The sequence below is a fragment of the Planktomarina temperata RCA23 genome, assembly GCF_000738435.1.
GTDB classification, from domain to species: Bacteria; Pseudomonadota; Alphaproteobacteria; order Rhodobacterales; family Rhodobacteraceae; genus Planktomarina; species Planktomarina temperata.
Genome location: NZ_CP003984.1, coordinates 1263484 through 2179750, shown reverse-complemented (window position 1 = coordinate 2179750; position 916267 = coordinate 1263484). Strand labels below are relative to the sequence as shown.

The following is a 916267-nucleotide window of genomic DNA, read 5'->3' as shown; positions in this document are numbered from 1 at the left end:
TTGACAAAAAGATGCGCGAACAAATGCAGTCGGAATTGCGGCGGCTGCAACGGGCCGTTGGCATCACCTTTGTTCTCGTGACCCATGATCAAGAAGAGGCGCTCACCATGTCCGATCGCATTGCGGTCATGTTTGACGGCAAGATCGCCCAGGTGGCCACGCCGCAGATGCTCTATGGTAAGCCCAGCTCGCGGCGGGTCGGCAATTTTATCGGCATGATGAACTTTTTGGAGGCCGAGGTGCGCGCTACGTCGGGTGAGACGGTCGAGGTGGACGTGCAATCTTTGGGCAGATTGACCTTGCCCCTGTCTCAAGCCCCCGCAGGGGTCGACGGCTGCCAATCCGTTGGCATTCGCCCGGAAATGTTGACCATTTTAGCGGAGGGGCAAACCGCTGAGCGTGAAATTGAAGCTGTGGTGTCTGAGGTCTTCTACTACGGGGATATGACCTTTTATGACGTGACACTGCCGCAAAAGGATGCGCCGGTGACCGTGACGATGCGCAACACCGCGGGCCGCAAGGTGCTGGCAGCGGGCGATACGGCCCGGGTGGGATGGAGCCCGGTTTCGCTGCTGCTGTTGCGGTAACAGAAAAAGACCACTGCATAGGCCATTTCAACACGAAATGAGGGCAGCGCCTGCCTGGGCGGGCGCATGTGTGCGGTGGTGAAATCACCGGAATGCTGGAGCAATAACCATACATACCCGTATATTGAGATGGTGAATGCGCCTGCCGGGGGGCAGGCAGGCGCAGCCCGGTGTTGCCACCGGGCCAAGTCTTTTAGAAGCCTGCTTTGATCTTCTCGAATTCAGCGATCATTTTTTCACGCAATGCTTGGTTCATTGGCACCTGCGCCAGGACTGGGACCTCCACTGGGCCAAGGCCGGCCTCGGCCAGACCTTCGGGGCCAATGGCCGCCATGGCTGTTTGGTTGCCATGGCCATAGCCCCATTCCGAAACGATATATTCCGCCGAGCCGGGGTCCATCCATGCGTTGAAGAAGTCATACATTTTGTCTTCTGGGTTGGGTCCATTTGCCAAATTCACATAGCCGCAGAACCAGCTCGAAGAGCCTTCCTTTGTGGAGCGGTTGGCTTCAACCGGCAGGCCCTCGCCGGCCATGGTTGCAGGCGTTTCGCTCCAGGCCCAAGAGACAACAACCTCACCGCTGCCCATCAGCTGCGCCAACTCCGCGCCATCGGCCCAATAGGCCCGTACATTTTGATGCGCTTGGCGCAGCCACGTAGAGGCCGCTTCAAAATCGGCATCGGTGGCTTTGGTCCAATCGGTGACGCCATTGGCCAAATAGCCCAAGGCGTAGATATCATCGACATTGTCCGGCAAAGCAATCCGGCCTGCGTAGGCGGGATCAAGGAAAACAGCCAGGCTGTCCATTTTCGCCATATCGACCATATCCGTACGATAGGTCAAAGCGGTTGTGCCCCAATCCATCGGCAAAAGGTAATATGCGCCATCAAATTTGAAGGCTTCTTTCATCTCCGCGTTCACATCATCCCAAAGGTCAATCCGTGAAGTATCAAGCGGCTCAAGTAGGCCGGCTTCTAACCATTTTGATACAGATTGGCTGCACGGGTGTGAGACATCCGCTCTGAAACCCGCACGCAGTTTCTGGAAAGCTTCCTCTTCCTCACCAAAGAAGGAGTAGGTTGGCGCATCGCCATGCTGTGCGATATATTTCTGGAAGAATCCTTCGTCTTCATAGCCAGACCAATCGAGAACAACCAGGCCGTCATCGGCCGCCATAGCGGCGCCACTGACAAGCGTTGCGGCCGTTGTGGCCAGCAGAATTTTCTTCAGGTTCATAATTTATCTCCTTGTCGGCAAACCGCCGTGACAGAAACGTTAAACTAGCTTTTTGTTTGCTTCAAGAATTCTATTCGATATGACTTGTGGCGGGGCGTTTACGAAGGGCGGTCTTGCGGCTTTTGGCCCTGACAGTTTGGCTCCGATCAGAATGAAGGTACAAACCATGGCTCATGTTGTGATTGCCGGCGCCGGTATCGTTGGCGTTTCTTCGGCTATTTGGCTGCAACGGGCGGGCCATGAGGTCACGCTTGTCGATCGCATGGATGGCGCGCTGCGCACCAGTTACGGCAATGCCGGCGTTTTGGCGGCGGGCGCGATTCTGCCGGTGCCTGTGCCTGGATTGGCGCGCAAACTGCCAAAAATGTTGCTCAGCCGCGACGAACCCCTCTTTTTGCAATGGCGCTATCTGCCACGTCTGTTGCCTTTCTTGTTGAAATATCTCAGCTTTGCGCGCGCAGATCATGTCGCACATTCTGCTCGGGCCCTGTCTTATCTTTTGTCCGATAGCCATGCCCAGCATCAATCGCTGGCCAAGGGGACCGGAGCCGAGCGGTTTATCAGCGATGAGGATTTTTGTTTTGGCTATGCCACAGAGGCCAGCTATCTGGCAGACGCTCCGGGCCGGACCCTGCGCCGGGCGCATGGCTATGAGATCGAGGCGCTTGATGGGGCGGCCTATGGCGCAAGAGATCCGCTCTACAGCACTCAATTCGCCAAAGTGGTCTGTTATAAGAATAGTGGCCGAATTTCAGACCCGGGGGCTTATCTGGCCGCGCTTTTGGCCCATTTTCAAGCAGAAGGCGGCACGGTGCTTGCGGCGCAAATTGACGATATCGAGGTGCAGGATGGCATTTATAAGGCCTTGATCACAGATCAGGGCCCGGTGGCTGGCGATCATATTGTTTTGGCCATGGGGGCTTGGTCGGGCAAGATGGCAAAAAAGCTTGGGATCAAGCGCTTGGCTTTGGAAAGCGAGCGCGGCTATCACATTGAGCTGCACAATCCCAGCGCCATGCCCAAAGCGCCGATGATGGTTGCGGCCGGCAAATTTGTTGTGACCCCAATGGAAGGGCGCATCCGATGTGCGGGGGTGGTGGAATTTGCCAGCACCGAGGCGCCGGCGCAGGCGGGGCCACTGGAGTTTATCAAACGCCAGATTGCGGCGCTGTTTCCCGAATTGAGCTATGATCACATGAGCGAATGGATGGGGCGCAGGCCGGCCACCACGGACAGCCTTCCGCTCATTGGGCCAACCCGTGCGATTGGCAATGGCCATGTGGCTTTCGGCCATCAGCATGTCGGGCTGACGGCTGGACCGAAAACAGGGCGGTTGATTGCCGATATGGTCAGCAATCATCCCAACAATGCCGATTTATCCGCCTTTGACCCGGCCCGCTATCAGGCCTCTTCATAGGCCTCCAAAGGCGGGCAGGTGCAGATCAGGTGGCGATCACCATGCACATTGTCCACACGGTTCACGGGCACCCAATATTTGTCGCCCCGCATCGCGCCCGCGGGATAGCAAGCTTGCTCACGGCTGTAGGGCCGGTCCCAGGTTTCGATCAAATCCGTCACCGTATGCGGCGCATTTTTCAGTGGGTTATTGATGCGATCCATTGTGCCATCAATAATCTCCTGCGCTTCTGCTCTGATCGAGAGCATGGCATCACAGAAGCGATCCAACTCGGCTTTGGGCTCGGATTCTGTGGGCTCGACCATTAACGTGCCGGCGACAGGCCAGCTCATGGTGGGTGCATGAAAACCGCTATCCATTAGGCGTTTGGCACAGTCATCCACGGTGACATCTGCCGCCTCATTGAGCGGTCTTGTGTCGATGATACATTCATGCGCCACGCGCCCTGTTTTGGAGGTGTAGAGAATGTCAAAGGCGCCTTCCAGACGCGCAGCAATGTAATTGGCGTTTAAAATCGCCACTTTCGTTGCCTGGGTGAGGCCTGCGCCGCCCATCAGCAGGATATAGGCCCAGCTGACCGGCAGAATGGAGGGAGAGCCAAAAGGCGCAGCCGATACGGGCCCAACGTCGCTGCCATATTCCGGGTGCCCGGGCAAATGCTCGGCCAAATGGGCTTTTACACCGATTGGGCCCATGCCCGGCCCGCCGCCGCCATGGGGAATGCAGAAGGTCTTGTGCAGATTGAGGTGTGAGACATCGCCGCCAATGTCGCCCGGACGCGAGAGGCCGACCATGGCGTTCATATTGGCCCCATCGATATAGACCTGACCGCCGTGATCATGGGTGATTTTGCACACCTCTTGCACAGTTTCCTCAAAGACCCCATGGGTTGAGGGATAGGTAATCATACAGGCAGCCAGGGCATCGCTGTGCAGCTCGGCCTTGGCGCGGAAATCAGCGACATCGATATTGCCATCGGCATCCGATCCAACCACCACAACCTTGTAGCCAACCATTTGCGCAGAGGCTGGGTTGGTTCCATGGGCGGATGTGGGGATCAAACAGACATTGCGATGCCCTTGCCCATTGGCCGCGTGGTATTTGCGGATGGTCAACAGGCCGGCATATTCACCCTGCGCGCCGGAATTGGGCTGCTGGCTGATGGCGTCATAGCCGGTGATGTCGCAAAGCTTGGCATTCAGATCCTCAAACATCTCATGATAGCCGCGCGCTTGATCGACAGGCACGAAAGGGTGCAAATTGGCAAATTCTGGCCAAGTCACCGGGATCATCTCAATGGTGGCATTGAGCTTCATCGTACAGCTGCCCAGCGGAATCATGGCGCGATCCAGCGCCAAATCGCGGTCTGCTAAGCGGCGCATATAGCGGGTGATTTCCGCTTCAGCGCGGTTGAGGTGGAAAATGGGATGGGTGAGATAGGCGCTTTCGCGCAGCATGGAATCGGGCAGGCGATAGGCGCGATTGGCCTTGCTGTCATCTTTCATGTCGCCGCCAAAGGCGCGCCATACCGCCTCAATGGTTTCTGGGCGGGTTTGCTCATCCAGGCTGATGCCGACACGGTCCGCGCCGATCTTGCGCAGGTTGATGCCATTGGCCACTGCCGCCTGTAGGATCACCCCTTGCAGATTGCCAACTTTTACGGTGATCGTGTCGAAGAAAACCTCAGGTTGCACGTCAAAGCCCATGGCCTCGAGCCCTTTGGCCAGACGGCTGGTTTTGCGGTGGACCGATTGGGCAATGGCTTTGATGCCGTCCGGCCCATGATAGACCGCATACATGGAGGCAATCACCGCCAGGAGCGCTTGCGCGGTGCAGACATTGGAATTGGCTTTCTCGCGCCGAATGTGCTGCTCGCGGGTTTGCAGCGCCAGGCGCAGCGCCTTGTTGCCACGGCTGTCCACTGAGACGCCAATGATCCGGCCGGGCATCGAGCGTTTAAAGGCGTCCCGCGTGGCCATATAGGCCGCATGTGGCCCGCCATAGCCCATGGGCACGCCAAAGCGTTGGGTCGAGCCAATGGCGATATCTGCGCCCATCTCGCCGGGGCTTTTGAGCAGCGCCAAAGACAGAGGATCGGCCGCCACAATGGCCAAGGCTTTGTGCTCATGCAGGGCTGTAATTTGCGATGTGAAGTCGCGCACATGGCCATAGGTGCCGGGATATTGGAAGATGGCGCCAAAGACGGCGCTGGCGTCCAAGTCATCTGGGCACCCCACGACAATCTCGATCCCCAAAGGCTCCGCCCGGGTTTGAATCACAGCGATATTTTGCGGATGGCAGTTTTCATCCACAAAGAAGGTTTGTGATTTTGACTTGGCAGAGCGCATCGCCATGGTCATCGCCTCGGCGGCGGCGGTGCTCTCATCGAGCAAAGAGGCGTTGGCAATGTCCAGCCCGGTCAGATCGCTGACCATAGTTTGGTAATTGAGCAAAGCCTCAAGCCGACCTTGCGAAATTTCTGGCTGATAGGGCGTGTAGGCCGTGTACCAGGCGGGATTTTCCAAGATATTGCGCAGGATTGGCGCCGGGGTGGTGGTGCCATGATAGCCTTGACCAATCAACGAGGTCAGGACTTGGTTTTTACTGGCCACTTCTTTCATATGATGCAGCGCATCACGCTCAGACATCGCCGGACCAAAATCAAGCGGTGCCTTTTGGCGGATGGCCTTTGGCACGGTCGCATCAATCAATGCATCAAGGCTGTCAAAGCCAATGGTGCGCAGCATCTCTTCCATCTCAGACGGCGATGGGCCGATGTGTCGACGGTTGGCGAAATCATAGGCTTCATAAGTGGTCAGTTCAAAAGGCATGCGCGTAGCTCCGCTTTTAAGTCTGTGGGTCAGCGATTAAGTCTGTGGTTAGGAGATGAAGGTCTTGTAACCGGCCAAATCCATTAGCCCTTCGAGCTGGGACGGATCGGAGAGTTTTACTTTGTAAATCCAAGCATCAGCTTCAGGGTTTTCGTTCAAGGCGGCTGGGTTGCTTTGCAAAAGCTCGTTGGCCTCAATGATTTCCCCATCTACAGGGGCGAAAATTTCGGAGGCAGCTTTCACCGATTCAATCACACCGATTTCATCGCCGCTTTCAAATTCATCGCCTTCCTCTTTTTGATCTACAAAGACGATATCGCCCAATTGCTCAGCGGCATGGGCCGTGATGCCGATGGTGGCGATGTCGCCCTCAACTGTGATCCATTCGTGTTCTTCGGAATAATAAGTGGTCATTGGGATCTCCCGTTTAGCGTTTGTAGTTTTGTGAAACGAAGGGCAGGGTGCAGACCGTGGCGGGCTGCGGTTTGCCGCGAATGATCAGGTGCAGCTCTTGGCCCGGTGCGCTGTGATCGGCGTGAACGTAGCCCATCGCAACCGGAGCTTGGACGGTTGGGCCGAAACCGCCCGAAGTGATTTGGCCAATAGCATTGCCGTCTTGGTCGTGAATCTCGACCCCCGCACGGGCTGGGGCGCGGCCCTGCGGCAGGATGCCGACCAATTTGCGCGCCGTGCCATGTTCCAGCTCTGCCATGATGCGTGCCGCACCTGGAAAGCCGCCTTCTTCGCGGCGGCGTTTTTGAATGGCCCAGCTCAGACCGGCTTCAATGGGGGATGTGTCAGGGGTTATGTCATTGCAGTAAAGGCACAATCCCGCTTCGAGACGCAGACTGTCGCGGGCCCCAAGCCCGGCTGGGGCGCAGTCTGGATGATCCAGCATCAACCGAGTAATCCGTTCTGCCTCAGCCTGAGGGATCGATATTTCATAGCCATCTTCGCCGGTGTAGCCCAAGCGCGAAATCCGGCAAAGCGTGCCATCGATCAATGCCTCACAGGTCTGCATAAAGCTCAATTGTGCTGCCTGCGGACAATGGCTGGCCACCACGTCCTGCGCCGAGGGGCCTTGCACGGCAATAAGGGCACGGTCGAAAATTTCTGTGACCTCAACGTCCTTAAGATGCGCTTTCATATGCGGTATGTCTTGGGCACGCATAGAAGCATTGACCACCAAGAACAAATGATCGCCCGCATTGGCGACGATCAAATCGTCCATAATGCCGCCAGAGTCATTGGTAAAGAATGTGTAGCGCGCTTTGCCTTCGGGCAATTTGCTCAAAGCGGCTGGCACTAAGGCTTCCAATTTTTCGGCGGCATTGGCACCATGCAGCAGCACTTGCCCCATGTGGCTCACATCAAATAGGGCGGCTTTGCTGCGACAGTGTTGGTGCTCGCCCATGATTCCCATGGGATATTGCACGGGCATTTCCCACCCTGCGAAATCAACCATTTTGCCGCCCAAGGCACAGTGAAGATCATATAACGCGGTGCGTTTGGGTTTATCGCTCATGATATTTTCCCGTTTTTGAACATTTTTCCACTATCGGAAACTTTTTTCGTTTATACGATTTTTTTATCGCATTTCAAGACATATAATGACATCGATTTTTATGGGGTTAAGATCACAAAACGACCCGCCCATAGGTCCCGTGAACGGAGCACGATCACGGTGTCAGATCAAATTTTTCACACACAGTTTCAATGGCCTGCCCAAGAATGTCAAATAAATCATTCACCTGAGTTCTGCTGATGACCAGCGGCGGCGAAAACACGCACATGTTGATCAATGGCCGAACGATCAGCCCGCGGTCATGGCAGGCCTGGTCAATCATGGCGCCGATCTTGCGTTCATCCTCAAGCCGCGAGCCATCTTTGCTCAACCGCGCTTCAATGCAACCGATCAACCCAGCGCCGCGCGCGTCGCCAATAATGGGGTAGCGCGTCAAGCGCGCGAGTCGCTCTTGGAAATAGGGGGCGATGTCGCGCACATGCGCCAAAACATTATCGCGTTCTAAAATTTCTATATTCTTTAGCGCGGCCGCGCAACTCACCGGGTGACCCGAATAGGTATAGCCGTTGGAAAACAAGACTTCACCGCGATGGGTCATGCGCTCCATCATGCGATCCGAAATGATACAGGCCCCCAAGGGTAGGTAGCCAGAGGTCAAGCCTTTGGCGCAGGTTATGATGTCGGGTTCGATGTCGAATACGGCTTGCGAGGAAAACCAATGGCCCAGCCGTCCAAAGCCCGTGACCACCTCGTCAGAGATATACAGAATATCATGGGCGCGGCAGATATCGAAGGTGCGTTTGTGATAGCCCTCTGGCGGCACAATCACGCCGCCTGAGCTCAAAATGGGTTCGGCAATGAAAGCGCCGATATTTTCGGCCCCAAGCTGCGCAATGGCCTCCTCAAGATCCTGCACTTTGGCATCGCACCATTGCGCGACACTCATTTCATCGGGGCGCAGATAGGGATTCACATTGGGTAGAAAATGCACCAAGCGGCTTTCCATATCGAATTTGGTCACATCGCGCTCTTTGCCGCTCACGGATGCTGCCAGATAGGTCGAGCCGTGATAGCCTTTCTCCCGCGCTAGGATCATCTTCTTTTCGGGCCGCCCAAGGCTGTTGTTCATAAACTGCATGGCCCGCAAAGCGGTGTCGACCGCTGTCGAGCCGCCTGTGGTGAAGAAGACATTGTTCAAATCCCCCGGTGCGAAATCGGCCAATTTCTTGGCCAGTATCGCGCCAGGTTGGGTGACATTGGTAAAGGGCGAGGCATAGGGCATTTTCAGGACTTGGGCCGCGATTGCCTCTGCCATCTCTGCCTGACCATAACCGATTTGCACGCACCACATGCCGCCAGGACCGTCTATAAATTTTCTGCCGGTTTCATCATAAAGGTAGATGCCCTGCGCCGCCTCCACCAACATATTATCATAGCCACGCCAAGCATTCATATCGTGCCAAGGGTGCAAGAAATGCTCCCGATCAAAGGCGTGTAACTCTTCTGGCGATGGTGAATTTTGCATGAAACCTCTTTTTATTCCAGCTGCGCGGGCTCTATTTTTGGGGCAAAGCCTCAACGGGGCCGTCGGCTTTGACCCACGCCGTAAAGCCGCCGGCGATATGGGCCACGGGCGCCAGGCCCATATCTTGCGCCACTTTCGCACTTAAGGCCGAACGCCAAGCGCTGGCGCAATAGAACACATAGGTCTTATCTTGGTTGAAAATCTCTTTGTGATAGGGGCTGGCCGGATCAATCCAAAACTCCAGCATCCCGCGCGGGCAGGAAAAAGCGCCGGGGATCTTTCCCGTGCGTTGCAGCTCGCGGATGTCGCGCAGATCCACAAGGATGTGATCGGGGCTGTCAATGAGCGTGCGGGCCTGTTCGACAGTGAGGGTGGTCACCTCCGCATTGGCGGCCGCGACCAAGTCTTTGACGGATGTTGTAATCACCTGGGTCATAGTTTGCTCCTTAGGATATTGGTAGCCTATAGGGCGCAGATTGCAATGACCTGCTCGCAGCGCTGATATCTGCGCAAAACAGCGGGATTTTGACATGGTTTCGTCGTTAATGGCGTTTCGGTGATGGGGCGGATTTGCCTAGAATAGGGTGGACGACCAAACCGGAGTAGATATGGCGCGACGAAAATCAACGATCGGGGCTCGGGCTCGGCAAGCGGGTGAGGACGGGATTGGCACCGCGCCGCCCAGCCCCTATTTGCAAAGGCGCTTGGCGTTTTTCGACCCTTTAGATGACGCCACTATGGCGCAGCTTGAGGCTCAGGTTGATTGGTTGATGCAAGACATTGGCATTGCGTTTCGCGATGATCCCAAGGCGCTTGAGGTTTGGCGCAAGGCCGGCGCGCGGATTGACGGCGACCGGGTGCGCATGGAGGCGGCTCAGGTTCGCGCTTTGTGCAAGACCGCGCCGCGGCAATTCACCCAGATTGCCCGCAACAGAACCCGTGATGTGGTGATTGGCGGTCAAAATCAAGTCTTTGCACCGATCTATGGCGCGCCATTCGTGCGCGATTTGCAAAAGGGTCGGCGCTATGGGGATCTCGACAGTCTCGAGAAATTGATCAAGCTCACCTATATGCACCCCAATTTACATCACGGCGGCTTGGTTATTTGTGAACCCTGCGATGTGCCGGTGAGCAAGCGTCATTTGGATATGCTCTATCTGCATATGACCTGTTCGGACAAACCGCATCTGGGCGCGATTACCGAACAAAGCCGGGCGCAGGACAGCGTTGACATGGTTGAGATTGTTTTTGGTCGGGAGGTGATGGATCAACAGTGTGTGATCATGGGCAATGTGAACACAAATTCACCGCTTTTGGTCGACAAGGTGGTCACCCAAGCGATTGAGACCTATTGCAGCCGTGGGCAGGGGATCGTGGTGGTGCCCTTTATCTTATCGGGGGCTATGGGACCGGTCAGCACAGCGGCTTCGGTCACGCAAGCCATGGCCGAGGCGCTGATGTGCTGCGCCTTTTCGCAATTGATCCGCCCTGGCGCGCCGTTTGTCTTGGGCAATTTTCTGAGCTCCATGAGCCTGAAATCTGGCGCACCAACCTTTGGCATGCCGGAACCCATCTTGTCGAACTATGCCATTGGTCAAATGGCGCGGGCTGCGGGCCTGCCGCTGCGCTGTGGTGGATCGCTGACCGCAAGCAAAATTGAAGATGCGCAGGCGGCCTATGAAAGTGCCGATTCCATGCATTCGACTATGCTGGCTGGGGCAAATTTTGTTCTTCATGCGGCCGGTTGGATGGAAGGTGGGCTCTGCACTGGATTTGAAAAACTGGTGATGGATGCGGACCGTTTGGGGGGCTATCAGAAACTGGGTGCGGGGCTTGACAGCAGCCCTGAGGCGCTGGCGGGTGATGCCTATGGTGAGGTTGAACCGGCCGGGCATTTCTTGGGCTCGGCCCATACGATGCGCAATTACCAAACCGCCTTCTATGAGCCCGCGTTGAGTGACAGCGAAAATGTCGAAAGCTGGGAGGAAGGCGGGGCGAAAGACATGCGGCAGCGGGCCTATGAGCGCTGGACAAGCCTGTTGCGTGCCTATGAACCTCCGCCGATCAACGCAGGTGTGAAGGAAGAATTGCAAGCCTATGTGGACCGCAGAAAATCGGAAATTCCGGACGCTTGGTATTGAGAGAATGGCCATGCTAGGCTTGGAAAATGTAACTTAAAAGACGGGTAGACTGATATGCCAGAGATTCAAAAATCGGAAAACGGAGGTGGAGCTAAGGCCCTACCGAGCCATGCGAAAGTTGTGATTATCGGCGGCGGGGTCGTGGGCTGTTCGATCTTGTTCCACCTGGCGAAATTTGGCTGGAAAGATGCGGTCTTGCTGGAGCGCGACGAGTTGACCTCGGGATCAAGTTGGCACGCGGCTGGGCAAATTCACACGATTTCAAGCGATCCGAACATCAGCCGCCTGCAAGGCTATACCATTGACCTATATAAAGAGATTGAAGAGCTTTCGGGCCATTCGGTCGGGCTGCATATGACCGGCGGATTTTATCTGGCCTCGAATAAAACCTGGTATGATTATCTCAAACGCGAGCGGTCCAAGGCGCGCTACATGGGCCTTAGTCAAGAGTTCATCAGCCCCCAGGAAGTGGCCGATCGCCATCCGTTGATTGATCCCAAACATTACATTGCCGCGCTGTGGGATGATCAAGATGGAGATTTGGACCCCTCTGGGGCGACCTATGCCTTTGCCAAAGCGGCCAAGGTGCATGGGGCACAATATTTCACCCATACGCCAGCGACAAAAACCATCCAGCGGGCGGATGGCAGCTGGGACGTGCACACGCCGCGCGGGACCATCAACGCCGAGCATATCGTCAATTGCGGCGGGCTTTGGGCGCGTGAAGTGGGACATATGCAGGGGCTTAACATTCCGGTGCAGCCGATGGAGCATCACTATCTGCTGACGGAAAAGATCCAAGCCATTGCCGATGCGCCAAACCGTCTGCCCTGCGGAATTGATTATGAGGCCAATATCTATTTTCGCCAGGAGCGCGACGGGCTGCTTTTGGGCACCTATGAGCAGCGCGGAACCCCTTGGAAAGTCGGCGGCACTCCGTGGGACTTTGGCCATGAGTTGTTGCAGCCAAATTTGGAGCAAATCGCCGATCGTTTGGAGTTTGCCTTTGAGCGTATTCCTGTTCTGGGAGAGGTGGGCATTCGGCAAGCGATCAACGGCCCCTTCACCTTTGGCCCGGACGGAAATCCAATGATTGGCCCCGTGCCTGGGATGACGAACTATTGGTGCGCGGTCGGGGTTATGGCGGGCTTTTGCCAAGGTGGCGGCGTTGGGCTGACCATGGCGGAATGGATGATTGATGGGGAGCCTTCCATTGATGTCTGGGCCATGGATGTGGCGCGCTTCGGCGATTGGGCGACGCCGGATTGGGGCACGGTGAAATCGACTGAAAACTATGAACGCCGGTTCGTAATGACCTTCCCCAATGAAACGCTGCCGAAGGGGCGGTTGCAGAAAACCACCGCGATTTACGATCATCTGGTGGCCAAGGGCGCGCGCATGGATCAAAGTTTTGGTTTGGAACATGCGCTTTGGTTTGCCAATGGGCCCGACGACGCCCATGAGGCGCCCAGTTTTGAACGCAACCGCAGCCATGACTATGTGGCGCGTGAGGTGGCCTCGGTGCGCGCAGATGTTGGGGTGATTGAAGTGGCCAATTTCGCCAAACATGAATTTAAGGGCCCGGGGGCCCGTGCCTATCTTGACCGGATCTTGGCCGGTTTCATACCAAAACCGGGCCGCGTGACGTTGACTCCGATGTTGACGGAAAAGGGCAAGCTCTATGGCGATTTGACCGTGGCCTGTTATGGGGCGGAACATTTCATGCTCTTTGGCTCGGGCACCATGCAAGAAGCCCATCGCCGTTGGTTCGAACGCGATTTGCCGGCCGATGTGCACTATCGCAATGTGAGTGAGGATTGGCACGGGCTGGCGCTCAGCGGTCCAAAATCCCGTGCGGTCTTGGCCGAACTGACCCGCGAGGATGTCAGCGCCGCGGGCTTTGCCTTTCGCGACACCAAAATGACCTATGTGGCGGGCGTCCCTGTGATCCTGACGCGGATCAGTTTCTCGGGCGAATTGGGCTATGAAATTTACTGCAAGCCGCAATATCTGCGCCGCTTGACCGAAGCGGTGGAGCTGGCGGGGGCAGATCAGGGCCTGCGCTGGTATGGCGCGCGGGCTTTGATGTCGATGCGCCTTGAGAAAGGCTGGGGCGCATGGGGCCTGGATTTCCGCCCCGATTTTACCGCCGCCGAAGCTGGCCTTGATGGGTTCATCAATTGGAACAAAGAGTTTGTCGGTAAAACTGCTGCCCAAGCCGTGAGACAGCCGGCCAAGCGGTTGGTGAACCTGACCCTTGAGGTTGAGGGGATCGACGTGTCCAACGATGAGGCGATCCTGCATAACGGTGCGGCCGTGGGCTACATCTCGTCCGGCGGCTATGCCCATCATGTCGGTCGCTCCATGGCCATGGGCTATGTTCCCACCCGGCTGAGCGCCGGTGGACAAAGGCTTGAGGTGGAAATCTTAGGTCACATGTACAGCGCCGAGGTCCAATCCGCACCGCTTTACGACCCCGAAGGCTTGAAAATGCGCAGCTAATGCGCTGAGCCATGGAGCCTGCGCCCCATGGCCAGAGGCTTTAATCTAGGGGTTTTGGCGGCGCGCCTCCAAGGAACAGATTGCCATTTTGGTAATCACACGGTGCCTCTTGCATCTGCAAATGCAGGTGCTGCCCGTCATCTTCATAGGGATGGGCGCGTGCGAGGTCTTCGTCAAACTCAATGCCAAGACCCGGGGCGCTGGGCGCTGTGATGAACCCATTTTCAACCTGGATCGAGTTTTTGATCAAAGCAGCATGGAAGGGGGTTTCAATGGTCTCGGCGATCAATGTGTTGGGGATCGATACCGAGAGGTGAATATTGGCAGCCCATTCCACAGGTCCAGCATAGAGATGCGGAGCCATTTGCGCATTATAGACCTCCGCAATGGCGGCGATTTTCTTGGTTTCCCAAATGCCGCCCGACCGGCCCAAAGCGGGCTGCAAGATCGTGGCGGCCCCTTGGCGCAAGACTTCGGCAAATTCAGCCTTGGTGGTCAAGCGCTCCCCTGTGGCGATTGGCGTGGTGACAGCGCGGGCCACCCTGGCCATTTCAGCAATATTATCGGGTGGGATGGGTTCTTCAAACCAAAGCGGTGAAAACCGCTCCAGCGCAGTGCCCAGCCGAATGGCCCCGGCGGTTGAAAACTGACCGTGGGTGCCAAACAATAAATCGGCCTTATCGCCCACGGCTTCACGAATGGCACTGCAAAAGGCAATCGATTGGGTGATGTCAGACATGGCCGGCATATGGCCGCCGCGCAACGTATAGGGGCCAGCGGGGTCGAATTTCACCGCCGTGTACCCTTTGGCCAGGGCCGCAGTTGCAGACTCCGCCGTTTGGTCGGCATTGCCCCAAAATGTATTCACGTCATGGTGCTCGAGTGGGTATAGGTAAGAATAGGCCCGAATGCGCTCATTCATTTTTCCGCCCAAAAGCGCCCAGACCGGACGGTCGCGATCCTTGCCCAGAATATCCCAACAGGCGATCTCCAGTCCCGAAAATGCCCCCATCACGGTTAGATCAGGTCTTTGGGTAAAGCCGCTGGAATAGGCGCGGCGAAACATCAGCTCAATATCTTCTGGGCTTTGCCCCTGCATATGCCGTTCAAAAACATCGTGGATCACATGGACCATTGTGGACGGCCCAAGGCTGCTGGCATAGCATTCCCCGATGCCGGTCACCCCAGTGTCCGTGGTGACTTTGACAAAGATCCAATAGCGCCCCCCCCAGCCGGGTGCAGGCGGGGCGGTGATGATCACTTCAAGATCTTGCAGTTTCATATCAATCTCCCAATATCTGCGCCGCCCTGCGGCGGGTTTTAGGCCTGTGCCCGACTACTTAAACACGATCACATTGCGCTTTGCAGATCCAGTTTTCGTATCCGCGATCGCCTCATTGATTTGCTCAAGGCTCCAATGGGCTGAGATTAACTCGTCCAGCTTTAGGCGACCTTGGCGGTAAAGATCCACGATCCATGGGATGTCGCGTTGGATCACCACATCCCCCATTTTGGAGCCGATCATGGCCTGAGAGGCCGCCGCAAGATTGCCGGCCTCATAGGAGGAAGCGGCGCCTGTCGCGGGCATGCCCACCATGATGACCTTGCCGCCACTGGCGAGGTAATTGGGGGCGGCGGTATAGGCGCCCGCGGCACCCACAGTGACAAAAACCGCATCCGCGCCGCGGCCCAGAGCCTGTTGCGCCTCAACCCAAGGGGCATCACCCGTGGCAAGCACCCCGTGGGTTGCGCCAAATTCCATGGCAATCTCGAGCTTTTCGGGCAGCATATCCACCGCGACAATGCGCCGAGCGCCCGCGATCCGTGCGCCCTGGATGGCGTTGAGACCAACCCCGCCCGCGCCGATGACGACCGCATCTTGGCCGGGGCGCATTTGAGCGGCATTGACCACCGCGCCCACACCGGTGATCACACCGCAGGCGATGAGAGAGGCCACATCCATCGGGATATCATCGCCAATTTTCACGACCTGAGTTTGCGCGACAACAACGCGCTGGGCAAAGGCCCCGCTGGCCATGGCTTGATGCAATTTGCTGCCGTCCGGCATGGAGAGCGGGCCTTTGTCCCCGTCATAGGCGGCCTCACAGCCTGTGGGCCGGCCTGTGCAGCAGGAGGGGCAGGTGCCGCAAGAGCGAATCAATGTCACCACGACCGCATCACCGGGCTTCAGCCCCGTGACCCCATCGCCAAGTGCAGAAATGCGTCCCGCCGCCTCATGGCCATAGACCGCAGGCAGCGAGCCACCCCAACCGCCGTCCAGATAGGTGATGTCTGAGTGGCAAATGGCGCAGGCCTCGAGAGTGACTTCAACTTCCCCAGAGTTGGGGCGCGCCAATTCAACCTCTTCGATGGAAAGAGGCTGGCCAAAGGCATGGGCGACGGCGGCTTTGATACGGGTCATTTCGGCTCCATTAGATAACTGCCCCGAGGCTAAAGCCTGTTGCAAAACCTGCAAGAGGTTTTGCGACATTTAACGGGTGGAATTTTGCCCGGAGATGCTGCCCCTTGGCCGGGTGGTAAAGAGGGTCAGCGTGATCGCCACCACGGCCGCGGCCAGAAGAAACGGCGCACCCGGCAAAAAGACCGGCCCGCCGGGACGCGTGGCGAGATAGAACACATAGGTCAGCACCAACGGGGCAAAAATGACCGCCAGAGATTGGGTTGAGGCGATGATACCTTGGACTTCCCCCTGCTGATTGGCTGCCGCTTTATTGGCCATGATGCCGCGCATGGCGGGCACCACAACCGAGCCAAGCGCGGAAAAGGGCGCGATGATAAGTGCCCAAAACCCAGAGGTGAGAAAGCCCAAAGCGGTAAACATGGCGATATTGAACATAAAGCCAATGACGATGGTGCGCCGCTCACCAAGCCAGGGCAAGATCCTGCGGATCAACAGACCTTCGACGACGGCCACTGATATGCCGAAGGAGGCCAAAGAGAGGCCGACCATGCCGGGTTCCCAATGGAACTGTGCTTTGGCGTAATACACCCAAATCGCCGGATAGGAGTAAAAGGCAAATTCATAGAGAAAAAATACCAGTAAAAATCGCGCCAGGCCGGGGATTTTACGGATTTGCACCAGCGCGCCCAAAGGATTGGCCCGGGCCGGATCAAACGGGCGGCGCAGCTCTTTGCTCACCGTTTCGGGCAATACAAAATATCCCAACAGGAGGTTGAGGCTGGCCAGCCCGGCGGCCGCAAAAAACGGGACGCGGAAGCCATATTCGCCCAAAAGACCACCGATCAGCGGGCCCAGTACAAAGCCAACCCCAAAGGAGGCGCCCAGAATGCCGAAATTGGCGGAGCGGTTCTCTGCGGTCGAGATGTCCGAGATGAAGGCTGCAGCGGTGGCTTGGGTCGCGGCGGCGATGCCGCCAATGACGCGGGTCAGAACCAGCAGCCAGATCGAATGGGCCAGCCCCATGACGACATAATCCACGGCGATGACCAGCAAAGAGACCAGCAGCACCGGCCTGCGCCCGTATCGGTCACTTAGCGAGCCGATGGTGGGACCAAAAAGAAATTGCATTAAGGCGAAGACCATGGAGAGAATCCCGCCCCAAATGGCCGCATGGCCGAGATCTCCGCCTTCAATGTCCTGCAACAGATCGGGCATCACAGGAATGATCAGGCCAATGCCCATGGCATCAATTGTCAGGGTGACAATGATGAAGGTAAAGGCCAGAGGTTTGTTCATGCCAGGGATCCTAAATTGCTTAGATATGTCCGGTTGCACGCAAAAAATCACCCAACAGTTTGGCAAATTGCGCCGGTCGTTCAACGCAGGGCAAATGGCCCGCGCCGCGGATGATGTGAAAGCTGCTGCCGGGGATAAGCTCCAGGGTTTCGCGCACCAAATCCGGTGGGGTAGAACTGTCGTGATCACCGGCGATGCCCATGACCGGCAAGCGCAGGGCCGAAGTTGGGGTTATAAAATCTGTACCAGAGATCGCATGGGCGCAGCCAATATAACCCTCCTCGCGGGTGGCCACCAACATATTAGCCCAAGGGGCCATCGCCGGCGTGCCGTGCATTTCAGGGCTAAACCACCGCTGCATCGTGGCGCCGGCCACCGGGCCAATGCCGTCTCTTCGGATGCTGTCTATCCGGTCTTGCCAAATATCTTTGGTGGCAATCTTAGCGGCTGTGTTTGATAGGACCATGGCTCGGATCAAATCCAACCTTTTGCTGGCCAGCCCCTGGGCAACCATACCGCCGATGGACAGGCCAACAAAGAGGCAGGACGTAATTTGCAAATGATCAAGCAGAGCTTCAGCATCAGAAATCAGGGCACCCATAGAATAGGGCGCCTCTGGACAATCGCTCAGACCGTGCCCCCGCATGTCATAACGAATGATACGCAGACCGGCGGGCAGCAAGGGCATAATCTGATCCCACAGCCGCATATCCGTGCCCAATGAGTTGGAAAAGACCAACGGAGCGCCCTGCGGGTCGCCCTCATCGCGATAATGAATATGCATTCCAGATTTGTCGAAGACGTGCATGTCTCTTCCCCTTTCGCCGATTGTCGCTATCGTTGGCCTCATCTTATGGAGGATTCTATGGCTATCACAACCTGCGTCTTTGACGCCTATGGGACTTTGTTCGATGTGGCCTCGGCCGCCCGCCAAGCTGCCAGTCGCCCGGAGAATTCCGAAATTGCTGAAAATTGGGCTAAATTGGCTGGAGACTGGCGCCTGAAACAGCTGCAATACAGTTGGTTGCGGGCTGTGATGGGCGCACATACTGATTTTTGGCAAGTGACCCAAGATGGGCTGGATTGGGCGATGGAGGCCAATGGGGTCTCGGGGGCGCGCCTGCGCAAAGACTTGCTGGATCTCTATTGGAGTCTTGCAGCCTATGAGGAAGTGCCAGCGATGCTCGCGGCCCTCAAGGCGGCGGGGCTCAACACGGCTATTTTGTCCAATGGCTCGCCTGATATGTTGGAGGGTGCCGTTGTCTCTGCCGGGCTTTCAGATCGGCTCGATGCGGTTTTGTCTGTTGAATCTGTTGGAATTTTCAAGCCAGACCGCCGGGTCTATGACCTGGTCGGAAGCCATTTCGGATGTGGGGCAGGGGAGGTGCTTTTTGTCTCCTCCAATGGTTGGGATGCGGCGGCGGCGGCGGAATATGGCTTCGCAACCGCTTGGGTGAATCGCAGCGGTGAGCCGGTTGATCGCCTGCCATGGACACCGCACTATCAATTGCGAGATTTAACCGGGATTCCTCAAATAGCAGGGGTATGAAAGATGAATATAGAGATGATACGGGCCGCGGCGCAGCGGCTGGAAGGCCAGGCGCGGCGCACCCCGCTGCTCAATTCTGCCTTTGTCGATGAGATCGCCGGGCGGCGGGTCTGGGTCAAGGCGGAGGCTTTGCAACATACTGGATCATTTAAGTTTCGTGGCGGTTGGTCTGCGGTCTCGGCCCTCGCAGCTGAGGTGCGCTCGGCGGGCGTCATTGCCTATTCGTCGGGCAATCATGCGCAGGGCGTGGCGCTGGCCGCCCGTCTGCATGGGGTGCCGGCGGTTATTGTGATGCCGAAAGATGCCCCCCGATTGAAGGTTGAGAACACCCGCGCGCTGGGGGCTGAGGTGATTTTATATGACCGAGACCACGAGGACCGTGAGGCCATCGGCGCGGCCCTGGCTGAGGCGCGTGGTTTGAGCCTGATCAAACCCTATGATGCGCCTGAGGTCATTGCCGGGCAGGGCACCTGCGGGCTGGAAATAGCCGCGCAAGCAGCGGAGGTTGGAATTGCCAAGGCTGATGTCTTGGTCTGTTGCGGCGGCGGCGGTTTGACCTCTGGGGTCGCATTGGCGCTGGAGCAGGAGGCGCCTGATATGCGCGTGCGGCCTGTGGAGCCCGTGGATTTCGATGACGTGACCCGTTCGCTACAAAGCGGTCGCCGGGAAAGCAATACCCGCAGCGGCGGCAGCATTTGCGATGCCATTGTCACCCGCAGCCCTGGGGAAATGACCTTTCCGCTCATGCACGAGCTTTGCGGGCCGGGCATCGTTGTGCCGGAAGAAGATTGCCTGCGGGCCATCTCTGTGGCCTTTAGCCGGTTTAAACTTGTGCTCGAACCCGGTGGAGCCATTGCTCTGGCCGCTGCACTCTATCATGGGGAGCAGCTGAGCGGTGAGCATGTGATCTGCATCGCCTCGGGTGGCAATATAGATGCACAGATGTTCACCCGCGCGCTAGAGACCTATCCCAGCCCCTAGGCAAGCCGGGCGATGTCTTTTGAAACAGTATCTAAGACCCCGGAGGTCTTAGAAATTCTCGGGCTGTGGCAGGCCCAGGATATGAAGACCGCCATCCACCATAATGGTCTCGCCGGTGGTGCATTCGCCATAATCTGATGCCAAATAGACAGCGGTGCCGCCGATAGAGGCTTTGGTGGCATTGGCGCGCAGGGGCGTGTTGGCTTCGGTGAAGCGGAAGGTCTTGCGCGCGCCGCCAATGGCCGCGCCAGAGAGGGTTTTCATCGGGCCGGGAGAAATCGCATTCACACGAATTTTTTGCGGGCCCAAATCATTGGCCAGATAGACCACTGCCGATTCCAGCGCCGCTTTCGCCACGCCCATGACGTTATACCAAGGGGTGGCCTTGCGGCTGCCCTGATAGGTCAACGTGATCAAAGTGCCGCCATCTTTCATCAATGGCTCAGCTTTCTTGGCCATGTCGATGAAGGAATAGGCCGAGATTTCTAGAGAGCTTTTGAAGTTTTCGCGGCTGGTATTGATGAACCGTCCGGTCAATTCGCTCTTGTCGGAATAGGCGATGGCATGCACAGCGAAATCCAGCCCGCCCCATTTATCGGCCAATGTGTCAAAGGCCGCTTGCGTGCTGGCATCGTCTTGCACGTTATAATCCAGCACAAGATCCACACCCATATTGGCCGCCAAAGGTTTGACTTTCTCACCAAAGACATCCATTTGCACGCCAAAGGCCAATTCTGCACCCTCGGCCTTCATAGCCTCCGCGATGCCCCAAGCAATGGAGCGATCATTTGCAATTCCGGTGATCAGACCGCGTTTTCCTTTAAGAAGTTCTGCCATGATTTTATCCGTTAAATTTGCTCATGATTAAGGTCGCATTTGTGCCACCAAAGCCAAAGCTGTTGGAAAGAATTGTATCAAGCTCGACATCGTCTTGCCGTGTGGTGACAATCTCTGAGGCATCCAGCGCCGGATCGAGCTCTTGCACGTTTGCAGAGGCTGAAATGAAGCTATTTTGCATCATCGAGAGCGAGTAGATCGCTTCGTGAACCGAGGTTGCGCCCAAAGAATGCCCTGTCAAGGATTTGGTCGAGGAGATCGGCGGAGTTGATCCTTGACCAAAAATATTACGCACGGCCTGCACTTCGGTCACATCGCCAGCTGGTGTCGAGGTGCCATGGGCGTTGATGTAGCTCACCTTTCGGTCGGGATCCAACATGGCTAGAGCTTGACGCATGGAGCGCTCGCCACCTTCACCGGAGGGGGCCACCATGTCGGCCCCGTCAGAGGTGGCGCCATAGCCGGTCAGCTCCGCGTAGATTTTTGCGCCGCGTGCTTTGGCATGTTCCAATTCTTCGAGCACCAAGACACCGCCGCCGCCGGCGATCACAAACCCATCGCGGTTGGCATCATAGGGGCGTGAGGCCGTCTCAGGCGTATCGTTGTACTTCGATGACATCGCGTTCATCGCATCAAACAGGCAGGAGAGGGACCAATGCACCTCTTCGCCACCGCCCGCAAAGACCACATCTTGTTTGCCGAGCTGAATTTGCTCCATCGCATTGCCGATGCAATGGGCCGAAGTGGCGCAGGCGGAGGTGATGGAGTAGTTCAAGCCTTTGATCCTAAAAGGCGTGGCCAGAGTCGCAGAATGGGCAGAGCTCATGCAGCGCGTCACCATGAAGGGGCCCATGCGTTTTGGTCCACCGCGGTTTTTCACCACATCAAAGGCCGCGTGAAAATTCGCGGTCGAAGGGCCACCAGAGCCCATGATCAACCCGGTGCGGACATTTGAGACTTCATTTTCCTCAAGGCCGGAATCGGCAATTGCCTGCTCCATGGCCAGATAGTTGTAGCCTGCACCCGTGCCCATAAAGCGCATGTGGCGCTTATCTATATGATCAGCAGGGTTGATTTTAGGAATGCCTGCAACCCGGCTGCGAAAGCCGTTCTCTGCATATTCTGGTTCAAAAGCAATCCCAGACCGACCCGCCTTCAGCGCATCGGTCACTTCGTCGAAATTATTGCCAATGGGTGAGACAATACCCAGGCCTGTGATGACTACACGGCGCATGTGATCCCCTTAGTTTAATCGGTGAACAAGCCAACTTTCATGTTGGCTGTTGTATAAATTTCTTTGCCATCTGCAAACATGCGGCCGTCCGCCATGCCCAGTTTCAGCTTGCGATCGATAACACGCGTGAAGTCAACATGATAGGTGATCATTTTGACTTCTGGGGTGACCATATCCGTGAATTTCACCTCGCCAACACCCAAGGCCCGTCCGCGCCCCGGCATGCCGCGCCAGCCTAAGTTAAATCCGGTCAACTGCCACAGCGCATCCAGCCCCAGACAGCCGGGCATAACCGGGTCGCCCGGGAAGTGGCACTTAAAAAACCAAAGCTCAGGATGAATGTCGAATTCGGCAATGACATGCCCCTTGCCGTGCAGACCACCATCGCTGCTGATCTCCGTCACGCGGTCCATCATCAACATTGGCGGTTCGGGCAATTGCGCATTGCCCTGGCCGAAGAGCTCACCACGGGCGCATTTCAAAAGACCGTCTTTGTCGAAAGAGGTCGGAAAATCTGATGGCATATTGGGCTCCTGCTTTAGTGTAACGGTTTTGCTTACAGCTCTATATACGTCTGAGGGCATGAGGCAAGGCCGCCTGGGCCTTATGATTTCACTATGCTGGCTGATATTTTGAACTTTTGCCATTGAAAATTAGTCCCAAGGCGTCATATTGGGCCCATGGATCACACAAACGCTCAGGTTGAAACTTATCGGCTCGTCGACCAATGGTTGGCCAAGGGCGGGTTGCGTCCAACGCGGCAGCGGGTGATTTTGGCGCGGCGCTTGATCGGAGATGGCAAAAATCGGCATGTAACCGCCGAAAGCCTGTTTGCCGCGAGCAATGATCACGCAGATAAGGTCTCTTTGGCTACGGTCTATAATACTCTGCGGGCCTTTTGTGATGCGGGTTTGATGCGTGAAATTACTGTGGATGGCGCGAAAAGCTATTTCGACACCAATATGACGGATCATCCACATTTTTATTGGGAAGACAGCGCCGAGTTGGTGGACGCCCCGGCAGACCAATTAAAAATCTTGGCACTGCCTGACGCACCAGAGGGGGCGGAAATTGCTAAAGTCGATGTGGTTATTCGGCTGCGCCGCAAGTCTTAGCACTTGGCTTAAAACCACTGCCCCGGTTCCATAAAACCCAGATCCATCAATTGCTGTGAATGCCATTTAAACTGTTCCGATCCCGGCCAGCGAAAACTGGAAATGGCATGGCGGCTGCCGGGATTATGACGCAACGCTTTGGCGGCCCGAAACGAGCAAACTGAGGCGGTCAGGTTGTGGTGCCAAGGGCAGGAAATTGTGTTGAACTCTGGTAGGTTGAAGGTGAAATCAGGCTGGAATTTTAACCCACGCAGGCTTTGAAAAAGAGCCACGCGATCAATGCGCCTTTTGTGCCATGGAACATGCTCCTCAAAGCGCCACCGCAAGCCGCCGTAGATATTGAGTTGCTGCTCAAGCGGCCTGTGTTCGGCATCCCGCCGGGTTTCTGCGTAATACCCAAGCCGATCGAAATAGGCGTTTGTGACATCCACCCCATGCGGGCTGTGTCCCAAATGCCCCGCATAGAGGTCCACCACAGTCGTGGCGATCGTTTTGCGGCGCTCTTCGGTGTTGAAGGCGATGATCTCCCCAATGCTGCGGGATTCGCAAAATGGATAAAATAAATATTCGCCATTGTAGCCGCAATAAATCCATTGTTGGGGCAGGGCGGAGATGATGGCATTCATCTCTTGGCTGATATCGGAGGAGGATTTTGCAGCCCGCGCAATGAAGGTCACTTCAGCCGGCAGATCTGCGGGGCGGGTAAATGGAACATCGGCCAGCACCACCGTCTGACGGAACCCTAATTTGATATGATGGGCGACTGTATGGGTCAGCTCGATATCGTCTTGTGCAAATATAAAAGCAAAAGGGCCTTTGGGCGCATGGGCTTTGGCCCAGTTTAAATACGTCTTCAGCGTTGGGAACTGCATGAAATTGCCTAAATAAAATTTTGCGATAAAATCCCTTAAATTCACACGCATTGCAAGGGAGGAATTCACGCGGTATCAGCGCCGCACGCATGCCCTGCCGAAAAAGGATTTGACCATGGCCGATACCAAAAAGCTGTTTATCAAGACATATGGCTGTCAAATGAATGTCTATGACAGCGAGCGGATGGCCGAAACCCTTGGCGCCCAGGGCTATGTGCAGACAGATACAGCCGATGATGCCGATATGATCTTGCTCAATACCTGCCATATTCGCGAGAAGGCCGCCGAGAAGATCTATTCGGAATTGGGCAAGTTTCGTGGATTGAAAACCGCAAAGCCGGGGTTGAAAATTGGCGTCGCTGGCTGCGTGGCACAGGCGGAAGGGGCGGAAATTATTCGCCGGCAGCCGATGGTTGATTTGGTGGTGGGCCCGCAATCCTATCATAAATTGCCGCAGATGGAGGCGCGGGTGCAAAGCGGCAAGCGCGCTTTGGATACGGAGTTTCCCGAGGAAGATAAGTTTGACCATCTCGCCAGCCGGCCCAAGGCCAAACGCGGCCCCACCGCGTTTTTGACGGTGCAAGAAGGCTGTGATAAATTTTGCGCCTTTTGCGTTGTGCCCTACACGCGCGGCGCCGAGGTGAGCCGCCCAGCAGAGCGCGTCATGGCCGAGGCCGCCGATTTGGTGGCGCGCGGCGTGCGCGAAATCACACTGCTCGGCCAGAATGTGAATGCCTATCACGGTCATGCGGGCGGTTTGGCCGGCTTGATTTGGCAATTGTCAGAAATTGACCAGCTGGAACGTATTCGCTTTACCACCAGCCATCCCAATGACATGGATGATGCACTGATTGAGGCTCATGGCACATGTGACAAGCTGATGCCTTATCTGCATCTTCCGGTGCAATCTGGCAGTGATCGCATTTTGAAGGCCATGAACCGCAAACATACGCGCGAAAGCTATTTTGCATTGGTCGACCGTATCCGCAGCGCCCGCCCTGATTTGCTCTTGTCGGGGGATTTCATTGTTGGCTTCCCTGGCGAAACGGACCAAGACTTTCAAGATACGTTGGATCTCGTGCGTCGAGTGGGCTACGGGCAGGCCTATTCCTTCAAATATTCCGCCCGCCCCGGAACGCCCGCGGCAGAACGCGCCGAAGTGCCGCCCGAAGTGGCCTCGGCCCGTCTGCAAGAGCTGCAAGCGCTCTTGACCGAACAGCAACGCGCCGCCCAGGCCGATATGGTGGGGCGCGAGGTGAAGGTTCTGTTTGAAAAGAAAGGCCGCCGCGAGGGGCAGTTGATCGGCAAATCCGAGTATCTCCACGCGGTTCATGCCGTGGCGCCCGATGACATGATTGGGCAAGTCATTACAGTGCAGATCCTCAAGGATATGACAAACTCGCTGAAAGGGCAGGTTTTGAGCGCGCCCGCGCGCCCGCGCGCATGATCTCTTCTTTTGTGTATTTTGTTTGCGCTGGGCCTTTCTCTTGCGAGAATCGCGCTATAGTCTGAGACAAACGCAAAACCTATTTAGGGGACCTCATTGGCAGAAGACGCCGTAACAGCCATCGCTGCACAAAACGAATCCCGGATTGAATTTCCCAATAACCGTCTTTTGGCGGAGCTCTGCGGGGAATTTGATCGCAATCTCACCACAATAGAGACGCATCACGCCATCCAAATTGTGCGTCGGGGCAATCTGTTGCTTTTGGTTGGCGATGCGGATGGGGCGGCGCAGGCATCCGCGATTTTGCAATCGCTCTATACTCGGCTGGAACAGGGGCGGCCTGTGACGCCCGCGGATGTGACCGCCGAACTTAGGATGAACATGGTCGGGGGAGACGCAGGCCGCGCCGATCAGCAGATGGAAATGTTCCGTAGCGGTGCGGTGGAAATTAAAACTCGAAAGAAATTGGTTGAACCACGCACAGAGGCGCAAAAGGCCTATGTTGAGGCTTTGTTCAAAAACGAGCTGTCGTTTGGTATTGGGCCGGCCGGGACCGGAAAGACCTATCTGGCCGTCGCCGTGGGCGTGTCGATGTTTATCACAGGGCGCGTGGATAAGATTATCCTGTCACGCCCTGCGGTGGAAGCCGGGGAGCGTTTGGGGTTTTTACCGGGTGATATGAAGGAAAAAGTCGATCCTTATATGCAGCCGCTCTATGATGCGTTGAATGACTTTTTACCGGCCAAACAAATGGCGAAATTGATGGAAGATAAGGCCATTGAGATTGCCCCTCTGGCCTTCATGCGCGGCCGAACCTTGGCGAATGCCTTTGTGGTGCTGGACGAAGCGCAAAACGCCACCTCAATGCAGATGAAGATGTTCCTGACCCGTCTGGGGGAGGGAAGCCGCATGGTGATCACAGGCGACCGCACGCAGATTGATTTGCCGCGTGGTGTTCAGTCGGGGCTGGCCGATGCGGAACGTTTGCTGTCGGATATTCCGAAAATCAGCTTCAATTATTTCACCTCAAAAGACGTGGTGCGTCATCCGTTGGTGGCGGCGATTATTGAGGCCTATGACGCGGATGGCGCATGAGCCTGAGCTTTGAGTTCATTTTGGAAGATGCCCGCTGGCAGGCGCAAGAATTGGCGACGATTGGCACGAAACTGGGCGCGGTCATACCGCAATATCTAGCGCTACCAGCGCAGAGCAGCGCGGTGGTGATGGCCTGTGATGATGCGCAGATTGCCCAGCTGAACCAAGATTTCCGTGGCAAGCCGCAGCCAACAAATGTGCTGTCTTGGCCCTCGGCCGATTTGTCGGGGCACAAGCCGGGAGGCCAGCCCAAACCGGCGACGGACCCTGAATTGGGTGATATCGCCATCGCCTATGAGACCTGTTTGCGCGAATCGCAGCAGGCTGGGCTTGCAATTCTCGATCACCTGACCCATCTTTTACTACATGGGACATTGCATCTTCTGGGTTATGATCACATAGACGATGCAGATGCTGATGTGATGGAAGGCCTTGAAATCAAAATGCTTGCAAGCCTTGGCATTTCCAACCCTTATGAAGTGAATGACGCAACCCAATGATTGGTGATATGCCACACAGTGATGACACGACCGGCGGCTCTGAGACCGCCGAAGACCCCTCGAGTAGACAGACACAGGCGCTGGGCTTTTGGGATCGCTTAAAATGGGCCTTCTTTGGTGGTTCTCTGCCACAGATGGACAGCTCTGAATTTTCCCGGCCCGAGGGGGAGGAAATTATCCCCGGCATCTGGAACCTGCGGCAATTGCGGGTGGAAGATGTGATGGTGCCCAAGGCGGATATTAAATCTGTTCCTGTGACCATCACCAAAGAAGATTTGGTCCATGTGTTTAGAGACACCGGCTTAACACGTTTGCCCGTGTACAATCGAACCCTGGATACACCCCTTGGCTTTGTGCATTTGAAAGATCTGGCTCTCAAACACGGGTTTAACGGCGCTGGCGGGCGTTTGGCGCTTAAGTCCATGCTGCGGCCCTTGCTGTTTGTGCCGCCCTCTATGCCGATTGGCATATTGCTCACCAAAATGCAGGCCGACCGAATTCACATGGCCCTGGTGATTGATGAATATGGTGGCACGGATGGGCTGGTGACCATTGAAGATTTGATCGAACAGGTGATTGGCGAGATTGAGGATGAGCATGATCCTGCTGAGGGTGCCTTTTGGGTTGTTGAAAAACCAGGCAGTTACCTGGCGCAGGCCAAAACACCTTTGGACGAGTTTCAGCAGGAAATTGGTCGAGATCTGTCTGAGGTCGCAGAAGTGGATCCCGAAGAGGTCGACACGCTGGGCGGGTTGGTCTTTATGCTATTGGGCCGCGTGCCCGCGCGGGGCGAGGTCATCGAACACCCGGCTGGCGTGGAGTTTGAAATCGTCGATGCAGACCCGCGGCGGATCAAAAGGCTGAGAGCCCATGTTCGAGCCATCAGCACCTCATAGGCTTTGGGCGCAAGCGCCGGCATGGGGGCAATGGGCCTTGATTGTTGTGGCCGGCGGGCTTGCGGGCCTGGGGCAGGCCCCTGTGGATCAACCGGCGCTCACGCTCGTCGGGCTGGCCTTTGGATTTTGGATCATCCGCCCGGAGACCTCGCTGCCTTATTTCCTGCGCGGGTGGAGCCTCGGGTTTGGCTATTTTTTGGTGTCCTTGGCCTGGATTTTGGAGCCCTTCTTGGTAGAAGGCCGGGGCACCGCATGGATGGCCCCCTTTGCCTTGCTGGCCATGGCGGGCGGCTTGGCGCTGTTTTGGGGGGGTGCTTTTGCTCTGGCGCGCGGGCGCGTGGGGCTTTGGATCTGTCTTGCGCTATTGTCCGCTGAACTTGCGCGCGCCTACCTATTCACCGGGTTTCCTTGGGCCTTGCTGGGCTATGTGTGGATTGACACGCCCGCCTATCAATTGGCTGCTATGATTGGGCCCCATGGCATGAGTCTTTTGACCCTGGTCTTGGCGGCGCTGATCGCCTGGGGGGGGGCGACGGCGCGATGGGTTGTTTTGATCGCGACTGTCTCTTTGCCCTTTGTGCCTGGGCTGGAGATGGGCAAAAGCCCTGATGATGAGGGCCGGCCGGTGGTGCGTTTGATACATCCCAATGTGGCACAGGAAAACAAATGGAACCCCGAAAACACGGAAGAAATCTATCAAAGGCATTTATCGCTCACGCAGGCGGGGCCATCGGTTGATCTAATCATCTGGCCCGAAACCTCGGTCTATAAGCCGATAGACTGGGCCCGGTCAGATATTGCCGCCGCGGCGCAGGGGGCGCATGTTGTGGTTGGCTATCAAAGCCACAATCCGGCGGGCCAGTATTTCAACACCCTGGGCGTGGTAAGCCCGCAAGGGGAGGTGAAGAGTGAATATCACAAGAGCCGTTTGGTGCCCTTCGGGGAATATATACCCCTTGGACATTTGGCTCGGGTCTTTGGCTATGATTTTCCGGAATTTTCCGCCGGCAGTGGCCCGGCGCATATTGATATTGAAGGGATCGGCCGGCTCCAGCCGCTGATCTGCTATGAGGGGATTTTTCCGCAATTTGTGGGACGCGGGGCGGCGCGCCCCGATCTTTTGGTGTTGATTACCAATGATGGATGGTTTGGCCAGGGGCAGGGCCCGGCGCAGCATTTTGCCCAGGCGCGCGCCCGCGCCATCGAGTTGGGTCTGCCGATGCTGCGTGTGGCCAATCGTGGTGTCACCGCTGTGATTGATCCTTGGGGGCGCTCTGAGGCGCGGTTGGATCTCCATGAGCGCGGGGCGCTGGATGCACCTATCCCCAAGCCCCGCACTGCGACTTTTTATGCGAAAAATCCTTGGCTTGGGGTGTTGATCCTTGTCGGAATGTTGGTGCTGGTGGCTTTTTTACGTAGGCGGGTTAAATTATCATTGACGCCTGGAGGCGGGACTTCTAGGAAGTCCTAGCTGCAACGGCTTCCTGGCGCAGCTTACATTTTATTGGAGCACTCCCCATGGCACGATCAAATTATATTTTCACCTCAGAATCCGTTTCTGAAGGTCATCCTGATAAACTATGCGACCGAATTTCCGACGCTGTACTTGACGCTTTTTTAACCGAAGAACCAGAGGCGCGGGTGGCCGCTGAAACATTTGCCACCACAAATCGCATTGTTATTGGCGGCGAAGTGGGCTTGAGTGACAAAGCAAAACTCTCGCACCACATGGGGCAGATCGAGCAAATCGCGCGAGATTGCATCAAAGACATCGGCTATGAGCAAGACAAATTTCATTGGAAAACGGTTGAAGTCACCAACCTTTTGCATGAGCAATCGGCCCATATTGCCCAAGGTGTGGATGCCGGCGCTGATAAGGATGAGGGGGCCGGTGATCAAGGGATCATGTTTGGCTATGCCACCACAGAGACCCCAGAGCTCATGCCCGCGCCCATTCAATATTCCCATGCGATTCTGCGGCGGTTGGCCGAGGTGCGTAAAGACGGCAGCGCGCCAGATCTTGGGCCAGATGCCAAGTCACAATTGTCTTTGCGCTATGAGAACGGGAAACCTGTTGAGATCATGTCGATTGTCTTGTCGACGCAACACCGCTCAGAAGATCAAGACAGCGCCTATATTCGTGGCATTGTTGAGCCCTATATCCGCGAGGTCGTGCCGGCCGAATGGCTCACAGCGAACACCGAATGGTGGGTCAACCCAACGGGGACCTTTGTGATTGGTGGCCCTGACGGCGATGCAGGTTTGACGGGACGCAAGATTATTGTGGATACCTATGGCGGTGCCGCGCCCCATGGCGGCGGCGCCTTCTCTGGCAAGGATCCCACCAAGGTGGACCGTTCGGCGGCCTATGCGGCGCGCTATTTGGCCAAAAATATCGTGGCAGCCGGCATGGCCGAACGCTGTAGCCTGCAACTGTCCTATGCCATCGGCGTGTCTAAACCTTTGTCGATCTACGTGGACACCTACGGCACTGGACAATTGGCTGAGGAGGCGATCGAACGGGCGGTTGCGCAATCTATGGACCTCACGCCGCGCGGCATTCGCGAGCATTTGGGCCTGAATAAGCCGATATATCAGCGAACGGCAGCCTATGGGCACTTTGGCCGGGCGCCTGAGGCCGATGGCGGCTTTAGCTGGGAGAAAACTGACCTGGTTGAAGCGCTGAAAAAAGCCGTGTAGGCGCAGGGGCGCGCAAGCGGGCCCTGATCACTGACGAATTGGGTGTGCTTGGGCGCACCCTTTTTTGTGAAAGACTGGCCATGGAACATCGAAATTTTTATGGGCGCATCAAAGGCAAAGCGCTCAATGCTGCGCAAGAGCGTTACCTGCAAGAAGACTTGCCCAAGCTCAGCGTCGCCGGGATCTCCCGCGCAGATAATCCCGAGCGGCACCTGCTCGACATGCAGCAGGTCGCGGCAGGCAAGCCACTGTGGCTGGAGATCGGGTTTGGTGGCGGCGAGCATCTGGTGCATCAAGCCTTGGCCAATCCCGAGGTTCAATTTCTTGGGGTGGAACCCTATGTCAACGGTGTGGCCATGTTGCTCGGAAAAATGCGCAAGGCTGGCGTTCGGAATATCAAATTGCACATGGGCGACGCCCGCGATCTGATGGATGTTTTACCCGACGGAAGCGTGAGTAAGGCCTTTTTGCTCTATCCCGACCCTTGGCCCAAACTGCGCCACCATCGTCGGCGCTTTGTCACGCCAGAGCATCTCGAGCCCCTGAGCCGCTGCCTGATGGCGGGTGCTGAGTTTCGCGTGGCCACGGATATTGAGGATTATGTGCGCCAAACTTTGCAAGAAGTGCCAAAGGCGGGCTTTGACTGGCTGGCAGAAGGACCAGAGGATTGGCGCATGCCTTGGCACGATTGGATCTCAACGCGTTATGAGCAAAAGGCCCTGCGCGAAGCCCGCCGGCCGCATTACCTAACGTTCCAAAAATCCTAAATAGACCCGCGCTCAGCAGTGGACCTCGCTTGGCTAGGGCGCTATCACTTTGTCAACTTATGAGGGGACGAATATGTCAGGCCATGGCGCAGCACTTCCAATGACATCGCATAAATCTGGCCCGTTGCGGGGCCAAGCGGATGTGCCGGGGGACAAATCGATCTCACATCGCTCGCTGATCCTAGGGGCGCTGAGCCTTGGGGAGACACGCATTCAAGGGTTGCTTGAAGGTGATGATGTGCTCGACACCGGCAAGGCCATGCAGGCCTTTGGCGCTGAGGTCATCAACCACGGTGGCGGCGCCTGGTCGGTGCATGGGGTGGGTGTGGGCGGTTTTGCCGAGCCCGATCATGTGATTGACTGCGGCAACTCCGGCACCGGGGTGCGTCTGATCATGGGGGCTATGGCTACCTCTCCAATCGCTGCCACCTTTACGGGTGATGGCAGTTTGAACAAACGCCCAATGGGCCGGGTGACGGATCCTTTGGCACTCTTTGGCGCGCAGTCCTATGGCCGCTCTGAGGGGCGCTTGCCGCTCACACTTATCGGGGCCGCACAGGCTTTGCCGGTGCGATATGAGGTGCCGATGCCCTCTGCGCAGGTGAAATCGGCGGTGCTTTTGGCGGGTTTGAATGCGCCGGGCCAAACGGTTGTCATTGAAAAAGAGGCCACGCGCGACCACACCGAACGGATGCTGGTGGGGTTTGGCGCCGAGTTGACGGTGGAGCAGACCGATGCGGGCCGGGTGATCACCCTCACGGGCCAGCCGGAATTGCGCCCGCAGGATATCATTGTGCCGCGTGATCCTTCGTCGGCGGCCTTCCCGGTCTGTGCCGCTTTGATCGTAGAAGGTTCTGACGTCTTAGTGCCCAATATTGGCCTCAATCCCACCCGAGCCGGTCTGTTCTACACTTTGCAAGAGATGGGTGCCGATCTGACATTTGAGAATATGCGCGAGGAAGGTGGCGAGCCTGTGGCCGATCTGCGTGCGAAATATTCTCCCGATATGCAGGGGATCGCGGTGCCGCCGGAGCGGGCTGCCTCTATGATTGACGAATATCCAATTTTGTCAGTGGTGGCGAGTTTTGCCCATGGCGTGACCCGGATGCACGGTGTCAAAGAGCTGCGCGTCAAAGAAAGTGACCGGATCGAAGCTATGGCGACCGGGCTGCGTGCGGCGGGGGTCACGGTGCAAGACGGTCCCGATTGGTGGCATGTGCATGGGCTGGGCGGCGCGGTCAAAGGCGGCGCTCTGGCCGCAACGCATCTCGATCACCGCATTGCGATGTCGTTTTTGATCCTGGGCATGGGTGCGCGTGAGGGCATGTCGATTGATGATGGCGGTCCGGTGGCCACGTCATTTCCGATTTTTGAGCCATTGATGGCAGCATTGGGTGCTTCTATCGCGCGGACCTCCGAATGAGCGCAGAGCAGGCCAAGTCAACTCCGCGCAAGCCATCGTGCGCAAGCGCCGCCTTCACCATCGCCATTGATGGGCCGGCTGCCGCTGGAAAAGGCTCGATCAGCCGTGCGATTGCGGCGCATTTTGACTTGGCGCATTTGGACACGGGGCTTTTGTACCGGGCCGTTGGGGCGCAGGTGTTGACCGGCTCCGATCCTTTGCGCGCGGCGCAAAACCTCACGGCGGATGATTTGCAAGGCGACAGTCTGCGCAGCGCAGAGGTGGCAAGGGCGGCCTCTGATGTGGCCGTGATGCCCGAGGTGCGGGCGGAATTGCTGGAGTTTCAGCGCCGCTTTGCCCGCCGGGAGGGCGGCGCAGTTTTGGACGGGCGCGACATTGGGACCGTGATTGTGCCGCAAGCTGAGGTCAAGCTTTTTGTCACCGCCGCTGCTGAAGTGCGCGCCGAGCGGCGCTTCAAAGAGCTTCTGGCCAGCGGTGCCGAGACCACATTTGAGCAGGTTTTACAGGATGTCATCGCGCGCGATGCCCGCGACAGCTCCCGTGCCACGGCCCCGATGGTGGCCGCACAGGATGCGGTGCTGATTGATACGTCTGATCTGACTCTCAGCGCCGCGATTGCGCAGGCCATTGCGGCCATTGAAAAGGATTTCCCGAATGAAAAACCGTAGCTTTCCCCACAGTGGCGCCACGACCTCACGGCTGGGCATCGGCGCCATGTCGTTTTCCAACTTCTACGGTGAGGTGAGCCGCGAAGAGGTATTTGCCATCCTAGATGCCGCGCGAGATCAGGGCGTGAGCCATATCGACACGGCCAGCGTTTATGGCATGGGCGGTTCAGAGCGTCATATCGGTGCCTATTTGGCAGAAAACCCGCAAGCACGATCGTTTTTTCACATCGCCAGCAAGGGCGGAATAACAGATCGCAAAGATCCAAACCGCTTGTTCAACAATGAAGCGGCCTATCTGACAGAGCAATTGGACAATAGCCTTGAGCGTCTTGGGGTGGAGTGCATTGATCTGTATTATATCCACCGCCGCGATCCGTCTGTGCCCATTGAAGAGGTCACTGAAACCCTCGCAGGCTTCATAAAATTAGGCAAAATCGGTGGTTTTGGCTATTCAGAAATTTCTCCCACCTCCCTCAGAGCGGCCCATGCCGTGCATCCCGTGGCGGCGCTTCAGTCGGAATATTCCCTCTCGACGCGCACGCCGGAATTGGGAATCTTGCAGACCTGCGCCGATCTGGGCACGACCTTTGTGGCCTTTTCCCCGGTTGGGCGAAGCCTCTTGACCGATGCACCGCATGGGCGCGAGGCGGTGCAATCCATGCCGTTTTTGGCCAATAACCCCCGCTTTATGGAGCCAAACCTGAGCATGAACATCAAAGCGGCCGCAGGTTTTCGCGCCCTAGCCGCACAGATGGGTTTGACGGCGGCGGGTCTGGCGATTGCCTGGTGTTTGGCCAAAGGGGACCATATCCTGCCCATCCCGGGCACGCGCAACCTAGACCATTTCAAGGCCCTTGTGGCGGGCGCAAATTATGGCTTGAGCGCAGAGGAGCTGGCCGCGGTCGAAGCGGCGCTCCCCATGGGTTGGATCAATGGGGACCGCTATTCCGAGGCACAATGGGCCGGGCCTGAGCGCTATGCCTAAAGCCCTTTAGGCCTGTTTGCGCCTATAGAGCGCCGTCAGCGCGGCGTTAAAGTCTTGGACGGCCATCTGATTGGCTAGGGCCCGGCGGCACAGCGCGGCTGGGGTTTCTGGAGCTAGGCCGCCGATGGGCGGATCGGTGTCGAGATTGGTGGGAAACGAATACCCCTCCGCACAGGCGGAAATTGCCGCATCGACCTGCGGCTCTGAGAGACCATGATCCCCGCGTGCCAACACCTCATAAAGTTGAAGGGTCATGCTCTGGCGGTCGAGATTTTCTAAAGAGCGTCCATAGGCCGAAGAGACCTGCAGCAGATTGGCCATGCGCTGAATATCTGCGCTCACATTCGCGCCGCCTGCGTGATAGAGTGCTGGATTGAAAAACAGAACATCCCCCTTTTTGAGCGGCACTTGTACGAAGTTTTCCTCAAAGAAGTCGCGAAATTCTGGCATGGTGAAGGCCAGATAGCCGTGGCGATAGAGTTGACTGAACGGCAACAATTTGGTCGGCCCGCTTTCAATTGGCATGTCCACATGTGCCACCGCCCCTTGCAGCGTCAGAACAGGCGAGAGGTCATGCACATGAGCCGGATAGCGCGCGGCGACCTCGCGCGGTTGAAATCCAAGGTGATAATCTCGGTGCGGACTTTGCGCCGCACCGCTCGGGCGCACCAGATTGACCTGCGCGGTCATTTGGTAATTTGGCCCAAGCCAAGCCTCGCAGGCCGCATCAATCGCCAGATTCCCAAAATATTGCGCAAAGACCTTGGGATCATAGTGGCAAAGTTTTTGCGCCGAATTCCAGATCCGATCATTGGCGCCGGAGGCTGCAAAGTGATCGGCCTTCGCGCCTTGGGCGGCTTTCTCATCGGCGATGATGCGCTCATAAATCACGCTGGCCGCGTCAATGCAGCCGGTGTCTTGAAAGGCATTTTTGAGCAGCAACACCCCAGAGGATTTGAGAAACACATGCGCCCATTCGGCTTTCAAGGCACGGGTGTCTCCGGTGAGATCCAACTGTGTGACATCATAGATCGGAATGTTGTTTTGAATGTCATGAGCCTGCGGCACCTCTTGCGGGGTAAGGCTGCGGGTCACTTGCTGGGTGAACTCTTCCAAATTGCAGTCATCTGGGGAAAGATAGGCTTGCATCACGCGCTCCTGTTTGAGGTTGCACGGAGCATAGCCGGAAATGGCTTGAGAAACTCCTCAAAATACCTCAAAAACGCCTCAATGAAACATCCTTTTGCCCTCAAAGAGATTGCGCTGCAATCGGGCCTGAGTTTGGCCACGGTCGATCGCGCCTTGCATGGGCGTGCCCATGTCAGTGCGCAGACTGCCCGGCGTGTGCAGGCGGCGATTGTGGAGTTGACAGGGCAAGAGGGGCAATTGGCCGCGCGGGGGCGGCGGATGTTCATAGATATCGTGGTCGAAGCACCCCGGAGGTTTTCCGATGAGCTGCGCCGGGCTGCAACTCAAGTTCTGCCGAAGTTCGCGCCCGCGGTCGTTCGGCCAAGGTTTCATTTTGCAGAGGATAGCGGGCCGGCGAAAACCGTGGCGACCCTGTCCAAGATTGCCAAGCAGGGCAGTCAGGGCATTGTGCTTAAGGCACAAAATGTCGCGCCAATTCGCGCTGAGATTGACCGGCTGACCGATTTGAAAATCCCCGTGGTGACAGTCTTCACCGATTGCCCGGACTGTGCGCGTTTGGCCTATGTCGGGTTGAACAATGCAAATGCGGGACGCACCGCAGCCTATCTCTTTGCCCAATGGCTGCAAGGTCGCAGCGGCGCAGTATTGACCACAACATCGCGCCGGCAGTTTCAGGGGGAAGAGGCGCGGGCACGGGCCTTTGCGGCTGAAATGGCGCGTTTGTGCCCGCAGGTGAGCCTGCGCGAGGCAAGCGGCGGGGCAGGGCTGGCGCTTGGAACAGCGGCGCAGATCCGCCAAGCGGTGCGTGGATTGGATCGCCTCCTCGGTGTCTATTCGATGGGCGGGGCCAATGCGGCCATTTTATCGACGCTGGCACAGGTGCAGCTCGAACCGGAATTGTTTATTGCCCATGATTTGGACCGCGAGAACCGCAGTTTGCTGCGCCAGGGCCGGTTGGCATTCGTCCTGCATCACGATCTTCGCGCAGATCTTGACCAGGCGTTCCAACATATCACCGCCTATCACAAGCTGCGCCCACCGGTCTTGGAGGGTGGCCCGGCCGACGTGCAAATCATCACCCCCGCAAACTGTCCGCGCCAATAGACGACATCGCGTTACCCCACGTCGTGCCGGTCGGTTAGGTACATGGCATCGGAATATGTGATGGCCAGGGAGATATAGCAGCTTTGGGTCAAGTGGTGTTTGACCGCGGCTGCGATTGCATCACGCAGGGTACGCGTAAAAGCCTCATCTCGATGCGGCTTGGTCAGCATTGAGATCTCAATCAGCAGATGGGTGTGATTGCTGGCCTCGGCCGGATAGCTGCGGCATTTGCAATCGCCGGAACCGGAATCATGGGCTAGAATGGTCTGTTCAATGGCTGTGAACATGGCTTGCGGGTCGAATGAAAGATCTGGAGAATACTTGAGGTCGGCATGTGGCATAGGGTGCTCCTTTTAGAGAGCATTGCACCGGTGATCGGCCCTTGCAAGATTGGAATTTTGCCCCTATACGCGGCCCTGTCCAAACGGCGGCAACAGTCGTGGATTATGAGTATCGCAGCAGGGTCGGCTAGCACCGGCCCTTCTTGGTGTTCGCAATCCGCTTTGCTCAATAGGACCAATGCAACTCAAGACCGGCGGAGACAACCGCACGGCCAGAAACATAAACGTAAGGAATTAACGCCACATGGCAAGCGTAACAATGGAAGAATTCGAAGCCCTTTTGCAAGAAAGCTTCGAGGTTGACACGCCCGAAGAGGGCACAGTGGTCAAAGGCAAAGTCATCGCAATCGAAGCGGGACAGGCCATCATCGACGTCGGCTACAAAATGGAAGGCCGCGTAGATATTAAAGAATTTGCAGATCCCGGCGAAGCTCCCGTCATCTCTGTTGGGGATACGGTCGAAGTTTTCTTGCGTGCCGCAGAAAACGCCAAGGGCGAGGCTGTCATCAGCCGTGAAATGGCCCGTCGTGAGGAAGCCTGGGATCGTCTTGAAAAAGCCTATGCAGACGAAGAGCGTGTTGATGGCGCAATCTTTGGCCGTGTCAAAGGTGGTTTCACTGTTGATCTTGGTGGCGCTGTGGCCTTCTTGCCAGGCAGCCAAGTTGACGTGCGCCCTGTGCGGGATGCGGGCCCATTGATGGGTCTGAAACAGCCGTTCCAGATTTTGAAAATGGACCGTCGCCGGGGCAATATCGTTGTGTCGCGCCGTGCGATCTTGGAAGAATCACGTGCCGAACAGCGCGCTGAAGTGATCGGCAAACTGGCCGAAGGTGACAGTGTCGACGGTGTGGTGAAAAATATCACAGAATACGGTGCCTTTGTGGATCTTGGCGGTGTTGACGGTCTGTTGCACGTCACCGATATGGCCTGGCGCCGCGTCAACCACCCATCAGAAATCCTGACAATTGGTGAGACTTTGAAAGTCCAAGTTGTCAAAATCAACAAAGAAACCCATCGCATCAGCCTGGGCATGAAACAGTTGATGGATGATCCATGGGATATCGTTAGCGTTAAATACCCGCTGGAGTCACAGCACAAAGGCCGCGTGACCAATATCACCGATTACGGTGCCTTTGTGGAGCTGGAAGCGGGCGTTGAAGGTTTGGTGCACGTGTCTGAGATGTCTTGGACAAAGAAAAACGTACATCCGGGTAAAATTGTATCAACATCGCAAGAAGTTGATGTGATGGTTCTGGAAATTGATGGCGTGAAGCGTCGCGTGTCCTTGGGTCTGAAGCAAACACAGCGCAACCCGTGGGAAGTCTTTGCAGAGCAGCATCCTGAAGGCAGCCAAGTGGAAGGTGAAGTCAAAAACATCACTGAATTTGGGTTGTTCATCGGTCTTGAAGGCGACATCGATGGCATGGTTCACCTGTCGGATCTGACATGGGAAGGCCGCGGCGAAGATGTGATTGGCGATTATCGCAAAGGTGACATGGTTCAGGCCGTTGTCTCTGAAGTGGACGTCGAAAAAGAGCGCATCAGCCTGTCTGTCAAAGCCCTGGGTGGCGACAAATTCGCAGATGCGGTCGGCGGCGTGAAACGCGGCTCGATCATCACTGTTGAAGTCACAGCGATCGAAGACGGTGGCATTGAAGTCGAATATGAGGGCATGAAGTCCTTCATTCGTCGGTCTGACCTGTCACGCGATCGTGCTGAGCAGCGTCCAGATCGTTTTGGCATGGGTGACAAAGTGGACGTTCGCGTCACAAATATCGATGCGAAAACACGTCGTCTTGGCCTGTCCATCAAAGCGCGTGAGATTGCGGAAGAGAAAGAAGCCGTTGAGCAATATGGGTCATCCGACTCAGGTGCGTCTTTGGGCGATATCTTGGGCGCCGCGCTTAAATCTGACGAATAACCGAAACGGTTATTGAACAAAAATCTGAAAAATCCCGCTTCGGCGGGATTTTTTTTGGCCTCAAGGTCTTGATTTGCATTAAAAAGAGATCCAAAATTACCGAAAAGATGATATTTTTAATAATTTCACACCTGAAATGCTAAATTTTCAGTTTTTTTCACTTATGGACAAAACAATAGGTTCACATTCGGGTTGGTTTTCCTGTAGCCTATCACTAGGGCTTGGGTGGCTCATGACTTTTACAGTTTCGAGGGGGATACTATGATTCGTTCAGAATTGGTTCAAAAATTGGTGGATGAAAATCCACATCTTCATCAGCGTGATGTTGAGAAAATCGTGAGCACTATCTTTGAAGAAATTATAAACACGATGGCAGAAGGCGATCGCGTTGAGCTGCGTGGCTTTGGGGCCTTTTCCGTGAAAAAGCGCGATCCGCGTATTGGCCGCAACCCACGGACCGGCGAGTCTGTTGCTGTTGAAGAAAAGCATGTTCCTTTCTTCAAAACAGGCAAGCTTTTGAGAGACCGTCTAAACGGGAAGTAAAATGCGCTATCTGCGGTACATGGTTTTGGGCTTTATTGCGATCAGCTTGATTGTCGTGGCCCTGGCCAACCGCGGGGCTGTGACCCTGTCGCTCTTGCCAGAAGCGCTTGGCGCGCTGGTCGGTTTGAACGTGCAAATGCAAGTCCCGCTCTTCGTGGTGATTTTCCTTGGCGTGACCTTGGGCCTACTGATTGGCTTCGTTTGGGAGTGGCTGCGGGAGATGAAACACCGCAGCGCCGCACGAAGCGAACATATGCAGGTCGTGCGCTTAGAGCGTGAGGTGAGCAAATTGAAAGCGACGTCTACCGATACAGACAAAGATGAAATCCTGGCGCTTTTGGACGAGGTGTCATGAAGGTGCGCGTCAAGCTTTGCGGCTTGACCACACAGGGCGATATAGATGCCGCTGCAACCGCAGGGGCGGCCTATATAGGCTTGGTTTTTTTCGATAAATCGCCTCGTAATGTTTCAATTGAGACGGCGCGCAGCATGGCTTTGCATGCGCCCATAGGCCTGGCCAAAGTCGCCTTGGTGGTGAATGCCGATGATGCGACCCTTGATCGCATCACCGCCTCTATTCCGCTCGACATGCTGCAACTTCACGGCTCTGAAACTCCGGACCGCGTGGCGGCGGTGAAAGCGCGCTATGGTTTGCCGGTGATGAAGGCCCTGGGAATAGCATCGCGCGCCGATGTCGCCAGTGCGCAGCTCTATTCGGGGGTGGCCGATCAATTGCTTTTGGATGCCAAACCGGCCGAGGGTGAGACCTTGCCGGGGGGCAATGGTCTATCTTTCGACTGGCGCCTGCTTGAGGGCGAAAGCTGGTCCGTGCCATGGATGCTGGCCGGTGGTCTTACGCCTGACAATGTGGCCGAGGCGGTGCGCTGCTCCGGCGCGCAGCAGGTTGATGTCAGTTCCGGCATTGAAACGGCGCCCGGCCAGAAGAGCGCCGCGTTGATGGCAAAATTTGTCACTGAAGCCAACAGCTAAAGCACCGGAAAATTGCGACCAGGTCTTTACCTTGGAGGGGCAGGGCGCTACCTCTATGCGCAGATGCGCAAGGGAGAAAACAATGGCCGACGATCTGCTCAACAGCTTTACCACAGGACCGGATGAACAGGGTCGTTTTGGCGATTTTGGCGGGCGGTTTGTCTCAGAAACCCTGATGCCGCTGATCTTGGATCTTGAAGCGCAATATGAATATGCCAAGACCGATGACAGCTTTTGGGCAGAGATGAATGATCTTTGGACCAATTACGTCGGACGTCCGAGCCCATTGTATTATGCCGAGCGTTTGACCGAGCATTTGGGCGGCGCGAAAGTCTATCTCAAGCGTGACGAGCTCAACCACACAGGCGCGCATAAAATTAACAATGTCTTGGGTCAAATTATCTTGGCCCGCCGCATGGGAAAAAACCGGATCATTGCCGAAACCGGCGCCGGTCAACATGGGGTGGCCACCGCGACTGTCTGTGCGAAATTTGGTTTGAAATGCGTGGTTTATATGGGCGCGCATGATGTTGAGCGCCAAGCGCCGAATGTGTTTCGCATGAAGCTTCTGGGTGCAGAGGTTGTGCCAGTCACCTCAGGTCGCGGGACATTAAAAGACGCAATGAATGACGCATTGCGCGATTGGGTGACCAATGTGGAGGATACATTCTACTGCATCGGCACAGTCGCGGGCCCTCATCCTTATCCGGCGATGGTACGGGACTTTCAAGCCATCATCGGCAAGGAAGCGCGCGCGCAGATGCTGGAAAAGGAAGGGCGTCTGCCCGACACATTGATTGCGGCCATAGGCGGCGGCTCGAATGCTATGGGTCTATTCTTTCCCTTCCTCGATGACAAAGACGTGGGAATTATCGGTGTCGAGGCCGGAGGCAAAGGCGTGAATGCCAAGATGGAGCATTGCGCCTCTCTCACCGGTGGGCGTCCGGGTGTGCTGCATGGCAATCGCACGTACCTACTGCAGGACGATGATGGGCAAATTCTCGAAGGCTTCTCAATTTCCGCCGGGCTCGATTACCCTGGTATTGGCCCAGAACATGCGTGGCTGCACGACATTGGCCGGGCGCAATATGTCTCGATAACCGATGTGGAAGCGCTGGAAGCCTTTCAGCTGTGCTGTGAACTTGAAGGCATTATTCCGGCTCTAGAGCCGAGCCATGCTTTGGCCCATGTGATGAAAATCGCGCCTGAATTGCCCGCCGATCACTTGATTTGCATGAATATGTGCGGACGTGGTGACAAGGATATCTTCACCGTTGCAGCCGCTTTGGGAATTGAGATGAACACGGGGGCCTAACCCCGGGGTCTCATCACGGCCTCGATCAGGGCGTTGCATAGAGCCGCAGAATTTCAATCGGAACAATGTCCAAAGCCTTTTGATGGGTCGATGTGAGTTGCACCTGAGGCGCGCAGCCCTCTTCGTGGGCCTGCAAAAACCGTCCGGCGCACAGACACCAGCGATCCCCGGCCTTGAGCCCCGCAAAGCCAAACTCTGGCCGCGGGGTGCTGAGGTCATTGCCGAGGTATTTTGAAAACGCGAGAAATTCAGCGGTCATCACCGCGCAGACCGTGTGACTGCCGGTATCTTGGGCGCAGGTGTTGCAGGAGCCATCGCGGAAAAAACCCGTCAAAGGCTCCTGAGAGCAAGGCGCGAGGGGCAGGCCAACGACATTGATTTCGATGTCTTTTTGCATGTTATTCCCTCGGCTTTGGAGCCGTCCAAGTGATCCAACGGCCATGAAAATCCATTCGCCCCAACTCTATCCGCTTTTGCTCAGGCCACAAGTCCAACCGCATGCCGGCGCCTGGCGATTTCCCGTCTGCCTCGATCCGTAGCCACGCGAGGGGTGCCTGTGACTCTGCGCCGCGTGTTGTTATCAACTCTGTAATTTGGCTCTTTTCTTCTTTTGAGAAATACTGCCAAGCGACCGTTGAATAGATCAAATGGCAGCGGGACCAAGGGGCGGCGAGGCGTTGGCGCAAAAACTCAATGGCGCTGGATTTTTTCGGCAGCGGTGGATTGAGAGAGATGGCCGCATCGGTGCGGGCGCGCCTTTCGGGTTGATCGGCCCATATATAGGCGTGCAGTCGCAGAAGGTCTTGCTTCTGTCGCAGATCCAGAGGGGCGAGATCACAGCCCTGAGCATCGCGCAGGAGATAGGGGGCCGCTGGCGGCAGCGACCCTTGCCATTTTGGCGTGAGCTGTACTGGGCTATCGGGTGGCCCATAGCCCTGTCCTACAGCCAGGTGGAATCGATCAAATACGAGATTGAGACCGGCGCTGGCGCCCAGTTCAGAGGCGATGAGATCACATCCGGTGTAGGCTTTGAGCCAATGGGCCGCGGCAACGAGCCCGGCAGCCCGTCGCACTTCATTGGTTTGTGGTGCATTTGCAATGAAAGCTGTCAGTTCAGCGTCGTGACGCTGAAGCACGGACCGCAGGACCGCTGGCAGCTCCGCATCGGCCATTGCGCCACTGCGATAGATGGGGGCCAGGTCACGGGCTTTTGCCGATAATAGCAAGGCATGCAGGCCTCCGGCCAGCCTCAGAGGAAGGTTGTCTGCCTCTGGTGCTGGATCACCGGGCCAATTCGTGATGCGCTGACCGAGGGCGCTGTTGGGGGAAATGCAATCGGGCAGCTGACGCAACAGTCGGGCTGTGAGATCTGCGCCAAAGGCTGAACAATAGGTCGCTTGACGTTCGAAATGGCGTTTCATTTAAATTTCTCGAGGAGCCTTTGTAAAGGAGAGGGCGCAGGCGCGCCTTTGTCAGGCGCCGCTGCGGTCTGCACGGGTTTTTGCGCTGCGGTTTTGGTGGTTTTTGAAGAGCGCGGCGGGGCGGTTTGCAAGGCCACAGCATTCATGAATTTTGCCCCATCCCCTGCGGCCAAATGCACCGCGCCATTGCTTAGTCCGGTCAATAGGGCCGCCAGCCAATTTTGATCTGCCTTGGCAAAGTCTCGGAGCACAAAACCGGCCACGGCATCCTTATGGCCCGGATGGCCAATCCCGAGCCGCACGCGGCCGTAGTCTGCCCCCAAATGAGCGTGGATGGAGCGCAGCCCATTGTGCCCCGCATGACCGCCGCCCTGTTTCAGCCGCAATTTCCCAGGGGCGAGATCCAATTCGTCGTGAAAAACGGTGACTTGATCTAGAGCGACCTTGTGAAACCTTACAGCCTCACCCACCGATTGGCCTGAGAGGTTCATGAAGGTTGTGGGTTTGAGCAGCAGCACCTTGTGTCCAGCCAATGTGCCGTCACAAATTTGCCCCTGAAACTTTGAGCGCCAGGGGGTGAATTGATGATCTTCGGCGATTCTATCTAGGGCCATAAAGCCGATATTATGCCGATTATGCGCATATTTTGCGCCAGGATTTCCAAGGCCTACGAAAAGTTTCATGGGATGAGTTTAACGTGCGGACCGGTGGGTTGAAAGAGATTTGCGCGCATTTGGGGCGGTAAATGCAAAAACCCCACCATCTCTGGTGGGGTTTCATTTGTCTTACAGTGGCCCGAAGGTCGAGGTTTATGCCTCGGCTTCGCCGTCAACCTCTTCCGCATCGTCCTCAGCTTCATTGTCCGCTGAGCGCAGACCCGATGGCGCTGCGATATTTGCGATCACAAAGTCACGGTCGATGGTTGTTTTGGAGCCTTTGGGCAGTTCGACTGCGGAGATTGTAATCACATCACCCACTTCGAGACCGGCCAGATCGACTGTGATCTTCTCAGGGATATCCCCTGCGGTCACCACCAGTTCAACCTCAGGGCGCACCAAGCTCAGCACGCCACCTTTTTTCAGGCCTGGGCATGTGTCTTCGTTCAAGAACTCAACCGGGATAAACAGGTTGATTTTTGATGTCCGGCGCAGGCGCATGAAGTCGACATGCGTTGGCAAATCTTTCACGGTGTGACGTTGCACATCGCGGCAGATGACGCGTACGTCGTCATGACCTTCAACTTTGAGGTTGAACAAAGTTGACTTAAACCGTCCTGCTTTCAATAGGGAAAACAGTTTGTTGAACGGGATATTGATGGGAAGCGGGTCTGCCTCACCACCGAAAACGATGCCTGGTACGTTGCCTTCGCGGCGAGATTGACGAGCGGCCCCCTTGCCTGTCCCCGTCCGTACCGAAGCGATTAGATCTGGGATCTGTCCTGCCATGGGTCTATTCCTTAAAATGGGGGGGCATCCTCCAAGGGTGTATGCCCCGTTGAAGTGCGCCGTATAGGGCCATATGAGGTAAATGAAAAGCCCTTGTTTGCTTTGTTTCTTGCAAGAGGCCTGCGGCTATGAAAAAGCAAGCTATGCAAGTTTTTCACGCCCTATATTTGTCCCGCCGTCCTGCGATTGCATTTGTGATCGTGGGCCTGTTTTGGGGTTGTTTTGCGGCCTATGTGCCACAGATCAAAGCACGTTTGGATGTTAGCGATGCCACTTTTGGGCTATTGCTGTTGTGCAATGCGCTTGGGCTGGTCAGCTCTATGATGTTGGCGCCGCGGCTGGACCGTGTGTTGGGTGCACGCGGCTTGCAGATTGCCAGCGTTGTATTTGCCTTGAGCTTTCTTTTGCCGGGCTTGGCCACTGATGCGGTGAGCTTTGGCGTGGCAATGGTGATTGTTGGCGCGGCCTCGGGCCTGACCGATGTGTTGATGAATGCGCGGGTGAGCGAGTTGGAACAGCTGCATCGTCAGCCGTTGATGAATGCAAACCACGGCATGTTTTCCGTGGGTTACGCATGTGCTGCGATTGTGAGCGGCGTGGCCCGCGAGGCGCAGATCGCGCCGGGACCGGCCTTCGCGGCTGTGGCGGCGATTATTTTGATCCTCTCCGTCTTTCTCTACATGCCCCCGCGGGAGGTTGCAAAGGACGCCAGCGCGGGTGGCCGCTATCCGTTGAAGCCCATTATTCTTTGTGGGCTGATTGTTTTGGTTGCCTTTATGACCGAAGCCACCGTTGAGACCTGGTCGGCTTTGCACATTGAGCGCAGCCTGCAGGGCCGTGCGGCCGAAGGGGCGATGGGGCCGGCGATGTTGGGGTTGACCATGGCGCTGGGGCGGTTTTCAGGCCAAGCCGTGTCGCAAATTTTTTCTGAGACAAAAGTCATCATATTGGCCACATTCGTGGCCGCTGCTGGTGGGGTTTTGGCGGCTTTGGCCTCAGCGCCGCTTTGGGCCTATGTCGGATTTGGTATTTTAGGCCTCGGCATCTCGGTGATTGGTCCTTTGGGCTTGGCATTGGTTGGGCAAAAGGTGCCGGATCATCTGCGCACGGAGGCGATTTCGCGGGTGGCTGTTCTGGGATTTGCTGGATTCTTTCTGGCGCCATCTCTAATGGGGCTCGTGTCTGAATTTTATGGGTTGCGCATCGCGTTCCTCGTCGCTGCGGGCCTCAGTCTTACAGCCATTCCGCTGACTTTGCTGTTGCGGCGCACGTAAACTATGACAAACAAAAGCTTGCGAAAAAAATAACGCTCTGGCAGGCTTTGCCGTATTAAGCGGTGTTCTTTGTATATGTTTATTTTCCACTCAGACATTTCAACGGATCAAAGCCATGACATCACTCCAAATATTTGGCTATACGCCTGTGAGACATCTGGTGCGATATGTATTTTGCAATGTCTGCACAGAAGAGGCACGGACACAAAAGTCTACAATATTTGAATAATAATAAGGCGATCAGCGGAGCCATATGCTCGCATTTTGAAGCGTTTTGATTGCGCAGCATCGCCACATTGAATGAAAAGGAGGACAGATATGTCAACAAAACCCCCATTTACAGCGGTTGAGGTCCGACGGGCCACTTCCGGTTTTTATGAAGGCCACAGCGTTGAAATCGCGCTGTTGAGCAAGGGCATTATGGTTGCGCTTGTGATCTGGGCCTTGGTTTGGCCGGCCAATGCCAATAGCAATTTAAGCAGCCTGAATTGGTCGCTTTTGGAAGGCTTCAACGCATTTTATATCATCATTGTGGGGCTTTTTGCCTTTTTTCTGGCTGTGGTCGCTATTTTGCCGCAAACTGACAAGCGCAAGATGGGCCGGGCGGATGAGGAGCCGGAGTTTTCAAATTGTTCATGGTTTTCCATGATGTTTGGCGCAGGCTTGGGTGTGGGGCTGATGGTCTTTGCCACGGCTGAGCCTTTGGGTCTTTGGGGCTCAAACCCTGAGACAGTCAGCGGGGCGGTGGCACCAAACAGCCAAGAGGCTTTGACCTCGGCCTATCGCTATACGTTTTTGCATTATGGGTTTCACGCTTGGGCGATCTATGTCGTCACCGGCCTGAGCCTGGCCTATTACGCCTATACCCGCGATATGCCCCTGACCATCCGTTCCGCGCTGACCCCACTATTGGGCCGCTATGTGAACGGGTTTATCGGGCATCTGGTGGATGTGTTGGGCGTTGTGGCCACGATTTTGGGCGTATCGGTCACCATCGGCTTTGGTGTGAGCCAGTTTATCGATGGGGTCTATGCGATCACCGGCGCCAATTGGTTGATGGATATGACCGGCGACGTGCCAAAGCCAGGCACTGTGGGCTTGATTGCGGGGCTGCTCTGCATCATGGGTCTGTCGATTATCTCAGCCGTGTCCGGGGTGGGCCGCGGGGTGAAATACCTGTCCAACCTCAATTTGGTATTATCGCTGATTTTGTTGTTCACCTTTGTGCTGTTCGGCTCATTTGTTTTCGCAATGACGACCTACGCAACGGCCTTTGTCGATTATATCTTGCACTTCGTATCGCTCAGCTTTGGAGCCTATGGCCCGCAATCTTCAGATGCCTTTGCCATGGCACTTCCGGAGACGGCCAAACCTTTGGCCGAAGAGTTGATCGGCGGTGCCACCAATGCCTGGGGCAGCTATGATGGCTTTAAATCAGGACTAGAGGGCGCGGCCGCCGCTTTAGATGAGGCGACCTTGAGTGCGGTCTATGCGGCCGGTGAGCAGGGGCGTCAATTTGGCTGGCAGGCAGGCTGGACCACCTTCTATTGGGCGTGGTGGATTGCCTTCTCGCCTTTTGTGGGTTTGTTCTTGGCGCGGATTTCGCGCGGACGCACGGTGCGAGAGTTTATCTTGGGCTGCGTATTTGCGCCTGCGATGGTGTGTTTTGCCTGGATGACCATCCTCGGAGCCACGGCCATTGACATGGAGCTGACCGGCGGCGCCAATGGTGCGATTGTTGGGGCATCAAACACCAACAAACTTTTCGTCACGCTTGGGCAAATGATTGACGGTGGCATGTTGTCTGCTTTGACCGTGATGTGTGTCGTCTTGATCATGACCTTCTTGGTGACTTCGGCGGACTCAGGCATCTTGGTGATGAACACCATCATGTCGGGTGGTGATCAAGACATCGGCAACAAGCACAAAATTGTCTGGGGTCTGATCTTAACTGCCGTTATCGGCACCTTGTTGGTGGCGGGCAAGAGTAATCCGGGCGCCGATCCGATGGAAGCTTTGAAAAGCGCCATGATTATCGGGGCGCTGCCATTCACGATGGTGATGGGGCTGATGATGCTCTCGCTCACAAAAGCGCTCTATCGTGACAGCGCACGCAGCAAGGGACCAGAGGACTCTAGCACGGCTGCTGAGTAATCCTAAAACCTGAGATGGGGCGTGCTTCTCTGCGCCCCATCTCTTTTGTTGCGTTTTCGCAAGCCCCCAGGGCCGGCTATGGCGCTGACCTAGGCCCAACGCCCCTCAAAATCCTCTGGAATGTAGAGAATATCTCGGGTCACATCGTTGATGTCGCGATGTCCGCAGAGTGCCATTGTGGTCTCCAATTCTTTGTGCATCACTTCCAGCGCTTTTGTCACACCGGCCTGACCCATCGCGCCAAGACCGTAGATATAGGACCGGCCAATCATTGTTCCGGTCGCGCCAAGAGCTTTGGCTTTGAGGATATCTTGCCCGCTGCGGATGCCGCCATCCATCCAAACCTCACATTTACCATTCACCGCCTCGACGATTTTCGGCAACATGCGGATTGAGGAGAGCGCACCATCAAGCTGCCGCCCGCCGTGATTGGACACGATGATCGCATCAACCCCGAGTTTCGCCGCCATTTTTGCGTCTTCGGGATCCAAGATGCCCTTCAAAATCACCTTACCGCCCCATTTCTTCATTAAGACCTCGACTTTTTTCCAATCGAGCGCTTGGTCAAATTGCTCGGCGGTCCAGGCGCTGAGGGAGGTGGTGTCAGAGATGCCGCTGACATGCCCCACGATATTTCCGAAGCCACGGCGCTTTGTGCCCAGCATCTCAAGGCCCCAGCTCCATTTTGTGGCCAAATTGGCGATGGTCTTGGCGGTCAGTTTTGGCGGGGCGGAGAGCCCGTTTTTCAAATCCTTATGGCGCTGTCCTAGGATCTGTAGGTCCAAAGTGATCACGAGTGCGGAGCAATTGGCGTCTTTCACCCTTTGGATCAGGCGATCTGAGTAGTCCTCATCGGTCAAAGTGTAGAGCTGAAACCAAAAGGGGGCGTCTGTGGCCGCGGCGACATCTTCGATGGAACAGATTGACATGGTTGACAGCGTATAGGGAACACCGAAAGCGGCTGCAGCCCGGGCGGCTTTGATTTCGCCATCGGCGCATTGCATGCCGGTCATCCCCACCGGGGCCAGGGCCACGGGCATGGAGACGTCTTGGCCAATCATTTTGGATGCGGTGCTGCGGTTGGTCATATCAACCGCGACGCGTTGGCGTAGGCGCAGTTTGGCAAAATCAGAAATATTGTCGCCAAAGGTCTGCTCGGTCCAGCTACCGCTTTCGCAGTAATCATAAAACATTCGCGGCACGCGGCGCTTATAAATCTCTTTGAGGTCTTGAATGGTTGTGATTACGGGCATAGCCTAGCCTTTACTGCAAATTGGTCAGTTTACATTACCAATATGTGAGGTGGAGGTAAAGATCAGCCCGATGGTTTCCGTTTGCCGCTGGGGGTGATGCAAGAGGATCGCAATCTGCAGATCGCGGGGCGGTGTTTGGGAGTAAGTCAATGCAGATCGTAACCTTGCAAGAAGCGCAATCCGCGCCAGTTTGGCGCCGACCGATATTTTTGCTCTTTGTCATGGCCGCAGCTATGCCCATCGCCTTTGCTACTTGGAGTGCTTTGCTCAACAATTTTGTGATCGAAGTGGCCAATTTTGATGGGGCGGACATCGGGCTGTTGCATTCGGTGCGAGAAATTCCTGGATTTCTTGCGGTCGGGGTGATTGCCATCATCATTTTTTTGCGCGAGCAGGTCTTGGGTCTTTTGTCCTTGGTGCTCTTGGGGGTGGCCACGGCGGTGACCGCTTGGTTTCCGCAAATGGGCGGGATTTTAACGCTGACACTGCTCTCCTCTATTGGCTTTCATTATTATGAAACGGTCAACCAATCGCTGCAATTGCAATGGATTTCCAAAGCGCAGGCGCCGCAGGTTCTGGGCTGGCTATTGGCGATGGGATCGGCGGCCTCGCTGGTGGCTTTTGGCGTCATTGTCGTCACCTGGGAATGGCTCGCGTTGAGCTTTAATACGGCCTATATGATTTCGGGCGGCATAACCGCGGCCATCGCCTTGGCCTGTATGGTGCTTTACCCGCAATTCCAATCGCCCACGCCGCAGCATAAAACCATGGTCCTGCGCAAACGCTATTGGCTCTATTATGCGCTGCAGTTCATGGCCGGTGCCCGGCGGCAGATCTTCATGGTGTTTGCGGGCTTTATGATGGTGGAGCGTTTCGGCTTTGACGTGCATGAATTGACCTCTCTGTATTTAATCAACCTCGTGATGAATATGTTTATTGGTCCGGTGTTTGGCCGCGTTGTGGCGCGCTATGGGGAACGCAATACATTGATTTTTGAATACGCAGGTCTGGCCCTGGTGTTTTTGACCTATGGCGGCATTTACATGTTTGGTTGGGGTGTGATGCTGGCGGGGGCGTTATTTGTCGTAGATCACCTGTTTTTCTCACTGGCCTTTGCCCTGAAAACCTATTTCCAAAAGATTGCAGATCCGGCCGATATAGCCCCCACGGCCGCAGTGGCCTTTACCATCAACCATATCGCGGCAGTCGGATTGCCGGTGTTTCTGGGACTTCTGTGGCTGTTTTCACCCAGTTTGGTGTTTATACTGGCCGCGGGCATGGCGCTGACGTCGCTGGGGCTGGCTTTGTTAATTCCAAGGCGTCCTGAACCGGGCTATGAGACGATTTTGAGCCTTTAACGGGCGTGTTTTGGCGCAGTGCGGCCTCTGTGCTGGATATCTGCCCGATCACCATTATATCTTAGAGAAAGCTTAAGGGGAGCCAGAGATGTTTTTTATGTCGCAAGAAAAGTCACAGATGGTTCAAAGGGACCAAGCCTTGCCGGGGCGTGTCACCCCAATTGCCACCGCCCCCACGCATTTTCTGACCGGCCGTCCCTTGCAAGGACCGCTGGATGCGGGGCTGCAGGAGGCGATGTTCGGAATGGGATGCTTTTGGGGTGTGGAACGGATGTTTTGGAGGATTGAGGGGGTCTGGGTGACTATGGTGGGCTATGCGGCTGGCTATACGCCCAATCCGACTTATGAAGAGGTCTGCACCGGCAAAACTGGGCATAATGAGGTGGTGCGGGTGATATTTGACCCGGCGATTGTGACTTATGAGGCCTTGCTGAAGGTCTTTTGGGAGGGTCATGATCCGACTCAAGGCATGCGCCAGGGCAATGATCGCGGCACGCAATATCGCTCTGGCATCTATACCTATGGTGCGGGGCAGGCCCAGGCTGCTGCGGCGAGCCTCACGGTCTTTGCAGAGCAGCTTGCGGCGGCTGGATTTGGCGCAATTACCAGTGAAATTTTGCCAGCTCCCCAGTTTTACTATGCCGAAGATTATCATCAGCAATATCTGGCGAAAAATCCTAATGGCTATTGCGGCATAGGGGGAACTGGGGTGAGCTGTCCTATCGGATTGGCTGTGACCTAGTGGAGCCGCGTGCCGCGGCCTTGCCTTTGAGTTTGCGGCGGGCGTGCCCTTCGCAAACGGCGCGGGTGGCCAGCAATTGCGATGACCGGCCAGACAGGATATGGGCTCACCAAATCATTGGAGCTGACCCATGCTAACCTATACCGCCCTGACCACTTTACCCGGCAAATCTCAAGCGGAAGCGCTGGGGGAGGCGCTGGAAGCGCTGGAGCCGGCGCCAACTGGGGTTGGCGTGTTTGAAGTTGAAGACGGCAAGGGCATTTGGGAAGTGGGGGGATATTTCCTGGACGCGCCGGATGATATTGATCTGGCTTTGCTATCGGCCGCTTTTGGGGCTGGGCCCTTTGTCGTATCCGAAGTGCCGGATCAAGATTGGGTCGCCAAGGTGCGCCGCGAATTGCCGCCCGTCGAGGCGGGACGGTTTTTCGTGTATGGCAGCCATGATGCTGCGCTTTTGCCTGAGGGACGCATTGGCCTGTTGATCGAAGCGGCCATGGCTTTTGGCACCGGGCATCACGGAACAACGCTTGGGTGTTTGCGCGCTTATGACCGGCTGTTGGACGATGGGCAGCGGTTCGACAATGTTTTGGATCTTGGTTGCGGCACGGCCGTTTTGGCGATGTCTGCCGCCCGCATGGGGGCGGCGCATGTTCTGGCCAGTGATATTGATCCTGTGGCCGTCGAGGTGGCGCTTGCCAATGTGAAGGCCAATGGGTTGGTGGGCCGGGTGTCTTGCGTCGAATCCATTGGGTTCGACTCGCCTGTCTTGCGGGCCGGCGCGCCATTTGATCTCATTTTTGCCAATATCTTGAAAGGTCCGCTGATTGAGCTGGCGCCTGATATGGCGGCGCATTTGGCGCCTGGTGGGCGGGCCATTCTCTCGGGGCTTTTGGTTGAGCAAGCCGATGAGATTGTTGAGGTCTATCAGGGGCAGGGCTTGGCCTTGGAGACGCGCGAAGATCTTGGTGAGTGGAGCGCTTTGACCCTGCGCCGGTTGTCCTAGCAGGACGGCCCAAACGAAAACGCCGCACTGAGATCAGCGCGACGTCTTTAAGGCTGGCTATATTTCCCGATGGCGGGGCGTGCCTTAGCGGCGTGCGATGCGCTCGATATCACCGGGGACCAAACCAATATCGTTGAGTTCACGCAATGACAGTTGTGACAAGGCGTTACGGGTGACGCGTGCATCGTTCCAGCGTACAAAGGCTGTGAAGACTGTCGCGGCAAAATTGGCGATGACTGTGCGAGATGTGGAAATTGCCGCGCTGCGGGATGTTTCGAGATATGCCATTTGGGATGTCCTTTCCGAAAATGATGTCAGGAGTATTTGTCTTTATGCTGGGCATTTAGGCGCGCTGTAGGGTCTTGGCTACTGGGAAAAACAACATAACCGATATGCAATTCTTGCATGACTGACTTGGGGTATAGAGGTTTGTTTTTTCTGGAAGCTTTACGATGACGCACGTTCATTTGACATGAAAATTGCGCCGCAACTGAAATGACTGCTTTTCAGATGTTCGCGTTTCGTGCTACTTAACCTGTAAGACGACCATACGAGGGGATTTCCATGCGGGTACTGGGCATTGATCCGGGTTTGCGCTCCACAGGCTGGGGGCTTGTGGATGTGCACGGCAGCAAACTGCGGCATGTGGCCAATGGTCAGTGCCAAACGCAGCCTGGACCCTTGGCCGGTCGCTTGCTGGCGCTGTTTGAGGGGTTGTCTGAGGTGATTGAGAACTACGCCCCCAGTCATGCGGCCGTGGAGCAAACTTTTGTGAACCGTGATGGGGCGGGGACGTTGAAATTGGGCCAGGCGCGTGGGATTGCCATGCTGGTGCCAGCGAAGTTTCGCCTCGAGGTTGGAGAATATGCCCCTAATGCGGTGAAAAAAGCGGTGGTGGGCGTGGGGCACGCGGACAAGCGGCAGGTTGAGCATATGGTGTCCTTGCAGCTACCGGGTGTGAAACTGGCCGGGCCTGATGCAACAGATGCGCTTGCGATTGCCATTTGTCACGCGCATCATATCCAAGCGGGCAGTCATTTTCAGGCCGCATTGCAAAGGGCGAGTGGATGATTGGGAAACTGTCAGGTCGGGTTGACTATAAAGCCAGCGATCATGTGATGTTAGATGTGCGCGGGGTGGGGTATATGGTCTATTGCTCCGACCGTACGCTGGCGGTTTTGCCGCCGGCAGGCGAGGCTGTTGCGCTCTACACGGATTTGTTGGTGCGCGAAGATCTCATGCAATTGTTTGGCTTTACCTCGCTGGTTGAGAAGGAATGGCACCGATTGCTGATGTCGGTGCAAGGGATTGGGGCGAAGGCCTCATTGGCGATTCTCGGGGCCTTGGGGCCTGATGGGGTGAGCCGATCCATCGCGATGGGAGACTGGACAGCTTTGAAGGCGGCAAAGGGTGTCGGACCGAAAACCGCGCAACGGGTGGTGATCGAGCTCAAAGACAAAGCGCCGACTGTCATGGCTATGATGGATGGGGCGGTGCAGATCCACCCGGATGATGTGCAGGAGGCCGCTGTGATCGAGAGCGCAAGTCCCGCCGTTCCCACAAGGCCCGCGCCAGCCGCGACCCCCTCAGCGCAGGCCGATGCCCTGTCGGCTTTGAGCAATCTGGGGTATGCACCAGGAGAGGCGGCGGCGGTGGTGGCGCAGTTGAGCGGTGAAATGTCTGGGGCGGATTCTGCAAGCTTGATCCGTGCTGCGCTCAAAAAAATGGCGCCTAAGACATGAGTGCGGAGTGGGACAATAGCTCAGCCGAGCCGGATCCAACCCTGCGGCCGGAGCGGCTGGCGGAGGATGGCGACAAGGCGTTACGGCCCAAGGGTCTTAACGAGTTTATCGGGCAAGAGGCGGCGCGCGCCAATTTGAGTGTCTTTATTCAATCGGCAAGGCAGCGTGGGGAGGCCATGGACCATGCGCTTTTTCATGGCCCGCCCGGTCTTGGCAAAACCACTTTGGCGCAAATCATGGCGCGTGAATTGGGTGTGAATTTCCGCATGACCAGCGGGCCTGTTCTGGCCAAAGCTGGGGATTTGGCCGCGATCTTGACGAACCTCGAAGCGCGCGATGTCTTATTTATTGATGAAATTCATCGCCTCAATCCTGTGGTGGAAGAGATTCTTTATCCGGCATTGGAGGATTTTGAACTGGACCTTGTCATTGGCGAGGGGCCTGCGGCGCGCACGGTGCGCATTGAGTTGCAGCCTTTCACGCTGGTCGGGGCCACAACTCGTTTGGGTCTGCTCACGACCCCCCTGCGTGACCGCTTTGGCATTCCGACGCGATTGGAATTTTACACCGATGGAGAGCTGCACCAGATTGTCACGCGCAATGCCAAACTGCTGGGCGTACCGGCGGATGATGCGGGCGCGCGGGAAATTGCGAAACGCGCGCGGGGCACGCCGCGCATCGCTGGGCGCTTGCTGCGCCGGGTTTTGGATTTCGCAGTTGTGGAAGGCGATGGGCGTATCACGCAAGCCATCGCCGATCATGCGCTGACGCGCCTGGGTGTGGATCATCTAGGCTTGGATGGCGCAGATCGGCGCTATTTGCGCTTGATTGCGGAGAATTACATTGGTGGCCCGGTGGGCATTGAGACCCTATCTGCCGCCCTGTCAGAGAGTCGTGATGCTTTGGAAGAGGTGATTGAGCCATATCTGTTGCAAAAAGGCTTGATACAGCGGACGCCCCGCGGCCGTATGCTGGCTCAAAAAGCTTGGACGCATCTGGGTATGGCGCCGCCGCAGCCTGCCGCGCAGGCGCAGCTGTTTGAATAGCCGCACCGCGCTTGGCGGCCCCTAGCCAAACGCTTGATAGAGCGCTACGAGGGGCGCGCGTTTTGCGGTAATAGAAGGATTGGCCAGTGTTAACGGCAAGCGAGATTGAACGCATGTTCACCCGAACCGATGGCAGCTATGTCTTCGCCCGATGGGGCCGCCCGATTTGCCCTGTGGTTTTTGGTGTGCAGGACGAGACTTTGGTCATCATGAAATCGGCAATTGAGGCCGTGTGTATCGCTTCTGGACATTCTACTGATGAATTGGATCCGGAGTTGGGCAGCAATCTGATGATGTTCTTCTTTTCCGATTGGGAAGAATTGCGCGCTGTGCCTGATCTCGATCAGATGATCCCGCAACTGGACAGTGTTGTGGATCGGCTCGTTGCCGCGCAGGCCAATCAATATCGCGCCTTTCGCTTTGATGAGCAGGGCGCCATTCAGGCCTGTTTTGTCTTTCTGCGCGTCGATGAGGCCCTGCAACAATTGGGGGCCGATAGCCTGGCTCTGTCGCAGGCGGTGCAGGCGATGTTTCTTTGGTCGCAAGAGGCGTTTCAAAGCCGCTCGCCACTGGCCGTTCTGGACAATGGCACCACGGTGATGCGGCCTGAGGTGGCCGCTTTGCTGCGCGCGGGCTATGATCGGGTGATGCCTGTGCGGGCCGATGACGCCAGCCATGCGCTGCGATTGGCTGCGCGAATTGAGGGGGCTTTATGAGTCATAGATTCGAATTAACTGTCTATTACGAAGACACGGATATGGGCGGCATTGTCTATTATGCCAATTATTTAAAGTTCATCGAACGGGCGCGCTCGACCTGGGTGGCGCAATTGGGCGTGGATCAATTGGCGCTTCAGGCTTCCGGAATGGTCTTCGCCGTGCGCTCCATTCAAGCAGAGTATTTGGCCCCTGCAAGGCTGGGAGATCAGCTCGAGGTGGTGAGCCAGCGAAGGTCATCCACTCCGGCACGGTGGATCTTGCACCAGGAGGTGCAGCGCAGAGGGCAGGTGCTTTTTAGCGCCGAAGTGACGATTGTGGCTCTGACTGAGACGGGCAAGCCAACCCGTCTTCCGGCAGAACTTCGCCGAAATTCCAACGCTTAAAAACTATTGCTTCGAATGCTTGGCTTTTTGTAAGGTTTTTCGCTACACTCGCGCAAAACTCGGTCAAAGAGCCACAAACAGAGGCATTCACATGGAAGCAGCAATCGATTTTTCGATTTGGGCCCTATTTTCACGCGCGACACTGCCAGTACAGGCGGTGATTGTGTTGCTGATTGGCCTGTCAATTTGGTCTTGGACCATCGCGATTAACAAGCGCATTGCTTTGAACCTGGCGCGTCGGCGCTCGGCGAAGTTTGACAAGGCCTTCTGGTCTGGTGAGCCGCTGGATGGGCTTTTTGACAAAATTGGTGCCGCGCCAAAAGGGGGCAGCGAGCTGATCTTTACGGCCGGTATGACCGAATGGCGGCGCTCGCATCGCAGCGATGGGGTGTTGATTGCCGGGGCACAATCGCGGATTGAACGCTCCATGGATGTGGCCTTGGCTAAGCAATCGAATGATCTGCAAAGTGGTTTGGCAATTTTGGCCTCTATCGGGTCGGTTGCGCCCTTCATTGGATTGTTTGGGACGGTCTGGGGCATCATGAATGCCTTTATTGAGATTGCAGCACAGCAAAATACCAATTTGGCGGTGGTGGCGCCGGGGATTGCGGAAGCGCTTTTGGCCACGGGACTTGGGCTTTTGGCCGCGATCCCGGCGGTGGTGTTTTACAACCATCTTAGCGTTGGCTGTGACCGCGTCATTGCCGGTTATGAGGCCTTTGCCGATGAGTTTTCAACCATCCTATCGCGCCAATTGGGGGGCTGAGGCTTGGCTATGAAGCTGGACATGGCGGAGGAGCGCTCTGGAGGCCGGCGCCGGCGCCGGCGCAGCCGGCCTGTGGCTGAAATTAACGTCACACCCTTTGTGGATGTGATGTTGGTTTTGCTGATCGTATTCATGGTGGCCGCGCCTTTGCTGACGGTCGGGGTGGATGTTGATTTGCCCAAAACTGCCGCCGGCGCTTTGCCAAGTGAAACGGAGGAGCCTTTGACCGTCACGCTCACCGCCGAGGGCGCCATTGTGATTCAGACGACCGAAACGCCAGAGACGGAATTCTTGACCCGTCTGCGCGGCATCGCCCAGGAACGCGCAGATGATAAGGTCTTCCTGCGGGCCGATGGCGCCATTCCCTATGCGCGGGTGATGCAGGTCATGGGGGCGATGAACGCTGCGGGCTTCGGCAATATCGGCTTGGTCACAGATTTGGGTGGTCCAACATTTGACGGCTCTGGCGGATAGGGTCCTATGTCGCCGGGCAGCTATATTTCCTTCGCCCTCCATCTCGGGTTTGTGGGCTGGCTGGTGCTTAACGGGGATTTTTCCCGTAAGCCCTCTGAGATGGCGGTTGCAGATGTGTCTGTTGTCTCATCAGAGGTGTTTGACGTTATGATTAATAACATCAGCCCAGAGATTTCCGCAGAAATTCCAAGCGCTGAGGCGATCCCGGTTGAGGAGGCCGCCGAAGGGCCAAGCGCGCCAGAAGTGGATGCCGCCCCCGCGCAATTGGCGCAAAGCTTGAGCCAAATTTCATCAGGCGATGCTCTGCCTTCGCGGCGGCTAGAACTTGTTGTGCCTGTGCAAGACGTGGTGATTTTGCCGCCTGTGGAGCTACAGACGCCTCTTTTGGATGACAGCGCGCAAACGCCAGTGCAGACCAGCCTGCCGCCAAAGCCGCGCCCGGCGCAAAGGATAGTGCCAGCCGCCATCAATGCGCCTGATATGGAGATGGATCTCGGCGCCCAGAGCCGTGAGGCCGCCGCTCCGCAAGAGGCTCCGGCGGAGGTCGCGCAGGAGCAGGAGGCGCAAGCCCCCGAGGCTGCGGCCCCGGAAATTGTCACAGAAGCGGAAAAACCCTCTGCGTCCCCCGAGGTCACGACCAATGCGCCAGAACGGTCGGTGCGTCCACGCAGCCGGCCGGCCCCGCGCGCCGTTCCAGCGCCTGCGCCAGAGACACCCGACCCCGAGCCGGAAGAGCCACAGATCGATCCGGTGACAGCTGCGTTGAATGCCGCATTGATGGCAGGCGACGAAGCCCCTGCGGGGCCAGAGGCCGCAGCGGCACCTTTGGCAGAACAATTCATTCGTGGTATGCAACTGGCAATTGCAGAGTGTTGGAACCTTGGCGCCTTGTCATCGGCGGCCTTGTCGACGATTGTGGTGGTGGAGATGGAGCTGACACGTGATGGAAAACCCGTGGCCAATAGCATCAAGATGCTTGGTTTTGAGGGGGGAGATGAGATCAGTGCAGAGCGGGCTTTTGAAACCGCACTGCGTGCGATACAAGGATGCGGCGCACAGGGATTTGAACTGCCGAAAGACCAATTTGCAACTTGGCGGCGTGTGGAATTAACATTTAACCCAGAGAAAATGAGAGTGCGATGAAGCGATTGATCTATTTTGGTGTTTTGGCGTTTGGCCTTTGGACAGGTGCGGGCATGGCGCAAAATGGACCTCTGCGTATTGAAATCACCGATGGGGTGATTGAGCCTCTGACCTTTGCGGTTCCGATGTTTGAAGCGGAAAATATTGAGGCGGTGACGATTGCCACAGAAATGTCGCGCATTGTGGCCACCGATTTATCCAGCAGTGGCCTGTTCCGCGAAGTGCCGCCAAGCCGCTTTATCGCGCAGCGCAGCAGCTTTGCCGAGCCCGTGCGCTATCCTGATTGGCGCGCCATCAATACGCAGGCCTTGGTCACCGCCGCGGTCAAAACCACCAGCTTTGGCCGGCTGACCGTCAAGTTCCGCATTTTCGATATTTATTCTGGAGTGCAGTTGGGCAGTGGCATGCAGCTCAGCGGAAGCACCAAAGCTGTGCGCCGCATGGCCCATAAGGTGGCCGATCAGGTCTATGCGCGGATCACCGGTGAGGGGCCCTATTTTGACAGTAAGATCGTCTTCGTTTCCGAGTCTGGTCCGAAAGACCAACGGCTCAAGCGTTTGGCCATCATGGATTATGACGGCGAAAATTTGCAGTTCTTGACCGGCAATGAGAATACCGTTCTCGCGCCGCGTGTCTCCAGTGATGGCAAGCAGGTGCTCTACACCAGCTGGGAGACGGGTTTTCCGCAGATCTATCAGCTCAACGTGCGCAGCGCCGCGCGCAAGCGGTTGCCGACACCGGATAATGGAATGGCCTTCTCACCGCGGTTTTCGCCCGATGCCAAACGCGTGGTTTATTCCTTTGAGCAGGGCGGCAATACCGATATTTATATGATGGAATTGTCCAGCGCACGTTCGGCACGGATGACGTCGAGCCCCTCCATTGATACGGCCCCAAGCTTTAGCCCCGATGGGCGCTCAATTGTTTTTGAAAGCGACCGCAGCGGCACGCAGCAACTCTATCTTATGTCAGTGGCGGGCGGCACGCCAAAGCGAATATCCTTTGGCAATGGGCGCTATGGTACGCCGGTCTGGAGCCCGCGTGGCGATTTGATCGCCTTTACCAAACAAAGCAACGGGCGTTTTGGAATTGGTGTCATGCGCACCGATGGCAGTGAAGAACGGCTCTTATCGGCCTCTTTCTTGGATGAGGGGCCCAGCTGGTCGCCCAATGGGCGGGTGATTATGTTTACCCGCGAAACCCAAGGACCAAAGGGCGCGCCGAGCCTGTATTCGGTCGATATTTCTGGCAGGAACCTGCGCGCCTTGAACCTGCGCAGCCCTGCGTCTGATCCGTCTTGGGGCCCTGTTTTACCTTAGGCTAGGGGGCCTGATGATGCTATGTTTCTGTGAAAGGAGACCAACATGAGAACGATGTATCTGGCCCTCGCGGCTATGGTGACCCTCGCGGCCTGCTCCGATAGCAATGGGGGATACAACACCGCAGGGCTCGATGGTGGGTCCGGTTGGAACGACAATGAAATCAGCTCTGAGGATTTGAATGATCCGACCTCTGTGGCTTATTTCCAAAATTCCGTCGGCGATACGGTGTTGTTTGATGTGGATGAATTCACATTGAACACCGCCTCCAAAGCCGCTTTGGATATCCAAGCGGAATGGCTTCTGGGCAACCCAGGCTATGTCATCATTCTCGAAGGCCATGCGGATGAGCGTGGCACGCGCGAATACAACCTCGCGCTGGGCTTCCGGCGGGCGCAGTCGGTGCAAGAATACCTTGTCGCGCGCGGCGTTTCGGGCCTGCGGCTCAAGACCCGCAGCTACGGCAAGGAGCGGCCTGTTGAAATTTGCAGCTCTGAGCGATGCTATGAGAAAAACCGCCGGACAGTGACCATTTTGACCCAGAGCTTGAGCTGATGCATCTGGGCCGCGCATTGATTTTGATCGCGGGGCTATCTGGTCCCGCCTCTGCCGACAGTTTGGCAGATATGCGTCAAGATCTTGCGGGTCTATTGTATGAAACCAAACGCCTGCGCCTGGAGTTGACCACCGCGCAAAAGGGCGGCTTTACCAATGATGGGGCGCTGTTGGATCGCACGGCAGCCATTGAAAACGAATTGCAGCGTTTGACCGGCCAGACCGAAGAGCTGGCCTACCGCATTTCTGCGATTGTCCGGGATGCGACCCAGAGAATTGCCATGCTTGAGGCGCGCATCTGCGCCATGGAACCGGGCTGTGTGGTGACGCAATTGGGCGCCACGCTCCCCCTTGGATCTGATTCGGGCTCAGGCTTGGATCTGGTTCTGCCCGGTGAGATATTAACGATATCAGAGCAAGCAGAGTTTGATGCCGCCAATGACATGCTGCTGTCTGGCGACACCGGCAGTGCTGCACAAATGTTCGAAGAATTCGTTAAGGCCTTTCCCATTGGCCCGCTGACGCAGCGGGCGCATTTGCTGCTTGGACATGCCTATATGGACAGTGCCGAGTTTCGTCTGGCGGCGCGGGCCTATCTAGAGGCCTATTCTATGGATGAGTCCAATGAGGTCGCGCCCTCGGCACTCTATCACCTGGCTTTGTCGTTTCACCGCATGGGCAATGCGCAAGAGGGGTGTTTGACCCTGAGTGAAGTTCAATTTCGCTATGCGCAAACAGAGGTTGCAGACGATGCCAAGCTGGCCGAGGCCGAGCTGTCCTGCCCATGAGCCTCGAGCCGCCACAGGACATCTCATCGCATCTCGCTGAGGTCTTTGCGCCGCTGCCAAAAGACGCGGTGATTGGGGTTGCAGTGTCGGGTGGATCTGATTCTGTCGCGCTGCTTCTGGCCTTGCGTGCCGCCATGCCTCAGGCGCATTTGTGCGCCGCCACGGTCGACCATGGGCTGCGGGCTGAAGCGAAGGAAGAAGCGCTTTGGGTCAACGCGCTTTGCGGCAAGCTGGGCGTCGCCCATACTACCCTAACGATAAGCGATCTGCCCAAGGGCCCCAATCTTCAAGCCCGCGCCCGCAGCGCGCGTTATGAGGCTCTGGCGGCCTGGGGGCGGGATATGGCGTGCCGCTGTATTTGTTTGGGGCACAGTCAGACCGATGTGGCGGAAAACTTTCTGATCCGCTTGGCCCGCGGCTCTGGCGCGGATGGTCTTAGCGAAATGCGCGGGCGTTGGACAGATCGCGACATGGACTGGCAGCGCCCCTTGCTCGCGTTCTGCAGGGAGGATTTGCAGGGTTTCTTGCATGCGCAGGGGCAGGGCTGGTGCAATGATCCAAGCAACGAAGATCCGGCTTTCATGCGTGTGCGGATGCGTCAGGCGGCGCCCGAGTTAGAGGCGCTTGGATTAACGGGCCCTAGGCTGGCCGCAACCGCCACACGCATGCGCCACGTTCAAGAGGCTCTCGAATTTTCGACGCGAGGGCTTTGGCCGCAGGTGGCGCAAATTGATGTCACCGATGTGCTTTTCGATCGGGTGGCCTTGAGCCGCCTGCCGCGCGAATATATCGAGCGCATGGTGTCGGCTGCCCTCAATTGGATCAGCGGTCAGCCCTATAGGCCCCGAAATTCTGCACTGCTTAGAGCGCTTGCGGCAAAAAAAACAGTGACCCTGCATGGATGTGTCCTAATACCGCAGTCCAAGACAGTGCTGCGGATTTCTCGGGAATTTTCTGTGGTGGAAAGGCAGGTGGCGCAAGCTGGCGCGCCCTGGGATGGCCGGATCTCCATGGTGAATGCTGAAAAATCATATGAAATTCGGGCGCTTGGCCCCTCTGGCCTTGGGCAATGCCCGGGGTGGCGGGACAGTGGCCGCCCGCGTTTGGCGCTTTTGGCCAGCCCATCTTTGTGGCAAGGGCAAAGGCTTTTGGCCGCACCAATGGCGCAATTTGGCCCAAAAGATATGCTTAAGGTGGTTTCACCGCCCTGGGAATGGTAGTACCCCGTTGAATAAAGCGGTGTGATGTCTATCTTAGGTCAAAGCCCGACGCTATCTCGTGTCGACACATTGCGGTTCTAATAGGAGTTTCCCTTGGGTAATCTACGCAACCTCGCCTTTTGGTTTGTATTGTTCATCTTGCTTTTGATGCTGTTTCGTTTGTTCTCTGGGGATGCAAGCACAGCCTCGAGCCGCACCACAACCTATTCTGACTTTGTACAGGCGGTTGAAAATGGCCAGGTCAGCCGCGCCACGCTGGACGGCGAGACGGTCACTTACACTGGGCCCAATGGCACGGAATATGTCACAATCGTTCCAGGTGATGCGCAGATCAGCGATCTTTTGGTGTCTAAAGGCGTGAGCGTTGCGGCCACGTCACAAGAAACCTCAATGTTCCAATCGATCCTCTTGTCGCTCCTGCCGATCATGCTTCTCGTTGGGGTGTGGATCTATTTCATGAACCGGATGCAGGGCGGCGGTAAGGGCGGCGCTATGGGCTTTGGCAAGAGCCGCGCGAAGATGCTGACCGAAAAGCAAGGCAATGTCACCTTTGACGATGTGGCGGGTATTGACGAAGCCAAGGAAGAGCTGGAAGAAATCGTCGATTTTTTGAAGAATCCACAAAAATTTAGCCGCTTGGGCGGTAAAATTCCGAAAGGCGCATTGCTGGAAGGTGCCCCGGGCACGGGTAAGACCCTCCTGGCGCGGGCGATTGCGGGTGAGGCGGGCGTGCCCTTCTTCTCGATTTCCGGTTCGGATTTTGTTGAAATGTTTGTGGGCGTCGGTGCGAGCCGCGTGCGCGATATGTTTGAGCAGGCGAAAAAGAATGCGCCATGCATATTGTTTATCGATGAAATCGATGCGGTGGGCCGGGCGCGTGGTGCTGGCTACGGGGGCGGCAATGACGAGCGCGAGCAAACCCTCAACCAGCTTTTGGTTGAAATGGACGGTTTTGAGGCCAATGAGGGCATTATTATCGTCGCGGCGACCAACCGCAAAGATGTGCTTGATCCCGCGCTGCTGCGCCCGGGTCGTTTTGATCGGCAGGTGACCGTTCCAAGCCCGGATCTGAGAGGGCGTGAGAAAATATTGGGCGTGCATGCGCGCAAATTGCCAACGGGCCCCGATGTGGACTTGCGGATCATTGCCCGGGGCACGCCTGGTTTCTCGGGTGCGGATTTGGCCAATTTGGTCAATGAGTCGGCCCTGGCGGCTGCGCGTATTGGACGCCGTTTGGTGACAATGGAAGATTTTGAGAAGGCCAAGGATAAGATCCTTATGGGCGCAGAGAGGCGCTCCATGGTGCGCACCAAGGAGCAGTTGGAGAAGACAGCCTACCATGAAGCAGGCCACGCTTTGGTCGGTTCACTTTTGCCAAAATGCCAACCGGTTTACAAAGCCACAATCATCGCTCGTGGCGGCGCCGGCGGTATGGTGATGAGCCTGCCGGAAATGGATCGTCTCAACTTCCACCGTGATGAGTGCCACGATGAATTGGCGATGACCATGGCCGGCAAGGCGGCTGAGATCTTCAAATATGGTGAAGATCAGGTGTCGAATGGCCCGTCAGGCGATATTCAACAGGCCTCAAGTCTGGCGCGCGCCATGGTGATGCGCTGGGGCATGTCCGATAAAGTTGGCAATATTGACTATTCCGAAGCGGCGGAAGGGTATTCTGGCCGGACATCAGGCCTGTCAACCTCTGCGGCCACCAAGGAATTGATCGAAACTGAGGTGCGCAGCTTTGTGCAAAATGGTTATGACTTGGCCATGAAGACCATCGTTGACAATAAAGAGCGCTTTGAGAATCTGGCGCAGGGCCTTTTGGAATATGAAACCCTGACTGGGGCGGAAATCAAAAAGGTGATGGAGGGCGAGAGCCTTGACCGTGATGGCGATGAAGATGATAGCGCGACATCGGGCGGCACACCATCGGTGACGGCGGTTCCCAAAACCAAGCCGAAGCCGAGCAGCAGCAGCGGCGGCGGGATGGAACCCGAGCCCACGGCCTAGGGTCTTTGAGCCCCTGCCTTATACCAAAGGCGGGGGCTTTTTTTGGGGAGGTGCGGCGATGCCTGCATTGGAAGCAACAGATGTTTACCTCACCATCACTTGGCTGGGCGTGGTCACGCATCGGCGCGAAATTGAAATCGAGACAGAGCCGCGCAAACGGCTGCAATTGGATTGGGATGGGGTTGTGGGGGCGGCGCATCGAGGCCGGACACGCGCCTCAGACAGCCGTGTGTTGCAACAGCATCCGCGTGGCACGGACATCATCAATGTGCGGCAGCTGAGCATCGTTAGCCAGGAAGAAATAGACCAGATTGCGCGCGATATGGGGCTGGCGCAGTTCAATCCCCAATGGCTTGGGGCGACGATGGTGGTGTCGGGATGCCGAGATTTTTCCCATATCCCGCCGTCTTCACGGCTTCAGGCACAGCAAGGCACGACTTTGGTGGTGGATATGCAAAACCACCCTTGCCATCAGGTCGGCATGACCATTGAGCGGGATCTGCCCGGGCAAGGGAAGTCCTTTAAAGCCCATGCCAAGGGCAAGCGCGGCGTGACCGCCTGGGTCGAGCGACATGGCGACTTGGCCTTGGGCGATGTGCTGCGCCTGCACTGCCCTGTGCAACGCGCTTGGCAGGCGGATGGGCAAGCCCGCCTTCTATAGGCCTTGCCGCCCGTTTTGGCCTAGGTGATCCAAAGAATAAGATATGCGGCACCAATCAGCATAGCTATGTGCACAATGAAAATGAATCGCTGCAATGACGTCTCCACTATTTATCCCACAATGTTAGCAAATAAGTTTCAAAGTTGAAGCAGGGGTTTCCAATGAACCCCATCGAGGTCAATCGGCTGCCGCACACGCGAGTGCAAATGTCGGATTTACTCTGCTACTTTGTCGCAGATGGCGGTACATGCAACGGTATACTTTGATCAAGCGGTCACATTGGAGACTTAAAGTGAGCTACAAATCGGATATTGAAATTGCACGCGGTGCTTCAAAAGCCCTAATTCAGGACATTGGCGCTAAGATTGGAATCGAGAGCAAAGACCTTCTGCCCTACGGCCATGATAAGGCCAAAGTGAGCCAGTCTTTCATCAATTCTGTTCAAGACCGTAAGAATGGCAAGTTGATCCTGGTCACTGCCATCAACCCAACGCCAGCGGGTGAAGGCAAGACCACGACCACTGTTGGTCTGGGCGATGGATTGAACCGCATCGGCAAGAAGGCAATGGTCTGTATTCGTGAAGCCTCTTTAGGCCCTAATTTTGGGATGAAGGGTGGCGCTGCCGGGGGCGGCTATGCGCAAATCGTGCCGATGGAAGACATGAACCTGCATTTCACAGGCGATTTTCACGCAATTACCTCGGCGCACAGTCTTTTGTCCGCGATGATCGACAACCATATCTATTGGGGCAATGAGCTCGACATCGACACACGCCGCGTGGTGTGGCGCCGGGTTGTTGATATGAATGACCGCGCGTTGCGGCAGATCACAACTTCTTTGGGCGGAGTGTCCAATGGCTTCCCACGCGAAGCGGGTTTTGACATCACCGTTGCCTCGGAGGTTATGGCGATTCTCTGTTTGGCCAAAGATCTGACCGATTTGCAAAAACGCCTTGGTGATATGATCGTGGCCTATCGCCGCGACCGCAGCCCAGTTTTTGCACGCGATATTAAGGCAGATGGCGCGATGACCGTCTTGCTGAAAGATGCGATGCAGCCCAACCTGGTGCAGACTTTGGAAAACAACCCGGCCTTTGTGCATGGTGGTCCATTTGCCAATATTGCCCACGGGTGTAACTCGGTGATCGCCACCACAACTGCGTTGAAACTCTGTGATTATGTGGTGACTGAGGCTGGATTTGGTGCCGACTTGGGCGCAGAGAAATTCCTCAACATCAAGTGCCGCAAAGCGGGCCTGGCGCCCTCTGCTGTGGTGCTGGTGGCCACGGTTCGGGCGATGAAAATGAATGGCGGTGTCGCGAAGGCAGATCTTGGTGCAGAGAATGTTGACGCGGTGAAAGCCGGCTGCCCGAATTTGGGACGCCACATCGAAAACCTGAAGAGCTTTGGCGTGCCTGTGGTTGTCGCGATCAACCATTTTGTCACCGACACTGAGGCTGAAGTGCAAGCGGTGAAAGACTTTGTCGCCGGGCAGGGCTCTGAAGCGATCGTTTCGCAGCATTGGGAATTTGGCGGTAAGGGCGCTGAGGCTTTGGCCACTCGTGTGGCGGAGATCGCCGATGCCGATATGGCCAATTTCGCGCCGATCTACGCAGATGAGATGCCCTTGGCAGAAAAGATCCAAACCATTTGCAAACGGATCTACCGCGCCGATCAGGCCTTGATGGATCAAAAGATCCGCAATCAGTTGAAGGATTGGGAAGCGCAGGGCTATGGGCATTTGCCCGTTTGTATGGCCAAGACGCAATACAGCTTCAGCACGGATCCCAATCTGCGCGGCGCGCCTGTGGGCCACTCTGTGCCGGTGCGCGAAGTGCGCTTGTCCGCTGGCGCTGGCTTTGTTGTGGCGGTCTGTGGTGAAATCATGACCATGCCGGGATTGCCGCGCAAACCGGCTGCCGAAACAATTATGCTCAATGATGCAGGCGAAATCGAAGGCCTGTTCTAAGAACACCCCCCTCGCCTCTGGGCGGGGGGAGCCGTTTTCGGGTGTCTGACTTGAAGGCAGAACTCATGGGTTTGGGAGATGGAAGATGACTGCACAGTTGATTGATGGCAAGGCCTTTGCGGCGCGGGTGCGCGGGCAGGTGGCGGAACATGTGGCGCGCTTGAAGCAAGACCATGGCATTGTGCCGGGTCTTGCGGTGGTTTTGGTGGGCGAAGATCCAGCCAGCCAAGTCTATGTGCGCTCCAAGGGCAAGCAGACGGTCGAAGTTGGTATGACCTCTTTTGAGCATAAGCTTGACGCCTCTGTCAGCGAAGAAGAGTTGATTGCAGTCATCGATCAGTTGAATGCCGATCCCGCGGTGCATGGAATTTTGGTGCAATTGCCTTTGCCCAAGCATTTAAACGAGGATTTGGTGATTGGCCGCATTGATCCGGCCAAGGATGTTGATGGGTTCCATATCTCAAACGTCGGCCTATTGGGTACAGGGCAAAAATCTATGGTGCCCTGCACACCCTTGGGGTGTTTGATGATGCTTCGGGATCATTTCGGCTCACTGTCAGGCTGTGAAGCTGTGGTGATCGGCCGCTCAAACATCGTTGGCAAGCCCATGGCGCAGCTCTTGCTGGGTGACAGCTGTACTGTGACAATTGCACATTCTCGCACTCGGGATCTGCCAGAGGTTGTTCGCCGGGCCGATATCGTGGTGGCGGCAGTGGGCCGTCCGGAAATGGTTCCAGGCGATTGGATCAAACCTGGTGCTGTGGTGATTGACGTGGGCATCAACCGGATTGCTGCGCCGGAAAAAGGCGCGGGCAAGATGAAATTGGTGGGGGATGTGGATTTTTCCAGCTGCGCCGAAGTCGCCGGGGCAATCACCCCCGTGCCGGGTGGCGTGGGTCCCATGACCATTGCTTGCCTATTGGCCAATACTTTGACTGCGACATGCCGGGCCAATGATTTGCCCGAGCCGGAAGGTTTGACCGCTTAAAGGTGTTTTCATGGCGCGGGGGCAAGGCTATATTGGCGCATGTCTGATGTTTTGCCTGCCGCCCTCACTGACTGGTTCACCCAAAAAGGCTGGCAACCCCATGCGCATCAATTGCAAGTCATGGAGGCGCGCGACAATCCGGTTTGCCTGCTGATCGCTCCGACCGGCTGCGGCAAAACCTTGGCGGGGTTCTTGCCGAGCCTTGCAGATTTGGCGCAGGCCCCCCATGCCGGCCTGCACACGCTCTATGTCTCTCCTCTCAAAGCTCTGGCGGCAGATATCAAACGCAATCTGCGCGTGCCGGCGGAGGAGATGGGCCTGGATATTCGCATCGAGGATCGTACCGGCGACAGCAGCGCCACGCAAAAGCGACGCCAGCGCGCGGACCCGCCGCAGATCTTGCTGACCACGCCAGAAAGCCTGGCGCTTTTGACCAGCTATAGCGACGCGGAGCGCATTTTTTCTGGGCTCAAACGGGTGGTGATTGACGAGGTGCATGCGCTCAGCGAGTCGAAGCGCGGTGATCAGCTGATGCTGTCACTGGCGGCTTTGCAGCGGATGTGCCCAGATCTGCAGCGGATTGGCTTATCGGCCACGGTGCAAGATCCTGAGGAGATTGCGGGCTTTATGGCCTGCCATCCGGCACCCTGTCATATTATTCAAGCGCCGCCCGGCCCTTTGCCCGATATCGCCATGTTGCAGATTGACGCGCCTGCACCTTGGTCTGGCGGCGGGGCCGGCTATGCGATCCCACAGGTATTGCGCGAGGTGGCGCAGCACAACACGGTCTTAATTTTTCACAACACGCGGGCGCAGGCGGAGATATTCTTTCATAAGCTATGGCAGCTCAATGAGGAGAACCTGCCAATCGCCATTCACCATGGCTCATTGTCTCGGGCGCAGCGCGAAAGGGTCGAAGCGGCTATGGTCGCTGGCGCTTTGCGTGCGATTGTTTGCACAGGATCGCTGGACCTGGGATTGGATTGGGGCAATGTAGATTTGGTGATCCAAGTGGGGGCGCCAAAGAACGTCAAACGACTGGTGCAACGCATTGGTCGGGCCAATCATCGCTACAATAGCCCATCAAAAGCCCGTCTGGTGCCAGCCAATCGGTTTGAGGTGGTGGAATGTGTCGCCGCTTTGCAGGCGGTGCGCGCAGATGATCTGGACGGCGAGCCGATGGGGCCGGGACCACGCGATGTATTGTGCCAACATATTTTGATTGCCGCTTGCGCCGGGCCATTTTGCGCCGATGATCTCTATGGGCAGATCACAACAGCGGGCCGTTATGCGCAGCTCACGCGCGCAGAGTTTGACGCCTGCCTCGAGTTTTGCGCCACCGGTGGCTACGCGCTCAAAGCCTACGACCGGTGGCGGCGTTTGCTGCAAACTGCGGACGGCAAGTGGCAATTGCGCGACCCGCGCGCCGCCCAACGCATTCGCATGAACATTGGCACCATCCAAGACAGTGATCGTCTCAAGGTTCGATTGCGGGGCCGCGGTGGGCGTGCTTTGGGCGAGGTGGAGGAGGCCTTTGCCGCAACTCTTGTGCCTGGGGATAGTTTCTTGATTGGTGGGCAGGTGGTGCGCTATGAGGGCCTGCGCGATCTGACCGTTGAGGTGACGAAACAGCCGGGCAAAAAACCCAAGATCGCCACGTTCAGCGGGACGAAATTTGCCACATCCACCCAGTTGAGCCAGCGGATACTGGCGGGGTTTCAGCAAAAGGACTGGCCAGAGATGCCCGGCTATATGCGCGACTGGATTGCCTTGCAGCGCCATGTCAGCCTCCTGCCGCGTGCAGATCGCCTTTTGGTCGAGAGCTTCCCGCATGAAGGGCGCTTTGCAACGGTGGTCTACGGATTTGCTGGGCGCAATGCGCTGCAAACGCTTGGGCTTTTGCTCTCAAAGCGGATGGAGGAGGCCCGATTGGCCCCGCTGAGTTTCGTGGCCACGGATTATGCTGTGATGTTGCTCTCTCTTGAGCCGCTCGGCGATGCGGCCGAGCTTTTGGCACCCGCAGGGCTCAGGGACGGGCTTGAGACGTGGCTGGCGGGCAATGCGGTGATGAAGCGAAGCTTTCGCGGCTGTGCGGTTATTGCCGGTCTCATAGAGCGCAACACGCCAGGGCAGAGAAAATCATGCCGGCAGGCGACGTTCTCGTCGGATATTCTCTATGATACTTTGCTCAAATATGACCCCGAGCATGTCTTAATGCAAATCACCCGCGAAGAAGCCCGTAGGGGGTTGGTGGATTTTGACCGGATTGAAGAGATGCTGGCCCGCTGTGCAGGGCGGCTGGATCATAAAGAGCTGGACCGTCTATCGCCCTTTGCCGCTCCGCTGTTTCTTGAAATGGGCCGTGTTCCGGTGCAAGGCGAAGCCCAAGAGCGACTTTTGGCCCAGGAAACAGCCCGGTTGATGGAGGCCTCAGGTCTGAACAAGATCGTCATGGCGCCCGTGCAATAAAACTTGCCATCCCCCCGCATAATGCGCGATGCAGGGGCATGAGTGATGGGCATGTATTTTCCTTGTATGGGGCTGAGCTGACCGCGCGGGCTTCGGGTGTCTTGTGGTGGGCACATCGGCGTATTCTTTGCGTGTCAGATTTACATTTGGGAAAATCAGATCGCATGGCGCGCCGCTCAGGCGTTATGGCGCCGCCCTATGACACCGCAGACACTCTTTATAGATTGCAAAGAGAAATCGAGGCTTTGACCCCTCAAATTGTGATTTGTCTGGGGGATAGTTTTGATGATTTGCAGGCCTCGGGCAGCCTTGATTCTGCACAAAGCGCTTGTCTTTATCGCATGCAGGCCGGGCGGCAGTGGATTTGGATTGAGGGGAATCACGATCCGGGTCCCGTTGAGTTTTCGGGTGCGCATCTGGCAGAGTATCGCGATGGACCCTTGGTGTTCCGTCATATCGCTGAGGCGGAGGCCGAGGTCTGTGGTCACTACCATCCAAAAGCCGCCGTGTCATTGGGCCGGCGCCATGTCACGCGCCCCTGTTTTTTATACGATCAGCACAGGGTAATTTTGCCAGCATTTGGCACCTTCACCGGAGGGCTGCGCAGTGATGCGGCGGTTTTGCGGGATTTGATGCAGCCGGGGGCTGTCGCGGTTTTAACCGGTGAGACCTGTCATGTCTTGCCAATGCCAAGGGGATAGAGATGGAACGGGTCACAAAGAGCTTTGAACGGCAGAGCATTATGCAAACTTTTGGGGCGCAGATGACTGTCGTTGAGCCGGGGCATGTGGAAATCACAGCGCCAATCCTGCCGGGCAGTCAGCAGCAGCATGGCTATGCCCATGCCGGTTTGATCTTTGCGCTCGGTGACAGCGCAGCGGGATATGCGGCCTTGACGCTGATGGCGGAGGGCTGTGAGGTTTTGACCGCAGAAATGAAAATCAACCTTCTGGCACCGGGGCGCAACGGTCCTTTACGGGCGGTGGGCCATGTGGAGAAATCTGGTGCACGTTTGGTGATCGTGCGGGCTGATGTGTTTGATGGGGATGTAAAAGTTGCGTTGATGCAGGGAACGATGGTGCCTGTACAGGTTTAAAGTCGTGCAAAATACATTAAGTTTACACATTTAGCAATTGTTATAATGATATTATTTAAATTGCATCTGTGTTAAATGCGCCGGTGCTAGATCAGTCGTCCGATCGAAAGAACGGAATCAAAAAGACCAAACAGGCCACCAAAAAGAACACAGAGCCCACCATGGACCAAAAACTACCGATGGAGGCGATGATGAAGCCAATCGCTGACAGGATAAAAAGTATCCAGCCGATGAAATTAATCTGCTTGTTGCTCATGGCTACTCCGAATTTCCAAGCGCGTGACGATTTGCAGACTAATGGTTTATTTTGGTAACACAACGCCGCTGTGATGGCGCGCTTGAACGGCGATTGGGGATTTAGAGCCGCGGTGTTCGATGACAAGCCGCTGCGCGAAAGACCAGGCCCTCTGCGTTGAAATAGAATGTTTCAGTCGCGCAGATATTGTTTTGATTGCTGTAGCTCAAGACAATCATCTCATGGCCTCGGAAAACGTCTTGGACTTGAAATTTGAGGTCAGGCTGACGCTTTAGGGCTTCGGCCCAATAGCCGCGCAATTCGTCATGGCCGGTGAGTTCCCCCTTCCCAACCAAGGCTTGCGCTTTGGCCGATCTAAACACCACCTCTTCGTGATAATGTGCCATGATCCGGTCCAAATCGTGACTGTTCCAGCCGTCTTGCCAATCCTGGGCAAATTGCCACGGATCAAGTGTGTGAGTGATTGTCATGGACTGTTTCTCGCGCTGATTATTAACCAATTTATATTGGTGCATTCTAAAATATCTCTCGACCCTGAGAGAAGAGTTCTGGTTGCAAAAAGTCAATGTGAATGGCGTTCTTATGATGCAATAATATTTTAAAGACCTCTGTATAACGCCAGTTCAGCACGAAATGAGGGCAGCGCCGGCCTGGGCGGGCGCATATGGCGGGTGGTGAAATCACTGCAGAATTTGAGCCATAACCATATATACCAGTATACCCTGATGGTGAATGCGCCTGCCGGGGGGCAGGCAGGCGCAGCCCGGTGTTGCCACCGGGCAAGTGTCTCGCTTTGTGGTTGGGTTGTGCATAGGTCTTTCCTATTAAGTATAAATAAAATGATTGATAAAGGCCCAAGTCGCATCCTGCAGATCCGGCTTTTGGCGGTCATGCGATATGAATGCGCCTTGTGAGCAAGAGCGGGCCAATGATAGGGATGCTCTGTAGGTCATAATCTTATAGCAGAGAGGCGCCGCGCGTGATGACAAAACCGAGCCGTGTTTTTTGGGCGATTGGCCTGTTGGGCCTGATTTGGAACGCCCTTGGTTGTTTCAATTTTATTCTACAAATGGATCCCGACGCCCTGGCTGATTTCCCGCCCGCCTATAGGGCGGTGATTGCCCACCGTCCCGGCTGGGTGACAGCCGCCTTTTCGGTTGCGGTTTTTGGGGGGGCATTGGGCTGTGTTTTGATGCTGCTGCGCCGGGCCACAGCGCGGCCGGCTTTGTTTGTTTCGCTTCTTGGCGTGCTGCTGACAATGGGTCACGCGCTCTGGGTCGGGGCTGCGGCGCCCGGTGGGATGTCTCTTGTAATGTCGAGTGGCATGTCCTTGGTGGTGGCGGCCGCTTTGGTTTGGTACACGCACCGCAAGGCGGGGCTTGACCTGCTGCGTTAATATCTAGCGATCAGCCGTTTTGCGGCGCGCTGACGATGGACAGATAACGGAGGGGAAGATCTCTTGGAGCCTCCGGCCCATGGGGGCTATCGGCATCAAATTGCAAGCTGTCCCCGGCGGTAAGATTGTAGAGCTTGTCGCCATGTCGGTAGTCCATTTCTCCCTCCAGCATATAGATGGTCTGGGTGCCGCCCTGTTGGAGGCTTGGCAATACATCTGTCTTGGAGGTCAGCGTCACCAAATATGGCTTTACGATAACCCCGCTGGACGGGGCGTTGATATGTCCCAAAAGACGTGTTTCAGGACCCGTCAGACTGCCAGTCTCCTCGGTCGCGATCCCTTCACCACTTTTTGTGTGAATCACTTCTCGGCGCGCCTCAAACTGGCTGAAAAAAGCACTGATCGGCATGGACAGCGCCGTTGCAAGGGCCCTCAATGTCTTGAGAGAGGGAGAGGTATTGCCATTTTCAATCTTGGACAGCATTCCAATGGAAAGTCCCGTGCGGCTGGCAAGTTCGGCGACCGTGACCTCCTGGCGCCGCCGAAATCCCCGCAACGCGCGTCCAATGGCCACTTCGAGAGTTTTTTCAGGCCCATCGCGCGCCCTGGGTGGGTCTTGCGTCAGTTCGGCGGCCTTTGCCGGGGTGGCTTTCTCAACAGTCATATATCAACCTCAATCGTGGCGTTTGACCTCTTGATCTCTGGGCCAGTTTTCCTTTTAGTATCATATTTATGAATGATGTGAAAACCCAGTCCGTTGGTTTCTTGATTTTTGAAGGCTTTCCGATGGCCTGCCTCACCTCAATGATCGAACCTCTGCGCGCGGCAAATGAGATATCGGGGCAGGAGGCGTTTTCTTGGTCACTGGTTGCAGAGACGATGGCAAAGCGGCGCTCCAGCGCAGGGATCAGCTTTGAGCCTGATTTGGCTTTATCCGATCTGACGCGACCCGATTATCTGTTCCTGCTCAGCCCGCCCCGCGCGCAGTTTGCCAATGCCAAAGCCGGTTTTGGGGCGCTGCGTGCATTGGCCCGTCACGGCGCGGTGCTGGGCGGTGTCAGCGGTGGGGTGTTTCCGTTGGTCCGCTCCGGGGTCATGGCCGGTCATGTGGTTTCGGTACATTGGTGCTATGATGCCGCCTTCCGTTCAGAATTTCCGGAGGTTCAGGCCTCTGATCGGGTGATTGAAGTCGCGAGCCGCCGCTATACGGCTTCAGGGGCGGCCGCGGCCTTTGATCTGTCACTGCGTTTGATCGAAACCCGCCTGGGGGCAGATGTGGCGACGGAAGTGGCCTGCTGGTTTCAGCATCCGTTGATGCGGGGCGAGGGGGTGCAGCAGAGTATTCCAACCTATCGGAGCGCCACCACCGACGCGACCTTACCGCCCGTGGTGGCCAAAGCGGTGACCATTTTTGCAGCCCATCTCGAGTCTCCAATTTCTGTGGCAGAGGTGGCGGATGGCGTGGGCGTCTCTCCCCGGCAGATTGAGCGCAGTTTCAAAAAGGCAACGGGGCAGAGCCCGTCTCATTACTACCGTGCATTGCGGATGAAAGCCGCCAAGCAATTGGTGATGTATTCCAAAGACAGTATGGCACAAATTGCTCTGCAGGTGGGCTATGGCTCGACCACGCCCATGGTGCGTCACTATCGTGAGGCCTTTGGACTCTCTCCCCAAGAGGATCGCCGGCGCATCAATCTCTATCGCGTCTTGGACAACAGTCCCGTGCCCTCGGTCTAGGGTCGCGGGCGTCAGATCACATGATGGCCGCCTTAAAAGGCGGCCCGAATTGCGGTCAGCAGGCTGTGGTGCAAAGATGCAGCCGAAGACCGAGGCCCGAGGATCGAGATGTGGTCCTCCGCGCGGCAGAGCACAAAGCAACCGAGGTGATCAATGCTGGTTCGTGTGGCGTTGCCTGCGATGAATTTGGCCATATTGATCGGGCAAAACCGCTCCATAATGGCCGCAAGATTTGGACCGCGCAGATCAAAGCGACACCAAGCCCCGGTTTGTTCGGTGACGGAGGCCTTGCCTTTGGTTTCCTGGATCGCCCGCTCAAATAAAAATTCTTCACTGTCATAGGGTGCTTCAAGCATCCATTGATCGGGGCCCGTCCAAAACGCGATGATCCGTGCGCCGGCCCAATGCCCCGCCTTGGGCGCTGTCGGCCCGATCATGCGGCGAATGGCCAAGGTCGTTGTGCGCTCTCCCCCGCGGCGTGCTGCGACAGAGGCAAGTGCGATGCCTGGCTGTTCGGTCAAGGTGACGGGACCATGGTGGTCGACAGCTGGGGCGCTTGTGCCCAAAGCTGTGGTGGCGATCAGATCATGCACGCAGACGCTCCCCCTCAGGATCAATGAAATGGGCACTGACCACTTCAACCTCGTGATCAAAGCCGGTCAATGGGCTGACAAGCCTTAGGATTTCGCCCATGCGGCTATCGCCAGACTTGACATAGGCCAGCGCTATGGAATGGCCCAGATTTGGCGAGAAGCAGGCGGAGGTGACATAGCCTTGGTCATGGGCGGCATCCACTGGATCGCCTTTGCACATCAAATGGCTGCCGGCGGGTACTGGATCGGACAGGTTCACGGGCCGCAATCCAACCAGTTTCAGCGCCTCCGCATGGTTCAGCCCGCTGCGTTCCGATAGGGTGGAGCCGATGCTGTCCTTTGCCTTGGACACCATGCGCCCCATACCAAGATTTAGGGCCGTGGTGGTGCCATTGAGTTCATTACCAGCCGCATGACCTTTTTCAATGCGCATAACACCTAAGGCTTCTGTGCCATAGGGCATCGCGTCAAATTCCTCTCCGGCCTGCATAAGACGCCGGATCATCGCATCGCCGTAGCGCGTCGGCACTGCGATTTCATAGGCCAGCTCTCCGGAGAAAGAGATCCGAAACAGCCGGGCGCGCAGCCCACCGCAAACGGTGATATTGGCGCAGGCCATAAAGGGGAAAGCCTCATTGGACAGGTCAAATTCTGGATCAACAATCTTTTGTAGCAACCGCCGCGCATTTGGCCCCGCCACCGCATATTGTGCCCAGGCCTCGGAGGTTGAAATCAGCTGCACATCGAGATCTGGCCAGAGGCATTGGCGGGCAAATTCCATGTGGCGAAAGACTGAGACAGCATTTGCCGTGGTGGTTGTGACCACAAAGTGATCTTCCGCCAGCCGGGCGGCGGTGCCATCATCCATGGCGATCCCGTCTTCGCGCAGCATCAATCCATAACGGGTCTTGCCGACGGCCAATTTGGCGAAACCGTTGCAATAAACCTTGTTTAGAAAGGTCGCGGCATCTGTGCCTTGCACGTCGATTTTTCCGAGGGTTGTGACATCGCAAATACCGACAGATTTGCGCGTGGCCAGCACTTCCCGGTCGACAGATTGCCGCCAATGGGTTTCGCCGTCTTTTGGGAACCATTGGGCCCTCAGCCACATGCCCACTTCCACAAAGACCGCGCCTTGTTCTTCGGCCCAAGCATGGCTTGGGGTCTTGCGGGTGGGGCGGAAGTGTGTCCCGCGATCACGCCCTGCAAAGGCCCCAATGGCCGTTGCAGTATAGGGCGGCCGGAAAATGGTTGTGCCGACCTCTGGAATGGCTTTGCCAGTCAGCTCCGCCATAATTGCGAGCCCGCCCATATTGGACGTCTTGCCCTGATCTGTGGCCATGCCCAGCGTGGTGTAGCGTTTGAGATGTTCAACGCTGACGAAATTTTCCTGATGGGCCAATTTGACGTCTTTAACCGTCACGTCATTTTGTTGATCGAGCCAAGCGCGGTTGCAGCCTTTGACAGCCCAAAAGGGCGTGATGGAGATGGGCGCGCCTTCGGCCTCTGGCAGCTCAAGCCTCGACGCTCTAAATCCGTTCTCGCGAAGCCAGCTGGCGGCTTCATCTGCGCCGCCGCGCAGGGCGCCAGCGGTGGATAGATCCCCCTTGGCCGCGCCGGCCACGCGCAGCGCTTTTGGTCCCTCGGCAGCTGGGCCAAAGGCAGCGATCTGTGGCAGCCACTCAGGCCGGCCGCGGTGGTGGCTGGTCAGATGCACATTGGGGTTCCAACCGCCCGCCACACCAAGAGCCCCGCAAGACAACTGGCGCTTTCCGCCGCCGGGCAGGGCGACCTCAATGGATTTGAGCCCCAAACGTCCGCGGCTGTTGATCACCTGACCGCCTGCGATGACCTCATAGTCGCCACTGAGCGGCGCATCGGGCCGCACATCGATCACGGCGGCAATGGCAACGCCTTTTGCGTGAAGATCGGCCGCGGTTCGGTGCCCGTCGTCATTGTTGGTAAAGACCGCCACCCTCTGCGCTGGGGTCACGGCCCATCGGTTGGCATAGCTGCGCATCGCCCCGGCCAGCATGATCCCGGGCCGATCATTGTTTTCGAAGGCGATGGGGCGCTCGGTTGCGCCCGCGCACAGAAGGCTGCCCTTGGTATAGATCCGCCAGAGCACTTGCCTGGGTTTGCCTGGGGCTGGCTGGGGCAGGTGGTCCGAGACCCGCTCCAAAGCGCCAAAAATGCCATGATCAAAGGCGCCGAGCACTGTGGTGCGCGCCATGATGCCGACATTGGGTAGACTGGCCAGCTCTGCTACGGTTTGTGCCGCCCAATCTGCGCCGTTCTGATCGCCAAGGGTGAGGCGTTCAGAATTGAGCCTGCCGCCGAGGGTGAAGTCCTCATCGGCCAAGATCACCTGCGCGCCGGCACGCCCCGCGGTCAGCGCGGCGGCAAGCCCGGCAGGGCCCGCACCGATGATCAGCAGATCACAGTGCAAAAAGCCGCGATCATAGGCGTCGGGATCCTCTTGCAAGCTTATACTTCCCAGCCCGGCGGCTTTGCGAATAATCGGCTCGTAGAGTTTTTCCCAAAAGGTGGCGGGCCACATGAAAGTTTTGTAATAAAATCCTGCGGTTAGAAAATTTGCGAAGCGGTCATTTATGGCCATAAGATCAAAGCGCAGCGAGCCGATCTTATTTTGTGAGTTTGCGCTCAGGCCGCCAAACAGCTCGGCCGTGGTGGCGCGGGTGTTGGGCTCCTTGCGCGCGCCCTCTCGGAGCTCGACCAGGGCGTTGGGCTCTTCAGATCCGGCGGTTAAAACGCCGCGCGGGCGGTGATATTTGAACGAGCGCCCCATGAGGCGCACGCCATTGGCCAAAAGCGCGCTGGCCAGCGTGTCGCCCGCATGACCTTGGTAGGCCTTGCCATCGAAGGTGAAGTCCAAACTCTGGCTGCGGTCAATTTGCCCGCCCGGAAGGCGATTGATTTGGCTCATCGGCTTCGCCCCCGGCTGCGGGCCACATCGCGGGCCAGTTCCACGGCGGAAATTTCATGGGTGGTTGTGTCGCGGGTGACGACAAGGAAGGAGCGATCGCCCTGCTCGTGATACCAAAGCTCACGATGCGCCCCGGCAGGATTGTCGCGCATATAGCCATAGTCAATAAATTTCGCCAAAGCCTCCGGGTCTTGCCAATCGGGGCGTTCTATCAGCTTGGCATCTCCCATATAGGTAAACTCTGCACTGTCGCGTGGACCAAGAAGCGGGTGGTTGATAATCATATCTCATGCGCTCCTAATGCAGCTGTGGGTTGTTACCCATGCCTTTTTCATCAATCATCTGCCCCTTTTCGAACCGGTCAAAGCGGTAGGCCTTGGCAAATTCATGCGGGGTATCCGTGGCCAAGAGATGGGCATAGCACCAGCCAGAGGCCGGCGTGGCCTTGAAGCCGCCATAGCACCAACCTCCGTTGAAATAGAGCCCGTCAATATGGGTGCGGTCTATGATTGGCGAGCCATCCATCGACATATCCATAATACCGCCCCACATGCGCAGAAGACGCACGCGGCCGAGCATGGGGAATATGGCCATGGCCCCTTCGCAGACATCTTCGACAACGGGCAGGTTTCCGCGCTGGGCGTAGGAATTATAGCCGTCTATATCGCCGCCAAAGACCAATCCGCCCTTGTCCGATTGGCTGCAATAAAAATGTCCCGCCCCAAAGGTGATGACCCCGGGAAGCACTGGTTTCAGCCCCTCGGAGACAAAGGCTTGCAGCACATGGCTTTCGATGGGCAGGCGCATACCGGCCTTTGACATCAAACGGCCCGAGGATCCGGCGACACAGGCGGCAATTTTGCCGCCCGCGATATAGCCGCGGCTGGTATCCACGCCAAGGCAGGCACCGCCTTCAATGCGAAAGCCGGTGACTTCGCAGTTTTGGATGATATCCACCCCCAATTGATCGGCCGCGCGGGCATAACCCCATGCCACTGCATCATGGCGCACGGTGCCTCCGCGATGCTGGGCCAGACCGCCTTTGATGGGGAAGCGGGCGTTGTCCACATTGAGGAAAGGGTAGCGTTTTTGGATGGTTTTTGTGGAGAGTAAATCCGCATCCGCCCCGTTGAGAATCATAGCATTGCCGCGCCGCGTGAAGGCGTCGCGCTGTGCGTCAGAGTGGATGAGATTGAGAATGCCGCGCTGGCTGACCATCGCGTTGTAATTCAGATCCTGCTCCAGCCCCTCCCAGAGCTTGAGCGAATGCTCGTAAAACGGCTCATTGCCGTCCAGGAGATAGTTGGAACGGATGATCGTGGTGTTTCGCCCGACATTCCCGCCGCCAATCCATCCTTTCTCCAAGACCGCCACCCTCTTGGCCCCATGGTTGCGCGCCAGGTAATAGGCGGTCGCCAAACCATGCCCGCCGCCACCGATGACGATGTAATCATAATGCGCTTGCGGCGCCACGTCCCGCCAAGCGGGCGTCCAGCCTTTGTGGCCAGTGAGAGCTTCTTTAATCACTCGTAGGGCTGAATAGCGCATAGATCTGACTCCTTGCTGCAACTGTGGCCAATCCACCGCGTGAATTCAGGTTGAAATCGGACAAACTACAGGTGTTTTCCGACCAAGAGTGTCTTTGTAATTTCTGGACCTGTGTTTGAAGCTGAGCGCGTTATAGAAGGGCTTTTTCTTTGCGCGGTTTCGCGCTAGGAATTGATCTGTCTTGAAAGGATATCCCATGGGCGACGCGCAAAAATATTATTTCCCGACTGGAGGCCTGCCGGGCCAGAAGGAGGTTATGACTCAACGCGCGGTCTTTACCGAGGCCTATGCGGTCATCCCCAAGGGCACGATGCGCGATATCGTCACCAGCTTTCTGCCCCATTGGGACAAAACACGCGCCTGGGTTCTCGCACGGCCCTTGAGCGGTTTTGCTGAGACGTTTTCGCAATATATCATGGAAGTCTCCCCCGGTGGTGGCAGCCGTCAGCCGGATGCAGACGTCCGGGCGCAATCGGTGCTTTTTGTCACCCAGGGTGCGGGCGTGCTGCATTTGGACGGGCAGGCGCATGCTTTGCGGGCGGGCAGCTACGCCTATATTCCCGGCGGATTGCAATGGCGGCTGGAGGCACCTGAGGAGTGCCTGCGGTTTCATTGGATCCGTAAACTCTATGTGCCGGTTGAGGGGATCGCGAGACCTGAGGCCTTTGTCACCCATGAGGCCGATCATGAGCTGCATTTGATGCCAGATACCGATGGGGCATGGGGCACCACGCGCTTTGTGGAACCCAACGATCTGCGCCATGACATGCATGTCAATATCGTGACGTTTCAACCGGGCGGTGTGATCCCCTTTGAAGAGACCCATGTTATGGAGCATGGGCTTTATGTGCTCGAGGGCAAGGCTGTGTATAAGCTCAACCAAGATTGGGTCGAAGTGGAGGCGGGCGATTTCATGTGGCTACGCGCCTTTTGCCCGCAAGCCTGCTATGCGGGCGGTCCGGGACCGTTCCGCTATTTGCTTTATAAAGACGTCAACCGGCATATGCCGCTGGGCCTGTAGCCCTCTGACCTGCGCAAGGCAGGTCAAAATTTGAAAGACCTCTGTATAAAGCCATTTCAGCCCGGTGTTGCCACCGGGCAAACTGCTTTTGACTTGGCGGCTGGGTTATGGCCGGGCTCTTCCTGAGGCTTCAACGCGGCAGGAGATCGCGAAGGCGGAACTCTGCTATGCGTTCCACTTGGAGGCAGGCTTCTGCAAATTCGGTCTCACGATCATGGGTGATGCGTCTTTCAAAGGCGGCAAGGATGCTGGCTTTGCTGTGATCTCGCACTGCGATGATAAAGGGAAATCCGTGTTTTTGCACATAGGCGTCGTTGAGCGCTGTAAAGCGCGTGCGTTCGTCGTCGGTCAGCGCGTCAAGCCCGGCGCTGGCCTGCTCTGCGGTGCTTTCCGCCGTTAGGCGCTTTGCGGCCGCCAATTTGCCAGCCAAATCTGGATGCGCGGTGAGCACGCCCAAGCGCAGCTCTGGGCTGGCCGAGCGGAAGGCACGGCATAGGGCGTTGTGTAATCCGGTCGCAGTGTCGTGCATGGGGCCAAGTTCCAGCCGGTGCGCGCGCTCTGCGACCCAGGCGGAATGCTCAAATATTCCGCCATAGGCGGCTGTGAACGCCTCTCGGGACAGGCCACTGGGGCGATTTTGGCGCTGATGGGGGTGGGTTTGGGTCCAATGATCAGCGATTGCCTCGCGGGTGGCGAACCAGACGCCATTATGGCCCTGCGCATATTCAATGAAACGCTGCAGCGCGGCGGCGCGGCCTGGCCGGCCGATAAGGCGGCAGTGCAGGCCGATGGACATCATGCGCCCGCCTTCTGCGTAGAGCGTGTCGAAACTATCCTTGAGGTAGCTGAAAAATTGATCGCCCGCGTTGAACCCCTGCGGGGTTGCAAAGCGCATGTCATTGGCGTCGAGCGTATAGGGCACTATCAACTGATCGCGCGCCTCAAATTCCATCCAATAGGGCAGATCATCAGCATAGCTGTCGGCGACATAGGCAAATTGCCCGGTTTCTGCGGCCAAGCGGACTGTGTTTTCCGAGCACCGCCCCGTGTACCAGCCGCGCGGCGGTGTGCCCACGACCTCTGTGTGCAGACGGATGGTCTCCGCCATATCTGCGGCCTCATCTTCGGGGCTGGCATCTTTATATTCGATCCATTTGAGCCCATGGCTGGCAATCTCCCATCCGGCAGATTTCATCGCTGCCAGTTGCTCTGGCGCGCGAGCCAAGGCGGTGGCCACGCCATAAACGGTGATGGGCAGGTCTTTGAGCATGCGATGCAGCCGCCAAAATCCTGCGCGCGCGCCGTATTCATAGATGCTTTCCATGTTCCAATGGCGCTGGCCGGGCCAGGCGGCGGCGCCGACGATCTCGGACAGAAAGGCTTCAGAGGCCGCATCCCCATGCAATATGTTGTTTTCGCCGCCTTCTTCATAGTTCAGCACCAGTTGAACCGCAATTTTGGCGCCTCCGGGCCACTGCGCTGCGGGAGGGGTTGGGCCATATCCGGACATATCGCGTGGGTAACGTTTCATAATTTTCTCCATCTTGGGCTTTCCCTTTGCTTATTTTTTGCGCAGAGATTAGGGAAGCAAAAAAGGAATAGATCATGAATGGGTTTTTGACCACACATGTTTTAGACACGGCCAAAGGTTGCCCGGCTGCTGGGATCCACATCGAGCTGTTTCGCTACGACAACGGCCAGGCGATCAAGCTGGGGGAAGCGGTGACCAATGCCGACGGGCGCACCGACAGCCCAATCCTGTCGAAAGAGGATTTTGCCCTCGGGCAGTATGAGCTGGTGTTCCACGCGGGCGACTATCTGCGCAGCACAGGACAGGCGGCACAGGCGCCATTGTTCTTAGATGTGGTGCCCATTCGGTTTGGCATGTCGCAAGATGATCATTACCATGTGCCCTTGCTGTTGTCCGCCCATGGGTTTTCCACCTACAGAGGTAGCTAAGGGATCAGATCATGTATGATGCTGCAATATTTTGGGACTGGATCAGCTTTGCCGTGCGTTGGCTCCATGTCATCACCGCCATGGCTTGGATTGGCTCATCGTTTTATTTTATCGCGCTGGATTTGGGGTTGAACCGCAACATTGACGGGCCCGCCGATGGTGAGGAGTGGCAGGTGCATGGGGGGGGATTTTATCACATCCAGAAATACCTCATTGCTCCGGAGGCCATGCCAGAGCATCTGACCTGGTTCAAATGGGAGAGCTACACCACCTGGCTGTCCGGCGTTGCCATGTTGATGGTGGTCTATTGGGCCGGCTCGGAGCTCTATTTGATTGATCCGGCGAAGATGGATCTTACCACATGGCAAGCGATTGCCATTTCAGCGGGATCTCTGGCGATTGGCTGGGTGATCTATGACGTGCTGTGCAAATCGCCTTTGGGAGAGCGCCCAACGCTCCTGATGCTCTTGCTCTTTGCGGTCTTGGTGGCGATGTCTTGGGGCTATAATCAAATTTTCACCGGCCGCGCGGCGCTTTTGCATCTGGGAGCTTTTACGGCCACGATCATGACGGCCAATGTGGCGATGATCATCATGCCCAATCAGAGAATCGTGGTGGCGGATTTGAAAGCGGGGCGGGAGCCCGCGGCCAAATATGGCAAAATTGCCAAATTGCGCTCGACCCATAATAATTATCTCACCTTGCCCGTGATCTTTTTGATGCTGTCGAACCATTATCCTTTGTCCTTTGGCACGCCCAATGCTTGGATCATAGCCTGTTTGGTTTTTCTGATCGGCGTGACGATTCGTCATTATTTCAATTCCATGCATGCGCGTAAGGGCCGGCCGAATTGGACGTGGGCGGTCACTGTGATCTTGTTTATTGCCATTGCCTGGCTGTCCTCGGCACGCGGTTTTGACGGAGATGTGGAGCAGGCCGAAGCCGTGCCTTTGACCCGTTACGAGATGCGATTTACTCAGGCAGAGGGTTTTGAGCAGGCGCATGAAATTGTGCAGGGCCGCTGCGCCATGTGCCATGCGCGCGCGCCGGCTTGGGATGGGCTGCGCTGGGCACCTAAAGGTGTCTTGCTCGAAACCCGCGCGGATGTGGCGCGCAATGCCCGCGCGATCTATTTGCAAGCGGGGGTGAGCCACGCCATGCCGCCCGCCAATATCACGGATATTCCACAAGAGGATCGCGCGCTTTTGACGGCCTGGTATCGCGCGGGGCAATAGGGGCGACTTCCACTCTTGCAACCGGTTGCAAAAATAGTATCCTAACCCCCGAACGGCTTGCCAAGATGGGGCAGGGTCTTTGCATTTAAATCGGAGTATTTTCTGTGGACACAGCAGATAAAACCATTCGCCTGACCACCGCACAGGCCATCATTCGCTATTTGGCGGCGCAGTATATTGACATTGACGGAGAGAAAACCCGCGTATGTGGCGGGGGTTTTGGCATTTTTGGCCATGGCAATGTGCCTTGTTTGGGCGAGGCCCTATACGACCACCGCGATGTGCTGCCGCTGTATCGCGGACAAAATGAGCAAGGCATGGGGTTCGCGGCGGCGGCCTACGCCAAATATCACCTACGCCAAAAATTCATGTTTTGTACGGCCTCAGCAGGGCCCGGCACGGCCAATCTATTGACCGCTGCGGCCTTGTGCCATGCCAACCGCCTGCCGATGCTGATGCTTTGCGGAGATACGTTTTTGACCCGACTGCCCGATCCAGTGCTGCAACAGCTGGAGCATTTTGGCAATCCGGCGCTTGGGCTCAATGACAGTTTTCAAGCGGTTTGTCGCTATTGGGACCGGATCACCCATCCGGCGCAGGTGATCCAAACCCTGCCGGCGGCTTTGGCGACTTTGCTTGATCCGGCCGATTGCGGCCCGGCGTTTATCGCTCTGCCACAGGATGTGCAGGGTTGGACCTATGATTACCCTCTGTCTTTCTTTGAACCCAAAGTGCACCGCATTCGTCAGCAAATGCCCGATGCGCGCGAGCTTGAGGATGCGATGGCTGCCTTGAAAGTGGCCAAGCGCCCGGCGATCATCGCCGGTGGCGGGGTGCAATATGCCAAGGCCGTGGCCGAGCTGACCCAATTTGCCGAAGCTTGCGGCATTCCTGTGATTGAGACCATTGCGGGCCGCGCCAATCTCTTGGCCGATCATCCCCTGAACATGGGGCCGGTCGGGGTGACGGGATCTGACAGCGGCAATTGGCTGGCAGAACGGGCGGATGTGATCCTATCGGTCGGCAGTCGCTTGCAAGATTTCACCACAGGATCATGGACGGCCTTTGCGCAAGATGCGCAATTTATCTCGCTCAACACCGCGCGCCATGATGCGGGCAAGCATCGCGCCCTGCCGTTGGTGGGTGACGCCAAGCTGGGACTTCGGGCGCTCACCGAGCAAATGGGGGGCTATCGCGCCCCCGGCGCTTGGTTGGACGAAGCGCAAGCCGAGCGCCGCAAATGGGACGCCTATGTGGCGCAGAATGTGAAGCCGGGCAATCGGCCCAATTCCTACGCCCAAGCGATTGGTGTGGTCAACGCGCTCTGCGATCCGCGTGACCGGGTTGTTGCCGCGGCAGGCGGTTTGCCCGCGGAGGTGACGGCGAATTGGCGGACCTTGGATATTGGCACTGTGGATGTGGAATTTGGATTCAGCTGTATGGGTTATGAAATCGCAGGTGGCTGGGGGGCACGCATCGCGCAAAGTGAGCTTGAACCTGCGCAAGACACCATCGTCTTTACCGGTGATGGCAGCTATATGTTGATGAATTCAGACATTTACTCATCCGTGCTGACGGGCAAGAAATTGATTGTTTTGGTGCTCGACAATGGCGGGTTTGCGGTGATCAACAAGCTGCAAAATAACACCGGAAATGAGAGCTTTAACAATCTCATCGCCGATTGCCCAACGATCGACGCCCCCTTTTCCGTTGATTTCACTGCCCATGCGGCGGCCATGGGCGCGATTGCGGAGCGGGTGGCCAACCCTGCTGAATTGGCAGAGGCGTTTAAGCGGGCCAAGGCGGCAGATAAAACCAGCGTGATCGTCATGGATGTGGATGCCTATGAAGGCTGGACGACCGAAGGGCACAGCTGGTGGGAAGTCGGCACGCCCCAGGTCAGTGCCCATTCTTCCGTCCGCAACGCCCATGAAGATTGGGAACGCGGCCGCAAGAAACAGCGGCGCGGGGTGTAGCTATGCAAAACCTCTTGGCGGGTATCGCTCAGAATAATTTTGTTGTCATTGGTCGCGCGGGAATGGATTTCTTTCCAGATCCCCCCGGAACGAAGACGGAGGAGGCGGAGGTCTTCACCGCCGGTTTGGGAGGGTCCTCGGCCAATATTGCGGCGGGGCTTGCAAAACTTGGCGGCAAGTCGGCTTTGGTGACCTCTGTCAGCGATGACAGCGTTGGGCGCTACTGTGTCAATCAGCTGAAAAATTATGGCGTGGATTGCAGCCATGTCAAAGCGGTTGGTGGCGAGTTTCGCAACTCCCTGGCCGTCTATGAAACGCGCGTCAAAGAGCATCAAAGCGTGATCTATCGCAATGGCGCGGCTGATTTTCAGTTTACTGCAGCCGACGCCGAGGCCGTCAATTATGGTGATTTCGGCGCTCTTGTGACAGCGGGAACGGTGTTTGCGGCCGAGCCAAGCCGTTCTGCGGCCTTCCACGCCTTCGATCTGGCCCGCGCGGCCGGGCTGCCGATCATCTTTGATGTGGATTATCGCCCCTACAGCTGGCCATCGCCGCAGGTGGCCGAAGAGGTCTTGTCTCGTGCCGGTGCGCTGTCGGACGTGATTGTGGGCAATGACGAAGAATTTGGCTTCATGGCCGGTGGACTTGACAAAGGTCTGGCCAAGGCGCGCGCTCTGGCGCAGAGCACTGCGAAGATTGTGATCTACAAAATGGGTGAGAAAGGCGCGATTACCTTTGCGGGGGATCAAGAATTGCGCACGGGTATTTACCCGGTCACTGCATTGAAACCGACAGGGGCAGGGGATAGTTTTATGGCGGGTTTTCTGGCCTCTCTGGCGCAGGGCTTGCCGCTTAAAGATGCGGTTCTGCGCGGCTCTGCCTGTGCGGCTATCGTTGTGGGCAAGCCTGGCTGCGCGCCGGCCATGCCCTTTCCGGCCGATTTAGAAACATTTTTGGCCGCGCACGCCGGTCCCACAGAGGTGAAAGATTAAACCATGCATATAGCCCCTTATGACAATAAAAATTCCCCCATTGTGGATGTGGATGATACCACGGTTCCGCTGAATTATTTCAACATCGTGAAACTGACCAAGGGTCAGGCCTTTGCTTATCAGGTGCCGGGCTATGAGACCTGCATTGTTCCGGCCACGGGCACCATTGATGTCGATGTCGAAGGGTTCAAAACCGCCGGATTGGGCGGGCGTGTTGAAGATGTGTGGGGCGGCGAGCCTGAGGGCGTTTATGTGCCGTCTGGGGCAAAAGTGGAGATGGTGTGTCTGTCGGAGACCGCAGAGGTGTTCATTGCTGGCGCAAAATATGATGAGGTCCTGGATCCTTTTGCGGTGCGCGCCGATGAGATTGACCTGGTGCAATATGGCTCGGATGACACAAAAACCCATCGCAAAATCAAACATATACTTGGTCAAAAGCAGCATGGAAAAGTGGGCCGCCTGCTGGTCAGTGAGCTGTTCACGGTCGGTGCCGGCGGATGGTCGGGCTTTCCAAGCCATAAGCATGACACGGACCATCTGCCCACAGAGACACGTCATGATGAAACCTATAATTTTCGCTTCAAACCCAATTGGGGCTCGGGCGTGCAGATGCTACAGCGCGAGGACAATAAGCCAGGGGATGCCTATCATATCGTGGATGGCTCAACCATTTGTCTCGACAATGGCTATCACCCCTGCTGCGTTCTGCCGGGGTATGAGATGTATTATTTCACCATCCTGGGCGGGTTGAGCCAACGTTCGCTCGTGCAATATTTTCAGCCAACCCACGCCTATCAAATCGAAACCATTCCGGGCATCAAAGACATGATCGCGAAATTCAAATGACCCTCGCAACGCTTGCTGAGGTGCTGCAACCGGCCCTAAAGCAGGGCTATGCGGTGGGGGGATTGGTGACCCTAGGTTGGGAAGATATGCGCGCCTATGTGGCGGCGGCTGAGGCGGAGAATTGCCCGGTTATCCTGCAGGCCGGGCCATCGTGCCGGGCGCATACGCCGCTGCCGGTTTTGGGCAAAATGTTTCGGCATTTGGCGGAGGCGGCCTCGGTGCCTGTGGTGGCCCATCTGGATCATGGCTATACCTTTGAAGACTGCAGACTTGCCTTGGACAGCGGTTTTACATCGGTGATGTTCGATGGCTCGCGCAAACCTTTGCAGCAAAATATTGATGAAACCGCCGCAATTGCCGAGATGGCCCATGCGGCAGGCATCTCTTGTGAAGGCGAAATTGGGTTTGTTGGATATTCTGGCGGGGAAAGCTCTAATGGAACCGATCCTGAAGAGGCCGCAAAATTTGCCCGCGAGAGCGGGGCGGATGCCATTGCGATCAGCGTTGGCAATGTGCATTTACAACAAGATAAGGAAGGCGGTCTGGATTTGGAGCGCATTGCTCAGATTGAGGCGCTAACGTCGGTGCCTTTGGTCATTCATGGCGGCTCTGGTGTTCCGGTAGAGCAGCGCCGACATCTGGCGGCAAAGACGTCGATTTGCAAATTCAATATCGGAACCGAATTGCGGATGGCCTTTGGGTCGGCCCTACGCGCGGCGGTTGAGGCTGATCCGGCGCGGTTTGATCGGGTGCAAATCCTATCGGATACGCTTGACCCGGTCCAACGTGCCGCGCAGGAGGTTCTGCGCGCCTTTGGGGCACCGCCGCAGCGTTAAAGCCAGGCGTTAATCCTTTTTTGCAGGCGCTTTTTTAGCCGCAGCGGATTTTTTGGTGGTTGGCTTTTTGGCGGTTGTTTTTTTGGCGGTAGGTTTTTTCTTGGCCGCCGCTTTCTTCTTTTTGGCAGGCGCTTTTTGCGCAATCAGATCCACTGCGAGTTCCATGGTGACCTGGGCCGGCTCAATCTCTTTTGGAATGGTGGCATTCACTTTGCCCCATTTCACATAAGGACCATAGCGCCCATCCATGACATTGACCGGGCCGCCTTCGCTGGGGTGTTCACCCAACTCATGCAGCGGCTTGGCGGCCGCGCCCCGTCCACTCCGCGCAGCCTTTTTGGCCAATTCTTCCACGGCCCGGTTCATGCCGATGCTCCACACTTCGTCGATATCGCCGATATTGGCGTAGAGCGTGCCGTGTTTCACATAGGGGCCGAAGCGCCCGATTGAAGATTCGATCATCACCCCATCTTCCGGATGCGGGCCAATTTCGCGGGGTAGGGATAAAAGCTGCACGGCCTTTTCAAAGGTCAACTCATCCAAGGACCAGCTTTTCGGAATGGACATCCGCGGTGGCTTGGGGTTTTCCTCCGTGACAGTGCCGCGCTGCACATAGGGGCCGTAGCGCCCATCGCGCAGGCTTATGGGATCCGCGCCAACATGCCCGAGCAGCTGGCCATCGGGACCGATGGCGCTGCTTTCGGTGCCGGGCGGTCCGAATGGGCGGGTAAAGCGGCATTCTGGGTAGTTGGAACAGCCGATAAATGCGCCACCAGATCGGGCTGTGCGCATGGACAAACGCCCATTGCCACAGCTTTTGCAGACGCGTGGATCAACCCCGGGCTCTTCCATGGGAAAAAGATGCGGCTCAAGGACATCGTTAATTTTTTCAAGAACTTCAGTGATGGATTGATCCATCGCCTCGTCAATCGCGACCTTGAAGTCCTTCCAGAAACGACTCAAAACCGTGCGGTATTCGCGATCACCGGCCGAAACGTCATCCAATTCATTTTCCAAATTGGCCGTGAACTCATAGCCGACGTATTGGCGGAAGAAACTGCTGAGGAAAACAGTCACCAAACGCCCCTTATCCTCAGGAATCAGACGGTTCTTCTCTTTGCGCACATAGTCGCGATCTTGGATTGTGGTGACGACCGAGGCATAGGTGGAGGGGCGGCCAATGCCCAGCTCTTCCATACGCTTGACCAAGCTGGCCTCGGTGTAGCGCGGTGGTGGCTGGGTATGATGCTGCTCAGGGGTGACAGATTTTTTAGCCAGGGGATCGGCGGCGCTGATTTGTGGCAAACGCTTGTCATCTTCGTCAACAACCGTGTCGTCACGCCCTTCCTCATAGACCCGCATGAAGCCATCAAAGAGCATCACTTGCCCGGTGGCGCGCAGACCGACCTGCCCATCGCTTGATTCAATTTCAACCGTGGTGCGCTCCAAACGGGCCGCTGCCATTTGGCTTGCGACCGTACGTTTCCAGATCAGATCATAGAGTTTCTTTTGGTCAGCGTCGGATATCGATAGGCTGTCAGGGGCTTGGCCCATTTCGGTGGGGCGAATACATTCATGCGCCTCTTGGGCGTTTTTTGCCTTATTTTTATACAGCCGCGGTTGCTCCGGCACATATTGCGCCCCATAGCGTTCACAGATCACGGCGCGGGCGGCTTGCACCGCTTCTGGCGCCATATCGATCCCATCGGTCCGCATGTAGGTGATCAAGCCAGCCTCATAAAGGCGCTGTGCGGCCGACATGGTTTGCCGGGCGCCCATGCCGAATTTGCGGCTTGCCTCTTGCTGCAGGGTCGAGGTCATGAAGGGGGCCGAGGGGTTGCGATTTGCGGGTTTGGCTTCCACCGACGTGACGGTCAGATCCCGGCTCCGCACCGCCTGAACCGCCAATTCCGCCTCGGTTTCATTCGCCAGATCAAACTTATCGAGACGCTTGCCGCCCAGACTGGTCAGCCGCGCGTCAAATTGCTGGCCGCGCGGGGTGCTCAGACTGGCACCGACGGTCCAATATTCACGCGGATTGAATGCCTCAATTTCCATTTCGCGGTCAACGATGAGCCGCAGGCAGACCGATTGCACCCGCCCAGCCGATTTCGCCCCCGGCAAGCGACGCCAGAGCACGGGGGAGAGCTTGAAGCCCACAAGGTAATCCAGGGCGCGGCGGGCCAAATAGGCTTCAACCAATTCCATATCCACTTGACGCGGATTCTTCATGGCTTCGGTGACGGCGATCTTGGTGATGGCGTTGAACACCACACGGGATACCGGCGTGTCTTTTTTGATCGCGCGGCGCTTGGTGAGCGTCTCTTGCAAATGCCAGCTGATCGCTTCGCCCTCGCGGTCAGGGTCGGTCGCTAGGATCAGCTCATTGTCGTCTTTGAGGGCATCGGCAATGGCCTTGACGTGTTTTTTGCTGGCCGCGCCAACCTCCCAAAGCATCTCAAATTCATTCTCGGGATCCACCGAGCCATCTTTGGGCGGCAAATCACGCACGTGACCGTAAGAGGCAAGAACAGTGAAGCCTGGTCCAAGATATTTGTTTATTGTCTTTGCCTTAGCAGGAGATTCTACAACAACAACAGCCATGGGTGTACCCTGCGAGTTAAGAAAAATACTTGCGTCAAAAAGGGGGTGCAAGAGCAATTTGTCAATGGAGGTTGCACAAAAAAACGAATTTAGTGGTTGTGGATGCGCGCCAAAAGCCCGCCGGGGTGCCGCTCCAGACGACCAGAGAGCTCCAGTTCGGTGATGGCCGGGGCGACATGGGCGGCGGGTTTTTTGAGATCGCGGATCAGCTGATCTTCGGCCAGCGGCGCGGCGCTGAGACGATCTAAAATTTGTTTGTGCAATGTTTGAACCAGATCCTTGCGTCGGGTTTGATAGGGCTGTGTTTTGCCATGTGGAAGGGGCAAGGTCGCCTGGATTGTTTGGGGCCGCTTTTGTGCGGCCATTGGCGATAGCGGTAGCGGTTGTTGTGTCGCCGGATAGATGGCTTGCAATATGTCATCGACACTGCGCACCAAACAGGCGCCATCGCGGATCAGTACATTGCACCCGGCGGCGCGCGCATCCATGGGATGGCCAGGCACAGCCAGAACCTCGCGCCCTTGCTCGAGCGCTTGCCTTGCGGTGATAAATGTGCCGGATTTCGCCGCCGCCTCCACAATCACAACCGCCTGGCAGAGGCCGGAGATAAGGCGATTGCGTTTGGGAAAGAAACGCGCTGTGGGGTGAAATCCAATGGGCTGTTCAGAAATGCGTGCGCCTTTTTGTAAAATGGACTTGGCAAGCTCGGAATTTTCGGCCGGGTAGATCACATCTAAGCCGCCCGCATGCACGCCAATGGTCCCATGGGGCAGGCTGGCGGCATGGGCGGCAGCATCAATGCCACGGGCCAGACCAGACACGACGATCAAGCCGGCTTCTGCAAGACCTGCGGCCAGACGGTGGGCCATGCGCGTGCCCAATGAGGAGGCATTGCGCGCGCCCACAACGGCCACGCAGGGACGCGTGAGCTGCTCGTGTTGTCCCAAAACCCAAAGGAAGGGCGGGGCGTCGGAGATTTCAGCCAAGAGGCGCGGGTAGCCGGCTTCATGCTCAAAAATGAGATCCGCGCCAAGTTTCTTGCCGGTGAAATATTCGCGCTGCGCCATATGCTCGCTGCACAGCTGATAAGATTTGACGCCCTTGCTGCGGGCCAAGTCGGGCAGGGCTCTCAGGGCTTCGGCAGCCGTTCCATGGGCGGCCATTAGCCGCCTGTAGGTGGCCGGCCCGACGCGCGGGGAGCGCAACAATTGCAGCCGCGCGATGCGATCATCTTCGCTCATGCGGGGCTGGGGTGAGGTTTGGGCGCCACTGGGAGGTTGGGTCATGTCTTATCTCGCTTTTGTCACGGTCAAAAGCTAGGCAGGGCATGGTTAATGTTCGGTGAAAGCGCGCAAAGCGCGGGTGCGATGCGCTTTAAGTCGCCGATCCCCCCACGGTCAATCCACCGATCAGCAAGGATGGCTGCCCCACGCCCACGGGCACCCATTGGCCTTGCTTGCCGCAATTGCCCATGCCGTCGTCGAGCCGCATGTCATTGCCGATGGCGCGAATCTGTTGCAGGGCTGTGGCCCCATCGCCAATCAGCGTGGCGCCTTTGACTGGGGCGCCAACCTTGCCGTTTTTGACCTGATAGGCCTCGGTGCAGGAAAAGACGAATTTCCCGTTGGTGATATCGACTTGACCGCCGCCGAAGCCTACGGCGTAAATGCCGTCTTTCATATCGCAAAGCATATCCTTGGGATCCACATCCCCGCCCAACATATAGGTGTTGGTCATGCGCGGCATGGGCGCATGGGCAAAGCTCTGGCGGCGGCCGTTGCCTGTTGGGGCATTGCCGCTGAGCCGCGCGTTTTGTCGGTCCTGCATATAGCCGATCAATATTCCGTCTTCGATCAAGGTATTTTTGCCGCTTGGTGTGCCCTCATCGTCAATGCTGATCGATCCGCGGCGGTCTGGTATTGTGCCATCATCCAGGACCGTGACACCTGGGGCCGCGATCCTTTGGCCCATGAGACCCGCGAAGGCAGAGGTGCCTTTGCGGTTGAAATCACCTTCCAGCCCATGGCCAACCGCTTCATGCAATAAGATGCCGGGCCATCCTGCACCCAGGGCCACATCCATGACCCCCGCAGGTGCGGGAATAGCGGCGAGGTTGACCACAGCGATGCGCAGAGCTTCGCGCACCAAAGGTTGCCAATGGCTTGGTTCAAGCATGCCACCCAGCCCATAGCGCCCACCGCCGCCGACATAGCCGGTTTGGCGTTGCCCGTCTTGCTCCACAATAACTGAGACATTCATGCGCACCATTGGGCGGCTGTCGGAAACATCAGGCCCCTCTGCGCGCAAGATGACCACCTCTTGATGGGAGGCTGCGATCGTGGCTGAGACTTGGACCACGCGGCGGTCCAAACCGCGGGCATAAGCATCAATCTCGCGCAGAATATCGATCTTGGCCGGAAAGCTCGAATCGCTGAGGGGGTTGTGATCGCTGTAGAGACGGCGATTGGTGGCGGGCGGCGCGGCGCATAATGGCCCGCCACCTGCCTGAACGGCCAAGCGTACGGTGCCTGCTGCGCGGCGCATGGCCTGTTCGGAAATTTCGGTTGCATGCGCGTAGCCGACCCGCTCGCCCTGGACTGCGCGCAGACCGAAGCCTTCAGAGGCATCAAAACTCGACGTGCGCAGCCGCCCGTCGTCAAAAGACAACACTTCGGACCTAGAGCGCTCTAAAAACAGCTCCCCATCTTCCGCTCCAATCAGGGTTGATTTAAGAATTTCACGGGCCGACTCCCGATCGAGATGGGTCTCAAACGGGCGAAATAGAGAATCAGTCATGAAATTCCTTGCGATATTTTGGCGAAAAGTGGTTTTCGCGGGTGAATTTTGCCACTGGCGTCCCTTTGACGCGGATCAACCAATTGCGTGTGAGGCAATGTTATGATTGATGCTGCATAAAATACAATCACGCGTCACACATTCGTGTGGCGGAAAAGCGCGAAGGCGCGAAAGACATAGGGTAGAACATGCGAATTCTTACGTCTCTGTTAAGCGCGGCACTGGTCACTTTGGCTGGCGTTGCTCAAGCACAAGAAAATTTCCAAGGATTGGAAACCATCGGCAAGCCGGAGCCCAAGGGCATGGGCTTTCAATTTCCGGCGACGGAATTGATGCGCGATCTTGTTTGGCTCGACAATTTCTTGTTGGTCATCATCACAGTGATTTCTGTCTTTGTGACCTGTTTGCTGGCCTATGCTGCGTTCAAGTTCCACCGCAGCCGCAACGACACGCCAGGCACTTTTACCCACCATTCGGTTCTCGAAGTGGCTTGGACGGTCGTTCCGGTTGGTATTTTGGTTGTGATTGGTGCGTTCTCGCTGCCAATTTTGTTTAAGCAGCAAGAAATCCCAGAAGCCGACATCACCATCAAAGTCACCGGGTACCAGTGGTATTGGGGCTATGAATATGTCGATCATGACTTTGGTTTTGACAGCGTGATGCTGCAAAAAGATGAACTGGCCGATTATGGCTATGCGCCCGATGAATATTTGCTGGCCACCGATACAGCCGTTGTTGTGCCCGTTGGCGCGACCGTTGTGATGCAGCTGACCGGCGCTGATGTGATTCACTCTTGGACCATTCCTGCCTTTGGCGTGAAACAAGATGCGGTTCCCGGACGTTTGGCTGAGCTGTGGTTTGCGGCAGAGAAAGAGGGCGTTTACTTCGGTCAGTGCTCTGAGCTCTGCGGCCAGGCCCATGCCTATATGCCAATCACTGTAAAAGTGGTGAGCCAAGAGCAATATGACGCATGGCTTTCCAGCACGATAGAAGAACTCGCTGGCGTGCCACAATCGGTTCAAGTGGCATCAAACTAAACGCGTGTTGAGCAAAAGGTAGATGGTGACGGTGGCAGATCATAACGCAGAGTACGATCCGGTGTTTGGCGACTATGTGGCCTTACTCAAGCCGCGTGTCATGTCGTTGGTGGTGTTCACAGCCTTCGTTGGGTTGATGGCCGCGCCTGTGAGCTTGCACCCGGTTGAGGCCTTTTGTGCGATCTTATTCATCGCCATTGGCGGCGGCGCATCGGGCTCTTTGAATATGTGGTGGGATGCGGATATTGACGCGATTATGCGTCGCACAAAATCCCGCCCCATTCCATCGGGGCGTATCTCGCTCGATGCGGCATTGGGGCTGGGGGTGGCTTTGTCTGGTCTCTCCGTTCTCATGCTGGGGCTTGCGGCCAATTGGCATGCGGCCGCATGGCTCGCCTTTACCATCTTCTTTTATGCGGTGATTTACACCATATGGCTCAAGCGCGTGACGCCACAAAATATTGTGATCGGTGGTGCGGCTGGAGCCTTCCCGCCGCTGATTGGGTGGGTTTCAGCCACGGGCTCTGTCTCCGTCGAGGCGGTCTTGATGTTTGCTTTGATCTTCATGTGGACCCCACCGCATTTCTGGGCGCTCGCCCTTTTCATGCGCTCCGATTACGATGATGCCGATGTGCCCATGCTCACGGTTACCCACGGGCGTCCGGCAACCCGGCGTCACATTCTCGCCTATGCGGTGCTGCAAGCGGCCCTGGCAATTGGCTTGGCCTTCACCTCGATTGGGGGCGTGATATATCTGATTGTGGCGTTGATCTGCAATGTGATCGTGCTGAAAGATGCTGTCCACATTTGGCGGCGTGATGAGCTGGCGTCCGAGGCGGATAATTTCAAGGTAGAGCGGGCCTTCTTTAAGTTTTCGCTGCTCTATCTCTTCGTGCATTTCCTTGCGATTTTGGCAGAGGCGCTTTTGGCGCCCTATGGGTTGGGAGGCTGGTCATGAGTTTTCGTGTTGAAACAGATATGCATAGGCGCCGACGCAGTCAAAACCTTGGCGTGGCGATTTGTTTGGTGCTGTTTATCGGCTTGGTCACGGTGCTGAGCTTGGTGAAGATCACCAATACGGGTCCGGTCGAGGGATATGACCACGCACCGCGTGCATCGGTGACCGAGGAGGCGAGCCAGTGACGCCAAAGACCAAAACCCTCACCCAAACTTTGTCTGTTGTGGTGCTGATGGGGAGCCTGGCTTGGGCCAGTGTGCCCTTTTATGACTGGTTTTGCCGGGTTACAGGCTTTGGCGGTGTGACAGGCACGGCCGATTTGGGCAGCGAGACGATCTTGGATGAAACCATCAAGATTCGCTTTGACGCCTCTGTCGACAAAGACATGAAATGGCGCTTCAAACCCGTTGAACGCACGATGGAATTGAAAATCGGTGAAACCGGTCTGGCCTTTTATGAGGCCTATAATCCCACCGACCGGCCCATTGCCGGATCGGCCAGCTATAATGTCACCCCCTACCAAGCGGGCGGCTTTTTCACCAAAATCGATTGTTTTTGCTTCGAAGAGCAGCTGTTGATGCCTCGTGAGCGGGTCCAGATGCCCGTGACTTTCTATGTTGATCCTGAAATTGTGGATGACACAGAAGGTAAGTATATCCATACGATTACTTTATCGTATACGTTCCACGAAATTGATTTGCCTGAGGCGCAGGCTGCGTTGCAGATCGATACACCCATAAAACGAAACTAAGTTCGACGAGGCCCAACTATGGCACATGAAAAGAACCACGATTATCACATCCTTCCCCCTTCGGTGAACCCGCTTCTGGGCTCATTGTCGGCTTTGGTGATGCTGACAGGGGCGATCCTCTGGATGCATGACAACGGACCCTACATCTTCTTGGCCGGCTTTGTTGGCGTGCTCTACATCATGTACGCATGGTGGAGCGAAGTTGTGGCTGAAAGCCATGTGGGCGATCACACGCCCGTTGTGCAAATTGGCCTGCGCTATGGGTTCATCTTGTTCATTATGTCTGAAATCATGTTCTTCTCGGCTTGGTTCTGGAGCTTCTTTAAGCATCAGCTGTATCCGATGTATGAATATGTCGGCACGGAATATGTGAAGCCCGAGTTTCACCAAATCAACGCCTTCGAATTGCCCTTGATCAACACGCTTCTGCTTTTGATCTCAGGATGTGCCGCCACCTGGGCCCACCACGCTTTGGTGCATGACAACAACCGCAAAGACCTGCGCATGGGGTTGATCCTGGCGATTGCTTTTGGCGCTGTTTTCACAGCATTTCAGGTCTATGAGTACCATGAATTGCTGGTTGTTGATGGCTGGACGTTCTCTGGTGAGATCACCTTCGCCAACTTCTTTATGGCCACAGGCTTCCACGGCATGCATGTTCTGATTGGGACAATCTTCCTGCTGGTCTGTTTGATCCGCGCCAACAAGGGTCATTTCACACCGCAAAGCCATGTGGGTTTTGAGGCTGCAGCCTGGTATTGGCACTTCGTGGATGTGGTTTGGCTCTTTTTGTTCGCAGCCGTCTATCTTTGGGCTGGCTAAATCGGCCTTGCCGGCGCTTCGGCGCGGTGATCACTTTATGAGAAGGGCGGCGTGCAGCTGCCCTTTTTGCACTTTGAAGGGGATGAAATGCGGTATTGGGGCATGATCTTATTGGGCGCAGTGGGCACGGCTGTCTTATTGGGGCTGGGCGTCTGGCAATTGCAGCGCTTGGCCTGGAAAACCGAAATTCTGGCGCAGATTGAGCGCAAGATTTTGGCGCCCGCCATTGATATTCCCGCCCAGGTCGCGCCTGCCACCCATGATCTTCTGCCCGTGCGTGGCACAGGGCAATATATCGGAGATCACACGGTCCGTGTCCTCGTGTCGCAAAAAATATATGGTGCAGGCTATAGATTGATCAATGCCTTTGAGCTGAGTGATGGCCGTAAGATCATAGTGGATCGTGGGTTTGCATCGGTGCGCGCCGATATGCCTGCGATACCTGAGGGATCTGGCCAAGTGACGGGCAACCTGCAGTGGCCACAGGAAATTGACAGCTTTACCCCTGACAATGATCTTGCAGCGAACATATGGTTTGCCCGAGATGTGCGCGCATTATCCGCGTATTTGCAGACTGAGCCAATCTTATTGGTGCTGCGGAGCAGCAGCTTTGCCGGTGACGCGGCCACACCCTTGCCGAAAATGAGTGCCAATATCCCAAATGACCATCTCAATTATGCGCTGACCTGGTTTTCTTTGGCATTAATCTGGCTTGGAATGTCTGGATATTTCCTTTACCGATCCCGTAACATCAAAACTTAGGGCCAAGGCAATGAAATACATCTCAACCCGCGGGAATGCGCCTGTTTTATCATTCGAAGAGGCCATGTTGAGTGGACTGGCGCGGGACGGCGGGCTTTACGTGCCGCAAAACATCCCGCAGATGAGTGCCAACGATATTGCGGCGCTGGCCGGCCAACCCTATGAGGAGATCGCTTTTCGCGTGATGAAGCCCTTTGTGGGCGATTGTTTCAGCGATTCCGAGTTGATGGATGCGATTACAACGGCCTATGCGAGTTTTGGCCATGCCGCACGTGCGCCATTGGTGCAATTGGGTCCAAACCATCATCTGCTTGAGCTGTTCCATGGCCCAACGCTGGCCTTTAAGGATTTTGCCATGCAGCTGATTGGTCAGCTGTTTCAAAAGGCACTCGCCCGGCGCGGCGAGCAGGTGACCATCGTCGGAGCCACCTCTGGCGACACCGGGTCGGCTGCGATTGAGGCTTTTCGCGGCTTGGATGCCGCCAATGTATTTATTCTCTTTCCCAATGGCCGGGTCTCAGAGGTGCAGCGCCGCCAAATGACCACACCGGTCGAGGCCAATGTCCACGCCATTGCAATGGAGGGCACATTTGACACCTGCCAAGCCATGCTCAAAGATATGTTCAACGACTTTGAATTCCGCGATGGGGTGAAACTGGCTGGGGTCAACTCAATCAACTGGGCCCGGGTTTTGGCGCAAGTGGTATATTATTTTAGCGCCGCAACCAGCCTAGGCGCCCCGCACCGTAAGATCTCCTTCACCGTCCCCACGGGTAACTTTGGAGATATTTTTGCCGGCTATATCGCCAAGCGCATGGGGCTGCCGATTGACCGTTTGGTGATTGCCACCAACCGAAATGACATCTTGCACCGCGCCATAAACACCGGACGCTATGACACCGATCAAGTCTTTCCGACCATTACCCCCTCCATGGATATCGAAGTGTCCTCGAATTTTGAGCGGGCGCTCTTTGATGCCTATGACCGAGATGGCGCTGCTGTGGCGCAGCTGATGGGAGAGATGAAGCAGGGCGGTTTCGGCATCAGCCAGGGGGCCTTACAAGCCTTGCGCGCGCATTTTGACAGTGGCCGCAGCTCCGATGAGCAAACCAGCGCCACCATCCAAAGCTTCTTTGCCGCCACCGGCGAAGTGCTCTGTCCGCATTCCGCCGTCGGGGTGAAAGTGGCCGAGGAACATTTGGGAAGCTCTCCGATGGTCACGCTGGCAACGGCACATCCGGCAAAATTTCCGGACGCTGTGGAAGCGGCCATGGGCCTGCGGCCCGCGTTGCCACGTTGGTTGGCTGATTTGTTTGACCGCGATGAGCGCGTGACCGAAATGCCCAATGATTTGCAACTTATGAAATCTCTAGTTCGCGAGCGTATAGCCCTTTGACCGTCCAAACCCATCGCCTGAAAAATGGCTTTCGCATCGTCACCGAGCATATGCCGGGGCTGAAATCTGCCTCTGTCGGCATATGGGTCAACGCCGGCGGCCGCCATGAGCGCATTGAACAAAATGGCATTGCGCATTTTCTTGAGCATATGGCTTTTAAGGGGACAGCGCGGCGCAGTTCGGTGCAAATTGCTGAGGCGATTGAGGATGTGGGCGGGTATATCAATGCCTATACCAGCCGCGAGATGACCGCCTATTATGCCCGGGTATTGCAGGGCGATGTGCCTTTGGCCCTGGATGTGATTTCAGATATTGTGCTCAATTCGGTTTTTGATCCGGCGGAGATTGAAGTTGAGCGTGGGGTCATCCTCTCTGAGATCGGCCAAGCGCTGGATACTCCAGATGATATCATCTTTGATTGGCTGCAAGAGGTCTCTTATCCCGGTCAGGCCATTGGGAGATCAATTCTAGGGCCAGAGGAGCGGGTGGCTCACTTTCAAAAAACGGACCTGTCGCAATTTGTCCGTGAGCATTATAGCCCCGATCAAATGGTTCTGGCGGCGGCCGGAGCGGTGGATCATGCGGAAATTTTGCGTCAATGTGAGGATATTTTTGGCGATTTGACCGCGCGGGCGCAGGCACAGGTGACGCCGGCGCAATTTCAGGGTGGGGAAATGCGCCGTGTGAAAGATCTTGAGCAGGCGCATTTTGCTTTGTCCTTTGAAAGCCCGAATTACAAAGATCCCGATATCTACACGGCACAGATTTTTTCGTCAGCTTTCGGCGGTGGCATGTCGTCCCGGCTGTTTCAAGAGGTGCGCGAAAAGCGTGGCCTGTGCTATTCTATTTTTGCCAGCGCTGGCGCCTATTGCGACACGGGCACAATGACACTCTATGCTGGGACCTCTGGCGATAAGCTGGCGGATTTGGCGCATATCACCGTAGATGAGCTGAAACGTGCGGCGGAAGATATGAGCGAAGTTGAAGTTGCCCGGGCACGGGCTCAGATGAAGGCGGGCATGTTGATGGGGCTGGAAAGCCCCTCTGCGCGGGCGGAGCGTCTGGCACGGATGATCTCGATTTGGGATCGTATCCCTGTTTTGGACGAGGTTGTGGCGCAAATTGATGCGGTCAGCGTGGAGGCCGTGCGCGGCTATGCGGGAGCGATGTCAGGCGGTGCGCCCGCGGCTATGGCGCTTTACGGACCGGTGAGCGATGCGCCCGACATTGCGGCACTGCAGGCCAGATTGGTGGCGTGAGTGATGTTTGCCCGTAATTCCAAGCCTGTGTGCGAGACGGACCGGCTGATCCTGCGGTTGCCTCAACACAATGACTTCCGCGCTTGGGTGGATCTGCGCAGCGACAGTCGCGATTTCCTGTCTCCTTGGGACCCGGTTTGGTCAGAGGAGCATTTGACCCGGCGAAACTTTACGGCGCGTGTGTATTGGGCACAGCGCGCGGTCAAAAATGGTTCGGGTTGCCCTTTGTTTTTGGTTCGCAAGACCGATCAGGCGCTGGTCGGGGCGGTCACATTGGACAATATCCGCAGAGGCCCGGCTCAGGCGGGCACTTTGGGATATTGGACCGGCGAGAGATTCGCGCGTCAGGGCTATATGCGCGAGGCGGTCACCGGGCTGGTGGCCCATGCGTTTCGCAAGCTGGATCTTAGCCGAATTGAAGCGGCCTGCTTGCCGGAAAACCAAGCCTCACGCGGTTTGCTGGAGAGCTGCGGCTTTAAATATGAAGGCGTGGCGCAGAGTTATTTGCAAATCGCGGGGCGCTGGCGCACCCATGTGCTTTATGCCGCGATCCGCTTTGACCGACGCGGAAAAACAGAGGCGGGCTAAACGCCCTCGTAAGAGCAGAGGCAATGGACCGGCATGTCTAGACCCTCCAGAACACGTCGGCCGCCAAGATCTGGCAGATCAATAACAAACGCGCATCCGATGACATCGGCGCCGAGACGCTCCAAGAGCTTTAGGCCCGCCACCGCGGTGCCGCCCGTGGCCAAAAGATCATCAACCACCAAAACCTTTTCACCCGCTTCAATCGCGTCTTCATGGATTTCCATCACCGCTTCGCCATATTCCAATGTGTAGGCCTGTGACAGGGTTTTGCCGGGCAGCTTGCCCTGCTTGCGGATTGGGACAAAACCTTTTCCCAGTTGGTGGGCAATCGCACCGCCAAGAATGAAACCGCGGGCCTCAAGGCCGACGATTTTATCCACCTGGACACCTGCATAGGGGTGCAGCAGCTGATCAATCGCCAAACGCAGGCCGCGCGGGTCGGCAAAAAGTGTGGTGACATCGCGGAACATGATCCCCTCATGGGGGAAATCAGGGATGGTACGGATATAGTCTTTCACGGTCTTCATGGTACATTCCTCATGTGGCGCGCCCGTCATAGCAGCTCTGGCGACAGAAACGAGCCCCAATTTGCGATGCCTTGCAGGATGGCGCTTTAGCGCAAAACCCGCCCGGCCACCGCATCGAGCTTGCCGACCAAAACAGGGTCACGGGCGTCTGGGGCGGTGAGTATGGCACATTCCAGCGCCCTATCGCAGCCATGCGGGCAGGCGTCGCGGGTTTCACCCAATAGCTGCGGCAGGCGCGCCACCATCCCCTTGGCCTGCGCTGAATTGCCCATGAGGGTTTTGATGATATCCGTCACATCGACCTCCCCATGGTCTGGGTGCCAGCTGTCATAGTCAGTGATCATGGCCACAGAGGCATAGCATAACTCGGCTTCGCGCGCGAGTTTTGCCTCTGGCATATTGGTCATCCCGATCACATCCGCCCCCCAGCTTTCACGGTACATGCGGCTTTCAGCCAGGGTCGAAAATTGCGGCCCTTCCATTGCGAGATATGTGCCACCCTCATGCACGGTGATCCCCTCCGCCCTTGCCGCCTCAGCGCAGGCCGCCGATAGCCGCGGGCAGGTGGGATGGGCGAGGCTGACATGACCCACGCAACCGCTGGAGAAGAAGGAGCTGGCGCGCTGCCGCGTGCGATCAATAAATTGATCCACAATCACAAAATGCCCCGGTGCCATCGCATCGCGAAACGAGCCGCAGGCGCTCACAGAGATGACATCTGTGACCCCAAGCCGTTTTAGAGCGTCAATATTGGCGCGATAGGGCACATCACTGGGGGCGTGGACATGGCCGCGCCCGTGTCGCGGCAAAAACACCATTTCGACACCGTCCAACTCTCCGGTGAGCAGCTCATCGGAAGCTGTGCCCCAAGGGCTCTCGACCTGTTGCCATTTGGGGTTTTGCAACCCGTCAATTTCGTAAATCCCGGAGCCACCAATCACGCCAATTTTTGTTTTGCTCATCGCTTGCGTCCTTAAAAATGCCAAAGAGTCCTCATTTTGTTACATGTTTTTATGCGCCGCGCCAGTCGCAGACCGCGCCATTGTGTTCAAAATTTCCCAGCAGGTTAAGAATTCCGTGACCTCCGCGATATATATGATATGAGGCGGCAAGGTTTCGACTGTTCGACAAAAAGGTTTCCATTATGTCTCGTGTTTCATTGGCTGCATCAGCGGTCAAATCTTCTTTTGCCAGTTTTAACTTGAGCGCCGGGGAGCCGTTGACCCCGGGCCGGATCCGGATCGAGCTGTTGGCCGGTCTCACTGTGGCTTTGGCGCTGGTGCCTGAGGCGGTGGCCTTTGCCTTTGTCGCTGGGGTGCACCCTTTGGTTGGGCTTTATGCCGCCTTCATCGTTGGCCTTATCACCGCCCTGATCGGTGGTCGCCCTGGTATGATTTCCGGTGCAACGGGCGCTCTGGCGGTGGTTATGGTGGCGCTTGTGGCGCAGCACGGGGTCGAATATCTTTTTGCAACCGTGGTGCTTATGGGGCTTATTCAAATTTTTGTTGGCATCATGAAATGGGGCAAATTCATTCGGCTTGTGCCGCATCCAGTGATGCTGGGTTTCGTGAATGGCTTGGCCATCGTCATTTTCCTCGCGCAGATGACCCAGTTCAAAGTGCCGGGATCTGTGGTCAACACCGGGCAGGGCATGTCGAGCGGGGAGTGGCTTTCGGGCCTGCCTATGTTGGTTATGCTGGGGCTGGTCGCGCTGACCATGGTGATCGTCTGGGGCATGCCCAAGCTGACCAAAGCCGTTCCGGCCCCTTTGGCTGGCATTGGCATCGTGGCGGTGATTGTGATTGCCTTTGGCATTGACGTACCGCGCGTTGGCGATTTGGCCAGTATTGAGGGCGGTTTGCCGCAGTTTCATATCCCCAGCGTACCTGTGACGTTGGAAACTTTTTGGATTATCCTGCCCTATGCGGGCATTCTGGCTGCCATTGGGCTTATTGAAAGCCTGCTGACGCTCAATCTTGTGGGGGACATCACCAATAAGCGGGGCGGTGCGAGCCAAGAGAGCATCGCGCAGGGCATTGCGAACACTGTCACCGGGTTTTTTGGGGGCATGGGGGGCTGCGCTATGATCGGTCAATCGATGATCAATGTGAAATCTGGTGGCCGCACGCGGATTGCGGGCATCGCGGCGGCGCTGTTCCTCTTGGCTTTTATCGTTGTCGCCTCGCCCTTAATCGAACAAATTCCGCTGGCAGCCTTGGTCGGCGTGATGTTCATGGTTGTGATCGGAACATTTGCTTGGAACAGTTTGATGATCATGCGCAAAGTGCCGTTGACGGATGCTTTTGTGATCATTCTGGTGACGGCCGTGACGGTGATGACTGACCTTGCCATCGCGGTTGTGGTTGGGGTTATTGTCTCAGCGCTGGCCTATGCTTGGCAAAACGCCACCCGCATCCATGCGAACCGCGCGATTGAGAGTGATGGCACCAAGGTTTACAAAATCCGCGGCCCGCTGTTCTTTGGCTCGTCGGAGGGGTTTTCAGAGCTGTTTACCCCATATGAGGATCCGCAGACCGTCATCGTCGATTTTGCCGACAGCCGGGTTGCCGATCAATCGGCGCTGCAGGCGATTGAGGCCTTGGCGCTGAAATATGAAGAGGCGGGCAAGCGCATCCAACTGCGTCACCTAAGCAAAGATTGCCATTACCTGCTAAGCAAGGCCGGGCATCTGATCGTCGACAGTGACGATGACCCCGATTATCAAATCGCCGTGGATTACGGCGTGCGCACGGGCATTTTGGCCGCCGGGCATTAGACCCCAAAGCACCTTTGCGGCCCGCCCCGATCAATCGTCCGGGCGGCTCAGGGAAAACGTATCGTCCACAACGGTGTAATCTTTATAGCCTAAACGCGCCAATGGCTTGAACTTTTTCACATCAAACAGGCCATCCACCAGACAATCGTCGCGCATATGCACGCCGGTCACCTCCCCGAAGACGGCAAAATTTGCCGGCCCGGCCAGGGTGATGATCTGCGTCACCTTACACTCGAGGCTGGCAGGCGCGCCGCCAACACGAAACCCCTTGATGGTTTCACAGGCCACGGCCTCAAGCCCTGCATGGGCAAACTCATCCTCTTGCTTGCCAAGGCTTGCCGAGGAGGTATTCATTGCGTCCAGCATGGCAAATTCAACAATATTGACGCAAAACACCCCCGTTTCGCGGATGTTGCTGACGCTGTCTTTCGTGCCATCCTGATCGGGTTTTGCGCCGGTGGATGCAAACATCACTTGCGGCGGCACATAGGCCACGGCGTTGAAAAACGAATAGGGCGCCAGGTTGCGCCCGCCCGCGGCGTCCTGCGTTGAGATCCAACCGATGGGCCGGGGGGTCACGATGGCATTAAACGGGTTATGCGGCAGGCCGTGACCCTCTTCGGGACGATAAAACATATGCTCTCCTCTGGGTTTACGCCGAGCGTAACCGCGTGTTAGGCCAGTTGCAAAAGGAAAGAGGACCGGGCGGTGTTTCATTTAAACCGCGAGACAGACGCAGATTGGTGGGAAGTCGAAGCGCTGTATGATTTGTGCTTTGCTCCGGGCCGGGAGGCTTTGTCTTCCTATCGTTTACGCGATGGAACGCTGCCGATTGCCGCGCTGTCACAGGTGGCGCGGGATCGGGATGGTATTCTGGCCGGCGCCATTCGCTATTGGCCGGTGTGTGTCGGGGAGCGTCCTGCGCTCTTGCTTGGGCCCATTGCCGTCCACCCAACCCGGCAGGGCGAGGGGCTGGGGGGCTATTTGATTCGCGAAAGCCTGGCCCTGGCGCCCGGTCTTGGGTGGAACCGGGTGCTGCTGGTGGGGGATGCACCCTATTACCAAAGATTTGGATTTCGCCCGCTCAGCGGCGTTGAAATGCCACCACCCACCAACCCCAAACGCATTCTGGGCATGTCCTTGGCTCCGGGGGCTTGGGATGGGGTGCAGGGCAAGGTCACGCGCGCCCCGTCGCAGGCCGAGCCATAGGCCTCCATAGGACCCCGCGGCCTGCCCAGCCCGGTGTTGCCACCGGGCAAAGTGTTTTGGCTTGGTGGTTGGGTTGTGCAGAGGTCTTTTGAAGATTTCTTAATAGGATTTCGCGGCATGACGCGGCCGCCTTGGTCACTGCGCGCCGTTCTTCAGCCATTCGGTCACAGGGCCACGCACCGACTGATGGCCCGCTGCGCGGGCCGCATCAATGACGGTCTTTAACTCTTTGAGATTGATCCGCCGGATCAGGTGTTTGACCGGTGCGACAGAGGCCGGGCGCATGGAGAGGGTGCCAATGCCCAGAGCGGCAAAACAAGCCGCCTCCAGCGGTCTGCCTGCATCCTCGCCGCAAAAGGACAGATGGGTCTGACTGCTGCGCGCGCGGGTGACGATCTGCTCCAGAAAGTTCAGAAAGCTGGTGTTCAGCGTGTCATAGCGCCGGCGTACCCGCTCATTTTCTCGGTCGGCTGCAAAGAAAAATTGTTTCAGGTCATTGCCGCCGATGGAGAGAAAATCGACCTCTTTGAAAAACTGGTCTGGTGCAAAGGCCAAAGAGGGGGTTTCAAGCATGGCGCCCACATGAATCTGTTTCGGCAGGACGTGGCCCAGTTTGATCTCACGGGCCTTGGCCCGGTCCAGCTCCGCCAAGGCGCCGTGAAATTCATCAAATTGTGCGATAAAGGGGAACATGACCCAAAGATCGCGCCCCGCCGTGGCCCGCAGCAGCGCTTGCAGCTGCATGCGCAGAATGCCGGGCTTATCCAGCCCCACCCGGATGGCGCGCCAGCCCATGGCCGGGTTTGGCTCATCTTGCGGCACCATATAGGGCAGCACCTTGTCAGAGCCGATATCTAGCGTCCGAAACACCACTTTGCGCCCTTCGGCGGCGTCAACCACCCGCGTGTATTGCGAGACCAACTCGGCGCGTTTTGGCATCTGGTTTTGCGCCAAAAACTGCAATTCTGTGCGAAACAGCCCCACACCCTCGGCGCCAGAACTGGGCAGGGAGGGCAGATCGGCCATGAGGCCGGCATTCATGAGCAATTGTACGACAGTGCCGCATTTGGCCTTTGCGGGCTTATCGCGTAGCTCGACATAGCGATCCGCCTGTTGGCGCATCATCGCGATTTTATCGCGCATGGCCTTTTGCACGCCTTCATCCGGGCGCAGGTGCACATAGCCCTGATCGCCATCAATCATGATTGCGTCGCCGTTGAGCGCCTCGGTCACAATGCCCTTGGCGCGAATGAGCAGCGGAATGGCCAGCGCTCTGGCGACAATGGCCGCATGGGAGCCGACAGATCCCTCCTCCAGCACAATCCCGCGCAGGCTGCGGCCATAGTCGAGCAATTCACCCGGGCCAATATTGCGGGCCACGAGGATCGGGTTGGGCGGCACCTCAGCGCCCGTATCGCTGCCCTGCCCAGTGAGGAGCCGCAACAGACGGTTGGAGAGGTCGTCCAAGTCATGCAGGCGCTCGCGCAGATAGGCATCTTTCGACTGCCCCATGCGGCTGCGGGCGGCGGATTGTTCTTTTTCGACAGCGGCCTCTGCCGAGAGGCCCCGTTGGATGTCTTCTTCCATACGCCGCCGCCATCCTTTGGAATTGGCAAAGAGGCGGTAGGCTTCGAGGACTTCCAATTGCTCGGCATCACCGCTGCGCGCATTGGTGAGCATTTGGTCGACGGAAATGCGCAGCCGGTCGAGTGCATCCTCGAGCCGCTGCGTTTCAATCTCGGGATCATCGGCAATGGGATTGGTGACAACGACCCGCGGTTCATGCAGATAGACCAGACCTTCGGCCACACCATCCTGCGCGCTTTTGGCGTGAAACATCACAGGTTTTTGGTGACGGGCAGAGAGCGCATCGCCGTCGCCGACAAAGGCGCCCAGTTCGGTCATCTCTGCCAAGACCATAGCCACAACTTCCAGCGCGTAAATTTCATCGGCGGAAAATTCGCGGGCCTCTTTTGATTGCACGACCAAGACCCCAAGCGAGTCGCCCAAGCGCTGAATGGGAACGCCAAGAAAGGAAGAATAGATTTCCTCACCCGTTTCCGCCATGAAGCGAAAGCCCTTGGCTGAGGGGGCGTCTGCGGTATTGATGATTTGATTATAGCGCGCCACACGGCCCACCAGCCCTTCGCCGATGCGCATGCGGGTCTTGTGAACCGCCGCGGCGTTCAAGCCCTCCGTGGCGCAAAGCTCCAATGTGTCTTGATCGCGAAAGAGGTAGATTGAGCAAACCTGTGAGCGCATCGAGCTGGCGGTCAGCTGCACGATCTTATCAAGCCGCGCTTGACCGGCCGAGTCTTCGGCCATGGCGTCGCGCAGAGCGCCAAGAAGTTTGCGGCTTTCACTCTCTGAGGTTTGGACCATCTAGACCGGTGCCCCTAGGCTGCTTTTTCCAATTCAAAAGCATCATGCAGGGTCTGAACGGCCAATTCCATATATTTCCGCTCTATGAGGACAGAAATTTTTATCTCTGAGGTTGTGATCACCTTAATGTTGATCCCCTCACGGTGAAGAGCCCGGAACATTTGGGCGGCCACACCGGCATGGCTGCGCATGCCGATGCCCACAACGGAGACCTTTGCCACAGCCTCATCGGCCACCAGGTCATGATAGTTGATGGTTCCTTCATCCTTGGCGGTTTGCATCGCTTTTTCTGCGCGCAGTACCTGATCGGTGGGGCAAGAGAAGGTCATATCCGTGCGGCCGTCTTCGGAGATGTTCTGAACGATCATATCGACATTCACCCCGGCCTCTGACAGCGGGCCAAAAATCGCAGCGGCGATTCCTGGGCGGTCGGCGACGGAAATAAGGGTCATTTTTGCTTCATCCCGACTATAGGCAACGCCGGCTACGACATTTGATTCCATGATTTCCTCCTCGGCACATACCAATGTGCCTGCTGTATCTGATGGGTCTTCGAATGAGCTCAGCACCCGGAGGCGCACATTGAACCGCATGGCCAATTCGACAGAGCGGGTTTGCAGAACTTTTGCGCCCAAAGAGGCCAGCTCTAGCATCTCTTCAAAAGCGATCTTATCGAGTTTGCGTGCCTTGCTCGATATGCGCGGGTCGGTGGTATAGACCCCATCGACATCGGTATAAATGTCACAGCGCTCTGCATCAAAGGCCGCAGCAAAGGCCACGGCCGTGGTGTCAGACCCGCCGCGCCCAAGTGTAGTGATCCGGCCCTCTGGGCTGACGCCCTGGAACCCGGCGACCACAGCCACGCGCATGCCTTGGGCAAATTTTTCGTCTAAATTTGCTGACGGAATGGCTTCAATGCGTGCATTGGCATGTGCGCTTGTGGTCTGCACCGGCACTTGCCAACCTTGCCAGCTGCGCGCAGGGATGTCCATTTCTTGCAATGTCAGAGCCATGAGGCCGGCAGTGACATTCTCACCAGAGGAGACCACAGCATCATATTCGCGTGCGTCATAGAACGCCGAGGTCTCATTGACCCAGCCCACCAACTCATTGGTTTTACCGGACATGGCAGAGACAATCACAATGACATCATAACCCTTGGCAACTTCCAACCGAACGCGCTCGGCAGCATTGCGAATACGATCAAGATTGGCCACTGATGTGCCGCCAAATTTCATTACCAAACGAGGCATTTATTATCCAACTTTGCGAAGTTTCGGCGGCGTGTTAGGCTGTTGTGCGCCTAAGGGCAAGGGCAGCAGGCCCGGTTTCTCATTCTAATTTGTGTGCCGCTTGGGCATAAAGGGCAGCGGGGCGACGGGGATTCCCTCCTCAATGAGCGCTTTGGCCTCCTCGGCCTTGGCCTCTCCATAGATAGATCGGGCGGGGCTTTCCCCAATATGCATGGCGCGGGCCTCATGGGCGAAATTCATACCGACATAATCGGAATTGGCTTCAATTTCTTGCTTTATCTTGGCCAAATTACGCTCGGCCTCAGTCATCGGCGGGCTCAAGGCCTGGTCTTCCGCTGGGCTTTGGGTCGAGATTTTCGGGGCCATGAGCGATTTTTCAACCGCGCGATCGCCGCATTCCGCACAGGTCAGCATCCCCGCTTTTGCCAATTTTTCATAGGCATCTGAGGATTGAAACCAGCTGTCAAAGCTATGGTTCTGACTGCATTTAAGCGAAAAGCGGATCACGGGGGATGCTCCTAAAAGGTTAACCTTTACTTGAGTGATTGCGCCGCTCAAATCAAGAGGCGAGATCGTCCAACCTTTATGGCACAAAGGCCTTAATCAATCGTGCCAGTTCCGGCTCGGCCACAAGGCCTGCGGCCTCCTCGCCGCTAAACCATTGGCGCTGGCGTTCGGCTTGTTCGGGGTAGCTGTCGCTTTGTTTCTTCACTTTGAGCGCATAAAGCGTCACGATGCAGGGGAGGGTATCTGCATTTTCCACATGTTTTTCATAGCTGTAAACACCGATGGGGCGTTGTTTGACTTTGCCAGTGACGCCCGCCTCTTCGCGCGCTTCATTGGCGGCGCTTTGGGCCGGGGTTAAGCCGTCTTCTGGCCATCCCTTCGGTACAATCCAGCGCTTTGTGCGCCGGGAGGTGATGAGTAATATCTGCACCGCCCCCTCTTCGACGCGATAACACAGGGCACCAAATTGCGCCCGCGCCATGCGTTTTTGTGTGGGGTTGATCGAAAGTGGCAGAGTTTTAGGCTTTGAGGGGCTCATAGTGCGCAGTTGTTTTCATTGTTGCTGAGTGTTTATAACACAGGCGAGATGAATATACAAAAGCGCGGCCCCTTGCAAAATCTTTTCGGTATTATGGCCCAGATCCGGCGCATTGCGCGGGTCGGGGGAGCCTGCGCTGTGGTATTTGGCGCGAGTTTTTGCGCGGCGCAACCGATTGATGTATTTGCCGCCGCCAGTATGAAGCCCGCGCTTGATGCTATCGCCGGGCAATACGCAGAGGAAACCGGTCAGGTGCTGCGCCTGTCCTATGCTGCCTCCAGCGTTTTGGCTCGGCAAATCGATCAGGGTGCTCCGGCAGATGTTTTTGTCTCCGCCAGCTCTGATTGGATGCGTTATGTTGACGATGCGGGGCTTTTGAGCCAACCGGCCCGCTTGATCGCCTCAAACCGTTTGGTGCTGGCCTCGGCAAACCCGGCCGCTGTGGCTTTGGACTTGAACGATATTATGGCGCGCTTGGATGGTGGACGTTTGGCGGTGCCGCTGATCTCTTCCGTGCCCTTGGGGATTTACGCCGCTCAGGCCCTGTCGACCTTGGGGCTATTGCAGGGTTTACGGCCGCATTTGGCGCAACAGGACAATGCCCGCGCCAGTTTAATCTCTGTTTTGCGGCAAGAAAGCCCTTTGGGCCTGCTCTATGCCTCCGATGTCCGCAGCGCGCCGGGCGTCTTTGTTGTGGCCGATATTGCGCCAGACAGCCATGATCCCGTGCGCTATCTCGCCGCCGCGGTGACCGCAGGCGGTGAGGCGGTTGTGGCCTATCTGGCCGGGCCAAAGGGCCGTGCGGTCTTCTCAGCCTATGGGTTTTTGGCGCCATGAGCTGGTTGACCATCGGCCTGGTTGAGCTCGATGCGCTGCGCCTGTCGCTTTGGGTGGCTGTGGTGGCCGTGGCGCTCAGCCTGCCTGTGGCGGTGGCTGTGGCTTATGCGCTTGCCCGGTGCAGGTTTTGGGGGCACGGGCTGCTCAATGCGCTGGTGCATTTGCCATTGGTTCTGCCGCCGGTTGTCACGGGTTATCCTTTGTTGGTGGTGTTTGGCCGTAAAGGCACCTTTGGCCCTGTGCTGGAGGCACTGGGGATTCAATTGGCTTTTACCTCGGCCGGGGCCGCGCTGGCGGCGGCGGTCATGGCTTTTCCGCTGATTGTGCGGGCCATTCGTCTTGCCTTAGAGGCGGTGGACCCGCGGCTTGAAGAGGCCGCCGGCACGCTGGGCGCATCGCCGATCAAGGTCTTTGCCTTTGTCACCTTGCCGCTGATTTTGCCGGGTCTCGTTGCTGGGGCCGTTGTGGGATTTGCCAAGGCTTTGGGAGAATTCGGGGCAACTATTACCTTCGTCTCCAACATCCCCGGCGAAACGCAAACGCTGGCCTCGGCCATTTACGCTGTGTTGCAAGTGCCGGGTCAAGAGGCGGCGGTGGGGCGGATGATTGCCCTGTCGCTGATTTTGTCCTTTGGGGCGCTGTTGCTGTCGGAAGTATTGGCCAGAAAAATGGTACGCCGATGAGTTTGGATCTCGACATTCACTTGAAGCGGGGGCGTTTCACACTTGAGATCCAGGCCACAGCTCCCGCGGGGGTGACAGTGTTTTTTGGCCCCTCGGGCTCCGGCAAGACGACATTGCTGCGGGCGGTGGCTGGGTTGGAGGCGGTGGATCGCGGGCAAATTGTGATTGGGGGCTCGGATATGACTGAGCGGCCGGCCCATAGGCGCGCCGTTGGGTATCTCTTTCAAGAGCCACGATTGCTGCCACATTTAAGCGTCCTTGGAAATTTGAAATTTGCGCAAAAAATGGGCCGAAAGGTGGCGCCGCAGAGCTTTGATGAGGTCATAGCCCTTTTGGAGCTTGGCGATCTTTTGGAGCGGACGCCTTTTGCCCTGTCTGGCGGGGAAGCGCAGCGGGTGGCGCTTGGGCGCGCCTTGCTAAGCGCGCCCAAATGCCTATGTTTGGATGAGCCGCTCTCTGCTTTGGATCAAGGGTTGAAGCATCGGATCCTGCCCTATCTCGAGCGGCTGCGCGATCGCACGGATATTCCCATTCTCTATGTCACCCATGATGCCGCTGAAATGGCGCGATTGGCCGATCATATCGTGTTGATGCAGGCCGGGCGCAGTGTCCTATCTGGACCGGCTGAGGCGATCCTATCGGATCCGGCCGCGGTGCCCTATCTTGGCGTGCGCGCGGCTGGCACGGTGATTTCGGGGCAGGTTATGGCCCGCGATCCCACCACCGGGCTTGCGGTCATGGGCTTTGACGGCGGCCAGTTGATTTTGCCGGAATTAAGCCAAACGAAAGGCCGCAGCATTCGCATTCGCATCCCGGCGCAGGATATTGTTTTGGCGCGTGAGAAGCCCAAGGGCCTTTCTGCGCTTAACGTGTTCGAAGGGACAATCACCCAGCTTCACGCGGGTCAGGGTCCGGGCGTGATGGTGCAATTTAAAACTGGCGAAACGCTGTTTTTGGCCCGTGTGACGCAATATTCTTCCCAAAACATGGGGTTGGCAGTGGGGCAGACAATTTTCGCCATCGTCAAAGCCACCGCTTTTGATCCGGCTGGCATTGGCACCTAAGGGGCCGCTTTGCCCTAAGCGTTGCGGCTTGGGCCACGAGACTTGCGCGGCAAGACCTTGGGTTTGTTCGACCACCCCAGTTGATCGGCCAGCACCCGGCGTTTGACCTCTTCCACCTCGCCGGGCTTCAAGTCGCGCAGCTGAAACGGACCGTAAGAAATCCGGATGAGACGGTTGACCGTAAAGCCCAAAAACTCCATCGCCCGGCGAATTTCGCGATTTTTGCCTTCCTTTAGGCCGATGGTTAGCCAAAAGTTTGCGCCGGTTTGCCGATCCATTTGAATGGTCATGGGCTGAAAACGCTCGCCCTCCACGGTGATGCCTTGGGTCAAAGGCTCAAAGGCCCCTTCACGCGGATAGCCTTTGATACGGACGCGGTAGCGTCGGGTCCAGCCGGTGCTGGGCAGCTCAAGCGTGCGCTTTAATCCGCCATCATTGGTCAGCAGCAACAGACCTTCGGAGTTCATATCCAACCGCCCAACAGAAACCACACGCGGCAGCCCTTCGGGCAATTTGTCGAAGACGGTCTCGCGGCCTTTCTCGTCGCGGGCGCTGGTCACGAGGCCGATGGGTTTGTGATAGAGCCAAAGCCGGGGCTCTTCGGGTGGCTCAATCGGTTCGCCGTCGAATTCGATCTTATCGTTGGCTTGCACGTTCAGCGCGGGGCTGAATATCTTTTTGCCGTTCACTTTGATGCGGCCCGCTTCAACCAGTTTTTCACTGTCGCGCCGTGAGGCCACGCCTGCGCGGGCCAAAACTTTGGCGATCCGATCGCCCTTTGGTGTTTCATCTGCCATAGGCTCGGCTTAGACTGTGTTGAAAGCAAAGCCAAGCGGGGATGAATGGGTTTTAACAGTCATATGGATTTGGCCCTAATCGAGGCGCGGCAGGCGGCCGAGGCCGGCGAGGTGCCGGTGGGGGCGGTATTGGTCGATGCGCGTGGCCAAATTGTGGCAAAGGCCGGCAACCGGACGCGGCGCGATTGCGACCCGACGGCCCATGCGGAAATCTTGGCGATACGCGCCGCTGCGGCGGCTTTGGGGCAAGAGCGCTTGGCCGGATATACGCTCTATGTCACACTTGAGCCCTGCGCCATGTGTGCCGGAGCTTTGGCCCATGCGCGCATAGCGCGGGTGATCTACGGGGCCGCGGATCCGAAATCTGGCGGCACAGACCATGGCGCGCGCGTGTTCTCCCATCCGCAAAGCCATCACAGGCCAGAGGTGATTGGCGGTATTTCCGAAGAGGACTGTGCCGCGCTCTTGCAAAGTTTTTTCGCGCAAAAACGCGCGTGACGGGTGGGCAGCCGCCAGGGCCCTTGGCAAGGTCCCAATCCCAAGTTAGTAAGCGAAGAAGCAACTGAAATAGTGAAGGATCACCCATGTCGATCGACACAAAAACCGCCGGACGCGTGGCCAAGCTCGCTCGGATCAAGGTGGAAGAGGCAGATTTGCCCGCCTTGGCTCAGGAGTTCACCAATATTTTAGGCTTTATTGAACAGTTGAACGAAGTGGATGTGGAAGGGGTTGAGCCGATGACCTCTGTCACGCCGCAACGGCTTTACCGTCGGGACGATACTGTGACCGACGGCGATCAGCAAGCGGCTGTGCTTGCCAATGCGCCCGATGCGCGTGAGGGATTTTTTGCTGTGCCGATGGTGGTGGAATAATGTCTGATTTGATGAAACTTACGCTGGCCGGTGCCCGCGATGCTCTGCGGGCTGGCGAAACCACGGCCGTTGAGCTGACAGAGGCCTCGCTTGCGGCGGTTGCCGCGTCCAAGCCTTTGAATGCCTTCGTGCATGACACCTCAGAGATTGCCCGAAGCCAAGCCAAGGCTGCAGATGCGCGCATTCAGGCCGGTGATGCGCCCGATATGTGCGGTTTGCCGATTGGCATGAAAGATCTGTTTTGCACCAAGGGCGTCGCGACCCAAGCGGCGAGCGCAATTTTGGATGGATTTAAACCGGAATACGAATCCACCGTGTCGCAAAAGCTGTTTGATGCTGGCGCAGTTATGGTGGGCAAGTTGAATATGGATGAATTTGCCATGGGCTCATCCAATGAAACCTCCGTCTATGGCAATGCGGTGAACCCTTGGAAAGTTGATGAGCACGATTTGACACCGGGCGGCTCGTCAGGCGGCTCGGCGGCGGCTGTGGCGGCAGAAACCTGTCTGGCGGCGACCGGTACCGATACGGGCGGCTCCATTCGCCAGCCCGCGGCATTCACCGGCATCACGGGGATCAAACCCACCTATGGGCGCTGCTCACGCTGGGGCATTGTGGCCTTTGCCTCCTCGCTCGACCAAGCCGGTCCAATCACCAAAGATGTGCGCGATGCGGCGATCATGCTTGAGGCGATGTGCGGCTTTGATGCCAAAGACAGCACCTCGATGAACCTGCCTGTGCCCAATTTTGAAGCTGCTTTGACTGGGGATATTCGCGGGAAAACCATTGGAATTCCGAAAGAATACCGGGTGGAGGGCATGCCTGAGGCGTTGGAGACCCTGTGGTCTGAAGGCCGCCAAATGCTGCGCGATGCTGGGGCGATTGTCAAAGATATCAGCCTGCCGCATACGAAATATGCGCTGCCTGCCTATTATGTGATTGCGCCGGCAGAGGCATCCTCAAATCTGGCCCGCTATGATGGGGTGCGTTTTGGTCATCGGGCAAAGTTGGAGGCCGGGGATGGCATCACAGAAATGTATGAAAAAACCCGTGCCGAAGGGTTCGGCGCCGAGGTGCAGCGCCGCGTGATGGTGGGCACCTATGTGCTCTCGGCTGGGTTTTATGATGCCTATTACAACCGGGCGCGCCGGGTGCGCGCTTTGATCAAAAAAGACTTTGATGATGTCTTCGCCACAGGGGTAGACGCTATTTTGACCCCCTCAACCCCCTCTGCCGCATTTGGCTTGGGCGAAATGGCCGATGCAGACCCGGTCCAGATGTATTTGTTTGATGTGTTTACGGTGACGGTAAACTTGGCCGGTCTGCCGGGCATTTCTGTGCCAGCGGGGCTGGATTCAAAAGGCCTGCCGTTGGGGCTGCAATTGATCGGCCGGCCTTGGGAAGAGGGGGATCTGCTCAATACGGCCTTTGCCCTAGAAAACGCGCTGGGATTCAATGCCAAGCCGAACCAATGGTGGCGATAGAGACATGTGGCCAGTTCTGAGCTGGCCGAGCCGATAGGAGATGCGGATGAAGTATGGTGTGATAATCGCTCTGGCCTTGGCAATAAGCGGCTGCCAACGCGCGGTTCCGACCGATGTGATCCGCTCAGGCAATCAGATGGCGACGGAGACTGCTCCGGGTGCGACGCAAGAGGCTCCGCCTGTCAATCAAATCTCAAATGAACAAGATTTTGAAGTCGTCGCCACTGCGCAGACCGTGGAAAGCGATGCAGAGCGGATTGCCGCCAATCGGGCAAAATATATTGTGATGGACGTGCAAGCCCTGCCGCGGCGCCCGGGCCGCCGGCCTAATGTGGTGGATTATGCCCTTCGGACCAATAACCCCATCGGGGTGCAGCTCTACAATCGGTTCGGCACCGGGCTCAAGGTCATCAGCTTTGGCGGCTGTGATCGCTATCGCTCCAAGGATGAGGCGCAGCAGGACTTTTTGGCCAAGGGCGGGCCGGAGCGCGATGCCTATGGTCTGGATCCTGATGGCGATGGCTTTGCCTGTGGTTGGGATCCGCGGCCCTTTCGCTTGGCGGTGGCAAACTGAGCCTGCTGCCCATAGAGCGGCGCTCGTCGTCGAACTTTGGGCCGCGCAAGGGCGGTGTGACCCCGTCCTTGATTGTTGTCCATTATACCGCGATGCCAAATGCGCAGGCCGCCCTTGAGCGGTTGAGTGATCCGGCCCATGAGGTTTCAGCCCATTATTTTCTAGATCAATCCGGCGGGGCCGTGCAGCTTGTGCCAGAGGCCCAGCGGGCTTGGCATGCGGGCGCAGGCGCTTGGGGCGGCTGCACAGATGTGAACTCTGCCTCCATCGGTATTGAGCTATGCAACGCGGGCGATCACGCCTTTTCAAGCGCGCAGATGCAAGCGCTCAAATCCTTGCTCAAGGAGGTGATGCAGCGCTGGGGCATCGCAGCGCAGGGGGTGATTGGCCACTCCGATATGGCCCCTGGACGCAAACAAGACCCTGGGCGCTGGTTTGATTGGCAGGAGTTGGCCAAGGAGGGCCTCGCGGTATACCGTGGCGCGCCCCATAGCCACCTGCTGCCCTTCGCGGAGGCGGCCGAGCGGTTCGGCTACCGCAGGCCCGAATGGGCCGCTGCTGAACACTGCCTGCTCGAAGCCTTCCGCCAACGTTTCCGCCCCAAGGCTACAGGCCCACTCAGCGAAAAGGACCTGCAAATCCTATCCGATCTCGCGCAAAGCTACCCCGCGACGGTCTCGGGAGCCTAGGGTGATTTTCTGTCATCGCCTTTGAGGAGAAATCATTAACAGATCGGCGCAATTGAACTGTGCCCGGTGGCAACACCGGGCAGCGCCTGACTGCCCCCCGGCAGGCGCTGCCCTCATTTCGTGTTGAAATGGCGTTATGAAGAGGGTTTTGCGGAGGGGTCAGCTTGAAGAATGTCGCGGACATTTTGGGTTTTATGGCGGGCCGTACCTAGTTTAGTTGGCTTGACCCGATGCAGTAAGCCTCGTAACACGGCCGGGCGCGGGGGGCTGGGCAATCGCGGGGGGCAACCTTCGAGGAAAGTCCGGACTCCGTGAAACAACGGTGCCGGGTAACGCCCGGCGGGGGTAACCCTAGGGATAGCGCCACAGAGAAGAGACAGCCTTGCATGCAAGGTAATGGTGAAACGGTGGGGTAAAGCCCACCGCGCGGCTGGCAACAGTCGTGGCACGGCAAGCCCCACCGGGAGCAATGCCAAATAGGAACCGCATATGGGTCGTTTCAACCCCGCAGGTTCGGGTTGGCAGCTAGAGGGGCCTGGTAACAGGCCGCCGAGATGAATGATTGCCCAAGATTGCGCTGGCAACGGCGTGGATCTGGACAAAATCCGGCTTACAGGCTCCCCGCGCATATTTGACTGGCTTTGAGCACGTGAATCGGTTGACAGCACCGCTGGGGGCGTTAAAAGCCGACAGATCAGGATTAATGCGGCCATGAGGCTGCGCCCGTAGGAGAATTACCATGGCGAAGCCAACCACAATCAAGATCCGCCTGAATTCCAGCGCGGGCACTGGCCACTTTTATGTGACCAAGAAAAACGCACGCACCATGACCGAGAAAATGGTTGCCCGGAAATATGACCCGGTTGCGCGCAAGCATGTTGAATACAAAGAAGGCAAAATTAAGTAGGCGAAAGCCCCCTTCAATTTTCAAAAGGTCGTGCAATCAATTGCGCGGCCTTTTTTTATGCGTGTATGGCAGTCAGCCGAGGGTTTTGTTTCAGCTTGGACATAAAAAAACACCCCGCCATGTCTGGCGAGGTGTGCGTTGTGTCGACCAAAGGGGCCGGTTTATTCGTTATTGCCCATGAACATCAGCAGGAACTGGAACATGTTCAAGAAATCAAGATAGAGGTTCAATGCGCCAAAGATGGCGGATTTGGCGAGCCACTCTTGATCGCCATGATGGGCGTGGGCCAGATACTCATTCTTGATATTCTGCGTGTCATAGGCGGTGAGACCGGCAAATACCAAAACACCAATTGCTGAGATCGCAAACAAGAGCGCAGGCGATTGCAGGAAAATGTTGACGATCATCGCAACCACAAGACCAATGACGCCCATGATTAGAAAGCTGCCCCAACCGGAGATGTCTTTCTTGGTTGTGTAACCATAGAGGGACAAGCCCGCAAAAGCGATGGCGGTCACGAGGAAGGTTTGCGTGATCGAATGGCCTGTATAGCGGATGAAGATTGAGCTGAGGGACAAGCCGATCAAAGTGGCGAAGATAAAGAAGAACAGTTGCGCCCCGGCTGCACTGGCCCTGCGCATCACTGTGCCCATGCCCAAGAACAGCACCGCAAGCGGAGCCAGCATAATGACATATTTCAACCAAGTGGTGTAGATCACCAAACCAAAGCTGGTGAGCAATTTGCCATTTGGCAATTGCGCTGCGGCCATGTTGGCATCTGTCGTCGTGGCCAGGCCGGCAATGGCCCAAGCGGCAACGGCGGTGATCACCATGCCAATGGACATTGTGCCATAGACTTTGTTCATATGTGCCCGCAGGCCGGCATCAATCGCGGCGCTGCGACTGCCTGCATTTGCGGAAATCGTATTAAAATCTGCCATGTTGCTCTCCAAAAATGACGCTTTCGGCGCGCGAAGCACCGTTGGGTTAAATATCGGGCTTATGGGGTGAAATTTCAAGGGAAACCGCAAGAATTGCAGCTTAAATTCTGCAATTTCTGCCGAATGCCTTAAAAATGGCGGCCGATAGGTTAAACCGGGCCCCGCACCACAAGCTTACCGATGGATTTTCGCGCTTTAAGATCGGCCAATGCCTCTAACGCTTGGTCAAAGTCATAGCTGCCGCCGATATGGGGATTGAGCTGCCCCTTTGAGATCATTGCAAAGACATCCCTAAGGCTATGGAGCAAAACCTGTGGGGCAAACCCCATATATCCACCCCAATAAAAGCCCAAAACATCCACATTTTTGACCAGGAGATGATTGGCTTTGATTTGCGGAACATCACCGCTGGCAAAGCCGATGACCAGATAGCGCGCCTCGGGCCGGCAACATTTGAGGGCAGCGACAAAGGGATCCCCACCAACCGGGTCATAAACCACATTGACGCCGCCCAGAGATTTGACTTTGGCCACGACATCTTCCTCTGCGCTGTCAATGGTGATGGTCGCGCCTCGGTCTTTGCACACTTGTAATTTTTCTGGCCCGCGCGCCACAGCGATGACCCTTGCGCCAAGGGCTGCGCCGATTTCCACCGCGGTCAACCCCACACCGCCACCCGCGCCGAGCACCAATAGAGTGTCGGCGGAGGTGAGTTTTGCGCGATGGGTCAGGGCCAGATGCGACGTTCCATAGCTGATCAATGCGGAGGCGGCTGTGTCAAAGCTCATGCCATCGGTGAGCTTTAAGCAGCGCGTGGCCTCGAGCGGGCAATATTCGGCCAAACCGCCAGAGCCGGCAAATCCTGCAACGCGATCGCCGATCTCAAAGCCAGTCACCTCAGCGCCGAGACCTGCGACCTCGCCCGCCACTTCCATGCCAAGGGTGAAGGGGAGGGCAGGGGTCTCCTGATAAGTGCCGCGAATCATCAACAGATCTGCGAAATTCAAAGCACAGGCTGCTGTGCGAATGAGAATTTGATTCGCAGCGAGCGTGGGAATGGACCTGTCTAAAAAGACAGGTTTCTCGCTGTGGTCTTGGACTTGAAGGGCGCGCATGGGCTGAAATCACCTTGTTTGTTAACCATTTTACCTTTTATAGGCGCCCTCTGTTGGAAGTTCCAGCCGCGAAACCACGCCGTCACCCAGGTGAATATTTGCCAATAAAATAGGTGATATTTTTGAAAAAATGGCAATTCAGATATCATTTCGCGCGTGAGAGTCGCGAGGTCACAGAACGCGAAATTACAATTTATTAATAAATCGTTAATTTTCTGGTTTATTTTTGAAATAGTTTCTGTGCTATACAAAAGTATGTCAGACCAGCCACATATATTGATATTTTTCTGCGGCTTGGACAACATTAGGAGACGAGAATGAAACATCCTGTCGATCTACACGTCGGACAACGTGTGCGACAAAGGCGGTGGCTGTTCGGAATGACCCAACAGCAATTGGCCGAAAAAGTAGGTATTAAATTTCAACAGATTCAAAAATATGAAACCGGCACCAACCGGATCAGCGCATCTCGGCTTTGGGATATTTCAGAAGCCATGGATGTGCCGGTGACTTTTTTCTTTGAAGGTCTGGGCGAGATCGACGATGACAAAGCCCAGAAGAAAAATATTTTAGAAGATAAAGAAGCTTTAGATTTGGTACGGTGCTATTATGCGATCCCTGAGCATCAGCGTAAACGCTTGTTCGATTTGGCGCGGGTATTGAGCGACGCGGCTTAAGTGCCTGTTGCGACGTTACTGATGCCGGTTGCTTCGGCGGTGGCTTGGGCTGTTGGGTCAGATTACTTGACCAACTGGGGCAGCTCCCCCTAGATAGGCCGACTTATGAAAGAAGGCCGTATGACCGATCAAACGCCAAGCCCTGATGAGATCTTATCCCTTGCCTCTCAATTGGCTGATGTGGCGGCCGAACAGACTTTGAAGTGGTTTCGCGCCCCAGCCTTGTTGACGCACAACAAATGGTCGGAGGGGTTTGATCCGGTCACCGAGGCCGATAAGGCGGCGGAGGCGGCAATGCGTGCGCTGTTGAAAGCACAGCGGCCCGAGGACTCTGTCATTGGCGAAGAGGCTCAAAATACCGTCGGCACATCTGGCCTATCCTGGGTGCTTGATCCGATTGATGGCACCCGAGGTTATGTCAGCGGGACACCCACCTGGGGCACTTTGATTGCCTTGAATGACGGCCACGAGCCGATTTTTGGAATGATCGATCAGCCCTATACGGGGGAGCGGTTTGTCGGCGGCTTTGGCATGGCCTTTATGGAGCGCCATGGGGTCAAAACCCCGCTGGCCACGCGCAGAAAGCGGCATTTGTCAGAGGCGACAATCTTCACCACCTTCCCGGAGGTCGGCAGCCCGCTTGAGGCTGAGGCCTTCCACGCCGTGGCCGGGCAGTGTCAGTTGACCCGCTACGGCATGGATTGCTACGCCTATGCGCTTTTGGCTGCGGGGCAGATTGATTTGGTGATTGAGGCCGGCCTGCAAGCCTATGACATTCAAGCCCCTATGGCGCTTGTGCAGGCAGCAGGTGGGGTGGTCAGTGACTGGCGCGGGGGCAATCCGATGAACGGGGGCAGATGCATCTGCGCGGCGACGCCGGAGCTGCATGCGGCTGCTTTGGAGATCTTACGCGAGGTGCCACTTGGCTGACACGCTAATTCAAAACGCCGATTTGGTGCTGACGATGGATGACATGCGGCGGGCCGTGCCGTCGGGGGATGTTTTGATGCGCGATGGGCGTATCGTGGCGGTGGGCCCTGATTTGCCAGCGACGGGCTGCACAGTCGTAAATGCGGCGGGCTGTTTGGTCACGCCGGGATTGGTCAACACCCATCACCACCTGTATCAAACCATGACGCGCGCAGTGCCCGCGGGGCAGGACGCAGCCCTCTTTGGCTGGCTGCAAGCGCTCTATCCAATTTGGTCGGCCATGCGCCCGGATGACTTTTTTGTCTCGGCTCAGGTGGGGATGGCGGAACTTCTTTTGTCGGGTTGCACAACCACATCAGATCACCTGTATCTCTATCCCAATGGCGCGCGGCTGGAAGATACGATACACGCCGCGCAAGAGATCGGTATGCGATTTCACCCCACACGGGGGGCTATGAGCATAGGTGAAAGCGCCGGAGGCCTGCCGCCAGATGGTTTGGTCGAGCGGGAGGCCGATATTCTCGAGGACATGATCCGTGTCATCTATGGCTTTCACGATCCGCGCCCCGGCTCGATGTGCCGGGTTGGGGTGGCGCCCTGCTCGCCTTTTTCTGTCAGCCGCGAATTGATGCGCGATACCGCGCTCTTGGCCCGTGACAAAGGGGTGATGATGCACACCCATTTGGCGGAAAATGACGAAGATATTGCCTATAGTTTGGAAAAATTTGGGATGCGGCCCGGGCAATATGCCGAAGATTTGGGCTGGACCGGGCCGGATGTTTGGCATGCGCATTGCGTCAAGCTCGATGCGGAGGAAATCTCGCTGTTTGCGCGGACGCAAACCGGGGTTGCCCATTGTCCTTGTTCCAACTGCCGTTTGGCCTCGGGCATTGCGCCGGTACGGGCGATGCGAGATGCGCGCGTGCCGGTTGGGCTTGGGGTCGACGGATCGGCTTCGAATGATGCAGGCAACCTGATGGCCGAAGCGCGCCAGACGCTGTTGCTGCAACGGCTGGCCTATGGCGCCGGCGCGATGTCACCGGGTGAGGCGCTTGAGATCGCCACTTTGGGTGGGGCTCAGGTTTTGGGCCGCGAGGATTGCGGCGCATTGGCACCCGGAAAATGTGCGGATGTGGTGATTTGGGATATGGGTGATGTAAATGCTGCCGGAAATTGGGACCCCGCAGCCATCCTTTTGGCCGGGCCAACTTTGGCACGCGATGTTTTTGTCAACGGCCAGCAGGTGGTCGCAGAGGGGCGTATTACCACGCTGGATCAACGCGCCTTGGCCCGCCGGCAAAATCTACAGATGCGTGCGCTGCAAGAGCGCGCCTAGCCCGGTGTTGTCACCGGGCAAAGTGTTTTGGCTTGGCGGTTGGATTGATATGCCGAGGTCTTCCTAGACCGGAACGCCCGCGACCCAGACTTGCCGAATGGCCCGGTCATCGCCCATCATGACCGTGGGAAACAAGCTCTCCCAAAAATCATTGGCATGTTCATAGCGCTGGGCGATTGCGGTTGTTGAGCTTAGGTTGAGAATACAAAGGTCTGCTTCGGCTCCTGCGCCCAGATGACCGATAGTGCCAGACAGGTGCAGCGCTTTCGCCGACCCTTCAGAGGCCAGCCACATAAGCTGCGCTGGATGCAGCGCTTGACCGCGCAATTGCGCCACCTCATAGGCCGCCGCCATGGTGCGCAGCATGGAAAAATTGGACCCCCCCCCGATATCGGTGGCCAGTCCCATGCTCACCCCTGCCTGCGCCAGGCCCATAAGGTCAAAAAGACCCGATCCGATAAAGGTGTTGGAGGTTGGGCAATGCACCACAGAGGCGCCGACGTCGGCCAATTGGTCGATCTCGCGCGGCTCAAGATGGATGGCATGACCATAAAGGCCGCGCGCGCCCAGCAGGCCGAATTGCGCATAGGTCTCGAGATAGTCGCGCGCCTCTGGAAACAGGCTGCGCACCCAGGCGATTTCTTCAGTTTGCTCGGACAGGTGAGTTTGCATCAAGCAGTCCGGACGTTCTTGCCACAGCCCGCCCAAGGCGGCGAGCTGCTCTGGGGTTGATGTCGGTGAAAACCGGGGGGTGATGGCATAGCTCAAGCGGCCGCGCCCATGCCATGTATCGATCAAATCTTTGCTGTCATCATAAGCCGATTGCGCCGTGTCGATCAGGCCGTCTGGCGCATTGCGATCCATACAGGTCTTGCCGCCCACCACGCGCATTCCGCGCGCCTGGGCTGCCTCAAAATAGGCGGTGACAGAAGCAGGGGCGGAGGTGCAATAGCTGGCCATGGTCGTCGTACCATGACTGAGGGCAATGTCGAGGTAACGCCCAGCAATCTTGGCGGCGTAATCGGGATCTGCCAGACGCATTTCCTCGGGAAATGTATAGCTGTTCAGCCAGTCGATGAGCCGCTTGCCCCAGCTGGCGATGATGGCGGTTTGCGGATAGTGCACATGCGCATCGACAAAGCCCGGAACGATTAAATCCGCGCCATAATCGACAATTTTGGCCCCAGGATGGGCTTGGCAGAGCGCTGCACGCGCGCCCACCTCAGCAATTTGTCCACCCCGCAGCAATACAGCACCATCTCGCCTATGCGTGGTGACCTCCTGCCAGGGCGCCTGGAAGGGATCACCGCTGAAACAAAGGGTTTGTCCGAGGAGAAGTGTGTCGGTCATGAAAAGCAGTCCAAAAATTCTTTTATCTGGCTATATCTTGTCATATGAAATGAGACTTCGTAAAGGCAGGTATGACAGATCTTTATGAAACCTCCGTCGAGCCAAGCGATGTTTTGGATGCCCAAAGGGTCTCTGATGTGCGTGGGGCGGTGGAGCATGAAGATGCGCAGCGGCTCCACACGCTGCTCGACCCTTTGCATCCGGCTGATATTGCTGACCTTTTAGAGCAGGTGAGCGACTCCGTGCGAGCGGGAATCTTGCGCCTGTGGAAAGACGGCATTGATGGCGATGTTTTGTCGGAGCTGGACGATAGCATCCGCGAAGATATCATCGATGGGCTGGACGCGGCCGAGTTGGCCGTTGCGGTGCGCGATTTGGACTCCGACGATGTGGTGGATCTGCTCGAAGATCTCGACGAGCCGCAACAAGAGGCCATCCTCGGCGCATTGGATGATGCGGAACGGGTTGTTGTCGAGCAATCCCTGTCTTTCCCAGAGGAATCGGCCGGCCGTTTGATGCAACGCGAAGTGGTCATGGCGCCAGAGCATTGGAACGTGGGCCAAGCGATTGATTACCTGCGCCGGCAAGAAGATTTGCCCGAACAGTTTTACCATATGATCCTCATCGACCCGCGTCTGCGTCCCACGGGCTATGTCACACTTGGCAAGCTTTTGGGCACCAAGCGCGCCACGCCGATGCTTGAGATTGCCGAAGACAGTTTTCGCACCATTCCGGTCGATCAGCCGGAAAAAGATGTGGCCTATGCCTTCAATCAATATCATCTCATCTCTGCCCCGGTTGTGGACGCCGATGATCGACTTGTCGGCGTGATCACCATTGATGACGCGATGATCGTGCTCGATGAGGAATATGAAGAGGATATGATGCGTCTGGCGGGGGTCGGGGAAGGCTCGCTGTCGGACAGTGTCTTGGACACCACACGCGGTCGTTTGCCCTGGTTGGCGGTGAACTTGGCAACGGCGATTATCGCGTCTTTGGTCATTTCTATGTTCGAAGCCACGATTGCGCAATTTGTGGCGCTGGCGGTTTTGATGCCGATTGTCGCATCGATGGGTGGCAATGCCGGCACGCAGTCGCTCACCGTGGCCGTGCGGGCCATTGCGACTAAGGATTTGACGACCTCCAATGTCTGGCGGGTTATCCGCCGGGAAGTCCTGGTGGGGCTTCTCAATGGCATGATCTTTGCGCTGGTTTTGGGTTTCGTCGGATATTTCTGGTTTGGCTCTTCGATCATCGGGTGGGTCTTGGCGCTGGCCATGGTGCTCAATATGGTCGTGGCAGGGCTGGCCGGCACGGTGATCCCGGTGGCGCTCGAGAAAATTGGCATCGACCCGGCTTTGGCTTCGGGTGCCTTTGTGACCACTGTGACCGATGTGGTCGGCTTTTTTGCCTTTCTGGGGCTTGCTGCCTGGATGTTGTTGTGAGTCTAGAGGCGCAAAAGACGGAGGCACGGCGCGCGGCTTTTGCCCGTCGCAAACAGGCCCATGCGGCGCAAAGCGGGGCAAGCGCTGGTGTATTGTCGGATGTTTTGGCCGGTTATCGCGGCGCGCCCGTGGCAGGCTTCATGCCCATCGGTACGGAAATTGACCCGTCCCCGGCTTTGGCAGAGGCCTCAGCCCATGGACCGGTCGGCCTGCCGGTGATTCAAGCGGCTGGGGCGCCTTTGCGTTTTGCGCTCTATACACCCGGCATGCAAATGGTGGAGGGGGCGTTTAAGGCGCTGATTCCGGTTGAACTCACATGGATGGTGCCAGAAATTGTGATCGTGCCGCTTGTGGCTTGGGATGCGCAGGGTGGGCGTCTGGGCTATGGTGGCGGGTTTTATGACCGCACGCTGGAGGGGCTGCGGGCCCGTGGGCCGGTATTGGCCATTGGCTTTGCGTTCAACGCGCAACAGGCGGAGGCGTTGCCCTTAGAGCCCACAGATCAACCGCTTGACATGATTGTGACGGAAGACCGGATCGTGCAATTTTCCAGCTAATCCAAGGCTTGGATCGGGTTTTGGCTCGGCGGCTGAGTTTTGCAGAAGTCTTCAGGGAAAAATGCTGTTTTTTGGCGTGGGTGGCCTGCTGGGTTGCGGGCGGCTGCAAATTTCGTATGCTCTAAAAAACTGAGGGTCTTGGCAAGAGCTGACCCAAGCCCGGCGACAGATCGGGCTGGACAGCATTTGCAGCCCCTCTGGTTCAACGTTCTTTGGGAGGAGATCTGATCATGACGGGCAACGCGTCGCATTGGTTTGTGGATCGGCACATCGCAGAGGGGCGCGGCGCGAAAACCGCATTTGAGGAAGCCTGGGAGGGCGGGCGGCAGCTGACCTATGGGGCGCTGGCCGAGGGCGCGGGCCAAGTCGCCGATGCCTTAACGCGCTCCGGCATTTCACGAGAAGCGCGCGCGGCGATGTTTGTGCTTGATCAAATCGAGTTTCCGCAGATTTTCTGGGGTGCTCTGAAGGCGGGTGTTGTGCCCGTTGCACTCAACACATTATTGTCCACGGACGTCTATGGCGCCATTCTGCGAGACAGCCGGGCTGCGATTGCCTTTGTCTCGCAAGAGCTTTGGGATGTGGTTGCGCCTGCGGTGCAAGCCTCACCGCACCTGCGCCACATTGTTGTGATCGGCCCCGAGGCCCCGGAGGGAACCCAGTCTTGGGAGGCGTTTGTGGCCGGAACCACGCCCGCAGAGACGCTGGAGTGCTCGGCAGATGAAATCGCATTTTGGCTCTATTCGTCCGGTTCAACGGGTGCGCCGAAGGGCGTGCGGCATGTGCATTCCGCATTGCGCCAAACCTGTGACACATTCGCCCGGCAGGTTTTGGATATTCAGGAGACTGACAAGGTGTTTTCCGCTGCCAAATTGTTTTTTGCCTATGGGCTGGGCAATGGCATGTCATTTCCCATGTCGGTTGGGGCCACCAGCGTGTTGTTTAATGGCCGGCCGACACCAGACACTGTGAGCCATATTTTGGAGGCCCATCAGCCCACAGTTTACTACGGTGTCCCGACGCTCTATGCCGCGCTGCTGCACAAGTGGGAGACGGATGGGGCGGCGCCTCAGGTGCCGCTGCGTTGCTGCACCTCAGCCGGAGAGGCGTTGCCGGCGGAAATTGGCCGCAAGTGGCGTGATCTTATGGGCATCGATATTATCGACGGGGTCGGATCAACGGAAATGCTGCATATTTTCCTCTCCAACCGGCCTGGTGACGTGCAGTATGGCACATCGGGCACGGCGGTTCCGGGCTATGAGGTTCGGCTGGTCGATGAGGATGGCGCCGAGGTTGACACTGGCGTTGTGGGGGAGCTTTTGGTACGCGGCGGATCTGCCGCCGCCGATTATTGGAACCAACGCGATAAAACCCGCCGAACCTTCGAAGGAGAATGGACCCGCACGGGTGATAAATATGAACGCACTGCGGCGGGCCGCTTTATCTATTGTGGGCGCACAGATGATATGTTCAAGGTCTCTGGCATCTGGGTCAGCCCATTTGAGATTGAGCAGGCCCTGGTCGCGTTTCCAGCCGTATTGGAGGCCGCTGTTGTGGCCCATCGCGATGAGGATGATTTGGAAAAACCCAAAGCCTTTGTGGTGCTGAAGCCGGGGCATGGACCGGAGGCGGTGGCGGGCATTCGCGCGTTTATCAAAGACAAAATCGGCAAGTGGAAATATCCCAGATGGATCGAGATCATTGACGACTTGCCGAAAACCTCTACCGGCAAAATCCAACGCTTCAAACTGCGCGGCCGGTCGTGAGCGCCCGATGGGCAGATGTGGGATCGTTGAAGGCGGGGGGGAAGTGGCTGGAATATGGCCGCCTGGGGCCAGCGCCAGCTGAGGCGCCAACTGTGGTCTTGCTGCATGAGGGGTTAGGGTCTCGCGATCTTTGGCGCGATTTTCCAGAGCGGCTGAGTGCCGCGACAGGCTGGGGGGTCTGCGCCTATTCGCGGGCGGGCTATGGCGGCTCTGACCCGGCCGCTCTGCCGCGCCCGCTCGATTACATGACCCGTGAGGCGCGCCTGGTTCTGCCCGAGGTTCTGAATGCCATCGGGTTTGAACGCGGCCTTTTGATGGGCCATAGTGATGGGGCTACGATTGCGGCGATCTATGCGGGAACGGTGCCAGATCCGCGGCTGTGCGGCCTTGTCACCATTGCGCCACATTTTTTCACCGAGGAGATTGGTCTGCGCGAAATCGTGCGGGCGAAACAGGCGTTTGACAGTGGATATTTGCGGTCGCGATTGTCGCGGCACCACCATGATCCCGACAATTGCTTTCGTGGCTGGAATGACGCCTGGCTGCATCCTGGGTTTAAAGATTGGACTGTTTCAGATGCGCTTGACGGTATCGGCGTGCCGGTCTTGGCCATTCAAGGCGCAGAGGACCAATATGGCACATTGGCGCAAATCGATGAGATTGAACGCCGTTGCCCGACGCCGGTGGAGCGGGTTGTTCTGCCCGGTTGCGGCCATGATCCCTGCTATGAGCGATCAGAGTGGGTTTTGCGCGAGCTCTCGCGCTTTTGCGCAGATTTGGACCACGCGCCGGCCAGGCCCGGTGTCGCATCTTGACGGGCGCGGCGCGAGACGTTCCGGAACATGCCTATGTTCCAGGACAGACCGCACGCCATGCGGAGGGGCGGTTTGTGCCCATATGCGCCACAGCACAGCTGGGCATGAGCCCCGCGCAATTGGCGCAAAGTGAGGCCTTTTGCACGGGATTGTTTTATCTGCAGCGCGGATATTTTTGGGAGGCTCACGAGCTGTTTGAGCCTGTCTGGATGGCTCTCGAGGAGGGCAGTGAGGAACGCCGTCTGCTACAGGCCTTGATCCAGCTCGCCAATGCGCAGCTCAAGCTCAGGATGCAGCGTCCAAAGGCGGCGAGTCGTCTGTGCATTATGGTGCGCGGATTGTTGGAGAAGCTGACCGGGGCGCGGGTTATGGGGCAAGACATCTCTCAGATTATGGCGCGCCTGGAGGCGGTGGAGGCCCGTGCCTATGGTGAATTATAGTGCATAAAATGCCAGCAATTTGGTTTTATAATTCCAACTAATTGAAAAATAGTAAGTAAATTTATGTTCTATTATGCACGAAATCGTTTACTTCCTCCGATCTCTTCTCTAGCCTGATGCCAAACCACAAAAGGGCTTCCTGCATGACCCAAGTCATAGATTTTCGGACCGATCCGGCTAAATATCGCCATTGGCGTGTCACCTATCATGGGGATGTGGCCAATTTGATTATGGATGTAGATGAGACCGCCGGATTGTTTGAAGGCTATGAGCTGAAATTGAATTCCTATGATCTCGGGGTGGATATTGAGCTGAACGATATCGTCCAGCGAATGCGGTTTGAACATCCCGAGGTTAAGGTTGTGGTCATGCAATCGGGCAAGGAGAAAGTCTTTTGCGCCGGGGCAAATATCCGCATGCTGGGCGGCGCGGCCCATAGCCACAAGGTGAATTTTTGCAAGTTCACCAATGAAACCCGCAACACCTATGAGGCGGCGGAGGCCGATAGTGGCCAAAAATATATTGCGGCCATCAAAGGGGCCTGCGCCGGCGGGGGCTATGAGCTGGCCTTGGCGTGCAACTATATTATGCTGACGGATGACAGCAGCTCGGCCGTGGGATTGCCCGAAGTGCCACTTCTGGCGGTTCTGCCCGGCACGGGTGGTCTAACCCGCATCACCGATAAGCGCAAAATGCGCCGCGATTTGGCTGATATCTTTTGCTCAATCGAAGAGGGTGTGAAGGGCAAACGGGCCAAAGACTGGCGCTTGGTCGATGAGGTCATTGCCAATTCCAAATTTGATCAAACCGTTCAGGACCGCGCTTTAGAATTTGCAGCCGCCTCGGACAAAGCCGTTGCCTCTCCGGGAATTTTGCTTGGCCCGCTTGAGCGGCAGATGACTGACTCTGGCATGGTTTACGAGCATATTGATGTGACTTTGGACCCTGCACACCGCCGGGCAGAAATTACACTCAAAGGTCCGACCGCCCCAGCTCCGGCCGATATCGCAGAGCTGCAAGCGCAGGGTGATCAAGCCTATATTCTGAAGCTTTGCCGAGAGCTTGAAGATGCGATTTTGCATCTGCGGTTTAACGAAATGGATCTTGGGCTTTGGGTGTTTAAATCCCAAGGGGATGGCGCGGCCTTTTTGGCCCATGAGGCTGTGATTGCCACGAGCGATCACTGGCTGGCGGCCGAAATCCGTCATTACTGGAAACGCACGCTCAAGCGGATCGATGTGACCTCGCGCTCTTTGGCGGCTTTTGTGGAAAACGGTTCTTGTTTTGCCGGGCTATTGTCAGAAATACTCTTTGCGGTGGATCGGACCTATATGATGGAGGGGGAGTTCGAAGATGATGAACGACCCGAGGCTGAAATTTGCCTGTCGGCTGCGAATTTCGGTCCAGTCCCCATGGGCAATGATTTGACCCGATTGCAAACGCGGTTTCTGGGCGAGCCTGAGCGTGTCGAACAGGCGCAGGACATGATCGGCGTGCCACTCGCGGCAGAGCAGGCCGATGCCTTGGGCCTGGTGACAATGATCCTTGATGATATTGATTGGGATGATGAGCTGCGTATTTTCATGGAAGAACGCGCCAGCTTTTCCCCCGATGCGATGACGGGGATGGAGGCCAATTTGCGGTTTGCCGGTCCAGAGACGATGGAAACGCGTATCTTTGGTCGTCTGACCGCTTGGCAAAATTGGATTTTCAACCGTCCAAATGCGGTGGGCCAAGAGGGTGCTTTGCAGCGCTATGGCACGGGCCTGCGCGGAAATTTCGATATGGAACGGGTGTAGACGCCCATGGATGCTCACCAACGGGCCATGTGCCACTGCTGGGTTTGATCAACAGGAGATAGAAATGCTGGATCTAATTAACGTCAATTATGACACGATGATTCCCAATAACGTGGGCCTATCGGAGGACCGTAAGGTTCTCAAAGCGCTGGAGAAATGGCATCCGGGCTATATCAATTGGTGGAATGATCTGATCCCGCAGAATTTTCAAGACAGCATGGTGTATCTGCGCACAGCGGTCAGCGTGGATCCAAAGGGTTGGGCCAAGTTTGATTATGTAAAAATGCCAGAATACCGCTGGGGTGTCCTCTTGGCGCCGCAAGTGGAAGACCGCGTGATCCCGATGGGGGAGCATGCCGGGCAGCCTGCCTGGCAAGAGGTGCCCGGTGAGTATCGCAATATGCTCAAGCGCTTGATCGTAATCCAAGGAGATACAGAGCCGGGATCTGTGGAACAACAGCGATTTCTCGGCCTCACGGCGCCATCACTTTATGACATGCGCAACCTGTTTCAGGTGAATGTGGAGGAGGGGCGTCACCTCTGGGCGATGGTCTATCTGTTGCAAAAATATTTTGGCAAAGACGGGCGGGAAGAGGCGGATGACTTGCTGCGCCGTTCGTCAGGTTCGGAGGAAGCGCCGCGCATGCTGGGGGCCTTCAATGAGGAGACACCAGATTGGCTGTCGTTTTTCATGTTCACCTATTTCACCGACCGCGATGGCAAGATGCAGCTGGAAAGCCTGGCGCAATCAGGTTTTGATCCGCTCAGCCGCACCTGCCGCTTTATGCTCACCGAGGAAGCCCATCACATGTTCGTTGGCGAGACCGGCGTGGGCCGTGTGGTGCAGGCCACCTGCGAGGCGATGAATAAAGCCGGGATCACAGATCCCTATGACATCGGTAAGGTGCGGGATTTGGGCGTGATTGATCTGCCGACCATCCAGAAAAAGCTCAATCTGCATTATTCCTTGTCGCTGGATCTGTTTGGTCAAGAAGTCTCGACCAATGCGGCCAATGCCTTCAATTCCGGCATCAAAGGCCGCTATATGGAGCAGCGTATTCAAGACGACCACCAGCTCAAACATGACAGCTACACCGTGCGTAGCGTCGTCGATGGCCAGATTGTTGCCCAAGAGGTTCCGGCGCTGACCGCTATAAATATGCGCCTGCGGGATGATTATATCCGCGATGCCTCGGGCGGAATTGGTCGGTGGAACAAGCTCATCGCCAAAACCGGAATTGAGTTTGAACTGGCTTTGCCGCATGAGGCCTTCCATCGTCAAATAGGCGTCTTTGCTGCGATCAAAGCCAACCCGGCGGGGGATGTGATTTCCCAAGCAGAGTGGGAGGCGCAGGCGGGAAAATGGCTGCCGACCAAGGAGGACGGCGCCTATATTCAATCGCTGATGGTGCCTTGTTTTGAGCCTGGCAAATTCGCACCTTGGATCGCAGCGCCCAAGGTGGGCATCGACAACAAGCCCGGTGACTTTGAATATGTCAAATTGCACATGGCCTAAGACCTGGTTGCGACCGGCACGGAAGGAACCGATATGAACACGCCGCTCAAACAACATCTGATCGATCCAGAGATCTGCATCCGCTGTTACACCTGCGAGATGACCTGTCCGCTTGGGGCGATTGAACATGATGATAACAATGTGGTGGTCAATGCGGATCTGTGTAATTTTTGCATGGATTGCATTCCCGTTTGCCCCACAGGCTCCATTGACGAATGGCGGGTGGTTGAAACGCCCTACACGCTTGAGGCGCAATATGAGTGGGAGGAGCTGCCTGAACAGGAAGAGCTGGCCGCCCCAGTGGATCCTGCGGACGGAGCGGAGGGAGAGCAAGACCCGATCGCCGCGCTTCTGGCCGAGGCGCAAAAAGGCGCGGGTGGTCGGGCGGTGGCGCCCGTCTCTGCGGCAAAACCAACCGTGAATCTTTACAATCTTAGCCATCCCGTTGAGGCGGTGGTGCAGGGCAATTATCCGTTGACCCAAGATCCAGAGCACGATGTCCGCCATATCATCCTAGACTTCCAAGGCCGGCCCTTTCCTGTGCTTGAGGGCCAATCTTTGGGCATTCTTGCCCCTGGCGAGGATTGCGAAGGCAAGGCGCATTTGCCCCGGCTCTATTCTGTGTCAAGCCCGCAGGACGGCGAGCGGCCAGGGTATCACAATGTGTCTTTGACCGTGAAGCGCGAGGCACAGGGCGTGTGCTCCAACTACATCTGTGATTTGCAGCCCGGTGACCGGGTGAATGTCACCGGGCCTTTTGGCGCCACCTTCTTGATGCCTGCAGATCAAGAGGCGCGCTTGTTGATGATTTGCACAGGCACGGGTTCGGCGCCGATGCGGGCTTTCACAATGGCCCGGCAACGCCGCGTGGGCCCGAAAGATGGGGGTATGGTCATGTTCTTTGGCGCGCGGACGCCCGAAAGCCTGCCCTATTTCGGCCCGCTCAACAAATTGCCCGAGTCTCTTTTGCAAAAGCACCTCAGCTATAGCCGCGTTGCGGGTGGACCGCGGGAATATGTGCAAGATTGTATGCGACAGGCGCGGGATCTGGTGGCCGGGATGCTACAAGATGGCCAGACCCATATTTACATTTGTGGCTTGAAGGAAATGGAAGCGGGCGTGGAGGCGGCCTTTGAGGAGATTGCCCAAAGCTTCGGAGGCAACTGGCCTGATCTGCGCGACACCCTGCGTGAAGCTGGACGCTATCATGTCGAAACCTACTGAGATGGACCCGCGCCCCCTTGGCGCATTTTGTCATAAAATCAATGTGACATGGGGCGATTGTGATCCTGCGCGCATCGTCTATACGGGCCGTCTGCCATGGTTTGCATTGGACGCAATTAATGGCTGGTGGGAAGCGCAGCTGGGCGGTGATGGCTGGTTCCAGTTGGAAGTTGACCGCAATTTGGGAACGCCTTTTGTGCGGCTGGAAATGGATTTTGCCCGCCCGGTCACGCCCCGTCATCCCCTATTGTGCTATGTTTGGCCCGAGCATTTGGGCGAGACATCCATCACCTTCCGCGTCGATGGTGAGCAAGAGGGGCAGCGGTGTTTTTCCAGCCGGTCGGTCAATGTTTTTGTCACCGCGAATGCGTTTAAGAAATGCCCCCCACCGGTGGATCTGCGTGAGATTGTCCTAAGCGCCATGGCGGAGTCGGCCCGATGAGTTTTGAGCGCAACGATCACTTGAATGTTCAAAAGAGCGCGGCTCTTGACCCGCCAAGCGCTGCGCTTTTGCGCAGTTTGGGCACGCGCCTACGGCAGATGCGAAAATCCCAAGGGTTAAGCCGTCGCAGCCTGTCCGAGCGCTCGGGCGTTTCACCGCGGTATTTGGCCAAAGTTGAGGCTGGAGATGGCAATATCTCCATTGGCCTCTTGATCAAACTCGCTGCGGCCTTGGAGCAGCCGTTGGAGCATTTCTTGATGGCGGATGCGATGTTTCATTCGGACTTACCGCATATCGCACAGCTTTATGCGCGCGCCGATGCCGCTGTGCGCGCGCGGGTCTTGCAGGTGCTAGATCCCGAGCGTATGGGGCGGCAAAAAGCGCAGCGCCTGTGTCTGGTGGGTCTGCGGGGGGCCGGGAAATCAACCCTGGGCGCACGGGTGGCGAAGGTGTTTGACGCGCCATTTATTGAGCTGAACCGCGAGATTGAAAAAAATGCAGGCATGGCGCTTCGCGAGATCATCGCGCTCTACGGGCAAGAGGGCTATCGCCAGCTTGAGGCCGATACTTTGACGGGCATTATTGAGGGGCACAGCCGCGCTGTTGTCGCCGTGGCAGGCGGAATCGTGTCGGAGGAGGGTAGTTTTTACCATGTGTTGTCGCGCTTCCACACGGTGTGGCTAAAAGCCTCTGCTTCGGAGCATATGGAGCGCGTGCGTGCGCAAGGCGACGTGCGACCGATGCAGGACAATCCGCAGGCGATGATCCAATTGCGCCAAATTTTGAGATCGCGCGAGGCTCTCTACACGCAGTCCGATCATGTTTTGGACACCAGTGGCAAATCGGTGAACCAAAGCCAGATCGAATTGTCCCAGCTCATTGAGAGCTGTCAAATTCTAAATGCGCGGGCGGTGTAACATCCGCGCCGCTTTTTCATATTCTCAAGGAGGGGTCCGATGCAGGTGACCATGCGCAGTGAAAATCATGTTGGCTATGTAACCTTGAGCAATCCACCGGTGAACGCCATTGGCCAAGCCCTCCGCCAAGGTCTGCTTGAGGCGGTGCGCTGGGCGGAGCGGGACAGGTTGGACCGGGTCATTGTCTTTGGTGCCGGGGGCGTTTTCGCAGCGGGCGCAGACGCAAAGGAATTTGACAGCCCACCGCAAGTGCCGCATCTGCCGGAGGTTTTGAATGCGATTGATGAAAGCTTCGTGCCGTGGATTGCCGCAATTGAGGGCGTGGCCTTGGGGGGCGGCGCTGAAATTGCCATGGCCTGCCGCATGCGCATTATGGCGCCTGATGCGCGCATTGGCCTGCCGGAGGTGACGTTGGGGGTTATCCCTGGAGCCGGTGGCACCGCGCGCCTGCCGCGTCTGGTCGGGCTGCAAAAAGCCGTTGAGATGATCACCATGGGCAAGCCCATTGGGGCGCAAGAGGCCCGCTCGGCGGGATTGGTCCATGCGGTGGAGGACGATCCCATTGAGGCTGCCTTCATGGTCAACAGCGAAGAGCTGGGCTGCATTGTGCCCACATGGGAATTTCATGCCCCCGCGCATGACCCGGATCTGTTCCACATGGCGCGTGAAAATCTAAAAGCAAAAATGGCTGGGCAAGAGGCGCCTTTGCGGGCGCTTGAGGTGATCGAGGCAGGGCTGTCTTTGCCATTTCACCAGGCTTTGACGCAGGAACGCCAGGTGTTTTTGGAGCTGAAGACCGGGCCACAAGCCAAGGCGTTGAGACATATTTTCTTTGCGCAGCGCGCCGCGAAAGCACCAGCGCATTTAAGAGGCGTGGCGTTGGAGGTGCGGCACGCGGTGGTGGTTGGTGGCGGCACGATGGGCGCCGGGATTGCCTATGCGCTTTTGGCAGCGGGCCTGCAGGTCACGGTATTGGAGGCAGATGCCGCCGGGCTGCAACGGGCTGAAGACACGATCGGCAAACTTACCGAGGCCAGCTTAAGACGGGGTATCATAGATGCCGCTCAGGCCGCCGATCAGCGCCGCCGGATGACGCTGAGCACGCAATATAGCGAAGCGGCCTCTGCGCAATTGGCTATTGAGGCGGTGTTTGAAGATATGGCGGTGAAACACGAAATTTTAGCCAAATTGGAAGCTGTGATGCCAGCGGATGCCGTGCTGGCCACCAATACGTCTTATCTGGATGTGAATGAGATGGCCGCGCGGCTTATGGATCCCACGCGTGTCATCGGCCTGCATTTCTTCGCACCGGCCCATATCATGAAATTGTTGGAAATTGTTCAAGGGGCACAGAGCAGCGATCGTGCGATTTCCACGGGGTATGCTTTGGCAAAACGCCTGGGCAAGGTTCCGGTTTTGGCCGGGGTCTGTGATGGGTTTATCGGCAATCGCATTTTAGCGCGCTATCGTGAGGCGGCCGATACGGTGTTCATGGATGGTTCAACCCCTTGGGACGTGGATGAGGCCATGGTAGATTTTGGCTATGCCATGGGACCCTATGAAGCCCAGGATCTCTCGGGCTTGGATATCGCCCATGCCAATCGGCAACGTCAGGCGCCGACTCGCGATCCAAACAGGCGCTATATCCCCATTGCCGATCGCATGATTGAGCTGGGGAAATTGGGCCGCAAGACAGGTGCAGGTTGGTATCGCTACCCCGGGGGTGGGGGCAAGGTGGAGGATCCAATCGTGGCGGATCTGGCCATAGAGGAGGCGCATTTTGCCGGAATGTCTCGCACGGATTATTCTGGGCCAGAGATCTGCCGAAGGCTTTTACTGGCCATGATCAATGAGGCAGCTGATATTTTGGACGCGGGCATTGCGCAATCGGCCAGTGACATCGATCTGGTAACGGTTTTTGGCTACGGCTTCCCGCGCTGGCGCGGCGGGCTGATGGATTATGCAGACAGTCTTGGGGTGAAGGCAATCGTGGCGCAGCTTGAGATTTTGGCGCGGGAGGATCCTGTGGCTTGGAAGGTCTCACCGCTGCTCCGCCGCTGCGCAGAGGCCGGGCAATCCTTGGCAGAAGCCCGGCCGAAGCTGTGAGCGGTGGTTATGAAAGACCTCCGAATAACCGAGCCGCCAAGCCAAAACACTTTGCCCGGTGACAACACCCGGCTGCGCCTGCCCAGGCCGGCACTGCCCTCTTTGCGCGTCGAAATTGCGTTGTGCAGAGGGGTTTGTGATGCAAAATTTATACTTGCCAGGGCGCTCAACTGCGCATTTAATACGATTTAAAACATAAGTTTAGGAGCTATACCTGCCGTGCATGATTTCACATCACATATTCGTTGGACAGGCAATCGCGGCGATGGCAATGCACGTTACGAGGGCTATGATCGGCGCTGGCAGCTGTGCAGCCCGGGAAAACCGGTCCTAGACTGCTCCAATGATCCGCTATTGGGTGGGGATCCTCCGCTGTATAATCCCGAAGACTTGCTGATCACCGCGCTGAGCTCTTGTCATATGATGTGGTTTTTACATTTGTCTTTCAATGCTGGGATTGTTGTGATGGGCTATGAAGATCACCCTATCGGCCATGGTGAGAGCGCGCCTTCTGGGGCGGGGCGCTTTGTTGCGGCAACGCTGCGGCCGCAGATCACATTGGCGCCCGGAATGGACGCGCAGGCGGCCGATGCGGTGCATGACCAGATCCATGATGTCTGCTTCATCGCCAGATCCGTCAACTTCCCCGTTCGCATCGCCGCGCAATACGACTTTGCAGAAATCTAAAGCCAAGCGCCCGTCTTGCTTTAGCGCCAACTGAGGCCTAAGGGGGTGCCATGAAAATTCTATATCTTGGTGATGTGATGGGCCGCTCCGGGCGGCAGGCAATTTCAAATGAGCTGCCCGATTTGCGGGCGCGTTTGAAGGCGGATTTTGTTGTGGTCAACGGCGAGAATGCCACCGGTGGCATGGGGCTGTCCGGCAACCATGCTCAGGAAATTCTAAAGGCGGGCGCCGATTGCATCACGCTTGGCGATCATGCCTTTGATCAAAAGGATATGCTGCAATTCATCGAAACCGAACCCCGCATCATCCGCCCGCTCAACTTTTCCAAATCAGCACCGGGGCGCGGGGCGGCGATTTTCACGGCCACGCGTGGACGAAAGGTTTTGGTGGCGCAAGTTCTGGGGCAGGTCTTTATGAAGCGGCCCTTCGACGATCCGTTTTCCGCTGTGGACGCCATATTGTCGCGCCATCCTTTGGGCGGGCAGGTTGCGGCGAGCTTGGTGGACATCCATTGTGAGGCCACCTCTGAAAAAATGGCGATGGGGCATTTTTGCGATGGCAAGGCCAGTGTGGTTGTGGGCTCGCACACCCATGTGCCCACGGCCGATGCGCAGATTTTGGAACGCGGCACGGGCTTTCAAAGCGATGCCGGCATGTGCGGTGATTACAACTCCGTTATCGGTATGCAAAAGGCCGAGCCGCTGCGCCGTTTTATCACTGGCATGCCCAAGGCGCGGTTTGAGCCGGCTCTGGGACCGGCGACTCTCTGCGGTCTTTTGGTTGAAACGGAGGAGTCCACTGGCAAGGCCAAATCCATCCAGATGATCCGCCATGGCGGGGTCTTGAGCCAATCAGATGGGGCGTCATCTGAATGAGGCGTCTTATCCCCTATGGTTGGCTTTTGTTTATCGGCATCAGCTGGGGGGCAACTCAGCCATTGGCGAAAATCGCTGTGTCCAGCGGCTATCAACCGCTGGGGCTGATTTTTTGGCAGATGTCCATAAGCGCTGTGGTTTTGGGACTGGTCAATATGATCCGCCGTCGACCTTTGCCGATCAATCGGCGGGTGCTTCCATTCTATCTGGCGATTGCCTTGATCGGGACGGTTATCCCAAATGCAGCCTCCTACAAAGCCTATACGGTTCTGCCGGCGGGGATCATGTCCTTGCTTTTATCCCTCATTCCCATGATCGCATTTCCAATTGCTTTGATGCTGGGCCTCGATCGGTTCAGTTTCAAACGCATGGCCGGTCTGTCTTTGGGGCTATTTGCGGTTTTGTTGATTGTTGGCGTGCCTGAGGCCCTGCCAAATGCAGCCATGCTGGCTTTTATTCCTCTGGGGTTGGTGCCGAGCCTTATGTATGCGTTTGAGGGCAATTTCGTGGCACGTTTTGGCACGGGGGGTGCGGGGCCATTGCAGCTGCTCTTGGGCGCTTCGATCATCGGGGTGGGGATCACCGGGCCGCTGGCCGTCTACAGCGGACAATGGATCAACCCGCTGCATGTCTGGGGCATTGCGGATGTGGCTGTGGTCACCTCGGCCTTGATCCACTCCATAGTTTATACTTTATATGTGATGATTGTGCGCCAGTTCGGTCCAGTTTTTTCGGTGCAGGTGAGCTATGTTGTGACCGCCGCGGGGCTGGGCTGGGCCATGTTGATTTTAGGCGAACGCTACGCCGGACCTATATGGCTGGCTTTGGCTTTGATGTTCATGGGCATTTATTTGGTCAGCCCGAATTTAAGGGACACTCAAAATGGAAAACCTCACTTTGAATGATCACAGCCAAGCGCTTTTTGCGCTTGGGGTGGTCGCCGTGATGTTTTTGTTATTTCTGCGCGAAAGCTTCCCAACGGAGGTCGTCGCGATTTTTGGGGTGGCTGTTTTGTTGATCAGCGGGGTGCTGCCCTATGATGTGGCGCTTGCGGTTTTGTCCAATCCTGCCCCTTGGACCATCGCGGCCATGTTTTTAGTCATGGGCGCATTGGTGCGCACAGGCAGTCTTATCGGATTTACCAAACTGGCCCATCGCCTGACCCAAAGGAGCCCGGCCTTGGGGTTGGGATTTTTGTTTGGATTTGTGGTTCTGGCCTCTGCGGTGGTGAGCAATACGCCTGTGGTGGTGGTGATGATCCCTGTGTTTGTGCAATTGGCCAAAACCCTGGACACATCGGCCAGCAAGCTCTTGATCCCCCTGTCCTATGCGGCGATTTTGGGCGGGACTTTAACCCTGATTGGCACCTCGACCAATCTTTTGGTCGATGGGGTTGCGCGGGCCAATGGGCTGGCGGGGTTTTCGATCTTCGAAGTCACACCCTTGGGCGCTATTTTGGTGCTCTGGGGCATGTTCTATCTGCGGTTTATCGCCCCGAGATTGCTGCCGACCCGTGCCAGTTTGGCCAATCTCTTATCTGATCGCCCAAAGATGAAATTTTTTACCGAAGCGGTGATCCCGCCGGAGTCGAATTTGATTGGCCGGGCGGTGGCGGGCGTGCAATTGTTCAAACGCCCGGGCGTGCGGCTGGTTGACGTGCTGCGCGGTGACCGCTCTTTGCGGCGCAGTTTGCAAGATGTGCAGTTGCAATTGGGGGACCGCGTGGTGCTGCGCACCGAAATGACCGAGCTTTTGTCGCTCCAAAGCAACAAGAGCCTGCGGCGGGTGGATCAAATTTCCGCGGTTCAGACCTCTACTGTGGAAGTTTTGGTCTCACCGGGCTGCCGTATGATTGGCCGGAGTTTGGGAGATCTGCGCCTGCGGCGGCGCTACGGGGTGTACACATTGGCGCTGCACCGCCGTGATCAGAACATCAAAGGCACGCTGGATGATGTGGTGGTCAGAATTGGCGACACACTTTTGTTGGAAGGGGCGGCTGAGGATATCGCACGATTGGCCGCGGATATGGATGTGCTGGAGGTGAATGCACCGTCCGAGAGGGCCTTTCGCAGGTCGCATAGCCCCATCGCGCTGTTGGCATTGTTGGGGCTTGTGGGGTTGGCGGCCTTTCAAGTGGCACCGATCTTTCTGCTGGCGATTGTCGCTGTGGCTGTGGTGTTGGTCACCCGCTGCATTGACGCAGAGGAGGCATTCGGATTCGTTGATGGGCGGCTTTTGGTGTTGATTTTTGCCATGCTGGCCATTGGCGCCGCGCTGGAGCATTCGGGCGCAGTCGTGCTTATTGCCGGTGGTTTGGCGCCTTACTTGGCGATTTTACCGGGGTTTTTGATCGTCTGGGCAATCTACCTTTTAACCTCGGTGCTGACGGAAATGGTTTCGAACAATGCGGTGGCTGTGGTGATCACGCCTTTGGCAATCAGCATTGCAGCCCAGCTTGGCATGGATCCTCGTCCATTAGTGGTCGCGGTAATGGTGGCGGCGAGCGCCAGTTTTGCCACGCCGATTGGCTATCAAACCAATATGCTGGTCTATGGGCCGGGTGGCTATAAGTTCACGGATTTTTTGAAGGTGGGTATTCCGCTTAACCTGTCAATTGGCGTGCTGGCCTCCCTGTGCATCCCATGGTTTTGGCCGCTCTATCCAGCAGGATGACGGCGGTCAGAAAAGCCAAGGCGTGGGACGAGAGACGCGGGAAATTTTGGTGGGGCGCGGTGATCGCATTTTCAGATATCGGCAAAACACCAATATCCCGCCGCGCTGGGCGCTTTCACGAGATTGGTATGAATTGCACCTAAAGATGGGTTGAATTGCCCCGCCGCCCCGCCTAAAAACGGTCGAAATCTTTAAACTTAGGGGGCTGTCATGGCAGGCCATTCCAAATGGGCAAATATCCAGCACCGCAAAGGGCGGCAGGATGCGGCGCGGTCAAAATTATTTTCTAAATTGGCCAAGGAGATCACCGTTGCAGCCAAAATGGGCGATCCGGATCCCGATAAAAACCCGCGGCTGCGTTTGGCGGTGAAAGAGGCGAAATCGCAATCTGTTCCGAAAGATGTGATTGATCGGGCGATTAAAAAATCCCAGGGCGGCGATGCCGAGAGCTATGATGAAATCCGCTACGAGGGCTATGGGCCTGGCGGGGTCGCGGTGATCGTGGAAGCAATGACCGATAACCGCAATCGCACAGCCTCAACCGTCCGCAGCACATTTACCAAATGCGGTGGAAATTTGGGCGAAACAGGCTCGGTGTCTTTTATGTTCGATCGCAAAGGTCAGGTGCTTTATCCGTTGGAGGTGGGCGACGAGGACACAGTGATGATGGCCGCGCTGGAAGCTGGGGCGGAAGATGTGGAGTCCACCGAAGACGGCCATGCGATTTTCTGTGCTGATACAGACCTCAATGAGGTCTCTAACGCTTTGGAGGCGCAATTGGGCGAATCTGAGAGCGCCAAGCTGATCTGGAAGCCGCAAACGACCACCGAGTTGGATCTGGAGGGTATGGAAAAGCTGATGAAGCTGATTGATACCTTGGAAGACGACGATGACGTCCAGCGTGTCACAGCCAATTTTGAGGTCAGCGACGAGGTCATGGCCGCTTTGTAACCGGTTCGACATAAGGCACTAAACGGGGGCCTTGCGGCCCCTTTTTACTTGGAACACCTGGCGCATGGCTTGTGAGGTTAGATGCAATACAACGGTGTAAGTTATTTAATATAATTACTCATATCCGAAAATCTGGCGTCAACTTGGTAGAATATGCTTCAATTTGACTTTTCAAATGTATAAATTCCGCAGCCGTATTTTATGTTTCTATCGACCTCTGTCACCGAGGTGTCCAGGTGCAAATCACCTCTATCATCGACATAATCAAATCGTTGTAACGTCATGTGCTTCTGAATAGATGGGTGATCGAAGATGGAGCTGACATGAAACACCCTATGGGCGTTAAAATGGACCTCGTCTGCCTGTCCAATTGGGAAGCTAAGGTACAATCGGCAGCCGTCAGACACCATCCCCACAAGGTTCTTTATGCCCTTGATATGACCATTTACGTCGATTGAATCCGTGTAGCGCCCCAGGCCAAAATGCTCAATTGCATGCAGACAAGATAGAGAATCTGTTTGACCCAAATCCTGTGGGTTCATCAAATCGGCCTGGCGGAATTTGATGTTTTCATGTTCAGATTTCGGCAAGGGGCGCACGTCAACCACTTCGATCTCGCGAAATGAAGCCACATGCGCGACAAATCCATCAATGCGAGAGGCAATATCTATATGGCGTTTGGGATTGTGGTCGTGGATCAGTCTTGCAATCAGTAAATCTTGATGGAAATAATGGCCTTTAACGGTTCCGGCACTGTCGGAGTAATCTGACAGGACTCGAAACACGCGCGTTATTTTTCCGCCTTGATCCAACCACTGTTTCTTATCTTTGTAGAATTTCCACAGATATCGAAAGTGTTTTGGCTTCATAGTAACTGTCTAATCTGGATCGGCAATAATCATCTTAAGGCCAAATATCCGCCTTAGTCGAGTTGTAGGCTGTTGAGCGGCCTCCGTCAATGCGGCGGAACATGCGCGCGTCCCGCGCTGGGGGCTAAGAGGCCCCTTCGGGGCGCACAATGTGAAAGCTGCCGTCCATATAGGCCAAGGGGGGGGTGGCGGCATTGGTGATGGCTGTCACATTTCCAATACAGATGTCATGGCTGCCATGGGTGATGATTTGATCCACGGTACATTCGAAGGCTGTGGCGCCGCTGAGCACGGGCCCGCTGCGGGAGTGGCGGCAGTCGATGGCGCCAAAACGATCGGGCTCTTCGGCGTCAAATCGACCCGCAAAGCGGCCAGCCAGCGCGCTTGCCCCTTCAGGCAGAACATTAACGCAAAATACCCGATTGCGCCCCACCGCCAGACCGATCCGGCTGTCGGATCTCAAACAGACCAAAACGGAGGGCGGGTCGGCCGAGAGAGAGGAAAAAGCGCTGACGGTTGCGCCCGTGCATCCGTCAGCGCCCTGAGTGGTGACGACCGTGACAGATTGCGCCACATGGCGCATCGCCTCAATGAATAAGCTGCGGTCAACCATGGTTTTTCCTGTCCCTGTCACGAAAATTTCTCGAACCAGACATATCTTCTTTGCGGCACAATTCAATGGCGTGATCTGTCTTTTCTTTCGTAATCTGAATGGTGCCAGTGACAGGGGCGACTTTTGCGGTGGCTGATTCTGTTTGCACCTGACCCGTAAAGTTGCCTTGACAAGTTTCTTCAAAAAAAACGGATCATTCCGAGGTTTTTTTGCAAGGTAATGCAGCCCGAAGCGGGTGCCGCGAAAAAAATTGGGTCAAATTGCCGATATTTTCAAGTTTCCGGTTGCGTCACGCTAATGTTTGTTTGTTAATCACCGACACAATAATACCAATCCACCGAGATTGGAAAACACGGGGATCAAGGTTTGGCTGAGGCACAGACGAAAGCATTTGTTGAATTTCAACGCGTGCAAAAGAGTTACGACGGCGAAGTTTTAGTGGTCAAAGACCTGAATTTAGCTATTCCACGGGGTGAGTTCTTAACCATGTTGGGCCCATCGGGTTCCGGCAAAACCACCTGCCTGATGATGTTGGCCGGATTTGAGACCGCCACGCACGGAGAAATTTTGCTTGATGGAAAGCCCATCAACAATATCCCACCTCACAAACGTGGCATTGGTATGGTGTTCCAAAACTATGCCTTGTTCCCGCATATGACTGTCGGGGAGAACCTGTCGTTCCCCTTGGAGGTGCGCAAGTTCGGAAAATCTGAGCGTGAGGCTAAGGCGAAGCGCGCGCTGGATATGGTTGAGATGGGAGATTTTATAACGCGCCGTCCGGCCCAGCTGTCAGGTGGGCAGCAGCAGCGCATCGCATTGGCGCGGGCTTTGGTCTTTGAGCCGGAACTGGTGTTGATGGATGAGCCTTTGGGAGCCCTCGACAAACAACTGCGGGAAAAGATGCAGTTTGAGATCACAGATTTGGCCCATAAACTTGGGATCACAGTGGTCTATGTGACCCACGACCAAACTGAAGCCCTGACAATGTCGGATCGGGTTGCAGTGTTCAACGATGGGGTCATCCAGCAAATCGCCCCGCCCGACGAGCTTTATGAAAGCCCCGAAAATAGCTTTGTGGCGCAGTTTATCGGCGAGAATAACACCCTTGAAGGTGTGGTCAAAGAGATCAAAAACGGTGTGGCTTTGGTTGAGCTCGACAGTGGCGATTTGATCGATTGTAAACCGGTTAATGTAACCAAGCCGGGTGAGCGCACGCGTGTGTCCATTCGCCCGGAGCGAGTCGAATATAACAAGGATCGTTTGCAAAAAGGTGTGCACACGCTTCAAGCAGAGGTTCTTGAGTTCATCTATATGGGCGATATTTTCCGCACGCGGTTGCGCGTGGCGGGCAATGATGAGTTCATTATCAAAACGCGCAACGCGCCAGATCAAGTGCGTCTGAAACCAGGCACGCAAATTGAGATTGGCTGGATGCCCGAAGATTGCCGCGCTTTGGACGCTTAAGCAGCCTCCAAGTCGGACAACGACCCCCGGCGTAGATCGGGGCCAATAACTAAGTTTTAACTGGGAGACTATGATTATGAAAAAGACAACTCTACTTTTGACCGGAACCGCTCTGGCGCTTGGCGCCACCAGCGCGTTTGCCGGTAGCCACACAGGCAGTATCACAGCGGTATCTTGGGGTGGCGCTTACACCAAATCACAAATCGAAGCCTATCATAAGCCTTGGACTGCGGCGACCGGTAACACCGTTGTATCAGAAGACTATTCTGGCGGTATTGCAGAGGTGAAAGCACAGGTTGAAGCGGGCAATGTGACCTGGGACATCATCGATGTTGAAAAGTCCGATGCGGTGCGTGGCTGTGATGAAGGCCTGTTCATGGAAATTGACCCGGCCTCTTTGCCAGCGGGCGCGGACGGAACGCCTGCTGAGGAAGACTTTGTCGATGGCTCTTTCACCGATTGTGCTGTGGCAAACATCGTTTGGTCCACTATTTTCGCCTATGACAAATCTGCCATGCCAAACGGCCCGAAAACAATCGCAGATTTCTTCGACACATCTAAATTCCCAGGCAAACGTGGCCTGCGCAAATCTCCAAAAGCAACGCTTGAAATGGCATTGGCTGCGGATGGTGTGGCTCCTGAAGACGTCTATGAAGTTTTGGGCACAGATGCAGGCGTAGACCGTGCATTTGCAAAACTCGACACCATCAAGAATGATGTTGTTTGGTGGGAAGCGGGCGCACAGCCACCACAATTGCTGGCAGATGGCGAAGTTGCGATGACCACAGCCTATAACGGCCGTATTTTCAATGCTGTTGCCTCCGAAAACAAGCCGTTTGAGATTGTCTGGGACGCGCAGGTGTTTGACTTCGACATGTGGGCGATTGTGAAAGGTGCTCCAAATGCAGATCTTGCGATGGACTTCTTGAAGTTCTCCACTGAGACTGCGCAATTGGCAGCACAAGCGTCCTACATCTCCTATGGTCCTGCACGTAAATCATCGGCACCGCTGGTGAGCACATACCATAGCAATCCAGATCTGGATATGGGTCCGCAAATGCCAACGGCGCCTGCGAACTTTGCAACAGCTATTCCGAATGACTTTGAATTCTGGGCTGACAATGCAGATGAGCTCAACGAGCGTTTCAACGCTTGGTTGATCAACTAATTTGATTTTGGTGGGGCGCTCTTGGGCGCCCCATTCTCTTTTTATTTTGGGATCTTGAACCTATGACGGACTCCTCTGAACCGCTTCTTGCGGTAGATGGTACCCCCCTAAAGCGGAAATTGGCGCAATCGATGTTTCGAAGCCGAGCGCGGGCCTTTGGTCTGGCTCTTCCGCTTTTGGCGTTTATCATTGTGGTTTTTGTCTACCCTATTTTGGATTTCTTGCGCCAATCAGTCTATGATGCGCGGTTCGCGACGCTGATGCCTGCGACCTCCGAGGCCATGGCCGATTGGGATGGCAGCACGGCGCCGACCGAACAGATGGCCGCCGCCTTGGTGGCCGATTTGGTGGTGGCAAAAAAAGAAAAAACCATCGGGAAAGTGGCCACGCGGGTCAACCGCGAGCTGAGCGGCACCCGGAGCCTTTTTACCAAGACCGCCCGCAACGCCAAGAAAATGAAGCCGCCCTATATGGAGGCTTTGATCAAGAAAGACAAAGATTGGGCCGATATTGAAACCTGGCATGCGATGAAAACCGCCAGCCGGATCTTTACGCCCGCCTATATCGCGGCGGCTTTGGACCGCAAAATGCTGGCCGACGGGTCCATCATACAGCAAAGTGAAGAACGCCGCATTCACGTGCAGCTCTTTGCGCGGACAATGGAAATTTCCTTTTTGGTCACGATATTTTGCTTGATCCTCGGCTATCCCATTGCCTTTCTGATGGCCTCCCTGCCGCTGCGCACCTCGAACTTGCTGTTGATCTTAGTGCTTTTGCCATTTTGGACGTCGCTGCTGGTGCGCACCACCGCTTGGATCGCCATGCTTCAAGCTCAAGGGGTGATGAATGACCTCTTTGTGGTCTTTGGTCTGGCGACGGATGAGGATCGCTTCAGTTTGATCTACAACAAAACCGGCACATTGATTGCCATGACCCATATTTTGCTGCCCTTCATGATCTTGCCGTTGTTTTCTGTCATGAAAACCATTCCACCCAGCTATGTGCGGGCGGCCAAGTCGATGGGCGCAACGGATTGGACGGCCTTTTGGCGCGTCTATTTCCCGCAATCCGTGCCGGGCATTGGGGCAGGGGCTTTGTTGGTCTTCATTTTGGCCATTGGCTATTACATCACCCCGGCGCTGGTTGGCGGGCAAGATGGGCAGATGGTGTCAAACATCATCGATTTCCACATGCGAAAATCACTGAACTGGAACCTTGCGGCGGCCCTGGGGCTGGTGATGCTGGTGTTCGTGATGTTCCTCTTCTGGGTCTATGACCGCGTGGTGGGCATCGACAATATGAAACTGGGATAAGACCAATGACAGGTGACTATCGTTATATTCCACCCAAACCTCCTCTGGGGTTCACTGTGGGAATTTTGGCAGGCTTTGGCGGCTTGGCTGGTTTGATGACTGCCCAGGGCGATACAGGGCTCATGCTGCCCTTTTTGGCCATTGGCGCGGCGCTCTTTGCGGCCTTTTCTTTTGCGGTGACCCGGCTTGGGGATCGTGGACGCCTGGCCGCATGGCTGGGTGTGATCGCCTTCTTCGCTGTTGGGACTGGATTGGTTGGCTTTGCCTACGGCGTGTTGATGGCCATTGTGGGCTATATTGCCGGTGGCATGACCTGTTGGCTGGCTTCGGGCCGCTATCGATTGAACCTGCCGCCCTATGCCACGGCGCGGCAAGTGCTCTGGTTCTACAGTTTTCGCATGATTTGCGGCATGATCTTTGTCTTTTTGATTATGCCGATTTTCGTGCTGATCCCTTTGAGCTTTAACCAAGAGCCCTATTTCAGTTTCACCCCCGGAATGCTGCGCTTTGATCCACTGGCCTATTCGATGCGCTGGTATATCGACATATTGCAAAATGGCATGGTGGATCCGGAGGCGGTTGTCGGTTGGTGGAGTGATATGTGGTCGAATGCGCAATGGATTCGCTCCATTCGCAACTCCTTTTTCATTGGCTTCTGGGCCACGATGATCTCGACAGCTCTGGGCACTCTGGCCGCAGTTGGCCTGTCCTCCAGCGATATGCCCTGGCGCCGCCCAATCATGGCCTTGTTGATTTCACCGATGATTGTGCCCTTGGTGATCACCGCCTCGGGTCTGTTTTTCTTTTTCTCGAGTGTCGGCTTGGCGAAGACCTATCTTGGCATCATTCTGGCTCATGCGGCTTTGGGCACACCATTTGTGATCATCACGGTGACGGCCACCTTGTCGGGCTTTGATCAATCCCTGACCCGGGCCAGCGCGAATATGGGGGCGGGGCCGATCCGTACCTTCTTTAAGGTGCAAATGCCATTGATTCTGCCTGGGGTCATTTCCGGGGCGCTTTTTGCCTTTATCACGAGCTTTGACGAGGTCGTGGCGGTGTTGCAACTGGCGGATGTGCGCCAGCGTACGATCCCGCGGCAGATGTTCAGCGGCATTCGTGAGCAGATTTCGCCCACTATCTTGGCTGTCGCAACGATCTTGGTCATCATCTCGATCTTGCTTTTGACTACGGTGGAATTGCTGCGCCGCAGATCGGAGCGTCTGCGCGGTGTCAGCCCCTCCTAAGGCAAAATTTATCACCTGGCGTCGGTTTTCGTGAGGACAAGCGACGCAATTTTCCTTTTTTGCTATGAAACTCTGCTAGTCTTGCAGGGAAAAAGCAGGGGAGGGGCATATGGCTGAACTTGAAACATTGCAGATGCTGATTGATGGCCAGTGGTGCGCGGCCTCGGATGGGGCGGCCTTTGACTGCATTGATCCCTCCACCGGCCTGGCTTGGGCCCGCATCCCAGAGGCCACCTATGCGGATGTGAACCGGGCTGTGGAAGCCGCAGCGGCGGCCTTGGACGGTCCCTGGGGGGCTATGACCCCCACCCAGCGCGGCAAGCATTTGGCCCGTCTGGCAGATCTCTTGGCGGCCCATTCCGAAGAGATCGGGCGCATCGAGACCCGCGACACCGGTAAAATGTTCAAGGAAACCGCTTGGCAGGCCACCTATATCGCCGAATATTTGCATTTTTTTGCGGGTGCCGCCGATAAGATCAGCGGTGATACATTGCCGATTGATAAGCCTGAAATGTTTGTGTTTACGAACCGAGAGCCCTTGGGGGTCATCGCGGCGGTGATCCCTTGGAACAGCCAAATGTTCCTCACCGCGACCAAGCTGGGCCCGGCGCTGGCCGCAGGCAATACGATGGTGCTAAAGGCCTCCGAACATGCCAGTGCGCCCCTCTTGGCCTTTGGGAAGTTGGTGGCTGAGGCTGGTATCCCGCCCGGTGTGGTCAATATCATTACCGGGCATGGCGCGGTTTGCGGTCGGGAATTAACCCGTCATCCGAAAGTGGCGCGCGTCGCGTTCACGGGCGGGCCGGCGGCTGCGGCACAGGTGATCAAGAATTCTGCGGAAAATTTTGCAGAAGTGAGTTTGGAGTTGGGCGGCAAATCCCCGATTATTGTTTTCGACGATGCCAATATCGAGAGCGCTGTGAATGGTGCGATTGCTGGGATATTCGCGGCCAGCGGTCAATCCTGCGTGGCGGGCTCACGGCTCTATTTGCATGACGACATAGCGGATGACTTTTTGGCGCGTATGCTCAACATCGCCCGCGGCATTGTCATTGGCGATCCTCAGGCCGATGCGACGGAAATGGGCCCCCTATGCACGCTTGGGCAAATTGAACATATCGAGCGGCAAGTGGCCCTGGCCATTGAGGAGGGGGGCACGCTTCTTTGCGGCGGGCGCCGCCTTGCGGGGCCGGGTTTGTTCTTTGAACCCACCATCATCGAATGCCCGCGCCAAGATATGACCATTGTCGACACGGAGCTTTTTGGCCCGGTGCTGGCCGTCCAGCGGTTTCGCACGGAATCGGAGGTTTTGGCCCTGGCCAATGACACCAAGCATGGGCTGGCCGCGGGGCTGTTTACCCGCGATGGCGCCCGGCAACTGCGTTTGGCCAAAGCATTGAAATCCGGAATGGTTTGGGTCAATACCTACCGAATGATTTCGCCGATTGCTGAATTTGGAGGCGTGAAAACCTCCGGCCATGGGCGGGAGGCTGGGCTGCAAGCCATGTATGATTACACCCGGGCCAAAACCATCTGGGTCAACCTGTCGGATGATCCTATCGCCAACCCCTTTCAACCAAGGTGATCAGATGAAGTTTCACATTGCGATAAATTTAGAACGTATGGATGCGCAGACAGATATGCGCGCGGTGCGCGATCATGTCCTCGAAATGGTTCAAATGGCTGACCGAGCTGGCTTTGAAATTGCTTGGGCGGCGGAGCATCACGCGCTGGAAATGACTATTGCGCCCAATCCGTTTCAAATTATGACGTGGTGGGCGGATCACACCGAAAACATCCGCTTGGGATGCGGCGTGGCCAATGCGGCCTATTGGCATCCGATCAATCTGGCGGGTGAAGCGGCCATGGTTGATCTCCTATCCGACGGGCGGTTGGATTTGGGCCTGGGTTCGGGGGCCTATCAACGTGAGTTTGACCGTATGAAGCCCGGATTGGCCCAAAGTGACAGCTGGCGCTATATGCAAGAAATGCTGCCTTTGGTGCGCAAGCTTTGGCAGGGGGATGTGACACATGACGGAACATATTGGCAGTTCCCTGCGGCCACATCCTGCCCCAAGCCGCTGCAAGGCGAGGTGCCAATGTGGGTTGCGGCCCGCTCGCCCATCACCTTTGACTATGCGGTGGCCAATCACTGCAACATTATGTCTTGGCCGTTTTCCATGCCCTTTGCGGAGGCGGAAAAATATAAAGCGCAGCTCGATGAGGCCATTGAGACAGCGGGCAATGGCTGGGATGGCACATTCGCCATGATGCGCCACACGGCGGTTTACGAGACAAAAGAAGATCGCGCCGCAGCCATGGACGCCATTCGCAGCGTTTTGGGAAGATTTGGCAATCTGATGACCAAAACTGGAGCGGTGCACAATGGCTTTCCCGATGAGGTCTCTGCGGAGGACTTAGAGGGCAATGTCCGTGTAGATCCAGAAATGCTTGAGGAAAATCTGATGTTTGGATCGCCCGACCAGGTGATTGCAAAACTGCGCCGTTATGAGGCTTTGGGCGTTGATGCTTTTATTTATTATGCGTCAATGGGATTGGGGATGGCAGAGCAGAAACGCTCCCTCCAAAGTTTCATTGACCATGTTATGCCAGAATTTACCTGAAGGATGTCGCCATGAGTATTGAAATTCGCCGCACGTTGACGCTGGTGCAAACCACCTATGAGGAGGGGGGCAAGGCTGTGCCGGTGCCAACCAAATTGGTGAGCGCCATGGCGATTGTCAAAAACCCTTGGTTTGGTCGCGGGTGGGTTGAGAATCTCCGGCCAGAAATTCAAGAGCATGGGCCGGTGCTGGGTAAGCTCTTGACCGATCTGTTGCTTGAGATTTGTGGGGATAAGATTGAGGGCTGCGGCAAAGCCAGTATTGTCGGCATGGGCGGCGAGGTCGAGCACGCGCAAGCGATGACGCATACGCTGCATTTCGGCAATCAGTTTCGTGAGGCGGTCAATGCCAAGTCCTATCTCGCTTTTACCAATACGCGCGGCGGCGCGGGCACATCCTTGATGATCCCGTTGATGCATAAGGATGATGGCGGTATGCGAAGCCATTACCAAACCATTCACACCACCGTGCCGGATGCGCCTGCCGAGGATGAGATTTTGATTGCGCTTGGCGCCTCCATTGGTGGCCATCCTTTGCACCGGATTGGCAACCGCTATGATGATCTGCGCGATATGGGCCGCGATGTGGACAATCCCGCTGGTGTTTAGAGCAGCCGATGACACGGCCTATAGGCTCGACGGGCCCGAAGATGGGCCGCCATTGGTGCTGATCCATGGATTGGGGCTGAGCTCATCGCTGTGGCAGGCCCATTTGCCAGCGCTCTGCGGCCGGTATCGCGTTTTGAGTTATGACCTTTATGGCCATGGGCAGAGTGCTCCGGCAGAGCGCCCGCTCAACCTGTCGGTCTTCGCCGATCAAATTGCCCGACTGCTGGAGGAAACCGCATTGGGCCCTGCACATCTGGTTGGATTTTCCATTGGCGGGATGATCAATCGACGTGTCGCCATGGACCACCCGCATTTGGTGCGGTCATTGGTTATTTTGAATTCGCCCCATGACCGTGGTGCGCAGATGCAGCAAGAGGTGGAGACGCGGGCAGGCAAGGCGCTGGATCGGGGCGCTGAGGCGACGCTGCAGGCCGCATTGGAGCGGTGGTTCACGCCGGAATTTCTGGCCTCGAATGCAGAAATCCCGCAGCAGGTCGCGGCTTGGCGCCTGCAGGCGGATCGCACGAGCTATGGGCAGTCCGCCTGGGTTTTGGCCCATGGGGTCAGAGAGTTAATTCGCCCAGTTCCAGCCTTAAACGTGCCAAGTTTGGTGATGACTTGCGCGGAAGATGTGGGTTCAACGCCGCAGATGAGCCGGGACATCGCCGCTGAAATCGCAGGGGCAGAGTGCCAAATTATACCGAAGTTCAAGCATTTGGGGCTGCTCGAAGCGCCAGAGGCCTTTACCCAGCCCGTTTTTGACTTTCTGCAGCGGGTTTAAGTCTCGCCGCGGTCCTGTCACTCGGCGGCCTGGGCGGCAAAGAGCCGGCCAGGACCTTGCAACGCCTTTGGATCACCAGACAGCTGCGCGAGATGCCACGCGAGCACAAGGTTGCTGGACAGCACAGGCAGGCCCAGCTCAGCTTCCATGGGGGCAATCAAATCCATGGTGCGCAGGTTGGTGCAGCTGAGGAAAATGCCGTCAAGCCCGCCCTCTGCGAGCAGATGACGGGCCGCGCTTTGAACCGATGCGCCAGAAATGCGCACAACTTTTGTTTCTTCGGCCTCGCCGAAAGTGCCAAACACTGGGGTTTCAACGCCGTTCTGCTGCAACACCGTCCGCAGATTGGCGCTGACCTCCTCGAGGTAGGGGGACAAAAACGCAATACGTTTGAGCTTGAGATGCTGGCAAGCTGCCACCAATGCGGAGACGGGCTGGCTGACCGCCTGGGTTTTTGTGCCAGATTTCACCAGCCGCTCAATCTCCTGCACGCCAATTTGAGCCGTGCCGGACGTGCAGCCATAGCCCACGGCGTTCAAGCGCAGGGTCTGCGGAAAGAGCGCCGCTGAAGCCTCAATATGCCCCGCCATAGATTGCAGCGTTTCAGCTGTGACCTCTTGCCCGCTGGGCACGCGGCTAAAGAAAAGATCTGCGGTGCCGCGCATCTGCATCATATCGCGCTCGATGGTTTCATCTGATTGCAAAACCACAAGCCCAATTCGAGTTGGTTCAATTGAAACAATGTCATATGGCAGTAAGCTCATGTTAAACCCTAATCATTTCGGCGCCATAAGGTTGGCTCAGCCACTCGGCTCCATTCTCGCGAATGACGATATTTTCCTCATGAACCAAGGCGCGACCTTGCGCCAATTCGATGCCGGGCTCCAAGGTGAGGACCATGCCCTCTACCAGCGGCGTGTGATCGGTTGGGATCAGGCTTGGCCATTCGGTGAGGTTCATGCCCAGCCCATGGCCATAGCGGCCCGCCTCGGAGCCGCCGGCGCCGCCGGTGACAATCTTATCCATAACGTGAAACAGCTCCGCCGCGGTCGCACCAGGTCGTGCGGCTTCAAATGCGGCATATGTGGCTTCAATCAGACGGCTGTGTCCGGCGGCAACATCCGGCGATGGGCTGCCCACGGAAAAGTTGCGATCGAAATCGCAAAAATAGCCATCATGCACCAAGCCTGTGTCCAGCATCAAGACATCTCCCGCCTCGAGCGGGCGGTCGTCCGCTGGAGAGATGACATCGCCATAGCCGCCGGGCGCCGCAGCACCGGCAAGATAGGGCACCCAATCGGCGCCTTCATCCAGACAGAGGCGCTGAAAATCTCGAAACACCGGTGCCAAAGGCTGGCCGATGCGGGCAATCTCCGGCACGCGGTCAAAGGCGCGGGTGGCAATCTGGCACGCGGTTTTGATCTTCTCAATCTCAGCCTCAGATTTCACCAAGCGCAGGCTGCGCAGAATGTCAGCATCCGCGCCAATCGGCTGGGGCAGAGCGGCATTGAGCCGGGCAAAATCGCCCAGCGGCATGCGCAGATGTGACTGCAACCCGCTGGGTGTGCCAATACGAGGGCCTAAATCCCGCAGTGTCTCGGCCAAAAGGCTAATGCCATCATCTTCGAGATCTGGCGCACGCCATGTGCGAATATCTGTGATCCATGTGCGGGCCATGAGCGCGGCGCCAATTGAGGGGATGACAGCAATGGGATCGCCAGAGCGGGGCAGGACCAAGAACCAAGGCCGGCACGGGCTTTCCCAAAATCTTGTGAGATAGCCGGTGAAATAGCGAATATCTGGCTCTGTGGTCAGTAAAATAGCGTCGAGATCCGCCGCATTCATGCGGCTTTGTGCGCCTGTCAGGCGCGCTTTGAATTCTGTGGTTTCAAAACCTTGGGGCATTATTCTGGACCTTCTGAAAGTATGACAAGCACATGGGAGTTTGCGTCAAGCTTGAGCGCTGCACGATGGGCCGGTGAGGCCAAGAGCGCCGCCAGACCCGCGGCCCCGGAGGCTGTGCTCTCCATCTGATGGGCTGCGGCATAATCGGCGCCGGCTTGGCCTTCCTCTTCGCTGATGAGCGCAAAAACATCGGCATCCTTGGCCAGCCCCTTCAGGGCAATCAAAGAGGCCTCCAGGCAATCCAGCCGCCCCATGGCGCTTCCTGGACCTTTGGCAGCGACGAAATCACCGGCTTGAATGCAGCCGTGCAGCGCGGGGGCGTGCTGTGGTTCAACCACCACGATCACCGGTGCATCGCCCCAAAGTTTGCGGGCCATCGCGGCTGCAGCTCCGGCCAACCCGCCAACGCCAGCTTGCAAGAAGATATGGGTCGGCGCAGAAATTTGCCGCTCGGCTTCGGCCATAAAGACGGTATAGCCCTCCATCAAACGATGGCTCAAATCGCTATAGCCTGGCCAAGAGCTGTCCGACAGCAGGGTCCAGCCATTGGCTTCGGCCGCCGCTTGCGCCGCGCTCATGCTCTGCTCATAGGTTTCGCCGGCGCGCTCAACTGTTGCGCCTTGAGCGATCAAGCGTTCGGCAAAGGCTTCGGGCACGCTCTGGCTCAGAAAGATCACGGAGGCGGCGCCAAAGGCGTTTGCGCCAGCCGCCACGCTGAGCCCGTGATTTCCAGCGCTGGCGGTGACATAGGTTTTCGCGCTCTGTGCTTCGCCTTTGACGATGGCGCTATGGGCGATGACATAGGCCGCGCCAAGTGCTTTGAAACTGCCCAGGCCCATGCGGCCGCGCTCATCTTTCACGCTGAGCCGCGCGATCTTGAGATCTTGCGCCATGCTGGGCGCTTGTAGCATGTCCGTTTCGGCGGCGTCGGGACAACGGGCCAGAAGGGCTTGCACTGAGGCCGCATCGGTCGAGGGGGCGGGGATGTCGCGCAGGATGTCGACGGTCAAGCCCGTGGAGCGGTGGGGGTTTTGCAATATATCCATGGCGCAAATGGAGCCCATCGCGCCCGTAAGAGCAAGCCCATATGCGACCTGTCACAGCGCGGAATTGTCAATTTCACCGCGCGCCATTAACATGCGCCTACCGACATAGAGAGGCCGCATGAAACATCAACATCCCACGCACCCAGAACCCACAGATGCGCAGGCGCGGCGGGCGCGTCCGGTGGTTGTGTGCTATCCCACCGAGACCCTGCCGCAGCTCGATCTGGCGGCCTCAGCCGCGCGGCGCGAGGGCGCAGAATTGCTGCAACGCCTTTCTGTACCGCCCCGCTCGGCCGCCTGCATTGACGTGCCAGCCGGGCATTTCGCGCGGATTGTATCTGTGGAGGGGCCGCAGGTGGGGGATTTGAATATTTGGAACAGCCACAACATCGCCGAGCGATTCTACAGCGGCAAAACACGCGCTCTGCACGGCACCCATGTCGGCACGGGTGACAGCCTCTGGTCGAGCTTTCCCTTCATGCGGCCCTTGGCGCATATCACCTGTGACACGCTGGACTGGTATGGCTATGACGCCGATGGCGGCTCGGTGCATGATGTGATTGGCACCCGCTGTGATCCCTATACGGGCCGGCTGCTCAGCGGCTCAGATTATCACTATTGCTGCCATTCCAATCTGACGCGCGCTGTGGCCGAGCACTTTGATCTGCCGCCGGAAGAGGCGGAGCGGCATGTGCATGATGTGCTCAATGTCTTCATGCTCACGGGGTTTACCCGCGACACGCATCAATATTTCATGAAGGCCAGCCCCGTGCGCCCGGGCGATTTTCTTGAGCTGGAGGCGCAGATTGATATCACCCTCGGCCTCTCTGCCTGCCCGGGCGGCGACTGCGGCGCAGAACATTCCAGCGACACGGCGCAATGCCATCCGCTGGTGATTGAGATCTATGCGCCCAAAACGCTGACCGGCTTCACCCCCGCGCCGCCCAACCCCTATGGGCGATAAGCGCGCCGGGGGCGGATTGCCGCTCGCGCAACGCCGGAAGCGAGGGGGTTTTTGTTTTAGGGAGTTGTAATATATAGGCTTTACAGGGGCCGCGGATGGGGCGATACTCCCCTGAACTCATGACATTTTTAATTGATACCCAAACGCTTTGAATGGACAAACACCCGCAAAATTGGTTTTACTGGCTTAATCGCAATGCCCCTGCAACGGGGATCATCGTGACAGTCGTCATTGCATTAAGTAGCGCGGGATGGGCCCTCCATACATGGCAAAAATCGAACGCTTCGCTTGATATCAGCGGACAGGTGTCCATCGGTGGTGATGTGACCCAAGTGGGCGGTGATCTGATTATAACGGGTGACCCAGTGGATCAAAAAACCATAGGGCATTTGAACAACCTGCTGGATCGCTACCGCGCAGAGCTGGACCAGCGCGACATTGAGCTTGCAGATAAAGAGGCGTTGATTGCCCAGCTGAAGACCACGCTTGAACTCGCACAGAAAATCGCGGCGGGCGGTGACGATAAGCTGGCATCCCGCGCGCGGGCGCTTTTGGCAGATTTGGGGCAGGGCAGCCTTGGGGCGGCCCTTCTTCCCGATTTGCGGGCTTTGATTCAAGATTATGAGCAGGGACCGATCAAGGATTTGGTTCAGCTCCATATGGGGGAGGGCGCCTTAACCTTTTACGGGGATCCGCAGGCCTCCCTCGCCGCCTATCGCCGGGCCCATGCCCTCGACCCGGAAAATATAGCGGCAATCGAATCTATTGGCCAATTGGAGCTTATTTTCGGGAATCTGAAGGCCGCTGAAGATGCCCTTCGCCAGGTTTTGGACCTTGGCCGGACCCAGGAAGACCAACGCGCCATTGCTGTCGGTTATGCCAACCTCGGCGTAATTGCCATGGCGCGGGGTGACTGGGAGGTGGCGGTTGACTATTTCACTCAAGCCCTTGCCTTAGATGAGGAGTTGGGGCGCAAGGAGGGGATGGCAATGCAGAATGGCAACCTTGGTGTCGTAGCCGCCGCGCGGGATGACTTTGATGCCGCGGTTGATTATTTTAACCAAGCTCTTGCCCGATATGAGGAGTTGGGGCGCAAGGAGGGGATGGCTCAGATTTATGCAAATCTCGGCGCTGTCGCCTTCAAGCGGGGTGACCTGCTGGAGGCGCGGCAGTATTGGGTGCACGCGCGGGGGCTTTATGCCGAAATGGGAGTGCAGCCGAAGGTGGCGCAAATCGATGAATGGCTGGCCGATCTTGAACCGCCGGCGGGGCCATAGGGCCGGGGTGGCTGCGGCTTGCGTCAGCCGCGCCCGGGCGGCGCGTCAAAAGCGATGCGAAATCCCATATGGCTGGTGGTGCTCTCAGGGGAATTGCCCGTGCGCGCGGCGATCCGGTAGCGCGTGCAATAGGAGGCATGGCATAGAAAGCTGCCGCCCTTGATGACGCGATATCCCCGCATGGCCGCCGCATGGGCCTTGCCGGCTTTGGACAGGGATTTGAGGCGAAACAGATCGGCGGTCCAATCCCAGACATTGCCGGCCATGCCATAGAGCCCGTAGCCATTGGGGGCAAAAGAGCGCGCCGGGCTGGTGAAAGCATAGCCATCGGCGGCGGTGTTCAGACTGGGAAAATTGCCGTGCCAGATATTGCAGGGCAGATGCGCGCGATCATCGGGCGGCGCATCGCCCCAAGGATAGGTCACATCCCCCAAACCGCCACGGGCGGCATGCTCCCATTCCACTTCACTTGGAAGACGTCCCCCCGCCCAAGCGCAATAGGCCTGCGCATCCGTCCACGACAGATGAACCGCAGGGTGATCGGGCAGGCTTTCGGCGCCCAAAGGGCCTGCGGGATATCGCCAATCGGCGCCATCGACCCGCCGCCACCATTGCGCGCCAGCCGCGCCTTGCACCGTGGTTTGGGCCGCGGGAACTTGGAGGTGAAAGACAAAAGACCAGCCGAAAACCTCAGCCTCTGTGACATAGCCCGTCTGTTCTGCGAAATGGGAAAACTCCGCATTGCTCACCGGGGTTTGCCCCAGCAGGAAGGGTTTCAGTTTGACCCGGCGCTGCGGGGCCTCGCCGTCCAGCTTGATGACCGGCCGGTTGGTTCCCATCAAGCCCGCCCCGCCCGGTATGAGGCAGAGCGCGCCCCGATGCGCCCCGCTGCCCATGGATTGCGGGGCAGGCCGCGAGCTGGCGCCCTCCGGTCTGGATGGGGCGCAGCAGTTGGGAGAGGTCGGATCCGCCGTCATCGGTGGATTATATCTCTTTTTTGTCTTGCACGATATTCATGCTGGCCGTGCCGGAAAATCCAATCTCCACCGAAGCGAAGGGCCCGCCTTGGCACATTTGCCCGGGATCATGCGGATCTGCCGGATCGGCGGCAGCCAAGACCTCTTCTGCACATTGCTCGGCATTGTCTTTCGGGCGATATCCCAAGAAGGCCGCCTTGTGATTGTCGACCGTGACCCGGTCATTATTGGACACGCCATAGATCACGCAAAAGCCCGTGATCGGTGTGGTGATGGCCTGCTGAACCAAATGGATCAGATCGTCATAGGACAGCCAGGAGCCAAGCGCGCGCGGATTGTTGACCTGTGCGGCCGATAGGATGCGCAGATGCACACTCTCAATGCCCTTTTTGTCCCAATAGAGGCTGCCAAGATCCTCTGCGAAACATTTTGCCAAACCATAGTAGGTGTCTGGGCGGTGCGGCACTTCTGTGTCGATCCTTTGGGTTTTGGGATACATGCCCACCGCATGAATGGAGCTGGCATAGACCACGCGGCGCAGCCCCTTGCGCGCGGCTGCTTCCCACACATTATAGGCGCCAATGATATTGGAATGTAGGATTTTGTCCCAGGCGGCCTCATCGCCAATTGCCCCAAAATGGACCACCATATCCGCACCATCAAGCACCGCCTCCATGGCCTCCAGATCGCCTAGGTCTGCTTTGACATAGGTCTCACTGGGATAAAGCTTGCCGATGTCCTCGGTCCAATCGGTGGAGACCAGGCGGTCACACATCTGGCTGAGCGGTTCGCGCAGATAGGAGCCCAGCCGTCCCGCGGCACCGGTTAACACGAGTTTTTTCATCAAATTACTGCCTTTTCTAAAAAGGGTTTGCCCTCTTCGATACGTTTGTATGCGAAGGGCGAAAGGTCAATGCTGCGATAGGCGCCATAGGTGATAAATTCGGCCAATCCGCGCCCGATGGCCATAGATTGTTGCAAGCCGTGGCCCGAAAACCCATTGGCAAAGAGCAAGTTCTCGACCTGATGATGCGGGCCGATGATCGCGTTTTGATCGAAGGTGTTATAGGCGTAATGTCCCGCCCAGCTGTTGATCAGCTTGATCGTTTCGAATTGCGGCACACGGGCGGCGATGATGGGCCAGACCTTCTCTTGCCAGATGCTATGGTCTTGGGTGAAATCGTCATAGGCTACGGGCGCATCATCATCGGGCGGACAGCCGGCAAGATAATAGCGCCCCTCCGAACGCATATGCACGCCAGAGGGGTCGATGGTGAGGGGAAGGTCGCGCGCCAGCGGCTGCTCGGCATCAAAGACGAAGCTGTAGCGTTTGCGCGGCTCAACTGGCAAGTCTAGCCCGGCCATACGCGCAGTTTGCGCGGCGCGCGGGCCTGTGCAATTGACCACGAGCCCGCAGCTGAGCCTCTCGCCCGAGGCCAGGGTCACGCTGTGGATGCGGTCTGCGTGCCGGTCCATCGCCACAACCTCATTTTGCACATATTCAGCGCCTTTTTCTTGGGCCACGCGCTTGCACCAATCAAAAATCGTGCCGCCGTCAAAATAGCCTTCGTTGACGGTGTTATGATTGCCTGCGGTAATGTCGCCCACATGATAAAACGGATATTCGGCCTGAATTTCAGAGGCTGTCATATGCCGCGTGCCAGCGCCCATTTGTGCCTGCAGCGCTTGACTGTGCCGCAGGCTTTCGGCCCCGGCGGCGGTATTGGCCAAATACATATAGCCAAAAGATTGGATATGGATTTTCGGAACACGCGGGTCGTGATCAAAATAGCTTTGAAAATTGTTGATAAACTCCGCGCCAAATTGGCTGACTTGGATATTGGTTGGGTTTGAAAACTGTTGACGGATGCAAGAATTGGTGTGGCTTGTGGACGCGCATTCAAAACTGAGATCCCGCTCCACCACAAGAATCGAGCCGTCAAACCCCGGATCGCGGCTGAGCCACCAGGCGATGGAGCTGCCATACATAGCTCCGCCAATAAGGATTATATCATAGCTATGCGCTTTTGGGGTTTGCTGCGCCAGTGCCATTTAGAACGCCTCACCGTTTTTGGCCCGCTCCAGAACATCGGCGATCTGTTGAGGCGCCAGACCGTAAAGCTCTTCGGCCGCCTGCGCGGTGATATAGCCGCCAGCCAGATCTTTGAGGGTTTCTGCGGTGCTGCGTTCGCAGACAGGTCCGTAGCCTGCGCCACCTGGGAAAGCCATCATGACCTTTTTGCCATGGGGCACAAATTGCTTGCCTTTCCCGCGCATGGGCGCGCCATCGTCAAGCGCGATCGTGGTGGCGCCGCCTTTGGATCCGCCTTGGCGACCATTTGCTGGGTGATTGACGCGATCGAACATGGCTTGGATGTCAAATTCGTAACCCTCTTGGGCTCCAACCTCCATATATTGACCCAATCCACCGCGATGTCGGCCGGCGCCGCCGCTGTCGGCACGCAGCTCTTTGCGCCAGATCAATACCGGGCCGACCTGCTCGGTGGCTTCGACGGGCATGGTCATCACTCCGCTGGGAAAAGCGGTGGCGTTCATTCCATCCAAACCGGGTCGAGCGCCAGATCCGCCGGAGTTGAAGGTCAAAACCTCTGCGCGCCGGGCATGAGGCGGGGCGGGCGCATCGCTGCGGGGGCGCAGCGAGACTTGGAAATTGCACAGGCACCCCGCGCCCTCCGCAGGCACCCGCCCGGGCAAAAATTGATCCAAAGCCGCATAGACCGCGTCGGGCACCATATGGCCAATGATATGGCGCAGCGCCACAGGGGCGGGATGCAGGGCATTCACGATGGTGTTGTCCGGCGCCGTGATTTCAAAGGGCGCCAGACTGGCCGCGTTATTGGGAATCTCTGGGGCTATGGCGCATTTGAGCGCGTAGCAGGCATAGGCTTTGGTGTAGACCAATGGGCAGTTGATGCCCTTCTTATCCAGGCCAGAAGTGCCGGCAAAATCGCATAAAATACGGTCTTTTTCGATGGTGAGCTGCACTTTGAGATCAACCGGCTGCGCATAGCCGTCGGTGCGCATTTCCCCTCGGGCCATGCCAGGCGTCAGCGCGTTGATCCGCTCAAGTGTCGCGCGGCGGGAGTTGGACAGAATAAACTCAGAAATCCCAGACAGATCCGCAAGCTCAAATTCCTTCATCATATCAATCAAGCGGCGGTGGCCAATTTCGTTGCAGCTGGCCAGCGCATAGATGTCTCCCACCAGCTGATCAGGCTCGCGCACATTGCCGCGGATGATCCGCATCAAGGTCTGATCCACCACGCCGCGATCGGCCAATTTCATAATGGGTATGTAGAGACCTTCCTCATAAACACTATTGGCATCCGCTCCAAACCCTCGGCCCCCGATATCAACGATATGCGCGGTGCAGGCAAAGAAGCCCACAAAGGTTTCGTTGTAGTAACTGGGGGTTACAATGGTAATGTCATGTAAGTGGCCGGTGCCCTCCCAGGGGTCATTGGTGATGTAAATATCGCCGGGGGCGAAATTTTCGCGGCCAATCCGGCGTATGAAATGGGCCACCGCGTCGGCCATGGCATTGACATGGCCTGGGGTGCCGGTGACCGCTTGGGCCAGCATGTGCCCTTGCGCATCATAGACCCCGGCAGAAAGATCCCCGGCCTCGCGCACTGAGGTTGAGAAGGCCGTTCGCACCAGCGCTTGCGCCTGCTCTTCCACCACAGAGATCAGGCGGTTCCACATGACTTGATACTGCACCTCAGAGGTGGTGCGGGGGGGCGTGGATGCGATCATTGCACAGCTCCTTTGTCTACTGGCCGCGCGGTCAGTTCAATACAGCCATCACTCATCGCCCGCGCGCGGCGGGATTTGGGCACGATGATGGTGGTTTCCTCTTCTTCAATCACCGCAGGCCCGTCCAGCTCCGCGCCTATGGCCATATCCGCCCGGCGCCATTGGGCCGCCTGTGTCATTTGCGCCGATGCCGCATCAAATAGGCTGCGGTAATGGGTGGCCGTCAAGTGCTGGCCAGCTGGCTGGGGCGCCAGGGCTGTGGCCGGGGCGGCGGCGGTTGTGGCATTGACCGACCAAACTGTGATCTCAATGTCCATACCGGCGACGCTGCGGCCAAAAAGGGTTTTGTATTCGCGCTCAAACAGCGCTTCAAACTTTGCTGCATCGGGAGATTGGGCCAGGGCGGCATCAAAGGCTACGGGAATTTCCCATCCCTGTCCCGAATAGCGCATATAGACTTTGTATTGCGCGTCGATCTCGGCCTTCGCGTCACAGCTGCGCACAAAGGCAGTGGCTTCCTGAGTCAATTCCGCCAGCAAGCCGGTCGCCAGGTCCGATCTGAAATCAGCCAAACGCATGAAGTGGCTGCGGGTGGCTTCAAAGCTGAATGGCGCGCGCAGAAAGCCAATTGCAGACCCGACCCCTGCGCCACTGGGCACGAGGAGGCGGGTAATGCCCAATTTCTCGCACAATCTCCCCGCGTGCAAAGGCGCTGCGCCGCCAAAGGCAATCATCGTGTAATCGCTGAGATCTTCACCGTTTTCCACCGCATGCACCCGCGCGGCATTGGCCATATTTTCATCCACAACCTCGGAGAGGCCGAAAGCGGCAGTTTGGCTGTCCATACCGAGCGTATCGCCCAAATGCGCGGCAAGCGCGGCTGCGCTCGCTGCCGGCTTCAGCGTGATGCGCCCGCCTGCAAACTTGTCCGGATCCAGCCGTCCCAGGACCAAATCAGCATCGGTCACCGATGGGCGGGTGCCACCTCGGCCATAACAGGCCGGACCCGGCTCGGAACCGGCGCTTTCTGGCCCAACCCTGATTTGCCGCAGGCTGTCGACATGGGCCAAAGAGCCACCACCGGCGCCGATCTCAACCATATCAATTACGGGAATTGAAATGGGCATGCCCGAGCCTTTTTTGAACCGATAGCTGCGCGCAACCTCGAAGACACGGGCGGTTTTTGGAGTTTGATCTTTGATGAGGCAAATCTTCGCCGTGGTGCCGCCCATATCGAAAGAGAGCACCTTATCAATCTGGTGACGCGCGGCGATATGGGCGGCAAAAACCGCCCCGCCGGCCGGGCCGGATTCGACCAGGCGAACGGGAAATTCAGCGGCATTTTCCAGGCTGATAATGCCGCCGCCGGAGTGCATCAAAAAGATTGGACATCGTGCGCCCTCACTGTTCAAACGCCCTTTAAGACGGCCCAAATAAGTTTTCATCAAGGGTTTGATATAGGCATTGGCGATGGTGGTATTGAAACGCTCATATTCGCGCATCTGCGGGCTGACCTCGCAAGACAGCGACAGCATGGCGTCGGGCATTTTCTCAGATACAACCTCAGCCACAAGGCGCTCATGGGCGTCATTAACGTAGGAATGCAGAAACCCCACAGCGATGCTCTCAAAGCCCGCCTGCTTAATCTCCCCGACCAGGGCTTCGATCTCAGCGCGGTTGATCGGCCTAAGCACTTGGCCGTCGGCCTGCATTCGCTCTGTGATTGTGTAGCGAAAATTGCGGGGCAGGAGCGGCGGGGGCAGGGTGAGGTTGAGGTCATATTGTTCAAAGCGGCTTTCGGTGCGCATCTCAATGACATCGCGGAAGCCCTCGGTCGTGATCAAAGCCGTCTTAGCACCGCGGCGTTCGATCAAAGCATTTGTTGCAAGAGTGGTGCCGTGGATGATTTGGGTGATCTCTCCGGGGTTGACTTGGGCTTGCGCGCAGACGCGGGCCATGCCCTCGACAATGGCTTCTTCTGGGGCGCGATAGGTGGTTAAGACTTTGGTGGAAAAGAGGGCGCCGCCGCGCTCCAAAACGACATCCGTAAAGGTGCCGCCAATATCCACGCCTAGGCGCACAGCTTGCTTTTGCATTCGATCCTCCAACTTGCACTCAGGATAACAGAATGCGGCGGCAGGGGAAGGTATTTGGCGCCATTATTGTGACAACAACGCTGATCGATCCAACGGCTCTTGGACCTGCTTGGGAGGTGTGATTCTGTGCGATTTTCCCGCATCTCAGTGCGCAGATTAATTTTCTGGTAAAATTGATGACGCAAGGTCATATCCCAGGCGCAATTCAGGGGATTGCCAGACGGGGCTTGCCTGCACTAAAGCGCGATTCAGCGTCAGATTAGGAGCTCAAAATGTTTCAGGTTCATGCCACAGCGCGTTTGCGTCCGTCGCCCTTCTTCAATTCGGTGGTTGCCGAGGGCTGTACCAATGCCTCGATCTACAATCGGATGATTTTGCCGGCGAGCTTTGGCGATAAGGATAAGGAATATTGGGACCTGTTGAATGGGGTCGTCATGTGGGATGTGGGTGCCGAGCGGCAGGTGCAACTCGAGGGGCCCGATGCTGCCAAATTGGCGCAGATCCTGAGCCCGCGCGACTTGTCAAAATGCAAAATCGGGCAGGGCAAATATGTGCCGCTTTGCAATCACGACGGTATTTTGATCAATGATCCGATCTTGCTCAAACTGCGTGAAGATTTGTTTTGGTTCTCGATTGCGGACAGTGATATTTGGTTCTGGGCCCGCGCGATTGCGGCAGAGCGTGGTTTGGATGTCAAAATTTCTGAACCGGATGTCTCGCCCTTGGCGGTGCAGGGGCCAAAAGCCGGCGCGGTTGTGTCGTCAATCTTTGGCGACTGGGTGCATGATCTGAAGTATTTTTGGTTCGCAGAGAGTGAAATCAACGGAATTCCTGTTGCCGTGCAGCGTTCGGGCTGGTCCAAACAGGGCGGGTTTGAGATTTACCTGCGCGATGGAACGCGCGGCGATGAGCTATGGAACATCGTCAAAGAGGCCGGCGCGCCTTTTGGCATTGGCAACGGTGGGCCAACCTCCCCTGAGCGGACGGAAAGCGGACTGGTGAGCTGTGGCTCTGACAGCGATGACACCACCAATCCCTATGAGGTGCGTTTGGGCAATTATATTGACCTGGATGTTCCCGATGATGTCATCGGTATTCAAGCGCTGCGCCGCATCCATGCGGAAGGTCCCAAACGTCATCAGCTGGGGTTGATCTTAGAGGGCGACACGCCCGATCCTTTGAGCTTCCACTGGGAAGATATCACCGTAGATGGGCAGAAGGTCGGCGATATGACCAATTGTGTTTGGTCCCCGCGTCTGAGCAAAAACATCGGCTACGCCTTGATCTCACGCAGCTGCACGATCGGCGACACAGTGACCTTGTCCCGCTCTGGCGGTCGCAAGGTCGTGGCAACGCTGGTGGATATGCCATTTTTGTGACGACAGCCCCCAAGACAGGCGCTGCGAGCTGGGGGCAAGATCATTGCCTCCGGCTTTGCGAGTCGCGCCCTAGGGTTTGGTTCAATTTTTTGGCGCTGGGAAACATAAATAAATAATTGAAAAAATTATACAAAAAGGCATGGTTAACAAAACTGCAGGCAGGCCTGCGGCGAGCGGATCGTATGCCAAAAACACATTTAAAACAGTAGGTGCCATCACGATCGGATAGACCGTAGATGCCTTCTCCAAAACCGGTGAAAATGCGGATCGAAAGAGCAACACGGCCGCCGGCATAAAGAAAATGATGGAGGTATTGAAGCTGCCGACCAATTCTGGGAATAGCGAGTCAAAGAATGCAAAACCTTTGCTGATACGGAAGGAATGAAAGACGGAGTGCACGAAGAAGCACAGGCTGAACGCTGCGCCAGTGAGGCCGGAAATTTTTGCTAATTTCATAATGACATGTCCAAAGGTTTGTTTAGTTTGAATGAGTTTTACACTACTAAGCTCCGAGTTTGATCTCAAATGAAATCTGCTGACTAAGACCTCTGCATACCCCAACCGCCACGCCAAAACACTTTGCCCGGTGGCAACACCGGGCTGCGCCTGCCTGCCCCCCGGCAAGCGCTGCCCTCATTTTGTGTTGAAATGGCGTTATGCAGGGGTCTTGGATGTGTAGGGCGGACCACACCGAAATACTCAGCCATTTCCATCTCCACCCGCAGATATGCCAGGTCATTTCATGAGCGGCGTGTTTCAGTCCGGTCACCAATGATCGAAGCTGGCGCGGCTCTTGCGACATATCGCAACAAGACAGGGCGCAGGTGTTTGGCGGTGGATTTTACGCAAAACAGCTGCGAAGTCTTGACCCATAGTTTATTCGGTGGTCTTTGAGGTCAATGGAATGAAGAGGACGGTCTGCTCATGAAAAAACTATATGGATCCGCCAGCGAGGCTCTCGAAGGGCTGTTGTTTGACGGGATGTTTATTGCCGCCGGGGGCTTTGGTCTGTGTGGTTTGCCGGAAAATCTATTGGCCGCAATAAGAGACGCTGGCACCAAGGATTTGACCTTTGCGTCGAACAATGCCGGTGTGGATGATTTTGGCATTGGCATCTTGCTTCAAACGCGGCAGGTGAAAAAGATGATCTCCTCCTATGTGGGCGAGAATGATACATTTATGAAGCAATATCTCTCTGGTGAGCTGGAGCTTGAATTCAACCCTCAGGGCACTTTGGCAGAACGGATGCGCGCCGCAGGTTGTGGGATTCCGGGGTTTTATACAAAAACCGGAGTGGGCACCGTGATTGCCGAGGGCAAGGAGCATAAAGAGTTTAATGGAGAGACCTATATTCTCGAAACCGGGCTCTTTGCAGATGTGTCGATCGTCAAAGCCTGGAAGGCCGATGAGACGGGCAATTTGATTTTCCGCAAGACGGCGCGGAACTTTAACCCGCCGGCGGCCATGTGTGGTAAGGTCTGCATTGCGGAGGTGGAGGAGATTGTCCCCACGGGCAGCTTGGATCCCGATCACATTCATCTGCCGGGCATCTATGTGCACCGGCTCATTCAAGGCAGCCATGAAAAACGGATCGAACAACGTACAGTGAGGGCATCATAATGGCCACAGAGACAAAAGGCTGGGACCGCAACCAAATGGCCGCGCGGGCCGCGCAAGAGCTGGAAGATGGCACCTATGTTAATCTGGGCATTGGGATTCCAACGCTTGTGTCCAACTATATCCCCGAGGGGGTTGAGGTGACCTTGCAGTCGGAAAACGGCATGCTCGGCATGGGACCGTTTCCAACCGAAGATGAGGTGGATCCTGATCTGATCAACGCGGGCAAGCAAACGATTACCGAATTGCCGCAAACCGCTTATTTTGACAGCGCAACCTCCTTTGGAATGATTCGCGGCGGCAAGATTGCCATGGCGATCCTCGGTGCGATGGAAGTGGCGGAAAATGGCGATTTGGCCAATTGGATGATCCCCGGCAAGTTGGTCAAAGGTATGGGCGGCGCCATGGATCTGGTGGCCGGTGTCGGCCGGGTTGTCGTGGTCATGGATCACACCAACAAGAGGGGCGAAAGCAAAGTTCTGCCTGCCTGTAGCCTGCCACTCACGGGCGCTGGCGTTGTGGATCGTATCATCACCAATCTTGGGGTGTTGGATGTGGTTGAGGGCGGATTGGCAATCGTGGAGACGGCGGAGGGCGTCAGCGAGGCAGATCTTCGCGCCGCGACGCTGGCGACGATCGTCTCCTAACGCGCTTTGCGACCGGCTTGAGTGCTACAAAACAGCTTAAACAGCTGCATAGCGTCGCCCCCGCGCAGAGATGACAGCAGCGCTTGTCTGGGGCGATGATCAATTTTGGGGATTCACGGCGGCAGCGGTTTGTGAGGGATTTCTGCTTCACAGAGCAGCCAAGCCCAAAGCACTTTGCCCGGTGGCAACACCGGGCTGCGCCGGCCTGACCCCCGGTTTATCTGTCGGAGCTCTCCCATCTTGGATTGATCCAGGGGGCTCTGTTGTCTTTGGGCAGCGGTTGCTTGCCCAGGATGTGATCGGCGCCTTTTTCGCCCACCATAATAGATGGCCCGTTCAGGTTTCCATTGGGGATGCGTGGGAAGATAGAGCTGTCGACCACGCGCAGCGCGTCCACCCCAATCACCCGGCATTCGGAATCCACCACGGCCATAGGATCCTCTGTGCGACCCATTTTGCAGGTGCCGCAGGGATGGTAGGCGCTTTCCACATGCTCACGGATGAACCCGTCCAGCTCGGCGTCGCTTTGCACCGATGCGCCCGGTTGAATTTCCTTGCCGCGAAATGGGTCAAAGGCCGATTGGCCAAAAATTTTGCGGGTCAAGCGGATGCAATGGCGAAAATCGCTCCAATCCTGCGGATCGGACATATAGTTGAATAGGATCTTTGGATCGTCGTTTGGATCACGAGAGCGCAGGGTTACGGATCCACGCGAGGCAGAGCGCATGGGGCCAACATGGGCTTGGAACCCGTGGCCTTCGGAGGCGGCGCGCCCATCATAGCGCACCGCGATCGGTAGGAAATGATATTGAATATCAGGGTAGCGCACCCCCGGTTTTGAGCGCAAAAAGGCACAGGATTCAAAGGCATTTGACGCGCCGGGGCCGGATTTATTGATGAGCCATTCCAAACCTACGCGGAGTTTTCCAAAGAAATTCCAATATTTGTAGAGCGTAATGGGCTGCAGGCAGGCCTGCTGAATGTAAAGCTCCAGATGATCTTGCAGGTTTTGCCCCACGCCGGGCCGATCAGCCTGCACCTCAATCCCCAGTTGCGTCAACTGCGCGGCGGGGCCTATGCCGGAAAGCAGCAGGAGTTTGGGAGAGTTAATCGCGGAGGCGGCAACAATCACCTCGCGGCGGGCGCGGATCACTGAGATATTTTGCCCTTTTGACACTTCCACCCCAATGGCGCGGCCGTCTTTCAGGACAATGCGGCGTGCCAGGCATTTGTGCAGCGTCAGATTGGGGCGCTTTAGGGCTGGCTTGAGATAGGCATTGGCCGCCGACCAGCGCCGGCCGCGCCAGACGGTCTGCTCCATTGCGCAAAACCCCTCCTGCTGCGCGCCGTTGTAGTCTTTGGTGACTTCGAACCCCGCCTGGCGGCCGGCCTCCACAAAGGCTTGATGCAGCGGGATGTCGCGCTTGCCGCGGGTGATATGCAGCGGTCCGCTTTTGCCGCGCCAATCGGGATCGCCGCCCTGGCCGCTCTCGTGCCAATTCTCCATGCGCAGAAAATAGGGCAGCACATCGGCGTAGGACCACCCTTCCGCCCCGCTTTGGACCCAATGGTCGTAATCGCCTGCATGGCCACGCACATAGACCATGCCATTGATCGAGGAGGAGCCACCGATCACCTTGCCGCGGGGGCAGGCCAATTGCCGCCCGCCCAAATGCGGCTCTGGTTCAGAGCGATACCCCCAATCATAGAGGGGCATATTCATCGGATAGGAGAGTGCGCCGGGCATTTGAATAAAAGGCCCCGAATCGCTGCCCCCATATTCGAGCACGATCACGGAATATTGACCATCTTCAGACAGCCGGGCCGCCATGGCTGAACCCGCCGAACCCGATCCGATTATGACAAAATCCGCTTCCATATATCCTCCAGTTTGCGCCAGCTTGGCATAAACTACCGCCAGAGCAAGGGGGCAGCGGTCGCGCTGATAAAAAATACCCGCTCTGTGATTAAATTTTGCCAAAATATGCGCAAACCTCGTGGTTTTAGAAAGTTATTTTATGCGTATTCTTGCGGTCACCACCCTGCGAAACGAAGCCCCTTATATCGTTGAATGGGTGGCTCATATGCGCGCGATCGGTGTGACGGATCTGTTGGTCTATACCAATGATTGCGATGATGGCACTGATGCCCTGCTTGCGGTATTGGCCAAACAGGGGGTGCTACATCATATCGTGCAGCAGGTGCCAAAGGGGACAAGCCCGCAATGGCAGGCGCTCAAAGCGGCTTGGAAGCATCCTTTGCGCAAGAGCTGCGATTGGGCCGTGGCCTGTGATGTGGATGAATTTATAAATGTGCATCTGGGCGAGGGCAGCTTGCATGATCTCATCGCGGCTGTGCCAGATCAGACCGACGCGATTGCGATGCCGTGGCGTCTATTCGGCAATGCTGGGATTGATCGGTTCGAAGATCGTCCCATTACGGAGCAATTTCAACAGGCGATCCCAGCCGATGCCATGTTCCCAATTGCCGCAACATTTTTCAAAACAGTTTTCAAACCTGCCGGCCCGTTCAACGGGTTTGGTGTGCACCGTCCGAAGCAAAAAGATGCAGCGAAGCATCCGCGGCCCTATTGGATTGCCTATGATATGGAGCAAAACGCTACATTGCTTGGGCAAATGCCGCAACGTATGTCTTTGATCGGCATGGCGCGGGGCGTGCGGTCCGTCGAATGCAATCACTATTCTTTGCGGTCGGCTCAGAGTTTTTTGATGAAACACGCGCGGGGCTTGCCAAACCGATCCAGCAAACCGATTGATTTGGCCTATTGGGTGCAGCGCAACTTTAATACAGAACATAACCCGTCAATAGACCGAAGCAGGCGCGCGCGGATCGCAGAAATGCAACGCCTTCTGGCGCTCAAGGATGTTGCACAGGCCCATCAAGCAGGTGTGGAGCATCATCAAAATCGCATTGCACATATTCTCGGGCAACCCGAAGGTTACGAGTTATACTGCGATATTTTAATGGCCGCAGAGGGGCGTATCTTACCGGATCACAAAGCCAGGGAGATGTTTCAGCTTTACCAAAAATTGAAACACAGAGAATAATACTCAAAAGGGGGCAATTTTTGGAAAATCACCTGTGCTCTTCACCAGATATAAATAATTTGATGCAATAACTGCACTATTGGAAGCAACCTGCGGGGGCAAAAATGCAAATATTGGTGACGGGTGGCGCTGGATTCATTGGATCGGTTGTGGTGCGCCGTGCCGTGAATGCGGGCCACTTCGTGACCAATTATGACGCCCTGACGGCAGCCGCAAGTCTTGGGGATATTTGGGATCTTGAGGAAGCTGACAATTACCAATTGGTGTTGGGCGACATTAGCGATCGCAATAAACTCAAAAAACTGATCCAGGTCGCCCGACCCCAATTGGTGTTCCACTGCGCTGTTGAAACGCTCCGGGCCTGGCCCTTGGGCGGTGAGGAACGGTGCCTCGCGACAAATATGACCGGCACGGCCATCTTGCTGGAGCTCCTACAAGAGTTTTGGACGGCCAATAATATGCGCGACGAGGCAAGATTTGTGCAGCTTTGTGCCGCCCGAGCAGATTTGCCCAAGGACCTATCTTCTGTTCAAGACACTGTGTTGATTGCACAGGATATGGTTGCCAATTGGGGCCAAGAGACAGGCATCTCGGTCACGCAATTCCATGCGGGCCAGATCTTTGGCCCTGGGCAAAGGTTCTGCAATGAGATTGAACGCCTTTGGCAGGATTTGGATGCCGGTCACGAGTCGCATGGGCTTGAAGCCAAAAATTGGGTGAGCGTGTCGGATCTAGCTTATACGATGCTGGCGCAGGGCGTAAGCGCCGCGGCGCCATCCCGGATGAATATAGGAACGCCGCATTGGCTCACGGATCGGGAAATGCAAGATATTATTGGCCAGGTGGCGCGCGGTTCTGACACCAAACGCGCGCCCAATACGCCCGCGGGTATGATGACAGCATTTGATCAAGTGCTGGATGTGCCGCTCGAAGATCGCGTGTCACAAACCTTGTCCTGGCTAGCAGATTGGCGCGGATGGCCTCCGGTGGATAGGGGCGCCGCGCGCCGCCGCGCGCAGAGTTAATTGCATCTGAACAGAGCGAATAGCGTCAGGATCCTAGACTGGCGCTTGCGCCGCAGCCCATGGAAAATCTAACCCACATTTGGCTTATATTCCGCTGGTCGTTAGGCGCAAATCTGCATAAACTGCCTATAGATTATCAAGAGGATGCAGACGCATGGTGCTGATGTCGGGCGGGCAAGCCGTTGTTCAAACATTAATATCTCTGGGCGCGCGCTCTGGTTTTGGGGTCCCAGGTGAGAGCTATCTGACCGTATTGGATGCTTTTTGCGACGCACCCGGTTTTCGCTTCATTGGCTGCCGAAATGAAGGCGGTGCGGCTTTTATGGCGGAGGCCTGGGCGAAGTTAACCGGAGAGGTGGGCCTGTGTTTCGTCACCCGCGGTCCTGGCGCCACCAACGCCAGCATCGGGGTGCATACGGCGATGCAAGCCTCAACGCCGATGCTGCTCTTCGTTGGTCAGGTTGGGCTCGAACATCAAGGTCGCGAAGCGTTTCAAGAGCTGGATTACCGCCAAGTCTTCGGTCCCATTGCAAAATATGCCACCGAAATTACCGATGTGTCGCGCACCCCGGAAATCATCCGCCGGGCGTGGTCTATGGCCATCTCAGGCCGTCCTGGTCCGGTGGTGGTCGCACTGCCGGAGGATGTCTTAACACAATCTGCCGAGATTGAGATCCCAACCACTGAGATCCTGGCCCCAAAATCGGCAGCGGTTGCAGCGGATCTGGAGCAGTTGGCGGTCAAGCTACAAAGCGCTGAGCGCCCCGTGATCTTGGCCGGTGGCGGCCGATGGGACGCTCAGGATCGCAGCGCATTGCAGGCCTGTGCGCATAAGTTGAACATTCCGGTGGTCACGGGTTTTCGCTATCACGATCTTTTTGACAATACAGATCCGCTTTTTGTCGGTGAGGCGGGCGTTGGCATGACCGCCAATACCAAACGCGTCCTCACGGAGGCGGATGCGGTCCTGGCCGTCAACCTGCGCTTTGGCGAGATGACGACCGATGCTTTCACCCTCTTTGGCGCCAATCGCGGCGCACAATGGATTGCGCAATCGCATCGTTCAGGTGATGAGTTTCACAAATATGTTGCGCCTAATTTGAGCATGATTTCCGATCCCGCCCCGCTGCTGCAAGGGCTGATGGCGCGGCTAGAGGCCGCCGCCATGCGTCAAGATCCGGCTTGGGCCAAATCAGCGCGTGCAGGATTTGAGGCCGCGCAAACCGCCAAGGCCCAACCGAGCCCGGTTGATATGGGCGTGGTCACACGCACTGTCCAGGCAATGTTGCCCGCAGATGCCATCGTCTCCAATGGCGCAGGAAATTTCGCCATTTGGCCCAATAAATTTATGCAGTTTTCTCAGCACCAGCGGCTGCTTGCGCCGCAGTCGGGCGCCATGGGCTATGGCCTGCCAGCGGCAATTGCCGCGAAGGTTGAGTATCCAGAGCGCTGCGTGGTCTGTTTTGCTGGCGATGGTGATTTCCAAATGAACTGCCAAGAGCTTGGGGCCGCGTTGCAAGCCCAGGCTCGGCCCATCGTGCTGATCGTCAACAATGGCAGCTATGGCACCATACGCATGCACCAAGAGCGACATTTTCCGCGGCGTGTCAGCGGCACCGAAATGATCAACCCGGATTTTACAACTCTGGCGCGGGCCTATGGTTTTCACGGCGAGCGGGTCGCGCGCACGGAGGAATTCGCCGATGCCTTTTCCCGCGCCCTGGCCAGCCCGACCGGTGCCGTTCTCGACCTTAATGTGGCATCCGAGGCGATCACGCCCGCAATGACGATCAAAGATCTACAGGCGCTTTCAGAGCATTAGAGCGCCAGCGCCAGCCGGGTACCTTGGTCAATCGCGCGGCGTGCGTCCAATTCCGCCGCCACGTCGGCGCCGCCAATTAAATGCGCCTGTGGCAAATCCACAGCTAGGCTGCGCTCCGGTTCTTGTCCGGCGCAAAGAACGATGCTGTCCACCTGCAACAGGCGCGCAGTGCCGGCCTGGATGATATGCAGCCCAGCATCGTCGATCTTTTCATAACTCACCCCAGCCATCATCTGCACCCCGCGTTTGGCCAGATTTGTGCGGTGAATCCAACCGGTGGTCTTGCCCAGGCCCGCGCCCACTTTCTTGGACTTGCGTTGCAACAAAAAGACCTCACGGGCGGCAGGGGAGATCTGTGGCACCATGCCTTCGACGCCGCCACGGGCTTGAAAGCTCATATCAATGCCCCATTCCTTCATGAAGGTCTCGATATCTTGACTGGCCGAGGGACCGCTATGGATCAAATATTCGCTGATATCAAAGCCGATGCCACCGGCGCCAATCACCGCAACGCGCGGACCGACGGGCGCGCCTGATATCACATCGAGGTAACCCAAAACCTTGGGATGATCGATGCCGGGAATATCCGGTCGGCGCGGAATGACGCCGGTGGCCAAGATCACCTCATCGAATGCGGCCAGCGTTGCTGCCGCGACCCGATGGTTCAATTTCAATGTGACTCCGCTGAGCTCAATTTCCTTGTTGAAATAGCGTAAAGTTTCATAAAATTCCTCTTTTCCAGGTATTTGCTTGGCAATGTTAAACTGCCCTCCAATCTGGTTTGCGGAGTCAAACAGGGTCACTTTATGACCACGCCGGGCGGCTGTTGTCGCTGCTGCGAGCCCGGCCGGCCCCGCGCCAACCACGGCGATCTGTTTGATCGTTTGGGCTGGCCTGAGGTGCATATGCGTTTCATTACAGGCGAAAGGGTTGACCAAGCAGGAGGTGATTTGGCCGCTGAAAATAGCATCCAAACAGGCCTGGTTACAGCCGATACAGGTATTGATTTCGTCGGATTTGCCCGCCGCGGACTTGGCGACGAATTTGGCATCTGCCAAAAATGGGCGTGCCATGGAGACCATATCCGCATCACCGCGGGCAATCACCACCTCGGCCACCTCGGGTGTGTTGATCCGATTAGATGTGATGACCGGGATCGGCATTTCGGCCCTTAGGCGCGCACTGACCCAGGTGAAGGCGGCGCGGGGCACTGAGGTGGCGATGGTTGGAATTCGCGCTTCATGCCAGCCGATACCTGTGTTGAAAATTGTGGCCCCAGCCGCTGCGATTTCATGGCCCAATGTGACCACTTCTTCGATTGAAGAGCCGCCTTCAACCAGATCAATCATCGACAAGCGAAAGATGATGATGAACTCAAGGCCGACCGCTTGTCGCACCTGCCGGACAATCTCAACGGCCAAACGGATACGGTTTTCATAGCTTCCGCCCCACTGATCGGTGCGGTGATTTGTGCGCAGGGCAATGAACTGGTTGAGTAGATACCCCTCGGAGCCCATAATCTCCACCCCGTCATATCCAGCCGATTGGGCCAGTTGCGCCGCGCGCACGAAATCGGCGATTTGCTGTTCAATCCCGGCTTGATCTAATTCTTTGGGTTTGACCGGATTGATCGGAGCCTGCAGCGGTGAGGGGGCCACCGCATTGGGGTTATAGGCGTAGCGCCCGGTGTGTAGGATTTGCATGGCGATTTTGCCGCCGGCGGCATGAACTGCATCGGTGACAATGCGGTGCTCTGCGGCCTCCTCCGGGGTGGTCATGACGGCGGCGCCAAGCCCAACGCCGCCTTCCGCATTCGGGCCAATCCCCCCGGTGACGATCAAAGCCGCACCACCGGCTGCGCGTTCGGCATAAAAGGCGGCCATACGTTCGAACCCATGCTCCGCTTCCTCAAGGCCCAAATGCATGGAGCCCATGACCACTCGGTTTTTCAGCTTCGTGAAACCCAAATCAAGGGGTTGAAAAAGATGCGGATAATGGGGGTTGGACATAGGGACCTCAAGATGTGTGATGCGAACAGATCATGGGGTTTATCCTATGATTGCAAGCGTTCCGTCACGGAAGACTGGGATCAGAGCTGGCCGGCCTCCGTCAAAACCTTTCGCGCGGCGCGGAAACATTCCAAGGCCTGCGGCACGCCGCAATAGATGCCGATCACGTGAATAATCGCGCGGATCTCTTCAACGGTGACCCCATTGTTCAGCGCTCCTTTGCAATGCAATTCCCATTCATGCATTTTCCCCAAGGCGCCAATCATCGACAGGTTCATCATTGAGCGCGTTTTGGCGTCAATCACATCATCGCCCCAGCCAAAGCCCCAACACCAGGCGGTCATCGCCTCTTGGAAAGGCCGGGTAAATTCATCGGCCGCGGCAAGATTTTGGGTGACATATTCCGCGCCCAGCGTGGCTTTGCGCTGCTCTAAACCTTTGAGAAACAGATCTTCGTCGAAAGTGCTCATGTGGTGTCCTTTCCATAGTTTTGTGGCAGTCTGCATTATTTTTCGGCAGGTGACAGGTGTTTTTGGCGGCGGCAGTGTTTTTCTTTCCGGCGATTTGCCTGCGCAAGATATGTTCTTTCGGCCCGCAAGGATTTAAGGTGCCTTCAAAGGAAGTGGCCGTTATGATTCATCCCTATTATACACAGGCGTCGGCGGCGTTTCACGCGGGCGTTGCCGCCGCAGATCCCGCGGAGGCGGTGCGCCGGTCATTGCCGGAATTTGACATGCCGCCTACCGTGATTGCTGTGGGAAAAGCGGCTCTGAGTATGGCCGGCATGGCGCGATCCCTTCTGGGGCCATTGCCGGCACTTGTCGTTGCCACGAACCCCGAAAATGCCGCGCGGACCGATGGGCTGCCCCCGATGCCGGAGGCGCGGATCTTTGCCGCGGCCCATCCCATTCCAGACCAAATTGGCCTTGATGCGGCGCAAGCGGTAAAAGCGGCGCTTGTTGCGGCCAGCCGGGCTGGCCGTCCGGTATTGTGCTTGATTTCCGGCGGTGGTTCGGCGCTCTTGCCTGCTCCGGTTGTGGGCGTGTCGCTTCAAGATAAAATGGCGGTGAATGCGCAGCTCTTGGCAAGCGGGGCGGATATTGAGGTGATGAACCTAATTCGCCAGCAACTGTCCGAGTTGAAGGGCGGGGGGATGCTGCGTTATGCGACGCCAAGCCCGGTGACAGCGCTGATTTTGTCGGATGTGATTGGGGATGATTTGCGGGCTGTGGCCAGCGGTCCCACGGTCTCTCCAATCGGGACAAAAGCTGAAGCACGGGATATTTTGCACCAACTTGATATATGGGAGGCCTTGCCTGAGACCGTGCGGCGGGTTCTGCTCAGCGCGGATGTGCCTCAAGACTTGCCAGATGCGCGCAATCTGTTGATCGGCTCTAATGGGCAAAGCCTTGCGGCCATGGGCGCGGCCTATCCGGCGGCAAGGTTGCATCCGCAGCCTCTCATCGGAGATGTGACTGAGGCGGTGCGAAGGGTTGCAGACATGGGGCGGGGGGCGCATGTCTTTGGCGGCGAGACAACCGTCAAGCTGACCGGCACTGGCCGTGGTGGGCGCAATCAAGATTTGGCTCTGCGGCTGGCGCTTTTGGCTGAAGCGGAGGCTTGGCAAGGCCCTTGGCTTTACCTGCAAGCGGGCACAGATGGCAGAGATGGCCCCACGGATGCGGCGGGCGGGGTGGTCTGTGAGACCACATTGGCTCAAATTCGCGCCTCTGGGCTGGATCCGGCAGGCCTGCTGGACAATAACGACGCCTATCGCGCGCTTGCGGCGGCGGGTGGTTTGCATATCACCGGTGCAACTGGCACCAATGTGGCAGATCTTGGCATCTTAATTCGCAGCTGACCTTTGCCACCTGCTGCAACCCTCAACCCATGACTTGGAGATTTTCATGCGTATTTACCTTTCTGGCGAAATTCACACCGATTGGCGAGATCAAATCATTGCGGCTTGCGGGGACCTCAACCTCGCTTTTGATGGGCCGGTGACAGATCATGCCGCCAGCGATGATTGTGGTGTTGAGATTTTGGGGGCGGAGCCGAATAAGTTTTGGCATGACCGCAAAGGCGCGCAGCTCAACGCCATTCGCACCCGCACCGGTATCGAACAAGCCGATGTCGTTGTTGTGCGGTTTGGTGAGAAATACAAACAATGGAACGCCGCTTTTGATGCCGGCTATGCGGCGGCGCTGGGCAAACCTCTTATTGTTATGCATCAAGATGAGCATCAGCACGCCCTGAAAGAAGTGGATGCCGCAGCTCTGGTGGTGGCGCAAACCCCGCAACAAGTGGCCGCAGCGCTGCGGTATGTGATGACAGGGGCTTTGCTCAAGTAAAGATCTCTGCATACCCCAGCTGCCAAGCCAAAACACTTTGCCCGGTGGCAACACCGGGCAGGCGCCGCGCTCATTTCATGTTGAAATGGCGTTATGCAGAGGTCTTAAGTAACGGAACACGGGCCGCACCGGCACCGCACCGCGAGGCCCTCTGAGATTTTGGGCCGTCAGATGTTCAGCGGTGGCACGGGCGCGCCATAGAGCCAATCACTGCGCCTATGCACCAGCGACGGGGTCAGCTGTCCGGCCAGCCAAATCGGCGCATAGGCCATCAGCTGCGCCAATCGGCTTGATTTGTGAAATAGCTGTAGGTTTTGCGCCGACACCCGCTGGACCCTGCTGCTGCGGTCAATACGCTGGGCATAGTGCCGGGCGCAGGCGGCGACAATATCAGGCCCCACCGCCGCGCCAAGCACGCGCGCCAGGTGATAGCCATCCTCGAGCGATTGCACCGCACCCTGTGCCATAGAGGGCAGCATTGGATGGGCCGCATCGCCCAGAAGCATCACATGGCCGTCCTGCCATTTTGGCAATGGGGCCCTGTCAAAGAGTGCCCATTTGTGCAGCACCTCTGCCTGTTCGAGTATCGCCAAGAGGGGCGGGGCCCAGCCGTTGAAATCCGCCAGGGCCTCTTGCCGATCGCCCGTGCGGCTCCAGCTTTCCTCGCGCCAAGTCCTTTGCTCGACAATACCCACAAAATTGACCAAAGCCCCGCCGCGCACATAGGTGGTGACCGCGTGTTTTTTGGGCCCGGCCCAGATGCAGCCGGAAGGCGGCGGGGCCAGAGCGCCGAGCTGTGCCGCTGGCACCAATGCGCGCCAGGCGTAATTTCCGGTAAATCGAGGCGCGTCTGTGCCAAGCATTTGGTGACGGATCCTCGAGTGAATGCCATCCGCACCGATCACCAAATCCGCCTGAATGCGCCGGCCATTTGCCAAAATCACCTCGGCACCGTCTTTGCAGGGCGCATAGCCGCGCACAGGGCAACCGGTTTGCATAGCGCCGGGTTGCAGCGCGTCCAGCCGCGCGCTTAAAGCGGTGATAAGATCGGCGCGATGCACCTGGAGGTAGCGCGCGCCCCAGCGCTGGGCGGCAACGCCCTTCATGGGCAGATAAAGGATTGGGCGCCCTGAGACACCCATTCGAATTTCGATTGCTTCGGGTTCGAAAACCGCGGGCTCAAGGCGTTCCATCACGCCGATATGTTCGAGAATTTTAACCCCATTGGGGCTGATTTGCAGCCCAGCGCCAATTTCGGTGATCTCAGGGGCCTGTTCAAACACTTGAACGTCCCAGCCGGTCAAGCGCAGGCAGATGGCGGCGCATAACCCGCCGATGCCGCCTCCGACGATCAGGGCCTGCCGGTGCATGGTCGTCTTCCTTCCCTGTGTGGGCTGTGATTGCGGGCCGCGCGGTATTGGTTTGATCCAAATTGCCACGCGTGTTGCATCAGCTCATCCACTGGCCACCGTCCACATTATAGGTCTGTGATACAATGTAATCCGCTTCGGCGGAAGCTAAGAAAACCGCCATGCCACTCAGATCGGCCGGAACCGCAAAACGGCCGGCTGGTAAGCCCGCGGCGACCTCTGTTTTCTTTTGCCCCAGCGCCTTGCCCTCCAATTTGGCAAACATAGCATCCACATGTTCCCAATGCGCCCCATCCACGACCCCGGGGGCGATGGCATTCACATTGATACCATATTTGATCAAGTTCAGCCCAGCCGATTGCGTCATGGAAATCACGGCCGCCTTGGTGGAACAGTAGACCAAAACCAGGCTTTCGCCGCGCCGTCCGGCTTGCGATGCCATATTGATGATCTTGCCGCCATGGCCCTGTGCAATCATCTGGCGAGCCGCGGCCTGCATGGTAAAGAGTGTCCCGGCCACATTGACCGCATAGAGCCGCTCATAGCTTTCGCGGGTGATATCGACGGTTTCAGCCGCATCAAAGAGGGCGGCATTGTTCAGAAGAATGTCGATTTTTCCGGTCTTGGCCACGACTTGAGCCAGTGCTGCATCAATGCTGGTTTGATCGGTCACATCCAGCGGCACCGCATAGGCCCCTTTGCCCAGCTGAGCTGCCGTAGTCTCTGCGGCGTCGAGATTGATATCTGCGATGGCGACGGTTGCGCCTTCTTCGAGATATTTTTCCGCAAAGCCGCGCCCAATGCCGCGCGCGGCGCCGGTGATGAGGGCGGATTTTCCGTTCAACCTGGTCATGTCTTTGTCCTTTGTGATCTACTTATCCTCCGGCTTATCCGTGTTCTATGCGCTTTTCCAATTTTAGCTGACATTTTCAGCGCCGCTAGCACCGAAGGCCCGCACTGCCGCGATTTTGGGAGGTGTCATTCTTGCTTGCCAGATTGCGCAATCTGCCCCCTGGGGGGATTGGGCAGAGGCTTTTGCGTCAGAGCGATGACCGCACCCAAAAGCAGCAGTCCTGATGCGCCCAGAAGGCTGATGCCGATGTCGCCGGCCAAGTCTCCCAATAGCCCGGCAGCATAGGGCCCAAGGGTCTGCGCAACGGCAAAGACGACCGTGAAAAGGCTGATGGCCGCCCCCCAGCTGTGCGCCGGCAGGTTTTGACGGGCAAAATTGGTCACGGCACTGGGGGCCATAAATACCGAAAGGCCAAAAATAACCGCAGCAATCAACAAAGATATGTTTCCAGGAAACAGCACCGGCAGCGCCGATCCCAAAGCGATGCAGGTTAAAATCATGGCCAATGGCAGGCCTGAGGCGTGGCGCGCAAGGATAGCTCGCCACACCAAGGGGGAAATACATATGCTCAACCCCAAGAGTATCCAAACAGCCGCGATGAAGCTGGCGCTGGCGGCCTGCTGTGTCATCCAGGCGGATAAAAATGTCAAAAACACGATATAGCCCAATCCAAAGCCAGCATATCCGGCCAATTGTGCCCAGATTTGAGAGATTGGCAGGGGCGCTCGGGCTTTTGCTTGCGGCGGCGCTGGACGCTTGAGCTTTGCGGCTGACCACAGGCACAGTGGTAAAAATAGCAAGCAGATTGCAGCGATTATGACCCAGGCTAAGGGCCAGTGATCCGCGCCGTAATGATCTAAAAACAGCGGCAGGCTCGCGCCTGATAAAACAATTGCCAAGCCGCCACCGGTTCCAAATAAGATGGCAATGGCCAGGGCATTGCGGCGCGGATCATTTGGAAACAGCCCAGCGGCCAAAACGCCGGCAGTGGAGAAAGACATGGCCCCAAAAAAGCCGACCAAAACGCGCCACAGAGTTTGCCACCAAAGCTCCGCGATCAACCCGGTCGCCAGCAGCGCCAGGTTGGTGGTGATCAATCCAAAGGAGAATAGAGATGTCGCCGAATAGCGCCCGATCATGAGCATCGTCACCACAGCGCCCGCGATATAGCCCAGCGCATTGGCCGTATTGAGCCACCCGGCTTGGGCATAGTTCCACCCCAAATCCGACTGCATTGCCGGCAATATCAACCCATAGGCAAATCGGGCAAAGCCATTGGTCACCGTCACCCCCAGCGCCAGCCCTGCCAGCACCAACCACGGCCGTTTGTGTAGCTCTGTCACCTCGGTGTGTTCCTATGTCTGGTTACGTGATGGGCCTTAAGTGGGCGCAAGGCTTTGCCTTTGTTCGGTGAGGCTAGGCGATTGAGCCAGCCGGGTCCAGCGGCACTTGCACAGAAACAAATTGCCAAAGCCTGGGCCGCGCCCTAGGTTTTGGCTCAAATGCCGGAAGGCGCGATAATTGGGAGAGTGATATGCCGCAAACTGCAGATACCAACCGCCGAGTGGTTCTCTCCGAGCGGCCAAATGGCCTGCCGGATGCCAAGACTTTGCAGTTGGAGCATAGCGAGGTGCCCACACCCGGTGCGGACCAGGTGCTGTTGCGCACGCGTTACCTGTCGCTTGATCCTTACATGCGCGGGCGCATGAATGACGCCAAGTCCTATGCGGAGCCTGTCAAATTAGGTGAGGTCATGACCGGGCAGGTGGTGGCAGAAGTCATGCAAAGCAATTGCGAGGGCTACGCGCCTGGCGATCATGTTCTGGCCGGAAGCGGCTGGCAAGACTATGCGCTCAGCGATGGCACTGATCTGCGAAATCTTGGTCAAACGCCCCAAAATCCCTCTTGGTATTTGGGTATTTTGGGGATGCCAGCCTATACAGCCTATGCGGGTTTGCTTGAAATTGGCGCGCCGCAGCCGGGAGAAACCGTTGTGGTGGCGGCGGCCTCTGGACCGGTGGGCGCAACTGTGGGGCAAATCGCCAAGATCAAAGGCTGCCGCGTGGTCGGGATCGCTGGCGGCCCGGAAAAATGTGCCCATGTGGTTGAGAATTTGGGATTTGACGCCTGTTTGGATCACAAGTCTGAAACCTTCGCGGCTGATCTGAAAGCTGCCTGCCCGCAGGGCGTGGATATTTACTTCGAAAATGTGGGCGGCAAGGTGCTTTATGCGGTGCTGCCGCTGTTGAATGCCTTTGCCCGCATGCCCGTTTGCGGTGTGGTGTCGTGGTATAATCTCTCTGGTTTGCCGGATGGGCCTGACTTTGGACCGGCCATCATGGGTACGATCTTGCGGATGAAGGTGAAAGTGCAAGGCTTCATCATCTATGACAGCTTTCCGCCCAGTCTGTTCAAGGACTTCATTCGCGACATGACCGGATGGCTGGAAAGCGGGGAGGTCACATACAAAGAGCAAGTGATCGACGGCCTGGAACACGCCCCCGCAGCGCTCAATGACCTGCTTTTGGGCAATAGTTTCGGTAAAATGGTGGTCAAGGTGGGCTAGGTGCCGATTGTGGCGCGTTTTTGGCACCCTATGCCCGGGCTCGAAAATTCGGAACCGCACCGGCGGGCTGCGATCCTCTGCCCTTAAGCTCTATTGTTGTTCACGCAGAGTTCAGATATCTTACCGCCCGGTAACCCGTTCAAGGCGAAGTGAAATAAGTGACTGAAAACAAGCAAGATATCCTAACATCTTCCGCCCGCCTATCGGTGGCCCCGATGATGGCTTGGACGAGTTCTTTTTTAAATTCAAACACTTGAAATGCAGCGTGTGCACCATCTGTGCAACATGAGATAGCCTTCTGCCGCGCCATATCGGGCGTTTGGCGGGTGCGCGGATTTGGTCAAATTGAAACGCATTGGAGCCAGAACGACTTAAGGCTCCAGCAATCCTGCAACTGGAATCCGTCATTTCTCTGGCACTGCGCCGATCAAGGATTTTGCACGGTGATGGGCTGCGTGCCGGTGCAATTGTTGCCTTCGATCTTTGTCCCCAAGTCTTGGCGCTGGATCAACATTCTTGGAGTGCTGACTGGTTTCACCCTCAAATCACGCATGCTGATCGTTCAGCAACGGTCCCAAAGGTGGTAACAGGTGACGCAGTAGCGAGCGCCCCTGGCAGCCGTCACGACCTTTCGCCACGTCGCTTTCGCTCTGCTTCGTCCCAAGCGATCAAAGGTTGATAATCTGGCACAAAGCCAAGGCCTTTTTGCGCATCAGACGACACCGCATCCTGAGAGGTGATGACGTCGATGACTGCGGGAGCGTTCTTCAGGCCGCGCTGGATCGCACCTTCGAGATCGCCAGGGTTTTCGACCCTTTCGCCATGCGCCCCAAGCGCGCGGGCCATGGCGGCATAGTCGGAATGCCTGAGAGTGGTGCCCACGATCCGGCCCCCATAGTTGACCTCCTGATCGTAGCGCTCGATGTTCCAGGCTGCATTGTTTGAGACGATGAAAACTGCCTTCGCACCGTGTCGTACGGCCGTGTCGATTTCCATCGCGTTGAACCCAAAGGCGGGCATTGTCGGCGTCATCACGCCGTGGAACCTTCCGCTGAACCAAGCCGCCCGTGCCATTGCGCCTGCGCTTGTGGCTGGCAACGTCATCGTCGCAAAACCATCCGAGATCACCTCGCAAACCACTATCGAGATGGCACGACTGGCAACCGAAGTCGGGTTTCCGAACGGGGTCATCAACATCGTGCTCGGCACCGGCAAGGAGGTGGGCGAGGCTATCGTTCGCAACCCCGATGTGCGCAAGGTTGCCTTTACCGGGTCCGTCGGGGTAGGGCGCGCCATCGGCCACATTGCTGCCGATCGGATCATCCCGCTGACGCTGGAACTTGGCGGTAAGTCCGCCAACATTGTTTTTGACGACGCGGACATCGATACTGCCGCAACCGAAGCCGTCAAGGGCTTTACCCTCAATGCCGGTCAGGTTTGCTCGGCCGGGACGCGTGTCCTGGTGCAGCGTTCGGTCTACGATGTGTTCCTGGAAAAGATGAAGTCTGCGGTCCAGGCCATTGTTCCTGGTGAAAACCTTGGCCCGATCATCACGCCGGCTCAATTCCAGCGCGTGCAAAGCTTCTTCAAGGTTGCCGAAGGGGACGGTGCGCGGCTCGTGCACGGTGGTGCGGCGGCAGAGGGGGATGGATTTTACATCCAGCCCACGGTCTATGCCGATGTCTCGAACGACATGCGCATCGCACAGGAAGAGATCTTTGGCCCCGTCGGAGTCGTCATTCCCTTTGACACCGAAGAAGACGCAATCCGCATCGCCAATGACAGCGATTACGGCCTCATCGGCACGGTCTGGAGCCAGAACATCAGTCGTGCGCTGCGGGTGGCCGACCGGATCGATGCCGGGCAGATCTTTGTCAATGTCTGGAATACGATGTCGGTGCAGACCCCGTTTGGTGGCTACAAGAACTCAGGCTATGGTCGCGAAAAGGGGATCGAGGCGATTCATCATTATTCTCATCTCAAGACGGTGACGGTAAAGATCTGAGCCTGCGATAAAGCCAGAAAAGAGAAGCCGCCGATGACGCCGCAACATGTTCCGGACGCAGTGTTTCACACTCGTGTTCGCAATGACGCCCTTGGCGGAGACAACCCCTATGAGTGGAAGCGGTTGACGACCGCCGATGTCTTTGCGGGCAAACGGGTGGTCCTGTTTGGGCTGCCTGGTGCGTTCACGCCGGCCTGTTCGGACAGCCACCTGCCGGGATATGAGCGTCTGCATGCGGATTTCGTGAAAGAAGGCATCGACAAGGTGGTGTGTCTTTCGGTCAACGACGCCTTTGTCATGTTCCAATGGGCCAAATCGCGAGACATCCAGAATGTTTTTATGCTTCCCGATGGCAACGCGGATTTCACCCGAAAGATGGGCATGCTCGTTGATCGGAGTGATCACGGCATGGGGCTGCGAAGCTGGCGGTATTCGATGCTGGTCGAGGACGAGAGCATCGCCCAGGTCTTCGCCGAGCCTGGTTTGAGGGACAATCCTGATGGGGTGCCCCTCGATGTCGCAAGCGCGGAAACCATGCTGGATCACCTTCGGCACGGGTAGCGGATTGAGAGCCAAGTTTATCAAGGATCTGGAACTCAAACGTGACTATTCCAAATTTGCCGAAACCCCGTCTGATTGTAATCCACCCAAACACCGCCGTTTGCTTGTCTTCGCCCTAAGGGGGCTAGACTCCCCAGATTGCTGTGCAGTAAGTGTGCACCATGGTCCCGAAAACCGGATCGCGGACCATAGGAGAGTTGAGAATGCCCAACAACGCAGCCACCGCGGCAGCGCGCCTATCTGTCGCTCCCATGATGGCTTGGACTGATCGTCATTGTCGCGTGTTTCATCGGATGATCTCGCGGGAGGTTTTGCTCTATACAGAGATGGTGACGGCCCCGGCTTTGGTTCTGGGCGGGGCGCTTAGGCTGTTGGATTTCAGCCCCGAAGAGCAACCGGTGGCTTTGCAGCTTGGGGGTTCGGACCCCGAGCATTTGGCAAAGGCAACGGCTCTCGGGGCGGCCCATGGTTACGGGGAGATCAACCTCAATCTCGGATGCCCTTCGGATCGCGTGCAATCGGGGCGCTTTGGCGCTGTGCTGATGACGGAGCCGGACGTTGTGCGCGCCTGCCTTGAGCGGATGCAGGAGGCCAGCGCAGCCGAGGTGACAGTGAAATGTCGCATCGGCGTGGATGACCAGGTTGTTGAAGACAGCCTGCCGGCATTTTTATCCATGATTGAGCGCACCGGCGTGACGCGGGTGATCATCCATGCGCGTAAGGCCTGGCTGCAGGGGCTCAGTCCGAAAGAAAACCGTGACATCCCGCCGCTGGACTATGATCTGGTTCTTCGGATGAAACAGATGTTCCCCGGCTTGCACCTTACCTTGAATGGCGGGGTGGCGCATCTGCCGGATGCCTGCGCCCATCTTGAGGCCGGGCTTGATGGGGTGATGATCGGTCGAGCGGCCTATCATACGCCCTATGAGATTTTATCACGCGCCGATTGCGACATCTTTCGTAGCAGCAAGACCCCGGCGCCTGAGGCACAACGTATTGCAGAACAGATGATCCCCTATATGGAAGCCCATTTGCAGCAAGGTGGGCGGCTGCATCAGATCACGCGCCATATGTTTGGCCTGTTTTCAGGACAGCCCGGCGCGCGGCATTGGCGACGACGCCTGTCAGAGCTGGGTGCGCAACACAATGCGCAGATCGCCGATTATCGGCTATTACTAGAGGAACGCGCCGCGCTGTCGCAGCGTCAAGAAGAATTGGATCTCAATTGATGGATATACCCACCCTATTGCCTGTGCTTGCGAGTTTGATCGTGATCGGCGGGTTTGCAGGATTTTTGGCCGGTTTGCTGGGCGTAGGCGGCGGTATTGTCGTGGTGCCGGCATTTTTCTATGCCTTTCAATCTTTAGGATATGACGGCCCCCAGCTCATGCAGGTCTGTTTGGCGACCTCTCTGGCCACCATCATCGTGACTTCCATCCGCTCAACGCAAAGTCACCATAAGAAAGGCGCAGTGGATTGGCAGATCTTGCGCCAATGGGCGCCCGGTATCGCCGTTGGCGCCATATTGGGCGTGGCTTTGGCTGCCAATTTGCAATCGCAAATGTTGCAACTGATCTTTGGGGGTTTGGGCGCGACTATTGGGATGTATTTGGCTTTTGGCCGGCAATCTTGGAGCATTGGCGAGGCCCTGCCGACCGGCCTTTGGCGCATCGTGATTGCGCCGCTTTTGGGCGGGCTTTCGGTATTGCTTGGTATCGGGGGCGGCTCGCTCGGCGTGCCGTTCATGACCTTGCACCGTGTCCCTATTCACAGGGCGGTCGCAACGGCGGCGGGCTTTGGGCTGGCCATTGCTGTGCCCTCGGCACTGGCCTGGCTCTTTGTTTCGGTTGATGCGCCGCGCCTGCCTTGGACGTTGGGGGCGGTGAACCTTCCGGCCTTCTTCGTGATCATTCCGATGACTTTCATTTTTGCGCCTATCGGCGCCAATGTGGCGCACCGTATGGATGCGCGGCCACTCAAGCGCTTGTTTGGAGCGTTTTTGTTGCTGGTTGCGGCCAATATGGTGCGCAGTGCTCTGTGGGGGTAGCGGCCCAGATAGAGGCACTCGGGACGGCGGGCTGGGCCAAGTTTTCCGCCGATGCTCATCTTGAGGCCTGGGCGGCGCATGTGGCACCCATTGCCGCAGCGCTCTCGCAAAATCCAGAGCATAGGGCCGATTGGCTCCGACATGGGGGCACTTGGTTTGCAGGGGTTAATATTTTGGCCAATGATGCGCAGGGCCGTGTAGAGCAGGGGCCTGCGCTTGGCGGGGCGGTTGTGGACTGTCTGACTGCGTTGCATGGGCCAATGTCCCTCGACCGCGGTCAAATTTCGGTCACCTATCCGGGCTATCCGGCTTTCGATGGGCAAGAAAGCGCCGCGGCACATCGCTACCGCGTCAATCGCGCAGCCGCTCATGTGGATGGTCTTTTGGCCATCGGGCCAGAGCGCCGCCGTTTTGTGCATGAGCCGCATCAATATGTGCTGGGAATTCCCTTGGGCAAAAGCAACGCGGAGGCCAGCCCTCTGGTGATTTGGGAAGGCAGTCACAGCCTCATCCGCGCGGCTTTTAAATCCGTATTGGACAGTCTGCCGGTGGCGCAATGGGGTTCAGTCGATCTGACAGAGGTCTATCACAAAGCCCGCAAAGACTGTTTTGACCGCTGCCGCCGAAAGAGCATTCTTGCCCAGCCGGGGGAGTGCTATGTGCTACACCGTTTGGCTTTGCATGGGATTGCGCCCTGGGGGACGGGGGCACAGGCACCACCAGAGGGGCGCATCGTGGCGTATTTTCGGCCTCAAACACAGGGCAATCTGAATGATTGGCTCAATGGTGAGTATTAGCGTGCCTTGCATAGGCGAAGGTCGCTTTTAAATCTCTGTTGGATTAAATCCGGTTCTTTGGAAGAATTCACCCAAGATTGGGCAGGCGGCTGGCGCGTCCGCCGCGGCGTTTTTGTACGCGGGGTGCACGTTGGGGCAGCTCAGCCATGATCTCGCGCCGTTGCTCGGGGCTCAATTGCGACCAGCTGCCAATCTCCTCAATCGAGCGGTAACAGCCGATGCAGATCCGCTCGACCGGGTGAATGGAGCACAGCTTGATGCAGGGGCTGTCAATCTCATCTCTTTTCCAAAGATCGTCGATATTTTGCGCTTTCATGTCACCGTCCGAATATGTCGCGCACGATCTAGAGCGCCTTGTAAGATATAACCTGCCGCGACGTGATCTATGACTTCGGCGCGACGTTTGCGAGACGTATCCGCCTCCAGCAAGGCCCGCTCGGCGGCCACAGTGGATAGGCGTTCATCCCAATAGCCAATCGGCAGATCGGTCAAGCGCGCGAGATTGCGGACAAAGGCCCGGGTGGATTGGCAGCGCGGGCCTTCTGATCCGTCCATATTGCGCGGCAGGCCCAAGATGATCGCACCGATTTCTCGGTCCGAAATAATCTGCAGCAAAGCTTCGGCATCCTTGGAAAACTTTACCCGCCGTATCGTGTGCAAAGGGGTTGCAGAGCTCAGGAGACGATCAGAGACCGCCACGCCAATCGTTTTTGTGCCAAGATCCAGACCCATCCAAGAGCTGCCAGCGCGCGCCTGGGTCATAAGATCGCCGATGTCCTCACAGATCATGGCCAGATGCCAGCCGATTGCGCTGCGCCTTGCAGGATTTCGAGATCACCGGGGCGGGATGCAAAGACTTGCACGGCCTCGTCAAAGATCTCGCGCGCGCTCGTCGTCTCGCCCAAGACCCCATAGGCGACGATAAGTTGCGCCCAATCGGGGGCGGGTCCACCCTCAGTGGCGAGGCGATCAGCGAGGCCTGTCACCATGGAGGCAATCATCGCGCTGCGGTCTTCTGCACTCATTTCAGCGGCAGATTGCATATCTTCCGCGCTTGGGCCTTTGACGGCCGGCGGGTCATAATTAACCCCAGCGATTTGTGCCAAATCTGTGATGGTGCGCCGGATCAGCGGGATGTAGGGGGCAGTTTCTGGTCCGGCCTCCAGCAATTTGCGCCAAATGCCAAAGGTGCGATCGGGCCGGCCAATAGCGTCGAAATACATGCCCATGCGAAACAGCGCCAGCTTGTGGTTGGGATCACGCCGCAGGGCCTCGCGCAGGGCAGTTTCGGCCTCACGAGAGATATAGGTATCAGCCGCCATGATCAGCAATTCCGCGTAGGCATACCATTCATCTGCGGTGGCCTCAGCGCCCTTGAGCTCCAAAACCCGCGCTTGCGCTTGATGCGCACTGGTAAAATTGCCCAATCGCGATTCGGCTTTTGCCAAGAGTTCATGGCCCTGGATATCCCCTGGCCGCGCCTCCAAAGCCGCGCGCAGTTCAGTGACCAATTGCACATAGTCCGGGTCCGTGGCGGTGTCATTGGCAGGCGTGCGCGCCTCCGCTGTCTCTTGAGCTAATCTATTTGCTTTTAGGGTCTCAGACTGCGCATAGCGTTCCGCGATAGGGCTATCGGGCACAGAGGGCGCGCCGATTTGGCTATAAAGGCCCGCGCCCAACAGACAGGCCAGAATACTGCCGCCCGCAAAAGCCCATAACCCACGGTCTTGTGCGCTCGGATTGGGCTGATGGCCCGATGCGCGGGCCGCTGAAATCATGCGGCGGCCAATTTCCGCGCGCATGGCCGCAAATTCCTCATCGCGCAACACGCCTTTGGCCAAGTCGCGCTCCAATCCGCGCAATTGTTCGGCATAGACATCGACATCGCGCATAACAGGCACGGCTGCGCGCTGGGCCTGCAACAGCATCACCCCGCCGATCAATAGAACCGCCAAAACAAATAGTGCAGCAGAAAAGATCATAAATCACTCCAATAAGTATCGATCGCCTTCCGCCCGATGACAGCGGTTGCTATCGCTCTATATTGGATCGATCAATGTCGCAATAATTTCACACAAGGACGCAGGTGAGGTGCTGTGTCGCGGCATTTTAAGAGATAAGACGCGCAAGCACCCAAGGGGGATTCTAATATGAAGCGAAATTCAGTCTTTGCTGTCGCGCGTGAGGCGATGCGTCAACACAGCGGTTGGGGCCGCACCTGGGGCAATCCCGAGGCCAAAAAGGCCTATGACGTGGTCATTATTGGCGCGGGGGGCCATGGTCTCGCCACGGCTTATTATCTGGGCAAGAATTTCGGCATCACCAATGTGGCTGTGATCGAAAAAGGCTGGCTGGGCGGTGGCAACACAGGGCGCAACACGACTATTATTCGCTCAAACTACCTGCAAGACCCTTCGGCGGCGATCTATGAAAAGGCGCGCTCTTTGTATGAAACGATGAGCCAAGATCTCAACTATAATGTGATGTTCAGCCCCCGCGGCGTGATGATGCTGGCGCAAACACATCATGAGGTGCGCGGATATCAACGCACAGCCCATGCCAATTCGCTGCAAGGTGTGAAGACGGAATTCATCTCACCTGCTCGGGTCAAAGAGCTTTGTCCGATCATGAATATCGACGGGCCGCGTTATCCGGTTTTAGGGGCGTTATGGCAAGCGCGCGGCGGCTCGGCGCGCCATGACGCGGTCGCCTGGGGTTATGCGCGCGCTTGTACCGATATGGGCATGCATATTTTGCAAAAAACCGAAGTGACCGGCATCACCCAATCTGGCGGTAATGTGACCGGTGTTGACACCAGCCGTGGTCATATCGCCTGTAAAAAGCTCGGCATGGTTGTGGCGGGACACGCCTCTGTGGTGGCCAATATGGCCGGCTTTCAATTGCCTATTGAATCTGTTCCGCTGCAGGCTTTGGTCAGCGAGCCGATCAAACCCTGCATGGATGTGGTTGTCATGGCCAATACGGTTCATGGCTATATGAGCCAATCGGACAAGGGCGAGATGGTGATTGGCGGTGGCACAGATGCTTATAATGCCTATACACAACGCGGCTCATTTCATCATCTAGAAGAGACTGTCCGGGCGTTGATTGAAACCTTCCCCATGGTGTCGCGCTTGAAGATGCTGCGGCATTGGGGCGGTATTGTCGATGTTACAGGGGACCGCTCACCCATTTTGAGCAAAACCCCGTTGGGCAACACCTTTATCAACTGCGGTTGGGGCACAGGCGGGTTCAAAGCTATTCCGGGATCTGGCTGGGGCTTTGCGGAGCTTATGGCCAAGGGGGAAAGCCCGCTTACGGAACAATTTGGTCTCGATCGCTTTCGCGCTGGGCGGTTTATTGATGAAAGCGTTGCGGCAGGGGTGGCGCACTGATGGCCTGTCACACAGATATCCTCCCCCGCGCTATCGTTCTTAACTCGACAAAGGGAGCCTTGCCATGCTCATCCTAAATTGCCCCTATTGCGGCTGCGACAAAGATGAAACGGAACTGTCTGCTGGCGGCGAGGCGCATTTGAAGCGCTTTGGACCTGGCGCCTCTGACGCAGAGTTTGAGGGCTATTTATTTGGCCGGGTAAACCCCAAAGGGGTGCATTTCGAGCGCTGGCGCTGTGCCTCTGGCTGCGGAAAATGGTTTCACGCCGCCCGCTGCACGGCAACGCTAGAGGTTTTTGGCACCTATAAGGCCCAGACCCTTGAGCCGCCTCAAGCCATTAAAGATGCGATCAGTGCCAAACGGCCCGGTTGGACTTGGAGGGATTTCTCATGATGGGTGTCTCTTCACTCTATACGCCTGCGAGAAGCCGGCATAATTTCCGCAAAAATGGAGCTGCCCAATGAGCACCCGTCTTGCCAGCCATGGCCGGTTAATCAACCGCGCCAAAGCGCTTTCCTTCACCTTCAATGGCAAGGTTATGTCCGGCTTTGAGGGCGATACTTTGGCGGCCTCTCTTTTGGCCAATGATCAAATGCTGATGGGCCGATCGTTCAAATATCACCGTCCGCGCGGCGTTTTGGCGTCAGGTGGCGAAGAGCCCAATGCCTTGATCAACCTGGGCGTTGAAAGCGGATTTGAACCCAATGCGCGCGCCACAACCACTGAGACATTTTCAGGTTTGACAGCCGCGTCACAAAATCATTTTCCCTCGTTGGAATTTGACGTGGGTGCAATCAATTCGAAGCTGTCGCGTTTCCTGCCGGCTGGCTTTTATTACAAGATGTTCATTCACCCGCGCTCCTTTTGGAAACATATTTATGAGCCGATCATTCGTCATTCCGCAGGTCTGGGCAAAGCGCCTAAAGCGCGTGATCAGGACAGCTATGAGCATTACTATCATCATTGCGAGGTGATGGTGGTGGGCGGCGGAATTGCCGGGCTGCAAGCGGCGCGTTCGGCGGCTGCAACCGGTGTTCGGGTTTTGCTGGTCGAGCAAACCGCGCATTGGGGCGGACGCGCGCCGGTGGATGGGGTGACCATTGATGGTCTGGCGGCGGAAGATTGGGTGGCGCAAACTTTGGCAGAGCTGGCCGCTTGCGACAATGTTGTGATCCGCAATCGCACCCAAGGCTCTGGGGTTTATGACCACGGATATGCTTTGGCCTATGAGCGCATCGCCGATCACACACCCGGGGACGGGCGGCCGCGCCACCGGTTGTGGCGGGTGCGCTGCAAACAGATTGTCACCGCCACAGGCGCTATCGAACGGCCGCTCTCTTTTGCGGGCAATGATATTCCCGGCGTCATGCTGGCCTCTGCTGTGCGCGACTATGTTGTAAATTTCGCGGTGTCGCCGGGAGATCGCACGGTGATTGTCACCAACAATGATGACGCTTATCGAACTGCGCTTTGCCTGTTAGAGGCAGGCCTTGAGGTGCCGCTGATCGTCGATGCACGGCCCGAAGGGGGCGGGGCCTTGATGGAGGCTGTGCAGGCTGCTGGCATTCGCGTGGCCCTCGGCCGTGGCATTGCGAAAGTTAAAGGCGGCAAGCGGGTCACCGGGGTGCAGATTTGCGCGCAAGCCGGTGAAGGCTCCGTGCTCGAAGAGGTCGCTTGTGATGTGGTGGCCATGTCTGGTGGCTGGTCGCCCGTGGTGCATCTGTGGTCCCATTGCGGTGGCAAGCTGATTTGGGACGCCGATCAAGCCATGTTCCGCCCCGATCCTGATCAACCGCCCTTGGGGGCAGATGGGGCCGGTTTTGTCAAAGTGGCAGGTCTGGCCAATGGGCATTTGCGCAGCGCGCCGGTGCTTGAGGATGCCGCCGAACAGGGCCGGGCGGCCGGGCGCGCCGCTGCTGGCAAGGCCCAAAAAGCGGCTGTGCCTGCGGCTGAGGATGCTGAAGAGGTGGCGCTTTCGCCGGTCTGGCTGATGCCGCAAGGAGCCAGCTATGCACTCCGCTCGAAGGCTTGGCTTGATTTCCAAAACGATGTGAAGGTCAGCGATGTGCAATTGGCCGCCCAAGAAGGGTTTGAAAGCGTTGAACATGCCAAACGATACACCACGCTTGGCATGGCGACAGATCAGGGAAAATTAAGCAATATTAATGGCCTTGCGATCCTGTCTAGATCGCTCAACGCGCCAATTCCAGATGTGGGTACCACCACCTTTCGCCCCCCTTACACGCCAATTTCTATGGCCTCGCTTGCGGGCGAAGCGCGGGGTGAGTTGTTTCAGCCGGTGCGCAAAACGCCGATGCATGCTTGGCATGACAGCCATGGGGCGGATTGGGAACCTGTGGGCGGCTGGCGCCGGCCCTATGCCTATCTGCGGGGCTCTGAAACTGTCGCACAGGCGGTTCAGCGAGAAGTGATCAATACCCGTGAGAAACTGGGACTTTTGGATGCCTCTACCCTTGGCAAAATCATTGTCAAAGGCCCGGATGCGGGAAAATTCCTCGACATGATGTATACAAATATGATGTCGAACCTAAAGCCGGGGCGCTGCCGCTATGGGCTCATGTGTTCGGAAAACGGCTTTTTGTCCGATGATGGTGTGGTGGCACGGATTGATGAGCAAACCTGGCTGTGCCACACCACCTCGGGCGGCGCAGATCGCATTCACGCCCATATGGAAGAATGGCTGCAAACCGAATGGTGGGACTGGAAGGTTTGGGTCGTCAATGTGACCGAGCAATTGGCTCAGGTTGCAGTTGTCGGCCCCAATGCTCGGAAACTTTTGGAAAAACTGGGCGGCATGGATGTTTCGGCGGAGCGCTTGCCCTTTATGGCCTGGGCCGACGGCACGATTGGCGGGATCGACTGCCGCGCTTATCGCATCTCTTTCTCGGGCGAGCTGTCCTATGAAATTGCGGTGCCGGCCAATCAAGGCATGGCGTTCTGGGAAATGCTCATGGAGGCGGGTGCCGAGTTTGGCGCAATGCCCTATGGCACGGAATGTTTGCACATCATGCGGGCTGAGAAGGGCTTTATCATGATTGGCGATGAAACCGACGGCACTGTGATCCCACAAGACTTGGGGCTGAGCTGGGCGATTTCCAAGAAGAAAGATGATTTCCTCGGCAAACGCGCGCAACAGCGCAGTTTCATGGACAATCCAGATCGTTGGCAATTGGTCGGTTTGGAGACTTTGGACGGCTCGGTGCTCGAAGATGGCGCCTACGCAATTGCACAGGGCAGCAATGCGAATGGGCAAGGCAATACCCAAGGCCGTGTCACCTCAACCTATTATTCCCCAACCCTCGGCAAGGGCATTGCCATGGGGCTGGTTCACAAAGGGCCGGAGCGGATGGGAGAGGTGATTTCCTTTACAAAAATTGGCGCCAGCCCCGTGCAGGCAAAAATAGTAAGCCCAGTGTTTTATGACCCAGAAGGGGAGAAAGCCAATGTCTGAGCGTGAATTTCAAGGCTATGTCACCATTCGCCAGCAGAGCGATCACAGCATGTTCACCCTGCGGGCCAGTCTGGCCTCTAGCAAGGTGAAGGCAGTATTGAAAACCTGCCTGAATGTTGCGGTCCCAAAACGCGGAACCTATGCACAGACCGGTGAGACGCTTCTGGCCTGGATGTCGCCCGATGAGCTGCTGATCATGGTGCCAAAAGATGCGGGCGGCGCGGCGTTTGCCGCTTTGGAGCAGGCTTTGGACGGGCTGCATTATCTGCTCGCGGATGTCTCCGATGCCCGGTCGCGCTTCACCATCGAAGGCGGTTCGGCCCGCGAAGTGGTGGCCAAATTGGCGCCCATGGATGTCTCAGCGGCGCAGTTTGGCGTGGGCAGTTTTGCCCGCACCCGCTTTGCCCAAGTCACTGGTGCGATTTTCGTGGAGCAAGAGGACCGTTTGAGCCTAATTTGTTTCCGATCTGTGCAAGATTATGTGTTCGCGCTTTTGTGCGGCGCTGCCAAGCCAGGGTCGGAAGTGAGCGCACAGAGCTAAGCCTATTTTTGCCAATCTGGCTCAAATAGCATTTTGTTCTGCACAAATTGCTTATATAGCCTGTGGCAGCACAGACCAATTCATCATTGAAAGGATCGCTGATATGGCTTTCACACTACCTGATCTTCCCTATGCACACGACGCTTTGGCTTCTAAAGGCATGTCCGCTGAGACATTGGAATTCCACCATGACCTGCACCACAACGCCTATGTCACGAATGGCAACGCCGCCATCGCTGGCACTGAGTGGGAGGGCAAGTCGCTCGAAGAGATCATCGTCGGCACATATGATGCCTCCTCTGTGGCTCAAAACGGCATTTTCAACAACATCAGCCAATTGTGGAATCACAACCAGTTTTGGGAAATGATGGGCCCGGGCGAAAGCAAAATGCCCGGCGAATTGGAGTCTGCGTTGGTCGAAAACTTCGGCTCTGTGGCAGATTTCAAATCCGCCTTCTCAGCGGCTGGTGCCGGTCAATTCGGCTCAGGCTGGTGCTGGCTCGTGAAAAACGCCGATGGGTCTTTGGCGGTAACGAAGACGGAAAACGGCGTGAACCCATTGTGCTTTGGTCAAACTGCGCTGCTCGGATGTGATGTGTGGGAGCATTCCTATTACATTGATTTCCGCAACAAACGCCCAGGTTATCTGTCAAACTTCCTCGACAATTTGGTCAACTGGGAAAATGTCGCAGGCCGTATGTAAGACCCCGGCGACAGTATGAATGAGAATGGCCTGCTGAAGTTTCTAAAGCAGGCCATTTTTTTTGCGAGGCGGATGACATCCGCACATAGGGGTAGGGCGGCATGACACAATTCGCAAAAGGCACGCTTGCGATGGTTGTGGCCTGTCTCGCCTGGGGCCTGTCACCGCTATATTACGCGCTGTTCCAAGCCATCGATCCTGCGGAGATCTTGGCCCATCGCACGCTGTGGTCGGTTGTGACCTTTGTCACATTGCTTGTTCTGTCGGGACGAACCAGGCAGGCTTTGCATGTTGTCAGGCAGCCCAGAACCATGGGCCTTATTCTCTTGGCCGGCGTGATGATTGCCATCAATTGGTATGTGTTCATCTTTTCTGTCAGCGTGGGGCGGGTCACGGAATCTTCTTTGGGCTATTACATCTTTCCGCTCGTCATGGTCTTGTTGGGATTTGTGGCCTTTCGTGAAACCCTATCGGCGTTGCAATGGGTCGCGATTGCTTTGGCCTGCGTGGCTGTGCTGGTTTTGACCATTGGCCTGGGTGCGGCGCCCTGGTTGGCTTTGATGATCTCTTTTAGCTTCGGAATTTATGGCCTGCTCAAACGGATCATTAAAGTGGATTCGGTGGTCTCGGTCACGCTCGAGGTGGTGTTATTGCTGCCGTTTTCTTTGGGGTATTTGTATTGGTTTTCTGATCTTCCAGACCCGAAAACGCTTTTCGCGCTCATGTTTTCGGGGCTGATTACCGCCGGACCTCTTGTGCTCATGACCTATGCAACGCAGCGGGTTCCGATGGCGACTGTCGGATTGGTGCAATATCTCAATCCGATCTTGCAATACTTCTGCGCGATTGTGATTTTGGGTGAGCTGATCACGGGCTGGCATGTCATTGCCATTGCCCTGATCTGGATAGCTTTGGTCTTTTATTGGCTGGCTGTGTTTAGGGCCGAGCGCAAAACGGCCTCGATCTCATCCACGGTTTGAGTCACACAAAATAAGCTCCGCAAACTGGCATCGGCGAAGCCCGAGGCAATCACGTGATCCACCATATCAAGCATGGGTTGCCAATAGCCCTCGATATTGGCAACGATGATCGGCCTGCTGTGCAAGCCCAATTGCGCCCAGGTCAGGACTTCAAAAAATTCATCCAATGAGCCCGCCCCACCCGGTAGCAGCACCACTGCATCGCTGTTGATGAACATCAATTTTTTGCGGCTGTGCATATCGTCCGTGATAATGAAACGATCCACATCGCGCTTGCCAATTTCCGTTTGCATCAGGTGCTCTGGCATTACGCCAAAAGTGGCAGCGCCAGCGGCCTGCGCGCCATTGGCCACTGCACCCATTAAGCCGATATCGCCTGCACCATAGACGAGGCGCCAGGTATTTTTTGCCAAGACGTTACCTAAATCTCTTGCCGCCTGCTCAAAAGCAGGATTATTTCCCATGCGCGCACCACAAAAAACACAAATTGATTTCGACATATTAAGGAATTCCTTAGTTCTTGCTGGACAGGTTAGTTGTGACTGATAGCATAGGATAGTGACTGGGGGAATGCAGGTAAATGAGTTCGATCGATAAGAAAAACGTGACCGCAAAATCGCGCAATACTGCGGCACTTGTGGCTGGGGTGATAGGTCTGATTTGTCTGTGGTGGTTTTATCCACAAATTCGCGCCGCTCTGGATCCTGTGCGCGAGGTTCCTTCCGCCCAAGACCCAGCGGCGCCCGCGCCCGCGCAGAGCGATGCTGAGCCAGAGGCCGCGGCCGATGGAGAGACAGATACTGCAAAACCGCCCGCGCAGGACACGGCCGCCGCGCCGGACGCTGCCACCGCTGAGGCCGCGCCCGAAGAGACGGCAAGTGAAAGTTCAAGCGCGGAGGCCGCCACTGATACGCCCGCTGAACCGTTGAGCAGTCAGCTGTCGGCTCCAAGGTTTGACGTTGTACGCATTGAGGATGACGGCTCCGCGCTCATTGCGGGCCAAGCAGACGGTCGCGGTCATGTGATTTTAAGCGTGGATGGGGTTGAACAGGCTGAGGCGCGCGCAGATTTGAGCGGCACCGGGCAATTTGTCATTTTCGCCTTTCTCCCGTCTACAGGTGATCAGCAGAGCCTGAAGCTACATCTTTATGCGGAGGATGGATCCGGTCCCGTTGTCTCCGCTCAAACCGTTTTCGTCGCCCCTGCGACAGCTGCCGCCGCTGCTACAGACAGCACTGCTGCGCTTGTCCAGGAGGAGGTCACTGTCTCGGAGAGCCCTGAAACCGCGGCTGAAACTGACACGGAAACTGAAACTGATACGGAAACTGAAACTGGAACTGAAACCGCTTCCACGGATGTGGCAACACCAGAGGCTAAAGCGGATAAAGCTCCAGCAACGGTCATTCTCGCTGATGAAGATGGCGTACGGGTGTTGCAAGATGGCGCGCCCAGTGCGGCCAAACCTGCGGTCACAATCGACACAATTTCCTATAGCTCAAACGGGGACGTGATATTAGGCGGGCGTGGTCAAGCCGGCAATTTCGTTCGAATTTATCTGGACAATCAATTTCTTGCCACAAGTAAAATTGCCGCCGATGGCTATTGGGCTTTGGAGCTTAGCGATATTGAACCTGGTATTTACACGCTTCGGGTTGATGAGTTGAACGCAGCTGGCGATGTGGTGTCGCGCGCTGAAACGCCGTTCAAACGTGAGGCTGCTGAAGAATTGGCCGAGTTGATGGCGGCGGGCACCGAGACCGAGGAACCGAGCGCCGAGGGGCCGTCAGAGAGTGCAGCCGAAACCCAAGTGGTGGATGCGGAGGCGCTGGCCTCTGTGGAGCCCGAAGCTGCCGATGACCCGCAACCCGAAGAGGTTGTGACACAAGAAGAGGTTAATGTTCAGGCTGAAGTGGCTGAGCTGAATCCACAGGGTGAGCAAAGCTCAGATGGGGGAAGTCTGGCGGTCGAGGGACAGCCTGCCGATACCGCATCAGTCTTGCGCACACCATCCAAGAAATTCCGGGTGCGAACCGTGCAACCAGGATCCACGCTCTGGGCCATTGCCAAAGAAAGCTACGGTGCAGGTATTGAGTATTTCAAGGTCTTTGAGGCCAATAAAGAACGTATCCGTGACCCGGATTTGATTTATCCCGGCCAGGTGTTCGAAATTCCAGACTAAGAGCAATCGAAGCGCTGAAATTCAAGAGTAAGGAATTGTAATCTTGTGAAAAGTCTTGGCACCTCAGAGGAAGCCCAGGGGCGCCGGGTAGAGATTGGCGTTGTGAGGCGGGTGCTGCCCTATCTTTGGCCGAAAGGGCAGGCATGGGTTAAATGGCGCGTTGTGATCGCTGTGGCCAGTTTGATCCTGGCCAAGCTTGTGGCTGTGGCCACGCCTATGATTCTGGGAGCTGCGGTCGATCGCTTGTCGGGGGAGGATGCCGGACAGTCTTTGTTTGTGCTCGGCGCCGGCGGCCTGACCATCGCTTACGGGCTGTCACGTGTCCTGGACAGCGGCTTTCAACAGCTACGGGATGTGGTCTTCGCCAAAGTGGGGCAGCGCGCTTTGCGGCGCGTCGGGCTTGAGACCTTTCAGCATATTCACAATATGTCTCTGCGCTATCACCTCAGTCGTAAAACGGGGGGGCTGAGCCGGGTGATGGAGCGCGGGGTCAAAGGCGTTGCGTTTTTGCTGCGTTTTTTATTGTTTTCGATTGGTCCCTTGGTCTTGCAATTGGTGCTGATTTCCGGCGCCTTGGCCGCTTTTTTCGATCTGCGTTATTTGATTGTGATTGCTGTGGCGATTGTCACCTATGTGTGGTTCACGGCCGTTGTCACCGAATGGCGGGTCAAAATTCGCAAACAGATGAATGATCAAGACAATGACGCCAATCAAAAGGCGATTGATTCTCTTCTGAATTTCGAGACAGTGAAATATTTCGGCGCAGAATCCCGAGAGGCGGCGCGTTACGATGCTGCGATGCAGGGCTATGAAACAGCGGCGTTGAAGACCTCCTATTCGCTTGGGGTGATCAACATCGGGCAAGCTCTGATCATCAACACCGCCATGGTGATCGTTATGCTGATGTCTGTGCAAGGGGTTGCGGCGGGCACGATCAGTGTTGGCGGCTTTGTCGCGGTGAATGCCTATATCATGCAGGTGATGATGCCGCTGAATTTCTTGGGGTTTGTTTACCGGGAAATTCGACAAGCGCTGGTGGATATGTCAGAAATGTTCGGCCTGTTGGAGCAACCGCCCGAGGTGCAAGACAAGCCAGAAGCCCCGCCTTTGCGTGTGGATGGCGGACGGATTGAGTTTCGTGATGTGCATTTCTCCTATGATCCTGAACGGGCCATTCTCAAGGGCGTCGACCTTACCGTGGAGCCGGGGCAAACGCTGGCCATTGTGGGGCCATCGGGTTCGGGAAAATCTACCATTGGCCGCTTGCTATTCCGCTTTTATGACGCCAGCTTTGGCGCGGTTTTGATCGACGGGCAAGATATCCGGGATGTGACCCAAGGCAGCCTTCACAAGGCCATTGGTGTTGTTCCGCAGGACACGGTCTTGTTTAACGATACCATCTATTACAACATCGCATATGGCCGCGATGAGGCGACGCGCGCTCAGATTGAGCAGGCCGCAAAAGCGGCGCAAATTCATGACTTCGTGCAAAGCCTGCCCAAAGGTTACGACACGACGGTCGGCGAACGGGGGCTCAAGCTCTCTGGTGGTGAAAAGCAACGGGTGGGCATTGCCCGCAGCCTGTTGAAAAATCCGCCTATTTTGCTTTTGGATGAGGCGACGTCAGCGCTGGACACGCAGACCGAGCATGAAATCCAGGAAAGTTTGATCCAAATGGGGCAGGGGCGGACGGTGATGATCATCGCTCATCGCCTGTCCACCGTCGTCCATGCCGATTGCATCGTCGTGCTCGAGCAGGGGCAAATCGTGGAATCAGGCAACCATGAGGCGCTGTTGGCGCAAGAGGGGCGCTATGCCCATCTGTGGCACCTGCAGCTGTCAGAGGAGGGGGCGTGAGTCCCAATGGCGGTCTACTACGGCGCGCTGCTGTCGGTCAGATCGGCATCTTCCCAAGCAATTTCGCGCCCGCGAAGTTTTCTGGCTGAGCGGTTCAATCGGAAATCCTCCCGAATGCGCCGTCCCTCGGCCGTCCATCCGCCTGCCCGGAGCGCCATCGCCGCCCCATAAGCCCCCGAGACCATCCAGATCCGCAGCGCCAGCATTGCCGGGGTGAAGACCAAGGTCAGCAAGGTCGCAATCCCTAGCCCAAAGACAACAGCTGTGGCCAGTTGTTTCCACCACAGAGCCGTGGGCGCATCGATGGTATAACCGCCGCCGATGAAATCGAGGCTGAGGCCAAACATCATAGGCGTGAGGCCAGCCATCGTGGTGATGGTGGTCAGCAAAACCGGACGAATACGCGCCTCTGCCGTGCGTGTGATCGCCTCCAGTCGCGGCATATAGGCGCTATATTCTTGATAGGTATCAATCAAGACAATGTTGTTGTTCACCACAATCCCCGCCAAAGCGACAATACCGGTACCGGTCATGATGATTGAGAAGGCTTGATCCATGACAAGCATTCCGATCAGCACCCCCGTGGTAGATAAGACCACCGCCAGCAAAACCAGGACCGAGTTATAGATGGAATTAAATTGTGCCAGCAGGATGATAAACATCAGCCCCAAAGCGCCCAAAAAGGCATTTTTCAGAAAGGCACCACTTTCGGCCTCATCTTCCTGATCACCGGTCCATTCCCATTCTATACCAGCCGGCAACGGCGCGCTGTCGAGCCACGCGGTAATCTCTTCGATCCGTTCTGCTGGGGTCATTTTGACCTCGCGGGTCGCGCCGTCCTCATTTGTCACCGTCTTCATAGCATCGCTGCGCACACCGGCCTTCACATCGAAATAGCGCTGTTGATCCACGCGGGTGATTTGCCCCAATTTGGCAACAGGTTTGCGGGAAATAAAGTTGGACAGCGGGATTAACCCATTGGGTGTCCGGACTTTCAGCGTATCAAGTGTGGACAGAACTCGGTCAACTTCGGGCAAACGCACGCGGATGTCGATTTCTTCATCGGAGCTCTCAACCCGCATTGTGTCGAGCAAAATGCCGCGCGTGACCAATTGCACCATGGCGCCGACCGTCGCCACATCGGCACCATAGCGTCCGGCCTCCTGCACATCTACGTCAATTTGCCAGTCGATGCCCGGCAGGGGCAGGGTGTCTTCGACGGCAATCAATCCCTCTGTTTGCTCAAATTTTTTCCGCGCCAGGGCTGTGGCCTGTAAAAGCGTGTCCCAATCATCACCCTTTAGGCGTAGATGCACGGGTTTGGCCGATGCGGGACCCATGGCGAGGTTGATGATCTGACTGCGCACGCCGGCTATGCCATTGAGTTGCTCTTGCAAATTGTTCAGTACCAAATTTCCACCATATCCTTCCTCCATCTCGGAGGAGGTCCAGGGGATGAAACCGAAAATCCTGCTGTTTATTTGCTTTGAGGGGCGATCTTCCCAGGGGATCAATTCGATCTGCGCTTGCCCGATGGTGTCCAGCGGTGCACCCGCCCCGCCCGTATTTGCGTTCAGCCCGCCTTCACCGGCAAAGGCGAAAGTGCTTTGCACGCCGGGCGTGTTGATGATGATGGCTTCCGCCTGTTTCAGCAGAGCATCTTTTTCCTGCACCGATAGATTGCCGCGCGCCTGAATGTAAACAATGGCTTGCTCCGGCTCTGTGGCGACAAAAAACTCGACGCCTTTGTTATTTTCACCAAAATATTGGAAAGTTGTGATGACAAAGAAAACGACTGCAACCAAAGAGACGACGGGCATGACCGGATTGCCGGTGATGAATTTGATGAAGTAGCCAAAGGCTGTGCGCTGATGCCCGCCTTTAATCCGTGCTTGGTTTTTTCGAAATTCAACAGCGCCCATGATGATAGAAGCCACAACGGCTCCAACTAAAAACAATAGGATACCCAGTGCTGTCCCGCCAATACCTTCTGGCGCTTGCCCGCCAAAGAGGTAGCCCGGGTTGAGCAGCTGCATCGCGCCGACAAACAACCCATAGAGGGCGATGGGCACCATAACCGCCCGAACCACAAGGGGCAGGCGGCGCAGAGTGTTAGAGGCCGCGCCGAATTTCTGGCTCAAGGCGCCTGAGACGCCGCCCAAAACTGGCAGGTAAATCAGAGCGACTACCAGCGAGGCAGACAGTACGAAGATCAATGTGACGGGCAGCATGCCCATAAACTGCCCTGGCACGCCCGGCCAAAAGAGCATGGGCAGGAAGGCGCAGAGGGTTGTGGCCGTGGAGGAGACAATGGGCCAGAACATGCGTTTGGCCGCATCGCCATAGGCTTGCATCGGCCCTGCGCCCTCAGAAATGCGCTTATCTGCATATTCCACCACCACAATGGCCCCATCGACCAACATGCCAACGGCCAAAATTAGCCCAAACATGACGATGTTTGAAATCGAAATGCCCATGACTGCGAGAAACGCAAAGCAGAGCAAAAATGATGTGGGAATGGCAAACCCGACCAAAAAGGCAGGGCGCGATCCCAGCGCCGCCAGAACCACAATCATCACCAAAGCGATGGCGGTGAGGACTGAGCCTTCCAACTGTTTGACCATACTGTCCACATTTCGCGATTGATCGTTGGAGGTGTTTACTTCAATGGCATTTTGCAGCTCAACGGGCCAAAGTGCGGTTTGTTTTGCCACTTCCTCGCGCACCAAATTGGTCGTGTCGATCAAGTTGAACCCTTTGCGTTTAACAACCTGAATGGCGACGGTGGTTTCACCATTAAAGCGGGCCGTACCGGTGCGATCTGCGAAGGTCAGGCGAATATCGGCGATATCGCCGAGGGTCACAACCCGGTCGCCATTGGTTTTGACCGGCAGATTGAAAACGTCGACAGGCGCATTAAAGGAGGAGGGGATCTTGACCGAAAAGTTGGAATTTTCCGTGTCAACAGAGCCCGCTGGGATCAGTTGGTTGTTGTTGACCACGACACCGATCAACTCGCCGGCCGTCACATTATAAGATTCCAGCTTCAACGGATCGATGAGCACTTCCAACATCTCTTCGCGGTGCCCGGTCAATCCGGCGCTCAAAACCGGTTCGAGACCTTCAATCCGATCCTGAAGATCCTGCGCAACCTTCAATAGCGTGCGCTCTGGCACGGACCCAGACAGGGAAATGATGATGATCGGAAATTCAGAGAAGTTGAACTCGCTGATCGAATACGTGTCGCCGCCCTTGGGAAATTTTGTTTGCGCATTGCCCATGCGATCGCGTACATCGGCAATGATTTTGGTCTTATCCCAACCAAATTCAAACTCTAAAACCACATTGGCATAGCCATCCACGGCTGTTGCGGTCAGCTTTTTGAGCCCGTCCAAATCCGACAGTTCCGTTTCCATTGGCTTGATGAGAAGCTTTTCACTGTCTTCAGCTGAAATACCTTGGAATGGCATGGAAATGATAATGGCCGGGATTTCAATATCCGGCTCGCCCTCTTTGGGTAGAACCGCATAGGCAAATGTACCCACGGCCAAAGACAGTATAATAAAGGCCAAAACCATTCGAGCTCGGGCTAAGGCCCAATCGACCAAACCGGTCATTGTGCCGCCTCCGTATAGGTCGGATTGACGATCACCCCATCTGTCACAAATTCTTGCCCGACAACAATCACATCTGCCTCCCGCGGCAGTCCGGCCACCCAAACCCCTTTTACCGTGTCGCGGATCAAGGTTACCGGGACGAAGCGCACGGTATTCTCAGCGCCCAATACCCGCAGTCCCAAAGTGCCACTGTCATTTAGGGTCAACGCGGATCCCGGCAAAAGATGCGCAAGTGTGCCTTGGGCGGAAATTGTGATATCAGCCGTTTGCCCGGCGCTGATGCTTAGGTCTTCATTGGGGACGGTGACTTCGATTTGGAAGGTGCGGGTGACCTTATCGGCGGAGCGTGAAATGAAGCTCACCTCGCCAAGAATTCGGCGACCATCCACCAATCGCGCCTCGGCAGCGGCGCCGAATTTGACATGCTGCACCGCCATCTCCGGCACGAATCCCACAAGCTTAATGGGATCCAATTGCAAAACGGTGGCGCAAAGACCGCCAGGCTGCAAAAGACTACCCAATTCGGCGGTGTCGGTTTCTAAGATGCCATCGAAAGATGCATGTATGATCAGCCGGGAAATCTCTTTTTCGGCCAAAGCGACCGCTGCTTCGGCCGATTGAATGCCGGCAAGCGTCGACTGCAAGCCTGATTGCGCGGCAGCGACGCCGGCGCGGGCGGTTTGCGTGGCCGCTGTGGTGCTCGCCACGCGGGCCTCAGAGGCAAAGCCATCCCGCGACAGCTTCTCTGCTGCGCGATCATTGATCAATGCCTCGTCCAAACGGGCTTTTGCCTCGATCACACGCGCCTCTGCTTCGGGCACGCGCGCGCGCGATTCGGCCAAGCGCGCTTCGGCTTCTGCCAAAGACATGCCGCGGGTTCCGGGGTCAATTTCACACATAGGTTGATCGGCCCGCACGGTGGCCCCCTTGCGCAGAGGTTGAGAAATCACGCGGCCATTGGTTTCCGCCCGCAAATCAACTTGACGCGTCGCGCGCGTTTCTCCGCGCACGGTGACAGCGCTGTCCACATTCTGCGCTGTCGAAGGAAGGACCGCGACAGAAACCATGGGCGCGCTGTTTTGATCAGGTGCCGCCGCGGGCGCAGGTTGGGCGGCCATTTGGGGCATCTCGCTTTCATCTGTGCCAAAGCTCAACAGAACATCTCTTTGAAAAACGAACAAATAGATGACAGCGGCTACCAGAATGGCTGTCAAAATTGGAAAAATGCGCATAGGTGCCTCTCATGCCGGAAATCCAAAAGTGGATCCATTCAACGCGGATATCTATTCCTATTTTACTGAGGCACAAGGGAGCCGGCGTGAAATATACGGCGAAAATCAGCGAAATGGCGGGCATATAGTTGAATTTTTCTCATGTTTAACATTTCTTAGCCTTCAAAAGGCTTGTGGGATATGAATGATTTTGCCTATACACCTTGAGAAATATATAGAGGCTGGCAGATGTCCGATACCGACAGTTTTATTGATGAAGTCACAGAGGAAGTGCGCCGGGATCGCCTGTTCGGCTATTTTCGTCGCTACGGCTGGATTCCCGCGGTCATTATTTTCGCCCTTGTTGGCGGCACGGCCTATAATGAGTGGTCCAAAGCGCAGGTGGCGCAAGTGGCACAGGCGCGCGGCGATGCCTTGCTGGACGCTTTGGAGCTTGAAGATGAGGCCGAGCAAGCGGCCGCTTTGAGCGCAATTGCCCGGGAAGACGAGGATGCGCTTGTGGCCAAATTGCTGGCGGCTGGCGTTGAGGCGGATCAGGCGGCCGATCTTCTTAGATCTGTTGCCGCTGATGACACCCAGCCCAAGTATATCCGTGATCTCGCGCGGTTGAAAATGGCCAGCACGGCTGGTGTACTCACGTTAGATGAGGCCGCCGCAATCCTCGCGGAGCTGTCGGAGCCCGGTGGGGTTTATCGCAATGTGGCGACCGAACTTTTGGTGGCGATGCATCTGCAACGCGGAGAGACACAGGCCGCGCTTGAGCTTTTGCAGGCCCATATTAAAGACGCTGAAGCCAGCTCGGAGCAAATTCAGCGGATGGGAGAATTAATCGTGGCATTAGGGGCGAGTCCGGAGTTGGCAAATTAAACTTATTCTGTTAATTTAAAATAATTAAAAAGCAGAATTAGGCAAATACAGAGCAGGAGGCACGCATGGGACTAAAAGCGGTGCTCTATATCGGACTTTTGGGTTTGGGCGTAGGGTGTTCCAATAGCGATCCGCGTTTGCAAGGGGAGCGTGAATTGCTTGATGGCACGGTTTTTGTGGAAACCGACGCGCGCTTTTTGGCGGAAGATTTGCCCGATCTGCGATTGCCGAGCCCACAGCCTGTGCCGGCTTGGACCCATCAAGGCGGCAACGCCCAGCACATCGCCGCACATGCAGAGCTTCCCTCAGAGTTGACATTGAGCTGGTCGCGCCGGATTGGTGCGGGAGACGGCAAAAGACATCAAATTTCCGCCGCGCCCGTCGCGCAGGGCGGTCAAGTTTACACACTTGACAGCCAATCTATGGTCACAGCGATTGATGAGACCGGCACTATTTTGTGGCAGAGCGAACTTGGAAAATTATCTGATGCCTTAAAAGATGCCTCCGGTGGCGGGCTGGCCGTAGGCGGCACGCAGCTGTTTGTGACCACAGGCTTTGGGACGGTTGTGGCTTTAGACACCGCCTCCGGTGCTGAGCTTTGGACGCAGGATCTGGCAAGCTATGGCGGCGCCTCTCCGACGGTCTATGATGATTTACTTTATATAGCGGCCCGCGATGGCGCGGCCTGGGCCATTGACACCTCCAATGGTCGAATAAAATGGCAAGTCGCCGGTCCCACGGTTGCGGCCAGTCACACCGGCGGGCCTGGACCAGCCGTGTCTGACAAATATGCGGTTTTTCCCTTCGGCACGGGCGATGTATTGGCCTCCTTCCGAAAGGGCGGTTTGCGGTCCTGGAGCTCGGGTCTTTCGGGCGCGCGCTTGGGCCTGGCCTCAACTCAGGTGCGCGATCTGACAGGACAGCCGGTCATTGAGGGTTCATCTGTCTATCTGGCCAGTTCCGCGGGCCGTATGGCGGCGGTCGATTTGAACACTGGCATGCGGATTTGGACGGCCAAGCAGGGGAGCCAAGGGCATATCCTCGTTGCTGGCGGCGCTGTTTTTGCGGTTAGCGATGCCGGCAATTTGATCCGCCTGTCCAAAGATGATGGTGCGTTGATCTGGTCGACACCCTTGCCAAAGTTCACGAAGAAGAGCGTTAAATCTCGTGCGAAAATCCATGCTCATTACGGCCCAATCTTGGCCGGGGGGCGGTTGATCTTAGCATCATCTGATGGGCTGATCCGGCAGTTCAACCCGGCAGATGGCACGTTAATCACGACTGTTGACTTGCCGAGCGGTGCGGCCAGTGCTCCAATTGTGGTGAATGGCACGCTCTACGTTTTGAGCACCAAAGGTGATCTACTGGCTTTCCGTTAAGCAAAACTTGGTGTAACGGTCGCCTCTAATCAACCGAAAGTGGGCCCCTATGTCCTTTACTCTGGCTATTGTTGGCCGTCCAAATGTTGGAAAATCCACGCTGTTCAACCGCTTGGTGGGGCGAAAGCTCGCTTTGGTGGATGATCAGCCAGGGGTGACTCGCGATCTGCGCGAAGGCGAAGCGCGTTTGGGGCATTTGAAATTCACTGTAATTGATACAGCCGGATTGGAAGAGGCCACAGATGAAAGCCTGCAAGGGCGCATGCGCCGTTTGACAGAGCGGGCAGTTGGCATGGCCGATGCGTGCTTGTTTATGATTGATGCCCGCGCCGGTGTCACGGCCACCGATGAGGTATTTGCCGATATTCTGCGCAAGAAAAATGCGCATGTCTTTCTCGCGGCCAATAAGGGCGAGGGACGCGCGGCAGATGGCGGGGTTATCGAGGCCTATTCTTTGGGACTGGGCGAGCCTTTACGCTTGTCGGCAGAGCATGGCGAAGGCATGGGTGAGCTGGCGATGATGCTGGCCCCGCTGATTGATGCGGCCGAGGAGAAGGCCAAGGAAGAGGCTCCAGAGGTTGATATTGACCTGCCTGAGGGCGATGAGCAGGAGGCCTACCGCCTGCCCACCGTGCAAAAACCGTTGCAAGTCGCGGTCATTGGTCGGCCGAATGCCGGAAAATCCACTCTGATTAATAAGATATTAGGCGAAGATCGCCTGCTGACCGGACCTGAGGCGGGGATCACACGGGATGCGATTTCCTTGACTTTGGATTGGGGCGGCGTGCCGACGCGGATTTTTGACACCGCCGGAATGCGCAAAAAAGCCAAGGTGCAGGCCAAATTAGAGAAATTATCGGTCAGTGACGGGCTGCGCGCGGTGAAATTTGCCGAGGTTGTGGTGGTTTTGCTCGATGCGGATATTCCTTTTGAGCAGCAAGATCTTCGGATTTCGGATCTGGCCGAACGCGAGGGGCGTGCGGTGGTTTTGGCTGTCAACAAATGGGATCTTGAACCTGAAAAACAGGCCAAACTTCGGACATTGCGCGAATCTTTTGAGCGGCTTTTGCCGCAATTGCGGGGCGCGCCTTTGGTGACGGTCTCTGCTAAGACTGGCAAAGGGCTTGACCGGCTACAACAGGCGGTGATACGGGCTCATGAGGTGTGGAACCGCCGTATTCCCACAAGCCATCTCAACCGCTGGTTGGCCGGTATGGTTGAGGCGCATCCCCCCCCCGCACCTGGCGGGCGGCGGATCAAGCTGCGGTATATGACCCAAGCAAAGACCCGGCCACCGGGCTTTGTGGTGATGTGTTCTTATCCCGATAAAATCGCAGAAAGCTATTCGCGCTATCTCGTGAACGGGCTGCGTGAAGATTTCGACATGCCGGGCACGCCAATCCGGTTGTGGATGCGCGGGCAGGGGGATCAGAACCCCTATAAGAACAAAAAGAAATCCACCCCATCGCGCCTGCGAAAGCATTTGGACAAAAAGCCCTATAAGTAGAGCTTTTTGCCAGATCTTACCGGATCGACCGATATTTATAAGCGTGCTGCCTATTATTTAGAAGCATCAAGAACGAATTCGCGAATTCTTTGTAAATGTTTTGGATCCACTAACATTATTGAATGACCTAAAATATCGGGATGCCATCCGGCCTCTTCAACGATCGCTCCTTAGTCTTCCAACAAGCCGATCTCCTGTGAATTCAATCCACCGACCTGCTCATCTCTTGCTGAATATAGATAAAGCATGTTTGATAAATCCGTGTTTTCCAAAAGCTTCGAATATCTGGGCAGGCCAACTGCAGCAAGTAAGGTGCTTTCTGCATTCGGACTGTAAGCAGTCCGTAGATACGGACTAAACTTGTGCACCCCTCGTACTTCCCTAGTTTCTTCGTACCTGCTGACATCGCCCACGTGATCAAAAATGAAATTTTGACCAATCGCAAAACGACGCACGAAATCAAGTGGCAGGTCCACACGCCCAGCCATCACCACAACCTTGTCAAAGTTATTTCCATACTCAGCCAAATACCCCAATGAGAGGAAAGCGCCCATCGAATGCCCCGCAAGCACGATGCGCTTTTCAGGAAATTGGGCCCGTATCGCGGTATATGCCGTATGGATGAGACGTAAATTTTCCTGCTGTTCCAGCCGCGCGTCTTCGACAGTCATGTCAGAGGCTTTTACTATTCCCATCTTAGCCACATTGGTCTGAAGCACATAGGCTACGAGCGCATCTTCCTCTAAAAATTGGACATAATCATCCGAGACACTGTCATCTGGCCCCCCTTGCAAAAATATTACAACAGTTTCTGCGTTCAGATATCCTTCTAACTTGAATGAAGCCAAATCACTTGTAAGCGCCAGTGGACTATAGCCTGGATAGGACGTGGCAATGTCACATTGATCTTCAAAACACCCCATGAGCGGTCGTTTAAAAGCAACAATTGGCACACATTTTCCGCTTTGCGCGTCTGCGATTTCGTCTGGAGCTGCGCATGCTGAATAAAGTTGGTCCAAGTAAACATTGCAGCTTATTTCTTTCTGCGTTCCGTCAGGCATTTGACAGCTTTGTGCGTAAACGGCCGAACTTTGCGAAAAGACCATGAATAAACCAAGCAATATAGTTTGAATAATAAATTTTTTCATTTTAAATCAACCTCCATATACCTATTTACGTACAAATTACATCTTCACCGGTCAACACCCAAAGGACTCGCGCCGCAGATTGAGCTTATGAGGCAGCAGCGCCATAGCTTTCTGTTAAATCAAATGATTTTGTATTTTAGCGCGCGCGCCAAGGGCAGGGCCGAGTGGTTCACCGGACGCATCGAGGGTGTCCTGCAAGGGCACCCGTTGAAATCAGGCGAAGATCTCAAACAGACACTCACGCGTCATCTATGGCTTTACAACCAACAGCTGCCACAACCAGTTTTGGGCGGCAAAACGCCCTTACTGGCCGTGAAAGACTGATACAAACTCAAACCAGAGCTGCTCAAGAAAAATTCTTACCAGATCTTACCGGATCGACTTGAGTGTTTAGATCTTCACTAGGCGAGGCTTCCGTCTGCGGAGATCTTACTGGCATTGCCCATATAGGGGCGTAACACTTTTGGGATCTCGACTGAGCCATCGGCCTGCTGGCCATTTTCGAGCACAGCAATCAAACACCGGCCCACCGCAAGGCCTGAGCCGTTCAATGTATGGACAAACTCTGGCTTTCCGCCGCCTGCGGGGCGGAACCGCGCGTTCATACGGCGGGCTTGGAAGTCGCCACAAACAGAGCAAGAGCTGATTTCGCGATAAGCATTCTGCCCGGGCAACCAGACTTCGATGTCATGGGTGCGACGGGCGCCAAACCCCATATCCCCGACACAAAGCGCCACGGTGCGATAGGGCAACTCCAAACGCTCCAAAATTCCCTCGGCACATTTGGTCATGCGGTCAAGCTCGGTGCGGGAGTGATCGGGATGGGTGACAGAGACCATCTCCACCTTTTCAAACTGATGCTGGCGCAGCATCCCGGCGGTGTCGCGCCCCGCGCTGCCCGCTTCCGAACGAAAACACAGGGAATGGGCCGTGTAGCGACGTGGCAACTGGGTTTCGTCCAGGGTGAGGCCGGAGACGATATTGGTCAAAGTCACCTCAGAGGTTGGGATCAGCCACCAGCCATTGGTGGTTTGATAGCTATCCTCGGCAAATTTCGGCAATTGCCCCGTGCCGCGCATGGCCTCGTCGCGCACCAAGACGGGGGTGTTGGTTTCGGTCAAACCATTTTCATTCACATGGGTGTCGAGCATGAACTGCGCCAATGCTCTGTGCATACGGGCGATGGCGCCTGAGAGGATTACAAAGCGGCTGCCGGAAATTTTGCCGGCGGTTTCAAAGTCTAACCCGTCTTGCGTGGCGGGTAGCTCAAAGTGTTCTTTCGGCGCAAACTCAAAGGTCGCCGGTGTGCCCCAGCGGCGAATTTCGACGTTATCGGCCTCATCAGCCCCATGGGGCGTGTCGTCATAGGGCAGGTTGTCGATGCCCATCAACACATCGGTCAGCGCCTCATCCTTGACTTTGGCTTGCTCGGTCAGATTGGCCACCTGTGCCTTTTTCTCACTGACCAAGCCGCGCAGACGCTCAAATTCGGCCTCATCACCTTTGGCCTTGGCCGCGCCAACCTGTTTGCTGGCGCTGTTGATGTCTGCTTGAGCGGCTTCTGCCTCTTGGATGCAGGCCCGGCGCTCTGAATCTAGAGCTAAGATCTGAGACGAGACCGGCGCTTTGCCACGGCGCGCAAGGGCGGCATCAAAGGCAGCGGGGTTTTCGCGGATCGCACGGATGTCATGCATCTCTTATCTCCTAGATCAAGAATCACTGGCCCGTTTATGCCGAAACCTGAGCGGAGGGTCACGGGGCAATTTTCAGAGCCCATTGCTGGATGGATTGGCGCTGCAACACCAGTTGAACCCGCTCTGGCAAAAAAACGGTAAACTTCCGAGTAGGAGGCCTGCAATCCCTTGCAAAGCGGCCCCCTAAACCATAGGTTCTGCCAGAACTTGCGGCGCGGTGCCGTGTGACGAAATTTATGGGGTCATTATGGACACTTTAAGCACATTCATGTTTCCGATGCTCATCATCGGTATTTTCTATTTGTTGGTTTTTCGCCCACAGCAGAAAAAGATGAAAGAACATCAAAGTATGGTGAACAACCTGGCCAAAGGCGATGAGGTCGTGACAGCCGGCGGCTTGATTGGCAAAGTGACCAAAGTCAAAGCCGACAGCAATGAAATTGAAGTTGAACTGGCCAAAGATATTCGGGTCAATGTGGTGCAAGCCACCATCGCCGACGTGCGCAGCAAGCCCAAGCCTGCCAGCTAAACCCTTCAGCGTGTTAAGACAGGCCTGAGGCCGGGAGCAAAAAGATGTTGCATATCGAAGGTTGGAAGCGGGTCGTGATTTGGGCGACCTGCGCGCTTGGGCTGCTTTTTGCCCTGCCCAATGGCTTCTATGGCCAAGTTGAATCCTATAATGACGCCCAAGAGGCGGGGCAGGAGGCCACAGGCTGGCCATCCTTCCTTCCGTCGGGGTTGGTCAATCTTGGACTTGATTTGCGTGGTGGTGCGCATTTGCTTGGCGAGGTGAAGCTCGAGGAAGTCTATACCACTCGGCTCGAAGGCTTCTGGCCAGAAGTGCGCAATGCCCTGCGCGACGAGCGTGCGACGATCGGTGCGATCCGCCAGCAGGAAGGCGGTGCCGGCGAACTTGTCGTGCGTATTGGCAACCCTGAGCAAATGGATCGCGCTATAGAAGTGGTGCAAACCCTGGCGCGCCCTTTGGCTTCGCTGACCGGTGGGATGACCGACGATATTGTCGTTTCGGCGCTTGGCAATAATTTGATTGTCACCCTATCAGAGGCTGAGCAACTGGCGACTGATGATCGAACCATGGCACAATCCCTAGAGATTATTCGTCGCCGGGTGGATGAGGCGGGCACGCGAGAGCCGACCATCCAGCGCCAAGGCAAAGACCGGATCTTGATCCAGGTGCCCGGCCTTGGCTCGGCGCAAGAGCTCAAGGATCTGATTGGGGTTCCTGCGCTTTTGACGTTTCAAACTGTCGTTGGCAGGTCCAGCAATCCAAATGGAGCAACTGGTGTCGGCAATGAGCTATTGCCCGCAGCCGATAATCCAGACTTATATTATATTTTAGAGCGAACCCCTGTGGTTACGGGTGAAGAGCTCACCGATGCTCAGCCGTCTTTTGATCGAAATGGCCGCCCGGCGGTGAACTTCCGCTTCAACACCTCGGGCGCGCGAAAATTCGGACAATATACAACTGACCATGTGGGCGAGCCATTTGCGATTGTGCTTGATGATCAGGTGATCTCAGCACCGGTGATTGAGGTGCCAATCACGGGGGGCTCTGGTATCATTACGGGCAATTTTGATGTAGCAGAAAGCACGCGGCTGGCCACATTATTGCGGGCGGGCTCACTGCCGGCGAGCTTGGAGTTTCTCGAAGAGCGCACTGTGGGGCCAGAATTGGGGCAAGACAGTATTGATGCGGGAAAAATCGCCTGTCTTGTTGGGTTTGCCGCCGTGTTGATCTTTATGTTTCTCTCCTATGGCACCTTCGGGATCTTCGCCAATATTGCGCTGTTGATCAACGTAGGGTTGATGTTTGGGCTTTTGTCGATGATCGGCGCTACGTTGACCCTGCCGGGGATTGCGGGGATTGTGCTGACCATTGGGATGGCGGTGGATGCCAATGTGCTGGTGTTTGAACGCATTCGCGAGGAATTGAAAACCGCCAAAGGCCCGGCGCGGGCTATTGAGCTGGGCTATGAAAAAGCGCTCTCAGCTATTGTTGATGCCAATATTACGACATTTTTGACCGCCGCCATCCTTTTCATTATGGGGGCCGGCCCGGTCAAAGGTTTTGCCGTCACGCTGGGTCTGGGGATCATCACCTCGGTTTTCACAGCGATCTTTGTGACAAGGGCCATGGTTGTGATCTGGTTTGAACGGCGCAAGCCAAAAACACTGGAGGTGTAGGGGATGCGTTTAAGATTGGTAAAACAGCAAACAGCATTCGATTTCTTTGAAAAATGGAAATTGTGGCTGGGTGTGTCGGCGTTGCTCGTGGTGCTGTCCATTGCGTCAACCGTGACCCAAGGGCTGAATTTTGGCATTGATTTCAAAGGCGGCACGACCATCCGCGCCGAGAGCAGCACGCCGATTGATGTGGCCGCATACCGCCAAGCCATCGAGCCGCTGGCCCTGGGCGATGTGTCGATTGCTGAAGTGTTTGACCCCAGCTTCCGTGACGATCAGCATGTGGCGCAAATCCGCATCCAAGCGCAAGACGGGCAGGAGGCCGTGGCCTCAGACGTGGTGGCGCAGCTTGAAAGCTCCTTGCGCAATATTGCACCAGATATTCGTTTTCCTTCCGTGGAGTCGGTGGGGCCGAAGGTCTCTGGCGAGTTGATCAAATCCGCGGTCTTAGCTGTGGTGATCGCCATTGCCGTTGTGCTGATCTACATTTGGCTGCGCTTTGAATGGCAATTTGCGCTCGGCGCCGTGGGGGCTTTGGTGCATGACGTGATTTTGACCATCGGAATTTTCTCAGCCCTGCAAATCAAATTTGATCTGGCGATTATCGCGGCCTTGCTGACCATCGTCGGCTATTCGTTGAATGATACGGTGGTGGTGTTTGACCGGGTGCGGGAAAACCTGCGGCGCTATAAGAAGAAAGATTTGAGCGACGTGCTCAACCTGTCGATCAATGAGACCCTTAGCCGGACCGTGATGACCTCGGTGACGACCCTATTGGCGCTGATATCCCTTTTTGTGCTGGGTGGCGACGTGATCCGCGGGTTCGTCTTTGCGATGATTTGGGGTGTGATGGTTGGGACATATTCTTCGGTCTTTGTTGCCAGCTCCACGCTGCTGCGCTTGGGCGTGAAACGCGATTGGTCCAAGCCCAGCAATACGGATGGCAATCAATTTGCCAATATTGATGCGTAATGCAGCTCTCTGAGATCACCTTTGAGACTGGCCGCCCGGTGGACGGCTATGGCCCGAATTTCTTTCGCGTTGCCGGTGAGGTCTTTGAGGGAAAATTGGCCATTCTGCCGGGGTCTTGCGGCCCTTGGGCTGGGTTTGATGATCCAAGCCCCTTTGTCGATGCGGCCAAGGACTTGGATGTGGTTTTCGTGGGAACGGGAGCGCAGATTGCCCATATTCCACCGAATTTTCGCGCCACACTTGAGGGGGCCGGAATAGGGGTGGAGATCATGAATTCGCCCACAGCCTGCCGCACCTATAATATTTTATTGTCTGAGGGCCGCCGCATTGGCTTGGCCCTGATCCCGGTCTAAACGATGCTGCAAGTCTCAAACCTAAGCGTGGCGCGGGGGGGGATGACATTGCTCTGCGGGGTTGATTTTTCGCTCAGTGCTGGACAGATTTTGGTGCTGCGAGGGGCCAATGGGCTTGGCAAAACCAGTCTGTTGCGGTGTATTGCCGGGCTGCAAGACCCGGTGGAGGGGCAGATCACCGCGCCTGAGACAGTGGCCTATTCGGGCCATGCAGACGGTCTAAAGGGCCAAATGACCGTGCTGGAAAATCTTGCGTTTTGGGCATCCATTTATCATGGGCCAAGCCCGGATGTGGCGCTAGATTCCTATGATCTGCGCGCATTGGCCGATCGGCCGGCCGCCAATCTCTCTGCTGGACAAAAACGCCGCCTCGGTTTGGCGCGTATGCAGGTCAGTGGCTGCGCGCTTTGGGTGATGGATGAGCCGACGGTGTCGCTGGACGCGCATAACGTGGCATTGTTTCGCGCGGTGCTTGATCGGCATGTGCACAGCGGCGGTGCCGCCGTGATCACCACCCATATTGACCTAGAGATTGCGTCAGCGCAGCTGTTGGATCTAACCCGCTTTAAGGCGCGCGGGCTATCTGGCAGTTCGGCCTTTGAGGAGGCCTTGGAATGATCCAATTGTTTTTGCGCGATGTTGGCTTGTCTGTGAGGTCTGGGGGCGGATTCGGCCTGGCCTTGATTTTCTATTTGATTGTAGTGACCTTGATCCCCTTCGCGCTTGGCCCAGATCAGGCAGGGCTGGCGATCATTGCACCGGGCGTTTTGTGGCTCGGGGCGCTTTTGGCCTGTCTGCTCTCATTGGATCGTATTTTTGGCCTCGATTATGAGGATGGCACGCTCGATCTCCTCGCGACGTCGCCCTTGCCGCCTGAGGCTGTCTATATCGCCAAGGCTGCAGCGCATTGGTTGACCACAGGCCTGCCCTTGTCTCTGGCCGCACCAGTCTTGGGCGTGTTGTTGAATCTCGACTTTGAAACCGGTAAAGTCCTGTGTCTGTCGCTCGTGTTGGGCACTCCGGCCTTGAGCTTGATTGGTGCCTTTTGCGCGAGTCTGACCCTCGGCGTCAAACGCGGAGGGCTGTTGCTCTCGCTTTTGGTTCTGCCGCTTTATGTGCCCAGTCTGATTTTTGGCGCGCAGGCGGTGCGATTGGCGGGGCAGGGGTTGGCCTATGATGTGGCTTTGGTGCTTTTATCGGCCATTTCGCTTGGGGCTGCGGCGATATTGCCCTTTGCATCTGGAGCCGCTTTGCGGATCAACTTAAGATGAGGGGCGCGTGACAGTAATGGGGTTAAATCGATGAACAACAGACCAATTGCGCCGAGATTTTGGGACAGGTTTTGGCGTTTGGCCAATCCGAAAGTCTTTATGGGCTGGTCTGGTCGTCTCCTGCCCTGGATTGCGGCCGCGGCTGCGTTATCTCTGTGTTCTGGATTGATTTGGGGTTATTTTTTGACGCCAGATGATATGCGGCAGGGCTCGACTGTGAAGATCATCTATCTGCATGTGCCGGCCGCTTTGATGGCGATCAACGGGTATCTGCTCATGTTTGTGGGGGCGCTGGTCTGGTTGATCCGCCGGCAGCATGTCTCTGTTCTCGCGGCCAAGGCGGCAGCTCCCGTGGGCATGGTGATGACACTGATCGCCCTGACCACCGGGGCTATTTGGGGGCAGCCGATGTGGGGCACCTATTGGGTTTGGGATCCCCGGTTGACCAGTTTTTTGATCCTCTTTTTATTCTATGTGGGCTATATCGCCCTGTGGGCGGCGATTGAGGATGAAGACTCGGCGGCAGATTTAACCTCGGTCTTGGCGATTGTGGGAGCGGTTTTTGCCATGTTGAGCCGATACGCGGTGCTGTTTTGGAATCAAGGGCTACACCAAGGCACAACCGTAACCGTGGCCGATGGGGCGAAACAGGAAAATATTTCTAATGTCTTTTTCCAGCCGCTGCTCCTATCGATGGCCGGGTTTGGGCTGTTGTTTTTGACATTGTTGTTGGTTGGCACGCGCACGGAGGTACGGTCGCGTCGGCTGAAGGTATTGCAAGCACGGGAGCGGATGGAATGATGCCAGATCTGGGAAAATATGCCTTAGAAGTCAACAGTTCCTATGCGCTGAGCCTCTTGGCTCTCGCGGCAATCACTGGGCTCTATCTGCGGCGCAGCCGTGCAGTAAAGCGCGCTTTGGCAGCGCAGGAGGCGGCTCAGGATGCGTAAACTGCTGTTGGCATTGCCGGTTGTGATCTTTGCAGTATTTGCTGGGCTGGCCTTTGTTGGGATGCAGCGAGAGGATCCAGAGGGCCTGCCAAGCGCCATCGCAGGCCAGCAGGCACCGAAAGTCCAGCTCGATCCCCTGGAGGGGCATGTGCCCTTTGCACAGGCGGATTTGACCAGCGGCGGGGTGAAATTGGTTAATTTCTGGGCCAGCTGGTGCGCACCCTGCCGGGCTGAGCATCCAACACTGATGGATTTTTCCGATCGCGGCATTCCGGTGTATGGCGTGAACTATAAAGACAACCCTGCCAAAGCACGCGCTTTTTTGGCGGAACTGGGCAATCCTTATGCTTTGGCCGGAGCGGATCCTCAGGCGAGGATGGCGCTGGATTGGGGGGTTTATGGCTTGCCGGAGACCTTTGTTCTGGCACCCGATGGAACTGTGATCATGCGTGTGACTGGCCCGCTGACGGCGCGCAATTTGCAAACGCGTGTGATGCCGGCGCTGGCAGAGGCAGGGTTGGAATTCTAAGGAAAATCAAACGTGCAGACAGGTCTTGCGGTCTTGAATGCACAAAAGGCCTCTGGCTAACGCCAGTTCAACACGAAATGAGGGCAGCGCCTGCCGTGGGGCAGGCAGGCGCTGCCCGGTGTTCCCACCGGGCCTAATGTTTTGACGGGGCGGTAGGGTTATTCAGACGCTGTTCCAACCCTATGCGGCTTTGGCCAGGTTGCGCAGCACATAGTGCAGCACGCCGCCATTTTCGATGTAATCAATCTCAACTTCCGTATCGATCCGGCACTTTAGGGTGATGGATTTAACAGAGCCGTCTGACATGGTGATTTCTGCGGGCACCTCTTGCAGAGGTTTGACCCCTTCGAGGCCGTGGATTGAGACGGTTTCATCGCCCTTGAGGCCAAGGCTCTTACGGGTATCCCCGCCTGTGAGCTCAAAAGGAATAACACCCATGCCCACCAGGTTTGAGCGGTGAATACGCTCAAAGCTTTCCGCAATCACGGCTTTAACCCCCAAAAGCGCAGTGCCTTTTGCCGCCCAATCGCGGCTGGAGCCGGCACCATATTGTTCGCCGCCAAAGATGACCAATGGGGTGCCTTGCTCCTGATAGGCCATTGCCGCGTCAAAGATCGCCATTTGGCTTCCGTCTGGACCGAGTGTGTAGCCGCCCTCGACCCCATCGAGCATCTCATTCTTGATGCGGATATTGGCGAAGGTGCCGCGCATCATCACCTCGTGATTGCCGCGACGCGAGCCATAGGAGTTGAACTCTCGCGGGCTGACTTGGCGCTCGGTGAGATATTTACCAGCTGGGGTTGTGTCTTTGAAAGAGCCGGCGGGCGAGATATGATCCGTGGTGATCATATCACCCAAAATTGCCATAACCTTGGCGTCCTCAAGATCGGTGATCTTGTGAGTTTCCATCGTAATGCCTTGGAAATAGGGTGGATTTTGCACATAGGTCGAGGCGGCGGGCCAATCGTAGGTTTTTTGATTGGTCACATCCACGGCCTGCCATTTCTCATCGCCCTTAAACACATCGGCATATTTCGACAAGAAGGCCTCACGGGTCACCGTCGCTTCCACCATTTCGGCAACCTCTTGCGTGGTGGGCCAGATGTCTTTGAGGTAGACGTCATTGCCGTCGCGGTCTTGGCCAATCACATCTGTGGCCAAGTTAATGTCCAAAGTGCCAGCCAAAGCATAGGCCACCACCAGGGGGGGCGAGGCCAGATAATTGGCGCGGACATCTGGGGAGATGCGCCCTTCAAAGTTTCTGTTGCCGGACAGCACCGCAGTGGCGACGAGATCGCCCTCTGAAATGGCCGCAGAAATTTCTGGTTGCAGCGGGCCGGAGTTGCCGATGCAGGTGGTGCACCCATAGCCAACAAGGTTGAAGCCGACCGCATCAAGATCTTTTTGCAGATCAGCAGCTTCCAGATAGGCGGAGACCACTTGCGAGCCAGGGGCCAGGGAGGTTTTCACCCAAGGTTTGCTGTCCATCCCCAAAGCCGCTGCCTTGCGCGCAACCAAACCGGCGCCAATCATCACATAGGGATTGGAGGTATTGGTGCAGGAGGTGATGGACGCAATCACAACTTTGCCCGATTCCATCGTGTACTCTTCGCCAGCGACTGCAATTTTCTTGCCCATGGGGCGTTTGAAAGTCTCTTCCATTTCGCGGCGGAAGGCATTTTGGCCCTCGGTCAATGCGACAAAATCCTGAGGACGTTTGGGGCCGGAAATTGCAGGCACGATCGTGCCCATGTCCAGATGCAATGTGTCGGTATAGATCGGCGCATAAGTCTCATCGCGCCAGAAGCCATTTTCTTTTGCATAGGCTTCCACCAAGGCCACACGATCTTCATCGCGGCCGGTGGCATGTAGATAGCGGATGGTTTCGTCGTCGATCGGGAAAAACCCGCAGGTGGCGCCGTATTCGGGAGCCATATTGGCGATGGTTGCGCGATCTGCGAGGGGCAAATTGTCGAGGCCCGTGCCGTAGAATTCTACGAATTTACCCACAACACCGCGTGCGCGCAGCATTTCGACCACTTTGAGCACCAAATCCGTGCCGGTGGTGCCTTCCATCATGGCCCCTGTCAGCTCAAAGCCAACAACTTCTGGGATCAGCATTGAAATAGGTTGACCCAGCATGGCCGCTTCAGCCTCAATACCGCCAACACCCCAGCCCAAGACCGCCGCGCCATTGACCATAGTCGTGTGGCTGTCGGTGCCGACCAAAGTATCAGGATAGGCAACCTCTTGACCGTTCTGGTCTTGGTCGGTCCACACTGTTTGGGATAAGTATTCGAGATTAACCTGGTGGCAGATGCCAGTGCCGGGCGGGACAACGCGGAAGTTGTTAAAGGCCGATTGACCCCATTTTAGGAAGGTATAGCGCTCCATATTGCGCTCATATTCCCGATCAACATTCATTTGAAAGGCGCGGGGGGTGCCAAATTCATCGATCATGACCGAATGGTCAATCACCAGATCCACCGGGTTTAGCGGGTTGATCTTTTCAGGATCCCCCCCAAGAGCGACAATCCCATCGCGCATCGCGGCAAGATCAACCACGGCTGGCACGCCGGTAAAATCCTGCATCAAAACGCGGGCCGGGCGATAGGCAATTTCGCGCGGGTTTTTCCCACCTTTTGCGCCCCATTCGGCAAAGGCCTTAATATCGTCAACAGATACGGTCTTTCCGTCCTCGAACCGCAGCATATTTTCCAACACCACTTTTAGGGCGGCGGGAAGACGTGAGAAGTCACCCAATCCTGCGGCCTGAGCTGCGGGAATTGAATAATAAGCGATGCTTTTGCTGCCCACAGTCAAAGTGCGGCGTGTTTTAGCAGTGTCCTGCCCAACAACTACGGTCATGAAAATCTCCAGGATTGAAAGGATGTTGAGGCCTCTTATCAGCTGTGGCACTTGAGGATCAAGAGGTTTCGCATACATTTGTATACCAAAAAGGGATTTTTGTAACATCTGCGCACGATTGATTGATTGGCCAGTTACATTTGGATGTTCTATGATCTTAGATAATGATTCAGGAACCGACCCTTATGCGCCTCATTGCTGCACAATTTCTTTGCCTCCTCACGCTTATCGTCCCCAATTTTAGCTATGGGCAGAATGCGCCGGTGGTGGTTGAGCTGTTCTCCTCCCAAGGCTGCTCTTCCTGCCCACCGGCGGATGAATATTTGGTAGAGCTCGCCCAGAAAAGAGATATTATCGCTCTGGGATGGCATGTGGATTATTGGGATTATATCGGCTGGGAAGATATCTTTGCCCATCCCGCCTTTACAGAGCGCCAAAAAGCCTATGCGCGGGCGTTGAACGAGCGGATGATTTACACACCGCAATTTATCGTCAACGGGACCGAAAGCTCTGTTGCAGGCCAACGCGCGGAGGTCGCAGCTCTTATCCAAAAATATGAGCAATTGGCACCGGGGGCAGATCTATCCATCCGGCGGATGGGGACGTCCTATGAAATAACTTTGCAAAACGCTTATTATTCGGGTCCCTATGATGTCCATCTTGTGAGTGTTTCACCCTTGGAGACTGTCGAGATTTACCGGGGGGAGAATGCGGGGCGGCGCATAGATTATGCCAATATTGTGACCGAATGGCACAATCTAGGCCGCTGGGACGGCCTGTGGCCCACCACGTTTGAGACAGGGGTATTGGGGCCAGGGCGTTATGCTGTTTTGGTGCAATATGAAGATAATGGTGAGATTATCATCGCCGATTGGGTGAATTAGCGGCTGGGGTAAATTTGGCGAGCAGGCTGCCAGCGCCCCTTTGAGCCTTACTCTGAAGGCGGGCGATATTTCCAGCGCCGATGGATCCAAAACCAATTTCCCGGATCGGCATGCACCCGTTCTTCTAGGGATTTTGTCGCTTCTCGTGTCATTGTCTCGGCATCGCTGTGCTCAATCGGCGCGCCGATCTCAACGCTAAAACTGTCCCCATCCCGATTTCGCATTGAGAAATAGGGCACAAACAGGGCTTTTGCTTTCAGTGCGAAATTTGCCGCTGTCACCGAGCAATAAACCCGGCGCCCCATGAAATGCACCGTAATGCCGTGGCCGACAGCCAGGTCGAGCAATAAGACAAGCGCCGCGCCGGTTTTCAAGGATTTCAACATGGCCAACGTGCCGTATCTGTCGGCCTCAAAGACTGGGCCACCGCGCCCATTGATGTCGAGCATACGCTTATATTGCACATCAAAATAGGGATTGGCCATGCGCCGAACCATGCCCCCAACCTTGATCCCATGTTTGAAAAGCGCGGCACGGAAGGCTTCATGATTCCCAAAATGCCCGGAATAAAACATGATCGGACGGCCGTCCTTATGGGCCTTTAGCACAGCCTCAAGCCCCGCGCCGTGCAGCTTGATTTCGGGATTTTGTGCGTGAAACTGCGCTGGGAACATATTTTCCGTAAAGGTGCGTCCAGCATTGTCGAGTACCTGATCGGCAATCTTCAATTTTTGGTCCTGTGGCATATCGGGATAAATTAGGTCCAGATTGTCCATAACCCGCTTGCGATACCCAAGCAGGCGGCCCAATACACCGCGGAGACAGGCGCCAACCCAGCGATTACGCAGCCGGTAAGGCACCAGCCACATTCCGCAAAAAAAAGCCATGATCGCCGCATGTCCGAGCTTTTGGCGCAGTGTTCCGCGCGGTTTGCCAGTTTTAGCCATTGTCGTCCTGAGCTTGGATGAGCCTCTCACGATACCACACATATATTCCAGCAGTTACAATAACAACCGCGCCAAGGAGTGTGAAGCCATCTGGTGTCTCGCCAAAGAGCACAAGTCCGAAGATCACAGCAAAAAGCAGCCCGGCGTAGCCATAGGGCGCGATATCGCCGGCAGGGGCCGCCGCAAAGGCGCGGATCATCAACAAATGTCCCAAAATGCCAAAGCCGATTAGCGCTGCCACAATCGGGATCTCGGCGAGGGAAATGGGCTGCCAAAAGAAGGGCACCATCACAGAGGAGAATATCGTGCCAAAGACGCCTTGCAAGAATAACGCGGTCCAAGGGCCATCGCTGCGCACAAAACGCGTGGCCAGGGCATAGACCGTGAAACCAATCGCCCCAAGCAGTGGAAATGCGGAGGCCGGTGACATAACTGACGATCCCGGCCGGATGATCAGCATCGCCCCAAGAAAGGCGGCGGCTATGCCAAGAATGCGGCGGCGGCCGATGGTTTCGCCCAAGACCAGCACCGCACCCAGCGTCACCATCACAGGGCCAAGTTGAATCAAGGCTGTAGCATCTGCCAGCGGCAAATAGATAATACCCAGAAAAAACATATAGCTGCTGAATGTTGTGGCCAATCCGCGCAGCATATGCAGTTTGGTATGCGCGCTGGTGAACAGCGCGCGCCGGGCAATTAACAATCCGGCGCCAACAACCAGAGCCTGTGAGACAAAGCGCAGCCAGACAATCTGCGCCACCGGAATGCTATGGCCTAGGTTTTTGGCCATGACATCCATTGAGGCCATGCAGAACACCCCTGCAACCATGAGCGCAGCACCTTTTTGCGCGGCGGTTAGGGTCATTGTGGCGCTTGCGGCAGACCCATGCCGATCATACTGTCGCGCGTGACCCAGGCGGCTAGCTCCTCTTCGGTCAGGCCAAGACTTGCCTCCGGTTGGGCTGGCAGCACAATGTAGCGCATATCGGCGGTGCTGTCGTGCACCCGCACTTGCATCTGCTCGGGGAGCTCTAGGCCGAATTCAGACAGGACTTTGCGCGGTTCAATCACGGTTCGAGATCGATAGGCGCGCGATTTGTACCAGTCGGGCGGCAGGCCCAGCAGATTGCGCGGGTAGCAAGAGCAGAGTGTACATACCACAACGTTATGCACCTCTTTGGTGTTTTCCAGAGCAATCAAATGCATCGGGCCAATGTCAAATCCCATCGCCCGGCTGGCCGCGCCCGCATCGGCGAGCAGCGCTGCTTTGAATTCAGGATCCACCCAGGCCCGGGCCACAACGCGCGCGCCATTGGCCGGGCTGCGGCTGTCCATCGCGTTGATCTGTGCATGAATTTGCGCGGCGGTCAGATACCCTTTTTCGATAAGCAATTCGCGCAGGGCAATCTCCATCGCCTGCCAATAGCTCAAGTTGGTGTCGTTATCAGCGCGATAGGGATGGCCCGAGGGGGACAGGCCGTCATGGCTGTGGTCATGCTCGTGGTCGTGGTGATCATGGGGCATTAGACAGGCTCCAACCAATGGGCATAGATTTCCGCTTCGATCACATCCTCACCGCGCTCGGCACGCGCCCCCCAAATATCGGCCATACGAAAGCGAACGCGGACCAGCTCTCGCTGTGGACCTGTTTGGCGATAAGCGGTTTCTTCGGGGTTGTTAAATAGCCCAATGCGCCGTTCAATTTGCCCTATTTTGCCGCGTAGATAGGCCGGCGTGCGGATATGGCCGGGCGGCCAATGGGATTTGATGCGCACTTTCATGAGGCCGCGCCATAGGTTGCCCCTCGGGCGCGCACTTCGGCCATTTTTGCCCCCAATTCTTCAGTGGTGACAGCACCGGCTTCCACCATGTTTTGCGCGATGGAGGCGATCCAGCGCTCATAATATGTCATGGTTTCATAAGCATCTGCCCCCATATCTTCCAATACGCGGCGCAGGCTGTCGGTGGTCATCAATCCGGCGGCAGAGGTGAGCACCATCAGCGCATCCACTCTTTTTTCCCAAAGGGCGAAATCATGTTCTTCTGGAGTGATAGGCCCGGCAGGATCTCCGCCCATATCATGCCAGCGTTTTCCAAAAAATTCTGTCATGCCGAGAAACTAGGCGCGTGGTCAAACTTTGTCCAGCACCCGATGTGCCCCCCACGTCCAAATTGGCGCAGGGAGCAGAAGGCTCAAGCGCCGAAGACGCGGGCGAAAATCGTGTCCACATGTTTGGTGTGATAGCCAAGATCGAATTTGTCTTCGATTTCTTCTATGGACATGGCGGCCGTCACTTCCGGATCAGCTTTCAATTCCGTCAAGAAATCTGCTCCTTGCTCCCAGACCCGCATCGCATTGCGTTGCACGAGGCGGTAGCTGTCTTCACGGCTTACGCCTTTTTGCGTCAGCGCCAGCAAGACCCGCTGGGAATGCACCAAGCCACGAAATTTGTTCATATTTGCGATCATATTGTCTGGATAGATCACCAATTTATCAATCACACCGGTCAGCCGGGCGAGGGCGAAATCAAGAGTGATGGTCGCATCGGGGCCGATGGCCCGCTCGACGGAGCTGTGAGAGATGTCCCGCTCATGCCATAGGGCCACGTTTTCCATCGCTGGCACCACTGCCATCCGCACAATCCGGGCCAAACCGGTGAGGTTTTCGGTCAGAACCGGGTTGCGCTTATGTGGCATGGCGGAGCTGCCCTTTTGCCCTTTGGAGAAAAACTCTTCGGCTTCCAACACTTCGGTGCGCTGCATATGGCGAATTTCAATGGCGATATTCTCAATGGAGCTGGCCACAACGCCGAGCGTGGCGAAGAAGGCTGCGTGTCGATCGCGCGGGATGACTTGCGTGCTGATGGGTTCTGGTTTCAGCCCCAATTGCGCGCAAACATGCTCTTCAACGGCAGGGTCGATATTGGCAAAGGTGCCAACCGCGCCGGAAATCGCGCCCGTGGCAATCTCATCACGGGCCGTGCGCATGCGCGCCAGGTTGCGATCCATTTCCGCATAGAACCGCGCAAAGGTTAGTCCCATGGTCACAGGCTCGGCATGGATGCCATGGCTGCGGCCGATGCGAACGGTGTCTTTATGCTCCAGCGCGCGGCGCTTTAAAGCGGCCAGAAGGGCTTCGATATCAGCAATTAGGATATCTGCGGCCCGGGTGAGCTGTACGTTCAAAGTGGTGTCCAAGACGTCGGAGCTGGTCATGCCTTGATGGACAAAGCGCGCCACATCCCCGCCGATAATATCGGAAAGATGGGTTAAAAAGGCGATGACGTCGTGTTTTGTGACCGCTTCGATGGCATCAATTTTTGCCACATCGAACTCGACATCTTTCGCGGTCCACACTGCATCCGCATTGGCCTGCGGAATCACGCCCAATTTGGCCTGCGCATCACAGGCATGTGCTTCGATTTCATACCAGATGCGAAATTTCGTTTTGGGTGACCAGATATCAACCATTTCAGGGCGGGAGTAACGTTCGATCATAGGATCATGGCCTTTTGAGTTGGGAGCGGATGGCTGCCTCTTAGACTGCCGGGCGCGTGGGTTCAAGCGCAGCCACCGGGTTTGATTGCCGGGCAGGAGGTGGTAGAGAAGGCTATGACACCTAAGAGCGCCGCACCCCTGCCACAGCTGCCACTCGGCCTTGATGATTTCATGGGCCATAGCTGGGATATCACCCGGCAGATCTGCGACCACCACCAAGATCAAACCGTGCAATTCAAGGGTCAGTGCTACTTTGACAGCGGCTGGTATCATGAGGACGGGCAGCTGATTTTGGCGCATAGCCCACCTCTTGCTAGCAGCCGGCGCTATCGCTGGCGCCCGGGCGCGGGGGGCGGGATTGATGTCTACTTTGAAGACGACAGATTTTTTCACCACATTGATCTGACGCAGAGCCCCCCTACGGCGCATCATCATTGCCAGCCGGATGACTATCATGTGGCCTATGATTTTGCGCGTTGGCCTGATTGGACGGCGCATTGGCAGGTGAGCGGGCCGCGCAAGCGCTATGATATGCACTCTTGTTATCGCAAACGCACAGATGAGCCCTTGCGAAGCGCCAATGACAAAGGCTAAGTCTGAACCACGAAACAAAAGGAAATTTCACATGACCACACAGACCCCATCTTTGACACTGGCAGAGGCCTTTTTTCCGCAAACCGGCCTGGCGCTGCGGGTGAAGCAATTGGTTTTGGTCGTCGCCGGCATCGCCGCTTTGGCACTTGCTGCGAAAATCAAGATCCCGATGTTCCCTGTCCCCATGACTATGGGCACTTTTGCGGTTTTGAGCATTGGTGCGGCCTATGGCGCGCGCTTGGGTCTGGCAACGGTTTTGGGCTATATGCTGATTGGTGCATTGGGATTTGACGTTTTCGCCGGATCCAGCGCAGAAATCTCGGGTGTGCCCTATATGATGGGCGGCACGGGGGGTTATTTGGTTGGCTATGTTCTCGCCGTCTTGGCTTTGGGCGCTTTGGCGCGCAAGGGCTGGGACCGGGCGCGGGGCAAAATGGCCTTGGCTATGCTGCTTGGCAATGTGCTGATCTACGTGCCTGGCTTAATCTGGTTGACCGTGCTTTACGGAGTCGATGCGCCGATTTTAGCTTGGGGCTTAAAGCCGTTTTTGCTGGGCGATGTGGTGAAACTGGCCCTCGCGGCGCTCTTGCTGCCGGCGCTTTGGACCCTGGTGGGTCGCGCGCGCAAGTAAGGGGATTTGGCGTTCAACCCTTCAAGGGCGCGGCTGCGGCGGCGCCCTTTTTCTTTGGCACGCGCGGTTTGGTTTAGGCGCCATACCCCATTAACGCCGGATCAAACGGGTAACTGGTCAGGTTTTCAAAGCCATCTTCGGTAATCAAAACTTGATCTTCCAGTTTGATGGAGAAGTCTCCACCCTCGGGGGAGACCAATGCCTCGACACATAGGACCATGCCCGCTTCCAACTCATATTCAAAGGCACCATCCACCAAATGGTCGGGATAGGCTATCAAGGGCCATTCATCGCACAGGCCGACCCCATGCATCAAACAGCCGTATTTCTGCGCTTGATATTGGTCGTCAAGCCGGTGACATTTCTCCGACAGGCTGCGCATCGAAACGCCCGGGGCCAGCATGTTCATATTGCTCTGAATATGCTCCTGGGCATGTTGCATGGCGGCAATCATATCGGGGCGGGGGGCTTGATCGCCAATCCACCAGCTGCGGGAGATATCCACACAAATACCATAGCTGCCAATGAGATCAGTATCAAAGCTGACAATCTCGTTGTTTTGCACCAGCCGCGGCCCGCATTCTTGAAACCAAGGATTGGTGCGCGGACCGGAGGCGAGAAGGCGTGTTTCAATCCACTCCCCGCCGCGGCGAATATTTTCAGCATGTAGCACAGCCCAGATGTCATCTTCGCTCATCTGACCGCCAGGCACCCCAGAACGAGCGGCCTCTTCCATGGCGCGCACGGCGGTCTCGCAGGCATGGCTGGCGCATCGCATCGCTTTGATCTCATCGGGCCCCTTGATCACGCGGGCCTTTTCGGTCAGCTCCTCACCTTCAAAAACTTCAAACCCCTTGGCTTCCAGCGCTCTGAGGCCGACCATCATGATTTTATCCACTGCCAGTCGCATGTTTCCGCCGCCATGGGCACGGACCAAATCATAGACTTCACCGGCAAAGGCCTCTGCTGCCAAATGCGCCATATCTCCGCGGTCAAAATAGAAGAAGTCCGCCCCGGAGCGCTGTTCGCGCACCAGCGGATTGAACTCCGACAGAAACGGAGAATTTTTATAATCCCACATCACCATATAGCCATCGGCGCAGACGATCAGCGCGCGAAATGGGTTATGGGTGTTCCACAGCTGCATATTTGTGCTGTCACTGGCGTAGCGGATATTCAGCGGGTCAAAAACCACCAAAGCGCCATAGTCGCGCCCATTGACCCCCTGCACCAACCGATTGTGACGAAAGAGGCGCATTTGCTGCAAATCAGGCAGCTCCAGCCCAGCGGCCGCCCATTCGTCAAATGCCAGTTTTGTCGGGCCGATCTCGACGCGATCCATGTCATTGGGGGTATTGTCGCCGGTCAATGCCCCGCGGCTGGGGTCAATCTTGCGGTTTTCACGGAATGGTTCGGTCATAAAAACGCTCCCTTTACGCGTCAGATTGCGTTTGCAGCGCGGCTGTGTCAGGTTTGTTTGCGACATCTGTTTTCACATTTCCCGCGAGCGAGTCGGATTTCATGCCAGAAATTTTGCAAAGTAAGATCCCCTATAATGTGTCGGAACATAAAAAATTACCGGGGATGTTGCCGCTTGCCGAGGATGGCTGGCTGATTGAGGATGAGGCCTATGCGGCGCAACTGGCCGAGCGCGACCGGCTTTTGCAGGATACACCAGACAAGGTCTTTGCCGATGCCGGAGCCTCCGTTGAGGCAAAACGCGAGGTCTTGGATGAAATCTTAGCGCAATTGCGCCGCCGCCCGTCCTATCGCGTTGAGGAAAATATGGTACAGCGCCCGGATGGGGTGCGCGTGCCTCTGTCTGGCGATCCGCTGTGCGTTGCGGCGCGTTTGGTGCAAGAAGACCTTTGTTTGCATGAAAAGCGCGGCCAGGAGCATGTCTTGACCGCGGCCGTGATGTGTTTCCCGGCCAGCTGGACCTTGCACGAGAAAATAGGTCGCCCGCTCAGTGCCGTGCATCGACCAGTGGCGGAATATGATGTGGATGTGGCCAAACGGGTGCAGCGCTTGTTTGATGGTATAAAACCGGGACGCCCCATGTGGCGGTTCAATGTGCTGGAATATGTGCGGCCGGATTTGTTTCAACCACGCAGTGAAACGGACCCGCGAAGCGGTGATGAGGATTACGGCCATGGCGCATATATTCGCTCGGAGCATCAAGCCCTGGTACGCCTGCCGCGCTCTGGCGCGGTGTTATTTGCAATTCATACGTATTTGATCAAAAAGCCGGCCTAATCGGGCCTCGCCGCCGAGCGGGCAAAAAAAAGGCGCCCAAATGTGGACGCCTTCTTTATTTTCAGTCTATGAGCCGCGATTAGCAGCTGTAATACATGCCAAACTCAACGGGGTGAGGTGTGTGCTCATAGTGCAGAACCTCTTCCATTTTCAGGTCAATATACCCGGCGATTTGATCCTCTGTGAACACACCACCGGCGGTCAAGAAGCCCATATCCGCTTTCAACTCGTCCAGCGCTTCGCGCAGCGAGCCGCAAACAGTTGGGATATCGGCCAGCTCTTCTGGCGGCAGATCATAGAGATCTTTGTCAGAGGCTTCACCTGGGTGAATTTTGTTTTTGATGCCATCAAGACCGGCCATCAGCAAAGCTGCAAAACATAGGTAAGGGTTCGCGGCTGGATCAGGGAAACGCGCTTCAACGCGCTTGGCTTTTGGCGACTCGGCCCATGGGATCCGAACGCAGCCAGACCGGTTGCGTGCAGAATAGGCGCGCAGAACTGGGGCTTCAAAGCCGGGGATCAAGCGCTTGTAGCTGTTGGTTGATGGGTTGGTGAAGGCGTTCAAGGCTTTTGCGTGCTGCAAGATGCCGCCGATGAAATAAAGCGCTTCATCGGAAAGATCGGCGTATTTGTCGCCCGCAAACAGCGGCTTGCCATCTTTCCAGATGGACATATTCACATGCATGCCTGTGCCGTTGTCGCCTGCGATGGGCTTGGGCATGAAAGTCGCGGATTTGCCGTAGGCATGGGCGACGTTGTGAATGACGTATTTATATTTTTGCAACTCATCGGCTTGATGGGTCAAGGATCCGAAGATCAGGCCCAGCTCGTGTTGACAGCTCGCCACCTCGTGGTGATGTTTGTCGACCTTCATGCCCATCCGCTTCATGGTGGAGAGCATTTCGCTGCGGATGTCTTGCGCGTCATCAATGGGGTTCACGGGGAAGTAGCCGCCTTTGACACCGGGGCGGTGGCCCATGTTGCCGACTTCGTAGTCACTATCGGTATTCCATGAGGCATCAACTGCATCAACTTCATAGGATACTTTGTTGATTTTGTTCTCAAAACGAACGTCGTCGAATAGGAAGAATTCTGCCTCTGGCCCCATATAGGCCACATCGCCGATCCCGGAAGAGATAAGATAGGCTTCCGCGCGCTGCGCACATCCGCGCGGGTCGCGCGCATAGCTTTCGCCGGTGTCCGGCTCAACCACAGTGCAGTGAATGCAGATAGTTTTTTCCGCATAGAAGGGGTCGACATAGGCGGAGTCAACGTCCGGCATCAATTTCATGTCGGATTCTTCAATGGATTTCCAACCGGCAATCGACGAGCCGTCGAACATGAAGCCTTCGTCAAGGAAGTCCTGATCGACCTGGTCGGCGCATACGGTCACGTGCTGCAGTTTTCCGCGAGGATCTGTGAAGCGGATGTCCACATATTCGATGCCTTCATCGGCGATCTTAGATAAAAGAGCTTGGCTCATAGATAGTCTCTCCTTTAGAGGCGTTATTAGATAGCGTCGTCGCCGGTCTCACCGGTGCGAATACGGATGGCTTGTTCAACTGTCGACACGAAAATCTTCCCATCGCCAATTTTGTCGGTTTTCGCCGCGGTACAAATGGCCTCGATCGCGCTGTCGAGCATATCGTCGGCCAAAACGACCTCGATTTTTACTTTCGGCAGAAAGTCGACGACATATTCAGCGCCACGGTAGAGTTCCGTGTGGCCTTTCTGACGCCCGAATCCTTTGACCTCTACAACAGAGAGGCCCTGCACGCCGATGTCCTGAAGCGCTTCTTTTACTTCGTCGAGTTTAAAAGGCTTGATGATGGCTTCGATCTTTTTCATTTTGATACCCGCTGGTTTGATTGCAGGATGGGAATTTCACTTTTTAACCGGCCCGGCAATTCCTCTTCGGTGGGAACGAGGTGGAATGCCGCAGGTATCCCCAAATTTGCCTAAAAAATAATCACAACGCACATTTATTAAACATGAATGAATCTTGGCCCGTGAAAGAGCCGGCCATAGGGATAGCAAGCCGCGCCGGCGCCGCGAACCGGCACTTCGTAAAGAACGAATTCTGCTCCCGTTAAAATTCGTCCAGAAACTGTCATTTTCCACTCGCATCCTGGGGCGAGCTTTGTTAGAGAGCTCCGGAATATGGCGGCTCTTCGGGGCTGCCACATAGTTTGCGGGTATGGCGAAATTGGTAGACGCACTAGATTTAGGTTCTAGCGCCGCAAGGCGTGGGGGTTCAAGTCCCTCTACCCGCACCATGGTTTGAAAAGGGATTTACTATGCAGGTCACTGAGACCCTGAACGAAGGCTTGAAGCGCGGTTACAACATTGTTGTGACAGCAGATGAGTTGGCCGCAAAGGTTGACGAAAAACTGGTTGAAGCGCGGCCCGAAATTGAAATGAAGGGCTTTCGGAAGGGCAAAGTCCCCATGGCATTGCTGAAAAAGCAATATGGTCAGCGTCTGATGGGTGAAGCGATGCAAGAGAGCATTGATGGCGCCATGTCCAAACATTTTGAGGACAGCGGCGATCGTCCTGCAATGCAGCCTGCGGTTAAAATGACCAATGATGATTGGAAAGAGGGCGACGACATCCATGTTGAGATGTCCTACGAAGCTTTGCCGACCATCCCTGAGGTTGATCTCAAGAAAATCAAGCTGGACAAAATGATTGCCAAGGCCGACGAGGCGTCTGTGGACGAAGCCCTCGCGAATTTGGCGGAAACCGCGCAGGATTTCGCGGATCGTAAAAAAGGTACAAAGTCGAAAGATGGCGACCAGGTGACCATCGATTTTCTTGGTAAGGTTGACGGTGAAGCCTTTGAGGGCGGCGCTGCGGAAGATTACCCGCTGGTTTTGGGGTCCAACTCTTTCATTCCGGGCTTTGAAGCACAATTGGTCGGCGTAAAGGTCGGCGAAGAGGTTGAGGTGAATGTCACATTCCCTGCGGAATATGGCGCCGAAAACCTGGCGGGCAAGGACGCTGTTTTTGAATGCAAAATTAAAGCAGTCAAAGCGCCGAAGGCCGCTGAGATCAATGATGAACTGGCTACGAAATTCGGCGCAGAAGATTTAGCCGCGCTGAAAGGCCAAATTTCAGAGCGTTTGGAAGCCGAATATGCTGGGGCGGCGCGCGCCGTTCAAAAGCGTCACTTGCTGGATGCTTTGGATAAAATGGTGAAATTCGAGCTGCCGCCGTCACTGGTGGAAGCGGAAGCAGGGCAAATCGCTCATCAACTTTGGCATGACGAAAACCCTGACGTGCAGGGCCACGATCATCCTGAAATTGAGCCGACAGATGAGCACAATACGTTGGCCGAGCGCCGCGTGCGCCTGGGTCTTCTCTTGGCCGAATTGGGTCAAAAAGCTGAGATCCAAGTGACGGATGCGGAGATGACACAGGCAATGATGAATCAAGCCCGTCAATATCCAGGTCAAGAGCGTGAATTCTTTGAATTTGTGCAAAAAAATCCACAGATGCAGCAGCAAATGCGGGCGCCTTTATTCGAAGATAAAGTTGTCGATTATGTCTTTGAACTGGCAACTGTGACCGACAAAGAAGTCTCCAAAGACCAGCTTCAAAAAGCTGTGGAAGCCATGGACGACGAATAATCCTATCTCGCCCGCATCTGCTTTTTGAAGCATGAAGCGGGCGAGGTTTTTCGATCGGTCACTTCGATCATATCGTGAAGTTTGGTTGATCATGCCACCCTTGCCGAAAGGGTGGCTTTTTTTATGGGTTAAGCGCTGTGGGCCCAGCCAAACAAAAACGCCGCCCTGAAACAGAGCGGCGTTTAAATGTCTGGAATGGGGAGAGGGTTTAGGCCTCTTCGTCATCCGCGGAAGCCTTTGGCGCATCATCATCGCCAAAGTCATCCATGCCGGCAGCGCCGATATCGTCAAACAGTTCCTGAATTTCAAATTCAGCGGCTGCTTCTTCTTCTGCTGCGAGATCTTGGATTGATTTTCCTGCCGCTTGAAGCTCCGCTTCTTCAACGGATCGAGCCACGTTCAGCTCGATTTTCGCCTCAACTTCAGGGTGCAAGCGCACAGAGAGATTGTGGATGCCCAGATCTTTGATTGGGGCCATCAACGCAACCTGCTTTTTGTCGAGGCTGAAGCCGGCTTCAGAGGCCGCTTCTGCCGCATCGCGGGTTGTGACCGAACCGTAAAGCGACCCAGCGTCAGAGGCTGACCGAATCACAATAAATTGCTGACCGTCAAGCTTGGCAGCCAAGGCTTCCGCCTCCGCTTTGGTTTCCAGGTTGCGCGCTTCGAGCTGTGCTTTTTGCGCGTCAAAGGCTGCGATATTGGCAGCAGAGGCACGCATGGCTTTGCCTGTTGGGATCAGGAAGTTGCGGGCAAAGCCCTGCTTCACATTCACAACATCGCCCATTTGGCCCAATTTGGCCACTCGTTCCATAAGGATAACTTGCATGTGCTTGGCTCCTTATTTCACAGCATAGGGCAGCAAGGCCAAGAAACGTGCACGTTTGATGGCGCGGGCCAGCTCACGTTGTTTCTTTGCAGAGACTGCGGTGATACGGGACGGCACGATTTTGCCACGCTCAGAGATGTAGCGCTGCAAAAGACGTGTGTCTTTGTAATCGATTTTCGGGGCATTATCACCGGAGAAAGGGCAGACCTTCCGGCGGCGAAAAAATGGTTTTGTTCCCATAACTTAGCGCTCCTTAAGACCGGCGTTCGCGACGTTCACCGCGATCGGCGCGGTCGTCACGTTTTTGCATTTGAACGGAGGGGCCTTCTTCGTGGCCTTTCACGCGGATGGTCAACGTGCGCATGACATCTTCATGCAATGCCATCAGGCGTTCCATTTCGGCAACAGCGGCCGAAGGCGCATCTGTCTTCAAAAAGGCATAGTGGCCCTTGCGGTTTTTGTTGACTTTATACGCCATGGTTTTGACGCCCCAATATTCCTGCTCCACAACGGACCCGCCGTTTGCGCTCAAGACATTGGAAAATTCTTCGATCAATGCTTCGGCCTGTGTGTTCGACAGGTCCTGACGCATAATGAAGACATGCTCATAAAATGACATGTGCTTTCCTGTTTTTTAGGTGCGCTTCAAAGATCAGAGTTGAGACCGCAGTCTGATCACGAGAGGCCGCACGGGAGAAGGTTTGTCTGCGGATGGCTGCCTTTGCCACAGCTGGGGGAAAGGTGCAAGGTTTATGCTGTCCGTGCCCGCATTTGAGACGCATTTTTCTGTGCGGTAGAGCCAGCCCGCGCGCGGGGCAGTTGCCGTATAGGTGCTGTAAACCGTTGCGGTGCGGCGTGACAGGGGATATGCCAAGAAAAACCGAAGTTTCGAAAGAGGATCAAAATGCGGGCATTTGTTTTTCCGGGTCAAGGGGCTCAGACCATCGGCATGGGCCAAGATCTTGCGGCCAGCTACCCGGCGGCGAAAGCTGTATTTGAGGAAGTCGATGACGCATTGGGCCAAGACCTATCTGGGCTGATTTGGAATGGGGATATTGAAACATTGACCCTCACAGCCAATGCGCAGCCTGCATTGATGGCGACGTCTTTGGCTGCTTTGCGGGCCTTGGAGTCGGAAGGGCTGGGACTTAACACGGCCTCTTTTGTCGCCGGGCATTCCTTGGGTGAGTATTCCGCTCTGGCGGCAGCCGGGGCGATGACCATTGCCGATACTGCCCGTTTGCTGCGCATTCGTGGCACCGCTATGCAGGAGGCTGTGCCTGTGGGTATCGGAGCTATGGCGGCGATCTTGGGTTTGGATTTTGCAGCGGTCAGTGCCGTGGCAGAGGCCGCAGCGCAGGGCGAGGTGTGCCAGGCGGCCAATGACAATGATCCGGGACAGGTTGTGGTCTCAGGTCATAAAGCGGCCGTCGAACGGGCCTTGGATCTGGCCAAGGAGGCCGGTGCGAAACGCGCTGTGCTTTTGCCTGTCAGCGCGCCCTTCCATTGCGCCTTGATGCAGCCGGCCGCGGAACGCATGGCGCAGGCTTTAGCACAGGTGGAGATCAGCACGCCATCGGTGCCCCTGGTGGCCAATGTGCGTGCCAGCGCCCTCTCGGATCCAGAGCTGATACGCGCGCTCTTGGTCGAGCAGGTCACAGGCGCGGTGCGCTGGCGAGAATCTATGTCCTATTTGGCCGCGGAAGGTGTGACGGAAATTTGGGAAATTGGCGCGGGCAAAGCTTTGTCCGGTATGATCCGCCGCATCGAGCGGGCCATTGCCTGCCAAGCCGTTGGCAACCCCGAAGATATCGCCAAGCTGCACGGGGAGTAGGGGTCACATTTTGGTCTCTGGGCCGGTTGGAAATAAAGACGAATTTAGGAGAATCACATGTTTCGTTTGGATGGAAAAAACGCTTTGATCACGGGAGCCTCTGGTGGCATCGGCGGGGAAATTGCCAAGGCGCTGCATGGGGCAGGGGCGTGCGTGGCGCTCTCGGGAACCCGGGTAGAGCCGCTACAGGCTTTGGCAGATGAGCTGGGATCTCGCGCCCACGTCTTACCGTGCAACCTTTCGGATGCTGAGGCGGTGATGGCTTTGCCCAAACAGGCCGCCGAGGCTATGGGCAGCGTTGATATTTTGGTCAATAACGCCGGCGTGACACGCGACAACCTCTTTATGCGCATGTCGGATGACGAATGGACATCGGTTCTCGATATCAATCTGACCAGCACGATGCGCCTGTGCAAAGGCGTAATGCGCGGCATGATGAAAGCCCGCTGGGGCCGGATCATCAATGTGTCTTCAATCGTTGGCGCAACTGGCAATCCAGGGCAGGCCAATTATGCCGCCTCTAAAGCCGGTGTTGTGGCCATGTCGAAATCATTGGCCTATGAAGTGGCCACGCGGGGCATCACGGTTAATTGCATTGCGCCCGGGTTCATCACCACCGCGATGACAGATAAATTGACAGAAGATCAAAAAACGGGAATTTTGACCCAAGTGCCGGCTGGGCGCATGGGCACCTCGGGCGAAATTGCGGCCGCAGCGCTCTATCTGGCAAGTGATGAAGCGGGCTATACGACCGGGGCCACTTTGCATGTGAACGGCGGCATGGCCATGCTCTAGGGGTTTTTTGCCTATTTGGAATTGCCGGTGACAAAACATTTGCCCCCCGGCCATCCTGTGCTATAGGCGGCTCAACGACGTGATTTGCACCTTCTCGTGCTCACATCGGCCCCCTGTGGCAAACGGGGATCCACCGCTTCGATGTTGAAGCACATCAAGACCGCAAGTTGTGCGGAGAACCACGGGCGCAAGCCCCGGAACGAATAAGGACCTGAGATATGAGCGATGTAGCTGACCGCGTTAAGAAAATTGTTGTAGAGCACCTGGGTGTAGAGGAAGATAAAGTTGTAGAGAATGCATCTTTCATCGATGACCTTGGCGCAGATAGCCTGGACACAGTTGAACTGGTTATGGCTTTCGAAGAAGAGTTCGGAATTGAAATTCCTGACGATGCAGCTGAAACGATTCAAACCTTCGGCGACGCTGTAAAGCATATCTCTGAAGCCGTTTAATTTCAGCACCTTGAATTTCGATTGCGGCATCCTCTTTGGGTGCCGTTTTCGTTTATACCCCCGGTAATTATTTCAAAATTGGGGGCTGACCTATCGATTGGTTTAGATCATAATTGACTAGAGATCAAAATTGGAGATCAAGATGCGTCGTGTCGTGGTAACTGGGCTTGGAATGGTGTCCCCCTTGGCGGATGGGGTTGAGGCGACTTGGGAGCGTTTGCTCGCCGGAGACTCCGGCGCAGGGATGATTGAGAAATTCGACACCAGCAATGTGGTTACGAAATACGCCTGCGAAGTGCCCCTGGGCGATGGCACGAATGGCACCTTTAATGGTGATGCCTATTTAGAGCCAAAAGAGCAGCGCAAAATCGACGATTTCATTCTCTTCGGAATGGCCGCCGCTCAGCAAGCTGTGCAGGACAGTGGATGGATGCCGCAGGCAGATGCGGATCGCGAGCGTACCGGTGTCATGATCGGGTCGGGTATTGGTGGGTTGCAAACCATTGCCGAGACGGCCGTGTTGATCGATAAAAGAGGTCCACGGCGGGTCTCGCCATTCTTTATTCCGGGCGCCTTGATTAATTTGGTCTCAGGGCAGGTGAGCATCAAATATGGCTTTAAGGGTCCGAACCATGCGGTTGTTACAGCCTGCTCGACTGGGGCGCATGCGATTGGCGATGCCAGCCGTTTGATCATGTTTGGCGATGCGGATGTTATGGTGGCCGGGGGCGCTGAAAGCTCAATCTGTGAGATTGGTATTGCTGGATTTAATGCCTGCAAAGCCCTGTCGACCAAGTCAGAATCGGACCCAACCAAGGCCAGCCGCCCCTATGATGCTGACCGAGACGGCTTTGTGATGGGAGAGGGGGCCGGTGTTGTTGTCCTCGAAGAGCTGGAGCATGCTAAAGCCCGCGGCGCGAAAATTTACGCTGAGGTTTTGGGCTATGGTATGTCTGGCGATGCCTATCATATCACCGCCCCATCCGAAACCGGAGAGGGCGGGGAGCGGTCTATGCGGGCCGCCCTCAAGAATGCGGGGCTGGAGCCCTCGGCGATTGACTACATTAACGCTCATGGGACGTCGACCATGGCCGATACGATTGAGTTGAGCGCGGTGGAGCGTCTATTGGGCGATGCGGCCTCTGGGGTGACCATGTCATCCACCAAATCATCCACCGGGCATTTGTTGGGCGCGGCCGGCGCGATTGAGGCGATTTTCAGCATTCTGGCCATTCGTGATCAAGTCGCCCCGCCGACCATCAATCTGGACAATCCCGCGGTGGACACACCGATTGATCTGGCGCCAAATGCCAAGGTTGAGCGGCAGATCAATGTTGCCCTGTCAAATTCATTTGGCTTTGGCGGCACGAATGCCAGCGTCGTTTTCGGGAAATTTGCATAACATGTGGCGAAACATTGCGTCCAATGCAATGACCTTGATTGTCGTCTTTCTCTTCCTGATTGGTGGGGTCATGACGCTTCTCAAAGCGCAGTATTACAAACCCGGTCCCTTGACAGAGGCGATCTGCCTCAAGGTCGAGCCCGGCAGTTCCATGCCGAAAGTTGCGGTTAAACTGAGGGATGAGGGTGCGGTTCGAAGCAAAGAATTGTTCAATATCGGCGCCGATTACACCGAGAAATCTGCGCGCCTGAAAGCGGGCAGTTTCTTGATCCCGGCGGGGGCCTCTATGGCGGACATTGCCGATCAAATCACCACCAGCGGGCGCAATACCTGTGGCACTGAGGTGGTTTATCGCGTCGGGGTGACGCGCAGCACCGTTTTGGTGCGTGAATTGGATCCGGTGTCCAACAGCTATGCGGAAGTTGCGCGTTTTACACCCGCTGAGGAGGCAGAACCGGCAGCCTATCGGCGGGTGATTGGGCAAGGCGATACGCGCATTCGGCTGGCCATCGCAGAGGGCACGACCAGTTGGCAGGTGGTTGAGGCCCTTAAAACCATCGACTTTTTGACCGGTGATATAGCACAGGTCCCAGCAGAGGGTTTGTTGGCCCCGGACAGTTATGAAATCAAAGCAGGCGATCTGCGCCAAGATCTGCTCGAGCGGATGCTGCAAGCGCAAGAGCGCCGCCTTGACGAAGTTTGGGCACAGCGCAGCGACATCACCCCAGTTAAGACAATGGAAGAGCTGCTGATCCTTGCCTCCATTATTGAGAAAGAGACAGGTGTGGCCGATGAGCGGTTCACCGTGGCCTCAGTTTTTGCCAATCGTTTGCAAAAGGGCATGCCGCTGCAAACGGATCCAACTGTTATTTACGGGGTGACAGGGGGCAAGGCACCGTTGGGACGGGGTCTGCGCAAAAGTGAACTGCGCAAAGATACCCCGTGGAACACCTATGTAAACCGCGGTCTGCCCCCAACGCCTATTGCCAACCCAGGCCTGGCCAGCTTGCAGGCGGCGCTGAAACCCGCAGCCACGGACTTCATATTCTTTGTGGCTGACGGCACAGGCGGCCATGCCTTTGCGGTGACACTCAAAGACCATAATCGCAATGTCGCGGCATGGCGCAAGATTGAAGCGACCCGGCAGCCGTAAGGCTTTGTCAATGTGACCGCTCGCCTGGGTTCCAAAGGTTTTACACCTTTGGGTCAAACTCCTCACATACCACTTTAGAACACGGATGCCGCGATGCGGTGCCCGTCGTGCCGAGCGCAAGAGAGGCAGACATATGACAAAATCAACTCCCGTCCCAATCGACGGGCGTGACGTGATTTTGCGAGATAAATATCGGGCGATTGTTGCGGAATACTCCAGTGAAATCGTCGAGATATTACAGGCCGTCAAATACGACACAGAGGCCGACACCGCAAGATTGGTGAAATGCGTCAGAGACTTAGACAATGCCCGCCAGCAATTGCTGAACATTGAGGTCAAATTATCTTATGAAGAGTCCAAATCAAAAGAAACCCGTGGCGAAACTGACATCGACTTCGACGCCATGCGGCAGTCAATTGGGCGCCGCTTGGATCGCCTCCGCCGCGCCCAGGGTCCAAAAAGACTTCCTAAAGGAGCTGACCGAGGATGAGCTGCGCGCTCTGCCTTGGATGTTCGAATTTTGGGCCATGGAGCATCAATTGCCACCGGAAGGTGATTGGCGCACCTGGGTGATCTTGGGGGGGCGCGGCGCGGGCAAAACCCGGGCCGGATCGGAATGGATCCGTCAGATGGTCGAGGGCAGCCGGCCCAAAATGCCGGGCCGCTGCGCGCGGGTGGCGCTGGTCGGCGAGACTTTGGATCAAGCCCGTGAGGTGATGGTCTTTGGCGAGAGCGGCATTCTGGCTTGTGCCCCGCCAGACCGCCGGCCGCATTGGTCGGCCACGCGCCGGCAATTGACTTGGCCCAATGGGGCTGTGGCGCAAATCTATTCGGCCTCCGATCCGGAAAGCCTGCGCGGACCGCAGTTTGATTGCGCTTGGGTGGATGAATTGGCCAAGTGGAAAAAACCGCAAGAGGCCTGGGACATGCTGCAATTTTCTTTGCGTTTGGGCGATAATCCGCAGCAATTGGTGACAACCACCCCGCGCAATGTCGCGACGCTTAAAGAGATCCTTGCGCGCGACAATACCCGCAGCACCCACGCCAGCACCGATGCCAATCGCGCCAATTTGCCAAATCTTTCTTGCAAGACGTGCGTGCAAAATATGCCGGCACCCGGCTCGCCCGACAGGAGTTGGATGGGGTCTTGCTGGATCAGGAGGAGGGCGCGCTTTGGTCACATGCGCATTTCACCCGCTCTGCTGAGGTGGATCTCAATAGCTTTGATCGTATTGTCGTGGCGGTGGATCCTCCGGTGACCCATTCCAAATCCTCCGATGAATGCGGGATCGTGGTGGTGGGCGCGCGCACCCAGGGGCCTGCGCAGTCTTGGCGTGCCACTGTCTTGGCTGATCTGTCATTTAAGCCAAAATCTCCCAATGATTGGGCGCGCAGAGCGATTGCGGCCATGCAGGAGTTTCACGCGGATCGCTTGGTGGCTGAGGTCAACCAAGGCGGCGATATGGTCAAGACGATCATTGCGACCCTGGACCCGCTTATTCCCTTTACCGGGGTACATGCGGCGCGCGGCAAAGCCGTGCGGGCCGAACCTGTGGCCGCTCTCTATGAGCAGGGGCGGGTGACACATGCTGCGGGTCTACAGGCTCTCGAAGATCAAATGTGCCGGATGACCCATCAAGGATATCGCGGATCGGGTAGCCCGGATCGGGTGGATGCTTTGGTTTGGGCGATTTTTGAGCTTATGCTGGCGCCCGCGCAGCCCATTTTTGATCCGCAAATCAGGAGCCTGTGACGGTTAACTAAAAATTAAGAGTGGCGCACGCCCTGTTCGCCGCTTTGTAAATAATTTGCCTCAAATTGATTTCAAATCGGCGAACGCGCCATAGTATGAGGAGCCGCCCTATGGTTTTGAATCTGTTCAAATCCGCCACAAAACCCGCGACTGAATCCAAGGCGTCTGCCGCAGGACCGGTAATCGCCTATCATTCGTCGGGCCGTGTCGTGTGGTCCGCGCGAGACGCTGTCTCGATCACACGCAGTGGATTTCAAGGCAATCCAGTCGGCTTTCGTGCTGTCAAATTGATCTCAGAGGCGGCCTCTGCGGTGCCTTTGCTTTTGCAATCGGCCGAGCAAAGGTTTGATACCCATCCGACCGCGCGTCTTTCGCCCTTCCGCCATCCTTGGGGCATTTGGGGGCCGGGGATGTGGTCAAACTGGCAGAGCCGGGCGGTCTGGCCTCCTACCGGATCGATCAATTCGAGCAAGGGGATCAGGGATTGGCACAGGCGGTGCGGGTCGATGAAACCCTCTATGAGGGGTCGAGCTTGGCACAAAACCCGCTGGAACTGCCAGCCGCAACACCCATTACGCCAGTGTTCCCACTGTTCCTGGATTTGCCGCTCATCACAGGCGATGAGCTGCCACATGCGCCATATATCGCCGCAACCGCGGAGCCTTGGCCCGGGCCTGTCGCAGTTTACAGCTCGCGCTATGATGCGGATTATACGCTCAACACTTTGGTAAAATCTCCGGCGGTCTTGGGCGTTACACTGGCGCCTTTGGCCGCTGCAACGCCGGGAATTTTGGATCACGGCGCGCCGCTTGTGGTGGAGCTGACACGCGGCAGCCTGTCGGGTGTGACCTCTGAGGCGCTCTTGGCCGGGGCGAATTTGGCTGCGATTGGCGACGGCAGCCAAGACAATTGGGAGATCTTCCAGTTTCAATCGGCCGATCTTGTGGCCCCGGGCCGCTACGAACTGTCGGGCCGCTTGCGCGGTCAATTGGGCAGTGACGCTTTGATGCCGGCGCAATGGCCTGCAGGGTCCTATTTTGTATTGCTTGATGGCACGCCGGAACAGATCGAATTGGCAGCTTCCGGGCGCAATACCCTGCAGTATTTCCAAATCGGTCCCGCGGCACGGCCCTATTCTGATTACAGCTATCGCAAGCTCAGCGCAGCCTTTGCTGGCAACGGGCTGCGCCCCTATGCACCGGTGCATTTGGCGCAAAAATGGGATGGCGCAGATTTAGAATTTTCCTGGATCAGGCGCGCGCGCTTGGATGGGGCATCTTGGGATTTGGCAGAGATCCCCCTGTCCGAAACGCAGGAACGCTATCAGGTAAAAATATTCTCGGGTGCCCAGCTGCTACGCCTCGAAGAGGTCCATCAAGCGCAATGGCGCTATAGCGCCGCGATGCAGGCGCTTGATGGGGCGCAGGGTCTGCTTGAGCTGCAAGTGGCGCAGCTCTCTGAAAGTTTTGGTCCTGGCCTGCGCCGCAAGTTTCGTTTCACGATTTGACGCGTCAAGACGATTGCGTTGATCGGCTGCACATAGGTTGATAAGTTTGATAATCCGCTTATGTAGGAAAAGAACGCGTCAACCAGAGGATGAACCCATGGCACAGACAGCAGCGCATTTGAAATCCATCGACCCGGTTTGGGATGAAATGGTGCGGCAGGCGCAAAGCGCATTGGAGCAAGAGCCGCTTTTGGGCGCTATGATCCACTCCAGCATTTTACATCACAGCAGCTTGGAGCAGGCTCTGTCGTACCGCATTGCGCTCAAGCTGGCCTCAGCAGAAATGCCCGAGCAAATGCTGCGCGAAATTGCCGATCATACCATCCGGTCGGAGGAGCTCGGTGCCTATTCGCGCGCGGATCTCATGGCGGTGCGTGAGCGCGACCCAGCCTGCCATAACCTTACGCAACCTTTGTTATTCTTCAAAGGCTTCCAGGCCATTCAAGCCTATCGCGTGGGCCATGCCCTCTGGCGCGATGGGCGCAAAGATCTGGCCTATTTTTTCCAATCGCGAATTTCTGAAGTCTTTGGCATTGATATTCACCCCGCAGCCGTTATCGGACGCGGGCTGATGATTGATCACGCCCATTCTATTGTGATTGGTGAGACGGCCGTGGTGGGCGACAATGTTTCGATGCTGCATTCGGTGACCTTGGGGGGAACGGGCAAACAAGATGATGAACGCCACCCTAAGATCGGCGATGGTGTTTTGATTGGAGCCGGCGCCAAGGTTCTGGGCAATATCAAAGTGGGCCATTGCAGCCGCATTGCCGCAGGCTCCGTGGTGCTTCATGAGGTGCCGCCCTGTAAAACCGTAGCCGGAGTTCCTGCCAAAATCGTTGGAGAAGCCGGCTGTGAACAGCCATCGATCACGATGGACCAACTCTTAGGGTGAGTGGCCGATAGCCACGAGATCAGGTACAAAAAACCCGGCTGCAGCATAGGCTGAGCCGGGTTTTTCACATATTGGTGGTCTGCTACGCCAGCATGGACAGGGGATGTTCGAGATTGTTGACAATCGCATCGAGCAATTCGGCGCCCAAAGCCCCGTCAATCACCCGGTGATCCACTGACATGGTGACGGACATGACCGTCGCCACGCTCAGCGTGCCATCGTCGCTCACAACGGGGCGTTTCTTGCCAGCTCCGACCGCGAGAATAGCCCCTTGTGGGGGGTTAATCACCGCATCAAAGTTATCAATGCCCATCATGCCGAGATTCGAGATTGAGAAGCTGCCGCCTTGATATTCATGGGGTGCCAATTTGCGACTGCGGGCACGGGCGGCAAGATCTTTCATCTCAACGGCCAATTTTGACAAAGATTTGCTGTCAGCGTCTTGCAGGACGGGGGTGAATAATCCGCCTTCAATGGCGACGGCGACAGAGATATCGGAAGCCTCCATCTGCAAAACGCGATCTCCGGCCCAAACCGCATTGGCGGCCGGTACGCTTTGCAACGCCATGGCGCAGGCTTTGATGATAAAGTCATTCACCGAGAGTTTCACACCTCGGGCTTCGAGACCCGCGTTCACCTCACTGCGCAGCTTGAGCAGAGTATCGAGCTGAATGTCGCGGCGTAGATAGAAATGTGGGATGGTTTGCTTGGCTTCGGTCAACCGGTCGGCAATGACCCGGCGCATCCCATCCAAAGGCACCGTTTTATAGCTGCGCCCCTGATAGAGCGCTTCCACGCTTGCGGAGCTGGGCAAGCTGGCGGCGGGGGCGGCGGCCATTGGCGGGGGCGCGGAAACGGAGGCAGGGGCGGGGGCGCCACTCACATCGGCTTTCACAATCCGCCCTTTGGGGCCAGATCCGGTAATCTTGACCAGATCTAAGCCTTGATCGGCTGCAATGCGACGCGCCAGAGGCGAGGCAAAAATGCGCGTGCCGTCATTTGAGATTGCGGCGGCGGGCGCCGCTGTGGCGGCTGGCGCATCTACGGCGTTGGCCTCATGGGTCAAAGGGGCAGCGGCAGCGGCGCTTTGAGCAGGCGAGACGGTCGCATCCGCCGCATCACCCTCTTCAAGCAAGATAGCAATGGCCGAGTTGACCTTCACATTCGCCGTGCCCTCGGCCACCAGGAGCTTGCCAATGACGCCTTCGTCCACCGCCTCAAACTCCATTGTGGCTTTGTCGGTTTCAATCTCAGCCAACAGATCGCCAGATTGAACCCGATCACCTTCAGCAACCAACCATTTGGCCAGGGTGCCCTCTTCCATGGTGGGCGATAGGGCCGGCATAAGAATTTCAAGTGCCATGGGGCGCTCCTTAACGGTAGAGGACAGATTTGGCCGCCGTCATCACCTCAGCGGTGGTGACCAGGGCAAGTTTCTCAAGATTGGCCGCATAGGGCATGGGAACATCCTTGCCTGTGCAGGTCATAACGGGGGCGTCGAGGTAGTCAAAAGCCTCCTGCATGAGAACTGAGGAGATATGGCTGCCGATGGAGCAGACTGGAAATCCCTCTTCGATTGTGACGCAGCGATTGGTCTTTTTTACAGAATTCACGACCGTCTCTGTGTCCAAGGGACGCAAACAGCGCAGGTCGATGACTTCCGCACTCACGCCCATCTCGGCCAGTTGATCTGCCGCTTCCAGCGCATATTTCATGCCGATGCCGAAGCTGACCAATGTGATGTCATTGCCTTCGCGCCAGATGCGCGCTTTGCCAAGAGGTACGGTGTAATCGGGCAAATCTGGGACTTGGAAGCTCTGGCCATAGAGAATTTCATTCTCCAAAAAGATCACCGGGTTTGGATCACGAATGGCTGATTTGAGCAGGCCTTTGGCGTCATCTGCCGAATAGGGCATCACAACTTTGAGCCCGGGAATATGGGCATACCAGGCCGCATAGTCCTGGCTGTGCTGCGCGCCAACGCGGGCGGCGGCCCCATTGGGGCCACGAAACACCATGGGCGCGCCCATTTGACCACCAGACATATAGAGGGTCTTGGCTGCCGAGTTGATGATATGATCCATCGCCTGCATGGCGAAGTTAAACGTCATGAATTCGACCACGGGCTTGAGCCCGCCAAAAGCGGCACCAACCGCAATACCGGCAAACCCATGTTCGGTAATTGGCGTATCAATCACCCGCTTTGGGCCAAACTCATCAAGCATACCCTGCGAGATCTTATAGGCGCCTTGGTATTCGGCCACCTCTTCCCCCATGAGAAAGACCGTTTCATCAGAGCGCATCTCTTCGGACATGGCCTCGCGAATGGCCTCACGCACGGTGAGACTTTTAAATGTCGTGCCAGCCGGCAAATCAGGCTCAACGACTTGCACGGCAACCGGGGCTTGTGCAGATGCAGCGGGCGCTGAGGCCGCCGGCTGAGCCGCGCTGGCCGCTGGGGCCGCTGCTGGGGCAGGAGAGGCTGCATCGGACAGGCTCTCGCCCTCGTCCAGCAAAACGGCAATGGCAGAGTTTACAGTCACATTGGCCGTCCCTTCCGCGATCAACAGTTTGCCAATGACCCCCTCATCGACCGCCTCAAATTCCATTGTGGCTTTGTCGGTTTCAATTTCGGCCAGAATATCGCCGGAGCTGACTTTATCACCTTCGGCAACCAGCCATTTGGCCAAGGTGCCTTCTTCCATGGTGGGAGACAGTGCGGGCATCAAGATTTCAATCGCCATGGGTTAAGCCTCCGCCTGTGCGTAAATATCTGTCCAAAGTTCATCCAAAGCCGGTTCTGGGCTTTGTTTTGCAAATTCCGCGCTTTCGTTGACCACGGCTTTGATGTCTTTATCGATCGCCTTGAGATCTTCTTCGCTGCAATGTTTGCCGGTCAGAAGCAGATCGCGCACATGTTCAATGGCGTCTTTTTCCTCGCGGATTTTCTGCACCTCTTCGCGGGTCCGGTATTTGGCGGGATCGGACATAGAGTGGCCACGGTAGCGGTAGGTTTTGATTTCGAGAATGTAGGGGCCTTTGCCCGCGCGGCAATGGGCAACGGCGGTCTCGCCAGCGGCTTTCACCGCCAAAACATCCATGCCATCAACGGCTTCGCCCGGAATACCAAAGGCACGGCCGCGCTCGTAAATTTCTGCCGATGAGGTGGAGCGCTGCTGTGATGTACCCATGGCGTATTGATTGTTTTCAATGACAAAAACAACTGGAAGATCCCAGAGAGCCGCCATGTTGAAGGTTTCATAAACCTGCCCTTGATTGGCCGCGCCATCGCCAAAATAGGCAAATGTCACCCGGCCATTGCCGAGGTATTTGTCAGCAAATGCGAGGCCAGCACCGATGGGCACCTGCGCGCCAACAATGCCGTGACCGCCGTAGAAATGTTTCTCTTTCGAGAACATATGCATCGAGCCGCCTTTGCCTTTGGAATAACCGCCGCTGCGACCTGTCAGCTCAGCCATAACGCCGTTGGCTTCCATGCCGCAGGCCAGCATATGGCCGTGATCGCGGTAGGAGGTCACGCGCTTGTCGCCTTCTTCTGCGGCCGCTTCGAGGCCAACCACAACGGCTTCCTGACCGATGTAGAGATGACAAAAGCCACCAATCAAACCCATGCCATAGAGTTGGCCTGCTTTTTCTTCGAATCGCCGGATCAGCAGCATCTCGCGGTAGTAATGCAGCAAATCGTCTTTTGAGACATTTGCTTTGCTTGTTTTTTTAGCCGCCATCGGGACCTCGTAAAAATAGTTTAGCGTTAAACTATTCTTTATCACAGGTTGATTGCAAATGTGAACAATTTATTTTCTATGGTGTTTTATGTTTTGGATATAGATATTTAGATTGATTTACTGAATGACGATTTCATCAGGACGGATGAATCCCAGTACGTCACGCGCCTGTTGATCCAACAGATCAAGATCTAAATAGTGATCGGAAAGGCGCAGGGTTTTGTTTTCCAGCTGGGCAATTGAATTTTGCAATGTGCTCAATTTGCGCTGCAACCCATCGGCTTCTGCTTGATAGGCTGCCCGACGTAAAATGCCATAATCGCCTTGAATGGCGGAGAATATGAAATAGGCGGCCAGGGTCAACGACACAAATGTCACGGCCAGGGGGCCAATTGGAGGGATGCTGCGCTGTCTCATCTACTGCCTTGTGCCTCTTATGGGCTTTTAAGCATTATGGCACGCTCGGTGTCCCTTGTGAATCCCCTGATTCGTTTTTCTGTTAGATTTTAACCGGCGATGGAGGCGCGGTAGATTTCGTCGATGGTTTGGCTCAAGGTTTGATTGAATTGTGCATCGGATTGCTGTGCAGATAGCCCTTCGGTGAGGGCGCGGGAGAAGCTGGCAATCATCTTGCTGTTTTGGGACAGGCGCGCATTGGCCTCGGCGCGGCTATAGCCGCCTGAGAGCGCCACAACTGATAGAACACGCGGGTGCTGGCACAGCCGGCTGTAAAGATTGGCGGTTTCGGGCAGGGTGAGCTTGAGCATAACCGTTTGATCCGCGGGCAAAGCGTCGAGATGGTTTAAGATTGCATCACAAAGCAAATTTTCCGCCTCTGCCTTATCCGAAATCGTGATGGAAACTTCTGGCTCAAGAATGGGAATAAGGCCCTGAGCGATGATCTGCGCGCCAATCTCAAATTGCTGCGCGACAATTTGATAGATGCCGGTGGGGTTAGCGCCATGAATCACGGAGCGCATCTTGGTTCCAAAAACGCCCAATGCTGCGGCGCGCTGCAAAAGCGCGTCGAGATCCGGCATAGGTTTGAGCAATTGCACGTCGTCGGCGGTGTCTTGCAGGCCCTTGTCGACCTTCAAAAAGGGCACAACGCCGCGTTGCTGCCACAAATATTGCGGCGCCGATTGCCCGACAAATTCCCGGTCCATCGTGTCTTCAAATAGAATCGCGCCCACCACTTTAGCCCCTGTGAAGTCAGGCGCATGCACAATGCGGCTGCGCATGGCGTGAATCATATCAAACATTTCGGCATCAGAGGAGAAAGCTGCAGCGTCAACGCCATAGGCGGCAAGTGCTTTTGGAGTGGAGCCACCGCTTTGATCCAAGGCGGCAATAAAGCCTTGGCCGGCGTGAATTAAGTCTCGTTGATCTTGATATGACATGCGGGCGACCTACTCAAAGTTGAACCTATAGCAGGGGTTTAGGCGGCTTGGCGCAAAGCTTCAATATTGGTGGCGCTAACGGTTTGAAATTAGGCGCGCTTAACGATTTATGCGGTCAGCGCCGCGACGCCGGGCAAATCTTTGCCTTCCATCCATTCCAAGAATGCGCCGCCGGCGGTGGAGATATAGCTAAAGCCATCGGCCGCGCCGGCTTGATTGAGCGCGGCCACCGTATCGCCGCCTCCGGCGACAGAAATGAGCTTGCCCATTTTGGTCAGGGTTGCAGCCGATTGCGCAGCGGTATTGGTGGCCCGGTCAAAGGGCTGCATCTCAAAAGCGCCGAGCGGCCCGTTCCAAATCAAGGTGCGCGCACGGGCAAAACATGCGCCAATGCGCGCCACGGTTTCAGGCCCGGCGTCTAGGATCATCGCGTCATCGGGGCAGGCCTCTGCGGCGACGGTTTCATGGGGCGCATGGGCGGCAAACTCTCGGGCGACGACAATGTCAGACGGCAAAATAATCTCACAGCCAGCGGCTTGCGCCTGTTCCAAAATGCGCCGTGCCGTATCGGCCAGGTCATGTTCACAGAGGCTTTTGCCCACTGCATGCCCCTGGGCTGCGAGAAATGTATTGGCCATGCCACCACCGATGACCAGGTGATCCACTTGCCCCACCAAATTGCTCAAGAGATCCAATTTCGAAGAGACCTTGGCCCCGCCGACGACCGCCACCACAGGGCGCTCGGGCTTGCCCAATGCCGCCTCAAGCGTTGAGAGCTCTTCGGCCATCAATCTTCCCGCACAGGCTGGCCGCAACCGGGCAAGCGCTTCGGTTGACGCATGGGCGCGATGGGCTGCGGAAAAGGCATCATTGCAATAAATATCTCCCAAATCCGCCAAACGTTGGGCCAATTGCGGATCATTGCGCTCTTCGCCGGGTTCGAATCGAATATTTTCAATCAAAACCACTTGGTTTTTGGCAAAAGCGATGGTTTCGCGGGCGCTATCCAGGCTGGTGAATTTCACTGGAACCCCGAGCGCCGCCTCCAGGGCCGGCACCGTGACTTTTAAAGAGAGTGCATCCACGATCTGCCCCTTAGGACGCCCAAAATGGGCGATGAGGATGGGCGTGCCGCCGGATTTCAAAATATGCTGCACCGTGGGCACGATCCGATCAATCCGCGTGGTATCGGTGACGCGGCCATTTTCGACCGGCACGTTGATGTCGACACGGGTGAGCACGCGCTTGCCCATGAGTTGCATCTGATCCAAAGTTTTCCAGCTCATGTTCGTCTCCCTAAATGTTGCTCTGTTAACACCCGATATCGGGCCAAGGTCAACCGGTTGGGCCTTTTCCTTTGCTGGAAATTTTATTAGGTTGCCGAGCAAATCAAAAGGAGCGCCCTAATGGCCGATACACAAACCAAAGATCTCGAAAATACAATCTTGATGGAATTGAAAGATGGGACCGTCACCATCGAGCTTTTGCCAGATGTGGCGCCGTTGCACTGTGAGCGGATGAAAGATTTGGTGCGGACTGGCCAATATGACAACGTCGCTTTTCACCGCGTGATTGATGGCTTTATGGCACAGACGGGCGATGTGGAGCATGGCAATATGGAGGATAACTTCAACCTGCGCGCGGCTGGCACAGGTGGATCAAAGCTGCCTAATCTGCGGGCTGAGTTTTCCAAACTGCCCCATGACCGCGGCACCATCGGTGCGGCCCGGTCGCAAAACCCAGATTCGGCCAACAGCCAATTTTTCATCAACTTTTCCGACAATCACTTTCTCAATGGTCAGTACACGGTCTATGGCCGCGTCACATCTGGCATGGAGCATGTGGATGCCATTACCCGCGGTGAGCCCGCGCCGAATCCAGACCGTATGATTTCCATGAAGGTCGCAGCAGATGCGTAGGCTTGCAGCTTTTCTTGCGTGTTTGGCCGGGCCTGCTTTGGCCGGGGGTCTTGAGATTGAGGTCGTTGGCGAGACTGTAAGCGGCACTGTTCAAATTGATCTGCTTGAGGATGTGGCGCCGCTACATGCCGCGCAGATTACGGCACTTGCAGAGCGGGGCGCCTATGACGGTGTGGTGTTTCACCGGGTCATAGAGGGTTTTATGGCCCAAACCGGCGACGTCCGCTTTGGCAAAAATCCCGAGGATATGTCGCGTGCCGGCATGGGGGGCTCCGATTTGGGCAATATCCCAGCCGAGTTTTCAGATGTGCCCTTTGATCGCGGCGTGGTGGGCATGGCCCGCTCGCAAAATCCAAACAGTGCCAACAGTCAGTTTTTCATCATGTTCGAGCCGGGCTATTTCCTCAACGGGCAATATACGGTTGTCGGACGGGTGACCGCGGGGATGGATGTGGTGGATGCGCTGAAGCGCGGGCATCCGCAATCAGGTGCAATCACAGGCCAGCCCGATGTCATGCAGAGGGTAACAGCGGTGGAATAAACAAGGGTGGTTTCAAATTTTTTGGCCATAATAGGCGAAAGGCGCGGTGCACATGTCCCGCGCCTTTTTCATGTTCAGCCATCAAAATCAGCCAATTCGGTGAGCAGCAGCGCCTCTGAGCGGAGCTCGGCAATCGTGCTGAGATTGACCGGGTCGGCCTCAAAGCTGCCCCAGCTTTGCACCAAAGGATCGGCCTGGGTGCCAGGGGCAATCGGGTATTCGTAATTGTCAGATGCGTAAACCTCTTGGGCAGCTGGCGCGGCAAGATAGGCCATAAGGGCCAGGGCCTCAGCCCGATTGGGCGCAAATTTGGTCATCGCCATGCCCGACACATTCACATGCGTGCCCGCCCCCTCAAACACGGGAAATTCAATTGAGACGCTGCTGGCCCAGTCTTGCTGCTCGGGATCAGCCAGCATTTGGCCCATATAGTAAGTGTTTCCAAGGGAAATATCACATTCACCCGCCCAAATCGCTTTGACCTGCGCCCGGTCGTTGCCTTGCGGTTTGCGCGCCAGATTGGCTTTCACCGCTTTGAGCCAATTCAATGTGTTTGCTTCACCATGGTGATGCAAATAGGCGGCGGTGAGGGCAAGCATATAAGAATGCGTGCCGGAGCGGGTGCAGATACGCCCCTGCCATTTGGGATCTGCGAGATCTTCGTAGCTGGTCACTCCCCCCTTTTTGACCCGTGCTTTTGAGGCATAGATAACGCGGGCGCGGACGGTTAGGCCAAACCAATGATTGCCGGGATCGCGATAGGCCGCGGGGATGTTGTCCGTGAGCTTGGCTTCTGTCACCGGTTGGGTCAGCCCGGCTGAGACCACGCTGTGAAGCCGTGAAATATCTGTGGTGAATACCAAATCCGCAGGCGAGCGCCTGCCCTCGGCCCGCAAACGCTCAATCATGCCCTTGTTGAGAAAGGCGACATTGACCGCAATTCCGGTCTGTTCGGTGAACCCATCCATCAAAGGCTGGATCAAGGCCGGCTCGCGATAGGAATAGACGTTGACCTCCTGGGCGGCCACGGGGACGGCAAGGGCAAAGGCGCATAGGGCGAGAGCGATGGGGCGAAAATAGGGCATGAGTGTCTCCGGTGTGATGGCGAGATTATATCCGAGTCTTTTTGTCAGATCAATACCTGATTGTTTTACTCAGATATTGTCTCCTCCCGTTTGACCTCATCCCAAAGCGCGTCCATTTCGGCGAGGTTTGACTGAGAAGGCGTCCGGCCATCTTGTTGAAGTTTCGCCTCAACAGAATTGAAACGTCGTGTGAATTTTCCATTTGCGTCCCGTAAAGCCTGCTCGGGATCAAGGCCCATATGCCGGGCCAAATTTGCCATGACGAACATCAAGTCGCCAAATTCCTCGTGACGATGCGCGGCGCTCTTAGCCTCTTTCAGCTCATCAATTTCCTCGCGCAGCTTGTCGAGCACTTGCTCGACATCTGGCCAATCAAAGCCAACCCGCGCCGCACGCTTTTGTAATTTGACCGCCCGTGTCAGCGCCGGCAAGCCCAAAGCAACCCCGTCTAAAGCGCGGGTTTGATCGGCCTGTGCGCGTTCTGCGGCCTTAATAGTTTCCCAGTCAATGGTTTGCTGGGCTGCGGTTTTATCCCGCGATTGATCGCCGAACACATGCGGATGACGGGCCACCATTTTATCGCTGATCGCATCGGCGACACTGTGGAAGGTGAAAAGCCCTTCCTCCTCTCCGATTGCTGTATGGTAGACGGTTTGCAGCAGAAGATCGCCCAGTTCTCCCTTCAAATCGGCCATATCGCCGCGCGCAATGGCATCGGCCACCTCATAGGCTTCTTCGATCGTATAGGGGGCAATGGAGCTGAAACTTTGCTCAATGTCCCAAGGGCAGCCCGTGTCAGGATCACGCAGGCGGCGCATGATATAAAGCAACCGTTCAATGCCCCCATCTTTTGCATGTAGCAGATCATCATTCTCCATTGCTTTGCTCCCTCAATTCCGCTTTTCTTGGCCCATAAGGAGCCAGCCCATGCCAATCGTCAACCGTATCGCTGAATTTGCCGAGGATATGAAAGCCTGGCGCCGTCATTTGCATCAAAATCCAGAGCTTGGGTTCGAGTGCCATGAAACTGCCGCTTTTGTGATGGAGCGTTTGCAAGAGTTTGGCATCAGTGAAATTCACAGCGGCATCGCGCAATCGGGGCTGGTGGCTTTGATACATGGCCGTGCGCCCGGTCCGGTGATTGGTCTGCGCGCCGATATGGACGCGCTGCCAATTGAGGAGGCCACCGGGGCCGCCTATGCCAGTCAAGTTCCAGGTAAGATGCACGCCTGTGGCCATGATGGCCATACCACAATGTTGCTCGGGGCCGCGCGCTATTTGGCGGAAACGCGTAATTTTGCCGGCACTGTGGCCTTAATCTTTCAGCCTGCCGAGGAGAATGGTGGCGGGGGTGAGGTTATGGTGCAAGAGGGGATTATTGAGCGTTTTGGAATAGAAACTGTCTATGCGCTGCACTGCGAGCCGGGCGCGCCAGCCGGGCAGTTGAGCACAACGCCAGGTCCGATCATGGCCGCGGTGGACACATTTGAAGTGCATATCACCGGGCAGGGGGGGCATGGGGCCATGCCGCATTTGGCAGTGGATGCCATTCCCGCTGCTGTGTCGATCACCCAGGCCTTTCAAACCATCGTCAGCCGCAATCATAATGCGGTCGAGGATTTGGTGGTGAGCGTGACGCAAATTCACGCCGGCACCATCGACAATGTGATCAATGACAGCGCCTTTGTCGGGGGCACGGTGCGCAGTTTTGCCCGTCCGGTGCAGGATATGGTGGAGCGGCGGATGGGAGAGATTTGTGCCGGGCATGCGGCGGCCTTTGGGGTGGATGTGACATGCACCTATACCCGCGGCTATCCCGCCACGATCAATTCTCCTGACCAATCTGCCTTTGCCAGCCAGGTGGCCGAGGAGGTCTGCGGGACGTCATTGCTAGAGACAGACCGGACCCGCGAGATGGGAGCGGAAGATTTTTCCTACCTTCTGGAGAAACGGCCCGGCTGCTATTTGTTTTTAGGGCAGGGCGAGGGGGCCGCTTGGCACAATGCAGCGTTTGATTTTAATGACGAGGTGTCCCCGGTTGGGGCCTCATTTTTTGCGCGTTTGGTAGAGCACGCGCAACCTTTGGAGCAGTAAATGGCCTTGAAAGATGCAGCAAATGACGTGGATAATGCCATCACGCGCGTGGGCTATAAAGGCATGTCCTTTGAAAATGCTTTCGGCGGCGCTTTGTCTTTCATGCGTCGTCGCTATTCAAAAGATCTGGAGGGCGTGGATCTTGCGGTCACGGGTGTTCCGTTTGATCAGGCGGTGACCAATCGGCCAGGCACAAGGCTGGGCCCGCGCGCCATCCGTGAAGCGAGCACCCTGCAACCCTGTGATCCGCCCTATGGCTGGGACATCAATCCTTTGGCGGATTTCAATATATGTGACTATGGAGATTTGGCCTTTGACTACGCCAATATCCCTGCCTTTCCCGCAGCTCTTCAGGCGCATATTTCTGGTATTCTGGCTCAGGGGCCAGGGGTTTTGACCCTTGGCGGAGATCATTACATCACCTTCCCAATTTTGCGGGCCTATGCGGAGAAATTTGGCCCCCTAGCCCTGATCCAATTTGACGCCCATTCCGACACTTGGCCGGATGATGATCTGGCGCGTGTGGATCATGGCACTATGTTTTACAAGGCTGTGAAAGAGGGGATCGTGGATGTAAAACGCTCTGTTCAGGTCGGCATTCGCACCCAGAATGATTATGACGCCGGTGTGCATGTCATCGATGCGCCCCGCGTGCATGAACAAGGCTGGGCGACCACCGTGGAACAGATCAAAGAGATTGTGGGCGATCACCCAACTTATCTGACGTTTGATATTGATTGCCTTGATCCGGCTTTCGCACCGGGCACTGGCACGCCGGTTTGGGGCGGCCTGTCGTCGGCGCAAGCGGCTGCCATTTTACGTGGGTTGCGCGGGATCAATATGAAAGGCGGCGATGTGGTTGAAGTCTCACCGCCCTTTGACACCACCGGCGCTACGGCGATTGCGGGGGCGCATGTGGGTATGGAGTTGATGTGCCTATACTGCTGGAACCTGCGCGCAAGCCGGGCTTAAGCTGTCGGCATTGGCGATACAGGGTCGCCTTTGGCTGATCAATGGTTGGCAGGCACGACCTCTGTGGCCAGACCGGTGGCCAGCATCTCTTGCGGGGTCATTAGGTAAATATCCTCGGCAGGTGCTTTTTCGATGGTGAAAAAGTAAAAGGCCTCCGCCTGCGCGCGCGTCCAGCCAATGCCTTCGTAAAAACCAATATAGCGTTCATGGGCAGGGTCATCGCGGGGAAGATCGCGGGCTGTGACCCCTGTCACATCGGCCCAAGAATGCACGCCCACCTCTGCGCCTTCTTCCACCACACGCCTCTTGCCGACAAGAAAGAAATACGTCGCGCCAGAGGCAATGCTGCCCTCTTGTGGCAGGTATGTCTTAACCCCGCGCGCCGCCACCCAAGCCGCCCCGGCCAAATTGGCTTCATCATCAATGGATCCGGGCATCTGACCCAGAACGATTGTATCAATTTGGGGATGTGCGCCGAAGATATCTTTGAGCTGCTCTGGCGTGTAAGAGTTGATCAACCCGCTCATATGCAACTTGTTTCCATCCACGCGAAACTCCGTTGTATAAACGTTATTTTTGTAGATTGCGAAAAAGAACATAGGGAAGGCCCAATACAGACAGCCAAATCCTGCGGTCACGACGGCGAGTGTGGTCAATAGTTTTTTCAAATGCTTCAAGCGCCTGTAATGTATCGATTTTGGCGAAAAGCACTGCTGAAATCAAGATAAAATCGCTGGCCTGACCTGCACAGAGGGCAAAAAGAGCATGTGATGCGCTTGGCAAAACCCCATGCGCGTGGCTTAAGTTTTCCATTGCCACAGAGCGGCATCGCCCGCAAACTCGGCGCAAAGACAAAGGATATGCGAATGCCCAACCAACCAATTTCCGGCAATGATCTGGCCCGTTTTGCTGGGCCGCAAACCTTCATGCGCCTGCCTGAGGCTCAAGGCCCCGCGGGCTTGGATGTGGTGATCATGGGCATCCCCATGGATATCGGCACCTCTTGGCGGTCCGGCACGCGGTTTGGTCCAAAGCAGATTCGCCAAGAAAGCGCGATGATCCGGCCGTATAATTTGCAAACTGGGGCTGCGCCTTTTGACAGCCTGCAGGTGGCTGATATGGGCGATGTTGCCATCAACACCTTCAGCCTTGCGGAGAGTTTGCGCATTATTGAATCGGCCTACGACGGTTTGCACGACTACCCTGTGGTGCCGGCGACGCTCGGCGGGGATCATTCTTTAACCCTGCCAATCTTGCGCTCCATTGCGAAAAAGCACGGGCCTGTGGCCTTGGTGCATGTCGATGCGCATGCGGATGTGAACGATGAGATGTTTGGAGAGCGTGAAACCCATGGGACGGTGTTCCGCCGCGCCTATGAGGAAGGGCTGCTTGTGCCCGATTTGGTGTATCAAATCGGCCTGCGCGGCACGGGATACACCGCAGAAGACTTTTCTGAGGCGGCCGGTTGGGGCTTTAACATGATCACGGCGCCAGAGATTTGGCATAAATCGCTGACCCCACTGGGTCAGGAGATTCGCCAAGCCATCGGGGATCACCCCTGCTATCTGACCTATGATATCGACAGCCTAGATCCCGCCTATGCCCCCGGCACCGGTACGCCAGAGATCGGCGGGTTGACCACGCCGCAGGCCATGGAGCTGATCCGCGCTTTACGCGGATTGAATATCGTGGGGTTTGATATGGTTGAAGTGAGCCCTATGTATGACACCTCGGGCAATACCGCCCTAACAGCGGCGAATTTGATGTTCGAAATCTTGAGCATCCTGCCCGGTGTTGCTTATCGTTGAGGGTCTAACCTGTGATTAAAATTCTTGTCGTGGCGCTGGCGCTTTTTGCGGGCCTGCAACTGGTGGCGCGCTTCTGGCCGCTTGTATATGCGGACTGGCCGGGCGGGCCTATGGCGCCCGGACACGCCACGCAAACGCATCTCAGTGGCTATTATATCCGCCGGGATGATCTGCCCTTTACGCAGATCAGGGCAGCTATCTTGGCAGATCCACGCCACGAAATCGTGATGCAAGACGCGCGGCTTAAAGTGCTCCTGAGATCGCGCTTTTGGGGTTTTAAAGATATCATCGAGCTGTGGCGAGATGAGAGCGGCACCCATCTGCGCGGCCATTCAAGTGTTGGTGGCTCCGATTGGGGCAGCAATAAAAAACGGATTGAGGCTTGGATTGCTGATTAAAATCGCGTCCAAAGCCCTGGCCCCTCTTGACCCCGCAGGCGACATAGGCGAGCTGAAGGCATGATAGCAGAAGATACATTACAGCAGATCATCCAAAGATTTGAGTTCATCGAGGCTCAAATGTCTGAGGGCGCGGGCGATATTGCCAAATTGGCTAAGGAATATTCTGACCTGCGGCCGGTGGTCGAAGAAGTGCGGGCCTATCAGACCCTGCTTCGCGATATTTCTGATGCTGAAGCGATGATGGATGATCCGGATATGCGTGAGCTTGCGGCCGAAGAGCTGCCTGTGCTCCGCGCCGCATTGCCCAAGGCCGAACATGATCTGCAGCTCACGCTTTTGCCGAAAGATGAGGCGGATGCGCGCCCTGCCATTTTGGAAATTCGCCCCGGAACGGGCGGCGATGAGGCTGCGCTTTTTGCCGCCGATTTGATCCGCATGTATCAGCGCTATGTGGAGGCGCAGGGCTGGGGCTTTGATGTCATCGAAAATCAAACCACCGAACTTGGCGGCGTTAAGGAATTTGTCGCCCATATCAAAGGCGAGGGAGTTTTTGCCAAGCTGAAGTATGAAAGCGGTGTGCATAGGGTGCAGCGCGTGCCCAGTACGGAAAGCGGCGGGCGCATTCACACCTCAGCGGCCACTGTGGCGGTCTTGCCCGAGGCGGAGGATGTGGATATTCACATTGATCCAAGCGACATTCGCATTGATACAATGCGGGCCAGCGGGGCCGGTGGTCAGCATGTGAACACCACCGATTCAGCGGTGCGCATCACCCATTTACCCACCGGGCTGATCGTGGTCAGCGCGGAAAAATCGCAGCACCGCAACCGTGAGATTGCCATGCAGGTGCTCAAAACCCGGCTGTATGATCTGGAACGGGCGCGGGTGGATGGGGAGCGATCTGCCGACCGCAAATCACAGGTGGGCTCTGGCGACCGCTCAGAACGAATCCGCACCTATAACTACCCGCAAGGCCGAATGACCGATCATCGCATCGGTCTCACGCTTTACCGGCTTGAGCAAATCTTACAGGGTGATTTGGACGAAATCATTGATGCTTTGACCTCAGAGGCGCAAGCGGCCTTGCTGGCGGAAATGAACGGATGAGCCAAACTCTCCAGACGGCCTTGACCCATGCTGGGCAAAGGCTTTCGGGCGCCGGTATAGAAGATTCTCGGCGTGAGGCGCGGATTTTATTGGCCTTTGTTTTGGGCATAGACGCGCTGCAAGTGTCTTTGCGGCTCGAGGAGACGTTAACTGCGGAACACTCTGCGGCGTTTGAAGCCACTCTAAAGTCGCGGATGGCGTATGTGCCGATGTCGCATATTTTGGGCTACCGCGAGTTTTATGAACACCGCTTTATCGTCACCCCCGATGTATTGGATCCGCGGCCTGAAACCGAAGAGCTGGTGGCGCGCGCCCTATCGGCCCCGTTTCAAAATGTCTTGGATCTTGGGGTCGGGTCGGGCTGTATTATTCTATCGCTTTTGGCTGTAAATTCATCGGCGTGCGGAGTTGCGGTGGACTGTTCGGCCAAGGCGCTGGAGGTGGCACGGCGCAATGCCGCAAAATTGCAATTAACGGATCGCGTGCGATTTTGCCGATCTGACTGGTGTGCAGAGATTCCATCCGAGCGCTTTGACCTTATTGTCTCCAATCCCCCCTATATCCACCCAGCCGTATGGAAGGGCTTGTCGCCCGAAGTGCACCATGAGCCAAAATTGGCGCTGACAGACGGTAAAGATGGGTTGAGCCATTACGCGACCATCGCGCATCAAGCGCATGGGTTTTTGGCGGCAGAGGGCCGGTTGTTGTTTGAAATTGGCTATGACCAAGGGGCAGCAGTGGCAGAGATACTGCGCAAAGAGGGCTACCGCGACATCGCCATTTTGGAAGATTTAGACCATCGGCCGCGGGTCGTCTCCTGCCGGGCACGGGCGGAGAAAGCGGAATAGTCCGGACAAATAACGATTTTTTGCTTGCTGATTTGACCCAAACATGGTTTGTACAGGGCGTCGAGACCATGCGCAGGCATGTACGACATGAAACCCAATCATTACCCATTGCAGTTAGTACTTAATCGGTCCGTCGCCAAATAGGCTTTTTCAAAACATGAGATCTTCAAAAACGCGCCCTCGCTCGAAGAATAACCGTAATAATAACAATCGCTCCGGCGCGAACATCATGAACCGCGTGTTCGATAGTTCAGGGCCTGAGGGCAAGGTGCGTGGCACGCCTCAGCAAATTATTGAAAAATACCAACAGCTCACCCGTGATGCGCAATTGTCAGGTGACCGCGTGGCGGCCGAAAACTTCCAGCAGCACGCTGAACATTACATGCGGCTTTTGGCAGAAGCGCAACGTGAAATCGAAGCCCGCCGTGAGCAGCAAGATCGCGAGAATCGTGAGAAACAAGCCCAGCGGGATCAGGAACGGGGCGAACGCAATGATCGTTCAGAACCGCGGCGAGATCGCGGCGATGTTGAACAGGTCAAAATGCCCTCCGCCTTGGATGTCGCCGATTTTTCTGATGCTCCGCAACCAGATTTGGCACCTTTGAACCCGGCTGATTTGGCGCAAACGCAGCCCATTGAGCCCAGCAAAAAAGCGGAGCCGGCCAAACCGCGCGTGCGTCGCCGGCCTGCAAAACCGGTTGGTGAGCCGGCGCCTGCAGCTGATGAAGCCGCCAAGCCTGCGCCTGTTCCAGAGGATTAATCGGCCCCTTTGGGCTTTTAAGACCTCCGCATAACCTTGCCGTCAAGCCAAAACATTATGCCTGGTGGCCACACCGGGCTGCGCCTGCCCAGGCCGGCGCTGCCCTCATTTCATGTTGAACTGGCGTTATGCAGAGGTCTTTTTACCACATCTCGCTCCTGCGCGCGCGAAGCGCGGCTGGGTTGTGGTTGGGCAAGTCTAAATGAGAATTCCAAAATCCTCCGTCATGAGGCGAAGGCCGCGTGTGCTAGATTTTATTTAGCCAATCGGCGGGCCAAGGCACAGAATCCCTCTAGCGAAATTTCTTCGGCCCGCGCAGTGGGTTCGAGGCCCGCATCCCGCAGCGCAGTTTCAATGTCAGGTGCCGCAGATTTCAGGCTTGAGCGGAGCATTTTGCGGCGTTGATTGAACGCCATTGCAACGGTGGAAGATAACAGCCCCGCCGGCGCTGGAAAGCGTGGCTGTGCCAAGGCTTCCAGATGGACCACGGCAGAATGGACTTTCGGCGGCGGCGTAAAGGCTTCGGGCGGCAGTTCCATGACCACGGAGGGGGTACTTTTCCATTGGGCTAAAATACCAAGGCGCCCATAGGCCTTTGTTCCCGGCTTGGCGATGATCCGCTCGGCCACTTCTTTTTGGAACATTAAAGTTAAACTGCTCCAAAATGGGGGCCAGTCTTTTGGTGTAAGCCAGCGCACCAAAAGCTCGGTGCCCACATTATAGGGCAGGTTGGCCACCACGCGCACAGGCCCGGTGAGTTGGCCGCGCATGTCAAACTCCAAAGCATCGGCGTTGAACACATCCAAACGGCCGGGATAGGCGGCTGAAATCTCAGACAGCGCAGCCATGCACCGAGGATCTTTTTCCAAGGCCACGACCCGCCGCGCGCCGGCAGCCAAAAGTCCGCGCGTCAAACCGCCCGGACCGGGGCCAACTTCTAAGACGTCATGGCCGCTGATATCTCCGGCCAGCCTGGCAATTTTTGATGTGAGGTTGAGATCCAGTAGGAAGTTTTGCCCCAAAGATTTTTTTGCATCTAATCCATGGGTGGCGATCACGTCGCGCAGCGGGGGAAGGTCGTCAATTTGCATTCTGGCGCGCCTTTATCATGCGATCTGCATAGACTATGGCTTGAACCATTGAGGATGCATCCGCAAGGCCTTGACCGGCAATATCAAAGGCCGTGCCATGGTCGGGCGATGTGCGCACGATGGGCAGGCCCAAGGTGACATTCACGCCACCAGAAAAATCCAAAGTCTTAATCGGGATCAGGGCCTGATCATGGTACATGCACAGGGCCGCATCATAGCGGGTGCGCGCCTGTGCGTGAAACATCGCATCTGCGGACTGCGGCCCGGTTATGGACACTCCGGCGCTTTGCAGCTCGGCAACCCAGGGGGTAATCTGGTCTATGTCCTCCCGGCCAATCTTACCGCCTTCGCTGGCATGGGGATTGAGCCCGGCAACGCTGATGCGCGGTTCTTCTATGCCAAAGTCACGGCGCAAAGCATCATTTAGGATGTGCGCGGTAGTGTGAAACAACTCCCGGGTGATCGCCTTTGGCACATCGCTGATGGGAATATGAATGGTGAGCGGGACCACAGAGAGGGCCGGGCAGGTCAGCATCATCACAACCTGCTGCACGCCGCAGAGATGCGCCAGAAACTCCGTATGCCCTGGAAACTGAAACCCGGCGCCGTCTTGCAAAATCGCCTTGTGAATAGGCGCGGTGCATAGACCGGCCATCTGTCCGGCCTGGGTGAGCCGCACCGCCTGCTCAATGGCAGAAATCACCCCGGCCGCGTTGCGCCGATCAGGTTGGCCAGGATGCGCAGGCTGGGCGAAGTCGATCTGATGCAGCCAAATGTGATCTGGCGGCGGGGGCGCCGTATCGGGTTGAAACAGCGTGACCGGAACACCCTGCGGAAGATGCCGCCGATCGGCAAAAAGAACCATAGGGATGTCACCGCCAATTTCTTTCTGCGCGGCTATAAATATTTCCATCCCGATGCCCGCAGGATCACCGCAGGTGACGGCAAGGGGCGCCTGTGTGGTCTTATTTGTCATCAACAAAGCACCTGTACCAAAAATCAAATTTCAAAGCGCCAGGTGCCAAGACTTCTGGGTTTGAAATTTTGGAAACCACCACCGCAATCGGCGTTAATGATAGACGATATCTGCACTGGCGCGCAGCTCGGCGAGAAACCCGTCGGCCAGACTCGTGATCCGTGCCGAGCGCAGATTATTTGCAACTTGTCCGCGTGAGACATCTTCTAGGGCCGCATAGACCCGCGCGCAGAGCATGACAATTTCAGCCTGCTCCCCCTCCGCGGTCGGCATGTTATCAAATTCATTTTTATCGAGGCCCATCAGCCGCAGAGATAAAGCTTGGGGAATTTGATCGGGGCTTTCGGAATGAATTGTGAAAGTGAGCGATGGATCCGCTTTGACCGCGCCGTAAAAATCATCGCAGGTATCGGCCATGCGCGTGGCGGATGTCACAGCATCGGCCGGTCCACTCACCCGCGCGTATTCAATGGCCGATATCTCTGGTGATTGTGCCGTGGTCTCTGCCACATCACGCAGTTGAAACAAGACAATGGCATTCGTCACCTCAAGGGGCGTGGTGATCTGACCTGGACGCAAACCGGAAATGATGGGACGCAGACCATCGGGCAGGTCGCTCAGATTGGCCCATTCCAGCCGGCCACCATTCACCCGCGATTGTGCCACTGAAAGCCGGCGCGCTTGTTCAGAGAAATCGGCGGCTGACGTGATGCGCCCCAAGCGTTCCGCCGTCTGACGCGCGCTGTCCAGTTCTTCAGCAGATCCGGCTGGTAGTACAATTTCAGTCAAAAGCACTTTGACCCCGCCCTGAGCTCCCGCTGAGGCGAGCGCGCGGTCAATTTCCGCCTCAGACGGCGCGCTGCGGGCTGCGAAGCGGGCCCGGATAACTTCGCGCCAGGTCACCCCAGCTTTGATGAAATCGCGATAGGTTTGCTCATCAACGCCGTTTTGGGCCAAAGTTTCCAGCAATTGATCGAGATCAAGATTGGCGTTGGCGGCAAACTCTTCCATGGCTTCAACCACCTGCGCGTCGCTCAAATTAATGCCGGCACGGTCAGCGGCTGCCATTTTCAAGCGATCTTCAATCAAGGTGTCGCGCGCGCGCTGCGCCATACCGGAGGAGCGCTGCAAAATTTCCAAAAACCGCTCGCGTTGCTCCAGCTCATAGGCTGTGATTGCGGCCCTGTTCACGGAAATCACCGGATCAAACGGCCCCTGCGCCTGAACTGCGCTGTGGAGCGCGCCGATCAAACCAAGAGCTGCGAGACCTAAGCGCAGGGTGATCTTGAGCATTTCAAACCTCGTTTATGATGCGCCGCATTGACGGCTTTTCTTTATGTTTCTGACGCCTGTAGAAAATCCAGCCAGTGCTACACTCAGACCAAATTCAGTTTTGTCTGTCAATGTAGCGGATGTTGCGAAGCGACGCGAGGCTGAAAAATCCAAAATAACGCATTCATTTGCATATTCTAACCCAAACTCGAATTTGGACGCCTCACCGATGGAGGTGTCAAATTGAAATTCTGAAGTGGAGCGCCAATCGGGCAAAAACTGATAGTTCCATTTTAATGCAAGCGAGCTCAACGGCACGTCACGATTTTCCGCCTCATCGGCGGCTAGCCCAACATAGGTTGCATCCAGCTGATGTTTGCTTGTGTGCCAGCTGGCGCGGAGCTCGGATTTTTTGAGCAAACCGACATTCTGAAGAAGGCTGCGTGCGACCAATTCTATGCCCAAAGGGGTTTGCACATGGGCGGCGAGGAGCCAATCGCTCACATGGCCTTGGAGACCCGAGGTCTTAGTGAAGCTATTGGCGTTATCAGTTCGATAAATTCGGCCAATCTCCCATCCAATTTTAGTTTGATTTGGATAATCAATACCGCCGGCCAGCCCGATATTCAGCCGCATACCAGTTTCGATGAGATCAAATCCTGGCGCGCGATTGAAGCGGAACAGATTGCCCTCGTCAAACTCGACCTGGGTACTGTCTTGATTCGGAATGGTGTCTGAATTCGCCATCACCCCAGCCAATTGGATGCGCGGTTCGAGCCGCTGCACGGCTCCTCCGGCAAGCCGCCGGGCGAGGGGCCAGCGCAGACCAAGGCCGCCGCCGCCGGTGATCCGGGTGATGACAGGCGCGATATCTTGGTGCTGGCGCACAATGTAATGGGACGCTTCCAGCTCTGTGGCAAAATCTACAACGACTCCTTTGGGCAGCACCCAGTCGCGGTGATATTTGGCCAGCGAAGAGAGGCGCAGCGTGTCATAGCCGTCAACCTCATCACCGCTGTCGGGTCCGTCGACGGGCGACGTGGAGGAGCGGTAGCTGGTCAATAGGCTTGCTTCCAGATCGAAAACGCCGCCCAAACCCTTGGGATAGCTGCGCTGTTGTCCAATGGCTTCGGTGACCAGGGTTGGCTGGGTGGCGTTGTTCTCGCTGTCGCGCAAGGAATGATAATTGGAGAACCGCAGCTCAAGATTGCGGTTTCTTCGGCTGCGCTCAAGGGTGATTTTGTTTTCCAGCCTATCAATTTCTTTGACATCATATTCAAACAAATAGGCCGGATCGCTGGTGCTTTGCAGCTGACCGCGAAGCGCGTAGCCACTGTCTAAGGCAAAATCGGCTGTGCCAAAGAGATAGCCGCGATCTTGGCCGGCAAGAAGCGTGTCGCGGGAATAGGCGCCTTCAAGCTCAATGGTGCCGGTGTGATAGGCATGGCGATATCTCAGGCCAAGGGTCTTGGTGCGTGACGAGACCATCGGCGACAGGGTGATATCGTGATGATCACTTAGTTTTATGAAATAGGGCGTGCGAATCGCGGTTCCTAATGTCGTTGAGGTGGTCAGCTCGGGAACCAAAAACCCTGTGGCGCGTTTCAAGCTGGGATCGGGCAGCCGCAAATAGGGAAAGAAAAACACGGGCACATCCATGACACGCAGCTGTGCTTGTTCAAAATAAATTTGCTTTTCGCCGCTGTCATGCACGATCCGTTTGGCCCGGATTTGCCAAAGCGGTGTCTGACCTGTGCAGATAAAACAGGAGGTGGCCGAGACATTTGAGGCCTGGCTATAGGTTGCATTCACGCGGGAAATTTGGGCTGCTGCAATTTGCACTTGCTGGCTCAAAATGATCCGCGCACTTGTGATGATCCCGGCTGAAAGATCGGGTGACAGATCGGCTTGATCTGCCAAAATGACTGTGCCGCTGGCGTCTTGCAGCTTGATGGGCCCGGTCAGCGACAATTGCCCGTCGCCGCTGGCATAGGTGATGTCTTGGGCGGTGATCCGAACGCCGCTATGCCAGACCACCACGGAACCGCTGGCCCGCAGGGTGCCATTGGGCAAAATTTCAATACGGTCGGCAATCAAATGGGCCGCGTCCTGTGCCCAAAGCGCCTGGGCCCCGGTCACCCATAGGAGCGTGAGAAGGAGCAGTCTCATCTAGCCGTCCTCTGTGTGCAAAAGAAACGCCAGTGAGAGGCCAATGGCTGCGACGGGCGGGATCCATGCTGCCCAAATTTCTGGTAATTGGCCATTTTCACCGAGTATTTGGGCAAAATTGCGCAGAAAATAAAGGCCGAAGCCAAATAATAAGGTCATGAGCACGCGCAGACCTGTTCGATTTTGCCGACCATGTCGCATCGTGAATCCCGCACCGATCATGACGACAGAGGCCAGAAATAAGGGCAGTGCCAACTCCATATGAAACCAAACCCGATGGCGCCTTGCGGAAAAGCCGGCTTTTTCCAACTGGCTGATAAAGGCGGGCAATTGCCAGATTGGAATGGAGGACGGGCTGCCAAAGCTGTCGTGAATATGATCTTTGGTCAATTCGGTTGGAATTTTATACTGCCTTTTCGTATCGGCCTCGGCTTCCGGATTGCCGCCGATTTCCAACTGCCATTCCTTCGCATTGATAAGATGCCAAAAGCCGTCCTCTAACGTCGCTGTTGTGGCCGCAATGCGCCGGGTGGCCTTGCCGCTGAGATCGAATTCGTAAAGCGCCACGTCAAACAAGCGCGTCCCATCCAAATTGCTCCGCTTGGCATGTATCACCGTTTGCGCCTGGTCATCGCCTTGGCGCAACCAAAGCCCTGTGCTTGAAACAGAGACGGTGCTGACCCGTGATGTGAAAAAACTCGACGAAAGCAGCTCATGTTTTTTCTGCGTGCCCGCCACGATTGGGTTGACGATGGTGACCGCCAAAAGTCCGATCACCAGTGAGGTGAGGATCGGCCCATAGAGGGCGCGCAGAGCTGAGCGGCCAGCGGCCCGGGTCACGACCAATTCACTGCTGCGCGCCAGGCTCAAAAACAACATGATTGAGCAGAGCACTGTGATCAACGGGAGCAGCTGGTAGAGTGCGCTTGGTACATAGAGCGCCACCAAATGCGCTTTCTGGCTGAGCGTGACATCCAAGCCTCGAAACCGGCGCATTTGCTCGATGAAATCCAACAAGACGAACAAAATCAAGAACCCGCCCAAAACATAGGTAAAAGCCAGGGCAAAACGTCGGGCAAAATACAAATGCAAAATCATATGCCAGCCGCCTTATCCGAGTTCCAGATTTGATCGGCCGTGAAGATGATGCCGTAAGACAGCACAGCGCCGCATAGGAGGGGCAGGTAGAGAACCCAAAGCGCATCATGATTTTGGCGGCTGTAATCCATGCATAGGCCTTCGATAAATTTAACCAAAATCAGACAAATTACCGCCACCAGGATTGGGCGCCATAGGCCGAAACGGCTGTATCGGGCCGTGACCATCACGGCAAAGCCAATCAGCACCAGACACATGGACAATAATGGTCCCGCCAGTCGCTGATGCAGCGTATAGAGCATGTCAAAACGGGCGCTTTCACGCATATCTGGCACGCTTATGAGTTGCGCGATCAGCTGTAGGCTGGTGAAATGTTCTGAGCGCTTGGCTGCGGTGCCGCCTGGGCTGACAATCTGACCAATATTTATGACGAAATCATTGAACCGCGTGACGGCCAGTTTATCGGTGGTCAGATCGAGGTTTTGAATGACACCATCAATCAAAACCAAGCGTGGCCCAACCTCTGAACGCACCAAAAAGGCCTTGGCTGCTGAATAGGTGATATTTTTACCCGGGTCTGAAGCATCATTGAGAAAAACGCCTTCGAGCTGACCCTCGGCGGTGATATGGCGCAAATAAAAGGTGATGGTATCGCTCGGGGTTAAGAACTTGCCTTCGGTGAGCAGCCTTGCGGTCAGGTTTTCCGCAACTTCCATCTGCCTTTGATGTAATTGCGCTTGGCTAATTGGCACTAAGATGCTGCTGAGCACCAAGGTTAAGACAGCCAGGCTGATGGCAAAGCCCCAAACGGGCTTGGCAATCTGAGCCACCGACAGGCCCGCGCTTTGCACAACCACCAACTCTCGGTCTGTCGCGAGACGATGGATCACATAGATGACCGCGGCAAATCCGGCGATTGGGGCGATTACAAAAATCATCCAGGGAAGGGTCAAAGAGGTGAACTCCAAGAAAACCAATGCCGATTGACCATCGGCAATCAGCCGATCAAACAGCCTCACCGCGCGGTTGATCCAATAGATCAACACCAATACCAATGCAAAAAACCCAAACATTTTGAGCAATTGCTTCAGAATATATGTGTTGATCCGCCCCATATGGCCCCCGCAGTGATCTTGTGTGTACTGCTAAAGGAAATTGCACAGAACAGAAACATGAATCTGGTCAAAATCAATGCGACAGGCTAGGCTTTGCCCATATTTTTGAAAAGGAACACCCATGACACCGCTGCCAAAGTTTACCATCTCTGAGTTGGAATTAGATCGCTTGCAGGACTATGAGGGGCAAATCGTGCTTTTGGTGCAAGAGGATGGCCGCATGGATGTGGTGGGGCGTCGGATCAACAAGGCAACCAAGGGGGCCCTGGCCAGATTTTTGGCCTCCAAAGGCTTTGAAGATTTGGAGGCCGGTAAAGTCATGACCCTCTCTTATCCCACCGGCTTGATGGCCCGTGCGGTGAGCCTGGCGAAAATTGACCGCAATTGTACGCAAGGCGCGGCGCGCAGCTGTGGCGTAGAGATCGCCAAAGCCAGCGTCAGTGAGCGCTTCGTCATTGCGTGCAGTAAATTCAAGCGGATCAGCGATTTAATCGAAGGCATGGCGCTGCGCAATTATGAGTATTTGGATCAAAAAAGCGACGCTGCACCAAAACCCTTTGATGTGGAGGTGATGGGGCCAGATGCGCTGGAACAGCAGGCGGAGATTGAGACGAAATTGGCCGTATTGGACGGGGTGTTTTTCACCCGAGATCTGACCAATGCGCCGGCCAATGTGCTGACAACAAGCCATTTCGCCGAGCAGCTTGTGGCTTTGAGCGATTTGGGGCTCGAGGTCGAAGTTCTCGAAGAGGCGGAGCTGGAGAAACTCGGTATGCGCACCTTGCTTTGCGTCGGCCAGGGCTCTGACAGCCCCTCGAAGGTTGTTGTCATGCGCTGGACCGGCGGCGGCGAGGAGGCGCCATTCGCTCTGGTCGGCAAAGGGGTTGTCTTTGACACGGGCGGCATTTCCTTGAAACCGGCTGGTGGCATGGAAGATATGACCATGGATATGGGCGGCGCAGGTGTTGTCGCCGGGGTGATGAAAGCCTTGGCGCAGCGCGATGCCAAGGCCAATGTGGTCGGCGTCGTGGGACTGGTGGAAAATATGCCCTCCGGCAATGCCGTGCGCCCTGGAGACGTCATCAAATCCATGAAAGGCGATACGGTCGAAGTCATCAACACGGATGCCGAGGGCCGTTTGGTTTTGGCGGATATTCTTTGGTACACGCAAGAACGTTTCGCACCCAGCGGCATGATCAATCTGGCGACTTTGACCGGAGCCATCATCATCGGGCTGGGCCATGAAATGGCCGGTGTGTTTTCCAATGACGACAAATTGTCAAAGGATTTCATCACGGCGGCCTCGGCCGAAGGCGAAGGCGCTTGGCGTATGCCCTTGGCGCCGGCCTATGACAAAATGCTCAAATCGCGCATTGCTGATATGAAAAATGTGGGCACGCGGGCGGCGGGCTCGATCACGGCTGGGCAGTTTCTGCAGCGGTTTGTGAAAGATGATATGCCTTGGGCGCATTTGGATATCGCTGGCGTGGCCTCCATTGCCTCGGAAAGCGCCTTTGCGCCAAAAGGCGCCACCGGATGGGGCGTGCGGGCCTTGAACCGTCTGATTGCAGATCATTACGAGGCAAAGGGCGAGGATGCGCCGGGTGAGTGAGGTCTATTTTTACCACCTGACGCGCCAGAGGGTGGATCAGGCCCTGCGCCCACTTTTGAGCAAATGCCTGGCCAATGGCTGGAGGGTGGTGATCCGAGGCCGTGAGGCGGCGGAAATACAGCAGCTCGATGATGACTTGTGGCAGGGACCGGCCGAAGAGTTCCTGCCCCATGGTCTTGCCGGCGCAGCTCAGGAGGCCGATCAGCCTGTATTGCTGGCGCTCGAGGGTCATGAGGCGCCGCATGATTGTTTGATGTGCATCGGCGGCAGCGCCGTCACCGCCGATGAGGTCCTATCCAGCAAGCGCGTGTGCATCCTATTTCAAGATGACAATGGCCAGCATATGCAAAACGCGCGGGCGCAATGGAAATCTCTGACAGAGGCGGGGATTGCGGCGAAATATTGGAGCCAGGCCCAAGGCAATTGGGCCCTTCAGGCTGAGAAAGAAGCCAGCAATGCCTAGGTCTACGCCCTAAAGGCCCATAGGTTTTCAAACGGGTTCAGCGCCGCAGGATCAGTTGATCTTGGGCAATTTCAATCCGCCCAAAACGCCCGAGGTAGCTCATACCCAACAGGCTCTTGTCCATCTCACCGCCATTGATTGAAACGGAGATACCTTGGTCCAAATAGGGGCCAAGGCGAATGGTTTTGAGGCGGCTATAGGCAATGGGCACAACGCCATTCGCAGTGCGCGCGCTGCCCAAAAACGCCAGTTCGTCTAAGTCAAAGCCAATGCGCGCGGCATCTTTTCGCGACAAAACGATATCACTGGCCCCGGTGTCGACCAGAAAATCAATTTCGGTGCCATTCACCTCAGCTGTCACATAGTAATGCCCGTCGGGCGCGCGGGGCAGGGCAATTGCGCCGTCCTGCCGGGTGATGGGCAAGCTTTTGCGGCCATAATCGCGACTGATATCGCCCCAGAGGCCATAAATGGCCATGCAGCCCATGAAGATCATGCCCCAGACCAGAGCCATTTGCAGCGATTTGCCAACCGATTGGCGATGGCTCGCCAAATAGGCGCCGCCCAAAGCCAAGAGCAGCAGGGCCAAATAACCAAGACTTGCAAGTAAGTCGCCGCTCATGTCAGCCTTCCTAATGTGCGCGAGAGAGCCGCTTTAGCCCAGAGTCGCGCTAAAGCCCAGCAATCCGTTTAAGATGAATTGCACCGCTAAGGCCGCCAATAGCATGCCCAAGACCCGGCTGACCACCAAAATTCCGGTTTGCCCCAAGGCGCGCTCCATGACTCCCGCGAGCATGAATAGAATAAAGGCTGCGAGAACCACCGCGCCCATCACCACAATCACACTGATTTGCTGTAATAGATTGCCCTGAGCCTCATTGGTCAACAAAATGACCGTCGCAATCGCCCCGGGTCCGGCAATCAGGGGGGTGGCCAGTGGGAAGACGGATGGATCGTTGTCATCATCCTCAACGTCATCGCCCTTGGTGCTGCGCCGTTTGGCGCGCAGCTCAAATAGCATTTCTAGGGCGGTTAAGAATAATAAAACCCCACCGGCAATTTGAAAGGCCGGCATCGAGATTCCCGCAAACCCTAAAACAGACTCGCCGAAGAATCCAAAGAGCGCCAGAATAACAAAGGCGATCATACAGGCGCGCATCCCAATGGCCTTGCGCTTTTTGGGCTCGATTCCCTGGGTCAAAGCCACAAAAATCGGCGCCAGACCGATCGGATCAATCACCACGAATAAGGTCGCAAAAGCCCAAATCAGCGGCAGCGTATCAATCAACTCAGACATTTTCCAATTTCTCTACAGTTTCACTGGCGTTGAGCCATAGCTTTTCGGCCCGCAACAGGGCGGTCTCCACTTCATGAAACTTTTTTTGCCAGACCGCAAGGTCGGCGGCATTATGATCCTCATAGAGCTTTGGATCCGCGAGCTTTTCTTGCAATTTTTCATGCATCACGGTGATTTTTTCGATACGCTCTTCTGCGCGTTTCAGCTCGCTGCGGGCCGCAATCCGCAACTCGCGTCCGGGCTTTTTGATCTTGGGCTTTTCAGAGGATTTCTTGGGCGCGGCGCCGCCGAGAAGAAAATCGCGATAGGCCGCGAGATCTTGGTCAAACGGTGTGACCCGCCCGCCCGAGACCAACCACAAACGGTCGGCCACGAGCGATAAAAGATGCATGTCATGGCTCACCAAAATCACCGCGCCAGAATAGGTTGTCAGCGCTTGCACCAAGGCCTCGCGGCTTTCGATATCCAGGTGGTTTGTCGGCTCATCCAAAATCAGCATATGCGGCGCATCCAACGTGGCCAGCAAGAGCGATAGCCGCGCCTTTTGCCCGCCTGAGAGACGCGCAACCACTGTATCGACCTGATCGGGCCCCAGACCAAAGCCCGAGAGCATGGCGCGCAGGCGGGCCGGGCTGTGATCGGGGCGTTCGGACTGCAGATGTTGCAGCGGTGTTTCGTCGAGGTTCAGCTCATCGACCTGATGCTGGGCAAAATAGCCAATGCGCAATTTGTTATGGGTCACAAGCCGCCCGGCAGAGGTTTTGAGTCGGCCAGAGATCAACTTCGACAGGGTTGATTTTCCTTCACCGTTCTTGCCCAGAAGCGCAATGCGGTCGTCCTGATCAATCCGCAACTCCAGCTGAGATAGGATATCCGGCCCGCCATAGCCGACGGCGCCGTTTTCAATCGCAACAATGGGCGGGGACAGCTCTTCGGGCTGCGGGAAGGTAAAGACCCGCTTTGCCACCTCCTCCGGCGGGGTGATCAGCTCCATGCGCTCCAGCGCCTTGACGCGCGATTGCGCTTGTTTGGCCTTGGAGGCCTTGGCCTTGAAGCGATCGACAAAACTTTGCAAATGCTCGCGCTGCGCTGATTGCTTTTTCGCCGCGGCCGCTTGCACCGCGCGTTTTGCGGCGCGGGTTTTGGCGAATGTATCGTAATTGCCTTGGTAGAAGGTCAATTGCTTGTTCTCAAGATGCAAGATCCCGCCCACGGCGCGGTTGAGCAAGTCGCGGTCGTGGCTGATCACCACCACCGTATGCGGATAGCGCGCCAAAAAGGCTTCGAGCCAGATGGTGCCCTCAAGATCGAGATAGTTGGTCGGCTCATCCAGCAGCAAAAGATCTGGCGCGGAAAACAACACCGCCGCCAAGGCCACCCGCATCCGCCAGCCGCCTGAGAAATCCGAGCAGGGGCGCTTTTGCGCCGCCTCGTCAAAGCCCAGACCTTTGAGAATGGCAGAGGCGCGCCCTTCGGCGGACCAGGCATCAATATCGGCCAGACGGGTTTGCACCTCGGCGATTCTGTTGGGATCTTCGCTGGTATCGGCCAAGAGCGCCGCCCGCTCGACATCTGCGGCCAAAACCGTGTCGAGCAGCGACAGATCATTGGCCGGGGCCTCCTGCGCCACGCCGCCAATCTTGGCCCGACGGGGCAGTTCGATCGCGCCGCTTTCCAGCGCCAATTCCCCGCGTATAATGCGAAAAAGCGTGGTCTTTCCCGTGCCATTGGGGCCGACAAAGCCCACTTTATGGCCGGTGGGAATGGTTGCACTGGCGCTCTCAAACAAGCGGCGGCCATCGATGGCATAGGTAATATCTTGGATTTTCAGCATGGCTCTCCCATGACGCGAAGCGCAGGAAAGGTCAATCCCGCCGACCGATCAACCCGGTGACCACCGCCGCGCCGATGGCTGTAATCACCCAGCCGGCCATTTGCACAAGCCAGCGCAGCCGGTGGCCCCATTCGCCCCACCAGCCCCGTTCGGCTGAGGGCGCCCAATTTTTTTCCTGCCCCAAAGCATCCAGCGGGATAAATAAATCGAGCGCATAGAGAAAGGCGCTAAAGCTTGTATAGTCGCGCCCGGATGTGGTCTGCGCCCAAGCGTCCATCTGCGCGCGCCAGAGCGGCGAGTCGGGGTGGAGGGGCTCCGTTGGGAAACTGTCCAGCCAGTCCTGCGAGGTCAAGACCACCGAGGAGGTCGGCGCAAACTGCCCGTGGATGTGGATTTGCTGGGCAAAACAGATGGTGATCGCCAAGATAACGGCGATCCAAAACAACACCCGCGAGGGCTGGTGCCCATATCCGAACATCAGGCCAAATAGACAACCCGCAAGGTATTTTAGCACATTCAGGACATATTTTCCATCTGCCCAAACGGAGGCGGCTGCCGGGCGCAGATCACCGTTCAAATGGTCGCGTGATCGTTTATGCGCGGCTTGGCCATCCAGATATTCTTGAAGCCGCTGCTTGTCTTCACGCCGCACCAAGACCCGCGCGGCATCCCCGGCAAACCCCTGTCGGCGCAAGACATTGGCCAGTTGCACATAGGGTTGCGGGGAGAAACGTCGGGCAGTAGCGTCATGTTTGGCCAGCCAGTCCAAGCGTTCCTGCACATCGATGTCGCTTTCGATCCGGTCATAGCGAAAGGAGGACAGGCGCAATTTTTTTACAGATTGCCAAGAGCCGGGACTATCGTACAGGGTGCCAACATGGGCGTCTCTCAAATCAACCGTGATCCCGTCGCCCTTTACATTCCGCCAGAAAAACCCGGCCCGCACCCGCATTCCTTGAGCAACTAAACCCTTGGTGAGGGTGGCGCCGGATATCCACAAATTTCTGGCAATCACCGCCCCGTTCAGATCTATCCAGCCCCGGGCCTCAAATCCGCCGCTCAAAAATACATCCGCCCCGACTGTTATGGCATTGCAGTTCAGCGCCTTACGCTCTGCCAAAAACTTGCCGCCGTTGCAGGACAGCTGCCCGTCAATCTTCGCGCCGACCAGACTGACCTTTCCTTTGACCTCAAATCCGGTCCGCAAAAACACATCCGCCCCAACTGTTATAGCATTACAGTTCAGCGCCATACGCTCCGCCAAAAACTTGCCGCCGGTACAGGCCAGTTGCCCGTCAATCTTCGCGCCGCCCAGATTGACCTCGCCTTGGGCCGCAAATCCGCCGCTCAAAAATACATCCGCCCCGACTGATATGCCAGTGCAGTTCAGCGCCATATCCTCTGCCAAAAACTTGCCGCCGGCGCAGGCCAGCTGCCCGCCAATCTCAGCGCCGCTGAGATCGACCAGACCGGTTGCTTGAAATCCATCCCGCAGGTACAGCGGCCCTTTACAGTGCAGGCGGAAGGCATTCAGTTTGGCCAAATGAGTGCCTAACATGTCGAGCGCGGGAAGGGTGCAGTCCATCAGCAGGACATCCTCTTCAAGGGTGCAATGGATCAGCCCCAGCGGCACCAGCAGGGCCTCGCCCTCAAGATCCAGCTTGCCTGTGATCCATGCACCTTCAATCCGCAGCCCGCGGGCCGTGGGATTGCAATCGCCGGTGCCGAGCAAGAGCGCCCGGATCAGCCCGGCGCGGATGGTGTTGTCGGCACTGCCCTCTTCGGGCCGTTCCATACTGAATATTGTATCGTCCCCCTTGCGGCAGGCTTGGATCAATCTCAGTTCAGCGGGTTTATTATATTTTTCTATCTGCATGGAAATCATTTTGTCCGAATATGGCGCAGGTTAGCCTATTGCGCCGGCCCGCGCAATCTGGCCCGCCGCCGCCGCGCCCGCTGCAATCAAGGCTTTCCAATCCGCGCGCCGCATGCTAACGCGCCGGACAATATCAATCCGCAATAGAAAGGCCCTTGAACATGGCTCTGGAACGCACATTCTCAATCATCAAACCTGATGCAACCCGCCGCAACCTGACCGGCAAGATCAATGCCAAATTTGAAGAGGCTGGCCTGCGCATCGTGGCGCAAAAACGCATTCATTTGACCATGGCTCAGGCCGGTGAATTCTATGCGGTGCATAAAGAGCGCCCGTTTTACGGTGAGCTGTGCGAATTCATGGCCTCTGCTCCCATTGTGGCGCAGGTTTTGGAAGGCGAAGGCGCCATTGCCAAGAACCGTGAAGTCATGGGCGCAACCAATCCCGCAGATGCCGCCGCCGGCACCATCCGCGCAGAATTTGCCGAATCCGTCGGTGAAAACTCCGTGCATGGCTCAGATGCGCCCGAGACTGCCGCACAAGAGATTGCCTATTTCTTTTCCGGTCTCGAACTGGTTGGCTAAATAAAACCCATCGGGTTTTTGGGCTGCACCCTTCGGGGTGTGGCCTTTTTTATCGCCGCAGGCCTGTGCCGATGCAATCTAGGATTTTTTCAATGCCATGATCGTTGAGCCCCCGGTGCTCGGCGACCAGCGCGTCGAAATCCCCGCGCAGGGCCGCTTTCTCCGCGCCTTTGCAATCGTTCCATGGGCGGCCTTGCAGCGCCATGTGCAGTACATAATAGGCGATGAAATGCGGCCGCGCGCCGGAGCGAAGCAATCGGCGGTAGGCCTCATCTGCGCCGCAGGCCCGCAAGGCCTCCGCGGTCGGGATGCCGGCCGCATTTAACTCGGCTTCCATGGCCGGTCCAAGATTGCGTATGGTGGAAATGGCAGTCATGCGAGGGCAGAGGGGTCACATTTGGATCTCCCCACCCATGAGCGGCCTCACAGGTGGGGCGTGCCTTGTTGGTTATGCGTCTTGGCGCACGGTTTGGCGCTGCTTGCCCAGGCCAGAGATTTCAAGCTCCATCACATCGCCGGGCTTGAGGTAGACCGGCTCCGGTTTCATGCCCATCCCCACGCCCGGAGGGGTTCCGGTGGTGATGACATCTCCGGGGTGGAGCGTCATGAGCTGGGACAGATGGCTGATAATTTGCGCGACCGTGAAGATCATGGTCGCCGTATTGCCGGTTTGCATGCGTTTGCCGTTCACATCCAATGACATGTCGAGAGCCTGCGGATCGGCAATTTCATCGCGCGTGACGAGATAGGGGCCGGTGGGGCCGAAGGTGTCACAGCTTTTGCCCTTGGTCCATTGCCCGGTCAGCTGCGTTTGAAAGTGCCGCTCTGACACATCGTTGACGATGCAATAGCCGGCCACATGGTTCAAAGCCTCGTCTTCGCTGACATATTTTGCCGCTGTGCCAATCACTACGCCAAGTTCCACTTCCCAATCGGTATGGGTCGAGCCGCGCGGCATTACCACATCATCATTGGCGCCCACGATGGCGGAATTGGCTTTGAAAAACAAAATGGGATGTTCAGGGATGGCGGCTCCGGTTTCTGCGGCGTGGTCGGAATAATTCAAACCGATGCAGAGAAACTTGCCGATATCGCCCACAACTGGGCCTAGGCGCGGTGACCCGTTGACCGCAGGCAAGGCGCTTGGGTCCAGCGCCCGCAGGCGGGCCAAGGCCGCATCGCCGAGCACGCTTGCGTTGATATCTGTCACATGATCCGAAAGGTCGCGCAGCACACCTTCGGGATCGATCAAACCGGGGCGCTCTGCGCCAGTGTCGCCATAGCGGACTAATTTCATAAAAAAACTCCTAGTGGTTGTCACGCGGCATATGTTTGCGCGCGATGTCTTGATATTCATGCGCCCCGTCTAGAGTCATGCCTTCTGAGAAGGGTCTGACTTTTTCGCGGAACAATTCTTGCCAAGGGGTTTGGCTGTCAGGGGTGAAGGGACGCGTGCCAAGAGCGGCCCTGCGGCGCTCAAGCTCGGCCGGTTCAACCAGCATATCGGCAGTGCAGGCATTCAGATCAATCCGGATGATATCGCCAGTTTGCACCAGACCCAAGCCGCCACCATCTGCCGCTTCCGGTGAGGCGTTTAGGATTGAAGGTGATCCAGAGGTGCCCGATTGCCGCCCATCGCCCAAACAGGGCAGGGAGGTGATGCCCTTGGTCAAAAGATAGGACGGCGGGCGCATATTTACGACCTCCGCCCCGCCGGGATAGCCAATTGGTCCGGCGCCGCGCATGATTAGGACGCAGTTCTCATCGATGTTCAGACTTGGATCATCAATGCCGCGGTGGAAGTGTTCCGGCCCGTCGAAGACGATGGCGCGCCCTTCAAAGCAATTTGGGTTGGCCGGATCAGACAGGTAGCGCCTGCGAAACTCTTGTGAGATCACCGAAGTTTTCATGATCGCGCTGTCGAACAGATTGCCTTTCAAGTTGATAAAGCCGGCAGCATCAACCAGTGGCGCTGTGACTTGCTTGATCACATCGGTATTGGTGCTGCGGCAATCTTGGCAATTCTCAGCAATGGTTTTGCCATTGGCAGTTAGGACATCCGGATGCGGCAGCAGCCCTGCGGCGAGCAATTCGCCGATCACCGCCGGCACGCCACCGGCCCGGTGGTAATCCTCGCCAAGATATTCGCCCGCCGGTTGCAGGTTGACCAAAAGCGGCACCCTATGGCCGAGTTTTTGCCAATCATCATTGTTCAAGGCCACGCCGAGATGTTTGGCGATGCCGTTCAGGTGAATTGGCGCATTGGTCGAGCCGCCGATGGCTGAATTGATGACAATGGCGTTCTCAAAGGCTTCGCGGGTCATGATTCGGTCAGGTCGCAAATCCTCATGCACCATATCGACAATCCGCAGCCCGGTTTCATAGCTGATCTGCCCGCGCTCGCGATAGGGTGCTGGGATGGCGGCGGAGCCGGGCAATTGCATACCAAGCCCCTCGGCCAGAGAGTTCATCGTCGTGGCGGTGCCCATGGAGTTGCAGTAGCCAACAGAAGGCGTTGAGGAGGCCACCATATCCATAAAGCCGTCATCATCGATTTCACCTGCGGCCTGCATCTCGCGGGCCTTCCAAACGATCGTGCCAGAGCCCGTGCGCTTGCCGCCGAACCACCCGTTGAGCATTGGGCCAACGGATAGGGCAATGGCAGGGATATTGACGGTCGCGGCCGCCATCAACAAAGCCGGCGTGGTTTTGTCACAGCCGATATTCAGCACAACCCCATCAATCGGATAGCCAAATAGGGTTTCCACCAAAGACAGATAGGCCAGGTTTCTGTCCAACATGGCCGTTGGGCGTTTGCCGGTTTCCTGAATGGGATGCACCGGAATTTCAATCACCGTGCCGCCGGCGGCAATGACCCCATCACGCACCCGTTTGGACAGTTCAATATGGTGGCGATTGCAGGGGCTAAGGTCGCTGCCGGTCTGGGCAATGCCAATGATAGGCTTGCCCGATTGTAGCTCGTGGCGTGTCAGGCCGTAGTTGAGATAGCGTTCGAGATAGAGCGCTGTCATCTCTTGATTGTCGGGATTGTTGAACCACTGTTGGGATCGCAATTTCGGTTTGATATCTGACACGCGGATCGTCCTCGTTAAGTTAAAATTTTGGTCGCCAGTGATTAGTTTGACCAGCCGCCATCAATAACCTGTGTTGTGGCGGTTGTGAAGGCACTTTCATCCGAACCTAGGTAAACTGCAAGGGCTGCTATTTCTTCGGCTGTGCCAATGCGGCCCATGGGTTGGCGGGCAACAAAGTCTTTCATGGCTTGCACCTCATCTCCAGTGGCCCGCAGACGGTCATGTAGAGAGGGGCTTTCAACAGTGCCGGGACAAATTGCATTACAGCGAATCCCCTGTTTGATGTAATCCATGGCCACGGATTTGGTCAGGCCGATCACGGCCGCTTTGGTTGTGCCGTAGATAAAGCGATTGGGAGCGCCAATAATAGAGGAACAGGCGGAGGACATATTGATAATCGAGCCGCCCCCACGTTCCAGCATACCCGGTAGCGCGGCTTGGATGGTGCGCATCATCGAGCGGACATTGAGGTTGAATGCAAAATCCCATTCATCTTCCGTGGCATCGATTATGGTCCCGTGATGCACAAAGCCCGCGCCATTAAACAAAATATCTGGCTGCGCGCGGTCGATGCCCTCACGGGTTGAGGTCGCGTCAAGCACGTCGAGCACATAGGTTTCCATTTGCCCCGTGCAGGCACTTTGCACCTCAGCCAAAGTCTCAGGATTAATGTCTGTGGCAAAGACTTTGGCGCCTTCAGCGGCCATGGCCAAAGCGGTGGCTCTGCCAATGCCTTGTCCTGCGGCGGTTACCAAAGCGCGTTTTCCTGAAAGTCGTCCCATCTGGACCTCCTGTCTTGTATTTTGAGATGGTGAATGTGCATGGCTCTTTACCATTAGGCAATAAGGTTTTGGAACAAATCTGTAATTTTATAGCCATGGCGCTTCGGTGCCATAGGCTGGGCGCCATGGGGGGCGGTCAGAACCTCTAAAAGACATCTGCATAACACCATCTCAACACGAAATGAGGGCAGTGCCTGCCTGGGCGGGCGCATATGTTTGGTGGCGAAGTCACTGCAAAATTTGTGCAATAAAAATATATATCAGTATACCCAGATGGTGAATGCGCCTACCGGGGGGCAGGCAGGCGCAGCCCGGTGTTGCCACCGGGCAAAGTGTTTGGCTTGGCGGTTGGGTTATACAGAGGTCCTTGTTAGGTGACTTAAGCTGTTGCAATTTGCCAAACCCAGCCGCACAAATGCGCCAAGGGCGGCAGGCCCGCGTTGCTTACAAAGGGTCAAGTTATGTCAAACCATCAGAAGATCGCAGTCTTGGGAACAGGGCTTATGGGTGCGCCTATGGCGCGGAACTTGTGCCAAGCAGGGTTTTCAACACGGGTCTGGAACCGTACGGCTGCAAAGGCTATGGCCTTGAGCGCCTTTGGGGCTGTTGTGGCGGAGCATGCGGCCGCGGCGGTCGCTGAGGCAGATATCGTCATCTCCATGCTGTCGGATGGGCCGACTGGGGTGTTGGTGCAATCTGACCCGGCGCTGCGCGCCGCCGTGCGGCCTGGCACGGTCTGGGTAGAGATGGGATCCATCAAACCTGAAGAGGCCCGGGCCGCAGCTGAAGATTTGGCGCAGCTGGGTGTGTCTTATGTGGATGCGCCAGTGTCCGGCGGGACCAAGGGCGCCGAGGAGGCCAGCCTGGCGATTATGGCCGGTGGCGCGCCAGAGGATTTCGAGACTGTTGCGCCCGCGCTGAGCGCCATGGGGCGACCGGTGCATGTTGGGCCGATTGGCGCGGGGCAATTGGCAAAATTGGCCAATCAAGCCATCGTCGGCATCACCATTGGGGCTGTGGCGGAAGCGATGTTGATGCTGCAAAAAGGCGGCGCTGATCCTGCAGCTGTGCGCGCGGCTTTGAAAGGTGGATTTGCTGACAGCACGATTTTGCAATTGCACGGTGCACGTATGACGACAATGGATTTCACCCCCGGCGGTCTGTGCACATTGCAGCTCAAAGACCTCAACAATGCCTTGGCCGAAGCGGAGAGTTTCGGGCTGCGCTTGCCCAGTTTGCAAAATACCCGTGACCGTTTTGATCATTTGGTGCACGAGATGGATGGCGCAGGCTTGGATCATGCGGCGCTTTATCTTGAGCTTTTGGCCCGCAATGGCTTAGCTGCAGAGTGATGCGCTGGGCAAGACCGCAGAAGATGTGAGGCGCCGCTGGACAGGTCGCTGCGATTGCTCGTAGTCTGCCTTGGCAGCTTATGTGGTATTTGGAAAACAATGGGGCCGTTGAAATGGCAGTCGCAGAAGAGATGACAGCAATGGCCTTGCGGCTGCACCGGCAGGGGCAGCCTGTGGCGCTGGCGACGGTTATGGCCACATGGGGATCTGCGCCTCGGCCCGTTGGCGCTCAGATGTTGATTTGCGCAGATGGCAGCTTTCACGGGTCTGTCTCAGGCGGCTGCGTTGAAGGCGCGGTGGTCTTGGAGGCGCTGGAGGCATTGGAGGCGGGGCAGTGCCGACGCCTGCGCTACGGGGTTGCCGATGCGGATGCTTTCGCTGTCGGGCTGGCCTGTGGCGGTGAGATTGAACTGGTGGTCGAGCCCGTGGGGCAGGGTCAGGGTGTGGATCCGGCCATGCTGGAGCGTCTTGTTGAAGCGCAATCAGCCCGACAGCCTATTGCAGTGAGGTTGGACTTGTCCAGCTGGCAGCGCGAATTGATTTTGGCGCAAACTGACCTTGCCGTTTTTGAGGCCGGTGTCGGGCTTGCGGGGGATGTCTTCACCTATGTGCAAACCGTGCCCCTGCGCTTGGTGATCATGGGCGCGGTGCATATTGCGCAATATTTGGCCCCAATGGCGCAGATGGCGGGCTATCTCGTGACCATCATTGATCCGCGCGACAGTTTCGCAAGCCCGGCCCGTTTTGATGGGCATGAGGTGATTGTCGACTGGCCAGAGGAGGCTTTGGCCAGACTGGCGCTCGATGGGCGCACAGCCTTTGTGACTCTGACGCATGATCCCAAAATGGACACGCCCGCGTTGCAACACGCAGTTGCAAGCGATGTATTCTATATCGGGGCATTGGGATCCACCCGCACCCATGCCAAGCGTCGCCAGTCCATGCTGGAGCTGGGGGTGAGCGCGGCGCAGTTTGCCCGAATTCAAGGGCCGGTGGGGCTCGACATCGGCAGCCGCACACCGGCAGAGATTGCCCTGTCCATTTTGGCGGCAATGACAGCAAAACTCAGAGGACGCGCCCATGGCTAAGCTGTTTTCAGATCGCAATCGCCCGGTGCATATGGGGCGCTTTCCTACGGAAATTTTGAAACGTAGCGGGCATATGCCCGATCTTGATGGGCTTGCCCCATGGCCGGATCTGTCCTTTCAGCGGCCCGCAGGCAGTGCCAGCTTGGTGCCGGCGATGGCGGAATTTCAAGCCATGATGGATGCGGTGCGCGATGGCCCGCAAAATCAAGCGCCCTCGGAAATTCCAGAGGACCGTCTCGAGCGCTCCCGTCACCTCAAATCCTTCGCCTATTTTAATGATATCTCCATGGTTGGCATAGCGCCTTTGGGCCAGGCGGACAGGTTGGCAGCTGCGCGGCGCAACCCGCAAATTGACCGCTTGTCCCATGCTCTGCAAACCCGCCAAACCAAGACTTTGGCCGCTGGCATTGATGTGATCATGGCGGATTTGAGAGAAAGCATGACGGCCAAGCCCCAGCCAATGGAGCATCATACATATGCTTTGGTCTTTTTGGTGGCCTATCGGCGGGATCCGAGACCTGGCGAGAACGGCTGCGATTGGGTGCAAGACGCGCAGGCCGAACGCGCGGCCGTTCTGGGGACAGAAACCGCCACGGTTTTGGCCAATTATATTCGAATTTTGGGGTACAGTGCGCGGGCGCATTCGGCCACCACCTGTGATGTGGATTTGGCCCGCTTGGCGGTGAAGGCTGGCTTGGCGCAGGTGGCGGGTGATGAAATCACCCATCCTTGGTTGGGTCAAAGATTTGGTTTGGCCGCCGTCACCACCGATATGGCGCTGGCACCCGATTTGCCTTTGGCCGCCGATCAACCGCAATCCGCCCTTATGGGCTTGGATTGGACTTTGGGCCGCCATGGCGGCGCGAGCCGCCGCTCTCATGATCCCTATGCGCGGCGAGAATACGCCCAGGGTGCCCATCCGTTTGAAACCCTAAAGCGCGTTGAGACCCCCACGACCTATATTGATGAGCCGAATGTGGCCCGTGTGCCCAAACGCACGGATATGTTCGCTCGCGCGCAATTTGGCGATATGGGACCGGCGCTGCAAAAGGGCGCCACGGCGGGTCACTACGCGCGCAAGGCTGCGCCCAGCTCTGCGCAACGCCGGCTGCTCGGTGCCTTTGTGCTTTTGCAGGACGGGGAGCCGGCCGCCCATGCGCAACAGATTGCGCCCGAGGTGGCAGCCGATAACATCAAAGGGGCCAGTTATTTTCTGGGCATTGATGCCACCGGCCTGTCGCGCTGCCCTGAATGGTCGTGGTATTCCCATGACGCCCGCGGCGCGCCCATCCTGTCGCCCCATGATCAGGCCATCAGCATGATTGTTGATCAAGGGTTTGAAACGATGGAAGGCGCTTCTGGTGACGATTGGATCTCCGTGGCGCAATCCATGCGGGCCTATCTGCGGTTTTCCCTTCTGGGCGGCATCATTGCGCAACATATCCGAAACTTGGGCTATATGGCCAAGGCGCATACGGTGATGGATGGTGAGGTGTTGCAACCGCCCTTGCTTTTGCTCTCCGGTTTGGGGGAGGTCAGCCGTATCGGCGAGGTGATCCTTAACCCCTTTCTGGGTCCACGTTTGAAATCTGGTGTGGTGACCACGAGCCTGCCGCTGTCCCATGATAAGCCAATAGATTTTGGCCTGCAGCGCTTTTGCCAAAGCTGCAATAAATGCGCGCGCGAATGCCCCTCAGGGGCAATCACGGCTGGGCCAAAATTGATGTTCAACGGCTATGAAATTTGGAAATCTGACAGTCAAAAATGTGCCAGCTATCGTATCAGCACCCCGGGCGGCGCTATGTGTGGACGCTGCATGAAAACCTGCCCTTGGAACCTTGAGGGGTTGTTTGCCGAAGCGCCTTTCCGCTGGGCGGCAATGAACGTGCCACAGATGGCGCCAGTTTTGGCAAAAATGGATGATATGGCCGGTCATGGTGAGCTGAACCCGGTCAAAAAATGGTGGTGGGATTTGGAATTGACCGAGGCGGGGGGATATCGCCCCACAGCCCATCCGATCAATGCTCGATCCTTGCAAAAAGATTTGGATTTGAAGTACGACGACCAGACTTTGGCGGTGTATCCCGCGCCCTTGGCGCCCCATCCCTTCCCATATCCGGCCCCGATGGACCGCGAAGCTGGAATTGAGGCCTATCAAGCCATGATCACAGCAGAGGTCTATCAAGAAAAATCTGCCACAGGTGCGCGAGATCACTTGCATCTTTACCAAAACGATCACGAAGCGCCGGTCATTCAAATGTCGGTCGCTGAGGTGGAAGATTGGCCGGGTGCGGTCAAGAAATACAGGCTTGTGGCGGTGGATGGCGCGGATTTGCCTCGATGGACGGCGGGGGCGCATTTGGACATTGTTGTCGCGCCTGAATTTTTGCGGCAATATTCCATGTGCGGCGATCCTGCCGATCGCAGCTGTTATGAAATCGCAGTGCTGCAGGAGCCCGAGGGGCGGGGGGGCTCGCAATTGATGCACCGAATTTTTGAGCCCGGCCGGCGCGTTTTTGTCTCCAAACCTATCAATCATTTTGAATTGGAACCTTCGGCCAAGCTGTCCTTACTCTTTGGCGGCGGTATCGGTGTGACGCCGATGCTGGCCTTTGCCCATGAGCTTCATCGCAAAGGGGGAGCGTTTCGCCTGATGTATTCAGCCAGTCAAAAGTCAAAGGCTGCCTTTGATGGCGCATTTGACGGCTTGTCTTGGGCCGATCGGGTCAGCCGGTATTACTCCGATCAGGGCACGCGCCTTGATATTGCTCGAGAAGTGCCGCCCTATGAAGCCGGGACGCATATTTATGTATGTGGGCCAGATGCTTATATGAGCGCCATTTTAGACCATGCCCGCTCTATTGGTTACCCGGATGCGGCGCTGCATGCTGAGTTCTTTACCGTGCCGGAGCTGCCGGAATGGGAAAACCATCCCTTTGAGATTGAGCGGGCGACTGGGCAAAAAATTCCAGTCACGGCCACGCAATCGGCCAGTGATGCGCTGATCGCCGCAGGGATACCGGTGGATGTGAAATGTGCTGATGGGCTCTGCGGTGTGTGCAAATGCACGGTGCTATCTGGTGAGGTGGAGCACCGTGACTTTGTGCTCTCGGCGGCGCAGCGCGAAACCACTGTCATCCTGTGCCAAAGCCGAGCAGCCGAGGCGGGCGGGGTGCTGAAGCTGGATATTTGACCGAAATTACTGCCTTAAATACTCCGCAAAACCTCCAGGCCGGAGATGTCGCGGCAGTCAGCCAGCAGGCAGATTCGTTTGAGCTCTGCCATGAGCCTTTCCATGCGTGCGGGGGTAAATTTTACATCAGCTTCAGGCCAAAACCCTATAATGTCAATGACATTTTTCTTTCTATTGGCCTTGATCTCTATGCGGGAAATAAGGGCGCTGCCTTCTAATATTGGAAAGACATAATACCCATATTGGCGTTGCGCAGCTGGAACGAAAACCTCGATGCGATAGGAAAAGCCAAAAAACTCTTCCGCGCGTGCACGATTGCGCAGCGCCGGATCGAATGGGCTGAGAATGCGCAGGCGGTTGGAGGTGGCCAAAGGCTCTTGTAGGCTGGGCCAGTCTTGCGTGAACACCACCCGGTCGCGCAGTTGGCCGTTGGCGGCTTCGGTTCTAATGTCGCGCAGCGCGCCCGATTTAAGCCCGCTCGTGATCCAGGCCCGGGCCTCGGCAACGGTCACAAAGTCATAAAATTCACTCACTTCTTTCGCAGTGGCAAATCCCAGGGCGCGCAGTGCCCCTCGGCAGGCCCAATCTCGGCTTTCATTAAGCGAGGGATGGGCGTTGCGTATGTCTTGTGGAATGACATTTTCCGTCAAATCATAGAGTTTGCGAAACCCCTCGCGCCGGCTCACGGTGATGCGGCCCGTGCGCCACAGATATTCGAGGGCGGTTTTCGAGGGGTGCCAATCCCACCAACCGCCGGTCCCGCGCTGTTCATTCGCGCCGACTTCCCCCGATCCTAAGGGTCCATGCCGGGCGATCTGTTCCAAGACTGTTTCGGTCTGCGCCAAAAAATCCCCACGGTGCCAGGCCTTCCACCGCTTTTGAACCTGTTCTGCGTCGCGGATGAATTTGTGGCGCCAATGGGGAAAGGCGGAAATCGGCAAGATCGAGGCATCATGAGTCCAAGCTTCAAACGCCTCCCGGCTATGATCAACCATCTTGCGCAATGCGGGCGGGCGATAGCTTTGCTGCCGCGACCAAAGAATTAAGTCATGTGCCCGGGCAAGGGTGTTGATGCTGTCGACCTGCACAAAATTCAGCGCACGCAGGGTCTGATCCAGCCGCGTGCCGAGCGGTGGTTTTCGCAGCTGGTGACGGTCTAAGAAGTGCTGGCGGACCTGGGCGTTTGGAAGAATGTCAGAGCTTGTCATGCCCGTGATGTTGCAGATGTGCAATGCATCCGACAAGGGGCGCGTGATCGTCTTGCACCAAATGTACGGAGAATTGGTCCATAAATTCCGCAAATCTTCCCTTGGCGACAAAGGCGCGGTGAAATGCGCTGTCGTGATAATAGTCTGCCAAGACCTGGGCCATGCCGCCGACAAGGTAAATGCCGCCAAAGGGCAAATGTGTCAGGGCAAGGTTGCCACAGACGCAGCCCAAAACCTCCAGCATGATATCAACCGATTTGCGCGCATGAGGATCGCTGCGCAAATTCGACATGATATGGTGGGAGCTGGGGAAGGGTTGGCGCGGATCAAGCCCGGCAAGAAAGCCGTAAATATGCCCAAGCCCGCGGCCGGAGAGCACTTCTTCGGCCGAGGCGAACCCGAAGCGTTCGGTCAGGAATTGATGCAGCTCATAGATCTTAGGGCTGGGCACGGGTAAATTGACATGACCTGTTTCACTGCCCGGGACGGTGAGTTTTGGCCCTTCGCCCAAGACCACCGCCGAATTGAACCCGGTGCCAATATTGACAACCATGCGGTTGCCACTCTGGGCTGTGCCTTTCAAAATGCTGTGAAAGGCGGTGCTGGGTAGATGCGACAAGGCCATGCCTTGGGCCTGCATATCGTTCAGGATGGCGCCAAATGTCGCGCCTGTGGCGGCGCAGAGCTCAGCGCTGGTGACCGTCCAATCGAGATTGGTCAATTGACCCTCGTCAGTGCCGACAGGCCCGGCCACATCAATACAGACGGCATCAGGCCGCGCCTCTGGGGCCTGCTCCGCAAGATATTTTTGCAAAATTTCGACAACGCCGGATTGGTCCGTGTTGCGGTAGCGGTGAATTGTTTGGGTTTGCAGCTTTCCATCATTGGCCAGAGCTACGCGGGTATTGGTGCCGCCCACGTCTGCGACCAAATAATGCTGTCCCATGTTCTTTTTCCAACTTCCATACCACTCAGGCAGCTGCATACTTTATTTCGCCCAATCCGTGCAAGGGCGTTGGGCCCGATAGTTGGCGAAGCGAGCCAAAATCAGGGGGAGCGGATTTTGCCCGCATAACAACTCAGCGCTTGCTTTTCGCGGCAATCGTAGAGATGCTTTTAACTCTGTAATTAAAGGATCAGATCATGCCCGCACCCAAAAACAAATTGAAAGCCGCCCTCGCGCGCCGAGAGTTGCAAATTGGCATTTGGCTAGGCCTGTGCAATCCGGCGGTGGCGGAGATGGCCGGGGCAGCCGGCTATGATTGGTGTTTGATTGACGGGGAACACGGGCCGAATGACTTGCCGTTGATGGCGGCGCAACTGCGCGCATTGGACGGGCGCGGGGCCAGTGCTGTGGTGCGTGTGCCGCAGGGCGAAGATTGGATTTTGAAACAGGTTTTGGACATCGGGGCGCAAAGCGTTTTGGTGCCTATGGTGGAAACCGCAGAGCAAGCGCAGCAAGTGGTGGAGGCCTGTAAATATGCACCCGAGGGGCGGCGCGGGGTGGGCTATGCCCTGGCGCGGGCCAGTGGCTACAATGCCATTCCAGATTACGCCAAAACAGCCAATGATCAGATTTGCGTCATGGTGCAGGTCGAAACGCGCGCCGCTATGGCCAATATTGCGCAAATCGCCCAAGTGCCAGGCATTGACTGCATCTTTATTGGCCCGGCGGATTTGAGCGCGGATATGGGGCATTTGGGTGACTTGAACCACCCGGAGGTCTTGGAGGTTATTGCGCAGGGGATGAAGGATATCAAAGCGGCAGGGCTCTGCGCTGGCACGATTTGTTTCGATCCAGAAGATCAGCAGCGCTTTATCGCACAGGGCGGGTGTTTTCTTGGGGTTGCCGCTGATGTGGTGACGTTGCAATCGGCGCTGGCGCAAAATGTCGCCCAAGCGCGCCAGCTTTAAGGGGCGCTGCCCGGCCAAAGGCCGGGCAGGGATGTTGCAGCCTTAACCCCGACGGCGCTTGCGGCCACCGCGGCCACCCGCATCACTGCCAGGAATTTTGTTGAAATTGATCCAAGCGGCCCCGCTTGGGTCGCAATCCATCAAGAAATTGGCGGCCCGGATGGCTTCCATTTCTTTGCCGGGTTTGCTCGACATGGACCCCATGCCAAAGAGGGTGACGAAAGTTTCATCATCCATACCATCTGGCAAGATGATGCCCGCCGCGGCAATCGCGGCTTTCTTTTCGGCAATCTTGGTTTGATTGACCGGCAAGGCGACCGGGTTCATGATGGCTGAGGTCATGCCCGCGGCCATGGCCATCGGCAGGAAGGCATTGTTGATGCCATGACGATTGGGCAGGCCGAAGGAGATATTCGATGCACCACAGGTGGTGTTCACACCCAATTCCTCACGCAAACGCCGGACCAGAGTGAAGACTTGCAAGCCAGCAGATCCCATTGCGCCAACGGGCATCACCAGCGGGTCAACAACGATGTCATGGGCCGGAATGCCAAAGTCAGCGGCGCGCTCAACGATCTTTTTTGCAACGGCAAAGCGCACGTCAGGGTCCTCGGAGATGCCGGTGTCATCATTGGAAATGGCCACCACAGGCACATTGTATTTTTTCACCAATGGCAGCACCATTTCGAGGCGCTCTTCCTCCCCTGTTACGGAGTTGAGAAGTGGGCGGCCTTCGGCGGCGGCCAGGCCATTTTCCAAAGCGCCTGGCACCGAGCTGTCGATGCACAGGGGTGTGTCAACCACAGCTTGCACCCGTTCGATCAAGGCGCGCATCAAGGTTGGCTCGACAAAGTTATTATCCGCATAGCGCGGATCTTCGGCCATTTTGTTTGAAAAGACAGCTCCAGAGTTGATGTCCAAGATCGTGGCTCCCGCGGCCGTTTGGGCAATGGCATCGGCTTCCACACGAGAGTAATCTCCCGCTTCCAGCTCTGCATTTAAGATCTTGCGGCCTGTTGGATTAATGCGCTCACCAATCACGCAGAAGGGCTCATCAAAGCCGATGATGGCTGTCTTGGTTTTTGACTCTACAACAGTGCGTGTCATATTTGGAAATCCTTAGGATTGAGAAGCTGGAGCGGCGGAGGTGCCGCCGTTTTCGATGGCCCAATTGGCATTGGTTTTTATCCCGCCAAGCGGAAAGAAATGGACATGTGAAATGCCAAAATCCGGATTAGCGACTTTATGGGCCGCAAGATCGCTCAAGAACTCATTGGGGGTGAAGGGCAAAAGCAATTTGGTGAGATCTTTAGCGCGGCGTTGGAGCACCCGCAGAGAGGCGCCCACACCACAGGCAATCGAAAATTTGATCAAGGTTTGCAGTTTTGCCGGGCCGGCCACACCGATATGTATCGGCAGGGTGATGCCATTGGCCGCAAGATCATTGGCCCAGTCGATCACCGGGGCCGCTTCAAAACAAAACTGCGTTGCAATGGCCATATCTGCGTCGGATGTGTCTGAAAATGCCTGCTTCCAGCGCAGGGCCGCGTCCACATTGGTCATGGAGCCATCGGGATCAATATCTTTGTTGCCCTCAGGATGCCCCGCCACATGCAAACGCTTGAAACCCGCGTCGCCAAAGGCACCGCTTTCAAGCAATTGCATGGAGCTGTCGTAATCGCCGTGGGGCTGCGTCACACCGCCCGCGAGGAGCAAGGCTTGTTCAACGCCCGCTTCGTCCTGATACATGGCGATCCAATTGCGCAATGTGGCCTCATCTTTGATGATCCTTGCGGGGAAATGCGGCATAACGGCAAAACCTTCGCCCGCGATGCGCTTGGCAGTGGCCACCATATCTTCAATGGGTGTGCCCTCAATATGCGCGATGTACACGCGCGTTGCGGCCGGGAGAATCTCGCGGAAATCTTCAATTTTCTCCGCCGTGCGTGGCATGACCTCAATGGAGTAATCTTTTAGAAAGCTTTCGACCTGCGGGTTGATCTCGACACCTGCCGTGTCTTTGGATCCAAAATTGAGTAGGGCCATGGGCCGCTCCTTCTTTTCAACTGGTAACTTGAGGGATCTAGGCCTGTATGGCCCAGCCATCATTGGCTATGAGCTGCTTGATTTTTTCTTGATCATATTCTGCGTCGAGACGGGCGGCTTCTGAATGGGCCACTTCGGCCTGGTCGCCATCAACCACATAGGGCTCGGCCTTGCGCCATTCGGCCAGGTAGGCATCCGTATCTTCGGCGCCGATCTTCATGGCTGCGCGGTCAATGGCCTGCTCAAAACGCTCTGGCAGTTGCACTTTTGACGCTTTGCGCCCCTTGCCGACAATGACTTGGGCCGGGATGTCACGCCAATACACTACAATTACATCTGCCATAATGATTCCTCACAACTGTGTCACGGATTACTAGGTGCAACTGATCTCAAAACAGGGTCGAATTTCGACAATTGAGCCGGTGGGAGCGACTTTCCTGTCATGCCAAAACCGATGCGCCATGAAAAGGCGGTTAATTCGGAAAAATTGGCAATAAGTTTATGAGTGATTGCAAGGCACCATCGAAGCGCTTAGGTTAGAGGTAACTCGAAACTCGAAAGGCGTATAAGTATGACGCCACAGCGTCCTCGGTCTGCGGATGCGATTCCCAAAGCGGTTGAGTCAACCGCAGGCCTCAAGGCCCAGGTTCATCCGCTTTATGCGGCCTTGGATCTCGGTACAAATTCGTGCCGCATGTTGATTGCGCAACCCGATGGGGCGCAATTCAAAATTGTGGACAGCTTTTCAAAATCGGTCCAGCTGGGGCAGGGTTTGGAAGAAACGGGGCGGCTCAGCCGTGTCTCCATGGATCGCACCTTGCAGGCTTTGCGGGTGTGCAGCCAAAAATTGCGGCAATATCGCGTGAAAAAAATGCGTTTGGTGGCCACAGAGGCCTGCCGGCGCGCGGCCAATGGCGCCGAGCTCATGCGGCAGGTCCGCAAAGAAACTGGCCTGAAATTGGAAATTATCAAGGCGGAGGAGGAAGCGCAGTTGGCGGTTCTGTCCTGTGCCCCTTTGGTGACCCGCGACACAGATCAGCTATTGGTTGTCGATATCGGTGGGGGGTCCACCGAACTGGTTTGGATTGATCTGGTGGATGTACAACCCAAATTGCGCAGCCGCGCGATCATGCATATGCACCGTGGGTTTCGGTCGGGTGAGCGTCCGAATAAATACGGGGCCAAGGTGGTGGATTGGATCTCAGTGCCTTTAGGTGTCGCGACCCTGCGCGATTTGTTCAATGATGTGGATGACGACGCGGGACGCTTTGCTTTGATGAGCCTGTTGTTTGAGGAAAAGTTGGAAAGCTTTATTCCTTATGACCGCGCGTATAAAATGGAGCATTTCCAGATCATTGGCACAAGCGGCACGGTGACGACCGTTGCAGCCAGCCACTTGGGGTTGCAGCGTTATGATCGCAATAAAGTGGATGGGCTGGCGATGTCTTCGATTGAAATTGACAAGGTGATCCACGATTATCTGCGGCTTGGCCCGGTCGGACGGCAAAATGATCCGCGGATCGGCAAGGATCGCCAAGCGCTGATCATGTCTGGGGCGGCAATTTTACAAGCCTTGCTGCGCTGCTGGCCCACCCATAAACTGTCTGTGGCCGATCGAGGCCTGCGCGAGGGTTTACTCTATGCACAAATGAGCGCAGACGGTGTTTTGCGCGAACAAAAGAGCTGAGGCGATATGGCAAAAATTCCAGGCAATAACAGTGGTCGCGGTCAGCGGGATCTGCGCGTTAAGGTGAAAACGGCGCGGGGTCGGAAACTTTCCTCGACGCTGTGGCTGGAGCGGCAGCTGAATGATCCCTATGTCAAGCGTGCCCAAGCGGATGGGTATCGTGGACGTGCGGCCTATAAAATCCTTGAACTTGATGATAAATTTCGCTTTTTGGTGCCCGGAGCGCGGGTTGTGGATTTGGGCTGTGCGCCGGGCGGATGGTGCCAAGTGGCGGTCAAACGCATCAACGCATTGGGCACGCGGCAGGGCAAGAAGATCGGCACGATTTTGGGTGTGGATCTGCAAGAAGTGGAAAGCATCCCGGGCGCGGAAATTCATGTGCTGGATTTCATGGAAGATGATGCGGATGCTAAGGTGAAAGCCTGGCTTGATGGGCCTGCTGATGTGGTGATGTCGGATATGGCCGCGGCCTCGTCGGGACATAAGCAAACGGACCATCTGCGCATTATTGCACTGTGCGAAGCGGCCGCCTATTTTGCCTTTGACGTGCTGACACCTGGTGGCACTTTTGTGGCCAAGGTTTTGGCCGGCGGCGCAGAAGGGGAGCTGCAAGCGCTGCTCAAGCAAAAATTTACCAAAGTCATGAATATGAAGCCGCCTGCATCACGCTCGAATTCCTCAGAGAAATTCGTCGTGGCCACTGGATTTCGCGGTTAAATTCCCTTTACATCCCCCCTGTAGTCGCGGCACATTTTGAATTCGAAATGTCCTTAACCGGCGGGAGTTTTCATGACCTATATTCTGGCTATCGACCAAGGCACCACGTCGAGCCGTGCCATTCTTTTTGATAAAGACATGCGCCCGGTCCAGTCCTGCCAGCAAGAATTTCCACAATATTTCCCGCAATCGGGATGGGTGGAACATGATGCACAGGAGATTTGGGCCTCTGTGCAAGCGGTTGTTGGCGGTGTGATGGCGCAAGCGGGCTGCACGGCCAAAGATATCGCCGCCATCGGCATTACCAATCAACGCGAAACGACCCTTGTATGGGACCGCAACACCGGTGCCCCAATCCATAAGGCGATTGTTTGGCAAGATCGGCGCACATCTGCATTTTGCGATCGTCTGCGCGCCGAGGGACATGAGGCAGAAATCACGCAAAAGACCGGCCTTTTGCTTGATCCTTATTTTTCCGCCACAAAGCTGCATTGGCTTTTGACGCATGTAGAGGGGACAGCCGAGCGTGCGGCCCGGGGCGAGTTGCTCTTTGGGACGATGGACAGCTATTTGATCTGGAAACTGACTGAAGGGCGCGCCCATGTGACAGATGCAACCAATGCGGCCCGCACCATGCTCTATGACATTCGTCAAGGTTGCTGGGACGCGCAAATCTGCGCGCTGATGCAGGTGCCGCCGGCGATGCTGCCCGACGTGCGCGACTGCGCCTCAGAGTTTGGGACAACCACCTTATTTGGCGCAGATATACCAATTCTTGGTGTGGCGGGGGATCAACAGGCCGCGACCATCGGACAGGCGTGCTTTGAGCCGGGGATGTTGAAATCGACCTACGGCACGGGCTGTTTTGCACTTCTGAACACCGGCGATACTTTGGTGACATCGAAAAATCGGATGCTTGGCACAATTGCCTATCAGTTGGGCGGCAAGCCGACCTATGCCTTGGAAGGCTCAATCTTTATCGCCGGGGCGGTGGTGCAATGGCTGCGCGACGGGCTCGGGCTTATTTCTGCGGCGCATGAAACTGCTGACATGGCCGCCGCCGCCGACCCCACCCAATCGCTGTATCTTGTGCCGGCGTTTACCGGGCTCGGCGCGCCCTATTGGAACGCCGACTGTCGCGGCGCGATCTTCGGTTTGACCCGCAATTCTGGCCCCAAGGAATTTGCCAAAGCGGCGCTGCAAAGCGTAGGCTATCAAACCCGCGATCTACTTCTGGCGATGCAAGATGACATGGGAAGGCCAGGGGAGGCTGTGTTGCGCGTCGATGGGGGCATGACAGCCTCCGATTGGACCATGCAATTTCTCTCAGATATTCTCGGCGCGCCTGTGGATCGCCCTAAGGTTCTGGAGACCACAGCTTTGGGGGCAGCTTGGCTGGCCGGCTCACGCGCTGGAATTTACCCAGACCAACAAGGGTTCGCAGACAGCTGGGCCTGCGATCGCCGCTTTGAGCCGCAAATGGACGCGCCGCGCCGCGATAGGCTCTATTCGGGATGGCAAGACGCTGTAAGCCGAACTCTGGTCTAAACACTCTGGGCGCGGAGCGCATCTTCTATGGTGCAATAGGACAGCAGGTTGTGGGGGGCTTCCCTATGAATTGGCTGCTAGGAATTGGCTGCATGGTCCGACTGACCTGGCCAGTAGTCTCCGCTTGAGCGCAAAGCAGGGCAGATGTCCGCAAACCCATGCGCTTCCGGTTGAAAGTAAACAAAAGGTGATCGCGATGGTGCCACCGTTTTTCAAGCGGAACTGGAGCAAGAGGGAATTGGGGGCACCAAGCGCACATCAGTAAAGCTCTCGTTTCAGCATCAGTTCTAGAGCGAAACATATGAACTAGGCAGGCGTCCCGGAGGCTGAAAAGCCCTGGGACGCCTTTGAGGTTTTAGAGAAAGTGGTTTAGGGACATGTTATTACTTGCACTTTGTCACCTTGCCCCAAACCGGGTCGTCTTGGTTAATCATTATTGCAGAGTTAGGCTTTGGGTGGTTTGTTTTGGTAGGATATATAACAGACATCTACACAATATAGTTGCCAAGCCAAAACACTTTGCTCGGTTGCAACACCGGCCTGCGGCGGCCTGCCTCCCAGTAGCCCAGTAGCCCAGTAGCCCCTTAGGCGCATTCAGCGCCTCAACTTACTGATATATGTATCGTTCAAATATTGCAGCGGTTCCACCACCGCATATATGTGCCCACCCAAGCCGGCGTTGCCCTCTTTTTCAATGTTGAAAGGGCGTTATGCAGAGGGCTTTATAATGACACAGTAGCAGCCGTTGCCTTTGCGCTCAAAGACGCTACCTCATAAAAATGAAACGGTTCGCAATAGTTCTTTCGTTTGCATTCATCGGGACCACCATTTTGGCCGATGTACGGTATAGCTGTGTTGAACTTGATCGCATTTCGCTGTCGGCAGACGGGCGCATGAGCCCCGCATTTCCAGGACGGATTTTAAATTTTTTACAAGAAGGACAAAATCTTACTGGCGACGGTGTGTTTTATCACGACATCTATCACGTCACGCTTGATGGCGCCTCTGGATTTCGTGCCCGTGCGCAATCTGAGGAGCGTGACGATTTGTATTGGCTCGACGCGGGGATATTGTTTCACACTGCGATCATAAAATATCGATCAGAGCCAGTTATACAGTCGCAAGCCTTTGCCTGCACGGTCGTTGAATAGGACTTGGGTTTCGAAAATCGCGTGGTGACGTGAGCAAGTTATCAGACTCGCACTGGTTTGATCGACGCACCTCAGCTGTGCGGCGCGATGGGGTGCAGGGGATCCGCCAAACGGTTCGGCACTTAGACGTGGAGCCGAGAGAAGTTGCTCGTTTGCACTGAGCAGAAAGGTCGATTCGGAGGGTCTTACACTTTGAAAGACGCTATCTGGAATGAGCCTCAATCATTTTAACAAATTATTTTGGTAAAATTTTCTAACCAAATGACCCGAAATATGATGCTATGATTTCATCGAAAATATCATTTCAATATTTTCAATATAGACTGAATTATCCCGATTTTTTTAAATTAAATAGGTAATTATTCGAGGAATGCCTCATTTTCTCCAAATATGGGTTGCCGATGTTAGCGCCTATAATTTGGAACTTTCCATCTTTGGAGCGGCAATCTGTCCAATAAAATGCATAGGAATTGCTTGTCTTCGGCGATCTATTCGTCAACTGTTGGTTGAGGAGCTGGTGCTGTGAGGGCTTGGGTGTGAGGATCGGTGATCTTTAGAGGCCAAGTTAGGTGCGAGAACCCTAAAATAAAGTCTGGCGGCGCATTGCGTATCGTCAAACTCGAGAAATCCTTGGGAGGAAACATGACTGACACTCTGAATCGTAGAAAATTCCTGCGCGGCTCTGCCGTTGTAGGTGCCGCAGCATTGGCGACGCCAGCGATTGCCGCAAACCACACAACCACATTGAAAATGCAAGCAGCCTGGGGCGGCGGCATATTCTTAGAGAATGCGCAATCCTATGTGGATCGTGTTCACGCCATGGCTGGCAGCTCGCTGAAAATTGACCTTCTGGCCGTCGACTCGGTTGTCAAAACCAGCCAGATGCAAGACGCGGTGCACCGCGGCGTTCTGGACGCCGCACATTACGTGCCCGCTTATTGGTATTCCAAATCCAAAGCTGCGTCCTTGTTTGGCACCGGCCCATGTTTTGGTTGGTCGTCACAAGAAGTTTTGGGTTGGGTCAACTATGGCGGCGGCCAAGAGCTGTTCGACGAGCTCATGGGCACTTTGGGCCTGAATGTTGTATCCTTCTTCAACTCACCTATGCCAGCGCAGCCGCTGGGGTGGTTTAAAGAAGAGATCAAAAACGTATCGCAAATGGATGGTCTGAAATACCGTACGGTTGGTTTGGCCGCAGATGTATTGCTCGAAATGGGCATGTCTGTTGTTCAATTGCCAGGCGGGGAAATCCAGCCAGCGATGAAATCTGGCCTGATTGACGCGGCTGAGTTCAACAACCCGACGTCTGACCGCGATTTCGGGATGCAGGACGTCTCTAAAGACTATCACCTGGCGTCATTCCACCAGTCGCAAGAATTCTTCGAAGTCACGTTCAACAAGCGTAAGTTCGAAGCACTGCCCGAAGAGCTGCAGTCGATCTTGAAATATGCCTCCGAAGCTGAAAACTCCAACTTCTATTGGCATAACACCAAGCGCTATGCAGACGATTTGCAAACTTTGCAAAACGAACAGGGCGTGAATGTGCACCGGACTCCAGATGACGTTATGGCTGCACAATTGGCAGCTTGGGATGTGGTTGTTGACCGGATCTCGGCCGAAGATGCGTTCTTTGCGAAAGTCATCGAAAGCCAGAAAGCCTACGCCAAAAACGTCATGGGCTACCTGAACCTCAACCAGCCGGATTATAAGCTGGCCTATAACCACTATTTCGGTTGATCTGAACACACATGAGGTCCGGGGGCTTGTCTATGAGCCTCCGGATTTCGTATATCTTGAAGGGGCAAAGTGGTGATAAAATTAGTTCATGCAATCGAAGGTCTGAATATATGGGTCGGGCGCGCCTTTGGGTGGTGCATTCTGATCCTGACGCTGTCAGTCTCTTATGAGGTTTTCATGCGATACGTGCTCAACGCACCGACAGTTTGGGCTTTCGACATGATGGTGCAAATGTATGGGGCACTGTTTTTAATGGCCGGTCCCTACGCTTTGGCGCAGGATACGCATGTGCGCGGCGATGTGGTGTACCGCCTTTTCTCTGTGCGTTGGCAAGCCCGGGTCGACTTTTTGCTGTACCTTTTGTTTTTCTTCCCAGGCATTTTGGCACTGTTTTGGTACGGTTGGGAAATTGCATCTGACAGCTGGCGTTATAAAGAGGTGAGCTGGAACAGCCCGGCGCGGATTCAGATTTATTTCTTCAAAACACTCATCCCTCTGGCCGGTGCGTTGCTCTTGGTGCAAGGGGTTGCTGAGCTCATCCGCTGCTGGACGGCCATGAAAACGGGTCAATGGATGGAACGTCTGAGCGATGTGCGCGAGACTGAAGACATGCTGATGGATAGCGACGACCTGACAATCCCATCCCCTTTGAGCGGCGGTGAGCCAAGCTCGCGCGGTTCTCACTAAGCCTATGGCACTTTTTGAAAGATAAAATGATGACAAACCCTGAAGTCGCCATCCTAATGCTTTGCCTGTTTATCGTGCTGGTATTACTTGGATTTCCAATTGCTTTTACTTTGATCGCCATGGGCGTTGGCTTTGGCTATTACGCCTATTATCAAGGTCCTCCGGAAATGTTCTCGGATATTTTCAATAACAACATCTTCTACTTGCTGAACCAAAACACCTATTCGGTCATGGAGAACGACACGCTGGTCGCCATTCCTTTGTTTTTGTTCATGGGCTATGTGGTGGAACGGGCCAATATTGTGAACAGGCTGTTCTTTTCGCTCTATATGGCTGCGCGTAACTTGCCGGGCTCTTTGGCGATTGCCGCCTTGCTGACCTGTGCGGTGTTTTCCACGGCCTCGGGCATTGTGGGCGCGGTTGTGACATTGATGGGCTTGTTGGCCTATCCGGCCATGGCCAACGCCAATTATAACCGAAGCTTTGCCTCTGGTGTGATCTGTGCTGGCGGTACTTTGGGGATCTTGATCCCACCGTCAATCATGTTGATTGTCTATGCCGCCATCGGCAACCTGTCGCCTCTGCGCCTCTATGCAGCGGCCGTTTTTCCGGGCCTTTTGCTCGCGGGTCTCTACATTGTATATGTGATCGTCCGTGTTTGGATAAACCCAAAACTGGCGCCAAAGCCAAATCTGGATGACGTGCCGCCGCCTTCGAAAATCTACTGGGACCTTTTGGTGTCCTTTGTTCCGCTGACGGTGCTCATTGCTTTGGTTTTGGGCTCTATTCTGGGCGGCCTCGCAACGCCGGCAGAAGCGGCGGCTATGGGGGCATTGGGAGGTATCATCCTAGCGGTGATCTACCGCTCAATGACTTGGGATAAGCTCAAGGAAAGCGTCTTTCTCACCGCAAAAGCGACGGCGATGGTGTGCTGGCTCTTTGTTGGGTCTTGGACATTTGCATCGGTGTTTTCCTACCTCGGGGGGCATGATTTGATCAGCGATTGGGTCATCGGCATGAACTTGACCACGATCCAATTTTTGATCATGGCGCAGTTGATCATCTTCGTTCTAGGCTGGCCTTTGGAGTGGTCAGAAATTCTGATCATCTTCGTTCCGATCTTCTTGCCGCTTCTTGAGCCCTTTGGCGTGAACCCTTACTTTTTCGCGATGCTCGTGGCCTTGAATCTGCAGACATCGTTTTTAACGCCGCCCATGGCCATGTCGGCCTATTACCTTAAGGGTGTGCTGAAAAATCAGATCGAGCTGATTGAGATTTTCAAGGGGATTATGCCATATTTGGGCATTGTGATTTTCACAATGGTCTTGATGTATATTTTCCCTGGGATTGCCCTATGGTTCCCTGACTATCTGTTTGGTGTCTACGTCCCGTGAAGATAGCCCCCTACACATTAACAGCAACTGAGGCGGTGCAAGCCATCGCCTCAGGTCGCCTCTCCTCCGTGGACCTGGTGAAATCCTGCCTTGCGCAGATTGCAGATACGGATGCATCAATCAACGCTTGGGCCTATTTGGACCCGGAGAGCGCCTTGGCGCAGGCGGCAGAATGCGACCGCATTCGCAAAGCAGGGCTGGGCACCGGGCCTTTGCATGGTTTGCCCGTTGGTTTGAAAGATGTCATCGATACCCGCGATATGCCAACCCAGCGCGGGACTGATATTTTCAAAGATCGTCAGCCAGATAAAGATGCGCGCTTGGTCGAGCGTCTGCGTGAATCTGGGGCCGTGATTATGGGCAAAACGGTGACAACCGAATTGGCCTTTGTTCACGCCAATGACACCCGAAATCCGCACAATCCAGAGCACAGCCCTGGCGGCTCTTCCAGCGGCTCTGCCGCGGCCGTCGCGGCCTGCCACGTGCCTTTGGCAATTGGAACGCAAACCAACGGGTCTGTGATCCGGCCAGCATCCTTCTGCGGCACCTTTGGTTTTAAACCCACCCGGGGCGTGATCAGCCGGGCAGGGGTGTTGAAAACCTCCGATAGTCTCGATCAAGTTGGCTGTTTTGGCCGCTCGTTGGAAGATGTGGCATTGCTGACCGATGCCTTGGCAGGCTATGATCAGGCCGACAGCTGCAGCTTTGCCAGACCGCGCCCTCAAATGCGCGCCGGCGCGCAAGCTGAAGCGCCTGTTGCGCCAGATTTGGTCTGGTTCAACCTGCCATTTTATGACCGGCTTTCCCCCGACGCTCACGAAGGGATGGAGGCTGTTCTGGATGTGCTCGGTCCGCGGATCACGCGCATGGCGGCGGCCGATACTTTGGCCAACCTTGTAGCGGTACAGGCACGCATTCACGAATATGAAATTTGCCAACATCAAGCCGCAGTCTTTGATGCGAATTTCGAAGATCTGAGCCGCGAACTGCAGCTCATTGTGGCACGGGGTCGGAAAATTAGTGAAGCTGAGTACACAGATGCGCTTGCGGTGAAGGCCTCGGCCCAAACCTTCTTTGATGAGCTGTTTGTCGAATTTGATGCGATCATTGCCCCCTGCGCAACCGGGGAAGCCCCCAAATTTGGGTCAGGCACGGGCGATCCGATATTTTGCACCCTATGGACCCTGGCCGGTCTGCCCTGCGTCAGCCTGCCCCTTTTGGTGGGTGACAATAACCTCCCAATTGGCGTACAGCTCATCGGGCCAATTGAAAAAGATGACCGTCTTTTGCGCACCGCGCGATGGTTGCAACTCCACCTGGCGCAAGCCACCTAACGAAGGACAATCGCATGTCAAGAACTGTCAAACTCATCGGGGGGCTTGTGGGCACGGCTCTTTTCCTCATATTCATCGCGGGCCTGTCACATAGTATTTCGACCGGTTTTGCAGGGTTTTCGGGCGGTCTGCCCTTCATGCTGATTGCGCTGCTGGTCTGCGTGGCGGCGGTGTATAATTTCTGGGAAGAATGTGTTTCCAAAAAATGAGCAAGCCACGAATTTGGGTCACCCGGCGTTTGTCTGACGCGACGCTTGAGCGGGCGGCACGGGACTATGAGGTGGTCATCAACTATGAAGATAGACCAGGAACCGCCGAGGAAATTATTGCGGCCAGCGCTGCCTTCGATGGCATCATCCCTTGTCATTCTGAGCATTTTTCAGCTGAGGTTGTCGCGCAGTTTTCAGATCGGTTGAAAATTGTGGCCAATCATTCAGTCGGCGTGGATCATTGTGATTTGCCGGCACTGAAAAGCCGCGGCATCGTGGTGACAAACACACCTGATGTCTTGTCCGATGCCACCGCTGAACTTGCCATGCTTTTAATGCTCGGTGCTGCGCGTCATGCGGTGGCGGGAGACCGGATCGTGCGCTCAGGCGCCTGGGACAGCTGGTCACCGGCTTTTATGGTTGGCAAACAGGTCACAGGCGCGCGGCTTGGGATCATTGGCATGGGCCGTGTGGGACGGGCTTTTGCTGCGAAGGCCCGCGGCTTTGATATGGAGCTGCATTACTTCAACCGCAGCCCGCTTGCCGAAGAGCTCACCCAGGGGGCCGTCTATCATGACACGGTTGAAAGCCTGCTGGGGGTCAGCGATTTTCTGTCGCTTCACTGCCCGGCGACGCCTGAAACCAACGGTTTGATGAGCGCAGAGCGCTTCGCTCTCATGCCGGCCGGTGCGGTGTTTGTGAACACGGCGCGTGGAGCTTTGGTAGATGAGGCCGCCTTGATCGGGGCCCTAGACAGCGGGCAGCTTTCCGCTGCGGGTTTGGATTGTTTTCAAGTCGAGCCGGGTGGAAATCCCGCGTTCAGCCGTTTTGATAATATTTTCATGCTGCCCCATATTGGCAGTGCGACCGGCCAGACGCGGGACGCTATGGGCTTTCGTGCCCTCGACAATTTGGATGCATTTTTCGCGGGTAAGGCGCCCGGCGATCAGCTTTAACTGAGATGGATAAGACAATGACAAAAATTACGTTCTTAGGCTTAGGTGTCATGGGCTACCCAATGGCGGGACATCTAGCGCGTGCGGGCCATGAGGTCACAGTATACAATCGGACGGCTGCAAAAGCCGGCGCTTGGGCCTCTGAGCATGGCGGTGCAACTGGCGCAACCCCGGCTGAAGCCTCAAAGGGAGCTGAGATGGTCATGGCCTGCGTCGGCAATGATAACGATCTGCGGTCGATCTGTTTGGGACCAGACGGCGCCTTTGCGTCTATGGCCGAGGGCAGTATTTTCGTAGATCACACCACGGTCTCTGCCGCGGTCACGCGTGAGCTGTATGAGGCCGCGCGCATCAAAGGCATCGCATTTGTGGATGCGCCTGTTTCTGGTGGCCAGGCGGGCGCTGAGAATGGCCAATTGTCGATCATGTGCGGTGGTGATCAGGCCGATTTTGACCGCGCTGAGCCTGCTATGGCGGTCTATTCAAAGCTCTGCCGTCGCATTGGCGAGAGCGGTGCGGGACAAATGACCAAGATGTGCAACCAGATCGCCATTGCCGGTCTGGTGCAAGGCCTTTCAGAGGCGATGCATTTTGCCTCAAAAGCTGGGCTGGATGGTGCCTCTGTGGTTGAGGTCATTAGCCAAGGCGCTGCCGGCAGCTGGCAAATGTCCAATCGCTTCGAGACGATGCTGGACGATCACTTTGAGCATGGCTTCGCTGTGGATTGGATGCGCAAGGATCTGGGAATTTGTTTGGCGACGGCCGATGAGAATGGCGCGAGCCTGCCTGTTACGGCCTTGGTCGATCAATTCTATAAAGACGTGCAGAAGATGGGCGGTGGTCGCTGGGATACTTCGTCATTGTTCAAACGGTTGCAGGCGCTGTAACGATAAGAAGCTCAAGGGCAGATCACCCGCCCTTGAGCGCTCAATCTTCTAATGCGCGCCAATAGCTGCGCTATTTTTTTCTGACAACAACGCCTGCATGGCCCATCCGCCGAGAGCGATTGAGGCCAGTGCAAGGAGTGCGGCGATGCTGAGGCTTGCAATGCCCGCCAGACCCGCACCAACGGTACAGCCACCTGCCAATACCCCGCCCACACCCATGAGCGCCGCGCCCAAGAAATAACGGCCGGTTTGTTTGGCTGTGTCGAAAGATTGCCAGTGAAATTCACCTTTGCTGAGGGAGGCCGCCGCGGCTCCGAGCACCACGCCGAGGATCAACCCAACTCCGAATCCGGCCGGAATGGCGGAGGAGGCCACTGTCCAAAAGATTAAATCTGCAGCAGGGGCGGTAAAGGACAGAGATTGCATCACGATGGGGTCAAATTCATCTTGTAAGACAAAGCCTGTGCCAAGCCATCCCGCGGGGACCAAGAGGCCCAGCAGCCCGGCCCAGAGCGCTTTACTCCAAGCGACACCAGAGCGGGCGGCGAGGGCAAAGCAGATCAAAGCCAACAGAACCGCCCAAACGGCAGCGCCGCCGGGAAGTCCCGCAAGCGAGCTGACCTCGCCCATGGGCAGGGTGACAGAGCCAAGCCAGACGCGCAGAGGGGCTAGAATGCCTTTAAGCGTCGCATGGGCAAGAATTGCGAAGACTACAAGCACGGTGAGGGCCCGCAGATTGCCCGAGCCGGTCAGCACAGAGAGGCGCGAGATACACCCACGGGTGAGCACCATGCCAATGCCAAACATGACACCTCCGACAAGGATTGCTGCAACTGGAAGATCGCTTGCCAGCAAACGGTGATCGTCAAACGAGATATATCCCGTCACAGTCAAAAGCTGCGTGCCGAGCAAGGCTGTTCCCAAGGTGATAAACCAGATGCCGCGCGCTGTTTGAGCGCTGTTTCCTGTGCCCACAACAGCGCTTCTGAAGCAAAACTTGAGATGCTGGGCAATCGCGCCGAACAGCAGGCCAAGGATCAATGCTAAGATCAGCGACGCCTGTGTCGGGTTCAGGTTTTCGAAACCGAGTTGTTCAAACATATCAAACACCTTTTATTGTTTGATCCTCACTTGCCCCTTAAAACTACAGGATGCAAATGCGCTTGGGGTGACGAAATTCTACTGTGAGCGGGATAGAAGGAATAGGGTTCTGCAGGGCGTTGAAAGATCAGAACCTTATTGGAGGCGCTGAATTGAGGTGCAGAAATTTGGTCCTAAATGCGGTGGTGGTCAAAAATTTTGCCAGTGCCGCAGGGCTCAATCGATTTGATGAAACCCTTGGATCAATTGGCGGAGCCCGATTGCGGCACCAATCATGATGCAGATGAGCGTTACAGGGGCGCCATAGGCGAGGGTGGAGAAGGCCGATAGTCCCTGTCCAACGCTGCATCCCAGCGCCAAGACGGATCCGACGCCCATAAGCGCCGCCCCAAAAATTTGCCGGCGTAACTCGCGCGCATCGTCACAGGCCTCCCAGCGGAAGTGCCCTTTGAATATGGAGCCGAGAAAAGCACCAATCAAGACGCCTAAGACAGATCCTGTGGCAAAGCTCACAGAATTGCCGCTGGCGCTCATCAGGTAGATGAGGCTTTCACCGATCGGGGCAGAGAAGGTGTGGGTGACAACGGGCAGCTCTTCGAAGCCATGGGTGGCAATCCATTGTGTGCCAATCCAGCCAGATACAATCGCCCCGGCCACCAGCCCGCCCCAAAACATTGTTTTGAGATGTTGCCAAAACGGGCGACGGACAGCGGCGAGGGCAAAGATGCAAAACCCTAGGCCCATACCGACCCAAGTAAGGGAGAGCCCGAGTTGATCCGACAGCGCAAATGCGATGCTTGGCGGGGTAGGGGCTGCACTGCCGCCCTCGAAGATCCAAATGCGCATATAGGCCAAGGGGCCTGCAATCGTCATATAGGCGAATATACCCATGACCAGAACAATGATGAAGGCGCGAATATCTCCGCCGCCCAGTCGGGCCAATGCGCCATAGCCGCAATTTCCTGCGAGTGCCATGCCATAGCCAAAGGTGAGGCCGCCTGCGACGCTCGCCCATGGGTTCCAAGCCGCTGAGAGGTAGATTGAGTTAGTCAGATCGATCCAGCCGAGCGCCTGGGCGGCGAAACTGCCGGCAATCGACAAACCAATCGCAATGCCCCACATGCGCACGCGCTCAGAGCTGTCGCCGTAAAAAAGATCTTCCAGAGCGCCAAGCGTACAAAATCGGCCAATGCGGGCCGCGAGCCCAAGAACCACGCCGCCCGCCAAGCCGATCCATGCGACAATTGCGGGTTCTGACAGTGTGTCTAGCATGTGACCGCCCTAGGTGCCCCGGCAAAAAAGATCATAGACGACCTCCATGATTTGCGTAGAGCGTTTGTCGGTCAAACTGTAATAAATCACCTTGCCTTCGCGGCGTGGGGTGACAAGCCCCTCCATCCGTAGGCGCGACAATTGCTGCGATACAGCCGCTTGGCGGGCCGAGAGCAGCTCTTCAAGATCCGTCACGGATTTCTCACCAGAGGCGAGATAGCACAGAATCATGAGGCCCCCCTCATGGCTGATCGCCTTGAGAAAGTTTGCGGCTCGAACCGCGTTACCTGCCATTTTGTCCATATCTTCGGGACAAATATTTTTGTCAAAAACCGGCAAAGCCATGGTTTTGTTCTGCCTCATGTGCACGCTGTCTAGTATATGTGACATATTAGGCCCTCATGGGTCAATAACACGAATTTCATTGGCTCACGGGAACAGCGGCCGCGATCAGCATCTGCCCAAGCAGGCCCCAAAAGAAATCTTCCCCCGGGTAGCCTTCAATTCTGGAGGCCTCAACCCCATCCACCATAAGCACAAAGGTTGGCGTGAAATGCAGGCTGCGGTCGAATTGCAACTCGGCTGGCAGAGGATCATGCACATCCAAACGCTGGAGCGGCGCGGCGCGGCCTTCGGGTGTTTTTGGATAAATCGGGCCAATCTCTTCATTCCAGCGGGCACACCACATGCAGCCCTCTTCCTCCGCCATAATCAAGCGTGTCTCTGACATGGCTGGAAGGGCGAGCATCGCAAGGGTGAGGCTCAGTGCTTTAGTCCACATTTGGAAATTGACCTTTCGTATTCATAAATTGTAATATGAATTTATCAAATTGCAATATAGGTGACGCCTCATGTTCGACATTTCCATTGTTTCAGCATTTTTGGCGGGGCTGTTATCTTTCGTTTCTCCCTGTATTTTGCCAATTGTGCCGTTTTATCTGAGTTATCTGGCTGGGGTTGGCATGAACCAAATCAGCAGCGACTCAGAGATTGATAGCGCCACGCGACGCCGTGCAGTGCTTGCGGCCATGTTTTTTGCGGCCGGTGTGATCACTATTTTCATGGGGCTTGGCGCTGCGGCGACCAGCTTTGGACAGGTTGTGCGCGAATATTTCGATATTCTGCGCTGGGCGGCGGCTGCCATTATCATCACCATGGGTTTACATTTCCTAGGGGTGATCAAGATCGCTCTGCTCTATCGGCAGATGAGTTTTGATACCGGTAAAATGTCGAACCTCAGCCTGATCGGCTCCTATGTGGTTGGTCTGGCCTTTGCCTTTGGCTGGACCCCTTGTGTCGGTCCGGTTCTGGCGGCGATTTTGTTTACCGCAGCTGGTGCGGAAACGGCTTGGAATGGGGCCTTGCTGCTCTTGGCCTATGGGCTGGGAATGACATTGCCCTTCATCATTGCGGCTTTCTTCATTGCCCCATTCATGCGCTGGATGGCGCGGTTTCGGCGGCACTTGGGGCTGGTTGAAAAAGCAATGGGTGTGTTTTTGATTGTTTTTGGATTGCTCATCGCGACAAATTCTATGAACTATATCGCGCAATGGATGTTAGAACTTGTGCCCAGTTTTGGGCGTATCGGATAGGAAGGGACTGCAATGACACGTTTATTATTGGCCGCCGCCGTTGTTTTCATGAGTGCAACCATGGGGTTCGCCGAAATGGGTGACGATGGTTTGCATAAGGCGCCGTGGATGCGAGACACGTTCAAAGATCTGTCAGAGGATCTGGCTGACGCAAATGCCGAAGGCAAACGGCTCATGGTGATCATTGAGCAGCGCGGCTGTATCTATTGTAAGAAAATGCATGAAGAAGTTTTTCCTGTGGCCAAGATCGCCGATTATATCGACGAAAACTTCTTCGTTGTGCAGATAAATATGTTTGGAGACGTCGAAGTGACGGACTTTGACGGGACTGTGTTGCCGGAAAAAGAGATGGTTCGCCGTTGGGGCGCGCTGTTTACTCCGTCACTCCTGTTTTTCCCTGAAGAGGTGGCAGACGATGTCACCGCCAGCCAGGCTGCTGTGGCCAATATGCCCGGAGCCTTTGATAAACACACGACATTCAATATGTTGAGCTGGGTTGTTGAACATGGTTATGACGGCGAAGAGAGTTTTCAAAAGTACCATGCCCGCAAGTTTGCCGAGCAAAGTTAGGGCTTTTTAAAGCAAGTCGGGCAATAATAAATTCATTAAAGTGAATTTGTGGTTGATTGATGCCCCGTTAGTCGACTACGGTACACACAAACAAAAAAAGTGTTTCGGGAGGACGCATGAGAAATATTTTTACAATTGCCGCAGTGTCGGTGCTGAGTGTGACAACTGCTGTCGCGGAGACTGCGCCAAGTGATGTCGCGTTTCAGGATGGCTCTGTGATGGCCTCTTTGACCGGAACGGCTGGAGATGCCTCCGCGGGTCGTAAGACCTTTATGAATCGCAAATTGGGAAACTGCCTCGCCTGCCATACGAATGATGACATGCCAGAGCAGCAGTTTCACGGGGAAGTCGGCCCGCCACTGACCGGCGTTGGTGATCGCTGGGAAGCGGCTGAATTGCGCGGGATCGTGGTCAACGCCAAGATGATGTTCGATGGTACGATTATGCCAGCTTTCTACATCGATAGCGGATATGAGCGCCCGCTCAAAAAATTCGATGGCAAATCGCTTCTGACAGCCCAACAAGTTGAAGATGTGGTGGCATATCTTTTGACCCTTAAAGACTAAAGATCTGACTAAGATCAGGGAGACATAACATGGAATTTACGAGACGAAACATTCTGGCCCTCGGATCCGGCGCATTTGCCGCTGCGAGTTTATCAGGGATGCCCGCCTTTGCATCGAAAACCGATGATGCAATTGCGGCCTTTACTGGCGGCGCCAGCGTTGCAGAGGGCGGCATTGAGCTGACAGCCCCTGAGATCGCCGAAAACGGCAACACTGTGCCCGTATCGGTCACAGCGCCCGGCGCCGTGTCCATCATGCTGTTGGCAACGGGCAACCCGACGCCAGCCGTCGCCACATTTAATTTCGGTCCAATGGCTGGCGCGCGGTCCGGCGCAACTCGGATTCGTTTGGCAAAGACCCAAGACGTGGTTGCTGTGGCGAAAATGGAAGATGGCTCATTCCGCCAAGCGGGTGCCACTGTAAAAGTAACAATCGGCGGCTGCGGCGGCTAAACTCAGAATTTAAGGAGAAGTACTGATGGCGAAAGGTGTAAAACCGCGCGTTAAGGTTCCAAAATCGGCCGCAGCAGGTGATGTGATCACGATCAAGACTTTGATCAGCCATAAAATGGAATCCGGTGTGCGCAAAGATGGCGACGGAAACATCATCCCGCGCTCAATTATCAATCGGTTTGTAGCCGACTTTAATGGTCAAAATATCATCGATGTGACTTTGGAACCTGCGATTTCAACGAATCCATATTTCCAATTTGATGCCATGGTGTCTGAAGCCGGTGAGTTCAAATTCACTTGGTATGACGACGATGGTTCTGTCTATGAGACCTCAAAGAAAATAAAAATAGCCTAATATCTTGTGGTCTAGGGAGGACTGAAAATGGAATTCAAGACTTTACTAACGAGTGCAGCCATTGTCGCTTTGTCCGCTGGTTTTGCGTCTGCACAAGATGACGCGACATTGTCGGTAGACGGGGAAGTTATTAAGACCCGGGCCGATGCGCCGGCCTTTGCTGAAAACCTCGATACGGTCTATTCTGGTTGGCACTTTAGAACGGGTGAAACCCAGGTTCTGCAAATGGATGATTTCGAGAATCCGGCCTTCGTTTTCGTCGATCAAGGCGTTGATTTGTTTGATAAGGTTGAAGGGTCCGAAGGCAAGGCCTGTGCAAGCTGTCACGAAGATGTAGCCGATTTTGCGGGCCTGCGTCCAACTCTGCCACGGGTGGAGAATGGCGAATTGGTCACTATGGAAGATCTGGTCAATGAATGCCGCACTGACCGTATGGGTGCGGAGCCTTGGAAGTATTCCGGTGGTCAAATGACCGCTGTGACCGCTTTGATCGGGCTGCAATCGCGCGGCATGTCGATTAATGTTGCGGTTGATGGTGATGCGGCGTCGTTCTTTGAGCGGGGTAAGGACCTCTATTACCAGCGTGTTGGTCAATTGGATATGGCCTGCTCAAATTGTCATGAAGACAATTACGGCGTGATGATCCGGGCCGATCACCTGAGCCAAGGTCAAATCAACGGCTTTCCAGCATACCGTTTGAAGAATGCTAAGCTGAACTCTGCGCATGGGCGTTTCAAAGGCTGTATGGAAAATATTCGCGCGACACCCTTTAAGGTGGGTGGCGATGAATTTAAGGCTCTTGAGCTCTATCTCGCAGCGCGTGGCAATGGTCTATCTGTAGAGACCCCATCGGTCCGCAACTAATATAAACCTTGAGAACCCATGTCCTATGAGGGGCCATGGGTTCTTTTACAGTTAAACGAATTCAATATCGTGCATATGTGGCGCGGATGTGAGGACCGAAATGATATCTCGTCGTGATTTTTTGCAAACCACTATGGCCGCGGCCGCGCTTTACGGTGGATCTGGCTTTGGCAACTGGGGCCGGCTGGCAGCACAGCAATCCTTGACCCAAAGTAAGTTGCTCGAATTTGATACCTTCGGCAATGTCTCTTTGATCCATGTGACAGATATTCACGCTCAGATGAAACCCATCTTCTTCCGTGAACCTGAGATCAATATTGGTGTCGGTGGCAATCGCGGACAGGTGCCGCATGTCACCGGGGCAGATTTCCGCAAGCTCTATGGCATTAATGATGGCAGCGCCTCGGCCTATGCGCTGACGTATGATGATTTTTCCTCTCTGGCCAAGGGCTATGGGCGCGTTGGTGGATTGGATCGTGTCGCCACTGTCATCAATCACATCCGCGCCGAGCGTCCCGATGCTTTGCTGCTGGATGGGGGGGATACTTGGCATGGCTCTTACACCTGCCACAAAACTGCCGGGCAGGATATGGTCAATGTTATGAATGCTTTGCGGCCTGATGCGATGACCTTCCATTGGGAGTTCACCCTGGGCAGCGAGCGGGTCAATGAGATTGTTGAAGGGCTGCCTTTCGCGGCTTTGGGCCAGAATATTTTTGACAGCGAATGGGATGAGCCGACCGACATGTTCCCGCCCTATAAGTTCTTTGAAACCGGTGGGGTGAAAGTTGCCGTGATTGGTCAGGCCTTCCCCTATATGCCCATCGCCAATCCCGGCTGGATGTTCCCCGAGTATGCCTTCGGTATCCGCGATGAGAATATGCAAGCGATGGTGGATGAGGTCCGCGCCAATGGGGCCGATCTGGTGGTCTGTCTCAGCCACAATGGCTTTGATGTGGACAAACAAATGGCTGGCATTGTGACAGGGATTGATGTGATCCTTTCTGGCCATACCCATGACGCCTTGCCCGAACCTGTATTGGTGGAAAAAACCATCATCGTGGCGTCCGGCTCTAACGGAAAATTCGTCAGCCGCGTGGATCTGGACGTGCGCAACGGCCAGATGATGGGTTTCCGGCACAAGCTGATCCCAATCTTCTCAGATGTGATTGAGCCAGATGCGGAAGTTGCAAAAGTCATTGACGCGCAGCGCGCTCCTTATGAGACGGAGCTGCGCGAAGTCATTGGCCGCACAGCAGAGGATCAAACGCTTTATCGCCGCGGCAATTTCAATGGCACATGGGATGATCTCATTTGTAACGCATTGATTGAAGAGCGGGATGCGGACATTGCCTTGTCGCCCGGCGTGCGCTGGGGTCCATCGATTCTCCCCGGCCAAGATATTACCCGCGAAGATATTTGGAACGTAACTTCAATGTCTTACGGCGAGGTTTATCGAACCGAGATGACCGGTGAATTCCTGCATGTGGTCTTGGAAGATGTGGCCGACAACCTGTTCAACCCGGATCCTTACTATCAGCAAGGCGGGGATATGGTGCGGGTTGGCGGCCTTGGTTATCGCATCGATATCAACAAACCCCAGGGTCAACGGATCACCGATATGACTTTATTGAAAACGGGTGAGAAGATCGAATCTGCGAAAAGCTACACAATTGCCGGTTGGGCCAGTGTGAACGAAGGCACTGAGGGGCCGCAAATTTGGGATGTGGTGGAAAATCATATCCGCAAGCAAGGGACGATCTCATTGGATCCGAACAACTCTGTTGAGGTTATCGGGGCCTAAGGCGGCTCTGTGTGATTGAAGGAAAATACTATGTCGACATATGACGTCAAAAAACCATCCCGCCGGGCGTTTTTAAGTGGCGCCGCGGCAGTTGGGGCAGGGGTTGTGACCTCTTCCGCAGCGCGGGCGCAAACTGCAGATCCCTTAATTGTCGAGTCCCAAGACTGGGCACAAAGCTTCGGCGATGGTGTGGATGCCACGCCTTATGGTTTGCCGATTGAATATGAGGGGGACGTTATCCGCCGCAATGTGGAGTGGTTGACTGCCGATACGGTCAGTTCGATCAATTTCACACCGATCCATGCACTCGATGGCACGATCACACCGCAGGGCTGCGCTTTTGAGCGTCATCACTCTGGCGCGATTGACCTTAAGAAAAGTGATTACCGTTTGATGATCAATGGGTTGGTTGATACGCCTTTGGTATTTACCTATGAAGATTTGGAGCGCTTTCCACGGGAAAACCATGTGTATTTCTGCGAATGCGCGGCCAATACGGGCATGGAATGGGCCGGCGCGCAGCTCAATGGCGCGCAGTTTACCCATGGTATGATCCACAATATGGAATATACCGGTGTGCCGCTGCGCCTGCTTTTGCAAGAAGCCGGCTATGACACAGCGGGCAAATGGGTCTTTGTCGAAGGGGCCGATGCCTCATCGAACGGGCGCTCTATTCCTATGGAAAAGGCTTTGGACGATGTTCTGGTGGCCTTCAAGGCCAATGGCGAAGCTCTGCGCAAAGAGCATGGCTATCCGGTGCGTTTGGTTGTGCCCGGTTGGGAAGGCAATATGTGGGTCAAATGGATCCGCCGTATTGAGGTGACCAATGAGCCGGTAGAATCCCGCGAGGAAACGTCAAAATATACCGACACGCTTGAGGACGGCACCAGCCGGAAATGGACATGGGCCATGGATGCGAAATCTGTTGTGACCTCTCCAAGCCCACAAGCCCCCATCACCCATGGCAAAGGGCCTTTGGTGATCACCGGGCTGGCTTGGTCTGGAAATGGTGCCATCACCCGCGTGGATGTGTCCAGAGACGGGGGCAAGACCTGGGAAACCGCCCGCTTGGCCAAGCCTGGCGAGAAAATGGCGCTCACCCGCTTTTATCTGGATGTGGATTGGGATGGCTCTGAAATGCTTCTGCAATCGCGGGCCATGGATGAGACGGGCTATGTGCAGCCGACCAAAGCACAGCTCCGCGAGGTGCGCGGTCTCAACTCAATCTATCACAATAATTGCATTCAAACTTGGTGGGTGCGTGAAAACGGGGAGGCAGAAAATGTCGAAGTATCTTAAATCCTTAACCATCGCTTTGACCGCCTCCTGCCTGGCCGCTCCTGTTATGGCCGAAAAACTTGGCCTGGGCCGGGCCGCTTTGCCCGCTGAAATTGCCGCTTGGGATTGGGACATCAATGCTAAGGGAGATGGTCTGCCTGTCGGGTCGGGAGACGCGCTAGATGGCGAAGAGATTTTCGCTGAGAAATGTGCGGCCTGTCATGGGGATTTCGCCGAAGGCATCGACAATTGGCCAAAATTGGCGGGGGGCGCTGATACGCTGGATCATGAGGATCCGTTGAAAACCGTAGGATCTTACTGGCCGCATTTGACCACTGCCTATGATTACATTAGACGCTCCATGCCCTACGGCAACGCCGGCACATTGAGCGATGACGAAGTCTATGCAATCGTGGCTTATATTCTTTATTCCAATGACTTGATCGAGGATGACTATGTATTATCCGATGAGAATTTCATGGATTTCGAAATGCCAAATGCGGATGGTTTCATCGTAGATGACCGCGCAGAGGCAGAATATGCGATTTGGTCAGGCGAGCCTTGCATGACAGATTGTAAAGATAGCGTTGAGATCACTATGCGCGCATTGGTCTTGGATGTGACGCCTGAGCTGGACACAAATGCGGGCGCCACTGAGGCCAGTGCCTCCGCCGCGCCAGAAGCGGCCCCTGAGCCAGAGGCCCCTGCAATTGATATGGAGCTGGCGGCTGCCGGTGAGAAAGTGTTCAAGAAATGCAAATCTTGCCATCAGGTCGGTGAAAAAGCGAAAAACCGCTCTGGCCCGGTTCTCAACAGTGTTGTGGGCGCGGCTGCGGGATCTGTGGAGGGTTTCAAATACTCCAACGCGCTGCGCGATGCAGCTCAGGATGGATTAATTTGGTCTGAAGCGGAATTGACAGCCTTTTTGGCGAAACCAAAGGCCTACCTTAAGGGCACAAAAATGTCCTTTGCGGGGCTTCGCAAGGCGGCGGATCAAGCCGCCGTTATCGAATACTTGAAAACCTTCGAGTAAGACTGCACGATGATATCACCGGTTTGAGGCGGGCTGGCCTGCCTCAAACCCCTTTTGTTCAGGGAGATCTACGATGCGACTTGTTATGAAACTCTCAGCTTTCTTGCTGTCCTGTGTGATTGGGGCAGCTGCTATGGCCCAGGATGGGCTGGCCGATCACAAGCTGGCGCTGCAAATCAGCGACAATAACCCGCAGAAAATGAATACAGTGTTGAATGTCGCTGCCAATGTGGTGCGCCATTATGAAGGTCTCGGCGAGACCATTGAAGTGCGCGTCGTGGCTTTCAATGCTGGGCTGCACATGCTGCGCGAAGACACTTCGCCCGTTCTGGAACGCCTGCAGAGCTTTGGTGCCTCGATGCCAAATGTGACCTTTGCGGCGTGCTCCAATACAATCGCTGGCATGACGAAAAAAGAAGGCAAAGCGCCGCCGATTGTGGCCATGGCGGAAACAGTTCCAGCCGGTGTTGTGGATCTGATGACGCTTGACGAAAACGGTTGGACCTTGGTGCGTCCATAAGGACACCCCCCAGAACAAGGCAGGGATAGATGATGCGCAAGACATGTTTAGGGTTTGGACTCTCTCTCATTCTGTCTCTCACTTTGTCCTTGCCCGTTTTGGCGCAAAATCCTGCCATAACCTATGCTTTTGATGGCACGTTCGAGGACGCGACCTTCAGCGTTGAAAGTGCGATTTTAGACGCGGGTTTGGTGATCGATTACGTCAGCCACACAGGTGAGATGCTGGAGCGGACGGGTCAAGATCTTGGCAGCGACGTTAGGATTTTTGATGCGGCGGATATCTTTTTGTTTTGCTCTGCGGTTGTCTCGCGCCGGGTGATGGAAGCCGATCCGATGAATGTGGCCCATTGCCCCTATTCGATTTTCGTCGCCGACCGAGCGGGTGAAGTGATGATCGGATATCGCAGATACCCCGATGGTATCATGCAGCAGGTTCAAGCTTTGCTCGACTCTTTGGTACAAGACGCGCTTGGAGATTGACATGAATTATGACGCGTTTTTCAAAGCCTCTTTAGACAAGCTGCGCACAAGCGGTGACTATCGTGTGTTCGCCAATCTAGAGCGCCACAATGGCAATTTTCCCCATGCGACGGCGCGAGCAGAACATGCGCAGAAGGTCACGATTTGGTGCTCCAACGATTACCTCGGCATGGGGCAGAATCCGACTGTCTTGAACGCCATGCATGACGCGATTGACGCCTGTGGCGCGGGGGCGGGTGGAACGCGTAACATCTCTGGCACCACCCAATATCACGTGCAGCTTGAAGAGGAATTGGCCGATCTACACGGCAAACCCGCCGCGCTGTTATTCACCTCTGGCTATCTGTCAAACTGGGCTGCCCTTGGCACTTTGGCGGCGCGCATTCCGGACTGTTTGGTGCTCTCTGATGCTTTGAACCATGCGTCGATGATTGAAGGTATTCGCCACTCAAAAGCCGAACGGCAAATTTGGAAGCACAATGATTTGGCCGATCTTGAGGCCAAATTGGCACAGCAGCCTTTGGATCGTCCGAAGCTGATTGCTTTTGAAAGCGTCTATTCCATGGATGGTGACATTGCTCCCATTGCTGAAATCTGCGACCTGGCGGAGAAATACAACGCAATGACCTATCTTGATGAGGTGCATGCGGTAGGGCTCTATGGTCCGCGCGGCGGAGGCATTGCCGAACAAGAGGGCCTCATGCATCGCGTGACCGTCATTGAAGGCACATTGGGCAAGGCCTTTGGTGTGGTTGGTGGCTATGTCGCAGCCTCCGCAGAGCTCTGTGATTTTCTGCGCAGTTTCGCCAGTGGTTTCATTTTTACAACGGCGCTGCCGCCCGCCGTTGTGGCGGGTGCCACCGCCTCGGTGCGACATTTAAAAGCCAGCCAAAAGGAGCGTCAGGCCCATGCTGAGCGGGTGGCCGAAGTGCGGGCGCGCTTTGATGCGCTCGGCATTCCTCATGTGGAAAACCCTGGCCATATCATCCCCGTGATTGTAGGGGATGCCATGAAATGTAAGTTCATATCCGATATCTTGATGAAGGATTATGGCATTTACATTCAGCCCATCAACTATCCCACAGTGCCGCGCGGTACGGAGCGATTGCGTATCACCCCGTCGCCGGTGCATTCGCCAGCTGATATCGACGCTTTGGTTGCGGCCCTAAGTGATCTTTGGACACAATGCGAATTGGCACGCAAACCCATGGCTGCGCAGTAGGCGAGGGCCTAGACCTATTCGAATTCCATTTGCTCAAAGACTCGGCCTGCGTTTTTCGTGGCGAGTTCTTCAAATGTGTCGAGATGGGTGTAAGGGCTCTGGTCGACATAATAGGCGCCAGCCAAATCGCCGCCGGCATCAAGATGTTCTCCCACTTTTTCGCGCAGATAGACCAGATAGTCACGGGTGTATCGGCGCACTTGGTCCATATTTGTGGGATGCCCATGGCCAGGAATGACATAGGTGGCGTTGAGTTTCTCAAACTCTTCTTCCCAAGTCTCCAACCAATCGATGGTGATGGTCTCCTCGAAAATGGGCAACATGCGCTCGTGAAATGCGATGTCACCTGCAATCACCAGGCTTTGCTCTGGCATCCAAACCACGATGTCACCCGGGCTATGCGAGGGACCAAGATGCAGCGCTTGGATCTCCATATCGCCAAATGGCACGCGGTAGACCTCTTCGAAGGTTTCATCGGGCACCACCACCCGGCTGCCCTTCGCGCGCTCTTGCAAGCGGTTTTCAGCCCCCGCAAGGCTTTGCGCGCCGCGATCTTCAAACTCATGGGCTGCATCGATATGGGCGACAATTTTAACACCTTGATCGGCCCAATAGGAATTGCCGAGCATGGCATGGCCCTGGCCGTTTTCGTTGATCACAAGACGCACGGGCTGATCTGTGAAGGTTTTGATTTCCTCATGCAGCGCTTGGGCCAAAAGATAAGAGCCGCCGCCATTGATCACCACGACCCCATCGCCTGTGAGGATGAAGCTCAAATTGTTGTTGTGTCCAGCATTCTCATAGGTCGAGGGGGCCGTTGCGCCGATGGCGGAAAAGACATGGGGGATCACCTCCACAGGTTTTGAATAGAGCAAGGAGGCGGGGTATTGATCGGGGATATCTTCGCTGGCCAGCACCGGGCTGGCCAGAAGGCAGCATAGAATAACTTTTTTCAGCATAATTTAGGTCTCCGCAATAAAACGATAGCCTTCGGAGGCTTTCTCAACTCTGCCAATGCCGCCTTGATTGATGTGAAACCCGATGAGAGGCATCTGCTCTGTTGCAATTTGGTCAAGCAAGCTGAGCCGCGTGGCCGCGCCGGTCTCCCCATCCTGATCTGATCCTGAGATCCAAGCGGGCCGGGCCAGCGCCACATGATCATTGCCAATGGCATCGCCGACAACCATAGCGGCTTGACTGCCGGAGCGAATTTCAAATGCCATATGTCCAGGCGTATGACCAAAACTGGCGCGGGCGGCCACACCGGGCAAGATCTCTTCGCCATCGTTGAAAAACTCAATATTATCTTCAATGGCCTCTAGGCGTCTTTTGGCGCCCACAGCGAAGGGCACGCGGTCGCTGGAAATGCTGTCAACGGTCTTGGGATCAATCCAATAATCCCACTCGGTTTTGCCCATGAGATAGGAGGCTTCGGTAAATAAAGGGTCATCGAAGTCATCCAATAGGCCCCAAAGATGATCTGGATGCCCATGGGTAAAGACCACATCGGTGATGTCTTCTGGGGCCAAGCCAAGCGCGTCGAGCGAGTCGAGGAGCAGCCCCGCTGTCGGCGCGAAATCTGGCCCCGAGCCCACATCAAATAGGATATTGCGATCGCCGCTGCGCAGAAGCGTGACGTTACACGGTGGGGTGAGCAGCTCTGGTGATTGATCATAGGCTGCTAAAACTGGTCCCAATTCGTCCTGTGGCATTGGTCCAAAACTAAAACTGCCGGGTAGGCGCAGGCTGCCATCGCTGAGTACATCGAGGCGCATATCCCCGAAAGTAAGCTGCGCATGCGCCACCTGTGGCGTCCAAAGCGCACCGCTGGCTGCCAATGCGGCTCCGCCGCTGGATTTAAGGAAATAACGTCTTGAGATTGGCACAGCTTGGGTCCTCCACTTATTCCATAGTTTGAATGTGATGCATGGTTCGTGTTTTGACAAGCCCTCATGTCATTTTGAAACTGCTGGGACGGCCAAGCGTTGATCTGCCGCGCCCGCGAGGGCGGGGCAGCTATCCGTTGCCTCTGCCGGCGAAATTTGCGGCATCAGCTGCAGCTGTCCACACGGCCTTGGCCTTATTCACCGTCTCTTGATATTCCGCCTCCGGGTCGCTGTCATAGACAACGCCGCCGCCGGCCTGTGAATAGAGCTTACCATCCTTGAGCACAGCTGTGCGCAGTGCAATGCAGATGTCCATGTCGCCACCGGCGGAAAAATACCCGCAGCCACCACCGTAAACGCCGCGTTTTTCTGGCTCCAACTCATCAATGATTTGCATGGCTCGAACTTTGGGCGCGCCAGAGAGTGTGCCGGCGGGCAGGCCGGCCAAGAGCGCCGCCACGGCATCATGTGCCGGATCCAACTCACCCACGACATTCGAGACGATATGCATGACATGGCTATAGCGCTCAACAGAGAATTTTTCCGTTGGGCGTACGGTGCCGATTTTGGCAACCCGGCCCACGTCGTTCCGTCCCAGATCCAACAGCATGAGATGCTCGGCCAGCTCTTTGGGATCGGACAAAAGATCAGCCTCCAGGGCTTTATCGTCTTCAGCATTGGCGCCGCGCTTGCGCGTGCCGGCAATGGGGCGAATAGTGACCTCATTGTCCATTAATCGCACCAATATCTCCGGGCTCGCGCCGATGATTTGGAAATCGCCGTAATTAAAAAAGAACATGAAGGGCGAGGGGTTCACACGCCGCAGCGCCCGATACATGGCAAAGGGCGGGAGCGTGAAGTCCTGCGCCCAGCGTTGGGCCGGTACGACCTGAAAGATATCCCCGGCCTTTATGTAATCCTTGGCCTTTTCCACCGCTGCGAGGTAGCCCTCTTTGGTGAAATTTGACACGGGCGCCCCCACATGGGCCGCGCCGCTGAGTTCTCTATGGGTTGAGCTCACGGGGCGTTCGAGATCACGCAAGGCATCCATGACCCGTTCGGCAGCCTGCGCATAGGCGGCGCGGGCGGAGAGGCCGGAGTTGACCCATGCCGGAGAGACAAGCGTCACCTCACCTTTGACGCCATCCAATACGGCCACAACGGTAGGGCGGATCATGACCGCATCTGGCACGCCAATGGGATCTGGGTTGATATCGGGTAAATGCTCAACCAGGCGGATCATGTCATAGCCGAGATAGCCAAAAAGCCCCGCCGCCGCAGAGGGCAAATCGGCGGGCATATCTATGCGGCATTCCGCAATTAAAGCGCGCAGCCCGTCCAGCGGATTGCCATCCTGTGGTGCAAAACTGTTGCGATCAAACCGGGCCTCGCGGTTGATCTCACTGGCTGTGCCCCGGCATCGCCAAATCAAATCAGGCTTCAGGCCAATAATGGAATAGCGGCCTCTAATCTCTCCGCCGGTCACACTTTCCAGGATGAAACTATCCTTCTGTGCGTCAGACAATTTGAGCATGACCGATACGGGCGTGTCGAGATCGGCCGCGAGACGTGAATAAACCAGCTGATTTTCGCCCGCCTCATATTTGGCGGCAAATTCTTCGTAGGACGGTGTGAGTTGCATTTGGGTTATCCACCGCCCAGGAGGTTGTTGTTGATGGAGCGCAGCGTTGTTTGATTGATGTTAACATCCACCGCCCCGCGTGCGGCGTTGCTAAAGGCTTCGAAGACATCGCGCGCCAGTGTCGTGTCGATGCGATTGCCCAGGATACTTTGGAGCGATTGCACTTGGGGATCTTCGAAATCCGCAGCATGAATGGCGCGGGGCACGAGGATGATCACGCCCTCGGCCGCGTCCAGCACAGCGGCTTTGCCCAGCTCTGTTTCAAATGCGGTCATCACCAAAGCCGGCGGCGTTCCATCCACGCTGTCATTGCGGTTCATATCGTCTTGGAGATTTTCCGTCAGGCCGAAGCTGGCCAGAGGCGCATCGAGCGAGACCTGCGGGGCAATGCCATCGGCCAGGTCGCGCAACTGCTGTTTAATCTGTTTCTCTGTCCAGCTTTTGGCGACTGCGTCGCGGACGCTCTCCAAGGGCTGCAGCTCGGCGGGCAATTCTCCATCAAGGCGCAGGGCAAAGATACCATTGTCGCTCAATGTTCCCAGTGCCGGAAAATCTTCGGCTGTGACAGCGGCCGCAGCGGTTTGAAATTCTTCATAGTCCGATATGCCGCCTTCTGATTGCACATGCCAATCCAGAGTGGCCAGTTGCAGATCTGTCTCACTGGCCACGTCTTCCAAGGTCGCGCCCCCGGCCAAGAGATCATCGACCTGTTCAGCGACGTCTGCGATTTGGAGCTTCGCCACATCCAGAGCAACATCAAGGTTCAATTGGTCGCGCACGGAGTCAAATTCTTGCACATTGCCGTCCAAAATTGCGTTGACGCGGAATAATGCCGGGCCCAAGTCCGTCTCTGCTGGCCCAATCACGCCAGGCTCTTGCAAAGAGAATACCAAGGGACCGGCTGCGCCCAGTTCTGCCTCTGTGACATCTCCAAGATCGACATCTTGCAGCGTCAAACCGCGGTTTTCGACCACCTCTTCAAATGTAGCCGCCTCTTCAGTGATTGCCTCCATCGCGTTTTCAGCCATTTCTTGCGAGGGGAAAATTATCCGTTCGACCAGGCGGCTGGGCAATTGAATAAATTCATCACTTCGGGAGTCATAGGCCGCGCGCAATTCACGCTCGTCGATTTCGATGCCATCCGCCAGCATGGATGGGGTCAGCCAAATATAGCTGATAGATTTGGCGGCCAAAGTTGTGAACTCGGCTGGGTTTTCGCTGTGATAGGTGATCAGATCCTCGTCGCTGGGCTTGGGCGCCGGGCTGACCAATATGTCCTGGGTCAGGCGCGCCCAAGAAAAATCCCGTGTTTCGGCCAAATAGGCGACCATGGCTTTACCATAGGCCTCCGGTGCGGTGACGCCCGTGAGAACTGCCTCTTGCAAGATACGGCGCGCGGCGTCCTCGCGCAGGGAGGTTTCAAAATCGGCCTCTTTGAGATTGTTGCGCTGCAAGACCTCTGCATAGGCTTCGCGATCAAATTCGCCATCAAGCCCTTGGAAGGCAGAGATTTCCACCACCTGTTCGCGCACGCGTTCATCCCCCGCGGACAGGCCGAGGTCGGTGACCAATTGATCCAAAGCGCGCGTGCTGATCACCCGGTTTAAAGCCCGTTGATCGAGGCCAATGGCTTGCATTTCTTGCGGGGTAATGTCGCGGCCAATTTGCTCTTGAAATTCCGCCATCTCGTTTTGCAAAGCAGTGCTGTAGGAGGAGATCGACACGGTCTTGTCTCCCACTTTGCCAAGGCTGCGTTGCGTACCATTGAAACCGGCGGCCCCAAATCCGATCATGCCAAACATTAATAGCCCAACGATAATCCAAACCGCGAGTTTGCTTGCACCAGATTTTTTCTTCGTAGCCATTGGGGTGATCCCTTTAATTTAGTTCCAAAATGCTTATGCCATCAGCAACACAGCAGCAAGCCAGTTACTGGCTTACCTGTGCCATTCTGTCAAATAAAACAACGATCATTTCTGCGCTGATATTTGCAAATGCGATACGCATGTGACTTCGGCCGTTGTGATCTCCTGCTGGAACGAACATAGATCCAGGCAGGGCGAGGACGGCGGCCTCCTCGACGAGCTTTTGCGCAAGATCTGTTGCATCAACGTCAAACGGGTGTTCCAGATAGGCAAAATAGGCGCCAAGCCCCAAGAGACGCCAACCTTTCGCGGCCAGGGTGGGGAAGCGATCGATGATGGCCTGCCGGCGGGCCAAGATCTCATGCCGCTCCTGGGCCAACCAGTCGCCTAAGTTTTGCAACCCCCAGAGGGCTGCTTTTTGACCCAATTGACTGGGGCAGATGGTGACCGTGTCGAGAAATTTCTCAATCTCCGCCAGCCGCGTCTTGCAGGCTGTAACCGCCCCAACCCTGTGACCGGTCAGCCGATAGGCTTTGGAGAAGGAATAGAGCTGAATAAGCGTGTCTTGCCAATCGTCCTGCTCAAACAGGTGATGAGGCGGGCCAGGTTGCGCATGAAAATCGCGATAGGTTTCATCAATGATTAAGGCAAGCCCGCGGGATTTGGCGAGATCATAGAAGGCCTGAATGACCTCGGCTGGATATTCCACCCCACAGGGATTGTTGGGGGTGACCAGCACAATGGCCTTGGTGCGGGCGGTGATCAGCTGGGCTGCCTCAGCAGGATCGGGGATCATATCCCCGTGGCAGGGCAAAGAGCAGCAGCGCACACCGCTCATATCCAGCCACATTTTGTGATTGAAATAGAAGGGGGTGGGAAGAATGATCTCATCGTCATCGCGGCAGAGCGTGGCTATCGCTGCGCTGAACGCTTGATTGCATCCTGATGTGATGGCCACCTGCGCCGCTGTGATTTTGCCACGATAGAGCGCGCTGCTGTGACGGGCCAATTCTTCCCGTAACGCCGGAAGCCCGAGAACGGCGCCATAAAGATGGGTGTCTTCCTCCTCAATGACCTTGGCCATATGCGCCCGCAAAGGCGCAGGGGGCGGGGCCAGGGGCGCGGCTTGGCTGACGTTAATCAAAGCGCGCTGCGAAAAGTCCTTGCCCTCCAGCCAGCTATAGGCCTCGACCACCGGAGGGGCGAAGGTATGAGCGGTGCGGCCCGTCATCCCAGCTGAACCAAAGCGTGTTTCTTTTTGCCCTTTGATAATTTGATCGGCGCTGCAAGATCGCGCGCGTGTAGCACCAGGCTGGCGTCGCTGAGCGGGGCGTCATTTAACTTTGCCCCATCCTCGGAGATCAAGCGTTTCGCCTCTTTACCACTGCCGGCCAAACCCGATTTCACCAAAAGTTGAACGATGGAGATGCCATCTGCGATATCGGACGGCGTGAGGGTCAAAGTGGGCAAATCATCACCGACGCCGCCTTTTTCGAAGACGTCGCGGGCTGTAGCCTCTGCGGTCTTTGCAGCATCCGGTCCATGCAGCAAACTTGTGACCTCATTGGCCAAAATGATTTTTGCGCTGTTAATCTCGGAGCCCTGCAAGGCGCCAAGACGATCACATTCCTCAATGGGCAACTCTGTGTAGAGTTTCAAAAACCGCCCCGTGTCCGCATCGGTGGTGTTGCGCCAGAATTGCCAAAACTCATAGGGCGAGAGCATATCGGCATTGAGCCAGACAGCGCCATTTTGGGATTTTCCCATCTTCTTGCCGTCGGATGTGGTCATCAACTGTGAGGTGAGGCCATAGATCTCATGGTTCAAAACCCGGCGGGTGAGGTCAATCCCATTGACGATATTGCCCCATTGATCAGATCCCCCCATTTGAAACAGACAGCCATATCGGCGGTTCAGCTCAAGGAAGTCATAGGCCTGTAAAATCATGTAGTTGAACTCAAGAAAGCTCAATGATTGCTCACGGTCGATCCGCGATTTCACCGATTCAAAACTCAACATGCGATTGACCGAAAAATGCCGGCCGATGTCGCGTAGGAAATCCAAGTAATTGAGACTGTCGAGCCATTCGGCATTGTTGAGCATCAAAGCGCCGGTTGGGCCGTCATCATAGCTGATATAGCTTTCGAAGACTTTTTTGATTCCGGCGATATTGCTGTCGATTTGCGCCTCTGTCAGCAAGGGGCGTTCATCGGCGCGAAATGAGGGATCGCCCACCTTGGTCGTGCCCCCGCCCATGAGGGTGATCGGCTTATGCCCGGTTTTTTGCACCCAGCGCAGCATCATAATCTGGATCAGACTGCCCACATGCAGCGATTTTGCCGTCGCATCAAAACCAATATAGGCCGGTGTCACCCCGCGGCTCAAAGCGTCATCGAGGCCTTGGTAATCGGTGCAATCGGCCAGAAATCCGCGTTGCATCATGACGGCCATGAATTCTGATTTAGGGTGATATGTCATTGATCTCTTGTTCCTCGAAAGCCTTCGGGCCAGTGTATAGTCAAAGCGATTACATAGGGAAAGAGCATGGGCAGCAATAAGCCAATTTGGGTGACGGGTTTTATGTCTGGCACCTCGCTGGATGGGGTGGATGCGGCCTGCCTTTTGACAGATGGCGTCGATATTTCGAAGTTCGGCCCCAGCGCCTATCGTCCCTATAGCGCTGCCGAGCGTCAGCTGTTGCAAAGCGTGCTGGGCCGGTGGCCCGGTGAGCCGGGATTGGAGCCGGCGGCGGGTTTGATTTTGAGGGCGCATCTGGAGGCATGGGCGCAATTGCCGGCCGCAGAGTTGATTGGGTTTCATGGTCAAACGCTGAGCCATGATCCGCAAAACTTGCGCACGCATCAGCTGGGCAGTGGCGCGGAGCTGGCGCGGCAGGCCGGTGTGGCCGTCGCTTGGGATTTTCGTTCCGAGGATGTGGCGCGCGGCGGGCAGGGTGCACCTTTGGCACCAATATTTCATTGGGCGCTGGCGCGCTACAAACAGATGCAAGAGCCTGTGGCGATTGTGAATCTGGGGGGTGTCGGCAATCTCACTTGGGTGGATGCCCGCTTGCCACCCGAGCAAGGGTTGCTGGCCTTTGATACAGGCCCGGCCAATGCGCCCCTGAATGATTTCATGCTGAAAACCACAGGGCAACCCTATGATGCGGGCGGCACTTTGGCCGCGTCGGGTCGTATAGATCGGAAGATCGTGGCCAGCTTTCTTCAGCAGCCCTATTTTTCGCGTCCCGCGCCAAAATCTTTGGATCGCGACAGCTTCGGCGATATGGCCCGGCTTGTCGCCCAGCTGGACCCAGCGGATGCAGCCGCGACACTGACCGCTATATGCGTGGCGGCCGTGGCTGCGGGTGTCGTGCTCATGCCGGCGCCTCCCAAGCAGGTTTGGATCAGTGGCGGTGGCCGAAAAAACAGTGAGGTCATGCGTCAATTGGCAGGGAATTTGCCGATGGAGGTTTTTGATATTGACGATATCGGGTTTGATGGCGACATGCTCGAAGCGCAGGCCTTTGCCTATCTCGCAGCCCGCGTGGCGCGCGGCTTGCCGACCTCATTTCCCGCAACCACCGCGACCAAAGCGCCGCTTTGTGGTGGAAAAATCAGCTTGCCTTAGGTTTGCGTCCGATTGGCCGGGGGATTTGCCTAGAGATTGCAAAAATCCCCCGTTCAAAAGACCTCTGTATACCGCCATTTCAAGACGAAATGAGGGCAGCGCCGGCCTGGGCAGGCAGGCGCTGCCCGGTGTTGCCACCGGGCAAAATGTTGTGGCTTGGCGGTTGGGTTATGCAGAGGTCTTTTGAATGTTTGTGCCTCAGGATTTGAGGATCGAGCGGCCCGCATAGATCGCGGTGTCGCCCAATTCTTCCTCAATACGGATCAACTGGTTGTATTTGGCAAGCCGGTCAGACCGCGCCAATGAGCCGGTTTTGATCTGCCCGCAGTTGGTGGCGACGGCCAGATCGGCAATGGTCGCATCTTCGGTCTCGCCAGAGCGGTGGCTCATCACATTGGTAAAGCCCGCACGATGCGCCATTTCTACCGCGCGCATGGTCTCGGTTAGGGAGCCGATTTGGTTGACTTTCACCAGCATAGAGTTGGCCGACCCGCGCTCAATGCCCATGGCCAAGCGTTCGGGGTTGGTGACAAAAAGATCGTCGCCGACCAATTGGCAACGATCCCCAAGTGTCTCGGTCAAAAGTTTCCACCCGTCCCAATCATCCTCATCACAGCCATCCTCAATGCTGACAATGGGGTAATCGTCAACCAACGCGGCCAGATAGGCGACATTCTGAGCAGAGCTGAGCGATTTGCCTTCGCCCTTCATCTCATAGGTGCCATTTTTGCAATATTCGCTCGCGGCGCAATCTAAGGCGAGGTAAATGTCTTCGCCGGGCTTATAGCCGGCTTTCTCAATCGCCTGCATGATGAAGTCCAAAGCCGCGCGTGAGGAGGAGATATTAGGGGCAAAACCGCCTTCATCACCAATGCCCGTTGAGAGGCCTGCGGCAATGAGATCACCTTTGAGCGTATGGAACACTTCCGCACCCATGCGCACCGCATCGCGGATATTTTCAGCTGCAACCGGCATGATCATGAATTCTTGGATATCAATCGGGTTATCCGCATGCTCACCGCCATTGAGGATATTCATCATCGGCACAGGCAACACCCGGGCTGAGGTGCCGCCGATGTAGCGATAAAGCGGCTGGCCACAGTAATCTGCGGCAGCTTTGGCGACGGCCAAGGAGACCCCCAAAATCGCATTGGCACCGAGGCGAGATTTGTTGGGCGTGCCGTCCATTTCGATCATGGCCTGATCAATCGCAACCTGTTCATCGGCTTCAAAGCCAATCAGCGCATCGGCAATTTCTCCGTTCACATTTTCAATCGCAGTCAACACGCCCTTGCCCATATACCGGCTTTTATCGCCATCGCGCAGCTCAACGGCCTCATATGCGCCGGTTGAGGCCCCCGAGGGCACGGCCGCGCGGCCGAGCGTTCCATCTTCTAAGATCACATCAACCTCCACAGTGGGGTTGCCCCGGCTGTCAAGAATTTCGCGGGCGTGAATATCGATAATAGTGGACATGGATGTGGCTCCGGTAAGGTTCTGTTGCGCGCGGTTTAACAAGAGGGGGCTGCGGGCGAAAGAGCGATTTGACGCAAATCTACCGCAGTTGCGATTCGCGCCACAGCGCGTAGAGACCGGACAGGACGACAATGGCCGAGCCAATGAGTGTCCACTGGTCCAGCACTTCGCCAAAATACCAAACGCCAATGGCCACACCGAATACCAATCGCGAATAGCGGAAGGGCACAACAGCGGAGACCTCGCCGATGCGCATGGCGGCGATAATGCAATAATAGCCCCCAATGGCGATCAAAATACTGACCGCAATCAGCAGGGCGTCGGAGGATGCAGGCCAAACAAAGCGAGGATCAAAGATCAATAGGATCAATCCTGCTGGTATGGTGGCGCCAAACCCCAATGTTGCGAGCGCCAAGCTGGGTGTGGATTTGACGATGCGCCGGGTCGCCACGTCGCGTGCAGACAGGCCAATCACGCCCATAAGAGCCAAAAGTGCAGAGGCCTCAAAGGCCGCAGACCAAGGCCTTAGGATCACCGCAACGCCAAAGAGCCCCACAAGAATTGCCGACCAGCGCCGAATTCCCACTTTTTCGCGCAAAACGACAGCCGCGCCCAGGGTCACCAGCAGCGGGCTGACCTGAATAATCGCTGAGACGGTGGTAATGGGCACCAAGGCTAGGGAGAGCACGAAAAACGCCGTTCCGACCAGCTCGGACAGGGTGCGGCCAATGACCCAGGGGTTGCGGATCATCTCCGCAGTCACACCTTCGCCCTTATGGCGGCTCCAGAGATAAAAGCCCAAGGTGCCGCCGACGCCGATCATCAAGAGGATTTGACCCGAAGACAGGCGGGTTGAGAGAAGTTTGATGAGCGAATCTTCCACCGCAAAGGCAGCCATCGCCAGGGTGATGAAACCGATGCCAAGCAGATTTTCGCGTTTTATGCTGTCAGTCATTGTCGCCGCGCTTAATCGGCACGCCGTACAGTTCTAAACGATGTCCCTTAAGCCTGTATCCCAGACGCTCAGCAATTTTTTCTTGCAAGGCTTCAATATCAGGGTCAATAAATTCAATCACTTCACCGCTGTTCATATCGATCAAGTGATCGTGATGGTCACGCTCTGCATCTTCATAGCGCGCCCGGCCATCGCCAAATTCCAACTTCTCAAGAATGCCTGATTCCTCGAACAATTTGACCGAACGATAGACTGTCGCGATGGAGATCCGAGGGTCGAGTTTTAGCGCCCGCGCATAGAGCTCTTCTACATCGGGATGATCTTGTGAGGCTTCCAGGACTTGAGCAACGGTGCGACGTTGATCGGTCATGCGCAGCCCATTTTGCGCGCATCTTTGAATAATATCTTTTGCCATATCGTCACCCACGCCCCAACTGCCCGGCCTAGCTTAGCGCGGATCAGGATTATCGCTCACCCGTCGGGCCATTGGCGCAACAGTGAGACCTTGTACGATGATAGAGAACAAAACCACAATATAGGTTACGGTTAATATAAGCGGTTTGAATTCAGATTCCGGCAAAGACAGCGCCAAAGCCACAGAAATTCCGCCCTTAAGGCCGCCCCAGGTCATGATCGGCACAATGCCCTGGGAGAAGTCGCGAAAGGGGCGCAGAACCATGATGGGCACAATGACCGCGCACCAACGGGCCAAAAGCGACAGGCCGATTGCAAGCAGGCCTGCGGTGATTGCGCCGATGGAGAAGGCGATGGCAAAGACCTCTAAGCCGATCATGAGAAAGAGGATCGCATTCAAAATTTCATCGAGCAATTTCCAAAACGCATCCACATAGTCCCGAGTTTTTTGCATCATGGCATGGGCCGTCATCTCATCGCCGATCAAAAGCCCGGCGCAGACGGCCATGATCGGGGCTGAGACATGCAGCCAAAGCGCCAATTGATAGCCGCCAAAGGCGAGCGCAAGCGTCAGCAGGACTTCGACAGAATAGTCATTAATCTCACACATCACCCGATAGGTGCCCCAACCGAGAGCAAGACCCAAAACAGCCCCGCCAAAGGCTTCGCGGAAAAACAAGAGGGCGGCATCGCCAAAGCTGGCACCATGGGCACCCGCGGCCGGAAAGGCCAGGCCCACTAAAACCAAAAACACCACATAGCCAACGCCGTCATTAAACAGGCTCTCGCCGGCAATCTTGGTCTCAAGCGACTTGGGCAGCTTCGCCGCCCGCAAGACTCCCAAGACAGCCACAGGATCGGTTGGAGAAATCAGCGCGCCGAAGACCAGAGCGATCAGCAGCGGAGCGCCGGTGATCCAGCTAAATCCAACCCCCGCAACCAGTGTCGACAGGCAAACCCCCATGGTCGCCATGAGCATAACAATACCCCAATGGGCCTTGAGATCGGAAAATTTCACATGCAGGGCACCGGCAAACAAAAGCAGGCCCAGCATCCCTTCAAGTAAAGCATCTGAAAAATCAAACGCGACGACCATCCGTTGAAGCTCTGCGGTCAGGTGCAAACCGGGCCAGAGTGCATCAAGGCCGAGGAGCCCAAGAGAGGCCAGGAGCGAGACGATTAAGATACCAATTGCTGAGGGCAGGCGGAAAAAAATGGCATTGATCGCGGCAAATGTGCCGGCCAGAACAATAAGGGCGGAGGTGATTTGCAAAAAGGTCATATCTGCTTATGGCATAGAGGGCGATAATTTTCTACACTGCGCCGCGTTAGGTGCCGCAAAAAGTTTGTGTTACAGCCTCTTGTGGGCTCGGGGCGGCGATGAACCTTGCAGTGTCACAGGGCGCATATGGCGTCTTAAGGGCCGTATGCAGCGCGTGAAACAGCTGCATGTCACCGGCAACCGCATTAGCGATCATGGCTTCCACCAGATGATTGCGTGGGATGATGGCCGGGTTAACCTGCGCCAACGCAGCCTGCGCCGGTCCAGCCGCCTGCCAACGGGCGTGCCAATCGGTAAAATCAGGATGTGCGCCCAAATGCGCATGAGCGTCCCCCAGGGCCAAAGATCGGAAACTCAGCGTCAAATCTGCGCCGATATCGGCCATGATTTTGAGCAAACCATCAATCAGCGCACCCGTCTCTTGGTTTGGTGTCAAACCGATCTTACGGGCAAAAACTGCTGCATATTCAGTGTCGAATATGTCGCCAAAGCCCTGCACAATTTCGGTAAAGCGGGTGACGGCGGCGTCGCGATCCTCTGTGAGGGGCAGCAAAGCCGTCGCCAATTGAGCCATATTCCAAGCGGCCAAATTTGGCTGATTGCCATAGGCATAGCGGCCCTGCCGATCAATGGAGCTGAAGGTCTTCATCGGCACAAAATCATCCATGAACGCACAGGGGCCATAATCAATTGTAATCCCTCCCACATGGCTGTTGTCTGTGTTCATCACGCCGTGAATAAAGCCCACGCCCATCCATTGCGCGATGAGGCGCGCTTGCGCGGCCACGGCGGCGCTCAAAAATTGCTCGACCGTTTGTGACGCGCCATAGTGGCGCGCCCGGGCTTGCTGTAAGAGCGCTTCCAGCGCCTGGGTATCATTGCGGGCGGCGAAATATTGAAATGTACCGACCCGAATATGGCTTGAGGCCGTTCTGCATATGATTGCGCCGGGCAGGGGGCCTTGCTCGCGCAGAATGGTCTCGCCGGTGGCCACGGCCGCCAGGGCGCGGGTGGTGGGAATGCCGAGTGCATGCATAGCTTCTGAGATCAAATATTCACGCAAGACCGGCCCATACCAGGCCCGCCCATCGCCATTGCGCGACCAGGCGGTGCGTCCGGCGCCTTTGAGTTGAATATCAAAGCGCCCTTGCGGCCCGATCACCTCGCCGAGCAGAACCGCGCGCCCATCGCCAAGCTGAGGGTTCCAATGGCCAAATTGATGGCCGGCATAGGCCTGCGCTATCGGGTCTGCGCCCTGAGGAATTTGATTGCCCGCCATAAACGCTGGCCAATCCTCATCAAAATTGATGCCAAGTTCTTCGGCGTGTTCGGTATTGAGCATCAAACCCTGAGGGTCCGCAACCGGCACAGGCGCTTGCCGGGTGAACATTTGCGGCAGCAGGGCTGCGTAGCTATTGTCCCAATTGGCCCGCATCACAAACGCGCCAAGCGCTGAGTGATGAGATCAAAATAGCCTGTCGCATCAATATTGCCTAAAAACAGCGCATTGGCCGGGCGATCCGTGACGCGCCACCAATCGGCAACTGTCATGCCACGGGTCAACTCGGATTGGGTTTCAATTTCCACATTGATCCTCCGCCCTGAGAAGAGCTCGGGCGCGATCAAATAGGCAATGACGCATGGGTCGTGCAGCGGCGCGCCTTCGGAGCCATATTTCTCGGAATCAAACCGCTCAAAGAACTCTGTCCAGCCGGCCACCACGTCGCAGACTGGATGGTTTTTGGCCCGCAATGCGGCGCTCCAGGCTGGCGTGGTCAGAGCTTTATGCGTCACATCCAGAGGCGCTGCGACCAAATCCACACCGGATCGAAACACCAGCTGCGCCGCTTCGGGGTCAACATAGATGTTAAATTCAGCCGCGGGCGTGATATTGCCAACCTCAAAATAAGCCCCGCCCATCAAGACAACCTGTGCGATGCGCTCGGCGATATCAGGCGCCCGTTGCAGGGCGGTGGCGATATTGGTCAGCGGGCCAAGGGGGCAGAGTGTGATGGTCTTTGGCGGCGCTGTGCGCAGGGCGCTGATGATAAAATCTACCGCGTGGGTGCTTTGCAATTCCATCACCGGCGCGGGGAGCGGCGCCCCATCCAATCCGCTGTCGCCATGGACATGTTCTGCCGTGACCAAACCGCGACCCATCGGGCGGTCACAGCCGGCAAACACTGGCACATCGGCGCGACCTGCCAATTCGCAGACCTGCCGCGCGTTGTAGCTGGTGCGCTCCAAAGGGACATTGCCCGCAACGCAGGTCAGTCCCAGAACGTTAAGTTCCTCAGACGCCAAGGCCAGCAAGATTGCCACCGCATCATCTTGGCCGGGATCCGTGTCAATAATGATGTCGCGGCGCATCGGCTGACCTCTCTGTACAGTTATGGAGCCCCTCTTGAGCCTTGGTGGTCAATCGGTGCCACGATAAGGTTGGACATATTGCAACGCCATATCCCAAGGAAAGAAGATCCAAGTGTCTTGGCTGACTTCGGTAATGAATGTATCCACCATAGGACGGCCTTGCGGTTTGGCATAGACCGTGGCGAAATGGGCCTTAGGATATTTTGAGCGCACCAGCTCCAGAGTTTTCCCACTGTCAACCAAATCATCAATGACCAAAATACCCGTGCCATCGCCCATTAAATGTGCATCTGGGGCCTTGAGGATCACGGCATCGGCGCGTTCTTGATGGTGATAGCTTTTCACGCTGACCGTATCGACATTGCGCACGTCCAATTCCCGCGCCACAATCATCGCAGGGGCCATGCCGCCGCGTGTAATCGCCACAATCGCACGCCATCCGCCATCTTCGGGGCCTTTGCCATCGAGACGCCAGGCCAATGCCCGCGAATCTCGGTGCATTTGATCCCAGCTGACATGGAAGCCTTTTTCATGTGGTAGACGATCTGACATGATGTTTCCTTACCTTAAAAATCGCTTTACCTGCTATTCAGGCAGCTCGAGACCCTTCATTCCGATGACATGATAGCCGGCATCCACATGTAGGATTTCCCCCGTCACCCCAGATCCGAGGTCTGACAGCAGATAAAGAGCCGATTTTCCGACTTCCGCCTGGGTCACTGTGCGGCGCAACGGGCTGTTGGTTTCATTCCATTTCATAATCTCGCGAAAATCGCCGATGCCGGAGGCGGCTAGGGTTTTGATGGTTCCCGCTGAGATCGCGTTGACGCGGATATTGTAGCGCCCCAAGTCCTCGGCCAAATAGCGCACCGAGGCTTCCAAAGCTGCCTTTGCCACGCCCATAACATTGTAATTGGGCATAACTTTTTCCGCGCCGTAATAGGTCATGGTCAGGCAGGATGCGCCGGGCGCCAATAGCTCTTGGGCCGCTTGCAAAATGGCGGTGAAGGAATAGGCGGAAATATCCATCGTCATTAGGAAATTGTCCCGCGATGTATTGATATATTGCCCGCGCAACTCGGATTTATCTGAAAAACCAATGGCGTGCACGATAAAGTCTATCTGGCCCCATGCCTCTTTTGCTTGCTTCATCAAAGCGGCGATAGAGGCCGGGTCCCCGGCGTCACATTCTGCGACGATGGTCGCGTTGAGCTGTTCGGCCAGTGGCAAAACGCGCTTTTTCATCGCGTCCCCGACATAGGTCACACCGATCTGCGCACCCTCGGCCTGCAAAGCCTCAGCGATGCCCCAGGCAATCGATTTATCATTGGCCAGGCCCATGATCAGGCCACGTTTTCCGGTCATCAGCCCCATTGGACTTTCCCCCATCGAAAATTATATTATGAATGGTCTAAGCGAACACCCCCTGTGCATCAACCCAAAGGCTACTTCTGACATGGAAAAAAGAACTGGAATTTTCGAAGGCAACGATCCCTTTGCATTGGCGCGCGATTGGATGAGCGCCGCAGAGGCCGGGGAGTTGAATGATCCCAACGCTATGGCACTGTCGACAGTTGACAGGAACGGCATGCCCAATGCGCGGATTGTATTGCTCAAATCTATCGAAGATGGCGGTTTTGTCTTTTATACCAATTACGAGAGCACAAAGGCCCAAGAGGCCTTTGAAGCCGGCCGTGCGGCCTTTGTCATCCACTGGAAATCTCTGCGCCGACAAATCCGGTGTCGCGGCTTTGTGGAGCGGGAAGATGGCCCGCTGGCGGATGATTATTTCATGAGCCGGTCGCCTCTATCACGGATCGGCGCTGTGGCCTCGGTCCAGTCGCAACCGCTCGAGTCGCGGCAAGTTTTGATGGACCGCGTGGAAGCGGTGCGCGCAGAGCAGGGCGATTCTGTCACGCGGCCAAGTTTTTGGGGCGGGATTCGCATCACGCCTGTTGAGTTAGAATTTTGGGCCGATGGGGAGGCGCGTTTACATGACCGCTTCCGATGGACACGATCAACGCCAGAGGCGGCATGGGACGTGCAACGTCTTTACCCTTAGGCCGTATTGATGTGTGGGCGGCATAAGATGGCGATCATCGCGTGTTGCCCATAAGACCAGAAGCGCCAGTTCAAGCGCATATAGGGTATTTGCGCGCGAAATTTTGCGCTGCTGCAGTGCATATGTGGTTGAGCGCGGCTCTAAATTAATTTACGATAGAATGCGTTAAGTATTAGATATTTGAAATTGTTTAATTTAATTACTGAAAGATAAACATGTCCCGAGACACTGTTGATGGCGGTTTGACGCTTACCGGAACAATTAAGTGGTTTGATCCCGTAAAAGGCTTTGGTTTCATCGTTTCCGATGAAATAGATATGGATATTTTGTTGCATGCCAATGTGCTGCGCAATTTTGGGCAAAGTTCGATTGCCGACGGCGTTGAGATCAAAGTCATTGCCCATCGCTCCGATCGCGGCATCCAAGCTTCTGAGGTCTTATCCGTTGCCTCTCCCAGGTCATTTAACACGTTTGGCTATGGAGAAATGGACGCGCTGGATGACGTGGCCCTGTCAGAGATTGAGCTGCAGCCGGGGCGGATCAAATGGTTTGATAAGGCCAAGGGCTTCGGGTTTGCCAATGTCTTCGGAAAGTCGGCCGACATATTTGTGCATATAGATGTCTTGCGCCGCTGTGGCCTTTCGGGTTTGGTTGCAGGTGAAGGGGTGGCCCTGAGAGTTGTTGAGGGTGAGCGGGGCCTGATGGCCGTGGCGATCCTAAGCTGGGAGGCGGCGAAGGTAGAATGATCCGATACAGTGCAATTCTCGCTGCGTTTGTCTGTTTCATGGGCAGCATCGGCGCCGCGGATTGCAACGAAGGTCACGTCCACCTGTCAGGCCCTTGGGGCAGCGTTAAATTTCAAGTTGAAGTGATGGATGATGAGGCTGAGCGGGCGCGCGGCTTGATGAACAGGCCGCAGCTTGCCAAGTTTTCCGCCATGCTGTTTGTCTATGAGCGCGAACGCATCCTGTCTTTTTGGATGAAAAACACGCTGATCGGCTTGGATATATTATTTTTTGATTCCGCCGGTCGCCTGGTCAATATTCGAGCAGATGCGATTCCCGGAGATGAGACACCATTGCGCAGCACCGGGCCGGCGCAATATGTTTTGGAGATCAACGCTGGGCTGGCCTCAGCTCTGAAAATGGGTCCGGATACGGTTTTGAGCCATGCGAGATTGGCCGGAGACGAAAAAACCCCCGGCTGTGTGTGAAAACCCCTTTTCTTTCTCAATCCAATTGCCTAAAGAAGCCGCAGTGTCGGGGCGTGGCGCAGTCTGGTAGCGCACCTGTTTTGGGTACAGGGGGTCGTGAGTTCGAATCTCGCCGCCCCGACCACTCTCCCTAAGATCTCTGCAAAACACCATTTCACCATGAAATGAGGGCAGCGCCTGCCTGGGCGGGCGCATATGTTTGGTGGCGAAGTCACTGCAAAATTTGAGCAATAACCATATATCCAGTATACCCAGATGGTGAATGCGCCTGCCGGGGGGCAGGCAGGCGCAGCCCGGTGTTGCCACCGGGCAAAATGTTTTGGCTTGGCGGCTGGGTTATGCAGAGGTCTCGGAGAGCAATTTCCAAATTCCCGCGGGGGCTTTGAAAGATGCGCGCCACCAAACGAGGCGCGACATATCCATATGGCCTAGCCATAGGGGTAGAAAAATAGTCGTTTTCTGCGTCAAGCATTTTTTCCTTTAAAAAATGTTAAAAAATCGTTGACCTGCCCTTAGAAACTGGATCAGTTAGTAGTGGCAGCGAAGAAATACACCAAATGTAGTGTTTCGAACTAGGCGGTGAGGCCCCTGGACCAAGACAGGTTTCAGAGAAGTGAGTGCTGGTTAATTATGTAGAGAGCCGTATTTAATCGGCAAAATGAGGCAGAGACATGAAGATTGAACGGCGATTTACCAGCCCCAATGAAGACGCATATAGCTCAATTGAGTTCACAAAGACCACCAGCGAGATTCGCAATCCCGATGGCACAGTGGTGTTTCATCTGGCCGATCTAGAGGTTCCGGCATCATGGTCGCAGGTTGCGTCAGATGTTCTGGCGCAGAAGTATTTCCGCAAGGCTGGTGTGCCTTCTGAAACGAAAGCCGTTAAAGAATCAGGCATGCCGAGCTTTTTGCGTCGCCGCGTGGCGGCAGAGAATGCAATATTTGGCGGGGAATCCTCCGCCAAGCAAGTCTTTGATCGTTTGGCCGGCGCATGGGCCTATTGGGGCTGGAAGGGTGGTTATTTTACCACGGAAGAGGACGCCAGCGCTTATTTTGACGAGATGCGCTATATGTTGGCAACCCAAAGAGCCGCTCCGAACTCGCCGCAATGGTTTAACACTGGGCTGCATTGGTCCTATGGGATTGATGGCCCGGCGCAGGGGCATCATTACGTCGATTACAAAACTGGCAAGCTGACCAAATCGGACAGCAGCTATGAGCATCCGCAGCCGCATGCTTGCTTCATTCAATCCGTCTCCGATGATCTGGTGAATGACGGCGGGATCATGGATCTTTGGGTCCGTGAGGCGCGTTTGTTTAAATATGGTTCGGGTACAGGCACCAACTTCTCGTCCTTACGCGGCGCCGGTGAACATCTCTCGGGCGGCGGCAAATCTTCTGGCCTGATGGGCTTTTTGAAAATCGGTGATCGGGCCGCTGGAGCGATCAAATCCGGTGGCACCACCCGCCGGGCCGCGAAAATGGTGATCTGTGATGCAGATCACCCCGATATCGAAGATTTCATCAACTGGAAGGTGATCGAGGAGCAGAAAGTGGCCTCCATCGTGGCCGGCTCCAAAATGCACGAAGAAAAGCTCAACTTGATTTTTGCCGCGATTAAATCTTGGGATGGGGCCGCAACAGACGCCTATGATCCTAAAGTGAACCCGGCTTTGAAAGAGGCGGTGAAAGCGGCGAAGAAAGTCTCCATCCCAGAGACCTATGTCAAACGCGTGCTGGATTACGCCAAACAGGGCCACACCAGCATCGAGTTCCCAACCTATGACACAGATTGGGATTCGGAGGCCTATAATTCTGTCTCTGGTCAAAATTCCAACAACTCCATCCGTGTCACCGACGCGTTTCTCTACGCGGTTCAAAAGGATGCGGATTGGCAATTGTTGAACCGGACCGATGGCTCTGTTTCCAAGACCATAAAAGCGCGTGATCTTTGGGAGCAGGTGGGGCATGCTGCATGGGCCTGCGCCGATCCGGGCATTCAGTATCATGATACGGTCAACGCGTGGCACACTTGCCCTGCGGACGGGGAAATCCGTGGGTCTAATCCGTGTTCTGAATATATGTTCTTGGATGACACGGCCTGTAACCTGGCCTCGATGAACCTGCTGACCTTCTATGAAAATGGTGAGTTCCAGGCGGATGACTATGTGCATGCCACACGTCTTTGGACTGTGACCCTTGAGATTAGCGTCCTGATGGCGCAGTTTCCTTCCAAGGAGATCGCGCAACGCTCCTATGAGTTCCGTACACTTGGCCTGGGCTATGCCAATATTGGCGGCCTATTGATGAATATGGGCTTGGGCTATGACAGTGATGAGGGCCGTGCGCTTTGCGGCGCACTCACAGCTGTGATGACCGGTGTGGCCTATGCCACATCAGCCGAAATGGCTGGTGAGCTGGGGCCGTTCCCCGGGTATAAGAAAAATTCCGACAGCATGCTGCGTGTGATGCGCAATCACCGCAATGCGGCCTATGGCGAAAGCGACGGCTATGAAGATCTTGCGATCAAACCGGTGCCGCTCGATCATGCAAATTGCCCAGATCAAACTCTGGTTGCCTTGTCAAAACAGAGCTGGGATACAGCCATCGCGTTGGGGGAAAAACACGGGTATCGCAACGCCCAATCCACTGTGATTGCCCCAACTGGCACCATTGGCCTGGTCATGGATTGCGACACAACCGGCATTGAGCCAGATTTTGCCTTGGTGAAATTCAAAAAACTCGCAGGTGGTGGATATTTCAAGATTATCAACCAATCGGTGCCGGCCGCATTGGCCAAACAGGGCTATCGCAGCAATGAAATAGAAGAGATCGTCAGCTACGCTGTGGGTCATGGGTCTTTGGGCAATGCGCCTGGGATCAATCACACGGCTTTGATTGGTCATGGCTTTGGCCAGGCTGAAATTGATAAGATTGAGACGGCCTTGCCCTCAGCCTTTGATATCCGCTTTGTGTTCAACCAATGGACCTTAGGGGCAGATTTCTGCACCGGTGTTCTGGGTATTCCAGAGGCCAAACTTATGGATCCAAGCTTCGATCTGCTCACGCATCTGGGCTTTAGCCGTGCGGAGATTGACGCGGCCAATGACCATGTCTGCGGCACAATGACTTTGGAGGGTGCACCGCATCTGAAACAAGAGCATTACAGCATCTTCGATTGCGCCAATCCTTGTGGCAAAAAAGGCAAGCGGTATCTAAGTGTGAACAGCCATATCTATATGATGGCCGCAGCACAGTCCTTTATCTCTGGTGCGATTTCCAAGACCATCAATATGCCCAATGACGCGACCATTGAGGAGTGTCAGGCGGCCTATGAATTGAGCTGGTCTTTGGGGATCAAGGCCAATGCTTTGTATCGCGATGGCTCCAAACTTTCGCAACCTCTGGCCGCTTCGCTTGTCGAAGATGATGAGGAAGCCGAAGAGATTCTGGCCACCGGCTCTGCCCAAGAAAAAGCCGCGGTTTTGGCAGAGAAAATCGTCGAAAAAGTGGTGATCAAAGAGGTGATCCGCTCGAACCGTGAGAAAATGCCTCAACGTCGTCGGGGCTATACGCAAAAGGCAATTGTTGGCGGACATAAGGTCTATCTGCGCACCGGTGAGTATGAGGACGGCCAATTGGGCGAAATCTTCATCGATATGCACAAAGAGGGCGCGGGCTTCCGGGCGATGATGAATAATTTCGCCATCGCAGTCTCCGTCGGCCTTCAATATGGTGTGCCGCTCGATGAATTTGTCGACGCGTTTACCTTCACCAAATTTGAGCCCGCCGGCATGGTTCAAGGCAACGATAGCATCAAAAATGCAACCTCGATCTTGGATTATATCTTCCGGGAATTGGCGGTTTCCTATCTCGACCGCGAAGATCTGGCCCATGTCAAACCTGAGGGCGCATCATTTGATGACATCGGCCGCGGGGAAGAGGAGGGGGCATCCAACCTCCGCGCTGTCGAAGAGAGCAAAGCGGCCAAGGGAATCGAAGTTCTCAAGCAAATGGTGTCCACGGGCTATCACCGCAATCGAGTACCGCAAGAATTTGTGGTCTATCAGGGCGGCCAAATGCTGGGCGCGGTCTCAGCAGAGGCAATGCCAATGGATGCAGCGCTGGATACGGCTGTTGCCATGGCAACACGCGGCTCCGAAGTCTCGACGGCCGCGGTTATGGACGATCGGACCAAAGCCAAAATGCAGGGCTATGAAGGTGACCCATGTGGGGAATGCGGTAATTACACCTTGGTGCGCAACGGCACCTGTATGAAATGCAACACCTGCGGTGGAACATCTGGCTGTAGCTAAGGTGCTATGATTGTAAACACTTGGGGCTGGCTTCGGCTGGCCCCTTTTTTGTGGCCCGTAGATCTCTGACGCGCGGCAGAGTGTCTTGGGGGCAGGCATTTTGAGTGACCCATGGTAAAAATCACTCTTGGCGGTTATCCTATGGATTGATAAGCTTAAAAAAAATCTAACTGGAAATCATGCGTCATACCGTTCCCATAGCTTCGCAATTTTACGTCACAGCGCCCCAACCCTGTCCCTATCTTGAGGACCGGATGGAGCGAAAGCTTTTCACCTCTTTGCAGGGGGCGGATGCGGGAATTTTGAACAATAGCTTGTCAAAACAAGGGTTCAGGCGGTCTCAAAATGTTCTGTATCGCCCGGCCTGCGCCTCTTGCTCGGCCTGCCTTTCGGCGCGGATCGATGTCGCCAAGTTTCAACCGAGCAAGTCGCAAAAGCGGATCTTGAAGCGCAACGCCGCGCTGCAACGCCGGCGCATCGCCCCTTGGGCCACTGAACAGCAATATGATCTGTTTCGCAGCTATCTTGATGCGCGCCATGCACAAGGCGGTATGGCGGATATGGATATTTTCGAGTTCGCCGCAATGATAGAGGAAACCCCTGTGACCAGCCGGGTGATGGAATATTCGCAATCGGATGGAGAGCTGAAGGCGGTGTGTCTGACAGATATTTTCGATGATGGCCTATCATTGGTCTATAGCTTCTTTGATACCTCGCAGCCACAAAACTCCATCGGCACCTATATGATCCTCGATCACATCGACATGGCGCGTGAAGCTGGTTTGCCCTATGTCTATCTCGGCTATTGGGTGCCTGGCAGTCCAAAAATGGACTATAAAGCGCGGTTCAAAGGTGTTGAAATTTTTCGAGATGGTCGCTGGCGGCAGCTTGATCTTGAGGATGACTTTAGCCGCGACAAAAATCTATGTGAGATCAAATCGATCTCCGAGCAGGTCGCTCATATCGCCATGCCTGAGATGACCCATAGCCATGAGACATAGGCGTACCACGCAAAAAAGGGCGCCGAATTGAGCGCCCTTTTTCGTTGAGAGGTCATGAATTTACCCGGCCAAGAGGTTGGGGATGATGGTGACGACCCACGGGAACCAGAACAAGAGCAACAGCCCTAGAACTTGGATCAAAACAAAGGGGATCACACCGCGGTAGATATGCCCGGTTGTCACTTCTTTTGGTGCAACGCCGCGGAGGTAAAACAGCGCAAAGCCAAAGGGTGGGGTCAAGAATGAGGTCTGCAAGTTCACCGCAATCATGATGGTCACCCATTTGGGATCCATTGTTCCGCCATAGATCACTGGCCCCACAATGGGGATCACGATGTATATGATTTCGAGAAAATCGAGCACAAAGCCAAGGACAAATAGAACGAGCATCACAATCAAGAAGACAGTGAATTCACTGTCAAAACTCTTGAGGAAGTCTTGGATATAATGTTCGCCGCCAAAGCTAATCACCACAAGGTTGAGCAATTGTGACCCGATCAAAATGGTGAAGACCATAGAGGTTACCTTTGCCGTCTCGCGCACCACCGGGCTTAGGACGCCCGAGCGGAACAACGTCCAGCAGGCATAGAGCAGCCCGAAGAGCGCATAGAGATAGGCCGCCTGAGCGACAAAGAAGGCAACCCAGCTTTCCAAGGACACCGCATCTTGCCGCACGCGCAGATCAAAGTTCATCCCGACCAAGAGCATGATCACCAATGCGAAGGCCGAACCGATGATGATCTTGGGAGATTTATTCTCATCTTTCAACTTGCGGAAGGCCGCCAGCATGATCGCTCCGCCCGCACCAAGCGCCGCGGCGGGCGTTGGGTTGGTGATGCCCCCAAGTATGGAGCCCAGCACGGCGACGATGAGAATAAGCGGTGGGAAGACCACTCGGATCAACTCATTTTCCGCCAAACGCGCCACCGCAGTGCGCAGCCCGTAGAATATGAGCGCCATAGGCAGCACCATAAGGATAAAGGTGACGCCTGCCGATGTGCGTGGTGTGACGAAAACGATATCCATAACCAGGCCCAAAGCCACCCCGGCAAAGCCGATGGCCAGCGGTCTGAAGTCCTGCCGTGGCGCCACACCCCGTGCCGTGGTGAGAACCAGCGTCATCAGGATCAATCCAATTGCAATCCCGAGCCCGATGGGCGCAGCATTTGCGACGCGCTGCGAAATATTATCTTCAATCTCCTGGTCAGTGAGGGCACGGCTTTCCACCGTACCGCCCGCGTCTGCGATCGCTTGCTGTTCTGAAATCGCCAGATCCCAGGCCTCTTGCCCGTGCAGCTCAATCATCGCCGCCTGGCAGTCGGGCCCGACGTTGGTTCGAAGCGAAGCGCCTTCTGAGAGTTCAGACCGTGATGAGACTGAAATGTCCTGCGAGCCAATCATATTGGCCTGGCCCAGAAGGATGGCCCCCCCGATTAAGGCGATGGGGGCGGCTAAGAACCATTGTAGCGCGTGAGTCCGGCCAATAGACTCCCCAGATCCGCCACCCATTTGCACCGCGGGCGCCTTGGACGGGTTGATCAGCGCATAGACAAAAGCATAACCGGCATAGAGACCCGCCAGCAAAATGCCAGGCAAAAGGGCCGCTTGGAACAATGTGCCGACCGAGACCACCGCAGGCTCACCCAGATAGGTCAAGGCATCGGTACAACCCATGGATTGCGCCCGCACCTCCTGGGCCCGCGAGTAAAGATCACCGGCAAGCGTGCCCAACAACACAATCACAATAGAGGGCGGAATGATCTGCCCCAAGGTGCCAGAGGCCGCGATCACGCCGGTTGAGAGCTCGGGTGAATAGCCATTGCGCAACATGGTGGGCAAGCTGAGCAGCCCCATGGTGACAACCGTCGCGCCAACAATGCCGGTTGAGGCAGCCAGAAAAGCGCCCACGACGACCACAGAGACGGCGAGACCACCGGGCAGGGGGCCAAAGACCCGCGCCATGGTGGTCAATAGATCATTGGCAATTTTGGACCGTTCCAGAGTGATGCCCATCAAAACAAACATCAAAACCGCTAAAAGTGTCTCGATAGATTGTCCCGCCAAGACCCGCTCGTTGATCCGGTTGACAATGAAAGACACATTCCGATCCAGCGCCACTTCCCAGCCATTGGCGAAGACAGGCACCTCAATGCGTGGCAATTCGGGGTATCGGAAGACGCTTACCGTATCCGCCTTAATACCTTGGACCATCAGCGCGCCAAACTCAGCAGAGGATTTGTCAATTGCTTGGTGGATCAACAGCCCACCGCTGTCCAAAGCCGCAATGATGCCAAAAGAGATGACAGCGGCGCCACCAATGGCAAAGGCCACCGGAAAGCCTGAGAGAATCCCGCCAAATAGGCAGAGAAAGACGATCAATAGGCCAATTTCGACGCCATCTAATCCAAAAATCATAGCTCTAGCCCCTAATGAATGTCTGCGGCCAATTCGGCCTCTTCGTCGCCAAGTTGATCTCGATCGAGGTATTTGCCGTCAGAGGCTTCGCCCTCTTTCATTTCCAAATATGACCGGTAGAAAAACGCAATCGCTTGCAAAATGATCATGGCACAGAAAAGCACCAGCAAAATTTTAAACAGAAAATATGCATTAAACCCATTGGGGGAAAACCCAATTGTTTCCACATTCCACTTAAACGCGCGTGATTTTCCGTCAACCAACCGTTGCAGCGTGTCACTGGCCGATACTTTTGGCGTGACCAGGTGCCGCCAGAGGAAATACCATGAGTACATCCAAGTGAGCACCGCAGCTGGCACCATGAAAAACAGGCTGCCCAGCATATCAATGATCCGTTTGGCGCGATAGCTGACGACCGAATAAATCAAATCCACCCGCACATGCCCGCCTTGAACAAAGGTATAGGCGGCGCAAAGGCATACGATCATCGCGTTGTAGAACTTAAGCTCTTCTGCGTACCAGCTGATGTCCTTGCTCAAACCAACACCAAATCCGAAGGTGATTTGTGCCTCCAGGAAAATCCGTTGAATGAAGACAATTACAATTTGCTGCAACACCATCAATAGGCCAGCCCAAGCTGCAAAGCGGCCAACGGTATTGGCAAATCCTTCCAGGACCCGGACAGCGCCCCATAGGATGGCGTTGCGCCACAGGCCCAGAGCCGTGAGGGTGAGAAATAGGGCTAGAACTGCAAAAAATAGCTCTTGTGAGGCCCCATAATAGATGAACCGCATGACGGCTTTGCCTTCGGTCCAATCCAGCCATAGGGCGGGATGTGTGATCGCATAGCCAATATTGTAGAAAGCCATTACGAGGCTTTGAAAAAACCAGATGACCCAGTCCAACACCTATCCCCCCAAATCTTTGCATCCTGAGCCCGAATGCCGGGCATGAAAAAGGGCCCTGAACTCCCAGGGCCCTCTCTAAAGATTTAGCCGTTGGCCAAAACGCGGTTGCGCTGAGACACAAATTCACCGTCAGATTTCAAGATCCAATCGGAGGATTTGGCCAAAGATGCGTCGAAAGAATTGCGGATACGTGCGAAGAGATCATCGCCCATATTTTCGTCCAGAACCTCTTTCGAAGCGGCGCCAAATGCATCCCAAACATCATCGGAGAACTGCAGTGTTTGCACACCTTGAGCCTGCAAGCGGGCCAGGGCGGCGCCGTTGTTGGCCAAAGTCTGAGACAGTTGATAATGCGTTGTGGCTTTCGTTGCATTGTCGATGATGGCTTTGTGCTGATCTGACAAATCGTTCCAAACGTCCAAGTTCATACCGCAAGCAAGGCCGGAGCCTGGCTCGTGGAAGCCGGCTGTGTAGTAGACTTTTGCAACTTCTTGGAAGCCTGCGCGTTCATCGGCAAATGGTCCAACCCACTCAAGACCATCCAAAGCGCCAGAGGAGAGCGCTTGATAAAGCTCGCCGCCTGGGATGTTTTGCACAGAAACGCCCAATTTGCCTAGAACCTGGCCGCCAAGGCCCGGCATACGGAAGCGCAAGCCGGCCAAGTCTTGGGCCGATTTGATTTCTTTGCGGAACCACCCGCCGGACTGTGAGCCGGAGTTGCCACATAGGAAAGACTTCAGACCAAAGATGCTGCCCAATTCGTCGTGCAGGTCTTGACCGCCGTCGTGATAGTACCAATTGGTCAGCTCTTGCGCCGTTGCACCGAAGGGAACGGCTGTGTAGAACGCGTAACCGGGGTGCTGGCCTAGGAAATAGTAATCGGCAGAGTGATACATATCGGCCTGACCGGAGGTCACGGCGTCAAACACTTCGAATGCGCCCACCAATTCACCGGGTGCTTTTTTCTCAATGATCAATTCGCCGCCGGACATGGCGTTCACCGCTTCATTGAAATAGGTCGCAGCATCGTCAAGAACCGCAAAGCCGCGGGGCCAGGATGTAACCATTGTGAGCGTGCGTGCATGGCCGCCCGCGATTGCCGGAGCTGCCAGTGAGGACACTGCAGCCGCGCCGCCGCCAAGAGCAGAGGCCTTTAGAAAAGAACGACGATCCATATATTTTCCTCCCATAGAAATGTCGGGCGGCGTAGAACACGCCTCCGACTGATCGTTAATAGAATTTAAAGATAGCAGCAAAAATCCAACAAACAACAGGTTATTCCTGCACCGGTTATTTTTCGGGGAGGTTTCAGAGTGAAAGACCGTGTCGAATACCATATAGCACTCAGGCTGTCACAAAGTCGCCCAGCACAAGGCAATGGCCTATGGGAATGGACGACGGGAGCTTGGCGGGCAACCAAATGGGCATGGATCGAAGCTGCGGTCGCCGATGGGCCAGCTGTCACAGCTAAGGGCTGCGACGGAGGTATTGCATGGTGTCATTACGCATGACTTTGGCGCATGGCCCCGGTTCTAAGCTATTGCAAATATGTCATATGTTTTGCGTTTTGACCTAGATCAATCCCTAGGGGATTGATCTAGGGTTTGGGAGTTACCGAACAAATGCGATGCGGTAGGCTTTGGTTTGTGTATCAGCAATCGCCCGTTCCGCATTGGGAGCATCACCGAAGGACCAGTTTAAGGTTAAGGAAATATCAGTGTCTGATGCGCCGCTCTTACGGTGTTGACCTATGACCGCGGCCAAGGAGGTCTGGTCTGTCACATCGTAGGATGCGCCAAAGCCAAAAGCCAGGAGCGTTGCGCTATTGTCATGGCCCCGTCGACCAAATCCAGCCAGAAAATGCACGTTTTCAAACTGATAGTCTCCAGATAGGGCGTACTCCCAACTATGATCGTCGTCGGTTTCGCGGGAGGTTGCGAAATATAGGCCGCTTGTTTGTGTTTCATATCTAGCGACGATATCGTAGGAGGTGTCGGTTTTTGTTGGCGTTCTGCTTTGGTAGCGAATTACTCCGCTGAACAGCCCGGGCAAGGTTTCGAAGGTGGAGTAAATTCTGGTATTCGCCTCTTCATCATCCCATGTACGGTAAAAAGCGCCAAGCCGGCCAAGTGATGTTTGATATTCTGTTCGAAACCCATAGCCGCGGTTGTCATAGGTGTCGCCTTTCTCGGAGGATACCATGCCTTCGACGAACAATCTGTTAGTCAAATGCGATCCAAAAGAGATGTTCGCTTCCTGCGTGCTTGGGTTGTTCGCAGAGTTGCGGTGAATGTAGCGCAGCCCATATTGGTTCCCGCCAGCCTCAAATCCAAGGTTCAGATTTGCACGCCTTGCGATATTGCTGTTTGATTCCTGATTTTGATAATTCAACCGGCTTTCCGAATAGGTCAATCCCGATGCTGACGCGCTGATCGGAATTAAGGATATTATCGCCAGTGTTATGCATGTCTGTTTCATTTTTATCTCCTGCTTTTGCGCGCAGACCAAAGCGCTCAGCCCATAGTGATAACCCGGAGCCAGCTGTTCCGCGTCTCGCGCCCATGCCTCTGTTGGCTTCATAACATTGCAGTGATGAAAGAATTGCTAATAGCAGACGAAAAAATTCATCCCAATCGGAGCGATTTCTTTTGAATTTTGCAACCGGATGAATTTCAATTCTTTCCAAAATGCGGATCATTACGAAATAAAAAACCCCAAATTGGTCTTTTTTCGTCAGAAAATTTACAAAACCCGGTTGACGCTCTCAGTAGTGGGCCATAAGTTAACGTCAGAATAGGAAACCAAGGCATGATCGACATGAACAAAATCGTCGTCCTGCGGCAAGAGGGCCGCTGCTGATACCAGACCCATGGTATTCGCCTTGCCCATGCCCCCTGAAAACGGGGGTTTTTTTATGCCAAGAATGAAAGTGAATTAAGATGACCCAAACAATGTCCGGCGCAAAAATGGTGGTACAGGCCCTGATTGATCAAGGGGTTGATACGGTGTTTGGATACCCCGGCGGAGCTGTCTTGCCGATTTATGATGAAATTTTTCTACAAAATAGCATCAAGCATTTTCTGGTTCGCCATGAGCAAGGCGCGGTGCATGCCGCCGAAGCCTATGCGCGCTCGACCGGCAAGCCTGGCGTTGTTCTTGTCACTTCGGGCCCCGGCGCAACCAATGCGGTGACGGGTCTCACTGATGCGCTTATGGACAGCATTCCTTTGGTTGTGCTGACAGGGCAGGTGCCGACCTTCATGATTGGCTCTGATGCATTTCAAGAGGCCGATACCGTTGGCATCACGCGCCCATGCACCAAACACAATTGGTTGGTCAAAGACACTGACGCTTTGGCGCATACGCTCCATAGTGCCTTTCACGTGGCCTGTTCTGGTCGGCCTGGCCCGGTTTTGGTGGACATCCCCAAGGATGTGCAATTTGCCAATGGCACCTATGAGGGGCCAGCCAAGATGAAATCGCATTACCAACCCCAGCTCAAAGGTGATCTTGATGCGATCACAGCCTTGGTTGCGGCGATGGAGACTGCCGAGAAACCTGTTTTCTACACCGGCGGCGGCGTTATTAATTCTGGCCCTATTGCCAGCCAATTGCTGCGTGAATTGGTTGAAGCCACAAATTTCCCGATCACGTCAACCCTTATGGGGCTCGGCAGTTATCCAGGTAACGGCGAAAATTGGTTGGGCATGTTGGGCATGCACGGTCTGTATGAAGCGAATATGGCGATGCATGATTGCGATCTGATGATCAATATTGGCGCAAGATTTGATGACCGGATCACTGGCCGGCTTGATGCCTTTAGCCCCGGGTCGACAAAAGCGCATATTGATATTGATGCCTCCTCGATCAACAAGGTGATCCATGTCGACATCCCGATCCTTGGGGATGTGGCGCATGTTTTGGAGGATATGCTCAAAGTTTGGAAGGCGCGCGGGCGCAAAACAAATTCCAAAGCCCTGAAAACCTGGTGGGCGGAAATTGATGGATGGCGCAAAATTCGCTGCCTTGATTATGCCGCAGATAGCAAGGTGATCAAACCGCAATATGCGCTGGAACGGCTTGAAGCGCTGACGAAAGATCATGATCGCTATATTACAACGGAAGTTGGCCAGCATCAGATGTGGGCAGCGCAATATATGACATTTAATGAGCCCAATCGTTGGATGACCTCTGGCGGGCTTGGCACGATGGGCTATGGGGTTCCCGCCTCCATTGGGGCGCAAGTGGCCCATCCGGGCAGCCTGGTGATCAACGTGGCCGGTGAGGCCAGCTGGTTGATGAATATGCAAGAAATGGGGACGGCCATGCAATATGGCTTGCCAGTGAAGCAATTTATTTTGAACAATGAACGTCTTGGCATGGTGCGCCAGTGGCAAGAGCTGCTGCATGGCGAACGCTATTCGCAAAGCTGGTCCGAATCCTTGCCCGACTTCGTGAAATTGGCGGAGGCCTTTGGTGCCAAAGGCATCCTATGTTCAGATCCGGCTGATCTCGATGAGGCTATTATGGAGATGCTGGCCTATGATGGCCCCGTGATCTTTGACTGTTTGGTGGAAAAACATGAAAATTGTTTCCCGATGATCCCATCAGGCAAAGCGCATAATGAAATGCTTTTGGGCGACGCTGCCATGAAAGGCGCCATCGACGCCTCTGGCTCGGTTTTGGTTTAAGGAGAGATCACATGAACGCATTGAACATTACCAAAGGCACGTCGTCGAAATCCGCCTATAACCTGCGCTCTGGTCATGCTGATCTCAACGAGCGTCACACTCTGGCTGTGCTCGTGGCCAATGAACCGGGCGTCTTGGCGCGCGTCATCGGCCTTTTTTCGGGACGGGGTTATAATATTGAGAGCCTGACTGTTGCGGAAGTGGATCATGAGGGGCACACCAGCCGAATTACCATTGTCACCAGCGGCACACCACAAATCATCGAGCAGATCAAAGCGCAGTTGGGGCGGATCATCCCAGTATATGACGTGCATGACCTGACCGTTGAGGGCCCCTCTGTGGAGCGTGAATTGTCTTTGTTCAAAGTCAGCGGCAAGGGTGAAAAACGTGTAGAGGCCCTCCGCCTTGCTGATGTTTTCCGCGCCAATGTGGTGGACAGCACCTTAGACAGCTTCACCTTTGAAGTTGTTGGAAGCCCAGAGAAAATTGATGCTTTTGCGGATCTCATGCGCCCCCTTGGATTGTCAGAAATGGCCCGCACGGGCGTGGCGGCGCTCTCGCGCGGCTAAAACTGCCGGCGGTCTGTCTGGTCAGTTGCGTTTGGCCGGTCAACTGTGGTTGGCCGGTCAACGATTGTCAAAAATCGACATCAAAACGTCGCAGAGGCGGGGTTTTGGTCGCGCCGGGAAAAGTTTCCCGCAGATTATCGGCGTAGCTCAAAGGTAAATGGAGATCGCTATGGCCAAAGATTACATACAAACCGATATCACCTCAGTTCAGCAATCGGTGGAGCAGGCGAACGGCTTGGCCAATGCCCATTATATCGATCCAGCTGTGTTTGCCGAAGAAAGCGAAGCGGTGCTCAAAGCCACCTGGGCCGGGCTTGCGGTTGGTGCGGATGTGCCAAATCCGGGTGATGCAAAACCGATCCAATTTCTCGGCATGCCCCTACTGCTCATTCGCGACAAGGACGGCGATTTGCGGGTGTTTGAAAATATCTGCCGCCACCGGGGCATGCAATTGGTGCATGAGGCGAAAACCATCGAAGGGGCAATCCGCTGCCCCTATCATTCTTGGTGTTATTCCACCAAGGGTAAGCTGGTCTCCACCCCGCATGTGGGCGGTGCGGGCCATAATACCCACCCAAGCATCGTCAAAGACAATCTCGGTCTGAATGAGGTGCGCAGCTATGTCTGGCGGGATGTGGTCTTCATCAACATCTCAGGCGATGCGCCTGACTTCACCGAGGTGCATGCCGATCTCATCGCGCGTTGGTCTGAATTTGACTGCACGCTGTACCACGGCGGCGCAGACAGCCGCTTTGAGCTGGAAATTACAGCCAATTACAAACTTGCGGTGGAAAACTATTGCGAAAGCTATCATCTGCCCTGGGTCCATCCTGGGCTCAACAGCTACTCGCGACTAGAGGATCACTACAACATCGTTGAATATGGGAAATTCTCTGGCCAGGGAACGCTCGTTTACCGGCAATTCAAGGCGGAAGATGGCTCTGCGGCCTTTCCGGATTTCCCAAATCTATCCGAGAAATGGAACGAGGGCGCGGAATATATTACCGTTTACCCCAATGTGCTTTTGGGGGTGCAGCGTGATCACGCCTTTGCCATCGTACTTGAACCGAAAGCCCATGATAAAACTGTTGAACATATCCATCTGTACTATGCGTCCGAAGAGACTAAGGCGGCAAACCGCGCGGTGAATACCCGGCAATGGAAAGAGGTCTTTGAAGAAGATATTTTCGTTGTTGAAGGCATGCAATCGGGCCGGCACGCGCCGACCTTTGACGGCGGACGTTTTAGCCCGGTCATGGATGAGCCGACCCATTGCTATCACGATTGGGTGGCGGGCAAAATCGCTTCCCATCGTGGCTGAGAGAGATGCCACGCTGGATGCTTTGATCCTCAAAGCCCATGCCCGAGATGATCGCGCCGCGCTCGTGACGCTTTATACGCAGGCGGCGGATCTGGCTAAGGATGTGGATGCGGAATGCTTCTTTTTAACTTATGCGCATATCTTTGCCCTAGAGCTTGACCATGCAAGCCAAGCCCAGCTTCGCGCCCGGCTTGTGGCCTACGGGCGGGAGTGAGTGGGCCGCCGAGTGGGCGGTGCAATTTGGTCGTGTCGTTCCGAAATGGCCTGAAGCCTAGTTTGACGCCCGGCGCGCCGCACGATTAACGACCACCGTGGCCAAAATGAGATCCACCAAACCCTGTTTGCTGGAGGTGATGAGCATTAAGATCACCGAAACGATTTGCAAGCTGGTGGCATAGGCGATCATTGTGCCCGCGGTATGCAGCAGCGCATAAAGCCCATCGAGGGGGCGATCGTGGCGTTGACGAAATTCGATGCCAGTTATCCGCATGCCCATGGTTGACGAATGAATAGTCAGGCCAAGGAAGCGATAGAAAAATCCGACAATGAGTCAGAGACCCGCAAAAACGAAAAAGCCAATGCCCAGGGTCAAGAGGCTGATGAGGAAGGTGATGAAAGTAATGGCCACCCCATCAATAAACCAGGCGATCAGACGCTTGAGGTTCACATCATGGTAATAGGCGGCCTGGTCAATAGGGTCAGGTAAGTCGGTCATAATCAATCAATCTTTCGAAAAGGCGCTCCACCCGGGAGGGGCGGAGCGTTGTCGTGGGTTAGGCCTCAGCCTGTGCAGGGCCGTCTTCTGTCTTGCGGTTCCGGTCTTTCATAAATTCGTCAAATTCTGATTGGTCCTTTGCCGCACGTAGACGGTCCATGAAGGCTTCAAATTGCTGTTGCTCTTCCTCAAGCCGGCGCAGCGTGTCAGCCTTATAGGCATCAAATGCCGCATTGCCGCTCGAGGCATCGCGTCGGTAAAATGATTTTGAGCGTGAACAAGAGTGAGATTTTGAAAACATGCGATCGCTCCAGATCATATAAAACAGAAGGGCGAGACCCAGGGGCCAAAAGAAGATGAACCCAAGGATCATAGCGGCGATCCAGGCGCCTTTGCCTCTGCGGTCCATCCAGTTTTCACAAGCCGAAAACCATCCGTCTTTTGACGAGGGGTGCGTGGCTTCTGGGGCGAGGGTGGTCATTGTGGTCTCCTTTGTTGATGTAAATAATGTTTACATTTGCAATGTGGGAAAGGTTTTATTGTTTTGCAAGAGGGTATGTAAATCTTTTTTACATTTTTTGGCTAAAGGCGGAAATCCGCCCCTGACACAGTCTGGCCATCTGCTGGGGGGCGCAGCCAAACACATGGATGGGCGTGCCCGCGGCCGCATAGATTATTTGATAGGTGAGCAGCGTTTCATCAAAAAATGTTGATATCTCGGTTAGATGCCCGACAGGGCTCACCCCGCCGATGGCAAATCCGGTCGTGGCGCGGATTCGCACAGCATCAGCCTTGCCCAATGGCTCACCGGCCAAAAGCGCCGCCCGTTCCAGATCTACGCGCCGCGTTCCGGCCGTTACAAACAGATAAAGCTGGCCGCTCACCGTTCCTTCAAAGAGGATAGATTTCGCAATCTGATCCACCGCACAGCCCAGGCTCTCTGCGGCGGCTTTGGCGGTGGTGGCCTGACCTGTTTCGATAACCTCTAGGGTCGGATCGGCGGTAAAGAGTGCAGATTTTACCCGTTTCAGGCTTTTACTCATAGTGACCCCATTGACCTTGTCTCACTTGCTCAGCAGTTTGACGTTATGACACTTATCGAGTCAATCCAGCGCAGTCCCATGGCATTCGAAACGGCCCGCGGCCAAGCTCTTGCGGCCGACTGGGGCGCAAGTGGTGCCTTGGCGGAGGTTTTGACGGGTATCGGCGGGTGTAGCCCTTACCTTTGCGACCTGCTGCGCCAAGAGCAAGACTGGCTGGCTGAGGCCGTGACATTGGCGGCACCGCTCCAAAATGTTTTGCCCGCAGACATCACAAGCCATATCGGCCCAGAGCTGCGGCGGGCCAAGCGGCGGGTCGCGGGCTTCTTGGCCATGGCGGAAGTCACTGGCGCCTACTCATTGGCGCAATCGACCCAGGCCCTGACGGAGTTTGCCGACCAGGCCGTGGCCTTGGCCTTTGAGGCGGCTCTGGCGCCCTATCAAGCCTCGGGCAAGCTGCTGGAAGAAACCGGCTTATTTGTTATTGCTATGGGCAAAATGGGGGCGGGAGAGCTCAATTATTCTTCAGATATTGATCTCGTGGTGATGTTTGATGACCGCGAAATGGATCATTTTGAAGCCGCAACGCGGCGCCAAGTTTTGGTGCGGGTCACCCGCGCGGCAACCAAACTGCTCAATGACATTACCGAGCATGGCTATGTTTTTCGCACCGATCTCCGCCTGAGACCTGATCCATCAGTGACGCCGATTTGCGTCGCAATGAGCTCGGCGCTGGACTATTATGAGAGTCTGGGCCGCACATGGGAGCGGGCGGCTTTTATTAAAGCACGGGTCTGTGCTGGTGACCGCGAGGCTGGCGCGGCGTTCCTGGATCAGATGGTGCCCTTTGTATGGCGCCGCTATCTTGATTTCGCCGCGATTGAGGAAGCCCATGCGCTGCGCTTGAAAATTCGCACCAAGACCGGCGCAAGAGGTGCAATCAGCGTGCCCGGCCATGACGTGAAACTGGGCCGGGGCGGCATTCGTGAGATCGAATTTTTCACCCAAACACGACAGCTCATATCAGGTGGTCGCGACGCGGATTTGCGATCATGCCAAACTGTGGCGGCATTGGATCAACTGGCGGCCAAAGACTGGATCTCCGAGGCGATCAGGAACCAGTTGCAGCGCAGTTATAGGGTTTTGCGGCATACCGAGCACGCCATCCAAATGATCCGCGACGCGCAAACGCAAAGCGTGCCCACATCAGATGAGGGGATTGGACGTGTCGCAGGGTTGTTGGGCTTGTCTGCATCTGAGTTTCTCACCCAAACAGGGGCCCATTTGAATGCGGTCCATGCGATAACGGAGTCGTTCTTTGCGCCAGCGCCGGCCACTGCGCCCGAGGTTGCCTTAGAGGACCACCATGAGATCACCCAGCATTGGCCGAGCTATGCGGCCATGCGCTCGGAGCGGGCGACCGCATTATTTGATATGCTGCGCCCTGAGATCCTGGCACGATTGCAAAAGGCCCCAGATCCCAAGGAAGCCTTGATCCATTTTGATAATTTTTTGCGGGGCTTGCCGGCAGGTATTCAAGTGTTTTCGCTCTTTGCAGCCAATCCAAAACTGGTTGAGCTTTTGACGGATATAGTGGTGAGTGCCCCGGCTCTGGCGCAATATTTGGGTCGCAATTCTGGGGTGTTGGATGCGGTGCTCAGCGGTGAGTTTTTTGCGCCTTGGCCGGGGACCGAGGCTCTGGCGGCGCAGCTGACTGAGAAGCTGGCGGTGGCAACAGATTATGAAGCCGGTCTGGATTTGGCCCGCATTTGGACCAAAGAGTGGCATTTCCGCATTGGCGTGCATTTGCTGGAGGGTCTCATCGCCCCCCGAGACGCTGCAAGCCATTATGCGCAGTTGGCGGAGGCGGTTTTGACGGCGGTCTTTGACTTTGTGCATCAAAATTTTGCACTTAAATATGGCCATATTCCTGACTCCGATTGTGCCATCCTGGCCATGGGCTCGCTTGGCGCCGGGCAGTTGAATTCTCAATCGGATCTCGACATGATTTTGATTTTCGATGCGGATGTGAATGCGCAGTCAGACGGCGCGAAACCTCTGTCCTGCCGCCAATATTTTTCGCGATTGACCCAAGCGCTCATCACTGCTCTGACGGCTCCAACGGCGCATGGGCGGCTCTATGAGGTGGACATGCGCCTGCGCCCTTCGGGCCGCGCCGGGCCTGTGGCGACCTCGCTTGCAGGGTTTGAGAGCTACCAGCGGGCGGAGGCTTGGACCTGGGAGCATTTGGCACTCACCCGCGGCCGCGTCATCACCGGCAGCGCCGTATTTCGTGAGGCTGTTGAGCGATTGCGTCAGCAAATCTTAGATGAAAAGGCGGATTGGGCCCGTATTTTAACGGGGCTACGGGATATGCGCGCCCGCCTGGCCGAGGGAAAGCCGCAATCGGGGTTTTGGGATCTCAAGCGCGGGTCTGGTGGGTTGCAAGACATCGAGTTGGTGGCTCAGGGCATGGCTTTGATGCAAAGCTGTCGAGAGGGGGCGACCGCGGCACAATTGCACTTTGCGCAACGCGGGCAGGCCCCTGTGGCGGCCGATTTTGCCTGTTTGGCGCGATCACACGATTGGCTGTCGGAATTACGCCTTCTGCATCATCTGATCTGTGGCACCGATGTGCAATCCGAGGCCTTTGCCGAAGGTGGCCTTGCCCGGTTGCGCCGGATCATGAAGATGGGACCTGAGGTGGATTTAAAACAGATGATCACCGAACACCGCGGGCAATGTGCAGAGGTGATCGACCAGATATTGGGACAGAGTGAAGGGCAGGGGAATGAAAGTTGAAGATGTGGATCCCAAAGGCTTGATCCGGGAAAGCTACCGGATTGAGGGAATAACACCGCCGGAGTGTAAGACCATCTTCTTTGATTGGGCGATCCAAGTGCCTGTAACGGCTGATCCCGCCACCCATATTGCTTTTTGTATAGCGCATTACGGCGCAGGGCAGCCCGATCATCCGATGACCGCTGTCCTACAGGCTGCATTGGCCCCGGCGCCTGAGAAAGTCAGGCGCGGGGGACGTGCAGGTCGCATCACGCCAGAAGGTCAGCGGCGCGACGGGCAATCTGTGTAATTTGATCCCAATCTCCTGCGTCGATCAGCGCTTTCGGCGCAATCCAGCTGCCCCCCACACAGCGCGTATTGGGCAGGGCGAGATAGGTTTTTGCATTTTCCGGTGTCACTCCGCCTGTGGGGCAAAAGGTGATTTGCGGCAAAGGTCCGACCATGGATCCAAGGGCCGGTGCGCCGCCAGCGGCTTCGGCGGGGAAGAACTTCTGAAAAACAAAACCTTGCTCCAAGAGCCGCATGGCTTCCGTTGCGGTGGCCGCTCCGGGCAAAAGCGGCAAGTCATACTCTCGCGCAGCTTCAATCAGACTATGCGTCGCGCCGGGCGAGACGCCAAAGGTGGCCCCAGCGGATTTTGCATCCCGGATTTGCGCGGCGGTAAGCAGGGTGCCGACCCCGGCCATGGCGCCCTCAACTTCGGAAACGGCGGCAATAGCCTCCATCGCCGCCGCCGTGCGCAGCGTGATTTCCAAAGCAGGTAGACCTCCCGCCACAAGGGCGCGGGCCAGGGGCTGGGCATCTTCGACCCGGTCAATGGTCAAAACCGGAATAACTGGGGCGGCGGTGCAAACTTTTGCGATCATATCTGTATGTGTCATATTTCTTTTCCTAAATTACAACGCCGGCGCCTTGCGACGCTGCGCCGGCTGTGCGCCGGAAGACAGAGAACAATTCGCGTCCCATGCCAATTTCATTGTCGCAGAGGTCTGGTTTGGCCGGGATGCGCTCCTGCCAATTCTCAGCCAATGTCTCCAGTCGCCCCGCAACAGCGTCCAAGCGCAGCATATCGCCATCTTCAATCTGGGCAATCGGTCCGCCATCGGCAGCCTCCGGCGACAGGTGAATGGCCGCAGGAACCTTGCCCGAAGCACCCGACATGCGCCCATCTGTGATCAAGGCGACCTGATGTCCCCGGTCTTGCAAGATGGCCAGGAAGGGCGTGAGATTGTGCAGTTCTGGCATGCCATTGGCTGAGGGGCCTTGGTAGCGGACAACGACAATAACATCGCGGTTCAAGGCTCCAGATTGGAACGCTTTTTTCACAGCATCTTGACTATGGAAGACCGCAGCTGGCGCTTCGATAAAGCGCCGCTCTTCGGCCACAGCCGAGATTTTCACCACGGCGCTGCCAAGATTTCCCGTTAGGTTTTGCAAGCCGCCACTGGCTTGGAACGGATCGCTGACGGGCCGCAATATTTTGTCGTTGAGACTCTGTTTTGGTGCTGGGGCATAGCCCACTGTGCCCTCGGTCAGAACTGCTTGGCGGGTAAAATTATGCAGGCCTGGACCCATGATGGTCATGACATCTTCATGCAACAGTCCAGCGTTTAACAGCTGATCGATTAAATAGGGCAGGCCCCCGGCTGCATGGAAGTGGTTCACATCCGCAAGCCCATTGGGATAGACCTTGGCCAAGAGCGGCACGATCTGCGAAATTTCGGCGAAATCCTGTGGCTCTAAGATCACCCCAGCGGCGCGGGCCATGGCAGGGATATGCAGCACGAGATTGGTCGAGCCCCCCGTGGCCATCAGGCCAACAATGCCGTTAACCCAAGCTGTTTCGTCCAGAATTTCTGCGGTTGGGATGAAGTTGCCGCCAAGGGCGGTGTTGGCCAAGACCTGCGCCGTGCCCTGCGCGGTGAGCGCGCCGCGCAGATCACTTGCAGGGGGAACGAAGCTGGCGCCGGGCAGGTGCAGCCCCATAAATTCCATCAGCATTTGATTTGAATTGGCCGTGCCGTAGAAGGTACAGGTGCCCGGCCCGTGATAGCTGGCCATTTCTGCGGCCATGAGCTCATCTCGCTCGCACAGCCCGTCGGCAAAACGTTTGCGCACTTCAGTCTTCTCGTCGTTGCTAATGCCCGATGGCATGGGGCCTGCTGGCAGAAAGACGGAGGGCAGATGCCCAAAGGTGGCCGCCGCGATCACCAAGCCAGGAACGATCTTATCACAAACGCCCAAGAAAACCGCCGCGTCAAAAGTATTGTGCGACAGGCCAATGGCGGCGGCCAGTGCAATTGTATCGCGTGAAAACAGGCTGAGCTCCATGCCAGGTTGCCCCTGTGTGACCCCATCACACATGGCCGGCACCCCGGCGGCCACCTGCGCGGTGGCACCAAGCGCGCGGGCCGCCTCTTTGATTTGCTCGGGATAGGTCTCAAAGGGCTGATGTGCGGACAGCATGTCGTTATAGGCGGTGATGATCCCGATATTTGGCGCACGCTCTTGTAGAAGCGTTGTTTTATCATCGCCCATTGCCGCATAGGCATGGGCTTGGTTGCCACAGCTGAGATGTGCACGGCGGGGCCCGTCTTTGGCGGCACGCGCTATTTTGGCCAGATAGGCGGCGCGGCTGTCTTTCGAGCGATCAACAATCTTTTGCGTAACGTCTGCCAGTTTCGGATGCAGGGGCATAGCTCTCTCCAATAATCATGTTAGCGCTATCATCACACTTCACGCCAGAAATCAATACACATATGCCCTTGTTGTTAAAGTTTCCCTGAATTAGGCCATGTCCAACCATAAAGGGGGCAGAGATGCACAGTGACCATCCGGTGATCCGATTAAAGCCTAAAACCAACGCTCAACGTCTGCGGCATGGGTTTCCGTGGGTCTATGACAATGAGTTGGTCACCGACCGCCGCACCAAGGCCATCGCGCCGGGCAGTCTGGCAATCCTACAAGATCATGGGCAAAACACACTTGGGCTGTTTGCGGTCAATCCAAATTCTAAAATTTTCGCCCGCAAAATCTCCGATGATTTGGACTGCGCGGTGGATCAGCCATGGTTTGCTCAGAAGATCGCGAAAGCCCTCGCGCTGCGCGAGGCGCTGTATAGCCAGCCCTATTATCGTTTGATACACGCAGAGGCCGATCAGCTGCCCGGGCTGATCATTGACCGTTTTTCTGATCTTTTGGTTATCCAACCGAATGCCGCTTGGGTTGACCAGCGCCTGCCGGCCTTGGTCGCAGCTTTGAGCGATATATTGAAACCGAGTTCCATTGTCGTGAATGGCGCGGGTCGGGCGCGAGTGCTGGAAGGCTTGGATGATGCACGCTATATGGCCTTGGGCGAGATGCCCTCTGACGCGATAGAAGTGGCCATGAATGGCGCGGTGTATTTTGCTGATGTGGCAGAGGGTCAGAAAACCGGGATTTTCTATGACCAGCGACCGAACCACAAATTTGTGCAGGATTTAGCCCAGGGCAAATCTGTTTTGGACGTCTTTTCCCATGTGGGTGGTTTTGGTTTGGCGGCCATGGCCAATGGTGCGGCCAATGTCACTTGTGTGGATGGCTCGCAACCGGCTTTAACTTTGGCCAGCCGTGGTGCTTTGGCCACGCGGGCTGAAACACCCTTTGAAGCGATCAAGGGCGATGCGTTTGATGTGATGGGGGCGCTGGCGGGACAGGGCAAAACCTATGAGCTTGTGATTTGTGACCCTCCGGCCTTCGCCCCGCAAAAAGCCGCGCGTGAGGCAGGTTTGCGGGCCTATGAGCGCGTGGCGCGTCTGGCCAGTGCTTTGGTGGCAGAGGGCGGCTATTTGACCCTATGCTCTTGCTCAAATGCGGCGGATATCGAACGTTTTCGTGCCGCCTCCATCCGTGGGATTGGCCGGGCTGGGCGGCAGGCGCAGTTGATTTATACCGGCGGCGCGGGTCCCGATCATCCCCATCACATGGCGCTGGCCGAATCGAGCTATCTTAAAACGCTCGTGTTTCGTATGCAGTGATGCGGGTTGTATTTGATACCTGCGTTTTGGTCCCCAGCTTTTTGCGGGCGGTATTGCTGAGCTGCGCGCGTGCGGGATATATTGAGCCGCTGGCGACACCGCGTATTTTAGAGGAATGGCGCCGGGCGGCCAAAACACCGCTCCAAAGACTTGAAGCTGAAAATGCGGTCCGGCAATTTTTGGATGATTTTCCAGAGGCCATACGCCCAGATCCTGTGGATCTTCGGCCTTTTTGGCTGCCAGATCCCGGAGATGTGCATATTTTGGCCCTGGCGGCCGTGCATCACGCGGATACGATTATCACCCATAACAAAAAAGACTTCCCGCAAGCGGAGTTGAACACCTACGGCATTACCCAGATTGATCCCGATGCCCAGCTCTTGCAGCTCTATAAGCTTCATGGGACCGCATTGATGGATCAGTTGCGCCCAGTCCTCGCTGAGGTTCAGTCCGCCCATCCGCAGATACCGGCGCTGGAGCTCTGGCGCAAAGCCTGGTTGCCGCAATTTGGCCGCAAATTCGATCGGCTATGAGGCCGTTCCAGTCCAGCGTTTTTCGTTGGCTTCAATGGCTTTGATGCGATCTTTGGTTTTGGGATGGCTTAAAAACCAAGCCGGCGTCGCACCACCATTGCCTGTCAATTGATCCAGCTTCGCGAACAGGCTTTTTTGAGGAGCCGCTCCAAGCCCCGCTTTGATCATCAAGGCAGTGGCATAGGCATCGGCCTCAAACTCATCTTTGCGCGACATCCCAGCGGCAATCATGTTCACGGCCATATTCGCGATCCAAGGGCCAACAAAGGGAATAAAGCGGTTGAGGGTCACCGCAAGCGCCGTGCGCACGGCATTTTGTCCCGAAAAATCAATCATGCGCCGCTTGGTATGGCCAAGGGCCACATGGCCCAGCTCATGGGCAATCACGGAGCTGATTTCTGCGGCCGTCACTTCGCCAGATAGAAATTTTTTCAAAAAACCTCGGGTGATGTAGATTTGCCCATCGGGGGCGGCCAATCCGTTGATTGGATCGATTTCATAGACGTTCACATGCAAGCGTTTGAGGTCCAGCGCATGGGCAAGCTTTGCGAAATGTGCTTCGAGCGCCGGATTGCGCAGGGGGTTGGACTGGGCGGCCAATGTGCGTTTGGTTTGGCTTGCCGACATGAGGTAGGTGAATAGACCCACAACCACGGCCAGACCTATGGGGATCAAGACTGACATGCTCTTTATATGGCGTAGAGGCGGTGGTCTTTCAATGCCACGCTGGGCGTGCGCGAAACCTGTGTCCCAAAAACTCGTAAAAACGTCTGGCAACCATAAATAAAACAATAATTTACGTTATTAACTTCATCCCGGCTGATATCCCATCGAGGGTCATGGGGGCCATGCGATTGTCGAAAATGCGTTGTATCATGCCGATGGATTGTGTGTAGGGCCAATATTTTTCCGGCACCGGGTTGAGCCAAACAGAATTGGGCCATTGCTCGCGTGTGCGGCGCAGCCAATCCTCTCCTGAAATGGCGTTCCAATGTTCATTTGCACCGCCTGCATAAGCGATTTCATAGGGAGACATTGAGGCATCCCCAACAAAAATGCACTTGTAATCAGGCCCATAGGTTCGGAAGAGCTCTTCGGTGGGGATTTGGGCGTCCCAGCGGCGGGCGTTGTCGCGCCAGACCCCTTCATAAAGGCAATTGTGAAAGTAATAGCTTTCGAGATGTTTGAATTCGGAACGGGCCGCGGAAAACAGCTCCTCCACCATTTTGACATGTGGATCCATTGAGCCGCCAATATCAAGAAACAAAAGGACCTTTACCGCATTGCGGCGCTCAGGTCTGGTTTGGACATCAATATAGCCGTTTTCGGCAGTTTTGCGGATGGTGGTGTCGAGATCCAATTCCTCTTGCGCCCCATCGCGGGCCCATTTGCGCAGCCGCTTCAAAGCAACTTTGATGTTGCGCGTGCCCAATTCCACATCGCCATCAAGGTTTTTAAAATTGCGTTTGTCCCAAACCTTGACTGTTCGTTGGTGGCGGCTTTCGGCTTGCCCAATTCTCACGCCTTCTGGATTGTACCCATAGGCGCCAAAAGGCGACGTGCCGGCTGTGCCCACCCATTTGCTGCCGCCCTGGTGGCGCCCTTTTTGCTCCTCCAACCGCTTGCGGAGCGTCTCCATGAGCTTGTCAAACCCGCCCAAAGCTTCAATCTCTGCTTTATCGGCTTCGGAGAGGGTTTTTTCAGCCAATTTGCGCAGCCACTCTTCTGGCAAATCCACTTGGTTCAGCATCTCTTGCGGGCTTATGTGCTCAACGCCTTCAAAGCTGGCTGCAAAAGCGCGGTCGTATTTGTCGAGATTGCGTTCATCCTTGACCAAGATGGACCGTCCCAGCAAATAGAAATGCTCCATATCATAGGTTGCCATCCCCGCTTTCACCGCCTCCAAAAAACTCAAAAATTCCCGCAGGGACACGGGAAGTTTATGGGCTCTAAGGTGATCGAAGAAGGGCAAAAACATCGGCTAGCCCATGCGCAGGATAACGATATTGGCAATCAACGCCAAAAGCCCGCCGATAATGCCACATGCGGCGCCATATTGCAGCATATCCAACAATTTACCCTTGCGTTTTGCTGCAAGCGCAGCCCCAAACATGGCCCCAAGGGCCAAGCCAAAATATGTCATCTGTCGTTCCATTCTTCAAAATAAGGCGGGGCCATAGGTCCCTGCGGGTGGGGGTTATCTTTGCGCACGCGCCATAAACGCCAAACGCTCGAAAAGATGTACGTCTTGCTCGTTTTTAAGCAATGCGCCATGCAGCCGGGGCAGGGCGTTGACCCCATCTCGGCGCAGGTCTTCGGCCGTTAGATCTTCGGCCAATAGCAGCTTGAGCCAGTCCAGCACTTCGCTTGTCGAGGGTTTTTTCTTCAACCCGGGCGTCTCGCGCACTTCGAAAAACTGTGTGAGAGCGGTTTCCAAAAGTTGCGGTTTCAGCCCGGGATGGTGCACTTCGATGATCTGGCGCAATGTGCTCGGATCTGGAAAGCTGATGTAGTGAAAAAAACATCGCCGAAGGAAGGCATCGGGCAGCTCTTTTTCATTGTTTGAGGTGATGATCACAACCGGGCGATGGCGCGCTTCAACGGTCTCGCCTGTTTCATAAACATGAAACGCCATACGGTCGAGTTCTTGCAACAGGTCGTTGGGAAATTCGATGTCAGCTTTGTCAATCTCGTCAATGAGCAAAACGACTTTTTTGTCGCTCTCAAAGGCCTGCCAAATTTTGCCTTTTTTGATATAATTTGAGACATTGCGCACCCGTTCATCGCCCAGCTGGCTGTCCCGCAACCGGCTGACCGCATCATATTCATAAAGCCCCTGTTGGGCGCGGGTGGTGGATTTGATGTTCCACTCTATCATGTCTAGGCCAAGGGCGGATGCCACCTGCCGGGCCAATTCGGTTTTACCCGTCCCAGGTTCTCCCTTGACCAAAAGGGGCCGTTCTAAGGTCACGGCGGCATTCACAGCGACCGCTAGATCATCCGCGGCGATATAGGTATCGGTGGAGGTAAATTTCACAGCACGACTCTCTACTTGTTTTTTTCGAACCTAACATGCTCTGGACGCTGTTCCAATCGCGGTTTTCTGCGTGACAAATGTATTAACGTTGGATACATCCCGCTCAAAGGTTGCATTGTGATGCGCCGCTTCGTTGAGAATAAGAGGTTTGCTATATGAAAGCCGAGGTTATTGTGCCCGATGATTATCGCCCTGCTGACGATGAGCCGTTTATGAACGACACGCAGCTTGCGTATTTCCGCCGCAAGTTACTGGACTGGAAAAGCGAATTGATGTCCGACAGCAAAGAGACAATTGAGACGCTGCAAGACAACACCCGCGCCATACCGGATATCTCAGATCGGGCGAGCGAGGAGACCGACCGGGCGCTTGAATTGCGCACGCGCGACAGGCAGCGCAAACTGGTGTCGAAAATAGATGCGGCCCTGCGCCGTATTGAAGAAGGGGAATACGGCTATTGCGAAGAGACGGGCGATCCCATCTCTCTGCGTCGCTTAGATGCCCGTCCTATCGCCACCATGAGCCTTGAGGCGCAAGAGCGTCATGAGCGGCGCGAAAAGGTCCACCGCGACGACTGAGGCGGCTTTCGGGCGTTTTCGCGACACGGTCATATTTTGGTAAATTATTGAGTGTATTCGTAATGAAGCGGGTCCAGAGTTGTCTGTGCTCCAATGCTGCGAAAGGGCTCGAAAGTGAACACAACGGACGTAGGGCAAAGCTATTCGGCCACCGGCAAATTGCTACATTGGGGCTTTATAGGTGTGTTTGCCTATGGGATTTTCAAACAAGTTGACGATTTAAACCAATTGGAAGACCCCGGTTTTCTGCGGTTTGAGTTTATCTTTGCCTGTGCTTTTCTTTTGATTTTAGCGCTGCGGCTTTGGGTCATGCGCGGGCAGGGCTCCGCGTTGCCTCAATCTGCCCCAGATTGGCAACGGGTTGCAGCAAAGCTCGTGCATTATGGCATGTATGTGGCTTTGATGATGATTGCCGTCACCGGGCTGGCCATCGGAGTGGTCTTCACGCTTGGACTGCGCGACGGGGCGCTCATGGGCTTTTGCATCGCGGCGCATGAGGCCAGCATCACGGCAAGCTACGCTCTTATCACGCTTCATGTTGCTGCGGCTGTTTATCATCGTTTTTTGCGTGATGGGGTATGGTCTGCGATGGTGCCGCTCTTCAAAGAACGGAGCAGGGACCAGGTCAAGGCAACGGATCAGGGTTGAAACGTCACCATAGAGTAGGCTTAGGCGTCGAGTGTGATCCACACCGGCACATGGTCTGATGGTTTGTCTCTCCCGCGAATGGCCGAATCTATTTCACAGGCCTGCAATAAATCAGCGCAGCTGGGTGTCAGCAAAAAATGGTCAATTCTGATCCCATTATTGCGTTGCCAGCTTCCCGCTTGATAGTCCCAAAAAGAATAATGGCCCGGCGCGGGATGCAGGCTTCGGAAGGCTTCAGTGAACCCCAGATTGACCACATCGCGAAACGCCGCGCGTGATTGCGGCAAAAACAGCGCGTCTTGAGTCCAGGCCTCGGGCTTTGCGGCATCTTCGAGCTGGGGAATGATATTGTAATCTCCCGCCATCAAAGCGGGCTCTTCAGCCGCCATCAAGGCTTCAGCGCGGGTTTTTAACCGCCGCATCCAATCAAGTTTATAGTCATATTTTGGGCCGGGCGCCGGATTTCCATTTGGCAGATACAGCCCGCAAACCCGAATGGGCCGTTTGCCGATCACTGTAGCTTCGATCCAGCGGGCCTGTTCATCACTGTCATCGCCCGGCAACCCACGGCTGATATCCTCCAAAGGCAATTTCGACAAGATTGCCACGCCGTTGAAGCTTTTCTGACCGTGAGTTTCCACCTGATAGCCCATATCCTCAAAATGCGCGCGCGGGAAATTCTCATCAACGGATTTGATCTCTTGTAGCAGCGCCACATCGGGTTGCGCTTCATTCAGCCAATCGGTCAAGGCTTGAATGCGGGCTTTGATCCCATTGATATTGAATGTCGCTATTTTCATGAGATCCATCGCAGTCTTTGAGGTTTGAGCGGGCAAAAAGCAATCGCGGTGCGATTACATCGAAAAAGAGACACCGCAGCCGCAGCTTGAAGAGGCGTTGGGATTGTCGATGACAAAGCGCGCGCCAATCAATTCTTCGCTAAAATCAATGGTCGCAGAGGCTAGAAATGGCAAGGAGACCGCGTCAATCACAACGGTTTCACCATGACCTGACAAGACCAAATCATCAGGCTTTGGCGCATCCAGCGCGATCTCATATTGAAAGCCAGAACAGCCGCCGCCCTCGACCGCGACGCGCAAGGATTTTCCCTGCGCCTGGGCGCCAATTTCGGCAAGCCGCTCAAAGGCGCGGTCGGTCACTTTGGGAGGCAGGGTCAACATTGGTAAAAAGCTCACATGACATTAACGGGTAACTCTCATATAAGCGCTGCAAGAGCAGGCGACAAGGTGGGCAATCATGACAGCAAGTTTCGCATCCAACCCGCAAGACAGCCGTGGCCGCTTGTTTGACGAGCAAGAAAGTGCCTTTCGGTCTTGTTTCCAAAGAGATAGGGACCGGATCATCCATTCCAGCGCCTTTCGGCGGCTCAAACATAAAACCCAAGTCTTTGTCGAACATGAGGGGGATTATTTTCGAACGCGTCTCACCCACTCCATCGAAGTGGCGCAAGTGGCACGGACAATCGCCGGGGCTTTGGGTCTCAACCAAGAATTGGTCGAAGCGGTATCTTTGGCGCATGACCTTGGACATACGCCCTTTGGCCACACGGGCGAGGATGCGCTGGACGCGGAAATGAAAGCCTATGGCGGCTTTGATCACAATGCCCAGGCTATACGCATCGTCACCGCATTGGAGCAGCATTATGCGCAATTTGACGGGCTGAACCTCACCTGGGAGTGCCTTGAAGGGATTGCAAAGCACAACGGCCCCGTAGCTTTGCCCCATCCGCCTGCCTTGCTCGATTATAATTTGCGGCATGATCTGGAGCTGCACAGCTATGCCAGCGCAGAGGCGCAGGTTGCGGCATTGGCCGATGATGTGGCCTATAACAACCATGATCTTCACGACGGTTTGAGGGCCGGCGTGTTTACCGACGCTCAGGCAGAGCAACTGCCCATCGTGGGTCCTGCCTATGCGGAGGTCGATCGGCTCTACGGCGGATTGGATGCCCACCGACGGCGCCATGAGGCTCTGCGCCGGGTCTTCGGGGTGATGGTCGAAGATGTCATGCGGACCAGCGCGGCGCTTTTGGCACAATCGGGGGCGACCACGGCTCAAGATATTCGTGATCTGGGTTATGCGGTTGTGCAATTTTCCCCAGAGCTGTGGCGCGACCTTAAAGTCATCCGCGGATTTTTGTTTCAAAACATGTACCGCGCGCCCCGTGTGGTTGTGCAAAGAGAACATGCAGCGCAGGTGGTGCGGGATTTGTTCGAGGTCTTCATGAGCACTCCCAAGGAAATGCCGGGGGATTGGGGCGTGCAGAGTTCGAATTTGCCCGATACAAAGGCCTGCGCGCGACTGGTGGCCGATTACATTGCTGGCATGACGGACCGTTTTGCACAACAAGAGCATGACCGGCTGTTTGCTGTGCGTTGACCTTGCGGTGAAATTTGCTAAACGTCAGCTTCACTTTGGGATGATGATATGAACCTTTTTGCCGAAATCCGTAGCCTTGTAATTGACAGCCTGCAGCAGATGCAGGCGCAAGGTGACCTGCCTGATGGGCTGAGCTTTGATGCGGTCACCGTCGAGCCGCCGCGCGATGCCGCCCATGGCGATATGGCAACCAATGCCGCAATGGTCTTGGCCAAACCCTCGAGCTGCAAGCCGCGCGACATTGCACAAAGATTGGCAACGCTGCTCTCTGCAGGCCCGCGTTTGGCGTCAGTAGAGGTGGCGGGGCCGGGGTTTTTGAACCTGCGTCTCGCTTCAACGCTTTGGGCCGATGTCTTGCGCGCAATTTTGGCCGATCCCGCGGGCTATGGCCGGGCCACAGTTGGCGCCGGCATCAAGGTGAATGTTGAATATGTCTCCGCCAACCCCACCGGTCCTTTGCATGTGGGTCACACCCGTGGGGCGGTGTTCGGCGATGCTTTGGCCTCGATGCTGGATTTTGCCGGCTATGACGTTACGCGCGAATATTATATCAATGATGGCGGCGCGCAGGTTGATGTCTTGGCACGCTCTGTCTACCTTCGCTACCTTGAGGCCCATGGCCAAGAGGTCGCCTTTGAAGATGGCACCTATCCGGGCGATTATTTGATTGCCGTGGGGCAGGCGCTGAAAGAAAAGGTCGGGGATAGCTATCTTGGGAAGGGCGAGCAATTCTGGCTTGAAGATGTGCGGGAGTTTTCGACCCTCGCAATGATGGAATTGATCCGCGAAGATCTCCTAGCCCTTGGCGTCAAAATGGATGTGTTTTACTCCGAAAAATCGCTCTACGGCACGGGCCTCATTGAGGCTGCAATTGAAGATTTGAAGTCCAAAGGATTGATTTATCAAGGGGTCTTGGAGCCGCCAAAGGGCAAGAAACCGGAAGATTGGGAGCCGCGTGAGCAAACTTTGTTTCGCTCGACCGATCACGGCGATGATGTGGACCGGCCGGTGCAGAAATCTGATGGCAGTTGGACCTATTTCGCCCCCGATATAGCCTATCACTATGACAAGGTGCAGCGCGGTTTTGACCAATTGATTGATGTCTTCGGGGCCGATCACGGGGGCTATGTCAAACGGATGAAGGCGGCGGTCTCCGCATTGTCATATGACAAAACCTCACTTGATATCAAGCTGACGCAATTGGTGAAACTGTTCAAAAACGGCGCGCCGTTCAAAATGTCGAAACGCGCAGGGACATTTGTCACTCTGCGGGATTTGGTCGATCAAGTCGGCGCTGATGCCACGCGTTTTGTCATGCTCACCCGCAAAAATGACGCGCCGTTAGATTTCGATTTCGATAAGGTGATGGAGCAGACCAAAGAGAACCCTGTGTTCTATGTGCAATATGCCCATGCTCGGATTTGCTCTGTGATGCGCAAAGCGCAGCTGGCAGGGGTTGCGGTGGAAGACGCCGTATTACAGGCGGCCGATCTTGCAGGGCTCACGGACGCCGCCGAGCTGACTTTGGCCGCGAAATTGGCCGAGTTTCCGCGACTGATTGAAATTGCCGCCCGGTCGAATGAGCCACATCGCATCGCGTTTTATCTCTATGATTTAGCTTCAGAATTCCATGCTTTGTGGAATAAAGGCAATGAACAGCCTGAACTGCGCTTTCTTCAAGAGGGCAATCTGGCCACAAGCCAAGCAAAAATTGCGCTGATTCGTGCCACTGCGGTTGTTATTTCCAACGGTTTGGGTATCTTGGGCGTGCAACCCGCGCAAGAAATGCGATAAAATGCGTCGACGCGGGTGTGAATGAGGCAGTGTCAGAAGATCTGGGCCACGACCCGGGCAGTGAGGCAACATGGCAAACGCGACCTATGAGGCGCAGGGGGACTCCGAGCGGTTCAATCCTGCAGCCTATGCGAATATAGTTGGAGCCGTTATTTCCTTAGCGGTCTTTGTTGGAATTGTCACCTGGGGGGCGCAAACTGTTCTGCGGGACAGTTCCGGTGTTCCTGTGGTGCGCGCTTTGGAAGGTCCGGCGCGGATAGCTCCTGAAGATCCCGGTGGACTTTTGGTGGCACATCAAGGTCTTACCGTAAATGAAGTGGCCGGAAGTCAAGTCATCGGTTCGGCAAATGATCCGCTGCAATTGGCCCCGCGGCCGATCAATCTGCAAGCTGAAGATCAGCCTATCCAATCGCTCTTGACCCGTGACACTGCGGCCGCTGAGGCACCTGCCTCTGCGGTGCTGCCAGAACCGATTATGGATCCTGCGGAGGCTCTTATCATTGACGAGACGGCGGAGAGCTTGGCCGCTATGCTGGCGGCTGGCACGGTCAACGGAGCTGTGACAGAGGCTCCGGCTGCCGTCATTCCGGCGTCAGCGGGCTCCGGCCTGACCCAATCGTTGCGCCCGCGGTTGCGCCCCTTTGCGGTGGTCTCCCGCCCGGCACCACGGGCCGAACCGCCAAATATCCCGGCCGGCGAGATTGTTCGCGGTGCGCCGATGGCGCAATTGGGAGCCTTTGGCAGTGCCGCCATCGCGCAGCAAGCTTGGGCCGATCTCTCCGAGCGCCATGGGGACTATTTAGTGGGTAAACCCCATGTGATTTTGCAGGCAGAGGTCGGCGGAGGCACCATTTACCGCCTGCGGGTTCATGGCTTTGCAGATCAAGAGGAGGCGCGGCGCCTGTGCACCGCGCTCAATCGGCAGAATGCAGAATGCTATTCTGTGACGATGAACTAGGGCAGGGTCTGTTATGGCCCTGTCCCCATTCATTTTTGGCTGCCGAGGCCCTTCTCTTGGGGTGCAAGAGCGCCGGTTTTTTGCAAAAGTCCAACCCTTTGGCTTTATCCTCTTTTCACGCAACCTTGAAACCCCAGCGCAAATTCGCCAACTCTGCGAAGATTTGCGCGCGGCCGTGGGCTGGCATGCGCCGGTAATGATAGATCAAGAAGGGGGGCGGGTGTCGCGTCTTGGCGCGCCGCATTGGTTCGAATTTCCGCCGGCGCTGGATCAGGCCGCCGCGCCCCAGTCTGAACGGCTGTTTTGGTTGCGGGGCCGATTGATCGCGGAGAACCTGCGCAGCTGCGGGATTGATAGCAATTGCGCCCCTCTCGGAGATATTGCCCAAGCCGACACCCATGCCGTGCTCAAAAACCGCTGCTATGGAAGCGCGCTCTCTGCGGTTGTCACCCATGCGCGCGCGCTGCATCAAGGTTTGCGGCACGGGGGCGTATCGGGCGTTTTGAAACATATTCCAGGCCATGGGCGCGCCACTTTGGACTCGCATTTGGATCTGCCACGCGTTTCTGAAGATCGTAGCCGCCTGGAGCGCCATGATTTCGAAGCCTTTCGCCAGCTCAATAGGATTGAGATGGGCATGACGGCGCATTTGGTGTTCGAAGATATAGATCCCGACCATCCGGTCACGCAGTCGGCGGCGATGATTGACATCATCCGCAAAGACATCGGATTTTCTGGTCTGTTGATGACGGATGATATTTCAATGGAAGCCTTGTCCGGTCCCTTGGATCTGCGGGGGCAAAAGGCGCTGGCGGCGGGGTGTGATATTGTTTTGCATTGTAACGGGCAGATGGATCAGATGCAGCTCTTGGCGGACAGCACCGAGGAGTTGACCGGGCCCAGTCAGATACGGGTGGCGCAGGTCTTGGCGCAACGGCCCGACGTGCAGCCTGTTGACATTCAGCAAGTGAAAGCCGAATTTGACGCACTGTTGGGTGAGTTCCGGTGATGCAAGAAGAATTATTTGACCATCAATCTGTCGCGGAACGCGTGGCGGCTGAGACACTCATCGTTGATGTCGATGGGTTCGAAGGGCCATTGGATTTGCTTTTGTCACTGTCGCGTATGCAAAAAGTGGATTTGCGCAAAATTTCTGTTTTAGATCTTGCGGTTCAATATCTTAACTTTATTGAAAAAGCGCGTGAGCTGCGCATCGAATTGGCCGCCGATTACCTCGTTATGGCCGCTTGGCTGGCTTTCTTGAAATCGCGGCTGCTCCTGCCCCCGGATCCGACTATGGCCGGCCCGACGGGGGACGAGTTGGCGGCGCATCTGGCGTTTCAACTTGAGCGGCTGCAGGCGATGCGCGATGCTGCGGCGAAATTGATGGCGCGGGACCGTTTGGGGCGTGATCGCTTTGTGCGCGGGGTGACGGAAGATGTGACACGCCGGAAGACTATGCATTACACGGCCAATCTCTTGGATTTGATGCAGGGCTATGCGCGCATCCGCACGCGCGACGATTTTCGCCCCTTTGTGATGGACCGCGACTCTGTGTTTACTATGGAACAAGCTTTGCAGCGCATGCGGGGTCTGATTGGGTTTTCGGGTCATTGGACCGATATTCTCTCCTATCTGCCCGATGGCTGGACCGATGATCCCAAAAAACGACGATCCGCCACCGCGTCAACTTTCGCGGCCTCTTTAGAGCTGGCCAAAGAAGGAAAAATCGTCATACGGCAGGATGAAATTTTCTCACCTATTCAGATCAAAAGGGCGGATCGCGATGGATGACACCCAAGAAGAAAGCCTGTTCGAGGCGCCGCCCATCGCGGAGCAAGAGCGCATGGTGGAGGCTATTTTATTTGCCTCGGCAGAGCCGGTTTCACTGCGGGAAATGGCAGGGCGGATGCCGCATGGATGCGAACCTCTGCTTGCGGTGCAGAATATACAAAAGCGCTACGAGGGCCGCGGTGTCTCTGTGGTCAAGGTTCAGGATGCCTGGGCCATCCGAACCGCGCCTGATCTGGGGTTTTTGATGCAGCGGGAGACTGTGGAAACTCGAAAACTATCGCGCGCAGCGATCGAGACTTTGGCTATTGTTGCCTATCATCAGCCCGTGACCCGCGCAGAAATTGAAGAGATCCGGGGTGTTGCTGTCAGCCGCGGCACGGTGGATCAGCTGCTCGAATTGGACTGGATCAAAATTGGTCGTCGGCGCCAGACGCCCGGTCGACCGGTCACATTTGTGGTCACTGAATCTTTTCTCGATCATTTTGGATTGGAAAGCGCCCGCGATTTGCCGGGTCTTAAAGAGCTGCGGGCCGCTGGCTTGCTTGAGAACCGCCCCGCACCAGGCGCAGAGGCTTTACCTGAGCCGCAAACGGATGCAGAATTACAAGAAAATTTATTTGATGACGCAATTGAGGAACCCGAGGATGGACCGTTATATTAATATGTTCATAAACATTGTCATTCGTCGTTTGATGACGCTTGGTATCAACAAAGGTATTGATGCTGCCACGAAAGGGCGCAAAAAGCCCGAGGATAAAGATCTCTCTGCCGACCAGAAAAAGCGCTTGAGAGACAGTGCGAATACCGCCAAACGCATGCGGCGCTTTTGAATACGCTCTGAGGGGGCAAGACCCCGCGGCTGGCTACTTAAAATGTTTCGACAGTTTTAGCCCTTGCCCTTGATAGTTTGAGGCGATCTCGCGCCCGTAAAGCTGGCTGGGTGTTTCAAGCATCGCCTCATAGACCAATCGTCCAACAACTTGCCCGTGTTCCAAGACAAAGGGCGCCTCATGGCAGCGGACTTCCAAAACCCCTCTGCTGCCCTGCCCATTGGCGGCGGCATGGCCGAATCCAGGGTCAAAAAAACCTGCGTAATGCACGCGAAACTCGCCGACCATGGCCAAATAGGGGGCCATTTCAGCGGCATATTCAGGCGGTATCGTCACGGCCTCTTGGCTCACCAATATGTAGAACGCCCCCGGGTCCAGTATAATCTGCTGATCCTCCGTGCGAATTTCTTCCCAAAAATCAGCTGGATCATAGGCGCCAATTTTGCCAAGATCGATCACGCCGGTATGCGGTTTGGCGCGATAGCCTACGAGGCCATTGCGACTGGCGCTGAGGTCCACAGAGAACCCAAGCCCATCTTGGATGACAGCCTCGCCCGAGACCAAAGGCGTTTGCGCATGCAGTTCTGTGAGCGCATCATCACTGAGCACCGCATGACCCAGGCGAAAGCGAATCTGATTGAGGCGCATGCCTGGCCGCACCAAAACTGAAAAGGAGCGGGGGCAAATTTCAGCATAGAGCGGTCCGCTATAGCCTTTGACAATTCGGTCAAACTCCTTGCCGTGATCGGTGATGGTTCGTGTCAAAAGATCCAATCGCCCGGTCGAGGATTTTGCATTGGCCACGGCCTCTATGTCTGGCGGCAGGTCGAGCCCTTCCATAAGTGGCACGAGGTAAACACATCCTTTTTCCAAGACGGCGCCTTCGGACAGGTCAATTCTATGCATTTCAAATTCGCGCAACCGCTCTGCGACTGTGGCAGCCTGTCCCGCAAGAAAGGACGCTCTGACGCGGTAGGCAGTATGTCCCAAACGCAGATCGAGCGAGGCGGGCTGCACCTGATCGTCTTGCAGCGGTTCAGAAATCGAAATCTGGCCCTGAGCAACCATAGTTTCAATCATGTGACTTGGGATGACACCTTGGCGCATTGAGGACCTCTTAAGTTCAAAAAACCGCCCATGCCATGGGGCAGGGCGGTTGTTTATTGGTCGGGCTAGCAGGACTCGAACCTGCGACCTTCCGTCCCCCAGACGGACGCGCTACCAGGCTGCGCCATAGCCCGAACATGAGGCCGTATATCAATCCCGGCGACGGGAGCAAGCCTATTATGTGTTCGAATTTCACTTATGCGCTCATCTTTGCCTGCAAGGCGCGCAATTCATCAATAATCTTTGGTGACGACCGCAAGCGGGTGTCAGTGGGCAGTTGCAGGGCCTGTGTTATCAGCCCGGCTGTGCGTGGGAAACTGGTGAGCTCTGGATCCTTGGTCGGCAAATCTGCGCCCAAACCCTTGACCGGGGCAGGATCGGGACGCATCGGCGCGACTTTTGTATCTACCGGCGGCGCCTCATCTGCCAATTCTGGAAACAACAGCAGCTGAGTGTCATCCTCAGCCCGCTCTTCGCGTGCGCCCAATACAACAGATTGGCTCAGTTTTATCGGATCAAATTGCAGATCAACCACATTTTCTGTCGGCGTGGCTGCTGTTTCTTGAGCGGCCTTGGGGGGTGGATCTGCGTGTTGTGCCGCGCTCTCAATGGCAGGCGAGAAGCTCTGCACATGTGCCACCCCCTCGACTTTCAGGAGATTTTGCACGGCTTTGATGGTCATACCCTGTTTATGAAGGAGGAATTTTATTCCCCCAAGCAAGAGCATATCTTCCAAGCGATAATATCGCCGCCCCCCTGTGCGCTGCACGGGGGCGACGGCGTCAAATTTGCTTTCCCAAAATCGCAGTACATGCGCCTGTGTTCCAAGCCATGTCGCAACTTCGCTTATGGTTCTGAAAGCATCCGGCGATTTAGCCACGTTGATTACCCTTTGTTGCCTTTGGCAACCCGGTCTTTCATCAAATGCGAGGGGCGGAAGGTCAAAACCCTACGCGGAGTGATAGGGGCCTCTTCACCCGTTTTGGGGTTGCGGCCGATACGCGCGGATTTATCGCGAATGCCGAAGGTGCCAAAGGATGAAATTTTTACAGATTCGCCAGCGACCAATGCGTCTGAAATATGCTTCAAAACAGATTCCACCAAATCGGCAGATTCATTGCGAGACAGTCCGACTTCGCGGAAAACCGCTTCACTGAGATCCATCCGTGTGAGTGTGTTCGACGCCATTTACGTTCCCCCTTGTTACTACACTGTAATTATAGAGGGATAAAAAACCTTGGCAACTAAAAGTCCTGATTTGGGGTCATTTACCAGCGAATAACCGCGGTTCCCCAGGCCAGACCGCCGCCAATGGCGCCTGTGACCACAATATCGCCTTGTTTGATGCGTTTGTCCTGGGCGGCCACTGCCATCGCAAGAGGAATAGAGGCCGCAGAGGTGTTGCCATGGTTGTTTACGGTCATAACGACTCGGTCCATAGGGACTTTGAGGCGTTTGGACATTCCTTCCAAAATGCGTTTGTTGGCCTGATGTGGTACGATCCAATCCACATCGTCCGTGGTCAGACCGGCCGCTTCAATTGCCTCAAGCGCCGTGTTTGAGAGTTTCTCGACCGCATGACGAAAAACTTCTTTGCCCTGCATCCGCAGATGCCCAGTGGTTTGCATGGATACGCCACCATCGACGTAAAGAATGTCTTTGTAGCGCCCATCCGAGCGCAATGTGGTGGCCAGAATTCCGCGGTCAGAGGTTTCATCCTCCTGCGCGGCAATTAACATGGCGCCAGCGCCATCGCCAAACAACACGCAGGTCCCGCGATCGGTCCAATCCATCAGTTTTGAAAATGTCTCCGCACCGATGACCAATATGCGACTGGCCTGGCCGCTGGCAATCATGGAATTTGCGGTGTTCAAGGCAAACAAAAATCCTGCACAGACCGCTTGAACGTCAAAGGCGAACCCGTGGTTCATACCAAGCCCATGCTGTACCATTGTGGCGGCGGAGGGGAAGGTGAGGTCGGCGGTTGAGGTTGCCAGAATAATGGCATCGACGTCCTCGACGCTGCATCCGGCATTGGCCAAAGCTGCTTGAGCGGCTTTGATGCCCATATCAGAGGTTGTTTCCCCTTCAGCGGCGAAATGGCGACGTTCGATGCCGGTGCGGCTGCGGATCCAGGCGTCATTGGTGTCCAGCGTTGCTTCAAATTCGGAGTTTTCCACCACGCGTTCGGGCAGGTAGTGGCCAATGGATTCAACAACTGCTCTGCGCATCGTTAGTTCCCGTCTTCTTCGCGGTCCTCTGCGAACCCATTGACCGAAGCTACACGCGCGGCGAGCTTGGTGCTAAACTTTGCTGAACCTAAACGATAGGCCAGGCCAACCGCCGCCGCAACTCCTGTTGCGTCAGCCGCGCCATGGGATTTTACCACCGTGCCATTGAGCCCCAAGAACACGCCGCCGTTGACCCGGCGCGGGTCTGTGGTGCGCTTGAGGCGGCTTAGCGGACCATAGGCTAAGATCGCAGAGAGTTTGGCGAGCAAATTATGTTTAAAAGATTGACGCAGGGCTGTGCCGATAAAGCTCGCGGTGCCTTCGGCGGTTTTCAGCGCAACATTGCCTGTAAATCCGTCGGTTACGATAACATCGACCCGGTCTGATGGGATATCCCCACCCTCGACAAAGCCTACGAATTCAAATTGTCCGCTCTCCGCTGACTCTTTGATGAGATCATGTGCAGCCTTCAGCTCGGCGCGGCCTTTATGCTCTTCGGTGCCAACGTTGAGAAGTCCAACTCGCGGCCGTTTCACGGCAAAACCATTGCGCGAGTAAGACGCGCCCATCAGGGCAAATTGTAACAAATCACTTTCATCTGCACGCACATCTGCGCCCACATCAAGCATTACATTGGATCCGTTTGGTCCAAAAGACGGCCAGAGAATCGCAATCGCAGGCCGGTTGATTCCTGCCAATTTACGCAGGCGCACCATTGAAATGGCCATCAAAGCGCCGGTATTGCCGCAAGAAACACAGGCATCGGCCTCTTTTTGTTTGACCGAAGTCACGGCTGACCACATTGAGGTGCCCTTGCCATGGCGCATCACTTGGCTTGGCTTGTCATCCATGGAAACGGTGCGCTCAGCATGCACAATGGTGCAAAACTCTTCGAGATTGTGCTTGTCAATCAGAGGCGCCAACACCGCTTGAGGGCCATGCACCAGAAACCGGATATTAGAATGTGTGTGCACCGCACGCAAAAGCCCGGCGATAATCACACCGGGCCCTTTGTCTCCCCCCATGGCATCGACGGATACGACAACATTCGAGTTGGTTCCGTCAGCGATGGTTTGGGTGTCCGTCATTGAGATGTATTCCCTTTGAATACGGGCGCTTATGCCGCGTCTTCGTCGAGATCTACTTCCTCAGTCGTCGCAATCACTTCGCGATCATCATAGTGACCGCAAGATGCGCAAACGTGATGCGGACGCTTCAGCTCACCGCAGTTTGTGCATTCATTAGGGTTTGCCGCAACAAGTGCGTCATGTGAGCGTCGCATGCCACGACGGCTCCGTGTAATCTTACTTTTTGGGACAGCCATGTCACAACCTCGAGCTAGGGGCGTTACGCCCTGTTAATACCGAATTTGGCGCGTCGTCGCCAAACAAAAGCACTGAGCCCAGCTCGGCACCTTAAGTGGCGCTTAATTACTTGGATTGAGTATTATTTCAAGCCCCAAACGGCGCAGATCCTATATATTTCCTACGATTTTTCAAAAAAATTCTACAAACCTCTGTTTCATCATGCAGTTACTGGAGCTTATCCTTCAAGCCTGCCAGCACGGAAAAGGGTCTGGCCGCCTCATCGGTGAGCGGCGTCACTCCGGGCGGGGCAAATTCGGCAGTTTTGAGCTCGGCCCCTTCGGCGCGGGGATAATCGGGCAAGGCAAGTGATAGAGCTTCTGAAAACACCCGTGCAAGGTCAATGACATCTTCCAATTGTTCTTCACTGTCATCCTCTGGAATTTCATGCTCGGGGCCCGAATGGCTCAAGGTGATCGGAGACTTACGGAAATTGCGGACAACTGGCGTGTCGATACGGCTGCGCACCGGGGCGAGGGTCAGGCTGCAGGCCTGCTCCACCGTCGCGCCCAATTCGCCCGACAGCCCCCAATCGCCCTTTCCGATGGGCAGAATTACTCCAGAAAACTTAATTTTTCGTAGGCTAAGCAGATCCAATTGCTCGACAATCTCGGAAATCTCCGCCTCTGAAAGGGTCAGATCGAAGTTAACGCCTCTGTTTTGCACCAGGTGTTTCAACTCGAGGCGTGGGTGAGCATGGTTTGGCCGCATCTGCGCTCCATTCTTGAATTCATATTTAGGCTTCGATAGCATAGTCATAATTGGCGAGGGCTATTCTCGCAAGACAACAGGGACACTCATGCTAAATAAAACAAAGACCACTGTGGTTGGGTTCTGTCTTTTCGCGGCCATATCTTGTACGCCGGTCTATCGCAACCATGGCTACACGCCGTCCGAAGCGCAGCTGGCGAATCTAGTGGTGGGCGTGGATACGCGCGCAACGGCAGAGGAAACTCTGGGCGTGCCCACGATTTCTGACACAGAAACAGGCCGGCTCTATTATATTTCAAGCCGCTGGCGGCATTATGGCATGAACCCGCCCGAGCCTATTTCCCGTGATATAGTGGCCGTCGCGTTGGATTCGGCCGAGGTTGTGACAAACGTCAGCCGTTACAGCCTTGAGGATGGCGAGATTGTGGCTCTGACGCGGCGCGTGACCGACGGCGGCACGGAAGAAATTTCCTTCCTGCAGCAATTGCTTGGTAACATCGGACGCTTCGATGCCAGCGACATTTTGAGCGAGCCTTAATCTGCTGCATCCCTGTGGAACGTGAGCGCAACGCCGTTCATACAATACCTCAAGCCAGTCGGCGCCGGCCCATCGGGAAAGACATGGCCCAAATGCGCAGAGCAGGTTGCGCAATGCACCTCTGTGCGTGTGGAGAACCACGAATTATCAATGCTTTCGCCAATTGGAGCACCCGCCATGGGTTGGGTAAAGGAGGGCCATCCCGTACCGCTGTCAAATTTATCATCTTGTGAAAACAAGGTTGCGCCGCAGCAAACGCAGGCATAATATCCCGCCTCTTTTGGAAAGTTGTCGTGGCTGAAAGCCCGCTCTGTGCCATGCTTGCGCGTGACCTTATAGGCCAGTGGAGACAGCATTTCCTGCCACTCGCGATCCGTTTTTTCGATATCAGCCATAGAACCTCCAAACAGTTTTGCCCCATGATACGCATTTATCGGTAGTGCACCAGCCGATTGCGCAATATAATACTGTCATTATTTACAAATGGATAGTCATGGATCATGGGGCGCCCAGAGCTTCAATTCCAAAATTTCACCCGCGGTGGTCTTAAGGTCGAGCTGTGCCAAACGGCTCGGAGCCTTGGGCAGCTGTGGCAATTCCGCAATGCGATTTTTAGCAGGGGGATGACCGTGATATTTGGGATGAGACTTACTTAAATTTTTGCATTAAAAACATTGATAAAAATGAAATTTTAGGTTGCTTTCGGCTTGGAATTTTTCCAAGCGGCACAGCCGCAGTGCACGGATATTCAGCGCAGTTTTTCGATCTGTCACCGCTGCGCGTATTTGACAGGCCCGTGCTGGAATTGGGGCGTTTTGCCATTGATCCACAGAGGGGGAATTCGGATATTTTTCGCCTGGCCTGGGGCGTTGTCACGCAGCTGGTCGATCAAAACAATGTGTCATTTCTCTTTGGGTGCAGCTCATTTGCAGGCACGCAGCCCCAAACACACAGCGCGGGTTTTCGCTATCTTTGTCGTAACGACCATATTGCACCGCACAGCTGGCGCCCTGTCTTTCATGGCGGTTATCGATTGGCGCAGGCATTGGAGGATCACAAGGACGGTGGTGCGCCCAATTTGCCGCCGCTTTTGCAGGCCTATTTGGGACTTGGTGGAAAAGTGAGCGATCACGCGGTCATTGACCCGGATTTGGGGACCACATTGCTCTTTACTGGTTTGAATGTGGCACAAGTTCCACAAAAAAGAGCGCAGCGTTTGCGCGCAATCTTCGCCGCGCATTGACGCCGCGGCCGTGAGCGCCTAGCTGCTGCCTATGGCACGTGCACCTTTGATCCAACTTTCCGATATATCGCTGACCTTTGGCGGTCACCCGATCTTTTCCGATCTCGGCTTCGTCGTTCAGACGGGCGATCGTCTCTCGTTGGTGGGACGAAATGGATCAGGTAAATCTACTTTGATGAAGGTCATGGCCGGGTTGGTTGAGGCCGATACTGGACATCGGGTGATCCCGCCCGGCGTCAGCGTCGGCTATATGGAGCAGGACCCCGATTTGTCACAGTTTGAGACGCTGGGAGATTTTGCCCTTTCGGCGCTTGATGTCTCTGAGCATTATAAGGTTGAGATTGCCGCGGAAGGGTTGAAGTTCGATCCAGATCGTCCGGTGAAAACCGCCTCCGGCGGTGAGCTGCGGCGGGCGGCTTTGGCCAAGCTCATGGCGGAAGATCCCGAGTTGATGCTTCTGGACGAGCCGACCAACCATCTTGATATTGAAGCAATTTCCTGGTTAGAAACCACTTTGCGCGAAAGCCGAAATAGTTTTGTTGTGATCTCCCACGACCGGGCCTTTTTAACCGCTCTAACCCGCGCGACCCTGTGGATCGACCGGGGCGCGGTGCGCCGCCTTGAGCAAGGGTTTGGAAGTTTTGAAGCCTGGCGCGACAAAACCTGGGAAGAAGAAGATCAACAAAGGCACAAGCTCAATCGCAAGATCAAAGCGGAGGCCCGTTGGGCGGTGGAGGGCATCTCTGCCCGGCGTAAACGCAACCAAGGGCGCGTGCGGGCCTTGGGCGAGCTGCGGGCCGAGCGGGCGGCGCAAATCAACCGGCAATCCACGGCCGCTATGGCGTTTGATTCGGGTCAAAAATCTGGGGCAAAGGTGATTGAGGCCAAAAACCTGGATCTGGCCTTTGGTGAATTGGAGATTTTGAAAGATTTTTCACTGACGGTTCAGCGCAAAGATCGCGTGGCGCTCGTTGGCCCGAATGGGGTTGGCAAGACCACTTTGATCAAAACGCTTTTGGGGGAACAGGCCCCTGACCGGGGCAGCGTGAAGCTGGGCACAAACCTGCAAATTGCGGTATTTGACCAAGGTCGTACCAAGCTGGATCCTGATCTCAGCCTTTGGGAAGCGCTGACCAGCGATCCGACCATGGCGGTCTCAGGCCGGTCCGATCAAATTATGGTGCGGGGCACTCCGAAACATGTGGTCGGCTATCTTAAAGATTTTCTATTTGCCGAAGAGCAAATGCGCGCGCCAGTTCGGGCGCTGTCAGGGGGAGAAAAAGCGCGGCTCTTGCTGGCCCGCCTGATGGCACAGGAAAGTAACTTATTGATTCTCGATGAGCCGACTAATGATCTTGACATTGAAACTCTAGATCTGCTGCAAGATGTTCTGGGCGATTATGACGGCACGGTCTTGCTGGTCAGCCATGACCGTGATTTTCTCGACCGCGTCGCCACCACAACCATCGCGTTAGAGCCCGGTGGCAAGGCCACTGTCTATGCAGGCGGCTGGAGCGATTATCAGGCACAAAAACCCAGCGCCGCGGGCCGCAAAACGGCCAAACACGCGGCGAAACAAAGCACGATAAAGACTAAGATGGAGACGGCGGAGGTGAAAACGGCCCTGTCTTTTACAGAAAAACATCGTTTGGAGGCTTTGCCAGCTGAAATTGCCCACATTGAAGCTGAGATTGGTAAATTAGAAGAGTTCCTAGGTCAGCCAAATCTCTTTACCGAGCAGCCGGTAAAATTCAACAAAGCCACCGCGCTTTTGCTCGAGCGGCAGGAGGCTTTGGCGGCAGCTGAAGCGCAGTGGCTTGAGCTGGAGGAAAAAGCGGGCGGATAAATAAACCGCCCGCAAGAGACCGTTTAATTCAGATGAATTTTGAAGCGCTGGCGAATCTGCGCGTCCACCTCCTGCGGCAGTGCGGCCGGTGTTGGAGCCGCAATCAAAGCCTCTTTTCGCGCCACCGCCTGTTCGATGAGGTCCGGCCGATCTTTCTCCTGCCATTCTTTGGGGGAACTGCGATCTGCCAAAACCGGGTAGATATACTCAGTTTGCATCAAGGATAGGGTTTGATCAGAGCCCAGATAATGACCCGGCCCGCCCAAACAGGTCGCGCGCATGGTCTCGAGACCCACCGTGTCTTCACTGACCTCAATGCCGCGCACGCAGCGCATCGCCTGTCCCAGCAAATCATCGCCTAAGATAAGGGATTCATGGCAAAATCCTAGAAGGGAGGCATGCATACCTGCCGCTTCATAGACCATATTCAATCCGGTCAGTCCGGCCATGACATTTGACATGGCCTGCTCCCATCCCGCTTGCATATCGGGCAGTTTGGCATCGGCAATGCCGGCCGCCGCGCCGCCGGGCAGGCCATAGTAATGGTGCATTTGCGCACAGCCGGCCGTGAGCAGGGCCTGCTCGCCAGATCCGCCGGACATAGCCCCCGTGCGCAGATCCGAGACAAAGGGCCAGGTTCCAAATATGGCCGGATGACCGGGTTTGATCGCATTGACATAGACCAGCCCCGCCAAACATTCGGCAACCGCTTGCACAATCGCGCCGGCGATTGGCGCCGGGGCGGTGGCGCCTGCTTGCCCGGCACTGAGCAGCAAAATAGGCATGCCGCCTGCAATACATTTCTCCATAACCTGGCAGCTTTCGGTCGCGAATTTCATCGGTGGCACGACGAAGCAATTGGAATTGGACACAAAGGGGCGCTCGCGCCATTTGTCCTCACCGCCAGCAATCATATGCAGCATTTCAAAGGCATCATCGACAAAATCAGGCTCTGTAAAGGAGGTGCCAATGTGTTTTTCCGTACCGGTGGCGCAGGCGTATATCGTGTTGAGGTCCATCTCTCGATTGTCGAGAATATCGCGGCAGACCATGGGTCTTTGCACGAAATGGATATTGTCCAAATGTTCCACAATTCGCGCGGCATTGTGCAAATCGCGGACGGTGGATTCGCGGTAGCTGCGGGTTTGTACGTCGACCATATGCACCGCAGCCCCTGCGGTGCCGTAATGGACCTTCTTTTCGCTAAGGTGCAGATCATGTTTCGGATTGCGCGCGCTAAGCGTGATCTCGCGATTGGCTTTGGCCAGCATATCTTCGATCAAGGCACGGGGGTAGCGCAAGCGGCCATCCTCCCCAAGAATAGCGCCGGCGCCGACCATAATATCAATGCCCGACTGCGGCGCATCGGCCAGACCAATCTCTTCAAGGGCGGTGAGTGCCGCCTCATTGATGCGCTCCATATCCAATTGCGTGAGTGGTTTATAAGTGCCGCCTTGCATGCCGGGGCGGACGGGACGCATCGCATCGGAGAGGGGCGCAGCTCTGGCCGCTTTACGCGCAGCCCGGCCACCAGCGCGGCGGTTTTGGGTATCTGTCATGGGGAAATCCTAAGAGTGGTGTTGAGAGTAACTAAGCAGGCCCGTTTAGAGCCCTGGCCGCCCGCGCGCCGCACGTCCTCGGCTCGCCCCAATCGTGCGCACCGTAAGGGTGAAGACCCAGCTCACTGTCTTAAATCTCGAAATCATGCTTTAGAGTGAAAAACTCCAAACCGACAATCTTTTCCATTTGCGACTTATGGTTCAAAAACGTCTTTTGTTTTCGCAAATTTCAGCGGCAAAGGACAATAAAACCGCGAGTGCTTCGGAAAATTGATCATCGGCAACGGTCATGGCCACGCGGATGTGACCGGCGGCGGCTTGTCCAAAGCTCTCGCCGGGCATGACGGCAATTTGATGTGCATCGAGCAAAGCATGGGCGAAGGCCTCACCGCTCAGCCCGGTGGCACGCATGTCCAGCATCAGATACATCGCCCCCGAGCAAGGCACAGCGCGCACAAGATTTTGCTGCGTGAGCAGATCAAGCGCGATGCGCCGTCGCCGCCGAAAGGGCGCGGCCACCTCATCCTCTAACTCTTGGCCCTGGGAGAGTGCAAATTCTGCCGCATCTTGAATGAAGCCCGGCACCCCATAGGTGGTGTGGGTGGCGAAATTGGTCAGATACTCGATCACAGGCACCGGCCCACAGATCCAGCCAATCCGGCTTCCGGTCATGGCGTGGCTCTTTGACATCGAACCAATCACCAAAGTGCGCTCTTGCATGTCAGGCAGACTTCGCGGGCTTATATGTTTGCCCTGCCAGACTTGGGTGTCGTAAACCTCGTCAGAGATGAGCCAAAGATCATGGGTGATACAGGTTTTTGCGATGGCCTGCCAAGTGGCGCGGTCATAAACCACCCCGGTTGGATTGTTGGGTGAATTGACCAGCAAAGACCGCGCGCCCTTGGCTGCGGCCTCAAGATAGGTCGCGCGCGGTTGGAAATCATGCGCCGGATCGCAGGGGATTGCACGATCCACGGCGCCAGTTCCGCGGAGCGTACCGGGGTAGGTGGCATAATAGGGATCGCAATAGAGCGCGACATCACCGGGGTTCAGCACAGCCATATGGGCGGCAAAAAGTGCCGATTGCCCGCCGGGCGTGATCAAAATATTGTCCTCAGTTGTGCGAACGCCGCTCTGCGCCTCAATGCGGCGGGCCACGGCCGCGCGTAGACCCTCGGTGCCCGGCACAGCAGCATAGCCCGTGTGACCGCCCCTTGCGGACCGGCCCATTGCGGCCAAAATATCCATATGGGTGCGAATGTCATGCTCCCCGATGGTCAATTCAATGATCGGATGGCCTTGTTTTTTCAAAGCGCGCGCCTTGTAAAAAACATCCCAGCCATCGGATCCATCGCCGGTTAGGGCGGTCATGCGGTGTGCGAGTTCCATCCCGAGACTTGGCCTGAAGCCGATAGATTCGTCAAATTGGTTTTGAGCAATTGAAACACGGGGTTCACGGCGATATAGAGGCCCCATGATTTGGCGTTGTTGAAATAATATGACTGCCGCGGCGACGCGCGCCTTTTTGGGTGGCCCGCCACTTTCTTTCCGTGCCTTCCGTAACTTTAGGACATGCCCGATGATGCAAATCAAGCTGCACAATAGCAAAACCCGCCGCAAAGAGCCTTTGATGCCCCTAGATCCGAAGAATATACGCATGTATGTCTGCGGGCCAACGGTCTATGATCGCGCACATTTGGGCAACGCCCGTGCGGTTGTCGTGTTTGACAGCCTGTTTCGCTTGCTGCGTGAGGTTTATGGCGCCGAGCATGTCACCTATGCGCGCAATTTCACCGATATTGACGATAAAATAAACGCAAAATCGGCCGAAACAGGGCGTGATATAGGGCAGATCACTGAAGAAACCATTGGTTGGTATTTGGCAGATATGGGCGCCTTGGCGGCGCTTGAGCCCACGGCAATGCCGCGCGCCACCGATTATATTGCGCAGATGATTTCTATGTCAGAAGATCTTATTGCCAAAGGACATGCCTATGCGGCCGAGGGGCATGTGCTGTTTGATGTGAACAGCTGCCCCGATTATGGCGCGCTATCGGGCCGGAGTGTGGATGACATGATTGCGGGTGCACGGGTCGAAGTGGCCCCCTATAAGCGCGACCCTATGGATTTTGTCCTGTGGAAACCCTCTGATGCGCAAACGCCGGGCTGGCCAAGCCCCTGGGGACGTGGACGCCCGGGCTGGCATATCGAATGCTCGGCGATGTCTTATGAGCTTTTTGGCCATAGTTTTGATATTCATGGCGGCGGCAATGATCTGCTGTTTCCACATCATGAGAATGAGATCGCGCAAAGCTGCTGTGCGCATCCCGAGGGCAGTTTTGCACAGATCTGGATGCACAACGAAATGTTGCAGGTCGAGGGTAAGAAAATGTCCAAATCCTTGGACAATTTCTTCACCGTGCGCGATTTGCTGGACCGGGATATTCCGGGCGAGGTGATCCGCTTTGTTCTTCTGTCGACTCATTATGGCAAGCCAATGGATTGGACGGAAAAGAAGGCGCAGGAGGCGGCGAGCACGTTGCACAAATGGCATGAGCTGGTGCAAGGGGTCGAGCCTGCCGTTTTGGATGACACTGTTCTTGCCCATGTGGCCAATGATTTGAACACACCGGGGGCTTTGGCAAGGCTGCATGAATTGGCCAAAGCTGGTGATGCTGCGGCGCTTTTGGCGGCAGGTCAATTTTTGGGCCTGTTGGGCGCAGATGAGACTTGGTGGCGTCCCAAGGAGGCCCGTGGCGATGCGGCCCTGCGGGTGGAGGCGCTGATCGAAGCGCGCAGGCAAGCCAAGGCGGCACGCAATTTTGCTGCGGCGGACGCAATACGCGCGCAGCTCAGCGCTGCGGGTGTTGAGGTTGTCGATAAGCCCGGCGGCCTGTCAGAGGCGGTGATCACCGATGCCTTAAACCCGGATTTGCTCGGATGAGCCTACAGGCTTGCGCCAACCTGGTCGCGCGTGCGGATCCCGAGCGTTTCGCGGCAACTATGGCGGCGCCGCTTGCCGCGCGTGCGGTGCTTTTGCCGATTTATGCCGCCTCTGTAGAGGTGGCGCGGGCCCCATGGATGACGCAAGAGCCGATGATTGCAGAAATGCGCCTGCAATGGTGGCGTGATGTGTTTGAAGAGATAGAGACCGGCACGCCGCGCAAACATGAGGTGGTCGAGGCTTTGGCGCCCATCTTGGGGCCCAAGGGGGCCGAGGCTTTAGATGCGATGGTTTTGGCACGCCGTTGGGACATCTATAAAGAAGGGTTTACCACAGGGGAGGAACTTTTGTCCCATGTGCAAACGATCACCCTGGGGCCCATGCTTGCGGCACTTGAAGCCCTAGATCATCTGCCCAAAGATCTTTCTGCCCTGAAAGCCCATGCAACGCAGCTGGGGCTGGCGCGGTTTCTACGCGGAGTTCCCGCATTGATCGCGCGCAAAACACCGGTTTGGGCGGAAGATCAAAAGCTTCATATTTACCGAGATCTTTGTATCCAGGCGCTGGATATGACCGGGGATGTGATCCGCTCACCGGCGCTCATCGAAACGGCCCATTGCCGCCGGGTATTGCGGTTCGTTGTGAAACATCCCGGCGCCGTGGAAATCGGCGCGATTCCACAGTTTCGCATTGGCGCAACCCTTGCGCGGGGCTGGCTGGCTTGGCGTTGTGGCTAAATTCCACCCTAGGCCGCGCGTTTGTTTGTCATGATGAGCCAAAGCAAGGCTGTTCCGGCCAGCAATAGAAACGGCACCATTGCGTAATTGACCGCGGCCCATCCCTGCACCACAGAGCCACCGCTGCAATTCATCAACCCACCCGAAGCGATCGAGGCGATGGTGACGCAGCCAAAGACAATGGCGTCATTCATCCCTTGTACCCAGCCTCTTTCATGCGGGGCATGGGCGCGGGTCAGCAGCGTGGTGGCGCCAATGAAGCCGAAATTCCAGCCAACGCCGAGTAAAATGAGCGCGGCATAGAAATTCCCAAGCTCCATACCGCTCAGGGCCACAAGCCCAGCAGAGCCAAGAATCAGCAGGCCAATGCCCATGATTTTTTCCACGCCAAACCGGTTGATGAGATGGCCGGTAAAGAAAGATGGTAGGAACATGGCGATCACATGGGCCGAGACAATATCATTGGCGTTGTTCTTGGTTAAACCACAGCCAACAACCGCAAGAGGCGTTGAGGTCATGACCAAATTCATCAAAGAATAGGCCACCATGCCGCAGGCAATGGCGACCAAAATCGATGGGTCACGCAAGAGCTGCATACGGCTGCGCGGCGCGAGGGTTGCGGGCGCGCTTGGCTCGTTGGCGGTGCCTTTGGGCAGGCGCAGCAGCAAAAATAAGAACATGCCCACCAGGTTCAGCGCGATGATGGCCATGTAACTGCCGAGAAATGGAACCACAGAAGCATCCTGCACCAATTTATTAAGCTGCGGCCCGAATATGGCTGAGATCAAACCGCCAGCCATCACAAAGGAAATGGCTTTAGGGCGGAAACTGTCCGAGGCAGTGTCGGTTGCGGCAAATCGGTAAAACCCCTGCGCGGACATATAAATGCCCGATATATAGGAGCCAAGAAGGAATATCGCAAAGGACGCAACATAGAGCCCATAGGCCGAGACCGCAGCCCCCAAGGCCCCGGCAATAGCGCCGATAAAAAACCCGGTTTTTCGGCCGTATTTCTGCATCAAGGGCGACAACCAGGGGGCCGTGGTCATCGACCCAAAGACGATCAAAGAAATCGGCAAGGTGGCGAAACAAGGATTGCCTGTTAACATACCGCCCGCCAATCCGCCCACGACAAACATCATTGGCATCTGTCCGCCTAAAATAGCTTGCGCTGCGACGAGAACCGTCACATTGCGTTTGGCCAGACGGTCGTCGGGGAGGGCTTGTGTCATGATAGGATCCTTTGGGCGTTAATGCCCTGCAATGATATGGGCGAAGGAACCGCAAGTGCGCCCGATGTGCAACCCCATTTCGCCCAAATCTGCGTGATCTGCATCTTGCGCTGCGAAGAGTGCGGGGCCCGCAGCTTTTAACGTGCTGGCGTAGTGAAACTCATGGGCCATCAACGGCGCGCTGAAATGCGGGCTCAAGGGTGTCAATTGCCGATAACCCAGATGCAATTTGCGCTGTTGAAAACTGGTTTCTAGCGGCAAAAGCCCAAGCATTTCATGCCGCCGCCCCTGTGCATCGACCAAGCCATTGCCAAGGACCATATAGCCGCCACATTCGCCATAAATGGGCGTGCCAAGCGACGCATGATGCGCAAGAGAGGCTTTGAACTGTGCGGCCGCGGCCAATTGTCCGGCGTGGAGTTCCGGATAGCCGCCGGGCAGGAAAATATACTGCGCAGCTTTGGGCGCTGGCTCATCGGCCAGTGGCGAGAAGAAAGACAGCTGCGCCCCGGCGTCTCGCCAGCCTTTCATTTGATGCGTATAGCGAAACGCAAAAGCGCGGTCCGCGGCAATGGCGATATGCTGTGCCGGTGGCCCGGGCAGGGTGGTTTGGGCCGCCAGGGTCGGTCCGCTGAGCTCTCTAAGCGCCGCGAAATCTAAGCTGGGGTGCAGCGCTGTGGCAATGTGATCGATCCAAGGTTCCAACTGATCAATTTCATCGGCTTGAACCAAGCCTAAATGACGTTCGGGCAGGGCAAAGGCCTCGGATCGCATCAAATGTCCGAATATTTTGATATTTCGCCCGTTCAAAGCCTGCGTCAGCATGTCGAGGTGGCGCGCGCTGCCGACACGATTGAGAAACACACCGGCCAATGTGACCTGTGGATCATAATCTCTGAAGCCTGTTACCAGCGCGGCGATGGAATGGGCCGTTTTGGCGGCATCCACCACCAAGATGACCGGGATATCTAAAATCTTCGCCAAATCCGCAGCGGAGCCTCTCCCGGCCTTGCCGGCGCCATCAAACAACCCCATAGCCGCCTCAACCACCAAGCCGCTCGACCCGGCCAGGGTGCCGATTAGATCTGCGGGCATGGCCCAGGCGTCTAGGTTCACCGAAGGGGTGCCAGCGGCGACGGAATGAAAACCCGGATCTATATAATCAGGGCCTGATTTCGCCGGTTGAAACTCTATCTTTGCGCGCTGCAAAAGCCGCATAAGGGCGAGCGTGACGGTGGTTTTGCCGGCGCCCGAACTTGGCGCGGCAATCATAAAGCGGCTCATGCGCTTTCCGCAGGGCGTCCACGATCCAAAGGATCCAGATTGCGCGGTGCGGCGCCGGCCTCGAGAGATTGCCAATCCAACACCTGCCGCATGAGCACGGAGCGTCCGATACAGATGATCGCGGGCGGCTCAACGCCAGCGGCCTTGGCATCATCTACGGCTGTGCCGAGCGTGCTTTCGACGACATTTTGGTGCTCTAAGGTGGCGGAGGTGACAAAGGCCACAGGTTCAGACGGGCTGCGGCCAGCCTCCATCAATCTTTGAGTGATCTGAGCGATATGTTTCATGCCCATATAGATCACGATGACTTGGCTGCCCTGCGCGATGGCGCTCCAGTCGAGGGATCCGGGCGTGTCGCCGGTTTGATCATGGCCGGTCACAAATGTGACCGATTGGTTGACGTCTCGGTGTGTCACGGGAATTCCCGCATAGGCCAGCCCGCCGATACCGGCTGAAATGCCTGGAATAATACGAATGGGCACCCCATGCTGCACCAAGGTTTGTGCTTCCTCGCCGCCACGACCAAAGACGAAGGGATCGCCCCCCTTGAGTCGCAGCACGCGTTTTCCCGCGCGGGCCAGCTCCACCAAATGCAACGAGATATCGCGCTGTTTGGCCGAAGGCTTGCCGCCCCGTTTGCCGGCATAGATCAACTCGGCATCGCCCGCCCAAGATAAAATATCTTCACCAACCAAAGCATCATAGACGACAACATCAGCTTGGCGCAAAGCGTTGAGCCCATGCAGGGTGAGAAGGCCGGGATCGCCAGGTCCTGCACCGCATAGCCATACCCAGCCTGCGCGCAGCTCGGGCCATGCCTTTTGGGGAAGGGGAAGTGAATCGCTCATAGCTCTCTTTATGGCGAAAATTCATCGGAGGGAATAGAGTGCAAGCGACACGCGCTTTGTGATTGGCGGCATGAATTGCCCTGCTATAGTGGCGCAATGGAGACCCGTGAATCCCCCCCTATGCGTCGCGGTTGGACGACCGGCGCTTGTGCCACCGCTGCTGTGCGTGCTGGGCTATGCGCCCTATGGGGCGGCGCGCAATTGGACGAGGTGCAGATCACCCTGCCCAAAGGAGAAAGGCCGGTCTTCAAAATCGCGCATCGCGAGGTGACGGCAGATTGGGTGGAAATTGGCATTACCAAGGATGCCGGCGATGATCCTGACGTCACCCATGGCGCTTTAATCATTGCGCGGGTGGCGCGCTCCTTGGGCGGTGTGCGCTTTCATGCAGGCGACGGCGTCGGCACGATCACAAAGGCAGGGTTGCCAATCGCTGTGGGCGAGCCCGCGATCAATCCGGTGCCGCGACAAATGATGCAGGCTGAGGTGGAGGAGTTGGCGGTCCATTATGGTCAAGCGCCCGATATCGACATCACCATTCGCATCCCAGGGGGCAGAGCTCTGGCCTTGAAAACCTGGAACCCAAGGCTGGGCATTGTCGATGGCCTGTCGGTGTTGGGCACGACGGGGATCGTGCGCCCATTTTCTTGCGCGGCCTGGATCGCCTCCATTCACCGCGGCATTGATGTGGCGCGCGCTTGCGGGGCGCCGCATGTGGCCGGCTGCACTGGGGCCACCTCGGAGCGCGCGGTCCAAGCGCTGCATGGCTTGCCCGACACCTCTATGCTGGATATGGGAGATTTTGCTGGCGGGTTGATGAAATATTTGCGGCGCCATCCGGTGGCGCGGCTGACCATCGGCGGCGGCATTGGCAAGATGACCAAATTGGCGCAGGGCGCACGCGATCTGCATTCCGCCCGCTCTCAGGTGGATTTCACCGCCCTGGCGCAGGTTCTCGACCAACCGGGTCTGGCCAAAGCCAATACTGCGCTTGAGGCCTATACGCTGGCTGGCCCGGATATGGCCCAATGGGTGGCGCACTCTGCCTTGGCCAATTGCCAATCCATCTTGCAAAGCGCCGATATCACAGTGGATTGCGTGGTCATAGATCGCACAGGTCGAATATTGGCGCAGTCATGACGGTCTTGATCCTCGCAGGTACGGGAGATGCCCGGCATTTGGCTCAATTCTGCGCCGATCACAATATTGCCGCCTGCGCCAGTTTAGCTGGGGCGACGCGCCAGCCGAAACAATTGGCCGTGCCCACCTACCATGGTGGTTTTGGCGGCGGTGACGGTTTTCGCGCTTTTTTGAAACGCCATGAGATTCGTGCTGTGTTGGATGCCACCCATCCCTTCGCCCATCAAATCACCCGGCGCAGCCATGACATCGCCCGCGAGATGGGTCTGCCCTATATGCGTTTTGAACGGCCGGCCTGGCAACCTGGACCGGGCGATCATTGGATCTCTTTACACGATGAGTCAGAGGCTGCGGCGCATATCGCCCTGGATGCGGTGGTGTTTCTGGCCACGGGGCGGCAAAGCCTGCCAAAGTTTGCCAATCTTGGACATGCGCAGTTGATCTGCCGGCAAATTGATCCTCCCGAGGGTGCGTTTCCCTGGCCCAATGGCGCGTATCTGATCGGACGACCGCCATTTTCCATGGCCGATGAGGAGGCATTGTTTCGCCGTCTTTCCGTCGATGTGCTTGTGGTTAAAAATGCCGGCGGTGCGGCCAGCCGTACAAAATTGGATGCGGCGCGCGCTTTGGGGCTAAAAGTATTGATGATTGAACGCCCGCCTTGCACGGCCCGGCCATGCCTATCGGAACGATCACTGGCGGAGGCTTGGTTGGCGCAATGGACATAATAACGATCTCCAGTCCGGCTGATATTGATCACGCTGTCGCCCAGCTCAACATTCCGCAATTCAATGTCATTTATGAAAAATGCAGCCCCATTCCCCTGAGGTGCAAACCGCCCGGTTTTGCCAGCTTGCTGCAGGCTATCATCGGTCAACAAGTCTTGGTCGCCTCTGCGGCTGCGATTTGGGAGCGTATTCAGGCGGCCGGCCTGTGTCGTGCGGCCGCAATGGCGCAGGCCAGCACGGAAGACCTGGCGCGCTTGGGCCTGTCTCGCCCCAAAATCCGCTATGCGAAGGCCTTGGCGCTGAGCGGGCTTGATTATGAGGGTTTGGCGGCTTTGTCCGATGCGGAGGTGCTGTCCCGCCTGACCGCTATCACAGGCATCGGGCGGTGGACCGCGGAGGTTTACGCATTGCAAGCCCTGGGCCGGGCGGATGTGTTTCCACATGGGGACTTGGCCCTCCAAGAGGCGGCACGGCAGGTGTTTCATCTGCCGAAGCGCCCCAGCGAGGCTGATATGCGCGCCTTGGCTGAAAATTGGGCACCGTTCAGAGCCGTTGCAGCGCGTCTGTTATGGGCCTATTACAAAGATCACAAATCGCGAGAGGGGATAGGATGACACGGGTTTTGAAATCGATGAGCCAGTTGCCACAGGATCAAGATGGCGCTGTCACCTCAGCGGTCATCTTTTTACATGGCTACGGGGCTAATGGTGCGGATCTGATGGGGCTGGCGGAGGTGCTTGCGGACCATATGCCGGGCACATTATTTCTTGCGCCCGATGCACCAGAGACGACCGTTATGGCGCCCATGGGGCTGCAATGGTTTCCCATCCCTTGGATTGATGGATCGTCAGAAGAAGATGCTGCCAATGGTCTGCAAGCGGCGTCAGAGGACCTAAATGCCTATCTTGATGGGGTGATGGTGGACTATGATCTGCTGCCGGAACAAGTGGTCATTTTTGGATTTTCGCAAGGCACGATGATGGCGCTGCATGTGGCGCCGCGGCGCGAGGATCCGGTGGCCGGGGTCGTGGCTTTTTCGGGTCGGTTGCTGCAGGCGGAGGCATTGCAAGATGATGTGCAATCCAAAATGCCGATCCTTCTGGTGCATGGGGATGAAGACGAGGTAGTGCCAATTGATGCATTGCCCCATGCGGCCGAGACTTTGGAGGCCGCGGGCTTCAAAGAGGTTTATGCCCATATCATGAAAGGCACGGGCCATGGCATTGGTCCCGATGGGCTGCAGGTGGCTTTGGCCTTTATGCGCAAACAGCTGGGTATGGAGTGATAAGCACACACCAGATACAGGGGTTGCCTGTTTTATTTCCCCAGATATAGTGGCCCCATGTAGCGAACGGGGCGCCATCTATGACTGGAGACTTTAGAACGCAATTTGTGAAAGAAGCGGCCTCGCCGGCGCAGCGGCCGGCCTTGGTGCTTAACGCAGATTATCGCCCTTTATCCTATTACCCGCTGTCTCTGTGGAGTTGGCAAGATGCGGTGAAGGCGGCCTGGCTTGACCGGGTGCAAATTGTTGCCGAATATGATGATATTGTGCGCTCACCCACAACCGAAATCCGTATCCCGTCGGTCGTTGTGCTGCGCGATTATGTCAAACCGCAAAGCACTGTCGCCTTTACGCGCTTCAATCTATTTCTGCGCGATGAGTTTTCTTGCCAATATTGCGGTTCGCGCGGCGATTTGACCTTTGATCATGTGGTGCCGCGCACGCGCGGCGGGCGCACCAGTTGGGAAAATGTGGTTGCGGCCTGCTCCAAATGTAACTTGAAAAAAGGGTCCCGCAGTCTGAAACAATCGGGCCTGCATCTGCGCAAACCGATCCGCAAACCGCAGGCCGAAGAGTTGCGCAATCTCGGGCGAAAGTTTCCACCGGGCCATCTGCATGAAAGCTGGGTCGATTTTCTATATTGGGATGCAGAGCTTGAGGCCTAGGCCGAGCAGCTGGCACCACCGAGCACACAGAATTTTGCACAATGAGGATGGTTGAGCGCGACGTCTTGTTCTGCCTCTTGCAAAGTGGTTCCCAATTCGAATTCCGGCGCATAGGCCAAAAGCGTGCAGGCCAAAACCGCTGGGCGCGCGGCGCCCTTGCGTTTGACTACCATGCGTGAGGAGGCGCACATCAAACTGTTGGGATCCTTGTCCAAAATTCCCCAGCAGGCTGTGGTGATCTCTGGCACTTTGGCACGTTCGTCCAGCTCTGGAAACAGTACGGTGACGCCGGGATTGAAGGCGTCAATATCATATCCGTTCTGTGTAAAAAGCGCGCTATAGCCGGCGCGGCTGCTCGCCTCGCTGTCGCCCCAGACGGTGCGGCCGGCGACATGCATTCGGATGCCGACATCGCGCAGCCAGTTCATGCCCTGGAGTGTCTTGTCAAACGCTCCCTTACCGCGCTCAGTGTCATGGTTGGCGCGGTCAAAGTGGTCGAGCGAAATCCGCAGGGTAAGCTTGCCGGGGTAGGCGGCATTGAGCCCCAAAAGCCCTTGTTTGACCCGTTTGCGCATCATCGGCAGCATGGCATTGGTTAAGATGAGGACCTCATAGCCGGCAACGAGGCTGCATTCAGCGATGTCAATCATTTCTGGGTTCATGAAAGGTTCACCACCGGTGAAGGCAATCTCGCGCACGGGCCAGTTTCGGCTGAGCAATTGTTGCAGATAGTCTTTTACCTCATCGGCAGTGATATAGACCAATGCATCATTGGTCGGGCTGCTGTCGATATAGCAATTGACGCATTCAATATTGCAAAGCGTACCGGTGTTGAACCACAGCGTCTCAGGATGGGTCAGGGCCACCCGCGCGCGCGCCTCACCTTTGGCGGTCACGTTGGGGTCGGAAAATTTATCGAGATGGGCCATAGGTTGTCGCTCCCTGAAATATAGCGGTGCCGCTTGATCCCTCCATAATACGGCATGGAGCGAAAAAAAACAGTGATGAAACATACTGACAGAGAATTGATCGCGGCCTATAAGGTGGACAGGGGCCGCGCGCCGTTGTAAGGCACCGTTAGCGCAAACATTTCAGAGGATCCGCCCATGGTCTCCCGTGTCATTCCCGTTGAGCCTTTCGATCTTGTCATCTTTGGTGGCACGGGTGATTTGGCACGCCGAAAAATACTGCCAGGGTTGTTTCGTAGGTTTTGCGCCGGCCAAATGCCCGCTGGCGCGCGCATCATAGGGGCTGCGCGCGGGGATATCGGCCAGCAAGGCTATCAAGACATGATCCGCGGGGCTATCAATGAATTTGGTGCGCCCTCCGCTGAGAGCCTGGTGCATCTCGACGCCTTCATTGCACAGCTGCATTATGTTGCGATCGATATTTGCGGCGACGGCGGCTGGGGTGAATTGGCAAAATTGATCCGCAAAGATTTGGTGAATGCCTATTATTTCTCTGTTGCTCCAAGTCTCTTTGGCGATATCGCGGCGCGCTTGAATTCATGGGACATAGCCACCCCAGAGGCGCGCATCGTCGTTGAAAAACCTTTTGGCCGCGACCTGCAAAGTGCCAAAGCGCTCAACAAAGTTCTGTCACAGCAATTTGATGAAAGCCAAATCTACCGGATTGACCATTATTTGGGCAAGGAAACTGTCCAAAATCTCATGGCCGTGCGCTTTGGAAATCTGTTGTTTGAACCTTTGTGGAACGCGCAATATATCGATCATATCCAGATCACTGTGGCGGAGACTGTGGGCGTTGGTGGGCGCGGGGCCTATTATGACAAATCGGGCGCAATGCGCGATATGGTGCAAAACCATTTGATGCAGCTGTTATGCTTGATTGCGATGGAGCCACCGTCACATTTTGATCCCGATGCGGTGCGCGACGAAAAGCTAAAAGTCATCCGAAGCTTGGCGCCCGTGGCCGCACATCACGTTGTGCGCGGCCAATATGATGCCACCGCTACAACGGCCAGCTATCGCACGGATGCAGAAAACCCGCGTAGCTTCACAGAAAGCTATGTCGCCATTAAGGCGCATATTGAGAATTGGCGTTGGGCCGGGGTTCCGTTTTATCTTCGGACCGGCAAGAAGCTCAAAGCACGCACCTCGGAAATCGCAATTGTCTTTAAGAAATTGCCCCATTCTATTTTCGAAAAATCAGCAGATGAAAAGCAAAATGTGCTGGCAATTCAACTGCAACCCAATGAGGGAATGACGCTGGATGTCACCATTAAAGAGCCTGGTCCCGGGGGGATGCGTTTGGTGCATGTGCCGCTAGATATGACTTTTGCCGATGCCCTTGGAGATCACTCAGAGGACACACCAGATGCCTATGAGCGGTTGATCATGGACGTGATACGGGGCGACCAAACGCTGTTTATGCGCGGCGATGAGGTGGAGGCGGCCTGGAAATGGACCGATCCCATTATTGAAGCCTGGGAGGCGCGCAATGATGTGCCCAAGCTTTACGACGTCGGTTCGGCTGGACCTGAAGATGCCATGGCGCTCATCCACCGTGACGGTCGGCGCTGGCGCGAGGTGAAGTGATGCAGCTGACATCTTATGAAACCGCATCTGAGATGATGCAAAGCCTCTCGGCTCAAATTGCGTCAGAGCTGTCTGCGGCGATTGCGCTGCGCGGGCGCGCTTGTTTGGCCGTACCCGGTGGCAGCACGCCGGGCCCACTGTTTGATTTGCTTAGTCAAGCGGCGTTAAATTGGGCCAATGTGACCGTGATGTTGACCGATGAGCGCTGGGTTCCCACGGACAGCCCGCGATCAAATACGGGTTTGATAAAAAACCGTCTGTTGGTCAATTCCGCCAGCGCAGCGCGCTATATCGCGCTTTATGCGCCGGGCTTAGATCACGTCGGCGGCGCGCGTGCCCTGTCGCAACAAGTTGCGCCGAATTTGCCGATCGATGTGGTGGTTCTGGGGATGGGGGCGGATATGCACACAGCATCGCTTTTTCCCGGAGCGCCCGAGCTGTCACTCGCGCAAGATGCGCGGGCCGATGCGGTTATGCCGATGGTGCCTGTGGGATCTGACCTCGAGCCGCGCGTGACGTTGAGCGCCCAGGCCCTTGAAACTGCGCGTCAGACTCATGTTTTGATCATTGGAGATGATAAAAAGACGGCCCTTGCTCAAGCGCAAAGTCTGTCGCCCATTGATGCGCCGATTGCACAATTTTTACCCAATGCCACTGTGCATTGGAGCCCGGTTTAGGACGTAAAGATGTTCACAGATTTAAAAGAAAAATATACTGCCGTGCGCGGCCGTCAGATTATCAGCTTATTTGATGACCAAAGAGCCGGAGAATTTTCGGTTCAGGCCGATGGTCTGTTTTTCGACTATTCCAAGACAAACATTGATCATGAAACCCGGGATATGCTTTTGGCGCTTCTGGGTAAGGTTGATTTACCTGAAAAGCGCGCAGCGATGTTTTCGGGTGAAAAGATCAATATCACCGAAGATCGCGCGGTGTTGCACACCGCTCTGCGGCGCACCTCCGGTCCGGTTTTTGTCGAGGGCTGCGATGTCATGGAGCAGGTTTTGACCACACGCGACCGGATGTTAGACTTTGCCGAGGCCGTGCGCTCTGGGGCGGTGCAGGGGCAGGGTGGGGCCTATACGGATGTGGTGAATATCGGCATTGGCGGCTCCGATTTGGGACCGGCTATGGCCTGTTTGGCACTCAAACCCTACGCGCGGGGGCCTCGATGCCATTTTGTCAGCAATGTCGATGGCGCGCATGTGACCGATGTTTTGGCGAATTTGGATCCGCGCACCACATTGGTGATCGTGGCGTCGAAAACTTTTACCACGATTGAAACCCTCACCAATGCACAGACGGCCCTGAGCTGGATGGCTGATACCGTGGAGCGGCCGGCGGATCAATTTGTGGCCCTGAGCACTGCGGAGGATAAAACCTCGGCCTTTGGGATTGCCGCAGATCGCGTCTTTGGCTTCGAAGATTGGGTTGGTGGACGCTATTCAGTTTGGGGGCCGATTGGTCTGAGCCTCGCCATCGCCATTGGCGCGGAGCATTTCCGGGCGTTTTTAGGCGGCGCAGAGGCGATGGACCGGCATTTCCAAACCGCCGCCGCACAAGACAATTTGCCCATCATGCTGGCCTTGGTGGGGGTGTGGCACGCCCAGGCGGCCCGATATGCCACCCGGGCTGTCTTGCCTTATGAACAGCGCCTGTCGCGCTTTCCCGCCTACCTACAGCAGCTTGAAATGGAGTCCAACGGCAAGGGTGTGGGCATTGACGGTCATGACCTCACCGATCCGTCTGGGCCGATCGTTTGGGGTGAGCCCGGCACAAATGGTCAGCACGCTTTTTATCAATTGATCCACCAGGGCCGCCACATCATTCCTTGCGAATTCATGCTGGCCAAAGAGAGCCATGAGCCGCATTTGACCCATCAACACCATTTGCTTCAGGCCAATTGTCTGGCGCAATCACAGGCATTGATGCTTGGGCGCGACCTGCCCGCAGCGCGGAAGATCGCAGAGGCCAAAGGGTTTGAGGGCGCGGAATTGGAGCGTCAGGCCCGCCACCGTGTGTTCACAGGCAACCGCCCATCCACGACATTAATCTATCCCAAACTCACGCCGTTTTGCCTTGGACAGCTGATCGCACTCTATGAGCACCGGGTCTTTGTGGAAGGGGTGATCCTTGGGATCAACTCTTTCGATCAATGGGGTGTTGAGCTGGGCAAAGAATTGGCCACGGCTTTGGAACCTGTTTTGAAAGGCGACAGTGCCGGGGGGCAGAATGATCCCTCAACAGTGAACCTGGTGGCGCAGCTGCGCGTTTAAAGCTCCACCACCCGGTTTTCCAGCGCCGAAACTTGGGCCGCCTGACCCATGCGCACGGCCCAAATCCCATCGGTGAGGCTGACCTCTGGCGCCGCGCCCTGCAAGACAACCTGTTGAAATTTTTGATGTTGATAAAAGGTTGAGCCATTGTGGTCACCGGCGGCGAGGAGCGCTTTGGGCACTGGGGTGTCGATCCGGCGTGGGCCCATCGGACTGCGCGGGCTGATCACAACATGAGGGACCGGCGGGGATGGCATATGAGTCGGCCAAAAACGCGCCGGGCCGGGCACATTGCAGGCAATCTTTCCTTTGGGCCCGACGGCGTGAATTTCTTCCTGATATTCTGAGCCTTCAGCGAACATGCTCAACTCTAACATGGCGCGGGCACCGCTGGCGAAGTCAACGATGACATAGCCGCAGTCCCAGATGTCTGAGCGATGTCCCGCATAGACCTCATCGAGGTGATTCACTTCCTGACCCGCGCTGGCCATCACCCGTATTGGGTCAGATTTTAAAATCAGCCGCATGAGATCAAAGAAATGGCAGCATTTTTCAACCAATGTTCCGCCGGAATTATGATTGAAGCGGTTCCAATCTCCAACTTTTGGCAGAAACGGAAAGCGATGCTCGCGTATGGTGAGCATTTTAATCCCGCCGGTGACCTCCTCGGCTTGCTCAATCAACGCCGCAACAGGCGGCATATAGCGATATTCCATCGCAACCCAAACCGGGGCGGGGTAAGATTGGGCGAAGGCCGTAGCCTGCGCCAAATCGGCAGGATCTGTGAAGAGCGGCTTTTCGCAGAGGATCGGCAAGGCCCGCAGGGCCGCGATCTGTTGAAGCTGTGCCATATGGCAGTGATTGGGGCTGACAATGACCAAGCAATCTAGAGCTTCGAAGGCTAAGAGCGCGTCCAGACTGTCAACCATTGTGGCATTCGGCAAAGCCTTCGCGGCCTGTGCGCGCATCTGGGCGTCTGGTTCAAAGACAACGGTGATCTGCGTGTCGTCTAACAGCTCAATATTGCGAATATGCTCCTGGCCCATCATGCCGCAGCCAATTAATCCATAGCGTAGTGTCATTATCTGTCCTTACTTGATACGTGCGACATAGCGTGAAACGGAAGGATCATACCAGTTTCGTGAAAACTCGAGGGGCGCGCCTGTATTGGCCCATGCGATTCTTTCGACATAACCGGCTGTCTCGCCAGGGCGCAGACCAAATTGATCTACGCTCCAAGGTGGTGTTGGAGCAAAAGTGACGTGATCCTCGGCCCTTACAATCCACAGTCCAAAACGGGTTTGATAGGTATGATAGAGCGACTCTGAAATCTCTTCAGCGGCGATATGATCGGCCACTGAACCGTCGAGCCATATCTCTTCAAGGGCGGCGGGTTGGTGATCGAGAAACCGCAAGCGGCGGAAGCGAAAAGCGGCTGAATCTGGGCCAAAATATGGCGCATCCATAGGTTTTGGAATCCGGTCAACCGACAAAAGCTCCGCGGTCGGAAGGCCGGCCCCAGTGAGAGATTCCAGCCTAAAGAATGAATAAATATTAGCGGCTTGCGGCGTTATATTTATGTAATTCCCTGATCCGTGTTTGCTGCGAATGAGCTGTTGGCCTTGCAGGCGGCTTAAGGCCTTGCGCAGAGTGCCCACAGCCACGCCAAATTCTGCCGCCATGGTCCGTTCCGGTGGCAAGCGCTCGCCGTCAAGCCATTGCCCTGCAGTGATGCGGCGCGCGATGGCTTCGCTGATCTGCACATAGGTGGGCAAAGCGCCGGGTGAGGGGGTTGGATTGGCCATGGGGTTTGCAAATTGATCCACTATTGATTTACATCTTGATGTGAGGTTTAAACGTGGAATGCAAGCCTATTTTTCGAGACCGCAATGACCGTCGTTCCAATTACCTCCGCTGATTTGAAAGCGGCCGAAGTCTCTTGGTTTTCGGCCCTCTGCTCGGATGACTACCAATACCTTGGCGTGCCCGATGGCGCATTGCGCTCCTCTTGGGCGCATTGCAGCAAAATTGTGCAGCAATCAGAGGTCAATGGCTTTCGCAATATCCTATGCCCTTCCTCCTATCAGGTCGGGCAAGACACTTTGTCTTTCGTTGCCGGATGCGCCCCGTTGACCGAGAAAATCAATATGCTGGCTGCCATTCGCTGCGGTGAGATGCAGCCGATCATGTTGGCGCGAACGGTCTCGACATTGGATCACATGCTCAAAGGGCGTTTGACCTTGAATGTGATTTCATCCGATTTTCCAGGCCAAAAAGAGCCGAGCCCCTATCGCTATCAAAGATCGCGTGAAGTGGTGCAGATCCTCAAGCAAGCCTGGACGGCCGATGAGATAAATTTTTCAGGAGAGATTTATAACTTCCAAGGGGTTAGTACGGAGCCGGCCCGTCCCTATCAACAAAACGGTGGCCCGCTGCTTTATTTTGGCGGCTATTCTCCCGATGCGGTCGAGCTTTGCGCCGAACATTGTGATGTCTATCTCATGTGGCCGGAGACCAAGGAAGATTTGAGCCAAAGGATGCAGGCGGTACATGCACGGGCGGCCACCTATGGTCGCACTTTGGATTATGGGCTGCGTGTGCATATGATTGTGCGCGATACGGAGCAAGAAGCGCGCGAGTTTGCGCAAGAATTGGTCTCGAAGCTCGATGATGAAACCGGCAGCGCGATCCGCGACCGGGCCCTGGATAGCGGATCTTATGGGGTTTCGCGGCAAGCGCGGAATCGTGATTTGGCTGATATGGATGGGTTTATCGAGCCGCATCTGTGGACCGGGGTGGGCCGCGCCCGCTCTGGCTGTGGCGCGGCCCTTGTGGGATCTGCCGATCAAATTTTGTCAGAGCTTGAGGCCTACCAAAAGATGGGCATGCGCTCATTTATTTTTTCTGGCTATCCGCATTTGGAAGAATGTGACTACGTAGGCAAGCTGGTCTTGCCGCATATGGCAACATGTTCTTTGCCGCATGAGTATGGGCGCGTGCCCCATGAGACCCCTGCAACCCCACTTGGAAATGGACCCCGCGTGTAATGGAACGAATTTCACTGACTGAGACTGTGGCCCTGAGCCGTTTGATTTATGGCATGTGGCGCCTGGCAGATGACAGCGACACCAGCCCGCGCCATGTGCAGGCGAAAATCGAGGCCTGTTTGGCACAGGGCATCACGACGATGGATCAAGCGGATATCTATGGCGGCTATGAGGCCGAAGAGGTGTTCGGCAACGCTCTGCGCGCCGCGCCGCATCTGCGCGATCAAATCGAAATCGTGACCAAATGCGATATTCTTGTTGGGGCCGGGCGCTATTCCAGCACGCGGGTGAAACATTATGATACGTCAGCGGCGCATATTGCCGCCTCGATTGATCACTCCTTGCGCCTTATGGGGACAGAAAAGATTGATCTTTTGTTGGTCCACCGGCCTGACCCGATGATGGATCATCACGAGACAGGGGCGGCTCTGGACGCGGCGGTGGCCTCTGGAAAGGTGGCTTGCGTTGGCGTGTCCAACTTTAAGCGCCATGACTGGACCTTACTACAATCAGCGATGAAAACGCCTTTGGTCACCAATCAGATTGAAATGAGCGTTTTGGAAAATAGCGCATTTACCAATGGCGATTTGGCCTTTTTACAGGAATTTGGCGTGCCGCCCATGGCTTGGTCGCCGCTGGCAGGCGGAGCATTGTTCCAGGGCCAGAACCCTAAGCTTTTGACCCTGCTGCAAGAGATCGGCGCCGGTGATGTGGCCGCGGCCGCAGTGGCCTGGTTGCTGGCGCATCCCGCGCGCATCCTGCCGGTGTTTGGCACCAATAACCTCGCGCGCATCGCCAAATTAGACGCCGCCCGTGCCATTACATTTGACCGTGAGCTTTGGTTTGAGGTGTTTGAAGCGGCCAATGGCCAAGAGGTGCCATAGCTTTTGCTACCGCCTGCGCGGTGGTTTTGTCGAGGAGCCGAGAATTAACTCAGCATCCAGCAAGATACCTTCGGGGTCTCGACCGGGGTCAGCAATGGCTTTCAGCAAGAGATCCGCGCTGAGACGACCGGCTTCACGCACCGAAGAGCGGGTCGCGGTATAGACCGGCACCGCAGCGGCATCACGAAAATATGACAAGTCATCATCATGGGTGATCACTGAAACATCACGTCCGAGTTTCAACTCCCGGTCGTCGAGCGCGCGCCGGATACCATTTGCCATAATGATCGATGAGGTGACGAAGGCCGTCGGGGGGGTGGGCAAATCTAGGAGCGCAAGGGCGTTTTTGTGGCCATTTGGCTCGGTCATTTCGCCATGTGTTAGATAGGCGTCGGCCAGTTCGATGTTGTTTTCTTTGAGCGCACGCCGATAGCCCTGTGCCCGGCGCATGGCAAAATCCATATCTGCCAAGCCGTTGATCAATCCGATGGTGGTATGGCCCAATTCTATCAACAATTGCGTCGCGCGAAAAAAGGATCGCTCATTGTTGACGTCCACCCAATTGTATTTCTCAACTGTATTGCTTGAGCGCCCATGCACAACAAAGGGCAGATTGAGATTGTTGAGCTGGGCGATGCGCTTCTCGTCGACGCGCGGCGCATGAACCACCACGCCATCCACCGCCGAGCGCGCGGCCAATTCCTTGTAGCTGGTAAATTCATCTTCATCTGGCACCAGTGACAGCAGCAAATCATAGCCGCTTTGCGCATAGCGTGCGCTGGCACCGGCGATGAAATCGGCAAAGATCGGGTTGACCATTTCATGTTCTTTGGAAACGGAGACCAAATGCCCGATTGTCATCGATTTCCCCGTCGCCAAGCGCCGGGCCCGGACGTTGGGTTTGTAATTACGTTTTGCCGCGGCCTTAAGGACCAGTTGGCGGGTTTTTTCGCTGACCTCGGGGAAGCCATTTAGCGCGCGACTCACCGTGGTCTGCGACATGCCAAGCTCTTGGGACAGAGATTTGAGATTTGTAGAATTCGTCAAAGCGCTTCCATTATTTTGCAGGTGTTCTTAGCACGGTCTCAAAAAAACTATTTTTTGAGCGTTTTGCCTATTTTATATTATTCCTGCCTCATTGTTTCGCAATAATAAAGGTCTTTTTTGCATTCGAGAGATTTTAAATGAATTGACAGCGGGCGGAGTGCAGAATAGTCAAAGAAAATCCAAAGCGCTTTGAGAGCTTGAGAGCGTAAAAACTGCTTGCATTTTGGACTCGAAATCTATGTTGTATTTTGGGAACCATGCTGGTTTTTAAGGTGCCGTTTTGAGAGGCGTTGCGAACTGTTCGAGGCGCGTTTTGAAAGGGTGGAGACTGTGAAAAGAACTGTGAAAAGAATAGACTTTAGGGAGGAATAAATGTCTTTTTCGAATAAATTTTTGAGCGGGGCTGCTGTGGCGGCTTTGTCCATGTCTTTCGCCGGAATGGCGCAAGCGGATGCCTGTGATACGCCCTCTAAACTCGGCGATCTTGGCAATTTTGCGGGTGAGGTTATCACCATTGCTGGCTCTATGGAGGGCAAAGACGAAGAAATGCTGCTGAACACCGTGAGCTGCTTTGAAAAAGCAACTGGCGCTGTCGTGCAATACTCCGGTTCACGTGATTTTGCCGCTTTGGTGGTTGCAGATTTGCGCTCCAACAACGCGCCAAATATTGCGATTTTCCCGCAGCCTGGTCTGGCCGCGGATATGGCCAAAGAAGGCCACTTGGTGCCACTTGGTGACGAATTGGCCAGCTGGATGTCTGACAACTACGGTGCGGGGTCTTCATGGGTTGATCTGGGCACATATGCCGATGCCAATGGCAAAGAAGACTTCTACGGTTTCGCCTTCAAAATGGATCTGAAATCCTTGGTTTGGTATTCTCCAGAGCAGTTTGAAGACAATGGCTATGAAATCCCATCCACAATGGAAGAGCTGATTGCTCTGTCCGATCAAATGGTGGCCGATGGCAATACGCCTTGGTGTATTGGTGTGGAATCGGGCAATGCGACGGGCTGGACGGCGACCGATTGGATGGAAGATCTGATGCTGCGCACAACCTCGCCAGAAAACTATGACCGCTGGGTCTCCAATGATCTGCCGTTTAACAGCCCTGAAGTGCTGAATGCGATGGAAGTTTATGGCCAGTTCTCACGCAATGACGATTATGTTGCCGGTGGGGCCTCCTCAGTTGCGACAACCTTCTTCGGTGACGCGCCAAAAGGTCTGTTCTCCTCGCCTGCCAGCTGCTTGATGCACCGTCAGGCATCTTTCATCCCAGCCTTCTTCCCGAAGAAAGGCGAAGAAGTGGCGAATGGCGAAGCAGATTTCTTCTACTTCCCACCCTACGCTTCAGCAAATCTTGGCAACCCAGTTTTGGGCGCCGGTACGCTTTGGACCATGGCAAAAGACTCCCCCGCGACACGGGCGTTCTTCCAATACATGACCGAAGCATCCGCACATGAAGCTTGGATGTCACAAGGTACATTTTTGACCGCGCATAAAGGTGCAAATTTGGATGCCTATGCGACACCTGCTTTGCGCAAACAGGGTGAGATCCTTTCCAACGCCACGACATTCCGGTTCGACGCTTCGGACCTGATGCCAGGGGCGATTGGCGCAGGTGCCTTCTGGTCAGAGATGACCGCTTTTGCAAACGGCCAGGATGCTAAAACCACAGGTGACAACATCCAAGCCGCATGGGACGCCATCAAATAAGATGCGCCTGATGTGATAAATTTGAGGAGCGCAAAGAGTATTTGCGCTCCTCTTTTTCTAAGCTCCCCTGTTATCAGATATGATTTAAGGATCATGCGATGCGCGCCCTCAGCCCTATTATAGCCAGCAATGGTTTTGCGATATTTCTGACAATTGTCTTTCTTTTGCCCATAACGGCAATTTTTGCTTTCGTCGTGACCACGCCATTAGACGATGCAATGGCAAACTTGGGTCTTTGGATGCATGCGCAATGGCAGTGGTCTTTTCCCGAATTTGACACGCAAGAGCGGTTTGCAAAAATGGGATTTGCCTTGAGATCCGTTGTGATTGCGGTGGGGATTTCTTTCTTTTATTTCGGGATCACCAATTGGCTGAACGCCAGTTTGGCGCGGGTGCGCTGCAAAAACTCTCTTGGCCGCCAATCCAATATCGTTGAAGCGATACAGCCTTGGATTTTCGTGGGCCCGACTTTGGTCTTGCTGCTCTTGTTCTTGCTGGTGCCGGCTTTGTCCACACTGTCATTGTCGTTTCAAGAGTATGACGGCACGCCCTCGGTGCGCAACTATGCCTTCCTTTGGGATCCTGACTCCTTGGGCTATTTGCAATTTCGTCTGGCGATGCGCAACAGTCTAATGTGGCTTATTCTTGTTCCCTCAACCTGCATCATCTTCGGGCTTTTGATCGCTGTTTTGGCCGATTCTGTTTCTTGGGGCGTGGTGGCGAAAACCTTTATCTTTGTGCCTTTGGCGATTTCCTTTGTTGGGGCCGCGGTGATCTGGCGCAATATATTTGCCGGTGGCGGGATCGAGCCGTTGGAGACACTCAACGGCATGACGCCCTCCTATCAAATCGGACTGCTTAAATCCTTACTCGGCCATACAGCAGAATATAACGAGCCGCTTTACAGTCTGAAATTTTGGGGCAATTTCTTTTTGATGTGGATCTTGGTTTGGGTTCAAACCGGCTTTGCTATGGTGATTTTCTCGGCGGCGCTGCGCGGCGTTCCAGAGGACACGATTGAAGCGGCGAAGATTGATGGGGCCAATCCCTTTCAGATGTTCTTTCGCGTGAAGCTGCCGCAAATCTATTCCACTGTTTTGGTGGTTTGGACGACATTGGTGGTGTTGGTGCTCAAAGTCTTCGATATCCCTTATGCGCTGTCCGCCAATGATGACGATAAATTGCTGCTGGCAACCATGATGGAAAACGCCCGTAACAACTGGTCGATTGGAGGTGACAATGTGGACAATCTTTATGCCTCTATCGCGGTGATGCTGATGCTGACAGTTGTACCTAATATGGTTTTCAATGGCTGGCGCATTCGGCGCGAACAAAAAGAGCTTGGGAATTAAGGTATAGATAGATGACAAAAACTCTCAGCCATATTGTCCTCGCCCTGATCGTATTTATTTGGGTCGTGCCCTTTGTGGCCCTCGTCTCGACGTCGATGCGCTCTGAGGTGGCCGCGAAAACCTCCGGGTTTTGGACCTCATTTACACCGACGGAATTGGGGCATCGGTTTGCAACCCATGAGCGGGGCGTGATGGAGCCTGCTGTGATCATGCGTGGTAACATCCTGGAGCGGATCAACGCCGAGGCCTCTGGCTATGCGGTCTCGGGCGATGTGAAATCGATTTTGATCAAGACCCGTATCGCCGATCCTGAAAACCCGGGAAAAACCAAGTTGGTCCGCAAATTGGTGCCAGCCGGAGAGGTGATGGATGTCCGGGGCGGCGCCTTTGTTTTCGAAACCAAAATGGTGACTTCACCTGGACCTTCGATCAGGCCACGGCGCCCAAGCCCAAAAACCTTGATGTCTTTATCAATCAAGATCCGGCCTTCGGGGCAGATGCCTATATTGAAGTCTTATTTGACAATAAGAACGTCCCCAATGCTTTGATCTCCTCATTCATTGTCACCATTCCCGCAACGATCATTCCAATCACCATTGCCGCTTTCGCCGCCTATGCGTTTGCTTGGATGCAGTTTCCGGGCCGGGATTGGTTGTTTGTGATTGTGGTCTCACTGATGGTTGTGCCAACGCAATTGGCCTTCCTGCCTATCTTGCAAGGGTTCAGTGGAATTGCCTCTTGGGCCACAGCCTTAAACCAATGGTTGACCGATTGTGAGCTGACCGACAGCTGCCAAGTGGCGTCCAAGTCCTTTGCCAGCCTTTGGATCACCCACACGGCCTTTGGCTTGCCGCTGGCGATTTACCTGCTGCGCAATTACATTGTCGGCCTGCCCAAAGAGCTTTTGCAAAGCGCGCGAATTGATGGCGCGAGCCATTTGCAAATTTTCACGCGGATCATCGTACCGCTTTCTGTGCCGGCTTTGGCCTCTTTCAGCATCTTCCAATTTCTTTGGGTATGGAATGACTTGATCGTGGCTTTGTATATCGGGCCGAACAATTCGTCGGATTTGGTCTTCCCCATTCGGCTGCAAAAACAATTGGGAACCTTCAAAGATCAACTGCATTTGCTAAACGCATCTGCGGTGATTTCCATGATCGTGCCAGTTGTCGTCTTCCTGTCGATGCAGCGGTATTTCATTCGTGGGCTGCTGGCTGGCTCCGTAAAAGGTGGTTGATTATGACTGAACTTAAATGGTGGGAAACCGCCGTTATTTACCAAATCTATCCACGATCTTTTCAGGATTCCAATTCTGACGGGATTGGCGATTTGCCGGGGATTACCACGCGGCTTGAGTATATCGCCAATCTCGGGGTTGATGCGATTTGGATCAGCCCATTCTACCCCTCACCGCAGAAGGATTTCGGCTATGACGTCTCCGATTACTGCGATATCAATCCTGAATACGGCAATTTGGCGGATTTTGATGCCTTGATTGCCAAGGCGCATGGGCTTGGCCTTAAGGTGATGATTGATATCGTGCCGGGTCATTGTTCCGATCGACATATTTGGTTTGAAGAAAGCCGGCAGTCGCGCGACAATCCGAAAGCGGATTGGTTTCACTGGGCCGATCCATTGGCGGACGGCTCGGCACCGACCAATTGGCTGTCCTTCTTTGGCGGTCGGGCGTGGACATGGGAGCCGCGGCGCCAGCAGTATTATTTACATAATTTTCTGCCAAGCCAGCCCAATCTCAATCACGCCAATCCGAACGTCATTGAAGCCTTTCGACAGATTGCCCGTTTTTGGTTCGATCGCGGTGTCGATGGGTTTCGAATGGATGCGGTGCATACGGTCAATGCCGATACTGCGCCTTATCGTGACAACCTGCCGAAACCAAATTTTAAGCTGGGCAGCCTGCCGCAAGAGCAGCAACCCTTCTTCCGGCAATTGCATGACAGTGCGCAGCTCAATCAACCTGCCATTCAAAACTTCATTGAAGCCTTTCGCAAAGTTGCGGATGAATATGATGGAGATCGCTTCTTAATGGGTGAATTGCACGGCGATGATCCGGTTTTGGCCAGTGAGACTTTCACAGCACCCGGGCGTCTGCATGCGACCTATAACTTTAACCTCCTCGAATGGGCCGGGCTTGATGTGGCTGGGCTGGAGAAGGCGATTTCAACGGCGATTGAGGCGTTTAATGGGACCGGGCGTCTCACTTTCGCCTTTTCCAATCACGACGTGCCGCGCTCCGCCACGCGCCAATTGGCGCCTTTGGGTCTTGGGGAAGAGCAGCAAGAGGCGTTGCAGTTGCTCTTGCTGAAATTGGAAACCAGTCTGATTGGCTCGGCCTGTGTCTACCAAGGTGAGGAATTGGCCCTCAGCGATGTGCAAGACATTCCACTCGATCAAATGCAAGATCCTTGGGGGATTGAATTTGCGCCCGTCTTCCTCGGTCGTGACACCTGCCGCACACCCATGGTTTGGCGCAGGTCTGACAATCAATGGGGTGGGTTTTCGGATGCGGCCAGCACTTGGTTGCCCGTAGCAGAGCCCCATCTGGCGCGCGCCGGCCTCGATGAGGCGGAGCGCCCCGGCTCAGTCTATTGCCAATTTTCCGAGTTTTTGGCTTGGCGCAAGAAACAGCCCGCCATGATGCGTGCCAATAATATGACGTTAGTGGCCAGCGGGCCGAAAGAACTTGTCTTTGATCGCATGTCAGAGACGCAAAATCTAAGATGTCGCTTTGATTTTGAAACATTAACAGCATCCATCGCGGAGATTTAAATGGCTCAAGTAGAATTACAGGGTGTGAATAAGGCATTCGGCAAAACGGAAGTCATTCGCAACGTTGGGTTGGAAATTGAAAAAGGCGAATTTGTGGTCTTTGTTGGCCCCTCGGGCTGTGGCAAGTCGACCCTGCTGCGGCTGATCGCCGGGCTTGAGACGCTCACCAGCGGCGATATCTGCATTGCCGATAAGACGGTCACGGATTTGCCGCCGTCGAAACGCGGCATTGCCATGGTGTTCCAATCTTATGCACTCTACCCGCATATGACAGTCTATAATAACATGGCTTTCTCGCTTGATCTGCAAGGTGTGCCCAAAAAAGAGATCCGGGAGCGGGTTGAGGCGGCGGCGAAGATCTTGCAGATGGAGACGTTGCTGGACCGCCGCCCGGCAGCTCTGTCAGGTGGGCAGCGCCAAAGGGTGGCGATTGGTCGGGCGATTGTCCGCAATCCCGATGTGTTTTTGTTTGATGAACCGCTCTCCAATCTCGATGCGGCCCTGCGGCATGACACAAGGGTGGAAATTGCGCGGCTCCATGCGCAACTGGGAGCAACAACCATCTATGTCACCCATGATCAAGTCGAAGCGATGACCCTGGCGGATAAGATTGTCGTGCTCAAAGCAGGTGAGGTGATGCAAGTGGGCGCGCCGATGGAGCTTTTCAATAAGCCAGCCAATGAGTTCGTTGCTGGATTTCTGGGCTCGCCCACAATGAATTTCTTTCACGGCACGTTAACTGGGAAGTCTGAAACACCAGAGCAGGGGCGGTTTTCTGGTGGCGGCATTGAAACGGGTGATGTGCGCTTGGTGTCCACGGAAAAATCCATTGGCGATTCGGTAAAACTCGGCATTCGTCCGCAGCATTTGATTATGGATGACAAAGGCCCACTTGAGGGTGCTGTGTCCTTGGTGGAGCGTCTGGGCACGGACACAATCATCGAGTTAATGGCCGCTGACAACACGCTGTTCCGCTTCGCCACGGCAGAGGCTATAAATGTGACGGCAGGAGATGTTGTGCGTTTTGGCTTTGACCCTGAAAAGGTGCATATCTTTTGATACAGCGCAGCGATTTTCCAGAAGGGTTTCTATTTGGAACGGCCACATCGGCCTACCAAATTGAAGGGCATGCCAAGGGTGGGGCCGGGCTCACCCATTGGGATAGTTTTGCCGCCACCCCTGGAAATGTCGTGCGCGCTGAGCATGGGCAATTGGCCTGTGACCACTATCACCGCTTTGAGCAAGATTTGGACCTTGTGGCTGCGGCGGGGTTTGACACCTATAGATTTTCCACCAGCTGGGCCCGGGTGATGCCCGAGGGCAGGGGGCCGGTCAACCAAGAGGGCTTGGATTTTTATGATCGCCTCACGGATGCGATGTTGGAGCGCGGATTGAAACCCGCGGCCACGTTGTACCATTGGGAAATGCCCTCTGCTCTTGAGGATCAGGGCGGCTGGCGCAATCGTGATATTGCCCATTGGTTTGGCGATTTTACCGATGTCATCATGGGGCGGATTGGCGATCGGATGTTTTCGGTCGCTCCTATCAATGAGCCTTGGTGCGTCGGCTGGTTGTCACATTTTGAAGGGGCACATGCGCCCGGTCTGCGTGATATTCGCGCGACGGCACGCGCAATGCACCACGTGCTTTGCGCCCATGGTACCGCGATTGCCCGGATGCGGTCCTTGGGTATGACGAACCTTGGGGCTGTGTGCAATTTCGAATTTGCCAATCCCGCAGATGATAGCGCAGAGTCCGCCGCGGCTGCAGGGCGCTATGACGCAATTTACAATCGTTTCTTCATGGGCGGTATATTCCACAAGTCCTATCCAGATTTGGTGCTGGAAGGGCTTGAGCCGCATTTGCCCAAGGGTTGGGACAGTGATTTTGATTTGATTGGGGCACCGGTTGATTGGTGCGGCATTAATTATTACACCCGTTCAAATATTGCAGCCAAAGACGGCGCCTGGCCAAATGTGCAAGCGGTTGAAGGGCCTTTGGAGAAAACCCAAATGGGGTGGGAGATTTATCCAGATGGGCTTTATGAGTTCATCATGCGCACCCACCGCGAGTACACCAAGGGCCTACCGATCTATGTCACCGAAAATGGCATGGCCAATGACGATCCGATTGTGTCAGGCTGCATCACCGACGATGCCCGCATTGCCTATATTGAGGCGCATCTGCAAGCGGCCATGCGCGCGATCAAGGACGGCGCGCCTTTGATGGGATATTATATCTGGTCGCTCCTGGACAATTACGAATGGGCCCTGGGTTATGAGAAACGCTTCGGCCTGGTGCATGTGGATTTCGACACCCTGGAGCGCCGACCCAAAAAGAGCTTTGAAACCCTCAAAGGCTGGATTGAGCGGTAGGGCGCAGGCGCGTCAGATTGTTTGGATCGCGGCAATTTGAATTGTTGGTTGGTATTTTGCAACCGGTTGCAAAAAAAGCGAATCAGATTATAGTCCTGTTATGTTTCGAGCCGCGCGGTGGGCGCTGTCTTTTTTGGTGGCTGCTCTTTGGGAGGTTTGGGACCGCGTTTTTAACGGTTTCCGTCAAGATATCCTTGCAAAGAGGAAGAGTTGGCGGGCAGCAAACGCTCACAATATTTTGGGCAACCCGGAAAACTTCATTGTGCGCCGGGCACATTTTGGGAGAGAACTATGAAAAAACTACTATTGGCGACTGGCCTGACAGCCTTGATGGGCACCACAGCTGCGGCGCAAGAGATTGGCGCGACATTTTCGCGGTTTGATGATAACTGGTTGACTGTTCTGCGCACCGGCATGGTTGAATATGCCGGGACAATCGATGGGTTATCCTACCAGCAAGAAGATGCCTCTGATGATTTGGCCAAGCAAATTGACCAGGTGCGTAACTTCGTGGCCTCTGGTGTAGACGCCATTATTGTCAATATCGTGGACACCTCGGCGGGTGCTGCTGTCTCTGCTGCTGCTGGGGACACGCCGCTGGTTTATGTAAACCGTGAGCCTGACAACGTGGATGTATTGCCTGCGACACAGGCCTTTGTGGCCTCCAATGAGATTGAATCTGGCACATTGTCCGCATTTGAAATCTGTAAAAACCTGCGTGCTGACGGCAAGGCCGGTGGTGCGCGTGGCTATCTGATGAATGGACAACTGTCCAACCAGGCCGCTGTACAGCGTTCGAAAGATGTGCATGACGTGATTGGCATGGATATGTGTAACTTCATGACCATCATTGATGAGCAGACTGCAAATTGGTCTCGCGACGAAGCGCAAGATTTGATGACAAACTGGATGTCTTCGGGCGAACCATTTGACTTTGTTTTGGCCAATAATGATGAAATGGCGATTGGCGCGATTCAGGCAATGAAAGCGGCCGGTATGGACATGGCTGATGTGCAGGTTGGTGGCGTTGATGCCTCACAAGACGCGCTTTTGGCAATGGCTGCTGGCGACTATGATGTCACAGTTTTCCAAGACTCTGTTGGCCAAGGCACAGGGTCCATCGACACAGCTCTGCGCCTGATCGCCGGCGAGAAAGTTGACAAAAAAGTCTACATCCCATTCGTTCTGGTGACACCAGACAATATGGGTGATTTCCTCGACAAAAACTAAGGTCTTTTGAGACGATAAAAACCGGAGGCGGCGCGATCACAATTTGCGCCGTCTTCGCCATATTTGACCGTACAACATGGGGCTTATTTATGTCAGATACCAGTCACGGCACCGGCGGACTTACATTCGACAAGACAAAGCGATCTTGGCCAAGTGAATTAAACGTCCTGTTGGCATTGATCATTATCATCGTCATTTTTGAGATTTTGGGTCAGGTTCTGCCCTATATGAATGACCAAAGTTTTTTGTTCGACACCCGAGATCGATTTGACTCTATATTCAACGAAGCGCGTCTAAAGATCATCATCTTACAAGTTGCGATTATTGGCATTATTGCCCTGGGTGTCTCGCAGGTGATTATTACCGGAGGTATTGATCTGAGCTCTGGACCCTTAGTGGCTGCAACAGCGATGATTGCGATGAGTTTTGGACAGACCGAATTGGTCAACGGATTTGCCAATCCTAAAGCTCTGTTCGGTCCCTGGGCCATGGATCTTCCGGTGCTTGTCCCGATTGTGATTGGCTTGTTTTTCGGCGCCCTTATCGGCGCGATCAATGGCACCTTCGTGGCCTATTTCAAGATCCCCCCCTTTATCGCAACCTTAGGCATGTTTTTGATCTGCCGGGGCATTGCGCTTTGGTGGTCCTCGGGCAATCCGATTTCTTTCCCAACGGCGCAGTTTCACGCGATCGGTGGCGGCATGATGCCAGTCGTTTGGTTTCTGTCTCTGGCCGTGATTTTTCATCTCATTATGCGCTACACTGTTTATGGCAAACATACCTACGCAATCGGGTCCAATGAAGAGGCCGCGCGGATGTCAGGGATCAATGTAAAGCGCCATAAAATCATGGTTTATATGATTGCGGCTATCCTGGCGGCCTTTGCGGGGATTGTTTTGAGTGCGAAAGCCTCAACCGCGCAGGCGGGTATGGGCGAATTTTATGAACTCTTCGCAATTGCGATGGCGGTGATCGGTGGCATTAGCCTCTCTGGTGGACGTGGATCCATTATTGGAACCGTGCTTGGGGCCATGGTCTTGGGCGTCATTCGCTCTGGCTTTACCTATATCAAATTGGACGGATCCTATCAGTTGATGGCCATGGGCGGCATCATCATCGCCGCGGTGATTTTGGATCAATATCGCCAACGCAACAAAGCTTAGTCAGGAGATTACAACATGAGCGAAGAATTTGTTCTAAAGACGGTAGACCTGACCAAACACTACGGCGGGGTCCATGCTCTGGAAGGCGCGAATTTTGAACTGCGCAAAGGCGAACATGTCGCCATCATGGGGGACAACGGGGCTGGGAAATCCACCTTCGTTCGTCAGATCACCGGGGTGGAGCAGCGCACACGCGGCACCGTTATCTTTGATGGCAAAGAAGTGTCTTTTGCCGGCCCGATTGAAGCGCGGGAATTTGGAATTGAAACCGTGTTCCAAACCCTGGCTTTGGCCGATCATCTGGATGTGCCCGACAATCTCTTTTTGGGGCGAGAGAAAACAAAATGGGATTGGCTCGGTCCGTTCCGGCTTCTCGACTATAAGGCGATGCGGCAAGACACCTTAGCGGCCCTGGAAAAAACCGGGGTGAAAATTCCGAATATTCACAACACCATTGAGAAAATGTCCGGCGGGCAAAGACAATGTGTGGCGATTGCCCGCACGGCCTCCTTTCATTCCAAACTGACGATTATGGACGAGCCCACCGCTGCGCTTGGGGTGCAAGAAACCGAGCAGGTGGAGAACATAATCCGTCAGTTGAAAGCGCAGGGTGAACCTTTGATCCTGGTCAGCCATAATATGCGGCAGGTCTTTGATTTGGCCGACCGCATCGTGGTGTTCCGTCGGGGCCGGATTTGCGCCAATCTGGATATCAAAAGTGGCGATTATACCGGTGAGGATGTGGTATCTTATATTACAGGAGCGAAAACAGGCGCCGAATATGAGGGTGCCGCTTGAAAAAGTTTTTCAATCTCGACGATCCCTTCTTCGCACCGCTCTGGATTCGCGCTACGATTGTGGTGCTACTCGGCTTTTGGACGATGATTGAGCTTGTCGCCGGTGCGCAGGGCTGGGCCGTGTTCTTTGCCGCCTTGGCCGTATTTTCAGCTTGGCGCTTTGCCGTAATCGATTATACGAACGAGGATGGTGGAGAATAAGGGCAGTGGGTGAATGGCCGTAACTTTAAAAGATGTCGCGGAAATGGCCGGCGTGTCCCGTTCGGCCGTATCGCGCACATTTACAGAAGGCGCCTCTGTCTCTGCGAAGGTTCGTCAAAAGGTGATGGAGGCCTCTCAGGCCCTGGGATACAGCCCCAATGCTTTGGCCTCATCGCTCACCACCGGCCGCACGAAGCTCATTGGGGTGATCTCCGATAATTTTCACAATCCTGTGTTTCTGGAAGTCTTTGACCTGGTGACCAAGGGCTTGCAGGATCGTGGTCTGCGCCCTTTGCTGGTCAACCTGTCTGATGAGGTGGATCCGGCCAATTCTGTCCGTATGCTCAGGCAATATTCGGTCGATGGTGTGATCGTGGCCTCGTCAACCTTGCCCGTGAGCTTTGCCGAGGCCTTTAACAGCGCTGGCGTGCCGGTGGTGCATTGTTTTGGTCGCCACTCTGAAAACCCGCGCGTCAATACGCTTGGCATCAATAATTTTGCCGCCGGGCAGCTGGCTGCTGAAACGCTGTTGGCGCGGGGGTACGCGAAAATTGCCTTCATGGGCGGGCCAAAATCGGCGACATCGACCCAAGATCGCTGTGACGGCTTTATGGCGGCATTGCAGGCGCATAGCGCTGTGATCCATTCTATTTCCTATGCCAGCGCCTATTCCTTTGAGGCAGGGCGCAGGGAGATGCTCCGCTTGATCGAGGCAGGGCCGGCGCAGGCGTATTTTTGCGGCGATGATGTCTTGTCAATTGGAGCGCTTTCGGCGGCGCAAACTTATGGGCTATCGGTGCCAGAGGATATTGGGTTTTTGGGTCTCAATGATATGGAAATGGCGCAATGGTCGAACATTAATCTCACGACGATTCACAATCCCATCGCGGAAGTCGTGGCAAAATCTGTGGATCTTGTGGTGCGCATATTGGCCGATCCCAGTCAACCGCCGGAAGCTGTGCTATTCCCCGGTCATATTGTGGAGCGGGGCAGTTTGCGGCCCATCCTCAGCTAAGACTGGGCCGCAAATCTTTGTTTATCTAAACATCGGCGGGCGCGCGTCACACCAGAGGCCATCTTCCTTGCCTGATTGCGCAACAGCGAAAACCGCGGCCATTGAGCGGAGCCCATCTTCGGCCCGGGGATAGAGATCTGCTGCCGGATCAATGCTGCGGTTCTCTTTGCGGGCTCGAATAGCTTCGGCGAGGTCGGCATAGATATTGGCAAAGGCCAGCGGCATGCCCTCCGCATGTCCAATGGTCACGCGGCTGGTGCGGTCGGCTTCGGGTGAGAGATTGGCCTCGCCGCGCTCAATAATCTGCAACCTTTCACCCAACGGCATATAGTAAAGCTGATTGGGGTGTTCTTGCGACCAACGCAATCCGCCCTTTTCACCAAAAACTTGAATGCCCAGACCATGCTGGCGCCCAATTGCGATGGAGGAGGTCCAAAGACGCCCCACTGCGCCGCCATCCATGCGAAAATTGACCATCGCGTCATCTTCCAAGACGCGGACATCTATACAAGAGACCGTATCGGCACTTAATTTGGTGACATCCTGACCTGTGACGAAAGAGGCCATATGCAGCGCATGGATGCCGCAGTCGGCAAATTGCGCCGAGACACCCGCCTGCGCCGGATCGTAGCGCCAGCGCACCCGCGGATTCTCCGCATCAGCGGCATCTGCGTGGTGACCATGGGCAAATTCAGCATTGACCAGACGAATTTTCCCCAGATCGCCGCGGGCAATCATCGCTTTCATGTGGCGCACGAGCGAATAGCCCGAATAGCCATAATTCACCGCGCAGATCTTCCCTGTCGTCCGCGCGATTTTGACAATCTCTTCGCCTTCTTCGACGGTCATCGTCATGGGTTTCTCGCAAAGGACGTGAAACCCGCCCTCGAGAAAGGCTTTGGTGATCTCAAAATGCGTAGAGTTGGGAGTGGCGACAGTGACAAGATCAATCGGGTTGTCCTGTGCTTTTTCGCCGGCCAGCATATCTTGCCAACTGCCATAGGCGCGATCGCCCAGTCCAAGGCTGCGGCCATAGCCGATACCTTCTTCGGGCCTATGATCCAAGGCACCTGCCGTGAATTCAAACAACCCGTCGAGCCCCGCACCCAAACGATGAGCTGGCCCGATTTGGCTGCCTTCACCGCCGCCAATCATGCCCCATTGTAGTTTTCTCATAACAGCTGCCCTTAAAAACCGATAGATTGTAAATAAGCGCGATTGAGCCGCGCGTCGTCGATCGGGGAGGTATCACCGGCGGGATCACAATCTTGCTCCACAGTGCACCACCCATCAAAAGCGGAGTCGAGCAAAAGCTGACGTACCGCTGGAAAATCCACATCGCCATCCCCCAGATTGCAGAAAATTCCCTGACCACAAGCGTCATAAAAGCCGGTGCGATTGGCGATGACATCTGCTTTAACTTTTGGGTCAATGTCTTTGAAGTGCAAATAATTAATGCGTGACATATGTTTTTTAATAAAGGCCACTGGATCAAATCCCGCATAGGAGTGGTGGCCTGTATCAAAACAAATGCCGAGGATTTTTTCGTCGACCTCATCTAGCAATCGCTCGAGCTCAGGTTCGAAATCCATAAAGCCAGCCGCATGGGCGTGAATGCCGACGGTCAGACCGTAGTCTTCCGTGCCCATCTTGGCGATTTGGGCAATCCGGTCACGATAGGCAGCCCATTCGGCCTTATCCATCTGTTCAGCCTCATCGGCACGACCGGCAGTGGGGGCGCGGCGCGGCGAGATGCTGTCGATGATGACCAACCGTGTCGCACCATGGGCCGCAAGCGCTTTGCAGGTGCGGATTGAGCCATCCATGACATCCTCCCAAGCGTCCGGATCATGAAAAGCACGGAAAATCACGCCGCCGATCAACTCTTGGTTATATTCTGCCAAGGCCTCGGTCAAAACGGCGGGATCTTCGGGCATATAGCCGACAGGGCCAAGCTCAATGCCGGTAAAGCCCGCCTCAGCGTTCTCTTTGAGCACGCGGCGCCAATCGGGATTGCGTGGGTCATCGGCGAATTCCACACCCCATGAGCAGGGCGCATTACCTATTTTGATCATTAGATTGCCTCTTAACTTAATAATCCGCCACGTTCACCCAGGCCTGTTTGGCGCTGGAGGAGAGGGCGGCGGTGACGATGCGATTGACTTCCATACCCTCTTCGAAGGTTGGCCATATCGAGCGGTTCCCTGCGATTGCGGTCAGAAAATCCTTGGCCTCAATGATGATTTGGTCCTGGTAGCCCGTGCCATGGCCAGGCCCCTGGCAGAAGGGCAGATAGTCTGGATGGGCCGGACCGGTTAGGATTTTGCGAAAGCCGCGCTCTTCTTCGGGGCCTTCGGTGGTATAGAGCCAAAAGGCGTTTTGATCTTCTTGATCAAAGCGAATATGGCCTTTTGTGCCATGAATTTCATAGGCATAGCCCATTTTTCGCCCAGTCGCGACACGGCTGAAATACAAATGCCCCTGCGCACCACTGGCAAATTGGCACATCATTTGCGCGTGATCGTCATTAGTGACCGGCGTGCCGGCGCGGATCTTGTGGACGGTCTCCACCGAGGCGCACAAGCGCTCAATGGGCCCCATTAAGGCGCGCGCTGCATTGATCATATGTGGGGCCAAATCGCCCATCGTGCCATTGGCGTCCCCCTGGGCGCGCCAACCGCCAATCTCGGGATCTGCAAAGAAATCTTCGGTCATCTCGCCGCGAAACCAGGTGATCTGGCCAATGCGACCCTCAGCCACAAACTTGCGGATTTGCTGGCTGGCCGGGGTTCGGATGTAGTTGAACCCCACCATATTGACCACGCCGGCCGCCGCGGCGGCCGCCACCATGGCGCGGCTTTGCTCCAAAGACACACCCAATGGCTTTTCACATAAAACCGGCTTTCCCAAAGCGAAGGCCGCAATGGCAATGTCATGATGGGTCGCTTGTGGTGAGGCGATGACAACAGCTTCAACGGCGGGATCGGCCACCAATTCGCGCCAGTCATGGGTGGCCTTTTCAAAACCATAGGCCTTGCGATAGCGCTCTGCGCTTTCGGGGCTGCTGGCACAGATTGAGATAAGCTCTGGGCGTAAGGCCGTGTCAAAGACACTTGCAACTGCTGCAAAGGCAACGGAATGGGCTTTTCCCATATATCCGCCACCGATAACTCCGATGCCTATTTTACCCATATTCCGACCTTTCAAATGGTTTTGCAACCGGTTGCAAATCCCTGTTATCGCGGAGCCCTAGGCATCGTCAATAGGGCATATTTTGGCAAAGCAACGGCTGTGCTCTGGCCCGCTCAAGACAGCAGGCCAGAGGGGGCGGTTTTACCGCGTATTTTCTGTCAACCGGCGTTTGACATAGGTCTGCACTGTTTCGATCATTGGGTCCATATGGGGATCTTCAAAGAAATGCCCAGCGCCCTCGACTTGCTCATGTGTAATGGTGATCCCTTTTTGCTCATGCAGTTTGCTGACCAAGGAGACTGTATCGGCCGGCGGGGCGACGCGATCGGCCAGGCCATTGATCATCAAGCCGGATGAGGGGCAGGGGGCGAGGAAACTGAAGTCATACATATTGGCCGGCGGGCTTACGCTGATAAAACCGGTTATTTCTGGGCGGCGCATCAACAACTGCATCCCGATCCAGGCGCCAAAGCTGAACCCGGCGACCCAGCAATGTTTCGCATTGGTGTTCATCGACTGCAAATAATCCAATGCAGAGGCCGCATCGCTTAGCTCGCCGACACCAAGATCATATTCGCCTTGTGATCGACCGACACCCCGGAAGTTGAACCGCAAGACTGTAAAGCCCATGTTGTAAAATGCATAATGCAGATTATAGACCACTTTATTGTTCATAGTGCCGCCAAATTGCGGATGCGGGTGCAACACAATGGCGATGGGGGCGTCTTTGGATTTTTGCGGGTGGTAACGGCCTTCGAGGCGGCCTTCTGGGCCTGGAAATATCACTTCGGGCATATCGTTCCTTTGGTGTGTTTTGGCTCTACTCTGGCTTGACCTGCGGTCAGTCTAAGATTAGAACAATTCTAAATCAAATGCGGCGCGCCGCTGTATGACGTGGGTTACGCAACCGAGCGGCCTAGGTCAATTAATTTGAGCGAAATGGGCATGACAAGCCCCATGAAAGTGTGATTTGACATGAAACTTTCGACAAAAGGGCGGTATGGGATGGTGGCCTTGGCGGATTTGGCTTTTTTGGAGGCCGGCGAGCTGGCGTCATTGGCCGATATATCGCGTCGGCAAAATATTTCACTGCCGTATCTTGAGCAGCTCTTTGTCAAATTGCGCCGGGGGAACTTGGTTGTCTCTGTGCGCGGTCCAAACGGGGGATACCGTTTAGCGCGTCCGGCCCATGATATTCGGGTGGTTGAAATTCTTGAAGCGGTAGATGAAACGGTGGATGCCCTGCAAACCGGGGCTGGTGCGTCTGGCGGTGTGTCCGGCAGCCGCGCGCAGAGCGTGACCAATCGCCTTTGGGAGGGATTAAGCGCGCAGGTTTATGTCTATCTGCACCAGACGCGTCTGTCCGATGTGGTCGCCAACACGCTGTCACCATGCCCGGCTGTGCCGAACCTTTTTGAAGTGGTTGATGAGTGATGCAGCGGGTCTATCTTGATCACAACGCCACAAGCCCACTGCGTCCTGAGGCACGGGCGGCGATGATTGCTGCGATGGATGCCCTGGGCAACCCCTCGTCTGTCCATTCCGAGGGGCGCGCGGCCAAAGCCATTGTGGAAAAAGCCCGTGGACAAATTTCTGAGGCCTTTGGCGTCGGCGCCCATGACATTGTGTTTACCGGCAGCGCGACTGAGGCTGCCGCTTTGGCCCTGAAGGATCGCGGCTTTCATGCGGGCGACATAGAACATGATGCCGTCGCCGCTTGGGTGCAGGCCGATTTGCCGCTAAAGACCGGTCAGGTCTGTGTTGCGCAACCCACAGGGACCGCGCTCCAACTGGCCAATTCGGAAACAGGCATTGTGCAAACCCTGCCAGAGGGATTGGGGTTTTGCGATATGACCCAGGGCTTTGGCAAGCTCCCCTTAGCATTTTCTTGGAGTGGGGCTGACATGGCCTGTGCCTCGGCCCATAAGCTGGGCGGGCCAAAAGGTGTTGGGTGCTTATTGTTAAAACCCGGGGTGGAGGTGGCCGCGCAGGTCCTGGGCGGTGGTCAGGAAATGGGCCGGCGCGCTGGCACGGAAAATATCATCGGTATTGCCGGTTTTGGCGCCGCAGCAGAGGCCAGTGCCCGCGATTTAAGTGCCGGAAAATGGGCGACAATCGAGAAACTTAGAAATATTCTAGAAAAGACACTGGAAGCCAGCGGAAAACCCCTTATTTTAGTAGGGACTGACTCGCCACGCCTGCCCAACACCGCCTGCTTTGCAGCCCCCGGATGGAAAGGCGAGACGCAGGTCATGCAAATGGACCTTGCGGGATTTGCAGTATCGGCCGGCTCGGCTTGCTCGTCAGGCAAGGTCAAGGCCAGCCGCGTTCTGCGGGCGATGGGATATGATGAAGACGTAGCCAGTTCAGCGATCCGCGTATCGCTTGGACTTGAGACCACAGAAGATGAAGTTCAGCAGTTCGCCAAGGTTTGGCTGGCTGCATATGAGCGGCTTTTGGCACGCAAGGCGGCCAGATAGGGAATATGATGGCGATGGATGATGTTCAGGTCAAAGACGGTGTGGATGCCGAAACAGTTGAGGCGGTCAAAGCTCTCTCTGGCACCTATAAATATGGGTGGAATACAGAAATCGAGATGGAATATGCGCCCAAGGGTCTTTCCGAGGATATCGTTCGCTTGATCTCATCCAAAAACGACGAACCGGAATGGATGCTGGATTGGCGCTTGGCGGCCTACCGCCGGTGGCTGGAACTGAAAGAGCCAGATTGGGCCATGGTCGATTATCCGACAATCGACTTTCAAGACCAATATTACTATGCCCGGCCCAAAAGCATGGAAGAAAAACCAAAATCCTTGGATGACGTCGATCCTAAACTTTTGGAAACTTATAAAAAGCTGGGAATTCCGCTGAAAGAGCAGGCTCTTCTGGCGGGTGTCGAGGCTCCCGAAGGGGAACGCCGGGTTGCTGTTGATGCGGTCTTTGACAGCGTATCGGTCGGCACAACCTTTCAAGCTGAGCTGCGCAAGGCGGGGGTGATCTTCTGTTCTATCTCTGAAGCCATTCGTGAGCATCCAGAGCTCGTGCGTCAGTATCTCGGCTCTGTCGTGCCCGTCTCGGACAATTACTATGCAACGCTCAATTCAGCCGTCTTTTCCGATGGGTCTTTCGTCTATATACCGCCGGGGGTGCGCTGCCCTATGGAATTGTCGACCTATTTTCGCATTAATGCGGAAAATACAGGGCAATTTGAGCGCACTTTGATCATCGCCGACAAAGAGTCTTACGTCAGCTACCTCGAAGGCTGCACAGCACCGCAGCGCGATGTGGCACAGTTGCACGCGGCCGTGGTGGAATTGGTGCTGCTCGATGACGCAGAAATCAAATATTCTACAGTGCAAAACTGGTTTCCCGGCGATGAGAACGGCAAGGGCGGGATTTATAATTTCGTAACCAAACGCGCCGATTGCCGCGGCCATCGCTCAAAGGTGATGTGGACCCAAGTGGAAACCGGTTCTGCAGTGACATGGAAATATCCCTCTTGCGTATTGCGCGGCGATGACAGCCAGGGGGAATTTTATTCCATCGCCATTGCCAACAATATGCAACAAGCCGATACCGGCACGAAAATGGTGCATTTGGGCAAAAATACCAAGTCTCGGATTGTCTCAAAAGGCATCAGCGCGGGCAGGGCGCAAAATACCTACCGTGGCTTGGTCTCTATGCATCCGAAGGCCAAAAATAGCCGCAACTATACCCAATGCGACAGCCTTTTGATTGGGGATAAATGCGGTGCGCATACGGTGCCCTATATCGAGGTGAAAAATAACTCCTCTCGGGTTGAGCATGAGGCGACCACTTCAAAAGTTGATGATGACCAGCTCTTTTATTGCCGCTCACGCGGTATGGATGAAGAGGAGGCCGTGGCGCTCGTGGTCAATGGGTTTTGCAAGGAAGTGCTGCAAGCTCTGCCCATGGAATTTGCCATGGAAGCACAGGCGCTGGTGGCGATTTCGCTTGAAGGGTCAGTCGGATAATAACATCGGCGCGATCTGCGTCTAAACTCATGAGGGCCGCAAAGGCTCGCGGGAATATAAAATGCTAAATATCAAAAATCTACACGTTAAACTTGAAGAAGAAGATAAGCAGATCTTGAAGGGTGTGAACCTGTCCTTGGAGCCTGGCAAAGTGCATGCGATCATGGGCCCGAATGGATCTGGCAAATCGACCCTCTCCTACGTGCTGTCCGGCAAAGACGGCTATGAAGTCACTGACGGCTCTGCACAGCTGGAGGGTGTGGATATTTTGGATATGGAGGCCGAAGAACGCGCGGCAGCCGGTCTATTCCTGGCCTTCCAATATCCTGTTGAGATCCCCGGCGTGGGGAATATGACTTTTTTGCGCACCGCTGTGAATGCCCAGCGCAAATTGCGTGGTGAAGAGGAAATGAGCGCAGGCGAATTCTTGAAAGTGGTGCGGGCCAAGGCCAAGGATCTGAAAATTGACGCTGACATGCTCAAACGTCCCGTAAATGTGGGATTTTCCGGTGGCGAAAAGAAACGTAACGAAATATTGCAAATGGCAATGCTTGAGCCCAAAATGTGTATTTTGGATGAAACAGACAGCGGCCTTGATGTAGATGCGATGAAACTTGTGGCCCAGGGCGTGAACGCTTTGCGCGATGGTAAGCGCACCTTCCTTGTTATCACCCATTATCAAAGGCTTTTGGACCATATCAAACCAGATGCGGTGCATATCATGGCCAATGGCCGCATCATCAAAACAGGCGGGCCTGAGCTGGCGTTGGAAGTTGAAAACAATGGCTATGCGGACCTTTTGGAGGAGATCGCCTAATGGCCGCATCTTCACAACAGACCTTGCCCACCCGCGCACTGCGCGATGCGGATCTCATTGACGGCTCAGGCGCTTGGGCCAAAGAGGCGCGGTTGACGGCCTCTGATCGGGCGCAGGCGGCCGGGTTGCCGCAACGGCGGGATGAATATTGGAAGTACACCCGCCCGGATGCCTTTGTTCAAGCTGATGTCACGCTGCAAGCGTCTCTGCGCAGCAGTTTGGGTCTTTTCGATAAGCGAAACACCATTTCAGTGACGTTTGAAGATGGAAAAATTCAAGCGGCAGCGCTGCCAAACGCGGCGCAGTGCACGCTCGAGAGCTTGGCTTCTGCCTCCATTCTAGATCTGCATTGGGCGCGCGATGTTTACGGGCGCTTGGAAGAGGCAGGACAAAATCCGGTCAAACGGAGTTTGGCCGCTGTGAACACCGCTGTTGCGCGCGATGGGCTGCTGGTCAATGTCACCGGTGCCGTCGAGGCACCCATCCATATCCATGCCACCTCATCGGGCCAAAGTGATGCGATTATTCACCATGTGATCAAAGTGGCCGCTGGCGCAGAGGTCACCCTGATTGAAACCGGGCAATATGGTGCGCGCTCCAATATTGTGTTGGAAGTTGATGTGGCTGATGGAGGCCGCTTCCATCATATTCGTGTGCAAGACGGCAATGAGCGCCACATGCTGACGCACATCTTCGCCAGGATTGGCGCAAAGGCAAGTTTTAAATCCTTTACCCTCACGGCAGGTGGTCAATTAACTCGCAACGAATGCGTCTTGCAGCTGTTGGGCGATGACGCTTCTGTATCTGTGGCCGGGGCCTGTTTGGGGGATGGCGATTTTCATCACGATGACACGGTGTTCATCACCCATGATGCGGTGAATTGTGAAAGCCGCCAGGTGTTCAAGAAGGTCTTGCGCAATGGTGCCGTAGGGGTGTTCCAAGGTAAAATCTTGGTCAAAGCCGGTGCACAAAAAACCGATGGCTATCAGATCAGCCAATCGTTGTTGTTGGATGATGACAGCCAGTTTTTGGCCAAACCAGAGCTTGAAATCTATGCCGATGACGTGGCCTGCTCGCACGGGTCCACCTCCGGGGCGATTGACGCGCAAGCTTTGTTCTATCTGCGCTCGCGCGGCGTGCCGGAGGCCAAAGCCGTGGATCTTTTGACCCTATCTTTTGTGGCCGAAGCGATTGAAGAAATTGAGGATGAAGACTTGGCGCAGGACATTCTCGACCATTTGACAGAAACCCTGTCGGCCCGGTAGCGCGCATGGCTGTGACGCGGGATATTGTGGAGGCGCACCGGCGCCCAAGGCGCGTTATGGCGCGGCTCATGGCTATGGGCGTGCGTGAGGATCGGGCTTTGGCGATGCTCATGGGCTCTTGTCTTTTGTTGTTTATGTCGCAATGGCCCTACCGCGCCCGGCAGGCGCATGAGACCGGCGGAACGCTGACCGATACGATCCAGCATGATGCGGTGGGTTTGATCTTTGTCCTGCCGCTGCTGGCCTATGGTTTGGCGGCGCTCCTGCGTCTGGTGACCCGTGCCTTCGGGGCGGAGGCGGATTTCTATTCCGCTCGATTGGCGCTGTCTTGGTCTCTGTTGGCCAGCAGCCCTGCGGTGGTATTGGCTGGGATGGTCAAGGGCTTCATCGGTCCGGGGCCGGCCAATACGGCCGTGGGCGTGCTGTGGCTGATGATTTTCCTGCGGATCTTAATCAACTCCCTTATTGAGGCAGAACAATGAACCTGATCCTTGTGCTTTTGAGGCTAAGTCTGACCAACCCAACGGAAGCGGGGCAGGTATTGGTTGATCTGCGCCTCAATCTCAGCGCGGCCTTTAGCGCTTTTGCGCTTGTTATCATCGGCGCGGTGCTCTTGATGTTCACCCTGTCCGGCTTTCAGGGCGTGACGGTCCTGCCGGGCGTTGCGCCGCTTTCTCCATGGTCTTTGACTGCGATCATGGGGGGCGGCACCCTGGGGCTCGTGTGCTGTATTTGGCTGATCTCTCGAGCTTTCAGTCAAACTGGGCGGTTTGCCGATGGGATATTGGTATTTGCCTGGATCCAGGTGCTGCAAATATTGCTGCACATTGTGCAAACGGCTTTGATGGTGATTTCTGGGACCATCGCCGGGACTGTTGGCCTATTCGCGACAGTTTTGATGTTTTGGATCCTATTTGGTTTGATCAATGCTTGGCTTGACTTGGGGTCCATGTTTAAAGCCGCCCTCTGCTTTGTTCTCGGTTTGGTTGCGCTGTCTCTGGGCGGTGCATTTCTTTTGGTATTCCTCGGATTTGCTCCGGGACAGGTGGCGCTATGAGTTTTGATCTATCCCGTATTCGTGCTGATTTTCCGATCCTGTCGCGACAGGTGAACAATAAGCCATTGGTTTATCTCGACAATGGCGCCTCGGCGCAAAAACCCCAAGTGGTGATCGATGCTGTCACCCAGGCTTACAGCTCTGAATATGCCAATGTGCATAGAGGGCTGCACTATCTGTCCAACTTGGCAACGGACAAATATGAAGCCGTCCGCGGTAAGCTGGCGCGGTTTCTAAATGCAGCGTCAGAAGAGCATATCGTGCTCAATTCAGGCACCACCGAAGGCATCAATCTGGTGGCCTATGGCTGGGCCATGCCGCGCTTCGAGGCCGGAGATGAGATTGTGCTGTCCATTATGGAGCATCACGCCAATATTATCCCATGGCATTTTCTGCGTGAGCGGATGGGTGTGAAACTGACTTGGGTCGATGTGGATATCAACGGTGATTTGGATCCCGAGGCCGTTATTGCCGCCATTGGACCCAAGACAAAGCTCGTGGCCATTACCCAAATGTCAAATGTATTGGGCACGGTGGTGGATGTGAAAACCATTACCCAAGCGGCCCAAGCGCGCGGGGTTGCGGTCTTGGTGGATGGATCACAAGCGGCGGTCCATATGGCGGTCGACGTGCAGGATATCGCCTGTGATTTCTATGCCATCACAGGCCACAAGCTTTATGGCCCAAGCGGCTCTGGGGCCATCTACATCAAACCCGAACGCATGGCTGAAATGCGGCCCTTCATGGGCGGTGGTGATATGATCCGAGACGTCGGCCGCGAAGAGGTCACCTATAATACCCCTCCGATGATGTTTGAGGCCGGAACACCCGGCATTGTCCAGCAAATCGGGCTTGGTGTGGCGGTGGACTATATGATGGGGATCGGGATGCAACAGATCGCCGCCCATGAAGCCTCAATCTGCGCCTATGCGCGTCAAAGGCTCGATGGGCTCAACTGGTTGAACGTCCAAGGGCATTCCGCCAGCAAAGGTGCAATTTTCTCCTTCACCCTCGATGGTGCCGCCCATGCCCATGATATTTCAACAGTTTTGGACAAGAAGGGCATCGCGGTGCGGGCAGGGCATCACTGCGCGCAACCGCTCATGGATCACCTCGCCGTCAGCGCCACCTGTCGTGCCAGCTTCGCCATGTATAACACAAAGGCGGAGGTGGATGCATTGGTTGAGGGCTTGGAGTTCTGCCACGAGCTCTTTGGCTAGGTGAATGCTGCGCGTATAACGGAACATGCTATAGTTTTGCCGAGATTTGGAGCGGGTAACGGGAATTGAACCCGTAACTTAAGCTTGGGAAGCTCGCGTGATACCTTTTCACCATACCCGCGCTGCGCCGATGCCTAGCGGCTTCATGACAAGGGGTCAAGCCGCGATTGACGCCCTTAGCGCCTTCTGCGCCGCCGCCCGCTTGAGGCACTATCCCCGCCACCTGTGTTGAAATTTACATCCGGCAAAGGCACCGCAGATTTCAGCGTTGTGAATGGATCATCGGAATTGGGAATTGCCGAGGCATTGACAAAATGCTCCTGAAACCGTGGCTCAATCGCGGTTTCAATTTTCTCAATTTGGCGCACAATTTGCTCTATTTCAGCCCGCTGCGCTGTGTCAATCAAAGCAATCCGCGCCCCGGATCCCGCAGCATTGCCCGCAGAGGTCACACGGTCAAAGGGGACATCGGGGATCATTCCCAAAACTAGCGCGTGTTTGGGGGAAATATGAGCCCCAAAAGCACCGGCGAGCACAACGCGATCCACTTTATCCACGCCAAATTTATCCATCAAGAGCCGCGCGCCGGAATAGAGAGCAGCTTTGGCCATTTGAATGGCGCGGATATCGGGATTTGTGACGGTGATTGTTGGCCCGCCTTCGGCGCTGCCGTCATACATCACATAGCTGTGGGTGCGGCCGTCTAACACGCAGCGCTCTGTGCCCGTTTGTTCCGCCGACCCGATGAGCCCGGAGGGGTCCAAAATTCCAGCCATACGCATTTCGGCAATGGCTTCGATGATGCCTGAGCCGCAAATGCCTGTGATGCCACTGCTTTTAATGGCCTCCCAAAAACCCTCCTCATCAGACCAAAGCTCGCATCCGATCACGCGGAAGCGGGGATCTTTGCTCACCGGATCAATTTCAACCTTTTCAATGGCCCCTGGTGCCGCGCGCTGCCCCGAGCTGATCTGCGCCCCTTCGAAGGCCGGGCCAGTGGGGGAGGAGCAGGCCAGCACCTTGTCCCGGTTTCCGAGTAAAATTTCCGCATTCGTTCCAACATCCACAACCAGCACTAAATCTTCAGAGCGATTTGGCGCTTCTGAAAGAGCAACCGCGGCGGCATCGGCTCCAACATGGCCGGCAATGCAGGGCAGGATATAGGCGCGGGCGCTGGGGTGGATGTTGATGTCTAACTGATGGGCAAATAAGCGCAGGGCGTTGGACGTGGCCAAAGCGAAGGGCGCTTGCCCAAGCTCAAAAGGGTCTATTCCCAGGAAAAGATGGTGCATCACGGGATTGCAAACAAAGACGGCATCCATGATCAAGCTCTTGTCAATCTCCGCTTCAGCCGAAATTTGGGTGAACAATGCGTCCATACCGTCGCGCACAGCCCGGGTCATTTCCTGATCACCACCCGGGTTCATCATCGCATAGCTGACCCGGCTCATCAGATCCTCGCCAAACCTGATTTGCGGGTTCATCAATCCAGAGGAGGCGACAACTTCACCGGTGCGCAGATCGCACAGATGCGCGGCGATTGTGGTTGATCCAAGATCCACAGCCATGCCGTAGATTGTGCCCTCATAGAGCCCCGGCCACAGATGGATGATCTGCGGGTCGCTGCCGGCATCCGCATGGTGAACCGCGCAGGTCACTGTCCAACCGCCCTTGCGAAGAATTGGCTGCATCTGCGGCAGAATGCTGAAATCTGCCTGCACGTTACGCAGTTGCCACTGGCTTTCCAGGGCCGCAACCAAGCGCTCTAAATCTCCCGATGGGTTGTGCATATCGGGTTCTTCCACCTCGACATAGTAGATCCGTGTCGAAGGGTTCAGCGTAATGTCGAGCACCTCTGCGCGTTTGCGAACCACTTGTTTGTGCACTTGGCTTTCAGGCGGCACGTCAATCACGATATCGCCCTGAACCGTGGCTTGACAGCCAAGGCGGCGACCATCGATCAAGCCGCGTTTGTCTTTGTAGCGCTGCTCAACCGAATTCCATTCGGACAGCGCGCCTTCGGCGACTGTGACCCCGTGTTTTGAAAATTCTCCATAGCCCGGTGTGATCTGGCATTTGGAACAAATGCCGCGACCGCCGCAAACCGAGTCGAGATCCACGCCCAATTGCCGGGCTGCGGTGAGGATCGGTGTGCCGGTTTCGAAACGTCCACGTTTGCCTGAGGGGGTGAACAGCACCAGATGCTCTTGTGTCATGGGGAACCTTTAAAGAAAAACTTGCGCTTAACTTACTGCGCTTCAGCGAAGGGTAAAGAGCGGGAACGGCTGAAAATGGTCAATCCGCGGCAGATCGGGTTAATTCACGAGCCGGGCATCGGCATTTAGCCGACAAAAAGCCCGGAGGCTGTGCCATGATGACCCGAATGAGCATTAATCTACCCAACCCCCTTTCGGTTTACGTCAACCCATGCGATAGGAAAGCGCCAAGTGATACCTGCTCTAGGAGGACTCCCATGGAGATTCGCGAGGCTTTAACTTTTGACGATGTTTTGTTGGTACCGGCTCAGTCTTCGGTCTTGCCCTCCACGGCAGATACCCGCACGCAGGTCACAAAATCCATCCGATTGAACATTCCGCTGCTGTCATCGGCCATGGACACGGTGACAGAAGCGCGCATGGCGATTGCCATGGCGCAATCGGGCGGCATGGGGGTTATCCATCGCAATCTCGATCTGGACGAGCAAGCGCGGCAAGTCCGGCGGGTCAAACGATTTGAAAGTGGGATCGTCTATAACCCCGTCACTCTGACGCCGGAGCAAACCCTTGCTGATGCGAAAACTTTGCAAGAACGTTACCGCGTGACCGGTTTCCCAGTGGTGCAGGATGGCCGCGTTGTCGGCATTGTGACCAACCGCGATATGCGCTTCGCCACAGATCCCAAAACACCGGTTTCCGCTATGATGTCGACTGAAAACCTTGCAATCTTGCAAGAACCAGCCGATCCGCGTGAAGCCAAGCAATTGATGGCGGCGCGGCGGATTGAAAAACTGCTTGTGACAGACAGTGCAGGCAAATTGACCGGACTGTTGACGTTAAAAGATCTTGAGCAAGCCGTCTTGAACCCAAGTGCCTGTAAGGACGACTTAGGGCGCCTACGCGTGGCTGCGGCCAGTACCGTTGGGGATGCGGGTTTTGAGCGCACGATGGCGCTGATCGAAGCGGGCGCAGATATGGTTGTGATCGACACGGCGCATGGGCACTCCGAAGGGGTGGCTTTGGCGGTGGCGCGGGCGAAGGAAGTGGCTGGAAAGACCCAAATCATCGCCGGTAATGTTGCCACGGCGGCGGCGACCACCACTTTGATTGAGGCGGGCGCAGATGCGATTAAAGTTGGTATTGGTCCAGGCTCAATCTGCACAACGCGGATGGTTGCAGGCGTGGGTGTGCCGCAATTGACGGCGATTATGGACTGCGCAAGCGCCGCCCTTCCGCATGATATTCCGGTCATTGCGGATGGCGGCATTAAGTTTTCCGGCGATTTTGCCAAAGCCATTGCGGCAGGGGCCTCTTGTGCCATGGTTGGGTCTATGATTGCCGGCACCGATGAAAGCCCCGGCGAGGTCATCCTTTACCAAGGTCGTAGCTTTAAATCCTATCGCGGCATGGGCTCTCTGGGCGCAATGGCGCGCGGCTCTGCGGATCGATATTTCCAAAAAGATGCCGCCAGCGATAAGTTGGTTCCCGAGGGAATTGAAGGGCAAGTGCCCTATAAGGGCGCGGCAGGAACGGTATTGCACCAATTGGTTGGCGGTCTGCGCGCGGCCATGGGGTATACGGGATGCGCGAGCGTGGATCAGATGCGCAAAAATTGTAGCTTTGTGAAAATCACCGGCGCAGGATTGAAGGAAAGTCATGTGCATGACGTTCAAATCACCCGCGAAAGTCCGAACTATCGGGTCGGCTGATGACACCCGGCGCCCGCGTTGCGGCACAGATTGATATACTAGAGGCTATTCTATCTGGGGTGCCGGCAGAAAAGGCTCTGACCAATTGGGCGCGGGGCAATCGTTTCGCAGGGTCAAAAGATCGGGCTGCATTGCGCGATTTGGTCTTTCAAGCGCTGCGCTGCCGCCGATCAGCTGGCGCCTGGCCGGCGCCGCAATCTGCGCGGGCCTGGGCCATTGGGACGCTGCGCGCCCATGGCGAAGATCCAAATGAATTTTTTACCGGAATAGCGCATGCGCCAGCGGCATTGTGTGCTGACGATGTCACGCCGGCTCCCTCAGACCGCGATCGTTTGGATCTGCAAGATTGGGTGATCGACCTGTTAACCCAGCAATATGGAGCCGAGCAAACTGCAAAGATTGGCGCGGTCCTGCGACATCGCGCACCAATTACGCTGAGGGTAAACTTACAAAAGACGACGCGGGCCCAGCTCCAGGCGGAATTGGCCAAGGCCGAGATTGAAACAACCCCCAATTTGGCCTCTGATACGGCGCTGACCATCGTAAGCAATCCGCGCCGCGCCGTGCTTCAACCTTGTTTTGAACAGGGTTGGTTTGAGCTGCAGGACGCGGCGTCTCAGGCCGTGGCGGATGCTATTGCACTCAATGGACGGGTTTTGGATTACTGTGCCGGGGGCGGTGGCAAGTCCTTGGCCCTGGCAGCGCGCAGCGGCTCGAAGATCTTTGCTCATGATATTTCAACCGCGCGTATGGCAGAAATAGCACCGCGGGCGGCGCGTGGTGGGCATGACATTGAGGTCATAGCGCCGCAAGATTTGGCAAAATCGGCAAAATTTGAGACTGTGGTGTGTGATTTACCCTGTTCGGGCAGCGGGGCGTGGCGCCGATCTCCGGAAGGTAAATGGAGCCTTACACCAAAGGACCTGGAGGCATTTGTGCGGCTTCAACGGGATATCATTGCCAAATCCATAACATATTTGGCGCCAAATGGATGTCTCGCTTTGATCACTTGCTCGATTTTTGAGGCCGAAAATCAAGGGCAGCGGCAGTTTGTCAGCGAAAATTTCCCGGATTTAACCTTTTGCAGCACAGAGCAATATTTACCCAGTGCAACGCAGGATGGGCTCTATTTGGTTATCTTTAAGAAAGGTATTTGAGCGCGGGCTTTGCTGTGGTAATTAATAATCAATTAACCAATTTTTTGTATGTGTCGCATTGGAATTTTTATCAACAAGCGCACGATTTAAATGAAAAATATTTTACGAATATTTGACGCCTGGCACCATTCTTTCGCCCTTGTTAGTTTCTGTGTTTCCGTTGCTTTTTTAATTGTTTTAACTGGGTTTCTGCGCACAGGGCATTGGCTTTTGGTTCTCGCACTCTCGATCGTGATATGCGCGGCTGGCTTGGCTTGTTTTTGGGTGGTGCGCTGTCTTGCAGATTTGCGGCGCTCAGCAATATTGGCGCAAACCTATGAAAATTGTGACTATGGCGTGGTGATCAGCGGGCTGGACGGCGGGGTGACACAGGTGAACCGCGCGGCAAAAGAGCAAGGGTTTTCCATTGAGCCCGGTTCCATCGATCGCGTGTTGCCAAAAGCTTATGGGGATCTCGCGCCAAAACTGGAAAGTTTGATGCGCCGGGCTGTCACGAAAGGTTGGGCACAAGATTGTGTGACCATCGGCGGTCAGGGCCTTACGCTTGATCTGTGCCGATCTGCCGGGCAATTGGTTTGGAGTTTCAAACCCATTGTTCCACGGGGGGCGCGCGAGGGCATTGCACAACCCTCTGTTGCAATGGCCCGAATGAACGGAGATCGCATTGTCACAGATGTCAATGCGGCTTTCCGAGCCCTGTTCGGTGAAACGCCCCGTTGGATTGATGTTTTGGCCAATGGCAACCGCGTGCTGCGCAATCAAGTGCAACAACTCAAAACCTTGGACGGCGAGCGCAATTTTCATGTGTTGGATCATTGGCCCAGTGATGAAACGGAAGAGTTGTATTTCTTTCCTGTAACCGATGAACAGCAGGTCTCGACCCAAAGTTATTGGGACCTGTTTGAGCATCTCTCTGTCCCTTTGATAAAACTCTCAACCAAAGGGGTATCAAAAGCGTAAATGCCGCGGCGCGCAGTTTGTTTGGCAAGAAAATCAATATTGGCCATGACATCACCGAAGTTTTTATTAGCAATCAGCAATCGCTCCTGGGATGGATTTCAGACGTATCTGAGGGAAAAATTTGGAATAAATCCATTGTTTTACAAATCCCAGGCACCAAATCGGGGACAGTGTTTCAGGCCGCATTAAGCCGGGTGTTTGATGGGCAAGAGCATGTCTTAATCGCGGCGTTTTCCGACGTCACGGCTTTAAAGTCTCTTGAGCGGCAATTTGTGCAAAGCCAGAAGATGCAAGCAATTGGCCAGCTTGCCGGAGGTGTGGCGCATGACTTCAACAATTTGTTAACTGCGATTTCCGGTCACTGTGATCTACTTCTATTGCGCCATGATAAAAATGATCCTGATTTCAGTGATCTGATGCAAATCCATCAGAATGCCAATCGGGCCGCAGCGTTGATTGGGCAATTGCTGGCTTTCTCACGCAAGCAGAACCTACAGGTGAAACTGCTCAATATTCGTGAAATTATCTCTGACTTGGCGCATTTGTTGGATCGTTTGGTGGGCGAGAAAGTAAATCTCTTGCTGTACCATGGCACGAAACTTCCCATGGTGCGGGCGGACAAGCGGCAATTGGAACAGGTGTTAATGAACCTTGTGGTGAATGCGCGCGATGCAATGGTCGAGGGGGGCGATGTTGTCATCCGCACGCAATCTGAAACCTTTGACAAGGCGCAAGAGCGCGACAGTGCGGTGATCCCAGCGGGAGAGTATGTGAAGATTCAAGTGGAAGATTTTGGCTCGGGCATACCCCCCGAACACCGCCAGAAAATATTTGAACCGTTTTTCACCACGAAACGCACGGGCGAGGGGACCGGTTTGGGGCTATCGACGGTCTATGGAATTGTTAAACAGTCCAATGGGTTTATCTTTGCAGAAAGCGAGATCGGCAAGGGCACGGTTTTTGATGTGCTGATCCCGGCAGTTGATCGGCGCGCCAAACAGAAGGAACAAAAATTGATAGCAGAGGTCGTGTCACAGCCAACACAAGGCGAACAAGTTGTGCTTCTGGTGGAGGATGAGGCACCCGTGCGCGCCTTTGCTTCGCGGGCGCTGCGGATCAAGGGTCTCACCGTTTATGAAGCCGATTGCGCCGAAGCCGCGTTGAAAATTCTCGAAGATAAGTCATTGAAAATCGATGTATTCGTGACCGATGTGGTGATGCCGGGGCTGGATGGCCCAACCTGGGTGCGGCTTGCGCTCATGGGCCGGCCCGGGACGCGTGTCGTCTTTGTCTCGGGATATGCTGAGGATGCGTTTGACAAACAACAATCTGAAATTGAGGGCTCCGTGTTCTTGCCGAAACCTTTTTCACTTAACGATCTGACCCAAGCCGTTCTGGATGTCGTGGTGCCAGCATCATAGGGCGAGCGCTAGATAGAAGCGTCTTGCCAGAGTTGAAATTCGCCCGCATGGATCTTCCGGTATTGTGCCTCCAAGTCTGGGTCCAACGGTGCCGGGCCGATGGCCGCTTGATTGAGCCACGGCAGATCCAGTTCCAATTCCAAACGGTTCTCGAGGAATTTGCAGGCCAAATCCATTTGCTCATATTGAAACAGATGCGTGATCGGCCCGCCGCTGCCTCCAGGTGACAAAAAACGCGTTTGGCAACCGACTTGGGCAAAGGGCGGGGGATCGTCTGACATCGCCTCACGCACAAATTGGTCAAAACTGATATGACAGGTCGAGGTGGGCAATAGGGCCATAGAATTGCGGGCCCTATACCGATACCAACTGCGCAGCCAGCTAATCGGCTCACGGATCAGCGCAAAGGTTTCTGGATCCTGCCCAGTGGTGAGCTGCAACAAAGGTCGCACGAAGCGATTATACCGGTAGAGCGGTAAATGCTTCATTTCTGGCGGATTGCCGAATCTACCATCGGCCTCTTGTCCCAAAGCCACTTCTAAAGCCGTTGATCCCGTTTTAGGCACGGCCAGGAGAACAAGGTTATAGCGCGAAAATATCAGCATTAATCTTTTAAATTCATATGTGTTTCACCAATTATTAAAGATTATTGCTAAGAATAAAAGATAAATTTGTAGAAAAATCTTGATTTGTTCTCCTTTTGGTCCGATAAAAAGAACAAGAAGCGAACATTACATCATTGTCCCCCCGTCTCGGGTGTGGAATAAGGAGCGTGAAACAATGGCAACGGCAGATTTACTCACAATGGCACCAAAAACAGGCGACCGTCAAAAGGCGCTAGACAGCGCTTTGGCACAAATCGAACGTCAGTTCGGCAAAGGTTCAATCATGACATTGGGCGAGGGCGCAGTCATCCCCGGGATTGAGTCGACCTCCACCGGCTCCATCGGCCTAGATATTGCTCTTGGCATCGGCGGTCTGCCCAAGGGGCGGATCATTGAGATCTACGGCCCAGAGTCCTCGGGCAAAACAACTTTGACCCTGCATTGCGTGGCGGAAGAACAGAAAAAGGGCGGCGTCTGCGCATTTGTCGATGCAGAACACGCGCTTGATCCACTCTATGCGCGTAAACTTGGCGTAAATCTGGAAGAGCTGCTGATCTCGCAGCCTGACACAGGCGAGCAGGCATTGGAAATCACAGACACTTTGGTACGCTCAGGCGCGGTTTCCATGGTGGTGGTTGATTCTGTCGCTGCTTTGACCCCGAAATCGGAGTTGGAAGGCGATATGGGCGATGCACAGGTCGGCGCACAGGCCCGGTTGATGAGCCAAGCCATGCGCAAACTGACCGGCAGCATCAGCAAATCAAACTGTATGGTTATTTTTATCAACCAAATTCGGATGAAGATTGGCGTTATGTTTGGCAGCCCGGAAACCACAACCGGCGGCAATGCCTTGAAGTTCTACTCATCGGTGCGATTGGATATTCGCCGGATTGGTGCTTTGAAGGATCGCGACGAGGTCGTGGGCAATGCCACCCGCGTCAAAGTCGTGAAAAACAAAGTCGCCCCGCCCTTTAAACAGGTTGAATTTGACATCATGTATGGTGAGGGCATCTCCAAAATGGGCGAGCTGATTGATCTTGGTGTCAAAGGCGGCTTTGTCGAGAAATCCGGCAGCTGGTATAGCTATGGTGATGAGCGTATCGGCCAAGGCCGTGAGAATGCAAAAGTTTTCTTGAGTGAAAACAAAGCTATGGCCTATGATATTGAAGCTAAAATCCGTGAATCTCACGGGTTGAAGTTTGAACGGCCTACCGATGTAGAGGGGCCAAGCTCAAAAGATGAGGACAATGTGATCGACCTCTAGGGTGGCCCGCGCCCTCAGTTAATAGACAAAGTTAGATAAAACACCCCGGCGCAGGAAGCTCCGGGGTGTTTTGCTTTGCCGTGGACACTTGTGGAAAGGAAAGGTAAGTCTTCGGGCAACCCCAATTTACAAGGTTTTTGCGAAGAAATGCCCACGCTCAATGATATCCGCTCCACGTTTTTGAACTATTTTGACCGCCAGGGTCATCGTGTTTTGCCATCTAGCCCCTTGGTGCCGCGCAATGATCCCACACTGATGTTTGCCAACTCAGGTATGGTGCAATTCAAAAACCTTTTCACGGGCGTTGAAACGCGCGATTACACGCGGGCCACCACCGCACAAAAATGCGTGCGCGCCGGCGGCAAACATAATGATCTGGACAATGTGGGCTACACCGCCCGCCATCACACCTTCTTTGAGATGATGGGCAATTTCAGCTTTGGGGATTATTTCAAGGAAGAGGCCATTCTCTTTGCTTGGGAGGTCATCACAAAAGAGCTATGTATTCCCAAGGAAAAACTGGTTGTCACCGTCTATCATGATGATGATGAGGCCGTGGCCCTTTGGAAGAAAATTGGCGGATTTAGTGATGATAAAATCATCCGCATCGCCACGGATGATAATTTTTGGATGATGGGGCCGACCGGTCCTTGTGGCCCCAGCTCAGAGATTTTCTACGATCACGGGGATCACATCTGGGGCGGCCCTCCCGGCAGCCCGGATGAAGATGGTGACCGATTTGTCGAAATCTGGAACCTGGTCTTTATGCAATATGAGCAGTTTGAAGACGGCACGCGCAAAGCCTTGGCCGCACAGTCCATCGACACCGGCATGGGCATTGAGCGGGTTGCGGCATTGTTGCAAGGCACGAATGACAATTACGCCACGGATTTGGTGCGCAATCTGATTGAGGCCTCAGCGCAGGCGACCTCTTCGGATCCGGACGGCCCGCATAAGACCCACCACCGGGTGATTGCAGATCACCTGCGCTCAACATCCTTTCTGATTGCCGACGGGGTTTTACCCTCCAAGGATGGGCGTGGCTATGTGCTGCGGCGGATCATGCGCCGTGCAATGCGTCATGCGCATTTGATCGGCGCGGCGGATCCTTTGATGCATCGTTTGGTGCCTGCTTTGGTGCAGCAAATGGGGGCGGCCTATCCTGAATTGGTTCAGGCCCAATCGATGATTGAAGAAACTTTGTTGCAGGAAGAAACCCGTTTCCGCACCACTTTGGACCGGGGTTTGCGCCTGTTGGAAGATGAGGTTGGCGATCTGCCGCAGGGCGGCGCCTTGCCTGGCGCCACCGCCTTTAAGCTCTATGACACTTTCGGCTTCCCACTTGACCTGACGCAAGATGCTCTGCGTGAGAAAGGCCTCTCGGTCGATACGGATGGCTTTGACATCGCGATGGCCGCTCAAAAAGCCAAAGCCCGTGCTGCTTGGGCAGGCTCGGGTGAAATGGCCGATGATACGATTTGGTTTGACGTGCTGGACAACCATGGCGCGACAGATTTTCTGGGCTATGACACCGAACAAGCTGAAGGTCAGATCGTGGCGCTCGTGCAGGATGGCGGGCAAGTGGACCGTGCTGACGCGGGCGCTGTTGTGCAAATTGTACTCAACCAAACGCCTTTCTATGCGGAAAGCGGCGGTCAAATCGGTGACCGTGGAGAGATTGTGACAGAGAGTGGCATTCTTGAGGTCACCGATTGCCGCAAAACTGCGGATCTGTTCATTCACATGGCCAAAGTCACGAAAGGCTTTGTTGGAATGGGGCAGGCCGCTGAGCTCATAGTCGCGTCGGAACGCCGTGCGCGTATTCGTGCAAATCATTCCGCAACCCATCTGTTGCATGAAGCTCTGCGCCGGGCACTGGGTGATCATGTGGCGCAACGCGGGTCACTGAACGCAGATGACCGCCTGCGGTTTGACTTCAGCCATGGGCAAGCGCTTACGGCCGCGCAGTTGCAACAGGTGCAAAGCGAAGTAAACGCCTTCATCCGGCAAAACAGCACGGTTGAGACTCGTATTATGACACCTGACGATGCGCGCGCCCTGGGGGCCCAAGCGCTCTTTGGCGAAAAATATGGCGATGAGGTTCGGGTGGTTTCTATGGGGCATTTGCCCGGCTCTGGCAAAGGATCGGGGCAAGACACCTACAGCTTGGAGCTTTGCGGCGGCACCCATGTGCGCCAAACTGGAGATATCGGCGGATTCGTCTTGCTGAGCGATGGGGCCTCCTCGGCCGGGGTGCGGCGCATTGAGGCGCTGACCGGAGTGGGCGCAGAACATCACATTCAACAACAAATGGCTGCAATGGCCGCGGCTGCGAATGTTTTGAAAGTCCAGCCGACAGAGATCGCCGACCGCGCGCAACAGCTTCTCGAGGAGCGCAAAGCTTTGCAGAACGAAGTGGCCAACCTGCGCCGCGAGCTTGCATTGTCTGGTGGCACAGAGGCCGCAGCCGCAGATCCGATTTCCATCGGTGGAAAGGCCTTCCTTGCACAGGTTTTGCAAGGGGTAACGGGCCGCGATTTGCCTGCTTTGGTGGATGCGCATAAAGCAAAGATGGGCTCCGGTGTGGTCTTGCTGATCGCGGATACGGATGGCAAGGCCGCGGTGGCCGCGGGCGTCACGGGTGATTTGACCGAGCACATCTCTGCGGTGGATATCGTTAAAACTGTTGTTGCAACCCTTGGCGGCAAGGGAGGCGGCGGCCGGGCTGATATGGCCCAGGGCGGCGCAAAATCGACCCAAGACTCAGACGCCGCAATTTTAGCCGTCAAAACACTCTTAGAGGAGTAAGAAAAGATGCCAAAAGCTCTCTGGATTGCCCATGTCAACGTTTTGGACGCGGAAAAACTTGCCGCCTACGCCAGCGCCGCCACGCCCGTCATTGCCTCATACGGCGGAGTGTTTTTGGCCCGCGGTGGTGCCTATGAGCAATTGGAAGGCCCGGATCATACGCGCAATGTCGTGGCGCAGTTCCCCAGCCTACAGGCCGCGCATGATTGCTACCACTCCGAGGGTTATCAAGCGGCAATTAAATTGGGAGAGGGCGGGTTTCAGCGCTCATTGATGATTGTGGAAACCATCGACTGATCGCGGATTGAACCGGGTATAGGCTTAAGAATAAAAAGGGATGCAGATGAAACTCTGCATCCCTTTTTGCTGTTTATGCGCTGCGTGAGGCGCGTTTGCGCTCATGTGGATCAAGGTGGATCTTACGCAAACGAATGGCATTTGGCGTGACTTCTACCAGCTCGTCATTGTCGATATAGGCGATGGCCTCTTCCAGAGACATTTTGATTGGCGTGGTCAAGCGCACCGCTTCATCGGTTCCGCTGGCGCGCACGTTCGTCAATTTCTTGCCCTTGAGCGGGTTCACCTCAAGATCATTCTCGCGGTTGTGCTCGCCGATAATCATGCCTTGGTAGACATCCTCTTGGCTGCCGATGAAGAATTTACCGCGGTCTTCAAGGTTAAAGATCGCATAGGGCACAGAGACCCCATTCTCCATGGAGATCAATACGCCAGCGCGACGGCCTGGGATTGCGCCTTTGTGCGGCGCCCAGGTGTGAAATACGCGGTTCAAAACGCCCGTGCCGCGGGTGTCGGTCATGAATTCGCCTTGATAGCCGATCAGGCCGCGCGACGGCACATGCGCGATGATGCGCGTCTTGCCGGCCCCTGCGGATTTCATCTCTGCCAAGTCACCCTTACGAAAGCCGGTCAGCTTTTCAATCACAACACCAGAATATTCTTCATCCACATCGACGGTCACTTCTTCGATGGGCTCTAGGCGCTGGCCATCCTCTTCTTTGAACAAAACCCGCGGGCGGCTGATAGACAGCTCAAAACCTTCACGGCGCATGTTCTCGATCAGTACACCCATTTGCAACTCGCCGCGGCCGGCGACCTCAAAGGCCTCGCCGCTCGGCGTATCTGTCACACGGATCGCCACATTGGTTTCCGCTTCTTCCATCAAACGCTTGCGGATCACCCGGCTTTGCACTTTTTTACCGTCACGGCCGGCCAGGGGGCTGTCATTGATCCCAAAGGTCACCGATATGGTGGGGGGATCAATCGGCAAGGAGGGCAGGGCCTCGTTGATTTCAGGTGCGCAGATGGTGTCTGCAACGGTGGCTTTGGTCATGCCAGCCAGCGACACGATATCGCCCGCCACGGCCTCATCAATCGCGGTCTGCGATAGGCCGCGGAATGCGAGAATTTTTGTGCAGCGGAACTGCTCAATCTTGCTGCCATCCCGAGATAGGGCCTTCACGGAGTCCCCAGCTTTGAGGCGGCCCGTTTCGACCCGCCCGGTCAGAATGCGGCCAATGAATGGATCCGCTCCAAGCGTCGTCGCCAGCATGGAAAAGGGCTCATGGGCTTTTTCTGCCTGTTTGGGGGATTTCACGTGGCGCACGATCAACTCGAACAAAGCGGAAAGATCCTTACGCGGCCCGTCCAGCTCCTCATCTGCCCAGCCAGCTCGACCAGAGGCATAGAGAACCGGGAAGTCCAATTGCTGCTCATTGGCATCCAGTGACGCAAAGAGATCAAAACACTCATCTAGGGCGCGGTCAGGTTCACCATCGGGCTTGTCCACTTTATTGACCACCACAATCGGGTTCAGGCCAAGCGCCAGCGCTTTGGAGGTGACAAATTTGGTCTGAGGCATTGGGCCTTCTGCCGCGTCCACCAACAAGACGACGCCGTCCACCATAGACAGGATGCGTTCCACCTCGCCGCCGAAATCCGCGTGACCTGGCGTGTCAACGATATTGATCCGCGTGCCCTGCCATTCGACCGAAGTCGCCTTGGCCAGGATGGTGATGCCCCGCTCTCGTTCCAAGTCATTGCTGTCCATGGCCCGTTCGGTCGTGGCTTGATTTTCCCGGTAGGTGCCGGATTGCTTTAACAGCTCATCCACCAAAGTGGTTTTGCCGTGGTCAACGTGTGCGATGATCGCGATATTACGAAGGTCCATTGGGTGCCTCTTCCTTGCTCACCGCGCCGCCTATACTGCGGCGCGGCGAAAGGAAAGAGCTACTTTTCAGGGATCAAGCCTTTCGGCGCAAATCTGAGTACCAAGATCAATATTAACCCCATGGTCAAAAGGCGCATATGGGCCACTGAGTCCAGCAAATGCAGCCGCAAAACATTGTCTTCCGCCATGCCCGAGGTCAGGATCTGCATCAAGATCGCCCCCATTGGTTCGACTTGGACCCAAAGGAAAAAGATCAAAAATCCCCCTAAGACTGACCCGAAATTATTGCCTGAACCGCCTACAATGACCATCACCCACACCAAAAAGGTGAAGCGCAGCGGCTGGTAGGAGGATGGGGTCAACTGGCTGTCGAGCGTGGTCATCATGGCGCCGGCCACGCCGCAAATGGCCGAGCCAAGGATGAAAATTTGCAAATGCCGCGCTGTGACATTTTTTCCCATCGCTTCAGCGGCTTCCTCATTGTCTCTAATCGCCCGCATCATGCGGCCCCATGGGCTGGCGAGGGCCAGTTGTGCCAAAATGAGGACAATGACCAAAACAATCGAAAACAAACCGGCGTATCCCAGCTTTACAACAATCGAAGAGGAGGTGACCGGATCAAGCCCAAGCGCAGTGGTGTGTTCAATAAACCCGGCACTTTCTTGCAGCTCAATTTCATAGGGCACCGGGCGGGGCAGGCCGATCACGTTCTTCACACCGCGCGACAGCCAATCTTCGTTTTTCATCACTGCAATGATGATTTCTGAAATCCCAAGCGTGGCAATGGCGAGATAATCGGAACGCAGACCCAGAGCGGTTTTGCCAATGAGCCAGGCGACACCAGCCGCCAAAAGCCCACCTACGGGCCAGGAGATCAATGTCATAAAGCCCCAGTCTTTGTAGCTAGCGCCGCCAAAGTTCAATCCACCGAGATAGCCGGTGCCGGCTGCATCAACGGCTTCCACAGCCGCCACGCCGCCATCAAAGACCGCGCGATAGAGAAAGAATCCACCGATTAAAATGGCTATGGTGGTAAGGGTTCTTGCCGGGCCTGCGGCCATGCGCAGTTGCACTAGGATTGCAGTGGTCACCGTGGCGGCGCCCAGGACTATGCCCAGAATGACTCGAAGCCCGCCCGCGGCCCAGGCCTCAGTTGTTGGGGGCATCGAGATTAAAACAGCTGCGAGGCCGCCCAGCGCCACAAATCCCATAATGCCGACGTTAAACAAACCGGCAAACCCCCATTGTAGGTTGACCCCCAGCGCCATGATCGCTGAAACCAATCCCATATTGAGGATGAAAAGCGCTGTGTTCCAGCTTTGAACAAAGCCCGTGCCCAAAATGAGGCAGGCCACCAGAAAAAACAGACCGATGTTCTTGTAATTAATGGTCATACGGATTTCCCCTTAAACAATCCGGTCGGGCGGAACAGCAATACGATAATCAGTATCGTGAAACTCACAGCGAATTTATAATCCGTCGAAAGGAGCTGGACCAATGTATCGGGCTCGAAACGATCCGGCAGAAGGTAGCCGAGAACCTTTTTGAGCGGGTAGGTGATGAGAACCTCTGAGAACGCAATAACAAAGCCCCCGGCAATGGCTCCCAACGGATTTCCCAAGCCGCCCACCACCGCCGCGGCAAAGATGGGCAATAGAAGTTGCAGGTAAATGAATGGCTTGAAGGATTTATCTAATCCATATAGCGCCCCGGCGGTTGCGGCCAGACCCGCAACGATGAGCCAAGTTACCATCACCACCCGGTCGGGGTTGATGCCCGAGAGCAGCGCCAGATCCTCATTGTCCGAAAACGCGCGCATGGATTTCCCCGTGCGGGTGCGGTTGAGAAACCAAAACAATGCGACGACCACAATTACGGCTGTGACAATGGTAATGCCCTGGGTGGTCTTAAAAGCCAAACCCTCTGAAAGCCCTGTGAGTTTTTTGAACTCCCGCGCAGATATGATGAATCTCTCACCATCGGAAAACCTTTGATCATTTGGCCCAATGATAAAGCGCACCAAGCCGTTCATTACAAACATCACCCCCATGGAAACGATGACCAATATGACCGGCGCGGCTTTTTGTTGCCGGTAAAACCGATAGACCAGCCGGTCAGTGGTCAGCAATAGGGCGGCCGTGGCGGCAATACCAAAGGGAATGGCCAAAAGCGCCGTCGGCAGCGGGCCAAGCGAGATGCCCCAGCCTTGAAACAGCCAGGTCACCAGAATGGTCACCATAGCGCCAAAGGCCATCGTGTCCCCATGGGCAAAGTTGGAAAACCGCAAGATGCCATAAATCAACGTCACACCAAGCGCGCCAAGGGCCAATTGGCTCCCATAGGCGAGGGCAGGGATCAGGACATAATTGGACAGCACGACCACTGCATTCAAAAGATCAATCATCGCCTAACCCCCCAAGAAAGATTTGCGCACATCTGCATTGGCCAAAAGCGCCGCGCCTGTGTCGGTGAATCGATTTGCGCCTTGCACCAGCACATAGCCGCGATCGGCGATCTCCAACGCTTGCCGGGCGTTTTGCTCAACCATTAAGATCGAGATGCCCGTGCGGGCAACCTCGATGATCCGGTCAAAGAGCTCATCCATCACAATAGGCGAAACGCCAGCCGTGGGCTCATCAAGCATCAAAACCTTAGGCTGCGTCATCAAGGCCCGGCCAACTGCCACCTGCTGGCGTTGCCCGCCGGACAGCTCGCCGGCCGCCTGTTTGCGTTTGTCGCGCAGAATGGGAAAGAGATCAAAAATCTGCTCCATCGTCACGCGGATATCATAGCGGCGCAGGAAGGCGCCCATTTCTAGATTTTCTTCAACGGTCAGGGAGGTGAAGATATTTGAGGTTTGCGGCACAAAGGCCATGCCTTTGGCCACGCGGTCCTGCGGCGAAAGATGGGTGATGTCCTCACCATCCAAGCGCACAGAGCCCTTGTGAATGTTGAGCATGCCGAAAACGGCCTTCATCGCAGTGGATTTGCCGGCGCCATTGGGGCCGACGATCACGGCAATCTCACCGGGGTTCACCGCGATGGTGCAGTCGTGCAAAATATCGGCGCCCCGGCCATAGCCGCCGGTCATCGACTCGCCGATCAAGAAGGGTTCGGTCATTCTGCTGCGCCTTTATTTTTTAGTCCGGTGCCAAGATAGGCTTCAATCACCTGTTCATTGGCCTTAATTTCGTCAATTGTGCCCTCTGCCAGCACCTTGCCCTCAGCCATGACAATCACCGGATCGCAGAGGCGGCCGATGAATTCCATGTCATGCTCAATCATGCAAAACGTATAGCCCCGCTCTTTGTTGAGCCGAACGATCGCATCACCGATGGTATTGAGGAGCGTGCGGTTGACCCCCGCGCCGACTTCATCAAGAAACACGATCCGCGCGTCCACCATCATCGTGCGGCCCAGTTCAAGCAATTTTTTCTGTCCACCGGAGAGGTTGCCAGCTTTCTCATCACGCAGATGATCGACGGTTAAAAATTCCAAAACCTCATCGGCTTTGGCTTGCAGCGCGCGCTCTTCATCTGCGATGCGTTTTCGTCCAAACCACGTGTTCCAAAGGGTTTCCCCCGATTGGCTGCCGGGCACCATCATCAGGTTCTCGCGCACGGTCATTGAGCTGAATTCATGGGCAATTTGGAAGGTGCGCAGCAGCCCTTTGTGAAACAATTCATGCGGAGACATGCCGGTGATATCGTCTCCCGCCATCGTGACCCGGCCAGAGGTGGGCGGCAAAACGCCTGCGATCACGTTAAATAGGGTGGTTTTGCCAGCACCATTCGGGCCGACCAAACCAGTGATAGAGCCCTCACGTATTTCCAACGATGCTCCATCTACGGCGTGAAATCCGCCAAAATGGCGATGCAAGTTTTCAACCTTGATCATGCCAAGTCTCCAATAGTCATTTCATGCAAACAGCCCCGCTATAAAACGGGGCTGTTGTTACTCATAGGGCCGTGTTTAGCGGTATTTAACCGTAATTTCAGCGCCGCCCTCATAGCCAACCTGGCGATAGTTGCCGGCCGATTCGCCGCCACCGATCAGCTCAACGGCTGTTGCGCCTTCGTAATCAATGTCGATTCCGGCCGCAACGGCCTGTAGCGCCAAGCCAAGCTGGCCAGGTTCGATTTTCAAACCAGGCGCATTCGCCACTTCCATGACTTTTTCTTTATAGGCGGCTGGATCTGAAGATCCGGCCGCTTGCATGGCCAAGACAATCAAAGCGGTCGCGTCATAGGATTCAGCGGCAAATGGGGAAGTGCCATCAAAGTCATCACCGGCCATGGCTGCAAAGATGCCAGCGCCTGCACTGTCTGTGCCGGGCACCTGACCGCTGGAGCCATCGAGGTCTGATCCGAAATTCTCAACCAATTTCGCGGAAATCATGCCGTCTGGGAAATGGAATGTGTCAAAGGCACCCGAATCCAAAGCGGCGCGGACGATGCCGGAGCCGCCTTGATCAACGTAACCTGCCACAACCAAACGGTCACCGCCCGCCGCCGCCAGAGCGCCGATCTCAGCAGAATAATCCGCCTTGCCGTCTTCATGGGCCGCATTGATGGTGACTGTGCCGCCAGCGGCTTCGAAGGCCGCTTGGAAACTATCGGCCAAACCTTTGCCATAGTCATTGTTGGTATAGGTGACCGCGACGGTGTCGATGCCTTCTTCCAGCAAGACGTCTGTCATCACCACACCTTGGCGCGCATCAGAGGGCGCCGTGCGGAAGAACAGACCGTTGTCTTCCGCAGTGGACAGGGCAGGGGATGTGGCAGAAGGTGAAATCATCACGATGCCATTGGCCAATGCCACGTTCGACAAGATCGCACCTGTCACGCCAGAACAATCGGCGCCCATGATGCCTTTAACACCATCAGAGGTGATCAAACGCTCGGCAACAGCCGTCGCGGCGCCCGCATCAATACAGGTGGAATCGCCGCGCACAGAGGTCACAGTCGAGCCGCCAAGAAGTGCGCCGCTGGCGTTCACTTCCGCCATGGCCATTTCTGCCGCCGCGCCCATCTGCGGGGTCAGCGATTCAATGGGGCCGGTGAACCCCAAAATAACACCAATTTTAATGTCTTCCGCAGCGACAGCACCCGCGGACAATGCAACAGCCGTTGTGGCCAGCAGCAGTTTTCTCATAACTTTCTCCCGTTTTGTTATTTGAACTCTGCCCAACGATAGAAGGGCTATTGTCAAAAAGGAAGCGATTCTTGCTATATTTCAACTGTTCTGCCCATGACGGGACAAAGTCCGCGTTGCGAAATGTCGCCTTATTGGGCCAGGCGCGACGATTGCGCGCCCCGTTCCCGGTAAGGGGTGGTATCATAATGAGCTCGGTAGCATTTCGAAAAATGCGAGGGCGAGGCAAAGCCACAGGCCAAAGCCACATTGATCACTGACATATCTGTTTGCATCAACAAATTGCGGGCTTTTTGCAAACGCAGCTCCATATAATAACGCTTTGGCGAGCGGTTAAGATAGCGGCGAAACAAGCGCTCTAGCTGCCGGGTCGACATATTAACATCTCGGGCCAAAATCGACGGGCTGATTGGCTCTTCAATATTTTGTTCCATTTTTTGGATCACTTGGCTCAATTTCGGATGGCGCACCCCAATGCGCGTGGGGATAGAAAGGCGCTGGGTATCTTGATCGGTCCGAATGGAGGAGTAAATGAGCTGATCGGCCACCGCATTGGCCAAATCCTCTCCATGATCCTGCGCGATCAGTTTCAGCATGAGATCAATCGATAAGGTGCCGCCGGCGGTGGTAATACGGTTGCCGTCCACGACAAAGACCGATTTTGTCAGCTCGACCTCCTCAAACTCCTCAATAAAACTGTCCTGATTTTCCCAATGGATCGTGGCGCGTTTTCCGTCGAGCAGCCCAGCTTTCGCCAGCGTATAGCCCGCCGTGCAAAGCCCCGCCATCAATGGCCCACGGCGCGACTCGCGGCGCAGCCAGTTGACAATTTTCTTAGAGGAGGCGGTTTTGATGTTTACGCCGCCGCAGATCATAACTGTGTCGTCGCGCGACACATCAATCAACTCATGCTGGACAACAAATTCAATCCCTGCCGAGCAGCGCACAGGTGCGCCACTTTCGGACATCAAAACCCATGTATAAAGATCACGCCCCGACATGCGGTTCGCGATCCGCAAAGATTCGACCGCTGCCGAAAAGCACAGCATTGTGAACTCTTCAAGCAGGACAAACACGAAGCGCCGAGGCTTGGCGGGGGCTTCAATCGTTCCGACGAGTTGATCAAATATATCCATAAGGATCATCCTTCACCGTGCCCTGATCTGGGCAACATGGCCCCCTTTGGCCTTGATGAGAAACTAGGTCAAGGCTCTATTGCTATGAGGCACATTTTACGGTGGTTTATCAATGAAAATCACGATAAACTGGTGAGAGATAACGCTAACACAATACCGGAGCACATACTTATGACCAGCTGGCAAAAATCTGATTGGCGCAATAAGCCGAGAGTTCAGATGCCCGACTATACGGACCAAGCGGCCTTGGCCGCGGCTGAACAGCAGTTGCGGCAATATCCACCGCTCGTTTTTGCTGGCGAAGCGCGGGCCTTGCGTCAGCAATTGGCCGCCGTCAGTCGCGGCGAGGCCTTTCTATTGCAGGGCGGCGATTGTGCTGAAAGCTTTAAAGAGTTTTCCGCCGACAACATCCGCGACACGTTCAAAGTGATGCTGCAAATGGCCATGGTTTTGACTTATGGCGCAAAAGTGCCTGTGGTCAAAGTGGGCCGCATGGCTGGGCAGTTTGCCAAACCCCGCTCTGCTCCGACGGAAACCCAGAATGGTGTCGAACTGCCGAGCTATCGCGGTGACATTATCAATGAGCTCGATTTCACCCCCGAGGCCCGCATTCCAAACCCGCAGAAGATGTTGCAAGCCTATACCCAAGCGGCGGCCACTCTGAACCTCTTGCGCGCGTTTTCCAAAGGCGGGTTTGCGGATATTCATCAGGTGCATTCTTGGACTTTGGGATTCACCGAATCGCAAAAGGCTTCGGCCTATCGTGAAATGGCAAACCGAATTTCGGATGCCTTAGATTTCATGGAGGCGGCTGGGCTGACCTCTGAGAAAAATGCTGAGCTAAGTTCCGTTGATTTTTATACCTCCCATGAGGCGCTGCTGCTGGAGTATGAAGAGGCCTTGTGCCGATTGGACAGCACAAGCGGGACCTATGTGGCGGGATCGGGACATATGGTGTGGATTGGCGATCGGACCCGCCAACCCGATGGCGCCCATGTCGAGTTCTGTCGCGGTGTGCAAAACCCAATTGGCCTGAAATGTGGCCCGACAACGACAGCGGAAGACCTTAAGGTATTGATGGAAAAACTGAACCCTAACAATGAAGCGGGGCGTTTGACGCTCATCGCACGCTTTGGCGCTGGCGCTGTCGGCGATCACCTGCCGCGTTTGATCAAAACGGTCAACGAGGAAGGTGCGAATGTGGTTTGGACCTGTGATGCGATGCATGGCAACACCATCAAGGCGTCCTCTGGGTATAAAACCCGGCCGTTTGAAAGCGTATTGCGCGAGGTGCAAGAATTCTTCGCCATCCACAGGTCGGAAAATACCGTGCCGGGTGGCGTGCATTTTGAGATGACCGGCCAAGACGTCACCGAATGCACCGGCGGCGTGCGGGCTGTGACCGATGAGAATCTGTCAGATCGCTATCACACGGCCTGTGATCCGCGTTTGAACGCATCACAATCTTTGGAACTGGCCTTTTTGGTCGCTGAAGAGTTGAGTCAAACCAACAAAACCCGCGCGGCGCGGTTGGCCGTTTAGGATCTTTGAATATTTAGGATCAACTGACCAATTTAAGATAGGGGCGCGCAGGGATCTGTGCGCCCTTTTTGCGTCCCATGCAAAGCACAAGCGCGTCAGTCTCTTGCGGGCTGTGGCCAGGGCGCGCCGCATAATATACAGGCCCCAGCGCCGAAAATGGCGCTGCCTTCTGTTGCGCCTCGCAGCGATATTGACCGCGGACGAGATCCACCGTCGCCAGTGCCCGGCGACACTGCCTCTGCCGGTCCAAAAGCGGCAGCATTGTAAGCACAGACTCCCGGTCAAAGGCCCGCGATCGCAAGGTGACGCTCATCGGGGATTGCCTGTTAAAAACCTGCGATACCAGATGTTCAAATTGTGGCTGGATTGCTGGGGCGCAAAGACTGTCCAGCGCTTGGCCACGACTGTCCTGCCCCAGCAGCTGGTTTACTTGCGTGCTGGCGATGCGAATGACACTTCGGTTCGACGCGGTCAGGCCGATGACACAGGCGGCAGATAGGTAGGGGCCAAGCGCCTGGCAGGAGAGAGACTGCCACAAGGGAATTTGACCATCTCGGCACCGCGCTTGCCAAAGGCTATAGAGCGCGCGCTGTAGCCGGTGTTGGGTGAACTCTGGCTGAATGACTGTATCAATCGGTAGCTGCATGTGTCCTCATTGTCCGCGGTTGTATCGGCGAGATTTTGGTTAAGGTTCTGATAACCATGTTTTCAGCAGTTTGGTAAAAAGAGTGTTAATAATTTCAGTCAAATTTAACATTTTATTGAACAAAAATTTAACGTAGACAGATAATGGCAGGCTTGGGGAGGGTGGCATGTTAACATCAATGACGGGCATGGCTGCGATGAGTGGCGCGTCGGGCCCCTATGATTGGTCCATGGAACTGCGCGCTGTGAACAACAAAGGGTTGGACATTGGCACACGGGTGCCTGAATGGCTGGTTGGCTTCGATCAAGCCGCGCGCAAGGCGATTTCATCCCAGGTTGCCCGTGGATCGCTGCAGTTTTCACTCAAGATTTCCCATGTTGCAGGACAGGGCCAGCGGCAGATTGATCCGGATAAATTAGAGCATATATTGACCAACGCTGCGGTTTTGGCAGAACATGCGGCGCAAAAAGGCCTATCTGTTGCGCCGCTAAGCCTGTCTGATATCGTGGCGCAAAATGGGTTTTTAGATGTCGATGCTGATACAGAGGCGCAGCAGGCCGTGATCACTGTTTTGACAAAGGATCTGCCAAGGCTGATCGCCCAATTTCAAGCCTCCCGAAAAGCCGAAGGCGCGGCGCTGCACCGCATACTTGCCGAGAACCTGAAACAGATGGAAGCGCTTATCACCCAAGCTCTCGCCACCTTAAAAACCCGCGCTGACGGCTTTGAGGAAAATTTCAGGGCCGCCTTGGCACGTCTGATACAAGACATTGATCCCGAGCGTTTGGCGCAAGAAATGGCGATTTTAGCGGTGAAAAGTGATGTCACTGAGGAAATTGACCGCTTGCAGGCCCATATCGCAGCGGCGCAGACATTGCTGACGTCCGACGAGCCGTCGGGGCGCAAATTTGATTTTCTGATGCAGGAATTCAACCGTGAGGCCAATACCCTGTGTTCCAAGTCAGGGTCAAAGGCCTTAACGGCCATTGGACTTGAAATGAAGGTCTTGATAGATCAAATGCGCGAGCAAGTGCAAAATGTGGAGTGAGACCATGCGGCGTGGCCTATTAATTATTCTGTCGTCCCCCTCCGGGGCGGGCAAGTCCACGCTCGCGCGGCGCCTGATGCGCTGGGATCCCTCGCTGGCATTTTCAGTCTCCGCAACCACCCGCGCGATGCGCAAGGGAGAGGTGGACGGGCAGGATTATTTTTTCGTTGATGAGGCTGATTTTAAACGCCAAGTCCGCGATGGGGAGATGCTTGAACATGCGCATGTTTTTGGCAAATTTTATGGATCGCCAAAAGGGCCCGTAGAGGCGGCCATCGGCAAGGGGCAGGATGTCTTGTTTGACATTGACTGGCAAGGCGCACAGCAGATTGCCAACTCGGCATTGCAAGAGCATGTGCTCTCAATCTTCATCCTCCCACCATCCATCACCGAACTGCAGCGCCGGCTTGAGGGCAGGGGGCAAGACACTGCAGAGACTATTGCCAAGCGTATGCAAAAAAGCTGGGATGAGATAAGCCATTGGTCGGGTTATGATTATGTCCTGATCAACGATGATCTCGATGCCACGGAAGAAAAGCTAAAAACCATCGTCACAACAGAGCGCCTGCGCCGGAGCCAACAGCCCGGTCTGGTCGAACATGTCCGAGCGCTGCAAACTGAATTTGAGATGAACAATGATTTATAAGCTCAATGAAAATAAACCAAAATTTCCTGAAGATGGCGATTTTTGGGTGGCGCCAGATGCCAATGTGATCGGCAAAGTGCGCCTTGGCGCTGGCGCTTCGGTCTGGTTTGGCGCGACTTTGCGCGGGGATAATGAGTGGATCGACATAGGAGCCGGCTCAAATGTGCAGGAAAACTCCGTCTTGCATACCGATATTGGCTTTCCTCTAACCATAGGCCGCAATTGCACCATCGGACATAAGGCGATCCTGCACGGCTGCACCATTGGCGATCAAAGCCTGATTGGCATGGGCGCTATTGTTTTGAACGGCGCTCAGATTGGCCGCAACTGTTTGATCGGCGCCGGCGCCTTGATCACCGAAGGCAAAATCATTCCCGACAATTCCCTTGTCGTCGGCGCACCGGGCAAAGTGGTGCGCAGCTTAACCGAGGCGGAAATCGAAGGGCTGCTGACATCGGCCATTGGCTATCAAACCAATATGCGGCGTTTTGCCAAAGGATTAGAGGCAATCTCTGAAGCGTAATCGTTACATGTTATTGGGGTTTCTGCCTGAGTATTAATTTAACATAATATAGATTATGGACCGTTTTTGCTTGCCAAAATCTAAAACAAATATAGCTTGTCCCCAGAAGCAACAACGTATATTTATTTTCTCATTTAAATTACAACAGATTTGGGAATGCGTTAATATTTATAGTATTTAGTCACTTGCACGGCAGCTAATGATCTGCTCGATGAAATAGACAGAATTGCGTAGCGTGAAAAACTCTAGAAACGAATGCACATTAAATCACGAATGAATATTAAATAAGGTGAGCCAACTATGACAAAAGTAACGCTTTTACAAACTGAAGACCCAATCACTCTGGTAACTCCGCCAAATATTTCAGAGTTCCTGAAAGCCCAGTTGAATGATGGAAAACCAGGCGCAGCCTTAGTTAAAGATGTAGAAGCGCAGATTGAACAGGCTGCTTCGGATGCTTTTGGCAAAGAGTACGTTTTTAGAGCGACCATCGACGACAATGGGTCAGTTCGAATTTTTCAAATCTTGGACGTTGTCGAAACAGTCACAGATGAGTATCGGCAAGTATCGCTACACAATGCGCGCAAAATAAAATCAGGGGTCGAGCTAGGGGCAAAAATCGCCAATACGTTGGAGTATGATGAGTTGGTAACACCCTTTGGTGTGCTGACCACTGCGAACATGAAGATTAAGAACATAGCAGTGGCGAAGGCCGATGTCTGATGCCACTGTGTCTCTGCGCCCACTTGTGATGCGTGACGTGCCGCGTCTGGTTGAAATCTGCAATCAAATGCAAGTGGCCAGATATCTGGCACATATGCCTCACCCGTTTAAGCGGTCCCATGCCAAAAGGTTTGTAACTTTTGGCATGGAGAATCCGGGGCTGGTGTTTGGAATAGCATTTGATCGGCTGCTGGTTGGTGCGCTGCAAATGCGCGATCAGCTGGAGTATTTTTTGGACCCAAAGTATTGGGGGAGAGGTATTGCAACATGTGCTGTCAGGCAAGCGCTTGATCGGCTTTTTTCCACTACGCTGCAGCAACAAGTTAAATCTGGATATTTTATTCAGAATAAAGCCAGCGGGCGAGTGTTAGAAAAGCTGGGTTTTGTGAAAAGCATCCAACAGACGACGACAACCCGCCATCTGTCGATGGCGCTACATCAATCCATGATATTGCAGCGCGTGCGGTGGTTAACGAAGCCGGCGCTCAAAAAGGAGAAATAAATGAAGAACTTACTAACTAACGGAAGTTTTGAAGGTCCTCATACGACATGGACAGCCATTGCAAGCGGGGATGCCGCAGGCTGGTTTGCCGTTACGAACACCCCAGACTTGAACCGTAATTTATTGGGGGCAGGTTCCGCAACAGATGGGGATGATTGGATCTGGTTTGGGGAAAATGAGTCTTTGGGGCAAACCTTGACCACACCATTGACAGTCGGAACACCCTATTCTTTGTCGGTTGATTTGGACCCTGTGACAGCTGCACCAACAACTCCTGTACTTCGTGTCCTTGATCAGGCCAATAATGTCATTGGGAGCGTAATAGTTACGACTCCTGGCGGATATGCAACTTTTACGCTAGCGATCACCCCAGTGATTACCGTCACAGAAATCCGACTGGAAGCATTTGGTAACGGTTTCATGTCGATGGATAATGCCAACCTCCAAATTGCCTGCTTCACTCGTGGTTCACAGATCAAAACCCAATCCGGCGAGGTTGCCATTGAAGACCTCGCTGTGGGTGATCGCGTTGAAACGCTAGATCACGGGCTTCAACCGATCCGCTGGATTGGCTCTAGCAAATGCCAAGCGACCGGCAATATGGCCCCCATCCTGATCCGCAAGGGCGCGCTTGGCAACACGCGCGATCTCCGCGTTAGCCCGCAGCACCGCATGCTGCTATCCGGCTGGCACGCGGAGGTGCTCTTTGGCGAGCGCGAAGTGCTGGCCACGGCCAAATCACTGGTGAATGACCATTCTATTCTGCGCGAGGAAGGTGGCGAGGTGGAATATTTCCACATGCTCTTTGACAGCCACGAGATCGTCTATGCCGAAGGCGCCCCATCTGAAAGCTTCCACCCCGGTGCGGAGGGTTGGAAAGCCTTGGACGAGCCGACACGCAATGAAATCCTTGAGCTGTTCCCGCAGCTGGCGAATGGTAATTTCGACAGCTACGGCCCATCGGCCCGCGCGAGCCTCAAGTATAAAGAGGGGTCTCTTCTCAGCCACTCAATGATCAGTCAAACCCAGCACTGACCCGCTGGGATCCGGCGCGCCCCCTCCCTTGGCGCGCCCTGCCCGGTTGTAGCGTACAAAAAAAGGCATCCCAAGGGACGCCTTTTTAATTTCGGTCTGGGCTGGGTTAACCCTTCATTGTTTTCGCAACTTCGGCGGCGAAATCTTCAACCACTTTTTCGATGCCTTCACCCACTTCAAGGCGCACAAATCCTGTGACCTCAACGCCAGCTTCTTTGGCCGCCGCTTCAACCGTCAGATCGGGATTGACCACAAAAGCTTGCCCCATCAAGGTCGAGTCCGCCATGAATTTCTTCATCCGGCCCACGATCATTTTTTCGATCACAGCTTCAGGCTTGCCGCTTTCGCGAGCAATATCCATCTGAATTTGCTTTTCCTTTTCAACAACCGCAGGATCCAAGGAGGCTTCATTCAAGGCTGCAGGATTGGCCGCAGCGATATGCATCGCCACCTGCTTGCCAAAGGCTTCATTGTCACCAGACAGGCCGACCAACACGCCGATCTTGCCCATACCCTCGGCCGCGGCATTGTGCACATAGGACACAACCGTATCTGCCGAAACCGTCGCCATACGGCGCAAAGACATATTTTCGCCAATGGTGGCAATCGCATCTGTGATCAGATCAGCCACAGGCTTGCCGTCCACAACAGTCGCAGCCAAGCCTTCTGTGCTGTCTGCGGACAAGCCAGCTGTTGCGATTTTCGCAACCATCGCTTGGAAATCTGCGTTTTTGCCGACGAAATCAGTTTCTGAGTTCACCTCAACCGCAACACCCTTGCCCGCTTGAACGGCCACAGCCACAAGCCCCTCAGCCGCAGTCCGACCGGATTTTTTTGCAGCTTTGGCCAGACCTTTGGTGCGCAGCCAATCCATTGCCGCTTCCATATCGCCATCGTTTTCGGTCAATGCTTTTTTGGCATCCATCATGCCTGCGCCGGATTTTTCGCGCATTTCTTTCACCATTGCAGCAGTAATCGCCATAATCGTGTTCCTTTTCCTATAAGAGAATCTCGGCTGCGGTTTCCCGCAACCGATGTAAACTTCCAATCTGGGCTTAAGCCTCAGCGGCTGGAGCGTCTTCTGCGGCGGCTTCAACAAGAGCCTCTTCCGCGACAGCCTCTTCCATAGAGCCGAGATCAACGCCAGCGGCGCCAAGCTGTGCGGACATGCCTTCCAAGGCTGCGCGCGCGGCGAGATCGCAGTAAAGTGCAATCGCACGTGCCGCGTCGTCATTGCCGGGAATGACGTAGTCAATGCCATCGGGTGGGCAGTTTGTATCCACAACAGCCACCACTGGAATGCCCAGCTTTTTCGCTTCTGCAATGGCCAGATCTTCTTTGTTCACGTCGATGACGAACAACAGATCAGGAACGCCGCCCATTTCACGAATGCCGCCCAAAGAGGCTTGCAATTTAGCTTGGTCACGTTCCATGCCCAAACGCTCTTTTTTGGTCAAACCGGCAAAACCCGTTTCCATTTTCTCATCAATGTCTTTCAGACGGCTGATGGATTTGGATACGGTCTGCCAGTTGGTCAGCGTGCCACCAAGCCAACGGTGATTCATGTAGTATTGCGCACATTTCTCAGCGGCTTCTGCAACTGGGTTTTGTGCTTGACGCTTTGTGCCAACAAACAAGATACGGCCGCCTTTTGCGACGGTGTCTTGAATGGCTTTCAAAGCTGCATCGAGCATTGGAACGGTCTGTGTCAGATCCATGATGTGGATGCCGTTACGCTCCCCATAGATGAATTGACCCATACGTGGGTTCCAGCGTTGTGTTTGGTGCCCAAAGTGCACGCCAGCTTCCAAGAGCTGACGCATTGTGAAATCTGCGGCCATTGCCATTTCCTTTCCGGTTTATGCCTCGGCGGGGATGTCAGAGATTGCTCTCAACCGGCGGACTTTTGAGGATTTCTCCCTCAAAGGCCCAAACCCCACCTGCGAAGTAGGGCTGCTTTAATCGCCCCCCTGCCCCTTGGCAAGCGAAAAGCGGCGTAAATTAAGCATATTCAGCCGTGTTTCGCGCGATTTGTGGCCTTTGAGGGTAAAAAAGCAAAAAGGGCGCGCCATTTGCGGCACGCCCTTAATAAATTTCAAAGATATCGGCTCCCAATCGGAGGCCGGCCCTTAAGCCAAAGCGATGTTTGTCGCGCTTTCGCGGCCGTCACGGCCAGGTTCGATATCGAATGTTACTTTTTGGTCATCATTCAAGCCAGTCAAGCCTGCACGCTCAACAGCAGAGATGTGTACAAATACATCTTTAGAGCCGCCATCGGGAGCGATAAAGCCGAAGCCTTTTGAAGTGTTAAACCATTTGACGGTGCCAGTAGCCATCGTCGTTCTCCTTGTTTGATCTGCCCGCGGAATGCAGCAGTGTGGCTAAGTCAGTGCTAGATCGAAAGACTGAGCCGTAAGGAGCAGTTATGCCGATAGATGTAACGTCGCATGGGTTCTCTAGGATATTTTTAACAAAATAGCAAGCTCTTACTCACGCCCCTGCTTGGCGCCTTTGTTAAACCACGAAAAGCGAGGCCTGCTGCGCCCGAATGCGCAAAAGAACTTGTCTCTCATAGATGAGTTTGCCACAAACCCATATGACGCAGAGTCCAGATATATTGTGCATCGGTTCGGTGCTGTGGGATGTCATTGGCCGCTCAACCCGTGCCATGCAAGCCGGGTCTGATGTGCCGGGCCGCATCACGCGGTTGCCGGGCGGCGTCGCCATGAATATTGCGATGACTTTAAAGCGATTTGATCTGCATCCGGCACTTTTGTCCGTGGTTGGACAAGACCTTGATGGGCAGGAATTGATTGCGGCCGCAGAAGTTCTGGGGCTGAATACCGCGTATCTCTACCGCTCCCAAGACCTACCGACCGACCGCTATATGGCCATTGAAGGCAGCAACGGCCTCATTGCGGCGATTGCGGATGCCCATTCTCTTGAAGCGGCGGGAGACAAGATATTGCGGCCGCTGGCTGACGGACGTCTGGGACGGGCTGAGCAGCCATTTCATGGTTTGATTGCACTTGATGGCAATCTGACCGTGGGGCTTTTGGCGCAGATCGCCGCCTCCCCGCTGTTTGCCCGAGCTGATTTGCGGATCGCGCCGGCCTCTCCGGGCAAGGCGGAGCGATTGTTGCCGCTGCTTGGGCACCCGGGCGCAACGCTTTATGTCAATGTTGAAGAAGCAGAGTTGATTTTGGGGCGTGACTTCAGCGACGCGGCCGAAGCGGCCTCGGCATTGGTGGCGCGTGGCGCCAATCGCGCAGTTGTGACCCATGGCCCGAAAGCCGCCGCTAAGGCCGATGGCGACGGCTGCGTTCTGGCCCTGCCGCCTGCTGTTTTGGCCAGCCGGGTCACAGGTGCAGGCGACACATTTATGGCCGCACATATCGCCGCAGAGCTGCGCGGTGCAGGTGCACTGCAGGCGCTGCAAGCCGCCTCAAATGCAGCCGCAGCCTATGTTTCAGGAAAATCAGAGGGATAGACTATGCAACTGACCTATAGCGCCGAGATTGAGGCTATCCGGACCGATGCTGGATTTTCCAAGCCGGTGGTGGCGCTGGAGAGCACGATCATCACCCATGGCATGCCCTATCCGCAAAATTTGGATGTGGCACGGGCGGTTGAGCAAGAGGTGCGAGACGCAGGCGCCGTTCCGGCAACCATCGCAATCCTGAACGGTTCGCTGCATATCGGGCTGGATCCGGGGCAATTGACGGATTTGGCACAGGCGCGCGATGTCGCAAAAGTATCGCGCGCAGATATGGCCTTTGTTATGGCACAGGGCAAAAGCGGCGCCACCACGGTGGCCGCCACGATGATTGCAGCGCAGGCGGCTGGCATTGAGGTGTTCGCCACAGGAGGCATTGGCGGGGTGCACCGCGGCGCAGAGCTCACCTTTGATATTTCGGCAGATCTGCGCGAATTGGCACTCACCGATACGATCGTCGTGGCCGCCGGGGCCAAGGCCATTTTAGACATCCCCAAAACCATGGAAGTCCTCGAAACCTATGGGGTTCCGGTGATTGCTTATGGTCAAGACGAGATGCCTGCGTTTTGGTCGCAGAAAAGTGACATCCCTGCCCCCCTGCGTTGCGATACGCCTCAGCAGATTGTAGCCGGATTGCGCGCGCGCCAAGCCCTGGGCCTAAGCGGCGGGCAATTGATCGCCAATCCCGTGCCAAAGGCCGATGAGATTAGCGCCGAAGAGATCGGCCCAATGATAGAGCTGGCCCTGCATGAGGCCCACAGGCAAGGGATCAACGCCAAAGCTGTCACCCCGTTTTTACTGGGCCGCATTTTTGAGCTGACCGAGGGCAAATCGCTGCAAACCAATATTGCCTTGGTGAAAAATAATGCGCGGTTGGCCGCTCAGATCGCCAAATCCTGCTGGGAATTGCCGAAATCATGAAGATGGATAGAAAAAATCTTGTAAGGCAAGAGTGTGCTGGCTAAACCACGGGTGACAGGGACATAGGACACTCCATGGAAACGCCACCAGATCAAAACCACCGACGTCAAGGTTGGATGGGCGCAATGCGCTCAAACTTCTTTACCGGCTTGGTGATTATCGCGCCAATCGGGCTGACGGCTTGGTTGATTTGGTCGGTCGTGGGGTGGATTGATGCGCGGGTCTGGGCGATTGTCCCCGACAGCTATCAGCCTGATCGCTATATCCAAACTCTTTTCGATATTCAGCTGAGCGACCAATATGATATCCGCGGATTTGGCCTCATTGTCTTTTTGGTGTTCACCTTTGTTGTGGGCTGGCTCGGAAAAGGTTTTGTGGGGCGGTCTTTGCTGCGCTGGGCTGAAGGTTTGGTGCGCCGCATGCCCGTGGTGCGCACGATCTATAGCGGCGTCAAGCAAATCGCGGAAACGGTCTTTAATCAAAAAAATAACAGCTTTGACCGGGCCTGTTTGATTGAGTATCCGCGCAAGGGAATCTGGGTGATCGGCTTTGTTGCCACCACCGCCCGAGGTGAGGTTGCCGCCCATGCGCCTGATGACGATAAATTGGTCTCGGTTTTCGTGCCGACAACGCCCAACCCGACCTCTGGCTTTTTGTTGTTTGTGCCGGGTCAGGACATCAAAGAGCTGCAAATGTCTGTTGAGGATGCTGCAAAGCTCATCATATCGGCTGGTCTGGTCTATCCCGAAGATAAAGCGCCAAGCAGCGCGTGACACAGGCGTTTTTCACCGGTTTCGTCACTCTCATGTCGCTGATCCTGGCGGTGGGCGCGCAAAATGTGTTCATCCTGCGCCAGGGCATTCTACGCCGCCATGTCTTGCCTCTATGCCTCTTTGCCGCTGCAAGCGATGCGCTTCTGATTTGGACAGGGGTGATTGGCTTTGGAGTTTTGGCGCAGATGGCTCCGGGGATCGCCCGCCTGATGACCTGGGGCGGCGCAGTGTTCTTATGCACCTATGGCGCCCTACGTTTTCGCGCGGCCTATCGGGGGGACTATCGTTTGGAGCTTGGCGAGGGACGAGAAAGTCTCAAAAAGACCCTCCTGACTCTCGCCGGTTTCACCTTTTTAAATCCGCATGTCTATCTCGACACAATCGGCCTCATCGGCGCAGTATCGGCACAATATGATGCAGACAGCCTACGCTATGCCTTCGCGACAGGTGCCAGTTTAGGGTCTTTGGTGTTTTTCTGCGCCCTTGGATTCGGTGCTCGATTATTGGCGCCGCTTATGGGATCGAGCAAGGCTTGGCGGGTGCTGGATATTTTGGTTGGCATGACCATGTGGGCCATTGCCGCTTTGTTGGTGTGCTCTTGAGTGCGCCGTTCGTATCATCGGGAGCAAAAAAAACGCCAGCACGAAGCTGGCGTTAAGTTATTGAGGCAGGTTTCATACAGGCAAGAAACCTATCGAGCAGTAACAATACTATAAACAAACTGTTTAGCGGGTCCAAGCTAAAAGTTTGAAAATGTAATATTCCCACGCTAGCCTGTGGCCACAGCCCGGCAAAAACAAAAGGATCTACCCCAGATGACATATGGACAAGGGATCAATTCCAAACTTATTGGCGCGGTTTTCGCCGCCGCTTTGCTGGCGGCCAATTTGGGCATGGCAGAGCCAACGCATGGCATAGCTATGTATGGTGACCCCGCATTACCACATGATTTTGTGTCCCTACCCTATGCAAACCCAAACGCCCCGAAAGGGGGAACCATCGTTTCCGCAGAAGGAGGCACCTTCACCTCACTCAATCCGCACGTTCGCAAAGGCTCTGTGCCTTGGCAGCTTCGGTTCCTGGCCTATGAAAGCCTGATGGGCCGTTCTTATGACGAGCCTTTCACCCTTTACACGCTGCTGGCCGAATCGATTGAAACCGATGAGAGCCGCCGCTGGGTTGAATTTTCGCTTCATCCAGAGGCGCGATTCTCTGATGGCAGCCCGGTGACGGTGGAGGATGTGATCTGGTCATATGAAACTTTGGGCACCATTGGTCATCCGCGCTACCACGGGCTTTGGAAGAAAATTGAAACGGTCAGCCAGACCGGACCGCGTAAGGTGAAATTCACCTTTGCCGATCAGGACCGCGAGTTGGCGCTCTTGGTGGGTCTCAGACCAGTTTTGAAAAAGGCACAATGGGAGAGCGCAGATTTCGAAAATTCCGGCCTTGATGTAATCCCCATTTCCAGTGCCCCCTATGTCATCCGCGATTTTGATCCGGGAAACTATGTTCGTCTCATGCGCAACCCAGAGTATTGGGGCAAAGACATTGGATTTCGTCGCGGCACAAACAACTTTGATGAGGTTAGATTGGATTTCTATGCGGATGGATCGGTGCAGTTCGAGGCATTTAAAGCGGGCGAATCCTCCTCATTCAGAGAGTTGAACGCCGAACGCTGGGAAAACTCTTACGATTTTGACGCCGTCCAAACGGGGAAGATCGTCAAATCCATCATACCCCACCAGCGCCCCAGCGGCATCACAGGCTTTGTGATGAACACGCGCAAGCCCAAGTTCGCAGATTGGCGTGTGCGCGAGGCTTTGATTGCGGCGTTTAACTTCGAGTTCATCAATCAGGCGAACACCGGTGGGCGCCAGGAGCGTATCACCTCCTATTTCTCAAATTCGGTGCTCTCAATGGAGGCGGGACCAGCGAAAGGTCGGGTGCTTGAGTTGTTGGAGCCCTATGCGGACACCCTGCTGCCCGGCACGATTGAAGGCTACCGCCTGCCGCAATCTGACGGCAGCGCGCGCAATCGTAAGAATATTCGTGCAGCCGATGCTTTGCTGACACAAGCGGGTTGGACAGTTCAAGACGGGTTGCGCCGAAACGCGCAGGGCACGCCGTTTGAAATCACCGTCACCTTGAAGCAGGGCGACACGGAAAGCCAATCGATGATGGATATTTACCAACAAGCCCTTGAACGTCTGGGGATTCGCCTCACGACCGAAGTGCTCGATGCGGCGCAATATAAAGAGCGCACGCAGATCTATGATTTTGATATGGCCTATTATCGGCGCGGCCTGTCGCTGAGCCCCGGCAATGAACAGATGCTCTATTGGGGCGGCTATGGGGTGGATCAACCCGGCACCCGCAATTGGATGGGGATGAACTCTCCCGCTGCCGAATCTATGATTGCAAAACTGGTGAGCTCGACCAGCCGAGAGGACTTTCTCGCGGCCGTGAAGGCGCTGGACCGGATTTTAACCGCCGGACGTTACGTTATTCCAATTCACACGAGTTCTTTCAGCAGATTGGCCCATGTCAAAGAAATCAAATATCCCGAACGCCTACCGATGTATGGCGATTGGATTGGATTTCTGCCGGATGTTTGGTGGTATGAAGCGCAATAGGCGCTGGGGTAAATATTGGAGTAGATCAACAATGAAAAATGCAGTTCTTGCGGAGTTTTTGGGGACAGGTTTTCTATTAGTTTCAGTGGTTGGCAGCGGAATCATGGCTGAGACTCTGGCTGGTGGAAATATTGCTTTGGCGCTATTGGCCAATGCCATTGCAACGGGCTGTATGCTCTATTGCATCATCACCCTATTTGGTGCGGTCTCTGGCGCGCATTTCAACCCCATTGTCTCCCTGGCCTTTGTGCTGCGCGGCGAGATGCCAATCACGCGGGCCTGCGCCTTCATATCAGCGCAGATTTTTGGCGCAATAACGGGAGTGATCTTGACCCATGCAATGTTTGACCAAAGCTTGTTTCAGCTGTCGCAAACCCCGCGGAGCGGTGGGCCGCTTTGGGTGTCCGAAATTTTTGCAAGTTTCGGGCTGCTGCTGATCGTTTTCGGCGGTTTGGCACAAAACTCCAAAGCCATTGCCACAATGGTCGCGCTTTATATCACAGGAGCCTATTGGTTCACCGCCTCCACCAGCTTTGCCAACCCTGCGGTCTCCATCGCGCGGGCGCTATCAGATACCTTTGCAGGGATTGATCCGGCCCATGTGCCAATGTTTATCCTATGCCAATTGATCGGAATGGCCCTGGCGCTTTGGGCTGTAAGGGCCGTCTTTAACACCGAAACAAGCGGTTAACCGAGCGAGGTGACCCATAAAATGGTCGCATCTTCCGCGCTTTGCGTCACCACATTATGCCCCATAGAGGCGTCGTAGTAGGCGCTATCGCCCCGGCGCATCTCAATCGGTTCGTAGAACTCCGTATATAGCTTAACCACCCCGGTCAGCACATAGAGGAATTCCTCACCATCATGACGCACCCAGCCATCGAATTCTTCCATCGACCGGGCGTGTACCACGGCGCGATAGGGCAACATGCGTTTTTTTGACAGGGAATTGGCCAAAAGCTCATGCTCATATGTGGCGGTGACATGGCTTTGCCCCTCGCCCGCTTTGGTATGGGCCAAACGGCCGTTGATTTGATTGTTGACCGGTGGGGTAAAGAGCTGTGGCACGGAAATTTCCAAGCCAATGGCAAGCTTTTTTAACGCATCATAGGTCGGAGACATTTGCCCATTTTCGATTTTTGATAGGGTGCTGCGGGCCAGACCTGCTTGGCTCGCGGCTTGCTCTAACGTCCAATTGCGCGCTTTGCGCAATTCGCGCACGCGCAACCCAAGGTTGAGAGGCAATCCATCTTCAGAATTGCCATTGTCACGGGCGATTTGGATAATCGAACTGGGATCATTTTTTGTCATAGGCCCGTCATAAACTGCCCGCACAAGGCTTGCAACCTGGGGTGACGCGCGCTAGCCGAAGCCTATGGATGCTTTGTTTGACCTTTCTCCTGCGCCACCCTGCCCCCAGAACTTCAATCTGGCGGCCTATGTCCTGGCTGCCGCAAATAATACGCCGGGCAAGGTTGCTTTGACCGTCTATGAGGCGGGTGTTGCGCGCAAATACAGCTATGCGCAACTGGCGCGGGCAGTATTTGGCGTGGCCACAGGTCTGCGCCGGGCGGGGATTGCCGCCGGAGACCGTGTTTTGCTGCGCATCGGCAATACTGTCGATTTTCCCGTCTGCTTTTTGGCCCTTGCTGCGTTAGATGCTGTTGCGATGCCATGTTCAATCGCGTTAACGGACCGCGAGGTGCAAGTGCTGCTGGGCAAAACCCAGCCCAAAGCCATGATTTGTGACCCAAGCCATGGCTTGGCGGGGTTTGACGGGCTGACATTGCAGACCCCGCAGCTGCAGGCATTTCAAAATCTTCCCCCGGCCCGGCCGATCCTGGGTGATCCCAATCGCCCCGGCTATATTATCTTCACCTCCGGCACATCCGGCCAGCCGCGCGCCGTTCTGCATGCTCATCGCGCAGTTTGGGCGCGCAGGATGATGTGGACTGGCTGGTATGAGCTGACGCCGCAAGATGTCATGATGCACGCCGGTGCCTTTAATTGGACCTATACATTGGGAACGGGATTGATGGACCCTTGGGCAATTGGAGCCAGTGCTGTCATCCCCAACACGCAAGAGCCCGCCGAATTGTGGCAGATTATGCAGGCGGAAGAGGCGACCATCTTTGCCGCTGCCCCTGGAATTTACCGCCGGTTGCTGCAACAGTCTTTTGTGCAGCCGCCGCTCTTACGCCACGGTTTGAGCGCCGGTGATGTGCTGCCGCGGTCGGTGCGCCAAAGCTGGCAAGACCGCACCCAAACCCCGATTTGCGAGGCCTTTGGCATGACCGAATGCTCTACGTTTCTATCGGCGACGCCATCTGCGCCCGAGCATCTTGCCGTGCAACCCGGCCGCAAGATTGCCATCTTTGACGGTGATGACCTGGCCGAGCGTGGACAGATCGGGACCATCTCAGTCGATGGGCGGGATCCGGGCTTGATGCTTGGTTATATTGAGGATGCGACGATCAACTTGCCCCTGAAAAACGGCTGGTATCATACGGCCGATCAAGGGCAGATGTATGCGGATGGTCGGATTGGCTTTGCCGGGCGCAGCGGGGATATTCTCAATGCCGGTGGTTACCGCGTCGCGCCTCGAGAAATTGAGCAAGTGTTAGAGGCCTGCCCCGGTGTGCAAGAGGTTGGTGTCACCGAAGTTGAAGTGCGCCCGGATGTTTTTGTCATCGCCGCTTTCGTTGTAGTCGAGGACCCCTTTGATCTTGCGCAGATCGACGCACTGGCCGCGCGGGATTTAGCACGCTACAAACAACCTCGCATCGTGCAAAAAGTGCCTGCCTTGCCGCGCAACCCAAATGGGAAATTAATCCGGGCCGCCCTGCCCCAATTGTGGAACTCTGAGTTATGATTAAGCTTGATATCATGTCTGATCCGATTTGCCCCTGGTGCTATATCGGCAAAACTCATCTTGAAAAGGCGCTGGCTGAACACCCAGATCACCCCTTCACGGTGGAATGGCATCCTTTCCAGCTCAATCCAGATATGCCGGCTGAGGGTATGGACCGCCGCGTCTATTTAGAGCGCAAATTTGGCGGCAAAGAGGCCGCGATCAAAGTTTATTCTCAAATTGAGCAAACCGCGGAAGCGCTGGGGCTGCCCATCGATTTTGCCGCCATGAAGCGCACCCCCAATACCATAGATGCCCATCGCCTTATTCATTGGGCCGGGTTGGAGCAAAAGCAAAATGCGGTGGTGGATGCGCTGTTTCAAGCCTATTTCTGCATGGGTATCGACATCGGCAACCGCGAGGCGTTGTGCGACATTGCCGAGGTGATTGGCCTGGAACGAGATGTCATCGCCCGGCTTTTGTCGAGCGATGCCGACCGCGCGGTGATCCAAGAGCGTGACGCCCATAGTCGAAAAATGGGCATCACGGCTGTGCCGACATTCATTATTGCCAATCAACATGCTGTGCCTGGCGCGCAACCGCCAGAGGTCTGGACGTCCATCATTTCTGAGCTTCAGGGGCAATTGGCCGAAACCTAGGCTTTGCGTTTCGCTTCTGCGGCCACAAGCGTGGCAAGATCCTTGGCAATGGCGAAGGCGCCTTTGATTTTGTCGGATGTACGGGCCCAATCTCGGCGTACAACAACCTTGTTGTCACGGATTTTTGCAAGACCGCGTTGATCTTCCAAGAAAGCCACCAAACCGCCGGGCGAGGCAAATTTATCATTGTGAAACTGGATGGTCGCCCCTTTTGGCCCGCCGTCCAGTTTGGCGATCCCGGCTTTGCGGCACATGGCTTTTATGCGCACGATGAGCATCAACGTATTGACCTCTTTGGGCAGAGGCCCAAACCGGTCGATCAGCTCGGCTGCGAAGCCTTCCAGCTCAACTTTTGTCGCAAGAGACGACAACCGACGATACAAGCCCAAGCGCACATCCAGATCCGGCACATAGGCCGCAGGGATCAGGACGGACACCCCAAGGTTTATTTGCGGCGCCCATTGGTCATTATCCAAATTGGCTTCGGTCTCGCCCGACCTGATCTTGGCAATCGCGTCTTCCAGCATTTGCTGATAGAGTTCATAGCCCACGTCCCGCATTTGACCTGATTGCTCTTCGCCTAAAAGATTGCCGGCGCCGCGAATGTCCAAATCTTGGCTGGCAAGAGTGAACCCCGCCCCCAAAGAATCCAGTGAGCCCAAGACTCGCAGGCGTTTTTCCGCGGTGGGCGTGAGTTTGGCACGCGGTTTGGTGGTCATATAGGCAAAGGCGCGTGTTTTGGAGCGCCCGACCCGGCCACGGATTTGATAGAGCTGCGACAGGCCAAACATATCCGCACGGTAAATAATCATCGTATTGGCCGTGGGAATATCGAGACCAGATTCCACGATGGTTGTGGCCAAAAGCACATCATATTTGCCGTCGTAAAATGCATTCATCTTATCATCTAATTCGCCCGCCGGCATCTGCCCATGACCCACAACGACTGAAACTTCCGGCACATGCTCGCGCAAAAATGCCTCCATGTCGGGGATATCTTGAATGCGCGGCACCACAAAAAAGCTTTGCCCGCCGCGATAATGCTCGCGCAAGAGCGCCTCTCTCAGGGTGATGGTGTCAAACTCGCTGACATAGGTTCGAATGGCCAGACGATCGATGGGCGGTGTGCCAATGATGGATAGGTCTCGAACACCGGTCAAAGACAATTGCAAGGTCCTTGGGATAGGTGTGGCCGTCAGAGTGAGCACATGCACGTCAGAGCGCAATTGTTTGAGCTTTTCCTTATGCCCCACGCCGAAGCGTTGTTCCTCGTCAATGACCAAGAGCCCAAGGTTTTTGAAACGAACCTGATCTGCGAGCACCGCATGGGTTCCGATCACAATATCGACCGTGCCGCGGGCCAGCCCGTCTCGGGTTTCATTGGCCGCTTTGGCCGAGACAAAACGCGACAGTTGCCGGATCTCGAGCGGAAAGCCGCGAAACCTCTCAGCAAAGCTTTTCGCGTGTTGACGCGCAAGAAGCGTCGTCGGTGCGACCACGGCCACTTGCAAACCACTACAGGCCGCCACAAATGCCGCCCGCATCGCAACTTCAGTTTTGCCAAACCCAACATCGCCACAGATTAACCGATCCATCGGGCGGCCGGTGCCGAGATCTTCTATCACATCAGAAATGGCGCTCAATTGATCGTCGGTTTCTTGATACGGAAAACGTGCACAAAAACTGTCCCACATGCCCAAAGGTGGATCGACCAGCGGCGCTTTGCGCAACGCACGTTCCGCTGCCACACGAATGAGCTTTTCTGCCATTTCACGGATGCGTTCTTTGAGGCGCGCTTTCTTTGCTTGCCACGCGCCGCCGCCCAAACGATCCAAAAGGCCTTCGTCATGGCCATAGCGTGACAAAAGCTCTATGTTTTCCACCGGCAAATAGAGTTTGGAGTTTTCGGCATATTCGAGCAGCAGGCATTCATGATCGGCACCCGCTGCACTGATAATCTCCAGAGCTTTGAACCGTCCCACCCCGTGATCCACATGCACCACCAAATCGCCCGGGCTCAAACTTTGAGTTTCGGTGAGGAAATTATCGGCCCGTTTGCGCCTTTTCGTGCTGCGCACCAAACGATCACCCAAAATATCCTGCTCGGAGATCACCAGGAGATCATCGGTTTCAAAGCCATGTTCCAGCGGGGAGACCGCCAGATATGTGCCTGCGCCGCGCAGGCCTGTTATATTGCTGATCTCAATCAGCTCCCCATGCCCCTCATCTTGCAACAGGCCCGACAGGCGCTCTCTGGCGCCCGTCGAGTAGGAGGTAATCACCACAGGCTTGGCGGCGCGCTTGTTCTTAATATGGTCAGAGACCGCACCAAAGAGGCTCAGGGCCTCGTTCTGACGCTCAGGCGCAAAATTGCGGCCAAGCCGCGCGCCCGCATCCAGGACATTCAACCCCGTCGGTTGTGGCAAAACCGATAGGGCAACCTGCCGCCGCCCTGCCAAGGCCTCCTGCCAGGCGGCATCATTGAGATAGAGCAATTCTGGTGGCGCGGGTTTGTAGACCGTATCTAAACGCCCCTTTTGCGTGAATGCGGTTTTGCGCGCGTCATATTGATCAGCAATGGCGTCCCAGCGGGCCAAGCGCGCTGGGGTCGATTGATCATCCACAATAACCGTCGCATCGGGCAAGTAGTCAAACAGCGTGTCCATTTCTTCGTGAAAGAACGGCAGCCAATGCTCCACCCCTTGATGTTTTCGTCCTGCGGATATGGCCTCATAGAGCGGATCATCTGTGCCTGCGGCCCCAAACTCAATGCGGTAGTTTTGTCGAAATCGCCGGATCGAGGCCTCGTCTAGGATCACTTCGGACACGGGGGACAATTCAACCTTCTCAAGCGATTTCACTGTGCGCTGCGTTGCCGGATCAAATTGGCGAATGCCGTCAAGCGTATCGCCGAAAAAATCCAGACGGATTGGCTCGGAAAGGCCAGGCGGGAAAATGTCGATAATGCCCCCCCGAATTGAATAATCGCCCGGCTCCATAACTGTTGGCGTTTGCGTGAATCCCATGCGCACCAGAAAAGCCCGCAAGGCTTGTTCATCCACGCGGCTCTGAACCGAGGCGCGAAAGACGGCGGATCCAACAGTCGCGCGCGCCGGCACGCGCTGGCTGGCAGCCGAAAGCGTGGTTAAGACAACATAGGATTTTGGCATCTGCGCGAGAAAACTGGCCAGGCTCGACATGCGCTGGGCACTGATATCCGCATTCGGCGATACGCGGTCAAAGGGCAGACAGTCCCAAGCGGGAAAATGAAAGACGGGCAGCTCAGGGGCAAAAAATTCCAAAGCCGCCCGCATCGCCTGTAGACGATTTGCATCGCGCGCGACATGGATCACCCCGCCCTGCTGCGCTTCTTTGTTCACAATGGTCGCGTCAAAGCCCTCCGGGGCGCCGCTCATCAAGATGTGGTTGGATGTCATATCAGCCCGTCAAACCTTTTGTCTTATCATTGTGTCAAGACCTCGAACCCGTAGCCAAATACCCCGGCGCAGAAAATAGCCGCGGCGCCTGTGGCATAGATCTTTAGATGCAGTTTTTTCAAATCTTTGATCACTGGCTCAAACTCCTGATGATCGGCGCATATGGTCTGCGCCGTGCGATAACCCAATCGGAAAATCACCAATTCTGGGAGGATCAAAAGACTGGCGGCGGCACAGAGTTCGATCTGGTAGATAAACCCCAATATGAAGAGCACCGATACCAAAAACGACAGGGCGACCACAACAGCGAGCGGCGCTTGATGGGCTGTATCAACCCTGCGTTGGGCGCGCCACTTTACGATGGTAAAAAGCTGCCCCCTGTCTTTGGATTGAAGGCAATCAACAGGCACTCCGAGGACTTGAGCGCCATGCCAAAACCATTGCAACACAATAAGAGACCAAAACCATCCGCTGCCAAAGGCATCCCATGAAAGAAGATCAATGAGGCTCATTAAGGGTCACTTGAATTTGGAATTTGCATTTTTTCTCTGCTACACCTAAGCCGATCAGAAGAAAACCCAAACTATCTATGTAAATGAGGTTCCAGTCATGGCGCGTTTTCAAACCCAAGCCCCCTTTCCTGCCCTGCGTCCTCGGCGGCTGCGGGCCTATCCTGCACTGCGGGCGATGGTGCGCGAAACACATCTCAGCCCCGCTGATCTGATTTGGCCCATCTTTGTCATGGCGGGAGAGGATAGCCACGAACCCGTGAGCTCAATGCCGGGTGTCAGTCGCCACACGGTTGATCGGTTGCCCGCTTTGGCGGCGACGGCCCATAAGCTCGGCATTCCTGCAATCTGCATTTTTCCATATACCGACCCGGCATTAAAAACCGAAGATTGCAAAGAGGCTTGGAATCCTGACAACCTGTCCAATCGGGCCATTCGAGCGATCAAAGATGCCGTTCCTGACGTCATGGTCATGACAGATATTGCGCTAGATCCTTATAACATCAACGGCCACGATGGCATCGTGCGGGACGGTGAGATCATTAACGACGAAACCGTGGCCGCTCTGGTCAAAATGGGCCAGGCACAGGCTCAATCGGGAGCCGATATTCTTGGACCGTCTGATATGATGGATGGGCGCATTGGTGCTTTGCGGACCATGTTGGAGCAAAACTCCTTCCACAACGTCAGCATATTGAGCTATTCTGCCAAGTTTTCTTCCGCATTTTATGGGCCATTCCGCGATGCCGTTGGGGCCACGGGTGCGCTCACCGGCGACAAAAATACCTATCAAATAGATCCGGCAAACAGCGACGAAGCCCTGCGGATGATCGCGCGGGATTTGTCTGAAGGGGCAGATATGGTCATGGTCAAACCCGGCATGCCCTATTTGGACATTTGCCATCGGGCGAAGAGCGAATTTGGCGTGCCAACATTCGCCTATCAGGTGTCTGGAGAGTATGCGATGCTGCAAGCGGCGGCGCAAAATGGCTGGCTTGACGGGCGCCGGGTCATGCTCGAGAGCCTCATGGCCTTTAAGCGGGCCGGATGTGACGGGGTTTTGAGCTATTTTGCGCCAGAGGTCGCCGAAATCTTAAACGGCGCGCATTGAACCTGGGCGCGCTAGTGACAGGCATCAGGAAATGATATAAAATTTATCGAAGATCCGATAAATCGGACAGAAAAAGGCGGAGCATCTATGACACAGACAACACGACGAAATTTTTCACTTGGCCTTCTCGCCCTTGGCGGCACAGCGGCCTGTTCAAATGCGATTGGTTCTAATAAGGCACCGCAAATTGATGCGGCTGTTGAGTCAACGTTACAGGTCATGTTTGACAGTTACCCCGGCACCCAACAATTGGCCGAGAACGCCAGCGGCATGTTGGTCATGCCTTTGATTACCGAAGCAGGTTTCGGCCTGGGCGGCAGTTTTGGGCGTGGCGCGCTGCGGGTTGGTGATTCCAATGTCGATTACTATTCCGCGGCCGGGGCGAGCGCCGGGTTGCAACTTGGTGCGCAGCAATATTCACATGTGCTATTTTTCATGACCGATGACGCATTGGCCGGGTTTAGAGCTTCACCGGGCTGGGTGGCTGGCGCAAATGTTGAATATGCTTATCGCGATCACGGCGACTCCTTCGCCGCCGACACCACCACCACGCTTAATCCGGTCATTGCCGTGGTCTTCGCACAGGCCGGCCTGCGCCTCGGCGCCACGGTTGAAGGAATAAAGTACACAAGGATTATCCCGTAAGAAACTGATTATAATTAAATAAAAGCCAAAATGCAGGGCAATTTTCCGCGCTGCCAGTGAAAGTACCCTATGGATCGCATTTTTGTATGGCTCATGCGTCTCATTCTCAGCCTGGCTGTCATTGGCGCCCTGTTTTTTGCTTTCAGCTGGTATGTTCTGTCCCGCTCCCTGCCGGACTACACAAAGACCGTACAATTTGAGCAGCTGATAGCTCCGGTGGAAATTGTTCGCGATACAGCCAATGTGCCGCATATTTTCGGCAAAAATGATCACGATACACTGTTTGCCCTCGGCTATGCCCATGCCCAGGATCGTCTGTGGCAAATGACAATGCTGCGTCGTACGGCGCAGGGGCGGCTCTCGGAGCTTTTTGGCGAGGCCACCCTGCCTATTGATATGACGGTGCGCCGCTTGGCGATCTATAGTGCCGCCCGGCAATCGCTGTCGGCCCTTCGCCCCGACACGCTTGCCAAACTGGATGCCTATGCGCTTGGGGTGAATGCCCGGCTCCTTGAGATAAACAACGGTGCACTCGGGCGGGGCGCGCCGGAGTTTTTCCTATTTTCCAACGCGATATCCCCGTGGACCGCCGCCGACAGCCTGGCGATCATCAAACTTATGGGGATTCAGCTCTCCAGTCATTTACAACAAGAAGTGCTGCGCGCGCGGGCGTCTCTCATTCTAGATGATGATCGGATCAAGGATTTACTGCCCGATATGCCGGGCAATAACCAAGCGGAAATCATCGATTTCACGCGCCTATTCCCAGAGATCCCACCCAATAGAGCCACAGCTGAAGCGCCGCGCTCAGCCCTCTCCCCGTTCAAATCTATAGCCCTTTCGGGGGCTTCGAATGCATGGGCCGCCTTGCCCGGGCGCAGTGCCACCCGCGGCACGCTTCTGGCCAATGATCCGCATCTCGAACTCACCGCCCCCTCAATTTGGTATCTGGCGCGTCTCGAGCTCTCCACCGGCGGCGTCATTGGTGGCACCATTCCCGGCCTTCCGCTGGTTTTGGTGGGACGCTCTGCAAAGCTTGGCTGGGGCTTAACCAGCTCAAACCTCGATGATACAGATATTTACATCGAAAAGCTAAATCCACTGGAGTCAAGCGAATATCAAACACCGGAGGGCTACAAACCCTTTATCAAAAAGCAAAGCATTGTTCGGATCAAAGACAAATCACCCGTGACGTTGGAGATGTTTTGGACGGATAACGGCCCGGTTTTGCCCGGCAGCCATGCGAACCTAGGCGCTGTGACCCCGGCCGGTCATGTCACGTCGGTGGCTTGGACGCTTCTATCGAGCCAGGACACATCCGTTGAGGCCGGTTTTGATCTGATGGCCGCGCAGTCGGTGCAGGAAGGCTTGCAGGCCTCCCGCAGTTTCGTGGCGCCCAGTCAGATACTCACGCTAGCCGATTCCAAACAGATTGCCATGCGCACCATCGGCGCCCTACCCAAACGCGATCCGCGCCACCAATCCAAAGGGCGCCTGCCAAGCGCCGGCTGGCTGGCACAAAACCGGTGGCAAGGCGTTCTTGATCCCTCGGTAAATCCGGTTTTTCTAAACCCCGCCAGTGGTATTTTGGGACACACTAACAATAAATACACCGATCGCAGCTTTCCCGAACATATCAGCTATGATTGGGGCGACAGTCAGAGGGTTCAACGGATGACGCGCCTGCTCCAAACCCGAGAGGCCCACACCCGCGACAGTTTTATCGAAGCGCAATTGGACAGCGTGTCGCCTGCCGCGCGCACAATTTTGCCGCTGATCGGCGCAGAGCTTTGGTTTCAATCAGAAGCCGTGGCCGAAGACAGCACGGCCGGAAGACGCCAAACAGCCTTGGATCTTTTGGCCAATTGGAATGGTGAGATGAATGAACACCTGCCAGAGCCATTGATCTATGCGGCCTGGCTCAGAGCCTTGCAGAAGCGTCTCATAGTGGATGAGCTTGGACCGTTGCATGAGGCCTTCACCCATGTCGAGCCGCTCTTCATTGAGCGGGTGTTTCGCGATGTGTCAGGCGCCAGCATTTGGTGTGACGTGGTGCAGTCGCGCAGAATGGAGAGCTGCTCTGAGATGTCTCGTTTGGCTCTGGATGATGCCCTCGCCGAACTGGTCGAAACCTATGGCAGCGAAATCACCGCTCTGCGCTGGGGAGAGGCGCATCAAGCCACCCATGATCATCCGGTTTTGGGCGATATTCCGATCTTGAGGTGGTTCGTAAACATTCGGCAATCCACCTCCGGAGGAGACCATACGCTCCAACGCGGCAAGACCATCGGCACAGGGCCGAACCCCTATCTAAACGCCCATGCAGGCGCCTATCGTGGGGTCTATGATTTTGCCGATCCTGACAGTTCTGTTTTTATCATTTCGACCGGGCAAAGTGGGCATCCCTTGTCGCGGCATTACGACAATCTCAGCAAATTATGGCGCCGGGGCGAATATGTGCCCATGACATTGGATGAAACTTTGGCCCGAGCGGGTGCAACTGGCCTTACGACCCTGACACCAGTTTTGGACCAAACTGATCGCTAAAGGCTTTCTTTTGGCGTGCTGTCCAAGAGACTGATAGGGAAAACCCCTCTTGCGTTTGTTGCTCGTCGCGCACCAAACCTTGCTCAAACAACCAGGCGCGCGCGCGCCCTTCGTCAAAGCCAAGCACAAGCTCTGATTGGGTTTTGTCAGGCGTCAGCCGCCTTGACACGGCATCTAAAAACTCAGGCACGCCTGCGCCGGTGAGCGCCGAAGTGATGAAGACATCATCCGACCGCTCAGCCGCGTTTTGCAGCGCCTCCAAGGCGCTTGGGTCCAAGATATCGCTTTTATTCCACATCTCAATGCGTGGCACATCGCGATCCAAGCCTAACGTTTCGAGAATCGTGTTCACGTCCTGCGCCTGCTCTGCAGTTTCGGGATGGGCGATGTCGCGTACATGAACAACCAGCTGCGCTGCCGTTACCTCTTCCAAAGTCGCGCGGAAGGAGGCGACAAGCTCGGTTGGCAGATCAGAGATAAAACCCACAGTATCTGACAAGATCACATCCATGCCACTGGGCAGTTTCACCGCGCGCATCGTCGGATCAAGAGTGGCGAAAAGCATGTCTTTGGCCAAGACCTTGGCCCCGGTCATATAGTTGAACAATGTCGACTTGCCCGCATTGGTATAGCCCACAAGAGCCACGATTGGATAAGGCACTTTTGCCCGTGCCGACCGGTGTAGCTCGCGCGTTTTCACCACCTTGTCGAGTTGTTTTTGCAACCGCACCAATTGGATATCAATGGCCCGTCGATCGGACTCAATTTGCGTCTCGCCCGGCCCCCCCACAAAACCAAGACCGCCCCGTTGACGCTCCAAATGGGTCCAAGCGCGCACAAGCCGTGTACGTTGATAGCTCAAAGCGGCCATTTCCACCTGCAAAACCCCCTCACGGGTGCGCGCACGATCAGAGAAAATTTCGAGGATTAAGCCGGTGCGATCAAGGATTTTGACGCCCCAATCTTTCTCCAAGTTACGCTGTTGCACCGGCGAGACATGCCCATCTATGAGCACAAGTTCCACTTCGGCAGCTTTAAACAACTCAGCAAGTTCAGCGATTTTTCCCTTGCCAAAGAGCTTGCCCGGATGAGCCCGGGGCAAACGCACAATGGTTTCTCCCATCACTTCGAGCCCGGGAAGCGCATGAGCCAAAGACACCGCCTCAGCCAAAGCATCCGTCGCAGCGCGCGCGGAATAATCGGTTTTTATATCGGGATGTAAAACCCAAGCGTGGGTCTCATGCGCATCTGGCGTATTGCCCATAATGCCTATTCTTCACCGTCATAAAGAGAAATTGGCTGCGCTGGCATAATGGTTGAAATCGCATGTTTATAAACCAATTGCGATGCCCCATCGCGGCGCAAGAGCACGCAGAAATTGTCAAACCATGTGACAACGCCTTGCAGCTTCACGCCATTGATCAAAAAGATGGTGACAGGAACCTTGGTTTTGCGCACTTGATTGAGAAATGCGTCTTGTAAGTTTTGTTTATCGGAAGCCATTCTTTAAGCCCTTTTTCTTGCGGGGACACACAAAATTACACCCCGGAGTGGTTAGTATGTAGTGGTTTTTCAGCAATTTCTAGTAGCAAATCGGCATAAATTTCTGCGTCAGCGATAAATATCAGGATTTAACAAGGCCAAGAGCGCCAACACCTCAAGCCGACCCAGAACCATTGCCGCAGCCAAGATCATCTTGGCCTGGGTTGGAAGTGCCATCACCAGCGTCTGGGTGCCGTCGCCTGTTGGCAAAAGTGGTCCTGTATTGGTGACAGTGGCCAATGTAAGGTACAATGCTTCTTTCACCGGGCTGCCTGTGAGCGTCAACGCCAGGGTGGTGACCCCCAGAACCAAAATGAACAGCACCAAAAACACACAAGCCAACATCGCACTGTGATGATCATGCGAGCGGCTTTCTATCTGCCCCGATATCACCTGTGATGGTGCTGTAAGGCGATTGACCTCGGCTTGGCTATGACCGGCCAGGATAAAAACCCGCAAGAGTTTTATGCCCCCAGCCGTTGTCGCCACGCCGCCGCCAATCATGGCCAGCGCAACAAGTATGATTTCCACCGGATCCAAGGTCACAAGTCCCGAAGGCAGAAATTCGGAAGCCAGCCCCGTAGTGGTCAGGAATGACAGGCTGGTAAAAAACGCGCCCCAGATCAGCTCAAGACCCGCGCCAAGACCCTCAACATATCGCGCCCCTTGTCCGATGAGAACAAGCGCTGCCACAAGAACCAAGCCAGCGGCCACGCGAAGTTCTGGATCTTCGGTCATGCGCCATTTACGGGCTCGGGCAAAGACTGTTGAGAACGTAGAACGTGACAGGGCAAACAGCATCACAAATGCCAAAATCACCTCTCCAGACACACCACCGACACCGGCATGTCCAGGAATTTCAATCCCAAATGTCGCAATCGTTGCCATGGCGCGCAAGATTGCATAGGTCGGGTCGCCACTGACGATCAAAAGTGCAAGAGCCGCTACCAGCGTGATCCACAGATAGACCGGCCCAAGGCGATGGGCTTCGCGCCAGAATTTCTCTGCCGGCAGTCGACCTGCGGTTTGCCGCGCGCTTTGTGATCGGGTCATCGCCTCTCCCCGGGCCCCCAGATGCTCAAATCCGCCCAGATTGAGCGGTGCGAAAATCGACCAGGCGAAAACCCAAATCAAAAACCCACTGGCCCAGCCCAGACTGACCCGCCAAATGACCAATGTTTCGCTCAAGCTGCCAGGGGCGAAGACCGGAAGACCAGTTGTTGTCACGGTGCTTACGATATCAAGATAAGCGTCAATAAACCCACCTGCTCCGCTGACTTCATAAAGTGGTATGGCCAAAAGGATCGGAAAACCGAGAAAGAAGGAGATCAGCGACCAGAGTCGCGCATGACGATGCATAGGAAAAACAGTGCCTTGTAGAGAAAACCCCAAAAAACTCAAACCAAAGAGCCCCATGAGCACGGCATAAAAGAAGCTACGCCCCTCGTGGGAATCTCCGGATATGAATCCGTGCACCGACGGGATCGTCATCATCACAATTAGAAGAGTTGGGATTGAGATTGCCAGCGGCAATTTCTGAAAACGCACCCACATGACTAGAAGAAATCTATCGTAACTTGTAGCAAACGTTCCACTTCGGCCACATCTGCTGAGAGGGAGAAAAGAACCACATGATCCCCCTCTTCAATACGCAGGGAGCCAGAAGGCTTTAGGATCTTATCCCCCTTTCGCACCGCGCCGACCAGCACGCCCTCGGGAAACTCAATATCGCGAATATTCTGACCCGCTATGGAGGAGGTCGACAAAACCTGTGCTTCAATCACTTCCGCTTCCGCGTCACCAATGGAATAGACGCCCCGCACACGCCCATGACGGATATGGCGCAAAATCGAGGACACGGTCGTCGCCCGAGGGTTTACATGCGCATCAATTCCCATGGCGCGCAGCAGGGGCTCCATCGAGGGATCGTTGATCAAACATATCGCCAGCGGACAGCCCATGGATTTGGCTCGAATGGCCGCAAGAAGATTGGTTTTGTCGTCATCGGTCACCGCCAAGATCGCATCGCTGCGTTCAATATTGGCCTCCGATAGCATATCTGCATCCAATCCATCCCCATGAAGAACGATGGTTTTTTCCAACAATTCAGCCGCTTGCTCTGCAGTGAACCGGTCTTTCTCGATCACCTTAGCCCGAATGCGGCTGCTGCGGTTCTCGAGGTTCTTGGCCACAGCAAACCCGACATTGCCGCCGCCAACGATGACGATGCGATCTTGCACATGAGCGGTTTTACCAAAGACCTCCAGCGCCCGCTGCACATCATGTTTTTGCACAAATATGTAACAAGAATCCCCGGCAAAGAGTTGGTCACCGGAGCTCGGGACAAACAGCGTGCCATCGCGCCGAATGGCCACCACCACGGCGGAAAGTGTTGAGAAAAGGTCAGACAATTGGCGCAACGGTGTGTTAAGAACCGGGCATTTATCGTCCAAAGTAATCCCAAGCAATTGGACATCACCGTTGAAGAAAAATTCCGTTTCGAATGCGGCAGGCGTTTGCAGCCGGCGTAAAGCGGCCTCGGAGACTTCTTTCTCTGGGCTAATGACCACATCGATTGGCAGGTGATCGCGGCGATAGAGATCAGCATAAATTGCATCCAAATAGCTTTGCGACCGCAAGCGCGCAATTTTACGCGGGATGTTAAACACAGAATGCGCCACCTGACAGGTCACCATATTGACCTCATCGGAATGGGTGGCCGCGATGACCATATCGGCATCCTGCGCACCGGCGCGCGCCAAAATATCCGGATAGCTGGCAAAGCCAACGATGCCTTGAACATCCAAAGTGTCTGTCGCCCGGCGTACCAGATCAGAATTGCGATCAACGACTGTCACGTCGTTTTTTTCATTGGCGAGATGGCGTGCAATTTGCCAGCCAACCTGACCTGCTCCGCATATGATCACTTTCATGGGTTTTGCCCCCTTGAAATCAGATGAACTCTGCGAGCGGGTGTGTCAGACCACATGCAGAAGGTCAATTCTTTCATTCACTCCGGTTCAAGCTGTGCGTGCAGCCCACGGCTGCGATTTGAGGTCACCACCCCGAGCGATTTTAGTTTACGGTGCAGCGCTGAGCGCTCCATACCAACAAAACTGGCGGTGCGGCTGATGTTGCCGCCAAAGCGGTTGATTTGCGTTAAAAGATATTCCCGCTCAAAAAGCTCGCGGGCTTCGCGCAAAGAATAAGTGGCGACACTGCCTGAAATCACGATCTGCCCGTCCCGGCTGTCGCCTACACCTGTTTCATTGGGCAGCTCTTCGGGCTCAATATCCCCCGAGGTTGGACCCATGATCAACACCCGCTCCATGAGGTTTTTAAGCTGGCGAATGTTTCCGGGCCAAATCATACTTTCCAAAGTCGTGGCCGCATCTTCGCTCAAGCGGCGATTGGGCAGGCCAAGCTTGTCATGAAACTCACCCAAAAAATGCTCCGCAAGAACTGAGATGTCCTCGCGACGTTCCTCAAGGCTGGGCACTGCAATCGGCACCACATTGAGGCGGTGGAACAATTCTTCACGGAACGCTCCGCGCTCAATCTTTTGCGTCAAATCTTTCGCCGTGGCTGAAATCACGCGGATATCTACCTTCTGTGCGGCGGTTCCATCCACCCGCGTGAAGCTTTGATCTACCAAAACCCGCAAAAGCCGAGCTTGTACGGCCAGCGGTAAATCTGCAATTTCGTCAAAAAATAAAATACCGTTATGCGCCGACTCTAATAGGCCCATTTGATGCAGCCTGCCGTTGAGCTCGACGCCAAATAGCTTTGCATCTGCCGTCTCAGCATCCAGAGAGGCGCAGTTGACCACCACAAGCGGTGTATTGAACCTGATTGAATTAATGTGAATGTAGCGCGCAGCCGTTTCCTTGCCAACGCCAGATGGGCCCGTTAACAAAACGCGCCCATTCGATTTCGTGACCTTATCGAGACTGCTCTTCAAGGCTTTGAAAACAGCACTTTGTCCAATGAGTTCCAAGGGTTGTTGGTACTGGCTGCGCAGAGCGATGTTCTCACTGCGCAGGTTGGCCACTTCCATAGCCCGGCGAATAACCACCAGCAATTGATCTATATTGAAAGGTTTCTCGATGAAATCGAACGCGCCTTGCTTGATCGCCGCAACAGCAATCTCGATGTTACCATGACCGGAAATAATCACCACCGGCACATCCGGGTAATTGGATTTCACGGACTTCAAAATATCAATGCCATCCATCGCACTGTCTTTGAGCCAGATGTCTAGGATCAGCATAGCCGGGCGCTCATCGGCAATCTGGCGCATGGCTGCATCAGACGTGCCCGCGAGCCGTGTTTTGTAGCCTTCATCGATCAATATTTCAGAGATCAATTCACGGATATCGCGCTCGTCATCAATAATCAAAATATCTGTCATGCTGGTATTCCTAGATCAATTTTCTGTGCGATGCTATCGGCCAGACGTGGCAGCCAAATGACTGCCTTTGCCCCTGGCCTGTCGCCTTCTTGGAAGGCTTCCGCATCCGTCAGTGCAAAGGTGCCTCCATGTTCTTCGATGGTTTTCACTACAATTGACAGGCCAAGGCCCGTTCCCGATAGGCGATTGGTCACATAGGGTTCGAGCAGACGTGCGCGATCTTCGGGCAGCCCTGCGCCGTTGTCCGATATCTCCACAACCACCGACCGATCTGTTTGGGCCGCTGCAATGCGAATTTCGCCCATATGATCGGGCTGATGCGCTTTTCTATCGTCGATGGATTCGCCGGCGTTCTTTAACAAATTGGTCACAGCACGGCCAATCATCGCAGCATCTGCATCAATCCAAAGCGCTTCTTTCGGCAGATCCAATGTGAATTTCACATCTGGCTGTCCACTTTCTTGCAACAAGATCGTCTCCTTGAGAAAGTCAGCAAAATTCGTGTGGCGACAATCTGGCTCCGGCATACGCGCGAATTGCGAAAATTCGTCGACAATGCGGCTGAGCTCATTGGTTTGGCGCACAATGACATCCGTCATACGTTCCAGCTGCTCTGACTCCTCGCCAACCTGTGGTGAAAATTTGCGTTTAATACGTTCCGCAGACAGTCGAATAGGTGTCAATGGGTTCTTAATCTCATGAGCAATCCGCCGGGCGACATCGCCCCAAGCGGCCATGCGCTGTGCGCTGACGAGATCCGTGACATCTTCCAGCGCAATCACATAGCCCTCTGCATCAGACAGCTCACCCGAGCGGCGCGCAATGCGTACCAAAAGGCTCTCTAACTTCCCACGGCGCACCACCCGCACTTCGCGTTGCGCCACATCAGACAGGCTTGAACAGAAATCTGTGAACATACTGGCCAACTCAGGCACCGCCTCCGAGAGCGCGCGCGGCTCAGCGGACTCTGGTAAATCCAAAACCCGCTGGGCGGATTTGTTTAAAAACATAATATTGCCCGCTTGATCGAGTCCAATCACGCCGGAGGTCACAGAGGCCAGAACGGAATCAAACAATCTTCTTCGGCGTTCCGCTTGATCTGCACTCTTAAGTAAGGTGTCGCGTTGACCTTTCAATCTATGGGTCATTTGGTTGAAGTAACGCGCCAGCATCGCGATCTCATCATCGCCTTTGATATTTTCGATCTGCGCGTCCAAGTCCCCTGCCCCAACCTTTTGCGCCGCCGCCGCCATGCGCCCCACGGGACTGGCCAATCTTTCAGCAAACCAAAGCCCAAGCCAGGTCGCGGTCAAAATCAAAATCACCGCAAAGGCCAGATACAAAAGCCCAAAATCAAACAAGAGCCGCCCGCGTTCCGATTCAAGCTGATTATAGTAGCGCGCGGTTTCGGTGGTTTCTTCGAGCAAGGCCAAAAGAGATCCCTCAACACTGCGCGTTAGGTAAAGATAGTGGTTGGTGTAAGTTTGCAATCGGATCAGGGCCCGCATCTCATTGCTGGGCCAATCTGTCATAATCACCGGCTCCAGCCCATCTGCGGCCATAATTTGCGCGTCGGTTGGTTGTTCGTAATCAAACAAATAGGACGACGGTCCGCGCAGTCGCAACTCTCCCAGATTGTTGATGATGTAGATCTCTTTAAAGCCGCGTTCAAACTGGGTCTGAAGACGGGTGAGCGCCGGGCTGAGTTGGCTGTCCATATCTATGCTGCGGGAGAAAAACGCATTTTGGTTCAGATCATTAAGGCGTTGCGCAAAAATTTTAGTATCCGATATGACCCCGTTGCGAGTCTGCGCCTCATAGGCCTGCGCGGCACTCAAAGAGGCCCCGACCGCATTGCGCACCCTTTCAGAAAACCACCCCTCCAGCGCCTGATTGACCGAAAGCACAGCAAATATGGCGACCAAAATCGTTGGGAACAGCGCAATCACCCCGAAGGCCGTCGTGAGGCGGAAATGCAACCGCGAGCCTGCCGATTGCGCCCGGCGGGCGGCCGCCAGCTGGACAATTCGGCGAATCAGCAATGTTGTGATAAACAAAATATAAACAAAATCAGCGGTCAAAATAAACCGTAGCGATGCCCGCCCGCCTTTGATCGGCTGCATGGCATAGAACGTCAGGAACACCAGCAAAGGCCCCGTAACCACCAAAACAAAGGTAAAGTTCGAGTTGACCTGCGGGTTCGCACGCAGATCGGCCATTTTGTCTAATAAAGAACTGACAAGCCCTTGGCGCATTTCTGCTGACCCTTTTGATGACCGCGATTCCTGCGCATTGTGGAAAAGTGCCAAAATGCCACGCTTGTTGCGCTTTTACATCATTTTGCGTCGGCGTGTCACGACAATTTCAAGGTCGTTGATTTTTTTGCGCAGGGTATTGCGATTAATGCCGAGCAAATCGGCACATTTGGCTTGGTTGCCGGAGGTGGCCGCAAGTGAAATCTCAATCAAAGGAACTTCAATTTCGCGCAAAATTCTTTGATACACCCCGTCTGGAGGCAGGTTCGCACCGTGAAGATCAAAATACCGCTGCACATGCAGCCCAACGGATTCGGCCAGACTTTCAGAGGGTAACAACGCACTGATCGCGTTGCTCGGCCCAGCTTTTTTCAAAACCTCCTTCACAGCATTGCCATCAAGCAATGTGTTGGGGGACTCCATCATCAATTGGCCGATGACGTTCTGCAATTGGCGCACATTGCCCGGCCAATTGAAATCGCGCAGGGCCGCAGCGCCGGCCTGGCTGAGCTCAAACTTTATTTCCGCTTGCAACGTCGCAATGAAATGCTGGGCCAAGACTGAAATATCCTCAACCCGCTCACGCAAGGCCGGAACGGTCAGCTGTAGGCTAGACAGGCGAAAAAACAGATCATTCCTGAAATTTCCATTTTGAACATCTGCCAGAATATTTGGCGCAGCGGTTGAGACCAAACGCAGGTTTTGGTCGCCCGGCTCCCCCAATATATGCAGCAATCGCAGTTGCGCCGCTGGGCTCAAGTCGCTCACCCCATCCAAGATCAATGTGCCAGACACGCAGCGCATGAGCGCATCACGAATGGTAGATTGGCTTTCCATCATCTCTGGATGCAAAACCACCATCGGTTGATCGGCACGTTTCGAAAACTTGTGCAGACTGGAAGCGATCAAGGACTTTCCCGTGCCAGCCTCGCCCAACACCAGCACAGGCGCCGGCGCGTTCATAGCGCGTGCGATTAACCGATAAAGCGTTTGCATCGCCGTCGATTGCCCAACCAACGGGATTTCAGCATCCTGCACCTCGGCCACATCCCCGGACACTTGCGGCGGATGACGGCGCTCCAAGGCTTTGGCCGCGCGATGCATTAACTCGGGCAAGTCGAAGGGTTTGGGCAGGTAGTCAAAAGCTTTGGCCTCATTGGCGCGAATGGCCGTCACGATTGTGTTTTGAGCAGAGATAATAATGACCGGAAGATTGGGGCGCAGTTTGGTGATTTGTGGCAAATTCTCAAGGCCGTTGCCATCGGGCATAACCACATCCGACACCACCAAATCCCCTTTGCCATCCTCGACCCAGCGCATCAAAGTGACCAGCGATGACGTCGCGTGGACTTTACATCCCGCCCGGGTGAAGGCCTGAGTTAGGACCGTTCGAATCGTTCGGTCGTCATCTGCGATTAGAACCGTTCCATCCATAGCGTTAACTCCTACTCTCGTTATGTACCGACAATGATACTCTGAAAATCGTATGACCTGGCTGTGAGGCGACGCTGATCCACGCGCGATGCTGGGCAATTATTTTGGACACCAAGGCCAATCCGAGCCCCTTGCCATTGTTTTTTGTGGTCACAAAGGGCTCAAAAACATGATTGGCCAACGCCTTCGGCAAACCCGGGCCGTTGTCGATGATCTCCACATGCAAAGGCAGGCGGCGCCCTGTTCCATCCGGCAGAGGCAGGCGCAAGCTTGGGTCATAGAAGGTGCGAATAGTCACTTTTCCCTCTGGACCCAAAGCCTCACAGGCGTTTTTGACCAAATTCAGAAAGACCTGCACCATTTGATCCGCATCTGCCCAGACTTCCGGTAGGGAGGGGTCATAGGTCTTGTGAATCTGGATGTCGCCAGCAAATCCAAACACGGCCGAGCGTGCGGCCCGATCGAGCACATCATGAATATTGACGAAAGCACAACTTGGCGGCGTGACATCGCCGAATTGTTCCACCTGATCGAGCAGGCTGACAATGCGTTTGCTTTCTTCGACGATCAGATCCGTCATTTCAAGATCTTCAGCCGGCAGAGACAATGACAAAAACTGCGCCGCGCCCGTGATCCCGGCCAGGGGATTTTTGATCTCATGGGCCAGCATTTCGGCCATGCCAATGGCAGAATGCGCGGCCGAGAGCGGCGCGGTTTCTCCAAAACGACCGCCGAGCGTTTCATGTGCAATGAGCAAAATCATGATCTGCCCCTCTGCCCCTGTCATCGGACAAAGATGGACTGCACAGGTCTGGGGTGCCGTTGTGCGACCGTGGGTTGTGATCTGCGAAATAACGATGGGCCGTGAGGTCGCGCGTGCCCGCTCTAGGCCTGCTGGCAAAAGCTCCTCCCCCCTCAGGTAGTTCCAAATGGGTTGACCTAGGATAACCTTGGCAGAAATTCCGAGAAATTGTTCGGCGGCCAGGTTCAGCTCTTGCACGGTATCATCGCCCGTCACCAGCAAGGCGGGGATTGGAAGCTGTGACCAAAGTTCTCGATACAGGCTCACGCGGCCACACCTGCGGAAGGCATCTCGACGGCGCACCAGATCAGCTCGCGAATTTCAGCCAGATCAAAGGATCTCAATACCGACTGGCGCAGCTCAGGAGCCACATTCAAGCCATCTAAATACCAACCCAAATGCTTGCGGGCGTTTTTCAGCCCAAGCGTGCCCCCATAGAAGTCCACGATTGCCTGATGATGCTGTAAAATTACCTGTGCCAGGTCTGAACCGCGGGGGATCTTTGGCGCCGGCGTGCCATAGAGCGCTGACGCGATTTGCGCCAATCGCCAAGGCGCGCCCTGCGCCCCGCGCCCCACCATGACCCCATCGGCGCCCGATTGCTGCAAAGCTTGGCGCGCAGAGGTCACATCCACAATATCGCCATTGGCAATGACGGGAATGGACACAGCCCGCTTCACCCGGCCAATGGCCTGCCAATCAGCTGCGCCTTTGTAAAACTGGCAGCGCGTCCGCCCATGCACTGTGATCATTTTCACACCCGCAGCCTCAGCCCTTTTGGCGATCTCTGGGGCGTTGAGGCTGTTATCATCCCACCCCAGGCGCATTTTCAAAGTGACGTCCAGCGATGTGGCTTGCACAACCGCCTCGACCAGCTCCAAGGCAAAATCTGGTGTGCGCATGAGCGCCGAGCCTGACTGGCCGCTGGTGACCTTTTTGGCAGGACAGCCCATGTTAATGTCGATTATTTTTGCGCCATTGGCCTCAATCATCCGGGCCGCTTCGGCCATCAAATAGGCGTCACATCCGGCAATTTGCACCGAGGTGCTTTCGATCCCAAAACCAAGCTCCGCTCTTTCGCGCACACCTGGCTTTTTTTGCACCATCTCGTGGCTGGCCACCATTTCGGACACTACAAGACCAGCCCCAAAGGACTGAACCAAATTGCGAAAAGGCACATCTGTGATGCCGGCCAGAGGGGCCAACAGAACAGGAGGAAAAACTGGTTGATTTCCTAATACGAAGGTCAAGATTTCATCTCCAAACGCTCAACAAACTCACACGATCTGACCCGCGGGCGACAAGCCCTTCGTTACGTTACATCCGCATTTTTATACATTTGCACAAAAATTAAGCAAAACTCCAGCCAAAACCAAGGATTGCATGCAGAAAATCAAAAGATATAAGCACAACCTATGACAGATGCACCCAAAACTATCGCGATCGTACTGGCGGCCGGCCGTGGCACGCGCGCTGGCGGCACAGTGCCGAAACAATGGCGAATGCTCCTGGGCAGGCCACTGATAGCTTGGTCTATCGATGCGTTTATGTCTCACGCGGACATCGATGCGGTCGTGGTGGTGCATCACCCGGACGATCAAGATCGGATCGCGCAGCTGCCGGCAGCGGTGCGCGCCCTGCACGGCGGCGCAAACCGCGACGATTCTGTGCGTTGCGCCCTTGAGGCTCTCAAAGATCAGGCCCCAGATTATGTTTTGATCCACGATGCCGCGCGCCCATGTGTGACCCACTCTGTGATCTCTCGTTGCGTTGAGACCATGCGCGCCCAGGGCGCAGCGGCGCCCGCAGTCGCGGTGCAAGATACCTTGTGGCGCGGCGGTGATACAGTGACGGCGCAAGTAGATCGCAGTGATCTATGGCGGGCCCAAACGCCCCAGTGCTTTTCTTATCCGGTGATTTATGCGGCACATGCGGCCGCGACAGACCCGGCGACGGATGATGTGCAAGTTGTTCGCGCCGCGGGACACCCGGTTGCCATTGTCCCCGGAGAGGCCGATAATCTGAAAGTAACAGTGCCCGGTGACTTTGCCCGGGCGGAACGAATTTTGCGAGGCCGCATGCAACTACGTTTGGGCAACGGGTTTGACGTTCATAAATTTGGACCGGGTACAGAGATCACGCTTTGCGGTGTCACCCTGCCCCATAAGGCCGGTCTGCTGGGCCATTCGGATGCAGATGTTGGGATGCATGCGGTGACCGATGCCATTTATGGCGCATTGGCACGCGGCGATATTGGTCAACATTTTCCACCCTCCGATCCCCAATGGAAGGGCGCCCCTTCGGATATTTTCCTAAAACACGCGGTGCAGCTGGCCAAAGACCTTGGCTTTCACATTGAAAACGTGGATTGCACCTTGATTTGCGAATTTCCAAAAATCGGCCCCCATGCACAAGCGATGCAGGCGCGGATGGCACAGATCATGGGTCTGGAGTGCGATCAAGTCTCCATCAAAGCCACCACGTCAGAAACCCTTGGGTTTACGGGGCGCGAAGAGGGCATTGCAGCCATCGCCACCGCGGCCTTGGTGAGCCAATGAGCCATATAATTGCCACCTTTTTTTACATCGGGCATTTGCGCCCGGCTCCGGGCAGCTGGGGCAGCTTGGCCGCGTTGATCAGTGGCGCCGCTGTGATAAATGGCGCGGGGCTCATTGGGCTTTGCATTGGAATTTTCCTGGCTTGCCTGCTGGGCTATTGGGCCACAGCGCGCGAAACAGCTGGAAAAAGCGACCATGATCCTTCGGAAATAATCATTGACGAGGTGGCCGGGCAATGGATTGCCTTGCTGCCGCTGGCGATTTGGCCCCTACCCTTTGACAGCGCCGCTTTCTATTATGTGTTCGGTTTTGTCGCCTTTCGCCTGTTTGATATCACAAAACCAGGTTTGGTCGGATGGGCCGATCGTCTTGTTGGCCCTCTTGGCGTTATGCTCGATGATATCATTGCCGGGGTGATGGTAGCCTTGGCCATGGCGCTTGTGATGGTGGCCTTATGAACCCTATCGCCGAAGAAATCTTGCGCAGGGCCCAGGCTTTGGGCTTGAAAATCACCTGTGCCGAAAGCTGCACGGGCGGGTTGATTAGCGCCGCTTTGACAGATATTGCCGGCAGTTCAGCCATATTTGAACAGGGCTTTGTCACCTATTCCAATGGGGCAAAGCAGAAGATGCTTGGGGTGCGCCACAAGACCCTTGCCGATTACGGCGCGGTCTCGGAACCCGTGGCGCGCGAAATGGCTGAAGGCGCATTGCGCCAGTCGCAGGCCGATATTGCAATCTCAGTCAGCGGCATTGCGGGGCCGGGCGGCTCTGAATTTAAGCCCGAGGGCCGCGTATGTTTTGCCCTGGCCAGCGCTCACGGCACCCAAAGCGAAACCCAGGAGTTTGGCGCGCTCGGCCGGGCCGCCGTGCGCCAGGCTGCTTTAGATCATGCCTTAAACTTAATCCATGTGCATCTCAACTTAGCCCATTGATTAAACCCGGCGCGTTATTTTCGCCCAAAATTTATGCAAACTTTGAATAAGCCCTGAAAAACATCAGCGCGCTCGGCATGACGCTTTCCATCACCTGCGCTTATGGTCGAGAAGGCCGGCACGTGATTTAGGAGGTTACTATGAACGCTGCTGATACAGCTTGGATTATTGTTGCCACGGCATTGGTGCTATTCATGACACTGCCTGGGCTGGCTCTGTTTTACGGGGGGCTGGTGCGCGCGCGGAATGTTCTGAGCGTATTTATGCAATGTTTCGGCATTGCTTGTCTCATGAGTGTGCTTTGGTTGGCCTTCGGCTATTCCATCGCCTTCGGGTCTGGCACCTCCGGCTATTGGGGCGGTCTGAGCCATGTGTTCCTGAACGGTGTTGACGCCAGTACGGTCCGCGATGGCACCACCCTGCCAGAAGTTCTGTTCTTTGCCTTTCAAATGACCTTCGCCATCATCACCCCCGCCTTGATCGTTGGCGCCTATGTCGAGCGGATTGGCTTTGGGTTTGTGATGACATTTTCCGGGCTTTGGATGCTGCTTTGCTATGCGCCTGTTGTCCATTGGGTCTGGGGCGGCGGCTTCCTGGCCGATGGCGGCCTGTTTGGCGCGACGGGATTAAAGGATTTCGCGGGCGGTGTTGTGGTGCATGAAACAGCGGGGCTGGCGGCATTGGTCATTGCTGTGATGCTTGGCGCGCGGCGCAATACAACCACCCCGCCGCATAACCCTGGCTTTGTCATGCTCGGGGCTGCGATGCTTTGGGTTGGTTGGTTCGGCTTTAACGGCGGATCGCAATTGGCGGCCGATGGCGGTGCAGCTATGGCTTTGACAGCTACGCATATTTCTGCCGCAGCGGCCTCGCTCACCTGGGCGCTCTGGGAGCGGATCAAATACGGCAAAGCCTCACTCGTGGGTATGGTCACCGGCACGATTGCAGGGCTGGCCTCGATCACACCAGCTTCTGGCTTCGTTGGTCCAATTGAGGCACTCCTCATCGGTTCAGTCGCAGGCATCCTGTGCCAGGAAGCGGTAAATCTGGTGCGCAACAGCCTGAAAATAGACGATACATTGGACGTCTTCGCCGTCCACGGTGTCGGCGGGATCTTTGGAACCATCATGATCGCAGTCTTTGGAGCAGGCGCATGGGTCGCGCAAATTGGCAGCCTTGTCATTGTCGGCATCTTCACGGTGGTTGTCACCGTGGTGCTGGTCAAGCTCGTGTCTCTCGTGACCCCTCTGCGGGTCAGTGAAGAAGACGAATACACCGGGCTTGATCTGGCCGCCCATGGCGAGCGCGCCTATGATCACACGTCGTAAAACCTAAGGTAAATACGCGAAAAAGGCTCCCATTTGGGGGCCTTTTTTATGGCCGGGCTTGCCCATAGAGCGCATCCGCTCGGGTCTCAAACGCTCGCACGATCCGCAGCATGGCCTCATTAAAGACCAGACCAATCACACCTTGTAAAATGGCGTTCTTGAACTCGAAATCAACAAAGAATGTAACAGCGCAGCCTTCGGCTGTGTCCTCAAACTTCCAGGTCGATTTCATATATTTGAATGGTCCATCGAGATATTGCGTGTCGATGAACTTATCCTTGGGATGCAAGATCACCTGACTGCCAAAGCGTTCGCGAAATACTTTAAAAGAGATCACAAGATCCGCCGCCATGATTTGCCGCGATCCCTCATCGGTCACCGATTTCACGCGCGCGGCGGCACACCAAGGCAAAAATTCCGGGTATGAGGCCACATCTGCGACCAAATCATACATGCCCTGCGCAGAATATGGCAAAATTTTTGTTTCATTATGCGTAGGCATTGTGTTTCCCGCTGACTTTGAGCGCAAGATGTCCTAGAAAGCTGGGGAAAATTCAAGAGGGTACTATGTCGCAAAAACCTTATGTCATCGACAATATGATTTCTGCCAAGTCTATCGCGGCCAGAATAGAGCAATTGGCCGCAGAAATTGAGCAAGAATTTGCAGATACGGATAAACTCGTTGTGGTCGGACTTTTGCGCGGCTCATTTGTTTTCATTGCTGATTTGGTGCGCGAGATTAATTTGCCGATTGAGGTCGATTTCCTGGAGGTCAGCAGCTATGGCGACGCCATGGAAAGCTCGCGCGAAGTGCGTATACTGAAGGATCTGCGCGGCACCATCGAGAATCGTGACGTCCTTATTGTCGAGGACATCGTCGACACCGGCCACACGATGAAAAATGTCACCGAGCATATTTTGCGCCGTCAACCCAAACGCATGCGCACCATCGCCCTGCTGGACAAGCCCTCACGACGCGAGGTTGACATCAAGACGGACTTCTTAGGCTTTGAAATTCCAGATGAGTTTGTGGTAGGCTATGGTATTGATTTCGCCCAACGCAACCGCAACCTGCCCTTTATTGGAAAAGTTCGTTTTACATGAATCCAAGATTTTTTCTAAAAATGGCGCGGATTGCGCGCCATCCACCCTCGAGAAAAACCATCCTCTTGTGGATTGCCGTTGTGGGGATCGCTTTGGTCCTCTTTGGCATCGAGCGATTGATCGGCTGGCCAGATTGGTTGACGGTGAATTCGCATCGCGGCGGCATAGGGTTTTAACGCAGCCTTTGTCCCTAACCCTGCGCCGCCTGCCGTGCCTTTTGCATTTTCGCAAAATCGTCACCCGCGTGATAGGAACTGCGGGTTAAGGGGGTGGCTGAGACCATCAAGAAACCCTTCCCTTTGGCCGCTTTCTCATAGCTGGCAAATTCCTCTGGCGTGACAAATCGGTCAACCCGGTGATGTTTGAGCGTCGGTTGGAGATATTGGCCGATCGTGATAAAATCTACATTGGCCGCGCGCATATCATCCATGACCTGATGCACCGCTTGGCGATCCTCGCCCAAACCAACCATGATGCCCGATTTGGTAAACATCGTGGGATCGAGCTCCTTGACCCTTTGCAGCAAACGCAGTGAGTGAAAATACCGCGCGCCGGGGCGCACTTCAGGATAGAGACCCGGGACGGTTTCTAGATTGTGGTTAAACACATCGGGTTTCGCTGCCACAACCTCTTCCAAGGCTTCAGGGGCGCAACGAATAAAATCAGGTGTCAGGATCTCAATCGTTGTGCTGGGCGATTGCTTGCGAATTGCGCGAATGGTTTGGGCGAAATGCGCCGCACCGCCATCTTCGATATCGTCGCGATCCACTGAGGTGACCACAACGTGGTTGAGCCCTAATTTTTTTACGGCATCGGCCACCCGGCCCGGCTCGAACACATCTAAATCTTCTGGCGGTTTTCCGGTGGCAATATTGCAGAAGGTACAGGCCCTTGTGCAGACCTCCCCCATGATCATCATTGTGGCATGGCCTTGATTCCAGCATTCCCCCACATTGGGGCAGCCGGCCTCTTCACAGACAGTCACAAGCTTATTGTCACGCATGATTTTGCGTGTCTCTTGATAGCCTTGCCCCACGGGGGCTTTCACACGAATCCAAGCCGGCTTTTTCGGCTGCGGATTGTCCGGCCGTTTGGCTTTTTCAGGATGGCGTTGCTCGGGAATTTTTAAATCACGCATGTCAGTCGTCCTCAGTTGCTTTAAACTAACACAACCCGCGTAAACAGCCACCCCCAAGGTTGGGAATATCCGTTATGCACTGAGGCGTTAACCGACCAAGGCTTCAGCCGCCTGCGTGTCTTCGTAATGGCGCGCCAGCCTTTGCAGAGCAATGCGCAACACGATTTTGCCAGAGCGCGCTGACCAACCCATGGTCTGCTCCACGGCCTCAAGCCCCTCGAGCCGGCAACAACAGCGCAGCGCCACATCGCCAAGACCTGGTCCCAAATCTGCCAAAGCGGAGCGCGCGCGATAAAGCGCTGAGGCCGCGGGCGCCTGAGACTTCCGGCTCAAACCGGAGCGAATGGCCCCGAGCCAATCGATGGGCGCGTTGCTTTCGAGCAGCGCCAATTCATAATCCTCCCGTAACCGCTCGGCCTGTTTCACAAGGCTGCGTGAAATATATGGCTCGCCATCTTTGTTGCGACGGCGCGCCAAAGAGTGCACCGGGCTGATCGCCTGGCCGTAGCGCAATCGCCCACGGCTGACGGGATCGGAGGGCCCGCCCTCTCGGCCGTCTGTGTCATTCGTGTCGGCCTCCTCCAGTCTTGCCAGCAGTTTTAAACCGACATCTGTAAGGTGAAAGCGCATGATCCGCGCTTGCGGATCGTCACATTTGAGCCAATCTTGCATGGTCATGGCCATGACCTGCGCCCGATCAAGCGTGCCCAATTTCTCAACCTGTCCCTGAACCGCCTCACGGACAATAACCGCCAATTCAAGCCCCTGCGCCAAAGCCAAGACGGTATTTTTTCGTGCCAAATACCGCAAGGCGGTGATGCTCGGCGCATCCAGAGAGGCCGGGTAGCACAGGGGATTGGGGTCAGGGTTGTGAAAGCTCATGGGTTTATCCTCCAAGCGCCGGGGCGCTGATTCCAAGCAGTATTTGCTCAATTCTTGGACCGCGCGATCGATAAGAGGATCGTCACGCAATGTCTCAATCTTGCGGACAGAGCGCGACACCGTTGACGGGTGAACACCAGAATACCGGGCCAAACTGCGAATAGAATGTCCATGCTCTGTATGGGCCAGATACAGCTTGACCGCATGAGGCATCCAGACAGGCATTTTCGAATGTGGCTCGCCGCCTCGACCGTTCGAAAAGTCAAATTGTGAGATACGCACTCCAGACACCAATCTTTTCACAGGTTGCATTAGTATTATGGTATTAATTATTACGCCTTGGTTAATTCGCTCTAAGCCTCCAAGAATGATGGATAAAATTAGCCGATCTATGAATTGACCGAACGCCAAACGCCGCGAGACGCAACACCCTCGGCACCTGTGCCAGCCTAAGGGTTGATTCTCAAAATGGAGGTGCGTGATGCGGCACATTGAACTCAGATTGAACACTCTCAAACGCCCCAAGCTCATGTTAGAGGCGGCGCGTAATGGGCTGGCCAGTTATGATCCCAGCCGCCATCTTCCGGTGCTCTTAGGAGGGTCGCTTCATCGCAGCAAAACAGGCCAACTCGATTGCTTGTTGGACATTGAAGAAACCTACAACCGATTGCGCAAAGAAAAGCGCGCTGAGTATTCCCCAGCGCGCCACATCCGATATCTTATTGCCATATTGGCAGAATACAGCAGTCTTAAAAAGACCTAAGGACCAAAGGCCAATGCCCTAGACAAAAGCGTCGGGCATCGCCGCTTTTTTGTCAGCCACATATTTCTCAAGCGCCGCCAAAATTTCAGGATCGAGCGGCGGTTTCTGATAGTTGGCCAATTGAGAGGCCACGCGCTCTGCGGCCAAACTATAGGTGTCGCGCGCGCCCTCTTCGTACCAGGTCTCAAAGGGCTTGTAGTCAAACAAATTCGACCGCCAAAACGCAGATTTGAAGTTCTTTTGCGTGTGGTCACATCCGAGGTAATGGCCGCTTGGCCCAACCTCGCGGATGGCATCCATGGCTTGGCCGTTTTCATCAGCTGAGACCCCAAGTCCCATTTTCTGCAGAGTGCCGAGGTGGTCGGCATCCATAACGAATTTCTCAAAGGACGCCACAAGCCCACCTTCCAGCCAGCCGCAGGAGTGAAGCATAAAGTTGACCCCGCCCAAAAGCGCGGCGTTGAGCGTATTGGCGGTCTCATAAGCCGCCTGCGCGTCGGGTAATTTCGAGCCGCAAAGCCCGCCGCCTGAGCGAAACGGCAAGTTCATCCGGCGGGCCAACTGCCCGGCTCCGTAAAGAATTTGGCTGGCCTCTGGCGTGCCGAAGGTCGGTGCGCCGGAGTTCATGTCGATGGAGGTGACAAATGTGCCAAAGATCACGGGAGCCCCGGGCTTGATGATTTGACTATAGGCGATACCCGCCAAAACTTCAGCTAAAACCTGGGTCAATGTGCCCACGACCGACACCGGCGCCATCGCCCCACCTACGATGAAGGGCGAGATAATGCTGGCCTGATTGTTGGAGGCAAAAACCTCCAAGGCGCCCATCATAATGCTGTCAAAGGTGAGCGGGCTGTTAATATTGATCAACGATGTCATCACGGTGTTGTTTTGTACAAACTCTTTGCCAAACAAAATTTCGCACATCTCGACGGAGTCCTGTGCGCGGCTTGGCTCGGTCACAGACCCCATGAACGGCTTATCGCTATACACCATATGCGTCAAAAGCATATCCAGATGGCGCTTGTTAACCGGCACATCGGTGGGTTCGCAAACGGTCCCGCCGGAATGGTGCAGATATTTTGACATATAGCCCAATTTCACAAACTTTTGAAAATCAGCCAAAGTTGCATACCGGCGGCCACCATCGCGGTCGCGCACGAAGGGCGGGCCATAGACGGGCGCCGTCACCAAAGTTTTGCCGCCAATTTCCACGTTCCGCTTAGGGTTGCGCGCATGTTGCACAAATTTCGACGGCGCCGTTTTGCACAGCTCGCGCGCAAGACCGCGCGGGATCCGAACACGCTCGCCCTCAATGGTCGCCCCAACTGAGCGCCAACGCTCTAGGGCTTCCGGGCTGTCCACAAAGTTCACCCCGATTTCTTCAAGCACGGTTTCCGCATTGTATTCGATGATTTCAAGTGTTGCTTCGTCCAAGAACTCATACAGCGGGATATTGCGCTCAATATAGCGTTCTGTTTCGACGCTCACCGCTGTGCGTTCGGCTCGGCGGGCGGCGCCACCGCCGCTGCGTGATCTGCGCGCTCGTGTCTCGGACATTTTGAAACCCCTAATTGATTGTTACGTTGCTTCTAGGCATTTCTTCAACCAAGCGACGTTAATTTCCGCCACTTCGGACGGGAAAACGACATAAGTTGTAAAATCTTCTCTTTCCTTGGGTTGAACCTTTTTAAAGGTCAGAATATCGGGGGCTATGGAACATATGCATCAAAAATTACTCATCATCGACTTTGGCAGTCAAGTTACGCAACTTATCGCGCGGCGTTTGCGCGAGCTTAATGTATATTGCGAAATACACCCGTTTCAGAATGTAACGCAGGAGTTTTTGCAGCAGTTTGCGCCCAAAGCTGTGATCCTTTCGGGCGGGCCTGCCTCCGTGATTGATGAAGGCTCCCCACGCCCTCCAATGGCTGTGTTTGAGATGAATATTCCGGTTTTAGGAATTTGTTATGGCCAACAGGTGATGATGCACTGTCTGGGCGGTAAAGTGGAACGCGGGCATGGAACAGCGGAATTTGGCCGCGCCTATGTGAGCCCAAAGGCCCCCCTAAGCCTTCTGGAAGGCTGGTTTGAAGAGGGCGACGAGCAGGTCTGGATGAGCCATGGCGATCATGTCAGCGCCATTGCGCCGGGGTTCGAGGTCTATGGCACCTCTCCCAATGCACCTTTTGCAGTGACGGCTGACCCGGCCCGCGAATTTTACGCCGTGCAGTTTCATCCAGAGGTGCATCACACCCCCAAAGGGGCAAAACTCTATGAGAATTTCATTCGCCGTGCAGGATTTACCGGCGATTGGACCATGGGGGCTTACCGCGAGCAGGCCCTACAGGCTATTCGCGATCAAGTGGGAGATCAAAAGGTGATCTGCGGCCTTTCGGGCGGCGTTGACAGCTCTGTTGCTGCGGTTCTGATCCATGAGGCGATTGGTGACCAGCTGACATGTGTTTTTGTCGACCACGGCTTGTTGCGCCAAGGCGAGGCCGAAGAGGTCATCGGTATGTTCCGCGATCACTACAATATGCCCTTCATCCATGCCGATGAGAAGGAGCTTTTTCTCAGCGCATTGGATGGTCAATCTGATCCGGAAACCAAGCGGAAGATCATCGGGAAGTTGTTTATCGATGTGTTTCAAAAACATGCATCAGATGTCGGGGGTGCCAAATTCCTAGCTCAGGGCACTTTGTACCCCGATGTCATTGAAAGCGTCAGCTTTTCGGGCGGACCATCGGTGACCATCAAGTCGCATCACAATGTCGGTGGATTGCCGGAAAAAATGGGCTTGAGCTTGGTGGAGCCTTTGCGTGAGCTGTTCAAAGATGAAGTGCGCGCCTTGGGCCGCGAGTTGGGCCTGCCTGCCTCTTTCATAGGCCGCCACCCCTTCCCTGGCCCCGGCCTAGCCATCCGCTGCCCAGGGGAAATTACCCGCGAGAAGCTGGAGATTTTGCGGCGTGCCGATGCCATCTACATTGATCAAATCCGCAAGCACGGTCTGTATGACGAAATCTGGCAAGCCTTTGTCGCGATCCTACCGGTGCGCACCGTGGGCGTTATGGGCGACAGCCGAACCTATGATTTCGCCTGCGCCCTGCGGGCCGTGACATCCGTTGACGGTATGACCGCGGACTACTACCCGTTTTCCCATGAATTCCTCGGCGAAACAGCCACGCGTATCATCAACGAAGTGCAAGGCATCAACCGGGTGACCTATGACATTACCTCCAAGCCACCAGGGACGATTGAGTGGGAATGACAGAATTATGTTAAGTCATTGTTTTTAATTAATAAATATACTGACCTGCAAACTTTCATACAAAGTGGTGAAACTATCGCGTTTCATAGTTTAGCGCTGAGTTTAAGACTAAAGGACACTTATAAAATGTTGACTAAAATCAAGTCCGTTGATGTTGTTAAATGGTTAGCCACAGTAATCCAACTTATTGGGTATGGTATGACTGGATTGAACTTAATCCCCTATAATATATACATATTTTTTGTAGGGATATTTTTATGGTTTGCCGTAGGTTTTATGTGGAAAGATAAAGCAATTATGGTTGTACATGTTGGTGCTTTCATCTCATTGCTAATTGGATACTTGAATGCGTAACCACGTGTTGAGTTCAGTGCTACTTTTTGTTTCCTTCAACGTTAGCAATACTTACAAAGAGAAAATAAAGAACAATAAAATCAATTATCTATCCAATTCTCACTATTGAGTGGGAATGAATATAAATTACATTAAATCAATGATAAATGGGAATTTCTTAACCTAGAAGTAACACTGGCAAAAATGGAAATTTTGAAATGTCACTGTGGCTCTGTAGAGTTAGAATTAACCTTACCAAATGGGTTTGAGACTCTGCGAAAATGTAACTGTTCAATTTGTAGCAGAAGAAACGCAGTGGTCGCCTCTGTCAGAACACATCTGAACTACTACATTTTACCTGTCTGAGATGCCCCCTGTTTCCTAGACACCTACCTCTTCCAGTTTGAGCTGTCTTTCTTCTAAGTCAACGGACGACAGCATGCCGTTGTTCGTGTGCTTGCGTTTTGGGTTGTAGAACAGCTCTATGTATTCGAACACATCGCGTCTTGCTTGAAACTCAGGAGAGTGATTTTTACGTTTCGACATGTCTGATCTCCTCCTCGTCGAAAAATCAGCAGACAACAAATCGTAGCTTACGTCAGGGTCCGACTTTCGGGGGGTAGCTCAATTGATCCGTGAGGCTCACTTGTGGTAACGTCAAATTTTATTAGGATATCGACACCTCATGGAGGAACATTGTGCAAGATGACCAGATTATAGAGACCTACATACCGCCACCCCATCCGAGGGGCATTGAGCTTTCAGGCCAATGGGTTCGTCTGGAACCGCTGGATATTAGCAGACACTCTAAAGATCTGTTTCAAGCAAATACTATGGATCGTGACGGATCAAATTGGGCGTATCTGCCCTATGGGCCGTTTGCGACTTTAGAAGCCTATGAAGCCTGGTTAAGTGAGGCGGCCCTCACGCCAGATCCGAATTTTTTTGCGATCATTAAACGTGCCGACAACAAGGCGGCGGGGCTGGCAAGCTATCTGCGCATTAACCCTCAAGATGGATCAATTGAAGTTGGGCATATCAACTATTCTCCGTTGCTGCAAAAAACACGCGAAGGCACGGAGGCGATGTATCTCATGATGAAATGGGCATTTGAGAGCGGCTACCGGCGCTACGAATGGAAATGCAACGCTTTGAACACCAAGAGCCGCTATGCGGCCCAAAGGCTTGGCTTGTCTTACGAGGGGGTGTTTCGGCAAATGTCGATCAGCAAGGGACGCAATCGCAATACCGCTTGGTTTGCGGCCATTGATAAAGAATGGCCAGCGCTCAAGGCCAGTTTTGAAACCTATCTTTCGGACGATAATTTCGCCGCTGACGGGCGGCCTAAAAAGGCGCTCTCTGGGTTAACAAAGCCGCTATTGTATAAGCGCGACACATTTGAATTTGGATCTGAATAATTTTAGTGCCCCCAATTTGCACCGACATGCCCAAAACCGATCGTCACTCAATTGCGGTCTATAAATCCATATTCCGGCACGAGTTTTTCGTTTTCAAGATAAATACATCAACGTAAAAAGCTATTTGACCGATCAAAAAAAGTTTACAATGAATATTATAGAATTATTTACAGATAAGATATTTCATATTATGAGTAGGTTACACTTTATTTTAAGGAGCGTATTTTATGAAAACTTATAGTGAGTTGAAATCTGAGATGGACAATTTGGAAGCTCAGATGGAGGAAGCGAAGAAACGCGAACGCGCGGAAGCGCTCAAAAAGGTCAAACTACTGTGTAAGGAATTTGGCTTCACCGCCGGCATGTTGCAAGGCGTATTGGCCAAGGGCCGCAATCGCACGCCAAAAACCTAAGGCGTTTTAATAGGGCGGGGATTTTCTCCGCCCTATGCTGGTTGAAGCTACAGAACGATGATGTTTCGTTTTGTGGCTTGCGTAGGGCGAAATTATATCATTGGGTTGGCCCAGACTGTAAGAGGCTTGCAAAATGAACAACCGCCGTGCCGCGCTTTGGATGATTGGTGCTATTTTTTCGTTCACATCAATGGCCATTGCTGGTCGCGCAATATCCGGCCAACTCGATACGTTCGAGATCATGTTCTATCGTTCCATTATGGGCTTTTTGATTGTCCTCGCCGTGGCGAAAACTGTTGGCACGTTGGGCGAAATAGACCTTAAACATTTCCGCCTTCACCTTCTGCGCAACATCTTTCACTTTACCGGCCAAAACCTTTGGTTCTTCGCTCTGCCATTAATTCCACTGGCACAATTATTCGCGCTAGAGTTCACCTCACCCATCTGGGTGTTACTCTTGGCCCCAATCTTTTTAGGCGAAGGGTTAACCCTCCGCAAATTGGCGATTGCGGCCTTGGGCTTCATCGGCGTTTTGATCGTAGCCCGGCCCGAAATTGGTGCGGTAAACATCGGCATTTTGGCCGCGGCCTGTGCGGCCATTGGATTTGCAGGCGCGGCGATTTTGACCCGTAAGCTGACGGTGCAAAACTCATTGACCAAAATATTATTCTTTCTCACAGGGCTACAAATTCTTTTTGGATTGCTTTGCGCCGGCTATGATGGGGACATCGCCCTGCCCTCTGTTGCCACGGCTCCTTGGCTCATACTGATTGGGGCCGCTGGGCTGGCCGCCCATTTTTGCATGACCAAATCTCTCTCTTTAGCGCCCGCCAGTCTGGTGATGCCCGTGGACTTTGCCCGACTGCCATTAATTGCGGTTATTGGCGTTGTTTTCTATGGTGAGAGCTTGGATCTTTATCTGGTTCTTGGAGCTGTATTGATTTTACTCGCCAATTACCTAAATCTAAAGCGCCAAGCCTAGTGCAAGGTCTTTTCCAACCGACCGTATTGGCTTATGACAGAGCAGAAGCTAGGGAATAAGAGCCATGATCTATGAAGACGGCGCAAAATGGACCGAAGCCAAACAGAAAAAAGCCCTTCTGTTTGCCATGTCGGGCCTCGGAAAAACTTACATTTCTTCCATGCTGCGCCATCGGGGGAATTGGTTTCATTACTCCATAGATTATCGCATTGGCACGCGCTACATGGGCGAGCACATTGTAGATAATTTTAAGAAAGCCGCTATGGCTGTGCCTTTTTTGGCTGAGTTATTGCGGTCAGATTCTATTTCTATGTCCTCGAATATTACCTTTGAGAACCTTGCGCCGCTGTCCACATATTTGGGAAAACCGGGCGATGTATCAAAGGGCGGCATTCCATTTGATGATTATTGCAACCGCCAAGCGCAACATCACGCTGCCGAGCGCGCCGCGCTTTTGGATACGCCTCACTTCATTGAGCGGGCCAGTGATCTTTATGGGTATGACAACTTTATCTGCGACAGTGGCGGCTCTATTTGTGAAGTTGTCGATCCTTGGGATGCGGCGGATCCGATTTTAACCGCCCTATCGGAAAACCTGCTGATGATCTGGATTGCCGGCAGCGAGGATCACACGGCCGAATTGGTGCGGCGCTTTGATTTGGCGCCAAAACCGATGTGCTATCAGCCGGAATTTCTCATGACATGTTGGTCGGACTATCAGCGTGAAACAGGCGTTCAGCCCGATAAGGTGAACCCCGATGATTTCATCCGCTGGACCTATGCGCGCGCCATGGCACACCGTCAGCCACGGTATGCGCAAATGGCCAAATGGGGCATTACGCTCCAAGCCAATGATGTGCAAAATTTAAAGACGCCGCAGGATTTCGAAGCTCTGGTGGCCGAGACCCTAGACCACCGCGCCGCAGCACCGCGATCCAATGGCGGCGAGGACTGAACCTTATGCCAATTAAGATTCCCGCAAATCTGCCCGCCCACGCTGTTCTGAGCGCCGAAGGCGTGATGGTCATGGACCCCAGCCAGGCGGATCGCCAAGACATCCGTCCGCTCCGCATCGCATTGCTCAACCTCATGCCGCTCAAAATTCAGACGGAAAATCAATTTGGCCGCCTCATCGGGGCCACCCCGTTGCAGATTGAACTCACCCTCTTGCGGATGACGAGCCACCAAACAAAAAACACCTCCTCCGATCATATGGAGCAATTTTATAAACCCTTCAGCGCGGTTCGGAATGAAAAATTTGATGGACTGATCATCACCGGCGCGCCGATTGAGCATTTGGATTTTCAAGACGTCACCTATTGGCCCGAAATGGTCGAGGTGATGGAATGGACGCAAAGCCATGTGCATGCCACTTTGGGGGTCTGCTGGGGCGGCATGGCGATGATCAATCACCTGCATGGGGTGAAAAAACATGATTTGCCGCAAAAGGCTTTTGGCTGTTTTCGACATCAAAACCTGGACCCCTCCTCGCCTTATTTGCGTGGGTTTTCGGATGATTTCGTGGTACCGGTCAGCCGCTGGACAGAGATGAAACAGGATGAAATTGCCGCTGTGCCGGGTCTCAAAACCCTGCTTGGGTCGAGCGAGACAGGTCCTTGTTTGGTCGAGGATCCCGCCCATCATGCACTCTATCTGTTCAATCATTTTGAATATGATAGCAATACGCTGAAACAGGAATATGATCGCGACATCGCCAATGGCACCCCAATCAACATTCCAGGTCATTATTATCCAGGCGATGATCCAAGCCAAACGCCGCTGAACCGCTGGCGCTCGCATGCGCATCTTCTTTATGGCAACTGGATCAATGAAATCTACCAGACAACGCCCTTTGATCGCAATGCGATAGGCCGCTAGAGTCTGAATACTGCAACCCTGCCCAATTGGGCGAAGGTGGATCGGATCAATGATGCAAAAACGCAGATATCATCACGGCAACCTGCGTCAAGCTTTGGTGGATGCTGCGCTGGTGCTCATTGAAACAAAGGGCCCAACCGGCTTTACCCTTTCGGAGGCGGCCAAAAATGCCGGCGTCACACCCGCCGCCGTCTATCGCCATTTCGAGGGCCGCGAGGACCTGATTGCTGAGGTGGCGTTGCAAGGCTTTGGCATTTTTGCCGAGCGCATGGAAACGGCCTATAATGACGGGCAACCCAACGCGCTTCGTGCCTTTGAGGCGGCGGGCCGGGCTTATTTGGATTTTGCCCGCGCGTACCGCGGCCATTACGTCGCTATGTTTGAAAGTGGCCTGCCGCTTCAGCGCAGCCCTGAGCTCAACCAGGCCGCAATGGAGGCGCAAAAGGTTTTGCAAGCTGCGGCAGTGGAGCTGAGCAAGAATATCCCAGCCGAGAAACGCCCGCCACCACAGATGTTTGCCGCCCATATCTGGGCGCTGAGCCATGGGGTGGTCGAGCTGTTTGCCCGCGGCGCACCGGGTGGGCGCAGCCCCTTTCCACCTGAACAACTGCTGGAAAGCGGCATGGGTATTTATCTGCGTGGTTTGGGCCTTATTGCCCCAGATTGATAGATCCCACTAGAGCGCCACGACCAGCAGACTCACTGAAATATTGATTAAAGCCAAAAGCGTCAGCACCATACCGCCAAACCGTAGCGGCATGTTAAACTCGAGAAACCCAAAGCAAATCCCGTGCATGACACGCCCCAGCAAAAGCATTGTCCCTGTGATGTGAAGCCGCAGCGCTGAGAGCTCTGCGACCTCTGCGAAATACATCATCAGCAAAACCATTGGGACATATTCAATAAAGTTGCCATGCGCCCGCACGGAACGCTCGAGCGCTTGCGCTCCAAAATTGTTGAAGGCCAGCCATTTCAAAGGTGTAACGCCCCGTAACGCCAAAACCCGAAGCGTCAAAACGGTGAAAAACAGGCCCAAGAGAGCAGCGTAGAATGCGGTAATCATGCCGAAATTTCCTCATGTAAGTTGCCAGTGGCTAACCTGTTATAGGGTGTCGAGCAACTGCTTTTCGGACGGGCTGCAAAATGAACGATTGGCCCGCGGGAAGGGATTGCATATCGGGCGGCAAGAAGACATGTTCACCCCAGACCAAGACAGGAAAGAGCCCCAAATGCGCGAAAAATTTGCCAATTACCCCAGCCTGAGCGGCAAAACTGTGTTTGTAACCGGCGGCGCATCGGGCATCGGTGCTGAGATCGTCACTGCCTTTGCCAAGCAGGGCGCCAAGGTTGGTTTTGTTGATATGGATGTTGCAGGATCAGAGGCGCTTTTGGCCAAGCTGGAGGGCACGCATGGCTTTGCACCCTGTGATCTGCGCGATATTGAAGCGCTGAAAGCCGCCTTTGCCCAATTGGTGGAAGCCCTTGGACCAGCGGAGATCTTGGTCAACAATGCTGCGCGCGATGACCGACATGATTGGCGCGAGGTGACACCTGAATATTGGGATGAGCGGCAAAATAATAATCTGCGCCATATGTTTTTCGCCATTCAGGCCGTCGCCGATGGGATGATCGCGGCCGGCGGTGGCTCGATTATCAACATGGGATCAAATTCTTGGTGGGAAGCCGGTGGCGGCTTTCCGGCCTATACCACCGCCAAAGCGGCCGTGCATGGGCTGACCCGTACCATGGCCCGCGATCTGGGCGATCATCGCATTCGGGTCAATACAGTGGTGCCGGGTTGGATTATGACCGAGCGACAAAAACAGCTTTGGGTCACTCCCGAAGCCCTCGCCAAGCAAATCGACCGCCAATGCCTGCCCGATCCCATCGATCCTGTATATGTCGCCCGAATGGTGCTTTTTCTCGCCTCAGACGATTCTGCGGCCTGTTCGGCGCAAAACTTTATGGTCGAAGGCGGTTCAATCTAGAGCTAGGCCCGCAATTTTTCCCCCTTCGGATCAAAGGGGGCTTCGGGCAGAACAATCGCATGATGCGGTTTTCCCAAGATCATAACATCCAGCTCATCACCCGCTGTCACATTTTTCAGGTAACACAGCGCCAGGGACTTATTCACCCCATAGCCATAGGTGCCGGATGTCACCCGTCCAACACCCGCTCCAGCCTTGTCAAAAATGGGTTCACCGCCCGTGGCATCGGCATGATCTGGCGCCAGGATCTCAACGATGCAAAGCCGCTCGCGCGGGTCTTTATCTTTGATGGCAAGATAGGCCTCTTTATGCAGAAAATCCTTGTCTAGCTTGATCAAGCCCGCCAGACCAACCTCCTGCGGCCAATATTCCGGGCTATATTCCCGCGACCAAGAGCCGTAGCCTTTTTCCACGCGAAGGCTCATTAATGCACGGGCCCCGACAGGGCCTGCGTCAAAGTCTTTCGCGCAGTCCAGCAGGGCCTCATAGAGCCGCAACTGGTCTTCTGTGTTGCAATGCAGCTCCCAGCCCAAATCCCCGGTGAAAGAGACCCGCAGCGCGACGCAGTCCACGCCGGCCAGCTCAATACGCTTGGATCGCATGAAGGGGAAATCCTCGGTGGCCAGCGACGTATTCGTCAGACGCTGCAGCAATGCGCGAGATTTTGGCCCCGCGACATTAAAGCCGCAAAGCGCTTCGGTCAGGCTTTCAAAGCTCACACCTGCAGGCATCGGAACCATCTTCCAGAACCGCTGATGATAGCGTTCGGCCATGCCCGAGCCGATGATCATAAATTCATCTTCGGCCAAGCGCGTTACTGTGAAATCCCCAGCAATCCCCCCGCGCACACCGATCAAAGGCGTCAGGCAAGAGCGGCCCACCGCCTTGGGCATCTTATTGGCGAAGACGGCGTTGAGCCACGCCTCCGCCTGCCCGCCACAGACGCGATATTTGGCGAAATTCGAAATATCTATGATCCCAGCCGTATTGCGCAGCATGCGGCATTCGCGGCCCACGGGCTCGAACCAATTTTGCCGGGTGAAGCCATTTGTGTCCTTGGCGCCGGGGTGATCGGCAAACCACTGCACATGCTCCCAGCCGTAGTTCAGCCCAAACACGCCGCCAAGGGTCGTTTGCAAAGCATGGGCCGGGCGGGTGCGGACAGGCCGGCCAGCATCGCGCTCTTCATTGGGAAAATGGATCGCAAAACGCTTGGCATATTGATCGCCCACCCGCGCCTTGGTAAAGGCCTTATCGGCCCAGTCGCCAAAACGCGCGACATCCCAAGCGAACATATCATATTGGCTTTCGCCCTCCACCATCCATTGCGCCGACATCAAACCCATACCGCCCGATTGGCTAAAACCAGGGATGATCCCATTACAGCAGAAATAGTTTGTCAAATCGGGATGCGGGCCAAACAATACATTGCTGTCGGGTGACCAGATCATCGGCCCATTAATCACGCGTTTGATCCCAGCTGTGCCGACGGCAGGCACGCGATCAATGGCACGCATCATATTGTCTTCGATCCGGTCTAAGTCATCGGCAAAAAGTTCATGGGCGAAATCAAGCGGCGTGCCTTCTTCGGCCCAAAACCGCATATCCTTTTCATAGGCGCCAATCAAAAGCCCCTGCCCCTCTTGGCGCAGATAATATTCGCCATCACGATCCGCAACCGACGGCAGGCGCTGGCTCATCGCGGCCACCTCTGGAATGCTTTCGGTCACGAAATATTGATGCTCTGTTGGCTGAAGCGGCAAGGTAATGCCGGCCATCGCGGCCACCTCGCGCCCCCAGAGACCGGCGGCATTGACCACCCATTGCGTGTGAATATCGCCCTTCGGGGTGCGCACAATCCAGCTGCCATCGGCCTGGGCCTCTGTCCCCATCACCGGGGTGAAGCGATGAATTTCCGCACCCCGCGCCCGCGCGCCGGCCGCATAGGCATGGGTGACACCTGAGGGATCAACATTGCCGCCATCAGGTTCAAACATGATGCAGCGCACCCCGTCATAATTGACCAAAGGATGCAGCCGCTCCGCCTCCTCGCGGCTGACCTCGTGAAAGTTCATGCCGTAGAATTTGGCCTTAGCCGCCTGAAGACGCAGTTGATGTTCCCGGTTTTCTGTTTGGGCCAGATAGAGGCTTCCGGGCTGAAACACGCCGCAGCTTTGTCCGGTCTCGGCTTCCAGCTCAGTGTAAAGGTTCATCGTGTAGTGTTGGATACGGCTGATATTGGTGCTGTCATGCAGCCCGTGAATATTCGCCGCCGCATGCCATGTCGAACCGGACGTCAGCTCGTCGCGTTCCAACAGAACCACATCACTCCAGCCCAATTTGGTCAGATGATAAAGTATAGAACAACCAATGACACCGCCACCGATTACAACTGCTTGAGCATGGGTCCGCATTTTCGGCACTTTCTTTAAATTCTCTCGCATAGAGTATCGGCAATGCCTCGGGATGACCATTGCCCCAAGGCGACATCCTATGTCTGATTTGAACCATCTGATCACTTCTCGGACAATTCAAACTGAGCTCCATAGCCGCCTCCGAAAATTTTGGCCGTTTTATGTCGGGAACTGCTATTCTTTTACCCCTATCCCCGCCATAATCTGCCCAACACAGCAGCAGGAGACCTATCATGAAAACCACCACCCGAGTCGCAATTATCGGCGGAGGCGTCGTCGGATGTTCGGTTTTGTACCATCTGACCAAACTTGGCTGGTCTGATGTGATGCTGCTCGAACGCTCTGAGTTGACCTCGGGGTCCACATGGCATGCGGCCGGCGGATTTCATACGCTCAATGGTGACACCAATATGGCGGCGCTACAGGGCTATACCATCAAGCTTTACAGGGAACTCGAAGCAATCACTGGCATGTCTTGTGGTCTGCATCATGTGGGCGGCGTGACGCTGGCAGACAATCAAGACCGGTTTGATATGCTGGTCGCAGAGCGTGCCAAACACCGCTATATGGGACTAGAGACAGAGATCATCGGCCCTGACGAGATCGTAAAAATAGCCCCGGTGACCAATATTGAGGGGATCATCGGCGGGCTGTATGATCCGCTTGATGGGCATCTCGACCCATCGGGCACAACCCATGCCTATGCTAAGGCCGCTAGAATGGGCGGGGCGCATATTGAGACCCATTGCAAAGTCCTCTCCACCACGCAGCGCGCCGATGGCACTTGGGATCTGGTGACAGATAAAGGCACTGTGCACGCAGAGCATATTGTGAATGCCGCCGGCCTTTGGGCGCGTGAGGTGGGCGCCATGGCGGGCGTCTATTTCCCACTTTTACCGATGGAGCATCAATATCTTGTCACTGAAGAGGTTCCCCAGATTGCAGATATGATTGACGCAGGCGGCGAGCATCCCCATGTGATGGATCCCGCAGGAGAAAGCTATCTGCGCCAAGAAGGTCGCGGCCTTTGCATCGGATTTTACGAACAGCCCTGCCGTCCTTGGGCTGTAAACGGCACGCCTTGGGACTTTGGCCACGAGCTCTTGGCCAATGACTTTGACAAGATCGAAGACAGCATCGCCTTTGCCTATCGGCGGTTCCCAGCGCTTGAAAAGGCCGGGGTGAAATCCGTGATCCACGGCCCCTTCACCTTCGCCCCCGACGGCAACCCTCTGGTGGGGCCAGTGCCCGGGATGCGCAATTATTGGTCCGCCTGTGCTGTCATGGCGGGCTTCAGCCAAGGCGGCGGCGTTGGCCTGACGCTGGCGCAATGGATGGTGGAAGGCGAGCCGGAGCGCGATGTCTTCGCCATGGATTGCGCCCGCTTTGGCGCATGGATAACGCCGGGCTATACGGTGCCAAAGGTCGTTGAGAATTATCAACGGCGTTTCTCTGTCAGCTACCCCAATGAAGAGCTGCCCGCCGCCCGCGGCCTGCGCCGCACCCCGATGTATGACCATTTCAGCGCCATGGGCGCTGTCTGGGGCGCGCAATTTGGGCTCGAAGTGCCGAATTATTTTGCCCAAAATGGCGAGCCTGATTTTGAGACCCCTTCCTTCCGCAGGTCGAACGCTTGGGATGCGGTGAAACGCGAGGTCAAGGCCGTGCGCCGCAGCGTTGGCATCAATGAAGTGCATAATTTCTCAAAATTCTTGGTCAGTGGCGCCCATGCGCGCGCCTGGCTCGACCGGATCATGGCGGGGCGAATTCCGCAAGCCGGCCGCCTCTCGCTCACGCCCATGCTTTCGCCAAAGGGTAAGCTTATCGGTGATTTCACCGTTTCTTGTATCCGCGAAGGCCTGTTCCAACTGACCGCCAGCTACGGCAGTCAGGCCTATCACCAGCGCTGGTTCGAACAGAATATGGAGCCTGGCGTCACGCTGCAAAACATCTCCGATCAACGCACTGGCTTTCAAATTGCCGGGCCGAAGGCGGCAGAGGTGCTGCAGGCCTGCACCACGGCCAATGTGGCCGATATTAAGTTCCTTGATGTCAAAGAGCTGGTGGTCGGCGCCACAGCTTGTCTTGTGCAACAGGTGAGCTATACGGGCGATCATGGCTTTGAGCTCTATTGTGACCCCATGGCCCAAAGGGCGCTCTGGGACAGACTATGGGAAGCCGGGAAGCCGCATGGCATGACCCCTTTCGGCATGCGCGCGATGATGTCCCTGCGCTTGGATCGTTTCTTCGGCTCTTGGCTTTCGGAATTTTCACCCGATTACACCGCCGCTGAAACCGGTCTTGATCGGTTCATAGCCTTCCGCAAAAATGTGGATTTCATCGGACGTAGCGCTGCGGAAGCCGAACGTCTCACCCCGCCAGAGCGTCAATTGGTGATCTTCGAAGTGGACGCGCATGATGCGGACGCCGTGGCCTATGAGCCGGTGTTTATCAACGGAACGGTTCAGGGATTTTGCACCTCCGGCGGCTATTCGCATCATGCCGAAAAATCCATCGCCTTTGCCTTGGTGCCCCGCGCTGAGGTGACGGATGACTTGCAGGCTGAAATTGAAATTCTAGGCCAATTGCGTCCTGCCAAACGTCTGTTGGAGCCCTTGTTATAACTATTGATGCCACCAGTTTCGCGCCGCAGATCTTGATCTGTGCCGCTGGCGCCTCGCGGCGTATGGCGCCCGATGACAAGCTCATGTTGCCCCTGCAAGGCCGCCCACTTTTGCGCCATATGGCCAAGCGTGTGCTAGAGATCTCTGTGCCCACGCTTGTGGCTCTGCCGCCAGAGCCGCACCCAAGATGGCACGCCGTGAAAGACTTGCCTTTGCGCAAGATAAGCTACCCAGAGAGCGCCGAAGGACTGTCCGGCACCCTGCGCGCGGCCGTGGCAGATCTCCCCCCGACGGTCACACATCTCTGCGTGGTTCTGGCAGATTTACCGGAGCTTGCCCCGGTAGATTTTGCGCAGCTCTTTGAACACAGACGGCAGTATTCTGACTGCTTGATCTGGCGCTCACTAAGCCCAAACGGAAAACCAGCGCATCCAACATTGTTTCACCGGGACACGTTTCCCGCTTTTGCACAGATCTCCGGGGACGTTGGCGCACAGCCGGTGATCGCCAAGTTCAAATCAGCTTTACACGAATTTACCAGCTCTCGCCGAGCTGGATCTTATGATATTGATACGCCGCAGGACTATAAAACCTATCTGAAAAGCCAGGTATAGGCGCATCACCTAGGCCGACGGCGGTGCAATTTTGCGCAAAATACCCGACGCAAGAAATACCCCCACCGCCACGAGGATCACCCCAAAAACCTTTAAAGGTGTGACGGTTTCCCCCAAAAACCACACACCTCCCATAAGTGCCATCAAAGGGGTCAAGGCCCCAAAGGCAGAGGATTGCGCCGCGCCAAGCAGTTTCACCGCATAGCTAAATAAAACCATCGCCAATATTCCAATGATGAAACTTTGAATGATGATCATGATCCAAATATCCGGCCAAGGCACGCTGGAAAAACTGACGTTTCCGCTCAGAAATAGCACCGGTACCGCGGCCAAAGTGCCCCAAAACAGCCCGATCACCAAACCCTGCATCGGGCTCAGACCACTTTGGCGAAACACCACGGAATATATCGCCCAAAGGCCAGAGCCGCTCAGAAACATAAAATGCCCGCGCCAAGCGCCATCGCTGCCACCTTTGAGGATGGGCCAAAGACTGACGAGCAGCGCCCCCAGCAGGATCATCGCCAGGCCGGCCCGACGGCGCGGCCCCGGCACTTCGCCAGCCAAGGCATAGGCGGCCACAGCGGCCCAAAATGGCAACATCCCCGGCGCCAATGCCCCGCCGTCAGAGGCCGGCGCGAAGGCAAGGCCTTTGGAGACCACATAGGGAAAAACAGCACTGGCGCCGACCATCAGCATTGCCGCGCGGGGCCAAGCCATCTTTGGGGGCATGACGCCCAGCTTCCACATCCATGGTAGCATGACAATGGCGCCGGGCAACAGCCGCAACACCAAGAGCTCTTCTATCGTGAAGTCGCTTTGCACCGCAAATCGGGTGATGAGCATAAATCCCGCCCAAATCGTGACCGTAGCCATGGCCGCGATCAGGCCAAACGCCCGTGTTTCCAAAATTGCCATCACCACCTGCCCTTATCGTATCAAAGCCACGGCACGGTCATCGCCGCCAAGGCGATGTACCGACCACCCTTTGCCAGTGTTACCAAGGCCACAAACGGCCAAAAACTTTCCCGCAGCGTGCCTGCCACCACCGTAATCGGATCGCCGACGATCGGCAGCCAGCTCGCCAGTAAAGACCACCTACCGTAGCGCAGATACCACCTCTGCGCGCGTTGCATTTGCTCTTGAGAAGCTGGAAACCAGGACCGCCCTTCAAAGCGGCGAACTGCGCGTCCCAAACCCCAATTTATCACCGCCCCCAGTACATTGCCCAATGTGGCGATAATGAGCAGATAGGCAACAGGTTTCTGACCGGCAACCAAAAATCCGACCAAGACTGCCTCCGATTGCATCGGCAAAATAGTTGCGGCCATTAATGCCGAAATGAACAATACCGCGTAAGAGGTCATCACAGGGCCCTAAGGACGGGCATTGAATACAAACAGCGCTTCACCGCCGATTTCATAACCGTTGATGATCCTTTCGGCGCGCGGTGAGACCAACCAATTTTCCAAGGCCTGAGCCGCTTGCGCTTTGACATGCGCATGGCGTTCTGGGTTAACCGGCAGGTAAGAATATTGATTGAACAAGGCAGGATCACCGGCAAAGAGCAGGCTAAGATCGCCTTTGTTGCCAAAGTTCAACCAACTGGCCCGATCTGCCAAAATATAGGCATTCATGGCCGAGGCGCTGTTCAGACTGGCCCCCATCCCCGCACCGACCTCCCTATACCATGCGGCAAAATCTGCTGGCTCGTGATCTGCCGCAGCCCAGAGCGCCATCTCTTTTCGATGCGTGCCGCTGTCATCTCCGCGGCTGACAAAGGTCGCTTGAGCCGATGCAATGCTCTGCAGGGCCTCGATTGCCGATGTGGCCGCGCGCACCTGCGCGGGATCGCCCGATGGGCCAATCACAACAAAGTCGTTATACATGATTTCACGCCTGTGGCTGCCGTAACCCGCAGCCACAAAGGCCAGCTCGGCAGATTTGGAATGTACGAGAATAGCATCCACATCGCCGGACTGCCCAAGCCAGATGGCCTGCCCGGTCCCCACCACCAAAAGCTGCACGTCCAGACCAGTATCCTGTGCAATGGCCGGCAAAAGCACGTCCGATAGGCCGGAATTGTTGAAACTTGTCGTGGCGGCAAGCCGCAAAGTCTCGGCAGAAGCCGCCGTTCCCGCAATGGTGAGAGCGATCAATATGGCGCGGATCATTCTATGATATCCCCATTCAAAAAGGCGATAGCGCCGGGTGATTTGGGCGCAGCGAAAAAGCGATCAGCCGGCCCCCGCTCTTCCACCAGCCCCTTATTAAGAAACAGAACCCGATCCGCAAGGCGGCGGGCTTGGCCAAGGTCGTGGGTGCTCATGATGATCCGCGCGCCGGCCGCGCTTGCGTCGCATAAGATATCTTCAATCTCACGGGTCGAGCGCCCATCCAGATTGGAGCAGGGTTCATCGAGGAACACTGTATCTGGCCCGCGGATCAAGGCGCGTGCAAGGGCAAGTTTTTGTTGCTCGCCGCCGGACAAGCGCGGCGCCGGAACATCGAGCTCTGCGCTGAGCCCAATCCGCGCTGCCCAATGCGCCACACGCGCGGAAATTTCCGCTTTCGGCAAGCCCAACAATTGCAAGGGATAGGCCAAATTCGCTCGAACCGAGCGCCGCAGCATAATTGGGCGTTGAAAGACATAGGCTTGACCTTGCCGCACCGTTTTGGCCGGTACAGTCCAGCTGACAGAGCCGCTGGTGAGCCGATCAACCCCATGCAAGACCTTGAGCAACGTGGTCTTTCCCGCGCCATTCGGTCCCAGGACAATCGTGAAACCGCCGCCGAGCAGATCAAGATCAAGCGGCCCCAGAACAGCCTTGCCGCGGCGCTTCACCACCACGCCATTCAATTGAGCGTAAAGGTCTTGGCTCACCATCGGCCCTCCCGTTCTGTGCGCGACAGAGTATGAATGGCCAGATTGACACATAGGCTCAAAGCGATGAGCACGAAGCCCAGCCCGAGGGCCAGTGCGAAATCCCCCTTGCCCGTTTCCAAAGCAATGGCCGTGGTTAGGACCCGTGTGACGTGATCGATATTGCCGCCCACAATCATAATGGCGCCCACTTCCCCAATGGCCCGGCCAAACCCGGCCAAGGCGGCGGTCATCAAGGCGCGCCGCCCATCCCAAATGAGCGTTGCAATTCTTTGGCCATGCGTGGTGTTTAGGGAAATTAACAGATCATGATAGTCCGACCAAAGCTCGCGCATGGCTTGGTGAGTAATGGAGGCAATCAGAGGCGTGATGATAATCACCTGTGCGATGATCATGGCGGCGGGTGTAAACAGCAGTCCCAACACACCAAATGGGCCCGTGCGCGACAAGAGCAAATAGACAATTAACCCCACCACGACAGGCGGCAGGCCCATCAATGCATTCATAGTGGCAATAACCAAACGGCGGTGGCGGAACCGGCGAATGGCCAACCAAGTCCCCAAAGGCAAAGCCAACGCGGAGGCGATCACCAATGCGCTCAAACTCACTTGCAAAGATCTTAGCGTGATATCGATAAGGTCCGCGTCGAGGGACCATATCAGCAGAAATGCCTCCACCATTCCGGCCCATATTTCACTCATGTCAAAGCCGTCCCGGTCATTACGCCACACTCATAGATCGGGCCAAGACACGGTGTCGAACGCGCGGGTTTGGCATATGATCCCGGCTCGACTTAAAACCAGCTTGGCAACGACCGCAATGGGGCGCGCGGCAAATTGGCTGCAAAATGAGATTTCAAGCCGCAATAACCTTCCCCGACCTAGGCCGCCCACCGTCTTTGCACGATCAATTGCATTTTTCGGCTGCGTGCTTGAAGGTGCACCGCATGGGCGGCGCGCAGGCGCCGCTGCCAGCCAACGGGGATAAGATCCATGTCAGAGACATCCGCCACTTTCGATTACGTCATCATTGGTGGCGGCACCGCCGGCTGCTTGCTGGCCAACCGCCTAAGCGCGGAGCCAAACCATCGGGTCTTATTGCTCGAAGCGGGCAAAACCGACAGTTACCCATGGATTCACATCCCTGTCGGTTATCTGTATTGCATTGGCAATCCGCGCACAGATTGGATGTATCACACAGAGCCCGATGCGGGCCTTAACAATCGTGTGCAACGCTATCCGCGCGGCAGGGTCTTGGGCGGCTGCTCCTCGATCAACGGCATGATCTATATGCGCGGCCAAGCGCGGGATTATGACGCTTGGGCGAAAATCACCGGCGATGACAGCTGGTCTTGGCAAAACGCGCTTGCGGATTTCAAAGCCCATGAAAATCATTACCGCCTTGATCAAGGCGCCGATCCGATCACTGGGAACAACAGCCGGTTTTCAGATATGCACGGATCGGGCGGTGAGTGGCGCGTAGAAAAACAACGGCTGAGCTGGGATGTGCTGGACAGTTTTGCCGATGCCGCCGAACAGGCCGGAATTGAGAAAATCGACGATTTCAACGGGGGTGATAATGCCGGTGTCGGTTATTTTGATGTCAATCAACGCTCCGGTTGGCGTTGGAGCAGCTCCAAGGCCTTTCTGCGCCCGGCGCGGGGACGGTCAAATTTGACGATCTGGACCGGATCGCAAGCTCAAAAACTTTCCTGGAGCACTGCGGACAATGGCCAGCCGCGGTGCACGGGCCTCAGCCTGTCTCGTGCGGGGCAAACTGTCCAGGTCACAGCCAACCGCGAGGTGATCTTATCTGCCGGCGCAATCAATTCACCGCAAATCCTACAGCTCTCCGGTATCGGCCCGGCAGATTTGCTGCGATCCCACGGCATTGAGGTGATCCGCGACGCGCCGGTCGGGGAAAACTTCCAGGACCATCTGCAAATCCGCGCAGTGTTCAAGGTCAATGGGACACAGACACTCAACACGCTTGCCAATAGCCTGTTCGGGCGGTTGAAAATCGGTGCCGAATATTTGCTCAACCGCTCGGGTCCAATGAGCATGTCGCCCAGTCAATTGGGCGCCTTCACCCGCTCTGATCCCGCCCGCCCCCATGCCAATCTCGAATACCATGTGCAACCTTTGAGCCTGGAGGCCTTTGGCGAAGATCTCCATGACTTTCCCGCGATTACCGTCAGCGTCTGCAATCTCAACCCAACCAGCCGAGGCCAGGTGCAAATCAGCTCGGCCAATTTTCAAGATCCGCCCAAGATTATGCCCAATTACCTCAGCACCGCCGAAGATCGGCAAGTTGCGGCCGATAGCCTGCGCCAAGCGCGGAAAATTATGGCACAACCTGCGATGCAGGTCTACGCGCCAGAAGAATTGAAGCCGGGGGTGCAGCACCAAAGCGATGAAGAATTGGCGCGGCTCGCGGGTGATATTGCCAATACGATTTTCCACCCGGTCGGCACGGTTAAAATGGGCCAGATGGACGATCCCTCAGCGGTTCTAGATCCACATCTGCGTGTTAAAGGCGTGCAAGGGCTGCGTGTGGTCGATGCCAGCGTCATGCCAACCATCACCAGCGGCAACACCAACGCCCCCACCCTGATGATCGCCGAAAAGGCCGCCGCCTGGATAAAAGAGGGCCTGTGAGCCGCGTCGAAAATTTACCGCCGCAACCCAGTGGACAAACTCTAAATTCTTGATTACTTGGCATCTCGACAGTCTAAACTGCAGGGTTTGGAGAGGTGCCGGAGTGGTCGAACGGGACGGATTCGAAATCCGTTGTACCTGCAAGGGTACCCAGGGTTCGAATCCCTGTCTCTCTGCCACATATACTAATTAAGTAGCTGATTTAATTTCTATTTAATAATATTATAAATCTTTACCCACCATCCTACCCACCATAAAGCTTTAGATAGAAAACTGAATTTGGATAATCATAGTTCCTTTAGGAGATTTAGTAGAATTTATCATCTATCTATGTTTTCCTGCACCAGAAGAATCCTTCGTTATGAAACAAAAAATATAGCCCCAATTTTCATTATTCTGTGAAAAATCATATCCTGTGGGTTTATAAATTTTTGATCAAAAACTCTATTTTATAATCCCGTATATTTGAGCTGCGTCTTTATTCACTGTCCAACCATCGCGGTCGCTGCACTTGCTAAGTGTTTTCGTGTACAGACGATCACCGGCATTTTGTCCTAACATCCTAACGTAATAATTCTGCAAATCGGGAGCAGACTTTACACAATTTATTCCACCAATTCTTTTATAATACGGTGCATGAAACATAAGTTCTGCATTACCTACCATCTTCTTCATACTGCCCCCCAAAAAAGCTACGGCGCAAGATGAAGCGCATTCTGCATTGGGCAATTTTCTTACTCTGTAGAACCCTTTTCACAAAAGTATTTAGCCACCCTTTGTATGCAAAGATACAATCTCGTTAAACGCACTTTCACTTAACTTGCCGTTCTTAAATGCTTCAAATGCTGTATCCAACAAACTACCCTCTACAACTTTAATATCATCTTTCTTCACACGCTTTGGCATTTGCGTAATTTGAGATTTACGTTGTGCAGATAGTAAATGCGAATAATGTTTTTCAATTTGCACAACACGTGTACCCATATTCAAACTTAAATCGTATATACTTACACCTCTATTCAAACGGAAAGATGCATAAACGTGACGTAGGCTGTACAAACTTCTACGCTTACCATCTGCGTCATTTAGCAAACCATCTTCCCTATCATTGTAAGGAATTTTCTTTAATATTGTTTTGAATGTTTTGTTTAAGTCAGTAAATTGCTTTTGCTCATCAGTGCTTCCACTAAAAAAAACAAAGTTCTTTTGCTTCTTGAAAGGAGAAATTTGTCTCCATCTTTGTAAGGAAGTATTTGCAGAAGGTTGTGTTTGTACGTTACGTACTTTCTTTGTTTTAGTATTCTGACTTACACGTATTTCTGCAATTAATTCATCATTACCATTATCAATATCAAACTTACAATCTTGCCAAGTAAGTTCCCTTACCTCCCCTACCCTTAAGCCACTATTCGCAATAAACAGTATAAGGTAATACATTTGCTGACGTTGAAGCATATGCATTTTATGCACGTTAGTACCCTTAAAGATACCAACGTTGTCTCTGTAACTACGCAAGTAGCGTGTAAGTACGTTGTACTCTTCTTCAGTAAAACTTGCACGTTGACTGTCTTTATTACCTACACTTGGTGCTTTTAATTTGAATACTTGCTGTATTCTTCCGTTTTCAAACGCATCATAAATTATTTGATTTAATGCACTTTGTTCCATCTTAAGTGTCTTATTGGCAGGCACTTTTGACGTATTAAGAGTTGCAGTATTTTTTGTATTTCTACGTTTAGGGTTATACTTTTTAAGTGCTTTGCCTTTTTCAGTATCCCAATAATTTATTCGCCATTGCCAATAACCGTTAGCAACTGAACCATTAATTTCATTTAGAAGTAAACTTTTATTGTTACGTGTGAAATACTCACTAAAATATCTTTTGAAGTAATTGTACTGCCAACGCTGTCTACTTTCAGTCCAAACACCCTCTTTAATTTTACGTTCAAACCACTCATTCCAATGTTGTTCAAACGTATACTCGTCTATTGTATGTCCTAAACGAATTGCAGAGTGTAAACGCAAGTACTCTTCTTTTGCATATTCATACGCATCTTCAAACTCAGTTAGTTTAGTACTGCGTACAAGTGCCCTACCCTTCATTCCCTTAATTTTAACACGCATATACCATTTTGGTTTATTATGTGTTTTAGCAATTGGATTACTTACCTCTAAATCACGCTGATAAAGTATCAACCCTCCATTAAAATATTCTCTTTTGTCATGTAATATGCCATTGATGTTACGTCTTTGAGTTGTGCTAACTGTTACGCTTATGTTACATCCACAATCTTCTGCGTCAATGATTTCAATTGGATGTTACGCTTGTGTTACGCATAATATCCATAAAAAAAGGGCTCGCAAAACTGCAAGCCCTTGTAATTGTTTTATTATCTGTAAGTCAGACTTTAACGTTTCGAGAACTGGAAGCTCCGACGGGCTTTGCGCTTACCGAATTTTTTGCGTTCCACGACCCGGCTGTCGCGCGTCAGGAAGCCGGCGGCTTTCAGGGCGCCGCGCAGGCTGGGTTCATAGAGTTGCAAGGCTTTCGAGATGCCGTGTTTCACAGCGCCCGCTTGGCCTGTCAAACCGCCGCCTTTGACTGTGGCAACCACGTCAAATTCGCCTTCAACACCGGCCACCTGCATCGGTTGACGCAAGATCAGCTGCAGAACAGGGCGCGCAAAGTAAGCGTCTTGATCTTTGCCGTTCACAGTCACTTTGCCGGAACCTGGTTTGATCCAGACACGGGCAACCGCGTCTTTACGTTTGCCAGTGGCGTAGCTGCGGCCCAAGTCATCGCGAACAGGTTCCCGAGGCGCTGCGATTTCAACCACAGCAGAGGTGCCTTCGGCGACCGCTGCCAGGTCTTCGAGAGATGTAATTTGATCTGACATCGCTTATACCCGTGTGTTTTTCTTGTTCATGACTTTTACATCCAATACGTCTGGGGCTTGCGCCTCATGTGGATGCTCGGCGCCTGCATAGACACGCAGATTGGTCATAATCTGACGCGACAGACGGTTACCTGGCAACATGCGCTTCACAGCTTGTGTCAAAACGCGCTCAGGATACTTGCCCTCCAGGATCGTGCCCGTGGTGCGGGATTTGATCCCACCTGGGTACCCGGTGTGCCAGTAGTTTTCTTTGTTGCGCTTGTTACCCGTCAGCTGAACTTTTTCAGCATTGATCACAATCACATTGTCGCCCATGTCCATGTGCGGTGTGAAGGTGGCTTTGTGTTTGCCACGCAGGCGCATTGCGATAATCGAAGCCAAACGGCCCAAAACAACGCCTTCGGCGTCGATCAGAATCCATTTTTTGTCGATATCTGCAGGTGTTGCAGAGAAGGTTTTCATTTTTTATACCCATCGAGGTTGGTGATGAGCGGGTTATAGAGATTGCCGAGATGCAGTCAACATCGAAATGCCATAAAAAACCGTTTAAAATCATTATCCTAAAAATAAGGTATTATTTTACCCCAACGCCCAGCCTGCCCCCCCTCACCCATCACGCGGAATGGCATAGGTCAAATTGGCGCGGGCCACCGGCTGGGTTTGGTCCGCTGAATAGATCATACTCTGACATACAGCCAAGGACCGGCCAAGTTTGACCACCTCATTTTTGCACAGTAAATCCGCGCCTGCGCTGGGTTTGCGCATGAAATCAATCCCGCAATTTGTGGTCACCGCTAAGGCTTTTGGGCCGATCAGCGCAAGAATATGCAAATAGGCCGCCACATCAGCCAAAGCGAACATTGACGGCCCCGAGACGGTGCCACCCGGACGCAGATGCTTGTCCTGCACATGAAGTGCCACGTCCAGCCGCTCCGTGCTCAGGTCTGTAATTTCGAATTCATCCGCCACTTGCGGAAATTCGCGCAGCAAAAAAGCCTTCAGTTCCGCAGCGTTCATTTTAAGTGCCATTGTCGCGCTCCTCAGCTTTTGGTTATGGTGACGAGGAAGTTAATGGAGAGCAAGATGGCAATTTTGACACGCCGCGACGAAAACGCCGTCGCCTACCTTACAATGAATGCACCTGAGCGGCTCAATGCGCTCTCGGACGAGATGCTTGCCGCGCTTCAAAACACATTGAACGCATTGAAATCAGATAAAACGATCCGGGCGGTGGTGCTGGCTGGAACTGGAAAAGCCTTCTGCGCGGGTCATGATCTCAAGCAAATGACTGCGGCACGGCAAAATGCCGATGGCGGCGCTGCGGCCTTTAAGGATCTCTTTGATCGCTGTGCAACCTTCATGCAAACTGTGCAAGAAATCCCCCAACCTGTGATTGCCCAGGTTCATGGGATCGCGACCGCCGCAGGTTGTCAGCTGGTGGCCAGTTGTGATCTGGCCGTTGCAGCGGAAGGCACGAGGTTCGGAGTGAATGGCGTCAATATCGGCCTGTTTTGCTCAACGCCCATGGTGGCGCTCTCGCGCAACATTGCCCGCAAACGCGCATTCGAAATGTTGGTCACTGGCGAATTTATGACGGCCGATGAGGCCAAACACGCCGGCCTGATCAATCGCGTGGTGCCGGAAATTGAGCTTGCCCCCAGCGCCCGCGCCTTGGCAGAGCTCATCGCATCCAAACTCGGCTCTGCGGTCAAGACCGGCAAAACCGCCTTCTACCAGCAAATTCAGATGCCACTAGACCAAGCCTATGCCTACACCGGCAACGTCATGGTGGAGAATATGCTGAACCGGGACACTGAGGAAGGGATTGCCGCCTTTATTGAGAAACGCGATCCCAATTGGTCGCAAGACTGAGCTCTTCCCTTCTGCCGCGCATGCCATTACATCGCCTGCCATGACACAAAGATTAAACATCATCGGCGGCGGCATGGCCGGTTGCGAAGCGGCATGGCAAGCAGCACAGCTTGGCGTGCCGGTGACGATTTACGAAATGCGCCCAAAGGTGGAGACCTTTGCCCATCAAACCGGTGATTTGGGTGAGATGGTATGCTCCAACTCCTTCCGTTCGGATGATGACGAGCAAAACGCCGTGGGTTTGGTGCATTGGGAGATGCGGGCCGCGGGCAGCCTCATTTTGGCCACGGCTGATAAGCATCGCATACCCGCAGGCGGTGCTTTGGCGGTGGATCGCGAACCCTATGCCAAAAGCATCACGGCGGCGATCCATGCGCATCCTTTAATTAACGTCACCTATGACGAAATCACCCATCTGCCCGATGAGGGGCAGTGGATTGTAGCCACGGGACCGTTGACCTCTGGCGCATTGGCCGAGGCGATACAGGCGGAGACGGGGTCAGAGGCCCTGGCCTTTTTCGATGCAATTGCACCGATCATCTATGCCGACAGCATCGACATGAGCCGCGCTTGGATGCAGTCGCGCTATGACAAGGGCGAAACCGAAGAAGAGCGCACAGCCTATCTCAACTGCCCGATGAGCAAAGCGCAATATGAGGCCTTCATCGATGCGCTGCTCAAGGCCGAGAAAACCGAGTTCAAACCAGGTGAAACAGCCGGGTATTTTGACGGCTGCCTTCCGATTGAGGTCATGGCCGAACGTGGCCGCGAAACCCTGCGCTTTGGCCCGATGAAGCCGGTTGGGCTGTGCAACGCCCATGATCCAGAGAATAAGCCCTACGCGGTGGTGCAACTGCGCCGGGACAACGCTTTGGGCACGCTGTTTAATATTGTCGGGTTTCAAACCAAGATGAAATATGGCGCGCAAACCCGCGTATTGCGTATGATCCCAGGCCTGGAAGAGGCGGAATTTGCAAGATTGGGCGGGATTCACCGCAATTCCTTCATCAACTCCCCCACCCTGCTCACGCCGCAAATGCAGCTAAAAAGCAAGCCCAATATCCGTTTTGCTGGGCAAATTACGGGCGTTGAGGGCTATGTCGAAAGCGCGGCCATGGGCATGGTGGCGGGCCGTATGGCGGCCGCGGAACTCTCAGGTCACACTCTGCCGCCGCCGGGACCCGATACCGGTTGTGGCGCATTGATCACCCACATCACGGGCGGCGCTGTGGCTAAGACCTTCCAACCGATGAATGTAAACTTCGGGCTTTTTCCACCAATTGATACGGTCAAGGGCGGACGCAAGCGGCGCAAGGAGCGCTACAAAGCCTATACGGACCGTGCCAAAGAGACGTTTTCAGCCTGGCTGGAGCGATAATCTCTTGCCAAAACAGCACCAAACTCTAGGCTATCGCCATGACGCAGGATCGCAATTTACCCACTAAATTCCCTCTCTGGGTGCCACGCCCGGTAGAAGAAACTTTGGAAATCTATGCCGATTGGGCCTCTCATTATGATGAAGATTTGGCCGAAGCCGGCTATGACACCCCGCGCCGCATTGCCGCGGCTTTAAAACCCTATGTGCAGCTGAATGACCGTATTTTGGATTTCGGCTGCGGCACCGGTCTGTCTGGCCTCGCGCTGCAAAATGCCGGATTTACAAATATTGATGGATTGGACATCTCAGCGCCCATGCTTGAAAAAGCCAGGGCGCGAGCGCTCTACACCAACCTTTGGCAAGGGCGCCCTGGTGAGATCACCGGTGTGACGGAAGGGCAATATTCGGTGATCATCGCTGCGGGCGTTGTTTCCCTCGGCGCCGCGCCGCCCGAAACTTTGAGCCTGATCATTGATCACCTAAAGCCCGGCGGGGTCATCGGCCTGTCCTTTAATGACCCCACTGTCGCCCATGGCAGCTATGATGCTGTTTTGACGACTGAGATTAACCAAGGTCGCGTCGAGCTGATGTATCGAGAAAATGGCTTGCACCTGCGAGAGCCCCCAATGGGCTCGGATGTTCTGATCTTGAGGCGCCTGTGATCCGCACACGCTTTGCCCCCTCTCCCACGGGCCCGCTGCATCTTGGACATGCCTATTCCGCCATCACGGCTCATGATTTCGCCCGCCGCCAGGGCGGCATGTTTTTGCTTAGGATTGAAGATCTTGATCAAAGCCGCGCGCGGCCTGAATGGGAGGCGCAGATCTTTGATGACTTGGCCTGGCTCGGCCTGACCTGGGACGGGCCTGTATTGCGCCAAGCCACACGCAGCGCGGCCTATGAGGCGGCTCTCACAGCACTTTTAGGGCGCGGGCTGATCTATGGATGTAAATGCAGCCGCCGCGATATTGCACAGGCTGCGTCAGCACCCCAAGAAGGTACACCGCCCAATTGGGGACCCGATGGGCTGGTCTATCCTGGGACCTGTCGTCCACATATAGCCGGCCATCTCCTTGCTGGGCAGGCGCGGCGGCTGGATATGGCGGCTGCGCTGGCGGGCTGCTCTAAGATCGCGTTTCAAGAGCTTTCAGATGACCTCATAACACCAATTGATCACATTAATAATGTCGATCATTTTATTGATAATATTGGAGATGCTGTATTGGCCCGCAGTGATGGTGCCGCAGCATATCATCTTGCGGTCGTGGTGGATGATGCGGCGCAAGACATCACCCATGTGGTGCGGGGTGCCGATCTGCTGAGCGCCACACCCATTCATGCCTTATTGCAACACCTCCTGGGCTACGCAAAGCCGATCTACCATCACCACGCCCTCATTCGAGATTCCAACGGTAAGCGCCTCGCCAAGCGAGATGACGCCAAAGCCATTGCAAAATTCCGAAGCGAAGGGGCGAGTCCTGACGATATCCGCGCGATGGTCGGGCTGCCGACACGCTCCAATTCATGATCTTATTGTAATATATTTCAGACAATTGGCTGACTTAATTCACGCGTATCACCCATGATAACCGACGTATAAAAGCAGCTGCGGCGATTGGTGTGGCAGGCCGGTCCTTCCTGCATCACGATCGCCAAAAGGCAATCTTGATCGCAATCGTACCGCAGATCGACCAATGTCTGCCGGTGTCCGCTGGTTGCCCCTTTCACCCAAAAACTCTGCCGTGACCGGGACCAATAGGTCACGCTGCGGCTGCGCAAGGTTTCGGTCACCGCTTCCGCATTCATCCAAGCCAACATTAAAACTTCATGCGTCTCAGCGCATTGAGCAATCACCGGCAACAGTCCGTTGGCATCATATTTTAACGTTTGCGGGTCGAACATGTCAGACCTCCTCTTGCATTTCACTTCTGCGGCTTATCTATTGGGTGCAACGGGGAATGTCCAAACAATGACTGAACAAATTGAGTTGATCAAACTTTATTCCACACGCATTCTCGCCCTCGCAGCGCAGATGCCGCATGTGGGCAGTCTGGACAATCCAGACGCCAGCGCCATGAAACGCTCGCCGCTTTGTGGATCGAAGGTGACGGTTGATGTCATTATGCAAAATGGCAAAATTACTGAATTTGCGCAAAATGTGAAAGCCTGCGCCCTTGGCCAAGCGGCGGCAAGTGTAGCGGCGCAAAACATCATTGGCCGCTCCGCTGAAGAGGTGGTGCGCGCGCGCGATGAGCTGGCTGCGATGCTTAAATCCGGAGGGCCACCGCCCGGCCCACCGTTTGACGGTTTTGAGGTGCTCGCGCCCGCTTCTGAGTATAAGAACCGACACGCAAGCATTCTTTTATCGCTCGACGCCACAGCCGAGGCTTGCGCCAGCATCGCTGCACAAAATTCAGCATAATCCGATATATTGTTAACGCAGAATTAACCAGTTGAAGACACATTGACTGCAAATTTAATCAATTTTTTGATTAATTATCTTTATAACATAAAGCGCAGTCATAATGCCTGATCATACTCTGCACGCAATCGATGGCACTGCACCCAATGTTTTGGGGGGTGGATTCACTTGGGGAAACACAGGATCGTTCACCTATGACGAGGCCAATACGCAAATCGAAACCCTCGTGTTTACCGATAGTGATGCACAGCTGACAATTACGGATACCAGCTTAGAGCTGCTAAAATCGCTGAATGGTATCATCCACAATAGCAACGCAAGAGTAGGTGGGTCTTGGACGGTCACTGGCTCGGACGGAACGAGCTTCAAGGTTTGGCGCATGCTCGCGTCGTCTCAAGTGGAGGGCTACTTGCTTTTCACGCAAGATCTAACGGATGGGGTGACCTACAGCCTTTCGAACTTCTCTTTGGGCGATCCTATGCCCTATGCGCAGATCGCGCAGCAAACTACGCCCTGTTTTACTGCGGGAACTTGGATTGACACCCCGGCCGGTGCAAGGCGCGTAGAAACGCTCTGTGTGGGCGATCTTGTGCGCACCCGGCACCACGGTCCACAAACCATCCGTTGGATCGGGAGAAGATCGGTAAAACTCGCACCCTATTTCCCCAAAGACAGATTTAGACCCATCGAAATTTCCATCGGTGCCTTAGGCCAGGGTCTGCCTCGTGAGCCCCTACGCCTTTCCCGCCAACATCGGGTTTTGGTGTCATCGCCCATCAATCAGCGCATGTTTGGCACGCAGGACAGCTTGATTGCCGCGGTAAAGCTCACAGATTTGCCGGGAATTCATATCGACACAGATTGCACCGAAGTGACATATATCCACCTCTTATTTGATCAACATGAGGTGATATTTGCCAATGGTGCGCCCTGCGAGAGCCTGCATACCGGCCCGGAGGCCCTGAAATCCATCTCCTCAGCCGCCCGCGCCGAGCTGTTTGCTATATTTCCAGAACTGATGACCGCACCAAGCCAGCACCGCTTGGCCGCGCTTTGCCCCGAAAATCGCCAGCAGCGGCAGCTGATCGCGCGTCACAAGAAGAACAAAAAACCTCTGCTCTGCCTTTAACACGTCACGCTTCCACCTTATTCAAGAGGCGCATTGCATCTGTGCCCTCGGCTAGAGGCTCGGGATAAACAGACCGATATAAAGCATCGCGATGATTGCGAATGCACCAATCGCATCCTTGATCGCCTCTTTGGTTTCCAAGCGGCGCGCTTCCTCGGCATTTGATTTACGGGCGTTTGAGAAAAAGTTGTCCATATTCTGCTCCCATTTATTTATTGTTGCCACTTTGTTCTCACAGGACTGCATGCATGTAAAGAACTTTTACGGAACATTTGCGAACATAATATTTAACCTACTGATATTAAATGAACGGCCTGATCCTGTTCCATCAGCCAAAGCAGGATACGCGCCGCTTTGCCGCGACTGCTCGTAAGGGCCGGATCGCTTTGCAGCAGCATTCGCGCGTCTTGATGTGCTGTGGCCATCAATGCGCTCTGGTGTTCCAAATTGGCGACCTTAAATCGCGGCAGGCCCGATTGTGCGGTGCCAATCACATCCCCAGCCCCGCGCATCTTCAGATCTTCCTCAGCAATACGGAACCCGTCCTCGGTATCTCGCATAATGCCCAGCCGCCGCTCGGCAGATTTGCTCAACGGAGCTTGATACATCAACAAACAGGTCGAGGCGGCCTCACCGCGCCCCACGCGTCCGCGCAATTGATGCAGCTGTGCCAGTCCAAAATTTTCCGCACGCTCGATGACCATGATCGTCGCATTGGGCACATCGACCCCCACCTCAATCACCGTGGTGGCGACCAATACCTTTGTCTTCCCCGCCACGAAATCCGCCATTGCGGCATCCTTCTCTGAGGGTGGCAATTGACCGTGCACCAAGCCGACAGCCCCATCACCCAGGGCCGCGCGCAGGGTTTTGAACCGCTCTTCTGCGGCGGTTAAATCAATGGTTTCACTCTCTTCGACCAATGGGCACACCCAATAGGCTTGGCGGCCCGAAGCAATGGCGGCCTTTAATTTAGAAATCACATCGGCCAAACGCGACAGCGGAACCGCGGCCGTGGTGATGGGTTTGCGCCCGGGCGGCTTTTCATAAAGTGTCGAGACATCCATATCGCCATATTGCGCGAGCTCCAAAGATCGGGGGATTGGCGTGGCACTCATCACGAGCACATCTACCTTAGTTCCCTTCGCGCCCAATGCCAGGCGTTGCTGCACCCCAAAGCGGTGCTGCTCATCAATGATCGACAAGCGAAGATCTTTGAAGGCAACCTGCTCTTGAAACACGGCATGCGTGCCGACAAGGATATCAATTGCGCCACTGGTCAAATCCTCGAGCTTTTGACGACGTGCGCTGCTTTTGTCCCGCCCGGTGAGCATATCAACCCGCACCCCAGCACGATCAGCCAAAGGACGTAACCCTTCTAAGTGTTGGCGGGCCAAAATCTCTGTCGGCGCCATCAAGACCCCCTGCCCGCCGCTTTCCACCGCCTGCAACAAAGCGATGAATCCCACCAAGGTTTTCCCGGCCCCGACGTCACCTTGTAGCAGCCGGTTCATGCGCCGGGGGCTGGCCATATCCGCCCCAATCTCAGAAATTGCTTGGCGCTGCGCTCCTGTGGGGGCATAGGGCAGTTGCTCCAAAACCTTGCTCTGCAATTGACCCGTACCGGCGGTGATCCGCCCGGTCTTAACACGCGCTTGCGCCCGCGCAATCGCCTTGGTCAGCTGATGGGCCAAAAATTCGTCATAGGCCAAGCGCGCCCGTGCCGGGCTATGGGCGGCCACATCCGCTGCGCCTTTGGGCGCATGAGCTTCGCGCACGGCGGTCGTAAGATCGGGCCAGCCATTGTCACGCAGAACAGACGGCTCGATCCATTCGGGCAAATCCGGCAGCTTGTCCATGGCCGAACGCACAGCTTTGGCCATGAGTTTGCCCGACACCCCGGCGGTGAGCGGATAGACTGGCTCGAATTGGGGCAGCTCGTCTTGTGCCTCAGGTGTCAGAATATAATCGGGATGCACCATTTGGGCGCGGTGATCAAACACCTCGAGCTTGCCAGAAATCAATCGCTCCTCACCCAGAGGCAAGATAAGCTCGAGATAGTCCCCTCGCGCGTGGAAAAAGATCAACTCAATCGTGCTTTGCGCATCCTCAACGATGATCCGATAAGGCTTGCCACGGACCCGGGCCGGAATATGTTTAACCACCCGCACGAGCACACTCAGCGTTTGAGGCGCCGCCAAACCTTGCACGCTTTGCACCACCCGCCGATCAACCACCGAATGAGGCAGGGTAAAAATCACATCGCGTGGCTTGGTGATTTTCAGTCCAGAAAAGGCCTTGGCGCTTTTCTCGCCCACACCAGCCAATGTGCTGAGCTCCGCAAAAAGCGGGAAAAGAATTTCGGGGCGCGTGCTCATAGCCCTTCAATCAATGCGATCCAGCCCTCTTCATCAAGGGTCTCAATTCCCAATTCTGCCGCCTTTTTCGCCTTTGATCCAGCGCCGGGGCCAGCCACTAGAATATCTGTCTTGGCACTGACAGAGCCGGAGACTTTCGCACCAAGCGTTTCCGCACGGGCCTTTGCCTCTGCTCGGGTCATCTGTGTCAAGGTGCCTGTAAAAACAACTGTCTTGCCTGCAACTGGGCTGCTTGAGCTGTCAATCTGCGGCGCCGGAATGACCTCGAGTTGCTCAAGCAACACCTGCAAGGCGGCAAAACGCGCGGGATTTTGAAACGGTTCAACCACTGATTGGGCCATAACCGCGCCCACCCCATCGATATCCACCAAGGCTTCCGCCGCTGCACTGCCGGCCACGGCGTTCCGCATGGCTTCGCTGAAGGCCTCCCAAGTGACGAAACGATTGGCCAAAAGCTTGGCCGCACCTTCGCCCACATGCCGTATCCCAAGGGCGAAAATCAAACGGTGCAGCTCAATGCGGCGCTTCGCGTCAATGCCCTCAAAGAGTTTTTGCGCGGATTTTTCGCCCCATCCATCGAGCTTGCTGACCTGCTGTAATTGTCCCGGCCCGAAACGGGCCTTGAGGGTGAAAATATCCACCGGCGTTCGAATCCAGCCCCGATGGTAAAATTGTTCAATCTGTTTCGCCCCGAGACCTTCAATGTCAAAAGCCTGCCTCGAGACAAAATGCTTCAACGCTTCAATGGCCAAATCCGCGAGGGGTTCTGCGCCAGAGTACCGCCAGACGGCATCGCCCGGCGCGCGCCGACCCTCGATGCCCTCCTGTCTAAGCTTATCTGCGAAATCAAATGGCTGGCTATCGGCCGGTCGGCGCGACAGATCCACATCAGCGATTTTCGGAATGACATCGCCGGCGCGGTAAATTTGCACCCAATCGCCGACACGAATATCCTTGCCGCCACGGATGCCTTGGCCTTTGCTGTCACGTCCGGCGATATAATCTTCGTTGTGCAATGTGGCATTGGAGACCACCACACCGCCAACGGTCACCGGATTGAGACGGGCCACAGGGCTTAAAGCCCCTGTGCGGCCAACTTGAATGTCAATGCTGAGCAATTCAGTCCAGGCCAATTCCGCAGGGAATTTATGGGCTATGGCCCAGCGGGGGGTGGTGGCTCTGAACCCAAGCCGCGCTTGCAGCGCCAGATCATCCACCTTGTAGACCATGCCGTCGATATCATACCCCAGTTCAGAACGGGCCAATTCAACCGCTCGATAATGGTTGATCAACTCTTCGGAGGTATCACAGGTCTTGAAAAGGGGGTTGGTGGAAAACCCCAAGGCATGCAGGCGGGCCACCGCCGCCGATTGGCTCGGTGCTAAGGGCTCGGATAGATCGCCCCAAGCATAGGCGAAAAATAACAAGGGACGTGCCTGGGTGATCTGAGCGTCCAATTGACGCAAAGAGCCTGCGGCGGCATTGCGTGGGTTCGAAAAGGGCTTTTGCCCGGCCTGCTCTTGTGCGGCGTTGAGAGCTGCAAAATCTGCATGGGTCATATAGACTTCGCCGCGCACCTCTAGAACATCTGGCGCCCCGCTCAAACTCTTGGGAATATCGGCAATGGTAAGCGCATTGGCTGTGACGTCTTCGCCGGTTTCGCCATCCCCGCGCGTCACTGCGTGAACCAGCTGCCCTTTCTCATAACGCACCGCCAGTGACAGCCCGTCGATTTTGGGTTCGGCCGTCATGCGCATGTGGGATTGGGGGGGAAGATTTAAGAATTTTTTAAGCCGGGCGACGAAGTCCTCCACATCTTCCGCATCAAAGGCATTTGACAAGGATAACATCGGCTTGCGATGACGGATTTTGCCAAAGCCTTCCTTTGGTTTTGCCCCGACTTGATCGCTTGGACTATCTGTGCGCTTGAGATGCGGGAACTTTTGTTCAATCTGCGCGTTGCGCAGCTTGAGCCAATCGTAGGTGGCATCATCTATCGACGGGTGGTCATCGCGATGATAGGCGCGATTAGCCTGTGCCAAAGTCAGTGCCAAGCGCTGCAATTCAAGGGCTGCTTGGTCCTCTGTCATGTCTGATACTGGTAGATTTTGCGCCATACCGCCCCCCGTATTCTTCGGGGTAAACTAAGGATTGGATCCGATCCCGTCCAGAGGCCTTATGCTGTGAATTATGTACGGCTTTGGCCGATGCAGGGGCTGGATTCTGTCATGCCATACGGTGATTTGCGTTCATACATCGTAAAGCGACGTCAATGTCACAGGGTTTCTGACACCATCCACATTTGTCATCTTGCCGAAGTGTGAGGCCCAGAAAGTTGACCGTCACGGCAAGCCATGCCTGACCATCTTAGGCCGAAATTGCCATATCTTGCGCCGCATCATCGGGCTTTGGGTCACGCAACACATATCCGCGCCCCCAGACGGTTTCGATGTGATTTTCGCGCCCAGTGGCTTCGCTTAATTTCTTTCTCAATTTACATATGAATACATCAATGATTTTTAGCTCAGGCTCATCCATGCCACCGTAGAGATGGTTTAAGAACATTTCCTTAGTAAGTGTCGTGCCTTTGCGCAGACTCAACAGCTCCAGCATTTGATATTCCTTACCGGTCAGATGCACGGTATTCCCGCGCACTTCGACGGTTTTTCCGTCCAAATTCACCTCTATATCGCCGGTCTTGATGATCGATTGCGAATGCCCTTTTGAGCGTCGAATGATCGCGTGAATCCGTGCGATCAATTCCTCCCGGTGAAACGGTTTGGTCAGATAATCATCCGCCCCAGAGCCAAACCCGCGCATTTTATTCTCAGTATCGGTCTCGCCAGACAGGATCAGAATCGGGGTATCAATCCGAGCAACACGCAACTGGCGCAACACATCATGCCCATTAATATCAGGCAAAACCAAGTCGAGCAAAATCAGGTCGTAATCATAGAGTTTGGCCAAATCAATGCCCTCTTCCCCCAGATCCGTCGTGTAGACGTTGAAATTCGCATGCCCCAGCATGAGTTCAATACTTTTCGACGTGGCAGGATCATCTTCAATCAAAAGTATTCGCATAAAAATCCCCAATAACAGCTAAATACATCCTGAAATAAACTGGTTAATTTAATGTTACCCATAAACACTATTTCTGTAAACTATTGATCAAATTGGCGATACTTTTTCAACGCCGTAGCGCGCAGCGCTGACTCCCCGTGCCGGGCCACAGCAGTTTGCCAGCTGCTGTATTCATCTCGGGTCAAGTCGTAGAGATTACAGGCTTCCTCCAATGAAATCAGTCCAAAACGCACGGCTTTCACAACAGTCGCCTTGCGCGAGGCGACCCAGCGTTTTGTTGTGGGGGGCGGCAGGTCACCACGGCTCAAATATCCGCCATCGGGCAATTGAACCGTGCGTGGACCGCGAACCTTGCGAATATGCATGTGCAGGCTCCTTTCTCGCGGCCAATGGACCGCAAAGCACTTAAAGTGTTGTGAAGCGTGCGATTTTTGTTATTATAATTTAGCTAAATTCTGCAGGACTGAGCACCTCCCATGAGCCATAAAACCCCTTTAAATTCCCTTGGTTTTGCCAAGGCGCCCGAAGACACCCGGGTGGTTGTTGCCATGTCAGGCGGGGTTGATAGCTCGGTTGTTGCGGCCGAATTGGCGGCGCAAGGCTATGATGTTGTTGGCATTACGCTCCAACTTTATGACCATGGAGCAGCACTCGCTAAAAAGGGTGCATGTTGCGCTGGCCGCGACATTCACGACGCGCGCCGCGTGGCGGAAGAGCTCAATTTTCCGCATTACGTTTTGGACTATGAGAATAAATTTCGCGAAGCGGTTATCGACGATTTTGCCGAAAGCTACCTGGCTGGGGCGACACCCGTGCCCTGTATTCGCTGCAATGAGCGTGTGAAATTCAAAGATTTGTTGCAAACGGCCAAAGATCTTGACGCAGATTGCATGGCCACGGGCCATTACATCCAACGCAAAACCGGCCCAACGGGTGCGCAATTGCATATGGCCGCAGATCACAATCGCGATCAAAGTTACTTTCTATTTTCAACCACGACCGAGCAGCTCGAATATCTGAGATTCCCGCTGGGGCATTTGACCTCCAAGGCTGAAACGCGCGCTCTGGCGAGCAAATACGGCCTTGGTGTGGCCGATAAACCTGACAGCCAAGATATTTGCTTTGTACCAGATGGTAACTACGCGGCGGTCATTGAAAAGTTGCATCCAGGTTCGGCACAACCGGGTGACATTGTCGATCAGAGCGGCAAAGTTCTGGGGACCCATGAGGGCATTATTCATTATACCATTGGCCAAAGACGCGGTCTTGGCATCGGTGGATTGACTGATCCCATCTATGTGGTCCGTTTGGATATCGAAAACCGGCATGTGGTGGTTGGACCGAAAGAGATGCTGGCGACACGGCACGTGCGCCTTAAGGAAGTCAATTGGCTTGGCGACAAGCCTTTGACTGATCAAGCCGAGTGGAGCATCGCCGCAAAAGTCCGCTCCACCCGCCCGCCACGCGACGCGGTTCTGCGCCCGTTGTCGGAAACCGAAGCGGTGGTAGAGCTGATGATGGCCGAAGAGGGTGTGGCGCCGGGGCAGGCTTGCGTTTTCTATGATCCCGATGGCAGCCGGGTTTTGGGCGGTGGTTGGATCACCCGGGATTGAGACTATTGGAGCCCTTTGAGGACCGCGCGCGCCGAACGATAGGGCAACTCTGGATCTCCACGGCCAAGGCGCGTCATCGTCTCCTCTATGGCTTGCGCTTGCGCTGCGGGAGCGCTCAGAATTTGCCGCAAAGCGGGTGCGATTTGTGCGGCTTTACAGTCTCTACCGACAAATTCTGGAACAGCCCGGGTCTCTGATACAAGGTTGACCAAGGTCACCGTGTCAATTTGGAGCATAGCACCGATGATCAACCGCGAGATGAGACCCATGTCATAGGCAATCACCATCGGCGTGCCGGCCGCTGCCAGCTCAAGCGATACGGTGCCAGAGGCCGCCAAAGCCGCTTTTGCGGCGCCATAGGCAACCAGCCGCTCTTCGGCAGCAGCCGCCGCGCTGAGCCCGGAGCCTGTGACCAACACTGTCTCCTGCGGCAAGCCCTTAAGCGCTTCGCGCAAGAGCGGCTCCAGATGCGGCAATGTCGGAAAAATCAGCTGGAAATCTGCGAAAAATGGCTCTGATAGGACCTGGCAGAACACGGGCAACAGGCGCTTGATTTCTGAGGGTCGAGATCCCGGCAGAATCATTAAAGACTCACGCGCTGGATCTAAGGCGTAGTCGGCTTGAAACTTAGCAATCTGTTTAGAGGTGATCGGGGCTTGCGCCGCGACCGGATGACCCACAAAATCGCAAGCCATGCCTTCGGCCTCCATATAGGGCGGCTCGAAGGGCAATAGCGCCAGCACATGATCAATAAAGCCCGCCATTTTCTTTGCGCGCCCCGCTCGCCAAGCCCAAACTGACGGCGCAACATAGTGGCAGGTTCTGATCTTCGGGTCCGCCGCCCGCACCGCCCGCGCCACCCTTAAGGAGAAATCAGGACTGTCGATGGTGATCAAAATATCTGGCTTCCAGGCCAGCACCTCCGCCACGGTCTGATCCAAGCGGCGCTTTAGGGCGAAATATTTTGGCAAGACTTCCGCCAACCCCATGACGGACAGCTCGGACATGTCAAACAGGCTGTCCAAACCTTCACTTTGCATCTCAGGCCCGGCGATCCCTCGAAAGGTTACATCCGGTGTAAGGTGACGCAACCCGCGCATCAGATCCGCCCCAAGCCGATCGCCGGAGGCCTCACCTGCCAAAAGGAACAGCTTCACAGCTTCGCCTCACACACCCATAGAAACAGCCCCAAACGATCCGCCTCAGCAATGACATCTGGTAAATCCAAGGCAACCACGCCGCCCTGCACTATGGCGACCCCCGCCAGCCCTGCCTGCGCCGCCTGCGCCATGGTCTCAGGGCCAATGGCCGGCAGGTCTATTCGCCGCTCTTGGCCGGCCTTCGGAGCTTTATAGAGCACCCCCCCTTCGGGCCAATCAGCGGGTCGAACGGCCGGGAGGCGCGATAACATCCACCGGGTGCCGCCAAAAGCTTCAACGGCCAAGATATGGCCAGACGCCACAACGCAGCCCTGCCCCATGTCCAAAGCTGAGAGCCCCTCAACCACCGTTTGAGCCCGCGCCACATCTTTGTGATCCTGAGCGTCAGCTGCGCGTTGGCTCAACACCCCGCCCGGCGGCAAAAGCTCAGGTACAAGCTGCGTAAAACCAACCACTTCAAAACCGGCCTGTTCGAAAATATTAATAACGATGCGTAGGGCGGCATCATCGCCGTCAGAAAGCGCTCGGGCAATCTGGCTCACAAGTGGCTGTGTGGCCGCGTCAATTTGTGCGGGATCGACTTTTGGCCGCCTAATCGCGCCGGCGAAACAAACCTGCTTAACCCCGCGGAGTTTCAAGTCATTCAAGAAAGTGCCGAGGGTTTCCAGGCGAAACGTCAAATCAACGGCAAGACCCTCGGGCCTAAATTGCTCCAGAGCCGCAATCAAAGGCACATGGGAGATGTTTCGAACGATCAGACCCGGCAAAGCACCCTGCCCGCATATCAGCGCCAGCATCCGTTTACCCCGGTGTCAAAAAGGAGCGACCGCTGTCGCCCAGAATAAAATCGACAATTTCCTGAACATAGGCACTGTCGGTTTCCTCCCCAAGTCGTTTCGCACGATCTTGAAACGCCCCTTCGCCCTGCGCCAGCATCTGAAAGGCGGCGCGCAGAGCCGTGATGTCTTGGCGATCCACCCCACGGCGCTTTAAGCCAACAAGGTTGAGACCGTCCAACTGTCCCCGTGACGCCTGCACCAGACCATAGGGAATCACATCATTGGTCACCATAGTAACCGCGCCAATAATAGCGCCCTTTCCAAGGCGCACGAATTGATGCACGCCGCAAAGCCCGCCGACAATCACGTCATCCTCAATGACCACATGGCCCGCAATGGCTGCAGAATTGACAATAATGACCCGATTTCCCAAACGCGCGTCATGGGCGATATGGCAGCCCGCCATCAGCAAACAGTCATCGCCAATCGAGGTGACGCCGCCGCCGCCTTGGGTGCCAAGATTGATGGTCACATGCTCGCGGATGGTGTTGCGCTGGCCAATCTCCAGCTGGGACACTTCGCCTTTAAACTTCAAATCCTGCGGAATTTCACCAATTACGGCAAATGAGAAAATGCGCGTGTCTGAACCGACTTTGGTCTGCCCACGAATAACCACATGCGATGTGCAAACAACATTTTGGGCAAGCTCCACATGGGCCCCTATCCAACAAAACGGCCCAATCTCACAGCCCGCCCCGATGCGGGCCCCCGGCTCGATGACCGCTGACGGATGAATCTGTGCGGTGCTGTCGACGCTCACTTGGCGGTCTCCGGCAAATCCATCATGGCGGTGAATTCGGCCTCTGCCGCCATTTCGCCATTGACCAAACCACGGCCTTTAAATTTCCAGATTTTGGATCCGCCGCGCAGGGTCTCCACATGCAACTCCAGAACATCGCCGGGCACGACTTTGCGGCGGAATTTGCATTTATCGATCGACATAAAGTAGATCAACATATTGGTATCTGCCAAGTTATGGGTCACCCCCACCATAACAGCGGCCGTTTGCGCCAGAGCCTCAATAATCGTTACCCCCGGCATAATGGGCGTGCCCGGGAAATGGCCCTGAAAATGGGGTTCATTCATCGTGACGTTTTTGATACCCCGCGCCGATTTCACCCCGTCGATATCTTCGACACGATCTACCAGAAGAAAGGGGTAACGATGCGGAAGAATGGCTTGAATCAGTTGGATGTCAGCGCTTGCAAGTTCGGTCATGTATTTTATCCTTAATTTTAGTAAAGGTACCAAAGCCTGACGCGCCGTGCAACATTTGCCCGAACAGCCATTCTGGCGCCTGTTCGGAGCCAAGGCGCAAACCGAGGTCTAATTTTCAGCGGCCGGCTCGGTGGCAGAAATACTGGCCAGAAAGGCATCATCCACCCGCTCGACCAGAAGATCTGTGATATCGATGCCCTCGATGCTGCGTAAAACCGAGCGTTTCTCCAAGATCACAGTTGCATTGAACTCCCGCATAACCAGGTCAAAAAAGGGCTCAATTCGGCTAAAAAACAATGGCTTCAGATTCTTAAACTGCTCATCCACTTGCCTAATTTTTTCAAGCCGTGCGCTGCGGATTTCCTGGACTTTCGCATCAAATGCGGCGGCGGCGGCGGCGAATTCTTCGGCAGACAGCGTCGCACGATCCTCTGTCAGCTGCAGCTCTTCATCTTTCAAGGCATTCAATAGGAGCGTATTTTCAGCTGCTACGTCTTGATTGTCTTCGCGAAACTGCGCGCGCATAGATTTGCCAAACAAAGAGGTTTCATAGGCCCGATCAAGATCGACCACCAATATTGAGGCCTCCTGCGCCGCCAAGGGCGCCGCCAGAAGCGCCCATAGCAAGCTAAGCCACAGTAAAGAGAATCGGAGCAACCTGGCGCAAGCGCCCATCAGAAAGACGCCGAAATAGTGAGATCAAAATTCTGCTCAACATCATACTCTGCAGTTTTAACCGCATCGGTGAAGTTGAAACGCAGTGGACCAATCGGCGTATTCCAAAAGATGGACACGCCAGCCACCGCGCGCAGGGTGAACTCATCGTAAAGGATCGTATTGGCCGGTGCTTGGTTCGCACCCGACCCCACATGGGCCGAATCCAAGCCCCAAACAGAGCCCGCATCAAAGAAAGCGCCGAACTCAATGCCATATTCTTCAGGCAGGCCGATTGGAAATTGCGTCTCAAACCGCGCAACCGCGTAGTATTCACCGCCAAGCGCGTCATTAATCGAGTTGCTCGTGTCGACTTCGCGAGGACCCAGACCGCCGGGTGCAAAACCGCGAAACAAGCCAGACCCAAGGAAAAAACGATCCGTAACCCGGCTTGAACTGCCACCGGCATAACTCAGCGCGCCGCCCTCCAAAATCGCTGTGACTTTGAAGTCTTCATTGCGCACATAGGTTTCACCACCCAATTTTACATTCGTGCGGACAAAACGCGCGTCACCGGCTAGGCCAAAATCTTGCGACAGCCGCAAAAACATCCCGGATTTGGGATTGAGGCCCGTGCGGCGGTTGTCGAAAGAATAAGTATAGCCCAGGCCAAGCGTTTTGCGGTCACCCTCCGCAGCTTCGCCGGTGATAACTGCTGAACTTGTCGTCACATCCGTCAGCTCTTCAGTTTCATAGAAGAGCTTGGGGGTAAAAAATCCAGATTCGCTGACAGGAAAGCCCAAGGCTGCATCAATTTCAAACGAACCGGTATTATACCGGGCGTTGTTCTTACTGGTGCCACGGTAATCTACCCCAAAACTCAAGCTCAAATCTCGGTTGAATAGCGATGGCTCTTTGAACCCAAAATTAAACCCGCGCGTGCTTGTCGTGGTATTGATTCCAAAACTGGTGGCTTGCCCCCGCCCCAAGAAATTTTCTTCGCGGAAACTGGCCACCAATCCGACCCCATTGGCCGAATTATAATTGGCCCCGAATTTCAAGTTGCCGGTCGGCTTCTCAGTCACCGAAACTTCGACGATCCTTTGATTGGGTGCAGACCCCTCGCGGGTGGTTACATTAGAGCTTGCAAAGAAACCCAGCGCGCGAATCCGTTCAGCGCTGGCGCGAATTTCACGGGGGTTTAACGCATCTCCCTCAACGACTTTGAACTGCCGGCGGATCACCCGATCAAGCGTGGTCGTATTGCCTGCAATATCAATCCGCTCAACAAAAACGCGCGGACCGCGAGACAGGTTGAAATCAATATCCAAGGCCAGGCCTTCATTGTTGCGGGTCACACGCGGCTCAACACGCACGAAATCAAGCCCCAGTTCTAGAGCTTGGCGCTCCATCCGGGTGATGGTATTTTCAACCAGGGCCGGAGAGTAGATATCCCCCTGCTCAATTTTAATAGCGTTTTCAAAATCACCCGGATCCACGTCTTCAAGGTCTGACGTTGTGGTGATCTTGCCAAAAGAGAATTGCTGCCCTTCTTGAACGCGGAAGGTGAGAAAGAAGGAATCTTTGGTTTTCGACAGCTCTGAGGTCACAGCTTGCACTTGAAAATCAATATAGCCACGCGAGTTATAAAAATCAGTCAGAACTTGCTTGTCGAATTCTACCCGATCCTCAACATAGGTGTCGCGCTGTACGAATATCCGCAGCAGACCGGCTTGTTTGGTGTTCAAAACACGGCGCAGCCGCCGATCGGAGAACGTCCGATTGCCCACGAAGGACAGACGTTCAATCTCCACAACACCGCCCTCCGCAATCTCAAAAATCACATCAACCCGGTTGTCCGATCGCCGAATGATCCGCGGTTCGACAGAGGCGGCTATGCGGCCTTGATTGGCATAGGCCTCAGCGATGGCATTGGCATCATCACGCACTTGGCTGACCGAATAGATCCGCCGAGATTGCGAGCGCACCAAAGCGCTCAGTTGTTTTTCGCCAAGCCGTTCATTGCCTTCAAACACAACTTCATTGACCGTCGGAAATTCAACGACAGTGACCTTGAGCTTGTTGCCTTGGACCTCTGCCGTCACAGTTTCAAACAGGTTTGAATCGCGCACGCGCTGCACCGCGTCATTAACCTCACCAATCGCCAAAACGGCCGGGGTCTCGATCTCTGTGTAGCTGCGGATGGTTTCTGTCTCGATCCGCCGATTACCGTCGACTATAATTTCAGTAATTTTAAAATCATTTGCCTGCGCCGCCTGCACCATCCAGACGCAAGAGATCATCATGACACCAAACGCGCGGATCAAAACGGTTGCCCGTGCCGCATGAGCTCCAAAAAGTTTCATCACAAATGTCCCTGTTGTGGCTTGGTTAATATTTCGTGAACTTATCGCCTCGCCGGCACTGTGTCAAAAAAAACTGCGTGCCAATCACCGCATTTTCCGGGCTTTTCCGCCACATTGTCAGGTTACGGGCACATGAAATTCATGACCACAGCGAAGGCTGTCAGCGACAAAACCAAAAACAGCCCGATGGTCATCGAAATCTGCAGAGCAGAATCACTTGGCTTGCGCCCCGTGATCGCTTCATAAGCGCAAAATAGCAAATGCCCGCCATCCAAGACCGGGATGGGAAAGAGGTTCATCAAGCCAACCGCGGTCGACAATCCTGCGATCAAAGCAACAAAGGGCATCGCCCCCTGACGCGCCATCTGCCCAGCCGTCTCGGCAATCGCCACCGGACCGGAAATATTGCAGGCGCTGATCGAGCCGAGAACCATTTGCTTCAAACCTGCAAGAGACAGGGTAATGATCGACCAGGTGCGCTCAGCGGCCGCGCGGATCGCCACGCCAAAGGGCAATGGATCCGTACCCGGCTTAAAGAACGTCCCACCAGACATGCCCACCAATCTCCGGTTTACAAATTCACCATTAGCGCTTGGAATCGCAACCGATTTTGCAGTGAGGCGCACATCAAACTCTGTGCCGGCGCGCCACACTGAAAATCCCATTTCATCTCCATCGGCCTCGGCCACGGTCTGTTGCAGTTGAGAAAACCCGTTAATGGCCCTTCCATCGATCCGCAAAATCACGTCACCGGCTTGCAACCCCGCCTCAATCGCCGCAGAGCGCGGCTGGACCTGCGCCACCAATGCCGGGAAAGGTACGGGCCCCAGCACAGAGCTGCGCCGCCCGTCCCGCATCACCGTGTAGCGCACGGGGGGCACGAGTGCCTGACCGATCGTCGCAAATTCTTCGTAACTGCGCACGTCTTGCCCCTCAACGGACAAGATTTCATCTCCGATCTGCAGGCCCATTTCCCCCGGAACCGGGGTTAATTGCGCGATCTTCAAACTGCCATCATACTGGCCATGCCACATGAACAACCCACAATAGAGCGCGATTGATAGGATAAAATTGAACACAGGCCCGGCCGCTGAGGTCGCCGCGCGCGCCCAAATGGGCGCCCCATGCATGGTTTTGCGCCGTTCTTCAGCACTCAGCTTTGGCAAAAGCGCAGCATCTGGTGCGCTGGCGGCACTGGCATCTCCCTTGAAGCGGACAAATCCGCCAAACGGCAGCGCTGCAAATTGCCACCGCGTTCCATGCCGGTCCACACGCGAAAGGAGCACGGCGCCAAATCCCACCGAGAAGACCTCCGCATGGATACCGCACCAACGTCCGACGATGTAATGGCCATATTCATGCACCGCGACGATGACCGATAGAGCGATGACAAAAAAGAAGATCATCCAAATAAATCCGCCAAAAGAGGCAGAGAGTGCCGCGATATCAAACATTTATTGTCCGGACCCTTTCGCGCGTGGCTTGATCGGCCTGCAACACATCCGTTAAATCACGAGGCGCGCCGCGCAGCAGCTCCGCGCGATCCATCGCGTGCAACGCCTTTTCAACCAGTATCGCCATATCTAAAAATCCAATATCCCCTTCAATAAAACGATCTAAGGCCACTTCCTTAGCCGCATTGAACGCAGCGCCCCACAGATTGCCCCGCCGCATCACCTCGCGCGCCAAACTTAGAGCCGGATAGCGCCCCTCATCGGCAGCATAGAAGCGAAACTGGCCGATCTGCGTAAGATCCAAGCGTGCGACATCCAGGGGGCGGCGCTCGGGATAGTGAAGCGCAAAGCCGATGGCGTGGCGCATATCAGGCGGCCCCACATGGGCCATCATCCCGCCGTCTTGAAATCCGACCATCGCATGGATCAGGCTTTCGGGATGAATAATCGTCTCGATCTGCGTCTCATGAACCCCAAAAAATTCTTTGGTCTCAATCAATTCCATGGCCTTGTTAAACATAGAGGCACTGTCAATGGTGATCCTTTGCCCCATGGACCAATTGGGATGCGTTTGCGCCTGCGCCGGGGTGGCCTTGGCGAGATCCGCCTGGGGCCAATCGCGAAAGGCCCCGCCGCTGGCGGTAATGATGATGCGCTCAACGGTCGAAATATCTTCACCTATTAAGGCTTGAAACACCGCAGAATGCTCACTGTCCACCGGCAAAATGGTCGCCCCATGACGCCGGGCCTCTGCCATCAAAATAGGACCTGCGGCCACAAGGGATTCTTTATTGGCCAGGGCCAAGGTCGTGCCTTGCTTCACCGCCTGTAAACTGGGCGTTAGCCCCGCCACGCCCACAATACATGACATGATCCAATCGGCCGGGCGCTCAGCCGCTCTGGCGATCGCCTCAGCGCCCGCCTCGACCGCCACGCCAGATCCCGCCATAGCCGCCTGCAGCTCTGGTAAAAGATCGGCAAAGGCTGTGACAACCACTTCAGGGGAAAACTCAAGCGCGTCCTTGGCCAGCTGTGCAATGTTGCGGCCACCGCTCAAGGCCACCACCTGATAGGCCGTTGGATCGCGCCGCAAGAGATCCAACGTATTTTGGCCAATGGAGCCGGTGGCACCAAAGATTGAAACCCTGCGCATCACGATAAAAACAACGCTGTAATCAGGCCGAAAGCGGCGGCCCCACCGATAAATCCATCAAGGCGATCTAAAAAACCACCATGCCCAGGAATGAGTTGTGAGCTGTCTTTGACGCCCATGCGGCGTTTCACCCAGCTTTCTGCAATGTCACCCATCTGCGCACCAAAGGCCACGGCGATCGCAGCCGGAACGGACCACCAAGCCCCTGTATGCTGCATGAGATACAGCCCAAAAAGACCAGCCAGCGCCCATCCTGCCACTGTGCCGCTCCAGGTTTTTTTCGGGCTGATCGCGGGCCAGAACTTGGGCCCACCCATCAAGCGCCCAGCGATATAACCGCCAATATCCGATAGTATGACCACGGCTGCTAAGATCGCAATGCCAATGGCACCAAAGGTTAATGCCAAAAACCAAAAAGACAGCATCCCAAGCGTCAAGAGCGCGCCATAGCCGATATAAACCATCCGATTATGCGCGATAAACGCCGCTGCAAGCAGGATCGGAAGCAATCCTGCCGCGGCTGCTAGAGGCAAACTCTGCGTCAAAATCATGGGCTGGACCGCCATAGGCAACCATCCCACGGCGGCCACAACGGTCACCGCCAACAGGCGGCGGCCGCTGAGGCCAAACATGCGCGCCAATTCCCATTGCATGGCCACCACCGCAACCAGGCCAAGCGCTAAAACCCCTAGGCGTTCCACATAGAGGGACGCAGAAAAAACAAGAAGCAATACAATCGCCGAGGCCAAGCGCAAAGGCAGATCTGCCCACCGGTCCTGTGTCATGCGGGAATTGCTCCGAAGCGGCGCTCGCGCGATCCAAAATTGACCAGCAATTTTGTAAATTCGCCAGCACTAAAATCAGGCCAAAGCGTGTCGATAAACTCATATTCCGCATAGGCGGACTGCCACAGAAGGAAATTGGAAATGCGCGCTTCGCCGCTGGTGCGGATCACCAAATCGGGATCAGGCAGTGAATGCGTATCCAAATACCGCGCCAAGACCTCCGCCGTCACCTCTTTTGCGGCCAGCTTGCCGCGCTCCACATCCCCCGCCATGCGCTGCGCCGCGCGCGTCACCTCATCGCGGCCCCCATAGTTGAGCGCGATGGTCAGGTGCACTTTGGCGTTCTGAGCCGTCAATGCCTCAAGCTCGTCCATCAGTCTGATCAGCGTTTTATCGAGCCGCAAGCGATCCCCGATGAAGCGAACCCGCACGCCCTCATTCACCAAATCCTGGGCCTCACGCAATATGTAACGCTTGAACAGGCGCATTAAGCCGCCAACTTCAACCTGGGTGCGCTTCCAGTTTTCTGTTGAAAAGGCAAATATTGTCAGATGCTTCACACCAACACTGGGACAGGCTTGGACGATTTCACGAATTCTTTTGGCCCCCTCGTGGTGGCCGGCCAACCGCGGCAGGCCGCGTTGCTGCGCCCAACGGCCATTTCCATCCATGATAATCGCAACATGTTCCGCGGATTGTCCCATCAATAAAGCCCACTCTAAACCATCATGATTTCGGCTTGTTTGGTCTCCAATGCGGCATCGACCAATTTGATCTGCGCATCGGTCAGGGCCTGCACCTCTGTTTCCCAAAGTTTTTGGTCATCTTCGGACATGCCAGCGGCCTTGGCCTTTTTGATCTGATCCATGCCGTCCCGGCGGATATTGCGCACAGACACACGGCAGTTCTCCGCGTAGCCCGCGGCCACTTTTGTCAACTCCCGGCGCCGTTCTTCGTTGAGTTCGGGGATGGGCAGCATGATGATGGTGCCATTGGTTTGAGGGTTGATTCCCAGACCGCTTTCACGAATGGCTTTCTCGACTTTGCCCACCAGTGTTTTGTCCCAGACATTGACCGTCACCATACGCGATTCCGGTACATTCACTGTGCCGACTTGGTTGATGGGAGTCATCTGCCCGTAAGCGTCCACCATCACCGGATCCAGAATAGATCCGCTGGCCCGCCCCGTGCGCAAAGAGGCAAATTCGGTTTTCAAAGAGACCATGGCCCCGTCCATGCGACGTTGCAGGTCATCAATATCAATATCTAATGGGTCATCCGACATGATTTTTCTTTCTTAAGTTGGTTAACCGTGGACCTTGGTATATGTTCCGTTGCCCGACAAAATCCCCCTGAACCCGCCGGGCTCATCTAGGGAGAATACAATGATCGGTAAATTATTGTCACGCGCCAAAGCGATCGCTGACGCATCCATGACCTTCAGGCGCTTTTGCAACACCTCATCATAGGTCACCGCGTCATAACGCACCGCATCACTGTGTTGCTTGGGATCCTTATCATATATGCCATCGACCTGCGTGCCTTTGAAAATCGCCTCGCAGGCCATTTCACTGGCCCGCAACGTGGCCGCGGTATCTGTGGTGAAATAGGGATTGCCGGTGCCGGCTGCGAAAATCACCACCCTCTTTTTCTCCAAATGACGTACGGCGCGGCGGCGGATATAGGGTTCACAGACCTGATCCATTGGTATGGCTGAGACAACTCGGGTATGAACGCCCTGCTCTTCCAGAGAGCTTTGCATCGCCAGCGCGTTCATAACGGTGGCCAGCATGCCCATGTAATCGGCGGTGGTGCGCTCCATGCCCTGGGCAGAGCCCTGCAGACCTCGAAAGATATTACCGCCACCGATGACCATGCAAATCTCGGCCCCGAGATCGTGAACCGTTTTGACCTCAGCGGCGATCCGCTCCACAGTTGGGGGATGAAGACCGTAGCCTTGGTCTCCCATCAGGGCTTCTCCAGAAATTTTTAATAGAACACGTTTGAATTGACCTTGGGAACCGGAAGTTTGGTGCATTGTGCCCTCATGCTATTTTGGCCTAAGATGTCGCAAAAATCGACCAAGAGCAACGGCGTGTGACAGAGCAAATGCAAAAAAGCGGAAAAATGCAATAAATGGTGAATAAATCTTTGCTCTCAACGCTGGGCGAAACCCGCCCCGTTCTGATTGCCGGGGCAACTGCAAGTGGAAAATCCGCCCTCGCGCTCCAAATCGCAGAACAATTGGGCGGCGTTATCGTCAATGCGGATGCTTTGCAGGTCTACAGCGGTTGGCGCATTCTCACCGCGCGCCCTTCGGCCAAGGAAGAAAGCCGCGCACCGCACGCTTTATATGGGCATGTGGCCAATCACGAAAGCTATTCTGTGGGCGATTGGTTGCGCGACATCGGCCCGATCTTGAGTCCAGGCAAACGCCCGATCATTGTGGGCGGCACGGGGCTATACTTTCGCGCGCTGACAGAAGGGCTGGCAGATATCCCCCCCATTCCGGCCAATATTCGCGCTCAATCGGCGGGCCTTCTGTCTCAGGGCGGATTGCAGCCGATGCTGGAGGATTTAGATGATGAAACGCGCGCGCAGATTGATGTGCAAAACCCGATGCGGGTTGCGCGGGCTTGGGAGGTTTTGCAGGCCACCGGTCAGTCTATTCGGAGCTGGCAGGCACGGACCCCGCCGCCGCTGCTGCCTCTGGAGGCCTGTCATGCGCTGCATTTAACCAGCCCGGTGGATTGGCTCAACGACAGGCTGAAGCGACGCTTCGATATTATGATCGCAGAGGGTGCATTGGAAGAAGCGCGCCGCAATTTTGAACTTTGGGACTCCAAATGGCAATCCTCACAGTCCATTGGCGCCCCTGAGTTGATCGCTCACCTGCAGGGGCAGTTCACTTTGGATGAAGCCAAGAGCCGCGCTGTGACCGCCTCAAGCCAATTCGCCAAACGCCAAAGAACATGGTTTCGCAAGCGCATGGTCGCATGGCAAACCGTCGCGGCCGAGCAGCTGTAACGCGCAATGTCGCAAATAGACCATTGCGACGAAGCTGACACACCAAAATCGCAGCACTTCCCAATCCTTTCAGCCATCAAAACAGGAAACCTAGCCGGCAAAAAGCCATGTCTCCTCGTATTTAACAGCGCATTGCGAAAAAATTAGCCCCTGAAGTTTCGCCGAATGTCAAGGCAAAGGTCGCGGTTAAAACGAAGTTAAAACGTCGGTTTTGCGCTATTTTCCGCAATATTTTACATTGACCTATGGCCCAATATGCGCATGAATAGGCGACAGTCAGTTTGCGTTGAAAAGGTCGCACCAGCGGCCCAGAGCACAATCTGTTATGACGTACGGTGTCACAGGGAGAAACACATGACCCAAAAAAACAATTTCATGCATCCAGCCGCAAAGATGTACGCGCAAGAAGTGAAAGACGGCAAGCTTGACCGTCGTGAATTCTTGTCGCGCGCAACGGCCTTGGGTGTAACAACCGTTGCAGCTTACGGCTTGCTGGGCCTCGACACCCCGGCCCAAGCTGGCGGCCACGCGAAAAAAGGCGGTACGATCCGCATGCAAATGGATGTGAAAGCATTCAAAGATCCGCGTACCCATGACTGGACGCAGATCTCGATCATCTCAGCCGGTTGGCTTGAGTATCTTGTTGAGTACAACAGCGACGGTTCCTTTGAGCCAATGCTCCTGACCAGCTGGGAAGCCAATGCGAACGCCACACAGTACACTTTAAAAGTGCGTGAAGGCGTGAAATGGAACAATGGCGATGATTTCACCGCAGTGGACGTTGCACGCAACATCATCGGCTGGTGTGACAAGAGCCTCGAAGGCAACTCCATGGCGGGCCGGATGGCGTCCTTAGTGGATGCAGACACTGGTAAAGCCCGTGACGGCGCTGTTGTGGTCGTAGACCAAAACACCGTTCAGCTGAATCTCTTGCAGCCCGACATCACCATTGTGCCCGGCATGGCCGATTACCCCGCACAAATCGTTCACAAATCCTTCACCGTTGAAACAGCCCTGTCCAACCCAGTTGGAACCGGCTTCATGCTTCCTGATGAATGGGAAGTTGGCGTGAAAGCTTCTATTGTCCGCAATGAGGGCTTTGAGTGGTGGGGCTATGGCGCGGGTAAAGGCGGTCACGTTGATCGTATTGAATTCATTGACTATGGCTCCGATCCAGCAACTCATATGGCCGGTTTTGAATCCGAAGAATTTGACCTGAACTGGGAAACCACAGGTGAATTCGTTGATCTCTATGACGCTCTGGGCCTTGTGAAATCACAAGTGGCCTCCGGTGCCACAATCGTTGTACGTCCAAACCAAGATCACGCGCCATATGACAATAAGATGGTGCGTCAGGCTCTGGCGATGGCTGTGGACAACGAAGTGATCAACGAGCTGGGCAATGCTGGCCTTGGGGTTGCGGCGGACAATTGCCACGTGGGTCCAATTCACCCAGAGCATGACCCATCGGTCACACGCATGCCCTACGATCCGGCGAAAGCTAAAGAGCTTATGGACGCATCGGGACATAGCGATTTTGAGCATGAGCTGCGCTCACTCGACACAGGTTTCTGGAAAGACACTTGTGACGCGGTCGCCGCACAGCTGCGCGACGCTGGGATCAAGGTCAAACGGACTTTGATGCCAGGCAGCACCTTCTGGAACGATTGGGCGAAATTCCCCTACTCAGCCACAAACTGGAACCACCGCCCCTTGGGCACTCAGGTTCTGGGTCTGGCCTATCGCTCCGGCGAGGCTTGGAATGAGTTTGCATGGAGCAACGCCGAGTTCGATGCGTTGCTCGCAGAAGCCAACTCTTTGGCCAATGCCGATGAGCGCCGGGTTGTCATGGGCAAAATTCAAGCCCTGATCATCGAGGAAGGCGTGACCTGTCAGCCGTATTGGCGCTATGTGCAGCGTCACCATGTTGAAGGTTTGGTGGGCTGCGATATGCATATCGCTTATCTGCCTCAAATCTATAAGTGGGGCTGGGCAGCCTAACCCCCACTAAATCAGAAGGCCGTCCCCAAGATTTGGGGGCGGCCTTTTTCTACCGATAAAGCTATTATAGACTAATCAACGGGAATCCACACCATGGGGATGTTTATCCTACGCAGAACAGGTGTTATGCTGCTAACCGCTCTCTGCCTGACATTCATTGTATTTATCCTAACGACACTTTACCCAAACTTGGAAAAATTAGCCAAGAACCAAGGTAATTTCAGAATGTCGGATGCTGAAGTGGCCAGCTATTTGGGCAACCGTGGCTATACACAGGGCAAATTGCAAAACTATGGTGAATGGCTGGGTGTTTTGCCGGGCTATGTCATTGAAGGTGTGGATGGGAAAACCCGCGGCCGCTGTTCAAACCACGGCGTGGTTGAGCCGGATGCACCGAAGTTTTGCGGCGTTTTGCAAGGCAATTGGGGATTTTCCAGCGTGTTTAAGGAACCCGTCAGTGATGTGGTCAAAACCCGTCTGGCGCTTACAGGTAAATTGATGTTTTGGGTGATGATCGTGATGATCCCCGGTGCGCTGATCATCGGCGTTTTCGCCGGTATGCGCGAGGGCTCGCGGCTGGACCGCTCACTCTCAACCGGAGCGATTGTCACCACGGCCACGCCCGAATATGTCTCTGGTGTTATTTTCATCGCGATTTTCACGTCCTCTGCCGTGGGATTGAAGTGGTTTAAGGGCTCGGCCACCTCTGCCATGGACAATGCCACATTGGAAAATTTTCTTCTGCCCGTGCTGACCATTGCGCTTTATGGTATGGGCTATATTGCCCGCATGACCCGCGCCTCCATGACAGAAGTCATGACCGCCCAATATATCCGCACCGCCCGGCTCAAAGGGGTTAGCTTTGCCAATATCGTGCTGAAGCATGCGCTGCGTAATGCATTGATTGCACCCTTCACCGTCATCATGCTGCAAATTCCCTGGCTCCTGAATGGCGTGGTGATTGTGGAAACCCTTTTCAACTTCAAAGGCTTTGGATGGGTGCTGGTGCAAGCCGCCAGCAACAATGACATTGATCTGCTTTTGGCGGTGGCGGTTGTTGGGGTGATTGTCGTGCTTTTGACACAGCTGATTTCTGATATCGGTTACGTCTTCTTAAACCCTCGTATTCGCATTTCTTAAGGAGACCAGTTCCATGCAACATCTATCCTGGACCGGCACCTTGGGTGCGTATCTTAATCCCCTATTTTTGACAGCCCTCGTCTGTTTTCTGACCTTGGCCGTTGCTGCCATCGCGCGCGGCTTTTCCCCACGCGCGGACGGGCCGCATTTGATCAACCCCACCCCTCCCTCAGTCTCCTTGATGGGACCGAGTTTGGTGATTGGGCTGGCGCTTTGGCTGTTAAGCCTGTCGGGCGTCGCCCTGCTCGCCCCTCTGGCCTTGGGGAATATATGGCTCTCATTGATCCTATGCCTTATTCTGGGCGCTGCGGCGGGCTTTGCTTTGTTTCAAATTTCTGCAGAGATGATCTTCAAATTGGTCTGGTTGGCCTTTTACGTCACCCTGCTGTTGTTTGGCCTTTATTTGGTCATCGGTCTGTTCGTAAAGCCCGAAACCATGGGCATTGTTGGGGCAATCTCTCAACGCCTCATTCCCACCTGGATCGCTCTTGCGGTAACCTTTGCCCTGTCGATCCTCTTCAAGCGCAAGCTGGGCCTATATGGCAAACTCTTTGACAGCCCAATCGGGATGATTGGATTGGGGCTGGTTTTGTTTTGGATTTTCACAGCGATATTCGGCGCGGGCTTCGATTGGATTGCGACCCATGATCCTTTGGCGCAAGTCTCTGGCATGAAGAACAAGCACCCCGGAATTCCGCTGCAGGGCGCAACCGAGGCGGATTACCCCTATTATCTGCTCGGCGGTGACACTTTGGCGCGCGACGTGTTTAGCCGCGCCATCTTTGGCAGCGGCATCGTGATCGTCATCGCGCCTGCCGCCACCATCTTTGCCTTTATGGTCGGCATTACACTCGGCCTGCCTGCCGGCTACTTTGGCGGGCGTTTGGACACCGTGTTGAGCTTCCTGTCCAACCTGGTTTTGGCCTTCCCTGTGATCTTGCTATTCTTCTTGCTGGTCACGCCCGAGATCGTTCAAACCGGCCTGCCCAATTACCTGGCGGTGATCCTCTTCGTCTTTCCTGTGGTGTTCATCGCCGTGGCGCAATATTCGAAGAACCAGCTCAAGCCGGGATTTTTGAGCCTGCAATTCCCAATCCTGCTGATCATTGGCGTTTGGCTCTACCTCAGCTTAGTGTCTGAAACCGGCAAGCCCGTTGACGTTCTGCCGCCCATGTTGGATTTATTTGATGTGCCCGCCGAAATCCTGCTGGTCTTTGTTTCCGTGGTCTTTGTGAATTCCCCCACAGCCTTCCGGATTGTGCGCGGTTTGACCTTGGACGTGAAAACCCGCGACTATGTGGCCGCAGCTCAAACCCGCGGTGAAGGCCCTTGGTACATTATGCTGTGGGAAATTCTTCCCAATGTGCGCGGTCCGCTGATCGTCGACTTCTGCCTGCGCATTGGATATGCGACCATCCTGCTCGGCACTTTGGGATTCTTCGGCCTTGGGCTGGAATCGGAAAGCCCTGACTGGGGAACGACGATCAACGCCGGGCGTAAATTGCTCTCGGTCTATCTGGCCCCGCCCCTGGTTCCAGCCTTTTCGCTTATGAGCTTGGTTTTAGGTTTGAACCTTCTGGCCGATGGCCTGCGTGAAGAAAGCTTGAGGGATTAATTCAATGGAAAAGCAAGACTACAACGGCCCAATCCTTGAAATTGATCAACTCTCGATTTCATTTTTCACCCGGCTGAATGAAATTCCAGCGGTCATGGATTTCAGCTGCACGATCCAACCCGGCGAAGCGATGGGATTGGTGGGCGAATCTGGATGCGGGAAATCCACAGTGGCCCTTGGGGTCATGCAAGACCTCGGGGTCAACGGCCGCATTGTCGGCGGATCCATCAAATTTAAAGGGCGCGACCTTAATCTCATGTCCGACGAGGAGCTGCGGGATATTCGCGGCTCCGAAATTGCGATGATCTACCAAGAACCCATGGCGTCGCTCAATCCGGCCATGAAAATTGGTAAGCAATTGATGGAAGTGCCGATGATCCATGAGGGGATCAGCAAAGAGGCCGCCTATGCGCGGGCTTTGGAAGTGGTTACGGATGTGAAATTGCCAGATCCCGAGCGCATCTTGAAATCCTTCCCCCACCAATTGTCCGGTGGCCAACAGCAGCGCATCGTTATTGCGATGGCGCTTATGTCCAAGCCGAGCCTTTTGATCCTAGATGAGCCGACCACAGCTTTGGATGTGACCGTGGAGGCCGCCGTTGTGGAATTGGTGAAGGATTTGGGAAAAAAATACGGCACTTCGATGCTGTTCATTTCGCACAATCTTGGCTTGGTTTTGGAAACCTGCGACCGGATCTGCGTGATGTATTCCGGCGAGGCGGTTGAGACCGGCCGTATTGAAGATGTGTTCGACAAAATGCAGCACCCCTATACGCAGGCCTTGTTCCGTTCGATCCCACTGCCAGGCGCAGATAAGAACGATCGCCCGCTGATTGCCATTCCCGGCAATTTTCCACTGCCGCATGAGCGGCCGAATGGCTGTAACTTTGGGCCCCGCTGCGATTATTTTGAGGCGGGCCGCTGTGACCAGGGCCATATCTCAATGGACACGGTGCCCCATGGGGAGCGGCACGGATCTCGCTGCCTGCGCTGGAGCGAGATTGATTGGGACGCCCCGCTTGAGTTGGCGGAAACCAAAACCAAAGCTGAGCCGGGCCGAGTGGTTCTCAAAATTGAAGAACTCAAAAAATATTATGAGGTGGCGGCCAATGCCCTCTTTGGAGGTGGCAACAAAAAGGTTGTGAAAGCCAATGAGACCTTAAGTTTCGAGGCCCGCGAATCCGAAACACTCGCCATTGTTGGCGAATCGGGCTGTGGCAAGTCGACCTTTGCCAAAGTTCTGATGGGCCTAGAGACGGCGACGGAGGGACATATCCTTCTGGAAGGCAAGAACATCGAAGGTATCGCCATTGAAGATCGCGACACAAAGACGGTGTCCGATGTCCAGATGGTCTTTCAAAACCCCTTTGATACATTGAACCCTTCTATGACGGTTGGCAGCCAAATTGTCCGCGCCTTGGAATTGTTCAAAATTGGTGAGAATGCGGCCGATCGCCAAGACCGGATGCTGGAGCTTCTGGATTTGGTCAAACTGCCCCGCGAATTTGCTGACCGCATGCCGCGGCAACTTTCAGGCGGGCAAAAGCAACGGGTGGGCATTGCCCGCGCCTTTGCGGGCGATGCGAAGATCGTTGTGGCCGATGAGCCCGTGTCAGCGCTTGACGTCTCTGTGCAAGCGGCAGTGACCGATTTGCTCATGGATATCCAACGCGAGCAAAAGACGACCTTGCTGTTTATCAGCCATGATCTGTCCATCGTGCGCTATCTGTCGGATCGGGTTTTGGTCATGTATCTTGGGCATGTGGTTGAAATGGGTACAACGGAGCAAGTGTTCCAACCGCCCTATCACCCCTATACCGAAGCGCTGCTCAGCGCGGTGCCAATCGCCGATACCTCAATTGAGAAAAAGCATATCGTGCTTGAGGGCGACATTCCATCAGCGATGAACCCTCCATCAGGCTGTCCGTTCCAAACCCGTTGCGGGTGGAAATCGGAAGTTCTTGGTGGTCTATGTGAAACCGAGGTGCCCAGCATCCGAAAATTGGCCGGGGGCCATCAGATCAAATGCCATCTGGCCGATGATATTTTGGCAAAAATGGACGCGGTCATCAAAATCGCAGCCGAATAGCCGTTCAAGCACGCGCATAGCCTGCATCAGCGGGGCTATGCGCTTCATTTTGGGTGCCGCCACGCAAAGAAAACTCATCCTCATCCCTTTCGATGGTTGCACCGCAGGGCAGTTCCAGAGATATATAGCGCAACGGAGCCGTGTCAGGCAGGCAGGGCTTACTTGATTAAACTTAACTCAAATTTAGCATAAATGCTGGATTGATAGAGAAACAACCTGGGGGCAATGGCTATGGCCGGATCAGTAAATAAAGTGATTATCATCGGAAACTTGGGACAAGATCCTGAAGTGCGCAGCTTTCCAAGCGGCGGAAAAGTTTGTAACTTTTCGGTAGCGACCTCCGAAAATTGGAAAGATCGCAACACTGGTGAGCGCCGTGAAAAAACCGAATGGCATCGTGTCTCCATCACCTCAGAACCTTTGGTGCGCGTGGCAGAACAATATTTGCGCAAGGGATCAAAAGTTTACCTTGAGGGACAGTTGGAAACCCGCAAATGGCAAGATCAATCCGGTCAGGACCGCTACACAACTGAAGTGGTGCTGCGCCCCTACCGTTCAGAATTGACCATGCTCGACAGCCGCGGTGAAGGCGGCGGTGGCGGCCAAGGTGGTGGGTATGTCTCCAATCAAGACGGCGGTGGCCAGGGCGGTTACATGGCCGATCCGAACCAGGGCGGCAATCAAGCGGGCGGCTATAGCAGCCCCGCGCCCTCAGCCGATCTCGACGACGAAATCCCATTTTAAACCATACCCCAGCGCAGAAGGCTCTCTGCGCTGGGGTCTTTTTCCACAATCGTTTTAAAGCGGATTTATGTCGCCCGCGGGCCCATCGAGGCCTCCAGCACAGATAATACGACCTCCTCAGAAACATCCGAGGTGACAAACGCCCGCCCGATGGCGCGCGCCATGATAAAATTCAATTGGCCCGCAATCACCTTTTTGTCCTGCCCCATGAGCGCAAACAGAGCCGCAGGCGTGGGCATTAAACCCTCGATATCGGAAATATCGGTTTTCATCCCCATGGCCTTTAAATGCGCCCGCACCCGTGACGGTGCCTCTTGGGCACACAGCCCCAAACGGGCGGAGGTCTCAAAAGCCAAAGCGCAGCCAATGGCCACGCCTTCCCCATGCAGCAGGCGATCAGAATACCCCGTGGCCGCTTCCAGCGCGTGGCAAAACGTATGCCCAAGATTGAGCAAGGCGCGATCCCCCTGCTCTGTCTCATCGCGCACCACAATCTGCGCTTTCATCTGGCAAGACACCCGTACCGCCTCACTGCGCGCCGCGTGATCACCAGCGGCCAGAGCGGCTCCGTTCTGCTCCAGCCACTCAAAAAATGGCTCATTACCGAGCAACCCGTATTTCACAACCTCACCATAACCGGCCAAAAAATCCCGAGGGGTCAACGTGTCTAGAACATCTATATCGGCCAAAACGAGACTGGGCTGATGAAAGGCCCCGATGAGGTTTTTACCCTGAGTGGCATTTATCCCAGTCTTTCCACCGACCGAGCTGTCCACCTGCGCGAGCAGGCTGGTTGGAATTTGAACAAAACGCACACCGCGGCGTAAAATGGCAGCGGCAAAACCCACCAAATCTCCTATCACACCGCCCCCCAGGGCGACGACAACGTCCCGCCGCTCCACTTTCTCATTCAAAAAGAAATCGATCGTCTGGCTCAAATATGGCCAGCTTTTCGTCGCCTCGCCTGCGGGCAGAACCAGGGCCTCATGCGCAATGCCCGCGCCCTGCAAGGCCTCCGTCAACCGGCGCAAATGCAGTGGGGCGACGTTGCTGTCTGTAACAATAGCCACTTTGGCCCGCTGCAAAATAGGCCCAATCAGGCTGCCCGCTTGATCCAAAAGACCGCGGCCAATTTGAATATCATAGGCCCGATCTCCCAAAGGGACGTGAACCACCTGCGTCATGACTTCTCTCCTGATGGGCTGAATACTCCAGGCTGCGCGCGCAATGCGGCAATCACCTGCTCCGTCGTTTGGGCTATAGAGTAACTGGGATGGGATTGGACGGTGACATCGGCCAGCGCATATTGATCTTTGCGACCTTCAAATATGCGGGTCAATGTCGCCTTGGGATCTGCGGTTTTGAGCAAGGGGCGGGTATCCTTGCTGCGAACCCGCTCCCAGAGCAAGTCCAAATCAGCGCTCAGAAATACCGATATGCCAAGTTTCGAAATCAACGCGCGATTGTTGCCAAACATGAATGCGCCACCGCCCGTCGACAAGACGCAAGGAGGGCCTTGCAGCAGCCGCTCCAACACTTTCGATTCGACCGAACGAAAAAAAGGCTCGCCATCTCGCTCAAAAATTTCCGCAATGGAGCGATTGGCGGCCAGAGATATCTCCTGATCCGAATCTTTGAATGCAACATGCAGCTCCGCCGCCAGTGCTTTTCCTACGGCAGTTTTCCCAGATCCCATCATCCCGACCAGAACGACTGTTTTGTTGAGCGACATCTGTCTTATTCCATGACTTGAGATTAACTTGCCTTGCGTCTTCAATGGCGCGATTGTTACAAAAAGACCATAAGCAAAACCGCGCCAAAGGAAAACTCTTCAAAATGCTCAGATTGCTCAAATATATTTTCTACTTGTTCATAGTGGCTGCAATCGCATTCGTGGGTTTTGCCTATCTCGGGCCTTTTTTTGGTGTGGATTTTTCCGCTCATATGCAAACTATTGAATTACCACTGACTTTGGATATCAACTGATATGAAGATTGCGCACGTCTGTTTTGTCGGCCTGCTCATGGCGCCGCCGCTTTGGGCTCAAACCGATGCTCCAATATCAGCAATTGATTGGCTGTCGCAGCCCGGGCTTGCGCCGCTCAGCGAAGAACCTTTGGTGGTTGGCGATCCAACGCGTGGGGCGGAACTGGCTGAGATTGATGTCATTGAACTGGATGCCCCTGTTGAGAAGACCTATGGGCTGATCCCGAGCAAAATTTCTGGCATCCCTGAAAATTTTTGGACGGATCTTGACCCCCGAATGCTGCGGCAGATCCTTAATTCGGTGCCCCTGTCCGGGCTTCCCGCGGCTGACGATCTGTTGCTGCGCGCGCTCTTGGCTGAAACCTTGGGCGATGAGACGGTTTTGAACACGCGCGTTCAAGCGCTGATCGAGCGCGGCGCGGTGCAGGCCGCCTATAGCCTTTTAGGACAGGCTCAGATCCAGTCGCAGGAAGGTTTTGCACTCTTTGCAGAGACGGCTCTTTTGACGGGCAATGTGGAACGGATGTGCCGCCAGCTCAACCTGTCGCGGCATCTGTCAGACAACGAGGCCTTGAAAGTCTATTGTCAGGCCCGTGTCGGCTCATGGAGCACGGCGGAATTAAATTTCTTCACCCTCGACACACTCGGCGCCTTCCCGCCAACCCTCTCATCGCTCCTGGCCGTTGATTTAGATCCAGAGCTCGCTGACAGTTTGGGATTGCCGAATGTGGAGCCGAACCAGTTGACCGCCTTAGAGTTCCAACTGCGCGCGGGCGCCGGCCAGCCGGTTCCAACTCAGGGCCTGCCTTTGAAATTTGTGCCCTCAGATTTGAGCCCCTCCAGCGGCTGGAAGACTCAGATTGAAGCCGCCGAACGTTTGGGCGCAGTCGGCAGCCTGCCCGCGGCGCAATTGCTTGAGCGTTATAAATCTGGCCAGCCATCGGCCTCGGGCGGTGTGTGGGATCGGGTGAATGCGGTTCAAAACCTAGATCTAACCCTGGCCGATCCGATCATTGACCCAAGCGACGAGCTGCTCGCATTTTGGACACTGATGCGGGCCCGCGGCCTTGCCGCCCCTTTGGCGCATGCTTGGTCACCGATGTTGATGAAATTTGATGCCTCTGGCGATGGAGATGATATCCTCTTCCAAATGCAGGTCCTCAGCCGCTCAAATGCTTTCGACTTTGAACCAACAATGGCCCGTTTACAGCGTATTAATCCGCATATATTGTCAGAAAATTATGATCGGCTTATGGCAGAGTTCAATCAAGAAATCCCGGCCAGCCTGCCCTTCCGCTCGGCCAATATGCTGCGCGCAACCGGATTGATCACGGATGGATTGGAGGGAAATGAGCTGGCTTTGATTGAGGCGGTGGCCCTTTTCCGTGCCATGGGGCTGACGCCACTGGCGCAACAATTGGCCTTGGAGTTCATGATCTTGGCCGATATGCGATGAGCCTGTCATGGATTTCCCTTTTCCTTGAAGCGCAAGTGGCGGATTTCGGTGCCGCGCGCAATACGCAAGAGGCCTATGGCCGCGACCTGAAAGATTTTCTGGCCTATCTTGAGGCGCGTGGCGCGGAATTTGCGACAGCCACACGCCCAATGGTCGAGGACTATCTGGTGCACTGCGAGGCCGCCGGTCTTGCAACCGCCACCAAAGCCCGGCGGCTCTCGGCAATCAAACAGCTCTACCGTTTCGCCTTTGAAGAGGAGCTGCGCAAAGACAACCCCGCCATTCAAGTCAGAGGACCAGGCAAGGACAAACATCTGCCAAAATCTCTGGGTCATGATGAGGTCGACCAGCTGCTGCTGCAGGCAAGGAAGATGCCAGAAAAACGCCATGACAAGCTGCGGTTAACCTGTTTGATGGAACTTCTTTATGCAACGGGCATGCGGGTGACAGAATTGGTCAGCCTGCCAGCCGAGGCGGTTCGCGGCAATCCGCAGATGATTTTGGTGCGCGGCAAAGGCGGCAAAGAGCGTATGGTGCCACTTTCCCCGGCAGCCCGCGAGGCGACACAAGTTTGGCTTACGCTGCGGGACTCCGACCCTGTGACGGAAAAATCCACCTTTCTCTTTCCCTCACGCGGGAAATTAGGCCATTTGACCCGCATTTGGTTTTTTCAGCAGATCAAGAAATTGGCGATTTGTGCTGGTATTGATCCGATCAACGTCACGCCGCATACTCTGAGACATGCGTTTGCCACCCATTTACTGGCTGGTGGCGCTGATTTAAGAGCTATTCAAACGCTTTTAGGCCATGCGGATATTGCGACAACAGAGATTTACACGCATATCCAAGAAGAACGGTTGCGCGAGCTGGTGTTGGAGCATCATCCCTTGGCACACCCCTTGAAAACAGGTCTGTGATGGAAAATTTTGACTTTGACTCTGGCTTTTGGATGACCTTTGGGGCGATTTTCGTCCTGCTGATCCTATCGGGGTTTTTCTCCGGCTCAGAGACCGCCTTGACCGCAGCCTCGCGCAGCAAGCTGCAAGCGCAGGCTGACAAAGGCTCACTTGGCGCCGCAAGGGCCTTAAAAGTGACCAATGACAATGAGCGTTTGATCGGTTCGGTTCTTTTGGGCAATAACTTGGTCAATATACTGGCAACCTCTTTGATCACCGCGCTTTTCACACAGATGGTGGGCGAGAATGGCATTGTTTTGGCCACATTGGTCATGACATTTTTGGTTTTGGTCTTTGCCGAGGTGCTGCCCAAGACCTATGCGATTACCAATGCGGAAAGCGCCGCCATAAGGGTCTCGCGCCCCATATCCTTGGTTGTCTTCATCTTCGCCCCAGTGGTCAGCTTCGTGCGCCTTTTGGTGCGCGGCGTTTTATGGGTTTTCGGCGTCGCCACGGACCCTGATACAAATATTTTAGCCGTACGCGAAGAAATCGCCGGGGCACTCACGTTGGGCCATCAAGAGGGTTTGGTTGAAAAAGAGGACCGGGACCGTATCCTGGGCGCATTGGATCTCTCAGAACGCACGGTCGAGGAAATCATGCTGCATAGATCAGGCATTGAGATGATTGACGTCTCCTTGCCGGCCGAAGAGATTCTCTCTCAATGCCTGGAAAGCGCGCATACGCGTCTCCCCCTCTATCGCGGAAATCCTGAAAACATCGTTGGGGTGATTCACGCGAAGGATTTGGCGCGCGCAATGGTTAAGCTCACACGCGACAGCGCAGCCCGCAGCGAAGATTTGGCCAAGTTTCAGGTGCTAGATGTGGCGATGGAGCCCTATTTTGTTCCAGAAACAACCCCTCTGGATGATCAAATGCGGCAGTTTTTAAAGAGGCACACGCATTTCGCCTTGGTGGTGGATGAGTATGGCGCGTTGCAGGGGCTGATCACTTTGGAAGATATTTTGGAAGAAATCGTTGGCGAAATCACCGACGAGTTTGACACCAGTGACCAAGGGGTCACTGCGGCTCAGGACGGTCATGTGGTAGTTGATGGGTCTATGACCATTCGCGATTTGAACAGGGCGCAGGATTGGAGCCTGCCGGATGAAGAGGCCAACACGCTCGCCGGCTTGGTTATTCACGAGGCGCAGATGATACCCGCCGAGGGTCAAGTCTTCGTATTCCACGGATTTCGCTTTGAGGTCGCTGCCCGCAAAGAAAACCGCATCACACAGCTCAAGATATACAAGCTGTAAGCCTAGCGCAAAATGAGGGCAAATACCGCACCCTGTGCGAACTAAATGTTAAGGAACTGAGGTTATAAGCAAGGTGTGATAGAAGTTTTCTTCATGTCATACCTCCCTGTACTAAACCGCGCCTTCGGGCGCGGTTTTTTTGGAAAATGGTATAAAATTCTCATTGACGACCAAATCATAATTTGTTTTTCTCTGCCCATAGTCGGCAAGCCCGACAGGGAGAAAAATAAAGGCAGAGGTTTTTGGAAACAAATCCTCTGCTTTAATTTTTTCAGGTTGCGCTCCCAGAGGCTGGCTGGCACATCAGAATAAATTTTAAGACAATTATGACAAGACCACTGTTCATACTGCGTGCGATAGAAAGGACCATTTGGTGTTTAAAGTAACAAACTATATTGGCGCGATCCTATACCTTCTGTTGTCCCACACTGCGCTTCAGGCGCAAACGGCTCAAATGCCGGCGGCAGAGGACTTCTCAACCGGTGAAGTTGTCGAAAGCACTCCGGCGATCGGCGACTACTATGCCAAAGGCAGCTTTGGGGATTGGACGCTGCGCTGTCTGAAAACAGAGCAAACGCAAGACCCCTGTCAGCTATTTCAATTGATGCATACCCCCGATGGCTCGCCCGTGGCAGAATATAACTTAAACCCCGTCCAATCGGATGGGCTCGTTATTGCCGGAGCCAATGTCATTACACCTTTGGAAACCCTATTAACCCAACAATTGACCATCCAAGTGGATGATGAAAATGCCAAAATATATCCCTTCGCATTCTGTGTGCAAATGGGCTGCGTGGCGCGCATCGGTCTCACGGAAGAAGATCTCGACAGCTACCGCTCCGGCGCGCAGGCCATCATCACCATGTTTCCCGCCGCGGCCCCAACGAAGCCCGAACGCCTTACATTATCTTTGACAGGATTTACCGCAGGGCATGAGGCCTTGATGGGCACAATAGGTAATTAATTGCGCATAGGCCCTAAATCGCTTTCAACGCCAGAACCGCATTCATGCCGCCAAAGGCGAAGGCGTTGGACAAAGTCGCCGTGACCTTTGCTTGACGGGCCACATTTGGCACCACATCAAGCGCGCAATTGGGGTCTGGCTGTTCATAGCCAATGGTGGGCGCAATTACCCCGTCCCGCAGCGCCATGAGGCATGCAAGTAACTCCACAGCGCCCGTCCCGCCTATCAAATGTCCATGCATGGATTTGGTCGATGACATCATCAAGGCCGGCGCATGGGCGCCGAAAGCCTCCGTCACCGCCGCACATTCGGTCTTGTCATTGGCCGCAGTTCCCGTGCCGTGAGCGTTGATATAGCCAATATCTTGTGGATCTAGACACGCATCGCGGAGCGCTCCGCGGATGGCACGCACTGCCCCCTGCTGGTTTGGCATCACGATATCACCAGCATCTGAGGTCATAGAAAAGCCGATGAGTTCCGCGAGTATTTCAGCACCGCGCGCCTTGGCGCCTTCATAGGTCTCAAGCACGAAGACCCCTGCCCCCTCTCCTTGAACCATACCCGATCTATTGGCGGAAAAGGGCCGGCAAGCGGTTTTGGACATCACACGCAGCCCTTCCCAGGCCTTTATGCCGCCAAAGGTCAGCATCGCATCGCCGCCGCCGGCCAGCATCACCTGTGCCATGCCGCTGCGGACCATATGAAACGCCAATCCAATCGCGTGATTTGAGCTGGCGCAGGCGGTTGAGACAGTCAAGGAGGGACCTTTGATATTATGGGCCATCGACAGATGGCTGGCGGCTGCATTGGTCATGAGTTTCGGCACCACGAAAGGGTGCACCCTATTTTTGCCCTCTTCATAGACAGACCGAAAATTATCATCCCAGGTGTTCATCCCACCTGCAGCGGTTCCAAGAACCACACCCGTCGTTTCCGACAGCTCCTCCGTGATCTCCAAGCCAGACTGCGCCATCGCCTCGCGACTGGCCAAAAGCACCAGTTGAGTCACCCGATCATAGAGTGCCAGTTTTTGCCGATCAAAATGCGCTTCAGGATCAAAATCCTTGATTTGCCCACCGATTTTTACAGATAACCTGTCCAGGTCACGCATCTGCAAAGGCCCAATCCCAAGCTGTCCTTCGCGCATGGCTTGCAAAGTTTCCGACACCGATCCACCCAAAGCATTAATGGTCCCAGCCCCTGTAATCACCACGCGGATCATGGGCTAGGTCTGCTCCGCAACAAGGGTTTCAACCGCAGAAATAATGGTCGCCACAGAGGATATATCAAATTCACTTTCCTGCGGGGCATTGGCATTAAACGGCACTTCGATGTCGAATTCTTCTTCGATCGCGAAAATACTTTCCACCACGCCAAGGCTGTCAATGCCCAGCTCCTCTAGCGTGGCCGTTAGGCTCACATCAGCCACATCCAGCAGACCTTGCTCAGCAATGATTTGAATGACCTTGTCTTTTACACTCATAGGAACGCCTTTTTGCCCATTAAGGACTGTTGTCAGAGTCGGGCAGTGACTTTTTAAGCCGCGCTAGGTCTTTTAACATCCGCGGCAGGCGCCGCAAGTTTTTGTAGACCTCAAGCTGCGCCTCCATTTTCATCGCGGGATAACCCAACATCACGCGCCCCGCGGGGATATTGCTCAGCACTTTCGTCGCGCCGCCCGTTATGGCGTTATCGCCGATAAACAGATTGTCACTCACCCCAGTTTGCCCGCCGAGAACCACATTGTTTCCCAGCACGGAGGAACCGGCAATCCCGACCTGTGCACAAATCATACAATTGTTACCAATTTTTACATTATGGCCAATCTGGGCCAAATTATCAAATTTGCAGCCATCGCCAATCTGCGTGTCGCGGATTGTGCCGCGATCAATACAGCTGTTGGCGCCCAGCTCCACATCATCGCCAATCACCACCGACCCAAGAGAATGAATGCGGGCAAAGGCTTGCGGTTTGGCGCCTTTGCTGTCTCCCAGAGTCTCGCGCACATTCTCAATCGCAGAGCGCTCCGGTGTCACAAAAGAAAATCCATCCCCGCCGATCACCGCCCCCGGGTGTGCGATGAACCTTGCGCCGATACGCACCTCCGCGCCAATCCGCACGCCGGCCATCAATGTGGCCTCCGGGCCAATGGTGCAGCCTTCTCCAAGGGTCACATGGCTGCCGAGCCAGGCATTCTCGCCCAGCACCGCCCCCGCCGCGATATGGCAAAACGCGCCGATCCGCGCGCCGGGGCCAATCTCAGCCCCTGGTTCCACACAGGCCTGCGGATGAATGCTCGGCGGCCCCGGCCGCCACCTATGATCAAAAGCTTGCGAGAGACCCACCATGGCAAAACGGGGCCGCGGAACAAGGATTGCGCCCAAAAGGTTGAGACTGTGCCAGTCGGTACCCTCGGCCAATAAGGCAATGCGGGCTTGGCCAAGCGGCAAGCGCTCCACATAGGATTGACTTGTCGCGATCGCCAAGAGGCTCCCTGCCGCATCTTGCGGCTCACAGGCGCCCGTGACTTGCAACGCGACATCCCCTACGGCTTGTCCGTTCAGCGCCTTCGCCAAGTCTTGTAAATTACATACGCTCATGAACGGTCGCCCTTTGCTTCACGCCCCGTTTATCCTGTGATCTCACCCATAACCACCCCTTGGCTTTGCAAAGCCTGCCAAATCTTTGCGTCACGGCCATAGACATCAGGGCGGAACTCCAATCCGCCTTCCGGCCGCGCCAGCGCCGTGCGGTAAAAGATATGCACGGGTATGCGGCGCACTAAATCGATCTGCACCTCTTCGCCTGTATCCAGGGCCTCCTGAAAGAGAGCCTTCGGCGCGTCACTTTGCGCTGCAAGGAGCGCATAGGCAAAATCAAACGGATCGGCCAAACGAATACAGCCGTGGCTGAAGGCACGCACTTCGCGCCCAAATAGGTTTTTGGCTGGGGTGTCGTGAAGATAAATATTATGCCGATTGGGGAACATGAACTTTACCAGGCCCAGAGCATTGCCAGGGCTGGGCGGTTGGCGCATGCCGAAGGGGAAGGTGTCCTCATTGAAACTTGTGAAATCCAGCCCCTCACGCCGCACAACATTGCCCAAATCATCGCGCAGCTCGAGATACTCCACCGACGCCGCATCCTCTTGTAGCATCGGCAAATATTCACCGACAACGATAGACCGCGGAACATACCAGCTCGGGTTGACGATCATATATTCCATAGTGTCGGAAAATTCGGGACTGCGCCGATCATCATCCACTGCTCCGACAACGGAATTGGTTTCAAAGGTCACCTTGCCGAAATCGACGATCTTCGCCTTGAAATCCGTCAAATTCACGGAGATATGCCGCTCACCCAAAGGTTGATTGAACCAACGCTCCCGCTCCAATGCCACCAAAACCGATGCCAAGCGATCAGAGGCCCCAACATTGACCTGCTCAAGGGTCAGCTTGTTGGCCGTGCCGGTCACGGCAAGCCCATGATCGGCCTGAAAGCGCGCCACCGCGGCGGCAAGCGGGTCGTCATATGTGGTGGAATAGCTTCTGCTCAGATAGCCCATGGCGACTAAGCGATCACGCAGAAGCACCACTTGCGCCCCCTGCTCCTCTGGCTTTAGACGCTTGGCACTCACAGGTTGACCCCAGCCCCCCGCCGTCACCTGCCGCTCCAAACGCAGTCTTTCTTTGACAAGTCCGACGTATTGGCGGCTTTGCGGTGGCAAGGATTTGAGAAAAACCTGCGGATCGCTGGCCTCCAAACCTGCCAATAGGTCAAGCGGTTTGCTGTAGCGCACTTTACGGACAATTTCCTCATCAACCTCTGAGGGGATCAACAGACCTGACTGCACGGCGCGCGCATAGTCCAGAAACGCCGTTGTGAGCTCCGCGTCGAGCTGACCCAAAGCACTTTGACTATTGGCCGCCCGCAGTTTGGAGAGCACAGTTTCAGCATTGAACCGCGCTTTCGGCAGACCGTGCATCTCCGCATCAGCAAAGGCCGTGATGAGCGCCTCCAATCGCGCGCGCTCCTGCTCTGTTGGGCCCGTCCAAAACGAGCCATAATCCCGCGCACGATAAAATCCAGAAATACTGCGGTCAGAACTTATATATTGGGCCAAAGATTGCTTAAATCCAAAAGCTTGAGCTGCCAGCTCCGTGCTAAACAACACAGCCAAGACACTCGCCAAGACCTTGGCTATACGGAAATCAATTCGACCCATCATGTCGCGGCGCGCCCTCAGTTAGAATACGGTGACAATAAATGCGCATTTTAGGAGCAAAAGTCTAATGTCTTTTGCCCATTGAGCCAGTAGATTTTGCAGATTGTAACTCTGAAAGCACAAAGCCCAGATAGGGCACCGGATCGCAAGGCCAGCGGATAGAGGCGCGCCCGTCAGAGCCAACCATGCGATAATCCGCCGAATTTGGAATAGTTCGAATTGAAACTATATTGGGCTTTGCAAAAATGGAGGAAATATGTCATATGAGCCTTGCACCTGGGGATAAGCGGCTGTGTTCTGCATGGATCGCGGTGCACAAGTGGGACAAAGAATGACAGACCAACCGAGCGTAATTTCACGACGTGGATTGCTGGGCGCTTTTGCGGCCACAGCTTTGATCGCGGCGCCAACCTATTCAAATGCCGCCGGTTTCTTACGTGGTGCAGGCGATATTCGTCGGTTGAAAATGTATTCACGGCGGACGGGCGAATCCTTAGATGTGATCTATTGGATTGAAGGTGACTATATCAAAGATGCCTTGACTGAGGTGAATTGGTTCATGCGTGACTGGCGGAGGGATAGGTCCCGCGCCATCGACACACGCACCGTTGACATCATCGCAGCCACGCAACAGCTGCTCGACACCCCCACCCCCTTCCTCATGCTGTCCGGCTACCGGACAGCTGAAACCAACGCGCTGCTGCGCAAACGCTCGCGCGGTGTGGCTAAAAATTCCCTGCATATGAAGGGGCAAGCAGCGGATCTGCGCATGCAGGGCAAATCTGTCCGTCAGGTGGCCCGAGCTGCCGCCTCCTGCGCTGCCGGCGGGGTTGGCCGCTATTCTCGCTCCAACTTCGTCCATATTGATTGCGGCGAAAAGCGCCTTTGGGGCCGCTAGTTTCACACGACAATTCTTGGCACCTTGCAGGCCTGTCGCCAGCCCCCGAGCGCTGCTGTGCGCCGTAACGGCGTAGAGGGTGGCCCCAATCAACGTATTTTTGGGGCCGTCCGTCGTGCAATGCGGGAATTCCGCGGAAAATGGGTTGTAAGGCGCAAGCGGCTTGATGTAAGAGAGCCGCAGCAGGCCTGAAAGGGCTTGTGTAGAGGCGCCGAGCGCTGCTTTGTCTCCGCCTGAAAAGACAAATGGTCCCGTAGCTCAGCTGGATAGAGTACTCGCCTCCGAAGCGAGGGGTCACAGGTTCAAATCCTGTCGGGACCACCATTTTCGAAAAACACGCCATGAAAATACCAAGCCACCCTCGCAATTGTCCGGCGCGCGCGCTAGCCTTGAGCGCGTAACAAGGAGTCTGCGTTCATGGTTCAGGAAGTCCAGCACGATCCGATTGATGCGGTCATTACATGGGTTGATGGATTGGACCCGGCGCACCTGCAAAAACGCCAGAATTTCATGGGCTCAGCGCCACATCTTTTCCATGAAAATGCCACAAACCCGCATCGCTGGGCCTGTAATGGCGAAATTTATCTCTGCCTTTCGTCCCTTGAGCACAACGCCCCGTGGCTGCGCAAAATATGGATTGTTGTCGATGATCAATCACCAGATCTGTCGCGCCTGAGCGTCGCTCTGCAGGCCAAAATTCACTTGGTGGATCACACAGAGATATTCGCCAATCATGGCGCGAGCCTGCCAACTTTCAACTCCCTGGCCATAGAGACCTTTCTTTGGAACATTCCGGGGCTGTCCGACCGATTTATCTATTTCAATGATGATGTTTTTCTGACAGCACCCTGTCAGCAAGCCGATTTTTTCACGAAACGCGGCCCAATTTTACGCGGCGCTTGGGCTGATTTCAGCGCGTTGCAAGACGATCCCGTGCAGATGGCTGATCCGGCTAAGTTCAATCACTACATGCAACTCAACGCGGCAGGCCTATGCGGTATGCCGCCCGAGCGCCTCTTTCGCGCGGCACATGTGGCACATCCCTGCTCGCGCCGCACCATGGCCCAACTTCACACCCGGTTCAACGCTGCATTTCGCGACAATGCGCGCTATCAAATGCGTGATATTCGCCAATTTTCGCCGCAGAGCTTGCACAATTATGCCTGTATTTTGCACAAGACCGCCAAGCTACATCCGATCAAAGATCACCATCATATCTACAGCGGACAAGGGGTTGGTGCAGCAGATGGGACAATCCCCGCGCTCTTGCAAAACCTTCGAGACGCCCCGGACCTCAAGATGCTCTGCGTCAACGACCTGCCACAACTCGAGGCGCTCTACCCCGACATTCGAAGCTGGCTGGCGCAACTCCTAACCGGCGCGCCTTAGAGCATGGGGCGTCACAAATGCACTAGCGGGTGAGCACAGCCGAGAGCGGCGCGATGACGCTATCGCCGTAGTTGGAATGGCGCAGCCAAAAGCGCAAAACTTGCCAAATTTCCGCAACCGGATCCAGCGCCACGACCGCTTGCCCCGTCTGCGCAGCTGTGTCTGCCGCAAAGTCCAGGGCGCTCAACACATCCGAGGCGCGGCGCATGTCATCAGAAATTGTCACATCGACCTTTGGCAACAAGCCTAGGTTTTCTTTCGCCAAATGGTCTTGCAACAGACGCAATTGCGCAGGAGATCGCGGGCCATGGTCATAATCTGAAGGCCAGAGCCCTGTGGCTATAGGCACGGCCTGCACTGAGGCATCCGTGATCAGCGCCACATTCACAGCAGTTAGGGTCTCGGGCAATTGCATATTGGTAAAAATTTCAAAACCCGCGGCGCGATAAAGCAGCATTTTACCCCGCGCATCCGCCGCTGTCCCATCAATTGCCACGGTGAACGGCACGCCAAGATCCAACAGCCCATCGGGGGGGGCCATTAACGGCCTGTCCATCAACACAATGCTTATAAGCCCCTTACCCGCCACCCGCTCGAACTCCAGAGCATAGCGCAGATAGGTCACCTCTGGCAGAGGCTCGGTTTGCACCAATCGCGGCGCGCTCACCTGCATAGCGCTCCGGTCATCGAGAGCGGTGACACTGGGGCGGCGCATCCCAGCCAAGCGGGTCGGAGATTGCGGCGAGAGGAGGGCAGAATCTCCTGGGTAGACCTGTGGCATATTTGCGGAGGGACGCAGTTTTTGAACCATCGGCAAAGTGGCCAATGTCTCAGTCTCACCGGTCAATACAGGTTTTTGCGCAGAAAGAGTCAAGCCGCGGCCAAGGCTGGCGGCGGTGGGGCCTTGCGACAAGATGGAGCGCGGCGCTGATAATTCCGAGGGGGGATCCAGATCAATCACCGGCACCTGCGCGGTCATAGCCGTATCAGGGCTTTGCGAGATCGGCAGAACCGTCACCTCGGGGTTTAGACCTTTGAGGTTCAAAACATCGTGGGACAGCGAAAGGACCACCAGCCCAGCCCCCCCAATGAGCGTACCCCAAATCAGACCATTGAAGAACGGTAGTTGCATCTATCACCTTTCAATCACCAAAAACGCCCTGTCACTCTTGACGATAGCATCGTTCCCTGAGCATCTATACCGCGACCAATCTGTCAATTGCGAGACCCATTGTTCCGAAAGAGCGCCGGTGGGGCAAAAAAAACATAAAGGACGACCCATGTTACTGCTGATCGATAATTATGACAGCTTCACTTATAATTTGGTGCATTATCTTGGGGAGTTGGGCGCAACGGTTGTGGTCAAACGCAACGATGCCTTGGACGTGCAAGAGGCAATGTCCCTCGGGGCCTCAGCGATTCTCCTGTCCCCGGGACCTTGTGACCCGGCGCAGGCTGGGATCTGTCTTGCCCTGACAGAGGCCGCCGCTGCCGCCCGCGTCCCGCTCATGGGGGTCTGCTTGGGGCATCAAACCATTGGTCAGGCCTTTGGCGGCTCGGTCGTGCGCTGTCATGAGATTGTGCATGGCAAAATGGGCAAAATGTATCACACGGGAAAAGGTCTCTTCGCGGACCTGCCGACACCTTTCGAGGCGACACGCTATCATTCATTGATTGTAGAACGCGCCACACTGCCCAACTGTTTAGAGGTGACTGCGGAATTGGAAGATGGCACGATCATGGGGCTTCAGCATAAAACCCTGCCCATTCATGGCGTACAATTTCATCCCGAGAGCATCGCCTCCGAACATGGGCATCATCTCATGCGCAATTTTCTTAACATGGCAAAGGAACTGGCATGACATCTGCTTTGCAACACTTGATTGGGACAGCCGCCGACCGTCCCTTGACCCGCGCTGAAGCAGAGCTGGCCTTTGAGGCGCTGTTCAATGGAGAGGCCACCCCAAGCCAAATTGGCGGTTTTTTGATGGCGCTGCGTACACGCGGTGAGACTGTCGATGAATATGCCGCCGCCGCCGCCGTCATGCGGGCCAAATGCAACGCCGTGCGCGCGCCCATGGGCGCCATGGACATCGTCGGTACCGGCGGTGATGGCAAGGGCACATTGAATATTTCGACCGCAACCGCCTTTGTGGTGGCCGGGGCCGGCGTGCCTGTGGCCAAACATGGCAACCGCAATCTCAGCTCCAAATCCGGCGCCGCCGATGCTTTGGGCCAGATGGGCATCAATGTGATGGTGGGAGTCGATGTCGTGGAACGCGCCTTGGAAGAGATCGGCATCGCCTTTATGATGGCCCCTATGCATCACCCGGCCATCGCCCATGTGATGCCCACCCGCGCTGAGCTTGCCACGCGCACGATCTTTAATATCCTGGGTCCGCTGACCAATCCCGCCGGGGTCAAACGGCAATTAACAGGTGTGTTTTCAGCAGATTTGATCCGCCCCATGGCCGAAACCCTTCGGGCGCTTGGCAGCGAGTCGGCTTGGCTGGTGCATGGCAGTGCCGATGGCACCGATGAGCTCACCATCACCGGCAGCAGCGCTGTGGCCGCGCTTGAAAATGGCCAGGTGGTCGAGTTTGAAATTCATCCCGAAGACGCAGGCTTGCCAGTGCATCCGTTTGAGGCAATTCTCGGCGGTAGCCCCGAAGACAATGGCAAAGCCTTCGCCGCGCTTTTAGATGGCGCAGCCTCCGCTTACCGCGATTCGGTCTTGCTTAATTCTGCGGCCGCGCTGAAAATTGCAGGCAAAGCCAGCTCGCTGAGCGAAGGGGCCGAATTGGCCGCGGGCGCGATCGACAGCGGCGCGGCAAAAAGCAAAGTCACCGCCTTAGCCGCGCTCACCAGCGCCGCATGACAATTGGACTGAATATATGACAGACACTATTCTTGATAAGATCAAAGCCTATAAGCTTGAAGAGATTGCAGCACGCAAGGCGGCCGTCTCTTTGGCCGAGGTTGAAGCAGCCGCCCGCGCGGCGCCCCCCCTGCGCGGCTTTGCCAGCCGCCTCAAAGAAGCCGCTCAGACCGGTTATGCTTTGATCGCAGAGGTGAAGAAAGCCTCGCCCTCGAAAGGCCTCATTCGTGCAGATTTCGATCCGCCCGCACTGGCCCGTGCCTATGAGCAAGGCGGTGCGACCTGCCTGTCTATTCTGACAGATGGGCCGTCCTTTCAGGGGGATGACAGCTATCTCACCGCCGCCCGCGCCGCCACAACCCTACCGGCGCTGCGCAAAGATTTCATGTACGACACCTATCAGGTCGCAGAAGCCCGCGCCTTGGGTGCCGATTGTATCTTGATTATCATGGCCTCCGTCTCGGACAGCCAAGCGGCAGAATTGGAAGCGGCCGCCACGGCCTGGGGCATGGATGCCTTGATTGAAGTGCATGACGCCGCTGAATTGGACCGCGGCCTTGCGCTCAAATCCTCCTTGATTGGCATCAACAACCGCAATCTCAACACCTTTGATGTCACGCTGGACACCACCCGCAGTCTCGCGCAGCGCGTGCCAGCGGACAAAACCATAGTTGCCGAAAGCGGGATTTACACAGCCGAAGATCTGGCCGATCTGGCCGGCCATGGTGCCCGAACCTTCCTCATTGGCGAAAGCCTGATGCGTCAGAACGATGTGGCGCAGGCCACGCGAACTCTTTTGGCCAATCCGCGGATGCCAGATAGGATTTAAATGTCAAAACTGACCCATCTTGATGAGGCCGGACACGCCCATATGGTCGATGTCTCTGGAAAATCCGACACAGATCGTATGGCCACTGCCACGGCCATCGTGCAGCTCACACAAGCGGCCATGGATGTCCTGCTGGAGGGGAATTTGAAAAAGGGCGATGCGCTGGCTGTGGCCCGAATAGCGGGGATTATGGCCGCAAAAAAAACCTCTGAGCTGATCCCCCTGTGCCATCCGTTGCCGATCACTAAGGTCACGGTCGATCTTGAGCCTGATCGGGCAACTCACCGAGTCCTGATCACCGCCACCGTGAAAACACGCGGGCAAACCGGAGTTGAGATGGAAGCCCTCACCGCCGCCAGCACAGCGGCCCTCACGGTCTATGACATGATGAAAGCCGTCGATAAAGGCATCACCATTGCGTCTATTCAGCTCGAAGAAAAGCAAGGCGGCAAGTCCGGCACCTGGCGGCGTTCGGCGCTATGATTTCGGTTAGAGAGGCGCTTGACCATATTTTGGCACTCAGCGACGCGCTGCCAAGCGAAGACATTGCCCTGCAATACGCACAGGGGCGGGTTTTGGCCCAAACCGTCACAGCCAACCGCGATCAACCGCCCTTCGCCGCCGCGGCCATGGATGGCTACGCAATCCGCGCCACCGATCTCGCAGCCGGCGCGCAAACATGGCAAGTGATTGGCGAATCTGCGGCCGGGCATCCTTTTTCAAGTCCCGTTGCCGCCGGCCAGGCCACGCGGATATTCACCGGCGCACCCCTGCCCCAAGGCACTGACCATGTCCTTATTCAAGAGAATGTCTGCGCCAAAGATGGACAAATCACGCTGATTGACGGTCCAAATGATGGGGCCCATCGGCGCCCTGCTGGCGGTGATTTCACCAAAGGTCATCAGCTGCGCGCCCCGCGCCGCCTGTCTGCGCAAGACATCGCGCTTTTGGCCGCAATGAATGTCCCGCGCCCGAATGTGACCCGCAGGCCGAAGGTTGCCCTTATCGCCACAGGCGATGAATTGGTACAGCCCGGCGATGCCCCCCGCGACGATCAAATCATCGCGTCAAACAGCTATGGGCTCGCCGCTATGCTGCAAAAAGCTGGCGCAGAGGCGCGAATATTACCGATTGCCCGCGATCGGTTGGGCTCCTTGGCGGAGGTCTTTGCCCTGACCCGTGATGCTGATCTGGTCCTGACCATTGGTGGCGTCTCTGTGGGCGATTATGACTTGGTGGCGCAGGCCGCGGCCGAGTTCGGGCTGGAGCAATCTTTTTACAAAGTTGCAATGCGCCCCGGGAAACCCCTGATGGCCGGGCATATGGGCGGGCGGGCGATGATCGGACTTCCGGGCAACCCAGTGTCCGCCATGGTCTGCGGCGAGATTTTCGTGGTGCCCTTGATCGAAAAGATGCTCGGTCTGCCGGCCCGTCAGCGCGCGCAGCAAACCGCGCCACTGGCCCATGATCTTCCCGCCAATGGCGCCCGAGAACACTATATGCGCGCCACTTTGATAGATGGCGCTCTGCATGTGGCCACACGGCAAGACAGCTCTTTGCTAAGCATCTTGAGCGGCGCAAACGCACTCGCGATTGCTCCAATCCAGGCCCCCGCCATGCCCAAAGGCAGCGAGATGCGTTATATTCCTTTGTAAGTCATGCAAAACAGCTTGACACAAAAGGGGAACGTGAGTAGAACATTACCCAAACACGGCGAATTGACTCAACCTTGGGAGATGATGTCATGCTAACCAAAAAGCAATTGCAACTGCTTGAGTTTATCCACGCGCGCATGCAGGTCGATGGCGTCTCCCCATCCTTTGACGAAATGAAAGAGGCGCTCGATCTCAAATCAAAATCCGGTATCCACCGCTTGATTACGGCCCTCGAGGAACGCGGATTCATTCGCCGCCTGGCGCATCGGGCGCGGGCCATTGAAATTCTGCGGATGCCCGAACAGATGCAACCCGCGACACGCGGGTTTGCACCGCGGCTGATTGCTGGGGATCGTCCTGACCGGCCACGTGATGCCATTGATCTGGATTCGGCAGACGTGAGATCATTGCCGATGATGGGTCGCATCGCAGCTGGCGTGCCTATTTCTGCAATTCAAGACTACGCGCGTGATGTGGCTGTGCCGGGCGACATGATCTCAAACGCCGGTCAGCATTACGCGCTGGAGGTGAAGGGCGACTCGATGATCGAGGTTGGAATCAATGACGGTGACGTGGTGGTGATCCGAGAAACCAGCACAGCCCAGAATGGCGATATCGTCGTCGCCTTGGTCGAAGATCACGAGGCCACTTTGAAACGGTTCCGCCGCAATGGCAGCGCCATCGCGCTTGAAGCGGCCAATCCTGCCTATGAAACCCGCGTATTCCGCGACGATCAAGTCAAAGTACAGGGCAAATTGGTGGGCCTGATCCGCACCTATTAACGCGCTTTAAGGCCTGCTGGATCGTGGCCTTTCGCATCCCGCAACTCTGCGCTGTTCCAAAGCCTGTGTCCGATAGCCTGTCTGACCGTGATCCATTGCAGCCTGCCGGAGCTATCGAAGCGTCCTGCCACGCCCCCCGCAGTTGCCAGCGCCTCCAAATCAAAGCCACCGCAGGCCGGCTCAGACCGCCAATCTTGCACAACCACCAGTGCGGCTTGACAGGGGCGCATCGGGTGAGATCCTTTGTCCACAATCTCGAGCCAAGATGGCATAGCCCCATAGGCAGATTTTTGAGAGATGGGGTTCCCGTCATTCTCAAGCCAGCTGCGCGCCACAAAGCCCGAACCTTTTGCGACATTCAGAACCCTTGTACCCTGCACCATCACACCAACCAAACGCCCATCACCGCTGATCAATACATCCGGACGAGGAGACATAACCCAGCAAATCAAAGTGGCACAGGCGGGAATAACAGCAAGATATCGCAATCGACCCTGCCACAAAATTCCAAACAGCACAGATGCCGCCAGTAGACCCAATATCCCTGGCGGTGGTGCTTTGATATGGCTGACCGACTGGGGAAGATCTGCAACATGGCTCGCAACATCCAAAATTGCTCCTAACCCCAAGGTCATGCCCCAAAACCCCAACGCCTCTCCCCCAAAGGGGGCCAGCGCTGCGGCCAAAATCGCACTGGGCTTGACCACAAACCCCATAATCGGAACCGCGACAACATTTGCCAAGACCCCGTAATGCGGCAGTATTTTGAAATGCGCCGCTGCGATCGGGGCAGTGGCAAGGCCAGCCACCACTGCCGAGACCACAGATCCCATCAAATACCGCGTGCCCGACGGCCAGCGCGCCGTCCATGTCCACTGGCTCATCGCGTTAAACACAATGATCAAAAGGCCAGTGGCTGCAAATGACATTTGAAAGCCCGGACCCAGCAGGGCCTCCGGCCGGAGCAGCAAAACCAAAATTGCAGCAATCGCCAGCGCGTGCAAGGTGATCGCACGCCGTTCGAGCAGCACAGCTGCGAAGATGGTAAAGGCCATAATATACGCCCGCTCGGTCGCAACACTGGCACCGGACAGCATCAAATACCCCGCCCCAACCCCTATGCTCATCAGCGCGGCTATTTTCTTGATCGGCCAGTTTAAAATAAGATAGGGCAGACAGGACAAAAGGGCCCGCGTTAAAAAGAACACCAGACTGGTGAGCAGGCCCATATGCAGGCCAGAAATCGCCAAAAGATGCGAAAGATTTGCCGCGCGCAAGGTTTGCTGCACCTCTCGATCAAGATACATTCGGTCACCAACCGTGATGGCCACCGCCACCCCTGCGGTGCGGGCTGGCATATGAGCCGCCATATGCGCGCCGATCTTCTGACGCCATTTTTGAACGATGAGCCCGCCCTGATCGGCCGGTGCCGCGCGCCAGATCATCACGGGGCTGCGTGTATATCCCACCGTACCCAATTGCGCAAACCAAGCCTGTCGTTGAAAATCATAGCCATAGGGTTCAGCCGGCCCGGGCGGCGGCGACACATGCGCTGCGAGCAGGACGATGTCGCCGATCTGTGGCATATTCTCTTGTGCCCTCCCATGCAGCGCCACGCGCAAACGGTTTGGCGTGACGCGCTGCGGCAATGAGCCTAACACCAAGTGATCCAAAGTTAGGCGCGGCTTTTCAGACAGGCTGCGATCAATGCCGACAACCCGCCCCTGCACCGCACCATAAAACCGCTCTGACAGAACAGGGCCAGAGACCGCATGGGCCCGATATTGACTCCAGGCAAACCCACCCGCCAGAGCGGCGATCACGATTAGCAACCGCGCTATGCCAGTGCGAAATCGGATCGCAAGCCCCACACATAGACCCGCAGAGAGGCTGGCGGCTAGGAAGACCAATGGTCCTGGCTCGCGCGGCACTCCAAAATAGGCCGCAATTCCCAAGCCAAAACCAAAAGCGGTCCAATGCATCAGGTTTTGCGCCTGCGCCTGCAGCGCAGACTCCACCGCTGCCCAAATCCAAGACCAATGCTGCACTTGTCCTCTCTATGGATGCGCCTTAGGTACAGTCTGCGCCCTTTTCCTTTGCGAAAGATGAACATCATGTCTGACACCCCCGTAGTCACCCGTTTTGCCCCCTCCCCGACCGGAACATTGCACATTGGCTCGGCGCGCACGGCCCTGTTCAACTGGCTCTTCGCTCGGCGCCACGGCGGGCAATTTTTGCTGCGGGTGGAAGATACAGATAAGGAGCGCTCAACCGAGGCCTCAACCCAGGCCATCTACCGGGGGTTGGCTTGGCTTGGCTTGGACTTTGATGGCACGCCGGTCAGTCAAGCGGCCAATGCGGCGCGTCACGCGGACGTGGCCGCGCAAATGCTGGCAGCGGGCCATGCCTATAAATGCTTTGCGACGCAAGAGGAAATCGCCGCCTTTCGAGAGGCGGCGCAAGCGGAAAAACGCTCGACGCTGTTTCGCTCCCCCTGGCGTGATGTCGAAGAGGGGGATCATCCCGACGCGCCCTATGTGGTGCGGCTCAAAGCCCCGCGCGAGGGGCAAACGCTCATCAAGGATCAGGTGCAAGGGGATGTTGTTATCCGCAATGATCAGCTTGATGACATGGTTCTGCTCCGATCAGATGGCAGCCCCGTTTATATGCTCGCTGTTGTGGTCGATGACCATCATATGGGCGTCACCCATGTTATTCGCGGCGACGATCACCTGAACAATGCGGCGCGGCAAATTCAGATTTACCTGGCCATGGGCTGGGATCTGCCAACCTATGCGCATATCCCGCTCATTCATGGGCCGGACGGCAAGAAAATGTCCAAGCGCCACGGCGCGACAGGGGTTGAGGAGTATCAAGCGCTTGGCTACTCGGCCGCCGGAATGCGCAATTATCTGGCGCGTTTGGGCTGGAGCCATGGGGATGACGAGTTCTTCACCGATGCCCAAGCGCAATCCTGGTTTGACCTTGAGCACATTGGCAAATCACCCGCGCGGTTTGACTTCAAAAAATTGGCCAATATTTCCGGCCAACACATCGCGCAGACCGATGATGCTGCATTGCTGCATGAACTGGAGGGATATCTAGCGGCAACCCAGGCTGACCCTTTGAGTGATGCACAAAAATCTCTCTTCCTGTCCGGCGCTTATTGCGTCAAGGAACGCGCGAAAACCATGCCGGAACTCATTGATAAATCATCATTTATACTCCAGCCTCGCCCTTTGAATCTGGAAGAGAAAGCGCTCCTAGCGCTTGATTCAGTATCCATTAGTATACTGAAGGAATTGACGCCGCAGTTGCAAAATGCTATCTGGACGCGAGAAGAACTGGAAGGTTTGGTTGAACGCCTTGCACTGTCCCATGAGACAAAAATGGGCAAGTTGGCAGCCCCACTAAGGGCCGCACTTTCAGGACGCGTTACCTCGCCGAGTGTATTTGACATGATGTTAGTGTTGGGCCGGGATGAAACCATTGCACGGCTAAACGATATAAGTTGAGCAGGCCCTTTGAGACCATGCTGAACTGGGAAGATGAGAATAATATGACCGATGACGTACAAAACATTGCCAAACTGACCCTGAACGGGACCACCTATGACCTTCCGGTGATGTCGCCGACAGCGGGACCGGATGTGGTAGATATTCGAAAGCTCTATGCACAGGCCAATGTCTTCACCTATGACCCGGGCTTCACCTCAACCGCCGCCTGCGATTCGACCATCACCTTCATCGATGGAGAGGCCGGCGTATTGCTGCATCGAGGCTATCCCATTGATCAGCTGGCCTCGCAAAGCCACTATTTGGAAGTGTGCTTTTTGTTGCTCAACGGTCACTTGCCAAATGCAACTGAGCTCGAAGAGTTTGAAAGCCTGGTGACAAATCACACCATGCTGCACGAACAGATGGTCAATTTCTTCCGCGGCTTCCGCCGTGATGCCCATCCGATGGCCATTATGACCGGTGTTGTTGGAGCCATGTCGGCATTCTATCACGATTCAACCGATATTACCGACCAGCACCAGCGCGAGGTCGCGTCCATTCGTTTGATCGCGAAAATGCCAACAATTGCAGCCATGGCCTATAAATACACGGTTGGACAGCCCTTTGTTTATCCACGCAATGATGTGGATTATGCCTCAAACTTCCTGCGCATGTGCTTTGCGGTGCCTGCCGAAGACTATGAGGTGAACCCTATCTTGTCGCGCGCGATGGACCGGATATTCACCCTTCATGCAGATCATGAGCAAAATGCTTCGACCTCTACGGTTCGTCTGGCGTCCTCCTCTGGGGCCAATCCATTTGCCTGCATTGCAGCTGGAATTGCCTGTCTTTGGGGTCCGGCACATGGCGGCGCAAACCAAGCTTGCCTGGAAATGCTCAATGAAATCGGCACGGTCGACCGCATTCCAGAGTTTATCGCCCGCGCCAAAGACAAAGACGATCCCTTCCGTCTGATGGGCTTTGGGCACCGGGTTTACAAAAACATCGACCCGCGCGCGACGGTTCTTAAAGAATCGGCAGATGAAGTTCTGGAGCTTTTGGGCGTTGAGAATAACCCCATCTTGCAGGTGGCCAAAGAGTTGGAAAAAGCTGCCCTGGCCGATCCATATTTTGCCGAGAAGAAACTCTTCCCAAATGTTGATTTCTACTCGGGTATTATCTTGGAGGCCCTGGGCTTTCCAACTTCGATGTTCACACCGATCTTCGCCCTGTCTCGGACGGTCGGTTGGATTTCGCAATGGAAAGAGATGATCTCAGATCCAACCATGAAGATTGGCCGCCCCCGCCAGTTGTATTGCGGCGAGACCACGCGAGACTATGTGGATATCGAGAAACGCTAGAACAAAGACCCTAACCCCCATTTCCGCTCTGTGGTGTTCTTGCACCCGGGAATGGGGGATTTAATCAAAGGCTCCTGAATCTAGGTGCATTTATTACGAATCTGGTTGATCGCTTTACGCGAACCTTGGAGAGACCAGCGCTCAATCGCCTCCCGAGCATCGGGATCACCAAGGAAAACCGCCTGACCTGCGGCCATTTCATCCACAAGTATTTTCGTAGAGGCCGCCGGCTCATCACGACGGTCCACGCCCACGAAAATCGAGGTTGACGCATCAATCTCATCGACAAATCCAGCAACAAGGCGCTCAGGCCTATCATCGATCTGAAATAGCTCGACTGTATCATCAACCGGCTCAAGCGCTGCAGGAAAGATCACTTCCAAATGTATTTTCTTTTCAAAGCACACAAGCCGCAAAAACGCCCCAGCTTCTCCCGCCTGCTCGGCAATTGTAAAGACACGCCCGTCATCTTCCCTCTCTTGAAAAACCTCCCATGCCTGTGCTTTCATTGGTCCCAAAGCCGCGATCAAAAACATAATTCTAAAATTCATGTAAAAATCCTTTTTTATTTCATCCGCTTGCCGCCTCTATTCGGCACGACTTGCAGGCCACAAATTGACCACTACATCTCTAAGATCTCTGCATAATCCAACAGCCAAGCCAAAACAATACGCCCGGTGGCAACACCAGGCTGCCCCCCCCGGCAGGCGCTGCCCTCATTTCATGTTGAAATGGCGTTATACAGAGGTTTTTTTTAGAAGCATTGCGGTTCCGGTCAAGCGTCGTAATGCACACCCCGTCGCCTGAGGATAGGTTAAATCGACCCTCCCTCAACACTCATCTATGTTACGTCACTTCATTACCGAACCCACGTCACCGACCTTCAAACTTGGCAGTGCGCTTGTCCAGAAAGGCTGTCACCCCCTCTTTGAAATCACGGGTGCGGCCACAGGCGCCTTGCAAGCGCGCTTCCAGCTCAAGCTGGTCTTCTTCGGAATTGGAAAGACTCTGGCGAATGGCCGTTTTTACATGGCCGTATGTTTCTGTCGGACCCGAGGCCAAATGCGCGGCTCGGGCCTGCCATTGGGTCTCAAATTTCTCATCAGCGACGCTCTCCCAGATCATGCCCATCTCACTGGCCTGCCGCGCATAAATTTTATCAGCAAAAAGCGCCGCACCCATGGCCTTAGCCAGACCTATTTGCCGCGGCAAAAGATAGGTGCCGCCCGCGTCGGGTATAAGACCAATACGGGTGAAGGCCTGCACAAAATAAGCAGATTCAGCTGCAATCACCACGTCCGCTGCGAGCGCCAAATTCGCCCCAGCCCCCGCGGCTGGACCATTGACGGCAGAAATGGTCGGCACCGGACATTCTGTAATGGCTTTGAGCATTGGCACATATTCATCTTTCAACGTGCGCTCGAGATCGATATCCGCAAAATTTCCCTCCGCGCCCAAGTCCTGCCCCGAACAAAACGCCCGGCCTGAGCCGGTTAGCACCACCACCCGCGCCGCCTGACCGGCCTGGTGCATTGCATCCGTGATCTCAGCGCGCATCTGCGTGTTGAGCGCATTCATCACCGTGGGGCGATTAAGCGTGATCACGGCAACATTGTGGTCTACAGCGTAGGTGAGTGTCTCATAAATCATAATAAAATCCTGTGCTTGCGGCGTTCCGCGCCCTGTCCCACTCAAGATGAGAGGAGTTTTTCAATTTCTCTTTCTTCGTCTTCGGTCAACTGGTCTATGGAGTCTTTGCGTTTGCTGCGCCGCTGCACGGCAATCAGCCCCGCAAGTGAGACCAAAAACAACGCCGGCCCCGCCAACCACAGCACCAAATTTATACCCAATCCATTGGGCCGTAGCAAAACATATTCCCCATATCGTGCAACAACATAATCCATGACCTCTGTGTCGCTGTCACCTTCGAGCAGGCGGTCTCGAACCAATAACCTGAGGTCTCGGGCAATACCGGCGTTAGATTCATCGATGCTCTCATTGCGGCATTGCAAACAGCGCAGCCCTTGAGAAATCAGCCGAGCTCGATTTTCCAAAACCGGATCAGATAGAACTTCATCGGGCTCCACGGCCGAGGCGATTCCAGCCCAGAGAAGAAGGGATAATAGGACAAAAACCTGCCTCATTGTGCCGCCTCCGGGCCCGGTTCACGCGCAGCGCCGGGCGCCATCCGGTAACGCCGATCAAATAGGCTCAGAAAGCCTCCCAAAGCCATAATGATCGCCCCGCTCCAGATCCAATTGGCTAAGGGTTTGATGAAACTCCGCACCGCATAGCCGCCCTCGGGTTGCGCATCCCCCACAACCACATAAATATCCCGCCACAGCCCGCTATCAATGCCCGCTTCTGTCGTTGGCATCTCTGCCACTGGATAATAGCGCCGCTCCGGATGCAGCATTGCGATCGGCTGGCCTTGCCGCGACAAGGCCACATCCGCCATTGTGGTGAGGTAATTCGGTCCCCGTCGATCCTCTACGGCCTCCAAGGTGATGGTAAAGCCCGCAAGCTCAGCAGATTGGCCAATTTCAAGAACGCGAATGTCTTCCACCTGCCATGCGGTGATACCAGCCACGCCAAAGATGGTGATGCCTAGCCCGGCATGGGCAACTGCCTTGCCCCAATCGGCCAAAGGCAGCCGCAGCAAACGGCGCATTTTCCCCGCGCCACGTCCGCAGCGTTGATAAAGCTCAATCACCACGCCCATGACCAGCCAAACACCAAGGCCAAGCCCAACCGGACCAATCAATGATCGCCCCGTTTGCATGGCCCAAGCCAGTCCAACAACCGCCAAACACAAAAGTGCCACCGGCCAAAGCCGGGTGATATGCGCCCTCCGCGCGCGCTTCCATGGCAGAGTCGAGCCGATCGGCAATATCACCGCCAAAGCCACCATAAAGGGGGTAAAGGCGAGATCAAAAAATGGCGGGCCAACCGAGAGTTTACGATCCATCAATAATTCGGCCACCAAAGGCCAGACCGTGCCAACAAAAACCACAAAGCAGCTTATGGCCAGCAGCAAGTTATTGGCAATCAAAGCGCTTTCACGGCTGACAGGCGCAAAGACCCCCTTGCTGTCCATAGCTTTGGCACGCAGGGCAAAGAGCAATAATGCGCCACCGAAAAACACGGCCAAAATCATCAAGATGAACACACCGCGCTCAGGATCGTTGGCAAAGGCATGTACGGAGGTCAGAACGCCCGAGCGCACGATAAAGGTGCCGATCAGTGAAAAGCCAAAGGCCAAGATTGCCAATAAGATCGTCCATGCTTTCAGCGCGTCGCGTTTCTCAACCACAATGGCCGAATGAAGCAAGGCTGCTGAAATCAACCACGGCATGAAACTTGCGTTTTCGACAGGATCCCAAAACCAGAACCCGCCCCAACCAAGCTCATAATAGGCCCACCAGCTGCCCAGGCCGATTCCGATTGTCAGAAAAATCCAAGCCGCCAAAGTCCAAGGCCGCACCCAGCGTCCCCAAGCCGAATCCACTTTGCCTTCCAGCAAGGCGGCGATGGCAAAAGAGAAGGTGATCGATAGGCCGACATAGCCAAGATACAAAAACGGCGGGTGAAAGGCCAAGCCGGGATCTTGCAGCAAGGGATTGAGCCCCTGCCCATTAAAGGGCGGAAATGCCACGCGTGTGAAGGGATTAGATGTTAGCAAAACAAAGGCCAGAAAGGCTGTGGTAATGGCGCTTTGCACCCCCAAAACCCGCGCCAAAAGGCTTTGCGGCAGTCGCCGACCGAATAGAGCGGCGCAGGCGGCGAAAAAGGTTAGGATCAAAACCCAAAGCAGCAATGAGCCTTCATGATTGCCCCAAACCCCAGCGATTTTATAGATCATCGGCTTGAGTGTATGGGAGTTGAGCACCACCAAACGCAAAGAGAAATCCGATGTCACAAAGGCGAGCGTGAGCACTCCAAAGGTAAAAGCGACCAGTAAAAATTGCAATAGGGCGAAAACGGACGCCAGCTGCATCCAGCTGCTGCGGCGCAATGTGGCCCCCAGAAGCGGAATGATTGTCCCAAGCACCGCAAAACCAAGCGCGATGTTCAGACTAAAATGAGCGAGTTCATTAAGCATAGGTTTGGTATAATGGCTCAAACGCGCTTGGCAAGAAACTCCGCTCCGATTTGCCGGTGCAAATGGTCACAACCCCAGGCGCCAAGCGCCCGCAGCCGGCTTTGGGTCAGGAGCCTTCCGCGCCTTGATAGACGCCCTGCTCTTTGAGCGCGTCGATCACTTCTTTGGGCATATAGGTTTCATCGTGTTTGGCCAAAATTTCAGTGGCTTCAAATAGCCCATCTGAAAAACGCCCCGTCGCGATGGTGCCCTGCCCCTCCTCAAAGAGATCAGGCGGCAGGTCGGTGCCGACATATTTCACCGCCACAGTATTGGCGCCATCAGTGATGTCGAAATAAAAATGCACGCCCTCACCTTGGCGAATGCTGCCTTGCGCGACCAAACCGCCCAGACGGAACACTTCCCCAGGCGCTGGGGCGGTCTCGACCACCTGTGTCGGAGAGCGAAAAAGGTTGATCCCATCACGCAGGGCAAATCCGATCAAACCTGTCGCGCCAATCAAACAGACCAGCGCCAATGCAATCACCTGAATGCGGCGTTGTTTTTTGAGCCCGCGCATTATGGAAACACCGGTGGCATCATCAGGGCGGTTGTCTCGTCACAGCCGAGCATGAGATTGGCATTTTGCACCGCTTGCCCAGAGGAGCCTTTTGTTAAATTGTCCAAGGCTGCCAAGACGATCACCCGGCCAGGGATCCGATCCTCAACGACGCCAATATGGCAAAAGTTAGATCCCCGGATATGGCGCGTGCTGGGATGGGTGCCCATCGGCAGTAGCTGCACAAAAGGCTCGCCTGCATAGGCCGCCTCCAAGGCGTTATAGATCGCATCCGCTGCGCCTTGGACATAGACTGTCGCCAAAATACCCCGGTTGGCTGGCATCAAATGCGGAGTGAATTGGACCGTCACCGGCCGGCCGGCCAATGCGGAAAATTCCTGATCAAACTCTGCCAGATGCCGATGCTGCCCCCCGACCGCATAGGCATGAAACCCTTCGGAAAGCTCCGCATGCAGCAGATTTTCCTTGGCCGAGCGCCCGGCGCCCGACACCCCCGTTTTCAAGTCGATAATAATCTGATCGAGATCAATCACACCGGCAGAGATCAATGGGCGCAATGCAAACTGCCCCGTTGCGGCATTACATCCCGTACCCGCCACCAAGCGCGCTTTAGAAATTTCGGCGCGATAAAATTCTGTGAGCCCGTAAACCGCGATCTTTTGCAAATCAGGCGCATCATGGGGCTTGCCATACCATTTGCTGTAAACTTCAGGGTCATTGATGCGAAAATCAGCCGAAAGATCCACGACTTTTACATGATCAGGCAATTTATGGATCACAGCCTGTGACGTGGCATGTGGAAGAGCACAAAACACCAAATCCGCATCTGCCAAGTCAATATCATCGATTTTTTTCAGGACCGGCAAAGACAAATGCGACAAATGTGGAAAGACGTCGCGCATCTCAAGCCCGGCCTTCCGGTCCGCCGAGAGCGCCACAATCTCCATCTGAGGATGCAATGCAATCAATCGAACAAGCTCCGCACCGGTATAACCGCTCGCGCCAAGAATAATAATCCGATGTGCCATTGCAAAATCCTCCGTTCCCCATCGGATATGGAACGAATACGGGCGTTTTTCAACCCACCTTTGCGCCGCACCTAGGCCGCTTCAAACTGCATCGGGCGTTTGAGAAACTGTGTGGCGCGTTGGGACACTTTAACCGGGTCCCCAGTTGTCAAAAATTTGCGGTCGGTTGCGGCGCCCAATTTATCTGGATGGCGCTGCAAATAATCTTCTAGGCTTTGCGCCACCAAATCCGCCTGTGAGAAAATCTTAACCTCAGGCCCAAGCGCTTTTTGAAACGCATCATGCATCAATGGGTAATGGGTGCATCCTAAAATAGCCGCCTGCGGGTGCGGCATCTTCCGGTGCAGCGCGTCCACATGGCTTTGCACCAAAGCCTCTGCCAGAATGAAATCCCCATCTTCAATTGCATCCACCACACCGCCACAGGCCTGTGCTTCCACATCAACACCTATGGCGCGAAAGGCCAGTTCGCGCTGAAAGGCGCGGCTCGACACAGTGGCCGGCGTGGCAAAAAGCGCCACATGCTCCACGGCCACCTGGCGGGGCGGAGAATTGTCACCCCATTGCCGCTCGGTCAGTGCTTCAATCATCGGCACGAAGACACCCAGAACCCGTTTGTCCTCCGTCAACCAATGCTCCTGAATCCGGCGCAATGCAGCGGCCGAGGCCGTGTTGCACGCCAAAATCACCAAGTCACATCCCTGATCAAAGAGAATTTGCACCGATTGGGTGGTGCAGCGGTAAATATCATCCACGTCGCGCACCCCATAGGGCGCGTGCTTATGATCGCCAAGATAGACTGTATCCAAATCAGGCATCTGTTTGCGGATCGCGTCATAAACCGTCAACCCACCCAGACCGCTGTCAAAAATTCCGATTGCCATGCTTAAATTCCCGTGTCTCACACACTGCCCTGCCCCGATCATAGCTGAGGGCATCTGCCTTGACCATTCCTGTGCCGAAAAACGCAAGCTTAGGCGGCGGAGCGCTCAGTGTCCGGGCGCGATGTCAGCTGAGCCAGCAACTCCGCCCGGCGCTTCTGCATGGCCTGCGCATTGGCCAGTTTGACCGGACCAAAGCCGCGGATATTGAGCGGCAAACTCAAAAGCTCGCGCCACAGTCCGAGCTGCGCCGGTTCATACGCGTGCAGCATCCGCGCCACCAAGCTCTCGAAATCCTTAATCAATTGCCGCTCCATGCGTCGCTCTGCGCTATATCCGAAAGGATCTAATGGGGTTTCGCGCAAAAATCTCAGACGCGCCAACCCTTGACTTACAAAGTCAAACCAAGCCCCAAAGCTGCGCTTTTGCGGCCGACCATCCGGGCCTTTTTTTGCCAAAAGCGGTGGCGCGAGGTGATATGAAATTTCATAATCGCCCTCAAACCGCTCTGCAACCTGTGTCTTGGTCGCCTGAAGCAGGCGCGCAACTTCATATTCATCCTTGTAGCACAGAAGCTTGTGATAGGACTGCAGGGCTGTCTCGCGCAAGTCTGGCTCCATCCCCTGTAGTGTGCTTCGCATGGCCTCATAGCGCGCCAAGCGACCTGAACCATAAGCGCGCAATCCCGCGACACGGGCCGCTTCGGGATCCTGAACCGGGGCTTCTATGCGCTCAAATTTGCTGTCCAAATCCGCATCGACCATGGCCCAACGTCCCAGAGCAAAGGCCTGCTGATTCTGCGTCACTTTCGCCCCATTCAACGCAATGGCCTCAAGCAAGGCCTCTTGGGTGAGTGGCAGCAATCCTTGCTGATAGGCGGCGCCAAGCAAGATCATATTGGCATAGACCGTGTCTCCCAAAGCCGTTTCGGCCAAGCGGGTTGCATTGAGCAGCCGCGCGCGCTCCTGCAACTTTGCGGTAAGTGCCAGGTGCAAATCAGCGCCCGGGATTGCGAAAGCGGTGTCGCGGGTGAATTCCCCAGTTATGATTTCGTGACGATTGACCACAGCGCCGCCTGTGGGCGCCATGAGACCCAAAGTGCTGCCCTGGGCCGAGACCACAAGGTCACCGCCAATCAGCGCATCGCATTCGCCCAAAGCCACACGAATGGCGGAAATATCTTCTGGCGTCTCACCGATGCGGCAATGAATATGCACCGCGCCGCCCTTTTGGGCCAGACCGGCCATTTCCATGACCCCTGCAGCCTTACCATCTAAATGCGCCGCCATGGCCAGAAGCGCCCCAATGGTCACCACCCCGGTTCCCCCCACGCCCGTGACCACAACGTTATGTGTTCCTTGCAGCGTGCAGGGCGGCGGGGCGGGCAACTCCGGAATGGACAGCTGCTGCGCTGCCGGACGCCGCAGCTGCCCGCCGCGCACAGTGGCAAAAGAGGGGCAAAACCCGTTTACACAGCTGAAATCTTTATTGCAGCTGGACTGATCAATTTGCCTTTTGCGCCCCAAAGGCGTCTCGAGCGGCAGCAAAGAGACGCAGTTGGATTGCACCCCGCAATCGCCGCAGCCTTCGCAGACATCTGGATTGATAAATAGGCGCTGATCTGGATCGGGGAAGGCCCCTCTTTTACGGCGGCGGCGTTTTTCCGCCGCGCAGGTCTGCACATAGACAATGACAGAGACGCCCGGCAATTGCCGAAATGCCTCTTGCACCGTATTGAGCTGGGCGCGCGGGTGCATCGGAGTGCCAGCCGGAAAATCAGCCGCAGAGATGTCTTCCTTTTCATCATAAACCACGGCAAGATGTTTCACCCCGATCCCGCGCATCTCTTGCACGATCCGCGCAGCATCCAGCCCCCCATCATTGTTTTGCCCGCCTGTCATCGCCACGGCATCATTAAACAGAATTTTATAGGTCATGGTCGTGCCAGCGGCGAGCGCCGCGCGAATGGCTTGGATGCCAGAGTGATTATAGGTGCCATCGCCTATGTTTTGGAACACATGCGCGCGGGTGGAGAACAACGACTCGCCAATCCAATTGGCCCCCTCACCGCCCATTTGCGTGAACCCCAAGGTCTCCCGATCCATCCATTGCACCATGTAATGACAGCCAATGCCAGAATAGGCGCGGCTGCCCTCGGGAATTTTCGTGGAGCTGCTGTGGGGGCAGCCAGAGCAGAAATACGGCACGCGGCTGGCCAATGTGGGCGCATTGTTTGCGGTTTGCGCCGCATCAATTCTCTCCAACGCGCCTGTAAGCCGTGCCGATCCGCAGCCCTCAGCCATCAAAATTTGACCGAGTTTTTGCGCAATCACCATTGGATCGAGCGCATAGCTATCGGCAAAGAGCAATGCGCCTTGGGCATCTTTGGACCCAAAAACCCGCCAGCTGCCTTTTTGATTGAAAAGAGCTTCTTTGATTTGTCCCTCAATCAGTTTGCGTTTCTCTTCGACAACAACGATGCAGTCCAAACCTTCGGCCCATTCGGCAAAAGACTGCATATCAAGTGGCCACGTCATGGCGACTTTGTAGGTTGTCACCCCATGGCGCACCGCCGCCCCCTGATCCATGCCGAGCACCTGCATGGCATGGGCCAAATCCAGCCAATTTTTGCCCGCCGCGACAAAGCCAATTTTTGCGCCAGCCTGTCCCAAAACGCGCTTATCCATCCGATTGGCGCGTGCAAAGGCCTGCACGGCTCTGCGCTTGTGATCAATGACCCGCGCCTCTTGGGCCTGCGGCGTGTCGATGAGGCGGATATTCAAGCCCCCTTCGGGCATGTCGAACTCTGGGGTGACAAAGTCCAACCGCAGAGGATCGCCGTTCACCACAGAGGTCACTTCTATCGTGTCTTTGATGCATTTCAGCCCGGCCCAAACCCCAGCAAAGCGCGACAGGGCAAAGCCGAAGAGCCCGTAATCCATAACCTCTTGGACGCCGGCAGGAGACAGCACCGGCATGAAGCTGTCGATCATCGTCCATTCCGATTGATGCAATGTGGTCGAGCTCTCGCCGGTGTGATCATCCCCAAGCGCCGCCACAACACCGCCCAGGGGCGAGGTGCCAGCCATATTCGCATGACGAAAGACATCGCCGGAGCGATCCACGCCCGGCCCTTTGCCATACCAAAGCCCAAACACGCCCTCAAATTTTCCCTCACCGCGCAGCTCGGCCTGCTGGCTGCCCCAAAGCGCCGTTGCGGCCAAATCCTCATTCAGCCCTTCTTGAAACCGCACCTGCGCATTTTCAAGCTCTGCCGCCGCGCGGGTCATCTGAAAATCCACCGCGCCCAGTGGAGATCCGCGATAGCCCGTGACATAGCCAGCTGTCCTATGGCCCGCCGCTCGGTCGCGCGCCGATTGCATCAACATCATCCGCACTAAGGCCTGCGTGCCGTTTAACAAAACCTGTTTTTTCGACAAATCATATCTATCAGCGAGTGAAACATCTTGCTGCATGGTCTGCGGCCTCCCGGTATGCACGAATAATTGTTAGGTCAAAAACTATGACCTAACAATGAAAAACTCCGTGACCCAGTCTCAAGTTGCGTGTTATGAGTCTCAGGAACGGACAATGAGGTAAGCCGGTGGACTGGGATAAATTACGAATCTTCCATGCGGTTGCCGATGCCGGATCACTGACCCATGCGGGGGAGACACTGCATCTGTCGCAATCGGCCGTATCGCGGCAGGTCCGCGCATTGGAGGACTCCCTCGATGCGACATTGTTTCATAGACACGCGCGTGGGTTGATACTCACGGAGCAAGGCGAGCTGTTATTTGAAGCCACCCGCGCAATGACCAAACGCCTTGATGCCGCGTCAGCACGCATTCGAGACAGTGAAGATGAAGTCTTCGGTGAGCTGCGCGTTACCACAACCACCGGTTTTGGCACGCTCTGGCTGGCGCCCCGCTTGCCACAGCTTTATGAAAAATACCCCGACTTGAATGTAGAGCTGATGCTTGAGGAGCGGGTCTTGGATCTGCCGATGCGTGAGGCCGATGTTGCCATCCGCATGAAAGAGCCGAGCCAAGCAGATTTGATTCGAAAGCGCCTTATGAGCGTCGAAATGCGCCTCTATGCCAGCGCAGACTATCTGAAATCCCGCGGCACGCCGCAAACTTTAGAAGATATCGCAAATCATCGTTTGATTTGCCAAAATCCCAACGCACCTCAAGTGGCCGTCAGTGCAGCCTTGGTGCAAAATCTGATGGGATATAGTCCAAAATCCACTTTAACCGTCAACAACTATTTCGGCGTGTTGCAAGGCGTCATCAACAACCTTGGGATCGGAATTTTACCCGATTACGTCACCCATGATTTTCCTGATCTCGTGCGTGTCCTGCCCGAGCTTGAGAACACGGAAGTCCCGGTGTTTCTTGCCTATCCAGAAGAGCTGCGCCACTCGCGCCGTATCGCGGCCTTTCGCGATTTTGTGCAAGATGAAATTATCGCCCGCCGTCGCGCAGAGCGAAGCCTTGAGGTCCAAAAGTAGCTATGCTCTGAGCGCATAGCGGCTTTGCGCCCAGAGGGCTTGCAGGGATGCATTGGCGCTCCTAAATACGCCTCATGAGGACGACAGCCAGTGGTAGCCCCTCATAACCTCCCTGTTGGACTTACGCCGGGCCCTGTGCCCGGCATTTTTTTTGCCCGCGCGCCCATGCGGTTGAGCTTGATATTTGCCAATTCCACCAGTCTTTCGGGCAAATGTGGCATTTAATAGCTATTCCAACCTTCCCTCTGCCCGTTAACTTTCGTATCAGGGTGCAAATTTGCACCGTAAGGGATGACAACTTGCAAGATCCAGTGATAACGCCCGACCTTATTGCCGCCCATGGGCTGAGCCCAGACGAGTACGATCGCATTCTCGAAATCATAGGCCGGGACCCTAGCTTTACGGAAATGGGCATCTTCTCTGCCATGTGGAATGAGCATTGCTCCTATAAATCCTCGAAAAAATGGCTCCGCACCCTGCCCACCGAAGGGCCACAGGTGATTTGCGGCCCCGGTGAGAATGCCGGTGTTGTTGATATTGGCGACGGGCAGGCTGTGATTTTCAAAATGGAAAGCCACAATCACCCCAGCTATATCGAACCCTATCAGGGCGCGGCCACGGGCGTTGGCGGCATTTTGCGTGATGTGTTTACGATGGGCGCGCGGCCTATTGCGGCGATGAACTCTTTGTCCTTTGGCAGTCCCGATCATCCCAAAACCAAGTCATTGGTTTCCGGCGTGGTGGCGGGCGTTGGGGGCTATGGAAATTGCTTTGGCGTCCCCACAATTGGCGGCGAAGTGCGCTTTGATCCGGCCTATAACGGCAATTGCCTAGTGAACGCCTTTGCTGCCGGTCTCGCAGATACCGATAAGATCTTTTATTCCGCCGCTTCGGGCGTCGGCATGCCGGTGGTTTACTTGGGCGCCAAAACTGGACGCGATGGGGTTGGCGGCGCGACAATGGCCAGCGCTGAATTTGACGACACCATCGAAGATAAGCGCCCAACAGTGCAGGTTGGCGACCCTTTCACCGAAAAACGCCTCATGGAAGCCACATTAGAGCTTATGGCCACAGGCGCTGTGATTTCCATTCAAGACATGGGCGCCGCGGGCCTGACCTGCTCTGCGGTCGAAATGGGAGACAAGGGCAATTTAGGTGTGCGCTTGGATCTTGAAAAAGTACCAACCCGCGAGCTGAATATGACCGCCTATGAGATGATGCTGTCGGAATCGCAAGAACGCATGCTCATGGTGCTAAAACCCGAACTGGAAGAGCAAGCGAAGGCTGTCTTTGATAAATGGGATCTGGATTTCGCCATTGTGGGCGAAACGATTGCCGAAGACCGCTTCTTGATCGTGATGAACGGCGAGGTCAAAGCCGATCTGCCGCTCAAGGCGCTCTCGGGTACGGCGCCGGAATATGACCGCCCTTGGGTTGAGACACCGGCAGCGGAGCCGCTGGGTGATGTGCCGCATATCGATCCAATTGACGGGCTAAAAATGCTAATCTCCAGCCCGAATTACGCGGCCAAACAATGGGTATATGAACAATATGACAGCCAAGTGATGGCCGATAGCCTGCGCACGCCAAGCATGGGCTCGGGCATCGTGCGGGTGCATGGCACGCAAAAGGCGCTGGCCTTTACCTCTGACGTGACGCCGCGCTACGTGGCGGCTAATCCGTTTGAAGGAGGCAAGCAAGCGGTGGCAGAGGCCTATCGCAACCTCACAGCGGTGGGCGCCCTCCCCCTGGCCACAACCGATAATTTGAACTTTGGAAATCCAGAAAAACCAGCAATCATGGGTCAATTTGTGGGCGCTATCAAAGGCATCGGTGCCGCTGTGGCCGCCCTCGATATGCCGATCGTCTCTGGCAATGTGTCGCTCTATAATGAGACGGACGGCTCGGGCATTCTGCCGACACCGACCATTGGCGCTGTCGGCCTCATTGCCGATGCGGATGACGCCATCACAGGGTTGGCGCGCGAGGGTCATATGGCGATTTTGATTGGCGAAACCAACGGGCACCTTGGGCAATCTGCCCTCTTGGCGGAAGTCTTTAACCGCGTGGAAGGCGATGCACCGCCTGTGGATCTTGAAGCTGAAAAGAAACATGGAGAATTTATCCGCACCAATAGCGCCTGGATTACGGCCTGTAGCGATCTGTCCGATGGTGGATTGGCCTTGGCTGCTTTTGAAATGGCCGAAGCTGCAAATGTCGGCGTTAGCCTCGATACAGAAGGCACCGCAGAGCTGTTCGGTGAGGATCAAGCCCGCTATCTGGTGGCCTGCAACTTTGATCAAGCCGAAGCGCTTCTGGCTGCGGCCGGCAATCTCGGGGTTCCGGCCACCTGTGTCGGGCGCTTTGGCGGCACGCAGGTCAGCTTTGGCGCGCAACAGGCCGAGCTGTCCGAGCTTAGTAGTATTTTCCGCAACAGTTTCGCCGATGCGGTCACTTGAAAACAACAGCGCTCGGCTCTACCTTCGAGTTATACCAAGCGAGGAAACGCCCAATGGCCATGGCCGCACAAGATATTGAAGCTCTGATCCGGGAGTCTTTTCCCGAGGCGCAGATCACGATCACGGATCTGGCTGGGGATGGCAATCATTACGCCGCTGAGGTGACCGATGCCAGCTTTGCAGGCAAAAACCGGGTGCAACAGCATCGCGCAGTTTATGCCGCATTGAAAGGCAAAATGGACGGAGCTCATGGGGAGCTGCACGCGCTTGCGCTGACCACCAAGGCGCCGAGCTGATATGTTTGACTTGGGTCTCATTGCATATTTTTCTCTTGCAATATTGATCTTATTGTTTCTCCGGGCCCTTTGGGTCATCCGGCACGAAAAAGACCAAGGCCGCGGCTCCTTGCCCGGTCAGGGCGATCACGAGGTTCGAGCGGACTATTTTTCCGGCGGTGCCGGAGGTGGACATTCGGGCAGTTTTCGGGTTCCAAAGGACCCACAGAAATACGCACAGCAATTTGTGCCCAAAGACAGAAAGCCAAAAGATGAGCGCTGAAGATAAAATCCGCGAAACAGTGACATCGAATGATGTTGTCCTGTTCATGAAAGGCACCGCCTCCATGCCGCAATGCGGCTTCTCAAGCCAAATCGCCGGTATATTGAACTATATGGGTGTGGAGTATCACGACGTGAATGTTCTGGCCGATGATGCCATTCGCCAGGGAATCAAAGACTACTCCGATTGGCCCACTATTCCGCAGCTCTATGTGAAAGGTGAATTCATCGGCGGCTGCGATATTGTCCGGGACATGACCCTATCGGGGGAATTGGATGGGCTCCTGGCTGAAAATGAGGTCAGTTACAACCAAGATGCCGCGGATGAAATTCGCAAGGCAAACTCAGACGGCTAACGCATCCAGGCCGCTCTGAGATTACGAACCGGGGGACGACACCGCCCGATGATCCCTTTTCGCTACCCAGCGGATTGGGCTATTCTCTCTTCCAGATCATCTGCCGCAGCTTCCGCGCGCGCGGCCAATTCTGCGAGGCTCTCCAATAAGGCGGGCGGCACAACGGGCACTTCAACTTCTGTGACCACTGTTTTGATTTCTGGCGAAATATCATGGGCCGCCGTCTTTGCCTGCGCCAGAGCGGCCTCTGCCGCCTTTAATTTTTCCTCCAATGCCAATGTGCGATCTGCAAGCATCAGACCGGACATCAACAACATCTGAGCTTCTGGCACGCGGCCCGCGTGAGCCAGAAGGGTGCTGGCCTCGGCATCCAACGCGGCCCGGGCCATTTGCAGCTGGGGCTCCTCACCTGCTGGGCAGTTGACTGTATAGGGGCGTTGGCCAATTTTGATGGTGACTTCAGGCATCGCGCGGCTCCTCATCGGTTTGGGTCAAAGCCGTCAGTAACAGCTCAAGCTGCGCAGCCTCTGCGGCCCGTTCTGCGGTCAATGCATCAATCTGAGCCTGCATCCCTGCATTAATCAGACTTGCATCCCCCAGGCCTTCGGCATTGGCCGCACGCAGTGCTTGATTTGACGCCCGCAGTTGCGCGTTGGATTGCATCACTTGTGACAATTGCGCGTCAAGAGCTGTCAGAGCGTCACTATGAACATTTTCAGGCGCCGCAGGCTCAACTGGCGCTGGCGCCGATGCGGCACGGTTGAGAGGCACGGCCTCCGTCGCCGCAGATATGCGCCGTATAGCCACTGTAATTCTTTGTTCTAAAATAGAAACATCACTCATTGCTCATCTCACACCCCTGCTCAAACGCCACCATCAGCTGTCTCGAATCGCATAGACCACCCCTAAGGTAGGTTAAATTAACCTTAACGTCCAAGAGCCGGCGCTTGAAACATTTTTTAAGAAATGGGTCAGGTTACTTGATATTCCCTCTTCACTTGATAGGAAGCATCAACGTTTGCCCTTACAGAAAGTTAGCTCCGTGGATCTCAAAGCACTCGCCGCCAAGAACCCTGAACATTGGAAAAAAGCCGCCGCTATTCGTGCTTTGACGCTGGATGCGGTTGCGGCCGCAAATTCGGGTCATTCAGGGATGGCGATGGGCATGGCCGATGTGGCCACCGTTCTGTTCGAAAAGCACATGAAATTTGACGCCGCCGCGCCCAATTGGCCAGATCGCGATCGCTTCATTCTTTCGGCGGGGCATGGATCGATGCTGCTCTACGCCCTGCTCCACCTGACCGGATATGCGGATATGACGCTCGATGAGATCAAAAACTTCCGCCAATGGGGTGCAAAAACCGCCGGGCATCCAGAATATGGCCACGCGTCTGGCATTGAAACCACGACTGGCCCACTGGGACAGGGGATTGCCAATTCGGTTGGCTTCGCCATCGCCGAAGAAATATTGCGTGCCACCTACGGCAAAAAAATTCAGAACCATAACACCTATGTCATCGCCGGGGACGGTTGCTTGATGGAAGGGATCAGCCAAGAGGCCATCGGACTTGCTGGCCGCCATGAGCTGGGACAGCTAATCGTGCTATGGGATGACAATAACATCACCATCGACGGCACGGTTGAGCTGTCAGATCGGACAGATCAGCTGCAGCGTTTCAAAGCCTCTGGCTGGCATGTGCAAGCCATTGATGGCCATGACCCGATTGCCATTGATGAGGCCTTAACGGCCGCGCGTAAATCTAAGAAACCCTCTATGATTGCCTGTAAAACCCATATCGCGCTGGGGCACGCGGCACAGGACACATCAAAGGGGCATGGTGCGCTGACGGATGCGGCGCAACTGGCCGATGCCAAAGCCGCCTATGGCTGGCCCTATGGCGCATTTGAAATTCCAGCCGATGTCAAAGCCGCTTGGGAGGCCATTGGCGCCCGCGGCAGCGCGGAACGCGCCGAATGGGACAGCCGGTTTTCTGGTCTTTCCGCCTCAAAGCAAGCGCAATTCAACCGCGCCTTTGCAGCAGAAGCCCCCAAGAAACTGGCCGCGGCGATCCGCAAGATCAAGAAAGATGCCGCAGAGACTAAACCAAAACTGGCCACGCGATCGGCCTCGGAAAAAACCTTGCAGGCGGTCAATCCTGTGATGCCTGAAACCGTCGGCGGCTCAGCTGATTTGACCGGGTCTAACAATACAAAAACCGCGGATATGGGGATTTTTGATCCCGAAAATCGCGCCGGTCGCTACATTTACTACGGGATCCGCGAGCATGGCATGGCCGCTGCAATGAACGGTATGGCGCTGCATGGCGGGATACGCCCCTACGGCGGCACGTTTATGTGCTTCACCGATTACGCCCGCGGCGCCATGCGCCTCTCGGCTTTGATGGGCGTTCCAACTGTCTATGTGATGACGCATGATTCTATTGGCCTGGGCGAAGATGGTCCCACACATCAACCGGTCGAGCATTTGGCCATTTCCCGCGCCACGCCCAACACTTTGGTTTTCCGCCCAGCCGATATCACAGAGACAGCGGAAGCCTGGGAAGTGGCGTTGAGCCAACCAAGCACACCAACCGTCATGGCGCTTTCACGTCAGGGCGTGCCAGCGGTACGTCATGAGTATAAGTCGGCAAACCTCAGCGCGCGCGGCGCCTATGTTTTGGCTGAGGCCGAGGGCAAGCGCCAAGCGATTTTGATGGCAACCGGCACGGAGGTCTCGCTGGCCCTAGAGGCCCGCGACTTGCTGCAAGCCGAAGGTATTGGCACCCGCGTCGTTTCCATGCCCTGCATGGAGCTCTTTGCCCAACAAGATGACGCCTATCGCAAACGTATTTTACCAGGCGGCGCAGTGCGCGTGGCCGTGGAAGCGGCCGTGCGCATGGGGTGGGATCAATGGCTTTTGGGGGAACGCGGACGTGAGTCCAAGGCTGGTTTTGTCGGCATGACGGGCTTTGGGGCCTCGGCCCCGGCCGATCGGCTCTATGAAGAGTTTGGCATCACTGCAGAGGCGGTTGTGCGCAAAGTCAAATCCCTGCTATAAAACAGCCAAAGGCTGCGGGTGGCACCGCAGCCTTTTTGCCTGGCAGATCTCGTTACAAACCGTGTTACCGCAAGCGGTTATCGCTAACACAAATGTTTTCGCTAACAAGTTGAAAATCCTTTTGCTTTGAACTTTAAATGCCCCTCTGACCTTGCTAGTTCACCGGCAAGAATTGGCAAAAGGTGAGAGCTGTGACAGTAAGAATTGGCATCAATGGATTTGGCCGCATCGGTCGCTGCGTGTTGGCACATATCGTGTCCTCTGGCCGCAAAGATGTGGAAGTGGTTAAGATCAACGCCACAGGCCCGCTGGAAACCAGCGCACATTTGATGCGCTATGACAGCGTACATGGACGGTTCGACGGAGAAATTACCGTTGGCGATGGTACGCTGGATCTCGGGCTTGGACCGATTGAAATGTTCTCCTCCTATGACCCCAATACGCTCGACTGGAGCGGCGTGGATGTTGTTTTGGAATGCACTGGCAATTTCAACGACGGCGATAAAGCCAAGGTCCATCTCGCGCGGGGGGCCAAAAAGGTCCTGATTTCAGCCCCGGCGGTCAATGTGGATCGCACCATCGTTTTGGGGGCCAATGAGGCCGCGCTCTTGCCCAATGATGTGATGATCTCAAATGGATCTTGTACGACCAATTGCCTTGCCCCGCTGGCCAAAGCGCTCAACGACGCGATTGGCATCGAACGAGGGATCATGACCACGATCCACAGCTATACCGGCGACCAACCGACCCTAGATCGCCGTCACAGTGATCTCTATCGCGCTCGGGCAGCGGCCATGGCTTTGATTCCCACATCGACCGGGGCGGCCGAGGCGCTTGGCGAGGTTCTGCCGGAAATGGCAGGGCGGCTGGACGGCACGGCCATTCGCGTCCCTACTCCCAATGTCTCTTGCGTTGATCTCACTTTTGAGGCTGCGCGCGCGGTCACAAAAGAGGAAGTCAACGCGGCGGTCGAGCGGGCCGCCAAGGGCGAAATGGCAGGCATTTTGGGGTATGACCCTGCGCCTAAAGTTTCGATTGATTTCAATCACACGCCCGAGTCTTCGATTTTTGCCCCCGATCAAACCAAAGTGGTTGGCGGGACAACGGTCCGCGTATTATCATGGTATGATAATGAATGGGGCTTTTCCGTGCGCATGGCTGATTTGGCCGCTAAGATGGGGCAGCTCCAATAATTCTTGGAGAGAGTATGACCACGCGCCTGGCCCTATATGTTGCACTTGCCGCCGTTGCGGCCATTGCGGTTGACTTATTTTTGACGCAAGGCGCGGCAATATTATACCTCGCACGCTCATTTCTGGACTTAATCGACACAATTGCCTTCTGGCGGTAGCCGCGCCGGTTGACTTTTTCCGCGACCTGTGATGTTAGCGCTATCAACAGAAAGTGGGACTTGGATATGACATTAAAAGTTGCAATCAACGGGTTTGGTCGTATTGGCCGCAATGTACTGCGCGCGATTGTTGAATCAGGGCGTACAGATCTACAGGTCATCGCAATCAATGATCTCGGTCCGGTGCAAACCAATGCGCATATGTTGAAATACGATTCCGTACACGGGCGGTTCGCGGCCTCTGTGACCCATGGGGAAGACTTTATTGATGTCGGGCAAGGGCCCATACGCGTGACGGCCATACGCAATCCAGCGGATCTGCCCTGGTCGGATGTCGATGTCGTGATGGAATGCACGGGTATTTTCACCTCCAAAGCCGATTGCCAAGCCTATCTCGACAATGGCTCCTCCCGCGTGTTGATCTCGGCCCCTGGTAAAGATGCCGATAAAACCATTGTTTATGGCGTCAATCACCAGGCATTAACCGCGGATGACTTGATTGTTTCAAATGCGTCCTGCACCACCAACTGCTTGGCGCCCATTGCCAAAGTCCTCCACGAATCTATCGGCATCAAACGCGGGCTGATGACAACGATTCACAGCTATACGGGCGACCAGCCAACATTGGATCGCACGCATAAAGACCTTTACCGAGGGCGCGCCGCTGCCCTGTCGATGATCCCAACCACCACGGGCGCGGCCAAAGCTGTTGGCTTGGTTCTGCCAGAACTGAACGGCAAATTGGACGGCGTCGCCATCCGGGTGCCGACCCCAAATGTCTCAGCGGTGGATCTCACCTTCGAAGCCGGACGCAGCACGGATGCGGCCGAAATTTTGGCTCTGATGCAGAAGGCGGCCGCGGGTCCACTAAAAGGGGTGCTTGATGTCGTGGATGCGCCATTGGTCTCGTCTGATTTCAACCACGATCCGCATTCGTCTATTTTTCATGCAGATCAAACCCTGATTATGGGCGGTGATATGGTGCGCGTGCTGTCTTGGTACGACAACGAATGGGCGTTTTCCAACCGTATGGCCGATACAGCTGTGGCCATGGGCAAATTAATCTAGCCTCAGACAGCCCATGCAAATTATGAGCGGTGCAGGCGGCGCCTTAAGGCCGCCTCGACCGCCGGGGTGACGAATTTCGACACATCCCCATCCAAGCGACAGATCTCTTTGACCAGTTTTGACGCAATGGCCTGATGCTGGGCCTCGGCCATCAAAAAGACAGTTTCAACCGATGAATCCAGCTGCCTATTCATGCCAACCATTTGATATTCATATTCAAAGTCTGAAACTGCGCGCAATCCGCGCAAAATAACCCCGGCGCCGACGTCGCGGGCGCAGTCAATCAACAGGTTTTCAAACGGGTGCACATGAATTTCAGTTCCGGTCTGCTCCGTAAGACGCGCCGCCTCAACTTCAATCATCGATACGCGCTCATCGAGATCAAAGAGCGGCCCTTTATCACGATTGATCGCCACCCCGATGACCAAGCGGTCCACCAATGCGCAGCCACGTCGGATGATATCAATATGTCCCAGAGTAATCGGATCAAAGGTTCCGGGGTAAAGGCCTATGCGCATTTTAACTTCTCCGACTGATATAGGTAACAAGCCATAAATTGAGCGAATTGCAAGCCAGCGCGGTGCAAAAAACCGGTGCAGTCGTTTAAAATTTACCGCCCGGCGCTTCGGCCAGAGCCTCAAGCCTCTGAATTTCCACCCGCAACCCGCTCACCAATACCTGTGCGAATTGGTTGAGCCGCCGATTGTGGCGATCATCGGTGGACCGGATCAAAAAGAAACTGCGCGTCAGGCTCAAGTGATCCACTAAAATGCGGCGTAATTCCGGGGCAAAAGGCAGGGCGAAATCATGCACAATGCCAAGCCCCGCACCCTGGCGCAACAGGTTCATTTGGACGGAAATGGAATTGGACGCGAGCTGCACCCGCCGCAGTCCGAGCGGTTCAAGGTAATCAAGCTCCTTGTCAAAGATCATATCCTGCACATAGCCAACAGTCGGCACGTCTTTGAGATCGCTCAGGCGCTCGGGCCTTTTGTGGATTTGCCAAAGCGCCGTTGAGGCCGCGAGATGCAACCGATAGTCAGCGATTTTTTGCACCATAAGCCGACCGGCCGTGGGTTGGCTCACCCCAATCGCCATATCAGCCTCGCGCCGCGTCAGGTTGAAAACCCTTGGCAAAGCCACGATTTGAATATCTAAATCTGGATAGGTTTTTGTGATATGTCCGCAGACCTGCGGCAAAAGGAAATTGGCGCATCCATCCGGCGCACCGATGCGAATCTGGCCTCTAAGCCCCTCCCCGTCTCCGCGCAGCGCCCCAAGCCCCGCATTTAAGGAGGCTTGGGCGGCATCCACATGCGCCATGAGCCCATGCCCCGCTTCCGTCAGATCGTAGCCTTTCGGCGATTTTGAAAAGAGCGGCGTTGCATGGGTCTGCTCCAACCGAGCAATCCTACGGCTGACCGTTGCCGGGTCAATTTTCAACACCTGCGCCGCAACCGTCAGGCTGCCCGATTGCGCCACGGCCAGAAAGATGCGTAGATCATCCCAGTTTTCCATTACAAGCCTACAATTTTGCAAAATGATTTTGGATTATTCTCGCTTTTAATTACATTATTGCAAGACTAAAAGCAAAACAAACAAGGAGACCCCCATGCAAGAGTTAACCCACTATATCAATGGCGCCCATGTCAAAGGCACCTCTGGACGTTTTGCCGATGTCTACAACCCGGCCACCGGCGAGGTTCAAGCCAAAGTCCCACTGGCCAATGGCGCCGAATTAGATCAAGCCGTGGCCCATGCCGCCGCCGCACAACCCGCTTGGGCTGCCGTCAATCCACAGCGCCGCGCGCGGGTTTTGATGAAATTTGTGGACCTTTTAAATCGCGATATGGACAAATTGGCCGAAGCTTTGAGCCGCGAGCACGGCAAAACCTTGCCAGATGCCAAAGGCGATGTGATCCGCGGCTTGGAAGTTGTGGAATATTGCATCGGTGCACCGCAATTGTTGAAAGGTGAATTTACCGATAGCGCCGGTCCTGGCATTGATATGTACTCTATGCGTCAGGCGCTCGGCGTCACAGCCGGCATCACCCCATTCAATTTCCCAGCCATGATCCCGATGTGGATGTTTGCACCTGCCATTGCCTGCGGCAACGCCTTTATCCTCAAACCCTCTGAGCGCGACCCCTCCGTGCCGTTGATGTTGGCAGAATTGCTCGAAGAAGCCGGGCTGCCCAAGGGCATTTTACAAGTTGTGAACGGTGATAAAGAAGCGGTTGACGCGATCCTGCATCACGATGTGGTTCAATCCATAGGTTTTGTGGGCTCCACCCCAATCGCCGAATATATCTATGCGACAGGCTGCGCCAACGGCAAACGGGTGCAGTGTTTTGGTGGTGCGAAAAACCATATGATCATCATGCCCGATGCGGATATGGATCAAGCCGCTGATGCGCTTATGGGCGCAGGGTATGGCGCCGCCGGTGAACGCTGCATGGCTATTTCTGTCGCAGTTCCCGTAGGGGAAGACACAGCAGATCGCCTGATGGAAAAATTGATCCCCCGGGTTGAAGCTCTGAAAGTGGGTCCCTACACGGCGGGCAATGACGTGGACTACGGACCGGTTGTCACCGCGGCTGCCAAAGCAAATATTGAGCGTTTGGTGCAAACCGGCATCGATCAAGGCGCAAAACTCGTGGTGGATGGTCGTGATTTCAACCTTCAAGGCTATGAGGATGGCTTTTTTGTGGGCGCGCATTTGTTCGACAATGTGACCAAGGATATGGACATCTACAAATACGAAATCTTCGGCCCCGTTCTGTCCACCGTTCGCGCAGAGACCTATGAGGAGGCGCTCGGGCTGGCCATGGATCATGAATATGGCAATGGCACAGCGATCTTTACCCGTGACGGCGATACCGCGCGCGACTTTGCCAATCGGGTCAATGTCGGCATGGTGGGAATCAATGTGCCGATCCCGGTGCCATTGGCCTATCACACCTTTGGGGGGTGGAAAAAATCGGTCTTCGGCGATTTGAACCAGCACGGACCGGATGCGTTTAAATTCTACACACGCACCAAAACCGTGACCTCTCGCTGGCCGTCAGGCACCAAAGAAGGCGGCGAGTTCTCTATTCCCGTCATGGAATAAATCACGCGCAGCGCCGGTGGCAAGCGGTCCCCGGCGCATGCAACACTCAGCAGGCTCGGCCTTCAAAATAGAAGCTGGATTCCTGGCTTGGGATTTGCTTCACTTGCCGCAACGCAATGACAGGAGCTGTCTCATGGATTTTGCCCTTTCCGAAGAACAAACCGCGATTTTCGACATGGCCCGCGATTTTGGGGCCAGCCACATCGCGCCTTTCGCACGGGAGTGGGAAGCGGCAGGCGAAATTCCAAAGAGCCTCTGGCCCCAATTGGCGGAATTGGGCTTTGGCGGGCTCTATGTACGCGAAGAAAGCGGCGGATCGGGCCTAAGCCGGCTGGATGCCACTTTGGTGTTTGAAGCGCTCTCTATGGCCTGCCCGACGGTGGCCTCCTTTCTATCAATCCACAATATGTGCGCGGCAATGATCGATAAATTCGGCTCGCCGGCGCTGCGCGACAAATATCTTCCGCGCGCCTTGAGTATGGAGACCTTCTTTTCCTACTGCCTCACCGAGCCCGGCTCAGGATCTGATGCGGCGGCATTGAAGACAAGAGCTCTTAAGAGCAACACAGATTTCACCCTGACTGGCACCAAGGCCTTTATCTCTGGTGGAGGCTATTCTGATGCCTATATTATCATGGCCCGGACAGGCGATGACAGCCCAAAGGGCATCACGGCTTTGATCGTGGAAGATGGCGCAGAGGGGCTGTCCTTTGGCGGGCTGGAAGACAAAATGGGCTGGCGCGCGCAACCGACCCGGCAGGTGCAGCTGGATGACTGCAAGACACCCATCGAAAACCTTCTGGGCGCCGAAGGCCTCGGGTTTTCCTACGCCATGGCTGGGCTGGACGGCGGGCGGCTGAATATCGCGGCCTGTTCGCTGGGGGCGGCGCAACAAGCCTTTGACACAACGCGGGCCTATATGGCCGAGCGCAAAGCCTTTGGAAAATCGATCGATCAGTTTCAGGCCCTGCAATTTCGTCTTGCCGACATGGAGATTGAACTGCAATCGGGCCGCATATTTCTGCGTCAAGCCGCTTGGAAGCTGGACAATGGCGCGCCAGATGCGACTCATTTTTGCGCCATGGCCAAAAAGCTGGTGACCGATATGGGCAGCAAAGTGGCCAATGATTGCCTGCAACTGCATGGTGGGTATGGCTATTTGGCCGATTACGGCATTGAAAAAACCGTACGCGATCTCAGGGTTCATCAAATCTTAGAAGGCACCAATGAAATCATGCGGATGATCGTGGCCAGGGGCTTGCGCGCATGAGCGATCTTATCGCGCGCAAAGACGGCAAAGCCGGGCGTTTCACGCTCAACCGCCCCGGCGCCTTGAACGCTTTGACCTATGAAATGTGCCTGCAAATTGAGAGCTATCTGGGCAAATGGGAGGCCGATCCGGACGTTGAAGTGATCCTTTTTGAAGGAGCGGGTGAGCGGGCATTTTGCGCCGGCGGCGATATAACCGCCATGTATAAAACAGCCGTTGCCGGAGACTATGATTATGGCCGGCAATTTTGGACAGATGAATACCGCCTCAACGCCAAACTCGCGACCAGCCCTAAGCCGATCATCAGCTTTCTGCACGGTTTCACAATGGGCGGTGGCGTGGGGCTGGGCTGCCACCTGCCGCACCGAATTGTCTGCGAATCCAGTCAGATTGCCATGCCCGAATGCGGCATTGGTCTGGTGCCAGATGTGGGCGGCTCCTTGCTTTTGGCCCGTGCACCCGGGCGCTTCGGTGAATATCTCGGCACAACGGCCAGCCGTATGGGGCCGGCAGATGCCATTTTTGCCGGCTTTGCCGATCACTTCATCCCGCAAGAGGATTGGCCCAGATTGATCGAAACCCTCTGTGACACAGGCGATGTTTCAGCGATTGCCAAGGCTGCCCGCCCTGCGGGCCCTGCCCCGCTGTTGCAGATTGAAGCGCAAGTGAATGAGTTTTTCCGAGGCGACTATTTTGGCGATATCGTCAACAATCTCAATCACACGGGCGGCGATTTTGCCGAGGCCTGCATCAAAAAGCTGTCGCGCTCTAGCCCCCTGGCCATGGCCGCAACCATTGAGTTGATCCACCGCGTGCGTGGGCTGGACGATATCGTTTTGGCCTTGGGCATGGAATATCGTTTCACCTACCGAGCCGCAGAACAGGGTGATTTCATCGAAGGCATCCGAGCTATGGTAATCGACAAAGACAAATCCCCAAAATGGCGGCACGCGATGACGGACCCGCTGCTGCCAGCGGCCAGCGCCATGCTGCGCCCTTTGGGACCCCATTCCCTTGATCTCACGGAGAGTTAAAATGAACATCGGATTTATTGGACTTGGAAATATGGGCTTGCCTATGGCCAAAAATCTGGCCGCTGCGGGCCATCAGGTCTCGGGATATGACCCAGCGGGCACCACAGCAGAGGGCGTGGCCGTAGCCGCCAGTGCACAGGCGGCCGCAACAGGCGCCGATGTGGTGATTACCATGCTCCCCAATGGGAAAATCGCCCAATCGGTGGCCGATCAAGCGCTGCCTGTCATGGAAAAAGGCACCGTCTTACTCGATTGTTCAACCATCGACGTGGCCGCAGCCCGCAGCATTGCGCGCCGCGCCGAGGACCGGGGGATCAGCTTCCTAGATGCCCCCGTGTCTGGCGGCGTGGGCGGAGCGGAGGCTGGCACTTTGACCTTCATGGTGGGCGGAGCGGCCGAGAGCTTTGCAGCGCTATCGCCGCTGTTTGATATCATGGGACGCACGGCGGTGCATTGCGGCGGCGCCGGAAATGGGCAGGCGGCAAAAATTTGCAACAACATGATTCTTGGGATCACTATGATCGGCACCTGTGAAGCCTTTGCTCTGGCCGATAAACTTGGGCTGGACCGACAAGCTATGTTTGACGTGGTCAGCACCTCTTCCGGCTACAGCTGGACGATGAATGCCTATTGTCCAGCCCCCGGCATCGGCCCACAAAGCCCGGCTGATAATGGCTACGCACCCGGCTTTGCCGCCGATCTCATGCTCAAAGATCTACGCCTGTCACAACAGGCTGCTCAAGATGTGGATGCCGACACGCCCATGGGCGCGGCTGCGACAGAACTTTACAAAATCTTTGTCGAACAGGAAGATGGTAGCGGACGAGATTTTTCCGCCATGCTGCCGCGATTCGAGGGCCGCAGTCGCTCCTAGGAGATAGATATGTTGATGCAAGACTTTGCCGCCAGCCTATCCTATAAGGCCCTGCCTGAGGATGTGCTGAAAGTCTTGCGGCGTTCGCTGCTCGACAGCCTCGGGGTTGCGGCCATTGGATCGCAAACTGAGATGGCAAGGATTGGCACAAAGACCGCAAGAATGATGTTTGGCGCCACCTCCGCATCTGCCGCGCGCTGCCTTTTTGATGGAAATGTGGCAAGCTTCGCCGGCGCTGCGATGGCCGGCGCAATGACCATCGACAGCATCGACGCCCATGATGGCACCTCCCCTTGCAAAGGTCATGCAGGATCTGCGATCTTTCCAGCGCTTTTGGCTCTGGCCGATGAACGCAGTATGACAGGGCAAGATTTCGCGACCTATTTGGCATTGGCCTATGAGATCTCCTATCGGGCCGGGCTGACACAGCATGACATCTGCGCCGATTACCACACATCGGGGGCCTGGACTGCGGTTGGGGTTGCGGCAATGACCGCGCGGGTGATTGGCTGCAACCCCATGCAGATCCATGAGGCCGCAGGGATCGGCGAATACCATGGCCCGCGCAGCCAAATGATGCGCTGCATCGATCATCCCACGATGGTGCGTGACGGGGTTGGCTGGGGTGCACCCACGGGCATCACGGCTGGATTTTTGGCCCTCAACGGATTCACCGGCGCACCGGCGCTCACCTGCCAGGGGCCACATTGGCAAGGCTTGGGCGAGACTTGGAAATTGGTGAGCGACACCCATTACAAGCCCTACCCCTGTTGCCGGTGGGCCCATCCAAGCATCGATGCCGCCGCCGATCTCATGTCCAAGCATAAAATTACACATCACCAGGTCAGCTCTGTGGAGATCAAAACCTTTCACAATGCCACGCGCTTGGCCGGGCATCACCCCAAAACGGCCGATGAATTTGCCTATTCAATTGCCTTTCCTGTGGCTTGCATGATTGTGCGCGGGCAAATCGGTCCGGCGGAATTGGCGGCTGAGACGCTGAGAGATCCCGAAATATTGCGCATAAGTAACGCGACGCAATTGATTGATGACCCGCATTTAACCCAGATCAGCGAGGGAAAACGCTGGGCACAGGTGAGCCTGCGCCTGCGCGATGGTCGCATTTGCGAAAGCCCCCCGCGAAGCCCCCGCGGCGATGTTGATATGCCCCTAACAGATGCAGAGATTTCCCAGAAATTCCACCTATTTGCCGATCCAATATTGGGGGTCAAAAATGCAGAAATTCTCGAAACCCTCTGCACGGATTTCGATCAACTGGATGCGCCGGACCTTCAATCACTGCTTGAATTGGTCCTGAGCAAACCCCAGATTTAACGCGATTTTTGCGCCGCGAGCATCTCCTTGAGATAGCGCCCAGTGTGGCTTTGTGGGACTTTTGCGACCACCTCCGGTGTGCCTTTGGCCACCACCTGCCCTCCGCCATCGCCGCCCTCGGGGCCAATGTCAATAATGTGATCTGCGGTTTTCACCACATCCAAATTGTGTTCGATCACGATGACAGAATTGCCCTGATCCACCAGCTCATGCAGCACTTCGAGCAGTTTACGCACATCTTCAAAATGCAGGCCCGTTGTCGGTTCATCCAGAATATATAGGGTTCGGCCCGTGCTGCGCTTGGACAGCTCTTTTGACAGTTTCACCCGTTGCGCCTCACCGCCTGACAGCGTAGTCGCTTGCTGGCCCACTTTGATATAGCCCAGCCCAACCCGCATAAGCGCATCCATCTTTTCACGGATCGAGGGCACCGCCTTAAAGAAATCTTGCGCCACCTCCACGGTCATATCCAACACATCCGCAATGGATTGCCCTTTGAATTTTACCTCTAAGGTTTCACGATTGTAGCGCGCACCCTTGCAGGTCTCACATTCGACATAGACATCCGGCAGGAAGTGCATTTCAATTTTGATCACCCCATCACCCTGGCAGGCCTCGCAGCGCCCACCTTTGACATTAAAGGAAAAACGTCCCGGTTTATACCCGCGCGCCTTGGCCTCGGGCAGGCCAGCGAACCAATCGCGGATCGGAGTGAATGCGCCCGTATAAGTGGCCGGATTGGATCGCGGCGTGCGACCAATGGGGCGTTGGTCAATATCGATGACCTTGTCGAGATGCTCCAGACCTTTCACCGTCTCACATGGCGCCGGTGTTTGCCGCGCACCATTCAGGTTCATTGAGGCGGTTTTAAACAGGGTCTCAATGGTCAGGGTCGACTTACCCCCACCCGAAACGCCCGTCACACAAACAAACTGGCCTAAGGGAAAATCAACCGTGATATTTTGTAGATTATTCCCCGTCGCCTTGCGTACGGTGACTTTCTTTTTGTTGCCCACCCGGCGCGTGGTTGGAATTTCAATGCGCCGGCGCCCAGAGAGATAATCCCCGGTGACAGAGGCCGCATTGGCTATGATCTCTTCCGGCGTGCCTTTGGCCACCACCTGCCCCCCGTGCACACCTGCGCCGGGGCCAATGTCGAACACATAATCGGCCTCGCGGATGGCCTCTTCGTCATGCTCAACCACAATGACCGTATTGCCTTGATCACGCAGGTTTTTAAGCGTGGTCAAAAGTCGGTCATTGTCCCGTTGATGCAGGCCAATGCTTGGCTCATCAAGCACATAGAGCACGCCCTGCAGCCCAGAACCGATCTGACTTGCAAGGCGAATCCGTTGGCTTTCTCCACCCGAAAGTGTGCCAGAATTGCGCGCCAAAGTGAGATATTCGAGCCCGACATTGTTCAGGAACCCAAGCCTTTCGCGAATTTCCTTTAAGATGGGCCCGGCGATGGCCAGCTTTTGTTTGCTCAGCTGGTCTGGCACGGATTTGCACCATTCAAAGGCCTCTTTGATGGACATTTGCACCACTTGGCCAGCATGCAGCCCGGCAATTTTGACGGCCAGGGCCTCTGCCCGCAGACGATACCCGCCGCAAGTGCCGCAGGAGCGGTTGTTTTGATAGCGCTCGAACTCTTCACGGATCCAATTGCTGTCGGTCTCGCGGTAGCGGCGCTCCATATTGGGGATGACACCTTCAAAGCTGCGCGTCACCTGATACACCCGCCCGGCCTCGTCATAGCGAAACAGGATTTCTTCCTTACCCGATCCGTAAAGAAAAACCTGTTGCACTTTTTCCGGCAGGTCCTTCCATTTGGCAGAGGGTTTGAACGCGTAATGTTTGGCGATGGATTCTATAGTTTGAAGAAAATAAGGCGACTTGCCTTTGCGCCAGGGCGCCAGGGCACCGTCGGAAATTTTCAGGGTTTGATCGGGCACCACGAGACGCTCATCAAAGAACAATTCAACCCCCAGGCCATCGCATTGCGGACAGGCACCAAAGGGCGCGTTAAAGGAAAAAAGGCGCGGCTCAATTTCAGGGATGGTAAAACCCGACACGGGACAGGCGAATTTTTCGCTGAAGGTATGGCGCTCTGGATCGCCTTCACTGGGGGCGGTTTCAAGAATGGTAATACCATCGGCCAAATCTAAGGCCGTGCGGAAACTATCGGCCAAACGGGTTTCGACCCCTTCGCGCACCACAATCCGGTCGACGACCACATCAATGTCGTGGCGAAATTTTTTGTCGAGCGTGGGCGGCTCGTCCAAATCATAAAACGCACCATCGACTTTGATACGTTGAAAGCCTTGTTTGCGCAGCTCGGCGAATTCTTTGCGATATTCCCCCTTTCGGTCGCGCACGATGGGCGCCAGCAAATAGCCGCGCGTGCCCTCCTCCATGGCCATGACCCGGTCGACCATATCTTGCACTTGCTGGGCTTCAATCGGCAGACCCGTTTCAGGAGAAAATGGCGTGCCAACCCGCGCGAACAAAAGCCGCATATAGTCATAAATTTCTGTCACCGTGCCCACTGTCGAGCGGGGATTTTTAGAGGTGGTTTTTTGCTCAATGGAGATGGCAGGACTCAAACCGCTGATGTGATCAACATCAGGTTTTTCCATCATATCCAGAAACTGCCGCGCATAGGCAGACAGGCTTTCAACGTAGCGCCGCTGCCCCTCTGCATAGATCGTGTCAAAGGCCAAAGACGATTTTCCCGAACCTGACAGCCCGGTTATCACCACCAGCTTATCGCGGGGAATATCAACATCTATATTCTTAAGATTATGCTCACGCGCGCCGCGGACTTCAATATTTTTTAGCTCAACCATTTTGGACCCCAGATCTTTGAACACAACATAGTGTTAAGTCGCTTCAGGGCCAATCAAAAAATGAGAACTTTTAGAGAACGCGGAGATTTATTCCGCCAAGAAGACCTCTGCATAACGCCATGTCAACACGAAACGAGGGCAGCGCCGACCTGGGCGGGCGCATATGGCGGGTGGTGAAATCACTGCAGAATTTGAGCAATAACCATAAATACCAGTATACCCAGATGGTGAATGCGCCTGCCGGGGGGCAGGCAGGCGCAGCCCGGTGTTGCCACCGGGCAAAGTGCTTTGGCTTTGCGGCTCGGTTATGCAGAGGTCTTCCAAAAGGCCCGTGCACGTATCTCCCGAGCCGAGAACACCGCAAGACGCCGGTGCCTCGGCCATAGCCCATTGAAGTTTAGATGTGGATTGCGCGATCCCAAGCGTCCAAAACGCTTTCATGCATCATTTCCGACAGGGTGGGATGTGGGAAGACGGTTTGCATCAAATCTTCTTCCGTGGTTTCCAGCTGCCGCCCAACCACATAGCCTTGGATCAGCTCTGTGACTTCCGCGCCGATCATATGCGCGCCCAACAGCTCACCTGTTTTGGCATCAAACACAGTTTTGACCATGCCTTCCGCCTCGCCCAGAGCAATTGCCTTGCCATTGCCTATAAAAGGGAAGCGTCCAACGCGCACGTCATAGCCGGCTTCTTTCGCCTGTGCTTCGGTATGTCCGACGCTGGCCACTTGCGGCGTGCAATAGGTACAACCGGCAATGCTCTCCGGTTTGACCGGATGCGGCGTTCCGCCTGCGATCATTTCAGCGACCATAACCCCTTCATGGCTGGCCTTATGCGCAAGCCATGGTGCACCAGCCACATCGCCGATGGCATAGACACCGGCCACAGCTGTGCGGCAATAGGCATCCGTCGTAATATGGGTGCGGTCGACTTCAACGCCAAGCGCCTCAAGCCCGAGATTCTCCACATTGCCGACGATCCCAACCGCCGAGATCACCGTGTCAAACACCTCCGTGGTGACTTTGCCGTTCTGTTCGATATGCGCTGTCACAGAGCCCTGGCCGCGATCGAGTTGTTTCACCATAGTTTTTGTGCGAACTTTCATACCTTGCTTTTCAAAAGCCTTTTGAGCGAAGGCCGAAATCTCCGCGTCTTCGACCGGCATAACCCGATCCATCACCTCAACCACCGTCGTATCCACACCAAGCGTGTTATAGAAATTGGCAAATTCGATACCAATCGCGCCGGAGCCGATCACTAACAGCTTTTTCGGCATACGCGGCGGGGTCAGAGCGGTTTTATAGGTCCAAACCAAATCCCCATCCCCCTCCAGCCCGGGCAATTCGCGCGCCCGCGCCCCGGTCGCAATGATGATATGCTCGGCCGATAGGGTCTCGTCACCCTTGGCAGTTTTAACCAAGACCTGTCCGGGAGCCGTGATTGTCGCCGCCCCCATCAGGGCGGTCACTTTGTTCTTTTTCAGCAGATGGCTCACGCCGCCGTTCAACTGTTTTGCAATCGCCCGAGACCGTGCCACAACGGCATCAAGATCATAGTCGATGCCCTGGGCAGACAAACCAAACTCCTTGGCCCGCTGCATCAAATGATACACTTCAGAGGAGCGCAGCATCGCCTTTGTGGGAATACAACCCCAGTTGAGACATATGCCCCCCATGTGCTCGCGTTCGACCACAATGGTTTTCAACCCCAATTGCGCCGCACGAATTGCCGCAACGTAGCCCCCAGGCCCCGCCCCAATAACGATCACATCATATGCATTGTCAGCCATCACAGGACTCCGTTTTTGAATTAGTTTAATATTAAACTATAGTTCAAACCGGTGCAAATCGAAAATTTTGCAGCGCGCGCGGCGAGAGCCATTGCAGCCGCACCAAAGCTTTAGGAGCTGGCCGCAAGGCTTTTGAGTGTGAAATCATATCCGCCCGCTTGGGTGTAAATCACCTCCGGCGCCGTTGCACGCCGGTTCAACGCATCGTTGCGCGCTGGAAAGCGGCCAAACTTGCGGATGATATCCCGATGCGCCTGGGCATGGGGCAATTGCAATCTCCTGCCCTGCGGCAGGCGAGACATGATCAACCGCACCGCACGATCTTGATCTGTGAGACTCTCAGAATGCATCAAAGGCATATAGAAAAATTGCCGCGCCGGCTCGTCGATCTTCAGATCCCAGCCATTATGCAATGCCGCTTTGGCCGCCGCGAGAGCGTGCCGATCCGATCCGAATGACCGCGCTGTCCCGCGAAACATATTGCGGGGCATTTGATCCATCAATATCAGATAGGCAAGCGTGCCGGAGGCATAAGTCAACCAAAGCCCATTGGCTCCGTTGAGCGTGTCCCACCAGAGCTGTTCGAACCGCCTGCGGACCTCATGGTCCAGCGCCTCATCGGCTGCATACCATCTGTCCGCTCCAACTTCGTCCAGCCAAAAATCAACAACTTCGTTTACAGTTGTCATATGTCCGCTCCGGTGAGTCTGCCTATCTTCAATCTCTACGCATCTAAATCAAAAGTGCAAAGAAAAAGGTAACTCTATGTTTCATTCGTTTCATCTTCCAAAGCGGTCTCGATATAATATTCCGAAGCCACCTCCACCGCGACCGGGCTGGCCGAGGGCAGAACCGGCGCATAGGCACCATCCTCGATGCCCGCCCGCGACCGCTGTGTCATCCGGTAGACCGCGTAACCCGCGAGGATGAGCATCAAGAGCGCAATCATGCCAAAGAATGCCTGGGCACCAAAACTGTCCATCATCCAGCCGGTCACCAAAGGCCCAGCAATCGCGCCCATACCGTTGATAAATATCAACCCTCCTGAGGCCGCGGCCATATCGTCGGGATCGAGATAGTCGTTTGTATAGGCGATCAGCAATGAATACAGCGGATTGGATGTGCCGCCGATCACGAAAGCGGCGACGAGCAGCGCGCCAAAATAATAGTCGAAAAACAGCGCTAGAAGCGAGAAAATCCCGCCCACTGCGGCTACGATCATAATCACAACCCGCCGGTCCATGCGGTCCGAAAACCAGCCAATCGGATATTGCATCAATAGGGCACCCACATAGATGCTTGAAACAAAAATTGAGATCTGCGTAATCGTTAGACCGGCCGCCACGCCATAGACTGCGGACATGCCAAATTGCGCCGAGAAAACGCCGCCCAAAAGAAACATGCCGAAACAGCCCAAAGGAGATGTCTCAAGCAATGTCTTGAGAGGCATAGGTTTTGCGGTTTCAAATGCAGGCGTTGGAGAAATGGACAGCAAAATCGGAGCAAAAGAAATCGAAACCAAAACGGAGGACAAAATAAACAAGGCGTAGCCACTTGCGTCCCCCATAGCCAGAAGCGCTTGCGCGCTGACAATTCCAAACATCTGTACGATCATATAGACCGAGAGCGCCTTGCCCCGATTGGCGTTGTCAGAAGAATTGTTCAGCCAGCTTTCTGCGGTGACATACACCCCAGAGAAACAAAATCCGATCACAACGCGCCCCAAGGCCCAAGCCACGGGATGGGCAAAGGCCGGATAGAGAATCAATATGGCAGAGATGAATGAGGCCAAAGCCGCAAAGACCCGCACATGTCCCACCCGGCGGATCATTTCAGGCGCCAGGCGTGAACCGCCAAGAAACCCCGCAAAATATGCTGACATCACGATGGACATTTCGAAGGTTGAAAACCCTTCAATTCCGCCCCGCACGCCGAGCAATGTGCCCTGCAACCCATTGCCAACCATCAACAACATCATGCCGATAAGCAGCGCCCAAGACCGCGACAAAACCTGAAACATTGCACTTCCTCAAAATGAAACCGGGACAAAATGAACCGTGACACACGCGCTCTTTTTCTACCCAAACGATATTATGACGCAAAAAGCAATGATGCATCGCCGTAACTAAAAAAACGATAATTCTGAGCCACCGCATGGGCATAAACCGCATCCAAATGTGGCTTGCCAATCAGAGCGGCCACCAGCATCAGCAGGGTCGATTTCGGCAGGTGGAAATTGGTCATCAACCCATCGGTGATCTGAAACTCAAACCCCGGGTAAATGAAAATATCTGTCTCCCCTTCAAAAGGCCGAAGGGTGCCGCCACGCGCCGCCGTCTCAATCAGGCGCAAAGCGGTCGTGCCCACGGGGATAATCCGGCCGCCGGCGGCGCGGGTTTGCTCTATCTCTGCCACGGCCTGCGGACTTACACAGCCCCATTCTGCGTGCATTGTATGGGTGCGGATCTCTTCCACCTTGACCGGCAAAAAGGTGCCGGCCCCAACGTGTAGGGTGACATAGCTGATCGTCACCCCATGGCCCTGCAAAGCGTCCAATGCTGCTGCATCCAGATGCAAAGAGGCCGTCGGCGCCGCCACCGCTCCTCGATGTTTGGCCCAAACGGTTTGATAGTCGCTCTTATCCTGCGCATCGGCGGCGCGTTTGGACGCAATATAGGGCGGCAAAGGCATCTGACCGCTGACATCCAATGCCGCATCCAGCTCTGCGCCTTGGGCCGAAAAATCGAGCAAAGCTTCGCCATCGGTTTTCTCAATGCACCGCGCCGACAGGCCGGCTGCAAACTGGATCTCTTCGCCGACAGCCAATTTGCGCAGGGGCTTTATCAAAGCTTTCCATCGCCCGCTGGCCTGCGGCTCTAGAAGCGTGACTTCAATCTTTGCCTCAACCCTGCCCTGCGCCGATTGCCGCGCCCGTGTCCCAAACAGACGCGCCGGGATCACCTTGGTATCGTTCAAAACCAAGCGGTCTCCTGGCCGAAAATAGCTGCAGAGATCACGCACATGCGCATCTTCGATCTGCCCGGCTTGGCTCACCAAGAGTTTGGCGTCGCCGCGGGGTGACATCGGACGAATCGCGATCCGCTCGGGTGGCAAGTCAAAATCAAAGTCTGAGAGTTTCATAGCACGCCCCTTGAGAAGCGCTCCCATTAGCGACAATCAAATCATTTGGCAAATCCGAAACCTGCGTCTGCTACTCTTGTTTCGGCGGTCGCCGGCGAAAGATTTCGCGAAACATTCCGGGCGTGAACAAGGACAAGGGATTGACCGAGGCTTGCGGATTTTCCAACGCGCCCCGCAGCGTGAAGTTAAAGCCAATCAACCCCTCCCCACGCCGGGTGAGAATTGAGCCCAAGCCATTGAGCAGATAAAAGGGGGATAGGACACCTTGAAGATCGAGCTGCTTGCGCTTGGTGTCGATATACCCGTCCATGGACATGCCAAGAGACGGGCCGACCGCACTGGAGCGGTAGATCGTGAACAACTCATTGTTGATATTGAATTCGCCTTCAATTGTCGAAAAGAAAATGCCCTTCCCGTCCAATTGATCGGGCAGGCCTATGATTGATGCAGCGCTGAGCAATTGTGCAATCGCCGGCGCATCATTGACGCGCACAGAGGTGATATTCATTGAGCCGTTCCACCCATCCGCATGGGGTGCAAGATCCAGCATCATCTCACCGCCGCTGGCCTGTCGCAAAAGTCCGGCATCGCGCAAAACGCCACCTGCGTCTTGAGATGTGACGGACAGGCGCAGCCCCCTGCCCTGGCCGGACATCTGACCAGTGATGCCGACACCGCCATTGACGCGACCGCCAAAGGCGCCTCCGGCCGCAAGACCTTGGTCAAAATCAGCCCGCACGTCACTGAGGAACAGAGTGTTCGACAACTGCAGCCGGCCAAGCTTGAGCGACATCGGCATTGGCGCGGTCGTATCCGCGCGCGCAGCTTCACCGCCCGCCAATTTTCCGTAACTCCGCAGATCCAGATCTCCAGACAAGAGCAGGCGCATGGGTACGCCCGACCCTTGATGAATAAATGTCGCCGCCCCATCGAGCCAATCGCCAACCTCCAAGCGCGACAGCACAACCCGGTCGAGACCACCGGCGTCAAACTGAACCGTGCCCTCAAGCGACAACCCCTGCGCCTCAAGCGCCAGAAGCTCCACTTGCAATGGCTTGCCGAAAACCCCTTGTACCCGCAATTGCGCCGCTTGCGCCGTGGGTTTTGACCAGTTTAGTGCCGCCGATTGTAAACGCGTACCCGTCAGATCGGACGTCAACTCGAAAGCCACTGGCTTATTTTTCGCAATCTCTAAACGCAAGGCGCCCTCTGCCCCCCCGCTCAAGCTGCCCTCGGGCAAGCCAATATTGAGCGCTTGGAGGCTCTTCGGTGTCAGCTCAATTTTTGCAGTCACTTGGCTTGTCAAATTGGGTGCACCCAGAGGTTGCGACCACCTGCCTTCAAATGGAATATCAGAGACGCGCCCTGCACCTGAAATTTCGATTAAATCTGGCGTGCCGGTCAATTGCAGCAGCTCAGCGGTGAAGATTTGCCCGGGCACCAACAGCTCACTGCGCAGATCACGCAGCCTGCCCGTCAAAGCGTAGGACATGTCACTTGATGTGAGCTCATCTTTCAGATGGGTTTCAATCTGAACGGCCAGCTGCGCCTGTCCAGAGACATCATCAATGCCAAGCTTGGTTTTTGTGGATATCTGAAACGGTTTGTTGTCCATAAGGGACATAAGGGTCGGAACGGACCCCCTGCCTTTCAGATCAAATATCACTGGCGGATCGGGCACACGTGCATTGGGCACGCGCATGGTCGAGCCGTCCATGTCCAAGCGTCCGCCTTCCGCCGCTTGGACATAGCCCGCCTCTAAGGCCAAAATAAATTCATCGCGCTCCAAAACACCGTATCCTAATCCCTCAGAGATCACCGGCATATTCGGCATGAATTTCACTTCCGCCTCTTCAAATTGAAAGCTGCTGGCCAAAACCGCCGCTGTTCGCGCGGCTTGACGCAGATCAAAGCTCAGGTTTTTAAGTGTTCCCTTGCGCACGTTTTGCCCAAACCAGCGCCGGCTTTTGGCGCTCAACATTTCTGGCCAGAGGGTCAGGACCGTTTGGGTGTCCACAGATGGCACCCGCCCCTGCCCGTTATAGGACCAACCCAAAGGCGTGAGCGCAGCGCTGCCAGACAGGCTCAGATCGGTCCCATTCACCTCAGCCTGCAACAGGCCCAAGTCAAGTGTAAGGGGATCATAATTGAGCTTCACCTGCCCACTGGCTGCAGTCACCCGCAGCGGCTCAGGCCACCAGGGTGTTTTGTCAAAAACTGCGCTGTCAACATCAAGGTGCAAGACCATCCCGCTCGAGCTGCGCTCCGACGCCCCGCCCTGCTGCAACAATGCATAGCCCTCTGCAGATAAAGCCCCCCAATCGCTCTTGATTGATGCACGAGAGATATCAAGGCGCGCGCGTTTGGGATCATATGTGAAATAAGTTTTCGCTTCACTATAAGAAACCGGATAACTTTCTGGACCAGCGCTCAACGTGCCCGCGCCAAAATCGAGCAGCGCATTCAACTTGCCAACTTTGCCTTCAGCGCGCGTGCTGCGAAAACTCCCCGAGAGGTTACCATCCACGAAATTGAGCCAAGTGAGGGCTTTAGATTGCACCGCAAGATCCTGCGCCGGCAGATTGTCAAACTCCGCTCCCAAGGTTCCTGCGCCCGGTCCTGTGGCATTGTAAAACAAGCCCAAGGTGGCCAATTCACCCCCTCCGGCCAGAAGCGCCAAATCCCCCCGCAGGGTCATCAATCGATTCGCGCGCCGCGCAGAGAGGCGTCCGCCGTCTAAGGTCCAGGCCCGCTTGGTGACGCGGTCGGTATAATTAACAGTCAATTGATCCAATCGCGCCTCAGTGAGGTGTCTGAAATCCTCGCGGTCAAAGAAGTCTTCCGTGGCGTCCAATATCTCATCCAACGAGCCGACCCCGGTGGAATTCGCAGAGATAACAAAGCCAAGATCGAAGCTTCCATCGAGCCTGCGTCTGAGATCGACAAAGGCATCCGATAAGGTGAGGGATCGAGGTACGATCTGCCCAAATAGCAGCGCCGGACCATGGATCACCACATCCAAAGCGCCAAACTGAACACCTGCGCCAGTTTGCCCATCAGAAAATTGCACGCCATGCAGCACCAATTGGGGGTGAAACAACTCTGTCAATCCCAACTCCGCACGGCTAAACCGCACGATTGGCAATGTACGATCGGCGTTCAGGACTTGCGTTAATTTCTCACGCAAAGGTTCAGGCACGGGCAGCATACGATCTTGCATAATCGCAACCAACAACCCGAAACAGAGCAAGACAGACCAGCACAGCGTATAGATCACCACAGCCAGCCGTGACATCGGCCGGCGCCGTGGCGGCGCTTTGTCCTCTTGATCTTGCTCAGCAGATTGCGCCATTGTGCAACTCACCCCTTTCAATTTATATATCTTGGCCTAAAACCAAAGGTGCAACAATGGCTCTCAGATATACCGAGGATATGATGATCTCAATCGGCGATAATGCACCGCAATTCACCCTGTCAACCAACGGTGGTGGCCAATTTTCCTTGGCAGATGCTGCCGGCAAGTATTTGATCTTGTATTTTTACCCGAAAGACGACACCCCGGGCTGCACCAAAGAAGCCATTGGATTTTCCGAAGAGCGCGCCGCCTTTGAGGCGCAAAATGCGATGGTCGTCGGTGTGTCGCGCGATACAGTGAAAAAACATGATAAATTCATCAGCAAATATGATTTGCGCATCCCTTTGATTGCCGACGAGGACGGCAGCCTCTGCGAAGCCTTTGGCACATGGGTGGAAAAGCAGATGTATGGCAAAACCTATATGGGCATCGAGCGCGTCACGTTTTTGATTTCACCAGAAGGAAAATTGCTACAGATTTGGCGCAAGGTCAAAGTCCCTGGCCATGTCGACGAGGTTTTGGCACAGTTGCAGTCATTCAATTCATGATGACTTTGACACAGATGGCCTGCGCGGTGCTCAACACCGCAGACGGGCGAGAAAAAACCGCTCTGTCACGGGGCTTTGCCGCGCAATGGAGCACCGCGCGCGCCGCCGGGGACGATGTTGAAATTGGCACCTGTTCCCCGCCAGATATGCCCGCCCGCCCCAAAACGCCGGAGCTGCGTGCCCCGCGGGACGTACCAAGACGCAAGACAGGTTCAATCGAAGGGCGCAACGCTCTTTTACATGCGGTGGCCCATATAGAATTGAATGCCGTGGATCTGCATTGGGATTTGATCGCCCGATTCTCGCACATACCGATGCCTTTGGGATTTTATGATGATTGGGTGAAGGCGGCAGATGAAGAAAGCAAACATTTCAATCTGATGTGCGACTGTCTTGAAGCTCATGGCAGTTTTTACGGCGCAATGCCCGCCCACGCCGGCATGTGGCGGGCAGCCCAGGACACGCAGTCTGATTTTCTTGGCCGATTGGCGGTGGTGCCCATGGTGCTGGAAGCGCGCGGGCTGGACGTCACCCCTGGCATGATCCGCATTTTCGAAAATGCAGAAGATACACAGGTCGTCGCTGCGCTCAATGTCATCTATGCCGAAGAAGTCGCCCATGTGGCCTATGGCTCAAAATGGTTTCATTTTCTGTGCGGTCGGGACGATTTAGACCCCAAACCCCTTTTTCATAGCCTCGTGCGCCAGTATTTCCATGGCCCTCTCAAACCACCTTTCAACGAAGAAAAACGTGCCGAGGCAGGGATCGCACCCGATTTTTACTGGCCCCTCGCCGATGAAATGCCACCGCCACCGGCCATGCGATAGAGTTTGTGAGCAGAAACAAGCCGATTTAAGCGAATATAAAGGATTTGCCTCTATCAAATTCGTTGCGGCAGATTGGTCATTTGGGTATTCAGTCCGCAAAGATACCTCGCTCGGCGGCCCCTTGTAGATTGGAATTGAGATTTGGTCACTGCACTTCGGTTAAGGTCACAACAATTCCTGGAACGACTCATGCCGGAAAAACGGCTGTTTTTGCGCAGTGGAACTGGCACGCGCTTTATTCGCCTCACGCCGCTGTCACAAATTTTCGCTCTGGTCACGTCAGCCGCTTTCATCGGATGGGCGATTGTTGCAACAGCCATCGTGCTGCTCGACACCATTGGTACCGGAAATTTCCGTGATCAAGCCCGGCGCGATCAAGCCATTTATGAGGATCGATTGAATGCCCTCGCCAATGAGCGCGACACCCGCGCCCAGGAGGCTTTGACAGCGCAGGAGCGTTTCAACACGGCCCTCGCGCAGGTGTCCGAAATGCAATCTGAGCTTCTGACATCAGAGGATCAACGGCGCGAGTTGGACCGCGCGATGGAAGTGATGCAAGCCACACTGCGGCGGGTCATGGGCCAAAGGGAGCTTTTACAGCGCGACTTGGATCAACTGGGCGCGCAGCTTGACCACGACACGGGCAAACCTGTCGACGATAGCTCCTCAGAATCCGTGGCCAGCACAATGGATTACGTCACCGATACGCTGGAAGACGTGGCTGTGGAACGCGATCACGCCCGCCGGCGCGCCTTCCAAGCACATGAAGAAATGGCCAATTTGGAATTGGAAATTCAATTTCTCGAAGAAAAAGGCGACCGAATTTTTCGTCAGCTGGAAGAGGCGATGAGCATTTCGGTGAAGCCACTCGACAAAATGTTTCGCAACGCTGGGTTGAATACTGACCGCTTGCTCGAGCAAGTGCGGCGCGGTTATTCGGGACAGGGTGGCGCCCTCTCCCCGATCACCTATGCCCCCGATGCTCTCAACACAGTTGATCCCACCGTTGACCGGGCCAATAACATTTTGGCTCAACTCGACAAACTCAATATCTATCGTATTGCAGCTGAAAAAGCGCCCTTTGATATGCCGGTGAAATCTACCCATCGTTACACCAGCGGCTTCGGTCCGCGCTGGGGGCAGATGCACAATGGCTCTGATTTTGCTGCAAATCGCGGAACCCCCATTTATGCCACCGCCGACGGGGTGGTTACACGCGCGGAATGGGGGAGCGGTTACGGCCGCGTTGTCTATGTCAAACACGCATTTGGCATAGAAACTCGCTATGCCCATTTGGCAAAAATTCGCGTAAAAAAAGGCCAACGCGTTTCCCGTGGACAAAGGATCGGTGATATGGGAAACTCAGGCAGATCAACCGGCACCCATCTTCACTATGAAGTCCGCGTGAATGGTAAAGCCGTAAACCCAATGACATTTATTAAGGCAGGAAGAGATGTTTTCTAAAAGCAAAATCAACGACCCATCCGCGAAACCCGACGCCGCCGCAGCCGAAAAACCCGCCGCGCCGATCAACAAACCAGCAGCAGAATTCAAACCTGCAGCACCGAAGGCAAAACCGCCCGCATCGGTCCTGTCGTCTGATCTTCACGTCACTGGCAATCTGAAAACCACCGGTGACATTCAAGTTGAAGGCCGCGTGGACGGCGACATCCGCGCCCATCTCTTAACCATCGGGGAAGGTGCGACCGTTAAAGGCGAAATCATTGCTGATGATGTTGTGGTAAATGGCCATGTGATTGGCCGGGTGCGTGGCCTAAAGGTGCGGCTGACCTCGACGGCACAGGTTGAGGGCGACATCATCCACAAAACCATCGCCATCGAAAGCGGCGCCCATTTTGAGGGCTCCGTCCAGCGCCAAGACGATCCTCTCAATCCAGGTGCGGCCAAGAAACCAGCCGCAGCCCCCGCTGCAAAAGAATAAATCAATACCTTTTCGGGTTCAAAAGGCGTGGCTTTGGCCGCGCCTTTTTTGTCAGCGGCATTCTACTCGCCCTGAGCATCCGCCCGCGATTTTCCAGAGGCATTCATCGCCAAAGTCGCGGCCATCAAGCCATCGAGATCCCCATCCAACACCCCTTTGGTGTCTGAGGTTTCATAGGAGGTGCGCAAGTCTTTGACCATCTGATAGGGTTGCAGCACATAGCTTCGGATCTGATTGCCCCAACCGGCGTCGCCTTTGTTGTCATGCGCCTCATTGATCGCAGCATTGCGCCGATCCAGCTCCATTTGGTACAGGCGAGACTTCAAAGCCTTCATCGCAATATCGCGGTTCTGATGCTGTGATTTTTCCGAACTGGTCACGACGATCCCAGTGGGATGGTGCGTAATACGCACGGCAGAATCTGTCGTGTTCACATGCTGGCCACCGGCCCCGGAACTGCGATAGGTATCGATGCGAATATCGGATGGGTTGACCTCAATCTCGATATTGTCATCCACAACAGGGTAGACCCACACCGAGCAAAAAGACGTGTGCCGTTTGGCGGCGGCGTCAAATGGGCTGATCCTGACCAAGCGATGCACGCCCGACTCTGACTTCAACCAGCCATAGGCGTTATGCCCCGATATCTTATAGGCCGCAGACTTAATGCCCGCCTCCTCGCCCGCCGTTTCCGATTGCAGCTCGACCGTGTACCCTTTTTTCTCCGCCCAACGCACGTACATGCGCGATAGCATCAAGGCCCAGTCGCAACTCTCCGTCCCACCAGCGCCAGAATTGATCTCAAGGAAGGTATCATTGCTGTCCGCCTCCCCGTCCAGCAGCGCGTCGAGCTCCTTTTCCGCGGCCGTGGTGCGCAGTGCTTTGAGAGCCTCTTCAGCATCTTTGACGACCTCTCCGTCATCCTCCGCAGCGCCCAGCTCGATCATTTCCAGATTGTCTGACAGATCTTGTCGGATTCCCTCATAGGTCGCGATGGCATCGACTAAGATCTGGCGATCCCGCATCAACTTTTGCGCCCGCTCTTGATCGTCCCAAAGACTGGGGTCTTCAATCATGGCGTTAAATTCTTCCAACCGATAGGGCGCGGTGTCGTAGTCCAGACGCTTGGCCAAAAGTCCCAAAGACTTTTCGATGGCTGCCACAACATTGACCATTTCCGCGCGCATATCAAACCTACCAGATTATGAAGTTCAGTTGGGATCGGTCTACCCAAGCCAGGAGCGATTGCCAAGCGCCACAACCGATTTTCGTCAGTAAAGCCCACCGGACGACAAAGAGCCAAAGGAGGCCTGGGGCGCCACAGTGATTGTCTTGCCGGTGGAGGTGATGACCTGTTGCATCTCTTCGGTCTCCCCTTCCGCAAACATGGGCATATTGCTGCTGACCTGAAAGCCCCCGTCAAAAGCCACACCAAAAATCGGCTCGCTTCCATCGCGGAAAAATTCAGCGACCACATGATCTCCCTCGGCGTCCTCCTGCAAACGCGCGCCCGTAAAGCGGTTGATGTTGATAAAGGTACCATTGTCCGGCACGGTGAATTCGCCGGCACCATAGCGCTCAATCGCCACCTCCATAAAGCGATTGAACACAGGTCCACACATGCCGCCACCGCCAGCGCCGCGGCCCAAAGGCTGTGGCTGGTCCATACCCATATAACAGCCCGCCGAGATATTGCTGGTGAAGCCCACGAACCAGACATCCTTGGCCTCATTGGTGGTTCCGGTCTTTCCTGCCACGGGCACGGGAAGATTGACCGACCGGCTGGCTGTGCCACGCTCAACGACCCCTTCCATCATCGCGGTTAATTGATAGGCGGTGACCGGATCCATCACCCGCTCGCGGTTTGACGTGATCTTGGGCAAGCGGCCGGCCATCAGATCGGGGGTTCGGCAATCGTCACAGCTGCGTTGATCATGCAAAAACACGGTTTTGCCGTTCCGATCTTGCACCCGATCAACCAAGGTGGGCTGCACCCGCTCGCCACCATTGGCGAACATGGCATAGGCCGACACCATTTTGTAAAGCGTCGTCTCTTCAGACCCCAGTGAGGCCGAAAGGTAGGGCTTCATGTTATCGTAAACCCCGAATTTCTCCGCATATAGCGCAATCGTCGGCATGCCCAATTCCTGAGCCAATCGCACGGTCATGAGATTTCTTGATTGCTCGATACCCGTGCGCACCGGCGTCGGGCCATAGAATTTATCTGAGTAATTCTTGGGGCGCCACAAGCCTTGTGGCGTGTCGACCTCAATCGGCGCGTCAATCACAATGGTCGCTGGGCTATAGCCGCTGTCGAGGGCGGCAGCATAGACAAAAGGCTTGAAAGAAGAGCCGGGCTGACGTTTGGCCTGCGTGGCGCGGTTGAACACGGAGTGTTGATAGGCAAATCCGCCCTGCATCGCCAGGACCCGGCCCGTATGCACATCCATGGCGACAAACCCGCCTTGGATCTTTGGCACCTGGCGCAGTGACCAATTCACAAAGACCCCATCTTCTGGGTTAACAACCGGCGACACCAAAATCACGTCACCGACGGAGAGCAAGTCTTTGACCCGCTTGGCTGCTGATTTGCTGATGCTGCCATCGCTATTTTGCTTTTTCGCCCATGTCACATCGCTGGCCGGTAGGATATGAGCGTCGCCCTCTATCCCTTCAATACCCAAGCGCGCATCGCTTTTCATCAGCTCCAACACAACCGCTGGACGCCAAAGCTGATTGATCACAATATCGCGCGGCACGTCGAGCTTGCTCAACGCGGCGCGCCAATCGCCCAGCTGCTCAGCGGCAATCACCTGACCTGTGCCATGATACACGCCTTGCGCCCGGTCATAATCTTCAAGCCCGAGCCGCAGGCTTTGCGCCGCCACCTGTTGCAATGTCGGATCAATCGTCGCCCGAACGGAATAGCCGCCAGTGAAAAATTCAGCCGTGCCAAAGTCGCGGGTCAATTGCCGGCGTATCTCATCTGTGGGGTAATCCCGCCTGGGCAGATTGCTGCGAAAGCTGGCAAAATCGCCACTTTGAACGGTCTTGAGAGGTTTCTTACGGGCCATCTCATACTCAATATCTGACAAGAACCCATTTTCATTCATCTCACGCAATACAAAATTGCGCCGCGCTATGGCCCGCTCACGCTGGCGCACAGGATGGTACTTTGATGGCGCCTTGGGCAAGGTGGCCAAATAGGCGACCTCCTCGGGTAAAAGATCGTCGAGAGATTTGTTGAAATAGGTCTGTGCCGCCGCCGCGACCCCAAAGGAATTTTGCCCCAAAAAAATCTCATTAAGATAAAGCTCTAGGATACCTTCTTTATCCAAAGTGCCTTCAATTCGCGTGGCCAATATCAGCTCTTTAATTTTACGTTCTGCCGAGCGTGACCCATCGAGCAGGAAGTTTTTCATCACCTGTTGCGTGATGGTCGAGGCACCGCGCAAATTGGCCCCGCGCGAGACAATCGCGTCGCGCAGAGCTGCGGCCATCCCGGCTGGATCATAGCCCGCGTGGCTATAGAAATTCTTATCCTCAGCGGAAATAAACGCCGCCTTCACCAAATCCGGTATCTCATCGGCCGATGCAAAGAGGCGCCGTTCGGTCGCAAATTCATCGATGATATGCCCCTCACCCGAGTAAATCCGGCTGATTGTTTTCGGCTGATAGCTGGCCAATTCATCATGACTGGGCAACCCTTGCCCATAGATCAGGAAAATCGCACCTAAGACCACCGCGCCAAACACCGCAGCCAAAGTCAGCGATGAAAAAATTGCCCCCAAAATGCGCAAGCACAGCATCGCGAGGCGCGCGCAGGATCTGGTGACTAATTTTCCGAGGGCGCTCAGGCTGGGCATAGGGGGTTTGGCTCCGTCTTTTCGTCTCTATATGCGGTGCGCCGGCTCAGGTCAAAACACGAATGCGCCAAATATAAGCGCAGAGCGGCTCAAATTGTTCAAAGCCCGTCTTGCAGGCCAAATCTTGCTGAAATTTCACACATATCGATTGTGCATAAACTGCTTCAAACGCCGCAGGCCCTCAATAATTTCTCCAGTCGCTTGTGCATAGGACAGCCGAATTGTGTGCCCCCCCCGGATCGGGTCGAAATCCAGTCCAGGCGTAAGAGCCACCCCCGCCTCTTGTAAGACTTCCGCAGCAAAGGTCCGACTGTCGACGCCAAACTCAGAGATATCTGCATAAATATAAAAAGCCCCATCTGGCGGCGCGATCTGCGTCAAACCCGCCTCAGGCAGGCCTTGCAGCATCAGGCGGCGGTTCTCGCGATAGACGGCCAGGTTTTCTTGCATTTCATCGTGGCTTTGCAGGGCCGCCAGAGCCGCTAGCTGACTGACATGCGGCGGGCAAATAAACATATTTTGCGCCAAACGCTCGACACTGCGCAGATGATTTTCCGGCACCACCAGCCAGCCAATCCGCCAACCAGTCATCGAGAAATACTTCGAAAAAGAATTGATCACATAGGCCCGATCTGTGACCTCAAGCGCCGTGACGGCTTTTTTGTCATATTCAATTCCGTGGTAAATTTCATCGGATATGAAGCCTATGTCTCGAGATTGCGCAAAATCGGCCAGAGCGGCCAAACTTGGCTTATCAATCATCGTGCCTGTGGGATTGCCGGGCGAGGCCACCAGCAACCCATCGAGTTGCTGATGTTGCAAATCAGCGACCCGCAATTGATGGCCTTGGCTGGCATGGGTGGGAATATCCACTGGGGTGAGAGCCAGGGCCTTTAAAATTTGCCGGTAAGACGGATAGCCGGGCGCGGCCACCGCGACGCGCGCGCCGGGATCGAACAATCCTGTGAAAGCGAGGAGAAACCCTGCCGATGAGCCAGAGGTGACAACAACCCGCGCCGGGTCCAAATCCACATCATACCAACGTTTATAAAGCGCTGCGATTCCCGCGCGCAACTCCGGCAACCCAAGGGCCACCGTATAGCCCATCGCATCATGCGGCAGCGCTGCGGCCACAGCTTGCCGGGCCTTAAGAGGCGCAGCTGTGCTCGGTTGCCCCACTTCCATATGCACAATTCGGCGACCTTCCGCCTCAGCGGCACGCGCCGCTTCCATTACGTCCATAACAATGAAAGGATCAACTTGACTTCGTTTCGACAATGGCATGCCTTTTCCTTTCGCAAACGCTCTATTACATGGCCCAAGGACCGATACATGTTCAAGACATATTTGAAAGCAATTTCTCTCTCCATTTTTTGCGCCCTCAACGCCTCTGCCGCCCATAGTGTCAGCCTGCTGCGCGATCCAGATATCGAATATGGGTTGCAGCAGCTGGCCGAGCCGATCCTGCGCGCTGCAAATCTCAATAGTGACAATGTGAAGGTTTGGATCATCAATGACATGGGCTTGAATGCCTTTGTCATTGATCACACGCATATCTTTTTACATGCCGGACTTGTGCTTCAACTGAAGAGTGCCGCGCAGCTGCAATCGGTGATCGCACATGAGGCGGCGCATATCAGCAATGGGCATATTTCGCGGCGCCTTGCCAATGCCAAGCGGGCCAAACTCGCCACCTCCTTTGGCGTATTGGTTGCCGCCGCCGCGGTTGCAGCTGGGCATACAGATGCGGGTCTCGGACTGGCCCTTGGTGCAACTGGATCGGTAAATCGTGTCTTACTAGCCCATACCCGCATTGAGGAATCCGCGGCAGATCAGTCGGCCTTGCGGTTCATGAATGCGGCCAAGGTTGACCCCGCCGCCATGGTCGAAGTGTTCAAGCTCTTCATCGGTCAGTCGAATCTGAGCGAAGACTATCAAGATCCCTATACACGCAGCCATCCCCTCAACCGCGACCGCATTCGCACCATTAACGCCTATGCCGCAACAGCGCCCTCACATCGGCCAGATGTCAAACAAGCCTATTGGTTTTCACGCATTCAAGGCAAGTTGTCAGGATTTCTGCGGGCGCCCCAATGGACCTTGCCACGCGCGACGGGCAGTTCAGACGTTGATTTGATGCGCAGAGCTATCGCCGAGCACCGCAGTGGCCGCAGCAGCACTGCGAAAAAAAACATGGCCCAGCTGGTCGAGGCCCATCCCAACGATGCATTTTACCGGGAGTTGCAGGGACAAATTCTATTGGAAAGCCGCGCATTTTCGGCTGCAACAAAAGCCTATGCCAGCGCGGCCCAGCTGGCGCCTAACAATGCGCTTATCTTGGGGGGCTATGGCCGATCGCTCCTGGCACAAAACACCAAAAGTTCAAACGCACAAGCTCTGAAAATTTTGCAAAAGGCCCGTAACCGCGACAGTCGAGATGCGCGAATTTTACGCGATATCGGCACAGCCTTTGCCCGCAGTGGCCAGCAAGGACAGGCTGTTCTGGCGATTGCAGAGCGCTATGCATTGCAAGGCAATATGCAAAATGCCGCCATACAGGCCAAACGGGCCGAAGACCTCCTGCCGCGCGGCTCGGCGGCATGGCAAAGGGCGCAGGATATTTTGGACGCGGCGAAAACGCCTTAGTTGGCTGAATTCTCCACCGCAGCCGCTTCCAGGTCGAGCTGTGCCGCGCGGGTTTCCACTTGGCTGACAATATGCTCCACCATCTCGTCATTTGACAATTTATGGCTTTGCTGCCCCGCCAAATAGACCATACCCGCGCCATTCCCACCACCGGTGAAGCCCACATCGGTCATTAAGGCCTCACCCGGACCATTGACCACGCAGCCGATGATCGAAAGCGACATGGGCGTTTTGATATGCTCAAGCCGGCGCTCCAAAGCCTCAACGGTTTTGATCACGTCAAAGCCCTGCCGCGCACAGCTTGGGCAGGAAATGATATTCACCCCGCGATGACGCAGGCCCAATGATTTGAGGATGTCATAGCCAACCTTCACCTCTTCCACAGGATCGGCCGAGAGGCTGACGCGGATCGTATCGCCAATGCCCATCCAGAGCAGATTTCCCAAACCAATGGCGGATTTGATCGTGCCGGACATCAGGCCACCAGCTTCCGTGATCCCAAGGTGAATCGGCGCATCAGTGGCCTCCGCCAAGGCTTGATAGGCCGCGGCGGCCATGAAAACATCACTGGCCTTGACGCTTATTTTAAAGTCATGGAAATCATTGTCTTGCAGGATTTTAATATGCTCAAGCCCGCTTTCCACCATCGCATCCGGGCAAGGCTCACCGTATTTGTCGAGCAAATGTTTCTCAAGCGAGCCGGCATTCACGCCGATCCGCATCGAACAGCCATAATCGCGGGCCGCTTTGATCACCTCGCGCACGCGCTCTTGGCTGCCAATATTGCCCGGGTTGATCCGCAGGCAGGCCGCGCCAGCCTCCGCGGCCTCTATGCCGCGCTTATAGTGAAAATGGATGTCTGCCACGATCGGGACCGGGCTTTCACGCACAATCTCTTTGAGCGCCTTGGAGGAGGCCTCGTCGGGCACAGAGACCCGGACAATATCCGCGCCGGCATCCGCACAGGCCTGAATCTGTGAAACGGTTGCAGCTACATCCGTGGTCAACGTATTGGTCATTGTCTGGACCGTAATGGGCGCGTCCCCACCCACCGGAACCGAGCCAACCATGATCTGCCGACTTTTGCGGCGGTAAATGTTACGCCACGGGCGAATATGATTGAGAGACATGCGACACTTTCACGAGTTAAGGTTGTTGCCTTATGACTAGGGTTTGACGCGGTCAGTTTCAAGCTCAAGCAGTAAACTATAAAGCGGCGACTGATCCTGCGGCGCGTAACGCTCATAGCTTTGCGTCAGTTTCTCCGCTGAGAGTTCAATATTTTTAGCCACACGCCCGCTGCCCCCGGCCGGACCATAGAGCGCGCCATTCACCAAAAAGAACAACGCGCTTGCATTGCCCGCCCGCTCGATCACCGCCGGGGGATCGTTGAGCGGCACCTCATAGGGCGTATGCGCATCCATGATACGCTCGAAAATGATCGACCCATCGGCATCTTTGACCCTTAGCCAAACACCTTGAGACGAGACAAGCTGCACCGGCGCGGGAAAACTCTCGACCAGCTGTAGTGCCGCTTCAGCTTCCAGCTCTGGCGCGGGGCTGACGATATCGGCCAGAATATCTTCAATGCTCTCATCCGCCAAAGCCGTGACCATGGGCGGCTCTTGCGCCGCAAACGCGCCGCGTTGGTCTGGATCAATATTGGCGATCGGTCCATCCCGCGGCACCACAACGGGGACGTCTAAGGCCTGCGGTTGGTAGATACGGCTATAAATATCGTCGCTTTGCGCGTTTTGAACGGAAGACCCAAGAGAGGCCGCCTCGCGTGGCCGCAGAGGATCCAGATCAGAGGCCACCAATGGGGCCTGTTCAACCGGGACCATTTGCACACGTTGGATTTTTTGCACCACCGAATAGGCCCCATAGCCCAGCCCGCTGAGCAAAAGCATCAGCACCACCGAAGACACAAAAGCCCGCACATCGACCCGGTTAAAAAAACTTTCGTTCGGCGGCAAAAATGGCGTGGTGCTGGCGATGACACCGGCGGGCCGGCGGGTAATGGACGCGGCCAAGCGCTCCTCGCGGCTCAGCCGCGTGGGCAGCGCACGCTCCGACATGCCATGGATAGATTCAAATCCGCTTTCTTTACAGAACATTTCAAAGGCGGCGTCCGGATCCATACCAAGATATTTCGCATAGGAACGCACATAGCCGGCAATAAATCCCGGCGTATCAAACACGGAGGGGTCGCAATCTTCCACTCCGGCGATATATGTGGCCTTGATTCTAAGGTCATGTTGCACGTCCATGAGAGACTTGCCGCGCGTCGCACGCTCCCCGCGCATCACATCCCCAAGAGTCACCTCAAAATCGTCAAAGCCTTTCAGCTTTAACGGTTTTTTAATGTTCTTTAGGCGTGTTGACTTACGGCCAATCATGGAGCTGCCCTGCACATTTTACCCCCGGGCGCCCCCAACGGCCTCCGGACGGATAAAACATTAATATCATATCGGCGAAAAAAATATAGAGCTTCTGCCTATAATTTGGTTCAATAAGCGAGGTTTAGCCACCTTTTTCCTTCAGAAATAGACATTTTCAGCATGTAACAGCTTTGATATCACCCTAAACCATTCCGAAATGCCCCGTATTTTTGTTTGACTAACCGCGCCAATACCCAACCAATAGGCGGGAGATTCGATTTATTAAACTGTTTGGAGGCCCCATGTCCGCAGCTATGCTCGACCCCGTTTTGGCTCACATCGACGCGCACATCGACCAGACAACTGAGCATCTTTTCAGCTTGCTTCGCATTCCAAGCATCTCAACGGACCCGGCCTATGGTCAAGACTGTGACAAAGCCGCGGATTGGTTGGTCGAGGATCTTAAATCCATTGGCTTTGACGCCAGCAAGCGCGCCACACCGGGTCACCCTATGGTCATTGCCCATGCCGGCTCGGAAGGGCCGCATGTTTTATTTTATGGCCATTACGACGTACAGCCCGTGGATCCGCTTGACCTATGGGATCGGTCTCCTTTTGAACCGACTTTGGAACAGGGCGATCTCGGGCCGGTGATCCGTGCCCGCGGCGCGTCAGATGATAAGGGCCAGCTGATGACCTTCATCGAGGCCTGCCGCGCTTGGAAGGCGGTCCATGGTACCCTGCCCGGCAAAATCAGCCTCTTTTTTGAAGGTGAAGAAGAATCCGGCTCCCCCTCATTGGTGCCCTTCATGCGTGAGAATGCAAAAGAGTTAACCGCAGATGTTGCGATGATCTGTGACACCGGACTTTTTGGCGATGACACCCCTGGAATTGTCAGCCGCCTGAGGGGGCTTTTGGGCGAGGAGTTGACCATCACAGGCCCGTCCAAGGATCTGCACTCCGGCATGTACGGCGGACCGGCGATGAACCCGGCTCGGGTTTTGGCAAAAATTATCGCGGCTCTGCATGACGACCAAGGCCGCATCACTGTCCCCGGGTTTTACGACGGCGTGCCAGAGCTGCCGCCTGAGATTGCCGCGCAATGGGAGGGGCTTAACTTTGACCAAGAGGGATTTTTGGGACAGGTGGATCTGTCCGATCTGGCCGGCGAGCAAGGGCGTAGCGCCCTGGAAATGATCTGGTCACGCCCCACCTGCGAGGTGAATGGTATCTGGAGCGGTTACACAGGTGCAGGATTTAAAACTGTTTTGCCAAGCCAGGCCCATGCGAAAATCTCTTTCCGCTTGGTTGGCCAGCAAGACCCCCATGTAATCCGCGAGAATTTCCGCGCTATGGTACGCGCCCTGCTGCCGGCCGATTGCAGCGCGGCGTTCAAATCCCATGGCGCCTCCGCCGGATCTGAAATGTCCATCGACAACCCGGCCTTTGACGCCGCACGCGCGGCGCTCTCTGACGAATGGCCCAATCCGGCCGCCTTTGTTGGATGCGGCGGGTCGATCCCCATCGCCGGGCATTTCAAGTCGATTCTCGGGATGGATGCGATGTTGATTGGCTTTGCCCGCGATAATGACGCGATTCACAGTCCGAATGAAAAATACGACCTGCGGAGCTTTCATAAAGGCATTCGCAGCTGGGCAAGGATCTTGCACAGGCTGTATGGGTAGCCACCACCACGCCTTTGGCCAGCGATATGATCTAGTTTCATGATCTTGAAATATTGGACGAAAATGGCGCGGTTGACGGGGCTCGAACCCGCGACCCCCGGCGTGACAGGCCGGTACTCTAACCAGCTGAGCTACAACCGCGCATCCGTCTTTACAATCTCACAGTGGCGCGGTTGACGGGGCTCGAACCCGCGACCCCCGGCGTGACAGGCCGGTACTCTAACCAACTGAGCTACAACCGCCAACTGTGTGTCTTGAAGGACTGAGGGTTCTCTAAGCAAGCCGCCCGGCAGCGTCAAGCGGCACGAAGAGCTTTTGGCCATTATTTTGCATTTCTTTCCCCCGCCGCCGTATTTGGCGAAATACGCGCGCTCACCTCAATGCCGCGATCCCTACGGATCAAGGCTCAATCCGCCGCCAGATTTCAACTCCTCCATGCTCAAAAGCGCTGTCACGTTGAACACCCGCACCTCTGAGATAAGTGCTTGGTAAAATTTGTCATATGCCCGCGCATTTGGCACAATCACTTTCAAAATATAGTCAATCTCGCCTGCCAATCGATGCGCTTCGAGCACTTCTGGCCGGTTTTGCAACGCGGTCAGAAAACGATCTTGCCAATCGGCCTCATGTTCGGAGGTGCGGATCAACACAAAAAAGCAGGCTTCAAAGCCAAGCGCCTCGGCATCCAGCTCAACCGTGGTGCGTTTGATCACCCCCGCTTCGCGCAGTTTTTTGATTCTGTTCCAAACCGGCGTTTTGGATGCTCCAATTGTCTTGGCAATGTCATCCAAGGACCGGCTGGCATCCTTTTGCAGCTCAGATAAAATTTTACGATCCACCGTATCCAGACGAACAGTCATCCGATTTCCTCCTTCCAATGAGAACAAGCGCGCGCATCCCGCGCCGCTGCGAAGATTTCATCCTTATTACCGCAGGTATCTGGTCAAATACCAGAACAATTTTCTAATATTGCCGCACTGGAGGCAGAGTTATGAAATATTTTCCCGTTTTTCTGGATGTGGCACAAAGGCCGGTCGCCTTGGTGGGGGGCGGCGCTGCGGCGGTTGCCAAATTGCGACTTTTGCTCAAAACCGAAGCTGACATTACAGTTTATGACCCGGCTCCAGCGGCACAAATACGCGCTTGGGCACAAGCGGACCTGTTGAAAATTTCAAAAGCTCCCCTCACCCTTGACCAGGCACGCCAAGCGCAGCTGATCTATGCGGCCAGCGAAGATGACAGCTGCGATGCGCGGACCCAAAAGATCGCGCAATCCGCCGGAACATGGTTCAACTGGGTTGATAATTTAGAACAGTCGCAATTTATCACCCCAGCGATTATTGACCGTGACCCCGTAACCGTGGCCATTGGCACCGAAGGCACCGCTCCGGTGGTTGCACGAGCCATTAAACGCGACATTGAGGAGCGTTTGCCGCAAAACCTTGGCGCCTTGGCCAGCATTGGTCAAACCTTCCGATCATTGGCAGAGGCGCTGCCCTTTGGCCGTATCCGCCGCGATTTTTGGAGTCGCTTTTATTTTTCCAAAGGCCCCGCCGCCTATGACGCTGAAGGTGTTGCGGGCGCAAAGCGGGTTTTGCATGAATTGCTTGCGGAGTTTAAAAGCGCCAGTCCCAAGCCAGGCCATGTGGATTTTGTCGGTGCGGGCCCGGGTGACCCCGCCCTTCTGACCCACAAGGCCCGTGTTTTGCTGCATGAAGCCGATGTAATCCTTCATGATCGATTGGTGGATCGGCGCATCCTAGAGCTGGCGCGTCGTGAGGCCACCGTGATTGAGGTCGGCAAAACGGGATTCGGCCCGGCCATGGCGCAGGATGATATTCATCACTTGATTGTCGAACATGTGGCGCGGGGGGCGCAGGTTCTGCGCTTAAAGTCGGGCGATCCCACGGTCTTTGGTCGGTTAGATGAGGAACTAGAGGCGATTGCCGCCCAGGACATCTCCTACAGCATTGTGCCGGGCATCACCGCGGCCTCAGCGGCCGCCGCTGCATTGGGGCGCAGCTTGACCCGACGCGGGCGCAACAGTCAACTTAGGGTGATCACAGGCCACGACATGGCCGGATACGCAGAGCACGATTGGCGCGACTTGGCCAAACCGGACGCGGTCGCGGCGATTTATATGGGCAAGACAGCCGCACGCTTCATCCAAGGGCGCTTGCTGATGCATGGCGCCGATCCTCTCACGCCTGTGAGCATCATTGAAAACTGCTCACGCCCCGACCAGGTCATACGGTCGGCCCCACTTAATGCGCTGACGGAGGCGCTGCACAACTTGGCCGGACCGGTGGTGCTGCTGTACGGGATTTCGCCCCGGACGGCTGTGTCCCATGTCTTTCAACCACAGGAGGCTGATCTATGCCTGTAACACCCATCTCAAAAGTCGTCACCGCCAATGATTTGAAGTCGGGAGAAGTCATTTACCTGCGCTTTCCACACAGCTGGACCCCAGATTTAACGAAGGCTTCCGTGATCACAGATCGTGATTTGGCCAAGGCAAGCCTGGTCTTTGCCCAAGGGCAAGCCAATGTCGTGGTCGGCGCCTATCTAAGCGATGTCATAAAAGACGCTGACGGCCCAAAGGCCAGCCATTTTCGCGAAAAGTTCCGCAGCACAGGCCCGTCCAATTATCGCCACGGCAAACAGGAGATTTAGAATGTATCACTATTCAAATTTTGATCACAAATTCGTCGCCGAGCGCGTGGCGCAATTTCGCGCCCAGGTCACCCGGCGTTTAGATGGCAGTCTCAGCGAAGACGAGTTCAAGCCCCTGCGCCTCATGAATGGGCTATACTTGCAGCTGCACGCTTATATGCTGCGGGTCGCCATTCCTTATGGCACCCTCAACAGCCGCCAAATGCGCCAACTTGCGATGATCGCGGAGCGTTGGGACAAAGGCTATGGCCATTTCACCACACGGCAAAATATTCAATTTAACTGGCCAAAACTCGAGGACGTGCCCGACATCTTGCAGGCTTTGGCGGACGTGGAGATGCATGCCATTCAAACCAGTGGCAACACCATCCGAAATGTCACAGCAGATCATTTCGCAGGGGCCGCGGCCGATGAGATTGCCGATCCGCGCCCCATAGCTGAGCTGATCCGCCAATGGTCAACCGATCATCCAGAGTTCCAATTTTTGCCTCGCAAATTCAAGATTGCTGTCACAGGCAGCCCCCATGACCGCGCCGTCACTCAGGCGCATGACATTGGTCTGCGCATGACCTTGCAAGATGGGCTGCGCGGGTTTGAAGTGATCGTCGGTGGAGGTTTGGGGCGCACGCCCATGATTGGCAAGACCCTGTCGCCCTTTGTCCCTTTGGAAGATATCTTGCCCTATTTGGAAGCCGTTGTCAGCACCTACAACCTGCTTGGTCGGCGCGATAATAAATATAAAGCGCGCATAAAGATCACCACCCATGAGCATGGAATAGACGATATCAAACAGAGGATTGAGGCGCAGTTTTCCAAGATCAACCCTTTGTTTACGGGGGAGGATATGCATATTTTAAAAGAGATTGAGCGGCATTTCGAACCCCCAAATTTCAAACCGGCAAACCCGCCAGTTGAGGCACTCAGCACCACGTCACACACCCCCGCGTTTCGCGCTTGGTTGGACACGAACATCACCCCTCATAAGGTGCCCGGCTATGCTATTGTCTCTGTGAGTTTGAAAAAACCCGGTACGACGCCGGGGGACGCCAGCGCGGCGCAAATGCGCGCTTTGGCGGACATCGCGCGCGATTTCGGCCATGAAGAACTGCGCATTTCTCACGAGCAAAACGTGATATTGCCCCATGTGCATCGCGCGGATCTCCCCCAAGTCTATCACGCGCTGCGTCAGGCGGATTTGGCGACCGCCAATATTGGGTTGATCTCGGATCTCATCGCCTGCCCCGGCATGGATTACTGCGCCTTGGCGACCGCGCGCTCCATTCCGGTGGCCCAGCAGATCGCAACCCGCTTTCACGCGCTAAAGCTGGAACATGACATTGGGCCGTTGAAACTCAAGATCTCAGGCTGCATCAATGCTTGCGGCCATCACCATATTGGGCACATCGGGATTTTGGGCCTCGAGAAAGCCGGTGTTGAAAGCTATCAAATCACTCTTGGCGGCGATGCGGGTGCTGACGCTGAAATTGGCACCCGTGCGGGCCCCGGTTTCGGCGCCGATGAGATAGTCCCGGCAATTGAGCGCTTGCTGCTGGGGTATCTGCAGCTGCGCATAGATCGGAGTGAAAGCTTTCTGGCAGCCTATCGCCGGCTCGGATTGGCGCCCTTCAAAGCCCTTCTGTACCCGCAAGCGAGAAAGGCCGCATGAGCCGTGCCCTACCTCAATGACATTCCGCTAGAGGCCCGGCTCGCCATGCTCAACCGCCGCGATGCAGACAGGCAGCTCCAAGATATTTTAAAGCCTGCGCTTGCCCTTTTGGATCAAAAAATTGCTTTGGTCGGCTCTTTTGGCGCAGAGCCAGCGGTCTTGCTTCATATGGCGGCGCAAATTGCGTCCAAACCAACCCTTCGCGCGGGCCATTGGCCTGGGCAATCCAAAACCGAATAATGCATGAGGATCCCATGACTGTTATCGTGAATGACCATGGCTTTGCGCCCGAAGATACCGGCGCAATCGCGGCGGATTTACAATCAGACTTTGACCCGAAGGGAATCACGGCTGAGCTGCTAAAGCAACGCTCCATTCGCATCACCTTAGACAGCTTCGCCAATGGGCGCGGCTTTACCCTGGCGACAAGGTTGCGGCAAAACGGCTATCGCGGGCACCTCAGGCTCGCGGGCCATGTGCTGGCCGATCAATACACTATGGCGCGGCGTTCTGGGTTTGATGATGTCGAAATTCCGCAAGACTTGGCCGCGCGGCAGCCAGAATCCCAATGGCTGGCCCGCGCCGACTGGCGCGCCCATGATTACCAATCACGCCTGCGCCGCCCCAACGGGCGCATCGCAACATAATGTCGAAAAGCCGCAATTGAACTTCTGCCTTTGAAAGACTAGACCTAAAAGGATCCTAAATGACCGAGCAAAGCACCGTGACACTGACGACAGCAACACCCGTGACCCTGCCTGACGCCCAAACCGTCACAGAGGTTGAACATTACACCGACAGCCTGTTTCGCTTCCGCGTCACCCGGCCAGCCTCATTGCGATTCCGCTCTGGTGAGTTCGTGATGATTGGTTTGATGAGCGACCTTGATCCTGTGACGGGCAAGCAAAAGCCGCTGCTGCGCGCCTATTCCATTGCCTCACCGGCCTGGGATGACACTTTGCAATTCTATTCCATCAAGGTCAAAGACGGTCCTCTGACCAGCAAGTTGCAGCACATCAAACCAGGCGATCAAGTGATCTTGCGGCCCAAACCGGTCGGCACATTGGTGCATGACGCCCTCACCCCGGCCAAACGCATCTGGTTCTTTTCGACCGGCACCGGAATCGCCCCCTTTGCCTCGCTCCTGCGCGAGCCGGAAACCTATGAGCGTTTTGAACAGGTGATTTTAACCCACAGCTGCCGAGATCTGGCGGAGCTCAAATTCGGGCAAGAGCTGGTTGAGGAGACGAAAAACGATATTTTGGTCGGCGAAGAGGCACAATCCAAGCTGATCTATTACCCCACCACCACGCGCGAGCCCTCTGCCAAGATGGGCCGTATCACCACCGTGTTGGAAGATGGCACGCTCTTCGCTGATCTGAAAATAGCAGATTTCAACGCGGAAAATGACCGCGCGATGGTCTGCGGCTCCATGGGGTTGAACACGGATATGAAACGCATTCTTGAGGCCTATGGCCTTCGCGAGGGGGCCAATTCCGATCCGGGCGACTATGTGATCGAGAAAGCCTTCGTCGGATAGGCACTCGCCCGCCCATGAAGATACGCCTTGAAACTATGTGGCCACGCGGCTAGATAGGCGACGTTAATTTATCCACAAAAGGACGATAGCTATAGCCCGCAGACCTCACAACGCGCCTCCGCAGCGCGAAACCGGCCCTCGCATCAACGAACGCATTCGTGGGAGCGAACTTCGCTTGATTGACGAAAATGGCGAAAACATTGGCGTGGTCACGCCAGAACGCGCTTTAATCATGGCAGAAGACGCCGGATTGGACTTGGTGGAAATTTCGCCAAATGCCAATCCACCTGTTTGCAAGATTATGGATTTTGGGAAATTCAAATATGAATCCCAAAAGAAAGAAGCCGAAGCGCGCAAAAAACAAAAGATCATTGAAATTAAAGAGGTCAAGTTCCGACCGAACACAGATAAGCATGACTATGAAGTCAAAATGCGCAATGTGTTTAAGTTTTTGGAAAATGGCGACAAGGTTAAAATAACCCTGCGCTTTAAGGGCCGCGAGATGGCACACCAAGAATTGGGTCGCGATTTATTGCTGCGCGTTGCTGAAGATACCAAAGAAATCGGCCGGGTTGAAAATATGCCAAAAATGGAAGGTCGCCAGATGATCATGCTGGTTGGCCCCCTGCCAAAATAGTCTCAAACACTTAGAGCATTGAAAACCCGGAGCGCAGGCTTCGGGTTTTTTTGTGTCTACCATTTGCCGCAGGCCCTTTGCCTCATGAGGGGTTGTACTCCCGCGGCCGTTGGATCAAATTTGCGCAAACCTATTAGGAGCATTCACCATGGCGGACCTCAAACCACAATTGGCAGATTTTAATTGGCCCGACCCGTTTTTACTGGACACTCAGCTGACCGAAGATGATCGCATGCTGCGCGATGCGGCGGCACAGTTTGCCCAAAATGAGTTGCAACCTTTGATTATTGATGCTTACCGCGAGGCTACAGTCAATCCTGGCCTATTCCCCAAAATGGGCGAAGCCGGGCTGCTCGGGGCCACTATTCCTGAGGAATACGGCGGCCTTGGCGCCTCATATACGGCCTATGGTTTGATCGCGCGGGAGGTCGAGCGGGTCGACAGCGGCTATCGCTCGATGATGTCCGTGCAATCCTCTTTGGTCATCTACCCCATCCACGCCTACGGCAGTGAAGCGCAACGGCAAAAGTTCTTGCCTGGGCTATGCTCTGGCGCTTTGATCGGCTGCTTTGGTTTGACCGAGCCGGATGCTGGATCAGATCCGGCCGGGATGAAAACCCGCGCTGAGAAAACCGCAACGGGATATAAGCTGACCGGATCCAAGATGTGGATTTCCAATGCGCCGATTGCGGATGTCTTTGTGGTTTGGGCCAAATCAGAAGAACATGGTGGAAAAATCCGCGGGTTCATACTGGAAAAAGGTATGAGCGGGTTATCGGCGCCAAAAATTGGCGGCAAGCTCTCCCTGCGCGCCTCGGTCACTGGGGAAATCGTTATGGATGGTGTCGAGGTGGGCGAAGACGCGCTTTTGCCGAATGTGGAAGGACTAAAAGGGCCCTTTGGCTGTCTCAACCGAGCCCGCTATGGCATTGCCTGGGGTGTTATGGGCGCAGCAGAGTTTTGTTGGCACGCCGCATTGCAATATGGTCTGGACCGGAAGCAATTCAACAAGCCTCTGGCGCAAACCCAACTGTTCCAGAAAAAGCTGGCCGATATGCAAACCGAAATTTCTCTGGGTCTGCAATCTGCCTTCCGATTGGGTCAAATGATGGACGACGGGACGGCCAGCCCAGAGCTCATTAGCCTGATGAAACGCAACAATTGCGGCAAAGCTCTGGACATCGCCCGGGTTAGCCGAGACATGCATGGGGGCAATGGCATTGCTGAGGGTTTCCAGATCATGCGCCATGCGGCCAATCTTGAAACGGTCAACACATATGAGGGGACGCATGACGTGCATGCTTTGATCCTTGGGCGGGCGCAAACGGGCTTGCAGGCCTTCTTTTAGCCATCAAAGCGCTGCGCCACCCCGTTGATTTGGCGCATAAACCGGGTTTGACCTCCTTTTTGTGATCACAGATTTTTTTTCTGTGATCACAAATGTACGAAAAACAGCTTTTCTGAAAAAATTTACTATATCGCCACGACTTATGTGTTTTACATGCGATAAGGAATAAATTGCAGGATCAGCTCTATGAATATTCATGAATATCAAGCCAAAGCCCTTTTGCGCAGCTACGGCGCACCCGTCAGCGACGGGCGCATAGTCCTCAGCGCCAATGCCGCCAAAGCGGCAGCGTCCGAAATGGATGGTCCCTTGTGGGTTGTGAAAGCTCAAATCCACGCTGGTGGGCGCGGAAAAGGCAGCTTTATCGAAGCTGACGCCGGCGCTGCCGGTGGTGTGCGCCTTGCGCGGTCGGTCGATGAAGCGGAAAAAGAAGCCAAAGCCATGCTGGGCCGGACACTTGTGACCAAGCAAACTGGCCCTGCGGGAAAATTGGTCAACCGAATTTATATCGAAGATGGCTCCGGCATTGAAAAAGAATTTTATCTCGCGATCCTAGTGGACCGTCAGACTAGCCGCATCTCCTTTGTGGCCTCCACCGAGGGCGGGATGGACATTGAAGAGGTGGCAGAGGCGACACCGGAAAAAATTCTCTCCTTCTCCGTTGATCCCGCCACTGGCTATCAAGGCTTTCATGGCCGCCGCATCGCCTTTTCTCTGGGCCTCAAAGGCGCGCAGATCAAGCAATGCGTTAAACTCATGGGCCAGCTCTACAAAGCCTTTGTCGAAAAAGATATGGAGATGCTGGAAATCAACCCTTTGATCATCACCGACGGTGGGGATTTGAAGGTCTTGGATGCTAAAATTGGCTTCGATGGCAATGCGGTGTACCGCCATGCAGATATCGCTGAGCTGCGCGACACCACCGAGGAGGATGCCCGTGAACTGGAAGCGTCGAAATATGACCTGAACTATATCGCCTTGGATGGCGAAATCGGTTGCATGGTCAACGGTGCGGGTCTGGCCATGGCCACGATGGACATTATCAAACTCTATGGTGCTGAACCGGCGAACTTCTTGGATGTCGGCGGCGGCGCCACAAAGGAAAAAGTGACCGAAGCCTTCAAGATCATCACCTCCGATCCGCAGGTCAAAGGTATTTTGGTCAATATCTTCGGCGGGATCATGCGCTGTGACGTGATCGCTGATGGGGTGGTATCTGCGGTGAAAGAAGTAGGGCTTTCCGTGCCGTTGGTCGTTCGTTTGGAAGGCACCAATGTCGATGAAGGCAAGCGGATCATCACCGAAAGTGGCCTCAATGTGATCGCGGCCGACAATCTTCGCGATGGCGCCGAGAAAATCGTTGCTGCTGTAAAGGCGCTGTAACGCGGCCCTGCGACCGCTGAATTGGAATTTTGCAGCCGGCCCAAGGTGCCGCTGCCAACATACGAACGAGGAGCGCCGAATGGCCGTACTTATCGACGAAAACACCAAAGTCATCTGCCAGGGATTCACCGGCAGCCAGGGCACATTTCACTCAGAACAAGCCATTGCCTATGGCACGAAAATGGTCGGTGGGGTCACCCCCGGCAAGGGCGGGCAAACCCATTTAAATCTGCCGGTTTTTAACTCTGTGCATGAGGCCAAATCGGTCACTGAAGCCAATGCCTCTGTCATCTATGTCCCGCCCCCCTTTGCCGCGGACTCCATTCTCGAAGCGATTGATGCGCAAATGGAAGTCATCGTCTGCATCACAGAAGGCATTCCGGTCTTGGACATGATGCGCGTCAAGCGGGCGCTTGAAGGCTCCTCAAGCCGGTTAATCGGACCCAATTGCCCTGGGGTGATCACACCCGACGCTTGCAAAATCGGTATTATGCCCGGCCATATTCACCGCCGCGGCTCTGTCGGCGTGGTCTCCCGCTCAGGCACTTTGACCTATGAAGCTGTCAAGCAAACCACGGATGTCGGTTTGGGCCAATCCACATGCGTCGGCATCGGCGGCGATCCCATCAAAGGCACAGAGCATATCGATGTGCTCGAGTGGTTCCTCGCAGATGACGAAACCCAATCCATCATCATGATCGGCGAAATTGGCGGCTCAGCTGAAGAGGAAGCCGCGCAATTCCTGGCTGATGAAAAGAAAAAAGGCCGCTGGAAACCCGTCGCAGGCTTCATCGCTGGCCGTACAGCTCCCGCAGGCCGCAGAATGGGCCACGCGGGCGCGATTGTCGCCGGCGGCAAAGGCGGCGCAGAAGATAAGATCGAAGCCATGAAAATGGCAGGTATTGTCGTCGCAGAGAGCCCCGCCAGCCTTGGCGAAGCTGTTTTGGCCGCGATCGACGCGTAATATGGGAGCGGCGGGTATGACGCTTAAACTCAAATTTGATGTTAGACGATCACGCCCCGCGCTTGAGCTCACCCACGGCGGCAAGGAAAGGCCCAGGGCCCTCCTTGCCGCGACACGTTCAAACCCTGTTTTTGTTCCTTACCAAGGTGTCATCCTATGACCGATCAGTCTGCAAACGATCAATTCCATGCCTCAAGCTTCATGCAGGGCCATAACGCGGAATATCTCGAGCAAATGCACGCCCGCTACAGCGCCGATCCGGTGTCAGTTGACGCGCAATGGGCTGATTTCTTTGCGGCAATGGGCGATGAAGACAGGGATGTGCGCGCCAAAGCCTCAGGCCCCTCTTGGGCACGCAGCGATTGGCCGCCCATGCCAATGGATGATCTCACATCCGCCTTTACCGGCGAATACCCAGCGGCAGCCGAGGCGCGCGATGCGGGCAAGAAAATCAGCAACAAGGCCGCTGAAACGGGCGTGTCATTAAATGAGGAGCAACTCAAACGCGCAGTGCTCGACGGTCTGCGCGCCCTGATGCTGATCCGTGCCTACCGTATTCGCGGCCATTTGGCGGCGGATTTGGATCCTTTGGGCATGCGCGAAGATAACCCCCGCCCCGAATTGGATCCAGCCAGCTATGGTTTCACCGAGGCCGATATGGACCGGCCGATCTTTCTCGACAATGTTTTGGGGCTGCAATTCGCCTCTATGCGTGAGATCTTGGAAATTGTTCGCCGTACCTATTGTGGCACTTTCGCCCTGCAATATATGCATATTTCTGACCCCGAAGAATCCTCCTGGCTCAAAGAGCGCATTGAAGGTTATGGCAAAGAAATCAGCTTCACCCGCGAGGGTCGCAAGGCGATTCTCAACAAATTGGTGGAGGCGGAGGGCTTCGAAAAATTCCTCCATGTCAAATACATGGGCACCAAACGCTTTGGGCTTGATGGCGGCGAAAGCCTCATTCCAGCGATGGAGCAAATCATCAAACGTGGCGGCGCCCTTGGCGTAAGAGACATCATCATTGGCATGCCCCACCGGGGCCGCCTGTCGGTGCTGGCCAATGTCATGGCCAAACCCTACCGGGCGATCTTTAACGAATTCCAAGGCGGCTCGTTCAAGCCTGAGGATGTGGATGGATCGGGCGATGTGAAATACCACCTCGGCGCCTCCTCTGATCGTGAATTTGATGGCAATTCTGTGCATTTGTCGCTCACCGCCAACCCCAGCCACCTTGAGGCCGTCAATCCGGTGGTCTTGGGCAAAGCGCGTGCGAAACAAGATCAAAATCACGACACAGAGCGTACCAGCGTTCTGCCGATCCTGCTGCATGGGGATGCCGCCTTTGCCGGTCAGGGTGTTGTGGCCGAAGGCTTTGGACTGTCGGGCCTGAAAGGGCATAAAACCGGCGGCACCATGCACATCGTGGTGAACAACCAAATCGGGTTCACCACCGCGCCGCATTTCAGCCGCTCCTCTCCCTATCCCACTGACATTGCTCTGATGGTCGAAGCCCCTATTTTCCACGTCAATGGCGATGATCCAGAGGCCGTGGTCCATGCCGCCCGCGTCGCCACGGAATTCCGTCAAAAATTCAAAAAAGACGTGGTTGTCGATATTATTTGCTATCGCCGCTTTGGTCATAACGAAGGCGATGAGCCGATGTTCACCAATCCGCTGATGTACAAAAAGATCAAAACGCAGAAAACCACCCTCACCCTCTACACCGAGCGGCTTGTGCGTGATGGCTTGATCCCAGAGGGCGAAATCGAAGATATGAAGGCCAGCTTTCAATCATTTTTGAATGCGGAATTTGAAGCGGGTAAGGACTATAAGCCCAATAAGGCCGATTGGCTCGATGGGCGCTGGTCGAAAATGAACCGCCACGGTGAAGAATACCAACGCGGCGCCACAGCCATGTCCGAAGAGACTTTTGACGACGTGTCCCGCACTCTTTGCCAGGTGCCCGAAGGCTTTCCAATCCATAAAACCGTGCAGCGTATGCTGGATGCTAAATCCAAAGCGCTGAGCAGCGGCGAAGGGATCGATTGGGCCACAGGCGAGGCTTTGGCCTTTGGCTCCTTGCTGACAGAGGGCCATCCAGTGCGGCTCGCCGGGCAAGACAGTACACGCGGCACCTTTAGCCACCGCCATTCTGGCCTGGTCAATCAGGATACCGAGGAGCGCTACTACCCGCTCAACAATATCCGTGAAGGACAGGGCCAGTATGAGGTCATCGATTCGATGCTTTCCGAATATGCGGTCTTGGGCTTTGAATATGGTTACAGCTTGGCCGAGCCCAATGCTTTGGTCATGTGGGAAGCGCAATTTGGCGATTTTGCCAATGGCGCGCAGATCATGTTTGATCAATTCATCTCCAGCGGGGAAAGCAAGTGGCTGCGCATGTCCGGTCTCACGATGCTGCTGCCCCATGGGTTTGAAGGCCAAGGCCCAGAGCACAGCTCCGCCCGCCTAGAGCGCTTTTTGCAAATGTGCGGCCATGACAATTGGATCGTCGCCAATTGCACCACCCCGGCCAATTATTTCCATATCTTGCGCCGGCAAATTCACCGCACCTTCCGAAAACCCTTGGTTCTCATGACGCCAAAATCTCTGTTGCGTCACAAGATGGCAGTGTCAAAGCGCGCAGAATTCACCACCGGATCCAGCTTTCACCGGGTGCTGTGGGATGATGCACAATATGGCAATTCCGAGACAAAGTTGGTTGCGGATAAAAAGATCAAACGTGTGGTGATCTGTTCGGGCAAAGTCTATTACGATCTGCTCGAAGAACGCGACGCGCGTGGCATAGAGGATATCTATCTGCTGCGGGTCGAGCAATTCTACCCTTTCCCCGCGATCTCAATGGTCAACGAATTGGAACGCTTCAAACAGGCAGAAATCGTCTGGTGCCAGGAAGAGCCGAAAAACCAGGGTGCCTGGACCTTTATTGAGCCAAATATTGAATGGGTCCTCACGCGCATTGGTGCCAAATACAGCCGCCCGGCCTATGTCGGACGGGCCACCTCGGCCTCCCCTGCAACCGGGCTTGCCTCTATACACAAATCACAACAAGCCGCGCTCGTCGATGAAGCGCTTACGTTGAAAGGATAAAATCATGGCCACCGAAGTTCGTGTTCCCACTTTGGGCGAATCTGTGACCGAGGCCACTGTCGCGACCTGGTTCAAAAAACCTGGCGATCAAGTTGCCGTGGACGATATGCTCTGTGAGCTGGAAACTGACAAGGTCACCGTTGAAGTGCCCAGCCCCGTGGCGGGCACATTGGCGGAAATCGTTGCCGCGGAAGGCGCGACCGTCAGCACCGAAGCGCTATTGGCACAAATCAACGAGGGTGCCGCAGCCTCTGGACCCGCCACAGCCGCAGCCACGGCGACAGCCGCCAAGAGTGCACCTGCGCCAGCGGCGCAAACCGTCGCAGTGATGGTACCGGTCTTGGGCGAATCTGTCACGGAGGCCACAGTCTCGACCTGGTACAAAAAGCCAGGCGATACGGTGGCGCAGGATGAAATGCTCTGTGAATTGGAAACCGATAAGGTGAGTGTGGAAGTGCCCGCACCGGCCGCCGGTGTTTTGGGGCAAATCCTTGCCGCCGAAGGCAGCACCGTGCAAGCGGGCGGACAATTGGCTGTGATTGGCGGGGACATCTCCAGCAAGCCAGCCCCAGCGGAGGCCGCCGCCACCGCCGCTGCAAAAAGCCATGATGTCGAAGATGCCCCATCAGCGAAAAAGCTCATGTCCGAGGCCGGCCTCAACCGAAATGATGTGACCGCAACAGGCAAAGATAACCGTGTGATGAAACAAGACGTTCAAAAAGCCCTCGCCGCAGCCGCGCCCCAGGCCGCTCCGATCCCGCCAGCCACGCCCATTCGCGCGGCGGTTCCTGCAGATGATGCCGCGCGCGAAGAGCGCGTGAAGATGACACGCCTGCGCCAAACCATTGCGCGGCGTCTCAAGGACAGCCAGAACACTGCGGCCATGTTGACCACTTACAATGAAGTCGACATGACAGAGGTCATGGCCCTGCGTAATGAATATAAAGATCTGTTTTTAAAGAAACATGGCGTAAAACTGGGCTTTATGTCTTTTTTCACAGTGGCCTGCTGCCATGCGCTGCGCGAGGTGCCAGAGGTCAACTCGGAAATTGATGGCACAGATATCGTGTATAAAAATTTCGTCCACATGGGCATCGCCGCGGGCACGCCAACAGGATTGGTGGTTCCGGTGATCCGTGATGCGGATTCCTTGTCCTTTGCCGAGATCGAAAAAGCCATTGCAGAAAAAGGCGCCCGCGCGCGTGATGGTAAATTGTCCATGGCGGAAATGCAGGGCGGCACCTTCACCATCTCCAACGGAGGTGTCTACGGCTCGCTGATGTCTTCGCCTATTCTCAATCCGCCGCAATCGGGCATATTGGGCATGCATAAGATCCAAGACCGTCCGATGGCGATCAACGGTGAGGTGGTTATTCGCCCCATGATGTATCTGGCTTTGAGCTATGATCACCGGGTCGTGGACGGCAAGGGCGCCGTCACCTTCCTCGTGCGCGTCAAAGAAGCCTTAGAAGACCCGCGCCGCCTGTTGATGGATCTCTAATCCGGAAGAGATCCAACGTCACCGGCGGTGGCCATAGTGTTCATTTTGGACATTTGTCCGTTATGATCTTTGCCCGGCCTCACTTAGGTTGAGGTTGGGACAGAAATACAACCATGGGCTCCCGGGCCCGCCCTGAAAATAAAGGACCTTTCTTATGGCTTCTTATGATGTAATTGTGATTGGCTCCGGCCCCGGTGGCTATGTCAGCGCTATTCGCTGCGCCCAGCTCGGTCTCAAAACCGCCTGTGTCGAGGGGCGTGACACGCTTGGGGGGACCTGCCTGAATGTCGGCTGTATCCCCTCCAAAGCCCTGCTACATGCCAGCCACCAATTGCATGAAGCGCAACATAATTTTGCCAAAATGGGTTTGATTGCCGAAGATCCCAAGGTCGATTGGGCGAAGATGCAGGGGTATAAAACCGAGGTGATTGACGGCAATACCAAGGGCATTGAGTTTCTATTCAAGAAAAACAAAATTGACTGGCTGAAAGGCTGGGGCAGCATTCCTGCGGCCGGTCAGGTCAAAGTTGGTGATGACATCCATCAGGCCAAACACATCATCATCGCTTCTGGCTCCGAACCCTCCAGCCTGCCCGGAATTGAAATTGATGAGAAAACCGTCGTGACATCAACAGGTGCCCTGGCGTTGGACAAAATTCCGAGCAAAATGGTGGTGATCGGCGCTGGTGTTATTGGATTGGAATTGGGATCTGTCTATGCGCGCCTGGGCACCGAGGTTGAGGTGATAGAATTTCTGGACGACATCACCCCCGGTATGGACGGTGAGGTGCAAAAAACCTTCCTCAGGATTCTCAAGAAACAAGGCCTCAAGTTCACCATGGGCGCAGCCGTGCAATCCGTTGCAGTGAAAAAAGGCAAAGCCACTGTGAGCTATGTCAAACGCAAAAAAGACACCACGCATGAGCTGGAGGCGGATGTGGTGCTTGTCGCCACGGGCCGGCGTCCCTACGTCGACGGCCTCGGATTGGACGCGCTTGGCGTCACCCTCACCGCGCGCGGTCAAATCCAAACCGATGCCCATTATGCAACCTCTGTTCCCGGCATTTATGCCATTGGCGACGCCATAACGGGCCCCATGCTGGCCCATAAGGCCGAAGATGAAGGCATGGCCGTGGCGGAAATCTTGGCAGGGCAAGCAGGCCATGTGAACTATGATGTAATCCCCGGTGTGATCTACACCCATCCAGAGGTCGCCACCGTTGGCCAAACCGAAGAGCAATTGAAAGAGGCAGGCCGAGCCTACAAGGCCGGCAAGTTTTCCTTCATGGGCAATGGCCGCGCAAAAGCAAATTTTGCGGCTGATGGCTTTGTGAAAATCCTAGCAGACGCAACAACCGATCGCATTCTTGGCGCGCATATCATCGGCCCAATGGCGGGAGATCTGATCCATGAGGTCTGCGTGGCAATGGAATTTGGCGCCGCCGCTGAAGATTTGGCGCGTACCTGCCACGCCCATCCCACCTATTCCGAAGCCGTGCGCGAGGCGGCTTTGGCCTGTGGCGATGGGGCAATTCACAGCTAAGCCAGGCCGCCGCCGTCACGCAATCTATCGTATTTTCAGGCCTGCGCCCATGGGTGCAGATCTTTGCCAAGACCTCTGAATAACGCCCTTGCAATATGAAATGAGGGCAGCGCCGGCCTGGGCGGGCGCATATGTCTGGTGGTGAAATGACTGCAAACTTTGAGCAATAACCATACGTTCCAGCATACCCACATGGTGAATGCGCCTGCCGGGGGGCAGGCAGGCGCTGCCCGGTGTGGCCACCGGGCACAGTGTTTTAGCTTGGCAGTTGAGTTATGCAGAGGTCTCAGCGCGCCAACATGCGCAGCCCCTGGGTGACATCCGCCCGCACAGCCACCCGAAGGCCCGGTTCATCGCCAGCTTTCAAAGCCGCAAGAATCAGGCGGTGATGCATTGGCGGATCCTTACGTTGCAACCGGCCATAGAGCGCCCGCATCGTTGGGCCCATTTGCAGCCACACTGTCTCGACCGTTGCCAGCATCGCCGGAGCCTGGGCCCGCAAGTAGAGCGTGCGGTGAAACTCGAGATTTGTTCGTATGTAAGTGACAGCATCCGCCTTCGCCACAGCCACAGAAATGGCGTTATTTATCGTTTGTAACCGCTCAACCAGAGCCATATGCGCCCGCGGCAAGGCCCGTGTGGCCAATTCCACCTCGATCAACGCCCGCAGAGCAGCAAGCTCCTCAATCCGGTCATTGGTCAGAGCCGGGGTTTGGAACCGCCCGCTCACCGAAATGCTCAGAGCCCCCTCTGCCGCCAGCCGCTTCAACGCCTCGCGCACCGGGGTCACAGAGACTCCGAATTCCTCGGCCACGCCCCGCAGGGTTATCGCCTGCCCCGGGCGCATTTCGCCGTACATGATCCGCATGCGCAATGTGCGGTAAAGCTGGTCATGTGCGGCCAGATAGCTGTCTTGCAATTTTTCTGCCATATGCATTTGTGATCACATTTGCCGCGCCTGTCAAACACCAATGGGCATGGCCAGCCCGCGCCGCGCCATAAGCACCATTTAGAACTGATAACGATGCAGATCTTCACCGTGGTGCTTAAGCCAGTCACGCTGCGCCTGATGGCCCGGAAAGAGGCGCTCAACCAGCGCCCAAAAGGCGGCGGAGTGATTCATCTGTTTCAAATGCGCCACCTCATGGGCCGCCACATAGCGCAACACCTCAGGTGGGGCCATGATCAAGCGCCATGAGAAGTTCAAATTTCCCTGCGTTGAACAAGACCCCCATCTCGAGGTCGTGTCCCGCAGTGTCAGGCGCCCATAGGGCCGCCCGAGACGTTCGGAATAGTGATCAACCGCCTCTTGCAGCGCCAAGCGCGCTTGCAGCTTTAAAAAGGCTTTCACGCGCGCAGGCACCAAAGACTCGCGGCCAGGCACCAACAGTCGATCCCCGCTCAGCTCAACCTGCCGCCCCGCGCCCGGGGCTATGGTTAATAGGCGACCGGCAAAGGGCAGCTGACGGTCAAAACCCGCCTGGGCCACCCGGGGCAAATCGGCCAAATGCGCACGGATCCAAGATTCTTTTTCCAGAACAAAATTTTTCGCCTGCACCATCGGACAGGACAAAGGCAGACTGAGTGTCACCTGCCCTTTGAGCCGCGAGATCCGCAGCGACAGGCGGCTTGCCCGGCGCGATGGGCGCAAAAGCACCGTAATTTCAGGCCGGCCGGGCAGTATAATCTGCCGATCGGCCGTATTTGAGGGCAGATTCATCCACGACATCCACGAATTAATAGATTTCACCTTTGACACCGCCTCTTGTGTATGGCACTCGGCACAGATTGTCACCGATTGCGAGAGGGGAAAACCCATGCCGAACGAAGAATGGGGTACCAAACGTATTTGCCCCACCACAGGCAAGCGTTTTTACGACTTGAATAAAGATCCGATCATCAGCCCCTACACGGGCGAAACTGTTACGCTTGACGCAAATAAAGGTCGCACAATGGTGGCCGATGCGGAAGATGCACAAACAACAAAGATGAATGAAGCCGACACAGATGCCGATGAAGTGGTATTGGACGATGATGACGTCGATGTAGATTTGGGCGATGATGTGCTTGATGACGACGACGATGATACGGTTTCACTCGATGAAATCGCAGATGTCGCCACAGACGACGACGACAGCTAAATTTCTTTGCTTGGCGCGCTGATTTCCTCTTGATCCCGCGCCAAGCCTTGCCTAGACAGCAAGATATCAAAGGGCCCTTAGCTCAGCTGGGAGAGCGCCTGCATGGCATGCAGGAGGTCAGCGGTTCGATCCCGCTAGGGTCCACCATTTCCCCAAAAATTTAAGATGACCAATCGCGACCCAGCGATCATTCAGCCCGTTCAACCTCTAGGTTGAGCAAGGGTTTGTCGCCGATCACGCTCGAAAGAAAGACTATTATCCATTAGAGTGGATACAGAGTCTCAAGTACCATTTGCGGCGTCAATATTTGATGGATATATTTGTGCCCCCACTAAAGCCGGCACCTGAAACCTTAATGGTCGCTTTTCATGGCTTTCCACGCCCGAACCTCGTCGCGGATAAAACCAGCCGCTGGGCTAGGTTTCCGCGCTGTGGACTGCACAGACCAAAGTGGCTAACCGAATATTGGGATAAATACAAAGACAGGTGATGTTGGACGTCAACATTGCCGCGCTTAGGAAGCTGCCCGGGGCAGTTGCAGGGTTACGCAACATCTAAGCCAAAATTCTTTTGATCAGAGCTGATAGCAAAAGCCAGAAAACAAATGCGGTTCCCACCAATAAAATTGATATGCTCCCAAATAGAGGCTCGGTTAACATGGTGGTCATCAATGAGTCCTGGAAATAAAAGTGCCAAGGAGCCATGCCGGCAAAAATCCACTCGTGAAGAGCATAAAAAACTCTTTGCGGGCCAACTGCTGTGACGATAGCAAAACAAAGTAACAACACTGCTAACATGCTTATGAATGACTTTCCTACCGTGAAAGGTCTCCATATATTTGTGTTTTTCCGGACTTTTAATGTCCAACAAAACGTCACAAGACAAAACAGAAAGGCCGTTAGGTATAATAGTGTTTTGTTTAGATAACCAATTAATCGAGCCACATCATTCAGATGATCGATTTCTGGCTGCGTAAGAAAACTGTCAATTACTTCGCCACTGGGAGCCCGGTAAACAATTTTTTCTAGACCAATACCACTATTATTTACAGCCTCAACTATCTCTCCGAATATTATACCCCTCTCCGCCTTCGTTGTAGTTTCAAAACCAACTCGGTTCCTATTCTGAGGCCCATATTTGGCAATTTGCGCATCAATTCCATTGATCTCATAAAGCTGAGGAAAAAGGAAATTTGCCTCCGACAATGCGCGCCATGAAAACATCAAGCAAACAGCCAGTACAACCAGTGATAAAAAAGAGTTAATTAGAATTCTTACCATCACACTAAACTCCGAAATCTCCCCGTGTGTCGGATTTTATTGGATTTTGTATCTGGATTCAAGTTCATGACTCAACTCATGTGACTCTCTGGGTTTCTGGAGGGTCTATTTTGGCGACAGGGAAAATATCGTTCAATAACGATAACCCTCGTTTATCAGCCCTGTCCTTTACTCAATTCGGCTGCGCCCAGATGCAGTATACGCAAATAAATTATCGCTTGCCATGCCGTAAATCCTAAACATGCCTGTGTGTGACCTTCTGCAAAGACGCGATCCAGCGCTTTTCTACCGCATTTAAAACCATCTTAACCTATCACTTGCGCCCCCGCGTGAAGAGCATTGAATGACCCTTTCACTGGGTAGAATACCCGCAGTGCGGCATAGGCTTGCAACATCCGTAGCTCCATGAAGATGACCTTAAATCTCACGTAGTCATCTTAATGCCTCTTCTTCAATGTGTCTCTTCCGCCACCGAGCTCACCACCACCGCGCAAAACCTTGGACATACTGACATTCTCACCGCCCTGCGCGGCTACGGCCAAATCAGCCGCGAGGACCAACGCTGATTGATCACCGGCCTTGTGGATGAGGCATAAAAGCCAGATTTCGAACGAGCACCAAAGGTGGGAACAGGTGTGTGAATGGAAAATTAAAATGGAATTCTTCTATATTACAAACAAGTAGATAAAAGAATTGGGTGGCGGAGACGAAGGGATACTACGCCAATTGACCTAAAATCACTTATTTTGATATTTATATGGCTATTATTACCCATACGTAGGTGGTAAACGTAGGTGGTAATGACATTGAGGTCTACGATGCCAAAATTCCTATTGAAGCAACGGCAAGGTTGGTATGCAGTCCTTGAAATACCAAAGGCACTCAGAAAACACTTTGGCAAAGTGCGGTTCAAACAATCACTCGAAACGGACTCGCTCAGCATCGCCAACAGTCGTGTGCTTCCTGTTATAGCGGAATGGAAACGACAAGTTGCTATCGCTAAGGGCTTAGAAATTGGGAGCAATGATGAACTTCTCACCACATTAGCATTAGTTCGACAAGACACCCAACGACACAGGTCTAAAGGCGTCCCAGACTACGAGATACGGATGGCGCAAGAGGAGGTCGCACTTTCGGAATACCTCGGAGACAAGAATGAGGGAGACGGTCCCACAACGCTGTATGATGCCATCAGTGTAGCACATGGTAATGAAGTGCTGCTTCGAGAACATGTCGATGAGTTTTTTGCATTGAGAGATGTCGCCCCAAAAACAGCCGATATGCAGCGACGAGACCTGATGCTTTTCGTCAAACAATTTCCGTATGCCTCGGACGCTACAAGGGTCAAAGTCAGAGACTGGGTGAATGTAACACTTGGAACTGAACAAGGCTTATCTCTGGCTACAAGAAGGCGAATGATTTCACCTGTCAGCGTCTATTGGGATTACCTTGCAAATAACAAAGGTCTTACCCTCCCCTCCCCTTTCGTAAAGATTTTCCCTCCGAAGCAAAAGAAACGCACCAAGGCCACCATACAAGCCCAGCGTAAGTCGTTCAGGGTTCAGGACTATCAAAAGCTGCTTGTTGCTTGCGAGGATGACACTCTCAGAGATTTAATCACACTGGGGGCATATAGTGGCTGTCGTATTGAGGAGTTATGCTCCCTTAAGCTGGGCAATGTTTATAGCGACAAGATTGACATTGTAGATGCGAAGACGGAGGCTGGTTGGCGTACAATACCTATTCATCCCCACATCACCCAAACTGTCGCAAGGCTGGTTGATACCAGCACAGATGGTTACTTGTTGTCTGGTCTCACCTTCAATCAATACGGCGACAGGTCAAACGCCATCGGCAAGAGGTTTGGACGGCTAAAATCCTCACTGGGGTATGGGAAAGACTATGTGTTCCACTCACTGAGGAAGGGCTTTGCTACTCAGCTAGAAAACGCAACAATACGGGTGACTGTAGTCGCCAGACTAATGGGCCATGAAATCGAAGGACAGACCTTTGGCAATTACTCTGATGGCCTTGCCCTCAAGGGGCTTCGAGAGGCAATCAACCACCTAGACTGGTCGTCAAGCGATAGATAGCACTGAGGCTCGCATAGAGGCCCTTACAGGCCCAACTAAACGATCTGATACGTGTTGTTACCCTTCACGCCGCAGTTATGGCATCTGGCTCTCTGACGTACCTCATGGGCAGTGGTGTCGATGGGGCAAAAACCACTCCCGAATTTGATATAGATTTTCACTAAAAGTTGCCTCACGATAATCACATCAATAGAAAGTTTGGAGAACAGTAATGTCAAAATCCTTAGCAAGTAAGTCATTCACCAATCCCGATGTTTTGAAAGAGCCGGACAAAACACATTCAGCTTCGGTTGACTTAGGTGTGGCGACGGCCACCAAATTAGTGCTGCAACCGGGCTGGAAATGGTCAGAGTGCGTCAAACCTTTGGTGGGTGGTCATAGCTGTCAAGCAGCGCATGTTGGCGTTGTAATTCAAGGTTCAATGACTGTTGCACACGATGACGGGTCTGAAATAACCGTACATGCGGGTGATGCATACACCTTCGCTCCGGGCCATGATGGCTGGGTTAATGGAGATATTGAGTTTATTGGCTATGAAGTCACCGTATCCGCCAAGAATTTTGGAGCGTGGAGTACCGCTAACACGTGAGCCATGGCGACAACTACTGCGTGGCCCATCTTTGAATTATTCTTGCATGGGCCATGCTTGACGCTAACTCTCCAGCCCCTCAGTTTGATCTGATACGTGTTGTTACCCTTCACGCCACAGTTATGGCATCTGGCCCTCTGACGTACCTCGTGGGCTGTGGTGTCGCCTCCAACGACAGCTATAAGGTTTTCTACTTCTAGCATGGTATGGTGCTTACAGAGGCCGCAGGTGATGCTCAGGGTGTGATCTGGGATGGTCCTGAGTTTGGTCATAGACCCGAGTTTTCTGTTAGAAAGACTCGTCTGCATATCTTGTTGTTTAATGCAATATTTGGAGCATTTTCTAAAAGTAGTTTACAATCACTTTTAATAGCTGACATCTTTTCTGTGATCGATTTAACTAAACCGTCACTATCCACTTTTACTATCTCAACACCAAATGCTGCGGACAGACACTTTTTCATTTTGAACGCCAGCACTTTATCCGAGTGCAACGGCTCGTTTTTGATCTGAGTAGCAATATTTTTAATCGTACCAGGATCGTTATTGGATTGAGCAGTCTCACAAATGGATAAAAGTGTTTTGAGGTGCGATTCTCGCATTTGCGCATTGGCGTTTGTCGATAATAACACAATAAGAATTACATAAATTGATCGCATTTCCTGCCCTCCACGATGTTGTCAAACATAATACGACTGTGGTCTGCTGCAATGTCCACAAAGCACCTTTACGCTGTGCAGTCTCAAAAACCTAGGGAGGGCCTATTGCGACTCTCAATCGTCTGCATCCTTTTCATTATTTTTGGATAGATCAGCGACTAGTTCCGCTATCTTATTTATCTCTTGCTCCAATAAGCGTATTTTGTACTGGGTTTCATCGTTTCGCTTTACTGCTACGACTAAAGCTATGACCCCAATAATTATTGCTATAATTTCCACTTTGAAACGTCTCCTCCATCTAACCGCTTTTTTTTGCCAAAGAACCAACCCATCCGCAAACCAAATTTTTACCTTGGATTCCCACCAGCAAAACAGGCCAACCCAATTCGTTTGGTTGTGAATCTAAGGGTTCCCTACAGGCTCACACAGAGGCTCTTACACGCATGATGACGTAGGTTCATTCAAATGCATCAGCCCCAAGGTTAAGCGGCTGTATGTGGTTCAACCATTTCGTGCTTCTCGCTCCCACTTTAGCATTGCTTCATCCCAACTAGGCACGGCGTCACTTTCGTAGCTCAGCAATCTGCCAATGGCTATTGATGGAAAAGCTCTCATGGCTTTCATGTGTTTTGGCGATCTGAGGTATGCCAGCATGTGTGCCTTTGTTTTCCAAACAGTAAGCGTATGTTGATAGCCATTCCTGCTTTTGTTCTCACACAGCAATATACCTTCCGCCTTTTGTGCCTCTCTAAATGCAGGGATTGTAAGAAGCCAAAACTTCATAGAGGAGTATAGGTTGTTAGTTTTAAGGCCGGTAACTGATACGTGCATCCTCACTCTCTCTTATATCCAACAGCCAAGTTATGATCTGTATCACACGTATCCCCTGAGCAGCACTCAAAGATGTTAGACTTACAGATGACACACTGCTCATGCCCATGCACAACAACGGTGTTCAGAGGTGACTGGCATCTAGGGCAACGCTGCTGATGTGCGTTGGCTGGGTTCATGAGGTTATCCAATCAGTAAAACTCCAAACTCTTCACCGATACATCAGCAGTATAATCCTTACCGTATGCGACAATACCTATAGTTTTAATCTTGCTTTGGTTGAGTGTAGTTCTCAAAAGGGATGACGACTTTACAAAAGCCTCAAACGGAAGCCTTACCTCATTCCATGAGCCGTTTGTTTGAAAACTTTGCTGATAATAGTGCCAAGGTAAGCGAGTGTTGGTACTCCTGATGTGTAAATAATAAAGATCACCGTTACCTTTAACCATCAGTTTGATACCTGTTTTTCCCTTCGCTGCCTCCCATACCACTGGTGACCGAACCTGAATAAAACCACCATTATTGGCTGTAGAAACTTCACCGCTCAGCCGAATGACTTGTGATGTTCCTTGATCTTCAAACTGTGCAGTTCCCTCAGAAATACCACCCATAACTGTGTCTGCCAAATAAGCCCATTGTCCTGTTTTGATGAGGTTATCAGCCATTGCGCTACCATTTGTGAGGAGCAGTAAAAGAGTAAACAAAGATGCCGTAATAGTCTTCATAGCTTTCTCCTTTTGCTCGTATTGACGACATATTGTGAGTTGCCCGTGAATTAAGACTTACTTAGTAAGCCGTCCCGTAATATGATCCTAATAGTCGCTCTTCTTCTTGAACATATCTATCATCATCATAATTCTCATCACGAAGCCTTTGAAGGATTGTTTAGCGAACTCAGGCTTATTTGCATCAGGCATATCATATTTCCGATCTTCTCAGTTTAATAGATGTTCCTGAAAGCCTAACTCCGCACGCTGTAACAAGTAAATCTTTACCTAGGATTCCTGTCCACAAAACGGGCCGACCCAATTCGTTTGGTTGTGAATCTAAGGGTTCCCCACAGCCTCACGGAGAGCCTCGTACAAGCACGATAGCGTTGGTTTATGAAGTTGTGTCCGTCAATCCACTTGGTTGCTCCAACGTGCTTTCATGCGCTGTACGGTTGTCGCTTGCCATACCGTAGAACGTCCAGAAGGCGTCTGTACCTCGCGTTCAGTCAGGAACCTAGCTAGAGCCTTGGGTGGTGCGTCTGGTGACATACCGCAGTACTTGGCTGACAAACTCAGCTACCTGCTAACATCGCGCCTTATCCTGTCGTTATTCTGAGTATGACAGATCATGAGCGCATAATTATCACATCAGTCTGGAACGACATGGGCCTTCGCATGAAGCTAGAGGATGATCCTTACAGCTTAACCCAAGATGAGCTTATGGCCTTGCAGAATAATGATCGTCTCAACGACAAACTTAAGCGTTTATTGAAAGATGCTTTGATCCAGAAGGCGTTGGTTCAAGCTCGTAATTAGCAAGCTCAGGTATCCAATCTCATTACCCATTCAAGCATCTATAGTAAGACGCCTTGCTAATCCCAAGCTGCTCCTGAACCTGCACACGCTGCACACCAGCTTCAACCAATGCCTTAACCTTGTCGGCCTGTCGCATAGCTGTCGGAACTCGCCCTTTGTACTTACCCTCAGCCTTAGCTCTCTTGATGCCTTCGACCTGACGTTCTTTCATCATCTCACGTTCAAACTGTGCGACAGATACCATCATATTAAGGATCAGCTTGCCTGTGGCTGTCGTAGTATCAACAGTTTCACTGCCTAGGGACAAAATAACTAGTCCAGCACCCTTGGCTTCTATCTGCTGTAGTAGCTCACCCATGTGCATCACATTACGAGCCAGACGATCAAGTTTAGTGACGACCAGCTTGTCACCCTTTCCGAGCATATCAATAGCTCTGTCGAGTTCACCCCTTGAGGCTACGGCTGATACCTGCTCTTTGAACGTACGTTCACAGCCGTACGCTTCTAACTCGACTAGCTGTGCATCAAACCCTGCTTGTTGGTCTGTGGTACTCGTTCTGGCATATCCGATAAGCATCTTGCACTCCTGTGGACTCATACGATTCTATATACCTAGTGAGACTACCACTGTCTCAGAACTGAGGCAAGCTATTGAGACGGATTGATGCTAAAAGAGGGTTTTAAATGGTCTCAAACGGGTGACGCATTTGAGCCTGACCTAGTGAGACTAGGTTATACTTAGGTCGTAACGTTAGTTGGCGAGAATATATGCATAGTTCAATGCTGTGGCGAAGCTAACCCACGCCCAATAAGGCAAAAACAAATAGCTTGATACCCTATCGATCCGAAAGCTGATCACGATATACGCAGTAATTGTAAGCCATAATAATACGATTATGGCAAACGCACCCTTCAAGTCAAAAGCTCCAAAGAATACTGGCGTCCAAAGAGTGTTTAGACACATCTGCAAAGCCCACAACCCCAGTGCTATACTCTTTGAGTCACAGTTCTTTCTGTAGCTTAGTCTATAAGCACTGGAAGCGATTAGTAGGTAAAGTGTTGTCCAGACTGGCCCAAATAACCACGCAGGAGGCGCAAAACTCGGTGCGATCCATTTGTTGGCATTTAAGTCTCTGACAAACCATATTGCCCCACCGGCAGCCACAAGTGTGCAAGCGTAGAACATAACCCAGATGATGACACGACTTCTCATTGAAAACTCCTCTCGATGATCTCTAGGCATTGAGCCACGCAAGGTAATTGCCAAAAATTCACGACAGCAACAGCTAACACTGCTAAAGTTTACTGTATACTAATAATTAATAGCAGGTTTTGCAGTGATACAAATTCCAGTCCTTTATAACGATACTTACGACATAAATGTGCCAGAGGGTCATCGTTTTAATGGGACAAAGTTCTCTAAGTTAGTAAGCCAACTAAAACAGAGTGATTTTAACCAAAGGTTACATTTCTACCATTCTTCACCAGTTCGCTATCGAGATGTTTTACGAACCCATGCCACTGATTACGTTCAACGTGTTGTACAACAAACTTTGTCAAAGGAGGAAGTACGGCATATCAACCTGCCGATAGACAGCCAACTGGTCAAACGCAGCTTTTTGGCTTTGAACGGCACTTTAACCACAGCACTAAAGGCTCTAGAAGAAGGCGTTGGCTGTCATGCCGCAGGGGGAACGCATCATGCACATTATTCTAATGGATTAGGCTTTTGTGTTTTCAATGACTTGGCTTTTACTGCTTTGAATTTGATAGAACATGGTTTAGTAGAAAAGGTCTTGATCTTAGACTTAGACGTACATCAAGGTGATGGAACCATTGACATATGCGATGGTAAGAAGGGCATATATACTTGTTCGCTGCATTGTGAGCAAAACTTTCCATTCCAAAAGCGTAAAGGCACCCTCGATGTAGCACTCAATAGCCACTTGGAAGACACCGCCTATCTAGATAAGTTGCACAGTACTTTAAAATACATCTCCAAAGATTTTACGCCTGACATTGTTTTGTACGATGCTGGTGTAGACGTATTTTTCGGTGACCAACTCGGGAATTTGGATTTAACGCTAGAGGGCATCTTGAAACGGGACTGTGCTGTTTTAGAGTACTTTAAGAACCGTAACACACCAATAGCCACAGTAATCGGAGGTGGCTATAGCCCATATGACACCGACATTGCGCGGCGACACCTCTCGATTTTTCAAGCAGCTACAGACGTATTTTAATCAAATCAGGGTTCATGAAAGTACCCCCTCAGTGGAAATTAAAGCCAACGAAGAAGCCAAGTGCTAAACCCCTGATAATGCTTCGCAAGCTAATGGGTCACATAATTGGCTCTACCCTCTCGATAGAACGACAATGATAGCATTGGGGTTGTTAACTATTGTTATTCAATGGGATGGGTGGATAAAGCCGTGGAGGTGGGTACGAAAACGACCCTGTTGAGTAGCCCTGTGCTTAATGCATAACGGGAATACCACATTGTATGATGTGAAAGTTAATAACCTTGGATAGACGCTCTTATGAAACCAAGGAGATTAAAATGCTTACTAAAATCTACAGAGCGATCATGTTAGCCCAAGCCTCAAGTGCCGCAAACCGTACAGCCGCTTACCTTTCTGACCATCAGTTGAATGACTGGGGATACACTCGTGGTTCCTTCACAGCAGCTATGGTTGCACAAGTTAAAGCTGATTTTGATGCAGCAGATAAAGCACAAGCCGCTAGTGCTGCGTTCCAACCAGTGACCTTTAGTCAGCTTCCAGCTTAAGCCGCCCATTGTTGCTCACAAGCGCACCATACAGAAAAACCCTGCCGTATTCATGGCAGGGCTAGTGTCTGTCGGGGGAAATATGAAACGTCGTACATATATCAACGACTACCCTCGCAGAAACTTTAATTAATTACCAATAGTGGTATTTCTTTATTGATTTAAAACTGGCTACATAACTTATGTCTTAATAACTACTGGTTCTATTACTTGAGAGTAGCGAGGGCGTATAGCAAGCCTTTTCACTAACGCTTGTAAAATGGTGATCTCTCTCCGCTGTGCGATGCCACAGCCAATCAGGGGCAGAACCATTATTAGGCAAACTATCAGTCTCATCTAATTTCCTCGCTTTACCGATCACTTAATTATCATTCAGTTAAGTCACGGAGTTTGATAAACAAGCGAAATCATTTAAACCAAACTCTATCATTGAATACTCAGTTAAATTACATATTTGCTAACCAGTTGACCCAATTAAAGGCCCTATCATGATAAAAACCGCAATGCTTATGGCTGCTATGACTGCCTTGTTCGGCTTTGCAGGTATTATGCTCGGCGGCTTTGAGGGTCTCCTAATAGCTATCATACTGGCCATAATGATGAATCTGTTCGCTTGGTACAATTCAGACAAGATGGTTCTTCGGATGTACGGAGCTAAGAAGGTTCCCCAGGAGCATCCTCTATATGAAATGGTAGCCAATCTATCGCTCAATGCGCAGCTACCAATGCCGAAGGTTTACGAGATACAAAGTGACCAGCCTAATGCGTTTGCAACTGGCCGTAACCCTGAAAACGCCGCAGTCGCTGCAACTACAGGACTTTTAAAAAGGCTAAATCAGAACGAAATAGCAGCAGTAATGGCCCATGAACTAGCCCATATTAAGAACAGAGATACCACCATCATGGTTGTTGCAGCAACTTTTGCCGGTGCCATTTCGATGTTGGCTAACTTTGCAATGTTCTTTGGTGGGCGCAGGAACAATAAGATGGGATTCATTGGTTTAATAGCGATGATGATCCTAGCTCCTTTGGCTGCTTCGTTGATCCAAATGGCTATAAGCCGTAGCAGGGAATATGTCGCTGACAGAGTTGGCGCTGAGATTTGTGGAAATCCTTTATGGTTAGCATCCGCACTCAAGTCCATTCAGGGTTTCGCTTCCAAAATCGACAATCATGGGGCCGAGAGAAACCCGTCAACAGCGCATATGTTTATCATTAACCCACTCCACGCTCACGCGCACGATAAGCTATTCTCAACCCACCCTAGTACCGCAAACCGAGTAGCCGCTTTAGAAGCCATGATTGGAAAAGTGGAACCTATTCAATCCACCCGCCAGTCTTCTTTGCCAAAGACCAGACGCAGGGGCCGCCTAAAGCAACCTTGGGGTTAATGGTAAACTATCGTTAATTTCAGTGGCTGCATCAGAGGCTTTATCTTGGGTCAGAAAGCTATCAGTTGCTGGCTTACCAGTAGCTAATAAACGACCCTCGACATTTGCCCCAAAATCTATTCGTATTTTCTCTGCAACCACTTCACCTCTGACAACCGCTGTTGAACCAAGCGCCACTTCCACAGCAGCTATAGTGCCGTTCAAATAGCCTTCTACTGTGACAGACCTTGCTCGCACGTTACCATCCACATTGCCTGTACCTGTCACTACGAGTACATCTACAGTTAAATCGCCTGTAATCCTCCCGCCAAACTCTACTGTACCGTCACTTTGCCAATCGCCTTGGATAGCTATGCCATCATGTAATAGTGATCGACGTTGTCTAGGTTCCTTGGAGAAACTGCTTGCAGGTGTAAGGCCTTCGGTTGTTGGTTTGGAAAGCATATTTGATACCATGTGCCATTTGAGCGTTTTATCTGAGTATTCTAACAAAGATATTCCTGACAACACCCTATCACAAATAAAAAGAAAACATAGCAGATACACTAGAAGCTACCACCTAAATAACTATCCTCCCATCTCTCAGGGGAATAGAGATTTGTAGTACCCACACTAGCACCCTACCCACGATCACGCCGCAAACACAGAGGAGTTATCCCAAACAAGCAAGGGTATTAGACTTAGGGCGCTGGGCTGGCTGACGCGTTCATATGATAAAGCGATTTAACTACATTTGTCGCATCAAGACCGTGTGGGTGGTCTGCGTAGGTGGTAAACGTAGGTGGTAATAAATTCTACGTCACGCAATAAAAACCTTATTTATATGGAAATTACAGCATAGCGGGGGTGGTGGCGGAGACGAAGGGATTCGAACCCTCGAGACCCTTCCGGGCCTACTCCCTTAGCAGGGGAGCGCCTTCGTCCACTCGGCCACGTCTCCGTTGACCCGTTTAGCGGGGAGTTGGGCTGGGGACAAGGAGGATTTAGCTAAGTTTCGCCACATTCTTGAAAAAATTTTGCTTCACCGCCTCGGCTTGTACATCCGTGCAGACATTCACCGCTTGGGCAGTCGAATTGGCCACTGTGATCATTTCGCCGGAGCGGTCTCCGCTCAAGGTTACGCGCAAAGCATGTGGCTCGGTGGTGAACAACTCGGGCGCGATGCAGGCCACCAGCGCCGATGGATCATGCATGCCGCATCCGGCAAATTTGCCAACGGTCTCGTAAAAATCGATGTAAAACTCGGCCATATCGTGCAAAAGCCCGCCCATCTTCGGACTTTCGGACGCCAAGCGCACAAAGAAGCTGCGCGGGCAGATCACACGGTTGGTCACATCCAGACCCACCAGTGTCATATTGCACCCATAACGCAGCACGAAATCGGCCGCATGGGGGTCATGATAGAAATTGGCCTCGGCCGCTGGGGTGATATTCCCCCCTGCCCGCAGACTGCCACCCATGACAACCATGCCTTTGAGATTCGAGCAAAAAGACGGATCGAGCTCCATGGCCGCGGCAATATTTGTCAAAGGACCAATGGGACAGAGCAACAGCTCCCCTTGATGCGCCCGTGCCATCCGCACCAGATACTCAGGCGCAGTCTCAACCAGCGCGCGGCGCTGGGGCGTGGGCACGGCGAGCGTTCCAAAGCCCTCCGCCCCATGCACCGCAGAGGTTGGCGGAAAGGGAGGAAGTATACGAGGGCGGTGCAGCCCTTCGGCCACAGGGATCTCGATCCCCGCCTGTTCCAGCAAATACAGCGCATTGCGCGTGGCTTTGGGGGTGGTCACATTGCCAAACACCGTCGTCAGACCCAGAAGATCAATCTCCGGGGCGGCGATGGCATAAAGGATCGCCATGGCATCATCAATGCCGGGGTCTGTATCAATGATGAGTTTGAGCGCCATTGCGCCTCCTCCCCAGCCAAACGGCTGAACCGTTTCGCCGACCCTAGGTGTTGAACAGGAAATGCAACACGTCACCGTCTTGCACCACATAGGATTTCCCCTCTGCACGCATTTTCCCGGCCTCTTTCGCAGCGGCCTCTCCGCCTAGGGCTGCAAAATCATCGTAGGCGATGGTCTCAGCACGAATGAACCCCCGCTCAAAATCACCATGAATAACGCCCGCGGCCTGGGGTGCAGTTGTGCCCTGTTTGATGGTCCAAGCGCGCGCCTCTTTGGGACCAACTGTGAAATAAGTCTCCAGCGCCAAAAGCGCGTAGCCCGCGCGAATCAAGCGATCAAGTCCAGCTTCCTCAAGCCCCATTTCGCTCAGGAACATCTCAGCCTCTTCATCGTCCAGCTGGCTAATTTCCTCCTCGATCTGCGCAGAGATGATGACATGGCTGTTGCCCTGCTCTGCGGCCATCTTCGCCACAGCGTCTGAATAGCTGTTGCCAGAGGCCGCATCAGACTCGCCCACGTTGCAGACATAGAGGATCGGCTTTGTGCTGAGCAGTTGTAGCATTTTCCATTGCTTGGCATCTTCTGGGTCGACCTCAACCGTGCGGGCGGGCTTACCTTGTTCCAAGGCGGCCAAAGCGGCCCGCAGCAAGCGCTCTTGCTGCACCGCTTCCTTGTCGCCACCGCGCACTTTGCGCACAATGTTTTGCAGTCTCTTCTCGACGCTTTCCATATCCGCCAGCATAAGCTCTGTGTCGATGGTATCGGCATCTGCAATGGGATCCACATGATCCGAGACATGCACCACATCACCATCTTCAAAGCAACGTACCACATGGGCAATTGCATCCGTCTCACGGATATTGGCCAGAAATTGATTGCCGAGCCCCTCACCTTGGCTTGCGCCTTTAACGAGGCCTGCGATGTCTACGAAGGTCATACGGGCCGGAATGATGTTCGCTGAATTTGCAATCTGTGCCAGATTGGCCAGGCGCGCGTCTGGCACGTTAACCTCGCCCACATTGGGCTCGATGGTACAAAATGGAAAATTCGCCGCCTGCGCTGAGGCGGTTTTGGTCAGCGCGTTAAACAAGGTGGATTTGCCAACATTTGGCAAGCCAACGATACCCATTCGAAAACCCATGATGCACTCCTTCATTTTTCAAACCGCTCATATCTGCGCGGCTCAATCAGAGCAAGCAGAACTGCGCTTTGAGCAGGGCGCGGCAAATGTCACAGAATGAGCGGCGCTGGGTCAAAGCATATTGAACTTGACCCGCCTTTGCGGCATGTCAGAACATAAGCAATATGAAGGGCCAGATATGACACGGATCGACGCAAAATTTGCAGACCTCAAAGCCGCCGGAAAAAAGGCTTTTGTGACCTATGTTATGGCTGGAGATCCGAGCTATGACAGCGCTTTGGAAGTGGTGAAGGGCCTGCCGGCTGCTGGGGTTGATATCATTGAATTGGGCCTGCCCTTTACCGATCCAATGGCCGATGGCCCCACCATTCAATTGGCCGGGCAGCGCGCACTTGAAGCCGGAATGACCTTGGACAAGACCCTGCAAATGGTCAGAGACTTTCGCGAAACCGATGACACGACGCCGATCGTGTTGATGGGCTATTACAACCCGATCTATTCACGCGGGGTGACGCGTTTTCTAGCCGAGGCCAAAGAGGCCGGGATCGATGGGATGATTGTGGTCGATCTGCCGCCTGAAGAGGACAGCGAGTTGTGCATTCCCGCTCAAAAGGCCGGCTTGAATTTTATTCGCCTGGCCACACCGACCACAGATGACAAGCGCTTGCCCAAAGTCCTCACCAACACCTCCGGCTTTGTCTACTATGTCTCAATCAATGGCATCACGGGCGCGGCGGCCGCGCAGGCCAGCAATGTGGGACCGGAAGTCGCGCGCATCAAAGCGGCCACGGATTTACCGATCATTGTTGGCTTTGGCATTCGCACCCCGCAAAATGCGCGAGACATCGCATCGGTGGCCGATGGCGCTGTTGTGGGCTCTGCCATTGTTGATGAAATTGGCGCAGGGAAATCCCCTGCGGAAGTCTTGGCCTTTGTCAAATCCCTCGCCGACGGGGCACATTCCGCTTAACGTCAAAGGAGCTCGCATATGTCGCTGAAAATTCGCCCTCTTGTGGCTGAGGACCGGGCCGATTGGGGGCAGATGTGGGGCGATTACCTGTCGTTTTATGACACAGATGTTGCGCCGGAGATCTATGAGACGACCTTCGCACGGCTGATCAATCCGGCCAATCGGGTGCAAAATGCGCTTGTCGCCGAGCGAGACGGTGAGGCCGTGGGCATTGTCCATTACATTTATCACGCACATAATTGGCGCGCGGAAGATGTCTGTTATCTGCAAGATCTTTACGCCAAAGAGGCCGTGCGTGGGCAGGGTATTGGCCGGGCTTTGATCGAGGCGGTCTACGCCGCCGCAGATGCCAATGGCACGCCAAGCGTTTATTGGATGACCCAAGATTTCAACGAAAATGCGCGTTTGCTCTATGACCGGATCGGCACGCTAACACCCTTTATTAAATATTCGAGGTGATATCATGACCATTCATATTGGTGCGCAACCCGGCGAAATTGCGGAAACTGTACTCTTGCCGGGGGATCCTCTGCGCGCAAAATGGGCGGCGGAGACGTTTTTGGACGATGCGAAATGCGTCAACCAAGTGCGCGGTATGTTGGGTTTCACGGGGTTTTGGCGCGGCAACCCTGTCACCATTCAGGGATCTGGCATGGGCATGCCGAGCCTGTCTATCTACGTCAATGAGCTGATCAAAGACTATGATGCCAAAACTTTGATCCGTATCGGCTCGGCCGGTGGCATGAGCCCTAAGGTCAAACTGCGCGATGTGGTGATTGCCATGACCGCCTCCACCCTCTCCACCCCATCCCTTGGCATGTTCAAAGAGATCAACTTTGCACCCTGCGCCGATTATGGCCTGCTGGAGGCGGCTGTCGCTTCTGCGCGCGGGCGCGGCATCGATGCCCATGTGGGCGGAATTTATTCGTCAGATGTGTTTTATGATGAACGCCCAGATCTCAGCGAGCAAATGACCCGCCACGGGATTCTGGCTGTCGAGATGGAAACTGCGGAGCTGTACAATCTGGCGGCGCGCCACAATCGTCGCGCTTTGGCCGTATGCACCATCTCAGATCACCTGCTCACCCATGAGGCCCTGCCCTCCGAAGATCGGGAACGCAGCTTCGGCGACATGGTAGAGATTGCCCTAGAGGCGGCATTTGCCTAACGGCACTGACCTGCGCGGAAGCAAAGGCCATGCCGGACAATTTGACAGTTCACACTTCAAAGTTCACCCAGGCATGCCCAGCCTAGACCCGGCGTTCGACCATCATTTCTTTGATTGAGGCGATGGATTTGGCTGGATTGAGCCCTTTGGGACAGGTCTTGGTGCAATTCATAATCGTGTGGCAGCGGTAGAGTTTGAACGGGTCTTCCAGATTGTCCAAACGCTCGCCCGTGGCCTCATCGCGGCTGTCAATAATCCAGCGATAGGCGTGCAACAAAGCCGCCGGGCCGAGATAGCGATCCCCATTCCACCAATAGGACGGGCAAGAGGTCGAGCAGCAGGCGCACATCACACATTCATACAGCCCATCAAGCTTTTTGCGATCCTCGATCGACTGCAACCATTCTTTGGCAGGCCGGTTGGTTTTAGTCTCAAGCCAGGGCATGATCGAGGCATGCTGGGCATAGAAATGCGTCAAGTCTGGGATCAGATCCTTTACAACCGGCATATGCGGCAGCGGATAGATCTTCACATCCCCCTTGATCTCATCCATGCCATAGATACAGGCCAGCGTATTCACCCCGTCAACATTCATTGCACAGGAGCCACAAATCCCCTCACGGCAGGACCGGCGAAAGGTCAAGGTCGGATCAATTTCACTCTTGATCTTGATCAAAGCATCCAAAACCATAGGGCCGCATGTGTCCATATCTACGAAATAGGTATCCACCTGCGGGGTTTTGCCATCATCCGGGTTCCAGCGATAAATCTTGAAAACCCGCAGGTTTTTCGCCCCTTCCGGTTTCGGCCAGACCTTACCGCGGGTGATGCGGGAATTTTTCGGGAGTGTCAGTTGTACCATATTATTTCTCCACAGAGCAGACGCAAACAGCGCCGTGCAGCCTATCAACAAGCGACGTCAACTGTCTCATCGGGTGATATGCCAAAACCCGCATCCCCTAAGACAGCTTTTCAGTCAAACAGCTCAGCACCGCCGGGCGCTGGATAATTTCATTGGCCAGGTCAATAATGACCGGGCTGGGCGCCATGCCAGCAAAAGCGGCGATGCGGGATACTTCCTCCGCCTCGGCGGCTAAAACCATACATTCCGCAAGCGCCTGCCCGTTCTTTCGATCCAACTGTTCTTGCGCCAATGGGGATAGAACCGACAGAGCCGCAAGTTGGGATTGGGACAGCTCAGCCAGAGCGCCCCCGCCCATCAAGGCCACAGCCACCGCCGCACAACACCCCAGCGGCCGCATCAGAAAGTTCTCACTTTCGGTGCAATCTGCGCCAGCGAGATGCCGCCTTCTTCTTCGGTGGTCAGCCTTTCGGTGATCACCGGCCGGTGGCTCAAATCAACCTTTGATCCATCCACCCGAGCGATGGTATGCACGCGCCAATTGTCATCGTCACGCTCGGTGAAATCCTCATGCGCATGCGCACCGCGGCTTTCTTTGCGCGCTTCTGCCCCCACAATGGTCGCCATGGCGTTGGGCATCAAATTGGTGAGCTCCAGGGTTTCCATAAGATCAGAATTCCACACCAGGCTGCGATCCGTGACTTTGATATCGCTCATTTTATCGGCCACAGTAGTCATCTTATCGACCCCCTCTGCCAAGGTCTTCGAGGTCCGGAACACCGCCGCATCCGCCTGCATGGTTTTTTGCATTTCTAACCGCAGCTCTGCGGTGGGCAAATGTCCCGCCGCATGGCGCAGCCCATCAAAGCGGTCAAAGGCTTTGTCCACCGAAGCCATGTTCATCGCCGCCGCTGGCGCGGCCGCATCGACGGTTTTGCCGGCACGGATCGCGGCAGCGCGGCCGAAGACCACCAGATCTATCAGCGAGTTTGAGCCCAAACGGTTGGCCCCATGTACGGAGGCACAGCCCGCCTCGCCCACGGCCATAAGACCGGGCACAGTGGCATTGGGATCTTTGGCCGTTGGGTTCAACACTTCGCCCCAGAAATTCGTTGGAATACCGCCCATATTGTAGTGCACCGTCGGAAGAACAGGGATGGGCTCTTTGGTCACGTCAACACCTGCAAAAATCTTGGCAGATTCTGAAATCCCCGGCAGGCGCTCCGCCAGGGCTTCGGGCTGCAGATGACTGAGGTTGAGGTAGATGTGATCCCCCTCCGGCCCCACACCACGCCCTTCGCGAATTTCCATCGTCATACAGCGCGAGACATAATCGCGCGGCGCCAAATCCTTATAGTTCGGCGCATAGCGCTCCATGAAACGCTCATCTTGCGAATTGCTCAGAAATCCGCCCTCGCCGCGCGCGCCTTCGGTGATCAAACAGCCCGAGCCATATATGCCGGTTGGATGGAACTGTACGAACTCCATATCTTGAAGCGGCAAACCCGCCCGCGCGACCATGCCGCCGCCATCTCCGGTGCAGGTATGCGCAGAAGTGGCGCTGAAATAGGCACGCCCATAGCCGCCTGTGGCCAATACGACCGTTTTGGCGTTGAACACATGCATTGTGCCATCGTCAAGCTTCCAGCACACCACCCCTTGGCAAACACCGTCGTCTGACATCACCAAGTCAATGGCGAAATATTCGATGTAGAATTCCGCGTTATTTTTCAGAGACTGGCCGTAAAGCGTATGCAAAATCGCATGACCTGTCCGGTCGGCCGCGGCACAGGTGCGCTGCACTGGCGGGCCTTCGCCAAATTCTGTTGTATGGCCACCAAAGGGGCGTTGATAGATTTTTCCAGCCTCAGTGCGCGAAAAAGGCACGCCGTAATGTTCCAGCTCATAGACCGCCTTGGGGGCTTCTCTGGCGAGGTACTCCATGGCATCTGTATCGCCAAGCCAGTCCGAGCCTTTGACCGTGTCATACATATGCCACTGCCAACTGTCGGGGCCCATGTTGCCCAGACTTGCCGCAATACCTCCCTGAGCGGCCACTGTATGGGACCGGGTCGGGAAAACTTTGGTGACACAGGCCGTGCGCAATCCCTGTTCGGCCATGCCGAGTGTGGCGCGCAATCCAGCGCCTCCCGCCCCAACCACCACAACATCAAAATCATGGATTTCATATTCATAAGCAGCCATAGTTATGGTCTCCGAAACTTAAAGGGCGAGGCGCGCGATGGCGAAAATAGCCGCAGCAATGGCCGCGTAGGACACACATGTCATGATAATAATCCAGACCTTGCGGGCAAGGCCATGCACATAGTCCTCAATCAAAACGGTCACCCCGTTTTTGAAATGCAGCAATGCCACCACAAAGGTCAATAGCGCCACCAATGCGGGGAATGGGCGGGCAAAATAGGCTGTGACCGCCTCATAATCTTGCCCAATCATGGGCCCCACGGTGAAGACAAAAAGCGGCACGAGGATGAGCAGTGCCGCCGAGGAAATGGTCATACCCCAAAAATGCTCTGTGCCGGTTTTTGCGGCGCCAAGGCCGCTTGCACGTTTTCTATCAGTCAAAAAAGCCATGCTGCGCGCTCCTTATAGCCATATTACTGTGAAAGCTGTGAGCAGAAGCGACCCGATGATCATCATCCAGCCCATACGCTCGGCGGTTTTCAACTCCAACCCGCGGCCGGTGTCCCAAATCAAATGGCGCAACCCGCCAAGCATGTGGTACCAAAGCGCCCAGAGGGACAGAAGAAACACCAGATCGCCAAACCAACTTGTGATCACGCACTGCACCCATTCAAAGGCCGCCGCGCTGGTGGATGCCGCCAAGAGCCAAGCGATCAATAATAGCGTCGCGGCCAAAAGCGCGTTGCCAGTGATCCGCACAAATATCGAAGAAATCGAAGTCATTTGAGGACGGTAGATCGTCAGATGAGGAGATAACGGGCGATTGCCGCGATTTACATCAGCCATAATATGTCCTTCTCAGCCTGTCTAAATCATGAGTTAGCCCGTTCATGCCATGATCAAGCCCCGAAGGCCACAGTTTTGACGGGCAAATTACCGCAGTCTGGGCGTTAACAGTCGATTTTTTGGCTTTTGTGATCACGAAAAATTTTTGTGGTCACAAAACAGGATCCTCCAAAACGCTTACCGCGGGATAAAGGCCCAATAGTCGAGATCCAGCAACACATTGCTATGATACTTTCCGTCATCCCCGCGCAGATGGGGCGTCGAACCCTTCTGCGCCACCAACCGCAAACGCAACGCACCAACGGAGGGATCACGAGTTTCCGCCTTGTCCAGCACCTCACTCCAAGCGCGCAGCGTGTCCCCCGCAAAACATGGATTGGCATGGGCTCCCCCATTGATCGCCGCCAGCATTTGCACATTGCCCAGGCCATTGAAGGACAATGCCCGCGCCATGGAGATCACATGCCCGCCGTAAATCAACCGTGCACCATCCGGCCGGGCGGTGGCATCGAAATGGACTTTCGCCGTATTTTGCCACAAGCGCGTGGCCATCATATGCTCGGCTTCCGACAGGGTGACCCCATCAACGTGGTCGATCACCTCGCCAATATTATAGTCGCTATAGAGATAGGAACTTCCTGCTAAACCAGTATCATATCCGGCAAAGCTCAACCCATCGGGCACGATCAACTCCGATGCTAACACAGCCTTCTCAAGCTCCGGCACAACGGTTTGTGGTGCAGGGGCCGCTTCGTCCCTCTTGCGCACCATGACCCAACGCACGAAAGATATCACCATCTCATCTGCCTGGTTGAACCCTTCACTGCGCACCCAAACCACGCCGGTTTTGCCGCTTGAGTTTTGCTTCAAACCAATCACGGTAGAGCGCGCGCGCAGCGTATCGCCGGGATAAACAGGCCGCAGCCAGCGCGCCTCCGCATAGCCCAAATTGGCCACGGCGTTTAATGAGATATCCGGCACCGTTTTGCCAAAAACCACATGAAACGCGATGAGATCATCCAGCGGGCTTTGAGGCAGGCCGCAGCTTTGCGCAAAACTATCGGAGGAATAGAGCGCGTGGCGCGCCGGATAAAGCGCATGATAGAGCGCGCGTTCACCGCCCCCCACCGTCCGCGGGACTGCATGATCTATGACCTGTCCGACACAATAATCCTCAAAAAACAACCCTGCATTGGTCTTCATTATTGCGCTCCCAGTTTCATCTCAGGGCTATACGCCCCTTCAATCTCCTTCACGACCGCCTGGCCGCAGCGCATGACTCCAACGGTTGCATCATGGGCATAGGTCGGATCGCCATAAAGCTCCCATCCTTTGGACAGGGCTTCGGTCACTTTATGGCAAAACTGAGACGAATCGTCGTCGGTCAAAAATCTGTAAATCTTCACGCCTGGCCCTCCAGTGTTGCAATCATTGCAGCCTTGGCCAAAGTGGCCCGGGCCGTTTCAATATGCAAATTCTCCACTATCTTACCATCCACAACCGCAACGCCGAGCCCCTCCGCTGTGGCCACCTCAAAGGCTGCGATTTGTCGCTCAGACAGATCAATCTCCTCATCCATGGGCGCAAAGACCCGATTGGCAATGGCCACCTGTGCCGGGTGGATCAAGGTTTTGCCGTCAAATCCCATATCACGCCCTTGAGAGGCCTCAACTTGCAGACCTGCCTCATCCTTAAAGGCATTATAGACCCCGTCCACAATGACAATTCCAGCCGCTTTTGCAGCCAAGACACAGTGGCCTAAAGCGGCAAGCAAAGGCGCGCGCGCCGGATCAAATCTCGTGTTGAGATCCTTGGCCAGATCATTGGTGCCCATCACCATGCCCCCCATCCGCGGCGCATCGGCAATCTCGGCCGCATTCAAGATGCCGCGCGGAGTTTCCATCATTGCCCAGATTTGGGTGTTCTCAAAGCCTTCATGCCGGTCCATCACCGCGCCCAGCTCGGCAATCATCTGGGCATTATCAACCTTGGGCAATAACACCGCCTCGGGTCGGACTTCGGCAATCGCCGCGATGTCCTCGGCAGCCCAGGGGGTATCGAGCCCATTAATGCGAATGATTTGGCTGCGGGACCCATAGCCCCCTTCCAAAAGATGCGCCACCAAAACTGCCCGAGCGGAGGCTTTTTCTTCCAGCGCCACGGCGTCTTCCAAGTCGAAAATTATCGAATCCACAGGCATGGTTCGCGCTTTGTCGAGCGCACGCGCCCGGCTGCCGGGGATATAGAGAACAGAACGATAGGGACGTAGAGTCATTTTTGGCCTCGCAACAATGTTGCGCATAACTGCCACCAATCGCAGTTAAAATTCAAGTGCATTTTGCCGCATTGCAGCAAAAATGCCCGATCGCCCGAAAGCGAACCCTCGCCACCCTGCAAGTTTGCGACGATGTTCCCTTGGCACGCCGCCCATTTGGGTGTAACCGATCTTGCAAATTCACATTTGAGGAAGATACCCATGGCACGACCCAAAATTGCTCTCATTGGCTCCGGTATGATCGGTGGCACATTGGCTCATTTGGCCGCCCTAAAAGAACTGGGCGACATTGTGTTGTTCGATATTGCCGAAGGCATGCCCGAGGGCAAAGCCTTGGATATCGCACAATCTGGCCCGTCCGAAGGCTTTGATGCGGCCATGTCAGGCACGCAATCCTATGCCGATATTGCCGGCGCCGATGTCTGTATTGTAACGGCTGGTGTGCCGCGCAAACCTGGTATGAGCCGCGATGACCTTCTCGGAATCAACCTCAAAGTGATGAAATCCGTGGGGGAAGGCATCCGCGATCATGCGCCCAATGCCTTTGTAATCTGCATCACCAACCCGCTCGACGCGATGGTCTGGGCGCTGCGCGAATTCTCTGGCCTGCCGCATAATATGGTCTGCGGCATGGCGGGCGTGCTCGACAGCGCGCGGTTCCGGCACTTCTTGAGCCTTGAGTTCAATGTCTCCATGCGCGACGTCACGGCCTTTGTGCTGGGCGGTCATGGCGACACGATGGTGCCTTTGGCCCGCTACTCCACCGTCGGCGGCATCCCCCTGCCCGACCTCGTGCGCATGGGCTGGACCACGCAAGACAAGCTCGACGCAATCATCCAGCGCACCCGTGATGGCGGCGCGGAAATCGTCGGATTGCTCAAAACCGGGTCGGCCTATTACGCACCGGCCACATCAGCCATTGAAATGGCCGAAGCCTATCTGCGCGATCAAAAGCGTGTCCTGCCCTGCGCGGCCTATGTGGATGGCGCCTTGGGCCTAAAGGGCATGTATGTGGGCGTGCCGACCGTCATCGGCGGCGGCGGTGTTGAGCGCATCATCGACATTCAAATGAACAAAGATGAGCAGGCGATGTTCGACAAATCCGTCGACGCAGTCAAAGGCTTGGTGGCCGCGTGCAAAGCAATCGACGCAAGCCTGACTTAAGAGCTATCGCCACCGCAAAGGCGGCGCGCACAAACTTGAAAACTCCTCGCCCCGGCGGGGAGTTTTTGCTTTTCCCCTGACAGCAGCTGCAAACCACCCTCGGCAAGGCTGCGGGTCGATGATTTTTTTCGCCATTAAAGACCTCTGCATACCCGAGCCGCCAAGCCAAATGACTTTGCCCGGTGGCCACACCGGGCTGCGCCTGCCTGCACCCCGGCAGGCGCATTCACCATCGCAATATAACAGCACTCACCATTATGGCAGATATATCAACAATCTAGCTTGCAAAATACGTCTAGATTTCTAAACATCCGCATATTGCCCATTTTTGATCTTGGTTATTATGACGGATTTTTTTGCCCAAAGCCTGCAAGCCTTTCAAGAGCGGATGCGCACCCCTTGGATCGGCAGCATCTTAATTGCCTTCCTGCTGTGGAATTGGCAGCCGCTTCTTTTTCTCGTCGCAAGCGACACCGCGCTTGTCACGCGATTTACCTATTTCGAGAGCCACACGGGTTGGTGCAGCCTCTTTGTCGGTCCCGTCATTGCGGGTTTCTTGTTTGCCGCAGCAAAGCCATGGATTTCCCTAGTCATGGACTGGCTCGGGGCGCAGGCGATACATCAGAGTAGATTACATGCCGACAGACTCGCGGAAGACCGAAGCTCCAAACGATTGGATTTTAGGGCAGAATTGTTGCAAAAGAAGGCTGAAATCGAAAACGAGATTGTCGATCATGCTATTGAAAGAAAAACGAAAATTGAAGAAGCGCAGCTGAACGAAGACGAAAAAGAACAGGTGCAACAGGACCTGGACGCGCTACAATCCACACGCGAAGAGGAAGATGTCGACCCAATTGACGAAGACCTATTAAGAACGGCCATTTTCCATCAGCTCAGTTATATGGACAAAGCGATCCTGGGTGCGCTTGCGCAACTCGACGACGGAATTGGAATAGTAACTTTATTCAAAGATGATCCAGCTTATTCAAGCTTACAAATTATTGATCCACAATCACGCGACGCCATTTGTAATCTAGCTTTTAACCCAAAAAGTGATCTCGCCAGTTTAGAACAGCATAAACTTGTGACGATTCGTCACCCTAATGTGTACAAAATAACAGATTTTGGTCGCAAAGTTGCAAGCCTATCAGAAGCGGAATGACCAGCTGAGGGGCAAGGGCTGAGGCACGGAGTCTTAGATGTAATAGGCGTCGCGGTAGACGTGGCGCACGATGTCTTGACGGGTCAACCCGCGTTGGGCCAACTCTTCATCCGACAGGGCGCAGAGAAATTCAATCTGACGCACCCGCGATTGCGCTGTGCTGATCGACACCAGAAAGTTGAGAAAGCCGCTCAACACACGGTTCAAACCCGCGGCGATGCGGTTGCCTTGTGGGACGTCTACGATAATTGCCATTTGAAAAACTCCTGTGTTTCGTTGACCTGTAGATAGGGACGATCCAAAGGGTTGTGCACTGCGAAAAACCACAATCCCGCTATGCAGCGATTGCATAGATCGGCTGGCGCCTAGCGATCCTGGGCATCTCTTTCGGCGCCGTCGATCAAAGATTTGATCGCTTTGAACAGGCGCACCCCGAAAAGCCCCAAGAGCCCGCCGAATAAGACCGTGAACGCCGAGACCATAACGCCCGAAGAAATCGCCGCGATGGCGACGCCGAGCAGCAGCAATACAAAGGTAATCGTGCGGTATTCGCCCTCATGCACCGGAAATTCATCCAAACGCGGCTGGATCAATTTGGTCAAAAATGGCTCAACAAAAGGGGTGGCGAAGCCTGCAATCACAGACAGGACAAAGGTCAACATCGGCGCATCTCCTATTTTCGTGACGAGTTTCCAAACCGTTAACATGTGTCGTGCCGCCGCGCTATACAAGAGGCGGGCGCTGGATTGAAAACGCCTGCCCTATGAGGCAAATTTGCACTGGCAGCGCCCCGCCGGCCCGGTTAAACAGCAGCCATGACAGATCGTTTGACTCTTACCCGCCCCGATGATTGGCATGTGCACCTGCGCGATGGCGATATGCTGGCAGCCGTGGCGCCAGAAACTGCGCGCGATTTTGGACGCGCCATTATCATGCCGAATCTGGTTCCGCCGGTGGTGACGGCCGCCCAAGCCGCGGCCTATCTCAGCCGCATTCTGGGCGCCCTGCCCGCTGGCTCAAATTTCCAGCCGCTGATGACGCTCTATTTGACCGAGCAAACCGACCCCGAGGACCTGGCCGCGGCCCATGCTTCTGGACTGGTGACGGCGGCCAAACTCTATCCTGCCGGGGCGACAACAAATTCCGCCAGCGGCGTGACAGATTTTGACAAGGTGCAACCGGTGCTGGAAAAGATGGCCGAGATTGGCATGCCCATGTGCGTGCATGGCGAGGTCACCGATGCAGATATCGATATTTTTGACCGCGAGGCCGTGTTCATTGACCGGGTTCTAGATCCCCTGCGCCGCCGGGTGCCGGGTCTTAAAGTGGTCATGGAGCATATCACAACTGCGGAGGCTGCGGCCTATGCCAAATCTGATCCGGGCCAGCTGGCCGCCACGATTACTACCCATCACCTGATCATCAACCGCAATCATATTCTCGCCGGTGGGATCAGGCCGCATTATTATTGCCTGCCCGTGGCCAAACGTGAAACCCATCGCCTGGCCCTACTTGAGGCCGCCACAAGTGGCAATCCGTGCTATTTTCTCGGCACCGACAGCGCCCCGCACACCGATGACGCAAAGCAAAGCGCCTGCGGATGCGCGGGTGTGTTTTCGGCCACCAATACCATGTCGTGTTTGGCGGAGGTTTTTGAGGCTGCCGCTGCGCTGGATCGGCTCGAAGGCTTCACCGCGCTGTTTGGTCCGCAGTTTTACGGCCTGGCGCCAAATGCCGATACGATCACCCTAACCAAGGGCGATCCGGTACAATTTGCCACCCATATCGACACGGGCGCCGGTCCGGTCACTCTCTTTAATCCTGGCTTTGATCTTCACTGGACCGTGACGAGCTGAGCGCATAGCAACAAAGGGCCCTGCTCATGATACCAACAAGCTATCCCGACCAACGCGAAATCGCGCGGTTGACCGCCAGAATGCTGCTGGAAATTAAAGCTGTGCATTTCAATGCAGATGAGCCCTTTGTTTTGGCCTCCGGCAAGCCCTCTCCAACCTATATTGATTGCCGCAAACTGATTTCCTTCCCGCGTATTCGCAGCACTTTGATGGATTTTCTGACCGTTACTGTTATGCGCAACGCCGGGTTTGAAGCGTTTGACAATGTGGCAGGCGGTGAGACCGCCGGCATCCCATTTGGCGCCTGGGTGGCCGAGCGCATGGCGCTCCCGATGACCTATGTGCGCAAGAAACCCAAAGGCTACGGCCGAAATGCCCGCATCGAAGGGGCCATGTCCGAAGGGCAACGGGTTTTGCTGGTCGAGGATTTGACCACCGATGGTGGATCCAAAATCTCCTTTGTCGATGCCATTCGTGAGACGGGCGCAACCTGCGCTCATACGGCCGTGATTTTCTATTACGGGATTTTCCCTCAGACTGAAAAAACCTTGGGCGATCATGGGGTGACATTGCATCATCTGTGCACCTGGTGGGATGTGCTGGCGGAAGCCCGTGCACAGGGCACATTTGACAGCAAGACCCTGCGCGAGGTGGAAATCTTTCTGAAATCTCCAGAAGAGTGGCAAGAGGCACGCGCCAAATAAGCATTTTCCGGTATAAACCTGTGGGCAAAATGTGGACAAGCTGACGGCCGATGGCGGATTTGATATGGCGCAGAGTATATCGGTGATTTCGCACCACTATATCTAGCGCAGAACCGTGAAATATGGCCATATGAGCGCGCAATCTGAGGTTTATCCACAGGTTGTGCACCGATCTGTTCTACATAGCCAAACATCCTGACTTGCAGTAAGCGTGAGGCATTGAGGAGTCGGATATGAATGAGATTGCGAATCTGCAGCCCCCAGCAAATGAGGTGGCCCCTCTTGGCGTGCCGCATTCCATTGAGGCCGAGCAACAATTGCTTGGCGCCATCCTCACAAACAACGATCTATTCGACCGCGTCGCGCAGATTTTGCGGGCAGAGCATTTTTATGACCCGGTCCATGCGCGGATATTTGAGACCGCCGCAGCGCGTATTGCCAAAAACAATCTGGCAAGCCCCGTCACTTTGAAGGCCTTTTTGGAAGATGATGCCGGGCTGGCAGAATTAGGCGGGCCCGCCTATTTGATGCGACTCGCGGGCGCGGCAATATCCTCCTTTGCCGTGCGCGATTATGCCGAAATGATCTACGATCTGGCCATCCGCCGCGAGTTGATCGAGGTGGGCAATGATATCGCGGCGAAGGCGGCCCGTGTGGATGTGCAAAGCGAACCTAAAGAGCAAATCGTTGAAGCCGAACAAAAGCTCTATGCTTTGGCCGAGCAGGGCCAGACTGAGCAAGGCTTTCAATCCTTTCTGACCGCCGTCACCGATGCGGTCAAAGTCGCCAATGCCGCCTATCAACGCGAAGGCGGTCTTGCGGGCGTGTCGACCGGGCTGATTGATATGGACAAAAAACTGGGCGGGCTGCATCGGTCAGATCTTTTGATCTTGGCTGGCCGCCCCTCAATGGGCAAAACCTCACTGGCCACCAATATCGCCTTCAACATCGCACGGGCCTATAAAAAGGGCATCACCACCTCTGGCGAAGAGGGTGCGGTCGACGGCGGGGTTGTTGGCTTTTTCAGCCTAGAAATGTCAGCCGAACAGCTTGCATCGCGTATTTTATCCGAGGTGGCAGAAATCCCCTCAAATCAAATTCGCCGGGGCGACTTTACCGAAAGCGAGTTTCGCCGAATTGTCGATGCGGCCAAAGAGCTGGAGGCGGCGCCTTTGTTCATTGATGATACCCCGGCCCTGCCGATCAGCCAGCTGGCCGCCCGCGCACGCCGTTTGAAGCGAACCCATGGGCTGGACGCATTATTTGTGGATTATCTTCAACTGGTCCGCGGCACTGGACGGTCAGAAAACCGGGTGAATGAGATTTCCGAGATCACTATGGGCCTCAAAGCCATCGCCAAAGAGCTTGATATTCCAGTGGTTGCCCTTTCACAGCTCTCGCGTCAGGTGGAAAACCGTGAAGACAAGCGGCCACAATTGTCCGATCTGCGCGAATCTGGCTCGATTGAGCAAGATGCGGATGTGGTGATGTTTGTGTTCCGCGAGGAATATTACAAAGAGCGCGAAAAACCGGGTGATCATGAGCTGGACAAAATGGGCCAATGGCAAGAAGAGATGGAGCGCCTACATGGCAAGGCCGAGGTGGTCATCGGAAAGCAACGGCATGGGCCAATTGGCACAGTCGAGTTGAGTTTTGAAGGGCAGTTCACCCGCTTTGGCAATCTCGTCAAACCATGGCAACAATCGCTTGAGGATGAATTCTAGAGCATCAGTCGATTGACCCTCTGCCCAATTCGGCGCATAAAATCCCCGTGAAATCTATAAATAGCAGGACCGAAGCGCCCCATGAGCACAGGAAATTTAACGATTAATCTGAAGGGGATCACCAACAATTGGTCCACTTTGGATCGCATGTCTGCCGAAAATGTTGAAACGGCCGCTGTGGTCAAAGCCGATGGCTATGGTCTGGATTCCGGGCGGGTTGCACGCACGCTCTATCCTGCGGGGGTGCGACATTTCTTTGTGGCCGCCGCAGAAGAGGCCTCGGCAATTCGCCGTGAATTGGGCGATAATGTGACTATTTATGTATTCTCTGGGCACATGCGGGGCGATACGGACATGATCCATGATCTGCATCTCGTGCCCTTGCTTAACTCTTTCGACCAGCTGACGCGCCATTTGGAAGCCCTTCCCGGCCATGCCTTTGGCGTCCAACTTGACACCGGCATGAACCGCTTGGGCATGGAGGCCTCGGAATGGGAGGCGGTACGGGATTTGGTGGTTGGATTAAACCCAAGTTTGGTCATGAGTCACCTGGCCTGTGCCGATGAACCCGATCATCCGATGAACCGGCAACAATTGGCGCAATTTTGCGCAATGACCGATGGCTTGGGCTTGAAACGCTCGCTGGCCGCGACGGGCGGGATACTACTGGGACCGGAGTATCATTTTGACATGACCCGCCCGGGTATCGGCCTTTATGGCGGCGCGCCCTATGCTCACGCCGAATCTGTGGTGCATTTGTCTTTGCCGGTGATTCAAATCCGCGATGTCGCGGAAGGGGAAACCGTGGGCTATGGCAACAGTTGGAGCGCCAGTGCCCCTGCCCGGATCGCAACTGTCGCCGCCGGCTATGCCGATGGGCTGCTGCGCGCCCTGTCCAATAACGCGTCACTGTGGCACGAGGGCCAGGCCTGCCCCATCGTCGGACGGGTCTCAATGGATATGATTGGCGTGGATGTCACAGCCTTGCCACAATTGCCCGAGACTTTGGATATCCTGTGTCCCTATCAATCGGTGGATGAATTGGCAGATAAAGCCGGGACGATCGGTTATGAAATTCTCACATCGCTGGGCGCTCGCTATGCGCGGCGTTATGTGAATCAGTGAGCGCGCAGATGATCTTGATTGTCCGTGCGCTGGGGCGCTTATGCATCGATGCGATTTCCGCTTTGGGCCGTTTGGTGCTCTTTGCGCTGGCCACCCTGTCCCATGTCTTTCGCCCGCCATTTTATCTGCGCGAATTTTTCACCGCGCTGTTGAATGTTGGCTACCTGTCCCTGCCCGTCGTCGGCCTGACCGCCCTGTTCACGGGGGCGGCTTTGGCTTTGCAAATTTACTCCGGCGGGTCGCGCTTCAACGCTCCTGAGGTTGTGCCGCAAATTGTTGCCATTGGCATGGTGCGCGAATTGGGACCGGTTTTGGTGGGGTTGATGATTGCTGCGCGTGTCACAAGTTCCATCGCCGCTGAAATGGCCACGATGAAAGTCACGGAACAAATTGATGCGCTTGTCACCCTGTCCACCGCCCCAATGAAATATTTGGTGATGCCGCGGGTCTTGGCTGGGCTCATGGCGGGGCCCGTCTTGGTCGCCGTGGCCGATAGCATCGGCATTTTTGGCGGTTTTATCGTCGCCACACAAACCCTAGGCTTTAACCCCGCCACCTATATTTTAAACACGATGAACTTCCTAACCTCTGCCGATATCCTCTCCTCAATGGCCAAGGGCATGGCCTTTGGATTTATCGCCACATTGATGGGATGCTATTATGGGCTGAACTCGGGCCGCGGCGCGCAGGGCGTGGGCGCGGCAACCAAAGCTTCCGTGCAAGCGGCAGCGGTTTTGATTTTGGCGGCAAATTTCCTGCTCACAGCGGTATTCTTTACAGCATGATAACCTTTGAAAACATACATAAATCCTTTGGCTCCAATCATGTGCTGCGTGGGGTGAATTTAACCGTCGAGCGCGGCGAAAGCATGGTGATCATCGGTGGTTCGGGCACCGGAAAATCTGTTTTGATCAAAACGGTTTTGGGCCTAGTCGAACCCGATAGCGGACGCATTTTGGTTGATGGCCAAGATGTCACCCAAGTCAAACGAGACGCCTTTCTGAGCCGCTTTGGCATGCTGTTTCAAGGCGGTGCGCTGTTCGATTCGATGCCGGTCTGGCAAAATGTGGCCTTTCGGCTTCAGCGCGGCGCGCTCAAACGACCCCTGGCAGAGGCCCGCGAAATTGCCATCGAAAAATTGCGCCGCGTGGGTCTGGCGCCGGACGTGGCAGATCGTTTTCCGGCCGAGCTCTCAGGCGGCATGCAAAAACGTGTCAGCCTTGCGAGAGCCATTGCCGCCGAACCAGAAATTATTTTCTTTGATGAACCCACCACCGGGCTCGACCCCATTATGTCCGATGTCATCAACGAATTGATCCGCGAAATCGTCGTGGAGATGGGCGTGACGGCCATGACCATAACGCATGACATGACCTCTGTGCACACCATCGCCGATAAAGTGGCCATGCTGCATCGCGGGACCATTCAATGGAGCGGTCGTCAGACAGATATGGCGCAAAGCGGCGATCCCTATGTGGAGCAATTTGTGAATGGTCGCGCCGAAGGTCCAATTGAGACCCTGCGTTAATCCGTAACTTTCAACATTTTCAGGCTTACTTTATCGGCAGCACCCTATATCTCAAGGCCAGATGAAAAGGACACCACATGGCCAAAGCGACATTCACCTGCAGCAAATGCGGCGCGTCTCATAGCAAATGGGCCGGTCAATGCGACAGCTGCATGGAGTGGAACACTCTGGTGGACCAAGGTCCGCTCTCGGCCGGTCCAGGCAAAACCCTTGGCGGCAAACGGGGCCGGACCATCACGCTGACCGATCTGGCCACGGTGGAAGAACCGCCCGCGCGCACCATGGCTGGCGTGGCAGAATTGGACCGGGTTTTGGGAGGCGGATTGGTCAAGGCCAGCGCGCTCTTGGTCGGTGGGGATCCTGGGATCGGCAAATCCACTCTGTTGCTGCAGGCCGCCGCACGTTTCGCCCGCAATGGTTTGAAGGTCATTTACATCTCTGGCGAGGAAGCCACGGCGCAGGTGCGCATGCGCGCCCAACGCCTTGGTCTTAGCGAAAGCCCTGTGATCCTCGCCGCTGAGACCAATCTGCGCGATATTCTGACCACCTTGGATGCTGAAAAGCCCGATTTGGTCATCATCGATTCCATTCAAACCATGTGGGCCGATCACATCGAAGCGGCCCCCGGCTCGGTTAGCCAAGTAAGATCCTCTGCCCATGAGCTGACCAGCTATGCCAAACGCAAGGGCGTGGCGGTGATTATGGTCGGGCATGTCACCAAAGACGGGCAAATCGCCGGGCCACGGGTAGTGGAGCATATGGTCGATACGGTTTTATATTTCGAAGGCGAGCGCAATCATCAGTTTCGCCTGCTGCGCGCCGTGAAAAACCGCTTCGGGCCGGCCGATGAAATTGGTGTTTTTGAGATGACCGGCAAGGGTTTGGTCGAAGTCAAAAACCCCTCTGCTCTCTTTTTGTCCGAACGCGGTAAGACAACAGCAGGCTCCGCGGTCTTTGCCGGGATAGAGGGCACGCGCCCAGTCCTCTGCGAGTTTCAAGCCCTTGTCGCCCCCTCGCCGCACGGGCAGGCGCGACGCTCCGTTGTTGGCTGGGATGGGCAAAGGCTGGCGATGATTCTTGCCGTATTGGAAGCCCGCTGCGGCATCCCCTTCACCGGTCTAGATGTCTACTTAAATGTGGCCGGAGGTATGCGTGTCACAGAACCGGCGGCTGACCTGGCCGTGGCCGCAGCCTTAATTTCCGCCCGTGAAGACGCAGCTTTGCCAAGAGATGCCGTTATTTTTGGAGAAATTTCGCTCTCAGGCGCGTTAAGACCCGTCTCACAGGCAGAAAATAGGTTGAAAGAAGCGCAGAAACTTGGTTTCTGTCAGGCGCTGGCGCCGGCCGCCAAAAAACTTGAAGATATTGCGGGAATTACATTGCGGCCAATTGATGATTTGGCTCAATTTGTTGAAGACCTGTTCGGAAGCCGCTAAACAGCGCAGAGTGGAGAAGCACAGTGGACGGTTTTACAATAGTCGACGGCGGTGTTGCGATAGCGATCGTGATGTCAGCCTTGCTGGCCTATTCTCGCGGCCTCGTGCGTGAGATTATGGCCATTGCCGGCTGGATCGCGGCGGCATTCATTGCATTTGTTTTTGCCGACATGGCGCAACCATTGGTGCGACAAATTCCTTATCTGGGCGATATGTTGGGTGACAGCTGCGAATTGTTGATTGTTGCCAGCTTTGCCATCGTATTTGCGCTGTCCTTGCTCTTGGTCTCCCTCTTCACACCGCTGTTTTCGGCCATTGTGCAACGCTCCATCTTTGGGGGCTTTGACCAAATGCTGGGCTTTTTCTTCGGGGTGGTCCGCGGTGTTGTCTTGGTGGCCGTCGGGTTTTTCATCTACTTCACCGTGATGCCGAACCAAGATATTGTGGCGCTAGAGACATCACGCTCAGCCGCAGTCTTTGAGCGCTATGTGGACGATGTTCAGGATCAAAACCCGGAAGCCGCATTGGGTTGGTTAAGAACTCAATACGATCAACTGGTTGGCGAGTGCAGCGCATAAATTCCCTTTAAAAGTCGGTAATTTTAACCGATCGCTCCAGAACGCAGGCCGTGTTTTTTTTCATTTTTATGAGAAAAACAGCGTGTTTTTCTCATTGTCAAAGTGACATGCCTGCTGTGATGGCGTAAGGCATGGGGTGTAACGTCATATACCGGAGCCTATCGCGTGACCCAACCGTTGGACCAGATGCACACAAATCCCTTTGACGACGATAAACTGCGCGAAGAATGCGGCGTATTTGGGGTGATTGGGACAGCGGATGCGGCGAATTTCACCGCCCTTGGCTTACATGCTTTGCAACATCGCGGCCAAGAGGCTGGCGGCATTGTCACCCATGATGAAACCCTCGGCTTCAATTCTGTGCGTCGCTTTGGCTATGTGCGCGACAATTTCACCAGTGCAAAAATCATGGAGCAGCTGCCGGGCGATCTGTCGATCGGACATGTGCGCTATTCGACCGCCGGATCCAAGGGCAACACGGCGATGCGCGATGTGCAGCCTTTTTTCGGTGAGTTTTCCATGGGCGGCGCGGCGATTGCGCATAATGGCAATATTACCAATGCCAATTCTCTGCGCAAAGAATTGATTGGACGCGGGTCGATTTTCCAATCCTCCTCGGACAGCGAATGCATTATTCACCTTATGGCCCGCAGCCTCCAGCAGAACATCCCGCAACGGATGGAAGATGCGTTGCGCCGCGTTGAAGGGGCGTTTTCCATCGTTGCCATGACACAAACCCAGCTGATTGGCGTGCGCGATCCATTGGGCGTGCGGCCTTTGGTCTTGGGTCAATTGGGCGATGGTTGGGTACTCAGCTCCGAAACCTGCGCTTTAGATATCACTGGCGCCGAGTTTGTGCGCGAAATTCACCCCGGCGAGATGGTGGTTATCACCGCCAATGGCGTCGAAAGCAGTTATCCTTTTCGCCCGGCGCGGCCGCGGTTTTGTGTCTTCGAGCACATCTATTTCAGCCGCCCCGACAGCATCCTTGGCGGCCGAAGCGTTTATGAAACCCGCGAGGCCATCGGCCGCGAATTGGCCAAAGAAGCGCCGGTAGAAGCCGACCTCGTTTGCCCTGTGCCCGACAGCGGCACGCCTGCGGCGATTGGATTTTCGCTTGAATCGGGCATTCCCTATGCCATGGGCATCATTCGCAATCAGTATATGGGCCGGACCTTCATTGAGCCCAGCGAGCAAATTCGCAACATGGGCGTGCGTTTGAAGCTGAATGTGAACCGGGCTTTGATCCGCGGCAAGCGGGTGATTTTGGTGGATGACAGCGTGGTGCGCGGAACCACATCGCGCAAAATTAAAGAGATGATCCTAGACGCTGGCGCCGCTGAAGTGCATTTCCGCATCGCCAGTCCGCCAACGGCTTGGCCCTGCTTTTATGGAGTAGATACGCCAGATCGCGAAAAACTATTGGCGGCGACCATGTCCGAAGAGGAGATGCGCCAACATTTGGCCGTCGACAGTTTGAAATTTATCTCGCTCAATGGGCTTTACCGCGCGGTTGGCGGCACCGACCGCGACAGCGCACAGCCGCAATATTGCGACGCGTGTTTCAGCGGCGACTATCCCGTGATCCCCTCAGATCAAATCTCCAGCGGGTTTCAAATGAAGGCCGCTGAGTAGCGCCGGGCCCTTGACCTGCTGCGCATTTGCCCCCATGACGCGCCCCATGACATATCCCATTCTCATCACTGGCGCCTCGCGTGGGCTTGGCGCAGCTTTGGCGCTTCAGCTTGCGCAGAAATTTCACATTGTCGCTGTGGCAAAGACCACGGGTGGGCTTGAAGACTTGGATGACCGCATCCAAGCCTGCGGTGGCCAAGCAACCCTCGCGCCCATTGATGTCACAGACGTGAATGCCGTGCGCCATCTGTGCCGATCGATCCATGATCGCTGGGGCGGGCTGCACCTATGGGCCCATTGCGCAATACATGCCGCCCCCCTGGCGCCGGCCAATTGCATAGATGCCCGCGATTGGGACAAATCAATCAAGCTCAACGTCACCACCACCGGCATGTTGATCCCCAATATCGCGCCCTTATTGCATCAGAGCGGAACGGCTGTTTTCTTTGACGACCCCTGCGGCGGGGAAAAATTCTTTGGCAGCTATGGCGCCACAAAATCGGCGCAGATCGCCTTGGCCAAAAGCTGGCAGGCCGAGACCGCTAAAACCGGCCCCAAAGTCGAAATCCTCACCCCCGCCCCCATGCCCACGGCCACGCGCGCGCGCTTCTATCCCGGTGAAGATCGCAGTGCCTTGAGCAGTTGCGACAGCGAAGCGGCCCGGATAATTACAGCCCTAGACCTGTTTGCCGCCGCGTAACTGCGGATATTTTTACCTTGATGGAGAAAATGCCTGGGCTGCGGGTCGATCAGGCTTGCCCGCCGCGGCACAACCTTTTAACCAAGGTCTATGCGTATACTTATCACAAATGACGACGGAATTATGGCGCCCGGCCTGCAGGTGCTGCATGATCTCGCAATCCAGCTGGCCGGCCCCGAGGGTGAGGTTTGGACAGTGGCGCCACAATCTGAGCAATCGGGTGTTGGCCATTGTATTTCTTACACGAAACCCGTGCTTGTGCATCAATATGCGGCGCGAAAGTTTGCAGTAGAAGGCTCTCCGGCCGATTGCATCCTGGCTGGGCTCAACGATCTATTGCCCCAGCGCCCGGATTTGGTTTTATCCGGCGTTAACAAAGGCAATAACTCTGCGGAAAATACCGTCTATTCCGGCACCATTGGTGCGGCGATGGAAGCGGCGCTTGCCGGGGTTCCCTCTATTGCCCTTTCGCAGTTTTACGGACCGCAAAACACGGATTTGGACAATAGTTTTGAGGCCAGTGCCGGTCACGGTGTTGCGGCCATTCAAGCTTGTCTGGATGCGGGCTTTGCGCGCGCTGAAGATTATGCATTGTTTTACAACATTAATTTTCCACCTGTTCCGTCCGCCGCAGTCTTGGGGATGAAGGCTGTTAAACAAGGGTATCGTGGTGACGGGGCCTTTGGTGCACATGCCACCAATGCGCCAAATGGCCGAAAATTCTTATTCATGCACGGCCGGCCGCAGCAAGCGCCAACACAGGATGGCACAGACGCCGCGGCGAATTTGGACGGCTATATCTCTCTCACACCCATGCGAGCAGATTTGACCGCGCATGACCAACTGGCAAACCTGGCCAGAATTTTGGGCTAAGAGATGGACCCAGCCGCCGAACGTAAAATGCAATTTTTATTCTCCCTGCGCTCGCATGGTGTGACCAACAAGCGTGTGCTCACGGCTATGGAGAAAGTCGATCGTGGCAAATATATTCGCGGAACCTTTGAAGATCGCGCCTATGAAGACACGCCGCTGCCCATTGCCTGTGGTCAGACCATCTCCCAGCCGTCCATTGTCGCTTTAATGACCGAAGCGCTGGACGTGCAACCGCGCAGTAAGGTTTTGGAAATTGGCACGGGGTCAGGTTATCAGGCGGCCATATTGAGCCAATTGGCCCGGCGGGTTTATACCGTGGATCGACACAGCCGTCTTGTCAAAGCCGCGCGCCAGGTGTTTGAGGCCGAAGACATCTCCAATATCATCGCCTTTACCGCCGATGGCAGCCGCGGGCTGCCAGAGCAAGCGCCCTTTGATCGCATCCTTTTGACCGCAGCAAGCGAAGATCCGCCCGGCCCCCTGTTGGCACAATTGCGTATAGGCGGTATCATGGTCTTGCCCGTTGGACAGTCAGATGCCGTGCAGACCTTGGTAAAGGTGACCAAAACTGAAGAGGGTTTGGACTATCAAGAGTTAAGAGCCGTGCGCTTTGTGCCGCTTCTCGAAGGTCTGGGCAAAGAAAATACCTAAGAGATCTCACAATAAGAGGTCCAGGTGAGGAGAGTATAATGGCACTTAAATTTGGTTCTAAATTTATATTATCGCTGTGTGCGGTCACGGCACTTGCAGGCTGCACAAATAGTTTTGGCTTGGATGTGCGCGATCAATTCGGCGGCATTCTCGACACAACAAATGCGGCCGAAAATGCGGTGGAGGAGCGCCCTGAGCCTGATGCACGCGGGGTCATCACATTCCCAAGCTATCAAGTTGTCCTGGCCAGAACAGGTGACCGAATTGGCGATGTCGCCGCACGCATTGGCGTCGATGCAGATCGGTTGGGCCGATTTAATGGCATCCCGCAGGAGGCGATCTTGCGCTATGGCGAAGTGATTGCCCTGCCCTCAAATATGACAGCTGTGGCAGCAGATGGCGCCCCGCTCACCCCAACCGTGGTGGACATTAGTGAATTGTCAGATGATCCAAGCGCCGGACCAAAGCCCGCAGAGCCCAAGCGCCACCGGGTCGTTGATGGTGAAACGGTCTATACAATTTCTCGACTCTATTCGGTCTCTGCCGAGGATCTCGCGAAATGGAACAGTCTTAGCCTGACCACGGCGCTGCGCCCTGGGCAGTATCTGCTGATCCCTATCACTCAAAACCGACCCACTCCAGTCAGCGCGCCGGGCGAAGGCTCGATCACCCCCACACCGCCCAGCAGCACCCGCCCACAACCGCGCGGCGAACTGCCCTCAGCTGAGGCGATGACAACGCCAGCGACCGCCGACGCCACGGCGCCTGTGACCGTGCCTGTGCCTGTGGCCAATACCGGCCCCGTAACCCAAGCCTCGCAAAGCGACGCCCGTTTCATGCGGCCAGTCAGCGGTACGATTATTCGCAGCTATAAGAAAGGGTCAAATGAGGGCGTTGATATTGGGGCCCCAGAGGGCGCGGCGGTATCTGCCGCCGATGTCGGCACCGTCGCGGCCATCACCGAAGACACAAAGGGCGTTGCTATTGTTGTCATCAAACACGCCGACAGATTGCTGACAGTCTACACAAATGTCGACAACCTATTGGTGAAGAAAGGAGATGCGGTCACGCGCGGCCAAGAGATCGCCAAGGTCCGCGCGGGAACGCCTTCATTTTTGCACTTTGAAGTGCGCAAAGGCCTCGAATCCGTCGATCCCGATGACTATATTTAGAACGCAAGACGTGGCGACCTAGACCACCACCCCATGGCGGCCGGCCAAATCTACGAAGAATTGCCAGGCCACGCGGCCCGAACGAGAGCCGCGTGTCGCCTGCCATTCGATCGCCTCTGCACGCAGCACTTCAGGGTCTACCGCGACCCCATGAGCCGCGCAGTAGCCCTCAATCATACTCAGGTACTGATCTTGATCACAAGGGTGAAAGCCTAGCCACAGCCCGAAACGGTCCGACAGGCTGACCTTTTCTTCGACGGCCTCGCCCGGATTGATGGCGCTTGATCGCTCGTTTTCGATCATATCGCGGGGCATGAGATGCCGGCGGTTTGAGGTGGCATAAAAAATCACATTGTCCGGACGCCCCGCGATGCCCCCATCCAAAACAGCTTTGAGAGACTTATAATGCTGGTCATCATGGGAAAAGGATAGATCATCACAGAACAGTAAAAAGCGATAGGGCGCGCCGCGCAGCAAGGCCAGAAGGCGCGTGACCGAGGGCAAATCTTCGCGTTGCAGCTCGACCACTTTCAACGGCAGGCCTTGCGCATTGATCTGCGCATGCACCGCTTTGACCAGAGAGGATTTTCCCATCCCTCGTGCGCCCCACAACAGCGCATTATTCGCCGACATGCCGCGCGCAAAGCGCAGGGTGTTTTCAAGCAAAACGTCCCGCGACCGGTCGATGCCGACGAGCAGATCAAGATCAACCCGAGACACTTTGGCAATCGGTTCCAACTGATCGGGGCTTGTGTGCCACAAAAACGCCTCCGCCTCGGCAAAGTCGGGAGCCTCAAGCGGGGCGGGCGACATACGCTCTAGCGCAATGGCAATTCGGATTAAAGCCGCATCACTCATGCTTGCCCCCCGGTGCCATCGTCATCCTCATCCGCAAACAAATCTTCGTCAGAGACGCCCTGCTCTTTCAAGAACGCGTTGCGTTTACGCTCCACATAGACAACCAACCAAATCGATATTTCGTAAAGCCCATAAACCACCACGAAAAGAATAATTTGAGTCACCACATCCGGTGGCGTGACGATCCCAGCGAGGATCAAAATACCAACAATAGCATATTTGCGCACAGCCCGCAGGCCCACCGCAGAGACCAAGCCCGCTTTGCCCATCAAGGTCAGCAAAACTGGCAATTGGAAGCATATGCCGAAGGCCATGATGAATTTTAAAACAATATCCAAAGTCTCGCGGACTGACCCGAGAAACCGCGTCTTCAAGGCAGTATCAGCCACTTGCACCTCAGTTCCCGTCAATAAGGCGGTCACCGTCGGCATGATATCGGCATATCCAATAAAGAAGCTGAGAGCCAGCGGACTGACAACATAATGGGCAAAAGCTGCCCCCATCAGGAAAAGAACAGGCGAGGCGATGATAAAGGGCAAAAAGGCATTTTTTTCGGCCTTATATAGGCCCGGCGCGACAAAGCGCCAAAGTTGATAGCCGATCACAGGCGAGGAGACCCCGAGGCCAAAAATCACCGATATGCGGATCAAAACAAAGAATTTTTCTTGGGGCGCCGTGAAAATCAACTGTGCGAGTTCACCGCGGCGGCGTAAAATTTCGGCAATGGGTTCAGCCAGGAAATTCAAGATATATTCCGCCACGAAGAAACAGGCGAACAGACCAACGATAAAGGCAAGCGCAGCCCGGATTAGGCATGTGCGCAGCTCTGTCAAATGTTCGATCAGAGGGGCAGAAGAATCGTCTAGGCTTTCGTCTTCGCGGCTCATGTCTCTTTACCAGGTTTTGGAGCAGCCTTTTTAGCCGCAGGTTTCTTGGGCATCGCCGACTTTTTTGCAGGCGCCGATTTTTTCGCAGCCGCCGATTTTTTCGCAGCCGCTGGTTTCTTGGCTGCCGCAGGTTTCTTAGCCGGCGCGGTTTTTTTTGCTGCCGCAGGTTTCTGGGTCTCCTGGGCCGCCGCGGCCTTTGTCACTTTTTCCGCGTCAAGGCGCTGCTGCGCTCGTTCAGCCATGGCATCATGCATTTTCTTGGCTTTTTCAGCCCGCTCTTCTGACAGTTTTCCAATTTCAGATCCCGGTACGAAATCTTTCCACTTGGTGGTCGGATCCGAGACGCTGCGCACCCCATCTTTGAGAGAGTTGACCGAGTCCATCGCGTCTTTCACGCCCGCATCATCAGCAGCGTCGTTCATCGCCCGGCTGAAATCACGGGCCATGGCCTTGGCTTTACCGACAAATTGACCAATTTTGCGAAACACGCCGGGCAATTCTTTAGGACCGATGACAATCAGCCCCACGACAGCCGCGACCAGTATCTCAGCCCATCCCAATCCAAACATCGAGACCCTTCCTTATGTCAAAGAGGTAATAGTGATTAGGATTTGTCTTTTTCCGTGTCAGGCGTCACATCTTTTGCGCCTTCGGATGCGGCTTCCTCAATCTCTTGCTGGCCATCATTGACGCCTTTTTTGAAGGCGGTGATGCCTTTGCCCATTTCGCCCATCATGGCAGAGATTTTTCCGCGGCCAAATAGAACCAAGACGACAAGGGCTATGATCAAATAGCCCATCGGAGGGATGTTTGTGAGAAATGCAGGGGTCATATCGTGTATCCTTAGATGAAGTGTTGGCTGTTTCTAAGCCAGTTGAGCCGGAGCAGAAAGCAGGTTCGCAACATTTTGCCGTTGTGTGGACACTCAACTGCCATTATTATGTCAGTATGGCACGCAAAGACCGTCTTTTTTCCCTGATTCAAATCCTACGCGATGGAAATCTCTACCGGGCTTGCGATTTGGCAGAGCTTGTTGGCGTGTCGCTCCGCACGCTTTATCGCGACATGGACACTTTGGCAGCTTCTGGCGTGCCCATTCGCGGTGAGCGCGGCCTCGGATATCAAATCACCGCCGCCTATACGCTGCCGGCGCTCAATTTGACGAAAACTGAGCTGGAGGCGCTGCATTTGGGATTGGCGGCCGTGGGGGAAAGTGAAGATGCCGAGCTTTCGGCCGCCGCAAAAGCCCTGTCGCGGCGCATTGACGGGGTTTTGCCCGAAGATAGCGCTGCGGCCTCGGGTTGGTCCTTTGCCACCTACCCTTTCGCCGATGCCGCCCGCGGCTTTCAGCATATGCCAAAACTCAGACAGGCCATTCGTTCGAAACAGTTGATGCAGATTACGATTGGCTCCCAAATACTGCGATTGCGACCTTTGGCGCTGGATTATTGGGGGCGGCTGTGGACCCTAGCCGCTTGGTGTGAAAGCACGCAGGGGTTTGTCACCCTCCGGGTGGATGAATTCACGCGGCTTGACGCCATGCCAGCCGTATTTGTTGAGGAGCCCGGCAAATCCTTGGTCGATTATTTGGCGTGGAGCAAACATCCCGACCGCACACGCCATCGGTCATAACCGCGCTTGGGCGTCATTCAGAGCGGGGAAAGACGTAGCAATTCTTGCGTGGCGCCAGCAACCAAAACAGCGTGTCCGGCTTTGGCAAAAACACTGAGGGCACCGAAGCGGTCAGCGCCGCGCCCTGCTCAAGCTTAAAATCGACCAATGAATTCTGCCCCAAAAAACGCGACCGCAGCACTTTGGCGCGCGCCGCATGGCCCATGGCATCGGTCGGGCTGGGGCCTTGGCCGGCACGGTCAAAATCAATGCGAATGTGTTGCGGGCGGATGACGATGTCCAATATCGTGCCATCTGCATGACCGGGCGCGAAGAATTCGCCGAAGGGCGTTTTGGCCAGGGCGCCTTCAACTTTTCCTACCATGACATTGATATCACTAAAAAATGATGCAGCATCTTTATCGATCGGCGAATTATAGATTGTATAGGGCGCGCCTTTTTGCACAATTTTGCCGTCTCGCATCAGGGCAATCTCATCGGCCATTTTCATCGCCTCGCCAGGATCATGCGTCACCATTAAAACTGCCGTGCCCGCTTCGCGCAGAACCTCGAGCGTCTCATCACGGATTCCATCGCGCAAGCGATCATCTAGGCCAGAAAATGGCTCATCAAGAAGCATGATTCTGGGTCCCGGCGCCACCGCGCGGGCCAATGCCACCCGCTGCTGCTCCCCGCCGGATAATTCATGGGGCATCTGAGCGCCATAGCCGGCCAGATCGACCCGCTCCAAAAGCTCTTCGGCCCGCGCACGGCGGATAGATTTTGCGCCTTTCAGGCCAAAAGCAACATTTTCCCAAACAGATAGATGTGGAAAAAGTGCAAAATCTTGGAACATCATGCCGATGTTGCGCAGCTCAGGCGGTTGCGAGCGCGTGCCATCACAGACCAATGCTCCGTCAATCAACACCTCGCCGCTATCTTGCCGCTCAACCCCTGCCACAATGCGCAACGTGGTCGATTTCCCGCATCCCGAGGGGCCCAGCAGGCACGTCACCTGCCCCGGTTCAAGCCGCAGGCTGACATCATCCACCGCGAATTGACCGGCAAAGCGGCGCGACAAGTTTCGGATTTCAAGTCTCGGATTCGACAACAGAAGCGCCTAACTGACAAAAACACTCAGGCTTATGTATGTGGCATGCGGTGATTTAGCAACAGCTGGCCTCTGCGGCATCAGCTTCAAAAGGAGACGCAGCGCCGCAGCCTTCGAAAATGCCATAGTGCGTATCAAATGAGCCGATGAACTCGAAATGCGCCGCAAATCGCGTTTGCGCCAGCATATTCCAAGTATTCCCACAGACCTTGAAGACCTTCCCCGTTTCGATCCAATGATGCCCATCCAGCGGCAGACCATGAGGGCAATTTTCAATTGTCCCTTTGTAGATCACCGCCTGCCCGTAGTCCTCGCAATCACTTTCCAAATTCGCCAATTTCCATAGGCGATAGGTGGCGGAGGTAAATTTTAGCGGCGCTACCGCGGCTTCCAGCACCGGGTTTTCAATGGTGATGGGGCGATGGGTGACCAAACGCGGATCTGTGAAGCCTGCCACTTTCGCATGGTTAAGAAAATCATTCCAATACAGAGCTCCAGACAGGCATTCGCCGTAGAGCACCTCATCGCGCGCCATAGCCTCTGGCACGCGGCGATCGGCATAGACATCCGAAAAATACATCTCGCCACCAGGTTTGAGCAGCTCATAAGCCCCCCGCAACACCGCTTGCTTATCGGTCGCGAGATTGACCACGCAATTGGAGACAATCACGTCGAAAGAGTCCGGATCCAGCGGTAAATCTCCGAGCGATTCAATATAACCTTTGTGAAACGCAACATTTGATGCACGATATCCAAATGCCTCCCGATGATAGTCTTGAAAGCTTCGGGCGACATCGAGCTGCGCGTCGGTCATATCCACACCGACCACAAAGCCCTCTTCGCCCACCATTTGCGACAGCGCATAAACATCCCGGCCCGCGCCGCAGCCAAGATCTAATACCCGCGCGCCCTTGAGGGCTTCGGGCACAATCAAACCGCAGCCATAATAGCGCATCAGCACCTCATCATGCAGCTGGGCTAGGATTTTCTTCAACCAGCTGGGCATTTCGGCCGGCTCGCAGCAGGCATTGGTTTGAAGATCAGCGGAAGACTGCAAGGTTTTGCCATAATATTCTTGCACGTTTTCATGTTTCATCAATAAAGCCCTTCAATACGTTTCATTTCAAAATCCGCCGCGCATTGCTTACCGCGCATGCCCAGTCATACCTTTGGACATTCGCTTGAAAAAGGAAAGCTCGATGCGGCGTGATCCGGTTAAATTGTGGCGTTTGTCGCGCCGCCATCAAGCAAAATATTCTGCCCCACCATAAATCCCGCATGTTGCGAGCATAAAAACGCACAGGCCGCTCCGAATTCTTCAGCAGTGCCATAGCGGCGCGCAGGAATCGTAGCCTGTCGCTGGCTTTGTGCTTGCGACATTGTGATACCTTGGGCCTTTACGATGCCACTGTCGAGTGAGACCGCCCGGTCCGTGGCATGGATGCCGGGCAAAAGATTGTTAATCGTAACGCCATGTTCGGCCACTTGTCGTGCCGTTCCTGCAACATATCCGGTCAACCCCGTGCGGGCGGCATTGGACAGGCCAAGAACCCCAATAGGCGCTTTGACCGACTGGCTGGTGATATTCACCACCCGGCCCCAACCGCGGGCCATCATTGCCGGCAGGCAGGCTTTCATCAAAGCAATCGGGGTTAACATATTGGCGTCAAGAGCTGCGATAAAATCAGCGCGATCCCAGTCGGACCACAGCCCTGGCGGCGGCCCTCCGGCGTTGGTCACCAAAATATCGACATCCCCGGCTGCGCTCAGCAACATCTCCTGCCCCTCGGGCGTGGTGACATCGCAGGCCACCTCTGTGACAGATACCCCATAGCTAGAGCGAATCTCAGAGGCCGTGGCGGCCAACACATCACCATTCCGCCCATTGATCACCAGATGAACCCCTTCACCGGCCAAAGCCTCAGCACAGCCCCGTCCAAGACCTTTTGAAGAGGCACACACTAAAGCTTTCTTGCCAGAAATTCCCATATCCATTGTCTGTTTCCTTGTTAAGAATTTCCCAAGCCTAGCATTGGAGAAGGGCGCATGACACTAGCTATCGACAAGAAATATGAACAGCTTTACCGAAAAAGTTACCAAAATGTAAATTTGAGTTTGCATATATAAAATTTTTCTCACATATATGAGATCAATTATACTTTGGTAGATTTTTAACACCTAAATATTTTCAAATGATGGCACACGTGCAAGACTTCACAATTTATACAAGCGCGCAACTTTCGGTGGTGCAAGGCGTAAACTATGGCGGTCCGTTGTCGGTCAATGGCGAGCTTTATCTCGATGACGTCTATCGGCTCAAGACAAATGCCCAACCCACCCGATTGACATTGCAAGAAGAAGCCTCCGGTCGGTGGCATCGTGTTGCGGCCCATAGTGCCATTGGCGCCATTGGCGCTGCTGTCCATCTGGACAGTCAAGTCACCTTGATGTCCGAGGCGGGGCAAACCTTCGACGCTCTGATCTTTGTTGAGGTTGAGCTGGGTGAGATTAAACAAGTCTATCTATCTGCATTCTCTGCGTTGCAGCCCGATACAGACTATCGCCTGATTGGAATAGATTGCCACGTTAATCCACACAAATTGGCCGAGCTAAGCGATCCAATTTTCTATCCTGGTACGCAAATCACCCTGGCTGACGGACGCCAATGCGCTGCCGAAGATCTCAAACCAGGGCAAGAGGTTCTCACCCATGACTTCGCGCAGCAGAAAGTTACATGCGTTGAGATCGAAACCCAACGTGCGCAGGGCAAGAACCGTCCAATAAGGATTTCAAAATCCCATTTTGGCACAGATCATGATCTCATCCTCAGCGCAGAACACCGCATTTTATATCCCCAAACCAATGGCAGCTATGGCGGACGGTTCATTAAAGCCGAGGAATTACGCAATGGCACAACCATCGACTGGGTTGAGGCCGGTTTTGTGGAATGCGTTAAAATACGTTTTGCCACCGAGCATTTGATTTTTGCCAATGGCATCGCAGTGCAATCTCACTTGCGCGGCGAAGATCGGGACAGCGAAGCTGTCGAAAGATTGCCCCGGGCGGTGCAATCGTCATGGCACCCGGCAAAACCCAGCCGGCGTGCATTGTATTTGCCCAGTCGCCTGCCCTATAAAAACATCGACTAGCGCTCCTAAGTAAAACGCGCCGATGACTCCTGTATGACACAGGATTTCTTGCCAATGGTATCATCCCAACCTATACGCGGCTCATGTTAGACAACCGCCCCACACTTCCGCCAGAAATTGCGCGCCGGCGCACCTTTGCCATCATCAGCCACCCTGATGCAGGTAAGACCACTTTGACTGAGAAATTTCTTCTATATGGCGGCGCTATCCAAATGGCCGGGCAAGTGCGCGCCAAGGGCGAGGCCCGACGAACACGCTCAGATTTCATGAAAATGGAACAAGATCGGGGCATCTCTGTCTCGGCCTCCGCCATGTCATTTGACTTCAAGACCTTTCGGTTCAATTTGGTCGATACGCCAGGTCACTCAGATTTCTCTGAAGACACCTACCGCACCCTCACAGCCGTTGACGCGGCGGTTATGGTTGTCGACGGCGCTAAGGGTGTTGAGAGCCAAACTCAGAAGCTCTTCGAAGTTTGCCGCATGCGCGATTTGCCGATTTTGACATTTTGTAACAAAATGGACCGCGAAAGCCGTGATACATTTGATATCATTGATGAGATACAACAAAACCTTGCGATTGATGTCACGCCCGCCTCTTGGCCGATTGGACGCGGCCGGGACTTCATTGGCACCTATGATCTCTTGCGCGATCAATTGGAACTTATGGACAGGGCAGATCGCAACAAGGTCTCTGGATCGATCAAAATCAATGGATTGGATGACCCTGCCTTGGCGGAACATGTGCCTGCGGAACTTCTGGAGGTGTTTCTCGAAGAAATTGAAATGGCCAAAGAACTATTGCCGAAAATGGACCATCAGGCGCTGCTCGATGGCACCATGACTCCGATTTGGTTCGGTTCGGCCATCAATTCCTTTGGTGTGCAGGAATTGATGCAGGGCATCGCTGATTTTGGCCCGGAGCCACAGCCGCAAAGGGCAGAACCGCGTTTTCTCGCCCCGGAAGAGCTCAAAGTGGCGGGATTTGTGTTCAAAGTGCAGGCCAATATGGACCCCAAACACCGCGATCGCGTGGCCTTTGTGCGCTTGGCCTCCGGGCATTTCAAACGGGGAATGAAATTGACGCATGTGCGCAGCAAGAAGCAAATGGCGATTTCCAATCCGGTCCTCTTTCTTGCCGCCGACCGCGAGTTGGCAGAGGAGGCTTGGGCCGGCGATATCATTGGCATTCCAAACCATGGGCAGTTGCGCATTGGCGACACGCTGACCGAAGGCGAAACACTGCGGGTGACAGGCATTCCAAGTTTTGCACCAGAATTGCTGCAATCTGTCCGCGCTGGTGATCCCCTAAAAGCCAAACACTTGGAAAAAGCCCTTATGCAATTTGCCGAAGAAGGTGCGGCCAAAGTGTTCAAACCGATGATTGGGTCAGGCTTCATTGTCGGGGTGGTTGGCGCCCTACAATTTGAAGTGTTGGCCAGCCGCATTGAGCTCGAATACGGGCTTCCGGTGCGTATGGAGCCCAGTCAATTCACCTCAGCGCGCTGGGTCTCGGGGCCACAGGCCAAGGTCGATGCCTTCGCACAGGCCAATAAACAGCATATGGCGCGCGACAATGACGACGACATTGTGTTTTTGACCCGGCTGCAATGGGACATTGACCGCGTGGCGCGCGATTACCCAGATGTGGCCTTAACCGCGACGAAAGAAATGATGGTTTAAGGGCCAAATCTAGGCGGCGGCCATGCCAGTATGCGGGTTTGACCTATGGCAGATTACCGCCTATACGGACGGAGTTGGCATGGGGCCAACCCTGCGATGGACGCGAATGACCTGCGTCCAACCCCCGTTGTGCAAATCTCTTGCCACGACATATCTTGATGGACGTACATGATAAAATTCACTGACCTAAACTTGGACGCCAAAGTCCTTAAAGCCATTGCCGAAGCTGGCTATGACACCCCCACCCCTATTCAAGCCGGGGCCATCCCTCCAGCGCTCGAAGGCAAAGATGTCTTAGGCATCGCGCAGACCGGAACCGGCAAGACTGCCAGTTTCACCCTGCCCATGATCACCTTGCTGGGGCGCGGCCGTGCCCGCGCGCGCATGCCGCGCAGCTTGGTGCTTTGCCCGACCCGCGAATTGGCCGCACAGGTGGCCGAAAACTTCGACACCTACACAAAATACAGCAAACTGACCAAGGCCCTGCTGATTGGTGGTGTAAGCTTCAAGGAGCAAGACAAGCTGATTGACCGAGGTGTAGATGTCTTGATTGCAACTCCTGGGCGGCTGCTCGATCACGTTGAACGCGGCAAATTACTTTTGACCGGCGTACAGATCATGGTGGTGGATGAGGCAGATCGGATGCTTGACATGGGTTTCATTCCAGATATTGAGCGGATCTTCAAACTCACACCCTTCACCCGTCAAACTCTATTTTTCAGCGCGACAATGGCGCCGGAAATTGAGCGGATCACCAACACGTTTCTTTCAGCGCCCGCCAAAATAGAAGTCGCCCGCGCTGCAACCACCTCTGATACAATCACCCAATCGGTCGTGATGTTCAAAGCCAGCCGCAAAGATCGCGAAGGCACCGAAAAACGCGCGCTCTTACGCGGTATGATTGAGAGCGAAGCGGAAAATTGCACCAATGCCATCATCTTTTGCAATCGCAAAATGGATGTCGATGTGGTGGCCAAGTCCATGCAAAAATACGGCCTTGATGCCGCGCCAATTCATGGCGATCTGGATCAATCCAAACGTACAGAAACTTTGGATAATTTTCGATCTGGCACCCTGCGTTTTCTTGTGGCCTCTGATGTGGCGGCGCGTGGGCTGGATGTCCCAAATGTGAGCCATGTCTTCAACTATGACGTGCCCAGCCATGCGGAAGACTATGTGCACCGGATCGGTCGCACAGGCCGGGCCGGCAAGTCTGGCACTGCCATGATGATCTATAGCCCCCGAGATGAAAAGAACTTTGCCGCCATCGAGGGGCTGGTGAAAATGGAAATTCCCCGGATGGAACACGCGATGTCCGGCAAGACCGCTGAGCCCGAAACTCTCTCAGAAGAAAATGCAGAAAAGAAACCCGCAAGACGCAGCCGCGCAGGAAGATCAAAGAAATCAACAGCCGAGCAGCCTGCCGACGCGCAGGCATTGCCCGATGCCATCGATACGGCAGCGGCGCCAACAGATTTAGCACCCGCAATCGTCGCCACAGCCGAGGATAACACGCAACCGACCGCCCCCGAGCGCGAAGAAAACTCAAACCGGCCCAATGGCCGTGGACGAGGCCGTGGTCGCAGCCGCGATGCAGAGCCCCGCAACAACGCGCGTGGTGGGGCAACTCTGGACGCCTCCATGCCCAATTTTATTGCGCAGAGTTTTACAGAACGTTTGAAGGCCGAAGGCAGAGATCCATCAGCGGCCAATGATACGCCCGAGGACACGCCCCAGGGCGATGAATTGCCCAGCATTGCAGGTGACGCCGAAGATCTCAGCACGACCGAGGCACCAGAGGACGGCAACGCTTCTCAGGACGAGCACGCATAAAGCGCGGCTACGGACAAAGCAGGCCCGCCCGGCGCTCACGCTGGGCGGAGGTCTTACCCCGTGTAAGACCTCTGCATAACGCCATTTCAACATGAAATAAGAGAAGCGCCTGCCGGGCGGCAGGCAGGCCCAGCCCGGTGATGACACCGGGCTAAGTGTTTTGGCTTGGCGGCTGGGTTATGCAGAGGTCTTCGCCTGGTTACGACAAACGGCTGATCACAACCGTGACTTCTGGCTTTTTGCCGATCTCAGACTGCGCTGACTGCCGTGCAATACGGCGCAGCTCGTCTTCGAGTTTCTTATCATCACCCAATGTTTTGCGACCCGCACGCATCATGAATTGGTTCAAGTCTTCTTCCAGAACTTCGGCCAGGCCAGCGCGGCTGCTGCCTATTTCTGGGAGGCCCTTGATTTCACACCAAGGTTCACCCAATGGACCGTCATCATCCAAAATCACACTCACCATCACATGACCATTGAGCGACATGCGAATACGGTCACGCACCACGCCATCCAAAGCGCCGATTTGCACAGATCCATCAATATAGGTGCGACCCGTCTCAACAAATTCCTCAACTTTCGGTGCATTGCCTGACAGGTTGATCACCATACCATTGACCGCCACAACCGATTGTATCCCCTTCGCCTTGGCCAAATTCGCATGTGCGCGCAGATGGCGGTGTTCGCCATGCATTGGCACCAAGATCTGCGGCTGCATCAACGCATGCATTGCCTCAAGATCCGGGCGGTTGGCATGGCCCGATACGTGATAAGCGCCAGTGGAATCATCCACGACATCCACGCCGATTTCAGACAGTTGGTTGATGATCTTGATCACACCACGCTCGTTGCCCGGAATGGTTTTTGACGAAAAGAGGAATAAATCCCCTTCTTTCAGCTTGTGCCCCCGATATTTGCCATTGGCCAATTGCGCTGAGGCTGCACGCCGCTCGCCTTGGCTGCCCGTGACCAAGAACATCAGATTGCCACGCGGCACATCCAAAGCTTCCTCTGGGCTAATCACCGGGGGAAAATCTGATAAAACGCCCGTTTCAAGCGCCGCCTCGACCATTTTGTTCATCGCCCGCCCCATCAGACAGACCGAACGCCCGGCACGGCGGGCCGCCTCTGCCAAGGTTTTGACCCTTGCGACATTGCTGGCAAAGGTGGTGGCCACCACCAATTGATCGGCCGATGCCACCAATTGTGTGATATTGTCGCCCAAAGTTGCCTCAGACCGTCCCGGCGCCAAAGAGAACACATTGGTACTATCACAGATCAAAGCCTTGACGCCTGGTTTGGCAATCTCGCCCCAAAGGACAGGATCCCAACCTTCACCAACCAAAGGTGTCTCGTCCAATTTGAAATCGCCCGTATGCACAACGCGCCCCTCTGGCGTGTCGATCACCAGACCCGAACTTTCAGGAATAGAATGGCTAATCGGCAGGAACCCCACCTTAAACGGCCCCAATGCCACTTGATCTGGCCAAGCGCTCATGACTGTCACCGCATTGGCGGCAACCCCATGCTCTTCCAGCTTGCGCCTGGCAATATTGGCGGTGAATGCGCGGGTGTAGATGGGCGCACCCAGACGCGCATAGGTATGGCCAACAGCGCCCACATGGTCTTCATGTGCATGGGTGATAAACACGCCATCAATGCGGTCTTTGCGCGCCTCAAGCCAGGCAATATCCGGAATGATCAAATCAACCCCGGGTGAGTTGTCCATATCTGGAAACGTCACACCGAGATCAACGACAATCAGGCGCTCTTTATCGCGCGGTCCGTACCCGTAGACATAACAATTCATTCCCACCTCTCCGGCGCCGCCGAGAGGGAGATACATTAAACGTTTTTGGCTCATCAAATTTCCTTATTGAATTGATGGATCACGGTGAGACCGTGCATTGTAAGCTCATCTTCGAACGCGTCGAACAAATGAACTGATTGTTGGAACAGTGGCGCAAGGCCACCGGTAGAGATGACTTTCATCGGCCTGCCATGTTCAGCTTTGATCTGATCACAGATTTCCCGCACAAGACCAACATAGCCCCAGAACACGCCCGATTGCATGCAGGCCACCGTATTGGTGCCAATCACCGATGAAGGCCTTGAAATATCCACATGTGGCAAAGCGGCCGCCGCTTGGTGCAATGCTTCAAGGCTGAGGTTCACCCCCGGCGCAATAGAGCCGCCGATATAGGCGCCATCGCTGTCGACCACATCAAAGGTGGTGGCTGTGCCAAAATCTACGATGATGAGATCCCCACCAAACAGATCATGTCCCGCGACGGAATTGACCAACCGATCCGGCCCGACCGCCGTGCCGGCATCGACACGCACATCAATCGGAAGCTGGCAATCCGTGCGCCCCACCACCAGCGGCCGCGTGCCAAAATATTTATCCGCCAGAACCCTGAGGTTAAACACCACCCGCGGCACTGTCGACGAAATCACCATCTCATCGATGTCGCTGGCTATGCCATCTAGGGTCATCAAGGTATTGAGCCAGACAAAATACTGGTCCGCTGTGCGTTTATGAGAGGTGGCAATCCGCCAGTTGGCGATAAACTGCGTGCCATCCCAAATAGAGAACACTGTATTGGTATTTCCGCAGTCAATCGCGAGTAGCATCTGGATAGGCCCTAAAAATAGATATCAGCGGCTGGTATGACCCTCTTGCCGCCTGCCGTCAACAGCAGCAAATTGCCCTGCACATCCAGCCCCTCAAAGCGGCCGATGATCTCCTCTCGCCCTGTGCGTGCGGTGATTTCTTCACCCAAACGGGCCGCGTGCGCGGTCCATTCGGCGCGAATCTCAGCAAAGCCTTGCTGCTGCAAAACCGCCTCGACCGCTGCAAATTCTGCCGCAAGGATTGCAAGAAAGGCTTCGGGCGCAAGGCTTTCGCCGGTCACATCCGCCACGCCGATTGGCGGGAAACTGGCTTGTGCAACATCTTGAGGTGCAGGCCCGAGGTTCACACCGATCCCAATGGTCAAACGGTCCACCAGCTGGCCAGACCCAGAGGATTCAAGCAAGATCCCAGCCACTTTCCCACCATTGAGCAAAACATCATTTGGCCATTTCTGAGCCAAGGCCCCCGCGCCCACCAGGCTGGACAAGGCACGCCGCAAGGCGCAGGCAGCCACGAAGGAGCGTTGCGCGGCCTCTGCGGGGGTGCAACGGGGCTGCATGACCAAACTGGCCGCAAAGGCCCCAGCGGGACATAACCAACTGCGTCCCTGCCGTCCCCGGGCTTTGCTCTGTGTGCCAGCCAAAATCCAATGCGGAAAACCCTGCGCCCCATCATAACTGCGGGCCAAATCCATTGTGGATCCAGCCCGCGCATGAAAACTGGCGCTGACGCCAGAGGGCAACTTAATTTGCAAGAGACTCCGCCGCCAATTGCGCCAATGGCTCAATGCCAAACAGGCTAAAGGCCGCACCGACAGTGATCACAGCGGTGGAGGCCACCAAAATCACAGTCAGCCTACGCGGCGTTTGCGTATCAAGTGGCTCACTTTCCGCGCCAAAATACATGAAATACACGATGCGGATGTAGTAATAGGCGCCAATCACAGAGGCCACGACCCCGGCTATCGCGAGCCAGGCCATATTGGCCTCATAGGCGGCGCGCAGCACATAGAATTTGCCAAAGAACCCAACCATCGGGGGAACCCCAGCCATAGAGAACATGATGAATACGACACAGAGCGCTCTTAAAGGTTGGTATTTTGACAGCATGCTGAGGGAGGCAATATCACTCACAGGCCGGCCGTCACGCTCCATAGAGAGGATGAGGGCGAACATGCCGATGTTCATGGAGATATAAATCGCCATATAGATTAGCATGGCTTGTACGCCGAACACGGTGCCCGCGGCCAACCCCATCAAAGCAAACCCCATATGCGCGATTGAGGAATAGGCCATCAGACGTTTGATGTCTTTTTGCCCAATCGCCGCCACAGCACCAAGGAACATAGAAAACAGCGACAGAACCGCCACAACCTGTTGCCAATCTGCAGTTACGCCGCCGAATGCATCATTCACGACACGGGCAAATAGCCCCATGGCCGCCATCTTTGGCGCCGTGGCAAAAAAGGCGGTGACAGGGGTTGGCGCCCCTTCATAGACATCTGGCGCCCACATGTGAAATGGTGCGGCGGAAACCTTAAAGCCCATGCCAGCGATCACAAAGACCAGGCCCAGGAGCAAGCCGATGGACAGATCCCCACCGCTTGTTGCGGCCATAATCCCAGAAAATTCAACCGTTCCGGCAAACCCATAGACCAAAGAGGTACCATAGAGCAGGAGACCAGAGGACAAAGCCCCCAGCACAAAATATTTCAACCCGGCTTCGGTGGATTTGGCACTGTCTCGTCGGAAGGCCGCGATCACATAGAGGGCCAAAGACTGCAGCTCTAACCCCATATAGAGGGTCAAAAGGCTGCCAGCGGAGACCATCACCATCATGCCCACAACCGAAAGCGCCACCAAAAGGGGATATTCGAACTTCAACATATCATGCTTGGCCGCGTAATCTTGGCCCATCACCAGAACCAAAGCCGCGGACAGTAAGATCACAATCTTGCAAAATCGTGCAAAACTGTCATCCATGAACATCCCGCCAAAGGAGGCCGTGCCGGTTGGCGTGCCCATCGCCAAGATCAGCGCCAGAAACAAAAACGCACCGCTGGTCAACCAAATCGAGAGCACGGCATGGCGATCCTTGCCCGTATAAACGAAAACAACCAAAGCCAGCATCGCATAGAGCGACAGAAGAACCTCAGGTAGAACAGTCGTGAAATCTGAAGCGATCATGTTCCAAAATTCCCCTTTAATGGGACGCAGTGGATGCGGCCGAACTCACAATGCCGTGAGCGGCCACATTGCTGTGATAGGTTTCAACCAAAGCCGCAACCGACGGCCCAATGATGTCAAGGATGAGCGCGGGATAAACGCCCAGGATCAGCGTCATCGCCACGAGCGGGGCAAAGATCATCTTCTCACGCGGTGCCATATCGGTAATGGATTTCAAGCTTTCCTTGATCAAATCCCCCAAAACCACGCGGCGATACAGCCACAAAGCATAGGCGGCCGATAGGATCACACCAGAGGCCGCGAAGAGCGCCACCCAAGTATTGACTTGAAAGATCCCCATCAAGGTGAGGAATTCACCGACAAATCCCGATGTGCCCGGCAAGCCAACATTGGCCATGGTGAAGAACATGAAGATCAATGCATAGCTCGGCATCCGATTTACGAGGCCGCCATAGGCGTCAATGTCGCGGGTGTGCATCCGGTCATAAATCACCCCAACACAGAGAAACAAAGCGCCAGAGATAAACCCATGACTCAGCATCTGGAATATCGCGCCATCAATCCCTTGCTGATTGGCCGCAAATATTCCCATGGTGACATATCCCATATGCGCCACCGAGGAATAGGCGATCAGCTTTTTCATATCCTGCTGCGCCAGGGCGACCAATGACGTGTAGACAATCGCAATCGCCGACATCCAAAACACCAAAGGCGCCAGCAGGTCAGAGGCCACAGGGAACATCGGCAAAGAGAACCGCAGAAACCCATAGCCGCCCATTTTTAGCAAAATTGCCGCGAGCACCACAGAGCCGGCCGTCGGCGCTTGCACATGGGCATCTGGCAACCAAGTGTGCACCGGCCACATCGGCATTTTCACCGCGAATGAGGCAAAGAAGGCCAACCACATCAGCGTCTGCGCCCCGCCAATAATGTGAAACCCTGCCACAGTCAGCGTGTCTGATCCAAAATTATGGCTCAAAAGCACCACCATATCCGTGGTCCCGGCATCAGCAAACATGGCCACCATGGCCACCAGCATTAAAACCGAGCCCAAAAACGTGTAGAGAAAGAACTTGAACGACGCATAGATCCGCTCTTTGCCACCCCAAATCCCAATGATCAAAAACATTGGGATCAAACAGGCTTCAAAGAACATGTAAAACAGCACCAGATCTAAGGCGCAGAACACCCCGATCATCAAGCTTTCAAGCACCAAAAAGGCGATCATATACTCTTTGAGACGATGTGTGACATTCCATGAGGCTGCAACGACCAGGGGCATTGTGAATGTCGTCAGCAAAACGAACAACAGGCTTATCCCATCAACCCCCATCTTATACTGCATGCCCAAAAGCCAGCTGCGCTCTTCAACAAATTGAAAGCCTGTATCATTTGGCTCAAAACCCGACAGCAGCATGAGGGAGGCCAGAAAGGTGAACCCTGTCGCGGCCAGCGCCAGATATTTCACATTTCTTTGCGAGGCCTCACCATCCCCACGGGCCAAAAGCGCCAAAATGACCGCTGCGACCAAAGGAATGAATGTAATTAGGCTAAGAAGGTTGCTCATTATTTACCTCCCGCGATGGTCACCCAGGTGACCAAGGCTGCGATTCCGATCACCATGCCAAAAGCATAGGTGAAGATATAACCCGACTGCATGCGGCCGGCCCATTTGGTGAAGAAGGGGATGATCCCCATGGCCAGACCGTTGATGCCACCATCAATGATTTTTCCATCTCCAACCTTCCAAAGGGTCCGCCCCAGCCATTGCGCCGGGCGCAGGAAGATCACATCGTAGATTTCATCAAAATACCATTTATTCAGTAGGAAGCGATAGAGCACCGGATTGCTCTCAGCCACCCGACGCGGCAGGTCCAGCTTGGTCATGTAAAATGCCCAAGCCCCTGCAAAGCCCAGGACCATAGCGATAAATGGGGACAATTTGACCAACCAATGGACGTGATGCGCATCGTCCAGCACAGTGTTACTGGGCGCCATATAGATCGCCCCCCGACCCGGCTTGTCCTCAGCGCCATCATCCCCTGCGCCATGACCGGCCGCATCATCGGTCTCTGCGCTGGCTGTGGCGGCATGGGCGGGCGCAATCAGGTTAGATCCACCCTGAGCATGATCCTCATCATGGCCAGCATTTGCCTCAACAATGCCAAAGAAAACTTCCACTTTATGGTGGTCCCCAAAAAACGGCTTGTAAAAGACCATGCCTGAGAAAATCGCTCCAACCGCCAGCACCGCAAGCGGCACCAGCATGACCTTTGGGCTTTCATGGGCGTGCTCATGGGTGTGTTTGTCGCCCCGCGCCGCGCCGAAGAAGGTCAAGAACATCAAGCGCCAGCTGTAAAAACTGGTGAACATCGCCGCGATAACCAACATCCAGAAGGCATAACCTCCCATTGTCCCCGCATAGGCACTCTCAATCACCGCATCCTTCGACAGGAAGCCGGCAAAGCCGTAGTGCGTGAGGGGGATACCAACACCCGTAATCGCCAGCGTGCCGATCATCATAGCCCAGAAAGTATAGGGCAGTTTTTTGCGCAAACCGCCGTAATTGCGCATATCTTGCTCGTGATGCATCCCGTGAATAACCGAGCCTGCACCCAAAAATAGCATCGCCTTAAAGAAGGCGTGGGTCAAAAGATGGAACATTGCCACGGAATAGACCCCAAGCCCGGCCGCCACGAACATATATCCCAGCTGCGAGCAGGTTGAATAAGCAATCACCCGTTTAATGTCATTTTGCACAAGTCCAACGGTCGCCGCAAAGAAGGCCGTCGAAGCGCCCAGGAAGACGATGAAATTCATCGTATCAGGTGCAAATTCCATAATCGGAGACATGCGGCACACCAAAAAGACACCCGCAGTGACCATAGTGGCTGCATGGATCAAGGCGGACACAGGGGTCGGGCCTTCCATCGCGTCCGGCAACCAAGTGTGCAAGATCAACTGCGCCGATTTGCCCATCGCGCCGACGAACAGCAAGAAGGCAATCAAATTCGCCGCATTCCAATCGCGCCAAAGAAAGTGCAACTCCATCGTGGCCAGTTGTGGACCGATCAAAAAGATATCCTCAAACTTGATGCTATCGGCTACGAGATACAGGCCAAAGATACCCAGCAAAAATCCGAAATCGCCAACCCGGTTAACCACAAAGGCTTTGATTGCCGCCGCCCCTGCGCTTTGTTTGCGGATGTAGAACCCAATCAGCAAATAAGAGGCCACGCCCACCCCTTCCCAGCCAAAGAACAGCTGCAACAGGTTGTCAGAGGTCACCAGCATCAACATGGCAAATGTGAAAAACGATAGATAGGCAAAGAACCTTGGACGATAGCTTTCACCGTCCCGGAAATGATCATCATGGGCCATATAGCCCATGGAATAAAGATGCACCAAGGCCGAGACGGTGGTGATCACAATCAACATAATCGTCGTCAGCCGGTCCATGCGAATGGCCCAATCGGTCGACAAGGTGCCGCTCTCAATCCAGCGCAGAATATGGATACTTTCGGTCTGCCCATCAAAGCTGAGAAACAGCACCCAAGACAAAAGCGCCGAGAGAAACAACAGCGCGGTGGTCAAGACCTGCGCCGCCTTATCGCCAATAACCCCGTGACCGAAGCCTGCAATCAGAGCCCCCACCAATGGGGCAAAAAGGAGTATAGTTTCCATAACGCCTTACCCTTTCATTACGTTGACGTCTTCAACGTCAATCGAGCCTTTGTTACGGAAGAAACACACCAAAATCGCCAAGCCGATTGCAGCTTCGGCCGCTGCCACGGTCAATACAAAGAGCGTGAAAATCTGCCCAACATAGTCGCCAAGAAAGGCCGAAAAGGCGACGAAGTTGATATTCACGCTCAGCAGCATCAATTCGATACTCATCAACAAAATAATGATATTTTTGCGATTCAGAAACAGTCCAAAGATGCCAATCACAAACAGGGCCGCCGCAACGGCCAGATAATGTTCAAGTCCGATCATAGTCCCTGCCCCGGTTTTACATCTTTCAATTCCATAGCTTTGGCTGGATCACGCATCATCTGCGCAATCACGTCCTGACGCTTGACGTCCACCCGGTGGCGCAGAGTGAGCACAATCGCCCCAATCATGGCCACCAAGAGCACCAAGCCGGCCAGTTGGAAAATTAAAATATAGTCATCATAAAGAATGGCACCCAGCTCGCCGGTGTTGGTGCCGGCGCCGAATTCAGCGGCCAAGCGTCCCTCGTATCCGGCCGAATAGTCCCAAACCCCGAAGGCGAACATCAACTGCATGAGGACAATCACGCCAATCACCAACCCAAGAGGCAGATATTTTGCCATCTCTGCTTTCAGTTCAGCAAAATCCACATCAAGCATCATCACAACAAAGAGGAATAAGACCGCCACGGCGCCGACATAGACGATGATCAGCAGCATGGCCACAAACTCGGCACCCAACAGGACAAAAAGGCCCGCCGCCGAGAGAAAAGCCAAAATCAGCCACAAAACCGAATGCACCGGGTTGCGCGCCACGACTGTGAAAATGCCCCCGATCAAAGTGGACATTGAAAATGCGTAAAACGCGAGTTCCGCGATACCCATCGTAATTCCTTCCCTTGGCCGCTTAGCGATATGGCGCGTCGAGTTCGAGATTGCGGGCAATCTCAGCTTCCCAACGGTCGCCATTTTCTAGCAGTTTGGATTTGTCGTAAAATAACTCTTCACGCGTCTCAGTTGAAAATTCGAAATTCGGCCCTTCAACAATCGCATCCACCGGGCAGGCCTCTTGGCAAAAGCCACAGTAGATGCATTTGGTCATATCGATATCATAACGGGTGGTGCGGCGGCTGCCGTCATCGCGCGGCTCGGCGTCAATGGTGATGGCCTGCGCCGGGCAAATCGCTTCGCAAAGCTTACAGGCAATACAGCGTTCTTCCCCATTCGGGTAGCGGCGCAAAGCATGTTCACCGCGGAACCTTGGGCTCAAGGGTCCTTTTTCATGCGGGTAGTTCAAAGTCGCCTTAGGCCGGAAAAAATATTTCATACCCAATTTGAACGCAGCCCAAAAATCTTGCAGTAAGAAATATTTGACCCGACGTGTATAATCAATATTTGCCATTGGTTTAGCCTCCCACTGTCCAGCGGGCATAGACGCCCCAGAACCAACCGAATTTCGCTGCAAAGGCCACAAAGACCACCCAGACCAAGGAGAAGGGCAGAAATACTTTCCAGCCCAAACGCATCAGCTGATCGTAGCGATACCGCGGTACCAAGGCTTTGACCATGGCAATCAGGAAAAAGAAGATTGCCATTTTCCCGACCATCCAGACCGGACCATCGGCAATGAAAGGCACAGGCGAGGCCCACCCCCCGAAGAACAACAGGGTGATCAAAGCACACATCAAGAATATCGCGATATATTCACCGGCCATGAAGAGCAAAAAAGGCGTTGACGAATATTCAACCTGATACCCCGCCACAAGCTCCGACTCTGCCTCAGGCAAATCGAAGGGCGGGCGATTGGTTTCTGCCAAGGCGCTGATGAAAAACAAAAACACCATGGGGAAATGCGGGATGAAATACCAATTGAAAAAGCCCAAATCGCCATTTTGCGCTGCAACAATTGCGCCAAAATTCATCGATCCGGTCGAAATAATCACTCCAATGATGATCAACCCCATCGAGACTTCATAGGAAATCATCTGCGCTGCAGAGCGCAGGGAGCCGAGAAAGGGATATTTCGAGTTGGAGGCCCAACCGCCCATAATCACCCCATAAACTTCGAGCGAAGACACTGCGAAAACAAAGAGCAAGGCCACGTTGATATCGGCCAAAACCCAGGTCGCGTTGAAGGGGATAACGGCCCAAGCCAACATCGCCAAAACAAAGGACACAAGCGGCGCCAATATAAAGACAGGACGATCTGCGCCCGCAGGAATCACAATTTCCTTAACCACATATTTCAAGGCATCGGCCACGGTCTGCAGCAGGCCAAAAAAACCCACCACATTTGGCCCACGCCGCATCTGAACCGCAGCCCAAATTTTCCGGTCGCCATAGACCAAAAACAGCAAGCTGATCATCACAAAACCAACCACCGCAAGGGTTTGGCCCAAAAGGATCACTGCGACCCCGAGGTTTGTGGAAAAGAATTCGTTCATACCTTTGGTATCCCTCGTTCCTTGCGTTCAGCTGTGCTGATTTTCGCCTGAATATCGGCCGAGATGTCAGCCGGGTCATATGTTGGGCTGTAAACCGTATCTTGGGTAAAAATACCAGCCTTCGCTGCATGGTTTTTCGATGAAATCACCGCTCTGTACGCCGCAATCCCGCTGCAGCGCCCGTGACCTTGCAAAGTCCCGCCAAACTCCGGTGCGCGACAGCTGTCCAAACGATCCATCAAAGCCAAACCCATCAAATTATTCCGCCGCAAGAGACGCAGAATTGCGCGCTTTGGCATTGGCAGATAGTTCCGCCATCAAGGCACTGGCCCGGGCGATCGGATTGCTGAGGTAATAATCGCTTATCGCCTGTCCAAACGCACCCTTGCCCATTTTTCCGCCCGACACCGCCTGCCATTCATTTTCTGGCACCCCATCAATCACCGCCAAATGGGGGACCGCTGCAATCATGTCATTGCGCAGCTGTGCCAAAGTATCAAAGGGCAAGGTCGCGCCCAATTCAGCAGAAAGCGCCCGCAGAATGGCCCAGTTTTCCTTGGCTTCACCCGGTGCAAAGCCAGCGCGCTGCGCCAATTGTGGCCGCCCTTCAGTGTTGACAAAAATACCATTTTCTTCCGTGTAGGCCGCGCCCGGCAGGATCACATCGGCCCGATGCGCCCCTCTATCGCCATGACTGCCTTGATAAATCACAAAGGCCCCGGGCGCGATGTCCATTTCATCCTCCCCCAGATTATAGATGACCTCAGCGCCTTCAACGGCGGCGGCAAGACCCCCTTCGGTGGTGCATCCCAAATCCATCGCACCAACGCGTGCCGCTGCTGTGTGCAGGATCAGCAATTTGCTGTCAGTTTTTTCGCAAAGCTCCATCGTGGCCGCCAGAACCGCCGCGCCATCCTCGGCTTGCAAAGCCGCCTGCCCCAGAACCACCACGGAGGGCTGCTCCAGAACAGCTTTATAATCTTTCTTAAGCAAGGCCTGCAGATCCGCACGCCCCGTGCCAACATGCACATAGTCATAGGTCAGATCGACTGGCTCACCAATCAAACCAATTGTGGCGCCACGGCTCCAAGCCTTGCGGATACGGGCATTCAGAACCGGCGCTTCCATCTTCGGGTTGGTGCCAATCAACTGGATCATCTGCGCAGTTTCGAGATCCTCGATGCGTGCAGTGCCGACATAGCCGCTCCGATTGCCCATCGGTAATTGCGCCCCATCTGTCCGGCACTCAATTTTTCCACCGAGCCCAGCTATGACCTGCTGAAGCGCATAGGCTGCCTCTGTCGAGACCAGATCGCCAACCAAAGCGGTCACCTTTTTGCCAGCCATAGCCGCGGCCGCAGCTCCAAGCGCTTCCGGCCAGGTCGCGGGCCGCAGTTTGCCCGCCTCTCGAATATAGGGACGGTCCAAGCGCTGACGGCGCAAGCCATCCCAAACAAAACGCGACTTATCGGCCAGCCATTCCTCATTCACACCGTCATGGTTGCGCGGCAAAAACCGCATCACTTCACGGCCCTTTGTGTCCACGCGGATATTGGAGCCAAGTGCATCCATCACATCAATGGAGTCGGTTTTGCTCAACTCCCAAGGACGAGCGGCAAACGCATAGGGTTTGGACACCAAAGCACCAACCGGACACAGGTCAATGATATTGCCCTGCAAATTGCTGTCGAGCGTTTGCCCCAAATAGCTGGTAATTTCAGCATCTTCACCGCGCCCAGTTTGGCCCATCTGGGTGAGACCGGCCACTTCGGAGGTGAAGCGCACGCAGCGGGTGCAAGAAATACAACGGGTCATATGGGTCTCGACCAAGGGTCCCAAGTCCAAATCCTCTGTCGCCCTTTTGGGCTCACGGAATCGGCTGAAATCCACGCCATAGGCCATGGCTTGATCTTGCAGATCGCACTCTCCGCCCTGATCACAGATTGGACAATCCAGCGGGTGGTTGATGAGCAAAAATTCCATCACCCCTTCGCGGGCTTTTTTCACCATCGGAGAATTGGTTTTGACAACTGGCAATTGCCCTTCTGGGCCGGGGCGCAGATCGCGGACCTGCATCGCGCAAGAGGCGGCAGGCTTCGGCGGACCACCCACAACTTCCACCAGACACATCCGGCAATTGCCAGCGATGGTCAGACGCTCATGATAACAAAACCGCGGCACCTCAACCCCGACCTGCTCACAGGCTTGGATCAACGTCATCGCGCCGTCTACTTCGATTTCTTGATCGTCGATGATGATTTTACGCAGGTCAGACATATCTAATTCGCTTTCAGCAATTTTCCGATCGCAGAGCCTGCTTGAATTTCAGCAAGCCCAAAGGTGCAATAGGTCGCGGGTTGGTCAGGGATAACCCCATGATCTGCAAGTCGCTTTTGAGCAATGCTCAGAACACGACTTTTTTCCACAGGATCTTTAACAAAGGCACTCACCTCTTGCGGCGAATAGCCGAGCGATCGAGCCTCTGCCTCAAGTGATGTAATGTAAAACCAAGCCCTCAGCAGCCGTGCAGAGATACTAGGACAGGTTTCACGGACCACATTGGCCATAGAAATCGCAATCAGCCCTTCGTTGATCTCGACCTCATGCGCCAAACCCTTCGCGGCAATAGCCGGCGCCGGCACACAGCACAGCGCAAAGGCAACGGCCTTCAGCGTGATGCGCATGTCAGCAGGATATGAAGCGATCAGGGTCATCGGTTATTCAGCCGCCAAACCACGCAAGGGACGGCGTTTATGGGCGATGCGCTGCTCTATATCGTCGCGGAAATGCCGGATGAGCCCCTGAATAGGCCAGGCGGCCGCATCCCCAAGGGCACAAATTGTATGGCCTTCGACTTGTTTGGTCACATCCAGCAACATATCAATTTCCTCTGGTCCCGCATCACCGGTCACCAGCCGCTCCATCACCCGCATCATCCAGCCTGTGCCCTCGCGGCACGGGGTGCATTGGCCACAGCTTTCATGCTTGTAGAACTTTGCCAAACGCCAAACAGCTTTGACCACATCCGTCGATTGATCCATCACAATGATGGCCGCTGTGCCGAGACCTGAACGCTGTTCGCGCAGCCAGTCAAAATCCATTATCGCATCTTGTCGCATGACTGAGCCGGGCAACATCGGCACGGAAGATCCACCCGGGATAACCGCTTTGAGATTGTCCCACCCCCCACGGATCCCGCCGCAATGCTTATCAATCAGCTCATCGAATGAGATCGACATCGCCTCTTCCACCACACAGGGTGTATTCACGTGACCAGAAATTGCAAAAAGTTTCGTGCCCGTATTGTTGGGACGGCCAAACCCTGAGAACCACGCACCACCGCGGCGTAAAATCGTTGGCACAACCGCAATGGATTCCACATTGTTCACCGTGGTCGGACATCCATAAAGCCCCGCCCCTGCAGGAAAGGGAGGTTTCATCCGCGGCATGCCCTTCTTGCCCTCAAGACTCTCTAAAAGCGCGGTTTCTTCACCGCAAATATAGGCTCCCGCCCCGTGGTGCAGGTAAATGTCGAAATCCCAACCCGATTTGGCGGCATTCTTGCCAACCAACCCAGCGTCATAGGCCTCATCAATCGCCGCCTGTAGCGCTTCGCGCTCGCGAATATACTCGCCGCGAATGTAGATATAGCATGCATTGGCATTCATCGCGAAAGAGGCAATCAAGCAGCCTTCAATCAGCGTATGCGGATCATGACGCATAATTTCACGGTCCTTGCAGGTGCCCGGCTCGGATTCATCGGCATTCACGACCAAATAGGACGGGCGGCCATCGCTTTCTTTTGGCATAAAGGACCACTTCAACCCCGTTGGGAAGCCTGCCCCTCCGCGGCCGCGCAGCCCGGAGGCTTTCATCTCATCAATGATCCAATCACGGCCCTTTTTGATCAAAGCGGCCGTGCCATCCCAATGGCCCCGCGCTTTGGCGCCTTTCAATGTGCGCTCATGCATCCCATAGAGATTGGTGAAAATACGATCTTGATCTTTCAGCATTTCATTTAGCCTTTATCTGCATCGCGGCGCGCACGCCAAATTTGAAAAGTGACAATAAGTGACCAAACCATCGCAGCCATAACGGCCAAATCCAGCAACAGCATGTAACGGCTGGAAATATCAAGCTGCACAGCGGCCCATTGCATGGCAAGCCAAATCAGTATCGCACCGGCGATGACCAGACTAGCTGTCCGGCCTTTCTTGGCTTGGATATGATCTTTTTCGCTGTGCATGTTGTGTTCGGTCTTTCAACGCATTGTCTTTGCCAGGAGGCGATCGGTTACTTTGTCTCTTTCGCCTTGGCAGCTTTCGCCTTGGCGGTTTTGGGCTTTGGTGCGGCCTTTGCTTTGGCCTTCGGGGCAGCTTTCGGTTTTACAGCCTTGCCCAACCATGGGGTCAGGAGCGGCACTTCACTGCCGTCAATCCGTTTGACCGTATCCCCCAAGTCCACAGCCAATTGCACAGAAGCGTTAAACGCCGCCTTGCCCGGCTCACGGTCTTTCAAAGAGGTCAACCCCGTGGCTGGCTCCGCGGCATAGCGGCCCGATTGCGAACCGGGGGTTGGCAGCTGGCCTGCGGCCAATTGATCAATCAGATCCGCGAATTTCTCAGCGGTGAGATCTTCATAGTAATCTTTGCCAATCTGAACCATCGGCGCATTTGCGCAGGCCCCCAAACATTCCACCTCTTCCCAGCTGAACTTGCCATCTTCGGAAATAACATGGGGCTTGCTGGCAATTTTTTCTTTGCACACGGAGACCAGATCTTCTGCACCGCAAATCATGCAAGTGGTGGTGCCACAAATTTGGAAATGCGCCACCTGGCCAACGGGCTGAAGCTGGAACATGAAATAGAAGGTCGCAACCTCTAAAACCCGAATATAGGCCATGCCCAAAAGATCAGCCACCGCCTCAATCGCGGGCCGCGTCAGCCAACCTTCTTGCTCCTGGGCGCGCCACAGCAATGGGATCACCGCGCTGGCCTGCCGGCCCTCGGGGAATTTGGTCATCTGCGCCTCTGCCCAAGCCTGGTTGGCAGGCGTGAAAGCAAAGGAGCTGGGTTGATCTGCGTGTAGACGACGAAGCATGTAAGGCCCTGTAATTTAAGCGTTCAAAGACGCGACATAGATTTCAAAAGGAACGGCGTGGCATCTCATCGGTCAATCTCTCCAAAGACCACATCCATCGTGCCAATGATTGCCGCCACATCTGCCAGCTGGTGCCCTTTGCACAGGTGATCCATCGCTTGCAGGTGCAAAAAGCCCGGTGCCCTTATCTTGCTGCGATAGGGTTTATTCGTGCCATCTGCGACCAGATACACCCCAAACTCACCCTTTGGCGCTTCAACAGCCGCATAGACTTCGCCCTCGGGAACATGGAAACCCTCGGTGTAAAGTTTGAAGTGGTGGATCAAAGCTTCCATCGACTGTTTCATCTCACCGCGTTTTGGCGGGGTCATTTTTCCGCGCGCCATGACATCTCCGGGCTCCTCGCGCAATTTACCAATGGCCTGTTTGATGATCGACACGGATTGACGCATTTCCTCCATGCGGCACAAATAGCGATCATAACAATCTCCATTCTTGCCAACAGGAATGTCGAATTTAAACTCGTCATAGCATTCATAGGGCTGCGCCCGGCGCAAATCCCAGGCAAAGCCAGAACCGCGCACCATAACGCCACTAAAACCATATTTCTGAATGTCGTCTTCTGTCACAACGCCAATATCTGCGTTACGCTGCTTGAAAATCCGATTTTCTGTCAACATCGTATCGATGTCTTGCAAAACCGCTGGGAAGCTCTGGGCCCATTCTTCGATGTCATTGATCAGAGCATCAGGCAGATCTTGATGCACCCCGCCTGGGCGGAAATAGGCCGCATGGAGACGCGCACCGCAGGCCCGCTCATAAAAGATCATCAGCTTTTCGCGCTCTTCAAATCCCCAGGTCAAAGGCGTCATCGCCCCCACATCCATCGCCTGGGTCGTGACATTGAGCAAATGGTTGAGCACGCGGCCAATTTCACAATAGAGCACCCGGATCAGGCTGGCGCGGCGCGGCACTACAGTGCCGGTGAGTTTTTCAATCGCCAAACACCATGCGTGCTCCTGGTTCATTGGCGCCACATAATCAAGCCGGTCAAAATAGGGCAAGTTTTGCAGATAGGTCCGGCTTTCCATCAGCTTTTCCGTGCCACGGTGCAACAGTCCAATATGCGGATCGCAGCGCTCGACAATCTCGCCGTCCAATTCCAGCACCAAACGCAACACACCATGCGCCGCCGGGTGCTGTGGACCGAAGTTGATATTGAAATTGCGAATCTTTTGCTCGCCGGTCAAAGCGTCGTCAAATTTGGAGCCGTCCATTATGCACCTCCTTCTTGGCCAAAGTTTTGGCCGATGATGATCTGTAGTATCACGCCAGCAACTCCCGATTTTTCCGCCAATTCTCCGGCAGTTCCGCGAAATTATCAGCAACAAAGTCGTATTGCGCCTTTAAAAACTCCAAAGTGTCCCGACGCAGGCCTTCAGGAAAAGGCGCCGCAAGGCCCACATGCGCGCGCTTGATCTGGCTGGGGCTTATCGCTTCGATCCCCCAATAGGAACACATGGCGTCAAACTTGGGGCCGTCCTGCAAATTTTCCGAAAAGCCGATCTGAAACTGCGAGTGATCGAAGACGGAGGCAAAGCGCGAGATATTCGACTTATAATCGCCCCGTATCACGATATGCGCCTCTTCTTGTTTGTATAAAACGCGCTGTAAGATATCTTGGCAGGTGAGCAAGAAATCCTGCCCCTCTTTCATACTGCGTTTGGCCACCATGCGCACATGCGACAACAGACGCTCCAGCGGATCGCGCATCAGATATTGCAGCTTTACGCGAATAGGCAGCGCTGAAATACGGGCAATCTCTGTGGGCTCAAGCAAAGCATAGGCCGGCGTGACGTCAAGCAAGACCGTCTCATCCATACGCCCAGCCTGCAGATACTCCAAATAGGCGGAATCGTCACTGCGCTCTGCCGAAAGCGCCATGATCAGCGCTTTGGTATCATCAATCCGGCGGCTCAAGCTGAGAATGCGGATGATATCATCCGCAGCTTCAACCTCAATCAGACGCGCCTCATATTGCACCACAAGACGGTCCAAAACCTTCAGCTGGCGCATTAATTTCTTAGGATTAAATTTTGAAAAATAATGACATTCCTTAACAGACCGCACATGACACGCCGCATGATCATGCAAATAGCGATACATCCAAGACGTTCCCGCCTTCGTCGCTCCCACGCAGATCAAAAGTGTCGGATCCGCCATAGCTTACCCCTTGGCCCCATCAGTTTTCTCGTCACCCGGCAGCACATATTTTGCCCCCTCCCAAGGAGACATAAAGTCGAATTGACGGTATTCTTGCACCAAGGACACGGGCTCATAGACCACACGCTTTTCAGCCTCGTCATAGCGCAGTTCCGTATAGCCGCTGGTTGGAAAATCTTTGCGCAGCGGATGGCCGCGAAAGCCGTAATCGGTCAGCAATCTGCGCAGATCCGGGTGGCCAGAAAAGAGGATGCCAAACATATCGAATATTTCACGCTCGAACCAATTTGCCGAAGGGTGCACCTCTACGATCGAGGCCACCATGTCATCGGCCCGCACAGAGGCCCGCAAGCGCACCCGGTGGTTCTGATACATGCTGAGCAAATGATACACGACGTCAAAGCGTTTCTCGCGGCCCGGATAATCCACCGCTGTGATATCCACCAAAGTCGAAAAGCGGCAGTTGCGGTTGGACTTCAGAAAATCAACCAACCCAACGATATTGGACGGCGCGACTTCAATGGTCAGCTCGTCAAAACTTACATCATAGGACAGCACGCAATCGGGCCGTTTTGATGCAATCAACGCACCCAATTCTTGTAACGCCTGTGTCATTTCACAACTTTCTTTGCAGGAGAGGCGACGCCGGCTTTCGGCGGATCCTGAGGCTGCAATGCTGCCAACGCGAACCATTCGCGTTGGACTGCCAAATCAACAAACCACGCGCAGCGCGCATCCGCATGTTCACCCAATTCTTCCACAGTCATCAACGGACCACCACTCTTTAGATATACAACCGAACCAAGCTCAACTTTCATGACTTTACCTCACGATTGTTCCTGTTCTGCGAATTTTTCTTTGAAGCTGCAAAATACCGTAAAGCAGCGCCTCTGCGGTGGGTGGGCAGCCGGGCACGTAGACGTCTACAGGCACAATCCGGTCGCAGCCCCGCACAACAGAGTAGCTGTAATGATAATAACCGCCACCATTGGCACAAGAGCCCATCGAGATCACATATCGCGGCTCGGGCATTTGGTCGTAAACCTTGCGCAGGGCCGGCGCCATTTTGTTCGTCAATGTCCCAGCAACAATCATCAAATCGGATTGACGTGGACTGGCCCGCGGCGCAGTACCAAAACGTTCCAGATCATACCGCGGCGTGGACGCATGCATCATCTCGACAGCGCAGCACGCCAGGCCAAAGGTCATCCAATGCAGGCTGCCCGTGCGGGCCCAATTGATAATGTCTTCGGTTGATGTGACCAAAAAGCCTTTGTCCTGAAGCTCACTGTTGAGCTCTCTCGTGGCGACATCACGGTCAAATCCAGCGGTATTCGCCCCTGCCATCACTCCCATTCCAAGGCTCCCTTCTTCCACTCATAAGCAAATCCGATGGTGAGAACCGCCAAAAATGCCATCATCGACCAAAAGGCCAGCATGCTGATATCCTTAAAGGCCACCGCCCAAGGGAAGAGAAACGCGATCTCAAGATCGAAGATAATGAACAAGATCGCCACCAAATAAAAGCGCACGTCAAACTTCATCCGCGCATCATCAAAGGCGTTAAACCCGCATTCATAGGCGGAGACTTTTTCCGGGTCTGGATTGCGCACCGCGACCACAGCTGCAGCCAATAACAAAACAATGCCCAATCCTATCGCCACTGCCAGCAGCATCAATATCGGGAGGTAATCCTGTGCAATATTTTCCACGTTGGCTCCTTACATGCGCCGCTAGTGGCACAACATGCCGCCTGTACTACGCTTCGGGCTCAAAAGGGTCAACGCCCGGATTGCGCAATCCCAGCCGGTCTTATAAAAAATTTATCCAAAACCGATCAACGGGCCTGCCAGCTTGGCGCAGATTTTTGGAAGAAGGCGGCAATTCCCTCCTCCGCCTCTGGGCTTTCCCATTGCGCAATCAAAGCTGTGACCGTCATTTCAATGGTCTGCGCGTCAATGACCGGACCCAGGGCGCGCGCCAATTTTTTCGCCGCGGCCACGGCCCCCGGAGCACAGCTTAAATAAGGTGTCACCTCTGCCGTCACCGCCCGGTCAAGCGCGTCTTCGGCAACGGTCTTGGCCAAGAGCCCCAAGCTCTGCGCTTCTTGCGCAGAAAACTTGCGTGCAGACATGAACACACGCCGCGCCGCCGCCTCGCCCATGCGCGCAATCACATAGGGACCGATGGTTGCCGGAATCAGCCCAAGCTTGGTTTCAGTGAGCCCCATCCAAGCATTCTCAACCCCAATGGCCACGTCACAGATAGAGGCCAGCCCGACCCCGCCGCCAAAGGCATTGCCGTGAAGACGTCCGATCACCGGCTGCGGCAGTGTGTTCCAAGACTGCAGCATCCCCGCAAGACGTCGCGCGCCTTCTTGCCGGGTCGCACGATCCGCCTGCATCTGCGCTTGCATCCATTGCAAATCTCCACCGGCGCAAAAGCTCTTGCCGCGCGCGGCCAAAACCACGACCCGCGCCGAACTGTGGCGCAAATTTGCGGCCATTTCGGTCATCTCGTCGATCATCTGAGCAGATAAGGCGTTGTGTTTCTCGGGCCTGTTCAACCAAACCGTACAGACCCCTTGTGCATCTGTTGCGCTGTCTATCGTATCAAATTGCATCTATTGCGCCTTCTGTGCGTCCCAGAATTTTTCGTGCCAAACGCGCGGCCTGCGCCAATCCGGCGCGATCTGGCGCACCAGAGATGTCATATCCGCGGGCGATAAGATGGGCATAGACCAATTCCGTATCCACATTGCCCTTCGCTCCAGGCGCATAGGGACAGCCGCCCAAGCCAGCAATGGAGGCATCAAAAATCCGCAATCCATAGTCGAGGGACACATCAATATTTGCCAAGGCCCGTCCCGCAGTATCATGATAATGACCGGCCAATGCTTCGGCCGGCACGACCCGCACCACAGCCTCCAACATGCGCGCCACCTGCTCAGGATAGGCCGTGCCTATGGTGTCGCCGAGGGAAATTTCGTCACAGCCCGCGCCATGCAGCAGCTCAGCAAGCCGGGCCACTTCGGAGGGGGCGACGGGCCCATCATAGGGGCATTCAGTGACGCAGGAAATATAACCGCGCAGCCGCACCCCCTCCGGCGCCTCAGCCCTGAATGTCGCAATGACGTCTTGCACGCGCTCCACAGCCCCGGCGAGCGAAATATTCGTATTGGCGCGGCTAAAACCTTCGGTTGCCGCGATGAACACACAAAGCCCCCCGACCGGGGTCGCCAAAGCCGCCTGCAAACCCCGATTATTGGGGGCCAGAGCATAGAGCTGCGCCGCGCCGGGTGTCACCCCCTCAACCACCTGCGCCGCATCTGCCATTTGCGGCACCCATTTGGGGCTGACAAAACTGGCGCATTCGATCCGCCGAAGGCCCGCGCCCGCCAAAGCCTGCGTCAGGGCGATTTTATCCTCCGAGGAGATAAAGGCCGGTTCATTTTGAAGCCCGTCACGCGGGCCAACCTCAAAAATCTCCACCGCCTTACTCATCACGCGTCCTCCTGTGCGGCTTCAATCACAGCCAAAACCACACCCGCATCCACTTGTTGATCTTGCCGCGCCGTTAAGTTTTCAACGCGGCCCGCGTGATCGGCGCAAAGCGTATGCTGCATTTTCATCGCTTCGAGCACGACAATCGGGTCTCCAGCGGCAACCTCTTGCCCCGCGCGCACGAAAACCTGTTTGACCAAGCCAGGCATCGGCGCTGTGATCGCCCCATCGCTTTGAACCGTCGCGGTACGCTCCAAGGGATCAATCACATCAAACACCAGAGTTTGCTCACCAAAGAGATAGGCTTTGCCAGCGGCCAAGACCGCAGGCCGCTGCGATAGCGTGCGCGGACCCAGCTCAAAAATTTCCCCGGCCACATCAACCACGGTCTGCCCCCCAGGGCGTAGGCTCACATGCACAGTTTGCAGCTCATCTTGATAGCGCAAAGCCAGGCTTTGGCGCAGCGGTGTGAACAGCGTGAAACCCGCATCACCCTGCCGATCTCGGCCAGTATCCAACAGCCCCATGGCGCAAAGCGCCGCTCTTGCCCAATCTTCCGGAGCCGGTACCGGCGCGCGGGTCAACCCCTCCATATCACGCGCGATCAACCCTGTATCAAAGCTGCCGGCCACAAAATCCTCGTGCTGCAGAAGCGCAATTAAAAAATCACGATTGGTCTTGAGACCCGCGATTTGAGTCAATTTCAAGCCCCGCAGCAGCAGCCGGAGCGCGCTGGCACGATCTGGGCCTGTGGCGATAAGCTTTGCGATCATCGGATCATAATAGGGCGTGACCTGCCCACCCTGCGCCACGCCTGTCTCCACACGCAATCCAGGTCCAAAGTTCAGATGATGCAACTGGCCAATCGAAGGCAGAAAACCCTGCGCGGAATCTTCGGCATAGAGCCGCGCCTCAATGGAGTGACCCTGCGCATGGATTTCATCTTGCTTCAGCGGCAAAAGCCCCCCCGCCGCAACTTGCAGCTGCCAGGCCACCAAGTCTATGCCTAAAATCTCTTCGGTGACGGGGTGCTCCACCTGTAATCGCGTGTTCATCTCCATGAAATAAAAGCTGTCTTCGTTCAGAGCGTCGCTGCCATCCACAATAAACTCAACCGTGCCTGCGCTGGCGTAACCAATGGCCTGAGCGGCGCGCACCGCCGCCCGCCCCATCGCGTCGCGAACCGCATTTGGCATATGCGGCGCAGGCGCCTCCTCAATCACCTTTTGATGACGGCGTTGCAAAGAACAATCCCGCTCATAGAGGTGCACAGCTTTCTGCCCATCACCGAACACTTGGATTTCAATATGGCGTGGGTTGGCAATGAATTTTTCAATCAACACCCGCGCATTGCCAAAGGCGCCTTGCGCCTCTGACTGTGCCGAGGCCAGATGAGCCGCAAACTCCTCAGGCCGGTCGACACGGCGCATGCCTTTGCCGCCACCGCCCGCCACCGCCTTGATGAGCACGGGATAGCCAATCTCTGCGGCGGCTTGTTGCAGCCGCTCCAAAGACTGCGTCTCGCCGTGATATCCCGGCACAATCGGAACTCCGGCCTTTTGCATCAAAGCCTTTGCGGCATCCTTGAGCCCCATGGCCCGAATGGCCGCAGCGGGCGGGCCGACCCAGATCAGGCCGGCCTCTTGCACCGCTTGGGCAAAGTCGGGATCTTCTGACAGAAACCCATAACCCGGATGGATGGCATCTGCGCCATGCTCTTGGGCCGCCGCGATAATCGCATCACTGCGCAAATAGCTCTCAGCTGGGCTGTGACCGCCCAGATACACCGCCTCATCACAAGACTGCACATGCAGCGCCTCTTCATCCGCCTCCGAGGCAATGGCCAGGGTGGCAATTCCCATCTCCCGGGCAGAGCGGGCAATGCGGCAAGCAATTTCGCCGCGGTTGGCAATCAGCAGTTTTTGAATCATTTCTGCAAGCTTTCAGCGTGATAACTGCGGTAGCGCCGCCGGAAAATAAAGTTGGGACGATCCCCTTCAAAGAGATAGAAACATCCCCCCACAACCACCAAAGCGTTGCACAGATCGTAGTATTGCGCAGGTCCGCTCAACAGCCCCCCATAGCCCGAGGCCCCACTGAAAAAGCGGATCAGAAAAATCATCGGCACAAATAGGGCCGCCAGATAGGCCAACCTATTGCGCAGCACGAGGCCAGCACCCGTCAAAAACAGCACGGCTCCGAAGACCAGGCGCGGCAGAGAGGCGCTGCTGCCCAGGACAATCTCAAGGCCTCCAACAGCAACAAACCAAAGGCAGATCAGCCAGATGGCCAGACCAAAACGCCCTTTGGCATGGCCGCGCACCTGCGCCTCGGTGACATAGACCCAATGGCGGCCAAAGCTGTCCGGCTGGGTCGTCACTGTCGTTTCATCTCGCATATCATTACATCCTAAAGACGCCAAATTTTGTTTCATCGATTGGGGCATTGAGAGCCGCGCGCAGGGAGAGAGCCAAGACCTTGCGGCTGTCCCTCGGATCAATCACCCCATCATCCCACAATCGCGCGCTGGCGTAGAGCGGATCGGATTGCGTCTCAAACATCTCAAGCGTCGGCTGTTTGAATGCGGCTTCTTGCGCGGCGCTCCAGCTGCCTCCCGCCCGCTCAATCGCATCACGTTTGACCGTGGCCAATACGCCGGCCGCTTGCGCCCCCCCCATGACGGCTGTGCGCGATGTCGGCCAGCTCCATAAAAACCGCGGTTGAAAGGCGCGGCCTGCCATACCGTAGTTGCCTGCCCCATAGCTGCCCCCGACAATCATGGTAATTTTCGGCACAGAGGTACAGGCGACCGCCGTGACCATTTTAGCCCCATGGCGCGCAATGCCTTCGTTCTCATATTTTTGTCCCACCATAAATCCCGTAATATTTTGTAGGAAAATCAGTGGTGTTTTGCGTTGAGAGCAGAGTTCAACAAAATGCGCACCCTTTTGCGCCGCCTCGGAAAACAGCACACCATTATTGGCAACAATGCCGACCGGCATGCCCTCAATATGTGCAAACCCCGTGACCAAGGTGGTGCCAAACCGCGCTTTAAATTCATCGAACGCCCCGCCATCGGTCAACCGGCAGATCACATCGCGAATGTCATAGGGCGTGGTTAAATCACTCGGGATCACATCAAAAATGTCATCCATACCAGTCTCTTGCGCGTCGCCCGCCGGCGCAAAGGCGGGTTGGGGCGGAGCGGCTGGCAGGTGGCGCACCGCCTCACGCGCCAGAGCCAGAGCATGGGTGTCATCTTCCGCCAAGTAATCGGCGACCCCCGACAGGCGCGTGTGCACATCTCCGCCGCCCAAGTCTTCCGCAGACACCACCTCGCCTATGGCCGCTTTGACCAATGGCGGCCCCGCGAGAAAAATCGTCCCCTGCTCTTTGACGATAATCGACACATCCGCCATGGCCGGCACATAGGCGCCCCCGGCCGTGCAAGACCCCATCACCACGGCAATCTGCGCCAAGCCTTTGGCAGACATCTGAGCTTGATTATAAAAAATGCGGCCAAAATGATCCCTGTCTGGGAAAACCTCATCTTGGTTGGGCAAATTCGCCCCGCCGCTATCGACCAAAGACACCACGGGCAGATGGCACTCTTGGGCAATTTCTTGGGCACGCAGATGTTTTTTCACGGTCATCGGATAATAGGTGCCGCCTTTCACCGTAGCATCATTGCAAATCACCATAACTTGGCGTCCATGCACTGTGCCGACACCTGTGATGAGCCCAGCGCAGGGTGCCGCGCCCTCGTACATACCATGGGCAGCGGTGGCCCCAACTTCTAAAAATGCGCTGCCGGGGTCCAAGAGATTGGCAACCCGGTCCCGCGGCAACATTTTTCCGCGCGCCAGATGGCGGGCTCGCGCCGCGTCACCGCCGCCTTGCGCAGCCTTCGCTGCGGCCTGCTCTACCCGCGCCAAAGCCTGCAGATGCAGCTGTTTGGCGATTGAAGCTTCCATCTGTGTCACCGCGCGCCGCCTCTACTCTTTCAAAACACAATAGTCTGCGGTGGAGCGCCCTTCGAGACAGGCCGCATATTCACCGCTCAAACCGACGAGCTCTGTGATTTGGCAGCCAAGCTGCTTGGCCGCCAAACGTGGCTTGCCCTCAGGATCGCCTTCGGCCTGGCATTTTTGCGAGACATAGTTGATCCAACCGCTCAAAATACCTGCCAAATCTTCGGCAGATTTTACCGTGATGGCCTCGGTCACATCCTCCTGCAAAAGCCGCATAGTCGCGGTCCAGCCTTCGCGTTCGCTTTGCAGACAGGCCAAATGCGCGTCTGAGGCGACCTCCAAGCTGACGCAGGGCTCAAAGATCAAGCCCAGACATTGGCCCCAGCTGGTGTTTTGCCCCATGTTCTCTAAACACGCCATCGAATTCACATGCGCTTGCGACAATTTCGTCTCCGCCTGTGCCCCCATGGCCAATACCGCCAATCCTAGGCTCAATAAAAAATTTTTCATAACATTTTTCCCATCAATTCTCGGCCAACCAACATGCGACGAATTTCGCTCGTCCCGGCACCGATTTCCATCAATTTTGCATCCCGAAACAGCCGCGCCACGGGTGCATCGTTCAAAAATCCTGCCCCGCCCAGCGCTTGCACGGCTTGGTGAGCCTGTTTCATAGCCTCTTCACTGGCAAAGAGGCAGCAGGCCGCCGCGTCTTGGCGTGTCACCTCACCCCGATCACAGGCTTTGGCCACCTCATAGACATAGGCCCGCGCCGAGTTCATCGCTGTATACATATCGGCGATTTTACCCTGCATGAGTTGAAAACTGCCAATCGGTTGGCCGAATTGCTTGCGTTCTGCCACATAGGGCATGACCTCATCCAAACAGGCCGCCATGATACCCAAGCCAATACCGGCCAGGACCACGCGCTCATAGTCCAGGCCAGACATAAGGACCTTCGCTCCGGCACCCTCCTGTTGCAGCACGTTCTCAAAGGGGACTTCCACATTGTCAAAGATCAGCTCCGCCGTATTCGACCCGCGCATGCCCAGCTTGTCGAAATGACCGCTGGTGGAAAACCCCACCATATCGCGTTCAATCAAAAAAGCGGTCAAACCGCGCGATCCGGCCTCGGGATCTGTTTTGGCATAAACCACCAAGACATCGGCATCTGGTCCATTGGTGATCCAGAATTTATTGCCATTGAGCCGATAGTATCCATTGCGCTTTTCAGCCCTTAGGCTCATCGAGATCACATCCGAGCCCGCGCCCGCCTCACTCATCGCCAATGCGCCAACGTGATCGCCAGAGATAAGTTTGGGCAGATATTTTCGTTTTTGCTCTGGGGTTCCATTAAGGTTGATCTGATTGACGCAAAGATTCGAATGCGCCCCGTAGGACAGGCTGACACTGGCCGAGGCTCGGGCGATTTCTTCAATCACCACCGTATGGGCCAAATAGCCCAGGCCGCCGCCGCCAAAGTCTTCATCTACGGTGACCCCAAGGACCCCAAGATCCCCCAATTGCTTCCACAGCTGCGCAGGAAATTGATTGTCGCGATCCACATCGGCAGCCAAGGGTTTAATCTGTTCCTGCGCAAAACGATGCACCAATGTCTGAAGAGCGTGGATATCCTCTCCTAGATCGAAACGCATACTGGCTGTAAACATAGAACCCCCATTTATTGAACGCTTGTTCAATTTAAGCAAAGTTTCACCGGCCTGTCCAGCCTAAGCACCCGGCCGGTGGCAAATAAACCCGAAAAGACCGGGCAGAGGTCTCACGCCCCCTTTGCCTCTTGAGCCACTTCCTCGGCGATAATACGCGCCACAATGGCGCAATCATCCAAAGAGAAGGTCAAAGGCAGCCTCATATCAATCACACCGTGCAAAATACGATCACTCTTGGGCATGGCACTGCTGGGCGCATAGGTCCAACTGTCATAACGGCTGGTGAACCCGACCGGATCTGGGGCCCCAAACCATTTAAGCTCCACCCCGCGGGCCAAACAGCGCGCCAGAACAGAACGGATCGCCGCCGATGACCAATCGAGCAATAGGAACTGATAGGAGGAGGCAACAAATTTTTCTTGCTGCGGCCGCTTGATACGCGTGAGGCCTGCAACCTGGGCAAGCCCCTGGTCCACGACATGATAGCGATCATTCCAAGCTGCGCATTGTGCCTCGAGCTGGCGCAGCTGTGGGCGCAAAATGGCGGCGCGCAGATTGTCCATCCGCCCTGAAATATTGGGGGTGACCAGCCGCACCGCCTCAAAAGCCTCGATCGGGGGCCCTGCACGGTGCTTGCCATAGAGCATATAGCTGCCTGACAGCATAATGGCCCGCGCCATGATCTCATCATCCTCACAGATCAGGAGGCCGCCCTCGCCAGAATTCACATGCTTATAGGTCTGGCAAGAGTAACAGCCGATGATCCCAGCACGTCCGGACCAAGTATCGCCCCATTTTGCGCCCATCGTATGGGCACAGTCTTCAATCACCTTGAGATTATGCACCTGCGCCAGATCCATCAACGCATTTATATCCACGATATGTCCACGCATATGCGACAGCATCAAAACATCGGCTTGATCGGCCTTAGCTGCCAAATCGTCAAGATCAATAACCAACCCTTCAGTCACACCCACAAACACCGGCACAGCACCGACCGAGGCAATGGCCCCAGGCACCGGCGCGAGAGTGAAAGCATTGGTCAACACCCGATCACCGGGCTTCACGCCCAGAGCACGCAGAGCTGTGGCCAGCGCATAGCCGCCAGAGGCCACAGCGAGGCAATAACGCGCGCCCATTTGCGCGGCAAATTCCTGCTCCAAGAGCGCGGTTTCGGACACCTCGCCCGCCGCCTCATTGTAGCGATGCAGCCGCCCATGCTGCATGACCGCCACGGCCGCCGCGATGGATTCGTCCAAAATGGGTTCTTGCTGGGTGAAATTGCCCATGAAAATCTCTGTCATGCGGCAGGTTTTGGTCTTGCTGCGGGCAAAGTCAATCCACTTTTGCCCGCCATGTCGCAAACAGATCAGAATTTGCGCGCTTGCGGCGCAGGCTTGAGACCATGGGAGGAGCCGATATGACGACACCAGAGGGGATTTTAGACTTCATCGCCGAGCTCACCTGGGACGACCTGCCACCGCAGGTGCGCAGGCAAAGCAAATTGTGCCTTCTGGATCTCATCGGCGTTGGAGCCGGTGGCGCTGGCACAAAATTGTCGCGCATTATTCGCGACTATAGCGCCTTGGATATGGGCGGCGCGCTGCCCATGATGTTCGACGGGCGCGGAGCCTCCGTCTCTGGCGTGGCGCTTGCCGGCGGGATGACCATTGATGCGCTTGATGGCCATGATGGGTTTAACCCGGCCAAAGGGCACGCGGGCTGCGGCGTGCTGCCGGCGCTTTATGGGCTGGCGCAAGAGTTGGGCGACGTCTCGGGTCAGGAATTTTTGCTCTGCCTCACGCTTGGCTATGAGCTGGCCTGCCGCACCGCTATGGCACAGCATGCCAGCGTTCCAGATTATCACACCTCTGGGGCTTGGGTGGCCGTGGCGGTTGCCGGCCTGGCCGCACGCCTGATGGGGCTGGACCGCGCGCAGACCGCACATGCCATGGGGATTGCAGAATATCACGGCCCCCGGAGCCAAATGATGCGCTGTATCGATCACCCAACAATGCTCAAGGATGGCTCCGGTTGGGGGGCAATGTGCGGGGTCTCTGCGGCACGTTTGGCCGCGCGCGGCTTCACCGGCGCCCCTGCGCTCACACTCAGCACTGACCATTGGCGAGATTTGGGAGACACTTGGCTGATCTGTCAACAATATTTCAAGCCCTACCCCGTCTGCCGTTGGGCACAAGCACCGATTGCGGCGGTGCTGGACCTGCAAAAACGCCATGGCTTTGACAGCCGAGCCATCACCGCGCTGCATATCGTATCCTTTCACGAATCCGTGCGATTGGGCACAAAACAGGTCACAACGACCGAAGAGGCGCAGTATTCAACCTCCTTCCCATGCGCTCTCGCCTTGGTGCATGGCACCGTCTTGCCCGAACATGTCGCTGAGGCAGCACTGGACCACCCGGAGGTTCAGCGTCTGTCTTCGATACTAACGATGGGCGAGGATGCGGCAGCGAATAAAGCCTTTCCCAACCGGCGCATGGCGCGCGCTGAGATTACCTTGGCGGCCGGAGACCGCCTGCAATCGGACTGGTTCGAACCGGAATGGGACCCGACCGACCCGCCAAGCAAAGAAGATTTGGAAGCAAAATTTTTTAACTATGCCGGCCCGGTTCTCGGCCAGGCGCGCAGTCAAGCGATCCACCGCGCCATTGAGACGCTGGGCCACACCGCCAGCGCACAGCCCTTGCTTGATCTTTTGGCTCAACCGATCAGCTGAGCGACCACATCGGGCAGATCATCAAAGTGATGCAGTAAAGCTGCGGGCGCCAAGGCCTCCATATCGCCCCCGCCCGGCCCAAAGGTCACCAGCACCGATGGGATGTCAGCATTTGCGGCGGTTGAACGGTCCGTGACCGTATCCCCAATCAAACAGACCCGCGCGCGATCCCCACCGGCGCGCTCCACCGCCTCCCACAGGGGCGCCGGGTCCGGTTTGCGCTGCGCCAGCGTATCTGCGCCCACCAAAGCGTCAAAATAGGCGCTGGCGTTTAAAGCCTGCATCAACTGCACCGCCAGAGCTTCAGGCTTATTGGTGCAAATCGCCACCGCATATCCAGAGGCACGCAGCCGGGCCACTGCGTTCAGAGCACCGGGGTAAAAGACCGTCAGCTCCGAGATATCGGCACCATAGGCCTGCAATAAAATTGGATATTGCCGATCTATTTCAGACATATCCGCCCAGCCGGCCCGCTCGAACCCAGCGCTGAGCATCGCCCGCCCGCCGCGCAAGGCAATGCCGCTGTCCTGTGGCGCCTGCAGCAGATCACCCAGCCCAAGGCCGCGAAAACAGCTGTTGGCCGCTTTGAGCAAATCTCCACTTGTATCGGCAAGCGTGCCATCCAGGTCAAAGACCACGCAGGGTTTGAGCATATTCTTGCCTCTTTGGTTACGCCGATTGCAAAAAGCGGAGTTTGTGCAAAACAGCTTGTCGATTTCCCTTATACCCTTAAAAGGGCTCCACTGATTTATAAAGGACTTAGATCCGCAAATGAATATCGCACTCATCATTCTTGCCGCGGGAAAAGGCACCCGAATGCAATCTGAGCTGCCAAAAGTTTTGCACGAGGTGGCCGGTGCCCCCATGTTGGTCCACGCTATGCGCGCCGGGCGGGCCTTGGACCCTAAACGGACGATTATTATCGCTGGCCATGGCTTTGAGGCGGTGAGCGCTGCTGCGTGCGCCGAAGATCCAGAGGTGGAAGTTGTGCGGCAAGAAGCCCAATTGGGCACCGGTCACGCCGTCGATCAAGCCCGCGCCGCATTGAGTGATTTTGATGGAACCGTCATTGTTCTTTACGGTGATTGCCCCCTTATTCAATCGCGCACCCTCGAGGAATTAAGCGCCACGCTCAGCGACTCGGCCGTCTCAGTGCTTGGATTTGAGGCGAAAGATCCGGCGCGATATGGCCGGTTGATCACAGATGGTGACAAATTGAAGCGAATTGTTGAATTCAAAGACGCCAGCCCCGCCGAAAGAGCGGTGAGCCTTTGCAACAGCGGCGTCATGGCCGCCTCCGCGGGCCTCCTCTTCGATTTATTGTCAGAAATTGATGCGAACAACGCCTCCGGGGAGCTCTATTTAACCGATGTCATTGGCAAGGCCGTGGCGCGCGGCTTGCCATGCACGGCAGTTCGTTGCGCAGAGCGCGAAACGCTTGGCGTCAACAGCCGGGTTGAATTGATGCAGGCCGAAAAAGAGTTCCAAAATCTGCGCCGCACGGAGGCTTTAGAGGATGGCGTGACTATGCCGGCCCCCGAAACCGTGCATTTTTCCTATGATACCGTCATTGGTCGCGATACAATCATTGAGCAAAACGTGGTTTTCGGCCCGGGTGTCACGGTCGAAAGCGGCGCTCAGATCCGCGCGTTTTCACATTTGGAAGGCGCGCATGTCTCGCGCGGTTGCATCATTGGCCCATATGCCCGCCTACGCCCCGGCGCGGAACTGGCCGAGGATGTCAAAATTGGCAATTTTGTGGAAATCAAAGCCAGCGCTCTCGAAGAAGGCGCTAAGGTCAACCACCTGTCCTATATTGGCGATGCGCACATCGGCGCCAGGGCCAATATCGGCGCCGGTACGGTCACCTGCAACTATGATGGGGTGATGAAGCATCACACAAGTATAGGCGAAGAGGCCTTTATCGGCTCAAACACAATGCTGGTTGCACCGGTCACCGTCGGGCAAGAAGCTATGACCGCCAGCGGATCGGTGATCACGCAGGATGTGCCCGCCGGAAGTCTGGCCATTGCCCGCGCCAAACAAGACAATAAACCTGGATTGGCTTTGAAATTAATGAAAAAATTGCGCGCGCTTAAGGCCGCAAGACGAAATAAGACGAAGGATTGAACCCATGTGCGGAATTGTTGGCGTATTAGGAAATCACCAAGTCGCTCCAATCTTGGTCGAAGCGCTCAAACGCCTGGAATACCGCGGCTATGACAGCGCCGGCATCGCCACGGTCAACGCAGGCCATCTCGAACGCCGCCGGGCAGTTGGCAAGCTGGTAAACCTGTCGGACCGTTTGGTTGAAGAACCCTTGTCGGGCAAAGCGGGCATAGGCCATACCCGCTGGGCAACCCATGGCGCCCCCACCACCTTAAACGCCCATCCCCATAAAGCTGGGCCTGTGGCTGTGGTGCACAATGGCATTGTTGAAAATTTTAAGGAATTACGCACAGAATTAAACGCTCTCGGACTGACCCATGAGACCGACACAGACACGGAAACCGTGGCGCTTTTAACCCAATATTACATGTCGCAAGGCCACAGCCCCCAAGAGGCCGCGCAAAAAACCATAGCCCGCCTAGAGGGGGCCTTCGCCCTCGCGTTTCTCTTTCAAGGCGAAGATGACTTGATGATTGCTGCGCGCAAAGGCTCTCCATTGGCCATCGGGCACGGCGATGGTGAAGCCTATGTGGGCTCGGATGCCATCGCATTGGCCCCTCTGACAGATAAAATCACCTATCTCGAAGAGGGTGATTTTGCCGTGATCACCCGATCATCTATTGAAATTTATGACGAAAATGGCACTCTGGCCAATCGCGAGATGCGCACAATCGCCATCGATGCCGCACGCGTCGACAAAGGTGGCTATAAGCACTTCATGGCCAAAGAGATTGCCGAGCAACCGTCGGTGCTCAAAAACACGCTGAGCCATTACCAAAACGCGGATGCCTCAGAGGTTGAGCTGCCAGACCATAATATTGATCTGGCCCATATTGACCGGCTGACCATGGTGGCCTGCGGTACGGCCTTTTATGCGGCTCTGACGGCGAAATATTGGTTTGAAAAGATTGCGCGCGTGCCAGTCGATGTCGATGTTGCCTCCGAGTTTCGCTACCGTGAGCCCCCGGTCAGCCCTGGAACCTGCGCCCTCTTTGTCAGCCAATCGGGTGAGACCGCCGACACGCTGGCCGCGCTGCGCTATATGGCCTCACAAAACGCAACCATCCTATCGGTGGTGAACGTGCCCGAAAGCTCCATTGCGCGGGAAAGTGATCTTGTTTTGCCGCTGCATGCGGGGGTCGAAATTGGTGTGGCCTCGACCAAAGCCTTCACCGCGCAGCTGGCAGTTTTGGCCCTGCTGGCAATCAAAATTGCCTATGCCCGGGGCGCAATTGATGCCGCACAATATCGCACCCATATCGCAGAGCTGAACCGCCTGCCCGGTCTGATCAGCCAAGCGCTCGGCATTGACGGCGCTGTGCAAGACATTGCCAAAAAATTAGCAACAGCGCAGGATATCATCTTCTTGGGGCGCGGTGCGCTCTACCCTCTGGCCATGGAGGGCGCTCTTAAATTAAAAGAAATCAGCTACATACACGCCGAAGGTTATCCTTCGGGTGAGCTGAAACACGGGCCCATCGCTCTGATCGACAAGTCTGTGCCCGTGGTGGTCATGGCCCCCATGGATCCTCTTTTCGACAAATCAGTCTCCAATATGCAAGAGGTCATGGCCCGATCTGGCCAAGTGCTGTTGATCTCCTGCAAGCAAGGGCTAAAGACAGCGGCGGAGGGCACCTGGGCACAAATCACGATGCCCACAACCCCCGATCTTCTGGCCCCCATCATCTACGCCATCCCCGCGCAACTGCTCGCCTATCATACGGCACTGGCCAAGGGCACTGATGCCGATCAACCCCGCAACCTGGCCAAGTCTGTCACAGTGGAATAACTGAAAACATGCAGGCCTCGGGTATAGGGTATTGGCCTGTCCCGGTGAAAGTGACTGCATCTCACTGTTGGTATCCACATGGCTGTGATGACAAAAAAACAAGGCCCGAAAAGGATATGAGTTCAAAATCACGCGTGTTCTTTCCATTTTGAAAAGGACGAAGCTGCGAGATAAAAGATCGAACATCAATCATGACCAAAACTTGAGGTTTTCAGAATGAACCCAACAAACGTACCGGTCACACGCTCGGACAGGATAAGCATCAGACTTGCTCAAGGCACAGACTTGGCATCTATCCAATCGGTTATTGAAGCTGCGTTTGCGGCTGAAGAGAATAAGCTTATTCGTGATTTATCTGCTGATCTTTTCAAAGAGACCACGCGCCCCCCGATCAAGTCATTGGTTGCTGAGCTCGGCGGCAAACTGATTGGCTATGTGTGCTATAGCCCCGTATTTTTGAAATCAACATCTGACGTCTCTGGATATATTCTTTCTCCACTTGCAGTATCTCCAGAATATCAAAGCCAAGGTATCGGCTCCGCTCTCATTAACTTTGGAATGGACATGCTCACAAAGGATGGTGTTGGCGTTTTACTGGTCTATGGTGACCCTGGTTACTATCAAAGGTTCGGTTTTAAGGAAGAAATTGGACGTTTATTCGTTCCACCATACCCATTGACGTATCCTGTCGGTTGGACGGGAATGACGTTGAATGCAATCACAACTTCCGACACACCGACTAAGTTTGACTGTGTGTCTGCTCTGTCTAAACCTGCCTTATGGTGATGATGAGGTTAAAAGAGAAATATTATCCAAGCGGATAAAATGAGCGCGATCACTGGACCTCTTGGGGTGAATGGGCCATGAGCTGTCGGGTCACAGCACAGAATCTGTTGCGATTGAACACGCACCTGAGGGCCCAGAATATGTTGATCGAAGATGCCATTGCCATGCTGCAGCTGCATGAAGTCCCCGGCAAGGCGGCAAAAATGCGGGCCTATTACAAGGTTGAGCGTGTGTATTGGGGTTTAACCACCCCGGTGCTGGACGATCAGGCCCGCCAATGGCGCCAGGACCTGTCGCTGGCAGATCGCCTGCAATTGGCCGCTGAACTGTGGGCGAGCAACGCCCATGAGGGCCGCATTTGCGCCGCAAAATTGCTGACGCAGGCCCGCATCCGTCCCGATGACAACGCCGCTTGGCAATTGCTGCAAACCTGGCTGGCGGAAGTCGATTGCGCGGCCATTTGCGATCATCTCTGCCTGGCTGGGCACCGGCGCTTGAGCGCGGATGTGACGCGCATGGATGAGATGGCCGCCTGGCCGCAAAGCCCGCATTTATGGACCCGCAGAGCTGCATTGGCCATGACATTGCCCTGGGCCAAAATGCGCAATCCGAACGCGGCGAATTTGGCGATCCGCGAGCGCGCACTGGGGTGGGCCGCTGGGCTTGCCGAGGATCCGTCCAAAATCATACAACAGGCCGTGGCCGAGTGGGTCTATGAGCTGTCACGAAAGTCACCCGAGCGGGCACAGGGCTTTTTGGATGCGCATGGCCATAAACTCCGCAACGCTGCCCGCAGGGATGCCAGCCGCAAATTGCCCAGACCCGCATAATTGGATCAAATCCCACGTGGCCGCAGATTCAGCCAAATTCCACTTTGCGCGCGCACCGTCAGATGCGCGACAGGCTGCGGGACCTGCTCTGCTATGGGTGTAAGTTCATAAGCCGCACACAACCGCGCGAGCAGCAATACCCCCTCAAGCATCGCAAAACCGGCCCCGGTGCAGACCCGCGGACCCGCAGAAAACGGAATATAGGCGGCGCGCTGGCAGTGTTTTCCGTTCTCACTGTGCCAACGCTCAGGATCAAACCCATCGGGATTGTCCCACAGCCGCATGTGACGATGCAGATGCCAAGGACTCAGTACCACCTGACTGCCAGACGCGACATCACGTCCGCGAAATCTTTCGGCCTGGGCCGCCTCTCGAACCATCATCGGCACGGGTGGGTACAGACGTAGAGTTTCGCGAAACACGTCCCGGGTGACACGCAGCGCACGCAGGTCCTCAAATCGCGCCTGCGGCCCCAAAGCGGCCCCTTCCCGGGCCACTTTCTCTTGATAGTCTGGATGCGTCGCCATTAGGTAAAGCGCCCATGACAGGGCAGAGGCACTGGTCTCATGCCCGGCCAAAAAGAAAATAGCGACCTGATCCACCATTTCGGACGCGGAAAACAGCTGCCCTGTAATTGGGTCTTTTGTGGTCATGATTTTTGTCGCGAGATCATTGGGCGCTGTGCCAGCCGCCAGCGCCTCTGCGCGCTTATCGGTCAACTCAGTGATCAATCGGCGTATCACCTCCGCGCTGCGCCGGGTTCTGCGGGAAAAGGGCCGTGGAACCCAGCTGGGCAAGCTAAAGAATGCGGCAAGATTGACCACCGGTTGGCTGCGTTGATAGGTCTTGAACTCCTCAAACACCTGCCGCGCCATGCGATCCTCAATTGGAATAGAGAATAAAGTGCGAAAGATCACATCCGCAGCGGCAAAGCTGGTCTCCGCCTCTATCTCCACAGGACCGCCTCCGGCCTTAGGCGCAAGACGCGCCACGGCTGCCTCGGCAGCGGCTGATATTGCAGGATAGGCCTCGCGCAGACGCCACCCCTCAAATGCAGGATCAATAATCCGGCGCTGCCGCTCCCATTCGGCGCCATTGGTCAAAAACACGCTATTTCCCAAAAGCGGTCGCAAGCCTTCGCTGACCCGGTTTGACTTCAGAAAATCTCGCGGTCGGCGCTTGAGCACCAAATCCACAAGCTCGGGCTGATTGACCAGATAGCTGCGAAAGAAGGGCGTTTTGAACTCCGCCATCCAAGCGCGGTAAAGTTTGGCCGGTTGCGCCGAGAGCAAATCGCGCCGGAACAGTTTGACATAGCGCCACAAGGACACCCGCCCCGGCCGCGCGGGCGGTTTTGGCGGCAGGAGGGGCGGGCTCATGGGCAGGTCTGCCTGTATTTTGACACCGCACGGGTGACTTTTCCAGGAGAGGGCGCACGATCTTTATAGCGCGCGCCAAGCGTCAAAGGGCCAGCAGTTATTTGGAAATAGTCATAATCTGCGGGACGATCAAATGCGCAGATATATTGAAAATGCAGCCGGAAAAACCGCCGTTTCAACGCCCGCCATTTTTCAGCAGATAAGGTCTGGCTAAAAGCTGCCGACAGCACGAGAGGCCATTTTTGATCCGGCGGGGCCACACCAGTGACAGCCACCGGATCACAAAGCGCGAAGGTACAGCCATCACCCGGCGCGGTGACATCAACCCAGGTCATTTGCCTCTGCCCGCTCATATGCCTCAAATCACGACGCAAGCGGTGGGCGTTAGGCAGAAAAGACACCATCGGCACCACCTGCCCCAGGCTCAAAAAAGACAGGGCCGGGCCGCCGGTTTGATGCGCGCCACTGCGCTCGATATCCGCCAAGAGCGAGATGGCCAAATGCGCCCCGGAGGAATGGCCGACCAGCAACACCTCGTCCACATCGCTGCGCAGCGCCGCCACCACGCGCGTTGCAAATTGCGCCAATCGAGCCTCCAATTCGGACGGATTGGCCCCGCGGGCCGCGGCCGAATAGGCGTAATCATGCATCAAATAATAGGCAAAAAACCGATTGTCATAGCGGCGAAACCCCATCAGGACCCAAGGGATCACCACGAGCCCAAGCCAGAAAAGGCCGGGATGCCACAGGCTCAACGCCGCCCCCGCCGCATAGGCCAGAGCCACAGCCACAGCCGCCTGCCCGATCAACATCACCACTGGATAGAGGGCAGCGATCACCGGCCCTTTGCGCAGCTGCATAAGTCGCCACAGCGCGCCGCTCATGATATAGATATAAGCGGTGCGCACCATCTGCCAATAGGTCGCCAGAATGCCACTGTTCATGGAGGCACGAACAAGATCGGACCAAAGCATGACTTCGAATTCCGCGCGTGTTGATCTGCCGTCAATCTCACTGTCCACAAACCAGCCATAGCCCCCCGGGCCAGTTTTTGCGCTGAGATGGATGTCATAGCCGCTGATGGCAGCCTGTGCCGCAGCCTCTCTCCTATAAAGCTCACGATACCTTCGGGGATGAATTGGATCATACCCGGGAATATAAAATACTTTCCGTTTAAAACTCTGTCCCATGGGGAGACCTCAAAATATAAAGGTCTCCTAACCTATGCCGATCAAGAATTAAATCTCTTTATACAGTCAAAGCATCACAGCCCGGCACAGCCGGTCCCAGCTCATTCATCACCCCAAGGTTGAAAGGGCGGGAAATTGCTCCAAAATCCACCAGCTGAACTGGGTAAACTGCCCCGTGACCATGATCAATCCAACGGTCCAGAGCAGCAAACCCATGATCCGTTCGATCCGCATCATATGGCGTTTCATCCAAGCCATTAGACCTTTGAGAGACGGGAAGAACACCGCCACCAGCACAAAGGGCATCCCAAGGCCCGCCGCATAGGTGGCGAGCAGGATGACCCCTTTGGCGGGATTGGCCGTATCGGCGGCAAGTGCGAGGATTGTGCCCAGAATAGGACCCAAACAAGGCGTCCAGCCAAAGGCGAAGGCCAGCCCCAAAATATAGGCACCAAAGGCCGAACCACCGCGGTCCCCCCCCTCAATCCGCGCTTCGCGGTCCAAAATTCCGATGCGGATCACGCCCAGGAAATGCGCGCCGAACACCATCACCAAAATGCCAGCGCCGCTGACAAACCAATCTTGATTGGACAAAAACAGGCGGCCAAAACTTGAGGCGGTAAACCCCAGTAGGATGAACACAGTGGACAGGCCCAAAACAAAAAACAGGGCGGCCAAAACCACACGCCGACGGGCCTGTGCGGTAGCGCTCATATCATCCATGCTCACCCCGCCCATATAGGCCAAATAGGGCGGAACGATGGGCAAAACACAGGGGCTGGCAAAGCTGATCAACCCGCCGAGCAGCGCCACAAACATGGCCGGCATCAGCCCGGCATCCCATAGATCAATTCCCAACATTACAGCGGCCTTTCCTGTCTTAAACTGTCATAGGCTATCTCAGCGCTGGCGTCATCTGTAAGTTTGTCACATCAAGCTACCCGCGCCGCGCGTCGCACCATGCCCTGCAACCGATGAAATCGCATCTCTGCCTCTGGCGCGCGCGAAAATTTTACGGCATGGAGTGGGCTTAAGAGTGCAATGATCGACAATAGGGCGCTGCGATGACTTGGGACGAAGAATTGGATGCCATTGGGCTATTATGCCCCTTACCGGTGCTCAAAGCCCGCAAACGCTTGATGGCAATGCCTGAGGGCGCTGTTTTACTCATGCGGGCCGATGACCCGGCCGCCATCGTTGATGTGCCGCATTTCTGCGCTGAGGCGGGGCACAGACTGATATCGCAAGATAGCGAAGGCGCAGAACTGCGATTTTTCATACGAAAAAGCGGCGGATAGGCTTGAATTTCACCCTTTGAACGCAAAAGAGCCCCGCAATTGCGGAGCCCCTTTGTCGTTGTAAGATCTTTAGCCGCGTGACCACCAACCGCGTTTTTTGGGCGCGGCCGGTTTCTCTGGCTCAGGTTCGGCGGCCAATGGCGCCGGGTCTGCCTGCGCAACAGGCGCTGCGACCGCTTCGGGGACCGGAGACGGTTCAACAGCTTCTGGCGCTGGCGCATCCGCCGGGGTCTCCTCGACGGCCACCGCCTTTTTAGCTGCCGGCTTGCGCACGCGCTTGGGTTTGGCTGCAGGTTTTTCAACCGCAACCTCTGGCGCCGCCTCTTCTGCCACAACCGCCTCTTCAACCGCAGCTATAGGGGCTGTGGTTTGCGCGGCCGCGGCCTCTTCAGCCTCACGCTGGGCTTTGGTCTTACGCGGTTTGCGCACGCGTTTGGGTTTCTCGGCGGGCGCCGCCTCAGCCACAACCGCAACATCCTGAGCATCCGCAACAGGCTCCGGCGGGGCTGCAACAGCGACCTCGCCCGCCTCAGAAAGCTCTTCCGAACGATCCTGCGGGTTTTCCTCTACCGGCTTGGCTTTCGCCCCGCCGCGCGTACGGCGACGGCGTTTTGGCTTGTCCCCTTCGCCGTCACTTTCAACAGCAGGCGCGTCGGGCGAGGCCTCATCTTGCGATCCGTCCTCTTGGCTCTGATCACCGGATAAGGCATCGCTGCCGCCCCGCCGCCGCCGACGACGACGCCGCCGCTTCTTCGGAGCATCCCCGTCCTCTGGGGTCTCAACAGCCTCAATCACATCAGCCTGATCATCCTCTTGACCTTGCTCATCAATTTCTTCCATCAAGGCAAAATCAACCGAGCTCACGGTCGTGGAGTTCGCTGGAACAATGCGCGTGGCCGTTTTGAATTTCTCAATCGTATAATCTGGGCTGATCAAGAAAGGATCAGCTTCAATACGCACGGCCATCCCATGGCGTTGCTCAATCTGACTGATATGCTCGCGCTTTTGGTTGATCAAGAAATTGGCAATGCTGATCGGCGCTTTGATCAACACTTCTTTGGAGCGGGCACGCCCACCCTCTTCTTCCAGCTCACGCAGAATGGTCAGACCCAGACTGTCCTGCGAGCGGATCAAGCCGGTGCCGTGGCAATGGGCGCAGGGCTGCGTGCTGGCTTCCAACATGCCCGGACGCAAACGCTGGCGGCTCATTTCCATCAATCCAAAGCCGCTGATCCGGCCCACCTGAATGCGCGCACGATCAGATTGCAGCTTATCTTTCATGCGTTTTTCAACGGCGATATTGTTGCGGCGTTCATCCATGTCGATGAAATCAATCACGATCAACCCGGCCAAATCGCGCAAGCGCAATTGGCGCGCCACCTCTTCGGCAGCCTCCAGATTGGTGTTCAAAGCGGTCTGCTCAATGCTGCCTTCTTTGGTCGCACGGCCGGAGTTGACATCAATGGCCACCAAAGCTTCAGTGATGCCGATGACCAGATAGCCGCCAGATTTCAGCTGAACCGTGGGGTTAAACATCCCATCCATAAAGGTTTCGACCTGAAAACGCGCAAAAAGTGGCATTGAATCCATGTAATGCTTCACGTTTTTGGCATGGGACGGCATGATCATTTTCATGGTGTCTTTGGCGTTGCGATAGCCCGCCGCACCTTCCACCAACACCTCGTCAATATCGCGGTTGTAAAGGTCGCGAATCGAGCGTTTGATCAGGTCGCCCTCTTCATAAATCGCCGACGGAGCGGAAGACTTCAGGGTAAGCTCACGAATTTGTTCCCACATACGTTGCAGATATTCATAATCGCGTTTGATTTCCGTCTTCGTGCGTTTCGCACCAGCGGTCCGCACAATCAGACCGGCCCCTTCGGGCACAACGATTGTGGTGGCGATTTCTTTCAACTTCTTGCGGTCAGCTGCATTGGTAATTTTGCGGCTTATTCCGCCGCCGCGCGCAGTATTTGGCATCAAAACGCAATAGCGCCCCGCGAGCGACAGATATGTCGTCAAAGCGGCGCCTTTGTTGCCGCGCTCTTCTTTGACCACTTGGATCAACATGATTTGGCGCACTTTGATCACTTCTTGGATCTTATAACGCCTTGGACGCGGCTTGCGCACCGGGCGCACATCTTCGCTGTCATCTTCTTGGGCGACAGATTCGATCCCGTCATCGGCCTGATCTTCATCTTCTTGATCGGGATCCTCCGCAGTGTCCAGCGCCGCCTCTGGCTCAACCACCTCTTCAGAGCCCGCAGATGCAGGCTCAGACTCTGGTGCAACTTCTGCTGTTTCATTGGCGTCTTCGGCATCTGGGGCAGCCTCAGACAGATTGTCCTCGAGCAAAGGAGCGGCAGCCTGCCCCTCTTCATCCGCAGACAGATCAATGGTCTCCATCCCATCAACCACCCCATCAACCGCGGCCACATCCCGCGTTTCAATGGGGTCCGCGCTGTGCTGCGCGGCGGGTTTTGCCCGGCGTTTTCGCGTGCGTTTGGGTTTTTGCGCTTCCTGCTCAGCTTCCGCCGCCATGGCTTCCGCATAGGCTTTTTCTTCCGCCATGAGCGCTTCACGATCCGCAACTGGGATCTGATAGTAATCCGGATGGATTTCAGAGAAGGCCAAAAAGCCGTGGCGATTTCCGCCATAGTCAACAAAGGCGGCCTGCAACGAGGGTTCAACCCGCGTTACTTTTGCCAAATATATGTTGCCAGCTATTTGTCGTTTGTTTTGTGATTCAAAGTCAAATTCCTCAACTTTGTTTCCGTCGACCACGACAACACGGGTTTCTTCCGCGTGCGTGGCATCGATAAGCATCTTTTTTGCCATTATATCCACTTGCATCACTCAGCAGGCCCCCTGAAAGGAAGCCAAAACCGAAGGGATGTCTATTAAGGGCGATGCACGCAACATGGGGGCGGCTCAAAGGCCTGCCTTCATCCAATGTTATAGCCTGCGCCTGTGTCATCGCGTTGCTTTCTGTGACAGAATTTCTCCTGCCTGTTAACTGCCCTTGTCTTCGATCAAATCTGAAAACTTGGGTCATCTCTCGTGGCTCGTCAGAGCCATTTTCCGTCGCACCCCCGCGCATTTTATAACGCGCAACAGACTGCGAAAAAAACCATTCGCCCAGGGTATCTTACAACCGTAGAGCTAAGTGGAGTGTAAAGGGCAAGCGGGGGGGAAGACAATGGCTAAATGCACTTGCCGGCGCAATCTCTTGCAAGCAGCGGCGCTTTGCAGATTGGACCGGCGGGACAATTCGCTGATTTCCTCACAAAACAGCGCCCAACGCCCTGCCCGGTCCGCCGCGCGGATTTTAGCCGATATAATCCGCGCGGGTGAGGCCATATTTGGCCATTTTTTCATTCAAAGTCCGGCGCGGCAGACAGAGCTCTTCCATCACACTCGCGATAGAGCCCCGATGCCGGCGCATGGTATTGTCAATCAACATACGTTCAAACGCCTCGACATATTCCTTGAGCGGCTTGCCTTCTGTGGTCATCACGGGCCGATCATCATCGCCCTCTGCCATCAAGAGCGAGGCAATGGTGCCATTGCCTCTGCGGCTTTGCAGCACTGCCCGCTCGGCCACATTGATCAACTGACGCACATTGCCGGGCCACGGAGCCTGAAGCAATTGCGCCGCCTCCTGCGCTGTCACGCTGGGGCTGTCGCATCCGTATTCCTCCGCAAATTGATCGACATAGCGCGTAAAGAGCGTTAGTATATCCTCACCGCGCGTTCGGAGAGGTGGCAATTCAATGCGCAAACTCGCCAAGCGATAATATAGATCAGGGCGCAGCACATCTTCGCAGGTCTTGCCCTGCTCTTGCAGATTGCAAATTGCGATAATGCGGGTTTCAGAGGGGTCCCCTTGGGCATTAATCGCTTTGAGCAAGCGCGATTGCACCTGATGGCTCAACGCCTCAATATCCTCCAAAACAAGGGTTCCGCCCCTTGCGGCCTCTAAGACCGGCAGGCGATCCTCTTCGCCCGCAGGGCCAAATAGGCGCCGCATGATCGTCTCCTCCTCCTCGCCCGCGCAAGAGAAGAGAATAAATTTCTTGCGGGCCCTTGCGGACACCGCATGCAGCGCATGGGCCACCAAAGTTTTGCCAGTGCCGGTTTCCCCCTCAATCAGCACATGACCATCCGCTTGCCCCAGATCTAAAATATCCTCGCGCAACCGCTCCATGACTCCGTTGGCGCCAACGAGCTTCTCCATAATGGAGCTGCCCGAAGAAAGCTCACGGCGCAATTGCCGATTGTCCAACACCAAACGCCGCGCCCGTGTCGCCTTCTTGGCCAAATCGGTCATTGTGTCGGGATTAAAGGGTTTTTCCAAGAAATCGAAAGCGCCGATGCGCATGGCCTCTACAGCCATGGGCACATCCCCATGCCCCGTGATCATAATCACCGGAAGGTTGCTGTCTATGCCCTTGACCTTCCTAAGAAATTGCATGCCGTCCATGCCGGGCATTTTGATATCTGTCACGATAATGCCTGGATAATCTGCGCTCAATCCTTTAAGCGCATCACCTGCTGAGGCGAAGGTCTCAGTCTCAAAACCAGAGAGCGCCAACCATTGGCTGATGGATTGCCGCATATCCTGCTCATCATCTATGATTGCAATTTTCATCGCCTGGGCCATGTTCAATCCTCGTCGTTGTAGTTATCAATAATCGGCAGCGTCACCTCGAAGACCGCGCCCGATTGGTCACTGTTACGCGCCACCAAACGCCCCCCAAGATCGGAAATAATCCCCGAGGAGATTGCCAAACCAAGCCCGACCCCATCGCCGGGCTTCTTGGTGGTAAAAAACGGCTCAAACAGGTCATCGAGATCTGAAATTCCTTCCCCATTATCCCGCACAGTCAAGGTCGCTGTCTCACCGCCGATCAGCAAAAGCTCGATCTCGGGCGTGTCGATCATCGAAGTGGCATCAAGCGCATTGCGCAGCAAATTAACCACGACCTGCTCCAAACGCAGTTGGTCACCTAAAATCATAACAGGCGTGCTTGGCACTGATGTAGATAGGGAGACTTGCCGCGATTTCAATTGCGGCTCCATAATTTCCAGAGCCCCATTGAGAGCCGCGCGCACGTCCACAGGCACCAAATCATCGCCGCCCTTACGCGCATAGGATTTAAGTTGCCGGGTGATGGCACTCATGCGGCCAATAAGATCGTCAATCCGTTGAAAAGAGCTTAAAGCCTCGTCCATACGTTTGCGCTGAAGCAACAGCTTGGCCCCCGCAAGATAGGTTTTCATGGCGGCCAAAGGCTGATTTAGCTCATGGCTGACCGCTGCGGACATCTCCCCCAGAGCCGCCAATTTCGAAGACTGCGCCAGGGTTTGCTCGGCCACTTGCAGGTTCTTCTCGACCTTTTGGCGCTCTGAAATCTCTCGCTGCAAACGCAGGTTGAGTTGCCGCAGGTCATCAGATTCTTGTTGGAAAAACAGCGCGCGCGTTAAGGTTTGCCGCGACAGTTGATAAAAGGCCAAGGTAAACAGGATTGAAAACCCCATGATCTCCAGGGCCAATACCGCATTCACCCTCTGGCGAATTCCGCCATAGGTGGTGAATAAAACCATGGTCCAACCCCGAAACGGCACCCGCAATTCGCGCCGCATAACCGCCCGCCCTTGCACATAGGCATCCGCCGGCAGGGCTGTCCAATCTTGCGTGGCCCGAATGGCGCGCTCAATCGCACTGGGCGCGGACCGCAGCGCAAGCGCCTCCTCTTCGGGCAGGCCAATCCAAGTTTTTTCCGTGGCCAAAACAATCGGACCATTGGGGAGCGACACAATCACCGCGTCAGATATCCCCGCCCAAGCCGATTGAAACTTTCGCAAATCCACCTCAACCACGATCACGCCAAGGGTTTTGTTATTGGCCACCACGCGGCGTGAATAGGCAAAATCATACCCGCCAACATCCATCTGATGGGTGGTAAACACCGTTTCGCTGGCCCGAGCCGCCTCTACGAAATGTGGCAGATTGCGCTGTATTTCACCCAAGCGATTGCGATCTGTCGCCGCCACAACGCGGCCATCCAAATCCAACAGCAAAATCGCCGCCGCGCCGATCTCGTCCACAAATGACAGCAAGCGCTGCGAGGTCCGCTGATAATCTCGAGAGCTCAACGCCCCCACCAGCTCCGCATCACTGCTGAGGAGTCTGGGCACAATCGAGTTGCGTTGCAGCTCGCTGACCATATTGCCCGAGTAAAGCGCAAGCCGCAGCTGCGCCCTTTGCAGGGTGGATTGCGTAAACCTTGCGGTGAGCAATTGGTTGGTAAAATAGACTGTGCCGACCGCGATCAAGAAAATTGTCAACAAAGCGATCCGCACGCGCCAAGACAGGTTAGCGACACGCGGTGCGAGTGTTTCAGAATTTTCTGTAACGGAAGACATGCACTAGCGTTACGGTGCTCGGCGCCGCCATTCAAGCGGCCAAGCCTAGGCCTGAGTGGTTTGCCCCACCAACGCGCGGAAAAGCGCCTGCCCATCGGCGGATCCCATCTGCGCATCCATCGCACGCTCGGGATGGGGCATCATGCCCAAAACCCGGCGGTTGGCTGATAAGACCCCCGCAATGGACGACATCGACCCATTGGGATTGTCGCTATAGCGAAACGCCACCCGGTCTTCACCGTCCAGGGCTTTCAGTTCATCTTCCGTCGCATAGTAATTGCCGTCATGATGCGCAATTGGCACTTGTATTTCAGAGCCTTGGCTATAGGCCGCGGTAAAAGCGCTGTCCTGTGTTTCAACGGTCAATCCGACGGTTTTGCACAGAAATTTCAACCCAGAATTGCGCATTAACGCACCGGGAACCAGACCGGTTTCACTCAAGACTTGAAAGCCATTGCAGACCCCCAAGACATAGCCGCCACGATGGGCATGATCGACCACCGCCCGGCAAATGGGAGATTGCGCCGCAATCGCACCGCACCGCAGGTAATCGCCAAAGGAAAACCCACCGGGAATCGCGACAAGATCCAGTCCCTGCGGCAGGTCGGCGTCCTTGTGCCAAACCTTGGCCACATCGGCGCCCGATTGGCGCAGCGCCTCAACCATGTCACGATCACAATTCGAGCCGGGAAATACAACAACCGCGGCGCGCATTATGCGATGTCCAGCTGATAGCTTTCAATCACCGCATTCACCAAAAGGCGATTGCACATCTCATCGATCTGCGCCGGATCTGTACCCTCGGCCAAGTCCAGCTCGATCACCTTGCCCTGACGCACGGAATTCACCCCGGAAAAGCCAAGGCCTCCAAGCGCCGATTTAACGGCCTCGCCTTGCGGATCGAGCACACCATTCTTGAGCATCACTGTGACGATAGCTTTCATTGTCTTGTCCTTCAGGTCAGTTGATCAAAGTGGGCTTGCTGATGGGCGCTGGATTTTCCGGCAATACGCCCAAGCGGCGCGCCACCTCAGCATAGGCATCTGTTAAACTGCCCAAATCACGGCGGAACACATCTTTGTCGAGTTTTTCACCGGTTTTGAGATCCCAAAGCCGGCAGCTGTCGGGGCTGATTTCATCTGCGATGATCAGACGTTGATAATCGCCCTCATAGACGCGGCCGATTTCAATTTTGAAATCCGCAACGCGAATGCCAACCCCATACATGACGCCGGAAAGAAAATCATTCACGCGCAACGCCAGCGCCAACATATCGTCCAAATCTTGTTGGCTGGCCCAGTTGAACGCGATGATATGTTCTTCTGACACCAATGGATCGCCCAGAGAATCATCTTTCAAACAAAATTCGACGATCGGACGCGGCAGGGCCGTGCCCTCCTCAATGCCCAAACGCTTGGACATCGTGCCAGCGGCATAATTGCGCACGATAACTTCCAATGGCACGATCTCAACCGCCCGGATCAACTGCTCGCGCATATTGAGGCTTTTGATGAAATGGGTCGGAATGCCCAAAGTATTGAGACCGGTCATAAAAAATTCGGACAAGCGGTTATTCAACACCCCTTTACCTTCAATGATATCTTTCTTCTCTGCATTGAATGCAGTGGCATCATCTTTGAAATATTGAACCAAAGTGCCTGGCTCTGGACCCTCATAGAGGATCTTTGCCTTGCCTTCATAAACCAACTTGCGACGTGCCATGTGACTCTCCGTGCTTTGCTCGCCTCTTATGGCAATGTGCGACGGGCGGCAAGTCGGCACGGGCGCTCTCACCCTCGGAATACGGCAAGTTTTTTGCCCAGGGCTAAAAAACATATGCGGAGAGATCCAAACGGGATGGCCTTTTGGAACCGGTATTATTTGGGGGTGGCGGGCCCGGCCCCGATCGCCAAATTTTCATAATCTTCATGATAAAAATCAATTTCACTCATGTTTGACTTTCGGGCATTATAGAAGCTCTGAATTATCAAAAAGGTCATGACATGTCAGCAATCTCGCAAAGCCCGTTACAACGCGTGCTGGCAAAGCGTGATTGGATATTGGCCGATGGCGCCACGGGCACCAATTTGTTCAACATGGGGCTGTCTTCGGGTGATGCGCCGGAGCTGTGGAATGACACCGCACCCGATAAAATCAAAGCGCTCTACAAAGGCAGCGTGGATGCTGGATCCGATTTATTCCTGACCAATTCTTTTGGCGGCAATAGGTCCCGGCTAAAACTTCATGGCGCTGAAGCACGCGCGGCAGAGCTGTCGCGCATCTCGGCGCAAATTGGTCGTGAAGTGGCCGATGCCTCTGGTCGTGAGGTCATCGTCGCAGGCTCCGTCGGGCCTACCGGCGAAATCATGGAGCCCATGGGCCCGCTCTCCTATGCTGTGGCCGTGGAAATTTTCCACGAACAGGCCGAGGGTTTGAAAGCCGGTGGCGCAGATGTGGCTTGGGTCGAAACCATCTCTTTCGGTGACGAGTATCGCGCGGCAGCTGAGGCCTTTGCCCTGGCAGATATGCCCTGGGTCGGCACGATGAGTTTTGATACGGCTGGGCGCACAATGATGGGCATCACAGCACCGGATATGGTGAAACTGCTGGACAAAATTCCGAACAAACCGCTCGCCTTTGGGGCCAATTGTGGCGTGGGAGCGTCGGATCTGCTGCGGACGATCTTGGGATTTTCCGCCACGGGCACGCAAACGCCCATCGTTGCAAAAGGCAATGCGGGCATCCCAAAATATCACGACGGCCATATCCATTATGACGGCACGCCAGAGCTGATGGCCCATTATGCCACCTTGGCCCGCGACTGCGGCGCAACCATCATTGGCGGCTGTTGCGGCACCACACCGGAACATCTGCGCGCCATGCGCACAGCATTGGAAACACATGTGCCACAAGACCGCCCCAGCTTACAGGACATCGAGTCCGCTCTGGGCGGCTTCTCCTCAGGCAGCGACGGCACGGATGGCACGGGCCCCACCCGCTTGCGGCAAAACCGCAGGCGGCGCAGCAGCTAAGACGCACGAACCGCCACAAACAGAGGGCATTGTGCAAAAGGTCGGTAGCGGCAGCCTTGTTGTCGCAATCGGTGAAGACCAAATCGATCCACCGACCGCATACGGGGGAAGAGATATTCCATAAGAAGGCGCTGGCCAATGTCTGACCAAGAAGACGATATCATCCTATCCGAATTGAATGACGAAGATCTCGTCGCTCAAATGTTTGACGATCTCTATGACGGCTTGAAAGAGGAGATCGAAGAAGGCGTTAACATATTGCTCGAACGCAAATGGGAGCCTTACCGCATTTTGACCGAAGCTTTGGTCGGCGGCATGACCATCGTGGGCAATGACTTCCGGGACGGCATTTTGTTTGTGCCTGAAGTTCTGCTTGCAGCCAATGCAATGAAAGGTGGCATGGCCATCTTGAAACCCTTGCTGATTGAAACCGGTGCACCGCGCGTCGGAAAAATGGTGATTGGTACGGTCAAAGGGGACATCCATGACATCGGCAAAAACTTGGTCGGCATGATGATGGAAGGCGCCGGATTTGAGGTTGTGGATCTGGGCATCAACAACTCGGTTGAATCCTATCTTGAAGCCATTGAAGCCGAAACGCCCGATATCCTGGGCATGTCTGCACTTTTGACCACCACAATGCCCTACATGAAAGTTGTGATCGACACGATGGTCGAAAAAGGCATGCGCGATGATTACACAGTTTTGGTGGGTGGCGCGCCGTTGAATGAGGAATTTGGCAAGGCCATTGGTGCCGATGCCTATTGCCGCGATGCCGCGGTTGCTGTGGAAACGGCAAAGGAATTCATGGCCCGCAAACACAACATTCTGGCCGCCAACGCGTAAAAACAAAACGCAGCAAAGCGCTTATGCGGCCCGACCTGTCTCAGGTGGGGCCGTTTTCGTGACAATAGCGCAGGAGACGTGCGATGGGACACCCCGTTTCAGACGACCAGCTCGCGACCGAAGGCATGCAGCTGCGCAATCAAGGCCGGGTGCTGCTGATTGCTTGCGGGGCTTTGGCGCGGGAAATCCTGGCTTTAATAAAGGCAAATGAGTGGCAGCATATGGATTTGCAATGCCTGCCCGCCATCTATCACAACACCCCAGAGAAAATCACGCCAGCGGTCAAAGGCTATATCGAAAAACACCGGGGTGATTATTCCGACATTTTCGTCGTCTATGCGGATTGCGGCACCGGGGGGCAGCTGCAAACCCTCTGCGATGAGATGGGCGTGTCAATGATTGCCGGGCCGCATTGTTACAGTTTCTTTGAGGGCAATGCCGCCTTTGAAGCCCGCGAGGAGCTGACGTGCTTTTACCTCACCGATTTTTTGGTGCGCCAGTTTGATGCCTTTTTCTGGCGACCAATGGGCTTGGACAAACACCCGCAATTGCGCGATATGTATTTTGGCAATTACACCACCCTAGTCTATCAAGCACAGCTCAAAGATGCTGCACTTGAGGCCAAAGCAAAGGATTGCGCGCGCCGCATGGGGCTTGCCTATGAGTATCGCTATACCGGATACGGAGATTTGGCGCCGGCTTTGGCCGCGCTGTCCTCACCCTCTTAAGCGGCCGCTGCCGCCGTCTGCACCACACGCGCCACCATGGCCCTCAAGCCGTTGGACCGCTGCGAGGACAGATGCTCATTGAGACCCAACCGCGCCAGCTCCCCAGCCACATCGACCTTGCCGATCTCCTCAATCGCAAGACCGGAATAGAGTGTGATCAGAACCGCAATGAGCCCCCGCACAATGATCGCATCACTGTCGCCAATGAAGGTCAAAGTGCCCTTTTCAATAGTCATATGCAGCCAGACCTGCGACGCACAGCCCTCAACCTTGGTGGCCGGAACTTTGAGCGCCTCTGGCATGTCCGGCAAAGCCTTGCCCAGCTCAATCACATGACGATAGCGTTCTTCCCAATCATCGAGAAATTCAAATGTTTCAACTAGATCTTCAAACCCGGCTTGCGCCATGGAGCTCTCCTATTTCGTTTGCTTCTGGACCTGCGTCACAGCTCAAACAGTTTCACTTTATTGCCCTTCACGGCCAAGCCAACCTTGCCTTCGCAAAGCCGCAAAGCATCCGAACCAAAGACATCCATGCGCCAGCCCTTTAAAGACGGCACATCTCGTTGCCCGGCGGCCAAAGCATCCAGCTCTGCCGTGCTGGCGATCATCTTTTGCGCCACATCGGAGCGTTCAGATTTGGCTTTCAATAACACCCTAAGAAGATCGGCCAACGCCGGATTGACCTGGAGCTTGTCATTCACCTTCGGCAACCTTGGATAGCTGTCCGCATCCATGGCATTCACCGTTTTGATCGCGTTCAAAATTCCCTCAGCGATGTCACCCTTGCGCGCTTCGCGCAGCAGCAGGCGCGATTTGCTCAAATCTTCCTGTGTGGTGGGTTTGGTGGAGGCCAATTCGACCATCGCATCATCTTTAAACACCCGATTGCGCGGAATATTTCGCGTCTTCGCATAAGATTCCCGAAAGGCGGCCAATTCGCGAAGATAGGCAAGAAATTTATTTGAGTTGGTCCGTGTTTTCACCCGGCGCCATGCCTCAGAGGGCACGACATCATAAATGGCAGGATCCGTCAAAGATTGCGTTTCCTCAACCACCCAAGCCGTGCGCCCGCTGCGCTCCAACTCCGCTTTTAAAAACTCATAGACCCCCCGCAAATGGGTCACATCCGCCAGCGCATAGATCTTTTGGGCCTCGGTCAGCGGGCGGCGCGACCAATCGGTGAAGCGCGAAGATTTGTCCACCTGTTGTTTGACAATTTTGCGCACCAAAGTCTCATAGCCCACCTGCTCCCCAAAGCCGCAAACCATCGCCGCGATTTGCGTATCAAACAGGGGGGTCGGAAAAATTTCAGCATCATTCCAAAAAATTTCAAGATCTTGACGGGCCGCATGGAAGACTTTCACAACAGAGGTGTCACGAAACAGGCGGTAGAGCGGCTCAAGCGACATCTCAGAAGACAAAGGATCGACCAAAACAGCATCCGCCTCATTCTCCCCCGGAACCGCCATTTGCAGTAAACAGAGCTTAGAATAATAGGTGCGCTCTCTGAGAAATTCAGTGTCGATGGTCACATAGGGATAGCCCTGCGCCCTTGTGCAAAAGGCTTCAAGCTCGGCTTGTGTGGTCAATGTTTGCATAGGCTGTCCGGCTGTTTGAGAGATATTCGGGGCACAATATGGCGAAACCCCGCGAAAAGAAAGCGGCCATAGCCCAGGCTAGCTGGGCGGCTCGAAATGGGTCAAGAAAGTCCGCAAGACCTTTGGATAGAGAAGGTGCTCTTGCTCCAAAACACGATCTGCAAGATCTTGCGCCGTATCACCGGGCAAGATGGGCACCTCACTTTGCCCCAGAACCGGGCCAGCATCCAATTGTGGCACAACCTCATGCACAGAGCATCCCGCAAGCGCGTCACCGGCCGCCAAGGCGCGTTGATGGGTGTGGAGCCCCTGATACTTTGGCAAAAGCGAAGGATGAATATTGAGCATCCGCCCCCGCCAAGCGCTGACAAACTCCGCGCCCAAAATTCGCATGAACCCTGCCAAGCATATCACATCAATCTCATAGGCCATGAGGATCTTGTGCAGCTCGGTTTCAAAACTGGCTCGGTCTTCACCGAAAGTCCGATGATCCAATACCTCTGTCGCAACGCCCATTGCCTGAGCCCTAACCAGCCCGCCAGCCTCGGGCCGGTTGGACAGCACCAAACGCGCGTGCCCCGGATGCGGCCGGGCCATATCCTCCAGCAACCGCAGCATATTGCTGCCGCCACCGGAAATCAGAATCGCAACGTTCAAAATGGCAGTTGCCCCATGTAGCTGACGCCCTGACCAGGGATCACTTCACCCAAGCGGACCGGGCTCATCCCCTGCGCGCTCAAAGCGGCCGTAACCGCCGTGACCTGCGCCGGCTCTACCGCCAGGATCATGCCAATGCCACAATTAAAGGTCTTGAGCATTTCTGCCTCAGAAATTCCGCCAGCCTGCGCCAGCCAGGCCATGATCGGCAAAGCTGGGATGCGCTGCAAATCAATCGTGGCACCCAGATCATCGGGCAAAACCCGCGGCAAGTTTTCGGTCAGCCCGCCGCCGGTGATATGCGCCATGGCATGAACCCCGCCTGTTTTGAGGGCCGCCAAACAGGCTTTTACATAAAGGGCCGTTGGGGTCAAAAGCGCCGCGCCGAGCGTGCCGGTGCCGAATGGTGCCGGGCTGTCCCAGGTGAGCCCCTGGTCAGCCACAATTCTGCGCACCAGGGAAAACCCGTTCGAATGCACACCGCTGGACGGCAGACCGATGAGCACATCGCCCAAAGCCACAGCTTGCGGCAAATGCGTGCCGCGCTCCATCGCACCGACAGCAAAGCCAGCCAAATCAAAATCGTCCTTGGCATACATCCCAGGCATCTCGGCTGTCTCCCCGCCGATCAAGGCGCAGCAAGACAGGCGGCAGCCCTCAGCAATGCCCTCGATGACCTTGGTGGCTTGATCCACATGCAGCTTGCCGGTGGCGAAATAATCTAGGAAAAACAGTGGCTCTGCACCCTGACAGATCAGGTCGTTGACGCACATGGCCACAAGATCAATGCCAACCGTTGACACATCACCCGTATCAATTGCCAAACGCAGCTTGGTGCCGACCCCATCGGTTGCACCGACAAGAATCGGATCGTCATAGCCCGCTGCTTTGGGATCAAACATCGCGCCAAATCCGCCCAGGCCTGACATAGACCCAGACCGTTGTGTAGATTTGCTGGCCGGTTTGATCCGCTCCACCAATTCATTGCCCGCATCAATATCAACGCCGGCCTGCGCATATGTTAAACCTTGGGTCATTTGAGCACCATTTATTGCAAATTCGCCGCTCCGATAACAGGCTCGGCGACACATGTCCATCAAGCCCGCTTGACCCTTGAGATTTCTCTGCTAGTCAGGGGCTACGGGGGCCTGTAGCTCAGCTGGTTAGAGCAGTCCGCTCATAACGGATTGGTCGCAGGTTCAAGTCCTGCCGGGCCTACCATTTTTTGCATTTCTGCGGTGTCTTGCCCGCCAGCGAAATGGGTCAACCCCTTAGCAATCATGGCGCTTGTGCAAAGATCACCGGCCGGCCACCGGTGATCCAAATACCTCATGGCTCTAGATATTATGTGTAAATGATGTCACCCATCGTGAACATTATATAAAGGTGAAAAACCAACAATATGGCTGGCACGATATAGCCCTCTGCTGTCGCCTTTACACCTTCAACTTGCGCCCATTTGCCCTTAACCGTCGTATAACCAAACACAAGGAATAAGGCCGCTTGGATCGTCCCAAAGGCAAAGACGGACCAAGCCCCAACTGGAGAGGTCAACAACAGTATGAAATAAATAAGTGATTGCGTGAAAGTGTAAGTGCCACTCAGCTTGACCATAAACTCAGAACCCGCACCAAGCCCGTATTGATCGATAAACCCATCGCTTAAAAACAGGCAGCGATACCCATAAAACCCGCCCATGAAGGCAGGAATTAAAATCGCAATAAAGTTGGCCAGTCCACCACTTGCTTCAATCATGTCGTCATCTCCTTTGTTACTTCAAACGCAATACCTAAAGAACGATCTTACGTTGTTCGGCATCAAGTCACCCCTGCGCGCCAAACGCAATTTAAGTCACCGCCTATTGAGCGCGTGCAAATCCCGATAGGAAAGCAATATGTGACGTTACAGATCCTTTTGCCGCGCTCATACCTTTAGCCCGTTGTCGATTTATAAGTCCCAAGCAATTTTCCCGAGTCCTGCATCGCAGAGAGCATGCTATCGGTGTCAATCAGCTCGACCATGGATCCGCCCGAGAAGGTTCCCGACGACATCACGACCATCATAAGCCGCGCGTTTTTTTCCGCATCAGACTCAACGATCATGATGGCTTCGGCAGTTGAGGGTGAAAAATAAATACATTCAGTTGTGATCCCAAGTGCAGCTGTAATTCCTTTAATCGCTTCACCCCGATCTGACGGATTGGACACCATGCCTTTGAAGCCGCTGTCATTATAGCCGGCGCGCACCAAATATTTTGCCATTTCTTACACCTTTCATCTTCAGTTTCAGTTTCAGTTTCAGTTTCATACTTAACTGTACTGAATGCGACTCCATAATTTTGGCTTAAAACTCAGTTTATCTTCGGAATTAAATCCAAATTTAAAGTGCATTCCTCTGTCAAGATCGTCACCACTACAGTCCTTTCACGTTTTGAGTTTGGGATGAGATTGAGCGGTGATCTAGTTCGAATGTTGAACCAGTTATACTGGCGACCCGTGCAGGTCGGTGTTCAACCCGTCCGGGTCAGGACAGATCCAGCGTAAGGCTTTAAAACTTTCATCATGAAGTAGGAAATGTTGGTACCCAAGGCCGGTATTGTTTCCCTTCATATGCACCACGTACAATCTGATGCAAACAATAACAGTAGCTTACGTATTTGCAGTTCATAATCAAGCATCGCTTTTATGATACCCATTTGGATACCACAGCTATCTGCAGTCACTGTACGTACAGATAGACGGTCTAATCCTTATCGTTACTAGTACAGGGGGTGTGATGGTGGTGATAGTGATACACTGTACGTGATGTACACCTAAAGTGACCCTACCCTGAAGTGTCCAACATTGGACAGTTACCTATTGCATGGGGGTATACAGGGGCCATGGGGGTATGCGGGTATATGTATATGGGCTGTTACACAGATCAGGGTTTGTGGAGAGGGCTATTCGAATTATCGATCTATAAGCATAAAAAACTACCCGCCCACGCAAGATATGGATTATGCGAGCTGCAAATTTGATTGTTTTAGTGGAAGACATGTTTTGCGTTCTTATTGTGATTGTGGAAAGCTGGACTCTGGTGCAGTTATAAAATTATATGTGTTTTGAAAAACATGCAATTTTATGATTGCACTGGTTCGATTAGAATATGAGGAACATTCCATGTATCAAAAAATTATAATTCTTATGGCCTCTATTTTCATATTCTCTGGCTGCATGGACAAAACAAAACTCAATAATGGTGCTGATGCTGGTTCGATAGAAGAAAAGAAAGAGAACCAATCCCCTAAGGGCGTCACGTTCAAGAAGAACGCTGATGGTAAACACATTTTGTACGAAGGATCGTTTTTTAAGCTCGGAAAAAAAGAGGCTGACCAAGTTGGCCTTCCCGATGGCAGTGATCGGGTAGCAACCGATGAAAACACTAAAAAGACTGGATTTGCCGATGTGTTTGCGAACCTATGGCCAAAGAACAAAAAGGACGATGAATTGAACGATCAAAATTTTGAGCCGTCTCAAGTCGATGTAAGCTCCTCAGAAATTGAAGCAGTTCCCGACAAAAGAAAATCGATGTTAGAGCAGTTTACTACAATTACCTGGCCATGGGAAAAGAAATAAGAACTGAGCACTCCAGCATTAGAAATAATGTTGTGTTTAGGTTGTGTGTTTTATCGGCCATCTCACAAAAGAATGTTTGTTTAATGTAGTAGCTTGATGACGGATAAGTGAAATAATCCCCGTGGCTGCTTGTCGAAAACTTTAGTCAAAAAAATATAATACATTGATTTTTATGTTATTTTATGTTATAACTGTACATATTGGTAAGCAGTGTATTTGCCTTTAACGGCCATAATTTACAGCGCACCCTTACCAAAAATCTGCTTTAAAATAGAGGAGCTTTATTATGAGCTATTCCTTGGATTCTGACATCCAAGAAGACCTTCGTACGTTTCCAATGTACCAACGTCTTCGCAAAATTAATCCATATGCATATTACTCTCTGAATACACAGAAACAGATGCAATTGGACCTACGAACATCAGGTTCACCAAATTTTTTCATGGTTGATCCCGATACAATATCAGAAACTGACGAGCCCACCGGCACAACTACTTTACCTGAAGCTTTGGCAAAAGCTGAACTTCTGATTGATACTGGTTCATCAGGCTTCAACGAAAAGACGGAAACCATTCTTAGTATATTGTATGCTACGGATACCGTTCCAATCAGACGGTCTGCATTGCATGGAGACAAGCACAAAATATTTGCAGCGTTGATTGCTTATATGGAGACTGAAAATCTTGAACTTGAGGTAGACGAATACAATACATCAGAGCTTCGCACTTTTGGTCACAGCATGAGCTTCATGCAGTTTTTGGCAAAAGCTGAGGCACGATATGTACTGAACGTGGTTCTTAGGACCCAGCACAAAGCAATCTATTGGATCGGTGAGGGAGTAGTGGAATCATTGAAAAATGGCGATAAGTAACCCCCACTTACATTGGTTCAATTTGAAATGTCCTTACCCGCAGAACAGCACAACATACAAAGCCGCTAAGGCCAGATTGCATAACGCAACATACGCAGACCTTGAACGTCTACGTGCTGAGTTTGACATGTACCAAGACGGTTCAATTCCCGTCACTCATTACAACATCTACGATGAGTGGTTTGCCTCAATTGGTGGCGTCAAAACCCATCAGGTGAATATGAAGGGCATTCAGCGGCATGGGGCAAAGTACAGAGTGCAGAAAAGAGTTAATGGGCAACTAAGGCGATGGACCTGCAATACTTTGGATGATGCCATCAAAAAACGGGATGCTATCTTTAGTAAAGTAGACGCTGAATAGGTCTTGAAAGGCTCTGTAAGGCCCTTGGGTGGGTCTAGTGCCCAAGTCGAGTGTCACCCTACATAAACCCCAAAAGTGCCCAAGATCATTGAGTTGGTCTTGGGCTATTTGTTTTGCGTAAACCAATACTCGGCATTATTGGGTGGACCTCATTAATCTTAAATTAAAATATTGTAATAAATTAATAATATGTATTTGTGCTATATGCATAGAAAGGAGAACAACACACACACTCAAACACGAGTAAGTACATATATCAACATAGCTACATCCCCTAATATGTAAAAGACATTATTTAATCTGACATTGTTATCATCCAGCGTGTGTCATTTCGTACATGCTGTCAGATTGGTTTGTGATAGGGATAGTCTTTTCGCCTACCAAATGTCGAGCTTCACGGAATGTTTGCATGGGCGTTTTTCCGTAGCAATGTTTTCCCGAATGGGGTCGCTGTTCGTTGTATTTTGCCAACCAATGATCAACGTCTGTTTGCAGCTCTTCCAGCGATCCGTAGATTTTCTTGCGGAACGCTATGTCATAGAACTCATTTTTCATGGTGCGATGAAAGCGTTCACAGATCCCGTTTGTTTGGGGATGGTTGGCTTTTGTCTTGCTGTGATCAATATCTTCCATGGCCAGATACAGTTGATAGCTGTGACGCTCAACGGTGCCGCAATATTCCGTGCCCCGATCTGTTAAGATGCGCAGCAGGGGCACCTCTTGTTCGTCAAAGAAGGGTACGACTTGGTCATTCAACATATCGGCGGCAGTGATCGCCGTTTTCTCAATGTACAGTTTTGCCATTGCCACGCGGCTATATGTATCGACGAAGGTTTGTTGGTAAATCCGTCCAACCCCCTTCATTGTGCCGACAAAATAGGTATCCTGGCTGCCAAGATAGCCGGGATGGTAGGTCTCAATCTCACCAGCCGCTTCACGTTGTGACTTGGCTTTTTCCAGCGCCACAATCTGCGCTTCGGTCAGAACAAACCCTTCTTGCGCGGACCGCGTTTCCAAGGCTTTCAGGCGTTTTTTCATGGTTTCCAGGTCGTTGCGCAACCAAATCGACCGCACCCCACCACTGGAGACCACGATGCCCCGCTGCAACAATTCTTGGGCGACACGCAGCTGGCCCAAGGCAGGATTTTCAATCGCAAGCTCAATCACCGCGCGTTCGACATGTTCCGGTACACGGTTGCGGATGATCGGCTTCTTACGGCTGATCTCGCGCAAGGCTTCTTCGCCACCGTTCTCATAAAGCTTCTTGAAGCGGTAAAAACTGTCACGCGAATAGCCCATGGTTTTGCAAGCCGCGCTGACGCTGCCAAGCTGCTTTGCCAATTCCAAAACGCCAAGCTTGGGCTTGATTAGTTTACTTTCGATGTTCGTCATCTCTCTGACTCCTTTTGTTCAAATATACAAAATTGTCAGATTAAATCTCGTTCTTTACACCTAATAGTACCTACCAGCATACTTCTTCTTAATGCCATTTAACTGCTCTACACCTAAAGCCACGCTTGTTCTCAAGGTTGGTAAGTTATTCAACTTCTGATGTTTCAGTACGTATTCCTCAATAACATTTCTGTACGTATCAATTGTCTCATGCACTGCTGTCTGTTTGGCGATTATGCAGTCGTGAACCCCATAGGCAACAATGCCTTTGCGTTTTAGCGACAGAAGGCTTTGTGTAAGGACATTGGCTTCATGAAACGATAAAAATCCACTGAAGTTTAGATAATCTCCATTTAACATGTGCAACGCAGGAAATACCTCAAGTACAGCAATTCTAATTTCTTTGTACTGATCAATGGATTCTGCAGTCTTATTGAATAGGCTATCTGTCAATGATGCTGGTCTGTTACGATTAGCGTTTCCACTGCCTATCATTTCGACAACGACCTGCTTCACCTTATCACGGAGCAGAGATGGGTCCTGTTGGGTTCGTAACTGCTCTACAACAGAAGCATAGGCATCTTCCCAAGTTTCGCCTACATTCATTGGTATGCCCATTAGTGCGCTGAACAGAGAAGCCTGTGATGCGTTTAGGTCCACCTCACAGATGGGTTCGTCATCTATACGCAAATGCAAACGTTCTTCTGATCTAAGATTGCACCACCCACCATACCAACGACCACCACTCTCCATGCTTCCATTATGATATATTCGCTTGGCGGATGCGTAGTATTTTGCTGGCATATGACTTTGTGACGGTAACATCAGAGGATGTTGTAACCAGAATGCATTCATTTCTCTCACGTGCCGCATCGATGCAGAGTATTTTGCGCCAAATACTTTCTTCGTCTCTGTAATCGCCATCTTTGGAGAACGGATGTGCTGCCCTTTGCGTTCAAGTCTGGCACTATGTGTTTCTTCCTCATTCACGAGAACATACGGTTGCAGCGCATCAACAAATGAAGCGGAGTAGAAGCGATCATCTTTTTGCAGGCGTTCGGAATCAACTTTGTAGGTGGTGGCTGGCTTCTTCATGCCGGAACTCATGCCCATTAGATCCTGTGCATCAGCATTACTAAGGCCAACTAAACCTGATGATTGATTACCCCAGTCGTATTCTTCGACATATCCTGCACTAATTAGGGAACGTCGGACATTGTGAATGGTTGGCAAACCAGCTGCTGGATAAAGCGAATAAATTCGCTGGGATTTACTTTCGTTCCCGGTGGGCCATTGTAAAAGATGGTCACTGCCTAAGTGCTGGGCGCAGAATATGAATGACGATAGCAATACCGTATGTTTCTTGCCTGCTTTGCCAGATACCGAAATGCCAAGTTCTTTAGCCAGAGCTAACACCAAGCCTGATGCAGCTTCGTTCAGTGGTAAATATATAGGCCGAAAGAACATACTGATAGTTTAGACGAGACTTACCATGCTCTCATAGTAATATTTGTGTAGTAACGCTGAGACTTTCCTTCATGCATTGCATTTTCTCAAGTTACCCAGTGATACGTGTTGTTACCCTTCACGCCACAGTTATGGCATCTGGCTCTCTGACGTACCTCGTGGGCCGCACGACCTTAATGTCTTTTGGAATTATACGGTAGGCCTCAATAAATGCGCATATCTTTTGGCTACGTTGCATTTAGATATTTCTTTTCGTAGCGTAATGATTGACATGCAGCGCCAATTTAACACTAATTAAACTCTTTAGAATTGGAGAACAGGATGTCATTTTACACGATTTCGCATTGGGAAGCCGATGAGTGGACAGATGAAATGGAAGCTATCGCTAAAGATAAATTTGGACCACTGATTATGTCCGTTGGTGCAAGTTCTGTGGATTTTGTCCAAACTGGAGACAAAACAATGTGTGTTGTAACCAAATACAAAGATGAAGCTACTGGAACGGCTGCTTTAGCAAAGATTGCTGAAATTCGTGGCCAAGCCGCATCAACTCTGCCCATCAGGATGGTTTCTGACGTAAAAGGTTCAGCATTCGTCAGTATGTAATTTAATGAGTGGGCTGAGCGATTAGCCCCTCAATTCCTAGTGCTTTGAAAGTTACTCTAGTCTAACCCTAAACCCTTGCGCCAATCCGCTAATTGTTCATAGTTCATGGGCTGTGGTGTCACCTCCGACGACAGCTATAAGGTTTGTTACTTCTAGCATCGTATGGTACTTACAGCGGCTACAGGTGATGCTGAGTTGGTGCTGCGGCATAAATCCTACGATAGTGGCAGCCACCCTAAATGTCTGCAGCCTTTTCGCATTGTGTAATTAATCGCACTTTTCGTACTGGCTTGATAGGCAAGTCGTTGCCTTGGCTTCTATTCCCTTAAGCTCCTCTTCGCTCATTAAATGTGCAGCGCCATTATACAGTGGTTCAATAGCAGTATTTCCGTTTGCCATACTGACCGAATACCAAATGACAGCTAGTTCGCTACTTTTAGGCAGGCCACCGTGTCCAAAATGATAAAGTTGCCCTAACAGTCCCTGCGAGTTAGCGTTGCCTTTTATAGCTTCTGCCCTTGCAAGTTTTGCAGCCGCTTCCCAAGCTCTTGCGTCAAAAGCATCCTGTGCAGTTTCATAAGATTGTGCTGAAACGCTTGAGCCAAAAAGTGCAAGCACGCATAAAGTCATAAGTTGTTTCATTTAATTCTCTAAATAACTATCCAATGACCGATTAGAAAAGCCTAGCACGAACGGCACCTAATACCACACCATATTTTAAAGCGGTTTTATGATGCTGTTTGGATTGCTAACACCGCCTATTTTTGAGGTTTATACGAAATTTTATCCGACCTAACCCCAGCCCCATCCATCGCAACGTCAGAATTACCCGTGTAAACGATCTGATACGTGTTGTTACCCTTCACGCCGCAGTTGTTACATCTGGCTCTCTGACGTACCTCGTGGGCTGTGGTGTAAAAAGGAATGACCACTTCCAAATTAAAACTAGACATCATCATTGTTTTACAAGACGCTACGGTAACTCTGTCCAAACAACCGAAGGAAATGACAATGAAAGTATTCTTTTTAGGAGCATATAGTGACAAAGGTCGTGAAGGAATGATGTCAAGTAGTTACGATGCTCGGGTCAAAGCTGTGAGTGCCATGGTTGAAAAAGCTGGAGCAAAACTCGGGTCCGTTGATTACCTACAAGGTCCATTCGATGTCATTGCTGACGCTGAGGTGGATTCATATGAAACTGCTTCTGGGCTTCAAGCTATAATGATGGCCTCTGGCGGCTGGGACGAACTTTTACTCCTACCTACCATGGATATCGACAAAGCTTTAAATGTCGCAAGGACAGTTGGCGGTTACCCAATGCCAGGCAACGAGTAGCCTGGGTATTAAATTACATTAAAATTTCCTATCAAGGAATACATCATCGTCTGTGGTGCCTCCACCTCGATAGCATTAAGGTTTGCTACCTCTAGAAGCGTGTGGTGCTTACAAGGTCGCAGGTAATGCTGAGTTGGCGCTGTGGGACACTCAAATTCTGGTAAATTTGGCGGGATTGTGAATTACTAGAGTACAGTATGCTTAGTCATTCAAACACACGACTATCCGACCGCCCCCGCTTCTCGCCTGTTTTAGTTAGATTATGGGCGTGGGCAGCAAAATCCACTTTTAGAGGTTGGCATGATTTATGCTAGAGTTGTTGTACGCATGTTTATTTTTGGTGATGGAAATGGAGAATAAAACAGTAACAGAGCAAACACTAGTAACGACTGCAGATTTCGTTAAGTGTCACTTGTTAGATCGGGTTCGTCATTTAGCAAAAAGTGAACCTAGTTTGGTCAAGCCGCTTTCTACAGTCGATAATGGTGGTGTTGTTAATAAATTGACTACTTCAGATAAAGTAAAATATAATTAATAATAATCTTAGAGACTTATATTTATAACATTATTATAATGCCTTAGAGGTGATAAGGATATAGTTTGAACATCTATCCTCATCAGTCAGCACCACGTATTTAACTTGCGGTCATAAGAACTCTGGTACGAGTGATCGCATGACCAACACGTTAAATAGCTCTATTTTTCGGCGTTGAACCAAGTAAATCTTTACCTTGGATTCCCACCTGTAAAACGGGCCAACGCAAAAATTTTCAGTATTGTTGCGCATGTGAGCAGTATCATCGCTTGACAGATAGATACCTTTAACCTCTCCACAAACCCTGATCTGTGTAACAGCCCATATACATATACCCGCATACCCCCATGGCCCCTGTATACCCCCATGCAATAGGTAACTGTCCAATGTTGGACACTTCAGGGTAGGGTCACTTTAGGTGTACATCACGTACAGTGTATCACTATCACCACCATCACACCCCCTGTACTAGTAACGATAAGGATTAGACCGTCTATCTGTACGTACAGTGACTGCAGATAGCTGTGGTATCCAAATGGGTATCATAAAAGCGATGCTTGATTATGAACTGCAAATACGTAAGCTACTGTTATTGTTTGCATCAGATTGTACGTGGTGCATATGAAGGGAAACAATACCGGCCTTGGGTACCAAATCTACTTCATATGTATGACGTATCACACTGAACTGTAAGCAATGTTTTGTTTCAGATGATGTGATTACAACACTATACGCTCCATCGCAGTATGCTTTTGCGTCAACGTATGACCATCTCCATAGCCTTGACCCACTGATGACAATGCCCACCCACCTAATTGATCTGTAAGCTCTGTATTCACCTCAGCGGCACGTAGCCTATCCCTGAAACTATGCCTGAATGAATGGACCACTCCGTGCTCTGTGTACGCCTTCAACCATTTGTTCAAAGCCGCTGAAGCTGAGTTGCCATTGCAACGTTCAGCATTTGTATACGATGGGAACAGAAACTGGGTGTTAACCCCCTGCTGATGCATAAGTTTTATCGCCGTTAAAGCTACTCCAACGAGTGGAACAAGTCGTTTACTCCCAGAGGTCTTTAGTGGCCGCCACAGATGCGGAACAAGATTGATATGCGGATGCACATGCTCAAGATCAACATCGCCCCACACAAGCCCCAGAGCCTCTGACAGACGCATCCCAGTGTCCGATATTAGAGCGAGCAATAGTCTGCGCTCATCGGAAATTTCCAAACACGTTTTTTGGATCAATATGATCTCATCGATAGGCAATGGTTTGCGTTTTCCCTCTACATTCTTAGGTAGGTAGATATTTGCAAATGCATTTGAACAGTCTAAGCCAAGCTCTTGGATAGTGAGATTTACCACTGCTTTAACCGTTCCAAAGATACGGGCTACGGATGACACATTGAGGCCTCGTTCTAACAACCGATCCCTAAATGATGAAGCATCAGCTGAGCTGTAGGTATCAATTGGGCGATCTCCAAGGTGATCGATCACATAACCAACATTTCGCTTTCCTGCTTTGAAGAAGAGTGCTGCACGGTCCTGCCCCTTTAAAGAACAATACTTCGATAAAGCTTCACTCAATTTAGGAGCATACGAAGTAAATGCTTCCTTCGGTTTTCCCTTGATCAACAAGTGAGATGCAGGGACATCCAAATCAGCAAGACGCATTTTAAACCAAAAATCATCCAGCTTGCTGGCGATTGATTTACTGGCCCTCAATGCTGAAGGTTTGCTCTTGGTCTTCAAGCAAATGACGATACTTGATCGCTCATAATGCTTCTGCACGTCCACTGGTACATGCCTACGAAAGTAAAAGACTTCATTCTTCTTCCACAAATACTCACTGCTTTTGGATACCACAGTGTATACCTCCACATCATCTGAAACAAAACATTGCTTACAGTTCAGTGTGATACGTCATACATATGAAGTAGATTTGGTACCCAAGGCCGGACTCGAACCGGCACGCCTCGCGGCGGGGGATTTTGAATCCCCTGCGTCTACCATTCCGCCACTTGGGCCAATTGATTTCGTTGAATTTTCTACGTTCTTGCTTTCATAATCCTTACTGTTAAGCTGGTTTTACGTCTACTAAACGTCTACCAACTTTCGCAGGGGATCATTTGTGCCAGAACATTTAACACAACGAACCTTAGCCAGACTCGAACCCGAAGGAACTGGTAAGCGATACTTCGTATACGGCTCGAATCCTGTGGGATTAGGTATTGAAGTTTCTGCTAAAGGTAAAGCCAGTTATTTTGTGGAAATACGAATAAGAGGTAGGAGAAGTGCGACACGTAAAAAGATAGGTTCGGTTGACCTAATTTCTCTATCAGATGCACAGGCCGAAGCGAAGGCAATGCTTGGCGATGCAGCGAAGGGCATTGATTTTAGGTATTCTGCGCAGGAAGAAGAAATTAAACCAGAAACAGTCGGTTTTGCCCTAGAACAGCATTTAACCGAAAAACGCCACTCTCTCAGGGACAGTACTATCAGGGACTACCAAAAGACATTTAACAACTGCTTTTCGGATTGGCGCAGCCTGCCCTTACAGCAACTTACGAAGAAACGTGTTACAGACCGTTATTTAGAATTAAGAGACACTGGAAAGAGTTCAGACTACGTCAACAAAGCCTTTAGAAATCTGAGTTCTACCCTAAGCTATTATGACGTGGAGCCTAATCCAATACGGGTATTGAAACAAAAAGGGTTGAGACAATCTGGTAAAGCTAGAGAAAGGTTCCTCAGCCAAGACGAAATCGTTCAAATAATGCAGCATCACCTAATCGGATCGAAGCGGGATGCTACAGGTACAAAAGTTCCCAAGATAACAAGAATATTTATGTTCTTTATGCTAACAGGTCTTCGTGCAAATGAAGTGATTGGGCTAAAGTGGAAAGACGTACAAGATGGTTATTTTATAATAACGGGCGACGTGGCAAAAAATAAGAAGCCACACAAGATGCCTCTTGTTGGGAGCTTAAAGAGCATAGTTGGCCAACGTAAAAAAGATGATGATCCAGTATTTGGCTACACTCAGTCAGGTTACAGGACAGCTAAAGACAAATTCCTTGAAGCAACAAAGATGGTACATTTTACCACACATGACTTTAGGAGGACATTTTCTGAGCATCTTAATTTATGTGGGTATTCCGAGCTAGATATTGCCGTTGCAAACAATCAAAGCTCCACAAATGTAACGAAGAAACATTACCTAGGTGGAGAATTGGCTAAAGCGTCTTTGCAAGTCAAAATGCTGACGGATTTACAAAACCAATTTGAATTTTACCTTCATGGCGATAGCAAAAGTAATAACCCGCAAAAAGCCCCGGAAAGATGGGAAGAAACGGTTTTTGTTGAGCCTGATATGTCCAATGACGATTTTCAAGAATATCTTAAATAGCGTGTAGGCTCACAAATGAACCAAACGAAGCTCCTCAGTAGCAACCCCGACAGACTTGACCACCTGTTTACGTCTGTACAGTTTTCAGAGGTTCTATCGCCTGTCGTACAACCACAAGCCATCATTGACGAAGAACAGATTGATCACCTGCTAATTCAAATCGGCTGTCACTCAAACAGACCTGTCTCGCTGCGCAAATTACACACACTAATGTCCAGTTTCCTTCTTCAAGCCCAGCGCCTTGCCAACAGAGTGCAACGAAAAGGTGGGCAGATGGTTATCGGTTGGCCACATGACGAGGCTTATTGGCGTACACGCTCAAATGTTGGTTACCCAATAGTAAAAAAGTTAAGGCAAGCTCTCCTTGATAACGGCTGGATTACCCATCACAAACAACCGACAAAAAATCTTTATCATGGTGAAGGTAATTGTAATGGGTATTTGATCGCTGGTTTTGTGCCTGAATTAGCAGACGGCATTGCGTTCCAATCCTCTGAACTAACCTGCGCAACTAAATCATCAGCCAAAGAGGCGAAGGGTAAGAAAGTCACCAATGAAGCCTTGGACAAACGTACCATTGCACTTTGGGAACTTTGGAAAAGTGAACCATTAACCCTTGGTGACCTTAAGATGTGGCGAGCCACACGCTCGTTCAGCAATAAAGAGCTAACGAGAGGCGGAAGGTTCTTCGGCCCATGGACAAGCATGAACAAGGAAAGGGAACGCCTTAAGTGTACCATCGGGGGAAGTACTGTAGCTGAGGTGGACGTAAGTGGTATGTACCCTACCCTCCTCTGCGCAATTACGGGACATGTTCCATTTAAGACTAGATTTAAAGACCCATATTTCATCGAAGGCATTGAACGAGAGGAAGTCAAAACGGTTATAACGTCAGCCATCGGTGGAGGAACAGCCAATCAAAGAACACTCACTGACCTTATGAGAAAGTCTGGGCTTACTCAGGAGAGGTTAACGGAAATACGAAGGGTAATCCTACCAAAGTTTGAGTGTCTGGGGTCTCTCAAGAAAGGTGTCCTTGATAGCGAAACACTGGCATACCATGAGACCGAAATCTTGATGCGGGTGGTAGAGCGCCCGACCAGACCAATATTCATTCTGCATGATTGCCTGATCTGTAAAGCAGATGAAGCATTGGAAGTTGGCAAAGAGGTGCAGAAAGAGTTCGTTCAGTATTGTATTGAAATGGACTGGCGACCTATTTCTCCGGCTTTCACGATAGAACGAGACGGCAAGGACAAGCTACAAGTGAGTGGCGAAAGATCACCATTTTACAAGCAACAGGATGCAAAATGAGGGTTTTGAACGAAGCCAACCTGTTTTCTGTGAGAAGACTATTTACCTTCGATGGTAGGTAATATTAGTTCAGCTGTAAAAGACATTATTTAATCTGACATTGTTATCATCCAGCGTGTGTCATTTCGTACATGCTGTCAGATTGGTTTGTGATAGGGATAGTCTTTTCGCCTACCAAATGTCGAGCTTCACGGAATGTTTGCATGGGCGTTTTTCCGTAGCAATGTTTTCCCGAATGGGGTCGCTGTTCGTTGTATTTTGCCAACCAATGATCAACGTCTGTTTGCAGCTCTTCCAGCGATCCGTAGATTTTCTTGCGGAACGCTATGTCATAGAACTCATTTTTCATGGTGCGATGAAAGCGTTCACAGATCCCGTTTGTTTGGGGATGGTTGGCTTTTGTCTTGCTGTGATCAATATCTTCCATGGCCAGATACAGTTGATAGCTGTGACGCTCAACGGTGCCGCAATATTCCGTGCCCCGATCTGTTAAGATGCGCAGCAGGGGCACCTCTTGTTCGTCAAAGAAGGGTACGACTTGGTCATTCAACATATCGGCGGCAGTGATCGCCGTTTTCTCAATGTACAGTTTTGCCATTGCCACGCGGCTATATGTATCGACGAAGGTTTGTTGGTAAATCCGTCCAACCCCCTTCATTGTGCCGACAAAATAGGTATCCTGGCTGCCAAGATAGCCGGGATGGTAGGTCTCAATCTCACCAGCCGCTTCACGTTGTGACTTGGCTTTTTCCAGCGCCACAATCTGCGCTTCGGTCAGAACAAACCCTTCTTGCGCGGACCGCGTTTCCAAGGCTTTCAGGCGTTTTTTCATGGTTTCCAGCTCGTTGCGCAACCAAATCGACCGCACCCCACCACTGGAGACCACGATGCCCCGCTGCAACAATTCTTGGGCGACACGCAGCTGGCCCAAGGCAGGATTTTCAATCGCAAGCTCAATCACCGCGCGTTCGACATGTTCCGGTACACGGTTGCGGATGATCGGCTTCTTACGGCTGATCTCGCGCAAGGCTTCTTCGCCACCGTTCTCATAAAGCTTCTTGAAGCGGTAAAAACTGTCACGCGAATAGCCCATGGTTTTGCAAGCCGCGCTGACGCTGCCAAGCTGCTTTGCCAATTCCAAAACGCCAAGCTTGGGCTTGATTAGTTTACTTTCGATGTTGCTCATCTCTCTGACTCCTTTTGTTCAAATATACAAAATTGTCAGATTAAATCTCGTTCTTTACAGTTCAGCTACAAGGTGACCTGATTGTGATAGCCTGTTCGTGCTATCGAAAAACTGCATTTCACGCCCGTAGTCCATGGCTGCGCTCAGCGACCTGTCTGATACTCGAGTTTCGCAATGGGCAAGAACCGCTTCAAACTTTAAAAACTCTTGATGAATAGTCATGTAAAGTTCCTCCTAACCTACATACGGGGAGGAATTAAGATTGGATCATTTCCACCGGTTCAGATGTGAAACCAACCTGAGGTGGTGACCTTTTAGTTTTTATAGAAAGATTATTCGCTAAATATGCAGAATAATCAGCCCTCTTTTTCAGCTTTTTTACGGGCGAGTTTACGCTGACGGCTGAGTCCTTCTTTCGCCTGACGCGCCTTTTTCTCAGATGGTTTCTCGAAATGTTGCTTGAGCTTCATTTCACGATACACGCCTTCGCGCTGTAGCTTTTTTTTCAAAGCCCGAAGAGCCTGATCGACGTTATTATCACGAACACTTACTTGCATTTACTGTCTGCCATATTTGAACAACTGATATGAGCGTTTTGGCATTAATTTTTTGCCAAATCAAATTAAATAATCCCATTAGTACGACCAACCGCGTGCGCAGGCTTCTGTGAGTTCAACCTGTAGAGATAGGGGCGGATGACTAACACGCTGCGTTCACCCACAGTTGATAGCTATCCAACGATGTGCGTTTCTCGCTAGACAAACGCCAATCTCCCCCGGAGAAGAAAATAGCTATGAGCCATTTCCGAGTAAGATGGTGGTTCGACTTTTGGTGATTTCAAGTATCCAAAGAAACGCCAGCCACTCATACTGAGAAAGCTGGCAGTTTGAACTCCGAGTGGCCTTGGGAGGTACTACGGAGACAGGAAATATCGAAGGATACCCTTTGAACCTATCATTAGGTTTCATTTTGAGACAACGATTCTTTAAATTAGAGAAACTACAGAAGAATTTGGTTACAAAAATCTTAGGGGGTATACGTATATGGCCCGAGCGTACCCCCCGATAGGCCGAAACTGGCTGGATAAAAGAAGCTCCATCAAATGAAGAAGCTATTGAGTACGTTACCATGAAACAAGTGGAACGTGGTCACTGGAGTAATGAAGCGAAGGAGTATTACTACGCAAAACGTGCTGCTGCTTTGGGTGTTAGAACCAAGGCAGAAAACCAGCATGTAACAAATGTTACAAGCTCTCCGTCACAGGAAGAACACGCTGATACCCTTGGGGTCAGTCGTCCAACAATCGCAAGATGGGAGAAAGACATTAAGGATATCATGTCTGACCCTGAGTTAGCAGAGAAAGCTTCAACACCAGAGGGCTACAAAGAAGCTAAGAAGGTCGTTAGAGACACACATGAAACAGTCGAGAGAAAAGGCTTGCTATACGCCCTCGCTCCTCTCAAGTAGTAAAACCACTAGTTATTAAGACATAAGTTATGTAGCCAGTTTTAAATCAATAAAGAAATACCACTATTGGTAACTATACTGCGAGTCCTTAAGGACCCGAAGAAGTTGTTGATGTTCGAGCGTAAATGGATTCTTGTTTCCGTATGATCCGTTCCAATTTTCCTTCCCGTGAAGACCGCTGCGAGCTTTTGAGCTGTGTAAAACGCCAACGCGAGGATCATGGCGTTGCGCGGCGAGCGAATGCACTTTTGCTGCTGGATGATGGGAAGTCCTGTGTCGAGATTGCGCAGGTTCTTTACCTTGATGACGACACGGTGCGTGGCTGGCATAAGCAATATCTGTCTGAGGGCTGGGATGCGGTGGCTTATGACGGTTGGAAAGGCGGGCAATCGCGGCTGTCTGTCGCGCAGAAAGCCGCTCTTTGCGCGTGGCTTGAGGAACGTTTCTGCCGATCTACAGTGGAAATCCGCAGCTATATCACGGCGCAATTCGATCTGCGCTATTCTCATTCAGGCTGTGTTAAGCTTTTGGCGCGACAAGGCTTTGAGTATCGCAAACCCAAGGCTCTGCCGCGGGTGGCCGATGTAGCCAAACAGGCTGAGTTCATCGCAATGTATGAAAACATGCTGAATTCTCTGGCCGATGATGAGGCGGTATACTTTGCAGATGCCGTACATCCAGAATATCAAAGCAAGCCTGCCTTTGGTTGGGTGAAGAAGGGCACAAACCCCACGCTCAAAACGACTTCAGGCCGGGCGCGCGTCAACATTCACGGCGCACTGAACCTTGAAACCTTTGATACGCCTTTCGTCGCGCCGATTACAGTGGACGGCGTGAGTGCCGTGCAATTGCTGGCCAAGATTGAGGCCCGCAATCACGATAAACGCATCATCCACGTGGTCTGGGACAACGCTGCTTACCACAAAGGGCCGGATGTCAGGGCTTTTCTCTCGCGCAAAAACTGCCGCATCCACCTGATCCAGCTGCCGCCCTATTGCCCGCACCTGAATCCAATTGAAAGGCTCTGGGCCGTGATGCACCAACACGTCACCCACAATCGCGCCCATCCCACGCAAAAGCTATTTACCGAAGCCATTCTGAAGTTCTTTCGGAAAATTATCCCAGAGCAATGGCACAACTTCCGAAATCAGGTCACTGATAATTTCCGCATCATATCAGAACAAAATCTTCGGGTTTTGGAGTGAGCGGTGTATAATTAAAGTTTCTGCGAGGGTAGTCGTTGATATATGTACGACGTTTCATATTTCCCCCGACAGACACTAGCCCTGCCATGAATACGGCAGGGTTTTTCTGTTTGGTGCGCTTGTGAGCAACAATGGGCGGCTTAAGCTGGAAGCTGACTAAAGGTCACTGGTTGGAACCCAGCACTAGCAGCTTGTGCTTTATCTGCTGCATCAAAATCAGCTTTAACTTGTGCAACCATAGCTGCTGCGAAGGAACCACGAGTGTATCCCCAGTCATTCAACTGATGGTCTGAAAGGTAAGCGGCTGTACGGTTTGCGGCACTTGAGGCTTGGGCCAACATGATCGCTCTGTAGATTTTAGTAAGCATTTTAATCTCCTTGGTTTCATAAGAGCGTCTATCCAAGGTTATGACCTTTCACATCATACAATGTGGTATTCCCGTTATGCATCAAGCACAGGGCTACTCAACAGGGTCGTTTTCGTACCCACCTCCACGTCTGTATCCACCCATCCCATTGAATAACAATAGTTAACAACCCCAATGCTATGATTGTCGTTGTGGCGAAGGGATAATGCCCGTGGTGTGACCTACTGGGTTACGAAGCATTATCAAGAGTTTAGCCCTTGGCTTCTTCGTGGGCTTTAATTTCCACTGAGGGGGTAAGTCATTTTAGTCGTGTCCATTTTTGACCTCTGCACAAAATAACTGCCACGCATCCGCTAACGGTCAGTACATCTTCATCAAGTGTCATATGTGATCTATAGGTTTTATCTGTATCGGGCGCCCAGATCGTACCACCATTGTATTTACCATTACCTTTAATCTTCATATCATTGATTATATTACGGCCAATTATCGAACGATTGTCATTACCAACGACTTCTGTGATTATTCCGCATAAATTATTTTCACACGGCATGATTTCCACATGGATGTAACCACCCGTTTCTCCCGGTTCCGACTTCCAAACACCAAGAGCGGGTTCTGTCGATGCCGGCGTAGCCCATATCAGGCAAATTGCAGTCAAAATTGTTGAAGGATGTCGCATCACTATACCCCCGTGAAACTTGGTTACATGAATATGGTAGCTAAATTGACATTAAATACAACTACCACATTGAAGTGCGTCTCACTAGGTCAGGCCCAAGTGCGTCGCCCGTTTGAGACAGTTTACAACCCTCTTTTAGCATCAATCCGTCTCATTAGCTTGCCTCAGTTCTGAGACAGTGGTAGTCTCACTAGGTATATAGAATCGTATGAGTCCACAGGAGTGCAAGATGCTTATCGGATATGCCAGAACGAGTACCACAGACCAACAAGCAGGGTTTGATGCACAGTTAGTCGAATTAGAGACTTACGGTTGTAAACGTACATTCAAAGAGCAGGTATCAGCCGTGGCCTCAAGGGGTGAACTCGACAGAGCTATTGATATGCTCCGAAAGGGTGACAAGCTGGTCGTCACTAAACTTGATCGTCTGGCTCGTAATGTGATGCACATGGGTGAGCTACTACATCAGATAGAAGCCAAGGGTGCTGGACTAGTTATTTTGTCCCTAGGCAGTGAAACTGTTGATACTACGACAGCCACAGGCAAGCTGATCCTTAATATGATGGTATCTGTCGCACAGTTTGAACGTGAGATGATGAAAGAGCGTCAGGTAGAGGGCATCAAGAGGGCGAAAGCTGAGGGGAAGTACAAAGGGCGAGTTCCAACAGCTATGCGACAAGCAGACAAGGTCAAAGCATTGGTTGAAGCTGGTGCGCAGCGTGTGCAGGTTCAGGAGCAGCTTGGGATTAGCAAGGCGTCTTACTATAGATGCTTGAATGGGTAATGAGATTGGATACCTGAGCTTGCTAATTACGAGCTTGAACCAACGCCTTCTGGATCAAAGCATCTTTCAATAAACGCTTAAGTTTGTCGTTGAGACGATCATTATTCTGCAAGGCCATAAGCTCATCTTGGGTTAAGCTGTAAGGATCATCCTCTAGCTTCATGCGAAGGCCCATGTCGTTCCAGACTGATGTGATAATTATGCGCTCATGATCTGTCATACTCAGAATAACGACAGGATAAGGCGCGATGTTAGCAGGTAGCTGAGTTTGTCAGCCAAGTACTGCAGTATGTCACCAGACGCACCACCCAAGGCTCTAGCTAGGTTCCTGACTGAACGCGAGGTACAGACGCCTTCTGGACGTTCTACGGTATGGCAAGCGACAACCGTACAGCGCATGAAAGCACGTTGGAGCAACCAAGTGGATTGACGGACACAACTTCATAAACCAACGCTATCGTGCTTGTACGAGGCTCTCCGTGAGGCTGTGGGGAACCCTTAGATTCACAACCAAACGAATTGGGTCGGCCCGTTTTGTGGACAGGAATCCTAGGTAAAGATTTAGTTTGCGGATGGATTTACTCTTTAGCGTTATCGTGTTCAAAAAATAAATTTTTTTACCATATTTAGTTTGTAAATTGAATGATAATACCATAGGTACACGCATCGTGCTAGTTTACAGGGCCAATGTAGGTAATGATAAGTAATCTGGAATTGAGTAAATTATTTTGGGTATCATTGGCATTTGTTTATGTGTAAAAGACATTATTTAATCTGACATTGTTATCATCCAGCGTGTGTCATTTCGTACATGCTGTCAGATTGGTTTGTGATAGGGATAGTCTTTTCGCCTACCAAATGTCGAGCTTCACGGAATGTTTGCATGGGCGTTTTTCCGTAGCAATGTTTTCCCGAATGGGGTCGCTGTTCGTTGTATTTTGCCAACCAATGATCAACGTCTGTTTGCAGCTCTTCCAGCGATCCGTAGATTTTCTTGCGGAACGCTATGTCATAGAACTCATTTTTCATGGTGCGATGAAAGCGTTCACAGATCCCGTTTGTTTGGGGATGGTTGGCTTTTGTCTTGCTGTGATCAATATCTTCCATGGCCAGATACAGTTGATAGCTGTGACGCTCAACGGTGCCGCAATATTCCGTGCCCCGATCTGTTAAGATGCGCAGCAGGGGCACCTCTTGTTCGTCAAAGAAGGGTACGACTTGGTCATTCAACATATCGGCGGCAGTGATCGCCGTTTTCTCAATGTACAGTTTTGCCATTGCCACGCGGCTATATGTATCGACGAAGGTTTGTTGGTAAATCCGTCCAACCCCCTTCATTGTGCCGACAAAATAGGTATCCTGGCTGCCAAGATAGCCGGGATGGTAGGTCTCAATCTCACCAGCCGCTTCACGTTGTGACTTGGCTTTTTCCAGCGCCACAATCTGCGCTTCGGTCAGAACAAACCCTTCTTGCGCGGACCGCGTTTCCAAGGCTTTCAGGCGTTTTTTCATGGTTTCCAGCTCGTTGCGCAACCAAATCGACCGCACCCCACCACTGGAGACCACGATGCCCCGCTGCAACAATTCTTGGGCGACACGCAGCTGGCCCAAGGCAGGATTTTCAATCGCAAGCTCAATCACCGCGCGTTCGACATGTTCCGGTACACGGTTGCGGATGATCGGCTTCTTACGGCTGATCTCGCGCAAGGCTTCTTCGCCACCGTTCTCATAAAGCTTCTTGAAGCGGTAAAAACTGTCACGCGAATAGCCCATGGTTTTGCAAGCCGCGCTGACGCTGCCAAGCTGCTTTGCCAATTCCAAAACGCCAAGCTTGGGCTTGATTAGTTTACTTTCGATGTTCGTCATCTCTCTGACTCCTTTTGTTCAAATATACAAAATTGTCAGATTAAATCTCGTTCTTTACAGTTTATGTCTTTGTGATACTTGCAGTCTATTCAATCGTAACTCTCCCCGAAAATACATTCAGTGCCGACAGTTCAGAACAAGTTATGGCTGCTGTAAAACTTACGTATGTGAGGTTGTCACTCGCTGTTGTTAGTTCGGTGGTCTATCCAATCCTGCTATTTAGCTCTCTAAAATATACCAAGTATGTTACAATCGCATTAACTGCTTGGGCTGTCGCTATCTACATCGACGATTATTTAGTTCTGTACAGAATTATAGAATATCCTGAACGGGGTATTGTTGTGTTCATACAAACAATTCGCCCAATTTTCTTGGCTAGCTTGTTATGGATGAGCTTTGAACTCACTTTTACTAGGTCGAAAGTGCGTTAGCGGCATGGCAGATAAAAAGTTAAACGATATAGAAATTGGCGCTATTCTAGAAGCTTTTGTTGAAAGCAGGGATGTTACAGTTGCTTCAATAAATCAAAGCAGGACATTTAAGTTTCTCATCGTATTTATTAATTTTTATGTCTTGGGATTTATTATAATTTATTATTTCTTAAGGTACAATTTGCTACAAGCGGTTGATAATGGCTTAATGACCGAGGAGTTCTTCATTGTCTTCGACGGACGGGCTCAAATAATGTTTTGGTCTTTAGTTTTTATAAATATGGGGGCCTATTTCAATATTGGATTTCGGATCATTTCATTAATAGCAATAGTTTACCTTTCAAATACTACAGTTGATAATGCAGTTATCTTTTCAGGCCTAGTTAGTTTTGCTGACCGCCCATATTTTTCGGCGTTTATAGTCTCTCGACCGATAATAATTATTGCTATCGCTTGGATGGGGTTGTCTTATAAAAATAGGCTTGAGGTTGATTAAGAACGAGCTTCTCAATGACCAAACTCAGCACCATCCCACAGCACCAACTAAGCATCACCTGCGGCCTTTGTAAGCACCATACGATGCTAGAGGTAGCAAACCTGATAGCTGTCGTTGGAGGCGATACCTCAGCCCACGAGGTACGTCAGAGAGCCAAATGCCATAACTGCGGCGTGAAGGGTAACAACACGTATCAGATAGCTTATACGGTTCATTCCGATGGTAGGGTAGATTATTAGGAATTGAATCAACAACCCTGAGCAGACGAGCGCTGCACAAGGTTCTTTTTAACTTATTGGCAGTTAGTTAGCCTTGTTGAGAAGCAAGCATAGCCTTTACTAACTTCCGAGCTGTGTCGTCTTCCACAACTGGAGTCACTGTTGGAAAAGTGCATTGCCCTGACCAACCCATAATCCAAGTAGTTAACGCTTCTTGATCATTGGCTTCCACAACTATCCAGCCATTACCATTTGGAACATCATGCCATCGACCAATTTGCGTGACCCCATCGGGATGTTCTCCTGCAATTTGCTCTTCGGTCATGTTCGCAAAAAAGGCCTGAGTATCCGCCTGTTTGTCCCGATCGATCTGATAAGTACACATAAAAATCATATTACTCTCCATTGATAAAGTTGTTTAAGTTTTATGCGGAGGTTGAGCTAGGGTAAGCTAGCAATCACTCCCTTACTTTTATATTGGCTACCTCTTGGATCTAATTTGATCTGTATGCTTATTACTAGTCTAAATATAGAAGTAGTCGGCCTTCTGCACCACAGCCCACGAGGTACGTCAGAGAGCCAGATGCCATAACTGCGGCGTGAAGGGTAACAACACGTATCAGATCGTTTGATAAATAAGAGCTTACAATGACAACCCCCTCAGCGCGCGTATTGGCTCCGTACAAGCGTGATAGCCTTTGGTTCGCCACAGGAGGATGCAGTGGATAAACACCCTGTACGGGCCTCTGTGTGAGCCTCAAGGGAACCCTTAGATTCATAATAGATCGGCTGTTCAGAAAGAGGAAAGGGATAAAAACTGAACTACTCAGCGCCCTCGATAATCATCAGGTCGGTATCTGAACATGTTTCACGCACAGCTTTTGCAGCTTGATATTCGTCACTAAAATAGAATGTTTCGGCAGCTTGCTTACTTTCAAACTCAATCATCATAACTGTACCAGTGAGTTTACCTTCGTGCCTATCAGCCAAAGGGCCTCTAGCTAGAACTTTACCACCATATTTTTTGATAGCTGGTGCTGCCATTCCTGCAAATGCTTGGAATTTCTCAGCATCAGTGACCCTAATGTTGGCCACTAAGTATCCTTTTGGCATATTTATAATCTCCCTAGTTTCAGCTAAATCCTAACACAAAATACCTTTTCAGCTAAACATTTCTGGATCAACAGCACAACGCTCATAGATACTATCTTAGGTGTGATCTGACTGCGGATTGTTTGTTGAAGGCTTTGTGTAAACCTCTCCATAAATCTCTAGGGACCCCCTAGACTCACAACCAAACGAATTGGGTTGGCCCGTTTTGCAGGTGGGAATCCAAGGTAACGATTTAGTTTGCGGTTGGGTTTGTGATTTGGCAGTTTAAGGTTCATGCTTATGGAGAGAACTGAATTTATTAATAAATCATTTTAACACGGTACTTAAGAAGGTTTGTAGGTCAGCAATGAATAGTGGTGCTCAGTTCAGTGAAATCCGCTCTTAACAATGCGCTGGTTCGTGATAGCATGAATTGTAATACCTTCAGGCTTAAACAATGGTGGAGAATAATTATGACAGCAGAAGAAATTGTAATGGGCGGCTACGCTGCGTTTGGTTCTGGCGACATGGAAGCATTAGGCAAGATATACCATCCAGAATGTAAAACTACCTTCCATGGGAGCCATGCACTGGGAGGAGAATATGTCGGTTTTCAAGATTTGCTGACTAATATGCTTGCAAGGCTAAATGATGCATGGCCTGGTTTTAATCTTAGCGTCGACAAAGTTGTTTCTGATGATACAAACGTCTGCGTATTTTGCACCTTCACCGCAGATGGCGGTCTAAGTGGAAAAGGGGTACACAGTTTTGTGGTAGAAAACGGATTAGAGGTTAGCTTTGACCTTTATTGGGACAGTGCTTACTGGGCTGAGCATTGTAAAATTTAAATTGGTTGGTGCCGTAAGCGGGTGATAGATATCATTAGCAGTGCCGATTAACCAAAATAAGACGGTCCCATACACACCATAGTAGTAGCATTGTATGTGACGCATTCCTATCCAGGCGTGTGTTGAAAATTATGTCTATCCGCCAAGTTATGTACTGTTCTACCGAAAAAATGAGTGACCAAGCTCTCAACCATCCCACAGCACCAACTCAGCATCACTTGTGGCCTCTGTAAGCATCATACGATGCTAGAGGTATCAAACCTCATTGCTGTCGTCGGAGGCGATACCACAGCCCATGAGGTAAGCCAGAGAGCCAGATGCCATAACTGTGGCGTGAAGGGTAACAACACGTATCAGATCGTTTACACGGGTAATTCTGACATGGCGATGGATGGTGCTGAGGTTGGATCAGATTAGAGAATAAATCTTTTCCAAATACGTCTACCATACGTCTACTAAAACTGATTCTATTTTTTTATATATTTAATTTTAAATAATATATTTTTGTAATTTAGGGTCTTTTGAATCTCCTGCGTCTACCATTCCGCCACTTGGGCCCATCGGTTGCTGTGGGCTGCGCCCCCCCCGTACATGCGGCTTTTTGCACCAGAACAGGTTTTACAACGACCTTAAGCCAGTTTCGTGCCAAAGGGCTATGGTAAGTAGACTTCCGTAAGCTGCACGAATCTTGAAGCTTGAGGTAGTCAAGTTTCCGTCAAAGGTAAAGCCAGATATTTCAGCTCTGAGGGAATAATTGCCGCAAAACCTCGCCTGACGGGGTTTGCCGAACAAGCTCAATGGCCGCTCAAAGGCGCCGGGCAGAATGCAGGCGACCGTTTTGGTTTGCAAAGAGTACTATTTGCTGGCAGTTGGGGGCGAATTTTGAGGAGAGTTTGGAATGCGAAAAACCTTAATCATCGGAGCGCTGGCCTTCGTTTTGGGCGGTGGAGCAGTGTTTATCTACCTCAAACATAGCGCCCACTCCAATTCCTATGCCACCATGCATGAAATGCACCATGGGAAGTCTGGCGGGGCCTCCCAAGGTATGATGCAGGGGCATATGCATGATGAGATGACCATGCCCGGCCTGCAGGGCAAAGACACCACCGAAACTGAAGTCGCCGATCTGAGAAAAATTTTCCAACAGCACATGGAAATTGAGCGCCGAGTCACCAATCTCCCAGATGGTATCTCAACCTTTACCGCCTCCGAAAACCCTGAGGTGCGGGCGGCGATTGTCTCGCATGTGTCCATGATGGTGACCCGATTGGCGGAGGGCAAAAACCCAGAGGTGATCATCCAGTCCCCTACTCTAGATGCGCTTTTTGACGTGCATGAGGATATTGAAACCGAGATCGAAGTCACCGACACCGGCGTGACCGTCATCCAAACCTCCAGCAATCCCGAGGTTGTAAAACTGTTGCAAACCCATGCCGCCGAAGTGAGCGATATGTCCGAAAGAGGCATGGCCGCGGTGCATGAGCGGATGTCTCAATGACCCGGCGAAACTGCTCTTATCACCTGCCCCTCTTGCCGATTCTGATGGTCGGTCTTGTTGTGGAGCCCGTGTTAATGCAGCGCAAACCGTTTCTTGCGCGGCCGCTGTTGCGCCAGAATCCGAGAGCGGTGCTTGGCCCGTCGGCGTAAAGGCGCCTGTGCCGCGGGGGCGTGAAAAGCCCCTACCCATCCCGGCCCATCCATGGCAAAAACCGGGAAATAATCTTTGGGGTCACATGATACACCGCCTTTATACTTGGACCTTGTCGTTGGCTGAGCATCCGCGGGCGCTTTGGGCTTTGGCCATTGTCGCCTTCATAGAAAGCTCTTTCTTTCCGATCCCGCCGGATATCATGCTCATCCCGATGATCCTGGCGGCGCGGAGCCAGGCGTTTCGCATTGCTTTGGTGGCGGTTGTGGCCTCAGTTGCGGGCGGGCTTTTTGGCTATGCCATCGGGGCTTTCGCCTTTGAAAGCATCGGCCAGCCCATCTTAGCCTCATTGGGCAAGGAGAGCAGCATGGCCGCCTTTAATGATAAATTCAACGCCTATGGGACCTGGGCCGTGCTGATTGCCGGGGTCACGCCCTTCCCGTTCAAAGTGATCACGATCATGTCGGGTTGGACCGGAATGGCCTTGGTTCCCTTTGTGCTCAGCGCCTTGGTCGCGCGAGCCTTGCGGTTTTTTGCGGTCGCCCTTCTGCTGTATTACTTCGGCCCACCTATCCGCCGCTTTATAGAAAGACATTTGGGCTTGGTCTTTACCGCTTTTGTACTCATATTGGGTGCAGGATTTTTTGCGGTCAGATATCTATGAAAAAGAATACTCTGTTGTCACACTCATCTCGCCAATTGGCGCTTTTTGCAGCGGCAGGGTCGGGCATGCTCCTGGCAGGGGCTTACCTGTTTCAGGCACTCGGCTACGCGCCGTGCCAGATGTGTTTTTGGCAAAGATACCCCCATATGCTGGCCATCGCGATCGGCGCGCTGATTTGGTTTTGGCCCAGCCGCCTTCTGGCCGGGCTTGGTGCGCTGGCCGCACTGACGACCGCCGGCATCGGCGCTTTCCACGCCGGGGTCGAGCAAAAATGGTGGGATGGCCCCAGTTCCTGTACCGGTGCCGGAGCCGAGTTGAGCGGGCTGTCGGGGCAGGATCTTTTAGCAACAGATACCTTCGAAAAACTTGTCATGTGCGACGAGGTTTCCTGGGCCTTTGCCGGCCTGTCCATGCCCGCTTGGAATGCGGTTCTTTCGGCTCTGCTCTGCGCACTCTGGATCCTGGCCCTGCGGGGCCGATAGCGCAGCGATACCCGCCCCAGCCGATTCCCCAAACCGCCGGGCACAGCACCATTTTCAGAGGTTTTTCAGCCGAATTTACGCGCAAATCCTCTGAGTTCTCAAGACCTCTGCATAACGCCATCTCAACACGAAATGAGGGCAGCGCCGGCCTGGGCGGGCGCATATGTCCGGTGGTGAAATCACTGCAAAATTTGAGCAATGACCATGTATATCAGTATATTGAGACGGTGAATGCGCCTGCCGGGGGGCAGGCAGGCGCAGCCCGGTGTTGCCACCGGGCAAAATGTTTTGGCTTGACGGCTGGGTTATGCAGAGATCTTTTCCCATAATTTTCACCGCAATGTCTTATTCATCCAGCCGCAGGGGCTCTAAGCGTTTGCATCGCATATGTTTGGACAGTAATGTATCAGACAACTAAATATGGGAATATCCCAGACAGGCGGCCAAAATGACAGATGAAACACTCCCCCCCGAGAGCAGCGAAACACCAGCTCCCACATCCTCCGCCTATGACGGCCCGGCGATCAGCATTACGCAGGAGATGAAAACCTCCTATCTTGACTATGCCATGAGCGTGATTGTCAGCCGTGCAATCCCGGATCTGCGCGATGGTCTCAAGCCCGTGCACCGCCGGATTCTCTATGCGATGCATGAAACCAATAACACCCATGACAAGCCCTACCGAAAATCCTCGCGGCCGGTCGCGGAAGCGATGGGGAAATACCACCCCCATGGGGACGGCGCAATCTATGATGCTTTGGTGCGCATGGCGCAGGACTTCTCAATGTCCTTGGTGCTGTTGGACGGGCAAGGCAATTTTGGCTCCATGGATGGCGACAAGGCTGCGGCCTATCGCTACACAGAAGTGCGTATGGAAAAATCGGCGCAAGCGCTCTTGGCCGATATCGACAAAGATACAGTTGATTTTCAGCTCAATTATGATGGCAAAGATACGGAGCCCACAGTTCTGCCGGCCCGCTATCCCAATATGCTGGTCAACGGCGCTGGCGGGATTGCCGTGGGCATGGCCACCAATATCCCCCCCCACAACCTGGGCGAAGTGGTTGATGCGACATTGGCCTTGATTGAAGATCCGGATCTGACCTCAGAGCAGCTGATCGACTATATCCCCGGGCCGGATTTTCCCACAGGCGGCGTGATGCTGGGCCGCTCAGGCGCCCGCAAGGCCTATCTCGAAGGTCGCGGCAGCGTGATCAACCGGGCCAAAACCCGCTTTGAAGAGCTGCGCAAAGATCGTTGGGCCATCATCATTGAAGAGATCCCCTATCAGGTCAACAAAGCGGCAATGATCGAGAAAATTGCAGCCGAAGTGCGTGATAAACGCATTGAAGGCGTGGCCCATGTGCAAGATGAATCAGATCGTAATGGCGTGCGTGTGGTGGTTGAGCTGAAACGCGATGCCACGGCGGAAGTGGTGTTGAACCAATTGTTCCGCTACACGCCGATGCAGACCTCCTTTGGCTGTAATATGCTGGCCCTGAATGGCGGGCGGCCCGAACAGCTCACACTGCGGCGCTTTTTAACCTGCTTTATCGATTTCCGCGAGGAAGTCGTGGCACGCCGGATGGCCTTTGAGCTGCGCAAGGCGCGCGAGAGGAGCCATGTGCTTTGCGGGCTTGCGGTGGCGGTGAGCAATGTGGATGAAATTGTTGCCACCATCCGCGCCTCAAGCGATGCCGCAGAGGCACGTCTGAAATTAATGGAGCGGCGCTGGCCGGCGGCGGAAATTTCCGATTATATCCGCCTGATTGATGATCCAACCCATACGATGAACGACGATGGCACCTACAATCTGTCAGAGACGCAGGCGCGGGCTATTTTGGAGCTGCGTTTGCAGCGGTTGACACAAATCGGCGTCAAAGAGGTCACCGACGAGCTGGCTGTTCTGGCCGCGAAGATCAAAGAGTATCTTGAAATTCTGTCTTCTCGCGAGCGGATCATGGGGATCATTTCCGATGAGCTGCGCGAGGTTAAAGACAATTTCGCCGTTCCGCGCCGCACCGAGATCATTGAATGGTCCGGTGATATGATGGACGAAGATTTGATTGAGCGCGAGGAAATGGTCGTCACAGTCACCGCCGGCGGCTATATCAAACGCACGGCCTTGGCCGATTTCCGGGCGCAAAAGCGCGGCGGCAAGGGGCTTCAGGGTATGTCGACCAAAGATGAAGATGTGGTCACCACACTCTTTGTGGCCAATACCCATACCCAGCTGTTGTTTTTCACAACCGATGGTATGGCCTATAAGATGAAGACCTGGCGGCTGCCGCTCGGAGGGCGCACGGCCAAGGGCAAGGCGATTGTCAATATCTTGCCTATTCCGACCGGCGTCTCTGTGGCTGCGATCATGCCCGTTGACCGTGATGAAGCCGAATGGGGCGATTTGCAAATCGTCTTTGCAACCACACAAGGCGATGTACGCCGCAACCGCCTGTCTGACTTCACCAATGTGCGCTCAAATGGCAAGATCGCCATGAAACTGCCCGAAGGGGTGGAGTTGGTCAACGCGCGGATCTGCAGCGAAGATGATGATGTTATGCTCACCACCAACAGTGGCCGAGCCATTCGCTTTGCCTCGACCGATCTGCGGGTGATGAACTCTCGCGCCTCAACCGGTGTGCGCGGTATTCGTCTCACTGGCGACGATATGGTCGTCTCCATGTCCGTTATTCGCCATTTTGAAGCCACACCCGAAGAGCGCGCCGCCTATCTGAAGATGCGCCGCGCTCTGGCGGGCGTGACAGATGAGGAGGCCGGTGAGGACGATGTTCCAGCCGATCCGAACTTCTCGCAAGAACGCTATGAGGAAATGGCGGCGGTTGAAAATCTGATCCTGACCATTACCCGTGGCGGCTCTGGCAAGCTGTCGTCCAGCCATGATTACCCGGTGCGCGGGCGCGGCGGGATGGGCGTGGCCGCGATGGATAAGGCGATGCGCGGCGGTCCAGTGGTCGCCAGCTTCCCGGTAGAGCTTGTCGATCAAATCATGCTGGTGACAAGCACAGGTCAATCAATCCGCTGCCCCATTGACGGCATTTCCTTCCGCTCCCGCAATGCTGGCGGTGTGCGGGTGTTCAATACAAGCCGCGATGAGCAAGTGGTCAGCGTCGCCTATATCCCAGATCAAGGCGACGGCGAAGATACGCCCGAGGAAAGCACTTCCGAGGCCGCCTCTTAAACGACATATGTGACCGTGCAGGCAATTCTGCGCGGTCACATCGGCATTTTACGAAACTCATATATAAAAACTTTTTTATATACATAGGTGTATATATACCTATACGGCAAAACCACCCGCATAGCCCTACTCGGACTCGCACTCTTCTTCCGATTGCGTTAACGTAAAGTTAATAAATGTCGCGCGCCTCGGATCTAATGAGTGTTTAGCACCAAGTCGCAAGTAACGAGTTCATTGTGGCACCAAAGTGCTTCAATTCGGCCCTTCGACGTAGCTGATTGATTATAAATTATAAAGTTATGTGCAGCTGCGGCGATTGTGGTGTTTGGAGGCTTCTCCAAGCATAATACGAGTGAGGGGATGCAACGGCGGCATCATGTTTGATCTGCCTTAGCATTGCATAAAGCACGGTCTCTTGGGTGAGGGACCGTGCTTTTTAATTTGCCGCATTACAAGCTAAGGTCGTAAAGATCTGAAAATTTATCCTGCAGATAGGCCAGTAAAGGCGCTTCACTCGGCACCGCGCCACAGGCCTGCGTGATGGTCTCACGCGGCAAGTTCAACGCTCCATGACGCTGCAAGCTCTCCTTCAGCCAGGCCGTCGCCTTACTCAAATCTCCAACCCGAAGCTGATCGTCCAAATCAGGATTAAGCGCCGTCATCCGCTCAAAAAGGCAGCCTGCGTAGACATTGCCAAGCGAATAGGTTGGGAAATATCCAAACAACCCCACAGACCAATGGACATCTTGCAAACACCCCTGCGAGGCACGCGGCACCTCATATCCAAAATCAGCCGCAAAGCGATCATTCCAAGCGCTCTGCAAATCTTGCACTTGCAAATCGCCCGCAATCATCGCGCGCTCCAGATCAAAGCGCAGCAACACATGCAAATTATATTGCACCTCATCGGCCTCAGTGCGGATGAAACCATTGCGCACCGAATTTACCGCTTTGTAAAATTCATCCGCGCTTTCAATGCCAAAATCACCAAAGCCCGCGCGCATTTTTGCAAAGAGAAACTCGGTAAAGGCGCGGCTGCGGCCCAATTGGTTTTCATAGATCCGCGACTGGCTTTCATGAACGCCCATGGAGGCACCCTGCCCTATGGCCGTCAGCGTATACTCTGGATCAACATTTTGCTCGTAACAGCCATGCCCCACCTCATGAATGGTGGAATAAAAGCAATTGAACGGATCGCTGGGGTCCGTGCGCGTGGTGATCCGAACATCCTGCCCTGATCCGGAGGAGAAGGGATGCACCGCCTTATCAATCCGCCCACAGTTCAAATCATAGCCAAAACACTGCGCCAATTCACTGGCGATCTGCAATTGCACAGTCTCATCAAAAAACCCTTGCAGTGATTTCGCCGGGGGTTTTTCTAATATCTCACCACGCAGAGCCACCAATCCGGGGCGCAGTGCCCCAAACATCTGGTCGAGCTCAGAGGCTGTCGTGCCCGGCTCATAATCGGCCAACATGGCATCATAGACGTCCCCGCCGGCCGCCAGCGCCTGCCCTTCTTCGCGTTTGAGCGCCAAAACCTCCTGCAAAACAGGAGCGAAAGCTGCAAAATCATCCTCCGCGCGTGCCGCTGCCCATTTGCCCTGCGCCATTGAGGTTGTGCTGGCGATGGCCTCTGCCAAATCGCCCGGCACTTTCACCGCGCGCTCATAAGCGGTTTTAATCTCACGCAGCTGCGCCTGGGTCACCCGGTCAAAGGCTTGCCCGTCACAAGCCGCCAACCAATCGCCTACGCGCGGATCTGACCTGCGCGCATGCAGCACCCCTTCGAGCGCGGCCATCTCTTCGCCGCGTTGCGCAGATGACCCGCTGGGCATCATCGTTTCTTGATCCCATCCCAAACGACCTGAAACCTGACCCAATGCCTGTGTTTGGCGATCAAAATGTAGAAGTTCCGTTAAAGCCGTCATGAGGTCCCCCGAACAGAAGTGGCAATCGGATAGCCGGCCAAAAATCGCCCTCGAAGCACCGCAAGCCACAGAAGCACTGCGGTAAACTGGTGCAAAATAGCCAGATTCCAAGGAGATGAATGCATCACCGTTACGATACCTAAGATCATCTGAACCGTCAAAACAAGCCCCACAGTGCCAAAGGCGGCGCGGGTCACCTTATGGGCAGAGGCCTTGGCCCGCAAAGCCACCACAATGGCGAAGGCAAATAAGAGATAGGCGCTCATCCGATGAATAAACTGCACCAAGCCATCGTCCTCAAAGAAATTCCGCCACCAAGGCGACAGGCTGAACATATCGGGAGGTAAAAACCCACCAGCCATCAGTGGCCAATCGGTGTAATTGCGCCCAGCATCAATCCCAGCAACCAAGGCGCCCAGCAGCACTTGCAGCGCCACGAAATGCATCAAGCCGGTGGACATGCCAAACAGCTTGCGCTCCCGCGCGCGGCGTGCCTGCAGCAACTCCGCCTCAGAGCGGGAAAATATCTGCAAACTCCAGTAAATATATCCCAAAAGCGCAAAAGCCGCCCCGAGATGCGCCATAAGCCAATAGGAGGCCACATCAAGCCGCACACCATCCAGACCCGAATGAACCATCAGCCAGCCGATGAACCCTTGCAGGCCGATAAAAGGTCCAATGGCAAAGAGAGACAGGCGCCGGGCCTTGGGCAATTTGCCCGTGAAAAACAACAGCGCGAACCCAAGTGCCCAGGTCAGACCAATGAAACGCCCAAGCTGCCGGTGGCCCCATTCCCACCAAAAGATAACTTTGAATTCCGCCAAGCTCATAGCAGCATTTTGCACAGCAAATTCAGCGGTGGTTTGATAGGCGGCAAAGGCGGCCTGCCAGGCAGCGGCGCTCAAAGGCGGGATGGCACCCATAACCGGGTCCCATTCGGTGATCGACAGGCCACTGTCCGTCAGGCGTGTTAATCCGCCCACGGTGATCATCACAATGATCAAACCGACCAAGCTCCACAACCAAAGGCGCACCCAATGCCGATCTCCACTCCCGGCGCGCGCGATGGCACCCGCACTGGCGCTTGTGATCTTTGTATCGCTGCCAACCTCTTCAAAGATATTTCGCTTATTCGCCATGTTTAAGCCTTTCGTTTCATCTCAAGTTAGGGCTGAAAAATCCGCGTTCAACCACGCTCTTTCCAACGGGCCATTTGGCGCATGGTGCCATGCAGCATTTGCACATCGGCTTTGGTCAGCGGCATACGCGACCACAGGTTGCGCAGATGAACTTTCATACTGGCAGCCTTGGTTTCTGGAAAGAAAAAACCTGCTGTATCAAGTCGTTGCTCAAAATGTTCGGCCAATTTCTCGACTTCAAGCCCGCTGGCCCATTCTGATTTTGTCACCTGAGCCGCAGGTTGCCCCACCTCGCCCAGCTGCCTTTGCCACTCATAGCTGAGGAGCAATACACATTGCGCCAGATTGAGCGACGGGAAGTCAGGGTTCACGGGGACCGAGATAATCGCATTGGCGCGGATGATGTCATCATTTTCAAGACCCGCGCGCTCAGGGCCAAACATCACCGCCACCTTCTGTCCCGTCCCAATCCGCCGGGCCGCTTCCGCCATCGCAAATTCAGGACTGTACACAGGTTTGGTCAAATCACGCGGCCGCGCGGTTGTGGCCATCACGAAGGTGGTATCGGCCAATGCCTCGGCGGTTGTGTCAAACAATCGCGCCTCATCGAGCAAACGCCCGGCTCCACTGGCCATCGCCACGGCCTTTTGGCTTGGCCAGCCGTCACGCGGGTCCACGATGCGCATATGATCGAGCCCAAAATTCCACATAGCCCGAGCGGCAGCGCCAATGTTTTCACCCATTTGCGGGCGAATGAGGATGATTGCGGGTTGTTGCAGAGAATGACGTGTCATAGGGTCTCTTAGCGTTCACAGAGGCGCGCGACAAGCGGTGGTCAAAGCCAATTTGTCACGCTATAGCCCGTAGCAACACCCATGCAATTTGGAGCCAATGCGATGAGCACTGAAGATTTGCCGCAGATCTACCTCGTCACCCCCAGTGTGATTGACCTGGAGCACTACCCCGATCAGCTGGCGCGTGTCTTAGATTCGGTCGAGGTCGCCTGCCTGCGTTTGGGCCTGGCCAGCAGTGACGAAGATCACATAGCGCGCACCGCAGATGCTCTGCGCGATGTCGCCCATGCGCGGGACATCATGCTGGTGATTGAACGCCATGCGTTGTTGGTGGACCGTTTGGGGTTGGACGGGGTGCATCTGATGGACGGCGGGCGCAATCTAAGGCAATTGCGCAAGGATCTCGGCGAAGACGCAATCCTTGGCGCTTATTGCAACACCTCCCGCCATGATGGGCTGACCGCAGGGGAAGCTGGCGCCGATTATGTCAGCTTTGGCCCGGTGGCGGCCTCCGCTCTGGGTGATGGGGCGCAGGTGGATCCAGAGTTGTTGACTTGGTGGAGTGAAATGATTGAGGTGCCTGTGGTCGCAGAGGGTGGCCTGACGGTGGATTTAATCCGCAGCCTCTCCGATAAGGTAGATTTCTTTGCCATTGGCGCTGAAATTTGGACCCAGGACGATCCTTTGGCACAGCTTCACATGCTCGCCGCTGCCCGAAACAGCTAGGCCGCCCTGCAATCTACCAGCCGAGACCAGATTGACGCTTTGCCCTTAAGAGGTCGCATCTGCCCAAGGCAGGGCTGCGGCGACCTGCGCCTGTAAGTGCCGCGCCAAGGATTTGCGATCGGCAAAATCGATGGCCGCAACGGGTTCATGGTAGATCACCTGCACGGAGCCATGCCGCTTATAGGCCAAAGACTGCAGCAAATGGCGCGCCAAGTCACTGTCCCCCCACCATCCATAGAACCGCGGATCCTCGCCTTCAGGGGCATGGAAGGCCAAAGTAATGGCCTGGATGCTCAAATCATCCGGCACATCTGGCGTCAAAAAGGACTGAAACAGCGTCGGTTTAAACGGCAACACCCGCCGCCCGTCTGTCGAAGTTCCCTCTGGAAAAAACAGCAACCGATGATCATGGCGCAATCGATGTTGCAACAGCTGCAAATGAAGCTGCGCTTGCTTGCGGTCACGGGTGATAAATTGCGTACCTGTCGCCCGCGCCAACCAGCCAATCATCGGCCAATTTGCCACCTCTGACTTGGCCACAAAATAAATATCATCAAAGGCGTTCAGCGCGAAAATATCCAGCCAACTTGTGTGATTGGCAACTGCAACCGCGCTGCCCCGCATCGGCGTGCCGATCACCTCAAGGCGCATGCCCAGAACCCAAAATGCAAAACGGCAGACCGATTGCGTGATCTTTGGGGTCCAGGGCCGGGCCATGCCATAGACTGGCTTTTCCACCAAGCGCACCAGCAACAAAACGGCCAAACCGCCAAATGTGTAACCGCCCATCAATAGGCCGCGCCAAGCCACCCGCATCCAACCCGCCGCAGAAATCGGCACGGGATCGGGTTCGGTTTCAGACATCCAAGTTGGGGACTTCGTCATCCTGACCCTTTCAGGTAGATCGTTTTTTGCCGCGGGTTCATCGCCGGCACATCCAGCACCATGCAGACATCCACCGTATTGAACGCCGCATCCACATAGGCGCCCTCACCGACACAGCCTCCCAAGCGCAGATAAGCCTTAATCAAAGCTGGCATTGCGCGCAGCGCCGCCAGACGATCAATTTCAAAATCCCCAGAAGCGCCCAGCGGCACGGCGCCCGCGCCAATCGCTTTCGGGCGCAATGCAGCCTGCGCCAGATGCTCCCGGCCGAGCAAGGACAGTGGCGCGGTGAGCGCACAGAAATCAGTACCGGCAAAACTGGCTGTGCCAAAGAGGATTTCCGCCCCCTGGTCCGTCACATGCTGGGCCAAAGCTTGCCACAGATAAAACATCGCCGCCCCTCCCCGGTAGGGCTGGCGCAGACAAGACCGGCCAAGCTCCATCATGGGCCGGCCGGTTTGCATCAGCGGCGCAAGATCGAATTCTGATGCGGTGTAAAACCCACCTGCGGCCCCTGCGCCAGCTTGGGTCATCATGCGGTAAACGCCTACAAGCTGCTCGGCCAAATCCGCGCCGCGGGCCCGGTCCAGCACCATCAAATGCTCTGAGTGGGCATCAAAAGCATCGGCTTCAATCTCGAGATCATGATTGACCGCCGGCCCGCTGGCGCCCAACTCCCGCACAAAAACATCATAGCGCAAACGCTGCACCGCCCAAAGATCCTCCGCGTCCTTGGCCAGCCGCACTTCGAATTCCGAAGGCATCAGCATCGCGGCGCACCCGCTTGGGACCGCTTGACAATGATGATTATTTTAGCATTATGTCTCAACATGTTATATTAATTAGTGTACTAAGATTAAAACAATACGAGACCCATCAATGACAACCTTTCCAGCTTCTGGAAAATTCACAGTGATGTGATTGTTGATGTTGGACTGCACCTGACCTATGCCCCAATCGAGCTGATTGGGGTGTTGCACGCGCTGACCGGGCTCTAAAAATGAATTTAAATTTTCCATGGACCCTCTTTTTCGAAGCCATCATATGACAGAAAAACCCAATATAACAGCCCTTGTCGCTGCCCGCATGTGCCATGATTTGGCCAGTCCTATTGGTGCCATTGGCAATGGCGTTGAGCTTGTGGAGTTGACAGGCAAAACCCTCGGCCAGGAGGGAGAATTGGTCAAAGCCAGCGTCAACGCCGCCGTCGCAAAGCTCAAACTCTTCCGCATCGCGTTTGGTCAATTTAATGCGGATGAAATTTTAAATGCCGCCGAGATTTCAGCCGTGCAAACATCTTGGAACGTCACCGGCCGTATTCACGTCGATTTTATCCCCAAGCAATTACGGAAGACGGATGTGAAAACCTGTCTTTTAATATTGCAATCTATCCAAGTCGCCATGCCGCAGGGGGCCAAAGTGGTGGTTAAAATTGCAGAGGGGCGTCGGATCATCCATGCCATCGGTCCCAAGGTCACTTTTGATGAAGCGCTATGGTCCACCCTCACGCATAAGCAGATCGCGCCCGACATCCCCCCCAAACATGTGCAATTTGCAATCTTACAGGCACTTGATTTGCCGCTGCAACTCCATCACAGCGCAACAGAAATGACTGTCAGTTTTTGACGGCGTCTTCGCTGCCGCGCTTGGGTGCATAAAGATTTAAGCGCGCACCGCGCCGTCCCCACGCACCAAATATTTGAAACTTGTGAGCTGGGCGGCGCCGACGGGGCCGCGTGCATGCATTTTTCCGGTCGCAATGCCAATTTCAGCGCCCATGCCAAACTCTCCCCCATCGGCAAATTGCGTTGAGGCATTATGCATCAAAATTGCGCTGTCCAACCGTTCAAAGAAACGGTCCACGGCGCGGCCATCTTCGGCCATGATACAATCTGTGTGATTGGAGCCATATTGGCGGATATGAGCAATCGCCTCATCGACATTGGCCACGGTTTTCGCCGCAATTTCCATGTCCAAGAATTCTTTGCCCCAGTGGTCGGCCGCAGCCGGTTGGGTACCGGCAATCGCTTGTAGGGTTGTGTCCGCGTCAACCACAACTCCTTTGTCCATCAAAGCCTGGATCACCTCCGGGCCCCAGCTGGCGGCGATATCGTCATGCATCAGCAAACATTCAGCCGCGCCGCAAATTCCCGTGCGGCGGGTCTTGGCATTGAGCACCACATCCAGGGTTTTTTGCCGATCCGCTGACGCATCTATATAGATATGCACAATACCTTCCAAATGCGAAAAGACCGGCACCCGGGCCTCACGCTGCACCAATCCCACAAGCCCCTTGCCCCCGCGCGGCACAATCACATCTATCGTATCGACCATAGTGAGCATTTCGCTCACCGCAGCCCGATCACGGGTCGGCACCAATTGAATGGTCGCCTCGGGCAAACCTGCGGCAACCACCCCTTTGACCAGGGCCTTATGGATGGCCGTGGAGGAATGAAAACCCTCCGATCCCCCGCGCAGAATAACAGCATTGCCAGCCTTAAGGCAGAGGGCGCCGGCATCCGCAGTGACATTGGGGCGGCTTTCATAGATCACACCGATGACCCCCAAGGGCGTCCGCACGCGTTTAATATGCAGCCCATTGGGGCGCTCCCACTCTTCAAGCACCTGCCCCACAGGATCTTCCTGCTCAGCCACCGCCCGCAGCCCATCGACCATGTTGCGAATGCGGTCTTCATCGAGCATCAAGCGGTCCAGCATGGCCGCCGAAAGACCTTTTTCGCGGCCGTAATCCATATCAAGCGCGTTGGCCTCTATGATATCGCCCCTTGAGGCCCAAACATATTCAGCCGCCCCAATCAGGGCCGCATGTTTGCGCTCAGCGGTGGCAAATCCAAGTTCTGCCGCGGCGGCTTTTGCGGCGTTCCCAATCTGTTTAAGAGTTGCCTTCACATCCATCATCGTCTCCCAACAGTCTTACAGGACCATGTCATCGCGGTGAATAAGCGCCCCGCGGCTGGCGTAGCCCAATTTTTCTTCAATTTCGCTCGTGCGACAACCCAGAATTTTTTGCGCTTCCGCGCTGTCAAACCCCACCAAGCCACATCCCAAATCTCGCCCATCCTCGGCCAATATCCGTACCAGCTCACCGCGGGCGAAATCTCCGGAGATCTCTGTCACCCCAGCCGGCAATAGGCTTTTGCCTGCCATGAGCGCCTTTAAAGCGCCTGCATCCACATGCAGCGCACCTTGGGGCTTGAGTGATGAAATCCATTTCTTGCGCGCAGTCTTTGGATCCACCGAGGGCAGAAACCATGTTGAATTTCCACCAGTTTCAAGATATTTCAGTGGATTATGAGGTGAACCTAAAGTTATAGCCATTGCGCATCCCGCGCCCATAGCCATCTTGGCCGCCATCAGTTTGGTCTTCATCCCGCCTTTCGACAGGCCGGACCCTGCGTCCCCAGCCATACGCTCAATCTCTGGGGTCACCTCGGTTATGGTGTCAAACCGAATGGCCGTTGCGTCCTCATTGGGATTGGCCGAATAAAAACCATCCACGTCAGACAGCAGCACCAGATGATCTGCCCCGACCGTCACCGCGATTTGTGCCGCCAAGCGATCATTGTCGCCATAGCGAATTTCATCTGTCGCCACGGTGTCATTCTCATTGACAATTGGCACCACGCCGTAGCGCAACAACTGCGCCAAAGTGGCGCGTGAATTCAGATAGCGGCGGCGATCGGCGCTGTCTTCCAAAGTCACCAAAACCTGCGCTGCGATCACCCCATGCGGAGCCAAATGCTGCTCATAGGCCCGCGCCAGTTGAATTTGCCCGACGGCTGCGGCCGCCTGGCTTTGCTCCAATGTTAACTCTGCCGCACCAAGCCCGAGAACCGAGCGGCCCAGAGCAATGGAACCAGAGGAGACAATCACAACATCCACACCTTTTGCGCGAAAGCCAGCCACATCTTCAGCCAAAGAGGCCAGCCAATCTTGCCGCAAGGCGCCGCTGCTGCGCTCCACCAAAAGCGCCGAGCCGATCTTAACTACGATACGGTTGGCCTCAGTTAGGGCTGCCATTTCGGCGCCTCCCGATCCTGCGCGTGGACAAGCTCAATCTGCTTCACCAGGCTGCGCAAAACATCCGCTGTCCCCTCGCCCGTGCCCCCAGACATGGCCAAAACCAGCTGGCCGCCCGTGGCACTGCGCAGCGCCCCAAGCGCAAAGCTCAGATCATCTTCATCCAATTCATCAATCTTGTTGAGCACGGTCACGCGCGGCTTGTCCACCAAACCGCCGCCATAGGCTTCAAGTTCCTGCATCACCGTGTGGTAATCCTGGCCAATGCTTTCCGAGGTGCCATCAATGATGTGCAACAAAACCGAACAACGTTCGATATGACCCAAGAACCTATCGCCAATGCCCCGCCCCTCATGCGCGCCTTCAATCAGACCCGGAATATCCGCAATGACGAATTGGTCATCATCCACCTGCGCCACCCCGAGGCTCGGGTAGAGTGTGGTAAATGCATAATCGGCAATTTTAGGAGACGCATTCGTCGTCTCACCCAAAAAGGTCGATTTCCCGGCATTTGGAAGACCCAAAAGCCCCACATCGGCAATCAGCTTGAGATTTAACCAGATTTCCCGCTCGACCCCAGCAAGCCCAGCATTGGCGCGGCGCGGGGCTTGGTTTGTGGATGATTTAAAATAGAGATTGCCAAAACCTCCATTGCCACCCTTGGCGATCACCACTTTTTGCCCCACCTCCGTCAAATCAAACAAAATGGTTTCACCATCTTCATCCATGATCTGAGTGCCAACGGGCACTTTCAGGGTGATGTCATCACCATCTTTGCCCGTGCGCTGCCGCCCCATACCGTGCTGGCCATTCTTGGCAAAGAAATGCTGCTGGTAGCGAAAATCAATCAACGTGTTCAGACCGGCCACGGCCTCAACAATCACATCGCCACCGCGTCCACCATTGCCGCCATCGGGACCGCCAAATTCAACGTATTTCTCCCGGCGGAATGACACAGCCCCGCCGCCGCCGCTGCCGGACCTGATGGTAACCTTCGCCAAATCGAGAAATTTCATAACACCGCCTTTAAATCATCTAACCTTAGCCGATAGAGGGTTACGGGCGCAGGCTCAAGCCTTGCCTGCGATTTCCCCGCCCCCTTACCAATTTCTTGAAACCCCAGCTTGCGCAAAACGGCGCCGCTGGCCGGATTGTCGTCAAAATGATCCGCCTCAACCTGACAAAGATCGAATTTTCGCATAAAATAGTCCAAAAACGCGCCCATAGCCTCAGAAGCATATCCCAAGCCCCAGTGCCGCGGATCAATGAAATAGGCGCAATTGCACAGGGTGTGCTCCGAGTTTGGACCAAGCCCTGCCACACCGATCACACCCAGCGAAGCCATCACAATCGCCGCACAAAAGCCCGGCGTGCCGCGATACCTCCGCTCGGTGATCCAAGCCTGCACTGCCGCCTTAGGCCAGGGCGTGCGGGTCGAGGCCAGCATCGGCGCCACCGATGGATGCCCGCCAATCCGCTGAACGGCAGGCCAATCTTCCAGAACCAAAGGGCGTAGACGTAAGCGTTTGGTCCTCAATTCGAAATGCTCTTCGCCCACCATATCTCACTCCATCGACCTAAGATATGTCCAGGTGGCAACGGTGGTTTTACGGGCCACACAAAAGGATTCCGCATCGCCAAGATAGGAAAATCCCATATCCGTCAGCACCCGCGCGGAGCGCGCATTGTCTTGAAAAACTTCTGCAAATAGGGTTTTGCTCCCCTGCGGATTGGCTTGGATTAGTGTCTCCACCGCTTCACGCGCCAGTCCAATGCTCCAAAAAGCTGGGGCCAACCAATAGCCCAGCTCGCCCTGCCGGCGATCAAGCCGTTTGAGCCCAATAACCCCCACAACCTCCGCCAAATCAGATTTACTGCCATCAAGAACCCAAACATCCTCGACACGCGCGGGATTCTGCGCTTGCTCTATAAAGGCATCAATGGCGCCGGGCGGTAGGGGATGAGGAATGGAGCGCGTGGGGCCCGACACGCGAATATCGCCCGCGTATAGTCCAATTAGCCCCGCATCAGATTTGCGGATTGGGCGCAGGGAGAGGCGCGCGCTTTCAAAGCTATGCTGAGTCCGGATCGGCGATATCATGACGCAATTCCGCCACCAAACAGGGCATAAAATACCGTGGCTACGGTCAAAAATGACAGCAGAAGAAACACAAACCGCTCTGCGCGGGTGCCTTGTATCGTGGCGGCAATCAGCTGCCCTGCCCCGGCCCAAATGGGATGGAGAAGCGTCTGGCACGCCAGCAACACCGCCGCGATGCTCACTGTCGCGGTAAATGCCGTGGCGCCAGCGGTTACAAAACTGGTAAAGGCCGCCGTAATCATGCCCCAGGCTTTCGGATTAAGAGGATGCACGATCAAACCGGCCAAAAACCCTGGCGGTGGCCCATCTGTCTGATCAGCTTTGAGCCGCATATTGGCCACGCGCCAGGCCAAATAAACAATATAGGCCGCCGAGAGATATTTCATCGCCAAAAATACCCCAGGTGCCGATTGCGCCAGTTGCATTAAGCCAAAGCCCAAAGGCCAGATGATCAGCTGTTTTCCCACAACGACACCCGCCACAAAAGGCAAAGCCCGCCGCAACCCATATCCAGCCCCAGTCGCCAAAAGCGCCATATTCGCGGGTCCCGGCGTGCCAATTTGCGACAGGGCAAACAGGGTTAATGCAATGAGTTCAACAGGCATTGTCAGGCTCCAAACTTGGCCATGCAGCACAACGCGCAAAGCACTTTAGGGAAAACGAAAAAGGGACCGGCCTTTCAGCCGATCCCTTGAATAGATAAACCTGAAAGGTTCGGCTTATTCAGCGGCCTCCGCGGTTGGCACAACTGAGATAAATTGACGGCTTTTGAGACCTTTGTGGAATTTCACATTGCCCTCAACAGTTGCAAAGATGGTGTGATCTTTGCCCATGCCAACACCTTCACCCGGCCAGAACTTCGTGCCGCGCTGGCGCACAATGATGTTGCCTGGAATTGCGTCCTGGCCACCATAGAGTTTTACACCCAAGCGACGTCCCGCTGAATCGCGACCGTTACGGGATGAACCACCTGCTTTTTTATGTGCCATTTGTGATTACTCCTTATCAGCTGCTGGTTTTTTCGCCGCTGGCTTCTTAGCCGCTGGCTTTTTCGCAGCTGCTGTTTTCGCTGCTGGCTTTTCAGCAGACGCTTTCGCGGCCGCTGGCTTTTTTGCGGTTGCTGGCTTTTTCGCAGCGGCAGGTTTTGCCGCAGCTGCCGGTTTCTTCGCAGCGGCAGGTTTTGCTGCGGCTTTTTTGGCTGCTGGCTTTTTCTCTGCTGGAGCGGCTTCAACCACCGGGGTCGCCACATAGGGCACTGAGCCCGCGCCTATGGCGGCTTTCACGCCGGATTTGTCAGCGCCTTTTTCCAAAATGTCTTTGATCCGCACCAAAGTCAGCTTCTGGCGGTGGCCTTTTGTGCGCTTGGAAGAGTGCTTCCGACGGCGCTTTACGAAGTTGATTGTTTTTGGGCCTTTGATTTGGTCGATGACTTCGGCTTGAACGCCTGCGCCCGCGATCATCGGTGCACCGACTGTGCTGCCAACCATCAAAACTTCGTTGAATTGAATCATCTCGCCAGCATCAGCTGCCAGCTTTTCGACGCGAAGCACATCACCGGATTGTACCCGATATTGCTTGCCGCCGGTTTTCATTACCGCAAACATTTGCGTTTCCTTTGTTTTTTCCGCGCCTTTCGGTCCCCACTTGGGTGTTTTGGCCAAGGCCACCTCAGACAGCGCGCCTGAATGTACAGACGTATTACACTAAAACGCAGCCCACTCTGGACCGCATTGCGCGCTTATTCATGGGTTTGGCTGTGAAGTCAAGCCTCTTCACAGCTCTTGCGTTGGCGTTAAGTTCACCATCTCGAGAGCCATGCGTTCAAAACGATCTGCCATAATGGTGAAGTGAATTGCGTTCATCAACTCATAGACTTCCATCATCTGTGGCATCGCCAGAGCATCACGATAAATTTCCATCTCCCGGTCTGTGAAATCACGGTAGGTAAAGGCATTGGCGACAATCAAATTGTCTGTCATCGCCTGGCGCACCTCGTCGTCTTGCTGGGCCAACATGGCTCTAAGGTCGACCTCATCAAACCGTTGGTCAATCAGGCCGGCCAAGGAGGCGGCCATCAAGAATCGCACCTGCACCTCCCGATAGGCTTTTATGGTCGCGCCCACATATCCAATGCTCTCGGCCATATCGAGAAAATACTGCGGCTGCGGCGATCCACGCGCGGCCAGAGCCTGCGCCAAGCGCGCGCCCTCAACCTCGCGATCTTCGAACTCCAGCCCATGGCTTTCGTTTTCAGCAGTCACAAGTTTCTGCCCAAGGTCTGAGCCGTAAAATCCCGTGGCATGAGCCAAAACATCCTCTGTCAGGGCCTTGTCCAAAATCTCCAACGCATCGCTTTTCAAAGCCTCCGGCTCAAACATGCGATCCGCAAGCCGTGACCAGCTGAGGCCAAAGTCATCCGCATCAAGGCCCAACATCGTCGGCGCATCCCGCGCAGACAGGCGCATGGATTCAAGCGCCACATCAAAACCAGTCACCGCCATGAATTGCGCAATCTGTGCACGATCTGCCGATTTCACAGGCATCACCGTGCAAAACAGCAGCGACATCGCAAGTAATATTTTACGCATGACCATCATAATTTTGCCCCTGTAATTTAATATATAATCTATGGCTCGGCGTTAAAATTTCAACTCCAGATCAGAATATCACAGCGGCAGACGGATTTGCGCCGATAATCCGCCCAGTTTCGCACTCTCACCCAACACCAGCTGCCCACCATGCGACCGCGCCACATCCGCCGCGATGGCGAGTCCCAATCCAACACCGCTGCCCTGATTTTGACCGCGCGCCGCTTCAAGCCGTACAAAGGGTTTAACGGCCGCCTCACGCTCTGCCTCGGGGATGCCCGGACCATCGTCATGCACGGTTATGTGCAGGCCTGTGTCCGCGAAATGAAGAGCCAAAATACTCTGGGTGCCGTAGCGGCCTGCATTGACCAAAAGATTCTCAATGGCCCGGCCAATCGGCACCGGCCGCAGAGCGCAGAGCCGCGGCGCGCCGACCAGCTCGAAATGAGCCGGCGGCGTCATCCGCGCAGCCAGCTCTGAAGCCAGCGCAACAAGGTCCACATTCTCAACCGGGTCTGCCGCCAAATCGCGTGCGTAGTTTAAAAAGGAATCCACCATCATCTGCATCGACGAGACATCTTTTTTCAGATCCTCAACCTCTGGCCCCTCCATGAGCTCCAGAGCCAATTGCAAGCGCGTAATGGGGGTGCGCAAATCATGGCTCACGCCGCTGAGCATCATAATACGCTGTTCAATTTGCCGTTCAATCCGGTCCCGCATATCCAAGAATGCCTGCCCAGCAGCCCGCACTTCCAGCGCACCAGACGGGCTGAGCGCCACCCGCTGGCCCCGCCCAAAAGCCGCCGAAGCCACAGAGAGCCGCTTAATGGGCCGCAATTGATTGCGCAAAAATATATAGGCAATCAAAGTCATAAAAATGCCCGTAAAGACCATCAGAACAAGCACTTGATGCGGATTAGACGCAGAGACACGATCGCGGCTTAAGATCAGCTGAATGGGTCCTTTTGCGGTCATAAGCCCAAGCACCACAAAATCCAAATCGGACAGATCAATTTCGCGAAGCCCTTCGAGCCGGCTGCGCATGAGTGGAATAATGGTGCGCCCAGAGATATCATAAAACATCAAGCGATTATCACGCGGCACCCCATCCCAAGACTGCAGATCAATGTTAAGCTCTGCCGCAAGGCCCTGCGACACCTCATCAACAGGGTGCCGCTCAAGCGCGCGCAGCACCAACTCAACCTCCAGCAAAAGGTTATTCGTCATTTGTTCCGTGACATCTTCAAAATGCCGTTGCACAAAGACAGCAGCGACGGCCAATTGTAACGTCAGCATCGGCAAGAGCAAAATCGCCGCAGCACGGCCATAGAGTGTTCGAGGTGCAAATTGTTTTAAAAAGCGGCCTATCATGGGCGCAGCTTATCAACTTGAGAGAGCAGAAGGAATGGCAGAAACACAGGCCCCCCAAATCCGCCGTCTTGTGGCGCCAAACCCGTCTCCCATGACCTATACCGGCACAAATACCTATTTTCTGGGCCTGCGCGACATCGCCGTCATCGACCCGGGCCCAGATAATGACGCGCATTTTGCTGCCATAGTTTCGGCCATTGCCCCCGATCAAAAGATCACAAAAATTTTGGTGACCCATGCCCATCTTGACCACGCCCCCTTAGCGCGGCGCCTCAGCGCCCATTACGGCGCGCCGATCTATGCCTATGGGGACAGCGGCGCAGGACGCAGCGCGCAGATGATCGCCCTAAGCGCGGCTGGCAAGATCGGAGGCGGCGAAGGTGTCGATTATGACTTCCAGCCCGATATAACCCTAAAAGATGGCGCCGTTTTGGACCATGAGGGACAAGAGCTTATCGCCATTTGGACGCCTGGGCATTTCGGCAATCATATGGCCTTCTCCTGGAACGGAGCACTCTTCAGCGGAGATCACGTTATGGCTTGGGCCAGTACGATGATATCGCCGCCTGATGGGGACCTTGGCGCCTTCCGCCGCAGCTGTGCGCAGCTGCAACAGCGCCGCGAAAGGCTCTACCTGCCCGGCCATGGCGATGCGATAGAAGATGGCCCTGCCCGGCTGCATTGGCTTTTGGCCCATAGGCAGGAGCGGGAATCGCAAATCATCTCCCATTTGCAAGGTCAGCCCAAAAGCGCACAAGGCTTGGCCGAAGCGATCTACACCGACATCGATCCCCGCCTCATTCACGCCGCGACACGCAATGTTTTGGCGCATTTGATCGACCTATGTGAGCGCAATTTAGCCACCTGTCAGGGACCAATTGACCTTCAGGCAAAATATTCTGTGATCTGAGGCGATTTTCGAATTTTTGGGCTAGACCTCCCAAACCCGCACCGCTATATCCGCTCCCAGTGGTCCGGCGTAGCTCAGCGGTAGAGCAGTTGACTGTTAATCAATTGGTCGTAGGTTCGATCCCTACCGCCGGAGCCATTTAAGTTATAGGTGTCAATGACTTACGTCACTGGCGCCTTTATTTTTGTTTATCACAAAAAGTTATAAACAGTTATAAACACTTTTAGGTCAATAATTTGGTATAATCATACTATAGTTCAAGAAATAAATCTTAGTCTTATCCATCAGAAAATCATCAAAATCTAATGTGTCAGCAAGCAGTGATGAGTTACTGCGTAGCAATAAGCACTCTAATGCTCTTTGATCCAGGTCAAAGCAGCTAATTGAAGCCAAACAGAAAAAACAGATAGTCAAACTTTTAACAGATTACCAATATAATCAATTTCGATCTCTTCTTTTTCACTCAACTGACCATCCGCTTCTGATATCTGACGCAGTAAGCTCATTAAAGAATTCTTGATTTCATCAGCATCACAATCGACGTTTGAATTTATAAATTCGCCAAAAGATTTAATAATGGTGTTATAGCTGTCTATCTCATTCTGATCCTTGTATTGCGAAATCATTTTAACAACAAAAGGCAGTGAGACAGTAACCGTGCACAATCTCAATCGAGCATTTAACGCATCGCTGGATGGGTTGGATTTGAAAACTGGTGCTGATGGCAGAACACGCACACTTTACAGTTTGAGGCATTTTTACGCCACGCTGAACGTAGAACGTGGAGTGACGACACACGCACTGAGCAGACAACTAGGTAATAGCACTGAGATGATAGACGGGCACTATAGCGAGTATAGTCCCTTGTTGAACGCTGAGTTGCACAGTGGGCGGAAGCGGTAAGCTATTTACACTGCAAATAAAATACGCACTAATATTTAAACTTTCTTACAGGAGGAAACTAATGTTTCAGTTTATGAAAAAACAAAAATATCTTGCGTATTTAACGCAAGTTATTGAAAATATTGAGCAAAATTTGAAGCTTCAAGCTGACTTAATGGATGCGAAAAATTCATACCTGATTACTGATATGAACCTTAAAAATGCATTGCGTGACTGTAAGACGATAGCAAAAGGTTGGGAGGCTGCCGATAATGAACTCAGAATAAAAGGAGCCTCAGTCATGAACATGAAACTTATGACAGCAATTGACTATGCCAGTGAAGTTCAGCTGAAAAACATTGAGTTAGTTGAGCATATGATTTTATTACAAAGTAATAACGATTTGATTCAACGCATAGAGAGTGTAGGAAAATCTTTAGCAGGAACAGATAATTCTGACGAAATCGCTGCCATTGAAAGAGACTATGGGATAATGTTGAAAGGCTTTTCCAAGCAAGAGTATTATTTAAAAGCCTCACATGAAATATTCAGTGATATTAACAGGCATCCCAAATTTTAACGAAGTAATCAGCTGTGTTTTTGAGCCGTCAAACAGACAATCTCACTTAGTTGGGTTACATTCCAAAAATTTTAGAATACGTTTCAAAAATATGGAAAAACATTCATATCCTAAACGACAAATTACTCTTTATCGACGTATGTCCAATACACAGCTGGATGACACAAACCGTCGTGCCGTTTGGTCGGTAACTGGCGATGGAAATTTCAAAACAGTTGAACATGCAGCAATGGATTACTTTAGTTCTGATGGGCGATTCACCAGTCATGATGTTTCAGAGTTAATGGAAATATTGTTAACTCTACAGGTCATAGCAGCCAATAAGTTATCAAAAGCAGATACAAAAAGGATACTAAAAAACCCCAGAATCAGTCAAAATATTTCAGAAACAATACCGTTCAATCTTCCTAGTAGTTTTGAACGTTTTCCAGAGATAGACGTTAGATTTTATTTGAGTAAAGACACACGTCTTCGAAACCAAATCTTTCAAAAATTCCCTTCTCTAAATGAGAATTTTAGCGAACGGGATTTAACAAAGGCTATCATTGAAGGTGTTGGCAACAATTTTCTAGACTTCAGTAGTTATAAAGACGCAGTGAATTCATACATCCGCAGTTTAAACTTCCAACTCTCTTCTAATGTTCCTTGGCATACACTGCATATAGACTTAAGTCTGTTGACATATTTTCACTATAGTCATCGTACAGACAAAGATGTTCGACTTGGGCAAAGACGTTATGCATCAAGACCTTCTGGGCGGGAGGATATGCAACTGCTTTTTGAAAATACACATTTTGCAACGATTGCTGATATTGAAAAACTATTGCCTACCGCACTACCTATTTTCTTTAAAAATTGGCAAGATGAAAAAATAAATGGTGTAGGTTATGGTAGCAAGAAGTATCATGGACGTGTCTCGGAAATTAGAAAACTAGATGAACTTTCAGAAATCAAATTTTGGGGTTACCTCGTGCATAATGCCAGATCATTTCAAGAAGTTGTGAGTGCAATAGTCGAATTATATCAATCTGTTTCACCCAAAATGTGGTTGAACCTCGCTGAAAAGCACTGGTCTAGGACTGGGGATTTTATTTACACGACTGGTGTTCCTGATCTAATTGTCTGGGGACGCAATGAGTTTGAATTAGTGGAAATAAAGTCACCATCCGATAGCTTGCAGAAATCCCAAATTGACTACTTCGAAACGGTTTTGGACCCTTTAAACTTAAATTATTCAGTTGCCCATATAAATGTGAAGTAAAAGTGTACGTTTGCTGTCTAGCCCCCAATTTCAGTGCCACTAATTTTGGATTTCTCTAATAAGGTTTCTGGCATGGGAGGTCGCATTCCGAGTGCATGATGGGGCCTGATGTGATTGTATTCTTTGAGCCAAATATTGATTGCGACCTGAGCCTGTTTGATGCTGTGGAACCATTCAGCGTTTAGGACTTCTTGGCGAAGAATACCGTTGAACCGTTCATTGTAACCGTTTTCCCAAGGACTGCCTGGGTAGATTTGGATTGGTTTGACGCCAACCTTTCTGAGCCATTTTTGAAGGTGTTCAGCTACGAACTCCCCGCCATTGTCAGATCGAATGCATTCAGGCTTTCCGTATTTCATCAGCAAACGATGCATGACACGCAAAACATCATCTGAGTTCATCTTGTCTTGCACCTCAACGCAAAGAGCTTGGCGGGTAAACTCATCCAAGACGGTCAGCATCTTGTAGCTGCGCCCATATTAGCCCCGTACAAGCGTGAAAGACTTTGGGTCGTCACACGGCGATGCAGTGGATAAACACGCTGTACGAGCCTCTGTGTGAGCCTGTAGGGAACCCTTAGATTCACAACCAACCGACCAGCCTGATGCTTCGTCTTTAAAATTACTTTTTGTTTTATCGCCCAAAGTCATCCGATAATGAAAAGGACACTTTTTAAGTTTTAATTGTGCCTTTTATTTTCTACGTAAAATTTTTAGCTATATGCAGGGACCAAATATCTGAATAAAAATCAACCGGATCCATGTTTGAGAACCCCATATAGTCTGAAAGATCTGCATATGCTTTACTGGCATCGTCAAGACTGCACCGAGAGTTTTCAGTCGAATAGTCAATTAAAAAATCTGCTACCATATCATTTAGCTTCTGACCCTGATCATATTTGATCATACTCATAAGTGTATCTCCAGTTCGTGGTAACTGGGCCAATATATATTCAACCATATCGCCAAATGAATGCAGCTCAAGTCCTGGATCTGTAACAACATGCGACATTGCGAATATTTTTTGCTCACCATCATCCAAATATAGGGAACGTTTATTGCCTTGAATTGTAATAAGCACAAATTGCTCTTGACCAGTTATCTGATAGCCAGTGAATTTATTTTCCCCAATATGTAATTGGATCTCTTCAGGCAGATTTATCATAACAATTTTGATAATTTTTTTTAAGCATTATGTCTATCCACAAATCTAAAACTTGAAATTAATCTCGGGTTACACTGACTAACACAAATCATAAGAATTAGTAGTTATTCATATCTTTCAATTTTACCTACTATTGATTTGACTTCTTCAAATGACATTTCATCAGTTGCTTCGTCTGATACAGATTTTAATACTTTTCTGAAAAATCGCCTATCTTGTATTAGTTCAGGTAGATACGATACTCCTTTTTCATTATCAAAATGATCGCCTTCTTCTATACTTAATGTGATTGATGCAATTTCCCGTGTCATTTCATTTATGCAAAGTTGTTTATGGCTAGGCTCCAAACCAGTAGTCATACACCTTCCACACTTCCACGGAATTTTACCTCCAGGATCAGTTTTATAACCGGTTCCATTACAATTTGTGCATTTCATAACTAAATGCGTCCCCATATTTAAATTATCTTGATATTAATTTACTTTATTTGCCTACTTTTGAAAGTTGTTTCTATTGAGAGTTTTTACACCCTGAGTTTTATAACTTTTTTTGAAATACTACTACTGGCGGAACTAATAACTACGTCAGAACCGGAAGCTGCTATTAAAAAAGACGATCTGAAGTCAAGGCTCAAAAAATTAGGAAAACTCGCAAAAAGCTTGACCTATAATTAGCAATTACTATTGAAATTCACCTCACGACGCTGCAGTGAGTTAAGGCAATTTGGAGTGTCTTTTGTGAGCAAAAAGTAGGATACCTTTTCAACTAAGATTTCATAAGTTGTAGGGCTATCGAAGTAACACTTTCGGCAAGAAAACCTTTGCAAGGTTCACTCATACAAACAGCAAAATGTGCTCTCTGCCCTATGCGTGACTGCAAGTATTCTAATGTTTTTTGATGATGTACAGCCAAGTGGTCACGTTGCTTGAATGAATGAAGATCAGTATTTTCACCATCGCTGCCTATTACCCTGACCCATATTTTATCATTAGCTGTCCACGCATCTTCTACATACGCATCAGCCATTGAGTACTGATATTTCACCCTCTCTTTGAGGCTCAATCGCTTAAAGTTTGGACCAGCCTCAAGTTCAACTCCCTCTATTGGGAAACTGTCTATTGTCGCCTTAATTTCATCTGCTGACGAAAGAATAAGTTCATCAGCCTTCGAAAGAACTAGAACTGGTGCCTCAGGTTTACTATTTATGCTTGAGGCTACAATCTCTTCAACATCATTAGAATCTTTTATTTTATCAGCAATATAAGCTGGATGTAGAAGATGGATGATATCATCAGAAGTAATTTTACCTCGCTTTACCATCCCTGAAATGTGTTTAGTTACAGTCATGTCGCCTCGAGATCCGTCACGCAACAAAGTGATAATCGGCGGGGACTGATGGTCCAATTTAGGCACACCGAGTACGACTCGGCACTTGAAAGAAGCCGGGGCATTATTTTTGTCCAAGTCAGGTATTAAAAGTTCTCCGCTATAATGCTCGTTTCCACGTTCAATTTCGTCTTGCCGTTGCCGTTTAGTACCTTCTTGATCCTTAATTGCATTTTGAAGGATACAAAACTGCTGATGATGTTCTTTAATCTTAATGCCAAATCGAAGTGGAAGGGATTCATTGTTTGTGTGCCCATTTAATCCTAAAAATACCTTCATGCGACATTCCCCATCTTCTGGACAAACAACTTAGGTTTGGATGACAGATTATTCTATTGAACCAGCCACTTCCAACAATCGCACGCACTATCATAAAATGCTAAAGAAATTTTTCCACCATTTGGCTTTTTGTTCGTCTTCAAGCTCGCAATCTTTGGTGCGGTACCGGGATCTCCTCCACATACAACGTCATGTATTTCTCGCAATTCCCATTCCACTAATTCGTTACTTTGGATTTCAAATTCAAAACTGACACAGGCCTCGTTCAGTCGTGTAATTTGTGAAAGATTTTGCTTTATTAGCCCATACGGCGCAAGGAGAGATGACAGGAGGTGAGCTGGAGCCTCGCAAACCAGTTGATCCGAAACAGTGATGGCTTTGTTGCAGTCGAAGCTAGCAGCTTTACCCACACCTCCAAAACTCACTGAAAGCAGCAGGGCTAAACTGAATGATTTGAAATACTAAAACATATTTTAGTAAACCTATCTGTTCTTGGATATAAGTTCATCTTGATACACGAAGGGGGCGCAAGCAAGTACGCAGTCGTCTCAGCCACCGGATCATACCAAATCCACGATCTTCCGCCTCGCCTCTCTGTCTCTGTCGATATATCGCTGAGTGACTACCAATGATGAATGATCTGCCGAGGGCGATGCCTCGAAATACTTACGTAAAGACAAAGGCGACCTCAAACGACTGCGTCAGGAGCTTTTGATCGCATGGAAGCTGCGTAAAGCTGGCACTCATGAGGTGAAACCACATGCCTTTGGCAGGACAAATATTTTCCCGACCTACAAACTAAAGGCAAAAGAAATGTCGGAAATTCTCAGCGACGAGATAGGCGTTCCATGTACGAAAACCGATGTCGACAATGCAGCCAAGAAAACAGTCTTTACACCCCAACGGGTGCCAAACACACAAGAGGTGCGGATGAAACTTGCACGACTGAGACTGGACCTGTTCCCAAGGCTAGAGGTCACAGATTTTATTTCAGGAGGGGCTGAATTTTTACTGATTGAAGACAGATAATAAGCGACGGTTACCAGCATAAATTTGGTCTATACTCTTATTCCCCTTCTCGCAGTCACCTTGGAAATAGTGATGATTAACAGAAAGTAACGAGTGACCAGCCAACATTTATGTATACCTAATTGAGTTAACACCAGTTTTGCTTGCATTTGGAATTTACGGCGGCCAAACTGTTTTCATGAAATCGGTAATAGATGATCCAAAATCTAAAACTTTAAAAGAAATTATGAATTGCTATGAGCTTTTCAAACTAGAACGATTTCGAAAAAACGCAGTCAGAGGAAATGATCTAAAGTTAGCTGACTTCATTGATCAAAGAATGAGAGACCTTTGGGCTTTGAACCTAGACACCGAAGATGAGCTATCTGAAAACTTCGATAAACTTATCGATGGTTATGAAACAGTACTTTCTATGCATAATGTCAAAACCACCTACGCAACCTATTCTCGACGTAAAATTGGGGAGGTTGGAATAATCCAATTTTTAAAAGACCTCTTAGCTAGAAATGATAAAACATATGGCCTTGAACTTTTACGTAAATATGATTGCCTCGATGTTGCGTATGAGAACCTTGTTTTAGACAAGAGGTTTCAAAAGTATTTCACAGAGAAAGAAATATTCGAGGCAGAATTACGTTTGGCAAGAGCTAGAGCAAGTTAACGACCTTCTTCTGGCTCTCACTATCGCTCTCAATGTATCTTTGTGTGGTTTGTAGAGATGAATGACCAACCATCATCTGAATATCTCTCAAAGAACCACCGACGGTTGAGATCTTCTTGGATGTTTCACTGTACCCAAAATTCCTCTCAACATTTTGATTTAAGTGTTGAACAGCTTTACATTGAGATAAAACTGGAGACGCCAAGTGGATAGCGATTTAATCAATCAATTTAATCCTGAAAGTTTTAATGAACTAGTCGACACAATCTACAATGTGCTTTGCCAAGTGGAGCTGGCTAGGTTTCCCAAAGGGTTTGCTATGGGCCAAGAAAATAGTGGTGGTAAAATCGATTGGCACCTCTCAAGAGAACGTGTCTATTTTGTGGTCTCATTAATCCAATTTTTGAAAAAACACTCAATACAATTTCCATTTCAACGACAGTCGCAAGCAGGCGAAGAAACAATCATCGACGCAATATTGCTAGCAATAAACCGTTTCAACTGTTTCAAAAATTACAGCCACGATGAGCTATTAGGTATTTATCACCATCGAGTTTCAAGAGGCTTTCCAATTATAAATATTTGGGGGGAGGATATGTATCTCCAATATGGAATATTGGTTAAGAAGCCTAAAATAAAGTAGCCGGGGGTAGTAACCGAAGAGTGTTAAAAATATTATACAAATCAGTACTGGCAACTAGTAGAATTCCAATCGTGGTAATCTCAATGTTATAGTCAATAATACGTGAACCAGGTCACTTCATCGGCTTCAACCTCTCAAGCAAAACAGTATCTGACGAACCGGCAAAAACACTTAATCTATTAATGTATGAGTTTAGCTTATTCTGTTGAATTAATACTGCATTATTCGAGAGTAACTAGCAGGAAGATTTGCAACGCAAATATAATATCAAAATTTAAACCGCCTTCAATTAAAAATGAACCGAAAAGAAATTGCGGATGCAGTTTTTACGCACGGAGGTTCAATTCAGGTATCAAGTTAGAGCCTGAATAGAGTAAAATTTGCAGTAGAGTTTTAGTCATAAACAAATGTCTTATCGTCAACTATCTCCAAAGGAACAACTTCATCTCGCTCAAACATTTTGATAACCGAATTCTTTACGAAATCTTTGTCGCCCTTAGAAGTCGCTTCTGATCCGAGTAACTCCTGCAGTTTTTGCATGTCGGCCTCTGTGTCACCCATTGGCCAAAGAGCAGAACTAGCCAATTTTCTCTTCCAAGTCATTAGGCTGTGAAGTAGCAAATCGAAGGATTTTTCTTCGTATTCTGGATGCACTGATAACGGCACGTGAACTGTTACAGGTTTTGTCTGTCCAATGCGATGAACCCGATCATTGCATTGTTCTTCAACGGCGGGATTCCACCATCTCGATAAATGTATGACATGAGTAGCGGCAGTTAACGTCAAACCGGTTCCTGCAGCCTTTGGACCTAGCACTAAAACATCAAAACCACGATCATTTTTCAAATGACTTTGAAACCGGTTAACTATTTTTTGGCGTTGTTTAATCGGTGTTTTTCCATTTATTAGGTCTATGTTTTCTAAATCGTACCTAGCCTTTAATAGCTCAATGAACCGATACTGCATTTGTATATGTTCTATAAAAACCAAAGCTCTCTCGTTTTTTGAATGAATACGATCAAGAATTTCAAAGGTAGACTTTAGCCGAGCAGACAAGCTTATATATTCATCAGCGATAAGTTCTGAGGAGATATTGGGATGTACCGATACAGATCTAATATGATGCAGCATTTTAAGGGCTGCGCCTTTCTTTCCAGTTACTAATTTGCCCCTCGCTTCTTCATATGAAGTGGCTTGGTGTTCTGACATCGCCTCAGCGTGCAAAATTCTTTTCTTTTTAGGAAGTTCTGTTGCAACGTCATCCTTTAATCGACGAATTGCCATAGGCGGCAAACCATCAACATCTTCAAAAATTAGTTCATACAACATTTGCATCTTGTCTTGATTTGGTGCTGAAAACTCTTGTCTAAACTTACTGAGTGGAATTAATCGACCAGGGGATATCTGATCTAGTATCGCCCAAAGATCACTTGTGGAATTTTCAATTGGCGTTCCCGTCAATCCAATTCGGAAATCCGCTTGCATAGCTGTACCTGCAAAAGCCCGCAACGATCCTGGGTTTTTCATGGCCTGGATTTCGTCAAAAACCGCTACAGAGAAAGGGATACGACCTAATGAATGTTGGTAGTTTGTCAGTGTCGTGTAAGTCGTTAGAACCCAAAATGTATGGCCTTGTCCCTGTTTGGTGGCTTCAATCAAGAAATCAAGATCTAATAAATCTTCACCAGTTTTAGTATCTAAACCATTAGCACCAATACGTTTTCTCGCACTCGTTGCGGTGCCATAGAGTCTCACCAACTGGCCAAGACCTCCACTGCTCATATGGTTTTCTACTTCTTGTTCCCAATTTACTAGAAGCGAGGTTGGAGCAACAATCAAAACCGGACCTTTTGCCTTGGCTTCTTTATCACTACTTAATTGCGCTCTCATCCAGGCCAGAAATGAAAGTGTTTGCAGAGTCTTTCCCAGTCCCTGCTCATCTGCATTTAAAACTCCCGGCAAACCGGCTTCCCAAGCATTTATCTGCCAATCCAAACTATCTTCCTGATGCGGTCTCAGCTGCGTTGTAATATTTTTTGGTGCAGCCATCGGAATTGTAACCGATCTGGGACTAATCTCTGCTCTCCATTTCAACTGCTCAAAATTATTTTCAACATCTAAGATTATGGGCCCATCTGCTGTATCTCCACCTGGAACTTCTGAAGGCTCAGCGGGATGAGTCTCTGTATCTTCCTTTGAGGCCAAAAGCGCATTTATTGCTTCAATGCTTGCTTCAGATGCTGGTATTTCGTTACCTCGAAAAACAATAATATCTTTTCCTAAATCGACCGCTGTCTTTAATTTTGACTTAACCTCCTCTAGATCATTGATTGGTAGATCTTTTAAAAAGTCTCGTTGAGGTTCATCAAAAATCTCCGGTAGCCAAGTTGTTGCAGATCCATCACCTCCAGGTAGTGAATTCCCCATATAAACTGTCTTACCAGTGACACGTTCAGAATATTCTGCCGTCTCAATAAAAACGGGAAATGAGGCCTGCTCAATTGTTTCTTCTTTTTGGGCATCCGACAATCCGTCTAACTTACCGTTCTTACTTAGATAACTTTCAATTGCTTCATTAATTTTTAAGCGGGGGTTTTTGATAAACTCCCGTCTTTCTTCAATAGAAGCCGATTGCATATTCGCCATAACATCAAGTGCTGGCTTAGAAGATGGCTCTACCACCATGTAGCTTCCATCACCAATCTTATAAGCGCTCAAAGAACCTTTGCGCTCAAACCGATCTTGAAAGTTTTGCAGTTCATCTTGATCGAGCTCACTCATGGCAACAGTTACTGTTGTTTCCGAGCTGATTAACTGATCGTCAATATGTTGGTTTGAAAATGGAATAACTTCAAAGCTTCCAGTGGTTTCATCCTGATCTGGCAGTATCGAGAAACCATCTGAAATCTTCACCTTAAGATTTGATAAAAATTGACTCATTTCGACCGAACTAGTCGAGCTGTGTGCTGTATCAAAATCCGGCTCAAGTGCTTTTCGAAACTTAGCCATTTGGTGCCAATGATGCTCTAAAGACTTCTGCGCTAACTCTGTTTCAGCTAAATCTATTGCTTGAAGCAACCAAAATGGAATCCGCCTCAAGCCTTCAGAGGTTTGCAGTATAGCACCTATTCTTTTTGGGTTCTGCTTTTGACCATTTAATGACCAGTTATATTTTAATTGAAAACTATCATGACCAGGAATTGAAACAACGTCAGTTTCTAAGGTGAGGTGACTGATAGGTGGCAGGCCTAATTTTTTTGCAGTTTGAGACGATATTGACGCAGCTACCTCGTGCGAAAATTGAAGCCTATCCTCGCTTATATCCAACTGAGATTGAATGTTATCGGCGCAAAACTTTAGATCCGCTATCGCTAAAGCAAGGTTTTGATCTTCTTTACTTAACTGTGACAGGCTAGTTTTAATAGTGCTACTGAGAAAAAACTTGAGAAATCCTTTACGGATCCCCAAAAAATTAATGATTACGCCTTCGTTGGAGTAATTGAACTCTATTTGCATGAATTGTGCTCACTTATAAGAATTGATCTATACTCACCTTATTTGCCCGCAAGTTTTGTAAGAAATTCTCAAAAGCGTTAATATCTGTTCGGGTCAAATTCTGCTCACCTTCTTTGATTTTACCAAGCGCAGTTTTCGCATTTGGGGATATCGATATCCTATTTTGATTGGCTGCGTTGACTAATTCATTAATAATTGGCTGCCAGAGTGTTAGTGCGCCATGTCCAGAAGTTTCTTTGAATATTGGTTTTAAAAATCTACTCAAATTTGGATAATCTTCAGCAGAAATCACACTCTCTGTAAATAAATTTTCAAATTCTTTTTTATTTGAGGTATTCAACGTTTGGCCTTTCTGTACCCTCCTTATTGAACTTCTCAAATTAAAAGAGCTGTAATCATTTTGGCTAAATACCGATTGCAATTTATTGACTTCAGCAACCATCAAATGGTTGTCGATATCGAAACTTTCGAGAGTTGGTCTTCTGTGATGCATAGGCTCACTTTGACTGGCCTGTGCCGACTGTGAGCCTTGCGCTCTTAGTGTTGGACTGTAAGCTGCCTCGACGTTTTGGTTAGACCTGTTTCCAAAACTTCGTCTCACCCGAGCAGGTTCATATTGGCCGTCGGTAGCGGCGTTTCGCTGTTCCATACTTCGGTTTGAAAAACTGCGGCTTGGATCATCCCAATTCACAGGTTTGTAGGTCGAATTTGGCACTGTGGCATAAATTTTTTCCATTACCCAGCTCTGCCAAGACGGAATATGGCTATGACTTTTTGAAGCCGGGGACTTACGCATAATATCTGCGTCGCAATGATACCAGGATTTAAATAATTTCGGCGCTACTCTATCTGATATATTCCAAACATGCGTTTTATAATTATGGCAACCATCGACGAATATTTTATTCCCAATTTTCAAGAAAAGAAGAGATGTTTCTGTTCCATATCTGCCTGTTTGTCTAGCAAATCTAGTTTCGCCTAAATCTGACTTTCCGGAAGATAAGTTTTGCCGAGCATAGCGTTCTGCTTTAGGTGAGAATGCCACCCAAGCTTGATCTACCAACTCATCGTCATAAAGTTTGAGCCAGAAATCTCGCCTTTTAATCCACATTTCTTCTTTTTGGGTCGCAGTAACCACTGAAGTGAAAAAACGTAGATCTTCTTTAGTGAGCCAACTAAAAATTACATCTTTATATTTTTGCTCTACTGCATTCCAACGCTCGGGTCGTATTCTTGGATCGTCGTAAAGAAGAATTAAATTTTCGGTAATGTATTGGCGAAGTGGTTCTGGCGGGGTTTCTTTCAGCCAATGATCAATGAGAGCTTCAACAACGATTACATTACCGGTAGCCTTAACCTTTCCTGACTCTGGAATGAGCCATTCGAACAGCTGTTTAATATTGTCCAGATTTTTAAGATCGGGAGCGAGTTTAGCCACATATGCTTGATGTGCATAATCCATAATGCCAGAGGCAAATGGATCATTAAAGCCAGCCTGCTTTAACGAGACCCAAGGAGTTTTTCTCAATAACATAAAGTCCGCTATAGTTTCAGGGGCTTGCTGTGGTAAAAGATAATCGGGAAACTCATATAATATGCCTTTCCATTTTTGACTTAATAATTCAGTCTTTAATACTAGCATCTCTCCAAGTTTTTTCGTATTTTCAGAGCCCAAAGAAAAAGTGGAAGAGTAGATACGCATCAGTGCGTTTACTATTGATGGCTTCGTCGTTGCTCGCAATTCATTAAATGCAAAATCTGTAATAACCTGCACATCAGGTCTATTATTGTACCTTTCCAAGAACGCAATATTGAAACCCGAAATTACAAACGATATTTTAACATCTTCCCAGATGTTTTTAAAAATAATATCATTTAATTGTAATAAAATTTTTTCGTGATCTTCTTCTCGTGCCTCAGGGTTAATGTCTGGCCAACGATCAAAAATTCGATTGATTGCTGACTCCACATAGTTGGTATTTGGTACAGATGACGGTGTTGCTGGTTGGCTACGACGAATTAGAACTTCGCTAAGAGACATCACTTTACCTCCTCAAGAAGGATTTCAAGATCACTTTTGATCCGCCTTTGAATAATATTGATCTGATCTCTGCTTACTGGAGTGAACATAATCAATCGTAGATCAATACGACGATTTTCAGCCTTCATCTTGGGGTCAATGTTGACAGGGCGCATATCCCCATATCCAGCGATTGATATTACAGGCTGCCCTTTCAAATTTTGATAGGATAGCAGGTTAGGCTTAGCGTCTTTCATTGCAAAAAATGCTGATGTCGCTCTTTTAGCAGACAACTCAATATTCCTATCTCTGCCATCTGCTCCTACGAACCTAGTATTATCGGTATGGCCTTCAATCTGGATTGCTTCAATTAGTATCCCATCTGGATTGCAGGATTTATAGTCAGGCTCTTTTGGATTTATCGTAAAGCACTCAATTGCATCCGTGACCAGAACTCCAACCTTCTCAACAATCTTTCTTTTTAATGAGCTTAATTGGCTAGATCCAGATGTGAACAATCCATCACCTTTGAACCTCAACGCATCATTCTCCGGACTTACTTCTACTAGAATATTCGGGAATTCTATTTTTAGTTTTCTTTCAATTTCAGATAAGATGGCCGTTCTTCGATATTGTGACTCAATCAAATAAGCTTCTAACGGATCATCTTTTAGTTTTGCCTTAAGCTCTTCTAGCTGTTGCTCTAATTCAGAAATTTTTTGATTTTTTACAGTAACTTGATCATTGAGATTTTTGACACTACGTTCTAGAGAGGCAATTATGTCATCCTTTGATCTGAGCAACTCATCCTTTTGATCGATTACCTTTAATAAATCATTCTTTTCATCTTCAAGCTTCTGAAGCTGATCTGTCAAATCATTGTTTTTTAGAGTTAAAGATTTGATTTTTTCATCTGCCTGCGCTAAATCGGCCTTTAACAAGGAAACGTCTTCTTTAAGTTCAGAAATTTTACGGAGAGCAATTTTAATTTCACCATCTAAACGAGAATTCTTTGCAGTGAGCTCAGTATTTTGGTTTGTTAAATTTGAATTCTCTAACTTAAGTTTTTTTATCAACGTTTCCAGCTTATCGATCTCTATGTTTAAGCGCTTCACCTCCTCGATCAGACCATTACGCTCTAAAACAACTTCCTCATAGATCGAACGTGGTACATTATCTTCATCCGTAAATTGTACGGCGAAGAATGCCAGTAAAATCATAACAATAAACAAAAATGAAACGGTCATATCCGTCATTGGAACAAAGACAGACTCCTCTTCGTCTTCGTCTCTGCGTTTTCGTCCAAGGGACCTCATCTACGCTGAACTCCAGATTCTGGAATAAACTGCTCTGCGTGCTCCACAACCTCACGCATTTTGTCCAAAGCAGGAGTTAAGCGTTCTGTAAGATCTCTTGCGTGAAGTTTCATCTCTTCAAGCTGACTTTCAACATGCTCGGCATAAGTTTCAAATGCTACGCCAAGTTTTTCGTCCAACTCGTCCAGACGGTCACCTTGCCCTCTAAATTCTTCGATAACATCTTGCATTCCTTGAAGCGCATTCTCCAGTGCGGACTGTTCACCTCTGATTATTTCTACAGCGGAATTCAATGCATTTTCACTAGATGCCATGAGCTGCTTTATACCCTCCGTCAGGGTATCATTAACATTCGCTGTGGAGTCCTCTAAATCACTAATAGACCCAGCAATAAGCTCAATAGAACGATTGATGGGTGACGTTACTTTTGAGAAATCTTGCGCAGATTTCTCGAAAGATGAAGCTGCTTTTTGCGTCGCATCTGCACCAAGTTTAACACTTTCTGACATTACTTTAAATTGGGCGCCACTTTCTGAAATATCAGAACTTAGAATGGCTATTTTTGCCTGCAAATCGTTCAATGGTGCAATGAGCGTGTCCGAAAGGGAATTTGCTTGCTCTGTAATTTGATTTGCAGTTTGGCCAAAGCTACTCGCAAGCGCCTCCCCAGTATCGAGCATACGTTCCCTGGTGCTTCCCTGAACCTCATCTATCATTTGTTTAAGAGCCAATACCGAAGATGAAAGTTCAGCACCTATGTTAGCAGAACTTTGGTCTATTTTATCTCCAGCAGCCTGAATGCTTAATGAGGCACTTTCTAAGGCTCCGCTTACATCTTTTGAAAACTTTTCAGATAAATCACTGACCATCCCTCCGACACCCTCAGTTCCTACTTCAGTAACTTGAGAGATTAACGGAGACATTGCGTCAGAAATCGATTGTGCAATCGTTATTGGTAGATCCTCCTTGAGCGGCCGACCTAACTCGGCAACGAGTTCCAAACCAATAGTTCTAAAATGCTCTTTTTGTTCCTTGATCGCTGCGAGTTGATCCGATGCAATATCTTCCAGAGATATAAATTTCAGAAGAAATTCAGTATGGTTGGCCAATTCATGTAATCTATTCTCGATTTGCGAAACACCGGTGCGAAGCCTGATAGTAAAAATTATCGAGCAGGCCAATCCAGTTAACGACATAACAAATTTTGCAGAGGCCGTTTCTAGCAAGGTTTGAAGGCTAGCTTTGAGCTGCGCAGCATCCATTCCACTAACCTTTAAGCTATCCAGCGCAGCAACTAGGCCCAAAAATGTAAGAAACAAACCAATCGTAACGAATAAACCAGGTACGATTTTCCAAGACCCAGGAGTGAAATTAAGGTCTTCAGCATTGAAAAATGTTGCCGGCCTCACAGAATTGCGAAGGTGACGGCTATCGCCCTCTCCATATAGTACAAGGGTTTCTTTATATTCTAGCCAACCACGTGCCAATTCATCATAAGCGTTTTGCCCCCAACGCTTTCTAACTTCTATGTCAATATCTGTTATGTTCTGCGTAAATTCTTGGGGGGTTTCGTAACTTTTTATAAGTTTATAAAGCCACAAAATGGCTTGGCTTTTTCGTCTTACTTGAAACGAATAAATAAGTACTCCAATAATCAGGAAGACAAAAAGTAATGCTGCAACAAAACCAGGCGCAGCACCTTTTTCTGATGACAACGTATCAAGGTTACTTTCGGTTAAAACACCAGCCAACCACAAAATTGCTTTCTTTACGGGCAAACCAATAGCTTGAATGAATTCCATTAGTGCACCTACCATCTTTCCTATTACTTGACTCAAATATTTCATAATGAGACGCTTGTCATCAGCCAAAGCGAAATTTCTTAGGACAGAGCACACACCACAAATGGAATTCAGAATAGCAGAAACATTTCAAAAGAGCCTTGAGAACTTGACTAACCAAGAGCAAAAAATCGTTAAGGCCAAAGCTTTTGACATTCAATTGAACATCTCAGGTAATTCAAACCAATTTCATAGGTTAGATCGAGCAAAAGATAATAATTTTTGGTCTGTTAGAGTAAACTCAGATATTCGTATAATTGCGCATAAATCTGGCAAATCAGTAATGCTGACATACGTTGATCATCACGATGATGCTTACAAATGGGCCGCTAATAGGGTCATCCGAAAACATCCCAAAACCGGAGCCGCTCAAATTATTGAGGTCAAGGAGTCCAGTAAAGATACTAATATCTGGGGTACTTCATCAGCCACTCTTGCACCTGATAAGTTATTTGCCGAACTTGATGAAGAACAATTAGCTGCAATTGGTGTCCCAGAAGAGTTCGTTTTTCATGTACAAACTTGCGATGAATCTATGTTTTTTGAACTCACTGAAAAACTTCCAGCAGAGGCATCAGAAAAGCTGATTGAATATGCGGCAGGAGGAATTTCTGAAGACGATTTAGTTCTACCGACACCCACATCCCAAGACATCGAATTGGAGGATGAATTGGGTTTGAACCATCCGGATGCAAGAAGGCGATTTGCTTTGGTATCAGACGAGGCTGGTTTACATGCAGCGCTTGATTTTCCGTGGCATAAATGGACCGTCTTTTTACATCCAGAGCAAAAGAAGTTCACAGAGCTATCATACAATGGATCAGCACGTGTCTCTGGATCAGCAGGCACGGGAAAAACAATAGTTGCACTTCATCGAGCTGCCTATCTGCACAAACAAGATCCAACAAAAAAAATACTTCTCTGCACTTTTACAAAAACTCTTGCAGCTGCACTACAGCAGAAACTTGAGATACTTTTAGCAAAAGACCCATTAGCATTAGATAAAATAGATGTATTTCATTTGGAGGGCCTTGCCTCTGCACATTTGAAAAGAAATGGGCAAAACCCTAACATTGTGTCCAAAACTCAGCTTGTGAACTTTCTTCAGAGATCTGCTCAGTCAGCCGAAGTCACGAATTATGAAAACGGTTTTCTGTTGTCCGAATGGGACAACGTAATTGATGATTGGGGTATTGAAACATTACAAGAATACACGGACCTTTCTCGTTTAGGTCGAAAGTCAAAACTTGGCATCAATCAACGAAAAGACTTATGGCTAATCTTTGAAGAAACTAAGCTGCTTTTGAAAAAGCGTAAGTTAACCACATGGTCACGCATTTTTAGGGAGTTAAACTTAGCACATGATAAAGTTGCCCAATACGATCACGTAATTGTTGATGAGGCTCAGGATATTTCTTCTGCCGAGCTCTCTTTTTTGGCTAGACATTACGGCAAAAAGTCCAATGGATTGTTCTTTGCAGGCGATATCGGACAAAGAATTTTCCGAGCGCCATTCTCGTGGAGTTCGCTTGGCGTGGACGTCAGGGGGAAATCAAATATCCTGAAGGTCAATTACAGAACTTCCCAGCAGATTAGAGCGCAAGCGGACCTGTTATTACCAAAGAAAATTAAAGATGGTGATAACCAGGCAGAAGATAGATCAGGTACAATATCAATTTTCAGAGGTGAACTACCAAGAATTATTCTAAATGACGATGAGGTAAGCGAGGCACAAATTGTTTCAGATTGGATAGAAAAACAAATTTCTGAGGGTATAGCTCCTACAGAAATTGGGGTGTTTGTTAGGACAGAGCATCAATATAAAAGAGCTCTGAACGCTATTAAAAAAAGTGGAAACACTGGGGTCGTCCTGAACTATAAATTAGACGGTGATGATAGCTCAATAAACTATGGCACGATGCATCTAGCTAAAGGCTTAGAATTTAGATCGGTTGCGGTGATAGCTTGTGATCAGGACGCTTTACCACTGCATGAAAGGATGCGGCTATTTACCGAGAAAGCAGACATTGAAGAGATAGAAAGAACTGAGCGGCAACTTCTTTATGTAGCCTGTACTCGAGCTCGAGAAAGTTTATTGGTAACTGGTGTCGGAGCTGGCAGCAAATACCTCTATGATCTTGCATAAAATACTGAAAGGTCACGAGTCGTCCCATAATTCTAGAAACAAGTAACTACAATCAAAGAGATTTTATTTTTATTACCACTGCTGACAGATCATCATTGCTGCCAGATTTTTTTGCAATCGAGCACAGTTTTCTACTAAAGCTTAACTGTTTCGATTGGATGGTCATTTTTATTTGTTCTTTATCTGCCCAATTACTTACACCGTCTGATGTTAGTATAAATACATCTCCAATTTTGAATTTTCGTTTCACTATGCTAGGATTTGGTTTTGTTATCCCTCCACCAAGGCACTGCTCAATGACATTAAAGTGCGGTTTTGATGATTTCACGTCCTCTGTTAAATTAACCAGCTTGTCACCGTTCAAGTGGTAGCAAGCGCTGTCGCCCAAACTAAATATTGTGACCAAGTTTTTTGTAAAAATTAATCCCACCAGCGTTGCACCTAAAGGGCGTAATGAGCCTAATCCAATATTCACTAATTTGTCATGTGTTATGGAAATCGCCGTTAATATGTCAAAATCCTCTTGGCTTTGGAATAATTCAAAAATGCTATCGACGGAGAATCGACTTGCGATTTCTCCATCATCGTGTCCGCCAATTCCATCACTTAACAAAAATAGTTCAGATTTTTGTTCACACAGATAATTTAACGAGAGTTCTGTGCCGCCCCCTGCTCCACCCCGCCAGCTTCCTATACCAATACAGTCTTGATTGATGGATCTGCGCAAGCCCTGCTGCGTGTACGCATCTATGGACAGGCTTAATTGGTCCATGCCAGCCGCTTTTTACGCTGTTCGGTAAGTTTGTTTAATTTTCTTCGAAAATCGTCAGTGTCGTGGGGTCTTAGATTTGGGTTAAACGACAATGCAGATTTAATGAGATTCACAATCGCTTCATCAAGTTTAGGCGCTATTTCAGCATCTAAAATTTCCAATGCTTCCTCAGATGAATCTACTGATCGATCCGCCATTAGTTCAATAGTTACTATAGCCCAAGCGAATAAATCCCATGTTTTTTGATGAGAAATTTCTTTTTTACCTTGCGCTGAAGATGCGATGAATTCAGGCCGGTACGGCCGTGTTCTCAGGCCGACCACTGTATGTTCACTCTCTTTGATTGTATCACGTGAGAAAGTTTTAGATGTACCAAAATCGCACAACAACGGCACAAAGTTGGCACTTTCAACCTCGTTATCTACCCAATCTAAAAGTATATTGCCTGGCTTAATGTCCCGATGAAGAATGTTATTTGCATGCGCATGAGCAATTCCATCTAAAATACCATGAATTATTTGATGTTCATCAAGCCAAACATCCGTTTCTGTATCTAAATTATCTTCTAAATCATCGTCTGGAATGTCTTGCAGGTTTAAATCATAAGTCCCTTTGAAAGCACTAAAAATCAGGTCGGCAATCTCGGACTCTGTCCGCCCTATGTAGTTATCCAAGCTTCCAAGTGGCATCCAAGGCGAAACGATATAAAATCGAGAGCTGTCCGCAATTTGATCCCACTCAACAATTTCTAAAATATTCGGATGATCTTCTAAACTTCGCAAAGCATTGATTTCGCTATCTATAGCCCTGCGATGAGCATCGTTAGAAAAATTTGCAACATCACCTAAAAAATACTTTATAGCATAAAACTCCCCATCATGGAGACTTCTGGCTTTAAACATTTCAGATTGGCCCGTTTTAGAGATATAGTCTTCGATAATAAATTTATCATTAAACACGAATTGCTTCAGGCTTTCAGGCCACCACTTCACAAATTCATAGTATGGTTCCTGACAATCCGAAGGAACATACCACTTTTTCAATTTAGAATTGAAACGGCAGCCTCTCTTTTTCAACTCGTGACGATCATGGTATGTGTTTTCAAGATATGACCAGTATTGTTTAAATTCTAATGGATTTTTACCAGGAGGCAGATACCAAGCTTTTGCCATCCTATCAAACTTAAAGCCATTATTTTTTGCCCAATCCTTATCTTCAAAAGGAACGGACATATAAAGTTTTTCAAATGTCACAATTGAAGACATAATTCGCACCATCCGACCAAAAAAATGTAGACTTATTAAAGCTAACATATCAGATTAGGCAAATGTCGAGAAATAGAAATTTGATACCTTCTGGCACGGTCGTATTCCTCAGGCTTATCATATTACCTGGAGGCCACAGTGACCCATCACAAGGTTGGACCAATGGGTTAGCTACGATATCAAAAACTGGGTCTGTGTATATTCGGGCAGAGTGCTCAGTCACTGAAGGTAGACACATTGGTAAAAAATTTGAAATACGGATTGGTTTGAAAAGCCCAAAGGGGCCTTGGTGGCGCAAAAGAGGCCGAGAACTAATTTTAAACATCTTAAATTCAAAACATGCTTTGTCCAAAAACGAAAATTCGGAGAAGGCCTTAAGATGCCGGCGTTTAAAATCGTTGAAAGATTTAGACGGTTCCAAATTTCAAGCAAAAATCAAGATTGCAAAAGATTATAAAGGCTACGAGGTAAATGAAATAGACGAAGTAATTATTCCCGAAGACAGTAACATCGAAGTTCATTCCCCACGATTGCGGCAGACTGACTTGACTTCAAAACTTACTGCGGCGGTCAGTTCACCCATGTGGATGAGGGAGTAACTTAAATGCTACTTAGGCCACGCCAAAAAGATTTCGTTGAACGCAGCCTTGTTGCTCTAAAAGCTAATGGAAACGCCCTTGGCATTGCTCCTACCGGAGCAGGTAAAACCATTTTGTTTTCGGAAATTATTGGCCAGTACATAACAGGTACCAAGGCGAAAACGCTTGTTCTTGCACACAGAGACGAGTTGACCGAACAAAATCAAACAAAGTTTTCGTGGGTAAACCCATCTATCGCAACCTCAGTTTATAACTCAAAAACCAAAGACTGGAGTGGTCAAGTTACCTTTGCCATGGTGCAAACCCTATTTGCGTCCGACAATATCAGCTCCATGCCGAAAATCGATCTACTGGTCATTGATGAAGCTCATCACGCCGCTGCAAACTCTTACAGGACGGTTATAAATCACGCTCTAGCTTTAAACCCAAGCTGTATAATATTTGGAGTTACAGCCACCCCTAATAGAAGCGACGGCAAGGGCCTCAGAGAGGTTTTCTCTCAAGTATCAGATCAAATTTCTCTGGGAGAATTGATCCGTTCAGGTCATCTTGTTACGCCAAGAACGTTTGTAATTGACGTAGGGGTCAAAAACCAACTGTCGAGTGTGAAAAAATCTGGCGCTGATTTTGATATGAGCGCTGTTGATCAAATTATGAACCAACGCCCTATTAATAATGCAGTGGTTGATCAGTGGCTCGAAAAGGGTGAAAGCAGACAAACAGTTGTGTTTTGCTCTACCGTGCAGCATGCAGAAGCAGTCACCGAAGCATTCAGAAATAGAAATGTTCTAGCCGAAACCATCACTGGACAACTTTCTAGCGCCGATCGTTCAAATATCTTAGATCGCTACGCTCGTGGCGATGTAACAGTGATTGTTAATGTGCAAGTCCTGACCGAGGGATGGGATCATCCCCCAACAAGTTGTGTCGTATTACTTCGCCCAAGTTCGGCTAAATCCACCATGATCCAAATGGTTGGAAGGGGTTTGAGAACAGTCAACTCAGAACAACATCCTGGAGTCATAAAAAGCGACTGCATCATTTTAGATTTTGGAACTTCTTCCATACTGCACGGAACGCTAGAACAAGATGTGAGCTTAGACGGTGTTGAAACTGAGGGTGTTGCACTCACAATGACTTGCCCAGAATGCGCCGCAGTCGTCCCACTGGCCTCCCAAGAATGTCCAATGTGTGGTTACGATTTCCGCACAGAACGAGACAAGGATACACCAGAATTAGTATCGTCCATAGAGATGATGGAGATCAACTTACTGAACCGTTCAAGTTTTGAATGGGTAAATTTGTTTTCGGACCATTCTGCGTTCATCTCAGCAGGCTTTGATGCTTGGGGAGGCGTCTTCTTCTATCAAGGACACTGGTATTCTATTGGCGGTAAAAAGGGCGTGAATCCCAAAGTTTTGTCTGTTGGAAAGCATATAAATGCATTGGCCGCTGCAGATGATTGGTTAAACCAGAACGAAACCGAAGATGCAGCTCATAAAACCAAAGCATGGTTGACTGAAGAACCGACAGAGAAGCAGATTTCAATTTTGGAAAACCATTTAAAACTGGATTTCTCTTTGACCCGTTATGAGGCCTCGGCACATATTACTTTTAAGTTAAATAAACAAAAAATCATAGATATCATCGCCGAACAAGGAACGGATTGACCCAGGCTTTTAAGTTTCCGCCAAAATTTTGAATTTTTCAGTTCAGCCTAAGGTTAATGGCCACCATAGACTACGAACTCTTTTTGGCGTAACTCATCTGCCAACTTAGGTTCACGTTCCTTAGCATCAGCATGTAGCATTGGGCCTTCGTAAGAAATCAGAGCCGTCGCACGTTTTTTGGCATGATGAGAAGATTTGTAACCCCGTACGTGATTCAAATAACGTGCATAAGGGTGTAACCCTGTCATACCAACGTAAACTGCGTTTAGTTCACCTCTCAAACGCAACACATATACAAAGTGGGAATTGCCACCTTTTATAGGCTCAGGGACATTAGCATCGTTCAGAACTTGGTTAAGTAATTCAGGGTCAGCTTTCAAAGCTTTTTTGATAGTTTTAATTTTGCCTTTATCCCAATGAACACCACCGCAAGCTTTATTCTGGCAAGTGAACAAATGTCCTGATTTTTCAGTCTTTGCTCCACATATTCTACACGAAACACCCATAACTTACCTACCTTATAAACTTACTATTTCTATATTCACTTATAAAGGTTTCGCCATTCTTAATCATTTCACCTTGTTCGGAATGTTGGCCTTCGTCTAGATCACCTTCATACTTTTCTACTAACTCTCAATGATATGGGCTCAGCCCTGACTAAACCAGCCACGTCTGCATATTTTATGCACAACAAATCACAGCATTTGCATAGAAACCTCAAATTTAATGCGAAAGCCTGTAGCAAAAGCTATTGCACAGGATGCAGCAAGATCCTGTCGAGCAGAACACGTCGAGCCGCCTCCCCTCGACAATGTTCACAAATCCCCGGTGGTGCGTATCCCTCGTCACCATCGGGGCAACCAGGAGATATGAAATGAGCAAGGCAAAACATGATCCAAACCAGGACACTCATAAAAAAAGGCACAATTGTGGAACCGAAATAACCTATCCTTCAAATACCAGAACCTTCACATCGAATGACGCTTTTTTAAATCATCAAAGAGTGACCGCTATCAGAATGGGGGTCGCCAGCTTCCTAGCGTTAACCTTGTTTACAATAATAATTACCCTGCCAGCATCAGACGCATACGAAAGCACTAACGACTTTGTTCTGGATCAAATACTTTTCCACCTGGATTAAGGTAAGCATTAAAGCAAAATTTTTAGTATAGGAATGACACGTGTGGAATTTATTCAGTTAACGTGCTTTTGTGATCCTGAAGGTTAGTAATCAGACTGCCAATCACTGCAAAAAATAGGAAATGTTATGGGCCAAATATTTAGATGTTTAATCCTAGTGGTTTCGCTGATGCTTCCTTCATTATTGCATTCTGAAAGCTTTGGACGACACGTTTCAATTGAAAATATTGTGGTAAACTCTTCGACCACGATACCTGCTGGCTCAACAGTAAATTTTTTAGGCACCATTGATGTCTCACAGTCAATTTCCCCAAGCGGTAGGCTTGCAACATTCACTTTCGAAGATCGCATTTTTAATGCAGATGCAGCACTGTTCTATCAACCGACAACGAACTCAGCCTTCACGACATACCCCGCACGTGGCTCGGATTTGGGAAATAACGCCTCCATATGCACAACCATGACTACACAAAATAATGGCAATAGCCTGACCTTCGCCAATGAAAATTATCAAATGTATTTTGAAGTCAAAGCAAATAATAGCATCGTCGACGGCTATACAGTTACAAAGCCAGAAGACATTTTTTCCTGGCAAGACAATCAGAGTGAATTTTGCGTCAATGGCTTAGATCACTCCACATCGTACCAAATCACATTGCTGCCAGGTCTCGAAGCTAAGCGACAGTCATACTCGGTTACTTTGGATCAGCCTATTTCCTTTCAAGTGAAAACGCCAAGCATGAGCCCCAAACTAACCGTTGATGGTTCTAAAACCATTCTTACCAATGCCGAGAATGCCGTTATTCCTTTAGAGTACGTTAATGTTAATGAAATCGAAATATCGTTGCACAGGGTAGATCTGGCTTCACTGACTTCGTACAGTTCCATTTTTAATGTTTTAGATAGTTACGATGTTGACAGTCTCAGCAATTACTGGGGAGACGTTCTCACTAAAAAGACTATAAAACTTGATAGTCCACTCAACAAAAAACAAAGCATCAATCTAAATTTCTCTGATCTGATAAGCGCCGATGAGAGAGGTGTATTTGTTGCAACATTCACATCACCAGACATTGAAATCCGTTCCTACCAAAATCAACCAACACAATGGTTCTCGATTTCAGATATCTCGGTACAAGTATTTAGTGGACTCAATAAGACTGACATCCTTCTTAAAAGTTTTGAAAATACCAATCCGATTGATGGCGCCACCGTTGAAATTATTGCCGGCAACAACCGAGAACTCTTCAAAGGAACAACCACTGACGGCGGTAGATTAAGCGTATCCAACAATTTGCTCGCTGGATCAGGCGGATTCACACCTGAATATCTTGTCGTCAGTTCTGACAAATTCGGGACTAGTATCTTGCAAGTGCCCGATCTCAAGCAAAAGCCTAAGTTCCTTCGTGGTGGTGAAATAAAACAAAATCTCGAAGACGTTTATGTAACAACCGATCGTGAAATCTATCGAACTGGCGAAACGGTTTCCGTTTTCGGCGTAGTCCGGAAATTAGACCTAGATGTTATTGGAAGTGATGAGCTTTATGTTCACTTGGTAGATCGAAATGGCAATCAAATTAAAAGGGCAAGCCTTAAATTAGATAGTTATGGGGCTTTTGAGGCAGATCTCAACCTTGGGCAAAGCTACAGACTTGGGCAGTATACTGTCCAAATTAAGAGTGTAGATGACCTTATTCTTGCCAACCATGTTATCAGACTTGAAGATTTTGTGCCCCTGACTATCGAGCCTAAATTACAAACCAACAATGAAATTTGGTCACTGAACAGTACTCAAAAAATTCAATTATCTGGAGATTACTACTCTGGGGGTCCTACGGGAGGGATGAAGGCACAAATCTCGACCTATGTTAAAACAACCGACAACATAGGCGTGCCAGAATTAGAAGATTTTGTGTTTGGCAATGTCGGTAGTTCAACCACAGCGGCGTTAAACGAATTTCAGTCTGAGCTAGATTTGGAAGGCAAAATGGCTGCAACGCTTCTAACCGACTTTGATACAGATCCGTCTCGTCTATACGAAGTCTCAATCGATGGTACCGTTTTTGACGTTGGCGGTAGAGCAAACACGGCTCGGCTAAATATCCCACTGGATACAATAAGCAGCTACGTCGGCATCAGAAAAGACTTTGAAACGTACATTGATGAGGGCTCTACTCCATCGTTTACGATCGTAAACGTAACTCGAGCAGGTAAACCTCTCGACTTTGATAACGTCTCTTATAGCGTCCGAAAAATTTATTATGACTACAATTGGTTCTACAATAGTGGCTGGCGCTGGAACAGGGTCCGGGTAGATACTGAGGTCATAGAGGCTGGTATCGTTTCCGGCAAACAACTCACTGTAAGAACTCCCCTCGATTGGGGACGCTATGAAATTACCGTATCCAACGAAGCCGGGTTCAAAACAGTAAGTGAATTCTTTTCTGGTTGGGGAGCCGATGCTAAACCGGCCTCGGAGCCAGAAGAACTCTCCCTGTCTTACACAAACGGGATCTTACGAGGTAATGCAGGATATTCTGGAACTTTGTCTGTGTTAGTCGCTGATCAAGATATTGTCTCTCTGGAAACTGTATCTGTGGTCAAAGGTGATTTCGAGGTGCAGATACCCCTGCCGAATATTTCAGAGCCTGGAGCGCACCTCTTAGCGTCTTTGGTGCGTCCTATAGAAAAGGGTTCTGAACATTTACCGCAAATATCTATAGGCAAAACTTGGGTCTCAAACGTATCATCCGAGCGTAATGTAAGCCTAAAAATTAATTCTGTTAGAGATGTTGATAGCGCTACGCCAATAACAGTTGCCTTGAGCTCGCAGTCAAAGTCCGGGACTGCTAAAATATTTGTAATTGATGAAGGCATACACGCTCTAACCGGTTACCAAAACAAAAATTTGAAAGACCATTTTTTGAGTGAGCGAGCGTTAAATTTTGGGGTATTCACAAATTTTGGACAACTCATCTCCCAAAACTCAGATCTTTCTACACTCCGAGTTGGCGGTGATGGGGATATGTTATCCGCCGCTGCCGCTGCTGATAAATCTGAATTCTTCAAGACAGTAACATACGCAAGTCCCCTGCTCGATATCCAAAACGGACAAGCAGAATTTACCTTCCCGCCAACAATTGAATGGGAGGGTAAGCTAAGGGTTGTGGCTTTTAGCATCGATGATAGAGGCTTTGGATTCACCGAAGAATTTATAACAGTTCAAGATCCAGTCAGTATCGATGTGTCGATGCCTAGATTTGTAACTCCAATTGATAATGTTGTCGCAAAACTCAATGTCAGATGGAATGAATTCAAAGGTCCAATTGAGTTAACAACACGGGTTTTTGATATAAAAACGACCTCTATAATTTCGCAACCCGAGACCAACTCATACAAACTGGAGCTTCCTATTTCAGCAAAAGGCTTAGGCAGAGTTCCAATCAGTGTCGCAGTAATGGCGGGCGGGCAGGAATACACCAGAAACTACAGTATCGTTTCTCGTTCAAGTTCGTACCCAGTTACCGAGATTTCATCCACAAAATTAGAGAAGAAAAATTGGCTTGGCCTTGGCAGTGTGCAAGTGCAACCATATCAGTCTTCATTGATAGATTTGGCTGAACCCGGAAATGAGTACTCGGTTAGTCTGACCTCATCGCTGGGCATGAACCTCCAACAAGTCGTAGCTGACCTTAATCGCTACCCATATGGTTGCGTTGAACAAGTATCTTCTAAAACAAGAGGCCTGATAGCCTTATCTCAAGTAAGCGGTATTACTGAAGAAACGACCAAAAAAATTCAAATTGGGATTGATAACTTAATGGCAAAGCAAAAGTTATCTGGCGCTTTTGGCTATTGGGATCGCAATTCAGCCGTGTACGAAAGATTTCAACCGTATGCCGTTGATACCCTTCAAAAAACGTTACCTTTTGCAAGTGATAAGGCAAAAGTGAAGGCCGCAATTGAAAACGGTTTGGAATATCTCTACCGAACAAGCTTTCGGGACGCCGAGACCAAATTATACAGCTATGGTCTGCTCGCAAAAGCAGGTTACGAGGTTACTTCGAGAGCGAGATATTCAATAGATCAAGAACTGCAAAGTGACGTTATGCAAACTACGAACTCATCAAACAATTCTGCAATGCAGGTCGATGATTTAGTGTTGGCATATTGGGTTGCTGCCAATCTAAATGATACAAAAAGAATGTTTCAAATTTCCGATAACGCTCGATTTGCACTTGGACAAATGACGTCGCAAGAACCAGTACTGCAACTAATTTCGGGCGCATGGATTTCGACAGAAAAACCGCAATTTTCTAATCTATGGAGCAAATCTTCCATAGCGTATGCCCATTTGTTGACCGATTTGTCATCTGACCAGTTGGCTCCTGTATTCGAGACCATTATTCAAAATACGCATGAATATCTGGCTCAGCGACAGTACAGATCAACGCACTCGAATGCTAAATTAGTCACTTTGCAAAAGCATAAAGAGCGCTCACTTTCTGGAACCGCAGTAAGTTTAGATGGCTTTAAATACGAGCTCGACGAAACTGGTTCATTGCCAATTAGTTTGAAACAACTCACTGACGGTTTTAAAATTTCTCACAATGCGTCTTCCGCACTTTATTTGAATGTAAAGTCGACGGGGAAACGGCGGGGAATAAAAGCGCAGGACAATGGCTATCAGGTTCAAAAATGGTGGTATGATAGAAACGGTGATTACGTTGATCTCAAATCAGGCGTTCTACCCGCCAAACAGGGCGATTTGTATACGGTTGTCATTTCCATTGATCGGACCAAAAGTGGCAGTGGATCAGACCTTTTACTAACAGATCTTTTGCCAGCCGGATTTGAAATTGAAAAAGCGGTTCTAGCAGATCCAAAAGTAGATGGGGTTTTATCAGCAACACTTGATTTTGATATGGGTAAAAAAGCTTTTTACACCGCTGAAATGGATGATCGTTTCATAGCTCATTTTCAGTCTCGTTGGCATGGAAATTCCTTTGCCTACATTCGCTACACTGTGCGAGCCGCATATGAAACTAATGCAATTATTCCAGATGCAGTTGTTGAGGAAATGTATGCACCAGAGGTTAATGGTAGATCTGAAATCACGGAAAGCATCGTTTCCTCTAGATGATCGGATGGCGAACAATATACGCCGCTATTTTTGTAGCAACGGCAAGTTTGGGAAGCTTGTGTTTTTATATTCTACAACCACCCGAAGTGGGGAGGTTTAGCGAAACATCCCAAGTCATCCGATCTGAAACTGGTCAGATCATGAATCTGCGATTAACTTCAAAGGGGTTTTGGCGGGAAAGGGTGATCTTATCAGAATTAGATCCAGATTTGATAAGAACCCTAATTGCGTACGAGGATCAACGCTATTGGAAACATCATGGTGTTGATCCACTCGCATTAGGGCGAGCGGTTTTTGACTATCTAAAAAGTGGTAAAATTTCTTCCGGAGCCTCAACCTTAACTATGCAAACTGTTCGCTTAATGGATCCCTATTTAGCGAGAAGGACTTTTACGGCAAAGCTGCGACAAATGCTTGCTGCTATCCGACTAGATGCGCACTGGAGCAAAGAAGCTATTCTTGAAGCCTATTTCACGCTTGCGCCCTATGGTGGCAATATTGAGGGCGTTAGTGCAGCGTCTGAGGCCTGGTTTCAAAAGCCTCCAAAAGATTTGAGACTTAACGAAATCGCTTTGTTAGTAGCACTTCCACAATCTCCCGAACGCAGACGTCCAGATAGATATCCCGACAACGCTTATGCAGCTAAAATCGGTGTTCTAAACAAAATCCAAGGCAGGCTGAATATAGATGATGACGCTTTCAACGAAGCTCTAGTGGAACAGTTACCAGCTAGATTAATTAAGCCCGCATCATACGCACCTCATCTTGCTGACCGTCTCACTGGTTTCATTTTACAGGGAAATAACACGACAATAGACGAAGAGTGGCAAAAACAAGTTCAAAACATTTTAGAAACAAAAATCCAGGAGTTTCCCGCCCCCATACAAGCTGCCGCCCTTATTGTTGAAAGACGAACAGGCAACGTCAAAGCATACGTAGGCTCAAGCGAATATAGATCCGAAGAACGGAAGGGCGCCAATAACTTCTTGACCGCTGTGCGTAGTCCTGGCTCAACTTTGAAACCCTTGATATACGGCAAGGCGCTTCAGCGAAATTTGATAGAATTTAATGAAGTATTCAACGACGCTAATTTTTACCGTGGCGGATATAATCCGACTAACTTTGATAATACTTACTCTGGAAAAGTAACCTTAAAAGAAGCCTTGTTACGGTCTTTAAATATCCCAGCCTTAATCACTTTAGAAAAGCTTAATCCAAGAATTTTTGAATCTGAAATTAAAAATCTAATCAACGCACCTGTCACCTCAGATAGGGAAGCAGGATTGAGCTTGGCTGTTGGCGGATTTTATTTAAATGCCGAACAGCTTGCGAGCCTATACCTGATAGCGATTGATCCTGGAACGAGCAGACACATTTCGTTCAGTCCTAATCAAAGTCAAAAAATCAGTGACCAAGATGCCAAATTTTTAAACATTAGGGCTGCAAAACAAATAATGCATCTTTTGATACAAAATCTTCCTAATGGAGAGCGGGTTGCGTTTAAAACTGGAACCTCTTTTGCTAGGCATGATGCGTGGAGCATTCAGATCTTTAAATCCCACGTAGTAATTTCCTGGTTTGGCACTCCAGACAACCAGCCAACAGAAATATTAACTGGTAGAGATGCCGCCTTCCCACTTTCAAATGAAATTGGCTTAGCCCTCGGCCTCAAATCACCGGAAGTACCAAAACTCCAGATTTCTAATGGGGCTTCTCTCCCTGAAGCAGGCATCGTCTGCACAACACTTATTGATTATCCTGAGAACGGTGCATGGATTAAATCAGATAATGCTATAATTCGAGTGATCGGTTCGCAAACTGCAGACTGGTATTTGAATGCTGAAAAATTTGACGCATCTCAAAAGCAAGTTCAGGTATTAGAACCTGGTATCCAAAGACTAACTGCAAAATCTTCTGAATGTTCACAAACAAACGAGTTTTTCGTTGAATTCCAGAAGGAAGAGAATTAATGGATCAATCTTGTAAAACGAAGTTTGTATTTTACGACCTCGAGACGACCGGCATCTCGCCAGCTTTTGATCAGCCCCTTCAGTTCGCTGCAATCGTTACTGATCTTGAACTAAACGAAATCGAACGGGTCGATATTCGTTGTCAGTTATCTCCGCATATACTGCCATCCCCAAAGGCTTTAGCGGTTACAGGGGTAAGGCCAAGCCAATTGGAGAATAACAACCTGCCAAGTGCGTTTGAGTTTGCGCAAACCATTCAAAAATTTACGGAACAATGGGCACCTTCAATTTGGATTGGCTACAATTCCATTGCTTTTGACGAAGCCATGTTAAGGCAGATGTTTTACCAAAACCTTCAACCAAATATTTTTGCGACCCAGTTTCACGACAATACAAGATTGGATGTCATGAAAATGATCTTTGCCGTCCATGCTGAAGCGCCAGAGATCTTAAAGTGGCCGTTAAACGACAAAGGCAAAGTGAGCTTCAAATTGGATCAACTTGCGCCTTTGAATGGGTTTCACGCTCATAATGCGCACGACGCCCTTGGAGATGTTGAGGCAACGATTTTCATTGTTGATAAAATAAGGACTCAAAAGCCGGATCTTTATCAAAAGCTGTTTGAGGCACGTGATAAAGAGCGCAATTTGCGGCTTTTAAAGAGCTTTAAACCAGTAGATGTAACACTGCGTTTTGGGGGCAATGCGCCCAAGACATATACCGGGTGTTTTTGTGGGATCCCTCATAACAACAAAAATATGGTGGGGTTTTTCGACCTCAATCAATCAAATTCAATGGACCTCATTCACGGGACTGAGCGAGAAATAATAGAAGCAATGACCAAAAGCCCACAACGGATAAGATCCTTGAGGCTAAATCAGGGGGACACTATAAGACCCGCTTCCACCGAAAACTTCGAATGGGACCATATCTGTGCTGTTATCGAAGGTAATGAAGCTTTTCAGGCGATGGTATCTAAATGTCTGGAAAACAAATACTCTGAAGCGGAAGACATAGATCTACTGGTTGAAGAAAAGATCTTCGCTGGTTTCTATTCCTATCAAGATAAAGAACTGCTTCAGAAATTCCAAACAAGCAATTGGACAGGACGCTTAACCCTTCTGGGCGAGGTTCAAGACGAACGCATCCAGCAACTGGGTCGCAGACTAGTAGCATTTAATGCAGGACATCTCTTGGATGATAAATATCAAAATGTCGTGCAAGAATACCTAGCAGATAAATGGTCTGCTGGTGAAGCTAATGTTAGATGGGCAACAATAGCATCCGTACACGAACAGCTCAGTGAGTTGGAAAAAGAAGGCTTTGATGAAATCCTGCTGGAAGAAATGAGGATATTCTACCGAAATCGGATAAAGGCTCAGGGATGTTCAGTCGACTTCTAGTATTCGTCACATTCACCATACTGGCTGCAGGTACTGCTTTCAGCGACCAAATTCCTAAATATGATAGAGATCTATTTGGTGGCTGGTCTGATACAGACCGTGATTGCCAAAATATGCGGCACGAACTTCTCCAAGACCTTTCCACGGCTGTTGTCAGTTTTTCACAAAATGCTTGCAGGGTTACTCGAGGTAGATGGCTTGATCCCTATACGGACAAAATGTTCTATGAGAGCCGTTTGCTAGATATCGATCACTTGGTTCCCCTAAAATACAGCTGGGACCGAGGAGCGCATTCTTGGACTTCAAAACAGCGTCGACAGTTTTCAAATGATCCAATCAATCTGTTTGCAGTTGAAAAAAGTGTAAACCGCCAGAAATCCGCATCTGGACCAGCTGAATGGCTACCACCGAATATACAGTTTCGATGCCAATATATATTAAGGTTCCAGCGGGTGGTTAAATTATATGGTCTCAGTCAAAGTGCCGCTGAACTTCAATTGATAAATAAAGCTCAGCAGCAATATTGTGATTGATCAAACAATTCCAAGAAAAGCCATGAAGACAAAATGCATCAACTGATCAAAAGGGTGGGCAGTCGCTGTATCTGAGGTAGTAGATACCGGCTCAACAGTTTCCAGAACGGTTTTAGTCGGTTCGACCAATTCTTCGGGCATGCCACCCGCAGAAACAGACATTGCACTTAAACTGATTACAGCGGCAGTAAGAAAATTTTTCATTTAGGTCTCCAGATAGGTCGCTTAAAATCTCTCTGACAATGAGCGACCATTATCCATCGCCAGAGAGAAGGTTGGAGACTGGCTCTTGTTTAAGCCAGCCTTTAAGCGGTCGCTTTCCTCGGCCGCTTAAAGGTCTTTTGGCTAAATGAAATGCAGAAATGATGCTCAAATTATGCAAACTTTAAGGTAAATTGTTCAGTAAATGATGAGTCAGAAATTTTTTGCATGCAGCAAAAATTTGCCTATTTGTGAGCACACGATCAATATTTTTGTTAATGAGCAAAAAGTATAATATCAATACCTCCAAGATGGGCTGAAACACCGTCGAAACGAGCAGCAATCGACCTAAGGCTTTCTTTTCTCCCGGGGAAGCCTTTGTTTTTGAGAATAAGCCGGTTTTCATAAAAAATGAAAAGAACATGAGTACATGTACTATTTGTGGCGAAAATATTTCAATTAATCAAATGAACTCAGTTTAATCCATTATTTTTAAAAAATTCTAAAAAAGACGGTTCACTATCGAATTCTTTTATTTTTTGCGCAAGGTAAGACTTGTGAAAATCTGAAGCAGGCTGTTTCAAACATAACATGGAACCTACCTAAAATTAATTGATTAAAATCGGATCTACTACGGAAATCGGCCCTTGCTCATTAGCGAGGGCCTTTTCTATATTTCACACTTTTAAATAAGATCTGAAACGTGATGGATAAGAAAAACCGCAAGCGGTTTGATGATGTTAGATTGCTTCATCGTTTTGAATAATAATCTTAAAGACAACTATAAAAACGCTCATATCTATTTTCAAATTTAAAATGCGCATTCAAATGATAGGACAATTCTAAGGTCAGTCTTATGTCCTAAATTTAAACACGTCCTGCTGGTATTCTTGAATTACAAAATGAACAATTCCGTTCATTTTGTTTAAAAGTAAAAAGGACCAAATTATGAGTACTAATTTCGAACCAACAATGCGTATAAAAATTTCACAACTTCAGTCTATTTGCGCAAAGTATAATGAATTGGAATTAATTATGCTTAATCACCAGATCGATAAATCAACGCAAAAGGACGATGGCGGTTGCCCAATCGCAATCGATCAGAAAGATTACGCTATACAATCATATTTTAAAAAAGATCTGGTTTATCCTTATAGAGAATTTAAAAATGAGAGTAGTAATTTCATTACCCTTAACTGCCTGAAAGATCACTCTACAGAAAGTGACTATTATGTGAATTATTTTAGAATGGCAGGAGTTGATCCCTATCACATCGTTAGAATAATTCAGTATGAAACGGAGATTGTAATTAATGATGAATACACAATCGATGACTATTTACGGTATGAACATTTTGGAATAGATTATTCAAAATCTCACCCGTTTTGTGCGGAATTATAACGAAAATTTGTTAAGGAAAACGACCCTTGCTTACGTTGGTAAGGGTCTTTTCGACACCCTTAATGCTTCTCCTTACTGATCGAATGACGTCCTCAAAGTCACCATTGGTTTTGTATCTTTCAAAGTCGCTCATTTGCGGAAGGTTAACCATTGTCCTTCTAAGTTGCGAGCGCACCCGAGCGTCAAAGCTTTTTCTGACTTTCATTAAGAAGTTTCGGTTGATCGGTGGTCTGCCTAATTGAAGGAAAATTTTATACATCTCTAAGTTCTGATAGTGGAAAAGACCTTTGATCTCCTTCTGAGTAAAGCTGTATTTTCCTATCCCTAGGCTTTTAGATTTTCTGCTATTTTGATCCTCGCCTAGTTCGTCCAACCGAACTGATTGTTTCTGCTCAACGATCCTTTTTACGTCTTTGATGATCGTCGATACATTTTCATTAAGCGGAATGCTGAGGACAATTGTGTTAGGTGAGTGAGACACCTTTGAAACCTCTTTCACCATCACTTCGTCAAACAGGTATTTGTGATCTTTCCACCAATCATCGAACTTGATGGTCGTTAAATTTCCCCACTCTTCATAGAAGCCTTTTGATCGTTTGAGATTGCCGGAATATTGCGGATCTGATTGACAAATCTGAAGACATTCAAACCACAATCTAATGTGTTGTTTTTTTGATCTCATCGAAATGTTTATTGATTGGGGGGACATTACTGTCTCACTTCTACTGTCCTAAATTGAAATCATTCTTTCATTTATATTCATATTATCAAACAAAAATAAATTTGTTTGGCTTTAAAATTTAAATCCTAAGAAAGAATCCAGGAATGGATAAATCTACAGATAAACAAATTTCAATAATGATGAAACAGAAGGGTTTTGACCAATTGGAATTAACTAAAGAACTAAGAGAAAAGTCAGTCAAAGGGATGACGGTAAAAAAACGTTGTGAACACATCAATCAGATGAAACCACCGTTTGGTATCGTGCGTTGTACTCCTCACCGACTGCTTAAAATATGGTTAGGTATGGATCTACTTTCAGTGATGAATGTTGGTTTGAATATTATTCAACATCAAAAATCGTCTGATTTTTTCTTTAACAGTTGTTTCCACATCTCACACATCGATGAAAAGACAGTAGTTGATTGCGGGTTTTTCTCTTCAGTCGAAAAATCTGAACATTCAATTACATCAGAAGAATGGATCGATGAGGTCTTAGAAGAAGGTGTGATCGACCTATCTACTTTCCATGGTGAGTACACAGTTGGATTTGGTCCAAATAGTTTTGAGACATTCAAAAAAAAAATCTCAGTAGAATTCCCAATTCTTCCGTAAATCAAAAACTGATTGGGACAGTAGTGGATCATTCTACTGTCCTAAATATGTCTCCCCTAAAATATTAAAATGTAAATACGAAATCAAATAGAGAAGGACTAAAAATGAGCGAGCTTAATTGTGCCACACCGGACACTCCAATTCTGTCAATTCTGTCTAAAATAGAAAATATCTTTGGTTCTCTGAACCAGATAGTTTTTGAAAATTTCACAGGTTCTATTGATCTTTTCGAAGCTGATACATTTAAAGATTTCACTTTAGAGGAAATTATTCCTTTTTATATAGACGACAGAGACGCATTTTGGAAAATTTTCACAGAATCTGCACAGTATGGCTTTGAAGATGAATTATATGAAATACTAATTGAGTTTGAAGCTTTCGAAGAGGAATTTCTGAGAGATTTTGAGTTGAAAAAATGTCTGAATGAAGAAAGTTTTGTTGAGTGGATATCCGAGTTGGTGGATGACTGTTTTATTCAAACTCCTTACGAACGAGCAAGAATTCGAAAAGCACTAAGCTAAATTTTCTCACATTCAACAGTCCAGTCAGATGAGATTTACCACTCTCATCTGACTGTCACTATCACTCTCAATATATCTCTGTGTTGTCTGAAGTGATGCGTGCCCAACCATCATCTGAATGTCCCTCAACGACCCACCAACTGTTGAGATCTTCTTGGATGTTTCCGTAATAAACGTTCTTCGACCGCTGTGCGATGAGCACCCAACTAAACCAAGCCTACCATACCAACGTTGAAACATATTCACGATTGCTTGAGAGCTAGTGCTCTTTGAGCGTTCGGTTCGAATGATTGCTGAAGTACTTGGGCTGAAGTGCTGGCAGCTTGAGTGCTCTTTTAACAATTTAATCAAATTGAGTTTTAGGTCTTTGTTCAGTGGGACCACCCTGCCCCCATTACCTTTGGATGAAGCATTGGGAAGATTGAGGTAATCACCAACTGATCCATCAGAATTCATCACCATTGACCATTTGAGGTGAGCTATCTCTTTAGCTCGCAATCCAGCTTTAACGGAAAAGTAGAAGATTGTTTGATCTCTGAGACCATATCGGTTGGTTAGGAGGTATTCGCTTATCATTTTGACCTGAACACGGCTTAGTGTTTTTGCTTGTTTCCCAAGACCCATATTTGATCCTCAATTGATTATGTTTGATTGATAATCAGAGGGTCCAGCATCACTTAATTTAAGGCAACTATTAGGCAGAGAATAAGTTATCAATATAACAATAGGTTAAGATAACTGGTGATATAATCAGTATTCTATAATCAGTCTTGCTTAGAAAGTCTTTTGTTCACGGCTTCGATTATATCAGCATCGAATTTATCTGCATGCTCGAGTATCACTTGTTCGTAAGAAATGTCTAAACTGTCAAATTCTTCTAAATGTTTAAAACCCAGCGTTTCCGGTTTCCTAACCAAATTTTCTAAAAATCTTTTAACATCTAGTTCTTCAACCGCCCGTCTCGTATATCTGGCATAGGTCTTTTTCTTATTCTTTGCAGTTAGAAATTGTTCATAATGCCATACTTGTTTCCAAAATGAATGTTCGAGCGGCGTTTCTGCATTCATTGAAAGACAAAACAGTTCTCTTTCCTTTTCGTCTAATTCCACCGCTAGTTCTTCGGATATATTTTTATGCCACTTTTTATATGCATCAATTTGCTTAAGTTCTTTAAAGTTACGTATCTGTTTTACAGGATCAACTTCGACCATGATTAATGCCTCGAGCTAGCTTTCCCTTTAAAGATGACGGAAGGCTCCTCAGACAGCAAGTAGCCTCATGCTAAAATTTCTACACGCTCAGCATAGTAAGAGTATCTAATTGTAATTTTTGAACAACAATAGATGGTTCTGTAAAATGCAAACTTATGGTGTCTTTAGGGTCATTTAAATCCAACTGGATATATAATTGCTATTCTATAAACGATCTGCGTACAATTTTAGCAGTTCAAATTTTAAATGGTTTTGGAAAATGAATCGTGAAGAATTTCGAAATTTTTGTTTAGAACTCTGTTCTGAGTTAACGTCAGGATTAGAAATATTTATTGAACCATATTTAAATGGTATTAAGCCTGATCTGGTAGTTCTGCACCCGGAAAAAGGATTAAACACTATATTTGTAGACTATTTAAATTTTCCAGAAGGGTTTCAAGTTTTAGGTGAAAATGAAGATACCACACACATAAAGTCTAAAACCGAAACTACGGAAATAATGCATAAAATACCGTTTTGGAAATTAAAATTAGCGAGTTTGGAATTAAATAGACTGTATGGCTTCCGGCTAAGAACACGTGTTATCGGGCAGCAAATAAATCCCCCTACAATGACATTTACTTTACTTTACCCGAACATCAAATTCTCAAGCCAGGACCGAATTAAAATCAATAAATTTCTTAAAAATATAGATGGTTATTTACTTGATAAATCTGATATTGTTGATCTTTCAGCCAAGTCCAGTAATTTTTTTCCCCAATCTTATTATGAATCTTTTCCAGTTATTGAACCCAAGGCAATTGCAGATCTGCGGAACTGGCTTAAGCAACCTGACTCAAAACGTGCAGTCCAAATTAAGTTTACCAATAATCAAATGCGTATTGTTTCAAATCCTGATAATATCAAACGGAGAAGAGTTAGAGGTGGACCCGGGACAGGGAAGACCGAGGCACTATTAGCCAGAGCTGCTAATTTATTTTCGCAGAATAAAGAGGTCCTTTATCTCACTTACAATATAACCATACTTAATGAGCTTCGGTCTCGATTCTTGAGCCATGTTACCAATAAGAATGGGTTCATAACTTGGTTGAATTACCATGACTGGTGCAAGAGATTAGCTCATCAATTTGGTTTTGAGAAAGATTGGTCGTCTAGATTTTTTCGAGAAAATGATGATAAAGCTTTTGAAAACGTTGGAGAATTTATTATTATTCAACTTGAGCATATGGCAATTCCGGATGAACATAAGTTTGATGTTATAATTGTTGACGAAGCCCAGGATATGGCTCTCGATTGGATAAAGGCAGCAACTTTGTTTTTAAAGTCAGGGGGAGAGCTGCTAATTGCTGCAGACACGAGGCAAGATATCTATGATAGAAGTCAGAATTGGACGAGTGTTGAGATGAATGGTTTAGGCTTTAACGGCCCTTGGTTAACGCTGGGCAAATCTCATAGAACGCCAGCATACTTAATCCCACTAATTAATAAATTTAAGACAAGATTTTTGGATCATTCCAGTCTTGAAGAAATAGAGGCATTAGATCTTTCCGATGAAATAGGTGAGCAGTTATCTTTGGGTGATAAATTAGATGTGATTGAATGCTCTGATACCAATTTGCCCAAAACTGCATTTGAGGTTATTCATAAATTAATTACACAAGATAAAGCTGCTGAACGAGGCAATCCGAATAGGTCTGTTGAAGATATCATTATTCTAGTTTCGAAGAAGAATATTGGTGCCGATATTGGTGCTCGTCTCTCAGAACTTAAAGTCAAAATCGAGACAACATTTCCATTAAAAAGACAAAAAGGAACCCTCACTGAACGAGATATGAAGCTAGAATTTTCTTCTCTTTCTGGCAAAGTAAAAATTTCCACAATCCATAGTTTTAAAGGTATGGGGGGCTCAAGGGTAATCCTGGTACTGGATAATAATCGAAATCATAGCTTTAAAAAATTAGTTTATGTGGGTCTTTCCCGGCTTAAAGCAGGCGCACTCGGTCATTCTTTATTTATTGTAAGTTCCAATATAGAATTAAACTCATTTTTAAAAAATTCATTGTAATGATCTAAGGAAAAAAAGGATTGAGTATGGGGAACGATGATTGAACGAATTTAATCTAGGTGATCGACCTCCATTCTATTTTGGACCTCAAGATCTAAAGGATTTTTATAAATCCCGCATTCTAGGTCAAATTCGTGGGAATATGGTCTCGGAGGCTATCGATAAAACCAGTGTTCCATCCAGTCTAACAGAGACCTCCCTTGATCCCAGCTTGAGGGATTTTCAGGGTCAAATGCATCCTTCAATGATGGGTGGTGAGTACCTTCCACAACACCTAATAAATGAAATTGAGCTGTGTAGGGTAGTTCTGAATTCGACAACCATGGATGTAACTTCACTACGTGTTAGAAAACAGAAACGGCGCTATGTTTACCGGATTGTCGATGAATATTCCAACAAATTCACCCTTACAAAAAAAACGAGTACAAAACCCCTTTCAATGAAAGAAGTAATACAAATTCTCGATACCTCTAAAGAAGTTTTGTACGACAGTGGAGAAGAGATAGAATATGTTGGACTGATCAAACCAGTGATAGAATACATGAAACAAGATGGTTGTGGAAAAGAAGAAAGTATTGAATTTGTCATAGTAGAGTCGACATTTTATCCAGAACTTTTTGCTTATTATGAGCAGCAAAAAGAAATATGGTTTGAAGAAGCATAGTGAGTAATTGCCATGATTAGTCCAAGCCATTTGACTTTTTAGTAAGCTCATCAGCTGATGAATGATTCAAGTTTAATTTGAATAGATGTTAAAAATTAAACCGTTTTCCAAAATATTCGTTTTGAAACTTAGCCCACTCTTGATAACCAGGCTGCTTGGTACTGGATCCATATCTAACGAATGGAACTGGCTCATTCCCATTATACTTACAATAGATCGGCTGGTTTGATTTTTTACATTTTACAATACAAATGGTCTTATCAACAATCTCAACGAAATGTATCTCTACTAAGCTAGCTGCTGTTGTGCCACACAATTCATTAATTTGGTTCATGATCAAAAGTGAGTATTTATCTCTGTCTTTAAAATCATCACTTTTAATTCCCACGATCTCTTTATCTTGATCTCTTACACCAATAATGAGATCGCCTGAATTTGTATTCAGAAACCCACATACTTCTTTAATTGCCGCCCGCCTTAATTCCTTTGAAATTTGTCCTGTTCGCACATCTTTAGAAAATGATTGCTTAAATTCTATGGTCTCAGATTCTTCGAGGTCTAAGCAATATCTTCCATTTCCAAGAGGCCTACAAAGCTTTTGGTAAGCATTAGTCGCTCTGCCCTGCGTAACGTATTGAAAGGATTTAATTTCATCATTTTTTATTTTCAGCCGTTCATATTGTTCAGCATTAATTGCAAACGTAATGGAGCGAGTTAATTTGTTTGTCATTCTTTGCTGGAACGTTAGAGCTCCTTCAATCGAACTAGAAAGTTCAGCTAGATGTTTAGAGTCTTCCAATTCACCAGAAACATTAAAATAATATTCATGATCAAGATCACGCCCAGGCTGACCATCTCGATCAATTGAGAACTTAAACTCTGCCCCGATAATTTTCTTCAAAACTGACTGCAAATTAGGGCTCAAATATACAACCCTACTTTCGCCTTCTTCTGGATCTTCAAATTCTATGAAAGCTTCTAGATGATCACAGGCAAAACCCAAGGGACGCTGTCCACAAAACGGGCATAATGGAAGGACATCGTTAAATGGGGCTAAATTTACAACATTACTCATCGATAGCATCCAATTTAGTTCCATTCCCAGTTTTGCGCTAAAGGGCACTATATCTCAATAATAAATTATCTTCAAAACAACTGAATGATAAAATGAGTTGCGTTGGTGACAGTATAGGGGAACTATAATCAATTGACCACGATATTTAGCTTTTTTTTCAACTGTTTAAGATCTTGATTTAGTTCCACAGCACTTTCTAAGTTTTTTGTGTGAGCCACAAATACAAGCCTTATCAAGGAAACTTTGAGGCATCGCACCACCAGCATCTTTTCGTATCATTTTTCTCAAAATGTTTAGATTGTTGGTAGTGTGATTATTAAGTTCTTCATTTTTCCTAACCATTAATAAAATCGCTTTTCTAATAATATTCTCATGTTTTTTATATATCAAAGAATATGGTTCTAAATTTGAAATGGCGACGGCCCCAGGACCAAATTTAACGATCCCATCCAACTCAAGAAAGAATTCCAATTCATATCGGTCAGATTCTTGCAAATTTTTGATCTCAAATTGAGTATTGTTCAGGAATGGAAAAGAATTTGGATGAATGAATTCGCTTAATAAATCATAAAATTCTTCTAGACCTTCTACATTGCGCTCAAGTTTCTTTAATTTGGTCAAAATATTTGAGTTAGACAATATACCGTCTCTATCCCGTACTGCCTGACCACCAGCTAATTTCCGTGGATCTAAGCTTGATGGCAGTACTATGGGCATCGCCTGATCATAAAAGAATTTAATGTTCTTAATCCAAACCATATCCTCCAAGTTAGGAGGATTCTTCACACATTTCGTCTCATATTCCGTTAAGAAGCGCTTAATTTTTTCAGAACCATCATTGAATGCCGCTACGGTCTCTAACAGATTCCGAGTATGAAAATATAAAGATTTATGTTCCAAATTTTCAAATGAACTCATTATTTGAACAAGGGTGTCCCTTACATCTAAGCACATCGTATAATTGAACGCTTCGATTATACGAATACATGAAAAATAGGACCTTGTGGTTCGATATATATGTAATTTCTTTTGCTCAATAGAGGCAGACTTTGGTGGCTCTGTATACGCCTTAGGTAAGTGGAGATTACTAGGCTTTAACCTACACAGTCGCTCTAATCTTTTTACCTCTAGTTCAAACATTTCATCAAACCCAAAACATCTTAATTGGACAAAACTTACTGTATCAAGGCCAACTGACCATAGAAATGATATTCTATAATCAGTTATGTTATGCGGCCATTTCAAACTCAGATACCACCTCAGCCTGCCTTAAGACCATCTCTACTGCATCCCTAGCCTGATCAGGGGGATACTTATATCGTCTCAGCAGGGTTCTGATCATTATACGAAGTTTAGCCCGCACACTATCTCGCACTGCCCAATCCACGGTAAGATTATCTCGTAGCTTAGCAGCTATCTCTCTAGCCATCTCAACTAGGACTTCTTCCCCTATGACTTCTTGAGCAGACTTATTCTTGGCTAGAGCATCATAGAAGGCCTCTTCCTCATCACTCATGTCATGGCTTTCACGCCTGGCAAGATCCTCTTGGAATTGTTTAGCCATAGCGATGAGTTCTTCAATAACCTGCGCAGCCTCAATAGCCCTGTTGGCATACCTACCTAAGGATGTTTGCAGCAAATCACTAAACTTCCGCTGTTTGACCACGTTAGTTCTAAATTTGGATTTAACCTCGTCTTTTATAAGCCTCTGCAACAACTCAACAGCGAGGTTCTTATGAGGCATCTTCATGACCTCAGATAAAAACTCATCAGACAAGATAGAGATGTCAGGAGTTTTAAGGCCCGCAAGCTTGAAAACATCTGATACGCCCTCACCTACTACCGCTTGAGAAACAAGTTGGCGTAACTCGTAGTTCACATCCTTCTTGGGTCTATCCCCATCGCTTCCTTTTATCAGCGGCGCTCTAACCGCCTGATGGAATGCCACCTCTGGAGATAATTCTAGTGCTTCATCCAATGTACCGCATAAAGCAAAGGCCTTGGTCATTTGAAGCACAGTGTCTGCATACCGGCGTTTGCCGTCCTCCTGTGCTAGTACACAGTCCATGCATTCAGGTATCAGTATAAGGGCTTTTGTTCTGAATTCGCTCCAATCAACCTTATGCAAAAAGTCTCGAGCAATCTGGATCTTCTCTTTAAGGATGCGCAGAGCCTCACTGGAGTCTATCGTGGGACGCCCTTTACCCTTGGCAGCGCTATAGGTTGCGAGTGCTTCTTTAAGCTGAGGCGCAATACCTATGTAGTCAACAACTAAACCACCTGGCTTATCTTTAAACACACGGTTAACACGAGCAATTGCCTGCGCCAGGTTAGCCCCCTGCATAGGCTTATCAATATACATAGTTGATAGGCATGGGGCATCAAATCCCGTCAACCACATGTCTCTCACTATCACTATCTTCAGTGGATCATCAGGATCCTTGATGCGTTTTTCTAAATCTTTCTTTTGCGACTTATTGGTGTGGTGTGGTTGAAAGTATGCCTTATCTGAAGCGGAGGCTGTCATCACGACTTTGACCGCACCCTGCATGTGATCATCTGAATGCCAATCAGGTCGAACCTTAATAATCTGATCATAGAGGCGCACACAAATGTCCCTAGACATAGCTACAATCATAGCCTTACCAGGCTGAGTTTGGCTTCTGGTTTCGTAGTGTTGGATTAGGTCTTTGGCTATTTCTTGCAAACGAGCCTCAGTGCCTACAATCGCTTCAAGTGCCGACCATTGCGACTTAACTTTCTCTTTATCACGATCATCTTCCACCTCATCATCGAGCAGTTCTTCTACTTCCGCATCAATCGTTGGCAAAGCGTCTTGGTTTAGGTTGATCTTGGCTAGCCGGGATTCATAGTAAATCGGTACTGTAGCCCCATCATCCACAGCTTGTTGGATGTCATAGATCGAGACGTAGTTACCAAAGACTGACTGAGTATCTCGGTCATCTTGTGATATCGGAGTGCCGGTAAAGGCTAGGAAAGTAGCATTGGGCAGCGCATCTCTGAGTGACTTTGCTAGTCCATATTTAATGATACCTGTTTGACCGTCGATCTTAGCTTTGAAGCCATACTGAGTACGATGTGCCTCATCTGCAATAACCACGACATTATGGCGATCTGAAAGCACTGGAAACTTATCTTCGTCTGCATCCAAACCGAACTTCTGAATGGTGGTGAAGATGATACCGCCCGACGGACGGTTCTTTAAGTGCTCCCGAAGTTCTGCCCTCGAGTTAGCCTGCTTTGGTGTTTCACCCAACAGTTCGCCAGCGCCAGCAAATACACCGAACAGTTGCCCATCAAGATCTTGACGATCTGTAACCATGACCAGCGTGGGGTTTTCTAGGCGAGCCTCTGCTATCAAACGTCCTGCGAGGCATGCCATCTCAATGCTCTTACCCGCTCCCTGCGTATGCCAGACAACACCACCTTTTTTGGAGCCCTCTATGCCAGACGCTGTAACAACGCTCTCTACAGCAGCCTGTACGGCGTGGAATTGGTGGTAACCTGCGATCTTTTTGATGACTGTCTTATCATCCTCAAACAGGCAGAAATACCGCAAGTAACTAAGAAATACCTCCTTGTTAAAGAGGCCTTTGATTAGAGTTTCCAGTTCACGATGCTGTCCTAATGGATCCACCTCAACACCGTCGATGGTTCGCCAGCGCATAAAGCGTTCTTCATTAGCCGAGAGCGATCCTAAGCGGGCAAATATACCGTCAGATATCACCATGCACGTGTTGTAATTAAACAGGTCTGGAATGTCGTTCTTATAGGTCTGCAGTTGGTTATAGGCCGCCCAAATATCGGCTTGTTCATCTGCTGCATTCTTCAGTTCCAGAACTGATAGAGGGAGCCCGTTTACAAAGACCAAAACATCCGGCCTGCGGTTGTGCTTTTGCCCATGTATCGTGAACTGGTTAACCACTAGCCATTCGTTATTGTCTGGGTTATCAAAATCGATGACTTTTAGTTGCTTACCAATCTCCTGATCGCCCTCATGATAGGCCACCTTAACCCCTTTGGTTAACCAGGAATGCACCTGCCGGTTCGCAGACATAAGTGCAGGGATGTTGGGGTTAGTAACTTGAGAAAGTGCTGTGGTGATTGCTGCTTGAGGAATATCAGGATTGATGCAAGTTAGCGCTGAGAGCAACCGATCTTTCAGAACAACCGATACATAATCAGACCGTTCAGGTGTGTCGCCATCAGGTGCGATATCGTAGCCGCAGATATAGTCATATCCAAGGTCCTTGAACCATTCGATACTCTGCAGTTCAACCTGATCTTCAGTTACCAACGCCATCAGATGCCTACCGCTTCGAGGAACTTCTCAGCGTCAGGGATGCGAAGTTCACCGGAGATGAGTTTGGGGAGAAGGATGTCTCTGAGTTCAGTTAGAACCTCGATTTCCAAACTTCTGTTTCTCACTGCGTCATCCATCGGTTTACCAATTTCATCAAACGCCTTGCACAAGAATTCAGGCGCAAGAATGGTTGGAAGACCCTTCAAGTCCTTACCATTAATCGAGCCGAATACTGTGCCCTCAGAATTAAACATCTCCAATTGTTGAGACAGAAATTTGCATCTGTAAAAAACCCACGATTGCAGCGAATTTTTAGCTCGCACTGACGCCAACCCTCGCCCGATACAACAGTCGTCTTTTGCACGATTGAGGTCACCTACAGGTGCCCTAACACTAATTAACACATCATCCGCATCCGCCAGTCGTTTGGGTTCTGAGCAGTATTTTCTCAGTGAAGGAAATCTAAATCCAAAATCAGTGCTACCCTGATAAAACGGAAGTCCAACGCCGTAGTCGTTGTAGGTATCGCCGGGCGGAGACTGTCCCATGGTAATGTCAGCGACATCTGATAGTGTCCCGACGTCCCACCCCTTCGGAATCTCCCCAATCTCCGAATCCACCGACTCATCAGGAAACAGGTCACTGATTTCAGGGGAAAGACCTGTGGGGCGACCCTCTGCCTTTGCTCGCACAGGATCAAAGTCCACGAACCATGACTTGAAGATTGCCTTGGCGATCTCCTCAAGAGTTTGGTTCATCTTTTGGTTAAGTTCGATCTTATCGTCTAGCGTGCCAAGGATGTGGGCGATTGCTTTTTGCTCATCGATTTCCGGCAGTAAGCAAGGGATACTTTCAAAATCGGTTCTTGATAGTGATGGGATTGCTGAACCGCTATCGAGTCCATTGATATCAACGGTCTTGAGGTTGTAGTAAGCCCACTTTGGGTAAACCATTTCGCCTGGTGCTAACCAATACGCAGTATCAATGACATAAAATGGTTTTGAAGAGTAATGAACGCCTCTATAAGCGCCTTTTCGACCAATAATCACGCCACTGGATTCACATAATGCACTATCAGTAAAACCGACTTGCCCATTTGTGCCAAAAACAGGAACGCCCTCTGTTTTTTCTTTGTAGCCCTTCAATCCTTTACCGTACTTGAGTTTAGAAATATCTCCCCAAGTTACCTCACGCCATTCATTCATGGGCTAATCCAAGATGCGTAAGGCTCGTCTGAACCTCGACGTCAAGATCTAATGACCTCTTTTTTATGTCGGATAAAGTTTGAGTGAGTTTATCCATTTTTACTGAAAATTCTTCATCCGAATATTCGTCAATAGATGAGCCTACATACCGTCCTGGCGTCAATACAAAGCCGTTCTTCTCAATCTCTTCCAAAGACGCTGACTTGTGGAACCCTGCAACGTCCTCGTAACCTTCACCTGTCTTCCACGACTGCACCGTCTCTTGAATCTTTCCAATGTCTTCATCAGAGAACACCTTCAGAACCCGGCTCTCCATAGTTCCTAATTGCCGAGCATCGATAAACAGCGTCTCGCCTCGACGATCCCGCCCATTGGCTGTTTTGTCATTTGTTAAGAACCACAAACAGACCGGAATCTGGGTATTGAGAAACAACTGACCGGGCAATGCGACCATGACCTCAACCACGTCACCTCGCACCATCGCCTCTCGTATCTGCCCCTCACCACCAGTGTTGGAACTCATCGATCCATTAGCCAGTACAACACCTGCCTGACCTCCGGGACGCAGCTTCCAAAGCATATGCTGTAGCCATGCGTAGTTCGCATTACCGACTGGGGGTCTGCCGAACTGCCAGCGTGGGTCACTCTCGTACTTCTCTCCACCCCAATCCGAAATGTTAAACGGTGGATTAGCCATGATGTAATCGAACTTCAGATCTGGGAATTGATCCCGCCCAAAGGTATCGCCAGGCTCTTTGCCAAGATCAGCTGCAAATCCACGAATGGCCAAGTTCATTGCTGCTAATCGCCATGTAGTAGGATTACTTTCCTGCCCATATATCGAAATATCGTCTACACGTCCGCCATGTGCCTTTACGAACTCTTCACTCTGAACAAACATACCTCCAGAACCACAACAGGGATCATAGACCCTGCCCGAGTTAGGAGAAAGGACAGCAACAAGGGTCTTCACGACATGAGACGGCGTGTAGAACTGACCGCCTTTCTTGCCTTCTGCAGAAGCAAACTGGCCGATGAAGTATTCGTATACTTCGCCCAGAAGATCGGAGGAATCGTATTTATCAGCAAACCCAATCGTAGAAATGAGATCAACTAGTTCTCCTAGTACGCCTTGGCCAAGCTGAGCACGACCAAAGCGCTTGTCTAATTTCCCCCGCAAAGAGGTGTTCTCATTTTCAATAGCGGTCATAGCTGCATCAACAAGCGAGCCGATGTCTGGTTGCTTAGCTTTTGCCCTTAACGCTTCCCAGCGAGCCTCTTGCGGAACCCAGAATACGTTGTCCTGAACGTAATAGTCCCGTTCTTCTAGTTCCTCTTGGTACTCGGAAGGGTCTTCACTGATGAACAGTTCAGAGGCAGGATCTGAAACTGAATCTCTGATCTTTTCCTGCTGCTTTACAAAAGTATCAGAAATGTATTTCAGGAATATCAGACCTAAGACGATGTGCTTGTATTCGGCAGCATCCATCTGAGCCCGAAGCTTGTCAGCAGTTTTCCATAGGGTTTGTTTGAAATCTTGTTCGGACATAAACTTGCCAATTCAGACTGATTATAGTTTCTACAAACAATAGCCAGTTCCAATATCTTTGCAATCAAGCAATATCTCCAAAAACCAGGCATTCCCAGCACATCTCACTTCATAGACTTCAGTCTCTTAAGCAAAACAGTATCTGATGAACCTACACCAACACCCAAGCCGTTGATGTATGACAAAAGCTTATTCTGTTGAGCAATTAATGCATTTTGCTTAGCTGGATCATCTTCATTCTCAATACGACTGGATAGGTTCTTAATCCTTAACACTAGTGATCCAACAGTCACTCTGACCCATAATGGATACTTACCTTCTGCTATGAATGTCCTGAAGCTTTTCATTGGCTCCTATCCTTAATGATAACGACTGATATTGCATGATGCCTGCATTGAGTATCGATAGCCTTCTTGGCTGCATTGGCACTAGGTCTATCCAGAACCTCATAGATAGCTATCTCCGGCTGTCTCAGCTTTAAGATTGCTTGTGATAGCTTGTGCTTGGTCTTTGGCGCTTTGGTTGAACTAATCATTGCAATGAACCAATAGGCTGATTGCTGGTTTCAATATACGCTAGCTCTGAACGACAATAGCTTTCTAGTTGGGTGTTTATGATAGCTGTTCGGCTGATGTGCTTGTGTTTGGCTATAAGGTCTAGTTGGGTCTTAAGCCTGGTTGGTATGTTAAAGTTTATTAGCTGGTAATTCATTGGTTAGCTCCTCAAATTTGGTTTAGCTTTATATTTTAATAAATTGTTAATTATGTATTTTATATTGTTATAATTTCATTGGGTAATAGTAATAATTAAAGGACCACTGAGAGCAGTAATCCCCTTATGGAAGGTTATAGAAACTGATTAGGGTGGCTAAGGAGACTGTGCTCAGCGAAGCTCAAAGCAAGTGGAATTTGCCCAATCAATCGAGGAAGCCAGATCGCTCTTAGTCCTCTTCTTTAAACAATAATCAATCCAACCATCCTCCCTGGAGAACTCAGCTGGCTTTTCAAAATGTATTTCGTTGTACCCAAATTTGGTCTTCTGCCAGCATGACTTTACCATATGCATGAAGAAGTGCAGCTCGATGTCTTTTGGCTGCTCAATAACAAGGTGAAGGTGGTGTCTATGCGTTGCATCGCTCTCACGCACCACAAACATCGAAAGCTGCTTTCTATGGCGCTTATATGCGTTCTTATACAGCTTTGTATTGATTAGATTGCGGAAGTGACGAAGGTTCTGCTCAGAAGCCAAGTCATCAATCTTCTGACCATTCACAAGCTGTTTCTCCGTCAACGTTAGGTTGACAGGGTTAGGCACTGAATGCTGATCATAAAATTGTTTGATATGGGCTTGGATACTCAAGACAGACCTCTAGTGTTGTTTTGAGTATTTATAAGAGCAAGACCCTCTCTTTATGGAAATTTATACAATAATTACTTGTGCTTTCATTGCAAAACCGAGCCTTCATCTTGAAAAATTATCGTTTCACATAGCGAACAGAAATATCCAAAAATTATTAAAGCTTTTAGAATGTACTCAGAAGCTAAATTTTCTGTGGGATAATGATATCCCAGAGATTGACCGATTGAGTTTAAAATAGCCTCTCTTTCATCAACTTCAGACTGCAAATGTGGAAAGACACTCCAGTGGTTTTTTTGTATTGCCAACTCTCGGCATTTTGCCGGGTACCTGTGATAAAATTCTAAAACCTTGCTTTTACACTCGGCCATGAAATCAAACATCTCAAGATGTTCAATGTGATCTCTAGGTTTTTGATTTTTGAAAAGGATTGATGACTGAAATGCCCAAATCAGTTCACCCAAATCATAATTAAGCCCACCAAGAAACTGTTGAAGCGGAATTTGAATTTTCAAATGACCAGACCAGGAAATATTTTCTCTGGCAATCAAATTAGCTGCACTAAAAATCAACGGCAAATAACTATCAAAAAACCCGCCAGCTAGTCCAGTAGCTTTGGCATCAGCTTGAGCTCGTATATTTGCTGCACAAACGCCAGTTTTAAACGTTTTTGTCGCATCGTATTTTTTTTCTTCAAACTGATGCCCAAATCTTTCCATCGCTTTTGTAAAGATTTCTTCAGAGTCATTAAGTGTATTTACTGTTCGGTCATCGGTGAAAAGAACTCCGTGATTTTTAAATGAATACTCGGATACAGTACGTTCAGAGTTTGGAATTTGAATTTCTCTTACTTCTATTTTTCCATTAAAACGCCATACAAGTTCATCAAAAATAGTATGAAGACTGAAATCCTGGAGTGGTCCCAGCAGTTCTTCATATTCTCTGTTTATATCAACATACGGTAGTCTGGCTAAACGTGCATGTATGTCTTCAATTTCTTCACCTTTTTTACCAGACTGTGCAGAAAGCCCTAAAAAATAACAGTATCCAAGAATAACTTTGTTTGAGTAATTGAAGCGTTCAAGAAGTTCCGGAATAGCATCAAATCTGATCTTATCCTTTACGCCTTCCTTCGCTTCATTTTCTAATAAATATTGATATCCAAGCGCTATAGTTTCCATGAATTCTGACTGACCAAACTTCCAATATTCGTTTGCAAAAAATTTGGCGGCTTCCCAAACAGATATTTGTTTTTCTGCTGCAGCTTGTTTAGCCCCGTCGATCCCGTTTAGGTAAAAGTAATACCCCCAGAAATTTTTATTTATTTCTAAATATGTCTCATCTAAAGATCGGATCTGAACAACACTTGGAAAAAATTGATACATTGTGCAGTTTATCATGTGCAGACCATGCTGCACTAATTCTGCCTGATCGAATGCTTCACCCTGCAACTCATAAAATGATTTTGAAGAGTTCTTTAACTCTTTAAAGAAAGTACTATAGATGTCTCTGGCATTTATGTTTTCATTTTTCTTTTTCGTCTCGAAAATTACCTTTGTAATATGATAAATTACAGGATGAGTAGTTACCTTCACCTTGTATTCACTAGTAAATTGTCCATTTTCATCATAAATTGAGTCAGACATTTAAGTCTCCCTAATGTATACTTAGGCTAAATAGAAACTCACCAAAAGTTACTCCCCAAAACTCTGCAGGTTCTTCGCCATCTCTTTGGATAGTGGAAGAAACCGAGCATAAAACCGTTCGATCTGATCAACAGATGTTCCAGCGTTCTTAGCAAGGTTAAAGATATTCACCTTACCCTCACTGTTGATGATCCTCATGCAAATCGCCGTGTGACGCAAGGAGTACAGCGTATGGGTTTTACCCGTCGGAGTATCTGTTTGTAGTTCTCCATACCTCAGAACCTCTGTAAACAGCCTCTGGATCATGCCTGAAGCAGTAGTTCGGTTCTTGTATTGAGGGTAGAAAATGTAATCCTCGGGTTTTGCATTCGGGTAACGCTGTAAAATACGTTCATAGACGGACACAGCAGCCGGCATTGTGTTCGCACCCCTAAAACCCGTTTTCCCGTCTCTAACCGTCACTATGAGCCGCCTGGGATCATCTGCAACCGTCACATCGCTGTGTTTGATCGCATAGAGCTCTGACGAAATAGGTCTGACGAAGGAATGCGTTAGAAATAGGATCATGTCATAGAATTCGTCGGTGACGGCAAAACCCCGGACACTTACCCCCTCCTCTGCCGCTTTCTTAATCGCCGCTAAAAGCTTTTGGTAATTATCATCCTCTTTTGCCACCAGTGGATGGAACCGAAAGAACGGTCTGGGGTTGTCTTTGGATTTCACTCGAGGAGTTTGCGGTACGACGTCAACAACGCCCTCATCTCTGGCGATCTTCATTACATTCCGAAATGCCGCCATAAGTGTATTCTTGGTTGACGCAGCCAAACTTGGACGACGCTTGGTTAGATCAGCAATGTATTCTTGATATGTGTGGGTCCGGATCTGCCTTACATCCCGGTCACCAAAAAACCGTAGCAGTCCCCAATCTTCATTCTGAACAGCCCAATGCAATGCTTTTATGTAACCTTGGCTTCGTTCACCTGTTTGGTGCTGTAACCTGGATCTGTGAAGGAGTTTCAGAGCAAAATGGCTGAAGGTGTACTCACGCTCAACAGGCTTTTCTGACTTGAGCAGAGATAGGGCAAGTTCTTGAGCAACCTCCCTCGCCCTTATTACCGTATCTTCACCGGTTGACTTAACCAGGTATTTTTTGGTTTTCTTATCCCAGACACGAACATACCACTTGGTCGATCGTTCGACACGGTAAAGGGATAAACCCTTGTAAAGCTTTATAGCTGAAGGCGCTTTAGACATTATGAAGATCCAAAACCAAAGTTATAAACCCTAGTTATAAACCATCTATTAACCTATTGATACTAATAAATGCCAAGATACCTGTTAATCAATTGGTCGTAGGTTCGATCCCTACCGCCGGAGCCATTTAAAACAACACCCTAGCGAATTTTGTAGGGTGTTTTTTATGGAAAATTCTAAGACAGCCCGTGATTAGCCCGTGTTTTTTATGTCCAAAAATTCCTAGGGACGCTCTGGGGCCACAATTATTTAACTGTGGATAGCCCATGGTGCAGACAGACAGCTAAGAAATCGCATCGGATCGCAGGTACAGCCTGAACCTATACGTTCAATAACTGGCGCCACTCAGCGAGAGCGGCAGCGCGGTTCAGCTTAAAATTGAAGCGTGAGTAGAAGTGGCGTTCATTTAGGGCTGTACAATCAACCTAACCCCACACCCAGCCTGTTTAGCGCATTAAGCGGTTCAGAGTGGCGTCAGTGGGAACACAGCATCACAGCCAAGCGGATGATCTCAGGACTCGTTTTAAAGTACCTGAATGGGGAGTGTTTTGTCATTTGGGGATTCTACAAATATACCCTGCTCGCTTCAACCGAGTTTAATCTGACAGTACCATGCGGAGAGGCTACGAGACCGCCCGCCCCGTCTCAAGCTCGTTTTGTTTGACAGTACCGATTAAAGGATATTTGATAGCCCCAAAGGTAGGTTAAAGGAACCTCGATATGCGTAAATTCTTATCAATCTTGCTGCTTAGTTTAGGAAGTATGACCTCTGCATCGGACCAATCCAGTGACACTACAATGTGGCAGAGTGTAAAATCGTTTACTGCCAGTGGTGCCAGTTCCATCTGGGACGTAACAAAAAGTGGATCAGTAACAGCGTGGGAAGCCACTAAAAGTGGGTCCTCTGTAGCTTGGGAGAAAACTAAATCCGGCTCGGTAGCTGCATGTGGATATAGACCAAGCAACCTCATTGGAGGCGCTGGTACTGGCGCTGCTGCCACCGCTGCAACTGCAACCGCCGCTGCAGGTGTTGGCGCAAAAGCAGCAGGATTTTACACTTTGACCAATGCAATAACTGGCGCAACAATGCTCGGATCTACTGCGGGTGGAGTATCAGCGGCTGGCACAGTGGGAATTATGGGAGGAACAGCGGGAGCTATAGGAACCATAGGTGCGGTTCTGATGGCACCCGTCACTATAGTTACTGGGGCCGTTATTGGCGGTGGTACTGCTGTATTCGAAGGCGCTTGCTACTTTGCTGTGGACCGACTTGATGATCCCGAATTAATTATGGCAGTCGTTCAAAACTTGGCACTGCAAAGTGATGCAAACTACTTTGAGCTAGTAGACGAGGCGGATGGCGCCGCAACGATCTATGTAGCTACAGAGGTAGAGGCAAACGGCAAAGTTATGGAGCGAACTAAATATAGTGTAGATAAACTTTATATTGAAGACGGTGTGCTAAGACATAAAGACTGGGGGCCAAACACTCAGCTTGGGAAAGTTGGTTACGTACTGGGATCGCTATCAGACGAATGAAATTACTAAGCTTGGTCAAGACGACTGCTTTTTTGCTATGGTTTACGGCTGGCATGGTTTTGGTAGCTGCTGGAACATCGATGTGGGCAGTGCAAGCCACATTTACTGCCACCAGGCTAGCTACCGAGGTGGCCAGCACAGCGGTTAGACATCGTAAAGAGCTATCGGCCACCGTTATGCGAGTTAAAGCTAAAGCAAGGCTAAAACGGATGGTCACAATGATACCATTGGCGGGTTTAGCTGCAGGCGCTTACTTTGAGGAGCAAGAATATCAAGAGTGGTTAGCTGACAACCCTGGCGGTAGCAGATCTGAATATTTATGTGAGTTAGCAGCTGTCTCTTCTGATGTAATTGACGAAGTACTTGTCGGCTTACCTGCTGCTGTGCAACCAGCTCCAGATATGCTCAACAGTATGATGCCAACCTGCGAAACAAATTAATGTATTGAAAAAATAGTAGAGATTGAGCTACGAAATCCCAGTTCTTAAATTTAGACATTTGTTTGCGGATTAAGATCGTTAGGCCAATTCTAACAATATAAAATGCGTGAGGTTTGCGAATGCCACTGAAAAATAGCACTAAAAATAATGTAGCCATTTTGTTGGGCATATTTTGGTCTGTTGGAATAAGCATTTTTGCCGTCTACAGTTTCGTAGCTCACCAAACGTATTTTGCTTCCATTGTTTGTCCAATCGCAGTGATTGCTTCCACGTACAAATTTCATGGCCAGATACGAGGTGAGAGTAGAGTTTCTCCCCTTTCTTTCTTTCTATTTTTTGGTGGTTTGTGTTTAGTGATTGCAGGCCTTTTGTTTCAGCCACTCTCTTACTACGTGGGCCCAATACTATTGCTAATTGGCGCTTTACATTTCGTTATAGGGTACTGGGCCTATCAAAATTCAAGCGAGCAACAAAGCAATTAACCCTCCCTCTCCACAAACCATGATCTGTATAACGGCCCATATACATATACCAGTGTACCCCCCATGGCTCCTGCATACCCCTATGCGATAGGTAACTGTCCTACATTGAACACCGAAGGTTAGGGTCACTTTAGGTGTACATCACGTACAGTGTATCACCATCACCACCATCACATCCCCTGTACTAGTAACGATAAGGGTGCTGTCAGACTAATGAGAACTCGCATCGGATTGCTGGCGCAGCCTGAATCTATGCGCTCAATAGTTGGCGCCACTCAGCAAGAGCGGCGGTTCGATTGAGGTGAATGGCGAGTGTTTTGTCTTTCACGCACGCCACAAACCCACTTTGCCTGCTTCAAGCAAGTTTACTTTGATAGCGCTCAGATTATACGATGAGTTGGTCAATAGTCTTCGGGTGTTCGGTAACTGGCTCATAACCGTCTTGAGTGATGATAAAGCTATCACCAATTTGGGCGCGAAATTCATCAACTGCTACAGATCCATCCACTGCCAGAACCATACCTGGCTGAAGGATTGTTGTATCTCCCGTGACCAATTGTGGGGCCTCCAGAAAACTGAAACCTGTTGCACGGCCGCAACGGAACGGATACGCGTACCCTGCACTTTGAATAACTTCTGCGTAAGCTGCGTGAACGCTTTCAGCCGTAACACCGGGGCGTAACGCATCAAGCGCGGCTTGCTGGCTGGCCAATGCGACTTCGTAAACAGCAGCTTGAGACGTATCCATCATCTCACCGATCCAGAACGTTCGGTCAAAACCTAACTTGAACCGGTGAAAATTCGTCATGCCACAAAAGCAGAGAAACACTGGCTCGCCACGACGCATAACACGTGTTGTGGCACGGTGGTGAGTTTTAGTAATCGTCTCGCCGGATGCCATAATTTGCAGGAAATGCGTATTCGGCGACATATCGACGTCGCCATAATGCGTGGTTAAAAGTTCTGCCGCTTTGCGCGTGCCTGCTTCCGACGTTGCAATTGCTATTTCGTATTCAGGCACACGATCCCCAATGGCAGCGCGGCCGGCGTCCATCATGGCGTTTGCGACCAGACCCGCATGGCGGGCAAGCTGTAGCTCTTGCGTCGATTTGATCATACGCATCTCAGATAGGATAGGTGTGATCGAAATGAGATGTCTTGCACCAACCAGTCCATCAACATATCTGCGTACAAGAGCCGGCATGTGATCTGGCTCTATCCCAATAAGCGCCGCCCCTTTTACCGCAGCAGGTATTTCAGCGCGCCATTCCGCCCCCATACCATCGTTCCACGCCGCAATCTTGTCCACGCGCGCCGCAGATTGAGCCGTGTTGAGGTCAATTGTAGGCGTGATCAATAGGCTAGGACCGTCGCGTAACACTATAAGTATGGTCGGACGGCCAAATTCCATGTGCAAGTAGTCGTAGTAGCCTGTGAGGTAATATACATTGTCATCATCGGTAATAAGAGCGACGTCGAGGCCTTTTTCGCCCATTTCGGCGCGAAAAATGTTCATACGGGTTTCAAACATAACTACTCACCCTTACTTTTGGTCACCGGTAGACGGTCACGCACCAGTTGCGCCCAAAAGGCGGCACCAATTGGCAATAGATCATCATTGAAATCATAATCGTCCGAATGCAGCGGCTGGCCACAAGGCCCCTCTTGCCCGTTGCCCAGTAGCAAGAAACACCCCGGCACAGCGGTCGAGAAATGAGCAAAGTCCTCTGAAAAACTCATGGGTTCGCGATTACCGTTTGTCTCAAGTCCTAAAGAGCGAGCTGTGCTTACAGCAGCGTGAGTTGGCTCGGGGGCATTGATCGTCTCAATAAACTCTGTGTTGAAATTTACGGACACAGTCACACCGTGAGCGGCTCCAATACCTTCCGCAAGCTGGCGCATCAGACGCGCGACTTCTTCGCGATCTGCTGGCAACCGTGCGCGCACATCACCTTTTAGGGTTGCGGTACCTGGTAGGACATTGCGTTGCCCATCGGTCAGGAATTCCGTTACTGAAACGACAACGCCCGCACCCGGTGCAAGCTTTCGCGAGACGATGGTTTGTAAAGCCTGCACGATCTCTGCCCCTATAGTGATAGCATCTCGCCCCACCTGCGGCATTGACGCGTGACCACCTTGTCCTTCGATCAATATTTCAAATAGGCTTTCGCTTGAACAAATTTGACCGGTCCGCGTGGAAACCTGCCCCAAAGGCGCACCCGGAAGATTGTGAATGGCATAGATTTCTTCAACGGGAAAACGCTCCAGTAGGCCCTCAGTGATCATGGCCCGCGCACCCAATCCGTGTTCTTCGTTAGGCTGGAATATGAACAGCACCGTACCGTCGAATTCGGCCTCTTCTGCAAGCGCTGCCGCCGCGCCCAAAAGCATTGTCATATGGCCGTCATGGCCACAGGCGTGCATCACGCCAGCTGTCTGTGACGCATAGTCATGGCTGCTTGTCTCATGGATCGGCAGCGCGTCCATGTCAGCCCGCAGAGCAATGACACGATTACCTGTTCCGCGTTTGTGGACGCCAACAACGCCCGCGCCGATATGCGTCTCAATTCCCAGATCTTCGAGGATACCCGCGACCCGTGCTTTCGTCCTTTCCTCAGCAAACCCAAGTTCTGGCATTCTATGAAATTCATGGCGTAGGACAGTCAAATCAATTGGCGGCATAAGTTTGTCTCACAAAATGGTTCCCCAAGAGGTTAGCTTGAATAATCAGGCATGCAGGCAAGAAAACGACCTCTTGCAGGAAAGTTTACAAACGCCTCAATTAACTTCGCAAGTCCGAAGCGCGACGTACAGGGCAGCATGAACATTACGCCTAGAATTGTCAAAAGGTGCTTTCAAACGGTGCTGTCAGACGAATGAGAACTCGCATCAGATTGCAGGCGCAGCCTGAACCTATGCGCTCAATAGTTGGCGCCACTCAGCAAGAGCAGCGGTTCGATTGAGCTTGAAATTGTCTCGTGAGTAGAAGTGGCGTTCCTGCACCCTGTCACAGTCAACCTCACCCCACACGCAACCTGTGTAGCGCCTGAACAAACCAGGCCGTCTCAGCAGGTAAAAAGCATCACAGCCAGGCGGATGATCTCTGGGCGTGTTTTGAAGCACCTGAATGGAGAGCGTTTTGTCATACGAAGAGGCTACGAAACAGCCCGCCCCGTCTCAAGCTCGTTTGGTCTGACAGTACCCATAGGGGCCTTCTGGATTTGCCTTTATGCTGGGCTTTCTCATTTTGCGTTTCACTACTCAGCATTAATTTCTGTTACGTAGAATTCGTCTCATCCTGGGACACACAAACAAAATGTATATAAGAACCGGTGGGATCGCTTGGTGTTACTCACACTTGCCAAAGTGAAACCCAGGCAGAATTTCTTTTCGAAGATTGGACGCATGCGGTGAGAAAGCGAACGCCTTCAATACCTTCCTCGATACCTTGCAGTTTGATATCCGTTGGAATGGGTTTTGCAGCACCCACCGCTCTTATAGCTTTTGCAGCTTCCGTATAAATGTTTGCAAACCCTTCTAAGTACCCTTCGGGATGCCCCCCAGGGGTGCGGCTGACAGCATTTGCAGAGTCTGCCGCGCCACTACCAGCACGGGTTAACAGCTGCTTTGGAGCCCCATATGGTGAATACCAAAGATAATTTGGATCTTCCTGGCTCCACTCTATGCCGCCATTTTCACCAAAAATACGTAAGCGTAGGTTATTTTCATTACCCGGAGCGACCTGGCTACACCACAACATTCCCTTTGCTCCGCCTTCAAATCGCATCATTACATGTGCGTTGTCATCAAGTCTCCTTCCAGGCACAAAAGAATCAAGGTCTGCTGCCAAACTATCTAGTTTATATCCGGTCACAAACCGTGCCAAATTGTAGGCGTGAGTCCCTATATCGCCAATCGCTCCTCCAACTCCTGAGCGAGCAGGATCTGTGCGCCATTCCGCCTGCTTTACTCCCAACTCTTCTGCAGGTTCGGTAAGCCAATCCTGAACATACTCAACTTGAATCATCCGCAAATTTCCCAATGTGTCATCCGCAATCATTTCTTTGGCCTGACGGATCATTGGGTAACCAGTGTAATTGTGTGACAGAATAAAGAGTGCGTCTGACTTCCTGACGGCGACCTCCATTTTTTTTGCATCTGAAAGAGTTGACGTCAAAGGCTTGTCGCAGATAACGTGTATACCTCGTTTTATAAATTCTCGGGCCACTGGATAGTGCAAGTGATTTGGCGTGACAATTGCGACAGCTTCGATCCCATCTTTCAGTCGGGCTTCGCGTTTAGCCATATCCAAAAATGTCGGGTAGGTCCGGTCGGCTGCAAGACCTAAAGCTTTACCGGATGCCATCGCCTTTTCAGGAGTTGATGATAACGCACCTGCAGTGAGGACAAATTCACCATCTAAGCGAGCTGCGATACGGTGTACTGCACCGATAGATGCATCATTACCACCGCCCACCATTCCTAATTTAATTGGATCACTCATAGTTCAACTTTCCAATCCAAGCATTTTGCGGTTCTCAGCTTCGTTGTATTCGACCCCTGCAAAATCATCGAATGCGTGAGGTGTCACACGAATGATTTGGTCTTTCACAAACTGAGCGCCTTCCTTGGCACCATCTTCTGGATGCTTAATCGCGCACTCCCACTCGACAACCGCCCAACCATCGAAATTATTGGTTGCCATCTTCGAAAAAATTGCTCCGAAGTCTATTTGGCCATCGCCAAGACTGCGGAAGCGGCCCGCACGGTCTGCCCAAGCTTGAAATCCACCATATATTCCTTTTCTGCCAGTTGGATTGAATTCTGCGTCTTTGACATGAAACATTTTTATACGCTCGGCATATATGTCGATGTTGTCCAGATAATCTAATTGCTGCAGAAGGTAATGGCTGGGATCATATAGCATGTTGCAACGAGCGTGGTTGTCAACACGCTCCAGAAACATTTCAAAAGTATCGCCGTCGTGTAAATCTTCACCCGGATGTATTTCATAGCAAATGTCGACACCATTGGTTTCCGCGTGATCGAGAATGGGCATCCAGCGGTGAGCTAGTTCGTCAAAGGCTGTTTCAACTAGGCCAGTGGGTCGTTGCGGCCAAGGGTATAAATATGGCCATGCAAGTGCTCCAGAAAACGTCGCATGTTCAGAAATTCCCATGTTTCGCGAAGCTGTGATCGCTTTCTTGACTTGATCAACTGCCCATTCCTGTCGAGCAGCAGGTCTCCCCCGAAAGTGCTCAGGACAGAATCCGTCGAATGCAGTGTCATAAGCCGGATGCACCGCAACGAGCTGACCTTGCAAGTGGCTAGACAATTCCGTCACGACAATACCATTCATCGCAGCCTGCCCCTTGAATTCGTCACAATAATTTTTGCTTTCTGCGGCGAGGTCTAAGTCAATAAGACGTTTGTCCCAACTTGGAACTTGAACGCCTATATAGCCACACTCAGCGGCCCATTTAGTGATCGATTGCCATGAATTGAAAGGCGACTTATCACCAACAAATTGCGCTAAAAATAAAGCTGGGCCCTTGATTGTTTTCATGTCTTCTCCATCGAGTGTTTTTACATCAAAGCGTTTTCATTTTGATTGAATCAGAAAGGTCCTAATTTCAACTTATTAAAGAGTTCTAAATGTTGGTGTGATTTGCGCCTCCATCACGCCATCTTGCTAAGCATTGCAAGGTAACGAATATTTACCGGACATGCCAAAAGCCTGTGAACCTGCAAAAACAACGGCTCAAGATGCGACATTCTCAAATGGGCGTCCAGATCTTCTTGAGATCTCCAGTTTTCATAGAAAACAAAGACGCACGTGTCTTCTGCATCGACATGGAAATCATAGTTGATGCAACCATTTTCCTTACGAGTTGGCTCAACCTGCGCAGACAAAAGCGCATACAGTTCCTCGCGTGTTTCCGGCTTTGCAGTTACAGTACCTATGATGGTAACATTTTTCATTTTCACGCTCTTTTCTGGCTAAGCGCAACAGCAAGAATAATGATACCACCGCGTGCGATCAGTTGTTGACTAAACTCCAGCCCCATCAGAATTAATCCATTGTTAATAAGGCCAATCATGAGCGCGCCAACGATGGTGCCTATAACGGTTCCTTTACCACCAAAAAGCGAGGTTCCGCCCAGCACAGCCGCGGCGATAACTGATAGCTCGTCTCCTTCGCCTAGCTGAAATCGGCCCGATTGCAGTCGGCCCGCATAAAACATCCCAGCCAAAGCCGCAGCAGTAGATGAAATGACCAGAACCCGAAACTTGATCTTGGCGGTGTTGATGCCGGAATAGCCAGCGGCTTGCTCGCCACCACCTGTTGCGAGCACCCTGCGACCAAAACCAGTACGGCGTAAGACTACATGACCGATTGCACTAAAAATCAAAATCCAAAAAAGCAATACCGGAATGGGCCCGATGGAGCCACCGCCAAACCACCAGGCATAGCTTTGTGACAAGATCGGAACTGCGGATGTGCCCGAAACCCACATCGCAATTCCTTTTGCAATACCCATCATTGCGAGTGTCGTTAAAAACGAAGGGATACCAATTTTTGTAGTTAGCCAGCCGTTAAAGGTGCCGATGGCAATGCCTGTTGCCAGACCTGCAAGAATCCCCGCAAATGGCCCAGCAACAGAAATCACCATGGCAACAGTGACACTGGAGAGGCCCGCGACAGCACCAACAGACAGATCAATTTCACCTGCAGACAACACGAAAGTCATTGCTATAGCCATCACGGCGATCATCGCTGTCTGGCGGACAATGTTGAGCAGATTGTTTGGGTTCAGAAACCCCCTGTCATTCAGCGTAAGCGCAAAGACCACAAAGATCGCAATAAAACCGATATAGATGATATTTTGCCGCCAATTTTGTAGAAAGGCGCCGACCAAGCCAGCGGCGTGGGTTGTGTCACTGTTGGGCATGGGAAATCTCCTGCCCTGCAGCGAGGGCTTCTTGAATAGAAATTTGCAACCGCTGTTCAGCGGCTTGCAAGCGGTGTGTGATGTCGGTATTTGCCTCAGCTGGATCATCCAGCGCGGCGCGTGAAAAATCCTCATAGACGCGTCCGTCAGCCATTACGACAATCCGATCGCAGGCAGTCAAAAGCTCCGATAACTCCGAGGAAATCATTAGAATTGCTTTGCCGTTCGCGGCCAGCTCACGCACTAGTCTGATAATTTCGGATTTTGATCCGATGTCGATGCCTGCTGTTGGCTCGTCAAGCACCAACACGTCCGGGTCAACGGCCAACCATTTGCCAATGACGACCTTTTGCTGATTGCCGCCCGAAAGCGTGCTAACAGAATGATCGCAGCTTGCTGTTTTGATCGAAAGCCGCTCGATTTGGGCGTTTGTCGCTGCGTGCGCCTTAGCTGCAATGACAAAGCCTGCCTTTGAAAGACCATCCAGCGCAGCAAGTGTTAGGTTGTCGGAAACTGAATGAGCTGCGATGATACCTTGCGTCGCTCGAGCTTCAGGCACAAGTGCCACACCCGCTGTGATTGCGTCACCGGGACGACGGAAACTAACAGGGCGGTCGTTGATGCGAATTTCACCAGAAACCACTGGTTCAATCCCTGCGACAAGTTTTGCGAGAGATGTGCGGCCCGAGCCAAGGAGGCCAGCCAACCCGACGACCTCACCTTTGTAAATCGTGAGCGAGATATTATCGGGTTTATTACGACCCGACACGTTGCGCAGCTCCAGAGCTATATCACCGCGAACAGCATCGCTCCGTTCTATATCAGCAAGGCCAAGGGACCGTTTTCCAACGATATGTTCGATCATCGTATCGATTGGTAGGTCGCCGATAGCAGCTGTAATAACATGCTTACCGTCACGCAAGATCGTAGCACGGTCAGCGATGCGGGCAATTTCGTCCATTCGATGACTTACATATATGACCGCAACACCTTGCTTCTTCAGTTTGCGCAGGAAGGTGAACAGCCTATCTACATCAGATATCGCCAAAGCAGTGGATGGTTCATCAAGCACTAGAATGCGTGCGTTTTGGGAAATAGCCTTGACGATTTCAGTCAGTTGTTTTTGCCCTGCACCAAGATCACCAACAATTGCGCGCGGATCAACGTCTACACCAAGCATTGCAAAGAGTTTGGCGGCTTTGCGCTCTGCCTTTTTATCGTCGATTAGACCGCCTGACTTCGTCTCGCGCGTCAAAAAAACGTTTTGAGCCACAGTTAGCGTCGGGATCAAGCTCATTTCTTGATAATTCATTGCAATCCCTGCAGCGCGAGAGGCTTCGGGTGTATGAATGGTGAGTGGTACACCCAATACTTCAATTGTGCCGGCCGACGGTACATGCACGCCGTTCAGAACCTTCAGGATCGTTGATTTTCCGGCACCGTTGCCGCCCAAAAGTGCGTGGACTTCTCCTGCCAAAACTTCAAAGTTAACATTTTTCAGGGCTTTAACACCGCCAAAGTTTTTTGAAATGCCGGCCATGCGGACGGCAACGGTTGACATTATACCTTCTCCCAAGCGCTTGTTTCACCCGATCGGATGAGGGCATCGGCAACCTTTTCAATTAAAAGTGCCTCTTCAAAATTTGGCGAGGGCTGAGAACCATTCATGATCGCTTTGCAGAAATCATAACACTCGATGATCTTGGTCTCACCGTAACCTATGCCCAGTGCTGGGATCGGCCAAAGGCCTTCACCATAGGGATGGGCAGGGCCTGTGTAGATAGTACGGAAGCCACGTGAATTAACCGGATCATCGGCGAACATAACCTGTAATTCGTCCCGGCGTTCGTAGTTGAACAGAATCGAGCCTTTCGTCCCGTGGATTTCCAGCGTGATGAAGTTATTGCGACCCCATGCGTTGCGGCTGGCCTCGATACTGCCAACAGCGCCAGATTTAAAGCGCACCATCGACATGACTTCATCATCAACATCAACTTCGGCGCGTTCAGCGTCGGCAGATTTGTCGGATGCCCCCAGTTTGTCGACACCGCCTTGTTGCATCGGGCGGGTTTTTACGTAGGTCGAAGTAATCGCTTGCACGGTGTCTATGGGACCCACAAGATAGTGTGCCATATCAACTACATGGGTGCCAATATCGCCGATTGCGCCTGACCCTGCTATCTTCTTTTGAAAGCGCCAGGATAACGGCCCATTTGGATCTGCGGACCAGTCTTGCAAATAAGTGCCACGAAAGTTGGTTATGTCGCCGATTTTACCTTCATCAATGAATTTCTTGGCGAGAGCGACAGCGGGTGTACGGCGATAGTTAAAGGCGACCATCGTTGTAGCGTTGGACGCACGGGCGGCCTTCGCCATTGCGACAGATTCCGCAAGTGTCCCGGCAAGTGGCTTCTCGCAAATTACATGTTTACCAGCTTTCAAGGCTTCAATTGCGATTTCAGCGTGAGAATTGTTTGGAGTGCAAATATCGACAATGTCGATGTCGGGGCGGTTGACAATCGCTTTCCAGTCACTTGATGCTTCTTCAAAACCGAAACGGTCACGCGCCTCTTGAGCGGCCTCTTCGGTTAAATCGACCACCACCTTCCGGTGGGGTATTGCCGGGGCAGGCCAAAAAAACATTGGCATCGCTGCATATGCCAAGGCATGTGCCTTACCCATGAAGCCGCCACCAATTAGTGCAACGTTTAGTGTTTTAGTCATCGATATGCTCCGTAAATAAAATGTGTAAAGTGGTCCTGCGGCGCGAGAACTGCCACAGGACCTTTGCAAAGTCAGTTCATACTATTTTGAATATTTTTCGTCGCTTCGGAGCGGTATACTGTCTCCCAGGCTTCGAGCAGGTTGTCTTTGGTTACTGGAAGAGCAGGAACCGCGACGAATGCAGGGGCTTCTTTGCCCAACAAGCCATAGCCCGCAAGCATCGCTTCAGCAACACCTTGGTCGAAAGGCCGCTGTGCGCCCAAACCCTTGATAAAGCCACCCTGCGCCATATTGATCGCAACGTTTTCGCCGAGGTCAATGGTTGTGATTACCAGGTCGTCCCGGCCGGCAACGCGAGCTGCCGAGATGACACCTTCAGCCGGAACATCCCAAACAGCCCAAATACCATCGAGGTCGGCATGCGACACCAGCATTGCAGAAGCTGCTTTATCTGCGTCGCCCGAGAAATCCGGTCCGCCGATGCCTTGCTCTGCTACAATCTCGATGTTTGGGTAATTCTCATTGATCGTTGCTTTGAACGCATCATAGCGTTGCCGTGTCACAAAAAAATCGGCCGCATGAAAAACGAGACCTATCTGACCACCCTCGTCACCTAATGCCTGCGCCATAAGGTGAGCTGAAGCAACGCCGTTGCCATAGTTGTCAGCCGAAACCACTGAAACGTAGTCCACGCCTGCCGTCATACCCGGAGGGGTGTTTTCCATGAATACAATTTGAACACCAGCCGCAGCCACAGCCTTATAGGCGGCAGCTGTTGCCGATGGGTCTGTTGGAACGGAAACCATGATGTCAGGCTCCATCATCATTATTGTTTCAATATCTGCCACTTGCTTTTCAGGTTTGAAACCAGCATCTGTAACGGCAATAACCTTGATACCCATTTCCCCAAATTGGAACTTGAGGCCTTCGATCTGCGCGCTCGACCAGTCATTACCACCATAGTGCATCACAATGGCTGCGGTCGCATTCATCGCCTTGATCTGATCAATTTCCGTTTGGCTGAGCATGAGGTCTGCTGCAGGGCTTGGATTTTCTCCGCTGGGGCCTTTGGACAGGACTGTTTCCTGTAATGCCGCCAATGCGGCGGACGGATCAGCTACAGCAGGTGCAGTGGACACTGCCAGCCCCAGCGCAGCGGCGATTCCCAAAATATTTCGTTTCATAATCATAGTTCTTCCTCCCAGAAGATTGGGGCGTACCCCGGTTGATGCCAGCAAGTTAGGCTTGGTTTAAATAGTCCATGCTGGAACGCGCCCCATCAGCGGGATCGTCCCAAGCATCAAGTTCAGTGCAGACCCAGCCCGCGAAATTCGTTTCGCGCATAGCTGCAATAATTTCGTCGGTAGGCACATCACCACGATCGAGTGGTGTGAATGCAAAGGGCTCTTTTTGGAAACCCTTTAGGTGGACATAGGAAATACGATCAGCAAATTCGCGGATCAGCTGCGCTGGATCGCCACCAGCAGCAGCCAAGTGTGCTGTGTCCGGACAAAAGTCTATTGAAGTCAGACGGAAGATACGGCGCACCTCTTCGGGGCCCTCGACGATTGTCGACAGATGTGGATGGAAATGCGCAGTAAGATTACGATCCTCAGCCAATGACTTAACCCGATCAAGTGCCGCCCCCAATTTATCATAGTCCGTATCGCGAATACCATCAAAACGCTTAGCGCCACCCCCAACTACCAAATGCGGGGCATCTAGTTCTGCGGCACGGTCAGCGGCTCGTGTGATGCGCGCCAGTTCCTCTGGCAGTATGTCGTCAAAAATGAAGTTGGCACCAGAATAAGTGGCAACCAAAAATAAGCCGTTGTTGGCAAGCACAGTGCGAAAATCGGCGGCGCTATAGTCGAGCAGGTTGCCGTCAAACAATTCAACACCTTTATAACCCGCAGAAGCGATCTCCGCGCACGCTCGATCCATGTCACCAAATGTACGATAGCTGAGCTGCGAGATCGAGGTCACCCCCTCTGCATTGCCGCCAAGATCACCCCAACAATTTGCTTGATACGCAAGCTTCCAGTCACCCATGTTGTCCTCCCAAATTCGGCAAGTAAAGCCGTTCGACTTAACTGATAAGGTATAATTTAAACTTTAGTCAACACTATTTATGCATAAGTAATATAACTTTTGCATTTTAGCAGCAAAAGTTAGGACTTGCCTTGCAAATACTCGGGAACTATTGTTGTAAATTATCATATGAAGAGTCAAAATTTCGTGAACACAGACAAATCAGCGCCGAAACGCCAAAGGGGCAAAGGACGGCAGCGTAACAGCGAAGCGGCTACAGCAAGCCTTGTAGCTATACTGAACCATGTGCGTTTGAGTGAAGCGACAACCCGCCATGAACTAGAGCGTGTCAGCGAATATGGGCGGGCTATTATTGCCGACAGACTTGCGATTCTTTCGGAATTGGTTTTGGTTAGCGAAAGTGAAACGGGCGTAGCGACAGGTGGCCGGGCGCCGCGCCTCGTCCAATTCACTAAAGATCGCGCCCGACTTGTTGTTGTCACACTTGACCAATCGGCCATCGGCGTTGGACTTGCCGACCTGCAGGGCAAGCTCATTATGGAACATCACGAAGCAATCAACATCGCGAATCAGACCTTAACTGCGGACCGTGTCTGCACCTTGATTAATTGGCTGATGACGCGGCAACCAAAAATTCCCAATTTGTGGGGTATTTCAATTTCCGTACCTGGCCCGGTTCTCACCGATCCCAACATCCCATTTCTGCTCGAAACCCCTAACTTCCTGCCTAATTGGGACAACAGCGGTTTTGTCGAGGCACTAATGCAGCGGTTTAAAGTCCCCGTCTGGATGCACTCTAACGTTGAGACGATGACGATGGGGGAATTGAATGGCGGTGCTGGGATAGGTCAACAAACCATGCTATTTATCAAAGTCGGCCAGCGAATTGGTGCCGGTCTGGTCAGCAACGGTAAACCTTACCACGGTGCTGCTGGCGCCGTTGGTTTAATTGGACAATTGCCAGTGACATCTGACGACACCACTGGTTCACTGGATGCTATGGCTGGTGCCAGTATGATCAAGGCGAAGGGCATCAAGGCCGCACAATCTGGGGAAAGCGCCTATCTGGCTGAATTGCTTGAACGTGAAAAAAATATAACGGCGGTTGAAGTTTGTCAGGCGGCACAAATGGGCGATTCCGTGAGTACAGAAATCGTCGTGCAGAGCGGTCGCCTCATTGGCGGCGTCGTGGCAACCCTTGCTAACATGCTAAACCCACAACTTATCGTCTTCGCCGGGTCGATAGCTCAGACGAATGACATCTTGCTCGCAAGCATACGTGAAACCGTTTATGGCGCATCGCATCCGCTAGTCACCCGAGATCTGCGCATCCTGCGGTCGCAAATGGGCAATTCCGCCGCCCTTTTAGGTGCGGCGGGCATCGCTGTTTCCGCGCTCTTTGAGCCGGTCTTTTTGAAAGACTGGATATTGTTGGGAACTCCAACTCAGCATCCAGACTTTGTATACGGCCTAGAAACTTTGAACTCTATTACGCGGCAAGCCGACGACGAGGCCCAAGCTCCACCGAGCAGTTGAAGGAATTGGCATGACAATATTTGGACTTGGACCACACGGTGAACGCGCTTCGCCACCAGAGCGCGTTACTCTTTTACCACAGGACATAACTGCGGCACGTGCAAAAAAATTACGCGTCGCAATCGTCATGCACACTCTTGAAAGCGACTGGGCCAGGCATGTCGTACAGGGCATCATTGGAACATTGGGTGAATGCGGTGCGATCGTCATTGACGTTGTAGATTGTAACTTTTCATCCAAAGCGCAAATTGATGCATTGGACCGTTTGCGGGGCGACAATCCTGATGCGATTATTTCGCTTCCCGTCAATAATACAGCCGTCACAAATGCCCACCTTGCGGTCTCGGGTGCAGGCATAAAACTCGTTTTGATTGACAATGCCCCCACTGGGATGCTTCCAGGCAAAGATTATGTCTCTCTTGTTTCAGCTGACAACTTTGGGTTGGGCGAAATTGCAGCCGAGCTTCTGTCTGCCGGCTTACCGCAGGGCGCTTCTGCCGGGATGCTGGCTTATGATTCTGATTTTTTTGCCACGAATGAACGCGAAATCGCTTTTAGTCGTTGGATGGAGATCAACCGTCCTGACGTCGCGGTGAAAACAGCGAGGTTCTCAACCATCGACAGCGCCGGCAACGAAGCTGTCCAACTCATCAGTGATCACTCGGAAATTTTAGGGCTGTTCGTAGTCTGGGATACCCCCTGCGTTAAGGTCATCAGTGCAGTTTCAAAACGGAACCCAGATATGCCCATTACAACGGTGGATCTTGGGCAAGAGATGACAGAAAGTCTTGCAAAAGGAGTGCCTGTGATTGGGATTGCAGGCCAGCGTCCTTTTCAGCAAGGTGAGGCCGTCGCCCACACTACAATCACGGCATTGCTTGACCGCCCATGCCCAGATTGGATTGCCTTGCCTGGCTTAACTGTCTCTCGATCAAATGTTGTTGAAAGTTATCAGGCCATCTGGCGCAAAGCTGTATCTCGCCACATTTTGGTCCAACTCAAGGTGCTGTCAAACAAATAAGAACTCGCATCGGATTGCAGGATGAGCCTAAATCTACGCGCTCTATAATTGACGCCACTCAGCGAGAGCAGTGGCACGGTTCAGCTTGAAATTGGTGCGTGAATAAAGATGGCGTTAGCAAACAAAACCCCGCCCAAATGAACCTACGCCCCCAATACTAAAGGCCCGTGGTCCGAGACGCGGGGCCCTATGATAGGGGGGCCCGGTCCGTGGTCCTGCGTGTGAACTGTAGCGATTACGTACAGTAACCCTCTGCCGTTGGTCCAAGGACCGCGGCCCGAGCAAAACTATCCAACGCCACCTGTGCACAGGTAACACTGAAGGCGGAAACGTGGATGGGTGCTTTACTATCCGTGGACCTTGGCTCTTGATCCCCAGTCCACAGACCTAAGCAAGATGGTCCAGGAACCCCGGGCCAGGTTTCATGTACCTAAATGGGGAGTGTTTTGTTATACGGAGAGGCTACGAAACCGCCCGCCCCGTCTCAAGCTCGTTTTGTCTGACAGTACCCGCTTACAGCTTTGTGGATTGCATCCACCCGCTGCATCGCTTGGCCGACAAGCACATCAACCTGCCGCAACTTCTGAACTATTTCCTCGAGCTTGTGCCGCTTGTTTGCCATCCTTCGTCCTCCGTTTTCTAAACATAACGGTGGGCCAAATCAGATGGGGTATTCCAGCCTTACATCATTACTACTATCTATTGTCTGTCTGTACTGCTATGTTATGCTGATGTCAGAAGCCCTGCGCATACGTTCTGGTAGTTTTGGCCGTGTCGCACTACTGGACATGGATCGCAATCTTGTGCGGCACGCTCATCCCCACTGCCATGTCCTTTTGAAAGTCGATGGTGCTGACACGCAGTTTCTTGTCGGCGAGACTGTAGCGCACCTCACGGATGAAAGCGCTGTTTTGGTGAATGCCTGGACGCCGCATGCCTATGTTCATAAGCCGGATCAGCCGCGTTGCCTAATCCTTGCCCTCTATATTGAACCGATCTGGCTGGCAGAGTTCCGAAAGAATTGGGCTTCGTCAGGCGATACCGGGTTCTTCGCATCCGCCACAGGTGCCATAACGCTAAACATCCGCAAATTGTCGATGGCGCTGGCCACGTCCATGATCCATGCGCCGACGGATGTCGTAGAGCACGAGAAATTGCTCGGTGACCTGATGATCGCCGTGATCGAACGCTTTACAGAATGGCGCAGTGTCGGGGCGGGACTGCGCGAGGCGTCGCGCGTGCAATCGGTGGACTGGCGCGTACGAAAAGCCATAGCCATGATCCGACGCGAACCGGGCGAGGTCGACAATATCGAGCGACTGGCGGCAGAGGCAGGCATGAGCCGCGCCAATTTCTTCCGTGTGTTCGAAGCCTCGACCGGCGTAAGCCCGCGCGTCTTTCTGAATGTTGTGCGACTGGAGCAGGCCATTTTCGGAACAGTCAATGGCGATATGAGTTTTGGCCAAATGTCCGATAAGCTCGGCTTTTCCACCCAAGCGCACTTTACCCGCTTTTTCCGCGATCACGCCGGTGTTGCGCCCAGCCAGTTTCGGTCCATCGCCCGGATCGGGGATATAGGCGAAGCCTTCCATCTTTGAGACTCTAGGGTAAATTCTGCGATGCCTCGGTATCGATTTACAGCCAGATTGTAATCCACCGTACCTGATAAGAGCTCGAATACGCTCATCAGGGAGGCTGCCATTAATGGCATTTGATACAAAGACAGCGGACGTGGAAGAGCGCATCGAGGATGGCGCGCTCCTGTCCGGATCGGCACAATTCATTGACGACCTGCCCTTCGCCGTAGGCACGTTGCACGCCGCTATTCTGCGCGCTCCACATGCCCATGCCAGCATTGTCTCGATAGATAGTAGTCGCGCCCGCGCTTTGCCGGGTGTGGCTGCGGTAATCGACGGCACCGCCTTGGCCAAAGTGTCGGAACCCCTGATGGTCGGCGTCAAAATTCCGATCAAATGCTGGCCGATGGCTGTGGATCGCGCGCGATATGTCGGGGAACCGGTGGTGGTTGTGCTGGCCGAAGACCGTTATGTTGCCGAAGATGCGCTTGACCTGATCGAGGTGAACTACACCCCGTTACCGCCGGTGATCGACCCTGAGGCCGCCTTGGACATGAACGCGTATGTCCTGCACGAAGAACTTGAAAACAACCTCGGTTCGGAACGCACATTCCGCTATGGTGACCCAGAATCTGCCCGCGAGGCTGCTCCACGCTGCATCGCGGTCAAGGTCCGCTATCCCCGCAATTCCTGCACGCCGATGGAAACCTACGGGGTTCTGGCCGAATACGATCCGCACGGTACCGGATATGACATTCAGGCGAACTTCCAGGGTCCGTTTTCGATTCATCCCGTAATCGCGCGTGCGCTGAAGGTTCCTGGAAGCAAGCTGCGACTGCGCACCCCGCCGAATTCCGGCGGCAGTTTTGGGGTCAAGCAGGGAGTATTCCCCTATATCGTTCTGATGGCTGCCTGCGCCCGCATCGCGGCCCGCCCCGTGAAGTGGATCGAAGACCGTCTTGAGCACCTGACCGCGTCGGTGTCCGCAACCAACCGTGTCGTCGAACTGCAAGCCGCCGTCGAGCCTGACGGCCGCGTGACAGCTCTGTTCTGGGATCAGATCGAAGATGTCGGAGCCTATCTGCGCGCTCCTGAACCGGCAACGCTCTACCGGATGCACGGTAATCTTTGCGGTGCTTACGACATTGCGAACCTTTCGGTTCGAAACAGGATCGTGATGACCAACAAGACGCCAACTGGCCTCAACCGGGGTTTTGGAGGGCCGCAGATCTACTACGCGCTGGAACGGCTAATGCAGAGGATCGCCCAGGAACTGGAACTTGATCCGCTTGACGTCATACGCCGCAACCTGATTAGTTCTTTTCCCTACCGGACAGCCAGCGGAACCACTTATGACTCGGGCGATTATGTCCGCGCCTTCGATGTTGCACTGAATGACGGCCGTTATGGCGAGCTGCTGTCTCGACGTGATCTGGCGCGCGCCGCGGGGCGGATCTATGGCATCGGCCTGACTGCTGCAGTCGAGCCGTCGGTTTCGAACATGGGCTATCTTTCCACGGCGCTGACGCCGGCGCAGCGCGCCAAATCTGGCCCGAAAAACGGCGCACATGCTGCAGCTACGATCTCGCTGGATCCAGTGGGATCTGTGACTGTGCAAATAGACAGCGTGCCGCAAGGACAGGGGCACCAGACGGTAGCGGCGAAACTGGTGAGCGGTGTTCTGGGACTTCGCTCCAAAGATGTCAGGGTTGTTGCTGAATTTGATACCGCCAAGGATGCCTGGTCCATCGCCGCCGGCAACTATTCCAGCCGGTTTGCAGCCTCCACTCTTTCGGCAGTGCAACTTGCCGCCGACAGACTGCGCCATCGCCTCGCGCGGATCGCTGCGGGGCAACTGAACGGCCGGCCGGAAGATATCGTCTTTGCCGGAGGGCGCGTACATCTGAATGGCAACCCTGAAGCCAGCATATCCTTTGCGCGTATCGCCTCGGCCAGCCATTGGGCTCCGGGAACGCTGCCCGACGATATGGACCCCGTAGTTCGTGAAACAGCGATCTGGTCGCCCGAAGAATTGGCGGCACCTACTGGCGAGGATGGGATCAATTCCTCGCTGTGTCATTCCTTTATCTTTGATTTTTGTGGTGTAGAGATCGACGCGGTCTCCGGTCAGGTTCGGGTCGACCGTTATGTTACTATGCATGACTGTGGACGCGTTCTGCATGCCGGCATGGTCGAAGGACAAATTCGCGGCGCTTTCGCGCAGGCGATCGGCGCGTCTCTGTTCGAAGAGTTCGCCTACGGTCCGGACGGGGCCTTTCTGGCAGGCACCTTCGCGGATTATCCGGTGCCGACCGTTCTGGAAATCCCAACCTTGGATATCCTGCATATCGAAACGCCGTCGCCGCTGACGCTGACCGGTGCCAAAGGTGTCGGAGAGGGCAACTGCATGTCGACGCCGGTCTGCGTAGCCAATGCCGTCGCCGACGCACTGGCGCCGAAGTGTGGCGCGGTCGACCTTGTCCTGCCGCTGACGCCCGCGCGTATTGCCGAATTTCTGGACGCCGAACCTGCAGCACCGGAAGGCTACCAACCCGCCGCACCTACGACAGGCAAGGGCCTGACGGGGCGAGGCAGAGCCAAGGTGTCCGCGTCGCCGCAGGCAATCTGGGATCTGTTGATGGACCCGGAACAACTTGCAGCGATTATTCCAGGGGCCCACGGCGTCACCCAGCCCAGCGAAGACCGGTTCAGCGCCGATGTGACCCTTGGTGTTGGACCGGTAAAGGGCCGCTACAAGATCGATGTCGCGCTCAGCGAGCTTGATCCGCCAAGCTCCGCCCTCTTGACGGGGCGTGCCGCCGGTGCGCTTGGCATGGGTGAGGGAACGGGACACGTCAGTTTGACCGTGCTGCCTGATGGCGGAACCGAGATCGCCTATGAATACGAAGCCCGTGTCGGTGGCAAGGTCGCCTCCGTGGGCGGTCGCCTGCTGGATGGTGCGGCGCGCATCGTGATCGGGCAGTTCTTTACGGCCCTAGGTCGTCGGGCCGGTGGCCAGCGGAGTCTTTTTGCACGTCTGTTCGTATGGATCGGAGATGGTAAATGAAACCTGCTCCCTTTGACTATTTGCGGGCTGGCACGGTTCAGGAGGCACAGGCAGCGCTGGCTGCCGAAGGCGAAGGCGCCCGGGTCATCGCCGGCGGCCAGTCGCTGGTCGCAATGCTGAACATGCGCCTTGCGCGGCCGACCCTGCTGGTGGACGTAATGCATGTGGCGGGCGGTGCCGAGATACGAGTTGAGCGCGGTCAACTGGTCGTGCCCTTCGCCGTGCGTCAAGCGGCTCTTTTAAATCGACGGGATCTCCTGTCTGAAGTGCCCTTGCTGGCCGCTGCCCTGCCGTGGGTCGGTCACGTCCAGACACGGGCGCGGGGTACGGTTTGCGGCTCTGTCGCGCATGCTGATCCGTCTGCGGAAATCGCTTTGGCTCTGGTGGCCCTCGACGGCAGGGTACATCTGCGCGGGCGCGGTGCGCGCCGCCTTCCCGCTGCCGAATTTTTCACCGGTATGATGCAGACCGCCGCCAGACCGGACGAGATGATCGAAGCGGTCAGCTTCCCGCTCTCCCAAGAAGGCACCGGACACGCCTTCAACGAGGTAGGCATACGCCACGGCGATTTTGCCATTGTTTCCGTTGCCGCAATCGCCACCGGCGACCGACTACGGCTCGCCATCGGTGGCGTCAACGACACGCCGCTGGTGCGCGATTGGTCCTCGCTGGATGAGCGGCAGGTCGACGACGCGCTCAACGATCTCGCTTGGTCGCTCGATGCCCGCAACGATCTCCACGCCACCGCCCGCTACCGCCGGGATCTTGTCCGGCGACTGGGGCGCAAAACCATAAAGGAGGCCCGCCAATGCGCCGCCTGATTGCTGACAAAACGCATTCCATCAGTCTGAAACTTAATGGAAAACCGGTACATGCAGAGGCGGAGCCCCGCATGCTGCTGTCCGATTTTATACGACACGTTCTTGGCGCCAAGGGCACCCATGTTGGCTGTGAACACGGCGTCTGTGGAGCTTGTACGGTTCGCATGGACGACGGTCTCGCCCGTAGCTGCCTGACACTGGCGGTGCAGGCCGACGGAGCCGAAATCGAAACCGTGGAACATCTGGCGCCAGCACCGGGCTCCCTGTCCGTGCTGCAAAATTCATTTCGCCGCCATCATGCCCTGCAATGCGGGTTTTGCACGGCGGGTATCCTAATGTCCCTCGACACACTGTTGCACGATCATCCTGAGGCAGGCGAAACCGAAATCCGCGACGCGCTTGCCGGCCATCTGTGTCGCTGTACCGGATACGAGCCGATTGTCACTGCCGCGATGGAAGCGGCTAAAATTCTGCAAAAGGAGCGTTTGAATGCTTGATCTCGGCAGATCATTTCTGGCCTCTGTGGCCCGTGACCCGAATGCAGTTGCGCTGGTTGATGGCGACCTTCAATTGACCTACGCCGAATGGCTGCCGCGTGTCGCGGCTCTGGCCGATGGATTGCACCGCGTGGGTCTGAAAAAGGGTGATCGTTTGGTCACGGCCCTGCAAAACACCGCAGACGCGGCAACGCTACACTGGGCCTGCCAGTTTACGGGCGTGGTCATCGTTCCGATCAACTGGCGTGTGACACCGGATGAACTTGATTTCGTGCTGGATGACGCAGAAGGCACGGCGCTGGTTTTCGACGCCTCCAGCGAAGACGCTGTCAAAGGTTCGCTCAGGGCTGCGGGAATGCCGTGGATTTCTGTTGAAGCCAACTGCAAGGACGCAATCGATATAGCTGAATTGTACCAGGCTCAGGCCGACGCAATGCCCGTGGCCGGACCGGACGACCTGTCTCTGATGTTCTACACCTCCGGTACCACGGCGAAGCCAAAGGGCGTGCCGCGAAGGCACCAAGCCGAACGCGCTGCAGCGTTGGCGCATGTGGCACAGAACCTAATGCCGCAGGGTGAGCGCACGCTAGGCGTCATGCCTCTCTATCATACGATGGGTGTGCGGTCGCTGCTGGCTGTGATGTTGCTGGGAGGACGCTTTGTCTGCCTACCGCGTTTTGATGTGAAAACTGCGCTTCGATTGATAGAGGATCACGCTATTTCAAGCCTTTATCTGGTTCCGACGCTCTACCACGATATGCTGGAGCATGAAGATTTCGTAACGACTGACATCTCCTCGGTCCGCAGGCTAGGCTTTGCCGGCGCGTCGATGACTGACGGACTGTTGCGCCGTCTCAACGTCGCTTTCAAGCCAGACCTGTTCGTCAACCACTACGGTTCTTCAGAGGTTTACACGTTTTCAATCAACCAGAAGGCATCTCTCAAACAGGGCTCTGCCGGACGCGCCGGTTTGAATCAGCATCTGCGTATTGTCACCGTCGGCAGTGGCGACCCGAGGGCCGAGGTGAGCGTAGGCCAAGAAGGCGAGATCATCGCAACCCTGGCAGGGGATGAGGCCTTTGAAGGATACTGGCGCCGGCCCGAGTCAGACGCCAAGGCGCTACGCGACGGATGGTATTTCACAGGTGACCTGGGCCGGGTGGATTCGGACGGCGACCTATTCGTGACCGGCCGTGTGGATGACATGATCATATCGGGCGGAGAGAATGTCAGCCCGGTCGAGGTCGAAAGCTGCCTGTCCTTACTACCCAGCGTCAGCGAATGTGCGGTTGTTGGACTGCCGGATGAACGTTGGGGCAAGGTCGTAACCGCCTTCGTGCGCCGCTCCGGCCCGCTAACAGCTGATGAAATTGACAGTCACTGCCGGAATTCGGGGCTTGCCGGATACAAGCGACCCCGCCGCATCATATTTGTCAACGATCTGCCGAAATCGCCGGTCGGTAAGCTGCTGCGCCGCGTTCTGGCGGCTGGCAAATACAATCCCGAAACCACTGACGCCTCTGCTGTTGAGAAATAACCTTTTAGGAGAAAACAATGACCGACACTTCAACAGACCCCCGCCTAAGCGACCTTGACGGGTTCCGGGTCGAGATCGACCCGGACCGCCAACGCGGCGACATCATTCTGTCTCGCCCGCCGATGAACGTCATTTGGATGGGGCAGCGGGACCAGCTGCGGGTGGCTTTCGAGGAACTGGACGCGGACGATCGGGTCCGGGTTATTGTCCTGCGCGCCGAGGGGGGCAATTTCTCGTCGGGCGGTTACATCAGAGGTTTCCTTGATGCCTCGCCCGAGCATGTCAGCCATCTTGCGGACAATATCGCCGCGCCCTGGCGCTGCGCGAAACCTGTGATTGCGGCCAATCAGGGCTACACGTTCGGCGTCGGCTTTGAAATTTCGCTGGCATGCGATTTCCGGATTGCCACGCACGGCACGCGCTATGCCCTGCCGGAACAGAAACTCGGCCAGATTCCTGGTTCTGGCGGTTCCGCCCGCCTTATGGGCCTGATCGGCCTTGCCCGCACCAAAGACGTCGTCATGCGCTCGCGCCGGATATCCGGCGAGCAGGCGCGCGATTGGGGCATTGTCGTCGACTGCGTGGCAGTTGACCAACTAGTCGCAGCGACCGACGCGCTGGTTGCAGAGCTGGTGGCGTTTTCGCCGCTGGCGCAACGCACGGCCAAGAAACTTCTGAATGACAGCGAGAATGCGACTGTCGCCTCAGGAATTGAGTTGGAGGGCCACTGTTATAGCCGCCTGCGCCAATCCGAAGATTTCGCAGAAGGCGTTCGCGCTTTTCACGAAAAACGCAGCCCCGCATTCCGCGGATGCTGAACAAAACACCTAAAAACTTCTGGGAGGAAACCTGATGAGACTTAACCTTTTAACGACGACAACAATAGCGATGCTGCTGGCGTCCAGCGCCTACGCGCAGGAAACTATCAAGATCGGTGTGCTTACGCCTCTGTCCGGCACCTATGCCGGCATCGGTCAGCAGGTCCGCTGGGGCATAGACCAGTCGGTGGAAGAGATCAACGCTGCCGGCGGGATCGCCGGTCGTCAGATCGAACTTATCTATGAGGACAGTGAGGCAAATCCCGCAGTTGCCGTCACCAAGGCAGAGAAGCTGTTCACGGTCGACAACGTTGACTTCTTAACCGGTACCGTCAATTCCGGAGCCACGCTGGCTGTAGGCCAAGTCGCTGATCGGGCCGACAAGCTTATCGCGACAACCGTGTCGTTTTCAGATGCGATCACCGGTTCCGGTTGTTCACCGAACGTCTTTCGAGTCAACGCCCGCGCGGGCCAGCAATCGGTGGCGCTTGCGGCATGGCTAAAGCAGGAAAAACCGGGAGCAAAAGTCTATTACCTTGGTCCGGACTATGAAATGGGCCGCTCCACCGTCGCCGCGTTCAAAGAGAGAGCCGAAAGTGTCGGTGCGACATCGACCGGCGAGGTTTTTGCTCCGCTCGACTCAAAGGACTATTCGCAGTATTTCGGTCAATTGCGTGCGGCACGTCCCGATGTCCTCTATACATCGGTCGCCGGCAATGACTCCGTGCGTCTGTTCACACAAATGAACGATTTTGGCGTTAGCGAAGGCCTCACCATCCTTGGCGCATCGGGTACCGTGACAGCGCAGAACATCAATGCGATCGGTGCTGCGGCCGAAGGGTTCATTACCGGCGTTGGGTATTCCGTGCTTATCGACTCCCCAGAGAATAAAGCCTTTACCGAGGCATTCCGCGAGAGGAACGGTGCTGATCCGGACCTGTATGGTGCCGACAGCTATGGTTTGCTGTTCGCCTACAAGGCGGCTGTCGAAGCGGCGGGTGCAACAGACACCGACTCGGTCCGCGCCGCGCTGGAAGGTCTGTCCTGGGAAACGCCGCAAGGCACCAAGACCATTCGGGCAGGCGACCATCAGGCGATGCAGCCGATGTATGTCGTTGAAGTAAAGAACGGCCAGTTCACCATCGCAAGAAGTATCGCCGGCGAAGATGCCATCGGTCCTGACACCTGCGACAAATTCTGAGCGCCCTATGCCTGATCTGATCTCATATCTCCAATTCGTGCTGGCACCACAGATGCTTAATGGCCTTGCGCTGGGGGTCTCGGTGATCCTTGTGGCACTTGGACTGACGATTATCTTTGGGCTTCTGGACGTAATTAACATGTCCCACGGCGAGTTCTACGCCGTGGGAGCCTTCGGTGCGCTGGCGCTTTCCGCCCTGGGTTTCAACTACTGGGTGCTGATCGCGCTGGTCCCAATCCTAATGATCCCAATCGGGGTGCTGACGGAACGCTTTCTGATCCGCCGGGTCTATGATGGCGGGGACAGGCATGTGTCGACCCTGCTGCTGACCTTCGGTCTGGGCATGATTGCCGAAGACCTGCTGAAGATCGTATTCGGCCCCAACACGCATCGCCCCGAGAACCCGTTGCCAGGTGCCACGGAGGTTTTGGGTGTTTTCATCCCTACCTACAGGCTGTTTCTTATTGCAATCGGTGCCGTGGTGATCGTTGCGGTGGCGCTGGTAGTCTATCGTACCCGTCTGGGCGCGATGGTCCGCGCCGCAGCCTTTGATCGCAATATGGCGGCTTCGTTGGGCGTCCGTGTCGGTTGGGTCTATTCAGGCGCTTTTGCCTTTGGCGTGGCACTGGCCGGTCTGGCAGGGGTTTTGCTGGCACCGATCTATTCGGTCTTCCCGACAATGGGTCATGACTTCATCCTGATGGCCTTTACCGTCGTTATCGTCGGCGGCATGGGATCGATATGGGGTGTAGTAATCGCCGGGGTCCTGCTGACGCAGGTCCAGGCCATTTCAAGCCTGGTCATTTCGCCCGTCTGGGCCGATCCGATTGTCTTCGGCGTCATGGTCCTTGTTCTTATGTTCCGCCCGCAGGGCATATTCGGGAGGATCGGTCATGCATGATCGCCTAGATATATCCATGCGCGCAAACCACGTGTTCTTTGGGATTCTGGTTATTGTGGCGCTTGTTTTCGCAGCTTTCGCCTGCTTCAGCGGCGACGTTTTCTATCTGCGCCTTGCGACCGAGGCGCTGATCCTTGGGGGTCTGGCGCTATCGATCGACATCCTTCTAGGGTTCACCGGTCTTCTGTCTCTTGGGCAGGCGCTCTATTTCGGTATCGGGGCATATGTCTCAGCGCTTGTACTGCGCGAGGAGCCGTCGTTCTGGCTCGCCATGGGCGCAGCGGGCGTCTCCGTCCTGCTGGCCGGTATTGCTGGCGGGCTTATCGCCAACCGTGTACGCGGCGTGTATTTCGCGCTGATAACCTTTGGCATGGCTCAGGTCGTCGCCAAGGTTGTCTATAACAGTCGGGAGCTGGGAGCCTCAGATGGTCTAATTGGCATTCCCGTGATCGAAATTCCGCTCGGCTTAATCACTCTGTCAGCAGACGATCCACTGGGGTTCTTCCTGCTTACGCTGGTGATCATAGCGCTGCTCTATTCCATGTCAGCTTACCTGCTGGGGACGCCGTTCGGCCGGATCATCATTGCGCTGAAAGCCAATGAAAAGCGCGTGCCTTATCTGGGGTATTCGACATGGGCTGCCAGAATGGCCGCCTATGTGCTTGCGGCTGTGATCGCCGGGCTTGCCGGCGCGCTCTATCCGATGCTGCGCGGGTTCGTCTCGCCGGAACTGCTATTCTTCGCGACATCGGGCGATGCGCTGATCATGGTGATCGTCGGCGGTGCCGGCACTCTGGCCGGCGCGATTTGGGGTGCAGTGATCCTGACCATGCTGAAGTCCGTTATCGGAAGTTGGACAGAACACCACCTGATCGTGATTGGCTTGATCTTTATGAGTGCGATCCTGTTCATGCCCAAGGGCATAGTTGGCATGTTGAAGCCTTTCGTCGAACGCAACCTGTTGCGCAACAGCGCAAGGCAGCCCAAGCCTGAACCAGAAAGGACGGCGCTATGACCGATATCATGCATGTGGAGGGTCTGTGCATTGCCTTTGGTGGGCTCAAGGCCGTTGACGGCGTCAGTTTTACTGCCAAACGCAATAAAATCACCACGGTGATCGGCCCGAACGGTGCAGGCAAAACTACGTTGTTCAACCTGATTTCCGGTGCTCTTAAACCGAGTGGCGGGCGCGTTATCATCAAAGGCAAAGATGTGACCGGGAAGGGACCTGCGGCCCTGCAGGAGGCCGGCCTGGCCCGGTCTTTCCAGATCACTAACCTGTTCTTCGAGATGACCGTTCGGGAAAACCTGCGCCTTGCCGCCCAGCGTCTGGAGCCGGTCAGGCAGGCCTTGCTGCCTCTGCGCAGACACGGTCGCGCGGCGGACAAGGTCACCGCACTGATCGAGCGGTTCGGTTTTGCGGAAAAGGCGCATGAAATTGTCGCGGCTCTCAGCCACGGGGAACAACGGCGGCTGGAGATCGCGATGTGTCTGGCTTCTGAACCCCAGGTCCTGATGCTCGACGAACCGACCCAGGGGATGAGCCACGGCGACACCGAGGATACGGCGCAGTTGATCCGCAGTCTGACTGACGAAGTAACGATTCTGCTGATCGAGCATGACATCGGCCTGGTGATGTCCCTGTCGGACCACGTGGTGGTCATGCATCAGGGCCGCAAGCTGGCCGAAGGCATACCGGCAGAGGTTCGCGCTGACAGTGCGGTCCAGGCTGCCTATTTTGGACACGGGTGAGAGATATGCTTAAAATTGATCAATTGCATGCACATTACGGACTTGCCCATGTCTTGCAAGGTGTCAGCCTCACGGCAGATGCCGGCGAGGTTATCGGCCTGTTCGGACGCAACGGCGTCGGGAAGACGACGTTTTTCAAAACCATCGCCGGGTGGCTGCGCCCGACAGACGGTTCCGTCACGCTGGATGGCGAGACGTTGACTGGGCATTTGCCCGATTCCATGAATCGTGCGGGCGTGGCCATAGTTCCCGAGGATCGCCGAATCTTCCCCGGCCTGTCCGTCGAGGAAAATCTGGCGCTTGGCCTGATGGGCCGCAAGGGCGGCAGCAGTAAGTCGCATCTAGACACGGTTTATGACCGGTTTCCCCGCCTTGCGGAGCGCCGCAAACAGGCCGGAAACACCCTGTCTGGTGGCGAGCAGCAGATGCTGGCGATGGCTCGTGTCATGGTGGCCGAACCGCGTGTCGTCCTAATCGACGAGCCCTCGGAAGGCTTGGCACCGATGATCGTTGCCGAGGTTTTCGCCATCATCCGCGAAATGCGCAAAGCCGGAACTATCGTCCTGCTGGTGGAGCAAAACGTCCACGAGGCGATTTCGCTTTGCGACAGATTCATGGTGCTGGAACGCGGTCAGGCGATCCTGACGGGCGAGGGCGACGATGATGACGACCGCAAGCGCTTGCTCGACGTTCTGGCGGTATAAATATCAAGGTGCGGTTCAAATCTGCAAAAACTCGGATGGTCCGGACGGCGCGCGGCTCTTTGGAGGTTGCCGAGTTCGGGCAGGGCGCGCCGGTGGTCCTGTTGACAAGGATTCGGAACGTGGGCCTGAGGCTCTGCTGTAAGGATTAGCTGGTGCTGTCAGACGAATGAGAACTCGCATCGGATTGCTGGCGCAGCCTGAATCTATGCGCTCAATAGTTGGCGCCACTCAGCAAGAGCGGCGGTTCGATTGAGCTTGAAGTTCAAGGGTGTTGTAATAATGATTTAAGTTCTCCTTTTATTTCATTGAAACTTATCCAGAAATCAGACTTACCGCAGAGCTTATATGCCAACGCTTCGCTTGACAGGTAGATAGGCAGAAACGAGAGGCCCTCTTTGCGAATAAGCACGCCAGCTATGCTGTCCCTGAGGAGCCAAGCGGCCTTTACAAGCTCTTTTGTGTTTGAAAGACGTGCGCTAGTGACAGCCGGACCAGTACCCCAGACGCGGGCGCATGATCGGTATAAAGCTGGCCCTAGGGTAGCACCGTAGACATGGGACAAGTGTTGCTCTGCCTTTTGGTCGCTGTTGGTACGGATTTCAGTAAGTTGATGTTTGTCCAGGAATGCCATTACATTTCACCCTTCAATATAGTGCGTGCAAAGTCCGTTAAGCGTAGGAAAACGCAATCTAACTGCTCCATCGTAGTGTGTGCAGAGCGAAGGTTGTTATGAACGGTTGCCATCTCCCCGAAGGGATCAAAATACTCGGCCAAAGGGATTGTTAATATAGCCTCGTCAATCAGGCCGACCTCGAAGTTATCTAATGCAGCTCGGAAAGCCTCGATATCAATTCTGCCCAACATAGAGCCAACAGCCGCTCCGTTAAGCCCCAGAGAGCGTAGGCTCCATATGACATGGGCTAAGATGGCCTCCGTGAAAGCGTACCTATTCCGACCCTGTATGCGTTTTAGCGGCATTAGTGGCCAATCGTACCTGCGTTGGTCGACTTGGAAGGCTTCGACACCCTTATAGCCAGCATACTTGGCCAAATCTTTACTCATGAAATGCATGTCATGTTCCGATCAAGTTTGTCCGGTAGTTACATGATAATTATAACATAAATGTGTATATACGCACAGATACAGAAAGCTGTTTTGTTGGAAAATAATGGCTTCGACTGGACAATTTTTGCGCCAGGAACGTAGTGTTCAAAAGTACTCTGGATGGCCGGAATGAATGCGCCTCACGCGTACCCGAGGCAAAGTTGTTGCAATAGTACCTTGCGCGAATATAATAAGAAAAAAAGGGCCGTGAATGAAAAAATATTTTGGTAAATTTGTTCCTAAAAAGTCGTGGCTGGACTCAAACGGCGATGGCGATATCGATTATCATGATTTCATACACGCAGCGAAATCTGCGCTTGATGCCGTCACGCCATCAAAGGAAATTTTAGACATAAACGGTGATGGGAAAGTGGATATTAATGACGCACTTGATGCCGCTAGAATAACTGGAGCCACAATAGCTGCTACAGGCATTACGGCTGCCGTTTCTAGTTATGCTGGTGCGGTACTAATATCTGGCAAAGCAACTGCAATCGCCACCACAATTGCAGCTAGTATTGGCGCTGGCGCTGGTGGAGGATTGACCGCATTACTTGGCTCAACGACAACTGTGGCTTGGGTTGCTTGGCAAACAAGTTCAGGGGTTTGGATCGTAGCAGCTCAAGGAGTAACTGCGATTTCACCAACGCTTGTTGCATCAGTGAGCGGTATGAGTGCATTTATAGCTACTTCGGCCCATAGTGCAGTTTCCACTATTGCTGGATTTCCGGTTATCGAAAGTATCGCTACAACATCTCTGGTCAGCTCAAAAGACATTTTACTTATTGCGGGTGTCCCAGTCGCACGAGAGATAGCTCTGGCAAGCGCACTGGTCGCGTTAGTGGTAGTAGCGGGCTATAGCTATTACATCCTAACTCGACACCGCATTAGCAAAGAAGACGTTTTGGAGCATTTGGACGGCTTCGCCCCAACTTTAAAATAACACTAACATGATAGAGGTTCTCTCGGCGTACCACCCAGCGGGTACGCGTGAGGCACGTTGGCCTCTTAGTAACAGCTCTGATATAAGGGGGGTGATAGAAGTTTTGCGTTGCAGGATACCGAATGAAAAAGATTGCTTTGTTAGTAGCCTTGATTGCACCAACTTTGGTCGAAGCTGAAAAATCATTTCTTTGCCTTCCAGAAGTAAGTATTGGCTGGACGAATAATGACGATCCTTTCGATATTCGAAGGTTAGACCATCAAAATAAATGGGTGCTACAACCGATCGAAGTGCGTGAAATTGAGTTTTTATCCGATCTACCTGCAGACCCTTTAAAAGCAAATTATAGTTTGACTTTGTTGGGTAGTAAGGATGCCTGGGGCTTTTGTGATTTTAGGGATAACGCATTGATGAACGCTTGTTATCAATTTATGCGGCCAGGCGATGACAAAAAAAGCTGGGACAATAAATTGTCCGATACTCCCATGTTTTCATTTGGGAGAGATTTTAATGAATATTGGAGCTACAACTTCATCGATACAGACAAGATTTTATTTAACTCATTAAGCGGAATACCCAAATTCGGAAAGCCTGTACTAGGGCTAGAACGCGGCATTTGTGAGCCATTCTAAATTACTAAAACGCTCTGGGTATATTGGTTTTATTGCACACACGCCTCCAACACATCACAGACGACACCCGACACCCCTATAGGGGTGTGTCGTGTCGTGTCGCCTCATGTGAATGATGGCATTTGACGACATTGGCAATGTCGCCCTCATGTCGCCTTGTCGCCTAAACGATAAATATCATCGCTGCATTTCAGTAAGCCTCTCTTTACAAGATCTTTTCTTGCACGGCTAAATGCTCGGTTTTTGCTATTAGTATTGTCGCCTGTATGTCGTTCGTTAAAGAACGGACGCCACTCATCTAGCGCCAATCCAGCAGAGGCGACATTGCCTTTTGTCGCCTCGTAAAACGCATCCATTGCCAAAGTCTGACTATCTGTGAGATTGTTTTTAGTCGCCGACATGACGACCTGCTGCAACGCGATTGACGGATCAACGCTGACTTTCAGAAACTGCATTGTATCAAACTCGGGCCCATCCTTCTGCTTATCGCAGCTTACAATGATGTCGTTGTCGCCAAGTGACTTAACCAAAATTTCTGTATTCAGCGCACCTCTGAAGGCGGTTGAACCTCGCGCGCGATCTTGGTTGCTGTGACCAGTGTGATGAACAAGCATGACGGCGCACTGGTAATCATGCATCAGCTTGTCTGCCGTCTGAACAAGCTCACCCATCTCTTTGGCACTATTTTCATCCTTGCCAGCCATATGCCGCGCTACTGTATCAATGATGATAAGCTTTGGATTGCCGCGCGTTTTGGCAATTTCCTCAACCTCGTTGCAGAAGGCGTTGAGTGGTGCTTCGTTAAAGAGATCCACTGCCCGATCCGTGATCGCAAAAGATGCCGCATGAAGATTGCTGCCATTGTGTTTGCACCAAGCCTCTGCCCGGCGTGGAATGCCAAGATGTCCCTCGCCTGCCGACATTATGACAAGACCTTTCGATGCACCAAAGCCATGATAATCTTTCCCAGTCGCCAAGCTCAGTGCAATATCCAAGGCCACAAAGGTTTTGCCGGAACCAGACGGACCAATTAAGCCAATGAGAGATTTTTCCTCGATTACATCATCTATCAAGTACTCCGGCTCTTTAAGCTCAACGTCGGAAATTAAAGTCAGGATTTTTCTTGGCACAGGTTCATCGCGAGCTTCATTGTTATTGGCTGGTGCAAAATTTTTCCTACGCGCGCCAGCGATCATTGGCTGAACGTCCAGCCATGTTTGCTCGACTGTATAACCGGGCAAAGTATGGTTCTCAGCAAGAATGCGAATTTCTCTGTCCGTGTTGCCTTTCGCAACCCAGCTCCCAACTAACTTCAACATATTGAGATGCCAATTTTGACCATCCATAGCGGCTTGAGATGCGGCATCTCTAGGTAGGGGCGTATAGTCGTCAGTTTGCGCAGTATAGAACGGCTCCAGCGGCGGAAATATGTTGTTCCAGTATTCGATATTTGGCAACGACATCAGCTCACCTCCTGCATGAAAGTAACCAATTCAGGGATATAGCCTTTGGCGACCTTGCTTTGGCTGGGATAGCTAACGGTGCCTGCAACGCGCATGATGCGTGATGGGTTGATCACGCTTGGGTCAGTGCCAAGATTGCGTGCGATATTCTGCTGCGATTGCTTCCAAAGCTCAAGATCATGGCATGGCGCCTCTAATCGCCAATATGCGTGTTGCCGCTCGTGCGGTACGGAGCCAGTGGTAACAATGAAATCTGGCGCATGTTCACCAATCATCGTTTTGATGCCAGCCAACCCTGTCGGATCATCTGCATCTGCAAAGCTCAGATGCGCGCAGGCTACGTCGTCGTCAGTAGCGTTGCCGTGAACTATTGCCTTCATTGGGTTGATTGTCATGTAGACGTTCATTTTGAGATTATTCATCTTGATGATAAAAGCTGTTGCATCACCAATTTGCGACGGAGCAAAAAACCCGGAATTGGGCGTTCGATGTTCGCCGAGGCAGCGCACCTCGAAAAGATGCTTGTCTTCCCCGGCCTTCAGCCAATTTTGTGTAACTGCCTGAATGAATTGTTCGATTATAAGCCTGTCTGGGCGTAAGTTCGCCTTTGCCATATCAAGTACCTCATCATTGAGGCGCACTGACCAATCTGCTATAGTGAATGGGTAACCTACCAAGCTACACGCCATCTAAGCCCACGGTCGTCGCGCCGTGGGTTTATTGTTCTGAAATCTTCTTTGCCAGATAAGCAGGAATGTCTTTCCGCAATTGCTGCTCAGTGAAGTAGTTGCGATTGTTTATGACGACGGGCGATGGGAATCCGTCCTTTCGCCAACGACACAATGTCATCTTCGAAATGCCGCCAAGCTGTTGCTCGCGGACTTTACGTTCCGGGGTTAGTCTCATGTTGCACCTCTTTATAACAAGTGATGCATCTCGTTCTAAGCATATTTCTGGGGCTGTCGCTGGAAAACAAGGCTACCCCAATTTCCAACTCATTCAGCCTCTATTATTTTTAGCACACGGTTTTCAGCTTTTTCGTCATCACCAAAATATATTTCAGCAATTTTTCCACGAACCGCTACATCTGTATCCGTACCCTTCCACAAGCTCCACAATTTCCTTATTTCAGTACGTCGTGTTTGTTCATATATATCGTCTCTTTTGTGAAAACGTTTGGCCAGCAAACGTGCAATCTCCGCTCCTACTTCTGGGTGTTCAAAAAAGGGAAGCTCAGTGCATATTTCAGCAAGCCAACGAGGGTCCTTTTTCACCTGGTATTGCTTCCAACAGTGAGCAACGAGAGCCTTTCTCTTAGCATAGATTATTTCTGCATCACTCATGACACCACCCCCTCAACATGATCAGCCCACTTTTGGATAGCTGCCAATTTTTCATCTCTATAATCGTACATATTATAAACCCGGCTCATCCCACGCCCGGTAACGTGATTGGTGATGCGATCGATGATTGGCTGGGGCGTACCCAGCATTGCTAGCCCTGTCTCACAGGTTCGCCTCAGATCATGTGGTGTAAAATGCTCGAGGTCCCTGCCCGCCAGCTCATTCATTTTAGCTCTCAGTCGCTTGTTGGGCTTATCGAAGCTCCGTACAGCGCCGTCACCGGTTGTCGTAAAAACAAAATCGCCCTGACCAGCAATTCTCGTATCACGATTTATTATCTCAACAGCCTGACGCGGTAAAAACACATCATGACGTAGCTTATTTTTAGTTCGTTGCGCGGAAAGGTGCCAATGGTAGCCCTGCCGCACCTCCATGTCGGTCATATAAGCCGCCTCATTCAACCTTTGCCCCGTTAGCAGCAGAAATCGGTAAAGGTAGCCCCACGGCTCTAAATCGCCTCCAGTGGCCTCCCAGAATAACTTTATCTCGTTATCAAGCAGAAAACGCTCTTTCGATTGCTCAATATACGGCTTTGGAACTCTATCGCATGGACTTGTTTCAACTATCCCCTGCCCGATTGCCCAATTGTAAAAGGTTTTAATGTGCGTGTGGACACGATTAGCCTTGGTCCCCTTGCCCTCTCTGGCGAAGCGACCGGTAAGTGCCGTGAAATGCTGTTTTGTAAAGTTATTGATCTCTAACTCACCAAACTCTGACCTGAATTCCCGTAAGAACGTGAGCGCATTAGTTCTTGAACGAAGTTGGGATAACTTTTCGCGATCATATCGAGCCAGTAGCGTTGAAATTGTCAGGTCAGCTACGGTTGCAACTTTAACTGCCCTCTGCTGCCGCTTCGTATGAAGTGGATCAATATCGTTATCTAACATTCGGCGAAAATCTACAGCCTTATCGCGGGCTTCTTTTAGAGACATCGCGGGTACAGTACCCAGCGAGACTGACTTATCTTTATTGTTAAACCTGTAGCGATACTGAAACAGCTTTTTGCCGGCTGGCTGAACGACCAAAGACAAACCCTGCACAACAGCATCCGGTACCCTTTGCCGTTTCGCAGTTGGTTTTATAGTTTCAATCAACCTGACAGACAGCTTGCTCATCGCCACTCCAAACCTTAATAGCCCGTGATTAGCCCGTGATGGAAGTGATATGGTATGTTATGCTTTGTTACAAGTTGTTATAGTGGAACGGGGAAAATACCTGTTATATTTGATTTAAATTCCATAAAATGTATATGTATAGTATATTCATGATACGGTTCTTTATGGTAGAACAGTTGACTGTTAATCAATTGGTCGTAGGTTCGATCCCTACCGCCGGAGCCATTAAAAACAACACCTTAGCGTATTTCGCGGGGTGTTTTTTTATTTTTCAGCCAGACATAGAGCCAGACAGATGCGCGTTAAACAACGTACATTACCGCTATCGGGTTCTTGATTTGTGAGTCTACTTCCGCCACGCGCTCGCACGCCTGCGCATCGCTGCAAACATGTGTGATTTGGCACGCGGTTACGCAGCTGTTTGCTGGCTGGTGCCACTCTTGTCCGCTCAAGGCGCAACAGGGGCTGGGTGTGGGCCTGCAGGATCACCGTTTCTATTCACGCACCAATTTCAAGCTGAACCGTACCGCGGCTCTTGCCGAGTAGCGTCAATTGTTCAACGCATAGATTTAGGCTGTGCAAGAAGTGTGATGCGAGTTCTCATTAGTTTGACAGCACCCCACTAGAGATTACCTTGGCCAATTGCGTTAATAAGTGGCACGACCGCCGCTGAGATCAAAAACACTACCCGTAGTGAAACTGTTTTCGGAGGATAATAGCCAGCATACCATTGCAGATGTTTCTTCGAGTTCGACGAAACGACCGCGGGGGATTTTAGACAACATATAATCGATATGTTCTTGGCTCATTTGATCAAAAATTCGGGTGCGCGCAGCTGCTGGTGTGACGCAGTTGACTGCTATATCGAACTCGGCCAATTCTTTACCTAAAGATTTTGTAATTGCTATTACCGCAGCCTTTGATGCTGAATATGCTGAGGCATTTGGATTGCCTTCTTTACCGGCTACAGAAGCTATGTTGACTATACGACCATAGCCTTGGGCTTGTAATAGAGGAACTACAACACGGTTGGTTAGAAAGGTTCCATCTACGTTAATTTGCATAATCTGACGCCATGCATCGATAGGATAGTCGGCTAACGGTGCATTCGGCCCCGCTATCCCTGCAGAATTGACTAAACCATGTACAACACCGGACCAATCAATCGTATTTGCCATAGCCTTTGCGACTGAGGTTTCGTTTGAAATATCTGCTTCGAAGACTTCGACACTGCTACCTAGTTGTTCTTTCATTTGCGCACTTGCGTCTGCATCTATATCCCAAATGGCAACTGTTGCATTTGATGCGGCCAGTCTTTGAGTGATTGCTCCGCCGAGGCCTTGCGCACCTCCCGTCACTATAAAGCATTGCTTGTTAAAGTTATGTATTGTTTCAGTCTTTTCTATCACTTCTGATCTCCGACGCTTTGCCCAAATTTAAGTCGAATAAGATAATGATCATAATAGTAGCGCCGTAAAGAATAATTTTAAAGCTAAGCATTTTTTGCAGATGTGATGTCGCAACATTCGCTTTTACATCAAAATAGATGACACCTCCGCCACACGTACGCACATCGCTTTAAACATGTTTGGTTTAGCGTGCGGTTACGCGGCTATTTTGCCTGCTTAGGCCACTCAGGTCCGCTTAATGCGCTAAACAGGCTGGGTGTGGGGTTAGGTTGATTGTACAGCCCTAAATGAACGCCACTTCTACTCACGAGACAATTTCAAGCTCAATCGAACCGCCGTTCTTGCTGAGTGGCGCTAACTATTGAGCGCATAGGTTAAGGCTGCGCCTGCAATCTGATGTGAGTTCTCATTCGTCTGACAACACCCAATTTACGTATGGTTGCAATGCAACAAATGACTGCGACGTTACGTGACCAACTGTTTACATACGCAGACTATGCCAATGCTACTTTTGGGAAATAGAACGACACTGTCCAGTTTGGCATGTCTACGATTTCGCTGATCCTTAGGTCGCCGCAGACCGAGCAAAGCATGTAAGCGTCGAGCGCGGTCATTCCTGTTTCTGTTGAGACCAGATCAACCATGGCAGAAACGGCATCGCGCGAGGCTTGCATCAGGTCTTCACCAATTCCTGTCGTGGCCCAGTATCCTTTGCTATCGAAATGGTGAGTTACCGGGCCTTGGGTTTCAAAGCGTGGAAAGGCGTAATTCGTGCCTTTCAACAGGTCAACCTTGATCGCCACATCCATCGGGCTTTCGATAGCTGTCCCGCAAATTTCGCCATCCCCTTGGGCAGCATGGGTATCGCCCAGCGATAGCAGGCCTCCAGCAACTTCCACGGGCAGGTAGAGCGTCGTTCCGACGGCATTGTCGCGAATGTCGAGGTTTCCGCCCACCCTGCGGGGCGGCACAACGGAATGCGCACCGGGTTCGGCCAGGGCCAACCCAATTGTGCCGACAAAGGGTTTCAAAGGCACTTGTCCCCCCGGACCATAAAGAGCCGGTTTCATCGCCACAGGATCGTATTTCCAGATATGCAGCGCGGGATCAGCGAATTGATCAGCCAACAGCCCAAAACCGGGGATATTCGCGGTCCAGCCCCAGCCAGATGGTTTAAAATCCAAAAACGTGATTGCGACCGCATCCCCTGGCTCAGCCCCTTCGATAAATATTGGCCCGGTCACCGGATTGACCTGATCAAAGGACAGGCCAATCAAATTATCCACAGTTGATCTGGGGTTTAACTGGCCACCAGAGGCATCAATAGTTTCGACTTCAATCGTTTGCCCCGGAGAGACGCTCAAAACCGGATCAATCGAATTGTCCCAACCAAAATGGTGGGCATGTTTGTGGATCGTATGATTGCACGCCATAGGTTTCCCTTACTTTTTCAGAACCAATTCCTCAATTTCACGGTCACCCATGATACCACCCGGACGCAAGGCCATCGTTAGGACAATAACCGCCCCCAAGGTTACACCAGAAAGGCCCAGAACTTCGGGCAGGTCAATACCCAGAACCTCTGGGCCTGTTTCCAGCCAGCGAACCCATTCCAACCCAAAAGAAATCAGGAATGTTCCCAACACGGCCCCAGTTACCGTGCGCATACCCCCCAAAATCAACATGGCGAGCGTCAAAAACACATGGTTAAAATAAAACGGTCGGGCGCTGATCGTTCCCAGGTAATAGGCATAGGCAATGCCCGCCACGCCCAATAAAATTCCAGACAACACCCATGCGATCAGCCGCAGCCGGAAAAAATTGACCCCCATGGATGCGGCCCCCACTTCGTCATCAGCAGAGGCGCGCAGTGCAATTCCCCAACAACTTTCGCGAAAACCACGCACGATAAAAACCATGAGCACGGCAAGAGTTACGGCAGAGGCTAACGTGAACACCTGCGGAATGCCAAAGAACGCCTGATTGCCTTTAAAAATATCAGTCCGATAGAGGAAAATTGAGTGCACAATGACCAGCAAAGCAAGGGAGAAGATTGTCGCGCCGGTACCCGAAAGCCTTACGATGAATAGCCCCACAAGGACGGCAAAGAGGCCTGTAAGAAAAAGGGCAATCAAGGCTGAGGTGATCGGATCCAGTGCAAAGGTACTGAGGCCCCAGGGCGCGTTTGGCAGTGAAATCGCCTTCATCGCAACGGGGGTAACGCAGATCGCAGCAACATAGGCACCGATGCCCATGAACGCCGAATGGCTTAGGTTAGTAATTCGCGCATTGCCCATGAAAACCTGCAACGCCAGCACCACCATCAAATTGACGTAAGCCCCATAAACAATACGCAATTGGTATCGCGACCCAAAATAGCTGGCCACCAGACCAATTCCAATCAGGATCAAGGCAAGCAAGCTTGCTCCAACAAGCCCTCGTTTTTGGCTACGCGAAAAGGTCACTGTTTGTCCCCCTTTTCTCTGCGTGGGGTCAGAATGCCTTCGGGTCGCCAGATCAACAGCATCGCAACGATGCCAAAGACGAAAGCGTCCGTCATGCCCCCCAACGATTGGGGCAACATGACCAGCATTGCCACCTCAATCGCGCCTAAAAGGAACCCGCCCAAAACGGCCCCTGGCAGGCTGCCAAATCCGCCGACAACACAAGCCACAAAGGCCTTTAGAACCGGATCAAAGCCTAAGTGCGGATCAACCGACCCGCGTCGCGCCATGATAAATACACAAGCGATCCCAGCCAATAGCCCAGAGATCATGAACGCCGCTGCAAACACCCGGTTAGCACGAATGCCGGTCAGGCGAACCATTTCAAAATCAAGCGCCGCCGCACGCATCGCCAGCCCCAGAACGGTACGCCGCAAAAACAGCGTCATGGCGATAATGACAGCAATCGTAGTGATCGTTTCAAAGAGCTGAAGCGATGAGATGCGAATGCTTCCTAGATCGATCGGCCATTCCAGAAAATACAGCGATGTTACCGCAATAGGACGCGGCGACACCAACAACAAAAAAAGATTTTGTAACACGATAGAGACCCCAAAGGCTGTCAGCAGCCCCGTGGTCGGGTCCGCATATCGCACAGGTCTAAACGCTACACGTTCCAGAGTGACAGAAGCAAATGTGGCCGCAATAACGGCGACGCCAATCACGATCAGAGGATTGCTGAGCGCAAGGGAAGTCATCGCAACCATTGTATAGCCACCGACGGCGATGATCTCTCCATGGGCGAAGTTGACCAACCCCATGATGGAAAAAACGATGGCCAGCCCCAATGCTAAAAGCGCATATTCCGCGCCAAATGACAGGGCATTCATCATCTGTTGTGCGATATACTCCATTAAGTCAGCCCCGTCAGTTCCGCCATAAGAGTGTCGTTGGACCCCAGCGTTTCCGCTGTTCCCTCGGCAACGATACGGCCATTGTTCAATAGGTAAGCATAGTCAGACAGACGCAAAGCTTGGGTCGCATTCTGTTCGACCAGCAGGATTGTCATGCCCTTGTCTTTCAGCGCACCAATCATCTTAAAAATTTGGGTAACTATTTTCGGCGCCAGCCCAAGGCTCGGTTCATCCAATAACAAGATATGAGGTTCGGCCATCAGCGCGCGCGCGATTGCCAACATCTGTTGTTCACCCCCGGAAAGCGTTCCTGCTGCCTGATCACGACGTTCGCCAAGGATTGGAAATGTATCGAACCATTCTGCGATACAATCTGCCAGCCCCTCTTTCTGATGCGCCCCGCCCAAACGCAGGTTTTCCTCAACACTGAGATTGGCAAAAACACGTCTACCTTCGGGCGACAGTGCAATGCCTTTGCGAATTCGGGATTCCACCGGAAGTGTTGTCAGGTCATCGCTCTTCAGTGTGATGGTCCCAGTTGATTTCGCAACACCTGTGATTGCTGAAATCGTAGACGTCTTTCCCGCACCATTAGGTCCAAGCAGCGCAACGCATTGGCCTTCTTTTACCGAAAATGAAATCCCATGTACTGCCTCAATAGGTCCATGGAATACTTTTAAATTGTCAATATGCAGCATTTCCAGACCCTTTGATGCAGGCGGGGCCAAACGCGGCCCCGCCAGAGTTGATTAGTTCCAGTCGGTCGGTGTGTTGGCTGGGATTTCGTTCGAAATCAAAACCCGTTCGCCGTTTTTATATCCCATCACAGGAATGGTCCGCTGCGCATATGTTGTCGTTTCCTTAAACGAAATACTGTCCACAGTTACCACGGGAATGCTGTCGGCGTTGCGGATGGTATCAGCGATCGTAGATGGATCTGTGCTGCCTGATTTTTCAACAGCCCAAGCAACAACGGCGACGGTGTCCGCACCTGTTGCAGGGAATAGTCCGGGGACATCGATGCCCATTTCCTTGCATTCAGCTATGAATTTTGTCACAGCACTTCCATCATGACTTGGTGCCAGTGTGGCAAAGAACACTTTGTCCAAAATGGACGGATCGTCAGACCCGATGGCATCCAGAGATGGATCATCAAACCCGTCTGAACCAATCACATAGGCATCGATACCTGCGCTTTTCAGCTGGCGGATCAGCACCGAAATATCCGGCATGATGGACGAGATATAAACCGCATCCACGTCGGTACCCAGCGCCTTCATCTCAGCAATTTGTGGTGACCAATCGGACGTGCCAAAGGAAAAATTCATCTTGGCCACCACTTTGCCGCCGCCAGCCTCAACCACATCACCGAACCAAAGTGGCGTGCGCGCGGACCAGGATCCACCTTCATCAGATGTCATTAAGACTACGTTCTTTACCCCAAGGCTCAGCGCATGATTGGCCGCAGCTGTTGCCGTGAACGGGTCAGGCGAAACGCCCGTGAAAAAATTGTCCACGATGCCAGCATGCATTTCTACCTGCGTTGATTGCGGCTGAAAGATTGACACTCCATAGGATTTGGCCACTTGTGCAACTGGGATCATTGTGTCGGAAAACGGGATCGTCCCCAACATCACGGCACCTTCGTCCAGAAACTTTTGTGCCAGGCTGATCGCGGTTTGCGTGTCAGCCGCTGAATCCTGAACCAGAACCTCTATGTCCATACCGTTGACGCCCCCACCAGCGTTGATTTTTTCGGCCATACAGCGCGCACCTTGCCACTCAGCGTAAGGCGCATAGTCGCCTGTCATGGGCACGCCAAGACCGATCTTGATTGTATCAGCAGCAATCGCCGGAGTGGCCAGCGTTAAGCAGGCCAATGCAGTTAATGTCTTTTTCATCTTTCTCTCCTGTTGGTTAAATGGCCGCTCATGCGGCATGTTCTTCTTCACCCAGATAAGCGTCAATCACTTGCCTGTTTTCCGATACCTCCTGGGGGGTGCCATCTGCGATGACTTCCCCCATATTCAAAACTGTGATGCGCTCGCTCAGCGCCATGATGAATTTCAAGTCATGATCGATCACCAATATCGAACAATCACTTTCGTCCCGGACCCAGCCTAGTGCCTCACCCAATGCCTCAGTCTCTTGTTCGTTCATACCGGCAGCGGGTTCATCCAACATCAAAACACGTGGACGCAAGGCCAGCGCACGCACGATTTCCAACCGTCTCAGCTGGCCATACGGCAAAGAGCTGGCGGGTTCGTTCAAACGGTCAGCAAGATCAAAGCGCAGGATGGCTTCGTGTAGCAGGGCATCGCCGCCTCTGCCGCTGGCCGTCCCGGTATAGCTAGCAACATCGATGTTTTGCTGTACTGTCAGGCTGGAAAAAACACGCAGGTTTTGGAAAGTACGCGCAATCCCGTTCTCGGCGCGCCGCTGCGCTGACACACCATCCAAGGGCGCACCATCCAAAGTTAACGTGCCCGCGGAATGCGTTAGAAGGCCCGATATCACATTTACCAGCGTGCTTTTGCCCGCCCCGTTTGGCCCGATCAATCCCCGCACTTCGCCGGGTGCAACCGACATAGCAACGTCTTGCAGGGCTTTAACCCCGCCGAATGTTTTGGTGATGCCCGTTAGCTCAAGCATCTGCCAACTCCGCCACCAGCTCTGCCGTGGTCACCTGTCGGCAATAGCCCTTAATTGTCTGAAGCGAATGATCGTGACGGTCCTGAGTATAGGTCAGACAGGCATCTGTGACTTGCGTGACAAGATATCCCAGATCACATGCATCACGAATCGCGCTTTCGACACATTGATCCGTAATCAGGCCGGATATAACAATCTGCTTCACACCAAGGTTTCGCAAAACATAATCTATGTGGGTCGAAACAAAGACTGACGAAGACGATTTAGGCAGGATAATTTCGTCTCCAACCGGTGCAATCTGATCAACCACCTTGCCATCCCAGGACCCTTTGGGAACATTAAAACCAGTAATTTTGTAATCCAGCGACCGATCCCGGCCATCCAATGTCAGGCTTTCGATGGTTGTGTACATCACCTCGACCCCGGCAGTGCGACAGGCCGACTGAATTGCCTGCATGTTGGGAATGACGTACGTGTCGAGTTGGTCAAAAAACCAACCGTATTTTTGCGCAAAATCGTCTGGCGGCAGGCCATCAAATTCAGCGCCATCCCGATGCGCCGCAAAATTCTGTACATCGATGAAAAGCAGGGCGGACTGATCAGGCTTTAGAGGAACATCACGGGTCAAATTCATGTCAGAGTCTCCATAAATTCAGCGATCGCAGTCGCCAAATATCCCGCCCAAAGCTTTGCGCCTTGGGCATGGTCAATCTGGTCATTGCGAATTTCGATAAGGCAATGTGGCAGACCGCGGGTCTCGGCATGGCGCGGGACGAACCAATCGGTTTCATCGTCAATCTGATAGGGTTGATTAAGCGCCAGTTCGAGTGCGGGTTGCTGACGGGACACGGATGCCATCAACGCCCTGGCGGTGTTTTTTGCATGGCGCGATAGAAATCCGGCGTGCCAACGGCGGTCCTGCCCATTCATACTGGGGGTAAAGGAATGAATGGAAAAACAGGCCTTAACCGTTTCAGTCAACCCAGCCTCAATTGCATGATCCATAGGCGCAAAAATCTCATCTATACGGCTTTGCTTATCCATCGATGTCAGGCCCTGGTTGCCTGGAATTGTCACGCCATCGCTGATTTCAGGCATCGAACCAGTACCATTGGGCGGTCTGTTCGCATCAATGACCAAACGACTGTACCGCTGAAGGATAAGCGGAGCATCTAGTACCTCACTAATACCAAGTGCCACGTTTCTTGCACCGATATCCCATGCCCGATGGCTGGTCAGCACGTCCTCGTTCAATTTCAGATTGTTTAGGGAACTGGGAATGTTACGTCCGGCATGTTCGCACAGCAACAAAACAGGCGACCCACTTTTATTGTTGAGCACTTCAACAGGAAAAGGGTCAGCCTCAGATAACAGGGATTGGGCGGCAGCAACATCCATTCCATCAACTTAGAGAAATGTCTTTTTCAGAGTCAATAAAAATGTGTTGACTGAAAATTATATTCCATCACATTTACACTATGTCAATTCGCACCCTTATCGAAAAATCATCCGAAAGCATGACCCCGTCGGAACGTAAACTCGCGGCTGTTTTATTGTCAGATTACCCCTTTGCCGGACTAGCCTCGATCAAAAAGCTTGCTGAAAAGGCCGAGGTTTCGCCCCCGTCAATTTCTCGATTTGTGACCAAAATTGGGTTGTCCGGCTACCCCGAGATGCAGCGCAGTCTGATTGCGGAAATGAAGGAAGGCGATCGTTCTCCTGTAGAAATTCACGCGACCGGAAAACAGATCGAAGGTGGATATCTTTCTGGTTTCCTATCCCGAACCGCGGAACAAATGCAATTGGCGGATGCCGCCATTACCGAAGGCCAGTTCAACCGTATCTGCGCCTTATTCGGCGACCCAAAACGCAACATTTATTCTTTGGGTGGCAGGATCAGCGACACAGTTGCACAACATCTGTCCTTTCACCTGCGCCAAGCCAGGGCGGGTGTGTTTCATATTGGGCGCGACCCCGAAATTTGGCCCGAATACCTGTTGCGAATGCGCCCCGGGGACGTGCTTTTCCTTGTTGATTTCCGCAGATATCAAGCAAATTTGAAACAGCTTTCGAAAATGGCAGCCGCGCGCAGGGTCCAGATTGTTCTAATGACTGACAAATGGATGTCGCCGGCGAAAAAATACGCTGCCGAAGTCTTGGCCGTACCGATTGAAATCAGCACAATCTGGGACAGTTATTCTGCCGCACTTGCCGTGACCGAAGCCATGGCAACGCGAACCGCAGAAGAAGACTGGACCTCTACCCGCAAACGCATTGAGGACTGGGACGCAGTCAGACAATCAGAACAGGATACGACACCATGACCCCCTTAATTTTTGCTGCCACAAACGACCTCGCCGGAAAAACACGGGGCAAAGCGTTTCCGGCTGATCAAATGGAAAAGCGGTTAAAACGCGGCGTCGGCTGGACGCCCACCAACGTACAAATTAACTGTTTTGACGGCATCGCCGACAGCCCGTTTGGTGCGTTGGGCGATCTTTTGTTGATCCCGGATGCCACGACCCATGTGCAAGCAACCTTCGACAACCGAACCGAACAACTCGTACTGGGTGACATCGTTTCACTGGACGGGGAACCTTGGGCGTTTTGCACCCGCTCCCTGTTGAAAACAGCACTTGCTCGGCTAAAGGGCGTGGCGGGGGTTAACTTACTGTCAGCCTTTGAACATGAATTCCAGCTAAAGCGCAATCTCAACCTTACAGGAGAGGCCTTTGGTCGAACAGGTTTTGAGGCACGAAGAGAATTGTGCGAGACGCTAATGTTCCAGCTTTCCAATGCGGGTTTCTCGCCAGACAGTATCATGAAAGAATACGGCCCCAACCAATACGAAGTCGTCATTGGCCCCGAAGAAGGCGTTCGTTCAGCCGATGCCGCCGTGATATTGCGCGAATTCACCCGATCCTGTGCCCGCGAATTTGGAGAAGAAGCAACCTTTACCCCAATCCGTGATCCCGCTAGCGTTGGCAATGGCGTGCATATCCACATGAGCTTTCTGGATCAAAATGGTGATCCTGCCACCTATGATGCAAACGGGCCATGCGGTATGTCAAAAATGACCGGTGCTTTCGCCGCGGGGGTGCTGAAATATATGGACAGCATCCTGGCGATCACCGCGCCATCTGTGGTGTCCTATCTGCGCCTGACGCCACATCGTTGGTCTGCCGCCTACAACAATCTTGGGTTCCGCGACCGAGAGGCCTCTCTGCGCGTCTGCCCCGTCACTGCCAAAGACCCAGCCAGCATCGCGCGCCAGTTCAACATAGAATACCGCGCTGCTGACGCAGCAGCCTGTCCGCATCTGGCCCTGGCCGCAATTGTGCATTCGGGTGTGCAGGGCATAGAAGAAGGATTGGAAGCTCCTGAACCAACGGAAGAGGATCTGTCCCTGCTTTCCTCTACCGAACTAGCAGATCGCGGCTATACCCGCCTGCCAGAAACGCTTGAGTCGGCATTGGAAAAATTTAACGCTAACCAAACCCTGACAGGTTGGTTTCCTGAATCCTTTGCAGCGGTTTACACAGCCCACAAAAGGTCAGAAATTGCCCATCTTTCTGAAATGGATACTGCCCAGCAGTGCACCGCCTATGAAGAGACGTATTAACGTAAATTAAAATCATACAGACTGGGCGGCGCAGACGTGTCACGCAGTTCTGGCGTCCACCCGCGTTGGCACTGTCAGACAAAACGAGCTTGAGACGGAGCAGGCGGTTTCGTAGCCTCGCCGTATGACAAAACACTCCCCATTCCGGTAATTTAAAACTAGCGCAGAGATCATCCGCTTGGCTGTGATGCTGTGTTCCCACTGACGCCACTCAGGTCCGCTTAATGCGCTAAACAGGCTGGGTGTGGGGTTAGGTTGATTGTACAGCCCTAAATGAACGCCACTTCTACTCACGAGACAATTTCAAGTTCAATCGAACCGCTGCTCTTGCTGAGTGGCGCCAACTATTGAGCGCATAGATTCACGCTGCGCCAGCAATCTGATGCGAGTTCTCGTTCGTCTGACAGCACCCCACGCACAGTTTCATGCGATTGGGCTCAAGACACTAACTTCAGCGCAAGCATTGTGTTAGTAAAAGCGTATCTTAATCAGGCTGACCAGAATGACTGATATTATGAACAGAATGAAGACGAAGATCATTAAAGAGTTTGGTACACCCTGCCTCATTATTGATCTTGATGTAGTTGAGCGCAATATCCAGCGTGCTCAAAAATTATGTGATAAAGCCGGGGTGGCAAACCGGCCGCACATCAAAACCCATAAATCACCACTTTTGGCAAAGATGCAGATTGAGGCTGGCGCGCGTGGGATTACCTGCCAAAAACTAGGTGAGGCCGAAGTGATGGCGGATGCAGGCATCACCGACATTATTGTCGCAACCAATCTTTTGGGAGCGGCGCGTTCGGGTCGGTTGGCAGCTTTACAACAGCGTATCGCTCTAAAGGTCTGTGCTGATAATCCGGTTGTACTTGAAGCCTATTCAAATGCTGCGCGTGAGTCTGGTAGACCTTTGGATGTGATGATTGAATGTGACACGGGACAAAAACGTGCGGGGGTTGAAACACCAGGTGAAGCGCTCGCATTGGCCCAAATCATCAATAATGATCCAATGCTCAATTTTGCTGGCCTATTATTTTATCCAGCGCTGGATACTTGGCCGGAGACTCAGATATTTCTTGACAAAATGATTAGAGGGTTTGCGGTGCTCGGTATGAGGCATGGGATTATTTCCACCGGAGGGACCCCAAATTTCCCCAATATTGGCAAGCTGTTAGGCGCAACTGAACATCGGGCAGGCACCTGTATTTTCAATGATCGCATGATGATCGAAGCTGGGTTTGCGCAGCAAGGCGATTGCGCACTCCACGTATTTACCAGTGTGGTTAGTCGCGGGGGCGAGGACCGTGGCATTCTGGATGCAGGCTCCAAAACACTGACATCTGACACTGGCGGTCTAGACGGGTATGGATTGATCCGTGAGTATCCAAAAGCACGCATCCATAAGTTTGCTGAAGAGCACGGGTTCCTTGATCTGTCACGTTGTCATACCAAGCCAGAGGTTGGCGATATCTTACGTGTTATACCGAACCATGTCTGCGTCACTGTGAATATGGTTGATCAACTCGTGGCGGTTAGAGGTGATACCATTATAGAAACGATTCCAGTGTCTGCACGAGGCATGTTGATTTAACGTGTAAAAGACATTATTTAATCTGACATTGTTATCATCCAGCGTGTGTCATTTCGTACATGCTGTCAGATTGGTTTGTGATAGGGATAGTCTTTTCGCCTACCAAATGTCGAGCTTCACGGAATGTTTGCATGGGCGTTTTTCCGTAGCAATGTTTTCCCGAATGGGGTCGCTGTTCGTTGTATTTTGCCAACCAATGATCAACGTCTGTTTGCAGCTCTTCCAGCGATCCGTAGATTTTCTTGCGGAACGCTATGTCATAGAACTCATTTTTCATGGTGCGATGAAAGCGTTCACAGATCCCGTTTGTTTGGGGATGGTTGGCTTTTGTCTTGCTGTGATCAATATCTTCCATGGCCAGATACAGTTGATAGCTGTGACGCTCAACGGTGCCGCAATATTCCGTGCCCCGATCTGTTAAGATGCGCAGCAGGGGCACCTCTTGTTCGTCAAAGAAGGGTACGACTTGGTCATTCAACATATCGGCGGCAGTGATCGCCGTTTTCTCAATGTACAGTTTTGCCATTGCCACGCGGCTATATGTATCGACGAAGGTTTGTTGGTAAATCCGTCCAACCCCCTTCATTGTGCCGACAAAATAGGTATCCTGGCTGCCAAGATAGCCGGGATGGTAGGTCTCAATCTCACCAGCCGCTTCACGTTGTGACTTGGCTTTTTCCAGCGCCACAATCTGCGCTTCGGTCAGAACAAACCCTTCTTGCGCGGACCGCGTTTCCAAGGCTTTCAGGCGTTTTTTCATGGTTTCCAGCTCGTTGCGCAACCAAATCGACCGCACCCCACCACTGGAGACCACGATGCCCCGCTGCAACAATTCTTGGGCGACACGCAGCTGGCCCAAGGCAGGATTTTCAATCGCAAGCTCAATCACCGCGCGTTCGACATGTTCCGGTACACGGTTGCGGATGATCGGCTTCTTACGGCTGATCTCGCGCAAGGCTTCTTCGCCACCGTTCTCATAAAGCTTCTTGAAGCGGTAAAAACTGTCACGCGAATAGCCCATGGTTTTGCAAGCCGCGCTGACGCTGCCAAGCTGCTTTGCCAATTCCAAAACGCCAAGCTTGGGCTTGATTAGTTTACTTTCGATGTTCGTCATCTCTCTGACTCCTTTTGTTCAAATATACAAAATTGTCAGATTAAATCTCGTTCTTTACACGTAATGTCTTGAGCAGGCTAGTGTATAAAGCGGTACTGCTTTGGAATACCCTCCAACTATCATGTCGTTGATCCTAGAGGTGGTGTCAGAGGAGTTATCCCAAGTAAGCAAGGGTACTAAGCTGTATCTTTAGCAGTTGCTTTTAAAAGGCCTTCTACGTTTGCTCCAAAGTCTATTCGGATTCTTTCTGCAACAATTTCACCTGTAAAAACCGCTGTTGAAGCTAAAATTACATCTACAGCAGCTATGGTGCCGTTCAAATAGCCTTCTACTGTGACAGACCTTGCTCGCACGTTACCGTCCACATTGCCTGTACCTGTCACTACGAGTACATCTACAGTTAAATCACCTTTAATCCTCCCGCCAAACTCTACTGTACCGTCACTTTGCCAATCGCCTTGGATAACTATGCCATCATGTAATAGTGATCGACGTTGTCTAGGTTCCTTGGAGAAACTGCTTGCAGGTGTAAGGCCTTCGGTTGTTGGTTTGGAAAACATATTTGATACCATGTGCCATTTGAGCGTTTTATCTGAGTATTCTAACAAAGATAACCTGACAACAACCTATCAAGAATAAAAAGAAAATATAGCAGATACACTAGAAGCTACCACCTAAATAACTATTCTCCCATCTCTCAGGGAAATAGAGATTGTCGTACCAACCTCCGCATCTCACCCACGATCACGCCACAAACACAGAGGTATTATCCCAAGTCAGCAAGGGTATTAGTCTTAAGGCGCTGGGTTCATCGAGTATGCTCGATCCGGTCACCAATACTGCGCATCTTATCTTCAAGCAGTTTTTTCATCTCAAAAACTACATCTTGATAGTGGTGATCGTTGTAACGGTTGAAGAGCTCCATTGGATCCTCTTGGCAGTCAAATAATTCCCACTCCTTGTCTTCTCCACCATCATTTGTGCCCGGCAGATCAAAACCTTCATTATACCAATAAATTAATTTATATCTTTTATTACGGATCCCGTAGTGCGCGAAAGCATTATGGTCTGGATCTTTGTGCATCCAGTATCGATGATATGCAAGTTGAGACCAATCTTCGGGTGTCTCTCCTTCAAACAGCGGTCGTAAACTCACCCCCTGCATATAAGATGGAATAACTGTATCAGCGTAATCGAGAAATGTAGGCGCAAAATCTACATTACAACAAATATCTTTATTGACCTGACCCGGACTGATTTTAGCGGGGTAACGTACCAAAAACGGCATTTGAAAGGACTCTTCGTAAATAAACCTTTTATCAAACCAGCCGTGTTCACCGAGGAAAAAACCTTGATCTGAAGTATATATAACTATCGTATTTTCGGCCAAGTTATTATCATCCAAAAACTGAAGTATTTCACCAACGCTATCGTCTATCGATGCTATTGTTGCTAAATATCTCTTCAAATACCTTTGATATTTGAAATTATGAAACTCCTCAGGCGTATTGAATTGGAATATTTCACCGGTGTGTTTGTCGATAAGTTTTATATCTGAAACATCACTCGGATTCGGGATTTTACGGCGATTACTTTTTCGCCTCGCTCTTTCTCCTACTTCTAAACCACCTTCTGGCTGTACTAGTCCTAAGTCGTCATAGGTAATATCGTCTTTAATTCGCATTTTTGCAGCTGCAGCTGCTTTAGCTCTGTTTTTATAGACGTCATTGAAAGTATCGGGAATGGCGATCTCATCTGTAAACAAATCTCTATATTTCGGATTGGGTTCCCACTCACGATGCGGTGCTTTGTGATGACACATTAAAAAGAATGGCTTGCCCTGATCACGAGATTTCAACCACGCTAAAGATTTGTCCGTGATTATATCTGTTGCATAGCCCTCAGCTTCTATTTCGTCACCCATCTGATTGAAGACCGGGTCAAAATAATCGCCTTGGCCCGGCAAAACGGACCAAAAATCAAAGCCGGATGGCTCGTGTTCTTTACCTTCACCTAAATGCCACTTTCCAATTATAGCCGTCTGATATCCATCGCTCTGGAGGTGTTTGGCTACGTTAGGTAGGCGACCATTAATAGGTGTATCGAGTGTAGTAACACAATTTACATGGTTATAAGTGCCTGTTAATATTGCAGCCCTGCTTGGTGTACAGATTGAATTTGTAACATAACAATGGTCCAACCTTGCTCCTTCATTAGCCAATCTGTCTATGTTAGGAGTTTTATTTATGCCATACCCATAAGCACTTATCGCCTTAGCGGCATGATCGTCCGCCATGATAAAAATGATATTTGGCCGCTCTGTCATAATGATCCTCAAATGGGCTAGATGAGTTATCTAGATTATGAATATACTCCATCTTCATCTACTCAAGCGGCGCAATCAAGTGTAGTCGCCTCGGTAGGTGTATAATGTAAAGTTTACGATATTCCGTTTTACCTTACTTTTACCTTCGATATAACATTTTGTTGCTGGTCAGACTGTCTTCCACGTGCGCTTGATCCCGAGACGTAATGATCATGTCGTTGATCCTAGAGGTGGTGTCAGAGGAGTTATCCCAAGCAAGCAAGGGTATTAGACTTGAGGCGCTGGGCTTTGGTGGAATTTCTCGGTTAAACTAAAAACAGCATAAACTGGAATCATCGATTGTTAGGAACGATGCGGCAACACAGGAAAATCATAATCATTACATGTTCATTATTCTTAATGACTGTGTCGGGAGGTTTGATTTATGTTCTTGCACCCAAATATTTTGAAGCTCAACAGGCTGAACGTGACAATTCTACAAAATGTAAATCATACCGAGCATTAGAAAGTATTGCATTTGCTATGTACCGAGAAGACCCTAACGGTGTTGAGTGGCTGTCAAAGGCAAGAGAAGCAGAAACTAGACGCAAACAGCACAAATGCTCACAGCTTGTCTTGGCTGAATAGGAAATACGCTGGGATAGATAAAAAACGATGAATTTAGCTGGGATATAAAAGGATGGAGGGCAAAAATGTGAACATGCTACTAAAAACATCTATCTATCACTTTATCATTGCAGCACTGACGATATTCTTTCTCTCAACGAGCAACGCAATGGCATATGAAGAACCTGAATATAAACTAATCAAATCTACAGATATTTATGAAATACGCCAGTATCAAGATCGGCTTGCAGTGGAAACCACCCAGTCGCAAAGCCAAAATGGCGCATTTAGAAGGCTATTCAACTATATCTCCGGTTCTAACGAAAGTTCGTCAAAGATTGCTATGACTGTTCCCGTGATACAGTCAAAAGATAGTAGTGGCGCATCTATGATTTTTTTCTTACCTAAGAGTTTCACCAAACAATCAGCCCCGTTACCAGATGGGGACGATGTAAAACTAATTACCGTCAAGGGTGGTTTTTACGCAGTCACTAAATATTCAGGGCGCTCCACTGATCAAAACTTTATCAAACACTCTGCCCTTCTTTTTGAAGCCCTGAGGAAAGATAATATTCTCACAATTGGTGATCCGATGATGGCCACCTATAACGGCCCGTTCACATTACCATTTATGAGACGAAACGAAGCCATGTATCGTGTGAACTGGAAATAAAGCGGCGTACCAGCAACAATTTTTAAGCCACAACGTCAAAAATCGGTACACAAAATAGGTACATATTCGGTACACAAAAATATAAGAACCCTACCCTTAAACGCTGTATTTAAACAATAAATATAAACAAAGCGATCCCTACCGACGGAGCCATTATTAACAAATACTTATACAAAATTAGTAAAAATAGGTGACAGGGCTTGTCACCTGATTTGTCACTTTGCTGACACTAATAGTTTTTTATAGAAAAATGTTCTGGTTCATTTAATTTAAAATCAAAAAACATCGCTGGTTTATAAAAACCCTAATCTACAAAAACTCAACGTCACCATTGCAGTTATAAAAATCTAATCCTTGCGTAAAAAGCTTTCTGAAGCTAATTTTTGCTCTGCCACAGGGTGGTATAACCCGCTTTTGAACGAATGCGGGCAATGGCTCTGACCTCTCTAGGGCCAGTTTTGCTAGGTTCATAGATTATCCGAATTAGCTTTAGGGCTGGAGGCATTGGGCTTCTTTGCAAGCCCTCTATTTTTGTAAGTCTATCATTAAGCTTCATTAGTAGCCCTTCAGCAACGTTGATACCGCTTCGATCTCTTCTTGCACATTGGGATCACCGGATGATTTACGCAGTGCGAGACCATCAAGGCACTCAATGATTGCAGTGAGGGCTTTTTCGGCTTCCGGGTTTGGTGTGCTGGGCCTGCTGGCTTCGATACGATAAATGCGCTTGCTAATGGTCTGCATGATCGCCTTCCAGTGCTTTTAGACGATATTCAATATCTGTAAGTTCAAGAGTGCGCCTGTAGCTGTCTATGAGGCCCATAACCCTTGTTCCCTCAATTGGAGTAAGGGTTCCGTAACTTACGGCTCTGAGAACGCTTCCTGCAGCCTCTGAGGCGTCTATGGCATCGCACATTTGAGGTAGGGGAAACACAACAGGCTTATCCTTCATTGGAGGCGCTATGCGGTCCATACAGAGCCTCAGGGCAATGCTGTCACCTTCCAGTGCTTTCGATATGGCTGTTTGGGTTAATGCTTCTGCTTGCCCCTCTAGAAGGCTGTCAATTGCAATGGTGGCTTTATTGCGGGAACCCTTGGGGCGCCCTGCGTTCCCATCAGAGAACTTACCATCCGTATTTCTGCCGTTTTTCATATCTAATGATAACATAAATATAGCTTACTTTGAAGTTTTTGTTCAAAAATTTAAGTGCTGCAGCTGTAGCTGGGCCTGAAGGGCGCTACCTTTACTAAGGCCTCAATTGTAAGCTGAACCGCGCCACTGCTCTTGCTGAGTGGCGCCAATTATTGAGCGCATAGATTCAGGCTGCGCTAGCAATCTGATGCGATTTCTCATTCGTCTGACAGCACCGTTGGCCAGGCTTACTAGGCTCCCATCAAGGGCAAGCCGTTCATTCCATCTCCTCGCCATAAAACCAATGCTAAAATAGGCTCTTGCCGCAGCGTTAATGCGTGCGGCTGATTGCTATGGTGGCGTCTCGTTTGCCCTGAGGTGAGCAGAGCGGGGTCTTGTCCCTCGCTTTCAAAATAACCGGAGCCGCTAATCACCAAATAGATTTCTTCGGCTTCGTGGTGATGCCAAGGGTAATAAAGCCCGCGCCCCCAATAGGCGATATAGGCGCGGCCCTGTAGTGAATGATAATGGCCGTCTGGACCATAAAGCTCTATGTATCCGTAGTCTTGCAAAAAGCCAAAGCCGACCTCCTCCTCGGTATAGGTTCGCTTCCAATTGCCATATGACGATATATCTTGCGTGGCGGTATGAAGGGGATGAGGATTGGACCAACGTTTAATTTGGCGCAACGCGGGTATTATTTGGGCTTCTTTTTCATGATATCTTAAATCATCTGGCCAGCGCGCGAAGCGTTGAAGCGCGGGTGAGGCATCATAGGCGCCTCGTGCTGCTGTAAGCGCATTTTCGAATACTGTGTTTTTCATGCAGCCCCCTTTGTTTTTTCTGATGTCTACGGGCTTAAGGAGAACTTTCCTGCAATCTTACGACGCGCAAAGAAACGCTTGCGACAACATGCAACGCTGAGATCACAAATTGCCAACATAAAGGATACTTCCGCCGCGGCAAAAAAAACGAATGCTTACAAGGATGTTTCTGCCCAGCCATATGGCCTATTAAGACTTATGAACTTGGGTCTAGCAATTGCCTTAGCTACCTCGCAGTTTACGATTCTCTTCAATTGATTAAAGCTATTTTAGCATTTAAGGGCGTATTGCTTGGTCCGTTAGAACAAGCATTTCCGCCACGCGCCCGCACGCCTGCGCGTTGTTGCAAACATGTTTGGTTTGACATGCGGTTAGGCCGCTGTTTGCCTGCTGGCGCCACTCAGGTCCGCTGAAGGCGCTACGCAAGCTGGGTGTGGGGTTAGATTGCTTGTACAGCCCTAAATGAACGCCACTTCTACTCACGAGACAATTTCAAGATCAATCGAACCGCCGCTCTTACTGAGTGGCGCCAATTATTGAACGCATAGGTTCAGGCTGCGCCAGAAATCGATGCGAGTTCTGATTAGTTTGACAGCATCCGATCAACATCTACATCCAGCTGCCTCTAAGATTTGATAGCAAAATTCAACTTTGTTTTACTTAATGGTTTTGAAGGCACGGGCCTTCAAGCCCTTTTGAATTTCATAAATTGAAATTGGCACATCAGGTTGCGGTTGAGGAATGCGAATGGGGATGTCTTTAAGACGCGGTTTGATCGTTGGTTCACCGCACAGCATTCGTGTATTATAGTCTTTGATCCCATCCCACATCGTCATTGAACCCATGATTGGGAAGGCATCCGCAGCCATCATTTCGTAAAACAAAATACGCCGCGAGCGGTCAGACGTATTTAAAGCAGATCCGTGGACTATTCTTCCATGATGGATTGAGATAGAGCCAGCCGGCCCTTTCAACTCAACAGCATCGGCAGGGTTTAGGCCAACATCTTCAGGAATAAAGGCGCCCGCAAAAACGCCATCAACATGATGATCATAGACCGGTCCCTTGTGGCTCCCTGGATAGACCATCAAAGGCCCATTCTCGCTTTCCATATCATCGATAATTACGCCAATGGCCAAAATGTCATCATTAGTGTGTGGATAGAAAGCATAGTCCTGATGCCACTCCACTGCAGCACCATAACCAGCAGATTTCATGTTGAGCTTCGATGTATGCAGTCGAAGATCAGGCCCGGCTAAATCTCGTGCAGGAGCGAGGATGTGATCGGAAAACATCAATTCGCGCATGAAATTGCTAATTTTGTGCGGCAGCTTGATGCGGCGTAAACGCGGATCCTCAATTGTATGGCTATCTTCCAAATCCAATCGCTCGTTTGACTCTGTCATGCCGCGTGCTTCATCTTCAAACCGAGAAATCTCAGCACGTATCTTGATCAAGATATCATCAGGAAGATGACGTTCTAAAACCAAATATCCCAGCTCACGATAGGCCTCAATTTGCTCATTTGATAAGATTTCAGGCATAACTTGTCCTCCCGAAGTCAATCTGTGAGGAGTTAAGTTGAGTTGTCAACTCTGCGCCGCGGAATGATAGCTTGGAAATTAGCACATCTAGTGCTGATCCATGTTACAATGTGGCTGCTCGGGCTAGCTTTTGCAGACCTTAAAAGGCACATCCAGTAGTCAGTACGTACTTACCATTAGCGACTTTGAACCGTGATCAATGAATAGGATGAAAATGTCCCTGAAACCCTGCGTAGCTTGTAACAAAAATTATGATGCAAAACTCTTGCATGATGGTGTTTGTGAGAAGTGCTTGGCTGCTGTGGTGATTAAGAAATGGTTAGGATCGGATGGATAACCTCTTGAACCCAGCCAACGCACACCAGCAGCGTTGCCCCAGATGCCAGTCACCTCTGAACACTGTCGTAGTGCATGGGCATGAGCAGTGTGTAATCTGTAAGTCTAATATCTTTGAGTGCTGCTCTGGTGATACCTGTGATACAGACCATAACTTGGCTTTTGGATATAAGAGAGGCTGACCAAACTCTCGACCCACGCCCGATGAGATGGCTGTGTTTGATTTTGTAGGAGCCAAAAATCTCTTGCCTACGAAAATATTCAAAAGCTCAACTTCCTAACAGACTCAAACATGAGAGTAGCAATTGGCTCCATAGCTACGGAGTCATAGTGAACGCCATCAATATTTGAAACGCATACGTGACTATTGAGATCTGCGAACAATACATTTTCACATTCAGCTACTATTTTGATCTCGTTTCCTAGGTCTAATGATAGTCTCTCACCTTCTTTGAATATTTTTGCTAAGGCACCGACCTCTTTGATTGGAGGCGGAGCGATGACTATAATTTTGGGCGATTCCCCTTTCGGCCCACAACCTGATGCGCGAATAATCCGTATTAATTTTCCTATGGATTGCGCGATATCAAATGCATTTACTCCGAACCTAAATTTAAGATCATTAGTACCGAGCATTATAGCAATAACGCTAATACATTGGTGTGTTTCTAGGATAGCGGGTAAAACGCTTGCTCCGTTTTTGTGTTCGCCTTCAATAGGATCGTTGTGAACTGTAGTTCTGCCAGGTAAGCCTTCATCAATTACTCTCCAATTGTCTCCAAGTTTGCGTGCAAGAAGGGACGTCCAACGGATATTCAAGGGATGACGGTTGCGCTCACCTAATTCTCGCATAGGCATTGTGCAGTGTGTGTTTGAGTCGCCAAAAAGGAGAAGAGTTTTAGGTTCATTCATGGTCTTTTACCTTATGGAAAATTTTCACCTTTGATGAGGTTCGTTTATAATCTAGACCCACAGCACCAACTCAGCATCACCTGCGGCCTATGTAAGCATCATACGCTTCTAGAGGTAGCAAACCTGATCGCTGTAGTAGGCGGCGATACCACAGCCCATGAGGTACGTCAGAGAGCCAGGTGTCATAACTGCGGAGTGAAGGGTAACAACACGTATCAGATCGTTCAAAACAGGTGAGGCTGCACAAGATTAACGTGAAGCCTCACCAATAGGATTTATTTAGCGGCCTGCTTTGCCTCGTAAGCAGCCTTCTTCTCCAAGTATTGCTCTTCGGTAAGGTTATGCCAACCCACGCAATTACCGTTTGGACTGCGTCCACATCCACATTCAGCCATCTTAAGCTCCTTTGATTTTTACAATTACCAAAGTGGTTCTGTGACAAAACTTATCAAGTAGTACCATGCAAGTTTGATCACAAAAGATCAGCCTATGACCCTTGTTCTTTATCAGATCGTCTACACGGGTAATTCTGATGTTGTGATGGATGGGGCTGGGGTTAGATAAAATTGACTATCGTTTCTATAAGCGTACTAAAGGTTGCGACTACTAAATGTTGGCAATAGAGACTCAAAATGCAAGCTGATGATTTTGTCCATGTTGAAGTAACGAGCGTAAAAGGGCTATGGGAATGGCTCAACTCGCATCACGCAACAAGTTCCACAGTTTGGCTCGTAACGTGGAAAGCTCTTCATAGAGAAAAATACGTATCGCGAGATCAAGTTTTGGACGCGTTACTTTCTTATGGCTGGATTGATGGTAGACGAATGAAGCTGGATCATGATCGAACTATGCAACTCATATCACCCAGAAAAACTCACACTTGGACGAAGACCTATCGGGAGCGAGCAAATCGCCTTATCGATGAGGGTCATATGCACACTGCCGGTATGGCGGTGATCAAAAAAGCCAAAAGCTCTGGGCTATACTTTGCGGGACAGAATATAGACGATTTAAATGTACCAAGCGACCTAATAAAAGCTCTGCGTGACGCAGGTGCTAAAACATGGTGGGATGGATCAGCTCAATCATATAGGCGTAATGTGCTGCGTTGGTTATCTCTGGCTAAACGGGATGCCACACGAGTTTCCCGAATGGAGAGAATAGTAAGTTTTGCGGCTGAGGGAAAAAAAGTACCTCACTACTAGGGCGGTAAAAGCGGGTGTAAGCGCAGAACTTAAGGCAACAACACTTGTCAGATCGTTTACACGGGTAACTCTGACATTGCGATGGATGGGGCTGGGTTTCGTTATGGAAAATCACTTTTCCGAAGTCCAAACTTATAAGCAGGGAAACAAAAACAACCGTCAGGAAACATGACCTTTTCTTATTGCACTTTGACAAGCAGTCCTGACTGCTCATAATCTAAGCTGTAAAGAACATTAATAAGGGCACTGTCAGACAAAACGAGCTTGAGACCTGCAGGGTGGTCTCGTAGCCTCTCCGTATGACAAAACACTCCCCGTTCAGGTACTTCAAAACACGCCCAGAGATCATCCGCCTGGCTGTGATGCTTTTTACCTGCTGAGACGGCCTGGTTTGTTTCAGGCGCTACACAGGCTGCGTGTTGGGTTAGGTTGGCTGTATGTGGCTGCAGGAACGCCACATCTACTCATGAGACAATTTCCAGCAGAACCGTACCGCTGCTCTCGCTGAATGGCGTCAATTATTGAGCGCATAGATTTAGGATGTGCCAGCAATCTGATGCGAGTTCGCGTTGGCTTGACCGGACCAAATGTTTGTATTAAAACCATTATTGTAAAACCGCTTTAAAATATATTGTGGTATTAGGTAGAGTTCCTATTAATCATTTTAATGAGAAATGGGTAATTATATTGAGGATCAAATGAAGCAAATTGTAACTTTTTGTCTGCTAGCCTTATTAGGCTCAAGCGTTTCTGCGCAATCTTATGAAACTGCACAGGATGCTTTTGACGCAAGAGCGTGGGAGGCCGCTGCAAAACTTGCAAGGGAAGAAGCTGTCAAAGGCAACGCTAACTCACAGGGACTGTTGGGCCAACTTTACCATTTTGGACAGGGTGGCCTGACGAAAAGCAGCGAGCTTGCTGTCATTTGGTATTCGGTCAGTATAGCAAACGGAAATGCTGCGATTGAAGGAATGTATAATGGAGCTGCGTTTGCATTTAGCGCGGAGGAGCTTGAGAAAATTGAAGACAAGGCAACCACTTGCTTATCAAGCCAGTACAAAGATTGCGATTAATTTTATAACATAAAAAGCCACTATGTATATGTACTAGCTGTTGCTCTTATGGCCTAGCTATTATGCTAATATAACAATGCATAATACTAGCTGGATGCGGTATGGAGTAGTGGTACTGAGCCACTACCCCTCTCGACCACTCTGGTCCGCTAAAGGCGCAATAGGGGCTGGGTGTGGGTGTAGATGTGGTTATTGGGAATGAAACTTTAAAAAAGACCCCATAAGGGGCCTTTTAGTATCATATTCATGACTGGCCTAACTAAAATGTTTTCCTAGCGCGCCACTGATAGTTTCATCATCCATAATTGGCGTTATGGTGACGTCTATCAATCCATTCCAGTCCAATGCCCAATCTGCCAGAGCGGCCGAGCTGTCCGTTTCTGCGATAGCAAAACCACCAGAACCATCAACGTTATGGTAACGTGAAAGCATTGTTACGCCTTCTGGGGGCATACCGCCCGTTTCCATGAACTTTTTGATCGTGTTGTCTCTAGCTGATGTAGAATGTTGCCAAGCAAACTTAAATAACATTGAATTATCTCCCTTGTTGAGTTTGTAAGAATATTAAATACGTAAGGTTTTATTAAATCCAGTGTAAATATTGCATCGACTTCACAACGAAAGCTGCCACACCACACCCCTCTGCCACTCTTGTCCGCTAAAGGCGCAACAGGGGCTGAGTGTCGGGTTTTGATGGCTGTGAGGGCCTGCAGGACTGCCATCTCCATTCACGCACCAATTTCTAGCAGAACCGTGCCGCTGCTCTCGCTGAGTGGCGTCAATTATTGAGTGCATAGATTTAGGCTGTGCCAGCAATCTGATGCGAGTTCTCGTTAGTTTGACAGCTGCCAGCACCGTGTTACATAGCGGCTGTGTGGGATAGTTCACGCAATACCTTCAATAGCGCATCCAGTAGTCAGTACGTACTTACCATTAGCGACTTTGAGCCATGATCGATGAATAATATGAAAATGTCCCTGAAGCCCTGCGTAGCTTGTAACAAAAATTATGATGCAAAACTCTTGCATGATGGTGTTTGTGAAAAGTGCTTGGCTGCTGTGGTGATTAAGAAATGGCTAAGAGCAGATGGATAACTTCTTAAACCCAGCCAACGCACATCAGCAGCGTTGCCCCAGATGCCAGTCACCTCTGAACACCGTTGCTGTGCATGGGCATGAGCAGTGCGTCATCTGTAAGTCTAATATCTTTGAGTGCTGTTCAGGTGACACTAGTGAGACAGATCATAACTTGGCAGTTGGATATAAGAGAGGTTGATAATGAGTGAGTGGATAACTGAAACAAGCGGCAGCTTCAGCTTGCATTACCACTTAAATTACGCAACAATCTGGAGCGTTACCCATTGGTGTAGATCTAAAAACAGTGGAAGTCGTCAGATCACACGACATTATTTACGTTCGGAAAACCTATGACATCAAACCTTCGCACCTCTTCCGGCACAGCCCTCTCCAGCTTCTGCTTTGGTACCATGCAATGGGGCGGCAAGGCGGATGTAGCGGATAGCCGCACCATGTTTGATGCTGCGTGTGGATCAGGGATCAACTTCTTCGACACCGCTCACGGATATACTGGCGGTGCCTCTGAAACTTTACTGGGGGAATTTGCTGCGGAAAACCGCGACGAGCTGTTCATCGCAACCAAATGTGCGTCAACTGGTGATTGCCGACCGGA

At 53.9% G+C, this 916267-nt stretch carries 874 protein-coding genes, 13 tRNA genes, 1 other RNA gene, 11 pseudogenes and 1 riboswitch (2 of these 900 running past the window's edge); of the genes and pseudogenes, 467 read left to right on the top strand and 432 right to left on the bottom strand.

Going from position 1 to position 916267, the window contains the following annotated elements; translation table 11 throughout:
* Positions 1-587, top strand: the 3' portion of a protein-coding gene (locus RCA23_RS10390) for an ABC transporter ATP-binding protein (protein ID WP_044050256.1). The gene continues 496 nt to the left of window position 1, outside the view; the window shows 587 of its 1083 coding nt (coding positions 497-1083); its start codon lies off the left edge, out of view; the stop codon is at positions 585-587.
* 193 nt (positions 588-780) lie between these two features.
* Here the strand turns inward: RCA23_RS10390 and RCA23_RS10385 are convergent, their stop codons facing one another.
* On the bottom strand, positions 781-1824 hold the full coding sequence (locus RCA23_RS10385; protein ID WP_052377135.1) for an ABC transporter substrate-binding protein: 1044 nt from the start codon (positions 1822-1824) through the stop codon (positions 781-783).
* Between the two features lie 151 nt (positions 1825-1975).
* Here RCA23_RS10385 and RCA23_RS10380 point away from each other — a divergent pair, with 151 nt between their 5' ends.
* Entirely contained in the window at positions 1976-3241 is a 1266-nt protein-coding gene (locus RCA23_RS10380; RefSeq protein ID WP_236631347.1) for an NAD(P)/FAD-dependent oxidoreductase, read from the top strand.
* Here RCA23_RS10380 and gcvP read toward each other — a convergent pair.
* The 5 genes from gcvP to RCA23_RS10355 all read right to left on the bottom strand — a co-directional run bounded on the left by gcvP (position 3226) and on the right by RCA23_RS10355 (position 9558).
* On the bottom strand, positions 3226-6072 hold the full coding sequence (gcvP, locus tag RCA23_RS10375) for an aminomethyl-transferring glycine dehydrogenase (protein WP_044050254.1): 2847 nt from the start codon (positions 6070-6072) through the stop codon (positions 3226-3228). The two genes, RCA23_RS10380 and gcvP, sit on opposite strands and share 16 nt — an antisense overlap.
* A 48-nt stretch (positions 6073-6120) precedes the next feature.
* Positions 6121-6486 carry a glycine cleavage system protein GcvH gene (gene gcvH, locus RCA23_RS10370; RefSeq protein ID WP_044050253.1) on the bottom strand — a complete coding sequence of 122 codons (366 nt, stop codon included), beginning with the start codon at positions 6484-6486 and terminating at the stop codon, positions 6121-6123.
* Positions 6487-6499: 13 nt separating this feature from the next.
* Positions 6500-7597, bottom strand: coding sequence for a glycine cleavage system aminomethyltransferase GcvT (gene gcvT, locus RCA23_RS10365; protein ID WP_044050252.1), 1098 nt, complete (start codon positions 7595-7597; stop codon positions 6500-6502).
* Between the two features lie 154 nt (positions 7598-7751).
* Positions 7752-9122 carry an aminotransferase gene (locus RCA23_RS10360; protein ID WP_044050251.1) on the bottom strand — a complete coding sequence of 457 codons (1371 nt, stop codon included), beginning with the start codon at positions 9120-9122 and terminating at the stop codon, positions 7752-7754.
* A gap of 31 nt (positions 9123-9153) precedes the next feature.
* Entirely contained in the window at positions 9154-9558 is a 405-nt protein-coding gene (locus RCA23_RS10355; RefSeq protein WP_044050250.1) for a rhodanese-like domain-containing protein, read from the bottom strand.
* Between the two features lie 172 nt (positions 9559-9730).
* Here RCA23_RS10355 and RCA23_RS10350 point away from each other — a divergent pair, with 172 nt between their 5' ends.
* Together RCA23_RS10350 and RCA23_RS10345 are read left to right on the top strand one after the other, a co-directional pair.
* A complete protein-coding gene (locus RCA23_RS10350) occupies positions 9731-11263 on the top strand; it encodes a trimethylamine methyltransferase family protein (protein ID WP_044051487.1) in 1533 nt (510 codons plus the stop codon).
* Between the two features lie 54 nt (positions 11264-11317).
* Positions 11318-13765: a GcvT family protein gene (locus RCA23_RS10345; RefSeq protein WP_052377134.1), complete on the top strand. Its 2448-nt coding sequence runs from the start codon at positions 11318-11320 to the stop codon at positions 13763-13765.
* Positions 13766-13805: 40 nt separating this feature from the next.
* Here RCA23_RS10345 and RCA23_RS10340 read toward each other — a convergent pair whose 3' ends face one another.
* From RCA23_RS10340 to pcaD, 4 genes are all read right to left on the bottom strand, one after another.
* Positions 13806-15047, bottom strand: a complete 1242-nt coding sequence (locus tag RCA23_RS10340; protein ID WP_044050249.1) for a mandelate racemase/muconate lactonizing enzyme family protein — start codon at positions 15045-15047, stop codon at positions 13806-13808.
* A 54-nt stretch (positions 15048-15101) separates the two neighbouring features.
* Positions 15102-16187, bottom strand: a complete 1086-nt coding sequence (locus tag RCA23_RS10335) for a zinc-binding dehydrogenase (protein ID WP_044051485.1) — start codon at positions 16185-16187, stop codon at positions 15102-15104.
* Positions 16188-16256: 69 nt separating this feature from the next.
* The gene (locus RCA23_RS10330; protein WP_044050248.1) at positions 16257-17483 is read right to left on the bottom strand and encodes a TCR/Tet family MFS transporter; all 1227 of its coding nucleotides are present in this window, start codon (positions 17481-17483) and stop codon (positions 16257-16259) included.
* Between the two features lie 19 nt (positions 17484-17502).
* Positions 17503-18291, bottom strand: coding sequence for a 3-oxoadipate enol-lactonase (gene pcaD, locus RCA23_RS10325; RefSeq protein ID WP_044050247.1), 789 nt, complete (start codon positions 18289-18291; stop codon positions 17503-17505).
* Positions 18292-18348: 57 nt separating this feature from the next.
* Between pcaD and RCA23_RS10320 the strand changes: the two genes are divergently transcribed.
* The gene (locus RCA23_RS10320) at positions 18349-19032 is read left to right on the top strand and encodes a haloacid dehalogenase type II (protein WP_044050246.1); all 684 of its coding nucleotides are present in this window, start codon (positions 18349-18351) and stop codon (positions 19030-19032) included.
* Positions 19033-19035: 3 nt separating this feature from the next.
* Positions 19036-20013: a threonine ammonia-lyase gene (locus tag RCA23_RS10315; protein ID WP_044050245.1), complete on the top strand. Its 978-nt coding sequence runs from the start codon at positions 19036-19038 to the stop codon at positions 20011-20013.
* A 48-nt stretch (positions 20014-20061) separates the two neighbouring features.
* Here the strand turns inward: RCA23_RS10315 and RCA23_RS10310 are convergent, their stop codons facing one another.
* Genes RCA23_RS10310 through fabA form a run of 3 tightly spaced genes read right to left on the bottom strand, consistent with a single transcriptional unit; the run spans position 20062 to position 22608 of the window.
* Complete coding sequence (locus RCA23_RS10310) at positions 20062-20850, bottom strand: enoyl-ACP reductase FabI (protein WP_044050244.1); 789 nt, start codon at positions 20848-20850, stop codon at positions 20062-20064.
* Between the two features lie 4 nt (positions 20851-20854).
* Positions 20855-22084, bottom strand: a complete 1230-nt coding sequence (gene fabB, locus RCA23_RS10305; RefSeq protein WP_044050243.1) for a beta-ketoacyl-ACP synthase I — start codon at positions 22082-22084, stop codon at positions 20855-20857.
* Between the two features lie 14 nt (positions 22085-22098).
* Complete coding sequence (gene fabA / locus RCA23_RS10300; protein WP_044050242.1) at positions 22099-22608, bottom strand: bifunctional 3-hydroxydecanoyl-ACP dehydratase/trans-2-decenoyl-ACP isomerase; 510 nt, start codon at positions 22606-22608, stop codon at positions 22099-22101.
* A 156-nt stretch (positions 22609-22764) separates the two neighbouring features.
* On the opposite strand from fabA, the gene irr reads away from it, so the two are divergent.
* Positions 22765-23199: a Fur family transcriptional regulator Irr gene (irr, locus tag RCA23_RS10295; RefSeq protein ID WP_044050241.1), complete on the top strand. Its 435-nt coding sequence runs from the start codon at positions 22765-22767 to the stop codon at positions 23197-23199.
* Positions 23200-23207: 8 nt separating this feature from the next.
* Here irr and RCA23_RS10290 read toward each other — a convergent pair whose 3' ends face one another.
* Positions 23208-24071, bottom strand: a complete 864-nt coding sequence (locus tag RCA23_RS10290; protein ID WP_044051484.1) for a hypothetical protein — start codon at positions 24069-24071, stop codon at positions 23208-23210.
* 115 nt (positions 24072-24186) lie between these two features.
* Here RCA23_RS10290 and miaB point away from each other — a divergent pair, with 115 nt between their 5' ends.
* The 10 genes from miaB to RCA23_RS10240 all read left to right on the top strand — a co-directional run bounded on the left by miaB (position 24187) and on the right by RCA23_RS10240 (position 34552).
* Positions 24187-25518: a tRNA (N6-isopentenyl adenosine(37)-C2)-methylthiotransferase MiaB gene (gene miaB / locus RCA23_RS10285; protein ID WP_044050240.1), complete on the top strand. Its 1332-nt coding sequence runs from the start codon at positions 24187-24189 to the stop codon at positions 25516-25518.
* 96 nt (positions 25519-25614) lie between these two features.
* Entirely contained in the window at positions 25615-26613 is a 999-nt protein-coding gene (locus tag RCA23_RS10280) for a PhoH family protein (protein WP_044050239.1), read from the top strand.
* A complete protein-coding gene (gene ybeY, locus RCA23_RS10275; protein WP_169701391.1) occupies positions 26610-27113 on the top strand; it encodes an rRNA maturation RNase YbeY in 504 nt (167 codons plus the stop codon). Before RCA23_RS10280 ends, ybeY begins: the two co-directional genes overlap by 4 nt.
* 8 nt (positions 27114-27121) lie before the next feature.
* Positions 27122-28009: a transporter associated domain-containing protein gene (locus RCA23_RS10270; protein WP_044051482.1), complete on the top strand. Its 888-nt coding sequence runs from the start codon at positions 27122-27124 to the stop codon at positions 28007-28009.
* A complete protein-coding gene (gene lnt / locus RCA23_RS10265) occupies positions 27984-29480 on the top strand; it encodes an apolipoprotein N-acyltransferase (RefSeq protein ID WP_044050238.1) in 1497 nt (498 codons plus the stop codon). The genes RCA23_RS10270 and lnt overlap by 26 nt, the downstream gene beginning before the upstream one ends.
* Positions 29475-29521: riboswitch (SAM-SAH riboswitch) on the top strand. It overlaps the preceding gene by 6 nt.
* A gap of 6 nt (positions 29522-29527) precedes the next feature.
* Positions 29528-30709 (top strand): methionine adenosyltransferase, encoded by a 1182-nt coding sequence (gene metK, locus RCA23_RS10260; protein WP_044050237.1) that lies wholly within the window; start codon positions 29528-29530, stop codon positions 30707-30709.
* Between the two features lie 80 nt (positions 30710-30789).
* A complete protein-coding gene (gene trmB / locus RCA23_RS10255; protein WP_044051481.1) occupies positions 30790-31476 on the top strand; it encodes a tRNA (guanosine(46)-N7)-methyltransferase TrmB in 687 nt (228 codons plus the stop codon).
* Positions 31477-31549: 73 nt separating this feature from the next.
* Positions 31550-32899, top strand: coding sequence for a 3-phosphoshikimate 1-carboxyvinyltransferase (gene aroA / locus RCA23_RS10250; protein ID WP_044050236.1), 1350 nt, complete (start codon positions 31550-31552; stop codon positions 32897-32899).
* Positions 32896-33567 (top strand): (d)CMP kinase, encoded by a 672-nt coding sequence (locus RCA23_RS10245; protein ID WP_052377132.1) that lies wholly within the window; start codon positions 32896-32898, stop codon positions 33565-33567. Before aroA ends, RCA23_RS10245 begins: the two co-directional genes overlap by 4 nt.
* Complete coding sequence (locus RCA23_RS10240) at positions 33554-34552, top strand: aldo/keto reductase (RefSeq protein ID WP_044050235.1); 999 nt, start codon at positions 33554-33556, stop codon at positions 34550-34552. Before RCA23_RS10245 ends, RCA23_RS10240 begins: the two co-directional genes overlap by 14 nt.
* Positions 34553-34558: 6 nt before the next feature.
* Here the strand turns inward: RCA23_RS10240 and RCA23_RS10235 are convergent, their stop codons facing one another.
* Positions 34559-35701, bottom strand: coding sequence for a phytanoyl-CoA dioxygenase family protein (locus tag RCA23_RS10235; RefSeq protein ID WP_044050234.1), 1143 nt, complete (start codon positions 35699-35701; stop codon positions 34559-34561).
* Positions 35702-35782: 81 nt separating this feature from the next.
* Here RCA23_RS10235 and RCA23_RS10230 point away from each other — a divergent pair, with 81 nt between their 5' ends.
* Positions 35783-36805, top strand: a complete 1023-nt coding sequence (locus tag RCA23_RS10230; protein WP_044050233.1) for a LacI family DNA-binding transcriptional regulator — start codon at positions 35783-35785, stop codon at positions 36803-36805.
* A gap of 11 nt (positions 36806-36816) precedes the next feature.
* Here RCA23_RS10230 and RCA23_RS10225 read toward each other — a convergent pair whose 3' ends face one another.
* The gene (locus tag RCA23_RS10225; RefSeq protein ID WP_044050232.1) at positions 36817-37146 is read right to left on the bottom strand and encodes a hypothetical protein; all 330 of its coding nucleotides are present in this window, start codon (positions 37144-37146) and stop codon (positions 36817-36819) included.
* Positions 37147-37405: 259 nt separating this feature from the next.
* Between RCA23_RS10225 and rpsA the strand changes: the two genes are divergently transcribed.
* The 5 genes from rpsA (at position 37406) to trpB (ending at position 41915) form a co-directional block, all read left to right on the top strand.
* On the top strand, positions 37406-39067 hold the full coding sequence (rpsA, locus tag RCA23_RS10220) for a 30S ribosomal protein S1 (RefSeq protein ID WP_430903611.1): 1662 nt from the start codon (positions 37406-37408) through the stop codon (positions 39065-39067).
* A gap of 261 nt (positions 39068-39328) precedes the next feature.
* Positions 39329-39610: an integration host factor subunit beta gene (ihfB, locus tag RCA23_RS10215; protein WP_044050230.1), complete on the top strand. Its 282-nt coding sequence runs from the start codon at positions 39329-39331 to the stop codon at positions 39608-39610.
* 1 nt (position 39611) lies between these two features.
* Positions 39612-39965 carry a lipopolysaccharide assembly protein LapA domain-containing protein gene (locus RCA23_RS10210; protein WP_044050229.1) on the top strand — a complete coding sequence of 118 codons (354 nt, stop codon included), beginning with the start codon at positions 39612-39614 and terminating at the stop codon, positions 39963-39965.
* Positions 39962-40600, top strand: coding sequence for a phosphoribosylanthranilate isomerase (locus tag RCA23_RS10205; RefSeq protein ID WP_044050228.1), 639 nt, complete (start codon positions 39962-39964; stop codon positions 40598-40600). The genes RCA23_RS10210 and RCA23_RS10205 overlap by 4 nt, the downstream gene beginning before the upstream one ends.
* 82 nt (positions 40601-40682) lie before the next feature.
* Entirely contained in the window at positions 40683-41915 is a 1233-nt protein-coding gene (trpB, locus tag RCA23_RS10200) for a tryptophan synthase subunit beta (RefSeq protein WP_044050227.1), read from the top strand.
* Positions 41916-41940: 25 nt separating this feature from the next.
* On the opposite strand, the gene RCA23_RS10195 is transcribed toward trpB, so the two are convergent.
* The 4 genes from RCA23_RS10195 to RCA23_RS10180 form a co-directional block, all read right to left on the bottom strand.
* Complete coding sequence (locus RCA23_RS10195) at positions 41941-42312, bottom strand: DUF2237 family protein (RefSeq protein WP_044050226.1); 372 nt, start codon at positions 42310-42312, stop codon at positions 41941-41943.
* Position 42313: 1 nt separating this feature from the next.
* Entirely contained in the window at positions 42314-43336 is a 1023-nt protein-coding gene (locus tag RCA23_RS10190) for a DUF2332 domain-containing protein (RefSeq protein ID WP_044050225.1), read from the bottom strand.
* Positions 43333-44019, bottom strand: a complete 687-nt coding sequence (gene pth / locus RCA23_RS10185) for an aminoacyl-tRNA hydrolase (RefSeq protein WP_044050224.1) — start codon at positions 44017-44019, stop codon at positions 43333-43335. Before pth ends, RCA23_RS10190 begins: the two co-directional genes overlap by 4 nt.
* Before the next feature lie 126 nt (positions 44020-44145).
* A complete protein-coding gene (locus RCA23_RS10180; protein WP_044050223.1) occupies positions 44146-44781 on the bottom strand; it encodes a 50S ribosomal protein L25/general stress protein Ctc in 636 nt (211 codons plus the stop codon).
* Between the two features lie 128 nt (positions 44782-44909).
* Here RCA23_RS10180 and RCA23_RS10175 point away from each other — a divergent pair, with 128 nt between their 5' ends.
* Positions 44910-46055: an MFS transporter gene (locus RCA23_RS10175; protein ID WP_236631346.1), complete on the top strand. Its 1146-nt coding sequence runs from the start codon at positions 44910-44912 to the stop codon at positions 46053-46055.
* Positions 46056-46373: 318 nt separating this feature from the next.
* Complete coding sequence (locus RCA23_RS10170; RefSeq protein WP_044050222.1) at positions 46374-48209, top strand: BCCT family transporter; 1836 nt, start codon at positions 46374-46376, stop codon at positions 48207-48209.
* An 89-nt stretch (positions 48210-48298) separates the two neighbouring features.
* On the opposite strand, the gene RCA23_RS10165 is transcribed toward RCA23_RS10170, so the two are convergent.
* Positions 48299-49462 (bottom strand): alpha-hydroxy acid oxidase, encoded by a 1164-nt coding sequence (locus RCA23_RS10165; RefSeq protein ID WP_044050221.1) that lies wholly within the window; start codon positions 49460-49462, stop codon positions 48299-48301.
* 149 nt (positions 49463-49611) lie between these two features.
* On the opposite strand from RCA23_RS10165, the gene RCA23_RS10160 reads away from it, so the two are divergent.
* From RCA23_RS10160 to RCA23_RS10150, 3 genes are all read left to right on the top strand, one after another.
* Positions 49612-50820, top strand: coding sequence for an MFS transporter (locus tag RCA23_RS10160; protein ID WP_044050220.1), 1209 nt, complete (start codon positions 49612-49614; stop codon positions 50818-50820).
* Between the two features lie 88 nt (positions 50821-50908).
* Positions 50909-51562: a peptide-methionine (S)-S-oxide reductase MsrA gene (gene msrA, locus RCA23_RS10155; RefSeq protein WP_044050219.1), complete on the top strand. Its 654-nt coding sequence runs from the start codon at positions 50909-50911 to the stop codon at positions 51560-51562.
* Between the two features lie 130 nt (positions 51563-51692).
* Positions 51693-52565, top strand: coding sequence for a 50S ribosomal protein L11 methyltransferase (locus tag RCA23_RS10150; RefSeq protein ID WP_044050218.1), 873 nt, complete (start codon positions 51693-51695; stop codon positions 52563-52565).
* A gap of 84 nt (positions 52566-52649) precedes the next feature.
* On the opposite strand, the gene RCA23_RS10145 is transcribed toward RCA23_RS10150, so the two are convergent.
* Positions 52650-52853 carry a YjiS-like domain-containing protein gene (locus RCA23_RS10145; RefSeq protein WP_044050217.1) on the bottom strand — a complete coding sequence of 68 codons (204 nt, stop codon included), beginning with the start codon at positions 52851-52853 and terminating at the stop codon, positions 52650-52652.
* Between the two features lie 276 nt (positions 52854-53129).
* Here RCA23_RS10145 and ruvC point away from each other — a divergent pair, with 276 nt between their 5' ends.
* The 19 genes from ruvC (at position 53130) to RCA23_RS10050 (ending at position 71916) form a co-directional block, all read left to right on the top strand.
* The gene (gene ruvC, locus RCA23_RS10140; protein ID WP_044050216.1) at positions 53130-53636 is read left to right on the top strand and encodes a crossover junction endodeoxyribonuclease RuvC; all 507 of its coding nucleotides are present in this window, start codon (positions 53130-53132) and stop codon (positions 53634-53636) included.
* On the top strand, positions 53633-54307 hold the full coding sequence (ruvA, locus tag RCA23_RS10135) for a Holliday junction branch migration protein RuvA (RefSeq protein WP_044050215.1): 675 nt from the start codon (positions 53633-53635) through the stop codon (positions 54305-54307). Before ruvC ends, ruvA begins: the two co-directional genes overlap by 4 nt.
* The gene (gene ruvB, locus RCA23_RS10130) at positions 54304-55353 is read left to right on the top strand and encodes a Holliday junction branch migration DNA helicase RuvB (protein ID WP_044050214.1); all 1050 of its coding nucleotides are present in this window, start codon (positions 54304-54306) and stop codon (positions 55351-55353) included. Before ruvA ends, ruvB begins: the two co-directional genes overlap by 4 nt.
* An 86-nt stretch (positions 55354-55439) precedes the next feature.
* The gene (locus RCA23_RS10125; RefSeq protein WP_044050213.1) at positions 55440-56069 is read left to right on the top strand and encodes a hypothetical protein; all 630 of its coding nucleotides are present in this window, start codon (positions 55440-55442) and stop codon (positions 56067-56069) included.
* Positions 56066-56455, top strand: coding sequence for a tol-pal system-associated acyl-CoA thioesterase (ybgC, locus tag RCA23_RS10120; RefSeq protein WP_044050212.1), 390 nt, complete (start codon positions 56066-56068; stop codon positions 56453-56455). The genes RCA23_RS10125 and ybgC overlap by 4 nt, the downstream gene beginning before the upstream one ends.
* A 91-nt stretch (positions 56456-56546) precedes the next feature.
* On the top strand, positions 56547-57221 hold the full coding sequence (gene tolQ / locus RCA23_RS10115) for a protein TolQ (RefSeq protein WP_044050211.1): 675 nt from the start codon (positions 56547-56549) through the stop codon (positions 57219-57221).
* 9 nt (positions 57222-57230) lie between these two features.
* Positions 57231-57695, top strand: coding sequence for a protein TolR (gene tolR / locus RCA23_RS10110; protein WP_044050210.1), 465 nt, complete (start codon positions 57231-57233; stop codon positions 57693-57695).
* Between the two features lie 6 nt (positions 57696-57701).
* Positions 57702-58838 (top strand): hypothetical protein, encoded by a 1137-nt coding sequence (locus RCA23_RS16025; RefSeq protein ID WP_052377131.1) that lies wholly within the window; start codon positions 57702-57704, stop codon positions 58836-58838.
* Entirely contained in the window at positions 58835-60157 is a 1323-nt protein-coding gene (gene tolB / locus RCA23_RS10100) for a Tol-Pal system beta propeller repeat protein TolB (RefSeq protein ID WP_044050209.1), read from the top strand. Before RCA23_RS16025 ends, tolB begins: the two co-directional genes overlap by 4 nt.
* A gap of 45 nt (positions 60158-60202) precedes the next feature.
* Positions 60203-60712, top strand: coding sequence for a peptidoglycan-associated lipoprotein Pal (pal, locus tag RCA23_RS10095; RefSeq protein WP_044050208.1), 510 nt, complete (start codon positions 60203-60205; stop codon positions 60710-60712).
* Positions 60712-61500 carry a tol-pal system YbgF family protein gene (locus tag RCA23_RS10090; protein ID WP_044050207.1) on the top strand — a complete coding sequence of 263 codons (789 nt, stop codon included), beginning with the start codon at positions 60712-60714 and terminating at the stop codon, positions 61498-61500. The genes pal and RCA23_RS10090 overlap by 1 nt, the downstream gene beginning before the upstream one ends.
* Complete coding sequence (gene tilS / locus RCA23_RS10085) at positions 61497-62720, top strand: tRNA lysidine(34) synthetase TilS (RefSeq protein WP_052377130.1); 1224 nt, start codon at positions 61497-61499, stop codon at positions 62718-62720. The genes RCA23_RS10090 and tilS overlap by 4 nt, the downstream gene beginning before the upstream one ends.
* A gap of 93 nt (positions 62721-62813) precedes the next feature.
* Positions 62814-64733, top strand: a complete 1920-nt coding sequence (ftsH, locus tag RCA23_RS10080; RefSeq protein WP_044050206.1) for an ATP-dependent zinc metalloprotease FtsH — start codon at positions 62814-62816, stop codon at positions 64731-64733.
* Positions 64734-64791: 58 nt separating this feature from the next.
* The gene (locus tag RCA23_RS10075) at positions 64792-65394 is read left to right on the top strand and encodes an MOSC domain-containing protein (protein ID WP_044050205.1); all 603 of its coding nucleotides are present in this window, start codon (positions 64792-64794) and stop codon (positions 65392-65394) included.
* Between the two features lie 292 nt (positions 65395-65686).
* Positions 65687-67363: a formate--tetrahydrofolate ligase gene (locus RCA23_RS10070; RefSeq protein WP_044050204.1), complete on the top strand. Its 1677-nt coding sequence runs from the start codon at positions 65687-65689 to the stop codon at positions 67361-67363.
* A gap of 85 nt (positions 67364-67448) precedes the next feature.
* Complete coding sequence (gene folD, locus RCA23_RS10065) at positions 67449-68351, top strand: bifunctional methylenetetrahydrofolate dehydrogenase/methenyltetrahydrofolate cyclohydrolase FolD (protein WP_044050203.1); 903 nt, start codon at positions 67449-67451, stop codon at positions 68349-68351.
* Between the two features lie 39 nt (positions 68352-68390).
* Positions 68391-70820 (top strand): ligase-associated DNA damage response DEXH box helicase, encoded by a 2430-nt coding sequence (locus RCA23_RS10060; protein WP_044050202.1) that lies wholly within the window; start codon positions 68391-68393, stop codon positions 70818-70820.
* Between the two features lie 38 nt (positions 70821-70858).
* A complete protein-coding gene (pdeM, locus tag RCA23_RS10055; RefSeq protein ID WP_044050201.1) occupies positions 70859-71521 on the top strand; it encodes a ligase-associated DNA damage response endonuclease PdeM in 663 nt (220 codons plus the stop codon).
* 2 nt (positions 71522-71523) lie between these two features.
* Complete coding sequence (locus RCA23_RS10050) at positions 71524-71916, top strand: PaaI family thioesterase (RefSeq protein WP_044050200.1); 393 nt, start codon at positions 71524-71526, stop codon at positions 71914-71916.
* Positions 71917-72007: 91 nt separating this feature from the next.
* Here RCA23_RS10050 and RCA23_RS10045 read toward each other — a convergent pair whose 3' ends face one another.
* Both RCA23_RS10045 and RCA23_RS10040 read right to left on the bottom strand, forming a co-directional pair.
* Positions 72008-72172: a hypothetical protein gene (locus RCA23_RS10045; RefSeq protein WP_044050199.1), complete on the bottom strand. Its 165-nt coding sequence runs from the start codon at positions 72170-72172 to the stop codon at positions 72008-72010.
* 101 nt (positions 72173-72273) lie between these two features.
* Complete coding sequence (locus RCA23_RS10040; RefSeq protein WP_044051476.1) at positions 72274-72642, bottom strand: nuclear transport factor 2 family protein; 369 nt, start codon at positions 72640-72642, stop codon at positions 72274-72276.
* A gap of 512 nt (positions 72643-73154) precedes the next feature.
* Here RCA23_RS10040 and RCA23_RS10035 point away from each other — a divergent pair.
* Complete coding sequence (locus RCA23_RS10035; protein WP_052377129.1) at positions 73155-73568, top strand: hypothetical protein; 414 nt, start codon at positions 73155-73157, stop codon at positions 73566-73568.
* 10 nt (positions 73569-73578) lie between these two features.
* Here the strand turns inward: RCA23_RS10035 and RCA23_RS10030 are convergent, their stop codons facing one another.
* Positions 73579-74232 carry a helix-turn-helix domain-containing protein gene (locus RCA23_RS10030; RefSeq protein WP_044050198.1) on the bottom strand — a complete coding sequence of 218 codons (654 nt, stop codon included), beginning with the start codon at positions 74230-74232 and terminating at the stop codon, positions 73579-73581.
* 68 nt (positions 74233-74300) lie between these two features.
* Here RCA23_RS10030 and RCA23_RS10025 point away from each other — a divergent pair, with 68 nt between their 5' ends.
* Positions 74301-75305 (top strand): GlxA family transcriptional regulator, encoded by a 1005-nt coding sequence (locus tag RCA23_RS10025; RefSeq protein WP_044050197.1) that lies wholly within the window; start codon positions 74301-74303, stop codon positions 75303-75305.
* A gap of 32 nt (positions 75306-75337) precedes the next feature.
* Here RCA23_RS10025 and RCA23_RS10020 read toward each other — a convergent pair whose 3' ends face one another.
* Genes RCA23_RS10020 through RCA23_RS10005 form a run of 4 tightly spaced genes read right to left on the bottom strand, consistent with a single transcriptional unit; the run spans position 75338 to position 80393 of the window.
* Positions 75338-75898 carry a sarcosine oxidase subunit gamma gene (locus tag RCA23_RS10020; protein ID WP_044050196.1) on the bottom strand — a complete coding sequence of 187 codons (561 nt, stop codon included), beginning with the start codon at positions 75896-75898 and terminating at the stop codon, positions 75338-75340.
* Complete coding sequence (locus RCA23_RS10015) at positions 75891-78845, bottom strand: sarcosine oxidase subunit alpha family protein (protein ID WP_044050195.1); 2955 nt, start codon at positions 78843-78845, stop codon at positions 75891-75893. The genes RCA23_RS10020 and RCA23_RS10015 overlap by 8 nt, the downstream gene beginning before the upstream one ends.
* Positions 78842-79129, bottom strand: a complete 288-nt coding sequence (locus RCA23_RS10010) for a sarcosine oxidase subunit delta (protein WP_044050194.1) — start codon at positions 79127-79129, stop codon at positions 78842-78844. Before RCA23_RS10010 ends, RCA23_RS10015 begins: the two co-directional genes overlap by 4 nt.
* A 13-nt stretch (positions 79130-79142) precedes the next feature.
* Positions 79143-80393, bottom strand: coding sequence for a sarcosine oxidase subunit beta family protein (locus RCA23_RS10005; protein ID WP_044050193.1), 1251 nt, complete (start codon positions 80391-80393; stop codon positions 79143-79145).
* Positions 80394-80589: 196 nt separating this feature from the next.
* Here RCA23_RS10005 and RCA23_RS10000 point away from each other — a divergent pair, with 196 nt between their 5' ends.
* The gene (locus tag RCA23_RS10000) at positions 80590-81414 is read left to right on the top strand and encodes a bifunctional allantoicase/(S)-ureidoglycine aminohydrolase (protein WP_044050192.1); all 825 of its coding nucleotides are present in this window, start codon (positions 80590-80592) and stop codon (positions 81412-81414) included.
* Positions 81415-81544: 130 nt separating this feature from the next.
* Here RCA23_RS10000 and puuE read toward each other — a convergent pair whose 3' ends face one another.
* Positions 81545-82945: an allantoinase PuuE gene (gene puuE / locus RCA23_RS09995; RefSeq protein ID WP_044051474.1), complete on the bottom strand. Its 1401-nt coding sequence runs from the start codon at positions 82943-82945 to the stop codon at positions 81545-81547.
* A 74-nt stretch (positions 82946-83019) separates the two neighbouring features.
* On the opposite strand from puuE, the gene uraH reads away from it, so the two are divergent.
* The 6 genes from uraH to RCA23_RS09965 all read left to right on the top strand — a co-directional run bounded on the left by uraH (position 83020) and on the right by RCA23_RS09965 (position 89258).
* The gene (gene uraH / locus RCA23_RS09990) at positions 83020-83373 is read left to right on the top strand and encodes a hydroxyisourate hydrolase (protein WP_044050191.1); all 354 of its coding nucleotides are present in this window, start codon (positions 83020-83022) and stop codon (positions 83371-83373) included.
* An 11-nt stretch (positions 83374-83384) separates the two neighbouring features.
* Positions 83385-84608 (top strand): urate hydroxylase PuuD, encoded by a 1224-nt coding sequence (locus RCA23_RS09985; protein ID WP_044050190.1) that lies wholly within the window; start codon positions 83385-83387, stop codon positions 84606-84608.
* A gap of 104 nt (positions 84609-84712) precedes the next feature.
* Entirely contained in the window at positions 84713-86584 is a 1872-nt protein-coding gene (iolD, locus tag RCA23_RS09980) for a 3D-(3,5/4)-trihydroxycyclohexane-1,2-dione acylhydrolase (decyclizing) (protein ID WP_044050189.1), read from the top strand.
* A 2-nt stretch (positions 86585-86586) separates the two neighbouring features.
* On the top strand, positions 86587-87576 hold the full coding sequence (gene iolC, locus RCA23_RS09975) for a 5-dehydro-2-deoxygluconokinase (RefSeq protein ID WP_044050188.1): 990 nt from the start codon (positions 86587-86589) through the stop codon (positions 87574-87576).
* Between the two features lie 3 nt (positions 87577-87579).
* Positions 87580-88422: a 5-deoxy-glucuronate isomerase gene (locus RCA23_RS09970; protein WP_044050187.1), complete on the top strand. Its 843-nt coding sequence runs from the start codon at positions 87580-87582 to the stop codon at positions 88420-88422.
* Positions 88419-89258 carry a class II fructose-bisphosphate aldolase gene (locus tag RCA23_RS09965; protein WP_044050186.1) on the top strand — a complete coding sequence of 280 codons (840 nt, stop codon included), beginning with the start codon at positions 88419-88421 and terminating at the stop codon, positions 89256-89258. Before RCA23_RS09970 ends, RCA23_RS09965 begins: the two co-directional genes overlap by 4 nt.
* Positions 89259-89267: 9 nt before the next feature.
* Here the strand turns inward: RCA23_RS09965 and topA are convergent, their stop codons facing one another.
* The 3 genes from topA to tldD form a co-directional block, all read right to left on the bottom strand.
* Positions 89268-91862: a type I DNA topoisomerase gene (gene topA, locus RCA23_RS09960; RefSeq protein ID WP_044050185.1), complete on the bottom strand. Its 2595-nt coding sequence runs from the start codon at positions 91860-91862 to the stop codon at positions 89268-89270.
* Positions 91863-91951: 89 nt separating this feature from the next.
* Positions 91952-93148 carry a DNA-processing protein DprA gene (gene dprA / locus RCA23_RS09955; protein ID WP_044050184.1) on the bottom strand — a complete coding sequence of 399 codons (1197 nt, stop codon included), beginning with the start codon at positions 93146-93148 and terminating at the stop codon, positions 91952-91954.
* Between the two features lie 88 nt (positions 93149-93236).
* Positions 93237-94658 (bottom strand): metalloprotease TldD, encoded by a 1422-nt coding sequence (gene tldD, locus RCA23_RS09950; protein ID WP_044050183.1) that lies wholly within the window; start codon positions 94656-94658, stop codon positions 93237-93239.
* A 188-nt stretch (positions 94659-94846) separates the two neighbouring features.
* On the opposite strand from tldD, the gene coxB reads away from it, so the two are divergent.
* The 9 genes from coxB to RCA23_RS09905 are packed head-to-tail and all read left to right on the top strand — an operon-like array spanning position 94847 to position 102231.
* Entirely contained in the window at positions 94847-95695 is an 849-nt protein-coding gene (coxB, locus tag RCA23_RS09945) for a cytochrome c oxidase subunit II (RefSeq protein WP_044050182.1), read from the top strand.
* Positions 95696-95717: 22 nt separating this feature from the next.
* On the top strand, positions 95718-96653 hold the full coding sequence (gene cyoE, locus RCA23_RS09940) for a heme o synthase (protein WP_169701390.1): 936 nt from the start codon (positions 95718-95720) through the stop codon (positions 96651-96653).
* Positions 96650-96838, top strand: coding sequence for a hypothetical protein (locus RCA23_RS09935; RefSeq protein WP_044050181.1), 189 nt, complete (start codon positions 96650-96652; stop codon positions 96836-96838). The genes cyoE and RCA23_RS09935 overlap by 4 nt, the downstream gene beginning before the upstream one ends.
* A complete protein-coding gene (locus RCA23_RS09930) occupies positions 96835-97404 on the top strand; it encodes a cytochrome c oxidase assembly protein (RefSeq protein WP_044050180.1) in 570 nt (189 codons plus the stop codon). Before RCA23_RS09935 ends, RCA23_RS09930 begins: the two co-directional genes overlap by 4 nt.
* Positions 97405-97422: 18 nt before the next feature.
* Complete coding sequence (locus RCA23_RS09925; protein ID WP_044050179.1) at positions 97423-98226, top strand: cytochrome c oxidase subunit 3; 804 nt, start codon at positions 97423-97425, stop codon at positions 98224-98226.
* Between the two features lie 51 nt (positions 98227-98277).
* A complete protein-coding gene (locus RCA23_RS09920) occupies positions 98278-98988 on the top strand; it encodes an SURF1 family protein (RefSeq protein WP_236631345.1) in 711 nt (236 codons plus the stop codon).
* A 10-nt stretch (positions 98989-98998) separates the two neighbouring features.
* Complete coding sequence (gene thrC, locus RCA23_RS09915) at positions 98999-100384, top strand: threonine synthase (RefSeq protein WP_044050178.1); 1386 nt, start codon at positions 98999-99001, stop codon at positions 100382-100384.
* Positions 100381-101643, top strand: a complete 1263-nt coding sequence (locus tag RCA23_RS09910) for a M16 family metallopeptidase (protein WP_044050177.1) — start codon at positions 100381-100383, stop codon at positions 101641-101643. The genes thrC and RCA23_RS09910 overlap by 4 nt, the downstream gene beginning before the upstream one ends.
* A 3-nt stretch (positions 101644-101646) precedes the next feature.
* On the top strand, positions 101647-102231 hold the full coding sequence (locus tag RCA23_RS09905; RefSeq protein ID WP_044050176.1) for a GNAT family N-acetyltransferase: 585 nt from the start codon (positions 101647-101649) through the stop codon (positions 102229-102231).
* Here the strand turns inward: RCA23_RS09905 and RCA23_RS09900 are convergent.
* Complete coding sequence (locus RCA23_RS09900) at positions 102228-102758, bottom strand: adenine phosphoribosyltransferase (protein WP_044051471.1); 531 nt, start codon at positions 102756-102758, stop codon at positions 102228-102230. The two genes, RCA23_RS09905 and RCA23_RS09900, sit on opposite strands and share 4 nt — an antisense overlap.
* Positions 102759-102844: 86 nt before the next feature.
* Positions 102845-103720, bottom strand: a complete 876-nt coding sequence (locus RCA23_RS09895; protein WP_044050175.1) for an S-methyl-5'-thioadenosine phosphorylase — start codon at positions 103718-103720, stop codon at positions 102845-102847.
* A 182-nt stretch (positions 103721-103902) separates the two neighbouring features.
* Here RCA23_RS09895 and RCA23_RS09890 point away from each other — a divergent pair, with 182 nt between their 5' ends.
* On the top strand, positions 103903-105534 hold the full coding sequence (locus RCA23_RS09890) for a SulP family inorganic anion transporter (protein WP_044050174.1): 1632 nt from the start codon (positions 103903-103905) through the stop codon (positions 105532-105534).
* Positions 105535-105564: 30 nt separating this feature from the next.
* Here RCA23_RS09890 and RCA23_RS09885 read toward each other — a convergent pair whose 3' ends face one another.
* Positions 105565-106170 (bottom strand): flavin reductase family protein, encoded by a 606-nt coding sequence (locus tag RCA23_RS09885; protein ID WP_044050173.1) that lies wholly within the window; start codon positions 106168-106170, stop codon positions 105565-105567.
* Between the two features lie 72 nt (positions 106171-106242).
* On the opposite strand from RCA23_RS09885, the gene RCA23_RS09880 reads away from it, so the two are divergent.
* Positions 106243-106743 carry a GNAT family N-acetyltransferase gene (locus tag RCA23_RS09880; protein ID WP_044050172.1) on the top strand — a complete coding sequence of 167 codons (501 nt, stop codon included), beginning with the start codon at positions 106243-106245 and terminating at the stop codon, positions 106741-106743.
* A gap of 135 nt (positions 106744-106878) precedes the next feature.
* Here RCA23_RS09880 and ptsP read toward each other — a convergent pair whose 3' ends face one another.
* The 4 genes from ptsP to RCA23_RS09860 all read right to left on the bottom strand — a co-directional run bounded on the left by ptsP (position 106879) and on the right by RCA23_RS09860 (position 111423).
* A complete protein-coding gene (gene ptsP, locus RCA23_RS09875; RefSeq protein ID WP_044050171.1) occupies positions 106879-109125 on the bottom strand; it encodes a phosphoenolpyruvate--protein phosphotransferase in 2247 nt (748 codons plus the stop codon).
* Between the two features lie 14 nt (positions 109126-109139).
* The gene (locus RCA23_RS09870; protein ID WP_044050170.1) at positions 109140-110378 is read right to left on the bottom strand and encodes an aspartate kinase; all 1239 of its coding nucleotides are present in this window, start codon (positions 110376-110378) and stop codon (positions 109140-109142) included.
* Positions 110379-110462: 84 nt separating this feature from the next.
* Entirely contained in the window at positions 110463-110885 is a 423-nt protein-coding gene (locus RCA23_RS09865; RefSeq protein ID WP_044050169.1) for a DUF1178 family protein, read from the bottom strand.
* Positions 110886-110961: 76 nt separating this feature from the next.
* Complete coding sequence (locus tag RCA23_RS09860) at positions 110962-111423, bottom strand: NUDIX hydrolase (RefSeq protein WP_044050168.1); 462 nt, start codon at positions 111421-111423, stop codon at positions 110962-110964.
* Between the two features lie 93 nt (positions 111424-111516).
* Between RCA23_RS09860 and modA the strand changes: the two genes are divergently transcribed.
* The 3 genes from modA to modC are packed head-to-tail and all read left to right on the top strand — an operon-like array spanning position 111517 to position 114007.
* Entirely contained in the window at positions 111517-112260 is a 744-nt protein-coding gene (gene modA / locus RCA23_RS09855) for a molybdate ABC transporter substrate-binding protein (RefSeq protein ID WP_169701389.1), read from the top strand.
* Positions 112257-112943, top strand: a complete 687-nt coding sequence (gene modB / locus RCA23_RS09850) for a molybdate ABC transporter permease subunit (RefSeq protein WP_044050167.1) — start codon at positions 112257-112259, stop codon at positions 112941-112943. Before modA ends, modB begins: the two co-directional genes overlap by 4 nt.
* Positions 112940-114007: a molybdenum ABC transporter ATP-binding protein gene (gene modC, locus RCA23_RS09845; RefSeq protein WP_044050166.1), complete on the top strand. Its 1068-nt coding sequence runs from the start codon at positions 112940-112942 to the stop codon at positions 114005-114007. Before modB ends, modC begins: the two co-directional genes overlap by 4 nt.
* Before the next feature lie 14 nt (positions 114008-114021).
* Here modC and RCA23_RS09840 read toward each other — a convergent pair whose 3' ends face one another.
* Positions 114022-114804: a pseudouridine synthase gene (locus RCA23_RS09840; protein ID WP_052377127.1), complete on the bottom strand. Its 783-nt coding sequence runs from the start codon at positions 114802-114804 to the stop codon at positions 114022-114024.
* A gap of 45 nt (positions 114805-114849) precedes the next feature.
* Between RCA23_RS09840 and RCA23_RS09835 the strand changes: the two genes are divergently transcribed.
* The 7 genes from RCA23_RS09835 to rpmG all read left to right on the top strand — a co-directional run bounded on the left by RCA23_RS09835 (position 114850) and on the right by rpmG (position 119330).
* Positions 114850-115302 (top strand): deaminase, encoded by a 453-nt coding sequence (locus RCA23_RS09835; protein WP_044050165.1) that lies wholly within the window; start codon positions 114850-114852, stop codon positions 115300-115302.
* A gap of 86 nt (positions 115303-115388) precedes the next feature.
* The gene (gatC, locus tag RCA23_RS09830) at positions 115389-115676 is read left to right on the top strand and encodes an Asp-tRNA(Asn)/Glu-tRNA(Gln) amidotransferase subunit GatC (RefSeq protein WP_044050164.1); all 288 of its coding nucleotides are present in this window, start codon (positions 115389-115391) and stop codon (positions 115674-115676) included.
* Positions 115676-117160, top strand: coding sequence for an Asp-tRNA(Asn)/Glu-tRNA(Gln) amidotransferase subunit GatA (gatA, locus tag RCA23_RS09825; protein WP_044050163.1), 1485 nt, complete (start codon positions 115676-115678; stop codon positions 117158-117160). The genes gatC and gatA overlap by 1 nt, the downstream gene beginning before the upstream one ends.
* A gap of 46 nt (positions 117161-117206) precedes the next feature.
* Positions 117207-117734, top strand: coding sequence for a hypothetical protein (locus tag RCA23_RS09820; protein WP_052377126.1), 528 nt, complete (start codon positions 117207-117209; stop codon positions 117732-117734).
* Positions 117695-118423, top strand: a complete 729-nt coding sequence (locus tag RCA23_RS09815) for an N-acetylmuramoyl-L-alanine amidase (protein ID WP_169701388.1) — start codon at positions 117695-117697, stop codon at positions 118421-118423. Before RCA23_RS09820 ends, RCA23_RS09815 begins: the two co-directional genes overlap by 40 nt.
* Positions 118424-118682: 259 nt before the next feature.
* Positions 118683-119052: RNase P RNA component class A (rnpB, locus tag RCA23_RS16140), an RNA gene on the top strand.
* A 110-nt stretch (positions 119053-119162) separates the two neighbouring features.
* Positions 119163-119330, top strand: a complete 168-nt coding sequence (gene rpmG, locus RCA23_RS09810) for a 50S ribosomal protein L33 (protein WP_044050162.1) — start codon at positions 119163-119165, stop codon at positions 119328-119330.
* A gap of 161 nt (positions 119331-119491) precedes the next feature.
* Here rpmG and RCA23_RS09805 read toward each other — a convergent pair whose 3' ends face one another.
* The gene (locus tag RCA23_RS09805) at positions 119492-120271 is read right to left on the bottom strand and encodes a Bax inhibitor-1 family protein (protein WP_044050161.1); all 780 of its coding nucleotides are present in this window, start codon (positions 120269-120271) and stop codon (positions 119492-119494) included.
* Between the two features lie 149 nt (positions 120272-120420).
* Positions 120421-121386, bottom strand: coding sequence for an NADPH:quinone oxidoreductase family protein (locus RCA23_RS09800; protein WP_044050160.1), 966 nt, complete (start codon positions 121384-121386; stop codon positions 120421-120423).
* 317 nt (positions 121387-121703) lie between these two features.
* On the opposite strand from RCA23_RS09800, the gene RCA23_RS09795 reads away from it, so the two are divergent.
* The 3 genes from RCA23_RS09795 to RCA23_RS09785 all read left to right on the top strand — a co-directional run bounded on the left by RCA23_RS09795 (position 121704) and on the right by RCA23_RS09785 (position 124329).
* A complete protein-coding gene (locus tag RCA23_RS09795) occupies positions 121704-122063 on the top strand; it encodes a helix-turn-helix domain-containing protein (protein ID WP_044050159.1) in 360 nt (119 codons plus the stop codon).
* A 105-nt stretch (positions 122064-122168) separates the two neighbouring features.
* A complete protein-coding gene (gene hisN / locus RCA23_RS09790; protein ID WP_236631344.1) occupies positions 122169-122993 on the top strand; it encodes a histidinol-phosphatase in 825 nt (274 codons plus the stop codon).
* Complete coding sequence (locus RCA23_RS09785) at positions 122986-124329, top strand: 8-oxoguanine deaminase (RefSeq protein WP_044050158.1); 1344 nt, start codon at positions 122986-122988, stop codon at positions 124327-124329. Before hisN ends, RCA23_RS09785 begins: the two co-directional genes overlap by 8 nt.
* A gap of 63 nt (positions 124330-124392) precedes the next feature.
* Here the strand turns inward: RCA23_RS09785 and guaD are convergent, their stop codons facing one another.
* Positions 124393-125679 (bottom strand): guanine deaminase, encoded by a 1287-nt coding sequence (gene guaD / locus RCA23_RS09780; protein WP_044050157.1) that lies wholly within the window; start codon positions 125677-125679, stop codon positions 124393-124395.
* A 71-nt stretch (positions 125680-125750) separates the two neighbouring features.
* Between guaD and mgtE the strand changes: the two genes are divergently transcribed.
* The 16 genes from mgtE (at position 125751) to RCA23_RS09700 (ending at position 143892) form a co-directional block, all read left to right on the top strand.
* A complete protein-coding gene (mgtE, locus tag RCA23_RS09775; RefSeq protein WP_044050156.1) occupies positions 125751-127124 on the top strand; it encodes a magnesium transporter in 1374 nt (457 codons plus the stop codon).
* Positions 127121-127681 (top strand): 5-formyltetrahydrofolate cyclo-ligase, encoded by a 561-nt coding sequence (locus RCA23_RS09770; RefSeq protein WP_044050155.1) that lies wholly within the window; start codon positions 127121-127123, stop codon positions 127679-127681. The genes mgtE and RCA23_RS09770 overlap by 4 nt, the downstream gene beginning before the upstream one ends.
* A 230-nt stretch (positions 127682-127911) precedes the next feature.
* Positions 127912-129447, top strand: a complete 1536-nt coding sequence (locus tag RCA23_RS09765) for a benzoate-CoA ligase family protein (RefSeq protein ID WP_044050154.1) — start codon at positions 127912-127914, stop codon at positions 129445-129447.
* On the top strand, positions 129444-130262 hold the full coding sequence (locus RCA23_RS09760) for an alpha/beta fold hydrolase (RefSeq protein ID WP_081870947.1): 819 nt from the start codon (positions 129444-129446) through the stop codon (positions 130260-130262). Before RCA23_RS09765 ends, RCA23_RS09760 begins: the two co-directional genes overlap by 4 nt.
* The gene (locus RCA23_RS09755; protein ID WP_044050153.1) at positions 130259-130702 is read left to right on the top strand and encodes a DUF309 domain-containing protein; all 444 of its coding nucleotides are present in this window, start codon (positions 130259-130261) and stop codon (positions 130700-130702) included. Before RCA23_RS09760 ends, RCA23_RS09755 begins: the two co-directional genes overlap by 4 nt.
* Positions 130703-130845: 143 nt before the next feature.
* Complete coding sequence (gene boxC, locus RCA23_RS09750) at positions 130846-132501, top strand: 2,3-epoxybenzoyl-CoA dihydrolase (RefSeq protein ID WP_044050152.1); 1656 nt, start codon at positions 130846-130848, stop codon at positions 132499-132501.
* Positions 132502-132565: 64 nt separating this feature from the next.
* Positions 132566-134017, top strand: a complete 1452-nt coding sequence (gene boxB / locus RCA23_RS09745; protein ID WP_044051464.1) for a benzoyl-CoA 2,3-epoxidase subunit BoxB — start codon at positions 132566-132568, stop codon at positions 134015-134017.
* A 33-nt stretch (positions 134018-134050) separates the two neighbouring features.
* Positions 134051-135241, top strand: a complete 1191-nt coding sequence (boxA, locus tag RCA23_RS09740) for a benzoyl-CoA 2,3-epoxidase subunit BoxA (RefSeq protein ID WP_044050151.1) — start codon at positions 134051-134053, stop codon at positions 135239-135241.
* On the top strand, positions 135225-135683 hold the full coding sequence (locus RCA23_RS09735; protein WP_236631343.1) for an acyl-CoA thioesterase: 459 nt from the start codon (positions 135225-135227) through the stop codon (positions 135681-135683). The genes boxA and RCA23_RS09735 overlap by 17 nt, the downstream gene beginning before the upstream one ends.
* Positions 135680-136600 carry a helix-turn-helix transcriptional regulator gene (locus tag RCA23_RS09730; protein ID WP_052377124.1) on the top strand — a complete coding sequence of 307 codons (921 nt, stop codon included), beginning with the start codon at positions 135680-135682 and terminating at the stop codon, positions 136598-136600. The genes RCA23_RS09735 and RCA23_RS09730 overlap by 4 nt, the downstream gene beginning before the upstream one ends.
* A 39-nt stretch (positions 136601-136639) precedes the next feature.
* Positions 136640-138706: a 3-hydroxyacyl-CoA dehydrogenase NAD-binding domain-containing protein gene (locus RCA23_RS09725; RefSeq protein ID WP_044050149.1), complete on the top strand. Its 2067-nt coding sequence runs from the start codon at positions 136640-136642 to the stop codon at positions 138704-138706.
* Between the two features lie 219 nt (positions 138707-138925).
* Positions 138926-139393, top strand: a complete 468-nt coding sequence (locus RCA23_RS09720) for an OsmC family protein (RefSeq protein ID WP_236631342.1) — start codon at positions 138926-138928, stop codon at positions 139391-139393.
* A gap of 50 nt (positions 139394-139443) precedes the next feature.
* Positions 139444-140268, top strand: coding sequence for a TIGR00282 family metallophosphoesterase (locus tag RCA23_RS09715; RefSeq protein WP_044050147.1), 825 nt, complete (start codon positions 139444-139446; stop codon positions 140266-140268).
* Positions 140265-141173: a DMT family transporter gene (locus RCA23_RS09710; RefSeq protein WP_044050146.1), complete on the top strand. Its 909-nt coding sequence runs from the start codon at positions 140265-140267 to the stop codon at positions 141171-141173. The genes RCA23_RS09715 and RCA23_RS09710 overlap by 4 nt, the downstream gene beginning before the upstream one ends.
* Positions 141151-142941, top strand: coding sequence for an SLC13 family permease (locus RCA23_RS09705; RefSeq protein ID WP_044050145.1), 1791 nt, complete (start codon positions 141151-141153; stop codon positions 142939-142941). Before RCA23_RS09710 ends, RCA23_RS09705 begins: the two co-directional genes overlap by 23 nt.
* A 210-nt stretch (positions 142942-143151) precedes the next feature.
* Positions 143152-143892 (top strand): YebC/PmpR family DNA-binding transcriptional regulator, encoded by a 741-nt coding sequence (locus tag RCA23_RS09700; RefSeq protein WP_044050144.1) that lies wholly within the window; start codon positions 143152-143154, stop codon positions 143890-143892.
* A gap of 158 nt (positions 143893-144050) precedes the next feature.
* Here the strand turns inward: RCA23_RS09700 and RCA23_RS09695 are convergent, their stop codons facing one another.
* The 3 genes from RCA23_RS09695 to RCA23_RS16545 all read right to left on the bottom strand — a co-directional run bounded on the left by RCA23_RS09695 (position 144051) and on the right by RCA23_RS16545 (position 145522).
* Entirely contained in the window at positions 144051-144761 is a 711-nt protein-coding gene (locus tag RCA23_RS09695) for a DUF268 domain-containing protein (protein WP_052377123.1), read from the bottom strand.
* A gap of 124 nt (positions 144762-144885) precedes the next feature.
* Complete coding sequence (locus RCA23_RS09690) at positions 144886-145374, bottom strand: flavin reductase family protein (RefSeq protein ID WP_044050143.1); 489 nt, start codon at positions 145372-145374, stop codon at positions 144886-144888.
* Entirely contained in the window at positions 145367-145522 is a 156-nt protein-coding gene (locus RCA23_RS16545) for a hypothetical protein (RefSeq protein ID WP_169701387.1), read from the bottom strand. Before RCA23_RS16545 ends, RCA23_RS09690 begins: the two co-directional genes overlap by 8 nt.
* A gap of 218 nt (positions 145523-145740) precedes the next feature.
* Here RCA23_RS16545 and RCA23_RS09685 point away from each other — a divergent pair, with 218 nt between their 5' ends.
* From RCA23_RS09685 to RCA23_RS09650, 8 genes are all read left to right on the top strand, one after another.
* Positions 145741-146838 carry an ABC transporter ATP-binding protein gene (locus RCA23_RS09685; protein ID WP_044050142.1) on the top strand — a complete coding sequence of 366 codons (1098 nt, stop codon included), beginning with the start codon at positions 145741-145743 and terminating at the stop codon, positions 146836-146838.
* Positions 146839-146914: 76 nt separating this feature from the next.
* A complete protein-coding gene (locus RCA23_RS09680) occupies positions 146915-148006 on the top strand; it encodes an extracellular solute-binding protein (RefSeq protein ID WP_044051461.1) in 1092 nt (363 codons plus the stop codon).
* Between the two features lie 62 nt (positions 148007-148068).
* Complete coding sequence (locus RCA23_RS09675; protein ID WP_044050141.1) at positions 148069-149319, top strand: ABC transporter permease; 1251 nt, start codon at positions 148069-148071, stop codon at positions 149317-149319.
* Between the two features lie 5 nt (positions 149320-149324).
* Positions 149325-150566 (top strand): ABC transporter permease subunit, encoded by a 1242-nt coding sequence (locus RCA23_RS09670; protein ID WP_044050140.1) that lies wholly within the window; start codon positions 149325-149327, stop codon positions 150564-150566.
* A gap of 109 nt (positions 150567-150675) precedes the next feature.
* Positions 150676-152151 carry an aldehyde dehydrogenase gene (locus RCA23_RS09665; protein ID WP_044050139.1) on the top strand — a complete coding sequence of 492 codons (1476 nt, stop codon included), beginning with the start codon at positions 150676-150678 and terminating at the stop codon, positions 152149-152151.
* A 4-nt stretch (positions 152152-152155) separates the two neighbouring features.
* Positions 152156-153190 (top strand): LLM class flavin-dependent oxidoreductase, encoded by a 1035-nt coding sequence (locus tag RCA23_RS09660; protein ID WP_044051460.1) that lies wholly within the window; start codon positions 152156-152158, stop codon positions 153188-153190.
* Between the two features lie 11 nt (positions 153191-153201).
* Positions 153202-153798 carry an amino acid synthesis family protein gene (locus RCA23_RS09655; RefSeq protein WP_044050138.1) on the top strand — a complete coding sequence of 199 codons (597 nt, stop codon included), beginning with the start codon at positions 153202-153204 and terminating at the stop codon, positions 153796-153798.
* Complete coding sequence (locus tag RCA23_RS09650; protein ID WP_236631341.1) at positions 153734-154579, top strand: alpha/beta fold hydrolase; 846 nt, start codon at positions 153734-153736, stop codon at positions 154577-154579. The genes RCA23_RS09655 and RCA23_RS09650 overlap by 65 nt, the downstream gene beginning before the upstream one ends.
* A 17-nt stretch (positions 154580-154596) precedes the next feature.
* On the opposite strand, the gene RCA23_RS09645 is transcribed toward RCA23_RS09650, so the two are convergent.
* The 3 genes from RCA23_RS09645 to RCA23_RS09635 are packed head-to-tail and all read right to left on the bottom strand — an operon-like array spanning position 154597 to position 157530.
* Entirely contained in the window at positions 154597-155343 is a 747-nt protein-coding gene (locus RCA23_RS09645) for a maleate cis-trans isomerase family protein (protein WP_044050136.1), read from the bottom strand.
* Between the two features lies 1 nt (position 155344).
* The gene (locus RCA23_RS09640; RefSeq protein ID WP_044050135.1) at positions 155345-156484 is read right to left on the bottom strand and encodes a M24 family metallopeptidase; all 1140 of its coding nucleotides are present in this window, start codon (positions 156482-156484) and stop codon (positions 155345-155347) included.
* Positions 156484-157530: a pyridoxal-phosphate dependent enzyme gene (locus tag RCA23_RS09635; protein ID WP_044051459.1), complete on the bottom strand. Its 1047-nt coding sequence runs from the start codon at positions 157528-157530 to the stop codon at positions 156484-156486. The genes RCA23_RS09640 and RCA23_RS09635 overlap by 1 nt, the downstream gene beginning before the upstream one ends.
* A gap of 118 nt (positions 157531-157648) precedes the next feature.
* On the opposite strand from RCA23_RS09635, the gene RCA23_RS09630 reads away from it, so the two are divergent.
* Together RCA23_RS09630 and RCA23_RS09625 are read left to right on the top strand one after the other, a co-directional pair.
* A complete protein-coding gene (locus tag RCA23_RS09630) occupies positions 157649-158494 on the top strand; it encodes an urea carboxylase-associated family protein (protein WP_044050134.1) in 846 nt (281 codons plus the stop codon).
* A gap of 152 nt (positions 158495-158646) precedes the next feature.
* Positions 158647-159771, top strand: a complete 1125-nt coding sequence (locus RCA23_RS09625) for a tetratricopeptide repeat protein (RefSeq protein ID WP_044050133.1) — start codon at positions 158647-158649, stop codon at positions 159769-159771.
* 23 nt (positions 159772-159794) lie between these two features.
* On the opposite strand, the gene RCA23_RS09620 is transcribed toward RCA23_RS09625, so the two are convergent.
* Genes RCA23_RS09620 through RCA23_RS09600 form a run of 5 tightly spaced genes read right to left on the bottom strand, consistent with a single transcriptional unit; the run spans position 159795 to position 166621 of the window.
* Positions 159795-160748: an SUMF1/EgtB/PvdO family nonheme iron enzyme gene (locus tag RCA23_RS09620; protein WP_044050132.1), complete on the bottom strand. Its 954-nt coding sequence runs from the start codon at positions 160746-160748 to the stop codon at positions 159795-159797.
* Between the two features lie 7 nt (positions 160749-160755).
* Entirely contained in the window at positions 160756-161592 is an 837-nt protein-coding gene (locus RCA23_RS09615) for an NAD-dependent epimerase/dehydratase family protein (protein WP_044050131.1), read from the bottom strand.
* Entirely contained in the window at positions 161592-162800 is a 1209-nt protein-coding gene (locus tag RCA23_RS09610) for an NAD(P)/FAD-dependent oxidoreductase (RefSeq protein WP_044050130.1), read from the bottom strand. Before RCA23_RS09610 ends, RCA23_RS09615 begins: the two co-directional genes overlap by 1 nt.
* Positions 162801-164525 (bottom strand): hydantoinase B/oxoprolinase family protein, encoded by a 1725-nt coding sequence (locus RCA23_RS09605; protein WP_044050129.1) that lies wholly within the window; start codon positions 164523-164525, stop codon positions 162801-162803. It abuts the gene before it with no gap.
* Positions 164522-166621: a hydantoinase/oxoprolinase family protein gene (locus tag RCA23_RS09600; protein ID WP_044050128.1), complete on the bottom strand. Its 2100-nt coding sequence runs from the start codon at positions 166619-166621 to the stop codon at positions 164522-164524. Before RCA23_RS09600 ends, RCA23_RS09605 begins: the two co-directional genes overlap by 4 nt.
* Before the next feature lie 272 nt (positions 166622-166893).
* Here RCA23_RS09600 and RCA23_RS09595 point away from each other — a divergent pair, with 272 nt between their 5' ends.
* Positions 166894-168000 (top strand): glycine cleavage T C-terminal barrel domain-containing protein, encoded by a 1107-nt coding sequence (locus tag RCA23_RS09595; RefSeq protein ID WP_044050127.1) that lies wholly within the window; start codon positions 166894-166896, stop codon positions 167998-168000.
* Between the two features lie 81 nt (positions 168001-168081).
* On the opposite strand, the gene RCA23_RS16020 is transcribed toward RCA23_RS09595, so the two are convergent.
* Positions 168082-168456: a hypothetical protein gene (locus RCA23_RS16020; protein ID WP_052377122.1), complete on the bottom strand. Its 375-nt coding sequence runs from the start codon at positions 168454-168456 to the stop codon at positions 168082-168084.
* Between the two features lie 468 nt (positions 168457-168924).
* Here RCA23_RS16020 and RCA23_RS09585 point away from each other — a divergent pair, with 468 nt between their 5' ends.
* The gene (locus tag RCA23_RS09585; protein ID WP_044050126.1) at positions 168925-169620 is read left to right on the top strand and encodes a CoA transferase subunit A; all 696 of its coding nucleotides are present in this window, start codon (positions 168925-168927) and stop codon (positions 169618-169620) included.
* Positions 169620-170264 carry a 3-oxoacid CoA-transferase subunit B gene (locus tag RCA23_RS09580; RefSeq protein WP_044050125.1) on the top strand — a complete coding sequence of 215 codons (645 nt, stop codon included), beginning with the start codon at positions 169620-169622 and terminating at the stop codon, positions 170262-170264. Before RCA23_RS09585 ends, RCA23_RS09580 begins: the two co-directional genes overlap by 1 nt.
* Positions 170265-170481: 217 nt before the next feature.
* On the opposite strand, the gene betA is transcribed toward RCA23_RS09580, so the two are convergent.
* Positions 170482-172143, bottom strand: coding sequence for a choline dehydrogenase (gene betA, locus RCA23_RS09575; RefSeq protein ID WP_044051457.1), 1662 nt, complete (start codon positions 172141-172143; stop codon positions 170482-170484).
* 139 nt (positions 172144-172282) lie between these two features.
* Here betA and RCA23_RS09570 point away from each other — a divergent pair, with 139 nt between their 5' ends.
* The 3 genes from RCA23_RS09570 to RCA23_RS09560 all read left to right on the top strand — a co-directional run bounded on the left by RCA23_RS09570 (position 172283) and on the right by RCA23_RS09560 (position 176179).
* Positions 172283-173332, top strand: coding sequence for a glycosyltransferase family 92 protein (locus RCA23_RS09570; RefSeq protein ID WP_052377121.1), 1050 nt, complete (start codon positions 172283-172285; stop codon positions 173330-173332).
* Positions 173333-173436: 104 nt separating this feature from the next.
* On the top strand, positions 173437-174357 hold the full coding sequence (locus RCA23_RS16015; RefSeq protein WP_052377120.1) for an NAD-dependent epimerase/dehydratase family protein: 921 nt from the start codon (positions 173437-173439) through the stop codon (positions 174355-174357).
* Between the two features lie 154 nt (positions 174358-174511).
* Positions 174512-176179: a thiamine pyrophosphate-dependent enzyme gene (locus RCA23_RS09560; RefSeq protein ID WP_044050124.1), complete on the top strand. Its 1668-nt coding sequence runs from the start codon at positions 174512-174514 to the stop codon at positions 176177-176179.
* Here RCA23_RS09560 and RCA23_RS09555 read toward each other — a convergent pair.
* Positions 176176-178188 (bottom strand): NADPH-dependent 2,4-dienoyl-CoA reductase, encoded by a 2013-nt coding sequence (locus RCA23_RS09555; RefSeq protein WP_044050123.1) that lies wholly within the window; start codon positions 178186-178188, stop codon positions 176176-176178. The two genes, RCA23_RS09560 and RCA23_RS09555, sit on opposite strands and share 4 nt — an antisense overlap.
* Positions 178189-178268: 80 nt before the next feature.
* Positions 178269-178658, bottom strand: a complete 390-nt coding sequence (locus tag RCA23_RS09550) for a carboxymuconolactone decarboxylase family protein (protein ID WP_044050122.1) — start codon at positions 178656-178658, stop codon at positions 178269-178271.
* A gap of 161 nt (positions 178659-178819) precedes the next feature.
* On the opposite strand from RCA23_RS09550, the gene RCA23_RS09545 reads away from it, so the two are divergent.
* Positions 178820-180049, top strand: a complete 1230-nt coding sequence (locus RCA23_RS09545) for a DUF4147 domain-containing protein (RefSeq protein WP_044050121.1) — start codon at positions 178820-178822, stop codon at positions 180047-180049.
* Between the two features lie 46 nt (positions 180050-180095).
* Complete coding sequence (locus RCA23_RS09540) at positions 180096-180539, top strand: YtoQ family protein (RefSeq protein ID WP_430902680.1); 444 nt, start codon at positions 180096-180098, stop codon at positions 180537-180539.
* Positions 180540-180706: 167 nt separating this feature from the next.
* Here the strand turns inward: RCA23_RS09540 and RCA23_RS09535 are convergent, their stop codons facing one another.
* The 3 genes from RCA23_RS09535 to RCA23_RS09525 form a co-directional block, all read right to left on the bottom strand.
* Positions 180707-181909 (bottom strand): FAD-dependent monooxygenase, encoded by a 1203-nt coding sequence (locus tag RCA23_RS09535; protein ID WP_044050120.1) that lies wholly within the window; start codon positions 181907-181909, stop codon positions 180707-180709.
* A 79-nt stretch (positions 181910-181988) separates the two neighbouring features.
* On the bottom strand, positions 181989-182762 hold the full coding sequence (locus RCA23_RS09530; RefSeq protein ID WP_044050119.1) for an L-iditol 2-dehydrogenase: 774 nt from the start codon (positions 182760-182762) through the stop codon (positions 181989-181991).
* A 125-nt stretch (positions 182763-182887) separates the two neighbouring features.
* A complete protein-coding gene (locus RCA23_RS09525) occupies positions 182888-184105 on the bottom strand; it encodes a YbfB/YjiJ family MFS transporter (protein WP_052377119.1) in 1218 nt (405 codons plus the stop codon).
* A 191-nt stretch (positions 184106-184296) separates the two neighbouring features.
* Here RCA23_RS09525 and RCA23_RS09520 point away from each other — a divergent pair, with 191 nt between their 5' ends.
* Entirely contained in the window at positions 184297-185328 is a 1032-nt protein-coding gene (locus tag RCA23_RS09520) for an NADP-dependent oxidoreductase (RefSeq protein WP_044050118.1), read from the top strand.
* A 278-nt stretch (positions 185329-185606) separates the two neighbouring features.
* Positions 185607-185915 carry a hypothetical protein gene (locus RCA23_RS16540; protein ID WP_169701386.1) on the top strand — a complete coding sequence of 103 codons (309 nt, stop codon included), beginning with the start codon at positions 185607-185609 and terminating at the stop codon, positions 185913-185915.
* Between the two features lie 34 nt (positions 185916-185949).
* On the opposite strand, the gene RCA23_RS16010 is transcribed toward RCA23_RS16540, so the two are convergent.
* Positions 185950-186324 carry a thiamine pyrophosphate-dependent enzyme gene (locus tag RCA23_RS16010; RefSeq protein WP_201770459.1) on the bottom strand — a complete coding sequence of 125 codons (375 nt, stop codon included), beginning with the start codon at positions 186322-186324 and terminating at the stop codon, positions 185950-185952.
* Here RCA23_RS16010 and RCA23_RS09510 point away from each other — a divergent pair.
* The 5 genes from RCA23_RS09510 (at position 186311) to RCA23_RS09490 (ending at position 190738) form a co-directional block, all read left to right on the top strand.
* On the top strand, positions 186311-187333 hold the full coding sequence (locus RCA23_RS09510; RefSeq protein WP_236631340.1) for an aldehyde dehydrogenase family protein: 1023 nt from the start codon (positions 186311-186313) through the stop codon (positions 187331-187333). The two genes, RCA23_RS16010 and RCA23_RS09510, sit on opposite strands and share 14 nt — an antisense overlap.
* Before the next feature lie 33 nt (positions 187334-187366).
* Positions 187367-187894, top strand: a complete 528-nt coding sequence (locus tag RCA23_RS09505; RefSeq protein WP_044050116.1) for a peroxiredoxin — start codon at positions 187367-187369, stop codon at positions 187892-187894.
* Positions 187895-188097: 203 nt separating this feature from the next.
* Positions 188098-189123 carry a tRNA dihydrouridine(20/20a) synthase DusA gene (gene dusA / locus RCA23_RS09500; protein WP_044050115.1) on the top strand — a complete coding sequence of 342 codons (1026 nt, stop codon included), beginning with the start codon at positions 188098-188100 and terminating at the stop codon, positions 189121-189123.
* On the top strand, positions 189120-189941 hold the full coding sequence (locus tag RCA23_RS09495) for a sulfite exporter TauE/SafE family protein (RefSeq protein ID WP_430902675.1): 822 nt from the start codon (positions 189120-189122) through the stop codon (positions 189939-189941). The genes dusA and RCA23_RS09495 overlap by 4 nt, the downstream gene beginning before the upstream one ends.
* Entirely contained in the window at positions 189932-190738 is an 807-nt protein-coding gene (locus RCA23_RS09490) for a hypothetical protein (RefSeq protein ID WP_236631339.1), read from the top strand. Before RCA23_RS09495 ends, RCA23_RS09490 begins: the two co-directional genes overlap by 10 nt.
* A 67-nt stretch (positions 190739-190805) precedes the next feature.
* Here the strand turns inward: RCA23_RS09490 and RCA23_RS09485 are convergent, their stop codons facing one another.
* The 3 genes from RCA23_RS09485 to ccmI are packed head-to-tail and all read right to left on the bottom strand — an operon-like array spanning position 190806 to position 192720.
* Positions 190806-191054 carry a DUF1289 domain-containing protein gene (locus RCA23_RS09485; protein WP_044050113.1) on the bottom strand — a complete coding sequence of 83 codons (249 nt, stop codon included), beginning with the start codon at positions 191052-191054 and terminating at the stop codon, positions 190806-190808.
* A complete protein-coding gene (gene ruvX, locus RCA23_RS09480) occupies positions 191051-191527 on the bottom strand; it encodes a Holliday junction resolvase RuvX (RefSeq protein WP_052377116.1) in 477 nt (158 codons plus the stop codon). The genes RCA23_RS09485 and ruvX overlap by 4 nt, the downstream gene beginning before the upstream one ends.
* Positions 191524-192720 (bottom strand): c-type cytochrome biogenesis protein CcmI, encoded by a 1197-nt coding sequence (ccmI, locus tag RCA23_RS09475; protein ID WP_044050112.1) that lies wholly within the window; start codon positions 192718-192720, stop codon positions 191524-191526. Before ccmI ends, ruvX begins: the two co-directional genes overlap by 4 nt.
* A 168-nt stretch (positions 192721-192888) precedes the next feature.
* On the opposite strand from ccmI, the gene RCA23_RS09470 reads away from it, so the two are divergent.
* The 6 genes from RCA23_RS09470 to rarD all read left to right on the top strand — a co-directional run bounded on the left by RCA23_RS09470 (position 192889) and on the right by rarD (position 199830).
* A complete protein-coding gene (locus RCA23_RS09470; protein WP_044050111.1) occupies positions 192889-194133 on the top strand; it encodes a sarcosine oxidase subunit beta family protein in 1245 nt (414 codons plus the stop codon).
* Between the two features lie 64 nt (positions 194134-194197).
* Positions 194198-194527, top strand: a complete 330-nt coding sequence (locus RCA23_RS09465; protein ID WP_044050110.1) for a sarcosine oxidase subunit delta — start codon at positions 194198-194200, stop codon at positions 194525-194527.
* Positions 194528-194594: 67 nt separating this feature from the next.
* Positions 194595-197606 carry a sarcosine oxidase subunit alpha family protein gene (locus RCA23_RS09460; protein WP_044050109.1) on the top strand — a complete coding sequence of 1004 codons (3012 nt, stop codon included), beginning with the start codon at positions 194595-194597 and terminating at the stop codon, positions 197604-197606.
* Entirely contained in the window at positions 197599-198147 is a 549-nt protein-coding gene (locus tag RCA23_RS09455) for a sarcosine oxidase subunit gamma (protein ID WP_044050108.1), read from the top strand. Before RCA23_RS09460 ends, RCA23_RS09455 begins: the two co-directional genes overlap by 8 nt.
* Before the next feature lie 103 nt (positions 198148-198250).
* Positions 198251-198850, top strand: coding sequence for a superoxide dismutase (locus RCA23_RS09450; protein WP_044050107.1), 600 nt, complete (start codon positions 198251-198253; stop codon positions 198848-198850).
* Between the two features lie 101 nt (positions 198851-198951).
* Complete coding sequence (rarD, locus tag RCA23_RS09445) at positions 198952-199830, top strand: EamA family transporter RarD (RefSeq protein WP_044050106.1); 879 nt, start codon at positions 198952-198954, stop codon at positions 199828-199830.
* Here rarD and RCA23_RS09440 read toward each other — a convergent pair.
* Positions 199770-200294 carry an LOG family protein gene (locus RCA23_RS09440; protein WP_236631338.1) on the bottom strand — a complete coding sequence of 175 codons (525 nt, stop codon included), beginning with the start codon at positions 200292-200294 and terminating at the stop codon, positions 199770-199772. The two genes, rarD and RCA23_RS09440, sit on opposite strands and share 61 nt — an antisense overlap.
* A 116-nt stretch (positions 200295-200410) precedes the next feature.
* Here RCA23_RS09440 and RCA23_RS16780 point away from each other — a divergent pair, with 116 nt between their 5' ends.
* Positions 200411-202009, top strand: coding sequence for a LysM peptidoglycan-binding domain-containing protein (locus RCA23_RS16780; RefSeq protein ID WP_052377115.1), 1599 nt, complete (start codon positions 200411-200413; stop codon positions 202007-202009).
* Between the two features lie 45 nt (positions 202010-202054).
* A complete protein-coding gene (locus RCA23_RS09430; RefSeq protein WP_044050104.1) occupies positions 202055-203866 on the top strand; it encodes an ABCB family ABC transporter ATP-binding protein/permease in 1812 nt (603 codons plus the stop codon).
* A 17-nt stretch (positions 203867-203883) separates the two neighbouring features.
* On the opposite strand, the gene RCA23_RS09425 is transcribed toward RCA23_RS09430, so the two are convergent.
* Positions 203884-207483 (bottom strand): efflux RND transporter permease subunit, encoded by a 3600-nt coding sequence (locus RCA23_RS09425; RefSeq protein ID WP_044050103.1) that lies wholly within the window; start codon positions 207481-207483, stop codon positions 203884-203886.
* The gene (locus tag RCA23_RS09420; RefSeq protein WP_044050102.1) at positions 207480-208715 is read right to left on the bottom strand and encodes an efflux RND transporter periplasmic adaptor subunit; all 1236 of its coding nucleotides are present in this window, start codon (positions 208713-208715) and stop codon (positions 207480-207482) included. The genes RCA23_RS09425 and RCA23_RS09420 overlap by 4 nt, the downstream gene beginning before the upstream one ends.
* 228 nt (positions 208716-208943) lie before the next feature.
* Between RCA23_RS09420 and RCA23_RS09415 the strand changes: the two genes are divergently transcribed.
* The 3 genes from RCA23_RS09415 to der all read left to right on the top strand — a co-directional run bounded on the left by RCA23_RS09415 (position 208944) and on the right by der (position 212468).
* Positions 208944-209582 carry a hypothetical protein gene (locus tag RCA23_RS09415; protein WP_044050101.1) on the top strand — a complete coding sequence of 213 codons (639 nt, stop codon included), beginning with the start codon at positions 208944-208946 and terminating at the stop codon, positions 209580-209582.
* Between the two features lie 65 nt (positions 209583-209647).
* The gene (locus tag RCA23_RS09410; RefSeq protein ID WP_044050100.1) at positions 209648-210961 is read left to right on the top strand and encodes a PQQ-like beta-propeller repeat protein; all 1314 of its coding nucleotides are present in this window, start codon (positions 209648-209650) and stop codon (positions 210959-210961) included.
* A gap of 49 nt (positions 210962-211010) precedes the next feature.
* On the top strand, positions 211011-212468 hold the full coding sequence (gene der / locus RCA23_RS09405) for a ribosome biogenesis GTPase Der (RefSeq protein ID WP_044050099.1): 1458 nt from the start codon (positions 211011-211013) through the stop codon (positions 212466-212468).
* 170 nt (positions 212469-212638) lie between these two features.
* Here der and RCA23_RS09400 read toward each other — a convergent pair whose 3' ends face one another.
* The gene (locus RCA23_RS09400) at positions 212639-213616 is read right to left on the bottom strand and encodes an alpha/beta hydrolase (protein WP_044050098.1); all 978 of its coding nucleotides are present in this window, start codon (positions 213614-213616) and stop codon (positions 212639-212641) included.
* Between the two features lie 123 nt (positions 213617-213739).
* On the opposite strand from RCA23_RS09400, the gene RCA23_RS09395 reads away from it, so the two are divergent.
* Positions 213740-213940, top strand: a complete 201-nt coding sequence (locus RCA23_RS09395) for a hypothetical protein (protein ID WP_081870944.1) — start codon at positions 213740-213742, stop codon at positions 213938-213940.
* A 77-nt stretch (positions 213941-214017) separates the two neighbouring features.
* On the opposite strand, the gene serS is transcribed toward RCA23_RS09395, so the two are convergent.
* On the bottom strand, positions 214018-215310 hold the full coding sequence (serS, locus tag RCA23_RS09390) for a serine--tRNA ligase (RefSeq protein WP_044050097.1): 1293 nt from the start codon (positions 215308-215310) through the stop codon (positions 214018-214020).
* Between the two features lie 247 nt (positions 215311-215557).
* Here serS and yajC point away from each other — a divergent pair, with 247 nt between their 5' ends.
* The 9 genes from yajC to RCA23_RS09345 are packed head-to-tail and all read left to right on the top strand — an operon-like array spanning position 215558 to position 221590.
* Positions 215558-215839, top strand: a complete 282-nt coding sequence (yajC, locus tag RCA23_RS09385) for a preprotein translocase subunit YajC (RefSeq protein ID WP_044050096.1) — start codon at positions 215558-215560, stop codon at positions 215837-215839.
* Between the two features lie 44 nt (positions 215840-215883).
* A complete protein-coding gene (gene secD / locus RCA23_RS09380; protein ID WP_044050095.1) occupies positions 215884-217515 on the top strand; it encodes a protein translocase subunit SecD in 1632 nt (543 codons plus the stop codon).
* 3 nt (positions 217516-217518) lie between these two features.
* Entirely contained in the window at positions 217519-218487 is a 969-nt protein-coding gene (gene secF, locus RCA23_RS09375; RefSeq protein WP_044050094.1) for a protein translocase subunit SecF, read from the top strand.
* Complete coding sequence (locus tag RCA23_RS09370; protein WP_044050093.1) at positions 218487-218840, top strand: Mth938-like domain-containing protein; 354 nt, start codon at positions 218487-218489, stop codon at positions 218838-218840. Before secF ends, RCA23_RS09370 begins: the two co-directional genes overlap by 1 nt.
* A gap of 3 nt (positions 218841-218843) precedes the next feature.
* Positions 218844-219458, top strand: a complete 615-nt coding sequence (gene ccmA, locus RCA23_RS09365; RefSeq protein WP_044050092.1) for a heme ABC exporter ATP-binding protein CcmA — start codon at positions 218844-218846, stop codon at positions 219456-219458.
* Positions 219455-220111 carry a heme exporter protein CcmB gene (gene ccmB / locus RCA23_RS09360; protein ID WP_044050091.1) on the top strand — a complete coding sequence of 219 codons (657 nt, stop codon included), beginning with the start codon at positions 219455-219457 and terminating at the stop codon, positions 220109-220111. The genes ccmA and ccmB overlap by 4 nt, the downstream gene beginning before the upstream one ends.
* Before the next feature lie 30 nt (positions 220112-220141).
* Positions 220142-220912, top strand: coding sequence for a heme ABC transporter permease CcmC (gene ccmC / locus RCA23_RS09355; protein WP_052377114.1), 771 nt, complete (start codon positions 220142-220144; stop codon positions 220910-220912).
* Entirely contained in the window at positions 220909-221061 is a 153-nt protein-coding gene (ccmD, locus tag RCA23_RS09350; protein WP_044050090.1) for a heme exporter protein CcmD, read from the top strand. Before ccmC ends, ccmD begins: the two co-directional genes overlap by 4 nt.
* A complete protein-coding gene (locus tag RCA23_RS09345; protein ID WP_044050089.1) occupies positions 221054-221590 on the top strand; it encodes a DsbE family thiol:disulfide interchange protein in 537 nt (178 codons plus the stop codon). The genes ccmD and RCA23_RS09345 overlap by 8 nt, the downstream gene beginning before the upstream one ends.
* Before the next feature lie 180 nt (positions 221591-221770).
* On the opposite strand, the gene acnA is transcribed toward RCA23_RS09345, so the two are convergent.
* Positions 221771-224458 (bottom strand): aconitate hydratase AcnA, encoded by a 2688-nt coding sequence (gene acnA, locus RCA23_RS09340; protein ID WP_044050088.1) that lies wholly within the window; start codon positions 224456-224458, stop codon positions 221771-221773.
* Positions 224459-224643: 185 nt separating this feature from the next.
* On the opposite strand from acnA, the gene RCA23_RS09335 reads away from it, so the two are divergent.
* Complete coding sequence (locus RCA23_RS09335; RefSeq protein WP_081870943.1) at positions 224644-225342, top strand: DUF1223 domain-containing protein; 699 nt, start codon at positions 224644-224646, stop codon at positions 225340-225342.
* Between the two features lie 47 nt (positions 225343-225389).
* On the opposite strand, the gene RCA23_RS09330 is transcribed toward RCA23_RS09335, so the two are convergent.
* The 6 genes from RCA23_RS09330 to purB all read right to left on the bottom strand — a co-directional run bounded on the left by RCA23_RS09330 (position 225390) and on the right by purB (position 229787).
* Complete coding sequence (locus RCA23_RS09330) at positions 225390-226289, bottom strand: lysophospholipid acyltransferase family protein (protein WP_052377113.1); 900 nt, start codon at positions 226287-226289, stop codon at positions 225390-225392.
* Entirely contained in the window at positions 226282-227154 is an 873-nt protein-coding gene (locus RCA23_RS09325) for a DMT family transporter (protein ID WP_044050087.1), read from the bottom strand. Before RCA23_RS09325 ends, RCA23_RS09330 begins: the two co-directional genes overlap by 8 nt.
* Entirely contained in the window at positions 227151-227813 is a 663-nt protein-coding gene (locus RCA23_RS09320) for a nitrile hydratase subunit alpha (protein ID WP_044050086.1), read from the bottom strand. The genes RCA23_RS09325 and RCA23_RS09320 overlap by 4 nt, the downstream gene beginning before the upstream one ends.
* Positions 227813-228070, bottom strand: a complete 258-nt coding sequence (locus RCA23_RS16865) for an SH3-like domain-containing protein (RefSeq protein WP_044050085.1) — start codon at positions 228068-228070, stop codon at positions 227813-227815. Before RCA23_RS16865 ends, RCA23_RS09320 begins: the two co-directional genes overlap by 1 nt.
* Positions 228067-228399 carry an SH3-like domain-containing protein gene (locus tag RCA23_RS16860; RefSeq protein ID WP_044050084.1) on the bottom strand — a complete coding sequence of 111 codons (333 nt, stop codon included), beginning with the start codon at positions 228397-228399 and terminating at the stop codon, positions 228067-228069. The genes RCA23_RS16865 and RCA23_RS16860 overlap by 4 nt, the downstream gene beginning before the upstream one ends.
* A gap of 83 nt (positions 228400-228482) precedes the next feature.
* Positions 228483-229787, bottom strand: coding sequence for an adenylosuccinate lyase (purB, locus tag RCA23_RS09305; RefSeq protein WP_044050083.1), 1305 nt, complete (start codon positions 229785-229787; stop codon positions 228483-228485).
* 114 nt (positions 229788-229901) lie between these two features.
* Between purB and RCA23_RS09300 the strand changes: the two genes are divergently transcribed.
* Both RCA23_RS09300 and RCA23_RS09295 read left to right on the top strand, forming a co-directional pair.
* Positions 229902-230381, top strand: coding sequence for a DUF6314 family protein (locus RCA23_RS09300; RefSeq protein ID WP_052377112.1), 480 nt, complete (start codon positions 229902-229904; stop codon positions 230379-230381).
* A gap of 31 nt (positions 230382-230412) precedes the next feature.
* Positions 230413-231012, top strand: a complete 600-nt coding sequence (locus RCA23_RS09295; RefSeq protein ID WP_044050082.1) for a biotin transporter BioY — start codon at positions 230413-230415, stop codon at positions 231010-231012.
* A gap of 73 nt (positions 231013-231085) precedes the next feature.
* Here RCA23_RS09295 and dddP read toward each other — a convergent pair whose 3' ends face one another.
* Complete coding sequence (dddP, locus tag RCA23_RS09290; protein ID WP_044050081.1) at positions 231086-232432, bottom strand: dimethylsulfonioproprionate lyase DddP; 1347 nt, start codon at positions 232430-232432, stop codon at positions 231086-231088.
* A gap of 101 nt (positions 232433-232533) precedes the next feature.
* Here dddP and RCA23_RS09285 point away from each other — a divergent pair, with 101 nt between their 5' ends.
* Positions 232534-233268, top strand: a complete 735-nt coding sequence (locus RCA23_RS09285) for a heme-dependent oxidative N-demethylase subunit alpha family protein (RefSeq protein ID WP_044051443.1) — start codon at positions 232534-232536, stop codon at positions 233266-233268.
* 79 nt (positions 233269-233347) lie between these two features.
* Here RCA23_RS09285 and glnA read toward each other — a convergent pair whose 3' ends face one another.
* The 3 genes from glnA to RCA23_RS16855 all read right to left on the bottom strand — a co-directional run bounded on the left by glnA (position 233348) and on the right by RCA23_RS16855 (position 235382).
* Complete coding sequence (gene glnA, locus RCA23_RS09280; protein ID WP_044050080.1) at positions 233348-234751, bottom strand: type I glutamate--ammonia ligase; 1404 nt, start codon at positions 234749-234751, stop codon at positions 233348-233350.
* A 26-nt stretch (positions 234752-234777) separates the two neighbouring features.
* Entirely contained in the window at positions 234778-235116 is a 339-nt protein-coding gene (locus tag RCA23_RS09275; protein WP_044050079.1) for a P-II family nitrogen regulator, read from the bottom strand.
* Between the two features lie 137 nt (positions 235117-235253).
* Positions 235254-235382, bottom strand: a complete 129-nt coding sequence (locus RCA23_RS16855) for a hypothetical protein (protein ID WP_268870325.1) — start codon at positions 235380-235382, stop codon at positions 235254-235256.
* 77 nt (positions 235383-235459) lie between these two features.
* Between RCA23_RS16855 and RCA23_RS09270 the strand changes: the two genes are divergently transcribed.
* Both RCA23_RS09270 and tig read left to right on the top strand, forming a co-directional pair.
* Positions 235460-235544: transfer RNA gene (locus tag RCA23_RS09270), tRNA-Leu, on the top strand.
* Between the two features lie 21 nt (positions 235545-235565).
* Entirely contained in the window at positions 235566-236897 is a 1332-nt protein-coding gene (gene tig, locus RCA23_RS09265) for a trigger factor (RefSeq protein ID WP_044050078.1), read from the top strand.
* 208 nt (positions 236898-237105) lie between these two features.
* Here the strand turns inward: tig and rplI are convergent, their stop codons facing one another.
* From rplI to rpsF, 3 genes are read right to left on the bottom strand one after another with little or no spacing between them, the layout of a single operon-like run.
* Complete coding sequence (rplI, locus tag RCA23_RS09260) at positions 237106-237723, bottom strand: 50S ribosomal protein L9 (RefSeq protein WP_044050077.1); 618 nt, start codon at positions 237721-237723, stop codon at positions 237106-237108.
* Between the two features lie 12 nt (positions 237724-237735).
* On the bottom strand, positions 237736-237963 hold the full coding sequence (gene rpsR, locus RCA23_RS09255) for a 30S ribosomal protein S18 (RefSeq protein WP_044050076.1): 228 nt from the start codon (positions 237961-237963) through the stop codon (positions 237736-237738).
* 13 nt (positions 237964-237976) lie between these two features.
* On the bottom strand, positions 237977-238342 hold the full coding sequence (rpsF, locus tag RCA23_RS09250) for a 30S ribosomal protein S6 (protein WP_044050075.1): 366 nt from the start codon (positions 238340-238342) through the stop codon (positions 237977-237979).
* A 285-nt stretch (positions 238343-238627) separates the two neighbouring features.
* Between rpsF and fabD the strand changes: the two genes are divergently transcribed.
* The 9 genes and pseudogenes from fabD to cysE all read left to right on the top strand — a co-directional run bounded on the left by fabD (position 238628) and on the right by cysE (position 247514).
* On the top strand, positions 238628-239557 hold the full coding sequence (fabD, locus tag RCA23_RS09245; protein ID WP_044050074.1) for an ACP S-malonyltransferase: 930 nt from the start codon (positions 238628-238630) through the stop codon (positions 239555-239557).
* Positions 239558-239614: 57 nt separating this feature from the next.
* Positions 239615-240352 (top strand): 3-oxoacyl-[acyl-carrier-protein] reductase, encoded by a 738-nt coding sequence (gene fabG / locus RCA23_RS09240; protein ID WP_044050073.1) that lies wholly within the window; start codon positions 239615-239617, stop codon positions 240350-240352.
* A 218-nt stretch (positions 240353-240570) separates the two neighbouring features.
* On the top strand, positions 240571-240804 hold the full coding sequence (locus tag RCA23_RS09235; protein WP_044050072.1) for an acyl carrier protein: 234 nt from the start codon (positions 240571-240573) through the stop codon (positions 240802-240804).
* 142 nt (positions 240805-240946) lie between these two features.
* Positions 240947-242206, top strand: a complete 1260-nt coding sequence (gene fabF / locus RCA23_RS09230) for a beta-ketoacyl-ACP synthase II (RefSeq protein ID WP_044050071.1) — start codon at positions 240947-240949, stop codon at positions 242204-242206.
* A 1-nt stretch (position 242207) separates the two neighbouring features.
* Positions 242208-243359 (top strand): endolytic transglycosylase MltG, encoded by a 1152-nt coding sequence (mltG, locus tag RCA23_RS09225; RefSeq protein WP_044050070.1) that lies wholly within the window; start codon positions 242208-242210, stop codon positions 243357-243359.
* Positions 243360-243706: 347 nt separating this feature from the next.
* Positions 243707-245112: pseudogene (locus RCA23_RS09215) on the top strand (DNA-packaging protein).
* A gap of 110 nt (positions 245113-245222) precedes the next feature.
* A pseudogene (locus tag RCA23_RS16770) lies at positions 245223-245483 on the top strand (phage portal protein); the annotation flags it as partial.
* A gap of 41 nt (positions 245484-245524) precedes the next feature.
* On the top strand, positions 245525-246619 hold the full coding sequence (locus tag RCA23_RS09210) for a GTA baseplate fiber-binding domain-containing protein (protein WP_169701385.1): 1095 nt from the start codon (positions 245525-245527) through the stop codon (positions 246617-246619).
* Between the two features lie 97 nt (positions 246620-246716).
* Positions 246717-247514, top strand: a complete 798-nt coding sequence (cysE, locus tag RCA23_RS09205) for a serine O-acetyltransferase (RefSeq protein ID WP_044050067.1) — start codon at positions 246717-246719, stop codon at positions 247512-247514.
* An 82-nt stretch (positions 247515-247596) separates the two neighbouring features.
* Here cysE and RCA23_RS09200 read toward each other — a convergent pair whose 3' ends face one another.
* From RCA23_RS09200 to RCA23_RS09175, 6 genes are all read right to left on the bottom strand, one after another.
* The gene (locus RCA23_RS09200) at positions 247597-248877 is read right to left on the bottom strand and encodes a pyruvate dehydrogenase complex dihydrolipoamide acetyltransferase (protein ID WP_044050066.1); all 1281 of its coding nucleotides are present in this window, start codon (positions 248875-248877) and stop codon (positions 247597-247599) included.
* Between the two features lie 10 nt (positions 248878-248887).
* Positions 248888-250258 carry a pyruvate dehydrogenase complex E1 component subunit beta gene (locus RCA23_RS09195; RefSeq protein ID WP_044050065.1) on the bottom strand — a complete coding sequence of 457 codons (1371 nt, stop codon included), beginning with the start codon at positions 250256-250258 and terminating at the stop codon, positions 248888-248890.
* A gap of 3 nt (positions 250259-250261) precedes the next feature.
* Positions 250262-251260, bottom strand: coding sequence for a pyruvate dehydrogenase (acetyl-transferring) E1 component subunit alpha (pdhA, locus tag RCA23_RS09190; protein ID WP_044050064.1), 999 nt, complete (start codon positions 251258-251260; stop codon positions 250262-250264).
* A 117-nt stretch (positions 251261-251377) separates the two neighbouring features.
* Positions 251378-251677: an FtsB family cell division protein gene (locus tag RCA23_RS09185; RefSeq protein WP_044050063.1), complete on the bottom strand. Its 300-nt coding sequence runs from the start codon at positions 251675-251677 to the stop codon at positions 251378-251380.
* A gap of 89 nt (positions 251678-251766) precedes the next feature.
* Complete coding sequence (locus tag RCA23_RS09180) at positions 251767-252660, bottom strand: fructose bisphosphate aldolase (RefSeq protein WP_044050062.1); 894 nt, start codon at positions 252658-252660, stop codon at positions 251767-251769.
* 107 nt (positions 252661-252767) lie between these two features.
* Positions 252768-253946 (bottom strand): phosphoglycerate kinase, encoded by a 1179-nt coding sequence (locus RCA23_RS09175; protein ID WP_044050061.1) that lies wholly within the window; start codon positions 253944-253946, stop codon positions 252768-252770.
* Positions 253947-254066: 120 nt separating this feature from the next.
* Here RCA23_RS09175 and RCA23_RS09170 point away from each other — a divergent pair, with 120 nt between their 5' ends.
* Both RCA23_RS09170 and RCA23_RS09165 read left to right on the top strand, forming a co-directional pair.
* Positions 254067-254579 (top strand): peptidylprolyl isomerase, encoded by a 513-nt coding sequence (locus RCA23_RS09170; protein ID WP_044050060.1) that lies wholly within the window; start codon positions 254067-254069, stop codon positions 254577-254579.
* The gene (locus tag RCA23_RS09165) at positions 254572-255120 is read left to right on the top strand and encodes a peptidylprolyl isomerase (protein WP_044050059.1); all 549 of its coding nucleotides are present in this window, start codon (positions 254572-254574) and stop codon (positions 255118-255120) included. Before RCA23_RS09170 ends, RCA23_RS09165 begins: the two co-directional genes overlap by 8 nt.
* Before the next feature lie 74 nt (positions 255121-255194).
* Here the strand turns inward: RCA23_RS09165 and RCA23_RS09160 are convergent, their stop codons facing one another.
* On the bottom strand, positions 255195-256205 hold the full coding sequence (locus RCA23_RS09160) for an extracellular solute-binding protein (protein WP_044050058.1): 1011 nt from the start codon (positions 256203-256205) through the stop codon (positions 255195-255197).
* A 65-nt stretch (positions 256206-256270) separates the two neighbouring features.
* The gene (mazG, locus tag RCA23_RS09155; protein ID WP_044050057.1) at positions 256271-257083 is read right to left on the bottom strand and encodes a nucleoside triphosphate pyrophosphohydrolase; all 813 of its coding nucleotides are present in this window, start codon (positions 257081-257083) and stop codon (positions 256271-256273) included.
* Between the two features lie 49 nt (positions 257084-257132).
* Here mazG and RCA23_RS09150 point away from each other — a divergent pair, with 49 nt between their 5' ends.
* Together RCA23_RS09150 and speB (RCA23_RS09145) are read left to right on the top strand one after the other, a co-directional pair.
* Entirely contained in the window at positions 257133-258299 is a 1167-nt protein-coding gene (locus tag RCA23_RS09150) for a M20 aminoacylase family protein (RefSeq protein ID WP_044050056.1), read from the top strand.
* Positions 258300-259271: an agmatinase gene (gene speB, locus RCA23_RS09145; protein ID WP_044050055.1), complete on the top strand. Its 972-nt coding sequence runs from the start codon at positions 258300-258302 to the stop codon at positions 259269-259271.
* A gap of 38 nt (positions 259272-259309) precedes the next feature.
* On the opposite strand, the gene RCA23_RS09140 is transcribed toward speB (RCA23_RS09145), so the two are convergent.
* Together RCA23_RS09140 and RCA23_RS09135 are read right to left on the bottom strand one after the other, a co-directional pair.
* Complete coding sequence (locus tag RCA23_RS09140; RefSeq protein WP_169701384.1) at positions 259310-259819, bottom strand: alpha/beta hydrolase; 510 nt, start codon at positions 259817-259819, stop codon at positions 259310-259312.
* A gap of 22 nt (positions 259820-259841) precedes the next feature.
* Positions 259842-260084 carry a hypothetical protein gene (locus RCA23_RS09135; protein WP_044050054.1) on the bottom strand — a complete coding sequence of 81 codons (243 nt, stop codon included), beginning with the start codon at positions 260082-260084 and terminating at the stop codon, positions 259842-259844.
* Between the two features lie 53 nt (positions 260085-260137).
* Here RCA23_RS09135 and speB (RCA23_RS09130) point away from each other — a divergent pair, with 53 nt between their 5' ends.
* The 5 genes from speB (RCA23_RS09130) to RCA23_RS09110 all read left to right on the top strand — a co-directional run bounded on the left by speB (RCA23_RS09130) (position 260138) and on the right by RCA23_RS09110 (position 264195).
* Complete coding sequence (gene speB, locus RCA23_RS09130) at positions 260138-261079, top strand: agmatinase (protein WP_044051441.1); 942 nt, start codon at positions 260138-260140, stop codon at positions 261077-261079.
* An 11-nt stretch (positions 261080-261090) separates the two neighbouring features.
* A complete protein-coding gene (locus RCA23_RS09125) occupies positions 261091-261477 on the top strand; it encodes a DUF1499 domain-containing protein (protein WP_044050053.1) in 387 nt (128 codons plus the stop codon).
* A 60-nt stretch (positions 261478-261537) separates the two neighbouring features.
* On the top strand, positions 261538-262587 hold the full coding sequence (gene prfA, locus RCA23_RS09120; protein WP_044050052.1) for a peptide chain release factor 1: 1050 nt from the start codon (positions 261538-261540) through the stop codon (positions 262585-262587).
* Entirely contained in the window at positions 262584-263435 is an 852-nt protein-coding gene (gene prmC / locus RCA23_RS09115) for a peptide chain release factor N(5)-glutamine methyltransferase (RefSeq protein WP_044050051.1), read from the top strand. The genes prfA and prmC overlap by 4 nt, the downstream gene beginning before the upstream one ends.
* A gap of 229 nt (positions 263436-263664) precedes the next feature.
* Positions 263665-264195 (top strand): DUF4167 domain-containing protein, encoded by a 531-nt coding sequence (locus RCA23_RS09110; protein ID WP_430902648.1) that lies wholly within the window; start codon positions 263665-263667, stop codon positions 264193-264195.
* Between the two features lie 254 nt (positions 264196-264449).
* Here RCA23_RS09110 and rsmA read toward each other — a convergent pair whose 3' ends face one another.
* The 6 genes from rsmA to RCA23_RS09080 all read right to left on the bottom strand — a co-directional run bounded on the left by rsmA (position 264450) and on the right by RCA23_RS09080 (position 271916).
* The gene (gene rsmA, locus RCA23_RS09105; RefSeq protein WP_044050049.1) at positions 264450-265286 is read right to left on the bottom strand and encodes a 16S rRNA (adenine(1518)-N(6)/adenine(1519)-N(6))-dimethyltransferase RsmA; all 837 of its coding nucleotides are present in this window, start codon (positions 265284-265286) and stop codon (positions 264450-264452) included.
* On the bottom strand, positions 265276-266262 hold the full coding sequence (gene pdxA, locus RCA23_RS09100) for a 4-hydroxythreonine-4-phosphate dehydrogenase PdxA (protein ID WP_044051440.1): 987 nt from the start codon (positions 266260-266262) through the stop codon (positions 265276-265278). The genes rsmA and pdxA overlap by 11 nt, the downstream gene beginning before the upstream one ends.
* Positions 266263-266355: 93 nt before the next feature.
* On the bottom strand, positions 266356-267555 hold the full coding sequence (locus RCA23_RS09095) for a SurA N-terminal domain-containing protein (RefSeq protein WP_044050048.1): 1200 nt from the start codon (positions 267553-267555) through the stop codon (positions 266356-266358).
* Between the two features lie 12 nt (positions 267556-267567).
* Complete coding sequence (locus RCA23_RS09090) at positions 267568-269703, bottom strand: LPS assembly protein LptD (RefSeq protein WP_052377110.1); 2136 nt, start codon at positions 269701-269703, stop codon at positions 267568-267570.
* A complete protein-coding gene (gene lptG, locus RCA23_RS09085; protein WP_044050047.1) occupies positions 269704-270801 on the bottom strand; it encodes an LPS export ABC transporter permease LptG in 1098 nt (365 codons plus the stop codon).
* Entirely contained in the window at positions 270798-271916 is a 1119-nt protein-coding gene (locus RCA23_RS09080) for an LptF/LptG family permease (protein WP_044050046.1), read from the bottom strand. Before RCA23_RS09080 ends, lptG begins: the two co-directional genes overlap by 4 nt.
* Positions 271917-272037: 121 nt before the next feature.
* Here RCA23_RS09080 and RCA23_RS09075 point away from each other — a divergent pair, with 121 nt between their 5' ends.
* Both RCA23_RS09075 and RCA23_RS09070 read left to right on the top strand, forming a co-directional pair.
* Positions 272038-273528, top strand: a complete 1491-nt coding sequence (locus RCA23_RS09075; protein WP_044050045.1) for a leucyl aminopeptidase — start codon at positions 272038-272040, stop codon at positions 273526-273528.
* The gene (locus RCA23_RS09070; RefSeq protein ID WP_169701382.1) at positions 273521-273991 is read left to right on the top strand and encodes a DNA polymerase III subunit chi; all 471 of its coding nucleotides are present in this window, start codon (positions 273521-273523) and stop codon (positions 273989-273991) included. Before RCA23_RS09075 ends, RCA23_RS09070 begins: the two co-directional genes overlap by 8 nt.
* Positions 273992-274028: 37 nt before the next feature.
* Here RCA23_RS09070 and RCA23_RS09065 read toward each other — a convergent pair whose 3' ends face one another.
* The 4 genes from RCA23_RS09065 to RCA23_RS09050 are packed head-to-tail and all read right to left on the bottom strand — an operon-like array spanning position 274029 to position 278998.
* Entirely contained in the window at positions 274029-274613 is a 585-nt protein-coding gene (locus RCA23_RS09065) for a retropepsin-like aspartic protease family protein (protein ID WP_044050043.1), read from the bottom strand.
* A 33-nt stretch (positions 274614-274646) separates the two neighbouring features.
* The gene (locus RCA23_RS09060) at positions 274647-275276 is read right to left on the bottom strand and encodes a MarC family protein (RefSeq protein ID WP_044051438.1); all 630 of its coding nucleotides are present in this window, start codon (positions 275274-275276) and stop codon (positions 274647-274649) included.
* Between the two features lie 4 nt (positions 275277-275280).
* On the bottom strand, positions 275281-277122 hold the full coding sequence (locus RCA23_RS09055; RefSeq protein ID WP_044050042.1) for an ABC-F family ATP-binding cassette domain-containing protein: 1842 nt from the start codon (positions 277120-277122) through the stop codon (positions 275281-275283).
* Positions 277123-277153: 31 nt separating this feature from the next.
* On the bottom strand, positions 277154-278998 hold the full coding sequence (locus tag RCA23_RS09050) for a hypothetical protein (protein WP_169701381.1): 1845 nt from the start codon (positions 278996-278998) through the stop codon (positions 277154-277156).
* Between the two features lie 161 nt (positions 278999-279159).
* Between RCA23_RS09050 and ndk the strand changes: the two genes are divergently transcribed.
* Positions 279160-279582 (top strand): nucleoside-diphosphate kinase, encoded by a 423-nt coding sequence (gene ndk, locus RCA23_RS09040; protein WP_044050039.1) that lies wholly within the window; start codon positions 279160-279162, stop codon positions 279580-279582.
* A 49-nt stretch (positions 279583-279631) separates the two neighbouring features.
* Here ndk and RCA23_RS09035 read toward each other — a convergent pair whose 3' ends face one another.
* From RCA23_RS09035 to RCA23_RS09020, 4 genes are all read right to left on the bottom strand, one after another.
* Complete coding sequence (locus tag RCA23_RS09035; RefSeq protein WP_044050038.1) at positions 279632-279958, bottom strand: TfoX/Sxy family protein; 327 nt, start codon at positions 279956-279958, stop codon at positions 279632-279634.
* 72 nt (positions 279959-280030) lie between these two features.
* Positions 280031-280879, bottom strand: a complete 849-nt coding sequence (locus tag RCA23_RS09030; protein ID WP_044050037.1) for a fumarylacetoacetate hydrolase family protein — start codon at positions 280877-280879, stop codon at positions 280031-280033.
* Between the two features lie 10 nt (positions 280880-280889).
* The gene (locus RCA23_RS09025) at positions 280890-282677 is read right to left on the bottom strand and encodes an IlvD/Edd family dehydratase (protein ID WP_081870942.1); all 1788 of its coding nucleotides are present in this window, start codon (positions 282675-282677) and stop codon (positions 280890-280892) included.
* A gap of 41 nt (positions 282678-282718) precedes the next feature.
* Positions 282719-283459, bottom strand: coding sequence for an SDR family oxidoreductase (locus RCA23_RS09020; protein WP_044050035.1), 741 nt, complete (start codon positions 283457-283459; stop codon positions 282719-282721).
* Positions 283460-283920: 461 nt separating this feature from the next.
* Here RCA23_RS09020 and RCA23_RS09015 point away from each other — a divergent pair, with 461 nt between their 5' ends.
* The 3 genes from RCA23_RS09015 (at position 283921) to RCA23_RS09005 (ending at position 289092) form a co-directional block, all read left to right on the top strand.
* Complete coding sequence (locus tag RCA23_RS09015) at positions 283921-284811, top strand: NAD(P)-dependent oxidoreductase (RefSeq protein ID WP_044050034.1); 891 nt, start codon at positions 283921-283923, stop codon at positions 284809-284811.
* A gap of 113 nt (positions 284812-284924) precedes the next feature.
* Positions 284925-285899 (top strand): XdhC family protein, encoded by a 975-nt coding sequence (locus RCA23_RS09010; RefSeq protein ID WP_044051437.1) that lies wholly within the window; start codon positions 284925-284927, stop codon positions 285897-285899.
* Positions 285892-289092 (top strand): 2Fe-2S iron-sulfur cluster-binding protein, encoded by a 3201-nt coding sequence (locus tag RCA23_RS09005; protein ID WP_044050033.1) that lies wholly within the window; start codon positions 285892-285894, stop codon positions 289090-289092. The genes RCA23_RS09010 and RCA23_RS09005 overlap by 8 nt, the downstream gene beginning before the upstream one ends.
* A 14-nt stretch (positions 289093-289106) precedes the next feature.
* On the opposite strand, the gene RCA23_RS09000 is transcribed toward RCA23_RS09005, so the two are convergent.
* Together RCA23_RS09000 and RCA23_RS08995 are read right to left on the bottom strand one after the other, a co-directional pair.
* Positions 289107-290300 (bottom strand): winged helix-turn-helix domain-containing protein, encoded by a 1194-nt coding sequence (locus tag RCA23_RS09000; RefSeq protein WP_044050032.1) that lies wholly within the window; start codon positions 290298-290300, stop codon positions 289107-289109.
* Positions 290287-291246 (bottom strand): glucokinase, encoded by a 960-nt coding sequence (locus RCA23_RS08995; RefSeq protein ID WP_044050031.1) that lies wholly within the window; start codon positions 291244-291246, stop codon positions 290287-290289. Before RCA23_RS08995 ends, RCA23_RS09000 begins: the two co-directional genes overlap by 14 nt.
* Positions 291247-291443: 197 nt before the next feature.
* Here RCA23_RS08995 and RCA23_RS08990 point away from each other — a divergent pair, with 197 nt between their 5' ends.
* On the top strand, positions 291444-292214 hold the full coding sequence (locus tag RCA23_RS08990) for an HpcH/HpaI aldolase family protein (RefSeq protein WP_044050030.1): 771 nt from the start codon (positions 291444-291446) through the stop codon (positions 292212-292214).
* 42 nt (positions 292215-292256) lie between these two features.
* Here the strand turns inward: RCA23_RS08990 and RCA23_RS08985 are convergent, their stop codons facing one another.
* Genes RCA23_RS08985 through RCA23_RS08975 form a run of 3 tightly spaced genes read right to left on the bottom strand, consistent with a single transcriptional unit; the run spans position 292257 to position 294603 of the window.
* Positions 292257-293321 carry a methyltetrahydrofolate cobalamin methyltransferase gene (locus RCA23_RS08985; RefSeq protein ID WP_044050029.1) on the bottom strand — a complete coding sequence of 355 codons (1065 nt, stop codon included), beginning with the start codon at positions 293319-293321 and terminating at the stop codon, positions 292257-292259.
* 12 nt (positions 293322-293333) lie between these two features.
* Positions 293334-294260, bottom strand: coding sequence for a methylenetetrahydrofolate reductase (locus RCA23_RS08980; protein ID WP_044050028.1), 927 nt, complete (start codon positions 294258-294260; stop codon positions 293334-293336).
* Positions 294261-294297: 37 nt separating this feature from the next.
* Complete coding sequence (locus RCA23_RS08975; RefSeq protein WP_044050027.1) at positions 294298-294603, bottom strand: virulence factor; 306 nt, start codon at positions 294601-294603, stop codon at positions 294298-294300.
* A 228-nt stretch (positions 294604-294831) separates the two neighbouring features.
* On the opposite strand from RCA23_RS08975, the gene RCA23_RS08970 reads away from it, so the two are divergent.
* The 11 genes from RCA23_RS08970 (at position 294832) to RCA23_RS08920 (ending at position 306567) form a co-directional block, all read left to right on the top strand.
* On the top strand, positions 294832-295947 hold the full coding sequence (locus tag RCA23_RS08970) for a Ppx/GppA phosphatase family protein (protein WP_044050026.1): 1116 nt from the start codon (positions 294832-294834) through the stop codon (positions 295945-295947).
* Positions 295948-295953: 6 nt separating this feature from the next.
* On the top strand, positions 295954-296664 hold the full coding sequence (locus RCA23_RS08965) for an RlmE family RNA methyltransferase (protein WP_044050025.1): 711 nt from the start codon (positions 295954-295956) through the stop codon (positions 296662-296664).
* 72 nt (positions 296665-296736) lie between these two features.
* On the top strand, positions 296737-298212 hold the full coding sequence (glpK, locus tag RCA23_RS08960; protein WP_044050024.1) for a glycerol kinase GlpK: 1476 nt from the start codon (positions 296737-296739) through the stop codon (positions 298210-298212).
* Between the two features lie 779 nt (positions 298213-298991).
* Positions 298992-299363, top strand: coding sequence for a hypothetical protein (locus RCA23_RS08955; protein ID WP_044050023.1), 372 nt, complete (start codon positions 298992-298994; stop codon positions 299361-299363).
* A 642-nt stretch (positions 299364-300005) separates the two neighbouring features.
* Complete coding sequence (locus tag RCA23_RS08950) at positions 300006-301100, top strand: TRAP transporter substrate-binding protein (RefSeq protein WP_044050022.1); 1095 nt, start codon at positions 300006-300008, stop codon at positions 301098-301100.
* A gap of 72 nt (positions 301101-301172) precedes the next feature.
* Positions 301173-301787, top strand: coding sequence for a TRAP transporter small permease subunit (locus RCA23_RS08945; protein WP_052377271.1), 615 nt, complete (start codon positions 301173-301175; stop codon positions 301785-301787).
* A 29-nt stretch (positions 301788-301816) separates the two neighbouring features.
* Positions 301817-303181, top strand: a complete 1365-nt coding sequence (locus RCA23_RS08940; RefSeq protein WP_044051435.1) for a TRAP transporter large permease subunit — start codon at positions 301817-301819, stop codon at positions 303179-303181.
* Entirely contained in the window at positions 303178-304515 is a 1338-nt protein-coding gene (locus tag RCA23_RS08935; RefSeq protein WP_052377109.1) for an amidase, read from the top strand. The genes RCA23_RS08940 and RCA23_RS08935 overlap by 4 nt, the downstream gene beginning before the upstream one ends.
* A 14-nt stretch (positions 304516-304529) precedes the next feature.
* Entirely contained in the window at positions 304530-304724 is a 195-nt protein-coding gene (locus tag RCA23_RS08930) for a hypothetical protein (RefSeq protein WP_044050021.1), read from the top strand.
* Positions 304721-305680: an NAD(P)-dependent oxidoreductase gene (locus RCA23_RS08925; RefSeq protein WP_044050020.1), complete on the top strand. Its 960-nt coding sequence runs from the start codon at positions 304721-304723 to the stop codon at positions 305678-305680. Before RCA23_RS08930 ends, RCA23_RS08925 begins: the two co-directional genes overlap by 4 nt.
* 17 nt (positions 305681-305697) lie before the next feature.
* Complete coding sequence (locus RCA23_RS08920) at positions 305698-306567, top strand: NAD(P)-binding domain-containing protein (RefSeq protein WP_044051433.1); 870 nt, start codon at positions 305698-305700, stop codon at positions 306565-306567.
* A gap of 48 nt (positions 306568-306615) precedes the next feature.
* On the opposite strand, the gene RCA23_RS08915 is transcribed toward RCA23_RS08920, so the two are convergent.
* The 4 genes from RCA23_RS08915 to RCA23_RS08900 form a co-directional block, all read right to left on the bottom strand.
* Positions 306616-307668 carry a YeeE/YedE thiosulfate transporter family protein gene (locus RCA23_RS08915; protein ID WP_044050019.1) on the bottom strand — a complete coding sequence of 351 codons (1053 nt, stop codon included), beginning with the start codon at positions 307666-307668 and terminating at the stop codon, positions 306616-306618.
* A 216-nt stretch (positions 307669-307884) separates the two neighbouring features.
* Positions 307885-308940, bottom strand: coding sequence for a YeeE/YedE family protein (locus tag RCA23_RS08910; protein WP_044050018.1), 1056 nt, complete (start codon positions 308938-308940; stop codon positions 307885-307887).
* 9 nt (positions 308941-308949) lie between these two features.
* Positions 308950-309285, bottom strand: coding sequence for an ArsR/SmtB family transcription factor (locus RCA23_RS08905; RefSeq protein ID WP_044051432.1), 336 nt, complete (start codon positions 309283-309285; stop codon positions 308950-308952).
* 76 nt (positions 309286-309361) lie between these two features.
* The gene (locus RCA23_RS08900; RefSeq protein WP_044050017.1) at positions 309362-309721 is read right to left on the bottom strand and encodes a hypothetical protein; all 360 of its coding nucleotides are present in this window, start codon (positions 309719-309721) and stop codon (positions 309362-309364) included.
* 70 nt (positions 309722-309791) lie between these two features.
* Between RCA23_RS08900 and RCA23_RS08895 the strand changes: the two genes are divergently transcribed.
* The 12 genes from RCA23_RS08895 to hemA all read left to right on the top strand — a co-directional run bounded on the left by RCA23_RS08895 (position 309792) and on the right by hemA (position 319678).
* Positions 309792-310532 carry a cytochrome c biogenesis CcdA family protein gene (locus RCA23_RS08895; RefSeq protein ID WP_044050016.1) on the top strand — a complete coding sequence of 247 codons (741 nt, stop codon included), beginning with the start codon at positions 309792-309794 and terminating at the stop codon, positions 310530-310532.
* 12 nt (positions 310533-310544) lie between these two features.
* Positions 310545-311102 (top strand): thioredoxin family protein, encoded by a 558-nt coding sequence (locus RCA23_RS08890; protein WP_044050015.1) that lies wholly within the window; start codon positions 310545-310547, stop codon positions 311100-311102.
* A gap of 116 nt (positions 311103-311218) precedes the next feature.
* The gene (gene soxX / locus RCA23_RS08885) at positions 311219-311668 is read left to right on the top strand and encodes a sulfur oxidation c-type cytochrome SoxX (RefSeq protein WP_044050014.1); all 450 of its coding nucleotides are present in this window, start codon (positions 311219-311221) and stop codon (positions 311666-311668) included.
* Positions 311669-311697: 29 nt separating this feature from the next.
* Entirely contained in the window at positions 311698-312120 is a 423-nt protein-coding gene (soxY, locus tag RCA23_RS08880) for a thiosulfate oxidation carrier protein SoxY (protein WP_044050013.1), read from the top strand.
* Between the two features lie 25 nt (positions 312121-312145).
* Positions 312146-312475, top strand: coding sequence for a thiosulfate oxidation carrier complex protein SoxZ (gene soxZ / locus RCA23_RS08875; RefSeq protein ID WP_044050012.1), 330 nt, complete (start codon positions 312146-312148; stop codon positions 312473-312475).
* 27 nt (positions 312476-312502) lie between these two features.
* The gene (gene soxA, locus RCA23_RS08870; RefSeq protein ID WP_044050011.1) at positions 312503-313339 is read left to right on the top strand and encodes a sulfur oxidation c-type cytochrome SoxA; all 837 of its coding nucleotides are present in this window, start codon (positions 312503-312505) and stop codon (positions 313337-313339) included.
* Positions 313340-313439: 100 nt separating this feature from the next.
* Positions 313440-315143, top strand: a complete 1704-nt coding sequence (gene soxB, locus RCA23_RS08865) for a thiosulfohydrolase SoxB (RefSeq protein WP_044050010.1) — start codon at positions 313440-313442, stop codon at positions 315141-315143.
* A 30-nt stretch (positions 315144-315173) separates the two neighbouring features.
* Positions 315174-316442: a sulfite dehydrogenase gene (gene soxC / locus RCA23_RS08860; RefSeq protein WP_044050009.1), complete on the top strand. Its 1269-nt coding sequence runs from the start codon at positions 315174-315176 to the stop codon at positions 316440-316442.
* Positions 316426-317454, top strand: coding sequence for a c-type cytochrome (locus RCA23_RS08855; RefSeq protein WP_044050008.1), 1029 nt, complete (start codon positions 316426-316428; stop codon positions 317452-317454). The genes soxC and RCA23_RS08855 overlap by 17 nt, the downstream gene beginning before the upstream one ends.
* Before the next feature lie 73 nt (positions 317455-317527).
* Complete coding sequence (locus RCA23_RS08850; protein ID WP_236631336.1) at positions 317528-317974, top strand: DsrE family protein; 447 nt, start codon at positions 317528-317530, stop codon at positions 317972-317974.
* A 32-nt stretch (positions 317975-318006) separates the two neighbouring features.
* Positions 318007-318456 (top strand): DUF302 domain-containing protein, encoded by a 450-nt coding sequence (locus tag RCA23_RS08845; RefSeq protein WP_044051431.1) that lies wholly within the window; start codon positions 318007-318009, stop codon positions 318454-318456.
* 1 nt (position 318457) lies between these two features.
* Positions 318458-319678, top strand: a complete 1221-nt coding sequence (hemA, locus tag RCA23_RS08840) for a 5-aminolevulinate synthase (RefSeq protein WP_044050006.1) — start codon at positions 318458-318460, stop codon at positions 319676-319678.
* 14 nt (positions 319679-319692) lie between these two features.
* Here hemA and RCA23_RS08835 read toward each other — a convergent pair whose 3' ends face one another.
* From RCA23_RS08835 to tyrS, 6 genes are all read right to left on the bottom strand, one after another.
* On the bottom strand, positions 319693-320637 hold the full coding sequence (locus tag RCA23_RS08835) for an MBL fold metallo-hydrolase (RefSeq protein WP_044050005.1): 945 nt from the start codon (positions 320635-320637) through the stop codon (positions 319693-319695).
* Positions 320638-320640: 3 nt separating this feature from the next.
* Positions 320641-321564, bottom strand: coding sequence for an MBL fold metallo-hydrolase (locus RCA23_RS08830; RefSeq protein ID WP_052377108.1), 924 nt, complete (start codon positions 321562-321564; stop codon positions 320641-320643).
* Between the two features lie 130 nt (positions 321565-321694).
* Positions 321695-323206 carry an anthranilate synthase component I gene (gene trpE / locus RCA23_RS08825; RefSeq protein ID WP_044050004.1) on the bottom strand — a complete coding sequence of 504 codons (1512 nt, stop codon included), beginning with the start codon at positions 323204-323206 and terminating at the stop codon, positions 321695-321697.
* A 5-nt stretch (positions 323207-323211) separates the two neighbouring features.
* A complete protein-coding gene (locus tag RCA23_RS08820) occupies positions 323212-325071 on the bottom strand; it encodes a SurA N-terminal domain-containing protein (protein ID WP_044050003.1) in 1860 nt (619 codons plus the stop codon).
* Between the two features lie 64 nt (positions 325072-325135).
* The gene (locus tag RCA23_RS08815) at positions 325136-326302 is read right to left on the bottom strand and encodes an aminotransferase (protein WP_052377107.1); all 1167 of its coding nucleotides are present in this window, start codon (positions 326300-326302) and stop codon (positions 325136-325138) included.
* Positions 326299-327549: a tyrosine--tRNA ligase gene (tyrS, locus tag RCA23_RS08810; RefSeq protein ID WP_044050002.1), complete on the bottom strand. Its 1251-nt coding sequence runs from the start codon at positions 327547-327549 to the stop codon at positions 326299-326301. The genes RCA23_RS08815 and tyrS overlap by 4 nt, the downstream gene beginning before the upstream one ends.
* Before the next feature lie 66 nt (positions 327550-327615).
* Here tyrS and RCA23_RS08805 point away from each other — a divergent pair, with 66 nt between their 5' ends.
* Positions 327616-328701 carry an anhydro-N-acetylmuramic acid kinase gene (locus RCA23_RS08805; RefSeq protein WP_044050001.1) on the top strand — a complete coding sequence of 362 codons (1086 nt, stop codon included), beginning with the start codon at positions 327616-327618 and terminating at the stop codon, positions 328699-328701.
* A gap of 198 nt (positions 328702-328899) precedes the next feature.
* Here the strand turns inward: RCA23_RS08805 and eno are convergent, their stop codons facing one another.
* The 8 genes from eno to fabI all read right to left on the bottom strand — a co-directional run bounded on the left by eno (position 328900) and on the right by fabI (position 336572).
* Positions 328900-330177, bottom strand: coding sequence for a phosphopyruvate hydratase (gene eno, locus RCA23_RS08800; RefSeq protein WP_044050000.1), 1278 nt, complete (start codon positions 330175-330177; stop codon positions 328900-328902).
* A 79-nt stretch (positions 330178-330256) separates the two neighbouring features.
* The gene (locus RCA23_RS08795; RefSeq protein ID WP_044049999.1) at positions 330257-331132 is read right to left on the bottom strand and encodes a DMT family transporter; all 876 of its coding nucleotides are present in this window, start codon (positions 331130-331132) and stop codon (positions 330257-330259) included.
* Positions 331125-331547 (bottom strand): transcriptional repressor, encoded by a 423-nt coding sequence (locus RCA23_RS08790; RefSeq protein ID WP_044049998.1) that lies wholly within the window; start codon positions 331545-331547, stop codon positions 331125-331127. The genes RCA23_RS08795 and RCA23_RS08790 overlap by 8 nt, the downstream gene beginning before the upstream one ends.
* Before the next feature lie 33 nt (positions 331548-331580).
* The gene (locus RCA23_RS08785) at positions 331581-332828 is read right to left on the bottom strand and encodes a cation:proton antiporter (RefSeq protein ID WP_044049997.1); all 1248 of its coding nucleotides are present in this window, start codon (positions 332826-332828) and stop codon (positions 331581-331583) included.
* A 46-nt stretch (positions 332829-332874) separates the two neighbouring features.
* Positions 332875-334263, bottom strand: coding sequence for a protein adenylyltransferase SelO (locus tag RCA23_RS08780; protein ID WP_044049996.1), 1389 nt, complete (start codon positions 334261-334263; stop codon positions 332875-332877).
* The gene (locus tag RCA23_RS08775) at positions 334263-335198 is read right to left on the bottom strand and encodes a nucleoside hydrolase (protein WP_044049995.1); all 936 of its coding nucleotides are present in this window, start codon (positions 335196-335198) and stop codon (positions 334263-334265) included. The genes RCA23_RS08780 and RCA23_RS08775 overlap by 1 nt, the downstream gene beginning before the upstream one ends.
* Before the next feature lie 48 nt (positions 335199-335246).
* Positions 335247-335750, bottom strand: coding sequence for a xanthine phosphoribosyltransferase (gpt, locus tag RCA23_RS08770; protein ID WP_044049994.1), 504 nt, complete (start codon positions 335748-335750; stop codon positions 335247-335249).
* A 33-nt stretch (positions 335751-335783) separates the two neighbouring features.
* The gene (gene fabI, locus RCA23_RS08765) at positions 335784-336572 is read right to left on the bottom strand and encodes an enoyl-ACP reductase FabI (protein ID WP_044049993.1); all 789 of its coding nucleotides are present in this window, start codon (positions 336570-336572) and stop codon (positions 335784-335786) included.
* Between the two features lie 82 nt (positions 336573-336654).
* Between fabI and pdxH the strand changes: the two genes are divergently transcribed.
* The 6 genes from pdxH to RCA23_RS08730 all read left to right on the top strand — a co-directional run bounded on the left by pdxH (position 336655) and on the right by RCA23_RS08730 (position 343793).
* On the top strand, positions 336655-337260 hold the full coding sequence (gene pdxH, locus RCA23_RS08760; RefSeq protein ID WP_044051428.1) for a pyridoxamine 5'-phosphate oxidase: 606 nt from the start codon (positions 336655-336657) through the stop codon (positions 337258-337260).
* A 215-nt stretch (positions 337261-337475) separates the two neighbouring features.
* Complete coding sequence (locus tag RCA23_RS08755; RefSeq protein ID WP_044049992.1) at positions 337476-338006, top strand: cold-shock protein; 531 nt, start codon at positions 337476-337478, stop codon at positions 338004-338006.
* Positions 338003-338473, top strand: coding sequence for a DUF192 domain-containing protein (locus RCA23_RS08750; protein ID WP_044049991.1), 471 nt, complete (start codon positions 338003-338005; stop codon positions 338471-338473). Before RCA23_RS08755 ends, RCA23_RS08750 begins: the two co-directional genes overlap by 4 nt.
* Positions 338474-338520: 47 nt before the next feature.
* Positions 338521-338597 (top strand) — tRNA-Pro (locus tag RCA23_RS08745).
* A 547-nt stretch (positions 338598-339144) separates the two neighbouring features.
* A complete protein-coding gene (locus RCA23_RS08735; protein ID WP_044049989.1) occupies positions 339145-342792 on the top strand; it encodes a vitamin B12-dependent ribonucleotide reductase in 3648 nt (1215 codons plus the stop codon).
* 179 nt (positions 342793-342971) lie between these two features.
* Positions 342972-343793, top strand: a complete 822-nt coding sequence (locus RCA23_RS08730; protein ID WP_044049988.1) for an arginyltransferase — start codon at positions 342972-342974, stop codon at positions 343791-343793.
* Positions 343794-343853: 60 nt separating this feature from the next.
* Here RCA23_RS08730 and RCA23_RS08725 read toward each other — a convergent pair whose 3' ends face one another.
* The 5 genes from RCA23_RS08725 to RCA23_RS16525 all read right to left on the bottom strand — a co-directional run bounded on the left by RCA23_RS08725 (position 343854) and on the right by RCA23_RS16525 (position 349814).
* Complete coding sequence (locus tag RCA23_RS08725; protein WP_044049987.1) at positions 343854-346208, bottom strand: TRAP transporter large permease; 2355 nt, start codon at positions 346206-346208, stop codon at positions 343854-343856.
* An 11-nt stretch (positions 346209-346219) separates the two neighbouring features.
* Entirely contained in the window at positions 346220-347077 is an 858-nt protein-coding gene (locus RCA23_RS08720; RefSeq protein ID WP_169701380.1) for a TRAP transporter small permease subunit, read from the bottom strand.
* Positions 347078-347199: 122 nt separating this feature from the next.
* Positions 347200-348291, bottom strand: a complete 1092-nt coding sequence (locus RCA23_RS08715; RefSeq protein ID WP_044049985.1) for a twin-arginine translocation signal domain-containing protein — start codon at positions 348289-348291, stop codon at positions 347200-347202.
* Between the two features lie 436 nt (positions 348292-348727).
* A complete protein-coding gene (locus RCA23_RS16530) occupies positions 348728-349345 on the bottom strand; it encodes a hypothetical protein (RefSeq protein WP_169701379.1) in 618 nt (205 codons plus the stop codon).
* A 94-nt stretch (positions 349346-349439) separates the two neighbouring features.
* Positions 349440-349814: a hypothetical protein gene (locus RCA23_RS16525; RefSeq protein WP_169701378.1), complete on the bottom strand. Its 375-nt coding sequence runs from the start codon at positions 349812-349814 to the stop codon at positions 349440-349442.
* 241 nt (positions 349815-350055) lie between these two features.
* Between RCA23_RS16525 and RCA23_RS08705 the strand changes: the two genes are divergently transcribed.
* From RCA23_RS08705 to RCA23_RS08690, 4 genes are all read left to right on the top strand, one after another.
* A complete protein-coding gene (locus RCA23_RS08705; RefSeq protein ID WP_044049983.1) occupies positions 350056-351807 on the top strand; it encodes an acetolactate synthase 3 large subunit in 1752 nt (583 codons plus the stop codon).
* Between the two features lie 11 nt (positions 351808-351818).
* Positions 351819-352376, top strand: a complete 558-nt coding sequence (gene ilvN / locus RCA23_RS08700) for an acetolactate synthase small subunit (RefSeq protein ID WP_044049982.1) — start codon at positions 351819-351821, stop codon at positions 352374-352376.
* A 169-nt stretch (positions 352377-352545) separates the two neighbouring features.
* A complete protein-coding gene (locus RCA23_RS08695; RefSeq protein WP_044049981.1) occupies positions 352546-353697 on the top strand; it encodes an SRPBCC family protein in 1152 nt (383 codons plus the stop codon).
* The gene (locus RCA23_RS08690; RefSeq protein ID WP_044049980.1) at positions 353690-353911 is read left to right on the top strand and encodes a hypothetical protein; all 222 of its coding nucleotides are present in this window, start codon (positions 353690-353692) and stop codon (positions 353909-353911) included. Before RCA23_RS08695 ends, RCA23_RS08690 begins: the two co-directional genes overlap by 8 nt.
* Before the next feature lie 57 nt (positions 353912-353968).
* Here RCA23_RS08690 and RCA23_RS16000 read toward each other — a convergent pair whose 3' ends face one another.
* The 4 genes from RCA23_RS16000 to RCA23_RS08675 all read right to left on the bottom strand — a co-directional run bounded on the left by RCA23_RS16000 (position 353969) and on the right by RCA23_RS08675 (position 355455).
* Positions 353969-354244, bottom strand: a complete 276-nt coding sequence (locus tag RCA23_RS16000; protein WP_081870940.1) for an RDD family protein — start codon at positions 354242-354244, stop codon at positions 353969-353971.
* Between the two features lie 3 nt (positions 354245-354247).
* Positions 354248-354412: a hypothetical protein gene (locus RCA23_RS16520; protein WP_169701377.1), complete on the bottom strand. Its 165-nt coding sequence runs from the start codon at positions 354410-354412 to the stop codon at positions 354248-354250.
* Positions 354413-354470: 58 nt separating this feature from the next.
* Positions 354471-354893 carry a DUF2852 domain-containing protein gene (locus RCA23_RS08680; RefSeq protein ID WP_044049979.1) on the bottom strand — a complete coding sequence of 141 codons (423 nt, stop codon included), beginning with the start codon at positions 354891-354893 and terminating at the stop codon, positions 354471-354473.
* 88 nt (positions 354894-354981) lie between these two features.
* The gene (locus tag RCA23_RS08675) at positions 354982-355455 is read right to left on the bottom strand and encodes a YbaK/EbsC family protein (RefSeq protein ID WP_044049978.1); all 474 of its coding nucleotides are present in this window, start codon (positions 355453-355455) and stop codon (positions 354982-354984) included.
* A 45-nt stretch (positions 355456-355500) separates the two neighbouring features.
* Here RCA23_RS08675 and RCA23_RS08670 point away from each other — a divergent pair, with 45 nt between their 5' ends.
* Together RCA23_RS08670 and RCA23_RS08665 are read left to right on the top strand one after the other, a co-directional pair.
* Positions 355501-358254 (top strand): [protein-PII] uridylyltransferase family protein, encoded by a 2754-nt coding sequence (locus RCA23_RS08670; protein WP_052377105.1) that lies wholly within the window; start codon positions 355501-355503, stop codon positions 358252-358254.
* On the top strand, positions 358244-358543 hold the full coding sequence (locus RCA23_RS08665; protein ID WP_044049977.1) for a hypothetical protein: 300 nt from the start codon (positions 358244-358246) through the stop codon (positions 358541-358543). Before RCA23_RS08670 ends, RCA23_RS08665 begins: the two co-directional genes overlap by 11 nt.
* Here RCA23_RS08665 and eda read toward each other — a convergent pair.
* Together eda and edd are read right to left on the bottom strand one after the other, a co-directional pair.
* Positions 358503-359135, bottom strand: coding sequence for a bifunctional 4-hydroxy-2-oxoglutarate aldolase/2-dehydro-3-deoxy-phosphogluconate aldolase (gene eda / locus RCA23_RS08660; RefSeq protein WP_044049976.1), 633 nt, complete (start codon positions 359133-359135; stop codon positions 358503-358505). The genes RCA23_RS08665 and eda overlap by 41 nt on opposite strands.
* Positions 359136-359145: 10 nt before the next feature.
* The gene (gene edd, locus RCA23_RS08655) at positions 359146-360951 is read right to left on the bottom strand and encodes a phosphogluconate dehydratase (protein ID WP_044049975.1); all 1806 of its coding nucleotides are present in this window, start codon (positions 360949-360951) and stop codon (positions 359146-359148) included.
* Between the two features lie 122 nt (positions 360952-361073).
* Between edd and RCA23_RS08650 the strand changes: the two genes are divergently transcribed.
* Positions 361074-362270 carry an RSP_2647 family RNA methyltransferase gene (locus tag RCA23_RS08650; RefSeq protein WP_044049974.1) on the top strand — a complete coding sequence of 399 codons (1197 nt, stop codon included), beginning with the start codon at positions 361074-361076 and terminating at the stop codon, positions 362268-362270.
* On the top strand, positions 362270-362803 hold the full coding sequence (locus RCA23_RS08645) for a PIN domain-containing protein (protein ID WP_044049973.1): 534 nt from the start codon (positions 362270-362272) through the stop codon (positions 362801-362803). The genes RCA23_RS08650 and RCA23_RS08645 overlap by 1 nt, the downstream gene beginning before the upstream one ends.
* On the opposite strand, the gene RCA23_RS08640 is transcribed toward RCA23_RS08645, so the two are convergent.
* The 4 genes from RCA23_RS08640 to RCA23_RS08630 form a co-directional block, all read right to left on the bottom strand.
* Positions 362798-363487, bottom strand: a complete 690-nt coding sequence (locus RCA23_RS08640) for a M48 family metallopeptidase (protein WP_044049972.1) — start codon at positions 363485-363487, stop codon at positions 362798-362800. The genes RCA23_RS08645 and RCA23_RS08640 overlap by 6 nt on opposite strands.
* Positions 363488-363599: 112 nt before the next feature.
* Entirely contained in the window at positions 363600-364781 is a 1182-nt protein-coding gene (locus RCA23_RS08635) for a vWA domain-containing protein (protein ID WP_044049971.1), read from the bottom strand.
* 3 nt (positions 364782-364784) lie between these two features.
* Complete coding sequence (locus tag RCA23_RS16515; RefSeq protein ID WP_169701376.1) at positions 364785-364946, bottom strand: hypothetical protein; 162 nt, start codon at positions 364944-364946, stop codon at positions 364785-364787.
* A 54-nt stretch (positions 364947-365000) separates the two neighbouring features.
* Entirely contained in the window at positions 365001-365840 is an 840-nt protein-coding gene (locus RCA23_RS08630) for an AAA family ATPase (protein ID WP_044049970.1), read from the bottom strand.
* A gap of 155 nt (positions 365841-365995) precedes the next feature.
* Here RCA23_RS08630 and dksA point away from each other — a divergent pair, with 155 nt between their 5' ends.
* Together dksA and RCA23_RS08620 are read left to right on the top strand one after the other, a co-directional pair.
* Positions 365996-366418, top strand: a complete 423-nt coding sequence (gene dksA, locus RCA23_RS08625) for an RNA polymerase-binding protein DksA (RefSeq protein ID WP_044049969.1) — start codon at positions 365996-365998, stop codon at positions 366416-366418.
* A gap of 114 nt (positions 366419-366532) precedes the next feature.
* Positions 366533-367066, top strand: a complete 534-nt coding sequence (locus tag RCA23_RS08620) for a cytochrome b/b6 domain-containing protein (protein ID WP_201770457.1) — start codon at positions 366533-366535, stop codon at positions 367064-367066.
* Between the two features lie 20 nt (positions 367067-367086).
* Here RCA23_RS08620 and xth read toward each other — a convergent pair whose 3' ends face one another.
* Together xth and RCA23_RS08610 are read right to left on the bottom strand one after the other, a co-directional pair.
* Positions 367087-367866, bottom strand: a complete 780-nt coding sequence (xth, locus tag RCA23_RS08615) for an exodeoxyribonuclease III (RefSeq protein WP_044051425.1) — start codon at positions 367864-367866, stop codon at positions 367087-367089.
* Between the two features lie 54 nt (positions 367867-367920).
* The gene (locus RCA23_RS08610; RefSeq protein ID WP_081870938.1) at positions 367921-368247 is read right to left on the bottom strand and encodes a HesB/IscA family protein; all 327 of its coding nucleotides are present in this window, start codon (positions 368245-368247) and stop codon (positions 367921-367923) included.
* A gap of 76 nt (positions 368248-368323) precedes the next feature.
* On the opposite strand from RCA23_RS08610, the gene RCA23_RS08605 reads away from it, so the two are divergent.
* From RCA23_RS08605 to RCA23_RS16510, 7 genes are all read left to right on the top strand, one after another.
* Positions 368324-369466, top strand: a complete 1143-nt coding sequence (locus tag RCA23_RS08605) for a deoxyguanosinetriphosphate triphosphohydrolase (RefSeq protein WP_044049968.1) — start codon at positions 368324-368326, stop codon at positions 369464-369466.
* A gap of 48 nt (positions 369467-369514) precedes the next feature.
* The gene (argS, locus tag RCA23_RS08600) at positions 369515-371260 is read left to right on the top strand and encodes an arginine--tRNA ligase (RefSeq protein ID WP_044049967.1); all 1746 of its coding nucleotides are present in this window, start codon (positions 369515-369517) and stop codon (positions 371258-371260) included.
* A gap of 70 nt (positions 371261-371330) precedes the next feature.
* On the top strand, positions 371331-372218 hold the full coding sequence (locus RCA23_RS08595; RefSeq protein WP_044049966.1) for an SPOR domain-containing protein: 888 nt from the start codon (positions 371331-371333) through the stop codon (positions 372216-372218).
* A 13-nt stretch (positions 372219-372231) separates the two neighbouring features.
* Positions 372232-373227, top strand: coding sequence for a glycoside hydrolase family 3 N-terminal domain-containing protein (locus tag RCA23_RS08590; RefSeq protein ID WP_044049965.1), 996 nt, complete (start codon positions 372232-372234; stop codon positions 373225-373227).
* Positions 373227-374012, top strand: coding sequence for a segregation and condensation protein A (locus RCA23_RS08585; protein WP_044049964.1), 786 nt, complete (start codon positions 373227-373229; stop codon positions 374010-374012). The genes RCA23_RS08590 and RCA23_RS08585 overlap by 1 nt, the downstream gene beginning before the upstream one ends.
* The gene (gene scpB / locus RCA23_RS08580; protein ID WP_052377104.1) at positions 374005-374673 is read left to right on the top strand and encodes an SMC-Scp complex subunit ScpB; all 669 of its coding nucleotides are present in this window, start codon (positions 374005-374007) and stop codon (positions 374671-374673) included. The genes RCA23_RS08585 and scpB overlap by 8 nt, the downstream gene beginning before the upstream one ends.
* Positions 374657-374842 (top strand): hypothetical protein, encoded by a 186-nt coding sequence (locus tag RCA23_RS16510; protein WP_169701375.1) that lies wholly within the window; start codon positions 374657-374659, stop codon positions 374840-374842. Before scpB ends, RCA23_RS16510 begins: the two co-directional genes overlap by 17 nt.
* Positions 374843-374875: 33 nt before the next feature.
* Here the strand turns inward: RCA23_RS16510 and RCA23_RS08575 are convergent, their stop codons facing one another.
* From RCA23_RS08575 to RCA23_RS08545, 8 genes are all read right to left on the bottom strand, one after another.
* Positions 374876-375949, bottom strand: a complete 1074-nt coding sequence (locus RCA23_RS08575) for a 2'-deoxycytidine 5'-triphosphate deaminase (RefSeq protein WP_044049963.1) — start codon at positions 375947-375949, stop codon at positions 374876-374878.
* Positions 375950-376006: 57 nt separating this feature from the next.
* A tRNA-Pro gene (locus RCA23_RS08570) sits at positions 376007-376083 on the bottom strand.
* A gap of 62 nt (positions 376084-376145) precedes the next feature.
* Positions 376146-376829 carry a MerR family transcriptional regulator gene (locus tag RCA23_RS15995; RefSeq protein ID WP_052377103.1) on the bottom strand — a complete coding sequence of 228 codons (684 nt, stop codon included), beginning with the start codon at positions 376827-376829 and terminating at the stop codon, positions 376146-376148.
* 5 nt (positions 376830-376834) lie between these two features.
* Entirely contained in the window at positions 376835-377137 is a 303-nt protein-coding gene (gene ihfA / locus RCA23_RS08560; protein WP_044049962.1) for an integration host factor subunit alpha, read from the bottom strand.
* An 80-nt stretch (positions 377138-377217) separates the two neighbouring features.
* Entirely contained in the window at positions 377218-378180 is a 963-nt protein-coding gene (locus tag RCA23_RS08555; protein WP_044049961.1) for a beta-ketoacyl-ACP synthase III, read from the bottom strand.
* A 2-nt stretch (positions 378181-378182) separates the two neighbouring features.
* Positions 378183-379274, bottom strand: a complete 1092-nt coding sequence (gene plsX, locus RCA23_RS08550) for a phosphate acyltransferase PlsX (RefSeq protein WP_081870936.1) — start codon at positions 379272-379274, stop codon at positions 378183-378185.
* 23 nt (positions 379275-379297) lie between these two features.
* A complete protein-coding gene (gene rpmF / locus RCA23_RS16260) occupies positions 379298-379504 on the bottom strand; it encodes a 50S ribosomal protein L32 (RefSeq protein ID WP_081870935.1) in 207 nt (68 codons plus the stop codon).
* Between the two features lie 208 nt (positions 379505-379712).
* The gene (locus tag RCA23_RS08545) at positions 379713-380303 is read right to left on the bottom strand and encodes a YceD family protein (RefSeq protein ID WP_236631334.1); all 591 of its coding nucleotides are present in this window, start codon (positions 380301-380303) and stop codon (positions 379713-379715) included.
* A 40-nt stretch (positions 380304-380343) separates the two neighbouring features.
* Between RCA23_RS08545 and RCA23_RS08540 the strand changes: the two genes are divergently transcribed.
* Complete coding sequence (locus RCA23_RS08540; RefSeq protein ID WP_044049958.1) at positions 380344-380793, top strand: outer membrane protein assembly factor BamE domain-containing protein; 450 nt, start codon at positions 380344-380346, stop codon at positions 380791-380793.
* On the opposite strand, the gene msrB is transcribed toward RCA23_RS08540, so the two are convergent.
* Complete coding sequence (msrB, locus tag RCA23_RS08535) at positions 380790-381188, bottom strand: peptide-methionine (R)-S-oxide reductase MsrB (RefSeq protein WP_044049957.1); 399 nt, start codon at positions 381186-381188, stop codon at positions 380790-380792. The two genes, RCA23_RS08540 and msrB, sit on opposite strands and share 4 nt — an antisense overlap.
* Positions 381189-381427: 239 nt before the next feature.
* Between msrB and RCA23_RS08530 the strand changes: the two genes are divergently transcribed.
* Together RCA23_RS08530 and RCA23_RS08525 are read left to right on the top strand one after the other, a co-directional pair.
* Positions 381428-382036, top strand: a complete 609-nt coding sequence (locus RCA23_RS08530; protein ID WP_081870934.1) for a GNAT family N-acyltransferase — start codon at positions 381428-381430, stop codon at positions 382034-382036.
* Between the two features lie 31 nt (positions 382037-382067).
* Positions 382068-383882, top strand: coding sequence for an ABC-F family ATP-binding cassette domain-containing protein (locus tag RCA23_RS08525; RefSeq protein WP_044049956.1), 1815 nt, complete (start codon positions 382068-382070; stop codon positions 383880-383882).
* Positions 383883-383905: 23 nt separating this feature from the next.
* On the opposite strand, the gene RCA23_RS08520 is transcribed toward RCA23_RS08525, so the two are convergent.
* Both RCA23_RS08520 and RCA23_RS08515 read right to left on the bottom strand, forming a co-directional pair.
* A complete protein-coding gene (locus RCA23_RS08520; protein WP_044049955.1) occupies positions 383906-385441 on the bottom strand; it encodes a trimethylamine methyltransferase family protein in 1536 nt (511 codons plus the stop codon).
* 201 nt (positions 385442-385642) lie between these two features.
* Positions 385643-386830 (bottom strand): aminotransferase class I/II-fold pyridoxal phosphate-dependent enzyme, encoded by a 1188-nt coding sequence (locus RCA23_RS08515; RefSeq protein ID WP_044051420.1) that lies wholly within the window; start codon positions 386828-386830, stop codon positions 385643-385645.
* A gap of 190 nt (positions 386831-387020) precedes the next feature.
* Between RCA23_RS08515 and cysS the strand changes: the two genes are divergently transcribed.
* Together cysS and RCA23_RS08505 are read left to right on the top strand one after the other, a co-directional pair.
* Entirely contained in the window at positions 387021-388385 is a 1365-nt protein-coding gene (cysS, locus tag RCA23_RS08510; protein WP_044049954.1) for a cysteine--tRNA ligase, read from the top strand.
* Positions 388382-389122, top strand: a complete 741-nt coding sequence (locus RCA23_RS08505) for a squalene/phytoene synthase family protein (RefSeq protein WP_044049953.1) — start codon at positions 388382-388384, stop codon at positions 389120-389122. Before cysS ends, RCA23_RS08505 begins: the two co-directional genes overlap by 4 nt.
* Positions 389123-389130: 8 nt before the next feature.
* Here the strand turns inward: RCA23_RS08505 and RCA23_RS08500 are convergent, their stop codons facing one another.
* The 3 genes from RCA23_RS08500 to cobA are packed head-to-tail and all read right to left on the bottom strand — an operon-like array spanning position 389131 to position 392486.
* Positions 389131-390354 carry an MFS transporter gene (locus RCA23_RS08500; protein WP_044049952.1) on the bottom strand — a complete coding sequence of 408 codons (1224 nt, stop codon included), beginning with the start codon at positions 390352-390354 and terminating at the stop codon, positions 389131-389133.
* An 18-nt stretch (positions 390355-390372) separates the two neighbouring features.
* Positions 390373-391638: a cobyrinic acid a,c-diamide synthase CobB gene (locus RCA23_RS08495; protein ID WP_044049951.1), complete on the bottom strand. Its 1266-nt coding sequence runs from the start codon at positions 391636-391638 to the stop codon at positions 390373-390375.
* Entirely contained in the window at positions 391635-392486 is an 852-nt protein-coding gene (gene cobA / locus RCA23_RS08490) for a uroporphyrinogen-III C-methyltransferase (RefSeq protein ID WP_044049950.1), read from the bottom strand. Before cobA ends, RCA23_RS08495 begins: the two co-directional genes overlap by 4 nt.
* A 96-nt stretch (positions 392487-392582) precedes the next feature.
* On the opposite strand from cobA, the gene RCA23_RS08485 reads away from it, so the two are divergent.
* From RCA23_RS08485 to RCA23_RS08465, 5 genes are all read left to right on the top strand, one after another.
* Positions 392583-393626, top strand: a complete 1044-nt coding sequence (locus tag RCA23_RS08485) for a cobalt-precorrin-5B (C(1))-methyltransferase (protein WP_044049949.1) — start codon at positions 392583-392585, stop codon at positions 393624-393626.
* Positions 393623-394354: a cobalt-precorrin-6A reductase gene (locus tag RCA23_RS08480; RefSeq protein WP_044049948.1), complete on the top strand. Its 732-nt coding sequence runs from the start codon at positions 393623-393625 to the stop codon at positions 394352-394354. Before RCA23_RS08485 ends, RCA23_RS08480 begins: the two co-directional genes overlap by 4 nt.
* Positions 394303-394968, top strand: coding sequence for a DNA glycosylase family protein (locus RCA23_RS08475; protein WP_052377101.1), 666 nt, complete (start codon positions 394303-394305; stop codon positions 394966-394968). The genes RCA23_RS08480 and RCA23_RS08475 overlap by 52 nt, the downstream gene beginning before the upstream one ends.
* On the top strand, positions 394965-395639 hold the full coding sequence (locus RCA23_RS08470) for an alpha/beta hydrolase (protein ID WP_044049947.1): 675 nt from the start codon (positions 394965-394967) through the stop codon (positions 395637-395639). Before RCA23_RS08475 ends, RCA23_RS08470 begins: the two co-directional genes overlap by 4 nt.
* A gap of 80 nt (positions 395640-395719) precedes the next feature.
* Entirely contained in the window at positions 395720-396304 is a 585-nt protein-coding gene (locus tag RCA23_RS08465) for an HNH endonuclease (RefSeq protein WP_044049946.1), read from the top strand.
* Here RCA23_RS08465 and RCA23_RS08460 read toward each other — a convergent pair.
* Positions 396301-397233, bottom strand: a complete 933-nt coding sequence (locus RCA23_RS08460) for a radical SAM protein (protein ID WP_044049945.1) — start codon at positions 397231-397233, stop codon at positions 396301-396303. The genes RCA23_RS08465 and RCA23_RS08460 overlap by 4 nt on opposite strands.
* 177 nt (positions 397234-397410) lie before the next feature.
* Here RCA23_RS08460 and zwf point away from each other — a divergent pair, with 177 nt between their 5' ends.
* Genes zwf through pgi form a run of 3 tightly spaced genes read left to right on the top strand, consistent with a single transcriptional unit; the run spans position 397411 to position 401138 of the window.
* Entirely contained in the window at positions 397411-398862 is a 1452-nt protein-coding gene (gene zwf / locus RCA23_RS08455; protein ID WP_044049944.1) for a glucose-6-phosphate dehydrogenase, read from the top strand.
* Entirely contained in the window at positions 398862-399539 is a 678-nt protein-coding gene (gene pgl / locus RCA23_RS08450; RefSeq protein WP_044049943.1) for a 6-phosphogluconolactonase, read from the top strand. The genes zwf and pgl overlap by 1 nt, the downstream gene beginning before the upstream one ends.
* A 9-nt stretch (positions 399540-399548) precedes the next feature.
* Entirely contained in the window at positions 399549-401138 is a 1590-nt protein-coding gene (gene pgi / locus RCA23_RS08445) for a glucose-6-phosphate isomerase (protein WP_044049942.1), read from the top strand.
* Here the strand turns inward: pgi and RCA23_RS08440 are convergent.
* A complete protein-coding gene (locus tag RCA23_RS08440) occupies positions 401135-402220 on the bottom strand; it encodes a Gfo/Idh/MocA family protein (RefSeq protein ID WP_044049941.1) in 1086 nt (361 codons plus the stop codon). The two genes, pgi and RCA23_RS08440, sit on opposite strands and share 4 nt — an antisense overlap.
* A gap of 9 nt (positions 402221-402229) precedes the next feature.
* Entirely contained in the window at positions 402230-402943 is a 714-nt protein-coding gene (locus RCA23_RS08435; RefSeq protein ID WP_044049940.1) for a UTRA domain-containing protein, read from the bottom strand.
* 84 nt (positions 402944-403027) lie between these two features.
* Here RCA23_RS08435 and RCA23_RS08430 point away from each other — a divergent pair, with 84 nt between their 5' ends.
* Both RCA23_RS08430 and RCA23_RS08425 read left to right on the top strand, forming a co-directional pair.
* Complete coding sequence (locus RCA23_RS08430) at positions 403028-404185, top strand: LLM class flavin-dependent oxidoreductase (protein WP_044049939.1); 1158 nt, start codon at positions 403028-403030, stop codon at positions 404183-404185.
* A complete protein-coding gene (locus RCA23_RS08425; RefSeq protein WP_044049938.1) occupies positions 404185-405069 on the top strand; it encodes an aldo/keto reductase in 885 nt (294 codons plus the stop codon). Before RCA23_RS08430 ends, RCA23_RS08425 begins: the two co-directional genes overlap by 1 nt.
* Before the next feature lie 6 nt (positions 405070-405075).
* Here the strand turns inward: RCA23_RS08425 and RCA23_RS08420 are convergent, their stop codons facing one another.
* Entirely contained in the window at positions 405076-406116 is a 1041-nt protein-coding gene (locus RCA23_RS08420; RefSeq protein WP_347721357.1) for a LacI family DNA-binding transcriptional regulator, read from the bottom strand.
* A gap of 372 nt (positions 406117-406488) precedes the next feature.
* On the opposite strand from RCA23_RS08420, the gene RCA23_RS08415 reads away from it, so the two are divergent.
* The 12 genes from RCA23_RS08415 to RCA23_RS08360 all read left to right on the top strand — a co-directional run bounded on the left by RCA23_RS08415 (position 406489) and on the right by RCA23_RS08360 (position 418752).
* A complete protein-coding gene (locus RCA23_RS08415) occupies positions 406489-407829 on the top strand; it encodes an ABC transporter substrate-binding protein (protein WP_044049937.1) in 1341 nt (446 codons plus the stop codon).
* 194 nt (positions 407830-408023) lie between these two features.
* Positions 408024-409181 (top strand): carbohydrate ABC transporter permease, encoded by a 1158-nt coding sequence (locus RCA23_RS08410; protein ID WP_236631333.1) that lies wholly within the window; start codon positions 408024-408026, stop codon positions 409179-409181.
* 11 nt (positions 409182-409192) lie between these two features.
* The gene (locus tag RCA23_RS16660) at positions 409193-409729 is read left to right on the top strand and encodes a hypothetical protein (protein ID WP_201770456.1); all 537 of its coding nucleotides are present in this window, start codon (positions 409193-409195) and stop codon (positions 409727-409729) included.
* The gene (locus tag RCA23_RS16655; RefSeq protein ID WP_201770455.1) at positions 409726-410418 is read left to right on the top strand and encodes a carbohydrate ABC transporter permease; all 693 of its coding nucleotides are present in this window, start codon (positions 409726-409728) and stop codon (positions 410416-410418) included. The genes RCA23_RS16660 and RCA23_RS16655 overlap by 4 nt, the downstream gene beginning before the upstream one ends.
* A gap of 2 nt (positions 410419-410420) precedes the next feature.
* Entirely contained in the window at positions 410421-411971 is a 1551-nt protein-coding gene (locus RCA23_RS08400; RefSeq protein ID WP_044049936.1) for an alpha-amylase family glycosyl hydrolase, read from the top strand.
* Positions 411972-413030, top strand: a complete 1059-nt coding sequence (locus RCA23_RS08395) for an ABC transporter ATP-binding protein (protein WP_044049935.1) — start codon at positions 411972-411974, stop codon at positions 413028-413030.
* Positions 413027-414346, top strand: coding sequence for a GH1 family beta-glucosidase (locus RCA23_RS08390; protein ID WP_044049934.1), 1320 nt, complete (start codon positions 413027-413029; stop codon positions 414344-414346). The genes RCA23_RS08395 and RCA23_RS08390 overlap by 4 nt, the downstream gene beginning before the upstream one ends.
* 291 nt (positions 414347-414637) lie before the next feature.
* A complete protein-coding gene (locus RCA23_RS08380; RefSeq protein WP_044049932.1) occupies positions 414638-415576 on the top strand; it encodes a substrate-binding domain-containing protein in 939 nt (312 codons plus the stop codon).
* An 89-nt stretch (positions 415577-415665) separates the two neighbouring features.
* Positions 415666-416739, top strand: a complete 1074-nt coding sequence (locus tag RCA23_RS08375) for an ABC transporter permease (RefSeq protein WP_044049931.1) — start codon at positions 415666-415668, stop codon at positions 416737-416739.
* A 15-nt stretch (positions 416740-416754) separates the two neighbouring features.
* Positions 416755-417537: an ATP-binding cassette domain-containing protein gene (locus RCA23_RS08370; protein ID WP_044049930.1), complete on the top strand. Its 783-nt coding sequence runs from the start codon at positions 416755-416757 to the stop codon at positions 417535-417537.
* On the top strand, positions 417534-417737 hold the full coding sequence (locus RCA23_RS08365) for a hypothetical protein (protein WP_044049929.1): 204 nt from the start codon (positions 417534-417536) through the stop codon (positions 417735-417737). Before RCA23_RS08370 ends, RCA23_RS08365 begins: the two co-directional genes overlap by 4 nt.
* 13 nt (positions 417738-417750) lie before the next feature.
* On the top strand, positions 417751-418752 hold the full coding sequence (locus tag RCA23_RS08360; protein ID WP_044049928.1) for a LacI family DNA-binding transcriptional regulator: 1002 nt from the start codon (positions 417751-417753) through the stop codon (positions 418750-418752).
* Between the two features lie 21 nt (positions 418753-418773).
* Here RCA23_RS08360 and RCA23_RS08355 read toward each other — a convergent pair whose 3' ends face one another.
* From RCA23_RS08355 to RCA23_RS08340, 4 genes are all read right to left on the bottom strand, one after another.
* Positions 418774-419928, bottom strand: coding sequence for a Gfo/Idh/MocA family protein (locus RCA23_RS08355; RefSeq protein ID WP_044049927.1), 1155 nt, complete (start codon positions 419926-419928; stop codon positions 418774-418776).
* Between the two features lie 11 nt (positions 419929-419939).
* The gene (locus RCA23_RS08350) at positions 419940-420827 is read right to left on the bottom strand and encodes a TIM barrel protein (RefSeq protein ID WP_044049926.1); all 888 of its coding nucleotides are present in this window, start codon (positions 420825-420827) and stop codon (positions 419940-419942) included.
* A 16-nt stretch (positions 420828-420843) separates the two neighbouring features.
* Positions 420844-421944 carry a Gfo/Idh/MocA family protein gene (locus tag RCA23_RS08345; protein WP_044049925.1) on the bottom strand — a complete coding sequence of 367 codons (1101 nt, stop codon included), beginning with the start codon at positions 421942-421944 and terminating at the stop codon, positions 420844-420846.
* A gap of 141 nt (positions 421945-422085) precedes the next feature.
* Positions 422086-422739, bottom strand: coding sequence for an alpha/beta hydrolase (locus RCA23_RS08340; RefSeq protein WP_044049924.1), 654 nt, complete (start codon positions 422737-422739; stop codon positions 422086-422088).
* Positions 422740-422919: 180 nt separating this feature from the next.
* Between RCA23_RS08340 and iscR the strand changes: the two genes are divergently transcribed.
* The 8 genes from iscR (at position 422920) to RCA23_RS08300 (ending at position 430300) form a co-directional block, all read left to right on the top strand.
* On the top strand, positions 422920-423378 hold the full coding sequence (iscR, locus tag RCA23_RS08335) for a Fe-S cluster assembly transcriptional regulator IscR (RefSeq protein ID WP_044049923.1): 459 nt from the start codon (positions 422920-422922) through the stop codon (positions 423376-423378).
* Complete coding sequence (locus tag RCA23_RS08330; RefSeq protein WP_044049922.1) at positions 423378-424424, top strand: aminotransferase class V-fold PLP-dependent enzyme; 1047 nt, start codon at positions 423378-423380, stop codon at positions 424422-424424. The genes iscR and RCA23_RS08330 overlap by 1 nt, the downstream gene beginning before the upstream one ends.
* A gap of 5 nt (positions 424425-424429) precedes the next feature.
* Positions 424430-425941, top strand: a complete 1512-nt coding sequence (sufB, locus tag RCA23_RS08325) for a Fe-S cluster assembly protein SufB (RefSeq protein ID WP_044049921.1) — start codon at positions 424430-424432, stop codon at positions 425939-425941.
* A gap of 61 nt (positions 425942-426002) precedes the next feature.
* Entirely contained in the window at positions 426003-426758 is a 756-nt protein-coding gene (sufC, locus tag RCA23_RS08320) for a Fe-S cluster assembly ATPase SufC (protein ID WP_044049920.1), read from the top strand.
* The gene (sufD, locus tag RCA23_RS08315) at positions 426758-428023 is read left to right on the top strand and encodes a Fe-S cluster assembly protein SufD (protein ID WP_044049919.1); all 1266 of its coding nucleotides are present in this window, start codon (positions 426758-426760) and stop codon (positions 428021-428023) included. The genes sufC and sufD overlap by 1 nt, the downstream gene beginning before the upstream one ends.
* A 5-nt stretch (positions 428024-428028) precedes the next feature.
* Positions 428029-428505, top strand: a complete 477-nt coding sequence (locus RCA23_RS08310) for a hypothetical protein (RefSeq protein ID WP_044049918.1) — start codon at positions 428029-428031, stop codon at positions 428503-428505.
* Positions 428502-429080: a hypothetical protein gene (locus RCA23_RS08305; RefSeq protein WP_044049917.1), complete on the top strand. Its 579-nt coding sequence runs from the start codon at positions 428502-428504 to the stop codon at positions 429078-429080. Before RCA23_RS08310 ends, RCA23_RS08305 begins: the two co-directional genes overlap by 4 nt.
* A complete protein-coding gene (locus RCA23_RS08300) occupies positions 429077-430300 on the top strand; it encodes a cysteine desulfurase (protein ID WP_044049916.1) in 1224 nt (407 codons plus the stop codon). Before RCA23_RS08305 ends, RCA23_RS08300 begins: the two co-directional genes overlap by 4 nt.
* Before the next feature lie 47 nt (positions 430301-430347).
* On the opposite strand, the gene RCA23_RS08295 is transcribed toward RCA23_RS08300, so the two are convergent.
* Positions 430348-430421, bottom strand: a tRNA-Gly gene (locus RCA23_RS08295).
* 55 nt (positions 430422-430476) lie between these two features.
* Positions 430477-432516 carry an ASKHA domain-containing protein gene (locus RCA23_RS08290; RefSeq protein WP_044049915.1) on the bottom strand — a complete coding sequence of 680 codons (2040 nt, stop codon included), beginning with the start codon at positions 432514-432516 and terminating at the stop codon, positions 430477-430479.
* A gap of 257 nt (positions 432517-432773) precedes the next feature.
* On the opposite strand from RCA23_RS08290, the gene guaB reads away from it, so the two are divergent.
* The 4 genes from guaB (at position 432774) to RCA23_RS08275 (ending at position 437763) form a co-directional block, all read left to right on the top strand.
* Positions 432774-434225, top strand: a complete 1452-nt coding sequence (gene guaB, locus RCA23_RS08285) for an IMP dehydrogenase (RefSeq protein ID WP_044049914.1) — start codon at positions 432774-432776, stop codon at positions 434223-434225.
* A complete protein-coding gene (locus RCA23_RS08280; protein WP_044049913.1) occupies positions 434225-435382 on the top strand; it encodes an RsmB/NOP family class I SAM-dependent RNA methyltransferase in 1158 nt (385 codons plus the stop codon). The genes guaB and RCA23_RS08280 overlap by 1 nt, the downstream gene beginning before the upstream one ends.
* 90 nt (positions 435383-435472) lie before the next feature.
* Positions 435473-436342: a PAS domain-containing protein gene (locus tag RCA23_RS15990; RefSeq protein ID WP_052377099.1), complete on the top strand. Its 870-nt coding sequence runs from the start codon at positions 435473-435475 to the stop codon at positions 436340-436342.
* A 17-nt stretch (positions 436343-436359) separates the two neighbouring features.
* On the top strand, positions 436360-437763 hold the full coding sequence (locus RCA23_RS08275) for an ATP-binding protein (RefSeq protein WP_052377098.1): 1404 nt from the start codon (positions 436360-436362) through the stop codon (positions 437761-437763).
* An 8-nt stretch (positions 437764-437771) separates the two neighbouring features.
* On the opposite strand, the gene RCA23_RS08270 is transcribed toward RCA23_RS08275, so the two are convergent.
* Positions 437772-438368 carry a sulfotransferase family protein gene (locus RCA23_RS08270; protein WP_044049912.1) on the bottom strand — a complete coding sequence of 199 codons (597 nt, stop codon included), beginning with the start codon at positions 438366-438368 and terminating at the stop codon, positions 437772-437774.
* A 175-nt stretch (positions 438369-438543) separates the two neighbouring features.
* On the opposite strand from RCA23_RS08270, the gene recA reads away from it, so the two are divergent.
* From recA to RCA23_RS08255, 3 genes are all read left to right on the top strand, one after another.
* Entirely contained in the window at positions 438544-439632 is a 1089-nt protein-coding gene (recA, locus tag RCA23_RS08265; protein WP_044049911.1) for a recombinase RecA, read from the top strand.
* 147 nt (positions 439633-439779) lie between these two features.
* Positions 439780-442440 carry an alanine--tRNA ligase gene (gene alaS / locus RCA23_RS08260; protein WP_044049910.1) on the top strand — a complete coding sequence of 887 codons (2661 nt, stop codon included), beginning with the start codon at positions 439780-439782 and terminating at the stop codon, positions 442438-442440.
* 6 nt (positions 442441-442446) lie between these two features.
* Complete coding sequence (locus tag RCA23_RS08255; protein ID WP_044049909.1) at positions 442447-442737, top strand: DUF1330 domain-containing protein; 291 nt, start codon at positions 442447-442449, stop codon at positions 442735-442737.
* A gap of 73 nt (positions 442738-442810) precedes the next feature.
* Here RCA23_RS08255 and typA read toward each other — a convergent pair whose 3' ends face one another.
* The 7 genes from typA to RCA23_RS08220 all read right to left on the bottom strand — a co-directional run bounded on the left by typA (position 442811) and on the right by RCA23_RS08220 (position 450927).
* Entirely contained in the window at positions 442811-444628 is a 1818-nt protein-coding gene (gene typA / locus RCA23_RS08250) for a translational GTPase TypA (RefSeq protein WP_044049908.1), read from the bottom strand.
* A 59-nt stretch (positions 444629-444687) separates the two neighbouring features.
* Complete coding sequence (locus RCA23_RS08245; protein WP_044049907.1) at positions 444688-446022, bottom strand: branched-chain amino acid ABC transporter permease; 1335 nt, start codon at positions 446020-446022, stop codon at positions 444688-444690.
* A complete protein-coding gene (locus tag RCA23_RS08240) occupies positions 446019-447029 on the bottom strand; it encodes an ABC transporter permease subunit (protein ID WP_044051415.1) in 1011 nt (336 codons plus the stop codon). Before RCA23_RS08240 ends, RCA23_RS08245 begins: the two co-directional genes overlap by 4 nt.
* A 6-nt stretch (positions 447030-447035) precedes the next feature.
* Positions 447036-447749: an ABC transporter ATP-binding protein gene (locus RCA23_RS08235; RefSeq protein ID WP_044049906.1), complete on the bottom strand. Its 714-nt coding sequence runs from the start codon at positions 447747-447749 to the stop codon at positions 447036-447038.
* Entirely contained in the window at positions 447746-448525 is a 780-nt protein-coding gene (locus tag RCA23_RS08230; protein ID WP_044049905.1) for an ABC transporter ATP-binding protein, read from the bottom strand. The genes RCA23_RS08235 and RCA23_RS08230 overlap by 4 nt, the downstream gene beginning before the upstream one ends.
* Before the next feature lie 75 nt (positions 448526-448600).
* Complete coding sequence (locus RCA23_RS08225; protein ID WP_044049904.1) at positions 448601-449782, bottom strand: ABC transporter substrate-binding protein; 1182 nt, start codon at positions 449780-449782, stop codon at positions 448601-448603.
* A 131-nt stretch (positions 449783-449913) separates the two neighbouring features.
* Entirely contained in the window at positions 449914-450927 is a 1014-nt protein-coding gene (locus RCA23_RS08220; RefSeq protein WP_430902588.1) for a GlxA family transcriptional regulator, read from the bottom strand.
* 162 nt (positions 450928-451089) lie between these two features.
* Between RCA23_RS08220 and RCA23_RS08215 the strand changes: the two genes are divergently transcribed.
* Positions 451090-452460, top strand: coding sequence for a class II 3-deoxy-7-phosphoheptulonate synthase (locus RCA23_RS08215; RefSeq protein ID WP_044049903.1), 1371 nt, complete (start codon positions 451090-451092; stop codon positions 452458-452460).
* 19 nt (positions 452461-452479) lie between these two features.
* Here RCA23_RS08215 and RCA23_RS08210 read toward each other — a convergent pair whose 3' ends face one another.
* Positions 452480-453106: a PAS domain-containing protein gene (locus RCA23_RS08210; RefSeq protein ID WP_044049902.1), complete on the bottom strand. Its 627-nt coding sequence runs from the start codon at positions 453104-453106 to the stop codon at positions 452480-452482.
* Positions 453107-453272: 166 nt separating this feature from the next.
* Here RCA23_RS08210 and RCA23_RS08205 point away from each other — a divergent pair, with 166 nt between their 5' ends.
* From RCA23_RS08205 to RCA23_RS08180, 6 genes are all read left to right on the top strand, one after another.
* Positions 453273-454154, top strand: coding sequence for a YicC/YloC family endoribonuclease (locus RCA23_RS08205; protein ID WP_044049901.1), 882 nt, complete (start codon positions 453273-453275; stop codon positions 454152-454154).
* Entirely contained in the window at positions 454144-454800 is a 657-nt protein-coding gene (gmk, locus tag RCA23_RS08200) for a guanylate kinase (RefSeq protein ID WP_044049900.1), read from the top strand. Before RCA23_RS08205 ends, gmk begins: the two co-directional genes overlap by 11 nt.
* A complete protein-coding gene (locus RCA23_RS08195) occupies positions 454790-455323 on the top strand; it encodes a gamma carbonic anhydrase family protein (RefSeq protein ID WP_044049899.1) in 534 nt (177 codons plus the stop codon). Before gmk ends, RCA23_RS08195 begins: the two co-directional genes overlap by 11 nt.
* Before the next feature lie 300 nt (positions 455324-455623).
* The gene (locus RCA23_RS08190; RefSeq protein WP_044049898.1) at positions 455624-456046 is read left to right on the top strand and encodes a NusA N-terminal domain-containing protein; all 423 of its coding nucleotides are present in this window, start codon (positions 455624-455626) and stop codon (positions 456044-456046) included.
* Positions 456039-456548 (top strand): GNAT family N-acetyltransferase, encoded by a 510-nt coding sequence (locus RCA23_RS08185; protein WP_044049897.1) that lies wholly within the window; start codon positions 456039-456041, stop codon positions 456546-456548. Before RCA23_RS08190 ends, RCA23_RS08185 begins: the two co-directional genes overlap by 8 nt.
* Complete coding sequence (locus RCA23_RS08180) at positions 456549-457583, top strand: Hint domain-containing protein (protein ID WP_081870932.1); 1035 nt, start codon at positions 456549-456551, stop codon at positions 457581-457583.
* A gap of 106 nt (positions 457584-457689) precedes the next feature.
* Here the strand turns inward: RCA23_RS08180 and tsf are convergent, their stop codons facing one another.
* The 3 genes from tsf to RCA23_RS08165 form a co-directional block, all read right to left on the bottom strand.
* Complete coding sequence (gene tsf / locus RCA23_RS08175; RefSeq protein WP_044049896.1) at positions 457690-458565, bottom strand: translation elongation factor Ts; 876 nt, start codon at positions 458563-458565, stop codon at positions 457690-457692.
* A 73-nt stretch (positions 458566-458638) separates the two neighbouring features.
* Positions 458639-459424 (bottom strand): 30S ribosomal protein S2, encoded by a 786-nt coding sequence (gene rpsB / locus RCA23_RS08170; RefSeq protein ID WP_424452102.1) that lies wholly within the window; start codon positions 459422-459424, stop codon positions 458639-458641.
* A 288-nt stretch (positions 459425-459712) separates the two neighbouring features.
* Positions 459713-459919, bottom strand: a complete 207-nt coding sequence (locus RCA23_RS08165) for a cold-shock protein (RefSeq protein ID WP_044049894.1) — start codon at positions 459917-459919, stop codon at positions 459713-459715.
* Positions 459920-460179: 260 nt separating this feature from the next.
* Here RCA23_RS08165 and RCA23_RS08160 point away from each other — a divergent pair, with 260 nt between their 5' ends.
* From RCA23_RS08160 to RCA23_RS08135, 6 genes are all read left to right on the top strand, one after another.
* A complete protein-coding gene (locus RCA23_RS08160) occupies positions 460180-461073 on the top strand; it encodes a PfkB family carbohydrate kinase (RefSeq protein WP_044051412.1) in 894 nt (297 codons plus the stop codon).
* Between the two features lie 3 nt (positions 461074-461076).
* Complete coding sequence (locus tag RCA23_RS08155; RefSeq protein WP_044049893.1) at positions 461077-462000, top strand: pseudouridine-5'-phosphate glycosidase; 924 nt, start codon at positions 461077-461079, stop codon at positions 461998-462000.
* Between the two features lie 74 nt (positions 462001-462074).
* A complete protein-coding gene (locus RCA23_RS08150; RefSeq protein ID WP_044049892.1) occupies positions 462075-462773 on the top strand; it encodes a DUF502 domain-containing protein in 699 nt (232 codons plus the stop codon).
* Positions 462770-463375 carry a LysE/ArgO family amino acid transporter gene (locus tag RCA23_RS08145; RefSeq protein ID WP_347721356.1) on the top strand — a complete coding sequence of 202 codons (606 nt, stop codon included), beginning with the start codon at positions 462770-462772 and terminating at the stop codon, positions 463373-463375. The genes RCA23_RS08150 and RCA23_RS08145 overlap by 4 nt, the downstream gene beginning before the upstream one ends.
* A gap of 213 nt (positions 463376-463588) precedes the next feature.
* Positions 463589-465409, top strand: a complete 1821-nt coding sequence (locus RCA23_RS08140) for an ABC transporter substrate-binding protein (protein WP_044051410.1) — start codon at positions 463589-463591, stop codon at positions 465407-465409.
* The gene (locus RCA23_RS08135) at positions 465396-466100 is read left to right on the top strand and encodes an aquaporin (protein ID WP_052377268.1); all 705 of its coding nucleotides are present in this window, start codon (positions 465396-465398) and stop codon (positions 466098-466100) included. The genes RCA23_RS08140 and RCA23_RS08135 overlap by 14 nt, the downstream gene beginning before the upstream one ends.
* Here RCA23_RS08135 and RCA23_RS08130 read toward each other — a convergent pair.
* Positions 466097-466720, bottom strand: coding sequence for a helix-turn-helix domain-containing protein (locus tag RCA23_RS08130; protein ID WP_044049890.1), 624 nt, complete (start codon positions 466718-466720; stop codon positions 466097-466099). The genes RCA23_RS08135 and RCA23_RS08130 overlap by 4 nt on opposite strands.
* Before the next feature lie 64 nt (positions 466721-466784).
* Between RCA23_RS08130 and RCA23_RS08125 the strand changes: the two genes are divergently transcribed.
* Together RCA23_RS08125 and RCA23_RS08120 are read left to right on the top strand one after the other, a co-directional pair.
* Entirely contained in the window at positions 466785-468281 is a 1497-nt protein-coding gene (locus RCA23_RS08125; RefSeq protein ID WP_044049889.1) for a class I adenylate-forming enzyme family protein, read from the top strand.
* Positions 468278-468919 (top strand): DsbA family oxidoreductase, encoded by a 642-nt coding sequence (locus RCA23_RS08120; protein ID WP_044049888.1) that lies wholly within the window; start codon positions 468278-468280, stop codon positions 468917-468919. The genes RCA23_RS08125 and RCA23_RS08120 overlap by 4 nt, the downstream gene beginning before the upstream one ends.
* On the opposite strand, the gene mfd is transcribed toward RCA23_RS08120, so the two are convergent.
* A complete protein-coding gene (gene mfd / locus RCA23_RS08115) occupies positions 468916-472356 on the bottom strand; it encodes a transcription-repair coupling factor (RefSeq protein WP_044049887.1) in 3441 nt (1146 codons plus the stop codon). The genes RCA23_RS08120 and mfd overlap by 4 nt on opposite strands.
* Before the next feature lie 26 nt (positions 472357-472382).
* Positions 472383-472868 (bottom strand): hypothetical protein, encoded by a 486-nt coding sequence (locus RCA23_RS15985; protein ID WP_052377097.1) that lies wholly within the window; start codon positions 472866-472868, stop codon positions 472383-472385.
* A gap of 97 nt (positions 472869-472965) precedes the next feature.
* Between RCA23_RS15985 and hemB the strand changes: the two genes are divergently transcribed.
* The 3 genes from hemB to RCA23_RS08095 all read left to right on the top strand — a co-directional run bounded on the left by hemB (position 472966) and on the right by RCA23_RS08095 (position 477168).
* Positions 472966-473976, top strand: coding sequence for a porphobilinogen synthase (gene hemB, locus RCA23_RS08105; RefSeq protein WP_044049886.1), 1011 nt, complete (start codon positions 472966-472968; stop codon positions 473974-473976).
* A gap of 87 nt (positions 473977-474063) precedes the next feature.
* Complete coding sequence (locus RCA23_RS08100; RefSeq protein ID WP_044049885.1) at positions 474064-474621, top strand: lipid-binding SYLF domain-containing protein; 558 nt, start codon at positions 474064-474066, stop codon at positions 474619-474621.
* A gap of 69 nt (positions 474622-474690) precedes the next feature.
* Positions 474691-477168 (top strand): penicillin acylase family protein, encoded by a 2478-nt coding sequence (locus RCA23_RS08095; protein ID WP_044049884.1) that lies wholly within the window; start codon positions 474691-474693, stop codon positions 477166-477168.
* Here RCA23_RS08095 and hflX read toward each other — a convergent pair.
* From hflX to dusB, 9 genes and pseudogenes are all read right to left on the bottom strand, one after another.
* Entirely contained in the window at positions 477128-478432 is a 1305-nt protein-coding gene (hflX, locus tag RCA23_RS08090; RefSeq protein WP_044049883.1) for a GTPase HflX, read from the bottom strand. The genes RCA23_RS08095 and hflX overlap by 41 nt on opposite strands.
* 5 nt (positions 478433-478437) lie before the next feature.
* Positions 478438-478671: an RNA chaperone Hfq gene (gene hfq / locus RCA23_RS08085; protein ID WP_044049882.1), complete on the bottom strand. Its 234-nt coding sequence runs from the start codon at positions 478669-478671 to the stop codon at positions 478438-478440.
* Positions 478672-478779: 108 nt separating this feature from the next.
* Positions 478780-480204 carry a potassium transporter TrkG gene (locus RCA23_RS08080; RefSeq protein ID WP_169701373.1) on the bottom strand — a complete coding sequence of 475 codons (1425 nt, stop codon included), beginning with the start codon at positions 480202-480204 and terminating at the stop codon, positions 478780-478782.
* A 62-nt stretch (positions 480205-480266) separates the two neighbouring features.
* A pseudogene (gene trkA / locus RCA23_RS08075) lies at positions 480267-481652 on the bottom strand (Trk system potassium transporter TrkA); the annotation flags it as partial.
* A 68-nt stretch (positions 481653-481720) separates the two neighbouring features.
* A complete protein-coding gene (ntrX, locus tag RCA23_RS08070; RefSeq protein ID WP_044049880.1) occupies positions 481721-483121 on the bottom strand; it encodes a nitrogen assimilation response regulator NtrX in 1401 nt (466 codons plus the stop codon).
* Positions 483118-485340: a sensor histidine kinase NtrY-like gene (locus RCA23_RS08065; protein WP_236631332.1), complete on the bottom strand. Its 2223-nt coding sequence runs from the start codon at positions 485338-485340 to the stop codon at positions 483118-483120. The genes ntrX and RCA23_RS08065 overlap by 4 nt, the downstream gene beginning before the upstream one ends.
* Before the next feature lie 111 nt (positions 485341-485451).
* On the bottom strand, positions 485452-486810 hold the full coding sequence (locus RCA23_RS08060) for a sigma-54-dependent Fis family transcriptional regulator (RefSeq protein WP_044049878.1): 1359 nt from the start codon (positions 486808-486810) through the stop codon (positions 485452-485454).
* Between the two features lie 4 nt (positions 486811-486814).
* Positions 486815-487879 carry a two-component system sensor histidine kinase NtrB gene (locus RCA23_RS08055; protein ID WP_044049877.1) on the bottom strand — a complete coding sequence of 355 codons (1065 nt, stop codon included), beginning with the start codon at positions 487877-487879 and terminating at the stop codon, positions 486815-486817.
* The gene (gene dusB / locus RCA23_RS08050; RefSeq protein WP_044049876.1) at positions 487876-488862 is read right to left on the bottom strand and encodes a tRNA dihydrouridine synthase DusB; all 987 of its coding nucleotides are present in this window, start codon (positions 488860-488862) and stop codon (positions 487876-487878) included. Before dusB ends, RCA23_RS08055 begins: the two co-directional genes overlap by 4 nt.
* A gap of 165 nt (positions 488863-489027) precedes the next feature.
* On the opposite strand from dusB, the gene RCA23_RS08045 reads away from it, so the two are divergent.
* From RCA23_RS08045 to RCA23_RS08030, 4 genes are all read left to right on the top strand, one after another.
* Positions 489028-490170, top strand: a complete 1143-nt coding sequence (locus RCA23_RS08045) for a bifunctional 2-C-methyl-D-erythritol 4-phosphate cytidylyltransferase/2-C-methyl-D-erythritol 2,4-cyclodiphosphate synthase (protein ID WP_044049875.1) — start codon at positions 489028-489030, stop codon at positions 490168-490170.
* A complete protein-coding gene (locus tag RCA23_RS08040) occupies positions 490167-490628 on the top strand; it encodes a phosphatidylglycerophosphatase A family protein (RefSeq protein ID WP_044049874.1) in 462 nt (153 codons plus the stop codon). Before RCA23_RS08045 ends, RCA23_RS08040 begins: the two co-directional genes overlap by 4 nt.
* Positions 490625-491104, top strand: a complete 480-nt coding sequence (locus RCA23_RS08035) for a CinA family protein (RefSeq protein ID WP_044049873.1) — start codon at positions 490625-490627, stop codon at positions 491102-491104. The genes RCA23_RS08040 and RCA23_RS08035 overlap by 4 nt, the downstream gene beginning before the upstream one ends.
* Positions 491105-491244: 140 nt before the next feature.
* Complete coding sequence (locus RCA23_RS08030) at positions 491245-492432, top strand: ammonium transporter (RefSeq protein WP_044049872.1); 1188 nt, start codon at positions 491245-491247, stop codon at positions 492430-492432.
* Positions 492433-492478: 46 nt separating this feature from the next.
* On the opposite strand, the gene RCA23_RS08025 is transcribed toward RCA23_RS08030, so the two are convergent.
* The gene (locus RCA23_RS08025; RefSeq protein WP_044049871.1) at positions 492479-492934 is read right to left on the bottom strand and encodes a type II toxin-antitoxin system RatA family toxin; all 456 of its coding nucleotides are present in this window, start codon (positions 492932-492934) and stop codon (positions 492479-492481) included.
* Between the two features lie 65 nt (positions 492935-492999).
* Here RCA23_RS08025 and hpt point away from each other — a divergent pair, with 65 nt between their 5' ends.
* Together hpt and RCA23_RS08015 are read left to right on the top strand one after the other, a co-directional pair.
* Positions 493000-493536 (top strand): hypoxanthine phosphoribosyltransferase, encoded by a 537-nt coding sequence (hpt, locus tag RCA23_RS08020; RefSeq protein ID WP_044049870.1) that lies wholly within the window; start codon positions 493000-493002, stop codon positions 493534-493536.
* Positions 493533-493712: a hypothetical protein gene (locus RCA23_RS08015; protein ID WP_044049869.1), complete on the top strand. Its 180-nt coding sequence runs from the start codon at positions 493533-493535 to the stop codon at positions 493710-493712. The genes hpt and RCA23_RS08015 overlap by 4 nt, the downstream gene beginning before the upstream one ends.
* Positions 493713-493726: 14 nt before the next feature.
* Here RCA23_RS08015 and lipA read toward each other — a convergent pair whose 3' ends face one another.
* Both lipA and RCA23_RS08005 read right to left on the bottom strand, forming a co-directional pair.
* Positions 493727-494674: a lipoyl synthase gene (gene lipA, locus RCA23_RS08010; protein ID WP_044049868.1), complete on the bottom strand. Its 948-nt coding sequence runs from the start codon at positions 494672-494674 to the stop codon at positions 493727-493729.
* Between the two features lie 87 nt (positions 494675-494761).
* Positions 494762-495781, bottom strand: coding sequence for a DUF6456 domain-containing protein (locus RCA23_RS08005; RefSeq protein WP_044051407.1), 1020 nt, complete (start codon positions 495779-495781; stop codon positions 494762-494764).
* A gap of 256 nt (positions 495782-496037) precedes the next feature.
* Between RCA23_RS08005 and RCA23_RS08000 the strand changes: the two genes are divergently transcribed.
* Complete coding sequence (locus RCA23_RS08000; protein WP_044049867.1) at positions 496038-496319, top strand: DUF6477 family protein; 282 nt, start codon at positions 496038-496040, stop codon at positions 496317-496319.
* 18 nt (positions 496320-496337) lie between these two features.
* Here RCA23_RS08000 and RCA23_RS07995 read toward each other — a convergent pair whose 3' ends face one another.
* On the bottom strand, positions 496338-497879 hold the full coding sequence (locus tag RCA23_RS07995) for a trimethylamine methyltransferase family protein (RefSeq protein WP_044049866.1): 1542 nt from the start codon (positions 497877-497879) through the stop codon (positions 496338-496340).
* Positions 497880-498042: 163 nt separating this feature from the next.
* Here RCA23_RS07995 and guaA point away from each other — a divergent pair, with 163 nt between their 5' ends.
* Positions 498043-499590: a glutamine-hydrolyzing GMP synthase gene (gene guaA, locus RCA23_RS07990; protein ID WP_375247767.1), complete on the top strand. Its 1548-nt coding sequence runs from the start codon at positions 498043-498045 to the stop codon at positions 499588-499590.
* A 126-nt stretch (positions 499591-499716) separates the two neighbouring features.
* A complete protein-coding gene (locus tag RCA23_RS07985; RefSeq protein WP_044049864.1) occupies positions 499717-499944 on the top strand; it encodes a DUF6552 family protein in 228 nt (75 codons plus the stop codon).
* A gap of 360 nt (positions 499945-500304) precedes the next feature.
* Here RCA23_RS07985 and RCA23_RS16505 read toward each other — a convergent pair.
* Positions 500305-500436: pseudogene (locus RCA23_RS16505) on the bottom strand (IS3 family transposase); the annotation flags it as partial.
* A 185-nt stretch (positions 500437-500621) separates the two neighbouring features.
* Here RCA23_RS16505 and RCA23_RS07975 point away from each other — a divergent pair.
* The 6 genes from RCA23_RS07975 to RCA23_RS07950 all read left to right on the top strand — a co-directional run bounded on the left by RCA23_RS07975 (position 500622) and on the right by RCA23_RS07950 (position 505281).
* Entirely contained in the window at positions 500622-501341 is a 720-nt protein-coding gene (locus tag RCA23_RS07975) for a GNAT family N-acetyltransferase (protein WP_044049863.1), read from the top strand.
* 227 nt (positions 501342-501568) lie between these two features.
* Positions 501569-501754, top strand: coding sequence for an H-NS family nucleoid-associated regulatory protein (locus tag RCA23_RS07970; protein ID WP_044049862.1), 186 nt, complete (start codon positions 501569-501571; stop codon positions 501752-501754).
* Between the two features lie 133 nt (positions 501755-501887).
* Positions 501888-502736, top strand: coding sequence for a DMT family transporter (locus RCA23_RS07965; RefSeq protein WP_044049861.1), 849 nt, complete (start codon positions 501888-501890; stop codon positions 502734-502736).
* Between the two features lie 64 nt (positions 502737-502800).
* Positions 502801-503691 (top strand): hypothetical protein, encoded by an 891-nt coding sequence (locus tag RCA23_RS07960; protein ID WP_044049860.1) that lies wholly within the window; start codon positions 502801-502803, stop codon positions 503689-503691.
* 5 nt (positions 503692-503696) lie between these two features.
* Positions 503697-504614 carry a homoserine O-acetyltransferase MetA gene (metA, locus tag RCA23_RS07955; RefSeq protein WP_044049859.1) on the top strand — a complete coding sequence of 306 codons (918 nt, stop codon included), beginning with the start codon at positions 503697-503699 and terminating at the stop codon, positions 504612-504614.
* A gap of 52 nt (positions 504615-504666) precedes the next feature.
* A complete protein-coding gene (locus RCA23_RS07950; protein ID WP_044051405.1) occupies positions 504667-505281 on the top strand; it encodes a WHG domain-containing protein in 615 nt (204 codons plus the stop codon).
* Positions 505282-505290: 9 nt separating this feature from the next.
* On the opposite strand, the gene RCA23_RS07945 is transcribed toward RCA23_RS07950, so the two are convergent.
* Positions 505291-505677, bottom strand: a complete 387-nt coding sequence (locus RCA23_RS07945; RefSeq protein WP_044049858.1) for an MAPEG family protein — start codon at positions 505675-505677, stop codon at positions 505291-505293.
* Between the two features lie 166 nt (positions 505678-505843).
* On the opposite strand from RCA23_RS07945, the gene RCA23_RS07940 reads away from it, so the two are divergent.
* Complete coding sequence (locus RCA23_RS07940; RefSeq protein WP_044051403.1) at positions 505844-506602, top strand: SDR family oxidoreductase; 759 nt, start codon at positions 505844-505846, stop codon at positions 506600-506602.
* A 2-nt stretch (positions 506603-506604) separates the two neighbouring features.
* Here the strand turns inward: RCA23_RS07940 and RCA23_RS07935 are convergent, their stop codons facing one another.
* Positions 506605-509016 carry an FAD-dependent oxidoreductase gene (locus tag RCA23_RS07935; protein ID WP_044051402.1) on the bottom strand — a complete coding sequence of 804 codons (2412 nt, stop codon included), beginning with the start codon at positions 509014-509016 and terminating at the stop codon, positions 506605-506607.
* A gap of 233 nt (positions 509017-509249) precedes the next feature.
* Here RCA23_RS07935 and RCA23_RS07930 point away from each other — a divergent pair, with 233 nt between their 5' ends.
* On the top strand, positions 509250-511640 hold the full coding sequence (locus RCA23_RS07930; protein ID WP_044049857.1) for a GcvT family protein: 2391 nt from the start codon (positions 509250-509252) through the stop codon (positions 511638-511640).
* Between the two features lie 32 nt (positions 511641-511672).
* On the top strand, positions 511673-512254 hold the full coding sequence (locus RCA23_RS07925) for a nucleotidyltransferase family protein (RefSeq protein ID WP_268870323.1): 582 nt from the start codon (positions 511673-511675) through the stop codon (positions 512252-512254).
* 9 nt (positions 512255-512263) lie between these two features.
* Here RCA23_RS07925 and RCA23_RS07920 read toward each other — a convergent pair whose 3' ends face one another.
* From RCA23_RS07920 to RCA23_RS07900, 5 genes are read right to left on the bottom strand one after another with little or no spacing between them, the layout of a single operon-like run.
* Positions 512264-513169 (bottom strand): EamA family transporter, encoded by a 906-nt coding sequence (locus RCA23_RS07920; RefSeq protein ID WP_044049855.1) that lies wholly within the window; start codon positions 513167-513169, stop codon positions 512264-512266.
* 20 nt (positions 513170-513189) lie between these two features.
* Complete coding sequence (locus RCA23_RS07915; protein ID WP_044049854.1) at positions 513190-513618, bottom strand: VTT domain-containing protein; 429 nt, start codon at positions 513616-513618, stop codon at positions 513190-513192.
* A 9-nt stretch (positions 513619-513627) separates the two neighbouring features.
* Positions 513628-514425 carry an ABC transporter substrate-binding protein gene (locus RCA23_RS07910; protein ID WP_044049853.1) on the bottom strand — a complete coding sequence of 266 codons (798 nt, stop codon included), beginning with the start codon at positions 514423-514425 and terminating at the stop codon, positions 513628-513630.
* Positions 514422-515138, bottom strand: coding sequence for an energy-coupling factor ABC transporter ATP-binding protein (locus RCA23_RS07905; protein ID WP_044049852.1), 717 nt, complete (start codon positions 515136-515138; stop codon positions 514422-514424). Before RCA23_RS07905 ends, RCA23_RS07910 begins: the two co-directional genes overlap by 4 nt.
* Positions 515132-515836 (bottom strand): ABC transporter permease, encoded by a 705-nt coding sequence (locus RCA23_RS07900; RefSeq protein ID WP_044049851.1) that lies wholly within the window; start codon positions 515834-515836, stop codon positions 515132-515134. Before RCA23_RS07900 ends, RCA23_RS07905 begins: the two co-directional genes overlap by 7 nt.
* Positions 515837-516127: 291 nt before the next feature.
* Between RCA23_RS07900 and RCA23_RS07895 the strand changes: the two genes are divergently transcribed.
* Both RCA23_RS07895 and RCA23_RS07890 read left to right on the top strand, forming a co-directional pair.
* Entirely contained in the window at positions 516128-517792 is a 1665-nt protein-coding gene (locus RCA23_RS07895) for a GMC family oxidoreductase (RefSeq protein ID WP_044049850.1), read from the top strand.
* A gap of 89 nt (positions 517793-517881) precedes the next feature.
* Positions 517882-517971 (top strand) — tRNA-Ser (locus RCA23_RS07890).
* Between the two features lie 265 nt (positions 517972-518236).
* Here RCA23_RS07890 and RCA23_RS07885 read toward each other — a convergent pair.
* The 5 genes from RCA23_RS07885 to RCA23_RS07865 form a co-directional block, all read right to left on the bottom strand.
* Positions 518237-518467, bottom strand: a complete 231-nt coding sequence (locus tag RCA23_RS07885) for a hypothetical protein (protein WP_044049849.1) — start codon at positions 518465-518467, stop codon at positions 518237-518239.
* 90 nt (positions 518468-518557) lie between these two features.
* Positions 518558-519988: a tyrosine-type recombinase/integrase gene (locus RCA23_RS07880; RefSeq protein WP_236631330.1), complete on the bottom strand. Its 1431-nt coding sequence runs from the start codon at positions 519986-519988 to the stop codon at positions 518558-518560.
* Between the two features lie 212 nt (positions 519989-520200).
* Entirely contained in the window at positions 520201-520689 is a 489-nt protein-coding gene (gene rpsI / locus RCA23_RS07875) for a 30S ribosomal protein S9 (protein WP_044049848.1), read from the bottom strand.
* A 3-nt stretch (positions 520690-520692) separates the two neighbouring features.
* Positions 520693-521151, bottom strand: coding sequence for a 50S ribosomal protein L13 (rplM, locus tag RCA23_RS07870; RefSeq protein WP_044049847.1), 459 nt, complete (start codon positions 521149-521151; stop codon positions 520693-520695).
* 144 nt (positions 521152-521295) lie between these two features.
* The gene (locus tag RCA23_RS07865) at positions 521296-521718 is read right to left on the bottom strand and encodes a PaaI family thioesterase (protein WP_044049846.1); all 423 of its coding nucleotides are present in this window, start codon (positions 521716-521718) and stop codon (positions 521296-521298) included.
* A 54-nt stretch (positions 521719-521772) separates the two neighbouring features.
* Here RCA23_RS07865 and RCA23_RS07860 point away from each other — a divergent pair, with 54 nt between their 5' ends.
* The 4 genes from RCA23_RS07860 to gluQRS are packed head-to-tail and all read left to right on the top strand — an operon-like array spanning position 521773 to position 525467.
* Entirely contained in the window at positions 521773-522561 is a 789-nt protein-coding gene (locus RCA23_RS07860) for an enoyl-CoA hydratase (protein WP_044049845.1), read from the top strand.
* A gap of 25 nt (positions 522562-522586) precedes the next feature.
* Positions 522587-523939 (top strand): methylenetetrahydrofolate--tRNA-(uracil(54)-C(5))-methyltransferase (FADH(2)-oxidizing) TrmFO, encoded by a 1353-nt coding sequence (gene trmFO / locus RCA23_RS07855; protein ID WP_347721378.1) that lies wholly within the window; start codon positions 522587-522589, stop codon positions 523937-523939.
* A 38-nt stretch (positions 523940-523977) separates the two neighbouring features.
* On the top strand, positions 523978-524601 hold the full coding sequence (locus RCA23_RS07850) for a methyltransferase domain-containing protein (RefSeq protein ID WP_044049843.1): 624 nt from the start codon (positions 523978-523980) through the stop codon (positions 524599-524601).
* The gene (gluQRS, locus tag RCA23_RS07845) at positions 524598-525467 is read left to right on the top strand and encodes a tRNA glutamyl-Q(34) synthetase GluQRS (RefSeq protein ID WP_169701372.1); all 870 of its coding nucleotides are present in this window, start codon (positions 524598-524600) and stop codon (positions 525465-525467) included. Before RCA23_RS07850 ends, gluQRS begins: the two co-directional genes overlap by 4 nt.
* Positions 525468-525484: 17 nt before the next feature.
* Here gluQRS and hisI read toward each other — a convergent pair whose 3' ends face one another.
* On the bottom strand, positions 525485-525841 hold the full coding sequence (hisI, locus tag RCA23_RS07840) for a phosphoribosyl-AMP cyclohydrolase (RefSeq protein ID WP_044049842.1): 357 nt from the start codon (positions 525839-525841) through the stop codon (positions 525485-525487).
* A gap of 67 nt (positions 525842-525908) precedes the next feature.
* On the opposite strand from hisI, the gene RCA23_RS07835 reads away from it, so the two are divergent.
* Both RCA23_RS07835 and RCA23_RS15980 read left to right on the top strand, forming a co-directional pair.
* Positions 525909-526361, top strand: coding sequence for an iron-sulfur cluster assembly scaffold protein (locus tag RCA23_RS07835; RefSeq protein ID WP_044051399.1), 453 nt, complete (start codon positions 525909-525911; stop codon positions 526359-526361).
* 103 nt (positions 526362-526464) lie between these two features.
* The gene (locus tag RCA23_RS15980; protein ID WP_052377092.1) at positions 526465-527490 is read left to right on the top strand and encodes a Hint domain-containing protein; all 1026 of its coding nucleotides are present in this window, start codon (positions 526465-526467) and stop codon (positions 527488-527490) included.
* Positions 527491-527541: 51 nt separating this feature from the next.
* On the opposite strand, the gene RCA23_RS16500 is transcribed toward RCA23_RS15980, so the two are convergent.
* The 5 genes from RCA23_RS16500 to sciP all read right to left on the bottom strand — a co-directional run bounded on the left by RCA23_RS16500 (position 527542) and on the right by sciP (position 533314).
* Entirely contained in the window at positions 527542-527685 is a 144-nt protein-coding gene (locus tag RCA23_RS16500) for a hypothetical protein (protein WP_169701371.1), read from the bottom strand.
* A gap of 92 nt (positions 527686-527777) precedes the next feature.
* Entirely contained in the window at positions 527778-529868 is a 2091-nt protein-coding gene (gene recG, locus RCA23_RS07825) for an ATP-dependent DNA helicase RecG (protein WP_044049841.1), read from the bottom strand.
* Positions 529865-531985 (bottom strand): NAD-dependent DNA ligase LigA, encoded by a 2121-nt coding sequence (gene ligA / locus RCA23_RS07820; RefSeq protein ID WP_044049840.1) that lies wholly within the window; start codon positions 531983-531985, stop codon positions 529865-529867. The genes recG and ligA overlap by 4 nt, the downstream gene beginning before the upstream one ends.
* A 250-nt stretch (positions 531986-532235) precedes the next feature.
* Positions 532236-532949 carry a response regulator transcription factor CtrA gene (ctrA, locus tag RCA23_RS07815; RefSeq protein ID WP_044049839.1) on the bottom strand — a complete coding sequence of 238 codons (714 nt, stop codon included), beginning with the start codon at positions 532947-532949 and terminating at the stop codon, positions 532236-532238.
* 80 nt (positions 532950-533029) lie between these two features.
* Positions 533030-533314, bottom strand: a complete 285-nt coding sequence (gene sciP / locus RCA23_RS07810) for a CtrA inhibitor SciP (RefSeq protein ID WP_044049838.1) — start codon at positions 533312-533314, stop codon at positions 533030-533032.
* Positions 533315-533425: 111 nt separating this feature from the next.
* On the opposite strand from sciP, the gene mnmA reads away from it, so the two are divergent.
* Entirely contained in the window at positions 533426-534562 is a 1137-nt protein-coding gene (gene mnmA, locus RCA23_RS07805; protein WP_044049837.1) for a tRNA 2-thiouridine(34) synthase MnmA, read from the top strand.
* 2 nt (positions 534563-534564) lie between these two features.
* Here the strand turns inward: mnmA and lpxB are convergent, their stop codons facing one another.
* From lpxB to pyrH, 12 genes are all read right to left on the bottom strand, one after another.
* On the bottom strand, positions 534565-535719 hold the full coding sequence (lpxB, locus tag RCA23_RS07800) for a lipid-A-disaccharide synthase (protein ID WP_044049836.1): 1155 nt from the start codon (positions 535717-535719) through the stop codon (positions 534565-534567).
* A complete protein-coding gene (locus tag RCA23_RS07795) occupies positions 535716-536519 on the bottom strand; it encodes an LpxI family protein (RefSeq protein ID WP_044049835.1) in 804 nt (267 codons plus the stop codon). The genes lpxB and RCA23_RS07795 overlap by 4 nt, the downstream gene beginning before the upstream one ends.
* Positions 536520-536523: 4 nt before the next feature.
* Positions 536524-537321, bottom strand: coding sequence for an acyl-ACP--UDP-N-acetylglucosamine O-acyltransferase (lpxA, locus tag RCA23_RS07790; RefSeq protein WP_044049834.1), 798 nt, complete (start codon positions 537319-537321; stop codon positions 536524-536526).
* The gene (fabZ, locus tag RCA23_RS07785) at positions 537318-537779 is read right to left on the bottom strand and encodes a 3-hydroxyacyl-ACP dehydratase FabZ (RefSeq protein ID WP_044049833.1); all 462 of its coding nucleotides are present in this window, start codon (positions 537777-537779) and stop codon (positions 537318-537320) included. The genes lpxA and fabZ overlap by 4 nt, the downstream gene beginning before the upstream one ends.
* 108 nt (positions 537780-537887) lie before the next feature.
* On the bottom strand, positions 537888-538436 hold the full coding sequence (locus tag RCA23_RS07780; protein ID WP_169701370.1) for an OmpH family outer membrane protein: 549 nt from the start codon (positions 538434-538436) through the stop codon (positions 537888-537890).
* Between the two features lie 17 nt (positions 538437-538453).
* The gene (bamA, locus tag RCA23_RS07775; protein ID WP_081870930.1) at positions 538454-540799 is read right to left on the bottom strand and encodes an outer membrane protein assembly factor BamA; all 2346 of its coding nucleotides are present in this window, start codon (positions 540797-540799) and stop codon (positions 538454-538456) included.
* 122 nt (positions 540800-540921) lie between these two features.
* The gene (rseP, locus tag RCA23_RS07770; RefSeq protein WP_044049832.1) at positions 540922-542253 is read right to left on the bottom strand and encodes an RIP metalloprotease RseP; all 1332 of its coding nucleotides are present in this window, start codon (positions 542251-542253) and stop codon (positions 540922-540924) included.
* Positions 542246-543406 carry a 1-deoxy-D-xylulose-5-phosphate reductoisomerase gene (gene dxr / locus RCA23_RS07765; RefSeq protein WP_044049831.1) on the bottom strand — a complete coding sequence of 387 codons (1161 nt, stop codon included), beginning with the start codon at positions 543404-543406 and terminating at the stop codon, positions 542246-542248. The genes rseP and dxr overlap by 8 nt, the downstream gene beginning before the upstream one ends.
* Complete coding sequence (locus RCA23_RS07760) at positions 543406-544191, bottom strand: phosphatidate cytidylyltransferase (protein ID WP_044049830.1); 786 nt, start codon at positions 544189-544191, stop codon at positions 543406-543408. Before RCA23_RS07760 ends, dxr begins: the two co-directional genes overlap by 1 nt.
* Positions 544188-544895: a polyprenyl diphosphate synthase gene (uppS, locus tag RCA23_RS07755; RefSeq protein ID WP_044049829.1), complete on the bottom strand. Its 708-nt coding sequence runs from the start codon at positions 544893-544895 to the stop codon at positions 544188-544190. The genes RCA23_RS07760 and uppS overlap by 4 nt, the downstream gene beginning before the upstream one ends.
* Before the next feature lie 14 nt (positions 544896-544909).
* Entirely contained in the window at positions 544910-545476 is a 567-nt protein-coding gene (gene frr / locus RCA23_RS07750; RefSeq protein ID WP_044049828.1) for a ribosome recycling factor, read from the bottom strand.
* Between the two features lie 21 nt (positions 545477-545497).
* On the bottom strand, positions 545498-546229 hold the full coding sequence (gene pyrH, locus RCA23_RS07745; RefSeq protein ID WP_044049827.1) for a UMP kinase: 732 nt from the start codon (positions 546227-546229) through the stop codon (positions 545498-545500).
* Positions 546230-546327: 98 nt separating this feature from the next.
* Here pyrH and miaA point away from each other — a divergent pair, with 98 nt between their 5' ends.
* The 6 genes from miaA to ssb all read left to right on the top strand — a co-directional run bounded on the left by miaA (position 546328) and on the right by ssb (position 554807).
* Positions 546328-547218: a tRNA (adenosine(37)-N6)-dimethylallyltransferase MiaA gene (miaA, locus tag RCA23_RS07740; RefSeq protein WP_052377090.1), complete on the top strand. Its 891-nt coding sequence runs from the start codon at positions 546328-546330 to the stop codon at positions 547216-547218.
* 354 nt (positions 547219-547572) lie between these two features.
* On the top strand, positions 547573-549219 hold the full coding sequence (locus tag RCA23_RS07735) for an ABC transporter substrate-binding protein (protein WP_044049826.1): 1647 nt from the start codon (positions 547573-547575) through the stop codon (positions 549217-549219).
* 93 nt (positions 549220-549312) lie between these two features.
* Complete coding sequence (locus RCA23_RS07730) at positions 549313-550359, top strand: ABC transporter permease subunit (RefSeq protein ID WP_044049825.1); 1047 nt, start codon at positions 549313-549315, stop codon at positions 550357-550359.
* A 13-nt stretch (positions 550360-550372) separates the two neighbouring features.
* Positions 550373-551974, top strand: a complete 1602-nt coding sequence (locus RCA23_RS07725) for an ABC transporter permease (RefSeq protein ID WP_044049824.1) — start codon at positions 550373-550375, stop codon at positions 551972-551974.
* A 4-nt stretch (positions 551975-551978) separates the two neighbouring features.
* Complete coding sequence (locus RCA23_RS07720; protein ID WP_044049823.1) at positions 551979-554063, top strand: dipeptide ABC transporter ATP-binding protein; 2085 nt, start codon at positions 551979-551981, stop codon at positions 554061-554063.
* Positions 554064-554294: 231 nt separating this feature from the next.
* On the top strand, positions 554295-554807 hold the full coding sequence (ssb, locus tag RCA23_RS07715) for a single-stranded DNA-binding protein (RefSeq protein WP_044049822.1): 513 nt from the start codon (positions 554295-554297) through the stop codon (positions 554805-554807).
* A 65-nt stretch (positions 554808-554872) separates the two neighbouring features.
* Here ssb and aroB read toward each other — a convergent pair whose 3' ends face one another.
* Both aroB and RCA23_RS07705 read right to left on the bottom strand, forming a co-directional pair.
* Complete coding sequence (gene aroB / locus RCA23_RS07710; RefSeq protein ID WP_044049821.1) at positions 554873-555991, bottom strand: 3-dehydroquinate synthase; 1119 nt, start codon at positions 555989-555991, stop codon at positions 554873-554875.
* Positions 555988-556539, bottom strand: coding sequence for a shikimate kinase (locus RCA23_RS07705; RefSeq protein WP_044049820.1), 552 nt, complete (start codon positions 556537-556539; stop codon positions 555988-555990). Before RCA23_RS07705 ends, aroB begins: the two co-directional genes overlap by 4 nt.
* 53 nt (positions 556540-556592) lie before the next feature.
* On the opposite strand from RCA23_RS07705, the gene RCA23_RS07700 reads away from it, so the two are divergent.
* The 5 genes from RCA23_RS07700 (at position 556593) to RCA23_RS07680 (ending at position 561428) form a co-directional block, all read left to right on the top strand.
* Entirely contained in the window at positions 556593-556793 is a 201-nt protein-coding gene (locus tag RCA23_RS07700) for a hypothetical protein (protein ID WP_169701285.1), read from the top strand.
* 1 nt (position 556794) lies between these two features.
* A complete protein-coding gene (locus tag RCA23_RS07695) occupies positions 556795-558249 on the top strand; it encodes a hypothetical protein (RefSeq protein ID WP_044049818.1) in 1455 nt (484 codons plus the stop codon).
* Positions 558246-559166 (top strand): tyrosine recombinase, encoded by a 921-nt coding sequence (locus RCA23_RS07690; protein ID WP_044049817.1) that lies wholly within the window; start codon positions 558246-558248, stop codon positions 559164-559166. The genes RCA23_RS07695 and RCA23_RS07690 overlap by 4 nt, the downstream gene beginning before the upstream one ends.
* Positions 559166-560464 (top strand): HlyC/CorC family transporter, encoded by a 1299-nt coding sequence (locus tag RCA23_RS07685; RefSeq protein WP_044049816.1) that lies wholly within the window; start codon positions 559166-559168, stop codon positions 560462-560464. The genes RCA23_RS07690 and RCA23_RS07685 overlap by 1 nt, the downstream gene beginning before the upstream one ends.
* Before the next feature lie 373 nt (positions 560465-560837).
* Positions 560838-561428: an invasion associated locus B family protein gene (locus tag RCA23_RS07680; RefSeq protein WP_044051394.1), complete on the top strand. Its 591-nt coding sequence runs from the start codon at positions 560838-560840 to the stop codon at positions 561426-561428.
* A 13-nt stretch (positions 561429-561441) separates the two neighbouring features.
* Here RCA23_RS07680 and RCA23_RS07675 read toward each other — a convergent pair whose 3' ends face one another.
* Genes RCA23_RS07675 through RCA23_RS07660 form a run of 4 tightly spaced genes read right to left on the bottom strand, consistent with a single transcriptional unit; the run spans position 561442 to position 565656 of the window.
* On the bottom strand, positions 561442-562650 hold the full coding sequence (locus RCA23_RS07675; RefSeq protein ID WP_044049815.1) for a beta-ketoacyl-[acyl-carrier-protein] synthase family protein: 1209 nt from the start codon (positions 562648-562650) through the stop codon (positions 561442-561444).
* A gap of 3 nt (positions 562651-562653) precedes the next feature.
* The gene (locus RCA23_RS07670; protein WP_044049814.1) at positions 562654-562911 is read right to left on the bottom strand and encodes an acyl carrier protein; all 258 of its coding nucleotides are present in this window, start codon (positions 562909-562911) and stop codon (positions 562654-562656) included.
* 19 nt (positions 562912-562930) lie between these two features.
* Positions 562931-564028 (bottom strand): UDP-3-O-(3-hydroxymyristoyl)glucosamine N-acyltransferase, encoded by a 1098-nt coding sequence (gene lpxD / locus RCA23_RS07665; protein WP_044049813.1) that lies wholly within the window; start codon positions 564026-564028, stop codon positions 562931-562933.
* Between the two features lie 29 nt (positions 564029-564057).
* On the bottom strand, positions 564058-565656 hold the full coding sequence (locus tag RCA23_RS07660) for a L,D-transpeptidase family protein (RefSeq protein WP_044049812.1): 1599 nt from the start codon (positions 565654-565656) through the stop codon (positions 564058-564060).
* 328 nt (positions 565657-565984) lie between these two features.
* Between RCA23_RS07660 and mepK the strand changes: the two genes are divergently transcribed.
* The 3 genes from mepK to RCA23_RS07645 all read left to right on the top strand — a co-directional run bounded on the left by mepK (position 565985) and on the right by RCA23_RS07645 (position 567940).
* A complete protein-coding gene (gene mepK / locus RCA23_RS07655) occupies positions 565985-566551 on the top strand; it encodes a peptidoglycan L,D-endopeptidase MepK (RefSeq protein ID WP_044051393.1) in 567 nt (188 codons plus the stop codon).
* A gap of 247 nt (positions 566552-566798) precedes the next feature.
* Positions 566799-566875 (top strand) — tRNA-Arg (locus RCA23_RS07650).
* Between the two features lie 93 nt (positions 566876-566968).
* The gene (locus tag RCA23_RS07645; protein ID WP_044049811.1) at positions 566969-567940 is read left to right on the top strand and encodes a Stealth CR1 domain-containing protein; all 972 of its coding nucleotides are present in this window, start codon (positions 566969-566971) and stop codon (positions 567938-567940) included.
* 22 nt (positions 567941-567962) lie between these two features.
* On the opposite strand, the gene RCA23_RS07640 is transcribed toward RCA23_RS07645, so the two are convergent.
* Positions 567963-569072 carry a polysaccharide deacetylase family protein gene (locus tag RCA23_RS07640; RefSeq protein ID WP_044049810.1) on the bottom strand — a complete coding sequence of 370 codons (1110 nt, stop codon included), beginning with the start codon at positions 569070-569072 and terminating at the stop codon, positions 567963-567965.
* Positions 569073-569220: 148 nt separating this feature from the next.
* Here RCA23_RS07640 and RCA23_RS07635 point away from each other — a divergent pair, with 148 nt between their 5' ends.
* The 6 genes from RCA23_RS07635 (at position 569221) to lexA (ending at position 574084) form a co-directional block, all read left to right on the top strand.
* Positions 569221-569802 (top strand): anthranilate synthase component II, encoded by a 582-nt coding sequence (locus tag RCA23_RS07635; RefSeq protein WP_044049809.1) that lies wholly within the window; start codon positions 569221-569223, stop codon positions 569800-569802.
* The gene (gene trpD, locus RCA23_RS07630) at positions 569799-570818 is read left to right on the top strand and encodes an anthranilate phosphoribosyltransferase (RefSeq protein ID WP_044049808.1); all 1020 of its coding nucleotides are present in this window, start codon (positions 569799-569801) and stop codon (positions 570816-570818) included. The genes RCA23_RS07635 and trpD overlap by 4 nt, the downstream gene beginning before the upstream one ends.
* A 16-nt stretch (positions 570819-570834) precedes the next feature.
* A complete protein-coding gene (trpC, locus tag RCA23_RS07625; RefSeq protein WP_044049807.1) occupies positions 570835-571647 on the top strand; it encodes an indole-3-glycerol phosphate synthase TrpC in 813 nt (270 codons plus the stop codon).
* Complete coding sequence (gene moaC, locus RCA23_RS07620) at positions 571648-572130, top strand: cyclic pyranopterin monophosphate synthase MoaC (protein ID WP_044049806.1); 483 nt, start codon at positions 571648-571650, stop codon at positions 572128-572130.
* A complete protein-coding gene (locus RCA23_RS07615) occupies positions 572127-573302 on the top strand; it encodes a molybdopterin molybdotransferase MoeA (RefSeq protein WP_044049805.1) in 1176 nt (391 codons plus the stop codon). Before moaC ends, RCA23_RS07615 begins: the two co-directional genes overlap by 4 nt.
* A gap of 89 nt (positions 573303-573391) precedes the next feature.
* Entirely contained in the window at positions 573392-574084 is a 693-nt protein-coding gene (gene lexA, locus RCA23_RS07610; protein WP_044049804.1) for a transcriptional repressor LexA, read from the top strand.
* On the opposite strand, the gene RCA23_RS07605 is transcribed toward lexA, so the two are convergent.
* Complete coding sequence (locus RCA23_RS07605) at positions 574081-576132, bottom strand: ComEC/Rec2 family competence protein (RefSeq protein ID WP_052377088.1); 2052 nt, start codon at positions 576130-576132, stop codon at positions 574081-574083. The genes lexA and RCA23_RS07605 overlap by 4 nt on opposite strands.
* 66 nt (positions 576133-576198) lie before the next feature.
* Here RCA23_RS07605 and gltX point away from each other — a divergent pair, with 66 nt between their 5' ends.
* Positions 576199-577599, top strand: a complete 1401-nt coding sequence (gene gltX, locus RCA23_RS07600) for a glutamate--tRNA ligase (RefSeq protein WP_044051391.1) — start codon at positions 576199-576201, stop codon at positions 577597-577599.
* A 44-nt stretch (positions 577600-577643) separates the two neighbouring features.
* Complete coding sequence (gltA, locus tag RCA23_RS07595; protein ID WP_044051390.1) at positions 577644-578942, top strand: citrate synthase; 1299 nt, start codon at positions 577644-577646, stop codon at positions 578940-578942.
* 80 nt (positions 578943-579022) lie between these two features.
* On the opposite strand, the gene RCA23_RS07590 is transcribed toward gltA, so the two are convergent.
* The 8 genes from RCA23_RS07590 to RCA23_RS07555 form a co-directional block, all read right to left on the bottom strand.
* The gene (locus tag RCA23_RS07590; protein WP_169701368.1) at positions 579023-579493 is read right to left on the bottom strand and encodes a hypothetical protein; all 471 of its coding nucleotides are present in this window, start codon (positions 579491-579493) and stop codon (positions 579023-579025) included.
* Positions 579494-579815: 322 nt separating this feature from the next.
* The gene (locus tag RCA23_RS07585; protein ID WP_044051389.1) at positions 579816-580592 is read right to left on the bottom strand and encodes an enoyl-CoA hydratase-related protein; all 777 of its coding nucleotides are present in this window, start codon (positions 580590-580592) and stop codon (positions 579816-579818) included.
* Positions 580593-580633: 41 nt separating this feature from the next.
* Positions 580634-581086 (bottom strand): cytochrome c-type biogenesis protein CcmH, encoded by a 453-nt coding sequence (locus RCA23_RS07580; RefSeq protein WP_044049802.1) that lies wholly within the window; start codon positions 581084-581086, stop codon positions 580634-580636.
* Entirely contained in the window at positions 581083-583044 is a 1962-nt protein-coding gene (locus RCA23_RS07575) for a heme lyase CcmF/NrfE family subunit (RefSeq protein WP_044049801.1), read from the bottom strand. Before RCA23_RS07575 ends, RCA23_RS07580 begins: the two co-directional genes overlap by 4 nt.
* A 106-nt stretch (positions 583045-583150) precedes the next feature.
* Entirely contained in the window at positions 583151-583603 is a 453-nt protein-coding gene (gene ccmE, locus RCA23_RS07570) for a cytochrome c maturation protein CcmE (protein ID WP_044049800.1), read from the bottom strand.
* Positions 583603-584631: an N-acetyl-gamma-glutamyl-phosphate reductase gene (gene argC / locus RCA23_RS07565; protein WP_044049799.1), complete on the bottom strand. Its 1029-nt coding sequence runs from the start codon at positions 584629-584631 to the stop codon at positions 583603-583605. The genes ccmE and argC overlap by 1 nt, the downstream gene beginning before the upstream one ends.
* 71 nt (positions 584632-584702) lie before the next feature.
* Positions 584703-585515, bottom strand: coding sequence for a glutamate racemase (gene murI, locus RCA23_RS07560; protein ID WP_044049798.1), 813 nt, complete (start codon positions 585513-585515; stop codon positions 584703-584705).
* A gap of 89 nt (positions 585516-585604) precedes the next feature.
* The gene (locus RCA23_RS07555) at positions 585605-588988 is read right to left on the bottom strand and encodes an indolepyruvate ferredoxin oxidoreductase family protein (protein ID WP_044049797.1); all 3384 of its coding nucleotides are present in this window, start codon (positions 588986-588988) and stop codon (positions 585605-585607) included.
* A gap of 128 nt (positions 588989-589116) precedes the next feature.
* On the opposite strand from RCA23_RS07555, the gene RCA23_RS07550 reads away from it, so the two are divergent.
* From RCA23_RS07550 to RCA23_RS07540, 3 genes are all read left to right on the top strand, one after another.
* A complete protein-coding gene (locus RCA23_RS07550; protein WP_044049796.1) occupies positions 589117-590025 on the top strand; it encodes a LysR family transcriptional regulator in 909 nt (302 codons plus the stop codon).
* A 299-nt stretch (positions 590026-590324) separates the two neighbouring features.
* Positions 590325-592484 carry a phosphoribosylformylglycinamidine synthase subunit PurL gene (gene purL, locus RCA23_RS07545; RefSeq protein WP_044049795.1) on the top strand — a complete coding sequence of 720 codons (2160 nt, stop codon included), beginning with the start codon at positions 590325-590327 and terminating at the stop codon, positions 592482-592484.
* 53 nt (positions 592485-592537) lie between these two features.
* A complete protein-coding gene (locus tag RCA23_RS07540) occupies positions 592538-592780 on the top strand; it encodes a BolA/IbaG family iron-sulfur metabolism protein (RefSeq protein ID WP_044049794.1) in 243 nt (80 codons plus the stop codon).
* Positions 592781-592829: 49 nt separating this feature from the next.
* Here the strand turns inward: RCA23_RS07540 and RCA23_RS16850 are convergent, their stop codons facing one another.
* A complete protein-coding gene (locus RCA23_RS16850; RefSeq protein ID WP_268870340.1) occupies positions 592830-592955 on the bottom strand; it encodes a hypothetical protein in 126 nt (41 codons plus the stop codon).
* Between the two features lie 76 nt (positions 592956-593031).
* Between RCA23_RS16850 and grxD the strand changes: the two genes are divergently transcribed.
* Positions 593032-593397, top strand: a complete 366-nt coding sequence (grxD, locus tag RCA23_RS07530) for a Grx4 family monothiol glutaredoxin (protein ID WP_044049792.1) — start codon at positions 593032-593034, stop codon at positions 593395-593397.
* A gap of 62 nt (positions 593398-593459) precedes the next feature.
* Here grxD and RCA23_RS07525 read toward each other — a convergent pair whose 3' ends face one another.
* Together RCA23_RS07525 and RCA23_RS15975 are read right to left on the bottom strand one after the other, a co-directional pair.
* Positions 593460-593864: a cell division protein ZapA gene (locus RCA23_RS07525; RefSeq protein ID WP_044049791.1), complete on the bottom strand. Its 405-nt coding sequence runs from the start codon at positions 593862-593864 to the stop codon at positions 593460-593462.
* Positions 593857-594240, bottom strand: a complete 384-nt coding sequence (locus tag RCA23_RS15975) for a hypothetical protein (RefSeq protein WP_052377087.1) — start codon at positions 594238-594240, stop codon at positions 593857-593859. The genes RCA23_RS07525 and RCA23_RS15975 overlap by 8 nt, the downstream gene beginning before the upstream one ends.
* 199 nt (positions 594241-594439) lie before the next feature.
* Here RCA23_RS15975 and tkt point away from each other — a divergent pair, with 199 nt between their 5' ends.
* From tkt to gap (RCA23_RS07505), 4 genes are all read left to right on the top strand, one after another.
* A complete protein-coding gene (gene tkt / locus RCA23_RS07515; RefSeq protein WP_044049790.1) occupies positions 594440-596455 on the top strand; it encodes a transketolase in 2016 nt (671 codons plus the stop codon).
* Positions 596456-596646: 191 nt separating this feature from the next.
* A complete protein-coding gene (gene gap / locus RCA23_RS07510) occupies positions 596647-597648 on the top strand; it encodes a type I glyceraldehyde-3-phosphate dehydrogenase (protein WP_044049789.1) in 1002 nt (333 codons plus the stop codon).
* A 14-nt stretch (positions 597649-597662) separates the two neighbouring features.
* A complete protein-coding gene (locus tag RCA23_RS16495) occupies positions 597663-597806 on the top strand; it encodes a hypothetical protein (RefSeq protein WP_169701367.1) in 144 nt (47 codons plus the stop codon).
* A gap of 66 nt (positions 597807-597872) precedes the next feature.
* A complete protein-coding gene (gap, locus tag RCA23_RS07505) occupies positions 597873-598874 on the top strand; it encodes a type I glyceraldehyde-3-phosphate dehydrogenase (RefSeq protein WP_044049788.1) in 1002 nt (333 codons plus the stop codon).
* Positions 598875-598894: 20 nt separating this feature from the next.
* On the opposite strand, the gene coaD is transcribed toward gap (RCA23_RS07505), so the two are convergent.
* Both coaD and RCA23_RS07495 read right to left on the bottom strand, forming a co-directional pair.
* Entirely contained in the window at positions 598895-599392 is a 498-nt protein-coding gene (coaD, locus tag RCA23_RS07500; protein ID WP_044049787.1) for a pantetheine-phosphate adenylyltransferase, read from the bottom strand.
* 85 nt (positions 599393-599477) lie between these two features.
* A complete protein-coding gene (locus tag RCA23_RS07495; protein ID WP_044049786.1) occupies positions 599478-600392 on the bottom strand; it encodes a LysR family transcriptional regulator in 915 nt (304 codons plus the stop codon).
* A 94-nt stretch (positions 600393-600486) separates the two neighbouring features.
* On the opposite strand from RCA23_RS07495, the gene RCA23_RS07490 reads away from it, so the two are divergent.
* From RCA23_RS07490 to RCA23_RS07470, 5 genes are all read left to right on the top strand, one after another.
* Positions 600487-601986 (top strand): CoA-acylating methylmalonate-semialdehyde dehydrogenase, encoded by a 1500-nt coding sequence (locus RCA23_RS07490; RefSeq protein ID WP_044049785.1) that lies wholly within the window; start codon positions 600487-600489, stop codon positions 601984-601986.
* 133 nt (positions 601987-602119) lie between these two features.
* Entirely contained in the window at positions 602120-603256 is a 1137-nt protein-coding gene (locus tag RCA23_RS07485) for an acyl-CoA dehydrogenase family protein (protein WP_044051387.1), read from the top strand.
* Entirely contained in the window at positions 603253-604290 is a 1038-nt protein-coding gene (locus RCA23_RS07480; RefSeq protein WP_044049784.1) for an enoyl-CoA hydratase/isomerase family protein, read from the top strand. The genes RCA23_RS07485 and RCA23_RS07480 overlap by 4 nt, the downstream gene beginning before the upstream one ends.
* A gap of 1 nt (position 604291) precedes the next feature.
* Positions 604292-605164, top strand: a complete 873-nt coding sequence (gene mmsB / locus RCA23_RS07475) for a 3-hydroxyisobutyrate dehydrogenase (protein WP_044049783.1) — start codon at positions 604292-604294, stop codon at positions 605162-605164.
* A gap of 9 nt (positions 605165-605173) precedes the next feature.
* Positions 605174-606499, top strand: coding sequence for an MmgE/PrpD family protein (locus tag RCA23_RS07470; RefSeq protein ID WP_236631413.1), 1326 nt, complete (start codon positions 605174-605176; stop codon positions 606497-606499).
* Here the strand turns inward: RCA23_RS07470 and uvrA are convergent.
* The 6 genes from uvrA to RCA23_RS07435 form a co-directional block, all read right to left on the bottom strand.
* The gene (gene uvrA, locus RCA23_RS07465; RefSeq protein ID WP_044051385.1) at positions 606496-609348 is read right to left on the bottom strand and encodes an excinuclease ABC subunit UvrA; all 2853 of its coding nucleotides are present in this window, start codon (positions 609346-609348) and stop codon (positions 606496-606498) included. The two genes, RCA23_RS07470 and uvrA, sit on opposite strands and share 4 nt — an antisense overlap.
* Before the next feature lie 397 nt (positions 609349-609745).
* On the bottom strand, positions 609746-611140 hold the full coding sequence (gene lpdA, locus RCA23_RS07455) for a dihydrolipoyl dehydrogenase (RefSeq protein ID WP_044049781.1): 1395 nt from the start codon (positions 611138-611140) through the stop codon (positions 609746-609748).
* A gap of 110 nt (positions 611141-611250) precedes the next feature.
* Positions 611251-611829: a DUF924 family protein gene (locus RCA23_RS07450; RefSeq protein WP_044049780.1), complete on the bottom strand. Its 579-nt coding sequence runs from the start codon at positions 611827-611829 to the stop codon at positions 611251-611253.
* 74 nt (positions 611830-611903) lie between these two features.
* Positions 611904-613160, bottom strand: coding sequence for an MFS transporter (locus RCA23_RS07445; protein ID WP_044049779.1), 1257 nt, complete (start codon positions 613158-613160; stop codon positions 611904-611906).
* Between the two features lie 71 nt (positions 613161-613231).
* Positions 613232-614281: a tRNA preQ1(34) S-adenosylmethionine ribosyltransferase-isomerase QueA gene (queA, locus tag RCA23_RS07440; RefSeq protein WP_044049778.1), complete on the bottom strand. Its 1050-nt coding sequence runs from the start codon at positions 614279-614281 to the stop codon at positions 613232-613234.
* Between the two features lie 70 nt (positions 614282-614351).
* Positions 614352-617633, bottom strand: a complete 3282-nt coding sequence (locus RCA23_RS07435; RefSeq protein ID WP_044049777.1) for a YhdP family protein — start codon at positions 617631-617633, stop codon at positions 614352-614354.
* Positions 617634-617689: 56 nt separating this feature from the next.
* On the opposite strand from RCA23_RS07435, the gene bcp reads away from it, so the two are divergent.
* From bcp to RCA23_RS07415, 4 genes are all read left to right on the top strand, one after another.
* Positions 617690-618184: a thioredoxin-dependent thiol peroxidase gene (gene bcp, locus RCA23_RS07430; RefSeq protein WP_236631412.1), complete on the top strand. Its 495-nt coding sequence runs from the start codon at positions 617690-617692 to the stop codon at positions 618182-618184.
* The gene (locus tag RCA23_RS07425) at positions 618181-619011 is read left to right on the top strand and encodes a ferritin-like domain-containing protein (RefSeq protein ID WP_044049776.1); all 831 of its coding nucleotides are present in this window, start codon (positions 618181-618183) and stop codon (positions 619009-619011) included. The genes bcp and RCA23_RS07425 overlap by 4 nt, the downstream gene beginning before the upstream one ends.
* A 141-nt stretch (positions 619012-619152) precedes the next feature.
* Positions 619153-620475 (top strand): DUF5930 domain-containing protein, encoded by a 1323-nt coding sequence (locus tag RCA23_RS07420; RefSeq protein ID WP_268870339.1) that lies wholly within the window; start codon positions 619153-619155, stop codon positions 620473-620475.
* Positions 620465-620953 carry a bactofilin family protein gene (locus RCA23_RS07415; protein WP_044049775.1) on the top strand — a complete coding sequence of 163 codons (489 nt, stop codon included), beginning with the start codon at positions 620465-620467 and terminating at the stop codon, positions 620951-620953. Before RCA23_RS07420 ends, RCA23_RS07415 begins: the two co-directional genes overlap by 11 nt.
* A gap of 62 nt (positions 620954-621015) precedes the next feature.
* On the opposite strand, the gene prfB is transcribed toward RCA23_RS07415, so the two are convergent.
* Positions 621016-622140, bottom strand: coding sequence for a peptide chain release factor 2 (gene prfB / locus RCA23_RS07410; protein ID WP_044049774.1), 1125 nt, complete (start codon positions 622138-622140; stop codon positions 621016-621018).
* Here prfB and RCA23_RS16845 point away from each other — a divergent pair.
* Positions 622106-622231 carry a hypothetical protein gene (locus RCA23_RS16845; protein ID WP_268870347.1) on the top strand — a complete coding sequence of 42 codons (126 nt, stop codon included), beginning with the start codon at positions 622106-622108 and terminating at the stop codon, positions 622229-622231. The genes prfB and RCA23_RS16845 overlap by 35 nt on opposite strands.
* On the opposite strand, the gene RCA23_RS07405 is transcribed toward RCA23_RS16845, so the two are convergent.
* Together RCA23_RS07405 and RCA23_RS07400 are read right to left on the bottom strand one after the other, a co-directional pair.
* Positions 622225-624762, bottom strand: coding sequence for a penicillin-binding protein 1A (locus RCA23_RS07405; RefSeq protein WP_044051382.1), 2538 nt, complete (start codon positions 624760-624762; stop codon positions 622225-622227). The two genes, RCA23_RS16845 and RCA23_RS07405, sit on opposite strands and share 7 nt — an antisense overlap.
* Before the next feature lie 192 nt (positions 624763-624954).
* A complete protein-coding gene (locus RCA23_RS07400) occupies positions 624955-626103 on the bottom strand; it encodes a pyridoxal phosphate-dependent aminotransferase (RefSeq protein WP_044049773.1) in 1149 nt (382 codons plus the stop codon).
* Between the two features lie 48 nt (positions 626104-626151).
* Between RCA23_RS07400 and RCA23_RS07395 the strand changes: the two genes are divergently transcribed.
* Positions 626152-627465: a M48 family metalloprotease gene (locus RCA23_RS07395; protein WP_044049772.1), complete on the top strand. Its 1314-nt coding sequence runs from the start codon at positions 626152-626154 to the stop codon at positions 627463-627465.
* On the opposite strand, the gene ispG is transcribed toward RCA23_RS07395, so the two are convergent.
* On the bottom strand, positions 627462-628595 hold the full coding sequence (gene ispG / locus RCA23_RS07390) for a flavodoxin-dependent (E)-4-hydroxy-3-methylbut-2-enyl-diphosphate synthase (protein WP_044049771.1): 1134 nt from the start codon (positions 628593-628595) through the stop codon (positions 627462-627464). The genes RCA23_RS07395 and ispG overlap by 4 nt on opposite strands.
* A gap of 36 nt (positions 628596-628631) precedes the next feature.
* Positions 628632-629864 carry a RodZ domain-containing protein gene (locus RCA23_RS07385; RefSeq protein WP_044049770.1) on the bottom strand — a complete coding sequence of 411 codons (1233 nt, stop codon included), beginning with the start codon at positions 629862-629864 and terminating at the stop codon, positions 628632-628634.
* A gap of 284 nt (positions 629865-630148) precedes the next feature.
* Between RCA23_RS07385 and RCA23_RS07380 the strand changes: the two genes are divergently transcribed.
* Entirely contained in the window at positions 630149-631531 is a 1383-nt protein-coding gene (locus RCA23_RS07380) for a M20/M25/M40 family metallo-hydrolase (protein ID WP_044049769.1), read from the top strand.
* 64 nt (positions 631532-631595) lie between these two features.
* On the opposite strand, the gene RCA23_RS07375 is transcribed toward RCA23_RS07380, so the two are convergent.
* The 3 genes from RCA23_RS07375 to RCA23_RS07365 form a co-directional block, all read right to left on the bottom strand.
* A tRNA-Asp gene (locus tag RCA23_RS07375) sits at positions 631596-631672 on the bottom strand.
* A gap of 24 nt (positions 631673-631696) precedes the next feature.
* Positions 631697-631773, bottom strand: a tRNA-Asp gene (locus RCA23_RS07370).
* Positions 631774-631923: 150 nt separating this feature from the next.
* Positions 631924-632391, bottom strand: coding sequence for an Lrp/AsnC family transcriptional regulator (locus tag RCA23_RS07365; protein WP_044049768.1), 468 nt, complete (start codon positions 632389-632391; stop codon positions 631924-631926).
* Between the two features lie 131 nt (positions 632392-632522).
* On the opposite strand from RCA23_RS07365, the gene cysG reads away from it, so the two are divergent.
* The 13 genes from cysG to lpdA (RCA23_RS07300) all read left to right on the top strand — a co-directional run bounded on the left by cysG (position 632523) and on the right by lpdA (RCA23_RS07300) (position 647900).
* On the top strand, positions 632523-633917 hold the full coding sequence (gene cysG / locus RCA23_RS07360; RefSeq protein ID WP_044049767.1) for a siroheme synthase CysG: 1395 nt from the start codon (positions 632523-632525) through the stop codon (positions 633915-633917).
* Positions 633908-634204: a DUF2849 domain-containing protein gene (locus RCA23_RS07355; RefSeq protein WP_044049766.1), complete on the top strand. Its 297-nt coding sequence runs from the start codon at positions 633908-633910 to the stop codon at positions 634202-634204. The genes cysG and RCA23_RS07355 overlap by 10 nt, the downstream gene beginning before the upstream one ends.
* 1 nt (position 634205) lies before the next feature.
* On the top strand, positions 634206-635870 hold the full coding sequence (locus RCA23_RS07350) for a nitrite/sulfite reductase (protein WP_044049765.1): 1665 nt from the start codon (positions 634206-634208) through the stop codon (positions 635868-635870).
* A 3-nt stretch (positions 635871-635873) separates the two neighbouring features.
* Positions 635874-636110 carry an adenine nucleotide alpha hydrolase family protein gene (locus RCA23_RS07345; RefSeq protein WP_169701366.1) on the top strand — a complete coding sequence of 79 codons (237 nt, stop codon included), beginning with the start codon at positions 635874-635876 and terminating at the stop codon, positions 636108-636110.
* 14 nt (positions 636111-636124) lie between these two features.
* Positions 636125-636517, top strand: a complete 393-nt coding sequence (locus RCA23_RS07340) for a DUF934 domain-containing protein (RefSeq protein ID WP_044051381.1) — start codon at positions 636125-636127, stop codon at positions 636515-636517.
* A gap of 59 nt (positions 636518-636576) precedes the next feature.
* Positions 636577-637410, top strand: a complete 834-nt coding sequence (locus RCA23_RS07335; protein ID WP_044049763.1) for a ferredoxin--NADP reductase — start codon at positions 636577-636579, stop codon at positions 637408-637410.
* Between the two features lie 175 nt (positions 637411-637585).
* The gene (gene infC / locus RCA23_RS07330; RefSeq protein WP_430903551.1) at positions 637586-638047 is read left to right on the top strand and encodes a translation initiation factor IF-3; all 462 of its coding nucleotides are present in this window, start codon (positions 637586-637588) and stop codon (positions 638045-638047) included.
* 148 nt (positions 638048-638195) lie between these two features.
* Positions 638196-639395 carry an acyl-CoA dehydrogenase gene (locus RCA23_RS07325; RefSeq protein WP_044049761.1) on the top strand — a complete coding sequence of 400 codons (1200 nt, stop codon included), beginning with the start codon at positions 638196-638198 and terminating at the stop codon, positions 639393-639395.
* 186 nt (positions 639396-639581) lie between these two features.
* On the top strand, positions 639582-640778 hold the full coding sequence (sucC, locus tag RCA23_RS07320; protein ID WP_044049760.1) for an ADP-forming succinate--CoA ligase subunit beta: 1197 nt from the start codon (positions 639582-639584) through the stop codon (positions 640776-640778).
* Between the two features lie 79 nt (positions 640779-640857).
* Complete coding sequence (gene sucD, locus RCA23_RS07315) at positions 640858-641742, top strand: succinate--CoA ligase subunit alpha (protein ID WP_044049759.1); 885 nt, start codon at positions 640858-640860, stop codon at positions 641740-641742.
* A 156-nt stretch (positions 641743-641898) separates the two neighbouring features.
* Positions 641899-644856, top strand: coding sequence for a 2-oxoglutarate dehydrogenase E1 component (locus RCA23_RS07310; protein WP_044049758.1), 2958 nt, complete (start codon positions 641899-641901; stop codon positions 644854-644856).
* Between the two features lie 4 nt (positions 644857-644860).
* Positions 644861-646357: a 2-oxoglutarate dehydrogenase complex dihydrolipoyllysine-residue succinyltransferase gene (gene odhB / locus RCA23_RS07305; RefSeq protein WP_044049757.1), complete on the top strand. Its 1497-nt coding sequence runs from the start codon at positions 644861-644863 to the stop codon at positions 646355-646357.
* A 154-nt stretch (positions 646358-646511) separates the two neighbouring features.
* The gene (gene lpdA, locus RCA23_RS07300; protein WP_044049756.1) at positions 646512-647900 is read left to right on the top strand and encodes a dihydrolipoyl dehydrogenase; all 1389 of its coding nucleotides are present in this window, start codon (positions 646512-646514) and stop codon (positions 647898-647900) included.
* A 286-nt stretch (positions 647901-648186) separates the two neighbouring features.
* Here lpdA (RCA23_RS07300) and RCA23_RS07295 read toward each other — a convergent pair whose 3' ends face one another.
* Both RCA23_RS07295 and RCA23_RS07290 read right to left on the bottom strand, forming a co-directional pair.
* Positions 648187-648831 (bottom strand): GntR family transcriptional regulator, encoded by a 645-nt coding sequence (locus RCA23_RS07295; protein WP_271546223.1) that lies wholly within the window; start codon positions 648829-648831, stop codon positions 648187-648189.
* A 78-nt stretch (positions 648832-648909) separates the two neighbouring features.
* On the bottom strand, positions 648910-649620 hold the full coding sequence (locus RCA23_RS07290; protein ID WP_052377267.1) for a M48 family metallopeptidase: 711 nt from the start codon (positions 649618-649620) through the stop codon (positions 648910-648912).
* Positions 649621-649717: 97 nt separating this feature from the next.
* Between RCA23_RS07290 and RCA23_RS07285 the strand changes: the two genes are divergently transcribed.
* Together RCA23_RS07285 and RCA23_RS07280 are read left to right on the top strand one after the other, a co-directional pair.
* Positions 649718-650041 carry a TIGR02300 family protein gene (locus tag RCA23_RS07285; RefSeq protein ID WP_044049754.1) on the top strand — a complete coding sequence of 108 codons (324 nt, stop codon included), beginning with the start codon at positions 649718-649720 and terminating at the stop codon, positions 650039-650041.
* A 71-nt stretch (positions 650042-650112) separates the two neighbouring features.
* Positions 650113-650188: transfer RNA gene (locus RCA23_RS07280), tRNA-Ala, on the top strand.
* A gap of 407 nt (positions 650189-650595) precedes the next feature.
* Here RCA23_RS07280 and RCA23_RS07275 read toward each other — a convergent pair.
* The gene (locus RCA23_RS07275) at positions 650596-651321 is read right to left on the bottom strand and encodes a lipoprotein intramolecular transacylase Lit (protein ID WP_081870928.1); all 726 of its coding nucleotides are present in this window, start codon (positions 651319-651321) and stop codon (positions 650596-650598) included.
* Between the two features lie 440 nt (positions 651322-651761).
* On the opposite strand from RCA23_RS07275, the gene RCA23_RS16840 reads away from it, so the two are divergent.
* The 3 genes from RCA23_RS16840 (at position 651762) to RCA23_RS07265 (ending at position 654003) form a co-directional block, all read left to right on the top strand.
* Complete coding sequence (locus tag RCA23_RS16840) at positions 651762-651887, top strand: hypothetical protein (RefSeq protein ID WP_268870338.1); 126 nt, start codon at positions 651762-651764, stop codon at positions 651885-651887.
* 252 nt (positions 651888-652139) lie between these two features.
* Positions 652140-653414, top strand: a complete 1275-nt coding sequence (locus RCA23_RS15970; RefSeq protein WP_052377084.1) for a tyrosine-type recombinase/integrase — start codon at positions 652140-652142, stop codon at positions 653412-653414.
* A 211-nt stretch (positions 653415-653625) separates the two neighbouring features.
* Complete coding sequence (locus RCA23_RS07265; RefSeq protein WP_044049753.1) at positions 653626-654003, top strand: cupin domain-containing protein; 378 nt, start codon at positions 653626-653628, stop codon at positions 654001-654003.
* Between the two features lie 268 nt (positions 654004-654271).
* On the opposite strand, the gene RCA23_RS07260 is transcribed toward RCA23_RS07265, so the two are convergent.
* Positions 654272-654661 carry a hypothetical protein gene (locus RCA23_RS07260; protein WP_044049752.1) on the bottom strand — a complete coding sequence of 130 codons (390 nt, stop codon included), beginning with the start codon at positions 654659-654661 and terminating at the stop codon, positions 654272-654274.
* A gap of 1022 nt (positions 654662-655683) precedes the next feature.
* A complete protein-coding gene (locus RCA23_RS07245) occupies positions 655684-656217 on the bottom strand; it encodes a CIA30 family protein (RefSeq protein WP_044049749.1) in 534 nt (177 codons plus the stop codon).
* Positions 656218-656877: 660 nt separating this feature from the next.
* On the opposite strand from RCA23_RS07245, the gene RCA23_RS16490 reads away from it, so the two are divergent.
* Positions 656878-657018, top strand: a complete 141-nt coding sequence (locus tag RCA23_RS16490; RefSeq protein ID WP_169701360.1) for a hypothetical protein — start codon at positions 656878-656880, stop codon at positions 657016-657018.
* A gap of 22 nt (positions 657019-657040) precedes the next feature.
* On the opposite strand, the gene RCA23_RS07240 is transcribed toward RCA23_RS16490, so the two are convergent.
* Both RCA23_RS07240 and RCA23_RS17005 read right to left on the bottom strand, forming a co-directional pair.
* Positions 657041-657595 carry a recombinase family protein gene (locus RCA23_RS07240; RefSeq protein ID WP_044049748.1) on the bottom strand — a complete coding sequence of 185 codons (555 nt, stop codon included), beginning with the start codon at positions 657593-657595 and terminating at the stop codon, positions 657041-657043.
* A 174-nt stretch (positions 657596-657769) separates the two neighbouring features.
* The gene (locus RCA23_RS17005; RefSeq protein ID WP_044051376.1) at positions 657770-658204 is read right to left on the bottom strand and encodes a TspO/MBR family protein; all 435 of its coding nucleotides are present in this window, start codon (positions 658202-658204) and stop codon (positions 657770-657772) included.
* A gap of 151 nt (positions 658205-658355) precedes the next feature.
* Here RCA23_RS17005 and RCA23_RS07230 point away from each other — a divergent pair, with 151 nt between their 5' ends.
* From RCA23_RS07230 to htpX, 3 genes are all read left to right on the top strand, one after another.
* Positions 658356-659261: a histone deacetylase family protein gene (locus RCA23_RS07230; protein ID WP_044049747.1), complete on the top strand. Its 906-nt coding sequence runs from the start codon at positions 658356-658358 to the stop codon at positions 659259-659261.
* A gap of 317 nt (positions 659262-659578) precedes the next feature.
* On the top strand, positions 659579-659806 hold the full coding sequence (locus tag RCA23_RS07225) for a hypothetical protein (protein ID WP_044049746.1): 228 nt from the start codon (positions 659579-659581) through the stop codon (positions 659804-659806).
* Between the two features lie 488 nt (positions 659807-660294).
* Positions 660295-661197: a zinc metalloprotease HtpX gene (gene htpX, locus RCA23_RS07220; protein ID WP_044049745.1), complete on the top strand. Its 903-nt coding sequence runs from the start codon at positions 660295-660297 to the stop codon at positions 661195-661197.
* Here htpX and RCA23_RS16255 read toward each other — a convergent pair.
* The 4 genes from RCA23_RS16255 to ychF form a co-directional block, all read right to left on the bottom strand.
* Positions 661177-661689 carry a bactofilin family protein gene (locus RCA23_RS16255; protein ID WP_236631411.1) on the bottom strand — a complete coding sequence of 171 codons (513 nt, stop codon included), beginning with the start codon at positions 661687-661689 and terminating at the stop codon, positions 661177-661179. The two genes, htpX and RCA23_RS16255, sit on opposite strands and share 21 nt — an antisense overlap.
* Before the next feature lie 358 nt (positions 661690-662047).
* Positions 662048-662137, bottom strand: a tRNA-Ser gene (locus tag RCA23_RS07215).
* A 43-nt stretch (positions 662138-662180) separates the two neighbouring features.
* Entirely contained in the window at positions 662181-663104 is a 924-nt protein-coding gene (locus tag RCA23_RS07210; protein WP_044049744.1) for a nucleoside hydrolase, read from the bottom strand.
* A 43-nt stretch (positions 663105-663147) separates the two neighbouring features.
* Entirely contained in the window at positions 663148-664245 is a 1098-nt protein-coding gene (gene ychF, locus RCA23_RS07205) for a redox-regulated ATPase YchF (protein ID WP_044049743.1), read from the bottom strand.
* 178 nt (positions 664246-664423) lie between these two features.
* Between ychF and trpA the strand changes: the two genes are divergently transcribed.
* The 3 genes from trpA to deoD are packed head-to-tail and all read left to right on the top strand — an operon-like array spanning position 664424 to position 666383.
* Positions 664424-665215, top strand: coding sequence for a tryptophan synthase subunit alpha (gene trpA / locus RCA23_RS07200; protein WP_044051375.1), 792 nt, complete (start codon positions 664424-664426; stop codon positions 665213-665215).
* Between the two features lie 18 nt (positions 665216-665233).
* On the top strand, positions 665234-665674 hold the full coding sequence (locus RCA23_RS07195) for a GNAT family N-acetyltransferase (RefSeq protein WP_044049742.1): 441 nt from the start codon (positions 665234-665236) through the stop codon (positions 665672-665674).
* A gap of 4 nt (positions 665675-665678) precedes the next feature.
* Positions 665679-666383, top strand: coding sequence for a purine-nucleoside phosphorylase (gene deoD, locus RCA23_RS07190; protein ID WP_044049741.1), 705 nt, complete (start codon positions 665679-665681; stop codon positions 666381-666383).
* A gap of 82 nt (positions 666384-666465) precedes the next feature.
* Here deoD and RCA23_RS07185 read toward each other — a convergent pair whose 3' ends face one another.
* From RCA23_RS07185 to RCA23_RS07150, 8 genes are all read right to left on the bottom strand, one after another.
* Positions 666466-667245: a succinate dehydrogenase iron-sulfur subunit gene (locus tag RCA23_RS07185; RefSeq protein ID WP_044049740.1), complete on the bottom strand. Its 780-nt coding sequence runs from the start codon at positions 667243-667245 to the stop codon at positions 666466-666468.
* Between the two features lie 97 nt (positions 667246-667342).
* On the bottom strand, positions 667343-667645 hold the full coding sequence (locus RCA23_RS07180; protein ID WP_044049739.1) for a hypothetical protein: 303 nt from the start codon (positions 667643-667645) through the stop codon (positions 667343-667345).
* Positions 667645-669450, bottom strand: coding sequence for a succinate dehydrogenase flavoprotein subunit (sdhA, locus tag RCA23_RS07175; protein ID WP_044049738.1), 1806 nt, complete (start codon positions 669448-669450; stop codon positions 667645-667647). The genes RCA23_RS07180 and sdhA overlap by 1 nt, the downstream gene beginning before the upstream one ends.
* An 18-nt stretch (positions 669451-669468) precedes the next feature.
* Complete coding sequence (sdhD, locus tag RCA23_RS07170; protein ID WP_044049737.1) at positions 669469-669840, bottom strand: succinate dehydrogenase, hydrophobic membrane anchor protein; 372 nt, start codon at positions 669838-669840, stop codon at positions 669469-669471.
* Positions 669841-669852: 12 nt separating this feature from the next.
* Positions 669853-670236, bottom strand: coding sequence for a succinate dehydrogenase, cytochrome b556 subunit (sdhC, locus tag RCA23_RS07165; protein WP_044049736.1), 384 nt, complete (start codon positions 670234-670236; stop codon positions 669853-669855).
* A 177-nt stretch (positions 670237-670413) separates the two neighbouring features.
* Positions 670414-671442 carry a hotdog family protein gene (locus RCA23_RS07160; RefSeq protein WP_044049735.1) on the bottom strand — a complete coding sequence of 343 codons (1029 nt, stop codon included), beginning with the start codon at positions 671440-671442 and terminating at the stop codon, positions 670414-670416.
* Positions 671439-671642, bottom strand: coding sequence for a DUF1737 domain-containing protein (locus RCA23_RS07155; protein ID WP_044049734.1), 204 nt, complete (start codon positions 671640-671642; stop codon positions 671439-671441). The genes RCA23_RS07160 and RCA23_RS07155 overlap by 4 nt, the downstream gene beginning before the upstream one ends.
* A complete protein-coding gene (locus tag RCA23_RS07150; RefSeq protein WP_044049733.1) occupies positions 671639-672511 on the bottom strand; it encodes an aldolase/citrate lyase family protein in 873 nt (290 codons plus the stop codon). The genes RCA23_RS07155 and RCA23_RS07150 overlap by 4 nt, the downstream gene beginning before the upstream one ends.
* A 201-nt stretch (positions 672512-672712) precedes the next feature.
* Here RCA23_RS07150 and mdh point away from each other — a divergent pair, with 201 nt between their 5' ends.
* Together mdh and RCA23_RS07135 are read left to right on the top strand one after the other, a co-directional pair.
* Positions 672713-673675: a malate dehydrogenase gene (gene mdh, locus RCA23_RS07140; protein WP_044049731.1), complete on the top strand. Its 963-nt coding sequence runs from the start codon at positions 672713-672715 to the stop codon at positions 673673-673675.
* A gap of 343 nt (positions 673676-674018) precedes the next feature.
* Positions 674019-674837, top strand: coding sequence for a hypothetical protein (locus RCA23_RS07135; RefSeq protein ID WP_044049730.1), 819 nt, complete (start codon positions 674019-674021; stop codon positions 674835-674837).
* Positions 674838-674870: 33 nt separating this feature from the next.
* Here the strand turns inward: RCA23_RS07135 and RCA23_RS07130 are convergent, their stop codons facing one another.
* The gene (locus tag RCA23_RS07130) at positions 674871-675092 is read right to left on the bottom strand and encodes a DUF1127 domain-containing protein (RefSeq protein WP_044049729.1); all 222 of its coding nucleotides are present in this window, start codon (positions 675090-675092) and stop codon (positions 674871-674873) included.
* A 110-nt stretch (positions 675093-675202) separates the two neighbouring features.
* Entirely contained in the window at positions 675203-675544 is a 342-nt protein-coding gene (locus RCA23_RS07125; protein ID WP_169701365.1) for a hypothetical protein, read from the bottom strand.
* Between the two features lie 108 nt (positions 675545-675652).
* On the opposite strand from RCA23_RS07125, the gene pyrC reads away from it, so the two are divergent.
* The 13 genes from pyrC to RCA23_RS07060 all read left to right on the top strand — a co-directional run bounded on the left by pyrC (position 675653) and on the right by RCA23_RS07060 (position 688819).
* On the top strand, positions 675653-676693 hold the full coding sequence (gene pyrC, locus RCA23_RS07120; RefSeq protein ID WP_044049727.1) for a dihydroorotase: 1041 nt from the start codon (positions 675653-675655) through the stop codon (positions 676691-676693).
* A gap of 26 nt (positions 676694-676719) precedes the next feature.
* Positions 676720-677397, top strand: a complete 678-nt coding sequence (locus tag RCA23_RS07115) for an orotate phosphoribosyltransferase (protein WP_044049726.1) — start codon at positions 676720-676722, stop codon at positions 677395-677397.
* 233 nt (positions 677398-677630) lie between these two features.
* Positions 677631-679121 carry a replicative DNA helicase gene (locus RCA23_RS07110; RefSeq protein ID WP_044049725.1) on the top strand — a complete coding sequence of 497 codons (1491 nt, stop codon included), beginning with the start codon at positions 677631-677633 and terminating at the stop codon, positions 679119-679121.
* A gap of 81 nt (positions 679122-679202) precedes the next feature.
* Complete coding sequence (gene alr / locus RCA23_RS07105; protein WP_044049724.1) at positions 679203-680246, top strand: alanine racemase; 1044 nt, start codon at positions 679203-679205, stop codon at positions 680244-680246.
* An 8-nt stretch (positions 680247-680254) separates the two neighbouring features.
* Positions 680255-681031 carry an ABC transporter permease gene (locus tag RCA23_RS07100; RefSeq protein WP_044051374.1) on the top strand — a complete coding sequence of 259 codons (777 nt, stop codon included), beginning with the start codon at positions 680255-680257 and terminating at the stop codon, positions 681029-681031.
* Complete coding sequence (locus RCA23_RS07095) at positions 681028-681774, top strand: ABC transporter ATP-binding protein (RefSeq protein ID WP_044049723.1); 747 nt, start codon at positions 681028-681030, stop codon at positions 681772-681774. Before RCA23_RS07100 ends, RCA23_RS07095 begins: the two co-directional genes overlap by 4 nt.
* 77 nt (positions 681775-681851) lie before the next feature.
* Positions 681852-683210: a DNA repair protein RadA gene (gene radA / locus RCA23_RS07090; protein WP_044049722.1), complete on the top strand. Its 1359-nt coding sequence runs from the start codon at positions 681852-681854 to the stop codon at positions 683208-683210.
* Between the two features lie 23 nt (positions 683211-683233).
* On the top strand, positions 683234-683788 hold the full coding sequence (locus tag RCA23_RS07085; RefSeq protein ID WP_044049721.1) for a CvpA family protein: 555 nt from the start codon (positions 683234-683236) through the stop codon (positions 683786-683788).
* Positions 683789-683974: 186 nt separating this feature from the next.
* On the top strand, positions 683975-685423 hold the full coding sequence (gene purF, locus RCA23_RS07080) for an amidophosphoribosyltransferase (RefSeq protein WP_044049720.1): 1449 nt from the start codon (positions 683975-683977) through the stop codon (positions 685421-685423).
* 46 nt (positions 685424-685469) lie between these two features.
* The gene (locus tag RCA23_RS07075; protein ID WP_044049719.1) at positions 685470-686123 is read left to right on the top strand and encodes an SDR family NAD(P)-dependent oxidoreductase; all 654 of its coding nucleotides are present in this window, start codon (positions 685470-685472) and stop codon (positions 686121-686123) included.
* 90 nt (positions 686124-686213) lie between these two features.
* Complete coding sequence (surE, locus tag RCA23_RS07070; RefSeq protein ID WP_044049718.1) at positions 686214-686996, top strand: 5'/3'-nucleotidase SurE; 783 nt, start codon at positions 686214-686216, stop codon at positions 686994-686996.
* A gap of 3 nt (positions 686997-686999) precedes the next feature.
* Positions 687000-687647 (top strand): protein-L-isoaspartate(D-aspartate) O-methyltransferase, encoded by a 648-nt coding sequence (locus RCA23_RS07065; protein WP_044049717.1) that lies wholly within the window; start codon positions 687000-687002, stop codon positions 687645-687647.
* A 38-nt stretch (positions 687648-687685) separates the two neighbouring features.
* Positions 687686-688819 (top strand): peptidoglycan DD-metalloendopeptidase family protein, encoded by a 1134-nt coding sequence (locus RCA23_RS07060; RefSeq protein ID WP_044049716.1) that lies wholly within the window; start codon positions 687686-687688, stop codon positions 688817-688819.
* An 18-nt stretch (positions 688820-688837) separates the two neighbouring features.
* On the opposite strand, the gene RCA23_RS07055 is transcribed toward RCA23_RS07060, so the two are convergent.
* From RCA23_RS07055 to RCA23_RS07040, 4 genes are read right to left on the bottom strand one after another with little or no spacing between them, the layout of a single operon-like run.
* Entirely contained in the window at positions 688838-689677 is an 840-nt protein-coding gene (locus RCA23_RS07055; protein ID WP_044049715.1) for an ATP-binding protein, read from the bottom strand.
* Positions 689674-690564, bottom strand: a complete 891-nt coding sequence (gene tatC / locus RCA23_RS07050; RefSeq protein WP_044049714.1) for a twin-arginine translocase subunit TatC — start codon at positions 690562-690564, stop codon at positions 689674-689676. The genes RCA23_RS07055 and tatC overlap by 4 nt, the downstream gene beginning before the upstream one ends.
* Positions 690561-691133: a Sec-independent protein translocase protein TatB gene (tatB, locus tag RCA23_RS07045; protein ID WP_044049713.1), complete on the bottom strand. Its 573-nt coding sequence runs from the start codon at positions 691131-691133 to the stop codon at positions 690561-690563. The genes tatC and tatB overlap by 4 nt, the downstream gene beginning before the upstream one ends.
* Positions 691134-691168: 35 nt before the next feature.
* The gene (locus RCA23_RS07040) at positions 691169-691396 is read right to left on the bottom strand and encodes a twin-arginine translocase TatA/TatE family subunit (protein ID WP_044049712.1); all 228 of its coding nucleotides are present in this window, start codon (positions 691394-691396) and stop codon (positions 691169-691171) included.
* A 116-nt stretch (positions 691397-691512) separates the two neighbouring features.
* On the opposite strand from RCA23_RS07040, the gene RCA23_RS07035 reads away from it, so the two are divergent.
* Entirely contained in the window at positions 691513-692196 is a 684-nt protein-coding gene (locus RCA23_RS07035; protein ID WP_044051373.1) for an HTH domain-containing protein, read from the top strand.
* A 13-nt stretch (positions 692197-692209) separates the two neighbouring features.
* Here the strand turns inward: RCA23_RS07035 and RCA23_RS07030 are convergent, their stop codons facing one another.
* The 3 genes from RCA23_RS07030 to RCA23_RS07020 form a co-directional block, all read right to left on the bottom strand.
* A complete protein-coding gene (locus RCA23_RS07030) occupies positions 692210-693286 on the bottom strand; it encodes an ABC transporter ATP-binding protein (RefSeq protein WP_169701364.1) in 1077 nt (358 codons plus the stop codon).
* 55 nt (positions 693287-693341) lie between these two features.
* Positions 693342-694382, bottom strand: coding sequence for a methyltransferase domain-containing protein (locus tag RCA23_RS07025; RefSeq protein WP_044049710.1), 1041 nt, complete (start codon positions 694380-694382; stop codon positions 693342-693344).
* A gap of 119 nt (positions 694383-694501) precedes the next feature.
* Positions 694502-695281, bottom strand: a complete 780-nt coding sequence (locus RCA23_RS07020) for an SDR family oxidoreductase (RefSeq protein ID WP_044049709.1) — start codon at positions 695279-695281, stop codon at positions 694502-694504.
* A gap of 197 nt (positions 695282-695478) precedes the next feature.
* Here RCA23_RS07020 and RCA23_RS07015 point away from each other — a divergent pair, with 197 nt between their 5' ends.
* From RCA23_RS07015 to RCA23_RS07005, 3 genes are all read left to right on the top strand, one after another.
* Entirely contained in the window at positions 695479-696435 is a 957-nt protein-coding gene (locus RCA23_RS07015) for a Hint domain-containing protein (RefSeq protein WP_052377083.1), read from the top strand.
* Between the two features lie 83 nt (positions 696436-696518).
* The gene (locus RCA23_RS07010) at positions 696519-698117 is read left to right on the top strand and encodes a peptide chain release factor 3 (protein ID WP_044049708.1); all 1599 of its coding nucleotides are present in this window, start codon (positions 696519-696521) and stop codon (positions 698115-698117) included.
* Between the two features lie 168 nt (positions 698118-698285).
* Positions 698286-699950: a DEAD/DEAH box helicase gene (locus RCA23_RS07005; protein ID WP_081870925.1), complete on the top strand. Its 1665-nt coding sequence runs from the start codon at positions 698286-698288 to the stop codon at positions 699948-699950.
* Positions 699951-700149: 199 nt separating this feature from the next.
* Here the strand turns inward: RCA23_RS07005 and RCA23_RS07000 are convergent, their stop codons facing one another.
* The 30 genes and pseudogenes from RCA23_RS07000 to RCA23_RS06855 all read right to left on the bottom strand — a co-directional run bounded on the left by RCA23_RS07000 (position 700150) and on the right by RCA23_RS06855 (position 728699).
* Positions 700150-701814 (bottom strand): ribonuclease J, encoded by a 1665-nt coding sequence (locus tag RCA23_RS07000; protein WP_044049707.1) that lies wholly within the window; start codon positions 701812-701814, stop codon positions 700150-700152.
* Positions 701814-702584 carry a type III pantothenate kinase gene (locus tag RCA23_RS06995; protein WP_044049706.1) on the bottom strand — a complete coding sequence of 257 codons (771 nt, stop codon included), beginning with the start codon at positions 702582-702584 and terminating at the stop codon, positions 701814-701816. Before RCA23_RS06995 ends, RCA23_RS07000 begins: the two co-directional genes overlap by 1 nt.
* An 11-nt stretch (positions 702585-702595) precedes the next feature.
* On the bottom strand, positions 702596-703339 hold the full coding sequence (locus tag RCA23_RS06990; protein WP_236631410.1) for a biotin--[acetyl-CoA-carboxylase] ligase: 744 nt from the start codon (positions 703337-703339) through the stop codon (positions 702596-702598).
* Positions 703329-704771: an NADH-quinone oxidoreductase subunit NuoN gene (gene nuoN, locus RCA23_RS06985; RefSeq protein WP_044049705.1), complete on the bottom strand. Its 1443-nt coding sequence runs from the start codon at positions 704769-704771 to the stop codon at positions 703329-703331. The genes RCA23_RS06990 and nuoN overlap by 11 nt, the downstream gene beginning before the upstream one ends.
* A 16-nt stretch (positions 704772-704787) precedes the next feature.
* Positions 704788-706338, bottom strand: coding sequence for an NADH-quinone oxidoreductase subunit M (locus tag RCA23_RS06980; protein WP_044049704.1), 1551 nt, complete (start codon positions 706336-706338; stop codon positions 704788-704790).
* Positions 706338-708455 (bottom strand): NADH-quinone oxidoreductase subunit L, encoded by a 2118-nt coding sequence (gene nuoL / locus RCA23_RS06975; protein ID WP_044049703.1) that lies wholly within the window; start codon positions 708453-708455, stop codon positions 706338-706340. Before nuoL ends, RCA23_RS06980 begins: the two co-directional genes overlap by 1 nt.
* 6 nt (positions 708456-708461) lie before the next feature.
* The gene (nuoK, locus tag RCA23_RS06970) at positions 708462-708767 is read right to left on the bottom strand and encodes an NADH-quinone oxidoreductase subunit NuoK (protein WP_044049702.1); all 306 of its coding nucleotides are present in this window, start codon (positions 708765-708767) and stop codon (positions 708462-708464) included.
* Positions 708764-709369: an NADH-quinone oxidoreductase subunit J gene (locus RCA23_RS06965; RefSeq protein ID WP_044049701.1), complete on the bottom strand. Its 606-nt coding sequence runs from the start codon at positions 709367-709369 to the stop codon at positions 708764-708766. The genes nuoK and RCA23_RS06965 overlap by 4 nt, the downstream gene beginning before the upstream one ends.
* A gap of 22 nt (positions 709370-709391) precedes the next feature.
* Positions 709392-709886, bottom strand: a complete 495-nt coding sequence (gene nuoI / locus RCA23_RS06960) for an NADH-quinone oxidoreductase subunit NuoI (protein WP_044049700.1) — start codon at positions 709884-709886, stop codon at positions 709392-709394.
* 4 nt (positions 709887-709890) lie between these two features.
* Positions 709891-710928: an NADH-quinone oxidoreductase subunit NuoH gene (gene nuoH, locus RCA23_RS06955; RefSeq protein WP_044049699.1), complete on the bottom strand. Its 1038-nt coding sequence runs from the start codon at positions 710926-710928 to the stop codon at positions 709891-709893.
* The gene (locus RCA23_RS06950; protein WP_044049698.1) at positions 710925-711182 is read right to left on the bottom strand and encodes a hypothetical protein; all 258 of its coding nucleotides are present in this window, start codon (positions 711180-711182) and stop codon (positions 710925-710927) included. Before RCA23_RS06950 ends, nuoH begins: the two co-directional genes overlap by 4 nt.
* A 4-nt stretch (positions 711183-711186) precedes the next feature.
* Positions 711187-713205, bottom strand: a complete 2019-nt coding sequence (gene nuoG, locus RCA23_RS06945) for an NADH-quinone oxidoreductase subunit NuoG (protein WP_044049697.1) — start codon at positions 713203-713205, stop codon at positions 711187-711189.
* 2 nt (positions 713206-713207) lie between these two features.
* Positions 713208-713642 (bottom strand): DUF5333 domain-containing protein, encoded by a 435-nt coding sequence (locus tag RCA23_RS06940; protein WP_052377082.1) that lies wholly within the window; start codon positions 713640-713642, stop codon positions 713208-713210.
* Positions 713643-713645: 3 nt separating this feature from the next.
* Positions 713646-714941: an NADH-quinone oxidoreductase subunit NuoF gene (gene nuoF / locus RCA23_RS06935; protein ID WP_044049696.1), complete on the bottom strand. Its 1296-nt coding sequence runs from the start codon at positions 714939-714941 to the stop codon at positions 713646-713648.
* A gap of 5 nt (positions 714942-714946) precedes the next feature.
* Positions 714947-715174 carry a DUF5337 domain-containing protein gene (locus tag RCA23_RS06930; RefSeq protein ID WP_044049695.1) on the bottom strand — a complete coding sequence of 76 codons (228 nt, stop codon included), beginning with the start codon at positions 715172-715174 and terminating at the stop codon, positions 714947-714949.
* 65 nt (positions 715175-715239) lie between these two features.
* Positions 715240-716028, bottom strand: a pseudogene (gene nuoE, locus RCA23_RS06925) (NADH-quinone oxidoreductase subunit NuoE); the annotation flags it as partial.
* A gap of 65 nt (positions 716029-716093) precedes the next feature.
* Positions 716094-717305 (bottom strand): NADH-quinone oxidoreductase subunit D, encoded by a 1212-nt coding sequence (locus RCA23_RS06920; protein ID WP_044049694.1) that lies wholly within the window; start codon positions 717303-717305, stop codon positions 716094-716096.
* A gap of 49 nt (positions 717306-717354) precedes the next feature.
* A complete protein-coding gene (locus RCA23_RS06915; RefSeq protein WP_044049693.1) occupies positions 717355-718251 on the bottom strand; it encodes a hypothetical protein in 897 nt (298 codons plus the stop codon).
* 3 nt (positions 718252-718254) lie between these two features.
* Positions 718255-718866, bottom strand: a complete 612-nt coding sequence (locus RCA23_RS06910; protein ID WP_044049692.1) for an NADH-quinone oxidoreductase subunit C — start codon at positions 718864-718866, stop codon at positions 718255-718257.
* Entirely contained in the window at positions 718863-719069 is a 207-nt protein-coding gene (locus tag RCA23_RS06905; protein ID WP_044049691.1) for a YodC family protein, read from the bottom strand. The genes RCA23_RS06910 and RCA23_RS06905 overlap by 4 nt, the downstream gene beginning before the upstream one ends.
* Positions 719070-719073: 4 nt before the next feature.
* Positions 719074-719607 (bottom strand): NuoB/complex I 20 kDa subunit family protein, encoded by a 534-nt coding sequence (locus RCA23_RS06900; protein WP_271487982.1) that lies wholly within the window; start codon positions 719605-719607, stop codon positions 719074-719076.
* Positions 719598-719927 (bottom strand): NADH-quinone oxidoreductase subunit A, encoded by a 330-nt coding sequence (locus RCA23_RS06895; protein ID WP_371832622.1) that lies wholly within the window; start codon positions 719925-719927, stop codon positions 719598-719600. The genes RCA23_RS06900 and RCA23_RS06895 overlap by 10 nt, the downstream gene beginning before the upstream one ends.
* Positions 719928-720088: 161 nt before the next feature.
* The gene (locus RCA23_RS06890) at positions 720089-720874 is read right to left on the bottom strand and encodes a crotonase/enoyl-CoA hydratase family protein (protein WP_044049688.1); all 786 of its coding nucleotides are present in this window, start codon (positions 720872-720874) and stop codon (positions 720089-720091) included.
* Positions 720864-721754: a hydroxymethylglutaryl-CoA lyase gene (locus RCA23_RS06885; RefSeq protein ID WP_044049687.1), complete on the bottom strand. Its 891-nt coding sequence runs from the start codon at positions 721752-721754 to the stop codon at positions 720864-720866. Before RCA23_RS06885 ends, RCA23_RS06890 begins: the two co-directional genes overlap by 11 nt.
* A complete protein-coding gene (locus RCA23_RS06880) occupies positions 721754-723685 on the bottom strand; it encodes an acetyl/propionyl/methylcrotonyl-CoA carboxylase subunit alpha (RefSeq protein ID WP_044049686.1) in 1932 nt (643 codons plus the stop codon). Before RCA23_RS06880 ends, RCA23_RS06885 begins: the two co-directional genes overlap by 1 nt.
* The gene (locus RCA23_RS06875) at positions 723682-724152 is read right to left on the bottom strand and encodes a hypothetical protein (protein WP_044049685.1); all 471 of its coding nucleotides are present in this window, start codon (positions 724150-724152) and stop codon (positions 723682-723684) included. Before RCA23_RS06875 ends, RCA23_RS06880 begins: the two co-directional genes overlap by 4 nt.
* A 4-nt stretch (positions 724153-724156) precedes the next feature.
* Positions 724157-725728 (bottom strand): carboxyl transferase domain-containing protein, encoded by a 1572-nt coding sequence (locus RCA23_RS06870; RefSeq protein WP_044049684.1) that lies wholly within the window; start codon positions 725726-725728, stop codon positions 724157-724159.
* A gap of 21 nt (positions 725729-725749) precedes the next feature.
* Complete coding sequence (locus RCA23_RS06865; RefSeq protein ID WP_044049683.1) at positions 725750-726235, bottom strand: hypothetical protein; 486 nt, start codon at positions 726233-726235, stop codon at positions 725750-725752.
* Positions 726232-727395, bottom strand: coding sequence for an isovaleryl-CoA dehydrogenase (locus tag RCA23_RS06860; protein WP_044049682.1), 1164 nt, complete (start codon positions 727393-727395; stop codon positions 726232-726234). Before RCA23_RS06860 ends, RCA23_RS06865 begins: the two co-directional genes overlap by 4 nt.
* Positions 727396-727505: 110 nt before the next feature.
* A complete protein-coding gene (locus RCA23_RS06855) occupies positions 727506-728699 on the bottom strand; it encodes a DegT/DnrJ/EryC1/StrS family aminotransferase (protein WP_044051366.1) in 1194 nt (397 codons plus the stop codon).
* Between the two features lie 116 nt (positions 728700-728815).
* On the opposite strand from RCA23_RS06855, the gene RCA23_RS06850 reads away from it, so the two are divergent.
* The gene (locus RCA23_RS06850; RefSeq protein ID WP_044049681.1) at positions 728816-730132 is read left to right on the top strand and encodes an MmgE/PrpD family protein; all 1317 of its coding nucleotides are present in this window, start codon (positions 728816-728818) and stop codon (positions 730130-730132) included.
* Here RCA23_RS06850 and RCA23_RS06845 read toward each other — a convergent pair.
* The gene (locus RCA23_RS06845) at positions 730117-730785 is read right to left on the bottom strand and encodes an HAD-IA family hydrolase (protein WP_044049680.1); all 669 of its coding nucleotides are present in this window, start codon (positions 730783-730785) and stop codon (positions 730117-730119) included. The genes RCA23_RS06850 and RCA23_RS06845 overlap by 16 nt on opposite strands.
* Positions 730786-730903: 118 nt before the next feature.
* Between RCA23_RS06845 and glmU the strand changes: the two genes are divergently transcribed.
* The 4 genes from glmU to RCA23_RS06825 all read left to right on the top strand — a co-directional run bounded on the left by glmU (position 730904) and on the right by RCA23_RS06825 (position 735706).
* Positions 730904-732262 carry a bifunctional UDP-N-acetylglucosamine diphosphorylase/glucosamine-1-phosphate N-acetyltransferase GlmU gene (glmU, locus tag RCA23_RS06840; protein WP_044049679.1) on the top strand — a complete coding sequence of 453 codons (1359 nt, stop codon included), beginning with the start codon at positions 730904-730906 and terminating at the stop codon, positions 732260-732262.
* Between the two features lie 4 nt (positions 732263-732266).
* Positions 732267-734090 (top strand): glutamine--fructose-6-phosphate transaminase (isomerizing), encoded by a 1824-nt coding sequence (glmS, locus tag RCA23_RS06835; protein ID WP_044049678.1) that lies wholly within the window; start codon positions 732267-732269, stop codon positions 734088-734090.
* 216 nt (positions 734091-734306) lie between these two features.
* Positions 734307-734876, top strand: a complete 570-nt coding sequence (locus RCA23_RS06830) for a GNAT family N-acetyltransferase (protein WP_201770480.1) — start codon at positions 734307-734309, stop codon at positions 734874-734876.
* A 140-nt stretch (positions 734877-735016) separates the two neighbouring features.
* Positions 735017-735706 (top strand): DNA alkylation repair protein, encoded by a 690-nt coding sequence (locus RCA23_RS06825; protein WP_044049677.1) that lies wholly within the window; start codon positions 735017-735019, stop codon positions 735704-735706.
* Between the two features lie 5 nt (positions 735707-735711).
* Here the strand turns inward: RCA23_RS06825 and RCA23_RS06820 are convergent, their stop codons facing one another.
* From RCA23_RS06820 to RCA23_RS06810, 3 genes are all read right to left on the bottom strand, one after another.
* The gene (locus tag RCA23_RS06820; protein WP_044049676.1) at positions 735712-737085 is read right to left on the bottom strand and encodes a cytochrome P450; all 1374 of its coding nucleotides are present in this window, start codon (positions 737083-737085) and stop codon (positions 735712-735714) included.
* Positions 737082-738275 (bottom strand): hypothetical protein, encoded by a 1194-nt coding sequence (locus RCA23_RS06815; protein ID WP_044049675.1) that lies wholly within the window; start codon positions 738273-738275, stop codon positions 737082-737084. Before RCA23_RS06815 ends, RCA23_RS06820 begins: the two co-directional genes overlap by 4 nt.
* Before the next feature lie 108 nt (positions 738276-738383).
* Complete coding sequence (locus RCA23_RS06810) at positions 738384-739136, bottom strand: cytochrome c biogenesis CcdA family protein (RefSeq protein ID WP_044049674.1); 753 nt, start codon at positions 739134-739136, stop codon at positions 738384-738386.
* 203 nt (positions 739137-739339) lie between these two features.
* Here RCA23_RS06810 and RCA23_RS06805 point away from each other — a divergent pair, with 203 nt between their 5' ends.
* The gene (locus RCA23_RS06805) at positions 739340-739573 is read left to right on the top strand and encodes a sulfurtransferase TusA family protein (RefSeq protein WP_044049673.1); all 234 of its coding nucleotides are present in this window, start codon (positions 739340-739342) and stop codon (positions 739571-739573) included.
* 69 nt (positions 739574-739642) lie between these two features.
* Here the strand turns inward: RCA23_RS06805 and RCA23_RS06800 are convergent, their stop codons facing one another.
* The 6 genes from RCA23_RS06800 to purC form a co-directional block, all read right to left on the bottom strand.
* Positions 739643-742411, bottom strand: a complete 2769-nt coding sequence (locus RCA23_RS06800) for an Rne/Rng family ribonuclease (protein ID WP_044049672.1) — start codon at positions 742409-742411, stop codon at positions 739643-739645.
* Between the two features lie 490 nt (positions 742412-742901).
* Positions 742902-744236, bottom strand: a complete 1335-nt coding sequence (locus tag RCA23_RS06795; protein WP_044049671.1) for a sigma-54-dependent transcriptional regulator — start codon at positions 744234-744236, stop codon at positions 742902-742904.
* A gap of 2 nt (positions 744237-744238) precedes the next feature.
* A complete protein-coding gene (locus RCA23_RS06790) occupies positions 744239-746002 on the bottom strand; it encodes a sensor histidine kinase (RefSeq protein WP_044049670.1) in 1764 nt (587 codons plus the stop codon).
* Between the two features lie 45 nt (positions 746003-746047).
* Positions 746048-746716 (bottom strand): phosphoribosylformylglycinamidine synthase subunit PurQ, encoded by a 669-nt coding sequence (gene purQ / locus RCA23_RS06785; protein WP_044049669.1) that lies wholly within the window; start codon positions 746714-746716, stop codon positions 746048-746050.
* Positions 746716-746946, bottom strand: coding sequence for a phosphoribosylformylglycinamidine synthase subunit PurS (purS, locus tag RCA23_RS06780; protein WP_044049668.1), 231 nt, complete (start codon positions 746944-746946; stop codon positions 746716-746718). Before purS ends, purQ begins: the two co-directional genes overlap by 1 nt.
* Positions 746947-746962: 16 nt before the next feature.
* Positions 746963-747724: a phosphoribosylaminoimidazolesuccinocarboxamide synthase gene (gene purC / locus RCA23_RS06775; protein WP_044049667.1), complete on the bottom strand. Its 762-nt coding sequence runs from the start codon at positions 747722-747724 to the stop codon at positions 746963-746965.
* 281 nt (positions 747725-748005) lie between these two features.
* Between purC and bmt the strand changes: the two genes are divergently transcribed.
* From bmt to RCA23_RS06760, 3 genes are all read left to right on the top strand, one after another.
* Positions 748006-749034 (top strand): betaine--homocysteine S-methyltransferase, encoded by a 1029-nt coding sequence (gene bmt / locus RCA23_RS06770; RefSeq protein ID WP_044049666.1) that lies wholly within the window; start codon positions 748006-748008, stop codon positions 749032-749034.
* A gap of 138 nt (positions 749035-749172) precedes the next feature.
* On the top strand, positions 749173-749880 hold the full coding sequence (locus tag RCA23_RS06765) for a corrinoid protein (protein WP_044049665.1): 708 nt from the start codon (positions 749173-749175) through the stop codon (positions 749878-749880).
* 83 nt (positions 749881-749963) lie between these two features.
* The gene (locus RCA23_RS06760) at positions 749964-750608 is read left to right on the top strand and encodes a DUF1638 domain-containing protein (protein ID WP_044049664.1); all 645 of its coding nucleotides are present in this window, start codon (positions 749964-749966) and stop codon (positions 750606-750608) included.
* On the opposite strand, the gene RCA23_RS06755 is transcribed toward RCA23_RS06760, so the two are convergent.
* From RCA23_RS06755 to purM, 4 genes are all read right to left on the bottom strand, one after another.
* Positions 750605-751015, bottom strand: a complete 411-nt coding sequence (locus tag RCA23_RS06755; protein WP_044049663.1) for a SufE family protein — start codon at positions 751013-751015, stop codon at positions 750605-750607. The two genes, RCA23_RS06760 and RCA23_RS06755, sit on opposite strands and share 4 nt — an antisense overlap.
* A 35-nt stretch (positions 751016-751050) precedes the next feature.
* Entirely contained in the window at positions 751051-752208 is a 1158-nt protein-coding gene (gene rnd / locus RCA23_RS06750) for a ribonuclease D (RefSeq protein ID WP_044049662.1), read from the bottom strand.
* 78 nt (positions 752209-752286) lie between these two features.
* The gene (purN, locus tag RCA23_RS06745) at positions 752287-752868 is read right to left on the bottom strand and encodes a phosphoribosylglycinamide formyltransferase (RefSeq protein WP_044049661.1); all 582 of its coding nucleotides are present in this window, start codon (positions 752866-752868) and stop codon (positions 752287-752289) included.
* Positions 752862-753902, bottom strand: coding sequence for a phosphoribosylformylglycinamidine cyclo-ligase (purM, locus tag RCA23_RS06740; protein ID WP_044049660.1), 1041 nt, complete (start codon positions 753900-753902; stop codon positions 752862-752864). Before purM ends, purN begins: the two co-directional genes overlap by 7 nt.
* A 107-nt stretch (positions 753903-754009) precedes the next feature.
* Between purM and RCA23_RS06735 the strand changes: the two genes are divergently transcribed.
* A tRNA-Ile gene (locus RCA23_RS06735) sits at positions 754010-754086 on the top strand.
* 123 nt (positions 754087-754209) lie between these two features.
* Here the strand turns inward: RCA23_RS06735 and RCA23_RS06730 are convergent.
* Positions 754210-754620, bottom strand: coding sequence for a hypothetical protein (locus RCA23_RS06730; RefSeq protein WP_044049659.1), 411 nt, complete (start codon positions 754618-754620; stop codon positions 754210-754212).
* Between the two features lie 176 nt (positions 754621-754796).
* Entirely contained in the window at positions 754797-755126 is a 330-nt protein-coding gene (locus RCA23_RS06725) for a GYD domain-containing protein (RefSeq protein WP_044049658.1), read from the bottom strand.
* 861 nt (positions 755127-755987) lie between these two features.
* Between RCA23_RS06725 and RCA23_RS06720 the strand changes: the two genes are divergently transcribed.
* The 3 genes from RCA23_RS06720 (at position 755988) to RCA23_RS16485 (ending at position 757714) form a co-directional block, all read left to right on the top strand.
* Positions 755988-756482 carry a hypothetical protein gene (locus tag RCA23_RS06720; RefSeq protein ID WP_044049657.1) on the top strand — a complete coding sequence of 165 codons (495 nt, stop codon included), beginning with the start codon at positions 755988-755990 and terminating at the stop codon, positions 756480-756482.
* 286 nt (positions 756483-756768) lie between these two features.
* Positions 756769-757353, top strand: a complete 585-nt coding sequence (locus tag RCA23_RS06715; RefSeq protein ID WP_044049656.1) for a hypothetical protein — start codon at positions 756769-756771, stop codon at positions 757351-757353.
* A gap of 127 nt (positions 757354-757480) precedes the next feature.
* Positions 757481-757714, top strand: coding sequence for a hypothetical protein (locus RCA23_RS16485; protein ID WP_169701363.1), 234 nt, complete (start codon positions 757481-757483; stop codon positions 757712-757714).
* Between the two features lie 312 nt (positions 757715-758026).
* On the opposite strand, the gene RCA23_RS06705 is transcribed toward RCA23_RS16485, so the two are convergent.
* Positions 758027-759106, bottom strand: a complete 1080-nt coding sequence (locus RCA23_RS06705) for an IS481 family transposase (RefSeq protein WP_044049533.1) — start codon at positions 759104-759106, stop codon at positions 758027-758029.
* Between the two features lie 60 nt (positions 759107-759166).
* The gene (locus tag RCA23_RS06700; protein ID WP_044049654.1) at positions 759167-760573 is read right to left on the bottom strand and encodes a hypothetical protein; all 1407 of its coding nucleotides are present in this window, start codon (positions 760571-760573) and stop codon (positions 759167-759169) included.
* A gap of 321 nt (positions 760574-760894) precedes the next feature.
* Here RCA23_RS06700 and RCA23_RS06695 point away from each other — a divergent pair, with 321 nt between their 5' ends.
* The gene (locus RCA23_RS06695; RefSeq protein ID WP_044049653.1) at positions 760895-761179 is read left to right on the top strand and encodes a hypothetical protein; all 285 of its coding nucleotides are present in this window, start codon (positions 760895-760897) and stop codon (positions 761177-761179) included.
* Positions 761180-761446: 267 nt separating this feature from the next.
* Here RCA23_RS06695 and RCA23_RS06690 read toward each other — a convergent pair whose 3' ends face one another.
* Positions 761447-761821: a hypothetical protein gene (locus tag RCA23_RS06690; RefSeq protein WP_044049652.1), complete on the bottom strand. Its 375-nt coding sequence runs from the start codon at positions 761819-761821 to the stop codon at positions 761447-761449.
* Positions 761822-762103: 282 nt separating this feature from the next.
* Here RCA23_RS06690 and RCA23_RS06685 point away from each other — a divergent pair, with 282 nt between their 5' ends.
* Positions 762104-762514, top strand: a complete 411-nt coding sequence (locus RCA23_RS06685; protein ID WP_044049651.1) for a GYD domain-containing protein — start codon at positions 762104-762106, stop codon at positions 762512-762514.
* Between the two features lie 349 nt (positions 762515-762863).
* On the top strand, positions 762864-763049 hold the full coding sequence (locus RCA23_RS16480; protein ID WP_169701362.1) for a hypothetical protein: 186 nt from the start codon (positions 762864-762866) through the stop codon (positions 763047-763049).
* 719 nt (positions 763050-763768) lie between these two features.
* Here RCA23_RS16480 and RCA23_RS06680 read toward each other — a convergent pair.
* Positions 763769-764914, bottom strand: a complete 1146-nt coding sequence (locus tag RCA23_RS06680) for a tyrosine-type recombinase/integrase (RefSeq protein ID WP_044051364.1) — start codon at positions 764912-764914, stop codon at positions 763769-763771.
* A gap of 77 nt (positions 764915-764991) precedes the next feature.
* Positions 764992-765075: transfer RNA gene (locus tag RCA23_RS06675), tRNA-Leu, on the bottom strand.
* 104 nt (positions 765076-765179) lie between these two features.
* Between RCA23_RS06675 and RCA23_RS06670 the strand changes: the two genes are divergently transcribed.
* Both RCA23_RS06670 and RCA23_RS06665 read left to right on the top strand, forming a co-directional pair.
* The gene (locus RCA23_RS06670; protein ID WP_044049650.1) at positions 765180-766457 is read left to right on the top strand and encodes a tyrosine-type recombinase/integrase; all 1278 of its coding nucleotides are present in this window, start codon (positions 765180-765182) and stop codon (positions 766455-766457) included.
* Positions 766458-766472: 15 nt separating this feature from the next.
* A complete protein-coding gene (locus RCA23_RS06665) occupies positions 766473-767771 on the top strand; it encodes a hypothetical protein (protein ID WP_044049649.1) in 1299 nt (432 codons plus the stop codon).
* A 106-nt stretch (positions 767772-767877) separates the two neighbouring features.
* On the opposite strand, the gene RCA23_RS06660 is transcribed toward RCA23_RS06665, so the two are convergent.
* The 3 genes from RCA23_RS06660 to rpsU all read right to left on the bottom strand — a co-directional run bounded on the left by RCA23_RS06660 (position 767878) and on the right by rpsU (position 769514).
* On the bottom strand, positions 767878-768957 hold the full coding sequence (locus RCA23_RS06660) for an IS481 family transposase (RefSeq protein ID WP_044049648.1): 1080 nt from the start codon (positions 768955-768957) through the stop codon (positions 767878-767880).
* A 54-nt stretch (positions 768958-769011) separates the two neighbouring features.
* Entirely contained in the window at positions 769012-769179 is a 168-nt protein-coding gene (locus RCA23_RS16475; protein ID WP_169701361.1) for a hypothetical protein, read from the bottom strand.
* A 134-nt stretch (positions 769180-769313) separates the two neighbouring features.
* The gene (gene rpsU, locus RCA23_RS06655) at positions 769314-769514 is read right to left on the bottom strand and encodes a 30S ribosomal protein S21 (protein ID WP_044049647.1); all 201 of its coding nucleotides are present in this window, start codon (positions 769512-769514) and stop codon (positions 769314-769316) included.
* A gap of 571 nt (positions 769515-770085) precedes the next feature.
* Here rpsU and RCA23_RS06650 point away from each other — a divergent pair.
* Both RCA23_RS06650 and RCA23_RS06645 read left to right on the top strand, forming a co-directional pair.
* Complete coding sequence (locus RCA23_RS06650) at positions 770086-770424, top strand: helix-turn-helix domain-containing protein (RefSeq protein WP_044049646.1); 339 nt, start codon at positions 770086-770088, stop codon at positions 770422-770424.
* A gap of 143 nt (positions 770425-770567) precedes the next feature.
* A complete protein-coding gene (locus tag RCA23_RS06645) occupies positions 770568-771629 on the top strand; it encodes an IS630 family transposase (protein ID WP_044051363.1) in 1062 nt (353 codons plus the stop codon).
* A 140-nt stretch (positions 771630-771769) separates the two neighbouring features.
* Here RCA23_RS06645 and RCA23_RS06640 read toward each other — a convergent pair whose 3' ends face one another.
* Both RCA23_RS06640 and RCA23_RS16250 read right to left on the bottom strand, forming a co-directional pair.
* Positions 771770-771997, bottom strand: coding sequence for a hypothetical protein (locus RCA23_RS06640; RefSeq protein WP_044049645.1), 228 nt, complete (start codon positions 771995-771997; stop codon positions 771770-771772).
* A 298-nt stretch (positions 771998-772295) separates the two neighbouring features.
* Complete coding sequence (locus RCA23_RS16250) at positions 772296-772679, bottom strand: DUF2147 domain-containing protein (protein ID WP_081870923.1); 384 nt, start codon at positions 772677-772679, stop codon at positions 772296-772298.
* Positions 772680-772908: 229 nt separating this feature from the next.
* On the opposite strand from RCA23_RS16250, the gene RCA23_RS06635 reads away from it, so the two are divergent.
* Entirely contained in the window at positions 772909-773463 is a 555-nt protein-coding gene (locus tag RCA23_RS06635; RefSeq protein ID WP_044049644.1) for a recombinase family protein, read from the top strand.
* Positions 773464-773485: 22 nt separating this feature from the next.
* Here RCA23_RS06635 and RCA23_RS16470 read toward each other — a convergent pair whose 3' ends face one another.
* Together RCA23_RS16470 and RCA23_RS06630 are read right to left on the bottom strand one after the other, a co-directional pair.
* Positions 773486-773626 carry a hypothetical protein gene (locus tag RCA23_RS16470; protein ID WP_169701360.1) on the bottom strand — a complete coding sequence of 47 codons (141 nt, stop codon included), beginning with the start codon at positions 773624-773626 and terminating at the stop codon, positions 773486-773488.
* Between the two features lie 623 nt (positions 773627-774249).
* Positions 774250-775329, bottom strand: coding sequence for an IS481 family transposase (locus RCA23_RS06630; RefSeq protein WP_044048845.1), 1080 nt, complete (start codon positions 775327-775329; stop codon positions 774250-774252).
* 435 nt (positions 775330-775764) lie between these two features.
* On the opposite strand from RCA23_RS06630, the gene RCA23_RS06620 reads away from it, so the two are divergent.
* Complete coding sequence (locus tag RCA23_RS06620) at positions 775765-776256, top strand: hypothetical protein (RefSeq protein ID WP_044049643.1); 492 nt, start codon at positions 775765-775767, stop codon at positions 776254-776256.
* 306 nt (positions 776257-776562) lie between these two features.
* Here RCA23_RS06620 and RCA23_RS06615 read toward each other — a convergent pair whose 3' ends face one another.
* Together RCA23_RS06615 and RCA23_RS06610 are read right to left on the bottom strand one after the other, a co-directional pair.
* The gene (locus RCA23_RS06615) at positions 776563-776868 is read right to left on the bottom strand and encodes a DUF3303 domain-containing protein (protein WP_044049642.1); all 306 of its coding nucleotides are present in this window, start codon (positions 776866-776868) and stop codon (positions 776563-776565) included.
* A gap of 428 nt (positions 776869-777296) precedes the next feature.
* On the bottom strand, positions 777297-777587 hold the full coding sequence (locus tag RCA23_RS06610; protein WP_044049641.1) for a DUF1330 domain-containing protein: 291 nt from the start codon (positions 777585-777587) through the stop codon (positions 777297-777299).
* A 452-nt stretch (positions 777588-778039) separates the two neighbouring features.
* Here RCA23_RS06610 and RCA23_RS06605 point away from each other — a divergent pair, with 452 nt between their 5' ends.
* The 5 genes from RCA23_RS06605 to gyrA all read left to right on the top strand — a co-directional run bounded on the left by RCA23_RS06605 (position 778040) and on the right by gyrA (position 784407).
* Positions 778040-778414 carry a nuclear transport factor 2 family protein gene (locus RCA23_RS06605; RefSeq protein ID WP_044049640.1) on the top strand — a complete coding sequence of 125 codons (375 nt, stop codon included), beginning with the start codon at positions 778040-778042 and terminating at the stop codon, positions 778412-778414.
* A gap of 898 nt (positions 778415-779312) precedes the next feature.
* Positions 779313-779912 (top strand): hypothetical protein, encoded by a 600-nt coding sequence (locus RCA23_RS06600; RefSeq protein ID WP_052377079.1) that lies wholly within the window; start codon positions 779313-779315, stop codon positions 779910-779912.
* Between the two features lie 235 nt (positions 779913-780147).
* On the top strand, positions 780148-780726 hold the full coding sequence (locus tag RCA23_RS06595) for a YqaA family protein (RefSeq protein ID WP_044051360.1): 579 nt from the start codon (positions 780148-780150) through the stop codon (positions 780724-780726).
* Positions 780723-781208: a disulfide bond formation protein B gene (locus RCA23_RS06590; RefSeq protein ID WP_052377078.1), complete on the top strand. Its 486-nt coding sequence runs from the start codon at positions 780723-780725 to the stop codon at positions 781206-781208. Before RCA23_RS06595 ends, RCA23_RS06590 begins: the two co-directional genes overlap by 4 nt.
* A 448-nt stretch (positions 781209-781656) precedes the next feature.
* On the top strand, positions 781657-784407 hold the full coding sequence (gene gyrA / locus RCA23_RS06585; protein ID WP_052377077.1) for a DNA gyrase subunit A: 2751 nt from the start codon (positions 781657-781659) through the stop codon (positions 784405-784407).
* Positions 784408-784856: 449 nt separating this feature from the next.
* On the opposite strand, the gene RCA23_RS06580 is transcribed toward gyrA, so the two are convergent.
* Genes RCA23_RS06580 through RCA23_RS06570 form a run of 3 tightly spaced genes read right to left on the bottom strand, consistent with a single transcriptional unit; the run spans position 784857 to position 788271 of the window.
* Complete coding sequence (locus RCA23_RS06580; protein WP_044049638.1) at positions 784857-786338, bottom strand: carboxypeptidase M32; 1482 nt, start codon at positions 786336-786338, stop codon at positions 784857-784859.
* Positions 786335-787477, bottom strand: a complete 1143-nt coding sequence (locus RCA23_RS06575) for a COX15/CtaA family protein (RefSeq protein WP_044049637.1) — start codon at positions 787475-787477, stop codon at positions 786335-786337. The genes RCA23_RS06580 and RCA23_RS06575 overlap by 4 nt, the downstream gene beginning before the upstream one ends.
* Before the next feature lie 47 nt (positions 787478-787524).
* Positions 787525-788271: an RNA methyltransferase gene (locus RCA23_RS06570; RefSeq protein ID WP_044049636.1), complete on the bottom strand. Its 747-nt coding sequence runs from the start codon at positions 788269-788271 to the stop codon at positions 787525-787527.
* Between the two features lie 102 nt (positions 788272-788373).
* Here RCA23_RS06570 and RCA23_RS06565 point away from each other — a divergent pair, with 102 nt between their 5' ends.
* Positions 788374-788997, top strand: a complete 624-nt coding sequence (locus RCA23_RS06565) for a thiamine phosphate synthase (RefSeq protein ID WP_044051358.1) — start codon at positions 788374-788376, stop codon at positions 788995-788997.
* 45 nt (positions 788998-789042) lie between these two features.
* Here the strand turns inward: RCA23_RS06565 and olsA are convergent, their stop codons facing one another.
* From olsA to RCA23_RS16245, 3 genes are all read right to left on the bottom strand, one after another.
* Positions 789043-789861: a lyso-ornithine lipid O-acyltransferase gene (gene olsA / locus RCA23_RS06560; RefSeq protein ID WP_044049635.1), complete on the bottom strand. Its 819-nt coding sequence runs from the start codon at positions 789859-789861 to the stop codon at positions 789043-789045.
* 17 nt (positions 789862-789878) lie between these two features.
* Positions 789879-790652 carry a GNAT family N-acetyltransferase gene (locus RCA23_RS06555; protein WP_044049634.1) on the bottom strand — a complete coding sequence of 258 codons (774 nt, stop codon included), beginning with the start codon at positions 790650-790652 and terminating at the stop codon, positions 789879-789881.
* 72 nt (positions 790653-790724) lie between these two features.
* Entirely contained in the window at positions 790725-790901 is a 177-nt protein-coding gene (locus tag RCA23_RS16245) for a DUF3553 domain-containing protein (protein ID WP_081870921.1), read from the bottom strand.
* Between the two features lie 25 nt (positions 790902-790926).
* Here RCA23_RS16245 and RCA23_RS06550 point away from each other — a divergent pair, with 25 nt between their 5' ends.
* Entirely contained in the window at positions 790927-791508 is a 582-nt protein-coding gene (locus RCA23_RS06550) for a histidine phosphotransferase family protein (protein ID WP_044049633.1), read from the top strand.
* A gap of 36 nt (positions 791509-791544) precedes the next feature.
* Here RCA23_RS06550 and RCA23_RS06545 read toward each other — a convergent pair whose 3' ends face one another.
* The 10 genes from RCA23_RS06545 to RCA23_RS06500 all read right to left on the bottom strand — a co-directional run bounded on the left by RCA23_RS06545 (position 791545) and on the right by RCA23_RS06500 (position 799983).
* The gene (locus tag RCA23_RS06545) at positions 791545-792801 is read right to left on the bottom strand and encodes a glutamate-5-semialdehyde dehydrogenase (RefSeq protein WP_044049632.1); all 1257 of its coding nucleotides are present in this window, start codon (positions 792799-792801) and stop codon (positions 791545-791547) included.
* A gap of 15 nt (positions 792802-792816) precedes the next feature.
* A complete protein-coding gene (gene proB / locus RCA23_RS06540; RefSeq protein WP_044049631.1) occupies positions 792817-793923 on the bottom strand; it encodes a glutamate 5-kinase in 1107 nt (368 codons plus the stop codon).
* The gene (obgE, locus tag RCA23_RS06535) at positions 793911-794939 is read right to left on the bottom strand and encodes a GTPase ObgE (RefSeq protein ID WP_044049630.1); all 1029 of its coding nucleotides are present in this window, start codon (positions 794937-794939) and stop codon (positions 793911-793913) included. The genes proB and obgE overlap by 13 nt, the downstream gene beginning before the upstream one ends.
* Positions 794936-795484 (bottom strand): GNAT family N-acetyltransferase, encoded by a 549-nt coding sequence (locus RCA23_RS06530; RefSeq protein ID WP_052377076.1) that lies wholly within the window; start codon positions 795482-795484, stop codon positions 794936-794938. The genes obgE and RCA23_RS06530 overlap by 4 nt, the downstream gene beginning before the upstream one ends.
* A 3-nt stretch (positions 795485-795487) precedes the next feature.
* On the bottom strand, positions 795488-796024 hold the full coding sequence (locus RCA23_RS06525; protein ID WP_044049629.1) for a GNAT family N-acetyltransferase: 537 nt from the start codon (positions 796022-796024) through the stop codon (positions 795488-795490).
* On the bottom strand, positions 796021-796629 hold the full coding sequence (locus tag RCA23_RS06520) for a LysE family transporter (RefSeq protein WP_044049628.1): 609 nt from the start codon (positions 796627-796629) through the stop codon (positions 796021-796023). Before RCA23_RS06520 ends, RCA23_RS06525 begins: the two co-directional genes overlap by 4 nt.
* Positions 796630-796743: 114 nt before the next feature.
* Entirely contained in the window at positions 796744-797013 is a 270-nt protein-coding gene (gene rpmA / locus RCA23_RS06515; RefSeq protein ID WP_044049627.1) for a 50S ribosomal protein L27, read from the bottom strand.
* Between the two features lie 6 nt (positions 797014-797019).
* Positions 797020-797628 (bottom strand): 50S ribosomal protein L21, encoded by a 609-nt coding sequence (gene rplU, locus RCA23_RS06510; RefSeq protein WP_081871016.1) that lies wholly within the window; start codon positions 797626-797628, stop codon positions 797020-797022.
* A 168-nt stretch (positions 797629-797796) separates the two neighbouring features.
* Positions 797797-798621 carry a DUF2059 domain-containing protein gene (locus RCA23_RS06505; RefSeq protein ID WP_044049626.1) on the bottom strand — a complete coding sequence of 275 codons (825 nt, stop codon included), beginning with the start codon at positions 798619-798621 and terminating at the stop codon, positions 797797-797799.
* Positions 798622-798690: 69 nt separating this feature from the next.
* The gene (locus RCA23_RS06500; protein ID WP_044049625.1) at positions 798691-799983 is read right to left on the bottom strand and encodes an ATP-binding protein; all 1293 of its coding nucleotides are present in this window, start codon (positions 799981-799983) and stop codon (positions 798691-798693) included.
* A gap of 34 nt (positions 799984-800017) precedes the next feature.
* On the opposite strand from RCA23_RS06500, the gene RCA23_RS06495 reads away from it, so the two are divergent.
* The gene (locus RCA23_RS06495) at positions 800018-800893 is read left to right on the top strand and encodes an MBL fold metallo-hydrolase (RefSeq protein WP_236631407.1); all 876 of its coding nucleotides are present in this window, start codon (positions 800018-800020) and stop codon (positions 800891-800893) included.
* Between the two features lie 63 nt (positions 800894-800956).
* Positions 800957-801031, top strand: a tRNA-Asn gene (locus tag RCA23_RS06490).
* Between the two features lie 272 nt (positions 801032-801303).
* On the opposite strand, the gene RCA23_RS06485 is transcribed toward RCA23_RS06490, so the two are convergent.
* Positions 801304-801630, bottom strand: coding sequence for a hypothetical protein (locus RCA23_RS06485; RefSeq protein WP_169701359.1), 327 nt, complete (start codon positions 801628-801630; stop codon positions 801304-801306).
* A gap of 227 nt (positions 801631-801857) precedes the next feature.
* On the opposite strand from RCA23_RS06485, the gene RCA23_RS06480 reads away from it, so the two are divergent.
* Both RCA23_RS06480 and RCA23_RS06475 read left to right on the top strand, forming a co-directional pair.
* Positions 801858-802355 carry a hypothetical protein gene (locus tag RCA23_RS06480; protein WP_044049622.1) on the top strand — a complete coding sequence of 166 codons (498 nt, stop codon included), beginning with the start codon at positions 801858-801860 and terminating at the stop codon, positions 802353-802355.
* A 91-nt stretch (positions 802356-802446) separates the two neighbouring features.
* A complete protein-coding gene (locus RCA23_RS06475) occupies positions 802447-803616 on the top strand; it encodes a VRR-NUC domain-containing protein (protein ID WP_169701358.1) in 1170 nt (389 codons plus the stop codon).
* Positions 803617-803633: 17 nt separating this feature from the next.
* Here the strand turns inward: RCA23_RS06475 and RCA23_RS06470 are convergent.
* From RCA23_RS06470 to RCA23_RS16460, 5 genes and pseudogenes are all read right to left on the bottom strand, one after another.
* A pseudogene (locus RCA23_RS06470) lies at positions 803634-804080 on the bottom strand (integrase core domain-containing protein); the annotation flags it as partial.
* Between the two features lie 235 nt (positions 804081-804315).
* The gene (locus RCA23_RS06465; protein WP_044049620.1) at positions 804316-804780 is read right to left on the bottom strand and encodes a hypothetical protein; all 465 of its coding nucleotides are present in this window, start codon (positions 804778-804780) and stop codon (positions 804316-804318) included.
* Positions 804781-804884: 104 nt separating this feature from the next.
* Positions 804885-805091: a hypothetical protein gene (locus RCA23_RS16465; RefSeq protein WP_169701357.1), complete on the bottom strand. Its 207-nt coding sequence runs from the start codon at positions 805089-805091 to the stop codon at positions 804885-804887.
* A 454-nt stretch (positions 805092-805545) separates the two neighbouring features.
* Positions 805546-806445 (bottom strand): hypothetical protein, encoded by a 900-nt coding sequence (locus RCA23_RS06460; RefSeq protein ID WP_044049619.1) that lies wholly within the window; start codon positions 806443-806445, stop codon positions 805546-805548.
* Positions 806446-806498: 53 nt separating this feature from the next.
* Positions 806499-806870: a lysozyme inhibitor LprI family protein gene (locus tag RCA23_RS16460; protein WP_169701356.1), complete on the bottom strand. Its 372-nt coding sequence runs from the start codon at positions 806868-806870 to the stop codon at positions 806499-806501.
* Positions 806871-807156: 286 nt separating this feature from the next.
* Here RCA23_RS16460 and RCA23_RS06455 point away from each other — a divergent pair, with 286 nt between their 5' ends.
* From RCA23_RS06455 to RCA23_RS06445, 3 genes are all read left to right on the top strand, one after another.
* Positions 807157-807474 carry a hypothetical protein gene (locus tag RCA23_RS06455; protein WP_044049618.1) on the top strand — a complete coding sequence of 106 codons (318 nt, stop codon included), beginning with the start codon at positions 807157-807159 and terminating at the stop codon, positions 807472-807474.
* A gap of 178 nt (positions 807475-807652) precedes the next feature.
* Positions 807653-808135: a hypothetical protein gene (locus tag RCA23_RS06450; protein WP_044049617.1), complete on the top strand. Its 483-nt coding sequence runs from the start codon at positions 807653-807655 to the stop codon at positions 808133-808135.
* A 205-nt stretch (positions 808136-808340) separates the two neighbouring features.
* A complete protein-coding gene (locus tag RCA23_RS06445; protein WP_044049616.1) occupies positions 808341-808778 on the top strand; it encodes a hypothetical protein in 438 nt (145 codons plus the stop codon).
* A 393-nt stretch (positions 808779-809171) separates the two neighbouring features.
* Here the strand turns inward: RCA23_RS06445 and RCA23_RS06440 are convergent, their stop codons facing one another.
* Genes RCA23_RS06440 through RCA23_RS06420 form a run of 4 tightly spaced genes read right to left on the bottom strand, consistent with a single transcriptional unit; the run spans position 809172 to position 817501 of the window.
* The gene (locus RCA23_RS06440; protein ID WP_044049615.1) at positions 809172-812294 is read right to left on the bottom strand and encodes a DEAD/DEAH box helicase; all 3123 of its coding nucleotides are present in this window, start codon (positions 812292-812294) and stop codon (positions 809172-809174) included.
* A gap of 13 nt (positions 812295-812307) precedes the next feature.
* Positions 812308-814335, bottom strand: a complete 2028-nt coding sequence (locus RCA23_RS06435; RefSeq protein ID WP_044049614.1) for an EH signature domain-containing protein — start codon at positions 814333-814335, stop codon at positions 812308-812310.
* Complete coding sequence (locus RCA23_RS15965; protein ID WP_052377074.1) at positions 814335-815630, bottom strand: OmpA/MotB family protein; 1296 nt, start codon at positions 815628-815630, stop codon at positions 814335-814337. The genes RCA23_RS06435 and RCA23_RS15965 overlap by 1 nt, the downstream gene beginning before the upstream one ends.
* Positions 815627-817501 (bottom strand): hypothetical protein, encoded by a 1875-nt coding sequence (locus tag RCA23_RS06420; RefSeq protein ID WP_044049613.1) that lies wholly within the window; start codon positions 817499-817501, stop codon positions 815627-815629. Before RCA23_RS06420 ends, RCA23_RS15965 begins: the two co-directional genes overlap by 4 nt.
* Between RCA23_RS06420 and RCA23_RS06415 the strand changes: the two genes are divergently transcribed.
* Complete coding sequence (locus RCA23_RS06415) at positions 817479-819617, top strand: UvrD-helicase domain-containing protein (protein ID WP_081870917.1); 2139 nt, start codon at positions 817479-817481, stop codon at positions 819615-819617. The genes RCA23_RS06420 and RCA23_RS06415 overlap by 23 nt on opposite strands.
* A gap of 52 nt (positions 819618-819669) precedes the next feature.
* Here RCA23_RS06415 and RCA23_RS06410 read toward each other — a convergent pair whose 3' ends face one another.
* Both RCA23_RS06410 and RCA23_RS06405 read right to left on the bottom strand, forming a co-directional pair.
* Positions 819670-820389, bottom strand: a complete 720-nt coding sequence (locus RCA23_RS06410) for a PP2C family protein-serine/threonine phosphatase (RefSeq protein WP_044049611.1) — start codon at positions 820387-820389, stop codon at positions 819670-819672.
* A complete protein-coding gene (locus RCA23_RS06405) occupies positions 820377-821654 on the bottom strand; it encodes a protein kinase domain-containing protein (protein WP_169701355.1) in 1278 nt (425 codons plus the stop codon). The genes RCA23_RS06410 and RCA23_RS06405 overlap by 13 nt, the downstream gene beginning before the upstream one ends.
* A gap of 398 nt (positions 821655-822052) precedes the next feature.
* On the opposite strand from RCA23_RS06405, the gene RCA23_RS16455 reads away from it, so the two are divergent.
* Entirely contained in the window at positions 822053-822253 is a 201-nt protein-coding gene (locus tag RCA23_RS16455; protein ID WP_169701354.1) for a hypothetical protein, read from the top strand.
* A gap of 5 nt (positions 822254-822258) precedes the next feature.
* Positions 822259-823923 carry a DEAD/DEAH box helicase gene (locus RCA23_RS06395; protein ID WP_044049608.1) on the top strand — a complete coding sequence of 555 codons (1665 nt, stop codon included), beginning with the start codon at positions 822259-822261 and terminating at the stop codon, positions 823921-823923.
* A gap of 53 nt (positions 823924-823976) precedes the next feature.
* Here the strand turns inward: RCA23_RS06395 and RCA23_RS06390 are convergent, their stop codons facing one another.
* Positions 823977-824429, bottom strand: coding sequence for a hypothetical protein (locus tag RCA23_RS06390; RefSeq protein WP_044049607.1), 453 nt, complete (start codon positions 824427-824429; stop codon positions 823977-823979).
* Positions 824430-825190: 761 nt separating this feature from the next.
* Here RCA23_RS06390 and RCA23_RS06380 point away from each other — a divergent pair.
* The 4 genes from RCA23_RS06380 to RCA23_RS06365 are packed head-to-tail and all read left to right on the top strand — an operon-like array spanning position 825191 to position 834112.
* A complete protein-coding gene (locus RCA23_RS06380) occupies positions 825191-830206 on the top strand; it encodes an alpha-2-macroglobulin family protein (protein ID WP_081870915.1) in 5016 nt (1671 codons plus the stop codon).
* Positions 830203-832176 carry a transglycosylase domain-containing protein gene (locus RCA23_RS06375; RefSeq protein WP_044049604.1) on the top strand — a complete coding sequence of 658 codons (1974 nt, stop codon included), beginning with the start codon at positions 830203-830205 and terminating at the stop codon, positions 832174-832176. Before RCA23_RS06380 ends, RCA23_RS06375 begins: the two co-directional genes overlap by 4 nt.
* Positions 832176-833579, top strand: coding sequence for an exonuclease domain-containing protein (locus RCA23_RS06370; protein ID WP_052377072.1), 1404 nt, complete (start codon positions 832176-832178; stop codon positions 833577-833579). The genes RCA23_RS06375 and RCA23_RS06370 overlap by 1 nt, the downstream gene beginning before the upstream one ends.
* Positions 833561-834112 carry an HNH endonuclease family protein gene (locus RCA23_RS06365; RefSeq protein ID WP_052377071.1) on the top strand — a complete coding sequence of 184 codons (552 nt, stop codon included), beginning with the start codon at positions 833561-833563 and terminating at the stop codon, positions 834110-834112. Before RCA23_RS06370 ends, RCA23_RS06365 begins: the two co-directional genes overlap by 19 nt.
* Here RCA23_RS06365 and RCA23_RS06360 read toward each other — a convergent pair whose 3' ends face one another.
* Positions 834113-834316, bottom strand: a complete 204-nt coding sequence (locus RCA23_RS06360) for a hypothetical protein (protein WP_044049603.1) — start codon at positions 834314-834316, stop codon at positions 834113-834115.
* A 945-nt stretch (positions 834317-835261) separates the two neighbouring features.
* Between RCA23_RS06360 and RCA23_RS06350 the strand changes: the two genes are divergently transcribed.
* Positions 835262-835714, top strand: a complete 453-nt coding sequence (locus tag RCA23_RS06350; RefSeq protein ID WP_169701353.1) for a hypothetical protein — start codon at positions 835262-835264, stop codon at positions 835712-835714.
* A 10-nt stretch (positions 835715-835724) separates the two neighbouring features.
* Here the strand turns inward: RCA23_RS06350 and RCA23_RS06345 are convergent, their stop codons facing one another.
* Entirely contained in the window at positions 835725-836423 is a 699-nt protein-coding gene (locus RCA23_RS06345) for a hypothetical protein (RefSeq protein WP_044049600.1), read from the bottom strand.
* A gap of 116 nt (positions 836424-836539) precedes the next feature.
* Between RCA23_RS06345 and RCA23_RS06340 the strand changes: the two genes are divergently transcribed.
* Together RCA23_RS06340 and RCA23_RS06335 are read left to right on the top strand one after the other, a co-directional pair.
* Entirely contained in the window at positions 836540-837049 is a 510-nt protein-coding gene (locus tag RCA23_RS06340) for a hypothetical protein (protein WP_044049599.1), read from the top strand.
* A 104-nt stretch (positions 837050-837153) separates the two neighbouring features.
* Positions 837154-837570 (top strand): hypothetical protein, encoded by a 417-nt coding sequence (locus tag RCA23_RS06335; protein ID WP_044049598.1) that lies wholly within the window; start codon positions 837154-837156, stop codon positions 837568-837570.
* A 24-nt stretch (positions 837571-837594) separates the two neighbouring features.
* Here the strand turns inward: RCA23_RS06335 and RCA23_RS06330 are convergent, their stop codons facing one another.
* A complete protein-coding gene (locus RCA23_RS06330) occupies positions 837595-838194 on the bottom strand; it encodes a tyrosine-type recombinase/integrase (protein WP_044049597.1) in 600 nt (199 codons plus the stop codon).
* A gap of 140 nt (positions 838195-838334) precedes the next feature.
* Positions 838335-838781: a hypothetical protein gene (locus RCA23_RS06325; RefSeq protein WP_044049596.1), complete on the bottom strand. Its 447-nt coding sequence runs from the start codon at positions 838779-838781 to the stop codon at positions 838335-838337.
* A gap of 259 nt (positions 838782-839040) precedes the next feature.
* Here RCA23_RS06325 and RCA23_RS06320 point away from each other — a divergent pair, with 259 nt between their 5' ends.
* Both RCA23_RS06320 and RCA23_RS06315 read left to right on the top strand, forming a co-directional pair.
* Positions 839041-840846: a UvrD-helicase domain-containing protein gene (locus tag RCA23_RS06320; protein ID WP_044049595.1), complete on the top strand. Its 1806-nt coding sequence runs from the start codon at positions 839041-839043 to the stop codon at positions 840844-840846.
* A gap of 40 nt (positions 840847-840886) precedes the next feature.
* Positions 840887-841510 carry a hypothetical protein gene (locus tag RCA23_RS06315; RefSeq protein WP_044049594.1) on the top strand — a complete coding sequence of 208 codons (624 nt, stop codon included), beginning with the start codon at positions 840887-840889 and terminating at the stop codon, positions 841508-841510.
* A gap of 88 nt (positions 841511-841598) precedes the next feature.
* On the opposite strand, the gene RCA23_RS06310 is transcribed toward RCA23_RS06315, so the two are convergent.
* From RCA23_RS06310 to RCA23_RS17000, 9 genes and pseudogenes are all read right to left on the bottom strand, one after another.
* The gene (locus RCA23_RS06310; RefSeq protein WP_169701352.1) at positions 841599-842585 is read right to left on the bottom strand and encodes an RNA-binding domain-containing protein; all 987 of its coding nucleotides are present in this window, start codon (positions 842583-842585) and stop codon (positions 841599-841601) included.
* Positions 842586-842750: 165 nt separating this feature from the next.
* Positions 842751-843503: a hypothetical protein gene (locus RCA23_RS06305; RefSeq protein WP_169701351.1), complete on the bottom strand. Its 753-nt coding sequence runs from the start codon at positions 843501-843503 to the stop codon at positions 842751-842753.
* A 310-nt stretch (positions 843504-843813) separates the two neighbouring features.
* Complete coding sequence (locus tag RCA23_RS06300) at positions 843814-846909, bottom strand: type I restriction endonuclease subunit R (RefSeq protein ID WP_044049591.1); 3096 nt, start codon at positions 846907-846909, stop codon at positions 843814-843816.
* A complete protein-coding gene (locus RCA23_RS06295) occupies positions 846909-848114 on the bottom strand; it encodes a restriction endonuclease subunit S (protein ID WP_052377070.1) in 1206 nt (401 codons plus the stop codon). The genes RCA23_RS06300 and RCA23_RS06295 overlap by 1 nt, the downstream gene beginning before the upstream one ends.
* On the bottom strand, positions 848107-849663 hold the full coding sequence (locus RCA23_RS06290) for a class I SAM-dependent DNA methyltransferase (protein WP_044049590.1): 1557 nt from the start codon (positions 849661-849663) through the stop codon (positions 848107-848109). The genes RCA23_RS06295 and RCA23_RS06290 overlap by 8 nt, the downstream gene beginning before the upstream one ends.
* Positions 849664-850545: 882 nt before the next feature.
* Positions 850546-851022, bottom strand: coding sequence for a hypothetical protein (locus RCA23_RS06270; RefSeq protein WP_044049586.1), 477 nt, complete (start codon positions 851020-851022; stop codon positions 850546-850548).
* 83 nt (positions 851023-851105) lie between these two features.
* The gene (locus RCA23_RS06265) at positions 851106-852665 is read right to left on the bottom strand and encodes a hypothetical protein (RefSeq protein ID WP_044049585.1); all 1560 of its coding nucleotides are present in this window, start codon (positions 852663-852665) and stop codon (positions 851106-851108) included.
* Between the two features lie 48 nt (positions 852666-852713).
* Positions 852714-853919: a site-specific integrase gene (locus RCA23_RS06260; protein ID WP_044049584.1), complete on the bottom strand. Its 1206-nt coding sequence runs from the start codon at positions 853917-853919 to the stop codon at positions 852714-852716.
* A 320-nt stretch (positions 853920-854239) separates the two neighbouring features.
* Positions 854240-854338, bottom strand: a pseudogene (locus tag RCA23_RS17000) (IS6 family transposase); the annotation flags it as partial.
* 301 nt (positions 854339-854639) lie between these two features.
* On the opposite strand from RCA23_RS17000, the gene RCA23_RS16450 reads away from it, so the two are divergent.
* Both RCA23_RS16450 and RCA23_RS06250 read left to right on the top strand, forming a co-directional pair.
* Entirely contained in the window at positions 854640-855458 is an 819-nt protein-coding gene (locus RCA23_RS16450) for a hypothetical protein (RefSeq protein ID WP_169701350.1), read from the top strand.
* Positions 855455-855898, top strand: coding sequence for a hypothetical protein (locus RCA23_RS06250; protein ID WP_044049582.1), 444 nt, complete (start codon positions 855455-855457; stop codon positions 855896-855898). Before RCA23_RS16450 ends, RCA23_RS06250 begins: the two co-directional genes overlap by 4 nt.
* Before the next feature lie 867 nt (positions 855899-856765).
* On the opposite strand, the gene RCA23_RS06240 is transcribed toward RCA23_RS06250, so the two are convergent.
* The 12 genes and pseudogenes from RCA23_RS06240 to RCA23_RS06195 form a co-directional block, all read right to left on the bottom strand.
* Complete coding sequence (locus RCA23_RS06240; RefSeq protein WP_044049580.1) at positions 856766-857911, bottom strand: M24 family metallopeptidase; 1146 nt, start codon at positions 857909-857911, stop codon at positions 856766-856768.
* 2 nt (positions 857912-857913) lie between these two features.
* Positions 857914-859062 carry an amidohydrolase gene (locus RCA23_RS06235; protein WP_044049579.1) on the bottom strand — a complete coding sequence of 383 codons (1149 nt, stop codon included), beginning with the start codon at positions 859060-859062 and terminating at the stop codon, positions 857914-857916.
* Positions 859063-859293: 231 nt separating this feature from the next.
* Positions 859294-859380 (bottom strand): annotated as a pseudogene (locus RCA23_RS16765) (IS6 family transposase); the annotation flags it as partial.
* A 74-nt stretch (positions 859381-859454) separates the two neighbouring features.
* Positions 859455-859526: pseudogene (locus RCA23_RS16995) on the bottom strand (IS6 family transposase); the annotation flags it as partial.
* A 206-nt stretch (positions 859527-859732) separates the two neighbouring features.
* Positions 859733-860884 (bottom strand): Gfo/Idh/MocA family protein, encoded by a 1152-nt coding sequence (locus RCA23_RS06230; RefSeq protein WP_044049578.1) that lies wholly within the window; start codon positions 860882-860884, stop codon positions 859733-859735.
* Positions 860885-860887: 3 nt separating this feature from the next.
* Complete coding sequence (locus RCA23_RS06225; protein WP_044049577.1) at positions 860888-861946, bottom strand: sugar phosphate isomerase/epimerase family protein; 1059 nt, start codon at positions 861944-861946, stop codon at positions 860888-860890.
* Between the two features lie 113 nt (positions 861947-862059).
* The gene (locus RCA23_RS06220; RefSeq protein WP_044049576.1) at positions 862060-862362 is read right to left on the bottom strand and encodes a putative quinol monooxygenase; all 303 of its coding nucleotides are present in this window, start codon (positions 862360-862362) and stop codon (positions 862060-862062) included.
* A gap of 2 nt (positions 862363-862364) precedes the next feature.
* A complete protein-coding gene (locus RCA23_RS06215; RefSeq protein ID WP_044049575.1) occupies positions 862365-863333 on the bottom strand; it encodes an ABC transporter permease in 969 nt (322 codons plus the stop codon).
* Positions 863320-864894: a sugar ABC transporter ATP-binding protein gene (locus tag RCA23_RS06210; protein ID WP_044049574.1), complete on the bottom strand. Its 1575-nt coding sequence runs from the start codon at positions 864892-864894 to the stop codon at positions 863320-863322. Before RCA23_RS06210 ends, RCA23_RS06215 begins: the two co-directional genes overlap by 14 nt.
* The gene (locus RCA23_RS06205) at positions 864894-866057 is read right to left on the bottom strand and encodes a levoglucosan dehydrogenase (protein WP_044049573.1); all 1164 of its coding nucleotides are present in this window, start codon (positions 866055-866057) and stop codon (positions 864894-864896) included. The genes RCA23_RS06210 and RCA23_RS06205 overlap by 1 nt, the downstream gene beginning before the upstream one ends.
* Positions 866058-866128: 71 nt before the next feature.
* Positions 866129-867247 carry a substrate-binding domain-containing protein gene (locus RCA23_RS06200; RefSeq protein ID WP_044049572.1) on the bottom strand — a complete coding sequence of 373 codons (1119 nt, stop codon included), beginning with the start codon at positions 867245-867247 and terminating at the stop codon, positions 866129-866131.
* A gap of 49 nt (positions 867248-867296) precedes the next feature.
* Positions 867297-868109 (bottom strand): sugar phosphate isomerase/epimerase family protein, encoded by an 813-nt coding sequence (locus RCA23_RS06195; RefSeq protein WP_044049571.1) that lies wholly within the window; start codon positions 868107-868109, stop codon positions 867297-867299.
* 168 nt (positions 868110-868277) lie between these two features.
* Here RCA23_RS06195 and RCA23_RS06190 point away from each other — a divergent pair, with 168 nt between their 5' ends.
* The 15 genes from RCA23_RS06190 to RCA23_RS06110 all read left to right on the top strand — a co-directional run bounded on the left by RCA23_RS06190 (position 868278) and on the right by RCA23_RS06110 (position 886220).
* Positions 868278-869645, top strand: a complete 1368-nt coding sequence (locus tag RCA23_RS06190; RefSeq protein WP_052377069.1) for an ROK family protein — start codon at positions 868278-868280, stop codon at positions 869643-869645.
* A gap of 10 nt (positions 869646-869655) precedes the next feature.
* The gene (locus RCA23_RS06185; RefSeq protein ID WP_044049570.1) at positions 869656-870666 is read left to right on the top strand and encodes a substrate-binding domain-containing protein; all 1011 of its coding nucleotides are present in this window, start codon (positions 869656-869658) and stop codon (positions 870664-870666) included.
* 725 nt (positions 870667-871391) lie between these two features.
* Complete coding sequence (locus RCA23_RS06180) at positions 871392-872264, top strand: helix-turn-helix domain-containing protein (RefSeq protein ID WP_201770479.1); 873 nt, start codon at positions 871392-871394, stop codon at positions 872262-872264.
* A gap of 106 nt (positions 872265-872370) precedes the next feature.
* A complete protein-coding gene (locus RCA23_RS06175) occupies positions 872371-875310 on the top strand; it encodes a xanthine dehydrogenase family protein molybdopterin-binding subunit (RefSeq protein WP_044049569.1) in 2940 nt (979 codons plus the stop codon).
* Complete coding sequence (locus tag RCA23_RS06170) at positions 875307-876131, top strand: FAD binding domain-containing protein (RefSeq protein WP_044049568.1); 825 nt, start codon at positions 875307-875309, stop codon at positions 876129-876131. The genes RCA23_RS06175 and RCA23_RS06170 overlap by 4 nt, the downstream gene beginning before the upstream one ends.
* Positions 876119-876628, top strand: coding sequence for a (2Fe-2S)-binding protein (locus tag RCA23_RS06165; protein ID WP_044049567.1), 510 nt, complete (start codon positions 876119-876121; stop codon positions 876626-876628). Before RCA23_RS06170 ends, RCA23_RS06165 begins: the two co-directional genes overlap by 13 nt.
* On the top strand, positions 876621-878165 hold the full coding sequence (locus tag RCA23_RS06160) for an AMP-binding protein (protein ID WP_044049566.1): 1545 nt from the start codon (positions 876621-876623) through the stop codon (positions 878163-878165). Before RCA23_RS06165 ends, RCA23_RS06160 begins: the two co-directional genes overlap by 8 nt.
* Positions 878166-878182: 17 nt before the next feature.
* On the top strand, positions 878183-878983 hold the full coding sequence (locus RCA23_RS06155) for an enoyl-CoA hydratase/isomerase family protein (protein ID WP_044049565.1): 801 nt from the start codon (positions 878183-878185) through the stop codon (positions 878981-878983).
* Between the two features lie 34 nt (positions 878984-879017).
* Entirely contained in the window at positions 879018-880184 is a 1167-nt protein-coding gene (locus RCA23_RS06150; protein WP_044049564.1) for an ABC transporter substrate-binding protein, read from the top strand.
* Positions 880185-880191: 7 nt separating this feature from the next.
* Complete coding sequence (locus RCA23_RS06145; protein ID WP_052377068.1) at positions 880192-881085, top strand: branched-chain amino acid ABC transporter permease; 894 nt, start codon at positions 880192-880194, stop codon at positions 881083-881085.
* Entirely contained in the window at positions 881078-882100 is a 1023-nt protein-coding gene (locus RCA23_RS06140) for an ABC transporter permease subunit (protein WP_044049563.1), read from the top strand. The genes RCA23_RS06145 and RCA23_RS06140 overlap by 8 nt, the downstream gene beginning before the upstream one ends.
* Positions 882097-882837, top strand: coding sequence for an ABC transporter ATP-binding protein (locus RCA23_RS06135; RefSeq protein ID WP_044049562.1), 741 nt, complete (start codon positions 882097-882099; stop codon positions 882835-882837). The genes RCA23_RS06140 and RCA23_RS06135 overlap by 4 nt, the downstream gene beginning before the upstream one ends.
* Before the next feature lie 5 nt (positions 882838-882842).
* On the top strand, positions 882843-883541 hold the full coding sequence (locus RCA23_RS06130; RefSeq protein ID WP_044049561.1) for an ABC transporter ATP-binding protein: 699 nt from the start codon (positions 882843-882845) through the stop codon (positions 883539-883541).
* 1315 nt (positions 883542-884856) lie between these two features.
* Positions 884857-885588, top strand: a complete 732-nt coding sequence (locus tag RCA23_RS06115) for an EF-hand domain-containing protein (protein WP_044049558.1) — start codon at positions 884857-884859, stop codon at positions 885586-885588.
* A 122-nt stretch (positions 885589-885710) separates the two neighbouring features.
* A complete protein-coding gene (locus tag RCA23_RS06110; protein ID WP_044049557.1) occupies positions 885711-886220 on the top strand; it encodes a hypothetical protein in 510 nt (169 codons plus the stop codon).
* Positions 886221-886366: 146 nt separating this feature from the next.
* On the opposite strand, the gene RCA23_RS15960 is transcribed toward RCA23_RS06110, so the two are convergent.
* From RCA23_RS15960 to RCA23_RS06075, 6 genes are all read right to left on the bottom strand, one after another.
* A complete protein-coding gene (locus tag RCA23_RS15960) occupies positions 886367-887683 on the bottom strand; it encodes an AAA family ATPase (RefSeq protein ID WP_081870912.1) in 1317 nt (438 codons plus the stop codon).
* A complete protein-coding gene (locus RCA23_RS06100; RefSeq protein ID WP_044049556.1) occupies positions 887683-888324 on the bottom strand; it encodes a hypothetical protein in 642 nt (213 codons plus the stop codon). The genes RCA23_RS15960 and RCA23_RS06100 overlap by 1 nt, the downstream gene beginning before the upstream one ends.
* A 76-nt stretch (positions 888325-888400) precedes the next feature.
* Positions 888401-888589 carry a hypothetical protein gene (locus RCA23_RS06095; RefSeq protein ID WP_044049555.1) on the bottom strand — a complete coding sequence of 63 codons (189 nt, stop codon included), beginning with the start codon at positions 888587-888589 and terminating at the stop codon, positions 888401-888403.
* Positions 888590-888678: 89 nt separating this feature from the next.
* A complete protein-coding gene (locus RCA23_RS06090; RefSeq protein WP_044049554.1) occupies positions 888679-889026 on the bottom strand; it encodes a hypothetical protein in 348 nt (115 codons plus the stop codon).
* Positions 889023-890201, bottom strand: a complete 1179-nt coding sequence (locus RCA23_RS06085) for a tyrosine-type recombinase/integrase (RefSeq protein ID WP_044049553.1) — start codon at positions 890199-890201, stop codon at positions 889023-889025. The genes RCA23_RS06090 and RCA23_RS06085 overlap by 4 nt, the downstream gene beginning before the upstream one ends.
* 647 nt (positions 890202-890848) lie before the next feature.
* On the bottom strand, positions 890849-891610 hold the full coding sequence (locus tag RCA23_RS06075) for an SDR family NAD(P)-dependent oxidoreductase (protein ID WP_236631405.1): 762 nt from the start codon (positions 891608-891610) through the stop codon (positions 890849-890851).
* A gap of 274 nt (positions 891611-891884) precedes the next feature.
* On the opposite strand from RCA23_RS06075, the pseudogene RCA23_RS16990 reads away from it, so the two are divergent.
* A pseudogene (locus RCA23_RS16990) lies at positions 891885-891968 on the top strand (IS6 family transposase); the annotation flags it as partial.
* Positions 891969-892104: 136 nt separating this feature from the next.
* Here the strand turns inward: RCA23_RS16990 and RCA23_RS06070 are convergent.
* From RCA23_RS06070 to RCA23_RS06035, 8 genes are read right to left on the bottom strand one after another with little or no spacing between them, the layout of a single operon-like run.
* Positions 892105-893043 carry an acetamidase/formamidase family protein gene (locus tag RCA23_RS06070; protein ID WP_044049552.1) on the bottom strand — a complete coding sequence of 313 codons (939 nt, stop codon included), beginning with the start codon at positions 893041-893043 and terminating at the stop codon, positions 892105-892107.
* 9 nt (positions 893044-893052) lie between these two features.
* Positions 893053-894075, bottom strand: a complete 1023-nt coding sequence (locus RCA23_RS06065) for an ABC transporter permease subunit (protein ID WP_044049551.1) — start codon at positions 894073-894075, stop codon at positions 893053-893055.
* Positions 894072-894968 carry a branched-chain amino acid ABC transporter permease gene (locus RCA23_RS06060; protein ID WP_044049550.1) on the bottom strand — a complete coding sequence of 299 codons (897 nt, stop codon included), beginning with the start codon at positions 894966-894968 and terminating at the stop codon, positions 894072-894074. Before RCA23_RS06060 ends, RCA23_RS06065 begins: the two co-directional genes overlap by 4 nt.
* Complete coding sequence (locus RCA23_RS06055; RefSeq protein WP_044049549.1) at positions 894968-895666, bottom strand: ABC transporter ATP-binding protein; 699 nt, start codon at positions 895664-895666, stop codon at positions 894968-894970. The genes RCA23_RS06060 and RCA23_RS06055 overlap by 1 nt, the downstream gene beginning before the upstream one ends.
* A 51-nt stretch (positions 895667-895717) precedes the next feature.
* Positions 895718-896869 (bottom strand): ABC transporter substrate-binding protein, encoded by a 1152-nt coding sequence (locus RCA23_RS06050; protein WP_044049548.1) that lies wholly within the window; start codon positions 896867-896869, stop codon positions 895718-895720.
* Positions 896870-896897: 28 nt separating this feature from the next.
* Positions 896898-897620, bottom strand: coding sequence for an ABC transporter ATP-binding protein (locus RCA23_RS06045; protein WP_044049547.1), 723 nt, complete (start codon positions 897618-897620; stop codon positions 896898-896900).
* Entirely contained in the window at positions 897613-898254 is a 642-nt protein-coding gene (locus RCA23_RS06040) for a cysteine hydrolase family protein (RefSeq protein ID WP_044049546.1), read from the bottom strand. The genes RCA23_RS06045 and RCA23_RS06040 overlap by 8 nt, the downstream gene beginning before the upstream one ends.
* Positions 898251-899018: an N-formylglutamate amidohydrolase gene (locus RCA23_RS06035; RefSeq protein WP_044049545.1), complete on the bottom strand. Its 768-nt coding sequence runs from the start codon at positions 899016-899018 to the stop codon at positions 898251-898253. Before RCA23_RS06035 ends, RCA23_RS06040 begins: the two co-directional genes overlap by 4 nt.
* Positions 899019-899098: 80 nt before the next feature.
* Here RCA23_RS06035 and RCA23_RS06030 point away from each other — a divergent pair, with 80 nt between their 5' ends.
* The 3 genes from RCA23_RS06030 (at position 899099) to RCA23_RS06020 (ending at position 902833) form a co-directional block, all read left to right on the top strand.
* On the top strand, positions 899099-899944 hold the full coding sequence (locus tag RCA23_RS06030; RefSeq protein ID WP_044049544.1) for a MurR/RpiR family transcriptional regulator: 846 nt from the start codon (positions 899099-899101) through the stop codon (positions 899942-899944).
* Positions 899941-901242, top strand: coding sequence for a glutamine synthetase family protein (locus tag RCA23_RS06025; protein ID WP_044049543.1), 1302 nt, complete (start codon positions 899941-899943; stop codon positions 901240-901242). The genes RCA23_RS06030 and RCA23_RS06025 overlap by 4 nt, the downstream gene beginning before the upstream one ends.
* Before the next feature lie 502 nt (positions 901243-901744).
* Complete coding sequence (locus tag RCA23_RS06020; RefSeq protein WP_081870911.1) at positions 901745-902833, top strand: alanine racemase; 1089 nt, start codon at positions 901745-901747, stop codon at positions 902831-902833.
* Positions 902834-902867: 34 nt separating this feature from the next.
* Here RCA23_RS06020 and RCA23_RS06015 read toward each other — a convergent pair whose 3' ends face one another.
* The 3 genes from RCA23_RS06015 to RCA23_RS06010 form a co-directional block, all read right to left on the bottom strand.
* Entirely contained in the window at positions 902868-903947 is a 1080-nt protein-coding gene (locus RCA23_RS06015) for an IS481 family transposase (RefSeq protein ID WP_044048845.1), read from the bottom strand.
* A gap of 176 nt (positions 903948-904123) precedes the next feature.
* Complete coding sequence (locus RCA23_RS16240; protein ID WP_081870910.1) at positions 904124-904507, bottom strand: polymer-forming cytoskeletal protein; 384 nt, start codon at positions 904505-904507, stop codon at positions 904124-904126.
* Positions 904508-904755: 248 nt separating this feature from the next.
* On the bottom strand, positions 904756-906273 hold the full coding sequence (locus RCA23_RS06010; RefSeq protein ID WP_044049542.1) for a sulfatase family protein: 1518 nt from the start codon (positions 906271-906273) through the stop codon (positions 904756-904758).
* Positions 906274-906952: 679 nt separating this feature from the next.
* On the opposite strand from RCA23_RS06010, the gene RCA23_RS06005 reads away from it, so the two are divergent.
* Positions 906953-907552 carry an SOUL family heme-binding protein gene (locus RCA23_RS06005; RefSeq protein ID WP_201770478.1) on the top strand — a complete coding sequence of 200 codons (600 nt, stop codon included), beginning with the start codon at positions 906953-906955 and terminating at the stop codon, positions 907550-907552.
* Positions 907553-908107: 555 nt separating this feature from the next.
* On the opposite strand, the gene RCA23_RS06000 is transcribed toward RCA23_RS06005, so the two are convergent.
* The 5 genes from RCA23_RS06000 to RCA23_RS05980 all read right to left on the bottom strand — a co-directional run bounded on the left by RCA23_RS06000 (position 908108) and on the right by RCA23_RS05980 (position 912300).
* A complete protein-coding gene (locus tag RCA23_RS06000) occupies positions 908108-908296 on the bottom strand; it encodes a hypothetical protein (RefSeq protein WP_044049541.1) in 189 nt (62 codons plus the stop codon).
* Complete coding sequence (locus RCA23_RS05995; RefSeq protein ID WP_052377066.1) at positions 908283-908720, bottom strand: hypothetical protein; 438 nt, start codon at positions 908718-908720, stop codon at positions 908283-908285. Before RCA23_RS05995 ends, RCA23_RS06000 begins: the two co-directional genes overlap by 14 nt.
* A gap of 215 nt (positions 908721-908935) precedes the next feature.
* Entirely contained in the window at positions 908936-909508 is a 573-nt protein-coding gene (locus tag RCA23_RS05990; protein ID WP_044049540.1) for a dimethylsulfonioproprionate lyase family protein, read from the bottom strand.
* Positions 909509-910164: 656 nt separating this feature from the next.
* Entirely contained in the window at positions 910165-911052 is an 888-nt protein-coding gene (locus RCA23_RS05985) for a phytanoyl-CoA dioxygenase family protein (RefSeq protein WP_052377065.1), read from the bottom strand.
* 597 nt (positions 911053-911649) lie between these two features.
* Positions 911650-912300, bottom strand: coding sequence for a GDSL-type esterase/lipase family protein (locus RCA23_RS05980; protein WP_044048834.1), 651 nt, complete (start codon positions 912298-912300; stop codon positions 911650-911652).
* Positions 912301-912932: 632 nt separating this feature from the next.
* Between RCA23_RS05980 and RCA23_RS05975 the strand changes: the two genes are divergently transcribed.
* From RCA23_RS05975 to RCA23_RS05970, 3 genes and pseudogenes are all read left to right on the top strand, one after another.
* Positions 912933-913505 (top strand): YdeI/OmpD-associated family protein, encoded by a 573-nt coding sequence (locus RCA23_RS05975; RefSeq protein WP_044049539.1) that lies wholly within the window; start codon positions 912933-912935, stop codon positions 913503-913505.
* Positions 913506-913804: 299 nt separating this feature from the next.
* A pseudogene (locus RCA23_RS16910) lies at positions 913805-913876 on the top strand (IS6 family transposase); the annotation flags it as partial.
* A gap of 327 nt (positions 913877-914203) precedes the next feature.
* The gene (locus RCA23_RS05970) at positions 914204-914578 is read left to right on the top strand and encodes an SEL1-like repeat protein (RefSeq protein WP_169701349.1); all 375 of its coding nucleotides are present in this window, start codon (positions 914204-914206) and stop codon (positions 914576-914578) included.
* A 255-nt stretch (positions 914579-914833) separates the two neighbouring features.
* Here RCA23_RS05970 and RCA23_RS05965 read toward each other — a convergent pair whose 3' ends face one another.
* Positions 914834-915109 (bottom strand): DUF3303 domain-containing protein, encoded by a 276-nt coding sequence (locus RCA23_RS05965; protein ID WP_044049537.1) that lies wholly within the window; start codon positions 915107-915109, stop codon positions 914834-914836.
* A gap of 895 nt (positions 915110-916004) precedes the next feature.
* Here RCA23_RS05965 and RCA23_RS05960 point away from each other — a divergent pair.
* Positions 916005-916267 carry the 5' portion of an aldo/keto reductase gene (locus tag RCA23_RS05960; RefSeq protein ID WP_044049536.1) on the top strand. The gene runs 673 nt beyond the window's last position, so only the first 263 of its 936 coding nucleotides appear in the window; its start codon is at positions 916005-916007; the stop codon falls past the right edge of the window.

What these genes read in the sequence shown, in the direction of transcription:
- RCA23_RS08270 (WP_044049912.1), bottom strand. Translation starts at nt 438,368, where the DNA reads ATGCTGATATTTTCGCGCTATAACCTTGTTCTCCTGGCCGTGCCTAAA.
- pyrH (WP_044049827.1), bottom strand. Translation starts at nt 546,229, where the DNA reads ATGCACCAAACTTCCGGTTCCCAAGGTCAATTCAAACGTGTTCTATTA.
- RCA23_RS16845 (WP_268870347.1), top strand. Translation starts at nt 622,106, where the DNA reads ATGGCTGCCACAACATTGACCATTTCCGCGCGCATATCAAACCTACCA.
- RCA23_RS09600 (WP_044050128.1), bottom strand. Translation starts at nt 166,621, where the DNA reads ATGCAAAAGCAAGCTGTGCGCCTAGGCGTGGATATTGGCGGCACCTTT.
- RCA23_RS07690 (WP_044049817.1), top strand. Translation starts at nt 558,246, where the DNA reads ATGAGCCTGTCATGGATTTCCCTTTTCCTTGAAGCGCAAGTGGCGGAT.
- pyrC (WP_044049727.1), top strand. Translation starts at nt 675,653, where the DNA reads ATGACAGATCGTTTGACTCTTACCCGCCCCGATGATTGGCATGTGCAC.
- RCA23_RS07885 (WP_044049849.1), bottom strand. Translation starts at nt 518,467, where the DNA reads ATGAAGAAGATGGTAGGTAATGCAGAACTTATGTTTCATGCACCGTAT.
- RCA23_RS05970 (WP_169701349.1), top strand. Translation starts at nt 914,204, where the DNA reads ATGAAGCAAATTGTAACTTTTTGTCTGCTAGCCTTATTAGGCTCAAGC.
- hfq (WP_044049882.1), bottom strand. Translation starts at nt 478,671, where the DNA reads ATGGCTTCCGATAAACAAAACTTACAAGACGCATTTCTCAATCAAGTG.
- purQ (WP_044049669.1), bottom strand. Translation starts at nt 746,716, where the DNA reads ATGCGCGCCGCGGTTGTTGTATTTCCCGGCTCGAATTGTGATCGTGAC.
- tig (WP_044050078.1), top strand. Translation starts at nt 235,566, where the DNA reads ATGCAGGTCACTGAGACCCTGAACGAAGGCTTGAAGCGCGGTTACAAC.
- tatC (WP_044049714.1), bottom strand. Translation starts at nt 690,564, where the DNA reads ATGAGCCGCGAAGACGAAAGCCTAGACGATTCTTCTGCCCCTCTGATC.
- RCA23_RS08650 (WP_044049974.1), top strand. Translation starts at nt 361,074, where the DNA reads ATGCACAGTGACCATCCGGTGATCCGATTAAAGCCTAAAACCAACGCT.
- radA (WP_044049722.1), top strand. Translation starts at nt 681,852, where the DNA reads ATGGCCAAAGCGACATTCACCTGCAGCAAATGCGGCGCGTCTCATAGC.
- mnmA (WP_044049837.1), top strand. Translation starts at nt 533,426, where the DNA reads ATGAGCCATAAAACCCCTTTAAATTCCCTTGGTTTTGCCAAGGCGCCC.
- RCA23_RS08230 (WP_044049905.1), bottom strand. Translation starts at nt 448,525, where the DNA reads ATGATCAAGGTTGAAAACTTGCATCGCCATTTTGGCGGATTTCACGCC.
- RCA23_RS09725 (WP_044050149.1), top strand. Translation starts at nt 136,640, where the DNA reads ATGCAGGTGACCATGCGCAGTGAAAATCATGTTGGCTATGTAACCTTG.
- RCA23_RS07995 (WP_044049866.1), bottom strand. Translation starts at nt 497,879, where the DNA reads ATGTCCGAGACACGAGCGCGCAGATCACGCAGCGGCGGTGGCGCCGCC.
- RCA23_RS07065 (WP_044049717.1), top strand. Translation starts at nt 687,000, where the DNA reads ATGGACCCAGCCGCCGAACGTAAAATGCAATTTTTATTCTCCCTGCGC.
- acnA (WP_044050088.1), bottom strand. Translation starts at nt 224,458, where the DNA reads ATGACCGTAGTTGTTGGGCAGGACACTGCTAAAACACGCCGCACTTTG.
- sciP (WP_044049838.1), bottom strand. Translation starts at nt 533,314, where the DNA reads ATGCATATTCGCAAGGTTCGCGGTCCACGCACGGTTCAATTGCCCGAT.
- RCA23_RS06610 (WP_044049641.1), bottom strand. Translation starts at nt 777,587, where the DNA reads ATGCCAAAAGGATACTTAGTGGCCAACATTAGGGTCACTGATGCTGAG.
- RCA23_RS07185 (WP_044049740.1), bottom strand. Translation starts at nt 667,245, where the DNA reads ATGGTACAACTGACACTCCCGAAAAATTCCCGCATCACCCGCGGTAAG.
- pdxA (WP_044051440.1), bottom strand. Translation starts at nt 266,262, where the DNA reads ATGACAAATAAGACCACACAGGCGCCCCTTGCCGTCACCTGCGGTGAT.
- RCA23_RS10235 (WP_044050234.1), bottom strand. Translation starts at nt 35,701, where the DNA reads ATGCAAGCCTATCTTTCCCCAGATGACTGCAATTTGGAAGAGTTCACC.
- RCA23_RS08720 (WP_169701380.1), bottom strand. Translation starts at nt 347,077, where the DNA reads ATGGCTTTCTACAATATTGGCTATGCGATCACACATCCCGCCCTATGG.
- RCA23_RS08065 (WP_236631332.1), bottom strand. Translation starts at nt 485,340, where the DNA reads ATGGCCGATCTGCGTGCGAACCCGCAGGTCAACTCGAACTTTACCTTT.
- RCA23_RS09905 (WP_044050176.1), top strand. Translation starts at nt 101,647, where the DNA reads ATGTTTGCCCGTAATTCCAAGCCTGTGTGCGAGACGGACCGGCTGATC.
- RCA23_RS07685 (WP_044049816.1), top strand. Translation starts at nt 559,166, where the DNA reads ATGGAAAATTTTGACTTTGACTCTGGCTTTTGGATGACCTTTGGGGCG.
- RCA23_RS09560 (WP_044050124.1), top strand. Translation starts at nt 174,512, where the DNA reads ATGGTGCTGATGTCGGGCGGGCAAGCCGTTGTTCAAACATTAATATCT.
- lptG (WP_044050047.1), bottom strand. Translation starts at nt 270,801, where the DNA reads ATGATTTTGCATTTGTATTTTGCCCGACGTTTTGCCCTGGCTTTTACC.
- fabI (WP_044049993.1), bottom strand. Translation starts at nt 336,572, where the DNA reads ATGGGGCTGATGACCGGAAAACGTGGCCTGATCATGGGCCTGGCCAAT.
- cysE (WP_044050067.1), top strand. Translation starts at nt 246,717, where the DNA reads ATGGCACAGACAGCAGCGCATTTGAAATCCATCGACCCGGTTTGGGAT.
- rplM (WP_044049847.1), bottom strand. Translation starts at nt 521,151, where the DNA reads ATGAAAACCTTCTCTGCAACACCTGCAGATATCGACAAAAAATGGATT.
- fabF (WP_044050071.1), top strand. Translation starts at nt 240,947, where the DNA reads ATGCGTCGTGTCGTGGTAACTGGGCTTGGAATGGTGTCCCCCTTGGCG.
- RCA23_RS09080 (WP_044050046.1), bottom strand. Translation starts at nt 271,916, where the DNA reads ATGGGGCGGATCAACACATATATTCTGAAGCAATTGCTCAAAATGTTT.
- RCA23_RS07340 (WP_044051381.1), top strand. Translation starts at nt 636,125, where the DNA reads ATGACTGTTATCGTGAATGACCATGGCTTTGCGCCCGAAGATACCGGC.
- RCA23_RS06660 (WP_044049648.1), bottom strand. Translation starts at nt 768,957, where the DNA reads ATGAGCAACATCGAAAGTAAACTAATCAAGCCCAAGCTTGGCGTTTTG.
- RCA23_RS06810 (WP_044049674.1), bottom strand. Translation starts at nt 739,136, where the DNA reads ATGTTGGGAATTGATCTATGGGATGCCGGGCTGATGCCGGCCATGTTT.
- RCA23_RS16855 (WP_268870325.1), bottom strand. Translation starts at nt 235,382, where the DNA reads ATGACAGTTTCTGGACGAATTTTAACGGGAGCAGAATTCGTTCTTTAC.
- RCA23_RS06055 (WP_044049549.1), bottom strand. Translation starts at nt 895,666, where the DNA reads ATGCTGCATATTGACAATTTAAAAGTATTCCATGGACCTATTGAGGCA.
- boxB (WP_044051464.1), top strand. Translation starts at nt 132,566, where the DNA reads ATGCTGGATCTAATTAACGTCAATTATGACACGATGATTCCCAATAAC.
- RCA23_RS06025 (WP_044049543.1), top strand. Translation starts at nt 899,941, where the DNA reads ATGACCCCCTTAATTTTTGCTGCCACAAACGACCTCGCCGGAAAAACA.
- RCA23_RS07640 (WP_044049810.1), bottom strand. Translation starts at nt 569,072, where the DNA reads ATGCAACTACCGTTCTTCAATGGTCTGATTTGGGGTACGCTCATTGGG.
- RCA23_RS09370 (WP_044050093.1), top strand. Translation starts at nt 218,487, where the DNA reads ATGCAGCTCTCTGAGATCACCTTTGAGACTGGCCGCCCGGTGGACGGC.
- RCA23_RS08195 (WP_044049899.1), top strand. Translation starts at nt 454,790, where the DNA reads ATGATTTATAAGCTCAATGAAAATAAACCAAAATTTCCTGAAGATGGC.
- RCA23_RS16020 (WP_052377122.1), bottom strand. Translation starts at nt 168,456, where the DNA reads ATGAAATTAGCAAAAATTTCCGGCCTCACTGGCGCAGCGTTCAGCCTG.
- RCA23_RS08165 (WP_044049894.1), bottom strand. Translation starts at nt 459,919, where the DNA reads ATGGCTACTGGCACCGTCAAATGGTTTAACACTTCAAAAGGCTTCGGC.
- RCA23_RS10315 (WP_044050245.1), top strand. Translation starts at nt 19,036, where the DNA reads ATGAATATAGAGATGATACGGGCCGCGGCGCAGCGGCTGGAAGGCCAG.
- queA (WP_044049778.1), bottom strand. Translation starts at nt 614,281, where the DNA reads ATGAAACTCTCAGACTTTGATTTTGACTTGCCACCCGAGCGGATCGCG.
- htpX (WP_044049745.1), top strand. Translation starts at nt 660,295, where the DNA reads ATGATAAAAACCGCAATGCTTATGGCTGCTATGACTGCCTTGTTCGGC.
- glnA (WP_044050080.1), bottom strand. Translation starts at nt 234,751, where the DNA reads ATGAGCCAAGCTCTTTTATCTAAGATCGCCGATGAAGGCATCGAATAT.
- sdhD (WP_044049737.1), bottom strand. Translation starts at nt 669,840, where the DNA reads ATGGCTTTTTTGACTGATAGAAAACGTGCAAGCGGCCTTGGCGCCGCA.
- RCA23_RS08360 (WP_044049928.1), top strand. Translation starts at nt 417,751, where the DNA reads ATGGCCGTAACTTTAAAAGATGTCGCGGAAATGGCCGGCGTGTCCCGT.
- RCA23_RS07895 (WP_044049850.1), top strand. Translation starts at nt 516,128, where the DNA reads ATGTCAGAGACATCCGCCACTTTCGATTACGTCATCATTGGTGGCGGC.
- RCA23_RS08790 (WP_044049998.1), bottom strand. Translation starts at nt 331,547, where the DNA reads ATGGCAAAAGATATTATTCAAAGATGCGCGCAAAATGGGCTGCGCATG.
- RCA23_RS07720 (WP_044049823.1), top strand. Translation starts at nt 551,979, where the DNA reads ATGGAAAAGCAAGACTACAACGGCCCAATCCTTGAAATTGATCAACTC.
- RCA23_RS09165 (WP_044050059.1), top strand. Translation starts at nt 254,572, where the DNA reads ATGCGTAGGCTTGCAGCTTTTCTTGCGTGTTTGGCCGGGCCTGCTTTG.
- RCA23_RS10010 (WP_044050194.1), bottom strand. Translation starts at nt 79,129, where the DNA reads ATGATTATCAACCACCCGCTTCTTGGTCCACGCGACAGTGCAGAGTTT.
- ybeY (WP_169701391.1), top strand. Translation starts at nt 26,610, where the DNA reads ATGAGCCTGAGCTTTGAGTTCATTTTGGAAGATGCCCGCTGGCAGGCG.
- ctrA (WP_044049839.1), bottom strand. Translation starts at nt 532,949, where the DNA reads ATGCGAATACTTTTGATTGAAGATGATCCTGCCACGTCGAAAAGTATT.
- RCA23_RS09655 (WP_044050138.1), top strand. Translation starts at nt 153,202, where the DNA reads ATGAGTATTGAAATTCGCCGCACGTTGACGCTGGTGCAAACCACCTAT.
- RCA23_RS08680 (WP_044049979.1), bottom strand. Translation starts at nt 354,893, where the DNA reads ATGACCACCCTCGCCCCAGAAGCCACGCACCCCTCGTCAAAAGACGGA.
- RCA23_RS09835 (WP_044050165.1), top strand. Translation starts at nt 114,850, where the DNA reads ATGGGTTTTAACAGTCATATGGATTTGGCCCTAATCGAGGCGCGGCAG.
- RCA23_RS16475 (WP_169701361.1), bottom strand. Translation starts at nt 769,179, where the DNA reads ATGACTATTCATCAAGAGTTTTTAAAGTTTGAAGCGGTTCTTGCCCAT.
- RCA23_RS07760 (WP_044049830.1), bottom strand. Translation starts at nt 544,191, where the DNA reads ATGACACAGGACCGGTGGGCAGATCTGCCTTTGCGCTTGGCCTCGGCG.
- RCA23_RS08300 (WP_044049916.1), top strand. Translation starts at nt 429,077, where the DNA reads ATGAGTTTTGATCTATCCCGTATTCGTGCTGATTTTCCGATCCTGTCG.
- RCA23_RS08585 (WP_044049964.1), top strand. Translation starts at nt 373,227, where the DNA reads ATGCAAGAAGAATTATTTGACCATCAATCTGTCGCGGAACGCGTGGCG.
- RCA23_RS08485 (WP_044049949.1), top strand. Translation starts at nt 392,583, where the DNA reads ATGGAGACCCGTGAATCCCCCCCTATGCGTCGCGGTTGGACGACCGGC.
- RCA23_RS07350 (WP_044049765.1), top strand. Translation starts at nt 634,206, where the DNA reads ATGTATCACTATTCAAATTTTGATCACAAATTCGTCGCCGAGCGCGTG.
- RCA23_RS07285 (WP_044049754.1), top strand. Translation starts at nt 649,718, where the DNA reads ATGCCGAACGAAGAATGGGGTACCAAACGTATTTGCCCCACCACAGGC.
- RCA23_RS06060 (WP_044049550.1), bottom strand. Translation starts at nt 894,968, where the DNA reads ATGGAGTATATCGCACAACAGATGATGAATGCCCTGTCATTTGGCGCG.
- RCA23_RS06645 (WP_044051363.1), top strand. Translation starts at nt 770,568, where the DNA reads ATGATCCGTTCCAATTTTCCTTCCCGTGAAGACCGCTGCGAGCTTTTG.
- RCA23_RS07730 (WP_044049825.1), top strand. Translation starts at nt 549,313, where the DNA reads ATGGGGATGTTTATCCTACGCAGAACAGGTGTTATGCTGCTAACCGCT.
- RCA23_RS09465 (WP_044050110.1), top strand. Translation starts at nt 194,198, where the DNA reads ATGCTCATCCTAAATTGCCCCTATTGCGGCTGCGACAAAGATGAAACG.
- RCA23_RS09400 (WP_044050098.1), bottom strand. Translation starts at nt 213,616, where the DNA reads ATGAAAAAATTTATTATTCAAACTATATTGCTTGGTTTATTCATGGTC.
- gcvP (WP_044050254.1), bottom strand. Translation starts at nt 6,072, where the DNA reads ATGCCTTTTGAACTGACCACTTATGAAGCCTATGATTTCGCCAACCGT.
- RCA23_RS10075 (WP_044050205.1), top strand. Translation starts at nt 64,792, where the DNA reads ATGCCTGCATTGGAAGCAACAGATGTTTACCTCACCATCACTTGGCTG.
- RCA23_RS07645 (WP_044049811.1), top strand. Translation starts at nt 566,969, where the DNA reads ATGGTTCAGGAAGTCCAGCACGATCCGATTGATGCGGTCATTACATGG.
- RCA23_RS07660 (WP_044049812.1), bottom strand. Translation starts at nt 565,656, where the DNA reads ATGATGGGTCGAATTGATTTCCGTATAGCCAAGGTCTTGGCGAGTGTC.
- modC (WP_044050166.1), top strand. Translation starts at nt 112,940, where the DNA reads ATGAGTTTGGATCTCGACATTCACTTGAAGCGGGGGCGTTTCACACTT.
- RCA23_RS09000 (WP_044050032.1), bottom strand. Translation starts at nt 290,300, where the DNA reads ATGACAAGCTCTGACATTCTTCCAAACGCCCAGGTCCGCCAGCACTTC.
- cysS (WP_044049954.1), top strand. Translation starts at nt 387,021, where the DNA reads ATGATGCAAATCAAGCTGCACAATAGCAAAACCCGCCGCAAAGAGCCT.
- RCA23_RS16780 (WP_052377115.1), top strand. Translation starts at nt 200,411, where the DNA reads ATGAGTTCGATCGATAAGAAAAACGTGACCGCAAAATCGCGCAATACT.
- RCA23_RS06415 (WP_081870917.1), top strand. Translation starts at nt 817,479, where the DNA reads ATGAGACGCTTGTCATCAGCCAAAGCGAAATTTCTTAGGACAGAGCAC.
- RCA23_RS07950 (WP_044051405.1), top strand. Translation starts at nt 504,667, where the DNA reads ATGCAAAAACGCAGATATCATCACGGCAACCTGCGTCAAGCTTTGGTG.
- RCA23_RS09670 (WP_044050140.1), top strand. Translation starts at nt 149,325, where the DNA reads ATGACAGGTGACTATCGTTATATTCCACCCAAACCTCCTCTGGGGTTC.
- gyrA (WP_052377077.1), top strand. Translation starts at nt 781,657, where the DNA reads ATGACAGATGAAACACTCCCCCCCGAGAGCAGCGAAACACCAGCTCCC.
- RCA23_RS16245 (WP_081870921.1), bottom strand. Translation starts at nt 790,901, where the DNA reads ATGGAAAATTTAAATTCATTTTTAGAGCCCGGTCAGCGCGTGCAACAC.
- RCA23_RS06335 (WP_044049598.1), top strand. Translation starts at nt 837,154, where the DNA reads ATGAGCGAGCTTAATTGTGCCACACCGGACACTCCAATTCTGTCAATT.
- rplU (WP_081871016.1), bottom strand. Translation starts at nt 797,628, where the DNA reads ATGTTTGCGGTAATGAAAACCGGCGGCAAGCAATATCGGGTACAATCC.
- RCA23_RS07055 (WP_044049715.1), bottom strand. Translation starts at nt 689,677, where the DNA reads ATGAGTGATGCGGCTTTAATCCGAATTGCCATTGCGCTAGAGCGTATG.
- RCA23_RS06360 (WP_044049603.1), bottom strand. Translation starts at nt 834,316, where the DNA reads ATGAAAAATTTTCTTACTGCCGCTGTAATCAGTTTAAGTGCAATGTCT.
- gatA (WP_044050163.1), top strand. Translation starts at nt 115,676, where the DNA reads ATGTCTGATTTGATGAAACTTACGCTGGCCGGTGCCCGCGATGCTCTG.
- RCA23_RS06365 (WP_052377071.1), top strand. Translation starts at nt 833,561, where the DNA reads ATGTTCAGTCGACTTCTAGTATTCGTCACATTCACCATACTGGCTGCA.
- iscR (WP_044049923.1), top strand. Translation starts at nt 422,920, where the DNA reads ATGAAACTTTCGACAAAAGGGCGGTATGGGATGGTGGCCTTGGCGGAT.
- RCA23_RS07470 (WP_236631413.1), top strand. Translation starts at nt 605,174, where the DNA reads ATGTTGATGCAAGACTTTGCCGCCAGCCTATCCTATAAGGCCCTGCCT.
- dusA (WP_044050115.1), top strand. Translation starts at nt 188,098, where the DNA reads ATGCCCAACAACGCAGCCACCGCGGCAGCGCGCCTATCTGTCGCTCCC.
- hflX (WP_044049883.1), bottom strand. Translation starts at nt 478,432, where the DNA reads ATGGGCAATACGCCAGATGCGCATGAGACCCACGCTTGGGTTTTACAT.
- tldD (WP_044050183.1), bottom strand. Translation starts at nt 94,658, where the DNA reads ATGACTGATTCTCTATTTCGCCCGTTTGAGACCCATCTCGATCGGGAG.
- ccmI (WP_044050112.1), bottom strand. Translation starts at nt 192,720, where the DNA reads ATGATCTTTTCTGCTGCACTATTTGTTTTGGCGGTTCTATTGATCGGC.
- RCA23_RS06110 (WP_044049557.1), top strand. Translation starts at nt 885,711, where the DNA reads ATGAAAAAGATTGCTTTGTTAGTAGCCTTGATTGCACCAACTTTGGTC.
- RCA23_RS08395 (WP_044049935.1), top strand. Translation starts at nt 411,972, where the DNA reads ATGGCTCAAGTAGAATTACAGGGTGTGAATAAGGCATTCGGCAAAACG.
- RCA23_RS10040 (WP_044051476.1), bottom strand. Translation starts at nt 72,642, where the DNA reads ATGACAATCACTCACACACTTGATCCGTGGCAATTTGCCCAGGATTGG.
- RCA23_RS08750 (WP_044049991.1), top strand. Translation starts at nt 338,003, where the DNA reads ATGATCCGATACAGTGCAATTCTCGCTGCGTTTGTCTGTTTCATGGGC.
- tolR (WP_044050210.1), top strand. Translation starts at nt 57,231, where the DNA reads ATGAAGCTGGACATGGCGGAGGAGCGCTCTGGAGGCCGGCGCCGGCGC.
- RCA23_RS10355 (WP_044050250.1), bottom strand. Translation starts at nt 9,558, where the DNA reads ATGACCCAGGTGATTACAACATCCGTCAAAGACTTGGTCGCGGCCGCC.
- RCA23_RS06190 (WP_052377069.1), top strand. Translation starts at nt 868,278, where the DNA reads ATGAAGAGTCAAAATTTCGTGAACACAGACAAATCAGCGCCGAAACGC.
- RCA23_RS09440 (WP_236631338.1), bottom strand. Translation starts at nt 200,294, where the DNA reads ATGGGAAATAATCCTGCTTTTGAGCAGGCGGCAAGAGATTTAGGTAAC.
- RCA23_RS07075 (WP_044049719.1), top strand. Translation starts at nt 685,470, where the DNA reads ATGACATATCCCATTCTCATCACTGGCGCCTCGCGTGGGCTTGGCGCA.
- RCA23_RS08205 (WP_044049901.1), top strand. Translation starts at nt 453,273, where the DNA reads ATGTTAACATCAATGACGGGCATGGCTGCGATGAGTGGCGCGTCGGGC.
- ssb (WP_044049822.1), top strand. Translation starts at nt 554,295, where the DNA reads ATGGCCGGATCAGTAAATAAAGTGATTATCATCGGAAACTTGGGACAA.
- RCA23_RS09890 (WP_044050174.1), top strand. Translation starts at nt 103,903, where the DNA reads ATGTCTCGTGTTTCATTGGCTGCATCAGCGGTCAAATCTTCTTTTGCC.
- RCA23_RS06665 (WP_044049649.1), top strand. Translation starts at nt 766,473, where the DNA reads ATGAACCAAACGAAGCTCCTCAGTAGCAACCCCGACAGACTTGACCAC.
- RCA23_RS06185 (WP_044049570.1), top strand. Translation starts at nt 869,656, where the DNA reads ATGACAATATTTGGACTTGGACCACACGGTGAACGCGCTTCGCCACCA.
- RCA23_RS06595 (WP_044051360.1), top strand. Translation starts at nt 780,148, where the DNA reads ATGATACACCGCCTTTATACTTGGACCTTGTCGTTGGCTGAGCATCCG.
- eda (WP_044049976.1), bottom strand. Translation starts at nt 359,135, where the DNA reads ATGACACATACAGATATGATCGCAAAAGTTTGCACCGCCGCCCCAGTT.
- der (WP_044050099.1), top strand. Translation starts at nt 211,011, where the DNA reads ATGTCCTTTACTCTGGCTATTGTTGGCCGTCCAAATGTTGGAAAATCC.
- rplI (WP_044050077.1), bottom strand. Translation starts at nt 237,723, where the DNA reads ATGCAAGTTATCCTTATGGAACGAGTGGCCAAATTGGGCCAAATGGGC.
- RCA23_RS09170 (WP_044050060.1), top strand. Translation starts at nt 254,067, where the DNA reads ATGGCCGATACACAAACCAAAGATCTCGAAAATACAATCTTGATGGAA.
- RCA23_RS08415 (WP_044049937.1), top strand. Translation starts at nt 406,489, where the DNA reads ATGTCTTTTTCGAATAAATTTTTGAGCGGGGCTGCTGTGGCGGCTTTG.
- RCA23_RS06160 (WP_044049566.1), top strand. Translation starts at nt 876,621, where the DNA reads ATGCTTGATCTCGGCAGATCATTTCTGGCCTCTGTGGCCCGTGACCCG.
- speB (WP_044050055.1), top strand. Translation starts at nt 258,300, where the DNA reads ATGGCCTTGAAAGATGCAGCAAATGACGTGGATAATGCCATCACGCGC.
- RCA23_RS08705 (WP_044049983.1), top strand. Translation starts at nt 350,056, where the DNA reads ATGACCCAAACAATGTCCGGCGCAAAAATGGTGGTACAGGCCCTGATT.
- RCA23_RS09485 (WP_044050113.1), bottom strand. Translation starts at nt 191,054, where the DNA reads ATGAAAGCGCAAAATATCGACGATCTTTGGAAAAGAGATGAGATTGAC.
- RCA23_RS06095 (WP_044049555.1), bottom strand. Translation starts at nt 888,589, where the DNA reads ATGAGACTAACCCCGGAACGTAAAGTCCGCGAGCAACAGCTTGGCGGC.
- surE (WP_044049718.1), top strand. Translation starts at nt 686,214, where the DNA reads ATGCGTATACTTATCACAAATGACGACGGAATTATGGCGCCCGGCCTG.
- RCA23_RS10350 (WP_044051487.1), top strand. Translation starts at nt 9,731, where the DNA reads ATGGCGCGACGAAAATCAACGATCGGGGCTCGGGCTCGGCAAGCGGGT.
- RCA23_RS09765 (WP_044050154.1), top strand. Translation starts at nt 127,912, where the DNA reads ATGACGGGCAACGCGTCGCATTGGTTTGTGGATCGGCACATCGCAGAG.
- RCA23_RS07000 (WP_044049707.1), bottom strand. Translation starts at nt 701,814, where the DNA reads ATGAGCCAAAAACGTTTAATGTATCTCCCTCTCGGCGGCGCCGGAGAG.
- boxA (WP_044050151.1), top strand. Translation starts at nt 134,051, where the DNA reads ATGAACACGCCGCTCAAACAACATCTGATCGATCCAGAGATCTGCATC.
- RCA23_RS06525 (WP_044049629.1), bottom strand. Translation starts at nt 796,024, where the DNA reads ATGATATCGCCGATCCGGACTCAGCATAGCTTTGAAAGCGCGCGCCTC.
- RCA23_RS08735 (WP_044049989.1), top strand. Translation starts at nt 339,145, where the DNA reads ATGAAGATTGAACGGCGATTTACCAGCCCCAATGAAGACGCATATAGC.
- RCA23_RS09675 (WP_044050141.1), top strand. Translation starts at nt 148,069, where the DNA reads ATGACGGACTCCTCTGAACCGCTTCTTGCGGTAGATGGTACCCCCCTA.
- RCA23_RS05980 (WP_044048834.1), bottom strand. Translation starts at nt 912,300, where the DNA reads ATGAATGAACCTAAAACTCTTCTCCTTTTTGGCGACTCAAACACACAC.
- RCA23_RS15990 (WP_052377099.1), top strand. Translation starts at nt 435,473, where the DNA reads ATGAAAAATATTTTACGAATATTTGACGCCTGGCACCATTCTTTCGCC.
- RCA23_RS06375 (WP_044049604.1), top strand. Translation starts at nt 830,203, where the DNA reads ATGATCGGATGGCGAACAATATACGCCGCTATTTTTGTAGCAACGGCA.
- RCA23_RS09540 (WP_430902680.1), top strand. Translation starts at nt 180,096, where the DNA reads ATGCGTATTTACCTTTCTGGCGAAATTCACACCGATTGGCGAGATCAA.
- RCA23_RS09620 (WP_044050132.1), bottom strand. Translation starts at nt 160,748, where the DNA reads ATGACGGCGGATCCGACCTCTCCCAACTGCTGCGCCCCATCCAGACCG.
- coaD (WP_044049787.1), bottom strand. Translation starts at nt 599,392, where the DNA reads ATGCGCATAGGCCTTTACCCCGGAACCTTTGATCCGATTACTCTGGGA.
- RCA23_RS08495 (WP_044049951.1), bottom strand. Translation starts at nt 391,638, where the DNA reads ATGAGCCGCTTTATGATTGCCGCGCCAAGTTCGGGCGCCGGCAAAACC.
- RCA23_RS08215 (WP_044049903.1), top strand. Translation starts at nt 451,090, where the DNA reads ATGACCAGCTGGCAAAAATCTGATTGGCGCAATAAGCCGAGAGTTCAG.
- RCA23_RS06910 (WP_044049692.1), bottom strand. Translation starts at nt 718,866, where the DNA reads ATGACACAGGCGTTACAAGAATTGGGTGCGTTGATTGCATCAAAACGG.
- RCA23_RS07435 (WP_044049777.1), bottom strand. Translation starts at nt 617,633, where the DNA reads ATGGCGCAATCTGCTGAGCAAGATCAAGAGGACAAAGCGCCGCCACGG.
- RCA23_RS07405 (WP_044051382.1), bottom strand. Translation starts at nt 624,762, where the DNA reads ATGCTGTGCTTGCGCATTTTGGGGGCAATTTTTTCATCGCTGACTTTG.
- RCA23_RS08290 (WP_044049915.1), bottom strand. Translation starts at nt 432,516, where the DNA reads ATGACACAAGAGCATCTGGTGCTGTTCACCCCCTCAGGCAAACGTGGA.
- pdeM (WP_044050201.1), top strand. Translation starts at nt 70,859, where the DNA reads ATGAGTGATGGGCATGTATTTTCCTTGTATGGGGCTGAGCTGACCGCG.
- RCA23_RS06590 (WP_052377078.1), top strand. Translation starts at nt 780,723, where the DNA reads ATGAAAAAGAATACTCTGTTGTCACACTCATCTCGCCAATTGGCGCTT.
- RCA23_RS07355 (WP_044049766.1), top strand. Translation starts at nt 633,908, where the DNA reads ATGCCTGTAACACCCATCTCAAAAGTCGTCACCGCCAATGATTTGAAG.
- RCA23_RS08330 (WP_044049922.1), top strand. Translation starts at nt 423,378, where the DNA reads ATGCAGCGGGTCTATCTTGATCACAACGCCACAAGCCCACTGCGTCCT.
- ihfB (WP_044050230.1), top strand. Translation starts at nt 39,329, where the DNA reads ATGATTCGTTCAGAATTGGTTCAAAAATTGGTGGATGAAAATCCACAT.
- RCA23_RS08100 (WP_044049885.1), top strand. Translation starts at nt 474,064, where the DNA reads ATGACACAGACAACACGACGAAATTTTTCACTTGGCCTTCTCGCCCTT.
- lpdA (WP_044049781.1), bottom strand. Translation starts at nt 611,140, where the DNA reads ATGGCTGACAATGCATATGATGTGATCGTTATTGGGGCGGGGCCTGGG.
- RCA23_RS07310 (WP_044049758.1), top strand. Translation starts at nt 641,899, where the DNA reads ATGACCGATCAGTCTGCAAACGATCAATTCCATGCCTCAAGCTTCATG.
- RCA23_RS08525 (WP_044049956.1), top strand. Translation starts at nt 382,068, where the DNA reads ATGGCACGTGCACCTTTGATCCAACTTTCCGATATATCGCTGACCTTT.
- RCA23_RS08645 (WP_044049973.1), top strand. Translation starts at nt 362,270, where the DNA reads ATGCGGGTTGTATTTGATACCTGCGTTTTGGTCCCCAGCTTTTTGCGG.
- RCA23_RS06230 (WP_044049578.1), bottom strand. Translation starts at nt 860,884, where the DNA reads ATGAGTGATCCAATTAAATTAGGAATGGTGGGCGGTGGTAATGATGCA.
- RCA23_RS06505 (WP_044049626.1), bottom strand. Translation starts at nt 798,621, where the DNA reads ATGATGGTCATGCGTAAAATATTACTTGCGATGTCGCTGCTGTTTTGC.
- RCA23_RS06500 (WP_044049625.1), bottom strand. Translation starts at nt 799,983, where the DNA reads ATGATAGGCCGCTTTTTAAAACAATTTGCACCTCGAACACTCTATGGC.
- RCA23_RS09195 (WP_044050065.1), bottom strand. Translation starts at nt 250,258, where the DNA reads ATGGCGATTGAAATCTTGATGCCCGCACTGTCTCCCACCATGGAAGAA.
- RCA23_RS06460 (WP_044049619.1), bottom strand. Translation starts at nt 806,445, where the DNA reads ATGAAGGTATTTTTAGGATTAAATGGGCACACAAACAATGAATCCCTT.
- RCA23_RS07240 (WP_044049748.1), bottom strand. Translation starts at nt 657,595, where the DNA reads ATGCTTATCGGATATGCCAGAACGAGTACCACAGACCAACAAGCAGGG.
- RCA23_RS08475 (WP_052377101.1), top strand. Translation starts at nt 394,303, where the DNA reads ATGCCTATCGGAACGATCACTGGCGGAGGCTTGGTTGGCGCAATGGAC.
- RCA23_RS06310 (WP_169701352.1), bottom strand. Translation starts at nt 842,585, where the DNA reads ATGAGTAATGTTGTAAATTTAGCCCCATTTAACGATGTCCTTCCATTA.
- RCA23_RS07025 (WP_044049710.1), bottom strand. Translation starts at nt 694,382, where the DNA reads ATGAAACATGAAAACGTGCAAGAATATTATGGCAAAACCTTGCAGTCT.
- RCA23_RS09635 (WP_044051459.1), bottom strand. Translation starts at nt 157,530, where the DNA reads ATGGATATATTGCAAAACCCCCACCGCTCCACGGGCTTGACCGTCGAC.
- RCA23_RS07495 (WP_044049786.1), bottom strand. Translation starts at nt 600,392, where the DNA reads ATGGAAAACTGGGATGATCTACGCATCTTTCTGGCCGTGGCGCAATCG.
- RCA23_RS06875 (WP_044049685.1), bottom strand. Translation starts at nt 724,152, where the DNA reads ATGCGAGATGAAACGACAGTGACGACCCAGCCGGACAGCTTTGGCCGC.
- RCA23_RS06405 (WP_169701355.1), bottom strand. Translation starts at nt 821,654, where the DNA reads ATGTCTTCAATTGTGACATTTGAAAAACTTTATATGTCCGTTCCTTTT.
- uppS (WP_044049829.1), bottom strand. Translation starts at nt 544,895, where the DNA reads ATGGGACAATCCGCGGAACATGTTGCGATTATCATGGATGGAAATGGC.
- RCA23_RS07385 (WP_044049770.1), bottom strand. Translation starts at nt 629,864, where the DNA reads ATGATTGGCCGTAAGTCAACACGCCTAAAGAACATTAAAAAACCGTTA.
- eno (WP_044050000.1), bottom strand. Translation starts at nt 330,177, where the DNA reads ATGTCCACTATTATCGATATTCACGCCCGCGAAATTCTTGACAGCCGG.
- RCA23_RS07575 (WP_044049801.1), bottom strand. Translation starts at nt 583,044, where the DNA reads ATGCTTAATGAACTCGCTCATTTTAGTCTGAACATCGCGCTTGGTTTT.
- aroB (WP_044049821.1), bottom strand. Translation starts at nt 555,991, where the DNA reads ATGACGCAGGTGGTTCACGTCCCTTTGGGAGATCGGGCCTATGATATT.
- RCA23_RS06215 (WP_044049575.1), bottom strand. Translation starts at nt 863,333, where the DNA reads ATGCCCAACAGTGACACAACCCACGCCGCTGGCTTGGTCGGCGCCTTT.
- RCA23_RS06330 (WP_044049597.1), bottom strand. Translation starts at nt 838,194, where the DNA reads ATGGGTCTTGGGAAACAAGCAAAAACACTAAGCCGTGTTCAGGTCAAA.
- sucC (WP_044049760.1), top strand. Translation starts at nt 639,582, where the DNA reads ATGAATATTCATGAATATCAAGCCAAAGCCCTTTTGCGCAGCTACGGC.
- RCA23_RS10230 (WP_044050233.1), top strand. Translation starts at nt 35,783, where the DNA reads ATGAAACATCCTTTTGCCCTCAAAGAGATTGCGCTGCAATCGGGCCTG.
- RCA23_RS09415 (WP_044050101.1), top strand. Translation starts at nt 208,944, where the DNA reads ATGTCCGATACCGACAGTTTTATTGATGAAGTCACAGAGGAAGTGCGC.
- murI (WP_044049798.1), bottom strand. Translation starts at nt 585,515, where the DNA reads ATGGCAATCGGAATTTTTGACAGCGGTCTGGGTGGGTTGACGGTTTAT.
- RCA23_RS07335 (WP_044049763.1), top strand. Translation starts at nt 636,577, where the DNA reads ATGACCGAGCAAAGCACCGTGACACTGACGACAGCAACACCCGTGACC.
- RCA23_RS06930 (WP_044049695.1), bottom strand. Translation starts at nt 715,174, where the DNA reads ATGCACAGCGAAAAAGATCATATCCAAGCCAAGAAAGGCCGGACAGCT.
- RCA23_RS09285 (WP_044051443.1), top strand. Translation starts at nt 232,534, where the DNA reads ATGCCAGAAATTTTGCAAAGTAAGATCCCCTATAATGTGTCGGAACAT.
- lexA (WP_044049804.1), top strand. Translation starts at nt 573,392, where the DNA reads ATGCTAACCAAAAAGCAATTGCAACTGCTTGAGTTTATCCACGCGCGC.
- RCA23_RS08965 (WP_044050025.1), top strand. Translation starts at nt 295,954, where the DNA reads ATGGCAAAAATTCCAGGCAATAACAGTGGTCGCGGTCAGCGGGATCTG.
- rpmA (WP_044049627.1), bottom strand. Translation starts at nt 797,013, where the DNA reads ATGGCACATAAAAAAGCAGGTGGTTCATCCCGTAACGGTCGCGATTCA.
- RCA23_RS06240 (WP_044049580.1), bottom strand. Translation starts at nt 857,911, where the DNA reads ATGTTTGAAACCCGTATGAACATTTTTCGCGCCGAAATGGGCGAAAAA.
- RCA23_RS09005 (WP_044050033.1), top strand. Translation starts at nt 285,892, where the DNA reads ATGGCTAAGCTGTTTTCAGATCGCAATCGCCCGGTGCATATGGGGCGC.
- RCA23_RS09455 (WP_044050108.1), top strand. Translation starts at nt 197,599, where the DNA reads ATGTCTGAGCGTGAATTTCAAGGCTATGTCACCATTCGCCAGCAGAGC.
- RCA23_RS09015 (WP_044050034.1), top strand. Translation starts at nt 283,921, where the DNA reads ATGTCAAACCATCAGAAGATCGCAGTCTTGGGAACAGGGCTTATGGGT.
- RCA23_RS09695 (WP_052377123.1), bottom strand. Translation starts at nt 144,761, where the DNA reads ATGAAGCCAAAACACTTTCGATATCTGTGGAAATTCTACAAAGATAAG.
- RCA23_RS10225 (WP_044050232.1), bottom strand. Translation starts at nt 37,146, where the DNA reads ATGCCACATGCCGACCTCAAGTATTCTCCAGATCTTTCATTCGACCCG.
- prfB (WP_044049774.1), bottom strand. Translation starts at nt 622,140, where the DNA reads ATGCGCGCGGAAATGGTCAATGTTGTGGCAGCCATCGAAAAGTCTTTG.
- RCA23_RS07970 (WP_044049862.1), top strand. Translation starts at nt 501,569, where the DNA reads ATGAAAACTTATAGTGAGTTGAAATCTGAGATGGACAATTTGGAAGCT.
- RCA23_RS08340 (WP_044049924.1), bottom strand. Translation starts at nt 422,739, where the DNA reads ATGCCCGAAGTGATATTTCCAGGCCCAGAAGGCCGCCTCGAAGGCCGT.
- RCA23_RS05990 (WP_044049540.1), bottom strand. Translation starts at nt 909,508, where the DNA reads ATGAAAAACACAGTATTCGAAAATGCGCTTACAGCAGCACGAGGCGCC.
- RCA23_RS08890 (WP_044050015.1), top strand. Translation starts at nt 310,545, where the DNA reads ATGACACGTTTATTATTGGCCGCCGCCGTTGTTTTCATGAGTGCAACC.
- recG (WP_044049841.1), bottom strand. Translation starts at nt 529,868, where the DNA reads ATGAGCACGCGCCCCGAAATTCTTTTCCCGCTTTTTGCGGAGCTCAGC.
- RCA23_RS06805 (WP_044049673.1), top strand. Translation starts at nt 739,340, where the DNA reads ATGACTTGGGACGAAGAATTGGATGCCATTGGGCTATTATGCCCCTTA.
- RCA23_RS07290 (WP_052377267.1), bottom strand. Translation starts at nt 649,620, where the DNA reads ATGAATCTGCCCTCAAATACGGCCGATCGGCAGATTATACTGCCCGGC.
- mazG (WP_044050057.1), bottom strand. Translation starts at nt 257,083, where the DNA reads ATGGAGAATGATGATCTGCTACATGCAAAAGATGGGGGCATTGAACGG.
- RCA23_RS06730 (WP_044049659.1), bottom strand. Translation starts at nt 754,620, where the DNA reads ATGATTGAAGCAAGTGGTGGACTGGCCAACTTTATTGCGATTTTAATT.
- RCA23_RS07100 (WP_044051374.1), top strand. Translation starts at nt 680,255, where the DNA reads ATGATCTTGATTGTCCGTGCGCTGGGGCGCTTATGCATCGATGCGATT.
- RCA23_RS08855 (WP_044050008.1), top strand. Translation starts at nt 316,426, where the DNA reads ATGTCGAAGTATCTTAAATCCTTAACCATCGCTTTGACCGCCTCCTGC.
- pcaD (WP_044050247.1), bottom strand. Translation starts at nt 18,291, where the DNA reads ATGCACGTCTTCGACAAATCTGGAATGCATATTCATTATCGCGATGAG.
- RCA23_RS08755 (WP_044049992.1), top strand. Translation starts at nt 337,476, where the DNA reads ATGTCCCGAGACACTGTTGATGGCGGTTTGACGCTTACCGGAACAATT.
- RCA23_RS06440 (WP_044049615.1), bottom strand. Translation starts at nt 812,294, where the DNA reads ATGCAAATAGAGTTCAATTACTCCAACGAAGGCGTAATCATTAATTTT.
- RCA23_RS07920 (WP_044049855.1), bottom strand. Translation starts at nt 513,169, where the DNA reads ATGGCAATTTTGGAAACACGGGCGTTTGGCCTGATCGCGGCCATGGCT.
- RCA23_RS07005 (WP_081870925.1), top strand. Translation starts at nt 698,286, where the DNA reads ATGATAAAATTCACTGACCTAAACTTGGACGCCAAAGTCCTTAAAGCC.
- gltX (WP_044051391.1), top strand. Translation starts at nt 576,199, where the DNA reads ATGTCTGACACCCCCGTAGTCACCCGTTTTGCCCCCTCCCCGACCGGA.
- RCA23_RS10035 (WP_052377129.1), top strand. Translation starts at nt 73,155, where the DNA reads ATGACAAAACCGAGCCGTGTTTTTTGGGCGATTGGCCTGTTGGGCCTG.
- RCA23_RS06580 (WP_044049638.1), bottom strand. Translation starts at nt 786,338, where the DNA reads ATGACGGCTTTAACGGAACTTCTACATTTTGATCGCCAAACACAGGCA.
- RCA23_RS06450 (WP_044049617.1), top strand. Translation starts at nt 807,653, where the DNA reads ATGAAATCGGTAATAGATGATCCAAAATCTAAAACTTTAAAAGAAATT.
- RCA23_RS10360 (WP_044050251.1), bottom strand. Translation starts at nt 9,122, where the DNA reads ATGCAAAATTCACCATCGCCAGAAGAGTTACACGCCTTTGATCGGGAG.
- fabG (WP_044050073.1), top strand. Translation starts at nt 239,615, where the DNA reads ATGTTTCGTTTGGATGGAAAAAACGCTTTGATCACGGGAGCCTCTGGT.
- RCA23_RS08970 (WP_044050026.1), top strand. Translation starts at nt 294,832, where the DNA reads ATGACGCCACAGCGTCCTCGGTCTGCGGATGCGATTCCCAAAGCGGTT.
- RCA23_RS10025 (WP_044050197.1), top strand. Translation starts at nt 74,301, where the DNA reads ATGAATGATGTGAAAACCCAGTCCGTTGGTTTCTTGATTTTTGAAGGC.
- RCA23_RS06265 (WP_044049585.1), bottom strand. Translation starts at nt 852,665, where the DNA reads ATGTCTGACTCAATTTATGATGAAAATGGACAATTTACTAGTGAATAC.
- RCA23_RS06765 (WP_044049665.1), top strand. Translation starts at nt 749,173, where the DNA reads ATGTCTGACCAAGAAGACGATATCATCCTATCCGAATTGAATGACGAA.
- RCA23_RS06820 (WP_044049676.1), bottom strand. Translation starts at nt 737,085, where the DNA reads ATGAGCCCGCCCCTCCTGCCGCCAAAACCGCCCGCGCGGCCGGGGCGG.
- RCA23_RS07695 (WP_044049818.1), top strand. Translation starts at nt 556,795, where the DNA reads ATGAAGATTGCGCACGTCTGTTTTGTCGGCCTGCTCATGGCGCCGCCG.
- RCA23_RS06650 (WP_044049646.1), top strand. Translation starts at nt 770,086, where the DNA reads ATGAAACAAGTGGAACGTGGTCACTGGAGTAATGAAGCGAAGGAGTAT.
- RCA23_RS07225 (WP_044049746.1), top strand. Translation starts at nt 659,579, where the DNA reads ATGCTTACTAAAATCTACAGAGCGATCATGTTAGCCCAAGCCTCAAGT.
- RCA23_RS07725 (WP_044049824.1), top strand. Translation starts at nt 550,373, where the DNA reads ATGCAACATCTATCCTGGACCGGCACCTTGGGTGCGTATCTTAATCCC.
- gmk (WP_044049900.1), top strand. Translation starts at nt 454,144, where the DNA reads ATGTGGAGTGAGACCATGCGGCGTGGCCTATTAATTATTCTGTCGTCC.
- RCA23_RS06000 (WP_044049541.1), bottom strand. Translation starts at nt 908,296, where the DNA reads ATGCAGACCATTAGCAAGCGCATTTATCGTATCGAAGCCAGCAGGCCC.
- RCA23_RS08005 (WP_044051407.1), bottom strand. Translation starts at nt 495,781, where the DNA reads ATGCCTGTCTGGATGCCTCATGCGGTCAAGCTGTATCTGGCCCATACA.
- RCA23_RS08785 (WP_044049997.1), bottom strand. Translation starts at nt 332,828, where the DNA reads ATGACCTTTTTGCAAATCACCTCCGCCCTTATTGTTCTGGCCGGCACA.
- purS (WP_044049668.1), bottom strand. Translation starts at nt 746,946, where the DNA reads ATGAAAGCTATCGTCACAGTGATGCTCAAGAATGGTGTGCTCGATCCG.
- RCA23_RS10175 (WP_236631346.1), top strand. Translation starts at nt 44,910, where the DNA reads ATGAAAAAGCAAGCTATGCAAGTTTTTCACGCCCTATATTTGTCCCGC.
- ruvB (WP_044050214.1), top strand. Translation starts at nt 54,304, where the DNA reads ATGAGTGCGGAGTGGGACAATAGCTCAGCCGAGCCGGATCCAACCCTG.
- secD (WP_044050095.1), top strand. Translation starts at nt 215,884, where the DNA reads ATGTTGCATATCGAAGGTTGGAAGCGGGTCGTGATTTGGGCGACCTGC.
- argS (WP_044049967.1), top strand. Translation starts at nt 369,515, where the DNA reads ATGAACCTTTTTGCCGAAATCCGTAGCCTTGTAATTGACAGCCTGCAG.
- guaD (WP_044050157.1), bottom strand. Translation starts at nt 125,679, where the DNA reads ATGACCGACACACTTCTCCTCGGACAAACCCTTTGTTTCAGCGGTGAT.
- RCA23_RS08355 (WP_044049927.1), bottom strand. Translation starts at nt 419,928, where the DNA reads ATGAGAAAACTACAATGGGGCATGATTGGCGGCGGTGAAGGCAGCCAA.
- RCA23_RS08780 (WP_044049996.1), bottom strand. Translation starts at nt 334,263, where the DNA reads ATGCGGGCCAATTGGGACAATAGCTACGCAGCCCTGCTGCCGCAAATG.
- alr (WP_044049724.1), top strand. Translation starts at nt 679,203, where the DNA reads ATGAGCACAGGAAATTTAACGATTAATCTGAAGGGGATCACCAACAAT.
- RCA23_RS10380 (WP_236631347.1), top strand. Translation starts at nt 1,976, where the DNA reads ATGAAGGTACAAACCATGGCTCATGTTGTGATTGCCGGCGCCGGTATC.
- rpsF (WP_044050075.1), bottom strand. Translation starts at nt 238,342, where the DNA reads ATGTCATTTTATGAGCATGTCTTCATTATGCGTCAGGACCTGTCGAAC.
- bamA (WP_081870930.1), bottom strand. Translation starts at nt 540,799, where the DNA reads ATGAAACTTTTTGGAGCTCATGCGGCACGGGCAACCGTTTTGATCCGC.
- RCA23_RS06135 (WP_044049562.1), top strand. Translation starts at nt 882,097, where the DNA reads ATGACCGATATCATGCATGTGGAGGGTCTGTGCATTGCCTTTGGTGGG.
- RCA23_RS06130 (WP_044049561.1), top strand. Translation starts at nt 882,843, where the DNA reads ATGCTTAAAATTGATCAATTGCATGCACATTACGGACTTGCCCATGTC.
- RCA23_RS08280 (WP_044049913.1), top strand. Translation starts at nt 434,225, where the DNA reads ATGACACCCGGCGCCCGCGTTGCGGCACAGATTGATATACTAGAGGCT.
- tsf (WP_044049896.1), bottom strand. Translation starts at nt 458,565, where the DNA reads ATGGCGATTACTGCTGCAATGGTGAAAGAAATGCGCGAAAAATCCGGC.
- RCA23_RS08155 (WP_044049893.1), top strand. Translation starts at nt 461,077, where the DNA reads ATGCAACTGACCTATAGCGCCGAGATTGAGGCTATCCGGACCGATGCT.
- RCA23_RS06865 (WP_044049683.1), bottom strand. Translation starts at nt 726,235, where the DNA reads ATGAAAAATTTTTTATTGAGCCTAGGATTGGCGGTATTGGCCATGGGG.
- sufD (WP_044049919.1), top strand. Translation starts at nt 426,758, where the DNA reads ATGGCCGCATCTTCACAACAGACCTTGCCCACCCGCGCACTGCGCGAT.
- mmsB (WP_044049783.1), top strand. Translation starts at nt 604,292, where the DNA reads ATGAACATCGGATTTATTGGACTTGGAAATATGGGCTTGCCTATGGCC.
- RCA23_RS06170 (WP_044049568.1), top strand. Translation starts at nt 875,307, where the DNA reads ATGAAACCTGCTCCCTTTGACTATTTGCGGGCTGGCACGGTTCAGGAG.
- typA (WP_044049908.1), bottom strand. Translation starts at nt 444,628, where the DNA reads ATGGACCTTCGTAATATCGCGATCATCGCACACGTTGACCACGGCAAA.
- RCA23_RS08400 (WP_044049936.1), top strand. Translation starts at nt 410,421, where the DNA reads ATGACTGAACTTAAATGGTGGGAAACCGCCGTTATTTACCAAATCTAT.
- RCA23_RS10245 (WP_052377132.1), top strand. Translation starts at nt 32,896, where the DNA reads ATGAGCGCAGAGCAGGCCAAGTCAACTCCGCGCAAGCCATCGTGCGCA.
- RCA23_RS07670 (WP_044049814.1), bottom strand. Translation starts at nt 562,911, where the DNA reads ATGAGTGTAAAAGACAAGGTCATTCAAATCATTGCTGAGCAAGGTCTG.
- RCA23_RS06475 (WP_169701358.1), top strand. Translation starts at nt 802,447, where the DNA reads ATGGAAAAACATTCATATCCTAAACGACAAATTACTCTTTATCGACGT.
- RCA23_RS06605 (WP_044049640.1), top strand. Translation starts at nt 778,040, where the DNA reads ATGACAGCAGAAGAAATTGTAATGGGCGGCTACGCTGCGTTTGGTTCT.
- RCA23_RS09425 (WP_044050103.1), bottom strand. Translation starts at nt 207,483, where the DNA reads ATGACCGGTTTGGTCGATTGGGCCTTAGCCCGAGCTCGAATGGTTTTG.
- RCA23_RS17005 (WP_044051376.1), bottom strand. Translation starts at nt 658,204, where the DNA reads ATGTTCTACGCTTGCACACTTGTGGCTGCCGGTGGGGCAATATGGTTT.
- RCA23_RS07490 (WP_044049785.1), top strand. Translation starts at nt 600,487, where the DNA reads ATGCAAGAGTTAACCCACTATATCAATGGCGCCCATGTCAAAGGCACC.
- RCA23_RS06555 (WP_044049634.1), bottom strand. Translation starts at nt 790,652, where the DNA reads ATGCTGATGCCTTCGGAATTCGAAGTGCGGCTGGCCAAGGACGCGGAG.
- RCA23_RS10015 (WP_044050195.1), bottom strand. Translation starts at nt 78,845, where the DNA reads ATGAGCCAAATCAATCGCCTTCCGGGCGGGCAAATTGACCGCAGCCAG.
- RCA23_RS06620 (WP_044049643.1), top strand. Translation starts at nt 775,765, where the DNA reads ATGGCAGATAAAAAGTTAAACGATATAGAAATTGGCGCTATTCTAGAA.
- RCA23_RS06685 (WP_044049651.1), top strand. Translation starts at nt 762,104, where the DNA reads ATGACCACTTCCAAATTAAAACTAGACATCATCATTGTTTTACAAGAC.
- RCA23_RS07945 (WP_044049858.1), bottom strand. Translation starts at nt 505,677, where the DNA reads ATGATTACCGCATTCTACGCTGCTCTCTTGGGCCTGTTTTTCACCGTT.
- RCA23_RS16470 (WP_169701360.1), bottom strand. Translation starts at nt 773,626, where the DNA reads ATGAAGCTAGAGGATGATCCTTACAGCTTAACCCAAGATGAGCTTATG.
- gltA (WP_044051390.1), top strand. Translation starts at nt 577,644, where the DNA reads ATGACCGATGACGTACAAAACATTGCCAAACTGACCCTGAACGGGACC.
- RCA23_RS06225 (WP_044049577.1), bottom strand. Translation starts at nt 861,946, where the DNA reads ATGAAAACAATCAAGGGCCCAGCTTTATTTTTAGCGCAATTTGTTGGT.
- RCA23_RS07910 (WP_044049853.1), bottom strand. Translation starts at nt 514,425, where the DNA reads ATGATCCGCGCCATATTGATCGCTCTCACCATTGCGGGAACGGCGGCT.
- RCA23_RS15985 (WP_052377097.1), bottom strand. Translation starts at nt 472,868, where the DNA reads ATGAGCCTCATTGATCTTCTTTCATGGGATGCCTTTGGCAGCGGATGG.
- RCA23_RS16015 (WP_052377120.1), top strand. Translation starts at nt 173,437, where the DNA reads ATGCAAATATTGGTGACGGGTGGCGCTGGATTCATTGGATCGGTTGTG.
- RCA23_RS15980 (WP_052377092.1), top strand. Translation starts at nt 526,465, where the DNA reads ATGCCTGATCATACTCTGCACGCAATCGATGGCACTGCACCCAATGTT.
- glmU (WP_044049679.1), top strand. Translation starts at nt 730,904, where the DNA reads ATGAATATCGCACTCATCATTCTTGCCGCGGGAAAAGGCACCCGAATG.
- RCA23_RS06260 (WP_044049584.1), bottom strand. Translation starts at nt 853,919, where the DNA reads ATGTCTAAAGCGCCTTCAGCTATAAAGCTTTACAAGGGTTTATCCCTT.
- mltG (WP_044050070.1), top strand. Translation starts at nt 242,208, where the DNA reads ATGTGGCGAAACATTGCGTCCAATGCAATGACCTTGATTGTCGTCTTT.
- RCA23_RS16840 (WP_268870338.1), top strand. Translation starts at nt 651,762, where the DNA reads ATGCCTCTTCTTCAATGTGTCTCTTCCGCCACCGAGCTCACCACCACC.
- RCA23_RS06695 (WP_044049653.1), top strand. Translation starts at nt 760,895, where the DNA reads ATGTCATTTTACACGATTTCGCATTGGGAAGCCGATGAGTGGACAGAT.
- RCA23_RS09150 (WP_044050056.1), top strand. Translation starts at nt 257,133, where the DNA reads ATGCCAATCGTCAACCGTATCGCTGAATTTGCCGAGGATATGAAAGCC.
- olsA (WP_044049635.1), bottom strand. Translation starts at nt 789,861, where the DNA reads ATGTCTGAAACCGAACCCGATCCCGTGCCGATTTCTGCGGCGGGTTGG.
- RCA23_RS07275 (WP_081870928.1), bottom strand. Translation starts at nt 651,321, where the DNA reads ATGGTAAGAATTCTAATTAACTCTTTTTTATCACTGGTTGTACTGGCT.
- uvrA (WP_044051385.1), bottom strand. Translation starts at nt 609,348, where the DNA reads ATGGTTGAGCTAAAAAATATTGAAGTCCGCGGCGCGCGTGAGCATAAT.
- RCA23_RS07940 (WP_044051403.1), top strand. Translation starts at nt 505,844, where the DNA reads ATGCGCGAAAAATTTGCCAATTACCCCAGCCTGAGCGGCAAAACTGTG.
- RCA23_RS06880 (WP_044049686.1), bottom strand. Translation starts at nt 723,685, where the DNA reads ATGATTCAAAAACTGCTGATTGCCAACCGCGGCGAAATTGCTTGCCGC.
- RCA23_RS07480 (WP_044049784.1), top strand. Translation starts at nt 603,253, where the DNA reads ATGAGCGATCTTATCGCGCGCAAAGACGGCAAAGCCGGGCGTTTCACG.
- RCA23_RS10165 (WP_044050221.1), bottom strand. Translation starts at nt 49,462, where the DNA reads ATGCCCGTAATCACAACCATTCAAGACCTCAAAGAGATTTATAAGCGC.
- RCA23_RS08180 (WP_081870932.1), top strand. Translation starts at nt 456,549, where the DNA reads ATGAAGAACTTACTAACTAACGGAAGTTTTGAAGGTCCTCATACGACA.
- frr (WP_044049828.1), bottom strand. Translation starts at nt 545,476, where the DNA reads ATGTCGGATGACCCATTAGATATTGATATTGATGACCTGCAACGTCGC.
- dxr (WP_044049831.1), bottom strand. Translation starts at nt 543,406, where the DNA reads ATGCGCAGGGTTTCAATCTTTGGTGCCACCGGCTCCATTGGCCAAAAT.
- RCA23_RS06305 (WP_169701351.1), bottom strand. Translation starts at nt 843,503, where the DNA reads ATGAGTTCATTTGAAAATTTGGAACATAAATCTTTATATTTTCATACT.
- RCA23_RS07580 (WP_044049802.1), bottom strand. Translation starts at nt 581,086, where the DNA reads ATGAGGCAGGTTTTTGTCCTATTATCCCTTCTTCTCTGGGCTGGAATC.
- RCA23_RS09095 (WP_044050048.1), bottom strand. Translation starts at nt 267,555, where the DNA reads ATGCTCAAGATCACCCTGCGCTTAGGTCTCGCAGCTCTTGGTTTGATC.
- RCA23_RS08185 (WP_044049897.1), top strand. Translation starts at nt 456,039, where the DNA reads ATGTCTGATGCCACTGTGTCTCTGCGCCCACTTGTGATGCGTGACGTG.
- RCA23_RS08160 (WP_044051412.1), top strand. Translation starts at nt 460,180, where the DNA reads ATGACGCAGAGTCCAGATATATTGTGCATCGGTTCGGTGCTGTGGGAT.
- cyoE (WP_169701390.1), top strand. Translation starts at nt 95,718, where the DNA reads ATGGTGACGGTGGCAGATCATAACGCAGAGTACGATCCGGTGTTTGGC.
- RCA23_RS06155 (WP_044049565.1), top strand. Translation starts at nt 878,183, where the DNA reads ATGACCGACACTTCAACAGACCCCCGCCTAAGCGACCTTGACGGGTTC.
- RCA23_RS06090 (WP_044049554.1), bottom strand. Translation starts at nt 889,026, where the DNA reads ATGAGTGATGCAGAAATAATCTATGCTAAGAGAAAGGCTCTCGTTGCT.
- alaS (WP_044049910.1), top strand. Translation starts at nt 439,780, where the DNA reads ATGCCCACGCTCAATGATATCCGCTCCACGTTTTTGAACTATTTTGAC.
- RCA23_RS10190 (WP_044050225.1), bottom strand. Translation starts at nt 43,336, where the DNA reads ATGAAACGCCATTTCGAACGTCAAGCGACCTATTGTTCAGCCTTTGGC.
- prmC (WP_044050051.1), top strand. Translation starts at nt 262,584, where the DNA reads ATGAGCCAAACTCTCCAGACGGCCTTGACCCATGCTGGGCAAAGGCTT.
- RCA23_RS16525 (WP_169701378.1), bottom strand. Translation starts at nt 349,814, where the DNA reads ATGATCCGCATTTTGGAAAGAATTGAAATTCATCCGGTTGCAAAATTC.
- RCA23_RS07590 (WP_169701368.1), bottom strand. Translation starts at nt 579,493, where the DNA reads ATGAATTTTAGAATTATGTTTTTGATCGCGGCTTTGGGACCAATGAAA.
- RCA23_RS07735 (WP_044049826.1), top strand. Translation starts at nt 547,573, where the DNA reads ATGACCCAAAAAAACAATTTCATGCATCCAGCCGCAAAGATGTACGCG.
- RCA23_RS07210 (WP_044049744.1), bottom strand. Translation starts at nt 663,104, where the DNA reads ATGGCGCTCAAACTCATCATTGATACAGACCCCGGCATTGATGATGCC.
- RCA23_RS09320 (WP_044050086.1), bottom strand. Translation starts at nt 227,813, where the DNA reads ATGCCCCATGATCACCACGACCACGAGCATGACCACAGCCATGACGGC.
- RCA23_RS06300 (WP_044049591.1), bottom strand. Translation starts at nt 846,909, where the DNA reads ATGGCGTTGGTAACTGAAGATCAGGTTGAACTGCAGAGTATCGAATGG.
- RCA23_RS09610 (WP_044050130.1), bottom strand. Translation starts at nt 162,800, where the DNA reads ATGGCACTGGCGCAGCAAACCCCAAAAGCGCATAGCTATGATATAATC.
- tilS (WP_052377130.1), top strand. Translation starts at nt 61,497, where the DNA reads ATGAGCCTCGAGCCGCCACAGGACATCTCATCGCATCTCGCTGAGGTC.
- RCA23_RS06165 (WP_044049567.1), top strand. Translation starts at nt 876,119, where the DNA reads ATGCGCCGCCTGATTGCTGACAAAACGCATTCCATCAGTCTGAAACTT.
- RCA23_RS16490 (WP_169701360.1), top strand. Translation starts at nt 656,878, where the DNA reads ATGAAGCTAGAGGATGATCCTTACAGCTTAACCCAAGATGAGCTTATG.
- RCA23_RS08135 (WP_052377268.1), top strand. Translation starts at nt 465,396, where the DNA reads ATGAAGCGCAATAGGCGCTGGGGTAAATATTGGAGTAGATCAACAATG.
- RCA23_RS07195 (WP_044049742.1), top strand. Translation starts at nt 665,234, where the DNA reads ATGTCGCTGAAAATTCGCCCTCTTGTGGCTGAGGACCGGGCCGATTGG.
- RCA23_RS07245 (WP_044049749.1), bottom strand. Translation starts at nt 656,217, where the DNA reads ATGAAGACTATTACGGCATCTTTGTTTACTCTTTTACTGCTCCTCACA.
- RCA23_RS07040 (WP_044049712.1), bottom strand. Translation starts at nt 691,396, where the DNA reads ATGACCCCTGCATTTCTCACAAACATCCCTCCGATGGGCTATTTGATC.
- RCA23_RS06070 (WP_044049552.1), bottom strand. Translation starts at nt 893,043, where the DNA reads ATGGCGTGCAATCATACGATCCACAAACATGCCCACCATTTTGGTTGG.
- RCA23_RS09460 (WP_044050109.1), top strand. Translation starts at nt 194,595, where the DNA reads ATGAGCACCCGTCTTGCCAGCCATGGCCGGTTAATCAACCGCGCCAAA.
- rarD (WP_044050106.1), top strand. Translation starts at nt 198,952, where the DNA reads ATGACACAATTCGCAAAAGGCACGCTTGCGATGGTTGTGGCCTGTCTC.
- nuoK (WP_044049702.1), bottom strand. Translation starts at nt 708,767, where the DNA reads ATGATCGGACTTGAACATTATCTGGCCGTTGCGGCGGCCCTGTTTGTG.
- RCA23_RS09335 (WP_081870943.1), top strand. Translation starts at nt 224,644, where the DNA reads ATGCGCCTCATTGCTGCACAATTTCTTTGCCTCCTCACGCTTATCGTC.
- ndk (WP_044050039.1), top strand. Translation starts at nt 279,160, where the DNA reads ATGGCTCTGGAACGCACATTCTCAATCATCAAACCTGATGCAACCCGC.
- RCA23_RS10090 (WP_044050207.1), top strand. Translation starts at nt 60,712, where the DNA reads ATGCATCTGGGCCGCGCATTGATTTTGATCGCGGGGCTATCTGGTCCC.
- RCA23_RS07010 (WP_044049708.1), top strand. Translation starts at nt 696,519, where the DNA reads ATGTTAGACAACCGCCCCACACTTCCGCCAGAAATTGCGCGCCGGCGC.
- RCA23_RS06845 (WP_044049680.1), bottom strand. Translation starts at nt 730,785, where the DNA reads ATGCTCAAACCCTGCGTGGTCTTTGACCTGGATGGCACGCTTGCCGAT.
- metA (WP_044049859.1), top strand. Translation starts at nt 503,697, where the DNA reads ATGCCAATTAAGATTCCCGCAAATCTGCCCGCCCACGCTGTTCTGAGC.
- RCA23_RS07985 (WP_044049864.1), top strand. Translation starts at nt 499,717, where the DNA reads ATGTTGACTAAAATCAAGTCCGTTGATGTTGTTAAATGGTTAGCCACA.
- RCA23_RS09200 (WP_044050066.1), bottom strand. Translation starts at nt 248,877, where the DNA reads ATGGCACTTGAAATTCTTATGCCGGCCCTATCGCCCACCATGGAAGAG.
- RCA23_RS08610 (WP_081870938.1), bottom strand. Translation starts at nt 368,247, where the DNA reads ATGTTGACCCTGCCTCCCAAAGTGACCGACCGCGCCTTTGAGCGGCTT.
- soxY (WP_044050013.1), top strand. Translation starts at nt 311,698, where the DNA reads ATGGAATTTACGAGACGAAACATTCTGGCCCTCGGATCCGGCGCATTT.
- RCA23_RS06715 (WP_044049656.1), top strand. Translation starts at nt 756,769, where the DNA reads ATGAGCTATTCCTTGGATTCTGACATCCAAGAAGACCTTCGTACGTTT.
- RCA23_RS08545 (WP_236631334.1), bottom strand. Translation starts at nt 380,303, where the DNA reads ATGACTATGCTATCGAAGCCTAAATATGAATTCAAGAATGGAGCGCAG.
- RCA23_RS08940 (WP_044051435.1), top strand. Translation starts at nt 301,817, where the DNA reads ATGACAAACCCTGAAGTCGCCATCCTAATGCTTTGCCTGTTTATCGTG.
- bmt (WP_044049666.1), top strand. Translation starts at nt 748,006, where the DNA reads ATGTCAGCAATCTCGCAAAGCCCGTTACAACGCGTGCTGGCAAAGCGT.
- RCA23_RS06905 (WP_044049691.1), bottom strand. Translation starts at nt 719,069, where the DNA reads ATGAAAGTTGAGCTTGGTTCGGTTGTATATCTAAAGAGTGGTGGTCCG.
- modB (WP_044050167.1), top strand. Translation starts at nt 112,257, where the DNA reads ATGAGCTGGTTGACCATCGGCCTGGTTGAGCTCGATGCGCTGCGCCTG.
- RCA23_RS08515 (WP_044051420.1), bottom strand. Translation starts at nt 386,830, where the DNA reads ATGGAACTCGCACACCGCATGACCGCCCTAACCGGCGATGGATCCGAT.
- RCA23_RS07415 (WP_044049775.1), top strand. Translation starts at nt 620,465, where the DNA reads ATGTTTTCTAAAAGCAAAATCAACGACCCATCCGCGAAACCCGACGCC.
- RCA23_RS09110 (WP_430902648.1), top strand. Translation starts at nt 263,665, where the DNA reads ATGAACCGCGTGTTCGATAGTTCAGGGCCTGAGGGCAAGGTGCGTGGC.
- ntrX (WP_044049880.1), bottom strand. Translation starts at nt 483,121, where the DNA reads ATGACAGATATTTTGATTATTGATGACGAGCGCGATATCCGTGAATTG.
- RCA23_RS08540 (WP_044049958.1), top strand. Translation starts at nt 380,344, where the DNA reads ATGCTAAATAAAACAAAGACCACTGTGGTTGGGTTCTGTCTTTTCGCG.
- nuoF (WP_044049696.1), bottom strand. Translation starts at nt 714,941, where the DNA reads ATGCTGAAAGATCAAGATCGTATTTTCACCAATCTCTATGGGATGCAT.
- pgl (WP_044049943.1), top strand. Translation starts at nt 398,862, where the DNA reads ATGCAGCTGACATCTTATGAAACCGCATCTGAGATGATGCAAAGCCTC.
- RCA23_RS09555 (WP_044050123.1), bottom strand. Translation starts at nt 178,188, where the DNA reads ATGTCCAACCCCCATTATCCGCATCTTTTTCAACCCCTTGATTTGGGT.
- RCA23_RS06030 (WP_044049544.1), top strand. Translation starts at nt 899,099, where the DNA reads ATGTCAATTCGCACCCTTATCGAAAAATCATCCGAAAGCATGACCCCG.
- RCA23_RS06115 (WP_044049558.1), top strand. Translation starts at nt 884,857, where the DNA reads ATGAAAAAATATTTTGGTAAATTTGTTCCTAAAAAGTCGTGGCTGGAC.
- grxD (WP_044049792.1), top strand. Translation starts at nt 593,032, where the DNA reads ATGAGCGCTGAAGATAAAATCCGCGAAACAGTGACATCGAATGATGTT.
- soxX (WP_044050014.1), top strand. Translation starts at nt 311,219, where the DNA reads ATGAGAAATATTTTTACAATTGCCGCAGTGTCGGTGCTGAGTGTGACA.
- RCA23_RS09035 (WP_044050038.1), bottom strand. Translation starts at nt 279,958, where the DNA reads ATGACTGCCATTTCCACCATACGCAATCTTGGACCGGCCATGGAAGCC.
- hisI (WP_044049842.1), bottom strand. Translation starts at nt 525,841, where the DNA reads ATGTTCGACCCGCAAACGTTAAAATATGATGCCAACGGACTGTTGCCG.
- thrC (WP_044050178.1), top strand. Translation starts at nt 98,999, where the DNA reads ATGAAATACATCTCAACCCGCGGGAATGCGCCTGTTTTATCATTCGAA.
- RCA23_RS08845 (WP_044051431.1), top strand. Translation starts at nt 318,007, where the DNA reads ATGCGCAAGACATGTTTAGGGTTTGGACTCTCTCTCATTCTGTCTCTC.
- pdxH (WP_044051428.1), top strand. Translation starts at nt 336,655, where the DNA reads ATGGAAAAAAGAACTGGAATTTTCGAAGGCAACGATCCCTTTGCATTG.
- RCA23_RS09185 (WP_044050063.1), bottom strand. Translation starts at nt 251,677, where the DNA reads ATGAGACAGCGCAGCATCCCTCCAATTGGCCCCCTGGCCGTGACATTT.
- topA (WP_044050185.1), bottom strand. Translation starts at nt 91,862, where the DNA reads ATGGCTGTTGTTGTTGTAGAATCTCCTGCTAAGGCAAAGACAATAAAC.
- RCA23_RS08635 (WP_044049971.1), bottom strand. Translation starts at nt 364,781, where the DNA reads ATGTTTTTGCCCTTCTTCGATCACCTTAGAGCCCATAAACTTCCCGTG.
- RCA23_RS06020 (WP_081870911.1), top strand. Translation starts at nt 901,745, where the DNA reads ATGACTGATATTATGAACAGAATGAAGACGAAGATCATTAAAGAGTTT.
- RCA23_RS06320 (WP_044049595.1), top strand. Translation starts at nt 839,041, where the DNA reads ATGAATCGTGAAGAATTTCGAAATTTTTGTTTAGAACTCTGTTCTGAG.
- RCA23_RS09735 (WP_236631343.1), top strand. Translation starts at nt 135,225, where the DNA reads ATGTCGAAACCTACTGAGATGGACCCGCGCCCCCTTGGCGCATTTTGT.
- purB (WP_044050083.1), bottom strand. Translation starts at nt 229,787, where the DNA reads ATGATCGAACGTTACTCCCGCCCTGAAATGGTTGATATCTGGTCACCC.
- RCA23_RS06980 (WP_044049704.1), bottom strand. Translation starts at nt 706,338, where the DNA reads ATGAGCAACCTTCTTAGCCTAATTACATTCATTCCTTTGGTCGCAGCG.
- RCA23_RS06175 (WP_044049569.1), top strand. Translation starts at nt 872,371, where the DNA reads ATGGCATTTGATACAAAGACAGCGGACGTGGAAGAGCGCATCGAGGAT.
- ilvN (WP_044049982.1), top strand. Translation starts at nt 351,819, where the DNA reads ATGAACGCATTGAACATTACCAAAGGCACGTCGTCGAAATCCGCCTAT.
- RCA23_RS09535 (WP_044050120.1), bottom strand. Translation starts at nt 181,909, where the DNA reads ATGCACCGGCAGGCCCTGATCGTCGGAGGCGGCATCGGCGGGTTATGC.
- mdh (WP_044049731.1), top strand. Translation starts at nt 672,713, where the DNA reads ATGGCACGACCCAAAATTGCTCTCATTGGCTCCGGTATGATCGGTGGC.
- RCA23_RS09235 (WP_044050072.1), top strand. Translation starts at nt 240,571, where the DNA reads ATGAGCGATGTAGCTGACCGCGTTAAGAAAATTGTTGTAGAGCACCTG.
- nuoH (WP_044049699.1), bottom strand. Translation starts at nt 710,928, where the DNA reads ATGAACGAATTCTTTTCCACAAACCTCGGGGTCGCAGTGATCCTTTTG.
- RCA23_RS10385 (WP_052377135.1), bottom strand. Translation starts at nt 1,824, where the DNA reads ATGAACCTGAAGAAAATTCTGCTGGCCACAACGGCCGCAACGCTTGTC.
- RCA23_RS06350 (WP_169701353.1), top strand. Translation starts at nt 835,262, where the DNA reads ATGAGTACTAATTTCGAACCAACAATGCGTATAAAAATTTCACAACTT.
- RCA23_RS09065 (WP_044050043.1), bottom strand. Translation starts at nt 274,613, where the DNA reads ATGAGCGGCGACTTACTTGCAAGTCTTGGTTATTTGGCCCTGCTGCTC.
- RCA23_RS06395 (WP_044049608.1), top strand. Translation starts at nt 822,259, where the DNA reads ATGCTACTTAGGCCACGCCAAAAAGATTTCGTTGAACGCAGCCTTGTT.
- tolB (WP_044050209.1), top strand. Translation starts at nt 58,835, where the DNA reads ATGAAGCGATTGATCTATTTTGGTGTTTTGGCGTTTGGCCTTTGGACA.
- RCA23_RS09295 (WP_044050082.1), top strand. Translation starts at nt 230,413, where the DNA reads ATGACCACACAGACCCCATCTTTGACACTGGCAGAGGCCTTTTTTCCG.
- RCA23_RS09660 (WP_044051460.1), top strand. Translation starts at nt 152,156, where the DNA reads ATGAAGTTTCACATTGCGATAAATTTAGAACGTATGGATGCGCAGACA.
- RCA23_RS07365 (WP_044049768.1), bottom strand. Translation starts at nt 632,391, where the DNA reads ATGACTGTTCGTCTGGATACGGTGGATCGTAAAATTTTATCTGAGCTG.
- ruvX (WP_052377116.1), bottom strand. Translation starts at nt 191,527, where the DNA reads ATGATCTGTGAGGACATCGGCGATCTTATGACCCAGGCGCGCGCTGGC.
- ccmB (WP_044050091.1), top strand. Translation starts at nt 219,455, where the DNA reads ATGATCCAATTGTTTTTGCGCGATGTTGGCTTGTCTGTGAGGTCTGGG.
- RCA23_RS08225 (WP_044049904.1), bottom strand. Translation starts at nt 449,782, where the DNA reads ATGAGAAAACTGCTGCTGGCCACAACGGCTGTTGCATTGTCCGCGGGT.
- RCA23_RS09895 (WP_044050175.1), bottom strand. Translation starts at nt 103,720, where the DNA reads ATGAGCAAAACAAAAATTGGCGTGATTGGTGGCTCCGGGATTTACGAA.
- RCA23_RS08015 (WP_044049869.1), top strand. Translation starts at nt 493,533, where the DNA reads ATGAATCCAAGATTTTTTCTAAAAATGGCGCGGATTGCGCGCCATCCA.
- RCA23_RS09275 (WP_044050079.1), bottom strand. Translation starts at nt 235,116, where the DNA reads ATGAAAAAGATCGAAGCCATCATCAAGCCTTTTAAACTCGACGAAGTA.
- RCA23_RS16520 (WP_169701377.1), bottom strand. Translation starts at nt 354,412, where the DNA reads ATGACCGACTTACCTGACCCTATTGACCAGGCCGCCTATTACCATGAT.
- RCA23_RS07905 (WP_044049852.1), bottom strand. Translation starts at nt 515,138, where the DNA reads ATGGTGAGCCAAGACCTTTACGCTCAATTGAATGGCGTGGTGGTGAAG.
- RCA23_RS16860 (WP_044050084.1), bottom strand. Translation starts at nt 228,399, where the DNA reads ATGACAGAATTTTTTGGAAAACGCTGGCATGATATGGGCGGAGATCCT.
- RCA23_RS06140 (WP_044049563.1), top strand. Translation starts at nt 881,078, where the DNA reads ATGCATGATCGCCTAGATATATCCATGCGCGCAAACCACGTGTTCTTT.
- rseP (WP_044049832.1), bottom strand. Translation starts at nt 542,253, where the DNA reads ATGTTTGATATCGCGGCACTCTCTGCCTCTTTTGGCGGATTTATTTGG.
- RCA23_RS06690 (WP_044049652.1), bottom strand. Translation starts at nt 761,821, where the DNA reads ATGAAACAACTTATGACTTTATGCGTGCTTGCACTTTTTGGCTCAAGC.
- RCA23_RS06205 (WP_044049573.1), bottom strand. Translation starts at nt 866,057, where the DNA reads ATGACTAAAACACTAAACGTTGCACTAATTGGTGGCGGCTTCATGGGT.
- RCA23_RS08440 (WP_044049941.1), bottom strand. Translation starts at nt 402,220, where the DNA reads ATGACACTACGCTATGGATTAATTGGCTGCGGCATGATGGGCCAGGAG.
- RCA23_RS06825 (WP_044049677.1), top strand. Translation starts at nt 735,017, where the DNA reads ATGTTGATCGAAGATGCCATTGCCATGCTGCAGCTGCATGAAGTCCCC.
- RCA23_RS09925 (WP_044050179.1), top strand. Translation starts at nt 97,423, where the DNA reads ATGGCACATGAAAAGAACCACGATTATCACATCCTTCCCCCTTCGGTG.
- RCA23_RS16010 (WP_201770459.1), bottom strand. Translation starts at nt 186,324, where the DNA reads ATGGAAATCGACACGGCCGTACGACACGGTGCGAAGGCAGTTTTCATC.
- RCA23_RS08130 (WP_044049890.1), bottom strand. Translation starts at nt 466,720, where the DNA reads ATGACAAAAAATGATCCCAGTTCGATTATCCAAATCGCCCGTGACAAT.
- RCA23_RS08605 (WP_044049968.1), top strand. Translation starts at nt 368,324, where the DNA reads ATGACAGCAAGTTTCGCATCCAACCCGCAAGACAGCCGTGGCCGCTTG.
- RCA23_RS10345 (WP_052377134.1), top strand. Translation starts at nt 11,318, where the DNA reads ATGCCAGAGATTCAAAAATCGGAAAACGGAGGTGGAGCTAAGGCCCTA.
- RCA23_RS09965 (WP_044050186.1), top strand. Translation starts at nt 88,419, where the DNA reads ATGACCCTCGCAACGCTTGCTGAGGTGCTGCAACCGGCCCTAAAGCAG.
- boxC (WP_044050152.1), top strand. Translation starts at nt 130,846, where the DNA reads ATGACCCAAGTCATAGATTTTCGGACCGATCCGGCTAAATATCGCCAT.
- RCA23_RS08460 (WP_044049945.1), bottom strand. Translation starts at nt 397,233, where the DNA reads ATGGCCCATCTCGATAAATTTTCCGACCCCAACGTGACCGCCAAAGGT.
- RCA23_RS09605 (WP_044050129.1), bottom strand. Translation starts at nt 164,525, where the DNA reads ATGATCGCATCCACGCCCCCCCGCACCACCTCTGAGGTGCAGTATCAA.
- RCA23_RS08045 (WP_044049875.1), top strand. Translation starts at nt 489,028, where the DNA reads ATGACAGATGCACCCAAAACTATCGCGATCGTACTGGCGGCCGGCCGT.
- RCA23_RS09180 (WP_044050062.1), bottom strand. Translation starts at nt 252,660, where the DNA reads ATGTCATATCAAGATCAACGAGACTTAATTCACGCCGGCCAAGGCTTT.
- bcp (WP_236631412.1), top strand. Translation starts at nt 617,690, where the DNA reads ATGGCTCTCAGATATACCGAGGATATGATGATCTCAATCGGCGATAAT.
- RCA23_RS08895 (WP_044050016.1), top strand. Translation starts at nt 309,792, where the DNA reads ATGTTCGACATTTCCATTGTTTCAGCATTTTTGGCGGGGCTGTTATCT.
- RCA23_RS06755 (WP_044049663.1), bottom strand. Translation starts at nt 751,015, where the DNA reads ATGGCGCAAGCCGGGTTTGAAGATCTAGTTGAAACATTTGAATTTCTC.
- RCA23_RS16515 (WP_169701376.1), bottom strand. Translation starts at nt 364,946, where the DNA reads ATGACATATTTTGGCTTGGCCCTTGGGGCCATGTTTGGGGCTGCGCTT.
- RCA23_RS06635 (WP_044049644.1), top strand. Translation starts at nt 772,909, where the DNA reads ATGCTTATCGGATATGCCAGAACGAGTACCACAGACCAACAAGCAGGG.
- RCA23_RS16025 (WP_052377131.1), top strand. Translation starts at nt 57,702, where the DNA reads ATGTCGCCGGGCAGCTATATTTCCTTCGCCCTCCATCTCGGGTTTGTG.
- hpt (WP_044049870.1), top strand. Translation starts at nt 493,000, where the DNA reads ATGTCGCAAAAACCTTATGTCATCGACAATATGATTTCTGCCAAGTCT.
- RCA23_RS06815 (WP_044049675.1), bottom strand. Translation starts at nt 738,275, where the DNA reads ATGGGACAGAGTTTTAAACGGAAAGTATTTTATATTCCCGGGTATGAT.
- rpsU (WP_044049647.1), bottom strand. Translation starts at nt 769,514, where the DNA reads ATGCAAGTAAGTGTTCGTGATAATAACGTCGATCAGGCTCTTCGGGCT.
- purC (WP_044049667.1), bottom strand. Translation starts at nt 747,724, where the DNA reads ATGGCACGTCGCAAGTTGGTTTATGAAGGCAAGGCAAAGATCCTCTAT.
- RCA23_RS09450 (WP_044050107.1), top strand. Translation starts at nt 198,251, where the DNA reads ATGGCTTTCACACTACCTGATCTTCCCTATGCACACGACGCTTTGGCT.
- hisN (WP_236631344.1), top strand. Translation starts at nt 122,169, where the DNA reads ATGAAAGAAGGCCGTATGACCGATCAAACGCCAAGCCCTGATGAGATC.
- RCA23_RS07850 (WP_044049843.1), top strand. Translation starts at nt 523,978, where the DNA reads ATGACGCAGGATCGCAATTTACCCACTAAATTCCCTCTCTGGGTGCCA.
- dprA (WP_044050184.1), bottom strand. Translation starts at nt 93,148, where the DNA reads ATGACCCAACCTCCCAGTGGCGCCCAAACCTCACCCCAGCCCCGCATG.
- RCA23_RS06615 (WP_044049642.1), bottom strand. Translation starts at nt 776,868, where the DNA reads ATGATTTTTATGTGTACTTATCAGATCGATCGGGACAAACAGGCGGAT.
- RCA23_RS08150 (WP_044049892.1), top strand. Translation starts at nt 462,075, where the DNA reads ATGGAAACGCCACCAGATCAAAACCACCGACGTCAAGGTTGGATGGGC.
- RCA23_RS08380 (WP_044049932.1), top strand. Translation starts at nt 414,638, where the DNA reads ATGAAAAAACTACTATTGGCGACTGGCCTGACAGCCTTGATGGGCACC.
- RCA23_RS06790 (WP_044049670.1), bottom strand. Translation starts at nt 746,002, where the DNA reads ATGTCTTCCGTTACAGAAAATTCTGAAACACTCGCACCGCGTGTCGCT.
- lipA (WP_044049868.1), bottom strand. Translation starts at nt 494,674, where the DNA reads ATGCGTGATTTAAAAATTCCCGAGCAACGCCATCCTGAAAAAGCCAAA.
- RCA23_RS07935 (WP_044051402.1), bottom strand. Translation starts at nt 509,016, where the DNA reads ATGCGGACCCATGCTCAAGCAGTTGTAATCGGTGGCGGTGTCATTGGT.
- RCA23_RS16495 (WP_169701367.1), top strand. Translation starts at nt 597,663, where the DNA reads ATGACCACGCGCCTGGCCCTATATGTTGCACTTGCCGCCGTTGCGGCC.
- RCA23_RS10180 (WP_044050223.1), bottom strand. Translation starts at nt 44,781, where the DNA reads ATGGCAGGACAGATCCCAGATCTAATCGCTTCGGTACGGACGGGGACA.
- RCA23_RS06410 (WP_044049611.1), bottom strand. Translation starts at nt 820,389, where the DNA reads ATGGACCAATTAAGCCTGTCCATAGATGCGTACACGCAGCAGGGCTTG.
- RCA23_RS09985 (WP_044050190.1), top strand. Translation starts at nt 83,385, where the DNA reads ATGTATGATGCTGCAATATTTTGGGACTGGATCAGCTTTGCCGTGCGT.
- RCA23_RS09795 (WP_044050159.1), top strand. Translation starts at nt 121,704, where the DNA reads ATGAAACATCCTGTCGATCTACACGTCGGACAACGTGTGCGACAAAGG.
- RCA23_RS08210 (WP_044049902.1), bottom strand. Translation starts at nt 453,106, where the DNA reads ATGCAGCTACCGATTGATACAGTCATTCAGCCAGAGTTCACCCAACAC.
- RCA23_RS10290 (WP_044051484.1), bottom strand. Translation starts at nt 24,071, where the DNA reads ATGCAGTTCCCAACGCTGAAGACGTATTTAAACTGGGCCAAAGCCCAT.
- RCA23_RS08820 (WP_044050003.1), bottom strand. Translation starts at nt 325,071, where the DNA reads ATGGCTACGAAGAAAAAATCTGGTGCAAGCAAACTCGCGGTTTGGATT.
- RCA23_RS09680 (WP_044051461.1), top strand. Translation starts at nt 146,915, where the DNA reads ATGAAAAAGACAACTCTACTTTTGACCGGAACCGCTCTGGCGCTTGGC.
- RCA23_RS06390 (WP_044049607.1), bottom strand. Translation starts at nt 824,429, where the DNA reads ATGGGTGTTTCGTGTAGAATATGTGGAGCAAAGACTGAAAAATCAGGA.
- RCA23_RS06855 (WP_044051366.1), bottom strand. Translation starts at nt 728,699, where the DNA reads ATGACAGAGATTTTCATGGGCAATTTCACCCAGCAAGAACCCATTTTG.
- trpA (WP_044051375.1), top strand. Translation starts at nt 664,424, where the DNA reads ATGACACGGATCGACGCAAAATTTGCAGACCTCAAAGCCGCCGGAAAA.
- RCA23_RS08520 (WP_044049955.1), bottom strand. Translation starts at nt 385,441, where the DNA reads ATGACAGATACCCAAAACCGCCGCGCTGGTGGCCGGGCTGCGCGTAAA.
- fabZ (WP_044049833.1), bottom strand. Translation starts at nt 537,779, where the DNA reads ATGACCGAACTTGCAAGCGCTGACATCCAACTGATTCAAGCCATTCTT.
- RCA23_RS09520 (WP_044050118.1), top strand. Translation starts at nt 184,297, where the DNA reads ATGCCGCAAACTGCAGATACCAACCGCCGAGTGGTTCTCTCCGAGCGG.
- RCA23_RS06250 (WP_044049582.1), top strand. Translation starts at nt 855,455, where the DNA reads ATGAAATTACTAAGCTTGGTCAAGACGACTGCTTTTTTGCTATGGTTT.
- RCA23_RS16865 (WP_044050085.1), bottom strand. Translation starts at nt 228,070, where the DNA reads ATGAAAGTGCGCATCAAATCCCATTGGCCGCCCGGCCATATCCGCACG.
- RCA23_RS07615 (WP_044049805.1), top strand. Translation starts at nt 572,127, where the DNA reads ATGATTTCGGTTAGAGAGGCGCTTGACCATATTTTGGCACTCAGCGAC.
- RCA23_RS06830 (WP_201770480.1), top strand. Translation starts at nt 734,307, where the DNA reads ATGAACCCAACAAACGTACCGGTCACACGCTCGGACAGGATAAGCATC.
- RCA23_RS06005 (WP_201770478.1), top strand. Translation starts at nt 906,953, where the DNA reads ATGGAGGGCAAAAATGTGAACATGCTACTAAAAACATCTATCTATCAC.
- rpsR (WP_044050076.1), bottom strand. Translation starts at nt 237,963, where the DNA reads ATGGGAACAAAACCATTTTTTCGCCGCCGGAAGGTCTGCCCTTTCTCC.
- RCA23_RS10030 (WP_044050198.1), bottom strand. Translation starts at nt 74,232, where the DNA reads ATGACTGTTGAGAAAGCCACCCCGGCAAAGGCCGCCGAACTGACGCAA.
- RCA23_RS09805 (WP_044050161.1), bottom strand. Translation starts at nt 120,271, where the DNA reads ATGGCAGATTTTAATACGATTTCCGCAAATGCAGGCAGTCGCAGCGCC.
- RCA23_RS09160 (WP_044050058.1), bottom strand. Translation starts at nt 256,205, where the DNA reads ATGCCCTATTTTCGCCCCATCGCTCTCGCCCTATGCGCCTTTGCCCTT.
- moaC (WP_044049806.1), top strand. Translation starts at nt 571,648, where the DNA reads ATGTCAAAACTGACCCATCTTGATGAGGCCGGACACGCCCATATGGTC.
- RCA23_RS09325 (WP_044050087.1), bottom strand. Translation starts at nt 227,154, where the DNA reads ATGACCCTAACCGCCGCGCAAAAAGGTGCTGCGCTCATGGTTGCAGGG.
- pgi (WP_044049942.1), top strand. Translation starts at nt 399,549, where the DNA reads ATGTTCACAGATTTAAAAGAAAAATATACTGCCGTGCGCGGCCGTCAG.
- guaB (WP_044049914.1), top strand. Translation starts at nt 432,774, where the DNA reads ATGGAGATTCGCGAGGCTTTAACTTTTGACGATGTTTTGTTGGTACCG.
- RCA23_RS09075 (WP_044050045.1), top strand. Translation starts at nt 272,038, where the DNA reads ATGACACCGCTGCCAAAGTTTACCATCTCTGAGTTGGAATTAGATCGC.
- RCA23_RS08350 (WP_044049926.1), bottom strand. Translation starts at nt 420,827, where the DNA reads ATGATCAAAATAGGTAATGCGCCCTGCTCATGGGGTGTGGAATTCGCC.
- RCA23_RS08125 (WP_044049889.1), top strand. Translation starts at nt 466,785, where the DNA reads ATGGATGCTTTGTTTGACCTTTCTCCTGCGCCACCCTGCCCCCAGAAC.
- RCA23_RS07095 (WP_044049723.1), top strand. Translation starts at nt 681,028, where the DNA reads ATGATAACCTTTGAAAACATACATAAATCCTTTGGCTCCAATCATGTG.
- aroA (WP_044050236.1), top strand. Translation starts at nt 31,550, where the DNA reads ATGTCAGGCCATGGCGCAGCACTTCCAATGACATCGCATAAATCTGGC.
- RCA23_RS06915 (WP_044049693.1), bottom strand. Translation starts at nt 718,251, where the DNA reads ATGGCGGATCCGACACTTTTGATCTGCGTGGGAGCGACGAAGGCGGGA.
- ccmD (WP_044050090.1), top strand. Translation starts at nt 220,909, where the DNA reads ATGATGCCAGATCTGGGAAAATATGCCTTAGAAGTCAACAGTTCCTAT.
- trmB (WP_044051481.1), top strand. Translation starts at nt 30,790, where the DNA reads ATGGAACATCGAAATTTTTATGGGCGCATCAAAGGCAAAGCGCTCAAT.
- RCA23_RS09820 (WP_052377126.1), top strand. Translation starts at nt 117,207, where the DNA reads ATGAAGTATGGTGTGATAATCGCTCTGGCCTTGGCAATAAGCGGCTGC.
- RCA23_RS09410 (WP_044050100.1), top strand. Translation starts at nt 209,648, where the DNA reads ATGGGACTAAAAGCGGTGCTCTATATCGGACTTTTGGGTTTGGGCGTA.
- RCA23_RS08805 (WP_044050001.1), top strand. Translation starts at nt 327,616, where the DNA reads ATGGGCAGCAATAAGCCAATTTGGGTGACGGGTTTTATGTCTGGCACC.
- RCA23_RS08080 (WP_169701373.1), bottom strand. Translation starts at nt 480,204, where the DNA reads ATGATGACGATCCCGTCGGTGCACGGATTCATATCCGGAGATTCCCAC.
- cobA (WP_044049950.1), bottom strand. Translation starts at nt 392,486, where the DNA reads ATGAGCGATTCACTTCCCCTTCCCCAAAAGGCATGGCCCGAGCTGCGC.
- RCA23_RS06520 (WP_044049628.1), bottom strand. Translation starts at nt 796,629, where the DNA reads ATGCCTGTTGAACTCATTGCATTAACCCTGTTTGCCCTGTCGCAAATT.
- RCA23_RS09030 (WP_044050037.1), bottom strand. Translation starts at nt 280,879, where the DNA reads ATGAAATTAGTCCGCTATGGCGACACTGGCGCAGAGCGCCCCGGTTTG.
- RCA23_RS09870 (WP_044050170.1), bottom strand. Translation starts at nt 110,378, where the DNA reads ATGCCTCGTTTGGTAATGAAATTTGGCGGCACATCAGTGGCCAATCTT.
- RCA23_RS16465 (WP_169701357.1), bottom strand. Translation starts at nt 805,091, where the DNA reads ATGACACGGGAAATTGCATCAATCACATTAAGTATAGAAGAAGGCGAT.
- RCA23_RS06800 (WP_044049672.1), bottom strand. Translation starts at nt 742,411, where the DNA reads ATGGCAAAAAAGATGCTTATCGATGCCACGCACGCGGAAGAAACCCGT.
- RCA23_RS08425 (WP_044049938.1), top strand. Translation starts at nt 404,185, where the DNA reads ATGGAACGAATTTCACTGACTGAGACTGTGGCCCTGAGCCGTTTGATT.
- RCA23_RS08040 (WP_044049874.1), top strand. Translation starts at nt 490,167, where the DNA reads ATGAGCCATATAATTGCCACCTTTTTTTACATCGGGCATTTGCGCCCG.
- RCA23_RS06870 (WP_044049684.1), bottom strand. Translation starts at nt 725,728, where the DNA reads ATGGAAGCTTCAATCGCCAAACAGCTGCATCTGCAGGCTTTGGCGCGG.
- RCA23_RS07295 (WP_271546223.1), bottom strand. Translation starts at nt 648,831, where the DNA reads ATGGCAGAAAAATTGCAAGACAGCTATCTGGCCGCACATGACCAGCTT.
- RCA23_RS07015 (WP_052377083.1), top strand. Translation starts at nt 695,479, where the DNA reads ATGATGGCACACGTGCAAGACTTCACAATTTATACAAGCGCGCAACTT.
- purM (WP_044049660.1), bottom strand. Translation starts at nt 753,902, where the DNA reads ATGACCCAAGGTTTAACATATGCGCAGGCCGGCGTTGATATTGATGCG.
- rpmG (WP_044050162.1), top strand. Translation starts at nt 119,163, where the DNA reads ATGGCGAAGCCAACCACAATCAAGATCCGCCTGAATTCCAGCGCGGGC.
- RCA23_RS06340 (WP_044049599.1), top strand. Translation starts at nt 836,540, where the DNA reads ATGGATAAATCTACAGATAAACAAATTTCAATAATGATGAAACAGAAG.
- RCA23_RS09705 (WP_044050145.1), top strand. Translation starts at nt 141,151, where the DNA reads ATGGAAAACCTCACTTTGAATGATCACAGCCAAGCGCTTTTTGCGCTT.
- mgtE (WP_044050156.1), top strand. Translation starts at nt 125,751, where the DNA reads ATGACAGATCTTTATGAAACCTCCGTCGAGCCAAGCGATGTTTTGGAT.
- RCA23_RS08925 (WP_044050020.1), top strand. Translation starts at nt 304,721, where the DNA reads ATGAGCAAGCCACGAATTTGGGTCACCCGGCGTTTGTCTGACGCGACG.
- soxA (WP_044050011.1), top strand. Translation starts at nt 312,503, where the DNA reads ATGGAATTCAAGACTTTACTAACGAGTGCAGCCATTGTCGCTTTGTCC.
- dddP (WP_044050081.1), bottom strand. Translation starts at nt 232,432, where the DNA reads ATGACCGAACCATTCCGTGAAAACCGCAAGATTGACCCCAGCCGCGGG.
- RCA23_RS06530 (WP_052377076.1), bottom strand. Translation starts at nt 795,484, where the DNA reads ATGGTGGGCGAAGAGCATTTCGAATTGAGGACCAAACGCTTACGTCTA.
- RCA23_RS06630 (WP_044048845.1), bottom strand. Translation starts at nt 775,329, where the DNA reads ATGACGAACATCGAAAGTAAACTAATCAAGCCCAAGCTTGGCGTTTTG.
- RCA23_RS07860 (WP_044049845.1), top strand. Translation starts at nt 521,773, where the DNA reads ATGGCAATTTTGACACGCCGCGACGAAAACGCCGTCGCCTACCTTACA.
- RCA23_RS06920 (WP_044049694.1), bottom strand. Translation starts at nt 717,305, where the DNA reads ATGGACGGCTCCAAATTTGACGACGCTTTGACCGGCGAGCAAAAGATT.
- RCA23_RS15975 (WP_052377087.1), bottom strand. Translation starts at nt 594,240, where the DNA reads ATGAGTGATGTTTCTATTTTAGAACAAAGAATTACAGTGGCTATACGG.
- RCA23_RS08555 (WP_044049961.1), bottom strand. Translation starts at nt 378,180, where the DNA reads ATGCGCAGAGCAGTTGTTGAATCCATTGGCCACTACCTGCCCGAACGC.
- RCA23_RS06885 (WP_044049687.1), bottom strand. Translation starts at nt 721,754, where the DNA reads ATGAGTAAGGCGGTGGAGATTTTTGAGGTTGGCCCGCGTGACGGGCTT.
- pdhA (WP_044050064.1), bottom strand. Translation starts at nt 251,260, where the DNA reads ATGGCGGCTAAAAAAACAAGCAAAGCAAATGTCTCAAAAGACGATTTG.
- RCA23_RS06545 (WP_044049632.1), bottom strand. Translation starts at nt 792,801, where the DNA reads ATGATGGATGTGAAGGCAACTCTTAAACAGATTGGGAACGCCGCAAAA.
- ccmE (WP_044049800.1), bottom strand. Translation starts at nt 583,603, where the DNA reads ATGCGCGGGCTCAAAAAACAACGCCGCATTCAGGTGATTGCATTGGCG.
- lpxD (WP_044049813.1), bottom strand. Translation starts at nt 564,028, where the DNA reads ATGAGCGTATGTAATTTACAAGACTTGGCGAAGGCGCTGAACGGACAA.
- RCA23_RS08640 (WP_044049972.1), bottom strand. Translation starts at nt 363,487, where the DNA reads ATGTCAGTCTTGATCCCCATAGGTCTGGCCGTGGTTGTGGGTCTATTC.
- RCA23_RS07965 (WP_044049861.1), top strand. Translation starts at nt 501,888, where the DNA reads ATGAACAACCGCCGTGCCGCGCTTTGGATGATTGGTGCTATTTTTTCG.
- RCA23_RS08920 (WP_044051433.1), top strand. Translation starts at nt 305,698, where the DNA reads ATGACAAAAATTACGTTCTTAGGCTTAGGTGTCATGGGCTACCCAATG.
- ruvA (WP_044050215.1), top strand. Translation starts at nt 53,633, where the DNA reads ATGATTGGGAAACTGTCAGGTCGGGTTGACTATAAAGCCAGCGATCAT.
- RCA23_RS08725 (WP_044049987.1), bottom strand. Translation starts at nt 346,208, where the DNA reads ATGATTTTTGGATTAGATGGCGTCGAAATTGGCCTATTGATCGTCTTT.
- glpK (WP_044050024.1), top strand. Translation starts at nt 296,737, where the DNA reads ATGACCTATATTCTGGCTATCGACCAAGGCACCACGTCGAGCCGTGCC.
- RCA23_RS08255 (WP_044049909.1), top strand. Translation starts at nt 442,447, where the DNA reads ATGCCAAAAGCTCTCTGGATTGCCCATGTCAACGTTTTGGACGCGGAA.
- RCA23_RS07325 (WP_044049761.1), top strand. Translation starts at nt 638,196, where the DNA reads ATGGCGGACCTCAAACCACAATTGGCAGATTTTAATTGGCCCGACCCG.
- sucD (WP_044049759.1), top strand. Translation starts at nt 640,858, where the DNA reads ATGGCCGTACTTATCGACGAAAACACCAAAGTCATCTGCCAGGGATTC.
- RCA23_RS07930 (WP_044049857.1), top strand. Translation starts at nt 509,250, where the DNA reads ATGAAAACCACCACCCGAGTCGCAATTATCGGCGGAGGCGTCGTCGGA.
- puuE (WP_044051474.1), bottom strand. Translation starts at nt 82,945, where the DNA reads ATGAAACGTTACCCACGCGATATGTCCGGATATGGCCCAACCCCTCCC.
- lpdA (WP_044049756.1), top strand. Translation starts at nt 646,512, where the DNA reads ATGGCTTCTTATGATGTAATTGTGATTGGCTCCGGCCCCGGTGGCTAT.
- RCA23_RS06720 (WP_044049657.1), top strand. Translation starts at nt 755,988, where the DNA reads ATGATTGCACTGGTTCGATTAGAATATGAGGAACATTCCATGTATCAA.
- RCA23_RS08220 (WP_430902588.1), bottom strand. Translation starts at nt 450,927, where the DNA reads ATGATCCTTATGGATATATTTGATCAACTCGTCGGAACGATTGAAGCC.
- RCA23_RS08590 (WP_044049965.1), top strand. Translation starts at nt 372,232, where the DNA reads ATGGCCCTGTCCCCATTCATTTTTGGCTGCCGAGGCCCTTCTCTTGGG.
- gap (WP_044049788.1), top strand. Translation starts at nt 597,873, where the DNA reads ATGACATTAAAAGTTGCAATCAACGGGTTTGGTCGTATTGGCCGCAAT.
- RCA23_RS07705 (WP_044049820.1), bottom strand. Translation starts at nt 556,539, where the DNA reads ATGTCGCTCAACAAAACAGTCGTTCTGGTCGGGATGATGGGATCTGGG.
- proB (WP_044049631.1), bottom strand. Translation starts at nt 793,923, where the DNA reads ATGGCAGCCCTAACTGAGGCCAACCGTATCGTAGTTAAGATCGGCTCG.
- RCA23_RS09690 (WP_044050143.1), bottom strand. Translation starts at nt 145,374, where the DNA reads ATGGTTGACCGCAGCTTATTCATTGAGGCGATGCGCCATGTGGCGCAA.
- RCA23_RS07400 (WP_044049773.1), bottom strand. Translation starts at nt 626,103, where the DNA reads ATGCCATTGTCGAAACGAAGTCAAGTTGATCCTTTCATTGTTATGGAC.
- RCA23_RS10145 (WP_044050217.1), bottom strand. Translation starts at nt 52,853, where the DNA reads ATGGCATATCTCGAAACATCCCGCAGCGCGGCAATTTCCACATCTCGC.
- RCA23_RS07525 (WP_044049791.1), bottom strand. Translation starts at nt 593,864, where the DNA reads ATGCCTGAAGTCACCATCAAAATTGGCCAACGCCCCTATACAGTCAAC.
- folD (WP_044050203.1), top strand. Translation starts at nt 67,449, where the DNA reads ATGACTGCACAGTTGATTGATGGCAAGGCCTTTGCGGCGCGGGTGCGC.
- RCA23_RS06085 (WP_044049553.1), bottom strand. Translation starts at nt 890,201, where the DNA reads ATGAGCAAGCTGTCTGTCAGGTTGATTGAAACTATAAAACCAACTGCG.
- RCA23_RS09970 (WP_044050187.1), top strand. Translation starts at nt 87,580, where the DNA reads ATGCATATAGCCCCTTATGACAATAAAAATTCCCCCATTGTGGATGTG.
- RCA23_RS15965 (WP_052377074.1), bottom strand. Translation starts at nt 815,630, where the DNA reads ATGAGGTCCCTTGGACGAAAACGCAGAGACGAAGACGAAGAGGAGTCT.
- RCA23_RS06895 (WP_371832622.1), bottom strand. Translation starts at nt 719,927, where the DNA reads ATGCTGCTGGCAGTGGCGATAGGATTGGGCATTGTTTTGTTATTGGCT.
- RCA23_RS08305 (WP_044049917.1), top strand. Translation starts at nt 428,502, where the DNA reads ATGAACCTGATCCTTGTGCTTTTGAGGCTAAGTCTGACCAACCCAACG.
- RCA23_RS10205 (WP_044050228.1), top strand. Translation starts at nt 39,962, where the DNA reads ATGAAGGTGCGCGTCAAGCTTTGCGGCTTGACCACACAGGGCGATATA.
- RCA23_RS16485 (WP_169701363.1), top strand. Translation starts at nt 757,481, where the DNA reads ATGTACCAAGACGGTTCAATTCCCGTCACTCATTACAACATCTACGAT.
- nuoN (WP_044049705.1), bottom strand. Translation starts at nt 704,771, where the DNA reads ATGATCGCTTCAGATTTCACGACTGTTCTACCTGAGGTTCTTCTGTCG.
- RCA23_RS09595 (WP_044050127.1), top strand. Translation starts at nt 166,894, where the DNA reads ATGTTTCAGGTTCATGCCACAGCGCGTTTGCGTCCGTCGCCCTTCTTC.
- RCA23_RS10195 (WP_044050226.1), bottom strand. Translation starts at nt 42,312, where the DNA reads ATGCAAAAAGACATCGAAATCAATGTCGTTGGCCTGCCCCTCGCGCCT.
- nuoG (WP_044049697.1), bottom strand. Translation starts at nt 713,205, where the DNA reads ATGTCTGACCTGCGTAAAATCATCATCGACGATCAAGAAATCGAAGTA.
- RCA23_RS08000 (WP_044049867.1), top strand. Translation starts at nt 496,038, where the DNA reads ATGCGGCACATTGAACTCAGATTGAACACTCTCAAACGCCCCAAGCTC.
- RCA23_RS08980 (WP_044050028.1), bottom strand. Translation starts at nt 294,260, where the DNA reads ATGGCCCTACTCAATTTTGGATCCAAAGACACGGCAGGTGTCGAGATC.
- RCA23_RS09050 (WP_169701381.1), bottom strand. Translation starts at nt 278,998, where the DNA reads ATGCAGATAGAAAAATATAATAAACCCGCTGAACTGAGATTGATCCAA.
- RCA23_RS09800 (WP_044050160.1), bottom strand. Translation starts at nt 121,386, where the DNA reads ATGCGCGCCCTTCAAGTCCAAGACCACAGCGAGAAACCTGTCTTTTTA.
- deoD (WP_044049741.1), top strand. Translation starts at nt 665,679, where the DNA reads ATGACCATTCATATTGGTGCGCAACCCGGCGAAATTGCGGAAACTGTA.
- RCA23_RS06380 (WP_081870915.1), top strand. Translation starts at nt 825,191, where the DNA reads ATGGGCCAAATATTTAGATGTTTAATCCTAGTGGTTTCGCTGATGCTT.
- RCA23_RS15960 (WP_081870912.1), bottom strand. Translation starts at nt 887,683, where the DNA reads ATGTCGTTGCCAAATATCGAATACTGGAACAACATATTTCCGCCGCTG.
- RCA23_RS08310 (WP_044049918.1), top strand. Translation starts at nt 428,029, where the DNA reads ATGGCTGTGACGCGGGATATTGTGGAGGCGCACCGGCGCCCAAGGCGC.
- ccmC (WP_052377114.1), top strand. Translation starts at nt 220,142, where the DNA reads ATGAACAACAGACCAATTGCGCCGAGATTTTGGGACAGGTTTTGGCGT.
- RCA23_RS06195 (WP_044049571.1), bottom strand. Translation starts at nt 868,109, where the DNA reads ATGGGTGACTGGAAGCTTGCGTATCAAGCAAATTGTTGGGGTGATCTT.
- metK (WP_044050237.1), top strand. Translation starts at nt 29,528, where the DNA reads ATGGCACGATCAAATTATATTTTCACCTCAGAATCCGTTTCTGAAGGT.
- RCA23_RS10340 (WP_044050249.1), bottom strand. Translation starts at nt 15,047, where the DNA reads ATGAAACTGCAAGATCTTGAAGTGATCATCACCGCCCCGCCTGCACCC.
- RCA23_RS08665 (WP_044049977.1), top strand. Translation starts at nt 358,244, where the DNA reads ATGAAAGTTGAAGATGTGGATCCCAAAGGCTTGATCCGGGAAAGCTAC.
- RCA23_RS16510 (WP_169701375.1), top strand. Translation starts at nt 374,657, where the DNA reads ATGGACCGTTATATTAATATGTTCATAAACATTGTCATTCGTCGTTTG.
- RCA23_RS06575 (WP_044049637.1), bottom strand. Translation starts at nt 787,477, where the DNA reads ATGGCGAATAAGCGAAATATCTTTGAAGAGGTTGGCAGCGATACAAAG.
- miaB (WP_044050240.1), top strand. Translation starts at nt 24,187, where the DNA reads ATGGCCGATACCAAAAAGCTGTTTATCAAGACATATGGCTGTCAAATG.
- RCA23_RS06295 (WP_052377070.1), bottom strand. Translation starts at nt 848,114, where the DNA reads ATGAATGAATGGCGTGAGGTAACTTGGGGAGATATTTCTAAACTCAAG.
- RCA23_RS08505 (WP_044049953.1), top strand. Translation starts at nt 388,382, where the DNA reads ATGAGCCTACAGGCTTGCGCCAACCTGGTCGCGCGTGCGGATCCCGAG.
- RCA23_RS08990 (WP_044050030.1), top strand. Translation starts at nt 291,444, where the DNA reads ATGCCCGCACCCAAAAACAAATTGAAAGCCGCCCTCGCGCGCCGAGAG.
- RCA23_RS09175 (WP_044050061.1), bottom strand. Translation starts at nt 253,946, where the DNA reads ATGAGCTGGAAAACTTTGGATCAGATGCAACTCATGGGCAAGCGCGTG.
- RCA23_RS10050 (WP_044050200.1), top strand. Translation starts at nt 71,524, where the DNA reads ATGGAACGGGTCACAAAGAGCTTTGAACGGCAGAGCATTATGCAAACT.
- RCA23_RS08060 (WP_044049878.1), bottom strand. Translation starts at nt 486,810, where the DNA reads ATGGATGGAACGGTTCTAATCGCAGATGACGACCGAACGATTCGAACG.
- RCA23_RS10240 (WP_044050235.1), top strand. Translation starts at nt 33,554, where the DNA reads ATGAAAAACCGTAGCTTTCCCCACAGTGGCGCCACGACCTCACGGCTG.
- RCA23_RS09570 (WP_052377121.1), top strand. Translation starts at nt 172,283, where the DNA reads ATGCGTATTCTTGCGGTCACCACCCTGCGAAACGAAGCCCCTTATATC.
- RCA23_RS05985 (WP_052377065.1), bottom strand. Translation starts at nt 911,052, where the DNA reads ATGCCTGAAATCTTATCAAATGAGCAAATTGAGGCCTATCGTGAGCTG.
- RCA23_RS06940 (WP_052377082.1), bottom strand. Translation starts at nt 713,642, where the DNA reads ATGACCCTGATCGCTTCATATCCTGCTGACATGCGCATCACGCTGAAG.
- pal (WP_044050208.1), top strand. Translation starts at nt 60,203, where the DNA reads ATGAGAACGATGTATCTGGCCCTCGCGGCTATGGTGACCCTCGCGGCC.
- RCA23_RS06210 (WP_044049574.1), bottom strand. Translation starts at nt 864,894, where the DNA reads ATGTCAACCGTTGCCGTCCGCATGGCCGGCATTTCAAAAAACTTTGGC.
- ccmA (WP_044050092.1), top strand. Translation starts at nt 218,844, where the DNA reads ATGCTGCAAGTCTCAAACCTAAGCGTGGCGCGGGGGGGGATGACATTG.
- RCA23_RS07035 (WP_044051373.1), top strand. Translation starts at nt 691,513, where the DNA reads ATGGCACGCAAAGACCGTCTTTTTTCCCTGATTCAAATCCTACGCGAT.
- RCA23_RS08975 (WP_044050027.1), bottom strand. Translation starts at nt 294,603, where the DNA reads ATGGCAGATGTAATTGTAGTGTATTGGCGTGACATCCCGGCCCAAGTC.
- RCA23_RS10335 (WP_044051485.1), bottom strand. Translation starts at nt 16,187, where the DNA reads ATGACCCGTATCAAAGCCGCCGTCGCCCATGCCTTTGGCCAGCCTCTT.
- coxB (WP_044050182.1), top strand. Translation starts at nt 94,847, where the DNA reads ATGCGAATTCTTACGTCTCTGTTAAGCGCGGCACTGGTCACTTTGGCT.
- RCA23_RS15970 (WP_052377084.1), top strand. Translation starts at nt 652,140, where the DNA reads ATGCCAAAATTCCTATTGAAGCAACGGCAAGGTTGGTATGCAGTCCTT.
- RCA23_RS09625 (WP_044050133.1), top strand. Translation starts at nt 158,647, where the DNA reads ATGGACAAACACCCGCAAAATTGGTTTTACTGGCTTAATCGCAATGCC.
- RCA23_RS09885 (WP_044050173.1), bottom strand. Translation starts at nt 106,170, where the DNA reads ATGTTTTATCGTCCCGAAGAGGGTCACGGCCTGCCGCATAACCCGTTT.
- fabA (WP_044050242.1), bottom strand. Translation starts at nt 22,608, where the DNA reads ATGCCATCAGATTTTCCGACCTCTTTCGACAAAGACGGTCTTTTGAAA.
- RCA23_RS08595 (WP_044049966.1), top strand. Translation starts at nt 371,331, where the DNA reads ATGGCAAACGCGACCTATGAGGCGCAGGGGGACTCCGAGCGGTTCAAT.
- ispG (WP_044049771.1), bottom strand. Translation starts at nt 628,595, where the DNA reads ATGTCTCTCAATCATATTCGCCCGTGGCGTAACATTTACCGCCGCAAA.
- RCA23_RS06435 (WP_044049614.1), bottom strand. Translation starts at nt 814,335, where the DNA reads ATGTCTCTTAGCGAAGTTCTAATTCGTCGTAGCCAACCAGCAACACCG.
- RCA23_RS09715 (WP_044050147.1), top strand. Translation starts at nt 139,444, where the DNA reads ATGAAAATTCTATATCTTGGTGATGTGATGGGCCGCTCCGGGCGGCAG.
- RCA23_RS07900 (WP_044049851.1), bottom strand. Translation starts at nt 515,836, where the DNA reads ATGAGTGAAATATGGGCCGGAATGGTGGAGGCATTTCTGCTGATATGG.
- soxZ (WP_044050012.1), top strand. Translation starts at nt 312,146, where the DNA reads ATGGCGAAAGGTGTAAAACCGCGCGTTAAGGTTCCAAAATCGGCCGCA.
- RCA23_RS08035 (WP_044049873.1), top strand. Translation starts at nt 490,625, where the DNA reads ATGAACCCTATCGCCGAAGAAATCTTGCGCAGGGCCCAGGCTTTGGGC.
- RCA23_RS06565 (WP_044051358.1), top strand. Translation starts at nt 788,374, where the DNA reads ATGAGCACTGAAGATTTGCCGCAGATCTACCTCGTCACCCCCAGTGTG.
- RCA23_RS08850 (WP_236631336.1), top strand. Translation starts at nt 317,528, where the DNA reads ATGCGACTTGTTATGAAACTCTCAGCTTTCTTGCTGTCCTGTGTGATT.
- RCA23_RS08470 (WP_044049947.1), top strand. Translation starts at nt 394,965, where the DNA reads ATGACACGGGTTTTGAAATCGATGAGCCAGTTGCCACAGGATCAAGAT.
- RCA23_RS09710 (WP_044050146.1), top strand. Translation starts at nt 140,265, where the DNA reads ATGAGGCGTCTTATCCCCTATGGTTGGCTTTTGTTTATCGGCATCAGC.
- RCA23_RS09630 (WP_044050134.1), top strand. Translation starts at nt 157,649, where the DNA reads ATGAAACATCAACATCCCACGCACCCAGAACCCACAGATGCGCAGGCG.
- sufC (WP_044049920.1), top strand. Translation starts at nt 426,003, where the DNA reads ATGCTAAATATCAAAAATCTACACGTTAAACTTGAAGAAGAAGATAAG.
- RCA23_RS16660 (WP_201770456.1), top strand. Translation starts at nt 409,193, where the DNA reads ATGACAAAAACTCTCAGCCATATTGTCCTCGCCCTGATCGTATTTATT.
- RCA23_RS08025 (WP_044049871.1), bottom strand. Translation starts at nt 492,934, where the DNA reads ATGCCTACGCATAATGAAACAAAAATTTTGCCATATTCTGCGCAGGGC.
- RCA23_RS06495 (WP_236631407.1), top strand. Translation starts at nt 800,018, where the DNA reads ATGGCAGAAACACAGGCCCCCCAAATCCGCCGTCTTGTGGCGCCAAAC.
- pth (WP_044050224.1), bottom strand. Translation starts at nt 44,019, where the DNA reads ATGAAACTTTTCGTAGGCCTTGGAAATCCTGGCGCAAAATATGCGCAT.
- RCA23_RS08245 (WP_044049907.1), bottom strand. Translation starts at nt 446,022, where the DNA reads ATGACCATTAATTACAAGAACATCGGTCTGTTTTTTCTGGTGGCCTGC.
- RCA23_RS07540 (WP_044049794.1), top strand. Translation starts at nt 592,538, where the DNA reads ATGGCCATGGCCGCACAAGATATTGAAGCTCTGATCCGGGAGTCTTTT.
- RCA23_RS10270 (WP_044051482.1), top strand. Translation starts at nt 27,122, where the DNA reads ATGCCACACAGTGATGACACGACCGGCGGCTCTGAGACCGCCGAAGAC.
- RCA23_RS07135 (WP_044049730.1), top strand. Translation starts at nt 674,019, where the DNA reads ATGACGGATTTTTTTGCCCAAAGCCTGCAAGCCTTTCAAGAGCGGATG.
- RCA23_RS05995 (WP_052377066.1), bottom strand. Translation starts at nt 908,720, where the DNA reads ATGTTATCATTAGATATGAAAAACGGCAGAAATACGGATGGTAAGTTC.
- cysG (WP_044049767.1), top strand. Translation starts at nt 632,523, where the DNA reads ATGAAATATTTTCCCGTTTTTCTGGATGTGGCACAAAGGCCGGTCGCC.
- RCA23_RS08235 (WP_044049906.1), bottom strand. Translation starts at nt 447,749, where the DNA reads ATGACCGAACCCTTCTTGATCGGCGAGTCGATGACCGGCGGCTATGGC.
- RCA23_RS06795 (WP_044049671.1), bottom strand. Translation starts at nt 744,236, where the DNA reads ATGGCCCAGGCGATGAAAATTGCAATCATAGATGATGAGCAGGATATG.
- RCA23_RS16450 (WP_169701350.1), top strand. Translation starts at nt 854,640, where the DNA reads ATGCGTAAATTCTTATCAATCTTGCTGCTTAGTTTAGGAAGTATGACC.
- RCA23_RS08675 (WP_044049978.1), bottom strand. Translation starts at nt 355,455, where the DNA reads ATGAGTAAAAGCCTGAAACGGGTAAAATCTGCACTCTTTACCGCCGAT.
- RCA23_RS09470 (WP_044050111.1), top strand. Translation starts at nt 192,889, where the DNA reads ATGAAGCGAAATTCAGTCTTTGCTGTCGCGCGTGAGGCGATGCGTCAA.
- RCA23_RS07425 (WP_044049776.1), top strand. Translation starts at nt 618,181, where the DNA reads ATGATGACTTTGACACAGATGGCCTGCGCGGTGCTCAACACCGCAGAC.
- tyrS (WP_044050002.1), bottom strand. Translation starts at nt 327,549, where the DNA reads ATGACATATCACCCTAAATCAGAATTCATGGCCGTCATGATGCAACGC.
- RCA23_RS08465 (WP_044049946.1), top strand. Translation starts at nt 395,720, where the DNA reads ATGACTGGAGACTTTAGAACGCAATTTGTGAAAGAAGCGGCCTCGCCG.
- rpmF (WP_081870935.1), bottom strand. Translation starts at nt 379,504, where the DNA reads ATGGCTGTCCCAAAAAGTAAGATTACACGGAGCCGTCGTGGCATGCGA.
- RCA23_RS06640 (WP_044049645.1), bottom strand. Translation starts at nt 771,997, where the DNA reads ATGCTTACTAAAATCTACAGAGCGATCATGTTGGCCCAAGCCTCAAGT.
- RCA23_RS09935 (WP_044050181.1), top strand. Translation starts at nt 96,650, where the DNA reads ATGAGTTTTCGTGTTGAAACAGATATGCATAGGCGCCGACGCAGTCAA.
- RCA23_RS09330 (WP_052377113.1), bottom strand. Translation starts at nt 226,289, where the DNA reads ATGGCTAAAACTGGCAAACCGCGCGGAACACTGCGCCAAAAGCTCGGA.
- RCA23_RS06900 (WP_271487982.1), bottom strand. Translation starts at nt 719,607, where the DNA reads ATGGGAGTGATGGCAGGGGCGAATACCGCTGGATTTGACCGTGATGTC.
- RCA23_RS10005 (WP_044050193.1), bottom strand. Translation starts at nt 80,393, where the DNA reads ATGCGCTATTCAGCCCTACGAGTGATTAAAGAAGCTCTCACTGGCCAC.
- nuoL (WP_044049703.1), bottom strand. Translation starts at nt 708,455, where the DNA reads ATGGAAACTATACTCCTTTTTGCCCCATTGGTGGGGGCTCTGATTGCA.
- msrB (WP_044049957.1), bottom strand. Translation starts at nt 381,188, where the DNA reads ATGGCTGATATCGAAAAAACGGATCGCGAGTGGCAGGAAATGCTGTCT.
- gcvH (WP_044050253.1), bottom strand. Translation starts at nt 6,486, where the DNA reads ATGACCACTTATTATTCCGAAGAACACGAATGGATCACAGTTGAGGGC.
- lnt (WP_044050238.1), top strand. Translation starts at nt 27,984, where the DNA reads ATGTTCGAGCCATCAGCACCTCATAGGCTTTGGGCGCAAGCGCCGGCA.
- purF (WP_044049720.1), top strand. Translation starts at nt 683,975, where the DNA reads ATGCACACAAATCCCTTTGACGACGATAAACTGCGCGAAGAATGCGGC.
- RCA23_RS07675 (WP_044049815.1), bottom strand. Translation starts at nt 562,650, where the DNA reads ATGATCCGCGTGGTGATTACAGGGGCTGGGACCATTAATGCTTTGGGT.
- RCA23_RS08730 (WP_044049988.1), top strand. Translation starts at nt 342,972, where the DNA reads ATGCGTCATACCGTTCCCATAGCTTCGCAATTTTACGTCACAGCGCCC.
- RCA23_RS10060 (WP_044050202.1), top strand. Translation starts at nt 68,391, where the DNA reads ATGTCTGATGTTTTGCCTGCCGCCCTCACTGACTGGTTCACCCAAAAA.
- RCA23_RS06950 (WP_044049698.1), bottom strand. Translation starts at nt 711,182, where the DNA reads ATGGGTTTGGCTTTGATGGATCGTTTGGACAGCTGTCGCGCACCGGAG.
- tatB (WP_044049713.1), bottom strand. Translation starts at nt 691,133, where the DNA reads ATGTTTGGATTGGGATGGGCTGAGATACTGGTCGCGGCTGTCGTGGGG.
- RCA23_RS10320 (WP_044050246.1), top strand. Translation starts at nt 18,349, where the DNA reads ATGGCTATCACAACCTGCGTCTTTGACGCCTATGGGACTTTGTTCGAT.
- RCA23_RS09615 (WP_044050131.1), bottom strand. Translation starts at nt 161,592, where the DNA reads ATGAAAAAACTCGTGTTAACCGGTGCCGCGGGACGGCTGGGCTCCTAT.
- RCA23_RS16500 (WP_169701371.1), bottom strand. Translation starts at nt 527,685, where the DNA reads ATGGACAACTTTTTCTCAAACGCCCGTAAATCAAATGCCGAGGAAGCG.
- recA (WP_044049911.1), top strand. Translation starts at nt 438,544, where the DNA reads ATGGCAACGGCAGATTTACTCACAATGGCACCAAAAACAGGCGACCGT.
- RCA23_RS16250 (WP_081870923.1), bottom strand. Translation starts at nt 772,679, where the DNA reads ATGCGACATCCTTCAACAATTTTGACTGCAATTTGCCTGATATGGGCT.
- RCA23_RS08140 (WP_044051410.1), top strand. Translation starts at nt 463,589, where the DNA reads ATGACATATGGACAAGGGATCAATTCCAAACTTATTGGCGCGGTTTTC.
- RCA23_RS07635 (WP_044049809.1), top strand. Translation starts at nt 569,221, where the DNA reads ATGTTACTGCTGATCGATAATTATGACAGCTTCACTTATAATTTGGTG.
- RCA23_RS08950 (WP_044050022.1), top strand. Translation starts at nt 300,006, where the DNA reads ATGACTGACACTCTGAATCGTAGAAAATTCCTGCGCGGCTCTGCCGTT.
- RCA23_RS09055 (WP_044050042.1), bottom strand. Translation starts at nt 277,122, where the DNA reads ATGCTGAAAATCCAAGATATTACCTATGCCATCGATGGCCGCCGCTTG.
- RCA23_RS08190 (WP_044049898.1), top strand. Translation starts at nt 455,624, where the DNA reads ATGACAAAAGTAACGCTTTTACAAACTGAAGACCCAATCACTCTGGTA.
- ligA (WP_044049840.1), bottom strand. Translation starts at nt 531,985, where the DNA reads ATGGCGCAAAATCTACCAGTATCAGACATGACAGAGGACCAAGCAGCC.
- RCA23_RS08430 (WP_044049939.1), top strand. Translation starts at nt 403,028, where the DNA reads ATGACCGTCGTTCCAATTACCTCCGCTGATTTGAAAGCGGCCGAAGTC.
- RCA23_RS08120 (WP_044049888.1), top strand. Translation starts at nt 468,278, where the DNA reads ATGATTAAGCTTGATATCATGTCTGATCCGATTTGCCCCTGGTGCTAT.
- RCA23_RS10150 (WP_044050218.1), top strand. Translation starts at nt 51,693, where the DNA reads ATGCTAACCTATACCGCCCTGACCACTTTACCCGGCAAATCTCAAGCG.
- RCA23_RS08370 (WP_044049930.1), top strand. Translation starts at nt 416,755, where the DNA reads ATGAGCGAAGAATTTGTTCTAAAGACGGTAGACCTGACCAAACACTAC.
- RCA23_RS09530 (WP_044050119.1), bottom strand. Translation starts at nt 182,762, where the DNA reads ATGACCAGGTTGAACGGAAAATCCGCCCTCATCACCGGCGCCGCGCGC.
- RCA23_RS06760 (WP_044049664.1), top strand. Translation starts at nt 749,964, where the DNA reads ATGGGACACCCCGTTTCAGACGACCAGCTCGCGACCGAAGGCATGCAG.
- zwf (WP_044049944.1), top strand. Translation starts at nt 397,411, where the DNA reads ATGGTCTCCCGTGTCATTCCCGTTGAGCCTTTCGATCTTGTCATCTTT.
- rsmA (WP_044050049.1), bottom strand. Translation starts at nt 265,286, where the DNA reads ATGCAAATTGACGACCTTCCCCCGCTGCGCGACGTGATCGCCACCCAT.
- RCA23_RS09090 (WP_052377110.1), bottom strand. Translation starts at nt 269,703, where the DNA reads ATGAGACTGCTCCTTCTCACGCTCCTATGGGTGACCGGGGCCCAGGCG.
- guaA (WP_375247767.1), top strand. Translation starts at nt 498,043, where the DNA reads ATGCATCAAAAATTACTCATCATCGACTTTGGCAGTCAAGTTACGCAA.
- RCA23_RS08900 (WP_044050017.1), bottom strand. Translation starts at nt 309,721, where the DNA reads ATGTGGACTAAAGCACTGAGCCTCACCCTTGCGATGCTCGCCCTTCCA.
- RCA23_RS06180 (WP_201770479.1), top strand. Translation starts at nt 871,392, where the DNA reads ATGCTGATGTCAGAAGCCCTGCGCATACGTTCTGGTAGTTTTGGCCGT.
- RCA23_RS16240 (WP_081870910.1), bottom strand. Translation starts at nt 904,507, where the DNA reads ATGTTTTCCAAACCAACAACCGAAGGCCTTACACCTGCAAGCAGTTTC.
- obgE (WP_044049630.1), bottom strand. Translation starts at nt 794,939, where the DNA reads ATGAAATTTCTCGATTTGGCGAAGGTTACCATCAGGTCCGGCAGCGGC.
- mfd (WP_044049887.1), bottom strand. Translation starts at nt 472,356, where the DNA reads ATGACATCCAACCACATCTTGATGAGCGGCGCCCCGGAGGGCTTTGAC.
- ptsP (WP_044050171.1), bottom strand. Translation starts at nt 109,125, where the DNA reads ATGGTCCAAACCTCAGAGAGTGAAAGCCGCAAACTTCTTGGCGCTCTG.
- irr (WP_044050241.1), top strand. Translation starts at nt 22,765, where the DNA reads ATGGATCACACAAACGCTCAGGTTGAAACTTATCGGCTCGTCGACCAA.
- speB (WP_044051441.1), top strand. Translation starts at nt 260,138, where the DNA reads ATGCCCAACCAACCAATTTCCGGCAATGATCTGGCCCGTTTTGCTGGG.
- RCA23_RS07395 (WP_044049772.1), top strand. Translation starts at nt 626,152, where the DNA reads ATGTTCAAGACATATTTGAAAGCAATTTCTCTCTCCATTTTTTGCGCC.
- yajC (WP_044050096.1), top strand. Translation starts at nt 215,558, where the DNA reads ATGGACACTTTAAGCACATTCATGTTTCCGATGCTCATCATCGGTATT.
- soxB (WP_044050010.1), top strand. Translation starts at nt 313,440, where the DNA reads ATGATATCTCGTCGTGATTTTTTGCAAACCACTATGGCCGCGGCCGCG.
- iolC (WP_044050188.1), top strand. Translation starts at nt 86,587, where the DNA reads ATGCAAAACCTCTTGGCGGGTATCGCTCAGAATAATTTTGTTGTCATT.
- RCA23_RS08995 (WP_044050031.1), bottom strand. Translation starts at nt 291,246, where the DNA reads ATGGGACAGCATTATTTGGTCGCAGACGTGGGCGGCACCAATACCCGC.
- RCA23_RS09640 (WP_044050135.1), bottom strand. Translation starts at nt 156,484, where the DNA reads ATGCCCCAAGGTTTTGAAACCACAGAATTCAAAGCGCGCCTGACAGGC.
- edd (WP_044049975.1), bottom strand. Translation starts at nt 360,951, where the DNA reads ATGCCCCTGCATCCGAAACTGGCAGACGTTACGCAAAAGATTGTTGAT.
- RCA23_RS08775 (WP_044049995.1), bottom strand. Translation starts at nt 335,198, where the DNA reads ATGCGCCGCGACATCATTATTGACACGGATCCCGGCCAAGATGATGCG.
- RCA23_RS06570 (WP_044049636.1), bottom strand. Translation starts at nt 788,271, where the DNA reads ATGACACGTCATTCTCTGCAACAACCCGCAATCATCCTCATTCGCCCG.
- RCA23_RS09135 (WP_044050054.1), bottom strand. Translation starts at nt 260,084, where the DNA reads ATGGAAAACTTAAGCCACGCGCATGGGGTTTTGCCAAGCGCATCACAT.
- RCA23_RS08905 (WP_044051432.1), bottom strand. Translation starts at nt 309,285, where the DNA reads ATGGCTTTGCCGGTTTTTGACAAAAATATTTGTCCCGAAGATATGGAC.
- RCA23_RS10330 (WP_044050248.1), bottom strand. Translation starts at nt 17,483, where the DNA reads ATGAACAAACCTCTGGCCTTTACCTTCATCATTGTCACCCTGACAATT.
- RCA23_RS06050 (WP_044049548.1), bottom strand. Translation starts at nt 896,869, where the DNA reads ATGAAAAAGACATTAACTGCATTGGCCTGCTTAACGCTGGCCACTCCG.
- RCA23_RS10310 (WP_044050244.1), bottom strand. Translation starts at nt 20,850, where the DNA reads ATGGCAGAACTTCTTAAAGGAAAACGCGGTCTGATCACCGGAATTGCA.
- miaA (WP_052377090.1), top strand. Translation starts at nt 546,328, where the DNA reads ATGGTGAATAAATCTTTGCTCTCAACGCTGGGCGAAACCCGCCCCGTT.
- RCA23_RS09900 (WP_044051471.1), bottom strand. Translation starts at nt 102,758, where the DNA reads ATGAAGACCGTGAAAGACTATATCCGTACCATCCCTGATTTCCCCCAT.
- RCA23_RS06370 (WP_052377072.1), top strand. Translation starts at nt 832,176, where the DNA reads ATGGATCAATCTTGTAAAACGAAGTTTGTATTTTACGACCTCGAGACG.
- RCA23_RS08695 (WP_044049981.1), top strand. Translation starts at nt 352,546, where the DNA reads ATGGCCAAAGATTACATACAAACCGATATCACCTCAGTTCAGCAATCG.
- gcvT (WP_044050252.1), bottom strand. Translation starts at nt 7,597, where the DNA reads ATGAGCGATAAACCCAAACGCACCGCGTTATATGATCTTCACTGTGCC.
- RCA23_RS09585 (WP_044050126.1), top strand. Translation starts at nt 168,925, where the DNA reads ATGAAAAAACTATATGGATCCGCCAGCGAGGCTCTCGAAGGGCTGTTG.
- RCA23_RS09010 (WP_044051437.1), top strand. Translation starts at nt 284,925, where the DNA reads ATGGCAGTCGCAGAAGAGATGACAGCAATGGCCTTGCGGCTGCACCGG.
- RCA23_RS06200 (WP_044049572.1), bottom strand. Translation starts at nt 867,247, where the DNA reads ATGATTATGAAACGAAATATTTTGGGAATCGCCGCTGCGCTGGGGCTG.
- RCA23_RS05975 (WP_044049539.1), top strand. Translation starts at nt 912,933, where the DNA reads ATGCAAGCTGATGATTTTGTCCATGTTGAAGTAACGAGCGTAAAAGGG.
- soxC (WP_044050009.1), top strand. Translation starts at nt 315,174, where the DNA reads ATGTCGACATATGACGTCAAAAAACCATCCCGCCGGGCGTTTTTAAGT.
- argC (WP_044049799.1), bottom strand. Translation starts at nt 584,631, where the DNA reads ATGGCACATCGGATTATTATTCTTGGCGCGAGCGGTTATACCGGTGCG.
- RCA23_RS09665 (WP_044050139.1), top strand. Translation starts at nt 150,676, where the DNA reads ATGGCTGAACTTGAAACATTGCAGATGCTGATTGATGGCCAGTGGTGC.
- RCA23_RS08815 (WP_052377107.1), bottom strand. Translation starts at nt 326,302, where the DNA reads ATGACGGGCCGCACCGCTCATACCTTCGCCCCTCCGGTGGTCGAGGCC.
- RCA23_RS09840 (WP_052377127.1), bottom strand. Translation starts at nt 114,804, where the DNA reads ATGGCAGATGAAACACCAAAGGGCGATCGGATCGCCAAAGTTTTGGCC.
- RCA23_RS07915 (WP_044049854.1), bottom strand. Translation starts at nt 513,618, where the DNA reads ATGACCTCTTACGCGGTATTGTTCATTTCGGCATTAATGGCCGCAACT.
- RCA23_RS06045 (WP_044049547.1), bottom strand. Translation starts at nt 897,620, where the DNA reads ATGCTTGAGCTAACGGGCATCACCAAAACATTCGGCGGGGTTAAAGCC.
- RCA23_RS09345 (WP_044050089.1), top strand. Translation starts at nt 221,054, where the DNA reads ATGCGTAAACTGCTGTTGGCATTGCCGGTTGTGATCTTTGCAGTATTT.
- RCA23_RS06015 (WP_044048845.1), bottom strand. Translation starts at nt 903,947, where the DNA reads ATGACGAACATCGAAAGTAAACTAATCAAGCCCAAGCTTGGCGTTTTG.
- RCA23_RS08670 (WP_052377105.1), top strand. Translation starts at nt 355,501, where the DNA reads ATGACACTTATCGAGTCAATCCAGCGCAGTCCCATGGCATTCGAAACG.
- RCA23_RS07585 (WP_044051389.1), bottom strand. Translation starts at nt 580,592, where the DNA reads ATGATTTATGAGACACTCACCTACGCTGTAGACCACAATGTTGCCGTG.
- RCA23_RS10000 (WP_044050192.1), top strand. Translation starts at nt 80,590, where the DNA reads ATGGGCGACGCGCAAAAATATTATTTCCCGACTGGAGGCCTGCCGGGC.
- RCA23_RS06290 (WP_044049590.1), bottom strand. Translation starts at nt 849,663, where the DNA reads ATGTCCGAACAAGATTTCAAACAAACCCTATGGAAAACTGCTGACAAG.
- RCA23_RS16480 (WP_169701362.1), top strand. Translation starts at nt 762,864, where the DNA reads ATGGAGAATAAAACAGTAACAGAGCAAACACTAGTAACGACTGCAGAT.
- RCA23_RS08030 (WP_044049872.1), top strand. Translation starts at nt 491,245, where the DNA reads ATGAACGCTGCTGATACAGCTTGGATTATTGTTGCCACGGCATTGGTG.
- RCA23_RS10170 (WP_044050222.1), top strand. Translation starts at nt 46,374, where the DNA reads ATGTCAACAAAACCCCCATTTACAGCGGTTGAGGTCCGACGGGCCACT.
- RCA23_RS06235 (WP_044049579.1), bottom strand. Translation starts at nt 859,062, where the DNA reads ATGCCGCCAATTGATTTGACTGTCCTACGCCATGAATTTCATAGAATG.
- RCA23_RS07445 (WP_044049779.1), bottom strand. Translation starts at nt 613,160, where the DNA reads ATGTTTCAGGTTTTGTCGCGGTCTTGGGCGCTGCTTATCGGCATGATG.
- RCA23_RS07130 (WP_044049729.1), bottom strand. Translation starts at nt 675,092, where the DNA reads ATGGCAATTATCGTAGACGTCCCACAAGGCAACCGCATCGCCGCGGGT.
- RCA23_RS06220 (WP_044049576.1), bottom strand. Translation starts at nt 862,362, where the DNA reads ATGAAAAATGTTACCATCATAGGTACTGTAACTGCAAAGCCGGAAACA.
- uraH (WP_044050191.1), top strand. Translation starts at nt 83,020, where the DNA reads ATGAATGGGTTTTTGACCACACATGTTTTAGACACGGCCAAAGGTTGC.
- RCA23_RS07150 (WP_044049733.1), bottom strand. Translation starts at nt 672,511, where the DNA reads ATGACTCTACGTCCCTATCGTTCTGTTCTCTATATCCCCGGCAGCCGG.
- rpsI (WP_044049848.1), bottom strand. Translation starts at nt 520,689, where the DNA reads ATGTCAGATCAAATTACATCTCTCGAAGACCTGGCAGCGGTCGCCGAA.
- RCA23_RS07960 (WP_044049860.1), top strand. Translation starts at nt 502,801, where the DNA reads ATGATCTATGAAGACGGCGCAAAATGGACCGAAGCCAAACAGAAAAAA.
- RCA23_RS06600 (WP_052377079.1), top strand. Translation starts at nt 779,313, where the DNA reads ATGCGAAAAACCTTAATCATCGGAGCGCTGGCCTTCGTTTTGGGCGGT.
- RCA23_RS09545 (WP_044050121.1), top strand. Translation starts at nt 178,820, where the DNA reads ATGATTCATCCCTATTATACACAGGCGTCGGCGGCGTTTCACGCGGGC.
- RCA23_RS08575 (WP_044049963.1), bottom strand. Translation starts at nt 375,949, where the DNA reads ATGCGCCAAGGTGTCATCCCAAGTCACATGATTGAAACTATGGTTGCT.
- ychF (WP_044049743.1), bottom strand. Translation starts at nt 664,245, where the DNA reads ATGGGTTTTCGAATGGGTATCGTTGGCTTGCCAAATGTTGGCAAATCC.
- RCA23_RS07115 (WP_044049726.1), top strand. Translation starts at nt 676,720, where the DNA reads ATGATACCAACAAGCTATCCCGACCAACGCGAAATCGCGCGGTTGACC.
- RCA23_RS06325 (WP_044049596.1), bottom strand. Translation starts at nt 838,781, where the DNA reads ATGGTCGAAGTTGATCCTGTAAAACAGATACGTAACTTTAAAGAACTT.
- RCA23_RS06890 (WP_044049688.1), bottom strand. Translation starts at nt 720,874, where the DNA reads ATGCAATTTGATACGATAGACAGCGCAACAGATGCACAAGGGGTCTGT.
- gpt (WP_044049994.1), bottom strand. Translation starts at nt 335,750, where the DNA reads ATGTCAGATCGTCTACCACATGAAAAAGGCTTCCATGTCAGCTGGGAT.
- trpB (WP_044050227.1), top strand. Translation starts at nt 40,683, where the DNA reads ATGGCCGACGATCTGCTCAACAGCTTTACCACAGGACCGGATGAACAG.
- RCA23_RS09300 (WP_052377112.1), top strand. Translation starts at nt 229,902, where the DNA reads ATGACACCTAAGAGCGCCGCACCCCTGCCACAGCTGCCACTCGGCCTT.
- RCA23_RS06965 (WP_044049701.1), bottom strand. Translation starts at nt 709,369, where the DNA reads ATGGGTATCGCGGAACTCGCGTTTTACGCATTTTCAATGTCCACTTTG.
- dksA (WP_044049969.1), top strand. Translation starts at nt 365,996, where the DNA reads ATGAAAGCCGAGGTTATTGTGCCCGATGATTATCGCCCTGCTGACGAT.
- RCA23_RS06035 (WP_044049545.1), bottom strand. Translation starts at nt 899,018, where the DNA reads ATGGATGTTGCTGCCGCCCAATCCCTGTTATCTGAGGCTGACCCTTTT.
- RCA23_RS06995 (WP_044049706.1), bottom strand. Translation starts at nt 702,584, where the DNA reads ATGCTACTCGCGATTGACTGCGGAAATACCAATACAGTGTTCTCTATT.
- RCA23_RS08985 (WP_044050029.1), bottom strand. Translation starts at nt 293,321, where the DNA reads ATGACACGCACTGTTGTAGAGTCAAAAACCAAGACAGCCATCATCGGC.
- mepK (WP_044051393.1), top strand. Translation starts at nt 565,985, where the DNA reads ATGACAGACCAACCGAGCGTAATTTCACGACGTGGATTGCTGGGCGCT.
- RCA23_RS09550 (WP_044050122.1), bottom strand. Translation starts at nt 178,658, where the DNA reads ATGAGCACTTTCGACGAAGATCTGTTTCTCAAAGGTTTAGAGCAGCGC.
- RCA23_RS06705 (WP_044049533.1), bottom strand. Translation starts at nt 759,106, where the DNA reads ATGACGAACATCGAAAGTAAACTAATCAAGCCCAAGCTTGGCGTTTTG.
- glmS (WP_044049678.1), top strand. Translation starts at nt 732,267, where the DNA reads ATGTGCGGAATTGTTGGCGTATTAGGAAATCACCAAGTCGCTCCAATC.
- RCA23_RS08435 (WP_044049940.1), bottom strand. Translation starts at nt 402,943, where the DNA reads ATGGCCAATCCAACCCCCTCACCCGGCGCTTTGCCCACCTATGTGCAG.
- RCA23_RS08930 (WP_044050021.1), top strand. Translation starts at nt 304,530, where the DNA reads ATGTCAAGAACTGTCAAACTCATCGGGGGGCTTGTGGGCACGGCTCTT.
- RCA23_RS07450 (WP_044049780.1), bottom strand. Translation starts at nt 611,829, where the DNA reads ATGACAACTGTAAACGAAGTTGTTGATTTTTGGCTGGACGAAGTTGGA.
- RCA23_RS06010 (WP_044049542.1), bottom strand. Translation starts at nt 906,273, where the DNA reads ATGACAGAGCGGCCAAATATCATTTTTATCATGGCGGACGATCATGCC.
- RCA23_RS06040 (WP_044049546.1), bottom strand. Translation starts at nt 898,254, where the DNA reads ATGAATTTGACCCGTGATGTTCCTCTAAAGCCTGATCAGTCCGCCCTG.
- RCA23_RS06150 (WP_044049564.1), top strand. Translation starts at nt 879,018, where the DNA reads ATGAGACTTAACCTTTTAACGACGACAACAATAGCGATGCTGCTGGCG.
- hemB (WP_044049886.1), top strand. Translation starts at nt 472,966, where the DNA reads ATGGCGCGTTTTCAAACCCAAGCCCCCTTTCCTGCCCTGCGTCCTCGG.
- modA (WP_169701389.1), top strand. Translation starts at nt 111,517, where the DNA reads ATGGCCCAGATCCGGCGCATTGCGCGGGTCGGGGGAGCCTGCGCTGTG.
- RCA23_RS06700 (WP_044049654.1), bottom strand. Translation starts at nt 760,573, where the DNA reads ATGTTCTTTCGGCCTATATATTTACCACTGAACGAAGCTGCATCAGGC.
- rnd (WP_044049662.1), bottom strand. Translation starts at nt 752,208, where the DNA reads ATGCAAACATTGACCACACAAGCCGAGCTTGAAGCCTTTTGCACAAGG.
- RCA23_RS09395 (WP_081870944.1), top strand. Translation starts at nt 213,740, where the DNA reads ATGATTTTGTATTTTAGCGCGCGCGCCAAGGGCAGGGCCGAGTGGTTC.
- nuoI (WP_044049700.1), bottom strand. Translation starts at nt 709,886, where the DNA reads ATGGCAAATATTGATTATACACGTCGGGTCAAATATTTCTTACTGCAA.
- xth (WP_044051425.1), bottom strand. Translation starts at nt 367,866, where the DNA reads ATGAAAATAGCGACATTCAATATCAATGGGATCAAAGCCCGCATTCAA.
- RCA23_RS08955 (WP_044050023.1), top strand. Translation starts at nt 298,992, where the DNA reads ATGAAACGGTTCGCAATAGTTCTTTCGTTTGCATTCATCGGGACCACC.
- sufB (WP_044049921.1), top strand. Translation starts at nt 424,430, where the DNA reads ATGATGGCGATGGATGATGTTCAGGTCAAAGACGGTGTGGATGCCGAA.
- scpB (WP_052377104.1), top strand. Translation starts at nt 374,005, where the DNA reads ATGGATGACACCCAAGAAGAAAGCCTGTTCGAGGCGCCGCCCATCGCG.
- RCA23_RS07835 (WP_044051399.1), top strand. Translation starts at nt 525,909, where the DNA reads ATGACTGAACAAATTGAGTTGATCAAACTTTATTCCACACGCATTCTC.
- gatC (WP_044050164.1), top strand. Translation starts at nt 115,389, where the DNA reads ATGTCGATCGACACAAAAACCGCCGGACGCGTGGCCAAGCTCGCTCGG.
- trpE (WP_044050004.1), bottom strand. Translation starts at nt 323,206, where the DNA reads ATGCAACTCACACCGTCCTACGAAGAATTTGCCGCCAAATATGAGGCG.
- RCA23_RS09505 (WP_044050116.1), top strand. Translation starts at nt 187,367, where the DNA reads ATGACGCCGCAACATGTTCCGGACGCAGTGTTTCACACTCGTGTTCGC.
- fabD (WP_044050074.1), top strand. Translation starts at nt 238,628, where the DNA reads ATGCGGGCATTTGTTTTTCCGGGTCAAGGGGCTCAGACCATCGGCATG.
- RCA23_RS08795 (WP_044049999.1), bottom strand. Translation starts at nt 331,132, where the DNA reads ATGACTGACAGCATAAAACGCGAAAATCTGCTTGGCATCGGTTTCATC.
- serS (WP_044050097.1), bottom strand. Translation starts at nt 215,310, where the DNA reads ATGCATGACATCCGTGCGATCCGCGAAAACCCCGCTGCCTTTGATGCC.
- RCA23_RS07555 (WP_044049797.1), bottom strand. Translation starts at nt 588,988, where the DNA reads ATGCAGCAAGATGTTTCACTCGCTGATAGATATGATTTGTCGAAAAAA.
- RCA23_RS08835 (WP_044050005.1), bottom strand. Translation starts at nt 320,637, where the DNA reads ATGCTGAAAAAAGTTATTCTATGCTGCCTTCTGGCCAGCCCGGTGCTG.
- RCA23_RS08500 (WP_044049952.1), bottom strand. Translation starts at nt 390,354, where the DNA reads ATGACACAAGCCCTCCCCGACGACCGTCTGGCCAAACGCAATGTGACG.
- ruvC (WP_044050216.1), top strand. Translation starts at nt 53,130, where the DNA reads ATGCGGGTACTGGGCATTGATCCGGGTTTGCGCTCCACAGGCTGGGGG.
- RCA23_RS07180 (WP_044049739.1), bottom strand. Translation starts at nt 667,645, where the DNA reads ATGCGGCCGCTGGGGTGTTGTGCGGCGGTGGCTGTGGCCTTGATGGGC.
- RCA23_RS08910 (WP_044050018.1), bottom strand. Translation starts at nt 308,940, where the DNA reads ATGCTAGACACACTGTCAGAACCCGCAATTGTCGCATGGATCGGCTTG.
- fabB (WP_044050243.1), bottom strand. Translation starts at nt 22,084, where the DNA reads ATGCGCCGTGTAGTCATCACAGGCCTGGGTATTGTCTCACCCATTGGC.
- RCA23_RS16850 (WP_268870340.1), bottom strand. Translation starts at nt 592,955, where the DNA reads ATGTCCACCTCCGGCACCGCCGGAAAAATAGTCCGCTCGAACCTCGTG.
- ybgC (WP_044050212.1), top strand. Translation starts at nt 56,066, where the DNA reads ATGAGTCATAGATTCGAATTAACTGTCTATTACGAAGACACGGATATG.
- prfA (WP_044050052.1), top strand. Translation starts at nt 261,538, where the DNA reads ATGATAGCAGAAGATACATTACAGCAGATCATCCAAAGATTTGAGTTC.
- RCA23_RS09020 (WP_044050035.1), bottom strand. Translation starts at nt 283,459, where the DNA reads ATGGGACGACTTTCAGGAAAACGCGCTTTGGTAACCGCCGCAGGACAA.
- RCA23_RS07380 (WP_044049769.1), top strand. Translation starts at nt 630,149, where the DNA reads ATGTCCGCAGCTATGCTCGACCCCGTTTTGGCTCACATCGACGCGCAC.
- RCA23_RS08715 (WP_044049985.1), bottom strand. Translation starts at nt 348,291, where the DNA reads ATGGATCGTCGTTCTTTTCTAAAGGCCTCTGCTCTTGGCGGCGGCGCG.
- RCA23_RS08480 (WP_044049948.1), top strand. Translation starts at nt 393,623, where the DNA reads ATGACGGTCTTGATCCTCGCAGGTACGGGAGATGCCCGGCATTTGGCT.
- RCA23_RS08345 (WP_044049925.1), bottom strand. Translation starts at nt 421,944, where the DNA reads ATGGGTAAAATAGGCATCGGAGTTATCGGTGGCGGATATATGGGAAAA.
- ihfA (WP_044049962.1), bottom strand. Translation starts at nt 377,137, where the DNA reads ATGGCGTCGAACACACTCACACGGATGGATCTCAGTGAAGCGGTTTTC.
- RCA23_RS06725 (WP_044049658.1), bottom strand. Translation starts at nt 755,126, where the DNA reads ATGGCAAAATATTTGGTGCGCGCCGGCTATAATGACAGCGGCTTCAAA.
- RCA23_RS06345 (WP_044049600.1), bottom strand. Translation starts at nt 836,423, where the DNA reads ATGTCCCCCCAATCAATAAACATTTCGATGAGATCAAAAAAACAACAC.
- trpD (WP_044049808.1), top strand. Translation starts at nt 569,799, where the DNA reads ATGACATCTGCTTTGCAACACTTGATTGGGACAGCCGCCGACCGTCCC.
- RCA23_RS07795 (WP_044049835.1), bottom strand. Translation starts at nt 536,519, where the DNA reads ATGCTGGCGCTGATATGCGGGCAGGGTGCTTTGCCGGGTCTGATCGTT.
- RCA23_RS10045 (WP_044050199.1), bottom strand. Translation starts at nt 72,172, where the DNA reads ATGAGCAACAAGCAGATTAATTTCATCGGCTGGATACTTTTTATCCTG.
- secF (WP_044050094.1), top strand. Translation starts at nt 217,519, where the DNA reads ATGCGTTTAAGATTGGTAAAACAGCAAACAGCATTCGATTTCTTTGAA.
- trpC (WP_044049807.1), top strand. Translation starts at nt 570,835, where the DNA reads ATGACAGACACTATTCTTGATAAGATCAAAGCCTATAAGCTTGAAGAG.
- RCA23_RS07020 (WP_044049709.1), bottom strand. Translation starts at nt 695,281, where the DNA reads ATGGATATGGGAATTTCTGGCAAGAAAGCTTTAGTGTGTGCCTCTTCA.
- RCA23_RS08095 (WP_044049884.1), top strand. Translation starts at nt 474,691, where the DNA reads ATGGATCGCATTTTTGTATGGCTCATGCGTCTCATTCTCAGCCTGGCT.
- RCA23_RS07485 (WP_044051387.1), top strand. Translation starts at nt 602,120, where the DNA reads ATGGATTTTGCCCTTTCCGAAGAACAAACCGCGATTTTCGACATGGCC.
- RCA23_RS05965 (WP_044049537.1), bottom strand. Translation starts at nt 915,109, where the DNA reads ATGTTATTTAAGTTTGCTTGGCAACATTCTACATCAGCTAGAGACAAC.
- RCA23_RS07260 (WP_044049752.1), bottom strand. Translation starts at nt 654,661, where the DNA reads ATGCGATCAATTTATGTAATTCTTATTGTGTTATTATCGACAAACGCC.
- RCA23_RS06465 (WP_044049620.1), bottom strand. Translation starts at nt 804,780, where the DNA reads ATGATAAATCTGCCTGAAGAGATCCAATTACATATTGGGGAAAATAAA.
- rpsB (WP_424452102.1), bottom strand. Translation starts at nt 459,424, where the DNA reads ATGGCCGCAGATTTCACAATGCGTCAGCTCTTGGAAGCTGGCGTGCAC.
- RCA23_RS08375 (WP_044049931.1), top strand. Translation starts at nt 415,666, where the DNA reads ATGTCAGATACCAGTCACGGCACCGGCGGACTTACATTCGACAAGACA.
- hemA (WP_044050006.1), top strand. Translation starts at nt 318,458, where the DNA reads ATGAATTATGACGCGTTTTTCAAAGCCTCTTTAGACAAGCTGCGCACA.
- rpsA (WP_430903611.1), top strand. Translation starts at nt 37,406, where the DNA reads ATGGAAGAATTCGAAGCCCTTTTGCAAGAAAGCTTCGAGGTTGACACG.
- RCA23_RS07125 (WP_169701365.1), bottom strand. Translation starts at nt 675,544, where the DNA reads ATGTTAACGGTTTGGAAACTCGTCACGAAAATAGGAGATGCGCCGATG.
- RCA23_RS06550 (WP_044049633.1), top strand. Translation starts at nt 790,927, where the DNA reads ATGACAGAAAAACCCAATATAACAGCCCTTGTCGCTGCCCGCATGTGC.
- RCA23_RS09645 (WP_044050136.1), bottom strand. Translation starts at nt 155,343, where the DNA reads ATGAGCTTACTGCCATATGACATTGTTTCAATTGAACCAACTCGAATT.
- tolQ (WP_044050211.1), top strand. Translation starts at nt 56,547, where the DNA reads ATGGAAGCAGCAATCGATTTTTCGATTTGGGCCCTATTTTCACGCGCG.
- RCA23_RS07060 (WP_044049716.1), top strand. Translation starts at nt 687,686, where the DNA reads ATGGCACTTAAATTTGGTTCTAAATTTATATTATCGCTGTGTGCGGTC.
- RCA23_RS10160 (WP_044050220.1), top strand. Translation starts at nt 49,612, where the DNA reads ATGCAGATCGTAACCTTGCAAGAAGCGCAATCCGCGCCAGTTTGGCGC.
- RCA23_RS10210 (WP_044050229.1), top strand. Translation starts at nt 39,612, where the DNA reads ATGCGCTATCTGCGGTACATGGTTTTGGGCTTTATTGCGATCAGCTTG.
- RCA23_RS07865 (WP_044049846.1), bottom strand. Translation starts at nt 521,718, where the DNA reads ATGGCACTTAAAATGAACGCTGCGGAACTGAAGGCTTTTTTGCTGCGC.
- RCA23_RS06145 (WP_052377068.1), top strand. Translation starts at nt 880,192, where the DNA reads ATGCCTGATCTGATCTCATATCTCCAATTCGTGCTGGCACCACAGATG.
- sdhC (WP_044049736.1), bottom strand. Translation starts at nt 670,236, where the DNA reads ATGGCTGATGTAAATCGCGGCAATCGCCCGTTATCTCCTCATCTGACG.
- betA (WP_044051457.1), bottom strand. Translation starts at nt 172,143, where the DNA reads ATGGAAGCGGATTTTGTCATAATCGGATCGGGTTCGGCGGGTTCAGCC.
- RCA23_RS09580 (WP_044050125.1), top strand. Translation starts at nt 169,620, where the DNA reads ATGGCCACAGAGACAAAAGGCTGGGACCGCAACCAAATGGCCGCGCGG.
- RCA23_RS06480 (WP_044049622.1), top strand. Translation starts at nt 801,858, where the DNA reads ATGTTTCAGTTTATGAAAAAACAAAAATATCTTGCGTATTTAACGCAA.
- odhB (WP_044049757.1), top strand. Translation starts at nt 644,861, where the DNA reads ATGGCCACCGAAGTTCGTGTTCCCACTTTGGGCGAATCTGTGACCGAG.
- RCA23_RS09420 (WP_044050102.1), bottom strand. Translation starts at nt 208,715, where the DNA reads ATGCGCATTTTTCCAATTTTGACAGCCATTCTGGTAGCCGCTGTCATC.
- sdhA (WP_044049738.1), bottom strand. Translation starts at nt 669,450, where the DNA reads ATGGCTGCTTATGAATATGAAATCCATGATTTTGATGTTGTGGTGGTT.
- RCA23_RS07265 (WP_044049753.1), top strand. Translation starts at nt 653,626, where the DNA reads ATGTCAAAATCCTTAGCAAGTAAGTCATTCACCAATCCCGATGTTTTG.
- RCA23_RS09700 (WP_044050144.1), top strand. Translation starts at nt 143,152, where the DNA reads ATGGCAGGCCATTCCAAATGGGCAAATATCCAGCACCGCAAAGGGCGG.
- RCA23_RS07110 (WP_044049725.1), top strand. Translation starts at nt 677,631, where the DNA reads ATGAATGAGATTGCGAATCTGCAGCCCCCAGCAAATGAGGTGGCCCCT.
- msrA (WP_044050219.1), top strand. Translation starts at nt 50,909, where the DNA reads ATGTTTTTTATGTCGCAAGAAAAGTCACAGATGGTTCAAAGGGACCAA.
- RCA23_RS09860 (WP_044050168.1), bottom strand. Translation starts at nt 111,423, where the DNA reads ATGAGCCCCTCAAAGCCTAAAACTCTGCCACTTTCGATCAACCCCACA.
- RCA23_RS08915 (WP_044050019.1), bottom strand. Translation starts at nt 307,668, where the DNA reads ATGTTTGAACAACTCGGTTTCGAAAACCTGAACCCGACACAGGCGTCG.
- RCA23_RS09730 (WP_052377124.1), top strand. Translation starts at nt 135,680, where the DNA reads ATGAGTTTTGAGCGCAACGATCACTTGAATGTTCAAAAGAGCGCGGCT.
- RCA23_RS06850 (WP_044049681.1), top strand. Translation starts at nt 728,816, where the DNA reads ATGACGACACCAGAGGGGATTTTAGACTTCATCGCCGAGCTCACCTGG.
- RCA23_RS06860 (WP_044049682.1), bottom strand. Translation starts at nt 727,395, where the DNA reads ATGTTTACAGCCAGTATGCGTTTCGATCTAGGAGAGGATATCCACGCT.